General features: G+C 68.3%; 762 protein-coding genes, 7 tRNA genes, 6 rRNA genes, 3 pseudogenes and 3 riboswitches (2 of these 781 only partly in view). Of the genes and pseudogenes, 387 read left to right on the forward strand and 391 right to left on the reverse strand.

Going from position 1 to position 922,746, the window contains the following annotated elements:
- From glpK to ACFCQI_RS04870, 7 genes are all read right to left on the reverse strand, one after another.
- Positions 1-1,280: the 5' portion of a glycerol kinase GlpK gene (gene glpK / locus ACFCQI_RS04840; RefSeq protein ID WP_395120255.1), read on the reverse strand. 226 nt of this gene lie to the left of the window's left edge; the window shows 1,280 of its 1,506 coding nt (coding positions 1-1,280); the start codon lies at positions 1,278-1,280; its stop codon lies off the left edge, out of view.
- A complete protein-coding gene (glpD, locus tag ACFCQI_RS04845) occupies positions 1,277-2,815 on the reverse strand; it encodes a glycerol-3-phosphate dehydrogenase (protein ID WP_395121254.1) in 1,539 nt (512 codons plus the stop codon). Before glpD ends, glpK begins: the two co-directional genes overlap by 4 nt.
- 287 nt (positions 2,816-3,102) lie before the next feature.
- Positions 3,103-3,216 (reverse strand): 5S ribosomal RNA (gene rrf, locus ACFCQI_RS04850).
- Positions 3,217-3,518: 302 nt separating this feature from the next.
- Positions 3,519-6,397: ribosomal RNA gene (locus ACFCQI_RS04855) — 23S ribosomal RNA — on the reverse strand.
- Positions 6,398-6,601: 204 nt separating this feature from the next.
- Positions 6,602-6,677 (reverse strand) — tRNA-Ala (locus ACFCQI_RS04860).
- 1 nt (position 6,678) lies between these two features.
- Positions 6,679-6,755 (reverse strand) — tRNA-Ile (locus ACFCQI_RS04865).
- A gap of 221 nt (positions 6,756-6,976) precedes the next feature.
- Positions 6,977-8,522 (reverse strand): 16S ribosomal RNA (locus ACFCQI_RS04870).
- Together the 16S, 23S and 5S rRNA genes with 2 tRNA genes alongside form the textbook arrangement of a ribosomal RNA operon.
- 8 nt (positions 8,523-8,530) lie before the next feature.
- On the opposite strand from ACFCQI_RS04870, the gene ACFCQI_RS04875 reads away from it, so the two are divergent.
- Entirely contained in the window at positions 8,531-8,725 is a 195-nt protein-coding gene (locus ACFCQI_RS04875) for a hypothetical protein (RefSeq protein ID WP_395120256.1), read from the forward strand.
- Positions 8,726-8,972: 247 nt separating this feature from the next.
- Here ACFCQI_RS04875 and ACFCQI_RS04880 read toward each other — a convergent pair whose 3' ends face one another.
- Both ACFCQI_RS04880 and ACFCQI_RS04885 read right to left on the reverse strand, forming a co-directional pair.
- On the reverse strand, positions 8,973-9,164 hold the full coding sequence (locus tag ACFCQI_RS04880; RefSeq protein WP_395120257.1) for a hypothetical protein: 192 nt from the start codon (positions 9,162-9,164) through the stop codon (positions 8,973-8,975).
- 107 nt (positions 9,165-9,271) lie between these two features.
- Positions 9,272-9,469 carry a rubredoxin gene (locus ACFCQI_RS04885; RefSeq protein ID WP_395120258.1) on the reverse strand — a complete coding sequence of 66 codons (198 nt, stop codon included), beginning with the start codon at positions 9,467-9,469 and terminating at the stop codon, positions 9,272-9,274.
- 108 nt (positions 9,470-9,577) lie between these two features.
- On the opposite strand from ACFCQI_RS04885, the gene thiE reads away from it, so the two are divergent.
- Together thiE and hemL are read left to right on the forward strand one after the other, a co-directional pair.
- Entirely contained in the window at positions 9,578-10,213 is a 636-nt protein-coding gene (gene thiE, locus ACFCQI_RS04890; RefSeq protein ID WP_395120259.1) for a thiamine phosphate synthase, read from the forward strand.
- A 7-nt stretch (positions 10,214-10,220) separates the two neighbouring features.
- Complete coding sequence (gene hemL, locus ACFCQI_RS04895) at positions 10,221-11,504, forward strand: glutamate-1-semialdehyde 2,1-aminomutase (RefSeq protein ID WP_395120260.1); 1,284 nt, start codon at positions 10,221-10,223, stop codon at positions 11,502-11,504.
- A 1-nt stretch (position 11,505) separates the two neighbouring features.
- Here hemL and ACFCQI_RS04900 read toward each other — a convergent pair whose 3' ends face one another.
- The 6 genes from ACFCQI_RS04900 to ACFCQI_RS04925 are packed head-to-tail and all read right to left on the reverse strand — an operon-like array spanning position 11,506 to position 16,802.
- Positions 11,506-11,925 (reverse strand): VOC family protein, encoded by a 420-nt coding sequence (locus tag ACFCQI_RS04900; RefSeq protein WP_395120261.1) that lies wholly within the window; start codon positions 11,923-11,925, stop codon positions 11,506-11,508.
- Positions 11,922-13,172 (reverse strand): acetylornithine/succinylornithine family transaminase, encoded by a 1,251-nt coding sequence (locus ACFCQI_RS04905; RefSeq protein WP_395120262.1) that lies wholly within the window; start codon positions 13,170-13,172, stop codon positions 11,922-11,924. The genes ACFCQI_RS04900 and ACFCQI_RS04905 overlap by 4 nt, the downstream gene beginning before the upstream one ends.
- Positions 13,169-13,993 (reverse strand): SDR family oxidoreductase, encoded by an 825-nt coding sequence (locus ACFCQI_RS04910; RefSeq protein ID WP_395120263.1) that lies wholly within the window; start codon positions 13,991-13,993, stop codon positions 13,169-13,171. Before ACFCQI_RS04910 ends, ACFCQI_RS04905 begins: the two co-directional genes overlap by 4 nt.
- 44 nt (positions 13,994-14,037) lie before the next feature.
- On the reverse strand, positions 14,038-14,640 hold the full coding sequence (locus tag ACFCQI_RS04915; protein WP_395120264.1) for an LON peptidase substrate-binding domain-containing protein: 603 nt from the start codon (positions 14,638-14,640) through the stop codon (positions 14,038-14,040).
- Between the two features lie 45 nt (positions 14,641-14,685).
- Positions 14,686-16,173 (reverse strand): UDP-N-acetylmuramate:L-alanyl-gamma-D-glutamyl-meso-diaminopimelate ligase, encoded by a 1,488-nt coding sequence (gene mpl, locus ACFCQI_RS04920; RefSeq protein ID WP_395120265.1) that lies wholly within the window; start codon positions 16,171-16,173, stop codon positions 14,686-14,688.
- Between the two features lie 44 nt (positions 16,174-16,217).
- Complete coding sequence (locus ACFCQI_RS04925; RefSeq protein ID WP_027484899.1) at positions 16,218-16,802, reverse strand: adenylate kinase; 585 nt, start codon at positions 16,800-16,802, stop codon at positions 16,218-16,220.
- Positions 16,803-16,991: 189 nt separating this feature from the next.
- On the opposite strand from ACFCQI_RS04925, the gene ACFCQI_RS04930 reads away from it, so the two are divergent.
- The 6 genes from ACFCQI_RS04930 to ppa all read left to right on the forward strand — a co-directional run bounded on the left by ACFCQI_RS04930 (position 16,992) and on the right by ppa (position 24,938).
- Complete coding sequence (locus ACFCQI_RS04930) at positions 16,992-18,269, forward strand: 6-phosphofructokinase (RefSeq protein WP_395120266.1); 1,278 nt, start codon at positions 16,992-16,994, stop codon at positions 18,267-18,269.
- A gap of 160 nt (positions 18,270-18,429) precedes the next feature.
- Positions 18,430-18,867, forward strand: a complete 438-nt coding sequence (locus ACFCQI_RS04935) for an RcnB family protein (protein ID WP_395120267.1) — start codon at positions 18,430-18,432, stop codon at positions 18,865-18,867.
- A 161-nt stretch (positions 18,868-19,028) separates the two neighbouring features.
- Complete coding sequence (locus ACFCQI_RS04940) at positions 19,029-21,101, forward strand: sodium-translocating pyrophosphatase (protein ID WP_395120268.1); 2,073 nt, start codon at positions 19,029-19,031, stop codon at positions 21,099-21,101.
- Positions 21,102-21,291: 190 nt separating this feature from the next.
- The gene (locus ACFCQI_RS04945; protein ID WP_395121257.1) at positions 21,292-23,382 is read left to right on the forward strand and encodes a prolyl oligopeptidase family protein; all 2,091 of its coding nucleotides are present in this window, start codon (positions 21,292-21,294) and stop codon (positions 23,380-23,382) included.
- Positions 23,383-23,466: 84 nt separating this feature from the next.
- On the forward strand, positions 23,467-24,321 hold the full coding sequence (locus ACFCQI_RS04950) for a 2OG-Fe(II) oxygenase (RefSeq protein ID WP_395120269.1): 855 nt from the start codon (positions 23,467-23,469) through the stop codon (positions 24,319-24,321).
- Positions 24,322-24,392: 71 nt separating this feature from the next.
- A complete protein-coding gene (ppa, locus tag ACFCQI_RS04955; protein ID WP_395120270.1) occupies positions 24,393-24,938 on the forward strand; it encodes an inorganic diphosphatase in 546 nt (181 codons plus the stop codon).
- 60 nt (positions 24,939-24,998) lie between these two features.
- On the opposite strand, the gene ACFCQI_RS04960 is transcribed toward ppa, so the two are convergent.
- Positions 24,999-26,018 carry a DUF2333 family protein gene (locus ACFCQI_RS04960; RefSeq protein WP_395120271.1) on the reverse strand — a complete coding sequence of 340 codons (1,020 nt, stop codon included), beginning with the start codon at positions 26,016-26,018 and terminating at the stop codon, positions 24,999-25,001.
- A 213-nt stretch (positions 26,019-26,231) separates the two neighbouring features.
- On the opposite strand from ACFCQI_RS04960, the gene ACFCQI_RS04965 reads away from it, so the two are divergent.
- On the forward strand, positions 26,232-27,248 hold the full coding sequence (locus ACFCQI_RS04965; RefSeq protein WP_395120272.1) for a zinc-binding alcohol dehydrogenase family protein: 1,017 nt from the start codon (positions 26,232-26,234) through the stop codon (positions 27,246-27,248).
- Between the two features lie 21 nt (positions 27,249-27,269).
- Here the strand turns inward: ACFCQI_RS04965 and ACFCQI_RS04970 are convergent, their stop codons facing one another.
- Entirely contained in the window at positions 27,270-27,884 is a 615-nt protein-coding gene (locus tag ACFCQI_RS04970; protein WP_395120273.1) for a bacterioferritin, read from the reverse strand.
- A 110-nt stretch (positions 27,885-27,994) separates the two neighbouring features.
- Positions 27,995-28,645, reverse strand: a complete 651-nt coding sequence (locus ACFCQI_RS04975; RefSeq protein WP_395120274.1) for a TetR/AcrR family transcriptional regulator — start codon at positions 28,643-28,645, stop codon at positions 27,995-27,997.
- A 265-nt stretch (positions 28,646-28,910) separates the two neighbouring features.
- Between ACFCQI_RS04975 and ACFCQI_RS04980 the strand changes: the two genes are divergently transcribed.
- Together ACFCQI_RS04980 and ACFCQI_RS04985 are read left to right on the forward strand one after the other, a co-directional pair.
- Entirely contained in the window at positions 28,911-29,570 is a 660-nt protein-coding gene (locus ACFCQI_RS04980; protein WP_395120275.1) for a protein-L-isoaspartate O-methyltransferase, read from the forward strand.
- 39 nt (positions 29,571-29,609) lie between these two features.
- On the forward strand, positions 29,610-31,028 hold the full coding sequence (locus tag ACFCQI_RS04985) for a TolC family outer membrane protein (protein WP_395120276.1): 1,419 nt from the start codon (positions 29,610-29,612) through the stop codon (positions 31,026-31,028).
- Between the two features lie 12 nt (positions 31,029-31,040).
- Here the strand turns inward: ACFCQI_RS04985 and waaA are convergent, their stop codons facing one another.
- Complete coding sequence (gene waaA / locus ACFCQI_RS04990) at positions 31,041-32,309, reverse strand: lipid IV(A) 3-deoxy-D-manno-octulosonic acid transferase (protein ID WP_395120277.1); 1,269 nt, start codon at positions 32,307-32,309, stop codon at positions 31,041-31,043.
- Between the two features lie 94 nt (positions 32,310-32,403).
- Here waaA and lpxL point away from each other — a divergent pair, with 94 nt between their 5' ends.
- Positions 32,404-33,321 carry an LpxL/LpxP family Kdo(2)-lipid IV(A) lauroyl/palmitoleoyl acyltransferase gene (gene lpxL, locus ACFCQI_RS04995; RefSeq protein ID WP_395120278.1) on the forward strand — a complete coding sequence of 306 codons (918 nt, stop codon included), beginning with the start codon at positions 32,404-32,406 and terminating at the stop codon, positions 33,319-33,321.
- An 84-nt stretch (positions 33,322-33,405) separates the two neighbouring features.
- On the opposite strand, the gene ACFCQI_RS05000 is transcribed toward lpxL, so the two are convergent.
- The 4 genes from ACFCQI_RS05000 to ACFCQI_RS05015 all read right to left on the reverse strand — a co-directional run bounded on the left by ACFCQI_RS05000 (position 33,406) and on the right by ACFCQI_RS05015 (position 36,957).
- Positions 33,406-34,158 (reverse strand): glycosyltransferase family 2 protein, encoded by a 753-nt coding sequence (locus ACFCQI_RS05000; protein ID WP_395120279.1) that lies wholly within the window; start codon positions 34,156-34,158, stop codon positions 33,406-33,408.
- Positions 34,148-35,479 (reverse strand): O-antigen ligase family protein, encoded by a 1,332-nt coding sequence (locus ACFCQI_RS05005; RefSeq protein ID WP_395120280.1) that lies wholly within the window; start codon positions 35,477-35,479, stop codon positions 34,148-34,150. Before ACFCQI_RS05005 ends, ACFCQI_RS05000 begins: the two co-directional genes overlap by 11 nt.
- A gap of 56 nt (positions 35,480-35,535) precedes the next feature.
- Positions 35,536-36,669, reverse strand: a complete 1,134-nt coding sequence (locus tag ACFCQI_RS05010) for a glycosyltransferase (RefSeq protein WP_395120281.1) — start codon at positions 36,667-36,669, stop codon at positions 35,536-35,538.
- Positions 36,670-36,747: 78 nt separating this feature from the next.
- Positions 36,748-36,957 (reverse strand): zinc-finger domain-containing protein, encoded by a 210-nt coding sequence (locus tag ACFCQI_RS05015; protein WP_395120282.1) that lies wholly within the window; start codon positions 36,955-36,957, stop codon positions 36,748-36,750.
- A gap of 195 nt (positions 36,958-37,152) precedes the next feature.
- Here ACFCQI_RS05015 and ACFCQI_RS05020 point away from each other — a divergent pair, with 195 nt between their 5' ends.
- Positions 37,153-38,415 carry a YIP1 family protein gene (locus tag ACFCQI_RS05020; protein ID WP_395120283.1) on the forward strand — a complete coding sequence of 421 codons (1,263 nt, stop codon included), beginning with the start codon at positions 37,153-37,155 and terminating at the stop codon, positions 38,413-38,415.
- Positions 38,416-38,495: 80 nt separating this feature from the next.
- On the opposite strand, the gene ACFCQI_RS05025 is transcribed toward ACFCQI_RS05020, so the two are convergent.
- Positions 38,496-39,089, reverse strand: coding sequence for a YceI family protein (locus ACFCQI_RS05025; RefSeq protein ID WP_395120284.1), 594 nt, complete (start codon positions 39,087-39,089; stop codon positions 38,496-38,498).
- Positions 39,090-39,270: 181 nt separating this feature from the next.
- Between ACFCQI_RS05025 and ACFCQI_RS05030 the strand changes: the two genes are divergently transcribed.
- Positions 39,271-40,287, forward strand: coding sequence for a mitochondrial fission ELM1 family protein (locus tag ACFCQI_RS05030; protein ID WP_395120285.1), 1,017 nt, complete (start codon positions 39,271-39,273; stop codon positions 40,285-40,287).
- 72 nt (positions 40,288-40,359) lie between these two features.
- Here the strand turns inward: ACFCQI_RS05030 and ACFCQI_RS05035 are convergent, their stop codons facing one another.
- Together ACFCQI_RS05035 and glnE are read right to left on the reverse strand one after the other, a co-directional pair.
- Positions 40,360-43,341 carry a diguanylate cyclase gene (locus tag ACFCQI_RS05035; protein WP_395120286.1) on the reverse strand — a complete coding sequence of 994 codons (2,982 nt, stop codon included), beginning with the start codon at positions 43,339-43,341 and terminating at the stop codon, positions 40,360-40,362.
- Positions 43,342-43,536: 195 nt separating this feature from the next.
- The gene (glnE, locus tag ACFCQI_RS05040) at positions 43,537-46,407 is read right to left on the reverse strand and encodes a bifunctional [glutamate--ammonia ligase]-adenylyl-L-tyrosine phosphorylase/[glutamate--ammonia-ligase] adenylyltransferase (RefSeq protein WP_395120287.1); all 2,871 of its coding nucleotides are present in this window, start codon (positions 46,405-46,407) and stop codon (positions 43,537-43,539) included.
- 178 nt (positions 46,408-46,585) lie between these two features.
- Here glnE and ACFCQI_RS05045 point away from each other — a divergent pair, with 178 nt between their 5' ends.
- A complete protein-coding gene (locus ACFCQI_RS05045) occupies positions 46,586-48,487 on the forward strand; it encodes an LTA synthase family protein (RefSeq protein ID WP_395120288.1) in 1,902 nt (633 codons plus the stop codon).
- A gap of 92 nt (positions 48,488-48,579) precedes the next feature.
- Positions 48,580-49,557, forward strand: a complete 978-nt coding sequence (locus ACFCQI_RS05050; protein WP_395120290.1) for an HNH endonuclease — start codon at positions 48,580-48,582, stop codon at positions 49,555-49,557.
- Positions 49,558-49,691: 134 nt separating this feature from the next.
- On the opposite strand, the gene groL is transcribed toward ACFCQI_RS05050, so the two are convergent.
- Both groL and groES read right to left on the reverse strand, forming a co-directional pair.
- Positions 49,692-51,341: a chaperonin GroEL gene (gene groL, locus ACFCQI_RS05055; protein WP_395120291.1), complete on the reverse strand. Its 1,650-nt coding sequence runs from the start codon at positions 51,339-51,341 to the stop codon at positions 49,692-49,694.
- 132 nt (positions 51,342-51,473) lie between these two features.
- Positions 51,474-51,767 carry a co-chaperone GroES gene (groES, locus tag ACFCQI_RS05060; protein ID WP_395120292.1) on the reverse strand — a complete coding sequence of 98 codons (294 nt, stop codon included), beginning with the start codon at positions 51,765-51,767 and terminating at the stop codon, positions 51,474-51,476.
- Between the two features lie 233 nt (positions 51,768-52,000).
- Between groES and cutA the strand changes: the two genes are divergently transcribed.
- From cutA to ACFCQI_RS05115, 11 genes are all read left to right on the forward strand, one after another.
- Positions 52,001-52,324 carry a divalent-cation tolerance protein CutA gene (gene cutA / locus ACFCQI_RS05065; RefSeq protein WP_395120293.1) on the forward strand — a complete coding sequence of 108 codons (324 nt, stop codon included), beginning with the start codon at positions 52,001-52,003 and terminating at the stop codon, positions 52,322-52,324.
- 103 nt (positions 52,325-52,427) lie between these two features.
- Positions 52,428-54,617, forward strand: coding sequence for a protein-disulfide reductase DsbD family protein (locus tag ACFCQI_RS05070; protein WP_395121259.1), 2,190 nt, complete (start codon positions 52,428-52,430; stop codon positions 54,615-54,617).
- On the forward strand, positions 54,617-55,180 hold the full coding sequence (locus ACFCQI_RS05075) for a TlpA family protein disulfide reductase (RefSeq protein ID WP_395120294.1): 564 nt from the start codon (positions 54,617-54,619) through the stop codon (positions 55,178-55,180). Before ACFCQI_RS05070 ends, ACFCQI_RS05075 begins: the two co-directional genes overlap by 1 nt.
- A gap of 145 nt (positions 55,181-55,325) precedes the next feature.
- Positions 55,326-55,784, forward strand: coding sequence for a type II 3-dehydroquinate dehydratase (aroQ, locus tag ACFCQI_RS05080; protein WP_395120295.1), 459 nt, complete (start codon positions 55,326-55,328; stop codon positions 55,782-55,784).
- A gap of 66 nt (positions 55,785-55,850) precedes the next feature.
- Positions 55,851-56,318: an acetyl-CoA carboxylase biotin carboxyl carrier protein gene (gene accB / locus ACFCQI_RS05085; RefSeq protein ID WP_395120296.1), complete on the forward strand. Its 468-nt coding sequence runs from the start codon at positions 55,851-55,853 to the stop codon at positions 56,316-56,318.
- A 117-nt stretch (positions 56,319-56,435) separates the two neighbouring features.
- Positions 56,436-57,812 (forward strand): acetyl-CoA carboxylase biotin carboxylase subunit, encoded by a 1,377-nt coding sequence (accC, locus tag ACFCQI_RS05090; RefSeq protein WP_395120297.1) that lies wholly within the window; start codon positions 56,436-56,438, stop codon positions 57,810-57,812.
- Positions 57,813-57,934: 122 nt separating this feature from the next.
- A complete protein-coding gene (gene prmA, locus ACFCQI_RS05095; RefSeq protein WP_395120298.1) occupies positions 57,935-58,861 on the forward strand; it encodes a 50S ribosomal protein L11 methyltransferase in 927 nt (308 codons plus the stop codon).
- 70 nt (positions 58,862-58,931) lie between these two features.
- Positions 58,932-59,774 carry a zinc-ribbon and DUF3426 domain-containing protein gene (locus ACFCQI_RS05100; RefSeq protein ID WP_395120299.1) on the forward strand — a complete coding sequence of 281 codons (843 nt, stop codon included), beginning with the start codon at positions 58,932-58,934 and terminating at the stop codon, positions 59,772-59,774.
- 216 nt (positions 59,775-59,990) lie between these two features.
- Positions 59,991-60,296: a helix-turn-helix domain-containing protein gene (locus tag ACFCQI_RS05105; protein WP_395120301.1), complete on the forward strand. Its 306-nt coding sequence runs from the start codon at positions 59,991-59,993 to the stop codon at positions 60,294-60,296.
- A gap of 97 nt (positions 60,297-60,393) precedes the next feature.
- Positions 60,394-62,004 carry a bifunctional phosphoribosylaminoimidazolecarboxamide formyltransferase/IMP cyclohydrolase gene (gene purH, locus ACFCQI_RS05110; RefSeq protein ID WP_395120302.1) on the forward strand — a complete coding sequence of 537 codons (1,611 nt, stop codon included), beginning with the start codon at positions 60,394-60,396 and terminating at the stop codon, positions 62,002-62,004.
- A 143-nt stretch (positions 62,005-62,147) separates the two neighbouring features.
- Positions 62,148-62,858, forward strand: a complete 711-nt coding sequence (locus ACFCQI_RS05115) for a glutathione S-transferase (protein ID WP_395120303.1) — start codon at positions 62,148-62,150, stop codon at positions 62,856-62,858.
- Between the two features lie 22 nt (positions 62,859-62,880).
- On the opposite strand, the gene ACFCQI_RS05120 is transcribed toward ACFCQI_RS05115, so the two are convergent.
- Positions 62,881-63,399, reverse strand: a complete 519-nt coding sequence (locus tag ACFCQI_RS05120) for a DUF2782 domain-containing protein (protein WP_395120304.1) — start codon at positions 63,397-63,399, stop codon at positions 62,881-62,883.
- A 93-nt stretch (positions 63,400-63,492) separates the two neighbouring features.
- Between ACFCQI_RS05120 and polA the strand changes: the two genes are divergently transcribed.
- From polA to ACFCQI_RS05140, 4 genes are all read left to right on the forward strand, one after another.
- Positions 63,493-66,228, forward strand: coding sequence for a DNA polymerase I (gene polA, locus ACFCQI_RS05125; protein WP_395120305.1), 2,736 nt, complete (start codon positions 63,493-63,495; stop codon positions 66,226-66,228).
- 294 nt (positions 66,229-66,522) lie between these two features.
- A complete protein-coding gene (locus ACFCQI_RS05130) occupies positions 66,523-66,741 on the forward strand; it encodes a hypothetical protein (protein ID WP_395120306.1) in 219 nt (72 codons plus the stop codon).
- 73 nt (positions 66,742-66,814) lie between these two features.
- Positions 66,815-69,070: a UvrD-helicase domain-containing protein gene (locus ACFCQI_RS05135; RefSeq protein WP_395120307.1), complete on the forward strand. Its 2,256-nt coding sequence runs from the start codon at positions 66,815-66,817 to the stop codon at positions 69,068-69,070.
- Between the two features lie 136 nt (positions 69,071-69,206).
- A complete protein-coding gene (locus ACFCQI_RS05140; RefSeq protein WP_395120308.1) occupies positions 69,207-71,228 on the forward strand; it encodes a trypsin-like peptidase domain-containing protein in 2,022 nt (673 codons plus the stop codon).
- A 24-nt stretch (positions 71,229-71,252) separates the two neighbouring features.
- Here ACFCQI_RS05140 and ACFCQI_RS05145 read toward each other — a convergent pair whose 3' ends face one another.
- From ACFCQI_RS05145 to ACFCQI_RS05160, 4 genes are all read right to left on the reverse strand, one after another.
- On the reverse strand, positions 71,253-72,272 hold the full coding sequence (locus ACFCQI_RS05145; protein ID WP_395120309.1) for an alpha/beta fold hydrolase: 1,020 nt from the start codon (positions 72,270-72,272) through the stop codon (positions 71,253-71,255).
- Between the two features lie 106 nt (positions 72,273-72,378).
- A complete protein-coding gene (locus ACFCQI_RS05150) occupies positions 72,379-73,632 on the reverse strand; it encodes a heme biosynthesis HemY N-terminal domain-containing protein (protein WP_395120310.1) in 1,254 nt (417 codons plus the stop codon).
- Positions 73,629-74,810: a uroporphyrinogen-III C-methyltransferase gene (locus ACFCQI_RS05155; protein WP_395120311.1), complete on the reverse strand. Its 1,182-nt coding sequence runs from the start codon at positions 74,808-74,810 to the stop codon at positions 73,629-73,631. The genes ACFCQI_RS05150 and ACFCQI_RS05155 overlap by 4 nt, the downstream gene beginning before the upstream one ends.
- A gap of 59 nt (positions 74,811-74,869) precedes the next feature.
- Positions 74,870-75,661 (reverse strand): uroporphyrinogen-III synthase, encoded by a 792-nt coding sequence (locus ACFCQI_RS05160; protein WP_395120312.1) that lies wholly within the window; start codon positions 75,659-75,661, stop codon positions 74,870-74,872.
- A gap of 58 nt (positions 75,662-75,719) precedes the next feature.
- Here ACFCQI_RS05160 and ACFCQI_RS05165 point away from each other — a divergent pair, with 58 nt between their 5' ends.
- The 3 genes from ACFCQI_RS05165 (at position 75,720) to ACFCQI_RS05175 (ending at position 77,191) form a co-directional block, all read left to right on the forward strand.
- On the forward strand, positions 75,720-76,205 hold the full coding sequence (locus ACFCQI_RS05165) for a YiiD C-terminal domain-containing protein (protein WP_395120313.1): 486 nt from the start codon (positions 75,720-75,722) through the stop codon (positions 76,203-76,205).
- A 41-nt stretch (positions 76,206-76,246) separates the two neighbouring features.
- Positions 76,247-76,660 (forward strand): hypothetical protein, encoded by a 414-nt coding sequence (locus ACFCQI_RS05170; protein WP_395120314.1) that lies wholly within the window; start codon positions 76,247-76,249, stop codon positions 76,658-76,660.
- An 84-nt stretch (positions 76,661-76,744) separates the two neighbouring features.
- Positions 76,745-77,191, forward strand: coding sequence for a rhodanese-like domain-containing protein (locus ACFCQI_RS05175; RefSeq protein ID WP_395120315.1), 447 nt, complete (start codon positions 76,745-76,747; stop codon positions 77,189-77,191).
- A 77-nt stretch (positions 77,192-77,268) separates the two neighbouring features.
- On the opposite strand, the gene ACFCQI_RS05180 is transcribed toward ACFCQI_RS05175, so the two are convergent.
- On the reverse strand, positions 77,269-78,330 hold the full coding sequence (locus ACFCQI_RS05180) for a 2Fe-2S iron-sulfur cluster-binding protein (protein WP_395121261.1): 1,062 nt from the start codon (positions 78,328-78,330) through the stop codon (positions 77,269-77,271).
- Positions 78,331-78,575: 245 nt separating this feature from the next.
- Between ACFCQI_RS05180 and ACFCQI_RS05185 the strand changes: the two genes are divergently transcribed.
- The 4 genes from ACFCQI_RS05185 (at position 78,576) to ACFCQI_RS05200 (ending at position 81,921) form a co-directional block, all read left to right on the forward strand.
- The gene (locus ACFCQI_RS05185; RefSeq protein ID WP_395120316.1) at positions 78,576-79,016 is read left to right on the forward strand and encodes a hotdog fold thioesterase; all 441 of its coding nucleotides are present in this window, start codon (positions 78,576-78,578) and stop codon (positions 79,014-79,016) included.
- Between the two features lie 178 nt (positions 79,017-79,194).
- On the forward strand, positions 79,195-80,151 hold the full coding sequence (locus ACFCQI_RS05190; RefSeq protein WP_395121263.1) for a serine/threonine protein kinase: 957 nt from the start codon (positions 79,195-79,197) through the stop codon (positions 80,149-80,151).
- A 105-nt stretch (positions 80,152-80,256) separates the two neighbouring features.
- On the forward strand, positions 80,257-80,691 hold the full coding sequence (locus ACFCQI_RS05195) for a hypothetical protein (protein WP_395120317.1): 435 nt from the start codon (positions 80,257-80,259) through the stop codon (positions 80,689-80,691).
- Positions 80,692-80,748: 57 nt separating this feature from the next.
- Positions 80,749-81,921: a class I SAM-dependent rRNA methyltransferase gene (locus ACFCQI_RS05200; protein ID WP_395120318.1), complete on the forward strand. Its 1,173-nt coding sequence runs from the start codon at positions 80,749-80,751 to the stop codon at positions 81,919-81,921.
- Between the two features lie 37 nt (positions 81,922-81,958).
- On the opposite strand, the gene ACFCQI_RS05205 is transcribed toward ACFCQI_RS05200, so the two are convergent.
- Positions 81,959-83,152 (reverse strand): NAD(P)/FAD-dependent oxidoreductase, encoded by a 1,194-nt coding sequence (locus ACFCQI_RS05205; protein WP_395120319.1) that lies wholly within the window; start codon positions 83,150-83,152, stop codon positions 81,959-81,961.
- 125 nt (positions 83,153-83,277) lie between these two features.
- Between ACFCQI_RS05205 and rmuC the strand changes: the two genes are divergently transcribed.
- Positions 83,278-84,720, forward strand: a complete 1,443-nt coding sequence (rmuC, locus tag ACFCQI_RS05210; RefSeq protein ID WP_395120320.1) for a DNA recombination protein RmuC — start codon at positions 83,278-83,280, stop codon at positions 84,718-84,720.
- Positions 84,721-84,723: 3 nt separating this feature from the next.
- On the opposite strand, the gene ACFCQI_RS05215 is transcribed toward rmuC, so the two are convergent.
- The gene (locus ACFCQI_RS05215) at positions 84,724-84,936 is read right to left on the reverse strand and encodes a helix-turn-helix transcriptional regulator (protein WP_395120321.1); all 213 of its coding nucleotides are present in this window, start codon (positions 84,934-84,936) and stop codon (positions 84,724-84,726) included.
- Positions 84,933-85,577 carry a hypothetical protein gene (locus tag ACFCQI_RS05220; protein WP_395120322.1) on the reverse strand — a complete coding sequence of 215 codons (645 nt, stop codon included), beginning with the start codon at positions 85,575-85,577 and terminating at the stop codon, positions 84,933-84,935. Before ACFCQI_RS05220 ends, ACFCQI_RS05215 begins: the two co-directional genes overlap by 4 nt.
- Before the next feature lie 151 nt (positions 85,578-85,728).
- Between ACFCQI_RS05220 and folE the strand changes: the two genes are divergently transcribed.
- Positions 85,729-86,331 carry a GTP cyclohydrolase I FolE gene (folE, locus tag ACFCQI_RS05225; RefSeq protein ID WP_395120323.1) on the forward strand — a complete coding sequence of 201 codons (603 nt, stop codon included), beginning with the start codon at positions 85,729-85,731 and terminating at the stop codon, positions 86,329-86,331.
- 2 nt (positions 86,332-86,333) lie between these two features.
- Positions 86,334-86,663 (forward strand): EF-hand domain-containing protein, encoded by a 330-nt coding sequence (locus ACFCQI_RS05230; RefSeq protein WP_395120324.1) that lies wholly within the window; start codon positions 86,334-86,336, stop codon positions 86,661-86,663.
- On the opposite strand, the gene ACFCQI_RS05235 is transcribed toward ACFCQI_RS05230, so the two are convergent.
- Positions 86,660-86,890 carry a helix-turn-helix transcriptional regulator gene (locus tag ACFCQI_RS05235; protein ID WP_395120325.1) on the reverse strand — a complete coding sequence of 77 codons (231 nt, stop codon included), beginning with the start codon at positions 86,888-86,890 and terminating at the stop codon, positions 86,660-86,662. The genes ACFCQI_RS05230 and ACFCQI_RS05235 overlap by 4 nt on opposite strands.
- 658 nt (positions 86,891-87,548) lie before the next feature.
- Here ACFCQI_RS05235 and ACFCQI_RS05240 point away from each other — a divergent pair.
- The 4 genes from ACFCQI_RS05240 (at position 87,549) to ACFCQI_RS05255 (ending at position 92,660) form a co-directional block, all read left to right on the forward strand.
- Positions 87,549-88,073 (forward strand): fimbrial protein, encoded by a 525-nt coding sequence (locus ACFCQI_RS05240; protein WP_395120326.1) that lies wholly within the window; start codon positions 87,549-87,551, stop codon positions 88,071-88,073.
- 95 nt (positions 88,074-88,168) lie between these two features.
- Positions 88,169-88,903 carry a molecular chaperone gene (locus ACFCQI_RS05245; RefSeq protein WP_395120327.1) on the forward strand — a complete coding sequence of 245 codons (735 nt, stop codon included), beginning with the start codon at positions 88,169-88,171 and terminating at the stop codon, positions 88,901-88,903.
- Positions 88,900-91,662, forward strand: coding sequence for a fimbria/pilus outer membrane usher protein (locus ACFCQI_RS05250; RefSeq protein WP_395120328.1), 2,763 nt, complete (start codon positions 88,900-88,902; stop codon positions 91,660-91,662). Before ACFCQI_RS05245 ends, ACFCQI_RS05250 begins: the two co-directional genes overlap by 4 nt.
- Positions 91,659-92,660, forward strand: coding sequence for a fimbrial protein (locus ACFCQI_RS05255; RefSeq protein ID WP_395120329.1), 1,002 nt, complete (start codon positions 91,659-91,661; stop codon positions 92,658-92,660). Before ACFCQI_RS05250 ends, ACFCQI_RS05255 begins: the two co-directional genes overlap by 4 nt.
- 40 nt (positions 92,661-92,700) lie before the next feature.
- Here ACFCQI_RS05255 and ACFCQI_RS05260 read toward each other — a convergent pair whose 3' ends face one another.
- Complete coding sequence (locus tag ACFCQI_RS05260) at positions 92,701-93,063, reverse strand: hypothetical protein (protein WP_395120330.1); 363 nt, start codon at positions 93,061-93,063, stop codon at positions 92,701-92,703.
- A 223-nt stretch (positions 93,064-93,286) separates the two neighbouring features.
- Positions 93,287-94,033 carry a ferredoxin--NADP reductase gene (locus ACFCQI_RS05265; RefSeq protein WP_395120331.1) on the reverse strand — a complete coding sequence of 249 codons (747 nt, stop codon included), beginning with the start codon at positions 94,031-94,033 and terminating at the stop codon, positions 93,287-93,289.
- Positions 94,034-94,124: 91 nt separating this feature from the next.
- On the opposite strand from ACFCQI_RS05265, the gene ACFCQI_RS05270 reads away from it, so the two are divergent.
- From ACFCQI_RS05270 to ACFCQI_RS05280, 3 genes are all read left to right on the forward strand, one after another.
- The gene (locus ACFCQI_RS05270) at positions 94,125-95,087 is read left to right on the forward strand and encodes an ABC transporter ATP-binding protein (RefSeq protein ID WP_395120332.1); all 963 of its coding nucleotides are present in this window, start codon (positions 94,125-94,127) and stop codon (positions 95,085-95,087) included.
- Positions 95,084-95,857, forward strand: coding sequence for an ABC transporter permease (locus tag ACFCQI_RS05275; protein ID WP_395120333.1), 774 nt, complete (start codon positions 95,084-95,086; stop codon positions 95,855-95,857). The genes ACFCQI_RS05270 and ACFCQI_RS05275 overlap by 4 nt, the downstream gene beginning before the upstream one ends.
- Before the next feature lie 115 nt (positions 95,858-95,972).
- Positions 95,973-96,692 (forward strand): pseudouridine synthase, encoded by a 720-nt coding sequence (locus ACFCQI_RS05280; protein ID WP_395120334.1) that lies wholly within the window; start codon positions 95,973-95,975, stop codon positions 96,690-96,692.
- Between the two features lie 52 nt (positions 96,693-96,744).
- Here the strand turns inward: ACFCQI_RS05280 and tsaD are convergent, their stop codons facing one another.
- On the reverse strand, positions 96,745-97,806 hold the full coding sequence (gene tsaD / locus ACFCQI_RS05285) for a tRNA (adenosine(37)-N6)-threonylcarbamoyltransferase complex transferase subunit TsaD (protein ID WP_395120335.1): 1,062 nt from the start codon (positions 97,804-97,806) through the stop codon (positions 96,745-96,747).
- 68 nt (positions 97,807-97,874) lie between these two features.
- Between tsaD and rpsU the strand changes: the two genes are divergently transcribed.
- The 6 genes from rpsU to ACFCQI_RS05315 all read left to right on the forward strand — a co-directional run bounded on the left by rpsU (position 97,875) and on the right by ACFCQI_RS05315 (position 102,559).
- A complete protein-coding gene (rpsU, locus tag ACFCQI_RS05290; RefSeq protein WP_007081639.1) occupies positions 97,875-98,090 on the forward strand; it encodes a 30S ribosomal protein S21 in 216 nt (71 codons plus the stop codon).
- 171 nt (positions 98,091-98,261) lie between these two features.
- Positions 98,262-98,708 carry a GatB/YqeY domain-containing protein gene (locus ACFCQI_RS05295; protein WP_395120336.1) on the forward strand — a complete coding sequence of 149 codons (447 nt, stop codon included), beginning with the start codon at positions 98,262-98,264 and terminating at the stop codon, positions 98,706-98,708.
- Positions 98,709-98,791: 83 nt separating this feature from the next.
- Positions 98,792-98,962 carry a DUF1328 domain-containing protein gene (locus ACFCQI_RS05300; RefSeq protein ID WP_136257740.1) on the forward strand — a complete coding sequence of 57 codons (171 nt, stop codon included), beginning with the start codon at positions 98,792-98,794 and terminating at the stop codon, positions 98,960-98,962.
- Between the two features lie 98 nt (positions 98,963-99,060).
- Complete coding sequence (gene dnaG / locus ACFCQI_RS05305; RefSeq protein ID WP_395120337.1) at positions 99,061-100,797, forward strand: DNA primase; 1,737 nt, start codon at positions 99,061-99,063, stop codon at positions 100,795-100,797.
- 130 nt (positions 100,798-100,927) lie between these two features.
- Positions 100,928-101,548 carry a DedA family protein gene (locus ACFCQI_RS05310; protein WP_395120338.1) on the forward strand — a complete coding sequence of 207 codons (621 nt, stop codon included), beginning with the start codon at positions 100,928-100,930 and terminating at the stop codon, positions 101,546-101,548.
- Positions 101,549-101,557: 9 nt separating this feature from the next.
- Positions 101,558-102,559: a bile acid:sodium symporter family protein gene (locus ACFCQI_RS05315; RefSeq protein WP_395120339.1), complete on the forward strand. Its 1,002-nt coding sequence runs from the start codon at positions 101,558-101,560 to the stop codon at positions 102,557-102,559.
- A gap of 127 nt (positions 102,560-102,686) precedes the next feature.
- Here ACFCQI_RS05315 and ACFCQI_RS05320 read toward each other — a convergent pair whose 3' ends face one another.
- Positions 102,687-103,406, reverse strand: coding sequence for a hypothetical protein (locus tag ACFCQI_RS05320; protein WP_395120340.1), 720 nt, complete (start codon positions 103,404-103,406; stop codon positions 102,687-102,689).
- A 273-nt stretch (positions 103,407-103,679) separates the two neighbouring features.
- On the opposite strand from ACFCQI_RS05320, the gene ACFCQI_RS05325 reads away from it, so the two are divergent.
- Both ACFCQI_RS05325 and ACFCQI_RS05330 read left to right on the forward strand, forming a co-directional pair.
- On the forward strand, positions 103,680-104,684 hold the full coding sequence (locus ACFCQI_RS05325) for a sensor histidine kinase (RefSeq protein WP_395120341.1): 1,005 nt from the start codon (positions 103,680-103,682) through the stop codon (positions 104,682-104,684).
- Entirely contained in the window at positions 104,681-105,466 is a 786-nt protein-coding gene (locus ACFCQI_RS05330) for a LytR/AlgR family response regulator transcription factor (protein WP_395120342.1), read from the forward strand. The genes ACFCQI_RS05325 and ACFCQI_RS05330 overlap by 4 nt, the downstream gene beginning before the upstream one ends.
- A 56-nt stretch (positions 105,467-105,522) precedes the next feature.
- Here the strand turns inward: ACFCQI_RS05330 and mgtA are convergent, their stop codons facing one another.
- The 3 genes from mgtA to ACFCQI_RS05345 form a co-directional block, all read right to left on the reverse strand.
- Positions 105,523-108,162 (reverse strand): magnesium-translocating P-type ATPase, encoded by a 2,640-nt coding sequence (gene mgtA / locus ACFCQI_RS05335; RefSeq protein ID WP_395120343.1) that lies wholly within the window; start codon positions 108,160-108,162, stop codon positions 105,523-105,525.
- A 101-nt stretch (positions 108,163-108,263) separates the two neighbouring features.
- Positions 108,264-108,491 (reverse strand): hypothetical protein, encoded by a 228-nt coding sequence (locus ACFCQI_RS05340; protein WP_395120344.1) that lies wholly within the window; start codon positions 108,489-108,491, stop codon positions 108,264-108,266.
- A gap of 434 nt (positions 108,492-108,925) precedes the next feature.
- Positions 108,926-123,241 carry an amino acid adenylation domain-containing protein gene (locus tag ACFCQI_RS05345; RefSeq protein ID WP_395120345.1) on the reverse strand — a complete coding sequence of 4,772 codons (14,316 nt, stop codon included), beginning with the start codon at positions 123,239-123,241 and terminating at the stop codon, positions 108,926-108,928.
- A gap of 186 nt (positions 123,242-123,427) precedes the next feature.
- Between ACFCQI_RS05345 and ACFCQI_RS05350 the strand changes: the two genes are divergently transcribed.
- Positions 123,428-124,186 carry a 4'-phosphopantetheinyl transferase gene (locus tag ACFCQI_RS05350; protein ID WP_395120346.1) on the forward strand — a complete coding sequence of 253 codons (759 nt, stop codon included), beginning with the start codon at positions 123,428-123,430 and terminating at the stop codon, positions 124,184-124,186.
- Positions 124,187-124,286: 100 nt separating this feature from the next.
- Here ACFCQI_RS05350 and cyoE read toward each other — a convergent pair whose 3' ends face one another.
- Genes cyoE through ACFCQI_RS05370 form a run of 4 tightly spaced genes read right to left on the reverse strand, consistent with a single transcriptional unit; the run spans position 124,287 to position 127,690 of the window.
- Entirely contained in the window at positions 124,287-125,189 is a 903-nt protein-coding gene (cyoE, locus tag ACFCQI_RS05355; protein ID WP_395121264.1) for a heme o synthase, read from the reverse strand.
- Positions 125,190-125,194: 5 nt separating this feature from the next.
- Positions 125,195-126,355: a heme A synthase gene (locus ACFCQI_RS05360; RefSeq protein WP_395120347.1), complete on the reverse strand. Its 1,161-nt coding sequence runs from the start codon at positions 126,353-126,355 to the stop codon at positions 125,195-125,197.
- Positions 126,355-126,927: a hypothetical protein gene (locus tag ACFCQI_RS05365; RefSeq protein WP_395120348.1), complete on the reverse strand. Its 573-nt coding sequence runs from the start codon at positions 126,925-126,927 to the stop codon at positions 126,355-126,357. The genes ACFCQI_RS05360 and ACFCQI_RS05365 overlap by 1 nt, the downstream gene beginning before the upstream one ends.
- Before the next feature lie 34 nt (positions 126,928-126,961).
- A complete protein-coding gene (locus ACFCQI_RS05370) occupies positions 126,962-127,690 on the reverse strand; it encodes an SURF1 family protein (RefSeq protein WP_395120349.1) in 729 nt (242 codons plus the stop codon).
- Positions 127,691-127,749: 59 nt separating this feature from the next.
- On the opposite strand from ACFCQI_RS05370, the gene ACFCQI_RS05375 reads away from it, so the two are divergent.
- The gene (locus ACFCQI_RS05375; protein ID WP_395120350.1) at positions 127,750-127,965 is read left to right on the forward strand and encodes a twin transmembrane helix small protein; all 216 of its coding nucleotides are present in this window, start codon (positions 127,750-127,752) and stop codon (positions 127,963-127,965) included.
- A gap of 49 nt (positions 127,966-128,014) precedes the next feature.
- On the opposite strand, the gene ACFCQI_RS05380 is transcribed toward ACFCQI_RS05375, so the two are convergent.
- Both ACFCQI_RS05380 and tviB read right to left on the reverse strand, forming a co-directional pair.
- Positions 128,015-129,037 carry an NAD-dependent epimerase gene (locus tag ACFCQI_RS05380; RefSeq protein ID WP_395120351.1) on the reverse strand — a complete coding sequence of 341 codons (1,023 nt, stop codon included), beginning with the start codon at positions 129,035-129,037 and terminating at the stop codon, positions 128,015-128,017.
- A gap of 64 nt (positions 129,038-129,101) precedes the next feature.
- A complete protein-coding gene (gene tviB / locus ACFCQI_RS05385) occupies positions 129,102-130,379 on the reverse strand; it encodes a Vi polysaccharide biosynthesis UDP-N-acetylglucosamine C-6 dehydrogenase TviB (protein ID WP_395120352.1) in 1,278 nt (425 codons plus the stop codon).
- 153 nt (positions 130,380-130,532) lie between these two features.
- Between tviB and ACFCQI_RS05390 the strand changes: the two genes are divergently transcribed.
- The 8 genes from ACFCQI_RS05390 to ACFCQI_RS05425 all read left to right on the forward strand — a co-directional run bounded on the left by ACFCQI_RS05390 (position 130,533) and on the right by ACFCQI_RS05425 (position 139,288).
- The gene (locus ACFCQI_RS05390; RefSeq protein ID WP_395120353.1) at positions 130,533-131,153 is read left to right on the forward strand and encodes an XrtA/PEP-CTERM system exopolysaccharide export protein; all 621 of its coding nucleotides are present in this window, start codon (positions 130,533-130,535) and stop codon (positions 131,151-131,153) included.
- A 33-nt stretch (positions 131,154-131,186) separates the two neighbouring features.
- Entirely contained in the window at positions 131,187-132,740 is a 1,554-nt protein-coding gene (locus tag ACFCQI_RS05395) for an XrtA system polysaccharide chain length determinant (RefSeq protein ID WP_395120354.1), read from the forward strand.
- On the forward strand, positions 132,737-133,528 hold the full coding sequence (locus ACFCQI_RS05400; protein ID WP_395120355.1) for a polysaccharide biosynthesis protein: 792 nt from the start codon (positions 132,737-132,739) through the stop codon (positions 133,526-133,528). Before ACFCQI_RS05395 ends, ACFCQI_RS05400 begins: the two co-directional genes overlap by 4 nt.
- Positions 133,529-133,678: 150 nt before the next feature.
- On the forward strand, positions 133,679-134,995 hold the full coding sequence (locus ACFCQI_RS05405; RefSeq protein ID WP_395120356.1) for a hypothetical protein: 1,317 nt from the start codon (positions 133,679-133,681) through the stop codon (positions 134,993-134,995).
- A gap of 96 nt (positions 134,996-135,091) precedes the next feature.
- The gene (locus ACFCQI_RS05410) at positions 135,092-135,775 is read left to right on the forward strand and encodes a serine aminopeptidase domain-containing protein (RefSeq protein WP_395120358.1); all 684 of its coding nucleotides are present in this window, start codon (positions 135,092-135,094) and stop codon (positions 135,773-135,775) included.
- Positions 135,772-136,602 (forward strand): alpha/beta fold hydrolase, encoded by an 831-nt coding sequence (locus tag ACFCQI_RS05415; protein ID WP_395120359.1) that lies wholly within the window; start codon positions 135,772-135,774, stop codon positions 136,600-136,602. The genes ACFCQI_RS05410 and ACFCQI_RS05415 overlap by 4 nt, the downstream gene beginning before the upstream one ends.
- Positions 136,599-137,591, forward strand: a complete 993-nt coding sequence (gene galE, locus ACFCQI_RS05420; protein ID WP_395120360.1) for a UDP-glucose 4-epimerase GalE — start codon at positions 136,599-136,601, stop codon at positions 137,589-137,591. The genes ACFCQI_RS05415 and galE overlap by 4 nt, the downstream gene beginning before the upstream one ends.
- Positions 137,588-139,288 carry a hypothetical protein gene (locus tag ACFCQI_RS05425; RefSeq protein WP_395120361.1) on the forward strand — a complete coding sequence of 567 codons (1,701 nt, stop codon included), beginning with the start codon at positions 137,588-137,590 and terminating at the stop codon, positions 139,286-139,288. The genes galE and ACFCQI_RS05425 overlap by 4 nt, the downstream gene beginning before the upstream one ends.
- Positions 139,289-139,298: 10 nt before the next feature.
- On the opposite strand, the gene ACFCQI_RS05430 is transcribed toward ACFCQI_RS05425, so the two are convergent.
- The 7 genes from ACFCQI_RS05430 to ACFCQI_RS05460 all read right to left on the reverse strand — a co-directional run bounded on the left by ACFCQI_RS05430 (position 139,299) and on the right by ACFCQI_RS05460 (position 146,476).
- Positions 139,299-140,108: a glycosyltransferase family 2 protein gene (locus tag ACFCQI_RS05430; protein WP_395120362.1), complete on the reverse strand. Its 810-nt coding sequence runs from the start codon at positions 140,106-140,108 to the stop codon at positions 139,299-139,301.
- The gene (locus ACFCQI_RS05435) at positions 140,105-141,100 is read right to left on the reverse strand and encodes a polysaccharide deacetylase family protein (protein WP_395120363.1); all 996 of its coding nucleotides are present in this window, start codon (positions 141,098-141,100) and stop codon (positions 140,105-140,107) included. The genes ACFCQI_RS05430 and ACFCQI_RS05435 overlap by 4 nt, the downstream gene beginning before the upstream one ends.
- An 8-nt stretch (positions 141,101-141,108) precedes the next feature.
- Positions 141,109-142,080: a GNAT family N-acetyltransferase gene (locus ACFCQI_RS05440; protein WP_395120364.1), complete on the reverse strand. Its 972-nt coding sequence runs from the start codon at positions 142,078-142,080 to the stop codon at positions 141,109-141,111.
- A 224-nt stretch (positions 142,081-142,304) separates the two neighbouring features.
- A complete protein-coding gene (locus ACFCQI_RS05445) occupies positions 142,305-143,369 on the reverse strand; it encodes a glycosyltransferase family 2 protein (protein ID WP_395120365.1) in 1,065 nt (354 codons plus the stop codon).
- Positions 143,370-143,629: 260 nt separating this feature from the next.
- On the reverse strand, positions 143,630-144,562 hold the full coding sequence (locus ACFCQI_RS05450) for a class I SAM-dependent methyltransferase (RefSeq protein WP_395120366.1): 933 nt from the start codon (positions 144,560-144,562) through the stop codon (positions 143,630-143,632).
- Between the two features lie 70 nt (positions 144,563-144,632).
- Complete coding sequence (locus ACFCQI_RS05455; protein ID WP_395120367.1) at positions 144,633-145,805, reverse strand: hypothetical protein; 1,173 nt, start codon at positions 145,803-145,805, stop codon at positions 144,633-144,635.
- Entirely contained in the window at positions 145,802-146,476 is a 675-nt protein-coding gene (locus ACFCQI_RS05460) for a polysaccharide deacetylase family protein (protein ID WP_395120368.1), read from the reverse strand. The genes ACFCQI_RS05455 and ACFCQI_RS05460 overlap by 4 nt, the downstream gene beginning before the upstream one ends.
- 247 nt (positions 146,477-146,723) lie before the next feature.
- On the opposite strand from ACFCQI_RS05460, the gene ACFCQI_RS05465 reads away from it, so the two are divergent.
- Both ACFCQI_RS05465 and ACFCQI_RS05470 read left to right on the forward strand, forming a co-directional pair.
- Positions 146,724-147,887: a glycosyltransferase gene (locus tag ACFCQI_RS05465; RefSeq protein WP_395120369.1), complete on the forward strand. Its 1,164-nt coding sequence runs from the start codon at positions 146,724-146,726 to the stop codon at positions 147,885-147,887.
- Between the two features lie 25 nt (positions 147,888-147,912).
- Positions 147,913-150,018 carry an NAD-dependent epimerase/dehydratase family protein gene (locus ACFCQI_RS05470; RefSeq protein ID WP_395120371.1) on the forward strand — a complete coding sequence of 702 codons (2,106 nt, stop codon included), beginning with the start codon at positions 147,913-147,915 and terminating at the stop codon, positions 150,016-150,018.
- A gap of 17 nt (positions 150,019-150,035) precedes the next feature.
- Here ACFCQI_RS05470 and ACFCQI_RS05475 read toward each other — a convergent pair whose 3' ends face one another.
- The 10 genes from ACFCQI_RS05475 to ACFCQI_RS05520 all read right to left on the reverse strand — a co-directional run bounded on the left by ACFCQI_RS05475 (position 150,036) and on the right by ACFCQI_RS05520 (position 173,357).
- Positions 150,036-151,184, reverse strand: a complete 1,149-nt coding sequence (locus ACFCQI_RS05475; RefSeq protein WP_395120372.1) for a glycosyltransferase — start codon at positions 151,182-151,184, stop codon at positions 150,036-150,038.
- Complete coding sequence (locus ACFCQI_RS05480) at positions 151,181-152,302, reverse strand: glycosyltransferase (RefSeq protein ID WP_395120373.1); 1,122 nt, start codon at positions 152,300-152,302, stop codon at positions 151,181-151,183. The genes ACFCQI_RS05475 and ACFCQI_RS05480 overlap by 4 nt, the downstream gene beginning before the upstream one ends.
- Complete coding sequence (locus ACFCQI_RS05485) at positions 152,299-153,669, reverse strand: phenylacetate--CoA ligase family protein (protein ID WP_395120374.1); 1,371 nt, start codon at positions 153,667-153,669, stop codon at positions 152,299-152,301. The genes ACFCQI_RS05480 and ACFCQI_RS05485 overlap by 4 nt, the downstream gene beginning before the upstream one ends.
- Positions 153,666-155,216 carry a polysaccharide biosynthesis C-terminal domain-containing protein gene (locus ACFCQI_RS05490; protein WP_395120375.1) on the reverse strand — a complete coding sequence of 517 codons (1,551 nt, stop codon included), beginning with the start codon at positions 155,214-155,216 and terminating at the stop codon, positions 153,666-153,668. Before ACFCQI_RS05490 ends, ACFCQI_RS05485 begins: the two co-directional genes overlap by 4 nt.
- Positions 155,213-156,475, reverse strand: coding sequence for an O-antigen ligase family protein (locus ACFCQI_RS05495; RefSeq protein ID WP_395120376.1), 1,263 nt, complete (start codon positions 156,473-156,475; stop codon positions 155,213-155,215). Before ACFCQI_RS05495 ends, ACFCQI_RS05490 begins: the two co-directional genes overlap by 4 nt.
- A 216-nt stretch (positions 156,476-156,691) precedes the next feature.
- Positions 156,692-163,177: an amino acid adenylation domain-containing protein gene (locus ACFCQI_RS05500; protein WP_395120377.1), complete on the reverse strand. Its 6,486-nt coding sequence runs from the start codon at positions 163,175-163,177 to the stop codon at positions 156,692-156,694.
- 5 nt (positions 163,178-163,182) lie between these two features.
- Positions 163,183-170,403, reverse strand: coding sequence for an amino acid adenylation domain-containing protein (locus ACFCQI_RS05505; RefSeq protein ID WP_395120378.1), 7,221 nt, complete (start codon positions 170,401-170,403; stop codon positions 163,183-163,185).
- A 280-nt stretch (positions 170,404-170,683) separates the two neighbouring features.
- Positions 170,684-171,466 carry a hypothetical protein gene (locus tag ACFCQI_RS05510; protein ID WP_395120379.1) on the reverse strand — a complete coding sequence of 261 codons (783 nt, stop codon included), beginning with the start codon at positions 171,464-171,466 and terminating at the stop codon, positions 170,684-170,686.
- Positions 171,467-171,510: 44 nt separating this feature from the next.
- Complete coding sequence (locus tag ACFCQI_RS05515; RefSeq protein WP_395120380.1) at positions 171,511-172,434, reverse strand: cupin-like domain-containing protein; 924 nt, start codon at positions 172,432-172,434, stop codon at positions 171,511-171,513.
- A gap of 83 nt (positions 172,435-172,517) precedes the next feature.
- Positions 172,518-173,357: a TIGR04325 family methyltransferase gene (locus ACFCQI_RS05520; RefSeq protein WP_395120381.1), complete on the reverse strand. Its 840-nt coding sequence runs from the start codon at positions 173,355-173,357 to the stop codon at positions 172,518-172,520.
- Positions 173,358-173,478: 121 nt separating this feature from the next.
- On the opposite strand from ACFCQI_RS05520, the gene ACFCQI_RS05525 reads away from it, so the two are divergent.
- Positions 173,479-174,171 carry a J domain-containing protein gene (locus ACFCQI_RS05525; protein WP_395120382.1) on the forward strand — a complete coding sequence of 231 codons (693 nt, stop codon included), beginning with the start codon at positions 173,479-173,481 and terminating at the stop codon, positions 174,169-174,171.
- 93 nt (positions 174,172-174,264) lie between these two features.
- Here ACFCQI_RS05525 and ACFCQI_RS05530 read toward each other — a convergent pair whose 3' ends face one another.
- The 7 genes from ACFCQI_RS05530 to ACFCQI_RS05560 all read right to left on the reverse strand — a co-directional run bounded on the left by ACFCQI_RS05530 (position 174,265) and on the right by ACFCQI_RS05560 (position 183,379).
- Positions 174,265-177,243 carry a hypothetical protein gene (locus ACFCQI_RS05530; RefSeq protein ID WP_395120383.1) on the reverse strand — a complete coding sequence of 993 codons (2,979 nt, stop codon included), beginning with the start codon at positions 177,241-177,243 and terminating at the stop codon, positions 174,265-174,267.
- Positions 177,244-177,464: 221 nt separating this feature from the next.
- Positions 177,465-178,865 (reverse strand): TIGR03013 family XrtA/PEP-CTERM system glycosyltransferase, encoded by a 1,401-nt coding sequence (locus tag ACFCQI_RS05535; protein ID WP_395120384.1) that lies wholly within the window; start codon positions 178,863-178,865, stop codon positions 177,465-177,467.
- A 306-nt stretch (positions 178,866-179,171) separates the two neighbouring features.
- Complete coding sequence (locus ACFCQI_RS05540; RefSeq protein ID WP_395120385.1) at positions 179,172-180,059, reverse strand: cytochrome c oxidase subunit 3; 888 nt, start codon at positions 180,057-180,059, stop codon at positions 179,172-179,174.
- 110 nt (positions 180,060-180,169) lie between these two features.
- Positions 180,170-180,301 (reverse strand): hypothetical protein, encoded by a 132-nt coding sequence (locus tag ACFCQI_RS05545; protein ID WP_395120386.1) that lies wholly within the window; start codon positions 180,299-180,301, stop codon positions 180,170-180,172.
- 20 nt (positions 180,302-180,321) lie between these two features.
- Positions 180,322-181,938 carry a cytochrome c oxidase subunit I gene (ctaD, locus tag ACFCQI_RS05550; RefSeq protein WP_395121266.1) on the reverse strand — a complete coding sequence of 539 codons (1,617 nt, stop codon included), beginning with the start codon at positions 181,936-181,938 and terminating at the stop codon, positions 180,322-180,324.
- A gap of 62 nt (positions 181,939-182,000) precedes the next feature.
- Positions 182,001-182,924, reverse strand: a complete 924-nt coding sequence (coxB, locus tag ACFCQI_RS05555) for a cytochrome c oxidase subunit II (protein WP_395120387.1) — start codon at positions 182,922-182,924, stop codon at positions 182,001-182,003.
- Positions 182,925-182,938: 14 nt separating this feature from the next.
- The gene (locus tag ACFCQI_RS05560; RefSeq protein ID WP_395121268.1) at positions 182,939-183,379 is read right to left on the reverse strand and encodes a DUF2244 domain-containing protein; all 441 of its coding nucleotides are present in this window, start codon (positions 183,377-183,379) and stop codon (positions 182,939-182,941) included.
- A 295-nt stretch (positions 183,380-183,674) separates the two neighbouring features.
- Here ACFCQI_RS05560 and putA point away from each other — a divergent pair, with 295 nt between their 5' ends.
- The 7 genes from putA (at position 183,675) to ACFCQI_RS05595 (ending at position 195,794) form a co-directional block, all read left to right on the forward strand.
- The gene (gene putA, locus ACFCQI_RS05565) at positions 183,675-186,830 is read left to right on the forward strand and encodes a bifunctional proline dehydrogenase/L-glutamate gamma-semialdehyde dehydrogenase PutA (RefSeq protein ID WP_395120388.1); all 3,156 of its coding nucleotides are present in this window, start codon (positions 183,675-183,677) and stop codon (positions 186,828-186,830) included.
- A 150-nt stretch (positions 186,831-186,980) separates the two neighbouring features.
- Entirely contained in the window at positions 186,981-187,859 is an 879-nt protein-coding gene (locus ACFCQI_RS05570) for a restriction endonuclease (protein ID WP_395120389.1), read from the forward strand.
- Positions 187,860-188,074: 215 nt separating this feature from the next.
- Positions 188,075-189,166, forward strand: coding sequence for an AraC family transcriptional regulator (locus tag ACFCQI_RS05575; protein WP_395120390.1), 1,092 nt, complete (start codon positions 188,075-188,077; stop codon positions 189,164-189,166).
- A 115-nt stretch (positions 189,167-189,281) separates the two neighbouring features.
- On the forward strand, positions 189,282-190,517 hold the full coding sequence (locus tag ACFCQI_RS05580) for a parallel beta-helix domain-containing protein (protein WP_395120391.1): 1,236 nt from the start codon (positions 189,282-189,284) through the stop codon (positions 190,515-190,517).
- Between the two features lie 42 nt (positions 190,518-190,559).
- A complete protein-coding gene (locus ACFCQI_RS05585) occupies positions 190,560-191,762 on the forward strand; it encodes an SO2930 family diheme c-type cytochrome (protein WP_395120392.1) in 1,203 nt (400 codons plus the stop codon).
- A gap of 61 nt (positions 191,763-191,823) precedes the next feature.
- Positions 191,824-194,319 (forward strand): TonB-dependent receptor, encoded by a 2,496-nt coding sequence (locus ACFCQI_RS05590; protein ID WP_395120393.1) that lies wholly within the window; start codon positions 191,824-191,826, stop codon positions 194,317-194,319.
- A 59-nt stretch (positions 194,320-194,378) separates the two neighbouring features.
- Positions 194,379-195,794 (forward strand): coniferyl aldehyde dehydrogenase, encoded by a 1,416-nt coding sequence (locus tag ACFCQI_RS05595; RefSeq protein ID WP_395120394.1) that lies wholly within the window; start codon positions 194,379-194,381, stop codon positions 195,792-195,794.
- Positions 195,795-195,865: 71 nt separating this feature from the next.
- Here the strand turns inward: ACFCQI_RS05595 and ACFCQI_RS05600 are convergent, their stop codons facing one another.
- A complete protein-coding gene (locus ACFCQI_RS05600) occupies positions 195,866-197,362 on the reverse strand; it encodes an OmpP1/FadL family transporter (RefSeq protein WP_395120395.1) in 1,497 nt (498 codons plus the stop codon).
- Between the two features lie 243 nt (positions 197,363-197,605).
- Between ACFCQI_RS05600 and ACFCQI_RS05605 the strand changes: the two genes are divergently transcribed.
- Together ACFCQI_RS05605 and ACFCQI_RS05610 are read left to right on the forward strand one after the other, a co-directional pair.
- Positions 197,606-197,899 (forward strand): YcgL domain-containing protein, encoded by a 294-nt coding sequence (locus tag ACFCQI_RS05605; protein ID WP_395120396.1) that lies wholly within the window; start codon positions 197,606-197,608, stop codon positions 197,897-197,899.
- A 71-nt stretch (positions 197,900-197,970) separates the two neighbouring features.
- Positions 197,971-201,405 carry an ankyrin repeat domain-containing protein gene (locus tag ACFCQI_RS05610; RefSeq protein ID WP_395120397.1) on the forward strand — a complete coding sequence of 1,145 codons (3,435 nt, stop codon included), beginning with the start codon at positions 197,971-197,973 and terminating at the stop codon, positions 201,403-201,405.
- Positions 201,406-201,418: 13 nt separating this feature from the next.
- Here ACFCQI_RS05610 and ACFCQI_RS05615 read toward each other — a convergent pair whose 3' ends face one another.
- The 4 genes from ACFCQI_RS05615 to bioD all read right to left on the reverse strand — a co-directional run bounded on the left by ACFCQI_RS05615 (position 201,419) and on the right by bioD (position 206,826).
- Positions 201,419-203,245 (reverse strand): monovalent cation:proton antiporter-2 (CPA2) family protein, encoded by a 1,827-nt coding sequence (locus tag ACFCQI_RS05615; protein ID WP_395120398.1) that lies wholly within the window; start codon positions 203,243-203,245, stop codon positions 201,419-201,421.
- Between the two features lie 139 nt (positions 203,246-203,384).
- The gene (gene dcp, locus ACFCQI_RS05620; protein WP_395120399.1) at positions 203,385-205,595 is read right to left on the reverse strand and encodes a peptidyl-dipeptidase Dcp; all 2,211 of its coding nucleotides are present in this window, start codon (positions 205,593-205,595) and stop codon (positions 203,385-203,387) included.
- Positions 205,596-205,721: 126 nt separating this feature from the next.
- Entirely contained in the window at positions 205,722-206,069 is a 348-nt protein-coding gene (locus ACFCQI_RS05625) for a hypothetical protein (RefSeq protein WP_395120400.1), read from the reverse strand.
- Between the two features lie 64 nt (positions 206,070-206,133).
- The gene (gene bioD, locus ACFCQI_RS05630) at positions 206,134-206,826 is read right to left on the reverse strand and encodes a dethiobiotin synthase (RefSeq protein ID WP_395120401.1); all 693 of its coding nucleotides are present in this window, start codon (positions 206,824-206,826) and stop codon (positions 206,134-206,136) included.
- A gap of 56 nt (positions 206,827-206,882) precedes the next feature.
- Between bioD and ACFCQI_RS05635 the strand changes: the two genes are divergently transcribed.
- The 3 genes from ACFCQI_RS05635 to ACFCQI_RS05645 all read left to right on the forward strand — a co-directional run bounded on the left by ACFCQI_RS05635 (position 206,883) and on the right by ACFCQI_RS05645 (position 210,743).
- Positions 206,883-207,374, forward strand: a complete 492-nt coding sequence (locus ACFCQI_RS05635; RefSeq protein WP_395120402.1) for a GAF domain-containing protein — start codon at positions 206,883-206,885, stop codon at positions 207,372-207,374.
- A gap of 151 nt (positions 207,375-207,525) precedes the next feature.
- A complete protein-coding gene (locus tag ACFCQI_RS05640; protein WP_395120403.1) occupies positions 207,526-208,029 on the forward strand; it encodes a prepilin-type N-terminal cleavage/methylation domain-containing protein in 504 nt (167 codons plus the stop codon).
- A gap of 8 nt (positions 208,030-208,037) precedes the next feature.
- Positions 208,038-210,743, forward strand: a complete 2,706-nt coding sequence (locus tag ACFCQI_RS05645; RefSeq protein ID WP_395120404.1) for a putative bifunctional diguanylate cyclase/phosphodiesterase — start codon at positions 208,038-208,040, stop codon at positions 210,741-210,743.
- A gap of 35 nt (positions 210,744-210,778) precedes the next feature.
- Here the strand turns inward: ACFCQI_RS05645 and yihA are convergent, their stop codons facing one another.
- Positions 210,779-211,429: a ribosome biogenesis GTP-binding protein YihA/YsxC gene (gene yihA / locus ACFCQI_RS05650; RefSeq protein WP_395120405.1), complete on the reverse strand. Its 651-nt coding sequence runs from the start codon at positions 211,427-211,429 to the stop codon at positions 210,779-210,781.
- 112 nt (positions 211,430-211,541) lie between these two features.
- On the opposite strand from yihA, the gene ACFCQI_RS05655 reads away from it, so the two are divergent.
- The 5 genes from ACFCQI_RS05655 to ACFCQI_RS05675 all read left to right on the forward strand — a co-directional run bounded on the left by ACFCQI_RS05655 (position 211,542) and on the right by ACFCQI_RS05675 (position 215,278).
- Positions 211,542-212,300: a c-type cytochrome gene (locus tag ACFCQI_RS05655; protein ID WP_395120406.1), complete on the forward strand. Its 759-nt coding sequence runs from the start codon at positions 211,542-211,544 to the stop codon at positions 212,298-212,300.
- A gap of 44 nt (positions 212,301-212,344) precedes the next feature.
- The gene (locus ACFCQI_RS05660) at positions 212,345-213,229 is read left to right on the forward strand and encodes a thiol:disulfide interchange protein DsbA/DsbL (RefSeq protein ID WP_395120407.1); all 885 of its coding nucleotides are present in this window, start codon (positions 212,345-212,347) and stop codon (positions 213,227-213,229) included.
- A gap of 33 nt (positions 213,230-213,262) precedes the next feature.
- The gene (locus ACFCQI_RS05665) at positions 213,263-213,913 is read left to right on the forward strand and encodes a thiol:disulfide interchange protein DsbA/DsbL (RefSeq protein ID WP_395120408.1); all 651 of its coding nucleotides are present in this window, start codon (positions 213,263-213,265) and stop codon (positions 213,911-213,913) included.
- A 139-nt stretch (positions 213,914-214,052) separates the two neighbouring features.
- Positions 214,053-214,865 carry an endonuclease/exonuclease/phosphatase family protein gene (locus ACFCQI_RS05670; protein WP_395120409.1) on the forward strand — a complete coding sequence of 271 codons (813 nt, stop codon included), beginning with the start codon at positions 214,053-214,055 and terminating at the stop codon, positions 214,863-214,865.
- Positions 214,862-215,278, forward strand: a complete 417-nt coding sequence (locus tag ACFCQI_RS05675) for a hypothetical protein (RefSeq protein WP_395120410.1) — start codon at positions 214,862-214,864, stop codon at positions 215,276-215,278. The genes ACFCQI_RS05670 and ACFCQI_RS05675 overlap by 4 nt, the downstream gene beginning before the upstream one ends.
- Here ACFCQI_RS05675 and ACFCQI_RS05680 read toward each other — a convergent pair.
- Entirely contained in the window at positions 215,180-216,787 is a 1,608-nt protein-coding gene (locus tag ACFCQI_RS05680) for a glycoside hydrolase family 17 (RefSeq protein WP_395120411.1), read from the reverse strand. The genes ACFCQI_RS05675 and ACFCQI_RS05680 overlap by 99 nt on opposite strands.
- A gap of 128 nt (positions 216,788-216,915) precedes the next feature.
- On the opposite strand from ACFCQI_RS05680, the gene ACFCQI_RS05685 reads away from it, so the two are divergent.
- On the forward strand, positions 216,916-218,952 hold the full coding sequence (locus ACFCQI_RS05685) for a transglycosylase SLT domain-containing protein (RefSeq protein ID WP_395120412.1): 2,037 nt from the start codon (positions 216,916-216,918) through the stop codon (positions 218,950-218,952).
- A gap of 16 nt (positions 218,953-218,968) precedes the next feature.
- Here ACFCQI_RS05685 and ACFCQI_RS05690 read toward each other — a convergent pair whose 3' ends face one another.
- From ACFCQI_RS05690 to hemB, 3 genes are all read right to left on the reverse strand, one after another.
- Positions 218,969-220,540, reverse strand: coding sequence for a sulfotransferase (locus ACFCQI_RS05690; RefSeq protein ID WP_395120414.1), 1,572 nt, complete (start codon positions 220,538-220,540; stop codon positions 218,969-218,971).
- A 202-nt stretch (positions 220,541-220,742) separates the two neighbouring features.
- Positions 220,743-221,378, reverse strand: a complete 636-nt coding sequence (locus ACFCQI_RS05695) for a hypothetical protein (RefSeq protein WP_395120415.1) — start codon at positions 221,376-221,378, stop codon at positions 220,743-220,745.
- A gap of 81 nt (positions 221,379-221,459) precedes the next feature.
- On the reverse strand, positions 221,460-222,449 hold the full coding sequence (gene hemB / locus ACFCQI_RS05700) for a porphobilinogen synthase (RefSeq protein ID WP_395120416.1): 990 nt from the start codon (positions 222,447-222,449) through the stop codon (positions 221,460-221,462).
- A 158-nt stretch (positions 222,450-222,607) separates the two neighbouring features.
- Here hemB and glk (ACFCQI_RS05705) point away from each other — a divergent pair, with 158 nt between their 5' ends.
- The 3 genes from glk (ACFCQI_RS05705) to ACFCQI_RS05715 all read left to right on the forward strand — a co-directional run bounded on the left by glk (ACFCQI_RS05705) (position 222,608) and on the right by ACFCQI_RS05715 (position 224,742).
- On the forward strand, positions 222,608-223,645 hold the full coding sequence (glk, locus tag ACFCQI_RS05705) for a glucokinase (RefSeq protein ID WP_395120417.1): 1,038 nt from the start codon (positions 222,608-222,610) through the stop codon (positions 223,643-223,645).
- Positions 223,632-224,315, forward strand: a complete 684-nt coding sequence (locus ACFCQI_RS05710; RefSeq protein ID WP_395120418.1) for an HAD family hydrolase — start codon at positions 223,632-223,634, stop codon at positions 224,313-224,315. Before glk (ACFCQI_RS05705) ends, ACFCQI_RS05710 begins: the two co-directional genes overlap by 14 nt.
- Positions 224,316-224,424: 109 nt before the next feature.
- Positions 224,425-224,742: a hypothetical protein gene (locus ACFCQI_RS05715; protein ID WP_395120419.1), complete on the forward strand. Its 318-nt coding sequence runs from the start codon at positions 224,425-224,427 to the stop codon at positions 224,740-224,742.
- A 225-nt stretch (positions 224,743-224,967) separates the two neighbouring features.
- Here ACFCQI_RS05715 and ACFCQI_RS05720 read toward each other — a convergent pair whose 3' ends face one another.
- The 4 genes from ACFCQI_RS05720 to secB form a co-directional block, all read right to left on the reverse strand.
- On the reverse strand, positions 224,968-225,534 hold the full coding sequence (locus ACFCQI_RS05720) for a hypothetical protein (RefSeq protein WP_395120421.1): 567 nt from the start codon (positions 225,532-225,534) through the stop codon (positions 224,968-224,970).
- 49 nt (positions 225,535-225,583) lie between these two features.
- Positions 225,584-228,610, reverse strand: a complete 3,027-nt coding sequence (locus ACFCQI_RS05725) for a DEAD/DEAH box helicase (RefSeq protein ID WP_395120422.1) — start codon at positions 228,608-228,610, stop codon at positions 225,584-225,586.
- Between the two features lie 94 nt (positions 228,611-228,704).
- On the reverse strand, positions 228,705-229,730 hold the full coding sequence (locus ACFCQI_RS05730) for an NAD(P)H-dependent glycerol-3-phosphate dehydrogenase (RefSeq protein WP_395120424.1): 1,026 nt from the start codon (positions 229,728-229,730) through the stop codon (positions 228,705-228,707).
- Positions 229,731-229,739: 9 nt separating this feature from the next.
- On the reverse strand, positions 229,740-230,243 hold the full coding sequence (secB, locus tag ACFCQI_RS05735; protein WP_395120425.1) for a protein-export chaperone SecB: 504 nt from the start codon (positions 230,241-230,243) through the stop codon (positions 229,740-229,742).
- Between the two features lie 312 nt (positions 230,244-230,555).
- Between secB and rpmB the strand changes: the two genes are divergently transcribed.
- From rpmB to ACFCQI_RS05755, 4 genes are all read left to right on the forward strand, one after another.
- A complete protein-coding gene (gene rpmB, locus ACFCQI_RS05740; RefSeq protein WP_136258932.1) occupies positions 230,556-230,792 on the forward strand; it encodes a 50S ribosomal protein L28 in 237 nt (78 codons plus the stop codon).
- 10 nt (positions 230,793-230,802) lie between these two features.
- A complete protein-coding gene (gene rpmG / locus ACFCQI_RS05745; protein WP_136258933.1) occupies positions 230,803-230,970 on the forward strand; it encodes a 50S ribosomal protein L33 in 168 nt (55 codons plus the stop codon).
- A 177-nt stretch (positions 230,971-231,147) separates the two neighbouring features.
- The gene (locus ACFCQI_RS05750; protein ID WP_395120426.1) at positions 231,148-231,696 is read left to right on the forward strand and encodes a DUF4166 domain-containing protein; all 549 of its coding nucleotides are present in this window, start codon (positions 231,148-231,150) and stop codon (positions 231,694-231,696) included.
- Entirely contained in the window at positions 231,686-232,099 is a 414-nt protein-coding gene (locus ACFCQI_RS05755; RefSeq protein WP_395120428.1) for a thiol-disulfide oxidoreductase DCC family protein, read from the forward strand. The genes ACFCQI_RS05750 and ACFCQI_RS05755 overlap by 11 nt, the downstream gene beginning before the upstream one ends.
- Here the strand turns inward: ACFCQI_RS05755 and ACFCQI_RS05760 are convergent.
- Together ACFCQI_RS05760 and ACFCQI_RS05765 are read right to left on the reverse strand one after the other, a co-directional pair.
- On the reverse strand, positions 232,092-233,201 hold the full coding sequence (locus ACFCQI_RS05760) for a saccharopine dehydrogenase family protein (protein ID WP_395120429.1): 1,110 nt from the start codon (positions 233,199-233,201) through the stop codon (positions 232,092-232,094). The genes ACFCQI_RS05755 and ACFCQI_RS05760 overlap by 8 nt on opposite strands.
- 82 nt (positions 233,202-233,283) lie before the next feature.
- Complete coding sequence (locus ACFCQI_RS05765) at positions 233,284-234,477, reverse strand: acyl-CoA desaturase (RefSeq protein WP_395120431.1); 1,194 nt, start codon at positions 234,475-234,477, stop codon at positions 233,284-233,286.
- 186 nt (positions 234,478-234,663) lie between these two features.
- Here ACFCQI_RS05765 and ACFCQI_RS05770 point away from each other — a divergent pair, with 186 nt between their 5' ends.
- The 6 genes from ACFCQI_RS05770 to ACFCQI_RS05795 all read left to right on the forward strand — a co-directional run bounded on the left by ACFCQI_RS05770 (position 234,664) and on the right by ACFCQI_RS05795 (position 239,692).
- A complete protein-coding gene (locus tag ACFCQI_RS05770; RefSeq protein ID WP_395120433.1) occupies positions 234,664-235,422 on the forward strand; it encodes an ABC transporter ATP-binding protein in 759 nt (252 codons plus the stop codon).
- Positions 235,419-236,174 carry an ABC transporter permease gene (locus ACFCQI_RS05775; protein ID WP_395120435.1) on the forward strand — a complete coding sequence of 252 codons (756 nt, stop codon included), beginning with the start codon at positions 235,419-235,421 and terminating at the stop codon, positions 236,172-236,174. The genes ACFCQI_RS05770 and ACFCQI_RS05775 overlap by 4 nt, the downstream gene beginning before the upstream one ends.
- On the forward strand, positions 236,174-237,529 hold the full coding sequence (locus ACFCQI_RS05780) for a GldG family protein (protein WP_395120436.1): 1,356 nt from the start codon (positions 236,174-236,176) through the stop codon (positions 237,527-237,529). Before ACFCQI_RS05775 ends, ACFCQI_RS05780 begins: the two co-directional genes overlap by 1 nt.
- 3 nt (positions 237,530-237,532) lie before the next feature.
- Positions 237,533-238,030, forward strand: coding sequence for a hypothetical protein (locus tag ACFCQI_RS05785; protein WP_395121271.1), 498 nt, complete (start codon positions 237,533-237,535; stop codon positions 238,028-238,030).
- A 13-nt stretch (positions 238,031-238,043) separates the two neighbouring features.
- Complete coding sequence (gene mutM, locus ACFCQI_RS05790) at positions 238,044-238,871, forward strand: bifunctional DNA-formamidopyrimidine glycosylase/DNA-(apurinic or apyrimidinic site) lyase (RefSeq protein ID WP_395120438.1); 828 nt, start codon at positions 238,044-238,046, stop codon at positions 238,869-238,871.
- Positions 238,872-239,092: 221 nt separating this feature from the next.
- On the forward strand, positions 239,093-239,692 hold the full coding sequence (locus ACFCQI_RS05795; RefSeq protein ID WP_395120439.1) for a nitroreductase family protein: 600 nt from the start codon (positions 239,093-239,095) through the stop codon (positions 239,690-239,692).
- Positions 239,693-239,822: 130 nt separating this feature from the next.
- On the opposite strand, the gene ACFCQI_RS05800 is transcribed toward ACFCQI_RS05795, so the two are convergent.
- From ACFCQI_RS05800 to ACFCQI_RS05810, 3 genes are read right to left on the reverse strand one after another with little or no spacing between them, the layout of a single operon-like run.
- The gene (locus tag ACFCQI_RS05800) at positions 239,823-240,587 is read right to left on the reverse strand and encodes a hypothetical protein (RefSeq protein ID WP_395120440.1); all 765 of its coding nucleotides are present in this window, start codon (positions 240,585-240,587) and stop codon (positions 239,823-239,825) included.
- 23 nt (positions 240,588-240,610) lie between these two features.
- The gene (locus tag ACFCQI_RS05805; protein ID WP_395120441.1) at positions 240,611-241,243 is read right to left on the reverse strand and encodes a thymidine kinase; all 633 of its coding nucleotides are present in this window, start codon (positions 241,241-241,243) and stop codon (positions 240,611-240,613) included.
- A 54-nt stretch (positions 241,244-241,297) separates the two neighbouring features.
- Entirely contained in the window at positions 241,298-242,593 is a 1,296-nt protein-coding gene (locus ACFCQI_RS05810) for an NAD(P)/FAD-dependent oxidoreductase (protein WP_395120442.1), read from the reverse strand.
- Between the two features lie 85 nt (positions 242,594-242,678).
- Between ACFCQI_RS05810 and ACFCQI_RS05815 the strand changes: the two genes are divergently transcribed.
- The gene (locus tag ACFCQI_RS05815) at positions 242,679-244,658 is read left to right on the forward strand and encodes a UvrD-helicase domain-containing protein (RefSeq protein WP_395120443.1); all 1,980 of its coding nucleotides are present in this window, start codon (positions 242,679-242,681) and stop codon (positions 244,656-244,658) included.
- A 94-nt stretch (positions 244,659-244,752) separates the two neighbouring features.
- Here ACFCQI_RS05815 and ACFCQI_RS05820 read toward each other — a convergent pair whose 3' ends face one another.
- The 3 genes from ACFCQI_RS05820 to ACFCQI_RS05830 all read right to left on the reverse strand — a co-directional run bounded on the left by ACFCQI_RS05820 (position 244,753) and on the right by ACFCQI_RS05830 (position 251,009).
- A complete protein-coding gene (locus ACFCQI_RS05820) occupies positions 244,753-247,665 on the reverse strand; it encodes a TonB-dependent receptor domain-containing protein (RefSeq protein ID WP_395120445.1) in 2,913 nt (970 codons plus the stop codon).
- 118 nt (positions 247,666-247,783) lie between these two features.
- The gene (locus ACFCQI_RS05825; protein WP_395120446.1) at positions 247,784-249,814 is read right to left on the reverse strand and encodes an alpha/beta hydrolase family protein; all 2,031 of its coding nucleotides are present in this window, start codon (positions 249,812-249,814) and stop codon (positions 247,784-247,786) included.
- Between the two features lie 163 nt (positions 249,815-249,977).
- On the reverse strand, positions 249,978-251,009 hold the full coding sequence (locus ACFCQI_RS05830) for a hypothetical protein (RefSeq protein WP_395120448.1): 1,032 nt from the start codon (positions 251,007-251,009) through the stop codon (positions 249,978-249,980).
- A gap of 320 nt (positions 251,010-251,329) precedes the next feature.
- Here ACFCQI_RS05830 and ACFCQI_RS05835 point away from each other — a divergent pair, with 320 nt between their 5' ends.
- The 6 genes from ACFCQI_RS05835 (at position 251,330) to ACFCQI_RS05860 (ending at position 258,659) form a co-directional block, all read left to right on the forward strand.
- Positions 251,330-252,214, forward strand: a complete 885-nt coding sequence (locus tag ACFCQI_RS05835; RefSeq protein WP_395120449.1) for a 5'-nucleotidase, lipoprotein e(P4) family — start codon at positions 251,330-251,332, stop codon at positions 252,212-252,214.
- 328 nt (positions 252,215-252,542) lie between these two features.
- Entirely contained in the window at positions 252,543-255,191 is a 2,649-nt protein-coding gene (gene plsB / locus ACFCQI_RS05840; protein ID WP_395120451.1) for a glycerol-3-phosphate 1-O-acyltransferase PlsB, read from the forward strand.
- A 31-nt stretch (positions 255,192-255,222) separates the two neighbouring features.
- Positions 255,223-256,581: an amidohydrolase family protein gene (locus tag ACFCQI_RS05845; RefSeq protein WP_395120452.1), complete on the forward strand. Its 1,359-nt coding sequence runs from the start codon at positions 255,223-255,225 to the stop codon at positions 256,579-256,581.
- Positions 256,582-256,796: 215 nt separating this feature from the next.
- Positions 256,797-257,564 (forward strand): bifunctional demethylmenaquinone methyltransferase/2-methoxy-6-polyprenyl-1,4-benzoquinol methylase UbiE, encoded by a 768-nt coding sequence (ubiE, locus tag ACFCQI_RS05850; RefSeq protein ID WP_395120454.1) that lies wholly within the window; start codon positions 256,797-256,799, stop codon positions 257,562-257,564.
- A 199-nt stretch (positions 257,565-257,763) separates the two neighbouring features.
- Positions 257,764-258,030, forward strand: coding sequence for a DUF2249 domain-containing protein (locus ACFCQI_RS05855; protein ID WP_136259712.1), 267 nt, complete (start codon positions 257,764-257,766; stop codon positions 258,028-258,030).
- Complete coding sequence (locus ACFCQI_RS05860; protein WP_395120456.1) at positions 258,030-258,659, forward strand: hypothetical protein; 630 nt, start codon at positions 258,030-258,032, stop codon at positions 258,657-258,659. Before ACFCQI_RS05855 ends, ACFCQI_RS05860 begins: the two co-directional genes overlap by 1 nt.
- A 16-nt stretch (positions 258,660-258,675) precedes the next feature.
- On the opposite strand, the gene ACFCQI_RS05865 is transcribed toward ACFCQI_RS05860, so the two are convergent.
- A complete protein-coding gene (locus ACFCQI_RS05865; RefSeq protein ID WP_395120458.1) occupies positions 258,676-259,605 on the reverse strand; it encodes a DMT family transporter in 930 nt (309 codons plus the stop codon).
- Positions 259,606-259,708: 103 nt separating this feature from the next.
- Here ACFCQI_RS05865 and ACFCQI_RS05870 point away from each other — a divergent pair, with 103 nt between their 5' ends.
- From ACFCQI_RS05870 to ACFCQI_RS05915, 10 genes are all read left to right on the forward strand, one after another.
- Positions 259,709-260,236, forward strand: coding sequence for an Lrp/AsnC family transcriptional regulator (locus tag ACFCQI_RS05870; RefSeq protein ID WP_395121273.1), 528 nt, complete (start codon positions 259,709-259,711; stop codon positions 260,234-260,236).
- Between the two features lie 95 nt (positions 260,237-260,331).
- Entirely contained in the window at positions 260,332-261,885 is a 1,554-nt protein-coding gene (locus tag ACFCQI_RS05875) for a S10 family peptidase (protein ID WP_395120459.1), read from the forward strand.
- A gap of 16 nt (positions 261,886-261,901) precedes the next feature.
- Positions 261,902-263,455: a S10 family peptidase gene (locus ACFCQI_RS05880; protein WP_395120461.1), complete on the forward strand. Its 1,554-nt coding sequence runs from the start codon at positions 261,902-261,904 to the stop codon at positions 263,453-263,455.
- A gap of 16 nt (positions 263,456-263,471) precedes the next feature.
- Entirely contained in the window at positions 263,472-265,166 is a 1,695-nt protein-coding gene (gene acpA, locus ACFCQI_RS05885; protein ID WP_395120463.1) for an acid phosphatase, read from the forward strand.
- Positions 265,167-265,187: 21 nt separating this feature from the next.
- Positions 265,188-266,141: a prolyl aminopeptidase gene (gene pip, locus ACFCQI_RS05890; RefSeq protein WP_395120464.1), complete on the forward strand. Its 954-nt coding sequence runs from the start codon at positions 265,188-265,190 to the stop codon at positions 266,139-266,141.
- Between the two features lie 101 nt (positions 266,142-266,242).
- Positions 266,243-266,884, forward strand: coding sequence for a glutathione S-transferase family protein (locus tag ACFCQI_RS05895; protein ID WP_395120467.1), 642 nt, complete (start codon positions 266,243-266,245; stop codon positions 266,882-266,884).
- Between the two features lie 73 nt (positions 266,885-266,957).
- Entirely contained in the window at positions 266,958-268,820 is a 1,863-nt protein-coding gene (locus tag ACFCQI_RS05900) for a M1 family metallopeptidase (RefSeq protein WP_395120468.1), read from the forward strand.
- A gap of 44 nt (positions 268,821-268,864) precedes the next feature.
- The gene (locus tag ACFCQI_RS05905) at positions 268,865-269,803 is read left to right on the forward strand and encodes an alpha/beta fold hydrolase (RefSeq protein ID WP_395121275.1); all 939 of its coding nucleotides are present in this window, start codon (positions 268,865-268,867) and stop codon (positions 269,801-269,803) included.
- Positions 269,804-269,967: 164 nt separating this feature from the next.
- The gene (locus tag ACFCQI_RS05910) at positions 269,968-270,513 is read left to right on the forward strand and encodes a sterol desaturase family protein (RefSeq protein WP_395120470.1); all 546 of its coding nucleotides are present in this window, start codon (positions 269,968-269,970) and stop codon (positions 270,511-270,513) included.
- Positions 270,514-270,551: 38 nt separating this feature from the next.
- Entirely contained in the window at positions 270,552-270,947 is a 396-nt protein-coding gene (locus ACFCQI_RS05915) for a YciI family protein (RefSeq protein ID WP_395120472.1), read from the forward strand.
- Between the two features lie 22 nt (positions 270,948-270,969).
- On the opposite strand, the gene ACFCQI_RS05920 is transcribed toward ACFCQI_RS05915, so the two are convergent.
- From ACFCQI_RS05920 to ACFCQI_RS05930, 3 genes are all read right to left on the reverse strand, one after another.
- The gene (locus ACFCQI_RS05920; RefSeq protein ID WP_395120473.1) at positions 270,970-271,740 is read right to left on the reverse strand and encodes a M48 family metallopeptidase; all 771 of its coding nucleotides are present in this window, start codon (positions 271,738-271,740) and stop codon (positions 270,970-270,972) included.
- Positions 271,741-271,872: 132 nt separating this feature from the next.
- Positions 271,873-272,790, reverse strand: coding sequence for a recombination-associated protein RdgC (locus ACFCQI_RS05925; protein ID WP_395120475.1), 918 nt, complete (start codon positions 272,788-272,790; stop codon positions 271,873-271,875).
- Positions 272,791-272,953: 163 nt separating this feature from the next.
- The gene (locus tag ACFCQI_RS05930) at positions 272,954-274,156 is read right to left on the reverse strand and encodes an aromatic amino acid transaminase (RefSeq protein WP_395120477.1); all 1,203 of its coding nucleotides are present in this window, start codon (positions 274,154-274,156) and stop codon (positions 272,954-272,956) included.
- 263 nt (positions 274,157-274,419) lie between these two features.
- Here ACFCQI_RS05930 and ACFCQI_RS05935 point away from each other — a divergent pair, with 263 nt between their 5' ends.
- Positions 274,420-274,626: a YdcH family protein gene (locus ACFCQI_RS05935; protein ID WP_395120478.1), complete on the forward strand. Its 207-nt coding sequence runs from the start codon at positions 274,420-274,422 to the stop codon at positions 274,624-274,626.
- A 4-nt stretch (positions 274,627-274,630) separates the two neighbouring features.
- Positions 274,631-275,233, forward strand: coding sequence for a GNAT family N-acetyltransferase (locus tag ACFCQI_RS05940; RefSeq protein ID WP_395120480.1), 603 nt, complete (start codon positions 274,631-274,633; stop codon positions 275,231-275,233).
- 11 nt (positions 275,234-275,244) lie between these two features.
- On the opposite strand, the gene pssA is transcribed toward ACFCQI_RS05940, so the two are convergent.
- The 5 genes from pssA to ACFCQI_RS05965 form a co-directional block, all read right to left on the reverse strand.
- Positions 275,245-276,648: a CDP-diacylglycerol--serine O-phosphatidyltransferase gene (pssA, locus tag ACFCQI_RS05945; RefSeq protein ID WP_395120481.1), complete on the reverse strand. Its 1,404-nt coding sequence runs from the start codon at positions 276,646-276,648 to the stop codon at positions 275,245-275,247.
- 353 nt (positions 276,649-277,001) lie between these two features.
- On the reverse strand, positions 277,002-277,931 hold the full coding sequence (locus ACFCQI_RS05950; protein ID WP_395120483.1) for a LysR family transcriptional regulator: 930 nt from the start codon (positions 277,929-277,931) through the stop codon (positions 277,002-277,004).
- A 52-nt stretch (positions 277,932-277,983) separates the two neighbouring features.
- Entirely contained in the window at positions 277,984-279,909 is a 1,926-nt protein-coding gene (locus ACFCQI_RS05955; protein ID WP_395120484.1) for a CocE/NonD family hydrolase, read from the reverse strand.
- Positions 279,910-279,911: 2 nt separating this feature from the next.
- Complete coding sequence (locus ACFCQI_RS05960) at positions 279,912-281,324, reverse strand: SLC13 family permease (protein ID WP_395120485.1); 1,413 nt, start codon at positions 281,322-281,324, stop codon at positions 279,912-279,914.
- Between the two features lie 98 nt (positions 281,325-281,422).
- Positions 281,423-284,176, reverse strand: coding sequence for a TonB-dependent receptor (locus ACFCQI_RS05965; RefSeq protein WP_395120486.1), 2,754 nt, complete (start codon positions 284,174-284,176; stop codon positions 281,423-281,425).
- 216 nt (positions 284,177-284,392) lie between these two features.
- Here ACFCQI_RS05965 and ACFCQI_RS05970 point away from each other — a divergent pair, with 216 nt between their 5' ends.
- Entirely contained in the window at positions 284,393-285,520 is a 1,128-nt protein-coding gene (locus ACFCQI_RS05970; RefSeq protein ID WP_395120488.1) for a CapA family protein, read from the forward strand.
- 12 nt (positions 285,521-285,532) lie between these two features.
- On the opposite strand, the gene ACFCQI_RS05975 is transcribed toward ACFCQI_RS05970, so the two are convergent.
- Together ACFCQI_RS05975 and ACFCQI_RS05980 are read right to left on the reverse strand one after the other, a co-directional pair.
- Positions 285,533-285,934 carry a DUF4156 domain-containing protein gene (locus ACFCQI_RS05975; protein WP_395120489.1) on the reverse strand — a complete coding sequence of 134 codons (402 nt, stop codon included), beginning with the start codon at positions 285,932-285,934 and terminating at the stop codon, positions 285,533-285,535.
- A gap of 143 nt (positions 285,935-286,077) precedes the next feature.
- On the reverse strand, positions 286,078-288,957 hold the full coding sequence (locus ACFCQI_RS05980) for a M16 family metallopeptidase (protein ID WP_395120491.1): 2,880 nt from the start codon (positions 288,955-288,957) through the stop codon (positions 286,078-286,080).
- 271 nt (positions 288,958-289,228) lie between these two features.
- On the opposite strand from ACFCQI_RS05980, the gene ACFCQI_RS05985 reads away from it, so the two are divergent.
- The 7 genes from ACFCQI_RS05985 (at position 289,229) to ACFCQI_RS06015 (ending at position 294,300) form a co-directional block, all read left to right on the forward strand.
- Entirely contained in the window at positions 289,229-289,438 is a 210-nt protein-coding gene (locus ACFCQI_RS05985) for a hypothetical protein (protein WP_395120492.1), read from the forward strand.
- A 25-nt stretch (positions 289,439-289,463) separates the two neighbouring features.
- Positions 289,464-289,934: a tRNA (uridine(34)/cytosine(34)/5-carboxymethylaminomethyluridine(34)-2'-O)-methyltransferase TrmL gene (gene trmL / locus ACFCQI_RS05990; protein WP_395120493.1), complete on the forward strand. Its 471-nt coding sequence runs from the start codon at positions 289,464-289,466 to the stop codon at positions 289,932-289,934.
- Positions 289,935-290,074: 140 nt separating this feature from the next.
- Positions 290,075-290,725, forward strand: a complete 651-nt coding sequence (locus ACFCQI_RS05995) for an SCP2 domain-containing protein (protein WP_395120495.1) — start codon at positions 290,075-290,077, stop codon at positions 290,723-290,725.
- Entirely contained in the window at positions 290,722-292,371 is a 1,650-nt protein-coding gene (gene ubiB / locus ACFCQI_RS06000; RefSeq protein ID WP_395120497.1) for a ubiquinone biosynthesis regulatory protein kinase UbiB, read from the forward strand. Before ACFCQI_RS05995 ends, ubiB begins: the two co-directional genes overlap by 4 nt.
- Positions 292,372-292,472: 101 nt before the next feature.
- Entirely contained in the window at positions 292,473-293,174 is a 702-nt protein-coding gene (locus tag ACFCQI_RS06005) for a pseudouridine synthase (protein WP_395120499.1), read from the forward strand.
- Between the two features lie 110 nt (positions 293,175-293,284).
- Entirely contained in the window at positions 293,285-293,707 is a 423-nt protein-coding gene (gene arfB, locus ACFCQI_RS06010; protein ID WP_395120500.1) for an alternative ribosome rescue aminoacyl-tRNA hydrolase ArfB, read from the forward strand.
- Entirely contained in the window at positions 293,704-294,300 is a 597-nt protein-coding gene (locus ACFCQI_RS06015; RefSeq protein WP_395120501.1) for a 1-acyl-sn-glycerol-3-phosphate acyltransferase, read from the forward strand. Before arfB ends, ACFCQI_RS06015 begins: the two co-directional genes overlap by 4 nt.
- A 43-nt stretch (positions 294,301-294,343) precedes the next feature.
- Here the strand turns inward: ACFCQI_RS06015 and ACFCQI_RS06020 are convergent, their stop codons facing one another.
- Complete coding sequence (locus tag ACFCQI_RS06020; protein ID WP_395120503.1) at positions 294,344-295,384, reverse strand: LysR family transcriptional regulator; 1,041 nt, start codon at positions 295,382-295,384, stop codon at positions 294,344-294,346.
- A 123-nt stretch (positions 295,385-295,507) separates the two neighbouring features.
- Between ACFCQI_RS06020 and aceB the strand changes: the two genes are divergently transcribed.
- Both aceB and aceA read left to right on the forward strand, forming a co-directional pair.
- Positions 295,508-297,100 (forward strand): malate synthase A, encoded by a 1,593-nt coding sequence (gene aceB, locus ACFCQI_RS06025; RefSeq protein ID WP_395120504.1) that lies wholly within the window; start codon positions 295,508-295,510, stop codon positions 297,098-297,100.
- Between the two features lie 142 nt (positions 297,101-297,242).
- Positions 297,243-298,538, forward strand: coding sequence for an isocitrate lyase (gene aceA, locus ACFCQI_RS06030; protein ID WP_395120505.1), 1,296 nt, complete (start codon positions 297,243-297,245; stop codon positions 298,536-298,538).
- 99 nt (positions 298,539-298,637) lie between these two features.
- Here the strand turns inward: aceA and ACFCQI_RS06035 are convergent, their stop codons facing one another.
- From ACFCQI_RS06035 to ACFCQI_RS06045, 3 genes are all read right to left on the reverse strand, one after another.
- A complete protein-coding gene (locus ACFCQI_RS06035; protein WP_395120506.1) occupies positions 298,638-300,425 on the reverse strand; it encodes a cation:proton antiporter in 1,788 nt (595 codons plus the stop codon).
- A 165-nt stretch (positions 300,426-300,590) separates the two neighbouring features.
- Entirely contained in the window at positions 300,591-302,084 is a 1,494-nt protein-coding gene (locus ACFCQI_RS06040) for a YifB family Mg chelatase-like AAA ATPase (RefSeq protein WP_395120508.1), read from the reverse strand.
- A 148-nt stretch (positions 302,085-302,232) separates the two neighbouring features.
- Positions 302,233-302,496, reverse strand: a complete 264-nt coding sequence (locus ACFCQI_RS06045) for an accessory factor UbiK family protein (protein ID WP_395121277.1) — start codon at positions 302,494-302,496, stop codon at positions 302,233-302,235.
- Positions 302,497-302,682: 186 nt separating this feature from the next.
- Here ACFCQI_RS06045 and glnK point away from each other — a divergent pair, with 186 nt between their 5' ends.
- Positions 302,683-303,021 carry a P-II family nitrogen regulator gene (gene glnK / locus ACFCQI_RS06050; RefSeq protein ID WP_136259205.1) on the forward strand — a complete coding sequence of 113 codons (339 nt, stop codon included), beginning with the start codon at positions 302,683-302,685 and terminating at the stop codon, positions 303,019-303,021.
- An 89-nt stretch (positions 303,022-303,110) separates the two neighbouring features.
- Positions 303,111-303,326, forward strand: a riboswitch (cobalamin riboswitch).
- Positions 303,327-303,479: 153 nt separating this feature from the next.
- Positions 303,480-305,909: a ribonucleoside-diphosphate reductase subunit alpha gene (locus tag ACFCQI_RS06055; RefSeq protein ID WP_395120509.1), complete on the forward strand. Its 2,430-nt coding sequence runs from the start codon at positions 303,480-303,482 to the stop codon at positions 305,907-305,909.
- A 118-nt stretch (positions 305,910-306,027) separates the two neighbouring features.
- On the opposite strand, the gene ACFCQI_RS06060 is transcribed toward ACFCQI_RS06055, so the two are convergent.
- On the reverse strand, positions 306,028-306,324 hold the full coding sequence (locus ACFCQI_RS06060) for a GIY-YIG nuclease family protein (protein ID WP_395120511.1): 297 nt from the start codon (positions 306,322-306,324) through the stop codon (positions 306,028-306,030).
- Between the two features lie 183 nt (positions 306,325-306,507).
- Between ACFCQI_RS06060 and ACFCQI_RS06065 the strand changes: the two genes are divergently transcribed.
- From ACFCQI_RS06065 to ACFCQI_RS06085, 5 genes are all read left to right on the forward strand, one after another.
- Complete coding sequence (locus ACFCQI_RS06065; protein WP_395120512.1) at positions 306,508-307,533, forward strand: ribonucleotide-diphosphate reductase subunit beta; 1,026 nt, start codon at positions 306,508-306,510, stop codon at positions 307,531-307,533.
- A 34-nt stretch (positions 307,534-307,567) separates the two neighbouring features.
- Positions 307,568-308,437, forward strand: a complete 870-nt coding sequence (locus tag ACFCQI_RS06070; protein ID WP_395120514.1) for a helix-turn-helix transcriptional regulator — start codon at positions 307,568-307,570, stop codon at positions 308,435-308,437.
- Between the two features lie 48 nt (positions 308,438-308,485).
- Complete coding sequence (locus ACFCQI_RS06075) at positions 308,486-308,929, forward strand: nuclear transport factor 2 family protein (protein WP_395120516.1); 444 nt, start codon at positions 308,486-308,488, stop codon at positions 308,927-308,929.
- 99 nt (positions 308,930-309,028) lie between these two features.
- On the forward strand, positions 309,029-309,415 hold the full coding sequence (locus tag ACFCQI_RS06080) for a BlaI/MecI/CopY family transcriptional regulator (RefSeq protein ID WP_395120517.1): 387 nt from the start codon (positions 309,029-309,031) through the stop codon (positions 309,413-309,415).
- Between the two features lies 1 nt (position 309,416).
- Positions 309,417-311,336: a M56 family metallopeptidase gene (locus ACFCQI_RS06085; RefSeq protein ID WP_395120518.1), complete on the forward strand. Its 1,920-nt coding sequence runs from the start codon at positions 309,417-309,419 to the stop codon at positions 311,334-311,336.
- A 109-nt stretch (positions 311,337-311,445) separates the two neighbouring features.
- Here ACFCQI_RS06085 and ACFCQI_RS06090 read toward each other — a convergent pair whose 3' ends face one another.
- The gene (locus ACFCQI_RS06090) at positions 311,446-313,782 is read right to left on the reverse strand and encodes a DPP IV N-terminal domain-containing protein (protein ID WP_395120520.1); all 2,337 of its coding nucleotides are present in this window, start codon (positions 313,780-313,782) and stop codon (positions 311,446-311,448) included.
- A 433-nt stretch (positions 313,783-314,215) separates the two neighbouring features.
- On the opposite strand from ACFCQI_RS06090, the gene ACFCQI_RS06095 reads away from it, so the two are divergent.
- A complete protein-coding gene (locus ACFCQI_RS06095; RefSeq protein WP_395120521.1) occupies positions 314,216-314,539 on the forward strand; it encodes a hypothetical protein in 324 nt (107 codons plus the stop codon).
- Between the two features lie 122 nt (positions 314,540-314,661).
- On the opposite strand, the gene ACFCQI_RS06100 is transcribed toward ACFCQI_RS06095, so the two are convergent.
- On the reverse strand, positions 314,662-315,561 hold the full coding sequence (locus ACFCQI_RS06100; protein WP_395121279.1) for a LysR family transcriptional regulator: 900 nt from the start codon (positions 315,559-315,561) through the stop codon (positions 314,662-314,664).
- 105 nt (positions 315,562-315,666) lie between these two features.
- Between ACFCQI_RS06100 and ACFCQI_RS06105 the strand changes: the two genes are divergently transcribed.
- From ACFCQI_RS06105 to ACFCQI_RS06120, 4 genes are all read left to right on the forward strand, one after another.
- Positions 315,667-316,665, forward strand: a complete 999-nt coding sequence (locus tag ACFCQI_RS06105) for an aldo/keto reductase (RefSeq protein ID WP_395120523.1) — start codon at positions 315,667-315,669, stop codon at positions 316,663-316,665.
- Positions 316,666-316,790: 125 nt separating this feature from the next.
- On the forward strand, positions 316,791-317,615 hold the full coding sequence (gene queF, locus ACFCQI_RS06110) for an NADPH-dependent 7-cyano-7-deazaguanine reductase QueF (protein ID WP_395120524.1): 825 nt from the start codon (positions 316,791-316,793) through the stop codon (positions 317,613-317,615).
- A gap of 129 nt (positions 317,616-317,744) precedes the next feature.
- Positions 317,745-318,329 carry a hypothetical protein gene (locus ACFCQI_RS06115; RefSeq protein WP_395120526.1) on the forward strand — a complete coding sequence of 195 codons (585 nt, stop codon included), beginning with the start codon at positions 317,745-317,747 and terminating at the stop codon, positions 318,327-318,329.
- Positions 318,330-318,434: 105 nt separating this feature from the next.
- Complete coding sequence (locus tag ACFCQI_RS06120; RefSeq protein ID WP_395120527.1) at positions 318,435-321,647, forward strand: S41 family peptidase; 3,213 nt, start codon at positions 318,435-318,437, stop codon at positions 321,645-321,647.
- A gap of 186 nt (positions 321,648-321,833) precedes the next feature.
- On the opposite strand, the gene ACFCQI_RS06125 is transcribed toward ACFCQI_RS06120, so the two are convergent.
- The 3 genes from ACFCQI_RS06125 to ACFCQI_RS06135 all read right to left on the reverse strand — a co-directional run bounded on the left by ACFCQI_RS06125 (position 321,834) and on the right by ACFCQI_RS06135 (position 324,607).
- Entirely contained in the window at positions 321,834-322,169 is a 336-nt protein-coding gene (locus ACFCQI_RS06125; protein WP_395120528.1) for a hypothetical protein, read from the reverse strand.
- Between the two features lie 235 nt (positions 322,170-322,404).
- A tRNA-Arg gene (locus ACFCQI_RS06130) sits at positions 322,405-322,481 on the reverse strand.
- 227 nt (positions 322,482-322,708) lie between these two features.
- On the reverse strand, positions 322,709-324,607 hold the full coding sequence (locus ACFCQI_RS06135) for a M61 family metallopeptidase (protein WP_395120530.1): 1,899 nt from the start codon (positions 324,605-324,607) through the stop codon (positions 322,709-322,711).
- Positions 324,608-324,847: 240 nt separating this feature from the next.
- Between ACFCQI_RS06135 and ACFCQI_RS06140 the strand changes: the two genes are divergently transcribed.
- Positions 324,848-325,930: a diguanylate cyclase gene (locus ACFCQI_RS06140; protein WP_395120531.1), complete on the forward strand. Its 1,083-nt coding sequence runs from the start codon at positions 324,848-324,850 to the stop codon at positions 325,928-325,930.
- A gap of 6 nt (positions 325,931-325,936) precedes the next feature.
- On the opposite strand, the gene ACFCQI_RS06145 is transcribed toward ACFCQI_RS06140, so the two are convergent.
- The 6 genes from ACFCQI_RS06145 to ACFCQI_RS06170 form a co-directional block, all read right to left on the reverse strand.
- Complete coding sequence (locus ACFCQI_RS06145) at positions 325,937-327,481, reverse strand: amino acid permease (RefSeq protein WP_395120532.1); 1,545 nt, start codon at positions 327,479-327,481, stop codon at positions 325,937-325,939.
- Between the two features lie 384 nt (positions 327,482-327,865).
- Complete coding sequence (locus ACFCQI_RS06150; protein ID WP_395120534.1) at positions 327,866-329,131, reverse strand: sterol desaturase family protein; 1,266 nt, start codon at positions 329,129-329,131, stop codon at positions 327,866-327,868.
- Positions 329,128-329,859: a lysoplasmalogenase gene (locus tag ACFCQI_RS06155; RefSeq protein WP_395120536.1), complete on the reverse strand. Its 732-nt coding sequence runs from the start codon at positions 329,857-329,859 to the stop codon at positions 329,128-329,130. The genes ACFCQI_RS06150 and ACFCQI_RS06155 overlap by 4 nt, the downstream gene beginning before the upstream one ends.
- 29 nt (positions 329,860-329,888) lie before the next feature.
- On the reverse strand, positions 329,889-330,962 hold the full coding sequence (locus tag ACFCQI_RS06160; protein ID WP_395121281.1) for a glycerophosphodiester phosphodiesterase family protein: 1,074 nt from the start codon (positions 330,960-330,962) through the stop codon (positions 329,889-329,891).
- A 59-nt stretch (positions 330,963-331,021) separates the two neighbouring features.
- Complete coding sequence (locus ACFCQI_RS06165; RefSeq protein ID WP_395120538.1) at positions 331,022-331,261, reverse strand: hypothetical protein; 240 nt, start codon at positions 331,259-331,261, stop codon at positions 331,022-331,024.
- A 161-nt stretch (positions 331,262-331,422) separates the two neighbouring features.
- Positions 331,423-333,135 carry an LTA synthase family protein gene (locus tag ACFCQI_RS06170; RefSeq protein ID WP_395120539.1) on the reverse strand — a complete coding sequence of 571 codons (1,713 nt, stop codon included), beginning with the start codon at positions 333,133-333,135 and terminating at the stop codon, positions 331,423-331,425.
- A gap of 124 nt (positions 333,136-333,259) precedes the next feature.
- Between ACFCQI_RS06170 and ACFCQI_RS06175 the strand changes: the two genes are divergently transcribed.
- The 3 genes from ACFCQI_RS06175 (at position 333,260) to ACFCQI_RS06185 (ending at position 337,397) form a co-directional block, all read left to right on the forward strand.
- Positions 333,260-335,257, forward strand: a complete 1,998-nt coding sequence (locus ACFCQI_RS06175; protein ID WP_395120540.1) for a bifunctional 2',3'-cyclic-nucleotide 2'-phosphodiesterase/3'-nucleotidase — start codon at positions 333,260-333,262, stop codon at positions 335,255-335,257.
- Between the two features lie 95 nt (positions 335,258-335,352).
- Entirely contained in the window at positions 335,353-336,174 is an 822-nt protein-coding gene (locus ACFCQI_RS06180; RefSeq protein ID WP_395120542.1) for a creatininase family protein, read from the forward strand.
- A 38-nt stretch (positions 336,175-336,212) separates the two neighbouring features.
- Positions 336,213-337,397 (forward strand): YncE family protein, encoded by a 1,185-nt coding sequence (locus tag ACFCQI_RS06185; RefSeq protein WP_395120544.1) that lies wholly within the window; start codon positions 336,213-336,215, stop codon positions 337,395-337,397.
- 221 nt (positions 337,398-337,618) lie between these two features.
- On the opposite strand, the gene ACFCQI_RS06190 is transcribed toward ACFCQI_RS06185, so the two are convergent.
- From ACFCQI_RS06190 to ACFCQI_RS06255, 14 genes are all read right to left on the reverse strand, one after another.
- Complete coding sequence (locus ACFCQI_RS06190; RefSeq protein WP_395120546.1) at positions 337,619-338,020, reverse strand: hypothetical protein; 402 nt, start codon at positions 338,018-338,020, stop codon at positions 337,619-337,621.
- A 65-nt stretch (positions 338,021-338,085) separates the two neighbouring features.
- Positions 338,086-338,556, reverse strand: coding sequence for a hypothetical protein (locus ACFCQI_RS06195; RefSeq protein WP_395120548.1), 471 nt, complete (start codon positions 338,554-338,556; stop codon positions 338,086-338,088).
- Positions 338,553-339,362 carry a TIGR04255 family protein gene (locus ACFCQI_RS06200; protein ID WP_395120549.1) on the reverse strand — a complete coding sequence of 270 codons (810 nt, stop codon included), beginning with the start codon at positions 339,360-339,362 and terminating at the stop codon, positions 338,553-338,555. The genes ACFCQI_RS06195 and ACFCQI_RS06200 overlap by 4 nt, the downstream gene beginning before the upstream one ends.
- 849 nt (positions 339,363-340,211) lie before the next feature.
- A complete protein-coding gene (locus ACFCQI_RS06205; RefSeq protein ID WP_395120551.1) occupies positions 340,212-341,105 on the reverse strand; it encodes a UbiA prenyltransferase family protein in 894 nt (297 codons plus the stop codon).
- Between the two features lie 4 nt (positions 341,106-341,109).
- Positions 341,110-341,820: a bifunctional 2-polyprenyl-6-hydroxyphenol methylase/3-demethylubiquinol 3-O-methyltransferase UbiG gene (gene ubiG / locus ACFCQI_RS06210; protein WP_395120553.1), complete on the reverse strand. Its 711-nt coding sequence runs from the start codon at positions 341,818-341,820 to the stop codon at positions 341,110-341,112.
- Positions 341,798-342,946, reverse strand: a complete 1,149-nt coding sequence (locus ACFCQI_RS06215; RefSeq protein ID WP_395120555.1) for a sedoheptulose 7-phosphate cyclase — start codon at positions 342,944-342,946, stop codon at positions 341,798-341,800. Before ACFCQI_RS06215 ends, ubiG begins: the two co-directional genes overlap by 23 nt.
- Complete coding sequence (locus ACFCQI_RS06220) at positions 342,943-343,428, reverse strand: S-ribosylhomocysteine lyase (protein ID WP_395120557.1); 486 nt, start codon at positions 343,426-343,428, stop codon at positions 342,943-342,945. The genes ACFCQI_RS06215 and ACFCQI_RS06220 overlap by 4 nt, the downstream gene beginning before the upstream one ends.
- Before the next feature lie 3 nt (positions 343,429-343,431).
- Positions 343,432-344,670: a sugar phosphate isomerase/epimerase family protein gene (locus ACFCQI_RS06225; RefSeq protein ID WP_395120559.1), complete on the reverse strand. Its 1,239-nt coding sequence runs from the start codon at positions 344,668-344,670 to the stop codon at positions 343,432-343,434.
- A gap of 246 nt (positions 344,671-344,916) precedes the next feature.
- Positions 344,917-345,351 carry a hypothetical protein gene (locus tag ACFCQI_RS06230; RefSeq protein ID WP_395120561.1) on the reverse strand — a complete coding sequence of 145 codons (435 nt, stop codon included), beginning with the start codon at positions 345,349-345,351 and terminating at the stop codon, positions 344,917-344,919.
- 38 nt (positions 345,352-345,389) lie between these two features.
- Positions 345,390-347,108: a tyrosinase family protein gene (locus ACFCQI_RS06235; RefSeq protein WP_395120563.1), complete on the reverse strand. Its 1,719-nt coding sequence runs from the start codon at positions 347,106-347,108 to the stop codon at positions 345,390-345,392.
- Positions 347,081-348,040 (reverse strand): hypothetical protein, encoded by a 960-nt coding sequence (locus ACFCQI_RS06240; RefSeq protein WP_395120564.1) that lies wholly within the window; start codon positions 348,038-348,040, stop codon positions 347,081-347,083. Before ACFCQI_RS06240 ends, ACFCQI_RS06235 begins: the two co-directional genes overlap by 28 nt.
- Before the next feature lie 2 nt (positions 348,041-348,042).
- A complete protein-coding gene (locus ACFCQI_RS06245; protein ID WP_395120566.1) occupies positions 348,043-348,324 on the reverse strand; it encodes a hypothetical protein in 282 nt (93 codons plus the stop codon).
- Positions 348,325-348,820: 496 nt separating this feature from the next.
- Positions 348,821-350,110, reverse strand: coding sequence for a cytochrome c (locus ACFCQI_RS06250; RefSeq protein WP_395120568.1), 1,290 nt, complete (start codon positions 350,108-350,110; stop codon positions 348,821-348,823).
- Positions 350,107-350,841, reverse strand: coding sequence for a c-type cytochrome (locus ACFCQI_RS06255; protein ID WP_395120570.1), 735 nt, complete (start codon positions 350,839-350,841; stop codon positions 350,107-350,109). The genes ACFCQI_RS06250 and ACFCQI_RS06255 overlap by 4 nt, the downstream gene beginning before the upstream one ends.
- Before the next feature lie 384 nt (positions 350,842-351,225).
- Between ACFCQI_RS06255 and ACFCQI_RS06260 the strand changes: the two genes are divergently transcribed.
- The 18 genes and pseudogenes from ACFCQI_RS06260 to ilvA all read left to right on the forward strand — a co-directional run bounded on the left by ACFCQI_RS06260 (position 351,226) and on the right by ilvA (position 372,068).
- The gene (locus ACFCQI_RS06260; protein WP_395120572.1) at positions 351,226-352,377 is read left to right on the forward strand and encodes a homoserine dehydrogenase; all 1,152 of its coding nucleotides are present in this window, start codon (positions 351,226-351,228) and stop codon (positions 352,375-352,377) included.
- A complete protein-coding gene (locus tag ACFCQI_RS06265; protein WP_395120574.1) occupies positions 352,374-353,363 on the forward strand; it encodes a homoserine kinase in 990 nt (329 codons plus the stop codon). Before ACFCQI_RS06260 ends, ACFCQI_RS06265 begins: the two co-directional genes overlap by 4 nt.
- Positions 353,364-353,461: 98 nt before the next feature.
- Positions 353,462-354,763: pseudogene (gene thrC / locus ACFCQI_RS06270) on the forward strand (threonine synthase); the annotation flags it as partial.
- 115 nt (positions 354,764-354,878) lie between these two features.
- Positions 354,879-355,262 (forward strand): hypothetical protein, encoded by a 384-nt coding sequence (locus ACFCQI_RS06275; RefSeq protein WP_395120575.1) that lies wholly within the window; start codon positions 354,879-354,881, stop codon positions 355,260-355,262.
- 166 nt (positions 355,263-355,428) lie between these two features.
- The gene (locus ACFCQI_RS06280) at positions 355,429-355,866 is read left to right on the forward strand and encodes a hypothetical protein (protein WP_395120577.1); all 438 of its coding nucleotides are present in this window, start codon (positions 355,429-355,431) and stop codon (positions 355,864-355,866) included.
- A 44-nt stretch (positions 355,867-355,910) separates the two neighbouring features.
- Positions 355,911-358,139, forward strand: coding sequence for a hypothetical protein (locus ACFCQI_RS06285; RefSeq protein WP_395120578.1), 2,229 nt, complete (start codon positions 355,911-355,913; stop codon positions 358,137-358,139).
- A gap of 11 nt (positions 358,140-358,150) precedes the next feature.
- The gene (locus ACFCQI_RS06290; protein ID WP_395120580.1) at positions 358,151-358,723 is read left to right on the forward strand and encodes a hypothetical protein; all 573 of its coding nucleotides are present in this window, start codon (positions 358,151-358,153) and stop codon (positions 358,721-358,723) included.
- 418 nt (positions 358,724-359,141) lie between these two features.
- On the forward strand, positions 359,142-360,764 hold the full coding sequence (locus tag ACFCQI_RS06295; RefSeq protein ID WP_395120582.1) for a 2-isopropylmalate synthase: 1,623 nt from the start codon (positions 359,142-359,144) through the stop codon (positions 360,762-360,764).
- A complete protein-coding gene (locus tag ACFCQI_RS06300) occupies positions 360,761-361,756 on the forward strand; it encodes a branched-chain amino acid transaminase (RefSeq protein WP_395120584.1) in 996 nt (331 codons plus the stop codon). The genes ACFCQI_RS06295 and ACFCQI_RS06300 overlap by 4 nt, the downstream gene beginning before the upstream one ends.
- Positions 361,753-363,168, forward strand: coding sequence for a 3-isopropylmalate dehydratase large subunit (leuC, locus tag ACFCQI_RS06305; RefSeq protein ID WP_395120586.1), 1,416 nt, complete (start codon positions 361,753-361,755; stop codon positions 363,166-363,168). Before ACFCQI_RS06300 ends, leuC begins: the two co-directional genes overlap by 4 nt.
- Positions 363,165-363,746, forward strand: coding sequence for a 3-isopropylmalate dehydratase small subunit (leuD, locus tag ACFCQI_RS06310; RefSeq protein ID WP_395120588.1), 582 nt, complete (start codon positions 363,165-363,167; stop codon positions 363,744-363,746). Before leuC ends, leuD begins: the two co-directional genes overlap by 4 nt.
- Complete coding sequence (leuB, locus tag ACFCQI_RS06315) at positions 363,743-364,840, forward strand: 3-isopropylmalate dehydrogenase (RefSeq protein ID WP_395120590.1); 1,098 nt, start codon at positions 363,743-363,745, stop codon at positions 364,838-364,840. The genes leuD and leuB overlap by 4 nt, the downstream gene beginning before the upstream one ends.
- Positions 364,841-365,164: 324 nt before the next feature.
- Complete coding sequence (locus ACFCQI_RS06320) at positions 365,165-366,877, forward strand: dihydroxy-acid dehydratase (protein WP_395120592.1); 1,713 nt, start codon at positions 365,165-365,167, stop codon at positions 366,875-366,877.
- The gene (ilvC, locus tag ACFCQI_RS06325) at positions 366,874-367,884 is read left to right on the forward strand and encodes a ketol-acid reductoisomerase (RefSeq protein ID WP_395120594.1); all 1,011 of its coding nucleotides are present in this window, start codon (positions 366,874-366,876) and stop codon (positions 367,882-367,884) included. The genes ACFCQI_RS06320 and ilvC overlap by 4 nt, the downstream gene beginning before the upstream one ends.
- A gap of 68 nt (positions 367,885-367,952) precedes the next feature.
- Complete coding sequence (locus ACFCQI_RS06330) at positions 367,953-368,294, forward strand: hypothetical protein (RefSeq protein ID WP_395120596.1); 342 nt, start codon at positions 367,953-367,955, stop codon at positions 368,292-368,294.
- Positions 368,295-368,400: 106 nt separating this feature from the next.
- Positions 368,401-370,206 (forward strand): biosynthetic-type acetolactate synthase large subunit, encoded by a 1,806-nt coding sequence (ilvB, locus tag ACFCQI_RS06335; RefSeq protein WP_395121283.1) that lies wholly within the window; start codon positions 368,401-368,403, stop codon positions 370,204-370,206.
- 63 nt (positions 370,207-370,269) lie between these two features.
- Positions 370,270-370,518 (forward strand): acetolactate synthase small subunit, encoded by a 249-nt coding sequence (ilvN, locus tag ACFCQI_RS06340; RefSeq protein ID WP_395120598.1) that lies wholly within the window; start codon positions 370,270-370,272, stop codon positions 370,516-370,518.
- Entirely contained in the window at positions 370,515-372,068 is a 1,554-nt protein-coding gene (gene ilvA / locus ACFCQI_RS06345) for a threonine ammonia-lyase, biosynthetic (protein ID WP_395120600.1), read from the forward strand. The genes ilvN and ilvA overlap by 4 nt, the downstream gene beginning before the upstream one ends.
- Before the next feature lie 37 nt (positions 372,069-372,105).
- Here the strand turns inward: ilvA and ACFCQI_RS06350 are convergent, their stop codons facing one another.
- From ACFCQI_RS06350 to ACFCQI_RS06390, 9 genes are all read right to left on the reverse strand, one after another.
- Complete coding sequence (locus ACFCQI_RS06350; RefSeq protein ID WP_395120602.1) at positions 372,106-373,242, reverse strand: diguanylate cyclase domain-containing protein; 1,137 nt, start codon at positions 373,240-373,242, stop codon at positions 372,106-372,108.
- Between the two features lie 99 nt (positions 373,243-373,341).
- A complete protein-coding gene (gene fabG, locus ACFCQI_RS06355; RefSeq protein WP_395120604.1) occupies positions 373,342-374,079 on the reverse strand; it encodes a 3-oxoacyl-ACP reductase FabG in 738 nt (245 codons plus the stop codon).
- 13 nt (positions 374,080-374,092) lie between these two features.
- Entirely contained in the window at positions 374,093-374,527 is a 435-nt protein-coding gene (locus tag ACFCQI_RS06360; RefSeq protein ID WP_395120606.1) for a phosphotransferase, read from the reverse strand.
- Positions 374,511-376,829: an MMPL family transporter gene (locus ACFCQI_RS06365; protein ID WP_395120608.1), complete on the reverse strand. Its 2,319-nt coding sequence runs from the start codon at positions 376,827-376,829 to the stop codon at positions 374,511-374,513. Before ACFCQI_RS06365 ends, ACFCQI_RS06360 begins: the two co-directional genes overlap by 17 nt.
- A 2-nt stretch (positions 376,830-376,831) precedes the next feature.
- Positions 376,832-377,488, reverse strand: a complete 657-nt coding sequence (locus tag ACFCQI_RS06370; RefSeq protein ID WP_395120610.1) for a LolA-related protein — start codon at positions 377,486-377,488, stop codon at positions 376,832-376,834.
- The gene (locus ACFCQI_RS06375) at positions 377,415-378,371 is read right to left on the reverse strand and encodes an acyltransferase (RefSeq protein WP_395120612.1); all 957 of its coding nucleotides are present in this window, start codon (positions 378,369-378,371) and stop codon (positions 377,415-377,417) included. Before ACFCQI_RS06375 ends, ACFCQI_RS06370 begins: the two co-directional genes overlap by 74 nt.
- Positions 378,368-378,670 carry a hydroxymyristoyl-ACP dehydratase gene (locus ACFCQI_RS06380; RefSeq protein WP_395120613.1) on the reverse strand — a complete coding sequence of 101 codons (303 nt, stop codon included), beginning with the start codon at positions 378,668-378,670 and terminating at the stop codon, positions 378,368-378,370. Before ACFCQI_RS06380 ends, ACFCQI_RS06375 begins: the two co-directional genes overlap by 4 nt.
- Entirely contained in the window at positions 378,667-379,386 is a 720-nt protein-coding gene (locus ACFCQI_RS06385) for a xanthomonadin biosynthesis protein (RefSeq protein ID WP_395120614.1), read from the reverse strand. The genes ACFCQI_RS06380 and ACFCQI_RS06385 overlap by 4 nt, the downstream gene beginning before the upstream one ends.
- Positions 379,387-379,531: 145 nt before the next feature.
- Complete coding sequence (locus tag ACFCQI_RS06390) at positions 379,532-379,798, reverse strand: phosphopantetheine-binding protein (protein ID WP_395120615.1); 267 nt, start codon at positions 379,796-379,798, stop codon at positions 379,532-379,534.
- Positions 379,799-379,889: 91 nt separating this feature from the next.
- On the opposite strand from ACFCQI_RS06390, the gene ACFCQI_RS06395 reads away from it, so the two are divergent.
- Positions 379,890-380,882 carry a pteridine-dependent deoxygenase gene (locus ACFCQI_RS06395; RefSeq protein ID WP_395120616.1) on the forward strand — a complete coding sequence of 331 codons (993 nt, stop codon included), beginning with the start codon at positions 379,890-379,892 and terminating at the stop codon, positions 380,880-380,882.
- 13 nt (positions 380,883-380,895) lie between these two features.
- On the opposite strand, the gene ACFCQI_RS06400 is transcribed toward ACFCQI_RS06395, so the two are convergent.
- Positions 380,896-381,468: a hypothetical protein gene (locus ACFCQI_RS06400; protein WP_395120617.1), complete on the reverse strand. Its 573-nt coding sequence runs from the start codon at positions 381,466-381,468 to the stop codon at positions 380,896-380,898.
- 113 nt (positions 381,469-381,581) lie between these two features.
- On the reverse strand, positions 381,582-382,976 hold the full coding sequence (gene glmU, locus ACFCQI_RS06405; protein WP_395120618.1) for a bifunctional UDP-N-acetylglucosamine diphosphorylase/glucosamine-1-phosphate N-acetyltransferase GlmU: 1,395 nt from the start codon (positions 382,974-382,976) through the stop codon (positions 381,582-381,584).
- 168 nt (positions 382,977-383,144) lie between these two features.
- Between glmU and ACFCQI_RS06410 the strand changes: the two genes are divergently transcribed.
- Entirely contained in the window at positions 383,145-383,708 is a 564-nt protein-coding gene (locus ACFCQI_RS06410; RefSeq protein WP_395120619.1) for a DUF3016 domain-containing protein, read from the forward strand.
- Between the two features lie 24 nt (positions 383,709-383,732).
- Here ACFCQI_RS06410 and ACFCQI_RS06415 read toward each other — a convergent pair whose 3' ends face one another.
- The 12 genes from ACFCQI_RS06415 to ACFCQI_RS06470 form a co-directional block, all read right to left on the reverse strand.
- Positions 383,733-384,155: a F0F1 ATP synthase subunit epsilon gene (locus ACFCQI_RS06415; RefSeq protein ID WP_395120620.1), complete on the reverse strand. Its 423-nt coding sequence runs from the start codon at positions 384,153-384,155 to the stop codon at positions 383,733-383,735.
- A gap of 130 nt (positions 384,156-384,285) precedes the next feature.
- The gene (atpD, locus tag ACFCQI_RS06420) at positions 384,286-385,719 is read right to left on the reverse strand and encodes a F0F1 ATP synthase subunit beta (protein WP_395120621.1); all 1,434 of its coding nucleotides are present in this window, start codon (positions 385,717-385,719) and stop codon (positions 384,286-384,288) included.
- Positions 385,720-385,909: 190 nt separating this feature from the next.
- Complete coding sequence (atpG, locus tag ACFCQI_RS06425) at positions 385,910-386,827, reverse strand: F0F1 ATP synthase subunit gamma (protein WP_395120622.1); 918 nt, start codon at positions 386,825-386,827, stop codon at positions 385,910-385,912.
- Positions 386,828-386,937: 110 nt separating this feature from the next.
- On the reverse strand, positions 386,938-388,488 hold the full coding sequence (gene atpA / locus ACFCQI_RS06430) for a F0F1 ATP synthase subunit alpha (RefSeq protein ID WP_395120623.1): 1,551 nt from the start codon (positions 388,486-388,488) through the stop codon (positions 386,938-386,940).
- A gap of 211 nt (positions 388,489-388,699) precedes the next feature.
- Positions 388,700-389,233: a F0F1 ATP synthase subunit delta gene (locus ACFCQI_RS06435; RefSeq protein WP_395120624.1), complete on the reverse strand. Its 534-nt coding sequence runs from the start codon at positions 389,231-389,233 to the stop codon at positions 388,700-388,702.
- Between the two features lie 3 nt (positions 389,234-389,236).
- Complete coding sequence (locus ACFCQI_RS06440; protein ID WP_395120625.1) at positions 389,237-389,707, reverse strand: F0F1 ATP synthase subunit B; 471 nt, start codon at positions 389,705-389,707, stop codon at positions 389,237-389,239.
- 89 nt (positions 389,708-389,796) lie between these two features.
- Positions 389,797-390,066 (reverse strand): F0F1 ATP synthase subunit C, encoded by a 270-nt coding sequence (atpE, locus tag ACFCQI_RS06445; protein WP_395121285.1) that lies wholly within the window; start codon positions 390,064-390,066, stop codon positions 389,797-389,799.
- A 79-nt stretch (positions 390,067-390,145) separates the two neighbouring features.
- On the reverse strand, positions 390,146-390,961 hold the full coding sequence (gene atpB / locus ACFCQI_RS06450; protein ID WP_395120626.1) for a F0F1 ATP synthase subunit A: 816 nt from the start codon (positions 390,959-390,961) through the stop codon (positions 390,146-390,148).
- Between the two features lie 3 nt (positions 390,962-390,964).
- A complete protein-coding gene (locus ACFCQI_RS06455) occupies positions 390,965-391,330 on the reverse strand; it encodes a hypothetical protein (RefSeq protein ID WP_395120627.1) in 366 nt (121 codons plus the stop codon).
- Between the two features lie 258 nt (positions 391,331-391,588).
- Positions 391,589-391,975 carry a phasin family protein gene (locus ACFCQI_RS06460; protein WP_324895272.1) on the reverse strand — a complete coding sequence of 129 codons (387 nt, stop codon included), beginning with the start codon at positions 391,973-391,975 and terminating at the stop codon, positions 391,589-391,591.
- 152 nt (positions 391,976-392,127) lie between these two features.
- Positions 392,128-392,490, reverse strand: coding sequence for a 6-carboxytetrahydropterin synthase QueD (gene queD, locus ACFCQI_RS06465; protein ID WP_395120628.1), 363 nt, complete (start codon positions 392,488-392,490; stop codon positions 392,128-392,130).
- Between the two features lie 53 nt (positions 392,491-392,543).
- A tRNA-Met gene (locus tag ACFCQI_RS06470) sits at positions 392,544-392,620 on the reverse strand.
- 173 nt (positions 392,621-392,793) lie between these two features.
- Here ACFCQI_RS06470 and ACFCQI_RS06475 point away from each other — a divergent pair.
- The 12 genes from ACFCQI_RS06475 (at position 392,794) to ACFCQI_RS06530 (ending at position 402,930) form a co-directional block, all read left to right on the forward strand.
- Positions 392,794-393,354 carry an RNA pyrophosphohydrolase gene (locus ACFCQI_RS06475; protein ID WP_395120629.1) on the forward strand — a complete coding sequence of 187 codons (561 nt, stop codon included), beginning with the start codon at positions 392,794-392,796 and terminating at the stop codon, positions 393,352-393,354.
- A gap of 100 nt (positions 393,355-393,454) precedes the next feature.
- Positions 393,455-394,237: a hypothetical protein gene (locus ACFCQI_RS06480; RefSeq protein ID WP_395120630.1), complete on the forward strand. Its 783-nt coding sequence runs from the start codon at positions 393,455-393,457 to the stop codon at positions 394,235-394,237.
- Positions 394,238-394,257: 20 nt separating this feature from the next.
- On the forward strand, positions 394,258-397,059 hold the full coding sequence (locus ACFCQI_RS06485; RefSeq protein ID WP_395120631.1) for a Kelch repeat-containing protein: 2,802 nt from the start codon (positions 394,258-394,260) through the stop codon (positions 397,057-397,059).
- Between the two features lie 4 nt (positions 397,060-397,063).
- Positions 397,064-397,711: a hypothetical protein gene (locus tag ACFCQI_RS06490; RefSeq protein ID WP_395120632.1), complete on the forward strand. Its 648-nt coding sequence runs from the start codon at positions 397,064-397,066 to the stop codon at positions 397,709-397,711.
- Positions 397,712-397,825: 114 nt separating this feature from the next.
- A complete protein-coding gene (locus tag ACFCQI_RS06495; protein WP_395120633.1) occupies positions 397,826-398,011 on the forward strand; it encodes a (2Fe-2S)-binding protein in 186 nt (61 codons plus the stop codon).
- Between the two features lie 109 nt (positions 398,012-398,120).
- Entirely contained in the window at positions 398,121-398,591 is a 471-nt protein-coding gene (bfr, locus tag ACFCQI_RS06500) for a bacterioferritin (RefSeq protein ID WP_395120634.1), read from the forward strand.
- Positions 398,592-398,705: 114 nt separating this feature from the next.
- Positions 398,706-399,458: a DUF6776 family protein gene (locus ACFCQI_RS06505; protein WP_395120635.1), complete on the forward strand. Its 753-nt coding sequence runs from the start codon at positions 398,706-398,708 to the stop codon at positions 399,456-399,458.
- Positions 399,445-399,879 (forward strand): polymer-forming cytoskeletal protein, encoded by a 435-nt coding sequence (locus ACFCQI_RS06510; protein WP_395120636.1) that lies wholly within the window; start codon positions 399,445-399,447, stop codon positions 399,877-399,879. The genes ACFCQI_RS06505 and ACFCQI_RS06510 overlap by 14 nt, the downstream gene beginning before the upstream one ends.
- 46 nt (positions 399,880-399,925) lie before the next feature.
- Positions 399,926-400,294 carry an iron-sulfur cluster insertion protein ErpA gene (gene erpA, locus ACFCQI_RS06515; protein ID WP_395120637.1) on the forward strand — a complete coding sequence of 123 codons (369 nt, stop codon included), beginning with the start codon at positions 399,926-399,928 and terminating at the stop codon, positions 400,292-400,294.
- Between the two features lie 10 nt (positions 400,295-400,304).
- Positions 400,305-401,279 (forward strand): NAD(+) diphosphatase, encoded by a 975-nt coding sequence (gene nudC, locus ACFCQI_RS06520; RefSeq protein WP_395120638.1) that lies wholly within the window; start codon positions 400,305-400,307, stop codon positions 401,277-401,279.
- A gap of 72 nt (positions 401,280-401,351) precedes the next feature.
- Positions 401,352-401,993, forward strand: coding sequence for a hypothetical protein (locus ACFCQI_RS06525; protein WP_395120639.1), 642 nt, complete (start codon positions 401,352-401,354; stop codon positions 401,991-401,993).
- Between the two features lie 67 nt (positions 401,994-402,060).
- Entirely contained in the window at positions 402,061-402,930 is an 870-nt protein-coding gene (locus ACFCQI_RS06530; RefSeq protein WP_395120640.1) for a beta-lactamase induction protein, read from the forward strand.
- 76 nt (positions 402,931-403,006) lie between these two features.
- Here ACFCQI_RS06530 and ACFCQI_RS06535 read toward each other — a convergent pair whose 3' ends face one another.
- Entirely contained in the window at positions 403,007-404,881 is a 1,875-nt protein-coding gene (locus ACFCQI_RS06535) for an MFS transporter (RefSeq protein WP_395120641.1), read from the reverse strand.
- Between the two features lie 283 nt (positions 404,882-405,164).
- On the opposite strand from ACFCQI_RS06535, the gene ACFCQI_RS06540 reads away from it, so the two are divergent.
- Positions 405,165-405,740, forward strand: a complete 576-nt coding sequence (locus ACFCQI_RS06540; RefSeq protein ID WP_395120642.1) for a multiprotein-bridging factor 1 family protein — start codon at positions 405,165-405,167, stop codon at positions 405,738-405,740.
- A 52-nt stretch (positions 405,741-405,792) separates the two neighbouring features.
- Here ACFCQI_RS06540 and glyS read toward each other — a convergent pair whose 3' ends face one another.
- Complete coding sequence (gene glyS, locus ACFCQI_RS06545; RefSeq protein WP_395120643.1) at positions 405,793-407,940, reverse strand: glycine--tRNA ligase subunit beta; 2,148 nt, start codon at positions 407,938-407,940, stop codon at positions 405,793-405,795.
- Positions 407,937-408,854: a glycine--tRNA ligase subunit alpha gene (gene glyQ, locus ACFCQI_RS06550; RefSeq protein ID WP_395120644.1), complete on the reverse strand. Its 918-nt coding sequence runs from the start codon at positions 408,852-408,854 to the stop codon at positions 407,937-407,939. The genes glyS and glyQ overlap by 4 nt, the downstream gene beginning before the upstream one ends.
- 99 nt (positions 408,855-408,953) lie before the next feature.
- Here glyQ and ACFCQI_RS06555 point away from each other — a divergent pair, with 99 nt between their 5' ends.
- Together ACFCQI_RS06555 and ACFCQI_RS06560 are read left to right on the forward strand one after the other, a co-directional pair.
- Positions 408,954-410,774, forward strand: coding sequence for a GspE/PulE family protein (locus ACFCQI_RS06555; protein ID WP_395120645.1), 1,821 nt, complete (start codon positions 408,954-408,956; stop codon positions 410,772-410,774).
- Between the two features lie 27 nt (positions 410,775-410,801).
- Complete coding sequence (locus tag ACFCQI_RS06560; protein ID WP_395120646.1) at positions 410,802-411,524, forward strand: glutamine amidotransferase; 723 nt, start codon at positions 410,802-410,804, stop codon at positions 411,522-411,524.
- Positions 411,525-411,531: 7 nt separating this feature from the next.
- On the opposite strand, the gene ACFCQI_RS06565 is transcribed toward ACFCQI_RS06560, so the two are convergent.
- The 6 genes from ACFCQI_RS06565 to ACFCQI_RS06590 all read right to left on the reverse strand — a co-directional run bounded on the left by ACFCQI_RS06565 (position 411,532) and on the right by ACFCQI_RS06590 (position 417,876).
- Entirely contained in the window at positions 411,532-412,215 is a 684-nt protein-coding gene (locus ACFCQI_RS06565) for a rhomboid family intramembrane serine protease (protein WP_395120647.1), read from the reverse strand.
- 241 nt (positions 412,216-412,456) lie between these two features.
- A 5S ribosomal RNA gene (rrf, locus tag ACFCQI_RS06570) occupies positions 412,457-412,570 on the reverse strand.
- 302 nt (positions 412,571-412,872) lie between these two features.
- Positions 412,873-415,751, reverse strand: a 23S ribosomal RNA gene (locus ACFCQI_RS06575).
- Positions 415,752-415,955: 204 nt separating this feature from the next.
- Positions 415,956-416,031: transfer RNA gene (locus tag ACFCQI_RS06580), tRNA-Ala, on the reverse strand.
- Position 416,032: 1 nt separating this feature from the next.
- Positions 416,033-416,109 (reverse strand) — tRNA-Ile (locus tag ACFCQI_RS06585).
- Positions 416,110-416,330: 221 nt separating this feature from the next.
- Positions 416,331-417,876, reverse strand: a 16S ribosomal RNA gene (locus ACFCQI_RS06590).
- 8 nt (positions 417,877-417,884) lie between these two features.
- On the opposite strand from ACFCQI_RS06590, the gene ACFCQI_RS06595 reads away from it, so the two are divergent.
- The gene (locus ACFCQI_RS06595) at positions 417,885-418,079 is read left to right on the forward strand and encodes a hypothetical protein (protein WP_395120256.1); all 195 of its coding nucleotides are present in this window, start codon (positions 417,885-417,887) and stop codon (positions 418,077-418,079) included.
- 200 nt (positions 418,080-418,279) lie between these two features.
- Here ACFCQI_RS06595 and tyrS read toward each other — a convergent pair whose 3' ends face one another.
- Positions 418,280-419,491: a tyrosine--tRNA ligase gene (gene tyrS, locus ACFCQI_RS06600; RefSeq protein WP_395120648.1), complete on the reverse strand. Its 1,212-nt coding sequence runs from the start codon at positions 419,489-419,491 to the stop codon at positions 418,280-418,282.
- Between the two features lie 206 nt (positions 419,492-419,697).
- Between tyrS and ACFCQI_RS06605 the strand changes: the two genes are divergently transcribed.
- Positions 419,698-421,143, forward strand: a complete 1,446-nt coding sequence (locus ACFCQI_RS06605; protein ID WP_395120649.1) for an OapA family protein — start codon at positions 419,698-419,700, stop codon at positions 421,141-421,143.
- A 13-nt stretch (positions 421,144-421,156) separates the two neighbouring features.
- Positions 421,157-422,290, forward strand: coding sequence for an anhydro-N-acetylmuramic acid kinase (locus ACFCQI_RS06610; RefSeq protein WP_395121287.1), 1,134 nt, complete (start codon positions 421,157-421,159; stop codon positions 422,288-422,290).
- Here ACFCQI_RS06610 and ACFCQI_RS06615 read toward each other — a convergent pair.
- From ACFCQI_RS06615 to ACFCQI_RS06625, 3 genes are all read right to left on the reverse strand, one after another.
- The gene (locus ACFCQI_RS06615; protein WP_395120650.1) at positions 422,260-422,562 is read right to left on the reverse strand and encodes a hypothetical protein; all 303 of its coding nucleotides are present in this window, start codon (positions 422,560-422,562) and stop codon (positions 422,260-422,262) included. The two genes, ACFCQI_RS06610 and ACFCQI_RS06615, sit on opposite strands and share 31 nt — an antisense overlap.
- 181 nt (positions 422,563-422,743) lie before the next feature.
- Positions 422,744-424,048 (reverse strand): AmpG family muropeptide MFS transporter, encoded by a 1,305-nt coding sequence (locus ACFCQI_RS06620; protein ID WP_395120651.1) that lies wholly within the window; start codon positions 424,046-424,048, stop codon positions 422,744-422,746.
- Positions 424,038-424,808, reverse strand: a complete 771-nt coding sequence (locus tag ACFCQI_RS06625) for an exodeoxyribonuclease III (protein WP_395120652.1) — start codon at positions 424,806-424,808, stop codon at positions 424,038-424,040. The genes ACFCQI_RS06620 and ACFCQI_RS06625 overlap by 11 nt, the downstream gene beginning before the upstream one ends.
- Before the next feature lie 101 nt (positions 424,809-424,909).
- Between ACFCQI_RS06625 and pyrE the strand changes: the two genes are divergently transcribed.
- Both pyrE and ACFCQI_RS06635 read left to right on the forward strand, forming a co-directional pair.
- Positions 424,910-425,557, forward strand: coding sequence for an orotate phosphoribosyltransferase (pyrE, locus tag ACFCQI_RS06630; protein WP_395120653.1), 648 nt, complete (start codon positions 424,910-424,912; stop codon positions 425,555-425,557).
- Between the two features lie 126 nt (positions 425,558-425,683).
- On the forward strand, positions 425,684-426,325 hold the full coding sequence (locus ACFCQI_RS06635) for a DUF4124 domain-containing protein (RefSeq protein WP_395120654.1): 642 nt from the start codon (positions 425,684-425,686) through the stop codon (positions 426,323-426,325).
- A gap of 42 nt (positions 426,326-426,367) precedes the next feature.
- Here the strand turns inward: ACFCQI_RS06635 and ACFCQI_RS06640 are convergent, their stop codons facing one another.
- From ACFCQI_RS06640 to coaBC, 3 genes are all read right to left on the reverse strand, one after another.
- Positions 426,368-428,707, reverse strand: a complete 2,340-nt coding sequence (locus tag ACFCQI_RS06640; RefSeq protein ID WP_395120655.1) for a phosphomannomutase/phosphoglucomutase — start codon at positions 428,705-428,707, stop codon at positions 426,368-426,370.
- Positions 428,708-428,778: 71 nt separating this feature from the next.
- Positions 428,779-429,237 (reverse strand): dUTP diphosphatase, encoded by a 459-nt coding sequence (gene dut, locus ACFCQI_RS06645; RefSeq protein WP_395120656.1) that lies wholly within the window; start codon positions 429,235-429,237, stop codon positions 428,779-428,781.
- Positions 429,234-430,439, reverse strand: a complete 1,206-nt coding sequence (gene coaBC / locus ACFCQI_RS06650; protein WP_395120657.1) for a bifunctional phosphopantothenoylcysteine decarboxylase/phosphopantothenate--cysteine ligase CoaBC — start codon at positions 430,437-430,439, stop codon at positions 429,234-429,236. Before coaBC ends, dut begins: the two co-directional genes overlap by 4 nt.
- A 97-nt stretch (positions 430,440-430,536) precedes the next feature.
- Here coaBC and radC point away from each other — a divergent pair, with 97 nt between their 5' ends.
- From radC to ACFCQI_RS06675, 5 genes are all read left to right on the forward strand, one after another.
- Positions 430,537-431,208, forward strand: coding sequence for a DNA repair protein RadC (gene radC / locus ACFCQI_RS06655; RefSeq protein WP_395120658.1), 672 nt, complete (start codon positions 430,537-430,539; stop codon positions 431,206-431,208).
- Positions 431,209-431,631: 423 nt separating this feature from the next.
- Entirely contained in the window at positions 431,632-433,344 is a 1,713-nt protein-coding gene (gene argS, locus ACFCQI_RS06660) for an arginine--tRNA ligase (protein ID WP_395120659.1), read from the forward strand.
- Positions 433,344-434,021, forward strand: coding sequence for an SPOR domain-containing protein (locus tag ACFCQI_RS06665; protein WP_395120660.1), 678 nt, complete (start codon positions 433,344-433,346; stop codon positions 434,019-434,021). The genes argS and ACFCQI_RS06665 overlap by 1 nt, the downstream gene beginning before the upstream one ends.
- Before the next feature lie 4 nt (positions 434,022-434,025).
- On the forward strand, positions 434,026-434,781 hold the full coding sequence (locus ACFCQI_RS06670; RefSeq protein WP_395120661.1) for an SDR family NAD(P)-dependent oxidoreductase: 756 nt from the start codon (positions 434,026-434,028) through the stop codon (positions 434,779-434,781).
- A gap of 122 nt (positions 434,782-434,903) precedes the next feature.
- Positions 434,904-437,090: a tetratricopeptide repeat protein gene (locus ACFCQI_RS06675; protein WP_395120662.1), complete on the forward strand. Its 2,187-nt coding sequence runs from the start codon at positions 434,904-434,906 to the stop codon at positions 437,088-437,090.
- A 163-nt stretch (positions 437,091-437,253) separates the two neighbouring features.
- On the opposite strand, the gene ACFCQI_RS06680 is transcribed toward ACFCQI_RS06675, so the two are convergent.
- The 3 genes from ACFCQI_RS06680 to speA all read right to left on the reverse strand — a co-directional run bounded on the left by ACFCQI_RS06680 (position 437,254) and on the right by speA (position 441,218).
- Positions 437,254-438,423, reverse strand: coding sequence for a DUF3734 domain-containing protein (locus tag ACFCQI_RS06680; RefSeq protein ID WP_395120663.1), 1,170 nt, complete (start codon positions 438,421-438,423; stop codon positions 437,254-437,256).
- A complete protein-coding gene (locus ACFCQI_RS06685) occupies positions 438,420-439,205 on the reverse strand; it encodes a 3-hydroxybutyrate dehydrogenase (protein ID WP_395120664.1) in 786 nt (261 codons plus the stop codon). Before ACFCQI_RS06685 ends, ACFCQI_RS06680 begins: the two co-directional genes overlap by 4 nt.
- A 123-nt stretch (positions 439,206-439,328) precedes the next feature.
- Positions 439,329-441,218 carry an arginine decarboxylase gene (speA, locus tag ACFCQI_RS06690; protein WP_395120665.1) on the reverse strand — a complete coding sequence of 630 codons (1,890 nt, stop codon included), beginning with the start codon at positions 441,216-441,218 and terminating at the stop codon, positions 439,329-439,331.
- Between the two features lie 269 nt (positions 441,219-441,487).
- Between speA and speE the strand changes: the two genes are divergently transcribed.
- The gene (gene speE / locus ACFCQI_RS06695; RefSeq protein ID WP_395120666.1) at positions 441,488-442,357 is read left to right on the forward strand and encodes a polyamine aminopropyltransferase; all 870 of its coding nucleotides are present in this window, start codon (positions 441,488-441,490) and stop codon (positions 442,355-442,357) included.
- Between the two features lie 93 nt (positions 442,358-442,450).
- Here speE and ACFCQI_RS06700 read toward each other — a convergent pair whose 3' ends face one another.
- Entirely contained in the window at positions 442,451-442,645 is a 195-nt protein-coding gene (locus ACFCQI_RS06700; RefSeq protein ID WP_395120667.1) for an antitermination protein NusB, read from the reverse strand.
- Between the two features lie 154 nt (positions 442,646-442,799).
- Here ACFCQI_RS06700 and ACFCQI_RS06705 point away from each other — a divergent pair, with 154 nt between their 5' ends.
- The 10 genes and pseudogenes from ACFCQI_RS06705 (at position 442,800) to ACFCQI_RS06750 (ending at position 452,958) form a co-directional block, all read left to right on the forward strand.
- On the forward strand, positions 442,800-443,840 hold the full coding sequence (locus ACFCQI_RS06705) for a hypothetical protein (RefSeq protein WP_395120669.1): 1,041 nt from the start codon (positions 442,800-442,802) through the stop codon (positions 443,838-443,840).
- A 140-nt stretch (positions 443,841-443,980) separates the two neighbouring features.
- Positions 443,981-444,613, forward strand: coding sequence for a P-loop NTPase (locus tag ACFCQI_RS06710; protein ID WP_395120670.1), 633 nt, complete (start codon positions 443,981-443,983; stop codon positions 444,611-444,613).
- Positions 444,614-444,652: 39 nt separating this feature from the next.
- The gene (locus ACFCQI_RS06715; protein WP_395120671.1) at positions 444,653-445,126 is read left to right on the forward strand and encodes a SixA phosphatase family protein; all 474 of its coding nucleotides are present in this window, start codon (positions 444,653-444,655) and stop codon (positions 445,124-445,126) included.
- A 138-nt stretch (positions 445,127-445,264) separates the two neighbouring features.
- Positions 445,265-447,142 (forward strand): phosphatidylserine/phosphatidylglycerophosphate/cardiolipin synthase family protein, encoded by a 1,878-nt coding sequence (locus ACFCQI_RS06720; RefSeq protein WP_395120672.1) that lies wholly within the window; start codon positions 445,265-445,267, stop codon positions 447,140-447,142.
- A 69-nt stretch (positions 447,143-447,211) separates the two neighbouring features.
- Positions 447,212-447,424 (forward strand): DUF2945 domain-containing protein, encoded by a 213-nt coding sequence (locus tag ACFCQI_RS06725; protein ID WP_395120673.1) that lies wholly within the window; start codon positions 447,212-447,214, stop codon positions 447,422-447,424.
- A gap of 4 nt (positions 447,425-447,428) precedes the next feature.
- Positions 447,429-447,974: a DUF488 family protein gene (locus tag ACFCQI_RS06730; protein WP_395120674.1), complete on the forward strand. Its 546-nt coding sequence runs from the start codon at positions 447,429-447,431 to the stop codon at positions 447,972-447,974.
- Between the two features lie 72 nt (positions 447,975-448,046).
- The gene (locus tag ACFCQI_RS06735; protein ID WP_395120675.1) at positions 448,047-448,553 is read left to right on the forward strand and encodes a nucleotidyltransferase domain-containing protein; all 507 of its coding nucleotides are present in this window, start codon (positions 448,047-448,049) and stop codon (positions 448,551-448,553) included.
- Between the two features lie 466 nt (positions 448,554-449,019).
- Positions 449,020-451,425: pseudogene (locus ACFCQI_RS06740) on the forward strand (DNA methyltransferase); the annotation flags it as partial.
- A 169-nt stretch (positions 451,426-451,594) separates the two neighbouring features.
- A complete protein-coding gene (locus ACFCQI_RS06745; protein ID WP_395121289.1) occupies positions 451,595-451,906 on the forward strand; it encodes a type IIL restriction-modification enzyme MmeI in 312 nt (103 codons plus the stop codon).
- Positions 451,900-452,958, forward strand: a complete 1,059-nt coding sequence (locus tag ACFCQI_RS06750) for a nuclease-related domain-containing protein (RefSeq protein ID WP_395120676.1) — start codon at positions 451,900-451,902, stop codon at positions 452,956-452,958. The genes ACFCQI_RS06745 and ACFCQI_RS06750 overlap by 7 nt, the downstream gene beginning before the upstream one ends.
- A gap of 623 nt (positions 452,959-453,581) precedes the next feature.
- Here the strand turns inward: ACFCQI_RS06750 and gnd are convergent.
- From gnd to ACFCQI_RS06765, 3 genes are all read right to left on the reverse strand, one after another.
- The gene (gene gnd, locus ACFCQI_RS06755; protein WP_395120677.1) at positions 453,582-454,487 is read right to left on the reverse strand and encodes a phosphogluconate dehydrogenase (NAD(+)-dependent, decarboxylating); all 906 of its coding nucleotides are present in this window, start codon (positions 454,485-454,487) and stop codon (positions 453,582-453,584) included.
- An 83-nt stretch (positions 454,488-454,570) separates the two neighbouring features.
- Positions 454,571-456,094 (reverse strand): mercuric reductase, encoded by a 1,524-nt coding sequence (locus ACFCQI_RS06760; RefSeq protein WP_395120678.1) that lies wholly within the window; start codon positions 456,092-456,094, stop codon positions 454,571-454,573.
- Complete coding sequence (locus ACFCQI_RS06765; RefSeq protein WP_395120680.1) at positions 456,091-457,410, reverse strand: glucoamylase family protein; 1,320 nt, start codon at positions 457,408-457,410, stop codon at positions 456,091-456,093. The genes ACFCQI_RS06760 and ACFCQI_RS06765 overlap by 4 nt, the downstream gene beginning before the upstream one ends.
- A gap of 281 nt (positions 457,411-457,691) precedes the next feature.
- Here ACFCQI_RS06765 and ACFCQI_RS06770 point away from each other — a divergent pair, with 281 nt between their 5' ends.
- Positions 457,692-461,540, forward strand: a complete 3,849-nt coding sequence (locus ACFCQI_RS06770) for a GH36-type glycosyl hydrolase domain-containing protein (protein WP_395120681.1) — start codon at positions 457,692-457,694, stop codon at positions 461,538-461,540.
- A gap of 144 nt (positions 461,541-461,684) precedes the next feature.
- On the opposite strand, the gene ntrC is transcribed toward ACFCQI_RS06770, so the two are convergent.
- Both ntrC and ACFCQI_RS06780 read right to left on the reverse strand, forming a co-directional pair.
- Positions 461,685-463,154, reverse strand: coding sequence for a nitrogen regulation protein NR(I) (gene ntrC, locus ACFCQI_RS06775; protein ID WP_395120682.1), 1,470 nt, complete (start codon positions 463,152-463,154; stop codon positions 461,685-461,687).
- Positions 463,147-464,157, reverse strand: coding sequence for a nitrogen regulation protein NR(II) (locus ACFCQI_RS06780; RefSeq protein WP_395120684.1), 1,011 nt, complete (start codon positions 464,155-464,157; stop codon positions 463,147-463,149). The genes ntrC and ACFCQI_RS06780 overlap by 8 nt, the downstream gene beginning before the upstream one ends.
- Positions 464,158-464,331: 174 nt before the next feature.
- On the opposite strand from ACFCQI_RS06780, the gene ACFCQI_RS06785 reads away from it, so the two are divergent.
- The 3 genes from ACFCQI_RS06785 to ACFCQI_RS06795 are packed head-to-tail and all read left to right on the forward strand — an operon-like array spanning position 464,332 to position 467,537.
- Entirely contained in the window at positions 464,332-465,606 is a 1,275-nt protein-coding gene (locus ACFCQI_RS06785) for a M20 family metallopeptidase (protein ID WP_395120685.1), read from the forward strand.
- 37 nt (positions 465,607-465,643) lie between these two features.
- Positions 465,644-466,306, forward strand: a complete 663-nt coding sequence (locus ACFCQI_RS06790; RefSeq protein WP_395121291.1) for a trimeric intracellular cation channel family protein — start codon at positions 465,644-465,646, stop codon at positions 466,304-466,306.
- Position 466,307: 1 nt separating this feature from the next.
- Positions 466,308-467,537, forward strand: coding sequence for an amidohydrolase family protein (locus tag ACFCQI_RS06795; RefSeq protein WP_395120686.1), 1,230 nt, complete (start codon positions 466,308-466,310; stop codon positions 467,535-467,537).
- Between the two features lie 36 nt (positions 467,538-467,573).
- Here ACFCQI_RS06795 and ygiD read toward each other — a convergent pair whose 3' ends face one another.
- A complete protein-coding gene (gene ygiD / locus ACFCQI_RS06800) occupies positions 467,574-468,368 on the reverse strand; it encodes a 4,5-DOPA dioxygenase extradiol (RefSeq protein ID WP_395120687.1) in 795 nt (264 codons plus the stop codon).
- A gap of 122 nt (positions 468,369-468,490) precedes the next feature.
- Between ygiD and ACFCQI_RS06805 the strand changes: the two genes are divergently transcribed.
- Together ACFCQI_RS06805 and ACFCQI_RS06810 are read left to right on the forward strand one after the other, a co-directional pair.
- On the forward strand, positions 468,491-469,102 hold the full coding sequence (locus tag ACFCQI_RS06805) for an NAD(P)-dependent oxidoreductase (RefSeq protein WP_395120688.1): 612 nt from the start codon (positions 468,491-468,493) through the stop codon (positions 469,100-469,102).
- A 79-nt stretch (positions 469,103-469,181) separates the two neighbouring features.
- Complete coding sequence (locus ACFCQI_RS06810) at positions 469,182-469,754, forward strand: NADPH-dependent FMN reductase (RefSeq protein WP_395120689.1); 573 nt, start codon at positions 469,182-469,184, stop codon at positions 469,752-469,754.
- Between the two features lie 93 nt (positions 469,755-469,847).
- Here the strand turns inward: ACFCQI_RS06810 and ACFCQI_RS06815 are convergent, their stop codons facing one another.
- Complete coding sequence (locus ACFCQI_RS06815) at positions 469,848-471,971, reverse strand: TonB-dependent receptor domain-containing protein (protein WP_395120690.1); 2,124 nt, start codon at positions 471,969-471,971, stop codon at positions 469,848-469,850.
- Between the two features lie 238 nt (positions 471,972-472,209).
- On the opposite strand from ACFCQI_RS06815, the gene ACFCQI_RS06820 reads away from it, so the two are divergent.
- Together ACFCQI_RS06820 and ACFCQI_RS06825 are read left to right on the forward strand one after the other, a co-directional pair.
- A complete protein-coding gene (locus tag ACFCQI_RS06820; RefSeq protein WP_395120691.1) occupies positions 472,210-472,653 on the forward strand; it encodes a DUF2231 domain-containing protein in 444 nt (147 codons plus the stop codon).
- Positions 472,646-473,965 carry a PQQ-dependent sugar dehydrogenase gene (locus tag ACFCQI_RS06825; RefSeq protein WP_395120692.1) on the forward strand — a complete coding sequence of 440 codons (1,320 nt, stop codon included), beginning with the start codon at positions 472,646-472,648 and terminating at the stop codon, positions 473,963-473,965. The genes ACFCQI_RS06820 and ACFCQI_RS06825 overlap by 8 nt, the downstream gene beginning before the upstream one ends.
- Before the next feature lie 86 nt (positions 473,966-474,051).
- On the opposite strand, the gene ACFCQI_RS06830 is transcribed toward ACFCQI_RS06825, so the two are convergent.
- A complete protein-coding gene (locus ACFCQI_RS06830; protein WP_395120693.1) occupies positions 474,052-474,474 on the reverse strand; it encodes a DoxX family protein in 423 nt (140 codons plus the stop codon).
- Positions 474,475-474,797: 323 nt separating this feature from the next.
- Here ACFCQI_RS06830 and ACFCQI_RS06835 point away from each other — a divergent pair, with 323 nt between their 5' ends.
- Genes ACFCQI_RS06835 through ACFCQI_RS06850 form a run of 4 tightly spaced genes read left to right on the forward strand, consistent with a single transcriptional unit; the run spans position 474,798 to position 479,703 of the window.
- Positions 474,798-475,325, forward strand: a complete 528-nt coding sequence (locus ACFCQI_RS06835) for a sugar dehydrogenase complex small subunit (protein WP_395120694.1) — start codon at positions 474,798-474,800, stop codon at positions 475,323-475,325.
- Between the two features lie 14 nt (positions 475,326-475,339).
- The gene (locus tag ACFCQI_RS06840) at positions 475,340-476,983 is read left to right on the forward strand and encodes a GMC family oxidoreductase (RefSeq protein WP_395120695.1); all 1,644 of its coding nucleotides are present in this window, start codon (positions 475,340-475,342) and stop codon (positions 476,981-476,983) included.
- Complete coding sequence (locus tag ACFCQI_RS06845) at positions 476,980-478,365, forward strand: c-type cytochrome (RefSeq protein ID WP_395120696.1); 1,386 nt, start codon at positions 476,980-476,982, stop codon at positions 478,363-478,365. Before ACFCQI_RS06840 ends, ACFCQI_RS06845 begins: the two co-directional genes overlap by 4 nt.
- A 27-nt stretch (positions 478,366-478,392) precedes the next feature.
- Positions 478,393-479,703 (forward strand): carbohydrate porin, encoded by a 1,311-nt coding sequence (locus tag ACFCQI_RS06850; protein ID WP_395120697.1) that lies wholly within the window; start codon positions 478,393-478,395, stop codon positions 479,701-479,703.
- Positions 479,704-479,773: 70 nt separating this feature from the next.
- On the opposite strand, the gene glnA is transcribed toward ACFCQI_RS06850, so the two are convergent.
- From glnA to ACFCQI_RS06875, 5 genes are all read right to left on the reverse strand, one after another.
- The gene (gene glnA, locus ACFCQI_RS06855; RefSeq protein WP_395120698.1) at positions 479,774-481,186 is read right to left on the reverse strand and encodes a type I glutamate--ammonia ligase; all 1,413 of its coding nucleotides are present in this window, start codon (positions 481,184-481,186) and stop codon (positions 479,774-479,776) included.
- 177 nt (positions 481,187-481,363) lie between these two features.
- A complete protein-coding gene (locus ACFCQI_RS06860; RefSeq protein WP_395120699.1) occupies positions 481,364-482,677 on the reverse strand; it encodes an ammonium transporter in 1,314 nt (437 codons plus the stop codon).
- Positions 482,678-482,794: 117 nt separating this feature from the next.
- Complete coding sequence (locus ACFCQI_RS06865) at positions 482,795-483,133, reverse strand: P-II family nitrogen regulator (protein WP_395120700.1); 339 nt, start codon at positions 483,131-483,133, stop codon at positions 482,795-482,797.
- 23 nt (positions 483,134-483,156) lie between these two features.
- The gene (locus ACFCQI_RS06870; protein ID WP_395120701.1) at positions 483,157-483,978 is read right to left on the reverse strand and encodes a TorF family putative porin; all 822 of its coding nucleotides are present in this window, start codon (positions 483,976-483,978) and stop codon (positions 483,157-483,159) included.
- Positions 483,979-484,191: 213 nt separating this feature from the next.
- Positions 484,192-485,085 carry a pirin family protein gene (locus ACFCQI_RS06875; RefSeq protein WP_395120702.1) on the reverse strand — a complete coding sequence of 298 codons (894 nt, stop codon included), beginning with the start codon at positions 485,083-485,085 and terminating at the stop codon, positions 484,192-484,194.
- Positions 485,086-485,216: 131 nt separating this feature from the next.
- Between ACFCQI_RS06875 and ACFCQI_RS06880 the strand changes: the two genes are divergently transcribed.
- Positions 485,217-486,014: an undecaprenyl-diphosphate phosphatase gene (locus tag ACFCQI_RS06880; RefSeq protein WP_395120703.1), complete on the forward strand. Its 798-nt coding sequence runs from the start codon at positions 485,217-485,219 to the stop codon at positions 486,012-486,014.
- Between the two features lie 173 nt (positions 486,015-486,187).
- Here ACFCQI_RS06880 and ACFCQI_RS06885 read toward each other — a convergent pair whose 3' ends face one another.
- On the reverse strand, positions 486,188-487,171 hold the full coding sequence (locus tag ACFCQI_RS06885; RefSeq protein ID WP_395120704.1) for a LysR family transcriptional regulator: 984 nt from the start codon (positions 487,169-487,171) through the stop codon (positions 486,188-486,190).
- A 144-nt stretch (positions 487,172-487,315) separates the two neighbouring features.
- Here ACFCQI_RS06885 and ACFCQI_RS06890 point away from each other — a divergent pair, with 144 nt between their 5' ends.
- From ACFCQI_RS06890 to ACFCQI_RS06910, 5 genes are all read left to right on the forward strand, one after another.
- A complete protein-coding gene (locus ACFCQI_RS06890; RefSeq protein ID WP_395120705.1) occupies positions 487,316-488,560 on the forward strand; it encodes an efflux RND transporter periplasmic adaptor subunit in 1,245 nt (414 codons plus the stop codon).
- A gap of 83 nt (positions 488,561-488,643) precedes the next feature.
- On the forward strand, positions 488,644-491,835 hold the full coding sequence (locus tag ACFCQI_RS06895) for an efflux RND transporter permease subunit (RefSeq protein ID WP_395120706.1): 3,192 nt from the start codon (positions 488,644-488,646) through the stop codon (positions 491,833-491,835).
- A complete protein-coding gene (locus ACFCQI_RS06900) occupies positions 491,835-493,277 on the forward strand; it encodes an efflux transporter outer membrane subunit (protein ID WP_395120707.1) in 1,443 nt (480 codons plus the stop codon). Before ACFCQI_RS06895 ends, ACFCQI_RS06900 begins: the two co-directional genes overlap by 1 nt.
- Positions 493,274-494,020 (forward strand): SDR family NAD(P)-dependent oxidoreductase, encoded by a 747-nt coding sequence (locus tag ACFCQI_RS06905; RefSeq protein ID WP_395120708.1) that lies wholly within the window; start codon positions 493,274-493,276, stop codon positions 494,018-494,020. The genes ACFCQI_RS06900 and ACFCQI_RS06905 overlap by 4 nt, the downstream gene beginning before the upstream one ends.
- A gap of 29 nt (positions 494,021-494,049) precedes the next feature.
- Positions 494,050-495,084 (forward strand): NADP-dependent oxidoreductase, encoded by a 1,035-nt coding sequence (locus ACFCQI_RS06910; RefSeq protein WP_395120709.1) that lies wholly within the window; start codon positions 494,050-494,052, stop codon positions 495,082-495,084.
- Between the two features lie 14 nt (positions 495,085-495,098).
- Here the strand turns inward: ACFCQI_RS06910 and ACFCQI_RS06915 are convergent, their stop codons facing one another.
- The gene (locus tag ACFCQI_RS06915) at positions 495,099-495,836 is read right to left on the reverse strand and encodes a nuclear transport factor 2 family protein (RefSeq protein WP_395120710.1); all 738 of its coding nucleotides are present in this window, start codon (positions 495,834-495,836) and stop codon (positions 495,099-495,101) included.
- Positions 495,837-495,848: 12 nt separating this feature from the next.
- Between ACFCQI_RS06915 and ACFCQI_RS06920 the strand changes: the two genes are divergently transcribed.
- The 11 genes from ACFCQI_RS06920 to ACFCQI_RS06970 all read left to right on the forward strand — a co-directional run bounded on the left by ACFCQI_RS06920 (position 495,849) and on the right by ACFCQI_RS06970 (position 505,764).
- Positions 495,849-496,793, forward strand: a complete 945-nt coding sequence (locus ACFCQI_RS06920; protein ID WP_395120711.1) for a hypothetical protein — start codon at positions 495,849-495,851, stop codon at positions 496,791-496,793.
- 43 nt (positions 496,794-496,836) lie between these two features.
- The gene (locus ACFCQI_RS06925) at positions 496,837-497,721 is read left to right on the forward strand and encodes a TolB family protein (protein WP_395120712.1); all 885 of its coding nucleotides are present in this window, start codon (positions 496,837-496,839) and stop codon (positions 497,719-497,721) included.
- A gap of 125 nt (positions 497,722-497,846) precedes the next feature.
- A complete protein-coding gene (locus ACFCQI_RS06930) occupies positions 497,847-498,932 on the forward strand; it encodes a sensor histidine kinase (protein ID WP_395120713.1) in 1,086 nt (361 codons plus the stop codon).
- The gene (locus tag ACFCQI_RS06935) at positions 498,929-499,684 is read left to right on the forward strand and encodes a LytR/AlgR family response regulator transcription factor (protein WP_395120714.1); all 756 of its coding nucleotides are present in this window, start codon (positions 498,929-498,931) and stop codon (positions 499,682-499,684) included. Before ACFCQI_RS06930 ends, ACFCQI_RS06935 begins: the two co-directional genes overlap by 4 nt.
- A gap of 122 nt (positions 499,685-499,806) precedes the next feature.
- Positions 499,807-499,998, forward strand: a complete 192-nt coding sequence (locus ACFCQI_RS06940) for a hypothetical protein (RefSeq protein ID WP_395121415.1) — start codon at positions 499,807-499,809, stop codon at positions 499,996-499,998.
- 188 nt (positions 499,999-500,186) lie between these two features.
- The gene (locus ACFCQI_RS06945; RefSeq protein ID WP_395121294.1) at positions 500,187-500,405 is read left to right on the forward strand and encodes an AHH domain-containing protein; all 219 of its coding nucleotides are present in this window, start codon (positions 500,187-500,189) and stop codon (positions 500,403-500,405) included.
- Positions 500,386-500,988, forward strand: coding sequence for a hypothetical protein (locus ACFCQI_RS06950; protein ID WP_395120715.1), 603 nt, complete (start codon positions 500,386-500,388; stop codon positions 500,986-500,988). The genes ACFCQI_RS06945 and ACFCQI_RS06950 overlap by 20 nt, the downstream gene beginning before the upstream one ends.
- Before the next feature lie 368 nt (positions 500,989-501,356).
- A complete protein-coding gene (locus tag ACFCQI_RS06955; protein WP_395120716.1) occupies positions 501,357-501,824 on the forward strand; it encodes a hypothetical protein in 468 nt (155 codons plus the stop codon).
- 440 nt (positions 501,825-502,264) lie between these two features.
- Positions 502,265-503,605 carry a glycoside hydrolase family 2 gene (locus tag ACFCQI_RS06960; RefSeq protein WP_395120717.1) on the forward strand — a complete coding sequence of 447 codons (1,341 nt, stop codon included), beginning with the start codon at positions 502,265-502,267 and terminating at the stop codon, positions 503,603-503,605.
- A 168-nt stretch (positions 503,606-503,773) separates the two neighbouring features.
- Entirely contained in the window at positions 503,774-504,733 is a 960-nt protein-coding gene (locus ACFCQI_RS06965) for a TolB family protein (protein WP_395120718.1), read from the forward strand.
- A 23-nt stretch (positions 504,734-504,756) separates the two neighbouring features.
- Positions 504,757-505,764, forward strand: a complete 1,008-nt coding sequence (locus ACFCQI_RS06970) for a TolB family protein (RefSeq protein WP_395120719.1) — start codon at positions 504,757-504,759, stop codon at positions 505,762-505,764.
- A gap of 37 nt (positions 505,765-505,801) precedes the next feature.
- Here the strand turns inward: ACFCQI_RS06970 and ACFCQI_RS06975 are convergent, their stop codons facing one another.
- The 8 genes from ACFCQI_RS06975 to ACFCQI_RS07010 form a co-directional block, all read right to left on the reverse strand.
- On the reverse strand, positions 505,802-506,167 hold the full coding sequence (locus ACFCQI_RS06975) for a cupin domain-containing protein (protein ID WP_395120720.1): 366 nt from the start codon (positions 506,165-506,167) through the stop codon (positions 505,802-505,804).
- A gap of 59 nt (positions 506,168-506,226) precedes the next feature.
- Positions 506,227-507,339, reverse strand: a complete 1,113-nt coding sequence (locus tag ACFCQI_RS06980) for an AI-2E family transporter (protein WP_395121296.1) — start codon at positions 507,337-507,339, stop codon at positions 506,227-506,229.
- A 77-nt stretch (positions 507,340-507,416) separates the two neighbouring features.
- A complete protein-coding gene (locus ACFCQI_RS06985; RefSeq protein ID WP_395120721.1) occupies positions 507,417-507,755 on the reverse strand; it encodes a hypothetical protein in 339 nt (112 codons plus the stop codon).
- On the reverse strand, positions 507,752-508,237 hold the full coding sequence (locus ACFCQI_RS06990) for an ABC transporter ATP-binding protein (RefSeq protein ID WP_395120722.1): 486 nt from the start codon (positions 508,235-508,237) through the stop codon (positions 507,752-507,754). Before ACFCQI_RS06990 ends, ACFCQI_RS06985 begins: the two co-directional genes overlap by 4 nt.
- Before the next feature lie 7 nt (positions 508,238-508,244).
- Positions 508,245-508,607 carry a YqjD family protein gene (locus ACFCQI_RS06995; RefSeq protein WP_395120723.1) on the reverse strand — a complete coding sequence of 121 codons (363 nt, stop codon included), beginning with the start codon at positions 508,605-508,607 and terminating at the stop codon, positions 508,245-508,247.
- Between the two features lie 40 nt (positions 508,608-508,647).
- A complete protein-coding gene (locus ACFCQI_RS07000; protein WP_395120724.1) occupies positions 508,648-508,803 on the reverse strand; it encodes a DUF1328 domain-containing protein in 156 nt (51 codons plus the stop codon).
- Positions 508,804-508,907: 104 nt separating this feature from the next.
- On the reverse strand, positions 508,908-509,531 hold the full coding sequence (locus ACFCQI_RS07005; protein WP_395120725.1) for a YbhB/YbcL family Raf kinase inhibitor-like protein: 624 nt from the start codon (positions 509,529-509,531) through the stop codon (positions 508,908-508,910).
- A 53-nt stretch (positions 509,532-509,584) separates the two neighbouring features.
- Positions 509,585-510,673, reverse strand: coding sequence for a PQQ-dependent sugar dehydrogenase (locus tag ACFCQI_RS07010; protein WP_395120726.1), 1,089 nt, complete (start codon positions 510,671-510,673; stop codon positions 509,585-509,587).
- Between the two features lie 99 nt (positions 510,674-510,772).
- Here ACFCQI_RS07010 and ACFCQI_RS07015 point away from each other — a divergent pair, with 99 nt between their 5' ends.
- From ACFCQI_RS07015 to ACFCQI_RS07025, 3 genes are all read left to right on the forward strand, one after another.
- Positions 510,773-512,248, forward strand: coding sequence for an AAA family ATPase (locus ACFCQI_RS07015; protein WP_395120727.1), 1,476 nt, complete (start codon positions 510,773-510,775; stop codon positions 512,246-512,248).
- A 94-nt stretch (positions 512,249-512,342) separates the two neighbouring features.
- A complete protein-coding gene (locus ACFCQI_RS07020) occupies positions 512,343-512,483 on the forward strand; it encodes a putative quorum-sensing-regulated virulence factor (protein ID WP_395121298.1) in 141 nt (46 codons plus the stop codon).
- A gap of 134 nt (positions 512,484-512,617) precedes the next feature.
- Positions 512,618-513,235: a 2OG-Fe(II) oxygenase gene (locus ACFCQI_RS07025; protein WP_395120728.1), complete on the forward strand. Its 618-nt coding sequence runs from the start codon at positions 512,618-512,620 to the stop codon at positions 513,233-513,235.
- A gap of 18 nt (positions 513,236-513,253) precedes the next feature.
- Here ACFCQI_RS07025 and ACFCQI_RS07030 read toward each other — a convergent pair whose 3' ends face one another.
- From ACFCQI_RS07030 to ACFCQI_RS07050, 5 genes are all read right to left on the reverse strand, one after another.
- Positions 513,254-514,234 (reverse strand): IS110 family transposase, encoded by a 981-nt coding sequence (locus ACFCQI_RS07030; RefSeq protein WP_395120729.1) that lies wholly within the window; start codon positions 514,232-514,234, stop codon positions 513,254-513,256.
- A gap of 426 nt (positions 514,235-514,660) precedes the next feature.
- Positions 514,661-518,032, reverse strand: a complete 3,372-nt coding sequence (locus tag ACFCQI_RS07035) for a GH92 family glycosyl hydrolase (protein ID WP_395120730.1) — start codon at positions 518,030-518,032, stop codon at positions 514,661-514,663.
- Between the two features lie 25 nt (positions 518,033-518,057).
- On the reverse strand, positions 518,058-519,077 hold the full coding sequence (locus ACFCQI_RS07040) for a YheT family hydrolase (RefSeq protein ID WP_395120731.1): 1,020 nt from the start codon (positions 519,075-519,077) through the stop codon (positions 518,058-518,060).
- A complete protein-coding gene (locus ACFCQI_RS07045) occupies positions 519,074-519,874 on the reverse strand; it encodes a lysophospholipid acyltransferase family protein (RefSeq protein ID WP_395120732.1) in 801 nt (266 codons plus the stop codon). The genes ACFCQI_RS07040 and ACFCQI_RS07045 overlap by 4 nt, the downstream gene beginning before the upstream one ends.
- A 72-nt stretch (positions 519,875-519,946) precedes the next feature.
- Entirely contained in the window at positions 519,947-520,423 is a 477-nt protein-coding gene (locus ACFCQI_RS07050; protein ID WP_395120733.1) for an Lrp/AsnC family transcriptional regulator, read from the reverse strand.
- Positions 520,424-520,561: 138 nt separating this feature from the next.
- Between ACFCQI_RS07050 and phhA the strand changes: the two genes are divergently transcribed.
- The gene (phhA, locus tag ACFCQI_RS07055) at positions 520,562-521,455 is read left to right on the forward strand and encodes a phenylalanine 4-monooxygenase (protein ID WP_395120734.1); all 894 of its coding nucleotides are present in this window, start codon (positions 520,562-520,564) and stop codon (positions 521,453-521,455) included.
- Between the two features lie 153 nt (positions 521,456-521,608).
- On the opposite strand, the gene ACFCQI_RS07060 is transcribed toward phhA, so the two are convergent.
- The 8 genes from ACFCQI_RS07060 to ACFCQI_RS07095 all read right to left on the reverse strand — a co-directional run bounded on the left by ACFCQI_RS07060 (position 521,609) and on the right by ACFCQI_RS07095 (position 527,886).
- Positions 521,609-522,301: an SGNH/GDSL hydrolase family protein gene (locus ACFCQI_RS07060; protein ID WP_395120735.1), complete on the reverse strand. Its 693-nt coding sequence runs from the start codon at positions 522,299-522,301 to the stop codon at positions 521,609-521,611.
- A complete protein-coding gene (locus ACFCQI_RS07065) occupies positions 522,298-523,032 on the reverse strand; it encodes an RES family NAD+ phosphorylase (protein WP_395120736.1) in 735 nt (244 codons plus the stop codon). The genes ACFCQI_RS07060 and ACFCQI_RS07065 overlap by 4 nt, the downstream gene beginning before the upstream one ends.
- 146 nt (positions 523,033-523,178) lie before the next feature.
- Complete coding sequence (locus ACFCQI_RS07070) at positions 523,179-523,583, reverse strand: antitoxin Xre/MbcA/ParS toxin-binding domain-containing protein (protein ID WP_395120737.1); 405 nt, start codon at positions 523,581-523,583, stop codon at positions 523,179-523,181.
- Between the two features lie 79 nt (positions 523,584-523,662).
- Positions 523,663-525,465 (reverse strand): DUF885 domain-containing protein, encoded by a 1,803-nt coding sequence (locus tag ACFCQI_RS07075; RefSeq protein ID WP_395121300.1) that lies wholly within the window; start codon positions 525,463-525,465, stop codon positions 523,663-523,665.
- Between the two features lie 108 nt (positions 525,466-525,573).
- Complete coding sequence (locus ACFCQI_RS07080; protein WP_395120738.1) at positions 525,574-526,278, reverse strand: helix-turn-helix transcriptional regulator; 705 nt, start codon at positions 526,276-526,278, stop codon at positions 525,574-525,576.
- Between the two features lie 95 nt (positions 526,279-526,373).
- Positions 526,374-527,003 (reverse strand): glutathione S-transferase family protein, encoded by a 630-nt coding sequence (locus tag ACFCQI_RS07085; RefSeq protein ID WP_395120739.1) that lies wholly within the window; start codon positions 527,001-527,003, stop codon positions 526,374-526,376.
- 36 nt (positions 527,004-527,039) lie between these two features.
- Positions 527,040-527,267 (reverse strand): hypothetical protein, encoded by a 228-nt coding sequence (locus ACFCQI_RS07090; RefSeq protein WP_395120740.1) that lies wholly within the window; start codon positions 527,265-527,267, stop codon positions 527,040-527,042.
- A gap of 10 nt (positions 527,268-527,277) precedes the next feature.
- Positions 527,278-527,886: a DJ-1/PfpI family protein gene (locus tag ACFCQI_RS07095; RefSeq protein WP_395120741.1), complete on the reverse strand. Its 609-nt coding sequence runs from the start codon at positions 527,884-527,886 to the stop codon at positions 527,278-527,280.
- A 130-nt stretch (positions 527,887-528,016) separates the two neighbouring features.
- Between ACFCQI_RS07095 and ACFCQI_RS07100 the strand changes: the two genes are divergently transcribed.
- Both ACFCQI_RS07100 and ACFCQI_RS07105 read left to right on the forward strand, forming a co-directional pair.
- Complete coding sequence (locus ACFCQI_RS07100; protein ID WP_395120742.1) at positions 528,017-529,033, forward strand: class 1 fructose-bisphosphatase; 1,017 nt, start codon at positions 528,017-528,019, stop codon at positions 529,031-529,033.
- A 195-nt stretch (positions 529,034-529,228) separates the two neighbouring features.
- On the forward strand, positions 529,229-531,286 hold the full coding sequence (locus tag ACFCQI_RS07105) for a prolyl oligopeptidase family serine peptidase (RefSeq protein WP_395120743.1): 2,058 nt from the start codon (positions 529,229-529,231) through the stop codon (positions 531,284-531,286).
- A 48-nt stretch (positions 531,287-531,334) separates the two neighbouring features.
- Here ACFCQI_RS07105 and ACFCQI_RS07110 read toward each other — a convergent pair whose 3' ends face one another.
- Together ACFCQI_RS07110 and ACFCQI_RS07115 are read right to left on the reverse strand one after the other, a co-directional pair.
- A complete protein-coding gene (locus tag ACFCQI_RS07110; RefSeq protein ID WP_395120744.1) occupies positions 531,335-531,514 on the reverse strand; it encodes a hypothetical protein in 180 nt (59 codons plus the stop codon).
- A gap of 102 nt (positions 531,515-531,616) precedes the next feature.
- Positions 531,617-532,735 (reverse strand): PA0069 family radical SAM protein, encoded by a 1,119-nt coding sequence (locus ACFCQI_RS07115; protein ID WP_395120745.1) that lies wholly within the window; start codon positions 532,733-532,735, stop codon positions 531,617-531,619.
- Between the two features lie 138 nt (positions 532,736-532,873).
- Between ACFCQI_RS07115 and ACFCQI_RS07120 the strand changes: the two genes are divergently transcribed.
- Entirely contained in the window at positions 532,874-533,134 is a 261-nt protein-coding gene (locus ACFCQI_RS07120) for a GlsB/YeaQ/YmgE family stress response membrane protein (protein WP_395120746.1), read from the forward strand.
- A 70-nt stretch (positions 533,135-533,204) separates the two neighbouring features.
- Here ACFCQI_RS07120 and ACFCQI_RS07125 read toward each other — a convergent pair whose 3' ends face one another.
- Positions 533,205-534,875 (reverse strand): MFS transporter, encoded by a 1,671-nt coding sequence (locus ACFCQI_RS07125; RefSeq protein WP_395120747.1) that lies wholly within the window; start codon positions 534,873-534,875, stop codon positions 533,205-533,207.
- Between the two features lie 157 nt (positions 534,876-535,032).
- The gene (locus tag ACFCQI_RS07130) at positions 535,033-536,412 is read right to left on the reverse strand and encodes a hypothetical protein (RefSeq protein ID WP_395120748.1); all 1,380 of its coding nucleotides are present in this window, start codon (positions 536,410-536,412) and stop codon (positions 535,033-535,035) included.
- Positions 536,413-536,633: 221 nt separating this feature from the next.
- Between ACFCQI_RS07130 and acs the strand changes: the two genes are divergently transcribed.
- Both acs and ACFCQI_RS07140 read left to right on the forward strand, forming a co-directional pair.
- Complete coding sequence (gene acs / locus ACFCQI_RS07135; protein ID WP_395120750.1) at positions 536,634-538,574, forward strand: acetate--CoA ligase; 1,941 nt, start codon at positions 536,634-536,636, stop codon at positions 538,572-538,574.
- A 98-nt stretch (positions 538,575-538,672) separates the two neighbouring features.
- Positions 538,673-539,344, forward strand: a complete 672-nt coding sequence (locus ACFCQI_RS07140; RefSeq protein WP_395120751.1) for a response regulator — start codon at positions 538,673-538,675, stop codon at positions 539,342-539,344.
- Between the two features lie 258 nt (positions 539,345-539,602).
- On the opposite strand, the gene ACFCQI_RS07145 is transcribed toward ACFCQI_RS07140, so the two are convergent.
- Complete coding sequence (locus ACFCQI_RS07145) at positions 539,603-543,085, reverse strand: NahK/ErcS family hybrid sensor histidine kinase/response regulator (RefSeq protein WP_395120752.1); 3,483 nt, start codon at positions 543,083-543,085, stop codon at positions 539,603-539,605.
- Positions 543,086-543,346: 261 nt separating this feature from the next.
- On the opposite strand from ACFCQI_RS07145, the gene ACFCQI_RS07150 reads away from it, so the two are divergent.
- The 4 genes from ACFCQI_RS07150 to ACFCQI_RS07165 all read left to right on the forward strand — a co-directional run bounded on the left by ACFCQI_RS07150 (position 543,347) and on the right by ACFCQI_RS07165 (position 551,039).
- Positions 543,347-548,032 (forward strand): glutamate synthase-related protein, encoded by a 4,686-nt coding sequence (locus tag ACFCQI_RS07150; RefSeq protein WP_395120753.1) that lies wholly within the window; start codon positions 543,347-543,349, stop codon positions 548,030-548,032.
- A 22-nt stretch (positions 548,033-548,054) separates the two neighbouring features.
- A complete protein-coding gene (locus tag ACFCQI_RS07155; RefSeq protein WP_395120754.1) occupies positions 548,055-549,512 on the forward strand; it encodes a glutamate synthase subunit beta in 1,458 nt (485 codons plus the stop codon).
- A 56-nt stretch (positions 549,513-549,568) separates the two neighbouring features.
- Positions 549,569-550,216, forward strand: a complete 648-nt coding sequence (locus ACFCQI_RS07160) for a 4'-phosphopantetheinyl transferase superfamily protein (RefSeq protein ID WP_395120755.1) — start codon at positions 549,569-549,571, stop codon at positions 550,214-550,216.
- A 79-nt stretch (positions 550,217-550,295) separates the two neighbouring features.
- Positions 550,296-551,039: a pyridoxine 5'-phosphate synthase gene (locus ACFCQI_RS07165; protein ID WP_395120756.1), complete on the forward strand. Its 744-nt coding sequence runs from the start codon at positions 550,296-550,298 to the stop codon at positions 551,037-551,039.
- A gap of 145 nt (positions 551,040-551,184) precedes the next feature.
- Here ACFCQI_RS07165 and ACFCQI_RS07170 read toward each other — a convergent pair whose 3' ends face one another.
- The 9 genes from ACFCQI_RS07170 to dnaA form a co-directional block, all read right to left on the reverse strand.
- On the reverse strand, positions 551,185-551,598 hold the full coding sequence (locus ACFCQI_RS07170) for an ExbD/TolR family protein (protein ID WP_395120757.1): 414 nt from the start codon (positions 551,596-551,598) through the stop codon (positions 551,185-551,187).
- Between the two features lie 6 nt (positions 551,599-551,604).
- On the reverse strand, positions 551,605-552,027 hold the full coding sequence (locus ACFCQI_RS07175; protein ID WP_395120758.1) for an ExbD/TolR family protein: 423 nt from the start codon (positions 552,025-552,027) through the stop codon (positions 551,605-551,607).
- 11 nt (positions 552,028-552,038) lie between these two features.
- Positions 552,039-552,785 carry a MotA/TolQ/ExbB proton channel family protein gene (locus ACFCQI_RS07180; protein ID WP_395120759.1) on the reverse strand — a complete coding sequence of 249 codons (747 nt, stop codon included), beginning with the start codon at positions 552,783-552,785 and terminating at the stop codon, positions 552,039-552,041.
- An 81-nt stretch (positions 552,786-552,866) separates the two neighbouring features.
- A complete protein-coding gene (locus ACFCQI_RS07185) occupies positions 552,867-553,520 on the reverse strand; it encodes an energy transducer TonB (protein ID WP_395120760.1) in 654 nt (217 codons plus the stop codon).
- Between the two features lie 211 nt (positions 553,521-553,731).
- Positions 553,732-555,027: a tetratricopeptide repeat protein gene (locus ACFCQI_RS07190; RefSeq protein WP_395120761.1), complete on the reverse strand. Its 1,296-nt coding sequence runs from the start codon at positions 555,025-555,027 to the stop codon at positions 553,732-553,734.
- A 238-nt stretch (positions 555,028-555,265) separates the two neighbouring features.
- On the reverse strand, positions 555,266-557,713 hold the full coding sequence (gene gyrB / locus ACFCQI_RS07195; RefSeq protein ID WP_395120762.1) for a DNA topoisomerase (ATP-hydrolyzing) subunit B: 2,448 nt from the start codon (positions 557,711-557,713) through the stop codon (positions 555,266-555,268).
- A gap of 97 nt (positions 557,714-557,810) precedes the next feature.
- Positions 557,811-558,893, reverse strand: coding sequence for a DNA replication/repair protein RecF (gene recF / locus ACFCQI_RS07200; protein ID WP_395120763.1), 1,083 nt, complete (start codon positions 558,891-558,893; stop codon positions 557,811-557,813).
- Positions 558,894-558,989: 96 nt separating this feature from the next.
- Entirely contained in the window at positions 558,990-560,090 is a 1,101-nt protein-coding gene (dnaN, locus tag ACFCQI_RS07205; RefSeq protein ID WP_395120764.1) for a DNA polymerase III subunit beta, read from the reverse strand.
- A gap of 268 nt (positions 560,091-560,358) precedes the next feature.
- Positions 560,359-561,693: a chromosomal replication initiator protein DnaA gene (gene dnaA / locus ACFCQI_RS07210; protein ID WP_395120765.1), complete on the reverse strand. Its 1,335-nt coding sequence runs from the start codon at positions 561,691-561,693 to the stop codon at positions 560,359-560,361.
- A 188-nt stretch (positions 561,694-561,881) separates the two neighbouring features.
- Here dnaA and rpmH point away from each other — a divergent pair, with 188 nt between their 5' ends.
- The 4 genes from rpmH to mnmE all read left to right on the forward strand — a co-directional run bounded on the left by rpmH (position 561,882) and on the right by mnmE (position 565,715).
- The gene (gene rpmH, locus ACFCQI_RS07215) at positions 561,882-562,016 is read left to right on the forward strand and encodes a 50S ribosomal protein L34 (RefSeq protein WP_007809828.1); all 135 of its coding nucleotides are present in this window, start codon (positions 561,882-561,884) and stop codon (positions 562,014-562,016) included.
- 14 nt (positions 562,017-562,030) lie between these two features.
- Positions 562,031-562,435: a ribonuclease P protein component gene (gene rnpA, locus ACFCQI_RS07220; protein ID WP_395120766.1), complete on the forward strand. Its 405-nt coding sequence runs from the start codon at positions 562,031-562,033 to the stop codon at positions 562,433-562,435.
- A gap of 62 nt (positions 562,436-562,497) precedes the next feature.
- Positions 562,498-564,240, forward strand: a complete 1,743-nt coding sequence (gene yidC, locus ACFCQI_RS07225; RefSeq protein WP_395120767.1) for a membrane protein insertase YidC — start codon at positions 562,498-562,500, stop codon at positions 564,238-564,240.
- A gap of 128 nt (positions 564,241-564,368) precedes the next feature.
- Positions 564,369-565,715: a tRNA uridine-5-carboxymethylaminomethyl(34) synthesis GTPase MnmE gene (gene mnmE / locus ACFCQI_RS07230; RefSeq protein WP_395120768.1), complete on the forward strand. Its 1,347-nt coding sequence runs from the start codon at positions 564,369-564,371 to the stop codon at positions 565,713-565,715.
- Between the two features lie 13 nt (positions 565,716-565,728).
- On the opposite strand, the gene rbsK is transcribed toward mnmE, so the two are convergent.
- Entirely contained in the window at positions 565,729-566,613 is an 885-nt protein-coding gene (rbsK, locus tag ACFCQI_RS07235; RefSeq protein ID WP_395120769.1) for a ribokinase, read from the reverse strand.
- A gap of 415 nt (positions 566,614-567,028) precedes the next feature.
- On the opposite strand from rbsK, the gene ACFCQI_RS07240 reads away from it, so the two are divergent.
- Positions 567,029-568,009: an IS110 family transposase gene (locus ACFCQI_RS07240; protein WP_395118692.1), complete on the forward strand. Its 981-nt coding sequence runs from the start codon at positions 567,029-567,031 to the stop codon at positions 568,007-568,009.
- Positions 568,010-568,043: 34 nt separating this feature from the next.
- Here ACFCQI_RS07240 and ACFCQI_RS07245 read toward each other — a convergent pair whose 3' ends face one another.
- The 7 genes from ACFCQI_RS07245 to ACFCQI_RS07275 form a co-directional block, all read right to left on the reverse strand.
- The gene (locus tag ACFCQI_RS07245) at positions 568,044-568,676 is read right to left on the reverse strand and encodes a hypothetical protein (protein WP_395120770.1); all 633 of its coding nucleotides are present in this window, start codon (positions 568,674-568,676) and stop codon (positions 568,044-568,046) included.
- Between the two features lie 28 nt (positions 568,677-568,704).
- A complete protein-coding gene (hslU, locus tag ACFCQI_RS07250; protein ID WP_395120771.1) occupies positions 568,705-570,048 on the reverse strand; it encodes an ATP-dependent protease ATPase subunit HslU in 1,344 nt (447 codons plus the stop codon).
- A gap of 70 nt (positions 570,049-570,118) precedes the next feature.
- Positions 570,119-570,673, reverse strand: coding sequence for an ATP-dependent protease subunit HslV (hslV, locus tag ACFCQI_RS07255; RefSeq protein WP_395120772.1), 555 nt, complete (start codon positions 570,671-570,673; stop codon positions 570,119-570,121).
- Positions 570,674-570,823: 150 nt separating this feature from the next.
- Entirely contained in the window at positions 570,824-571,729 is a 906-nt protein-coding gene (locus tag ACFCQI_RS07260) for a tyrosine recombinase XerC (protein WP_395121302.1), read from the reverse strand.
- Positions 571,730-571,736: 7 nt separating this feature from the next.
- Positions 571,737-572,429: a DUF484 family protein gene (locus tag ACFCQI_RS07265; protein WP_395120773.1), complete on the reverse strand. Its 693-nt coding sequence runs from the start codon at positions 572,427-572,429 to the stop codon at positions 571,737-571,739.
- A gap of 68 nt (positions 572,430-572,497) precedes the next feature.
- Positions 572,498-573,367: a diaminopimelate epimerase gene (dapF, locus tag ACFCQI_RS07270; RefSeq protein ID WP_395120774.1), complete on the reverse strand. Its 870-nt coding sequence runs from the start codon at positions 573,365-573,367 to the stop codon at positions 572,498-572,500.
- A 1-nt stretch (position 573,368) separates the two neighbouring features.
- Positions 573,369-573,551, reverse strand: a complete 183-nt coding sequence (locus ACFCQI_RS07275) for a lipoprotein (protein WP_395120775.1) — start codon at positions 573,549-573,551, stop codon at positions 573,369-573,371.
- Positions 573,552-573,652: 101 nt separating this feature from the next.
- Here ACFCQI_RS07275 and ACFCQI_RS07280 point away from each other — a divergent pair, with 101 nt between their 5' ends.
- Positions 573,653-574,342: a hypothetical protein gene (locus ACFCQI_RS07280; protein WP_395120776.1), complete on the forward strand. Its 690-nt coding sequence runs from the start codon at positions 573,653-573,655 to the stop codon at positions 574,340-574,342.
- 12 nt (positions 574,343-574,354) lie between these two features.
- On the opposite strand, the gene ACFCQI_RS07285 is transcribed toward ACFCQI_RS07280, so the two are convergent.
- A complete protein-coding gene (locus ACFCQI_RS07285; protein ID WP_395120777.1) occupies positions 574,355-574,828 on the reverse strand; it encodes a GNAT family N-acetyltransferase in 474 nt (157 codons plus the stop codon).
- Between the two features lie 201 nt (positions 574,829-575,029).
- On the opposite strand from ACFCQI_RS07285, the gene ACFCQI_RS07290 reads away from it, so the two are divergent.
- Positions 575,030-576,514: a RimK family protein gene (locus tag ACFCQI_RS07290; protein WP_395120778.1), complete on the forward strand. Its 1,485-nt coding sequence runs from the start codon at positions 575,030-575,032 to the stop codon at positions 576,512-576,514.
- 4 nt (positions 576,515-576,518) lie between these two features.
- Here ACFCQI_RS07290 and ACFCQI_RS07295 read toward each other — a convergent pair whose 3' ends face one another.
- The gene (locus tag ACFCQI_RS07295) at positions 576,519-576,779 is read right to left on the reverse strand and encodes a hypothetical protein (protein WP_395120779.1); all 261 of its coding nucleotides are present in this window, start codon (positions 576,777-576,779) and stop codon (positions 576,519-576,521) included.
- Positions 576,780-576,895: 116 nt separating this feature from the next.
- On the opposite strand from ACFCQI_RS07295, the gene aroE reads away from it, so the two are divergent.
- Both aroE and ACFCQI_RS07305 read left to right on the forward strand, forming a co-directional pair.
- Positions 576,896-577,726 (forward strand): shikimate dehydrogenase, encoded by an 831-nt coding sequence (aroE, locus tag ACFCQI_RS07300; RefSeq protein ID WP_395120780.1) that lies wholly within the window; start codon positions 576,896-576,898, stop codon positions 577,724-577,726.
- A gap of 122 nt (positions 577,727-577,848) precedes the next feature.
- Positions 577,849-578,391 (forward strand): energy transducer TonB, encoded by a 543-nt coding sequence (locus tag ACFCQI_RS07305; protein WP_395120781.1) that lies wholly within the window; start codon positions 577,849-577,851, stop codon positions 578,389-578,391.
- A 7-nt stretch (positions 578,392-578,398) separates the two neighbouring features.
- Here the strand turns inward: ACFCQI_RS07305 and ACFCQI_RS07310 are convergent, their stop codons facing one another.
- Positions 578,399-578,932 (reverse strand): gamma carbonic anhydrase family protein, encoded by a 534-nt coding sequence (locus tag ACFCQI_RS07310; protein WP_395120782.1) that lies wholly within the window; start codon positions 578,930-578,932, stop codon positions 578,399-578,401.
- 258 nt (positions 578,933-579,190) lie between these two features.
- Here ACFCQI_RS07310 and ACFCQI_RS07315 point away from each other — a divergent pair, with 258 nt between their 5' ends.
- Entirely contained in the window at positions 579,191-581,248 is a 2,058-nt protein-coding gene (locus ACFCQI_RS07315) for a M3 family metallopeptidase (RefSeq protein WP_395120783.1), read from the forward strand.
- Between the two features lie 158 nt (positions 581,249-581,406).
- Here the strand turns inward: ACFCQI_RS07315 and ACFCQI_RS07320 are convergent, their stop codons facing one another.
- From ACFCQI_RS07320 to ACFCQI_RS07345, 6 genes are all read right to left on the reverse strand, one after another.
- The gene (locus ACFCQI_RS07320; RefSeq protein WP_395120784.1) at positions 581,407-581,925 is read right to left on the reverse strand and encodes a hypothetical protein; all 519 of its coding nucleotides are present in this window, start codon (positions 581,923-581,925) and stop codon (positions 581,407-581,409) included.
- An 84-nt stretch (positions 581,926-582,009) separates the two neighbouring features.
- Entirely contained in the window at positions 582,010-584,565 is a 2,556-nt protein-coding gene (locus tag ACFCQI_RS07325) for an XVIPCD domain-containing protein (RefSeq protein WP_395120785.1), read from the reverse strand.
- A complete protein-coding gene (locus ACFCQI_RS07330) occupies positions 584,562-584,999 on the reverse strand; it encodes a hypothetical protein (protein WP_395120786.1) in 438 nt (145 codons plus the stop codon). Before ACFCQI_RS07330 ends, ACFCQI_RS07325 begins: the two co-directional genes overlap by 4 nt.
- Before the next feature lie 200 nt (positions 585,000-585,199).
- Complete coding sequence (locus ACFCQI_RS07335; protein WP_395120787.1) at positions 585,200-585,427, reverse strand: hypothetical protein; 228 nt, start codon at positions 585,425-585,427, stop codon at positions 585,200-585,202.
- Positions 585,424-585,861, reverse strand: a complete 438-nt coding sequence (locus tag ACFCQI_RS07340; RefSeq protein WP_395120788.1) for a hypothetical protein — start codon at positions 585,859-585,861, stop codon at positions 585,424-585,426. The genes ACFCQI_RS07335 and ACFCQI_RS07340 overlap by 4 nt, the downstream gene beginning before the upstream one ends.
- A gap of 569 nt (positions 585,862-586,430) precedes the next feature.
- On the reverse strand, positions 586,431-586,640 hold the full coding sequence (locus tag ACFCQI_RS07345) for a cold-shock protein (RefSeq protein WP_008438719.1): 210 nt from the start codon (positions 586,638-586,640) through the stop codon (positions 586,431-586,433).
- Between the two features lie 217 nt (positions 586,641-586,857).
- On the opposite strand from ACFCQI_RS07345, the gene xth reads away from it, so the two are divergent.
- The 4 genes from xth (at position 586,858) to ACFCQI_RS07365 (ending at position 590,079) form a co-directional block, all read left to right on the forward strand.
- Positions 586,858-587,625, forward strand: coding sequence for an exodeoxyribonuclease III (gene xth, locus ACFCQI_RS07350; protein ID WP_395120789.1), 768 nt, complete (start codon positions 586,858-586,860; stop codon positions 587,623-587,625).
- A 5-nt stretch (positions 587,626-587,630) separates the two neighbouring features.
- Positions 587,631-588,308: a YecA family protein gene (locus tag ACFCQI_RS07355; RefSeq protein WP_395120790.1), complete on the forward strand. Its 678-nt coding sequence runs from the start codon at positions 587,631-587,633 to the stop codon at positions 588,306-588,308.
- An 87-nt stretch (positions 588,309-588,395) separates the two neighbouring features.
- Positions 588,396-589,142 carry a DUF4336 domain-containing protein gene (locus ACFCQI_RS07360; protein WP_395120791.1) on the forward strand — a complete coding sequence of 249 codons (747 nt, stop codon included), beginning with the start codon at positions 588,396-588,398 and terminating at the stop codon, positions 589,140-589,142.
- A gap of 103 nt (positions 589,143-589,245) precedes the next feature.
- Positions 589,246-590,079, forward strand: coding sequence for a pirin family protein (locus tag ACFCQI_RS07365; protein WP_395120792.1), 834 nt, complete (start codon positions 589,246-589,248; stop codon positions 590,077-590,079).
- A 92-nt stretch (positions 590,080-590,171) separates the two neighbouring features.
- Here the strand turns inward: ACFCQI_RS07365 and ACFCQI_RS07370 are convergent, their stop codons facing one another.
- The 9 genes from ACFCQI_RS07370 to ACFCQI_RS07410 form a co-directional block, all read right to left on the reverse strand.
- Positions 590,172-590,534 carry a hypothetical protein gene (locus ACFCQI_RS07370; protein ID WP_395120793.1) on the reverse strand — a complete coding sequence of 121 codons (363 nt, stop codon included), beginning with the start codon at positions 590,532-590,534 and terminating at the stop codon, positions 590,172-590,174.
- 68 nt (positions 590,535-590,602) lie between these two features.
- Entirely contained in the window at positions 590,603-591,217 is a 615-nt protein-coding gene (locus ACFCQI_RS07375; RefSeq protein ID WP_395120794.1) for a hypothetical protein, read from the reverse strand.
- Positions 591,218-591,302: 85 nt separating this feature from the next.
- Positions 591,303-592,124: a carbohydrate ABC transporter permease gene (locus tag ACFCQI_RS07380; RefSeq protein ID WP_395120795.1), complete on the reverse strand. Its 822-nt coding sequence runs from the start codon at positions 592,122-592,124 to the stop codon at positions 591,303-591,305.
- Positions 592,121-592,999: a carbohydrate ABC transporter permease gene (locus ACFCQI_RS07385; RefSeq protein ID WP_395120796.1), complete on the reverse strand. Its 879-nt coding sequence runs from the start codon at positions 592,997-592,999 to the stop codon at positions 592,121-592,123. Before ACFCQI_RS07385 ends, ACFCQI_RS07380 begins: the two co-directional genes overlap by 4 nt.
- Entirely contained in the window at positions 592,996-594,276 is a 1,281-nt protein-coding gene (locus ACFCQI_RS07390; protein WP_395120797.1) for a sugar ABC transporter substrate-binding protein, read from the reverse strand. Before ACFCQI_RS07390 ends, ACFCQI_RS07385 begins: the two co-directional genes overlap by 4 nt.
- Positions 594,273-595,763 carry a glucoamylase family protein gene (locus ACFCQI_RS07395; protein WP_395120798.1) on the reverse strand — a complete coding sequence of 497 codons (1,491 nt, stop codon included), beginning with the start codon at positions 595,761-595,763 and terminating at the stop codon, positions 594,273-594,275. Before ACFCQI_RS07395 ends, ACFCQI_RS07390 begins: the two co-directional genes overlap by 4 nt.
- A gap of 63 nt (positions 595,764-595,826) precedes the next feature.
- Positions 595,827-597,347 (reverse strand): tryptophan halogenase family protein, encoded by a 1,521-nt coding sequence (locus tag ACFCQI_RS07400; RefSeq protein ID WP_136259829.1) that lies wholly within the window; start codon positions 597,345-597,347, stop codon positions 595,827-595,829.
- A gap of 109 nt (positions 597,348-597,456) precedes the next feature.
- A complete protein-coding gene (locus ACFCQI_RS07405) occupies positions 597,457-600,474 on the reverse strand; it encodes a TonB-dependent receptor domain-containing protein (protein ID WP_395120799.1) in 3,018 nt (1,005 codons plus the stop codon).
- A gap of 32 nt (positions 600,475-600,506) precedes the next feature.
- Entirely contained in the window at positions 600,507-601,526 is a 1,020-nt protein-coding gene (locus ACFCQI_RS07410; RefSeq protein ID WP_395120800.1) for a LacI family DNA-binding transcriptional regulator, read from the reverse strand.
- Between the two features lie 571 nt (positions 601,527-602,097).
- Here ACFCQI_RS07410 and ACFCQI_RS07415 point away from each other — a divergent pair.
- Together ACFCQI_RS07415 and rsmG are read left to right on the forward strand one after the other, a co-directional pair.
- Positions 602,098-602,553 (forward strand): SPFH domain-containing protein, encoded by a 456-nt coding sequence (locus ACFCQI_RS07415; RefSeq protein WP_395120801.1) that lies wholly within the window; start codon positions 602,098-602,100, stop codon positions 602,551-602,553.
- Between the two features lie 157 nt (positions 602,554-602,710).
- Complete coding sequence (gene rsmG, locus ACFCQI_RS07420; RefSeq protein ID WP_395120802.1) at positions 602,711-603,340, forward strand: 16S rRNA (guanine(527)-N(7))-methyltransferase RsmG; 630 nt, start codon at positions 602,711-602,713, stop codon at positions 603,338-603,340.
- 90 nt (positions 603,341-603,430) lie between these two features.
- Here the strand turns inward: rsmG and ACFCQI_RS07425 are convergent, their stop codons facing one another.
- The gene (locus ACFCQI_RS07425; protein WP_395120803.1) at positions 603,431-604,786 is read right to left on the reverse strand and encodes a GH1 family beta-glucosidase; all 1,356 of its coding nucleotides are present in this window, start codon (positions 604,784-604,786) and stop codon (positions 603,431-603,433) included.
- Between the two features lie 271 nt (positions 604,787-605,057).
- Between ACFCQI_RS07425 and ACFCQI_RS07430 the strand changes: the two genes are divergently transcribed.
- The 5 genes from ACFCQI_RS07430 (at position 605,058) to ACFCQI_RS07450 (ending at position 609,318) form a co-directional block, all read left to right on the forward strand.
- Positions 605,058-606,146 carry an ABC transporter ATP-binding protein gene (locus ACFCQI_RS07430; protein WP_395121304.1) on the forward strand — a complete coding sequence of 363 codons (1,089 nt, stop codon included), beginning with the start codon at positions 605,058-605,060 and terminating at the stop codon, positions 606,144-606,146.
- A gap of 123 nt (positions 606,147-606,269) precedes the next feature.
- The gene (locus tag ACFCQI_RS07435; protein WP_395120804.1) at positions 606,270-607,133 is read left to right on the forward strand and encodes a ParA family protein; all 864 of its coding nucleotides are present in this window, start codon (positions 606,270-606,272) and stop codon (positions 607,131-607,133) included.
- A 3-nt stretch (positions 607,134-607,136) separates the two neighbouring features.
- A complete protein-coding gene (locus ACFCQI_RS07440; protein WP_395120805.1) occupies positions 607,137-608,006 on the forward strand; it encodes a ParB/RepB/Spo0J family partition protein in 870 nt (289 codons plus the stop codon).
- A gap of 12 nt (positions 608,007-608,018) precedes the next feature.
- Entirely contained in the window at positions 608,019-608,564 is a 546-nt protein-coding gene (locus ACFCQI_RS07445) for a sigma-70 family RNA polymerase sigma factor (RefSeq protein ID WP_395120806.1), read from the forward strand.
- Positions 608,551-609,318 (forward strand): DUF3379 family protein, encoded by a 768-nt coding sequence (locus tag ACFCQI_RS07450; RefSeq protein WP_395120807.1) that lies wholly within the window; start codon positions 608,551-608,553, stop codon positions 609,316-609,318. Before ACFCQI_RS07445 ends, ACFCQI_RS07450 begins: the two co-directional genes overlap by 14 nt.
- Before the next feature lie 93 nt (positions 609,319-609,411).
- On the opposite strand, the gene ACFCQI_RS07455 is transcribed toward ACFCQI_RS07450, so the two are convergent.
- Genes ACFCQI_RS07455 through ACFCQI_RS07470 form a run of 4 tightly spaced genes read right to left on the reverse strand, consistent with a single transcriptional unit; the run spans position 609,412 to position 611,824 of the window.
- The gene (locus ACFCQI_RS07455) at positions 609,412-609,882 is read right to left on the reverse strand and encodes a DoxX family protein (RefSeq protein WP_395120808.1); all 471 of its coding nucleotides are present in this window, start codon (positions 609,880-609,882) and stop codon (positions 609,412-609,414) included.
- Positions 609,883-609,913: 31 nt separating this feature from the next.
- The gene (locus ACFCQI_RS07460) at positions 609,914-610,669 is read right to left on the reverse strand and encodes a putative DNA-binding domain-containing protein (protein WP_395120809.1); all 756 of its coding nucleotides are present in this window, start codon (positions 610,667-610,669) and stop codon (positions 609,914-609,916) included.
- On the reverse strand, positions 610,644-611,510 hold the full coding sequence (locus ACFCQI_RS07465) for a DUF692 domain-containing protein (RefSeq protein WP_395120810.1): 867 nt from the start codon (positions 611,508-611,510) through the stop codon (positions 610,644-610,646). Before ACFCQI_RS07465 ends, ACFCQI_RS07460 begins: the two co-directional genes overlap by 26 nt.
- A gap of 5 nt (positions 611,511-611,515) precedes the next feature.
- On the reverse strand, positions 611,516-611,824 hold the full coding sequence (locus tag ACFCQI_RS07470) for a DUF2282 domain-containing protein (protein ID WP_395120811.1): 309 nt from the start codon (positions 611,822-611,824) through the stop codon (positions 611,516-611,518).
- Positions 611,825-611,994: 170 nt separating this feature from the next.
- Between ACFCQI_RS07470 and ACFCQI_RS07475 the strand changes: the two genes are divergently transcribed.
- Positions 611,995-612,711 (forward strand): glycosyltransferase, encoded by a 717-nt coding sequence (locus ACFCQI_RS07475; RefSeq protein ID WP_395120812.1) that lies wholly within the window; start codon positions 611,995-611,997, stop codon positions 612,709-612,711.
- Positions 612,712-612,775: 64 nt separating this feature from the next.
- Positions 612,776-613,144: a DUF488 domain-containing protein gene (locus tag ACFCQI_RS07480; protein WP_395120813.1), complete on the forward strand. Its 369-nt coding sequence runs from the start codon at positions 612,776-612,778 to the stop codon at positions 613,142-613,144.
- Between the two features lie 60 nt (positions 613,145-613,204).
- Here ACFCQI_RS07480 and ACFCQI_RS07485 read toward each other — a convergent pair whose 3' ends face one another.
- Positions 613,205-614,152, reverse strand: coding sequence for a patatin-like phospholipase family protein (locus tag ACFCQI_RS07485; RefSeq protein WP_395120814.1), 948 nt, complete (start codon positions 614,150-614,152; stop codon positions 613,205-613,207).
- 195 nt (positions 614,153-614,347) lie between these two features.
- Between ACFCQI_RS07485 and ACFCQI_RS07490 the strand changes: the two genes are divergently transcribed.
- Complete coding sequence (locus tag ACFCQI_RS07490; RefSeq protein WP_395120815.1) at positions 614,348-616,111, forward strand: SLC13 family permease; 1,764 nt, start codon at positions 614,348-614,350, stop codon at positions 616,109-616,111.
- Between the two features lie 228 nt (positions 616,112-616,339).
- On the opposite strand, the gene ACFCQI_RS07495 is transcribed toward ACFCQI_RS07490, so the two are convergent.
- Entirely contained in the window at positions 616,340-617,317 is a 978-nt protein-coding gene (locus ACFCQI_RS07495) for a helix-turn-helix transcriptional regulator (RefSeq protein ID WP_395120816.1), read from the reverse strand.
- A gap of 147 nt (positions 617,318-617,464) precedes the next feature.
- Here ACFCQI_RS07495 and ACFCQI_RS07500 point away from each other — a divergent pair, with 147 nt between their 5' ends.
- A complete protein-coding gene (locus ACFCQI_RS07500) occupies positions 617,465-618,262 on the forward strand; it encodes a YdiY family protein (RefSeq protein WP_395120817.1) in 798 nt (265 codons plus the stop codon).
- A 118-nt stretch (positions 618,263-618,380) separates the two neighbouring features.
- Here ACFCQI_RS07500 and hemC read toward each other — a convergent pair whose 3' ends face one another.
- Positions 618,381-619,298: a hydroxymethylbilane synthase gene (gene hemC, locus ACFCQI_RS07505; protein ID WP_395120818.1), complete on the reverse strand. Its 918-nt coding sequence runs from the start codon at positions 619,296-619,298 to the stop codon at positions 618,381-618,383.
- A 141-nt stretch (positions 619,299-619,439) separates the two neighbouring features.
- Between hemC and ACFCQI_RS07510 the strand changes: the two genes are divergently transcribed.
- Complete coding sequence (locus ACFCQI_RS07510; protein ID WP_395120819.1) at positions 619,440-620,195, forward strand: Bax inhibitor-1/YccA family protein; 756 nt, start codon at positions 619,440-619,442, stop codon at positions 620,193-620,195.
- A gap of 94 nt (positions 620,196-620,289) precedes the next feature.
- On the opposite strand, the gene ACFCQI_RS07515 is transcribed toward ACFCQI_RS07510, so the two are convergent.
- From ACFCQI_RS07515 to ACFCQI_RS07535, 5 genes are all read right to left on the reverse strand, one after another.
- Positions 620,290-623,337, reverse strand: coding sequence for an efflux RND transporter permease subunit (locus tag ACFCQI_RS07515; RefSeq protein WP_395120820.1), 3,048 nt, complete (start codon positions 623,335-623,337; stop codon positions 620,290-620,292).
- A 9-nt stretch (positions 623,338-623,346) separates the two neighbouring features.
- The gene (locus tag ACFCQI_RS07520) at positions 623,347-624,507 is read right to left on the reverse strand and encodes an efflux RND transporter periplasmic adaptor subunit (protein ID WP_395120821.1); all 1,161 of its coding nucleotides are present in this window, start codon (positions 624,505-624,507) and stop codon (positions 623,347-623,349) included.
- Positions 624,508-624,601: 94 nt separating this feature from the next.
- A complete protein-coding gene (locus ACFCQI_RS07525; protein ID WP_395120822.1) occupies positions 624,602-626,098 on the reverse strand; it encodes an efflux transporter outer membrane subunit in 1,497 nt (498 codons plus the stop codon).
- Between the two features lie 94 nt (positions 626,099-626,192).
- Positions 626,193-626,729: a TonB family protein gene (locus ACFCQI_RS07530; RefSeq protein WP_395120823.1), complete on the reverse strand. Its 537-nt coding sequence runs from the start codon at positions 626,727-626,729 to the stop codon at positions 626,193-626,195.
- Positions 626,730-626,736: 7 nt separating this feature from the next.
- Entirely contained in the window at positions 626,737-628,023 is a 1,287-nt protein-coding gene (locus ACFCQI_RS07535; protein ID WP_395120824.1) for an acetyl-CoA C-acetyltransferase, read from the reverse strand.
- A 164-nt stretch (positions 628,024-628,187) separates the two neighbouring features.
- Between ACFCQI_RS07535 and ACFCQI_RS07540 the strand changes: the two genes are divergently transcribed.
- Both ACFCQI_RS07540 and ACFCQI_RS07545 read left to right on the forward strand, forming a co-directional pair.
- A complete protein-coding gene (locus ACFCQI_RS07540) occupies positions 628,188-629,309 on the forward strand; it encodes a hypothetical protein (protein ID WP_395120825.1) in 1,122 nt (373 codons plus the stop codon).
- Between the two features lie 128 nt (positions 629,310-629,437).
- Complete coding sequence (locus tag ACFCQI_RS07545; RefSeq protein WP_395120826.1) at positions 629,438-631,927, forward strand: EAL domain-containing protein; 2,490 nt, start codon at positions 629,438-629,440, stop codon at positions 631,925-631,927.
- A 60-nt stretch (positions 631,928-631,987) separates the two neighbouring features.
- Here ACFCQI_RS07545 and ACFCQI_RS07550 read toward each other — a convergent pair whose 3' ends face one another.
- A complete protein-coding gene (locus tag ACFCQI_RS07550; protein WP_395120827.1) occupies positions 631,988-632,458 on the reverse strand; it encodes a GNAT family N-acetyltransferase in 471 nt (156 codons plus the stop codon).
- 181 nt (positions 632,459-632,639) lie between these two features.
- Here ACFCQI_RS07550 and ACFCQI_RS07555 point away from each other — a divergent pair, with 181 nt between their 5' ends.
- On the forward strand, positions 632,640-641,276 hold the full coding sequence (locus ACFCQI_RS07555) for a GH36-type glycosyl hydrolase domain-containing protein (protein WP_395120828.1): 8,637 nt from the start codon (positions 632,640-632,642) through the stop codon (positions 641,274-641,276).
- A gap of 26 nt (positions 641,277-641,302) precedes the next feature.
- Here ACFCQI_RS07555 and ACFCQI_RS07560 read toward each other — a convergent pair whose 3' ends face one another.
- The 3 genes from ACFCQI_RS07560 to ACFCQI_RS07570 form a co-directional block, all read right to left on the reverse strand.
- On the reverse strand, positions 641,303-641,740 hold the full coding sequence (locus tag ACFCQI_RS07560) for a putative toxin-antitoxin system toxin component, PIN family (RefSeq protein ID WP_395120829.1): 438 nt from the start codon (positions 641,738-641,740) through the stop codon (positions 641,303-641,305).
- Positions 641,737-642,054, reverse strand: coding sequence for a hypothetical protein (locus ACFCQI_RS07565; RefSeq protein ID WP_395120830.1), 318 nt, complete (start codon positions 642,052-642,054; stop codon positions 641,737-641,739). The genes ACFCQI_RS07560 and ACFCQI_RS07565 overlap by 4 nt, the downstream gene beginning before the upstream one ends.
- 289 nt (positions 642,055-642,343) lie before the next feature.
- A complete protein-coding gene (locus ACFCQI_RS07570; RefSeq protein ID WP_395120831.1) occupies positions 642,344-643,348 on the reverse strand; it encodes an integron integrase in 1,005 nt (334 codons plus the stop codon).
- Between the two features lie 189 nt (positions 643,349-643,537).
- Here ACFCQI_RS07570 and ACFCQI_RS07575 point away from each other — a divergent pair, with 189 nt between their 5' ends.
- The 9 genes from ACFCQI_RS07575 to ACFCQI_RS07615 all read left to right on the forward strand — a co-directional run bounded on the left by ACFCQI_RS07575 (position 643,538) and on the right by ACFCQI_RS07615 (position 649,401).
- Complete coding sequence (locus ACFCQI_RS07575) at positions 643,538-643,705, forward strand: hypothetical protein (RefSeq protein WP_395120832.1); 168 nt, start codon at positions 643,538-643,540, stop codon at positions 643,703-643,705.
- A gap of 357 nt (positions 643,706-644,062) precedes the next feature.
- The gene (locus ACFCQI_RS07580) at positions 644,063-644,440 is read left to right on the forward strand and encodes an Imm50 family immunity protein (protein ID WP_395117207.1); all 378 of its coding nucleotides are present in this window, start codon (positions 644,063-644,065) and stop codon (positions 644,438-644,440) included.
- Positions 644,441-644,448: 8 nt separating this feature from the next.
- A complete protein-coding gene (locus ACFCQI_RS07585) occupies positions 644,449-644,826 on the forward strand; it encodes a hypothetical protein (RefSeq protein WP_395117209.1) in 378 nt (125 codons plus the stop codon).
- A 78-nt stretch (positions 644,827-644,904) separates the two neighbouring features.
- Entirely contained in the window at positions 644,905-645,276 is a 372-nt protein-coding gene (locus ACFCQI_RS07590) for a hypothetical protein (RefSeq protein WP_395120833.1), read from the forward strand.
- Positions 645,277-646,627: 1,351 nt separating this feature from the next.
- Entirely contained in the window at positions 646,628-646,918 is a 291-nt protein-coding gene (locus tag ACFCQI_RS07595) for a hypothetical protein (protein WP_395120834.1), read from the forward strand.
- 487 nt (positions 646,919-647,405) lie between these two features.
- Positions 647,406-647,816, forward strand: coding sequence for a superinfection immunity protein (locus ACFCQI_RS07600; protein ID WP_395120835.1), 411 nt, complete (start codon positions 647,406-647,408; stop codon positions 647,814-647,816).
- A gap of 76 nt (positions 647,817-647,892) precedes the next feature.
- Complete coding sequence (locus ACFCQI_RS07605) at positions 647,893-648,246, forward strand: transposase (protein WP_369491286.1); 354 nt, start codon at positions 647,893-647,895, stop codon at positions 648,244-648,246.
- Complete coding sequence (locus ACFCQI_RS07610) at positions 648,219-649,052, forward strand: IS3 family transposase (RefSeq protein ID WP_395121306.1); 834 nt, start codon at positions 648,219-648,221, stop codon at positions 649,050-649,052. Before ACFCQI_RS07605 ends, ACFCQI_RS07610 begins: the two co-directional genes overlap by 28 nt.
- Before the next feature lie 85 nt (positions 649,053-649,137).
- Positions 649,138-649,401, forward strand: coding sequence for a hypothetical protein (locus ACFCQI_RS07615; RefSeq protein ID WP_395120836.1), 264 nt, complete (start codon positions 649,138-649,140; stop codon positions 649,399-649,401).
- Between the two features lie 352 nt (positions 649,402-649,753).
- Here the strand turns inward: ACFCQI_RS07615 and ACFCQI_RS07620 are convergent, their stop codons facing one another.
- Together ACFCQI_RS07620 and ACFCQI_RS07625 are read right to left on the reverse strand one after the other, a co-directional pair.
- A complete protein-coding gene (locus ACFCQI_RS07620) occupies positions 649,754-650,833 on the reverse strand; it encodes an IS110 family transposase (protein ID WP_395117203.1) in 1,080 nt (359 codons plus the stop codon).
- Positions 650,834-651,952: 1,119 nt separating this feature from the next.
- On the reverse strand, positions 651,953-653,032 hold the full coding sequence (locus tag ACFCQI_RS07625) for an IS110 family transposase (protein ID WP_395117203.1): 1,080 nt from the start codon (positions 653,030-653,032) through the stop codon (positions 651,953-651,955).
- Positions 653,033-653,164: 132 nt separating this feature from the next.
- Between ACFCQI_RS07625 and ACFCQI_RS07630 the strand changes: the two genes are divergently transcribed.
- The 8 genes from ACFCQI_RS07630 (at position 653,165) to ACFCQI_RS07665 (ending at position 659,438) form a co-directional block, all read left to right on the forward strand.
- Positions 653,165-653,872 (forward strand): FRG domain-containing protein, encoded by a 708-nt coding sequence (locus ACFCQI_RS07630; protein ID WP_395120837.1) that lies wholly within the window; start codon positions 653,165-653,167, stop codon positions 653,870-653,872.
- Positions 653,873-654,346: 474 nt separating this feature from the next.
- Entirely contained in the window at positions 654,347-654,628 is a 282-nt protein-coding gene (locus ACFCQI_RS07635) for a hypothetical protein (protein WP_395120838.1), read from the forward strand.
- Positions 654,629-655,586: 958 nt separating this feature from the next.
- Positions 655,587-655,940 carry a transposase gene (locus ACFCQI_RS07640; protein ID WP_369491286.1) on the forward strand — a complete coding sequence of 118 codons (354 nt, stop codon included), beginning with the start codon at positions 655,587-655,589 and terminating at the stop codon, positions 655,938-655,940.
- Positions 655,913-656,746, forward strand: coding sequence for an IS3 family transposase (locus ACFCQI_RS07645; RefSeq protein ID WP_395121306.1), 834 nt, complete (start codon positions 655,913-655,915; stop codon positions 656,744-656,746). Before ACFCQI_RS07640 ends, ACFCQI_RS07645 begins: the two co-directional genes overlap by 28 nt.
- A gap of 489 nt (positions 656,747-657,235) precedes the next feature.
- Positions 657,236-657,475, forward strand: a complete 240-nt coding sequence (locus tag ACFCQI_RS07650; RefSeq protein ID WP_395120839.1) for a hypothetical protein — start codon at positions 657,236-657,238, stop codon at positions 657,473-657,475.
- An 87-nt stretch (positions 657,476-657,562) separates the two neighbouring features.
- Positions 657,563-658,189, forward strand: coding sequence for a hypothetical protein (locus ACFCQI_RS07655; RefSeq protein WP_395120840.1), 627 nt, complete (start codon positions 657,563-657,565; stop codon positions 658,187-658,189).
- 90 nt (positions 658,190-658,279) lie between these two features.
- Complete coding sequence (locus tag ACFCQI_RS07660) at positions 658,280-658,732, forward strand: transposase (RefSeq protein ID WP_395120841.1); 453 nt, start codon at positions 658,280-658,282, stop codon at positions 658,730-658,732.
- Positions 658,629-659,438 carry an IS3 family transposase gene (locus tag ACFCQI_RS07665; protein ID WP_395120842.1) on the forward strand — a complete coding sequence of 270 codons (810 nt, stop codon included), beginning with the start codon at positions 658,629-658,631 and terminating at the stop codon, positions 659,436-659,438. Before ACFCQI_RS07660 ends, ACFCQI_RS07665 begins: the two co-directional genes overlap by 104 nt.
- 497 nt (positions 659,439-659,935) lie before the next feature.
- Here ACFCQI_RS07665 and ACFCQI_RS07670 read toward each other — a convergent pair whose 3' ends face one another.
- Positions 659,936-660,970 (reverse strand): IS110 family transposase, encoded by a 1,035-nt coding sequence (locus ACFCQI_RS07670; protein ID WP_395120843.1) that lies wholly within the window; start codon positions 660,968-660,970, stop codon positions 659,936-659,938.
- A 287-nt stretch (positions 660,971-661,257) separates the two neighbouring features.
- Positions 661,258-661,398: pseudogene (locus ACFCQI_RS07675) on the reverse strand (transposase); the annotation flags it as partial.
- Between the two features lie 105 nt (positions 661,399-661,503).
- Between ACFCQI_RS07675 and ACFCQI_RS07680 the strand changes: the two are divergent.
- The 6 genes from ACFCQI_RS07680 to ACFCQI_RS07705 all read left to right on the forward strand — a co-directional run bounded on the left by ACFCQI_RS07680 (position 661,504) and on the right by ACFCQI_RS07705 (position 664,489).
- Entirely contained in the window at positions 661,504-661,947 is a 444-nt protein-coding gene (locus ACFCQI_RS07680; protein ID WP_395120844.1) for a c-type cytochrome, read from the forward strand.
- Positions 661,948-662,045: 98 nt separating this feature from the next.
- Entirely contained in the window at positions 662,046-662,486 is a 441-nt protein-coding gene (locus ACFCQI_RS07685) for a DUF4259 domain-containing protein (RefSeq protein WP_395120845.1), read from the forward strand.
- 14 nt (positions 662,487-662,500) lie between these two features.
- Positions 662,501-662,869: a GFA family protein gene (locus tag ACFCQI_RS07690; RefSeq protein WP_395121308.1), complete on the forward strand. Its 369-nt coding sequence runs from the start codon at positions 662,501-662,503 to the stop codon at positions 662,867-662,869.
- Between the two features lie 212 nt (positions 662,870-663,081).
- Positions 663,082-663,228: a hypothetical protein gene (locus ACFCQI_RS07695; RefSeq protein ID WP_395120846.1), complete on the forward strand. Its 147-nt coding sequence runs from the start codon at positions 663,082-663,084 to the stop codon at positions 663,226-663,228.
- Positions 663,229-663,253: 25 nt separating this feature from the next.
- Entirely contained in the window at positions 663,254-663,943 is a 690-nt protein-coding gene (locus ACFCQI_RS07700; RefSeq protein ID WP_395120847.1) for a VIT family protein, read from the forward strand.
- Between the two features lie 324 nt (positions 663,944-664,267).
- Entirely contained in the window at positions 664,268-664,489 is a 222-nt protein-coding gene (locus ACFCQI_RS07705) for a DUF1737 domain-containing protein (RefSeq protein WP_395120848.1), read from the forward strand.
- 36 nt (positions 664,490-664,525) lie between these two features.
- On the opposite strand, the gene ACFCQI_RS07710 is transcribed toward ACFCQI_RS07705, so the two are convergent.
- From ACFCQI_RS07710 to ACFCQI_RS07725, 4 genes are all read right to left on the reverse strand, one after another.
- A complete protein-coding gene (locus tag ACFCQI_RS07710) occupies positions 664,526-665,230 on the reverse strand; it encodes a LytR/AlgR family response regulator transcription factor (protein ID WP_395120849.1) in 705 nt (234 codons plus the stop codon).
- A complete protein-coding gene (locus ACFCQI_RS07715; RefSeq protein WP_395120850.1) occupies positions 665,230-666,282 on the reverse strand; it encodes a sensor histidine kinase in 1,053 nt (350 codons plus the stop codon). The genes ACFCQI_RS07710 and ACFCQI_RS07715 overlap by 1 nt, the downstream gene beginning before the upstream one ends.
- A 64-nt stretch (positions 666,283-666,346) precedes the next feature.
- Entirely contained in the window at positions 666,347-667,012 is a 666-nt protein-coding gene (locus tag ACFCQI_RS07720) for an alpha/beta hydrolase (RefSeq protein WP_395120851.1), read from the reverse strand.
- Between the two features lie 100 nt (positions 667,013-667,112).
- Positions 667,113-669,206: a prolyl oligopeptidase family protein gene (locus ACFCQI_RS07725; RefSeq protein ID WP_395120852.1), complete on the reverse strand. Its 2,094-nt coding sequence runs from the start codon at positions 669,204-669,206 to the stop codon at positions 667,113-667,115.
- Positions 669,207-669,357: 151 nt separating this feature from the next.
- Between ACFCQI_RS07725 and ACFCQI_RS07730 the strand changes: the two genes are divergently transcribed.
- From ACFCQI_RS07730 to tkt, 9 genes are all read left to right on the forward strand, one after another.
- Entirely contained in the window at positions 669,358-671,790 is a 2,433-nt protein-coding gene (locus ACFCQI_RS07730; RefSeq protein ID WP_395120853.1) for a prolyl oligopeptidase family serine peptidase, read from the forward strand.
- Between the two features lie 92 nt (positions 671,791-671,882).
- Positions 671,883-673,253, forward strand: coding sequence for a chloride channel protein (locus tag ACFCQI_RS07735; protein WP_395120854.1), 1,371 nt, complete (start codon positions 671,883-671,885; stop codon positions 673,251-673,253).
- Between the two features lie 61 nt (positions 673,254-673,314).
- Positions 673,315-673,974, forward strand: coding sequence for a class I SAM-dependent methyltransferase (locus ACFCQI_RS07740; protein ID WP_395120855.1), 660 nt, complete (start codon positions 673,315-673,317; stop codon positions 673,972-673,974).
- 128 nt (positions 673,975-674,102) lie between these two features.
- Entirely contained in the window at positions 674,103-675,521 is a 1,419-nt protein-coding gene (gene zwf / locus ACFCQI_RS07745) for a glucose-6-phosphate dehydrogenase (protein ID WP_395120856.1), read from the forward strand.
- A complete protein-coding gene (locus ACFCQI_RS07750) occupies positions 675,518-676,219 on the forward strand; it encodes an HAD family hydrolase (protein WP_395120857.1) in 702 nt (233 codons plus the stop codon). The genes zwf (ACFCQI_RS07745) and ACFCQI_RS07750 overlap by 4 nt, the downstream gene beginning before the upstream one ends.
- Before the next feature lie 50 nt (positions 676,220-676,269).
- Positions 676,270-677,373 (forward strand): transaldolase, encoded by a 1,104-nt coding sequence (gene tal / locus ACFCQI_RS07755; protein ID WP_395120858.1) that lies wholly within the window; start codon positions 676,270-676,272, stop codon positions 677,371-677,373.
- Positions 677,370-679,022, forward strand: coding sequence for a glucose-6-phosphate isomerase (gene pgi / locus ACFCQI_RS07760; RefSeq protein WP_395120859.1), 1,653 nt, complete (start codon positions 677,370-677,372; stop codon positions 679,020-679,022). Before tal ends, pgi begins: the two co-directional genes overlap by 4 nt.
- A 118-nt stretch (positions 679,023-679,140) precedes the next feature.
- A complete protein-coding gene (pgm, locus tag ACFCQI_RS07765; RefSeq protein WP_395120860.1) occupies positions 679,141-680,787 on the forward strand; it encodes a phosphoglucomutase (alpha-D-glucose-1,6-bisphosphate-dependent) in 1,647 nt (548 codons plus the stop codon).
- A gap of 153 nt (positions 680,788-680,940) precedes the next feature.
- Positions 680,941-682,992 carry a transketolase gene (gene tkt, locus ACFCQI_RS07770; protein WP_395120861.1) on the forward strand — a complete coding sequence of 684 codons (2,052 nt, stop codon included), beginning with the start codon at positions 680,941-680,943 and terminating at the stop codon, positions 682,990-682,992.
- Positions 682,993-683,075: 83 nt separating this feature from the next.
- Here tkt and ACFCQI_RS07775 read toward each other — a convergent pair whose 3' ends face one another.
- From ACFCQI_RS07775 to ACFCQI_RS07785, 3 genes are read right to left on the reverse strand one after another with little or no spacing between them, the layout of a single operon-like run.
- A complete protein-coding gene (locus tag ACFCQI_RS07775) occupies positions 683,076-683,960 on the reverse strand; it encodes an ankyrin repeat domain-containing protein (RefSeq protein WP_395120863.1) in 885 nt (294 codons plus the stop codon).
- A 20-nt stretch (positions 683,961-683,980) separates the two neighbouring features.
- Positions 683,981-684,868, reverse strand: a complete 888-nt coding sequence (locus tag ACFCQI_RS07780; RefSeq protein WP_395120864.1) for an ankyrin repeat domain-containing protein — start codon at positions 684,866-684,868, stop codon at positions 683,981-683,983.
- Positions 684,869-684,888: 20 nt separating this feature from the next.
- Entirely contained in the window at positions 684,889-685,761 is an 873-nt protein-coding gene (locus ACFCQI_RS07785) for an ankyrin repeat domain-containing protein (protein ID WP_395120865.1), read from the reverse strand.
- Positions 685,762-685,888: 127 nt separating this feature from the next.
- Between ACFCQI_RS07785 and ACFCQI_RS07790 the strand changes: the two genes are divergently transcribed.
- Positions 685,889-688,129: a hypothetical protein gene (locus ACFCQI_RS07790; RefSeq protein ID WP_395120867.1), complete on the forward strand. Its 2,241-nt coding sequence runs from the start codon at positions 685,889-685,891 to the stop codon at positions 688,127-688,129.
- 31 nt (positions 688,130-688,160) lie between these two features.
- Entirely contained in the window at positions 688,161-688,730 is a 570-nt protein-coding gene (locus ACFCQI_RS07795) for a relaxation protein (RefSeq protein WP_395120868.1), read from the forward strand.
- A gap of 15 nt (positions 688,731-688,745) precedes the next feature.
- On the opposite strand, the gene eda is transcribed toward ACFCQI_RS07795, so the two are convergent.
- The 4 genes from eda to zwf (ACFCQI_RS07815) all read right to left on the reverse strand — a co-directional run bounded on the left by eda (position 688,746) and on the right by zwf (ACFCQI_RS07815) (position 693,736).
- On the reverse strand, positions 688,746-689,402 hold the full coding sequence (eda, locus tag ACFCQI_RS07800; protein ID WP_395120869.1) for a bifunctional 4-hydroxy-2-oxoglutarate aldolase/2-dehydro-3-deoxy-phosphogluconate aldolase: 657 nt from the start codon (positions 689,400-689,402) through the stop codon (positions 688,746-688,748).
- Positions 689,403-689,561: 159 nt separating this feature from the next.
- Positions 689,562-691,379 carry a phosphogluconate dehydratase gene (edd, locus tag ACFCQI_RS07805; protein ID WP_395120870.1) on the reverse strand — a complete coding sequence of 606 codons (1,818 nt, stop codon included), beginning with the start codon at positions 691,377-691,379 and terminating at the stop codon, positions 689,562-689,564.
- A gap of 104 nt (positions 691,380-691,483) precedes the next feature.
- The gene (pgl, locus tag ACFCQI_RS07810; protein WP_395120871.1) at positions 691,484-692,197 is read right to left on the reverse strand and encodes a 6-phosphogluconolactonase; all 714 of its coding nucleotides are present in this window, start codon (positions 692,195-692,197) and stop codon (positions 691,484-691,486) included.
- A gap of 75 nt (positions 692,198-692,272) precedes the next feature.
- The gene (gene zwf, locus ACFCQI_RS07815; RefSeq protein ID WP_395120872.1) at positions 692,273-693,736 is read right to left on the reverse strand and encodes a glucose-6-phosphate dehydrogenase; all 1,464 of its coding nucleotides are present in this window, start codon (positions 693,734-693,736) and stop codon (positions 692,273-692,275) included.
- A 398-nt stretch (positions 693,737-694,134) separates the two neighbouring features.
- On the opposite strand from zwf (ACFCQI_RS07815), the gene ACFCQI_RS07820 reads away from it, so the two are divergent.
- The 6 genes from ACFCQI_RS07820 (at position 694,135) to ACFCQI_RS07845 (ending at position 706,288) form a co-directional block, all read left to right on the forward strand.
- Positions 694,135-694,887 (forward strand): GntR family transcriptional regulator, encoded by a 753-nt coding sequence (locus tag ACFCQI_RS07820; RefSeq protein WP_136259285.1) that lies wholly within the window; start codon positions 694,135-694,137, stop codon positions 694,885-694,887.
- A gap of 9 nt (positions 694,888-694,896) precedes the next feature.
- Complete coding sequence (locus ACFCQI_RS07825) at positions 694,897-695,928, forward strand: SIS domain-containing protein (RefSeq protein ID WP_395120873.1); 1,032 nt, start codon at positions 694,897-694,899, stop codon at positions 695,926-695,928.
- 166 nt (positions 695,929-696,094) lie between these two features.
- Positions 696,095-697,243: an N-acetylglucosamine-6-phosphate deacetylase gene (gene nagA, locus ACFCQI_RS07830; protein WP_395120874.1), complete on the forward strand. Its 1,149-nt coding sequence runs from the start codon at positions 696,095-696,097 to the stop codon at positions 697,241-697,243.
- A gap of 113 nt (positions 697,244-697,356) precedes the next feature.
- A riboswitch (cobalamin riboswitch) is annotated at positions 697,357-697,588 on the forward strand.
- A gap of 122 nt (positions 697,589-697,710) precedes the next feature.
- A complete protein-coding gene (btuB, locus tag ACFCQI_RS07835) occupies positions 697,711-699,576 on the forward strand; it encodes a TonB-dependent vitamin B12 receptor (RefSeq protein WP_395120876.1) in 1,866 nt (621 codons plus the stop codon).
- Between the two features lie 109 nt (positions 699,577-699,685).
- Positions 699,686-702,850, forward strand: coding sequence for an efflux RND transporter permease subunit (locus tag ACFCQI_RS07840; protein ID WP_395120877.1), 3,165 nt, complete (start codon positions 699,686-699,688; stop codon positions 702,848-702,850).
- 270 nt (positions 702,851-703,120) lie between these two features.
- Positions 703,121-706,288: an efflux RND transporter permease subunit gene (locus ACFCQI_RS07845; protein ID WP_395120878.1), complete on the forward strand. Its 3,168-nt coding sequence runs from the start codon at positions 703,121-703,123 to the stop codon at positions 706,286-706,288.
- Between the two features lie 122 nt (positions 706,289-706,410).
- Here ACFCQI_RS07845 and ACFCQI_RS07850 read toward each other — a convergent pair whose 3' ends face one another.
- Entirely contained in the window at positions 706,411-706,737 is a 327-nt protein-coding gene (locus tag ACFCQI_RS07850; protein WP_395120879.1) for a nucleotide pyrophosphohydrolase, read from the reverse strand.
- Positions 706,738-706,815: 78 nt separating this feature from the next.
- Positions 706,816-707,133, reverse strand: a complete 318-nt coding sequence (locus ACFCQI_RS07855) for a hypothetical protein (RefSeq protein ID WP_395120880.1) — start codon at positions 707,131-707,133, stop codon at positions 706,816-706,818.
- A gap of 221 nt (positions 707,134-707,354) precedes the next feature.
- Between ACFCQI_RS07855 and ACFCQI_RS07860 the strand changes: the two genes are divergently transcribed.
- The 3 genes from ACFCQI_RS07860 to ACFCQI_RS07870 are packed head-to-tail and all read left to right on the forward strand — an operon-like array spanning position 707,355 to position 708,459.
- Complete coding sequence (locus ACFCQI_RS07860; RefSeq protein WP_395120881.1) at positions 707,355-707,831, forward strand: helix-turn-helix transcriptional regulator; 477 nt, start codon at positions 707,355-707,357, stop codon at positions 707,829-707,831.
- Entirely contained in the window at positions 707,828-708,247 is a 420-nt protein-coding gene (locus ACFCQI_RS07865; protein WP_395120882.1) for a VOC family protein, read from the forward strand. The genes ACFCQI_RS07860 and ACFCQI_RS07865 overlap by 4 nt, the downstream gene beginning before the upstream one ends.
- Positions 708,244-708,459, forward strand: coding sequence for a hypothetical protein (locus tag ACFCQI_RS07870; RefSeq protein WP_395120883.1), 216 nt, complete (start codon positions 708,244-708,246; stop codon positions 708,457-708,459). The genes ACFCQI_RS07865 and ACFCQI_RS07870 overlap by 4 nt, the downstream gene beginning before the upstream one ends.
- Positions 708,460-708,541: 82 nt before the next feature.
- On the opposite strand, the gene ACFCQI_RS07875 is transcribed toward ACFCQI_RS07870, so the two are convergent.
- Positions 708,542-710,515, reverse strand: coding sequence for an alpha/beta fold hydrolase (locus ACFCQI_RS07875; RefSeq protein ID WP_395120884.1), 1,974 nt, complete (start codon positions 710,513-710,515; stop codon positions 708,542-708,544).
- Between the two features lie 88 nt (positions 710,516-710,603).
- Complete coding sequence (locus ACFCQI_RS07880) at positions 710,604-711,893, reverse strand: MFS transporter (protein ID WP_395120885.1); 1,290 nt, start codon at positions 711,891-711,893, stop codon at positions 710,604-710,606.
- Between the two features lie 233 nt (positions 711,894-712,126).
- Between ACFCQI_RS07880 and ACFCQI_RS07885 the strand changes: the two genes are divergently transcribed.
- The 3 genes from ACFCQI_RS07885 to ACFCQI_RS07895 all read left to right on the forward strand — a co-directional run bounded on the left by ACFCQI_RS07885 (position 712,127) and on the right by ACFCQI_RS07895 (position 715,672).
- Positions 712,127-713,515, forward strand: coding sequence for a M16 family metallopeptidase (locus ACFCQI_RS07885; protein WP_395120886.1), 1,389 nt, complete (start codon positions 712,127-712,129; stop codon positions 713,513-713,515).
- The gene (locus tag ACFCQI_RS07890; protein WP_395120888.1) at positions 713,512-714,981 is read left to right on the forward strand and encodes a M16 family metallopeptidase; all 1,470 of its coding nucleotides are present in this window, start codon (positions 713,512-713,514) and stop codon (positions 714,979-714,981) included. The genes ACFCQI_RS07885 and ACFCQI_RS07890 overlap by 4 nt, the downstream gene beginning before the upstream one ends.
- A gap of 163 nt (positions 714,982-715,144) precedes the next feature.
- Entirely contained in the window at positions 715,145-715,672 is a 528-nt protein-coding gene (locus ACFCQI_RS07895) for an acyloxyacyl hydrolase (RefSeq protein WP_395120889.1), read from the forward strand.
- A gap of 9 nt (positions 715,673-715,681) precedes the next feature.
- Here ACFCQI_RS07895 and ACFCQI_RS07900 read toward each other — a convergent pair whose 3' ends face one another.
- The 5 genes from ACFCQI_RS07900 to ACFCQI_RS07920 all read right to left on the reverse strand — a co-directional run bounded on the left by ACFCQI_RS07900 (position 715,682) and on the right by ACFCQI_RS07920 (position 720,912).
- On the reverse strand, positions 715,682-717,208 hold the full coding sequence (locus ACFCQI_RS07900) for a DHA2 family efflux MFS transporter permease subunit (protein ID WP_395120890.1): 1,527 nt from the start codon (positions 717,206-717,208) through the stop codon (positions 715,682-715,684).
- A 114-nt stretch (positions 717,209-717,322) separates the two neighbouring features.
- Complete coding sequence (locus ACFCQI_RS07905; protein WP_395120891.1) at positions 717,323-718,528, reverse strand: HlyD family efflux transporter periplasmic adaptor subunit; 1,206 nt, start codon at positions 718,526-718,528, stop codon at positions 717,323-717,325.
- A 10-nt stretch (positions 718,529-718,538) separates the two neighbouring features.
- Positions 718,539-720,098, reverse strand: a complete 1,560-nt coding sequence (locus tag ACFCQI_RS07910; RefSeq protein ID WP_395120892.1) for an efflux transporter outer membrane subunit — start codon at positions 720,096-720,098, stop codon at positions 718,539-718,541.
- A gap of 25 nt (positions 720,099-720,123) precedes the next feature.
- Complete coding sequence (locus ACFCQI_RS07915; RefSeq protein ID WP_395120893.1) at positions 720,124-720,582, reverse strand: MarR family winged helix-turn-helix transcriptional regulator; 459 nt, start codon at positions 720,580-720,582, stop codon at positions 720,124-720,126.
- A gap of 75 nt (positions 720,583-720,657) precedes the next feature.
- Positions 720,658-720,912 (reverse strand): hypothetical protein, encoded by a 255-nt coding sequence (locus ACFCQI_RS07920; RefSeq protein WP_395120894.1) that lies wholly within the window; start codon positions 720,910-720,912, stop codon positions 720,658-720,660.
- Between the two features lie 240 nt (positions 720,913-721,152).
- Between ACFCQI_RS07920 and ACFCQI_RS07925 the strand changes: the two genes are divergently transcribed.
- The 4 genes from ACFCQI_RS07925 to ACFCQI_RS07940 all read left to right on the forward strand — a co-directional run bounded on the left by ACFCQI_RS07925 (position 721,153) and on the right by ACFCQI_RS07940 (position 724,321).
- Positions 721,153-722,013, forward strand: coding sequence for a helix-turn-helix transcriptional regulator (locus ACFCQI_RS07925; protein WP_395120895.1), 861 nt, complete (start codon positions 721,153-721,155; stop codon positions 722,011-722,013).
- A gap of 65 nt (positions 722,014-722,078) precedes the next feature.
- Positions 722,079-722,945, forward strand: coding sequence for an MBL fold metallo-hydrolase (locus ACFCQI_RS07930; protein WP_395120896.1), 867 nt, complete (start codon positions 722,079-722,081; stop codon positions 722,943-722,945).
- A 28-nt stretch (positions 722,946-722,973) separates the two neighbouring features.
- Positions 722,974-723,378 (forward strand): TIGR01244 family sulfur transferase, encoded by a 405-nt coding sequence (locus ACFCQI_RS07935; protein ID WP_395120897.1) that lies wholly within the window; start codon positions 722,974-722,976, stop codon positions 723,376-723,378.
- An 85-nt stretch (positions 723,379-723,463) separates the two neighbouring features.
- Positions 723,464-724,321: an EamA/RhaT family transporter gene (locus tag ACFCQI_RS07940; RefSeq protein ID WP_395120898.1), complete on the forward strand. Its 858-nt coding sequence runs from the start codon at positions 723,464-723,466 to the stop codon at positions 724,319-724,321.
- On the opposite strand, the gene ACFCQI_RS07945 is transcribed toward ACFCQI_RS07940, so the two are convergent.
- The gene (locus tag ACFCQI_RS07945) at positions 724,263-725,291 is read right to left on the reverse strand and encodes a LysR family transcriptional regulator (RefSeq protein WP_395120899.1); all 1,029 of its coding nucleotides are present in this window, start codon (positions 725,289-725,291) and stop codon (positions 724,263-724,265) included. The genes ACFCQI_RS07940 and ACFCQI_RS07945 overlap by 59 nt on opposite strands.
- 101 nt (positions 725,292-725,392) lie before the next feature.
- Between ACFCQI_RS07945 and ACFCQI_RS07950 the strand changes: the two genes are divergently transcribed.
- The gene (locus tag ACFCQI_RS07950) at positions 725,393-726,271 is read left to right on the forward strand and encodes an NmrA family NAD(P)-binding protein (protein ID WP_395120900.1); all 879 of its coding nucleotides are present in this window, start codon (positions 725,393-725,395) and stop codon (positions 726,269-726,271) included.
- 67 nt (positions 726,272-726,338) lie between these two features.
- Here the strand turns inward: ACFCQI_RS07950 and ACFCQI_RS07955 are convergent, their stop codons facing one another.
- The 4 genes from ACFCQI_RS07955 to ACFCQI_RS07970 all read right to left on the reverse strand — a co-directional run bounded on the left by ACFCQI_RS07955 (position 726,339) and on the right by ACFCQI_RS07970 (position 731,100).
- Positions 726,339-727,283 (reverse strand): c-type cytochrome, encoded by a 945-nt coding sequence (locus ACFCQI_RS07955; protein WP_395120901.1) that lies wholly within the window; start codon positions 727,281-727,283, stop codon positions 726,339-726,341.
- A gap of 148 nt (positions 727,284-727,431) precedes the next feature.
- The gene (locus ACFCQI_RS07960; protein ID WP_395120902.1) at positions 727,432-727,725 is read right to left on the reverse strand and encodes a hypothetical protein; all 294 of its coding nucleotides are present in this window, start codon (positions 727,723-727,725) and stop codon (positions 727,432-727,434) included.
- On the reverse strand, positions 727,697-729,256 hold the full coding sequence (locus ACFCQI_RS07965; RefSeq protein WP_395120903.1) for a hypothetical protein: 1,560 nt from the start codon (positions 729,254-729,256) through the stop codon (positions 727,697-727,699). Before ACFCQI_RS07965 ends, ACFCQI_RS07960 begins: the two co-directional genes overlap by 29 nt.
- The gene (locus ACFCQI_RS07970; protein WP_395120904.1) at positions 729,253-731,100 is read right to left on the reverse strand and encodes a hypothetical protein; all 1,848 of its coding nucleotides are present in this window, start codon (positions 731,098-731,100) and stop codon (positions 729,253-729,255) included. The genes ACFCQI_RS07965 and ACFCQI_RS07970 overlap by 4 nt, the downstream gene beginning before the upstream one ends.
- A 207-nt stretch (positions 731,101-731,307) precedes the next feature.
- Here ACFCQI_RS07970 and ACFCQI_RS07975 point away from each other — a divergent pair, with 207 nt between their 5' ends.
- A complete protein-coding gene (locus ACFCQI_RS07975) occupies positions 731,308-732,912 on the forward strand; it encodes a S10 family peptidase (RefSeq protein WP_395120905.1) in 1,605 nt (534 codons plus the stop codon).
- 31 nt (positions 732,913-732,943) lie between these two features.
- Here ACFCQI_RS07975 and ACFCQI_RS07980 read toward each other — a convergent pair whose 3' ends face one another.
- The gene (locus ACFCQI_RS07980; protein ID WP_395120906.1) at positions 732,944-733,990 is read right to left on the reverse strand and encodes a LacI family DNA-binding transcriptional regulator; all 1,047 of its coding nucleotides are present in this window, start codon (positions 733,988-733,990) and stop codon (positions 732,944-732,946) included.
- Positions 733,991-734,112: 122 nt separating this feature from the next.
- On the reverse strand, positions 734,113-735,402 hold the full coding sequence (locus ACFCQI_RS07985; protein ID WP_395120907.1) for a sugar MFS transporter: 1,290 nt from the start codon (positions 735,400-735,402) through the stop codon (positions 734,113-734,115).
- 430 nt (positions 735,403-735,832) lie between these two features.
- Between ACFCQI_RS07985 and glk (ACFCQI_RS07990) the strand changes: the two genes are divergently transcribed.
- The 4 genes from glk (ACFCQI_RS07990) (at position 735,833) to ACFCQI_RS08005 (ending at position 743,369) form a co-directional block, all read left to right on the forward strand.
- A complete protein-coding gene (gene glk, locus ACFCQI_RS07990) occupies positions 735,833-736,945 on the forward strand; it encodes a glucokinase (RefSeq protein WP_395120908.1) in 1,113 nt (370 codons plus the stop codon).
- 137 nt (positions 736,946-737,082) lie between these two features.
- Positions 737,083-739,812 carry a TonB-dependent receptor gene (locus ACFCQI_RS07995; protein WP_395120909.1) on the forward strand — a complete coding sequence of 910 codons (2,730 nt, stop codon included), beginning with the start codon at positions 737,083-737,085 and terminating at the stop codon, positions 739,810-739,812.
- Positions 739,813-739,957: 145 nt separating this feature from the next.
- A complete protein-coding gene (locus tag ACFCQI_RS08000) occupies positions 739,958-742,267 on the forward strand; it encodes a beta-N-acetylhexosaminidase (RefSeq protein ID WP_395120910.1) in 2,310 nt (769 codons plus the stop codon).
- 31 nt (positions 742,268-742,298) lie between these two features.
- Positions 742,299-743,369, forward strand: coding sequence for an acyltransferase family protein (locus tag ACFCQI_RS08005; RefSeq protein WP_395120911.1), 1,071 nt, complete (start codon positions 742,299-742,301; stop codon positions 743,367-743,369).
- 70 nt (positions 743,370-743,439) lie between these two features.
- On the opposite strand, the gene ACFCQI_RS08010 is transcribed toward ACFCQI_RS08005, so the two are convergent.
- Positions 743,440-743,598, reverse strand: a complete 159-nt coding sequence (locus ACFCQI_RS08010; protein ID WP_395120912.1) for a hypothetical protein — start codon at positions 743,596-743,598, stop codon at positions 743,440-743,442.
- Complete coding sequence (locus ACFCQI_RS08015) at positions 743,598-747,926, reverse strand: DEAD/DEAH box helicase (protein ID WP_395120913.1); 4,329 nt, start codon at positions 747,924-747,926, stop codon at positions 743,598-743,600. The genes ACFCQI_RS08010 and ACFCQI_RS08015 overlap by 1 nt, the downstream gene beginning before the upstream one ends.
- A 238-nt stretch (positions 747,927-748,164) precedes the next feature.
- Between ACFCQI_RS08015 and ACFCQI_RS08020 the strand changes: the two genes are divergently transcribed.
- The 13 genes from ACFCQI_RS08020 (at position 748,165) to ACFCQI_RS08080 (ending at position 766,089) form a co-directional block, all read left to right on the forward strand.
- On the forward strand, positions 748,165-748,974 hold the full coding sequence (locus ACFCQI_RS08020) for an alpha/beta hydrolase (RefSeq protein WP_395121310.1): 810 nt from the start codon (positions 748,165-748,167) through the stop codon (positions 748,972-748,974).
- Positions 748,975-749,056: 82 nt separating this feature from the next.
- Positions 749,057-754,042 (forward strand): alpha-2-macroglobulin, encoded by a 4,986-nt coding sequence (locus ACFCQI_RS08025; protein ID WP_395120914.1) that lies wholly within the window; start codon positions 749,057-749,059, stop codon positions 754,040-754,042.
- Between the two features lie 173 nt (positions 754,043-754,215).
- The gene (pbpC, locus tag ACFCQI_RS08030) at positions 754,216-756,579 is read left to right on the forward strand and encodes a penicillin-binding protein 1C (RefSeq protein WP_395120915.1); all 2,364 of its coding nucleotides are present in this window, start codon (positions 754,216-754,218) and stop codon (positions 756,577-756,579) included.
- Positions 756,580-756,701: 122 nt separating this feature from the next.
- On the forward strand, positions 756,702-757,388 hold the full coding sequence (locus ACFCQI_RS08035; protein WP_395120916.1) for a response regulator: 687 nt from the start codon (positions 756,702-756,704) through the stop codon (positions 757,386-757,388).
- Positions 757,385-758,791, forward strand: a complete 1,407-nt coding sequence (locus tag ACFCQI_RS08040) for a sensor histidine kinase N-terminal domain-containing protein (RefSeq protein WP_395120917.1) — start codon at positions 757,385-757,387, stop codon at positions 758,789-758,791. The genes ACFCQI_RS08035 and ACFCQI_RS08040 overlap by 4 nt, the downstream gene beginning before the upstream one ends.
- A 119-nt stretch (positions 758,792-758,910) precedes the next feature.
- Complete coding sequence (locus tag ACFCQI_RS08045) at positions 758,911-760,368, forward strand: TolC family protein (RefSeq protein WP_395120918.1); 1,458 nt, start codon at positions 758,911-758,913, stop codon at positions 760,366-760,368.
- Positions 760,368-761,498, forward strand: a complete 1,131-nt coding sequence (locus tag ACFCQI_RS08050; RefSeq protein WP_395120919.1) for an ABC transporter permease — start codon at positions 760,368-760,370, stop codon at positions 761,496-761,498. Before ACFCQI_RS08045 ends, ACFCQI_RS08050 begins: the two co-directional genes overlap by 1 nt.
- Positions 761,495-762,250, forward strand: a complete 756-nt coding sequence (locus ACFCQI_RS08055; RefSeq protein ID WP_395120920.1) for an ABC transporter ATP-binding protein — start codon at positions 761,495-761,497, stop codon at positions 762,248-762,250. The genes ACFCQI_RS08050 and ACFCQI_RS08055 overlap by 4 nt, the downstream gene beginning before the upstream one ends.
- Positions 762,247-763,191 (forward strand): efflux RND transporter periplasmic adaptor subunit, encoded by a 945-nt coding sequence (locus ACFCQI_RS08060; RefSeq protein WP_395120921.1) that lies wholly within the window; start codon positions 762,247-762,249, stop codon positions 763,189-763,191. Before ACFCQI_RS08055 ends, ACFCQI_RS08060 begins: the two co-directional genes overlap by 4 nt.
- Positions 763,192-763,256: 65 nt before the next feature.
- A complete protein-coding gene (locus tag ACFCQI_RS08065) occupies positions 763,257-764,081 on the forward strand; it encodes an alpha/beta hydrolase (RefSeq protein WP_395120922.1) in 825 nt (274 codons plus the stop codon).
- Between the two features lie 2 nt (positions 764,082-764,083).
- Positions 764,084-764,461: an EamA family transporter gene (locus tag ACFCQI_RS08070; protein WP_395120923.1), complete on the forward strand. Its 378-nt coding sequence runs from the start codon at positions 764,084-764,086 to the stop codon at positions 764,459-764,461.
- Entirely contained in the window at positions 764,458-764,853 is a 396-nt protein-coding gene (locus tag ACFCQI_RS08075; protein ID WP_395120924.1) for a DMT family transporter, read from the forward strand. Before ACFCQI_RS08070 ends, ACFCQI_RS08075 begins: the two co-directional genes overlap by 4 nt.
- Positions 764,854-764,871: 18 nt before the next feature.
- A complete protein-coding gene (locus tag ACFCQI_RS08080) occupies positions 764,872-766,089 on the forward strand; it encodes a DegT/DnrJ/EryC1/StrS family aminotransferase (RefSeq protein WP_395120925.1) in 1,218 nt (405 codons plus the stop codon).
- Here the strand turns inward: ACFCQI_RS08080 and ACFCQI_RS08085 are convergent.
- Positions 766,081-769,197: an efflux RND transporter permease subunit gene (locus ACFCQI_RS08085; RefSeq protein ID WP_395120926.1), complete on the reverse strand. Its 3,117-nt coding sequence runs from the start codon at positions 769,195-769,197 to the stop codon at positions 766,081-766,083. The two genes, ACFCQI_RS08080 and ACFCQI_RS08085, sit on opposite strands and share 9 nt — an antisense overlap.
- A gap of 272 nt (positions 769,198-769,469) precedes the next feature.
- Here ACFCQI_RS08085 and ACFCQI_RS08090 point away from each other — a divergent pair, with 272 nt between their 5' ends.
- Positions 769,470-770,375, forward strand: a complete 906-nt coding sequence (locus ACFCQI_RS08090) for a LysR substrate-binding domain-containing protein (RefSeq protein WP_395120927.1) — start codon at positions 769,470-769,472, stop codon at positions 770,373-770,375.
- Between the two features lie 93 nt (positions 770,376-770,468).
- Here ACFCQI_RS08090 and ACFCQI_RS08095 read toward each other — a convergent pair whose 3' ends face one another.
- On the reverse strand, positions 770,469-771,347 hold the full coding sequence (locus ACFCQI_RS08095) for an arginase family protein (RefSeq protein ID WP_395120928.1): 879 nt from the start codon (positions 771,345-771,347) through the stop codon (positions 770,469-770,471).
- Positions 771,340-772,410 (reverse strand): GNAT family N-acetyltransferase, encoded by a 1,071-nt coding sequence (locus ACFCQI_RS08100; protein WP_395120929.1) that lies wholly within the window; start codon positions 772,408-772,410, stop codon positions 771,340-771,342. The genes ACFCQI_RS08095 and ACFCQI_RS08100 overlap by 8 nt, the downstream gene beginning before the upstream one ends.
- Before the next feature lie 91 nt (positions 772,411-772,501).
- Here ACFCQI_RS08100 and ACFCQI_RS08105 point away from each other — a divergent pair, with 91 nt between their 5' ends.
- Together ACFCQI_RS08105 and ACFCQI_RS08110 are read left to right on the forward strand one after the other, a co-directional pair.
- Complete coding sequence (locus tag ACFCQI_RS08105; protein ID WP_395120930.1) at positions 772,502-772,774, forward strand: phosphopantetheine-binding protein; 273 nt, start codon at positions 772,502-772,504, stop codon at positions 772,772-772,774.
- Positions 772,774-774,006 (forward strand): beta-ketoacyl-[acyl-carrier-protein] synthase family protein, encoded by a 1,233-nt coding sequence (locus ACFCQI_RS08110; protein ID WP_395120931.1) that lies wholly within the window; start codon positions 772,774-772,776, stop codon positions 774,004-774,006. The genes ACFCQI_RS08105 and ACFCQI_RS08110 overlap by 1 nt, the downstream gene beginning before the upstream one ends.
- Before the next feature lie 626 nt (positions 774,007-774,632).
- Here ACFCQI_RS08110 and ACFCQI_RS08115 read toward each other — a convergent pair.
- The 5 genes from ACFCQI_RS08115 to ACFCQI_RS08135 form a co-directional block, all read right to left on the reverse strand.
- Positions 774,633-775,328, reverse strand: a complete 696-nt coding sequence (locus ACFCQI_RS08115; protein WP_395120932.1) for a DUF6988 family protein — start codon at positions 775,326-775,328, stop codon at positions 774,633-774,635.
- Positions 775,329-775,390: 62 nt separating this feature from the next.
- Positions 775,391-777,040 carry a YecA family protein gene (locus ACFCQI_RS08120; protein WP_395120933.1) on the reverse strand — a complete coding sequence of 550 codons (1,650 nt, stop codon included), beginning with the start codon at positions 777,038-777,040 and terminating at the stop codon, positions 775,391-775,393.
- Between the two features lie 12 nt (positions 777,041-777,052).
- A complete protein-coding gene (locus ACFCQI_RS08125; RefSeq protein ID WP_395120934.1) occupies positions 777,053-778,558 on the reverse strand; it encodes a HEPN domain-containing protein in 1,506 nt (501 codons plus the stop codon).
- 744 nt (positions 778,559-779,302) lie between these two features.
- The gene (locus ACFCQI_RS08130; protein WP_395120935.1) at positions 779,303-780,706 is read right to left on the reverse strand and encodes an aspartate aminotransferase family protein; all 1,404 of its coding nucleotides are present in this window, start codon (positions 780,704-780,706) and stop codon (positions 779,303-779,305) included.
- A 51-nt stretch (positions 780,707-780,757) separates the two neighbouring features.
- Complete coding sequence (locus tag ACFCQI_RS08135) at positions 780,758-781,456, reverse strand: MtnX-like HAD-IB family phosphatase (RefSeq protein WP_395120936.1); 699 nt, start codon at positions 781,454-781,456, stop codon at positions 780,758-780,760.
- Between the two features lie 166 nt (positions 781,457-781,622).
- Here ACFCQI_RS08135 and ACFCQI_RS08140 point away from each other — a divergent pair, with 166 nt between their 5' ends.
- From ACFCQI_RS08140 to ACFCQI_RS08160, 5 genes are read left to right on the forward strand one after another with little or no spacing between them, the layout of a single operon-like run.
- Positions 781,623-782,246: a phosphatase PAP2 family protein gene (locus ACFCQI_RS08140; RefSeq protein ID WP_395120937.1), complete on the forward strand. Its 624-nt coding sequence runs from the start codon at positions 781,623-781,625 to the stop codon at positions 782,244-782,246.
- A gap of 53 nt (positions 782,247-782,299) precedes the next feature.
- Positions 782,300-783,688: a TolC family protein gene (locus tag ACFCQI_RS08145; RefSeq protein ID WP_395120938.1), complete on the forward strand. Its 1,389-nt coding sequence runs from the start codon at positions 782,300-782,302 to the stop codon at positions 783,686-783,688.
- Positions 783,685-784,752 carry an efflux RND transporter periplasmic adaptor subunit gene (locus tag ACFCQI_RS08150; protein ID WP_395120939.1) on the forward strand — a complete coding sequence of 356 codons (1,068 nt, stop codon included), beginning with the start codon at positions 783,685-783,687 and terminating at the stop codon, positions 784,750-784,752. The genes ACFCQI_RS08145 and ACFCQI_RS08150 overlap by 4 nt, the downstream gene beginning before the upstream one ends.
- Positions 784,749-787,820 carry an efflux RND transporter permease subunit gene (locus ACFCQI_RS08155; protein ID WP_395120940.1) on the forward strand — a complete coding sequence of 1,024 codons (3,072 nt, stop codon included), beginning with the start codon at positions 784,749-784,751 and terminating at the stop codon, positions 787,818-787,820. The genes ACFCQI_RS08150 and ACFCQI_RS08155 overlap by 4 nt, the downstream gene beginning before the upstream one ends.
- 31 nt (positions 787,821-787,851) lie before the next feature.
- Positions 787,852-788,889 (forward strand): YncE family protein, encoded by a 1,038-nt coding sequence (locus ACFCQI_RS08160; protein ID WP_395120941.1) that lies wholly within the window; start codon positions 787,852-787,854, stop codon positions 788,887-788,889.
- A 45-nt stretch (positions 788,890-788,934) separates the two neighbouring features.
- On the opposite strand, the gene ACFCQI_RS08165 is transcribed toward ACFCQI_RS08160, so the two are convergent.
- From ACFCQI_RS08165 to ACFCQI_RS08200, 8 genes are all read right to left on the reverse strand, one after another.
- Positions 788,935-790,125, reverse strand: a complete 1,191-nt coding sequence (locus ACFCQI_RS08165) for a glycosyltransferase family 9 protein (protein ID WP_395120942.1) — start codon at positions 790,123-790,125, stop codon at positions 788,935-788,937.
- 209 nt (positions 790,126-790,334) lie between these two features.
- Positions 790,335-790,643, reverse strand: a complete 309-nt coding sequence (locus ACFCQI_RS08170; RefSeq protein ID WP_395120943.1) for a PepSY domain-containing protein — start codon at positions 790,641-790,643, stop codon at positions 790,335-790,337.
- 377 nt (positions 790,644-791,020) lie between these two features.
- Positions 791,021-792,166, reverse strand: coding sequence for a glycosyltransferase family 4 protein (locus ACFCQI_RS08175; RefSeq protein ID WP_395120944.1), 1,146 nt, complete (start codon positions 792,164-792,166; stop codon positions 791,021-791,023).
- Positions 792,163-792,909 (reverse strand): polysaccharide deacetylase family protein, encoded by a 747-nt coding sequence (locus tag ACFCQI_RS08180; protein ID WP_395120945.1) that lies wholly within the window; start codon positions 792,907-792,909, stop codon positions 792,163-792,165. The genes ACFCQI_RS08175 and ACFCQI_RS08180 overlap by 4 nt, the downstream gene beginning before the upstream one ends.
- Before the next feature lie 140 nt (positions 792,910-793,049).
- On the reverse strand, positions 793,050-794,444 hold the full coding sequence (locus ACFCQI_RS08185; RefSeq protein ID WP_395120947.1) for a sensor histidine kinase: 1,395 nt from the start codon (positions 794,442-794,444) through the stop codon (positions 793,050-793,052).
- On the reverse strand, positions 794,441-795,106 hold the full coding sequence (locus ACFCQI_RS08190; RefSeq protein ID WP_395120949.1) for a response regulator: 666 nt from the start codon (positions 795,104-795,106) through the stop codon (positions 794,441-794,443). Before ACFCQI_RS08190 ends, ACFCQI_RS08185 begins: the two co-directional genes overlap by 4 nt.
- Before the next feature lie 137 nt (positions 795,107-795,243).
- On the reverse strand, positions 795,244-796,797 hold the full coding sequence (locus ACFCQI_RS08195) for an EAL domain-containing protein (RefSeq protein ID WP_395120950.1): 1,554 nt from the start codon (positions 796,795-796,797) through the stop codon (positions 795,244-795,246).
- Between the two features lie 101 nt (positions 796,798-796,898).
- Complete coding sequence (locus ACFCQI_RS08200; RefSeq protein ID WP_395120951.1) at positions 796,899-797,741, reverse strand: hypothetical protein; 843 nt, start codon at positions 797,739-797,741, stop codon at positions 796,899-796,901.
- A 332-nt stretch (positions 797,742-798,073) separates the two neighbouring features.
- On the opposite strand from ACFCQI_RS08200, the gene ACFCQI_RS08205 reads away from it, so the two are divergent.
- From ACFCQI_RS08205 to mnhG, 6 genes are read left to right on the forward strand one after another with little or no spacing between them, the layout of a single operon-like run.
- On the forward strand, positions 798,074-800,974 hold the full coding sequence (locus tag ACFCQI_RS08205; RefSeq protein WP_395120952.1) for a monovalent cation/H+ antiporter subunit A: 2,901 nt from the start codon (positions 798,074-798,076) through the stop codon (positions 800,972-800,974).
- Positions 800,974-801,315 (forward strand): Na+/H+ antiporter subunit C, encoded by a 342-nt coding sequence (locus tag ACFCQI_RS08210; RefSeq protein ID WP_395120953.1) that lies wholly within the window; start codon positions 800,974-800,976, stop codon positions 801,313-801,315. Before ACFCQI_RS08205 ends, ACFCQI_RS08210 begins: the two co-directional genes overlap by 1 nt.
- Complete coding sequence (locus ACFCQI_RS08215; RefSeq protein WP_395120954.1) at positions 801,312-802,907, forward strand: monovalent cation/H+ antiporter subunit D; 1,596 nt, start codon at positions 801,312-801,314, stop codon at positions 802,905-802,907. Before ACFCQI_RS08210 ends, ACFCQI_RS08215 begins: the two co-directional genes overlap by 4 nt.
- On the forward strand, positions 802,904-803,392 hold the full coding sequence (locus ACFCQI_RS08220; RefSeq protein WP_395120955.1) for a Na+/H+ antiporter subunit E: 489 nt from the start codon (positions 802,904-802,906) through the stop codon (positions 803,390-803,392). Before ACFCQI_RS08215 ends, ACFCQI_RS08220 begins: the two co-directional genes overlap by 4 nt.
- Positions 803,389-803,670, forward strand: a complete 282-nt coding sequence (locus tag ACFCQI_RS08225) for a K+/H+ antiporter subunit F (protein ID WP_395120956.1) — start codon at positions 803,389-803,391, stop codon at positions 803,668-803,670. The genes ACFCQI_RS08220 and ACFCQI_RS08225 overlap by 4 nt, the downstream gene beginning before the upstream one ends.
- Complete coding sequence (gene mnhG / locus ACFCQI_RS08230; RefSeq protein WP_395120957.1) at positions 803,667-804,020, forward strand: monovalent cation/H(+) antiporter subunit G; 354 nt, start codon at positions 803,667-803,669, stop codon at positions 804,018-804,020. Before ACFCQI_RS08225 ends, mnhG begins: the two co-directional genes overlap by 4 nt.
- A 151-nt stretch (positions 804,021-804,171) precedes the next feature.
- Here the strand turns inward: mnhG and ACFCQI_RS08235 are convergent, their stop codons facing one another.
- The 19 genes from ACFCQI_RS08235 to ACFCQI_RS08325 form a co-directional block, all read right to left on the reverse strand.
- Entirely contained in the window at positions 804,172-805,500 is a 1,329-nt protein-coding gene (locus ACFCQI_RS08235) for a Fic family protein (RefSeq protein WP_395120958.1), read from the reverse strand.
- 401 nt (positions 805,501-805,901) lie between these two features.
- Complete coding sequence (locus ACFCQI_RS08240) at positions 805,902-806,099, reverse strand: CsbD family protein (protein ID WP_395120959.1); 198 nt, start codon at positions 806,097-806,099, stop codon at positions 805,902-805,904.
- A gap of 163 nt (positions 806,100-806,262) precedes the next feature.
- Positions 806,263-807,450, reverse strand: coding sequence for a CaiB/BaiF CoA transferase family protein (locus tag ACFCQI_RS08245; RefSeq protein ID WP_395120960.1), 1,188 nt, complete (start codon positions 807,448-807,450; stop codon positions 806,263-806,265).
- A gap of 138 nt (positions 807,451-807,588) precedes the next feature.
- Positions 807,589-809,433 (reverse strand): glycoside hydrolase family 127 protein, encoded by a 1,845-nt coding sequence (locus tag ACFCQI_RS08250; RefSeq protein ID WP_395120961.1) that lies wholly within the window; start codon positions 809,431-809,433, stop codon positions 807,589-807,591.
- Positions 809,430-811,604: a formylglycine-generating enzyme family protein gene (locus tag ACFCQI_RS08255; protein WP_395120962.1), complete on the reverse strand. Its 2,175-nt coding sequence runs from the start codon at positions 811,602-811,604 to the stop codon at positions 809,430-809,432. The genes ACFCQI_RS08250 and ACFCQI_RS08255 overlap by 4 nt, the downstream gene beginning before the upstream one ends.
- Positions 811,605-811,635: 31 nt before the next feature.
- On the reverse strand, positions 811,636-812,946 hold the full coding sequence (locus tag ACFCQI_RS08260) for a serine hydrolase domain-containing protein (protein WP_395120963.1): 1,311 nt from the start codon (positions 812,944-812,946) through the stop codon (positions 811,636-811,638).
- Positions 812,947-813,023: 77 nt separating this feature from the next.
- Positions 813,024-815,306, reverse strand: a complete 2,283-nt coding sequence (locus ACFCQI_RS08265; protein ID WP_395120964.1) for a TonB-dependent receptor — start codon at positions 815,304-815,306, stop codon at positions 813,024-813,026.
- A gap of 227 nt (positions 815,307-815,533) precedes the next feature.
- Positions 815,534-816,427 (reverse strand): LysR substrate-binding domain-containing protein, encoded by an 894-nt coding sequence (locus tag ACFCQI_RS08270; RefSeq protein ID WP_395120965.1) that lies wholly within the window; start codon positions 816,425-816,427, stop codon positions 815,534-815,536.
- 97 nt (positions 816,428-816,524) lie between these two features.
- Positions 816,525-818,927 carry a sodium/solute symporter gene (locus tag ACFCQI_RS08275; protein WP_395120966.1) on the reverse strand — a complete coding sequence of 801 codons (2,403 nt, stop codon included), beginning with the start codon at positions 818,925-818,927 and terminating at the stop codon, positions 816,525-816,527.
- Positions 818,927-819,775, reverse strand: a complete 849-nt coding sequence (locus tag ACFCQI_RS08280; protein ID WP_395120967.1) for an HpcH/HpaI aldolase/citrate lyase family protein — start codon at positions 819,773-819,775, stop codon at positions 818,927-818,929. The genes ACFCQI_RS08275 and ACFCQI_RS08280 overlap by 1 nt, the downstream gene beginning before the upstream one ends.
- 211 nt (positions 819,776-819,986) lie before the next feature.
- Positions 819,987-820,059 (reverse strand) — tRNA-Ile (locus ACFCQI_RS08285).
- A gap of 115 nt (positions 820,060-820,174) precedes the next feature.
- Positions 820,175-820,711 carry a lipocalin family protein gene (locus ACFCQI_RS08290; protein ID WP_395120968.1) on the reverse strand — a complete coding sequence of 179 codons (537 nt, stop codon included), beginning with the start codon at positions 820,709-820,711 and terminating at the stop codon, positions 820,175-820,177.
- A complete protein-coding gene (locus ACFCQI_RS08295) occupies positions 820,708-821,823 on the reverse strand; it encodes an SAM-dependent methyltransferase (protein ID WP_395120969.1) in 1,116 nt (371 codons plus the stop codon). Before ACFCQI_RS08295 ends, ACFCQI_RS08290 begins: the two co-directional genes overlap by 4 nt.
- A complete protein-coding gene (locus ACFCQI_RS08300) occupies positions 821,820-822,602 on the reverse strand; it encodes a DUF1295 domain-containing protein (RefSeq protein ID WP_395120970.1) in 783 nt (260 codons plus the stop codon). Before ACFCQI_RS08300 ends, ACFCQI_RS08295 begins: the two co-directional genes overlap by 4 nt.
- Complete coding sequence (locus ACFCQI_RS08305; protein WP_395120971.1) at positions 822,599-823,150, reverse strand: DUF2878 domain-containing protein; 552 nt, start codon at positions 823,148-823,150, stop codon at positions 822,599-822,601. The genes ACFCQI_RS08300 and ACFCQI_RS08305 overlap by 4 nt, the downstream gene beginning before the upstream one ends.
- Positions 823,147-824,424, reverse strand: a complete 1,278-nt coding sequence (locus ACFCQI_RS08310) for a class I SAM-dependent methyltransferase (protein ID WP_395120972.1) — start codon at positions 824,422-824,424, stop codon at positions 823,147-823,149. The genes ACFCQI_RS08305 and ACFCQI_RS08310 overlap by 4 nt, the downstream gene beginning before the upstream one ends.
- A 23-nt stretch (positions 824,425-824,447) precedes the next feature.
- On the reverse strand, positions 824,448-825,248 hold the full coding sequence (locus tag ACFCQI_RS08315) for a DUF1365 domain-containing protein (RefSeq protein ID WP_395120973.1): 801 nt from the start codon (positions 825,246-825,248) through the stop codon (positions 824,448-824,450).
- Positions 825,245-826,543 (reverse strand): NAD(P)/FAD-dependent oxidoreductase, encoded by a 1,299-nt coding sequence (locus tag ACFCQI_RS08320; RefSeq protein WP_395120974.1) that lies wholly within the window; start codon positions 826,541-826,543, stop codon positions 825,245-825,247. Before ACFCQI_RS08320 ends, ACFCQI_RS08315 begins: the two co-directional genes overlap by 4 nt.
- Before the next feature lie 3 nt (positions 826,544-826,546).
- Positions 826,547-827,545, reverse strand: coding sequence for an acyl-CoA desaturase (locus ACFCQI_RS08325; protein ID WP_395120975.1), 999 nt, complete (start codon positions 827,543-827,545; stop codon positions 826,547-826,549).
- Positions 827,546-827,830: 285 nt separating this feature from the next.
- On the opposite strand from ACFCQI_RS08325, the gene ACFCQI_RS08330 reads away from it, so the two are divergent.
- A complete protein-coding gene (locus ACFCQI_RS08330; protein ID WP_395120976.1) occupies positions 827,831-828,904 on the forward strand; it encodes a diguanylate cyclase in 1,074 nt (357 codons plus the stop codon).
- Positions 828,905-828,919: 15 nt separating this feature from the next.
- Here ACFCQI_RS08330 and ACFCQI_RS08335 read toward each other — a convergent pair whose 3' ends face one another.
- The 5 genes from ACFCQI_RS08335 to dtd all read right to left on the reverse strand — a co-directional run bounded on the left by ACFCQI_RS08335 (position 828,920) and on the right by dtd (position 834,324).
- Positions 828,920-830,329 carry a cryptochrome/photolyase family protein gene (locus tag ACFCQI_RS08335; RefSeq protein WP_395121312.1) on the reverse strand — a complete coding sequence of 470 codons (1,410 nt, stop codon included), beginning with the start codon at positions 830,327-830,329 and terminating at the stop codon, positions 828,920-828,922.
- A gap of 22 nt (positions 830,330-830,351) precedes the next feature.
- Complete coding sequence (locus ACFCQI_RS08340; RefSeq protein WP_395120977.1) at positions 830,352-831,014, reverse strand: ChrR family anti-sigma-E factor; 663 nt, start codon at positions 831,012-831,014, stop codon at positions 830,352-830,354.
- Positions 831,011-831,565, reverse strand: a complete 555-nt coding sequence (locus ACFCQI_RS08345) for a sigma-70 family RNA polymerase sigma factor (RefSeq protein ID WP_395120978.1) — start codon at positions 831,563-831,565, stop codon at positions 831,011-831,013. The genes ACFCQI_RS08340 and ACFCQI_RS08345 overlap by 4 nt, the downstream gene beginning before the upstream one ends.
- A gap of 260 nt (positions 831,566-831,825) precedes the next feature.
- Positions 831,826-833,712, reverse strand: a complete 1,887-nt coding sequence (gene rpoD, locus ACFCQI_RS08350) for an RNA polymerase sigma factor RpoD (protein WP_395120979.1) — start codon at positions 833,710-833,712, stop codon at positions 831,826-831,828.
- A gap of 171 nt (positions 833,713-833,883) precedes the next feature.
- Complete coding sequence (dtd, locus tag ACFCQI_RS08355) at positions 833,884-834,324, reverse strand: D-aminoacyl-tRNA deacylase (RefSeq protein WP_395120980.1); 441 nt, start codon at positions 834,322-834,324, stop codon at positions 833,884-833,886.
- A 144-nt stretch (positions 834,325-834,468) separates the two neighbouring features.
- Between dtd and ACFCQI_RS08360 the strand changes: the two genes are divergently transcribed.
- On the forward strand, positions 834,469-835,368 hold the full coding sequence (locus ACFCQI_RS08360; protein WP_395120981.1) for a lipid A biosynthesis acyltransferase: 900 nt from the start codon (positions 834,469-834,471) through the stop codon (positions 835,366-835,368).
- Here the strand turns inward: ACFCQI_RS08360 and ACFCQI_RS08365 are convergent.
- From ACFCQI_RS08365 to ACFCQI_RS08380, 4 genes are read right to left on the reverse strand one after another with little or no spacing between them, the layout of a single operon-like run.
- Entirely contained in the window at positions 835,359-835,703 is a 345-nt protein-coding gene (locus ACFCQI_RS08365; protein ID WP_395120982.1) for a tetratricopeptide repeat protein, read from the reverse strand. The two genes, ACFCQI_RS08360 and ACFCQI_RS08365, sit on opposite strands and share 10 nt — an antisense overlap.
- On the reverse strand, positions 835,700-837,424 hold the full coding sequence (locus tag ACFCQI_RS08370; RefSeq protein WP_395120983.1) for an ArnT family glycosyltransferase: 1,725 nt from the start codon (positions 837,422-837,424) through the stop codon (positions 835,700-835,702). The genes ACFCQI_RS08365 and ACFCQI_RS08370 overlap by 4 nt, the downstream gene beginning before the upstream one ends.
- Positions 837,425-837,481: 57 nt before the next feature.
- A complete protein-coding gene (locus ACFCQI_RS08375) occupies positions 837,482-838,513 on the reverse strand; it encodes a CDP-glycerol glycerophosphotransferase family protein (RefSeq protein WP_395120984.1) in 1,032 nt (343 codons plus the stop codon).
- Complete coding sequence (locus tag ACFCQI_RS08380; protein ID WP_395120985.1) at positions 838,510-839,328, reverse strand: glycosyltransferase family 2 protein; 819 nt, start codon at positions 839,326-839,328, stop codon at positions 838,510-838,512. Before ACFCQI_RS08380 ends, ACFCQI_RS08375 begins: the two co-directional genes overlap by 4 nt.
- Before the next feature lie 297 nt (positions 839,329-839,625).
- On the opposite strand from ACFCQI_RS08380, the gene ACFCQI_RS08385 reads away from it, so the two are divergent.
- Complete coding sequence (locus ACFCQI_RS08385) at positions 839,626-840,522, forward strand: glycosyltransferase family 2 protein (protein WP_395120986.1); 897 nt, start codon at positions 839,626-839,628, stop codon at positions 840,520-840,522.
- 18 nt (positions 840,523-840,540) lie between these two features.
- On the opposite strand, the gene ACFCQI_RS08390 is transcribed toward ACFCQI_RS08385, so the two are convergent.
- The 5 genes from ACFCQI_RS08390 to def form a co-directional block, all read right to left on the reverse strand.
- The gene (locus tag ACFCQI_RS08390; RefSeq protein ID WP_395120987.1) at positions 840,541-841,818 is read right to left on the reverse strand and encodes an O-antigen ligase family protein; all 1,278 of its coding nucleotides are present in this window, start codon (positions 841,816-841,818) and stop codon (positions 840,541-840,543) included.
- Positions 841,819-841,885: 67 nt separating this feature from the next.
- Complete coding sequence (locus ACFCQI_RS08395; RefSeq protein ID WP_395120988.1) at positions 841,886-843,637, reverse strand: ArnT family glycosyltransferase; 1,752 nt, start codon at positions 843,635-843,637, stop codon at positions 841,886-841,888.
- Between the two features lie 62 nt (positions 843,638-843,699).
- Positions 843,700-844,995 (reverse strand): 16S rRNA (cytosine(967)-C(5))-methyltransferase RsmB, encoded by a 1,296-nt coding sequence (rsmB, locus tag ACFCQI_RS08400; protein ID WP_395120989.1) that lies wholly within the window; start codon positions 844,993-844,995, stop codon positions 843,700-843,702.
- The gene (gene fmt, locus ACFCQI_RS08405) at positions 844,992-845,918 is read right to left on the reverse strand and encodes a methionyl-tRNA formyltransferase (RefSeq protein ID WP_395121314.1); all 927 of its coding nucleotides are present in this window, start codon (positions 845,916-845,918) and stop codon (positions 844,992-844,994) included. The genes rsmB and fmt overlap by 4 nt, the downstream gene beginning before the upstream one ends.
- Before the next feature lie 11 nt (positions 845,919-845,929).
- Complete coding sequence (def, locus tag ACFCQI_RS08410; protein ID WP_395120990.1) at positions 845,930-846,439, reverse strand: peptide deformylase; 510 nt, start codon at positions 846,437-846,439, stop codon at positions 845,930-845,932.
- Between the two features lie 188 nt (positions 846,440-846,627).
- On the opposite strand from def, the gene ACFCQI_RS08415 reads away from it, so the two are divergent.
- From ACFCQI_RS08415 to ACFCQI_RS08445, 7 genes are all read left to right on the forward strand, one after another.
- Entirely contained in the window at positions 846,628-847,749 is a 1,122-nt protein-coding gene (locus ACFCQI_RS08415; protein ID WP_395120991.1) for a LysM peptidoglycan-binding domain-containing protein, read from the forward strand.
- A gap of 86 nt (positions 847,750-847,835) precedes the next feature.
- Positions 847,836-848,981, forward strand: a complete 1,146-nt coding sequence (gene dprA / locus ACFCQI_RS08420) for a DNA-processing protein DprA (protein WP_395120992.1) — start codon at positions 847,836-847,838, stop codon at positions 848,979-848,981.
- 82 nt (positions 848,982-849,063) lie between these two features.
- Positions 849,064-851,562 (forward strand): DNA topoisomerase I, encoded by a 2,499-nt coding sequence (locus ACFCQI_RS08425; RefSeq protein WP_395120993.1) that lies wholly within the window; start codon positions 849,064-849,066, stop codon positions 851,560-851,562.
- On the forward strand, positions 851,562-852,134 hold the full coding sequence (locus ACFCQI_RS08430; RefSeq protein WP_395120994.1) for an L-threonylcarbamoyladenylate synthase: 573 nt from the start codon (positions 851,562-851,564) through the stop codon (positions 852,132-852,134). The genes ACFCQI_RS08425 and ACFCQI_RS08430 overlap by 1 nt, the downstream gene beginning before the upstream one ends.
- Positions 852,135-852,255: 121 nt before the next feature.
- Positions 852,256-853,629: an AMP-binding protein gene (locus ACFCQI_RS08435; RefSeq protein ID WP_395120995.1), complete on the forward strand. Its 1,374-nt coding sequence runs from the start codon at positions 852,256-852,258 to the stop codon at positions 853,627-853,629.
- A gap of 67 nt (positions 853,630-853,696) precedes the next feature.
- Complete coding sequence (gene purD, locus ACFCQI_RS08440; RefSeq protein ID WP_395120996.1) at positions 853,697-854,980, forward strand: phosphoribosylamine--glycine ligase; 1,284 nt, start codon at positions 853,697-853,699, stop codon at positions 854,978-854,980.
- A 173-nt stretch (positions 854,981-855,153) separates the two neighbouring features.
- A complete protein-coding gene (locus ACFCQI_RS08445) occupies positions 855,154-856,026 on the forward strand; it encodes a YbaY family lipoprotein (protein ID WP_395120997.1) in 873 nt (290 codons plus the stop codon).
- A 117-nt stretch (positions 856,027-856,143) separates the two neighbouring features.
- Here the strand turns inward: ACFCQI_RS08445 and ACFCQI_RS08450 are convergent, their stop codons facing one another.
- The 4 genes from ACFCQI_RS08450 to mnmG all read right to left on the reverse strand — a co-directional run bounded on the left by ACFCQI_RS08450 (position 856,144) and on the right by mnmG (position 863,326).
- On the reverse strand, positions 856,144-857,991 hold the full coding sequence (locus ACFCQI_RS08450) for an autotransporter domain-containing protein (RefSeq protein ID WP_395120998.1): 1,848 nt from the start codon (positions 857,989-857,991) through the stop codon (positions 856,144-856,146).
- A 114-nt stretch (positions 857,992-858,105) separates the two neighbouring features.
- Positions 858,106-860,433, reverse strand: a complete 2,328-nt coding sequence (locus tag ACFCQI_RS08455; RefSeq protein ID WP_395120999.1) for a Tex family protein — start codon at positions 860,431-860,433, stop codon at positions 858,106-858,108.
- Positions 860,434-860,577: 144 nt separating this feature from the next.
- Positions 860,578-861,360, reverse strand: a complete 783-nt coding sequence (locus ACFCQI_RS08460; RefSeq protein WP_395121000.1) for an RDD family protein — start codon at positions 861,358-861,360, stop codon at positions 860,578-860,580.
- A gap of 88 nt (positions 861,361-861,448) precedes the next feature.
- On the reverse strand, positions 861,449-863,326 hold the full coding sequence (mnmG, locus tag ACFCQI_RS08465) for a tRNA uridine-5-carboxymethylaminomethyl(34) synthesis enzyme MnmG (RefSeq protein ID WP_395121001.1): 1,878 nt from the start codon (positions 863,324-863,326) through the stop codon (positions 861,449-861,451).
- Positions 863,327-863,918: 592 nt separating this feature from the next.
- Between mnmG and ACFCQI_RS08470 the strand changes: the two genes are divergently transcribed.
- The gene (locus ACFCQI_RS08470) at positions 863,919-864,104 is read left to right on the forward strand and encodes a hypothetical protein (protein WP_395121002.1); all 186 of its coding nucleotides are present in this window, start codon (positions 863,919-863,921) and stop codon (positions 864,102-864,104) included.
- Between the two features lie 87 nt (positions 864,105-864,191).
- Here ACFCQI_RS08470 and pepN read toward each other — a convergent pair whose 3' ends face one another.
- Complete coding sequence (gene pepN / locus ACFCQI_RS08475; RefSeq protein ID WP_395121003.1) at positions 864,192-866,843, reverse strand: aminopeptidase N; 2,652 nt, start codon at positions 866,841-866,843, stop codon at positions 864,192-864,194.
- Between the two features lie 67 nt (positions 866,844-866,910).
- Here pepN and ACFCQI_RS08480 point away from each other — a divergent pair, with 67 nt between their 5' ends.
- Together ACFCQI_RS08480 and ACFCQI_RS08485 are read left to right on the forward strand one after the other, a co-directional pair.
- Positions 866,911-867,927 (forward strand): aldose 1-epimerase, encoded by a 1,017-nt coding sequence (locus ACFCQI_RS08480; RefSeq protein ID WP_395121004.1) that lies wholly within the window; start codon positions 866,911-866,913, stop codon positions 867,925-867,927.
- Positions 867,924-868,892, forward strand: coding sequence for a pyridoxal-phosphate dependent enzyme (locus ACFCQI_RS08485; protein ID WP_395121005.1), 969 nt, complete (start codon positions 867,924-867,926; stop codon positions 868,890-868,892). Before ACFCQI_RS08480 ends, ACFCQI_RS08485 begins: the two co-directional genes overlap by 4 nt.
- A 78-nt stretch (positions 868,893-868,970) precedes the next feature.
- Here ACFCQI_RS08485 and ACFCQI_RS08490 read toward each other — a convergent pair whose 3' ends face one another.
- Positions 868,971-869,816, reverse strand: a complete 846-nt coding sequence (locus ACFCQI_RS08490; protein ID WP_395121006.1) for a DMT family transporter — start codon at positions 869,814-869,816, stop codon at positions 868,971-868,973.
- Positions 869,817-869,936: 120 nt separating this feature from the next.
- Between ACFCQI_RS08490 and ACFCQI_RS08495 the strand changes: the two genes are divergently transcribed.
- Positions 869,937-870,518 carry a DNA-3-methyladenine glycosylase I gene (locus tag ACFCQI_RS08495; RefSeq protein WP_395121007.1) on the forward strand — a complete coding sequence of 194 codons (582 nt, stop codon included), beginning with the start codon at positions 869,937-869,939 and terminating at the stop codon, positions 870,516-870,518.
- A 98-nt stretch (positions 870,519-870,616) separates the two neighbouring features.
- On the opposite strand, the gene ACFCQI_RS08500 is transcribed toward ACFCQI_RS08495, so the two are convergent.
- Positions 870,617-870,760 (reverse strand): hypothetical protein, encoded by a 144-nt coding sequence (locus ACFCQI_RS08500; RefSeq protein WP_395121008.1) that lies wholly within the window; start codon positions 870,758-870,760, stop codon positions 870,617-870,619.
- A gap of 54 nt (positions 870,761-870,814) precedes the next feature.
- On the opposite strand from ACFCQI_RS08500, the gene ACFCQI_RS08505 reads away from it, so the two are divergent.
- Both ACFCQI_RS08505 and ACFCQI_RS08510 read left to right on the forward strand, forming a co-directional pair.
- The gene (locus tag ACFCQI_RS08505; protein ID WP_395121009.1) at positions 870,815-871,597 is read left to right on the forward strand and encodes a hypothetical protein; all 783 of its coding nucleotides are present in this window, start codon (positions 870,815-870,817) and stop codon (positions 871,595-871,597) included.
- Between the two features lie 85 nt (positions 871,598-871,682).
- Entirely contained in the window at positions 871,683-872,531 is an 849-nt protein-coding gene (locus ACFCQI_RS08510; RefSeq protein WP_395121010.1) for a transporter, read from the forward strand.
- Positions 872,532-872,579: 48 nt separating this feature from the next.
- Here the strand turns inward: ACFCQI_RS08510 and ACFCQI_RS08515 are convergent, their stop codons facing one another.
- The 7 genes from ACFCQI_RS08515 to ACFCQI_RS08545 all read right to left on the reverse strand — a co-directional run bounded on the left by ACFCQI_RS08515 (position 872,580) and on the right by ACFCQI_RS08545 (position 880,835).
- Entirely contained in the window at positions 872,580-873,593 is a 1,014-nt protein-coding gene (locus ACFCQI_RS08515) for a hypothetical protein (protein WP_395121011.1), read from the reverse strand.
- Positions 873,594-873,724: 131 nt separating this feature from the next.
- On the reverse strand, positions 873,725-874,615 hold the full coding sequence (gene bioC / locus ACFCQI_RS08520) for a malonyl-ACP O-methyltransferase BioC (RefSeq protein ID WP_395121012.1): 891 nt from the start codon (positions 874,613-874,615) through the stop codon (positions 873,725-873,727).
- On the reverse strand, positions 874,608-875,408 hold the full coding sequence (gene bioH, locus ACFCQI_RS08525; protein WP_395121013.1) for a pimeloyl-ACP methyl ester esterase BioH: 801 nt from the start codon (positions 875,406-875,408) through the stop codon (positions 874,608-874,610). Before bioH ends, bioC begins: the two co-directional genes overlap by 8 nt.
- On the reverse strand, positions 875,405-876,334 hold the full coding sequence (locus tag ACFCQI_RS08530; protein WP_395121014.1) for a sulfurtransferase: 930 nt from the start codon (positions 876,332-876,334) through the stop codon (positions 875,405-875,407). Before ACFCQI_RS08530 ends, bioH begins: the two co-directional genes overlap by 4 nt.
- A 28-nt stretch (positions 876,335-876,362) precedes the next feature.
- Positions 876,363-877,556, reverse strand: a complete 1,194-nt coding sequence (gene bioF, locus ACFCQI_RS08535) for an 8-amino-7-oxononanoate synthase (protein ID WP_395121015.1) — start codon at positions 877,554-877,556, stop codon at positions 876,363-876,365.
- Positions 877,557-877,713: 157 nt separating this feature from the next.
- Positions 877,714-878,748, reverse strand: coding sequence for a biotin synthase BioB (gene bioB / locus ACFCQI_RS08540; protein ID WP_395121016.1), 1,035 nt, complete (start codon positions 878,746-878,748; stop codon positions 877,714-877,716).
- 104 nt (positions 878,749-878,852) lie between these two features.
- The gene (locus tag ACFCQI_RS08545) at positions 878,853-880,835 is read right to left on the reverse strand and encodes a multicopper oxidase domain-containing protein (RefSeq protein WP_395121017.1); all 1,983 of its coding nucleotides are present in this window, start codon (positions 880,833-880,835) and stop codon (positions 878,853-878,855) included.
- Positions 880,836-880,975: 140 nt separating this feature from the next.
- Between ACFCQI_RS08545 and ACFCQI_RS08550 the strand changes: the two genes are divergently transcribed.
- Positions 880,976-881,695, forward strand: coding sequence for a ComF family protein (locus ACFCQI_RS08550; RefSeq protein WP_395121018.1), 720 nt, complete (start codon positions 880,976-880,978; stop codon positions 881,693-881,695).
- A gap of 75 nt (positions 881,696-881,770) precedes the next feature.
- Here ACFCQI_RS08550 and ubiA read toward each other — a convergent pair whose 3' ends face one another.
- From ubiA to ACFCQI_RS08565, 3 genes are all read right to left on the reverse strand, one after another.
- Positions 881,771-882,664: a 4-hydroxybenzoate octaprenyltransferase gene (ubiA, locus tag ACFCQI_RS08555; protein ID WP_395121316.1), complete on the reverse strand. Its 894-nt coding sequence runs from the start codon at positions 882,662-882,664 to the stop codon at positions 881,771-881,773.
- Between the two features lie 193 nt (positions 882,665-882,857).
- Positions 882,858-884,246 carry a M20/M25/M40 family metallo-hydrolase gene (locus ACFCQI_RS08560; protein ID WP_395121019.1) on the reverse strand — a complete coding sequence of 463 codons (1,389 nt, stop codon included), beginning with the start codon at positions 884,244-884,246 and terminating at the stop codon, positions 882,858-882,860.
- Positions 884,247-884,404: 158 nt separating this feature from the next.
- A complete protein-coding gene (locus ACFCQI_RS08565) occupies positions 884,405-886,939 on the reverse strand; it encodes a pre-peptidase C-terminal domain-containing protein (RefSeq protein ID WP_395121020.1) in 2,535 nt (844 codons plus the stop codon).
- 699 nt (positions 886,940-887,638) lie between these two features.
- On the opposite strand from ACFCQI_RS08565, the gene ACFCQI_RS08570 reads away from it, so the two are divergent.
- Positions 887,639-888,874 carry a TIGR03862 family flavoprotein gene (locus ACFCQI_RS08570; protein WP_395121021.1) on the forward strand — a complete coding sequence of 412 codons (1,236 nt, stop codon included), beginning with the start codon at positions 887,639-887,641 and terminating at the stop codon, positions 888,872-888,874.
- Between the two features lie 12 nt (positions 888,875-888,886).
- Here ACFCQI_RS08570 and ACFCQI_RS08575 read toward each other — a convergent pair whose 3' ends face one another.
- Both ACFCQI_RS08575 and dbpA read right to left on the reverse strand, forming a co-directional pair.
- Positions 888,887-889,654, reverse strand: a complete 768-nt coding sequence (locus ACFCQI_RS08575) for a glutaminyl-peptide cyclotransferase (protein WP_395121022.1) — start codon at positions 889,652-889,654, stop codon at positions 888,887-888,889.
- Between the two features lie 16 nt (positions 889,655-889,670).
- A complete protein-coding gene (dbpA, locus tag ACFCQI_RS08580; protein WP_395121023.1) occupies positions 889,671-891,050 on the reverse strand; it encodes an ATP-dependent RNA helicase DbpA in 1,380 nt (459 codons plus the stop codon).
- A gap of 123 nt (positions 891,051-891,173) precedes the next feature.
- On the opposite strand from dbpA, the gene folB reads away from it, so the two are divergent.
- The 4 genes from folB to ACFCQI_RS08600 all read left to right on the forward strand — a co-directional run bounded on the left by folB (position 891,174) and on the right by ACFCQI_RS08600 (position 894,451).
- Complete coding sequence (gene folB, locus ACFCQI_RS08585; protein ID WP_395121318.1) at positions 891,174-891,533, forward strand: dihydroneopterin aldolase; 360 nt, start codon at positions 891,174-891,176, stop codon at positions 891,531-891,533.
- A gap of 147 nt (positions 891,534-891,680) precedes the next feature.
- A complete protein-coding gene (locus ACFCQI_RS08590; protein WP_395121024.1) occupies positions 891,681-892,937 on the forward strand; it encodes a mechanosensitive ion channel family protein in 1,257 nt (418 codons plus the stop codon).
- Between the two features lie 4 nt (positions 892,938-892,941).
- Positions 892,942-893,430, forward strand: a complete 489-nt coding sequence (gene folK, locus ACFCQI_RS08595; protein ID WP_395121025.1) for a 2-amino-4-hydroxy-6-hydroxymethyldihydropteridine diphosphokinase — start codon at positions 892,942-892,944, stop codon at positions 893,428-893,430.
- Between the two features lie 160 nt (positions 893,431-893,590).
- A complete protein-coding gene (locus tag ACFCQI_RS08600) occupies positions 893,591-894,451 on the forward strand; it encodes a DUF6159 family protein (RefSeq protein ID WP_395121026.1) in 861 nt (286 codons plus the stop codon).
- Positions 894,452-894,555: 104 nt separating this feature from the next.
- On the opposite strand, the gene ACFCQI_RS08605 is transcribed toward ACFCQI_RS08600, so the two are convergent.
- Together ACFCQI_RS08605 and ACFCQI_RS08610 are read right to left on the reverse strand one after the other, a co-directional pair.
- Complete coding sequence (locus ACFCQI_RS08605) at positions 894,556-895,302, reverse strand: pteridine reductase (RefSeq protein WP_395121027.1); 747 nt, start codon at positions 895,300-895,302, stop codon at positions 894,556-894,558.
- Positions 895,303-895,356: 54 nt separating this feature from the next.
- Positions 895,357-896,040: a hypothetical protein gene (locus ACFCQI_RS08610; protein WP_395121029.1), complete on the reverse strand. Its 684-nt coding sequence runs from the start codon at positions 896,038-896,040 to the stop codon at positions 895,357-895,359.
- 171 nt (positions 896,041-896,211) lie between these two features.
- On the opposite strand from ACFCQI_RS08610, the gene ACFCQI_RS08615 reads away from it, so the two are divergent.
- Entirely contained in the window at positions 896,212-898,389 is a 2,178-nt protein-coding gene (locus ACFCQI_RS08615) for a TonB-dependent receptor (protein WP_395121030.1), read from the forward strand.
- Positions 898,390-898,502: 113 nt separating this feature from the next.
- Positions 898,503-899,690, forward strand: coding sequence for a class I SAM-dependent methyltransferase (locus tag ACFCQI_RS08620; RefSeq protein ID WP_395121031.1), 1,188 nt, complete (start codon positions 898,503-898,505; stop codon positions 899,688-899,690).
- A 1-nt stretch (position 899,691) separates the two neighbouring features.
- Here the strand turns inward: ACFCQI_RS08620 and ACFCQI_RS08625 are convergent, their stop codons facing one another.
- Positions 899,692-901,917 carry an LTA synthase family protein gene (locus ACFCQI_RS08625; RefSeq protein ID WP_395121032.1) on the reverse strand — a complete coding sequence of 742 codons (2,226 nt, stop codon included), beginning with the start codon at positions 901,915-901,917 and terminating at the stop codon, positions 899,692-899,694.
- A 59-nt stretch (positions 901,918-901,976) separates the two neighbouring features.
- Positions 901,977-903,212, reverse strand: a complete 1,236-nt coding sequence (locus tag ACFCQI_RS08630; RefSeq protein WP_395121033.1) for a multifunctional CCA addition/repair protein — start codon at positions 903,210-903,212, stop codon at positions 901,977-901,979.
- Positions 903,213-903,314: 102 nt separating this feature from the next.
- On the opposite strand from ACFCQI_RS08630, the gene ACFCQI_RS08635 reads away from it, so the two are divergent.
- Positions 903,315-904,307, forward strand: a complete 993-nt coding sequence (locus tag ACFCQI_RS08635) for a cupin-like domain-containing protein (protein ID WP_395121034.1) — start codon at positions 903,315-903,317, stop codon at positions 904,305-904,307.
- 12 nt (positions 904,308-904,319) lie between these two features.
- Here the strand turns inward: ACFCQI_RS08635 and ACFCQI_RS08640 are convergent, their stop codons facing one another.
- From ACFCQI_RS08640 to trxA, 3 genes are all read right to left on the reverse strand, one after another.
- On the reverse strand, positions 904,320-905,687 hold the full coding sequence (locus tag ACFCQI_RS08640; protein ID WP_395121035.1) for a glutamate--cysteine ligase: 1,368 nt from the start codon (positions 905,685-905,687) through the stop codon (positions 904,320-904,322).
- Positions 905,688-905,942: 255 nt separating this feature from the next.
- Positions 905,943-907,724 (reverse strand): transcription termination factor Rho, encoded by a 1,782-nt coding sequence (gene rho, locus ACFCQI_RS08645; RefSeq protein WP_395121036.1) that lies wholly within the window; start codon positions 907,722-907,724, stop codon positions 905,943-905,945.
- A gap of 187 nt (positions 907,725-907,911) precedes the next feature.
- Entirely contained in the window at positions 907,912-908,238 is a 327-nt protein-coding gene (gene trxA, locus ACFCQI_RS08650) for a thioredoxin TrxA (protein ID WP_008438536.1), read from the reverse strand.
- A gap of 383 nt (positions 908,239-908,621) precedes the next feature.
- On the opposite strand from trxA, the gene ACFCQI_RS08655 reads away from it, so the two are divergent.
- The 5 genes from ACFCQI_RS08655 to ung all read left to right on the forward strand — a co-directional run bounded on the left by ACFCQI_RS08655 (position 908,622) and on the right by ung (position 913,788).
- Positions 908,622-910,346, forward strand: a complete 1,725-nt coding sequence (locus ACFCQI_RS08655; protein ID WP_395121037.1) for a DEAD/DEAH box helicase — start codon at positions 908,622-908,624, stop codon at positions 910,344-910,346.
- 116 nt (positions 910,347-910,462) lie between these two features.
- Positions 910,463-911,140 (forward strand): cell division ATP-binding protein FtsE, encoded by a 678-nt coding sequence (gene ftsE, locus ACFCQI_RS08660; protein WP_136258070.1) that lies wholly within the window; start codon positions 910,463-910,465, stop codon positions 911,138-911,140.
- A complete protein-coding gene (ftsX, locus tag ACFCQI_RS08665; RefSeq protein WP_395121038.1) occupies positions 911,137-912,117 on the forward strand; it encodes a permease-like cell division protein FtsX in 981 nt (326 codons plus the stop codon). Before ftsE ends, ftsX begins: the two co-directional genes overlap by 4 nt.
- A gap of 115 nt (positions 912,118-912,232) precedes the next feature.
- Positions 912,233-913,084, forward strand: a complete 852-nt coding sequence (locus tag ACFCQI_RS08670; RefSeq protein WP_395121039.1) for a response regulator — start codon at positions 912,233-912,235, stop codon at positions 913,082-913,084.
- On the forward strand, positions 913,081-913,788 hold the full coding sequence (gene ung, locus ACFCQI_RS08675) for a uracil-DNA glycosylase (protein ID WP_395121040.1): 708 nt from the start codon (positions 913,081-913,083) through the stop codon (positions 913,786-913,788). The genes ACFCQI_RS08670 and ung overlap by 4 nt, the downstream gene beginning before the upstream one ends.
- Here the strand turns inward: ung and thiD are convergent.
- Genes thiD through thiC form a run of 7 tightly spaced genes read right to left on the reverse strand, consistent with a single transcriptional unit; the run spans position 913,734 to position 919,938 of the window.
- On the reverse strand, positions 913,734-914,567 hold the full coding sequence (thiD, locus tag ACFCQI_RS08680) for a bifunctional hydroxymethylpyrimidine kinase/phosphomethylpyrimidine kinase (RefSeq protein ID WP_395121041.1): 834 nt from the start codon (positions 914,565-914,567) through the stop codon (positions 913,734-913,736). The two genes, ung and thiD, sit on opposite strands and share 55 nt — an antisense overlap.
- A complete protein-coding gene (locus ACFCQI_RS08685; protein WP_395121042.1) occupies positions 914,564-915,550 on the reverse strand; it encodes a ThiF family adenylyltransferase in 987 nt (328 codons plus the stop codon). The genes thiD and ACFCQI_RS08685 overlap by 4 nt, the downstream gene beginning before the upstream one ends.
- A complete protein-coding gene (locus tag ACFCQI_RS08690) occupies positions 915,547-916,155 on the reverse strand; it encodes a thiamine phosphate synthase (protein WP_395121043.1) in 609 nt (202 codons plus the stop codon). The genes ACFCQI_RS08685 and ACFCQI_RS08690 overlap by 4 nt, the downstream gene beginning before the upstream one ends.
- Positions 916,152-916,922, reverse strand: a complete 771-nt coding sequence (locus ACFCQI_RS08695) for a thiazole synthase (protein ID WP_395121044.1) — start codon at positions 916,920-916,922, stop codon at positions 916,152-916,154. Before ACFCQI_RS08695 ends, ACFCQI_RS08690 begins: the two co-directional genes overlap by 4 nt.
- 3 nt (positions 916,923-916,925) lie before the next feature.
- Complete coding sequence (thiS, locus tag ACFCQI_RS08700) at positions 916,926-917,123, reverse strand: sulfur carrier protein ThiS (protein WP_395121045.1); 198 nt, start codon at positions 917,121-917,123, stop codon at positions 916,926-916,928.
- Positions 917,108-918,094: an FAD-dependent oxidoreductase gene (locus tag ACFCQI_RS08705; protein ID WP_395121046.1), complete on the reverse strand. Its 987-nt coding sequence runs from the start codon at positions 918,092-918,094 to the stop codon at positions 917,108-917,110. The genes thiS and ACFCQI_RS08705 overlap by 16 nt, the downstream gene beginning before the upstream one ends.
- 5 nt (positions 918,095-918,099) lie before the next feature.
- Positions 918,100-919,938, reverse strand: a complete 1,839-nt coding sequence (gene thiC, locus ACFCQI_RS08710; RefSeq protein ID WP_395121047.1) for a phosphomethylpyrimidine synthase ThiC — start codon at positions 919,936-919,938, stop codon at positions 918,100-918,102.
- A gap of 69 nt (positions 919,939-920,007) precedes the next feature.
- Positions 920,008-920,108, reverse strand: a riboswitch (TPP riboswitch).
- Between the two features lie 268 nt (positions 920,109-920,376).
- Here thiC and rpoH point away from each other — a divergent pair.
- A complete protein-coding gene (rpoH, locus tag ACFCQI_RS08715) occupies positions 920,377-921,237 on the forward strand; it encodes an RNA polymerase sigma factor RpoH (RefSeq protein WP_395121048.1) in 861 nt (286 codons plus the stop codon).
- Between the two features lie 130 nt (positions 921,238-921,367).
- Here the strand turns inward: rpoH and ACFCQI_RS08720 are convergent, their stop codons facing one another.
- Positions 921,368-922,654, reverse strand: a complete 1,287-nt coding sequence (locus ACFCQI_RS08720; protein ID WP_395121049.1) for an NAD(P)/FAD-dependent oxidoreductase — start codon at positions 922,652-922,654, stop codon at positions 921,368-921,370.
- Positions 922,655-922,709: 55 nt separating this feature from the next.
- Positions 922,710-922,746 carry the final stretch of a S41 family peptidase gene (locus tag ACFCQI_RS08725; protein WP_395121050.1) on the reverse strand. 1,319 nt of this gene lie beyond the right edge of the window, so the window shows 37 of its 1,356 coding nt (coding positions 1,320-1,356); the start codon falls outside the window, past its right edge; it ends in the stop codon at positions 922,710-922,712.

A 922,746-nucleotide genomic window follows, 5' to 3' on the forward strand; every position in this document is an offset into this window, starting at 1 on the left:
ATGTCGCTCTGGAACTGGGCCAGGAAATCGTTGCCGATGGCGCCGCCGTCGGCGCGCAACTCCTTCAGCGCGATGCCGGCGTCGGCCTCCATCGCGGCCAGCACATCGCGCGTCTGGTAGGCCATCGACTCCAGCGCCGCGCGTATCAGATGCTCGCGGCTCGTGCCGCGCGACAGGCCGAAGATGGCGCCACGCACGTCGGCGTGCCAGTACGGTGCCCCCAGCCCGGCGAAGGCGGGCACCAGATACACACCTTCGGTGGAATCCACGCTGTCGGCGCAGGCTTGCGATTGCTCGGCCCGGTCCAGCAGGTGCAGGCCGTCGCGCAACCATTGCACCACCGAACCGGCCACGAAGATGCTTCCTTCGAGCGCGTATTCCACCTTGTCGCCCAGCTTCCAGGCCAGCGTGGTCAGCAGGCCATGCTGCGACGGCACCGCGGAGAGTCCGGTGTTCATCAGCATGAAGCAGCCGGTGCCATAGGTATTCTTGGCCATGCCCGGCTCGAAGCATGCCTGGCCGAACAGGGCGGCCTGCTGGTCGCCTGCGATGCCGCAGATCGGCACGTCGCGACCGAAAAAATACTTCGGCTCGATGCGCCCGTAGATCTCGCTGCAGCCGCGCACCTGCGGCAGCATCGAGGCGGGCACGCCGAACAGGGCCAACAGGTCGTCGTCCCAGCATTGCCGATGGATGTCGTACAGCAGCGTGCGCGAGGCATTGGTCACGTCGGTGACGTGGGGGCGACCGCCGGTGAGGTTCCACACCAGCCAGCTGTCGATCGTGCCGAACAGCAGTTCACCGCGCTGCGCCCGTTCGCGCACCCCGCTGACCTGCTCGAACAGCCATTTCAGCTTGGTCGCGGAAAAATAGGCGTCCAGCAGCAGACCGGTACGCTCGCGCACCAGCGCGTCGACGGCCTCGCTGCGCATGGACTCGCACAGTTTCGCCGAATGCCTCGACTGCCACACCAGCGCGTTGTACACCGGCTCGCCGGTAGCACGATCCCAGACCACGGTGGTTTCGCGCTGGTTGGTGATGCCGATACCGGCCACCGCCGACGCCTCGATCCCGGCCTTGTGCATCGCTTCCGTCAGGGTGACCTGGACGCTGGTGAGAATGTCGCGCGGGCGATGCTCGACCCAGCCTGAGCGCGGAAAGATCTGCTCGAACTCGCGCTGTGCCGAAGACACCACGCAACCTTGCGCGTCGAAGACCATCGCGCGTGAACTGGTGGTGCCCTGGTCGATGGCGACGACGAAGTGTGCTTTCCCGCTCATGCCGACTGTGCCTCTGCTCTCTCCGCGGTTGCACCCACCAGCATCGGAACCATCCGCGCCACGTAAGCGTGCACCCGGTGGTGTTCCACCGGACTCAGGCGCAACCCGAGCTTGGTACGGCGCCACAGCACGTCGTCGCCGCTGCGCGCCCATTCCGCGCGGATGAGATAATCCAGTTCGAGCTGGTAGAGGTCGGCGCCGAAGTGCTCACCCAGATCGCCCATGGCGCACGCTTCGCCGAGCAGGGTTTCGGTGCAGGTGCCGTAGTGCCGGAACCAGCGATGCGCGAGCGAGGAAGGCAGCCAGGGCCAACGCTGCGACCAGGCCGCGAGCAGCCGTTCGGCATCGGCAAAATCGCCGCCTGGCAAGGGATCGCCTTGGGCAGTCCATGCCGACCGCTCGGGCCACAAGACCTCAGCCAATTGATCCACCGCTTCCTCGGCAAGTCGCCGGTAGGTGGTGATCTTGCCGCCGAAGACATTCAGCAGCGGGGCGCCCTGTTCGTGGTCCAGCGTGATGCGATAGTCCCGGCTGACCGTGCTGGCGTTGCCATCCTCATCCAGCAGCGGCCGCACGCCACTGTAACTCCACACGACATCCTTCGGCTGTACCGGCGTGCGGAAGTAGCGATTGACGGCGTCGCACAGGTAGCGAACCTCGCCAGCGTCGATCACGACGTTCGCGGGGTCGGCGGCATAGTCGAGATCGGTGGTGCCCACCAGGGTGTAGTCGTCCTCATAGGGGATCGCGAACACGATGCGTCGATCGGGCTGCTGGAAGATGTAAGCGTGGTCGTGTTCGAACAGCCGCGGCAGTACGATGTGGCTGCCCTTCACCAGCCGCACGCGTGGATGCCGATCGCGGCCCAGCACGTCACCCAGGAAGCGCCCGGCCCACGGGCCGCACGCATTGACCAGCACCTTCGCACGGCAGCTGTCCATCTGCCCGTCGGGGCCAAGCAGCTGAGCCTGCCACACGCCATCCTCGACGTGCGCGGAAACGCAGCGCGTGCGCACCCGGACATCGGCCCCGAGCCGGTGCGCATCCATCGCGTTGAGCACGACCAGGCGCGCGTCCTGCACCCAGCCATCGGAGTACACGAAACCGCGTGTGTACGTGTTTTTCAACGGCGAGCCGCTGACATGGCCGCGCAGATCCACCGCGCGCGAATCGGCCAGCGTCCGATGGCCGGCACCCAGGCTGTCATACAGCAACAGGCCGAGCCGGATCATCCAGGCCGGGCGCAGGTGCGATTCGTGCGGCAGGACAAACAACAGCGGCCAGGCAATGTGCGGTGCCAGCCGCATGACCACCTCGCGCTCGGCCAGCGCCTTCGCCACCAGCCGGAATTCGTGCTGTTCCAGGTAACGCAAGCCGCCATGGATCAGCTTGGTGCTTGCACTGGAGGTGTGCCCGGCCAGGTCGTCCTGCTCGCAAAGCGTCACCGAAAGTCCGCGGCCTGCCGCATCACGTGCCATTCCCGCCCCATTGATGCCGCCACCGACGATCAGGATGTTCGTGTCATGCCCCGCCATCATCGCCCTCGCCTGCGCCGAGCCGGCAACCCCACGACACGCTAACACGCCGCCCCTGCAACCAGTCGGCCCGTGTCATGGAACGGCCTTCCCGGCACAGCTTTGCTCCTGTTTTGCCAGGAACGTAGCGGGTTGATCGTGGGGTGGGCGGCGCTTGCCACCCGAGCGCAGGTCCACCTCGAGAACGAACTCCCTGGCGGTGACCTGTTGCAGGTTGCGGGCGGCGTTGGCGGCGGCAGAAAAGAAAAACCCCCACCGTTGCCGGTGAGGGTGTTTCGGGATAAAGCCCCTGGCGGTGACCTACTCTTGCATGGCAAAGCCACACTACCATCGGCGCATGCGCGTTTCACTTCTGAGTTCGGGATGGGATCAGGTGGGACCACGCCGCTATGGCCGCCAGGGAAGGGGTGGGAGCAGCGCGCGTGCGCCAGCTCCACGTTTCTGAAGAGGCGGCCCTGACGGCCGGCTCTTCCGCGAAAGATCCCTCGAGGTGTTGAAGAGTCCGCCATGGATGGCGAGGTGTTGACTCCTCTTTCCGTGAGAGGGATCTCACGTGAGATAAATCGTAAACGAGTGACAAGCGTCGAGGTGAAATTCAACCGTTTCGAGACAGTGCTCGAGGCGGCTCCTTTGAAGAGTCCGGCCAGGGATGGCCGGTGGCTCCGCAGAGGGACCTGCGTCAAACAAAGCCACTTGGGGTTATATGGTCAAGCCGCACGGCTCATTAGTACAGGTAAGCTCAACGCATTGCTGCGCTTCCACATCCTGCCTATCAACCACCTGGTCTTGATGGTGCCTTCAGGAGAGTCAAGCTCTCGGGAGATCTCATCTTGGGGCGTGCTTCCCGCTTAGATGCTTTCAGCGGTTATCACTTCCGTTCATAGCTACCGGGCAATGCCTCTGGCGAGACAACCCGAACACCAGCGGAACGTCCACTCCGGTCCTCTCGTACTAGGAGCAGCCCCCCTCAAATCTCCAACGCCCACGACAGATAGGGACCGAACTGTCTCACGACGTTCTGAACCCAGCTCGCGTACCACTTTAAATGGCGAACAGCCATACCCTTGGGACCGGCTACAGCCCCAGGATGTGATGAGCCGACATCGAGGTGCCAAACACCGCCGTCGATATGAACTCTTGGGCGGTATCAGCCTGTTATCCCCGGAGTACCTTTTATCCGTTGAGCGATGGCCCTTCCATACAGAACCACCGGATCACTAAGACCTACTTTCGTACCTGCTTGATCCGTCGATCTCGCAGTCAAGCACGCTTATGCCTTTGCACACAGTGCGCGATGTCCGACCGCGCTGAGCGTACCTTCGTGCTCCTCCGTTACTCTTTGGGAGGAGACCGCCCCAGTCAAACTACCCACCATACACGGTCCCTGACCCGGATAACGGGCCGAGGTTAGAACGTCAAGCACTTCAGGGTGGTATTTCAAGGATGGCTCCATGCAAACTGGCGTCTGCACTTCAAAGCCTCCCACCTATCCTACACAGAAGAACTCAACGTTCAGTGTAAAGCTATAGTAAAGGTTCACGGGGTCTTTCCGTCTTGCCGCGGGAACGCTGCATCTTCACAGCGAATTCAATTTCACTGAGTCTCGGGTGGAGACAGCGCCGCTGTCGTTACGCCATTCGTGCAGGTCGGAACTTACCCGACAAGGAATTTCGCTACCTTAGGACCGTTATAGTTACGGCCGCCGTTTACTGGGGCTTCGATCAAGAGCTTCGCCTTGCGGCTGACCCCATCAATTAACCTTCCAGCACCGGGCAGGCGTCACACCCTATACGTCCACTTTCGTGTTTGCAGAGTGCTGTGTTTTTGATAAACAGTCGCAGCGGCCAGGTTACTGCGACCCATCGGTGCTCAGCTACGCATGTAGCCACACTGATGGGCGCACCTTCTCCCGAAGTTACGGTGCCATTTTGCCTAGTTCCTTCACCCGAGTTCTCTCAAGCGCCTTGGGATTCTCACCCTGCCTACCAGTGTCGGTTTACGGTACGGTTCTTCTACAGCTGAAGCTTAGTGGCTTTTCCTGGAAGCGTAGTATCAGTCACTTCGCCCAAAAGGGCTCGTCATAAGTGCTCGGCATAAAGGATCCCGGATTTGCCAAAGATCCATGCCTACCTCCTTTCCCCGGGACAACCAACGCCCGGTAGACCTAACTTTCTCCGTCCCCACATCGCACTGTAGAAAAGTGCGGGAATATTAACCCGCTTCCCATCGACTACGCATTTCTGCCTCGCCTTAGGGGCCGACTCACCCTGCGCCGATGAACGTTGCGCGAGGAAACCTTGGGCTTTCGGCGGGGGGGCTTTTCACCCCCCTTATCGTTACTCATGTCAGCATTCGCACTTCCGATACCTCCAGCAGACTTTACAATCCACCTTCACAGGCTTACGGAACGCTCCTCTACCGCGCACATTGCTGTGCACCCCGAGCTTCGGTGTCTAGCTTAGCCCCGTTAAATCTTCCGCGCAGACCGACTCGACCAGTGAGCTATTACGCTTTCTTTAAAGGATGGCTGCTTCTAAGCCAACCTCCTGGCTGTCTATGCCTTTCCACATCGTTTTCCACTTAGCTAGAACTTGGGGACCTTAGCTGCGGGTCTGGGTTGTTTCCCTTTTCACGACGGACGTTAGCACCCGCCGTGTGTCTCCCGGATAGTCTGTCCTGGTATTCGGAGTTTGCCATGGTTTGCTAAGTCGCGATGACCCGCTAGCCATAACAGTGCTCTACCCCCAGGAAGATTCGTCCGAGGCGCTACCTAAATAGCTTTCGAGGAGAACCAGCTATCTCCGAGTTTGTTTAGCCTTTCACTCCTATCCTCAGCTCATCCCCATCTATTGCAACAGATGTGGGTTCGGTCCTCCAGTGCGTGTTACCGCACCTTCAACCTGGCCAAGGATAGATCACTCGGTTTCGGGTCTACTGCCTGAGACTATGCGCCCTATTCAGACTCGATTTCTCTTCGCCTCCCCTATACGGTTAAGCTTGCCACAGACAGTAAGTCGCTGACCCATTATACAAAAGGTACGCAGTCACCCTTGCGGGCTTCCACTGCTTGTACGTATACGGTTTCAGGGTCTATTTCACTCCCCTCTCCGGGGTTCTTTTCGCCTTTCCCTCACGGTACTAGTTCGCTATCGGTCAGTCAGGAGTATTTAGCCTTGGAGGATGGTCCCCCCATGTTCAGACAAGGTTTCACGTGCCCCGCCTTACTCAATTTCATATCAAGTGCCCTTTCGTCGACTGGGCTATCACCATCTATGGCCGGCCTTTCCATGCCGTTTGACTAGAACACAAGATACTTTTGGGCTAGTCCGCGTTCGCTCGTCGCTACTGACGGAATCTCGGTTGATTTCTTTTCCTCCGGGTACTTAGATATTTCAGTTCCCCGGGTTCGCCTCGCATGACTATGTATTCATCATGCGATACCGCTTGCGCGGTGGGTTTCCCCATTCGGACATTGCCGGATCAAAGCTTGTTGCCAGCTCCCCGACACTTTTCGCAGGCTGCCACGTCCTTCATCGCCTCTGACTGCCAAGGCATCCACCGTATACGCTTAGTCGCTTGACCATATAACCCCAAGTCGCCTCGGGGCATGCCCCCTCCTCAGGGGCAGCCAAGTTACTTCGTTTCGTGCCTTAACACTTGCCTCGGTTCGGTTCGAACCAAGACGCTTGTCACTCGTTTACGTGTTTTCAAAGAACATCGTGCCGGCCTCAATGCCGGTCGATTTCAAAATCTTTCGTGTGCTGATACTTCACGCGCCCACTGGAGTGGTGGAGCCAGTCGGGATCGAACCGACGACCCCCTGCTTGCAAAGCAGGTGCTCTCCCAGCTGAGCTATGGCCCCATGGTGGGTCTGGGTGGACTCGAACCACCGGCCTCACCCTTATCAGGGGTGCGCTCTAACCACCTGAGCTACAGACCCATGAAAGGTGAACCCCAGAACCCGCGAGCCAAGCTACCTGGTCCCGCTTGACGGGGCCGTAAGCCTCGTTCGAAGCGGCTGTTGTGAAGAGTCCGGCCATGGAGGGCCGGTCTTGATGTTCGCTCTTCGCAACAGGGACGTTGCGTAAGCAAACCCTTCGCGTGAAGTACAGGTGTCTTGTGTGGACGTCTTGCACCGATCGGTGCGACGTGTCGTTCTCGAAAGGAGGTGATCCAGCCGCACCTTCCGATACGGCTACCTTGTTACGACTTCACCCCAGTCATGAACCACTCCGTGGGCGTCGTCCCCCTTGCGGTTAGACTAACGCCTTCTGGAGCAACCCACTCCCATGGTGTGACGGGCGGTGTGTACAAGGCCCGGGAACGTATTCACCGCGGCATAGCTGATCCGCGATTACTAGCGATTCCGACTTCATGGAGTCGAGTTGCAGACTCCAATCCGGACTGGGATCGGCTTTCTGGGATTGGCTCCACCTCGCGGTATTGCAACCCTCTGTACCGACCATTGTAGTACGTGTGTAGCCCTGGCCGTAAGGGCCATGAGGACTTGACGTCATCCCCACCTTCCTCCGGTTTGTCACCGGCAGTCTCCTTAGAGTTCCCGACATTACTCGCTGGCAACTAAGGACAAGGGTTGCGCTCGTTGCGGGACTTAACCCAACATCTCACGACACGAGCTGACGACAGCCATGCAGCACCTGTGTTCCGATTCCCGAAGGCACTCCCGCATCTCTGCAGGATTCCGGACATGTCAAGGCCAGGTAAGGTTCTTCGCGTTGCATCGAATTAAACCACATACTCCACCGCTTGTGCGGGCCCCCGTCAATTCCTTTGAGTTTCAGTCTTGCGACCGTACTCCCCAGGCGGCGAACTTAACGCGTTAGCTTCGACACTGATCTCCGAGTTGAGACCAACATCCAGTTCGCATCGTTTAGGGCGTGGACTACCAGGGTATCTAATCCTGTTTGCTCCCCACGCTTTCGTGCTTCAGCGTCAGTGTTGTCCCAGATGGCCGCCTTCGCCACTGATGTTCCTCCCGATCTCTACGCATTTCACCGCTACACCGGGAATTCCACCATCCTCTGACACACTCTAGCTCGCCAGTATCCATCGCCATTCCCAGGTTGAGCCCGGGGATTTCACGACAGACTTAACGAACCGCCTACGCACCCTTTACGCCCAGTAATTCCGATTAACGCTTGCACCCTTCGTATTACCGCGGCTGCTGGCACGAAGTTAGCCGGTGCTTATTCCTCAGGTACCGTCAGACTGCACACGTATTAAGCATGCAGATTTCGCTCCTGATAAAAGTGCTTTACAACCCGAAGGCCTTCTTCACACACGCGGCATTGCTGGATCAGGCTTGCGCCCATTGTCCAATATTCCCCACTGCTGCCTCCCGTAGGAGTCTGGGCCGTGTCTCAGTCCCAGTGTGGCTGATCATCCTCTCAGACCAGCTAGCGATCGTCGCCTTGGTGGGCCATTACCCCGCCAACTAGCTAATCGCACATCGGTTCGTCCTGCCGCGCGAGGCCTAAAAGGTCCCCCGCTTTCTCCCGTAGGACGTATGCGGTATTAGTCCCGGTTTCCCGAGGTTATCCCCCACGTCAGGGTAGATCCCGATGCATTACTCACCCGTCCGCCACTCGCCACCCAAGGAGCAAGCTCCTCTGTGCTGCCGTTCGACTTGCATGTGTTAGGCATGCCGCCAGCGTTCAATCTGAGCCAGGATCAAACTCTTCACTTAAGTTTTCGATGACCGAAGCCATCTATCTTTCCGAAGCGTATGTTCCCAACCAATCAAAACTCATTACTGACTTTTTACTTGGTGGGACGCTTGCATTGCTTGGACAGGTCACAACCCATCAACGCAAGACGTCCACACAATTCACCTGCGCACACTGTCAAAGATCTTCGCTGCCCGACCGCCTTTCGGTGATCGCCCCGTGACCTTTCGTCCCGGGTGAGCCGCCCATTCTACATCGCTTTCCGAGACCGTCAACACCCTCGATGGAAAAATTTCGACGGTGTTTTGTTGCGGAATCTTCGCCGACAGGGCCTGTCGTCGAAGGGGCGAGCATGATAGCGCCCCGCGGCGTTCGTGGGAAGGGTCTGCGTGCAGTTTCTTCCAGGCAATGGCGCAGCGAGGGCCGTCGAACGGCCTCACCGCACCATCGTGCAGAGGGTTGGCCTGCAATCAGGATCCCGCAGCGCCACGCGAAAACAGCGGCCGCGCCGGACAGGTCTCCTGCGACAGCGCCACGGCGCACGTGGGCGGAGTCGCGAGCGCCGGTTCAGGCAGCAAGCCGACTCGATAGGGGATGAAATCTTCCGGGCGCATGCGTTCGAACGCGTCCCAGTCATCTTCGAAGGGAATGAACCGCAGCATGGGATGCTCCTGATCCGGCGCGCACCATCCGTGCGCGAGTTCATCAGAGCAGTCGGCGCGGCCAGTTCGCCGGCAGGGTCTGGCCGTTTGCGGGCGCAACGCTGCGCTTAGTCGATCTCGATCATCTCGAAGTCGTCCTTGGTCGTGCCGCAATCCGGGCAGGTCCAGGTCTCGGGTACGTCTTCCCAGCGCGTGCCTGCCGGGATGCCCTCGTCGGGGACGCCCTGCGATTCATCGTAGATGTAGCCGCATACGACGCACATCCATTTGCGCGTGGCAGCGGCACCGGGGGAACTCTGGCTCATGGTCGGGCTTCTTCGGATGACTGGGAATAGGACATTCTCGCAACTCGACCGACAATGCGAAAGCACGACAATGATCCGGCCATCTTCACGCCACTCGGAAATCCGCCCATGAAACACCCCGCTACGCTCGCACAACGTGGCCTGTACGCGATCACCAACGGACCGCGCCCCGACCTGCTCGACGTGGTGGCACAGGCGCTGGCCGGCGGCGCACGGCTGCTGCAATATCTGGACGAGGAGCCCGGCGATGTGCGCCGCCACGCCGAGGCCACGGCGATCGCGCAATTGTGCCGGCGGCATGCGGTGCCGCTGATCATCCACGAGGACGCGGCGCTGGCGCAGGCCGTCGGCGCCGATGGCGTGCATCTGACGCACTCGGCCGACACAATCCACGCGGCCCGCGAACGCCTTGGCCCAACCGCCATCATCGGCGTCGCCTGTCGCGACTCGCTCGCCGACGCGCGCAGCGCGGCACAGGCCGGCGCCAGTTACGTATCGTTCGGTGCGATGTATCCGTCGCCGACCAAGCCGCAGGCAACGATCGCCCCGGTGGATCTGCTGAGGCAAAGCGCCGCGCTGGGCGTGGCACGGGTGGCGATCGGCGGCATCACGCCGGACAATGCTGCCTTGCTGATCGAGGCCGGCGCCGATTACGTGGCTTCGATTTCCTCCCTGTTCGCTGCGCCCGACGTGCGCGACGCGGCTCAGCGTTTCGCCCGGCTGTTTCCCTCGCCCAATCCTTGAGAATCCGATGACGACCAACCACGAACTGTTCCAGCGCGCCCTTCCGTTGTTGCCCGGCGGCGTGAATTCGCCGGTGCGCGCATTCAAGTCGGTCGGCGGCGAACCGTTCTTTACCGCCCGCGCCGATGGCGCGTATCTGTGGGATGTCGAAGGGACGCGCTACATCGACTATGTCGGCTCGTGGGGCCCGATGATCGTCGGCCACAACCATCCCGCCGTGCGCGAGGCGGTGGAACGCGCGGTGCGTGACGGCCTTTCCTTCGGCACGCCGTGTGCGGCCGAAGTGGTGATGGCCGAAACGATCACGCGGTTGATCCCGTCGATCGAGATGGTGCGCATGGTCAATTCCGGCACCGAGGCGACCATGTCGGCGATCCGGCTCGCCCGCGGCGCCACCGGCCGCAGCAAGATCGTGAAGTTCGAGGGCTGCTACCACGGCCACGGCGACAGCTTCCTGGTCAAGGCCGGCTCCGGTGCGCTGACCTTCGGCGTGCCGACCTCGCCGGGCGTGCCGAAGGCAAATGCGGATCTCACGCTCACCCTGCCGTACAACGACCTCGCTGCCGCGCAGGCGCTGTTCGCCGAACTGGGCGACGAGATCGCCGGGCTGATCATCGAGCCGGTTGCCGGCAACATGAACTGCATCCCGCCGGTGGACGGCTATCTGCCAGGCCTGCGCGAACTGTGCACACGACATGGTGCCGTGCTGATCTTCGACGAGGTGATGACCGGTTTCCGGGTGGCGCTGGGCGGCGCGCAGGCGCATTACGGCGTCACGCCGGACCTGACCACGTTCGGCAAGATCATCGGCGGCGGCATGCCGGTCGGCGCCTACGGCGGCCGCAGGGACCTGATGGAACAGATTGCTCCGTCGGGCCCGATCTACCAGGCCGGCACGCTCAGCGGCAATCCGGTGGCGATGGCCGCGGGCCTGGCGATGCTGGAGCTGATCCAGGCGCCCGGCTTCCATGATCGTCTGGCCGCGCGCACGCGTCTGCTCTGCGACGGCCTGCAATCGGTCGCCGACGGCGAGGACGTGGCATTCAGCACGAACCGCGTGGGCGGCATGTTCGGCCTGTTCTTCAGCGCCGGGCGAGTGAACAGCTATGCGCAGGCCACGGCCGCCGACGTTGCGCTGTTCAATCGCTTTTTCCACGGCATGCTGAAGCGCGGCGTGTATCTGGCGCCTTCCGCTTTCGAGGCGGGGTTCATGTCCAGCGCACACAGCGACCAGGACATCGCCGATACGCTGGAGGCTGCACGCGGCGCCCTGCGCGACGCGCGCGGCTGATTCACCAGCTGCCGGTGTTGGGCATGGACGCCCACGGTTCGCGCGGCGGCAAGTGGCCTTCCTGCAGCAGTTCGACGAAAACCAGGTCGGGCGAACGCACGAACGCCATGTGGCCGTCGCGCGGCGGGCGATGGATGGTGTAACCCATGTCCAGCAACCGCTGGCAGGTGGCGTAGATGTCCTCCACCCGGAAGGCGAGGTGGCCGAAGTTGCGCGCGCTGCCGTAATCCTCGGTGGAACCCCAGTTGTACGTCAGCTCGACTTCCGCCTCGGGGCTGTCCGGCGCAGCCAGGAATACCAGGGTGAACTGGCCCTGGGCGTTTTCCATGCGGCGCACTTCACGCAGACCCAGACCTTCGCAGTAGAAGCGCAGCGAGGCATCGATGTCGCGCACGCGCACCATGGTGTGCAGATATTTCATGGTCCACTCCTGTCTGTCGCGGGTTTCCCGCCTGCGACGAAATCGTTCAACGCGTGGTGCAGGCGGGAAAGGCCTTCGGCCAGTTCCTCGTCGGTGATGGACAACGGCGGCACGAAGCGCAGCACGTCCGCGCCGGCCTGCAACAGCAGCAAGCCGCGAGCCGCGGCGTGGTCGAGGATGTCGCCGGCCCTGCCCTTGTAAGCATCCGCCAGCACGGCACCGATCATCAGGCCACGCCCGCGCACTTCGTCGAACAGTGCCAGTTGCTGGTTGATCCGGGCCAGGCCCGCGCGCAAATCGTTGGCCTGGCGCTCGACGTTGGCAAGGATCGCCGGCGAGGCCAGCTTGGCCAGCGCCACGCGCGCCACCGCGGCGGCCATCGGATTGCCGCCGAAGGTGGTGCCGTGCGACCCGTACTGCATCGTGTCGGCCACTTTCGGTCCCGCCAGCATGGCGCCGATGGGGAAACCGCAGCCCAGTGCCTTGGCCAGGGTGACGATGTCCGGCTTGACCTGGCCGTGCGCGAACAGCTCGCCGGTGCGGCCCATGCCGCACTGGATTTCGTCCAGCACGAGCAAGGCGTCGTGCTCGTCGCACAACTCGCGCACGCGTTCGAGGAAACCCGGCGCCGCCGGCACCACACCGCCTTCGCCCTGGATGGGCTCCAGCATCACGGCGGCAATGTCGCCGGCCTCGAATGCCAGTTCCAGCGCTGCCGCGTCGTTGTAGTCGAGGTAGCGAAAGCCGGCAGGCAGCGGCTCGTATCCGGCCTGGTATTTCGGCTGCGCCGTCGCGGTCACCGTGGCCAGCGTGCGACCGTGGAAGGAACCCTTGAAGGTGACGATGATGCGTCGCTCCACCGGGCGCCCCTGCGCGGCCGCCCAGCGGCGCACCAGCTTGATCGCCGCCTCGTTCGCCTCCGCACCGGAGTTGCACAGGAATACGCGCTCGGCGAAACCCGAAGCCACGACCAGTTCCTCGGCCAGGCGCAGCGGCGGCTCGGTGTAGAACACGTTGCTGGCGTGCCACAGCTTGTGCGCCTGAGTGGCCAGCGCAGCGAGCAGATCCGGGTCCTGGTGTCCCAGCGAGTTCACCGCGATGCCGGCGCCGAAGTCGATGTAGTCGCGGCCCTGCGTGTCCCACACGCGCGACCCGCGACCGTGATCGAGCACCAGCTCGCGCGGCTTGTAGACCGGCAGCCAGTAACGCTTGCCGAGGTCCAGCAGTTCCTGTTCGGGCGAGCTCATGAGCGCTCCAGGAACAGGTCCGGCAGCAGCTCGGCGCCGGGCTCGACGGCGTACTGGTCGAAATCGGTCACGCCGGTTTCGACCAGCACTTCGTCGTCGATCGCGAAATGGCCGGTGTAGTCGCGGGCCGGCCGGGTCAGGATGGCGTGGGCGGCATCGGCCACGATCTCCGGACGGCGGCACTGCCCGGCGGTGACGCCGTCGATCATCGCAATCGCGGCGGTGGCGATTACCGTGCGCGGCCACAGCGCGTTGACCGCGATGCCGAGCGGGGCGAACTCGGCGCTCATGCCCAGCACGCACAGGCTCATGCCCATCTTGGCGATGGTGTAGGCGACATGCGGGGCGAACCATTTCGGATCGAGGCTGGGCGGCGGCGACAGCATCAGCACATGCGGGTTGATCGCTTTCTTCAGGTACGGCAGGCAGGCCTGGGTGACCAGGAAGGTGCCGCGGGTGTTGACCTGGTGCATCAGGTCGAAGCGCTTCATCGGCGTGCCTTCGGTGCCGGCCAGCCAGATCGCGCTGGCGTTGTTGACCACGATGTCGATGCCGCCGAAATGCTCCGCCGCCCGCGCCGCCGCGGCGACCACCTCGGCCTCCTCGCGGATGTCCACCTGCAGCGCCAGCGCACGACCGCCCGCCGCTTCGATGTCGGCCGCGGCGGTGTGGATGGTGCCGGGCAGCTTGGGATTGGGCACCGCGCTCTTGGCCGCGATCACGATGTTGGCGCCGTCGCGTGCGGCCCGGCGCGCAATCGCCAGGCCGATGCCGCGCGAGGCGCCGGTGATGAACAAGGTCTTGCCAGCGAGCGAACTCATGCGAATCGACTCCATGGGATGAACGTCCAGTGTAGCCGGGCCGCTCACGCCTTCTGGAAGCGCGGCAGGATGTCGCGCAGCTCGGCCAGGCGCTGCAACGGATCGGTCAACTCCAGCATGCGCTGTTGTTCGCCGGTGTCCAGCGGCAGCAGTTCGGCCAGGCGAAAACCCAGCCAGCTGGCATCTTCGTAGTCGCTGCGCGCGGCATGCCGCCAATGCGGCGCCATCGTCTCTATCAGTCGTTCGAGGATGCTCTGCAGCAGGGCGAACTCCACCGGCACCTCCTGCACCGGCTCGCCGGGCCAGCGCTCGGCGTTGCCGCGCAACTGGCCATCGGCGCGCGCGCGGCTGCGCGAAACGCGAAAGCGCGCACCCCCTTCGGCCACGATGCCGAGCAGGCCGTTCTCGTCGCGCTGGAAATCGCTGATGCGCGCCAACGTGCCGATCGCCGCCGGCACGGCCGGCTCGCCAGTCTCGCGCCCGGCCAGGATCAGGCACACGCCGAACGGGCTGCCGTCACGGCAGCATTCGCGCACCAGATCCAGATAACGCGGCTCGAAGATGCGCAGGTGCAGCCGCCCACCGGGAAACAGCACGGAGGAGAGCGGGAACAGCGGGATGTCGAGCAGCTCGGATTTGACGGCCATCGGCCGAGTGTACCCAGTGCCCAGCACGACGGTCTGCGCGCAGCATCAGGCGCCGCGCAAACGCTCGACGAAGCGCCGCGGCGCAGCCTCGAAACCGCCGTTGGACATGAACACCACCTGGTCGCCCGGCCGCACCTGCCGACCCAACTCGGCGATCAGCGCGTCGACGGTCGGCACCGCGGCGCCGCGGCCGCCGAGGGCTGCCGTCACCGCACCGGCGTCCCACGGCAACTCGGCACGCTGGAGGATCAACACGCCATCGGCGTCGGCGAGCGACGGCGCCAGCGCCGCCGCGTGTGCGCCCTGCCGCATCGAGTTCGAGCGCGGCTCCAGCGCGACCAGGATGCGCGTGTCGCCAACCTTCGCGCGCAGCCCGGCCAGGGTGGTGGCGATCGCGGTGGGGTGGTGGGCGAAGTCGTCGTAGACGCGCACGCCGTTTACTTCGCCGACCAGTTCCATCCGTCGCTTGACGCTCTCGAAGCTGCTGAACGCCGGCAGCAATGCACGCGGATCGGCGCCGGCGGCCGTCGCCGCGGCGAGCGCGGCCAGCGCGTTCATCACGCTGTGCTGGCCCAGCAGCGGCCAGCGCACCTCGCCGAGCCGCTCGCCGCCGCGGTGCACCGCGAAGGCCGAGCCGTCCGCCTCGATCAGCGTGGCCTGCCAGTCGCCGCGGCCGATGCCGAAGGTTTCCACCGGCGTCCAGCAGCCCATCGCCAGCACCTCGGCGAGGCGCTCGTCGTGCGCATTGACGATCAGCCGGCCGTTGCCCGGCACGGTGCGCACCAGATGGTGGAACTGGCGCTGGATCGCCGCCACGTCGGGGAAGATGTCCGCGTGGTCGTACTCGAGGTTGTTGAGGATCGCGATGCGCGGACGGTAGTGCACGAACTTCGAGCGCTTGTCGAAGAACGCGGTGTCGTACTCGTCCGCTTCGATGACAAATGGCGCCGCCACCGGCGGCACGACACTCCCTTCTCCCCCCGGCGACCCTTGGGGAGTCCCCTCGCGGGTGAGAAGGTGGCGCACAGCGCCGGATGAGGGTCCGGGACTTGCGTGTCCCGATATGCTCCCCAACCGCGCCGACACCCCGAAATTCCCCGGCACGCCGCCGACCAGGAACCCCGGCGTCATCCCCGCGCTTTCCAGCAGATGCGCCAGCAGGCTGGTGGTGGTGGTCTTGCCGTGGGTGCCGGCCACGGCCAGCACGTCGCGCCCGGCCAGCACCGTCTCGCCCAGCCACTGCGGGCCGGAGACGTAGCGCAGACGCGCATCGAGCATGTACTCGACGGCCGGATTGCCGCGCGTCATCGCGTTGCCGACCACCACCAGGTCGGGCCTGGCGTGATCGGGCCCGGGCTGCAGGTGTTCGGCGGCGTAGCCGCTCATCAGGCCGATGCCGAGCGCCTCCAGCTGGGTGCTCATCGGCGGATAGACGTTCGCGTCGGAACCTTCGACCGTGTGGCCCAGTTCGCGCGCGAGCGCGGCGACGCCGCCCATGAAGGTGCCGCAGATGCCGAGGATGTGCAGACGCATGCCGAGCGACTCCGTGAAATCCGCTCCGCCGGAGCGGAAAGCGCTCAGCCGTTCGCGGCGGCGGCTTCGTTCTGCAGCGCGCGCTCGATCCGCGCGGTGACCTCGGCCAGCTCGCCGACGCCGTCCACCACCTGCAGCTTGCCGCGGCCGGCGTAGAAATCCGCCACCGGCGCGGTCTGCTCGGCATAGATGGCCAGGCGCTTGCGCACGGTGTCCGGGTTGTCGTCGGCGCGGCCCTCCGCCTTGAAGCGGATTTCGCAGCGGCCGATGATCGCCTGGTTCGGCACCTCCAGCTTCACCACCGCGTCCAGCGGCTGGCCGAGCTTGGCCAGCAGGTGGTCGAGCGCGTCGGCCTGGGCCAGGTTGCGCGGGTAGCCGTCGAGGATGAAGCCGGCCTTCGCGTCGGCCTGGGCCAGGCGCTCTTCCAGCATGCCGAGCAGGATGTCGTCGGAGACCAGCTGGCCGGCGTCCATCACCGCCTTGGCCTTGAGCCCCATCGCGGTGCCGGCGGCGACGGCGGCGCGCAGCATGTCGCCGGTCGAGATATGCGGAACGCCCAGCGCCGTTTTCAGCCGGGCCGCCTGCGTACCTTTGCCCGAACCGGGCGCACCAAGTAGGACGAGTCGCATAATGCTCCACGAGTTCGGCGGGTCGCCGCACGCTGCAGCAGCCCGCCCGATGCACGAAATTGCCGTCAAATTAGCCGCTGCACCGGGTGCCGTCAAACAGCGACCTTCGTCGCATCCGGCCAAGTATTTGTTGCATAAAAAGATTTGCCGGCACCGTTGCCACGCTTCCACTGCCCTATCGAGGATCCCATGAGCCCGAGCCGCCGTTCCCCCGCCGTCACCGGCAACCTGCTGTACGCCCAGTCCGGCGGCGTCACCGCGGTGATCAACGCCACCGCCGCCGGCGTGATCGAGGCCGCCCGCGGCAAGGGCGTGAAGGTGTACGCCGCGCGCAACGGCATCCTTGGCGCGCTGCGCGAGGAGCTGATCGACACTTCGAAGGAATCGGCCGCCGCGATCGCGGCGCTGCGCCACACCCCCGGCGGCGCGTTCGGTTCGTGCCGCTACAAGCTGAAATCGCTGGAGGACAACCGCGGCGAATACGAGCGGCTGATCGAGGTGTTCCGCGCCCACGACATCCGCTGGTTCCTCTACAACGGCGGCAACGATTCGGCCGACACCGCGCTGAAACTCTCGCAGATCGGCAAGACGCTCGGCTACGACATCCGCTGCATCGGCGTGCCCAAGACGGTGGACAACGACCTCGCCGTCACCGACTGCTGCCCGGGCTTCGGCTCGGTGGCGAAGTACACCGCGATCTCCACGCTGGAGGCCAGCCTCGACGTGGCCTCGATGGCCGAGACCTCGACCAAGGTGTTCATCCTCGAAGTGATGGGCCGCCACGCCGGCTGGATCGCCGCCGCGGCGGGCCTCGCCGGCGACGATGCGGACGCGGCACCTCACCTCATCCTGTTCCCCGAGAACGCGTTCGACGAGGCGGCGTTCCTGGCCAAGGTGCAAGCCACCGTCGAACGGGTGGGCTGGTGCACCGTGGTCGCCTCCGAAGGCGTGCGCAACGCGGCCGGCCAGTTCCTCGCCGAGGCCGGGACGCGCGACGCGTTCGGCCACAGCCAGCTCGGCGGCGTGGCGCCGGTGCTGGCCGCGCTGGTGAAGGAAAAGCTCGGCTACAAGTACCACTGGGCGCTGCCGGACTACCTGCAGCGCTCGGCACGGCATGCCGCCTCGCAGGTCGACGCCGAGCAGGCGTACGCCGTGGGCAAGGCCGCGGTCGACTACGCGCTGGCCGGGATGAACGCGGTGATGCCGGTGATCGTGCGCACGTCCGACGCGCCGTACCGCTGGAAGATCGCGCCCGCGCCGCTGGCGAAGATCGCCAACCGCGAGAAGAAGATGCCGAAGAACTTCATCAGCCGCGACGGCTTCGGCATCACCGCCGCCGCCCGCCGCTACCTCGCCCCGCTGATCCGCGGCGAGGCGCCGTTGCCCTACGGCAAGGACGGCCTGCCGCGCTACGTGCGGCTGAAGAACACGGCGGTGACAAAGAAGCTGGCGGCATTCGGGCGCTGAACTCCACGGCTTCCGTGACCGGCGTCACCGTGCTGAGCGCCACCTGAAAACAGGGGCGCCCGCATAGGCTTGCGTTCAGCCGCAGCTTCTTACGCTCCATCCTGCCCGGGTCGATCGCCGTGCTGCTGCGGCCACGACCCTCCACGGGAGGAGACTTGAGATGAAACTCATCCACCGCCTGCTCATTGCCCTCGCCCTGCTCGGCACCGGCAGCATCGCGCTGGCCGCCCCCGGCCCCGGTCCGGGCGACCACGGCCGATACGGCCACGACCGGGGTCACGACCGTGGTCACGATCGCCACCACGACGACCGCCGCTGGCACGACGACCGCCGCCACGGCGACTGGCGCCGCCACGACGACCGCCGCTACGGCTACGACCACCGCGACTACCGCTACGCCGGCCCGCGCTACTACCCGGTGCACCATCATCGCTGGGAGCGCGGCCACCGCTATTACGGCCCGAGCTACGTGGTGCGCGATTATCGCTACTACCGCCTGCGCCCGCCGCCGCGCGGCTACCACTGGGTGCGCGCGGACAACGACTACCTGCTGGTCGCGATCGCCACCGGCATCATCCTGGACTACGCCCTGCGCTGAGTCCGCACCAAGCTGACCGATCCGGGGCCATGCATCCGTGCATGGCCCTTTTCGTTGATGGACGGCGCTGCGCCGCACAACGGCCTGCACCACTGCCTCTGCCTATACTCCCCCGGACCGCCCGTTCCGGACGGCCACTTACAACCCATGGGGAGGCTCCGATGCTGCAGCAGTATGGCTGGTGGATCGTCGTTGCGTGTGCGGTGGTGGCGGTTCTGTATGGCGCGCTGTCCGCGCGCTGGATCCTGGCGAAATCGCCGGGCAACGAACGGATGCAGGAGATCGCCGCGGCCATCCAGGAAGGCGCACGCGCCTACCTCAACCGCCAGTACACCACCATCGGCCTGGTGGGCGTGGTGTTGCTGCTGCTGATCGGTTTCTTCCTGAACTGGCCGACCGCGATCGGCTTCCTGCTCGGCGCGATCCTGTCCGGGGCGGCCGGCTACATCGGCATGAACGTCTCGGTGCGCGCCAACGTGCGCACCGCCGAGGCGGCGCGCAGCGGCCTCGGTGCGGCGATGGACGTGGCGTTCCGCGGCGGCGCGATCACCGGCATGCTGGTGGTTGGCCTGGCCCTGCTCGGCGTGGCCGGCTACTGGCTGGTGCTCGGCCACTTCGGCGTCACCGGCGAGACCGCGCTGCACGCGCTGGTCGGACTGGCCTTCGGCAGCTCGCTGATCTCGATCTTCGCGCGCCTGGGTGGCGGCATCTTCACCAAGGGCGCGGACGTCGGCGCCGACCTGGTCGGCAAGGTCGAGGCCGGCATCCCCGAGGACGACCCGCGCAACCCGGCGGTGATCGCCGACAACGTGGGCGACAACGTGGGCGACTGCGCCGGCATGGCGGCCGACCTGTTCGAGACCTACGCGGTGACGGTGATCGCCACCATGCTGCTGGCCGGTCTCACCTTCGCCGACAACCTCGCTGCCGTGCTGTACCCGCTGCTGCTTGGCGGCGTGTCGATCATTGCCTCGATCATCGCCACCTTCTTCGTGAAGGTGAAGGCCGGCGGCTCGATCATGGGCGCGCTGTACAAGGGCGTGATCGTGTCGGCGGTGCTTTCGGCCGTCGCATTCTGGTTCGTCACCGGCAGCCTGCTGCCGCAGGGCCTGGCCGCCGGCGACGGCAGCGTCATTTCCAGCCACGCGTTGTTCCACTGCGCGCTGATCGGGCTGGTGCTGACCGGCCTGATCGTGTGGATCACCGAGTACTACACCGGCACGCAGTACAAGCCGGTGCAACACATCGCGGCGGCCTCGACCACCGGCCACGGCACCAACATCATCGCCGGCCTCGGCGTGTCGATGAAAGCGACCGCGATGCCGGTGATCGTGATCTGCGCGGCGATCTGGGGTGCCTACAGCCAGGGCGGCCTGTACGGCATCGCGATCGCCGCCACCGCCATGCTGTCGATGGCCGGCATGATCGTGGCGCTGGACGCCTATGGCCCGATCACCGACAACGCCGGCGGCATCGCCGAGATGGCCGACCTGCCGCCGGAAGTACGCGGCGTCACCGATCCGCTGGACGCGGTCGGCAACACCACCAAGGCGGTGACCAAGGGCTACGCGATCGGCTCGGCCGCGCTGGCCGCGCTGGTGCTGTTCGCCGACTACACGCACAACCTCGACGTCGCCGCCCAGGCCAAGGCATTGGCCGCGGGCACGGCGTATTCCCCGCTGACCTTCGACCTGTCCGACCACATGGTGATCATCGGCCTGCTGATCGGCGGCCTGATCCCGTACCTGTTCGGCGCGATGGCGATGGAGGCGGTCGGCCGCGCCGCCGGCGCCGTGGTGGAGGAAGTGCGCCGCCAGTTCCGCGACATCCCCGGCATCATGCAGGGCACCGGCAAGCCGGAATACTCGCGTGCGGTGGACATGCTGACCAAGTCGGCGATCCGCGAGATGATCGTGCCGTCGCTGCTGCCGGTCGCCGTGCCGATCGTGGTCGGCCTGCTGCTGGGCCCGAAGGCGCTGGGCGGCGTGCTGATCGGCACCATCGTCACCGGCCTGTTCGTGGCGATCTCGATGACCACCGGCGGCGGCGCCTGGGACAACGCCAAGAAGTACATCGAGGACGGCCACCACGGCGGCAAGGGCTCCGAGGCGCACAAGGCCGCGGTCACCGGCGACACCGTGGGCGACCCTTACAAGGACACCGCCGGCCCGGCGGTGAACCCGCTGATCAAGATCATCAACATCGTGGCGCTGCTGATGATCCCGCTGCTGTAACCGAAGCCATCCCATCCGGCTCGACGAAAATCCCGCTGCGGCGGGATTTTCGTTCGCCGCCAGCGGCGCCCTGCGGCCAGCGGCCGCATGGGATCCGCTCGATCGCCGGCAATTCCGCGCTCGCCCCCAAAGGAGAAACCTCATGCGACTGGTCTGGCTCACCCTGGCACTCGGCGTCACACTGGCGGGCATGAATCCTGCCGACGCCAGCGATACCCCAACCGCGAAAACCCCTGCCGACCAGGCCGCCACCAACGATCCCTGGCTGTGGCTCGAAGACATCCACGGCACCCGCTCGATGGAATGGGTGAAACAGGAGAACGCGCGCACGCAGGCGCGCTTCGCCAGCGACGCCAGCTTCGACAAGACGCGCGACGCGATCCTGCAGGTACTCGACTCGGACGCACGCATTCCCTACGTCAACCGCATGGGCGGCGAGCTGTACAACTTCTGGCGCGACAAGACCCACCCGCGCGGCGTCTGGCGCCGCACCACCCTGGCCGAATACCGCAAGGCCGAGCCGAAATGGGAGGTGTTGCTGGACATCGACGCGCTGAACAAGGCCGAGGGCAAGCGCTGGGTGTTCAAGGGCGTGCAATGCCTCAAGCCGGCGTTCGAGCGCTGCCTGGTGTCGCTGTCGCCCGACGGCGGCGACGCAGTGGCGGTGCGCGAGTTCAGCATCCCGAAGAAGGCCTTCGTGAAGGGCGGCTTCGAGCTGCCGGTGGCCAAGAGCGATGTCGGCTGGATCGACGAGGACACCATTTACGTGGGCACCGACTTCGGCCCCGGTTCGATGACCGCCTCCAGCTATCCGCGCATCGTCAAGGAGTGGAAGCGCGGCACGCCGCTGTCGGCCGCCGCGACCGTGCACGAGGGCAAGCACGACGACCTCGCGGTCAGTGCGTTCCACGACCGCACGCCGGGTTACGAGCGCGACTTCGTGTCGGTGGCCAAGGATTTCTTCCACAGCGAGCTGTTCCTGCGCCACGGCGGCAAACTGACACGCCTCGACGTGCCCACCGACGCCGATGCCAACGCCCACCGCGAATGGCTGCTGGTGCAGACGCGCTCACCATGGACAGTCGGCGGCGCCACCTATCCCTCAGGAGCGCTGCTGGCCATCCGCTTCGACGACTTCATCGCCGGCAAGCGCGAGTTCACCGTGCTGTTCAAGCCCGACGAGCACACCGCGCTGTCCAGCTACGCCTGGACCCGCAACCACCTGATCCTCGACGTGCTGGATGACGTCAAGAGTCGGCTGGAAGTGCTCACTCCGCCGCGGATGGCGGGCGCCGACGACGGCTGGCATCCCGAGGTGCTGCCGGGTGCACCGGCGCTCAGCACGGTCAGCGTGGTCGACACCGACCCCGACCACAGCGACGAGTACTGGCTCGACGTGGCCGGCTTCCTCACCCCCGCATCGCTCGAACGCGGCGTGCTGGGCAGCACGCCGGCGGAGACGATCAAGCAGGAGCCGGCGTTCTTCGACGCGTCGAAGTTCACCGTCAGCCAGCACTTCGTGACCTCGAAGGACGGCACCCGCGTACCGTATTTCGAGATCGCGCCCAAGGGCATCAAGCTGGATGGCGCCAACCGCACCCTGCTGTACGGCTACGGCGGCTTCGAAGTGTCGCTGCTGCCGCACTACAGCGGCAGCATCGGCCGCGCCTGGCTCGATCGCGGCGGCGTCTACGTGGTAGCCAACATCCGCGGCGGCGGCGAGTACGGCCCGCGCTGGCACAAGGCGGCGCTGAAGGCGAACCGCCCGCGCGCGTACGAGGATTTCGCCGCCGTCGCGCAGGACCTGATCAAGCGCGGCGTCACCTCGCCCGGGCACCTGGGCGCCGAAGGCGGCAGCAACGGTGGCCTGCTGATGGGCAACATGCTCACCATGTATCCGCAGTTGTTCGGCGCGATCGCCTGCGAAGTGCCGCTGCTGGACATGAAGCGCTATTCGCACCTCTCCGCCGGCGCGTCGTGGATGGCCGAATACGGCAACCCGGACACCGCCGACTGGAACTTCATCAAGACCTTCTCGCCGTACCAGAACGTGAAAAAAGACGGCCACTATCCGCCGGTGCTGTTCTACACCGCCACCAGCGACGACCGCGTGGGTCCGGTGCAGGCGCGCAAGATGGCCGCGAAGATGCAGGCGCAAGGCCACCCCGACGTGTGGTTCTACGAGAACCTCGAAGGCGGCCACGGCGCCGGCGCGGACAACCAGCAGTCCGCCCACATGCACGCGATGGCCTACGACTTCCTGTGGGATCAGCTGAAGTAGCGGTGACCGCCGCACGCTCGCGCGGGCGTGCGGCGAAAGTGGTCGCTGAAGTATGCTGACACGCCGATCGCAAGCCTTTCCGCCATGCCGTCACGCACCGCCATCAGCCATGAATTGCGCGAGTGGATCCTCGCCACCACACGGGCCGGCCACGGCGTGCCGGACGTGCTCAAGCTGATGAAGGACAACGGCTACGACCCGCGCCAGAGCCGCAGCATCGTCGCCGAAGTGCTGAAACTGCCGCTGGCCGCGCTCAACGCCGGTACCACTTCGCCCGCACCGCGCGGCCTGCGCACCAGACACCCGGAGGCGCCGGCGGTCTGCGTCGACGGCCACGCCATCGGCGTGTCGCTGAGCGTCGACGAACCGCCGCTGCGCGTGCTGGAAAACATCCTGGACGACGCCGAATGCGCCGAACTGATCGAGCTGGCGCGGCCGCGGCTGGCGCGCGCGCTGACCGTCGACGACGACGGCAAACAGCAGGTGGACCAGCGCCGCACCAGCGAAGGCATGTTCTTTTCCATCGGCGAACGGCCGCTGATCGCGCGCATCGAGCGGCGCCTGGCCGGCCTGCTCGGCCTGCCGGTCAACCACGGCGAAGGGCTGCAGATCCTGCATTACCGCCCGGGCCAGGAGTACGAGCCGCATTTCGACTGGTTCGACCCTGCCTTGCCCGGCTACGACGCCATCACCCGTTCCGGTGGCCAGCGCATCGCCAGCGTGGTGATGTACCTCAACACGCCCGAACTGGGCGGCGGCACCGCCTTCCCCGAGCTGGGCCTGACCGTCACCGCGCGCCGCGGTTCGGCCGTCTATTTCGCCTACGAAGGCGGCGACCCCCGCTCGCTGCACGCCGGCCTGCCGGTGATCTGCGGTGAAAAATGGATCGCCACCAAGTGGCTGCGCGAGCGGCCCTACCGCCAGGGCGGTCGCGGCTGACAAGCGGTGCTGCGATGCAGCAGCGTTTGGCGTATCCTAGCGGACTGTTTTTCCCCCGCTTGAGGATTCCCATGGGTCTGCATCTTGTCCCCGCCGGTCGCGACGTGCCAAACGAAATCAACGTCATCATCGAGATCCCCAAGGACGCCGAGCCGGTCAAGTACGAGGTGGACAAGGAATCGGGCGCGATCTTCGTCGACCGCATCCTGTCCACGCCGATGCGCTACCCGTGCAACTACGGCTACGTGCCGGGCACCCTGGGCGGCGACGGCGACCCGCTGGACGCGGTGGTGATCCTGCCGTTGTCACTGGCCGTGGGCTCGGTGATCCGCTGCCACCCGGTCGGCATGCTGCAGATGACCGACGAGGCCGGCGCCGACGAGAAGCTGGTGGTGATTCCCTCGCCCAAGGTGTTCCCGGGCTACGCCCACATCAACGACATGAAGGGCGTCTCGCCGCACTGGCTGCAGCGCATCGGCCACTTCTTCGAACATTACAAGGATCTGGAGCAGGGCAAGTGGGTCAAGGTCGAGGGCTGGGTCGGCGCCGAAGAGGCCAAGGCCGAAATCCTGGCCGGCATCGCCCGCTACAAGGCCGAGCACGGCTCCAAGGCCTGAGCCCGAAGGCGATGCAATGCAAGAGCCCCGCCCGTGCGGGGCTCTTGCGTTGGGGCCGCATCAGCCGCGCTTGAGCAACTCGCGCAGGTCGATCAGCGCCGCATTGGCGCGCGACACGTAGTTCGCCATCACCAGCGAATGGTTGGCGAAGAAACCGAACGGCGAACCGTTCAACACCATCGGACTGTGCAGCGGGCGCTGCGCCTCCTCCAGCTCGCGAATCACCTGTTCCAGGCTCACGTCAGCGTGCTTGGAGCGCAGGATCGGGCCGAAATCGCGCTGGATCGCCTTGAGCTGTTCCAGCAGCGTCCAGGTGTAGCCGCGTGCTTCGTAGAAGTTGTCGTCGATCTGCGTCCACGGGGTCTTGACCAGCCGGCCGCCGCCGGGCGCGGCCACGGTGGATGCGCTGACCGGATCGGAGGCGTCCACGTCGCCGATGCGGATCTGGCCCACGCTGGCGGACAGCCGCTGCGACAACGAGCCCAGCCGCGACGACACCAGCTGCAGGTAATCGGCCAGGTTGTCGGCGCGCGCGTAGAAGTGCGCATTGCTGTCGTCGGTATCGCCCAGCCGGACCAGATAGCCGTCCAGATACTTGATCGCCTTGCGGTACTGACTCTCCGAGCTGGGCAGCAGCCAGCTGTCGTTCGGGCTGTTGAGCAGCGGGTCGGCCCCGGCCAGGTCCTTGTCCTCGGTCGACTGCGTCTGCGAGCGGCTGAAGTCGTTGCGCAGCGCGCGCACCAGGTCGCGCGAGGCGGTCAGCGAGCCGAATTCCCAGTTCGGCAGGTTGTCCAGCAGCACGCCCGGCGGCAGCTTGTCGTTGCTGAGGTAGCCGCCGCGCTTGTCGAGCAGAGTGCGCACCGAGGCGATCAGGGTGACCGTGGTGGTGGCGCCGGTACTCACCGGCCGCTTCAATTCCTGCATCCGGGCCTGGGTGGCCGCCACCGGATCGAACAGCGCCGGCTCGGTATCCCACCACCACATCGACGCCGCGATCAGCAGCACCAGCACGGCGACCACGGCCAGGGTCGCCCGGCGCAGGCCGCGGCGCGGCGCGGGGGAAGTGTCAGGGGTCAGCATCGGACGGCTCCTGCGGAGGTGGCGAGCGGAGTCCGCAGCTTACAACGCGACCACCCCGGCGCTGTCGGGCGCATCTCGCTCGCGGCGGCGAGGTTCCGCCGCACAGGCTTTGCCGCGAGGCCGTGCCATCGCCGTATGCTTGCCATCGCCCGACGGCGCATCGCGCAGCGTGTTCGCTCACCGATGTTTACCCGCCGCCCCGGAGACATCCACATGAAAGCCGTCGCCCTCACCCGCTACCTGCCGATCGACGATCCGCAATCGCTGTTCGACGTGGAACTGTCCACGCCCGTGCCGGGCGAACATGATCTGCTGGTGCGCGTCGAGGCCGTGTCGGTGAATCCGGTCGATACCAAGCTGCGCGCACCGAAGCCACACGTGGAAGCACAACCGAAAGTGCTGGGCTACGACGCCGCCGGCACGGTGGAAGCCGTTGGCAGCGCGGTGGCAGGTTTCAAGCCGGGCGATCGCGTGTATTACGCGGGCGATGTCACCCGCCCGGGCAGCAATGCGCAGTTCCAGTTGGTGGACGCGCAGTTGGCCGCGGCGATGCCGCACAGCCTGGATTTCGCCGACGCCGCGGCGCTGCCGCTGGTGGCGATCACCGCGTGGGAGTTGCTGTTCCAGCGCATGCCGTTCGACAGCGAGCACGGCGGCGAGGGCCAGTCGTTGCTGGTCATTGGCGGCGCCGGCGGCGTCGGCTCGATCGCGATCCAGCTGGCGCGGCGCGCGGGGTTCACCGTGATCGCCACCGCCTCGCGTGCCGACAGTACCGACTGGTGCCGCGCGATGGGCGCGCAGCACGTGGTGAACCATCGACAGCCGCTGGCGCCACAACTCGCCGCGCTGGGTTTCGCGACCGTCAACGCCGCACTCAATCTCGCCGACACGGATGCCTACTGGGACGAACTCGGCGCGCTGCTGGCGCCGCAAGGCCACGTCGGCCTGATCGTGGAACCGCATGGCGCGCTGCGCATCGGCGATCCGTACAAGGCCAAATGCATCGGCATCCACTGGGAGTTCATGTTCGCCCGCGCGCGCTTCCACACGGCGGACATGGCCGAGCAGGGGCGCATTCTCGCCCGCGTGGCAGAGCGGGTGGATGCCGGCGAGTTGAGGGGCATCCGGCGCGAGACGCTGAACCCGATCAACGCGGCGAATCTGCGCGAGGCACATCGCCGGCTGGAATCGGGCAGCAGCATCGGCAAGCTGGTGCTGGCCGGCTGGTAGGCCGCCCGATCGACGGTGCCATCAGCGGCGCTTGCGGACCACCGCTTTCCCGCCGCTGGCCCTGGTCGAGGGTGCCGGCTTGGCAGGCTCGCCCTTCTTGCCGAGCTGCTCCAGCAAGGTGTTCATGTCCTCGGCGTGCTCTTCCTCCATCGCCAAGATGCTTTCCAGCACACGGCGGGTGGTGGGGTCGGCGGTGCCCACGTAGTCGATCATCTCGCGGTAGCTGTCGATGGCGATGCGCTCGGCGACCAGGTCCTCCTTGATCATGTCGACGATGTCCTCGCCTTCGACGTAGTCGGAGTGGCTGCGCGTGAGCAGGCCCTCGGGCGACAGGTTCGGTTTGCCGTCGAGCTGGGTGATGCGCTCGGCGAGCAGGTCGGCGTGTCCCTGTTCCTCGTTGGCGTGCTGCAGGAACTCTTCCTTGATCGCCTGCGAGTGGATGCCCGAGGCCATGTAGTAGTGGTACTTGTAGCGCAGCACGCAGACGATCTCGGTGGCCAGGGCGTGATTGAGCAGGGTCACCACGGTGGCGCGGTCGGCCTTGTAGCCGGCGGTCATCGCGCCCTTGTCGATGTCCTGGCGGGCGCGTTTGCGGATGTTCTCGATGTCGCTGACGAACGGCTTGGTCTTGGCCATGGCTTGCTCCTGCGGACGGGTGGCGCCGGCTGCGATGAGCTTTCCGGCGCACGGATATCGGCAGAGCATGGGCACCGGCCCGAGAAAGCCGGGTGAAGAACTTGGCGTGGTCAGCGCGGCAGGAAGGCGCGCAGGAAGGTGTCCACGCCCGCGCGCGCGGTCGTCTCGATTTCCTGCAGGTAGCTTTCCGGGCAATTCGTGCAGCCGAACATCTGCCGCATCATCAGGTTGCCCTTGATCAGGGTGAGGAACTGCATGCTGGCCCGGCGCACGTCGTCGATGTCGAGCTTGCCGGCGTCAACCGCCTGCTGCAGCAGGCGTTCCATCAGGCCATGGGTGCGCGTGGCGCCTTCCTCCCAGATCAGCTTGCCGTAGCGCGGGTTGCCCTGGCGACAGTCGCTGAGGATGGCGCGGAAGGTGCCCACGGTTTCGGCGTTGCAGTCCAGGTGGGCATGGGTCAGCGCCACCCGCAGCAGGGTCTCGCGGATGTCCGCCTGCGGATCGAAGCGGTAGGTTTCCTCCGGCAGCAGGTCCTGGATGCGCGAGCGGATGACTTCGCGGAACAGGTTGTCCTTGTCGCCGAAATGGCTGTAGACGGTGAGTTTGGACACGCCGGCGTCGGCGGCGATGGCATCCATGCTGGTGCCACTGAAAGCGTTGCTGATGAACAACGCCTTGGCCGCTGCCAGGATGGCCGCACGCTTCTCCATGTCCTTCGGGCGACCGGGTCCCTGGGCTCTGATGGGCGCGCTGGTACTCATGTCCTCCACCTTCAAATACAAATGATCAGCCTTTAGTATACGCTTCGGTTTATTTATTTGCCACGCGGCGGCAATCCGGCCATGGGCGGCGGTCGATCCGATGCGCACGGCGGGGTGACGGACGTCACGCAGCGCCGATGACTTCCGGCACTTCGTGCACCGTGGCGCAGCCGTCAGGCTAGGTGTCAAGCGGCGCCGCCATTGTCGCGGCAGGTGGCAGAGCTTATCCTTCCGGGTTCTTCCGGGACAGCGCAGGCATGCACAGATGGCGATGAATTTCGAACAGGCACGCACGAACATGGTGGAGAACCAGGTGCGTCCGTGGGAGGTACTCGACGGCCGCGTGCTCGACGTCATCAGCCGCGTGCGCCGCGAGGATTTCGTCGCCGCCGAACACCGGCAGTTGGCCTTCGCCGATCTGTGCCTGCCGCTGGGCCATGGCGAGGTGATGATGAAGCCGGTGGTCGAGGGCCGCGTGTTGCAGGCGCTGGACGTGCAGGCCACCGACCGCGTGCTGGAAATCGGCACCGGCTCGGGCTATCTCAGCGCGTGCCTCGCCACCCTGTCGGCACAACTGGTCAGCGTGGACATCCATGCCGATTTCACCGCCGCCGCGAGCGAGCGGCTGCGTCACGCCGGCATCGGCAATGCCAGCCTGGTCACCGGCGAGGCGGTGCGCGCGTGGCAGCCGGATGGCTTGTTCGACGTGCTGGTGGTCACCGGCGCCGTGGCGGAAGTTCCGTCGCGCTGGCGCGCGTGGCTCAAGCCCGGTGGCCGCGCGTTCGTGGTGAGCGGACAGTCGCCGGTGCAGCGCGCCAACCTGCTGGTTCTCGAAGCGACCGGCGAACTGCGCGCGCAAGGCCTGTTCGAGACCGACCTGCCGTATCTGGTGCATGCCGAGCCGGCGCCGCGATTCGTTCTGTAGACCCCCTCCCCGACGTCCCCGATCGACACGAGGCATTCCATGCAATTGAAGCTGCTCACCCTGGCCCTGGCGCTGGCCGCCGTCTCGCTGCCCAGCCATGGCGAGGATCTGCTCGATGCCTATCGCGACGCGCGCGCCAATGACCCGGTACTGGCCCAGGCCGACGCGACGCGGCTGGCCACCGGCGAAGGCGTGCCGCAGGCGCGTGCCGGGCTGCTGCCGCAGATCGACGGTTCGCTCACCCTGCAACAGGCCAACGGCGGCCAAGGCAGCAACAGCCTGGACTTCGGTACCGGCGCCAACAGCTTCCTGTGCAGCGGCATCGCCGCCGGCAGCGGCAACTACACCTGTACCGGCCCGCTGGCGTCCAACGGCACCGCCTCCGACGGCGGCCACCTGCGCACGCGCAGCCTCAATGCCACGCTGACCCAGACCGTTTTCGACTTCAGCAAGTACGCCAACCTCAAGGCCGCGCACTCCGCCAAGGATGCGCAGGACGCGACCTACCAGGCCGCAGCGCAGGACCTGCTGGTGCGCGTCACCGCGGCGTACTTCACCGTGCTCAACGACGAGGATCAGCTGACCTTCGCCAAGGCCAACGAGGACGCGTTCAAGCGCCAGTACGACCAGGCCGACCAGCAGTACAAGGTGGGTCTGTCGGCGATCACCAACGTGTACCAGGCCAAGGCCTATTACGAGAACGCCAAGACCCAGACCATCGCGGCGCAGAACACGCTCGACAACGACCGCGAAGCCTTGCGCGTCATCACCGGCAAGCCGGTGGGCGAACTCAAGAAGCTGCGCGACGACCTGCCGATGGACGCGCCCGCGCCGAGCGATCCGCAGGCCTGGGTGAAGCAGGCGCTGGAGAACAACCCGACCTTGCAGGCGCAGCAGGACAACGTGCGGACCGCCGAGCACAACATCACCGCGGCACGCTCGGGCCACCTGCCCACGATCAGCGCCAGCGTGAACTACGGCAAGAGCAGCAGCTGGTACCAGGACCCCGCCCGCATCGGTTCGGAGCGGCCGGCCTCGACCACCATCGGGCTGACCCTGAACGTGCCGATCTTTTCCGGCGGTTACACCCAGTCGCGCGTGCGCCAGTCGATCTACCAGCGCGATGCCGCCAACGACGCACTGGAACTGCAGCGCCGCCAGGTGATCCAGAACACGCTCAACTACTACCGCTCGGTGCTCGCCGGCATTTCGCAGGTGGAGTCGGGCAAGGCCTCGGTGGAGTCCGGCCAGAAGGCGCTGGAAGCCACCCGTGCGGGCTTCGAGGTCGGCACGCAGACCTTCACCGACGTGCTGCTGGCGATCCAGACCCTGACCCAGTCCGAAAGCGCCTATTCGCAGGCGCGCCACCAGTTCATCCTGAACAAGCTGCTGTTGCAGCAGGCCGCCGGCACGGCCGACTTCAAGGACATCCAGGGCATCAACGCTCTGCTGCAGTGAGGCGCTGACCGCCTACTCCTGCAGCAGCGCGTCGACCAGCTGCATGACGCGCTGCACTGCCCCGCGCTCGCGCTCGAATACCTGTCGCGCCGCCTCGCCCATCTGCCCGCGGCGCGGCGCGTCGAGCAGCAGCCGCAGCACGTGCGGGCCGAGTTGCTCGGCGGCAGCCACGCGCTCGGCGCCGCCGTCCTCGATCAGGCTGCGGATGATCTCTTCCGAATTGAAGGTGTGCGGCCCCACCAGCACCGGCACCGAGAGCGCCGCCGGCTCCAGCACGTTGTGGCCGCCGACCGGCACCAGGCTGCCGCCGATGAAGGCCAGGTCCGAAGCCGCGAAGAACGGGATCAATTGCCCCATGGCGTCGATCACGAAGACCTGATGCGCGGTCGCCGGCACGCCTTCCAGGCTGCGCGTGGCGACCGTGAAACCGAGGCTGCGCACGGTGTGCTCCACCAGCCGGAAACGCTCGGGGTGGCGCGGCGCCAGCAGCAGCAGCGCATCGGGCAGGCGCTGCAGCACTTTCAGATGCGCCTCCAGCACCGCCAGTTCCTCGCCGTCGTGCGTGCTGGCCGCCATCCACACCGGCCGCCGGGGCCCCCAGTGCGCGCGCATCGCGGCGCCGGCCGCCACCGCGCCGTCCGGGATCGGCACGTCGAACTTCATGTTGCCGCTGACCAGCACCGACTGCGGATCGGCGCCCAGGAGGCGATAGCGCGCGGCATCGGTGCGCGACTGTGCGGCGATCACGCTCACGCAGCGCAGCGCCGAGGCTATCAGCGGACGCAGCGGCTTGTAGCCGCGCATCGAGCGCTCGGACAATCGTGCATTGACGATCATCAGCGGGATGCCGCGGCGGCGGCAGGCGAAGTAGAGGTTGGGCCAGATCTCGGTTTCCACGATCACCGCCAGACGCGGCCGCACGCGCTTCATGAAGCGGCGCACCGCGAACGGCAGGTCGTAGGGCAGGTACACGTGGAACACGCTGTCGCCGAACAGCTGCTGCACGCGCGCGGCGCCGGTGGGGGTGACCGTGCTGACCACCAGCGGCGCGTGGGCGTAGCTGCGCTGCAGTGCCTTGACCAGCGGCTCGGCGGCGTTGACCTCGCCCACCGATACCGCGTGAATCCACAGGCTGCCGCTGAAGCCGGGCGCGTCGAACGAGCCGAAGCGCTCCAGCCAGCGCCGGTGGTGGTGCGGCGGCGAGCGCAAGCCCCGCACCAGCAGGCGCAGCACCAGCACCGGCGTGACCAGGAACATCGCGAGGGTGTACAGGAAGCGCAACGGCCGATCCTTGCAATCAACGCGCGAGTATAGCGACAGCGCCTGAAGCAGGTTCGCGCGCGGATGGCCCGGTACAATGCCGACGATGCCCGGCATGCCCCGCCCCGAATTCACCCGATCGCTGCTCGCTCCCCGCCACTGGCCGGCATGGCTGGGGGTGGCGGCGGTGTGGCTGATCGCGCATCTGCCACAGGCGACACTGCCGTGGCTGGGGCGCCGACTCGGCGCGCTGGTGGCGCGCATTCCGTCGGCGCGACGGCGCATCGCGGCCGCCAACATCGCGCTGTGTTTCCCCGCGCTCGATCCCGCGCAGCGCGCGACACTGGTCGACGCCAACCTGCGCGACATCGGCATGATGCTGGTGGAGTTCGCGCTCGGCTGGCTGGGCAGCGACCGGCGCATGGCCGCGCTGCCGACCGCCATCGAAGGGCTGGAACACCTGGAGGCGGCGCGCGCGCGCGGCAAGGGCGTGCTGCTGGTCGGCGGCCACTTCTCGCACCTGGAGCTGTGCGCGCGGCTGGTGTCGCAGCGCATCCGCATTGCCGGCATGTACCGGCGCATGGATTCGACCGTGTTCGAATGGGTGGTGCTGCGCGCGCGGCTGCGCTACGCCGCGGCGATGTTCGACAAGGACGACATCCGCGGCACGGTGAAGTACCTGCGCGCCGGCGGCACGCTGTGGTACGCGCCGGACCAGGACATGCGCAGCAAGGACACCGTGTTCGTGCCGTTCTTCGGCGTGCCGGCGGCGACCATCACCGCCACCCACCACCTGGCGCGGCTGTCCGGCGCGGTGGTCATCCCGTTCTTCCACCGCCGCCTGCCCGACGGGTCGGGTTACGTCCTGCGCCTGAGTGCGCCGCTGGAGGATTTCCCCGGCGCGGACGTGCTCGAGGACACCGCCCGCGTCAACGCCTGCATCGAGCAGATGGTGCGCGAGGCGCCGGAGCAGTACCTGTGGGTGCACAAGCGCTTCAAGACCCGCCCGCCGGGCGCCGCCGCCATCTACTGATCCGTTCGGCAGCCGGATGCCCGGCGGCGCTCGACCAGGTACAGCCGCATGCCTTCGTCCCGAGCGGCGATCGAGCTGGCCGGATCAGCCCCGCGGCCGCCGCTGCTCGTACAGCTTGGCGTACTTCAGAAACGCGTAGAACGCGTGGATGCGCGCGGCGATGAAGCCGGCCCAGCCGGAGCGCCAGTGTCCACGCAGCACGTAATAACGAAGAAACGCCACCGTCGGATACGCCACCATGCGCAAGCGCAGCCAGCTCACCCGTCGCCCGGCCAGATCGGCCTGTTGCAGGCTGGAGTAGCGGTTCGCCTTGGCCACGCGGCCGGCGATGTCGGGCTCGCCATGGTGATCGATGACCGCGTCGAGCACGCCCACCGGGCCGTCCACCTGCACTTCCTCGTGCACCTCGTGGCCGCTCATGCGCGCACGTTGCCGGTCGAACAGGCGCACGTAGTGGTTGAGCCGGCCGCGCCGCGACTGCCAGCGCCAGAACTGCCACTCGCGCCGCCACAACTGGTAACCCGCATGGGCCGGCTCGCACAGCGCCTGCTGCAGGCATGCGGCGGCATCCGCATCCAGCGATTCATCCGAGTCCAGCAGGAGCACCCAGCGATGGCTGGCCAGGTCGATCGCCGCCTGCTTCTGGGCGCTGTAGCCGGCGAACGGCTGCGCGTGGATGCGCGCACCGTAGTGCGCGGCGATCGCCGTGGTGGCATCGCTCGAGCCCGAGTCCAGCACCACGATCTCGTCGGCCCAGCTCACCCCGCGCAGGCAGGCGTCGAGCGTGCCGGCGCTGTTGAACGTGGTCACCACCACCGACAGCGGCTCACGCCCCATCGGGCGTCCCCTGAGGGGGTTCTGCGTTGAGGAGTCCGGCACGGATGCCGGGCTCTTCGTTGCCGGCAGGGATGCCGGCAACGAACAAACTGGCGCACCACAGCCCGAGCAGCCAGGCGAACAGCAGCCCCCACCAGGCCGAGTAGAACGCCAGGTGCGAGTTCAGCGGAAACAGCATCACGCCCAGCGCCAGGCTGGCGGGGAACGCGCGTGCGCGCGCCGCCGCGTCCACCCGCCGCCATGCCCGCCACGCCAGACCCGCCGCGGCCAGCCACAGCGCCAGCCCGAGCAGGCCGGTATTGGTGAGGATCTCCAGCAGCAGCTGGTGCGGATGGCAGGCGCCTTCGCCGACGCCGCACGCTTCGGCCGACACCACGAAGTGGTCGTCGGCCGGCGCGAACTGCGGATAGGCGTAGCGGAATCCGCGCACGCCCACGCCGTTGACCGGATGCGCCGCGGTCATCGCCACGCCGACCTGCCAGATATCGAGCCGGCCGCTGAGCGCGGTGTCCACCGACTGATCGGTACCCTGCAACACCAGCAGGCTGCGCGCCATCCGGTCATGGAAGCGCGCCGAGGTATTCCATGCCACCACGCCAGCCAGTGCCAGCAGCAGCGCCGCCGCCCCGCACCACAACGAGAAGCGCCACAGCGTGCGCGCCTCCTGCCAGGCGAAACCCGCCAGCACCAGCACGTAGCACAGCCACGCCGAGCGCGAGCCGGCCAGCAGCACCGGGCCGAGCACCAGCACCGCGGCCAGCACCAACCCCGGCCGCCCCCAGCGCTGCCGCGCTGCCCACAATGCGAACGGCGAGAGCACCGCCAGGCTCGGGCCCAGTTTCAGGTTGTCGGCGCCGAAAATGCCCGAGACCCGAAAGGCCTCGGGATGGCCGCCCAGACTCCAGCCGGTGAACGCCTGCACCCACGCATCCGCACACCACAGCGCCAGCACCGCGGCGACCGCCGTGTACAAAGCGTGCAGTTTGGCCTCGCGACGGATCGCGAAGCACGCGTACAGGCCCAGCGGAACGTAACGCAGCGTGGCGGCCACCGTGCTCCAGCTCTTGCCGGGACGAATCGCGTCCAGCGCGGAAAACAACGCCGCCGCCACATACGCTCCCAGCAGCCACAGCAGCAGCTGCGCGCCGGGGTGCTGGCGCAGTGCGGCCGGGTCGCGTGCAAACAGCATGATCGCGCCGAGCAGGCACAGCAGCGTGCCCAGCTCCGAACTGCGACCGAACGGCAACAGCGCAATTACCAGCCAGAACGGCAGCAGGGGGGAACGCAGCGCCGCCTTGAGTGAACTGCCGAAGGTCGTCATGGGTGGGCCAGGCGGGAACCAGCCCGCATTGTAGGCGCGCCGCGACGCCTGGCGCGTCAGCCCTGCGGCTGGCTCACTTCGTCGTACAACGCCAGCGTGGATTGCTGCATGTCGCTGAGCCGGTAGCTCTGCAGCGGCGAGATCGGAGGCGCCACCCGCAGCAATTCGGCCGCGCGTTCGACCAGCCGCTCGCGATCGCCCAGCGGCACGCGGCCGGCAGGGTACAGCTCGGCCAGCAATTCGCCGACGCCGCCATGGGCGTAGCCGAGCACCGGCCGGCACAGCGACAGCGCTTCGATCACCGTGCGCCCGAAGGTCTCGGGCTTGTTCGACAACTGCAGCACCAGCGCCGACAGCGCGTAGATGTCGCGGATGTCATCGCGCGGCGGCGACAGCACCACCTGCGAGGTCACCCCGCGCAAGCGGATCAGCTCCTGCAGCTCGGCCACGTAGGCCTCGCGGCCGGGCTCGACCACGCCCAGCAGCAGCAAGCGCGCCTCGATGCCGCGACGCTTGAGGTCGGCCAGCAATTCGATCGCGTCGTGGTGGCCCTTCAACCGCGTACCGCGCGCGGGCATGGTCAGCAACGGCGCACCGGCGAGCGCAGGGAACTCCGCGAAGAACGCCTTCTGCCATGCATCGTCCGGCCGGTGCCCGTAGGGAAACGCATCCTGGTCGATGCCGCGCGGGATCACCCGCACCCGACCCGGCTCCAGCCAGCGATAGTGGCTGAGCACATAGTCACGCAAGGTCTGCGACACCACGATCACGCGCTCGGCGCGCAGCAGGATCGAGCTGTAGCGGCCCGGCGAATTGAAGCCATGCACGGTGGTGATGAAGTGCGGTCGCGGGGAAATACCGCGCAGCGCCCACCAGCCCACCCACGCCGGCAAGCGCGAACGCGCGTGCACGATGTCCGGCTTCAGCTCGCGCAGCAGGCGTCGCAGCGGGCCGATGCGGCCCAGGGTGGCGAGCGACTTGCGCCCCAGGTCGAGCGTGATGTGCTCGCTGCCCTCGGCCTGCAACTGCTCGACCAACCGCCCACCGGCGGAAATCACCACCGAGCGATGGCCTGCCTGCACCAGCGCGCGCGCGATCTCCAGCGCCGAACGCTCCGCGCCGCCGGAATGCAGCGCGGGGATCAGCTGGACCACGGTCAGCAGCTTGGCGGGCACGACAATGCTGGACATGAGCTCGGGGCTGGCGGCTTTCATGGCAAAAAACAAGCAAAAAAAATGCCATGGCCGGCCGCCGACCGGGTCCGCTGATCAGTCGCGCAGCACGTAATGCGCGCCACAGTAGGCGCAGGTTGACTCGCCGCCGTCATCGACGATCGGCAGGTAGACCTTCGGATGGGAATTCCACAGCACCATGCCCGGCATCGGACACGACAGCGGCAGGTCCTGCCGCGTCACTTCGTAACGATTTTCGGCATTTGCCGGCACCAGGGGCACGGTCGCGACAGCGGGGGATGACATCAGCGGACTCCGGACTGGACAGCAGGCTGCAAATGGTAGCAGGCTGGCGTTTGCTGCCGGGGCGCTCATCCGCCACGGCGCGGCCGGAAGGGGTTCCGCCGCGCGACGGCAGCAAGCGGTGCGACGCACCAAAGGGGAAATCAACGACGTCCCGGCGCCCCGCGCCGGATTCGGGCATCTGATCGGGAGCAGACCATGGATTCCGCAAAGCTCATCGCGCGCGCAAAAAACATCCTGACCACACCCAAGACCGAGTGGCCCGTTGCCGCCGCCGAACCGGCCACGGTCAACAACCTGTACCTCGGCTACATCGCCATCATCGCCGCCCTGCCGGTGATCGCGCAGTTCATCAAGGGCAGCCTGATCGGCACCAGCTTCCTCGGCGTCACCGTGCGCGCCGGCATCGGCGCGGGCATCGGCCGGATGATCCTGGGCTACATCCTGTCGCTGGTACTGGTCTACGTGATGGCGCTGATCATCAACGCGCTGGCCGGCACCTTCGGCGCCAAGCCGAACCTGATCCAGGCACTGAAGACGGTGGCCTACGCGTGGACCGCCTGGTGGATCGCCGGCATCGGCGTGATCGTGCCGTGGCTGGGCCTGCTGATCGTGCTGGCCGGCGGTGTCTACAGCATCTACCTGCTGTATCTGGGCCTGCCCCACACCATGCAGTGCCCGCCGGAAAAGGCCGGCGGCTACACCGCGGTGAGCGTGATCATCGCGATCGTGCTGGGCTGGATCGTTAGCCTGATCCTGGGCCTGATCTTCGTCGGCGCGCTGGGCGGCGCGGCGATGAGCGGCATGCACGTCACCAGCAGCAACGGCGAGACCGTCACTGTCGACGGCAACAGCGCGCTGGGCAAGCTCGCGGCGATGGGCCAGCGCGCCGAACAGGCCGGCAAGGAGCTGGAAGCGGCGCAGAAATCCGGCGACAGCGCGGCGCAGTCGGCCGCGATGGGCAAGATGATGGGCGCGATGTCCGGCACCAACGGCCCGGTGGAGGCGCTGGCGCCCGACCAGATCAAGGCGTTCCTGCCCGCTGCCGTGGGCAATCTCAAGCGCACCGGCATCTCGGCCGAGCGCAACGGCGCGATGGGCATGCAGGTGTCGGAGGCCAGCGCGGAATACAGCGGCGACAACAACCAGCACATCACGCTGGAAGTCACCGACACCGGCGGCGCCAAGGGCTTCATCGCGATGGCCAGCGCGATGGCGCCGGAGGAGGAGAAGGAAACCGAAACCGGCTACGAGAAGACCTACAGCGACAACGGCAACCTCATCCACGAGGAGTGGGACCACCAGTCCAAGTCCGGCGAGTACAGCGTGATCGTCGGCAAGCGCTTCACGGTCAAGGCGAACGGCAACGCCGACAGCATCGACGAGCTGAAGGCGGCGGTGGGCAGCGTCGACCTGGGCAAGCTGGAGTCGATGAAGGACAGCGGCGTGAAATCCGAATAACCAGCGGTCGCCGGCACAAAAAAAACCGCGCCGATGACGGCGCGGTTTTTTTGTGCGAGTGCGCCAGACCGGCGCGACGATTACTTCGCCGCGATTTCCTTCGGCACCGAACCTTCGGTGGTGATGCGCACGTGCACCTCGTCGCTGACGTTGGGCACATAGGCGCCCACGCCGAACTCCGAGCGCTTCAGCGTGGCGGTGGCGTCGAAACCGATCGACTGCGCCTTGCCCATCGGATGCGGGCCCACCCGGTTCAGCGTGGCGTCGAGCACCACCGGCCGGGTCACGCCATGCACGGTGAGGGCACCGGTGACCTTGAACTTGTTGTCGCCCAGCGGCTCGACCTTGCTGCTCTTGAAGGTCACCACCGGATACTTGGCCGCATCGAAGAAATCGGCCTTTTTAAGATGCTCGTCCAGCGCCGCCACGTGGGTATCCAGCCGCGCCAGCGGCAGGGTCACTTCGACGCTGGACTGCGCCGGATGCTGCTCGTCGAACACGATCGCGCCCTCGCCCAGACCGAGGTCGGCGGTGGGGTTGGAGTAGCCGAAGTGGTTCCAGCTGAACAGCACCATCGTGTGGTTGGGGTCGAGCTGATAGGTCACCGGCGCCGCCTGTGCGGAAACCGCCGCACCCAGCAGACCGGCGAGAAAGAGATATTTCAGTGGGGACATGCGAAGACTCCATGGGGCAAGGACGAAAGGCTGTTTCGGGCTGTCGCACGGTATCCTTCGCGAGAGCCGCACCGGCACGCTGGCCAGAAATTCCAGTGTACAGACCGGGCGCCGGCGGTCGACGCCCGGCGGAGAAACGCATCGTGTTGATTCGGGAAACAATCCTGCGGCGAACCCGGCCATGCTGACGCTGCACGGCGAGTGCTGGGTGATCACCGATTCGGCCGCCGGCAACCAGCGCCAGGCGCTGGCGCTGGCCGAGCATCTGCAACTGCCGCGCCGCCATTTGCTGCTGGAGCCGCGCGCGCCATGGTCATGGCTGGCGCCGCGCCTGATCGCGGGCGGACGCCTCGCCCTGCCGGCCAGCCAGCGGGCGTGGTTTGCGCCGCCCTGGCCGGCAGTCGCAATCGGCTGTGGCCGCGCGGCCGCGTTGTTCACCCGTATGCTGCGGCCGCTCGGCGAGGGCCGTTGCCACACCGTGCAGATCCTCGACCCGCGCATCGAGCCGACGCTGTGGGACACCGTGGTGGTGCCGCGCCACGATGAGCTGCACGGCGCCAATGTGCTGACCACGCTGGGCTCGCTCAACACCGTCGACGACGAATGGCTGGCCGACGGTCGCGACGCCTGCCCGCAGTTCGAGGCCTTGCCGCGGCCCCGCGTGGGCGTGCTGCTGGGCGGGCCGCGCCGCGGCATTGCACTGGACGCCGACTACGCCAGCGCGCTGATCCGGCAGCTGCTGGCGCGCCAGCGCGCCGAAGGCGGCAGCCTGCTGGTGCTCGGCTCGCGGCGCACGCCGGCGGCACTGATCGAATCGCTGCGGCCGCTGCTGGCCGAGGTGCCGGGCCTGCTCTGGGCTGGCCGCGACGACGGCCGCAACCCCTACCCCGGCGTGCTCGGCTGGGCCGACCGGCTGGTGGTCACGCCCGATTCGGTGAACATGTTGTCCGAAGCCTGCGCCGTCGGCTGCCCGGTGCTCACCTTCATCCGCGCACCGCTGCCGCCGAAGATCGCGCGCTTCCACCAGACCCTGCGCGATGCCGGCCTGCTGCACGACCTCGACGCTCCGGGCACCGCCGCGCAACGCCCGCTGCGCGAAACCGCACGCGTGGCCGCGCTGGTGCGCGAGCGCATCGAGGCGACCCGGGCCGGGTTGCGTGGCGGGAATCCCGGCGGATTCCCGCTTTCGCGGGAATGACGGCGCGGGGTGCTCGAGCGCGGCGGGCAGGGCTTCGCCCGAAGCGCCGGCGCAACGATCGAAGGCGCCCGCTCAGTTCGTCGGACGCACCCATTTCAGCTGGCCGGCGGCCAGCAGCGCGTCCAGTTGCGGTGCCAGCGGATCGCGCAGGATTGCCGCCGGCAACGGCGCGGCGGCCAGCAGGCCGACGCACTGGTCGCGGCCGAGGTACTTGGCGCGATACAGCGCCAGATCGGCCAGCTCCACCGCCGCATCGAAGGTTGCCGCGTCGCTGTGGGCGGCCAGCGGATGCATGCTGAAACCGATCGAGCAGGTCAGCCGCAGCACGCCGCCGCGACCATCCGCGAATGCCTTGGCGGCAATGTCGTGGCGCAGGCGCTGGGCGATGCGCAGCACGTCGGCCTGGTCGACGTCGCGCAGCAACAGCAGGAACTCCTCGCCGCCCCAGCGCACGGTGATGTCGCTGTCGCGGCGCAACTCGGCGAGCCTGCTGCCCAGCTCGCGCAGCACCGCATCGCCCACTGCATGGCCGCGGGCGTCGTTGATGTGCTTGAAGTGGTCGATGTCGATCTGTATCACGCCGACGCTGCTGCCCTCGGCCAGCAGCGCGGGCAGCTGCGCCAGCAGGTAGCGCCGGTTGTGCAGCGCGGTCAGCGTGTCGGTATGGCTCTCCTCGGCGAGCGCGAGATTGGTTACGCGCAGGCGCTCCAGCGCACGCGACAACTCGCCGGTACGGCGTTCGACCTGTTCCTCCAGCCACGCGTTGCGGCGGCGCTGCCGGCGCATGCTCCAGCGCGTCAGCACGAACAGCAGCACGACCAGCGCGGCCGCGGCGGCGAGCCGCACCAGCAGGTTTTCGTACCAGTACGGGGTGACTTCGACGGCGATCGCGGCCTCGGGCCCGTAGCCGGCGGCACCCGGCAGCGTGGCGGCGACGCGAAAGCGGTAGTTGCCCGCCGGCAGGTGGGTGTAGAACGCCTCGCGGCGCACGCCCGCGTGCTGCCAATCCTTGTCGTAGCCGTCCAGCCGGTAGCGGAAATGCAAGGTCCCCACCTGCAGGTAGGGCGCGGTGTAGTGCACGGTCAGGTCGCGGCTGCCCTGGTCGAGGGTGAACGCGCCGCCCGTGTATTGCCGGTCGTCATGCTCGACCGACACCACTGCCGCACGCGGCGCCGACGGCCGCTCGCCGAGTGCGCGCGTGTTCACGCCGAGGATGCCGTCGGTGGTGGCGTACCAGATGACGTCGCCGACGATGGCGCTGCGCGCGCGGGCGCCGCCATTGCAGCAATGCAGGTTGCTCACCGTGGTGGAACGCTGCTCGCCGGCCAGCTGCTGCGGCGAGACCGTGCGCGGCGGCGAGCCGGGCAGCGGCAGTTGCGAGAGCGGCAGGCGCCAGGCGCCTTCCGTCGAGCTGGCGTAGAGCTGCCCGTCGAGCAGGTCGAACGTCCACACGTTGTCGCTGGGCAAGCCTTCGCTCTGGCCGGTCATGCGCAGGCGGCCGTCTGCCATCAGGCCAATGCCGGCGTCGCTGGTGGCCACCGCGAGCAGGTCCGGCTTGAGCAGCGCCAGCCGCGTCACGAAGTGGCTGCGCAAGGGCTCGGCCCACGCCGGCCGTGTCCAGTGACCGTCGCGCCACTCGCGCACGCCGTCGCGGGTGCCGACGTACCAGCGCCCCGGCGCCAGCGGCAGCACCGAGCGGATGATGGCCTCGGCGGCGGTAGCCTGCGGATCGAGCCGGCTCAACGCGCCCTGCCGCCAGCGATAAAGCCCGGCGGAAGTGCCAAACAGGAAATCGTCGTCGCCGAGCTCGTGGATGTCGTTGATCTGCAGGTTGCGCAGGCCTTGCAGCGCGGCCGGGGTGACGTCCACCCCGCGGTCGAACACCGCGATGCCGCCGCGCGTGCCCACCCACAAGCGCTGGCGACGGTCGTAGTACAGCTCGTAGGCGGACGGGTTGGGCAGCGCGCTGCCGGGAATCAGCGTGCGCACCTGCTTGCCGTCGAAGACCTCCACGTCGGAATTGGTGCCGAACACGATCGAGCCGTCGGGCGCGCGCAGCACGCTCCACACCAGCGGATCGCGCACGCCGTCGTCCAGCGACAGACGCCGGGTCCAGCCATTCCAGATGCGGTACAGGCCCCGCGTGTAGGTGCCCAGCCACAGGTTGCCGTCGCGGTCCTCCAGCATGCGGTGCACCCACGGCCGGCGCTGGACATCGATCTCCTCGCGCTCCAGTTCGCCGTCCGGCAGGCGGCGGTACAGCGCTTTGGCGGTGGCGATCCAGAGCGAACCGACGCGATCGGTGAGCAGGCTCTCGATCGGCGCCGCATCGATCCCGTCGCCCAGTCCCGCCGCGACCCACTGCCCATCCACGATCCGCATCAAGCCGGCCGACGTGCCCAGCCACAACTGGCCGCCCTGCAGCGCCAGATGATTGACCACCACGTGCCGCCATGCCGCCGGCCCGGCCGCGATGCAGCTTTCCGTGGCCGGTGCGGCGCTGTCGGCGCGGCGGCAGACGCGGCCGATGCCGCCGATCCACAGATGGCCGTCGCCACGCAGCAGGCTGAAGGCCGGCCCGCCGCTGCCGCCGGTCGACACCATCCGGCCTTCGTGCAGCCGCTGCACGCCGTCGGCGGTGGCCAGCAGCGGCGTGCCGTCACCGGCGTCGATGATCGCGTTGACCGCAGCCCCGCCCAGCGCCTTGAACTGCCCGTCGCGCTGCCCGATCAGGCCGCGCGCGCCGCCGAACCAGACGCCGCCGCGCGGGTCGGCCCAGGCAGCGTTGAGCATGCTGGTATCCACGCCGGTGCTGGCGTGGTCGTAGCGCACGAAGCGGGCGCCGTCGAAACGCGCCACGGCCGTTTGCGTGTTGACCCACAGGAATCCGGCGCGATCCTCGGCCAGGCCCAGCACGGTGATTTGCGGCAGGCCCTGTTCCACGCCCCAGTGGTCGAGCACAAAGGAATGGAACGGCTGCTGCGGATCCATCGCCCGCGCGGGCGACATGACAACCAGCCAGCCGGTCGACATCAGCAGGAGTGCAAGCAGCACTCGCGATCCCACTCCCCCTGTCACGCGTCCCCTCATCCCGCCCCTGCCGACAGCCCGTGGCCATGGTCGATCTTGCCTGCCGGGATGGGTCCAGACAAGCGCCATGCGTTGACGGCACTCTTCACGTCCGTGAAGCGAAGGGCTCTCCGCGAACACTCCCCGGATCGCGCGCAAGGAGCATGCGCGCGATTCATCTCAACCCTGCGGCGGCGGCTCCGCGTCGGCGGCGAAGGCGAAGCCCAGCGCGTCGGTGACCCCGCGCACGCCGGCGCGCAACTGCTCCAGCGCGGCGTCGCGCGGCGCGATGCGCGAGCGCAGGTCGAGCGTACAGGCCAGCGCGCGTTGCAGCAGGCCAGCGTGCGCGGCCGCCAGGGTCGCCGCCTGATCGTCGTCGAGCACGCCGGCGACGCGGCAGGCCTCGATCAACCCGGCGTTGGCGGTGACGCCGAGCAGCGCCGGCTGCCGCGCCGCGTGCGCCAGCACCAGTCCCTGCAGCGCGAACTCGATGTCGAGCAGGCCGCCGAGGCCCTGCTTCAGGTCGAACTGCTGCTCGTCGGAACGGTCACGCTCGGCGCGCCAGCGTTGACGCATGCTGGCCACTTCCGCGCGCACGGCGGCCGGTTCGCGCGGCACGGCGAGGACGTCGCGGCGTACTGTCGCCAGCTCGGCGTTGAGCGCCGCGTCGCCAGCCACCGGCCGCGCGCGCAACAGCGCCTGGTGCTCCCATGTCCACGCACGGCTTCGCTGGTAGGCCACGAACGCATCGAGGCTGCTTACCAGCAGGCCCTTGGAACCATCCGGACGCAGCCGCGTGTCCACCTCGTACAGACGGCCGGCGCGGGTCAGCACGGTCAGCCAGTTCATCACCCGCTGGGCCAGCCGCTGGTACCAGCGATAGCCTTCCAGCGGACGCTCGCCGTCGCTCATCGCCTGCGCGCGCTGGCCGTCGAACACGAACACCAGGTCCAGGTCCGAGGCGAAGCCCAGTTCCTCGCCGCCGAGACTGCCGTAACCGAGCACGGCGAAGCCCGACCCCAAGCCCGGCAGGCGGCCATGCCGCGCCACCAGATCGCGCTCGGCCAGCGCCAGCACCGCGCCCACCACCGACTCCGCCAGCGCGGCCAGCCGGCGTGCGGTGGCTTCGGCGTCGACGCGACCGTCGTTGAAGGCCAGCCCCAACCGGAACGCGGTGGACGAACGGAACTCGGTGATCCGCTCCAGCTCGGTCTCCGCGTCGCGCTCATCCAGCGTGCCGAGCACGCGGGTGATCTCGGCGGCGATGTCGGCGCGGCGCAGCGGCAGCTGGTCGATGCGCGGATCGAGCACGTCGTCCAGCAGCAGCGGCTGGGCGATCACCCGTTCGGCGAGAAAGGCGCTGTCGGCGAACAGCCGCACCAGCCGGCGCCGCGCCGCGGGCTGCTCGTCCAGCAGCGCGAGATAGGCCGAGCGCCGCGCCACCGCCTGCATCAGCCGGCACAGCCGCAGCAGCGCGGGCACCGGCGCCGGAGTGTTGCGCGCGGCGCCGAGCAGCTGCGGCAGCAAGCGGTCGAGCCGCTCGCGCGAACGCGGCGACATCGCGCGCACCGAGGCGGCTTGCGGCAACTTCAGCAAGGCGTCGGCCAGTTCCGCCGCGGGCGCGAAACCGGAAGCCTCCAGCGTGGCCGCATCCAGCGTTTCGTCGCAGGCGCGCTCCCACAGCCGCACGTCGGCGACCGGTGCGGCGGCGACCTGGCCATGCGCAGGCATCAGCACGGCGGCGAACTCCTCGCTTACGATCGCGCGATGGGTCGCCAGCGCCGCGCGCAAGGTTTCCCAGTCGGGGTAGTCGAGGCTGAGCGCGATGCGTTCGCGGCTCAGTGCATCGTCGGGGATGTCGTGGGTTTGCGCGTCGCGCAGCATCTGCACGCGGTTTTCGGCCCGACGCAGCAGCGCGTAGGCCTCGCGCAAGCGCCGCGCGCGCTGCGCGCCGATGTGGCCACGCGCCTCGCAGGCGGCCAGCGCGCCGAGCAGGCCGTGCACGCGCAGGGAAGGTTCGCGTCCGCCGCGGATCAGCTGCACCAGCTGCACGATGAACTCGATCTCGCGGATGCCGCCGGGGCCGAGCTTGAGATTGTCGGCCAGATCCTTGCGCGCCACCTCGGCGTCGATCAGCGCCTTCATCTCGCGCAGCCCGGCGAACGCGGTGTAGTCGAGATACTTGCGGTAGACGAACGGGCGCAGCATCTCCTGCAACTGCTTGCCGTCGGCACGGTCGCCGGCCACCGCGCGCGCCTTGATCCACGCGTAGCGCTCCCAGTCGCGCCCCTCGCTCTGGTAGTACTGCTCCATCGCGGCGAACGACAGCGCCAGCCGGCCGGCCTTGCCGAACGGGCGCAGGCGCATGTCGACGCGCGCGCAGATGCCGTCCATGGTCGGTTCGCCGAGCAGGCGCACCAGCTGGCGGCCGAGCCGCACGAAGTATTCGCTGTTGTCCAGCGGCCGCGCGCCGTCGCTCTGGCCCCCGTGCGGGTAGGCAAACAGCAGGTCGATGTCGGAGGAGAAGTTGAGCTCGCTGCCGCCGAGCTTGCCGAAGCCCACCACCAGCAGGTGCTGCAACACGCCTTGCGCATCGCGGCTGTGGCCGTAGCGCGCGGCCATTGCCGCGGTGGCCCACGCCAGCGCCTTGCCCAGCAGCGCCTCGTACAGGACGCTGGTGGCGGACAGGGTTTCCGGCAACTCGTCCAGCCCGTTGACGTCGCGGAACACCAGCCGCAACGCCTCGGCATGGCGAAAGCGGCGCAGCGCGGCCATGCAGCCGGCTTCGTCCTCCGGCAGTGGCAGCGCGTCGATGCGGGCTCCGGCGTCGGCGCCGGAGCGCAGGCGATCCAGCCCCTGCGGGGCGAGCAGCTGCGGCTGGCGACACCAGGTATCGAACGCGAAATCGCTGGCGAGCAAGGTGCGACGGATGCGTTCGGCGACGCCGGCATCGTCATGCAGGTGCACGCCGGCGGCGCGGCAACGGCGCTCCAGCTCGCGGTAGCGATCATCGATCAGCGCGCGCAGCGCGGCGGATTCGGGCGGGTTCATCGGCCCATTGTGCCGCAGCGCGGCGGCGACGCCGCGCATCGCCGTGCACGGCCGACCCGTTCGTGCGTTGCGCATGCCTGCGGCAGGCCCGACACTTGTCGTTTTGCGCGCCACCCGCCGTTCATCGAGTCCTGTTTACATTCTGGAGACCACCCATGACGACCCCGGCAGTCGCCACATGCCCCTGACCTCTCCCGACATCCGCAGCGCCCGGTATCCGCTGGGCGCGCGCATCGCGCTGGTGCTGGCACTGGCGCTGGCGTTCGTGCTGCTGACCGGGCTGGTCGACGGCGGCGTGGGGGTGACCACGGCGCAGTTGCTCAAGCAGCCGCGGTTCCCGCTGGCCAATGCGCTGCCCGGCCTGCTGCTGGCCGGCGCGCTGCTGGCGTGGACCCGCCGTGCCTGGCTGTCGTTCGGCCTGGCGTTCACGCTGCAAGGGCTGGTCTACGGCGTCAACGTGCTGAAGGTGGCCAACCTCGGCACGCCGCTGCTGCCGGACGATTTCCGCATGATCGGCCAATTGCGCAAGGGCGGCATGCACCTGCTGGCCGGCTACCTGCCGCACAGCCCGTGGCCGTACCTCGCGTTGCTGGCGGCGCTGGCGCTGGTGGTGCTGGCGTGGCGTTACGAGCCGCCGGTGGTACCGCGGCATACCGGTGGCAAGCGCCTCGCCGCCTGCGGCCTGCTGGCCGCGGCGTTCGTCAGCATGCTGGTGGGCCTGTCCGCCTGGGGCAGGATCTACAACGCGCACGTGCTGTGGCTGGAGCCGTGGTCGGCCCGGGTCACCACCAACCATTCGGGCCTGATCAGCTCGCTGATGCTGTTCCACCTGCAATACGGCGGTGGCCACCACAAGCCCGACCGCGCCGCGGCCGAGCAGCTGATTGCGCAATCCGCGCCGGCGTTGCAACAGGTGTTGCGGCAGCCGGCGGCAACCGGTGAGCTGCCCGACATCGTGGTGGTGCAGAGCGAATCGTTCTTCGACCCGTCGATCATGCACGGCTACGAGCACAGCAACTTCGCGCCCAACCTGCGCCGGCTCGCGCGGCATGGCAGCAGCGGCAAACTGCACGTGCCTACCTTCGGCGGCGGCACCATCCGCACCGAGTTCGAGTTCCTCACCGGCCTGTCGCTGCGCTACTTCGACAACCTGCAGTTCCCTTACCTGCAGATGAGCCACAAGTCGCTGCCAAGCCTGGTGCGCACGCTGGCGTCGCACGGCTACAGCACGCTTGCGCTGCATGGCAACGACCCGGCGTTCTGGAACCGCACCACCGCGTTTCAGGCAATCGGCTTCGACCGGTTCGTGTCGCAATCCTCGTTCCCGCCCGGCGCGCCGAATGACGGCAAGTACATGGCCGACAGCGCGATGACCGACGAGATCATGACCCAGCTCAAGGACAGCGGCCCGCCGCAGTTCATCTTCGCCATCAGCATCGAGGCGCACGGCCCCTACGACATCGAGCCCGCGCACGTCGCCGAACGCGACGCGATCCCGGTGCCCGACGGCATCACCGGCCGCGACAAGCTGGAGCTGCAGACCTACCTCTACCACCTCAAACATGCCGACGCCGAACTCGGCCGGCTGGTGAAGCTGCTCGCCAAACGCGACCGGCCCAGCGTGGTGCTGTTCTACGGCGACCACCTGCCCGCCCTCAGCAACAGCTACCACATCACCGGTTTCGTCGACGGCAGCGACATGCTGAGCCAGGCCGGCGTGTGGCTGCTGGTCGACCCGAAACGGCCGTCCAAACCGCTGCAGGCCGACACCGCCTCCTGGCTGCTGCCGGGCAAACTGCTGGCCCACCTCGGCATCCACGACGACCCCTACTTCGCACTGACCGAACTGGTCGGCCCGCAGATCGCCGCCCTCACCGCCGCCCCCGGCGCCCCGCCGCGCCCGCAGAGCGACGAGCAGCGGCAACTGGACAAGGCCATGGCCGGCGTCGACCAGTTGCGCATGGGCGGCAAGCTCGAACCGATGCTGGCCAAGGCACTCGCAGCCGCCGCAACGACGCAGGTGGTGCGCGCGCCATCGGGGCCTCCCGCGACGGAGGCGCAGGCTGCGATGGCACATTGATCCGCACGCGGTGCCCGCCACCGCAAGTTGCCTTCACCCGGGCCGGGGTAAACAATGCGAACTCATCCCGCTGAGCAACAAGCTCTGCATCCATGCGCTACTGGTGGGTCAACCAGAACCAGACTTACCGGCATGAAGTGCCCGGTGGCTACCTGTGGTCACCGAAGCGCAAACAAAACAACACGCGCAATCCGTACTACGACTTCATGCGCGAGGTTGCGCCCGGCGACGTGATTTTCTCCTTCGCCGACACCTGGATCAAAGCTGTCGGAGTGGCGCGATCACACGCTTACGAGGCCCCCAAACCGCTGGAATTCGGCACCACAGGCGCTTATTGGGAGCTTATCGGCTGGCGGATCGACGTACGCTTCAGCGAGCTGCACGGGCCCATCCGGCCGAGCGAGTACATGCACCGGCTCGCCGGACTGCTGCCTGCCCGCTACGCTCCGCTGAACGCGGCGGGGCGAGGGATGCAAAACATCTATCTCACTTGCCTTCCGGAACGCTTCGCGGCGGAACTGGCCGACCTGATTGGCTTTGAAGCACGCCAACTCCTGCGACCGGCAACAGTGGGCCAGCCGGAAGCCGACGCCGCTATCGGCCTGGCACAGTGGGAGGAGCACGAACTGGAAAAGATCCGGTCGGACCAGCTCATCATCAGCACCGAGCGTGAGGCCCTGGTGCTCGCGAGGCGGGGACAGGGACTGTTCAAATCGCGGGTCATGGACCATGAATCGCGTTGCCGCGTCACGGGCGTGGACCGCGTCGAGCATCTGCGCGCCAGCCACTGCAAACCCTGGCGCGACGCGAGCAACGAGGAACGGCTTGACGGGGAAAACGGGCTGTTGCTCACCCCCAACGCCGACCATCTGTTCGATCGCGGCTTCATCGCATTCGAAGACAACGGGCAAGTCGTGGTCTCGCCCGTCGCGGACCGGCCGTCCATCCAGCGCATGGGCATCGACCCCAGGTCACCGCCGAACGTGGGCACGTTTTCCCTACGCCAGCGCGACTATCTGCAATTCCACCGCGAAAATGTCTTCCTGGAATCGAAATTCCTCGGCGGATGAAGCACCCGACCGCGCCAAAGAAAAACCCCGCCGCAGCGGGGTTCTTCATGTTGCACTGCTCTCGTTGAGCAGTGCGGCCACGGATGGCCGCTTTCTGATTCAAGCCATCGGAGGCGATGGCATGGGTGACGGCATCAGAAATCCATGCCGCCCATGCCGCCCATGCCACCGCCCATGCCGCCGGCGCCGTGGCTGTGCTCTTCCTTCTTCGGCAGCTCGGCGACGATCGCCTCGGTGGTGATCGCCAGGCCGGCGACCGACGCGGCGTGCTGCAGGGCCGAGCGGGTGACCTTGGTCGGGTCCAGGATGCCCATCGCCACCATGTCACCGAACTCGCCGGTGGCCGCGTTGTAGCCGAAGTTGCCCTTGCCTTCCTTGACCTTGTTGAGGATCACGGACGGCTCTTCGCCGGCATTGGCGACGATCGCGCGCAGCGGCGCTTCCAGCGCGCGGCGGGTGATCGCGATGCCCAGGTCCTGGTCGGCGTTGTCGCCCTTCAGGCCCTCGACCGCCTTGAGCGCGCGGATCAGCGCCACGCCACCGCCGGGGACCACGCCCTCTTCCACCGCAGCGCGGGTGGCGTGCAGGGCGTCTTCGACGCGGGCCTTCTTTTCCTTCATCTCGATCTCGGTGCCGGCACCGACCTTGATCACGGCAACACCGCCGGCCAGCTTGGCCACGCGCTCCTGCAGCTTCTCGCGGTCGTAGTCGGAGGAGGTCTCCTCGATCTGCGCCTTGATCTGGCCGATGCGCGACTGGATCTTCTCCGCGTCGCCGGCACCGTCGATGATCGTGGTGTTTTCCTTGGTGATCACCACGCGCTTGGCGCGGCCGAGGTCGTTGATGGTGGTCTTCTCCAGCGACAGGCCCACTTCCTCGGACACGACCTGGCCGTTGGTCAGCACGGCGATGTCTTCCAGGATGGCCTTGCGACGGTCACCGAAGCCCGGCGCCTTGACGGCGGCGACCTTGACGATGCCGCGGATGGTGTTGACCACCAGCGTGGCCAGCGCCTCGCCCTCGACTTCCTCGGCGACGATCACCAGCGGCTTGCCGGCCTTGGCGACGGCTTCCAGCACGGGCAGCAGCTCGCGCACGTTGGAGATCTTCTTGTCGTGGATGAGGATGTACGGGTCATCCATCTCGACCTGCTGCGAGGTCTGGTTGTTGATGAAGTACGGGCTCAGGTAGCCGCGGTCGAACTGCATGCCCTCGACCACGTCCAGCTCGTTGTCCAGGCCGGAACCTTCCTCGACCGTGATCACGCCTTCCTTGCCGACCTTCTTCATCGCATTGGCGATGATGTCGCCGATGTCGGTGTCGGAGTTGGCCGAGATCGTGCCGACCTGGGCGATTTCCTTGTCGTTGGCGGTGGGGTTGGAGAACTTCTTCAGTTCGCCGACGGCGGCGGTCACCGCCTTGTCGATGCCGCGCTTGAGGTCCATCGGGTTGATGCCGGCGGCCACGGCCTTGAGGCCTTCCTGGATGAACGCCTGCGCCAGCACGGTGGCGGTGGTGGTGCCGTCACCGGCCACGTCGGAGGTCTTGGAGGCGGCTTCCTTGACGATCTGCGCGCCGAGGTTCTCGTACTTGTCGGCCAGCTCGATCTCCTTGGCGACGGACACGCCGTCCTTGGTGATCGTGGGCGCGCCGAAGCTCTTCTCGAGCACCACGTTGCGACCCTTCGGGCCGAGGGTCACCTTGACCGCATTGGCCAGGGTGTTCACGCCCTTGAGCAGGCGGGCGCGGGCGTCTTCGCCGAAACGGACTTCTTTGGCTGCCATGATTTTTTTGCCTCAAAAAAATTGAATAAGAATGGGAAACGTCACGAAAGAGCTGCAAGAAGGAGCCGCAGGCGACTGGCGTGCGCGCTTTTGACTTTCGTCGCGCTCAACCGGCCATCGGCCCCGAGGGCATCACCCCTCGATCACCGCCACGATGTCGTCTTCCTTCAGGAACACGAGCTCTTCGCCGTCGATCTTGATTTCCTGGCCGGCATACTTGCCGAACAGCACCGTGTCGCCTTCCTTCAGCGACATCGGGCGAACCTTGCCGTCGGCCATGATCAGGCCGGTGCCGGCGGCGACGACCTTGCCGCGGGTGGGCTTCTCGGTGGCGCTGTCGGGGATGACGATGCCGCCAGCGGAAACGCGCTCTTCTTCGAGACGCTTGACGATGACGCGGTCATGCAACGGACGCAGTTTGCTCATGGAAGGACTCCGATGTCGTTTGAGGTGGGACAAGGCTTTCAAGACCCCGATCCGGCGATCTTGTTAGCACTCGTGGTAGATGAGTGCCAATTCTAGCGACACAAACTGCCGCTGCAAGACGTTCGGACCGGGAACGTACAGCTAATTGGGTGGATGGGTGCAGCTTTCAAGGGGCGGGCGTCGTGCCCGAGGCAGGGGTGCGCGCGGCGGCTCCGCCGGTTAGGCTGGCCGGCATGCCTGACACCGTCCTGCTCTGCTATTGCACCTGCCCGGACCGCGACAGCGCCGGGCGCATCGCCCGGGCGCTGGTCGACGAGCGGCTGGCCGCCTGCGTCAGCGGGATCGCTTCGGTGCGTTCCACCTACCGCTGGCAGGAAGCGGTGCACACCGACACCGAGGAACTGCTGCTGATCAAGACCACCGCCGCCCGCCTGCCGGCGCTGGAACGTCGCGTGCTGGAACTGCATCCTTACGAGGTGCCGGAGTTGATCGCGGTACCGGTGGCCGATGGCCATGCCGCCTACCTCGACTGGGTGCGCGAGCACAGCCGGGACTGAAGTCCGGCGCGACCAAATGAAGCACGCCGCGGCGCAGCGAACCGGCTGCGCCATAATAATGAACCGCTGCCCGCGCGCGGGCCCCATGTTTTCCGGAGTCATGATGCGATCGTTGTCCGCCGGCCCGATGTTTGCCCGCCTGCTGCTGGGCGTGGGCCTGCTGCTGGCCGGCCTGCCCGCGCTGGCGCAGGACACCGACGCTCTGCTGCCGGTGACCGAGGCCTACCAGCTCAGCGCCGACGCCGGCACTCCCGGCGTGCTCAAGCTGCACTGGAAGGTCGCGCCGGACTACTACCTCTATCGCGGCCGCATGAAGTTCAAGGCCGGCGACGGCGTCACCCTGGGCCAGGCGCAACTGCCCGAGGGCAGGAAATACCACGATGAATACCTGGGCGACGTGGAGACCTACCACCACGACATCGACGCCAGCATTCCCTACACCGTCGCCACAGGCACCACGCGGCTGAAGCTCAGCGTGCAGTACCAGGGCTGCCACGAGGTCGACCCGAAGATCTGCTACCCGCCGCACACCGAACAACTGGACCTGGCGCTGCCGACCGCCACCGCACCGACCGCACCCGCGGGCTCGCTGGGCGCGGCACTGGACCAGCTCGGCCGCGGCGGACAGAGCGCCGCCACCGGCGTGACGCGGGCGCCGCTGCCGCCCGAGCAGGCGTTCCGCTTCGAGGCACTGGCGCAGAGCCCGCAGCAACTGCTGCTGCGCTGGACCATGCCGGCGGGCTATTACCTGTATCGCGACCACACCACGCTCAAGCTGAGGAAGGCCGACGGCGCGCAGTTGGGGACGCCCGCGTGGCCGGCCGGCGTGCGGCATCAGGACCCGCAGTTCGGCGAGGTCACGGTGTACTTCGACCAGGTCGAAGTGCCGGTGGCGCTCGAAGGCATACCCGCCAGGTCCGGACCGCTGACGCTGGAGGCGACCTTCCAGGGTTGTCAGGACGGCGGCCTGTGCTACCCGTTGATGACGCGCACGGTGCAACTCGAACCGGGCAGCGGCACGGTCGCCACCGGCATGCCGACCAGCGCCGCCAGGGAGCTGCCGCCGGCCACCAACGGCGGCCCGCTGCGCACCAGCCTGTTCGCCGCACTGGCGTTGGCGCTGGGCGGCGGGCTTATCCTCAACCTGATGCCGTGCGTGTTGCCGGTATTGTCGATCAAGGCGGTCGGCGTGCTGGAGAGCGGCGAAAACCCCGCCACGCGGCGCAGCCATGCCTTGTTCTATACCGCCGGCGTGCTGTGCAGTTTCGCCGCGCTGGGGCTGGGCATCCTCGCCCTGCGCAGCGCCGGTCACGCACTGGGCTGGGGTACGCAGCTGCAGCAGCCGGTGGTGGTCGGCGTGCTGGCCTGCGTGATGCTGGCGGTGGGCCTGTCGATGTCCGGCGTGGTGCAGTTCGGCGCCTCGCTGGGCAATACCGGCGCCGGGCTGGCGCGGCGCGCCGGTCCGGCCGGCGACTTCTTCACCGGCGTGCTGGCGGTGGTGGTGGCCAGCCCCTGCACCGCGCCCTTCATGGGCGGCGCGCTGGCCTATGCATTCACCGCGCCGATGCTGTCGGCGCTGCTGGTGTTCCTGATGCTGGGCATCGGCCTGGCGTTGCCGTTCCTGGCGATCGGCTTCGTGCCCGCGGTGGCGCGATGGTTGCCGAAGCCCGGGCGCTGGATGGAAACGCTGAAGCAGGTGCTGGCCTTCCCGATGTACCTCACCGCCGCCTGGCTGGTCTGGGTGCTGGCCAACCAGCGCGGCGCCGACGCGGTGGGCCTGGTGCTGGTGGCGATGGTGCTGCTGGCGATGACCTTGTGGTGGTTCGAGCGCAGCCGTTCGCGCGGCGTGGTCAGCAAGCTGGCGGTGGCCGTGCTGGCGGTCGCCACGCTGGTGCCGATGAGCCTGCTCAGTCAGGTGCCGCCGCCTACCGCAGCCCGCATGGCCGACGGCGTGGTGCCCTATTCCGCGGAGAAGCTGGCCGCGCTGCGCGAAGCGGGCACGCCGGTGTTCGTGGACATGACCGCCGACTGGTGCGTGACCTGCAAGGCCAACGAGCACACGGTGCTCGACACCGCGCGCTTCCGCGACCTGCTGCAGCGCACCGGCGCGGTCTACATGAAGGGCGACTGGACCGACGTGAACCCGGCGATCAGCGCCTTCCTGGCCGAGTACCACTCGCCGGGCGTGCCGCTGTACGTGGTGTTCCCGAAGGATGGCGGTCCCGGCCGGCAGCTGTCGACCGTGCTGACCGCCTCGATGGTCGAACGGGCGTTGACCGACGCGGCGCGCTGATGCTCGACCGCACCTCCGGCCTGATCCTGCTGCTGGCCGCGCTGGCCGCCCTGCTCGGCGGCGGGCTGGCCCAATACCGACACCATCGCGCGACAGCCCCCGTTCCGGTTGCCGCGCCGGCCGTATCGGCGATGGTCGGCAAGCCGCTGCCGGCGCTGACGCTGGCGGATCTGGACGGGCGCATGCACGCGCTGACGGCGTACCGCGGGCGCCGCCTGCTCATCAATTTCTGGGCCAGCTGGTGCGGCCCGTGTCTGCAGGAAATGCCTGCGCTCGACGAGGCCCAGCGCAAATTCGCCGATAATGGGGTGATCGTGCTGGGAATCGCCATGGATCAGCCCGATCACGTTCGCGCTTTTCTGGCCAGGCAACCGGTGAGTTACCCGATCTTGCTGGGCAATCTGGAGGCACCGAGCACATCCCTGCAATTGGGCGATAAGGCTGAGATCCTGCCATTCAGCGTGCTGATCGGCGCCGATGGGCACATTATCGCGACTCACGCCGGCATCCTTTCGCCGCAGCTGCTGACCCAGTGGTTGGCTCCGCAGCAAGGTGCTCCCTGAGTTCGGCCAAACATACGCCAGCGCAGGGCAATCCCTGCGGGTTCTCCGTTGAACATCGCCGATCTGCCGCGAACTGGACAACATCGCCCGACGCGCGCACACTGCGCCGGGTTCCGGGGCCTCCGGACGCAAGCTGGGTGGTTTCGTGGCGAAGATCCTGGTCCTGCACGGACCCAACCTCAACCTGCTGGGTGCACGCGAGCCGCAGATCTACGGCCGCGAAACGCTGGCCGGGATCAACCAGAGCCTGGCCGATCGGGCGCAGGCGGCCGGCCACGAATTGCAGTGGTTCCAGTCCAATGCCGAGCATGAGCTGATTGCGCGCGTGCACCAGGCGCGCGACGACCGCACCGCCCTGATCCTGTGCAATGCCGGCGCCTTCACCCATACCAGCATCGCGCTGCGCGACGCGTTTGCGGCGGTGGCCATCCCGTTCATCGAAGTGCACCTGTCCAACGTGTTCGCGCGCGAGCCGTTCCGCCACCACTCGTATCTGTCGGATCTGGCGCTCGGCGTGATCTGCGGCTTCGGCAGCGCCAGCTACGCACTGGCGCTGGACGCGGCGATCCAGCGGCTGCAGGCGCCGCCTGCCGCCGACGCCTGACCGGCGGCACCCTCTTTCCCCTTCCAGCCGCCTCCACGGCGGCATGACTGACCAAAGGCTGATCCGATGGATTTGCGCAAAATCAAGAAGCTGATCGACTTGCTCGAGGAATCCAACCTCGCCGAACTGGAGATCAAGGAGGGCGAGGAAGTCGTGCGTCTGTCGCGCGTGCCCAAGGGCACCGCACCGGTCGCGGCCGCCGCACCGGTGGCCGCCGCCGCGCCTGCCGTGGCCGCCGCCCCGGTGGCCGCTGCGCCCGCCGCCGCTTCCGAAGCGCCGCCCGCCGACGCCCTGCCGGCCGGCCACGTGGTCAAGGCGCCGATGGTCGGCACCTTCTACGCCTCCGCCTCGCCCGGCGCCCCCGCCTTCGTCAAGGTCGGCCAGCAGGTCAAGGCCGGCGACACCCTGGGCGTGATCGAGGCGATGAAGATGTTCAACCAGATCGAAGCCGAAGTCGCCGGCACCGTACAGGCCATCCTGATCGAGAACGGCCAGCCCGTGGAATTCGACGAACCGATGTTCGTGATTGCGTGATTCGGCGGGGGATACGGAACGGGGAACGGTGGATGAGGAAGAGCCAGCCGCTACGGCATTGCGCTCATCGTCATCCACCGCTCCCCGCTCCCGTCCCCTGCTCCTTCGGAGCTTCCCATGCTAGAAAAAGTCGTCATAGCCAATCGCGGTGAGATCGCGCTGCGCGTGCTGCGCGCGTGCCACAGCCTTGGCATCAAGACGGTCGCGGTGCACTCCACCGTGGACCGCAACCTGAAACACGTCGGCCTGGCCGACGAGGCGATCTGCATCGGCCCGGGGCCGTCGGCGGACAGCTACCTCAACATCCCGCGCATCATCGCCGCGGCGGAGATCACCGACGCCCAGGCCATCCATCCGGGCTACGGCTTCCTCTCCGAGCGCGCCGACTTCGCCGAGCAGGTGGAGCAGTCCGGCTTCATCTTCATCGGACCGACCGCCGACGTGATCCGCCTGATGGGCGACAAGGTCGAGGCGATCCGCGCGATGAAGGCGGCCGGCGTGCCCTGCGTGCCCGGCTCCGGTGGTCCGCTGACCGAGGATGTCGACGCCAGCATCAAGATCGCGCGCGAGATCGGCTACCCGGTGATCATCAAGGCCGCCGGCGGCGGCGGCGGCCGCGGCATGCGCGTGGTGCGCACCGAGGCGCACCTGGGCAACTCCATCGTGATGACCAAGCAGGAGGCCAAGGCGGCCTTCGGCAACGATCAGGTCTACATGGAGAAGTTCCTGGAGAACCCGCGCCACGTGGAGATCCAGGTGCTGGCCGATGGCCAGGGCCACGCCATCTATCTCGGCGAACGCGACTGCTCGATGCAGCGCCGCCACCAGAAGGTGGTCGAGGAAGCGCCGGCGCCGGGCATCACGCCCGAGCTGCGCGCGCAGATCGGCAAGGTCTGCGTCGACGCCTGCCTGCGCATCGGCTACCGCGGCGCCGGCACGTTCGAGTTCCTGTTCGAGAACGGCCGCTTCTACTTCATCGAGATGAACACCCGCATCCAGGTCGAGCACCCGGTGACCGAATTCATCACCGGCGTGGACCTGGTGCGCGAGCAGCTGCTGATCGCCGGCGGCCAGCCGTTGTCGATCCGGCAGGAAGACGTGCACATCACCGGCCACGCCATCGAGTGCCGCATCAACGCCGAGGACCCGGACACCTTCATGCCCAGCCCCGGCACGGTGAAGCGCTTCGAGGCGCCGGGCGGCCCCGGCGTGCGCGTGGACACCCACCTCTACGACGGCTACAGGATCCCGCCGAACTACGATTCGATGATCGGCAAGCTGATCGTCCACGGCCCGGATCGCAAGACCGCCATCGCGCGCATGCAGCTGGCGCTGGCCGAAACGGTCATCGAAGGCGTCAAGTGCAACATCCCGCTGCAGCAGCGGATCATGGCCGACGTCGGCTTCCAGCACGGCAGCCAGAATATCCATTACCTGGAAAAGCGCATGGCCGAACAGAAGGAAAAGGCTGCCGCCGGTGCGGCAGAGAAGTGAGTGAAGAGGAGTTGAGGAACGAGAGAAGGCCGGCGCGCCCGTGCTTCTCTCCACCTTTGACACACTCGCCAAGCCTCGCCCTTCTCTCGTTCCTCAACTCCTCTTCACTCACTCCTGGCCTCATGCCCTTCCTCGAACTCTCCCTGATCATCCGCACCGAACAGCAGCCGCGCGTGGAAGAGGCGCTGGAGGATCTGGGCGCGTTGTCGATCACCCTGCGCGATGCCGACGCCGAGACGCCGGACGAGCAGGCGATCTTCGAGCCGGGCGTGGGCGAGTTGCCGCTGTGGCCGACGATCACGCTGGATGCGCTGTTCGACGAGCACGCCGACCGGCGCGGCATTGCCGCGGCACTGGGCGACCTGTTGCCATGGCTGGAACCGGATCAGCTGAGCTTCCGCGACGTCGCCGACCAGGACTGGGAGCGCGCGTGGATGGACCAGTTCAAGCCGATGGCGTTCGGCCACCGGTTGTGGATCTATCCGTGGAACATCGAGCCGCCCGTCGATGACGGCAACATCGGCCGCTCCGAGGCCTCCACGCGCGTCGTCGTGCGGCTCGACCCGGGCCTCGCCTTCGGCAGCGGCACCCACCCGACCACCGCGCTGTGCCTGGAATGGCTGGACGGGCTCGACCTGCACGGCAGGACGATCACCGATTACGGCTGCGGCTCCGGCATCCTGGCCATCGCTGCGCTGAAGCTCGGCGCCGCTGCCGCAATCGGCATCGACAACGATCCGCAGGCACTCACGGCCTCGGCCGACAACGCCGCGCGCAACGGCGTGGCCGATCGCCTGACGCTGTTCCTGCCGGAAGATCACCCCGACGGCGCCACCGACGTGTTCGTCGCCAATATCCTCGCCGGGCCGCTCGATACGCTGGCGCCGACCTTCGCGGCCGCGGCAAAACCCGGCGCGCCATTCGCGATCTCCGGCATCCTCGCCGGCCAGCAGGACGAGTTGCTGGCGCGCTACGCGGAATGGTTCGAGGACTTGCGCGCAGACCTTCGCGACGACTGGGTGCGCATCAGCGGGCGTCGTCGCCGCTGACGCCGCCGCTGCATCCGCATGCTCCGGACAGCCTGTTAAGCTTGGGCGATACCGGTTGAAGCGGCGACGCATGTATACCCAATGCCCCGAATGCCTGTCCGTGTTTTCGCTGGATGCACAGACACTGGCGAAGGCTCACGGTCACGTGGTGTGCGGGCATTGCAACGCCAGCTTCGGCAGCCTGGCCACGCTCACCGAGCAATTGCCGCCCGAGCCATTCGTCGAACTGGCCGTCAACGAGCCCGCGCTGGAACCGCCGCTGCTGGACCTGGTGGTCTATCGGCCGCAACCCGAGCCGGTGGTGGTGGCGACCGAACAGCCGGCCAGCGCGCCGCCCGAGGATTTTTCGCAACTGGTGTTCACACCGCGCTTCGCCCGCCAGTCGCGCGGCCGCGCGGGAAAGCGCACGCGCGGGAAAGCCCATCGCCTGCGCGCCGCCTCGGGCGAGCGCAACTGGCCGTGGATACTTGCCTGCGGCGTGCTGACACTGCTGTTGCTCGCGCAACTGGGGTGGGCCAAGCGCGACGCCCTGATCCGCGATCCCACCGTGGGCGGCTGGTTGCGCAGCAGTTGTGCCGTGCTGCACTGCCGGCTGCCGCTGGTGGCCGCGCCGGCACGCCTGCGCCTGCTCGCCAGCAACGTGCAGGCGCACCCCAGCGTGCCGAACGCGCTGATGATCAGCGCCAGCGTGCGCAACGACGCCAGCTTCGCGCAACCCTATCCGGTGGTGACGGTGACGCTGTCCGACGCGCAAGGCCAGCGACTGGCCATGCGCCGGCTGCAGCCGACGGAGTACCTCGACGACCCTGCGACCTTGCGTCGCGGCCTGGCGCCCGGTGCCGTGGCGGTGTTGCTGCTGGAGGTCAAGGACCCCGGCGACCAGGCCGTCGCGTTCGAGTTCGGCTTCGAGTGAAGCGTGCCGCGCCCCATGGGCAACGACGCCTCGGCTGAACGGATCAGGGTCTCCCGCGCTTGTCGAGGGACTTAAAATCGACCGCGCACAAGGGTAGACTCAAGCGCTCGCACCGAGTGCCCGCCGGCACTCAATCCATGCTGCGAATGCACCAACCGACACCAGAGAACGCAGCGGCCCTCGCAGCCGCCGCACCGCATGCGAGGGAAAGTATCCGTGAATGCCGCCAGACTGCCTGCCGCCGAGGCTGCCGTATCGACCTCGTCGCAAGCTGCGCTTGCGCACGGCTCCGGCAGCGCACTGAGTGAGTGCGTCAGCCGCACGGTGCGACGCTATCTGGCCGACATCGGCGACACCGAATGTGCCGAGGGCCTGCACGCGCTGGTGCTGCACGAAGTCGAAGTGCCGCTGCTGCGCGAGGTGCTGGCCTTCCACGGCGGCAACCAGAGCCGCGCGGCCGTGGCGCTGGGCATCAATCGCGCCACGCTGCGCAAGAAGCTGGCGGCGCACGGGTTGCTTTGAGGCCGCTGACGCGGGATGGGGGATTGGCAACAGCCCAGATCACCGCCCGGCCCGCCACTGCAACCACGAATTTTCCATCCCTGATCCCGGAGCCATCATGTCCGTCCCTGCCGTCGTTCCCGTTCGCCGCGCGCTGCTCAGCGTTTCCGACAAGACGGGGTTGGTCGAGTTGGCGCGGCGGCTGGCGGCGAAGGGGGTGGAACTGCTTTCCACCGGCGGCTCGGCGCGCACGCTGCGCGAGGCGGGCATCGCGGTTACCGAGGTCAGCGACGTCACCGGCTTCCCCGAGATCATGGACGGCCGGGTGAAGACGCTGCACCCGAAGGTGCACGGCGCACTGCTCGGCCGGCGCGGCACCGACGACGCGGTGATGGCCGAACTCGGCATCGCGCCGATCGACCTGCTGGTGCTGAACCTCTACCCGTTCGAGGCCACGGTGGCGAAGCCCGACTGCACGCTGGAGCAGGCGATCGAGAACATCGACATCGGCGGTCCGGCCATGCTGCGCTCGGCGGCGAAGAACTGGAACGACGTGGCCGTGCTGACCTCGCCCGCGCAGTACGACGCGGCGCTGGAGGAGATCGAGGCTCAAGGCGGCCTGACTCGCGCGACGCGCTTCAAGCTGGCGGTGGCCGCGTTCAACGACGTGTCCAGCTATGACGGCGCGATCAGCGATTACCTGTCCGCGCTACAACTCAACGACGCCCAGGACGCCATCGCCGGCCACGACATGTTCCCCGGCCAGGTCAACGGCCGCTTCGTCAAACTGATGGACCTGCGCTACGGCGAGAACCCGCACCAGAGCGCCGCGTTCTACCGCGACCTGTATCCGGCGCCGGGCACGCTGGCCACCTTCCGCCAGCTGCAGGGCAAGGAGTTGTCGTTCAACAACATCGCCGACGCCGACGCCGCGTGGGAATGCGTGCGCAGCTTCGTCAAGCCGGCCTGCGTGATCGTCAAGCACGCCAACCCCTGCGGCGTGGCGGTGAGCCTGGACGGCATCGGCAAGGCGTATGACCTGGCCTTCCAGACCGATCCCACCTCGGCCTTCGGCGGCATCATCGCGTTCAACCGCGAAGTCGACGGCGCTACCGCGAAGGCGATCGTCGAGCGCCAGTTCGTCGAGGTGGTGCTGGCGCCGGCCTACGCGGATGACGCGCTGAAGGCATTCCACAAGAAAGGCAACGTGCGCGTGCTGGTAATCCCGCTGCCGACGCACGGCGAACTGCGTGATGCCCACCCCGGCATGCACTCCAAGCGCGTCGGTTCGGGCCTGCTGCTGCAGAGCGCCGACACCGGCATGATCACCGCGGCGGACCTGAAAGTGGTCACCCGCAAGGCGCCCACCGAAGCGCAGATCCACGACCTCATCTTCGCCTGGAAGGTGGCCAAGTTCGTCAAGTCCAACGCCATCGTCTATGCGAAGAATCGCCAGACCATCGGCGTCGGTGCCGGCCAGATGAGCCGCGTCTACAGTGCGAAGATCGCCGGCATCAAGGCCGCCGACGAGAAGCTCGAAGTGCGCGGCTCGGTGATGGCCAGCGACGCGTTCTTCCCGTTCCGCGACGGCATCGACGCGGCGGCCGAGGCGGGCATCGCCGCGGTGATCCAGCCCGGCGGCTCGATGCGCGACGGCGAAGTGATCGCCGCCGCCGACGAACACGACATCGCGATGGTGTTCACCGGCATGCGCCATTTCCGCCACTGAGCGCACGCCCCGCAGGAGCCCGCTCGCGGGCGATGCTTTTCCCGGGGATTCGCAAAGGCAAGAGCATCGCCCGCGAGCGGGCTCCTGCACGTCGCGTAGTAGTGTCACGCCGCGGCATCGGATATCCCGCTGCGGAGGCTGCCATGCGCTACGAACTGTATTACTGGAGCGGCATCCAGGGCCGCGGTGAATTCGTGCGGTTGGCGCTGGAGGATGCCGGCGCCGATTACGTCGACGTGGCGCGCGAGGAAGGCGACGATGCCATCGTGCGCTACCTCGACGGCGCGCACGAAGGCGCGTTGCCGTTCGCGCCGCCGTTTCTCAAGGCCGGTCGGCTGGTGATCGCGCAGACCGCGAACATCCTGCAGTACCTGGGCCCGCCACTGTCGCTGCTGCCGCAAGGCACCAGCGTGCGGCGCTACGCCCACCAGCTGCAATTGACCATCGCCGACCTCGTGGCCGAAGTGCACGACGCGCACCACCCCATCGCCAGCGGCCTTTACTACGAAGACCAGCGCGAGGAAGCCCGCCGCCGGGCCGGCGACCTGCGCACGCAGCGGCTGCCGAAGTTCCTCCACTACTTCGAGCAGGTGCTGGAGCGCGGCGGTGGCCGCCACGCGCTGCGCCGGCACTCCTGCGTCGACCTGTCGCTGTTCCAGCTGATGAGCGGCCTGAACTATGCGTTTCCCCGCACGATGCAACGCCTGCACGCCGGCCTGCCCTTGCTGCACGCGCTGCACGCCAACGTGACCCAGCGCCCGCGTATCGCGGCCTACCTGGCGTCCACGCGGCGCGTACCGTTCAATGAAAGCGGCATCTTCCGCCACTACCCGGAGCTGGACGACCCGGCCTGAGCGGCCGCGCCGTCATCGAGGTTCAGCGACTGCTGCTGGAAGCCGGCGCGCCGGTGTCGTCGGACGGCTCGGCCGGCGGGCGGCTCTTGCCCCATTCCAGCACCTTGTACAGCGCAGGCGTGGCGCGTCGCTGGCCGTGTTCGTCCACCAGCCGGCCCTGCGGGTCGACCATGTAGGTCTGCTGCAGGCCGTGCCTGGGCGTGACCACCACCATGTAGACGCGACCGTTGCGGCTGTATTCCTGCACCGTGTTTTCGCCCTGCTGACGGATCTGCACTTCGGGTTCGTCGGCGGGACGGCCCATGCGGCTGTCGCCGCTCTTCATCGCCGGCAGGGTGAGCGGACGCAGATCGGGTTTCGGCGCGCTCGCGGGCGGTGCCGCGGACGTGGCCGGCGGCGGGTTTGCCTGCACGCCGGGATCGTTCATGCCGGGCGGCGGCAAGGCCGGACCGGGGGCGGCCGTCTGGGCGTGCACTGCCGCGGCGAACAGCGCGGTCGACAGCAAGGTGGCGACAACAACCGGCACGGCAGGGATTTTCATGGTGGCAACCTCGATGGGGAGGGCAGCATAGCAGCGCACCCGCGGCGCTTCCGTGAAACGCGACATTTCGCCGTGCATGCGAGAATCGCGCCCATGCCCAAGCTCATCCTCATCGACGGTTCGTCCTATCTCTACCGCGCGTTCCACGCGCTGCCGCCGCTTTCCAACGCGCGCGGCGAGCCCACCGGTGCGCTGTTCGGCGTGGTCAACATGCTGCGTGCCACGCTGAAGGCAAAGCCCGATTACCTGGCCTTCGTCAGCGACGCGCCCGGGCCGACCTTCCGCGATGCGTTGTACGACCAGTACAAGGCGAACCGGCCGCCGATGCCGGACGACCTGCGCGCGCAGGTTGCGCCGATGCTGGCCATCGTCGCTGCGCTGGGCTTTCCGATCCTGCGCGTGGACGGCGTCGAGGCCGACGACGTGATCGGCACGCTGGCGGTGCAGGCGCGCGCACTCGGCATCGAGGTGGAAGTGTCCACCAGCGACAAGGACATGGCGCAGCTGGTCGGACCGCAGGTCACCCTGGTCAACACCATGACCGGCACGGTGATGGACGATGCCGGCGTGATGGCCAAGTTCGGCGTGCGGCCGGACCAGATCATCGACTTTCTCACGCTCACCGGCGACGCCATCGACAACATTCCCGGCGTGCCCAAGTGCGGGCCCAAGACCGCCGCCAAATGGCTGGCCGAGTTCGATTCGCTGGATGGCGTGATGGCCAATGCCGACAAGGTCGGCGGCAAGATCGGCGAGAGCCTGCGCGCCACGCTGCCGCAACTGCCGCTGTCGCGCGAACTGGTGACGATCAAGACCGACGTGGCACTGGAGTTCGGCCCCACCGACCTGGCGCAACGCGAGCCCGATGTCGAACAGTTGCGCGAGCTGTACACGCGCTACGAGTTCAAGGCGGCGTTGAAGGAGCTGGATGGAACGGCGGAGCCTGCAGGAGCGCACCCCGTGCGCGAAGCTCTTCCGGCGCGGGACGAAGGGCATCGCGCACAGGGTGCGCGCCTGCAAGGGCCGGGCGAATACGAACTGCTCATCACCCGGCCGGCCTTCGATGCGTGGCTGGAAAAGCTTCGCAGCGCCGAACTGATCGCCTTCGATACGGAAACCACCAGCATCGACGCGATGCGTGCGGACATCGTCGGCATCAGTTTCGCGGTGGAGCCGGGCAAGGCCTGCTACATCCCGCTCGGCCACGACTATCCGGGCGCGCCGCCGCAGCTCGATCGTGGCGAGGTGCTGCGCGCGCTCAAGCCGATCTTCGAGGATGCCGCGCGGCCCAAGCTCGGCCAGCACGCGAAGTACGACATCAACATCCTGTCGCATTACGGCATCACGGTGCAGGGCGTGAAGCATGATTCGATGCTTGAATCCTACGTGTGGAACGCCACCGCCACACGCCACGACATGGATTCGCTGGCGAAGAAATACCTCGGCTACGAGACCGTGAAATACGAGCAGGTCGCCGGCAAGGGGGCCAAGCAGATTTCCTTCTCGCAGGTGGACCTGGACACTGCCTGCCGCTACGCCGCCGAGGATGCCGACGTCACCCTGCGCCTGCACCATGCGCTATGGCCCAGGCTGCAGGGCGTGCCCTCGCTGCAACGCGTGTACGAGGAGATCGAGATTCCGCTGGTGCCGGTGCTGGCCGGGATGGAGCGCCGCGGCGTCCTGATCGACGGCGACGCGCTGCGCGCGCAGAGCCAGCAGCTGGGCAAGCGCATGCTGGAGCTGCAGCAGCAATCGCGCGCGCTGGCCGGGCGCGAGTTCAATCTCGATTCACCCAGGCAGCTGCAGGCGGTGCTGTTCGACGAGCTCGGCCTCGAAGCGAAACTGAAGACCCCCACCGGCCAGCCCTCGACCAACGAGGAGGCGCTGGAAGCGATCGCCGACAGTCACGAGCTGCCGCGGCTGATCCTGGACTACCGCGGCCTGGCCAAGCTGCGCAGCACCTACACCGACAAGCTGTCCGGCATCGTCAATCCGCGCACCGGGCGCGTGCACACCAGCTACCACCAGGGCTCGGTGGCGACGGGCCGGATCTCTTCCTCCGACCCGAACCTGCAGAACATCCCGGTGCGCACCGAGGAAGGCCGGCGCATCCGCCAGGCGTTCATCGCGCCGCCGGGATGGCGGGTGATGGCGGCGGACTACTCGCAGATCGAACTGCGCATCATGGCCCATCTGTCCGGTGACGAAGGTCTGCTGCGCGCGTTCCACTCCGGCGGCGACGTGCATCGTGCCACCGCGGCCGAAGTGTTCGGCGTGGCTCCGGAAGACATCACCACCAACCAGCGCCGCGCCGCCAAGGCGATCAACTTCGGCCTGATGTACGGCATGAGCGCATTCGGCCTGGCCCGCCAGCTCGGCGTGGACCGCGGCGAGGCCGGCGACTACATGGGCCGCTATTTCTCGCGCTACCCCGGCGTGCGCGCGTTCATGGACGCCACCCGCGAACAGGCGCATCGCGACGGCTACGTGGAAACCCTCTTCGGCCGCCGCCTGTACCTGGAGAACCTCACCGCGCGCAACGCCGGCCTGCGCCAGGGCGCCGAGCGCGCCGCGGTGAACGCGCCGATGCAGGGCACCGCGGCGGACATCATCAAGCGCGCGATGATCACCGTGGCGGCGTGGCTGGCCGAACGCGACGACGCCCACATGCTGATGCAGGTGCACGACGAACTGGTGTTCGAGGTGCGCGCCGACGCCGTCGAGGAGGTCCGCCGCGCGGTGTCGGAGCGGATGTCCGGCGCGGCGGAACTGTCCGTGCCGCTGCTGGTCGATGTCGGCGTGGGCGCCAACTGGGACGAGGCACACTGACGCCGGCCGGAGGTTAATTTTCCATGAGAATGAATCGCAGTTGAATTTCTGCGCGAGCCTTGCAACTTTCCCGGCGCGGCCGCATCTAATCCTTCGGATGCACGCAACGGCATCCGCGGCCAGCCCACCTCCCTGGGCGGCCACAGTCGCGAACCTCTCCCCTGGGTTTTCGCGTCTGCCCCGGCCCCGAAGGTTCCCCCTAACCTTCGGGGCCTTTTTTTGCCTCGCCGGCGTGTACATTCCGTGCACGAACGATTGCGGCATACTCGATCCACCATCATCACGGGGAATACCATGCGTGCAGGCTTGATCGTCATTGGCATCATTCTCGTCGCCGCGGGCATCTGGGTGGTCGCCGGACATGCCTTCTACCAGGACACCGACACGCTGGTGCAGGTCGGCTCGGCCAAGCTCACCGCCACGCACGACAAGGGCGTGCCGCAGTGGATCGGCATCGTCGGTATCGTCGTCGGCGGCCTGCTCGCCCTCGGCGGCTTCATGCAGAAGCGCTGAAGCGCATCGACCCGCCAACGAAAACCGCCGCGCTTCGCGGCGGTTTTCGTTGGCGGCCACTACAATGGGCGAGATGGATGTCTCGTACCTGATCGATCCGCTGAACGAAGCCCAGCGCGAAGCCGTCTGCGCCCCACCCGGGCACTACCTCGTGCTGGCCGGCGCCGGCTCCGGCAAGACCCGCGTGCTGACCCACCGCATCGGCTGGCTGATGCAGGCCGAAGGCGTGCCGCCGTGGGCAATCCTCGCCGTCACCTTCACCAACAAGGCCGCCGGCGAAATGCGCGCGCGGCTGGCCTCGCTGATCCCCGGTGGCACCCAGGGGCTGACCGTTGGCACCTTCCACGGCATCGCCCACCGCCTGTTGCGCCGGCACTGGCGCGAGGCGGGCCTCCCCGAGACGTTCCAGATCCTGGATTCCGACGACCAGCAGCGGCTGGTCAAGCGCGTGGTGGCCGGGCTGGGGCTGGACGAGGCGAAGTTCCCGCCGCGCCAGGCCTGCTGGCAGATCAACCAGTGGAAGGACGAGGGCAAGCGGCCGGACAGCATCGAGCATCGCGACCACCCGGTAACGCGCGCTTTCGTCAACATCTACACGGCCTATGAGGAAGCCTGTCGTCGCGCCGGCCTGGTGGACTTCGCCGAACTGCTGCTGCGCGCGCACGAGCTGTGGCTGAAAAATCCCGCCGTGCTGGAGCACTACCAGCAACGCTGGCGCCATCTGCTGATCGACGAGTTCCAGGACACCAATACCTTGCAGTACGCCTGGATTCGAGTGCTTTCCGGCAGCACCGGCAAGGTCTTCGCGGTTGGCGACGACGACCAGTCCATCTACGGCTGGCGCGGTGCCAAGGTCGAGAACATGCAGCAGTTCCTGCGCGATTTTCCCGGTGCGCGCACGATCAAGCTGGAACAGAACTACCGCTCCACCTCGACCATCCTGCAGGCGGCCAACCACATCATCCAGCGCAACGGCAGCCGCCTCGGCAAGCAGCTGTGGACGGCCGGCGAGGACGGCGAGCGCATCGCGCTGTATGCCGCCTACAACGAGCAGGACGAGGCGCGCTTCGTGGTCGAGCGCATCCGCGAGTACATCGACGAGCACGGCAGTGCGCAGGATTGCGCGATCCTCTATCGCTCCAACGCACAGTCGCGCAACTTCGAGGAGCAGCTCGTCCAGCGCCGCATCGGCTATCGCGTCTACGGCGGCCAGCGCTTCTTCGACCGCGCCGAAGTGAAGGACGCGCTGGCCTACCTGCGCCTCAGCGCCAACCGCCACGACGATGCCGCGTTCGAGCGCGCGGTGAACACCCCGCCGCGCGGCATCGGCGAGCGCACGCTCGACGTGCTGCGCCGGCGCGCGCGGCGCGACAACGTCTCGATGTGGGAAGCGGCGCTGATCGAACTGGGCAGCGGCAACGAGCTGGCCGGCCGCGCGAAGAATGCGGTGAAGGCATTCCTGGCCTTGATCGACCAGATGGCGCACGACTTTCAGGGTACGAGATCACCGGAAGGCGCCGCTCCGCCCGTACCCCCACCCCCGGCCCCTCTCCCGGAGGGAGAGGGGAGCCATTCCCTGCCCCTGGCCGAACAGATCGACCATGCCATCACCCACACCGGCCTGCGCGACTATTACGAGAAGGACAGCCGCGGCAACGCCGAGGCGCGGGTGGAGAACCTGGACGAGCTGATCAATGTGGCCAGCCGCTTCGAGCGCTCGGCGGAGGATATCGACGCGGGCCTGAGCGAGCTCAACGCGTTCCTCTCCAACGCCGCGCTGGAGGCCGGCGAAAGCCAGGGTGCCGAAGGCGAGGACTGCGTGCAGCTGATGACCCTGCATTCGGCCAAGGGGCTGGAGTTCCCGGTGGTGTTCCTGGTCGGCATGGAAGAAGGCCTGTTCCCCAGCCAGCGCTCGGTGAACGACGAGGGCCGGCTGGAGGAAGAGCGCCGGCTCGCCTACGTCGGCATCACCCGTGCGCGCCAGCGGCTGATCGTCAGCCACGCCGAGTCGCGCCGCATGCACGGTGCCGAGATGCTGACCCGCCCGTCGCGCTTCCTCGCCGAAATGCCGGCCGAACTAATCGACGAAGTGCGTCCGCGCGTGCACGTGACCCGGCCGCTGTACACCGGTCGCGCGCGCGAGACGTCGCCCTCCCTGGACGAGTCACTGCCGGTGAAACTCGGCCAGCGCGTGAGCCATCCCAGCTTCGGCGAAGGCGTGGTGCTCAGCGCCGAGGGCAGCGGCGCGCACACCCGCCTGCAGGTCAACTTCGAAGGGGTGGGCAGCAAGTGGCTGGTGGCGGCCTACGCCAATCTCACCGCGCTGTAACCGCGTACGGGGCAGGAGCTGCAAGGCAAGCCGCGCGATGCAATTGCTGCGGCGGCATGCCACTATCTGCAGCGGGGCCGCGTCCGCGAGCATTCACGGGGGATACTCGGATGGCCGCCCGCAGCCAGGGAAATCCATGTCCAGTTCGCAAGGCGTGAGCCGCCGGATCGGCGGCAAGGGAAGGAACTTCGCGCGGTGGGCGCTGTGCATCGGCATCGGTTGGGGCGGCTTCACCGGCAGCCACGCCGCGACGCTCGATCCGGCCATGCTGCCCCGCATCGAAGCGGCCACGTTCGAGGTCGTGCAGGCCAAGCCCGTCGACGATCCGCTGAGTTACGAGAAGCCGTTGCCGCTGGATCTGCTGCCGTTCCAGGAACGCACCGACAAGTACCACTCGATCGGCACGGCGTTCGCGATCGGCCCCAACCGCTATGTCACCGCCGGCCACGTGCTGCTGGCCGGCGCGGGCAGCCTGTGGGGCGCACCCGAATTGCGCGATTCGCAAGGCCATGTCTACGCCATCGACAAGATCGAGCGGTACTCGCTGCGCAAGGACTTCGTGGTGTTCTCGCTGGCCTCGCCGCCGTCGGTCAAGCCGCTGCCGGTGGACACCCGGCCGGCACTGAACCAGGTCGTGTATGCGGTGGGCAACGCGCTGGGCACCGGCATCGTGATCCGCGACGGCCTGTACACCTCCAACACGCCGGAACAGCAGGACGGCAGCTGGAACTGGATGCGCTTTTCCGCCGCCGCCTCACCGGGCAACAGCGGCGGCCCGCTGCTGGACAGGAACGGCAAGCTCATCGGCGTGGTGCTGGCGAAATCGGCGAACGAGAACCTCAACTACGCGCTGCCGATCAGCGAGGTGCTGAACGCCCCGGCGCACCAGGCGATCATCGACTCGCGCCTGGTCTATCAGCTGGACATCTTCCAGGCCGTCGAGAACGGCACGTTCAAGGCGCAGTTCGCGCTTCCGCTGGGCCTGGACGCGTTCTACCGCGCCTTCCTCGATCGCACGAACGCCAACGCCGACACAATGCTGAAAACCCTGCTCGCCAGGGAATCCGCCAACCTGTTTCCCGATGGCCCGGGCTCGCTGCGCCTGCTGCACCAGCGCACCAAGCTCAACGCGTTCCCGTCGTTGATCATGCGCGGTGCGGAAGGCGAATGGAGCCGCGTGGGCGAGGCTTCCAGTCATTACACGCTGAGCGGCAATGGCTACGTGGACGCCGGCGCGATCGGTCGCAACGGCCTGTTTCATCTGCGCCGCCCCGACGGTTTCGACGCGGAAACCTATTACCGCGATGCACGTGCGCGCATGGACCTACTGGCGCAGACCGGCATGTTCCGGCGCGCGGTGGCCGGCGAGAACATCAAGATCACCTCCTTCGGCAAGCCCGTCCAGGAATCGGTGCACGAGGATCGCTGGGGCCGGCCGTGGCATGTGTCGGTATGGGCGTTGCCATATGCCAACGCGCTGGGCGTGGTGTATTCGCTGCCGGTGCCTGACGGCAGCGTGATGCTGACCCGGATGACGTCGCCGGCAAGCCTGCACGACACCCGGCTGGACATGGACCAGCTCAGCGGCTTCATCCACGCGACCTACGAGGGCACGCTTGCGCAGTGGACCGGCTACCTGAAGAACGCGAAGCTGAAACCGGCCGTCTTCAAGGACATCCGCATCGACTTCGACTACGGCCACCGCTTCAGTTATGCGTCGCCGCGGGTGGCTTTCTCCTACGGCCCCGAGGTGCAGGAGATCACCCCCGACAACATGCTGTGGCTTGGCTTCCGCTTCTTTCTTTCCGACGGCAAGCCGGTGTGGGACGTGGGCATCGTCAATGTGTGGAAGGACTCCACCTCCGACAACCAGGAAAACGTCGACATCCAGCGCTACATGGCACCGCCACCGAACCTGGACAAGGACATGAGCAGCCGCTGGCAGCAACTGGTGCAGCGCCAGTTTCCGTTCAACGCGGTGGCGCGCCCCGAGAACGGCCTGATGAAGATCGACGCCGTGGCCACGCCAGCGCCGGGCGACGGCAAACCGTCGGTGCTGTACACCGCTTTCTACGGCGTCGCCGGCACTTCTTCGCAGGCCCGCATGAAACACCAGCTCGACCTGCTGATGAAGAACCTGCGCATCAAGGAACGCTGAGGCTGCCCGCGCGCGTCGCGCGGGTCAGCGCCTGGCCGGGGCCGGTTCGCGCAGCAGCTCCATGACCGCATCGGCCACCGCCTGCGGCTGATCCATCTCGATGTCGTGCGAGCTGTCGGCCACCTGGCGCAGCCTGCCGCGGGTCGAGCTGGCCGTGATGCGCTGCTGCGTCGCCTCGCGCGCGGCCTCCAGCGGCTTGCGCATGGCTTCCGGCGCATCCGCGTAGGTGCCCGAAGCCTGCAGCACCAGCAGCGGCATGTCGCCGTGCGATTCGCTTGCCGGCACCGGCGCGGCGAACACCGACGCGTTCTGCGCCAGCTCCGAGCGCAAGGTATGCCAGAACGCCGGACGCAGCTTGCGCGCACGGTCGGCGGCCGCCACCGCCGCGCTCTGCCACGGCAGCGGTCCGCCGACGCACTGCGCCAGCGCCGGCGGCGGCTGGCCCAGCACGCCCCGCTCGGCGCCCTGCTCGCAGCTGGCGATGAAGGCGTCGCGCTGCGTCGTCAGCGCGGCTTCGTCCTTCGTCCACGATGCCGGCAGGAAACGCGCCTGGTCCTGTGCCGGCGGATCGACCAGCACCATCCCGGCAACGTCGTCCGGATGCTCGCTGGCATAGCGGCGCACGATGTTGCTGCCCAGCGAATGACCCACCAGCAGCAGCGGTGTGTGCAGGCCGGCGGCGCGGATCAGCGCATGCAGGTCGGCGACGTCGGCGGCAAGATCGCGCGGCAACGGGCCCTCGTCGCTGAAGCCGTAGCCGGCGCGGTCATAGGCACACACGCGCGCATGCGTTTCCAGCAACGGCTGCACGCGGAACCAGCTCTGCGAATCGGCATGCGCCCCGGCCTCCAGCAATACGGTCACCGGCCCGCTGCCGCTGCAGCGCAGGTTGAGGCTGCGCCCGTGATCGATGGCGATGCGCTGGCCGGGCCTGGCGTAGCTGTCCGGCGTGGTCGCTGGCGCCGGCGGAGCCGCCGTCGCGGCGGCTGCAATGAACAGTCCGCTGCAGGCCAGGCCAAGAAGTCCCGCGTGTCGATGTTTCATGTGCTGATCCGGTTCGAGATCAGGCATGGGACCGGGGCGACGAAAGGAAGTTCGCGTGTGGAAATCGGGAGGCCGGGGACGACCTGAGCGGGCCACTGGCCGAGGTTCAGCTGCGCAACCTCGGCACGCCGTGCTGGTCGCGCTCCTCCACCGCAATGACGGTGGTGTCGATGGCGCCGCCGGTGCGGCTGCGGGTGTCGCGCACGGCTTCGCCGCGGGTCATCGCCAGTGCGTTGCGATAACAGCGCTGCGCTTCGGCAGCGTCGCCCTGACCGGCGAACGTGTCGCCGAGGGCTTCCCACGCACCGGCGACGGGCTCCAGCGCCAGCGAGCGTTCGAGGTACTGGCGGGCCTTGCCCCACAGTTTCAGGCGCAGGCACATGCGGCCCAGGGCGAGCAGCAGGTGGGCGTCGTTCGGGTGGACGTCGAGCCAGGCTTCGGCGCGGCGCAGGCGCGGTTCGAGATCGTCGCCGGCAAGCAGGCCCCAGGTCTCGATCAGGCGCGGCGACCATTCACGGCGCAGTGCCGACTCCAGTTCGTCCATCGCCGGCAGCATCAGTCCGAAGAACGCGGCGCGGCGCGCATAGGCGTCGACCACGGTCGGCGGGCGGCGCTGTGCTTTCGGCAACTGCGACCACAGCGTGTTCAGCGCGGCGCCATCCGGCGCGGCCTGCAAGGTATCGGCCAGGATCTGCGTTTCCAGTGCCGCGTACGCGCGACTGCCGAGCGCGCCGCTCTTCTGCAGCGGCTCCAGCGCGGTGCGCGCGCGGCGCAGATCGCCGCTTTCGCGAGCCGCCTGCGCCAGCTCGCGCCAACCGCCGGGAGTGAGCGTGCCCTTGTCCGCTTCCGGCGCCAGCAGCGCCAGCGCTTCGGCCGGCTTGCCCTCGCGCCGCAGCAGGCGGGCGCGCAACACGCGGGCCGCCTGCGGAACGTATTGCGAAGCCCGATCGAGCGACTCCAGCGCGCGGGCGGACTCGCCGCGGCGCGACGCGGCTTCGGCGGCGGCGAGCAGGGCCGGGCCGCGCAGGCTTTCCAGCCGCGAGGCGCGATTGAGGTCGCGCTCGGCGTCGCCGTGGCGGCCTTCGATCAGTGCCACCAGACCTTCGCCCAGGCGCTGCTGGCTGAGCCGGCGATGGCGCCGCGAGAGTGCGCCGAACGGCCAGCGCAGCAGGCTCCACGCCAGGCTGAGCACGGCCCAGGCGAGCAGCCACAGCACCACCGCGGCAATCACCGTGGTCTCGACGCGCCAGCCGCGCATGCGCAGCAGGACGTAGCCCGGGTCTTCGGCCACCCAGTGCCAGCCGAACGCGGCCACGGCCGCCACGATGACCAGCAGCAACAGCCAGCGCCACAGCCTCATGGCTGCACTCCACCCCGGCGTGCCGCCGGAACGGCGGGCTTCGCCGCGGACTGGGCCGGCGCGGGCGCAAGCGCGTGCACCGCGCGCAGGTTGCGCAACTCGCGCAAGGCCGCACCCAGTTCCACCGCGCTGTCGGCAGGTCGTTGCTCCTGCAGCTTCTTCAGCGCGGCGCGGGCTTGCTGCACCGAATTCGCGTCGCCATCGAACTGGCTCGTCAGGCTGGCCTGCACCCGCTGCAATGCCGCGGCATAGGCGATGCCGTCGTGGGCGAGCAGATCGGCCTGCGCCTGCGCCAGGTCGAGCGCGGCCAGCTCGCGCGCGAAGCGGGCATCAGCCACCGCCAGCGGCGCACCGTTGTCGCGACGCACGCTGACCACGCTGCCGAGCGCGCGGCGGATGCGCGACCAGACGTCGGTGGCCTGCGCGGCGGCGGGGGTGTCGAGTGGCTTCAGCGGCAGTTCGCCGATCGTGCCGCGCAGCGCCTGCAACTGCTGCAGCAGCCCGGCCTGGTCGGTCGGCTGGCTCTTCAGCAGGGCTTCGCGCTCGGCCTGGATATCCTGGCGCACGCCACTGAAGGCGCCGTCATTGACCGCCGCCAAGGTCTGGTCGGCCAGCTCGTAGGCGGCAGCGGCCGCTGGTGCGTCGTGGAACAGGCGATAGCGCTCGGCGCCCATGCGCAGCAGCGAGTCGGTTTCGTCCAGCAGCATGGCGTCGTGGCCGGAGAGGCTCTTCTCCGCCAGCTTGGCCACGGCATCTTCCAGGTTGCGGATGCGCTCGCTCTGGCCCAGCAATTCTTCGCGCAGCGACCGGTTGACTGCCGCCGCGTCGTCCACGCGCTGATCGAGGCTGGCACGCTGGTCGGCCAGCGCACCCACGCGTGATTCGATGCCCTCTGCGCGCTGCTGCAAGGCCGCCATGCCCTGGCGGTCGGCGTTGCTGCCGCGCTGCTGTTGCCATTGCTGCCAGCCGACCCATGCGGCGGCGGCCAGCGCCAGCAGCGACAGGATCAGGGCGAATGCCAAGGTGCCGCCACCACGTGACTGCGGCGCGCGGCCGGCGGGCGCCGGGCGCGAGCGCGGCGGGTCGACGATCACCGGATCGGGCTGCACGTCCCGCGACGAGGCCGGGGTCCTGGCTGCCGCGGCGAGCGGCTCGGTGGGTTCATCTGGCTGGCTCATGGCTCGCATGCTAGCAGGCCATACGCCTGCGTTCGTAGCGCCTGCGCGTGAAGAGCGCCTCAACGCGCGGCAGCGGCCAGCATGTCGTCGGCCAGCGCCGAGGCCGCCTGCACGACGCGACGAAACCCGGCCGCACGCGCGGCCGCGGCCAGCCGTTCGCTGCTCACCACGGCGGTGGCGGCACACAGGCGCTGCCGCGCCGGCGGGGGCAGCAAGCTGCAGAGGTTGTGCAGCGCCTCCTGGCTGGACAGCAGCACGCGCGCCGAACGCGGCAGTACCTGCAGCGCCGCGGTGTGGCGGCGATCGAGCCGCGGCGGCACGCGACGATAGACTTGCACTTCGTGCAGGCATGCACCGCGTGCGGCGAGTTCGCGGCGCAGCACGCCGCGGCCACCCGGCGCGCCGATCAGCGCCACGCGGCGATCGCGCAATGCCTGCAATGCCGGATGCGCGAGCAGGCCTTCGCTGTCCTGCTGGTCAGAACACAGCGGCTGCTTCACCCCATGCCGGCGCAGCGCACGCGCAGTGCCCTGCCCCACCGCCAGCACGGTCGACCGCGTGCGCAGCGCAACGAGCGCCGCTGCGTGATGCACGGCCGCGGGGCTGGTGAAGATCACCAGTTCGTCGGCGAGCGCCTCGCGCAGCTGCGCACGCACGGCCGCCGGATCGTCCGCTGCGCGCAGCGCCAGGCCGGGCAGCGACAACGGCACGCCACCGAGCGCGCGCACGCGACGCGACAAGGCCGCAGCGGTGCCCACCGGGCGGGTGATGACGAGCACCCGGGCGCGCAAGGCGCCGACTCTCGTCAGGGCCTGCGGGTGCGTTCGCGTGTCGGGTCGATGGTCCGGCATGGCTGCAGTGTAGCGGCGGCCCTACACTGTGGAGTTTTCCCCCACCTCATCGAGCCACGTGGATACCCTTTCCGACAACGATGACGCGCAGCGCCTGATCCGGTTCATCCGCGATGAAATCCCGCTGGCCCGCGCAATGGACCTGCGATTGCAGCACCACGACGCCGACATGCTGAGTCTGTGCGCGCCGTTGCCGCCGAATGTCAACGACAAGGGCTGCGCGTTCGGCGGCAGCCTGGTCAGCCTGATGACGCTGAGCGGCTGGGCACTGGTTGAACTGGCGCTGCGCCGGCGCGGCATCGACTGCGACGTGTTCGTCGCCGAATCCGGCGTGCGCTACCTCGCGCCGCTGTGGCAGGACTTCTGCAGCGAGGCGCGGCTCGCGCCCGACGCACGGTGGGACACCTTCTTCGACACGCTGGCCGCGCGCGGACGTGCCCGCATCGCGGTCGAATGCATCGTTCCCGGCACCGACGGCCAGCCCGCGGCCACACTGGCAGCGCGTTTCGTGGCCAAGCGGCGCGAGCCGACCCTGCCGGCTTGAATGAGGCAGAATGGCCCGGCCACCGCCAAGGAGAACCATCCATGCGCCGTATCCCGCAGCTCCTGCTGGTGTTGTCGCTCCTGCTGCTGGCCGCCTGCGCCACGCAGGAACGCAGCCGCTCGCTGACCACCACCTTGTCGGCCTATGCCGGCACGCTGCGCTGGGGCGATTTCGCCAGTGCCGCGCAATTCATCGACCCGAAGATCCGTGCCGAACACCCGCTGAGCGAACTGGACCGCGCGCGCTACAAGCAGGTACGCGTCACCGAGTACGACGACGGCAGCGGCCCGGTGCCGCTCGGCCCGACCGAGGTGCAGCAGACGGTGCGGATCAGCGTGGTCAACATCCACACCCAGGCCGAGCGCAGCGTGATCGACCGCCAGACCTGGCGTTACGACGAGCAGACCAGGCATTGGTGGCTGACCAGCGGGCTGCCGGACATCACCCGCGAATGAGCGCAGGCGCCGGCTGCCGCACGCAACCCGTATAATCGCGGGTTTACCCGAACCGGCGCCGCGCGGTGCGCCGATGGACTGACGATGAACGATTTCCTGCACCAGCTGCCTGCCTTTGTCGGCAACCATGTCGCCCTGTCGGTGCTGTTCGTGATCCTGCTGGTGGCCTTGCTGGTCATCCAGGCGCGGATCATGTTCAGCAAGATCAAGGAACTGAGCCCGGCCGCGCTCACCGGCCTGATCAACCGCGACAATCCCCTGCTGATCGACCTGTCCGCGCTGGCGGACTTCGAGAAGATGCACGTGCCCGGTGCGAAGCATGTGGCAATGAGCCAGTTCGACCCGGAAAAGAAGGATCTCGCCGCCGCGAAGTCCCTGCCGGTCGTGCTGATGGACAAGGACGGTCGCGGCAATGCGGCCAAGGCCGCGCAGCGCCTGCTCAAGGCCGGCTTCGAGCACGTGCACACCCTCGGCGGCGGCGTGCTGGCCTGGCACGCGGCGCAGTTGCCGGTGGCCAAAGGCAACAAGTAGCAGGAGCGAGTGGAGAGGAGCGAGAAGTGAGAGAAAGCGGGGTTGTCCTCTCTTTTCTCACTCCTCTTCACCCGCCTCTAGCCATCATGGATGCCGGCGCGGCTGGCGATGATCTGCGCCAGCACGTCGGGCGCGTATTCGAACGAGTCGTAGTAGAGCCGATCCTCCGGCAGGCCGGCGGCGAGGAAGTTCGGGTGCGCAGCGTCGATCATCGCCGGCGGGCCGCTCATGTAGAGGTCGTGACCCGACAGGTCGGGCCAGTCGGCCAGCACTGCCTCATGCACGAGGCCCGTGCGCAGGCCGTCGGCGCGCGCGGCGTCGGACACCACCGGATGGAAGTCGAGGCCGGGCACCTCGCGCGCCCACTGCGCGGCCAGCTCGCGCAGGTACAACTCGTCGGCGCTGCGTGCGCCCCAGTAGAGCCGGATCGGGCGGCGCGTGCCCAGCGCGATGAAGTGCTCGATGATTGCCTTGACCGGCGCGAAGCCGGTACCGCCGGCCATGAAGATCATCGGCCGTTCGGAATCCTCGCGCGGCACGAAGGTGCCCAGCGGCCCCTCCACGCGCAGGCGGTCGCCGACCTGCAGGGCATCGTTGACCCATGAAGTGAAGCCGCCGCCGGCGACGTGACGAACGTGCAGTTCGAGGCTGCCGTCCGGCTGCGGCCGGTTGGCGATCGAGAACGGCCGATGCCGGCCGTCTTCCAGCACCACGTCCAAATACTGGCCGGGCAGCCGGCGCAGGCGCCGTTCGCCGCGTTCGGGGCGCAGGCGCACGCCGATCACGTCGGGGGCCAGGCGCCACTTGTCGACCACTTCCACCCCCAGCTGGCGCCGCACGATGTCCTCCACCGAGGGCACTTCGCGCGCCTCCAGCAGCAGGTCGGTGACCGGCACGGCCTGGCACAAGAGCACCGCGTGATGGGCCACCGCATCGGCGCTCAGCGCCAGCGGCGGGTTGCGCGGGTATTCGCAACGACCCTGCAGCACGGTGGCCTTGCAACTGCCGCAGACGCCGGCGCGGCAGGAATACGGCAACGCCACGCCCGCGCGCTGCGCCGCTTCCAGCACGGTCTCGCCGATGGCCACGGGGAACTGCCGGCCGGAGGATTTCAGGGTAACGATGGGCACCGGCAGCATTGTCGCCGTGAACGCGACAGACAACAATGCGGGCTCGGAGCCTGTCGGGCTTTGGTCGGCCGGGCTGCAAATCCGGCTGCGCGAGGCCAGATCTTCGACGGTTCGCCGCCCCATGGTGGTTCCATGGGGCAAGAATCGACGAAGCGCTTCACAACAGCGAAGCTGGCCAAATATGGACCGCACAGCCGGATTTGCAGCCCGGCCGACCAAAGTCCGGCAGGCTCCTCACCGCAAGGGAATCAACGATGAGCCTCTGGAAACAACCTACCGACCTGGCCCGCCTCAACGGCTGGAGCGCCAACACGATGATGGAGACGCTGGGCATCCGCATCACCGCGGTCGGCGACGACTGGCTGCAAGGCACCATGCCGGTCGACGCGCGCACCCACCAGCCCTACGGCCTGCTGCACGGCGGCGCCTCGGTGGCGCTGGCCGAGACCCTGGGCAGCACCGCGGCGATGCTTACGCTGGACCCGGACCAGGAGCTGGCGGTGGGCCTGGACATCAACGCCAACCACATCCGCGGCGTGCGCTCGGGCACCGTCACCGGCACCGCCAGGGTGCTGCACATCGGCCGCACCACCCAGGTGTGGGAGATCCGCATCGAGAACGAGGACGGCGCGCTGGTGTGCATCTCGCGCATCACCATGGCGGTGATCGCCGCGCGCGGCATGGGCACCAGATAATGCGACCTGCTCCCGATGACTCTCATTGGAGCATCGTCATTCCCGCGAGAGCGGGAGACGCTTTTTCAACAGACCAATGTCTGGTCATCCGCTGTCTTTTACCTCGTGAACCCATGGATTCCCGCTTTCGCGGGAATGACGACCGGTGCGCACCGGTGAGATCGGCACTCCCGCCGACATGACCGCCGACGCGCCCTACGCCAGCCTCACCCCCGACCTGGTGCTCGATGCCGTGAGCGCCTGCGGGTTGTGGCCGGACGGACGCCTGCTGGCGCTGAACAGTTACGAGAACCGGGTCTGGCAGGTGGGCCTGGAAGACTCGCCGCCGGTGATCGCGAAGTTCTACCGGCCCGGCCGCTGGAGCGATGCGGCGATCATCGAGGAGCACACGTTCGCGCAGGAGCTGGCCGAGGCCGAATTGCCGGTGGTCGCGCCGTTGGCATTCGACGGCCGCACCCTGCTGCTGCACGGCGGCTTCCGTTACGCGCTGACGCCGCGCCGCGGCGGCCGCGCACCCGAACTGGAAGCCGTCGACCAGCTGCAGTGGCTGGGCCGGCTGATCGCGCGCATGCACGTGGTCGGCGCGCGTGCGCCGTTCGTCCACCGCGGCCGGCTCGATCGCGACACCATGGTGCAGCAGCCGCTGTGCTCGGTGCTCGACTCGTCGCTGCTGCCGACCTCGCTGCAGGGGAACTACCGCGCGGCAGCGACTCGCCTGGATGCCGCCATCGCCGCGCGCCTGGAGGCGGTCGGTCCGGTGCGCCAGCTGCGCCTGCACGGCGACTGCCACCCCGGCAACGTGCTGTGGACCGACGCCGGACCGCATTTCGTCGACCTCGACGACGCCCGCACCGGCCCGGCGGTGCAGGACTTGTGGATGCTGGCCAACGACGAGCGCGCGATGGATGCCGTGCTCGAAGGCTACCGCCAGTTCCGCGATTTCGACGACGGCGAACTGGCGCTGATCCCGGCACTGCGCGCGATGCGCCAGCTGCACTACGCCGGCTGGATCGCCGCACGCTGGCACGATCCGGCGTTTCCTGCCGCGTTCCCCTTCGTCGCCGAATCGCGCTGGTGGGACCAGCACGTCGCCGACCTGCATGAACTGGCCGACGAGCTCGGCGCCCCCTCGTAGGCGCCCGCTCGCGGGCGATGCGGTTCCCGGATTCGGGATGCAGCAGGAACATCGCCCGCGAGCGGGCTCCTACAATCCAACGACTTGCTTTCAGGAGTTTCTTGCATGCGCACCACCTTGTTCCGCCTGATCGGCGTCCTCGAAATCGCCGGCGGCCTGTACGGCGTGGCGGCGATGCTGCGGCGGCTGTTGCCGTTCGGCGCGCATGACGGCGTGATCGCCCTGATCGGCCTGGTGCTGTACGGTTTCGTGCTCGCCGCCGGCGTCCAGCTGGTGGCCGGCACCGAGCATGGCGTGCGGCTGTCGCGCTGGGCGCAGTTGCTGCAATTGCCGCTGATCGCCCTGCCGGTGTTCAGCTACGGCCTGCACTGCGGCGCCTTCATCAACGTGTTTGCCACCCTGCAGGCCACGCCGCGGCTGGGACTGGACTGGCACCTCGGCAGCCAGGGTTTCGTGCTCGCGGTCGCCGGCCCGTCGGTGTCGCGCCTGGGCATCAACCTGCTCGCCCTGCTCTCCTGGCTGGTGCTGCGCCTGCGCTGACGCCTGGCTCCCTCCCTGCAAAGCGGGGGGAGCAACAGGGGCCGCTATCATGCGCGGATGAATACGCCCGCAGCGCTTCCCGTCATCCGCCTGAAATCCGATCGTGCTCCCGGCCACCCGTGGGTATGGTCGGCACAACTGCACAAGCCCGAGTCAAAGCTGCCGCCGGGCAGCGTGGTCGAGGTGCAGGATGCGAAGGGGCGTTTCGTCGGCTGTGCATTCTGGAACGGCCATGCGCGCATTGCCCTTCGCCTGCTGGACACGCATCCGGATGCCGTGATCGACGCCGACTGGATCGCCGCGCGCATCGCCCGCGCGGTGCAGCTGCGCCGCGAGTGGCTGCAGCTCGACGAGGTCAGCGATGCCTGGCGCGTGGTGCACAGCGAAGGCGACGACCTTTCCGGCCTGATCGTCGATCGCTACGCCAACGTCATCGTCATCGAATACTTCGCTGCCGGCATGTGGCGTTTTCGCGAAGCGATCCACGCCGCCCTGCTCACCCACTTCCCCGGCGCGCAGCTGTACTGGTTCGCCGAGTCGCACGTGCAGAAGCAGGAGTCGTTCGACTGTCGCAGCCCCGAGGTGCCGGCGCCGTTCGAGGTGCACGAACACGGCCTGCGCTTCCACGCCGCGCCGGGGCTCGGCCACAAGACCGGCTTCTTCGCCGACCAGCGCGACAACCGCAAGCGCTTCGCCGAGCTGGCGAAAGGCCGCCGCGTGCTCGACCTGTGCTGCAACGCCGGCGGCTTCGCCGTGCACGCGATGGCCGGCGGTGCGCGCGAGGCGGTCGGCGTGGATCTGGACGCGGGCATCCTGGAAGTCGCCCGCGCGAATGCGGAAGCGAACCAGGTCGCGGTGACGTTCGAGCAATCCGACATCTTCGACTGGGTGCGCGCCGCCGTCGCGCGCGGCGAGAAGTACGACGCGGTGATCCTCGACCCGGCCAAGCTCACCCGCGACCGCAGCAAGGTGATGGACGCGCTGAAGAAGTACTTCGCGATGAACCGCATGGCGCTGGACATCATCCCGTCCGGCGGCCTGCTGCTGACCTGCTCGTGCACCGGCCTGGTCGGCGAAGGCGAGTTCCTGGAGATGCTGCGCCGGGTGGCGCTCAACGCCGGCCGCACGATCCAGGTGCTGGAAGTGCGCGGCGCCGGCGCCGACCACCCGTTCCGCACCGACGTGCCGGAAGGGCGCTACCTGAAGGCAGTGTTCTGCCGGGTGGATTGAGGGATTCCGGCTTTTTTCTGCAACAACGCGGCGCGGGTCAGGATTTGCGCGGCAGCCGGCCGCGCAACGAGGCGGCGTCGAACGGGCCGGGCTCGGCGATCAGCGCGCGCGCCGCGTCCACCTGGTCCCACGTGTTCCACAGCAGCACGCCGCGCACGCGCCCACCGTCGAGGTAATACACCACGCCTTCGCGGTTCGGTTCGCGCCAGTCCTCGACCACCTCCAGCCGCGTATCGAGCAGGCCCACCGCCTCGTAACCCAGGTCGAACAGGTCGGAGTAGAAGAACGGCTGGGTGACGTACTCTTCCGCGATCCCGGCCATCGCGCGGCCGGCGAGCCGGCCCATGCCGACGGCGGCGTCCTCGTGCTCCACGCGCATCCGGCGATCCAGGCTCACGCTGTGGAAATTGGCCACGTCGCCGGCGGCCCAGATGTCCGGATCGCTGGTGCGCAGCTGCGCATCGACCAGGATGCCGTTGTCCACCGCCAGCCCCGCCTGTTCGGCCAGCGCGACGTTCGGCGTCACGCCGATGCCGGCCACGGCGGCCTCCACGCGCAGCAACGTGCCGTCGGACAGGCTCAGCTCCACGCCGCCATCCGTGGGATTGCTGCCGGTGACCTGCGCGCCGGGTCGCACGTCCACGCCATGGCGCGCAAAGTAGTCGGTGATGAAACGCGCCAGTCCCTCGGGATAACGTCCTGCCCCCAGCAGCTCGCCGGGAAACAGCAGGCTGACCTTGCAACCCAGCGCGGCCAGCGAGGCAGCCAGTTCGCAGCCGATGAAGCCGCCGCCGATCACCGCGATGTACGCGCCGGGCTGCGCGAAACCGTGCAGCGCCTGGTAATCCGCCAGCATGCGGTAATGGATCAGCCGCTTGCCGCCCTCGAACGGCAGCTGCCGCGGCGTGGCACCGGTGGCCAGCAGCAGGCGGCGATAGCGGTAGGTGTCGCCGCGGTCGTCGCGCGCGACGCGGGTGGCGCGGTCGAGCGATTCGATCCGCCGGCCGAGATGCAGGGTGGCGCCGCTGGCCGCGGTGGCCAGGTCGACGTCGGCGGGCGACTTGTCGCCCTTCCACAGCCCCTTGCTGAGCGGCGGGCGCTGGTACGGCGCCGAGGTCTCGTCGCCGACCAGGCCGACGTCGGCCGCCGGATCGACCTCGCGGATCGCCTTGGCGGCCGCATCGGCGGCCATGCCTGCGCCGATGATCAGGTAATCGTGGACATGTTCCATGACCTTCTCCTTGAACAAGCACTCCGCCCATCATGCACCACGCCCGCCATTCCAGCGTGAAACGCCGGCGCAGGCCATGAGACGGCTCGACGTACACTGGATGCATCGAACCCGGGAAACGTTCCATGCCACTCAACGAGATCCTGCAGATCGTCCTCGTCATCCTGCTTGTGCTGGTGCTGCTGTTGCAGCTCGTCACGCTGCTGCGCGGCCGCGACGGCGCGGGCGTGAGCGCAAAACTGGATGCACTGAAGGACGACAGTGCCCGGGTCGAGCGCACCCTGCGCGAGGAGCAACGCGCCGGTCGGGAGGAGTTGCAACAGGGTTTCGACCGTTTCCGCGGCCATGTGGGGGAGCAGCTCGGCGGCATGTCGCAGCAGCAGGCCGAGCGCATCGAGGGCTTCGGCCAGCGCCTGGCTGCGCTCACCGACGGCACCAGCCAGGGTCTGCAGACCCTGGCGCAGCAACTCGCGGAGGACGCGCGCAAGAGCCGCGCGGAGACCACGCTCGCGCTCAACCGCTTCGGCGAACAGCAGCAGCAGCGCCTCGCCGCACTCAGCGCCGAACACGAGAAGCGCATGGGCGAGGTGCGCGCCACGCTGGAGGCCAAGCTCGGCGCGATCCAGCAGGACAACGCGGCCAAGCTGGAGCAGATGCGCGCCACCGTGGACGAGAAGCTGCACGCCACGCTGGAAAATCGCCTCGGCGAATCGTTCAAGCTGGTCTCCGAGCGGCTGGAGGCGGTGCAGCGCGGCCTTGGCGAGATGCAGGGCCTGGCCGTCGGCGTGGGCGACCTCAAGCGCGTGCTGGGCAACGTGAAGACCCGCGGCGTGCTGGGCGAGACCCAGCTCGGCGCGCTGCTCGAACAGCTGCTGACGCCCGACCAGTACGCGGTCAACGTGGCCGTCGCACCCAACTCAGACGCGCGGGTGGAGTACGCCATCCACATGCCCAACGGCGTCGATGGCGCCGCGCTGTGGTTGCCGATCGACGCGAAGTTTCCACTCGAGGACTACCAGCGCCTGCAGGAAGCCCACGAGAACGCCAATGCCGCGGCCGCCGCCGATGCCGCCAACGCGCTGGAACGGCGCGTGCGCGAGGAGGCCAAGCGCATCCGCAGCAAATACGTGGTGCCGCCGCATACGGTGGATTTCGCCATCCTGTTCCTGCCGACCGAAGGCCTGTTCGCCGAAGTGCTGCGGCGGCCGGGCCTGTTCGAGTCGCTGCAGCGCGAACACCACATCACCGTGGCCGGACCGACCACGCTGGCGGCGATCCTGACCAGCCTCAAGGCCGGTTTCCGCACGCTGGCGATCGAGAAGCGCAGCAGCGAGGTGTGGCAGCTGCTGGGTGCGGTCAAGACCGAGTTCGGCAAGTTCGGCGCCGTGCTGGACAAGGTCAAGAAGAATCTGGACCAGGCCAGCAACCAGATCGATGCGACGGGCGTGCGCACGCGCGCGATCGAACGCAGGCTGCGCGGCGTCGAAACACTGCCCGGCGAGGTCAGCCAGCAACTTCTCGATACCGCCCCCGCCACGGAGGACGGCGACGAACCGGCGGCCGACTGAGCCTCAGCGTCGCCAGCGGAACACGTCCTCCACCCCCACGCCGAACGCATGGGCAATACGGAAGGCCAGCTCCAGCGACGGCGCGTATTTGCCGCCTTCCAGCGCGATCACCGTCTGCCGCGTGATGCCGCAGGCATCGGCCAGCGCCTGCTGGGTCATTTCGCCATGCTCGAAGCGCAGCTTGCGGATGCTGTTGTCGATCGGCGTGCCGCTCATGCGCTGCGCCGGTCGTGCCAGTAGGCCATGCCGGTGGCCAGGTATTCCAGCAGGCACGACGCCATCAGGCCGACGATCAGCAGGTTGGCGACCGCCATCGGCCGGGCCCAGGCGAGGCGTTCCAGCGGCGAGAACGCGAACATCACGGCCAGGCCGATCACGAACACCGACAAGCCGACCCGCGCCCAACCGCAGGCGCGCGCCTCGATCTGGCGATCGCGCTCGTCCTGTTCCACCGTGTCGCGCCAGCGATGCCGCAGCAGCTGCATCACCACCAGCCAGCCGACCACCAGCATGCCGATGTGCCGGCCGATCGCCGAGGCCTCCGGCGCCATCGACCCATCCGCAGCCACCATCTGCGAACCGCGCAGGAGGTAGTAGGCGCCGATGGCCGCGGTGAAGACCAGGCCGATCCAGGCCCGCTGCTCGCCCGGCGACACCGGTGCCACCGACTCGTCCCGGGCCGCCATCGCGGCGGATTCCTGGAGTGTGGCCCAGAGCAGGTACCAGACCAGCCAGGCGCCACCAAGCACGGCCAGCCCGCCGGGCCAGCCCAGATCCACGTCGGGCAGCACGAACAGCACGTAGAACGCCGCCACGGACAGCGGAACCAGGACGAAGTAGCGCAGGTTGCGCGACATGGTGTCATCTCCATCGGACGTTGTGTACGTTATACATTACATCATGTCTTGTCAGACTGACAATGGCCTCCCCGCGCGGGAACCCCGGCGACACAGACGTCATCAGGTTGGGAACGTTAAACTGGCAAATCAGCCATCCCGAGGCCCCCGCATGAACGAAGAGCATCATTCCCAGGAAGTCAGTCAGCAGCAGGCCGAGGACGCGGTGCGTATCCTGCTGCGCTGGGCCGGCGACGACCCCACGCGGGAGGGCCTGCTGGACACGCCCAAGCGGGTGACCAAGGCCTACCGGGACTGGTTCTCGGGCTACGAATCGGACCCGGCGGAGTTCCTGCGGCGCACCTTCGAGGAAGTGGCCGGCTACGACCAGATGGTGGTGCTGCGCGACATCCAGTTCGAGAGCCATTGCGAGCACCACCTGGCGCCGATCATCGGCCGCGCCCACGTCGGCTACATGCCGACCAACCGCGTGGTCGGCATCAGCAAGCTGGCCCGCGTGGTCGACGGCTTCGCACGCCGCCTGCAGGTGCAGGAGAAACTCACCGCGCAGATCGCCCATTGCATCCAGGAAACCCTGCAGCCCAGCGGCGTGGCGGTGGTGATCGACGCCAGCCACCAGTGCATGACCACCCGCGGCGTGCACAAGCGCGGCGTGTCGATGGTGACCAGCCAGATGCTGGGCAGCTTCCGCGACGATGTGCGCACGCGCAACGAGTTCCTGCAGTTCATCGGCATCCACGGCAGCGCCCGCTGAACATGCGCCCCTGCTGGTGCGCCGTGCCGCTGCTGTGGCTGGCAGCCCTTGCGCACGCGCAGGATTCGCGCGTCGCCTACCTGGGGTTCTTCGATCGCGACGGCGACGGCAAGGTCAGCGTCGCCGAATACGTCCAGTACATGAGCCGCGGCTTCGCGCAGATGGATGCCAACGGCGACGGCGTGCTGGAAACCGACGAGTTGCCGGGCCGCCGCGGCGAGCCGATTTCGCTCCCGGCATTCCAGGACAACCTGCGCCGCCAGTTCCATCGGCTGGACCGCAACCATGACGGCAGCCTGGATGCGCGCGAGTTGACCGCGCCGCCGCGCTAGGTCGGCCGGCGCCCCCGACCCTGCCCGGCGACATCCACGCCGGGCAGGAAGATCGACTCGATCGGCCGCCCGAACAGGCGCGCAATCCGGAACGCCAGCGGCAGGCCGGGGTCGTACTTGCCGGTCTCGATCGCGTTCACCGTTTGCCGCGACACGGCCAGGCGTTCGGCCAGCTCGGCCTGCGACCATGCCTGTTCGCCGCGCAACTCGCGCAGGCAGTTGTTCATCGGCGGGACTCCGGCATCGATCGGCCTTGCAGCGGGGCGAGCTTGTTGCCCGGCACTTTCCGCGAGAAGACGAAGCGCCTGCCCACGGCGAAGCGGGCCATCGGATCAACAGCGAGAAAAGGCAAAGCGGATGCCGGCGTGACCGGTTTTCCGGCTGTCCGCAGCCGCGGGCACGACGGCGGGAGAGGGATTCGCCGCTGGCGAAGGGGGTTCACGGCGGGCTCCGGACGCGCAGGCAATCTTCCCGCCGCGAAGCTATCGGGCCGGCTGAATGGTGTCAAGCCTACTTGACCAAAGTTAAGCTGTCAGACGAATTGCGGTTGCTCAAGCCTCATATATCAGTACAATTTGTGACGCAGTTGGCACTTCGTGTGACGCAATCTGTAGGGGAACGCCGACAAACGCTGCCAATTTTTTGCCCTACGGCAGAAAAACCACACGGCAGGTCGTGGCGGCGAGGGGGAATCCGGACGATCAGGATGATTGGCATGCCGGTTGCTTTAGCCACCGCAAGCCACGGTAGATCGTGGTCTGCATTTCATCCGGGGGGATGAATTTCGCCAGAACCCGCCGGTTTACCAGATGCCTTGCCGCCAACGGGCTTTACCTCGTGCGGTGATGGCGAAATCCCGAAACCATCCATCCAACGAGGAACACCATGAACAAGACTCTGCTTTCCACCGCACTGGTCGCCGTGATCGCCGCCACCGCCTTCGCGCCGACCGCCCAGGCAGCCAACACCGGCACCATCACCATCTCCGGCAAGGTGCTGTCCGACACCTGCACCGTCGCCGTCAATGGCGGCGCCACCGTGGCGCTGCCCACCGTGATGACCGCCAGCCTGGGCACCGTGGGCGCCACCGCCGGCACCACGCCGTTCACCGTTGCGCTGACCGGCTGCGACACCAACACCACCACCGCCGCGATGAGCTTCAGCGGCAGCAACATCGACGCCGGCACCGGCAACCTGAAGAACACCGTCGTCGGCGGCTCCAACGTGCAGATCCAGTTGCTCAATGGCGCCTCCCTGATCAACGCGTCCAGCGGCGCCAATGCTCCGGTGATCAACGTCACCAGCGGCAGCGGCAGCGTGGCCATGAACGCCCGCTACGTCGCCGCCAGCGCCGCGGCCACCGCCGGCCTGGTCGCCTCGACCGTCAACTTCACCCTGAGCTACCAGTAAGCGCGACATCGGCGCGCCGCAGTCGCCATGGCGGCTGCAGCGCGCCGTTTTTTTGCCAGCCGCCATCACCGCCCCACCATCCCGGGAACCCTCCGATGAAGAACCTGCTCGCCCTTGGCGCCATGCTGATTGCCTTGACGGCCTTCAGTGGCGCGGCCGATGCCAGCGTCGTGATCGGCGGCACCCGCGTGGTGTTCCCGGCCGCCAGTGGCGAAGTCACCGTGCGCCTGAACAACAACGGCCAGCAACCAGCCCTGGTCGAAGCCTGGATCGACGCCGGCAACCCCGATTCCACCCCCGACACCGCGCGCGTGCCGTTCCTGATCACGCCGCCGCTGTTCCGCATGAACGCCGGCAAGGGCCAGAGCCTGCGCATCGTCTACACCGGCCAGCCGCTGCCGACGGATCGCGAGTCGCTGTTCTGGCTGAACGTGCTGGAGATCCCGCCCAAGCCCGGCACCGTCAATGGCGAGACGCAGAACACCTTGCAGTTCGCCGTGCGGTCGCGGCTGAAGCTGTTCTTCCGCCCGGCCGGCCTGGCCGGCAACCCGCTGACCGCCGCCTCGCAGATCACCTGGTCGGTGGCCAGCGACGGCCATGCGCTGGTGGCGCACAACCCGACGCCTTACCACGTCACGTTCAGCAAGGTGTCGCTGAGTGCCGGCAAGGCGGCGTTGGCGACCGACGCGGGCATGGTCGCGCCGCTGTCGACCTTGCGCCTGCCGCTTGCCGAAGGCGCACCGGCCCCTGCCGCCGGCACCGCCGTCGCGTTCACCACGATCAACGACTTCGGCGCCGCCGACGCCAACCAGGGCACGATCACGCCGTGAAGCGCGCACGCGCCCGCGCATCGACGCCCCGCGCGCGCGCAGTCGCCAGCCGTCGGCTGGCGTTGTCGATCCTGCTGGCGCTGGCCACCGCCGCCGGTGCCGCCCACGCTGCCGCGGCCAACGCCGACGCCGGCGCCGCGGCCGACGCGGCGGATGCCAACTTCGACCGCAGCATGCTCGCCGGCGCGGGCCAGAACACCACCGACCTGTCGCGCTTCGAACGCGGCAATTTCGTGCCTGCCGGAAACTACAGCGTCGACATCTACCTCAACGACGCGCCGGTCGGCCGCCGCGACGTGCGCCTGGCCGCGCCCTCGCCCGACGCCAGCGCCACGCCCTGCGTGACCCCGGCGCTGCTGGACACCCTGGGCCTGCACCCGGCCGATCTCTCCGACGCGCTGCTTGCGGAAATGGCCGACCCTGCCGCCTGCGTCGACATCACGCGCGTGATCCCGGGCGCCAGCCTCGGCTTCGACCTCGGCGACCTGCGACTGGACGCCAGCGTGCCGCAGGCGTTCCTGGGCCGCGTGGCGCGCGGTTATGTCGACCCGCAGTACTGGGACGAAGGCGTGACCGCGGGCCTGCTCAACTACAACTTGAACAGCTACCGCACCGGCGCCGGCGGCCTGCACCAGACCTCGACCTACCTGGGCCTGGATGCCGGCATCAACTTGGGCGCCTGGCGGGTCCGCCACGACTCGACGCTGGACTGGCAATCGGGCACCGGCGCGGCCGGCTCCACGCACCACTGGCAGAACATCGCCACCTACGCCCAACGCGACCTGACCGCACTGCGCGCGCAGCTGACCGTGGGCGACTCCTGGACCAGCGGGGAGATCTTCGACAGCTTCGGCCTGCGCGGCGTGCAGATCGCCACCGACGACCGCATGCAACCGCAGTCGCTGCGCGGCTACGCACCCACCGTGCGCGGCGTGGCCGACAGCAACGCCAAGGTGGTGGTGCGCCAGAACGGCATGCTGATCTACCAGACCACGGTCGCGCCCGGCCCGTTCGTGATCGACGACCTCTATGCGACCGGCTACGGCGGCGATCTCGAAGTCAGCGTGACCGAAGCCAGCGGCCGCGTGCACAGCTTCTCGGTGCCCTACGCCTCGGTGCCGCAGCTGCTGCGCCCCGGCGTCAACCGCTTCAGCATCGCGGCGGGGCAGATGCGCGAGCAGACCATCGAGGACGAGCCGAACGTGGTGCAGGCCACCCTGCAGCACGGCTTCACCAACCTGCTCACCGGCTATGCCGGCGTGGTGGGCTCGGAAGGTTACGGCGCCATGCTGCTGGGCAGCGCGCTCAACACCCGCTACGGCGCGTTCGCGATGGACATCACCGGCGCGCGCACGCGCATCCCCGGCCTCGACACCATGTCCGGCCAGAGCGTACGGCTGAGCTACAGCAAGATCATGGCGCCCACCGGCACCTCGCTGTCGGTGGCGGCCTATCGCTATTCCACCAGCGGCTACCTGACTTTGCGCGATGCGGCGCGCGCGCGCGACTACGCGCAACGCGGCCTGCCGGTGTTCGCCAGCGGCCCGGCCCGGCCGATCCTGATCAACGGCGTGCCGGTGGCCGGCCTGCTCACCCCGCAGCAGCAGGCGGCGCTGGCCGGCATCAACTACACCGGCGCGCTGGACACCGTGGGCGTCGATCGCCAGCGCAACAATTTCAGCATCAACCTCAGCCAGCGCCTGGGCGCGACCGGCGGCTCGCTGTACGTCACCGGTTCGGCGCGCGACTACTGGAACCGCGGTGGCACCGACACCCAGTTCCAGGTCGGCTACAACAACTCGGTGGGCCGGCTGAACTACAACGTCTCGGCCAGCCGCGAGCGCAACCTGTTCGGGCGCAGCGAAAACCGCTTCATGCTCAACCTCACGATCCCGCTGGGCAACGGCGCGCATGCGCCGATCCTCACCGGCGCGCTGAGCCGCACCGGCAGCGACGCCACGCAGGAGCAGGCCACCGTCAGCGGCACCGCCGGCAGCAACGACCAGTTCAACTACGGCGTCACCGCTACCCACGACAACGGTCGCGACAGCGGCTCGGTGGGCACCAGCGGCAGCGTCAACGCCGGCTATCGCGGCAGCCACGTGCAGGTCAACGTCGGCGTCGGCGCGGGCAGCGGCTATTCGCAGGCCTCGTTCAACCTGGCCGGCGGCATCGTCGCGCATCCCGGCGGCGTCACCTTCGGCCAGTCGCTGGGCGACACCGTGGGCCTCGTCGAGGCACGGGACGCCGCCGGCGCGCGGGTCATCAACGCCGCGGGCGTGAGGATCGGGCACAACGGCTATGCGCTGATCCCGTACCTCACCCCGTACCAGCTCAACCGCATCGACATCGACCCCACCGGCCTGTCGCTGGACGTGCAGTTGGACAACACCAGCGCACAGATCGCGCCGCGCGCCGGCGCGGTGGTGCTGATCAAGTTCAAGAGCGAAAGCGGCCGCTTCGTGCTGATCCAGACCCGCCTGGCCGACGGCAACACGCTGCCGTTCGGTGCCGAAGTGGATGACGCGCGCGGCACGCTGGTGGGCGTGGTCGGCCAGGCCGGGCAGATCATGGCGCGATTGCCGAACGACAGCGGCTCGCTGCGGGTGAACTGGCAAACGGATGATGGCGCATCGCATTCATGCACCCTCCCCTATGACCTCGCAAAGTCGAACGGCACGGCTGCGGGAATCCGGCGGATCGAGGCCACCTGCGTCGCACCCGACCTTCGAGCAAAGCTTGCAGAGGCCCGCCCATGAGCAACGGTCCCATCACCTCCATCCCGCGGGCATTCCGATTGCCGAACCGGTGGCTCCTGCTGCTGGCTTGCGCCCTGCTGGCGGCAACGCCCGTCGCGCATGCCGGCTGCTCCTTCAGCCGTGGCGACTCAACAGGCACGTATTCCGTTGGCGTCCCGGCGACCATCGTCAACGATCCCGGCATCCCGGTGGGCGCCACGCTCTACACCTCCGGCCTGACCGGAATCAGCCAACCGGTGAGTTTCAAGTGCAACGGCAACCAGAACTACTGGGGCCTGACGAACCGTGCCGGCGCGACTCCCGCTGCCGGGCAATACCTGTTCCCGATCGGCACCACCGGCATCAGCTTCCGGATCACCCAGACTTCGGGCAGCTACCCCGGACTCATCGGCCCCTGGCCGTTCCAGAGCCTGGACGGCAGCTCCACCTGGACTGAAGCGGACCCCGTCACGGTCGAGCTGGTGAAGACCGGCAATATCGCCGACGGCACGGTGGTGTCCGGCGCACTCGCCGACTTTCAGGCCGGCACCGTCAGCAACAACATTGTCGACGCATCCATCGTGCTGGCCGGATCGCTGACTTTCGTGGCCCCGGCCTGCAGCGTGCCGTCAAGCCTGACCGTGCCGCTGCCGACGGTCACCATCAGCGCTCTCGCCGGCGGGACCGGCGTGACCACGGGTGACAAGCCTTTCGCGATCCCGCTGACCTGCTCGGCAAACGCCAAGCTGGCGATCACGCTGGACTCGACCAACCCGGTCAACCGACCCAACGGCGTGTTGTCGAACAGCGGGACGGCAACGGGAGTCGGTATCCAGATCGTCTGGAACGGCGCGCCGGGAACCAGCGGCAATCCGGTCGCGCTGGGCACGGCCGTCACCTTCAACGCGGCCAGTGGTGCGTCGCAGATCCCGCTGGTCGCACGCTACTACCGGACCACGGGAGCGCTTGCATCGGGGTCGGTCACGGCGACAGCCACCTATACGTTGACCTACCCCTGAAGGACGCGCGACAACGCCGGATGGCGGGCCCGACCCCTCCTCACTCGTAGGTGTGCACGACAAGCTTCGCGGCGGTTGCGCCATGCTGGTTGCGGGTGAAATAGGTCAGCAGGCGATCGCCGGCGACACGCGTCGCATCCAGATCCAGCACCACGCGCGAATACGGCCGCCCGGGATCGGTCGCGGTCTGGCCGCAGGCGAGTCGCAGCGGCGCGCGGGCGTCTACGGCCGGGGCGGCGATGCTGGCGGCAAGGTAGTGGGCCGGCACGGTACAGGTCGGTTCGACCACCGCGCCGGAAAACGAGATGCGCCCACTGGCGGCCTTGGCCACCGAGAAGGCGCCCAGCAGAGCCAGCGCCATCCATGCGCCTCCGACCACGTTGCTGCTCCACGAACTCCTCATGCCCTGCACCTCTTGCGCAAACCCGCCTGTGACGGGGCGACTCAAGTGGCTTTTCGGCAGCGCTTGTGCGGGCTTTAGCGGCGGAGCCGGCGCGCATCGCAAACTGTGATGTGCGTCACGTTTCAGCCGGGCAAGAACGCCATGCCGCTTCCATGTCCGCCTGCATACCGCCCCGCGCGTGATGCGCGCGTGGAAGAGGCGTGAACCGGGAAGGTCGGCGACGTCAGCGGGAGGAGATGTACTTCTCGCGGCGGATCTGTTTCACCGGCAGGCCGAACTCCTGCAGGGCGGCGTAGGCGGCATCGACCATGTTGGGGTTGCCGCAGAGGTAGGCGATGTCGCGTTCGGCGCTGGGCCCGAGTTCGGCCAGCACGTGCTGCACGTGGCCGGCGCGATCGCCGGGGCGCGGCACGGCGCGGGCCTCGCGGCTGAGGCAGCCGTGGAACAGGAAGCCGGGGTGGCGCTGCGCGAACGCCTCGAACTCCTCGCCGTAGAGCAGTTCGGTTTCGTTGCGGGCGCCGTACAGCAGCACCACTTCGCGATTGCCGCCCGCCAGCAGTTTCTCGATCTGCGGCAGCATCGCGCGGTACGGGGTGACCCCGGTGCCGGTGGCCAGCAGCAGGTAGCGCGGGTGGGTGTCGGCCTCCTGCAGGCAGAAGCGGCCGTATGGGCCACTGGCGTCGATCACGCCGCCGACCGGCAGCTCGCCGAGCAGCTTCGTCGCGGCGCCGCCTTCGACGTAGCTCACCGCGATCTCGATGTGCGGCACGGGCGAGGAGCCGTCGCCCACGCTGCCCACCGAATAACTGCGCTTGGTCGGCGTGCCGTCGTCGTAGTGGAAATGCACCTGCAGGAACTGGCCCGGCTGGAACGCCAGCGGTTGCCCGTCGACACGCTCGAACACCAGGTGGCGCACCGTCGGTGCGAGCATGCGGGCGTCGACGAGACGGAGCTGGAAGGATTCGGCCATGGTTTTCCCGAAACAGTGTGTGCGTCGGGCGGGCCCGGACGGTGATGGTCAGCCCCGTATAATAAGCGGCTTGTCCCCCTTGGCGCAGCCCATGTCCTTCACCCAAAACGATTCGCCCCCCGCGCTGGTCGTCGACAACCTGCGCAAGGTCTACCGCAACGGCGTGGAAGCGCTCAAGGGCGTCAGCCTCACCGTGCAGCAGGGCGACTTTTTCGCCCTGCTCGGCCCCAATGGCGCGGGCAAGTCGACCCTGATCGGCATCCTCTCCTCGCTGGTCAACGCCAGCAGCGGCGATGCATTGGTGTTCGGCCGCTCGGTCATGCGCGAGCGCAGTGCGGCGATGCAGCTGATCGGGCTGGTGCCGCAGGAGATCAACTTCAACCAGTTCGAGAAGCCGTTCGACATCTGCGTCAACGAGGCTGGCTTCTACGGTATCCCGCGCAAGCCCGCCGCCGAACGCGCCGAGAAATACCTGAAGGAACTGCGCCTGTGGGACAAGGCGTTCCACCAGGCGCGCGAGATGTCCGGCGGCATGAAGCGCCGCCTGATGATCGCCCGCGCGATGATGAACGAGCCCAAGCTGCTGATCCTGGACGAGCCCACCGCCGGCGTGGACATCGAGATCCGCCGTTCGATGTGGCACTTCGTCAGCGCCATCAACGCGGCCGGCACCACGGTGATCCTGACCACGCATTACCTGGAGGAAGCCGAGTCGCTGTGCCGCAACATCGCGATCATCGACCACGGCACCATCATCGAGAACACCAGCATGAAGCGCCTGCTGGCGACGCTGGACGTGGAAACCTTCGTGCTCGACCTGGCCGAACCGCCGGGCGAGCTGCCGACCGTGGCCGGCATCGCTCTGCGCCGCATCGACGAGCGCACCCTGGAGGCCGAGATGGCCCGCAAGCAGGATCTCAACACGCTGTTCAGCGCACTCACCCACCACGGCATCACGGTGCATTCGATGCGCACCAAGACCAATCGGCTGGAGGAACTGTTCGTGCGGCTGGTCGAACAAGGCCGCACCCCGGAGCGGGAGAAGGCGGCATGAGCAGTTCCACCAACCTGGTCGCGCTGTACACCGTCGCGCGGCGCGAAATCGTGCGCATCCTGCGCATCTGGACCCAGACGCTGATCCCGCCCGTCATCACGATGACGCTGTACTTCATCATCTTCGGCAAGCTGATCGGCAGCCGCATCGGCACGGTCGACGGCTTCCCGTACATGCAATACATCGTGCCCGGCCTGGTGATGATGTCGATTATCAACAACAGCTACATGAACATCTCCAGCTCGTTCTACGGCGCCAAGTTCCAACGCTCGGTGGAGGAGATGCTGGTGGCCCCGATGGCCAACTGGGCGATCCTCTGCGGTTACGTGATCGGCGCGGTCGCACGCGCCCTGGTGGTCGGCGCGCTGGTGCTGGTGGTCGCGCTGTTCTTCACGTCGCTGCACGTGGCGCACCCACTGACCGCGCTGGCCGCGGTGCTGCTGGGTGCGGTGATCTTCGCGCTGGCCGGGTTCATCAACGCGGTGTTCGCCAGCAAGTTCGACGACATCGCCCTGGTGCCCACCTTCGTGATCACGCCGCTGACCTACCTGGGCGGCGTGTTCTACTCGATCAACATGCTGGGCGAGCCGTGGCGCGCCATTTCCCACGCCAATCCGATCCTGTACATGGTCAACGCGTTCCGCTACGGCGTGCTCGGCATCAGCGACGTGTCGGTGGGCTGGGCCTTCGCGGTGATGCTGGGGTTCATCGCGGGGCTGTCGATCGCGGCGCTGCAACTGCTCAGGCGCGGCGTGGGGCTGAGATCGTAGAGCGAGGAGTGAGTGACGAGGAGTGAGGAGTGAGAGAAAGCCACCCCTCGCCTCGCCCTCCCCTTCCGCACCAGAAGCCTCTCATTTCTCACTCCTCGTCACCCACTCCTGCCTTATGCGCGTGAACAAGTACATCAGCGAAGCCGGGCTGTGTTCGCGCCGCGAAGCCGACGAGTGGCTGCTGGCCGGGCGCGTGAGCATCAACGGCGAGGTGGTCGGCACTGGCGCCAAGGCGCTGGACGGCGACGAGGTGCGCGTGGATGGCGAGATCGTCCGGGCGCGCGTGCTGGCCGCCACGCCGGCGGCGAAGAAGGCGGTCTACATCGCGCTGAACAAGCCGGTCGGCATCACCTGCACCACCGACCAGAGCGTGGCCGGCAACATCGTGGATTTCGTCGACCACCCGCAGCGGATCTTCCCGATCGGCCGGCTGGACAAGGATTCCGAAGGGTTGATCCTGCTCACCAGCAATGGCGACATCGTCAACGAGATCCTGCGCGCGGAAAACCACCACGAGAAGGAATACCTGGTCGGCGTGAACAAGGCGGTCACCGACGAGTTCATCGCCGGCATGAGCAAGGGCGTGCGCATCCACGGCCAGCTGACCCAGCGCTGCCGCGTGCGCCGGATCGCGAAGTTCGGCTTCGCCATCGTGCTGACCCAGGGCCTGAACCGGCAGATCCGCCTGATGGCGGCGGCGTTCGGCTATCGCGTGACCCAATTGCGCCGCGTGCGCATCGACAACGTGAAGCTGGCCCACCTGAAACCCGGCCAGTGGCGCAACCTCACCGACGCGGAGCTGAAGGGCTTGCTGCCCGGGCGCACGCAATGGTGAGCGCGTAGTCGCGGCGCGTCCTCAGGGCGGACACTGCCCGCCCTGCGGCAACTCAGGCCGCCGGCAGCGTCTGCAGATCCCAGCGCGGACGCACCTGCACGGTGGCGTCCTGATGCTGGCCGCCGGCCAGGCGGATCGCGCCGGCCAGGGCGATCATCGCGCCGTTGTCGGTGCAGAACGCCAGCCGCGGGAAATACACCCGGAACCCGTCGTGTTCGCCGGCCGCGGCCAGCTCCGCGCGCAGCCGGCGGTTGGCACCGACACCGCCGGCAATCACCAGCCGCTGCGCGCCGCAGGCCTGCAAGGCGCGGCGGCACTTGATGATCAGCGTCTCCACGATCGCCTCCTCGAAGGCGCGGGCCACGTCGGCGCGGGTCTGCTCGCTCTGGTCCGATTTCTGCCAGGCCAGCAGCACCTGGGTCTTCAGGCCGGAGAAGCTGAAATCCAGCCCGGGCCGGTCGGTCATCGGCCGCGAGAAGCGGAACACCCCCGGCCGGCCCTGTTCGGCCAGTTTCGCCAGCGCCGGTCCGCCCGGGTAGGGCAGGCCCATCAGCTTGGCGGTCTTGTCGAAGGCCTCGCCGGCGGCGTCGTCCAGGGTGTCGCCCAGGATGGTGTACTGGCCGATCGCCTTGACCTCGACCAGCAGCGAATGGCCGCCGGACACCAGCAAGGCCACGAACGGCGGCTGCGGCGGGTCCTGCTCCAGCAGCGGGGCCAGCAGGTGGCCTTCCATGTGGTGGACGGCGACGGCCGGCACGTCCAGCGCCCAGGCCAGCGCGCGGCCCACCGAGGCCCCCACCAGCAGCGCGCCGACCAGGCCGGGACCGGCCGTGTAGGCCACCCCGCCGAGATCGCGCACGCCCAGCCCGGCCTGCGCCAGCGCCTCGCGGATCAGCGGCAGCAGCTTGCGCACGTGGTCGCGGCTGGCCAGCTCGGGCACCACGCCGCCGTAATCGGCGTGCAACTTGATCTGGCTGTACAGGGTATGGGCCAGCAGGCCCGCCCCCGGGGCATCCGGCTGCCAGCGCAGGATGGCTACGCCGGTCTCGTCGCAGGAGCTCTCGATGCCCAGCACCGGCCGGTGGGCCGGCTTTGAAAATTCTTTGTTATCCACGGTATAATTCGCGGCTCACCACTTTCCACTGTCCCGCACAGGCGGGCAGATTACCACCTGGAGTTTCCATGCCCAACGTAAAAGTTCGCGAGAACGAGCCGTTCGAGATCGCACTGCGTCGTTTCAAGCGTACCTGCGAGAAGGCCGGCGTGCTGGCCGAGACGCGCAAGCGCGAGTTCTACGAAAAGCCGACCCAGGAGCGCAAGCGCAAGCGCGCTGCCGCCGTCAAGCGCCACCTGCGTCGCCTCTCGCGCGACGTTTCGCGCAAGGTCCGCCTGTACTGAGCGCCCTCCCCGCCGCGCGTCGGCGGGTCGAGCGGCAACAGTCATGCGGCAGGCGCGGGTTCTCGCTGCCGCCGCAAGCATCCGGATAGGCCATGGCCGGCGTTGTTCCCAGGGACAACGCCGGCTTTGCCGTTTCCGACGAATCGGAATTCCACCCAACGAGGCATCGCCATGACGCTCAAGCAGCAGCTCACCGAGGACATGAAGACCGCCATGCGCGGCGGCGACAAGCCGCGGCTGGGCGTGATCCGGCTGATGCTCGCGGCGATCAAGCAGCGCGAGGTGGATGAGCGCATCGAGCTGGACGATGGCCAGGTGCTCGCCGTACTGGAAAAGATGATGAAGCAGCGCAAGGACTCGGTCAGCCAGTACGTCGCTGCCCAGCGCGAAGACCTGGCCGAGGTGGAGCGCGCCGAGATGGCCGTCATCGAAACCTACCTGCCCGCCAAGCTGGGCGAAGCCGAGATCGACGCGCTGATCGCCGCCGCGATCGCCGACACCGGCGCCAGCTCGCCGCGGGACATGGGCAAGGTGGTGGCCGCGGTGAAGGACAAGGCCGCCGGCCGCGCCGACATGGGCGTGGTCTCCGCACGCATCAAGGCCCGCCTGGCCGGCTGACGCGCCGCCCGGTCGGCGATGCGCGGCCTTCACGCCGCTCCCGCTACAACCTCCGGAAACCCCATCGCCTTCCGGAGGACCGCATGCTGAAGTGGGCCATCATCTTCGCCATCATTTCGCTGATCACCGGCTGGCTCGGCTTCGGCGGCGTATCCGGCGCCACCGCGACCATCGCCAAGGTGCTGTTCGCGTGCTTCGTGATCCTGTTCCTGCTGGCCGTGCTGGCCCTGGTCGGCGTGATCAGCCTGTTCTAGCCGGCCCGACCACGCGCCGGCGCCAGGTCGCCTCGCGGTAGGCCACCGGTCGGCGCCAGCGCGCCTCTCCGGCGGCGACCGACTAGACTAGGCGGTCTATGCGCGGCCTGATCCCCGACAGCTTCATCGATGAACTGCTCGCCCGCGTCGACATCGTCGACGTGATCGAGCGGCGCGTGCCGTTGAAGAAGGCCGGCCGCGAGTGGACCGCCTGCTGCCCGTTCCACAACGAGCGCACGCCGTCGTTCTACGTCAGCCCGGCCAAGCAGTTCTTCCACTGCTTCGGCTGCGGCGTGCACGGCAGCGCGATCAAGTTCCTGATGGACTACGACCGGCTGGAGTTCCCCGACGCGGTGGAGGAACTGGCGCAGTCCGTGGGCCTCACCGTACCGCGCGAAGGCGGCCGCGACGAGCGCCCGCGCGAGGACAAGACCGATCTCTACGCCCTGCTCGACGCCAGCGCCAGCTGGTACCAGCAGCAGCTGCCGGGCAGCGTCGAGGCGAAGGCGTATTGCACGAAGCGTGGCCTGGACGCCGATACCATCGCGCGCTTCCGCCTCGGCTGGGCGCCGGCCGGCTACGACGGAGTGAGCAAGGCGCTGGGCAGCAGCCCGCGCCGCATGGAACTGCTCGAGGAGGCCGGCATGGTTTCCACCGGCGAACGCGGCAGCAAGTACGACCGCTTCCGCGAACGGCTGATGTTCCCGATCCTCGACCGGCGCGGGCGCGTGATCGCCTTCGGCGGGAGGGTGCTCAGCTCGGAGCAATCCCCCAAGTACCTCAATTCGCCGGAGACCACGCTGTTCCACAAGGGCCGCGAGCTGTTCGCGCTGTGGCAGGTGAAGCAGGCCAACACGAACCTGACCCGCATCGTGGTGGTCGAGGGCTACATGGACGTGATCGCGCTGCACCAGGCCGGCCTGCCGATCGCGGTGGCCACGCTGGGCACGGCGACCACGCCCGAGCACACCGAATTGCTGTTCCGCGCCGCGCCCGACGTGGTGTTCTGCTTCGATGGCGACCGCGCCGGCCGCGCCGCGGCGTGGAAGGCGCTGGAATCCGCGCTGCCGCGGCTGCGCGACGGCCGCCAGGCCTATTTCCTGTTCCTGCCCGACGGCGAGGACCCCGATTCGCTGGTGCGCAAGGAAGGCAAGGCCGGCTTCGAACGGCGCATCAAGGAAGCGATGCCGCTGTCGGACTATTTCTTCAACGAGCTGTCGCGCGATGTCGACATGGCCAGCCTCGACGGGCGCGCGCGGCTCGCCGAGCGCGCGCGGCCGCTGATCGCGAAGCTGCCTGACGGCGCCTTCCGCGACCTGATGGCGCAGGAGCTCGAAAAACGCAGCGGCGCCCGCGCGATGCTGCAGGCCGACCCCGCCGCCCATCGCGCGGTGCAGCGTCCGATGGCGGTGCAGCGCAGCCTGGTGCGCAGCGCCATCTCGCTGCTGCTGACCCAGCCGGGGATGGCCGACCGGGTGGAGAAACCCTATCGCTTCCTGCGCCTGGACAAGCCCGGCGTGGAGCTCCTGGCCGAACTGCTCGACCTGGCGCGCGCGCGTCCCGGCATCAACCCGGCGATGCTGGTGGAGCATTTCGCCGAGCGGCCGGAATATCCCTCGCTGCAGAAACTGATGGCCGCCACTGTGGTGGGCGAGGCCGAGGCGCAGGCCGCGGAGTTCTTCGATGCCCTGCGACGGATGGAGGAAGAAGCCGTCCGCCAGCGCCGCGACGCGCTCACTGCCAAGAGCCGCGAGGGCGCGCTGGACAGCGCGGAGAAGGCCGAGCTGCGCGAACTGCTGGCCGCCCGCGTGGCCCCGCCGACGGCACCGGCATGAACGCCGCCGCGCTGCCGGAGGCCGCACGCGCCGTGCGGCATGCTGTCCCGGCGCGCCGCAAGGGCGCCGCGGCTGTGGGATCATGCACGGCCGCGACCGGGACGCGACGGCAGAAGGCACGAAAACACTGATGGATCTGCTGCAGCAGCTGGTCACGATCTTTGCCGAGAACGGCTACCTGGCGGTCTTCATCGCGCTGATGATCTGCGGCGCCGGGTTGCCGCTGCCGGAAGACATCACCCTGGTCGCCGGCGGCGTGATCGCGGGCCTGGGCTACGCCAACGTGCACGCGATGGTCGCGCTGGCGATGTTCGGCGTGCTGCTGGGCGACTGCGCGATCTTCCTGCTCGGCTACCGCTACGGCGCGCGCATCCTGCAATGGCGCTTCGTGGCGCGCATCCTCACGCCGGCGCGCTACGCGAAAGTGCAGGAGAAGTTTCATCGCTACGGCAACCGCGTGCTGTTCATCGCGCGCTTCCTGCCCGGCATGCGCACCACGATCTATCTCACCGCCGGCATGACCCACCGGGTCTCGTTCCTGCGCTTCCTGCTGCTCGACGGCAGCGCCGCGCTGATCAGCGTGCCGTTCTGGGTCTACCTGGGCTTCGTCGGCGCGGACAACCACCAGTGGTTGCTGACGTGGATGCACCGCGGCCAGGCCAGCCTGTGGGTGCTGCTGGGCATCCTGCTGCTGGTGCTGCTGGTCTCCTGGTGGCGGCACCGCCGCCGCGCCCGCTGCACGCTGGACTGAACCGCCTGCATGGCTCGGCGTCGCGCGGTTCCCGACAACTTCACGCTGGCCCTGCTCGGCACGGTGCTGCTGGCCTCGCTGCTGCCCTGCGAAGGCGGGGTCGCGCGCGTGTTCGACCTCGTCACCGATGCGGCCATCGCGCTGCTGTTCTTCCTGCACGGCGCCAAGCTGCCGCGCCAGGCGATCGTGCAGGGCATGACGCACTGGCGGTTGCACCTGACCGTGCTGGCCAGCACCTTCGTGCTGTTTCCGTTGCTCGGCCTGGCGCTGCGCCCGCTCGGCGACGCCGTGCTGACGCCAGAGCTGAGCCTGGGCCTGCTGTTCGTGTGCCTGCTGCCGTCGACCGTGCAATCGTCGATCGCGTTCACCTCGATCGCCGGCGGCAACGTGCCGGCCGCAGTGGTCAGCGCATCGACGTCCAACCTCCTCGGCATCGTGCTGACCCCGCTGCTGGCGGGATTGCTGCTGGAAAACCACGGCCGCGGCGTCTCCTGGCATGGCGTGCTGGACATCGTGCTGCTGCTGTTGCTGCCGTTCGCGCTCGGCCACTTCGCCCGACGCTGGATCGGCACTTTCGTGGACCGGCACAAGCCGCTGCTTGGCTTCACCGACCAGGCCACGATCCTGCTGGTGGTCTACACCGCCTTCAGCGCTGCGGTGGTCGAAGGCCTGTGGCACGACACGCCGCCGTCTTCCCTGCTCGCCACCCTGGCCGCCTGCGCGCTGCTGCTGGCGGTGGTGATGCCGACCGTCACGTGGGCCGCGCGCCGCCTAGGCTTTTCGCGCGAGGACGAGATCACCATCGTGTTCTGCGGCTCCAAGAAGAGCATGGCCAGCGGCATCCCGATGGCGAAGATCCTCTTCGCCGGCCAGGCCGGCGGCCTCGGCGCGCTGGTGCTGCCGCTGATGGTCTTCCATCAATTGCAGTTGATGGTGTGCGCGGTGGTGGCGCGGCGCTACGCGGCGCGGGGCGTGCATTCGATGGTCGGGGATGATCGCGAGGCGGATTGATGGTTGGGGCAGTCGCGAGGACCGCATGGACGACCAACCCCTGCGGGAGACGACAGCGGCGGCTGACGAGTTCCGCTCCCCTGCACATTTCGGGCGAATTTCGAAGTTGCGGGAATCTGCTGTTTCCTCAGAGTGATGGCGATTTCACTTCCTTTGTCTGATCCACCCTCGCAGGCCTCTGCGCGCGGTACCGCTTCGACAGCGCGACCCGCAGCACCCAGAAGACAAGCAGGCCGATCACCAGAAGCTCCGGCAGTTGGAGCAGGAACGAGCCCTGCAAGGTCTTCGGGAAGAGGTCCTGTTGCCCGGTGAAAAACGAGCTGGCCGCGATATAGAGCGCCACGGACATTCGCCAGAGGTGCTGCAGGACTCGGGATCGGCGTTTCAGGCCGCCACGCGCGAGCGTCCATGCATCGCTGACGGCACCGAAGGCGGCGATCCCGGAAAACACGAAGTAGATCGCCGCGGGAACGATGAACGTGCCGTCGAGCACGTCTGCGTGGCCGTTCCGGGCCTCGATGCCAAGATGCAGGCCATAGGCGGCAACCGAAACCCCGACGGCCAGTACAAGCCATTCCAGGATGCCGGCCTCGCCGTCGGCGCGCCGGGCGGCGAGCCGGCCCGAACTGACCAGATAGGCCGTCAGTGCCGCCGCCAATACCGAGACACGCACGCCCGCCAGGACGGCGATATATCCACCCATGACCGCCATCACCAGCATCGAGGCAAAGAAGACGCGACCCGCCATGCGATGGGGCAGACTGCCCTTCGCCGCGATCATGGCCGCGGCTCCGGACAACAGACCCAGGGCTCCGCCAACGATATGCACCATCAACTGCCACGTCATGTCCCACCCCTCTCCCGTGCCGGATTTCGCGAGCGAAACGTTGACCGCGGGAAGGCGCGAAAGCGAGCCGTTTGCGATGGACGACGGCCTGGGCGGGTCGGCTGACGATCGTCGCGGACGAACGGCGGCGATGGGCTGCGCAGCCGGGTCGCACAGTGCGAATCCGCCCGCACCCTACTCTATAGTTGGTCCATGGCGACCACGGCTCCCGCGCTAGAACCACGAGGTCTGCACCCCCGCCTGCTGGGCTGGCGACGCGTGCGGCTCGTACTAATGACGAGCCTGGTACTGAGCGTTCTCCTGCTGCCGAGTTGGGAGGGTCCGTGGGTCGTGCTGTTTGTCCGCATGATGTTCCTGGGCCTGTTCCAGCTGATGGTCTTCGGGCTGTTCGAGCGCTGGCCCAGGCGCCTGCCGCGCTGGATGGCGCGCTGGGTGCTGCAGGTCGCAGGCGTGGCGATTGCGGTGCCGTTCGCCGTGGCGATCGCCTATTCGCTGACCACGTTTGGCGACGCAGTGCCCTGGCCGCGCAATGCAGACCGGCTGTCCGGCTTCGCGATGATCACCGGGCTGGGCCTCCTGCTGACGCCATGGATCGCCATGACGGCGTTGTACCGGCACATCAACGGCCACGCGCAGCGCCAGGCGCTGGCCTTCGAGCTGGAACGCAGCGAGTACGAGCGCAATGCCGCGCAAGCCCGTCTGCGGCTGTTGCAGGCGCAGGTCGAGCCGCATTTCCTGTTCAACACGCTGGCCAACGTGCGCGAGCTGGTCGATTCCGGCTCGCCGCAGGCCTCCGCGGTGCTCGGCAGCCTGATCGCGTACCTGCGTGCGGCGGTCCCGCGCCTGCACGAGCCGATGACCACACTTGCACAGGAAATCGAGCTGGTGCGCGCGTATCTGGAAGTGATGCACATGCGCATGCCCGACCGCCTGCAGTTCACGCTGCACGCCGATGAAGCGGCCCTGGCATCGCATCTTCCGGCGATGACGTTGCTGACTCTGGTCGAGAACGCCGTACGGCATGGCATCGACCCGAGCGAGGAAGGCGGCCGGATCGATGTGCGCGTGCGCGTAAGGGACGGACGCTGCCGCGCTGAAGTCATCGACACCGGCGTCGGCCTGGGGCGGGCCGGCGATGGGCTGGGCACCGGACTTTCGAACCTGCGCGAGCGCCTGCAGCTGGCCTTCGGCGGCGATACGCAGTTGCGGTTGCTGCCGCTCGAACCGAAGGGCGTCTGCGCCGAACTCGAGTTTCCTGCGCGGGAGAGGCCGGCATGAGCAGTTCGCGCCCCACTGCATTGATCGCCGATGACGAGCCACTGTTGCGCAAGCAGCTGATGCGGCTGCTTGCGCAGGCCTGGCCCGAACTGCATGTTGTCGCCCAGGCGCGCAATGGCCGCGAGGCGGTCGAGCAGTTCGAGGCGCTGCGGCCCGACATCTGCTTTCTCGATGTGCATATGCCGGCCCTGTCCGGCGTGGAGGTGGCGCGCTTCATCGATCGCCGTGCACATCTCGTCTTCGTCACCGCGTTCGACCAGTACGCTGTGCAGGGCTTCGAACAGGGTGCGCTTGACTACCTGGTGAAGCCGGTGGAACTGGCACGCCTGAGCGACACGGTGGCGCGTCTGCAGGAACGATTGCGCGCCGCGCAACCGGTACCCGACACCCGCACGCTTCTGGAGCAACTGGAAGCGCACCTTTGCAAGAAGGCGGCACTGACGCCGCTGCGCTGGATCCGCGTTTCGGTCGGGCAGGCGCTGCGCCTGGTTTCGGTCGACCAGATCGACTTCCTGCGCTCTGACGAGAAGTACACTCTGGTTGCATGGCGCGGCGACGACGGCAAGACAGCCGGGGGATTGATCCGGACGCCGCTGAAGGAACTGGTGGCGCAACTGGATGCTGCGCATTTCGTGCAGGTGCACCGTTCCGTGGTCGTGAATCTCCGCGCGATCAGCCATGTCTTGCGTGGCGAAAACGAGACCGCGGACATCCACCTGAAGGGCCGCGCGGAGGTGCTGCCCGTGAGCCGCACGTATCTGCACCTGTTCCGCCAGATGTGACCCGCGCCGATCGGCGCAATCACCCGGGGTGCGGAATCAGATGACGCGGATGGCGATCAGAGCCAACGCCCGTACCTGCGGATGTAGATGACCTTCACCAGCTGGGTCAGCACGCAGTAGCTGGCCAGGGTCAGCGCCAGCCAGGCGAAGTACATCGGTGGCAGCGGCACCATGCCGATCTTGCCGCCGAGCGTGCTGAACGGGATCAGCATACCGAGCACGATGATCGCGAGGGTCAAGCCGAGCACCGGCGCGGAGGCCACGCTTTGCAGGAACGGGATGCGCCGGGTGCGGATCATGTGCACGATCAGGGTCTGCGAGAGCAGGCCCTCGATGAACCAGCCGGACTGGAACAGCGACTGGTGCGCCGGCGAGTTGGCGCCGAAGTAGTGCCACATCAGCCAGAACGTGGTGATGTCGAAGATCGAACTGACCGGGCCGATCCACGCCATGAAACGGCCGATGTCGCCGGCATCCCACTTGCGCGGCTTGCTCAGGTATTCCTCGTCCATGCGGTCGAACGGGATCGAGAGCTGCGAGATGTCGTACAAGAGGTTCTGCACCAGGATCTGCAGCGGCAGCATCGGCAAAAACGGCAGGAACGCGCTGGCCACCAGCACGCTGAACACGTTGCCGAAGTTCGAGCTGGCGGTCATCTTGATGTACTTCATGATGTTGCCGAAGGTGACGCGGCCTTCGAGCACGCCCTCCTCCAGCACCATCAGGTTCTTCTCCAGCAGGATGATGTCGGCCGACTCCTTGGCGATGTCGGTGGCGGTGTCGACCGAGATGCCGACGTCGGCATCGTGCAGCGCCGGCGCGTCGTTGATCCCGTCGCCGAGGAAGCCCACCGTGTGGCCGAGCCGCTGCAGCGAGCGCACCACGCGCGCCTTCTGCAGCGGCGACATCTTGGCGAACACGGTGACGCGCGCGACCAGCGCATCGAGCGCAGCGTCATCGAGCGATTCGATGTCGCGGCCCTGCACCGATTCGCCGACGTCGAGCCCGACCTCGCGGCAGATCTTGCGGGTCACCGCCTCGTTGTCGCCGGTGATCACCTTTACCGCCACGCCGTGCTGGTGCAGCGCGCGGATCGCCGTGGCGGCGGAGTCCTTCGGCGGGTCGAGGAAGGCCAGGCAGCCGACCGCCACCAGTCCTTCCTCGTCGGCCACGCCATAGGCATGCGCCTGCGCCGGTTGTCGCCGCACGGCCACCACCAGCACGCGCAGGCCGTCCTCGTTGAGGCTGTGCGTCATCGCCTTGATCGCGCGGCGGCGTTCCCCGGTCATCGGCTCGATCACGCCGCCGGTCTGCGCCCAGGCACAGATCGACAACATCTCCTCGACCGCGCCCTTGCAGATCAGCAGGTGCTCGCCCGCACCGTCGGCCAGCACCACCGACATGCGCCGGCGCTGAAAGTCGAACGGGATCTCGTCGACCACGCGATAGCGCGTCGCCGCGGCCTCCAGGTCGCGATGCGCCAGCACCGCCTTGTCGAGCAGGTTCTTCAGGCCGGTCTGGAACCGGCTGTTGAGGTAGCCGTATTCCAGCGCCTGGTCGGAGGCTTCGCCGTCGAGGCCGAGATGGCGCTCCAGCACGATCCGGTCCAGCGTCAACGTGCCGGTCTTGTCGGTGCACAGCACGTCCATCGCGCCGAAGTTCTGGATCGCGTTGAGCCGCTTGACCACCACCTTGCGCCGCGACATCGCCAGCGCGCCCTTGGACAGGTTGGCGGTGACGATCAGCGGCAGCATCTCCGGGGTCAGCCCCACCGCGATCGACAGCGCGAACAGGAACGCCTCGCCCCAGTCGTGCTTGTCCAGCCCGTTGATCACGAACACCACCGGCACCATCACCGCCATGAAGCGGATCAGCAGCCAGCTCACCGAGCGGATGCCGCGATCGAAACTGGTCTGCACGCGCGCACCGGCCATGCTGTGCGCCAGCGAGCCGAGATAGCTGCGCGCCCCGGTGGCCAGCACCACCGCGCTGGCCGTGCCGCTGACCACGTTGGTGCCCATGTAGCAGACGCTGGCCAGTTCCAGCGGGTCGTCGACGACGCCAGGCATCGTCGCCGCGGGCGCCGCCTTTTCCACCGGCACCGACTCGCCGGTGAGGATCGCCTGGCTGATGAACAGGTCCTTGGCGCCGAGCAGGCGCAGGTCCGCCGGCACCATGTCGCCGGCGGCCAGCTGCACGATGTCGCCCACCACCAGTTCGCGCACCGGCACCTCGATCTGCTCGCTGTGGCCGTCCGAGGCGCGGCGCCGCACGGTGGCGGTGTTGCGCACCATCGCCTTGAGCTGCTCGGCGGCGCGCGAGGAGCGGTATTCCTGGGTGAAACTCAGCAACACGCTGATGCCCACCATCACCGCGATGATGAGCGGCCCGGTGAGATCGTTGCCGTCGGTGGCGAGCTGCACGCCGGCGAGCACCAGCAGCACCACGATGAACGGGTTGCGGAACGCGCGCAGCAACTGCAGCGACCAGTGCGGCGGTTTCTCGCGCGAGACCTCGTTCAGGCCGTCACGCTGCAGGCGCGCGCGGATCTGTTCGGCGTCGAGCCCGCCGGGGTTGCTCTGCAACGCGTCCAGCAGCGCGTCGGGGCTGCGAAACGCATGCCCGAGCGTGGCCGCAAGGGCGGGCGGCGGCGCACCGGCGGCATCGCGGCCGCGCGTCGGGAATGGCTTGCTCATCGGGTGCGTCCGGGTAACGCGTGGCCGGGAAAGACGCGCGTGGCGTCAGCGAATGCGCAGGGCGCGGACGGACTGCCCGGGGCAGCGTCCGCAGCGGTGGATCATCGGTGCGCGCGGCCCAGCCGCCGGCGACGCGGCGAGCGCAGGAACGAGGCCGGCTCGCGTCGTCCGTTGCGCGAGGGTTCCAGGGTTTGCGGCGAAGGGCTCGCCGACCCGGCCAACGGGGCCGGCACGGTCACGCTGAAATCACGCGGCAACGCCGCCGGCTGGGACGCCACGGCACGGACGCCGGCAAACGGCCAGCGGAAGAAATCGTGAAGGAGCTTCATCGGCTCATCTCCTGGTAACGACGCCGTCGGCGTCCTCAGGAGTGGGCCGGACTTTCCCTAGTGGAAAGCACCAGCCGACCGCAGGCGGTCGCCGCAGGCGTTCAACTTGTTGTTGTGCGGCGCCGGCACCCGAAGCGAGCGGATGTCGACGTTGCGACTAGGGTAAACGTCCATATGCCTTGGTTTGTCAGGACTGGAAGCCGTGCGGCACAGCGCGCCGCAGGGCGCGCGCATTGTCGTGCCGCAGTGCAAAACTGTCAATCGCAAGACCGGCCATTGCCGCACGAAATGTTTGCGGCAATGCACCCGGCCCGGCAGCGACCTGCGGCACGACCGTCGCCCGCCCGACCGCACGGGCCCGGTTGCGCATCCGTTCCGGGCGGCGACGCGGACCGGAACGGACGACCGCCTTGCGCCGCGGTATCGACCGGCAATCACGACGCCAGCCCTTCTTCCTTCCGGGTGGCGAGGCGAAGCGCGAGGTCGGCTTTCTCCTGCAACTTGTCCTTGTCCGCCTCGATGACTTCGTCCGCCCGCGCATCCGGAAGAATGTCTTCGAGCCGCCGGATCGGGCGATACAAATAGGCCGCGACCGCCCACATGGCCAGGAACACGCCCGACAGCACGAGGATCAACCCGATGCCACGCCCGGGCCCGGTACCGATGATCCCGCCGAGCACCCCGGCCCCCGCGCCGCCCTTGGCCATCAACGGTTCGAAGACCCGGTCAGCCAGTGGTCCGGCACTCAGATAACCCAGCGGGACCATGGCCTCCATCAACATGAAGTTGGTGGCCATCACGCGCCCCTGGAGTTCCATGCCGACCTTCGTCTGTACCGTGGAAATCCAGTGGGCGTTGACCAATGCCAGGGCGAAACCGAAGCCGAACATCCCGCTCGCCTGGCTCGACACGGAGGGATAAGCCCCGGCCAGTGCAATGCAGAACCCGCACAGCAAGGTGCACGCCAGAATGCCGTCGATGCGTCGCTGGGTGCCTCCCCACAAACTCATCAGGGCACTTCCGACCAGAATCCCGGCGCCGTTCGAAGCCATGACGAAGCCGAGCGATTCCGGATTGCCGGAGACCAGAACGAGCGGCGTGATCAGCGATTCGATGAGCCCGACGAAGTAGTTCGCAATGGTCACCATCACGATCATCGCCACCAGGCTGTGGCGTTTGACGATGTAATGCCAGCCGCCCACCATCTCCTTGAAGAAAGGTTCCTCGCGTCGCGCAAACAGGGCATCGGGAATGCGGACGTACAGCAGCGTCGCCAGCGCGATGACGAAGGTCGTGAGGTCGACCAGCACGATGCCGTCGAGGCCGATCCACCCCATCAGGGCTCCGGCCAGGGCCGGTCCGATGAAGGAACCCATGCCCGCGCCAAGCTGCACGAAGCCGTTGGCCTTGCCGTAATAACGCTTCGGAACGATCTGGGTGATCATCGACGCATAGGCGGGCAACCGGAAGGCATTCGCCACCGCCGTCAGTCCGGCGAGGACATAGACCTGCCAGATTTGCAGGCTTTCGAACCAGATCAGCGCCGCCGCGGACATGGTGGAGAAGCCGGCCAGGCAGTTGCTCGCGATCATCAGTTTCCTGCGATCGATGCGGTCGGCAAGCGTTCCCGCCACCGGGGAGAGCGCGATCGCCGGCAGGATGATGAAGACCATCATCAAGGCATAGGTCGAGACCAGTGCCGTCTGCTGGTAGACCCACACGCCGAGCGCGAAGGACGTCAGCGTGCTGCCGATCATCGAGACGATCTCGCCGACCGCGACGGTGAAGAACGTGGCCAGGCTGGATTTCGCTGGCGGTCTTCCGGCCGGGGCCGGTGCGACCGGCTGCGGCGCCTCGGCGACAGGTAGCGACGGCACCGCGGGCATGTCCTGCCCGCTGCCGATTCCCTGCCGGATGATCTTCCCCAGATCGTCGGCCTGGTGCTTGATGAAGTAATGCCCTGCCTTCGGGATGACGGCAAAGTCGACGACGCCGCAGAAATGCTCCCACTCGTGGTAGCGCTCCTGGTAGAACTCGGTGGCGCGGTCCATTTCCCCCACCACGCAGGTCAGCGGCGCCTTGAGCTTGCGGAACGGTGCGCTGTAGAGCGCGGTATAGAAATCCTCGATCTCCTGATGCTCGGACACGAAATTCGTCATGACGAATTCCTGCTGCGCGACGTCGGTGACCTCGTCGAAGAACCCGAATGACTTGAGGATGTCGAACGAGGAGCGCTGGGACGCCCATTTGTGGATCGGCAGGATCTTCCGCAGGAACGCGAATGCCTTTCCGGGAAGGTGCGGCGTCGGGAAGTGTCCACCGATGAACAGTCGCGAGATGGCGATGCCCCTGTCTTCCAGCTCCCTCGCCAGGGCGATCGTCAACGCTCCGCCGGCGCAATGGCCGTAGATGGCGAGCGGCCCCGTCACGTCGCGGGCGATCTCCTCGGCGCAGCGCCGGGCGATCTCGCCGATGGGCAACGGCTTCTCCTCGCGCCGACCGTAATCGTGCCCGGGCAGTTCGAGGCCCAGCACGGTGCAGCCTCGCGGCATCTCCCTGGCCAGGGGCTGATACGAGATCGGCCCGCCCCCCGGAAACGGTATGCAGACGAGGGTGAGGGTCTTCTCGTTCGCCGGGACCGGCCGGGTCAGTTCGTGCAGCAGGCCTTGCGATCCGGCCCTGCTCCCCGAGATCCGTTCGGCAAGTTGCCGCACGGTCGGATACTTGAACAGCTCCGTCACGCCGATGCCGCCGCCGATCCGGCCGATGACGCGGAAGGCCTTGAACGATTCACCGCCCAGATCGAAGAAGTTGTCGTTGATGCCGATGCGCGGGATGCCGAGCACTTCGCTCCATATCCCGGCGATGCGCGATTCCTGCTCGTTCCGCGGCGCCACGAACTCCGACTCCGCCCGCACGGGCGCAAGGTCGGGAGCCGGCAACGCCCGCAGATCCAGCTTGCCGCTGGAAAGCAGCGGCAAGGCGTCCATCCGCACAAACGCCAGCGGCACCATGTAACGCGGCAGCCGTTCCTCGAGGTGGGCCCGCAGCGCTTCCGCCGCGAGGGTCTCCGAGCCGACGTAGTAGGCCACGAGCACCTTGTCTGCGGCATCGCCGTCGCGCGCGAGCACGACGGCCTCGCGGATCTCCGGGCGCTCCATCAGGCGGGCCTCGATCTCGCCCAGTTCGACGCGGAAGCCCCGCAGTTTCACCTGATGGTCGTTGCGCCCGAGAAACTCGATGTTGCCGTCCGGCATCCAGCGCGCCAGGTCGCCGGTCCTGTACATCCGGGCATCCGGCTCGCCACGGAACGGGTCGCGGATGAAGCGTTCCGCGGTCAGCTCGGGAAGGTTCGCGTAGCCTCGCGCCACGCCGGCGCCGCCGATGTGCAATTCGCCCGTCACGCCCACCGGCACCGGCTGGCGGTGACCATCCAGGATGTAGATGCGGGTATTCGCCACCGGCCGCCCGATCGGCGCATTGCGATGGATGTCCCGCATGGTCTCGTACGAACTGGAGAACACCGTGGTTTCGGTGGGACCGTAGCCGTTGACGATCCGTATCTCCCCATCCGCGCCGGACGACTGCAGGCGGTACAGCTGGGATTCCAGCAGCGGCTCCACGCCGACCAGCAGATGCGCGAAGGGGAGTTTGCCGCCGGCGTTCGCCATCAGCTCGTCCAGCTGGCGCACGAAGAACGGCGGCAGGTAGGCCAGGGCGATGCGGTGCTGCACGAACCAGTCCAGCAGCAGCGTCGGCTCGCCGCGGATGTCGTCGGGCACGATGTGTACCGTCGCGCCCACGGACAGCGGCACGAACAACTCGAACACCGACACGTCGAAGCTGAAGCTGGTCCACAGCGATGCATGCGCGGGCGGCGGGTTTCCGGATGCCGCGAACCGCCGCAGCCAGTCGACGATCAGGTTCACCACGCCACGGTGCTCGACCATGACGCCCTTCGGCGTTCCCGTCGACCCGGAGGTGTAGATCACATAGGCGAGATTTCCGGCGCCGGGTCCGACTTCGTCGGCCGCCGGATCGGTGTCGGGTTGCTCGGTGAATGCCTGGCCGAGGTCCAGCACCGGGATCTGTCCGCGTGCCTGCTGCACTGCCTCGGGTGGGTCGCCTGACACAAGCAGAGCCAATGGGCCACTGTCGGCAAGCATGTGCTTGAGCCGGGCCTCGGGGTAGGCCGGGTCCATCGCCACGTAGGCGCCCCCGGCCTTGAGAATGCCGAGAATGCCCACCAGCATCCCGATGCCGCGCTCCATGCAGAGCGCCACGCGATCGTCCGGCCCAACCCCGAGCGACCGCAACCGGTGGGCGAGCCGGTTCGCGCGGCGGTTGAGTTCGACGTAGGTGAGGGTTGCTCCGCCGAACGAGACCGCCGTGGCCTCCGGGCTGCGCGCCACCTGCTCCTCGAAAAAGCGGTGCAGGCAACGATCGGCGGGATACGCTGTTGCCGTGGCGTTCCACGTTTCCGTGACCAGCGCGTACTCGGCAGCGCCGAGGATCGGAATCGCCCCGACCGCCCGCTCGGCGTTCTCGACCATGCCTCGCAGCAGCGCCTCGTAGTATCCGGCCATCCGCTGTACGGTTTCGCGCTCGAACAACGCTGTCGAATACTCCAGCGCACCTTCGAACCGTCCCTCCGACTCGCGCAGGGACAGCGACAAGTCGAACTTCGCCACCTTGTAGTGGATGCCCTCCAGCGGCTCGGAAACCACGCCGGGCAACGCCAGCCGCAGCGCGCCGTCACTCTCCCAGGAGAACGCCGCCTGGAACAGCGGACCGTGCGCCGTGCTTCGGGCAGGATTGACCAGCTCCACCACCTGCTCGAAGGGGATGTCCTGGTGCTCCTGCGCAGCGAGCGCGCAGGACTTCACCCTTTGCAGCAGGGTGGCCACGCTGGGGTTGCCCGAGAGATCCAGCCGCAACGCCAGCGTATTGGCGAAGAAGCCGATGATCCCTTCGAGCTCCGGCCGCCCGCGGTTCGCCGTGGGCGTACCCACGACCAGGTCATCCTGCGCGGAGAGTCGGGAAAGGAGCGCTGCCCACCCGGCCAGCAGCGTCATGAACGGCGTGGTCCCGTGGCGCAGGCCCATCGCGTGCAAGGCCTTCGTCAATGCGCGATCGAGTACCAACGGCACCGTCTCGCCCGCGTAACTCTGCTCCGGCGGCCGGGGCCGATCGAGCGGCAGGGTCAGCAGTTCCGGCGCGCCGGCCAGCGACGACTTCCAGTACGCGCCCTGCTTGTCGAGCAGCTCGCCCGCTACCCATTGCCGTTGCCACGCCGCGTAGTCGGCGTAATGCAGCTCCAGCGGCGGCAGCGGGTTCTCGTCGCCGCGCACGCAGGTCTCGTAGAGCTTGCCGAGCTCGCTGATGAAGATGCCCATCGACCAGCCATCGGAAACGATGTGATGCATGGTGATGAGAAGTGCATGGAGGTCCTCGCCCTCGCGTATCAGCAGGCCGCGAATCAGCGGGCCGCGTTCCAGGTCGAAGCGGTCCATGATCGCGGCATTGGCCAGGCGCGCGGTTTCGGCCGCATCCGTCGCCACTTTCTCCACCAGCTGGAACCGGCACTCCTGCGCCGGCGCCAGCCGCTGGCAGGGTTCGCCGTCGACATGGAAGAACGTGGTGCGCAGCGATTCGTGGCGCGCCAGGATGCCGTCGAGCGCGCGGCGGAGCGCCTGCACATCGAGCCGCCCCCGCAGCCTCAGACCGAACGGCACGTGGTACGCCGAGGCCGCGCCGTCCATCTGTGCCAGGAACCACTGCCGACGCTGCGCGAAGGAGGCGGGTATGCGCTCCCCGCGATTCGCCCTTGTCATCGGCGGCAGCGTTGCCGGTGCCGCGTCGGCGAGACAGCGAGCAAACCCGGCGAGCGTCGGCTGGGTGAAGACGACACCGAGCGGCACATCCACCGCGAGCTTCGCGCGCAATCGCGAGACGAGCTTGACGGTCAACAGCGAATGCCCACCCAGCGCGAAGAAGCTGTCATGCCGGCCAATCCGCTCCACGCCCAGCAGCTCGGACCAGATCCGTGCAAGCACCGTTTCGAATTCGCCCTGCGGAGCCTCGTACGCCTGCGAGGCAAACGCGGCGTGATCGGGCGCCGGGAGCGCCTTCCGATCCAGCTTGCCGTTCGGGTCGAGCGGAAACGCGTCCAAACGGATGAACGCCGCGGGGATCATGTAATGCGGCAGGCGCTCGGACAGCTGGCTGCGCAGGGTCTCGACCTGCACGTCCACGGCGCCCACGCAATAAGCCACCAGCCGCTTGTCGCCGGGGACATCCTCGCGGGCCAGCACGAGGGCGGCCCGAACCCCGGGGCACTCCCGCAAGCGGGACTCGATTTCGCCGAGCTCGATGCGGAACCCGCGAATCTTCACCTGGAAATCGTTGCGCCCGAGGAAGTCGATGCTGCCATCCGCCCGCCAGCGTCCCAGGTCGCCGCTGCGGTACATCCGCGCGTTCGGTTGCGCACTGAAGGGATCGTCGACAAAACGCTCGGCGGTCAACTCGGGCCGATGCAGATAGCCGCGCGTCACGCCCGCGCCGCCGATGTACAACTCGCCGGCGACACCCACGGGTACCGGCTCGCGATGGGCGTCGAGCAGGTAGATGCAGGTGTTCGGGATCGGCCGCCCGATCGGCGGTGCGCCGGTGCCGTCGGTTGTACATCGGTGCATCGACGCCACCACCGTGATCTCGGTGGGGCCATAGGCATTGACCAGCTCGCGCCCTGCCGCCCACCTTCGCGCCATGTCTTCGGTCAGCACGTCGCCGCCGGCGACGAGATGACGGAGCGTCGGCAGGTTTTCCCCGGGCGGGAAGTCCGCCAGCACGGCCGGCGGAAGCAGGGCATGGGTGACCGTCGCGGCGTTGATCAGCTGGGCCAGGTCGTCGCCGGCCAGCGGGCCTTTCGATGCGGGAACGACCAGCGTGGCACCGCGGCAAAGAGCCAGCAGCATCTCGAAAACGCAGGCATCGAAACTGAAGGAAGCGAACTGCAGGACCCGGTCGCCCTGCCCCGCGCCGAAATGGGCGATCTGCGCCGCCACCAGGTTGCAGGCGCTGCGATGCTCGACCATCACGCCCTTGGGCTTGCCCGTGGAACCGGACGTGTAGATCACATAGGCAAGGTTCGTCGGATCGGGCCCGACATCCGGCACCGGCAAGTCTTCCGCGACATCTTGTTCCAGCGCCTCGAGATCCACGACCGGCACGGCGCCGGCGACATCGGGATGCTCCCCCTGCGCCACGAACAGGACCGGCGCACTGTCCGCCACGATGTAGCGCAGGCGTTCCTCGGGATAGGCGGGGTCCAGCGGCACATAGGCGGCGCCGGCCTTGAGGATGCCCAACACGCCCACCCACATCGCGAACCCGCGCTCGACGCAGATCGCGATGCGGTCGTCCGGTTTCGCGCCGAGCGCGCGCAGACGATGCGCCACCTTGTCGGCGGCTCGATTCAACGCGGCGTAGCCCAGCGACGCCTGCCCGCACTCCAGCGCGACGGCATGTGGAGCGCGCCGCGCCTGTTCCTCGAAGAGTTCATGGATACAGCGCTCGCGCTCGAACGGAATTCTGGTGGCGTTCGACGCCTCCAGCACCCGCTTGCGCTCGTCGCGGGAAAGCAGCGGCAGACGGGAAATGCCCAGCTCCTCGCCGGCAACCATCCCTTCAAGCAGCCTGCGGTAGCAGTCGGCAAGCCGCTCCACGGTCGAGCGCTCGAACAGTGCCGTCGCGTACTCCAGCCTCGTGTCGATGCCGTGCGCGGTTTCCCTTGCCGACAAGGTCAGGTCGAACTTGGCAACCACGTGATCCGTCCGCCTGCGCGGCTCCACCTGCAGCCCGGCGAAGGCAGGGACATCACCGCCATCGCTTTCCCAGGCGAACATCACCTGGAACAGCGGATTGCAGGCAAGCGATCGCGCGGGATTGACCTGTTCGACGACCTGCTCGAACGGAATGTCGCGGTTTTCCTGGGCCTGCAGCGTGCGCGTCCTGACCCGTTGCAGCAGCTCGGCCACGGTCGGTTCGTCGGCCAGATCCAGCCGCAACGCCAGCGTGTTGACGAACAGGCCGATGAGCGACTCGGTCTCCGCATGCCCCCGGTTCGCCACCGGGGTGCCGATGACGATGTCGTCCTGTCCGGAGAATCGAGAGAGCAGGATCGCCCAACCGGCGAGCAGCGTCATGAACATGGTCGTTCCATGACGCGCACTCAGTTCACGCAAGGACCGGGTCAACGCCCCGTCCAGCGTGAAAGGCACGGTCTCCCCGGCATAACTCTGTACCGGCGGCCGGGGATGGTCGGCCGGAAGCGCCAGGAGTTGCGGCGCGCCGGCCAGCGTGGCTTTCCACCAGGCTCCCTGCGCCTCCAGCAGGGGGCCGCCGACGTGGGTCTGCTGCCAGATCGCATAGTCGGCGTATTGCACCGCCAGCGGGGGCAGCGGGTCCGGCGCCTGCCTGACGCAGGCGTCATAGAGCGCACCCAGTTCGCCGGCCAGCACGCCCATCGACCATCCGTCGGACACGAGATGGTGCACCGAGATCAGCAGCGTGTGCAGGTCATCGGCCTCGCGCAGCAGCCGTCCGCGGATCAGCGGCCCGCGTTCGAGGTCGAACGGAGTGATTTCCTCCTCGCGGGCCAGCCGGCCGACCTCCTCGGCGCAGAGAACGCGCGATTCGGCCAGCTCGAAACGGCACGCTTCCGCCGGCGCGATCTTGAGCACGGGGTCGCCATGCAGCGGCACGAAGGTGGTGCGCAAGGCCTCGTGGCGCGCGACGATCCGATCCAGCGCCTGGCGCAGCGCATCCTTGTCCAGCGGCCCGCGCAAGCGCAGTTCGCAGACGATGTTGTAGGCCGCGTTGCCGCCCTCCATCTGGGCGAGAAACCACAGCCGTCGCTGGGCGAACGACAGCGGCAACGGTTCGCGACGCGGCGCCTTCTCCAGCGCCGGCAGCCGCGACGGCGCGGCTGCCGACACGTGACGCGCGAAATCGGCAAGCACCGGCGCGGCAAAAAGCGCATTCAGCGCAACATCGACCTTCAACGCCGCGCGCAGCCGCGTGACCACCTGCATGACCAGCAGCGAATGGCCGCCCAACGCGAAGAAGCTGTCATGACGCCCGACGCGCTGCAGCTTGAGCAGCGACATCCAGACCGACGCCACGGCTGCCTCGACCTCGTTGGCGGGAGCTTCGTATTCGACAGCCGCATACGCATCGGCCAATGGCACCGGAAGCGCGGCTGCATCCAGCTTGCCGTTGGGAGTCTGCGGCAGGGCCTGCATCTGCACGTAGGCGAGCGGCACCATGTATTCGGGCAATCGGCTGCAGAGGTGGCTGCGGAGCTGCCCGGCGTCGATTTCCGCCTGGCCGACGACGTAGGCGATCAGTTGTCGCGTGCCCGTCCCGTCCTTCCGCGCAATGACCACGGCCTGCCGAACGGCGGCGTGGTCAAGCAAGGCCGCCTCGATTTCGCCCAGCTCGATGCGAAAGCCGCGGATCTTCACCTGGAAATCGTTCCGCCCCGCGAACTCGACGGAGCCATCGGCCAACCACCGGCCGAGGTCGCCGGTCTTGTACATCCGCGCACCGGGTTCGGAAGCGAACGGATCGGCGACGAAGCGCTCCCGCGTCAGCTCCGGCTGATTGAGGTAGCCACGCGCCACGCCGGCGCCGCCGATATGTATCTGCCCGCGGACACCGACCGGCACGGGCCTTCCCTCGGCATCCAGGATGTAGACGCGCGCGCCGGGGATCGGACGCCCGATGGGAACGCTGCCGCCCGCGGGACTTTCCGCGCAGCGGTGCATCGTCGCCCAGACCGTGCCTTCGGTCGGCCCGTACTCGTTGAACAGGACGGCGCGGGGTTCCCGCGCGGCCGATTTCGCCAGCAGCGCCGGCGGGCAGGTTTCGCCGGCAACGATCACCTTGCCCAGCGGCTTGTCCTCGCCCCCCGAGGGCGAGAACTGCAGGTAATTTTCATAGAGCGACGGCACGCACAGCAGCGTGTCGATTCGCTCGCGCCGCAGCACCGCGTCCAGTTGCGACGGGTCGCGGATCGCGGCCTGCGTGGCCACCACGAGGGTGCCGCCGCCGGCAAGCGTGCCGAAGATCCCGGCGACGGAACTGTCGAAATAGATGGGCGACAGCAGCAGGAAGCGGCCCGTGTCTCCATAGCAAGCGTGCCGGGCCAGCGTCGAGGCCACCAGGTTTCGATGTTCGACCATCACGCCCTTGGGCTTTCCCGTCGAACCGGAGGTATAGATCACATAGGCCAGGTGGCGCGGGGTCAGGCCGATGCCGGCCACGCCGGGATCGGTGTCGGGGCAATGCTCGAATGCCGCCGACAGGTCCACCCGCGGCAGATCGTCGGAAAGATCCGCTGCCAGCCCGGCGGGCCCGTCGCCCAGCACCAGCAGCGCCACGGGACGGCTGTCGGCCAGCAGGTGACGTCGACGCTCCGCGGGCTGCTCCGGGTCCCACGGCACGTAGGCCGCACCCGCCTTCAGCACGGCCAGGGGCGCCACGACCATCTCCAGGCTGCGCCCGGCACAGATCGCCACCAGACGATCGGGGCCGGCGCCGAGTTCACGCAGCCGGTGCGCCAGCCGGTTGGCCCGCGCATTCAGGGCCGCATAGGTGAGCGCCTGGCCCTCGTACACCACGGCCACCGCATCCGGCGACTTGCGCACCTGCTGCTCGAACAGCTCGTGGATGCAAAGTTCGTTCGATCGGGGCAGTGCCGCGGCGTTCCAGTCGTGCAGCAACCGATGGCGCTCGGCCTCGGAAAGAATAGCGATGTCGGCAACGCGCGCCGCATCGTCCGCCGCCATGCCCGCCAGCATCGCGCGGTACTGGTCGATCATCCTCTGGGCGGTCTCGCGCCGGAACAACGCGGTGGCGAATTCCAGCTCCCCTTCGATGCCGGCGGGTGTTTCCCTCATGGTGAGGATCAGGTCGAACTGCGCGGTGCGCTGCTCGGCCCTGACCGGCACGGCTTCGCCCGCGCCGGGGAGTTCCAGGCGCAGGCCGTCGTCGTCCTCCCACGCGAACATCACCTGGAACAGCGGGCTGCAGGAGAGGCTTCGTACCGGATTGACCAGCTCCACCACCTGCTCGAAGGGGATGTCCTGGTTGTCCTGGGCCTCCAGCGCGCGGCCCTTCACGCGCTGCAGGAGTTCGGCGACCGTGGGATGGTTCGACACGTCCAGCCGCAATGCCAACGTGTTGACGAAGAAACCGATCAGTCCTTCGATCTCGGCGCGGCCGCGGTTGGCCGTCGGCGTGCCGATGACGAGGTCTTCCTGGCCGGACAGCCTGGCCAGCAGCGCGGCCCAACCCGCCAGCAGGGTCACGAACCGGGTCGTGCCCTGGCGCAGGCACAGCTCGTTCAGGCCCCGCGCGGTCGACTCGTCGAGCGCGAAACGGATGCTCTGGCCCGCGAAATCCTGTTCGGGCGGCCGCGGGTGGTCGAGCGGCAGGGTGAGCAATTCGGGTGCACCGGCCAGGGTGCGCATCCAGTACTCGCCCTTTGCCCGCAACCATTCCTGCGACATCCATTTGCGCTGCCACGCGGCGTAATCCGCGTACTGGATGCCAAGTGGCGGCAGCGGATCGTCCTGCTCTGCCAGGAAGGCGGCATAGAGCGCGTTCAACTCCTGCACGAACACGCGCATGGACCAGCCATCGGAGACGACGTGGTGCATGGTGACCAGGATCGTGTGCAGCGACGGCCCCTCGTGGATCAGCCGGGCGCGGATCAACGGGCCGCGTTCCAGGTCGAACGGAAGTGCCGCCTCCTCGTTCGCCAGACGCGCCACGTCTCCGGGCGAATCAACCTCCTGCTCGATGAAATGCAGACCATGCGCGCCCGGCGAAGCCGCCACGCGTTGCATCGGCTTTCCGTCGACCATGACGAACGTGGTGCGCAGCGCCTCGTGGCGCTCGACGATGCGACCGAGCGCGCGCCGAAGCGCGGCGACGTCGAGCGCACCGCTCACCGTCCACCCGCAGGGTACGTGGTAGGCGCTGCCCGCTCCCCTGACCTGCGCGAGGAACCACAGGCGTTGCTGCGCGAAGGACGGCTGCTCGCAAGCGCCGCGTTCATGACGGGTCAGCGCGGGCAGCAGCGATGGCGCCGCGCCGGCCACCGCCTCGGCGAAGGCGGCAAGCGTGGGGCCGGCGATGAGCGCGCGGAACGGCACGTCCACGCCCATGGCGCTGCGCAGGCGCGAGATGGCCTGGATGGCCAGCAGCGAGTTTCCGCCCAGTTCGAGGAAGCCGTCGTGTCGCCCTGCCCGATCCACCTTGAGCAGCCGGCACCAGATGTCCGCGATCGCGGTTTCGACATCGTTCCGCGGCGGCTCGAACGCGCGGCTGACGAAATCCCCGTGCCGCGGGGCAGGCAGGGCCTTGACGTCCAGCTTGCCGTTCAGCGTCAACGGCAAGCGCTCCAGCTGCACGAAGGCCGCCGGCAGCATGTACTCGGGCAGGCGCTCGGCGAGGTAGCTGCGCAGCGCGGGAACATCCAGCGGCGCGCAAGCGGCGCAATACGCGACCAGGCGCTTGTTGCCCGGCGAATCCTCGCGGGCGAGCACCGCCGCCTCGGCCACGCCGGGCCATGCCGCCAGTTTCGCTTCGATCTCGCCGGGTTCGATGCGGAAGCCGCGTATCTTCACCTGGAAATCGTCGCGCCCCAGGAACTCGATGTTGCCATCGGGCAGCCACCGTCCAAGATCGCCCGTCCTGTACATGCGCGCGCCGGGTTCGACGGCGAACGGATCGGCGACGAAGCGCGCATCGGTCAAGTCCGGACGATGCAGATAGCCCCGCGCCACGCCGGCGCCGCCGACATGAAGCTCGCCAGGCACACCGACCGGCACCGGCTGGCCATGCGTGTCGAGGATGTAGATGCGGGCATGCGCCACCGGGCGACCGATCGGCGCATGGCGATGCCGCTCGGCCATTTCCTGGTACGCGGTGCAGAACACCGTGGCTTCGGTCGGCCCGTAGCCATTGACGATGGCCAACCCCGGCGTGGCGGCCTGCAGCCAGTGCAGGTCGGCCTCGTGGAGCGGCTCCACGCCCACCAGCAGCTGCCTGAAAGGCAGCGCCCGCGGCGCGTTCTCCAGCAGGCCGCGCAGGCTGCGCACGAAGAACGGAGGCAGGTAGCCGAAGCTGATGTCGTTGCGCACGAACCAGTCCAGCAGCGCCGGCGGATCGGCGCGAATGGCCTCGGGAACGAGGTTCAACGTGCCGCCCGCGGCAAGGGTCGCGAACATCTCGAACACGGAAACGTCGAAGCTGAAGCTGGTCCACATCGACGCCTGGAATCGCCGGTTCGAGCGGAAAGCCTCGAAGCGGGAGGCCCAGTCGGCAAGCAGGTTCGACACGTTGCCGTGCTCCACCATCACGGCCTTGGGCGTGCCGGTCGACCCGGACGTGTAGATCACATAGGCCAACCTGCGCGCGACAGGGTGGCTGTCCACCGGCGCCGGATTCGTCGCCGACGTGTCATCGGCGTACGCATCCAGGTCGAGCTGCGGCACGGCGGCCGCCCATGCCGGCGCAGCGTCGCCTCGCTGCAGCAGCACTTTCGACGCACTGTCCGTCAGCATGAAACGCAAGCGATCCTCGGGGTAGTCCGGATCGAGCGGCACGTAACCGCCGCCTGCCTTGAGCACGCCGAGGATGCCTACCAGCATCTCCGGGCCGCGCCCCACGCAGATCGCCACGCGATCGTCCGGCTGCACGCCGAGACATCGCAGCCGGTGTGCCAACCCGTTGGCGCGGGCGTTCAACTCGCCGTAGGTCAGGCGCCGGTCGTCGAGCACCACCGCGTCGACGTGCGGATGGCGGGCGGCCTGCTCCTCGAACAGCTCGTGGATGCCGCGATCCCCCGGCAAGGGGAGCTCCGTGGCGTTCCACGTCTCGACGACGAGCCGGCGCTCGGCGTCGGACAGGATCGGCAGGCGCATGACGTCGGCGGTCTCGTCGGCCAGCATGCCCGCCAGCAATTGGCGGTAGTGCCCGGCGATCCGCTCTGCGGTATCGCGATCGAACAGGGCGGCGGCGCAGGACAGCCGGCCGCTGATCTCCCCATCGGCAACCCGCACCGACAGCACCAGATCGCAGCGCGCGCCCGCATCGCCCATGTCCACGTCGTTCCGAGGTGAATCCGGCAACTCCCGGATGCCGGCGCCAGCGTGTTCCATCACGAACATCGCCTGGAACAACGGGTGATGCGAAGCGTTTCGCGGCAGACCGAGCAGCTCGACGAGCCGAGCCGGAGGGATGTCGCCATGCTGCGCGGCGTCCAGCGCGCGTCGGGCCGTGCGGCGCAGAAGTTCGGCCACGCTCGGTTGACCCGACAGGTCCATCCGCATCGCAAGAACACCGGCGGCGGCCCCGCTCGCTGGCGTCGGTTCGACCTGGCCCGGCAGCGGCATGCGCGTCCCGACGACGACGTCGTCCTGGCGGGAAAGACGCGCAAGCAGCGTGGCCCATGCCGCCAGCAACAGGGTGCCGCGCTCGTGCGCCGGCGCATCGAGGCGATCGGCCGCCATCCTGCCCAGAGCAAAATCCACGACCCACTCTTCGGCGCCCAACACGGCCGGGCGCGGGTAATCGGTCTGAATCGTCAGGAGCTCGGGGGCACCCGAGAGGGCCGCTTTCCAGAACGCTTCCTGTTTGCGGGACAACTCGTCCTTTCGTCCAATGTCGATGCTCACCTGTCGCTCCTTGCCCGGAAAATGGATGGAAAACCTTCATGCCACCGGCGCGGGAAACGAACGCCACGACGGCGCGCGCTGCCCGATCCCACTATGCTTGCCCCCGACTCCCGGCACCGCTTGCGGCACCAAAGATGGTCCGCGGCCTCGATTGCGTCGGGAGCCGATGGACGCAGGGAGACATTCTTGACAGCGCAAGACAGATCCAGCCGACTCTCGCCCGAATGCGACGGGCACGACGCGCTGCTGCGCAGCGCACGCTGGCTGGAAGTGGGCGATGATGACCCACGAGTGCCCCCGGCCTTCGTGATCGAGTTCTCTTCCGCGGCGTTCGCCCTGCCTGCCTTCGAGCAGCATGGCGTGCCGCTTCCGGCTGCACTGCAGAGGGCCGTGCCCAAACGGCAGGCCGAGTTTCTGGCGGGCCGGATCGCGGCCCGCCACGCGATCGAGCGCCTCGGCGTCGTTGCGTCGATTCCGGGCATCGGATCATCGAGGGAACCACGGTGGCAGCCGGGCGTGACGGGAAGCATCACGCACACGCGCGACCTCGCTGGCGCAATCGCCGTCGAGGCGTCGGCCGTGAGGGGCATCGGCATCGACTTCGAGGAGGTCATCGAGGCCGCCGCCCGCGACGCGGTGCGGGAACTCGCCTTCACGCCGGGCGAACTCGCCTTGCTGGAGAAGCAGCACGGTCACTTGTCCGACGACATGCTCCTCACGATCGCGTTCTCCGCCAAGGAGAGTCTTTTCAAGGGCGCGCACGCGGCAGCGGGCCGCTACTTCGATTTCAGCGCCGCGCGGGTTTCCGCCTTGGACGCAGATGCCGGCCGCCTGACCCTGACGCTGGCGGAAACGCTCTGCCCCGACCTGCCGGAAGGCAGCTGCCACCCCGTCAGCTTCAGGATGCTCCGCCCCGACACGGTCGCGACCAGCTTCGTCTGGTGAAGGCGGCGACACCGCGCTCGCCTTCCGTCGCCGCCGACAACTCATCCGAAAATCCCCCGCCGAAGCCCCCCAACGACGCGCGCACAGCCCGCGCCACCGTTCAACCGATCTGCTGCAGCATCGCCCCATGCTGCAGCAGCGGGTCGACCAGCCAGTGGTCGAGCAGCAGGAAGGCGAACAAGGCCATCAGGTACACGATGGAGTACTTGAATACTTTCATCGGGTACAGCTCGTCGGGCGGGTTGAGCAGGCGGATCGCGTAGTAGAGGAAGCCCGCGTCGAGCACGATCGCACCAGCCAGGTAGAGCAACCCGCTCATGCCGGTGATCGCCGGCAGCAGGGTCACCAGCACCAGCAGGATCGTGTAGAACAGCACCTGCCAGCGGGTGTAGACCACGCCGTGGGTGACCGGCAGCATCGGCACGCCGGCGCGCGCGTAATCCTCGCGGCGGAAAATCGCCAGCGCCCAGAAGTGCGGCGGCGTCCACACGAAGATGATCAGGCACAGCTGCAGCGCGAATGCGTGCAACTCGCCGGTGACCGCGGTCCAGCCCAGCACCGGCGGGATCGCGCCGGCGAGGCCGCCGATCACGATGTTCTGCGGCGTGGCGCGCTTCAGGTAACGGGTGTAGACCAGCGCGTAGCCGATCAGTCCGCCGAAGGTCAGCAGTGCGGTCAGCGTGTTGACCAGCAGCGCCAGCACCAGCATCGAGGCGATGCCCAGCAGTACCGCGAACGCCAGCGCCTGGTGCGCGGTGAGTTTGCCGGTGGCCAGCGGGCGGCGGGCGGTGCGCACCATCAGTTTGTCGATCCGCTCGTCGATCAGGTGGTTGAACGCCGCCGCCGAACCGGACGCCATCCAGATGCCCAGCGTGCCGAACACCAGCCCGCGCCACGGCGGCAGGCCGGGCACGGCGAGGAACATGCCGATCACGGCGCAGAACACCAGCAAGGCGACGACGCGCGGCTTGGTCAGCTGCAGATATTCGCGGATCAACTCCATCTCGCTCACGACTCCTCTGATATCGGCACGGCCGCCTGCGTGCGCGCCAACGTCGCCAGCAGGGCAAACAACAGCAAGGCCGCCACGCCATTGTGCGCGGTGGCCACCGGCAGCGGCAGGCCGAAATACACGTTGCTGATGCCCAGCGTCACCTGGGCCAGCAGGATCAGCGCGATCGCCAGCGCGTGCGCCCGCAAACCCCGGCGCGCCGCTTTGAACGCCAGCCAGCCGAGATAGCAGAACACCACCAGCGCGCCGATCCGGTGCGCGATCTGGATCGCGCTGCGCGCGGCCATGTCCAGCACGCCGCCTTCGTAGTTGACGCCGATGCCGCGCCACAGGATGAAGCCTTCGCGGAAATCCGTCGGCGGCGCCCACTGGCCCAGGCACTGCGGGAACGAGCCCGGGCCGTAGCCGCAGGCCAGCGCCGCGTAGTTGGACGAGGTCCAGCCGCCCAGCGCGATCTGGCACGCCAGCAGCACCACGCCCGCCACCACCAGGCTGCGCAGCGCGGCCAGGCGCTGGTCCGGCGCGGCGACGCCGGCGAAACGCAGCGCCACGTACGAGAGCAGGCCGAAGGTGAGCATGCCGCCGAGCAGGTGGCTGGTGACCACCACCGGTTTCAGCAGCAAGGTGACCGTCCACATGCCGAGCATGGCCTGGAACACGATCACCGCGAACACCAGCACGCTGATCCGCCGCGCGCCGCCGCCACCGAGTCGCCACGCGCCGAACAGCGGCGCGGCGATCGCCACGCCCGCCAGCACCGACGAGAACACATGCTCGCCGCGCATGTACATGGTCACGCCGATCGCCGCGCATATCGCGCCGACCACCACCATCGCGCGCACGCGCCGGTCCCGCCACGCGGCGGCCAGCGCCAGCACCAGCACCATCACGCCCAGCGTGCCGGCGAGGAAGCGATGCACCTGCTCGCGCCACGCCTTGTGCGCCTCGTACGGACGGTCCGGGAACGCCGCGTCGGCGTGCGCCACCGCCTGCGCGTGCTGCGGCCAGGTGACCTGGCCGTAGCAGGTGGGCCAGTCCGGACAGGACAGCCCGGCGTTGGACAGCCGCACGAAGGCGCCGAACATCACCAGGCCGAAGGCGAACAGCGCCGCCAGCAGCGACAAGCCGCGCAGAAACTTCCGCTGACGCGCCGACATCACTTGATCACCTTGCGCATGTCGCGCAGCAGGCCGGCGGCATCGAAGCCGGGCGGATAGAACGACAGCGCGGTGCCGTTGGATTCCACCAGCAGCGCGCCGACGCTGTCGGACGTGGCGGGTCGATAGCCGTCGAGCTTGCCGTCGACATCGCGGCCGGTTTGCCAGTACGTCGACATCGCCTCGCGTGCCGCCGCATCGGCAGGCGGCGTGCCCAGGTAGAGCAGGCGCAGGCGATCCTGCTTGTGGTTCAGCATCACCCGCGCCTTGGCCATGGCGGTGAGCGTGGCCAGGCATTGCATGGCGCAATCCGGGCCGGCCAGCGCCACCAGGGTCATCCGCGGCTCGCTGTCGCGCCAGGCGTAATCGCCGCCATCGGCCAGCACGACGCGCAGGTGCTCGTCGAGGAAATTGCGCTGCGGCACGATCGGCTGGCCGTTGCCCTTGGTGCCCGGCTGCCAGCCGGCAAAGGTGAGCACGCCGGCGGCGATCATGGGCGCCAGGAACACCAGTGCGATCAGCAACAGGTGGATGCGGCTCTTGCGCGTGCGGTTGGGGTCAGCGGTGTTCATCGTGGACATTCATCACAGGACATCGGTGGGGTCATCATCGCCCGCGCGGAGGGCGCTTGCGATGCAGCACCAGCAGGATCACCACCGCGGCGACGGCGAAGGCAAACCACTGGAACGCATAGGCGCGGTGTCGCGCCGGCGGCATCGAGAGGTCGAGCGTGTGCTGGCGCACGTAGATCGAGGAGGCGTCCGCATCCAGCGCCAGCACGCGCGGGTACAAGGGCCGGCCGAGGTCGGCGGCCACCTGGCCCATCGCCAGGTAGATGCTCTGCTTCGGCCAGCGGGTCTGCCGCGCCAGCGCATTGCCGCCCATCTCGAAACCGGTCGGCGGCGGCGGCACGTACAAGCCGCGCAGCTCGACCGGCGTGGCCGGCAACGGCGGCAGTTGCGGCGCCTTGCCGTTGCCGCTGCCGGGCAGGAAACCCAGGTCGACCAGCAGCAGCGGCGCGTGCCCGGCCAGTTCGAACGGCGCAAACACCTCCACGCCGCCGCGCTCGTCATGCTTGGGGTTGTCCAGCAGATAGAGCCGGTCGGCAAGGTAACGGCCGTGCACCTGCACGCGCGGAAAGCTGCCCGCCGGCGGCGTGGCGGCCACCATGGCGAAGTCCTGCGATGGCGCGGTTTCCGCTGCGGCATAGCGCCGCAGCAGCGATTCCTTGAAGTCGGCGCGATGCAGTTGCCACACGCCCAGGCGCAGGAACAGCAAGGCGCCGGCCGCCGTCAGCAGCAACGCCCACCACGACGGACGGCGAAAGCCGTTCACGCGGTGCGGCTGCCGCGGGTGGCTATACTGCCGCTGTCGAAATCGCTCGGACCGATCACGTGGAAACCATCTACAAAGTCGCGCTGGTGGTGGTACTGCTGGTGGTGATCTTCAATCTCGGCCAGGCGCTGTTCTTCATGATGAAGGACAAGGACGACGACCGACGAACGGTTTGGGCGCTGACCCGCCGCATCGGCCTGTCGCTGGTGCTGATCGGCATGGTCGTGCTGGGCATCTGGATGGGCTGGCTGCACCCGCACGGCGTCAGCCCGTAATTGTAGCGGTTGTGCCGCCCCGGCGTTGCCGCGGCGCGCGCCACGTCGATCAGGCTTGCCCGCCGACCCGGTAATAGTCGCGATACCAGCGCACGAAATTCGCTACGCCCTCCTCCACGCCCACCCGCGGCCGGTAGCCGACCGAGGCGATCAGGTCGGAGATGTCGGCCTCGGTGTCCGGCACGTCGCCGGCCTGCAGCGGCAGCATCTCCATCTGCGCCTTGCGACCCAGGCACTGTTCGAGCACCTCGATGTAGCGCAGCAGCTCCACCGGCTGCTCGTTGCCGATGTTGTAGATGCGGTATGGCGCCACCCCGCTGCTGGCCGGGTCGGGTGCGTTGCCGTCCCAGCCGCGGTCCTTGCCGGGGATCTTGTCCAGCGTGCGCACGACGCCCTCGACGATGTCGTCGACGTAGGTGAAGCTGCGCTTGTGGTGGCCGTGGTTGAACACCTTGATCGGCTCGCCCGCCAGGATCGCGCGGGTGAACAGGAACAACGCCATGTCCGGCCGGCCCCACGGCCCGTAGACGGTGAAGAAGCGCAGCCCCGTGCACGGCAGGCCGTACAGGTGCGCGTAGCTGTGCGCCATCATCTCGTTGGCCTTCTTCGAGGCCGCGTACAGCGTCAGCGGATGCTCGGTCGACTGGTGCTCGGAGAACGGCATGCTGGTGTCGGCGCCATACACCGAACTGGTCGAGGCATAGACCAGGTGCTCGACGTCGTGATGGCGGCAGCCCTCGATGACGTGCAGGAAGCCGGTGACGTTGGTCGACACGTAGATGTGCGGGTTCTGCGCCGCGTAGCGCACGCCGGCCTGCGCGGCCAGGTTGATCACCCGCTGGGGCCGGTGCCGCGCGAACACCGCCTCGATCGCCGCGCGATCGGCAAGGTCGACGGGTTCGTGGCGGTAGCCCGGGCGATCGGCGAAGCGCGCCAGCCGCGCCTTCTTCAGCTCCACGTCGTAGTAGTCGCTGAGGTTGTCGATGCCGATCACCTCGTCGCCGCGCTCGAGCAGGTGCATGGCGACGTGGGAACCGATGAAGCCGGCGGTGCCGGTGACGAGGACTTTCATGCGGAAGCAGCCTGCGGCGGTGAAAACCCGCCCATGATACGCAGTCGCAAGGTGCAGCGCAGGTCTACAACCGGCCGTCGACCTCGGCGCGCGGCAGCACGTACTTGACGTCGTACAGCACGCTGGACGGCTTGCCGAACGCACGGATGCCGGCGCTGCCCAGCGCGGCGAACTGTCGATGGCCCACCGCCACGATGATCGCGTCGTAGGCGCCCGCGGCGGGAGCGTCGACCAGCTCCAGGCCGTATTCGTGCCTGGCCTCCGCCGCGTCGACCCATGGATCGAACACGTCCACCTCGGTGTTGTAGCCGCGCAGCGCGTGCACGATGTCCACCACGCGGGTGTTGCGCAGGTCCGGGCAGTTCTCCTTGAACGCCAGCCCCAGCACCAGGATGCGCGCGTGCACCGGATTGATGCTCTTGCGCACCATCAGCCGCACCACCTGGCCGGCGATGTACTCACCCATGCTGTCGTTGGTGCGCCGGCCGGCCAGGATCACGTCCGGGTGATGGCCCACTTCCTGCGCCTTGTGGGTGAGGTAATACGGATCGACGCTGATGCAGTGGCCGCCGACCAGACCCGGCCGGAACGGCAGGAAGTTCCACTTGGTGCCGGCCGCCTCGAGCACTTCCAGTGTGTCGATGCCCAGCGTGTTGAACAGCTTGGCGAGGTCGTTGACCAGCGCGATGTTGAGGTCGCGCTGGGTGTTCTCGATCACCTTGGCGGCCTCGGCCACCTTGATGCAGCTGGCCTGGTGAGTGCCGGCGGTGATGATCGAGCCGTACAGCCGGTTGACGAAGTCGGCTACCTCGGGGGTGGAGCCGGAGGTGACCTTGAGGATGCTGGTGACCCGGTGCTGCTTGTCACCCGGGTTGATCCGCTCCGGGCTGTAGCCGGCGAAGAAGTCGCGGTTGAAGACCAGCCCCGAGACGCGCTCCAGGATCGGGATGCAGACCTCCTCGGTGCAGCCGGGGTAGACGGTGGATTCGTACACCACGATGTCGCCACGCTCCAGCACCTGACCCAGGCTTTCGCTGGCCTTGACCAGCGGGGTCAGGTCGGGGCGCTTGGCCGCGTCGATCGGGGTGGGCACGGTGACGATGTAGACGTTGCACCCGCGGATGCCCTCCAGCTCGGCGCTGAAGCGCAGGCGGGTGGCCGCCGCCAGCTCGGCCGCATCGACCTCCAGCGTGTGGTCGTGGCCGGCGCGCAGCTCGTCCACCCGTGCGGCGCGGATGTCGAATCCGACCGTGTCGTAGCGCCGGCCGAACTCCACCGCCAACGGCAGGCCGACATAGCCCAGCCCGACGATGGCGACCCTGGTGTTTTCCAGCTGCTGCATAGGTAACTGTCCCGTGATTTCCTTGATGGGGCGCGGCGCGAAGCGGGCCGACGGCCGGTCCGGCGCAGTCCGCGCGCCGTGTCCGCATATCCGGTTGTCGACGTTCCTGCCGTGATATTCTGCACATTCTGAAAGACAATCAGGAGGATTGCCATGAAATCGTTGTGCCAACTGCTCATGCTCGGCCTGTTGCTCGTGCTTGCCGGCTGTGCCACCGGTCCCGGCTCGACGCAGGCACCTTCGGTGAACCCCGAAGCCCAGGCGGTCGCCGTCTACCATATCGGTGTGGACGATCAATTGCAGGTGTCGGTGTGGCACAACCCCGACCTGAGCGTCAGCGTACCCGTGCGCCCGGACGGCATGATCACGGTGCCGCTGATCGGCGACGTGCAGGCCGGCGGCCGCACGCCCGAACAGGTCGCCGCGGAGATCAAGGAAAAGCTCCAGGCCTACGTGCGCGACCCGCAGGTGGCGGTGATCCTCACCTCGCTGCGCAGCCATGAATACCTTTCGCGCGTGCGCGTGACCGGCGCGGTGCGCACGCCGGTGTCGATCCCCTACCGCCAGGGCATGACCGTGCTCGACGCGGTGCTCGCCGCCGGCGGCACCACCGAATTCGCCGCGCCCGACCGCACCGAGCTGTACCGCAAATCGGGCGACGCCACGCAGTCGTACGCGATCCGGCTGGACAGCATCCTGCAGAAGGGCAACCTGACGACCAACTACCCGGTGCAGCCGGGTGACGTCATCACCGTGCCGCAGCGGGCGTTCTGAGCTGCCGGCACAGGCACGCGAGTCGACCCGTCCATGAACGAAGAACCCAATCCCCTGCTGGCACTGCTCCCGGTGCTGTGGACCGAGGCCAAGCGACGACGCGTGTCGCTGGCGGTCATCTTTGCCTCGATCGCGATGCTGGCGCTGATCGCCGGCATCAACTGGCCGCAGCGCTACGACGCCTCGGTCACCATCCTGGCGCAGAAGAGCAGCATCATCACGCCGCTGATGGAAGGCGCCGCCGCCGCCACCGGCAACACCAACCGCGCCGGCATCGCCAAGGCGGTGATCTTCAGCCGCAAGGTCATGGACCAGGTGCTGGTGGCCGGCGGCTGGATGGCGCACAAACCCTCCCCGGTCGACCAGGACAAGCTGATCCAGGAGATCAAGGCGCGCACCCTGGTCACGATCTCGCGCGACAACCTCATCACCATCAGCTACCACGACAGCGACGCGCGGCGCGCCTTCGACGTGACGCGCACGTTCGGCCAGCTGTTCATCAGCGAAAGCGTGGCCTCGAAGATGAAGGAGAGCCGCGACGCCTTCGACTTCATCGACAGCCAGGTCGAGGCCTACCGCAAGAAGCTGACCGACGCGGAGAACAAGCTCAAGGACTACCGCAACGCCAACGCCGACGCGCGCCCGGGCAGCGAGGCCGACACCAACGCCAGCATCAGCCAGTTGCGCAACCAGATCGAGACGGCGCAGATGGACCTGATGGAGAAGCGCTCGCAGGCCGGCTCGCTGGAGCGCCAGCTCTCCGGCGAGTCGGAGGTCAACGCGGTGCAGACCTCCAACGGCATCTACGAAAGCCAGCTCGCCGAACTGCAGTCGAAACTGGACAAGCTGCGCCTGACCTACACCGACGAATATCCCGACGTGGTGCGTACCCGCCACCAGATCGAGGACCTGCGCCGCCTGCTGGCCAGCGCCGACCAGCAATCGGCCAAGGCGCCGCGCGCGATCGGCGACACCGGCACCAACGGCAGCGCCGTGCAGTTCAACCCGCTCTACCAGCAGATGCGCAGCCAGCTCGCCACCTTGCGCTCGGACATCGCCGCCACCACCGCGCGGCTGGGCGCGGCGCAGGCGCGGCTCGACTCCGAGCTTGACCGCAGCAAGCGCATCGCCAACTCCGAGGCGGTCACCGCCGAGCTGACCCGCGACTACACGGTCAACCGCGACGTCTACCAGGACCTGCTCAAGCGCCGCGAAAGCGCGCGGGTGTCGATGAACCTCGACTCCGACCAGGATGGCGCCTCGTTCGTGGTGCAGAACCCCGCGGTGATGCCGCTGGTGCCCTCGGGACTGCGCTTCATGCACTTCGGCATCGCCGGCATCCTCGCCGGCCTGGCGGTCCCGTTCGGCGTGCTGTTCGGCTTCGCCCGCTTCGATCCGCGCGTGCGCTCGGCGGAGCAACTGGAACAGGCGACCGGCCTGCCGGTACTGGCGACCGTTCCATTTTACCCGACACCGGGCGACCATCAGCGCGAGCGGCGGCGCAACCTGGCGCTGGTGGCGATCGTGCTGTGCGTGGTGCTGGCCTATGCGCTGCTGTTCTGGTTGAAGCTGAAGGGACTGGCATGAACGCTCGGGACGATGACAAGTCGGTAATCAACCTGCTCTCGCGCGAGCCCGAGGCCCGCGAACGGGCCGCGGCCGCCGGCGACGAGGCCAAGGCTGCGCCGGGCCATTCGATCGCGCTGATGTCGGAAACCGGTGCACTGGTGCCGCGGCAGCTGGAGGAGCGCCGGCTGATCCACCGCGACGAGTCGGTGCGAACGCAGTCCGATGCCTTCCGCGAGATCCGCACGCGCCTGCTGTGGCTCGGCGGCGAGCGCAACTTCGTGACCATGGTGGTGCCGGTCAGCCCCAAGTCGGGCGGCAGCTTCGTGGCGCGCAACCTGGCCCTCGCGTTCGCCTTCGACGAAGCCAAGACCAGCCTGCTGATCGACTGCAACCTGCGCTACCCGACCCAGCACGAGGCGCTGGGGGTGGCGCGCGGCAGCGAGGGCCTGATCAACTTCCTCGAACAGCCGTCGATCGGCATCAAGTCGATCATCTACGCGACCGGCATCCCGCGCCTGCGCCTGATCCCGGCCGGTTCCACGCGCGAGAACAGCGGCGAGTATTTCTCCTCGTTCCGCATGCGCGCGGTGGTCGATTCGCTGCGTTGCCGCTACCCGGACCGCTACCTGTTCCTGGACGGGCCGGCGATCAAGGGCTCGCCCGACGCGCGCATCCTCTCCGAGCTGGCCGACCAGGTGGTGGTGGTGGCCGGCTACGGCCGCGACACGCCGGCGGCGATCAGCCAGGCGGTGGCCAGTTTCGATGCGAACAAGGTGGCCGGAGTGGTGTTCAACCACGCACCGTGAGGCCGTCCGGCGGGGCGTTGCGACACTCCGCCCCACCGCACGGTTCCGCGCGGATCTGCCAGACTCGCAGCGCCAGGGGCAAGCCATCGGATGCGGTTTCCGCAGGTTCAGGGCTCGACGATCATGGACAAGACAAGGGGGCACGCACACATGTCGACATATCGCACCCGCAATTGCGTACTGGGGTCGATGCTGGTCATTGCCTCGACCGGCGCATCGGCGGCGCAGTTCGACTACGGCTGGCGCGTCGGCGTGGGCCACAGCGACAACATCGGCCTGACCGAAACCGACCCGATCAGCCAGAACATGCTGATCCCGGGCTTCGACTTCAGCTATCAGCAGGAAGGCTCCACCTTCCAGGCCGACGTGGTCGGCAACCTGGAGTACCGCGACTACCTGGCGCACGCCTTCGATAACCAGACGCTGGCCCAGCTCGCCGGCCAGGCGAACTGGACGGTGCTGCCCGAGCGACTGGATTTCACCGTGCGCGACGTGGCCAGCGTGCAGCCGCTGTCGACCTTCTCCAGCAATGCGCCAGACAACCAGCAGCAGACCAACGTGCTGACGCTGGGCCCGACCCTGCGTTTCCGGCTCAACCCGACCGTGCGCGGCCAGGCCGAACTGCGCTACATCGACAGCCGCGCGTCCAAGACCAACGAGTTCGATTCCTCGCGCGGCCTGCTGGCCTTGCGCCTGTTCAAGGATCTCAGCCCCACCGCATCGCTGTCGGCCAACGCGGAAACCGAGCGGGTGACCTTCGACCACGCCGACGCCGGTCCGGCCTACAACCGCACCCAGCTGTTCGTCAGCTCGGTCAGCCGCCTCAGCCAGCTCGACGTCAATGCCTCGCTGGGCTGGTCACGGCTCTCGTTCGACCAGGCGCAGTCGATCAACACGCCGCTGGCGCGGCTGAGCGTGGCCTGGCGCATGACCCCCAACAGCACCCTGCTGCTGCGCGGTGCGCGCCAGTACGGCGACGCGGCGGAAGACCTGATCAACCAGCTCGACCAGAACCCCGGCGAATCGGCGCTGGCCCCGCCGGCACCGTCGAACATCAACACCGGTGCCACCGTGATCAGCTCGCAGGTCTATACCGAGCGGCGCTACGAGGTGGTCTACACCTACGTCGGCACGCGCTGGAACCTGCGCATCGCGCCGCTGTACCGCAACTTCGATTACGTCAACGACCCCACCGACAGCCAGCGCGGCCGCGGCGGCACCCTCGGCCTCGACTACCGGCTGCACCCGCGCACCACGCTGTCGCTGTTCGGCAACACCGAGTCGATGGAATACAACACGATGGCGCGCACCGACCGCACCACCAACTTCGGCCTGATCCTTGCCACCCAGCGCACCGAGCACTGGAGCTGGAACGCGTCGTTCACCCGTCGGCTGCGTCACAGCGACACCGTCGGCGCCAGCTACCATGCCAACGAGATCTATCTCGGCGTGGCCTACCGGAGGTGACGGATGCGGGTCGAACCGGCACAACCGTGCCAATTCGGTAGCGGGGAGAGTCTGTTCGGTCTCTATCATCCGGTCGCCGGGCCGGCGCGCACGGCCATGCTGCTGTGCCCGCCGCTGGGCCAGGACATGATTCGCAGCCATCGCGTGTACCGCCAGCTCGCCGATGCGCTGGCGCTGCAAGGCGTCGCCGCGCTGCGCTTCGACTATTTCGGCACCGGCGACTCGGCCGGCGCCAGCGACGCCTGCGACTGGACCCGCTGCGTGGCCGACACGGTTGCCGCGGCGGCTGAACTGCGTGCACGCTCCGGCTGCAGCCGGGTGATCGGCTTCGGCGCACGACTGGGCGGCGCCATCGCGCTGGAAGCGGCCGCGGCCGGCCGCCTGGCGGAACTCTTGCTGTGGGACCCGCTGCTGGACGGCCACGAATCCGTGACCCGGCTGGACGCGGCGCAGGAGGCCCTGCGCGCGGACCCGATGCGCTTCCCCGCGCCGCGCAGCCGCGAGGACGCGGCCGATCAATGGCTGGGCTTTCCGGTCGGCGCCGACCTGCGCCGGCAGCTCGACGGCTGGCGCGCGACGCCGGCGACGATTCCCGTGCGCGTGTTCGCATCGCAGCCCGCCGCCACGCAAGCGGACTGGCCCGCGCAGCTCGGCGCCGGCAGCGCGGTCGTCGCGCTGTCGTCCACGGCAAGCTGGGATGTGCTGGATCGGCTGGAGCACGCCATCCTCGCCCCCGACCTGATCCGCGCCGTCGGCGACCACCTGCGAGCGGCGGCATGAGCACGGAACGCGCCTTCCGCTTCGGCCGCGCGCAGCACTTGGTCGGCGTGGCCGGGCTGCCCGATGCGGCGACACCTGCCGCGCCGGTCGGCGTGATCGTGCTGAATGCCGGCATGGTGCACCGGGTCGGGCCGTTCCGGCTGCACGTGGAACTCACCCGGCGGCTGAACGCCGACGGCTATCCCACCCTGCGCTTCGACCTTTCCTCGCTCGGCGACAGCAGCGCCGCCGACGAAGCGGGCTCGCAAGCGCAGCAGGTGAAGGCGGACGTCGCCGACGCGATGAGTCTGCTCGCCAGTCACGCCGGCTGCAGCCGCTTCGTGCTGCTCGGCCTGTGTTCCGGCGCGCAGAACGCGCACGGCGTGGCGCTCGACGAGCCGCGCGTGGCCGGCGCCGTCTTCCTCGATGGCTACGCCTACCGCACGCTGGGCTTTCGCCTGCGCCACTACCTGCCGCGGCTGTGGAGCGGCTCGCGCTGGCAACGCTTCATCAGCCGCAGCCTGCAGGCGCGCGCCAGCCAGGGCGACGACGTCTTCGCGGTACGTTTCCCGCCGCGCGAACAGGTGCAACGGGAACTGGCCGCCATGCTCGACCGCGGTCTCAGGCTGCACTTCATCTACAGCGGGGGGGTGACCCGCTACTTCAACCATCCGCGCCAGTTCCGCGAGTGCTTCGGGCGCCTGGCCGACCGCCCGCAGATCAGCGCGCGCCTGTTCGCCGGCAGCGACCACACCTACGCCCTGCAGGTGGATCGCCAGCGCCTGCTGGACGACATCGCGACGTGGTTGCGGGACAATTTTCCGATTTCCGGCGGGAGCAATCCATGAGCACGATCCTGGTCACCGGCGGCGCCGGCTACATCGGCAGCCACGTGGTGCAGCAGCTGAGCGAACGCGGCGAGCGGGTGGTGGTGCTGGACAACCTCGTCAGCGGCTTCGCCGACGCCGTGCGCGGCGCCGAGCTGGTGGTGGGCAACGTGGGCGATCAGCCGCTGGTGTCACGCGTGCTGGCCGAGCACAAGGTGGATGCAGTGATGCATTTCGCCGCGCACACGGTAGTGCCCGAATCGGTGCGCGACCCGCTGAAGTACTACGGCAACAACACCTGCAACACGCGCAACCTGCTCGCCTGCTGCGTCGAGGCCGGCGTGGACCGTTTCATCTTTTCCTCGACCGCGGCGGTGTACGGCACGCCGGCCAGCGGCGTGGCCGACGAGGACACGCCGCTGCAGCCGATCAATCCGTACGGCAGCTCCAAGCTGATGTCCGAGATGATGCTGCGCGACCTGGGCACCGCCGGCGCGATGCGCTACGTGATCCTGCGCTACTTCAACGTCGCCGGCTGCGACCCGCTCGGCCGCATCGGGCAATCCACGCCCAACGCCACCCTGCTGCTCAAGGTTGCCTGCGAGCATGCGGTGGGCAAGCGCCCGGGCCTGGCCATCTTCGGCACCGACTACGACACTCCCGACGGCACCGGCATCCGCGACTACATCCATGTCGAGGACCTGGCCGCGGCGCACCTGCGCGCGCTCGACCACCTGCGCACGGCCGGCGAGTCGCTGACGCTGAACTGCGGCTACGGCCACGGCTACAGCGTGCGCGAGGTGATCGAGACGGTGCGCCGGGTCAGCGGCGCGACGCTGCAGGTGACCGAGCAACCGCGCCGCGCGGGCGATCCGCCGATGCTGATCGCCCGCGCCGACCGCCTGCGCCAGCGCCTGGGCTGGGCGCCGCGCCACGACGACCTGGAGTTCATCGTGCGCACCGCGCTCGCGTGGGAACGCCAGCTGGCGGCACGGGACGCGGCCCGGTGACACGCGCAGCGCGCGGCTTCGTCCGGCGGCTGGGTGCACTGTTCGCCGGCCTCGGCCTGCTGCTCGCGACCGCGCACGCGCAAGGCGCCAGCGCGCCGCCGCCGATCGCCCGGCTGGCGCCGACCGGCATCGGCGCGCAGTGGCAGACGATCACCCTGCATCGCCACGGCGCCGTCGGCGATCGGGTGGCGGTGACTGTCGGCATCCCGTTCCCGCCCGGCATGCTGGACGACGCGCGACGGGTGCGCATCGAGGACGCGCGCGGCCAGCCCGTGCCGGCGCATGTCGAGGCCACGTTGCGCTGGCATTTCGACGGCGGCGGCATCCGCGCCGTGCGCGCGCAGTTCCACGCCACGCTGGCCGGCGACAGCGCGCAGCTGCGTTTCGCCCTCGCGCCGGTCGGCGCCACCGCGACCGCCGCGCCGGGCTGGGCCTACGCCGACGAGCTGGTGGACGGTGCCGACGGCGTGCGCGTGCCGGGGGTGCTGGCCACGCTCAGCCCGCAATGGATGACCGCTTCCCTGATCGCCGGCCCGCAAGTGCCGGCGGTACCCCCCGGCGCCTACGACCGCTACTTCGAAACCCAGTTCGCCTGGGCGCGCAAACTTCCGCGCAGCGACGGTTCGGCGTGGCTGTTCGATCGCCCCACCGCGCTGTTCCAGCAGTACGTGCGCACCGGCCGCGTCGATTACCTCGCCGCCGCGGTCCAGAGCTACCACTTCTACATGGCGCACATCCGCCGCTTCGGCGCACCGGGCTGGCCGCTGTGCGGCGGCGGTTTCAAGCTGGGCGAGGTGAACCCCTGCGACCCGAAGTACGTCTACATCCAGCCGACCCTGCTCGCGCTCGGCCTCACCGGCGACGACAGCCAGGACGACACGGCACTGGTCGAACGCATGGTGGGAGCGTGGGATACCGGCGGCTGGACCATTCCCGCCGGCCCCTACACCGGGCTCACCCAGAAGTTCTTCACCGAACGGCAGGCCGGGTTGGGCCTGCTGCAGATCGTCAGCGCGTGGGAACTCACCGGCAAGCGCGAATACCTGCAAGACATCGGCGATCGCGTGGGCTGGCTGTACCAGCACCAGCAGCACAATCCCGACGGCCTGGGCAATGACGGCTCCTGGCGCAGCAGCTGGGACATGCACGAAGGCAACCCGTACGACGCGGCCACCGACGTGCCGGGCAGCTCGCCGTGGATGACGCAGAACATCATCGACGGCCTGTGGCATGCCTGGCTGGCCACCGGGGACGCGCGCATCCCGCCGATGATCACCGCGTTCGGCCGCTACCTCGAGCGCTACGGCTGGATCGACGCCAAAACCGTGGCCACGGTCGGCAAGGACTGGCGCGACCCGTGCAGCGGACCCGGTGGCCAGATCAGCTGGTACTGGTCGTCGGCCCACGTCGACCGGGCCAGGCTGGTCGCCATCGAGAACTCCGACGGCTGGTACAGCGATTCGCACAACGTGGAGCTGACCCTGCCGGTGGCCGCCGCCCGCTATTTCAGCACCGACCCGCAGCTGCAGCATGCGCTGGACCGGCGCATGCATGCGCTGGCGTCGTCGTACGCCGTCGCCTGCGCGCGCAACGCCAGCACCGCGCGACGCTTCAACTGGAACCACCGCGGCACCGGCGTGGTGCAGTGGCTGATGCGCCAGGACGCGGGCAGCGGCGCCGCCCCGGCGCGCCCCTGACGCGCGTCGGTCAGGGCGATCGGCGCGGTCGCCTGCGCTTGGCGAAGGCGTGCCACACGTAGCGCAGCATGCACAGCGAGGCGCGCAGCAAGCCGAGCTTCTCGACCTGGCGATAGATCGTCCACTGCCAGCGCGCCGCGCGCAGCTTGTTGGCCGACAGCGACGACTCGCGCACCAGATACCAGGCCAGCGGTTCGGCGCTGTCCGCGCGCACCGCCGCGCCGGCGCGGCGAACCTGCTCCAGCCAGAACGCATAGTCCTCGTGGCCGATCCGACGGAACGGCACGTCGCCCAGCTCGCGCGCGTACAGGCCGGTGAGGTTGCCGATGAAATTGCTGGCCAGCATGTCGCGATGCTCCAGCCGCGCGGGCGGGTCCACCCGGCTGAGCACCCGGCCGTCTTCCGCCACCCGCCAGTACGCCGCGTAGCTGATGCGCTCGCCACTGGCGCGCAGGCTGGCCAGTTGCCGCTCCAGCTTGGCCGGGTGCCACCAGTCGTCGGCGTCCAGGAAGGCGACATAGTTGCCGCGCGCGACAGCCAGCGCGGCGTTGCGTGCAGCGGCCACGCCGCCGTTCGCCGGCTGGCGCTGCACGCGCACGCGCGCGTCGGCCTGCGCAAAGCCCTGCAGGATCGCCAGCGAATCGTCGTGCGAACCATCGTCCACCGCGACCAGCTCCAGGTTGCGATGGCTCTGCGCCAGCACCGACTCCACCGCCCGCGGCAACCACGCCGCGGCGTTGTACACCGGCATCACCACGCTGACCAGATCGCCGCCCAGCGCGGGCGTCGGGACAGCGGTCGTCGTCGGCGCGGCCGTCACGCGAACAGCTGCGGCAAGGTCGCGAGGGAGCGGAACCAGTCGGTGTCCAGCTCCGTCTCCACCGCCACGCGAGGGATGTCGTAGGCGTCCCAGCGATCGTAGCGGGCGTGCCCGCCGTAGTAGCTGAAGGCATGCTCCACGCCCGCTTCGCGCAGGCAGTCGCGGGTGATCTGGTCGAACGCGCCCCGGTTGCCGACCGGATAGCTGAAGCAGCGCATCGGCGCACCCAGTTCCTCGGCGAGCCGGCGCGCGCAACCCTGGATCTCGTCGCGCTGACCCTGCGCCGACATGCGCGACAACACCGGGTGATGCACCGTGTGCCCGCCGATGGTCATGCCCGCTGCCTGCATCTCGCGCAGCATGTCCCAGTCCATCCACAGCGCATCGCCGGCGCGCGGCCCGGCCCGGCCGGTGCCTGCAGCATCCGCCACGGCATCGAGAAACGCAGCGGTGGTCCGCTCCGGCATTTCCTTGTACTTGCGCAGCAGCCGGCGCACGGCGGCTTCGCGCTGCGGTTCGTCGAAGGCGATCGGCGCATCGAACCATGCCGGCAGGTGCAGCGCCTCGCGTCGGCTGCCGCGCACCATCCAGGCAATCTCGTCCCACCACGGCAGGCTCGGCGCGTCGATGAAACCGGTGGCGACGAAGAAGGTGGCGCTCACGCCTTCGCCGCGCAGGATCGGCAACGCCGTCTGGTAATTGTCGCGATAGCCGTCGTCGAAGGTGATCATCGCGTAGCGGCCGCGCTTGGCCGCGAGTACCCGCGGCAGGTCGGCCGGATCGATGATCTCCAGTTCCGTCCTGCAGAAGCGGATCTGCTCGGCGAACGCCTCGGCGCTGGCGCTCCACAGGCCGCGGTCGAATGGCGAATCCAGCGCGTCGCCGATGCGGTGGTAGTTGAGCACGAGCACGCCCGACCAGCGCACGGTCCGGTGCAGCAGTCGGCGCAGGCCACTGCGGCAAAGCAGGCGGGAAGCGATCGCTTTCTTCATGGGGAATGTCATGGCAATCGACCACGCGAAACCAGCTGGCCGACCTTCCTGCCCGCCCGCAACAACAGATGCCGAACCTCGCCGAACGCGGCACGCATCGTCGGCCTGCGACATGCCAGGCAGACCATGCCGCACTGCTCCGTCGTGAGCGATTTCTTGAACGCACTGGTTCCGCGCAGAAAGTCGTACCGATCCATCTCCCGACCGGCCAGTTGCGCCATCAGCAGCAAGTTCGCCGCCATCCCGGGGCTGTGGATGACCGCACGCTCGTCAGGCATGACCCCCAACTGATAGAGGTCGAACTTGCGGCCCGTCACGAAACCATAGAGCACCACGAAGGTGCTGGCCTGATGCGACAGGCGCGCCAGGATAACGCGTCCGCTGGCGACCCATTCGCGCACGAGGCGTCGATGAAACTCGGTGAACCGTGGCGCGGCGAAGCAACCCGGCCGCCCGTCGGCCATCCACCGCTCCTGGTGAATGCGGATCAACTCGTCGAAATAGCGCTCGGCTTCGGCCGCGTCCGCCAGTTCGAACACCGCGCCCGAGCGTTCGACCTTGCGCATCTCCTGGCGCGCGCGCATGCGGCTCTTGGACGACAGGCGCGCCAGGTAGGCCTCGAAGCCGTCCCCGATGAAGGCGATCGGACAGGCGTCACGGGAAACCGGTTGCAGGCGCGCGTGGCGCGGGAAGGCGCTGCGCCAGCGCAACAGTGCCGAATGTTCCGAGAGGTCGAGCAGCTCCAGCGTGTCCCAGGCCATGGCGTCGATCGCCCGCCATGCAGCCTTCGCGCAAGCCATCTCCTCGTCGGGCAGGTGCAGCAAGTCAAGGTAATCGGCGCAGACCTCCTCGAACTCCGCTTCGCCGGTGGAGAGGAAGCGCAGGCAGCGCACGCCGAGTCGGCCACCGCGGCCGACATCCAGGTACAGCGGCAGCACGCCGACCAGGCGCGCGCCGCGCCACAACGTGATGATGCGCAATCCGCCGCGGCCGTACACCGGGCCGTAGACGTCCCACCAATGGCGCAGCCAGGTGAAATCCAGCGGTGTCGATGCAGTGGGGCTGGCCTGGTACAGCGCGTCCCAGTCGGCGCGGATCGCGTCCCACGCGGCGACGTCCCCGATCACGCGCAAGCTCGGTGCTGACTCCGGCAAACCGTTTGTCCGCGAGGGCGCGCCCGTGCCTGGCGGCGCCTGGCTCACCGTCATGGCGACGCCACCGTGCGCTGGCGCAGATGCCGGCGGTGGGCCTGGAGCCAGTGGCGCAGCGCGGCCGGCAGGTAGCAGCCCACGAACAGTTCCCATGCCCGCTTCTGCAGCCACCGGTGGCGGATGCTGGCGAACAGGTGGGCGCGTGCCGCCGCCATGTCGTTGGCCTCGAAATGCAGCTCGCCGATCCATTCGTGGGCATCGGCCAGCGCGCCGTCGATCATCCGACGCGGCAGGTGGATCTCGTCGCGCGCGGTTTCGATCAGCGGAGCGATCGTGCGCAGGAAGTTGGTGGCGGTGTGGATGCGGTATTCCGCCCGGGTCAGCCGGTCGGGCATGCCACGCTGGTACTGGATGGTGGGCAGGTCGACGAAGCCCACCGGGCCATGGCGGCAGGTGCGCAGGTGGAAATCGAAGTCTTCGCCGGAATAGCGCAGGGTCTCGTCGAAGGCCACCACCTTTTCCAGCCGCTCGCGGCGGATCAGCACGGTGGAGGTATGCACCAGATTGCCCATGATCATCTGCGAGAAGATCATCCCGATGCGCAGCGGCGCGGCACCGACCACAGCCTCCATCGACGGCGCGAACGAGCGCAGCGGCACGCTGCGCTGGAACAGCCGATCATCGGGAAACAGCGCGTAGGTGCTGTACATGGTGCGGATGTACGCGCGGTTGAACACGCGCCCGTTCGGATCGATCGCCTCCATGTCGGTCCACACCATGCCCAGCTCGGGGAACTGCTGCATGCAGCGCAGCTGCAGCTCGATCTTCCAGGGTTGCCAGAAATCGTCCGAATCGAGCAGCGCCACGAACTCGCCGCGAGCCAGCCGCAGGCCATGGTTGCGCGCTGCCGCGACGCCGGCATTGGGCTGGGTGATGTAATGCAGGCGAGGCTCGTCGCCGTAGCGCTGCCGGACGAGTTCGGCCGTCTCGTCGGTGGAGCCGTCGTCGACGAGCAGGATCTCCAGCTCGGCGTGCGTCTGCGCAAGCACGCTGTCCAGCGTGCGCGCCAGGCAATAGGCACGATTGAACGTGGGGATGACTACGCTGACCAGTGCCATGGGTACCCGACCACTCCTGCATCCAGTGACAACACGAAGCCTCGACTCGCCTGCCACCATCCCTGCTGCGCCGGTCGCCCCCTGTCGCGCGTACCGTCGGCCGATCCCTCCCGGCCGCCGCGGGGCATCGAACCTCCGCAGGCGCTCGGGCAACGCCCGGAAACAGGGTCATTGTATGCGTTTTCCAGAGCGCCGGGCATCGCTTTTCACGCTTCATCCGGGCTCGCGGCCGGCACCGGCCGGACACCCCCGGACCCGGTTCAGGCAACCGGTTTGCGTGCGATGAAGTCGATCGAGGTGACGCACAGGCGCTCGGCCGGGATCGACGCGAATTGCGGGGCGATCTTCAGCTCTGCCAGCTCGCGCAGGCGCCGGGCCGGCGGCGAGGTCACCCGGGCCACGATGGCGAAACCGGCCGCCTCGGCGAACTCGACGAAGACGTCGGCGCGCAGCCGGTTCTGGTACAAAAACGCGTTGTTCCAGCGCCGCCACTGCGCATCGGTGTATTGCAGGTAATTGAGTTGGGTGATGCGGGAGTCGACATAGGCGTAGTGATCGCCGCAGTTGACCGAGTGGAACATGATCCCGCCGGGGCGCAGGATGCGCATCGCCTCGCGGAAGATCCCGCCGATGGCCTCCGGCGCCACGTGCTCCAGCACGCTGTTGGAGAACACGCAATCGATATGGTCCCGGGGCAACTCGGTACGGGCGGCATCGGCCGGTGCGCGGTAATCGACCACGCCGGCGGTCGCCGCGGCCAGGTCGGCACATCGCTCCAGTGCGGCGGCCAACTGCTGCTGGCGCTGACGCACCTCTGCCTCGGGCAGGCCGGCGACCTCGGCGATCAGGGCGACATGCCGCTCCAGCCCGCGCGCGCAGGCGCGCAGCAGATCGCGGCGCAGGTGCCGGGTGAGGTCGACGGTGACCACGCGCTGCGCACCGGCCAGGAAGCAGCACAGCGGAAAGGTGGGATACCAGCCACTGCCGATCTCGAACAGCCGCGCGCCCGCCATCGGCACGCCGACTTCGCGCAGCTGGTTGGCCATCAGCCGCCAGTCGTCGATCTTGATGTCGAACTCGCGATCGAAGTCGCGCAGCCCGCCGAACCGCCGCTGCAGCTGGTAGTGGACCGCGGCGCCGCCCGGCATCACGCCGAGCACCTTCTGCAGCATTCCCTTCGTGCGCCAGTCCATCTGTTTCCTCCCTCGAGGACGGAGATGATGCCGGGACCACGCCGCGGTGATCCGCGCGAGCGCGGCGCCGCTACGCCCCGGCAAGCCGGTGCGGTGGCGGCGGCAGCAGGAAATCGCGGAACGCATGCGGGTCGCCGCGATGCCCGGCCTCGGCAGCCTTGATGATGTTGTAGGTTTCGCGCGCCGTCACGTAGTGCAGCACGTAGCGCTTGCCGTCGTTGTAGGCGCGCTCCAGGTGCTGGTGCATGCGCTGCGCGGCGTCGCCGAGCAGGGTGTCCATGTCGCGCTCCTGGGTGCCGTGCGTGTGGACCTTGACGAACACCCACTCCGGCCGCCCCTCGACGTGGATGCCGGTTTTCACCCACGCGTCGACCCGCTCGGGCGTGGGCGGGCAGCCGCGGCGCACGTCCGCGTTCTCGATCCGCGGCAGCACGCCGAACTTGCGCTCGCGCCAGTTCAGCCCCAGCGGCCCCTGCACGATCATCAGGTCGCCGCTGGGCGTGCCGCCCACGCGCACCGGCACGCCGCTGTCGTGCGACTTGGGCCGCAGCGGGTCGTCGGTGGCGTAGTAGATCGCGTTGCTGGTTTTCGTCTGCGTGTCGCTGGGCGCCGACGGCAGGGTGAAGTCGGCGTAGCAGCCGAGTTCGCGCAGCAGGATCAGCTCGTTGTTGATGCCGCACCAGCGGCCGTCGGCGCGCGAATTGTCCAGGCTCCAGTTGCCGTGGATGAAGCCGAAGCGCAGCTGGCCGGTGGCCGGATCGCGCGGCAACGCGCCGTGGCGCTCGTGCAGCAGGTTGTTGAAGCGCTCGATGGTCTGGCGGAAGTTGGCCTCGTTGTCGTTGTCGTGGTGCAGGTGGATCTCGATCTCGCCGTAGCCCTCCGCGCAGAGCGCGGCGATCTTGTCCAGGTGTTCTTCCAGGTATTCCTCTTCCGGATAGAAGAACGTGTGCTGCGGCATCCGCCCGTCGGCGTCGCGGTGCATCGCGGCGAGGGCGCGGTAGTCACGGCACCAGCGGTCGACGCGCGCGCGCTGGGTGGCCAGGTCGACCTTGCCCCAGGCCGGCTCGAAATGGTCGACGAAGCAGAACATCACGTGGATCGGCCCGTCGACCGCCGGCGGCCGCCGGCGGCGCAGGTAGCCGCCCAGCCAGTACTGCATGTTGCGCGCGCGGATCGCCACGGTGACGGCGATGGCGATGGCGCACAGCGCCAGCAAACCCGCGATCAGCCAGGCGACGATCATGCGTGCACTCCTTCAGCCGTTGCGCCCAGGTCGGCGCCGGTGGGCAGCGGGCGGAACTCGAAACCCTCGGAACGCCACTGCGGCAGCAGCGTCTCCAGCATGCGGGTGCAGCAGTCGCTGTCGTCGTGCATCAGCAGCACGTCGCCCGGCCGCGGCGGCTGCGCGCGCATCGCCGCCACCAGTTCTGCCGGCGGCCGGTGCTGGTAGTCGAGGCTGTCGTAGGACCAGTACAGCAGGCGTCGCCGCTCGCGCGCGAGGCGCAGCGTGAGCGCCAGCGAGAACGCGCCGCTGGGCGGGCGTACGCCGTGGTGGCGCACGCCATCGAACGCCTGCAGCACCCGGTCGGTGCGGTCGATCTCGTCCATCATCCCGGCCAGCGACAGCCGGTTGAAATCCGGATGGCTCCAGGAGTGGTTGCCCAGCCGGTGCCCCTCGTCCAGCATGCGCCGTACCAGCTGCGGGTGGCGCTCGGCCTTGCTGCCGATCAGGAAGAACGTGGCGCGCACCTGGTGCTGCCGCAGCAGGTCGAGCAGGGCCGGCGTGTATTGCGGGTCGGGGCCGTCATCGAAGCTGAGGTACAGCTCGCGGGCGCCGCCGGGAGGCATGGCGGTGAGTACCACCGCAGCGGGCAGGCAACGCAGCAACCGCATGCGCTTCAACCAGCCGATCATGGCGACCATCCGTCGCTGCCGCGCACGCTGTGCCGGCACCGGCAGAAATCCTTGCTTGCAGGCATAATCCACCCTTGTCGTCGATGGCGTGCGCAGGGGCTGCTGCCGCCATCCGAATCCGACGCACAGGATATCTTCATTCGGCACCAAGCCGGGCGATTTTCGCATGTCCGCCGTCCTTCGGGCGGCCGCGCGGGGATCACGGCGCCGGCCCACACACCCACGTTTGCGATCCGCGGAGAGACGCGTGCTGCAGGGATATGGCCTGATCTACTTCGGCAACGACTGGTACGCGGAAAACCGTACCAGCAGCCATCACGTGGCCGAACGCCTGGCCCATGCCGCACCGCTGCTGTACGTCGACTCGCCCGGCATGCGCGCGCCGCAGGCCAGCGGGCGCGACCTGCGCCGCGCCTGGCGCAAGCTGCGCGCGGCCCTGCGCGCGCCGGTGCCGGTGCGCCCCAACCTGTGGCATTGCACCGTGCCGCAATTGCCGTTTCGGCGGGTGCCGGGGGTCGACTGGCTGAACCGCGTCTTCGGCCGCTGGGCGGTGCGCCGCGCCATGCGCGTGCTGGGCGACGTCACGCCGATCTCCTGGTTCGCGGTGCCGCACCCGGGTTTCCTGGCGCAGCAGCTGGGCGAGCGCCTGTGCGTGTACTACTGCATCGACGACTACGCGGCGCACCCGGGCGTGGACAGCGAGCTGATCGCCGCACGCGACCTCGATCTGACCCGCCGTGCCGACCTCGTCTTCGTCGCCCCGCCGGCGCTGCTGGAGGCCAAGCGCGCCATCAACCCAGCCACCCGCTTCTCGCCCCATGGCGTCGACACGGCCCTGTTCGGCCAGGCGCGCGACCCCGCCACGGCGGTGCCGGCCGCGGCGCGGGAGCTCGCCCACCCGGTGGTGGGCTATTTCGGCTCCCTTCACGAATGGATCGACCTGGAACTGATCGAATGGCTGGCGCGCGAGCGCCCGCAGTGGAGCTTCCTGCTGGTCGGCCACGCCGCCGTGGACGTGTCGCGCCTGCGCGCGCTGGACAACGTGCGGCTGGTCGGCGCGCAGCCGTACCGCGAGCTGCCGCGCTGGGCCAAGGCATTCGACGTGGCGATCATCCCGTACCGGCACAACCGCCAGGTCGCGAACGCCAATCCGCTGAAGGTGCGCGAGTACCTGGCCACCGGCAAGCCGGTGGTCAGCGTGAGCCAGCCGGAGATCGACAAGTTCGCGCGCTGGGTCGAGATCGCGGCGGACCGGGACGGCTTCCTGCACGGTCTGGATCGGGCGCTGCGGGACGACACGCCGGCGGCAGCCGACGCGCGCGTGGCCGCGGTGGCCGGACAAACGTGGGACAACCGCGTGGACGAGGTGTTGCGCGAAGTATCATCGGCGCTTGCACGCAAGCAGGCATGAATCAGTGGAAACAACAGGGGACAGGATGAACGCGGGAATCGAAGGGAAGCTGCGCATCGCCATCGTGGGTGCCGGCTACGTGGCGCGCCACCACATCGCCGCGCTGCGCCGGCTCGAGTTCGTCGAGATCGTGGGCATCTGCGACATCGACACCAAGGCCGCGCAGGCGCTGGCCACCAGCTTCGGGATCGAGTTCGTCACCGGCGACTTCACCCGGCTCGCCGAGCGCCACCCGCATGCGGTGTACGTGCTCACGCCGCCGTCCAGCCACGCGCCGCTGACCCTGCAGGCGCTGGACATGGGCTGCCACGTGTTCGTGGAGAAGCCGATGGCCGACTCCGTCGCCGAGTGCGATGCGATGATCGCCAAGGCGCGCGACAAGGGCCTGTTGCTGTCGGTCGACCATTCCGACCATTTCGATCCGGTGGTGATGCAGGCGCAGGCCTGGGTCAAGGCCGGCCGCATCGGCGAGGTGCTGAGCTTCGACGTGCTGCGCAGCTCGGACTATCCGCCGTACGCGGGCGGCCCGCTGCCGGGCATGGTCAAGCAGGGCTCGTATCCGTTCCGCGACCTCGGCGTGCACGGCCTGTACGTGCTCGAATCCTTCCTCGGCCCGATCGGCGAGCTGGACGTGCGCTATCGCTCCAGCGGCCGCAGCACCAACCTGAAGTTCGACGAATGGGATGCCCGCGCACAATGCGCGGACGGCGTCGGCCGGCTGCTGCTGTCGTGGAACATCCGCCCGATGCAGAACCGCATCATCGTGCAGGGCACGCGCGGCATCATCGAGGCCGACCGTTTCCTGCAGATCTGCCGGATCAAGCGCGTGCTGCCCGGCCCGAAGTTCATCGGCATCGTGCTCACCGCCTTCACCAACGCCCTGCGCGACGTGGTGCGCGTGCCGTGGAACGTGCTGCGCTTCGCCACCGGCCGGCTGCGCCCCTCGCCCGGCATCCAGCACGGCGCGCAGGCATTTGCGCAGGCGCTGCATGAGGGCACCACGCCGCCGATCAGCGCGGAGGAAGGCCGCCGCCATGTCGCGCTGATGGAAACGGTGTGCGCGCAGGCGGATCGCGAACGGCGCGACGAACTGGCCGCGCGCATCGTGCCGCTGGCGCCGGTCGACGCGCTGGTGACGGGCGCCGCCGGTTTCCTCGGCCGCGCGCTGGTTGCCGCGCTGCGTGCACGCGGGCAATCGGTGCGCGTGCTGGTGCGCCGGGCCGACCCGGCCGCCGAGAGCGCCGGCATCCAGGTGGTGGTGGGCGATCTCGGCGATCCGGCGATCGTCGACCATGCCGTGCAGGGCGCGCGCGTGGTCTACCACGTCGGCGCGGCGATGCGCGGCGGCCCCGGCGACTTCGAGGCGGGCACCGTGTGGGGCACCCGCAATGTGGTCGACGCCTGCGCCAGGCATGCGGCGGAGCGGCTGGTCTACGTCAGCTCGCTCAGCGTGCTCGACCACGCCGGCCGCGATCCGGCGGTGGCCGTCACCGAAAACTCGGCGTTCGAGCCCTGGCCCGACCGCCGCGGCGCCTATACCCAGACCAAGCTCACCGCCGAAGGAATCGTCAGCGACGCGATCCGCGAGCGCGCGCTGCCGGCGGTGATCGTGCGCCCGGGCCAGATCGTGGGGCCGGGGGCCGAGCGCGTGACCCCGAACGGCACGCTGGCGCTGGCCGGGCGCTGGATCGCGGTCGGCCCGGCGCAGCAGACTCTGCCGCTGGTCTACGTCGACGATGTCGTCGACGCGCTGCTGCTGGCCGCGCACGCACCCGCCGCGACGGGCCGGATCTTCAACGTGGTCGACCCGCAGATCGTCACCCAGGGCGATTACCTGGCCAGGGTGAAGGGCAAGCTGGGCGACGAGCTGAAGCTGCTGCGCGTGCCCACCGGCGTGTTCATGGCGTTGGCTGCCGGCGTGGAACTGCTCGGCAAGCTGCTTCACCGCAGCGTGCCGCTGACCCGCTACCGGGTCCGCTCGCTGCGCCCGCTGGCCAACTTCGACATCAGTGCGGCACGCAGCGGACTGGGCTGGGAACCGCGCATCGGCTTGCAGAAGGGTTTCGAGCGGATGTTCGCGACGAACGCGCAAACAGGCAACGCGCCAGCGACAAAAGCCGACGACGCCTGACCGGCCCGCCCCGCGGGTCACGGGTGACCGGCAGCGACCTCGCACAACACCCGCTCCAGCCGGTCGACGTTGTCGTCCCAGCGAAAGCCCCGCGCGTGTTCGACGATGCGCTCGCCCTGCCATGCCCGGCCGGTGGCTTCCAGCAAGGCGGCGGACAACGCTGCCGGATCACGCACCGGCACCAGCATGCCGGCAAACTCCGGCAGCACTTCGGGGATGCCGCCGACCCGGCTGGCCACCACCGGGATACCGCAGGACATCGCCTCCAGCACCACGTTCGGCACCCCTTCGTTGTGGCTGGGCAGGCACAACAGGTCGGCGGCGCGGAACCAGTCGCCCAGTTGCGCATGCGGCACGGCACCGACCAGGCTGACGCGTTCGGCGCAGCCCAGGGCGGCGGCCCGCGCGAGCAGTTCGTCGCGGCAGGCGCCGGCGCCGGCGTAGACCAGGGCCGCCTGCGGCCGCTGCGCCAGCACGGCGGGAAACGCCTCCAGCAAGTCCAGACAACCCTTCGTCGATTTCAGATTGCCGACGTAGAGCAGCAACGGCTGCTCGGCGCCCAGGCCCAGGCGTTGTCGCGCCGCCTCGCGCGAACCGGGCGAGAACCGCTGCGCATCGACGCCGTTGTAGATCGTGTGCACCCGCGTCGGGTCGGCGCCCAGCGCCACCGCCTTGTCGGCCAGTGCCTGGCTCACCGCCACCACTGCGCCCGCACGGCGCAACGCCGCGCCGATCTGCGGCCGGCGCAACGCACCCTCGGCCATCACGTTCAGGTCGCTGCCGTGCACCTTGACCACGTAGGGGATGTTCAGCCGGCGCGCCAGCCAGCCAGAGGCCACCGCATCGGGATAGGCCCAGCTGGCCAGGATCGCGTCGTATTTTTCCGCGCGCAGGCGCCGGCCGTGCTGCAGCCACAGCGAAGCGAACCAGCACCCGGCATGCAGCGAGCGCAGTCCCGGCGGAAACACGAAAGTGAAGTGGTCACGACGCAGGCCGGGCACGTCGACCGTGCCGCGCACGCCGCCCAGCCGCTCGCGAAAATCCACCGCGGTCAGCACGTGCACCTCGTGGCGCTGGCCCAGGCGCTCGAACTGCTGCCGGTTGAACGCGCCGCGCAGCGGGTCCCACGGCGTGGGAAACAGGTTGGTGGTGATCAGCAGTTTCATGCGTCGGCCGGCTCCCGCTCGCCGCGATAGAGCGATTCGTAGCGCGCGGCCATGCGCTCCAGCGAGCCTTCCGCCTCGACCCACGCGCGCCCGCGCGCGCCGAGTTCCTGCGCGGTCGCGGGCGCCTCCAGCAGCGCGATCATCGCCGCGGCCAGCGCATCCGCGTCGGCGGCCGGCACCAGCTTGCCATTCACGCCCTCGCGCACAATCTCGCCGTTGCCGCCCACCGCGGTGGCGACGATGGGCAGGGCGCTGGCGCAGGCTTCCAGCAATGCCATCGAATAACCCTCGCTGAGCGAGGACAGCGCGAACAGGTCGAGCCCGGGGAGCAGTTCGCGCACGTCGCTGCGATCGCCGAGAAAGCGCACGCTCCCGCCCGGCATCGTCGCAGCGGCAAGCTGCTCCAGCTCGGCGCGCAGTTCGCCGTCGCCGATCAGCAGCAGCACGACATCGGCCACGCGCTGGCGCACCACGGCGAAGGCGCGGATCAGGTTGGCCTGATCCTTGGTCCAGTTGAGCCGGCCCACGCTGCCGATCAGCCGCGCCTGCGGCGGCAGCGCCAGCCTCTCGCGCAGGCGCGCACGATGGTCGGGAGAGGCGGACAGAAACTGTTCCACGCGGATGCCGTTCGGCACCACGCAGGCCTTGCCCGGCGGCACGATGCCGCGGCGCACGGCGTCGTCGCGCGCGGCCGCGCACACCAGCGCCACCGCATCGGTGCGCGCCAGCGCGCGTCGGTACAGGCCCTCGCGCCGGCGCGAGTTGCGGTTGGCCCCCATGCCGTGGCGCGTGTTGACGACACGGCCGATGCCCAGCCCGGTGCTGGCCCAGACCGCGTGGTAGTGCGCCACCGCGTTGTGGGTGTGCAGCACTTCGGTGGCGGGTGTCGCCAGGGCGCGGCGCAGGCGCAGCAAGGCGCGCAGATCCGGCCCGCGGCGCTTGCCGCAGGCGTGCACGGGAATGCCCTGGGCGTCCAGCTCGTGCGCCAGCGCGCCGGCTTCGAACAGGCAGACCACGCGGCAGCGGTGACCCTGCCGCTGCTGCATGGTCACCAGGTCGATGACCATGCGTTCCAGGCCGCCGCGGTTGAGGTTCTCGACGACGTGGACGATGTTCATGCCGCGGGCGTGGCCGGCAGTTCGGAGATGCACACGCGCCACTTGCCGCTGGGCGTGAGCGGGATGTCGTCGACGAAATGGACGTTCAACTGCAGGCTGTCGCCGACCACCTTGGCCAGCTCGCGGCGGATGTAGGCGAGCGAGGCTTCGTCGAAGCCGGGACCACGCACCAGCGACAGTTCGAGCTGGTCGAGCCGGCGCTGCACCACCTGGAAGCGCACCAGCCCCGGCACGTCCTTGAGCATGTGCGGGAAGAACTCGCCGGGCAGCAGGTGGCCGGCCGGGGTGCGGATCGCGTCGAGCAGGCGGCCATCCACGCGCTGCAGCAGCGGCAAGCCGCGACCGCAACTGCAGACGTGGTCGCTCGCGGTGGCGACGTCTCCGTTGAGGTAGCGCACGAACGGCATGCCGTAGTTGAACAGGTCGGTGATCACCACCTCGCCCGGTTCGGTGACGGACGCACCGGGGTGCCGCTGCAACTCCACCACCAGGTGATCGGCGTTGACGTGCAGGCCTTCGCGACGCTCGCATTCGGAGGCTATCAGCATGAACTCGCGGCAGCCGTAGGTGTTGTACGCAGGGCAGCCGAATGCACGCTCGATGATCTCGCGCTGGAACTCGTGCAGCGACTCCGCGGCGCCGATGATGCTCCGCGGCGCGGCCACGCGGCGACCGGTGTCGAGCAGCCATTGCGCCAGCCGCACCAGCGGGCCGACGTAGCCGACGATGACCTGCGGGCGGTAGTCGTCGATCGCGTCGGCGTAGCCGGCCATGTTGGCCTCGGTCATGCCGAAGCTGTTGAGCACGCGCCGGGCGAACGCCGCGTTGTACACGCGGTCCTTGAACTGCTGGAGCCGGTGCGGCGTGCCCACGGCCCCGCCCCACACGAACAAGGTGCGCCGGCCCATGCGCGAGCCGGCCCAGTCGTAGCCGCGCCACATCACTGCAGTGCGCCGCTCGTAGCTCTCGCGGGTGTAGCCGAAACGCAGCGGATCACCAGTGGAGCCGCCGGTGGCCTTGGTCAGCACGCGGTCGTGCCAGCCCTCGGCCTGCAACGCATCGAAGTGCTGGCGGATGTCGGCCTTGGTCAGCACCGGCAGCTGCGCGTAGTCATCCAGGTTGCGGATGTCGGCGACGGCGATGCCGGCCTCGCGCCAGCGCTGCCGGTAATACGGAACCTTCTGCTCGCAGTGCTCCAGCAACCGCTTCAGGCGTTGCCACTGCAGCGCGGCGATCTGCTCCGGCGCCAGCCACTGGTCGCGCTGGTAGTCGGCCAGGTAGGCCAGCGTGTGCCGCCGTCGCAGGCCGCTCTCCCACAGCGGGTAGAGCACGCGGGAAAACGCCTTCTCGTACCACGATGTCTTCATGGATCCCCCCAGGCGCGCGCACCGGCCCACGCCAGCAGACGGCCGAGCGGACGCGGTCGACCGGCGGCGTAGCGCTGGTGCAGGCTCTGCAATTGGGCAATGTCGGCGCGACTCCAGCACTGCAACAACAGGGTCAGCAGCGCGTAGGACGCGGTCAGCACGAGCGCGCCCAGCAGCAGGGTCGGGATCGGCCCCAGCTGCGCCGCGTGGACCAGCGAGGCGAGCCCGGCGGCCAGCGCCGCCGCCAGCACGATGCGCAGCAGCCGCAGCCACTCCAGCTGCACGCCGCTGATGCGGATGCCGATGGTCAGGTAGGAGGCGGCGATGACGAACAACAGGATCACGATGGCCGCCACCGAACCGTACAGACCGAACCGCGCGATCAGCACGTAATCAAGCAGCATCTTCAGCACGCCAAGAATGATGGTGAGGATCAGCACCACGTTCTGCCGATCCGCACTGACCAGCAGGCTGGTGGCGCCCTGGGTCACCGTGCCCATGGCGCAGGCGAACAGGCACCAGCCGAACACCGGCGCCGCGGCGGCATAGGTCGCGCCGTACAGCAGGCCGATCACCGCGCCGGCGAAGGTGCCGCCGAAGGCCACCACCGGCGCCGCCAGCAGGGCGAGATAGCTGGTCACGGCGACGAAGCGCCGGCCGCCGGCCTCGCGCCCCTGGCTCTGCGCCTTGGCCATCATCGGCAGCAGTACCGCGCCGAACACGCCCGGCACCAGCAGCATGATCCCGGTCGCCAACTGGTAGGCGACCTTGAAATAGCCCGCCGAAGCGGCGCTGTCGAACAGGTTGAGGAACAGGATCTCCACGTCGCTGGCGATCAGGAAGCCCAGGATGATGGTGACCGAGACGATGCGCAGGTGCCGGCGCACCCGCTGCTGCAACACCTCGGGCACCGCCCCCGCGCCGGCATGCCGCGCCAGCAGGCGCCGCGCCTGGTGGCGCGAGGTGAGCAGGAACACCGCGCCGGAGATCAGGTAGACCACCAGGAACCAGAAGATCGACGCCCCCATCAGCATCGCCGCCGCCACCATCAGCAGGTTCAGCGGCGCGGAGATCAGGCTGACCTTGGCGGTGGCGTCGAACGCCTCGAAACCCTTGGCGACGGCGATGTTGAACATGTACGGCGCGCGCAACGCCACGGCGGCGGCAAGCATGACGAACTCGGTCACGCGCAGGTCGGCGGCGAAACGTGCGCCGAACAGCAGGTACAGCGCCAGCGCCAGCGCCATCACCGCGAGCAGGTGCCACATCTGCATGCGACGCAGGTAACGCACCACCGGCACGATCAGCTCGTGCTGGTCGGCGCCGCGCAGCTCGGCGACGAACTTGATCACGCCGGTGGTGATGCCCGAGTTGGTCGCCACCACGCCGATCGCGGCAAACCAGATGAACAGGCCGTAGATGCCGTAATGCTGCGGTCCCAGCTGGCGCGCGATCAGGATCGCCGCCAGCATCCCCAGCGAGTACTCGACGTAGATGCCGATCGAGGAAAACAGGGTGTTGCGCAAGGCGCCGCTGCGAATGCTCATGAGCCGATCAGCAAGATGGTGGTGATGACGTACAACGCCACGATGGTGGCCACCGACACGGCCAGCCAGCGCATCCAGTGATCGGTCAGGCGCAGCAGCGGCACGCCCGGCCAGCGCTGGCGCGCGCCCATGTAATGGCCCACCACCAGCGCGACCAGCAGGTACATCACCACGGTGTAGCTGCGGCTGAGGAAGAACGCCGCGGAGAACAGCCCGTACAGCGACAACAGCAGGGTGAACGCGATCGCCCGCTCGCCCTGCCACGTGCCGGCCTGCGCCGACTCGACGGCCGCTTCGGGCTGGTGGCGCATCACGGTCATCATCATCCAGAAGCCGTAGGTGGTGAATGCCAGCCACAGGGTGTAGCCCAGAAACCCGGTTTCGGCCAGCACCAGTACCCAGGAGTTGTGCGCGGTGAGCTGATTGTAGTCGGTGAAGTTGCCGGGGCCGACGCCGAGCAGCGGGTTGGAGAAGAACATGTGCATGCCCTCGTACCAGGCATCCACCCGGCCAAACGCCGATGACTCGTCCGGGTCCAGCTCCTGCATGCGCGAGGACAGCAGGCGCATCACCAGCAAACCCAGCACGCCGAGCACGCCGGCAGTGAACATGCCGCGGCGTCGCCACACGAAGATGCCGCCGACCACCAGCACCGCGAGCATGGCGCCGCGCGAATTGGTCAGGTAGATGCCGTACAGCAGCAGGCCCGCGGCGGCCAGCCACCAGATCCGGCGCAGGAACCCGCCCCCGCTGCTGAGGAAGAACGCCATCGGCAGCGTGGCGGCAAACAGCAGGCCCACGTCGTTGGGGTCGTTGAAAATGCCCACGTAGCGCACGCGCCCGTCCTCACCCAGCGGTACGCCGGTCCAGCCCATGCCGGTGTTCGCCTGCACGATGCTGTGCTGGGCCAGCACGCAGGCGCACAGCACGAACACCGCCATCGCGATGGTCACCCGGCGCTGCGTGGTGCAGGCGGAGGCGAAGACGAAGAACGCGATCACGATGGGGCCGAAACTCTCCAGCAGCGCAAGCGCGCCGCCGAACCAGTGGTTGGCGACCATCGACACCATGCCTACCAGCAGGAACACCGGCAACAACAGGAACTGCGGCGCGTCGAAATTCTTGCCGGCACGGATCATCCACGCCGCGAAAGCCAGCAGCAGCACCACCGGCAACAGCGGAATGCCCTCCAGCGCGGGCAAGAAATCCTGTGGCCGGACGATGGTGAGCGCGAGGTAGAGAAGGCTTAATGTGAACATGCGGCGTGATCAGGATCGAGCGCGTGACTCGGGGTGAAGAAACGACTGAGCCAGGCCATCACGATCGGTGCCGCGCCCCATGGACGGATGCACGCGTGCATTCGCTCGCCAACCCGCCCCGCACCGTCGGCGGGGCTGACACGATGGTAGCAGTCGCCGCGGGCGACAGGCTGGCACGGTGCACGTTCCGCGCACGCCCCTCGTCGAGCCCGCACCTCAGCCCCCTCCGAGGCGCTTGCGCAGACGCGACCACAGGGAACCTTCCGCCGGTCGCGGCGAACCCGCGCCGGCTTCGGGCAGCTCGACGGCCAGCGATGCCAGCGTGCCGGTGACCACGTTCAGCAGGCGCAGGCTCACGCCGGTCTCCTTGCGCACCCGGCTGGCGAACTCCACCGCCAGCATCGAGTGCCCGCCGAGGTCGAGGAAGTTGTCGTTGCGGCGAATCTCCTCGACGCCGATCAGCTCGCGCCAGAGGCCGGCGAGATACAGTTCGCGCGCATCGCTCATCGCGTCGGTCGCGGGCCCGGCCTGCCGGCCGGGACGCTGCTGCGCCACGACCGCCGCGGCGACGGGCTCGGGCAGTTGCTTGCGATCGATCTTGCCGTTGGGCGTCTTCGGCAGCTGCGCCAGGGTCTCGATGTGCTGCGGCAGCATGTAGCCGGGCAGGCGCTGGCGCAGGTGCTCGCGCAGCTCGCGGGCACCCGCCTCGACGTCGCCGTCCATCACCACGTACAGCACCATGCGCAGGTCGTTGTCGCCGAAGCGGCGCACCCCCGCCACGGATTCGTGCACCGCCGGGTGGCTGTCGGCGGCGGCCTCGATGTCGCCCAGCTCGATGCGGAAACCGCGAAGCTTGACCTGGTGGTCGACGCGCCCGTGGAAATGCAGCACGCCATGGCGCCAGGCACCCAGGTCGCCGCTGCGATACATGCGTGCGGTGCCGCCGACGAAGGGATCGTCGACGAAGCGCTCGGCGGTCAGCTCGGGCTGGAACAGATAGCCGGCGGCCACGCCATCGCCGCCGATCCAGATCTCGCCGATGACGCCCGACGGCAATGGCCTACCCTGCGCGTCCAGTACGTAGATCCGCGTGTTGGCGATCGGCTTGCCCAGCGGCACCGTATCGAGATCCGGGCGGATTCGCGCCACGCTGGACCAGATCGTGGTCTCGGTGGGGCCGTACAGATTCCAGAGCTCGCGGCAGCGCCCCGCCATGTTGCGCGCCAGTGCCGACGGCAGCGCTTCGCCGCCGACGAACAGGCGCAGCTGATCCAGCGCGCGATCCCGCCCGGCATCCTGCAACAGGCGCAGCACCGAGGGGGTCACCTGCAGCACGTTGCAGCCGCTGCGCTCGATCAGGTCCCACATCCGGTTCGGATCGTGCTGCTCCTCGTCGGTGGCGATCACCACGCGCCCGCCCACGGTCAGCGGCAGGTACAGCTCCAGCCCGGCAATGTCGAACGACAGCGTGGTGGCCGCGCACACGGTGTCGTCCCGGGTGAAACCCGGCTCGCGCGCCATCGCCAGCAGGAAGTTGACCAGGTTGCGGTGAAGCACGGCGACACCCTTGGGCTTGCCGGTGGAGCCGGAGGTGTACAGCACGTAAGCGGTGTCGTCGCCGTGCACCGGCGGCAAGTTGCCCTCGCCCGCCGGCTGCGCGGCCAGCGCGTCGACGTCGAGCAGTTCGCGACCTTCGGCGACCGCCGCCGGCAGCAGTGCCGCGTCGGTGACCAGCACATGGCGCAGCTGCGCATGCTCGGCCATGTACTGCAGGCGATCCGGCGGGAAGGTGGGGTCCAGCGGCACGTAGGCGGCGCCGCTGCGCAACACGCCGAGCACCGCCACCAGCATCGACAGGCTGCGCGCCACGCAGATGCCCACGCGGTCGCCGCGACCGAGGCCGTGACGACCCAGCGCCAGCGCGAGGTTGCGGCTGGCCTGGTCGAGCCACGCATAGTCGACGCGCTCGCCACCGCACTCGGCAGCGATGCGTTGCGGCGCGGCGCGCATCTGCGCCTCGATCAGCGCGGGCAGGCCCAGCGTGCGGTCGTAGTCCAGCGCGGTGGCGTTCCAGCCCGCGAGCACTTGCGTTCGTTCCGCCGCGTCCATCAGCTCGATGTCGCCCAGGGCGCGCTGCGGCGAGGCCACCGCCTGCGCCAGGATCTGCCGCAGGTAATCGATCCAGCGCGCCACGCTGGCGGCGTCGAAGATGTCGGTGTTGTAGGTGAGGCCGCCGGAAAGTCCCTGCGCGTGCTCGATGAACCACAGCCCGACGTCGTCAGCCGCGCCGTGCTGGAACACCGGGATGTTCTGGTGTTCCAGCTCGCCCCAGCGGCCCGGGCGCAGGCGCACGTCCTGGAACGAGAACATCGCCTGGCTCAGCGGCGGGCGGCTGTCGTCGCGGCGCAGGTCGAGGTCGATCACCAGTTGCTCGAACGGCACGTCGGCGCAGGCAAACGCATCGAGCACCACGCCACGCACCGCCTGCAGCGCGTCCAGGAACGAGGCGCCGTCTTCCAGCTGCACGCGCAGCGGCAGCGCGTTGACGAAGAAGCCCATCACCCGTTCCAGCTCGGGCGTGTCGCGACCGCGCACGGGCGTGTTCACGATCACCTCGCCCTGCCCGCTGAGCCGATGCAGCAGCACGCACCAGGCGGTCAGCAACACCATGAACAGCGTGCCCTGGCCCTGCTGGCCGAGCTGGCGCATGCCCGCCGCCTGGTCCGCCGGCAGATGGATCCACTCGGTGGCACCGGCGCCGCTCATGCGCGGCGGACGCGGGCGATCGACCGGCAACGCCAGCGGCTCCAGCGTGCCGGCCAGGCGCTTGCGCCAATGCGCCAGCTGGCGCTTCAGCTCGTCGCCACGCATCCATTGCGCATGCCACGCGGCGAAATCGGCGTACTCGACCGCCAGCGGCGGCAATGCAGGTTCCCGGCCGGCGGCACGCGCGGCGTACAGCGCCGACATCTCCTCGTACAGCAGGTCGAACGACCAGCCATCCCAGATCACGTGATGCGGCATGAAGAAGAACACGTGTTCGTCCGCAGCGAGCCGGAACAGCCTCACCCGGAACAGCGGCGGCGTGCCCAGGTCGAACGGCTCGGCGATCAGCTCCTCCAGCCGCCGGGCCAGCACGGCCTCGCGCCCGGCCGCGTCCACGCCGGAAAGATCCTCCAGCGGCAACGCGATCTCGAGCCCGGCATGGATGCGCTGGACCGCGGTCTTGTCGTCCAGCTCGATCGCCGTGCGCAAGGTCGGCTGGCGCCGCACCATGTCGCGCAGCGCCTGTTCGAAGGCCGCCACGTTCATCGGCCCGCGCAGGCGATGCGCGGACGGCGCGTGGTAGACCACCTGGCCGGGATTGAGCTGCTCCAGGTACCAGACGCGTTGCTGCATCAGCGAGAGCGGCGCGGTGCCGCGATCGGCGAGCCGCGGGATCGCCGGCGGCGCCGGGCGGGCCTGGGCCGGATCGGTGTCCAGCGCGCGGATCGCCGCCGCCATCGCGGCCACGCTGGGGGCGTCGAACGCGGCGCGCAACGACAGGGTCAACCCCAGTTCGCGATTGAGCCGGGCGATCCAGCGCGAGGCCAGCAGCGAATGGCCGCCCAGGTCGAAGAAGTCGTCGTCCACGCCCGGCGCGTCCACGCCGAGCGTCGCGGCCATCGCTGCGGCCACGCGCTGTTCGAGTTCATCGCGTGGCGCCTGCTGTTCGCGTGCTCCGCTGCCCGCCGCCGTGTCGGGTGCCGGCAATCGCGTGCGATCGACCTTGCCGTTGGGCGACAGCGGGATTGCCGGCAGCATCACGTAATGCGCCGGCACCATGTACTCGGGCAGGCTCGCGCGCAGGTGCGCGGACAGCGCCGCCGGATCGGCGCTGGCGCCAGCCGCGCCGGCGATGTACGCAACCAGGCGCATGTCGCCGGGGCGATCCTCGCGCGCCAGCACCACCGCCTGCGCCACCGCCGGGTGCGTGGCGAGGCGGTGTTCGATCTCGCCCAGCTCGATGCGGAAACCGCGCAGCTTCACCTGGAAATCGTTGCGGCCGAGGTATTCGATGTTGCCGTCCGCACGCCAGCGACCGAGGTCGCCGGTCTTGTACATGCGTGCGTCGGCGTCGTGGGCGAACGGATCGGGCAGGAAGCGCTCGGCGGTCAGCGTCTCGCGGTTGAGGTAGCCGCGACCGACCTGCACGCCGCCGATGAAGATCTCGCCGGCCACGCCCACCGGCACCGGCTGGCCATAGCCATCGAGGATGTAGATGCGCGTGTTGGCCACCGGGCGGCCGATCGGAATGTTCGATGCGTCGTCGCCGGCCACGCACGCCCACGCGGTGACATCCACCGCCGCCTCGGTCGGGCCGTACAGGTTGTGCAGGCCCACGCCGGGCAACTGGCGGAAAAACGCCGCGGCCAGTACCGCCGGCAGCGCCTCGCCGCTGCAGATCACCTGCTTGAGGCTGGCGCACGCCGCGGTATCGCCGTGGTCGAGGAAGGCGTGCAGCATCGAAGGCACGAAATGGATCGTGCTGACCTGCTCGCGCCGGATGGTATCGGCCAGGTAGGCCGGATCGCGATGGCCGCCGGCACGCGCCATCACCAGCCGCGCGCCGCTCATCAGCGGCAGGAAGAACTCCCACACCGAGACGTCGAAACTGCACGGCGTCTTCTGCAGCACCACGTCGCGTGCATCGACGGCGAACATCTCCTGCATCCAGCGCAGCCGGTTGACCACGCCGCGATGCTCGTTCATCGCGCCCTTCGGCAGGCCGGTGGAGCCGGAGGTGTAGATCACGTAGGCGAGGTGGCGGTCGTGCAGGCCGTTTGCCGCCGCGAGCGGGTTGGACGCCTCGCACGCGGCCCATGCCGGCGCGGCCTGGTCCAGCGCCAACGGCGGCACGGCCGGCGCCAGCGGCGCCAACCGCGGCACCAGCGCCTGCTGGGTCAGCAGCATCGCCGGCGCGCAGTCCTGCAGCATCCAGGCCAGGCGCTCGGGTGGATATTCCGGGTCGAGCGGCACGTACGCCGCGCCGGCCTTCAATATGGCCAGCAGGCCGACCACCAGCTCCAGCGAGCGCTCGGCGCAGATCGCCACGCGCTGGTCGGGGCGCACGCCGGACGCGCGCAGGTGGTGGGCGAGCCGATTGGCCCGCTCGTTCAACTCGGCGTAGCTCAGCGTTGCGCCTTCATGGCTGACGGCAATCGCCTGCGGCGTGCGCGCCACCTGCGCCTCGATCAGTTCATGGATGCACTGCCCGGCCGGATAGTCGACGTGGGTGGCATTGAACTTCTCCAGCACCTTGCGCTGCTCGATGTCGGCCAGCAGCGGCAGCCGACCGAACGCCGTGTCGTCGTCGGCGGCCATCGCCTGCAGCAGGGTCTGGTAGTGCCCCAGCCACTGGCGGATCGTGGCGCCGTCGAACAACTCGCGGTTGTACTGGCATTCCAGGCGCAGCTCGCCATGGCTTTGCACCGCGTTGATCGCCAGCTCGAAGTTCTCGTAGCGGCGCGGATTGCTGGCGAATTCCAGCTGCAGGCCGGGGAACGCCGAGTCCTCGTGGTCCAGCGCCTGGTCGATGTTGAACATCACGCTGACCAGCGGCAGGCGCGAAGGGTCGCGGCCGATGCGCAGCTTGCGCAGCAGGCTGCCGAAGGTGAGGCGCTGGTGTTCCAGCGCGTCGAGCAAGGTGGTTTGCGCCTGCTCGATGGCCAGCGCGGCGGGCCGGTCCAGGTCCGGCTCGAACAGCAGCGGCAAGGTATTGACGCAGTGGCCGACCAGGGCGTCGTGGCCGTCGATCGCCTGCCCGGCGGTGGGGATGCCGATCACCACCCGCGACTGGTGTGCCAGCCGGATCAGCAAGGCGGCGAAACTGCCCAGCAAGGTGGCGAACAGGCTGGCGCCCTGGCGCGCGCCGAGGCGGCGGATCGCCGCGACCAGTTCCGCATCCAGCGTCCAGTCCTCGCGAGCGGAGCCGAAGCTGCGGCGGGCCGGGCGCGGGCGATCGGTGGGCAGGTCGAGCACCGGGATCTCGCCGGTGAAGCGCGCCAGCCAGTACTGCTCGTCCTGCGCGTATGCGGCATCCGGCTGGCAGGCCTGGGCCAGCGCGTAGTCGGCGAACGTTTCGGCCGGCGGCAGCGCCTCCACCGCGTGGCCGAGCCGCTGCGCGTACAGCGTGCCCAGCTCGCGCACCAGCACCCACCACGACCAGCCGTCGCAGACGATGTGATGGGCGGTGAGGATGAGCACGTGATCGTCGTGCGCCAGGCGGAGCAACTCGCCGCGCAGCAGGTGGTCACGGCCCAGCGCGAACGGGGTTTCCACCACCGCGGCGCGACGCTCGGCCACGGCCTGCTCGCGCCGCGCCGGATCGGCGGCCGACAGGTCGAGCAACGGCAGCTCGAAGCTCACCTGCTCGCGTATGCACAGGGCTTCGCCATCCGGGCCGAAGCTGGCGCGCAGCGCATCGTGCCGATCCAGCAGCGACTGCAACGCCGCATGCAGCGCGGCCGCATCGAGCGCGCCGCGCAAGTGCAGCGAGACCGATTCGTTGTAGGCCAGCGAAGCCTCGGCGCCGAGCTGGTCGGCCAGCCAGATTTCGCGCTGCGGCTCGGTGCTGGGCACCACGCGCGACAGCGTGCCGTCGGCGAAGGGGTCGTAGTCGACGGCGAGCGCCGCGTCCCTGGCTGGGGTTCCGATGCTCATCGCGATCAACTTGCCTTGGTGTAGCTGCCCGGTTGCCCGGGAACCTGCACGAACCACGCCGGACGCCCGTCCGGTTCGCGGCCGATGCGCGCGCCAGGCAACGGCGGCTGGCGCGCGTCCATCACGTTGCGGGCGGTGGCGGTGCGCCGCGGCAGGAAGTCGGCCTCCTGCAGTTCGATCACCGAATCCTTCCAGGCCTGCGTGATCTGCCGGAAATCCGCCTCGCTGTGCGCGGAGGTGAAGAAGCAGGGGAAGTTGTCCAGGATGTGCACGCCGCGGCTGCGCATCATCGCGAACAGCAGATCCTGCAAGGGATGATCTTCCAGGAACTGGGTCTTCCAGAACGACGCGAAGTGCTTGACCGCGATCGGCGCCCCGACTTCGTCGCAGAACGCGTTGAGCTCGGCGGCCATCGCCGTGGTGCGCGCGTTGAGCCGCTCCTGCAGGCCGGCGCCCTGCTCCTTGATGTGTTCGAGCACCGCCTGCGCCGCCGCCAGCGCCAGCGGGTGGCGCACGAAGGTGCCGGCGAAATAGGTCACGCCCACGGTCGGCACCGAGTCGTCGCCGAACTGCCAGCTGCCGCCGTCGAGCGCATCCATGAACTCGCGCTTGCCGGCGATCACGCCGATCGGATAACCGCCGCCGACCACCTTGCCGTAGGTGGCGAGGTCCGCCTGGATGCCGAACAGCGCCTGGGTGCCGCCGGGATGGACGCGGAAGCCGGTGACGATCTCGTCGAAGATGCACAGCGTGCCGGACGCGGCGGTGATCTTGCGCACCTCGCGCAGGAAATCGACCGGCTGGAAGTCGGGCCGCCGGCTCTGCACCGGCTCGATCAGCACGGCGGCCAGCTCGTGCGCGCGCGCGCGGATGATCTCCAGCGATTCCGGCGTGCCGTAGTCCAGCACGATCACGTTCTCCGCCGTGTTGCGCATGATCCCGGGCGCGGCCGGCACCGCACGCAGCTTCTTCGTGCCGCGCACGATCACCTCGTCGATGATGCCGTGGTAGGAGCCGCTGAACAGCACCACGGTGCTGCGCCCGGTGACCGTGCGCGCGACCCGCAGCGCACCCAGTACGGCTTCCGAACCGGTGTTGCACAGGGCGGCGCGGTCGTGTCCGGTGACCTCGCACACCAGTCGCGCCACGTCGCCGGCGAGCGGATGCTGCGGGCCGATCTCGTAGCCGAGGTCGAGCTGGCGGCGGATGGCCTCCAGCACGAAATCCGGCTGCCAGCCGAACAGGCTCATGCCGAAGCCGTTCAGCGCATCCACGTATTCGTTGCCGTCCAGGTCCCACAGGCGCGAGCCCTTGGAGCGCTCGACCACCAGCGGGTAGACGATCTCCTTGGTCAGCGGGCGGAAGCCGTTCACCACGCGCGGGTCGGCCATGTGCGGGCGCTGCGCCTCGGTGTACTGCTTGGACTTGCGCGACCGCGCGACGTAGCGCTCGATGAAACGATCGAGCCGCTCGCGCTGGTGGCGGGACAGTTCCAGCTGGCCGTTGTCGATGCGCGCGATCGCGCCGAACGCCTTCTTGACGTCGTAGCGGGTGTGCGCCAGCGCCGCTTCCTCGTCGCGATCCGCGCTGGTCGACACGGGTGCTGCCGCCGGTGGCGTCGCCACGCTGGCCGGTGGTGCTGCTTGCTGTGCGGGCGCGACGGGTGCGGCGGCGCTCGCCGTTCCCCCGAGCAAGGCCAGCTGCTGTGCCATCAGTTGCATCTGCTGGTCGATCACGTGACGCACGTAGTCGTTGCCGCCCGCTCCCGCCGTCGGCAGCGCCGGCACGGCAAGCGTTGGCGCGGCGAGCGTCGGCGCAGCCACGGGGGCGGCGACCGGCGCGGCAACTGGCGCCGCCGTCGGCGCGTCCGGCGGCATCTGCTCGTCCAGCAACGCCGCCAGCCGGTCCAGGCTGGCGTGGTCGACCATCAACTGGCGGAACGTCACCTTGACCGGGAACACGCGCGACAGGTGCAGCGCGACCTGGGTCAGCATCAGGCTGTCCAGTCCGAGCTCGATGAAGTTGCTGGTGCTGTCGGCATCATCCAGTTCGATCCCGGTGATGTCCTCGAACACTGCCTTGAGCTGGTTCACCAGCCGGGGGCGGCGATCGGCGGGCGTGGCGACTTGCGGCATGGGGGCTTCCTCGGCCGCGGGCGCGGCGGCGACGGGTGTCGGCATGACGAACGATGGCGCCGGCGACGCGGCCGGCGCGGCGTCCAGCCAGCAACGCTGGCGTTCGAACGGATAGGTGGGCAGGCACACGCGGCGACGGCGCGCACGATGGTCGAGTCGAGTCGGATCCAGCGCCACGCCGCAGCACCAGAGCTGGCCCGCGGCCTGCAGCAGTGCGGCGCGCTCCGCGTCCGCCGCATCGGCCAGGCTGGGCACGGCGACGATGCGCTCGCGCGCGGCACCGAGTTGCTGCCGCGCCAGCGTGGTCAGCGTGTGGCGCGGCCCCACTTCCAGCAGCACGCGCGAGGGCGCGTCGAGCACCTTCGACAGCGCGCTGGAGAAGCGCACCGGCACGCGCAGATGCTGCGTCCAGTAATCGATCGAGCCGGCCTGCGCGGGATCGAGCCAGTCGCCCAGCGCAGTCGACACCAAGGGCAGCTGCGGGCGGCCCAGTTCGACGGCGGCAAGCGCCTCGCGGAACGGCGCCAGCACCGGCTCCATCATCGCCGAATGGAAGGCGTGCGAGGTCTGCAGCAGGCGCGCGGCGATGCCGTCGGCCTCGAGCGCCGCACGGAAATCCTCGATCGCGCCGGCTGGGCCGGCCACCACGCAGGCGCCCGGTGCGTTCTCCGCCGCCAGCGCCAGATCGGCTGGCAGGCGTGCCTGCAGCGCATCCAGCGGCAGCCGCACCGACAACATCGCGCCCCGCGGCTGCGCCTGCATCAGTTCGCCGCGTCGCGCCACCAGCGCGATCGCGTCGCGCAGGTTGAACACGCCGGCCAGCGTGGCCGCCACGAATTCGCCCACGCTGTGGCCGATCATCGCCGCCGGCGTGAGGCCCAGGCTCATCCACCACTGCGCCAGCGCGTACTCGATGGCGAAAGTCGCCGGCTGCATCACCGCCGTGGGCAGCAGCGCCGCCGGATCATCGGCGAACACGCGCGCGGCGAGATCGAAACCACCCTGCTCGCGCAAGGCCTCGGCGCAGGCGTCGAATGCGTCGCGGAACACCGGCTCGCCGGCATGCAGCGCGCGCCCCATGCCCGCGTACTGGGCGCCCTGGCCGGGGAACAGGAACACCACATCGCTCGCCTGCGCCGGCGTGCTGCGCGCCGCCGCAGCGGTTTCCGCGCTGGCCAGCTGCGCGCCGGCACGGTCAGCGGAGTCGGCAACCACCGCCAGTCGATGAGCGAAGGCCTTGCGTCCGACCATCAGGGTCCATGCCACGTCGGCAAGCTCGAGGTCGGGTGCGGCGTCCAGATGCGCGCCGAGCCGGGTAGCCGCCGTGCCAAGCGCAGTGGCCGTGCGCGCCGACAGCAACAGCAACTGCGGACCGGACGCCGGTTCGGCCGGCACCGTGGCCGGCGCCTCCTCCAGCACCACGTGCGCATTGGTGCCGCCCACGCCGAACGAACTCACGCCCGCGCGGCGCGGCACGCCGGGCGCGCTGGCCCAGTCCTGCAAGTGATCGTTGACCACGAACGGCGAGCGGGCGAAGTCGATTGTCGGGTTGGCCGCGGTGTAATGCAGGCTCGGCGGAATCCGCCGCTCGGCCAGCGCCAGCGCGGTCTTGATCACGCCGGTCGCGCCGGCGGCGATTACCAGATGGCCGACGTTGCTCTTGACCGAGCCGAGGCGGCAGAAGCCGGTGTCCGGCGTGTCGCGGCGGAAGGCCTTGACCAGGCCCTCGACCTCGATCGGATCGCCGATCGGCGTGGCCGTGCCGTGGGCCTCCACGTAGGAGATGCTGCGCGCGTCGACGCCGGCGTTGCGCTGGGCCATCGCGACCACCGCGGCCTGGCCCTCGCTGCTGGGCGCCATGAAGCTGGCCTTGGTGCCGCCGTCGTTGTTGATCGCGCCGCCACGGATCACCGCGATGATCGGGTCGCCATCGGCCTGTGCGTCGGCCAGCCGTCTCAGCAGCACCACCGCCGCGCCATCGCTGAATACCGTGCCGCGTGCCTCGGCGTCGAAGCTGCGCGTATGGCCGTCCGGCGACAGCATGGCGCCATCCTGGAACAGGTAGCCGCTGCGCGGCGGGCAGGTGATCGAGGCACCGCCGGCCAGCGCCATCTCGCACTGGCCGTTGCGCAGGCTCTCCATCGCCTGGCAGATCGCCACCAGCGAGGTGGAACAGGCGGTATGCACGCTCACCGCCGGGCCGGTGAGGTCGAGCTTGTGCGCCACCCGCGGCGCGATGAAATCCTTCTCGTTGTCCAGCATTACCTGGAACGCGCCGAGCTTCTCGACCTGGCCGGGATGCGCGCTGACGTGATGCTGGAAATAGGTCGCGTTGTACATGCCGGCGAACACGCCGACCGGACCGTCCTGCGCGCCGGGCGCATGGCCGGCGCGTTCCAGGCACTCCCAGCACAGCTCCAGGAACAGCCGCTGCTGCGGATCCATCAGCTCCGCCTCGCGCGGGCTGATGCCGAAGAACGCGGCGTCGAACATCTCCACGCCGTCGATCACGCCGCGCGCGGGCACGTAGGCCGGGTCGTCGCGCAGGCTCGCCGGGATCGACGGGTCGAGCTCGCCCGGCGCGAAGCGGGTGATCGACTCGCGTCCCTCGCACAGGTTCTGCCAGAAGCTCTCGATGTCCGCGGCGCCGGGGAAGCGGCCGCTCATGCCGATGATCGCGATCGGCTCCGCACCGGCTTGCGCGCCGGCGGCACGCGGGCGGGCGAGGCGCGCCGGTTCGATGCCGTCGGCGCCGGCGTGATCGCGGTGGCGGGCCAGCGCCAGCGGCGTGGGATCGCGGAAGAAGGTCAGCACGTCCAGCGCGGCATCGCCGTCGCGGCGCAAGCGATCGATCAGCCGCACCGCCAGCAGCGAGCTGCCGCCCAGCTCGAAGAAGTTGTCGTGGCGGCCCACCTTGTCCAGCGCGAGGCTGGTGGCGAAGGCGGCGCACAGGCGCGTCTCGGCTTCGCCCACCGGGGCTTCGTAGGTCGTGGCCAGTTCCGGCCGTGCGCTGCCCGGCGCCGGCAACGCGGCGCGGTCGAGCTTGCCGTTGGCGGTGACCGGCAGCGCGTCCAGCAGCACCCACGCGGCCGGCAGCATGAACTCCGGCAGTTCGGCAGCCAGGCCGCGGCGCAGCGCCGGCTGGTCGGGGCGGGTGGCGGCGGGGACCACGTAGGCGACCAGGCGCTTGCCCAGCGGCGGATCATCGCGCAGCACGACGGCGCAGGCGCGCACGCCGGGCTGGCGCAGCAGCGCTGCCTCGATCTCGCCGGTCTCGATGCGGTAGCCGCGGATCTTGACCTGGCCGTCGCGCCGGCCGACGAACTCCAGCACGCCGTCGTCGCGCCAGCGCACCAGGTCGCCGGTGCGATACAGGCGACCATCGGCTGCGCCGAACGGATCGGCCACGAAACGCTCGGCGGTCAGCTGCGCCCGTCCGAGGTAACCGCGCGCCACGCCGTCGCCACCCACGTGCAGCTCGCCGACCACGCCCGTCGGCACCAGCTCGCCGGCGCGATTGAGCACGTACACGCGGGTGTCGGCGATCGGCCGGCCGATCGGCACCGAGCGCGCGTCGGCCGGCAGGTCCCGCGGGATCGGCCAGGTGCAGGTGAACGTGGTGCACTCGGTCGGGCCGTAGCCGTTGATGATCTCCACGCCGGGCAAGGCCGCCAGCGCGCGGCGCACATGGTCGACCGACAGTGCCTCGCCACCGATCAGCAGCTGGCGCAACCCCTCCAGCCGACGCGGCGCCTCGTCGACCACGGCGTTGAACAGCGACGAGGTCAGCCACGCCGTGCCGACCCCTTCGCCGGCAATGGTTGCGGCCAGGCCGGCAGCGGTGGGGATCGTTTCGGGATGGACCACCACGCGACCGCCGTTCAGCAGCGCGCCCCAGATTTCCAGGGTCGACGCATCGAAGCCCAGCGGTGCGGCGTGCAACATGCGCGTGTCGGCATCCAGCCGCACGTAATCCACGCCGCACACCAGCCGGATGATCGAACGATGGGCGATCGCCACGCCCTTGGGCGTGCCGGTCGAGCCGGAGGTGTACATCACGTAGGCGAGCGCATCGCCGTCGACCACGGGCAGCGGCGCGTCGTGCGGCACGGGTGCGGACTCGACGACATCCAGCGCAAGGCACGCCACTCCATCGGGCAACGGCAGCGTAGCCGCGACCGATGCGACCAGCACCATTCGCGCACCCGCATCGGCCAGCGCAAACGCCAACCGCTCCGGCGGGTGGCTGCGATCGAGCGGCAGGTAGGCCGCGCCGGCCTTGAGCACGCCGAGGATTGCCACCAGCGCCCCCGCCGAACGCTCCAGCGCGACGCCGACGATGTCGCCCGGCACGACGCCGGCATCGAGCAGATGCCGGGCCAAGGCGCGGGACCGCTCATCGAGTCGGGCATAGCTCAGGGCGTGCCCGCCCTCGACCACCGCCGGTGCATCCGCATGCGCGGCGGCGGTGCGGGAGAACAGCGCGGGCACGCTGTCGCCGCGGTGTCGCGGCACCGCGGTGTCATTCCACTGCACCAGCAAGCGCTGGCGTTCGGCCGGGGCGAGGAGATCCGGCTCGGCGTCAGCTTCGTCGAGCAGGCCCGCCCAGGCGCGCTGCACGCAACCGGCCAGCAGCTCCACGCTCGCTGCCGTCAGCGGGCGGCGCCAGCGCAGTTCGAGGGCGATCGCGTCGCCGAAATCGAGGCGCCAGGTGGAGAGCGCGGCGGCGGCGTCCGGCAACGCTGCCTCCTGCAGCACCATCCACGCCACCGTGACCTGGGCGGCCGACCCGCGCGCTGCGGACAGCACGCCCTCCAGCCATGCCTTGCGTGGCGCGTCGCGGGGCACCGGCACGGTCAGCTGGCGGGTGCATCCGGCCTGGTGCAGCGTTGCCACGGCGGACTCGGCGCCGGTCAGCTGCGCCTCGACCCGCGCCAACGCGGCCAGCAGGGTCAGCGCCGCGCGCTCGGGATCGGCCGCGTGCAGCGCCGCCACGCAAGTGGCCAATGCGCCGTCGAGCGGCACGCGGCGGCTTTGCCAGGTTTCGTCATCGGCAGGCGCGATGCCCGGCAGCACGTCCAGCAACGACATGCCGTCGTCAATTGACACTGGATTGGATGCCGCGCCCACCACCCCTCCTGGTCGGGCGGCGATGACCGCCACGACACGCGCCGATCTCCCTCGGGCAGGATGCGCGCGATTCGCGAGGCACCGCGGATCGGCCGGCATCTGCCCAGCGAAGCCGCCTGGGAGCACCCGCTCATCGCGTCGTCTGCCAAACCAGCCTCTGGACGACAAGATTAGCGCAGAACCGCGTCGAACTGTGCAATGGGGCACGCCATTCAGACTGACTGCGTGCTATGCAGGTGGACTATGGCGCGGCGGACTGGAACGCGAACAGCCACAGGATCGCCCGCTGGCGCGGGCTGCCGCTCCAGCTCACCCGGTAGGTGCCGGCACGGTCGACCTGACGGTACGCCACCGCGCATTGCACGCCGCTTATCGGCGGCAACTGCAGATAGCTGTCGATCACGGTGAAACCGTTGTCCGGCACGGCGCTCATCTGGCGTACGTTGCCGTCGCCCCACCACACCGCGATCAACGTGGCCGGCCCGGTCGTGGTGACCTCGCCGCTGGTCACGCTGAAGCGGTCGGCCGGATCGGAGAGCATGCCCTCCACCGTGCGCTTGAGCTTGCCCGCGATGCGCTGGACCAGATTGGGCGCGGGGTAATTCTGGGCGAAATCCTGCAGCACGCCGGCATGGCGTATTTCCACGAAGGGGATGGTGATCTCGCGCTCCGGCTCACCCGGCTTGTCGATGCTGACCGTATGGTGCCGGCCGCCCGGGCCGGCCAGCGACACGTAGGCCTTCACGTCGAAACGGCCCTGGTAGCCGTCGTAGATCGCGGTTGGGCCCACCTGGGTCCAGTGCCGCCCATAACTGTCGGTCGGCGCCGCCGCGTTGCTGGCGAAGCCGCCATTGAGCACCAGCAACGCACTGCCCGCCGGCGCGGTGTCGAGCGGCGCGGTCACGGCGGGACTGCGGCCGCGATGATCGGCCTGCGCCAGCAAGGTGTGGGCGCCGAGCGTAGGCGGCGCGGGAGGAGCTGGCCGGTCGACGCCGGCTGCGGTCAGCGGAATGCAGGCCAGCATGAGCACGCGCCAGGCCCGGCGACCGCCGCGTCGCCGGCCGGACATCACGAGTCGCCAACCTTGGCGTACGGTGCGGCGTCCGAATCGACGGACGCGCCGGCCAGTCGCCGCGCCAGCCGCTTGCTGCCGATGTAGAGCCCGCCGGCCGCCAGCGTGGCGGCGTCGAACAACGGGAAGCGATCCACCGCCGGCGGCACCCAGCCCAGCCGGCGCAGCATGTCGTGGGTGCGATGCAGGAGGGAGTTGCGCCGGGTCGCGCGGGTGTAATAGGTGAAGCTCATGGTGATCGACGGGCCATCGCCGTTCTCGACCATGTGCGGACTGGTCGAGGGCATGTAGGCGCCCATCCCGGGTTCCAGCTCGAACACCTGCGCACGCTCGCGATACTCCTCGCGCCACTGCAGCAACTCTCGCGAATGGGTGCGATGGAAGCGGTCGCGCGCATGCTCGCTGACCACCTGCGTGTCGCGATGGTCCCACACGTAGATCCGCTTGCGGCCGTGCACCTGCAGGATGAAGTTGTGTTCCTTGTCCATGTGGAACGGCGTCACCGCCCGCGGCGAGGTGAGGAAGATCCAGCCGGCGCGATAGCACATGCCCGGGTCGACCGCCTCCACCTGCGGCCGGACCGAGTCGAGTACCTCGTCGACGACGGCGCGGTACTGCGGATCGGATTGCACGTTGAGCAGCGAAGTCCACGCCGCGGCATGCTCGATGTCGCTCAGCGTCGCCTCGACACCCTTGGCGTTGGGATGCAACCGGGGTGCTTCGTTGAACGACGTGCCCGCAGTGGCATCGCCGCTGTGCGAGCGCACGCGGCCACGCGCTTCCAGCCGCTTGCCCAGCTCGACCAGGGCCGGCAACTGCAGCGCGGGGTGCGTCGCCAGATGATGCCGCACGCCCTGTATCCGCCAGGGATCGAACTGATCCCAGGCGACTTCCAGCCACTTGGACGATGGACCCGACATGCCCCCTCCCGCGACCCGCCGGCCGCAAGCTGCGCCGCGGAATCGAAGCGGCAGTGTGCCCCGCGCCCCGGCGCCCCGCAAGCTCAGTCGCGACGGAAGCAGAAGCCGTGGTAGCGGTCGACCGAGCAGGCCGGCTCGAACGGAATGCGCATGTGGCGCTCGGTCGTCGACCAGTGGTCGACCACGCGATAACCGGCCGCCGCGAACTCCTCGATGAAGGCGCCCAGCGCGGTCACCCTGTACGGGCAGTTGGCGATGCCGACCCGGCGCCGGGTGACACGTTGCAGGGTCACGAAGCTGCGCTCGGGGTGCAGCGGCGTCACGTTGACCAATACGTGGCGCGGCGGCGCGCGCAATGGCTGCAGCAACTGCGGCAGCGAGTAGTCGAGGTACTGCAGCACGCCGCTGCAGAGCAGCACGTCGCAACCGTCGGCGTCCTGCGGAGAGTCGGTGAAGCCGAGCTTGCCGGCGCCATCCTCGCGCTCGGCCAGCGCGCGCCCGGCCGCGACCACGGCGGGCACGTCGTGCACCAGCCAGCGCAGGTCATCGGGATACGGCAGGTGGTGGCGGAAACCGAAATAGCTGGTGCCCACGTTGCCGCCCAGGTCGAACAATTTCCGCGCGTCGCCGGCAAACAGTCGCGAGAGCCAGAACAACACCGGGTAATCCACGATCTGCACACGCTCCAGCCGGTCGGCGTAGAGCTCGCCCGATTGCGGCTGGTCGTAGCTGGTCGGCAACGATGCCGGTGCCCCGGCACGCGCCGCCTCGACACTGGCAAACACGCCGCCGTAGGCATTGCCGGGCAACACGTCGCGGGCAAACAGGTGGCGATAGACCGGCCGCGCGAGCAGACGCACCCCCGGCAATTCCGCCACGCCCAACGCCACACCCCGCAAGCTTGCAGTCAGGCCCCTGGCCATCGTCGCCTCCCGCCGTTTTCGGTGCGTCACGCTAGCACGAGGCAGCGAGGGTGCGCCGCGGCCGCGGCGTCCAGCAGGTATAGTTCCGCACGGCAGCCGGTGCACGGATGGTGCGCGGCACATGGCCCGGCTTGCGGCATTCAAGGGGAAGCACGACGTGGCGCGCGAGACCGATTTTCTCGACCTCTACCGCTTGCTCGGTCTCGAACCGGGTTGTGGCCTGGACGAATTCAAGCACGCGTACCGGCGCCGGGTGTCGGTGCTGCACCCGGACCGTCGCGACGAGGATTCGCGCGGCGTCGCCGCGCAGCGGCTGCAGCAGCTCACCGCGATGTACGGCATGGCGATGGAGTTCCACCGCACGCATGGCCGCCTGCCCGGCGCCGCGGGCGTGCGGCCGTCCCAGCCGCCGAGGGGCGAAGCCGGGTCGGCCGCGGCGACGCAGCGGGTACTCGCGACACGGCGGCGTTCCCGTCGCTGGTTGTTGCTGCCGGCCGCTGCCATTGCGGCGTGGTGGCTGTGGCCGGGCGAACCGCCCGCGCCGCCCGCGGCCCCGCCCGCCGAAACCGTGCAGCCGCCGACGCATCGCGCCACGGCGACAGCGCCGGCGGAACGGCCGGCGTGGGGCCTGGGCATGGATGCCGCCAGCGTGCGCAGCATCGAAGGCGAACCCACGCTGATGGCCAGCGACCAGCGCTGGGAGTACGGCCCATCATGGGTGCGCTTCGAGAACGGCAAGGTGGTCGACTGGTACAGCTCACCGCTGTACCCGCTGCATGTGGCCGCGCACAGCAGCCCGCCGCAGGGCCAGTGAACGCGCGACACGCCGCACTCGCCCTGATCGACCGCGACCACCGCCCGGAGGTGCGTCTGCCGCGACCGGTGCGAACGCCGGTCGCGGTCCGGCTCAACCGCCGGGCTTGTACGGTGCCGGAAAGCCGGGAACCGGCAGCGCGCTGATCGGCACCGGGACGTAAACCGGCGTCGGCGGTGGCGGCGGGTTGCCCTGCACCGTGCCGTCGGTCGTCACGTAGAAGCTGAGTACACCCTTGTGGCTGCTCATGGTGGTGCCGCCCACGCTGATGTTGACGTTGCGCAACCCGGCGTTGGCCGAGGTGGTCACCGTGTAGCCGGTGTCCGGGAGCAGGTCGGTGACCACGTGGTAGGCCGACAACGGCTGCACTCCGTAGACGAGGTTGCCGCTGAGCGCGGTGCCGGGGGCGCCGCTGCTGCTCACCACCACGGCGTTGCCGTCGCTGGCGAGCAGTTCCACCCCGACGATGCCGCCCTGGCTCACCGTCACCGGGCTGGCCGTGGCGACCTTGGCGGCGGTGCCGGACAGGTCGAACACGGTCAGCCATCGCTGGCTGGCGCTGGTGTCGGGCGGGCGCACCTGCACCTGCCACGCCTTGATCGGGTTGTCGCCCGGATACATGCCGACCGTCGTGGTCTTGTTGCCGGTCGGCAGCACGGTGGTCATCGCGCCCACGTACTGGCCGTTGTAGCTGACGTCGAAGCGGTGCTGTCCCGCCGGCGCGCTGCCCGCGGCCGGGTTGGCCGGGAAATGCCAGGCCAGGTACTGGTCGTAGCCAGTGCTGCCTTCGGTGGTGCGGTCGTAGACGACGAAACGGTTCGGACGCAGGTAGACGACTTGCCGCGACCATGCCGACACCGCCGGCCCGGCGGAGAAGGTGCGGTACATGTCCTCCAGGTGGGTAGCCAGCATGTAGACGTAGCCGTTGCCGTCCTCGTACGCCGACACCGCGGTGCGCACGCCATCGTCCTCGGTGGTATTGGCCTCCTGGCCGAAACGCTGCGCCACCGAGCTGCCGCTCATGCTGCGCACGTAGAAGATGTTGTACAGCTGCCGGTTGCCGCTGTACTGGGTACCGTCGAGGTCGCCGTAGTTGTCGTTGAAGATCTTCGTCTCGTCGGCGTTGCCGCCAGGCTCGTGCACCAGCCAGCCGCCGGCATTGACCAGCAGCGGCGAGCCGCCGCGCACCAGCGCGAGGCTGCCCTGGTCGAAGAACTCGTGCCCGGCGGCGGGGTTGTTGGTGTAGGGGCCGGCGCGGAACGACATCCAGCTGGCGGCGGTGGTCCAGTCCGAGCGTGCCGCGACGGCGTTCATGCCCGGCGCGAAATAGGACAGCGGCAAGGTGCTCAGCGCCGCCTTCGGCGCATTCGGATCGATCGCCAGGAACTGCAGCCAGGCCGGCGCATCACTGTACCCGCCGGTGGCCTGGTCGACCGCCGCGAGGTACTGGTTGAACACCGCGACCTTGGGCGATTGCCAGTAGCTCAACGCACCGATGATCTGCTGGAACATGCCGACCGGGGTCGTGCCCGGCGGCGGCGAGGAGGGATCGCCGTTGGAGTGGTTGTCGTCGCGGTCGTCGAAGTAGACCAGCGACGGCCAGGTGAAATGCATCGAGTAGTCGGCACTGTCCACCGGGAAGGTATACGGCGCGCTGGCATGCAGCAGGTCCTGCCCGGTGGCGGTCTTCACTTCGCGCGCGGGCAAGCTCATGTTGAGGATGCTCAGCGGCGCGTAGTTGCCGTAACCCTCCGGCCAGCCGCCACCGAGCATGTGCAGGCGATAGTACGGCTGCACTCGCGCGCCGAACTGGTTGCCCAGCCAGTCGGTCCACTGCGCCGGCGCGCTGGGATTTTCGCCGTAGGTGGCCAGCGAGATCACCGCCTTGGCGTGGAAGTAACCGGCGTAGTAGTTGCCGATGGGATTGCCATCGTAGGCAAACGAAGCACACCCGCCGGACTTTTCCCACGCGGCGATCCACGCGTTCGCGGTGGTGTAGATCTGCGTGCGCTGGGACGCGGTCAGCAGGTCGTAGACCCAGTCATAGCCCAGGCCGTAACCCACGCCGTAGAAGCGGATGCCGTAACCGCTGTCGGTGCACGGGTCCCAGCCGTTGCTGCCCGGGTAGGGCATCGACATCTTCATCAGGATGTCGACCGCCTTGGCGCCGTAGGGTGCCGCGGCCGCCGCATTGCTGGACTTCAGCACCTGGTAGCACATGCCTTCGGCCAGCAGCGCCGGCAGATAGGATTCGCCCTGGTAGCCCGAGCCGAGGTTCGGCTTGTCGGGGTACTGGTTGCCGGTGGGATACGCCACCGTGCCGCCGATGTAGGAATCGCAGGTGGCTTTCAGCGCCGTCCATTGCGGCGTGTTCGCCGCCGCGCGCTGGCGCAGCGCCGTCAGCGTGGAGGAGTCCAGAAGCAGCCGTGGATGCGCCGCCAGCGTCACGGCTTGCGGTCGCACCGGCACGGCGCTGAACGCAGCCGCCCGCGGCGCGCCCTGCACCGCGGAGGAATCGCGGCCGATCGACCCGGTCAGCCCGGCTGGCACACCGACCGCATGCCTTGCAGCGGTGCTGCGGGAGGAGGCACCGGTGGCCGCCACCAGCGGCTGCACACCGACAACGCCACCGGCAACGCGGGGGAGGACCGGACGGGGCGTCGCTTCGGTCGTGGTCGCGCGGGCGCGCGGCGCGTTCGCCGGCGGCGCCACCGCGGCAGCATCGACCCGGGTCGCGCGTCGGCTCGTCGCCGCCGCGATGGTGGGGGAGACCCTGGCGTCAGCGGCATTTCCGAGCTTCTCCGCGGCAAGCGGCGAAGGCCTGGCGGGGGCCGCCGGCAGCCTGGCTGGCGCCGGCGCGGCGGCCATCGGACGGTAGGTCAGCGGTCGCGGTTCGTCATCGCGCGCCAGCAGCAGCGATACCGCAGTGAACAGCAGCATCAGCATCACGCCGCCACCGAGCAGTGCGGTACGCGTGCGTTGCGCGCGCAATGATGACGGAGCGGGCATCTCGCCGCTGCCCCGGGTCGGTGCTGCAGGCCTGTTCGGCGCAATCTGATCGGTACGGGACATGGGGGGAATCCATAGGTAGGCCGATGCCAACGACCCAGCCTCGCCAAGCCGGCGGCTTGAGCTGGGTAGCTGATTATCCTGAATGCCCCGTGCCCGGAAAGCGTATCACCACACAATGCGGCGTCATAGCTGGCCCGGCAGCCATGACGCGCCAACCACGCCGCAGGTCCGGAAGACGGGTTCAAGCTTGCCGGGCCGGCCGGCCCGGAGGGAACCGCCAATCAGCGTGCGCCGCGGCGGAACAGCACCACTTCGACCGTCTGGAACAGGATCAGCAGGTCGAACAGCAGGTTGTGGTTCTTGACGTAGTACAGATCGTACTTGAGCTTTTCCTCGGCATCGGCCTCGGACGCGCCATACGGATAGCGCAGCTGCGCCCAGCCGGCCAGACCGGGCTTGAGGCAATGACGCAGATCGTAGTAGCGGATCTTCTGGCCAAGGTCGATCACGAATTGCGGTCGCTCGGGCCGCGGGCCGATGAAGCTCATCTCGCCCTTGAGCACGTTCCACAACTGTGGCAGCTCGTCCAGGCGCACCTTGCGCGTGAAGCGGCCCACCCGGGTCACCCGGTCGTCGTCCTTGTTCGCCCAGCGCGCGATGCCGTCCAGCTCCGCGTCGGTGCGCATGCTGCGGAACTTGATCAGCTGGAACGTCTTGCCGCGCGCGCCGACGCGCTCCTGCCGGTAGAGAATGGGCTGGCCGGCACCGGACTCGATGCGGATGGCCAGCGCCACCAGCAGCATCAGCGGCCAGGTCAGCAGCAGCACCACCGCGGCGATCAGCAGATCCGAGCAGCGCTTGCTGAAGCGGCGCAGCGGAGTGGCATCGAAGCCGCCGGAGAACACCAGCCAGGAGGGATCGGTCAGCGACAGCTGCACGCGGCCGGACTCGCGTTCGAAGAAGGTCGCCAGGTCGGTCACGTCGATGCCGTTCTGACGGCACTCCAGCAGGTCGCGCATGGGCAGCCCGCCGCGCCGGTCGTCCACGCCGACCACGATCTCGTCCACCTGGCGATGCAGCGCCCAGTCCACCAGCGAACCCTCGGGGCGCACCAGGGACATCGCGCCGACCTGCACCTCCTCGCCCTCGCGCGGCACGAAACCGAGCACGTTGAAGCCGATCCGGTCGGCGTGGCGGCGCATGCGCGTCTGGATCTGCGAGGCACGCTTGCCTGCACCCAGGATCAGCACCCGGCGCTGGAACACCACCGCGTCCACCAGGCGCAGGAACACCAGCCGGAAGCCCATCATCAGGGCGAAGGACAGCAGCAGCGCGATGGTCAGCACGCCGCGGCCGACATAGGCCTGCGGCAGCAGGTAATACATGATGAATACGCCCACGCCACCGAGCACGAAACCCACGCTCTGGCGCGCCAGCACGCCGAACCAGCTCGTTCGCATGTGCGACTGGTAGTGACCCAGGGCGACCATCGCCAGCAGCATGATCACGGCGAACGCCAGCGAGCGCTCGGGCATGTGGTGGGAGAACTGGGCCAGATCGGCAGGCCGATTGAAATAACGCAGGTACATGGCCGCGTTGAGCGAAAAGCCCAGCAGCACCATGTCCACAGCCGCCAGCAGCAAGAGCCAGCGGTTGGCTTTACGACGCAGAAAGCGAAACATCTCCATCCCCCCAACCCTTGCCACTCCAACCAGCATGGCGAACCGACGGCGCCGCTTGGCGCTCGTCCCCGCCTGGCGGCGGGCCTGCACCTATACACTAAACTTGTACCGGATACAACCACATCCGTCACAAATTGATGGCTGACCGGCTACGGTTCGGCAGGTTCGGCAGGCAGACAGCACGGCATGCCGGCGGCCACCGCAGGGGGCACACCACGCCAGGCTCCACACCCGCCCACATTCCGGCGCCCGGAAACGAACCGGCCCGCCAGTGGCGGGCCGGTGCATGCGAGTGCGGACCGACGCTCAGAGGATGTAGACGAACATGAACAAGCCCAGCCACACCACGTCGACGAAGTGCCAGTACCAGGCCACCGCCTCGAAGCCGAAGTGATGATCCTTGCTGAAGTGACCCTTCAGCACGCGCAGCCAGATCACCGCCAGCATGATCGTGCCCAGGGTCACGTGCAGGCCATGGAAGCCGGTCAGCATGAAGAAGGTCGAGCCGTAGACGCCGCTGCCCAGGGTGAGGTTGAGCTCGTGGTAGGCCTCGATGTACTCGTGCGCCTGGAAGTACAGGAAGGTGGCGCCCAGCAGCACGGTCAGGCCCAGGAACAGCAGAATCCGGCCGCGATGCCCGGCGCGCAGGGCGTGGTGGGCGATCGTCACGGTGACGCTGGAGGTCAGCAGGATCAGCGTGTTCAGCAACGGCAGCCCCCACGCAGGCACCGTTTCGAACGCCCCGCCGATCTTCGCCGGACCATTGCCGCCGTTGGCACCCCAGGCCGCGGTGTAGTCGCTCCACAGGAACTGGTGGGTCAATACGCCATGGCCTTCGCCACCGAGCCACGGCACCGAGAACATGCGGATGTAGAACAGCGCACCGAAGAACGCACCGAAGAACATCACCTCGGAGAAGATGAACCACATCATCCCCATGCGGAACGAGGTATCGACCTGGTGGTTGTAGTCGCCGGCCAGCGATTCGCGGATGACCGAACGGAACCAGCCGAAGAACATCCCCAGCACGCCGATCACGCCGAGGACGAACACCGATTTGCCGAAACCGGTCGCACCCGGCTCGGCGTTGAGCCAGTGCCCGGCACCGAACATGAAGATGAACATGACGACCGCGGCGACGATCGGCCAGTAGCTCTTGGCCGGTACAAAGTAAACGTCGTGTTGCTGACCCATGCTGAGACCCCGTGGATTTCTCTTGATGACTCTGCCCCGCCATGCCGCTCGGGGACCTGCCTGCCGGTCGTGCCGACCCGGGTAATTGAAGTGGAAAGGTGCTGGCGCGGTTATTTCATCAGCAGGATCTGCAGGAACGCCAGCAGATAGAAGCCGATCACCACCGCGACCAGGATCTTCACCGTGCGGCGCACGCCGCGGCGCTGGTCCGCGGCGTGGATGTCGTCAACCGGCTGTGTCATTTCCACGGCTTCCCCGCCGATCAGGCGTGCACGTTGCCGTGCGCCAGCTCTTCGTCATGGATCACCGGCGGCACCGAGAAGGTATGGTGCGGCGCCGGCGAAGGCACGGTCCATTCCAGTCCCTTGGCGCCTTCCCACACGCGGTCGGTGGCCTTCTTCCTGGAGAAGAACACGCAGTGGATCACCACGCCGAGGAAGATCAGCTGCGAGGCACCGAACAGGAAGCCACCGATCGAGCTGACCATGTTGAAGTTGGCGAACGCCACGTTGTAATCGGGGATGCGCCGCGGCATGCCGGCCAGGCCGAGGAAGTGCTGCGGGAAGAACAGCACGTTCACGAACACCACGCTGCACCAGAAGTGCACCTTGCCCCAGAACTCGCTGTACATGTTGCCGGCCCACTTCGGCAGCCAGTAGTAGGCCGCCGCAATGATCGCGAACAATGCGCCGGTCACCAGCACGTAGTGGAAATGCGCCACCACGAAATAGGTGTCCTGGTACTGGAAGTCGGCCGGCACCAGGGCCAGCATCAGGCCGGAGAAGCCGCCGATGGTGAACAGGATGATGAACGCGATGGCGAACAGCATCGGGGTCTCGAAGGTCATCGAGCCGCCCCACATGGTGGCCACCCAGTTGAACACCTTCACGCCGGTAGGCACCGCGATCAGCATGGTGGCGTACATGAAGAACAGGTCCGCGCCCAGCGGCAGGCCCACCGCGAACATGTGGTGCGCCCATACGATGAACGACAGGAACGCGATGCAGGCGAGCGCGAACACCATCGCCTTGTAGCCGAAGATCGGCTTGCGCGCGAAGGTGGGCACGATCTCCGAGATGATCCCGAACGCCGGCAGGATCATGATGTAGACCTCGGGGTGGCCGAAGAACCAGAACACATGCTGGTACAGCACGGGGTCGCCGCCGCCGCCCGGATTGAAGAAGCTGGTGCCGAAGTACTTGTCGGTCAGCAGCATGGTCACCGCGCCGGCCAGCACCGGCATCACGGCGATCAGCAGGAACGCGGTGATCAGCCAGCTCCACACGAACACCGGCATCTTCAGCAGGTCCATGCCCGGCGCGCGCATGTTGAGGATGGTGGCGATGATGTTGATCGCGCCCATGATCGAGCTGATGCCCATCAGATGGATGGCGAACACCACGTAGGCCAGCGAATCGCTCTGCAGCGACAGCGGCGGATACATCGTCCAGCCGCCGGCCGGTGCGCCGCCCGGCGAGAACAGCGTGGACAGCATCAGCAGGAAGGCGAACGGAAGAATCCAGAACGACAGGTTGTTCATGCGCGGCAGCGCCATGTCCGGCGCGCCCACCATCAGCGGGATCATCCAGTTACCCAGGCCCACGAACGCCGGCATGATCGCGCCGAAGATCATGATCAGGCCGTGCATGGTGGTCAGCTCGTTGAAGAAGTACGGCTGCACCAGCTGCAGGCCGGGCTTGAACAACTCGGCGCGGATGGTCATCGCGAAACTGCCGCCGATGAAGAACATCGTCAGCGCGAAGATCAGGTACAGCGTACCGATGTCCTTGTGATTGGTGGACATGCACCAGCGTTGGAAGAAACTCTTCGGCGCGCCGTGGTGATCATCGTGCTGATCATGGGTGGCTGCGTAGGACATGGCCATGCACCTCTAACCTGTAATGGAATGCGACTGCAACGAAAACGCGGATGGGGTCGGGCTCAGCCCGGCGGAGTGGTCGCCGCGGCAGTGGCCGCCGTGCCCGCGTCGATCGGCGCGGGGGGCGGCAGGGACTTGCCGGAAGCGGCTTCCTGCTCGGCCAGCCACTTGGCGAAGTCCGCCTTCGACTTGGCCACCACCACGATCGGCATGAAGCCGTGGTCCTGGCCGCACAGCTCGGCGCACTGGCCGCGGTACGTGCCCGGCTCCTTGATGTTGGTCCAGGCCGCGTTGACGATGCCGGGGATCGCGTCGAGCTTCCAGCCCAGTGCCGGCACCCACCACGAATGGATCACGTCGCCGCCGGTGATGATGAAGCGGATCTTGGTGTCGACCGGCACCACCAGCGGCTTGTCGACGTTGAGCAGGTAGGTCTGCTCGTCGCCCACCTTGACCGCATACGGGTCCATGCCCGAATCGAGCTGGCGGGTGTCGTCGCTCTGCTTGTCCAGCCTGGACATGAAGCCGACCTTGTCGATCGGCTTGCCCATGTAGCTGACGTAGTCGTAGCGCCACTTCCACTGGTAGCCGGTGACTTTCACCGTCATCTGCGAGCCGGTGGTATCGGCCCAGCTGGTGAGGCCGCCGGTGGCGAGGTAGGCCAGGGTGATCAGGATCAGCACCGGAATCGTGGTCCAGACCACTTCCAGCACGGTGTTGTGCGCCCACTTCTCGGCCACCGCGCCGCGCGATTTGCGGAAGCGGAACATCGCGACGAACATGGCGCCGAACACCAGCACGCCGATCACCACGCAAACCCACAGCGAGATGTTGTTCAGATCGTAGGGGACGTGCGACCAGGTGCTCGCGCCGCGCTCCATGTTCAGCTGCCATGGATGCGGATTCGCCTGCACGGCACCGCCGAACGTCGCAAGGGCAAGGCCCGCCGTCGCCATGATTGATCGCCTGATCCCGCCAGATGTCATGTCTTGCACCTTTGTCATTGCTGTTTGCGCCACGTTCCGGTCGAGCCGGCCAGCAGCACCCTGAGTCGCTTCGCCAGCTCGACGCGTTCCGTTGCCGCCAGAAACGCGCCGATCTCCAGATCGCGGCCGTGCGATGTCAACACCAGGCGTCCATTGCCGGTATCCAGCCGCACGCGCACCCAGCAAGACTGGAAGCGAGTGCAACGCCGGCCCGGCAGCGACTGCACCTCCAGCGACGATTCGTCGAGAGTGATGCGCTCGCAGCGGTCGCCGGCCCGCCAGGCCACGCTCAACGCGATGGCCATGGCGGCGGATTCCACCAGGGCAAACAGCGGAGCAAACACGTTCCCCTGCCACGCCCCCAGTTCTGCCGTTGTCAGCGCCAATGCCACCAGAACCACGATCAGTCGACGCAGGCCGCGGCGGCTGAGCGAGCGATTGGGCTTGAGCCACATCGTCACGCAGGGCAAGCCGGCGCTGGCTGGTCGAAGCACGATCATGGAGATCCGGCGTGCCTGGAACTGCCGGAATGATAGGCCGCGGCGGCGCAGTGGGCAAGAATGTCGCACCCGATTGACTTCGATCAACGCGACCCGTCACCTCGACAGGCACCGCAAGCCATTCGCGCCCGTGCGGCAGATCACCCTGCCCGAGGCGGATTTTCGCGCGTGGCGGCGCGTCCCCACGGCCGGGCACGAAGCGTACAATTGCGGGTTTATTCCATCCCCCACGACCGGCACCGACACGACCGTGACCTCACCCATCCTGAGTCCCGAGCTGCCCGCTCGAACCACACCCGCGCGCGCGCGCATCACTGCTGCCTGGCTGCGCGACGAGACCGAAGCGGTCAACGACCTGCTCGACCAGGCTGCGCTGCCGGCGGAGGAACGCGAACAGGTAGTCGATCGCGCTGCCGCGCTGGTCACCCGCGTGCGTGCGCGGGCGAAGGACCAGAGCGTGGTCGAGTCCTTCATGCGCCAGTACGACCTGTCCAGCGAGGAAGGCATCCTGCTGATGTGCGTGGCCGAGGCGCTGCTGCGCATCCCGGACAAGACCACCACCGACAAGCTGATCCGCGACAAGCTCGGCGACGCCAACTGGCGCAAGCATCTGGGCCGCAGCGAATCGCTGCTGGTCAACGCCTCCACCTGGGGCCTGCTGCTCACCGGCCGGCTGGTCAACCTGGCCGACGGCAGCGGCGACGATTTCAACGGCGCACTGCGCCGGCTGGTCGCCCGCGTGGGCGACCCCGCGATCCGCGCGGCGGTGCGCCAGGCCATGCGCATCATGGGCCACCAGTTCGTGATGGGCCGCGATATCGAGGAGGCGCTCGACCGCAGCCTGAAGAAGGAGAACGCGGTGTTCCGCTACTCCTTCGACATGCTGGGCGAGTCGGCATTGACCGCCGACACCGCCGAGCGCTACCAGCAGGATTACCGCAACGCGATCGCCGCGCTGGGCGCGCGCGGCCCGTATGCGAACCACACCGACGCGCCGTCGATCTCGGTGAAATTGTCGGCGCTGTTCCCGCGCTACGAAGTGGCCCAGCGCGCACGGGCGCACCAGGCGCTCACCGAAAAGCTGCTGGAGCTGTCACAGCTGGCGATGAAGCACGGCATCGCGCTGTCGGTCGACGCCGAGGAGGCCGACCGGCTGGAGCTGTCGCTGGACGTGATCGGCGATGTCTTCGCGCACCCCTCGCTGGAAGGCTGGAACGGCCTGGGCATCGTGGTGCAGGCGTACGCCAAGCGCACGCCGTTCGTGATCGACTGGCTGGTGGAGACAGCACTGGCCAGCGGCCGGCGCTGGTACGTGCGGCTGGTCAAGGGCGCCTACTGGGACGCCGAGATCAAGAAGGCGCAGGAGCAGGGCCTGGGCGGCTACCCGGTGTTCACCCGCAAGCCGAATACCGACGTCTCCTATCTGGCCTGCGCGCGGCGCCTGTTCAACGCGGGCGGCAACCTGATCTATCCGCAGTTCGCCACCCACAACGCGCACACCATCGCCGCCGTGCACCACATCGCGCAGGGCCGGCCGTTCGAGTTCCAGCGCCTGCACGGCATGGGCAGCGACCTGTATGCCGAGGTGATCGGCAAGCAGAGCTTCAACGTGCCCTGCCGCGTGTATGCGCCGGTCGGCTCGCACGAGGACCTGCTGCCCTACCTGGTGCGCCGCCTGCTCGAGAACGGCGCCAACACCAGCTTCGTCAACCGCGTGGTGGACGAGGACGTGCCCGCGCGCGAGCTGGTGGCCGACCCCTGCGAGACGGTGCGCGCGTTCGATCACATCCCGCACCCGCGCATCCCGCTGCCGGCCAATCTCTACGGTGAACTTCGGAAGAATTCCATGGGCGTCAACTTTGCCAACGACAACGAACTGAACGACCTCGCCGCCGCGGTCAACGCGCAGCAGGGCCCGTGGGCCGCCGGCCCGTTGGTGCCCGGCGCCAGCAGCCAGGGCCCCACGGTGCAGGTCACCGATCCGTCCGACCGCCGCCGCATCATCGGCAGCTACCTCAGCGCCGACCAGGCCACCGTCGATCGGGCGATGGCCAACGCGGCGGCTGCGCAGGACCGCTGGAACAACCTGCCGGTGGCCAATCGCGCCGCCATGCTCGAATTCGCCGCCGACCAGCTGGAGGCGCGCCGCGCCGAGTTCATCGCGCTGTGCGTGCGCGAGGCAGGCAAGAGCCTGCCCGACGCGATCGCCGAAGTGCGCGAGGCGGCCGACTTCCTGCGCTACTACGCCACCATGGCGCGCCGCCTGTTCGCCGAACCCGAGCAACTGCCCGGCCCCACCGGCGAGACCAACCAGTTGTACCTGGGCGGTCGCGGCGTGTTCGTGGGCATCAGCCCGTGGAACTTCCCGCTGGCGATCTTCATCGGCCAGGTCAGCGCCGCACTGGCGGCGGGCAACACGGTGATCGCCAAGCCGGCCGAACAGACCAGCCTGATCGGCCATCTCGCCACGCAGCTGCTGCACGAGGCCGGCGTGCCGAAGGAGGTGCTGCAGTTCGTCCCGGGTGACGGCCCCACGGTGGGCGCCGCGCTCACCCGCGACCCGCGCGTGGCCGGCGTGGTGTTCACCGGCGCCACCGAAACCGCGTGGGCGATCAACCGCGCGCTGGCGGCGCGCGACGCGCAGATCGCCGTGCTGGTGGCCGAGACCGGCGGCCAGAACGCGATGATCGCCGACTCCTCCGCGCTGCCCGAGCAGATCGTCAAGGACGTGATCGCCTCGGCCTTCCAGTCCGCCGGCCAGCGCTGCTCGGCGGCACGCGTGCTGTACATCCAGGAAGACATCGCCGACAAGGTGATCGACATGCTCGCCGGCGCGATGGCCGAGCTGAAGGTGGGCGACCCGGGCCTGCTGTCGACCGACGTCGGCCCGGTCATCGATGAGGATGCCAGGGCGATCCTGGTGGCCCACGCCGAACGCATGGACAAGGAGGCGAAGAAGATCGCCGAGGCGCCGATGGACCCGGCCGCCACCGCGCACGGCACCTTCTTCGCGCCGCGCGCCTACGAGATTCCCTCGCTGTCGGTGCTCAAGCGCGAGGTGTTCGGCCCGGTGCTGCACCTGATCCGCTTCAAGGCCAGCGAACTGAAGAACGTCGTCGACGAGATCAACGGCACCGGCTACGGCCTGACCCTCGGCGTGCACAGCCGCATCGACGCCACCGTGCACTACATCAGCCAGCACGCGCGCGTCGGCAACTGCTACGTCAACCGCAACCAGATCGGCGCGGTGGTCGGCGTGCAGCCGTTCGGCGGCGAAGGCCTGTCCGGCACCGGTCCCAAGGCCGGCGGTCCGCACTACCTGCTGCGCTTCGCCGGCGAACGCACGCTGACCATCAACACCACGGCATCGGGCGGCAACGCCTCGCTGCTGACGATCGGGGAATAGGGATTCGGGATTCGAAAGAGCCCGGCATCCGGCTCCCTCTCCCCCAAGCCCCGCTTGGGGGAGAGGGTTGGGGTGAGGGGGGAAGCTCTTCGCCATTGCCATGCAAACGATGTAGCGAGTACGTTTCATGCCATTGCATGGAGTGTACGCATGACGAAACAAAGGAAAGGACAGGCCGAAGTCACCCGCTGGATGGGGCCACTCCTCGACTGTCTGCGTGCGCTTGGCGGTTCTGCCAAACCACAGGAAGTATCCCGGTGGATCGCGCGGGAACTGCGGCTGCCGACCGAAGTCACTGAAGCCACCCTCAAGTCGGGCGCAAATCGCTTTCATAACCAAGTGCAATGGGCCCGCCAGTACTTGGTATGGGAAGGCTTGCTAGATGACAGCAGACGCGGCATCTGGACCCTCAGCCCGCTTGGCTGGAAGACCCATCTTGATGAAGACGCCCAGCGGGCCATCTTTCTCAACCGGGTAAAGATCCAACAAGTCGAACGCAAGCAAACGATGACACCGGGGGCGCATCTCGAACCCGACTTGGTCGACACGGAACTACCCGGGGAATCGCAAGACCTCGATCTACTTGGCATTCTCAAATCCCTGCCGCCCTACGGCTTTGAACTGATCTGCGGCCGCCTGTTGCGCGAGCATGGGTTCGAGGAAGTCGAGATCACCCAGCGTTCGCGCGACGGCGGCATCGACGGCTATGGTCTGTTGCGCCTCAGCCCGTTCGTCAGCCTACGCGTGGCATTCCAAGCCAAGCGCTACAAGGACACTGTCGCGCGCAGTGCCGTGGGCGAGTTTCGCAATGCCTTGCTCGGTCGGGCCGAGAAGGGAGTTTTCATCACCACCGGGCGCTTCACTCCGGACGCCGAGGCAGAGGCCACACGCGACGGCGTGGTGCCGATCGAACTGATCGATGGCGAACAACTGGTCGACCTGTTCCAGGACAAACTGATCGGCGTGAAGCCGAAGATGGTTTACGAGATCGACCACGCGTTCTTCGACGAATTTCGCCGCGAAGGCTAGCCCTCTCACCCCAGCCCTCTCCCCCGCCGATGAAACTGTCGGGGGAGAAGGAGCAAAGCTTTCGTTACCGACCACGTCGTTCGAGAGAACGAGGGGCACGGCACTTTCTCGAATCATGGCTCCTTGTGCACCGCGCAAGCTGGTGTAGGTCCCGCCATGTTAGAAAGTCCGGACTGCAGGCCGTCGCGGCCTGCCTGCGTCGGAGCATCGGCACCATGGCACGACCCGCCGGCATGATCGGCCTGCATTCCTCCGCGGCGACGGCAGCGGCGACGGACGATCCGCGCTACACCGCCGCGGAGTTCCCGACCAACAAGCTGTTGTACCTGACCCAGCTCGCCGATGCCTGCGGCATCGACTGCCGCGGCTGGTTCGCCGGTCTGGCGCTCAGCCGCACGCAGCTGGCGGACCCTGCGCTGCGCGTGTCGTATCGCCAGGCTTCCGGTTTCGTGCGGCGGGCGCTGGCGGCACTGCGCGCGGCGGGGGTGGCGGACGCCGGCCTGCGCATCGGCCGCGAAGGCACCGTCGGCGGCTTCGGCCTGCTCGGGCTGGCGATGATGACCTCGCGCACCTTCGGCGAGGCGATGCAGGCGGGCATCGCGCACCACAAGATCTGCGGCTGCCTGCTCGACCTCTCGTTCGAGGCAGTGGACGAGCGCACCGTGGCGATGGTGGCCCTGCCGCTGTTCGAGGACAGCGAACTGCTGCCGTTCTTCTGCGAAGAGCTGTTTGCAAGTTCGACCCTGATCGCGCGCGAGCTGGTCGGCCCGGAGCTGCGTCCGCAGCGGCTGGAGCTGGCCTATCCGCGACCGGCCTACGCCGACGAATACGATGCCCTGTTCGGCTGCGAGTCGCGCTTCGACGCACCGCGTTGCCGGCTGCTGATCGACGTGCAGTGGCTGCCCCATCCGCTGCCCGGCTACAACCCGCTGACCGCGAAGCAGGCGCTGGCGTTGTGCGCGCAGCAACGCACGCCTGACGGTGGCGAGCCGCATCAGGAGATCGTCGCCGCGGTGGAGCGCCTGCTGCGCAGCCGCCTGGCGCAGCAACCCAGGCTCGACGAAGTCGCGCGCACATTGAACCTGAGCGAGCGCTCGCTGCGCCGCAAGCTGGCCGAGAGCGGGCGGATCTTCCGCGAGATCCATGATCGTGTGCGCGCCGAGCGCGCGCTGCAGCTGCTGCAGGCGGGCGCGTTGAGCGTGGCCGACGTCGGCAGCGCAGTGGGCTTCAGCGACCCGCGTGAATTCCGGCGCGCGTTCAAGCGCTGGACGGGCATACCGCCGCAGGAGGCGCGGCGCCCGCGCTGATCAATCCGGCCGCTTTTCCCCCCATCGGCTGGCCGCTTTGCCCTCCCCACGGGCGGCGGAATGGGCGAGAGTCGGAGTCATCGCGACGCCGGCACTTCCACGGGGGAATCCAACCATGCGCACACTGCTCATCACCATTGCACTGGCCGCGACGCTGACCGGTTGCGGCAAGCACGAGGCGCCGTCGCAAACCGCCGCCGACAACGGTTTCGAGGCCAAGCTGCAGGAGCAACTGCTGGACGCCAAGCCCGGCAGCGTGATCGAGATCCCCGCCGGCCACTACCACCTCAAGCGCGGGCTGAGCCTGCGCACCGACGGCGTCACCATCCGCGGCGCCGGCATGGACAAGACCGTGCTCTCGTTCAAGGGCCAGGTGGTCGGCCCCGAGGGCCTGCTGGTCAATGCCAGCGATTTCACCATCGAGAACCTGGCGATCGAGGACACCAAGGGTGATGCGCTGAAGATCAACCAGGGCAGCAACATCACCATCCACGGCGTGCGCGTGGAGTGGACCGACGGCCCGAAGACCACCAACGGCGCCTACGGCCTGTACCCGGTGAAGACGCAGAACGTGCTGATCGAGGACTCGGTGGTGATCGGCGCCTCCGATGCCGGCATCTACGTCGGCCAGTCGGACAACATCATCGTGCGCAACAACCGCGCCGAACACAACGTGGCCGGCATCGAGGTGGAGAACTCCACCCGCGCCGACGTCTACGGCAACACCACCACGCAGAACACCGGCGGCATCCTGGTGTTCAACATGCCCAACCTGTCCAAGGAAGGCCACAGCACGCGGGTGTTCAGGAACAAGGTGATCGCCAACAACCTGGACAACTTCGCCGCCAAGGGCGCGGCGGTGGCCAGCGTGCCGGCGGGTTCGGGCGTGGTGATCAACTCCAACGACAAGGTGGAGATCTTCGACAACGACATCGCCGACAACCGGACCGCCAACATCATCATCGCCAGCTACTTCTCCACCAACTACTACAACACCCGCGGCGTGGCGGCGAACTACAACCCGTACCCGAAGGCGATCTACGTGCACGACAACCGCCTCAAGGGCGGTGGCGATTCACCGGACGGGCTCAAGCTGAAGGCGCTGAAGACCGCGATGTACGGCCTCGGCGGCAACTTCCCCGACGTGTTGTGGGATGGCTACGTCGACACGAAGAACCTGGTCGACGGCCTGCCGCCGGCGAACGACCGCATCTGCATCCGGGGCGTCAACGGCGTGATCAACGCCGACGGCCCGCACGACTACAAGAACCCCAGCAAGGACATGAAGCCGTACGAATGCACGCTGCCCAGCCTGCCCCCGGTGACCTTGAATCCCGAGCCGAAGGTCTGAGGAATGTTCCGGGTATTTTCGGTCTCCGCAGGAGCGCGCCCTGTGCGTGATGCTCTCCGCCACGCCACCCGAAGGCATCGCGCACAAGGTGCGCTCCTGCAGGGTTTCGCGCTGCTGCTGCTCGCGTTGCTGCTGGCCGGCTGCCAGCGCGGCATGCAGCCAGTGGCGTTCCATGCCGAAGGCCGCCCGGCCAGGCTCAGCGACTGGCACGTGGTCGAGGTGCATGACGGCAAGCTGCAGCTCAACGACGGCGTGGTGCCGTACGACCTCAACACGCCGCTGTTCACCGACTACGCGCACAAGCTGCGCACGATCTGGATGCCCAGGGGCGTGAGCGGCAAGTACCAGCCGGTGGACACGCTCGACTTTCCGGTCGGCACGGTGTTCAGCAAGACTTTCTATTACCCGCGCACCGCCGACGGCAAGTTCAGCGACGTGGCGCGCACCGCGGATTACTCGCGCGACTTCGCCGGCCAGGGCCTGGACATGGCCAACGTGCGACTGATCGAGACGCGCATCCTGGTGCATCGCCAGAACGGCTGGGAAGCAATCCCCTACGTGTGGAACGACGCGCAGACCGAAGCCACGCTGGCGCGCACCGGCGCGGTGCTGCCGCTGACCCTGGTCGCCGCCAGCGCGCAGGACGGCATCCCGGCACGCGAGGATTTCAACTACGTGGTGCCCGACGAAAGCCAGTGCGCCAGCTGCCACGCGCAGGACTGGATCGATCGCAAGGTGCATCCGATCGGCCCCAAGGCGCGGCACATCAACAAGAACTACCCGTATGCCGACGGCGAGCACAACCAGCTCGAGCATCTGGTCAAGGTCGGCTATCTCGCCGGCGTGCCGGCGCTGGCCACGGTGCCGCGCGACGTCGATGCCAGCGATCCGAAGGCGCCGCTGGATGCGCGCGCCCGCGCCTGGCTGGACATCAACTGCGGGCACTGCCACAACCCGAACGGCGCGGCCAACACCACCGGCCTGTCGCTGATCCACGGCACTCCGGAGAACCACGAGCTGGGCATCTGCAAGCCGCCCACCGCGGCCGGCCAGGGTACCGGCAACCATTTCTTCGACATCGTGCCGGGCCAGCCGGACGCTTCGATCATCCCGTACCGGCTGGCCTCGACCGAGCCCGGCACGATGATGCCGGAGATCGGCCGCAGCACGGCCGACCACGAAGCCATCGCGCTGATCAAGGCGTGGATCGCGGCCATGCCCGGTACCTGCACTGTGCTGCACTGAGCCGACAAACGACCGCCGCGGCGCATCGGTCGCGGCCATTCCATGCAACGGGGAGCACGGCATGAACCTTCGTCAACGTCCACTTTCGACCGCGCTGCGCGGCTTGCTGTTCGGCGGCACGGCACTGCTGCTGTGCGCGCCGCTGGCGGCGCAGACGAACACGAGCGCCGACGGCACCGCACCTGCCTCCGCCACGACCACCGCGGCGAACGCGGACCGGCCCACCGAGCTGGGCGCCATCACCGTCACCGCGCAGAGCCGCAGCCAGCAGATGCAGTCGGTGCCGATCGCGCTGCAGATCGTCACCGCCCGGCAGATCGACACGCTCGCGGCCACCGACCTCAGCAAGATGAGCCTGTTCGTGCCGGGCCTGGTAGTCAGCGCCAACCAGCCGACCCAGCCCAACTACCAGTTGCGCGGCATCAGCACCGACGACTTCGGCGTGGGCACCGAGTCGGCGGTCGGCGTCTATATCGATGGTGTCTATGCCGCGCGTTCCGGCGGCGCCCTGCTGGCGTTCAACGACATCCAGCGCATCGAGGTGCTGAAGGGCCCGCAAGGCACCCTGTTCGGCCGCAATGCCGCCGCCGGCGCCATCTCGATCGTCACCAACGAACCCAGCGACAAGCTGGAAGGCAAGGCGCGCGTGCGCCTGGGCAACTACGGCAAGCGCTACGGCGACTTCCTGCTGAACCTGCCGCTCAACGCGGACATGGCGCTGCGCTTCAGCCTGTTCGACAACCAGAGCCACGGCTGGGCCCGCGACGCGGCCACCGGCAAGCGCTACGGCCAGGACAACGATCGCGGCGCGCGCGGCGTCTACCGCTGGAACATCACGCCGAACACCCGCGTGCTGTGGTCGTGGGATCACGAGGAGCTCAGGCAGCCGCCGCAGCCCGCCTTCGGTCTGATCCCGTCGTCGGCATGGTCGGTGCGGCCGGACCCGAACGCGGGCGTGCTGAGCCCGCCGTATCCGGCCAACCCGGCGCAGTACCTCAACCCGCTGCACGCGCCGCTCTACAACGACGCGGTGGGCGCGGCCGAAACCCGCCGATTCGACGGCTCCACCCTGATCGTCGACCACAGCTTCGGCTGGGGCAGCCTGACCTCGACCACCGCGTGGCGCAATTTCGACACGCTGAACCTGGGCGACTACGACGGCACCAACCAGCGCACCACCTACCTCGACACGGCCAACATCGAGCACAACAACAGCTGGTACCAGGAGTTCAAGTTCGCCGGCAGCACCGACCTGATCGACTGGGTGGCCGGCACCAGCTGGTACAGCGAACAGGCGCGCCAGACCAGTCGTACCGACGTGTTCACTGACAGCATCGACACGCTGGCATTGAACGTGGGCGGCGCCAGCTACGCCGACACCTTCGCCGGTTTCGATTCGCTGCTGAAACTGTTCGGCCTGCCTTACACCGTGCTCGGCGCACCCTGGCGCGAGCAGATCGAAAACCAGGGCCGCTTCAAGGCATACGCCTTGTACGGCGACGTGATCTGGCACCTGGGCGACAAGCTCAACCTCACCACCGGCCTGCGTTACACCCGCGACCAGAAGCGGTTCTCGTGGTTCAACCCGCAGCGCAGCGCGCCGGAACTGGACCAGACCATCGACGCGCTCGACGCGATGGGCCTGCTCGCGCTGGCCGGCGTCAACCCCGACGTGTTCCGGCAGAACCTGATCTTCAACCCCGCCAGCGGCGCGCCGGTGGGCGTGCTGGTGCAAGGCAGGAACACCTGGAACGACCTCAGCCCGCGCGTGGTGCTGGACTACACGTTCAGCCCGGACCTGATGGTGTACGGCTCGGTCACCAAGGGCTACAAGGCCGGCGGCTACAACAGCGTGCAGGTCGGCTCGCACTTCGCGCCGGAGAAGGTCATCAACTACGAGGCCGGCGTCAAGACGCTGTTCCCCGGGCCCAACCTCCTGCTCAACGCCAGCGCCTACTACTACCGCTACGACAACCGGCAGTCGCTCACGCTGGATCCCAACAGCACCGGTTCCGGCGTGCCGCGCTACCTGGTGGCGAGCACCGACCAGCAGGCCCACGGCGTCGAAGTGGAGCTGCAATGGCAGCCAGACACGGCGTTCCGGCTGGGCGTGAACGGCGCGTACATCGACGCCACCTACCGCAACGCCACCGCGCCCTCCGGCGCCAGCCTGGACGGCCAGCCCACCGGCGAGCCGAAGTATTCGTTCGCCGCACAGCTGGCCTACACCTGGCACGACGTGGCGCACGGCGCGCTGCAATTCGACCTCAGCCACGCCTATCGCGGCCCGTCCCGCTGCAACAACGACTCGCAGTTGCAGGGCACCTGCCAGATCAGCCCCAATTTCCAGGTCGGCTCGGCACGCCAGATCACCGACGTGCGACTGGACTGGAGCGCCGCCGGCGAGCAGTGGGGCGTGGCGCTCTATGGCACCAACGTGTTCGACAAGCGCTACGTCACGGGAGTGAACAACATCACCACCAGCGTGTTCGGCACGCCGTTCGCCGGCGTCACGCCGCCGCGGATGTGGGGCGTCGAACTGCGTGCGCGCTTCTGACCCGGCAGGCGGCGCCCGCCGTTTGCGTGCATGCTGCAGGACCCGTACCGAGTAATGCCATGACCACCGACCAGGTTTCCACGCTCACCGACAGCCTGCGCCTGCTGCGCGCCGCGCAACGGGCACAACCGATGCCCGAGTGGACCGTGCGCGCCGCCCGGCTGCGCGCGCTGCAGGCGCTGCTGCGCGAGAATCGCGAGCGCATGGTCGAGGCCATCCATGCCGATTTCGGCTGCCGCCCGCGCGAAGAGACCGAGCTGCTGGAGTTCTTCCCCAGCCTCTCGGCGATCCGCCATGCGCTGGCCCACGGCCGGCGCTGGATGAAGCCGCGCCGGCGCCTGGCCGACTGGCTGTTCCTGCCGGCGCGCACCGAGTTGCGGCCGCAGCCGCGCGGCGTGGTCGGCGTCATCGTGCCGTGGAACTATCCGCTGTACCTGGCGGTCGGCCCGCTGGTCGACGCGCTGGTCGCCGGCAACCGCGCGATGGTGAAGATGAGCGAGTTCACGCCACGCTTCTCGGCACTGTTCGCCGAGCAGGTGACGAAGTATTTCCAACCCGACGAAGTGCGGGTGGTGACCGGCGACGCGGACGTGGCGCAGGCGTTCTCGGCGCTGCCGTTCGACCACCTGCTGTTCACCGGCTCCACCGCGGTCGGTCACCACGTGATGCGCGCGGCCGCGGCCAATCTCACCCCGGTGACGCTGGAGCTGGGCGGCAAGTCGCCGGCCATCGTCGGCCCCGGCGCGCGGCTGGACCACGCGGTGGAACGCATCATGGTCGGCAAGCTGCTCAACGCCGGGCAGACCTGCATCGCGCCGGACTACGTGCTGCTGCCGCGCGCGCGCATGGCGGACTTCATCGCGCTGGCCGGCCAGGCGGTGGCGCGGATGTATCCGCAGCTGCAGCAGAACGCGCAGTACGCCAGCATCGTCTCCGATCGCCAGTATCAGCGCCTCACGGCGCTGCGCGACGATGCACAGACGGCCGGCGCGCGCGTACACGCGCTGGGCGAAGCCGCGGAAGATCCGGCGCGCCGGTTGCTGCCACCGCAGCTGCTGACCGAGGTCGACGACGGCATGGCGGTGATGCGCGAGGAGATCTTCGGCCCGCTGCTGCCGCTGCTGCCGTACGACACGCTGGACGAGGCCATCGCGCACGTCGCCGCCCGTGCGCATCCGCTGGCGCTGTACCTGTTCGAGGACGACCCGGCGCGCATCGACCGCGTGCTGGCGCGCACCCACGCCGGCGGCGTCAGCGTCAACGACACCCTGTACCACATCGCCCAGCACCGCCTGCCGTTCGGCGGCATCGGCGCCTCGGGCATGGGCGGCTATCACGGCGAGGCGGGTTTCCGCACGTTCTCGCACTTCAAGCCGGTGTTCCGCCAGGCGCGCTGGAACGGCGCCGGCCTGCTCAACCCGCCATACGGCAAGCGCTTCCGGCGCCTGCTCGACCTGCTGCTGCGTCGCGGCTGATTTCTTTCACGCATGAAAAAACTCCCCGCCGAAGCGGGGAGTTTTCTTGTGCGGTTATCGCAGGTCCGGCATCAGAACTTGTACATCGCCGAGAAGCTCAGCAGGTTGCCGTAGTCGTCGAAGTTGCCGGTCAGCGTGTCGCCCGTGCTGTTGGTGTTGGAGACGTGCGCGTTGTTGACGAAGATGTGCGCATACGAGGCGTTGATCTCGAAGTTCTCGCTGGCCTTGTAGCCGATGCCGACGGTGGCCATCTTGCGGGTCGAGTCGGGCACGCGCGGGCTGCGGGTCTTCTCGTAGGTCGGGCTGCTGTCGACCGCGACGCCGCCGCGCAGGGTCAGCTTGTCGTTGAGGTACCAGTCGCCGCCGATCGAGGCGTAGACGGTATTGCGCCAGTTGTACGGCTCCGAGGTCTGCGGCTGCGAGTTGCCGTAGTTCACGGTCAGGTTCTTGAACACGTCCCACTTGGTGTAGGCCACGTCGACGCCGACGCCGAACTTCTCGGCCTGATGCCAGTAGCTCGCGCTGGCCACGGCCGGCGTGGTGAAGTCGGCAGTGCCGGTGGTGTGCGAGAACGGCGGGATCGAGCTGGCCAGCGCCGGGTTGGCCAGCAGCAGGTCGTAGCCCGGCGTGGTGGTGAAGTTGCCGGTACCCTGCAGGCGATGGCTGATCTTGGCGCGGTAGTTCAGCGCCAGCTTGTCGTTCGGGGTCAGCTTCCAGAAGCCGCCCAGCTGCCAGCCGTAGCCCCAGTCGTCGCCCTTGATGCGGGCGTAGCCGTCCACGCCCGGAGGCGTGACCGCCGCCACGCCGGCCGCGGCAGCCTGGCCCTGCTGCACGGCCGCCTGGATCATCGCCGCACCCTGCGCCGGCGAAATCTGGCCCGCGGCGATGGCCGCCTGGATCTGCGCGACGCCGGCGGCGGTCTGCGCGCCGATGCCCTGCTGGATGCCCAGGCCCACGGCGTTGAAGTTGACCGCGCTGGTCAGCTCGGCGCTGGTCTTCTGCGCGATGAAGCTGGCGCCCAGGCTGAAGTTGTCGGTGACGTCGAACGATGCCGACAGCGTGGCGTCCAGCGACTGGAACTTGGACTTGATGCCGTGGTAACGGCCGACCCAGTCCTTGTCGTACTCGGTCTGGAAGCCGAACGGCACCGAGAAGCCGCCGCCCACGTGCACGCGGTCGCTGACCTGGGTGGCGAAGAACAACGCCGGCACCGGCAAGGTGGTGCCGGCATCGCCGCCATTGCCGCCGCTGATCGGGCGACCCAGCACGTCATGCGCGCTGCCGTCGAACTTGGCGCTGAAGTTGATGGCGGTGACGTCGGCCTGCAGGTAGGTGCCCTTCAGCTCGGACATCGCGGCCGGGTTGTTGACCACCACCGAGACATCACCGCCGGCGGTAGCGGAACCCGCAAAGGCGCGGCCCAGGCCCTTGGCGCTGTTCTCCTTGAGCTGGAATGCACTGGCATCCGCGTTCACCGGCGCAACCAGGGCGCCCACGATCGCAATGCTCAGCGCGGCGAGCGCCAGTGGACGGGCAGCGCCCGTGAGGGTACGGAAAGACGTGTGCATCGCTGGCTCCTGCATGATATTGGGTCAACTCGGTTAAGTCGGGCAGACGGACAGGAAAATTCATACGTACGTTTGAACTTCCTGCGCTGGACTTTGCCCTCTCGGACAAGGCGTTGCAAGTGCGCTCGCAACAAATTACTAACAAGTGAACTCCGCCCGGCAAACAAACCCGCCCGCAGATCCGCCGGCCGGCGCTGCTACTCTCGCCTCCCCGGCGCTTGCTCCCGCCCCCACGGTGCTGCCATGCAATCCTTCGTCTACGCCAGCCTGTCCAAGGCTGACACTTACCTGTGGCTGGCCGAACGCGACGCGTTCGACGTACTGCCCGAGCCGCTGACGCTGATGTTGGGTGAACTGCGCTTCGTGATGGAGGTGCAGCTGACGCTCCAACGCAAACTGCCGGTGGAGGACACTGGCCAAGTACTGGAGCACCTGCGCACGCAAGGCTGGCATCTGCAATTGCCGCCGCAGGAAACGCTGGCCGCCGCCAACCACCCCGCCTACACGCACTCGCCGCGGGATGATCGGGACGAGTGAATCGCGCATCATGGCGTTCGCGTTAACGCCTGGTTACCGCCTGCACGGTCCACGATTTCTATACTGCCGCCATGACCCAGACCAAATCCCGCCGTCGCCCTCCCTTCCTGCATGCGCTGGCCTGGTTCATTCCCGGCTTGCTGGCCGTGGCACTGGCCAGCTTGACCACTCATCCGCTGACCCTGATCCCGCTGCTGCTGGCCAACGCGCTGACCATGGCGGCCATTTGCCACGCGATCGGTTTCGATCCGGAACCGAGCTTCGCGCGCACCGTGCTGCGCCGCGGCGCCGCGCACCTGGTGATGTTTACCGGCTACACCGTGCTGGTATTCGTGCTGGTGGCCTGGCCGATGCTGCAACTGAGCCACAGCCCCAGCCTCAGCGCCGCCCTGCTGCTGGCCGCCGCGCTGGTGCTGGCGCTGGTCTCGCTGTGGCGACTGTGGCCGGCGTTCGGGCTGGTGTTCGTGTGGGACGACGCCTACCCGCCGCAACGCGACGGTTCATGGATCTTCACCGCCACCCTGCGCAGCATGGCGTTCGGTCGGCACCTGTCGCGCGAGGAGCGCTTCTTCACCCACTTCGTGCCGGCCGCGCTGTGCCTGCTCGCGCTGGCCTTCAGTGCGATCGCGCTGACCGGGCTGGTCGGCATGCTGCCGGAGGAAATGCGCCTGGCGGCGCTGGCGATCTATGCGCTGGTGATCTTGCCGCTGGCCTGCCTGGTGATCGCCAACCGCACCCTGCGCGCGTTGCTGTGCGAACGCCACCCGCCGCGCCGACGCGCCGACGCGAATCCGCTGACCGCTGAATTGCCGCGGCCGGTGCTGAGCGAACCGGAGCGCATCGCCGGCACACCCGAACAGGCGGCCGCCTTGCTCGCCGCCGCCCGCGCCGGCGACATCGAACGCGCGCTGGCGCTGCTGGAAGTGGGTGCTGCCTGCGACACTGTGCCGCCGCCCGGTGATCGCGACCAGCGCCCGGTGCTGATGCTGGCGGCGCTGCTGCCCGACACGCGGCTGCTGCGCGCGCTGATCGCCAGCGGCGCCGACGTCAATCGCGCCAGCGGCGGGCTCACCCCGCTGCTCGCGGCCACCCGCGACAGCTGGCACGGCCGCGCCGAAGCGGTGCTGATGCTGCTGGCCAACGGCGCCAGCCCGCTGGCCACCGATGCCGACGGCAACACCCCGCTGCACGGCGCCGTGCTCAGCGCCGACGCCGGCGTGGCGGCGATGCTGCTCGACGCAGCCGCGCCGATCGACGCGCTCAACCAGGCCGGCCTGAGCCCGCTGGCCACCGCCTGCCGTGCCGCCAACTGGCCGCTGGCGAAATTCCTGCTCGACCGCGGCGCCAAGCCGGCCCCGGCCGGCGGCGAACCGGCGCTGGTCGCCGCCGCCACCATCGCCGACGACGACCCCACCGGCGTTGCCCTGTTGCTCAAGCACCGCGCCGCCGTCAACGCTCTCGACGCGCGCCAGCGGCACGCCTTGCTCGGCGCCGCCGCCGAAGGCCACGAGCGCATCGCCCGCGCCCTGTGCGATGCCGGCGCCGACGTCAGGCTGGCCGACGAGCACGGCGTTACCGCGCTGATGGAAGCCGCGCGCGCCGGCGCCAGCGGCATCGTGCAGCGGCTGGCCGAGGCCAAGGCCAACGTGCTGGCCCGCGACCAGCACGGTCGCGACGCGCTGATCCTGGCCTGCCAGTCGCCGCATGCCGACGTCGCCACCGTCCGCGCCCTGCTCGAACTGGGTGCCGATGCCAAGGCCGCCGGCGGCGACGGCCGCAGCGCACTCGACCACGCCAGCGCCGCCGGGCGCTGGGATCTGGTCGCGCTGCTGGACCCGGACACCGCGCTGCCCGCCAACCTCAGCCACGATCTGCTGGACGAAGGCGCCGACACGCCGCAACACCTGCTCGACGCGCTGCGCTTCGGCCACTGGGCCACCGTCTCCGCCTTCGGCGAGCGGGTGCGCTCCTGGCCGCAAGCCGAGCTGGCCCGGCTCTATCTGGAACTGGCCACGCCCGGGCTGGGCGCGGCGCGGCGCTGGCTGCTGGACCACGGCCTCGCCGCCGAGGCCCGGCTGGAGGCACCGCGCATCGACGAGCCCGACACCGGCGAAGCGCCTACCCAGGCACCGCTGGGACGGCGCCTGTTCGACGCCCTGCTCGAACGCCTGCCCGATGCCACCCAAGCGGTCGATGATCTGATGCAGGCCGGCGCCAGCCCCGCCGGTTGCGGCCTGCTGGCCGCGGCCCTGGTGCAGCTCGAGGGCGCAGCCCAGGCCGCCGCGCTGCCGCTCGGCCTGCTCGAGCGCGGCGCCGACCCGTTCGGCACGGACGCGAACCAGCGCACGCCGCTGCACCTGGCCACCCGCCACGCGCACGGCGACCTGCTGCAGGCACTGCTGGCGCGCGGCTGCGATCCCAACGCCCGTGACGGGGAGCAGCGCACGCCGCTGTTCGCCGCGCTGGAACATGGCGCCGCCGCGCTGCCGCTGGTGCGCAGCCTGATCGCCCACGGCGCCGACCCGGAAGCGGCCGACACCCACGGCGAGACGCCGCTGGGGCTCGCGCTGGAGCATCCCGCGCTGGAGCGCTGGCTGGACTGGCGCGACTGGCCGCTGCCGCAGCGACCGCTGCGCGGCACCGACCTGCCTGCCGCCGCCGCGGTCGGTGCGCTGGCCGCGGTGCAGCGCCTGCTGGAACTGGGCTTCGCCGTCGACACCCGCGACGAGCAGGGCGCCACCGCGCTGCTGCGCGCCTGCGGTGCCGGTCATCGTGACGTGGCCGCCTGCCTGCTCGACGCCGGTGCCGATCCCAGCCTTCCCGCGCACAGCGGCGTCACCGCCCTGGTCGCCGCGGTCAGCGCACGACGCGAAGCGCTGGTGGCCCTGCTGCTGCAGCGCGAGGTGGCCGTCGACCAGCGCCTGCCGAACGACGCCACCGCCCTGATGGTGGCCGCCGCGCTGGGCTACCCGGACATCGCCGAACAACTGCTGGCCGCCGGCGCCGACGTCAAGGCGGTGGACAGCTCCGGCCGCAACGCATTGCACGCCGCCGCCCAGTTCGGCTTTGAACACAACGACAGCCTGCGCACCCGCCGCCTGTTCGACGGCCTGCTCAAGCACGGCGCCGAGATCAATCACGCCGATCGCGAAGGCAAGACGCCGCTGTTGCTGCTGCTGGGCGCGCAACTGCCGCCGGGCAGCGACGGCGACGCCACCCACCTGGGCGCGCTGGTACCGCCGCTGCTCGATGCCGGCGCGCACGTCGCGCATGCCGACCAGCGCGGCGTCACCGCGCTGCATGCCTGCGCCATGCACGCGCTGCTCGCCCCGGCCCGCGTGCTGCTCTCGCGTGGCGCCGACCGCCAGGCCACCGACGCCTTCGGCCGCACTGCCGCGGAAGTGGCTCGCCAACTCGGCTTCGTCGACATTGCCCACGAACTGAGCGCGCGCAGCAACCAGGCGATCCCCAGCGTGCGGCAGACGCTGCGGCAACCGGCGGAGTAGCCGCCGGCCGCGTCTATTCGGGACTGTCCGGCGTCACCGGCCCCTTCTCGCGCTGGCGCTCGGCAGTGCGCTCCGCGTCGGCCTCGAACAGCCGCTGCAGGTCGACCAGTGCATCGCGGGTGCTCTGCATCAGCTTGGTCTCGTCGTCGTAGACCAGCGCCTGCTTCTGCAGCAGGTCCTCGTCGTAGCGGCGGAAGCGCTCGACACGATCGACCGCCAGCTCGTGCGACAGGCCCAGTGCCTCCAGCGTCTTGCGGGTCATCTTGAGGCTGGAATGGAAGGTCTCGCGCACCGGGTCGTCCACGCCCAGGTCGAGCAGGCGAAACACGTGCTGGCGGTTGCGCGCGCGGGCGACGATCTTCAGGTGCGGATACTGCCGCTTGACCAGGCGCGCGGTGCGCAGGTTCGCCTCCGGGTCGTCGGTGGCCAGCACGAAGACTTCCGCGGTGGCCGCGTGCGCCGCGCGCAGCAGTTCCGGCCGCGCCGGGTCGCCGAAGAACAGATTGATGCTGCCGAAACGGCGCGAGAAATCCACCTGGTCGGCGGAGTGCTCCAGCGCCACGAACGGAATGCCCTGCGCACGCAGCACGCGGGCGATGATCTGGCCGACGCGGCCGAAGCCGGCGATGATCACCCGCGGCGGCGCCGTGTCGATGGTGTCGAACTCGCGCGACGGCTGGCGCGGGCGCAGGTCCAGCGCCTTCGCCGCCAACACCACCAGCAGCGGTGTCAGCGCCATGCTCAGGGCGATCACCAGCATCAGCAGGTCGCGTTGCGCGACGCTGAGCAGGCGTTGCTCGGTGGCCAGCCGCAACACCACGAAGGCGAACTCGCCGCCGGCGGCCAGCAGCACCAGCAGGCGCAGCGTGTCCGAGCGATTGAGCCCGCACAGCCAGCGTCCCAGCGGCCACAGCAAGACACTCTTCAGCGCCAGCAGCAGCGCCAGCAGGGTCAGCACCAGGCCGGGGCTATGCCACAGCAGCGACAGGTCCATCGACATGCCGACGCTGATGAAGAACAGCCCCAGCAGCAATCCCTTGAACGGCTCGATGTTCGATTCCATCTCGTGCCGGTATTCGGAATCGGCCAGCAGCACGCCGGCCAGAAATGCGCCCAGGGTGGCCGACAGGCCCGCCAGTTCCATCAGCCATGCCACGCCCATCACCACCAGCAAGGCGGTGGCGGTGGACACCTCGACCGAGTCGGCCTTGGCCACGAAACGGAACACCGCGCGCAACAGGTAGCGGCCGCCGACCACCACCCCGACGATCACCCCGATCGTGCGCAGCACGCCGAGCAGGTCCACATGCGAAGCCGAGGACGCCGCCAGCAGCGGCAAGGCGGCGATCAGCGGAATCGCCACCAGGTCCTGGAACAACAGCACGGCGAACACGTGCCGCCCGTAGGCCGAACCCGCCTCCTTGCGCTCGGCCAGGATCTGCAGGCCGAACGCGGTGGACGACAGCGCCAGGCTGCCGCCAACGACAAAAGCCGCCTTGCCGTTGAGGCCGAACAGCCAGTACGCGACCAGGCCGATCGCCAGGCCACTGGCCAGCACCTGCGCGATGCCGGTGCCGAACACCGAGCGCCGCATCACCCACAGCCGCTGCGGCGACAGCTCCAATCCGATCACGAACAGCATCAGCACCACGCCGAACTCGGCGATGTTCGCCACGCCCGAGGTGTCGTGGATCAGCCCCAGCAGCTGCGGCCCGATCGCCACGCCGGCCAGCAGATAGCCGAGCACCGCGCCGAGGCGAAAGCGCTTGGTCAGCGGCACCGCGATCACCGTGGCGAGCAGGAACACCAGGGCCGTCTGCAGCAGATGATGGCTGTCCAAGCGTCGGCAACTCCGGTCGGGGATGTCCCGATTATTCCACGCCGCCATCTTCGCGCCGCATCGGCAACGGCGAATTGCATTCCGGAAAAGCGACAGGCCCGCCGAAGCGGGCCTGTCGGATGGCGTCGAGGCGCGTCGACTACTTCTTCGGCGCGTCCTTCAGGCCGCGGTTTTCCAGCATCGGCTCGATGCTCGGGTCCTGGCCGCGCCAGTCCCTGTACATCTTGGCCAGGTCCTCGGTGTTGCCGCGCGAGAGCACCATCTTGCGGAAGCGGTCGCCGTTGGCGCGGGTAAGGCCGCCGTTGTCCTTGAACCCGATGAAGGCGTCGTCGGCCAGCATCTGCGTCCACAGGTAGGCGTAGTAGCCGGCGGCGTAGCCGTTGCCCCAGATGTGCTGGAAATAGCTGGAGCGGTAGCGCGGCGGCACGTAGCTCAGGTCCACGCCGTCCTTCTTCAGCGCGGCGGCCTCGAACTTGTCTGCGTCCTGCACCGGTGCGTCGGCGCCCAGCATGTGCCAGTTCATGTCGAGCATCGCCGCGGCGACCAGCTCGGTCATGTTGTAGCCCATGTTGAACTTGCCGGCCTTCTTCATCTTGTCGACCAGCGCCTGCGGCATCGGCGCGCCGGTCTTGTAGTTCTTGGCGTAGTTGGCGAACACCTTGGGGTTGGTCGCCCAATGCTCGTTGAACTGCGACGGGAACTCGACGAAGTCGCGCGCGGTGTTGGTGCCGGACAGGGTGGGGTATTGCTCGTCGGCGAGCATGCCGTGCAACGCGTGGCCGAACTCGTGGAACATGGTGATCACGTCATCGAACGACAGCAGCGCCGGCTGGCCCGCGGCCGGCTTGGTGAAGTTGGCGACGTTGTAGATCACCGGCTTGGTGTCCATCAGCTTCGACTGGCCGACGAAGTTGTCCATCCAGGCGCCGCCGCCCTTGTTGTCGCGCTTGAAGTAGTCGCAGTAGAACAGCGCCATCGACTTGCCGTCGGCGTCGAACACCTCGAACACGCGCACGTCCGGCTGGTACACCGGAATGTCCTTGCGCTCCTTGAAGGTCAGCCCGTAGAGCTGGTTGGCGGCGTAGAACACGCCGTTCTTGAGCACGTTGTCCAGCTCGAAGTAAGGCTTGATCTGGTTTTCGTCGAGGTCGTACTTCGCCTTGCGCACCTGCTCGGCGTAGTGGTTCCAGTCCCACGGCTGCAGCTTGAAGCCGGGCTGCCCGGCGGCCTTCTGGTCCTGGTCGATCTGCGCCTGGATGTCGGCGGCCTCGCGCGTGGCACGCGCCACCGCAGCCGGCGCCAGCTTCTGCATGAAGCCCATCGCGGTGGCCGGTGTCTTGGCCATCTGGTCCTCCAGCTTCCACGCGGCGTAGTTCGGATAGCCGAGCAATGCGGCCTCCTGCGCGCGCAATTGCGCCAGCCGCTCGATCGTCTTGCGGGTGTCGTTGGCGTCGTTCTGCTCGGCGCGGTTCCACGACGCCTCGAACAGCTGCTGGCGGGTGGCACGGTCGGTCAGATCCTGCAGCTCGGGCTGCTGGGTGGTGTTCTGCAGCGGCAACACGTACTTGCCGTCCTGCTTGCGATCGGCCGCGGCGCGACTGGCGGCGGCGATTTCCGCATCGCTCAGGCCGGCCAGCTTGCTCTTGTCGCCGATCACCGGCGCGGCGTCCTTGGTGGCCGCCAGCAGCTTGTTGGTGAACGCGGTGCTGAGGCTGGACTCCTCCTTGTTCATCGCCTTCAGCTTGGTCTTGTCGGCGTCGGACAGCTTGGCGCCGGCATGCACGAAGTTGTCGTAGACCACCTGGACCAGGCGCGCGGATTCCGGATCGAGCTTCAGCGTGTCGCGCTGGTCGTGGACCGCCGCGATGCGCTTGAACAACTTGTCGTTGAGATAGATCGCGTCCTGGTGGGCGGCCAGCCTGGGCGCCTCTTCCTCCTGCACTTTCTGCAGGGTCGGGTTGGTATTCGCCGCGGTGACGCCGTTGAAGACCGCCATCACGCGATCGAGCATCACGCCGGTTTTCTCCAGCGCCACGTAGGTGTTCTCGAAGGTGGCCGGCTCGGGGTTGTCGGCGATCTTCTGCACCTCGGCCAGTTGCCGCTTCATGCCCTCCTCGATCGCCGGCTGGTAGTCGGCGTCGGTGATCTTGTCGAACGGCGGCGCCTGGAACGGCAGCGTGCTGGCCTGGAAGAACGGGTTGCTGGTCATGGCATCGGCCGGGGCGGTGGCGGAAGCGCTCGCTGTCGACGTGGGCGCGGGCGCGGGCGTGGCATCGGCGCCACCCGGCGATTGCGAGCAGGCGGCGAGGGCGATCGTGGTGGCAATCACGAGCAGGCGGAGTCGAAGCATCAGGTTCCCCAACGTTGGGTGTCCGCGGCGGGACGGGATGGAAATGCAGTCCCCGACTTTACCCATACGGCCGCCGCTTTCCAAACGTTCGCAGGAAACTGCGGACCGCGGATCAGCGAAGCGCCATCACGCCACGCGCAGGTCGCGCAGCTGCCAGCCGCCGCCGATCAGCAGGAACAGCCGATGGCGCAGCACGCTCATCGGCAGGTCGGTGGTCAGCTCCACGTCGGTGCGCAGGTCGGCGACTTTCGCCGTCACCTCGGCGGCCGGATCGGTGTTGCCGAGGCTGGCGTCCACCGCATCCGGGTCGGGCTGCGCCGCGCGCCAGCGCTGGAACAGCTCATCGCTGCGCAAGGCGTGCTGCAGCGCGCCGGCGAAATCATTCGGGCCGGCACCGGCGTAGCTGAAACGCGGGTCCTCGCCGCGGGCGTGGCCGAGGTCGGCGATCGAGAGGTAGTAGCGGTTGCGGGGCATTGGCCATTCCGGAAACGGGTCTGCGGCCATTCAAGCACGCACGCCGGTACGCCGGACGTGAAGGTCAGCCGAGCGCCGCCACGGCGGCGTGCAAGCGTCCGGCCGCCTGCGCCGGCGGCATGCCGTGCGGCAGCACGCCCAGGCACGGCGCCGGCAGCAGCTCGCCCAGCGTGGCCAGGTTCTCGGCTTGCGCTTCCATCGCCGGGTCGATGTGGTTGCCGATCCAGCCGATCAGGCGGCAGCCGTCGGCGACGATCGCGCGCGCGCTGAGCTGGGCGTGGTTGAGGCAGCCCAGGCGCAGGCCGACCACCAGGATCACCGGCAACTGCCATTGCCTGGCGATGTCCGAGGCGAACAGCTTGGGCGCCAGCGGCACCAGCCAGCCGCCGACGCCTTCGACCACCACGCGCTGGTGTTCGCTGCGCAGTTGTTCGAAGGCGGCGCGCATCGGCGCCAGCGTGACCTGCCGGTGCTCGCGCGCGGCCGCCAGATGCGGCGACAGCGGATCGCGCAACGCCACCGGGTTGATCCGCTCGTAGGCCAGCGCGGGATCGCTGCCTGCCGCCTGCAGGGCCAGCGCGTCGTCGTTGCGCAGGCCATCGGGCGTCGCCGCGCAACCGCTGGCCACCGGTTTCATGCCGCAACTGCGGTGACCGGCATCGCGCAGGGCGTGCAGCAAGGTGCAGGAAGCATGGGTCTTGCCGATGCCGGTGTCGGTGCCGGCGATGAATACCGCGGCGTGGCGGGAGTCTGTCATCGGGATGTCCGTGGCGAGGGCGCGCATAATACGCCTTTGCCGCCGGATGACTTCGCATGTTCGAGCTCGAGACCCCCACCTTCGCCAGCAAGCAGGAGCACTATGAGCACCTGGTGCAGCAGGCGCGCGGCCTGCTGCAGGGCGAGCCGGACCTGATCGCCAACGCGGCCAATTTCAGCGCGCTGGTCTACCACGGCCTGCCGCAATTGAACTGGGCCGGGTTCTACCTGTTCGACGGCACCGAGCTGGTGGTCGGCCCGTTCCAGGGCAAGCCGGCATGCATCCGCATCGCGCTCGGCCGTGGCGTCTGCGGCACCGCCGCGAGCGAGCGCCAGACCCAGCTGGTGCGCGACGTCAGCACGCACCCCAACCACATCTACTGCGACTCGGCCTCGCAATCGGAGATCGTGGTGCCGCTGGTTCGCCGCGATGGTTCGCTGCTCGGCGTGTGGGACGTCGACAGCCCGGTGACCGATCGCTTCGACGAGGACGACCGCGCCGGCATGGAAGCGCTGTGCGCGGTGTTCATGGATGTCGTCACGCCCTGATCGGTTCGCGATGACCCGGCGCGCGTGACCGCCCGCCGGGCGTGGTCGCGCGCCGCTTGCCCGCCCGTCGTCATGGCGCTCAAGCGCAATCCTCCCGTGCCGCTAACGATGAGGGGCCCGGCGATTTGCCGAATCCCGGCGTTGCCGCTCGGTGCGCCTCGCGAACACTCCACCCGTAGCCATGAACAAGAGACTGCCCACGCCAAGCGCCGGGTTCACGCTGGTCGAGATGATGATTGCAGTCATCATCATGGGGCTGCTCGTCGCCATGGCGATGCCGATCTATGCGCGGTACGGCAACCGCGTCAAGGCGAATGAAGTCGCGGCCTTCATGACCACCACCTCGCTGGCGCTGGAGACCTACCACGCCCAGTCGGGGACCTATCCCGCCACTCTGGCCGAGATCGGCATCAGCGAACCGGCGCTCGATCCATGGGGCAACCCGTACCGGTATCTGCCGATCGACACCGATCCGCCGCCCAAAACGGGCCAGGTCCGCCGCGACCGGAACATGAATCCGATCAACACCGACTTCGACCTGTACAGCACCGGACCGGATGGCCGTACGCAGACCCAGTTGACCGGACGCTTCGCGCGCGACGACATCGTGCGCGCGGGCAACGGCAGTTACATCGGCACGGCGCAGGATTTCTAGGCGCGACGATGCGCATTTACCTGCCCGGCAAGGTCAGTCGACGCCTCACCCTGCAGTTTCTCCTGGCCGCACTGATCCCCATGAGCGGCATGGCCTGGTACGTCTACCACGAGGTCAGCGCGCTGCTGCTGGACTCGGCCTACCAGCAACTTCGGGCCGACAGCAAATCGTTCGGCATGAGCCTGATCGAGCTGCTCAACGCCCGCGCGAGCGACCTTCGAAAGCTTCCCGCCGAGCACATCGGCGACGCATCGGCGGCAGCGAAACTCGGTTTCAGCGCGACCTCGCTGCAGCCCTCGCGCGACTTGACGGCGCCACAGCAGGCCCGCCTGGCGCGCGGCAAGAGCATCCTGCGACTGGCCGCCGGCCACCCGGTGCAATTGCTGGTTCCGTCCGCGTCCCGCAGCCAAGTCCTGGTGGGCGAGATCGCGACCGCTCCGCTGTGGCGCAACGACTCCGCACCCGAGCGCTACTGCATCCTCGATGCCGACTACGTCGCCATGTTCTGCACGCCCGGCCTCGCCCCGCTGGACCGGCACATGCTGGAGTCTGCGCTCGGCAACGGCACCGGCGGCACCGTGCCATGGCATGCCTCGGGCGAGGACCTGCTGGTGGGGCTGTGGCGGCTCAAGTTTCTGCCCGCGCTCGACAGCCCGGGCTTCGTCGTCATGCAGGCCACCTCGCGAGCCGACGCGCTGCGCCGGCTGGAGGATTTCCGCCATCTGTTTCCGATCATCGTGCTGCTGGCGCTGGCCGTCGCCGCGGCGCTCGCCATGCGCCAGATCCGCCACCAGATGAAGCCGCTCGACCAGCTGACCGGACTCACCCGCCGCCTCGCAGCCGGCGACCTGACGGCGCGCCTGCGACTGGCCGGCAACGACGAGTTCGCCGAACTGGGGCGCACGTTCAACGACATGGCGATGAACCTGGAATCCCGGTTCCACATGCTCGCCCTGCTGAGCGACCTCGACCGCGCCATCATCAGCGCCTCGCGCATGGAGCATGTCGCCAGCGAGGTGCTCGGCCACATCCGCAAGGCCATCCCCAGCGACGGCGCCGGCCTGCTGGTGCGAGACGGCGAGGCGGGTTACTACCTGCTGACGCATGACCCCGCGCACGCGGGCGTTTGCCTGCGCACGGCAACCGTCAGGTTCGGGCTCGACGCGCTGAGCCACGCGCAACCGGCATGCATCCTGTCACCAGCGCATCTGCCGGAGGAGTTCCTGCGACGGCTCGGCTCTGCGCTGCCCGCGCACCTGCTTGCGTTCCCGGTCCGCCATGACGACCACCTGCATCAGGTGCTGCTGCTGGCATACCTGGGCTTGCCCGAGCAGATCGACACCGCCGTCCGGGGTGGCCGGGCACTTGCCGACCGCATCGGCATCGCGCTGTCCAGCCTGGCGCAGGAGGAAAGACTCCATCACCAGGCCCATTACGATGCACTGACCGACCTGCCGAACCGGGTGCTGCTGCGCGAGCGCTGCGAACAGGCCATCGAGCGGGCGCAACGCGAGCAGACCGCCGCCGCGCTGATCCTGATCGACCTGGACAACTTCAAGCAGGTCAACGACACGCTCGGCCACGCCAGTGGTGACCAGCTCCTGCTCCAGTGTGCGACGAGCCTCCAGCAGCAGTTGCATCCGGACGACGTGCTGGCCCGCCTGGGCGGCGACGAGTTCGTCGTGCTGGTGCAGGATCTGGTGCGCGGCGAGGAACACGCGACGCTCGACCGCCGGCTGCGTGACTTGCGCGCCGCCCTGGCCGAACCGATCACCGTGAGCGAACACCAGATCAACACGCCCGCCAGCATGGGGATCGCGTTGTACCCGGCGAACGCCAGCCAGTTCGATGAACTGCTGCAGATGGCGGACGCCGCCATGTACAAGTCCAAGCGCGGACAGCCGGGCGGCTTCCAGTTTTACTCGAGCGAGTTCACCCGCACCTCGAAAATCCATTTCGACCTGACCCAGGAACTGCGCAAGGCGGTCGAGAGAAGCGAACTGGTGCTGCACTACCAACCGAAGATCGACGCCCGCACGCGCCGGATCGTCGGCGCCGAAGCGCTGGTCCGCTGGCTGTCGCCCACGCGCGGCCTGGTCCTGCCGGCCACCTTCGTGCACCTGCTCGATGAAATGGGCCTGGGCGCATGGCTGGGCGAGTGGGTGCTCGATCGGGCCTGCGCGCAGATGCGGCAATGGCAGGACGACAACCTGGCGGCGATCCCGGTCTCGATCAACATGTCGCCGGTGCAATTCGAACGGACGTCCGTCGTGGAGCGGGTGCAGGCCGCCCTGGGGCGCTACCGGCTCGACGTCGACCGGCTGGAGATCGAGATACTGGAGGCGACCGCCGTCAACGACTCGCACAAGGTGCGGGAATCCCTCGTGGCGTTGCGCGCCGCGGGCATCGGCGTCGCGCTCGACGATTTCGGCACCGGCTACTCCTCGCTGGTCTACCTGACCCGCATCCCGGCCAACGTGCTCAAACTCGACCAGGCCTTCATCCGCGGGCTTTCCGGCGATCCGCGCCAGCAGGAAATCGTCAGGCACATCATCGCGCTGGCCAAGACGCTGGCTTACAGCGTGGTGGCGGAAGGCGTCGAGGAAGAAACCCAGCTCGCGCTGCTCGTCGCCATGGGCTGCGACTACATCCAGGGCTACCTGATCGGTCGCCCGCTGCCACCGGACGAATTCGCCGAGCGCTGGCTGCGCTGACGGCGGCCCCTGCGGGAGCGCCGGCGCGCCGCAGGTCAGGTCGCCGCGCGCGGCTGTCGCAGCAGGTTCGCCACCGCCTCGCGCGCTTCGTCCACGCCGGTGCCGGCGGAGGAGGAAAACACCTGCGCGCTGGCGTGCAGCCCCTCGGCGGCAAATTGCTTGCGCAGGGCGGCCAGCGCCTGCGTGCCGGCACCGCGCGAGAGCTTGTCGGCCTTGGTCAGCAGCACGTGGCAGGGCAGGCCGGTGTCGGCGCAGAACTGCAGCATCAGGCGGTCGAACTCCTTCAGCGGATGGCGGATGTCGACGATCAGCACCAGGCCGCGCAGGCTGCGGCGACGGTGCAGGTAGGCGTCGATCTCCTGCTTCCAGTGTTCGCGCATGTCCAGCGGCACCTTGGCGTAGCCGTAGCCGGGCAGGTCGACCAGGCGCCGGTCGGCGCCGGCTTCCACCGCCGCCGCGGCGGCCTCGCGCGGCGACGGCAGGCTGAAGGCGACCATCTGCTGGGTGCGCCCGGGCGTCTTGGACGTGCGCGCCAGACCCTTGTGATTGGTCAGCGCATTGAGCGCGCTGGACTTGCCGGCGTTGGAGCGGCCGGCGAACGCCACCTCGGCGCCCTCGTCGGCGGGCAACTGGCTGAGGCGGTGCGCGGCGAGCATGAACTGCGCGCCCTGGAGGGGATTCGGCATGGGAGCGGTTTGACCAAGGTAGGATGGCACGGGATAATTCTGCGGTTTCTGCCCACCGCTTCGTTCCGGTGCGCCGTCGGCAGTGTTCGCAAGTCTCTCGGGAGTCAAGTGTATGAGTTTTCGCTCCGCTGGTTTTCGGCCCGCCGCGTTCGGGTCCGCCCTGGCTCTCGCGCTGGCGCTCTCCACTACGGCCGTGATGGCCCAGGAGGCGCCGGCTCCCGCCGCCGCCGCGAGCGCCGCGGCGCCGGCAGCAGCGCCGGCCAGCGTGGCCGAAGCGGCGGTCAAGCCGGGCGATGCCGCCGCCGGCCAGGCCAAGGCCGCGGTCTGCGGCGCCTGCCACGGCATGGACGGCAACTCCGCCGATGCGCAGTACCCCAAACTGGCCGGGCAGAGCGAGCAGTACATCGTGCGCCAGCTGACCGATTTCAAATCCGGCCAGCGCCAGAACCCGATCATGCTGGGCATGGCCACGCCGCTGTCGGTGCAGGACATGCACGACCTCGGCGCCTATTTCGCCAGCCAGAGCTCGCGCCCCGGCGTGGCCGACCAGGCGCTGGTCGAGCAGGGTGAAACGTTGTTCCGCCAGGGTGACAGCACGCGCGGCATCCCGGCCTGCATGGCCTGCCACAGCATCGACGGCCGCGGCAACCCCGGCGCGATGTATCCGCAGCTGGCCGGCCAGCATGCGCAGTACGTGGAGGCCACGCTGAAGGCATGGCACGACGGCGCCAGCTGGGGCACCGATACCCGCTCGCAGATCATGCCCGCGATCGCCGCCAAGCTGGACGCCAGGGACATCGCCGCGCTGGCCAGCTACATCGAAGGCCTGCACCCCGCCGAGAGCAAGCCTGCGGCGGCCGCCACGCCCTGACCGCCCGCGCGGCGCGTCTCCCGTTTCACCGATTCGAGGTGGTCATGTTCAAGCGTCTTCCGATCCTGTGCGCCGCCCTGCTCGCGCTTGCCGCCTGCAGCCATGACAAGGGCGAACCGGCCGCCACGCCAGCCCCCGCCAGCACGGCAGCCGCGACCTCGGTGACGCCGGCCGCCCCGGCCAGCACGCCGGCGCCGGCCAGCACGGCAGCCGCCGCCACGGCCACGCCCGCCGGCGACGACAACAGCGCGCCCGCGCCCGCCGAAAGCGCCGCGACCGCCGCCGCCCCGGCCGTGCCCTTCGTCGACAACGGCAAGTGGGTCGAGGGCAAGAACTACTTCCTGATCGACCCGCCGCAGCCGACCAGCCACCCCGGCAAGGTCGAGGTGACCGAGGTGTTCTCCTTCGGCTGTCCGGCCTGCAACGCGTTCCACACCACCGCCGACCAGATCCGCAAGAGCCTGCCCGCCGGCGCGGTGATGAATTACCTGCCCGCGGCGTTCCGCCCGGACGAGAACTGGGTGGTCTACCAGCGCGCGTACTACGCCGCGCAGGCGCTGGGCCTGGCCGAGAAGAGCTACGACGCGATGTTCGACGGCACGTTCAAGACCGGCGAAATTTCCACCTACGACCTCAAGGGCAGCGGGCTGAAGCCGAAGGAGGCCTGGCCCACGATCGAGGACATCGCGCAGTTCTACGCGCAGAAATTCGGTGCGGACCCGAAGGAATTCGTCGCCGTCGCCAACTCGTTCTCGGTCAACACCAAGATGAAGCGCGCCGACGACCTGATCAAGGCGTACGGCATCGACGGCACGCCTTCGATGGTCGTCAACGGCAAGTACCGCTACGGCCCGAGCACGACTGGCGGCTATGCGCAGACGATCGAGCTGACCCAGTGGCTGGTCGCCAAGGAACAGGCCGGCAAGTAGGCCGCCGGCGCCATCCGCGTGGAGAACGACCCGATGTTCAAGCGATACGCCCGCCTGCCCGTCCTGGCCTTGCTCGCCAGCCTGCTGCTGGCCAGCGCCTGCACCGCGCAGCCCAGCGACCCGGCGCCGTACACGGAAGGCACCGATTACGTCACCCTGCCCGCCCCGCACCAGCGCTACGGCAGCGAGGGCAAGGTCGAGCTGGTCGAGGTGTTCTCCTACGGCTGCATCCACTGCGCGGAGTTCGCGCCGGATGCCGAGAAGCTGCGCAAGGAGCTGCCGGCCGGGGTCGAGTTCAAGCTGTTGCCGGCGCCGTTCAACCAGCAATGGGTGCCGTTCGCGCGGGCCTATTACGCGGCCAAGCAGCTGGGCGTGGTCGAGCGCACCCACCTGCAGCTGTTCGTGGCCAAGTTCGGCGAGCATTACCCGATCAACTCGATGGACGAGCTGGCCGATTTCTACGCCCGCGAAGGGGTCAACCGCGACGAGTTCATGCGCATCGCGATGGCGCCGGAAACCACCGAGAAGATGAAGCGCGACCTCGACCTGCTGCGCACCTGGCAAGTCGACGGCACGCCGACCCTGGTGGTCGACGGCAAGTACGTCGTTGCCACGGTGCGCTCGCACGAGCACATGCTGGCGGTGGCGCTGTGGCTGGCCAAGCGCGAACTGGCCGGCAAGTAGCTCCCGCCAGGCGGCCCTGCGCGGCGGCGGATCGCGCCGCCATCGTCGCGTTCACGCGGCGGCGCGCATGCTGCAGCTCAGGCGGGTGGCCAGGCCGGCTGCTGAAGGCATCCGCTCCCCTCTTCTGCCGCGTGCTGCCATGAACCGTGCCGCCACCCCTGCCACCGCACCTGCCGAGCGTCGCCTGCGCCTGCTCAGCTGCAACATCCTGGCCGGCGCCAGCGTGGCGCATTACCGCGACTACCTGACCCGCAGCCTCAACGCGGTGCTGCCCGGACGCAGCAAGATGGACAACCTCGACCGCCTGGCCGAGGTGCTGGCCGGCTTCGACGTGATCGGCCTGCAGGAAGCCGACGCCGGCAGCCTGCGCTCGGGCTTCCTCAACCAGACCCGTTACCTCGCCGAGACCTCCGGCCTGCCGTTCTGGAGCCACCAGCCCAACCGGCCGGTGGCGCGGCTGGCGCATTCGGCCAACGGCCTGATCAGCCGGCTCGAACCGACCTCGGTGATGGACTACCCGCTGCCCAGCCGCATCCCCGGCCGCGGCGCGCTGCTGGCGCAGTTCGGCGAAGGGGAGGACGCGCTGGCGGTGATGATTGCCCATCTTTCGCTGAGCGCCCCGGCGCGCGCACGCCAGCTCGGTTTCATCGCCGAGCTGCTGCAGGATTTCCGCCACGCCGTGCTGATGGGCGACCTCAACACCGAACCGGGCAGCGCGGAGATGCGCCAGCTGTTCAACAAGAGCAGCCTGCAGCCCCCGGCGCAGCCCACGCCCACCTTTCCCAGCTGGAAGCCGCGGCGGGCGCTGGACCACATCCTCACCTCCGAGGCGATCCAGCTGGAGAAAACCTGGACGCTGCCGCAGGCGTTCTCCGACCACCTGCCGGTGGCCGCGGAAATCCGCCTGCCCGCCAGCGTCGGCGGCCGCAGCGCGAAGCGGAAGCACCGATGACCTCGCTGCCGTGGCGCGCGGCGGCATGGTGGCTGGCGCTGCTGGCAGTGGGCCTGGGCGCCACCGCGCTGCGCTTCGGGCTGATCGAATCCAGCGCGATCGGGCAGCTCTGCGGCAGCGGCCACGGCCCCGCGTGGTGCACGCTGCGCACGTGGCTGGTGCTCGGCTTCCTGCATCACGTCTACGGCACGCTCGCGCTCATCGCGCTGCTGCCGGCGTGGTTGTTGCGGCGCCTGTCGCTGGCCTGGCTGGCCGCGGCGCTGGGCGTGTTCGCCATGCAGTTGTACGGCGCCGAGGCCGGCGCGCTGGCCTTGCTACTGGGCAGCCTGCGCCTGCTGCGCCTGCAGGCGGACGCCCGCGCGCCACGCATGCCAGACCGGCCAGGCAAGCAGCAGGTTCAGCACCAGCCATGACCACGCGGTCGGGTTGAGCCCGGCCTCCTGCGCGACCACGACCACGCCCAGCAGCGGCAGGCACGCGGCAAGGAAGCGCTGTTCCAGCGTGGGCCGCGCCCGCTCGCTCGCGCGGGACAGCCACCCCGCCAGCGCATGGCCCACGCACGGCAGCGCGAACAGGCCCAGCGGAAAATCGCGATATCGCCCGTCGAACACCAGCAGCAGGCCGTAATACGCCAGCGCGAACAGCCACAGCGTGCGCCAGCCGCCGGGGCCACCCGGCCGCGGCGTGCCGGCCAGTCGCCCGGCAATCCAGCGCGCCAGCCGCAGCGCGGTGAACACGGCCAGCACGCAGGCGGCCAGCGAGATCGTCCACTCCCACGGGTTGCGGCAGGCAAACCACATCTGCCGGCACTGCCAGGCGACGGCGCCGCCGCTGGCCACGCCGGCCAGGCCCAGCGCCAGCCGTTCGCGCCAGCCGTTCCGGCGACGTCGCCATGCGCCGGCCAGCGCGAAGATCACGCCACCGAGCGCCGCGGCCAGCCAGCCCAGCCACCAGCGCGCCATCTCGACCACCGGCCCGGTCATCGCGAATTTCGGCTGCGCCTGCGCGTCGAAAATGCCCCAGTAGCCGCCCACCGTGCCTTCCTGCGTGCGCTTCCACGGCTGGTCGAACGCCTCGATCACGTTGTACGGCAGGCCGGTTTCCTCCGCGTAGCGCAGGAAGTCGCGCAGGTAGCGCGCCTCGTCCACCACGCTGGCGCTGGCCGCCTGGCGCGGGCGGCCGGCGCTGGGCCAGCCGGTCTCTCCGATCATCACGCGCCGCCCCGGAAACGCCGCGCCCACCTTCGCGTACACCGCCGCCACGTGCTGCACCGCCCGCTCCGGCGGCACCGGCTGGTCTTCCCAGTACGGCAGGATGTGGATGGTGAGGTAATCCACGGAGGCAGCCAGCTCGGGATGGCGCAACCAGAACTCCCACACGTCGGCATAGGTCACCGGCTCGGGCACCGCCTCGCGCACACGCGCCAAATCGGCCGCCAGCTGCGCCGACGACAGCTCGCCGCGCAGCAGCACCTCGTTGCCGACGATCACCGCACGCACCACGTCCGGGTAGGCGCGCGCCGTGGCGATGCCGAGGCGGATCTGTTCGGCATTGGCCTCGGGATCATGTCCCAGCCAGATGCCCAGCAGCACCTTCATGCCATAGCGCCGGGCGATCCGCGGTACCGCGCTGAGGCCCTGCCCCTGCGAGTAGGTGCGCACGCAATCGAAGCGCTGCGACAGCGCGCGCAAGTCCGCGTCGACGCGCTCGGCGCTGACGAAGGCCGAGGCATCCAGCGGCGACTCGCCCGCCAGCCGGAACGGTGCATACGACACGCAGGCGATGCGCGAGGTGGGCGCATCGGGCAACGCCACCGGCCGGCCGATCGCCCACCAGCCGTACAGCGATGCCAGGGCTGCCAGCAGCAAGGCCAGCCACGCCAGAGGCTCCCGACGGACAACAGGCGCAGCTTCGGATGACATGCGGCAAACCGTGGATGGCGACGAATCAGCGTGCCAGCTTAGCAGGGCGCGCCATGTGTTCACCCGGTCCACACAAGCGGCCGCGGGCGTTCCACTACACTGCGGGCAGATCGAATCGCGGAGTACGCATGCCTGCTTTCACCTCTCCCCGGCTGGCACGCGCGGGCGGCCTGCTGCTGGCCGGTGCCTGCCTGTTCATCGGCCTTGCGCAGGCCGCCGAGCCGACGCCGGCGCAACGCGCCACGTTCAAGCAGGCCTATGCGGCGGCCCAGCAGGGCGACGACTGGCGCGCCCTCGCCGGCACGCTGCACGACTACCCGCTGTATCCCTACCTGCAGGCGGCGGCGCTGGAGCACGACATCCGCACCGTCGACCGCGCCACCGTCGAGGCCTACCTCGCGCAGTATCCGGACTGGCTGCCCGCCGCCGACCTGCGCCGCAGCTTCCTGCGCGAGCTGGCGCGGCGGCAGGATTGGAGCGGTTTTCTCGCCCTGTACCAGGCGGGCCTTGGCGACACGTTGAGCTGCGACGCGCTGCAGGCCAGGCTCGCGCAAGGTGCCACGCTGGATTTCGATCGCGATCTCGCCGCGCTGTGGTCGCAGCCGAACCTGCCCGACGCCTGCGACCCGGTGCTCGATGCCGCGCAGCGCCAGGGCCTGCTCACCGCCGCAAGGTTGTGGACGCGCATCGACCGCGCCGCCGACGCCGGGCAGGCCGGCACCATCGCCAGCCTGGCGAGCTGGTTGCCCGCCGCCCAGCAGGCCGACGCGCAGCAGCTGGCGCTGGCCTTGCGCGACCCGGCCGCGGCGCTGGCCAAGGCCCTGCAATGGAGCGACACGCCGCGCGCGCGGCAGGCCGCGACGCTGGCGCTGGTGCGACAGGCGCGGCGCGACGTGGACCGCGCCGACGACGCGTGGCGGCAGTTGCAGCCGCGTTTGACGTTCGACACCGCGCAGCGCAACGACATCCTGCGCGCGCTGGCGCTGTTCCACGCCACCGACTTCGACGACGACGCGCTCGCCCGTCTCGTCGCGCTGCCCGCCGCCGCGCAGGACGACAGCACCCGCGAATGGCGCGCGCGAGTGGCGCTGGCGCGGATGAACTGGCCGGCCGTGTTGGCGGCGATCGCGGCGATGCCGCCGTCGCTGCAGCAGGGCGACGAATGGCAGTACTTCCGCGCCCGTGCGCTCGCCGCCACCGGCGACGCCGCAGCCGCGCAACGGCAATACGCCGCGCTGGCCGGACAGGCCACCTACTTCGGCTTCCTCGCCGCCGACCGCCTGCATCAGGACTACGCCATCTGCCCGCTGAGCCTGGCCGACGATCCGCAGCGCGAGCAGCAGTTGCTGGCCCGCCCCGCCCTGCAGCGTGCGTTCGAATTGTTCGCGGTGGACCTGCCGCGACTGGCCCGGCGCGAATGGAACCGCGCGCTGCAAGGCACCGACGCGGCCACCCAGCGCCTCGCCGCCGACCTGGCCAACCGGCGTGGCTGGTACGACCGCGCGGTGTTCACGCTCAGCAGCGGCGACGCGCTGCGCCTGTACGACCTGCGTTTCCCGCTGGCCAGCCAGGACGGCCTGGTGCCGCAGGCCGAGCAGGCCGGCATCTATCCGGCGTGGGCGTACGCGATCCTGCGCGCCGAGAGCGCGTGGATGAGCGACGCGCGTTCCGGCGCCGACGCCCGCGGCCTGATGCAGCTGCTGCCGGCCACGGGCGCGCTGGTGGCGCGTGCCGCCGGCCTGCCATGGGACGGCGCTGCCAGCCTGTACGACCCGGTGGTGAACATCGCGCTGGGCACGCGCTACCTGGCGCAGATGGCGCAGCGTTTCGACGGCTCGACCTGGCTCGCCAGCGCGGCCTACAACGCCGGGCCGAACCGCGTCGACGTGTGGCTGGCCGAACGCGGCACGCTGGCGCCGGACCTGTTCGTCGCCACCATCCCGTACAAGGAAACCCGCGAATACGTGGCCCGCGTGATGGCCTTCAGCGTGATCTACGACTGGCGCCTCAACCAGGCGGTGGTGCCACTGGCGCGGCGCATGGGCGCGATCGGCCAGCCGCTCGCAACCCCGGGCCCGGGCACGCCGCGTCGCGTGGTGCAGTGCCCGGCGGAGGCGCCGGCGGGCAGCGCTTCGACGTCGGCGCCGGTGCCGAGCACACGCTGATCGCCGCCCTCGCCATTCACGCGTCGGCGGTGCGCATCCCCAGCAACGCGCGCAACCGCTTCAGCTCCACGCCGTAGGCGGCGCAGCGCTCGCTGTCCCGGCGCATCAACGCGTCCACGCTGCCGGCATGGCGCTCGCCGCCGCCATGCACGTCGACGCAGGCTGGCGCGAACGGCAACGCGCAGAACGCCAGCAGGCGACGTACCTGCAACGCCGGTTCGGCACGCCATGCCTCGTAGTGGTGTTCGAGAAAGCGGCCGGGATACAGCTGCCGCCAGTGCCGGCACAACGCGTCGTAATCGCTCCAGTAGCCGGTGACGTGGTCGAGGTCGTAGCTGAACTCGTGACGATCGAGGAACAACTGCCGGTAGCACGCGAAACAGGTTTCCAGCGCGCGGCGGCGGCTGTCGACCACGCGCGCGCCCGGCAGCATCGCGAGGATCGCCCCGACCAGCCGCCAGTTGCCCGGCGTGCGGTCGACCAGGCAGGCCTTGCGTCCGCGTGCCGCTTCGGCGCGGGCGAGGTAATCCCGGCCCAGTCGCTGCCAGTCCGCCGGCGTGGCCTGCGACATCCACTGCACGCGCGGCTGCTGCCGGCGTTGCGTTTCGGCCTTGAGCACCTCTTCGACCGCATTCGATTCGTCGACCACCGCCACCGCCGGATGCGCGGCCAGCACCTGCGCGGTCAGCAGCGACCCGGCCTGCGGCATGCCGACCACGAACACCATGCCCTCGCCCAGCCGCGCGTCGATGGCGTCCGTCCGCCGCGTCTCGAACACCCGGCGCATCGCCTGCGCCTGCGCGCGGGACTTGGCCGGCTTCCAGGCCAGCGCGCGGTACATCTGCGCATTGGCCTTGCGCAGCGCGCGAAATGCGCCGGCGTAGTCACCCTGGTCCTCCAGCGCGCGGGTCAACGCAAAACCCAGGCACACCCGCGCGCGCTGACTGGCCAGCGGCGAACGCAGCAGTTGTTCCAGATGCGCGACGTCGGCCGCGCCGAACGACGCCGTCTCCAGATCGGCGAGGCCGACCCAGGCATCGGCCAGGTCCGGCTGCAGGCGCAGCACCGCACGATAACTGTCTCCGGCCGGACCCAACGCACCCAGGCTCGCCTGCGCCTGCGCCAGCAGCATCCGCGCCGGCACGTGGCCGGGCTCGGCATCCAGCGCACGATGCAAGGCGGTGATCGCCCCGGCCGGACGCTGCTGCAGCATGTACATCTTGCCGAGGTTGAACCACGCCGGCGCAAAGTCCGGCGCCTTGGCACAGCATCGCTCCAGGCCAGCCATTGCCGTCGCAGGCTCGCCAGCGGCGAACAGCGCCGTGGCCAGGTTCATGCGCACCAGCGGGTCGTCCGGCAGCAACGCCCGCGCCCGCTGCAGGAAAGCCACCGCCGTCACGTAATCGCCGCGCACGTGCCGCACCAGCCCCTGCATGCGCAAGGCCTCGGCACAATCGGGCAGCATCGCCAGCACGCCATCGAGCGCCGCCTCGGCAGCCGGCAGGTCGTGCGCATCCAGCGCTGCGGAAGCACGCGCGAGCAACGCCCGCGCCGCCGCCGGCAAGCCGGCGGCACGGTCGCTCGTCAACGGATGATCCTGCAACGCCCCCATCCTCGTTCGCCCCTGTGGCCGCTGTGCAGCCCCATCGGCCAGCTTACGCGAGCGCAGGCACCGCATCAAAGAGCGAACGCAACCCTGCTGTCGCGAGCGACCGAAAGTCCATGTTCCGACGCCCCCTGACATGCCGGAAATCGAAAGCAGCTCGCCATGGCCGCTTTTGCCTCAACGGTCATCCACCAACCATCAGGCAGGGCAGCCTTCGCAGGTCACCCGAGCGATCCAGCAACAGGCATTGCATACGCGTTCGTCTGAACAAGCCATCACGAGACACATAGTGGATCGAGAAAACCAGATCGCCGTCGGTTGTCCAACGCGCATCATTCGGGCCACCGCGGAGGGAATACTTCCGCGTGGCGACAACTTCGCCATCGCGGTGCTGCTCCACGCGAAAAATGGCACCGGCACCGCTCCCCAGATGGTTCAATCCGGTGAGCACGATCAGCCCGAACGGCATCTTCACGATGCCGCGCACGTTTCCCTTGAGTACCGGATGCACCGTACCGCCCGCATCGCGAAACACGAGTTCTCCGCCCCACTCGCCGCGATCCGCTCCAAGCAGTTGGCCGCCAAACGCGGCAAGGACATAGTCAGGCTCCTGGAGAAAGCGATCGGTATGCGTACCCGTCTCGTCGATCCCGGTTGTCTCCACCAGATAACCAGGAACAGACGCGGCACCCGCCGGGGCAGGTGCCACCGCCGCATGCGTGTTCGCCGGCCCGCGTATATGGACGGTTACGCGCCCCCAGACCGCGAGCGCCGTGCACAAGCAGAACACGGCAATCAACAGCACCGCCAGAGAGGCCATCAGGTATTTTCCGCGACCCGTCATGGCAAACCCGATTCGTCGTTTCCGGAGACGTTCCTCAGCGGAGGAAAGGCAAGCCCGCTACTCGCGCAACCACCGCGCCGCATCCACCGCGTAATAGGTGAGGATCGCATCCGCACCGGCGCGCTTGAACGCGGTCAGCGATTCGAGCACCACCGCCTTTTCGTCCAGCCAGCCGTTCTGCGCGGCGGCCTTGAGCATCGCGTATTCGCCGCTGACCTGGTAGACGAAGGTGGGTGCGCCGAAGGCGTCCTTCACCCGGCGCAGCACGTCGAGGTACGGCAGGCCCGGTTTCACCATCACCATGTCGGCGCCTTCGAGCAGGTCCAGCTCGACCTCGCGCAGGGCCTCGTCGCTGTTGCCCACGTCCATCTGGTAGGTGTGCTTGTTGCCCTTGCCGAGGTTGGCCGAGGAACCGACCGCATCGCGGAACGGGCCGTAGAACGCGGAGGCATATTTCGCCGAGTAGGCGAGGATGCGGGTGTGGATATGGCCGGCCGCTTCCAGCGCATCGCGGATGGTGCCGACGCGGCCGTCCATCATGTCCGACGGCGCCACGATATCCATGCCCGCCGCGGCCTGCGCCAGCGACATCTTCACCAGCGCCTCGACGGTGGGCTCGTTCATCACGTAACCGTGCTCGTCGATCAGGCCGTCCTGGCCGTGGGTGGTGTACGGGTCGAGCGCGACGTCGCCGATCAGGCCCAGCTCGGGATACTTCGCCTTCAGCGCGCGGGTGGCGCGGTGCATCAGGTTGTCGGGGTTCCACGCCTCGGCGGCGTCGAGCGATTTCACCCCGGCGCCGGGCGAGGGGAACAGGGCCAGCGCGGGAATGCCCAGGCGCACGCATTCGCCGGCCAGCTTCAGCAGTTCGTCGATCGAGAGCCGATCCACGCCGGGCATCGACGGCACCGCTTCGCGCCGACCCTCACCCTCGATCACGAAGGCGACCATGATCAGGTCGCCCGGCAGCAAGGTGTGCTCGCGCATCAGCGCGCGAGAGAAGGCGTCGCGGCGCATGCGGCGCATGCGGGTGGCGGGAAAGCTCATGGCGGTACTCGCAAGTCGGCAGCCCTCTATTTTACGCCTTTGCCCCGCACGCAGCCGCGGCCCGCCGGCATCGCCATTCCGGCGCGTACGGATGCAAAACGCTGGACTACGCGGCACAACGGCGGCACGCTTGCTGTTCCGTTTCCGCAGGAAGCTACATGAGCCCGTCCCGCAGCGTACCCACCCTGCTCGTCGATCTGGGTGGCACCAACGTCCGCTTCGGCGTGGCCGACACCTCGCGCGAGCGCCCGCTGCTGGCCGACAGCATCCGGCGCTATCGGGTTGCCGAGCACGATTCGCTGGTGGCCACCGCCCGGCAGTACCTCGACGAAACGGGGCTGACGGTGAAGCGCGCCATCGTCGCCGCGGCCGGACGCATCGTCGACGGCGAGACGGTGAAGGTCACCAACAATCCGTGGGCGATCTCGGCCCACCAGACCGCCGAGGCGCTGGGCCTGGAGCATGTGCACCTGGTCAACGACTTCGCCGCGCAGAGCATGGCGGTGACGCTGCTGCACGGCGACGACCTGGTCGACGTGGGCACGGTGCCGCGGCCGGTGGTCGGTGCCGAGGACGAACAGACTTTTGCCATCGTCGGCCCCGGTACCGGCCTGGGCGTGGGCGGCCTGCTGGTGCGCGGCGGTCACTGCAGCGTGCTGCAGACCGAAGGCGGCCACGCCGGCTTCGCCGCGCACACGCCGGAGGACATCGCGATCCTCGACTACCTCAACCACAAGTACGGTCGCGTTTCCAACGAGCGGCTGATCTGCGGCCAGGGACTGGTGAACCTGTACGACGCGATCTGCCACATGGTCGGCGCACAACCGGCCGACCTGAAGCCCGAAGACATCACCGCCCGGGCCAAGGCCGACAGCTGCCCGCTGTGCACGCGCACGGTGGAAACCTTCGCCGGCATCTTCGGCAGCGTGGCCGGCGACCTGGTGCTCACGCTCGGCGCGTGGGACGGCGTCTACCTCACCGGCGGACTGATCCCGGTGCTGCTGCCGTGGCTGGAACGCGGGCGCTTCCGCGAACGCTTCGAAGCCAAGGGCCGCTTCCGCGACATCATGGAAAAAGTGCCGACCCAGGCGATCATGAACCCGGAACCGGGGCTGCTCGGCGGCGCCGCGCTGGCCGTGCTGGACTCGGGCCGGCCATTGCTGCCGCGGCGCGAGAGCAGCCATGCCACGGCGTGACGGCGCCTTCCTGTTCGATCTGGACGGCACCCTGATCGACAGCGTCTACCAGCACGTGCTGGCGTGGAAGCAGGCGCTGGACGCCGAGGGGCTGGACATTTCGGTGTGGCGGATCCATCGCAAGATCGGCATGAGCGGCGGCCTGTTCGCCAACATGCTGTTGCGCGAGACGACTTTGCCGATCACTGCCGAGCGACTGGATCGCATGCGCGAGCATCATGCCGAGGCGTTCAACCGCATGCATGCGCAAGGCGCGGTGCGGCCGCTGCCCGGCGCGCGCGAATTGCTCGACTACCTCGGCGCGCAGGACATCCCGTGGGCAATCGCCACCAGCGGGCGGATGGAAACGGCCCGGCACAACCTGGAGGCGCTCGGCATCGATCCGTCGAAGGTGCCGGTGGTCACGCGCGACCAGGTGCGCCATGCCAAGCCCGACCCGGATTTGTTCATGGAAGCGGCCGAGCGGCTCGGCGTGGACATCCGCCAATCGCTGGTGATCGGCGACAGCGTGTGGGACATGCTTGCCGCGCAACGCGCCCGCACGCTGGGCGTGGGCGTGCTCTCCGGCGGCTACGGCCAGGCCGAGCTGCAGCAGTCCGGTGCATTCCGCGTGTACGAGGACCCCGCCGACCTGCTGCGCCACATCGACGAGGTGGCGGCGCGCGATTGAGCCGGCCGCGCTTCACTGAACCGGCGCGGCGCGCATCATGAAAAGTTAATCACCGGCAACAAGTCGGGCGCTAGGCTGAACCGGCCTCGCCCTCTTCCGGAGCCGTCCCATGCGTCGCCTCATCGCCAGCCTCCCGCTCGCCCTGCTGCTCGCCGCCTGCTCGCCCGCGCCCACGCCGCCAGCCCCTGGCGAAGCACAGACGGCGCCCGCCAACCCCGCCCTGGGCTCGCCGGAATGGCTGGCCTGGGTCGACCAGTCGCTCGCCATCAGCGACAAGGGCCACGGCCCCGACCCCGGTTCCCCCGAGTGGAACCAGGCCGTGCAGCGCAAACTGGGCGAGGAAGCCCCGCAATCCACCCCGGGCTCGCCGCAATGGCAGCAGTCGGTCGACGCGCTGCTGCGCACGCGGCTGCCGCCGGGGTCGTGAATACAGAGGCGCGCAGCGAGTTGCAGGCCACCGAGGCCAGCGGCGATGCGGGCGCAATCGCCAAAGCCAAGGAGCTGCTCATGGGGCGCGCCCGGTCGAAGGGACGATGGATACCAGATGACGCGCTGTGGGCATGCTTCCAGACGAACAAGGAAGCGCTCAACCCTCGCCGACACCCGGCCCCGACACGTTGCCGTCGGCGAATACCGACGAGCGCGGCGGGTTTCAGCCGCGCAGGCGATCCATCGTCACGTTGCCGGTGCTGCCCGCCTTGCGCGTGAAGCGAAACCGGAACGCCAGCCTGATCGGCACGAATTCGACCTTGATCACCGGACCGTCGCAACCCGGCGCCTGCGCAGCGTCGTATCCCTGCGGGTAGGTGCATCGCCGGGATCGGGCGAAGCGCCACGACGACGTCGCCTGCCTGGCGCTGCGCATCAATTCGGCGGCAACGTCGCCGATCCTCGCCGGGCAACCGGGCAGGCCCGTCAGTGGTGCGCTGGCATAAACGAGGCCGTCTCGATCAATCGACACCTCCAGGCAGACGACCACCTCACCGCGTGGCGCGTCCGCCGTCGCGGGGTAATTGGGCAACTGCAGCGGCGCCAGGGGCTCGCCGATGACGAAGCCCTGGTTTTCGGACATGGCATAACTTTCGGCGTTGGCCGGGATGAAGGTTTCCACGCTGGAACCGCGAACCTCACCGACATCCTGATGGGCGCAGCCAGCGAGCCACGACGCCACGATGATGAAGAACGCACTGCGCCACGTGCGGAGGGTCCGATGTTTCACGATTTCTTCCTTGTCATGACGTTGACTGGCGGGGCGTTCCGGACGCTGGCTACGAAACCGACTCCGGCGCCAGCAGCGCATCCAGGTCAGCTTCGTCGAAGCGCAGTTTCTCGCGGCTGCCGCCGCCTTCGAGCACGGCGTCGGCAAGTTCGGCCTTGCGCAGTTTCAGTTCCTCGATGCGCTCTTCCACCGTGCCGCTGGTGATGAGGCGGAACACGAACACCGGCTTGTCCTGGCCGATGCGGTGCGCGCGGTCGCTGGCCTGCGCCTCGGCGGCGGGGTTCCACCACGGGTCGTAGTGGATCACGGTATCGGCGGCGGTGAGGTTCAGGCCCACGCCGCCGGCCTTCAGCGAGAGCAGGAACAGCGGCACCTCGCCGTCCTGGAAGCGCTGCACCGGCTCGGCGCGGTCGCGGGTGTCGCCGGTCAGGGTGACGTAGCGGATGCGCCGACGGTCGAGCTCGGCGGCGATCAGTTTCAGCATGCCGGTGAACTGCGAGAACAGCAGCACCTTGCGGCCCTCGTCCAGCAGCGCGGGCAGCATGTCCATCAACAGCTCGAACTTGGCCGATTCGCGCACGCCGCGCGCCGCCTCGAGTTTCACCAGGCGCGGGTCGCAGCACACCTGGCGCAGCTTGAGCAGCGCATCGAGCACCACGATGCCCGAATGCGCGATGCCGCGCTGGGCGATCACCTCGCGCAGCTCCTCGGTCAGCGACAGGCGCAGACCTTCATACAGTTCGCGCTGGCGGCCTTCCAGCACCACGCGGCGGGTGATCTCGGTTTTCGGCGGCAGTTCCTTCGCCACCTGCGCCTTGGTCCGGCGCAGGATGAAGGGCGCCAGGCGCAGGTTCAGGCGTTGCTGGCACTCCTCGTCGCGTTGCTTCTCGATCGGCACGCGGTAGTGGCGGCGGAACGCGCCTTCGTCGCCGAGCAGGCCGGGCACGGCCAAGTCGATCTGCGACCAGAGTTCGCCCAGGTGATTTTCCAGCGGGGTGCCGGTGAGACACAGGTAGCGTGGCGTGCGCAGGCTGAGCAGCGCGCGGCGTGCCTGCGTGCGCGGGTTCTTCACCTGCTGGGCCTCGTCCAGCACGATCAGCGCGAACGGCTGCTGGCGCAGCGCGGCGACATCGCGCGGCAGCAGGGCGTAGCTGGTCAGCACGATGTCCTGCGCGCCGAGCTGGTCGAATTCTTCCGCGCGCTGCGGGCCATGCAAGGTCAGCACCTTGAGCATCGGCGCGAAGCGGGCGATCTCCGACTGCCAATTGGGAATCAGGCTGGTGGGCACCACGATCAGCGCGGGCTGGGTCAGCGCCCCGCCGTGCTTGAGCGACAGCAGATGGGTGATCAACTGCAGGGTCTTGCCCAGGCCCATGTCGTCGGCCAGCACGCCGCCGACGCCGGCCTCGGCCAGCGCGTTCAACCAGCGCAGGCCTTCGCGCTGGTAGGGCCGCAGTTCGGCGGCAAGCCCTTCGGGCACGGCATCGCTGGCGCGCGCGGCGGCGTCACGCAGGCGTGCGGCGAAACCGAGCAGCGGCTCGGCTGCCTGCAGCGTGCCGCCAGCGGGCATGGCGGCGGCCAGTTCCTCCAGTCGGCCGGCCTGCACGCGCGGCAGGTGCAGTGACTTGCGCGGCTTCTCCAGGTATTCGGCCAACGGCGCCAGCAGGCCGCGCAGTTCGCGCAGGCGCACCGGTACGCGCCGGCGCGCATCGACCGGGGCGTACCACACCGCATCGTCGGGCTCATTCGCCGCCGGGCTGAGGGTCAACTGGTGCTCGGCCAGCGCTTGCGCCACGGCGGGCAAAAGGTTGTGGCGCTGGCCATCGACCTCGATGCCGATCTCCAGGTCGAAGGCGTGGTCGTCGACGTCCTCGGCCGCCTGGCCGTACCAGCGAACCGGCCCTTCGAGCACCTCGAACGGGAAGCTGGGCGCGTACTCGACGAGGAAATTTTCTTCCTCAAGCTTGGGGCGCAACGCCAGCCAGCGCGCCGGCGTGTTGACCTCCAGTGCGCCGGCATAACCGGCGCCGGGGAACAGCCAGGCGTCTTCGGGCAGGGTTTCGGCCACGTCCCACGGCAGCCCCTCGGTATCCACGCCGGGGGTGAGCCCGACGCGTTCGAGCTGCTCCATCGCGGTGAGTTCCTCGGCACGGCGGCGGGTGATCTCGACCAGTTGGCCATTGCGCACGCGGCGCACCAGCGGCTCGCCGCCGCGGCCGGGCAAACGCTCGCCGGCATAATCGAAGGCCAGCCGCGCATAGCCCAGCGGCGGCGTGCCGGCGGCCAGACGCGCGTGGCGGGTCAGCGCGTGCAGGATCAGCACCGGCTTGGGCGCCAGCTGCGAGCGCTTGAGATCGCCGAACACCTGCGGCAGCGGTACCCGCGTGGCCAGCCGGCTGTTCGGCAGCTTGCTGCGCAGGCGGCGGCCATGCTCGTGTTTCAGCGGCGGCAGCTCCAGCCACTGGGTTTCCTCGGCCGGCGCATCGAACAGGCCCAGGGTCGCGCGCTCGGCGTCCAGGTACCACAGCGCGTCGACGCGCAGCAGGCGCTGGCTGTTGGGCAGCAGCGGCAGCAGGCGCTGGCTGCCGTCGGCCTCCATCTGCCAGTGCCAATTGAGCGGGTGCGACTTGCCGCGCGACAGGCGCAGGCCGGCCAGGCCGCCGAGAAAGCACGGCGCGGTATCGAGCACCTCGGCCAGCAGGCTGTCGCCGACGTGGCCGCCAAGGCGGGCATAGCTGCGGCTCTTGCGCACGCTCAGCGGCAGGCCCAGCACGCTGGCGGCCAGGCGCTGCTCGTGCGGCTGCAGCGGGGTCTGCACCAGGTGGCGGCTGTCCAGCGGTACCGGGCGGCTGTAGCGACCGTGCTCGACCACGCTGAGCAGCACCGGCGCCACGTCGACGCGGGCGAACGCCGCGCCCTCCTCGGGCACCACTTCGACGAAGAAGCCGAGTACGCCACCGTCCTCGCTCGCCGCGGGTTTGGGCGCAGCCAGCAGCCGCCGCCAGGCCGGCGGCAAGGTGTCGTCGTCGCCAGCCGGGGGGCCGGCGACGTGCTGCTTCTCGTCCGATTGCGGCATCCGCATGCGTTCCGTAGCAACGACCAAATGCTTGAGCTTAGCAGCGCGAGTGCCGGATGCGGCGACGGCTGCGGCACCCGCCGCCGGTCCTGCGTCAGTCGTTGCCGAACAGCCCGTGCGGATATTCCGGCTTCTGCTCGCGCGCCATCAGTGCCTTGAGCCCTTCGGCCGGGGTGACCTCGCCGTGCAACACGGCGCGCACGCCGGCGCTGATCGGCAGGTCCAGGCCATGCTTGGCGGCCAGCCGCGCGACTTCGTCGGCGGTGAGGATGCTCTCCACCACCTGGCCGATGCGGCGCACCGCTTCGTCGATCGCCACGCCCTGGCCCAACGCCAGGCCGAGCCGGCGATTGCGCGAGAGGTCGCCGGTGCAGGTCAGCACCAGGTCGCCGAGGCCGGACAGGCCGATCAGCGTTTCCGGCCGTGCGCCCAGCGCCACGCCCAGGCGCAGCATCTCGTTCATGCCGCGGGTGATCAGGCCGGCGCGGGCGTTGAGGCCCAGGTTCATGCCGTCGGCGATCCCGGTGGCGACGGCCAGCACGTTCTTCATCGCGCCGCCGAGCTCGGCGCCGAGCACGTCGCCGCCGGAGTACGCGCGCAGGTTGGGCGCATGCAGCAGGCCGGCGAGTTGTTGCGCGAAGGCATCGTCGTCCGAATGCACGGTGACCGCGCTGGGCAGACCGGTGGCCACCTCCCTGGCGAAGGACGGCCCGGTGATGACCGCCGCCGGCCGGCCCGGCAACTTTTCCGCCACCAGTTCGTGCAGGAAACGCCCGGTACCGGGTTCGAAGCCCTTGGTCGCCCAGGCGATCGCGGTGCCCGCGTCGAGCAGCGGCGCGAGTGCGTCGAGCATCGCGGCGAACGCATGGCTGGGCACCACGATCAGCACGATATCGGCGCCGCGCACGGCCGCGCCGAGATCCGCCTCGTAACCCAACGCCTCCGGCATAGTGACGCCTGGCAGGTAGCGCGCATTGCTGCGTTGCTGCGCCATCTGCGCCAGCGCGTCGGCATCGCGACCCCATAGCCGGGTGGGTACGCCGTTGCGGGCGCCGAGCGCGGCCAGAGCCGTGCCCCAGGAGCCCGCGCCGAGCACGGTCAGCTTCGGCTTGTCAGGCATGCCCGAAGCTCAGCTGTTGAGCATCACCGGGGCTTCGTCGCCACCGGCACCACGGCGCAACTGTTCGGCGAACAGCGCGTCGAAATTGATCGGCTGCAACAGGAACGGCGGGAAACCGCCTTCGAGCACCATCGAGGAAATCACCTGGCGCGCATACGGGAACAGCAGGTTCGGGCAATAGCTGCCCAGGATGCCGGCCTTGTCGGTGTCGCCGAAACCGGCGATGCCGAACACGCCCGCCTGCTCCACTTCCGCCAGGTACGCCGTGCGCTGGCCGACCGTGCAGGTCAGGGTCAGACTGAGCACCACTTCATACAGGTCGTTGCCCAGATCGCTGGCCTTCTGGCCCAGGTTCAGCTGCACCTGCGGCTGCGCGTTCTCGTCGATCTCCTGGAAGATCTGCGGCGCGTTGGGCGCCTCGAAGGAAACGTCCTTCACGTAGATCTTCTGCATCACCAGCTGCGGCTGGCTGGCCTGGCCGTTGGCCTGGTCGTTGTTGATCTCTTGTGCCATCGGGTGGTCCTCTCAAAGACGGGCGGTCAAGCAAAGAGGCTGATTGTTCCATACATCCCCGTCTGGCGCACCCATCCGCACCCTTGAACGCGCGTCCGAGGATTGCGCCCAACCGCTTGTTTCTGCGACAATGCGCGGCTCGCCTCATGTCGGCCCGGTTCTCCGGGTGGTCCGCCACGCAATGCGGACCCACGCGACCGGGCCATGCAGCATCTCCGGCATTGCGTGGCGCTCCGCGTCGCTGGGCCGATGCCGCCCTGGCCAAGGGGTGGCAATCACGGCTTCAACCGAAGCCATTCTTGGGAGGTCGTCATGGCCCGTGTATGTCAAGTCACCGGAAAGGGTGTGCAGAGCGGCAACAATGTCTCGCACGCCAACAACAAGACCCGCCGCCGCTGGTTGCCCAACCTGCATGAGCGTCGCTTCTGGGTCCCCAGCGAAAGCCGCTGGATCAAGCTGCGCGTTTCCAACCACGCCCTGCGCACGATCGACAAGAATGGCATCGAGGCCGTGATTGCCGACATGCGTGCCCGCGGCGAAAAGGTCTGAGGAGCACACCATGGCCAACAAATCGCAAGACAAGATCCGCCTGATTTCTTCGGCCGGCACCGGCCACTTCTACACCACGCAGAAGAACAAGAAGAACACCCCGGAAAAGTTCGAGTTCAAGAAGTACGATCCGGTCGTGCGCAAGCACGTGATCTACAAGGAAGGCAAGATCAAGTGAGATACTCAAAACCCGCCCTCGTGGCGGGTTTTTCTTTGCCCGCACACCCACGCGAGCGATTTCACCGCAACACCCGGCGAAAGCAGCAACGATGCACGCCTCGACCGCATCCCGCGTGACGTTTCTCTCACGCCCGAACGCTTGCCCGCCCCGCCCCCACCCCGCATCATCCTTCCGATGACCTCCGCCCTGTTCCCTGCCCTGCTCGGTGACGAGGCCTGGCATGCACTGCCACCCGCGGTCCGGGCGATGCACGGCGCCGCGGCAAGGCTCGAAGCCAGCGGCATCGCCGACGTCACCGGTGACGACCACCTCCCGGCACGCTGCCTGCGCCGTCTGCTCGGCCTGCCCGCGCCCGGTCCGCAGCAAGCGCTGGCGCTGACCATCAAGCGTTGTGGCACGCGCGAGACTTGGACCCGTCGCTTCACCGGCCGCAAGATGCAATCCGTGCTCGATCGACGCACGGGCTCGCCGCTGCTGTACGAACGGCTGGGACCGGCCCGGCTGGGTTTCGCGCTGTGCCGCGACGGTGACGCGATCGATTGGCAACTGCGCAGCCTGCACGTGCTGGGAATGCCGGTGCCGCGCGTCCTGCGTGGCCGGGTGCTCTCGCGCAGCGGCATGCGCGATGGCCGCTACCACTTTCTCGTCGACGTGCACCTGCCGCTGCTGGGCCGCCTGATCGCCTACGACGGCTGGCTGGAACCACTGCCCGATGGCGCATGAACACGCCCCGCCGGTGATCGTGTTCGACGGCGTCTGCCTGTTGTGCAGCCGCTGGGTACGTTTCCTGCTGAAGCATGACCACACCGCACGCTACCACTTCGCCGCGATGCAGTCCGAAAGCGGACGCGAGCTGCTGCTGGCGCACGGGCTGGACCCGCAATCGCCGCTGTCGTTCCTGCTGGTGCAGGACGGCCGCGGCTACACCGACAGCGACGCGATCGCCCGCGTGTTGCGTGGCTTGGACCGCCGCCGCTGGCACTGGCTGAGCCGCGCCGTGCTGATGGTGCCGCGCGGGTTGCGCGACCCGGCCTACCGTTTCGTGGCCCGCCACCGCTACCGCATATTCGGACACAGCCGCCAATGCTTCGTGCCCACGCCGGAGCAGCGCGCGCGCTTCATGTAAGTTCTTCCACACCGGTCCCGATCGCGAAACCGGTCAGCGCCGACAGCGCCTCGTCCAGCGTGAACAAGCCCATGCATGGCATCGCCCCGCGCGCGCGCAACGCGCCATCGGCCAGCTTGCGCGCCAGCACCACCGCGGGCGTGGCGGGAATTTGCGGACCATCGCCGGCACCGGCGCCGAGCGACCAGCGCAGGCCGAGCGGTTGGCCTTGGCCGTCACGACCATGCAGCTCCACCACCATCCCGCCCACGTCGCTGCCGGCGTCGATGAAGCGCTCGCTGAGCCGACGCAGGCGGGGCGCGTGCCGGGCCAGGTCGCCGAGCAAACCCAATCGCACCAGCCAGGCCGCAGCCAGGGTACCGAAGTGCAGGCGCTTCAGCTCCAGACCGGCGCGGAACACGACCTCGCGCACGCCGCGATAGCGCGCCGGGAACAGCTCCAGGTCGGGCACGTCGCACACGCCGACCCAGCGCCGGCCGAACGGGAAGCGCTGGCGCCGGGTCGACATCCAGCCATGCCCGTGCTGCCAGCGCGCATCGCGCCACAGCCGCACCGGCCGGCCGCAATAGCCGAGGATCGCCGCCACCGTCGCGTCGCCGCGCGGCGTTCGGTTGCCGGGGCTGATCGCGTGTTCGACGCTCTCCAGCACGGCAAAACGCGGCTGCAGCGCATCGACCACCGCACTGCTCAACGCCGGCAGTGTGGAGGCACCGCTGACCAGCAGCCGACCCGCGGCCTTCGCACGCGCATCGAGGTGGCCGATGCCGGCGACGAAATCGCGGCCATCGGCCAGGTCGACGTAGTCGCTGCCGCACGCCAGGCAGGCCTCGGCTACCCGATAGTCCTGGCGCTGGAACGGGCCGGCCGCATGGATCACCAGTTGCGGTTGCGCCGAGGCCATGGCCGCGGGCAAGGCGGGCGAAGCCACATCGAGCGTCGCCACGTCGATCGACGGATCGCCCAGGCGCTCGCGCAACTGCTGCAGTGTGCCCGCACGCCGGCCGGCGAGGGTCAGCGCGAAGCGTCCGTCATGCGCCAATTCGCGGGCGATCCGCGAGCCGAACACGCCGCTGGCGCCGATCAGCAACACCCGCAGAGCCATGCATCCCCCCTCGTCGCCGGCGCCTCAAAAACAAAACCCGCCAACAGGCGGGTCTTGCCGAAACATGCCGTATCGAAAGCGCTCAGGCCGTGGCGACCGTGTAGCCCTTGAGCCGCTGGGCAAACTCCTGCAGCGCGCGGATGCCGCTTTCCTCGGCCTCGTGAATCCACTGCTGCAGGCCCTTCAACGCCTGCTCGGCGCCGCGCTGCTCCATCAGCGCCGCGAGGCGGCCGCGGAACTCGACCACGGTCTTCAGCGTGGGGCGCTTGGCCAGCATCGCCTGCATGCGGTCGCGGCCCTCGCTGTCGAGCCAGCGGCCGCCGTCGGCCATGGCCAGCCGCATCCGGCGCGGGATTGCCCTGATGTTCTCGCCGGCGTGCTGCGCCTCGTCGCGCAGAGTCGGCACGATCACGCCGCGGTAATAGTCGGTCATCGCCTGGAAGCGATGGGTGAGCACCGCCTTGAGCGTGTCGGCGTCGGGCAGGCGCACGTTCGGGCGCACGTCCAGCGAGGGCGCCACGCGCAACACCTTGGCCAGGCCCACGGCACGCAGGCCGCAGATCGCCGCCCAGCCGATATCGAACTCCCACTTGCGCAGGGCGAACTTGGCCGAGCTGGGGAAGGCGTGGTGGTTGTTGTGCAGCTCTTCACCGCCGATCCAGAAACCCCACGGGATCAGGTTGCGCGCGGTGTCGGCGCTCTCGAAGTTGCGGTAGCCGGCCCAGTGGCCGATGCCGTTGACGAAGCCGGCGGCCCAGAACGGAATCCACACCATCTGCAGCGCCCACAGCGCCGCGCCGATCACGCCGAACAAGGCCACGCTGATGAACAACATCAGGGTCGGGCCCCAGTAGGGATGCGCGCCATAGAGCTTGTGCTCGATCCAGTCGTCGGGCGTGCCGCGGCCGTACTGCGCCATGTCCTGCTTGTTCTCGCAGGCGTCGCGGTAGAGCGACACGCCATCCCAGAACACCTTGCGGATGCCGTAGATCATCGGGCTGTGCGGGTCTTCCGCAGTCTCCACCTTGGCGTGGTGCTTGCGATGCACCGCCACCCATTCGCGGGTGACCATGCCGGTGGTGAGCCAGCCCCAGAAACGGAAGAAGTGCGCCAGCACGGGGTGGAAATCCACGCCGCGATGGGTCTGGCTGCGATGCAGGTACAGCGTCACCGTGAAGATGGTGAGCTGGGTCACCACCAGCATGTAGATGGCGATCTGGCCCCAGCTCGCGTTGGCGAGGCCGTGGTTGAGGAAATCGAGTACCGCGTCAAGCATGAAAGTTACCGAATGGGGATGGAACGGGGGACGGGGTGGAGTCTAATTCGGGGAATGCCATACCCACCAGCATGGCCGGGGCATGATGGTAACAGCCTGTCAAGAGGCGGAAGTGAAACCGGCGTTGGTTGGCAGCGCGCACGATCGCCTGTTGTCTAACCATGGGGGCGCCGTGACAATCAGGCAATGACCACGATCATCCCCCCCGACCCGCCGCCCGCCCTGCAGCTGGATCACGTCGCACGCCGCCGCGCCGGTCGCGTTGCCGTGTGCGATCTCAGCCTGAGCCTGCCGCGCGGCCAGGTGCTGGGCCTGCTCGGCGTCAACGGCGCCGGCAAATCGACCACCTTGTCGATGATCGCCGGGGCGCTGCGCCCAGACCGCGGCGTCATCAAGCTGAACGGCGAGGACTTCCTGGAACACCCGGAGCTGGCTCGCACATGCATCGGCTGGCTGCCCGAACGCGCGCCGCTGTGGCCGGAACTGACCGTGACCGAACACCTGGACGCGCACGCCCGCATCCGCGGCCTGAATGGCGCCGCCCTGCGCGCGGCCCGCAGCGCGATCATCGAGCGCCTGGAACTGCAACCGCTGGCGCGGCGCCTGGCCGGTGTGCTGTCGCAGGGCCAGCGCCAGCGGCTGGGGCTGGCCTGCGCGCTGGTGCACCGCCCAGCGCTGCTGGTGCTGGACGAACCGGCGAACGCACTCGACCCGGTGCAGGTGGCCGCGCTGCGCAGCCTCATCCGCGAGCAGGCCGCCGCCGGCACGGCAGTGATTCTCTCCACTCACGTGCTGGCCGAAGTCACCGCGGTGTGCGATCGCGTGGCGATCCTGCACGAGGGCGCGTTGCAGCACGAAGGCACGGTCGAGGCCGGCGATCATGCGGCGCTGGAACGGCGCTTCTTCGAGATCGCGATGAACCCGCGCCCGGCGCAGGCCGCATGAGCGCGTGGGCGGTGACTCGCCTGGAATGGCGTCGCCTGCTGGTGCGTCCGCTGGGCTGGCTGCTCGCGGCGCTGACCCTGGCCTGGCTGGGCTGGAACTTCACCGTACTGCTGGGCAGTTTCCTGGCCGGCCAGGTTCAGCGCGCCGCCCTGCCCGACGCCCCCGGCTTCACCGATCTGGTGGCGGTGCCGCTGCTGGGGCAACTCGCGCAACTCGCGTTCCTGGTGGTGCCGCTGCTGACCATGTCGGCGATCGCCGGTGAACGCCGCAACGGCACGCTGCCGCTGCTGTTTGCCGCCGGCGTGCCGGCGTCGCGCATCGTGCTTGGCAAGTACCTTGCGCTGCTCGGCTGGTTGCTGCCGTGGTTGGCGCTGACCCTGGCCATGCCGCTGACGCTGGCACACGCCACCGATCTGGACTGGGGCAAACTCGCCGCCGCCGCCCTCGGCCTGGCCCTGATGCTGGCCGCGCTGGCGGCGCTGGGGCTGGCCTGTTCCAGTTTCGCCAGCCACCCGGCCATCGCCGCGGCCGCCGCGCTGATCCTGGGACTGGCGCTGTGGAGCGTGAACCTGGGCGCGCAGATGGCCGGCATCGACGGCGGCGCGATCAACTGGCTGGCGATGAGCACGCACGTGCAACCGCTGCTGCGCGGCCTGGTCTCCAGCGCCGACATCCTGTGGTTCGCGCTGCTGATCAGCCTCTCGCTGGCGCTGGCCGCGCGCCACCTCTCCACCGAGCGGGAGCGCGGCTGATGCGCAGTGTATTCAGACGTCTGGACGGCTGGTTGTTTGCGCTGCTGTTGCTGCTGGGCTGCGCCGCGATCGGTTATCTCGGCACGCGCCACGTCTACGTGGCCGACTGGACCGCGAACGGTCGCATCAGCCTGTCGCCGGAAAGCCGCGCGGTGCTGGCGAAACTCGACGGGCCGGTGGACATCGTCAGCTACGCCAGCCCGCAGGGCGACCTGCGCCAGACCATTGCCGGCTTCCTGCAGCGCTACCAGATGGTGAAGCGCGACATCAGCCTGCGCTTCGTCGACCCGCAACTGGACCCGGCCCGGATGCGCGAGCTGGGGATCACCGTCGACGGCGCGCTGATCCTGCATTACCGGGGCCACGAGCAACGCCTGGACGAATTGTCCGAGCGCAGCCTGACCAACGCGCTGGAGCGGCTGCAGCGCGGCAACGACCGCATCGTCGCCTTCGTCACCGGCGACGACGAGCGGCGCGCCGACGGCCAGGCGAATGCCGACATGGGCACCTTCATGGCGCAGCTGGAAAGCCGCGGCATGCGCGCGGTGCCGCTCAACTTCTCGCAGGTCAACGCGGTGCCCGAACACACCGACCTGGTGGTGCTGGCCAGCCCCACGGTATCGCTCGCGCCGGGCGCGGTGCAGGCCCTGGTCGACTACGTGCAGGCCGGCGGCAACCTGCTGTGGCTCACCGAGCCGGCCAATGACGAACTCGGCCTCAAGCCGCTGGCCGACGTGCTGGGCGTGCGCGTCCTGCCAGGCGTGCTGGTCGACGGTTCCGGTTCGGCACTGGGCCTGCACGATCCGCGCATGCTCGCGCTGGGCAGCTACCCGCCGCAGGCGATCACGCGCGGCTTCCAGCTCGCCACGCTGTTCCCGCAGGTGTCGGCGCTGGCCGAGGTGGCGCGCACGGGCTGGGCGACGCACGCCTTCCTGCGTTCCAGTCCGCAGAGCTGGACCGAGTTCCAGCCGATCGACAACACGAAAAGCTCCGACATCCGTTTCGACGCCGATGCAGGCGAGCTGAAAGGCCCGCTGGATTTCGGTTTCGCGTTGAGCCGGCTGTCGCCCAGCCCGGACAAGAGCGAACAGCGCGCGGTGGTGATCGGCGATGGGGATTTCCTCTCCAACACCTATCTCGGCAACGGCGGCAACCGCGCGCTGGGCGAGCGGGTGTTCAACTGGCTGCTGGGCGACGACAAGCTGGTCGACGTGCCGCCGCGCGGCGCGCCGGACCGTCTGCTGGAAATCTCGCAGGGCGAGTTGAACGTGCTGAGCTTCGGCTTCCTGTTCGGCCTTCCGCTGCTGCTGCTGGTCATCGGCGGCGTCATCGTGTGGCGCCGGCGGCGGCGCTGAATGATGAAGCGCGCCGCCCGGCAACGATGGTTGCTGCTCGCCGCCGTGGCCATGCTGCTCGGACTGGCGCTGTGGCAATGGCAACACGACGCGAGCCGCGCGAACGGTGAGCTGACCACGCTCGATCCGTCCGTGATCAGCCACATCAGCCTCGCCCTGCCCGGCGCCGCCACGTTGCATTACGAGAAGCGTGGCGACGGCCACTGGTGGCGTACCGACGGCACGGCGCGCCGGGTGGCCGACGACGATCGCCTGCGCGACCTGGCCGACATCGCCGCCGCACGCGCGCTGAGCTGGCGTCCGTTGGCCGATTTCGAGCTGGCGAAGATCGGCCTGGCGCCGCCGCATGCAGTGCTGACTCTGGACGGCCAGACATTGGCCTTCGGCATCAATGCGGTGACCGGGCCGCAACGCTACGTGCGCGTCGGCGAGCGCGTGGCGCTGGTGTCCGCGCGCTACATGCCGCGCTCGCCGGAAATCCGCACCACCGAACTGCACTGAGCGTCGAACTGTCGTGCCCGAACTGCCGGAAGTCGAAACCACCCGCCGCGGCATCGCGCCGTACCTGATCGGCCGTCGCGTCAGCGGCGTGCTCCTGCGCCGTCCCGATCTGCGCTGGCCGATCCCGCCCGAGATCGGCGAGCTGCTGCCCGGCCAGCGCATCGACGCGGTGGAACGCCGCGCGAAATACCTGTTGCTGCACACCGCCGCCGGCAGCGCGCTGCTGCATCTGGGCATGAGCGGCGTGCTGCGTGTGCTGCCGCCCGACGCGCCGGTGGGCAAGCACGATCATGTCGACATCGCGCTGGAACGCAGCGCCGCGCAGGCATCGCGCATCCTGCGCTTCACCGACCCTCGCCGCTTCGGCTGCCTGCTGTGGCAACCGCCGGGCACCACGCACGAGCTGCTGGCCCACCTCGGTCCCGAACCGCTGACCGACGCCTTCGACGGCGAGCTGCTGTGGCGTCGCTCGCGCGGACGCACGGCGGCGGTGAAGCTGTTCCTGATGGACAACGCCGTCGTCGTCGGGGTGGGCAACATCTACGCCAGCGAGGCGCTGTTCCGCGCCGGCATCGATCCGCGCCGCGCCGCCGGCGGCGTGTCGCGGGCGCGCTACGAACGACTGGCCGCCGAAGTGAAGCACCTGCTGGCATGGGCGATCGAGCGCGGCGGCACCACCTTGCGCGACTTCCTCAACCCCGACGGCGCACCGGGCTATTTCTTCCGCGAGCTGATGGTCTACGGCCGCGCCGGCGAACCTTGCCGGGTCTGCGGCAGCGCCATCCGGCAGGCCGTGCTGGGCCAGCGCTCCACCTTCTGGTGCCCGCACTGCCAGCGCTGAAGGCGCGGGCAAAGCGGCACGCCCCCGATTTTCCGGTACGGCCCACGATGGCAAGCATCGTCATTGTTTCCTTTTGGAAACAGAGTTGTCACGATTTGCCGGCTACCCAACCTGGGTTTGGCTTCTAAGATGGCCACCTGTAACGCAGGAACCGTGAATGTCGCTGGACTTCCACTGTTTCCCACAAGCGTATAGATCCCACGTCTTTCGGAGGAACCTCCATGAACAGCACCATCATCGAATCGCTCAAGAAGCGCCGCACCCAGTACGCGCTGGGTCGCAACGTGGCGCTGGACAAGGACGCCCTCACCGCCCTGGTCAAGGATGCGATCAAGCACACGCCGTCGTCGTTCAACTCGCAAAGTTCGCGCGCGGTGATCCTGTTCGGCGAGCAGAGCGAGCAGTTCTGGGAGCTGACCAAGCAGGAGCTGAAGAAGATCGTGCCGGCCGAGGCGTTCGCCAACACCGCCGCCAAGCTGGACAGCTTCGCCGCCGGCATCGGCACCGTGCTGTTCTATGAGGACCAGTCGGTGGTGAAAGGCCTGCAGGAACAGTTCGCCCTGTACGCGGACAACTTCCCGGTGTGGTCCGAACAGAGCAGCGGCATGGCCCAGTTCGCCGTGTGGCTGGCGCTGACCGAGGCCGGCGTGGGCGCCAGCCTGCAGCACTACAACCCGGTGACGGATGAGGCGACCCGCCAGGAATGGAACGTGCCGGCGACGTGGAAGCTGCGCGCGCAGATGCCGTTCGGTTCGCACGAAGGCGGCTTCGGCGAGAAGGCGTTCATGGACGACGCGCAGCGCTTCATCACGGTGGGCTGAGCCCGTCCGCGCGATCCCGCGCGTACTGCGACGATGCGAGGCCGGCACCCAGGTGCCGGCCTCGCCGTTTGTGCGCCCCTGCAACCAGTCCGCGCCCGGCCACGAGACGGGCTGACCAGCACGCGGCCGGTCAGGCCCAGCGAAACTCGACCCAGCTGTTGTTGAAGGGCGGCTCATCCATGCCGCCGCCGAGTCTCGCGACCATGCCGGCGGGGATGCCCTCGCCCTGGAGCGCCTGGCCATCGGCGAAATGCGCGCCCAGCGCCTGCAATTCGGCCATCTGTTCGCACAACGCGCCGGCGCGATCGACGGCGGCGTCGGGCACGTCGCGGATGCTGATGTCGGGGCGACCGAACTTGCGCATGCCGCGCGTTCGTATCCACGAGCGTCCCGGCGCGGTGTCGCCGTCGCACAGGATCAGCAGGTGGTTCCGGATCGGCGCGCCATCACGGATCAGGTAGTGGCGGCGCCAGGCATCGGCGTCGAGCAGGCTGAGTATCTGCGGATCGAGCACCGCCACGCCGCCGATGTCGAGCATGCCCGCCAGCACGCCCAGGGTGTCACGCAGGTAGCCGGTGGCCGGGCTGTCCGCCAGCGCGCCGCGCACCACCATCACCTCCGGTGCATCGAACGCGCGCTGGAACGCCTGCGGCGCATCGGCCTTGTACATGCGCCCCATCGCCCCCTTCAGCGGGTAGCCGTCCCAGCCGCGCAGATCGGCGTGGCGATGATTGGTCGCGGCGAGGCCCGCCGGCAGGCCGGGGCTGCCGTAATCCTGCGAGGGCACGCGCACGGCCTCGAATTTTCCGAACACGTAGAACTGCAGCACGATCGTTTCTTCGCTCGGCTGCCAGTGCGGGCGTTGCCAGGCGGGAATGGGGAACTGGTGGCTCATGGTCATCCTTGCGATGGCGGGGTTCAGCGCTCGTCGTCCAGCGGCAGCACCGTCTGTTGCAGCTCGATGCGACCGCGGCCTTCGCTGATCTTCTTGAACTCGGCGCGACTCACCGAAACATAGCGCTCGTTGCCGCCGATCTCGACCTGCGGACCCTCGGTGACCGCCCGGCCCCGCTCGTCCACGCGCACCACCATGGTGGCCTTGCGTCCGGTGTGGCAGATCGTCTTGATCTCCTGCAGCTCGTCGGCCCAGGCCAGCAGGTGGCGGCTACCCTCGAACAACTCGCCGCGAAAGTCCGTGCGCAGACCATAGGCCAGCACGGGAATATGGAGTCGATCGACGACATCGCTGACCTGCCATACCTGCGCCTTGCCGAGAAACTGCGCCTCGTCGACGAACACGCAATGCAGCGGTCCGCGTGCGGCGATGTCGGCCTCGACCAGGGCGAACAGATCCTCGTCGCCGGCGAAGCGCCGCGCATTCGCCTTCAGCCCGATGCGCGAAGCGACCACGCCCTCGCCGAAGCGGTTGTCCAGCGCCGGCGTGAGGATCAGCGTGCGCATGCCGCGCTCGTGATAGTTGTACGCGCTCTGCAGCAGCGTGGTGGTCTTGCCGGCGTTCATCGCCGAGTAATAGAAATAGAGCTTGGCCATGGGGCGTCGGCGCGGCGATCGGTCAGCGGAAACGCGTCATTGTAGGCTGCGCACTCACTCCGCGCGCGCCTGCGCGAGCCGATGGCGATGGCCGCGCCACCACTGACGCGGATGGCGCAGCACCATGATCGCGTAGACCAGCTTGAACAGGCGCAGCCGCCGCAGCACGCGCGGCGGGTCGTAGAGGTCGCCGGCCAGCATCGAGATCACGCCCTGCTCCAGCTGCCAGCCATTGCGCGGCGCAGCGAACATGCGCCGCATCACCGGCTCGTTGAAGCGGTGGATGAAGAACGCGAAGCGCGCCATGCCCATGCGCAGGCGCTTCTCCAGCGCCCGCTGCAGCGCCGCCTCGCGCTCCGGTTCGCGCAGCGCGCCGTCGATCACGTCCACCGCACGCTCGGCCGCGTCCATCGCCAGAAACACGCCGGAGGAAAACACCGGGTCGAGGAAGGCGAACGCGTCGCCGACCAGGATCCAGCCGGGGCCGGCCATCTCGCGCGAGTCGTAGGAATAGTTGCCGGCCACACGCACCTCGTCGATCAGCTCGGCACCCTGCAGGCGTTCCCACAGCGCCGCGTTCTGCCGCAGCGTGTCGAGCAGGAAGGCGCGCGTGTCGCCGTGCCTTTGCTTGAGGTAATCGGGCCAGCACACCGCGCCCACGCTCATGCTGTCGTCGGGCAACGGGATCATCCACATCCAGCCGTGCTCGAAGCGGTAGATGCTGACGTTGCCCGCGTCTTCGCCACTGCGGCGCGCGGCATGGCGGAATCGGCTGAACAGCGCCGCGCTCTGGTGCTGGCGATTCCTGCGCTTGAGCTTGTGCCTCGTCGAGAGGAAGGCATCGCGGCCGCTGGCGTCGACCAGGTAACGCGCCTCGATCGCGTGCTCCGCGCCGTCGTCGGCATGCACCTCGATCCGCGTCTGGCGCGGGCCGCGCTGCTCGACTGCCACCACCTGCCGCCCTTCGCGCACGTCGGCGCCGCATTCGCGCGCGTGCTCGCAGAGCATCTGGTCGAAATCCTGCCGCCACACCTGGTAGCTGTGCGGCGGGCTGTCGCCGAGTGCGCGACCGAACGAGAACACATTGTAGCCGCGCTCGTTGTCCGCCTCGAAGTCCGCGCCGGCCTTGAACACGCCCATCGCGTGCACCTTGTCCAGCACGCCGAGCCGCTCGAACACCGGCAGATTCATCGGCAGCAGCGATTCGCCGATGTGGAAGCGCGGGTGGCGCGCCTTTTCCAGCACGATCACCCGGTAGCCGCGACGCGCCAGCAGCGCCGCTGCGGTGCTGCCACCGGGGCCGGCACCGATCACCGCCACGTCGCATTGCTCGACTTGCTGGGCTGTCATGCAGCTCCCCATCGGTGGGTTCACTCGATTATGCCCCACGGCCGCTCTGTTACCATCGGGCGCTGTCCCACCCTCGCAACGATCCATGCTCAACCCACAACAACTGGCCGCCGTCGAACATTGCGAGGGGCCACTGCTGGTGCTGGCCGGCGCCGGCTCCGGCAAGACCAGCGTGATCACGCAGAAGATCGCGTATCTGATCCAGCGCCGCAGACTCGACCCGTCGAAAATCGCCGCGATCACCTTCACCAACAAGGCCGCGCGCGAGATGCGCGAGCGCGTGGCCAAGCTGGTGTCGAGCGAGGATGCGGCCGCGCTCACGGTGAGCACATTCCACGCGCTGGGGCTGAAGTTCCTGCAGATCGAGCACGCGCGCGCCGGGTTGCGCCGCGGTTTCTCGGTGCTGGACGCGGACGACAGCGGCGGCATCGTCAAGGAGCTGGCGCCCAAAGGCGCCAAGCCCGACGTGCTGTTCGGCCTGCGCAACCTGCTCAGCCGCGCGAAGAACGGCGGGCTGTCGCCGCAGGAAGCGCTGGCCGCCGCGCGCAGCCCGCGCGAGCTGGAGGCGGCGACCATCTACGAGCTGTACCAGGCGCGCCTGGCCGCGTTCAACGCGGTGGATTTCGACGACCTGATCCGGCTGCCGCTGCGCATCCTGGAATCGGATGGCGAATGCCGCGACGCCTGGCGCGAGCGCCTGCGCTACCTGCTGGTGGACGAGTACCAGGACACCAACGATGCGCAGTACCGCCTGCTGAAAGCGCTCACCGGCGAGCGCGGCGGAATCACCTGCGTGGGCGACGACGACCAGTCGATCTACGCCTGGCGCGGCGCCAACCCGGAGAACATCGACCAGCTCGGCCGCGACTGGCCGAACCTGCGCGTGATCAAGCTGGAACAGAACTACCGCTGCGGCAAGCGCATCCTGCGCGCAGCCAACGCGCTGATCGCGCACAACCCGCACAGCCACGAAAAGAAGCTGTGGAGCGAGCATCCGGAAGGCGCACCGATCCGCGTGCTGGAATGCAAGGAGGCCGAGCACGAGGCCGAGCGCGTCGCCGCGATCGCCACCACGCTGGCGGAGAAGCACAAGGCACGCTGGGACGACATGGCGATCCTGTACCGCGGCAACTTCCAGGCGCGCCCGCTGGAGAAGGCGCTGCGGCTGGCGCGCATCCCCTACCACCTCACCGGCGCGCTGTCCTTCCTCGACCGCGCCGAGGTGAAGGACATCCTGTGCTACCTGCGCCTGCTGACCAACCCCAGCGACGACGCCGCCTTCCTGCGCGTGGTGAACGTGCCCAAACGCGAGATCGGCTCCACCACGCTGGAGAAGCTCGGCCAGATCGCGCAGTCGCGCCACTGCTCGCTGCTCGATGCCACCCGCAGCGACGGCGTGCTGCGCCAGCTCACGCCGCGACCGGCCGCCGCGCTGGCGGGCTTTTCCGACCTGCTCGATGAACTGCGCAGCGCCTCGTTGCACGAAAGCGCCGCCGACCTGGTCGAACGCATCCTCAAGCGCACCGGCTACGCCGCACAGATTGCCGCCGCCACGCCCGACGCCAGCGTGCGCGAACGCAAGCTGGGCAACCTGAAGGAACTCGCCGACTGGTTCCGCGCGATGCAGAAAGGCAACAGCGCCGGCGACCTTGCCGCCCAACTGGCCCTGCTCAGCCACGCCGACCGCGACGAGCCGGGCAACGCGGTGCGCATGATGACGCTGCACGCCGCCAAGGGCCTGGAGTTCCGTTTTGTCTTCATCGTCGGCTGCGAAGACGGCACGCTGCCGCACGAGGGCGCGCTGGACGAAGGCCGCATCGACGAGGAACGCCGCCTGATGTACGTCGGCATCACCCGCGCCAAGGAACTGCTGACTCTGTCCTGGTCCGCGCAGACCAGGCGCTACGGCGAGATCCACCGCAACCAGCCCAGTCGTTTCCTGCATGAGCTGCCGCAAACCGACCTGCACTGGCAGGGCAAGGACCCCGAAGCGGACAAGGAAGTGACCCGCGAAACCGCGGAGTCGCACATGGCCAAGATCCAGGCGATGCTGGCCGGCGGGTAGTTCGCCAAACGCCGCGACGGCGCACCGGCATCACTACAAAAAAAGAGGCGACCCGAAGGTCGCCTCTTTTCGTCCTGCACCAACGCCTTTGCGATCAGAACTTGTAGTTCAGGCGCGCAAAGAACGTACGGCCGTACCAGTCGTACTGCGAGGCATACAGCGGCGCATTGCCCACCGTGGTACCCGCGCTCGGCGAGATCAGATCCGGCTCGGTATCGAACACGTTGCGGATACCGACCAGCACACCCCAATGACCGCGCTCATAACCGACCGACACGTTGTGGATGAGCTGCCAGCTTGCCTCGATGTCCCGAGCCGCGCCCTTGTACCCCAGGTAGGTATAGATGTTGCTGAGGTCCTTGTTGCGGGTGGTGCTGACGTACTGGCCGTTCCACGTATAGGTCCAGTCGCCCCGCTCCAGGCTGATGACGCTGCGAGCCACCGTCTTCGGACGCCCGATGTAACCCACCTGCTCCGACGAGCTCAGGCCGCTGGCCGCAGCCGAGTCGAACAGCTGGTAGATGTCGGACATCGTGTAGGTGATCTGCCCTTCCGCCGACAGCTTGCCGAACGAGAAGTCGTTGCTGTAGTTCATCTGCAGGTCGTAACCGCGGGTACGCTCGCGGTTGATGTTGACGTAGACGCTGTGGATCTCGGTGATCCGGTTCGGATCGGCCGCTGCGTTCGGCGGGTTGCGCACGAGCTGGTTGCAGAACGAGTTGGGATACACGGTGGAGCCGTAGCAGCCGAACACGATGTCGCTGGCACCAAGCTGCGAGATCTCGCCCTGGACGTTGTAGTCGAAATAGTCCAGTGCCACGTTCAGGTTGGCGAAGGTCGGCTGCCAGACGAAACCGGCCGACTTCGCGCGCGAGGTTTCCGGCTTCAGGAAGCCCGCACCACCACCCGAATAGATCGTCGCGGAAGCACCGCCGCCGGGATAGTTGGCCGGGATGCCCGCCGCGGCACAATTGGCACGGAGACGATCGTTGCTGCTGTCACCCCACAGAATGCAGGGGTCGATGCCGAGCTGGCCCAGGAACCCGGTCTGGTTGCCGAGGTAGAGCTCGTAGAGACCCGGGGCGCGATACGACGTGCCCAGCGTGCCGCGCAGACGGAAGGTCGGGGTGATCTGCCAGTTCAGGCCGGTCTTCCACACGTTGTCGGTGCCCGGGATGCTGCCGTACTTGAACGCGCGACCCGAGAAGTTGGCCGACAGCGACTCGACTGCCGGCAGGCCCTTCAGCAACGGCACGTCGATTTCCGAGAACGCCTCGGTGACGTGATCCTGTCCGCGCGTGACCTGCGCCGAGCTGGAGCCCCACAGCCAGCCGTTCTTGGAGGCCTCGGAAGGCTGGTCGTCGATCGAGTAATGGCGATACTCGAGGCCGAACGCCGCACCCACGTCGCCCGCCGGCAGGGTGAACAGGTTGCCGGTGGCCAGCGCCTTGGCGGTCGCCTGGGTATACAGGGTGTTGCCCTTGATGTTCATGCCGACGGCGTTGACGAGCTGGCTCATCTTGTCGCCGTTCAGGATGCCCGGATCGAAGTAGTCGACCAGCGGCGTGTCGAGCTCGTTGGCCGCGTCGCCCAGGTCACCGCTCTTGCGCGCATCGATCGCGAGCTGGCTGTAATCGCCGCTGGAGCGGCTGTAGCCGGCATCGACTTCCCACGACCAGCTGTCGGTGGAGGCGAACAGGCCTTCCAGCTTGGTGGTGCCGTAGAAATAATCCACGGTCTCCTTGCCATTCGAGGGGAACGGCATGATGGGCTCGTAGTAATCGTCGTCCGTCGGGTTGTAGACGATCGGGAAGAACTGGCGGTAGCCGTGCGTCTTGGTTTCACGACGGTTTGCCAGCCACTGGGTGCTCCAGTTCACCTCGCCGAAGCTGAAATTCGTGGCCGCATAGACACTGGCGCGCTGACGCTGGTTGATGGCGTACGCATCACCCACGAACGGGAAGTTGAGCTGATCCTCGTAGTACGCCTGCGGCGAGTTGCCGTAGCTCTTGGACGGGTTCGGCCGTGGGTGGTAACCGGGGAACGGCCCGACGGTGCTGCCGTCCACGGACGGCACGTAGCGAATGCCGGGATTGAAGTAGTTGATGATGCTGTTGGCGTACAGGTTGTTGCAACCGCCGAGGCTGGTGCCTCCGATGACGGAGTGATCCTCGCGGTCGATGCGCTGGCCGTCGGTACCCCAGACACGATCCTGGCTGCACTTGAGGAAGTCGCGGTCACCCAGCTCGATCGCGTTGAGCCGGTCGAGCTGTGCCGCCAGCACGACGCTGCCCTTGTCGAAGTTCCAGCCGGTGCCGAACGACAAGGTGTACTGCTCGCCGCCGCCATGCTGAGGCATGCTGGCGGCGAAAGTCATTTCGGGACGATCCATGCGCTTCTTGGTGATCAGGTTGACGACGCCGGAAACGGCATCGGAACCGTACAGCGACGAAGAACCGTCCTTGACCACTTCGATGTTCGACAGGATGACCTGCGGAATCACGTTGAGGTCGAAGCCCGCGCCGGTCTGGCCGCGCGTGCCGGCCGGACCCGGGCGCTGACCGTCGAGCAGGACGAGGGTGCGGTTGGCGCCCAGACCACGCAGGTTGACGGTCTGGATGCCGGTGCCGCCTTCGACGATGTAGCCGCCGAACTGGCCATTGATCTGCGTGGAGCCCGCGGCAGCGGTGGTCGTCTGCAGGAAGTCGGCGGTGTCGAACTGACCGCTGGCGATGTTGTTCTGGACGTCGATCACCTGCACTGGCGAGGTGGTCTGGTATTCCGGCCGCTTCAGCAGGGTGCCCGTGACGGTAACCGTCTCCAGCTCCTTGGCCTTCTTGTTCTGGTCCTGCTGCTTGGTCGTGTCAGCCTGCTGGCTGGTCGACTGGCTGGCACTGTCGGTTGCCGGCGCCTGGTCCTGTGCGAACACAGGCGTGACTTGCAACGCTGCAACGACCGCGATCGCCAGCGGCAAGCGTTGAAGCCCTCGTTGGACAAACTTGTTCATGAAATAGCACTCCCCTAAATCGACCAGTTGTTGTAACCGCATTATTTTGCGGTTAAGCGAATGTAGCCGGTGGGGGGAGACTGTGCAACCGCCTCAACCGGCAGGCAAAAACGTTCGGCTAGCCTGAAATCTGCCCGCAATTCTTGCCCAGGAAATCCAGGATCAAGTTGAGGGTCTGCCGCTGCTGGCTCGGATACCAGGGCATGCTGTGCGGCATGTTCGGAATCCAGTGGAACTGGGCCGGCACGCGGTTCTTGACGGCCTCGTAGAACGGATGGGCGTGGATCGCCGGCGGAGTCCGCACATCACGGTCGCCGTCGAACAGCATGATGGGCAGGTGCGCCTTGTCCGCATTCTCCATGGGGTCCATGCCTTTCACGGTCTGGCCCTGCAGGATGCGCTGCAGGCGGTTGTCGCTCCAGGACGTACCCAGCCGACCGAGATTTGCCACCGGCGCGCCGGCAATGGCGCATTGGTACGGCGACGGCGAACGCACGGTGGCGGCCACGGCCGCGAACCCGCCGTACGAGTACCCGAAGATCGCGATCTGGTTCTTGGCGGCAACACCCTGCGAGACGAGCCACGCAGCGCCGTCGTCGAGATCGTCGGACATCTTCAGGCCCCACTGCTTGTCGCCGGCCATCCAGAGCTCGCGACCGAGACCTTCCGAGCCGCGGTACTGCGGACGCAGCACGGCATAGCCGCGCGAGGTGAGCATCGGCACCCAGCCCGACGCGTCCCAACCCGTGTAATCCCGCGCCCATGGGCCGCCGTGCGGCATGATGATCGCCTTCGCCGGCGCATCGCCCTGCTTCCAGCCGGCAGGCAGGTCGAGGATCGCGGGAATCTCGCGCCCGTCGCGCGCCTTGTAGGTCACCCAGCTTTCCTCGCCGGTCATGTCGTTGCCGATCCACGGGCGCGTGCTGCCGAGGTTGGCCACCTGCTTCTTGTCCAGCAGCAGATGGTAGGCCGGCGGATTGCTGGCGCTCTGCGTGGTGAACAGCACCTTGGTCAGGTCGTCGGTGTAGCTGGCGATGTTCACCTGCTGGCCGGCAAAAGCCTGCTTGATCGAGTCCTGGATGGCTTTCAATTCCGGGTCGATGTAGACGGCCTGGCGATACGGCCCATCGACAACGAAGCCGACGATCTGGTTGAAGTTGCTCGCCCGCGTGCTGAAAAGCAGGCCCCCGATGGAATAGTTCTTGTCGGCAAGGGCCGGTTCCGGGTCGTACTTCTGCGTCGCCGGGTCATACATGCGTACCTGCAGCTTGTCGGAAAACTGGTCGGTCAGGATGTAGAACTTGCCGGTCGCGTCGTCGAGGCCGTCCACCGTCACGGTGTAACGCTGGGAGAGCTTGGTGGTCAGCGCAGGCTGCAACTCGAACTGGCCGGTCTTGGCATTGAGCAGCAGCACGCGCTGTTCGTAATCGCCGCCGACGGGCTCGATCTCGGATTTGGCCAGCACCTTGCCGGTGCGGGAGTCGAAGAGCGAGGGCCGGGCGCGGTTGCCGCCCTTGAACAGCAGTTCGCGCTCCTTGGTTTTCAGGTTGTAGAGGTAGTAGTTCGAGGTCCAGGTGACCTGGCTCAACTGGCTGATGATGACGCGGTCCGGATCCAGCGGCAGCATGTTCACCAGCGACGAGGTGCCGGCGATTTCCAGGCAGCGCTCGGTGCTCTTGCTGACGCCCAGCTTGCGGGTGTCATCGGCAAAGGCCTCGCCGAAATTCTTCTGGTCGATACCGGAAAGATAGGTCTTCACCACGAACGTCTTGGTCGCGCCGGTGGCCTTGCCCTCGCCGCAGCCACCGAGGTGGCCGGTCCATTCCTGCCGGGCGATCGCCAGCAGCTTGTCCGCCTTCATGGCGTAGGCGGCAATGAACTTCATGTGGTCGCCCGACGGGGTCACCACCTTGGGGCCGGCGGACAGCGCGTCCGTATCCCACGTGGCCAGCGCCGTATCGTCCTTGTCGTTGGGCGAGGGAATCAGCCCGACCAGATGCTTGCCATCCGGACTCATCGATACCGATTGCAGTGCCGGCAAGCGGGCCAACGCCTCCACCGGAATCGGCTGGGCCGCGTGAGCCGACCCCAGACTCAATGCCGCTGCCAGCGCACCGCCAAGCAACGCCTGAAAAAACGTGTGTCGCATGTATTCAACTCCCCTGGAAATGACCGCCCCATACGGCCGTTGCGCCCGTGGGCGAATGGCTCTTGATCCTCGAAGATAGCAGGAACTTTGCGCTCGGCGAAGAAGCTGCGCGCACCGGCAGCGGACCGTCCGCCGTCCTGCTCAATTCATCCGTCGACCACCCTCACACCAACCCCCACGCTTCCAGTTCCAGTTTCAGGTAGGCGTAGTAGATCGGTGCGGCGATGACGCCCGGGAGGCCGAAGGCGGCTTCCATCAGCAGCATCGCCAACAGCAACTCCCAGGCACGGGCATGGATCTGGGTGCCGACGATGCGGGCGTTGAGGAAGTATTCGAGCTTGTGGATCAGGATCAGGAACGCCAGCGCGGCGATGCCCACGCCCAGCGACACCGACAGCCCGGCGATGGTGATGGCGGTGTTGGAAATGAGGTTGCCGATCACCGGCAGCAGGCCGACGATGAAGGTCGCCACCACCAGCGTCTTGGCCAGCGGCACGTGGACGCCGAGCAGCGGCAGCACGCCGAGCAGGAAGATCGCGGTGAACACGGTGTTGATCAGCGAGATCTTGATCTGCGCGAACACGATGTTGTGGAACCCCTGCGCCAGCCGCAGGCAGCGCAGGCTCAGTGCGGCCGCCAGCGGGCCGATCTGGTGCGCCGGCCGTGCGCGGCCGAGCGCCACGATCGCGCCCAGCACCAGGCCGATGAGGATGTGCACGAATACCCGCACCGCACCCTTGCCGGCCAGTTGCAGGGCACCGGCATGCTTGCGCGCCAGCTCGATCGCGCCCACGCGCAGGTCGTCGACGCTGTCGGGCAGGTTGTTGACCAGGGCCGGCGGCAATTGCTGGCGCGCCTTTTCCACCAGCGGCATCAATTGTTGCTGCCAGAGCAGCTCGGGGTTGCCGAGCTCGTGCCGGAACAGGCTGATCGCGCCGAGGATCAGCAACAGCAGCAGGCCGACCACGATGGCGCCCAGCACGGCCACCACCACCAGCCGCGCGCGGTCGCCGGAAATGCGCCGGCCCAGCAGCGGCGCCATCGACTGCACCAGCTCGAACACCAGCAGGCCGGCGAGCAGGGCCGGCAGCAGGTGGAGGTCGATGATAAGCAGCAGGCCCACCGCTACCAGCAGGTAGCTGGCATAGCTGATGATGTGCGAGGGGCTGCGCGGGGCAGGCGGAGGGAAATCCATACGGGATGAAACCGGGGTGGCGAAGCGGGCAGTCTGTCAGAGCTTGTGAAGAAAACCACCTCCCGTGGCTATCTCCGATCGCGAATCCGGTACGCCCGGACTCGCTCACGTGAAGCAGTCACTCGCGTTGCCGCTTCATGCCCGGCCATCGGGCAACCGCCCCAGCGTTGCCTCAACTCGGGCATCCCTGCCCTCGCCCTGGCCGGCCCGAGAGGCTGAAAATCCACAACCTCCCGGGACCCCGCGGCCAGCCGAAACCGTCATGTGGCTGTCGTAAACTCGGGCGCTTGCCCACGTCGCCCCGCCCCAAGGATCCGCGCATGCCACTTCGTTTGCCCGCGAGCCTGCTCGCGTTCGCCCTGCTGGCCGGTTGTGCGGCCACCCCACTCCGGCATCCCGAGGTCGTCTCCTCTCCTGCCGCGCCCGCGACCGTCGCCGCCAACGACAACCTCAATGCCGTGGCGTGGACCCAGACCGCGATCGAGCACGACCTGATTTACCTGCAGACCTATCGCGATGCCGAAGCGGGCCTGCTGGCCGCCCTGCAGGACCAAGGCTGGGATGCACTGGCCAAGGACGACCGCGCCGCGCCGCTTCGCGGCCTCAAGCCGGCCGTGGTGCTGGACATCGACGAGACCGTGCTGGACAACTCGCCCTACCAGGCGCGCCTGGTCAAAAGCGGCGGCGAGTACAACGAGGCCGATTGGGCCGCCTGGTGCAAGGAGGAGGCCGCCCGCGCGCTGCCCGGCGCAGTCGCGTTCACCCGCTTCGCCGCCCGGCATGGCATCGCCGTCATCTACATCTCCAACCGCGCCAAGGATCTGGACCAGGCCACCCTGGCCAACCTGCGCAAGGCCGGCCTGCCGGTGTCCGGGCCGGAGGCCTTCCTCGGCCTGGGCACCTTCGTCGAAGGCTGCGAGCAGATCGGCACGGAGAAGGGTTGTCGGCGCCAGCTGGTCAGCCGCAAGTACCGCGTGCTGATGCAGTTCGGCGACCAGATCGGCGACTTCGTGACGGTACTGGCCAACAATGCCGCCGGTCGCCACCGCGCCATGGCGCCCTACATGGACTGGATCGGCCGGCGCTGGTTCGTGCTGCCCAACCCCACCTACGGGTCATGGGAACCGGCACTGTTCAACAATGACTGGAGCGCGCCACCGGCGGAACGCCGGCGACAGAAGATCGACGCGTTGCGCTCTGAATAATATTCGTCAACAAAATCATGACTCTGCAAGACAAATGGAAAGTATTGCCTAAACTTTGACGAACCGGTAACATTTGCTCCGCCAACGCCTGCCGGGGATTCCTTGCGGGCAAGGCCATTTCCCTTCCGGCTCTGCCGGATTGCCCCGTGAGGCCCTCGGCCCGCGGGGTTTTCTTTGACCTGCACGCCGCGATGCGGCACGAGGCTCGCCCACACCCCTTGCCGCCGTGGGCCGAGGACCCCCGGCAACCGGTCCGGATGGCCGCCCCCGCGGCGCCGCCGACCGCCATCGGCGCGGATTGGACGACGCGGCCGGGTAGAATGGCCCGATGCCGAATACCACAATGGTGGACTCCACCGTACGTCGCCGCGCCCTTTGGTGGTTCAACCTGGCCGGGCAGTTGCTGCAGCCCTGGGTGCGCATCCGCCGCGACCCCGCCGAGCCGGCGGCGCTGCTGCAACCGGGCGTGCCGGTGTGCTACGTGATCGAGCGCGACGGCTTCTCCGACGCGCTGATCCTGCAGCGCGCCTGCCGCGAGGCCGGCCTGCCCAACCCGATGCAGCCGCTGGCCGGCACCCGCCGGCGCCGCTCCGTGTTCGCCCTGACCCGCCGCGACGGCTGGCTGTTCGGGCGCAGCCGCAAGCGCGCCGCCGGGGAACCGCTGCGCCAGCTGGTGCGCTCGCTCGAGGGCGTGCCCGACCTGGACGTCCAGGTCGTGCCGGTGGCGATCTACGTCGGCCGCGCACCCAGCCGTGAGACCGGCTGGTTCCGCGTGCTGTTCTCGGAAAACTGGGTGATGGTCGGCCGCTTCGGCCGCCTGCTGGCGCTGCTGCTGAACGGGCGCGACACGGTGGTGCACTTCTCCGCGCCGGTATCGCTGCGCAGCGTGCTGGATGAATCCGGCGAGATCGGACCGGAGCGCTTCGCGCGCAAGATCGCGCGGGTGCTGCGCATCCACTTCCGGCGCATCCGCGCCGCGGTGATCGGGCCGGACCTGTCGCACCGGCGCACCGTGGTCGACGCGGTGCTCGCGGCCGAGCCGGTGCGTGCGGCGATCGCCGCCAATGCCGCCAAGGAGAAGACCAGCCACGCCAAGGCCTGGCGCAAGGCGCACAAGATGCTGCTGGAGATCGCCGCCGACTATTCGCATCCGGTGGTGCGTTCGGCATCGTTCGTGCTGTCCAGTTTCTGGAACAAACTGTACGACGGCATCGCGATGCACCACTTCGACAAGGTCCGCGCGGTGGCGCCGGGTTACGAAGTGGTCTACGTGCCCAGCCACCGCAGCCACGCCGACTACCTGTTGATGAGCTACCAGTTGCACGTCTCCGGCGTGGTGGTGCCGCACATTGCCGCGGGCGTGAACCTCAACCTGCCGGTGATCGGGCCGATCCTGCGCCGCGGCGGCGCGTTCTTCATGCGCCGCAGCTTCACCGGCAATCCGCTGTACTCGGTGGTGTTCAAGGAATACATGGCGCAGCTGATCGACCGCGGCGTGCCGATCGAGTACTTCACCGAGGGCACCCGCTCGCGTACCGGGCGGCTGCTGTCGCCGCGCGGCGGATTGCTGTCGATGACCGTGCGCGCCTTCCTGCGCGCGCCGCGCCGGCCGGTGCTGTTCCAGCCGGTCTACATCGGTTACGAGAAACTGATGGAGGGCAACAGCTACATCGGCGAGCTCTCCGGCAAGCCGAAGGAGAAGGAATCCCTGCTCGGCCTGCTCAAGGGCCTGAAGGTGCTGCGCCAGCGCTACGGCCACGTGGCGCTGAACTTCGGCGAGCCGATCGAGCTGACCCCGCTGCTCGACGCCGCCAGCAGCGACTGGCGCAGCGCCGGGCTCGACCCGGAGGCGAAACCCGAGTGGCTCAATTCGGTGGTCAGCCAGCTAGCCGAGAAGATCCAGGTCAACATCAACCGCGCCGCCGACGTCAATCCGATCAACCTGCTGGCGCTGGCCCTGCTGGCCACGCCCAAGCACGCGATGGCCGAGAACGACCTGCTGGTGCAGCTCGACCTTGGCAAGGCGCTGCTGGAGGAACTGCCGTACTCCGACCGCGTCACGCTGACTCCGATGAACCCGGCCGCGATCATCGCCTACGGCGAGCAGATGGGCTGGATCGAGCGGGTGCAGCACCCGCTGGGCGACGTGCTCACCGTCAGCGGCGAAAAGGCCGTGCTGCTGAGCTATTTCCGCAACAACGTGCTGCACCTGATGGCCAGCGCCGCATGGGTCGCCTGCTGCTTCCTCAACAACCGGCGCATGTCGCGTGACGCGATCCTGCGCCTGGGCGGCATCGTGTATCCGTTCATCCAGGGCGAACTGTTCCTGCCGTGGGATGAGGACGGCTTCAAGGAGCAGCTGAAGGCGACGATCGAGTTCCTGGTGCGCCGCGGCCTGCTCGAATCCACCAACCATGGTCGCTCGCTGGAACGCAGCGCCGGCCAGGAAGACAGCGCCTTCCAGCTGCGGGTGATCGCGCGCAGCCTGATCCAGGCGTTCGAGCGCTACTACATCACCATCGCCGCGCTGGCCAAGAATGGCCCGCACACGCTGACCGGCGGCGAGCTGGAGAATGCCTGCACGCTCACCGCGCAGCGGCTGGGCCTGCTCAACGAATTGTCCGCACCGGAGTTCTTCGACAAGGCGCTGTTTCGCGGCTTCATCCAGAAATTGCGCGAACGCAAGGTGGTATGGACCGACGAGAACGGCAAGCTCGACTACGACCGCGCGCTGGAGGATCTGGTGCGCGACGCCCGCGTGATCCTGTCGCGCGAGGTGCGCCACTCGATCCTGAAGATCACGCCGGGCGGCGATCGCGAGCCGGCCGCGGCGCTGCCCGGTGACGCGTCGGCATCCGACCTGCACCAGCGCCACGTGGATACCGAGCAGCAGGAACACGAGCGGCGCACCGGCATCGACCGCCGCCAGGGCGACGCTGCAACACAGGAGCCCGCGCGCCGCGAAGGCGCCGAGTAGGATCAGCACACTGTCACCCGGGGGAACCACCATGACCACGACTCGCCACCTGTTGTTCGCCGCCCTCGTGGCATGTCTCCCTCTGGCTGCCGGCGCCGACGCGCCGGCCCGCGCCGATGCCGGCGACCACCGCGTCAGCGTGATCGAATGCGCGCGCCTGCTCGACCCGGCCGCCGGCAAGATGCTGGGCCAGACCACGCTGGTAGTGGAGGACGGCCGCATCAAGGAGATCCATCCCGGCACCGTCGACATCGCGCCGTACCGCCAGGCCGCCGGCACGGTGAGCTTCACCCGGCTGGCCGATGCCACCTGCATGCCGGGGCTGATCGACTCGCACACGCACCTGACGATGCAGTTCAGCAAGAGCACCTACAGCGACAAGTTCCGCCTCAATCCGGCCGACCACGCCATCCGCGGCACCGTCTACGCCAAACGCACCCTGCTCGCCGGCTTCACCACGGTGCGCAACCTCGGCGACGACGACAATGCCTCGCTCGCGCTGCGCAACGCGATCAACGCCGGCCTGGTGCCGGGTCCGCACATCTTCAGCGCCGGCAAGTTCATCGGCACCACCGGCGGCCACGCCGACCCCACCAATGGCTTCCGCTGGAACCTGCAGGGCGACCCCGGTCCCAAGGACGGCATCATCAACTCGCCCGCCGACGCGTGGAAGGCCGTGCGCCAGCACTACAAGGACGGCGCCGACCTGATCAAGATCATGCCCTCCGGCGGCGTGCTGGACGAAAGCTCCAGCTCCGAGAACCCGCAGATGACGCTGGAGGAAATCCAGGCCGTGGTCGCCGCTGCGCACGACTACGGCTTCACCGTGGCCGCGCACGCGCATGGCGCCGAGGCGATCCGTCGCGCGGTGCTGGGCGGCGTCGATTCGATCGAGCACGGCACCTTCATGGATGCCGACGACATGAAGCTGATGAAGGCGCACGGCACCTGGTACGTGCCCACCATCATCGCCGGCCAGTACGTGATGGAGAAGGCGCGCGAGGGCTGGTATCCGCCGCAGGTCGCGCGCAAGGCCGAGGAAGTCGGCCCGGTGATCATGGCCACCGCCGGCAAGGCGTACAAGGCCGGCGTGAAGATCGCCTTCGGTACCGACTCCGGCGTGTTCCCGCACGGCGAGAACGCGAAGGAGTTCGCCTACATGGTGCAGGCCGGCATGCCGCCGATGTTCGCCCTGCAGGCCGCCACCACCCACGCCGCCGAATTGCTGCACAAGTCCGACCAGTTCGGCCGCATCGCGGTCGGCCGCGGCGCCGACGTGATCGCCGTACCCGGCAATCCGCTCGATGACATCACCGTCATGCAGCACGTCGAGTTCGTGATGAAGGACGGCGTGATCTACAAGAAAAGCGGCGAGCCGACGCTTCAATAAAGTAACCGCACCTCTCGCGTTTGCCCCCTCTCCCCCCGGGAGCGGGTTGGGGTGAGGGTCCGCCTCAGGCCGGACCCACATCAAAATCGCGCCTCGACATGCGTTCTGGCGAGCACCTGCCCCTCTCCTCAATCCTCTCCCCGGAGGGAGAGGAGGCGAAAGCAAGAGGCGCGTTATCCAATTGAGGCGCCAGGGCTTGCTGTAGCATTGCAGGGATGAACGAGCAGCCGAAGTCCCCGCCCGCATCCACCACCCACTTCGGCTTCCGCGACGTGCCGGTGGGCGAGAAACAGAAGCTGGTCGGCCAGGTGTTCACCTCGGTCGCACGCAGCTACGACCTGATGAATGACCTGATGTCGTTCGGCACGCACCGGTTATGGAAGCGCCATTTCGTGGCCACCAGCGGCGTGCGCCGCGGCGACCGCGTGCTGGACCTGGCCGGCGGCACCGGCGACATCGCCGCGCTGCTCCATCCGGTAGTGGGCGAGACGGGCGAGGTGGTAGTCGGCGACATCAACGCAGCCATGCTCGACGTCGGCCGCGACCGGCTCACCGACCGCGGCCTGGTCGCCGGCCTGCGCTGGGCCCAGCTCAACGCCGAACGGCTGCCCTTCCCCGACAACTCCTTCGACGCGGTGACCATGGCCTTTGGCCTGCGCAACGTCACCGACAAGGATCAGGCGCTGGCCGACATCTGCCGCGTGCTCAAGCCCGGCGGCCGGCTGCTGGTGCTGGAGTTCTCGAAAGTGCAGAGCGAGGCGTTCGGCAAGCTCTACGACTTCCACTCCTTCAAGGTCCTGCCGCGTCTGGGCCAGCTGTTCGCCGGTGATGCCGACAGCTACCGGTACCTGGCCGAATCGATCCGCAAGCACCCGGACCAGCAGACGCTCAAGGGCATGATGGAGCGCGCCGGCTTCGGCAAGATCGAGGTGCGCAACCTGACCAACGGCATCGTGGCGATCCACCGCGCGTACAAGTTCTGAGAAGCAGTCAAGCAAGTGACTGCTCATGCGAGCGAGTCCGGGCCTGTACCGGACTCGCGATGGAAGAAAACCCCAGGAAGTGGTTTTTTTCGCCGGCTCTGAGCATCGCGCGCCACGGGGTTTGCGCCTGATCCAGGTCAGTGGCCGATGGCCATTGACGGCGTATGTTGGGGCGGTCTTTCCCACCATGAGTCCCGTCATGCCCCTCGATATCGAGACCGAGCCCAACACCCACCTGTTCGATGCCCGCGGCGTGGCCCGCCGTTTCCGCCATTCCGCGATCTTCGGCGCGATCGGCGTGCTGCGTTCGGGCGAAACCATGCGCTTCGTCAACGACCACGACCCGCTGCCGCTGATCGCGCAATTGCGTGACCGCCTCGGCGACAACCTCACCGTGGCCTACCGCCAGCGCGAGCCCGGTGCCATCGTGATCGACTTCGGCATCACCGGCTTGCCGGACGAGTGATGGGCACCCCGGCTTTCTTCGACCAGGCGCCGCCGATCCCGATGCGCGATCCGCTGGCGGCGTTCCTGGGTGCGGCCGACGACGGCCTGCTCGACTACCGCTATATCGACGCGGTGCGGCTGGCCGGACACTCCTGCCCCACCGTCGCCGGCGCGTACCTGATGGCGCGTGCCGCGCTGCACGCGCTGTACCCGGACGGCCCAGCCGAGCGCGGGGGCGTCGAGGTGCTCATACCGGGGCCGGAGAGCGAGGGCGTCAACGGCGTGATCGGCCAGGTCTTTACCCTGATCACCGGGGCGGCCGGCGCCAACGGCTTTCACGGCATTGCCGGACGCTACGCGCGCGAGTCGCTGCTGAGCTATGCCGACACCGCCGAGCACGCCGCCGTGCGGGTCCGCCGGCGCGACACCGGCGCGAGCGTGGCGGTGGAGCTGGATCTCTCGAGCGTGCCCGCACCGGCCAACCTGCGTCCGCTGCTCGGCGGCGCACTCGATCCGGCGGCCAGCGCGGAACAGCGCGCGGCATTCGGTCGGGCATGGCAGGAGCGCGTGCAATGCCTGCTGCTGGAACACGCCGATGACCCGGACGTGATCCGGCTGACCCGGCTCGACCACCCACCGATGCACTGAAGCGCGCCGGTCGTCCTCACGACTGCTCGCACGAGGACACCGGCAGCGCCGGGCTGGCTGCCGGCGGCGCTGGCCGCCGCCGTGCGTTGGCCAGCACCACGCCGCCGATGGTGATCGCACCACCGACCAGCACCAGCACCTCGGGCACCTCGTGCAGCCACAGCCAGCCGATCAGCAGCGCGATCGGCGGCGACAGGTAGATGAAGCTGCTGACCTGCGAGGCCGATGAGCGGTTCACCGCCAGATTCCAGGCCAGGTAACCGACGAAGGTCGGCGCGATGCCCAGCCACAGCAACGCGCCGATGTGCGGCCACGAGGCCGCTGCCAGCGCCTGCGGCAGATGCCAGCCGAACGGCAACGCGCCGAGCGTGCCGGCGAACATCGCGAACGCGGTGACCCCGACCATGCTGCTGCGCGAGAACAGCGCCTTCTGGCCGACGAAGAAGACCGCCGAGACGGCCACGCACACCAGCACCAGCAAGGCGTGCGGATCGACCTCCACGCGCTGCCCGCTGGCGAACACCACCAGCACCGTGCCGAGCAGGGCCACCGCCAGCCCGAGCCACGTGCGCGCGGCCAGCCGTTCGCCGATCCACAGCGCCGACACCGCCGCCGTGGCCGCCGGCACCAGCGAGATCAGGATCGAGGCGGTGCCGCTGGCGATGCGCGTCTCGGCGTAGTTCAGGCACAGGTGATACACGGTCAGGCCAAGCACGCCGAGCAGGGCCAGTTGCGGCCAGTCGCGCAGCGCCGGCAATGGCACGCGCCGGATCCAAAGCAGCACGGCGAAGCACAGCGAGCCGATCAGCAGCCGCGCGAATGCCACCTCGCCCGGCGTGAACGCGGGCAATGCATAGGCGATCGCGGCATACGCCGACGACCAGGTGAGCAGGGCGATCGCGATGGCGAGCAGGGCACGGCCATCGAGACGTTGAGCGGTATCCATGGGGGGATTCTCCGGCGGGGAAGCGCGCATCCTAGTCCTGGCGATGGCGCCGGTGAATAATGCATCGCGGCGGAATCGCGATGTTTCGCCGCTGATCGAAATGATGAAAGAGGTTGTCACCTTGGAATCGAAACCGACCGATGGCCGATCCGCACTGGACGGCAAGGACTGGCAATTGCTGGAGGCGCTGCAGCGCGATGCGCGACTCGGTTTCGCCGAACTCGGCCGGCTGGTGCGCCTGTCCGCGCCCGCAGTGGCCGAACGCGTGCGGCGACTGGAGGATGCCGGCGTGATCAGCGGCTACCACGCCACGGTCAACCCGCGCCGGCTCGGTTATGCGCTGAGCGCGATGGTGCGCCTGCGCTGCGACGGAGCCACCTGCGCGCGCATCGGCAGCCTGGTCGAGGACATTCCCGAGGTGCTCGAATGCCGCCGCCTGGCCGGCGAGGACTCGGCCCTGCTGCACGTGGTGGCGATGTCCACCGGGCACCTGGAGTCGGTGCTCGACCGCCTGCTCAAGACCGGCGCCAGCAACAGCACCACCACCCTGATCGTGCTGCAGACGCCGCACGAGAACCGGCCCCTGACCCGCGCGATGTGGAACGCGGCGATGGCGATGTCGGGCGACTGATCCACCGGTCGCGCGGGGCGACCAGTACTTTTGTCACGGTCGCGCATCGACACGGCGTCGCATACTCGAACGCTGCTCGAACTCAGGGGAACCCCATGCGCCGCCTCGCTTCGCTATTGCTGGCCAGTACCATCGCGCTCGCCGGCCTGCCCGCCGCCCATGCCGCCGACGCGGCGCCGGCCAACGCGTCATCCAGCGCCACCCACGACAGCACCGATCCGCGCATCCCCGCCCATGAAACGGCGGTGCGCACGCAGCACAGCGTCGCCATCGGCGGGCGCACGATCAGGTACACCGCCACCGCCGGCACGGTGATCATCCGCGACGACAAGCAGCAGCCGCAGGCCAGCGTGTTCTACGTCGCCTACACCGTCGACGACGGCAAGCCCTCGCAGCGCCCGCTGACCTTCCTCTACAACGGCGGCCCGGGTTCCTCCAGCGTGTGGCTGCACATGGGCTCGCTCGGCCCGGTGCGCATCGAGACGGCCAGCCCGCAGGCCACCGCGCCGGCGCCGTACCACCTGGTGGCCAACGGCGACAGCCTGCTCGACAAGACCGACCTGGTCTTCATCGACGCCGTCGGCGCCGGTTATTCGCGCCCGCTGGGCAAGGCCACCGGCAAGGACTTCTGGGGCGTGGACCAGGACATTTCCGCCTTCAGCCGCGCGATCGAGCGCTACGTCACGCTCAACCGGCGCTGGAACTCGCCCAAGTTCCTGTACGGCGAGAGCTACGGCACCACCCGGTCGGCCGCGCTGGTCGACGCGCTGCAGGACAAGGGCATGGCCTTCAACGGCGTGATCCTGATGTCCTCGATCCTCAACTACGCGATCCGCATGCCGGGCTACGACGAGAGCTACGTCGGCTACCTGCCCAGCTTCGCCGCCGCCGCGTGGTACCACGACAAGATCCCGAACAAGCCGGCCGAGCTGGAGGCCTTCGTCGACCAGGCCCGCGCCTGGGCGCGTGGCCCTTACGCCTCCGCGCTGGCACTGGGGCAGGATCTGCCCGCCGCACAGTTCGACGCGATCGCCACGCAGATGGCCGGCTTCACCGGCCTGCCGGTGCAATACATCAAGCAGGCGAACCTGCGCGTGAGCCCCAGCCGCTTCCGCAAGGAACTGCTGCGCGACCAGCGCCTCATCCTGGGCCGCTACGACGCCCGCTTCACCGGCACCGACCCCGATGCCGCCGGCGAAACGCCGGAGTACGACCCCTCCGACACCGGCATCAGCGGCGCCTTCGTCAGCGCCTTCCACGACTATCTTGCCGACCAGCTCGACTACCCGAGCCAGCTCGACTACCGCCCCACCTACGGCAAGATCATCCAGGGCTGGGACTGGAAGCACGCCGTCCCGGGCATGCGCCGCGCGCTGCCGCTGCCGTACGTGGCCGGCGACCTGGCGCACGCGATGCGCACCAATCCGAACCTCAAGGTGCTCTCGCTCAACGGTTACTACGATTTCGCCACGCCGTTCTTCATCACCGAGTACGACCTGGCGCACATGAACCTGGACCCTTCGCTGCGCGGCAATCTGTCGTTCGCTTACTACCCTTCCGGGCACATGATCTATCTCAACACCGAGGCGCTGCAGCAGCTCAAGCACGATCTCGCCCGCTTCTACGACCTTGCCGCGCCGCAGCGCTGATACGGAGCCTCTCGCCATGCGCCATTCCCTCATCGCCCCGCTCGCCTTCGTCCTGGCCATCGGCCTTGCCGCCCCGCTGCATGCGGCCGACAGCAACCCGCACGACAGCAAGTCCCAGGCCGACAAGGACGCCAAGAAGGACACGCTGCCGATCCCGCCCGAACGCAAGGTGGTGACCTCGCACAGCGTGCGCATCGATGGCCGCAACGTGGCCTACAAGGCCACCGCCGGCACCTTGCTGATCAAGGACGACAAGGGCCAGCCCACGGTCAGCATGTTCTACGTGGCCTACACCGTCGGCGACGGCAAGGCCGCGCAGCGGCCGGTCACCTTCCTGTTCAACGGCGGCCCCGGCTCCTCCAGCATGTGGCTGCACATGGGTTCGGTCGGGCCGGTACGGGTGGCCAACGCGGGCGACCAGCCGATCCCGCCGCCGCCGTACAGCACGGTGCCGAACGAATACAGCCTGCTCGACAAGTCCGACCTGGTCTTCATCGACGCGCCCGGCACCGGCTATTCGCAGCTGGTCGGCGCGGCCAAGGGCAAGGACTTCTACGGCATCGATCAGGATGCCGACGCGTTCGCGAAGTTCATCACCCGCTACGTCGGCGACAACCACCGCTGGAACTCGCCGAAGTTCCTGTTCGGCGAGAGCTACGGCACCACCCGCTCGGCGGTGCTGGCCAAGCAATTGCAGGACCAGGGCATGGAGCTCAACGGCATCGTGCTGATGTCCTCGATCCTGGACTTCAGCGTGTGGGCCAACACCGGTGTCGACCACGGCTACATCGTCAACCTGCCGACCGAGGCCGCGATCGCCTGGTACCACAACAAGGTACCGAACAAGCCCGCCGACCTGGCCGGCTTCATCGCCGCCGTGCGCCAGTTCGCCAGCACCGACTACACCCTGGCACTGGCCAGGGGCGACGCGATCACGCCGGCCGAGGCCGACCGCATCGCCACGCAGCTGAGCCAGTACACCGGCCTGTCGACGACGTACATCAAGCAGGCCAACCTGCGCATCGACCCCAGCCGCTTCCGCAAGGAGCTGCTGCGCGACCAGCGCCGCACGGTTGGACGTCTGGACGGCCGTTTCGAAGGCATCGACCCGGATGCCGCCGGCGAGACGCCCGACGGCGACGCCGCCAGCGATGCCGCCACCGGCGCCTACCTGGCCGCCTTCAACCAGTACGCCACCAGCGCCCTGAACTACACCGGCGACCACGCCTACCTGCCCAACAACTACGGCGTCATCAACCGCAACTGGGACTGGAAGCGCGAGCACCAGCGCTTCCCGCAGGCGCCGTACGTGGGCAGTGACCTGGCCGACACGATGCGGCGCAACCCGCATCTGAAGGTCTTTTCCGCCAACGGCTACTACGACCTGGCCACGCCGTTCTACGCCACCGAGTTCGACCTGGGCCACCTCAGCCTGGACCCGGCGATCAGCAAGAACATCGAGTACGGTTTCTATCCGTCCGGTCACATGATCTACTTCGATGTCGACGCCTTGAAGCAAGTGAAGGCGGATCTGGCGCGCTTCTACGACGAGGCCGCACCGCGGCCCTGACGGAGTCTCCCCAGCCATGACGGACAAGCCGAGCGCACCGCCCGACGCCGACGAGAACGCACCCCGCGACCCTGCCCGGCGCCGCGTGCTGGGCGGCATCGCGCTGGCGGGTGCGGCCGCGACGCTGGGCGGCTGTCGCATCGACGACGCACGCCACGCCAGTGCGCCGACGGGAGATCAAGCTGCGCTCGACGCGCTGCTGCGGCAGCATATCCAGCACGTGGTGGTGCTGTACGCGGAGAACCGCAGCTTCAACAACCTGTTCGCCGGCTTCCACGGCCTGGCGCAACCGCTCAAGGCGCTCGACTCGCCCGAGTACCGCCAGCGCGACCGCGACGGCAGTCTGCTCACCACGCTGCCGCCGGTGTGGAGCGGCATGGTGCCGCGCGAGCAGGTGGTCGGCGGGCGCCGCTACCTCATCGACGAGCAGGCCATCACCGGTTTGCCCAACCGGCCTTTCGCGCTGCGCACGCCCGATGGCGAGCTGCTGCCGCACGGCGTGATCACCCGCGACCTGGTGCACCGCTTCTACGAAAACCAGCTGCAGATCAACGGCGGCCGCAACGACGGCTTCGTGGCCTGGAGCAACACCGGCGCGATGCCGATGGGCCACTACGCCGACACGGCCCGCAGCCTGCGCCTGTGGCAGCTGGCGCGGCAGTACACCTTGTGCGACAACTTTTTCATGGGCGCATTCGGCGGCTCGTTCCTCAACCACCAGTACCTGGTCGCCGCGCAGCCGCCGTACTTCCCGCACGCCGACCAGAGCCCGGCGAAACTGCAGATCGCCCAGGTGCAGGGTGACGACCCCACCGGCATCCTGCCGAAGTTCGCCGAAGGCTCTCCGGCGAGCGCGATGCAGGGTCGCCCGGAATGGGCCTCGCGCGATGCCATGACGCCGGACTTCTGGGCGGTCAACACCATGGGGCCGGCCTATGCGCCGGGCTTCAGCCATGACCCGCGCGATCCGCGGCTGGCGGATGCGACCAGCCCGAACACGCTGCCCGCGCAGAGCCACCTGACCATCGGCGACGTGCTGTCGCAAGCCGGTATCGACTGGGCCTGGTATGCCGGCGCCTGGCAGCTGGCGCTCGACGGCAAGGGCGAAGGCGACCACAGCGAGTTTCCGCAGGTGCCGGATTTCCAGCCGCACCACCAGCCGCTCAACTATTTCCGCCAGTTCGCCCCGGGCACGGCGGCGCGTGCGCAGCATCTGCGCGACGCCGGCACCGGCAGCCGCGCCGACAGCAACCATTTCATTGCCGCGGTCGAAGCCGGCCAATTGCCGCCGGTGACGTTCTACAAGCCGCAAGGCAATCTCAACATGCACGCCGGCTACGCCAGCCTCGATGCCGGCGACGAGCACCTGGCGCAAGTGGTCGAGGCGCTGCAGCGCAGCCCGCAGTGGCCGAACATGCTGGTGGTGCTCACGGTGGACGAGAATGGCGGCTGGTGGGATCACGTGGCGCCGCCGAAGGGCGATCGCTGGGGCCCGGGCACGCGCGTGCCGGCGCTGGTGATCTCGCCACACGCGAAGCGGGGCTTCGTCGACCACACGATCTACGACACCGGCTCGATCCTGCGTTTCCTCACCCGCCGTTTCGACCTCAAGCTGCTGCCCGGACTGAAGCTGCGCGACGCATCGATGATCGCCGCCGGCGGCCCGCCGCCGGGCGACCTCACCGCCGCGCTGCAGTTCGCCAGCGCCTGACCCCCGCAGGAAACACCGACCATGCGCGAGCTGTACCCGGAGATCGAGCCGTACCAGACCCATCGCCTCCCCGTGGATGCGCTGCACACGCTGCACGTGGAGGAGTGCGGCAACCCGCTGGGCCTGCCGGTGATCTTCCTGCACGGCGGACCGGGCGCCGGCCTGTCGACCTATCACCGCCGCTTCTTCGATCCGGCGCGCTACCGCATCGTGCTGTTCGACCAGCGCGGCTGCGGGCAGTCCACCCCGTTCGCCGAACTCACCGACAACACCACCACGCACCTGGTCGCCGACATCGAGCGCATCCGCGCCTTCCTGGGCATCGAGCACTGGGTGGTGTTCGGCGGCTCCTGGGGTTCGACCCTGGCGCTGGCGTACAGCCAGGCCCACCCGCAGCACTGCCTGGGCATCGTGCTGCGCGGCATCTTCCTCGGCCGGCCGCAGGAATTGCGCTGGTTCAACGAAGTCGATGGCGGCGCACGGCAGATCTTCCCCGAACGCTGGGCGCGCTTCCGCGATTTCATCCCGAGCGACGAACGCGGCGAGATGCTGGACGCCTACTGGCAGCGCCTGAACAGCACCGACGAAGCCACCCGCCTCGCCGCAGCGCAGGCGTGGAGCGCGTGGGAAGGCGGCAGCACCACCCTGGTGCACGACCCCGACGCCGGCGGCATCTTCGAAGACCCGCATCACGCAGTCAGCCTGGCGCTGATGGAAGCCCACTACTTCCGTCACGCGCTGTTCCTCGAACCGGACCAGCTGCTGCGCGACGTGCCGCGCATCCGCCACCTGCCGGCCACCATCGTGCACGGCCGCTACGACATCATCTGCCCCGCCGTCAGCGCCTGGGACCTCGCCCAGGCCTGGCCCGAAGCCACCCTGCACTTCGTGCTCGCCGGCCACAGCGCGGCCGATCCGGCCATCGTCGACCGCCTGGTCGAGGCCACTGACGCGCTGGCCGATCGGTACTGCTGACGACAGGCCGTTTCGGATCGGAACCGCGTCGGCGCAAGAAGCGGATGGCGCGCCCGGCGCGGTGACGCCAGAATGCGCGCCTCACCTCGATGGAGTTGCCGATGCTGACCCTCTACGACTACCTGCCTTCGCAGAACGCCTGGAAAGTGCGCCAGCTGCTGCATCATCTCGGCCGGCCGTATCGCACGCTGGAGGTCAGCATCTTCGAGGGCGAGGGCCGCAGCGAAAGCTATCTGCGCATCAGCCCGACCGGCACGGTGCCCGCGATCGAACTGGACGACGGCCGCACGCTGGCGGAATCGAACGCGATCCTGATGTACCTGGCCGATGGCACGCCGTATGTGCCGGGTGATGCGTTCGGCCGCGCCAAGGTGCAGCAGTGGCTGCATTTCGAGCAGGAGCGGGTGGAGTCGGTGCTCGGCGCGCTGCGGCACTGGACGCTGACCGGCAAGCTGGCGCAACGCGCACCCGCGCTGGTGGAGGCGAAGCGCCACGCGGCGCAGCGCACGCTGGAGATCCTGGAGCACGAGCTGTCGGAGCGCGACTTCATCGCCGGCGAGCGTTACACCATCGCCGACATCGCGCTGTTCGCCTACGGCAGCCGCGCGGCCGAGGCGGGCTTCGCGCTCGACGAATATCCCGCCATCCGCGCCTGGATCGCCCGAGTGGAGGCACAACCGGGCTTTCTCGCCACCATGCATCCGTACGCGAGCGACCCGCATTCGGCAGGCGAGTTGCCCTGAGCTTTCGTCACAGGCGGCAGCCTGCGCGGCGGTGGCATACTCGGGGTTTCCCGGCCCGAGAGATCTCCCGCCCATGCGCCTGTTTCCGCTTCTTGCCTTCGGTACGCTGCTGTTGCCGGTGGCTGCCCAAGCCAACGATCCGAACTCCTACGCCCAGCCCGACCAGGTGCGGGTGACACATCTGGATCTCGACCTCAACATCGACTTCCCGCACAAGCAGCTCGCGGGCCAGGCGACGCTGAAGCTGGATTGGCGCAACCCGCAGGCGCAGTCGCTGGTGCTGGATACGCGCGACCTGAAGATCGCCAAGGTCGAGGCGCTGGCCGCCGACGGCAAGGCCACGCCGCTGAAATACGCGCTGGCACCGCGCGACAAGGAGCTGGGCAGCAAGCTCACCATCACCGCGCCGAAGCATCCGGCGCAGGTGCGCATCGTCTACAGCACGGCACCCACCGCGTCCGGCCTGCAGTGGCTGACCCCGGCGCAGACGGCGGACAAGCGCGCGCCGTTCATGTTCTCGCAGTCCGAATCCATCCACGCGCGCTCGTGGGTGCCGCTGCAGGACTCGCCGGCGATCCGCTTCACCTACGACGCGCACGTCAGCGCGCCGAAGAACATGCGCGTGGTGATGAGCGCGCTCAATGACGCGCAGCATCCGCTTGACGGCGATTTCAGGTTCGACCAGCCGCACCCGATCCCGTCCTACCTGCTGGCGATCGCCGCCGGCGACCTCGCGGTGAAGGAAACCGGCCCGCGCTCGGCCGTGTACGCGGAACCCTCGGTGGTGGCCAAGGCCGCGCACGAATTCGAGGACACCGAGAAACTGATCGAAGCCACCGAGAAGCTCTACGGCCCCTACGCCTGGGGCCGCTACGACATCCTGGTGCTGCCGCCCTCGTTCCCGTTCGGCGGCATGGAAAACCCGAACATGACGTTCGCCACCCCGACCGTGCTGGTGGGCGACAAGAGCCTGGTTTCGCTGGTCTCGCACGAGCTGGCGCACTCGTGGTCGGGCAACCTGGTCACCGCCGCGGCGTGGCGTGACATCTGGCTCAACGAGGGTTTCACCACCTACGTGCAGGGCCGCATCACCGAGGCGGTGTACGGCAAGAGCCAGGCCGACGAGGAGGCACTGCTGTCGGCGCGCGCGCTGCAGAAAAGCATCGGCGCGATGGCCGAGAACGCGCAGAAGCTGGCGCCCGACCCGCGCGGCGTGGGCGCCGATGACTCGCTCTCCGACGTGGCCTACGACAAGGGCTCGTGGTTCCTGCGCACGCTGGAGCAACGCTTCGGTCGCGCCGATTTCGATGCCTACCTGAAGGGCTATTTCAAGCATTTCGCCTGGCACAGCATCACCACCGAGCAGATGCTCGACTACATGAAGCCGAACCTGATCGAGAAGTACCCCGGCAAGATGAGCTGGGCGGAGGTACGCGAATGGGTCTACGGCAGCGGCATCCCCAAGGATGCACCGCTGCCCGAGTCGCCGAGCTTCGACGCGATCGACAGGCAGCGCGGCGAATTTCTTGCCGGCACGCTGGCGGCCGACAAGCTCGACGCGAAGGGATGGAACACGCAGGAGTGGATGTATTTCCTCGACCGCCTGCCCGACGCGCCGGCGCTGGACAGGATGCAGCAGCTCGACGCCGCCTGGCACCTCACCGGCACGCCGAACGCGGAGATCGGCATGCGCTGGTACAGCCACGCGATTGCCGCCGGCGACAAGGCGGTGTGGGATGCCGCCGCCGAGCACATGACCCGGATCGGCCGCATCTACCTCACCACGCCGCTGTACAAGGCGTTCGTGAAAACGCCGGAAGGACTGGCCTTCGCCGAGCAGGTCTACGCCAAGGCGAAAGCCGGCTACCACCCGCTGACCCAGCAGGTGGTGGAGGGCATCCTCGCCAAGGCGAAGCAGGCGGACAAGCCTGAGTGAGCCCGACCTCGCCCACCGACACGACCACGCCGCTGTGGAAGCGCATGCTGCGACGGCGGCTGAAGTTCCTTGCCTGGCTGGTGGCGCTGCTGGCCATCGTGCTGGGCGGCAGCTACCTGTTCGCGCCGCAATGGCTGATGCGCGCCGGGCACCTGCGCGAGGCGATGGCGGCCAAGCTGGAAACACACAGCGTGCAGGTCGGCGACACCCGCTGGTCGTACTACGAAGGCGGCGAAGGCCCGACCATCGTGCTGCTGCACGGCTTCGCCGGCGACAAGGATGTCTGGTTGCCGGTAGCCGCGTTGCTGAGTGCGCATTTCCATCTGGTCATCCCCGACCTGCCCGGCTGGGGCGAATCCTCGCGCGTGGCGCAGGGCAACTACGACGTCGACGCGCAGGCCGCGCGACTGGACGCCTTCGTGCAGGCACTGCGACTGCCGCGCTTCATGCTGGCCGGCCACGGCACCGGCGCAGCGATCGCCGCCGCGTATGCCGCCGACCAGCCGCAGCGCGTGGCCGGCCTGGCCCTGCTCGATGCGTACGGCCTGAAAGCCGGCGAGAGCGACTTGACGCGCCTGGTACGCGCGGGCAACAACCCCTACCTGTTCGGGGACCGCGCCGGTTACGCGCAGCTGGCCGCGCTGGAGTTCGCGCAGCCGCCCGACCGGCCCGGCCGCTTCGTCGACGTGCTGGTCGAGCGCAATCGGCGCGACCGCGATTTCATCCAGCGCACGTTTCAGGCCTGGCACGCGCAGCCGCTGGCGCTGCAGCAGCGGCTGGGCCGGCTGACCATGCCGGTGCTGGGGTTGTGGTGCCACGATGACAGGATCACCGACATCTCGGCGCTGGACAGCCTGCGCAACGGACTGACCGCCGCCAGCGCGATCAGCACCAGCACGATCAACGGCTGCGGCCACCTGCCGATGCTGGAAAAGCCCGAGACGACGGCGCAGATACTCACCGGTTTTGCGCTGTCGCACTGAACGGAACCGGTCGCCACGGCAGCCGGCGGGGGAAAACATGATGGATTGTGGTTGCCGACATGGGAGAATGCACGCATGAGCCTGCACACCGGCATGGCGCCTGGCAAGAAAGTGCAACGATGAAGCAGAACCTCGTTCGTTCAGCTGTGGATGCGATTGCGCGGATGTCCACCACGCGGACCAACTACTGGACCGAGTTGGTGCTGGACACGGCGTTGGGCGCGTGGCTGCTGGTCGTCGGCTGGCGCCATCTCGACGGCGGTCCCTGGCTGGCTGCCGGCGCGATCGCACTGGGCCTGTTCGCCTTCAGCTTCATCGAGTACTTCTTCCACCGCTGGATGTTCCACACCCGCATCCCGCTGTTCGAGCAGGGCCACCGCATGCACCACGAGCGTCCGCTCGGCTACGACTCGCTGCCGTTCTTCCTGCCGGCGATGGTGCTGATTGCGCTGACCGCGGTGCTGGTGGTGCTGATGCCGTTCGGGTTCGCGCTGCTGCTGGCCGGCTCGATCACGCTCGGCTACATCGTCTACGGCCTGGCCCACTTCATCATCCACCACGTGCGCTTCAAGCAGCCGGTGCTGCGCCGCTGGGCCGGCGCCCATCACGTGCACCACTACCACCCGGATACCAACTTCGGCGTCACCACGCCGCTGTGGGACATCCTGCTGCGCACGCGCTACGTGCGCCAGCCGCGCAAGGCAGTCTGACCGGCGCGTCACCGCGCCCCCTATCGAGGCCAGGTTCCATGCCCACAAACGAGTACCTGCTGATCTCGCGCGGACAATGGGACGAAGATGCCGACAAGGACGCCGTGCAGGACACCATCGACCGCTTCTACGCCTGGTACGAGCAAGGCCTGGCGCAAGGGCGACTCAAGCCGGGCAGCCGCCTGGCGAACCGCGGCAAGCTGGTGTCCCGCGAAGCGGTGACGGATGGTCCGTTCAGCGAATCCAAGGAGCTGGTCGGCGGCTACTGGTTCATCGTGGCCGACACGCTGGAGGAAGCCGCCTCGATCGCCGCGGAGAACCCCTGCCTCGCCTTCGGCCTGACCGTCGAGGTGCGTCCGCTGGAGTCGGTGCGCTCCAGCGTGGAGATCGTCACCAACGAGACACCGCGACGCTGGAAGACCACCGACGCCTGAGCCGGCGAGGACGCCGCGCCGTTCAATCGGCCACGTCGGCGACCAGCCGGTCGAGTTCGGCCTTGAGGATCGCGCCGTGCTGGCGCAGCCAGTCGCGCTGTTCGCGCCAGTCGGGATAAAGCGTTTCCACCAGTGCCCAGAAGCGCGGCGAGTGGTTGCGCACGCGCAGGTGGCACAGCTCATGAACCAGCACGTAGCGCAACGCGGCCGACGGCGCCAGCGCCAGCGCGAGGTCGAGGTTGATGCGATCGCGCGTGTCCAGGCTGCCCCACAGGCTCTTCATCGGGCGGATGCGCAGCGAGGTCGGCGCCAGGCCCAGCTGCGGCACGTGGACCGCCATCCAGCGCGACACGTCGCGACGGATCAGCAACTCCAGGTGGGAGGCGAGCAGGCCGCGGGCGATCGGCAAGGCGCGGCTGTGCGGGCGCGGCACCACCAGGGTCAGGCCGCGCGCATGCGCCTCGATCTTCGGATAGGTGCCTTCGGACCAGTCCAGTTCCACCAGTTCGCCGCGCAGCGGAAAGTGGCACGCATGGCCGATGCGCAGCGGCGGCAGCGGCTTGACGATCAGGTTCAGTTCGTCGAGCTTCTGCTCCAGCCACACGGCGTGGCTGCGCAGGAACGCGCTGACCTGCGCCGGATGCGTGCCGCGTGGATACGACACCCGCGCGCCCTTGGGCGTGACGGTGAGGCGCAAACGTCGCGCACGCGGATGGGCGGCCTTCAACACCCGGATGGTGTTGCCGCCTGCCATCGCCAGTTCCAGCCAGTCGCCTTCGAGATGCTGCGTCATGTCCTGCCGTCCATCCGGTACGTCACGCGCGGTCGGCGTGGCGAATCCGGACAGACAGTATGCCGGCAAGCCGGCGCCCCGGCGCAAGGGCCGGGCGGCAGGCCGGCCGCAATTCCGGCCGGCTGCGAAATCTCATCCGTCGGTGGGACGCGGCAGGCCGAACCATTCCTCCAGTTTGGCCAGCAACCGCGCCAGTTCCAGCGTCAACAGGGCGAAACTGGCGTCCATTTCGGCGTGGGCGTCGGCCTGGCTGTCGCCCAGCTCGTCCAGCACCACGTCGAGGAACTTCAGCTTGCGAATGACCAGGTCCTCGCCCAGCACGAAGCTGATGCGGTCGTCGAAGGTCAGCCCCAGCAGGAATACCTGCTTGCCGTTGCGCAGGTGCTCCTTGACCTCTTCCGCATCCAGATCCTGGCGGCGGCAGCGGGCGATCGCGCCGGTGGCGGTGGCCGGGTCGCGCAGTTCGCATTCGTCGCCCAGCGCCAGCCCGGCCGGCAGGTTGCCGGTGGCCAGCCAGTCGGTCATCAGCACGCGCGGACCTTCTTCCGGCGCCAGCGGCACCGCCGGGAAGCTGCCCAGCGCCTCGCGCACCTGGCTCAGCGCGTTCTCGGCCGACTTGCGGCTGGAGGTGTCCAGCACCAGCCAGCCGTGCTTCTTGTCGACGTAGGCGGACATGCGCGACTGCCGCACGAAGGCGCGCGGCAGCAGCTCGTTGAGCAGGTCCTCCTTGATCCGCTTGCGCTCGCGGCCGCCGACCTTGCGGCCCTCCTCCTCGGCGATCTTCTGCACCTTGCGATGCAGCTCGTCGTTGATGACGGCGACGGGCAGCAGCTTGTCCTCGCCGCCGACGGTGAACAGGGTGGACTGCTTCACCGCATGGGTGAGCGGCTCGCCCTCGCCGCGGCCGACCGGCGGCACGAAGCCCCTGGTGAACATCTCCAGCGGGCCGCAGGGGCGCAGCCGGTGCTCGGCCAAGGCCTCGTCGAGGCGATCGAGATCGGTGGCGACCGCGGGGGAAAAACGGAACAGGGTGAGGTTGCGAAAGAACATTCGGTATCCGGGTATTGATGAAGCCGGCGGGAAGGATTTCAGCTCCCGCCGTTCGCCCTGAGCGCAGGCCTGAAAGGCCGAAGTCGAAGGGTATCGCAGCGTGCCCTTCGACTCCGCTGCGCTACGCTCAGGGTGAACGGTGGAGCAAGGCGGTGGTGGACAGTCAGCGGCAGACGGCGGCGACCGCCGCGGCCACGGCGTCCAGGTTGGACTCGTTCAACGCCGCCACGCAGATGCGTCCGCTGTCGAGCGCGTAGATCGCGTGCTCGTCGCGCAGGCGGTGCACCTGCGCCTTGCTCAGGCCGGAGTAGGAGAACATGCCGGCCTGCTTGTTGATGAAGCCGAAATCCGGCGCGCCGAGCGCGGCCAGCTTCTCGACGAAGCCCGCGCGCATCGCGTGGATGCGCGAACGCATGCCGCCCAGCTCCTGCTCCCAGCGCGCGCGCAGCTCGGCGCTGCCCAGCACGCCGGCGACCAGTGCGGCGCCGTGGGTGGACGGGCTGGAATAGATCGTGCGGATGACCTGCTTGATCTTCGACTGCAGCCGCGCCGCCTCGTCGCGATCGGCGCCGACCATCGACAGCGCGCCCACGCGCTCGCCGTACAGCGAGAACGACTTGGAGTACGAGTTGGCGACCACGAACGCCTCGATGCCGGAGTCCGCCAGCACGCGCACCGCGGTGGCATCCTGTTCGGTGCCGCGGTCGAAACCCTGATAGGCCATGTCGACGAACGGCAGCAGCTTGCGCTCGCGCAGCAATTCGACCAGTTGCGCCCACTGCGCGGCATCCAGATCCACGCCGGTGGGGTTGTGGCAGCACGCATGCAGCAGCACCACGGTGCCGGGTTCCATCCGGCCCAGATCTTCCAGCATGCCGGCGAAATCCAGGCCGTGGCTGGCCGCGTCGTAGTAGCGGTACTCCAGCAGTTCGAAGCCGGCGGTGCGGAACACCACGTGATGGTTGCCCCAGCTCGGGTTGCTGATCGCGACCTTCGCGTTTGCACCGGCCACCTGCCTGAGCAGGTCCGCCGCCACGCGCAGCGCGGCGCTGCCGCCGATGGTCTGCGCGGTGGCCACGCGGCCGGCCGCCAGCAGCGGCGACCGTTCGCCGAACACCAGCTGCTGGGTCAGCCGGTTGTACGCGGCGAGGCCGTCGATCGGCAGGTAGCCGCGCGGCTTCGCCGCCGCAGCCAGCGCCAGCTCCACCTCGTGCACGGTGGGCAGCAGCGGAATGCGCCCCTGCTCGTCCACGTAGATGCCCACGCCGAGGTTGATCTTGTGCGGCCGCGCGTCCGCCAGATAGGTTTCGGTGAGGCCCAGGATCGGATCGCCAGGGGCCATTTCAACGGGGGCAAAGAAGGACACGATCGGTACTCGATGGGTGGGGAAGGCACGCGCCGGGGCCGTCGATGGACGGCTTTCTCCGGCATGGCGGCGCGACGCACGGGAGAACGGCGCGAAACACCGCCGACTATAGCAAGAGCCGGCCGGCCACCGCAGCGGCGGGCGGGCCGCAACCGCCGCCCACGGCAGCGCGCGGAGCCGCCGCGTGATCCGTGGCGATTACCGCTGGCGCAGCGCCACCAGCGCGCTAAAATGGGCGGTACGTCACACGTTTGGCCATTCCCATGCCGATCCAGGATCACGCCGAAATCGCCCACCTGCTTGCCGAGCTCAAGCTGGAACATCGCGATCTCGACGTGGCGATCGACGAACTGGCCCACGCCATCGGCCGCGACGAACTGCAGCTGACCCGGCTCAAGAAGCGCAAGCTGCTGCTGAAGGACCATATCGCGCGGCTGGAAAGCAAGCTGATCCCCGACCTCGACGCCTGAGCCCATGACCCTGTTCGCCCCGATCCGCCTGCACGACGAGTACGTCGTGCTGGAGCCGCTGACGCCGGAACACGCGCCCGCGCTGGAAACCGCCGCCGCCGACGGCGAGTTGTGGAACCTCGCCGTCACCAGCGTGCCGCCACCGGGCCAGGCGGGCGATTACGTGGCGAAGGCGCTGCAAGGCCAGCGCGAAGGCCACATGCTGCCGTTCGCCGTGCGCGAGGCGCACGGCGGCGACATCGTCGGCAGCACGCGCTATTACGAGATCGACGCCGCCGTGCCGCGCCTGGCCATCGGCTACACCTGGTACGCGAAACGCTGGCAGAAGAGCCACCTCAACACCGCCTGCAAGCGGTTGCTGCTGGAGCATGCGTTCGAGACCCTGGGCTGCGCGGCCGTCGCGTTCCACACCGACGTGCTGAACGAGGATTCGCAGCGCGCGATCGAGCGCCTCGGCGCGCAACGCGAAGGCGTGCTGCGCGCGCACCGCCGCCGCACCGACGGCAGCCTGCGCGACACGGTGTGCTTCAGCATCCTCGCCGAGGAATGGGGCAACGTCGCCAACTGGCTGGACATGCGGCTGAACCGGCTCGCCTCGAACCGATAGGCGGCCCCGCCCTACAGCAGGCGATTGACCAGGCGGGCGAGTTGCGTGCGGTTCAAGCGGCGCAGCAGCCGACGCACTTCGGGCGGGTACTGGCGCGGGCTTTCCAGCGCGCGGTAATCGGCCAGCTGCACGGCATGCCGGCGCAGTGCCGCCCATTCCGCCTCGTGCTGCGCGTGCAGCCGTTTCGCCGGGTCGCGCAGCAGCAGGCCGTTTTCCAGATCCAGCGACCATGCACGCGGGTTGAGGTTGTGGCCGGTCAGCACGGCCACGTCGTCATCCACGAACAGGCCTTTCAGGTGGTAGCTGTTGTCGCCGTCGCGCCACAGGTGCAGCCGCAACCGGCCGGCCTCGATCTGCGCACGGTGCGCGCGCGCAAAGCGGCGCAGATTGTTCTCGTACAGGTACGGCAGCAGGCCGATGGTCTTGAACGGTTGCTCCGGCGGTATGTAGAAATCGTTGGCGACCTTGTCGCCGACCATGATGTCGATGCAGCAGCCGCGCCGCAGCAACTGGCCGAGCACCAACCGTACCGGACGTGGCAGGTTGAAGTACGGCGTCAGCAGGATCACCCGCTCGCGCGCCTCCCGGAGCAGCGCCAGCAGCACCGCGTCGAGCTGGTTGCCGCTGCGGCCAAAACCCAGCAGCGGAGTCACCGCCACCTGGTCCGCATTCGGCAGCGCCGGGATCACTTCGTACCGCGCCTGCTGCAACTGCCCGCGCAAGCGGCGGATCTGCGGCTGCAGGCTGCGCGTGCTCGGCACCTCAGCCACGTTCAACTGCCGCACCGCGCCACTGCCGGCGAGCCGGCTCGCGACGAAGCCGGCCATCGCGTCGGCCAGGCCCGCATGCCGCAGCAGGTGGTAGCGATCGAGTCGGTAGCGATCGTGTCGCGCCAGGTAGACGTCGTTGAGACTGGCGCCGCTGTACAACACCGCGTCGTCGACCACGAAGCCCTTCAGGTGCAGGACGCCAAACAACTCGCGGTTCTGCACCGGCACGCCGTAGATCGGCACGCCATCGCCCAGCCGCTGCGCCCATTCGCGGTACATGCCGGCGTTGCCCGCGCTCTTGTGTTTGCCGATCAGCCCGCGCTGCGCGCGGTGCCAGTCGACGAACACCGCGATGTCCAGCTCGGGCCGGCGCGCCTTGGCCGCGTAAAGCGCCGCCAATATCTCGCGACCGCCATCGTCGTCCTGCAGGTACAAGGTCACGATCACGATGCGCCGGGCAGCCTGCGCGATCAGCGTCAGCAGGGTTTGCCGGAACGCCGCCGGATCGGACAGGCAGCTGATCGCCGCCGCATCCACCGCAAACGCCGGCAAGGCTGTGCGCGGATTGCCCTTGCGTCGCGGCAGCGACACCAGGCGTCGAGCCAGGCGGATAGGTGTTGTCATCAGGGTCTTGCGCGCAATCATTCCTCCATCATCGCAAACCATGCCGCGCACTACGACCCGTCCGGCGGGAATTGCCTGCGGCGAACCATGGCCGGACCGTTCCGCGCGCCGGCGGGTCCCTGCGCGACCCGCACCGGCGCCGAGGGGGTCGGCGCAGCACCAGCACCTGCTGCCGACTGTCGCTGAGCGCTCGCGGTGGCGGGCGCGCCTCGGCCAAGGCGGGGATTTCCGCCGGCGGCTGCCGGTATTCCCATGGCGGGGCTGCCGTCGCGCCGGCCGCATCGTGGCAAGCGCCGGCGACCATCGGATCAACCCGTGACAAGCCACCATCCACCTGGCACCGCCGTGGCGGCGCTTGCTGGCGCCCGCCCCTGTCAGCCTCGCCGTGGCGGCGGTGACCCGCTGCGCCTGCGTCCCAGCGACGCGCGGCAGTGTTCATAGAACGCCTCGGTCAAGGATGTCTCGCGCACGTTGGCGGACGACATGAACACGTACTCCTGCTCGATCGTCGGCGCGAAGCGGCGAATGCGCACGCCGGTCCACAACGAATGACGCGACAGCAGCTCGTTGACGATCGCGATGCCGACGCCTTCGGCCGCCAGCGCACAGGCCGCGCCCACGTTATGGGCTTCCAGCCGCACCGTCTGGCGCACCCCCGCCTGCTGGAAGGCCTGGTCGATCCGCATGCGGGTGTCGCCGCCGCGATGGCCGACCAGGATCAGCGGTTCGCCGGCAAGATCCCTGGCGCCGATCGGGCGCTTGCCCGCCGACAGCCGGTGCGCCGGCGGCAGCACGCAAACCGTGGGGCTGCTGATCAGCGGCCGCAGGCGGATGCCGGGATGATCCAGCGGCAGTTTGCCGAAACCGCAATCGGCGGTGCGCGTGGCAACCAGGTTCATCACCGTCGGCCGGGTGCGCGAATCGACATTGATGTGGATATTGGGATGCAGGCTCAGGAACGAAGCGACCAGCTTCACCAGCGGCCCCTCGGCGAAACTCGGCGGCGCCACCACGCGCAGTTGCCCGGCATTGGTCTGGCGGATGTCCTGGGCCAGCACATTGATCCGCTCGACGCCTTGCAGCGCCAGATCCACCTCCTCGAACAGCAGCAGCGCCTGCGAAGTGGGCAGCAGCCGCCCCTTGCTGCGGTGGAACAACTTGAAGCCCAGTTCGGTCTCGAACTGCCCCAGCAGGCGGCTCACCGCAGGCTGGCTCAAGCTCAGGCTGCGCCCGGCGGCGGTGGCCGAACCGAGCCGGATGATTTCGCGAAAGGCTTCCAGCGCCTTGAGGTTGTCGAGCTTCATGGGCGGAGCGCCACGTGGCGGCAGTGAATGGGCTGCCGAACAACGTACACGATCAAGCGGGCGACGCCACTGGCAACACCGGCAACAGCAGTCGCGACGGGTGTGCGCGGTCCAGATGCACGCGATTGTGCGCCGGCCTGGATTCGCGCCAGCGACCGGGCGCCGTATCGGTGTTCGGATTGAGGTCGAAATGCGGATAGTTGCTGCTGGACACGTCCAGCCGGATCCGATGGCCCACCGCGAAATGGTTGGCAGTGGCGAAGGCCTCCACCTCCACCTCGACCACCTCGCCCGGCACCAGCCAGCGCGGCTGCTGCCAGGAATCGCGATAGCGCAAACGCAGGATGCCGTCGCTGAGGTTCATCGCGAAACCGTGCGGGTAGTCGGCATGGGGCGGGTACTCGTCGATCAGCTTGATCGTGATGTCGGTATCCCGGCAATCGGAGGAAACGAACAGCCTCACGCGGATGGGCCCGGCGATATCGACCGCGCGCGCCAGCGGCGCGCTGCGAAAACACAACACATCGTCGCGCTCGCCGATGTCGCGACCCGTGCCGGCGCAGCCGAAGAAACGGGCGTCGTCGCGCTGGTCGAAGGCGCCCGGTGGCATCACCCCCTCGGCCGAGGTGATGGTGCCGCCGATGGTCGGCACCGGTCGCGCAGGATCGTAGACATAGTCCAGCGCCGCGAACCGCTCCGTCGGCGGCGTGGCGTCGAGCCGGCCATCGGCATGCAGGTGCCACGCCTGGCTGGTGGTGCCGGGCAAGGGCCAGTCGTCGGCATGCAACCAGCGCCCGCCGTGCTCCAGCCGGCCCTCGGCGTTGCGCCGGCCGCTGCCGCCGCCCATCAGGAAGATCGACACGCGACCGCGCGCGAACGGGTTGTCGGCCTGTCGCCCCAGCAGATGGTCGTACCACGCGCGACGCAGCTCGTAGAACGAGTGGCCGAACGCCGCATCCAGTGTCGCCTGCTCGCCGAAATCAACATCGCCGGCGAACGTCTGCGAGCGCCGGCCATGAATCCACGGCCCCATCACCAGGTGCACCGGAGCATGCTTGCGCCGCGACAGGCCGAGGTAATTGTCGGTGGCGGTGCGCACGTAGGGGTCGTACCAGCTGGACATGTGCACCATCGGCACGTCGGCGTAGGTGTCGTAATGGCGCTCACCGCACAACTCGACCTGTTGCCAATAGGGGCCGAAATCGCCGTGCTCCCATTGCTCGAACAGGTAGTCCTCGTATTCCGGTGCCGCACTGACCGGCGAGTCGCCGCGCGCCCACGGCATGCGCCGAAACCAGGCGCGAATGTCCTGCGCCTGCAATGCTGCCTTGCGGCTGGAATCCTGCTGCGTCAGCGGGCTCAGCAAGGCGTGCTTCAAGGCCCAGGTCGCCTGCTTGAGTTCGAACGCACCACCCTGCCGGATGCCGCCGTGGTACGCGTTGGAGAAGCCGCCGGAGTCGACGAACTGGGCGCTCAGCGCCGCGGGCGCCAGGCTGCCCAGCGCTGTCTGCACGTGCGCGCAATAGGACAGGCCCTGGGTGATCACGCGACCATCGCTCCACGACTGCGCCGCCAGCCAGGCAAGGGTGTCGACACCGTCAACGGCCTCGTTGGTGTACTTGGTGAACACGCCTTGCGAACGGTAGCGACCGCGACAATCCTGCATCGCCACCACGAAGCCGTGGCTGGCAAACCACCGCGCGATCTGCGGTTTCGACAAGGGCAGTGGATACCCGGCCACGACATCCGACTGCGCGGTGCCCGCCTTGTCGTAGGGCGTGCGTTCGAGCAGGCAAGGCCAACGCGACCCGCTGGCGCCGTCCGGCAGGTACAGGTCGACCGCCAACTGCACGCCATCGCGCATCGTCACCATCACGTCCGCACGCAGGCGTACCGGGTACGGGCCCGGCTGCAGGCCTGCGGCCGCTGCGTCGGCGGTGTCCGCCCGCGTTTGCTCCATGCCCTCACCGATCGCCATGCTCAGTAACCGATCCGCGTGGCGACCAGCAGGAATGCCGTCGCCACCACCGTCAGCACCAGGGTCAGCGGGAGCATGAAGCGCACCCACGCGCCGTAGTGCACCTTCGCCATCGCCAGCATCGCCAGCATCAGCCCCGAGGTGGGACTGACCGTCGCCATCAGGCCGTTGCCAAACAAGTAGGCCAGCACCACCGAGTTGCCTTGCAGCCCCGACAGCTGGCCAATCGGCCACAGGATCGGAATGCTGATTGCGGCCTTGGCCGAGGTCGAGGGAATCAGCACATCCAGCCCCGCCTCGGTGAACATGATGGCCAGCGAGGCGATCCACGACGACTGGCCGTGGATCAGGCCGGCCATGGCGTTGACCACGGTGTCGAGGATATTCGCCTCCTGCAGCAGCACGTGGATGGCGCCGGCCAGGCCGATCAGCAGCGAGGGCAGGATCATGCCCTTGATGCCATCGATGAAGGCATCCGCGCTGACCCGCGCACTCAGCCCGCCGATCACGGCAAGTCCCGCGGTCACCGCCAGGTAGAACGCGCTGAGCTCGTTGTAATGCCAGCTCCAGGTGCGTCCGGCGTAGATCATCAGCACGATCGCCAGGCCCAGCAGCAGCAGCACGCCCAGGTGCCGCCCCGACAGCGATCCCGCGGCAGGCGCGAAATCCGCCTTGGTGAAACCGCTGCGGCGGATGCGGTACAGCAGATAGGCGATGCCGATCGGCAGGAACACCGCCAGCACCGCCAGGCGCATGCCGAAACCGCTGAAGATCGGCACCTGCACGATGCCTTGCGCGATCGGCAGTACCACCGGATTGCTGACCGAGGCGATGTAGCCCAGCTTGGCCGCGATCAGCAGCATCGCCACCGCGTACAGCGGACTCAGGCGCAGCCGCTCGGCCATCGACAGCAAGACCGGCAACACCACCAGATACTCCGAAATCAGGCCCAGGAACGAGCTGCCCGCCGCCAGCGCACCCATCAGCACCGGCGCCAGCAGGTAGACATTCCCGCGCGAGCGATGCACCAGCTGGTCGAGGCCGGCGTCCAGCGCACCGGTCTGCTTGAACACGCCGAACAGGCCGCCGACGAACATCACCATGAAGATCAGCGAGGCGTTTCGCACCAGCCCCAGCGGGATGGATTCGAGCACCGTGATGACGCCGGCCGGGCGCGCCTGCTCGCCGGCCGCGCCCAGGCCAAGCAGGTGCCACCAGTCGAACGATTTCGGGATCACCGAGTAGGTCCCCGGCACCACCCGCCCATCGACGCGCTGGAACGCGCCGGAGTCCAGGACGTAGGTGAGCACCGCGCACAGCAACAGCACGGACACCAGCATCAGCACCGGGTGCACGTCGATCTTGCGACGAGGCCGCTGTGCAGGTTTGCCATCGGTGACGGGACGGTTGGCCATGCTGGGAAGATCCATGTGGTTGAGCGGGTCGCCGGCGCCCGCTCCCGCGGCGGCCCGGGCCGGCGGTCGGCATCGCGCCGATGCCGCCGGTGCCCGTCTCAGAGGGTGATCGTGGCCTTCACGTAGATGAAGCGGCCACGCGGGTTGTAGGTGCTCATGTCGAAGTTGAGGTCGCCGCCGTTGACATAGGACAACGGCGGGTCCTTGTCGAACAGGTTCTGCACGCCAAGGGTGAAGGTCATCAGTTGCGAGCGCAGCGTATAGGCACCCCACACGTCATGGGTGATCTGCGCCGGGATCCGGCCATAGCCCGGCGCCGGGCCCTCGTCGGTGCTGCCGATGTAATGCATGCTCCAGTTCGCTGACCACAGGCCACGCGACCAGTCCACGGCGGTGTTCGCTTTCCAGCGCGGGAAACTCTCGCGCGCGATGTCCGATTTGCCGGCCCGCCTGGCCACGCGCACCTCCCCGCTGGGCAAGGTGTCGTAACGATCGAACGCGTTGAGGTAAGCCGCGTTGAACATCAGCCCGACATTGCCCGCCGCCATCGTCGGCAACTGGTAGCGCATGGTCGTATCGACGCCGCTGGCCTTGAGCCGGTTCAGGTTGATCGGGCCGTCGATCAGGTTGATGATCTCGCCGCTGGTGTCGCGCTTGATCAGGTTGCAGCGTTGACCGGTATTGGCGCACAAGTCGAGCAGGTTCTGCGAGCCGAAGCTGGAGATCGCCTCCTTCAGGTCGATGTCGTACCAGTCGACCGACCAGGTCAGGCCCTTGGCAAAGCTCGGCGTGTAGATGAAGCCGCTGCTGCGATTGACCGAGGTTTCCGGCCGCAGGTCGGGGTTGCCGCCCACGGTCGAGAGGATCGAGCCGCCCGAGTAGTTGCGCTGGTCGTAGCTGGTCGGCACCCCGGCACACCCGGGCTTGCCGGCGCCGCCGCCGTTGCAGGGGTCAACCGCCGGCAAGTTGGTCTGACGCAGGCCGGCGTAGAGTTCGTTGATCGAGGGCGCGCGAAAGCCCTGCGCCCAGGTGGTGCGCAGCATCAGGTCGTTCCACGGCCGCCAGACCAGGCCGAGCTTGCTGTTGGTGGTGTTGCCGAACGTGTTGTAGCTCGAGTAGCGCGTCGCGGCGGACAGCTCCAGTTGCTTGACCGCCGGAAGGTTCGCCAGCAACGGCACGTTGAACTCGACATAGGCCTCTTTCAGATCGTAGGAGCCGGCGGTCGGCAGACGCGGCGCCGAGGTGGTCTTGCGGCTGTAGGTGATGAACTGCGGCGTTTCATTGAAGTACGGGCTGGGCTGGTCGTAGCCCGATTCCTTGCGGTACTCCACGCCACCGGCGAACGCCAGCATTCCGGCCGGCAACTCGAACAGGTCGCCGGTGAGGTTGGCGGTGAAGTCGTGCTGTTTGGTGCCGTTGTGGTCGACGCCAGTGGCGCGGATGTAGTTGGCCATCTCCGGGGTGATGGTGCCGAAGATGTTCAGCGGCACGCAGTCGTTGGCCGCGCAGCGGGCGTTCGGGCCCAGTGCCAGCGCGACCTTGTCCAGATCGATCTGATTGGCGGAGGTCCACTTCGCCTTGTTCTGGGCATACGTATAGAAGCTGTTCCACGACCAGCCATTGGAGAAATCGCCTTCGAATCCGGCCGCCACACGCATCGTGTCAACGTTCTGCGTGTTGATGCGCGGCCCCAGCTCGGTGATCGTCCGCACCACCTCGAACTTGGTGCCCGTGCCCTGGAAGTCCACGCCGAACGGGTTGTACGGGTGGTCGGCCGGAATCGTCATGCCGTCGCCGCCGCGGATGCGTGGCGTTGCCGGCGGGAAGCGCTGGCTCGATTCGCGCGTGTTGTACAGGCCTTCGGTCACGAAGGTCACCGCATCACTGACGTGGAAGCGCAACTGGCCATACACGCCAGCCATGTCCAGGGGGCCGATCAAGGTGGTATCAGGCTGGTCGTTGTAGACATCGGTGGCCGGCACGTCCAGGCGAAAACCGCCGTTGCCGTCCGGCACGAACGCCTTGGTGCCGAAGCCATCCACCGGCGTGCTGTTGCGGAAACGGCCCGCCGGCGTGTTTCGGCTCAACCCTTGCAGCGGTACGCGCGAGAAGTCGCGATGGCCGGCAAGGATCTCGTTGCTGCCGGCGACCGTCGCCGACACCAGCGCCGAACCCCAGTCGCCGGACTTGCCCCAGAGGAAATCCTCGTTGTGTGTGAAACCGTCGCCCTTGTCGGTCTGGCCGACATAGCTGCTGGCCTTCAGCCCGTCGAACTCGCTGAAGGTGATGATGTTGACCACGCCGGCGATCGCGTCGGCGCCGTAGATGGCGGTGGCGCCGTCCAGCAGCACTTCGATCCGCTCGACCGCGGCCAGCGGAATCGTGTTCAGGTCGACAAAGTCGCGAAAACCGCGGGTACCGGCTCCGTTCACCCAGCGCCGCCCGTTGACCAGAACCAGCGAGCGGTTGGCGCCCAGGTTGCGCAGGTTCAACGAGCGGGAGCCATGGCTGGTGCCGCCCGAGCCGGTCGAGTTGAAGCTGGAACCTACCGATGGCAGCTCCTGCAGCAACTCGCCGACCGAGACCACGCCGGTAGCCTCGATCTCGTTGCGCTCCATGGTAAACACCGGGCTGGCCGCCACCTCGTCCTTGCGGCGGATGCGCGAGCCGACCACGCTGACCGTTTCCAGCGTCTTCGCCTTGTTCGCATCGCCGCTCGTCGTGTCCGCGGCGCTCTGCGCATCCGCGGTCGCCGGCATTCCGCCCGCCGCCAGCGCGCCCGCAATCGCCACCATCATCACACCCAGGCGCGGTACACGCCGTGACTCCCCCTTGCCAGCCATCTTGTTCATCACCCCTCCCGAAACCATGCGTGGCGACCAGTTCGCCGGAGCATCTGCCTTGGTATCGAGTAATTCACGCGGACTGAACATATGCAATCTTATCGAGTCCGGTAATGCGTCCATGCCATTTTGGTATGGCATGCGCAGGTACGCGAATAAGCTTGCAAGCGGCCCGGTGGACGTGGATAGCTGGGGCTGTCGGGTCCGGATCGAGCGAGGGGCGTCATGGTCGAGTCGTGCAATCTGCAGCGCCGGCGGCTGCTCGCCGCCCTGGCGATGACGCCGCTGTTGCCAGGCGTTGCCGTGCGCGCGGCCGAACGCCGCGAGCTGACCCTAACCCTCACCGGGCAGGCGCTGATCGCGCACGACCTCTGCCGCGAGCCCTACCCCGGCCTCGCCGAAGTGATCGCCCAGGTACGTCGCGGCGACGTCGCCATGACCGACCTGGAGACGCCCATACGCGTTGGCGCGTCGGGCGCACCGACTCGCCAAGGGCTGTTCCTGCATGCCGCGGGCCCCGACACCCTGCGCTGCCTGCGCTCGTTCGGCTTCGACATGCTGGCCCTGGCCAACAACCACGCCGGCGATTTCGGCCGTGCGGGCGTACTGGCCACCCGCAGCGCCGCGCAGCATGCCGGTTTCGCCACCGCCGGCAGCGGCAGTGACCTCGCCGAAGCCAGCGGTGCCGCCTGCTTCATCGCGCGCGGTCGCCGTGTCGCGCTGGTGGCCATGGCGGCCGGCAAGATCCGTCCGGGCGTGGCGGCAACAAGTTCAGGCGCCGGCATCAACGAGCTGCGTCTGACCGCAGCCGGCACACCCGACCAGGACGATGTGGAACGAATCCTTCAGTCGATCCGCGCGGCGGCCGGCACGGCCTTCGTCGTCGCCTGCCTGCACAACCACGATTGGCGCGGGGACATGCGCGTCACCCAGCCATGGGCGCGCGAATTCGCGCGGAGCTGCGCCGAAGCCGGTGCCGGCGCATTCTTTTCGCACGGCGCCCCGCTGCTGCACGGGATCGAGCTTCATCACGGGGTGCCGATTTTCCATGGCATGGGCAGCCTGATCTTTCATTCCCGCACCGAGCCCGGCTACTACCCGGCCGAGGTGTGGGAAAGCATGATCGCGCACCTTCATCGGCGCGATGGCTCGATGCGTCAGCTCGAACTGGTGCCGGTGGTGCTCAACGAGAGGGGCGACGATGCGAGTCGCCAGGACGAAACGCGGGGTCGCCCCAGGATCGCGCGAGGCGAGGATGCACAACGCATCCTCGCGCGCCTCCAGTCGCTCAGCGCGGTGCTCGGCACCTCGCTGCGCATTGCGGGAGAACGCGGCTGGATCAGCATGGATTGACCGTCGAAGGGGTCAGCCGCCCGACACCGGGAACGTCTGCACGTCGCCCTTGGCCGATTGGGCCGAAGCCGGTCGGCCCGCCCCCGGCTTGGCCGGGTTGCTGCCGCACTGGTAGGCGCCCCACGGCTGCGAGCCATCGGCCGGTTCGGCCAGCGGCTTGATGGTGTCGGCGTGCATCTTGGCCGCCTCGTTGCGCGCGAGCACTTCCAGTTCGTCGCGCACCTTGATGTCGTTGCGGTCGACCGGACCGACGCGGTTCATCACCGAGACGGTGACCTTGCCCAGTTCGCGGCAGCTGGAAACATCGCCGCTCCAGGCGGTGCGCACGTTCTTGCCGGCCGAATCCAGGGTGATGCCCCAACTGCAGGCGCCGAGCAACAGGATGGGGACGAGCAACAACAGGGTCTTGCGCATGGGTGGCTCCGCGGCAGGTCTTGAGGGCATGAAAAGAGGCCGGACCAGGACGGTCCGGCCTCCATCGTAACGCGCCGGCGCGCCGGCGTCCCTCGCTCCATCCGCCGCTTGCCGCGCCGGTTCAGCCGGCGCGGCAGCGCGACTCACTTCGCCGGCTTGGCCGCCACCGGCTTGCCGTCGGCGTCGAGCACCTCGACCGTGCCGAGCTTCAGCGCGCGGATCGGCGACTCGATCTTGGCCAGGTCGCCGACGATCACCCAGGTCAGCTGGTCCGGGTGGATGATCTCCTTCGCCGCAGCCTCCACCGACGCATCGGTCTGCGCCTCGATGCGCGACTTCAGGGTCTGCACGTAGTCATCCGGGCGGTTGTACTGGGCGATGCCCTGCATGGCGCCCATCACCGCCTGGGTGGTCTGGTACTGACCCGGCATGCTGCGCACGTCGCCGACCTTGATCTTGCTGATCTCCTGCGCGGTCAGCGGCTTGTCGCCGATCACCCCGCGCGCCTCTTTCAGCATCTCGCTGACCGACGCCGCGGTCTTGTCGGTCTGCACCGGTGCGTAGAGCATGAACGGGCGCTGCCCGACCGCGTTCTGCAGGAAGCTGAAGGCGCCGTAGGCCCAGTGCTTGTCCTCGCGCAGGTTCATGTTGAGGCGCGAGGTGAAGCTGCCGCCGAAGGCGCCGTTCATGGTCTGGATCTGCAGGTTGTTGGGCGCCTCGGTGGACGGCGCCAGACTGCCGGCGAGGATCAGGCTCTGCTGCGCTCCGGGGCGATCGACCAGGAACACGCGCACCTGTTCCGGCGGCGCGACCTTGCCGATGTTCTTGGCCGGCACCTTGCTCGCCGGCGCCTTCCAGTTGCCGAACACCGCGTTCAACTGCGGGATGATCTTCGCCATCGTGGTATCGCCGGCCACCAGGATCTTCATGTTGTCCGGGCGGATGTAGTCGGTGATGAACTGGCGCATGTCGGCATCGGTCAGCGACTTGATCGAGGCCTCGGTGCCGGTGCCGGTGAACGGGATCGCGTAGGCGTGGTCCTTGCCGTACAGCAGCGGCGGCAGGGTGCGCAGCGCGATGCCGATGGGCTGGCTCTTCTCCTGGGCGATGCCGGCCAGCCACTGGCCGCGCAGGCGGCTGACGTCGGCATCGCGGAACGCCGGGTTGCGCACGATGTCGGCGAACAGGTCGAGCGAGGGCTTGAGCTGGTCGTCCAGCGCATTCAGCGAGGCATTGCAGTAATCCAGCCCGCAACCGCTGGCGATGATCGCGCCCAGGCGCTGCTTGCGCTTGGCGATCTCGACCGAATCGAGGTCCCGGGTGCCTTCGTCGAGCATCGACATGGTGAAGCTGGAGGTGCCCAGCTTGCGGCCCTGGTCGGCCGCGTAACCGGCGTCGAACAGCAACTGCATCTGCACCGCCGGCACGCCGTGGCGTTCGGCCAGGACCACTTCGACGCCGTTGTCGAGCTTGCCGTGCTGCAGGGTCGGGAACGCGAGGTCGGGGAAGCTGGCGACTTCGGGCACGCCCTTGCTGCGATCGACGTCGCTGGCCACGGTCTTGTAATCGCCCTTGGGCGTGAGCACCGGCGCCGGCGCACCGGACGCGGCGGCCCGGCCGGCCACGGTGGCCATGTCGGCGTCCTCTACCTTGCCGGGCACCACGGTCAGGGTGTAGTCGCCCTTGGCGATCCACTGGTTCGCCACCGCCTTGACGCTCGCCGGCGTCGCCGCCATCAGGGTGCTGAAGTCCTTCAGGTAGTGCCCCGGATCGCCGTGGTACAGCTGGCCCTCGGCCAGGATCGAGGCCTGCGTGTTGACGCGCTCCAGGCCGCGCACGAAGGAGGCGCGGGTTTCGGTCTTGACCCGCGCCAGTTCGTCGGCGGTGGGGCCATCGTTGAGGAACTTCTGCCATTCGTCGGCGATCGCGGCCTCGACCTTGGCCGGGTCGACGCCCTTCTTCACGTCGACCTGCAACTGGAACAGGCTGGCCAGCGAATGCTGCTCGACGTAGACGGAGACGCTGTCGGCGAGCTTGTCCTGGTAGACCAGGCGCTGGTACAGCCGCGAGGTCTTGCTGCCGCCGAGCACGGCGGCGGCAAGCTCCAGCAGGTTCTCGTCATGGCTGCCGCGCGCCGGCACGTTCCATTCGCGGTAGATGCGGGTCTGCGCGACGTTGTCGGTCATCGTGCCGCGGGTGGACTTGTCGCGCGCGGCAATCCACGGCTGCGGGCGCGGCACCTGCGGACCGGCGGCGATGTCGCCGAAGTACTTCAGCATCTTCTCCTTCGCCACCGCCGGCGTGATGTCGCCGGCCAGCACCACCACCGTGTTGGCCGCGCCGTAGTAGTCGCGGAACCACTGCTTGACGTCGCCGAGCGAGGCGGCGTTCAAATCCGCCATCGAGCCGATGGTGTCGTGATGGTAGGGATGGTTGGCCGGGAACGCCTCGGCCTGGATCAGTTCGCTGGCGCGGCCGTAAGGCTGGTTTTCGCCCTGGCGCTTCTCGTTCTGCACCACGCCGCGCTGTTCGTCGAGCTGCGGCTGGCCGATGGCACCGAGCAGGTGGCCCATGCGGTCCGATTCCATCCACAGCGCCATGTCCAGCGCGGTGGTCGGCACGGTTTCGAAATAGTTGGTGCGGTCGAGCCAGGTGGTGCCATTCTGGTCGGTGGCGCCGGCCAGCTCGAACGGCTTGAAGAACTCGTCCTTGTGATTCTCCGAACCCTGGAACATCAGGTGCTCGAACAGGTGCGCGAAGCCGGTCTTGCCCTTGGGCTCATAGGAGGAGCCGACGTGATACCACACGCTCACCGCCACCACCGGCGCCTTGTGGTCTTCATGCACCACCACGGTCAGGCCGTTGGGCAGCACGAAACGGGAATAGGCCAGGTCGGGGATCTGCTGCGTCGCTGCAGCGGCGGCCTCGACCGCCTGCGCGGGGGCGGCGACCAGCAGTGTCGGCGCGGCGACCCCGAACGTGAGCAAGCCGGAGATGAGCAGGGCAAGCGGCGTTTTTTTCACGGTGAACCTCCTGTTTTCGCGAATGGTCCGGGCAGGCTACCCGGCCGCGCCCGGGCATCGCAAATGACTTGTGGCACGGTCGACGGCCCGTGCGGTGGCGCGGGGCACCGCTGTCCGGGCGCCACCGGACGACTGTCCGCGGACAACGGCCGGGGTGTCGAGGCGGCTATCTAAACCTTGAAAAATCAGCATGTTGGCCGCATATCCAGGCGTGGCACAGGGATTGCTTTCATCGGGCTGCAGGGCTCACTTACGCATCGGAGATGTAACCGTGAAATTCGAGACTTTCATGCTGCACGGATTGTTCATTGCCAGCCTCGTGGTGTGCGGCCTCATCCTCGCCGCCATGCTGACCACCACGACCGCCACGCCGCCGGTCGAGCTCGCCCACGACGGCGGCATCGCCACCATCCTGCTGGCCGCGCCGAGCAGCTGCGCGCTGCCGCCGGACGGCGTGGTCTGCCCGCGCGTGGCCAGCTGAGCATGGCGCAAGCGATAATGCGTGGATGCTCCATGTCATCCTGCATCGCCCCGAGATCCCTCCCAACACCGGCAACGTGATCCGTCTTTGCGCGAATACCGGCGCGGCACTGCACCTGGTGCGTCCACTGGGCTTCGAGCTCGACGACGCCCGCCTGCGCCGCGCCGGGCTGGACTATCACGAATACGCCAGCGTCGCGGTGCACGAGGACCTGTCCGCCTGCCTCGCCGCGCTCGGCGCGCCACGCGTGTTCGCCTTCACCACGCGCGGCAGCGTGCCCCACGTCGACGTGCGTTTTGCCGACGGCGACGCGCTGCTGTTCGGCTGCGAAACCGCCGGCCTGCCGGACGACGTGCTGGACACCATCCCGCCGACACAACGCCTGCGCCTGCCGATGCGCCCGCACAGCCGCAGCCTGAACCTGTCGAACACCGTCGCCGTGGCGGTCTACGAGGCCTGGCGCCAGCTCGGTTTCGCTGGTGAGAGCCGGGAATAGGGAATCGGAAAGGCACGGGCAAAAGCGGCACCGTCCGCGGCCTCTTCAAACCAGAGAAAGAACGCTCTTCCGATTCCCTATTCCCGACCCCCGGCAGCGCCCAAGCGCTGCCCGAGGCGCCGCCCCGCTACAATCGGCGGATGAACGCTGCCACCCCCAACGCCTGGATGCCGCAACCTCTGCGCAAGCTCGCCGGGCGAGCGCTGGAAACCGCGCTGAACCACACGCTGTCGCTCGATCCCGACACGCAGCAGCGGCTGACCGCGTTGAACGGTCGCAGCGTGCAGTTGCATCTGCGCGGGCCGGAGTTGGCGCTGGCCATCACGGTCGATCAGGCGCACCTGAAAGTCGGCCCGCCGCGCGACGACAGCCAGCTGAAGGTGGCCGCGACGCCGGGCAGCCTGCTGGCGATGCTGCTGCGCCGCGACGACGACGGCATCGCGCCGGGCAAGGTGGAGATCGCCGGCGATGCCGAACTGGCGCGCCGCCTGGAAAAACTGGCCGGCAAGTTCGCGCCGGATTTCGAGGAGGCCTTCGCGCGCAGTTTCGGCGACGTGCTCGGCGTGCCGCTGGCCAGGGCCGTGCGCAAGGGCCTGGCGCATGCCCGCGAAAGTGGCGCCCATCTCGTCGAAGACGCCGCCGACTGGGTGCGCGACGAAACCCGCGTGGCCCTGGCGCCTGGCGAAGTCGACACCTTTCTCGACGAAGTGGACAGTTTGCGCGAACACAGCGAACGACTGGCCGCACGCGTGCAGCGGCTGGCGCGGCAACTGCAGGGCGACGCCGCGTGACGCCGCTGCGCGTGGTGCCGCGCCTGCTGCGAGTGGCCTCGGTGCTGCTGGCATGGCGGCTGGATGAACTGGTCGACGCCGCGCACCTGTTCCGCCCGCTGAAACTGCTGCGCCCGCTGCTGGCGCGACCGCGCGCCGACGTGGCCAGCCTCTCGCGCGGCGAACGCCTGCGCCGGGCGCTGACCGAGCTGGGGCCGATTTTCGTCAAGGCCGGCCAGGTGCTGTCGACCCGCCGCGACCTGGTGCCCGCCGACATTGCCGACGAACTGTCGCTGCTGCAGGACCAGGTGGCGCCGTTCCCCGGCAGCGAGGCGCGTGCCATCGTCGAGCGGGAGCTGAAACTCCCGGTTGGACGTCTATACGCCCAATTCGACGAGACGCCGCTGGCCTCGGCCTCGATCGCCCAGGTGCATGCCGCCACCCTGGCCGACGGCCGCGAGGTGGTGGTGAAGGTGCTGCGGCCGGGCATCGACGCGCAGATCGCCCGCGACGTGAAGCTGCTGCGCTCGCTCGGCGAACTGGCCCAGCGCTGGCACCCGAATGCCGACAAGATCCGCCCGCTCGACGTCGTCGCCGAAGTCGAGAAGATGCTGGAGAACGAACTCGACCTGCAGCGCGAAGGCGCCAGCGCCAGCCTGCTCAAGCGCAACTTCGCCAGCGGCGTGGACCTGTACGTACCGGCGGTGCACTGGGAACTGACCGCCTCGCGCGTGCTGACGCTGGAGCGCGTGCACGGCATCAGCAGCGACGACATCGCAGCGATCGACGCCGCCGGGCTCGACCGCAAGGCACTGGCCGCCAAGGGCGTGCGGGTGTTCTACGAGCAGGTGTTCCGCGACAATTTCTTCCACGCCGACGCCCACCCCGGCAACATCTGGGTGGACCCGTCGCGCCTGGACGAGCCGCGCTTCATCGCGCTGGACTTCGGCATCATGGGCTCGCTGCCCGAGGCCGACCAGTACTGGCTGGCGCAGAACTTCATCGCGCTGTTCGAGCGCGACTACGCCCGCATCGCGCAACTGCACGTGGCCGCCGGCTGGATGCCCGCCGACGTGCGACTGGACGAACTGGAAGCCGCCGTGCGCACCGTGTGCGAGCCGTATTTCACCCGCCCGCTGTCGCAGATTTCGCTGGCCGAGCTGGTGGTCAAGCTGTTCCAGACCGCGCGCCGCTTCGAGCTGACCCTGCAGCCGCAGCTGATCCTGCTGCAGAAGACCCTGCTCAACATCGAGGGCGTCGGCCGCATGCTCGATCCGGAGATCGACATCTGGGCAGTCGCGCATCCGGTGCTCAAGCGGATCCTGCGCCAGCGCTACAGCCCGCTGCGCACCCTGCGCGACGTGCGCAAACGGTTGCCCGAATGGCTGCACCACGCGCCGGAGTTTCCCGACCTGGTACGCGATGCGCTGCGTCAGATCGGCCGCGGCGAGCGGCGTGAGCCAGCCGATCCGCTGGCCCTCGGACTGGCGCAGGAGAATGCCCGTCGCCAGCACAGGACGCTGGCCTGCAGCCTGCTCGGCAGCGCACTGCTGATCGGCGCCGCGCTACTGTGGACGCTGGCCCCGCAACACGGCATCTGGCCGCCGCTGGGCGCCGGTATCGCCGGTTTCCTCTCCTTCGCCATCGGCTGGCCGCGCTCGCGTTGACCGTGCAGGAGCCCGCTCGCGGGCGATGCTTTTCACGGGCACCCGCAGCATCGCCCGCGAGCGGGCTCCCACGAATAACCAGGGCGCGGAAGCTCGAACGCATGATCGACATCCTCTACCAGGACGACGCGCTGATCGCGGTGAACAAGCCCGCGAACCTGGCCGTACACCGCTCGACGTTCGTGGGGCCCGCCGACGCGTTCCTGATCGACCTGCTGCGCGAGCAGGTCGGCGGCAACGTGTACCTGGCGCACCGGCTCGACCGCGCCACCAGCGGCGTGCTGCTGGTGGCGCGCAGCAAGGAGGTCGCCGCCGCGCTTGGCGAGCAGTTCATGCAGCGCGAGGTGCACAAGCAATACCTGGTGGTGGTGCGCGGCTGGCCGGAGCCGGCCGAAGGCGTGATCGACTATCCCCTGCCCGGCTCGCGCGAAACCGGCCCGCGCCGCGAAGCGCGCACGCGCTACCGGCGCCTGGCCACGATCGAGCTGCCGATCGCACTCGGCCGCTACCCGCAGCAACGCTACGCACTGCTGCTGGCGGAGCCTGAGAGCGGCCGCTTCCGCCAGATCCGCAAGCACCTGGCGCACATCCATCACCCGGTGATCGGCGACTGCCAGCACGGCCGCAGCGACCACAACCGCCTCTACAAGCAGCACTTTGCCTGCCACCGGATGCTGCTGCACGCGTGGCGGCTTTCGTTCGCGCATCCGGTGAGTGGCGCGCCGATGCAACTGGAGGCGCCGCTGGACGAGGCATTCGCGCGATTGCTGGCGCAGTTCGGCTGGGGCTTGAAGCAGGAGTGAGTGAAGAGAAGTGAGGAGTGAGAGAAAAGCCGGGGTACGGCTTGCCTTCGCTCTCTCTCACTCCTCACTTCTCTCCACTCGCTTCTCGCTTCTCCCCTAAACTTCCCCCCATGCTGACCATCAGCCGCACCCTCGCCCTGCCCGAGTCCGAACTGATCGAGCGCTTCCTGCGCGCCGACGGCCCGGGCGGTCAGCATGTGAATCGCACCGAGAGCGCGGTGGAATTGCGCTTCGACGTGGCGGGCTCGCCGTCGCTGCCGGAGGAGGTGCGCACGCGGCTGCTGGCCCGGCGCGACCGCCGGCTTACCGCCGAAGGGATGCTGGTGATCCAGGGCCGGCGCTTTCGCGACCAGGCGCGCAATCGCGACGACGTGCGCGAGCGGCTGGCCGAACTGATTCGCGGCGTGCTGCTGCCGCCGAAGAAACGCGTCGCCACCAAACCGACCCGCGCCTCGAAGGAACGCCGCCTGGCCGGCAAACAGCAGCGCGGCAGGATCAAGCAGACCCGTTCGCGCAAACCGGAGTTCGAATGAAGCGTCGCGTCTTCACTCCAGCCCAGTTGCCCGCCCGCATGCCGAAGCTGCGCGACGGTTGGCAACGACGCATCTGCCGCGGCGTGTTGCGCCTGTGCGGCTGGAATCTCACCGGCGAATTTCCCGACGTCCCCAAACTGGTGCTGATCGCCGCCCCGCACTCCTCGTGGTGGGACGGGGTGTGGGGGCTGCTGATCAAGGTGGCGATCGGCGCCGACGTGCACTTCATGGGCAAACAGGAATTGTTTCGCGGCCCGCTGGGCGGGCTGCTGCGTCGGCTCGGCGGCGTTCCCATCGACCGCAGCGCGGCCAAGGGCGTGGTCGAACAGATGATCGACCAGTTCCGCCAGCGCGAGAAACTGTGGCTGGGCATCGCCCCCGAAGGCACGCGCAAACCGGTGACGCGCTGGAAGAGCGGCTTCTGGCACATCGCCCACGATGCCGGCGTGCCGATCTTCCCGGTCGCGTTCCATTACCCCGACAGGACCATCCAGCTCGGCCCACTGTTCGATGCCGGCACCGACATGGGCGCAACCATGCAGCGCCTGCGCGAGTGGTACGCGCCGTTCAAGGGCAAGCATCGCGACGTCTGAAATCCCGCACGCAGGGGCGAGGTTCGCAGAGCGGCCTCGGGCATCACCGCTGCGAATGCCCCGGATCATCGTGTTCGCGATGCGTCAGCAGCCCGGGGCGAATCAGGTCGATGAAGGCGCGTGCCTCGGCGCTGAGGAACTTGCCCTTGCGCATCACCACGCCGTAGCTGCGCTGGGGAAAGAACTGCTTCATGTTGCGCACGGCCAGGCGCCCGCGGTCGGCGTCGGTGATGCAGATGCCGGTGACGATGGAGATGCCCATGCCCATCGCCACGTATTCCTTGATCACGTCCCAGCCGCCGACCTCGATCGCGACGTGATAGGGCACCTGCCGCTGCTGGAACACCAGGTCGACCAGTCGATAGGTGGAGAGGCGCTGCGGCGGCAGGATCAGTCCGTAGGGTGAAAGATCCTCCAGGATGATCTTGTCCTTCGTCGCCAGCGGGTGGTCGGGCGGCATGATCAGCATCGGGTCGTAGTGCTGCACCGGCGCCCAGGCGATGTCGTTGGGCACGTCCAGCATCGAGCCGACCGCGAAATCCGCCTCGTCGGCACGCAGCATGGCCATGCCGTCCTTGCCGGTCACGTTGGCCAACTGCAGTTGCACCGCCGGGAAGCGTTCGCGATAGCGGCGAACCAGTTCCGGCAGCAGGTACTGGATGGTGGAGGTGCCGGCGGCGATCACCAGCCGGCCGGCCTGCAGACCCTTCGCCTTCGCCTGGAAATCGCGATCCAGCGTGTCCCAGCCTTCCACCAGCGGGCGCGCCAGCTCGTACAGCGCCTCGCCCGCGTCGGTGAGATTGATGCGCCGGCGACGGCGCTCAAGCAGGGTGGCGCCGAGCTCGCGTTCCAGCGCCTGCAACTGCAGGCTGATGGTGGGTTGCGACACGTACAACGCTTCGGCGGCGCGGGTCAGCGTACCCAGTTTCACCACGCTGACGAAGGCGCGCAGTTGCTTGTGGCGATTGCCCTTGTAGTAGAAGCGGCCGCCAGCCTCCTCGGCGCGTTCGCCGGGGGTACGTTTTTTTGCTGCGCTGCGAGACGATTTTTTCGGCTGCTTCAGCGGAACGCCGGGAGTTTTCATCAAGTCATTTCAGCAAGTTGTGTCAGATATTGATGTTGCTCATAGTAATGATTGAAACATTCACTTTGTCAAACAGACATTTGCCGGCCTAGCTTCGAGTCACCCACGACGCGGAGCGAAACGATGGCAGCAGCGCAGGAACAACTCCACACCGGCCCCGCGGAGGTCCTCGCCGACGGCGCCGCCTACGCGGCCATCCTGACCCCGGCCGCGCTGGCGTTCCTGGCCCGGCTGCACCGTCGCTTCGAGGCGTCGCGGCAACACCTGCTGCGAGAGCGTCGCCAGCGCCAGGCTGCCTGGGATGCCGGTGCCCTGCCGGATTTCCGCGCCGACACGGCGGCAATCCGCGAATCGGATTGGAACGTGGCACCGATCCCGGCCGCGCTGCGCGACCGCCGCGTGGAGATCACCGGCCCGGTGGAGCGCAAGATGATCATCAACGCGCTGAATTCCGGCGCCAGGGTGTTCATGGCCGACTTCGAGGATTCCTCCTCGCCCACCTTCGCCAACCAGCTGGACGGCCAGGTCAATCTGCGCGATGCAGTCGACGGCACGATCACGTTCCGTTCGCCCGAGGGCAAGACCTACCAGGTCGGCAGCAACCCCGCCGTGCTGGTGGTGCGCCCGCGCGGCTGGCATCTGCATGACCGCTTTTTCAGCGTGGAAGGCACCCCGCTGTCTGGCGCGCTGGTCGACTTCGGCCTGTTCGTGTTCCACAACGCACGCACGCTGCACCAGCGCGACCGCGGCCCGTACTTCTACCTGCCCAAGCTGGAGGCGATGGAAGAGGCCGCGCTGTGGGAAGAGGTGATGAGCGCCGCCGAGGCCGAACTGCAGCTGCCGCGCGGCACGATGAAGGCCACGGTGCTGATCGAGACCCTGCCGGCCGCGTTCCAGATGGACGAGATCCTGCACGCGCTGCGCCGTCGCATCGTCGGCCTCAACTGCGGTCGCTGGGATTACATTTTTTCCTACCTGAAAACGCTGCGCGGCCATCGCGACCGCCTGCTCCCCGAGCGCGGCCAGGTCGGCATGACGGTGCCGTTCCTGAAAGGCTATTCCGAGTTGCTGATCAAGACCTGCCACCGCCGCGGCGCCTTCGCGATGGGCGGCATGGCGGCGCAGATCCCGATCAAGGGCGACGAGGCGGCGAACGAAGCGGCACTGGACAAGGTGCGCGCCGACAAACTGCGCGAGGTCAAAGCCGGCCACGACGGCACCTGGGTCGCCCACCCCGCGCTGGTGCCGGTGGCGCAGGCGATCTTCGACGAATACATGCCCGCGCCGAACCAGCTCGGCAAACTGCGCGAGGACGTGCGGGTGAGCCGCGAGCAGCTGCTCGCCGCGCCCGGCGGCACCATCAGCCGCGCCGGCTTCGACAACAACGTCGAGGTGTGCCTGCGCTATACCGCCGCATGGCTGGACGGCCTGGGCTGCGTACCGATCCATCACCTGATGGAAGACGCCGCCACGGCCGAGATCGCCCGCGCGCAGTTGTGGCAATGGCTGCATCACGGAGATCTCGAGTTCCCCGACCATGCACCGATCGACTTCGCGCTGTTCGACCAGGCGCTTGCCGCCCACACCCATCGCCTGCGCCAGAGCCAGCACCCCGGCGCCGCCCGCGCCGATGCGGCCGCCGCCCTGATCTCCCGCATGACCCATGCGGACGAACTGGCCGACTTCCTCACCCTGCCCGCGTACGACCAACTGTGATTTTCTCCCTTCTCCCTCCGGGAGAAGGTGCCCGAAGGGCGGATGAGGGGGCGCGGCGGAGTGTGCTGACACGCTCCGTCCGAACCCTCTCCCCAACCCCTCTCCCGCAGGGAGAGGGGCTCAACACCACCGGAGCCATGCCATGAAGAGCACCCTGCCCACCGCCGAACAGATCAGTCTGGACTGGAAGAACAATGCCCGCTGGGCCGGCGTCCAGCGCAACTACTCCGCCGATGACGTGGTGCGCCTGCGCGGCACCGTCGCGGTCGAGCATTCGCTGGCCCGTCGCGGTGCCGAGCGGTTGTGGAAGTCGCTGCACCAGGAGGAGTTCGTCAACGCGCTCGGCGCACTCACCGGCAACCAGGCGATGCAGCAGGTCAAGGCCGGCCTGCAGGCGATCTACCTGAGCGGCTGGCAGGTCGCCGCCGACGCCAACGTGGCCGGCGAAATGTATCCCGACCAGTCGCTGTACCCGGCCAACTCGGTGCCGCTGGTGGTCAAGCGCATCAACAACACCTTGCTGCGCGCCGATCAGTTGCACCACGCCGAGGACAACCACGACATCGACTGGCTGGTGCCGATCGTGGCCGATGCCGAGGCAGGCTTCGGCGGCGTGCTGAACGCGTTCGAGCTGATGAAGGCGATGATCGAGGCCGGCGCCGCCGGCGTGCATTTCGAGGATCAGCTGGCCAGCGTCAAGAAGTGCGGCCACATGGGCGGCAAGGTGCTGGTCCCCACCCGCGAGGCGGTCGACAAGTTGAACGCCGCGCGCCTGGCCGCCGACGTCGCCGGGGTGCCGACGCTGATCGTGGCGCGCACCGATGCCGATGCGGCCGACCTGCTCACCTCCGACATCGACGACAACGACAAGCCGTTCCTCACTGGCGAGCGCACCGTCGAAGGCTTCTTCCGGGTCAGGCCCGGCCTGGACCAGGCGATCAGCCGCGGGCTGGCCTATGCGCCTTACGCCGACCTGGTGTGGTGCGAGACCAGCAAGCCGAACCTGGACGATGCGCGCCGCTTCGCCGAGGCGATCCACGCCAGGTTCCCGTGCAAGATGCTGGCCTACAACTGCTCGCCCAGCTTCAACTGGAAGAAGAACCTGGACGACGCCACCATCGCCCGCTTCCAGAAGGAACTGGGCGCGATGGGCTACAAGTTCCAGTTCATCACCCTGGCCGGCTTCCACAGCCTCAACTACGGCATGTTCGACCTCGCCCACGGCTACGCGCGCCGCCAGATGAGCGCCTTCGTCGAACTGCAGGAAAAGGAGTTCGCCTCCGCCGATCGCGGCTTCACCGCGGTGAAGCACCAGCGCGAAGTGGGCACCGGCTATTTCGACGCGGTGACCCAGGCGATCCAGCAGGGCCAGTCCTCGACCACCGCGCTGAAGGGCTCGACCGAGGAGGCGCAGTTCAAGCAGGCCTCGGCCGCGTGAGAAGGCGAAAAGCGAGAAGTGAGTGAAGAGGAGTGGGGAGTGAGAGAGAGCAAGGGCGCGGAATGCTCCCGCTTTTTCTCACTCCTCACTCCTCTTCACTCACTTCTCGCTCGCCGGTACAAGCGCGATCACGGTCCAGCCCGGCTTCGGCTCCAGTTCGCGCTTGGTCGAGGCCACCCGCAAGGCGCCTTTTTCCTCCACGCCGAACATCAGCACCGTGCCGGAACCGTACTGTTCGACGAATTGCGGCCAGTCGAAGGTAGCGGTGAGTTTGGTCGACTTGATCCGCCAGCCTTCGTCCAGCATCTGCGCGAAGCGGCCGTGGGTCATCTCCTCGTCGAACAGCGGCGGCGCCAGCAGGCTGCCGGCGAGCGCGGCGCGGTCGGTGTTCTCGCGCGGGGTAAGGTTGCGCAGGCGATACACCTTGTCGCGGCCGAATTCCTGGCGGTAGCGCACGCAGGCGAGCGAATTGCGCTCGCGATGAGTGGACACCGCGAGCAGCCGGCCGATGCCGGTCAGATCGAGATGGCGTTCCGCATGCGGCGAGGCCGGGTTGCCGAAGAACGTGGTCAGCCCGTCCATGCGCGCCAGCCGGATGCCCTCCCAGTCGTCGTCGGCCAGCATCACGCGAAAGCCGGCGTCGTGCAGCGACTGGGCGATCGCGCGCGCCACGTGGTCCGAGCCGAAGATCAGCACGCCGCGCGGCTCCGGCTCGGCCACTTTCAGCCAGATCGCCAGCGGCCGCGCGGTGGCGCTCTGCAGGATCACCGTGCCGATGATGAGGGTGAACACCAGCGGCACCAGCGCCTCGGCGCCGGCCACGCCGAGCTGATCCAGGCGCAACGCGAACAGCGCGGAAACCGACGCCGCCACGATGCCGCGCGGCGCCACCCAGCCGATCAGTGCGCGCTCGCGCCAATTCAGGCCGCTGCCGAAACTCGAGAGCGCCACGGTCAATGGCCGCACCAGCAACTGCGCAATCACGAACAGCGCAAGGCCCGCGCCCAGCATGCCGTCCGGCAGCGGCCAGTGCAGTCGTGCCGCCAGCAGGATGAACAGCAGCGACACCAGCACCGTGGTGAGGCTTTCCTTGAAATCGAGGATGTCGTCGATGTGCACCCCGCGCAGGTTGCCCAGCGCAATGCCCATGATCGTCACCGCCAGCAGCCCCGACTCGTGGGTCAGCGTGTTGGAGATGCTGAAGGCGAACAGCACTGCGGCCAGTACCGCATAGTTCTGCAGGTATTCGGGGATCAGCTGGCGGCGCAGGAAGAACGCCATCAGCCAGGCAGCCAAGGCGCCGATCCCCACGCCGCAACCGATGGTTGCCAGGAAGATGCCGATGGTGTGGCCTTCCTGCCGCGACACGATCGCCTCGTAAATCAGCACCGCGAACAGCGCGCCCAGCGGGTCGATCACGATGCCTTCCCAGCGCAGCGTGTTGGCGATGCGCGCGTTCGGTCGCAGCGTGCGCAGCATCGGCGCGATCACGGTCGGGCCGGTGACGCAGCCCAGCGCACCGAACAGCAGCGCGATCGGCCAGGCCAACCCGGCGACCAGATGCGCAGCCAGCGCCAGCAGCAGCAGCGAGGCCACCGCGCCGTAACTGACCAGCCCGCGCACGGCCTTGCCGATGCCGGGCAGTTCGTGGAAACGCAGGGTCAGGCTGCCCTCGAACAGGATCAGCGCCACCGCCAGCGACACGGTGGGAAACAGCAGATCGCCCAGCAGCTTGTCCGGATCGAGCACCCCGGTGGCCGGCCCGAGCGCGATGCCGGCCAGCAGCAGGAACAGGATCGCCGGCAGCCTCACCCGCCACGCCAGCCACTGCGCGAGAAACCCGATCATCAGCATGCCGGCGAGCATCAGGCCCAGATCGATCGTCATCGCAGTCCCTGGAATGGTCAGGGCGACATCGGAACATGCGGCGGCGCGTGCGTCCAGCAGGAAAGAGCAGGAGTGAGCGGAGAGGAATGATGAGTGAGAGAAGAGCAACGGCATGTCGCGACATGCTTTCTCTCACTCCTCATTCCTCTCCACTCACTCCTGCCTTTACACCCTGCGGTACTGCAGGGCTTCGGCCAGGTGCTCGCGTTCGAGCAAGGCGGCGCCGCCGTCGAGGTCGGCGATCGTGCGGGCGACGCGCAGCACCCGATGATAGGCGCGCGCGGAGAGGCCCAGCCGCTCGAGTGCCTGTTCGAACCAGCGCCGCTCCGCCGGCCCCAGCGCACAATCGCGCTCCAGTTCGCGCGTGCTGATCTCCGCGTTCGGCCGGCCTGCGCGCATCAGTGCGTGGCGGCGGGCATGGAGCACGCGAACGCGAACGGTGGCGGAGTCCTCGTCGCGCGCGTTGCGGGGCGTGCCCAGTTCGGCCAGCGCCACCGGCGGCACTTGCACGCACAGGTCGATGCGATCCAGCAGCGGCCCGGAAATACGTGCGCGGTAACGCTGCACCTGGTCGGGCGTGCACTGGCAGCGCGGCTCGCCGGCATAGCCGCACGGGCACGGATTCATCGCCGCGACCAGCTGGAACTGGGCAGGAAAGGTCGATTGCCGCGCCGCCCGGGAAATCATGATATGGCCCGATTCCATCGGCTCGCGCAGCACCTCCAGCACGTGCCGGCTGAACTCGGGAAGCTCGTCGAGGAACAACACGCCGTTGTGCGCCAGCGAGATCTCGCCCGGACGAGGAAACGAGCCGCCGCCGACCAGCGCCACCGCCGAAGCGGTATGGTGCGGCGCGCGGAACGGGCGCCGGCGCCAGCGCACGGGATCGGTGACCTGGCCCGCGACCGACAACACGGCGCAGGTCTCCAGCGCCTCCGATTCCGACAGCGGCGGCAGGATGCCGGGCAGGCGTTCGGCCAGCATGGTCTTGCCGGTGCCCGGCGGACCGACCAGCAGCAGGTGATGGCCACCGACCGCGGCGATCTCCAGCGCGCGGCGTGCCTGCAACTGCCCGCGCACGTCGGCCAGGTCCGGCCCGTCATGTGCGCCGCCATCGCTGGGGATGCCCACCGGCGCGGACAGGTCGTGCGCACCGCGCAGCCAGCCGCAGACTTCGGCGAGGGTCTCGGCGACGCGCACGTCGACGTCCGGCACCAGCGCGGCCTCGGCCGCGTTCTCGCGCGGCACCACCACCCGACGGTCGCGCGCGCGGGCGCGCAGCAGCGCCGGCAGCACGCCGGAGATGCCGCGCAGCGAGCCGGTCAGCGCCAGCTCGCCGAGGAACTCGCAGTCATCCAGTTTCTCGCGCGGTACCTGGCCGCTGGCGGCGAGGATGCCCAGTGCAATGGAGAGATCGAAACGCCCGCCATCCTTGGGCAGTTCGGCCGGCGCCAGGTTCACCGTGACGCGCCGGTTGGGATACTCGAAGGCAGTGTTCTGGATTGCCACGCGCACGCGGTCGCGTGCCTCGCGCACGGCGGCCTCGGGCAGGCCGACGATGTTGGTGCAGGGCAAGCCGCCGGAGAGATGCACCTCGACCATCACCTGCGGGGCAGCGATGCCTTCCTGGGCACGGCTGAGGGTGACGGCGAGGCTCATGCGGCCAGGGGCCGGCGGCGCAGCGATGGCGGTGGCGCGCTGACTGGCACAAACATCGCGCGACTCCATCAGCAGCGCTGGATAAATAACCGCCTCCGATCGTTCTCGGGGTGAGGGTGACGGATCGGAGGCGGCTCCCGGGAGGTGGTCAGCGCTGACCGCCGCGCGAGGCGACGACAGCTTCGAGCTCGGCCACCCGCTGTTCCAGCTCGTCGATCTTGGCCCGGGTGCGGGCGAGCACCTGGGTCTGCACGTCGAACTCTTCGCGAGTGACCAGGTCGAGGCGGCGCAATCCCTGCGCCAGAACATCCCGGAAGTTGGTGCGCAAATCCTGCTGCACCTGTGCCAGTCCTGGCGGTACCAACGACACAAGTCGCAGGGCAATCTGATCGATATCCTGCTTGTCCATCATGGACAGCGCCTCGAACTCGTCGGGGTAAATGCTAGGTGAACGCCGCGTGTTGCCGCCATCGGTATGCTCCATCAAAGACTGTAGGGATTGTCCTACACCGCTCCCGGTGAGGCGACAGCGCCCCGCCGGCCGGGCAGAATGCAGGTTTGCGGGCGCCTGCCGCCCGGCCGAAACGAGGAATGCTGCATGAAACTGGTCGTGGCGATCATCAAGCCGTTCAAGCTGGACGATGTGCGCGAGGCGCTGGCCGAGGTCGGCGTGCAAGGCGTCACGGTGACCGAGGTGAAGGGCTTCGGCCGCCAGAAGGGCCACACCGAGCTGTATCGCGGCGCCGAGTACGTGGTCGATTTCCTGCCCAAGATCAAGCTGGAAGTGGCGGTGGCGGACGACCAGCTCGACCGTGTACTGGAGGCGATCCAGGCCTCCGCGCGCACCGGCAAGATCGGCGACGGCAAGATCTTCGTAAGCACGCTGGAGCAGGTGATCCGCATCCGCACCGGCGAGCTGGATCACGATGCGCTGTAACGTCGCCGCAGCCTGCGCAGGCAGCCGCCGCGTCCGGCCCGCAAAACGACTTGCGCACAACTTGTTGGGTTGACCCTTCCCGAGCCACCCGATATGTTGTGTGCGTCGGTGCCAGACCCGATGCGACATCGGTTTGGCTTAAAAGGGAATCCGGTGTGACTCCGGAACTGCCCCGCAGCGGTAGAGCGGAAACGAACGTCTTCACGTGCACTGGCCCGCCGTGGCTGGGAAGCGAAGACAAGTAGGCGGATCGCCTCGATCCTCGTCCGCAAGTCCGAAGACCTGCCGGCACAGCGGGACGAACGTGTCCCGCTGCGTAGTGACGGCTTCCGCGGGGAAGTGCGTCGTGAAGCCAGGTCGCCGCACGGCGCCCGACTTGCGCGCCGCCTCCGGAATCTTTCGCTATCAGGCCCTGCGCGCGGGAGCAGGCGTTTGATGTCCAGCCGGAGCCACCTGCCATGCAAGCCCTCGATACCGCCGAACGCGAGCGCGCCGTCGCGCCCGCCGAAACACCCGCCATCCACCAAACCGACACCGCGTTCGCGCTGACCCCGCCGCACAGCGCGGCCTCCATGCACGTGACCAAGCGCAACGGCGGCCAGGAAGCCGTCGACGTCAACAAGATCGTGCGCGCCGTGACGCGCAGCGCCGAAGGGCTGCACGGCGTCGACCCGCTGCGCGTGGCGCTGAAAACCATCGGCGGCCTGTACGACGGCGCCACCACCGCCGAGCTGGATCAGCTCTCGATCCGCACCGCCGCCGCGCTGACCGCGGAGGAACCCGAATACGGCCAGCTGGCCGCGCGCCTGCTCGGCGCGTACATCGACAAGGAGGTCGGCGGCCAGGAAATCCAGAGCTATTCGCAGTCGATCGCGCGCGGCGCCGAGTTGGGCATCCTCAACGACCGCCTGCGCGATTTCGTGGCCGCCAACGCACGCAAGTTCAACGACGCGATCGACGTGCTCGCCACCCGCCGCTTCGAATACTTCGGCCTGCGCACGGTGTACGACCGCTACCTGCTGCGCCATCCGCAAACGCGCCTGGTGATCGAGACACCGCAGCACTTCTTCATGCGCGTCGCCTGCGCGCTGGGCGGCAACGAGATCGGCGAGACGCTGGAACTGTACCGGTTGCTGTCCTCGCTGAAATACCTCGCCAGTTCGCCCACCCTGTTCAACGCCGGTACCGCGCACGAGCAGCTCAGCTCGTGCTACCTGCTCGACTCGCCGGTCGACTCGCTGGAGTCGATCTACGACAAGTACGCCGACGTGGCCAAGCTCAGCAAGTTCGCCGGCGGCATCGGCCTGGCGTACTCGCGGGTGCGCTCGCGCGGCTCGCTGATCCGCGGCACCAACGGCCACTCCAACGGCCTGCTGCCGTGGCTGAAGACGCTGGATGCCTCGGTGGCCGCGGTGAACCAGGGCGGCAAGCGCAAGGGCGCCGCCTGCGTGTATCTCGAATCGTGGCATGCCGACATCGAGGACTTCCTCGAACTGCGCGACAACACCGGCGACGATGCCCGCCGCGCGCACAACCTCAATATAGCCAACTGGATTCCCGACGAGTTCATGCGCCGGGTCGAAAGCAATGGCGACTGGTCGCTGTTCGATCCGAAGGTGGTGCCGCACTTCGTCGACAGCTGGGGTGAGGCGTTCGATGTTGCGTATCGCAGGGCCGAAGCCGATGGCCTCGCCGTGAAGACCGTGAAAGCGCGCGAACTGTACGCCCGCATGATGCGCACGCTGGCGCAGACCGGCAACGGCTGGATGACGTTCAAGGACCGCTGCAACGCCACCTCCAACCAGACGGCCAAATCCGGGAACGTGATCCACCTGTCCAACCTGTGCACCGAGATCCTGGAAGTCAGCTCGGCGACCGAGACGGCCGTATGCAATCTCGGCTCGGTGAACCTCGCGCGGCATGTGCGCGATGGCGCGTTCGACTTCGACCAGCTCGCCTCGACCGTGCGCACTGCGGTGCGCCAGCTCAACCGGGTGATCGACCTCAACTTCTACCCGATCGACACCGCGCGCAACGCGAACATGAAGTGGCGCCCGGTCGGGCTCGGCGTGATGGGCCTGCAGGACGTGTTCTTCAAGCTGCGCCTGCCATTCGACTCGCCCGAGGCGCTGGCGCTGTCCACCCGCATCGCCGAGGAGATCTACTTCAATGCCCTGTCGCAATCGGCCGAACTGGCCGAAGCCGAAGGTCCGCATCCCGGCTTTGCCGAAAGCCGTGCCGCCAATGGCGAGCTGCAGTTCGATCACTGGCCGAACGCCACGCCACAGGACAGCACACGCTGGGACGCGTTGCGCGAGAAGATCAAGCAAAACGGCCTGCGCAACTCGCTGCTGATCGCCATCGCGCCCACCGCCACCATCGCCTCGATTGCCGGCTGCTACGAGTGCATCGAGCCGCAGGTCAGCAACCTGTTCAAGCGCGAAACGCTGTCCGGCGATTTCCTGCAGGTGAATCGCTATCTGGCCGACGAACTGAAGACGCTGGGACTGTGGACGTCCGAAATCCGCGACGCGATCAAGCTGGCCGAAGGCTCGGTGCAGGGCATCGCCGCGATCCCCGAACGCCTGCGCGCGATCTACCGCACGGTGTGGGAACTGCCGCAGAAGTCGCTGATCGACCTCGCCGCCGCGCGCGGCGCATATGTCGACCAGAGCCAGTCGCTGAACCTGTTCATGGAAAACCCGAACATCGGCCAGCTGAGCTCGATGTACATGTACGCGTGGAAGGCCGGCATCAAGACCACGTACTACCTGCGCTCGAGGCCTGCCACGAAGATCGCCAAGACCACGGTGAGCGATCAAGCCCAGGCGACTGCGGCCGTCGTCTGCTCGCTGGAAAACCCCGAGTACTGCGAGGCCTGCCAATGAGTCCCACTCGTCATCCCAGCGAAAGCCGGGCTCCAATGACTTCCACGCATTCTTTAAGAGGCGCTGGATTCCAGCTTTCGCTGGAATGACGGTGAGGGCGGGTGTCGGATTTGGGGACTCAGCCGCAAATCTCCGCACACAGATCGCGCCAGTACGGATTGGATTTCTCGATGAGCTCGATCTTCCACGCCCGCTTCCACGCCTTGATCGCCTTTTCGCGGCTGATGGCGGATTCCATCGTCTCATGCACTTCGAACCAGACGAGGTCGTGTACGCGATGACGCCGGGTGAAGCCCTCGGTCACGTTGTTTCGGTGCTGCCAGACACGCGCCGGAAGGTTGGAAGTGACGCCGACATACAACGTGCCATTGCGGCTACTGGCGAGCAGGTAGATACAAGGCTGGCGCTCTCTCATTCCCACCCTCTCCGCGACACGTCAACCCCGTCATTCCAGCGAAAGCTGGAATCCAGTGCCTTCGGCTTCTGCCGCGATACCGCGTAGGCAAAAGTCGCTGGATGACCGGCTTCGCCGTTGAGAAGCGCTTCCGGCTTTCGCCGGGATGACGAACGAAAACCCATGCATCCGAGGAACCTCCCCATGTCCGCCCAACCCGAACGCAACGCCCACATCCTGGACCCTGGCTTTGAACTTACCTTGCGCCCGATGCGCTACCCCGGCTTCTACGAGAGGTACCGCGACGCGATCAAGAACACCTGGACCGTCGAGGAGGTGGATTTCTCGATGGATACGCGCGACCTCGACACGAAGATGTCGCCGGCCGACCGCCACCTGATCCGGCGCCTGGTGGCGTTCTTTGCCACCGGCGACACCATCGTGTCGAACAACCTGGTGCTGAACCTGTACCAGCACATCAACGCGCCGGAAGCGCGCATGTACCTGTCGCGCCAGTTGTACGAGGAGGCGCTGCACGTGCAGTTCTACCTCACCCTGCTGGACACCTACATTCCCGACCCGGCCGAGCGCAACGCCGCGTTCGCGGCGATCGAGACGATCCCGTCGATCCGGCAGAAGGGTGCGTTCTGCTTCAAGTGGATCGACTCGATCCAGGGTCTGCACCGGCTGGAGACGCGCGAGCATCGCCGCCAGTTCCTGCTCAACCTGATCTGCTTCGCCGCCTGCATCGAGGGGTTGTTCTTCTACGCCGCGTTCGCCTACGTCTACTACCTGCGCTCGCGCGGCCTGCTGCACGGACTGGCCGCCGGCACCAACTGGGTGTTCCGCGACGAGAGCGGGCACATGGCGTTCGCCTTCGAGGTGGTGCGCACCGTGCGCGAGCAGGAGCCGGAGCTGTTCGACGACGCCATGCGCGCGCAGGTCGAGCAGATGATGGAGGACGCGATCGCCTGCGAAACGCAGTTCGCCGAGGACGTGCTGTCCGGCGGCGTGGCCGGCATGTCGGTGAAGGACATGCGCCAGTACCTCGAATACTGCGCCGACCAGCGTTTTGCCCAGCTCGACATGCCGAAGAAGTACGGCGCGAAGAACCCGTTCGACTTCATGGACCTGCAGGACGTGCAGGAGCTGGCCAACTTCTTCGAGCGTCGCGTCTCGGCCTACCAGGTCGGCGTGCAGGGCGAGGTGGCGTTCGACATGGCGTTCTGAGACGCTGGCGCACCCTGCCCCCAGCGAGCGAGCCATGGGTGCCTCCCGTCTCACCGTGCTGTTCGACAGTCCGCTGCTGCGGATCACCGACATCGATTGCAGCCACCCGCGCGGTGGTTGCGGCGGCGAACGCGGCGACGAGCGCACTCACCTGGTACTGCTGCGGCGTGGCGGCTTCGGCTATCACGTGCGCGGGGCGGAATACGTGGGCGACCCCGCCACCGCCCTGCTCTACCGCGCCGGCGACAGTTACCGCATCTCGCACCCGTTCGAGGGCGGCGACGCCGGCAGCTGTTTCGAGGTGGCGCCCGCGCACGAGGAGGCGCTGTTCGGCCGGCGCCTGCGCGGGTCGGCCGACGCGGCGCGACCGGTCGAAGCCGTCGATCAGTACCGGCATCGTGCGCTCCACGCGGCGCTCGCCCACGACGGGCGCGACAGGCTGCGGGTGGAGGAAGCCGCCGCCGCACTGTGCACTGCGGTGCTTCGGCACGATGCTGCAGCGAGCATCGCGCCGCTGTCCGCTGCCACCCGGCGTCGACTCGGTCGGGTGCAGGAAGTGCTGCTGGCCGATCCGACCGCAGACGTCGGACTGGCCGAACTCGCCACCCATGCCGGTTGCTCGCCGTTCCACCTTTCGCGCCTGTTTCGCCGCGCCTGCGGCAGCAGCCTGGTCGTCTACCGCACGCGCTTGCGCATCGCGCTCGCACTCGACCGCCTCGCCCACGGCGCGGACAATCTCGCCGCACTGGCCAGCGAGCTGGGCTTCAGTCATCAGAGCCATTTCGGCGCCACCTTCCGGCGACATGTCGGACTGACCCCACGCGCCGCGCGCGCGACCCTGCATCCGTCGGCGCTGGCCCGCACGGGCAAGAATTTGATAGCGGCACACCGGCCGGAGTCCTAGCGTCGGAGCCGTGCCCGGCCGCTCGCCGGGCCTTCGACGGAGGCCACCATGAAACTGTCTGCCACCCTGCTCGCGTTTATGCTGGGTATCGCACCCGCCGCGGCAACCGCGCCGCACGCCTCGTTGCCGCCCGCGCTGGCCCGTGCGGTGGCCGCGTTCGACCGCGCCCAGGTCGAAGGCGATGGCGCGGCGCTGCAGCGCCTGCTCGCCGACGACTACGTGCTGTTCAACAGCCGCGCCCGGGTCGAGAACAAGGCGGACTTCATCCGCGACTACACCGCCCCCGGCTATTCGCTGAAACCGTTCACGGTCGAGCACGAGGTCGTGCGCCACTGGCCCGGTGGCGCCGTGCTCGGCGGCGTGGCCACGCTGGAGGGCAGCAGCGAGGGCAAGCCGTTCAAGGCGCGATTGCGCTTTGCCGACATCTGGCGCGAGCGCGACGGCCGCTGGCAAGTGATCTTCACCCAGGCCACCCGCGTGGCGACACCGTAACCCGCTGCATGACCTTCGGCAGGGTGGCCGCAAGGGCTATTGACTACAGATGTAAGCATGGCGTAGCTTGCCTACAACTGTAGTCAAGCGGGAACGGGCATGCGCAAACCTTCCATCGGCGACCAGGAACTGGCGCTGCTGCAGCACATCGACGAGAGCGGCACCGCTTCTGTCGGCGAGGTGGCCGCCAGCTTCGGCGAGCCGCGCGGGCTGGCCCGCTCCACCGTGCTGACGATGATGGAGCGGCTGCGCGGCAAGGGCTATCTCAAGCGCAAGCAGCTGCGCGGCATGTTCCGCTACAGCATCGCCACCGGCCCCGGCGAGGCGATGCGCAGCGCGGTGGGCAGCTTCGTCGAGAAGACCCTGAGCGGTTCGGTCTCGCCGTTCGTGGCGTGGATGTCCGAGCGCGCCGAAGTGAGCGACGACGAGCTGGCGGAGCTGGAGGCGCTGGTGGCGCAGTTGCAGAGCCGGCGGCGGGAGTCCTGACATGTCCATCGACCACGTCGTCATCTCGCTGCTGGCCCGGCTGGGCTGGACTTCGCTGCAGGCGGTGATTCTGATCGGCCTGCTCGCCCTGCTGGTGCATCTGCTGCCGCGGCTGTCGGCGGCGATGCGTTGCACCTTGTGGTGGCTGGTCGGCGCACAGTTGCTGGCCGGCATGGTCTGGCATGCGCCGCTGCAGCTGCGGCTGCTGTCGCCGCCGGCGGTCGAACGCACGCTCGACGCGGCGGTGGTGTCGACGCCTGCGCCAGCCAACCTGCTGGTCAACGCCACGGCGAGCGTCGCGGCGGCACCGCACGAGAACCGCGCGCCGACACCGGCGTCGCCCGCCGCTCCCCGCTGGTTGGCGCACGCGCCGCTGGCGCTGGCCCTGCTGTGGCTGGCGGGCTTGCTGGCGCAGCTGCCGGCCATCGTCCGTCAGGGCTGGCAGGCGCGCCGGCTGCTGCGCGAATCCACGCCGGTGGCCAATGCGTCGCTGCAAGCACAATGCGCGACGCAGGCACACGCCCTGGGCCTGCGCCGCGCGCCGGCCTTGCGCGCCTCCGCCGCGATCGCTTCGCCGCAGGTACTCGGCTGGCGTCGCCCCACCATCCTGCTGCCGACCGGACACGCGTTGAGCGAAGGCGATGCATCGCTGGCGCTGATCCACGAGCTGGCTCACGTGCGGCGCGGCGACCTGTGGCTGGGCTGGATTCCGGCCATGGCGCAGCGGTTGTTCTTCTTCCACCCGCTGGTGGCGTGGGCGATGCGCGAGTACGCACTGGCGCGCGAGGCGGCGTGCGACGCGCAGGTGCTGGCGCAGCCGGACATCGAACCGCAGCGTTATGGCCGGTTGCTGCTGCAGCTGGGCGTGGCGCATCCCCTGCGTGCCGGCCTGGCCGGCGCGTCCCCTTCGTTCGGCAACCTCAAGAGGCGACTGACCATGTTGCAACACACCCCGATGCTTCCCCGCCAGCGCGTGCAGGGCTGGCTGCTGGTTGCCGTGATCGCGATCGCCGGCGTGCTGCCGTATCGCGTCACCGCCGCGGCGTCCGATCAACCGGCGCCGCCTGCGCGCAGTGCTTCCACCGCATGGATGGCGCCGCCACCGCCCGCGCCGCCCGCACCGCCACCGGCCACCGCGCCCGCGTTGCCCGCCATGGTCGCGCCGGCCGCTCCACCGGCACCGCCGGCACCGCCAGCACCGCCGGCTCCTCCCGCACCGATCACCGGCATGGGCAGCCACATGATGATCAGCACCCACGACGACACCGGTTACGCCTTCGCCCTGCTGGACGGCAACTCGACCACCGTCAACGGCACCGACGCCGATCTCGCCGCCGTGCGCCGGCTGCATCAGCGCGGCGAGCCCCTGCTGTGGTTCCGCCGCGGCGACACGTCCTGGACGATCCGCGACCGCGCCACCCTCGAACGGGCCAAGGCGATCTACGCACCGCTTTCCGCCCTGGCCGAACAGCAGGGCAAGCTGGGCGAGCAGCAAGGCGCGCTGGGCGAGAAACAGGGCCGACTGGGCGAACAGCAGGGCCGCATCGCCGCCGATCAGGGGCAATTCGCTGCGCGCCAGGCCGAACTGGCCGGCAGGGCCGCCGAACTGGCCGCCCGCCGCGCCGCCCTCGTCGGCCGCAGCGATTCCGCCGCATCCTCCGCCGCGCTGGACGCCCGGGAGCGCGAACTCGACGCCGCCCGCGCGCAGCTCGACAAGCAGCAACCCGACGTCGCCGATCGACAGGCGGCCCTGGCCGCCCGACAGGCCGAGCTTGGCCGGCAACAAGAGGTCCTCGGCAAGCAACAGGCCATCCTCGGCGAACGCCAGCAAGCCGCCTCCGCCAAGGCGGAGCAGCAGATGGCACAACTGCTGGACGAGGCGGTGGCGAAGGGCCTGGCGCAGAAGACCGCGCGGGATTGAGCGCGCCGCATCCGGCAAAGCCTCTCGCATCGACGCCTGAGAGCTCCCGTAACAGCAAAGGCCGGGTTTGCACCCGGCCTTTGCGTTGCCCTCGATCAAACGGTCGCGCTCACTTCCACGGCCACGCCTTCAGCTCGTACTCCTTCGGCGGCGTGTCGCCGGCGAGGTAGTGCACGAAGTAGTCCCAGCGGCGGCGGGTGACGTAGGGGGTGGCGTCGCCGTAGGCGTGGTGGGCGTTGGGGATCATCAGCAGGTCGAAGTCCTTGTTCGCCTTGATCAGCGCGTCGACCATCAGCAGGGTGTTGCCGGGCGGCACGTTGTCGTCCATCGTGCCGTGCACCAGCATCAGCCGGCCCTTGAGTCGCGCCGCCTGGTTGGGGTTGGCCTGGTCGTCGTAGTTGCTCTTGCCATCCTTGTTCTTGACCAGTTCGCCCTGGTACTTCTCGGCCCAGTCGTCCTCGTAGTGGCGGTTGTCGTGGTTGCCGCTTTCGGACCACGCGACCTTGAAGAAATCCGGGTAGCGCAGCATCGCGCCGGTGGAGGCGTTGCCGCCGCCGGAGTGGCCCCAGATGCCGACGCGGTCGAGGTCGATCCACGGGTAGCGCTTGCCCAGTTCCTTCAGGCCGGCGACCTGGTCGGGCAGCGTGTTGTCGCCCATGTCGCCATACCAGGTGTCGTGGAACGACTTGGAGCGCCACGGCGTGCCCATGCCGTCGATCGCCACCACGATGAAGCCCAGCTCGGCCATCGCCTGGTGGTCGGCGCGCGCGGAAGAGAAGCTGCGCCCGCGCACCGAGCCGGTCTGCGGGCCCGGGTAGATGTAGTCGATGATCGGGTACTTCTTCGAGGCATCGAAGTGCGACGGCTTGAACATCATGCCGTACAACTCGGTCTTGCCGTCCCGCGCCTTGACCGTGATCGGCACCGGCGGCACCCAGCCGGCCGCCTTCAATCGGGTGATGTCGGCGCGGGCCACGGTAGCAAGCGTACGGCCGTCGTCGGCAGCCCGCAGCACGGTGACCGGCGGCGCGGTCGGCGTCGAATAGACGTCCACGAAGGTCTTGCCATCGGGCGACAGGGTGATCTCGTGATTGGCCGCTTCCGGCGTCAGCAGCACCGGCTTGCCGCCATCCAGGCCGACCTTGAAGAACTGCTGGTAGTAGGGGTTCACACCCGGCGTGCGGCCCACGCCGCGAAACCACACGGTGCGCGACTTCGCATCGACCTTGAGCACCTCGGTGACGTTGCCCGTGCCGGTGGTGATCGCGTGCTTGAGCTTGCCGGTGTCGAGGTCGTAGAGGTACAGGTTGCCCCAGTCGTTGCGCTCGCTGAACCAGATCGCCTCATGCGTGGCCGGCAGGTAGCGCCAGTTGACCGCGCCGTTGCCGCTTTCGTAATACGTCGGCGAGGTTTCCTCGAACACCGTGCGCACCTTGCCGGTGGCCGCATCGGCGATGCGGAACCAGGCGTGCTTGTGGTAGCGCGAGGTGGAGACGAAGGCCAGGGTCTTGCCGTCGGGCGCCCACTTCACGTCGTCCCAGCCGCCGTCCGGACCGCAGCTGACGTCGTCGCACAGGGTGGAACGGTGCTGGTCCGGCGGCATCTGCAGGCGCGTGACCTTCTTCGTCGCCACGTCGATGATGACGCGCTCGATCATCGTCACGTCCTTGTCGCCCACCAGCGGGTACTTCCATTTCTTCAACTTCGGATGGCCGACCGTGGTGCTGATCAGGTACATCTCGCCGGTCTTGCGCTGGTCCTGCTGGAAGGTGGCGATCTGCTTCGAGTCGGGCGACCACGCCACGATCGCCTTGTCCGTGTGTTTCCAGCCGGCGTTGTCGGTGGCGTAGCCGAAGTTCTCGACGCCGTCGGTGGTGAGCCGGGTTTCCTTGCCGGTCGCGACGTCGCGCAGCCACAGGTTCCAGTCGCGGATGAAGGCCTCGCTCTTGCCGTCCGGCGACAGCGCGCCGGGTTCCTTGCCGGTCTTCACCAGCGTGGCGCGATCGACGCAGCTGGCCTCGGCGGCGACGAGGTCGCACACGTAGTGCGTGCTGCGCACGGTGACGTCGATGCGGCCGTCGTGCTTCGCCTCGTAAGCGGTCACCGGCAGCTTCATCGCGTCGACCGGCTTGCCGCCGGCCTTGCCCAGCGCCGCGGCCAGCTTCGCCTGGTCGAACAACGGCATGGCCTTGCCGCTGGCCGCATCCATGCGGATGAAGTGATCGCCGCGCTGGTCATGGTCGACGTACCAGAAATGGCCATCGTCCAGCCAATGCACGGCCGTCACCGCGTGGTCGACCAGCGGCGTGGTGTTGTAGCTCATGAAACGCTCGGCCTGCGCGTAGTCATTCGCGTCGAGCACCCGCCCATGCGCGGCGGCGACGCCGGACAACAGCCCCAGAAACACCGCGCCACAAAGGCGCAACTTGCCGAACCTTGAATACATCTGTTGATCTCCCCGAACCCGGATGCGCAACCGCCGGTGGTTGCGTCGACACACGTCCTGCCGATGCTAGCGCGATATCGCCTTGCCCACTCTGTGCCAAAGGTCCACGTGACCCGCCACCCGCCCCTTCGGCACGATGCGCCGCCGCAGGGTTTCGCCTACCGCGGAACTGGCCGGTGGACGACACGGAATGGCGAACACGCTTGTTGCGGATCGCCATGATGCAAAGACCCACCTGTTCGACATGCGAACAACCCACTCCGACTCTGGACTGCACCGGTATCAGGAAGGCAAGATTGCCCGGCCGGCACGCCCTGCAAGCTCGACTTGGCGCGCGGTTGTTGCCTGTGAAACAACCCGCATGAGGCGTTTCATCCGCCTCGAGTGCCGTGCATTCACCTACGTTGGAATGACATCAAAATAGGGACTATTGATGAAAACACGCAATGCATTGACCGCCAGCTGTCTGTTCGCCCTGGCGCTGTCCGGTTGCGCCACCATGTCGACGACCGATGCGATGGTGCCCTTGCAAACCGAAACCGCACACATGCTCGGCCTGGCCTCTTCAGAGGAGCTGACGATCACTGACGTCAACGCCGGAAAGCCGGACGCACTGGGCGGTCAGGATTACACCTATACGGCAGCGACGAAATCGGGACGGACGTTCGACTGTTCGGCACGCATGACGCCGGGCATCATGGGCGCCGCGCCGACCATCTCGGCCCCCACCTGCAAGGCGATCAAAAGCCATTCCTGATCGTCCCGCATCCGGTCGTTGACCAGCCAGCAGCCCCGAGCCCCAGGCGAGGGGCTGTTGTTTTTCCGGGGTTGGCCGGATCGCGCCATTTGTCGGCAACGAGGAGCCTGTCCGCAGCCGCATCAACGCAGCGCCGCCGTCAGCTCCACCAGCCAGTCGACGAACACGCGCAGGCGCGCCGGCATCTGGCGTTGTGGCGGATAGAGCACGGTCATCGGCAGCGAGGGTGGCGGGAACGCCGGCAGCAGCTCGCGCAGCTGGCCGCGCTTGAGTTCGGCGGCGACGCGGTAGCGCGGGATCTGCGCGATGCCCAGGCCGGCCTCGCAACAGCGGTAATAGGCTTCGGCGCTGCTGACGCTGACGCAGCCGGGCAGCGCGACCTCGCGGCGCTTGCGCCCGACCATGAACTCCAGCGGCTCGACGCGGCGGGTGGTGGGCGAGATCCAGTTCACCGCCACATGGCCGTCCTGCAGCGCGGCGAGCGAGTCGGGCGCGCGATGCCGGCGCAGGTAGGCGCTGCTGGCCACGGTGGCCAGCTCGAAACGGCCGACGCGGCGGCCGACCATGTCCGAATCGGCCAGTTCGCCGATGCGCAGCACGCAGTCCACGCCTTCGCGCACCAGGTCGACGAAGCGGTCGCCGGTGCCGATGTCCAGGTGGATCTGCGGATAGCGGGCAAAGAAATCGCGCAACGCGGGAATCACCAGCAGGCTCGCCAGCGAGGCGGGCAGGTCCACGCGCAGGCGTCCCTTCGGCTGCACCCGCGCCTCGCGGAAATCGGACTCCACCTCGTCGACGTCGGCAAGCAACCGCACGCAATGGCGGTAGTAGGTTTCGCCGTCGCGGGTCGCCTGCACGCGGCGGGTGGTCCGCAGCAGCAGCTGCGCACCCAGCCGCGCCTCCAGGCGCTTGATCGCGTGGGTGACGGTGGCGCGCGGCAGGTCCAGGTCCCCCGCCGCCGCGGTAAAGCTGCCCAGTTCGACGATCCGCGTGTACAGCCGCATGGCCTGCAGCCGGTCCATCGCCATTGTTGTTGCTCGTGGAATGATGATGGCAATTATTGAGTATTTATCGAATCCCCGTCACGGCGCACCATGCGTCCACCCTCACCCACCGGAGCCATCCGCATGCAGACCCGCACCCTCGGCAACCGTTCCGCTGCCCCCCGCGTCTCCGCCCTCGGCCTCGGCTGCATGGGCATGAGCGCGTTCTACGGCGCACACGACGACGCCGAATCGATCGCGACCATCCACCACGCGCTGGAGCGCGGCCTCAACCTGCTCGACACCGCCGACATGTACGGTCCGCACACCAACGAGCTGCTGGTCGGCAAGGCCCTCAAGGGGCGCCGCGAGCAGGCCTTCGTGGCGACCAAGTTCGGCATCATGCTGGACCCGAACGACGCGCAGGCACGGGGCGTCAACGGTCGCCCGGAATACGTGCACGCCGCCTGCGACGCGAGCCTGAAGCGGCTCGGCATCGACACCATCGACCTGTACTACCAGCACCGCGTCGACCCGCAGGTGCCGATCGAGGAAACCGTCGGCGCGATGGCCGAGCTGGTGGCCGCCGGCAAGGTGCGCTACCTGGGACTGAGCGAAGCCTCCGGCGCCACGCTGGAGCGCGCCTGCAAGGTGCATCCGATCGCTGCGCTGCAGAGTGAGTTCTCACTGTGGACGCGCGACCCGCAGACCAACGGCATGCTCGCCGCGTGCCGCAAGCTCGGCGTGAGCCTGGTCGCCTACTCGCCGCTGGGGCGCGGCTTTCTCACCGGCGCGATCCGTTCGCCGGACGATTTCGAGGCCGGCGATTACCGGCGCCACAGCCCGCGTTTCGTTGGCGACAACTTTGCGCGCAACCTGCAGTTGGTCGAACAGGTGAAAACCATTGCCGCCGACAAGGGCTGCTCGCCTGCGCAGCTGGCGCTGGCCTGGGTGCTGGCGCAGGGCGAGGACGTGCTGGCCATCCCCGGCACCCGCAAGCGCAGCCGGCTGGACGAAAACCTCGGCGCGCTGGACGTGCAGCTCAGCGCCGCCGAGCTGAAGGCGATCGACGCGGTGTTTCCGCCCGACGCGGCCAGCGGCGAGCGCTACGTCAGCAGCGGAATGCGGATGGTCAACGCGTAAGGACGGAACTCGAAAGACCCGCAGGAGCCCGCTCGCGGGCGATGCTCCTGATGCCGGGATTCGCAAAAGCGAGAGGCTCGCCCGCGAGCGGGTTCCTGCGAGAGCGGCGGGGTAAACTTGGGCAAATGAGCACCCCCGAACATTCCCCGCTCGGCAAGGACACCGTCTACGCCGACCGCTACGACGCCAGCCTGCTGTTTCCGATCCCGCGCGCGGACAATCGCGCGCAGATCGGCGTGGCGGAGACGCTGCCGTTCCACGGCGTGGACATCTGGAACGCCTACGAGTTGTCGTGGCTCGACCCGCGCGGCAAGCCGCAGGTGGCGCTGGCCGAGTTCCGCGTGCCGGCGGCGTCGCCGTACATCATCGAGTCGAAATCGTTCAAGCTGTACTTGAACGGTTTCGCGCAGGAATCCATCGCCGATATCGACACGCTCGCCGAAACCCTGCGCCACGACCTCTCCGCCGCCGCCGGCGCCGTGGTCGGCGTGGAGCTGTCGCCGCTGCGCGCCGCGGCCTTGCCGGTGGTCGAGCTGGACGGCGAGCTGCTCGACGCGCAGGACCTCGCGATCGACCATTACGGCCCGCCGCGGCCCGAGTACCTGCGCGCGGATGCCGCGGCGACCGCGGTGGAGGAAACGCTGGTCTCGCACCTGCTGCGCTCGAACTGCCCGGTGACCGGCCAGCCCGACTGGGGCAGCGTGCAGATCGCCTACCGCGGCGCGCCGATCGATCACGCCGGCTTGCTGCGGTACCTGGTCTCGTTCCGCACCCACAACGAATTCCACGAGCAATGCGTGGAGCGCATCTTCGTCGACCTCACCCGCCACTGCGCGCCGCTGCAGCTGCGCGTGCACGCGCGCTACACGCGCCGCGGCGGGCTGGACATCAATCCGTTCCGCAGCAGCACGCCGGCCACACCGGACAACCCGCGCACGGTGCGCCAGTAGTCGCGGCAACGCACTGTCACCACCGCGTGAAAAGTTCGGCAGGCGCGCGCGGCCGCTAATCGGCGCTTCATTTGCGCGGCGCTAGCCTCGGCGGGTGGGTCATGCCGACCAACCGTCCATGGAGTTCCGATGAAACGATCAACTGTCTTGATGGGCCTGTTGCAAGGCGCCGGCCTGGCCAGCCTGCTGCTGCTCGCCGCCTGCGGCAAGCACGATGAACCGGCCACCCCCGCCGCGACCCCCGCTGGCAGCGCCGCGCCCGCGGCGTCGGTGCTGCCGACGCCGGCCCCCGCGCACACCGCTGCCGCGGCGCCGGCCGCCAGCAGCGCCATCGCGCCGGCGACCACGACGGCCGCGGCCGCTGCACCGGTGCCGCTGGCCTTTGCCAAGCTGACCGTGGGCGACGCCGTCGACAAGGGCCACCAGGTCACCCACGCGGCCGAACGCTTCGACGCCGACGATCACACGCTCTACGCCAGCGTGGCCACCGTGGGCAGCAGCCGCGACGCCACCATCGACGCCACCTGGCGTTACCTCGAAGGCGGCGGCCAGCTGGTCAGCAAGATCAGCCAGTCGATCGCCACCGATGGCCCGGCGATCACCACCTTCCAGGTGCACAACCCGGACCTGTGGCCGGAAGGCAAGTACACCGTGGACATCACCGTCGACGGCAAGCCTGCCGCCAGCCAGGATTTCCGCATCGGCAAGAGCTGATCGGAAAGGACTCCCCGGGTCAGGTTCGCCCCATGACCAATGGTGCAGGCGCGGCCCGGTGGCCGCGTCTACACTGGGCGCCGGCCTAACGCCCGGGGAATCCACATGCGCCTGCGTTACCTGTTGTGGCTGCTTTGCGGCCTGCTGCTGGCACCGTTGTCCACGATGGCCGCCGGCACGGTGGCCTTGTCGCAACCCTCGGTTTCGCCCGACGGCAACCGGATCGCCTTTGTCGCCAACGGCGGCATCTGGAGCGTGTCCGGCCAGGGCGGCAGTGCCACCCTGCTGGTAGCCGATGACGGCGGCAACGATTCACGCCCGCTGTATTCGCCGGACGGCCAGCAGCTCGCGTTCCAGTCCGACGGCGGCGGCGAAGCCAGCGGCATCTACCTGCTCGACCTCGCCAGCGGCGTGGTGCGCCGGCTGACCTGGGCCGACGGCGGCAACCAGCTCGATGCGTGGTCGCGCGACGGCCAGTGGATCTATTTCAGTTCCGCGCGCGACAACGTCGGCGGCATGGCCGGCGTCTACCGCGTGCGCGCCAGCGGCGGCACGCCGATGCCGGTGTCGCTGGAGCGCTATCGCAACGAGTCGATGGCCGCGCCCTCGCCGGACGGCATGTCGCTGGCCGTGGTCGGCGGCGGCATGGGCGACTGGCAATGGTGGCGCCACGGCCGCAGCCACATCGACGAAGGCGCGGTATGGCTGCTGCGCGACGACGGCAGCCACCAGTACCGGCGGTTGACCGCCGACGACGCGCGCGCCGAATGGCCGATGTGGGCGCCGGACGGCAACACCCTCTATTACATGAGCGACCGCAGCGGCGCGGAGAACATCTGGCGCGTGCCGCTGGGCGGCGGCAACGAGTCGGCACTGACCCGCTTCGCCGATGGCCGCGTGCTGTGGCCGAGCCTCGCGGCGAACGGCAAATTGCTGGCGTTCGAGCGCGACTTCGGCATCTGGACACTGGATCCGGCCAGCGGCCACGCCGCGCCGCTGACGATCACCCTGGCCGGCGCGATCCGCGGGCCGCAGCCGGAACACGAGAACCTCAGCCACGGCTACAGCCAGATCGCGCTGTCGCCGGATGGCAAGAAGCTGGCCTTGATCGCGCACGGCGAGGTATTCGCCACCGACGCCGCCGATGGCGGCCACGCGCGGCGCGTCACCCGCACCGCGGCCGAGGAATACGACCTGGCCTGGGCGCCGGACAGCCGCCGGCTGGTCTACGGCTCCAGCCGCGACGGCCACGGCCAGCTCTACCTTTACGACTTCGCCAGCGGCAAGGAATCCGCGCTCACCCACGGCGCCGGCAGCGACACCGCGCCGCGCTTCTCGCCCGACGGCAAGCAGCTGGCCTTCCTGCGCAACGACCGCGAGCTGTGCGTGCTGGACATCGCCAGCGGCAAGCTGCGCAGCGTGGTGAAGGCGCGCATCGACCTGCCGCGCCCGCTCGATTCCACCGCGCCGTTCGCGTGGTCGCCGGACGGGCGCTGGCTCGCCTACCTCGACTTCGGCCCGCGCATGTTCCGCAACGTGCACGCGGTGGCGCTGGCCGACGGCAAGCAGGTGGTGCTGAGTTCACTGGCCAACACCGACGCGGACAACGTCTCGTGGAGCGCCGACGGCCGCAGCGTGCTGTTCACCACTGGCCAGCGCACCGAGGAGGGCCAGGTCGCCCGGGTCGACCTGCTGCCGCGCACGCCGGTGTTCCGCGAGGACCGTTTCCAGGATCTGTTCAAGGCCAAGGCCGACGACGACAAGCACAAGGGCAAGGCCGGCGATCACGCCGACGACAAGCCGCCGGCGAAACCCGTGCGCATCGACGCCGACGGCATCCGCGAGCGGCTGAGCCTGCTGCCGGTGGGCCTGGACGTCGGCGCCGCGCAGATCAGCCCGGACGGCAAATCCCTGCTGCTCACCGCCCAGGTCGCCGGTACGACGAACCTCTACAGCTGGTCGCTCGACCCGCTGGCGAAGGAGCCGCCGGTGGCGCGCCAGCTCACGCATACGCCGGGCGACAAGCAGGACGCGCAGTTCAGCGCGGACGGCAAGCAGGTGTTCTACCTCGACGCCGGCAAGATCCAGTCGCTCAAGCTGGACGACAAGGGTGACGCCAAGCCCGAGGCGCTGGCCGTCGACGCCGCGATGGAGGTGGATTTCGACAGCGAGAAGCGGGTGGTGTTCGAGCAGGCCTGGCGCTGGCTGCGCGACACCTTCCACGACCCGGCCATGCACGGCACGGACTGGAACGCGGTGCACACCACCTACGCGCCGCTGGTCGCCAACGCGGCCACGCCCGCCGCGCTGTACCGCCTGCTGAACCTGATGGTGGGCGAACTCGACGCCTCGCATTCCGGCGCGCGCGCGCCGCAGAAGCGCGAGTCGATCACCGGTCGGCTGGGCCTGCTGTTCGACCGCGCGGAATACGAAGCGCACGGCCGCCTTCGCATCGCCAGCGTGCTGCCACTGTCGCCCGCCGCCGTGGCCGGCGGCATCGAGCCCGGCGATTACCTGCTGGCGATCGACGGCGAACCGCTGGACGCCGCCAGCAACCTGGCCCAACGCCTGGCGCACCGCATCGGCGACAAGGTCAGCCTGCGCATCGCCGCCAACGCCGCCGGCACGCGTGCCCGCGAGGTCGCGGTCAAGCCGATCGACTCCAGGGATCTCTCCGAACTGGTCTACCGCGCGTGGACGGCGGACAACCGCGCCTACGTGGCGAAAGCCAGCGGCGGCCGTCTGGGCTACGTGCACCTGCGCGACATGTCGTATGCGTCGCTGCAGGATTTCTACAAGGACCTGGACGCGCAGAACGCCACCCGCGACGGCGTGGTGATCGACATCCGCAACAACTTCGGCGGCTTCGTCAACGCCTATGCGCTGGACGTGCTCGCGCGCCGCCCCTACCTCAACATGACCTTCCGCGGCTTCGACCAGGCCGAGCCCGCGCGCAGCATCCTCGGCCAGCGCGCGCTGGAACGCCCCACCGTGCTGATCACCAACCGCGTCACCCTGTCCGACGGCGAAGACTTCTCCGAAGGCTACCGCGCGCTCGGCCTGGGCAAGATCGTCGGCGAACCCACCGCCGGCTGGATCATCTACACCTCCGCCGGCAAGCTGATCGACGGCGGCACCGTGCGATTGCCCTTCATCACCATCACCGACAACCACGGCCAGCCGATGGAAGACCACCCCCGCCCCGTCGACATCCCGGTCAGCCGACCACTGGGCGAATCGTTCCAGGGCAAGGACAGCGAGCTGGACGCGGCGGTGCGGAGTTTGCTGGGGACGGTGGGTGGCGCGGGCAAAAGTTGAGGCGACCCGCCGAACGCGGCAGGCAGGCTGTGCTTTGCGCATGACAAGCCATGTCGGGCCGAGCTGCAATGAACCGCAGACCTCAGATGTTGCTGCGAGGACGGCGCATTATCCGGCCGTCCATCGCCGTCAGACATCTCGGCGCCCTCCCCCAACAAGCAGACGGCTGCCAACGAAACTGGGGCCCTATCTCGTCGGCGCAGGGGCCCCTGCTGCGAGCGCCAGACCCACGACCTCGTCGGCACCACCCCAGCCCTGGACAACGCGTGCACCAAACCGATACAGACCACACCTGCCGGGCGAACCTCCGTCGCACAGCCAGACACTCCGGCCTTTGGCGAACACGTGTTGGACCAGTTCGGCCACGGTAGCCACGGAGATGGCATCGGCGATGTGGTTGGAGCCGTCGGAAACCCAAAAACTGCTGTAGCCGTGGTGCTTCGAAAACCGTATCCACGGATAGAAACGGCTGCCGTCAGCGTGGTGAAACCACAGAGAATCGTCGATCAACTCGCGCTTCATTGGCATCTCCTTCAACAACAGGCATCCCTGACGACTACCCCAATCGCCACTGGTCAGCCACTCTTTTCACTCCCGCACAAACGCGATGGATCACGCCAATTGCGCGGATCCACACGCCAACTATTGAATCCAGCATGCGACGCGCAGCCGGGCCCGGTCGCGGGCTGGTCCAATCAGTACGGAAATTGTTCGTTGCCGATGGAGCAGCAGAAAAAGCGCTGCGCAAGAAAAAAAATGGTGCGCCCGGCGGGATTCGAACCCACGACCACCGCCTTCGGAGGGCGGTACTCTATCCAGCTGAGCTACAGGCGCATTGTGTGGCCGCGCGCGGGTGGCCGATGGCCGGACCGCGGGGAGCGGCAGTATAGCCGAGTTGGTTGCGCGGCGGCATCCGGGCCGGCGGGAACCGTAGGAGCGCGCTTGCGCGCGATGCCTTCCGTCACGCGGCGAGAGCGGGGGTCCGGGGCGAGCACCGCCCCCTCACCTCAATCCTCTCCCCGGAGGGGAGAGGAGGCGAAGGCAAGAAGCGCGCTGCCTGATTAAAGCGGTTTCAGCAGTTCGGCCAGGGTGTCGGGTTTGCTGGTGTCGCGGACCAGGTGCGGGTATTTCAGGCCGTCGTGGTAGGCGATGCGCACGGTCTGGTACTCGTCGAAGTTCTTCACCAGCAGTTCGATGGTGGCGTTGTTGTCCTTGGCCGCGGCGGTGATGGCATCCTTGAGATCGTCGGCGTCGTAGTCGTGGCCGTTGACGGCGATCACGCTCATGCCGGGGGCGACGCCGGCCTTGAACGCGGGGCCGTCCCACAGCACGTCGGCGATGCTGCCGTCGTTGCCGATCGACAGGCCCAGCGAGTAGGTGAAGTCGGCCTGGTGGCGACGCTTCTCCGCGGCCTTGACCGCGTCGGAGGGCTGGTCGGTGTAGACCAGTTTCCAGCCGTGCGATTCGATGCCGCCGGTCAGCGGGCCGTGGCCGTCCAGGCGCGTGCGCAGGTAGCTGGCCCAGTCGAACGGCGCCACGCCATTCAAGGTCCTGACCACGTCATCGAAGGTGTAGGTGTTGACGTTCCATTGGCCGTTGTCCATGCCGAAAAAGGCGCGGGCGAAGTCGTCGATGGAACGCTTGCCGTGGCTGAGTTCGCGCAGCTTGCCGTCGACGTCGAGCCAGATCATCTCGCCGGCGGAGTAGTAATCCTCGCTGGACTGGTAGTTGCGGTACGGCAGCGGCGCGCGCTTGGCGATCACCGGGTCGTTGGTGGTGTCCTGCACGTTGCGCCAGCTGGCCAGGCCGGGACGGCCGCGGTCGTAGGTGGCGGCGACGTAGGCCAGCGTGTCGCGGGTGTGCTCCGCGTTCCACAGGCCCGAACGCGCGGCCATCACCTGGCCCCAGAACTGGGTCTGGCCTTCGTACACCCACAGCAGGCTGTCGCCCATCGGCACGTTGAAGGTCGGCGTGTAGAGGTCCGCGCCGCGGCGGTATTTGCCGTTCCACGAGTGGTTGAACTCGTGCGAGAACAGGTCGCGCGCGGCGACGTTCTTCTTCCACTCGGTGAAGAAATCGGCCGAGGTGCCGTCCTCGCTGGAGCGGTGGTGCTCCAGCCCGATGCCGCTCATCTTGTCGCTCAGCGAGACCAGGAAATCGTAGTGGTCGTAGTGGTGCGCGCCGTACAGCTTGTACATCTGCTGCACCAGGTTGCGGAACGCCTTGAGCTGGTCGGGCGTCACCTCGAGGTACTTCGCCGCGTCGGCGACCAGGTCCAGGTGCACCGGTGCCTTGGCGCCCGGGTCGAGGTCCAGCCGCTTGAAGTGCTTGCCGGCGAAGATCGGCGAGTCGACCAGGTTCTCGTAGTCGATCGGCTTGAAGTGGATGGTGTCGCCCTCGCGCGAGGCGACCTCCAGCGCGGTGCCGGCTTGCCAGCCGGCAGGCAGTTTCACGCTGGCCTGGGCGGGGATCTGGCGCGTGTAGTAGCCGGCCGGGTAGAGCGACACCGCGTTCCACTGCAGGTTGAGCATCTCCGGCGTCATCACCACGCGGCCCTGGCGACGATCCTGCGGCGACAGGAACTGGAACTGCGCCTCCACCTGGGTCGCCCCTTCCGGCACCACCACGTGGAACGCGAAGACGTCGAGCGAATCGCGTGTCCACGGCAGGGTCTTGCCGTTGGCGGTGACCACCAGCCCGGCCAGCTTGTCGATCGGGCCGGTGGGCGAGTGGTTGCCGGGCAGCCACTGCGGATAAAGCAGGGTCAGCGGGCCGGGCTGCGCCGGGATCACCTCGTGCACGCGGAAGATGCGGCGGGCGACGTCGCTGGCGTCCACGCTGATCTTCAGGCTGCCCTGATAGGGCACATTCTGCGCGGCCGGGACATCGGCAATGGCGCTGAAACTGGCCAGCGCCAGGGCACTGGCGGCGACGGCGGCGGCGAGGCGGGTGAACTTCAAGGGCGGCTCCCGGATGATGGAATGAGGTGGCGCCGGCCACGCCGGCCGCGCGGGAAGGCGGCCGGCATGAGCTGGCGACAGGGGCGAACGCGGGCTTTCGATGCTAGTGCGCGCCGCCGGCGCCCACCCCTGCCGAAGGTCACGATCGCCGCGCCCGCAGGGCCGCGAGGCGCGTCCTGGCGTTGGCATTCATCGTGCTTTGCTCCACCGCAAACCACTCCGGATATTCCGACCGCCGCCATGCCCGCCCCTGCCCTCCAGCCACAACCCAGCGAAGACGCCGCGTTCCGCCGCGACTACGCCGGCTATCTGGCGCAGCGCATGGGGCCGATGATCCACGCGCTGATGGCGGTGGCGCTGTGCGCCTACCTGCTGGCGGTGGTGGTGCGCGGCCTGCTCGGCGCCAGCCCGAACGAGTTGCTGTGGCAGCTGATCCCGGCCCCGCCGATGCTGCTGGTGGTCATCGCCGCGCGGCAGTGCCGCGAGCCGCTGACCCTGCGCATGCTCGCCCTGCTGTGCGTGGTGCTGCTGCAGATCGGCATCAACCTCGCAGGGTTCTGCGGCACGGCCGGCGCGCGCCAGCCGCTGCCGGGCCTGCTGCTGCCGGTGGCCTCGTCGGTGATCTGGTTCGGCCGCTGGGATTTCCTGATCGCGATGGCGCTGTGCGCGCTGGGACCGCTGCCGATGCTGCTGCACCTGGGCGACGGCGAGCGCACCTTGCAGTACTCGGTCTACATGGCCATCTCGGTGTCGCTGGCGACGGTGCTGCGCGCGTTCATGGCGCGCACCCTGCTCGAACAGTTCAAGCTGGAGCGCTTGCTGCGCGAACGCGCCGAGACCGACGGCCTCACCGGCGTGCTGCTGCGCAACCGTTTCCTCGACCTGGGCCGCATCGCGCTGCACGAAACGCAGCAACAGCGCCAGCCCATGGCGATGCTGTTTCTGGATGCCGACCACTTCAAGCGGATCAATGACGAATATGGCCACGCCGCCGGCGACGCCGCGCTGGTGGCGCTGGCCGCGCGCTTGCGCACGCAGGCCCGCAGCAACGACCTGATCGGCCGCATCGGCGGCGAGGAATTCGCCATGCTGCTGCCCGGGGTGAACCTGGAGCAGGCGCTGCTGCGCGCCGAGCAACTGCGCCTGGCGGTGGCCGCCAGCCATCACCCAGGCGGACACCTGAGCGCCAGCATCGGCGTGGCGGTATGCACGCCCGGCTGCTGCGACAGCGTCGAGAGCCTGCTGGCCCGCGCCGACCTGGCGATGCGCCAGGCCAAGCGCGAAGGCCGCGACCGGGTGGTCACGGCCCTCGCCAGCGCCTGAGCGGGATCAGGGCTCGCCGGTGGCGAGCTTGCTGTGGCGCATGCCGTAGAAGAAGTAGATCGCCAGGCCGATCGCCATCCAGATCACGAAGCGCCACATGGTGACGATGTCCAGCCCGCCGATCATGTGGAACTGGCCGTCGGTGACCCACGGCCAGCCGATGATCAGGAACAGCGAGAACACGATGCCCAGCGGCGCCAGCAGCCACAACGCCGGCGTGCGGAAGCGCCGCTCCAGCTCCGGCTGGCGGATGCGCAGGATCAGCACCGAGGCGCAGATCACGATGAACGCGGACAAGGTGCCGATGTTCACCAGTTCGGCCAGCTCGCGGATCGGCAGCAGGCCCGCCGCCAGCGCGGTGAACACGCCGAGCGCGATGGTCGGGCGGTGCGGCGTGCCGTATTTCGGGTGCGACTTGGCGAACCACGCCGGCAGCAGGCCGTCGCGCGCCAGCGCGAACCAGATGCGCGCCGCGCCCAGCATGAAGGCGAACACCACGCTGGCGATGCCGCACACCGCGGCGACGTTGATGATGCCGCTGACCCAGTGCAGGTCGCGCGCGGCGAACACCGCGCTGACCGGCGCCGAGCTGGCCAGGATCATCTCCGAGCACTGCCCGGCGACCTCGGACGGATCCACGCAGCCGTTGTACGGCACCATGCCGGTGAGCACCAGCGAGATGGCCAGGTACATCGCCATCGCCACGCCCAGCGAGGCGATCACCGCCAGCGGCAGGTCGCGTTGCGGGTTCTTCGACTCCTCCGCCGCGGTGGTCAGGGTGTCGTAGCCGAATACCGCGAAGAACACGATGCTGGCCGCCGCCAGCATGCCGCCCACGCCGTAGCGCGTGCCGCCGGTGGCCGCCGCGTCATGCACCAGCGGCGGGATGAACGGAGTCCAGTTGGCCGTGTTCACGTAGAACGCGCCCACCACCACCACCACGATCACGCCGAGCACCTTGAGCGCCACCACCACCGTATTGAAGCGCGCGCCGACCTCGGTGCGTGCCACCTGCAGCGCGGCCACGCCCAGCGCCACCAGCATCGCGATCAGGTTGATGCCGCGCCCGCTGTCCGGATGCGCCGGGTCGTAGGCCGCCTGCAGGAACACTGGCAGGTGCAGGCCGGTGATCTGGGCGATCAGCGATTGCAGGTAGTTCGACGTACCCGCCGCGACCACGCCCACGATCAGCGCGTACTCCACCAGCAGGTCCCAGCCGATGATCCATGCGGGCAATTCGCCCAGCACCGCATAGCCGTAGGTGTAGGCGCTGCCGGTGACCGGGATCATGCCGGCGAACTCGGCGTAGGACAGCGCCGCGCAGGCGCTGCCGATGCCGGCCACCAGGAAGCTCAGGATGATCGCCGGGCCGGCGTTCAACGCCGCCTCGTTCGGCGCCAGCACGAACACGCCCACGCCCACGATCGCGCCCACCCCGATCGCGGTGAGCTGCCACACGCCCATGGTGCGGCGGAAATCCCGGCTGGCGCCGGCCTCGGCCTGCAGTTGCGCGACCGACTTGCTGCGTATCAGTTTGCTGAAGAAACCCATAGGGTGCTCCCCTTGAAATCAGCGCACAGCATAACAAGTCGCGGGGGTCGGGCCAGGCGTGGCCCGGCGGTGTGGCGTTTGGACGTCCAAATGGGTGCCGCACGTCCACACACCCTCTCTGCAAGGGTGCATCCGGTGCACGATGCGTTTGGCCGGGATTCGGGATTCGAAAAGACATCGACTCTCCCGAAACCGTTCGGGCTGAGCGTAGCGCCGCAGGCGCGAAGTCGAAGCCCCGCGCCAGCTCTGCCTTTCGAGTCCCTCGCTCCTCAGAACCGCAGCCATCCATGGCTGCTCCCCGCGTGCGCCGCTGCGCCGCTGCGCGGCTGCGCTCAGGGTGAACGGTGGAAGGAAGGCTTCGACGCGTGGGCGCGGGCGGCGCCGCTACGGGTTGGGGGCGGCGTGCAGGGACTCGGGTGGGCGCAGGCCGGCCAGCCAGGGCAGCGCGACGGCGCTGGCGCCGAACAGCACGACGATCGCCGCGGCAGCGCGTTCGTCGAGCGGGTCGACGCCGAACCAGCGGCCGAGCAGCAGCGGCACCACCGCGGTCAGCACGGTGCGCAGGCCTTCCAGCCAGAACGCGCGGCGACGGCCTTCCATCAGTGCGCCGATCACGCACAGGCTGGCCACCATGTACAGCGCATAGCCGAACAAGGTGGCGAAGTCCGCGTGCGCGGTGAGCCCCAGGAAATGCGTGGCCATGCCCAGCAGCAGGGCAAACTGCAGCAGGCAGTACGCGGCCATCGCCGGCGCCATCGGCGGGTCGTAGACGGCGCGATGGATGTCGAACGCGGGCTTGGGGAAGCGCGCGGCCACGTCGGCGGGACGCCAGCCGGGCCGACGGAACCACACCTGCAGCTTGTCGCGCCAGCGTCGCGCATGCCACGCATCGACCGCCGCCGCCCAATACACCTCGGCGTTCGCCCACAGCGGGTTCCAGCTGCGCAGCGGCGCGCGGGTGCCGTAGACCGGCCTGTCGGCGTCGTCCTCCTCGACGAAGGTGCCGAACAGGCGATCCCACACGATCAGGATGCCGCCGTAGTTGTGGTCGAGGTAGCGGTCGTTGGTGGCGTGGTGCGCACGATGGTTGGATGGCGAGCAGAACACGCGGTCGAACCAGCCCAGCTTGCCGACCTGCTCGGTGTGCACCCAGAACTGGTACAGCAGATCGATCAGCGCCACCGCCACGAACACTTCCAGCGGATAGCCGAGCAGCGCCATCGGCAGGTAGAAGATCCAGCCGAGCAGGCCGCCGGTACTGGTTTGGCGCAGCGCGGTGGAGAGGTTGTACTGCTCGCTCTGGTGGTGCACCACGTGCGCCGCCCACAGGATGTTCACCTCGTGCCCCATCCGGTGCAGCCAGTAATAGAGCAGGTCGTACAGCAGCAGCGCGCTGATCCACACCCACAGGCTGTGCGCCGGCAGCGCGAACAGCGCCAGGTGCTCGACGCACCACGCATAGATGCCCAGCGTGAGCAGCTTGGTGAACACCCCGGCGATCTGCGACATCACGCCCAGGCCGATGCTGTTGACGGTGTCGTTGCCGCGATAGACGCGCTGGCCGCGCACGCGCGCGACGATGAACTCCAGCGCGATCAGCGCGAAGAAGAACGGCGTCGCCCAGGTGATGATGAGCTCGGAGGTATTCATGCCGTCGATGCCTGCATCACGCCCGCCATGCCATCGTCCCGCGCCACCGAGCGGGCGATGAACCACACCGCCGCGTAGTAGCTGCCGAGCACCCACACCGCGGCCAGCGGCAGCGCGCCGTGGAAGCGGTCCCAGGCCAGCAGGCTGTCCCCGAGCATGAACAGCGCTCCGCCGATCGCCGCACGCCGCGCCGGCCGCGCCAGCACGTCGCCGGCGTGCACCCAGGCGCGCGCCAGTGCCTGCGCCGCCATCGCCGCCAGCACCAGCGCATAGACCACCACCGCACCGCGCAGCGCCGGCGGTATGGACGGCCAAAGCCACGCCAGGTTCAGCGCCGCCAGCAGCAGGCAGCCGAGCCAGGCCAGCGGGCGCGTGCCCAGACGGCTGTCGCCGAGAAAGCCGCTGATGAAGTAGAGATGGCCGATGAGAAAGGCCACCAGGCCGGCCACGAACAGGTCCGCCGGCCACATCAGCAACACGTCGCCGAGCAGCGAACAGATCAACCCGACCACGATCCGGCGCCGATAGCGCGACGTGATCGGCGGCCACGCCAGCGCCGCGACGATCACCAGCACGGTGGCCAGCGGCTTGGCTATCCAGTGCAGCCATTGCCACGCGTCGGCGCCTTCGCCGAACGCGCCGCCGAGCATGGCGGCGAGCGCAGCGCACGCCACCATCGGCGCGAGGGCGCGGCGAAACGCGGGAGACGTGCTGGCGACAGTGGACATGGGCGACGGGCGTCGTGGCGACGACGCGATCATAGCGAGCTTTCGCCCTGCGCGGCCCGCACGAGCGCGTCGACCGCCTGCCGCCCGCTGGCCGGATCGTCGGTGAAGAACGCATCGATGCCGGCGTCGAGGTAGGCGCCGATCTGCGCGACCAGCCCGGCGCGGTGGCGCGCGTGCGGATCGTCGCCGCGGCGGAACACCGGGGCGAGGAAGGTGTTCTCCGGGCGGAACGTCCACGGATGCACTTCCAGCCCGACCGCGTGCGCGTCATGCACCAGGCGCGTCGGCGGATCGAGGCGGCCATCGGCGTTCCACGGGATGACCGCGCGCAGCTCCGGGCCGATTGCGTCGGCGTAACCGGCGACCTCGCGCAAGCCTTCCGCGGTCATCATCCGCGCGTAGTCCAGCGTGCCGCCGGCGGCCACCACGTCGTACGGCTGCGCCGGCGGCACGTCGAGCAGTTGCAGCAAGCGGATGTTCGGGTGCGCCGTGCCGAGCCGTTCGCGCAGGTAGCGCAGGTTGCCGATCTCGAAGGACTGGATCTCCACCGTCGCCGTGCGCGTGTGCGCATGCCCGGCGAGCGTGGCCAGCAGCAGGTCTTCCAGCGGCAGGCCGAGCGCGCGGAAATGGGTGCCGTGCTTGATCTCCGGCACGATGCCGATGAGTCGTCCGCAGGCGGCGGATTCGGCGGCGGCAAGCTCGATCACTTCCTCCAGCGTGGCGATCGGCAACTGGCCGTCATGCGCGGTGCCGCGCAACTGCGGCAGGCGTTCGCGCGCGCGCAGCGTCTTCAGCTCGGCCAGGGTGAAGTCCTCGGTGAACCAGCCCGTCACTGCCACGCCGTCGATGTGCCGGGTCGCGCGGCGCGCGGCGAACTCGCGCCGCGCGCCCACGTCGGTGGTGCCGCCGATCTCGTTCTCGTGGCGCACCACCAGCACGCCGTCGCGGCTCATCACCAGATCCGGCTCGATGAAATCCGCGCCATCGGCGATCGCGCGCGCGTACGACGCCAGGGTGTGCTCGGGCTGCCATGCCGGCGCACCGCGATGGCCGATCACGCCGACGCGTGCGGCCAGCGGTTTTTCGCGAGGCGTGGAGACCATCGGCACGGCGCACTCCGCAACGGATCGGGAGGCCAGCATAGCCGCGCGTGGCGGAAACCTCAGTCCGGCCGATACATCTGCTTGTACACGCGGCTCACCTGCTGCTGCAGGTCGCCCGACTGCCGCGCCTCGTCGAAGGCGTCGTTGATCTGCCGCTCGCTCTGGTGCAGCGTGCGCAGGAACAGGCGCTCCTCCGGCGACAGCCCCAGCGCGTCCATCTGCCGCTCCAGCGCAGCGGCGGCGCACACGGCGGCGTCGCTCGGCGGGGGCGTAACGGCATCGGGAAGGCGGCGAGTCATGTCCATGGCGAAGCAAGACGCTTGCCAGCACGCCGCCGATCGCGCCAACGCAGGCCTGGCGCGTGGCGCGGGCGCCCGGCCGGCCCGTGCAACTGCCCCCACGCGACAACCGCGAACCCTCGCCTGCCGCCCACGGTCATCACGAAGCTGAACGCGATCGCTCACTCGTACACGTGCAGCCGGTCGAACACCCACGCGTAATAGGACGGCAGCAGCCCCGGCACGGTGCAGTCGTCGTAGCGGCCATCGCAACGATCGCGCAGGCGGCTGGAGGCGGCGAAGTACGCATCCTGCGGCAAGCCCGCCGCCTGCAGCACCATGCCGGGCAGGAACGCGATGTCGAGCATCGGATACCGCGGCAGCGCCGGCCCGGCGAAATTGCTCTTGACCATGTAGTAGGTGAGGTAGTCGCGATACGGCTGCAGCGCCGGCGGCAGGCTGCGCGGCAGGTCGCGGATCATGCCGCCGAAGGACGGCTGGTGGTCGCCGAAGTGCATCAGCACGGTCGGCTGCGGGCGGTCGAGGAAGTCGTGCTCCAGCGCGCGCATGGCCAGGTCCGAGTCGTGCAGCCGCGCCAGGTAGGTGTCGAAGTTGAGCGCCACCGCCGGCTTCAGCCCCGGCAGCAGGTGGCGGAACGCCGGCGGCAGCGACGACATCGGGTCCTCGTCGTGCGGGCCGTGCTGGTTCAGGGTGAGGATCATGATGAACACCGGTTGCCCCGGCCGCTTCACCTTGTCGTAGATGCGCTTGGCCGCGGCGAACATCTGCCGGTCGCTCTCCTCCCACTCGACCAGGCCCAGCTCGTTGACGTCGTACAGGTGATCGAAGCCGTAGTCGCGATACGCGTTGCGGCCGTTGATGAAACTGCCGACGGTGGGATAGATCGCGATGGTGCGGTAGCCCAGGCGGCGCAGCAGTTGCGGCAGCGAATCGCGCACGTGCGGCGCCAGCACGTAGGGCGCGTACATGCCGCCGGGGCCGAAGATGTCCTGCGGCATGCCGGTCAGGCTGGCGAACTCGCTGACCCAGGTGCCGCCGCCGAACGTATGCGTGCGCAGCACGCCGCTGCCGCGGGTGCGCGCATCGGTCTTGAACATCGCCGCGCGGCAGGCCGGCACGCTGCAGTCGGTGAAGTTGGCCGGGTCGAACGTGCTCTCCTCCAGCACCTGCACGATGTCCGGGTACGGCGGCGGACGATTGGACGGCAGCCCTTGCGCGGCCGCACCCCACACGCGCTCCGCCTCGCCGTCGCCGCTCATCGGCGGCAACCGCACCGCCGCGTCGCGGAAGCTGACGAAGAAGTTGGTCAGGTGCGCGTCGTCGGAGAGCTTCTCCCAGGTGTTGCGCGCGTGCACCCCGGCAAACGGACCGCCCGGCCACATGCACCACCACCACGCCGACGCGCCCAGCAGCAGCCCCGCGCCGCGCAACAGCCACGCCGGCCGCGCGCGCCAGGTGGCGAACACGCGCCAGTCCCAGCGCCAGGTGAGGTAGAGCAGCGGCGGCAACAGCACCAGCAGGCCGATGCCGAGCAGGTACAGGTGCGGATAATGGCGCAAGGTGTCGAGCAGGCTGCTGCGCACGTAGTAGACAAAGTCCGCCGGCATCAGCTGCTCGTCGAGGTAGCGCAGTTTCATCACCGCGATGAACTTCAGCGCGACGAACAAGCTGCCGGCGAGCAGCAGCGCGCTGGCGAAGCGCGCCAGCACGGCCATCAGCACCACGGCGCTGCACAGCATCAGCGAGGTGACAAACACGCGTTGCAGCGGCAGCGGCTCGCGCCAGGCCGTGCATGCCACGCACAGCACGAACAGCAGCACGGCCCCCGCACACACCGCCGGGCCGCGGACGCGGCGCCATGGAATCGAACGCATGAGCTGAGCCATCCCCCTGCAGGACCGAGCCTGCAACCGCATCTTACGACCTCGTCGGGCACCGCGGCAGCCGTCCGATCTGCTAGCTTTGGCCGTCCCCTCAGCGGCTGTTCCCGGAACCTTCATGTCCGTCCGATCCACCCCGTTCGCCCTCCCCCTGCTGGCGCTGGCCGCACTGGCGCTGGCCGGCTGCTCCGCGCTGCCGTGGCGCTCCGGCCGCGTGCCCGACGGCGCCCGCGCGCAGGTGGCGATCCTGGAAACCACCGACATCCACGCCACCGTGCTCAGCTACGACTACTACCGGCTGAAGGACGATCCCACGGTCGGCTTCGAGCGCACCGCCACGCTGATCCGGGGTGCGCGCGCCGAGTACCCCAACCATTTCCTGTTCGATTCGGGCGACACCATCCAGGGCAGCGTGCTGGCCGACTACCAGGCGCTGGTCAAGCCGGTGGCCTGCGACCAGGAACTGGCGGTGTACCGCGCGATGGACGCGGTCGGCTACGACGGCGGCACGCCCGGCAACCACGAGTTCAACTACGGGCTGGGCTTCCTGTCCCAGGTCACCGGCACGCCGATGAACGTCGACGGCAGCCGCAGCACGCATTGCGCCGGGCCGCATTTCCCGCTGGTGCTGGCCAACGTCTACAGCGCACGCGACGGCGCGCCGATCTTCAAGCCGTGGACGATCGTGCAGAAGACCATCGACGCCTACACGCCCGACGGCAGCCACATCAGGGTGCCGCTGAAGGTCGGCATCATCGGCTTCACCCCGCCGCCGATCATGCAGTGGGACCAGCACCACCTGGCCGGCAAGGTCACCGTCGCCGGCGTGGTCGAGGCCGCGCGCAAATACCTGCCCGAACTGCAGGCGCAACATCCCGACCTGGTCGTGGCGTTGCTGCACGGCGGCCTGGACACCCACCCCTACACCAGCGACATGGAGAACGCCGGCTGGTACCTGGCCGGCGTGCCCGGCATCGACGTGCTGCTGCTCGGCCACTCGCACACCGAATTCCCCGGCCCGCGCTACGCCGGCATGAAGGACGTCGACGCCCGCCGCGGTTTCGTGCGCAACGTGCCGGCGGTGATGGGCGGCTTCTTCGGCAAGGACCTGGGCCTGGTCGCGCTGGTGCTCAACCGCCAGGACGGCCGCTGGGTGGTCGACCGGGACAACAGCCACAGCGAGGTGCGGCCGATCTGCAAGGACAAGCACGACTGCGTGCCGGCGGACCCCGCGATCGCGCCACTGGTGGCGGGCGTGCAGCAGGCCGCGGTCGCCTACGTCAACACGCCGATCGGCACGAGCGCGCTGCGCATGAGCAGCTACTTCGCCGACGAGGGCAACATGACCGCGCTGGCGCCGGTCAATGCCGCGCAGATCGACTACGTGCGCCGCGAACTGCCGCTCACCCATCCCGAGCTGGCCGAGGTGCCGGTGCTCGGGGCCGCCGCCGCGTTCCGCACCGGCTTCGGCGGCCCGGCCGACTACACCGACGTGGCCGCCGGCCCGCTGACCCTGCGCAGCGCCGCCGACCTGTACTTCTATCCCAACACGCTGGCCGCGGTGAAGATCGACGGCGCCGGCCTCAAGGCCTGGCTGGAGCAGTCCGCGCGGCGCTTCAACCGCATCGACCCGGAGCAGACCGGCGAGCAGGCGCTGATCAACAGCCGCTACACCGGCTACAACTTCGACCAGATCCAGGGCGGCATCCACTACGTGATCGACGTGTCCAGGCCGGCCGGCGAGCGCATCACCACGCTCACCTTCCAGGGCAAGCCGGTCGCGCCGACGCAGCCGTTCGTCGTGGTCACCAACAACTACCGCGCCAGCGGCGGCGGCCACTTCCCCGGCCTCGACGGCAGCAACATCGTGCTGGCCGCGCCCGACGGCACGCGCGAGATCCTGGCCCACTGGATCGAGCGCAATCAGCACCTCGACGCGGCCGACCTCGAAGCCACCTCGTGGCGGTTCGCCCCGCTGAAGACGCGCGGCCCGGTGGTGTTCACCGGCGCGGCGAACAAGCTCGATGTGGCGAAAGCGGCGGGGCTGCACAACATCCGCCAGCTCAAGGACAACGGCGACGGCACGGCGGTGTACGCGGTCGATCTGTCGCACTGAAAGCGGCCAGGCCCGTTGCCGCGCCGCAACGGGCTTGCGCGCGGCGCAGCGCTGTTCCAATGTGCGCGGATGATCGATCGCCCCTCCCCGCCCGCGTGCGCAAGTTCCTGCTGAATCACCGCAAGCTCCTCGGCCTCGCCCTGCTGCTGATGCTGGCGCAGGCGGCCTGCGCGCAGCCGCCCACGGTGCAGTTGCAGGAACTGACCTGGACCGAGTTGCGCGCGCGCATCGAGACCGGCAGCACCACCGTCATCATCCCGATCGGCGGTACCGAGCAGAGCGGGCCGTATATCGCGCTGGGCAAGCACAACGCGCGCGCCGCGGCGCTGGCCGAGCGGATCGCGCGCGCGCTGGGCAACGCGCTGGTGGCGCCGGTGGTCGCCTACGTGCCCGAGGGCAACATCGCGCCGCCGAGCGGGCACATGCGTTTTCCCGGCACCATCACAGTGCCCGATGCCGCGTTCGAGCAGATGCTGGCGTCGGCGGCCGAAAGCCTGGCGGCGCACGGCTTTCGCCACGTCGTGCTGCTCGGCGACCACGGCGGCTACCAGCGCGACCTGCGCCGCGTGGTGGACCGGCTCAACAAGCACTGGGCCGGTTCGCCCAAGCACGCGTTCGCGCCGCCGGAATACTACGCCGCCAGTTCCACCGGGTACGCCGCGCTGCTGCGCCGGCGCGGTTACCGCGACGACGAGATCGGCACCCACGCGGCGCTCGCCGACACCTCGCTTCAGCTGGCAGTCGCACCGTCGATGGTGCGCGCCGATACACTGCGCCACGCGAACGCGCCGGGCGCGGCCGACGGCGTCTACGGCGGCGATCCGCGTCGCGCCACCGCCGCGCTGGGCCAGCTCGGCGTGGACCTGATCGTGGCGCAGACGGTCGAGGCGATCCGCAAGGACGTCGCCGGACACTGACCTGCCCGCACCCCCCAACCGACATTCGTGGACCGGACATGCTGCCGAGGACCTTCACCATCAACGCGCACACCTCTCACCCGCACCGCCGCCGCGCCGGCTTCGCCCTGCTCGCCTGGCTCGCCAGCGGCGCGGCGTTCGCCGGCGGCGTGCAGACCGTCGCCGGCATGCCGCCGGTGACCAACCCGGCCAACCTCTATGGCGATGCCGGCGTCAACATGCTCAGCCCCGCGGTGGCCGGCGCGCTGGCGCGCATCTACGTGCCCAACCTGCGCTCGGACAGCGTCAGCGTGATCGACCCGGTGACGTTCAAGGTGGTCGACACTTTCAAGGTGGGCCGCAGCCCGCAGCACGTGGTGCCGGCCTACGACCTGCGCACGCTGTGGGTCACCAACAACGCCGAGGACCGCCCCGACGGCAGCCTCACCCCGATCGACCCGACCACCGGCAAGCCCGGCCGGGCAGTGGCGGTCGACGATCCGTACAACATGTACTTCAGCCCCGACGGCCAGTACGCCATCGTGGTCGCCGAGGAAGACGCCCGGCTCGACTTCCGCGACCCGCACACCATGGCGCTGCAGTTCCGCCTGCCGGTGCCCGGCTGCAAGGGCATCAACCACGCCGACTTCTCCATCGACGGGCGCTACGCGATCTTCACCTGCGAATTCGGCGGCAAGCTGGCCAAGATCGACATGGTGGAACACAAGGTGCTCGGCTACCTGCGGCTGAAACGCCACGGCATGCCGCAGGACATCCGCGTGTCGCCCGACGGCAAGGTGTTCTACGTCGCCGACATGATGGCCGACGGCGTCTACCTGATCGACGGCGACAGCTTCACGAAAATAGGCTTCATCCCCACCGGCCTCGGTACCCACGGCCTCTACCCCAGCCGCGACGGCACCCGCCTGTACGTGGCCAACCGCGGCACGCACAAGATCCACGGCGGCCCCCACGGCAAGGGCAGCGTCTCGGTGATCGACTTCGCCACCCGCCAGGTCGTCGCCAACTGGCCGATCCCGCACGGCGGCAGCCCCGACATGGGCAACGTCAGCGCCGACGGTCGCATGCTATGGCTCTCCGGCCGCTTCGACGACGTCGTCTACGCGATCGACACCACCACCGGCAAGGTGCGCAAGATCAAGGTTGGCATGGAACCGCATGGCCTCACCGTGTGGCCGCAACCGGGGCGGTATTCGTTGGGGCATACGGGGATCATGCGGTAGGGTGCGCACTGCTCGTCATTCCAGCGAAAGCTGGAATCTAGCGCCTTCAACCAAACGCCAAGACACTGGATCCCAGCTTTCGTCGGGATGACGGGCTGTTCAAGCATCCCTGGGGCGATAGGGGCACGGGTACTACGGGAAGAACGCCCATCGGGAAGAGCGTCATCGGCCTACTGCATGCCCCGTCCGATGGCTCGAGGGCACGTTCGCGCGAAGAAGGGCTAGACGATATCTGGCCCATGCCAACCGGGCGTTTGCGGCTCGCCATCCTTGTAATAGCGCGCCGTATCTGCCAATGCTTTCCAGCGCTCGATTAAATCCGGGTCGGCCGTCTGACCACGAGGTGGCGCGGGCGTGCCTTGTTCGATATGTGCATGACCTATGAAAAGGCCTTCGCGTGAATCTGTCACGCGCGCCTTTGCTGCATCGACTTCTTCTGCCCGCAAGGCTGCCAGGCCTATGTAAGTCTTCGCCGCGATTTCAACGGCTTTGTCCTTACAACCATCGTTGCCTAGATGGCGTTTGCGCATCACGCTCACATCGTCTCTTTCGGCCAGCGGTCTAAATGCTGCCGATTTCAGCCGCCCCTTCTTCTCATCGTAGTGATACGGAGTCTTGATCACTCTGACGATGACTTCGTCTGGCGCTATTTCAACCGGCAAATCCCCCTCCAACGGGCGAGCCTCTTTTAAAACAATGCACGCTGGACGAGCGAGCCAAGATTGTCGATGTCGGTGATATTACCCAACGATCCCATGTCGGTCGTGCGCTTGCCTGACTTAGTCTTCATCAAGAAGCTGTAAGTGGTGTGGCCGATTTCGAGCAGGGCGGAACCTGCGTCGGACTCCCACTCGAAAGTTAGGGTGTCGCCAGCGTTGGGCGTGATTTCCGGTGGGGGAGTGCGATTCAGCAAACGCAAGCCGACACTCTGGGCTTGCTGCAAGGTTAGGGTGCTGATCGACTCGGCACCTTCGCCATCCCAGCCTGCCACCAATGACTTCAACTCAGCCAAGCGCTGGCGCAGGCTTGCTTCGAACAGGTGCGCAGGATTGAAGGCATCGCCGGTCCACTCCGAGCGTGCTTGCGGTGCGGGCTGTGCGTAGGTGATCGACGCGCCATTGTCGTAGTTGACTGGCATCGTGACTGCCATGAGCATCATGCGTTCCCCCCGACTGGAACCGATTGCAACTTGTCCTGTATGGACTGGGTCATGTCCACGAAAGTTCCGTGAATCAGATCGTGCGCCTTGTCCAATGCCGACAGAATAGCCTGTTTGTCGCTTGGGAGTGCATTTTCAATGCGCACGTCAGTATTCATCAATACGACGGAATCCGTCCCAAGCCGGCCGTCAGAGACCGTGATGGTCATCGCCATCCCAGGCACTGGCAGCCCCACTTGGAACGACATTCGTGCCTGTACGCCTTCGGTCAGTCGTGCCTGCAATGTGGGCGGCAACTCCAAACAAAAGCCTAGGACCTCTGTAGCGAATGCTTTGGCATCACGGCCGGAGGTCAAGGCGTGTTTGAAGGCATCGATATAACGCAGATTAACATTCAGCTCAGGCTTGTCAGTCAGCGCTTCGAGCAGGCCTTCGACACCCCCCTCCAAATGGGGATGGAACTCCTTCCACGACTTGTAAGGCGGCAACGCGTTGACGCTGAACATCCCTGGTCCTATCTGTGCCAATACAGGCACTTCGTCCGTGCGTCTATACCGATACATCATCTGTGGCAACAGCACAGGCATTGATGAGCCAGGTGGAACCAGTTGTTCGAGTCGATCAAACCCATGATTGCCTACGGCAGTGGTTGTTCGATGGAACAACGCGGCCATGGCATTGTCGGCCAGCACAATGGGAAGCTGAATCGGGTTCCCTGCCTGATCGGCGGCCGCCAGTTGCGGTACTTGCCAACGCAACTCGGCAACGATTTCGACCAGTGGTGCGTTCCGGAAAGTTTCGTTCACTGGGCGGCTCCTCATTCTTCGGATTATAGAGGCAGACCATGAACACCGATACCTACTCTCGCGGCGAGAGTAGATGCACGACACTGAGGTTGCACAACTGAATCTCACGGACCGTCGTCACTGACCGCGATGGACCGAAAGCGGACTTCTGTAACGGGCACCAGCACACTTCTCGCCGCCTTCCCTGGGTCACGCTGCAGACCTCGGCGCTGCCAGCGCACTCAAGGCCACACCACGACTACGGTCACGATCAGCAGCAACGCCAGCGGATACAAACTGGAACGATCGGGGAAACCGGGAAACCGGGACGGAGGAAGTTAAATAGAGAAGGAAGCGGCCGGCGCGCCGCTTCCGCTTTGCTCTGGCTCTTCTGAAAAGTGCGGGCCACGATGGCCCGCTGCTCTACCCGGGGCCCCTGTGCGGCGGTGAGTCGGGGACGACAGGCCGCGCAGCGGGAGCCGACAGGGATGTCGGCTCCTTTTCGCCAGGGCAGGCGACGGCATGGATGCCGGAGTGGAGGCAACGCAGGAGCGGTTGCCCGATGCCCTGTCGAAAAGCCCGGCCCCGGCTCACGGACTTGCCGGGCAGGATGCCCGGCAAGCGCCAAGCGGGGTGCTCTTTCTCTTTGGTTACTTTCTCTTTGAGCACGCAAAGAGAAAGTGACTCGGTCGCCGTAGGCGATCGACCGCTCTTGCCTTTGAACGCCCTGGATCGAAGGAAACACGCGGGTACAAGCGTTGCTCGTGAGGGTTCGTTGGGCACGAATGACGCGCGGGAAAGCCGGCGGGCAGTGCCCGCCCTACGTCCACCTTTCGAATCATGCCCCGAGCTTCGGCGCGACCGGTGTATTCAAGGCAACAACACAAACACCGTCACGATCAGCAACAACGCCAACGGATACAAACTGGAACGATCAAACAGTCGCGCCGCAGCGCGGCCATCGCGGGTCACCGCCAACCGCACCGCCGGCACCAGCAGCAGAACCACGCCGGCCAGCAATACGGCGAGCTGAAACGGCCAGCCCAGCGCCAGCGGCGAAAGTCGCGCCAGCAGCAGGCTGCCGGCCACGACGAGACCGAGCAGCCCGAGCACCAGCCAGCCGGCGGCACGCAGGCCGAACACCAGCGGGATGGTGCGCGCGCCGATGGCGCGATCCTCCTCGATGTCGTTCCAGTCGGCGGGGATGTTCTGCCCGCCCACTTCCCACAGCATCAGCCAGCCCAGCATCAGCGCCAGCCCCGCCAACGAAGGCGTCGGCACCACGGCGAATACGGCGGCGACGGGGCCGGCGGATTTCACCAGGCCGCTGACGACGGTGCGCCACCAGGTGACCTTGAGCAGTTTCACGTAGGCCAGTTCCAGCAGCGCCGCGGCGATGAGGATGGCGAGGATCCACGGGTTGAGCAGCCAGATGCCGAGCACGGCCAGCGCGAACCACAGGCCGAACCAGGCCAGCGCGCCTTTCATGCTGATCAGGTTCTGTGCCAGCGGGTAGCGCATCGTGGAGGCCTCCACCGCGTAGCCGGGGGTGAGCCCGCGCGCCACCTTCCGGCGGTCGTCACGGACGCCGGCCAGGTCGTTCAGCGCGTAGATCGCGGTGTAGCCGGCCAGTGCGGTGCCCAGGCAGAGCGCCAGCACCGGCCAGGCGGGGAAATGGCCGAGCCACAGCAGGGCGACGAAGCCGGGCATGGCGATGTCGAGCACGCCGTGCAGCGAGCGCGAGAGGGCGAGGAAGCGGCGCATGCGTTCAACCCCGCTTCGTGAAGCTGGCCATGTAGTTGATGTCCTCGCGCCCCGGCGCCACGCGGAAGCTGCGCTTGAGCGGGTGGTACATGAGGCTCGCCACGGCGTTGAACTGCAGCCCCGCCGCACTTGCCCACGCGCGCATCTCGGTCGGGCGGATCAGCTTGCGGTAGCTGTGCGTGCCGCGCGGCAGCAGGCCGAGGATGTACTCGCCGGCCACGATGGCGAAGGCGAAGGCCTTGAGGTTGCGGTTGATGGTGGAGAAGAACGCCACGCCGCCGGGCTTGAGCAATCGTGCGCAGGCGGCGATCATGCGCGCCGGCTCGGGCACGTGTTCGAGCATCTCCATGCAGGTCACCGCGTCGAACGTGCCGGCTTCCTCGCGCGCCAGTGTTTCCACGTCGATCTCGCGGTAGTCGATGGCCAGTGCGCCGCGCGCGGCATGCTGGCGCGCGACCTTGAGCGACAGCGTGGACAGGTCGATGCCGGTGACCCGCGCGCCGTGTTTCGCCAGCGCCTCGGCGAGGATGCCGCCGCCGCAGCCCACGTCCACGACGCGCGGCGCGGTGCCGGTCAGCCGATCGGTGATGAAGCGCAGGCGCAGGCCGTTGATGGCGTGCAACTGGCCCATCTTGCCGTGCGGGTCCCACCACAGTTGGGCGATGCGGTCGAAGTGCGCGATCTCCGCGGCGTCAACATTCGGCGAGTCGGTCATGGGCGGGTGCGATCCAGGATTGCAGGGTGGCGATGGCGGCGTCGAGTTCGCCGCGGCGGATGTCGTTGACGAACACGCCGGCACCGACGGCGATCGGCAGTGGCACGCGCTGGGCGCCGTTGCGGTGCTCGACGCGATCGAGCAGCGATTGCCACATCAGCGCGCCGTCGAGCAGTTCCAGCGGCGGCGCGAGGCCGAGCCGGCCGACCAGGGCGAGGATGCGCGCGGCGGCGGCATCGGCGAGCAGGCCGCGATGGTGGGCGATGGCGACGGAGACCAGGATGTCCAGCAGCACCGCCTCGCCGTGCAGCAGGCGATCCTCGTGGCGCGTTTCCAGGCCGTAGCTGAAGCTGTGGCCGAAGTCGACCACGCGTGCCAGCTCGTCCTCGAACAGGTTGGGCGCCAGCTCCTGCAGCATGTCGTCGATGGCGCGGTCGAGGATGGCGCCGCCGTGCTCGCCCTGGAACGCGCCGGCCACGCTGGCGGCGCCGTGGCGTTCCAGTTGCGCGAACAGCGCCGCATCCTTGATCACGGCGAGCTTGATGATCTCGCACACGCCGTTGTGCAGGTGGCGGCGCGGCAGCGTGCGCAGCAAGCTGCGATCCAGCAGCACGCGGCGCGGCGGCTCGAAGCTGCCGAGGCGGTTCTTGCGGCCGTTGAAGTTGATCCCGGTCTTGATCCCCACCGCCGCATCCACGTAGCCCATCAAGGTGGTGGGCACCTTGATGTGCGGCACGCCGCGGCGATAGCTGGAGGCCACGAAGCCGACCACGTCGGTGAGCACGCCGCCGCCGATGGCCAGGATCGGCTCGTCGCGGCGGTGGATGGGGAACTCGTCCAGCGCGCGCAGCAGGTGCTGCCACGCCTCCATCGTCTTGCCGCCCTCGCCGCCGGGCAGCGCGACGATGCGCGCGGTCACGTCGTGCTGCGCAAAGTAGGCGGCGAGGCGCACGCCGTGGTGACGCAGCACCACCTCGTCCACCACCACGAAGCGGCGGCCGCCGGCACGACGGCCGTCGGCCAGCAAGGCGTCGCAGGCCGGGTCGAACACGTCCGCGACGTTGCACAGCTCGTACTCGACGCGGCGCGTCTCGCTGACCCGCCAACGCGTGAGCGCCGCGTTCACGCGACCTCCCGCCACGCCGCGCGCCGCGCCAGCACCTCGCGCGCCACCGCCTGCGCGGCGGCCAGGTCGTGGTGGCGCCAGTGGCCGCATTGCTCGATGCGCGCGTAGGGCACGGCGGTGGCGCCGAGCACGCCGTAGAGCACGGTTTCCAGGGTCCGCTCGATCACCTCGCGGCGACCCTCGTTCAACAGCGTGAGGTAGAAACCGGTCCGGCAGCCCATCACGCCCACGCCGATGAAGTGCCCCGGCAGCAGGCGGCCGAAACCCTCCAGCAGGAAGTGCTCCAGCGAATGCGCCTCGACCGTGCTCAGGCAGGCGTCGGCATTGGGCAGGCGCCAGCGCAGGTCGATGGTGCAGACCACGTCGCCGCCCGCCCCCGCGTGCACGCCGCGCAACTTCACGCTGGGTGCCTTCAACCGGCGGTGGTCCAGCTCGCCGACGGTGTCGGCGGCCCAGCCCCAGGCGTCGAGGTCGATCCGCATCGATCAGCGCTGCGCGATCGCGGCGAGGTGGCGATGGCTGGCCTGCAACGCCTCCTGCCACGCATCCACGTGGTGATAAAGCTCCACCGAACCGTAGCCATGGAAGCCGTGCGCGTTCAGCGCGGCGAAGCTGGCCGCCAGATCCAGCGTGCCCTCGCCGGGGATCTCGTGGAAATGCACGACGCCGGTGCGCGTGTTGGCGACCATGACGTCCACCAGCGCGGGGCCGCGCGCGCCGCGCAACCAGGCGAGGATCGGGTGGGCGCGCTCCAGCGCGTCGAAGCTGATGCCGGGCACCGAGATCAGGTAGGTGAAGATCTCGTCGTCCAGCGGCGAGGTGCCGGCGTGCAGGCTGCCGTAATCCACCCAGCGTGCCGCTCGCGCGAGACCGGCACGCGCCAGCAGGGCATCGATGCGCCGCTGCCGCGCGGCATCCGGCGCGCGATCGGCGAAGTACAGCGGGTGACTGCCATCCAGCAAGAGGTAGTCGGCGCCGTCGGGGAAATACACCAGCGTGCTGGCGTGGTCGAGGTTGACGGCGAGCGCGTCGCTGTCTTCCGCGATCTTCAGGTTCCAGCCCGCGCGCGCATCGGAGATGTGCAGGTAACGCGCCTGCGGCGCGGCCTGCGCCAGCGCGGCGAGGTAGTCCGGCTCGGAGCAGTAGGCATGGCAGAGGTCGATGTGCAGCGCGAAGCGCGGCGAACCGACCGCGGCGATCAGCGCCTGGCCCTGCGCCAGCGTCTCGATAGCCATGCCGGGCTCGGGTTCGATCAGCAGGGTGATGTCGTCGTCGTCGCGGATCTCGCCCAGACACTCGCGGATGGACTCGGCCAGCACGTCGAGCGGGTCCACCTGCGGCTGGCGCACATGCTCTTCGCGCACGAAGCCGCTGCCGCAGGTGACCAGGTTCGTGCCCAGCTGTCGCGCCACGCGAATGCCGCGCTTGACCAGGTCGATGCGCCGCTTGCGCCCGGCCGTGTCCAGCGACATCAGCGAAGGCTCGTGCGGCCGCGAGGGCGTGAAGAAGTGCGAGGCGGTGGCCACGCAGGCCGGCGCGATGCCGGCGCGCGCCAGTCGATGCTTCACTGCACCGAGATCGTCATCTCCGAGGTCGAACGGATTGAAGTGGTCGCGATGAAAGGCGATCTCCATCCCCGCATAGCCCGCGCGCGCCACCGCGTCGATGGCATCGAGGAAGGGCAAACGGGTGAGTCCGAAGCTGCTGTACGCGAGATCGATCATGCGCCGTGCCGGAGCGTGAGCCCGGTGTGGACAAAGTGGCGCAAGCGTGTCGGCGCGGTGGCCGGGTCGCCTTGATTCAGGTCAACGAAAGCGGCAACGGGAAGCGGGCGCGACAAAACGCGTCGATGCCGGCGACCGCCATCGTGCGCCGCGTTCGCCGGCTTTGTCCTTCACCACCACCCTCGGCCGTGGCGCGAGGCGGCCTCGCGATCCGCCGCGGATCGCGCTGGACCGATACCGGGCGGCTCATCGGATGAACCGCACCGAGCCCACGCAGACGCTCACGACCTGCATCGCCGGCACCGGCTGCAGCGGGACGAGCGTGATGCTCACCTTTCCTCCCGCCTCCAGTTTGCCCCCGGTCGCGACGATGAACGTGCCGGGGTTGTCCGGCGGAAACAAGCTGAAGCTTCCGAGGTAGCCGGCCTTGCCATCGCGGGCGTGGAAACGCACCACGAAGGAAATCGGTATCCGCTGCGGATTGACCACCCCGGCGACCACCACCCGGACGAACGCCTGCTCCGACGCGGCGACGGAAGCGGCCTCGACAGGCTGTTCCAGCGTCGGCGCCGCCAGGCTCAACCGGTGCCCGGAGCCCGCGCAACTGGCATGCTCGTGGCCACCGGCGGCCACGCCGGCGCAGGCGGCATGCAGGCACAGTGTCACCAGCAGCAGTTGCATGCGCTGCCGTATCCGATGGCCGGTGCGCCCGGGAAAGCTCATCCGTCGCTGGCCCTCACGTGTACCGGCGCGATGAGGAAACCGACGTTCTTCAGCATCAGCGGCATCGCCGGTTGCCGGAACTTGCCCTCGGCCGGCACGGCCACGATCTGCACCGCCAGCGGCTGGTCGGTTCGCACCACGCCGTTCCGGTGCAGCCGCTTCAGCGTCTGCGTCACATCGATGATGAAGTCGGTCTTGTGATGATGCGACGGGTGATCACCGGAATCGTCGGACGTGGCCTGCGTCCCGAAAAAAGCGTAGCTGCCGGCGTAGTGGATGTCGCTGGTCGGTGTCTGCGCATTGGCATCCGGCAGGTTGATGAACACGCGCACGAAGAAGTCGTTGGCTTGCGGCTGCTGCGCGTAGTCCACGTTCAAGAACACGCGTTCCCGGCGCGCGTCGGACTCCAGCAGTGCCGCAAGGTCCGCGGTCATCAGGCGGGCCTGCCGTGACACCGGGCGGTCCAGGCGAAGCGTCACGTTTGCGGCGATCGGCACGCGTCGCCTGATGTCGAATCGCACCGGCGCACCCTTGCGGATGCGCGCCTCGATCAGCTTGGCCTGCTGCGCGCTCAGCCTGAGCATGTCCAGCGGCGTGGCAAAGTCCCCGACCCTGCTGCTTTCGTAGCAGTAGCTGAGCAGCGGCAGCAGCGGCGTGACACCCGCGCTGATGCTGACGGGGTTTCCGTTGCCATCGACGAAATGATTCCACGTGGTGTTGATCCAGGTCGGGTCGCTCGGGTTGTCGTTGTGCAGTTCGATGTTCCACTTGGCCCAGCAGTAATCGACCATGCAGTGATGCGCCCAGAAAATCGGGTCCTGCGGCGAGCCACCCGTACCCATGTCCATGCCGATGATGACGTGTGCCGTGTTGTGCGGCGTGCCTTCGAGCTGCGAGCTGAAGGTGATGAAGTTCGCATCCGAGAGAATGGTGGTCATGGTCGGATCGTTGAACGCGGCATTCGACCCGACGGTGGTGTTGCTGCGCGGATGGTCGAGGGCGCTGCCGGCGGCCGTGAACGCCGGATGCATCGCGGGGTACCGGTTCCAGTTCCAGTAGGGCAGGCCGAAGCTCTTCTCCCCGGTCAGTTGCTGGCAGATGCGTTCGAAATACAGCAGATAGGCGCGGTGCCAGGAGAAGAAATGCACGGTGCCGTGCTGGCACAGGTTGAAGCCGCCGCTGACCGTTCCGTGCAGGGCGGCCTGCGCATTCCAGCTGCGCGGGTCGGAATCCGGCAGCGCACGCATCTTGATGACGGCCTCCCGATAGACGTCCAGCGCGTGCTGGACTTCCGGCGAGCCGGTGCGCAGGTAACGGCGCACGGGCCGGTTCTGGATGTCCTTGATGAGTTGCTCGCAGCCGCCGAACATCGCCGAGGTGACCAGGCCCAGGCTCACGAGGCCCAGGCCCTTCACGAACACGCGCCGATTCATGTCGCTTGGTTGATCCAGGTAGTTCATCCCGGTGCCCTCCCAGCTCGTTGGATAAATGCCCTCGAAAGGCGCACGTTGCAGAGACGACGATGTACCCATCAGCGCAGCCAGAACCACAGGCCGCTGGCGATGGCCACGGCAGCGGCAATGGCAAGCACCCCGACGGTGAAGTTGAGCGTTGAGCTCACGTTGCAGCCGGGCGTTCCCTTTGCCGCATCCCCGCGTTCCGATGTGCTCATGTCCGTCGACCCCGCTCAGAAGTACACACAATGCTTGCTCCACCTCACCAGCGCGATTTGCACGTTGGTGAGCACCGGGTTGGCGACCGGCGTCACCGGGTTCATCAGGTTGGCCGTGTCGCTGTCGTGCGGCAGCCAGCAGGCGTGACCCATCTCGTGGGCAGCCACGAACGCCTGGTCGGTCGGCTTGGCCTCGATGACCACGTAATTGTGAGTCGAGGCGAAGCTGCAGCCGTTGGTTCCGCTCGGGGTGACGTCCCGCACGATGAACACGATGATCTCCGCGCCCAGTCCGATCAGCCTGCGGAAGCTGTCCTTCGGCTTGCAGGTGGCGGAGGCGAACTCGAAATACGAGCCACCGACCCACCAGTCGCTGAAAAAGCCGCCGCCGTCGCAGCCAACCACCAACCCGTCGTCGGGAGCCGCGACGTCGGTGTGGCAGATGCCGGTGAAGATCATCCGGATGTTGCACAGACGATCGTAGAGATCGATGGCGGCGTCGACCTGGCGCTGGATATCGGCGTCGGTGACGATGGGGCGGCCATTCACCGACGGCACCACCACGCCGAAGTACATCTTCTTGCGCAGGCGGATGCCCAGCAGCGAGCCGACGAAGTCGAACAAGCCGACCAAGCGCCAGATCACTTCGGTCACCCAGTTGATGATGGTGCGCAGAATGCCGCCGAGGATCGGGATGCTGAGAACCATCTCGACGAGGAAGCCGATCGCGTCGAGCACGACGTTGACCATCTCGCACACCACGCGCGTAACCCACTTGCCGACGGTGACGACCACGAAGGTGACGACCTTCACCAGTACCCAGGTCATCCAGCACAGCCACTTGTTGCAGCACAGGCACCACCAGTTGCAGTCCTGCTCCTCGCAGACTTTCTGCAACTGGTTCACCCAGGTCTCGATGGGTTTCTCGACCTGCTCCTCGACCCAGTCCTGGACTTCCTTGCATACCCGCCCCATGGTCACGACTCCGTTGGCAAGGGAAACCGCACCGCGCGACGCGGCCGTCGCGCCAGGCAGCGATCCAGGCGACGCAGCAGCAGGGACAGACGCAAGCGGTTGCCGACAATGCCGGCCAGCTTGCCGAGAACGGCCGCCGCCACCAGTACGCCGATGCCCCGCAGCAGCGCCCCCGCGCTCACGCCCAAGCCGCCGGCAATCCACCACGCCAGCTGCACCACGAAACAGCCCGACACTGCCAACGCCGCAACCGCGCATCCGCACGCCCGGTGCAGGCCGTTCACGCGCGTCTGCAGAGCCGCCGTGGCGCTGCGGAACATCGGTGGGGAAAGGATGATGCGGGTGGCAGGCGAGATCGCGAATGGCAGCCACAACGTGTGGCGCAGCTGCGCCAGCGACGAGCGCGAGTCGATGCGCCAGGAGTTCGGGCGAGCAGGTGCGGTCGGCCCCGTGCGTGCCAGCCGTCCCTCGGCGCGGGGCGGGGCAGTTGGCCTGGCCCTACGCTGCCACCACGCGACGGGCTCGGTTCGCGGCACCGGTTGTTGCGCCGTCTCGCGTTCCCTGTTCGCAGCGTTCCTCTCGCGCACGTGCTGCCCCTCCCGCCCGCGATGCCGGTTGCCGGCACCGCCCTGTTCGGCGTGAGCAAGTCACGTGCCATCCCGGCGGGCACGCCGCAGCCCGCCCTGTATCGGCTTCCACGCGCGTCCCCGCCTTGACGAATGGGGCAGCGCCGACCCGCTTTCACTCCGCTGGCGGGTCATGCGCTACCCGGCGCCCGGCTCAATCCACCGGCGTATGCCGCGAGCGGCTCACCTCGACGGGCGCCACCGCGCTGGCCTTGTTCGACCACGACTGGCGGACGTAGCTGACCACGGCGGCCACGTCCTCGTCGCTCAGTTGCTGCGCGAACGGCGGCATCGAGTACGGCCGCGGATTGGCCGCGGTGGCCGGCGCGAAGCCGCCCAGCAGCACGCTGCGGATCGCGTTGATGCTGGTCGGTCCGGTGACCGAGGTGTTGCCGTCCAGCGGCGGATAGATGCCGGCCACGCCCTGGCCGTTGTCGCCGTGGCAATCGGCGCAGTGCTTCGCGTAGAGCTTGCCGCCCTGCTCGTGGCTGGCCGCCTGGGGGAACGCGACCGGTGCGGCCGGCGCGCGCGGCGGCAACGCTTGCAGGTAGGTCGCCACCGCCTGCAGGTCGGCGTCGGTCATGTGCTGGGTGCTCAGCCGCACCACGTCGGCCATCGGTCCGAACGCGCTGCCTTTGGACGACTGGCCGGTCTTCAGCAGGTCGATGACGTCCTGCGCGCTCCAGCCTTCCAGGCCGCCGCCGCTGCGCGTGCTGAGATCGGGCGCATACCAGTCCAGCTGCGGGATCTGCCCGCCGGTGAGGTGCTGGTTCTGCTCGATGCCGCCGAGCGAATCGCGCGGCGCGTGGCATTCGTTGCAATGGCCCAGCCCCTGCACCAGGTAGGCGCCGCGATTCCACTGCGGCGACTGCGCGGGATCGGGCTGGTACACGCCGGGCTTGAAGTACAGCGCGCGCCACGCCACCAGGCTGCTGCGCACGTTGTAGGGAAACTCCAGGCCGGTCGGCTGGGCCGGCTGGTTCACCGGCGGCAGCGATTTCAGGTAGGCGAAGATCGACAGCGCATCGTCGCGCGTGACCCTGGTGAACGAGGTGTAGGAGAACACCGGGTACAGCAGCTGGCCGTGGCGGCCCTTGCCCAGGTGCAGCGCGGCCCAGAAATCGTCGAAGCTCCATTGGCCGATGCCGGTGTCCGCGTCCGGCGTGATGTTCGGCGCCGGCACGTCGCCGAACGGCGTGGCCAGCGAGCGGCCGCCCGCATACGGCTGGCCGCCGCGCGCGGTGTGGCAGGCGGCGCAGTCGCCGACGGTGGCCAGGTACTTGCCGCGCTCGATCCGCGCCGGATCGACCAGCGCGGCCGCATCGGCCTCGCGCTGGACCGGCGTGGACGGTGCGCGCTGGTCGCGCGCCAGATACCACCACGCTGCCGCGCCGATCAGCAGCAGGACCACCAGCAAGCCGACGCCGCGTCGCAACCACTTCATGGATTCACCTCGCTGTGGCCCATCACGCACCAGCCCGGCAGCGGCGTCGTCTGCGCCGCGGCGGGCTGCGGGTGCATGTCCGCCGCCGGCGCGTGGCTGGCCAGCCACGCGGACACCGCGGCGATATCCGACTCGCGCATGCGGTTGGCCACCACGCCCATGCAATACGGCCCTTCCGCCGCGCGGGTATGCGTGCGCCACGACACCAGCTGGTTGCTGATGTAGCCGGAGGACAGACCGACCAGGCCCGGCATCATCGGCTCGAAGCCGGTGAGCTTGTCGCCGTGGCAGCTTACGCACGAAGGCACGGCGCGGGCGGGATCGCCGTGCAGCACCACCTGCTCGCCGCGGCGCAGGACCTCGGCCGACACGGCGGGCTGCGGCCAGCGGTGGTACGGCAGATCCTGCGCGGCGAAGTATTCCGCGATCTGGCGCAGGTAGGGCTGGCTCAGCTGGCGCACCACATATTCCATCGGCGCATGCCGGCGCTGGCCGGACTGGAAGTACTCCAGTTGCTGCAGCAGGTAACCCGCCGGCTTGCCGGCCAGGCGCGGCGCCAGCACGCCATCGGGCGAACCCTCGCCGCGCGCGCCGTGGCAACTGGTGCACGCGGCCACGCGCTGTTCCAGGGTGTCGGGAGCGGCTGCGGCCAGCGCGGCCGCGGCACTGCAAAACGCAAGCAGCGCGACCGCCGCGCGAAGCGACGAGCGTCGGTAACGGGGACGGATCATCCGCCCATGGTAATCCCGGGCGCCGTTTCGCCGGGGACTCGCGACATCCTGCCGCACTGCCACCCGACCCCCGAAGCCGCTGCCGGGCGGGCGAAAAGTTGCAAATGAATCTGTTGACCGCAGCGCAACATTGCCCGTATGGTCGATGCATGTCGCCGATTTCAGCCCCCGCCCGCCTGTTTGCCGCCCCGGTTCGCACCGGCGCCGCGACGGTGCGCGCGGGCGCCGTCGCCACGACTACCCGCACGATTACCACCGGTACTACGAGTCCCGGGCGGAGCGTCGTGCGCAGCTGAAGTTTCCACGCAACGGCCCGCCCTCGACGAGGCGGGCCGGCTGATACCGACACGCCAGCGAGCACGGGCCTCCACCGGAGAGGCCACCGTGATCACCTGTGCACCCGAGCAAGCCAAGCATGTTCCGCTGCCGCCGCTGTCCCCGCATGCCACCGGCAGCACGCGGCTGCGCACGCTGGCGGTGGGCGTGATCGGCCCCGGCCGCGTCGGCAGCGCCCTGCTCGCCCAGCTGCGTGCGGCGCAGCCGCGGCTGGCGCGCACGCTCGGCCTGGACCTCAGGCTTTGCGGCGTGGTCGCCCGCAAGCGCATGTGGCTGGATTGCGACGATGCCGAACTCAACGACCGCCACGGCGGCGCGCAGACCTGGCGCCCGAATGATCTGGACGCGTTCGCCGCGCACGTGCGCGGCACCGACGGCCGCCACGCGCTGCTGATCGACTGCAGCGCCAGCGACGAAGTGGCCTCGCACTATCCGCAGTGGCTGGCCGCGGGCATCCACGTGGTGACGCCGAACAAGCTCGCCGGCAGCGGCCCGCTGCCGCGCTGGCAGGCGATCCACACCGCCTGCGCCGGCGGCGCGCGCTTTCGCTGCGAGGCCACCGTCTGCGCCGGCCTGCCGGTGGTGCAGACCCTGCGCGACCTGCTCGACACCGGCGACGAACTGCTCGCGGTGGAAGGCATGTTCTCCGGCACGCTGGCCTGGCTGTGCAACCGCCACGACGGCCGGCAACCGTTCTCCGCACTGGTGCGCGAGGCGCATGCGCTGGGTTATACCGAGCCCGATCCGCGCGACGATCTTTCCGGCCTGGACGTGGCGCGCAAGCTGGTGATCCTGGCGCGCGAGGCTGGCTGGCCGCTGTCGCTGGAAGACGTCGACCTGGAAAGCCTGGTGCCGGCATCGCTCGCCGCACTGGACCGCGAGGAGTTCTTCGCGCGGCTGGGCGAGCTCGATGCGCCGATGGCCGCCGCGCTGGCCCGCTCGCGCGAGGCTGGCGGCGTGCTGCGCCATGTTGCCCACCTCGACCGCCATGGCCACGCCAGCGTGCGACTGCAGGTGCTGCCGGCCAGCCACGCGTTCGCGCACACGCGGCTGACCGACAACGTGGTGCAGTTCAGCACGCGCCGCTACTGCGATAATCCGCTGCTGGTGCAGGGTCCGGGCGCCGGGCCGGAGGTCACCGCGGCCGGCGTGTTCGCCGACCTGCTGCGCATCGCCGAATCGCTGGCGGTGCATGCATGAACACGCCGCTACAGGAACCGCTCATGGCTGCACACGCACGACCGCCGCACCTCGCCCACGCCTTCGCCCCGGCCAGCGTCGGCAACGTCGGCGTCGGCTTCGACCTGCTCGGCCACAGCGTGGCCGGCGCCGGCGACCGCGCCGAGGTGCGCCGCATCGCGGAACCGGTGGTGCGCATCGCCGCGATCCGCGGCTGCGTGGAAGGCCTGCCGCTCGACCCGCGGCACAATACGGCCGGCACCGCGCTGCTGTCGCTGCATCGCGCACTGAAGCTGCCGTTCGGTTTCGAGCTGGTGCTGCACAAGGGCATTGCGCTGGGCTCGGGCATGGGCGGTTCGGCGGCCTCGTGCGTGGCCGCGCTGGTCGCCGCCAACGCCTTGCTGGAACAGCCGCTGTCGCGCGAGGCGCTGTACCCGTTCGCACTCGACGGCGAAGCGGTGGCCAGCGGCAGCCGCCACGGCGACAACCTCGGCTCGATGCTGCTCGGCGGCCTGGTCCTGGCCACCCACGAGCGCCTGGTGCGCATCGCCGTGCCGGCGGCATGGCACTGTGCGCTGGTGCATCCGCACGTGGTGCTGGAGACGCGCCGCGCGCGCGCCGCGCTGGCCGGCCACTACGAGCTGGGCGAGTTCGTGGCGCAGAGTTCGAACCTCGCCCTGGTGCTGACCGGCTGCCAACGCGGCGACGCGACGCTGGTCCGCGAAGGCCTGAAAGACGTGCTGGTGGAACCGCGCCGCGCCCCGCTGATACCGCACTTCGCGCAGGTGAAGCAGGCCGCGCTCGACCACCACGCCTTCGGCGCCAGCATCTCCGGCGCCGGCCCCAGCGTGTTCGGCTGGTACGACAACCGCGCCGATGCCGAGGCGGCGAGCGTGGCGATGCAGGCCGCCTTCGCCGACGCCGGGCTGGACAGCGACGCGTGGGTGTCGCCGATCGAGGGGCCGGCCGCCACGTTGATCGATTCTCTCGACGAGACCCTGCCATGACCCGGCGCCCCACTTGCAGGAGCCCGCTCGCGGACGATGCTCCGACGGATCCCGAATCCCGGCTTCAAGAGCATCGCCCGCAAGCGGGCTCCTGCGCGAGCACACGCGGAGCGGCGCCGGCCGTACCGATCGGCGAGGCGATCGCCGCCGGCCTCGCCCCCGACGGTGGCCTGTACGTGCCCGAACAGCTGCCGCGGCTCGATCCCGCCGCCTTCGATCCGCACGGCACGCTGGCCGACACCGCCACCACCTTGCTGGAGCCGTTCTTCGCCGGCGACGCGCTGGCCGACGCACTACCCGCGATCTGCGCCGAAGCCTTCACCTTCGACGCACCACTTCGTCCGCTGCCCGCCCATCCGCACACGCTGATGCTGGAGCTGTTCCACGGCCCCACTTCGGCGTTCAAGGATTTCGGCGCGCGCTTCCTCGCCGCCTGCCTGCGCCGGCTACCGCGGGCCGATGCGCGACCGCTGACGATCCTCGTCGCCACCTCCGGCGACACCGGCGCCGCGGTAGCCGCGGCGTTCCACCGCCAGCCGAACGTCCGCGTGGTGATCCTCTACCCCGACGGCCGGGTTTCGCCGCGCCAGGCGCACCAGCTCGGCTGCTTCGGCGACAACGTGACCGCGCTGCGCGTGGCCGGCCGCTTCGACGATTGCCAGCGCATGGTCAAGGCCGCACTCAACGACGCGGCACTGCAGGCCGACGTACCACTGTCCTCCGCCAACAGCATCAGCCTCGGCCGCCTGCTGCCACAGATGAGCTACTACGCCCACGCCGCGCTGCGCTGGTGGCGCGAACACCGCACGCCGCTCAACTTCATCGTCCCCACCGGCAACCTCGGCAACGCCATGGCCTGCCTGTGGGCGCGCGAAATGGGCCTGCCGATCGGCGAAGTGCGCCTGGCCTGCAACGCCAACGCCACCCTGCCCGACTACTTCGCCGGCGCCGACTATCGACCGCGCGAAGCCGTCGCCACCCTCGCCAACGCGATGGACGTCGGCGCGCCCAGCAACTTCGAACGCCTGCGCTGGACCTTCCCCGACGAAACGGAACTCCGCCGTCTGCTGCAAGCCCGCAGCGTCGACGACGTCACCATTGGACACACCATCGCCACGCACGCGCGCGACCACGGCGAGGTGTTCTGCCCGCACACCGCCACGGCGATGCACGAACTGGATCGGCTGCGCGAGGCAGGCGATACGTCCACGTGGGCCATCGTCGCCACCGCGCATCCGGCCAAGTTCGAGGGCGTGGTGGAGCCGCTGATTGGGGCGCCAGTGGCGGTACCACCGCCTCTTGCCACGTTACTGGAACGTCCCTCCAGCGCCAACCCCATCACCGCCGACGACAACGCACTCAGTACGCGACTGCGCCAAGACGGGAAACATTCCGATTGACCCATCTCGATCGTCCGTGTTGTGCTTCCAAAACGGGATTGAACCGACGCCCGACGATCCCCTGGATCGGCAGCAATCGGTCGTGCCGCGAGTTGGAATGCACATGGAGTAGCGCATGAGTCTGAAGGAAATACTGTTGGCCTCCCGAGAAGCGGGAGACTACACGCCAGCCTGGGAGCAATTGGTCAATACCAAGGTGTTCGTATCCGTTATCACCAACGACTCGGGGTCAACGACAAGCGATTTTCGATTCGAGATCGCGAAATCCGAACAAGACGGGAACCCCTACGTCGTGGTGTCCGACAACCTCGACGACTTGACCCGATGTGGCCGCACTACCGCCATACGCGAGAACGCATACAAGCTCATGAAAATGATGCACCCGGGGCTCGGCATGATCGTGGCGCTTGCCGGAGGAGAGCATTTCTACATCCCTCCCGGCCTGATCGACTGGATTCGCAAGAGCGCGCAAGTAGTGGCCGATTCAAGCGGAGGCTAGCATTCAGCTGAGCCTGACGTGAAGAACATGGTCATCTCGGCCTGACAGCAAGCGCACCATGCTGCGTGGTGCCTTGGGTCGCGCGAAATGAATGTCGAGGCCGCGCCTCTTCGGGCGAGTCCGAGGGCAGGAGGCGTTTGTACCGATGCATGTGCAAGGAGAACCTATGGGTGTACACGACTGGGTCACGTTCAAACAAGGCCGCGCGAGATTCGCGGGCGGCATACGCGGTTGGGACGAGGTTGGTCACGAAACGTTTGCCGTCGAGCTGGGTGACCGGGTGCTCTACGGGGAGATCAAGACATCCTTCCTGCCGGACGGCAACAACTTCAACATCGAGATCGTCTCTTTTGGCTACTTCTCCCAGGGAGACGTAGCCATGCCCAGGCCCGGACGTACCTCCACCAGGCTTTCTCCCGACGATATGGTGTTGGCCAGGTCACTGATTTCCGAACTTGTCAGCCACGTCAGCCAGGAAGACGACTCGGTGGAAAAGCCATTCGTCATGTCGTCCGACAGTGAGTCAAGGTTCGCCGGGAATGTGCACTTTGCAGATCACTGGGTGCTTGAAGCGAGCGATCGCGATGATAGGGCCACACCTTGACGTCCTTCGCGAATGACATCCAACGCCTCCGCAGTGCGTCCTCTTTGGCCGATATCCAGAAGATCGTTCGCGGTTACTCCGCCGAGGCGCCGGCCGGAAGCCAAGGAGGCATCCTGTACAGCGGGCGAGTCGGCGAAGTGAGGGCGGAAATCATCGCGCTGGAAATTGCGGATATCACGGGGCAACCGATCATCAACAGAACGCCTCGGGCCGTATTCCTTTCGACCGCGGAACGAGACATCAAGTCGGCGGCGACCCGGATCTATCGCGAACAAGGCCTGTCGCGAACCGCGGCAATGGATTTGGCGACGAGCTTTCTTTACGGACAGAACAATGCCCCGATTCACGGCCCAACTTCGCTGGACGGATGTCTTTGGGGCGAGACTTCAAGGGAATTCGCCGGGTCACTGCGGGGCGATATCTCGCTGATTGCATCGCAGGCGGAGTTCGGGTGCGTCTTCGCCGCTGCAGAAACTCCTGCCGCTCTCGAAAACGGGAACATCATGTCCATCGGGGGGCACTCCACCGACGCGCTGCGCAAACTTGCCCGCCATGGCGAGGCCAGTGAAATTCTTGCCTATACCCAGAGCAGGTTCATAAAAGCTGCGGCAAACGGCATTTTTGTTTCGCCGCAGAACGCGGGCCCAGAGTTATCGAAAATCGTTATCTCCAAGGAGGTCGCAGCGTCACTTGGCCTCGATACCAAAGCATTTTTCTTCACAGCGGATCTCGAAGCGGCGGGCTTGAGACGGATATCGTTGACATCGACTGCACCTCCAAAGGTGCTCGGCACGCCCCCCATGCAATCGACTAGTTTGCCGGCGACGCGAGCCGCAAGCGTGATAGACGTCGAAGCTGGCCAGTACCTGCGCATGGCTGCGACCAAGAGCCTGAGTGCCGGCGCCTTGGCCTTCTTTGCCTATGACGCTTACACCACCGCCAAGCAATACCAGACGCTAAGCGCACAGAGCAACCCGTTCGGAGCGGATGCATTGCTTCGCCGCTATGAAGGGCGCACGGCGGGTGGCGCGATCGGAGGGATCGGAGCGGGTGCCGCCTATGGATTTGTGGCGGGTGCGGAAACTGGCCCCGGCGCGCTCGTCACTGGCGTGGTCGGCAGCGTGGTGGGGGCATTTGAAGGCGACCGGCTTGCCGTGACGATCACCGAGCACAAGGTCAATCATCAGACCGGCGCCGACGGCGTCACCTACCTGTACCAAGGCGGTGTCTGGAAGCACACGCACTATCAGCTCGATCCCGATGGCTCCGCGGTGCCGAACCCTTACGGCGCCCCATCGATGCAGGCGGCGGTGACGACGGCACCGGCCGAGCAGGTGGCACAACTGGACTACCAGCGCATGACCGCGATCACCTCGCTGGCGCTGGCCAATCCGGCCACGCAGGACACGGGGCTGATCGAGCTGGACGGCATCCGCTGGCACGCCACGCGCACCGGTTGGGCGCAGACGGTGGAACTCCCCGGCCTGCCCAACAACAGCTTCGGCATTCCTGCTTTCACGACGGTGGACCGGCCTGCCGATGCGCAGACCGCCAAGGCGCTGGACCAGCTCGCCGCCAACCGCAAGTTCAACAACACGCACTACGCCGAGGCCGTGGCCAACGCCTACGTGATGGATTACTACGGCAAGGGCTGGAGCGAGACCGGTCCTCTGCCCGAGGTTGTTACCCAGGCTCTCGGGCTGGCCAGCGAGAAGCACATCACCGACCCGCAGACCGGGCACGCCTGGAACGCCGACGGCCACGGGCATTTCAGCAGGGAGGAAACGCGGCTGATCGGCAGGGTGGTGATCCACGAGTCGCACGGAGCGAGCGGCGAAGAGCTGTCGCGACTCAGCCAGCTGCAACAGTCGGCCGTTCGCGCGAATGCGGACTACGGCAGACAGTTGATCGCGCAGAAGTACGAAGAGTGGCGGGCGACGCAGGTGCATGCGCCGATCGAGCGCGGCGCCATCGGACCCGATCATCATCCAGCTCCGCCCGAATCCGTGCCAACGTCTCCCGACCTGACATCCGCATCCACACGCACGGCGCCGCCGATCACGCCGGCAAGTTCCGATCGCGCCATGTTCGATGCGCTGGTCGCGGCCGCGCGCACGATGGACATCGACGCCATGCGTTCGATCGGCCAGCAATACCTGCAGTCGGAACAAGGGCAGGCGTGGCTGGCGGCGGGGCAACAACTCAACCAGCAACTTGCGCAACAGGCGGAACGGGAGGCGCAGGTGCGGCAAACGGTGGCGATGCAACGATGAGGATGGAACCCATGAGCCAAGACATCGACAAGTCGAACCATGCGCAGACGGAGGACCTGCGCGCGCTGGCGCTGCAACTGGCGGCATTCACCGGCGTGCTGGAGCAGCGCGGCGAGCAGGTCGTGCAGGAGACTCACGACGCCGTGCAACGCCTCGATCGCGCTGCCCACGGCCTGGCCGGCACTTCCGAACGGCTGGCCGCCAGCGCCATCGACCACATCCGGCAAGCCGCGGCCAGCGCGGTGGCTGGCGGATTGCACCAGCCACTGGAGGGAGCCCGATACACCATGCAGGACGGCACCCAGCAACTCCAGCGTGCCCTCCACGAGCTGGAAGAGCGCACTTGCCGCCTCGGCAAGGCGTTGTCAGCGCATGCGTGGAAGACCTTCGTAGCCAGCGCCGTGGCTTCGCTGGCGGTGATCGGCGTGGCGGTCTGCGTCGGCGTGCGGGCGCATCGGGAAAGCGTGCGCGCCGAATGGATCGGCCAGATCAACACCGCCATCGCCAACGGCAAGCTGGCGCGTTGCGCCGACGGCGGATTGTGCGCGCGCGCGGGCAACAAGTGGATGCGTCTGGACCCCTAGGCGCAGCGCGACATCGTGCTGTCGGTAGCCGATCCCGGCGAGAGCCAATGGTTTCATCTGAATCTATTTGGAAGCCTAGCCGTCCAAATTGCGCTGCGGCGGCTTGGAAGATTTCGTCATGAAGATTTTTGTTGACAGGCTCGCCGGCATCGCTTACGGTCGGCTTCATGTCGCAACGCAGCAGCCACTGCCGCACCGCCGAAATGAACCGTCTCGCGACGGTTGACGGCCTGCTGCAGGCTCGCGGCACGCTCATTATTACCCTCGTACTCGTACTCCTTATTACCAACGGAGGTGCGGGCTGAGGGCATGTGTCCAGGTAGCTAGAAAAACCTGAAAACACCCAAAGAACCCCGCACCCGGTAACGGATGCGGGGTTTTTTTGTGCCTTCGGCGACGCCCACACAGCGGAGCCATGATGAAAAACCCCGACCAGCACAACGCCCCCGCCAGCGACGACGACGTAGCCGCCGACCGCGTGCGCATCTTCGACACCACCTTGCGCGACGGCGAGCAGACGCCCGGTTTCTCGATGGACCGGCGCGCCAAGCTGCGCATGGCGCAGATGCTCGAATCGCTCGGCGTGGACGTGCTCGAGGCGGGTTTTCCGCAGGCCTCGCCGGATGATTTCGCCGCGGTGGCGCAGATCGCCGAGTCGCTGAAATCCACCACCGTGTGCGCGCTGGCGCGCTGCCAGTCCGGCGACATCGACAGCGCCGCCCGCGCGCTGGAGCGGGCACAGCGTTCGCGCATCCACGTTTTCATCTCCACCAGCGCGCTGCATCGCGAGCACAAGCTGGGCATGAGCAAGGCGCAGGTGCTGGATGCCGCGGTGGCCGCGGTGGAACAGGCGCGCGAACGCTGCCACGAAGTGGAGTTCTCCGCCGAGGACGCGATGCGCACCGAGCCGGAGTTCCTCGCCGAGATATTCGCCGCCGCCGTTGCAGCCGGCGCCAGCACGCTCAATGCACCGGACACGGTCGGCTACATGACGCCGGCCGAGATCGCCGAACGTTTCGCCTGGCTGCGTGCCCACGTCGCCGGCGCCGAACGCGTGGTGTTCTCCAGCCATTGCCACAACGACCTCGGCATGGCGGTGGCCAACAGCCTGGCCGCGGTGGAGGCCGGCGCGCGCCAGGTGGAATGCACCGTCAACGGTATCGGCGAGCGCGCCGGCAACGCCGCGCTGGAGGAGATCGTGATGGCGTTGAAGGTGCGCGGCGCGTACTTCGGCGCGGATACCCGCATCGATACGCGCAAGCTGCATCCCGCCTCGCGCCTGCTGTCGCAACTCACCGGCCAGCAGGTGCAGCGCAACAAGGCAATCGTCGGCGCGAACGCCTTCGCGCACGAGTCGGGCATCCACCAGCACGGCATGCTCAAGCATCGCGGCACCTACGAAATCATGCGCCCGCAGGACGTGGGCCTGGCCGAGACCAAGCTGGTGCTGGGCAAGCACTCCGGTCGCGCCGCGCTGCGCCAGCGGTTGCAGGCGCTGGGCCACGCGCCGGGAGAAGCAGCTTTGGACGCGATCTTCGCGCGCTTCAAGACGCTGGCCGACAAGAAGCGCGAGGTGCACGACGAGGATCTGGAAGCGCTGGCGCTGGGCCAGGACCCCGACGCGCTGGGTCCGTGGCGACTGCTGCGTCTGGACACCAGCACGCACCTGGGTGCCGGCGCCTCGGCGGCGGTGAAACTGCGCCACGACGATGGCCGTGAAGCCGCCGAAGCGGCGATCGGCGACGGCCCGGTCGACGCGGTGCTGCGCGCCATCGAACGCGCCACCGACAGCGACCTGCGGCTGACGGATTTCCAGGTGCGCGCGGTCAGCGAGGGCGGCGATGCCCAGGGCCAGGCTCGGCTGGTCGCCCGCCATGCCGGCCGCGACTGGAACGGCGACGGCGTCAGCACCGACATCGTCGAAGCCACCGCGCAGGCCGCGCTGGCCATCGTCAATCGCATCGAACGACACGCGCCGGTCACGCCAGCGACCGCATCCCCAACCCCACGCAACACCAAAGCCCTGGGAGCCACCGCATGAGTACGCCCTTCGTCTGGCACAACGGCCGGATCAAGCCGTGGGCCGATGCCAACGTCCACGTCAGCACGCACGCACTGCACTACGGCTCGTCGGTGTTCGAGGGCGAGCGCGTCTATGCCACACCGAACGGGCCAGCCTATTTTCGCCTGGCCGAACACACCCGCCGGCTGTTCGAGTCGGCGCGCGTCTACGAGATCGAGGTGGGCTACAGCGAAGACGAGATCAACGCCGCGTGCCTGGAACTGATCCGCGCCAACGCGATGCCGTCGGCCTACGTGCGGCCGATCGTGTTCCGCGGCGCCGGCGGGTTGGGCGTGCTGGCAAGGGATGGCGCGCCGGTGGAGGTGGCGATCATCGCGCTGAACTGGGGCGCGTACCTGGGCGAGGCGGCCGAGCGCGGTGCCGACGTGTGCGTGTCGTCGTGGAACCGTCCCGCGCCGAACACCATCCCCAGCTGGGCCAAGGCCGGCGGCAACTACCTGTCCAGCCAGCTGATCGGACTGGAGGCACGCCGCAACGGCTACGACGAGGGCATCGCGCTGGGCCACAACGGCCTGCTCAGCGAAGGTGCCGGCGAGAATCTGTTCCTGGTGAAGCGCGGCAAGCTGCTCACCCCGCCGTCCAGCGCCGGCATCCTGGCCGGCATCACGCGCGACGCGGTACTCACCCTGGCCGCGGACCTCGGCATCGCGGTGGAGGAGCGCGAGCTGCCGCGCGAGGCGTTGTATTCCGCCGACGAAGTGTTCATGACCGGTACCGCCGCCGAAATCACCCCGGTGCGTTCGGTCGACCGCAAGGCGATCGGCAAGGGCGCACCGGGGCCGATCACGAAGGCTTTGCAGCAGGCGTTCTTCGGCCTGTTCGACGGCCGCACCGAGGATCGCTACGGCTGGTTGAGTGTGGTCAATGCAGTCGTCCCTGATTGTGGCTCAGCACCAGCTGGTGATCGCGCTCAGGGACGAGCGCACGAAGTGACGGAGGTCGCGGCATGACCTCACGGACCCTCTTCGAGAAAGTCTGGGACGCCCACGTCGTCGTCGCCGAAACCGCCGACACGCCGGCGGTGATCTACGTCGACCTGCACCTGGTGCACGAGGTCACCTCGCCGCAGGCGTTCAGCGAACTGCGCGAGCGTGGGCTGAAACTGCGCCGGCCCGACCGCATGCTGGCCACGCTGGATCATTCCACGCCGACCCTGCCGACGAATGCCGACGGCAGCCGCCCGTATGCGAACGCCGAGGCGCAGGCGCAGGTCGCGCAGCTGGAAGCGAACTGCCGCGAGTTCGGCGTCGAACTGCACGGCTGGGACAGTGCCGACCGCGGCATCGTGCACGTGATCGGCCCCGAGCTGGGCGCGACCCAGCCGGGCATGACCATCGTCTGCGGCGACAGCCACACCTCGACCCACGGCGCGTTCGGCGCGCTGGCGTTCGGCATCGGCACCACCGAGGTCGGCCACGTGATGGCCACGCAGTGCCTGCTGCAACGCAGGCCGAAGACCATGGCTATCCACGTGGACGGCCAATTGCCACCGGGCGTGGGCGCGAAGGACCTGATCCTGCACATCATTGGCACGATCGGTGTCGATGGCGGCACCGGTTACGTGCTGGAGTATCGCGGCGCGGCGATCGAGGCGCTGTCGATGGACGAGCGCATGACCGTCTGCAACATGTCGATCGAGGCCGGCGCGCGCGCCGGGCTGATCGCGCCGGACGAGACCACGTTCGCCTGGCTGAAGGATCGCCCGCGCGTGCCGCAGGGCGCGGCGTGGGACGCGGCGGTGGCGAGGTGGCGCGCATTGCGCAGCGACGACGGCGCGCGCTACGACCGCGAGGTGCGCATCGACGCCGGCGCGGTGAGACCCACCGTCACCTACGGCACCCATCCGGGCATGGCGATCGCGATGGACGCGCCGGTACCGGCGGCGACGAATGCGCAGGAACGCCGCGCGCTCGACTACATGCAGAGCACGCCCGGCCAGCCGATGCAGGGCACGCCGGTCGACGTCGTGTTCGTCGGCAGCTGCACCAACTCGCGCCTGTCCGACCTGCGCGAAGCGGCGCGCGTGCTGCATGGCCGACGCATCGCGCAAGGTGTACGCATGCTGGTGGTGCCCGGTTCCGAGGCGGTGCGCCGCGACGCCGAGCGCGAAGGCCTGCACCACGTGTTCACCGCCGCCGGCGCCGAGTGGCGCGTGCCCGGCTGCTCGATGTGCATCGCGATGAACGGCGACCTGGCGCAGCCGGGACAACTGGTGGTCTCCACCTCCAACCGCAACTTCGAGGGCCGCCAGGGCAAGGGCGCACGCACCGTGCTGGCCAGCCCGGCCACCGCCGCCGCGTCGGCGATCGCCGGGCGCATCGCCGATCCGCGCGAGTACACGACGCAGGAGCAAGCCGCATGAAACCGATCAGCCGCCTCCACTCCCGCACCGCCGTGCTGGCCGACGAGAACATCGACACCGACCGCATCATCCCGGCGCGCTTCCTCACCACCACCACGCGCGAGGGGCTGGGCCAGCTGTGCTTCCACGACTGGCGCTACCAGGCCGACGGCAGCGACAACCCGGCGTTCCCGCTGAACCGGCCCGAGGCACGCGGCTGCGCGATCCTCATCGCCGGGCGCAACTTCGGCTGCGGCTCCTCGCGCGAGCATGCGCCATGGGCCTTGCTGGATTACGGCATCCGCGCGGTGCTGTGCAGCGAGATCGCGGACATCTTCCGCGGCAACGCGCTGAAGAACGGCCTGCTGGCGATCGTCATCGACGAACTGGAACACCGCTGGCTGCTCAGGCACCCCGGCATCGAGCTGGCGATCGACGTGCGCGAGCAGTACATCGCGCTGCCCGACGGCGGCCGCATCCCGTTCCGTCTGGAACCGTTCGCGCGGCACTGCCTGCTCAACGGCGTCGACCAGCTCGGCTACCTGCTGCAGCAGGGTGAGGCCATCCATCGGTACGAACAACAGGAGCAAGCGGCATGAAGGCACGCATCGTCACCCTGCCCGGCGATGGCGTCGGCCCGGAGGTCACCGCCGCCGCGGTGGCCGTATTGAAGACCGTGGCCGCACGCCATGAGCACGTGTTCGCGTTCGAGGAGCAGCTGATCGGCGGCATCGCGATCGACGCCACCGGCGAACCGCTGCCGGCCGCTTCGCTGGCCGCGTGCCGGTCCGCCGATGCGGTGCTGCTGGGCGCCGTTGGCGGCCCGAAGTGGTCCGATCCGAACGCATCCGTGCGCCCCGAACAGGGTCTGCTGGCGCTGCGTGCTGCGCTCGCCGTGTACGCGAACCTGCGCCCGCTGCAGGTGCATCCGGCGCTGGCCGACCTGTCGCCGCTGAAGAACGACAAGCTGAAGCACGTCGACGTGCTGTTCGTGCGCGAACTCACCGGCGGCGCCTACTTCGGTGCGAAGACACGCAGCGCCGACGCCGCCACCGACGAGTGCAGGTACACCGTGGCCGAGATCGAGCGCGTGGTGCGCCGCGCGTTCGAGCTGGCGCGCGGGCGCCGCCGCCATGTCACCTCGGTCGACAAGGCGAACGTGCTGGAAACTTCGCGCCTGTGGCGCAGCACGGTGCAGCGCATCGCCGCCGACTACCCCGACGTCAAGCTCGAGCACCAGCTGGTCGACTCGATGGCGATGCTGCTGCTGACCCAGCCGAACCGCTACGACGTGGTGGTCACCGAGAACCTGTTCGGCGACATCCTCACCGACGAGGCCGCCGCGCTGGCCGGCTCGCTCGGCCTGCTGCCGTCGGCGTCGCTGGGCGACGGTCGCCGTGGACTGTACGAACCGATCCACGGCTCGGCGCCGGACATCGCCGGCCAGGGCGTGGCCAACCCGGTCGGCGCCATCCTTTCCGCCGCGCTGCTGCTGCGCCATTCGCTGGGCCTGGAAGCCGAAGCGGCGGCGATCGAATCGGCGGTCGAGCAGGTGCTGCGCCACGGCCCGCACAGTCGCGACATCGGCGGCAGCGCCGGCACCGACGAGGTGCGCGATGCAGTGATCGCCGCGATCGACGAGCACGCCGGCAGCGCCGCCGTGTTCTTTGCCGGAGCACGCGCATGCGGCTGATCCGGCCAGCTTTCCCCGGCGGGCACACGGACGTGCCCGCATTTTCTGCCGCCCCCTGCGCGCATGCGACATGGATGGCTCCTGCACGCCGCGATGGCGCCGACTCCCTCGCCATTCCGTCGACCTCCCTCGCGCGCAGGGGGCGCTTTTCCATTCGCTGCCAATCGACTTCATGGCGAGCACCCACCCCTCATCCGCCCCTTCGAGGCCCCTTCATTCGGGCCATCCCTGGCCCTCACCCTGCGGGGGGCTGGCGCCGTGCAAATCGGCCTTCCTGCCGATTTGTCTCCCCGTCAAGGGAGTTAGTCCTTCGGAGCTTTCTTCATGCGCAGTGACCTGATCAAGAGCGGCCCCGACCGCGCGCCCGCCCGTGCCATGTTGCGCGCCACCGGCCTGGACGACGCCGCGCTGAAGAAGCCGCTGGTGGCGGTGGTGCACACCTGGTCGGACGTCTCGCCGTGCAACCTCAACCTGCGCGATCTCGCGCAGGCAGCGATGGAAGGCGTGCGCGCTGCCGGCGGCACGCCGGTGGAGTTCAACACCATCGCGGTCACCGACGGCATCGCCATGGGCACGCCGGGCATGCGCTATTCGCTGGTCAGCCGCGAGGTCATCACCGACTCGATCGAGGCGGCGGTGGAAGGCCACCTGTGCGACGCCATGGTGGTGCTGTGCGGCTGCGACAAGACCATCCCCGCTGCCGCGATGGCAATGGCGCGGCTGGACATCCCGGCCGTCGCGCTCTATGGCGGCACCATCGCGCATGGCCTGCACAAGAACCGGCCGATCACCATCCAGCAGGTGTTCGAGGCGGTGGGCGCGCACGGCGCAGGCAAGATCGACGACGCGGAACTGCACGCGGTGGAATGCGACGCCTGCGGCGGCGCCGGCGCCTGCGGCGGCCAGTTCACCGCCAACACCATGGCGATGGTGCTGACCACGCTGGGGCTGTCGCCGATGGGACTGAACGACATTCCTGCCACCCATCCGGACAAGCTCGCCGCCGCGCGCCGCTGCGGCGAGCTGGTGATGGACTGCCTGCGCGAGGGCCGCACGCCGCGTGCCCTGATCAGCCGCACCGCGATGCACAACGCCGCGCGCATGGTCGCGGCCACCGCCGGCTCCACCAACGCGGTGCTGCACCTGCTCGCGATCGCCCGCGAGGCCGGCGTGGACTGGTCGCTGGAGGATTTCCAGCCGGCCACCGAGGCCACTCCGGTGATCGCCGACCTGCTGCCCTCCGGCCGCTACACCGCGGTGGAGATGTTCGACGCCGGCGGCGCCGCGCGCGTGGCGCAGGAGCTGATCGAAGCCGGCATGCTGATCGACGCGCCCACCGTCACCGGCCGCAGCCTGTTCGCGGAGGCCGCCGCCGCGCCACGCTTCGCCGACCAACCGGTGATCGCGCCCGTGAGTGCGCCGCTGAAACCGCACGGCGGCTATTCCATTCTCTACGGCAATCTCGCGCCGGATGGCTGCATCCTGAAGATCCCCGGCAAGCACGGCCCCGGCCACGGCGGCGCCCGCTTCGAGGGCAGCGCACGCGTGTTCGAGAGCGAGGAGGCTGCCTTCGCCGCCGTGCAGGAAGGCCGCATCGCGAAGGGCGACGTGGTGGTGATCCGCAACGAAGGCCCGGCCGGCGGCCCCGGCATGCGCGAGATGCTCGGCGTCACCGCCGCGCTGATCGGCCGCGGTCTCGGCGACGACGTGGCGCTGATCACCGACGGCCGCTTCTCCGGCGCCACCCACGGCTTCATGGTCGGCCACATGGCGCCGGAAGCCGCCCGCGGCGGGCCGATCGCGCTGCTGGCCGACGGCGACTGCATCCGCATCGACGCGCTCGCCCGCGAAATTTCCACCGACGCCGACCTCGCCGCGCGCCGCGCGCGGTGGCAGCCACCGGCACCGAAAGTCAGCCGCGGCGTGCTCGCCAAGTTCGCCCTGCTCGTCGGCTCGGCTTCCGACGGCGCCACCACGCAACCCGCCTCACCCGCACCGCACACCACCATCGCATCCAACCAGGGAGTCACCGCATGAGCAGCAACAACACCCTCGCCAAATCCCGCATCGCCGTGCTCGGCTACGGCAGCCAGGGCCGCGCGCACGCGCTGAACCTGCGCGACTCCGGCCTCGACGTGGTGGTCGGCCTGCGCCCGAACGGGCCGACCTGGCACAAGGCGAAAGCCGACGGCTTCAAGGTCGCCGAGCCGGCCGAGGCGGTGAAAGGCGCCGACCTGGTCGCCGTGCTCACGCCCGACATGGTGCAGCCCGCGCTGTACAAGGAAGCGATCGAGCCGAACCTCAAGCCCGGCGCCGCGCTCTTGTTCGCGCACGGTTTCAACGTGCATTTCGGGCAGATCGTGCCGCGCGCCGACGTCGACGTGATCCTGGTCGCACCCAAGGGCCCCGGCGCGCTGGTGCGCAGCGAGTACGAGCGCGGCCGCGGCGTGCCGTGCATCTGGGCGGTGCACCAGGACGTCAGCGGCCAGGCCGAGGCGAAGACGAAAGGCTACGCCGACGGCATCGGCGGCGGCCGCGCGATGCTCATCAAGACCGACTTCAAGGAAGAGACCGAGACCGACCTGTTCGGCGAGCAGGCGGTGCTCTGCGGCGGCGCCAGCGAGCTGGTGACCAAGGGTTTCGAGACCCTGGTGGAAGCCGGCTACCAGCCGGAGATCGCCTATTACGAGGTGATGCACGAGCTGAAGCTGATCGTCGACCTGTTCTACGAGGGCGGCCTGGCCAAGATGCTGCAGTTCGTCTCCGAGACCGCGCAGTACGGCGACTACGTCAGCGGCCCGCGGGTGGTCGACGCCGGCGTGAAGGCGCGCATGAAGGAAGTGCTCACCGACATCCAGGACGGCACCTTCGCGCGCAACTGGACGGCCGAATACAAGGCCGGCCTGCCGAACTACAACCGGCTCAAGCAGGCCGACCTCGCGCATCCGATCGAGCAGGTCGGCGCGAAGCTGCGGGCACAGATGCCGTGGCTGCAGCCAAGCGCACCGAAGACCGTCGTCGAGCCGCTGAAGAAAGCCGGTTGAATCCCCGCGGGTCGGCCGGTACTTCGCCGGCGACCCGCATGACTTGTCCCGACATCACGAGGTTTGCCATGAAACGCTTCCACATCGCCCTGGCCGTTGCCGACCTGGACGCCTCCGTCGCCGATTACAGCGCCCGCCTGGGCCAGCCGCCGCACGCGCTGGTGCCCGGCAGCTACGCCCTGTGGCGTACCGACCAGCTCAACTTCTCGATCAGCCGCGAACCCGCGCACGCCGGACAGTTGCGCCACGTGGGTTTCGAGGACGACGACGCGCGCGGCTTCACCTGCGAGGCCGACGTCAACGGCATCGCGTGGGAGAACTTCTCCGCCGTGGCGCAGGAGCTGCGGATCATCTCGACCTACGGCGTCCCCGTGCACCAGGGCGCCGCGGAAGAACTGATCCGCAACTGAGCCGCACCTCTTCGACCCGCCGGCCCGACCGGCACCGCCAGGAGTCATCGTGACCACCTCTTCCCCACCCGCCAGCGCGGCCGTCGCCGTCGCCCATCCCTCACCCATCGCGGTGCCGGCCAGCGGCGCCGAGGCGATCGTGCAGGTGCTCGCCGACGAGGGCGTGGAGGTGATCTTCGGCTACTCCGGCGGCGCGATCCTGCCGGTGTACGACGCGGTGTTCCGCCACAACGCCTTGCACCCCCGCGAAGACGGCGGCGAGTCGATGCCGCTGGTGGTGCCGGCCAACGAGCAGGGCGCCGGGTTCATGGCGGCCGGCTACGCGCGCGCCTCGGGCAAGGTCGGCGTGGCCATCGTCACCTCCGGCCCGGGTGCGACCAACATGGTCACGCCGGTGCGCGACTCGATGGCTGACTCGATTCCGCTGGTGGTGATCTGCGGCCAGGTCGGCACCGCCTCGATCGGCAGCGACGCGTTCCAGGAGGCGCCGGTCAGCAACATCATGGGCGCCTGCGCCAAGCACGTGTTCCTGGTCACCGATGCGGCGCAGCTGGAGGCGACCGTGCGCACCGCGTTCACCCTGGCGCGCAGCGGCCGCCCCGGCCCGGTGGTGGTGGACGTGCCCAAGGACGTGCAGAACGCCGCGATCGACTGGCACGGCAGCGGCGAACTGCTGCTCGGCGGCTATCGCTCGCGGCTGCGCACGGTGGAGCAGGCCAGCCTCTCCGACACGGACTGCGCGGCGTTCTTTGCCGCGCTGGCGCAGGCGCGGCGACCGCTGATCTACGCCGGCGGCGGCGTGATCGCGGCGGAGGCCAGCACGGCGCTGCGCGACTTCGTCGACGCCTTCGGGCTGCCGGTCACCACCACCTTGATGGGCCTGGGCGCGTTCGACACCGCCGACCCGCGCGCGCTGCACATGCTCGGCATGCACGGCACCGCCTATGCGAACTACGCGGTGGAAGACTGCGACTTCGTGCTGGCGTTGGGCGCGCGCTTCGACGATCGCGTGGCCGGCGTGCCGGACAGGTTCGCGCCGGGCGCGAAGTTCATCGCGCAGATCGACATCGACCCGGCCGAGATCGGCAAGGTCAAGCGCGTGGACTGGCACCACGTCGGCCCGCTCACGCGCGCGCTGGAACGGCTCACCGCGTACGGCCGCGCGCACGCCATCGCGCCGCAGCTCGCCGCGTGGCATGCGCACGTGGCCGGGCTCAAGCGCACGCACGCCATGGACTACGACCGCGCCAGCGCGCTGATCCAGCCATACGCGGTGATCGAGGCGCTCAACCGCCACACGCAGGGCCGCGCGATCATCAGCACCGGCGTCGGCCAGCACCAGATGTGGGCGGCGCAGTACTTCGATTTCCGCGCGCCACGGCATTGGCTCACCTCCGGCTCGATGGGCACGATGGGCTTCGGCCTGCCCGCGGCGATCGGCGCGCAGTTCGCGCACCCGGGCAAGCTCGTGATCGACATCGACGGCGACGCCAGCATCCGCATGAACATCGGCGAGCTGGAAACCGTCACCACCTACGGCCTGCCGCTGAAGGTCGTGGTGCTCAACAACAGCGGCGACGGCATGGTGCGGCAGTGGCAGCGGCTGTATTTCAAGGGTCGCTTTGCCGGCTCCGACAAGAGCCTGCACAAGAAGGATTTCGTGCTCGCCGCGCAGGCCGACGGATTCGCCTGGGCGCGACGACTCGACCAGCCGGCCGCGCTGGAGGCGACCGTCGCCGATTTCCTCGCCTTCGCCGGCCCGGCCTTCCTCGAAGTGGTGATCGACCCGGACGCCGGCGTGTACCCGATGGTCGGCCCCGGCGCCAGCTACGCGCAGATGATCACCGGCGATTTCATCGCCTCGCGCAAGGCGGCAGCCGTGGACGAAGGCGCGACGTCGCACATGTTCTGAGCTTTCGATTTTCCCTTCTCCCTCCGGTGACCGCAGGGAAAGGACCACCCACGGAGCATCGCCATGAACCACACCCTGTCCATCCTGCTGCAGAACGAAGCCGGCGCGCTGGTGCGCGTGGCCGGGCTGTTTGCCGCGCGCGGCTACAACATCGACACGCTGACCGTCGGCCCCACGCACGACCCGTCGGTGTCGCGGCTGGTCCTCACCGTGCAATGCGACGAGGCCGGGCTGGGCCGGATCATGCAGCAGACGCGCAAGCTGGTGGACGTGCTGCAGGTGGCGCACCCGGCCGCCGCGCTCGCCGCGTGAATGCAGCCGCGCCACTGCCGCTCGACGGCGACGACGCCCTGCTCGCGCAGATCCTCGGCGCCCGCGTGCATGACGTGGCGCGCGAATCGGCGCTGGACGAGGCGCCGTTGCTCGGCGCACGGCTGGGCCGGCGCGTACTGCTCAAGCGCGAGGACCAGCAGAGCGTGTTCTCGTTCAAGCTGCGCGGCGCGTACAACCGCATGGTGCAGCTGGATGCGGCACAGCGCGCGCGTGGCGTGATCGCCGCCTCGGCCGGCAACCACGCGCAAGGCGTGGCGCTGGCCGCGGCGAAGCTGGGTATCCGCGCCACCATCGTGATGCCGGTGACCGCGCCGCAGGTGAAGGTGGATGCGGTGCGCCGCTTCGGCGGCGCGATGGTCGAGGTGCTGCTGGCCGGCGACTCCTACAGCGAGGCCCAGGCCGCCGCCGCGCAACTGCAAGCCGAGCGCGCTGCGGTGTTCGTGCATCCGTTCGACGACCCGGCGGTGATCGCCGGCCAGGGCACCATCGCGCTGGAGATCCTGCGCCAGCACCCCGGCCCGCTGCAGGCGGTGTTCGTGCCGGTCGGCGGCGGCGGCCTGCTCGCCGGCGTGGCCGCGTGCATCAAGGCGCTGCGGCCTGCGGTGCAGGTGATCGGCGTGCAGGCGGCGGATTCGGACGCGATGGCGCGCTCGCTGGAGCGCGGCGAGCGCGTGGTGCTGGACGAGGTGGGCCTGTTCGCCGACGGCACCGCGGTGAAGCAGGTCGGCGCGCTGACCTTTTCGCTGTGCCGGCAGCACGTCGATGCCATGCTGCGGGTGGATGCCGACGCGATCTGCGCGGCGATCCGCGACGTCTACCACGACACCCGCAGCGTGCCCGAGCCCGCCGGCGCACTCGCCCTGGCCGGGCTGAAGCAGTACGCCGCCGCGCACCCCGGCGACGACGGCACGCTGGTGGCGATCGTCTCCGGCGCCAACATGAACTTCGACCGCCTGCGCTTCGTCGCCGAGCGCGCCGAGCTGGGCGAGCAGCGCGAGGCGGTGTTCGCGGTGACCATCCCGGAGGAGCGCGGCAGCTTCCGCCGCTTCTGCGCCACGCTGGGCCGGCACCAGATCACCGAGTTCAACTACCGCATCGGCGACACGCACAGCGCACACATCTTCGTCGGCGTGCAGATCGCCAGCCGCGCCGAACGCGAGGCGCTGGTCGCCGCCTTCCATGCGCAGGCCTTCGCCGTGCTCGACCTCACCGACGACGAACTGGCCAAGCTGCACCTGCGCCACATGGTCGGCGGCCGCTCGCCGCTGGCCCGCGACGAACTGCTGTACCGCTTCGAATTCCCCGAACGCCCCGGCGCCCTGGTGCACTTCCTCGACCAGCTGCACCCGGACTGGAACATCAGCCTGTTCCACTACCGCAACCACGGCGCCGACCACGGCCGCATCCTGGTCGGCCTGCAGGTGCCGGCCGCCGAACACGCCCTGTTCGCGCGGTTCCTCGCCACGCTCGGCTACCCGCACGTGGACGACAGCGCGCACCCGGCCTACCGCTTGCTGCTGCGCACGTGAGCGGGAAGCGTCCTGCGGACGGCCGAAGGATGAACGGCTAGAACAGGTCGATGCTGCCCGCGGCGAGGCCACGGCCGAGTGCGCCGCAGGCGCCGAGTTCCTCGTAGCCGCGCACGCCGTCGCGGCCGTGCTGCTTGACGAAATACAGCGCCTGGTCGGCGCGGTCGAGCGCCACGGCGGGGTAGTCGTGCGCGCCGATGCGCGAGTAGCCGATGCTGATGGTGACGTGACCGACCAGCGGGAAGGCGAAGCGGGCGACGTGCGCGCGGAAGCGTTCCAGCACGCCGTGCACGGTGACCTCGTCGGTGGCGCTGAACAGGGCCACGAACTCCTCGCCGCCGAAGCGGAACAGCACGTCGCCGCGACGGAAGCAGGCGCGCATCTGCTGTGCCAGCAGCAGGATCACCTCGTCGCCGTAGACGTGGCCGAAATTGTCGTTGATGTGCTTGAAATGGTCGATGTCCACGATCGCCAGCCACACCTGCGCCGCCTCGCCGGCCGGCGCCGCGCGCTGCTCCTGCGCGGGCGGAACGGCATGCGGATACGGCCGCAGCGGCGTATCGCGCAGTTGCAGCATCCGCTGCAACTGGCGCTCCAGGCTGCGCCGGTTGTACAGGCCGGTCAGCTTGTCGTGCTCGCTCTCGTGCAGCAGCGCGGTGTAGTTGGCGTAGATGCGCGCGAAGCCGTCGATCAGCGACCGGCTGCGCAGCGGCGCCAGCGCGCTGTCCAGTTGCAGCGCACCGATCGCATGCCCTTCACGCACGATCGGCACCAGCTGGCGATGCAGGCCGTTGCGGGTTTCGGTCTGCGCCTGCATGTCCTGCAGGCAGCGATGAATCGGGCCCAGCGCCGCACCCAGGCATTCCGGTTCCAGCGGATGCACCTGGTACGCGCCGACGCTGTCGGGCGAGCAGCACACCACGCTTTCCAGCGCGCTGTCCTCGGGGAAGCACTTGGCCAGGGTCACGCGGCGCGCACCGGTCAGTTCGGCCAGGGTCAGCACCAGGCTGTGGTCGAGCGCGTCGAGATCGCGGTGATGGGTGAGCGCCGCCAGCGAATCGAGCACGCGCCATTCGTCGGGCGCCTCGACGGCCGCCGGCCGCGCCGTCAGCACCTCGCTGCACGGGTCGGCCAGCTCCAGGCTGTCTTCCTCGATGAATTCGTGCTCGATCACGGACACTCCCGGCGCCACGCGCCCGGACTCGGTTGCGGGGACCCGACTGGGCCCTCCAGTGTCGGTATCGGCCCCGCGGGGGCAGTCTTTAGCGCGGGATCAGGCCATCCCGCCGTTTACCCCGATCACCTGGCCGTTGATGTAGCCGGCCGCCTCCGAGCACAGGAACGCCACCAGTGCCGCCACTTCCTCCGGCGTGCCGGCGCGCTGGGCCGGCACCAGCTCGCGGATGCGTTCGGGCGGGAACGCGGCGTCGGCCATGCGCCCCTCGATCACGCCAGGCGCGACCACGTTGACGGTGATCCCGCGCGAGGCCATTTCGCGCGCCAGCGATTTGCTGGCGCCATGCAGCGCGGCCTTGGCGGCAGCGTAGTTGGTCTGCCCGCGGTTGCCCAGCAGCGCCGCGACCGAGCTGATCGACACGATGCGGCCGAAGCGCGCGCGCGCCATCGGCAGCAGCAGCGGCTGGGTGACATTGAAGAAGCCGTGCAGGCTCACGTCGATCACCCGGTGCCATTGCTCGGAGCTCATCCCGGCCATCGGCGCGTCGTCGTGGATGCCGGCGTTGTTGATCACCGCATGGATGCAGCCCTCGCCGAGCAGCACGTCCAGCGCCGCGCGGGTGACCTCGGCGTCGCTCACGTCGAAGGCGGTGGCCTGCGCACTGCCGCCGCCGGCGACGATTTCGCCGACCACCGCCTCGGCGCGATGCAGGCTGCGGTTCGCGTGCACGATCACGTGGTAGCCGCCGCCGGCCAGTGCCTGGGCGATGGCGCCGCCGAGCTCGCCGCTGCCACCGGTGACCAGGGCGCGTCGCAGGGAGGTGGGAGTGGGCATGGGCGACCTCGAATCAGGATTGGGGGTGGATCACCGCGGCGCGGCCGCGGCACAGCAGGCGGCCTTGGTGCTCGACGCGGAACGCATACTGGGCGCCGCCGTCGTCGGCGTACAGACATTCGGCATGGACGTCCAGACGGCCATCCAGATGGTCGACATGTTCCGCGAACAAGTCCACCTCGCGCAGGCTGACCAGCCGGCCGGGGCGCACCGTTTCATGGCCCCGCTCGCGCGCCAGCAATGCGCCATGCACGGCCATCGCCTGCGCACCGTACTCGGCCAGGTGCACCGCGTGCAGGCCGTGCCCGCCGCGCAGCGGGTTGTCCAGGCGCGCGTGACCGGCGCTGATGGCGTGGATGCCGCGCTCGTCCCACGCCAGTACCGCATCGAGCAGGCACATGCGGCCGGCGTGCGGGATGAGGTGGGCCCAGTCAGTCTTGTCGAGCATGCGGCGCCATCAGGATCGACAGGCAGAAGTGGAACGCCACGCCCAGGCTCACCGTGAGCCCGATCGCGCGCAACACCGGAATCGTCGCCCACGCCAGCATGCCGAACACCAGCAGCGCGGACAGCACGCAGACCAGGGTGGCGTGCAAGGTGCGCCGCTGCTCGGCCGGGTCGCCGGTGTCGCGCTCGAAGAACAGCGCGTAATGCAGGCCCAGGCCGCCGGCGAGGATCAGCGCGACCAGGTGGAACAGCGAGATCTCGATGCCGGCCACGCGTTCGACCGCCAGCACCAGGAAGGTTGCCAGCGTCATCGGCGCCAGCACGTGCCAGGCGCGGCGCGCGCTGCGCAAGGCGACCGAGATCGTCACCACCAGCAGCAGTCCGGCCGCCAGCAGCGCCTGCAGGATGCGCGTGCGATAGGCGGCCACCAGCGATTCGGAGGCGGCCTTGAGATCAAGCAGATGCACCGCGCCGCCGCGGTCCGCGCCGAGCGTCTGCAGCGCGGCGACGTCATGCACGCCGCTGACCGTGGCCAGGCCCAGCCAGTGGCCATCGCGCTGCACCAGCATCGCGGCCAGGCGCTGGCCCAGCGGCGTCTGCGCGTAGCGCTCGGGCGTCAGCGGCGGCAGCGCGCGTGCGGTTTCCACGTCATCGACGAACGGCTGGAACAGGTCGGCGCGGAACGGCATGCCCTGCAGCGCCCCGGCCAGCGCATGTTCGAGCATGGCGCGATCGGGCAACTTCTGCTGCCGCGCGCGCTGCTGCGCCACGGCAGGCAGGTAGCGCGAGGGCAGCTCGATCGCGTCGACCGCATGTCGCGCCACCAGCGCGTCGGCCTGCGGCTGCAGCGATTGCGACAGCGCCAGCACGCCCTGTTCGGTGGGTGCCTGCAACAACAGCAGGTAACGCACGTCCGGCGCGCCCAGCGCTTGGCGCAGACGCGCATCGTGCTGCAACAACGCGGTCGGCACCGGCGTCAGCGCAGCAAGGTTGTTCTGCCAGAACGGGCCCGGCGCCAGCGCCAGCATCGCCGCGATCGCCAGCGCCACCAGCAGCGAAATCCAGCGCGGGCGCGGCAGCCGGTCGAGCCAGCCGCGAGCACCGATCAACCAGCCCATCGCGGCCACGTCGCGCACGCGCCGCGGCAACAGATGCGGCAGCAGGTAGCGCGTGCTCAGGCCCGCCACCAGCAACCCCACGATGGTGAACACCGCCAACTGCTGCAGCCCGGCCACGCCGGAGGCGTAGAACGCGAGGTAGGCGATGCAGGCCGAGGCGATCGCGGTGAGCAGCAGCGGCCACAGGTCGCGCACGCTTTGCAGTGCGTCCTCGCCGGCGCGGCGGTGGCTGAGCACGCGGATCGGGTATTCCTGCGCCACGCCGAGCAAGGTGAAGCCGAACGCCAGAGTGATGCCGTGCACTTCGCTGAACACGAGGGTGAGCGCGGCGATGCCGGCCAGTGCGGCGCTGGCGATCGGCAGCGCGGACAGCAGCAGCGAGCTCACGCTGCGATAGGCCAGCAGCAGCAGCGCGATGAACCCCACGGTGGAGATGCGCCCGATCCAGTCGGCCTGGTGCCGCGTCTGCGCGCCGATCACCACGCTGAAGTAGCCCGGACCGCTCAGTTCCAGCCGCGCGTCGGCACTGCCGGGCAACACGTGGAACGCCTCGCGGATGCCGTCGATCGCCTGCTGCTGCGCGCCGGGGTCGAAGCCGGCGGCCACGGTCTGCACCAGCAGCAACGCTTCGTGCTGCGGGGTGAACCACACGCCGTCGCGCAGCTGGGGCGATTTCGCCGGCGCCCAGCGCTCGGCCAGTTTCAACGTCTCCAGCGTGGGATCGCGCGGCAGCAGGTTCTTCAGCAGGCTGGCGGCCGGCGAAGAGAGGTCGTCCAGCCGCTGCTGCAACTGATCGGCGAGATAGGCCTCGTCCAGCGGCTGCGTGTCCAGCGTGGGCGAGAGCAGGTAGCGATACGGCAGCAACCGGGGATCGAGCGACGCGAGGTCGAAGCTGCCGTTGAGCACCTGGCTGTAGCGCGCGTCCTTTTTCAGCGCGGCGGCGAGGCCCTGGCTCAAGCCGGCCAGTTGCCCGTCGGAAGCGCCGGAGATCGACAGCAGCAGCAAGCGCGAACCCGGCCCCTCGCCCACCTGCTCCATCAGCAGGCGCTGGTCCGGCGTGGTCGGCGCGGGCATGAAGCTGCGCAGGTCGCTGCTGACGTGCAGGCGCTGGCTCACGATCCAGCCGAGTCCGGCCAGCGCCAGCAGCCAGGTGACCAGCAGCGTGGCGCGGGCGCCGCGGTGCATGTTCAGGGCGAACCCGTGCACAGCGCCTGCAGCTCGGCGCGGGTCGGTTCGGCCGGCATCTTTTCGGCGAGCGGACCAAGCAGGTCGACCGCCAGGTCGCCGTCGGCCTCCTGCATGTGCATGCAGCGCGACTGGTCGCCCACGCCGTCGATGCGGATGCGCGCGACCGTCTTCGCCACGTGGGCGTCGCGCGGCACCAGGGTCAGCGTCCACGCGCCGGCGGCATCGCCTTCGCGCTGGATCTCGAACGCCTGCTCCAAGCGGGCAGCATCACCGCCGAGCAAGGCAACGAAGCTGTCCAGCAGCACCTGCAGCTGCGGCGCACGCTTGAGCGAAAAGTGCCGCGCCGGCTTGCCGTCGCGCTGCTGGGTCACTTCGCCGTCGGCGATCGTGGCGGTCTCCGCGCGAGGGTGCTCGACGCGCCGCTGCAGGCGGTCGTCGCCCAGCCAGGACAGTTGCCCGGAGACCACCAGCGGACGATCCAGCATCTTGAGGAAACGCGCCTCGGCGAACGCGGTGTGCGCCGGTGCCGGCTGGCGCAGGCCGGCGATCACGGCCTGGGTCGAGGTGGCCGCGACCGCCGGTTCAGACGCCCACGCGGTGACCGCCCAGCACGGCAGCAGCAGGTTCAGCAGCAGGCGGGTCTTGCCAGAAATCATAGAAGTTGAACCAGTTGTAGGGAGCGACGCGGATGTAGTGCTCCAGCCGTTGCGCGTAGCGCTCGAGCAGGGCGTCCAGCGCCGGCCCCCGATCATGCCGGGGAATCTCCACTCGTTCGCTGAACGGCTCGAACACCAGCCGGTAGCGATTGCCGCCGAGGTAAAGCCCGAAGCACAGTACCACCGGCACCTTGAGCGTATGCGCCAGCAACCACGGGCTGACCGGGAACGGCGCCGGCGAGCCCAGCAGGTCGACGCGGCGCAGCACCTCGTGGCCGCGGCCGCGGTCGGCCAGCATCGCCACCAGCGCGCCGTGCTGGCAGGCTTCGGCCATGGCCAGCGCGATCGAGGTGCCATCCTGCGCGGCGTCGATCACGCAGGCGCCCACCTCCGGCGCCAGCGCCTCCAGCAGCTCGGTCATCGCCGGGGTCTTCTGCTTGTCCAGCACCACCCGCAGCGGCAGCTCGGGCCGGCGCGCGCCGATCGCGCGCAGCGCCTCGAAGCTGCCCTGGTGCGAACCCAGCAGCAACACGCCGCGGCCCAGCGCAGCACGCTGTTCCAGCAGGTCCAGGCCTTGCGTCTCGAACTGGAACGGCTGCTCGCCGTGGGCGAGCAGGAAGATCCGGTCCATGATCGTGGCGGCGAAACAGTGGATGTGCTTCAGCACCTGCCATGGCGTGGCCGGGCGACCGAACACGCGCTGCAGGTAGCGCGCCGAAGCCCGGCGCTCCGGCCCGCGGCGGCAGTAGAAGTACAGCGTGATCGGATACAGGCAGCAGCGGCCCAGCCGGCGCCCGCCATGCAGGGCAATCGCGCGGATCAGCCACAGCGCGAAGCGGCCGCCGCCCTCGGGCCGGCTCTGCCAGTGTTCGCTGTCGCTCATGCCTCGCCCTCGATGACGCCACGCGCCAGCAGCATGCCGTCGCGCTCGATGCGGAAACGGACCCGCGAAGCCGATGCCGCGACGGGCATCAGTTCCAGCCGGGCCGCTTCGCCGGGCCGCAGCGGCGCCACGAATTTCGCCTCCGGCACGCGCACCAGCCGCTGGCCGCGCCACGCGCGCAGCGCCAGCGCCAGCTGCTCCAGCAGCAACACGCCGGGCACCAGCGGCTGTCCCGGGAAGTGACCGGGCAAGGCCGGATGATCGGCCGCGAACTGCAACGCCTGTGCGTACCCGCTCATGGCGAGACGCCGCCGTTGCCGTGCAGCAGCTGCGGCCAGCGCAGGGCCAGTTTCAGCAGCATGTCGTGCAGGCCGGGGTGGCTGAGATGGCGCAGGCGCCAGCGCCGCCAGGCGTACTCCAGCAGGAACGCCGCGCCCAGCAGCAGGTAGCAGCCCACGTGCAGCCATGCCGAGGCCCAGCGCTCGGGCACCGACCACGCCGACGTCACACCGAGGCGCGGCAGCAGCCCGTCGCGTGCGGCGAACAGCAGCAGGCCGGTCAACAGCAGCGCCTGCGCCGCCAGCAGCACGGTCCAGAACCAGGTGATCTGCCGCGCATAGCGCGCCACGCCGGGCTCGCGCAGCCGCTCGGCACCCTCGATCGCCACCACGAAACGCGCCACCAGCGGCTCGCCGCCGAGCAGGCTGCGGCCAAACCAGCATGCCAGCGCCACGTTGATCAGGATCGGCACCGCCTCCAGCAGCAGGTCGGCCAGCCCGAGCCGCGAGGCCAGCCACACGCCGGCCAGCATCAGCAGCCACAGCAACCACGGCAGCGGTCGGCGCGACTGCAGCCGCGGCAGCATCAGCACGCTGGCCAGCACCGCCAGCGCCAGCAGCGCGAAGATCGGCCGATGGGTGACCACCCCGGCGATGGCGAACACCGGATAGGCGAGCAGCAACCACAAGGCGTGGCGCCGCGAGGTCGGAACATGGGGGGATACGGCGGATTTCATGCGCGATTCCGCGACGACTCGGTCGGCACCGGCAGCTTGCCACGCGTGGCGCACGGTGGCGTGACGAAGGCGGGAAGCGCGGCGCCATGCAGCGCCAAGGCGTCCATGACCAGCCCGCACGACCGCTCCATCCCGCACCGACCGTTCAGGCGCGGTGCTGCTCGACGTGGCTCGACAGATTGCGCAGGCTGGCGAAGATCTGACGGTTTTCCGGGTTGTCCGAGCGCAGCTGGAAGCCGTAGCGCTTGGAGACGGCCAGGGCGATCTCCAGTGCATCGATGGAGTCGAGCCCCAGTTCGCCCCCGAACAGCGGTGCATCGGGGTCGATCTGCTCGGCATTGACGTCCTCGAGGTTGAGGCATTCCACCACCAGGGTGGCCAACTCGTGCTGCGCCTCTGTCTGTTCCGCCATGCTCGATTCCGTACGCCAGATGCATTGCCTCCCCCCGGTGGCAGTGGGCGCAGAGTGTAACATAGCGGCCTTGTCGTTCCGGTTGGCCAGCATGATCCAGGGATGTGAAAACCCGCAGGTGGAAGCTCGGGCGCGGCGGGCGCCGCAGGTGTCCTATCGCATGGCGGAGGTCGCCACCCTGCTGGAGGCGCCGGGCACGCTGGCGGTGCTCGGTTTCGACCCGGCCGTACCCTCCGGTGACGATCCGCGCCACCTGCAGGTGGCGCTGGCCAGCACCGATGCCCCCGCGCCGCTGGAACTGTGGCAGGTGGACGCGCCGGTGCGCTGCGGCATGGAAGGCGCGTTGCGCTGGTCGACCGGCGGCGGCTGGCTGTTCGCCGCGGTCGAGCTGGACGAACGCGAACACGGCGGCGCCCGCGCCACCGCAAAGCAGGCCTACGACTTGCTGCACCGGTTCGTCGCCGGCCGCGACGCACGGCACGTCCTGCGGGTGTGGAACTACATCGGCGCGATCAACGACGGCGAAGGCGATGCGGAACGCTACAAGCGCTTCTGCGAAGGCCGCGCCGCCGGCATGGGCGATTTCTTCGCCGAAGGTTTCCCCGCCGCCACCGCGATCGGCCACCTCGCGGCGGAACACCGCCTGCAGGTCTACCTGCTGGCCGGCGAGCAGGCCGGCCACCGGGTCGAGAACCCGCGCCAGGTCAGCGCATGGCGCTACCCGCGGCAATACGGCCCCACCCCGCCCAGCTTTGCGCGGGCGATGCTCCTGCCGGCCCGCGACACGCTGGCCATTTCCGGCACCGCCGCGGTCGTGGGCCATGCCTCGGCCCACCACGACAACCTCGATGCGCAGCTGGAGGAAACCCTGACCAACCTGGACGCGCTGCTGGCCAGCGCCGACATGCGCGCCGGCTTCGACACGCATTCACCGCTCAAGGTCTACCTGCGCCACGACGGCGACGCGCCACGCGTGCGCGACGCGCTCCGGCAGCGCCTGCCGGGCGTACCCCTGCTGCTGCTGCACGGCGACATCTGTCGCCGCGAACTGCTGGTCGAGATCGACGGCTGGCGCTACGTTTAGCGATGCGCCGGTTTCATCGGGAGTCCTTCGCCGATGGCTCCAGCGAATCCAGCAGCTCGATCATCTGGGAACGAACGTAGGGATTGGACGTTTTCCCGTGATCCGCAGCTTGCTGGTTCCTTACCGGCGACCGCATGAGCAATTTGCCGGTAGCGGCCTGGAATACCGAGATCACGGCCCTGTAACCGACCGTCGGCGCAAAGGACTCGCTGGACTGCTTGTACGAAGACGCCGAATAGCCAGGCGCCACCGAGGGGCGGTAGTCGATGGCCACCCGGTACGGCAAGGCGATCTCCGCGGCGCGCGACGCGGTGGCGGTGAACGCCGGATCATCGGAGTCCACGTTGTGGACGGTCACGTCGTGATCGCGGGCCCAGGCGAAAACCGCGTTGCCGACGTTGACGCAATTGACGCTGTCGCTGGTGCATGCCACGTAAAGCGAGAAGCGCGGGGTGTCGTCTGCGGCGAACAGTTGCAGCGATTGCAGTTGTCGTTGCTGGGCGCCACTTGTCGTCGAGCCGGCGCCAGCGCAACCGTAGAGCGCAATCGACGAAACCACGATCAAGCCATTCAGCCATTTCTGCATCACAGTCCTCCTTCCTTGCCGAGTGTCACGGTCGGAACACGCACGGGGCTCGTCGCGGGCGCGCAGATCGCGTGGCGCGAAAACAGCGCGAGCGGCCCTTCAGCTTTCGCTCCTCACTTCTGTTTCACCGGTCGCCGCCAGCCCTCGAACGTCTGCTGTCGGGCGCGCGCCAGAGTCAGCTGGCCTTCCGGCGCGTCGCGGGTGATCACCGAGCCGGCGCCGAGGGTGGCTTGCGCGCCGATGCTCACCGGGGCGACCAGGGCGCAGTTGGAGCCGATGAAGGCGCCGTCGCCGATGCGGGTAACGAACTTGTTCACGCCGTCGTAGTTGCAGGTGATGGTGCCGGCGCCGATATTGACGCCACGGCCGACCACGGTGTCGCCGAGGTAGGTGAGGTGGTTGGCCTTGCTGCCTTCGCCGATGCGGGTTTTCTTGGTCTCGACGAAGTTGCCCACGTGCACGCCGGCGTCCAGCTCGGTGCCCGGACGCAGCCGCGCGAACGGGCCGATCGTGCACGGGCCGTGAGTGACCACGCCGTCGAGATCGCAGTGCGGATGCAGCACGGTGCCGGCGGCCAGTTGCACGTCCTTCAGGCGAGTGAAGGCGCCGATGCGCACGTCGTCGCCGAGCACCACGCGCCCTTCCAGGATCACGTCGATGTCGAGCTCGACGTCGCGGCCGGCCTCGACCGTCCCGCGCACTTCCACGCGCAGCGGGTCGGCCATGCGCACGCCATCGCGAAGCAACGCGTGCGCGGCGCGGCGACGCCAGGCGGCTTCCAGCTCGGCCAGTTGCACGGGATCGTTGGCGCCGGCGGCTTCCACCGGGTCGGCGCACTCGACGCTGAGTGCGCCGCGGCCCTCGGCGGCAGCCATCGCGAAGATGTCCGTGAGGTAGTACTCGCCTTGCGCGTTGTCGCGATCGAGTTGCTTGAGCCAGCCGCGCAGGGCCAGCGCGTCGGCCAGCAGGATGCCTGTGTTGACCAGGTTGACCGCGCGCTGGCCGGCGTCGGCGCCCTTCTCCTCGACCACCTCGCGCACGTGGCCGTTGCCGTCGCACAGCACGCGCCCGTAGCCGGTCGGATCGGCCAGCCGCGTGGTGAGCAGGCTGAAGCCGCCTTCGGCGTCCAGCAGCTGGCGCAGCGTTTCCGCGCGGGTCAGCGGCACGTCGCCGTACAGCACCAGTACGCGTGCCGCGCGCGGCACGCCGGCGATCGCCTGCTCCACCGCGTGACCGGTGCCGAGCCGCTCGGCCTGCAACACCCAATGCAGGGCCTGCCCCGGCTCTGATCCGGGATCGTCCTGCCCGGCAAACGCCGCGCGCACCTGCTCGCCACAATGCCCGTAGACGACGTGGATGGCGGCTGGCTGCAAGGTTCGCGCGGTGGCGAGCACGTGCGCCAGCAGCGGCTTGCCGGCCAGCGGCATCAGCACCTTGGCGCGATTGGATTTCATCCGCGTGCCGGCACCGGCCGCCAGGATGATCACGTGCAGCGGCGTTGTTTCCATCGGTTGCGACCCCGTTCCGAACGAAGCAAAAGCATAGCAGCCGATGCCGCCGGTCCGGTGCGGCCGAGCCCTCGCCGCGGCTTGCGAAGGCGCATACAAAAGCGCAACGATCGCCGTGACAGACTGGTGCCGACAAGCAGCAAACAGACGAGGTGCAGCATGACGCGCATGACCGGAATCCATCCGTGCAGTTTCGTGGCCCTGCTTGCCCTGGCCGCGGCCGGCGGGCTGGCACCCGCGATGGCGGCGGCCGCGCCGCCGCCGACGATCGCCGTGGGCGAGCCCGTTCCCGGCGCGCGGGTCACCGTGAATTACGTCAATCCGGAGGAGTTCAGCGAGGCCCGGCAATACGGCCTGCAGGACCGCTTCAACGGGAGGAGCTATCTGGAGCCGCTGAAAGCCCATCTGATCAAGCGCGCCACGAAGATGCTGCCGGCCGGCGATCGCCTGGAGGTCAGCATCACCGACATCAAGCTCGCCGGCGGCTACGAGCCCTGGCACGGCCCGCAGCTGAGGTACGTGCGCTTCATGAAGGACGTCTATCCGCCGCGCATCGATCTCGACTTCAAACTGACCGACAGCAACGGCAAGGTGGTGCGCGAAGGTTCGCGCAAGCTGCGCAACCTGGGCTACCTGCAGAGTGGCGCCGCGCGCGTGGGCGATACCGATCCGCTGCGCTACGACAAGGCATTGATCGACAGCTGGCTGCGCCGCGGGCCGGAAAACCTCTAGCGGCAGGAATCCGGCCGCGGGGCCTCAGTGCTTGAGGTTCTTGCGCAGCCGCTCCAGCGCCTGCAACTGGGCCATCGCCTGGGTGAGCCGGGTCTGTGCCTCGGCCAGTTCGATCGCGTCGGTGCGGTTGGCCAGCGCGTCGCGCGCTTCCTTCATCGCCTGCTGCGCGGATACCTCATCCAGGTCCGCCGCCCGTGCGGCAGTATCGGCCAGCACGGTGACCACCTGCGGCTGCACCTCGAGGATGCCGCCGGAAACATAGAACTGCTGGCGCTCGCCGCCTTCCAGCAATACGTCGACATGGCCGGGCTTGAGTCGGGTGATCAGCGGCGCGTGGCGCGGCGTGATACCCAGCTCGCCCTGGTCACCGGTCGCCACGACCATGGTCGCCTCGCCGGAAAAAATCTCGGCCTCGGCGCTGACGATGTCGACTCGGATGGTTGTCATGGGGTCTCTCTCACTGCGTTCGTTCGACGGGAATGGGGAACAGGGAAGGGGAAAGGGTTGAAAGCAGGGCAACGCGGAACGGAGCAGCGTTTGCTTTTCCCATTCCCTATTCCCGATCCACGAAAGCCGCTCAGGCGGCTTTCTTGGCCCCCATCTCCTCACCCTTCTTGATCGCCTCGTCGATGCCGCCGACCATGTAGAACGCCTGCTCCGGCAGGTGGTCCACGTCGCCGTCGACGATCATCTTGAAGCCACGGATGGTTTCGGCCAGCGACACGTACTTGCCGGGCGAGCCGGTGAACACTTCGGCCACGTGGAACGGCTGCGAGAAGAAGCGCTCGCACTTGCGCGCGCGGTACACGGCCTGCTTGTCCTCTTCGGACAGCTCGTCCATGCCCAGGATCGCGATGATGTCCTTCAGCTCCTTGTAGCGCTGCAGCGTACCCTGCACGCGGCGGGCCACGTCGTAGTGCTCGGCGCCGACCACGTTCGGATCGAGCTGACGGCTGGTCGAGTCGAGCGGGTCCACCGCCGGGTAGATGCCGCGCGAGGCGATGTCGCGCGACAGCGTCACGGTGGAGTCCAGATGCGCGAAGGTGGTCGCCGGCGACGGATCGGTCAAGTCATCGGCGGGCACGTAGACGGCCTGGATCGAGGTGATCGAGCCGGTCTTGGTCGAGGTGATGCGCTCCTGCAGCACGCCCATTTCCTCGGCCAGCGTCGGCTGGTAGCCCACCGCCGACGGCATGCGGCCGAGCAGCGCGGACACTTCGGTACCGGCCAGGGTGTAGCGGTAGATGTTGTCGACGAAGAACAGCACGTCCTTGCCCTTGCCGCTCTCGTCCTTCTCGTCGCGGAAGTACTCGGCCATGGTCAGGCCGGTCAGCGCCACGCGCAGACGGTTGCCCGGCGGCTCGTTCATCTGGCCGTAGACCATCGCCACTTTCGACTCGGGCAGGTTGTCGATTTTGACGACGCCCGCGTCCTGCATCTCGTGGTAGAAGTCGTTGCCTTCGCGGGTGCGCTCGCCGACGCCGGCGAACACCGACAGGCCGGCGTGCTGGGTGGCGATGTTGTTGATCAGCTCCAGCATGTTCACCGTCTTGCCCACGCCGGCGCCGCCGAACAGGCCGACCTTGCCGCCCTTGGCGAACGGGCAGACCAGGTCGATCACCTTGATGCCGGTTTCCAGCAGGTCGTTCGACGCGGCCTGCTCGTCGTAGCTCGGCGCCTCGCGGTGGATCACCCAGTGATCCTTCGCCTCGATCGGGCCGACCTCGTCGATCGGATTGCCCAGCACGTCCATGATCCGGCCCAGGGTGGCCTTGCCGACCGGCACCTTGATGCCTTCGCCGGTGTTGCGCGCCATGAGGCCGCGCTTCAGGCCCTCGGTGGAGCCCAGCGCGATCGCGCGCACGATGCCGTCGCCGAGCTGCTGCTGCACTTCCAGCGTAATATCGGTGCCGTCGATCTTGAGTGCGTCGTACACCTGCGGCACCTGGTCACGCGCGAACTCCACGTCGACGACCGCGCCGATGATCTGAACAACTTTGCCCTGGCTCATGCTGATAGCTCCGGATGAATCTCTAAGTGTCTTGTCATAGCGCCGACGAAGCGTCGCTTCATTTGAGAGTGCAACCACGGATGGCTGCTTCTTGATCTTGCCCTGCGATCACGAATGATCGCTTCCCTTCAACAGTGCGGCCATGGATGGCCGCTTCTTGACTTGCTCTTGCAGGCATGGATGCCTGCACTCATACCGCCGCGGCACCGCCGACGATTTCCGATATTTCCTGCGTGATCGCCGCCTGGCGTGCCTTGTTGTAGGTCAGCGTCAGCGTGTCGATCACCTTGTTCGCGTTGTCCGACGCGGCCTTCATCGCGACCATGCGGGCGGCGTGCTCGCTGGCCAGATTCTCCAGCGTGGCCTGGTACACCACCGACTCGATGTAGCGGCCCAGCACGTGCTCCAGCACGGTCTGCGCGTCGGGCTCGTAGAGGTAGTCCCAGTCGTGCCCGGCTTCCAGCTTCACGCCCGCATAGGCCGACTCGCCGGCATCCTCATGCGCTTCCAGCTCGGCCGCCACCAGCGGCAGCGGCAGCAGCGCGTCGATGGTCGGCTTCTGCGTCATGGTGTTGACGAAGTCGCTGTAGGCGAGGAACACGCGATCCAGGCCGTTGGCCGCGTAGGCGTCCATCATCACCTTGATCACGCCGACCAGCTGCTCCAGCCGCGGTTTCTCGCCCAGGTGGCTGACCGTGCCGACCAGGTTGACGCCCTTGATGCGGCGGAAGAACGAGATCGCCTTCTGGCCGATCGCCACCACGTCGACCTGCACGCCCTGCTTCTGCCACTCGGCGATCGCCGGCAGCAGGCGGCGGAACAGGTTGGAGTTGAGGCCGCCGCACAGGCCGCGGTCGGTCGACACCACGATGTAGCCGACCCGCGCCACGTTGTCGCGCTCGACCAAAAACGGATGGCTGAAATCCGTGCTGGCCTGCGCCACGTGCGCGATCACCTTGCGCATCAGCCGCGCATACGGGCGCGAGGCGCGCATCAGGTCCTGTGCGCGACGGATCTTGGCCGCCGAGACCATCTCGAGCGCGCGCGTCACCTTGCGCATGTTCTGCGTGCTCTTGATCTTGGTTTTGATTTCGCGTCCGCTTGCCATCTTCTACTCGCTCGCTGTGCTCACTCGTGGGGTTGCGGATCCGGGATTCACGGAAACGGCGAACTCGCGTCCTGCCGCATCCCTGACCTCGATCCCGAATCCCGGCCCTCTCACCAGCTGCCGGTCTTCTTGTACTCGTCCAGCGAGGCCTTGAAGGTGGCTTCGATGTCGTTGTCCCAGGCGCCGGTGGCGACGATCTTCTTCATCAGTTCCTCGTGGGTCTGATGCATGAAGGCGTGCAGGCCCTTCTCGAACGGCAGCACCTTGTTCACCGGCAGGTCGTCGAGGTAGCCCTTCTCGGCGGCGTAGACCGACAGCGCCAGCTCGGCGATCGACAGCGGCGAATACTGCTTCTGCTTCATCAGCTCGGTGACGCGCTGGCCGCGATCAAGCTGGGCGCGGGTGGCCGGGTCCAGGTCCGAGGCAAACTGCGCGAACGCGGCCAGCTCGCGGAACTGCGCCAGCGCCAGCTTGACGCCGCCGGAGAGCTTCTTGACGATCTTGGTCTGCGCCGAACCGCCCACGCGCGACACCGAGATGCCGGCGTTGACGGCCGGGCGGATGCCGGCGTTGAACAGGTCGGTTTCCAGGAAGATCTGGCCGTCGGTGATCGAGATCACGTTGGTCGGCACGAATGCGGAGACGTCGCCACCCTGGGTCTCGATGATCGGCAGCGCAGTCAGCGAGCCGGTCTTGCCCTTGACCTCGCCGTTGGTGAACTTCTCGACATAGGCCTCGGACACGCGCGAGGCGCGCTCGAGCAGACGCGAGTGGAGATAGAACACGTCGCCCGGATACGCCTCGCGGCCCGGCGGGCGCTTCAGCAGCAGCGAGATCTGGCGATAGGCCACGGCCTGCTTGGACAGATCGTCGTAGACGATCAGGGCATCCTGTCCGCGATCGCGGAAGTACTCGCCCATCGCGCAACCGGAATACGGCGCCACGTACTGCAGCGCGGCCGACTCGGAGGCCGAGGCGACCACCACGATGGTATTGGCCAGGGCGCCGTTCTCTTCCAGCTTGCGCACCACGTTGGCGATCGACGAACGCTTCTGGCCGATCGCCACGTAGATGCATTTGATGCCCGAATCGCGCTGGGCGATGATCGCGTCGATCGCCAGCGCGGTCTTGCCGGTCTGGCGGTCGCCGATGATCAGCTCGCGCTGGCCGCGGCCGACCGGGATCATCGCGTCGACCGACTTGTAGCCGGTCTGCAGCGGCTGGTCGACCGACTTGCGCCAGATCACGCCCGGCGCGACCTTCTCGACCGGCGCGGTGAGCTTGGCGTTCAGCGGGCCCTTGCCGTCGATCGGATTGCCCAGCGCATCGACCACGCGGCCGAGCAGTTCCGGGCCGATCGGAACTTCGAGGATGCGGCCGGTGGTCTTGGCGGTGTCGCCCTCGCGCAGGTGCTGGTAGTCGCCCAGCACCACCGCGCCGACGGAGTCGCGCTCGAGGTTCAGCGCCAGCGCAAACGCATTGCCCGGCAGCTCGATCATTTCGCCCTGCATCGCGTCGGCCAGGCCGTGGATGCGCACGATGCCGTCGGACACGCTGATGATCGTGCCCTCGTTGCGTGCTTCGGCGCCGAGCTTGAACTGCTCGATGCGGCTCTTGATCAGTTCGCTGATCTCGGACGGATTCAGTGTGGTGCTGGACATGGTCATCTATCCCGGAAATGAAAAGCTCTTGTTGAACAGTCCGGCCCGGATGGCCGGCCTTGCTCTTCGCGAGATGGATCTCGCGTGAAACCAATCTGTCCGACCATGGAGGGTCGGGTTTTGCTCGTCGCGAAAATGGACTTCGCGTGAAACCAAACTGTCCGGCCCGAACTGCCGGTATTGCCTTTCGCGAAGCTGGCTTCGCGTGAAACTACTGGCTCAATGCGCCAGCCAGCTTGGCCAGCCTGCCGCGCGCGGAGCCGTCGATCACTTCGCTGCCGGTGTCGATCACCGCACCGGCCAGCAGCGAGGCATCGACCTGGGTATCCAGTTCGATCTCGCGCTTGAAACGGCGCTTCAGCGAAGCCTTGAGCTGCTCGGTCTGCGCTGCGTCCAGCGCCATCGCGCTGGTCACCTTGACCAGCAGCTGCGACTCGGATTCGCGCTTGAACGTCTCGTACAGCTCGGCCACCTCCGGCAGCAACGCAAGGCGTCGCTGCTCGGCCATTTCGGCGAGGAACTGGCCGAATGGCGCATCGGCGGCGATGCCGGCCGGCAGATGCAGCGCGACGAGCTGCGCGGGCACCACCCGCGGATCGTTGCCGAGACCGGCCACGCGCGGATCGGCCGCGACCGCGGCGGCGAACGCCAGCGCCTGCGACCACGCGTCCAGCGTGCCGGCGGCATGCGCCACTTCGAACGCGGCGCGGGCGTAGGGACGGGCGAGGGTGATTGCCTGGGCCATCGATCAGATCTCGGCCGCGAGCTGGTCGAGCAAGGCCTTGTGCGTCGACGCATCGACCTCGCGCTGCACGATCCTGCTGGCGCCGGCCACGGCCAGCGCACCGACCTGCTCGCGCAGCTCGTCGCGCGCGCGCTGGGCCATCGAGGCGATGTCGTCCTGCGCCGAAGCCTTCAGGCGATTGATTTCGCTGACGGCCTCGCCACGGGCCTTTTCGATGATCTGGTTGGCCTGCTGCTGGGCCTTGTCGATGATCTCCGAGGCTTGCAGGCGGGCCTGCTTGATCTCGGCCTGCACCTTGGAGTCGGCAGCCTTCAAGTCGGCATGCGCGCGCTCGGCCGCATTCAGGCCTTCGGCGATCTTGAGCTGGCGCTCTTCGATGGCCTTGTTGAGATACGGCCAGATGAAGTGCACACAGAACCAGATCAGGATGGCGAATGAAATCATTTCGCCAATCAAGGTCGCGTTGAAATCCATCGCTGCGTTACCTGCAAATACGGGTTGAACCGAACCCGGGCGTCAGGACGCCCGGGTCGAAACGGCGGCGCTGTGCGCCGCCACGTGACTCAGGCACCGGCAAGCTTGGACAGCAGCGGGTTGGCCACGGCGAAATACATCGCCAGCGCCACGCCGATCAGGAACGCCGCGTCGATCAGGCCGGCGAGCAGGAACATGCGGCCCTGCAGCAGCGGCACCAGTTCCGGCTGGCGTGCAGCCGCTTCGAGGAACTTCGAGCCCATGACGCCGATACCGATACAGGCACCGAGCGCACCGAGGCCGATGATCAGGCCCAGCGCGATGGCGGTGAAGGACTGCACTTGAGCAATTTGAGTGATGAGTTCCACGACGGTCTCCTGAGAAAAGCAAACTGGGAATGGCAAAAACGGATGAAACGAAGGATTCGACAACAGCCAATCAGTGGTGATCGTGCGCCATCGAGATGTACACGATCGTCAGCACCATGAAGATGAAGGCCTGGATCGAGATGATCAGGATGTGGAAGATGCCCCACACCGTGTAGCCGATGATGCCCGCGCCGTACAGGGCCCAGCCGGCCAGGCCGGCGCCGGCACTGAACAGGCCGGCGATCAGCATGAACACCAGCTCGCCGGCATACATGTTGCCGAACAGTCGCATCGCCAGGCTCACCGGTTTGGACAGCAGCTCGACCACGTTGAGCAGGAAGTTGGGCAGCCACAGGAACGGGCTCGAGCCGAACGGCGCGGTGAACAGCTCGCGCATGTAGCCGCCGGCACCCTTGGCCTTGAAGCTGTAGAAGATGATCAGCACGAACACCGTCAGCGACATCGCGAAGGTCATGTTGATGTCGGCGGTGGGCACGGCGCGGAAGTGGCCGACGCCGAACTTCTCGGTGATCCACGGCAACAGGTCGACCGGCAGCAGATCCATGGCGTTCATCAGGAACACCCAGACGAACACGGTCAGCGCCAGCGGACCCAGCACGCGGCGGTCGCCGTGGAACACGTCCTTGACCTGGCCATCGACGAACTCGAGGATGATCTCGACAAAGGCCTGACCCTTGGAAGGTACGCCGGCCGTCGCCTTGCGTGCCTTCAGCCAGAACCACATGCAGAACAGCACGCCGAGCGCCAGCGACACGCTGACCGAGTCGAGGTGCACTGCCCAGAAGCCTTCCTTGCTCGCGTGCGGAACAAGATGCTGCAGGTGGTGCTGGATGTATTCGGTAAGCCCGCCCGACTCGCTCGCCATGCTTCAACCCTTGAATCTGAACGCCAGCAGATAGACCGCGTAGGCAGCCACCAACCCCGTGATGGCGGCCAGTGGCGGCAACTTGAATTGGAACAGGATCACGACCAGCCCTCCGACGATCACGATCCATTTCAGGAGCATGCCCGCCAGCAGCCGACCCAGCGCCAAGCCCGCGCCGCCGATGCCGCTGAACATCCGCGCCGACATCACCGCGGTACCCAGCGCCACCACCACCGCGCCTGCCGCGGCCGACACCGCTTCACGACGCCCCAGCGCAAGGAAGGCGAGTCCCGCCAGCAAAGCCACCGCGAACTGCAGCGATGCGATGCGCAAGGCGAGGCGCCGACCCGAGGCCAGGTTGTTGAGCAAGTGACGTCTCCGCGCGCGCCCTTGTCAGGCGACGCGATCCAGTCACCCGCCACGATCCGAATCCGTAAAAGTATATCAGTGCGCCGATTGCCCGGACAAGCCGCGAAGCCTGCCAATCGCCGCCGCGCCCGCCAGCGCACAGCTTGGCGCGAGGCCTGCGACGATCTGCCGCGATCGCACGATCTTGCGCACAAAAGAAGGCCGGACATCCCTGTCCGGCCTTCTCGAAGCTTTGTACCGCTGCACGGCAGCCGCGAATTACTTGGCGGCGGCCTTCTTGCCGGCGACCGGCGCGGTCACGGCGTCATTGGCCGCCTGGCGCTGCTCCTGCACCAGCGCGGTCAGCGACTCGGCGGTCTTCTGGGTGATCGACAGCACTTCCTGCGACACCGCCACGGCGCGCTCGGCATTCTCGCGGCTCAGGCTGCTGCCCTTCTCCCACAGGCCGCGCAGGCCGTCGACGTCGCGGGTTTCCATCACGTCGGTGACGAACTCGGCGGAGACCTTGGTCTGCTCCTCGAGCGCCTTGAGCTGCAGCTCGGCAACCTTCTCCAGCCCCTTCAGGGCCAGCGAATGCGCCTTGAACGCGCTGTCGGTGAACTGCTTGGTGAACGCAAAAAGCTGGTTGTTGAATTGCTGGGTCATGGCTTGTTCCTCGGGTGGAGGTGGGGTAGTGGCAGCCACTCTAGCAAGACTTCTGTTGCAATGCAACATGAATTTCCCGGAATCGCCAGACCAGTCGGCAAATGTTCATCCTGTACGCCAACTTGCGGAAATCACCCGCATAACGCAACGCGTCAGAAATCGGCCCGGCTGCAGCTGGCCCCCGAGGTGCAGGTCTCGTGCACCACCACCTTGTCCAGCCCCGCCAGCCGCGGCTCCAGCCGCTGCCAGATCCAGCGCGCCAGCATCTCGCTGGTCGGGTTCTCCAGCCCCTCGATGTCGTTGAGATAGTGGTGGTCGAGCTGGTCATACAGCGGCTGGAAGGTCGTCTTCAGCTCGGCAAAGTCCATCACCCAGCCGAGCCGCGGGTCCGGCTCGCCGGAAACATGAATCTCGACGCGGAACGAATGCCCGTGCAGCCGCGCGCATTTGTGGCCTTCCGGCACGTGCGGCAGGCGGTGGGCTGCTTCGAGCTGAAACACCTTGAAGATGTGCATGGCGACGTCCGCGCGGATGGACACGTCGGCGGGACAGACACGCGCGACACGTTTGGTGGCTATGGGTGGACTCGAACCACCGACCCCAGCATTATGAGTGCTGTGCTCTAACCAGCTGAGCTACATAGCCATTGGGAAGCCGCCGCGGGGCGATCGCCGGCGGGGCGCGGAAGTGTAGTGGGCGTGGCGCGTTCGTTCAAGTCGGCGAGCTTGCCGCTGCTTTGCGGGCTGTGGTTGAATCGGGGCAGGATCGCGCGGCCCTTTTGCCGCCGGTTCGCGGGGCCAAGCCCCGGGAGGCGACGCATGATTGATGTAGATGGCTACCGTCCGAACGTGGGGATCGTGCTGCTCAATGCAGACGGCCAGCTGTTCTGGGCGCGCCGGGTCAATCGTGACGGCTGGCAGTTCCCGCAGGGCGGCATGCGCACCGACGAAACCCCGCTGGAGGCGATGTACCGCGAGCTGGAGGAGGAAACCGGCCTGGCGGCACACCACGTGGAAGTGATCAGCGCCACCCACGGCTGGCTGCGTTATCGCCTGCCCGAGCGCTACGTGCGCCGGCACCAGCGCCCGACCTGCATCGGCCAGAAGCAGGTGTGGTTCCTGCTGAAGCTGGTCGGCGGCGAGGAGGCGCTGAAGCTCGATGCCAACGAGAAGCCGGAGTTCGACATCTGGCGCTGGGTCGACTTCTGGTACCCGGCCGCGCACGTGGTGAATTTCAAGCGCGACGTGTACGCGCGGGCACTGCGCCACTTCGCGCCGCTGGTGGAGGATTTGTTCGGCATGGAGATCGGCACCACGCCGCCACGCGAAGACGCCGACACACCCGTCGGGGGCCCGCGCACCGGACGCGCGGCGGCCTGATCCCGGCCTCCTTCCCGTCACGCTGCGCAACGCCCATCCCGCGTTCGCCGCCGCACGCGCTGTCGTATAGTGCGGCGATTCCAGGGGAAGGAAACAGGGGATGGGTACCCAAGCCAGGCTTCGCGTCGCCCATCGGTGGATGGCGGCGGGCGTACTGCTGATCGCCAGTGTCGGCGTCGCCCGCGCCATCGGCCCGCGCGACGCGCGCAACGGCGAGGAGTGCCGCGCCCAGGTCAACGCTCACTTCGACGCGGTCGAGGCGGAGATGCTGGCGTACGGAAACTACAGGGGCATCGCGGTGACCGAAGACGAAGGCCGCGGCCCCATGTTGCTCGATTGCAAAGGGTTCGAGGATAGCCTGCAGGGCGAGCAGATCGCAGCCGCGCTGCAGCGATTGTCGTTGGCGATCGACACCTTGCGCACGGGCCACGCGCTCACGGCGGCCACGATCGAACAACTGGCAACCGATCGCGCCGGCATCGAGGAGATGTCGCCACAGCCCTATCGCCACGAATACCTCCTGCAGTATGCCGATTACCAGCGCTACCTGTCGTTGGAGACGACCCGCGCCGCCATGGCCCCCACGGGCGACTCGCCCAAGGCGATCCATCGCTGCGGCACGCCTGACCATCCGCTCTTCAGCGATCAACCCTGTGCGTCCCATGGGTCGACCCCGCACGCCGCGCTCGCGGAAACCTGCCACGGTTTGCGCGAACATCTGGCGGACAGCAAGCGCGCCTACGACGCGGCCGCCGCCGCGCTGGTGGCAAGCGCGGATGACGCCGGCGACGGCTGGCGCGCCATCGAAGCGCGGCGCCGCAAGTCTCTCTCGGATCTGCGCTGGTACGGCGATCGCGCCCGCCTGCAGGGCTGCCCTCCGTGATGGGCCGGTTCGCCTTTCTGATGCTGCTCCTCGCCGGCGTGCTCAGCGCAGGCCCAGTGTCCGCGCAATGGCATCCCACGGCGGGCCACCTGCAACCGTTTGGCGGTTACCTGACACCGCTGCGCGGAGGCACGGTGGACGTGCTGTCCGACGGCAGCGTCCTTGCCTACGGCTACGGCATGTCCGCCAACGAGTGGCGCGCCGAACAGGACCAGAACGACGCCTTGCGCCTGCGTCACGGCATGGAAAGCGGGCCGGACCCTTCGCCCAAGCTCTACGATCCCGCCGCCGGGGGCTGGGTGCGCGTACCGCGCGCGCCGCAGTGTCCGGACGGCCATGTCTACCTGCACACCAGCACCGTGCTGGCCGACGGCCGGCTGCTGATCGCCGGCGGCCTGTGCGACGTGGCGCAGGCCTTGAACGATTCGGCGCCGTATCCGCCGTATGCAGGCATGTCGATCTGGGATCCGCTCAAACGACAGTGGCAATCGGCGCCCGCGTTGGCGCAGACGCGCATCTTCCATACCGCCACGGGGATGCCCGATGGCAGCGTGCTGCTGATCGGCGGCGAAAGCGATCCGCAGTTGCCGCACGATGGCAGCGGCGTGCTTGCCAGCGTGGTGCGCTATGCAGGCGGCAAGCTGGTTGCCGCACCGAGGATGGCCACCGCGCGGGCCAAGCACAGCGCGACGGCGCTGTCCGACGGCAGCGTGCTGGTGCTCGGTGGCCTTGATGACACCAATCATCCGCTGGCTTCGGCCGAACTGCTCGACGCCCGCGGACAGGCCTGGCGAACGCTGCCACCGATGCACGTGGCACGCTACGCGCACACCGCCACCCTGCTCGCCGATGGCCGCGTACTGGTGGCCGGCGGCATGGGCGAGGATGGCCGGCCGCTGCGTTCGGTGGAGCTATGGGACCCGCGCAGCGGCGCATGGATCGAGGGCGCGGAGCTCCCGGTGGGGCTGTACGGCCACGCTGCGGTGCGGCTGGCCTCCGGTGCCGTACTGGTCGCCGGCGGCACCTGGCTGCAGCCGGTCCAGGGACAATCCTCGCCGTGGGCGTGGTTGTGGGATCCGCATTCGCAAGGTTGGCAACTTGCCGGAACCACTTCTCCCAGCGTGGGCAACGACGCGCCGCAGCCGCTCGGCATGGTGGCGCGATCCGATGGCAGTGCGTTGATCTTCACCGCCAACGGGGTGTTGCGCTGGTCACCCGAGACACCGGCTGCGGAGGTGCCCGCTTGGCGATCGACGCCCGCGATCGACGCGCTGCCCGGGCATCGCGTGATTCTGGTGGGCTACCTCGCCGACGATTTTCGCGGGCTGCCGGTGGCGCGCATCTGGAACGCGCGCACCGATCGCTGGAGCAGCACCGGCCCGCTGGAGGCGGACTCGGCGGGACACCCCGCGGCCTTGGCGCTGCGGTCGGGGGATGTCCTGTATGTAACGATGAAATCGCGGCACGAGTTGCAGTGTCACCGCTGGTCCGCTCCCATCAACCGCTGGTCCGGCTGCGGCGGCGCGACCTTGCAATACCTGGCCGATTCACGGCCGCAACTGGGCCTGTTGCCGGACGGGCGCGCGTTTGCCCTGGTCAACATGCACGAGGCCGCGGTGCTGAACGAGCGCACGGCGCGCTGGACGATCTGGCGCGTCGACTGGCACGACAAGGGGATCACCTACGGCGCGCCGGTGCACGGCCAGCAGCCGCTAGCCACCATCACCGACCCGACAGGACGCGAAAGCTTCGAGATCAACGACGCTGGCGCCCGCTTCGTGCACGCCGATGGTTGGCGGGCCACCGCGATGCTGTGGAACGCCGGCACCGGCTGGTGGGATTACGTGTTGATGGGGCGCCAGATGGGCGCCGACGCGCAGCGCCTGCCCGATGGCTGCGCCATCTCGACGTATCCGGTGGCGCTGTATCGGCCGGCGGATGCGCGGGTGTTCGCGCTGTCCGACCCTGGCTTCGGCAGCACCAGCCACGTTATGGCGGTCCTCGATGACGGCACCGTGGTGGTGGCGGGGCCGGGCCGCGACACGCTGGCAGCGGGCGCCGGCTTTTTCCATCGCCAGGCAAGCTGCCGCGGCTTTGCCCCGCCACCGCCGGGCGATCGCTACATCTCGCCCACCGTCGCGATGAAGCCGATCGCGCCGCCACCCACGGCTGCTGCGCCCGTGGCGAAGGCGGCGGCGCCGCGTGGACAGCAGCACTTCAGCTGGGACGGCATCGGCAACGTCAAGTGGGTCATCCTCGCCTGCCTGGGTTCGTGGCTGGCCTATCGACTGTTGCGCCGCGTCGCCTGGCCGCGCTTGCGCGGCGGCTATTCGCTGGCCGCCCGGTTGCTGGTGTATGGCGGGCTGGCCATCGTGCTGATGCCGTGGGTGCTGTCGCTGTCGACCTGCGTGCACCGCGTGCCCAAGGCCGATTGGGAACGCATGGGCGTGGCCGCACGCGAGACCGCCAAGGTGATGATGACGCCGAGCCAACGGCCATGCGGGCTCATCGGCCTGTGGTCGTCCACGCACAAAAGCATCATGCGGCGCATCGAATTGCGCGACGACGGTCGCTACGTGATGACCCCCAGCGCGTTCGACCGGCGCTCGACCGCCGGCTTTACCGGCCGCTGGAAAGTACAGGCTGACAAGATCGTGTGGCAGCCCGACGGGAGTGGCGTGATCGACGTCAACGCAATGCTGGAGGCAAGCGACGGCCGCTTCCAGGTGATCGAAACCGATGGCGCACCGACCCGTTTCGAGCGCATCCAGGCGAAGCCATCGACGCAGTGCGACAAACCCGCAAGCCAGGCACGGGAGTGATCGGATGACGCCCACGGTTCGATGGACGATCACGCTGCTGCTGGCGGCGACAGGCGTGTTTTCCGCCCGCGCGGACGACGCGGTCTACAAGTGCCGGGGCGACGTGTTCCAGGACCATCCCTGCGACGGCGCGGTCCCGGCTGCGCCTGCATCATCGACCGTGCCGCCCCCGCCTGCTTACGACGAGCGGGCACTGGAGCGCGAACTCGACCGGTTGCAGGCGCTGGGCGTGGGCATGATCCAGCGAACCCTGCCCGAGACGCAGCCGCCGCGGGTGGCGCCGGTGTCGAAGATGCACGGCTTGTTCAAGCCGGAACCGCGCCTGTCCCGCATGGCGCGCGAGTTGCGCGACCGGGCGATCACCGCGCGCATGCAGGCACAGGCCGAGCACGGCAATGCGGTATCGGCCGCAAAGCTTGGCCAGGCGATCGAACAACAGGAGCAGGACTGCGGCGGCGAACTGGAGAAGCTGCCCACGGTGGGCATGAGCGATGAGGCCTTCCGCCAGTGCACCATGCTGGCCCGCTTTGGCGAGGTGGACCAGATCGTGGTGAGTCAGGCCGACGGCGTGGCGTTGCGGCTGTACGTATTCCCCACGGCCGGGGTCCGCGTGTATTCCATCGGCGGCGTGGTGACCGCGATCAAGCCGTGAGCGGAGGGCCCACGCGGCGGGCAAGACCGACGCGCTGAACGGACGACCGCCCCGCCCAGTCGATTGTTGACAATCGTTCGCATTCGCGTTCTCATATGCGTCATGTACGTCTGCATGTGCAATGCCGTCACCGACCACGACATCCGCCGCGAAGCGGCCGATGGCGTGCAGACTTTTGCCGAATTGCAGGCGCGCACCGGCTGTTCGGACTGTTGCGGCTGCTGCGGCGACGAAGCCCGCGCCACCTTCGAGCAGGCTCGCCGGCAGGTGCTCTGCCAGCTTCCGCTCGTCGCCGCCTGAGCCGACCTCGGGCTTCGCGCCCGGCGGCAAACCATTGGCATTCTCATTTCCGTCCTGACCGTCGCGGAGTTTGTATAGTCCGTGGGTCCGTCGCGATGGAGGAAAGGCCATGAAGGGTGATGCCAAGGTCATCGAGTTTCTCAACAAGGTGCTCTACAACGAGCTGACCGCGATCAACCAGTATTTTCTGCATGCCCGGATGTACAAGAACTGGGGCTACACCGAGCTGGCCGAGCACGAATACAAGGAGTCGATCGACGAGATGAAACACGCCGATCGGCTGATCGAGCGCATCCTGTTCCTCGACGGGCTGCCCAACCTGCAGCGGCTGGGCAAGCTGCGCATCGGCGAGCATCCGGTGGAAGCTCTGCAGGGCGACCTGGACCTGGAGCTGGCCGCCACCGTCGACCTGCGCGAAGCAATCGCCTACAGCGAAGGCATCGCCGACTACATCAGCCGCGATCTGTTCAAGCACATCCTGCATGACGAGGAAGAACACATCGACTGGCTGGAAACCCAGTTCAACCTGATCAAGGACATCGGCGCGGAACGCTATCTGCAGAGCAAGATGCAGAGCTGACGCCGGTCGCGCAGCGCGCACGCCGCCACGGCGCATCCGCGCGGGCGTGCGCCCGTTCCTTGACGCTTTCGTCACGCCCGGGCTATACCTCGGGTTTTCCGGGAACGTCCTCCCATGGGTTCACGACCACCTCCGCGTCTCGTGGTGCGCAGGCACGACGACGTCGGCCATCGCTGGCGCCGCCTGGGGTGGGGTTTGGCGTGGTTGGCCAGCCTGCTGGCGGTGGGCGCGGCGGTGCATGTGCTGGGCGTGCGCGGCACGCCGGCAGTAGTCGACCACAAGCAGCAGCGTGCGCTGCTGGCCGAGGTCGACGATCTCAAGCAGCAGGTGGCGAACCTGCAGCGCGCCGGCCAGGTCAACGAGGTGGCCACCAGCGCCTTGCGCGGCACTCTCGCGCAGCGCGAGAAGGAGTTGAGTGCGCTGCGTTCGGACCTCGGGTTCTATTCGCGCCTGGTCGCCGGCAACGATCAGCGCCAGGGCCTCAAGCTGCAGGAGGTGAAGCTGCAGCCGATCGCCGGTTCGCGCGGCTGGACGCTGATCCTCAGCCTGACCCAGAACGCCAAGCGCGGCGCCGAGGTCAACGGCCATGCCACGGTCAGCGTGGAGGGCATGCGCAAGGACAAGGTCGTGACGCTGGACTGGCCGGCGCTGGGCGACGGCGCGCAGAAGGACGGCCTGCCGTTCCGCTTCACCTATTTCCAGCAGTTGCAGGGCACGATCGTGCTGCCCGCGGATTTCCGGCCGACACGGCTGCGCATCCGCGTCGATCCGGCCAGCGGCGAGACCTTCAGCCGCACCGTGGCGTGGAGCGCCGCCTTGTCCGGCAACATCACCACCGCCGAGGGAGACCGAGATGCTCAACCGTAGACGCAGCGACCGCAACCGCGGCAGTTCCGAAACCAGCCTGATCGCCCGCGGCACGGTGATCCGCGGCGACTTGCGCTTCAGCGGCGCCTTGCACCTGGACGGACGCATCGAAGGCACCGTGCTGGCCGAGGGCGACGATGCCATGTTCACTCTGAGCGAGCATGGCGAGGTGGAGGGCGAGGTGCGCGTGCCGCAGGCGGTGATCAACGGGCACATCACCGGCGACGTGTACATCAGCGTGCGGCTGGAGCTGGCGCCGCTGGCGCGCATCGACGGCGACCTGCGCTACCACACGCTGGAAATGGCTGCCGGCGCCCAGGTCAACGGGCACATGGCGCGCCAGGCCGAGCCGGCGCAGCGCGCGCTGGCGGCGCCGGCGACCGACGCCACCGGCAGCGACGAGGAAGCCTTGCCGGCCTGACGCGCTATGCTTGCATCTGTCCGCCTTCATCCCCATTCAGATCGCCATGGAAACCATCGTCGCAATCCCCGATTACCGCAGCGGCGGCGCTCCGCTGGAGTTCACCGCGGCCGCCGCGCACAAGGTGCATGAGCTGATTGCCGAGGAAGGCAATCCGCAGCTGAAGCTGCGCGTGTATATCTCCGGTGGCGGCTGCTCGGGGTTCCAGTACGGCTTCACCTTCGACGAGGCACAGGCCGAGGACGATCTGGCGGTCGAGCGCGAGGGCGTCACGCTGCTGTGCGATCCGCTGTCGCTGCAGTACCTCACCGGCGCGCAGATCGACTACGCCGAGAACCTCAGCGGCGCGCAGTTCGTGATCAGCAATCCGAACGCGAAGACCACCTGCGGCTGCGGCTCCTCCTTCACCGCCTGACCTCCTCGCCATGGACCAGGCCAGGCTGCCGCGCCCCAACACCTTCGCCGGCCTGAGCCTGGTGCTCGACCGCATGGCCGAGCATCGCGACGAGGCGACGTGGGTGGCCGCGCAGGCACGCGCCGACACGGCTCGCTACCTGCTGCTGGATGCCACCGGCGAGGCCTATCTCCGCCGCGACGACGACGCGCTGCGCTGGCTCACCGCCGCCGAACGTACGCAATGGCTGGCCGACACGCGTGCCAGCTTGCTCGGCATCGCGCACGGGCGGCCGCACTTCCTGCTGGTAGTGAGCGATCGCGAGCAGGGCGACGCGCTGGAAACCGCGCTGGACGCACGCCGCATGAGCCTGCGCAGCGCCGGCCTGTTGCTGCCTGCGGACGAGGCCGGCCTGTTCGCCTATGCCAAGGGGCTGTCGCACTGGCAACGTGAGACGCAGTTCTGCGCGTACTGCGGCGGGCCGTTGCAGCTGGTGGCCGCCGGGCATCGGGCGCAATGCCGCAACCCCGATTGCGCGCGACTGCATTTCCCGCGCACCGATGCGGCGGTAATCATGCTGGTGGAGCACGACGGCGCCTGCCTGCTGGGCCGCCAGCCCGGCTGGCCGCCGCACCGCTATTCCACCCTGGCCGGCTTCGTCGAGCCGGGCGAGGCGCTGGAAGATGCCGTGCGCCGCGAGGTGGCCGAGGAATCGGGCGTGATCGTGGACGAGGTGCGCTACCACTCCTCGCAGCCTTGGCCGATGCCGGCGTCACTGATGGTCGGCTTCATCGCCACCGCGGTATCGCGCGAGATCCGCATGCGCGACCTCGAACTGGAGGATGCGCGCTGGTTCACCCCGCAGCAGATCGTCGACGGCATCGCCGACGGCAGCTTCCTGCCGTCCACACGCTTGTCGGTGTCCTACCGGCTGCTGGCGCACTGGCTGCACGGGCGCGCCGGACTGGACCTGGACGCGTTGACCGCCGTCGCGCCCGTCGCCTGATCCCTTCCGGCGGAACTCCATCGCGGCGCGCGGGTCGTTGTCCGGGTACCCGGCCACGGATGGACCTCTCCCATGCACCCGACTCACCGCTTTCCGGCAGCGATGCGCGCATCGAGCGGGCGCGTCGCCATCCACGTGGCGGTGATCGGCGTGCATCTGGCGGCATGGCTGGTCTGTTTCCATGCCAGCCCGCGCGTCTGGCGGCCCGCCGCACTCTGGCGCCATCCGCCATCGACGCCGCTCACCCTCCGGTTGCTGACGGTGGTGGCCACGGCCGCACCGCCCAGGCGGCCATCGCGGCGTCCTTCGGTACGGCGCCCTCCGCCGCCCCGAGGCATCGTCACGTCACCGACGCCCACACCGCTGCCGGCGACGTCACCGGCGCGCGAGCGCAGCGCGATCACCACCAAAGCCGACGTACCCGGTTACGTCGCCGGCGGCAATCTTCTGCGCGGCGGGATGTCCATGCCGCGCCCGGTCCGCCTGCCCGGCTCCTCGACGCCGATCGTGGAGGGTTTCCGCATGGTCGACCCGCGCATGCAGGGCGTCGGCGGCGCCGTGCGCACGGTGCAGGCGCTGTTCGGCGTGGTCGACCCGCACTGCATGGACGTGGAGGTCTGGCGCGGCATGACGCCGGCCGAGCAGTTGGCCCGGCACATCAGCTCCACCGACGTCGAACGCACCGCCGAGCGCTACCACTGCGGGCCCGGCTGAGCGGCGAGCGCCAGCGGGCTGCACACGCGCTCGTTACAATGCGGCCATTGTCCGGGAGTGCGTCACCATGGCCATCCGTCTGCTCGTTGCCCTGATCGCCCTTGGCCTGCTGCATGTCTCGCCGCAACTGGCCAGCTGGCGCCGCGACGGCCTGTTCCGGCGCTGGGTGGCGCAGTTGTCCGACACCAGTGGCGCCGGCCGCGTGGTGCTGGCGCTGGCCCCGCCGCTGCTGCTGTGCGCGCTGCTGGTGTGGCTGTTCGGGCACACCGTACTGGGCGAGTTGCTGCCGCTGCTGTTCGCCGTGGTGGTGCTGATCTACTGCTTCGGTCCACGCGAGTTCGAGCGTGACCTGGAGGCGATCCTCGCCGCGCCCGACGACGTCAGCCGCGAGGCGGCGGCGCAACGGCTGTCCGACGACGGGCGCCCGGTGCGCTGGCACGCCCCGGCGCTGGGCGAGGCGATCGTCTATGCAGCGTTGCGCCGACGCTTCGCGGTGCTGCTGTGGTTTTTCCTGCTCGGCCCGGTCGGCGCGCTGCTGTACCGGCTGGCGCAGACGCTGGGGCGCGACGACTCGCTGGCGCTCGACGGCGACAGCCAGCATGCCGCCCGCTACCTCGCCAACGCGCTGGACTGGTTGCCGGCCCAGGTGCTGACCTTCACCCTGGCCGTGGTCGGCCACTGGGATGCGGTGATCGAGGCGTGGCGGCGCTGGCACATCCAGGCCACGCCGACCAGCTGGTATCAGCGCGGCCCCGGCTTTCTCGGCGCCGCGGCGCAAGCCGACGTGCGCATCGACATCGAGGCCGGCGACGGCTATGCCGAGGAGCACAGCGATCCGCTGGACGAGCTGCGACGCCTGCGCGGCGCCTTGCTGCGCGCCTTGCTGGCCTGGCTCAGCGTGATCGCCTTGCTGGTGATCGGCAGCTGGGTGAGCTGAAGCCGGCGGGCGGGGCCGGCTTGGACCAGCTACGCCAAGGCAGGGCGGGCACTGCCCGCCGCTTGCCCCGCCGCGCTCAGGCAAGCTCCCCGCGCAATTCGCGAACCCTGGCTTCCAGCGATGCGGCGCTGGCCGCCTGCGGCGGCACCGGCGCATCCACGACCAGTTCCACCCGCGCCCGGAAGCGCCGCGGCAGGCGCAGGCGGCCGAGCCGGGTGTCGCGCCGGCTCCACACGCTGCCCCACAACCCCCGCAGCGCCAGCGGCACTACCGGCACCGGGCGCCGGGCCAGGATCTTCTCCAGCCCTGGCCGGAATGGCGCGATCTCGCCATCGCCGGTCAGGCCGCCCTCGGGGAAGATGCATACCAGCTCGCCGTCGGCCAGCGCCGCGTCGATCGCGTCGTACGCCTGCTGCAGCACGACCGGATCTTCCTTTTGCCCGGCAATCGGAATCGCCTTGGCCGTGCGGAACACGAAACGCAGCAGCGGGGTGTGGAAGATCCGGTAATACATCACGAAGCGCGCCGGCCGCCGCAGGTTGGCCATCAGCAGCAGCGGGTCCATGAAGCTGACGTGGTTGCACACCAGCAGCGCCGGACCTTCCTCGGGCAGATGCTGCGTGCCGTCGACGCGCACCCGGTACAGCGTGTTCACCAGCACCCAGGTGATGAAGCGCATCAGGAACTCGGGCACCAGGGTGAAGATGTACACCGCCACCAGCACGTTGAGCAGGGCGGCCAGCAGGAAGATGGTGGCCGCGTCCATGCCCAGCCGGCCCAGCACCAGCCCGAACACCGCGGCCAGCACGATCAGCAAGGCATTGATGATGTTGTTGCCGGCGATTACCCGCGACAGCCGCTCGCGCGGCGTGCGCGACTGCACGAAGGCAAACAGCGGCACCACGTAAAAGCCGGCGAACACGCCGATGGCGGTGAGGTCGAGCACGGTGCGCCAGCTGCCGGCGCCGTGCAGGAACGCCAGCCAGTCCAGCCCGCGCGTGGCCGCAAGCCCGTGCCGGGCCAGGTACAGGTCGATGCCGAACACGGTGAGGCCGAACGCGCCCAGCGGCACCAGGCCGATCTCCACCCGCTTGCCGGACAGCTTCTCGCACAGCAGCGCGCCGCCGCCGGTGCCGATCGAGAACAGGGTCAGCACCAGCGTGTTGACCGAGCCGTCGCCGCCCAGCGTCTCGCGCGTGTAGATCGGCAACTGCGCGATCAGCACGGTGCCGAAGAACCAGAACCACGAGATGCCCAGCACCGCGTTGAACACCGCGCGATCGGCGCGGGTGATGCCCAGCACGCGGGCGGTCTCGCTGAACGGGTTCCAGTTGAACTTCAGGTCTGGCGCGGTCGCCGGCGCGGCCGGAATGCGCCGGCTGGCCAGATAGCCGGCCACCGCCACCACGATGGTCGCGCCGGAGGCCAGCATGGGCCCCACGCCGGCCACCAGCATCAGCGAGTTGCCGGCGATCATGCCCACCAGCATCGCCATCTGCGTGCCCATCTCGACCAGGCCGTTGCCGCCGACCAGTTCCTCGTTCTTCAGTGCCTGCGGCAGGATCGCGTACTTGATCGGCCCGAACATGGTCGAGTGCATGCCCATCATGAACAGCACCACCAGCAGCAGCGAGGTGTGGTGGGTGTAGAAGCCGTACGCGGCCAGCGTCATCGCCGCGATCTCGAACAGCTTCACGTAGCGGATGATGCGGCTCTTCTCGTACTTCTCCGCCAGCTGGCCGGCGGTGGCGGAAAACAGGAAGAACGGGATGATGAACAGTGCCGGCGCCAGGTTGGTGTAGATCCCCACGGTGCGGTCGTCCAGCCCCATCTGGAACGCCACCAGCATCACCAGCGCATTGCGGAACGCATTGTCGTTGAAGGCGCCCAGCGCCTGGGTCCAGAAGAACGGCGCGAAACGCCGCTTGCCGAGCAATCCGAATTGGCTCATGCCTTGTCCTGTGATGGGTCCCCGGCGCCACCACGGCCGGCGGCGACCGGGCGACGGTAGCAGCTGCGGCGCACCGGACGAAAGATCGGCATGGCATGAAACTCCCCGCCATTCGCGCGGTCGCAACCTGGTTGCCGGCGCCGGTTCGGGGTCGACGGCTTGGCACGGCACCGGCGGCGGGCGCAAAATGCTGCGTGGACGACCCGGTTTTCCCGCCGCGGCGATCGTCCCCGAAATCTTGCGCCCCGGTGCAGTCTCCTACCCTACCGACACGGCCACTCCCATGAGCAAGTCCTCTCCCCAGGTTTCCGGCGGCACCTTCGCCGACCGCATCCGGCTGCTGATCCAGCGCGTCGGCAGCGCCACCGAGATCGCCCGCATGTGCGGCTTCTCCGAAGGCGTGGTGCGCAGCTGGCGCGACGGCAATACCGACCCCTCGCGCGCACGCTGCGTCACCCTGGCGCGCACGCTGGGCATCTCGCTGGTATGGCTGGTGGCCGGCGAGGGCGGCATCCAGATCGACCCGACCCCGACCATGCAGGACGACCAGCACAGCAGCCAGGTCGTGCGCACCCAACGCGTCCACGCCAAATCCGGTACGGTCACCCGTCTGCCGTTGTCCGCGCAGATGCAGGGGTTGGACCCGCAGCGCCTGAACACGGCGATGCAGATGCTGCAATCGGAACTGGAACTGGCCGGCAGCCCGCTGGGCCTGGCCGAGAACACCGACCTGCTCACCGAGCTGTACGAGATCCTCGGCCCGGGCGGCGTCAACGTGGACGCCGGCGCGATGATGGCGTTCAACCGCCACCTCGCCCAGCGCCTGCGCAAGGATCGCCTGGCCTCCACCACGGCCTGAAATCCGGGCGCACTCCCGCGGGGTGGGCGTTCGCCCGTTCCGCGGTTCTGCGTCAGAGCAGGGCGATGTCAGCCACGGTGCTGAACTGGCTCTTCAACTGATTGAGCAGCGCCAGGCGGTTGGCCCGCACGGCGGGGTCTTCGGCGTTCACCAGCACGTTGTCGAAGAACGCATCCACCGGCACCTGCAGTTGTGCCAGGCGGGCCAGCACGGCAGCGTAATCGCCGGCGGCCTCAGCCGCGGCGCTGTCCTGCCGCGCGGCGGCCAGCGCATCGGCCAGGTCGCGCTCCGCCTCCGCCTCGAAACAGGCCGGGTCGACCGTCCGCCCGATCGGCGGCGCACCGGCCTCCTCGGCCTGCTTGCGCAGGATGTTGGCGACGCGCTTGTTGGCTGCCGCCAGGCTCACCGCCTCGGGCCGGCGGCCGAACTCGACCACCGCGCGCAGGCGCCGGTCGAAGTCGGCCAGGCTGGCCGGCTGCACCGCCAGCACGGCTTCGAAGGCCCCGTGTTCGAAGCCCTGTTCGGCGTAGTAGCCGCGCAGGCGCTCATGCACGAAGTCGAGCAGCTCCTCCAGCAGGATCGCGCGCCGCGCGCCCGCCTGCAGCGCCGGCGGCTTGCCGTCCTTGCCGGGCTTGAGGCCGGCCGCCAGCGCGGCATCGGGCAACTGCTCCAGCGCCTCGATGAAACTCGCGCGCAGGTCCAGTTCCAGGCCGCCCTCGATCAGGGTGCGCGCCAGGCCCAGCGCCGCGCGGCGCAGCGCGAACGGGTCCTTGTTGCCACCGGGTTTCATGCCGATGGCGAAGATGCCGGCCAGGGTATCGAGCCGCTCGGCCACCGCCAGCACCTGACCCAGGGGGTCCGCGGCGATGCGGTCGCCACCGAAGCGCGGTTGGTAGTGGCTGTCCAGCGCCTCGGCCACCGCCGGCGGTTCGCCGTCATGGACGGCGTAATAGCGCCCCATCACGCCCTGCAGCTCGGGAAACTCGCCGACCATGCGGGTCAGCAGGTCGCACTTGGCCAGGCTGGCGGCGCGCGTCGCCAGCGCCGCATCGACGCCGACCCGGTTGGCCACCACCCGCGCCAGTTCGGCCACGCGCACGCTCTTGTCCCACTGGCTGCCCAGCGCCTGCTGGTAGGTGACGTTTTTCAGCTGCTCCTGGTAGCTGGCCAGCGGCGTCTTGAGGTCCTCGTCCCAGAAGAACTTGGCGTCGGCGAAACGCGGCCGGATCACCCGTTCGTAGCCACGGCGGATCTCGACCGGGTCCTTGCTCTCGATGTTGGCGATGCCGATGAAGTGTTCGGTCAGCTTGCCCTCGGCGTCGAACACCGGCACGAATTTCTGGTTCGCCACCATGGTGGTGACCAGTGCCTCGGCAGGCACTTCCAGGAAGCGGCGCTCGAAGGTGCAGGCGATCGCCACCGGCCATTCGGTGAGGTTGGCCAGCTCGTCCAGCAGCGCGTCATCCAGTTGCGGCGTGCCGCCGGTGCCTTGCGCGGCGAGCTCGATCTGCTGGTGGATGCGCAGACGCCGCTCGCGCGGATCGGCCAGCACCTTTGCGGCGCGCATCGCGTCGAGCCAGCCGTCGGCGTCGGCCACGTGCACCGGTTGCGGATGCATGAAACGGTGGCCGCGCGACTTGCGCCCGCTGGCCAGGCCCAGCACTTGGCCGTCGACGATGTCGGCGCCGTGCAGGATCACCAGCCAGTGCACCGGGCGCACGAAACTGTAGTCGTGGTCGGCCCAGCGCATCGGGCGCGGGATCGGCAGCGCCTTGAGCGCCTCGTCGATGATCTCCGGCAGCAGGGCCGCCAGCGACTGGCCCGGCCTGACCGCACGCCAGACGAACCACGCGCCCTTGTCGGTTTCGAGCTTCTCCAGCTGGCCGACGTCGACGCCGCATGAGTGCGCGAAACCAAGCAGGGCCTTCGACGGCCGCCCTTCGGCGTCGAGCGCGGCGGCCACCGCGGGGCCGCGGCGTTCGATGGATTGCGCCGGCTGCGCCGCCGCCACCGCAGGGATGAAGGCCGCCAGCCGGCGCGGCGAGGCGTAGGCCACCGCCTGGTCCAGCCCGGCGCTGACGCCGCGCGCGGCCAGCCCGCCCACGATGCCGCGCAGGAATGCGGCGGACAGCTCGTCCAGTGCGCGCGGCGGCAGTTCCTCGGTGCCCAGTTCGATCAACAGCGACTTGCCGGCGTTCATGCGGCCTGCTCCTGGTGGGCACCAGCGTGCTTGAGGCCGGGAAAGCCCAGCTTCTCGCGTTGCGCCACGTAGGCCTCGGCGACGGCGCGCGACAACCCGCGCACGCGCAGGATGTAACGCTGGCGCTCGGTGACGCTGATCGCGCGGCGCGCATCGAGCAGGTTGAAGGTGTGGCTGGCCTTCATCACCTGCTCGTAGGCGGGCAGCGGCAGGTTGGCCGCCACCAGCTTGTTCGCCTCGCCCTCGCAGACGTCGAACCAGCGCAGCAGCTCGGCCACGTTGGCGTGCTCGAAGTTGTAGGTGCTCTGCTCGACTTCGTTCTGGTGGAACACATCGCCGTAGGTGACGGTGCCGCGCGGGCCGTCAGTCCAGACCAGGTCAAAAACGCTATCCACGTTTTGCAGGTACATGGCCAGGCGCTCCAGGCCATACGTGATCTCGCCGGTGACCGGCCGGCACTCGATGCCGCCGGCCTGCTGGAAGTAGGTGAACTGGGTGACCTCCATGCCGTTCAACCACACCTCCCAACCCAGTCCCCAGGCACCCAGCGTGGGTGATTCCCAGTTGTCCTCGACGAAGCGCAGATCGTGCACCAGCGGGTCGAGGCCGAGCTCCTTCAGCGAGCCGATGTACAACTCCAGGATGTTCTCCGGGTTCGGTTTCATCACTACCTGGTACTGGTAGTAGTGCTGCAGGCGGTTCGGGTTTTCGCCGTAGCGGCCGTCGGTGGGGCGACGCGACGGCTGCACATAAGCGGCCGACCAGGGCTCCGGGCCGAGCGCACGCAGGAAGGTGGCCGGATGGAACGTACCGGCGCCCACTTCGGTGTCCAGCGGCTGCAGCAGTACGCAACCCTGCGCCGCCCAGTAGCGGTTGAGGGTCTGGATCACATCCTGGAAGGTGCGCGCGGACATGGCTTTCCGTGACCTGGGTTAAAGCGCGTTAGTATAGCCGCAGCTCGCTTTGCGGCTGGAATTTCCGGCTGGCGGAGCCTTGCACAGGACACTTGCCGGATGGCTGCATCGCCACAAATTGCCTCGCTGCTCGGCCGTCGTGGCCGACTCGAACTGGACGAGGTGCTGGCCGCGCTGGTGGTCGACGGTTACGCGCTCGCCGAGGATGCGAAGAACGTGCGCATGGGCGCGCGCGCCGGCCGCAGCACGGTGGAGCTGCACCCGCTGGTGGTGATCGCCAACGCCAAGTTGATCAACCAGCGCGAGCCCGGCCGGCCATTGAGCCTGGAGACGCTGGCCGAGTGGCTGGCTGGCCATGCCGGCTTGCCGTACCTCAAGATCGATCCGATGAAGATCAACGCAGCCACGGTCACCCAGGTGGTGAGCCTGGCCTACGCGAAACGGCACCGCATCCTGCCGATCGCGGCGACCGTGGGCGAGGTGACGTTCGCCACCAGCGAACCGTTCGACGACGCCTGGGCGCCCGACCTGGCCCACATGCTGCGGCGGGACATCAAACGCGTCGTGGCCAGCCCGATCGACATCAACCGCTACCAGCAGGAGTTCTACGGCGTCCAGCGCTCGATCCAGCTGGCGCAGGACGCCAAGACCGGCAGCGACAGCTCCTCGGCGATCCTCAACTTCGAGCAGTTGGTGGAGCTGGGCAAGAGCGGCGAGGTCGGCGCCGACGATCGCCATGTGGTGCACATCGTCGACTGGCTGCTGCAGTACGCCTTCGAGCAGCGCGCCTCGGACATCCATCTGGAACCACGACGCGAGACCGGCTACATCCGCTTCCGCATCGACGGCGTCATGCAGAAAGTGTTCGAGTTGCCGGCGCCGGTGATGACCGCAGTGACCGCACGCATCAAGATCCTCGCCCGCATGGACGTGGCCGAGAAGCGCCGGCCGCAGGACGGCCGCATCAAGACGCGCTCTGCCTCCGGGCGCGAGGTGGAGTTGCGCATCTCGAACATGCCCACCGCCTTCGGCGAGAAGGTGGTGATGCGCATCTTCGATCCGGATCTGGTGGTGAAGGATTTCGCCCAGCTGGGTTTCTCGCCGAGCGAGGCGGAGAACTGGCGCAACATGGTCGAGCGCCCGCACGGCATCGTGCTGGTCACCGGCCCCACCGGCTCGGGCAAGACCACCACGCTGTATTCCACACTCAAGCACCTGGCCACGCCAGAACTCAACGTGTGCACCGTGGAGGACCCGATCGAGATGGTCTCGCCGGAGTTCAACCAGATGCAGGTGCACGCGGCGATCGACCTCGATTTCGCCGCCGGTGTGCGCACGCTGCTGCGGCAGGACCCGGACATCATCATGGTCGGCGAGATCCGCGACCTGGAAACCGCGCAGATGGCGGTGCAGGCCTCGCTCACCGGACACCTGGTGCTGTCCACGCTGCACACCAACGACGCGCCCAGCGCGGTCACCCGCCTGCTCGATCTCGGCGTGCCGCACTACCTGATCCAGTCCACCCTCACCGGCGTGGTGGCGCAACGCCTGGTGCGCACGCTGTGCCCGCATTGCAAGCAGGCCACCACCCAGGACCCGCTGGCGTGGAACGTGCTGACCCGCGGCTGGGCGATGCCGGTGCCGGCGCAGGTGTACCGGGCGGTCGGCTGCCTGGAATGCCGCAACACCGGCTTCATGGGCCGCACCGGCATCTACGAGATGATGAAGCTCTCGCCGCATCTGCGCGGCATGATCTCGGCCGAACTCGACCTCAGCGGCTTCGGCCAGGCTGCGTTGGACGAGGGCATGCGCCCGCTGCGCATCTCCGCCGCCGACCAGGTCGCCGCCGGACTGACCACGGTGCAGGAAGTGCTGACCGTGTTGCCACCGATCGACGCCTTGGCCGATGATCCGCACTAGCGCGTCAAACCTCCCCCGAGACACCGCATGAAACCCGTCCTGATCATCCGTACCGGCCGGGCGCCGGACAGCATCCGTGCGCGCCACGGCGATTTTCCGCACTGGTTCCGCCTCGCCGCCGGACTGCGCCCGGAGCGCCTGCGCATCGTCGACGTGGCGGCCGGCGAAACGCTGCCGGCGGCGGGCGAGGTGGCCGGCGCCATCGTCACCGGCTCGGCCGCGATGGTCACCGAGAAACTACCCTGGAGCGAAGCGACCGCCGGCTGGATCCGCGACGCGATGGACGCCGAGGTGCCCTTGTTCGGCGTCTGCTACGGCCACCAGCTGATGACGCACGCGTTGGGTGGACGGGTCGATTACCTGCCCGGCGGGCGTGAGATCGGCACCCAGTCGATCGGGGTCAGCGCAGGGCAGGCGCACGACCCGCTGGGCGCTGGCCTCCCCGCCAGTTTTCGCGCGCACACCACGCACGAGCAGAGCGTGCTGGAGCCGCCCGCGGGGGCGCAGATCCTGGCCAGCTCGGCACGCGACCCGCACCAGTGGCTACGCTACGGGCCGAACGCGATCAGCGTCCAGTTTCATCCCGAGTTCAACGCCGAGGTGATGCGCGCCTACATCCGGCGCAAGCGCCACGACCTGCATCGCGAAGGTGCCGACGCCGCGCGCATCTTCAGTGACGTGGCCGCCACCCCGATCGCGCGCCGATTGTTGCGCCGCTTCGCCCATCTGCACGGTTGGGCCGGCGACTGAGCCGCCATCAGCCGCGCAAGCGCCTGGCGATCGCCTCGCGCGAGAACAGCGCAAACCCCACGCCGAACACGAAACCGCCGATGTGCGCCCACCACACGTAGGCACCATAGCTGGGCCCGGCATAGCTGAACAGCAATTGCAGCAGCACCCACATGCCGATCAGCAGGAAGGCCGGCACGCGCACGAACTGCAAGTACAGGCCGAGCGGCAACACCAGGCCCAGGCGTGCCCGCGGAAACAGCGCCACGTAGGCGCCCACCACCGCCGATACCGCACCGCTGCAGCCGATGATCGGCAGGCGCACGCCGGCCAGCGACAGCGCCCCGATCAGGTTGGCCACCACGCCGCCGATGACGAACAGCACCAGGAAGCGCAACGATCCCAGCGCACGCTCACCGGGCAAGCCGAAGATCACCAGGAACAGCAGGTTGCCCAGCAGATGCAGCCAGGTGACGTGGATGAAGAGCGCCGTGAACAGCCGCAGCAGCGCCGGATCGGTCAGCTGCGGCAGCAATGGCTCGTGCGCATCGAAGATGTTCGCCGGCACCGTACCCCACTGCAGCAGCAGCGCGATGCGCTGCGGCGCCGGGATCATTGCCAATCCGACGAAACAGACCACACACAGACTGACCAGCAGCACGGTCGCCCAATGCCAGCGCGGCCGGCGGCGCGTTTCCACATGGACAAACAAAAGCCATCCCTCCGCCTCGCCCGCGCGCTGGCGCGTGACCTGGCCATCATAGGCGATCGCTGCCGCATGACCTTGACGCAATGCGGCTCTTGGCCGGTGGCTGTCGCAGGGTCACCCGAGCGCAGGTCCACCTCGAGAACGAGCTCCCTGGCGGTGACCTGTTGCAGGTTGCGGGCGGCGGTGGCGGCGGCAGAAAAGAAAAACCCCCACCGTTGCCGGTGAGGGTGTTTCGGGATAAAGCCCCTGGCGGTGACCTACTCTTGCATGGCAAAGCCACACTACCATCGGCGCATGCGCGTTTCACTTCTGAGTTCGGGATGGGATCAGGTGGGACCACGCCGCTATGGCCGCCAGGGAAGGGGTGGGAGCAGCGCGCGTGCGCCAGCTCCACGTTTCTGAAGAGGCGGCCCTGACGGCCGGCTCTTCCGCGAAAGATCCCTCGAGGTGTTGAAGAGTCCGCCATGGATGGCGAGGTGTTGACTCCTCTTTCCGTGAGAGGGATCTCACGTGAGATAAATCGTAAACGAGTGACAAGCGTCGAGGTGAAATTCAACCGTTTCGAGACAGTGCTCGAGGCGGCTCCTTTGAAGAGTCCGGCCAGGGATGGCCGGTGGCTCCGCAGAGGGACCTGCGTCAAACAAAGCCACTTGGGGTTATATGGTCAAGCCGCACGGCTCATTAGTACAGGTAAGCTCAACGCATTGCTGCGCTTCCACATCCTGCCTATCAACCACCTGGTCTTGATGGTGCCTTCAGGAGAGTCAAGCTCTCGGGAGATCTCATCTTGGGGCGTGCTTCCCGCTTAGATGCTTTCAGCGGTTATCACTTCCGTTCATAGCTACCGGGCAATGCCTCTGGCGAGACAACCCGAACACCAGCGGAACGTCCACTCCGGTCCTCTCGTACTAGGAGCAGCCCCCCTCAAATCTCCAACGCCCACGACAGATAGGGACCGAACTGTCTCACGACGTTCTGAACCCAGCTCGCGTACCACTTTAAATGGCGAACAGCCATACCCTTGGGACCGGCTACAGCCCCAGGATGTGATGAGCCGACATCGAGGTGCCAAACACCGCCGTCGATATGAACTCTTGGGCGGTATCAGCCTGTTATCCCCGGAGTACCTTTTATCCGTTGAGCGATGGCCCTTCCATACAGAACCACCGGATCACTAAGACCTACTTTCGTACCTGCTTGATCCGTCGATCTCGCAGTCAAGCACGCTTATGCCTTTGCACACAGTGCGCGATGTCCGACCGCGCTGAGCGTACCTTCGTGCTCCTCCGTTACTCTTTGGGAGGAGACCGCCCCAGTCAAACTACCCACCATACACGGTCCCTGACCCGGATAACGGGCCGAGGTTAGAACGTCAAGCACTTCAGGGTGGTATTTCAAGGATGGCTCCATGCAAACTGGCGTCTGCACTTCAAAGCCTCCCACCTATCCTACACAGAAGAACTCAACGTTCAGTGTAAAGCTATAGTAAAGGTTCACGGGGTCTTTCCGTCTTGCCGCGGGAACGCTGCATCTTCACAGCGAATTCAATTTCACTGAGTCTCGGGTGGAGACAGCGCCGCTGTCGTTACGCCATTCGTGCAGGTCGGAACTTACCCGACAAGGAATTTCGCTACCTTAGGACCGTTATAGTTACGGCCGCCGTTTACTGGGGCTTCGATCAAGAGCTTCGCCTTGCGGCTGACCCCATCAATTAACCTTCCAGCACCGGGCAGGCGTCACACCCTATACGTCCACTTTCGTGTTTGCAGAGTGCTGTGTTTTTGATAAACAGTCGCAGCGGCCAGGTTACTGCGACCCATCGGTGCTCAGCTACGCATGTAGCCACACTGATGGGCGCACCTTCTCCCGAAGTTACGGTGCCATTTTGCCTAGTTCCTTCACCCGAGTTCTCTCAAGCGCCTTGGGATTCTCACCCTGCCTACCAGTGTCGGTTTACGGTACGGTTCTTCTACAGCTGAAGCTTAGTGGCTTTTCCTGGAAGCGTAGTATCAGTCACTTCGCCCAAAAGGGCTCGTCATAAGTGCTCGGCATAAAGGATCCCGGATTTGCCAAAGATCCATGCCTACCTCCTTTCCCCGGGACAACCAACGCCCGGTAGACCTAACTTTCTCCGTCCCCACATCGCACTGTAGAAAAGTGCGGGAATATTAACCCGCTTCCCATCGACTACGCATTTCTGCCTCGCCTTAGGGGCCGACTCACCCTGCGCCGATGAACGTTGCGCGAGGAAACCTTGGGCTTTCGGCGGGGGGGCTTTTCACCCCCCTTATCGTTACTCATGTCAGCATTCGCACTTCCGATACCTCCAGCAGACTTTACAATCCACCTTCACAGGCTTACGGAACGCTCCTCTACCGCGCACATTGCTGTGCACCCCGAGCTTCGGTGTCTAGCTTAGCCCCGTTAAATCTTCCGCGCAGACCGACTCGACCAGTGAGCTATTACGCTTTCTTTAAAGGATGGCTGCTTCTAAGCCAACCTCCTGGCTGTCTATGCCTTTCCACATCGTTTTCCACTTAGCTAGAACTTGGGGACCTTAGCTGCGGGTCTGGGTTGTTTCCCTTTTCACGACGGACGTTAGCACCCGCCGTGTGTCTCCCGGATAGTCTGTCCTGGTATTCGGAGTTTGCCATGGTTTGCTAAGTCGCGATGACCCGCTAGCCATAACAGTGCTCTACCCCCAGGAAGATTCGTCCGAGGCGCTACCTAAATAGCTTTCGAGGAGAACCAGCTATCTCCGAGTTTGTTTAGCCTTTCACTCCTATCCTCAGCTCATCCCCATCTATTGCAACAGATGTGGGTTCGGTCCTCCAGTGCGTGTTACCGCACCTTCAACCTGGCCAAGGATAGATCACTCGGTTTCGGGTCTACTGCCTGAGACTATGCGCCCTATTCAGACTCGATTTCTCTTCGCCTCCCCTATACGGTTAAGCTTGCCACAGACAGTAAGTCGCTGACCCATTATACAAAAGGTACGCAGTCACCCTTGCGGGCTTCCACTGCTTGTACGTATACGGTTTCAGGGTCTATTTCACTCCCCTCTCCGGGGTTCTTTTCGCCTTTCCCTCACGGTACTAGTTCGCTATCGGTCAGTCAGGAGTATTTAGCCTTGGAGGATGGTCCCCCCATGTTCAGACAAGGTTTCACGTGCCCCGCCTTACTCAATTTCATATCAAGTGCCCTTTCGTCGACTGGGCTATCACCATCTATGGCCGGCCTTTCCATGCCGTTTGACTAGAACACAAGATACTTTTGGGCTAGTCCGCGTTCGCTCGTCGCTACTGACGGAATCTCGGTTGATTTCTTTTCCTCCGGGTACTTAGATATTTCAGTTCCCCGGGTTCGCCTCGCATGACTATGTATTCATCATGCGATACCGCTTGCGCGGTGGGTTTCCCCATTCGGACATTGCCGGATCAAAGCTTGTTGCCAGCTCCCCGACACTTTTCGCAGGCTGCCACGTCCTTCATCGCCTCTGACTGCCAAGGCATCCACCGTATACGCTTAGTCGCTTGACCATATAACCCCAAGTCGCCTCGGGGCATGCCCCCTCCTCAGGGGCAGCCAAGTTACTTCGTTTCGTGCCTTAACACTTGCCTCGGTTCGGTTCGAACCAAGACGCTTGTCACTCGTTTACGTGTTTTCAAAGAACATCGTGCCGGCCTCAATGCCGGTCGATTTCAAAATCTTTCGTGTGCTGATACTTCACGCGCCCACTGGAGTGGTGGAGCCAGTCGGGATCGAACCGACGACCCCCTGCTTGCAAAGCAGGTGCTCTCCCAGCTGAGCTATGGCCCCATGGTGGGTCTGGGTGGACTCGAACCACCGGCCTCACCCTTATCAGGGGTGCGCTCTAACCACCTGAGCTACAGACCCATGAAAGGTGAACCCCAGAACCCGCGAGCCAAGCTACCTGGTCCCGCTTGACGGGGCCGTAAGCCTCGTTCGAAGCGGCTGTTGTGAAGAGTCCGGCCATGGAGGGCCGGTCTTGATGTTCGCTCTTCGCAACAGGGACGTTGCGTAAGCAAACCCTTCGCGTGAAGTACAGGTGTCTTGTGTGGACGTCTTGCACCGATCGGTGCGACGTGTCGTTCTCGAAAGGAGGTGATCCAGCCGCACCTTCCGATACGGCTACCTTGTTACGACTTCACCCCAGTCATGAACCACTCCGTGGGCGTCGTCCCCCTTGCGGTTAGACTAACGCCTTCTGGAGCAACCCACTCCCATGGTGTGACGGGCGGTGTGTACAAGGCCCGGGAACGTATTCACCGCGGCATAGCTGATCCGCGATTACTAGCGATTCCGACTTCATGGAGTCGAGTTGCAGACTCCAATCCGGACTGGGATCGGCTTTCTGGGATTGGCTCCACCTCGCGGTATTGCAACCCTCTGTACCGACCATTGTAGTACGTGTGTAGCCCTGGCCGTAAGGGCCATGAGGACTTGACGTCATCCCCACCTTCCTCCGGTTTGTCACCGGCAGTCTCCTTAGAGTTCCCGACATTACTCGCTGGCAACTAAGGACAAGGGTTGCGCTCGTTGCGGGACTTAACCCAACATCTCACGACACGAGCTGACGACAGCCATGCAGCACCTGTGTTCCGATTCCCGAAGGCACTCCCGCATCTCTGCAGGATTCCGGACATGTCAAGGCCAGGTAAGGTTCTTCGCGTTGCATCGAATTAAACCACATACTCCACCGCTTGTGCGGGCCCCCGTCAATTCCTTTGAGTTTCAGTCTTGCGACCGTACTCCCCAGGCGGCGAACTTAACGCGTTAGCTTCGACACTGATCTCCGAGTTGAGACCAACATCCAGTTCGCATCGTTTAGGGCGTGGACTACCAGGGTATCTAATCCTGTTTGCTCCCCACGCTTTCGTGCTTCAGCGTCAGTGTTGTCCCAGATGGCCGCCTTCGCCACTGATGTTCCTCCCGATCTCTACGCATTTCACCGCTACACCGGGAATTCCACCATCCTCTGACACACTCTAGCTCGCCAGTATCCATCGCCATTCCCAGGTTGAGCCCGGGGATTTCACGACAGACTTAACGAACCGCCTACGCACCCTTTACGCCCAGTAATTCCGATTAACGCTTGCACCCTTCGTATTACCGCGGCTGCTGGCACGAAGTTAGCCGGTGCTTATTCCTCAGGTACCGTCAGACTGCACACGTATTAAGCATGCAGATTTCGCTCCTGATAAAAGTGCTTTACAACCCGAAGGCCTTCTTCACACACGCGGCATTGCTGGATCAGGCTTGCGCCCATTGTCCAATATTCCCCACTGCTGCCTCCCGTAGGAGTCTGGGCCGTGTCTCAGTCCCAGTGTGGCTGATCATCCTCTCAGACCAGCTAGCGATCGTCGCCTTGGTGGGCCATTACCCCGCCAACTAGCTAATCGCACATCGGTTCGTCCTGCCGCGCGAGGCCTAAAAGGTCCCCCGCTTTCTCCCGTAGGACGTATGCGGTATTAGTCCCGGTTTCCCGAGGTTATCCCCCACGTCAGGGTAGATCCCGATGCATTACTCACCCGTCCGCCACTCGCCACCCAAGGAGCAAGCTCCTCTGTGCTGCCGTTCGACTTGCATGTGTTAGGCATGCCGCCAGCGTTCAATCTGAGCCAGGATCAAACTCTTCACTTAAGTTTTCGATGACCGAAGCCATCTATCTTTCCGAAGCGTATGTTCCCAACCAATCAAAACTCATTACTGACTTTTTACTTGGTGGGACGCTTGCATTGCTTGGACAGGTCACGACCCATCAACGCAAGACGTCCACACAATTCACCTGCGCACACTGTCAAAGATCTTCGCTGCCCGACCGCCTTTCGGTGATCGCCCCGTGACCTTTCGTCCCGGGTGAGCCGCCCATTCTACATCGCTTTCCGAGACCGTCAACACCTTCAGGGAAGTTCATCGAGGTGTCGCATGTCGCGCCCCATGGCGTTGGGCCGACGTGGGCCGCGAATCATACGGCCTGCGCTTTTTTTGGCAAGTGTTTTCTGCGTCGGCCGCGAATTCGCGCCGCGAGAATGCGGCTGTCGGTTCAGGCGACGACCAGCCGCACCCGCGCGAAATTGCGCTTGCCGACCTGCAGGACGCCCTCGAAGCCGGCATGGAAAACGCGCTGTGCGTCTTCCGCGACGGCCGCGTCGATGCGAACGGCACGCTCCTTCAGCTTCCGGGTTGCCTCGGAGTTGCTGGTGGTCAGGCCGGCGGCGGTGAGCAGCGCGGCCAGGCGCAAGCCCTCGGCCGGCACGGCGATGTCGGTTTGCGGCAGCAGCGCGGTGTCGCCTTCGCCGCGCACGACGGCATGCCAGCCGGCGATCGCCTGTTCGGCGGCGGCAGGGGCGTGGAAACGTGCAGCCAGCTCGCGCGCCAAACGCAACTTGGCGTCACGCGGGTTGAGCTGGCCACCCTCGACATCGCGCTTCATGCGCGCCAGCTCGTCCAGCGACACCTCGAAGCTGAGCAGCTCGAACCAGCGCCACATCAACTCGTCGCCGATCTTCATCGTCTTGGTGACGATGTCGATGGCCGGTTCGTTGATGCCGATGTAGTTGCCAAGCGACTTGGACATCTTGTTGACGCCGTCCAGTCCCTCCAGCAGCGGCATGGTGAGCACGATCTGCGGCGGCTGGCCATAGTGTTCCTGCAGGCTGCGGCCCATCAGCAGGTTGAACTTCTGGTCGGTGCCGCCGAGCTCGATATCCGCCTTCAAGGCCACCGAGTCGTAACCCTGGGTCAGCGGGTACATGAACTCGTGGATGGCGATCGGCTGCTGCGCGGCATAGCGCTTGGTGAAATCGTCGCGCTCGAGCATGCGCGCCACGGTGTGCTGCGCGGCCAGCCGGATCATGTCGGCGGCCGACATCTTGTCGAACCATTCGGAGTTGAAGCGCAGCTCGGTCTTCTCGCGATCCAGCACCTTGTAGACCTGCTCGGCATAGGTCTCGGCATTGGCCAGCACATCCTCGCGCGTGAGCGGCTTGCGGGTGACGTTCTTGCCGGTCGGGTCGCCGATCATGCCCGTGAAGTCGCCGATCAGGAAGATGACCTGGTGACCCAGATCCTGGAACTGGCGCATCTTGTTGAGCAGCACCGTGTGACCCAGGTGCAGGTCCGGCGCGGTCGGATCGAAGCCGGCCTTGACCCGCAGTGGACGCCCCGATTTCAGGCGCTCGACCAGCTCCTCGCGCTTGATGATTTCGTCGGCGCCACGCGCAATCGTGGACAGGGCGTGCTCGTGCTCGCTCATGGATTTCTCGCTGGATGGGGCATGGAAAATGAACCGGGCGGCGCGAAACGGAGAGGCGTTAGCCATTCGCTGCGTGCGGCGGAAGTTAATTGTGCGTTAATCAGGAATGGATCGCAAACCATTGATGGCAAAGGCATTGACGCTCTCTGCACATCGCCGTTATGGTACGCCGAGTTTTTGCTTGAGCGGTACGGGGTGAACACGGCATGGCCGAAGAGAACATGGGCGCGCTGCAGGCGCGCAAGCAGGCCATATGCCGCAAGGCACAGCGTCTTCACTGTCGCTTCTACGAACGTTGCGCGCACTGGTCGTTCAACCGGTCGAGCGATGTCGAACCGATCCGCTGGCACCGCGAACACTGGATGCTTGCCGGCACAGCGCTGCTGATCACCTTGTTGTCCGGCTTCATCATGCCGTCGTGGGCCAACGCGATGCGTCCGGCGCCCGCACCCGTGGCGCACACGCTGTTGCCGCTGGCCCTGCCCAAGGCCGACCTGGTCCAGGCGCCGGTGTCCACCGTCGATGACTGGCAGGTGGTGCGGGTGCAGCCGGGACAGACCCTTTCCGACATCTTCACCGCCCATGGCCTGGGCATGAGCGACCTGCAGAAGGTGATGGACACCGCGGGCAACCACAAGGAGGCCCTGCACAGCATCCGTCCGGGCGAGGAGTTCGATTTCCTGCTCGGCAGCGACGGCAGCCTGAAGGGCTTCCGTTTCGATCCGGATGCCGCCAACCGCGCCGTCATCCGCTTCGACGGCGCACAACCCACGCTGGCCTTGCAGCCGCGCGACATCGACCGACGCGAGCAGGTGGCGCACGGCGTGATTCGCAGCAGCCTGTATGCCGCCGGTGACCAGGCCGGGGTGAACGCGGCGATGATCGGCAAGCTGGCCGACCTGTTCAAATACGACATCGACTTCGTGCAGGACCTGCGCGTGGGCGACAGCTTCACCATGATCTACGACGACATCTACCGTGATGGCGTGCGCTACGGCCAGGGCGACATCGTGGCTGCCGAATTCGTCAACCAGGGCAAGCGCTACACCGCTTACCGATTCAAGAAGGCCGACGGCAACTACGGCTGGTTCAGCGAAGATGGACGTCCGATCCAGAAATCCTTCCTGCGCATCCCGGTCGATTTCACCCGGATCTCGTCCCAGTTTTCCTCCGCCCGCATGCACCCGATCCTCGGCCGCATGCGCGCGCACAAGGGCGTCGACTACGCGGCCCCCAGCGGCACGCCGATCCACGCCGCCGGCGACGGCGTGATCAAGTACCACGGCTGGGAGCGCGGTTACGGCAACTTCGTGGTGATCCAGCACAACAAGACCATCAGCACCGCGTACGGCCACATGTCGCGGTTCGTGAAGGGCCAGCACGTGGGCGAGCGGGTGCGCCAGGGCGAGGTGATCGGCTACGTCGGCATGACCGGGCTGGCCACCGGCCCGCACCTGCACTACGAGTTCCGCGTCAACGGCGTGCAGCGCAACCCGCAGACGGTGACCCTGCCCAAGCCCGAACCGCTGCCCGCCGCCCAGCTGGCCCGCTTCGAGTCGCAGGTGGTCAAGCCGCAGCTGGCCCGGCTGACCGAGCTGGACAACCGGATCAAGCTGGCGCGCGCCAACGCTCCCGCCAATCACGACAACTGAGCTGCCCTTGCGCGTGGCTGAAGACGACTCGGCGCTCTACATCGGCCTGATCTCCGGCACCAGCGCCGACAGCATCGATGCGGTGCTGGTGCGTTTTCGCGAAGGCAAGCCGCACACCCTTGCCTGCCATGCCCATCCGTGGCCGCATGCCTTGCGCGAACGCATGCTGGCAGTGGCGCAAGGCGAGGCCGCGCTCGACCTGGACGACTGGGGCCGGCTCGACGTTGAAATCGGGCAGCAGTTTGCCGAGGCCGCCTTGCACTTGCTCGATCGCGCCGGCACGACGGCCGCGGCGGTGCGCGCCATCGGTTCGCATGGACAAACCTTGCGCCACCGGCCCGGCGGCGAGCACCCCTTCACCTTGCAGCTGGGCGACCCCAGCGTGATCGCCGAGCGCTGCCGCATCGAGGTGGTCGCCGACTTCCGCCGCGCCGACGTCGCCGCCGGCGGCCAGGGCGCGCCGCTGCTGCCGGCGGTGCATGCCATGCTGCTGGGCGTGCCCGGGCGTACGCGCGCCGTGCTCAACCTCGGCGGCATCGCCAACCTCACTGTGCTCGCGGCCGACGGCGGTGTGCGCGGCTTCGACACCGGGCCGGCCAACGGCCTGCTCGACGCGTGGTGCCTGCGCCATCGGGGCGAACCGTTCGATCGCGGCGGAGCCTTTGCCGCCCGCGGCCGGGTCGTGCCCGAGCTGCTCGACGCCCTGCTGGCCGATCCGTACTTTGCGCTGCCGCCGCCCAAAAGCACCGGACGCGAATACTTTCATCTGGACTGGCTGGCCACCCGCGCGCCGCCGGCCATACTGGCACCCGCCGACGTGCAGGCGACGCTGCTGGAGCTGACCGTGCGCAGCGTCACCGCAGCCGTGATGCAGCATGCGCCGGAAGCGACGGAGGTGCTGGCCTGCGGCGGCGGCGTGCACAATGAGCGGCTGATGCAGCGCCTGGGAGAGACGTTGGCTCCACGCCGGCTGGACAGTACCGCCAGCTGCGGTGTCGACCCGGACTTTCTCGAAGCGACCGCATTTGCCTGGCTGGCGCGCCAACGCCTGCTGCAACTGCCCGGCAACCTGCCGGCCGTGACCGGCGCGCGCGGACCGCGGGTACTCGGGGCGGTCTATTCCGCGCCGGCACCCGGCACGTCGTAACGGATGCTCTCCGGCGCCAGCTGGGTCGGCCGCGTGCGGGCCAGCGCCAGCAACGCCTCCTGGAACGCGCCGCGCTCGGCGGCTTCCCAGTGACCATCGAGTACGGCCAGGGCGTGCGGATCGCGCAGGCTTTCGCTGTATCGGTGCGCCACCGACATGCCGAGGCCGACGCGCAGCGCGTCCAGCATCACGTCGTTGACCGGACACTGCCGCAGCTTGGCCAGCGCCGCGATGCGTTCGGCCAGCAGGCCATCGATGTGATGAACGATCATGTCCGGCACAAGCGTCACTCCCTGCAGCACCTGCCCCTGTGCCGGGGATGTTTGCACATCCGCGATGCACCGGTGCCGCGCCGTGGCGATTTCCGTGGCTGACTTGGCAGTTGCGCTGTGACCCGCGCCACTGTGGGCCACTGCAGGTCCGGACCCGCTCGCATGGAACGGCCACAATCTTTCAGGTCACCGCCCGCGCGCGCTCGAATCCGCGAAAACGTCGCCACAATCCGGCGAACAGCAGCATCGCCGGGATCACCGCCAGCACGGTGAGCACGAAGTAGGCGCCGTAGCCCGCCGTCATGGCGATGCCGCCGGCAAAGAAGCCGAGCAGCTTGCCCGGCAGGTTGACCAGCGAACTCAGCAAGGCGTACTGCGTCGCGGTGTGCTGCTGGTTGACCAGCGAGGACAGGAACGCCACCGTCGGCGGCCCCAGCATGCCCAGGGTGAGGTTCTCCACCGAGATCACCAGGGTCAGCATGGCCAGATTGCCCGGGTGCGCGATCAGCAGCAGGTACATGAGGTTGCTGCAGCCGCACAGCACGATGGTGACGCCCAGCGGCCGCCACGCGCCCCAGCGCGCCACCATGGCGCCGCCGACGAACACGCCGACGATGCCGATCCAGATGCCGTAGATCTTGGTGATCGTGCCGATCTCGGTCTTGGAGAAGCCCATGTCGCGGTAGAACGGGCTCATGATGCCGCCGATGGTGGCCTGTTCGGGCATCTTGAACAGCAGCAGGAACAGCAAGGTCACGCCGGCCAGCGCCCAGCCGTAGCGCCGGAAGAAGTCGGCGAACGGATCGATCACGCTCTCGCGCATCGCGTCGCGCCAGCGCGCGGCACGCACGCGCAGCACCGCCGGCTCGCGCGCCACCAGCGTGGTGACGATCGGCAGCAGCATCGCCAGCGCCATCATCAGGTAGACCACGCGCCAGGCGATGTGGTCGGCCAGGATCAGGGCCACCGCGCCGGCCACCAGCAGCCCGATGCGATAGCCCAGCGAATAGGTCGCCACCAGCGCGCCCTGGTCCTCGACCGGCGCGATCTCGATGCGATACGCATCGACGGCGATGTCCTGCGTGGCACCGAAGAACGCCACCGCCAGCGTGGCCGCCACGAACGCCGCCAGATGCTGCGGCGTCAGCGCCGCCATCGCGAGCAGCCCGGCCACCACGCCCAACTGGGCGAACAGCAGCCAGCCTCGCCGCTGGCCCAGGCGCGCGAAGCCCGGGATGTGCCCGTGGTCGAGCAGCGGTGCCCAGAGGAACTTGAATGCGTAGGTCATGCCCGCGCTGGCGATCATCGTGATGTCGGCCAGCTCGATGCCGTTCTCCTTCAGCCAGTACGCCAGCGTGCCGGCCACCAGCAGGAACGGCAGGCCGGAGGAGAAGCCGAACAGGCACATCGTCCACGCCGCCGGCTGGGTGAACGCATGCCACACCGACGGCTTCGCCGGCCGTCGCGCCGTTGCTTCAGTCGACATAGTCGACCGTGTACGGCGCGTGGTCGGAAAAACGCTGGTCGCGGTAGATCGAGCACGCACGCAGGCGATCGCGCAGCGAAGGGGTGACCACCTGGTAGTCGATCCGCCACCCCACGTTGTTCGCCCGCGCCTGGCCCCGGTTCGACCACCAGGTGTATTCGACCGCGTCGGGCTTGAGTGCGCGGAAGCTGTCGACCCAGCCGCGCTGGTGGAACAGCAGGTCCAGCCACGCGCGTTCCTCCGGCAGGCAGCCGGAGTTCTTCTGGTTGGAGCTCCAGTTCTTGATGTCGTTCTTCGTGTGCACGATGTTCCAGTCGCCACAGATCACGTAGTCGCGGCCGCTTTTCAGCCACGCGTCGAAGATCGGCGTGATCCATTCCATCGCCTTGAACTTGAACTGCTGGCGCTCGTCGCCGGACGAACCGGACGGAAAGTACAACGAGACCACGCTGAGGTTGCCGAAGCGGGCCTCGATGTAGCGGCCCTCGTTGTCGAATTCGTCCCAGCCGAGTTCGGTCAGCACCTGGTCGGGCTCGCGCCGGGCGTAGATCGCCACGCCGCTGTAGCCCTTCTTGCTGGTAGCGTCGCGGTAGAAGCAGTGATGGCCGTCGGGGCGGAACATCGCGTCCGTGAGCTGGTCTTCCTGGGCCTTGGTCTCCTGCAGGCAGACCACGTCCGCGTTCTGCGCGCGCAGCCACTCGAATACGCCCTTGCTGCCGGCCGAGCGGATGCCGTTGGCGTTGAGGCTGATGATGCGCATGGGTACTCCCGGTCGACAGATCGGGCGATCATAACAACCCCGGCCGGCGGCACCGGCGCGTGTACCATGCGCGCACCGCCGCCATGCCAGCGAGACCGACCGTGCACGACTACCAACGCGACTTCATCGAACTCACCCTGCGCCGGCAGGTGCTGCGCTTCGGCGAGTTCACGCTGAAGTCCGGCCGGCAGAGCCCGTACTTCTTCAACATGGGCCGGATCGATTCAGGCGCCGCGCTGGCGCGACTCGGCCGCGCGTACGCCGCCGCCCTGGTCGAGGCGGGGATCGAGGTCGACATGCTGTTCGGCCCGGCCTACAAGGGCATCGCGCTGGCCGCGGCCACCGCCATCGCGCTGGCCGAACAGCACGGGCGCGACCTGCCATGGGCCTACAACCGCAAGGAGGCCAAGGATCACGGCGAGGGCGGCAGCCTGGTCGGCGCGCCGCTGGCCGGGCGCGTGCTGATCGTCGACGACGTGATGACCGCCGGCACCGCCGTGCGCGAGTCGCTGGCGCTGATCCGCGCCCACGGCGCCACGCCCGCCGGCGTGCTGATCGCGCTGGATCGCCAGGAGCGCGGCCAGGGCGAACGCTCCGCCGCGCAGGAAGTCGCCGCCGAGCACGGCATCCCGGTCATCGCCATCACCTGCCTGGACGACGTGCTGGAGTATGCCGGCGCGCAGCCGCAACTGGCTGCCGAACACGCGCGATTGCTGGACTACCGCGCCCGGTACGGCGTACCCCGCTGACCGGCGCGGCATGCGCCACCGGTTCATGCACCGGCCAATAGACTCCGGCCAACCCCATCACAGCAGCGCCGCGGGCAACCGGCCAGCATGGCGGAGCCAGCTATACTCGGGCCAACAGGAGAACCCATGCGCAAATCACTGCTCATTCTGGCTGCCGTAGCGATGGGCGCGAGCCTTGCCGCGTTCGCCCAGAACGCTGGCAGCGTGCGCTACAAGTGGTATGACAACCAGGGCCTGGTGCATTACAGCGACAGCCTCACCGCCGACGCGATGAAGTACGGCTACGACCTGGTCAACGATCGCGGCATGGTGGTGCGCCACGTGTCGCGCCAGCTCAACCCCGAGGAGCGCGCCGCGGCGGCCAAGCTGGCCGAGGTCGAGGCGGCCAGACAGCGCGCGGCGCAGGAAGTGGCCACCGCCGAGGCGCAGATGCTCAACGCCTACCCGGACGAGGAGTCGTACAAGATCTCGCTGCAGCAGACGCTGGACACGGTCGACCAGCAGATCCGCACCACCCGGATCAACCTGCGCAGCCAGGAGAAGGCGCTGACCGACCTGCTGGCCCGCGCCGCGGAGATCGAGAACGCCAAGAAGCCGGTGCCGAAATTCCTCACCGACAGCGTCGCCGCGCAGCGCAACGTCGTCACCGGCCTGCGCGCCACCTTGCAGCGCCAGCAGACCCTGCGCACGCAGACGGTGCAGGAGCAGGTCAAGCAGCTGGCCCGCTACCGCGAGCTGAAAGCCGAACAGGACAAGGCTTCGCAGTAGCCTGGCTCGGGCCGACGCGGTCCGCGTCCCGGCCCGCCATCCTCAGAACGGCAGTTTCAGGGCAGGATCGACCGCCAGCATCTGCCGGCGGAACACCTGCTGGATGCGCTTGAGCGCCGCCTCGGTGTCGGCCTCGAAACGCAGCACCAGCACCGGCGTGGTGTTGGACGCGCGTACCAGTCCCCAGCCGTCCGGCCAGTCCACGCGCAGACCGTCGATACCGATCACCGAGGCGTCCTCGAAGCTGGCGCGCTCGCGCAGCCGGTCCATGAAACGGTAATGCTCGCCCTCGGCCAGCGGCACCTTCAGCTCGGGAGTGGAGACGCTCTTGGGCAGGGTGGCGAAGATTTCCTCCGGGCTGCGCCCGTGCAGGTCGCCGGCGAGGATCTCCAGCAGGCGAGCGGCGGCATAGATGCCGTCGTCGAAACCGTACCAACGCTCCTTGAAGAAGAAGTGCCCGCTCATCTCGCCGGCCAGCTCGGCGCCGGTCTCGCGCATCTTGGCCTTGATCAGCGAATGCCCGGTGCGCCACATCAACGGACTGCCGCCGGCGTCCAGGATCTGCGCCTTCAGGTGGCTGGTGCACTTGACGTCGTAGATCACCGTGCCGCCGGGCTGGCGCGACAGCACGTCGCGCGCGAACAGCATCAGCAGGCGATCCGGATAGATGATCTCGCCGGCGCGGGAGACCACGCCCAGGCGATCGCCGTCGCCGTCGAAGGCGAGGCCGAGGTCCGCTCCGGTCTGGCGCACGGCGTGGATCAGGTCCTGCAGGTTGGCCGGATCGGACGGATCGGGATGGTGGTTCGGGAAGCTGCCGTCGACATCGCAGTACAGCGGGACCACCTCGCAGCCGACGCCTTCGAGCACCTGCGGCGCGATCGCGCCGGGAATGCCGTTGCCGCAATCGACCACCACCTTCAGCGGGCGCTCGGCGAGCACGTCGGAGACGATTTTCTCGATGTAGTCCGGGGCCACGTCGACCTGGCGCAGGCCGCCATGACCATCCTGGCTCAACGCGCCGCCGGCGATGCGCTGGTACAGGTCCTGGATCGCGCCCTCGGCCAGCGTCTCGCCGCCGATCACGATCTTGAAGCCGTTGTAGTCCGGCGGATTGTGGCTGCCGGTCACCGCCACGCCGCAGCCGGTGTTGAACCGGTACGCGGCGAAATACACCACCGGCGTGGGCACCGCGCCCAGGTCGATCACGTCGACGTCGGCCTCGCGCAGGCCGTCGGCCAGCGCGCCGGCCAGTTCGGGACCGGAAACCCGGCCATCGCGGCCGACCACGATCTCGCGCAGGCCGCGCTCGACCATCACCGCGCCGATCGCCCGGCCCAGCAGCCTGGCCACGTTGCGGTCCAGTGTCTTGCCGACCACGCCGCGCACGTCGTAGGCGCGGAAGATGCTCGGGTCCACCGGCACCGTGGCGGGTTCGGCCGGCGCGGCCGCGGGACGCGCAGTGGCCGGAGCGGGAGTCGACGGCGCGCGCGCGCGCGGGCGCGGCAGCGCGACCTCGGCCACCAGCGGCTCCTCTTCGGCCGGCGGCGCCGACGAAGCCTGGCGACGCCCGCGCAGCCACAGCAGATAGCCGGCTCCGCCCAGCCCCAACAGGCTCAGCAGCGCGCTCAACCACCACGAATGCGGCAGCACGATGAACGCATCGGGCAGCCCGGCGCCCACGCGGAACGCGGTGCCGGGCACGGCCACGCTGTTGTCGCCGGTCTGCGCCGAGGCACTGCCGTTGGAGAACAACTGCACGCTGCCCGGCTCGTCTCCCTGGCGCAGATCGAGCCGGCCGCCGGCCGGCGGGATCGCGTCGAAAGCCCGCTGGACCCCGGCAAACGGCAGTTCCACCCACACCCACGCCTGGGTCTGATCGGGCGCACCCAGCGGCACGACCATGCTCAGCCGGCGGTCGCCGTTGCCGTAGTAGACGCTCTGCACCGGCGGCGCGCCCTCCGCCGTCTGCGCGGCCATCAGCTGCGCCGCCTTGGCATAGCCGAACTCGCGGTAGTTGGCGCGCAGCACTTCCTTGAGGTCGCCGCTGTAGATGTCCAGCTGCTGCGCCTGCGGCAGGCGCAGGCGCAAGGTGGCGATCGACTGCGCCGGGTCGTTCAGCACCGTCGCCGGGTCGACCAGCGCCAGCGCCTTCTCCACCGCACCGCGCTGGCGTGCGACCTCGTCGGCAACCGCCTTGACCGCCTGCGCCTGAGCGGCATGGACCCGTTCGTCGGCGTGATGCTCGTCGGCGATCAGCCAGGTCTGCCAGGCACAGAACAGGCCCAGCAGCAGCAGCAAGGTGCCGCCGGCCAGCGGCAGCACGGCCGACCAGTCGACCTCAGGCCGGGCCAGCCGCCGCTTCGCGATTTTTGGTGCCATGCTCTGCCCCCACGGCTGAAACTGCGCGGTGGCGCGACCGCTCCGGGTCGCGCCGAGTTTCCGTGCCCATGCTATCGGATACCGGTGGAGCCGAAGCCTCCGGCGCCGCGTTCGCTGGGCGTGAATTCATTGACGATCTGCAGCCGCGCCTGCGCCACCGGCACCAGCAGCAACTGCGCGATGCGGTCGCCGACCGCGATGGTGTACGGGGCGTCGCCGCGGTTCCAGCACGAAATCATCAGCGGGCCCTGGTAGTCGGCGTCGATCACGCCGACCAGGTTGCCCATCACCAGGCCGTGCTTGTGGCCCAACCCGGAGCGCGGAACGATAAAGGCGCACCATTGCGGATCGCCGATGTGGATGGCGATGCCGCTGGGCACCAGCGCACTTGCGCCGGGTGCCAGGGTCAGCGGCTGCTCCAGTGCCGCACGCAGGTCCATGCCGGCGCTGCCGGGGGTGGCGGCATGCGGCAGCGGAATGCTGTCGCCCAGGCGCGGGTCGAGGATCTTCAATTCGACGTCGAGCGTCATCCGCGCGTCGCCCGGTAGCGTTCGGCCACTTGCGCGATGAACTGGCGCGCCAGTTCGCTCTTGGCGGCGCGCGGCAAGGCCAGCTCGCCATCGGCCCAGTACAGCGTCAATGCGTTCTCGGCGACCTCGAAACCGAGTCCGTCGCCCACCTGGTTCGCCGCGATCATGTCCAGCCCCTTGCTGCGCAATTTGCCGCGCGCGTAACTGGCCACATCATGCGTCTCCGCGGCGAATCCGACCAGGAACGGGTGCCCGTTCTGCGCGGCCAGGCTGGCCAGGATGTCGGGGTTCTCTGCCAGCTGCAGCGAGAGCGGCGCGCCCGCGCTCTTTTTCAGCTTCAGCGCCGAGACGCTGGCCGGCCGATAATCGCCCACCGCCGACGCGCCGATGTAGATGTCCGCCGCGCGACTGACCTCGAGCACGGCGGCCTGCATCTGCGCGGCGCTGCGCACGTCGATGCGCCGCGCCACCCCGACGGGCGTGGCCAGGCTCACCGGGCCGGCCACCAGGCTCACCGTGGCGCCCGCCTCCGCCGCGGCCGCGGCCACCGCGAAGCCCATCCGGCCGGAGCTGCGGTTGCCGATGAAGCGCACCGGGTCGATGTCCTCGTAGGTCGGACCGGCGCTGACCACCACCTGCAACCCGGCCAGCGCGCCGTTGCCGAACGAGGCGGCCAGCGCGTCGCGCAATTCGTGCGGCTCCAGCATGCGGCCGGAGCCCATGTCGCCGCAGGCCTGCTCGCCGGCCGCCGGCCCCAGCACCTGCACGCCACGCTGGCGCAGCAGCACCAGGTTCGCCTGCACCGCCGGGTGCGCCCACATCTGCTGGTTCATCGCCGGCGCCAGGTACAGCGGTGCGGCGCTGGCCAGGCACAGCGTGCTGAGCAGGTCATCGGCATGGCCATGGGCGAGCCGGGCGATGGTGTCGGCGCTGGCCGGCGCCACCAGAATGCGCTCGGCCCAGCGCGCCAGCTCGATGTGACCCATCGCCGCCTCGGCGTGCGCATCCCACAGGCTGCTGCGCACCGGCTGGCCGGAGAGCGCCTGGAAGGTGGCCGCGCCGACGAAATGCTCGGCCCCTGCGGTCATCACCACGCGCACCTCGGCGCCCTGCTCGCGCAGGCGGCGGACCAGTTCGCAACTCTTGTAGGCGGCGATGCCGCCGGTCACTCCCAGCAGGATGCGGCGTTGGGCGAGGCTCATGTAAGGCGGGCCTGACAGTCGGGCAGACGCTTAGCTTACCGGATTCAATCCGCGCCACTGCTGCCTGCCGGCGACCCCCTTCGCCAAGCTGGCACGCATGAGCATCCGCGACTGGCCCGAAGGCGAACGACCCCGCGAAAAACTGCTGGCCCGCGGGAGCGCCGCGCTGTCCGACGCGGAGCTGCTGGCCGTGCTGCTGGGCAGCGGCAGCCGCGGCAAGGACGCCATCGCGCTGGGCCGCGAACTGCTTGCCAACGCGGGCGGCGTGGCCGCCTTGCTGGGCCGGCCGGAGCAGCAGATCCGCGCCGGCGGGCTGGGTCCGGCCAAGCGCGCGCGGATCGCCGCGGCGCTGGAACTGGCCCGGCGCAGCCTGGCCGAGCAGCTGCAGGAACGGCCCAGCCTGGGCAACCCGCGCGACAGCGGCGACTACCTGCGGGCCCGCCTGCGCCACCTGCCCTACGAAGTGTTCGGCTGCCTGTACCTGGACAACCGCCATCGCGTGCTGGCCTTCGAGGAGCTGTTCCGCGGCACCGTCGACGGCGCCAGCGTGCACCCGCGCGAAGTGGTGCGCGCCTGTCTGCATCACAACGCCTGCGCGGTGATCTTCGCCCACAACCACCCCTCCGGCGTGGCCGAACCCAGTGCCGCCGACCGCGCGATCACCCACGAACTGCGTGATGCCCTGCACCTGGTCGGCGTGCGCGTGCTCGACCACCTGGTGATCGGCCACGGCGAGCCGGTGTCGATGGCCGCCCGCGGCCTGCTCTGAACGCGTCCGTACCGGGCCGCCGCTGCGGCGCGCATCTCCCCACCTTCGCCCGACAAGCCGGCTCTGCCGCGCTGCGGCACACCGTGCGCCAACCTGTTCGTGCGCACAGAAGCGGCCGCCAAGTGGTCGAAACTTATGCACAAAATGCAACGACAACCGGTTGCCGTCGCAATCGCCAGTCTTGCGCAAAGTTGCTGCTTCAACATGATGATTTTGCTTGATAATTTCTTGCGACTTGACAAAGACCAGCCAGCCGCTGCCTCGGCGCGTTCCCCGCCGGCGAATTTCCCCACAGAGTTATCCACAGGACGCCTCGACGCGGTGCAACACGAGACCACCCCGCGTCCGGCACGGCCTTCGCCGCCGGCGTGCGCGCGCCGGTCTGTTAGAATTGCCGGTTCCATCACGAAACCGATCCCACCCGTGAAAGCACAGCTGCGCAACCTGGTGTTGCAGGCCATCCACGCCCTGCAGCACGACGCGACCCTGCCGGCCGAGCTGGCCATCCCCGACTTCGTGATCGAGCGCGCGCGCAGCCGCGAGCATGGCGATTTCGCCTGCAACGCGGCGATGCTGCTGGCCAAGCATGTCCTGAGCCCTGTCGAAGGGGCGGCGCGCGCCAAGCCACGCGAGCTGGCCGAAAAACTGGTCGCCGCACTGCCGGCCAACCCGCTGGTGGAAAAAGTCGAGATCGCCGGCCCCGGCTTCATCAACTTCTTCCTCGCCGCCGGCGCCTATCACGCCGAAGTGCGCCGGATCATGGCCGAGGGCAACGCCTACGGCCGCAATGCCAGCGGCGGCGGCAGGACCGTCGGCGTGGAATTCGTCTCGGCCAACCCGACCGGCCCGCTGCACGTGGGCCACGGCCGCGCCGCGGCGATCGGCGACTGCCTGAGCCGCCTGCTCGACGCCAGCGGCTGGAACGTCAAGCGCGAGTACTACTACAACGATGCCGGCGTGCAGATCGCCAACCTGGCCGTGTCGGTGCAGGCGCGCGCGCGCGGCATCACGCCCGAAGACAGCAGCTGGCCCGACAACGGCTACCGCGGCGACTACATCGCCGACGTGGCGCGCGCCTACCTCGATCGCGAATCGGTGGTGGCCGACGGCGAGACGGTCGTCGCGGCCGGCGACGTCGACGACCTCGACGCGATCCGCCGCTTCGCCGTGGCCAGCCTGCGCCGCGAGCAGGACCTGGACCTGCAGGCATTCGGCGTCGGCTTCGACACCTATTTCCTGGAGTCCTCGCTGTACAGCGACGGCAAGGTCGAGGAAACCGTGCGCGAGCTGATCGCCCACGGTCACACCTACGAGGAAGGCGGCGCGCTGTGGCTGCGCACCACCGCGTTCGGTGACGACAAGGACCGCGTGATGCGCAAGTCCGACGGCACCTACACCTACTTCCTGCCCGACGTGGCCTACCACCTGAGCAAGTGGCAGCGCGGCTACCAGCGCGCGATCACCGAGCTGGGCTCGGACCACCACGGTTCGCTGGCGCGGGTGAAGGCCGGCCTGCAGGCGCTCGATTGCGGCATCCCCAAGGGCTGGCCGGAATACGTGCTGCACCAGATGGTCACCGTGATGAAGGGCGGCGAGGAGGTGAAGATCTCCAAGCGCGCCGGCAGCTACGTCACCTTGCGCGACCTGATCGACGAAGTCGGCAAGGACGCCACGCGCTACTTCCTGATCGCGCGCAAGAGCGATTCGCAGCTGGTGTTCGACGTCGACCTGGCCCGCTCGCAGTCCAACGACAACCCGGTCTACTACATCCAGTACGCGCATGCCCGCGTCTGCAGCGTGCTGCGCCAGGCGCCGGAGAAAGGCTTTGCCTTCGACCTAGCCGACGGCCTTGCTCACCTGGACCGGCTGGACAACGAGCACGAGCAGATCCTGCTCACCGAGCTGTCGAAATATCCCGAACAGGTCGAAGCGGCGACGGCCAACCTGGAGCCGCACCTGATCGCCGGCTGGCTGCGCGAACTGGCCAACGCGTTCCACACCTACTACAACTCGCACCAGTTCCTGGTCGAGGATGCGAGCCTGCGCAACGCGCGGCTGGCGCTGGTGGTCGCCACGCGCCAGGTACTGAAGAACGGACTGGATTTGCTGGGCCTCAGCGCCCCGGAGAAGATGTAATGGCAGCACGCAAGGGCAGGGGCCGGCAGGCCGTACGCAACGGCCGCAGCGGATTCCCGGGCTGGGGTTACGCGGTGATCGGCGTCCTCGCCGGCGCGATCCTGATGGCGATCGTGATGCGCGGCAGCCTGTTCACCAACCTGCGCACGCCGACCGGACCGCAGGCCAACCCGCAGGCCACCGCCCAGCGCGGCAGCGAGCCGGGCGTGCTGGAACCGGCCCCCGGCGAAAGCACGCCGAAGAAACCGCAGTACGACTTCTACTCGGTGCTGTCGGAGAAGGAAGTGCGCATCCCCGACGCCGAGATCAGCGCGCAGGCCAAGGCCGAGCAGCAGCAGGCCGCCACGCCGGCACCGGCGGCGACGCCCGCCAGCACACCCGGCGTGGCCGTGCAGAACGTCAACGCCGCGCCGGCCGAAGCGGTGGAACCGGCCAGCGGCGGCAACGGCTACCTGCTGCAGGTGGGCGCGTTCCCCGACCCCGCCACCGCCGAGGCACAAAAGGCCAAGCTGGCCCTGCAGGGTTTCGTCGCCAACGTGCAGACGGTGAATGTCGGCGGGCAGACCTACCACCGCGTTCGGCTGGGGCCGTTCCGCTCGGCCACCGAGCTGGAATCGACCAAGCAGAAACTCGCCGCCGCCGGCATCCCGGCGATCGCCCTGAAAGAAGGCAAGTAATCGCATGAACGGCAAGATCGCCTGGATCACCGGTGCCACCGCCGGTTTCGGTGCCGCCACCGTCGAGCGCTTCGTCGCCGGCGGTTGGCGGGTGATCGCCAGCGGCCGCCGGGCCGAACGATTGCGGCAGCTGGTGGACCGCCACGGCGCCGAGCGCGTGCATGCGGCCGCCTTCGACATGCGCGACGAAGCGGCCATGCGCGCCGCCCACGCCGCCCTGCCACCGTCGTTCGCCGGCATCGACCTGCTGGTCAACAACGCCGGCCTGGCGCTGGGCACCGCACCCGCGCAGCAAGCCGAGCTGGCGCAATGGAAGCAGATGATCGACACCAACGTCACCGCGCTGGCCACGATCACGCACCTGCTGCTGCCGCAGCTGATCGAACGCCGCGGCGCCATCGTCAACATCAGCTCGATCTCCGGCAGCTACGCCTACCGCGGCGGCAACGTGTACGGCGCCAGCAAGGCCTTCGTCACCCAGTTCTCGCAGAACCTGCGCACCGACCTGCACGGCAGCGGCGTGCGCGTGACCTCGATCGAACCGGGCATGGCCGAGACCGAATTCACCCTGGTGCGCACCGGCGGCGACCAGGCCGCCTCCGACCAGCTCTACGCCGGCGCCCACCCGATCACCGCGACCGACATCGCCGACACCATCTGGTGGATCGCCAACCTGCCGCCGCACCTCAACATCAACCGCATCGAGCTGATGCCGGTCAGCCAGTCGGCAGCCGGGCTGCAGGTGGCGCGCGACGCCTAGGCGAACCGGCCCGCCGGGCCGAGTCGCATCGGCATGCCGGCTTCCGACACGCGCTACGCGCCGATTGGCTACACTCCCCCGGGTGGAGACCGGCCGGCGGCCGGTGGGACGGGGAGTACAAGTTGGCCGATGGCGGCGGCTTTTTCGAAGAGCTGAAGCGTCGCCACGTGTGGCGCGTGGCAATCGCCTATGCCGTCGTCGCATGGCTGCTGGTGCAGGTGGCCACGCAGGTATTCCCGTTCTTCAACATCCCCGATTGGACGGTGCGCCTGGTGGTGATCCTGATCGCGATCGGTTTCCCGATCGCGGTCATCTTCGCCTGGGTGTACGAGCTGACACCCGAAGGCATCCGCCGCACCGCGCCGGCTGATTCGCCCGAGGCACGGGCCGCGCACGACAGCCGCCAGATCGGGCGCAAGCTCAACGCGGTGATCATCGGCACGCTGGTGCTGGCGGTGGGCCTGCTGGGCTGGCGCCTGTTGGCGCTGCGTCAGGCGCCGGCCGCCGTTGTGGCCCAGACATCCGCGCGGGCGACGGACGCGCGCAGCGGGACGGCCTCCTCGACCGGGTCGTCATCTCCGGCATCCGCGGCGAGCGTCCCCGGCAAGTCCATCGCGGTACTGCCGTTCGAGAATCTCTCGGCCGACAAGGACAACGAGTACTTCGTGGCCGGCATGCAGGACTTGATCCTGACCAAGCTGGCCGACATCGGTGACTTGAAGGTGATCTCGCGCACCTCGACCCTGCAGTACGGTAGCCATCCAGAAAACCTCAAGACGGTCGGCGAGCAACTCCGCGTCGCGACGATCCTTGAAGGCAGCGTGCAGAAGCAGGGCAACCAGGTGCTGGTCAACGTGCAGTTGATCAACGCCAGGACCGAAAGCCATATCTGGGCCGAAAGCTACACCCGCACGCTGGACAACGTATTCGGCGTCGAGGGCGAGGTGGCGGGCAAGATCGCGACAGCCCTCAACGCCAAGCTGTCGCCCGCGCAGAGCGCGCAACTGGCTGAGGCGCCGACCACCAACAAAGCCGCCTACGACCTGTTCCTGCGCGCCGAGTATCAGGCTAACAAAGGTCTCATCAATTACGACACGGCTAGCTACAAGGCTGCGATACCGTTGTATCAGCAAGCCATTCAGCACGATGTCAACTTTGCATTGGCCTACGCGCGGCTGTCTTATACCGAAAGTGAGCTTGCATGGTTCGGCGGCGGCGGCGGGAACGTGAAGCAGCTTGTCCAACAGGCGCGCGCGGATGCGGAACAAGCACTGCAATTGCAACCCGATCTGGCCACCGCGCACCTCGCCATCGGCTACAGCGAATACTACGGCCGCGGCGATTACGCCGCCGCGTTGCAAGCGTTTTCGACCGCGCTCAAGCTCAAACCCAACGATGCCGAGACCCTCGCGGCGCAAGGTTACGTAGAACGCCGCGAGGGACGAGTGGACGACGCGATTGCCTCGTTCAGACAAGCGCAGGCTCTCGACCCACGCAATTCCGCACTGGCCTACGAGTTGGGCACGACGTACCAGGCGGCGAGCGCCTATCCCGAGGCCGAGGGCGCCTTCCAGCGCGCGCTGGCGCTGGACCCGGACAACCGCAACGCCAAGGCCTACTATTCCAACGCGATATTGTTGAGCACGGGCGATATTCCGCGTGCATTGGCCGCGGTGCAAGGCGACGATCCGCAATTGAAACTCCAGCGCGTCGTCTTGTTGACTTACCAGCGCGAGTTCAAGACAGCACTCGCGCTGCTCGACGGCATCCCGGACACTCCCGATAATTTTCCCCCGGCGCTCAACGGCCCCAAGACTGAGCAACAGGCCACCCTGTACCGACTGATGGGCGACGACGTCCATGCCCGGCCGCTGTTTGCACAGTCGCTGCCGGAGCTACGTGCGCAACTCAAAATGCTGACGGGAATCAGCCGGGCGTTTCAGTGGGAAAACATTGCTTACGCGGAAATCGCGCTGGGTCAGACTGCAACGGGACTGGACAGCATCGCCAAGTCGATGAAAATTCTCGGCAACGCGAAGGACCGCCTTTACGGCCCGCAAATCGTGCTGTTCAACGCCCAGTTGTATGCGCAGGCGCGCCGTCCCGACCTTGCCGTGCCGCTCCTGTCCAAAGCGCTGGCCACGTCCGGTATCGGCATTTACTACTCGCCCGTGTTGCTGTGGCTGGACCCGTACTGGGATCCGATCCGCCACGAGCCGCGCTTCCAGGCGCTGCTGCGGAAATACGCGAAATACCAACCAGCCGTGATTCCTGCCGCTGACAGTACCGCAGCGATTCCGCCGACGTGAACTGGTCGGGCGATCGTACGACGGTTGCCCGACCGATCAACCGAAGACGATCCAGCTCCGCTTCGTGGCTTCGCCGAAAGATCGTGGATGCGGCCTGGTGGTTCTGGCGCCCCGACACCGAGCCGACGCAGGTCGCGCCTGCTCGTCACGGGCCAGGGTGCAGTCAATTGGCGTTCGCGCGATGCACGTCGTGCGTCACGAACGGATGTCCGGGGTCGGGGGCGGCAAGCCACTGCGGGTGCGCCAGGGTGTGGCGCATGTCGTCCAGGCCGCCCTGCCAGTGGCTGCGCATGCTGGTGGCGCTGAATTCGTAGTCCTTGAAGTGGCCTTCGTGGGGCCGGTCCTGGTAGATCAGGTGGATCACGTTGGTCAACGCCTCCGCCGCGCGTGCCTCGGCATGGCGGTACGCCGGGTCGCCGCGCCGCTCGGCCGGCACCAGCGCCATCACGTCGTGCAGCAGGCGGCGCTGCTCCTGCATGCGGCGCATGAACTCGGTGACCAGCCGGGTGCGGCTGGAGTACTGGATCTCCTTGCTGCGCTCGGCCACGTCGGCAAGATCGCGCGGCAGCGTGCCGCGGGCGCTCCACAGGTCGACCTGGAACACCAGCGTGTCGCAACCGGGGCGTTCGCTGAGCACCTCGTAAAGCGGCGTGTTGGAGACCATGCCGCCGTCCCAGTAGAACTCGCCGTCGATCTCCACCGCGGGAAAGCCCGGCGGCAACGCGCCGGAGGCCATGAAGTGCTCGGGCCGCAGGCGCTCGCGGCGATTGTCGAAATAGGCGAAGTTGCCGCTGCGCACGTTCACCGCGCCGACCGCCACGCGCATCGTGCGCGCATCGTTGAGGCGGTCGAAATCGACCAACCGCTCCAGCGTGGCGCGCAGCGGCTTCGTGTCGTACCAGCTCACGCTGCCCGGCGTGGCGTGCCCGCCCAGGAACGGCGGCGGCTGGCGCGGGTGGAAGAAGCCGGCCTGGCCCTCGGTCATCGCGCGCCAGGCGGCCAGGCCGCTCATGCCGTTGAGCCATGCCGTCGGCCACGCCACCGCATCGAACCACGGCAGCGCCGGCACGTCCGGCCACAGCGGCGAGCGGCAGATCGCCTCCCAGAATTCGCGCAGCCGTTCCACCCGCCGCTCGGGCGCGTTGCCGGCGATGATCGCCGCGTTCAACGCGCCGATCGAGATGCCGGCCAGCCGGTTCGGCTGCAGGCCGGCCTCGTCCAGCGCCTCGAACACGCCGGCCTGGTAGGCGCCGAGTGCGCCGCCGCCCTGCAACACCAGCGCGACGGTGCGGTAGTCGCGGGCTACCGTTTCCGCCAGCGACGGCGTGGTCACTGCATGAACCAGCCGTGGCTGACCACGATCGACTGGCCGGTCAGCGCGGCGGAGGGGAAGGTGGCCAGGTACAGCGCGGTCTGCGCGATGTCCTCCACCGTGGTGAAGGTCGCGTCGACGGTGTCCTTCAGCATCACGTTCCTGATCACCTCGTCTTCCGTGATGCCGAGCTCCCTGGCCTGCTCGGGGATCTGCTTCTCGACCAGCGGCGTACGCACGAAGCCCGGGCAGATCACGTGCGAGCGCACGTTGTGCGGCGCACCCTCTTTCGCCAGCGTGCGGGCCAGCCCGAGCAGGCCGTGCTTGGCGGTGACGTAGGGCGCCTTCAGCTTCGAGGCTTCGTGCGAGTGCACCGAGCCCATGTAGATCACGATGCCGCCGCGGTCGCCCTGGTACATGTGCTTGAGCGCGGCCTTGGTGGTGAGGAAGCCGCCGTCGAGATGGATCGCCAGCATCTTCTTCCAGTCGGCGAAGGCGAACTGGTCGATCGGATTGATGATCTGCACGCCGGCGTTGGAGATCAGGATGTCCAGATGGCCAAATGCCGCCACCACCTTGTCGGTGCCGGCGTTGACCGCCTCCTCGCTGGTGACGTCCATCGCCACGCCGAGCGCCTTGCCGCCGGCGGCGTTGATCTCGGCCGCCACCGCATCGGCAGCTTGCTGGTTGATGTCGGCGATCGCCACGCTGGCGCCGTTCTTCGCGTACAGCTCGGCGATCGCCTTGCCGAGGCCGCTGGCCGCGCCCGTGATCAGGGCGACCTTGCCGTTGAGACTGCTCATGCGTTGCTCCTGTGCGACTGGAACTGGATGGAACGGGTCATGCTGGAGTCCGCTTGCGGGCGGTGCTCTCGGCGCCGGTATTCGGAATTTGCGAGAGCATCGCCCGCGAGCGGGCTCCTGCGATCAGTGGGTGTCTTCGGCGAGGTAGGTGTAGGCGGTGAGGCCGGCATCAAGCGCATCGTACAGGCGCGCCGCCTCGTCGCCGGCGACGCCCGCGTCGGCAATGCGCGCGCGGTAGCTGGCGCGCAAGGCCTCCAGGTCGTAGCCGACGTAGTCGAGCATCAGGTCGGTGGTGTCGCCGCGACGCTTGTTGGCGAACACGTAGCCGTCGCCCTCGACGCGCACGTTGACCGCGTCGGTATCGCCGAACAGGTTGTGGATGTCGCCCAGGGTCTCCTGGTAGGCGCCGACCATGAAGATGCCCAGCCGATAGCTCTCGCCATCCTTCAGCGCATGCAGCGGCAGGCTGACGTCGACGCCGTCAGCCTCCACGTAGTGGTCGATGCGGCCGTCCGAATCGCAGGTGAGGTCGACGATCACGCCGCGCCGGGTCGGCTCCTCGTCGAGCCGCGCGATCGGCATGATCGGGAACACCTGGTCGATCGCCCACACGTCGGGGATCGATTCGAATACCGAGAAGTTGGTGAAATACTTGTCCACCAGCTTCTCGTCCAGCTCGTCCAGCACCTGTCGGTGCGCGCGCTCGGCCGGCAGCAGGCGCCCGCGCACGGCATTGGCGATGGCGTAGAACATCTCGTCCAGTCGCGCGCGGTCGGCCAGCGACAGCTGGCCCAGCGCGTACAGCGATTGCCCTTCGGCCAGGTGATGCTGGGCCTCGTGGAACAGCTCCAGCGGCGGGCGCTCGTCCAGCGCCGCGTGGACCTCGCGCAGGTGGCGCAGCACCGCCGGCTCGTCCCCGCGCGGCGACGGCATGCTGCCGGCCGGCACCTGCTCGACCTCGGTCACGTTGACCACCATCACCGCGTGGTGCGCGGTCATCGCCCGGCCTGCCTCGGTGAGGATGTGCGGCGCGGCCAGGCCCTCGGCGCTCACCGCCTCGGCCAGCGACTGCACGATGGTGGCGGCGTACTGTTCCAGCGAGTAGTTGATCGAGTTGTGGCTGCGCGAGCGGGTGCCTTCGTAATCCACACCCAGGCCGCCGCCGACGTCGACGATCTCCAGCGGCACGCCCATGTGCGAGAGTTCGACGAAGTAGCGGGTGGCCTCGCGCATGCCGTTGGCGATGTCGCGCACGTTGGAGATCTGCGAGCCCATGTGGAAGTGCTGCAGCTTCAGCGTGTGCTTCAGGCCTGCCGCATCGAGCCGCTCGATCAGCCGCAGCACCTGCTGCGGCGACAGTCCGAACTTGCCCTTGTCGCCGCCGGTGTTCTGCCACTTGCCGGCGCCGATCGAGGCCAGTCGCACGCGCACGCCGAGCAGCGGCTCCACGCCCAGCGCCTTCGCCTCGCTGAACACGTGGTCGAGTTCGGACAGCTTCTCGATCACGATGTGCACGCGCAGGCCGAGCTTCTTGCCGATCAGCGCAAGGCGGATGTACTCGCGGTCCTTGTAGCCGTTGCAGATCACGATGGAACCGGGCCGCGCCATCGCCAGCACCGCCATCAGCTCGGGCTTGGAGCCCGCTTCCAGGCCGAAGCCCTGGGTGCCGGCGGCGACCAGCTCGCCCGCCACGCTGCGCTGCTGGTTGACCTTGATCGGATAGATCGCGGTGTAGCCTCCGGCGTAGTCGTGCTCGGCGATGGCGCGGGCGAAGGCGCCCTGCAGCTGCGCGAGACGGTCGGCGAGGATGTCCGGGAAACGCACCAGCAGCGGCAATCGCAGGCCCTCGGCGCAGGCGCGGTCGACGATCGCCGGCAGCGCCAGCGCCGGGCCCTCGGCGCCGCGCGGGTGCATCAGCAGGTTGCCGGCGGCATCGATGTCGGCGTAGCCGTCGCTCCAGTAGGGCACGGCATAGGTGTGGCGGGCAGTGGCAATGGTCCAAGGCTTCGACATGGGGCCTCCCTCGGGAAACGTAGCAGGGGATGTCGCAGCGGCGAGCCTTGACGAGGTTGCTCGATGGAGCGGAAAGCCGGCCGGCCGGAAGCCTCGCACGCCGCGGGGCCGGATGGGCTTGCCCGGCCTTCGTCACGCCTTCGCGACGACTGCCCGGGCCACCATTGTAATGGCCGCGCGGCGCGCTGCACGGCGCTGGCGGCCGGGACGTCAGCGGCGGTTGCCGCTACAATTGGCCTTCTTTGCCCACGCTTCGCGGAAACATCCCCATGTCGCAGCCCGCCCCCCTCACCGAAGCCCACTGGTTCACCGAGGCGCACCAGGCGTCCGGTTCGTCCATCGGCTTTCGCACCGAGCAACTGCTGCACGCGGAGAAGACCCCATTCCAGTCCATCGAGATCCACAAGACCACCGACTGGGGCAACCTGATGGTGATCGATGGCTGCGTGATGCTGACCAGCCGCGACAACTTCTTCTACCACGAGATGATGACCCACCCGGCGCTGTTCACCCACGCGCGCGCCAAGCGCGTGGTGATCATCGGCGGCGGCGATTGCGGCACGCTGCGCGAAGTGCTGCGCCACGAGGAAGTCGAGCACGCCGTGCAGGTGGAGATCGACGAGCGCGTGACGCGCCTGGCCGAACAGTATTTCCCCGAGCTGTGCGAGGCCAACGCCGATCCGCGCGCCGAGCTGCTGTTCATCGACGGCATCAAGTACATGGCCGAGTGCGAGCCGGAGTCGGTGGATCTGGTCATCGTCGACTCGACCGACCCGGTGGGCCCGGCGGAAGGCCTGTTCAACGCCGCGTTCTACGCCAGCTGCTACAAGGCGCTGCGCCACGGCGGCCTGCTGGTGCAGCAGAGCGAATCGCCGCTGGCCCACCTGGACCTGATCCGCTCGATGCGTTCGGCGATGCGCACCACCGGCTTCGCCGCGGTGAAGACGCTGCCGTTCCCGCAACCGTGCTACCCCACCGGCTGGTGGAGCTGCACCATGGCGCGCAAGGGCGGCGACCTCTCCGGCTTCCGCGAACGCGGCGCGCTGAGCAAGAAATTTCCCACCCGCTACTACAACGCCGAAATCCACAAGGCCGCCCTGGCCCAGCCGGAATTCATGCGCGAGGCGCTGGGGGACTGAAAGCCGGGAATGGGGAATAGGGAATGGGGAATAGAAGAGCAACGACGGGCGGCTCTTTACTATTCCCCATTCCCCATTCCCTATTCCCTGCAACTAAAACATCTTCGACCGCACCTTCGGCAGCAGCACCAGCAGCAAGGTGGCGAGCGGGCCGAGCAGCAGCGAGAGCAGGAACCACAGCAGCCCGCTGCGGTTCTTGCCCTGCGCCAGCGCCGCGTTGATCAAGGCCAGCGTGCCCCAGCCGACAAACCATGGGGCGCCATCGGTCCACAACGAAAAATGATTCACGACACTCTCCCGAGCGATGGGTGGCGTCGTCCTGCGCCCGAACAGGCATCCTAACAAGCCTGGCCGCCCCGCCGACCGGCGGGCGGCGCGTCGATCAGGCGAGCTTAATCTGCACTCGCTATGCTGGCGCCTTTGCCGCCGAGGGAAGTTCACGATGCCTGGAATGCGCTGCGTTGCCGTGAGTTGCGTGTGGCTGCTGTTCGCCGCGCCGGTGCTGGCGGCCAAGGCGCCGCCCGCCGCGAAACCCGCGGCGACGACGTCCAGGGCGGCGCAGGCGCGCGACCAGGCGCAGCTGGCCTTCCAGCGCGACCTGGTCAGCGTGCTGGCGCCGCGCGCCGATGCGATGCCGCTGCTCGGTGCCGCGCTGCTGGCGCGGCCATTGTTCAACCAGCCGCCGGGCAACAGCTTCCACGCCCTGATCGAGCGCGCCGCCGCCGCCGAAGGCGCAGGCTCGGCGGTGAACTGGGCGCGGCTGGCCGATTGCGAGGCCAAGGCCGGCAACTGCCCCAACGCTGCCGCGCTGGATGCCTTGCTCACGCAGGCGCCGGACAACGCCGCCGTGTGGCTGGTCAAGCTGGGCGCCGACGCGCGCGACCACAAACAGGACGACGCCCGCGAAGACCTGCGTCGCGCCGCCGCCGCCAAGCTGTACGACGACTACGCCGGGATCAGTCTGCAGGCGTTGGCCGATTCGGTCGGCGTGCTGCCGCCGCCGGCCGCCTCGCTGGACCCGAACCACGCCGCCGGCGCGGTCGGCATGCAGACCGTGCTGATCTTCGGCCTCGCCAGCGCCCAACCGCAGCCGAGCCTGCAGCTGGTGGCCAAGTTGTGCGAGAACGCCGGCGAGGATGCCTCGATCAAGGCCGATTGCCTCAACCTGGCCAAGCTGCTGCAGTGGGGCTCCAGCCCCCTGGCCCGCTCACTCGGCCTGCACCTGGCCGAGGTGCTGGCCGACGACCCGGCCGCGGCCCAGGCCGCCAAAGACGCCCGCCGCCGCCTGGTCTGGCAGGTGCGCAGCTTCAACCAGCTGCTGGCCAAAGTGCAGGACGACACCCCCCTCGCCCGCCACCTGCTGTCGCTGGCCCGCAACGGCGGCACCGAGATGAGCCTGCAGGCGGCCGCCCTGCGCGATGCGGGCATTGCGCTCGATCCGCCTGCGGCGGATCGAGAACCGGGAATAGGGAATAGGGAATAGCCACAGCCGAAGCGACAAGCACCAGCCCGGTCGCAAGCCGCTCTTCCGATTCCCTATTCCCCATTCCCTATTCCCCGCCTATTCCCCATTGCCGCCCCGCCCGTTAGGCTGGACCCACCTTCCGTGGCAGGGGCGATCCGATGCTTACGACGCTGGTGGCGAGCAGCAAGGGCGGGTGCGGCAAGAGCACGCTGGTGACGCAACTGGCGTCGCACTGGGCCCAGGCGGGGCAGCACAGCGCCATCGTCGACGCCGACCGGCAAGGTTCCAGCTTCCGCTGGGCCGCGCGCCGGCCGGAGAACGTCCCCGGCGTGCTGGCGCTCGAAGGCGGCCGCCGCTCGCTGGCGAAACTGCCATCGGACACCGCGCAACTGCTCATCGACACCCCCGCCGGCGCGCGCGAGCGCGAGCTGGAACCCTATCTCGACCAGGCCGACGTGCTGCTGGTGCCGGTGCTGCCCTCCTCGTTCGACCTCGACGCCACGCTGGCCTTCACCGAGGAGCTGCGCGCGATCAACCGCATCCACCGCGGCAAGCTGCCGGTGGGGCTGGTGGCCAACCGGCTCAAGCCGTGGACGCACGCCAGCCAGGATGCGCTGACCCAGCTCGCCGAGCAGTCGCCGTTCCCGATCGTGGCGCAGTTGCGCGACAGCCAGGCCTACGTGCTGCTGGCGGCGCTGGGCAAGGGCATCTTCGACTACCACAGCGAGCAGGTGCGCAGCCACCAGGAGGACTGGAAACCCCTGCTGCGCTGGATCAAGCGCCAGTCCTGACAGCGGCCCACGCCTCTTCCCTTTTCGCCGGAGCCTCCCATGCACGAACTGATCCTGCTGCGCCATGCCGAAGCAGTACCCATAGCCGACGGCGGAGACGACCGCGAACGCGCACTGAGCACGCGCGGCGAACAGGAGGCACAGGCTGCCGGCCTGTGGCTCGCCGCGCACGGGCTGCAACCGCAGCGGGTGCTGTGTTCGCCGACCCGACGCACCAGCGAGACCACCCGGCTGGCACTGGCCGCGCTCGGCACCGCGCCGGCGCCGCGGATCGCCGAGGAAATCCACGAGGCCACGCCGGGCGAGCTGTTGCTGCTGCTCGACCAGCACACCGACGCCGACACCGTGATGCTGGTCGGCCACAACCCCGGCGTCGAACGGCTGGTCGCCCTGCTGGTGGAAGGCCGCTCCGACGAATTCCGCGGCATGCCGCCCGGCGCGCTGGCGGTACTGCATCTCGATGGGCCGCTGGAGCCCGGCCAGGCGCGACTGGACGCCTTCTGGTCGCCCTAGGTTGCTTCGATCAAGCCTTTTTGCTCGTCATCCCGGCGAATGCCGGATGACGGATGACGGCTTGCTCGCACCTTCGCTGGCGCCCCACGCGCCGCGCATCGTCACGGGACGGTGGCACACAACCGTTATCATGCGGCGATGTTCCGCGACCTTCGCCGCCTCGCCCTGCCGCTGCTCCTGCTGGCCACCGTGCTGCAGGGCTGCACGCTGTCCAAGGCACAGATCCGCCGCGCCGACGCGGTGGTGGCGGCCACCGTCGACCGCCAGCAAACCTGCCACCAGGCCGATCACTGCGCGCAGCCCTCGCCGCTGCTGCAGGCCGCCGACCAGGCGCTGGCCGAATCCACCGCCGGGCACCCGGTGCACGTGGTCACCCTGCTCGGCGACAGCGAGCCGGCGCTGGCCGCGCGGATCAACCTGATCCGCGCCGCACGGCGCTCGATCGACGTGCAGACCTACATCTGGAGCCAGGACGACGTCGGCCAGCTGGTGCTGGACGAACTGGTGCGCGCCGCGCGCCGCGGCGTGCAGGTGCGCATCCTGGCCGACCAGCTGTTCTCCTTCAACGACCCCGACCTGCTCGACGCGCTGGCTCGCGCCAGCGCCAACCTCGAGGTTCGGCTGTACAACCCGACCTTCCACAAGGCGCGCACGCCGCCGCTGGATTTCGCCGCCGGCGTGCTGTGCTGCTTCATGCAGTTCAACCAGCGCATGCACAACAAGCTGCTGCTGGTGGACGACGCCATCGGCATCACCGGCGGGCGCAACTACCAGGACCGCTACTTCAACTGGGACGACACCTTCAACTACGTCGACCGCGACGTGATGGTCGGCGGTCCCGCCGCCACCGCGATGGCCAGCAGCTTCGAGCTGTTCTGGCGGCACAAGCGCGCGGTGCCGCTGACCCACCTGCGCGACGTCAACCAGCGCATCGTCGCCGACCGCGCCGCGCCGAGCTGGCCCCAACCGCATTATCGAAAACCCCAGCGGGTCGCCCAGCTGCTGCAGGCCGCCGAGGACCCGGCCTGGCTGCGGGCGTGGCTGGTGGAACCGTCGCTGCGGGTCGGCAACGTCGAATACTTCAGCGACCTGCCGGCAAAAACCGACGATCCCGGCGGCAAGCGCACCGCGGCGTTCACCCGCCACATCATGCAGATGATCGGCCAGGCCCGCCACGAGGTACTGCTGCAGACGCCGTACCTGGTGATGAGCCGGCGCGCCCAGGGCATCTTCCGCCGCCTGCACCGGCGCGCCGACCCGCCGCGGGTGATCGTGTCGACCAACTCGCTGGCCTCCACCGACGCGTTCGCCGTCTACGCGATGTCGTACAAGCACCGCAAGCGCTACCTGAAGAAGTTCGGCTTCGAAATCCACGAGCTGAAGCCGCACGCACCCGGCCCCGCGGTGGACTATGAGCTGGCCAACCTGGACGCCGCCGCGCAGGTGCCGGCCGCCACCGCCACCCCCGCCAGGGCCTCGCGCACGCGCTTCCACCTGCTCGGCAGCGGCAGCGGCAGCAGCAACCGCCCGGCGCCGCTGCGCAGCGAGGGCCGGCGCTCCGGCCTGCACGCCAAGTCGATCGTGATCGACGACGACTTCAGCATGGTCGGCTCGCACAACTTCGACCCGCGCTCGGACCACTACAACACCGAGTCCGGCGTGATCGTCTACGACCACGCCTTCGCCGACGAACTGCGCCAGGCCATCCTGCGCGACACCGAGCCGCAGAACGCCTGGGTGATCGCGCCGCGCCGTCCGGTGGTGCCGGTGCTCACCGACATCAACCAGGCCATCGGCACGGTCTCCGAGAGCCTGCCGTTCTTCGACCTGTGGCCGTTCCGCTACGCCACCAGCTTCGACCTCAAGCCCGGCTGCCCGCCGCTGCGCGCCAGCGACCCGCACTTCTACGCATGCTACCAACCGGTCGGCGACTTCCCCGACGTCAACCTGTCGCCGAAGTGGGTCATCACCCGCCTGATCACCGCCTTCGGCAGCAGCGCCAAGGGCATCCTGTAGCGCGCTGACCTCGCCTGCACGTGCGGCGTCGTTCAATGGGGTTCGAGTCACGTCAGGAGACACGCAACCATGAGCCATGCATTCAAGGTCGGCGACCACGTGCGCTGGAACTCCGAGGCCGGCCACGTCAGCGGCAAGATCATCAAGGTCCACACCCGCGACACCGACTACAAGGGCCACACCCGCCACTGCAGCGAGGACGATCCGCAGTACGAGATCAAGAGCGACAAGACCGACCACGTCGCCATGCACAAGGGCGCGGCGCTGCACAAAGTCGATTGACGCAATGCCCGAAAGTCCCGCCACGATCTGGACCATCGGCCACTCCACCCGTCCGCTGGAGGAGTTCCTCGGCCTGCTCGACCACTACCGCATCCAGGCCATCGCCGACGTGCGTCGCTTCCCCGGCTCGCGCCGCCACCCGCACTTTGCCAGCGAGGCGCTGGCCGCGTCGCTGCCCGCCCACGGCATCGCCTATCAGTGGATTCCCAGACTCGGCGGTCGCCGCAAGGTGCAGCCGGACTCGCCCAACACCGCCTGGCGCAACGCCTCCTTCCAGGGCTACGCCGACTACACCGCCACCGCGGAATTCGCCGACGGCCTCGCCGAACTGCTGCAACTCGCCGCCCGCCAGCGCACCGCCATGATGTGCGCCGAAGTGGTCTGGTGGCGTTGCCACCGCTCCATCGTCTCCGACGTGCTCAAGCTGCGCGGCATCGAAGTCATCCACATCCTCGACGCCACCCACACGACGGTGCACCCGTACACGTCGGCGGCGCGCGTGGTGGATGGGCGATTGAGTTATGCGGCGGCGCAGGGGGAGTTGCTGTAGCGGGCCTGCATCAGACCACCCGCCCCGTCACGCATGCGAAGGCAGGCATCGCACCATGCCACCGCCTTGCGGATGCCCATTTGCGAACTGATCCAGACCACCGGCGCCGGCAGCGGCGCGGTGCAACGCGAGGTCGCACGGCTGGCCGGCAGCGACCTGCTCACGATGGAACCCGTCGGCAATCAGAAGCGCTATCGCGCTAATCCCGCCGCGCCGATTCACGCCGAACTCGCCTCCATCGTGCGCAAGACCTTCGGCCTGGTCGCTCCCTTGCGCGAATCGCTGGCGCCGCTGGCTTCGCGTATCTCGGTGGCCTTCGTGTATGGCTCGGTGGCCAAGGGCACCGACACCGCGGCCAGCGACATCGACCTGATGCTGGTGTCCGATGCACTGGCCTATGCGGACGTCATGGCCGCCCTGCATCCGTTGATCGAACACTTGGGCCGCGAGATCAATCCAACGCTCTATACCCGCGCCGAGCTGCGCAAGCGCCTCGCCGCGGGCAACAGCTTCGTGACCCGCGTATTGGCACAACCACGGCTGTGGGTGATCGGGAGTGAGCATGACCTCACCGCTTGAGAACCTCGCCGGTCAGTGAGCATCAAGGTCGGGCGCACATTCTGTAGGAACGCACCCCTGTGCGCGACGCCCTTGCTCTGGTTGCATTCAAAGGCAAGAGCGTTCGATCGCCTTCGGCGACCGAGTCACTTTTCTCTTGCGTGGCCAAGAGAAAAGTAACCAAAAGAGAAGGCCACCCCGCTTGGCGCTTGCCGGGCTCCTGCCCGGCAAGTCCGTGAGTCGGGGCCGGGCTTTTCGACAGGGCATCCTGCCCTGGCGAAAAGGAGTCGACATCCATGTCGACTCCGGCTATGCGGCCTGTCGTCCCCGACTCACCGCCGCACAGGGGCCCCGGGTAGAGCAGCGGGCCATCGTGGCCCGCACTTTTCAGAAAGGCCACAGCAAGAGCAGTAGCAAGCCCAACACTGCGCCTTGCGGCGCGTTCGTGCGCGGGTGTCGTATCCTCCCGTGATAAAGGGGAGTCGTCATGCCGCTTAGCTGGAACGAGATCAAGGATCGTGCGCTGCGCTTCTCGCGCGAATGGCAGCACGAGTCATCGGAAGACGCCGAGGCCAAGTCGTTCTGGGACGGGTTCTTCGACGTGTTTGGGGTCAGCCGGCGACGGGTGGCGAACTTCGAGAAGAAGGTGAAGAAACTCGACGGCAAGGACGGTTACATCGACCTGCTGTGGAAGGGCGTGCTACTGATCGAGCACAAGTCGCGCGGCAAGAATCTAGACCGCGCGCACACGCAGGCGCGCGATTATTTCCATGGCCTCACCGACGCCGAGCTGCCGCGCTACCTGCTGGTCTGCGACTTCGAGCGCTTCCGTTTGTACGACCTGGAAACCGGCGAGATCCCCACCGAGTTCGCGCTGAAGGATCTGCAAAAGCACGTGCGCCAGTTCGGCTTCATCGCCGGCTATCAGGCCCGCAGCTTCAAGGAGGAAGACCCGGTCAACGTGCTCGCCGCCGAGCGCATGGGCAAACTGCACGACGCGCTGAAAGCCGCCGGCTACGAAGGCCATGCGCTGGAAGTGTTGCTGGTGCGGCTGCTGTTCTGCCTGTTCGGCGACGACACCGGCATCTTCCCGCGCCATGCCTTCCACGAACTGCTGTCACAACGCACAGGTGTGGATGGCGCCGACACCGGGCAGTGGCTGGCGCAGCTCTTTCAGGTGCTGGACACCGCGCCGGGGCGTCGCCAGAAGACGCTCGACGCACAGCTCGCCGAGTTCCCCTACGTCAACGGCAAGCTGTTCGCCGAACCGCTGCCGCTGGCCGCGTTCGACGCCAACATGCGCGACTTGCTGTTGCAGGCCAGCGCACTCGACTGGAGCCGGATCAGTCCAGCGATCTTCGGCTCGATGTTCCAGTCGGTGATGGACAAGAAGGCACGACGCAACCTTGGCGCGCACTACACCAGCGAGAAGAACATTCTCAAATTGATCGGCCCGCTGTTCCTCGACGAGCTGAAGGCGGAGCTTGAGAAGATCGGCAACCACGAAGGCAAGCTGAAGAGCTTCCACGTCAAACTCGCCGGCCTGCGCTTCCTCGACCCCGCCTGCGGCTGCGGCAACTTCCTGGTCATCGCCTACCGCGAACTGCGCCTGCTGGAAATCGAAGTGCTGCAGCGCCTGTATGCACGCCAGGGCTCGGTGCTGCACGGCGTGGCCGACCACGTCGCCATCGACGTCGACCAGTTCTACGGCATCGAGATCGAGGAATTCCCCGCCCAGATCGCGCAGGTCGCGCTGTGGCTGATGGACCACCAGATGAACCTGCGCGTCGCCGAACAATTCGGCGAATACTTCGCGCGATTGCCGTTGACCAAGGCGCCGACGATCGTCAACGGGAATGCGCTGCGGATCGACTGGAAGGATGTGGTGAAGCCGGAGATGCTGAACTACATCCTCGGGAATCCGCCTTTTCTCGGCCATCACTTGCAAACGCCGGAGCAAAAGGCCGATCTGCTGGCAGTGTTCGGCGGCGCCAAAGCGGTCGGTGTGATGGATTTCGTCTCGGCTTGGTACGTCAAGGCGGCTTGCATGATGATGGCGCGCCCGTCCATACGCAGTGCCTTTGTCTCCACCAATTCGATCACGCAGGGCGAGCAGGTCGGCATCTTGTGGCGCGCGCTGGCGCAATACCCGGGCCTGAGGATTGACTTCGCCCATCGCACCTTCAAGTGGAGCAATGAAGCGCGCGGCAAGGCGGCGGTGTATTGCGTCATCATCGGATTCTCGAACCTGGATGTGCGACCGAAGGTGATCTACGAGTACGCCCGGGTGGATGGCGAACCGCATTCGGCAGCGGCGAGCCAGATCAACCCCTACCTGGTCGATGCGCCGTGGGTGACACTGGACAACCGCAGCACGAACCTGTGCGCGATGCCCGAAATGATGTACGGCAGCAAGCCGACCGACGACGGAAATTTTCTTTTCACCGATGAGGAGAAGCGTGCCTTTCTCGTGGCGGAGCCGGGCGCCGTGCCATTCGTCAAGCCGTTCATCAGCGCGCACGAGTTTCTGCACGGCGAACGGCGCTGGGTGTTGTGGCTGGTGGGCGCCGATCCGGCGGCGCTCAAGAAGCTGCCCGCGGTGATGGCGCGAGTGGAGGCGGTCGATCGCTTCCGCAAGGCGAGCAAGGCGGCAAGCACGCGCAACTACCCGTACCCGACGCTGTTCCGTCAGGTGACGCAACCGCAGTCGGACTACATCTTCGTGCCCGGCCATACCTCCGAGAACCGCAACTACATACCGTTCGGCTTCTTCGGCAAGGATGACATCGTCGGCAACAGCGCGTTCGCCATCCCCGGGGCTACCCGTTTCCACTTCGGCGTCATCGGCTCGCAGATGCACATGGCATGGGTGCGCTATACGTGTGGCCGCCTGAAAAGCGACTTCCGCTATTCCAAGGATATTGTCTATAACAACTTTCCTTGGCCTGACCTCGCGCCAAGCAAGCAAGCAAGCAAGCAAGCAAGCAAGCAAGCAAGCAAGCAAGAGCGACGATCCATCGCTCGAAAAGTTCCGCACGGCGATCGAAACTGCTGCACAGAATGTGCTCGACGCCCGCGCGCAATTCCCTGGGGCGACGCTGGCCGACCTCTACGATCCGCTCAGCATGCCACCCGCTCTGGTGAAGGCGCATCAAGCACTGGATCGCGCGGTGGACGCGGCCTACATCGCCACCGAGAAGGCTGCGGGCCGCAGGTCACCGAAACTCGGCAGCGATGCCGAACGGGTGGCGTTCTTGTTCGAGCGTTACCAGCAGCTCACCTCACTGCTGCCCGTCGCCAAGACCAAGCCTATGCGCCGCAAACGCATCACTCCCAAATCCGCTACCGCCAAGGACGGTGACACTGCATGCTGATCAAGCAACCTGACGACCACTCCGAAGAACTGACGCAGTTGGAGCAACTGGCAAAGTCCTCGACCGGCAATGCCGCGAAGTACGCCGCGAAGGATCTGGCCATCCGCAAGGCAGGCCTCAAGGGTGAGGCCGAATCGGCCTACCAGATCGACTTTCACTTCGCCGCATCACGGAACTGGGCCGTCATCCATGATTTGCGCCTGGAGCACAACGGCCGCACGGCGCAGATCGACCATTTGCTGATCAATCGCTGGATGGAGTGCTACGTACTGGAATCCAAGCATTTCAACGCCGGCCTCAAGATCACCGAGGACGGCGAGTTCATGCGCTGGAGCGATCGCAAGCGCACCTACGAGGGCATGGCGTCGCCCCTGCTGCAGAACGAGCGGCATATCGACGTGCTGCGCGACATGATGAGCACGCTGGAACTGCCCACACGACTCGGACTGCGCATCAGCTTTGCCTTCCATACCATCGTGCTGGTTTCCCCCACGGCGAGAATTGATCGGCCGAAGAAGTTCGACACCAGCCGTGTCATCAAGGCCGACCAGATCAAGGAACGCATCTGGCGCGACATCGACCAGGAAAACGCGTTGGTCGGTATCGTCAAGACCGCGGCGAAAATTGTCTCGGGCGACACGGTGCGCGACGTGGCGCAGCAACTGGCCAACTTGCATCAACCCGTTGCATGGCCGATGCCTGCGTACGGTTCTGCGCCGAAAGTCACGGTCGCGCCACCGGCAAAGCCCACTTTGCGCGTGGCTGAACCGGTTGCCTCGACTCCAGTCGAGCCGACCAAGTCCACGATGCCGCCCGCCCCTGCGCGAGCCGCCACCAGCGGCCCCCAATGCAAGCAGTGCCAAGGCCACTCGGGCAGCATCTTGCACGGCAAGTATGGCTACTATTTCCGGTGTGCTGAGTGCCAAACCAACACAGCGATCAAGTTCACCTGTCTACCCGGACACAGTCCGCGCCTGCGCAAAGCAGGTAGCCAGTTTTACCGTGATTGCGCCGAGTGCAGCAGTTCAGACCTCTATTTCACCAATCCATAAAGCTGGTGGCAGCTTTGCCCAGCTTTCATGACGGGCGAAGTGCGATGCCTGCCTCCACAGGCATGACGGAGTTTGCGGAGACGCGTGAGCAGGGCACCGAGCGCCGCAGCTCTGCACTTGACCTGGCTGTTCTGAAAAGTGCGGGCCAGGATGGCCCGCTGCTCTGCCGGGGCCCCTGTGCGGCGGTGAGTCGGGGGCGACAGGCCGCGCAGCGGGCATCGGTATCCTTGCCGATGCCTTTTCGCCAGCACATGGATGTGCTGTCGAAAAGCCCGGCCCCGGCTCACGGACTTGGCGGGCATGGCGAGGGCATGGATGCCCGAGTTGAGGCAACGCAGGAGCGGTTGCCCGATGTCCGGCAAGCGCCAAACGGGGTGGCCTTCTCTTTTGGTTACTTTTCTCTTGGCCACGCAAGAGAAAAGTGACTCGGTCGCCGAAGGCGGTCGACCACTCTTGCCTTTGAATGCAACCAGAGCAAAAGCATCGCGCGCAAGCGCGCTCCTACAGAAGCACTCGACTGCTTTGCTCCCATGCAACATCCGCCTCCCCCAAAGTCGCTGGATGCCTGCTTTCGCAGGCATGACGGGCGGGCGGCTGCCCGCAGAGGGCGCCACGCGCCAGCCTCACTCCTTCTTGATCGCGTGCCCGCCAAATTCATTGCGCAGCGAGGAGAGCAGCTTGTCGGCGAAGGAGTCGTCGTCGCGGGAGCGGAAGCGTTCCATCAGCGAGAGGGTGATGACCGGGGCGGAGACGTTGAGGTCGAGGGCGGCGTCGACGGTCCAGCGGCCTTCGCCGGAATCGACCACGTAGGGGGCGACGCCATCCATGTTCGGGTTCTTGGTCAGCGCGTCGGTGGCCAGCTCCAGCAGCCAGGAACGCACCACGCTGCCGTAGCGCCAGATCTCGCCGATCTGGGCCAGGTCCAGGCCGAACTCCTGCTTGTGCTTGAGGATCGAGAAGCCTTCGGCGTAGGCCTGCATCAGGCCGTATTCGATGCCGTTGTGGACCATCTTGGTGAAGTGGCCGGAGCCGACCGGGCCGACGCGGCCCCAGCCCTGGTCCTTGCCGGGCGCCAGCGTCTCGAAGATCGGCCGCAGTGCCTCGACGACCTGCTCGTCACCGCCGACCATCATGCTGTAACCCTCGGCCAGGCCCCACACGCCGCCGCTGGTGCCGCAGTCGACGTAGTTGACGCCCTTGTCGGCGCACTTGGCCGCGTGGCCGAGCGAATCCTTGTAGTTGGAATTGCCGCCGTCGATCATCGTGTCGCCCTTGCCCAGCAAGCCGAGCAGCGCGTCGACGGTGTCGTCGGTGATCTTGCCCGAAGGCACCATCAGCCAGAGCACGCGCGGCGCCGGCAGGGCCTGCACCAACGCGCCGAGCGAATCGGCCGACGCGCCGCCCTTGTCTTCCAGCTGCTTGCGTGCGCCCGCGTTCGGGTCGAAGCCGGTGACCTGGTGGCCGCCGTTGAGCAGCCGTTGCGCCATGTTGGCGCCCATCTTGCCGAGACCGATCATGCCCAGTTGCATGGGGAGTTCCTTGCGTGAGGTTGAAAATGGAAATTGCCGATTCTAGGCGTTCTGGCGATAAGTGCGCGTGAGAGGCCGCGTACTCAGCGCGGCAGGCAGCGACGCAGTCGCGCCAGCAGCCGACCGGTCAAGCGCCGGCGGTTGTACGCCATCGCCGCCTCGCGGATCGCCTCGGTCTTGGTCGGGTAGGCGTGGATCACCCTGGCCAGCGTGCGCAGGCCCACGCCGGCGACCATCGCCAGGGTGACCTGGCTGATCATGTCGCCGGCATCGCGCGAGACGATGGTGGCGCCCAGGATGTGGTCGCTGCCTTCGCTGACGTGCAGCTTGACGAAACCGTCCTGCTCGCTGTCGGTGATCGCGCGATCGACCTGGTGCATCGGGATGGTGTAGGTCTTGATCGGGATGCCGCGGGCGTTCGCCTCGCGCACGTACAGGCCGACGTGGGCGATCTCCGGGTCGGTGTAGGTGCACCACGGCACCACCCGCTCGCTGAGCCGCTCGCGCCCGCGCAGCAAGGCGTTGCGCACGCCGATGCGCGCCGATTCCTCGGCGATGTCGGTGAACTTGGCTTCCAGGCAGACGTCGCCGGCGGCGAAGATGCGCCGGTTGCTGGTGCGCAGGTGGTCGTCGACGGTGATGCCGGCGGTCTCGTCGTAGTCGATGCCGGCGGCCTCCAGCGCCAGCCCGTGCACGTTCGGGCGGCGCCCGACGCCGGCCAGGATCGCGTCGACGCGGATCGTGCTGTGGTAGTCGTCGGTGACCAGGTCGACCACCTTCTCCGCACCCTCGGTACGGATCGCGACCACCTCGGTGTTGAGGCGCACCTCGATGCCGTCGCGGGCGAACGCCTCGGACAGGGTCTGCGCCGCGTCGCGCTCCTCGTGCGGCAGGAACAGCGGCATGTTCTGCACGATGGTGACCTTGGCGCCGAAGCGCTCGAACGCCTGCGCCAGCTCGCAGCCCAGCGGGCCGCCGCCGATCACCAGCAGCCGCGGCGGCAGCTCGGTCAGGTCGAACACGGTGGCGTTGGTGAGGAAACCCGCCTGCTTGAGGCCGGGGAGATCGGGGATCTGCGGGCGCGCACCGGTGGCGACCATTGCGCGGCGGAACCGCAACGGCTGGCCGTTGACGGCGAGGCTGTCCGGCCCGGTGAACTGCGCATTGCCGAAGAACACGTCGACGCCGCGCTGGACCAGGTGGCGCACCGAGACGGTGCCGGCGAGGTGGCTGCGGATGCGCCGCAGGCGCGCCATCGCGGCGGCGAAATCCACCGTGATCGCGGCCGGCGCCTGCGCACCGTAGCGCGCGGCGTCGCGCATCTGCGCGTACACCGCGGCGCTGCGCAGCAGGCTCTTGGACGGCACGCAGCCGGTGTTGAAGCAGGTGCCGCCGAGCAGGTGGCGTTCGACCAGCGCCACGCGCGCGCCCAGTGCGGCAGCCGCTTCCGCCGCGGCCAGTCCGGCCGAGCCGGCGCCGAGGATCACCAACTGGTACGGCGCGTCCGGCACGGGATTGACCCATGAGGTCGGTCCCGCCGCGGCGAGGCGTTCGCGTTCCCAGTCGTCGTGCGGAGTAGTGATGCTGGCGTCGTAGCGAGTACTCATTGGCGGACTCCTCCGACCGGCGCGTCGAGCCAGCCGCCGCTGAACCCGGCCTTGCGCAGGCCGCTGGCGAGCGGGTGGCAGCCGCGCATCAGGCGCCAGATCGACTCGCTGCGATGGTTCTCGATCATCATGAAGACGATGCCCTGGTCCAGCCCGTAATGCCCCGGCGAGATCCATGGCCCGCCATCGCCGCCGTCCACGCTGGCGTTGAAGCTGGTGGCCAGGCGATCGGCGCCGAGGATCTGCGGATGGCGCAGCAGCATGGTGCGCAGCGCGGTCAGCGCCGGCTGCGGTGCGAACGGCAGCGAAGCCAGCACCGCCGGCGGCGACAGGGTGCCGTCGTCCGGCCCGTACGGCACGCCGCGCGCGGCATAGCCGAACAGGTGGCGCTGCTCGTTGGCCACGTCGAGCTGTTCGTCGGTGGGGCCGTCGCAGGCGGACAGGCCCCAGCAGTTGCGGTCGTAGCCGATGAACCCTTGCGGATTGAGTTCGGCGTAGCGCCGCTGCACGGCCACCGCGCGGCGGCTGTTCTCGAAATAGTCGGAATCTTTTTCGCGCATGAACCGGTCGCGCACGCCGCGCAGGTCCAGCCACGCCTGCGAGTAGTGGTGCACGAACAGCGGGCCGGCGTAGAGGAAGTCCTGGTCGTAGAGGTTCTCCCACTGGTAGGTCGCGGTCCAGCCGGCGTAGCAGTCGGCGGGAATCGGATGGGTGGGCGAGCCCAGCGCCAGCGCGTACAGCACGATCGCCTCGCTGTAGCCCTCCCAGCCGTAGTGCAGGTAGCCGCTCTCCGGTTTCCAGCCCTGGTAGATGGTGCGCGCGTCGTCCTGCGACCAGCGCCAGTCGACGCGCCGGTACAGCGCATCGGCCAGTTCGCGCAGCTCGGTTTCCTCCGCGCCGGGGCCGTCGAACGCGGTGGCGACGGTGAGCATGCCGGCGATCAGCAGCGCGCTGTCGATCATCGACAACTCCGATTGCCACACCCGTGCGCCGCTGTCGATGTCGAGGAAGTGGTAGTAGAAGCCCTTGTAGCCGGTAGCCGTGGGGCTGCCGCTCTGGTCGCTGTCGTGGAAGAAGCGCAGTGCCAGCAGGCTGCGGCGCACCGCCTCGGCGCGCTCGATCCACCCGCGTGCGACCGCCGCGGGATAGCACGACAGCGCGAAGCCCACCACCGCGATGCTCACCGGCGAGTGCGGCCGCGAGGTGTCGGGGATCAGCCCGTTGCGCGGGTTCATCGTCTCCGTGAAGTAGCCGAACGCGGCGCGCTGCAGGCGGTCGAGCATGGCGTCATCGGAGAGCGAGCACAGCGTGGTCATCGGCGGCATCCTGGCAGCTGGGGTGGAACGGCAAACTGCCTGCCAGTGTGCGACGACAAGTGCGTGCGTGGCGTGTAGAGCGGCACTTTCACGTTGCATTGCCGACGCGCGCCGCAGGCTGGAGCGGTTTCGCCGAATGGCCTGGACGCGCGCCATGCCCGCGCAGGGCGGGAACCTTTCGCTTGCGCGGGCATGACCGGCTCGCAGGTTTTTGCGCTCATGCGCATGCCATTCGCCCCCTCGCCCGATCCGACTGCACCGCAGCCGCAGGAGCCGTCCGCATGTCCACCGATGCATCCCCACCACCCCGCCACCTGCTCGGCAACGGTCGCCTCACCACCATGCTGGGCCCCAACGGCGCCGGCTTCCTGCGCTGGCGCGAACTGGCGGTGACGCGTTGGCGCGAGGACCCGGTCACCGATCCCTGGGGCAACTTCCTGTTGTTGCGCGACGAGGACGACGGCGAGGTGTGGTCGGTCACCGCGCAGCCGCTGGGCGTGTCGCGGCCGGACGATGCCGTGCGCTTCGCGCCCGGGCTGGCGCATTACGCCGGCCGCCACCAGTTGCTGCACCATGAACTGGACGTGGCGGTGGCGGCGGATGCCGACATCGAACTGCGCCGGCTGGTGTTGAGCAACCACGGCGACCGCCATCGCCGCGTGTCGCTGACCAGCTACGCCGAACTGGTGCTCGGCCCGCGCGGCGACGACGACAGCCACCCGGCGTACTCCAAGATGTTCGTGCAGACCGACTGGGATGACGCGCGCCAACTGCTGCTGGCCACCCGGCGCAAGCGCAGCGACAGCCAGGCCACGGTATGGGCGGCGCAGGCCCTGCAACTGCTCGGCGACACCGCCGGCGCGCCCGAGCGCGAGACCGACCGCGCGCGTTTCCTCGGCCGCGGCCGCACGCTGCGCGATGCGTGCGCGATGGCTCCCGGCGTGGCGCAGTCCGGCACCACCGGCTGCGTGCTCGACCCGGTTTGGGCGCTGCGCCGGAACTTCACCCTCGCGCCGGGCGCCCGCGTCGTCCTGCTGCTGTGGACGCAGCTGGCCGACTCGCGCGAGGGCGCGCTCGCGCTGCACGCGCGCATGCAGGATGCGCAGGCCGCCGAGCGATTGTTCACCGATGCCGCAGCACGCGCCCGCGGGCAACGCCAGCAACTCGGCATCGACGATGCGCAGGCCGCGTGCTTCGCCCGCTGGCAGGATGCGCTGCTGGTCAGCGATGCGAGTCAGCGCGCCGCGCCGGACGATCGCGCGCGCGGCCACGGCGGCGCACCGGCGCTGTGGGGGCTGAGCATCTCCGGCGATCGCCCGATCGCACTGCTGCGCGCGGACGGTGCCGCGGCGCTGCAGCGGCTGGATGCGCTGCTGCTGGCGCAGCGCTGGTGGCGCGCGCAGCAACTGGCGGTGGACGTGGTGGTGCTCGATCGCCTCGGCGAGGACGATGCCACGCGCGCTGCCCTGGCGCCGCGCATCGACGCGCAGCAGGCGCAGCTGAAGGGCTGCGAAGGCTTGCCCAAGGTGGAGCTGTTCTGCCTGCGCGAGGATGCCATCGCCGCCGACCAGCGCGACGCCTTGCTCGCCGCCGCGCGCGTGGTGGTCGACGCCGACACCGTGGCCACCGTTGCGCCCGCCGCCGCGACGCCCGCCGCCGCTGTGCCGATCCGCGCCGGGACGCCCGCCGCGGTCGTCGCACCGGACGAGCCGGTGCAGGAGTTTCCCAACGGCCACGGCGGTTTCATCGAGCATGGCCGTGCCTACCGCATCGAGCTGGATGACGCGCGCCCCACGCCCGCGCCGTGGAGCAACGTGTTGGCCAACCCCCATTTCGGCTGCACCGTCACCGCCGAGGGCGGCGGCTACAGCTGGTCGACCAACAGCCAGCAGAACGCGCTGACGCCGTGGCCGAACGACCCGGCCAGCGATCAACCGCACGACATCATCTACCTGCGCGACAGGGACAACGGCGAGCTGTGGAGCGCCGGCGCGCTGCCGATCCGCGTGCACGGCGCGCGCTGCACGGCGACGCACGGCAAGGGCTGGACGCAACTCTGCAACGACGCCCACGGCATCGCGCTGGCCTTGACCGTGTGCGTGGCGCCGGACGATCCGGTCAAGCTGTCGCGGCTGCGCCTGGTCAACCGGTCCGGCCGCACGCGGCGGCTGTCGATCACCGGCTACGTGGAATGGGCGCTCGGCGCCAACGGCAGCACGCCGGCGCCGTTCGTGGCGACCGCGCGCGACGCGGCCAGCGGCGCGTTGTTCGCCCGCAACCGCTGGCGCGCCGATTTCGGCGAGCGCGTGGCGTTCTTCGACCTGGCCGGCGCGCAGCAGTCGCTCAGCGGCGACCGGGCGAGTTTCCTCGGCGCGCTGGGCAGCACCGCGCAGCCGGCGGCCTTGCATCACGACCACCCGCTGGACGGTCGCCTCGGCGCCGGACTCGACCCGTGCGGCGCGCTGCAGACGCGCGTGGAACTGCCGCCGGGCACGCAACTCGACCTGATCTTCCTGCTCGGCGAAGGCGGCGACGAGGACGCCGCGCGCGCGCTGGTGGCGAAGTACCGCCACGCCGATGTCGACGATCTGCTCGCCCGCATCGCGACGCAATGGAACGACCTGCTCGACACCGTGCAGGTCGGCACGCCCGACCGCGCGCTCGACATCCTGCTCAACGACTGGCTGCTGTACCAGGTCACCGCCTGCCGCCTGTGGGCGCGCACCGCGTACTACCAGGCCAGCGGCGCCTGGGGCTTCCGCGACCAGTTGCAGGACGTGATGGCGCTGTGCGTGAGCCGCCCCGACCTGGCGCGCGAGCACCTGCTGCGCGCCGCCGGGCGCCAGTTTCCCGAGGGCGACGTGCAGCACTGGTGGCTGCCGCCGCACGGCCAGGGCGTGCGCACGAAGATCCGCGACGATCGCGTGTGGCTGGCCTATGTGGCGATGCATTACGTCGAGGTCAGCGGCGACCGCGCGGTGCTGGACGAAAAGCTGCCGTTCCTGCAGGGCCAGGCGATCCCCGACGGCGCCACCGATGCCTTCTTCCAGCCCGAGGTGTCCGACCGGCAGGCGACGCTGTACGAGCACTGCGCGCTGGCGATCGATACCAGCCTCACCCGCGGCGCGCACGGCCTGCCGCTGATCGGCACCGGCGACTGGAACGACGGCATGAACGCGGTCGGCGCGGAGGGCCGTGGCGAAAGCAGCTGGCTGGGCTGGTTCGTGCTGGCCACCATCGACGCGCTGGCACCGGTGGCCGCCGCCCGCGGCGATGCGCGCGCGGCGCGCTGGCGCGACTGCGCCACGGCGCTGCGCGCGGCACTGGAGCAGTCCTGGGACGGCGCGTGGTATCGCCGCGGCTACTACGACGACGGCACGCCGCTGGGTTCGAAGGACAGCGAGCAATGCCGCATCGACACCATCGCGCAATCGTGGAGCGTGCTGGGCAAGGCAACCGACCGCGAACACACGGTGCAGGCGATGGATTCGGTCGACCGCCTGCTGATCGACCACGAGCACAAGCTCGCGCGACTGTTCACCCCGCCGTTCGACCAGGACGGCAAGAAGGACCCCGGCTACATCAAGGGCTACCCGCCCGGCGTGCGCGAGAACGGCGGGCAGTACACGCATGGCGCGATCTGGTCGATCTTCGCCTGGGCCAGGCTCGGCGACGGCGACCGTGCCGGCGGCCTGTTCGACCTGCTCAACCCGATCCGTCACAGCGACAGCCCGAACGCCGTCGAACGCTACAAGGTCGAACCCTACGTCGCCTGTGCGGACGTCTATTCGGTGGCACCGTACATCGGCCGCGGCGGCTGGACCTGGTACACCGGCTCCGCCGCCTGGCTCTACCGCGCCGGGCTGGAGGCGCTGCTCGGCTTCCACCTGAGGGGCGACCGGCTGCACATCGATCCGTGCATTCCCAAAGCCTGGCCCGGCTTCAGGATCAGCTACCGGCATCGCGGCACGCTTCACGAGATCGGCGTGCAGAACCCCGACCACGTCTGCCGCGGCGTGCAGCGGGTGGAAATGGACGGCCAGACGCTGGACGCCGCCGAACCCGTCACCCTCGCCACCGATGGCGCGACGCACCGCCTGCGCATCACGCTGGGCCATCCGCCCTCGTAGGAGCCCGCTTGCGGGCGATGCTATTCAAGCGACTCGGGACAAGCGAGAGCGGCGCGCACACGGGCAGCGACCAGGGCGAACGGTGTGAGGTTGCCGGAGCGCTCCGCGCGCAGGGCGGGCGCTGCCCGCCGGCTTTCGGCCAACTCAACGTCGCCGCGTGCGCGAGGCGCCGAGCTTGCGGGTCAGCGTGTTGCGTCCCACGCCGAGCGCCTGCGCCGCGTTCTGTCGATGCCCTTCGTGTGCCTGCAGCGCGGCCTGCAGCAGGGTCTGGTCGAGCGCTTCGCGGGCGCGGGCGTGGATGTCCGCCTCGCCATCGGCCAGCGCCTGCGCGGCCCACTCGCGCAATGCGTCGGTCCATTCGCCGCCGCGTGCCGTGTCCGCAGCGTCGCCCAGGTCGCCGGGCAGGATTTCGCTGCCCGGCGCGATCACCGCCAGCCGGCGGCACAGGTTCTCCAGCTCGCGCACGTTGCCGGGATAGTCGCGCTGGGCGACGAGTTTCAGTGCGGCCCTGGAGAAGCGCTTCGGCGACAATTTCAGTTCCTGCGCGGTGGCGGCCAGGAAGTGCTGCGCCAGCAGCGCGATGTCGCCGCGGCGGCTGCGCAGCGGTGGCAGTTCGATGCGCACCACGTCGAGCCGATGCATCAGGTCGGCGCGGAAAGCGCCGGCGGCGACGCGCGCGGAAAGATCCTGATGCGTGGCGGCGACGATGCGCACGTTGCAGCGGATCAGTTCGCGCCCGCCGACCCGGTAGAACTCGCCGCCGGCCAGTACGCGCAGCAACCGCGTCTGCAGGATCAGCGGCATGTCGCCGATCTCGTCGAGGAACAGCGTGCCGCCCTCGGCCTGCTCGAAGCGGCCGGCGACGCGGCGGGTGGCGCCGGTGAACGCGCCGGCCTCGTGGCCGAACAGTTCGCTCTCCAGCAGCTCGCTGGGGATCGCGGCGGTGTTCAGTGCGATGAAGGGTTGCTCGCGGCGCGCGCTCTCCTCGTGCAGCGCGCGCGCCACCAGTTCCTTGCCGGTGCCGGTTTCGCCAGTGACCAGCACGTTGAGGTCGCTGGCGGCGACGCGGCCGATCAGCCGGAACACCTCGCGCATCGGCGCGCTGTCGCCGAGCAGGGCGTGGCGGGCGACCGGCGCGGCGGGAGCCGGCGCGGCCACGTTTGCCGCGCCGGCCAGCACCCGCTGCACCACGGCCACGGCGTGATCGAGGTCGAACGGCTTGGCCAGGTAATCCACCGCACCCGCGCGATAGGCTGCCGCCGTGGTGGCGACGTCGGTGTAGGCGCTCATCACGATCACCGGGCCGATCGCGCGTTGCTGCAGGTCGTGCAGCAGGCTCAGGCCGTCCTCGCCCGGCATGCGCACGTCGGTGAGCAGCAGCGCGGGGCGTTCGTCGCGCAACGCCGCGCGCGCCGCCTCGGCATCGCCGAACTCGCGCACCGCGAGGCCGGCATCGCGCAGCGCCTCGGCCAGCACGAAGCGCACGCCGCGGTCGTCGTCGACGATCCAGATTTCCTGCAGGAGCGGACCTTGCGCGCGATGCTTGTCGTTGCGTGACGCAGGAGCATCGCGCACGAGGTGCGCTCCTGCAGGGATCTTCGTCCGGTCAGTCATGCGCGCGCTCCAGCGGCAGGTACAGCGTGAACACGGTCTCGCCGGGGCGGCTGGCGCCGCGCAGTTCGCCGCCGTGTTCGCGGGCGATCTCGCGGGACAGCGCCAGGCCCAGGCCGGTGCCGTCGGCGCGGCCGGAGACCAGCGGCTCGAACAAGGTGTCGCGCAGCGCGGCCGGGATGCCGGCGCCGTCGTCGATCAGCTCCAGCCGCAGCGCCGTGCGCAGCATCCGCTCACCGAGGCGCACGCCGTGTTCGACGCGGGTGCGCAGGGTGAGCGTGCGGGCGCCGGCTTCCAGCGCGTTGCGCGCCAGGTTGAGCAGCAGCTGGTGCAGGCGATCGGCATCGCCGAGCAGGTCCGGCACGCTGGGGTCGTAGTCGTAGCGCCATTGCGGCGGCGCCGGCTCGGCCTGCAGCAGGTCGGCGAGGCGCTCCAGCAATTGGTGGATGTTGACCGGGCCGAGCCGCGCGGCGCCGTCGTGGTGCAGCAGGCGATTGGCCAGCGTGCCGAGCCGGTCGGCCTCGTCGATGATCATGCCGGCGAGCGCCTGCAGGTCGTCGTTGTCGACCCGTCGCTGCAGCAGTTGCGCGGCGCCGCGCAGGCCGGCCAGCGGGTTCTTCACCTCGTGCGCGAAACCGCGCAGGGTGGCCGACAGCGGCGAGCTCGCCGACAGCGGCTCGGCCAGCACGTGCACCTCCAGCAGCAGGCCATCGTCGAACGGCTGCAGCGCGATGTCCGCACGGATCTCGCGGCCGTTCGCGGCGGCCAGCGGCTCCGCGCGCCACTGCGCCGGCCGCTGCGCGGCCAGCACCCGCGCCGCCCGCGCCGCAGCCTCGTCACCGTCGGCAAACAGCAACGTCAGCGGCTGCCCCAACGGGTGGCGCACGCCCAGTTCCAGCCCTTCCACCAGCGCCGGATTGAGCCAGCGCAGGCGCAGCCGGGCGTCGACCAGCACGATGCCGGTCGCCAGCTGCTGTGCCCATGTCTGCCACGCCAGATCGCTCATTGCACCATCATGGGCAATGTATCCATTTGGTGCAAATGCCGACAACGGCCTCGCTGCGGCTTTTCACCGATTCGGAACAGTGGGCGGGCACATCATGGGCGGCGCGGACACCGCCTCCCGCGACCCGCACCGACCTATGCGCCTGCATCATTCGACACAGGGATCACCACGACCATGACCGATCACTCGACGCCAAGCTCCGGTGCGCTGCCCCACGGCCTGCAGGAACTGCTGCCGTCACTCGAAGCGCTGTACACCGACATCCACGCGCACCCGGAACTCTCCATGCAGGAAACCCGCACCGCCGGGCTGGCCGCCGAACACCTGCGCGCGGCGGGCTACGAAGTGACCACCGGCGTGGGCAAGACCGGCGTCGTCGGCCTGCTCCGCAACGGCGACGGCCCCACCGTCATGCTGCGCGCCGACATGGACGCGCTCCCCGTCGAGGAAGCCACCGGCGTGGCTTATGCGAGCAAGCTCACCGCGGTGGACCACGAGGGCAACACCGTGCCGGTGATGCACGCCTGCGGCCACGACATGCACGTCACTTGGCTGGTCGGCGCCACGACGTTGCTGGCGCAGACCCGCGACAGCTGGCGGGGCACGCTGATGGCGGTGTTCCAGCCGGCGGAGGAAACGGCCCAGGGTGCGCAGGCGATGATCGACGACGGGCTGTTCCAGCGTTTCCCCAAGCCCGACGTGGTGCTCGGCCAGCACGTGATGGTGGGCCCGGCCGGCGCCATCGGCGGGCGCAAGGGGGTGATCACCTCGGCCGCCGACAGCCTGCAGATCCGCCTGTTCGGGCGCGGTGCACACGGCTCGATGCCGCAGGCCAGCATCGATCCGGTGGTGATGGCGGCGGCCACGGTGCTGCGGCTGCAGACCATCGTCGCGCGCGAGCTGGCGCCGACCGAGGCGGCGGTGCTCACGATCGGCTCGCTGCAGGCCGGTACCAAGGAAAACGTGATCCCCGACGAGGCCATCATCAAGCTCAATGTGCGCAGCTTCGACGAGGGCGTGCGCAAGCGCGTACTCGCCGCGATCACCCGCATCGTCAACGCCGAGGCGGCGGCCTCGGGTGCGCCGAAGCCGCCGGAGATCACGCCGCTGGACAACTATTCGCTGGTCACCAACGACGAGGCGGCGACCACGACCGTGGTCGAGGCCTTCCGCCGCCACTTCCCGGCCGAGCGCATCCGGCAGACCGGGCCGACCTCGGCCAGCGAGGACTTCGGCTCGTTCGGCGCCGAATGGGGCGTGCCGTCGGTGTTCTGGTTCGTCGGCGGCACCGACCCCGACATCTACGCCAAGGCCAAGGCCGCGAACCGGCTCAACGAGATCCCCACCAACCACAATCCGCGCTTCCTGCCGGTGCTGCATCCCACGCTGGGAACCGGCGTGGAGGCGCTGATGGTGGCCGCGCGGGCGTGGCTGGCGGCGGCGCCCTGAACCCATGGAACAGCCGGTCGAAGCCACCCGGGCCGTGCTGCACGTGCTGCCGCTGGTGCTGGACCTCGGCGGCACCTTCGTGTTCGCCATCAGCGGCGCGGTGGTCGCGGTCCGGCACCGGCTCGACGTGTTCGGCGTGCTGGTGCTGGCGTTCGCGGCAGGCAACGCAGGTGGCATCACGCGCGACCTGCTGATCGGCGCGGTGCCACCGGCGGCGATCGCGGACCTGAAGTATTCCGGCGTGTCCGCGCTGGCCGGGTTGGTCACCTTCTTCTGGTACCCGGTGACGGACCGGTTGCGCCGCGACGTGCTGTGGCTGGACGCCGTGGGGCTGGCGTTCTTCGCGGTCGCCGGCGCCCAGAAGGCGCTGCTGCACGGCATCGACCCGGTGATGGCGGCCCTGCTCGGCATGCTCACCGGCATCGGCGGCGGCATGCTGCGCGACGTGCTGGTGTCCGGCATCCCCAGCGTGCTGCGCGCCGACCTGTACGCGCTGGCGGCGCTGGCCGGCGCCGGCGTGGTGGTCAGCGCCCACCTGCTGCACCTGCCGCCGATGGTGGCCGCGCTGGCCGGCGGCGGCCTTTGCTTCGCGCTGCGCTTCATGGCGATCCGCCGGGGCTGGCACCTGCCGACGGCGCGAGCGGCCGAGGCTGAGGCAGCGGACGCACCGCAGCACCGACACCACGACGAGGGCAACTGACATGGGAACCTGCGTATTGCTGTGCGGCGGCATGTTCGATGGCGTAGCCGACCGCCTGAGCGGCCCGATCGAAATCCTCGTGGAAGACGATCGCATCGCCGAGATCGGGCCCGCGGTGCGCCGCCCGCCCGATGTGCAGACGATCGACCTGTCCGGGCACACGGTGAGCCCCGGCTTCATCGACTGCCACGTCCACCTGACCATGGATGCCGCCGACCTGGCACAGCAGACGCTGACCTCGTCCGCAACCAAGGCGCTGAAGGGGCTGAGCATCGCCCGCGAATACATGCGCTACGGCTTCACCACCCTGCGCGACATGGGCTGCGTCGATCCGGACTTCCCCACCGTGGACCTGCGCAACGCGCTCGCCGCCGGCCTCGTCGAGGGGCCGCGGCTGATCGTCGCCGCGCACATCATCAGCTCGTCGGCCGGGCACGGCGACCTGCGCGGATTCTACGGGCCGCGCTGGGACATCCCCGTCTCCGCCATCGCCGACGACGCGGGCACGATCAAGGCGCTGGTGCGCCGCGAGCACGCCTTCGGCAGCGACTGGATCAAGACCACCAACACCGGCGGCTACTTCAGCCCCGACGACGACCCGGCCCGAGTGACCTGGTTCGACGACGAGATGAACCTGCTGGCCGCCACCGCGCGCCAGCTGGGCATGCCGGTGGCGGTGCACACCGGCGCCGCCGACGGCTGCCGGCAGGCGATCCGCGCCGGCGCCCGCAGCCTGGAACACGCCTACCTGATCGATGCCGAGGCACTGGCGATGGCGGAGCGCGCCGGTGCCTGGCTGGTGCCGACGATGCAGATGACCCAGGAAGACCTGCACGCCCTGCACGGGCACACCCTGCCGTGCCAGGCGATCTGGAAGTTCAGCCGCGACAGCGGCACGATCGTCGAATCGCAGCAGCTGATCGCACAGAGTCAGGTGAAGATCGCCTACGGTACCGACTGCGGCATGTTTCCCTTCAGCCACGGCATCCTCGAATTCCAGGCGATGGTGGCGGCGGGCCTCACGCCGCTGCGCGCGCTGAAAGCCGCCACCAGCGTCGCGGCGGAACTGCTCGGCCAGGACGACATCGGCGTGCTCGCCGCCGGCAAGCACGCCGACATCGTGGCCATGCCGGGCAATCCGCTGGCCGACATCGCCGTCACCGCCAGGGTGGATTTCGTGATGAAGAGCGGCCGCGTCCAGCGCGCGCCGGGGTCGGCGACGAGCCACTGAAGGCCGGCACGCGACGCGCCCCGCTGGCGGCGGTGCTCAGCCGAACTGCACGCTCAGCATCGAGATCGAGCCGCCGTCCATGCCCTCGACCGGGAACGTCACCGCGTCGCCCTCGTCGCTGGCGCCGAGCACGTACAGCAGCGGCAGGTAGTGGTCGGGCGTGGGGATCGACAGCTCCGCGTCGCGACCCAGCGCCTCGTAGTCCACCAGCGCGTGATGGTCGCCCTGCAGCATCAGCTCGCGCGCCTTCGCCTCGAAGCGCAGCGCCCAGTCGAACGGCTCGGCCGGATGGCGGCCCCAGGCATAGGCGTGCAGGTTGTGCACCACGTCGCCGCTGCCGATCAGCAGGATGCCCTCGTCGCGCAGCGGCCGCAGCAGGCGGCCCAGTCCGTAGTGGAAATCCGGCGGCTGCGACTCGTCGATGGACAGCTGCACCACCGGCACGTCGGCCTCGGGATAGACATGGCGCAGCACCGACCAGGTGCCGTGGTCCAGTCCCCACGAACGGTCCTCGCCCACGTCCAGCGGCTGCAGCAGTTCGCGCACGCGGTACACCAGGCCGGGATCGCCGGGCGCCGGATATTGCACCTCGAACAGCTCACGCGGAAAACCGCCGAAATCGTGAATGGTGCGCGGTGTCGCCATCGCGGTAAGCAAGGTGGCCGGCAGGTACCAGTGCGCCGACACCGACAGCACTGCACGCGGACGCGGCAGACGCTGGCCGATTGCGGCCCAGCCGCGACTCCAGTCGTTGTCCTGCAGCGCATTCATCGGGTTGCCGTGGCCGAAGAAGATCGTCGGCATGCGCGTCGCGGTGTTCCGGTCAGTCATCGGGGGACTCCCGCAGTGACGATTCGTATCCACGTATTGCTTACATCCGCGGCGTTAATCTAGCGTGATAGTCGACGCGGCGCCATCGATCACCCGCGCGATACCACCGCAGGGAGACAAGCATGAAGATCGCCTTGATCGGCGTCACCGGCCGCGTCGGCTCGCGCCTGCTGGCCGAACTGCTGCGGCGTGGCCACCACGTCACCGGCATTGCCCGCGATACCGGCAAGCTGGCCGGCCAACCGGGCCTGGTACTGAAGAACGCCGACGCCGATCAGCCCGCGCAACTGGTCCCGCTGCTGGCCGGCCACGACGCGGTGCTCAGCGCGCTGAAGTTCGCCACCACCGACGCCGCCGCGCTGATCACCGCGGTGAAACAGGCCAGGGTCAAGCGCCTGCTGGTGGTCGGCGGCGCCGCCACGCTGGAGGTGGCGCCGGGCCACCGCCTGCTCGACGCGCCGGGCTTTCCCGCGGCGTATCGGCCCGAAGCCGAGGGCGGCCGCCGCTTCCTCGACATTCTGCGCGGCGAGCGCGAACTCGACTGGACCTTCCTGTCGCCGCCAGCCGAGTTCGACCCCGGCGAGCGCACCGGCAAGTTCCGCCTCGGCACCGACCAGTTGCTCACCGATGCGAACGGCAAGAGCTGGATTTCGATGGAGGATTACGCGATCGCCTTCGTCGACGAACTGGAAACGCCGAAGCATTCGCGGCAACGTTTCACGGTGGGTTACTGAACAACAGCCGTTGCCCGAGCCATCACCGCCACGGCGGTTCCTGCGGTCACCACGCCACGTCACCCACGAGGAAGTTCCCATGACTACATTCAAGGTCGGCTACATCGTCGGCAGCCTTGCCAAGGGCTCGATCAACCGCCAGCTGGCCCATGCACTGGCCAGGCTGGCGCCACCGCAACTGGAGCTGGTGGAGATCCCGATCCGGGATCTGCCGCTGTACAGCTACGACTACGACGCCGACTATCCGGCGGTGGCGCGCGCGTTCAAGCAGGCGATCGCCGCGGTCGACGGGGTGCTGTTCGTCACCCCGGAGTACAACCGCTCGATTCCCGGCGCGCTGAAGAACGCGATCGACTGGGCCAGCCGGCCGTGGGGCAAGAACTCCTTCGCGCGCAAGCCGTCGGGCATCATCGGCACCTCGCCCGGCGCGATCGGCACCGCCGTGGCGCAGGCGCAGTTGCGCGGCATGCTGTGCTTCTGCAACTCGCCGCTGATGAACACGCTGGAGGCCTATATCCAGTTCAAGCCGGGGCTGATCGCCGAGGATGGCGCGGTCACCAACGAATCCACCGCCGAGTTCCTGGGCAACTACATGAAGGAACTGCACCTGCACATCGAGCGCGTGTTGACCGTGCACCCGCGCGCAAACTGATCCGCCGGTCGCGCCGCATGCTCCGGGCCGGCGGCACGGCCCGACCCGTGCGCGGAAGAACCCGCGCAACGCGTTTGCACGGCCGGGCACGGATCAACGGAAAATCAGCCGTGCCCCCAGCATCCAGCTGCGGCCCGGGGCCGGTTCGAAGTAGCGCCCGTTGCTGTCGTTGACGATCACCGAGCCGATATAGCGGCGGTCGCCGAGGTTGTCCACGCGGGCGCTGAGCAGCAGGTGCGTGTCCCTGCCCACGGCGAAGGTGTAGCCGGCGTCCACGCCGATCACGCCATAGCCCGCCGCGTGTCCGGTGTCGGTGTCGTTGACGCTGACGGCACCCACGGCGGTCAGGTCCAGGCTTTGATGCCAGCCCAGCTCGCCGCCGTGGCGCAGCCGCAGGGAACCGTAGTTTTCGGGTACGCCCGGCATGCGCGTACCCGCGCCCACCAGCGTGGCGCCCGCCGTGCAGGGTCTGGCCGTGCACGCGAGGAAGGCGCTGCGGAAGCGCGCCTGCAGGCGGGCGAAGCCGGCGCTGAGCTGCCAGTCGTCGGCAAGCTGGCCGGTCAGCGACAACTCGACACCCTGGCGCCGCGTGCGGCCGACGTTCTGGTAAGTGGAGCGACCGTTCTCGCTGGTCCTGACCGCCAGCTCGTCGCGCGTATCGGCACGGAACGCCGCCGCGTCGAAGGCCAGGGCACGGCTGAGCTGCCACTTCGCGCCCAGCTCCAGGTTGCGGCTGCGCGCCGGACGCAGATCGAAGGCCAGGCCCGGCAAGCCGTCGCTGCGGTAACCGAGCTCGTTGAAGCTCGGCGTTTCGAAGCCCTTGCCGTAACTGGCGTAGAGCCGCAGCGTGTCACTCGGCCGGAAGCCCAGTCCGGCCACCGGCGTGGTGGCGGCGTAATCCACGCCGCCGCTGTCGTCCGGGTTGGTCGCGCTGACGTAGTGGTCGCGCGCGCGGAAACGCACGTCGTCACGGCGCACGCCGAGCAGCAGCGACCAGCGTTCGGCAAGTTGCCAGTACCACTGCGCGTACGGGTCGATGCTGTCGACGTTGTCGTTCTCGTCGCGGCGCAGCGCGCCGGTGACGCCCAGCGTGTTGCCGACGAAGTTTTCGTAGCCGCGGCGATGCTGCCGTTGTCCATCGGCGCTGATGCCCAGCACGAACTTGTAATCGCGGCCGGCCAGCCGGCCGGCATGCGTCCAGCGCGCGTCGAGGCCGCCATAGTCGGTATCCAGCGCCACCATGCCACCGGGCGACAGCGGGCTCTGCTGCGCGCCCATCGGAATCGACTGGTACTGCGTGATGCTGCGCTGGCCGAAGTAGCCCATCACGCGCAAGTGGTCGTCGCTGCCCGCCGGTTGTTCGTAGATGGCGCCCAGCTGATTCTGCTCGATGCTTTTGCGGGTGTTGTGCTGGATCGCGGGCGCGGCGACCTGGCGGGGATCGGCGTCGACCTGCGCGCGGGTGAGGCCGAGCGGGTCCTGGGATATCGGCTGGTTCAGACGATTCGCCACCAGGGTGAGCTTCCTGCCGCCACCCAGGTCCACGCCGAAGCGGGCGTTGTCCGATTCGCGTCGCACCCGGCTGTGCGGTCGGTAGCCGCCGGAAACGAACAGCGAACCGGCCACGTTGTAGTCGACCGCACCCAGCGTGCCGCGCGTGTCGACGCTGGTGCGGAAGCTGTCGTGGCTGCCGGCGTTCACGCCCACGATGGTCAGCGGCGTCGGCGTGCCTTCGGCACTCCACAGCTGCACCACGCCGCCGGCGGCATTGCCGTAGAGCACCGAGAACGGGCCGCGCAGGATCTCCACCCGCTCGGCCGAATCGAAATTGAAGTGCGAGACCTGGCCCTGTCCATCCGGCAGCGTCGCCGGGATGCCGTCGACATACAGGCGGATACTGCGCACGCCGAAGGTCGCGCGCGAGCCGAAGCCGCGTATCGAGATCTGCACATCCTGCGCATAGTTCTGCCGGTCGCGCGCCAGGATGCCCGGCACGCCGACCAGCGACTCGGAAAGGTTCACGCCCGGCTGGCCAGTCGCGGCAGGTGCCGCCTGCACCACGTTGAGTGCGGCGGGAAGATCGAACGGGGGGATGTCCAGACGGATCGCATGGACCTGCACCACCGGCAAGGTCACGGGCACCACGTTCGGATCGCGCGTCGCCGACTGTTGGGCAGCCACCCGTTGCGGAACCGGCAGCAGGCCGAGCAGCGACACGATGATCGGCCAGCCGGATCGAAATCTCGCCCCCGTGCCCGCATTGCGCCATTGCAGACTTTGCAACCTCAGGCCCACCCATCGCTCTCCCATGCCTCAGTGTGTCATGAAGCTCCGGCGGCCACGGCATGTCACGAATGTGTCATCCGCAGGCACGCTTGACCTTGCCCACCCCGTCTGCTCCGATGCAAAGCGTTCCTGGCCATCCATCGCGTCCCTCCTGCAGAGGTAGCTGCCCGTGAACCATTCCAGCGCACCACGTCGTTCCGTCACGGCCAACGCCGTCTATGGCCTGCTCAACCCCCTTCCCTTCGGCTTCTTCGTCGCCGCACTGATCTTCGACATCATCTACGCCCGTACCGCGGTCGTGCTGTGGAACAAGGGTGCCGCCTGGCTGATCGTGTTCGGGCTGCTGCTCGCGATCATCCCGCGCGTCGTCAACCTCGCCCAGGTCTGGATCACCTCGCGACAACTCGCCCGACGCACCGACAAGCTCGACTTCTGGCTCAACCTGCTCGCCATCGTCGCGGCGATCTTCAACGCCTTCGTGCACAGCCGCGATGCGTACGCGGTGGTGCCGACCGGCGTGTGGCTCTCGGCATGCACGGTCATCCTGCTTTCCATCGGCCACGTCGTGATGGCTGTGCACAGCTCCGCCGCGAAGGAGTTCTCCCATGAATAAGCTCATCCTTCGCAGCATGCTGATGCTGACCGTCGGGCTGCTCCTGGGCAGCTGCAGCGGCAAGGCGTCGTACCAACCTGCGCAACAATCGGGCGACGCGCCGCCCCTGCCTGCCGCGCGCAATTTCCTGGTGCCGCCGATGCAGGTTCCGCGCTACGCCGGGTGGAAGCCGGGCCAGGCACCCAAGGTCGCCGCCGGGCTCAAGATCGAGAAGATCGCCAGCGGCCTGCTGCACCCGCGCCAGCTTTACACCCTGCCCAACGGCGACGTGCTGGTGGTGGAATCCAACGGCCCCGGCGCCGAACCGGTGACCACGCCGAAGCAGCTGATCGCCAACAAGGTCAAGAACCTCTCCGGCAAGGGCGCGAAAGGCGGCAACCGAATCACCCTGCTGCGCCGGAACGGCAATGCCGGCGGCGAATGGGAGAAGCACGTCTTCATCGAACACCTGCATTCGCCGTTCGGCGTGGCGCTGATCGGCGACACCTTGTACGTGGCCAACACCGACGCGATCGTGAAGTTCCCCTACGTCGCCGGCGAAACGCAGATCGCCACGCCCGGCGTGGAATTCACCGACCTGCCGGCCACCATCAACCACCACTGGACCAAGGCGCTGGTGGCCAGCCCGGACGGCAGCAAGCTGTATGTCGGAGTCGGCTCCAACAGCAATATCGTCGAGAACGGTCTCGACCAGGAATACCGGCGTGCCGCCGTGCTTGAAGTGGACGTGGCCAGTGCCGGCAGCCGGGTCTTCGCCTCGGGCCTGCGCAATCCGACCGGACTGCAGTTCGAGCCGCACACGGGCAAGCTCTGGGCGATCGTCAACGAACGCGACGAGATCGGCGCGGACCTGGTACCCGACTACCTGACTTCGGTCCAGCCGGGCGGTTTCTACGGCTGGCCGTACAGTTATTTTGGCCACCATGTGGACAGCCGCGCCATGCCGCAGCGGCCTGACCTGGTGGCGAAGGCGATCGTGCCCGACTATGCGCTGGGCTCGCACGTCGCCGCGCTCGGGCTGCTGTTCTCCGACAGCAACGCGCTGCCGGAGCAGTATCAGCATGGCGCCTTCGTCGGCGAGCACGGCAGCTGGGACCGCTCGCCGCTGAGCGGCTACGCCGTCGTCCACGTCGCGTTCGTGCAGGGCAAGCCGGTCGGCGCGCCCGAAACGATCGTCAGCGGCTTCCACTCGGATGACGAGTCGGAGCTGTACGGCGCACCGGTGGGACTGGCGCAGGACAAGGACGGCGCGCTGCTGATCGCGGACGATGTCGGCGATGCGGTGTGGCGGGTGAGCGCCGCTTCACCCTGAGCCTTTGGCGTATCGAGCCAGACCGATGGCTGGCCCGATACGGACGGTCCCGTGACGCGACACGGCCGGCGAACGCCGGCCACGCCTCATGACGGGGATTTGCCGAGCGCGGCGTCGACGCTGGCCGAGCCCGCGCCATTGCGCATGAACCACAGCAGGCCACCGGCGATCGACAGATTCTTCATGAAGTTGATCGCCTGGTTCGGGTCGGCGAAGTTCGTGTGCGCGATCAACGCCGAGCCCACGGTGAATGCCGCCATGACAGCGGCGACCCAGCGCGTCTTGAAGCCGGACAGCAGGGCGAGTCCGCCACCCAGTTCGATCAGGATCACCAGCGGGGTGACCACGCCGGCCAGCGGAATGCCCATCTGGGTGAAGTACGCCTCGGTGCCGCTGAAGCCGGTCAGTTTCTGCCAGCCCGAAATGATGAAGAGCTGGGCCATCAACAGCCGTGCCACCACGCTGATTGCATTGTCCACGACGTTCTCCTTGCGCATCGGTTTGAACATGCGTCTGCATCCGCGACGGATGCATCGGCGGCCTGAATTGCCTTCGCTGTGTTGCACCCCGCACGGATCGCCGGCATCGCCTCGCGTCCGGTTCGATCATGGGCCTGGCGATCTCTGCGCGCAACGCGTGGCGCGCAACCACCTCAGCGTGCCCGGCCGCCGACGGGAGACCGCCATGTGCGCCGTTGATCGTCGTTCGCGATTTCTTGCGGGCCGGCATCGACGTCATCGCGTGCCGGTCCTTTTGCCTTGATGCATGAAGAGAGTAGTGTTTCCGCCATCGCGACTGGCATTGCAGGCCGCGCCACTACGCAGGTGCATCCATGGCACAGCAAGCGTTCGGTGATGGAGCCGTCGCTCCGGACGATCCCGCCGATCCGTCTCGCCGACGCCTGCTCGTCGGCCTGTTGACCGCGTACACCGCCACGCTGATTCCATGGGCACTGGCGCAGGAGGTGCCGGATGACCAGCAAGGTGCCTTCGTGGCGGTGTCGGCGATCCTGGTCGGGCGGCCCTCGCTCGACGCGGCGCAGGCCACGCGCATCTACGCCGCGCTGGTCGCCGATGATGCGCACTTTCCCGCCGACGTGCAGGCGCTGCTCGCCCTGATCAATCAGCGCCACATCGACCCGCTGCGACTGCAAGGCGTGCTGGACAGCGAGCACTCGTCGCTGGCACCGCTGCCGCGCCGGATCATGAGCGCCTGGGCGCTGGGCGTGGTCGGCAGCGGTGACGGCGCGCGCTGCATCGCCTACGAAAGCGCGCTCGACGCGGTGATCGTGGCCGACGTGCTGAAGCCGCCGACCTACGCCTACGGCACCTACGGCAGCTGGACCGGCAAACCCGTCTGAAGGAGTAGCAGCGCATGTCCGCACCTGCATCGGCTGACATCGTGGTGATCGGCGCGGGCATCGTCGGCGCGCTGGCGGCGCGCCGGCTGGCGCAGCAAGGCGCCTCGGTGCTGATCTTGGAGGCGGGGCCGCGGCTGGAACGCGCCCGCGTCGTCGCCGCGTTTCGCAATTCGCCGCTCAAGGGCAACTGGATGGCGCCGTACCCACCCTCGCCGTGGGCGCCGCATCCGATCTACGTACCCAAGGACAACGGCTACCTGATACAGGCCGGGCCGTATCCCTATCCCGCCGAGTACATCCGCGCCGTCGGCGGCACCACCTGGCACTGGGCCGCGCAGGCATGGCGCCTGGTGCCGAACGACGTGCGCATCAAGAGCCTGTACGGCGTGGGCGTGGACTGGCCGCTGAGCTACGAGGAACTCGACCCGTGGTACCAGGAGGCCGAGGAGCTCCTCGGCGTGGCGGGCGAGGACAACACTGGTTCGCCACGCCTGCACCCGTTCCCGATGGGGCCGGTCGCCGAGCCGTGGTCGATGCGCCGCTTCCGCGAACGGCTGGCACCGACCTACGCCGTGGTCGGCAACACGGTGGCACGCAACAGTCGCGGCTACGACGGCCGCCCGGCCTGCGTGGGCAACAACAGCTGCCAGCCGATCTGCCCGGTCAACGCGCAGTACCTGGGCATCAACGCGGTGGAGGCGGCCGAGGCCGCCGGCGCAACCGTGGTTCCCAACGCGGTGGTCTACCGGATCGAGCACGACGCGAAAGGCCGCATCGTCGCGGTCCGCTACTACGCGCCGGACAAGAGCGAGCACCGCGTCACCGGCAAGCAGTTCATCCTCGCCGCGAACGGCATCGAGAGCCCGAAACTGTTGCTGCTGTCGGCCAGCAGCAAGTACCCGAACGGCCTGGCCAACAGCTCCGGCATGGTCGGCCGCCATCTGATGGACCACCCCAGCACCTCGCTCACCTTCTACGCCGACGAAGAGCTGTGGCTGGGCCGCGGCCCGCAGAGCCCGAGTTCGATCAACACGCTGCGCGACGGCGCGTTCCGCGCGCAGCACGCGCCGTATCGGCTGGACTTCACCAACATCTCACAGGTGTATGGCGTCACCAACGACCTGATCAAGGAAGGCGTGTACGGCGCGGAGTTCGAGAAGCAGCTGCGCTGGCGCGCCGCGCGCCAGGTCAACGTGAAGAACGTGCTGGAAGTGCTGCCCGACCCCGACAACCGCATCACGCTCAGTTCGCAGAAAGATGCCATGGGCATTCCGAAACCGGAGGCGCATTACGCCATCGCCGATTACACCCGCCGCGGCGCCGAGATCTCGAAAGCCGACTTCGCGAAGATCGCCGAGCTGATGGGCGGTACCGGCCTGCGCTACAGCGCGGAGGGCAGCTTCGCCAACAACCAGCACATCACCGGCACGATGAGCATGGGCAACGACCCGACGGCCTCGGTGGTCGACGCGTTCGGCCGCACGCACGACCACGAGAACCTGTTCGTCTGCAGCACCGGCGTGATGCCCACTGCGGCCACGATGAACTCCACCCTCACCGCGGTGGCGCTGGCACTGCGCACCGCCGAGCACATGCTGCCGGCAAAGCAGGCCCACACGGCCACGGCGCACGTCGATGGCGAGGCGGATCTGGCATGAACATGTCGCTGCGCTGGCTCCCACTGCTCGCCCTGCTCGTCGCCACGCCTGCCGCGGCCGCCGACAACACTGACACCGCCCTGCAGCAGCGCGGCCAGTACCTGGCCACCGCGGCCGACTGCGTGGCCTGCCACACCGCGCCGCACGGCCAACCGTATGCCGGCGGACTGACCGTGCCCACGCCGATCGGCAGCATCATCAGCACCAACATCACGCCATCGAAAACCGCCGGCATCGGCAACTACACCGAGCAGCAATTCAGCGACGCCTTGCGCAAGGGCATCCGCGCCGACGGCAAGCACCTGTACCCGGCGATGCCGTACACCGCCTACGCGCAAATCACCGACGACGACGTGCATGCGCTGTACGCGTACTTCATGCACGGCGTGGCGCCGGTGGACAGTAAGCCGGCGCCGACCCGACTGCCGTTCCCGTTCAACATCCGCCTGTCGATGGCGGCGTGGAACCTGCTGTTCCTCGACAGCAAGCCGTTCACGCCCGACCCGGCCAAAGGTGCGGCATGGAACCGCGGCGCCTACCTGGCGCGCGGGCCGGCCCACTGCAGCACCTGCCACACGCCGCGCAACCTGCTGATGGCGGAGAAGTCGTCGCGTGAACTCGCCGGCGGCGCGGTCGGCACCTGGTTCGCGCCGAACATCACCGCGGACCCGACCAGCGGCATCGGCAACTGGAGCGCGGCCGAACTGGTCGCCTACCTGAAACTGGGCCACGTTAGCGGCAAGGCGCAGGCCGCCGGGCCGATGGCCGAGGCGGTCGACAACAGCCTGCGCCATCTCACCGACGGCGACCTGCAGGCGATCGCCGCCTACCTGAAAACCGTGCCGCCACGACACGACCCCGCCGACACCCGCGCCGTCGACAGCTGGGGCGGCCCCAGCGCCGAACCGGACATGGCACGCACCGCGCTGCCCGACGACGCCGACAAGATGAGCGGCGCGCAGGTCTACGACGCCTACTGCGCCAGCTGCCATCAGGCCCGCGGCGAGGGCAGCTTCGATGGCGGCCTGCCGCCCCTGTTCCACAACACCGCCACCGGCCGCACCGACACGGCCAACCTGGTGATGGTCATACTCGACGGCATCCGCTGGCACACCGATGACTCCGGCGTGCACATGCCCGGCTTCGCGCACGAACTCTCCGACCGGCAGATCGCCACGGTGGGCAACTGGCTGCTGCAGCATTACGGCAATCCCGCCGCCACCGTCAGCGTGGAGCAGGTGCGCACCCTGCGGGCCGGCGGCGCCCCGTCCCACCTGGTGTTGCTGGCGCGGCTGGCGATCATCGTGATCGTGCTGCTGCTGAGCGCCGTGATTTTCTGGCTGCTGCGTCGACGCAAGCGGTCGCACACGAAAACTCTCTAGGCCCATGCCATGTGCGATTCCGTTTCCATGCGGTTCCTCCGCTGCGCGCTCGCCGGCATGCTGCTGGTCTGCGCACTGCCCGCGCTGGCCCGGTCGACCCCATCGGGTAACGACAGCTGGCTGACCCGGCCCACACTGACCGGCGACTGGGGCGGCACGCGCAGCTCGCTCGAAGACGACGGCATCACCCTGCGCGCGCACTGGACCACCGAGAGCGCGGGCAACGTCTCCGGCGGCCACGAGCAGACCGCGCGCTACACCCAGCAACTCGACGCCGGCGCGGATTTCGACCTGGACAAGCTGTGGGGCGTGCCGAACGCGAAGATCCAGTTCACCGTCACCGACCGCCGCGGCCGCAGCCTGACCAACGATGCGCTGGGCAACCAGTTCTCGGTGCAGGAGCTGTATGGCGCGGGGCAGAACTTCCGTCTCGCCGAGCTGAACTGGCAACAGGATTTCCTCGACCACCGGATCTTCCTGCAGCTGGGCTGGTCGCCGGTGGGCGACGACTTCGCGCGGCTGCCGGCGTTCTGCAATTTCCAGAACGGCATCATCTGCGGCCACGCCAACGCGATGACCACCAACAGCGGCGCGCACAACTTCCCCACCGCGCAATGGGGCGGCCATGTGAAGTGGCACGCCACGCCGGACTTCTACGTCAACGCCGGCGCCTACCTGGACAACCCCGACGCCGGCAATCGCGACCAAGGCTTCAATCTCAGCCTCAAGCACCGCGGCGTATTCGTGCCGGTCGAACTGGGCTGGTCAAGCGGGCGCGGCGCCGGACAGCTGCCCGGCGATCTCAAGCTCGGCGTGTACTACAACACCGCCGGCACGCCGGACGTGTACACCGACGTCAACGGCCAGCCCGCTGGCCTCACCGGCGCCGACTTCCTGCAGCACAACGGCCGATCCGGCGGCTACGTGATCGCCGACCGCATGGTCTACCGCGAAGGCGCCGACTCCAGCCGCGGCCTCACTCTCGGCATGATGGCCGGCGTCGGCGACAGGGCCACCGCCCGCTTCCGCGACTTCTGGGTGCTCGGCGGCCACTACCAGGGTACCTTCCCCGGCCGCAACAACGACGTGGTCTCGTTCATGCTGGCCAGCGGCCGCACCAACCCGCGCCTGACCCGCTACCAGCGCGACCGCAACCAGCTGGCACCCGGCAGCGTCGGCATCCAGACTTACGAAAGCGTCGCCGAAATCGACTACGGCGCGAAGATCACCCCCTGGCTGACGCTGCGCCCGAACCTGCAATACGTGATGCACCCTGGCGGCACCGGCGACATTCCCGATGCCTTCGTCATCGGTCTGTACACGCAGGTAACGTTCTGAACGCGATCGCGCAGCCGAAATGACAACGGGCGCCGAGGCGCCCGTTGTTCTCACCGCATGGCCGACACGCTTACAGCGAGTAGTACATCTGGAACTCCAGCGGGTGCGTGCTGGCGCGGTACTTGGTCACTTCCTTCATCTTCACCTCGATGTAGGCGTCGATGAAGTCGTCGGTGAACACGCCGCCGGCCTTCAGGAACTCGCGGTCCTTGTCCAGCGCTTCCAGTGCGGCGTCGAGGCTGGAGCAGACCTGCGGGATGTTCTTCTCTTCTTCCGGCGGCAGGTCGTACAGGTCCTTGTCGGCCGGCGCGCCCGGGTCGATCTTGTTCAGGATGCCGTCGAGGCCGGCCATCATCAGCGCGGTGAACACCAGGTAGCCGGAGTTCATCGGGTCGGGGAAGCGCACCTCGATGCGGCGGCCCTTGGGGCTGGCCACGTACGGGATGCGGCAGCTCGCGGAACGATTCCGCGCCGAGTACGCCAGCATCACCGGCGCCTCGAAGCCCGGCACCAGGCGCTTGTAGCTGTTGGTGGTGGAGTTGGCGAACGCGTTGATCGCGCGGGCGTGCTTGAAGATGCCGCCGATGTACCACAGCGCGGTCTGGCTCAGGCCGCCGTACAGGTCGCCGGCGAACAGGTTCTCGCCGTTCTTCGCCAGCGACTGGTGCACGTGCATGCCGCTGCCGTTGTCGCCGACCAGCGGCTTGGGCATGAAGGTGACGGTCTTGCCGTTCTGGTGCGCCACGTTCTTGATGACGTACTTCATCGTCATCAGCTCGTCGGCCTTCTTCACCAGCGTGTTGAACTTCACGCCGATCTCGCACTGGCCCGCATTCGCCACTTCGTGGTGGTGCACCTCGACGGTCTGGCCCAGCGATTCGAGCACCTTGCACATGTCCGCGCGCAGGTCGCCCAGCGAGTCGACCGGGCTGACCGGGAAGTAGCCGCCCTTGACGCCGGGGCGATGGCCGTGGTTCTCGCCGTCGTACTTGTAGCGCGAGGACCATGCCGCTTCCTCGGAACCGATCTCGTAGAACACGCGGCCCGGATCGTTCTGCCAGCGCACCGAATCGAAGATGAAGAACTCCGGCTCCGGACCGAAGAACGCGGTGTCGGCGATGCCGGTGGATTTCAGGTACGCCTCGCCGCGCTTGGCGATCGAGCGCGGGTCGCGGCCGTAGGCCTGCATGGTCGACGGCTCCAGCACGTCGCAATGCAGGATCAGCTGCACGTGCGAGCTGAACGGGTCGAGGTGCGCGGTGTCCGGATCGGGCAGCAGGATCATGTCCGACTCGTTGATGCCCTTCCAGCCGGTGATCGAGGAACCGTCGAACATCTTGCCGTCCTCGAACGTCGACTCGTCGATCGCGTGGGCCGGGAAGGTGACGTGATGATGCACGCCGAGCATGTCGGCAAAACGGAAGTCGACGAACTCGACCTCGTGTTCCTGGATCAGGTCGAGCACTTGGTTGGCGGCGGACATGGAGCAACCTCGATGGGGATGGATGAACTGGCGGAGCAAGGCGCGTGCCAGCGGGTGGAAGCGTTGCGCGGCAAGGGCTTGCGTGTTTCCAGGGACGGCCGGAGAGTTTCATGGTGGTGCAATCACTCATGTGATTGCACCAACCAGGGTCAATGCGTGAAGGCCCGGCCGGCCGACTCACCCATCGTAGGCGCTTTCCCCGTGCGAGGTAATGTCCAGCCCCTCGCGCTCCGCCTCGTGCGGCACGCGCAGGCCGAACACCAGCTTGACGAGCAGCAAGGCCAGCACGGAAACCACGCCGCTCCACAGCACGGTGATGCCCACGCCCAGCGCCTGCACGCCAAGCTGGCGGAGGATCGGGAAGCCCGCCGCGCCGGTGCCGCCCAGCGCCGGCGCGGTGAACACGCCGGTGAGCAGCGCGCCCACGATGCCGCCGATGCCGTGCACGCCGAACACGTCCAGCGCGTCGTCCGCGCGCAGCAGCTTCTTCAATCCGGTGACGCCCCACACGCAGCAAAGGCTGGCCAGCGCGCCGATCACGATCGCGCCCAGCGGACCCACCGTGCCGCAGGCCGGCGTGATGCCGACCAGCCCGGCCACCGCGCCGGAGGCGCCGCCGACCATCGACGCATGGCCGCGCAGGCTCGCCTCGACCGCCAGCCATGCCAGCACCGCCGCGGCCGCGGCCAGCAAGGTGTTGAGGAAGGCCAGCGCCGCGCCCGCGTTCGCCTCCAAGTTGGAGCCGGCGTTGAAGCCGAACCAGCCCACCCACAGCAGCGCCGCGCCGATCATGGTGAAGGTCACGTTGTGCGGCTTCATCGGTTCGCGGCCGAAACCCAGCCGCGGCCCGACGAACCACGCGCCGACCAGGCCGGCCACGCCGGCGTTGATGTGCACCACGGTGCCGCCGGCAAAGTCCAGCGCGCCCTTCGCGTACAAAAAACCGTCCGGCCCGGCCCACACCATGTGCGCGATCGGCAGGTAGGCGAAGCTGAACCACAGCGCGGCGAACAGCAGCACGGCGCGAAAGCGCATGCGCTCGGCCAGCGCGCCCACGATCAGCGCGCCGGTGATGCCGGCAAAAGTGGCCTGGAACGCCACGAACACGTACTCCGGCAGCGCCACGCCGGCGGTGAACGTGGCCGCCAGGCTGTCCTTCGTCACGCCGTGCAGGAACAGTTTGCCGAAGCCGCCGATCACCGCACCGCCGCCGAAGGCGAGGCTGTAGCCGTAGGCCACCCACAGCAACAGCAGCAGCGAGAACACCGTCAGCACCTGCATCAGCACCGACAGCACGTTCTTCGAACGCACCAGGCCGCCGTAGAACAGCGCCAGCCCCGGCACCGTCATCAGCAAGACCAACAATGTGGAGGTGAGCATCCACGCCACGTCGCCCTTGTCGACCGTCGGCACCGGTGTGGCGGCGTGCAGCAGCGGCGCGACCAGCAGCAGGGCCGCAACGAGGCCGCGACGGAACTTGAATGATTTCATCGAAAGCCTCGCGGGGTGGGGGTCAGGAGGATGGCGTTCGCCTGAAGGCCCTCGTCCCCGCGAAAGCGGGAATGACGAGAGCCGAAGATTCGGCACTCGAACCGGGTGATGGCCGGATCACAGCGCATCGGCATCGAGCTCGCCGGTGCGGATGCGGACTACCTGCTCGACGTCGGTGACGAAGACCTTGCCGTCGCCGACATTGCCGGTGCGCGCGGCGCGCTGGAGCTCGTCCAGCGCGGTGTCGAGCAGCGCGTCGGGCACCACTGCCTCGACCTTGAGCTTGGGCAGGAAATCGACCACGTACTCGGCGCCGCGATACAACTCGGTGTGGCCCTTCTGGCGGCCGAAGCCGCGCACTTCCGTCACGGTCATCCCGGACACGCCGGCACCTTCCAGCGCATCGCGGACCTCGTCGAGCTTGTGCGGACGGATGACACTGGTGATCAGTTTCATGGGTGGCTCCCGCGGGAATGTGTTCAGAACGACCGGGCCAGGCTCAGCACGGCCGTGGTGCGGCCCAGGTAGTGGCCGCGCGCATTGGTGTAGACGGAGCGGCGCGCATTGGTGTCGTAGTAGCCCAGCGCCAGCGACCAGTTGCCGGCGAAGCTGCGCGTCACGCCCAGCTTCCAGTCGCTGTACGACGCGCCGGGCACGTTCGCCACCTGCTGGTGGCCGACGTGCGTGTTGAGCTGCCAGCCCGGCGCCAGCGGCTGGTTCCAGGACAGATCCAGGTAGCCGCTGCGCTCACTGTCGGCATAGCCGAACAAAGGGGTGAGTGCGCAGGAGTACTTCAGCGACAGGTTCTTCCAGGCGACCGCGACGTAGATCTCGCTGGTGTTCGGCAACGTGGCGCCCGCGGGATAGCTGCCCGGATACTGATAGCGATACGCGCCCAGGTCGACGCTCCAGCCATCACCGAGACGGCCGCGCCAGCCGCCGTAGAGATCCAGCTCCACGCTGCTGGAAACCGGCGCGGCCGGAGTCGAGGTATCGGACAGCCAGCTGACGTTGCTGCCCCAGCCGCCGACGTACCAGCCGTCGGCGTGATCGAACTCGACGCCGGCCTGCACGGCTGGCTTGCGGTCGGTCTGCGAGATGCCGCGGAACAGGTAGTCGCTGACCACGCCGGCATTGCCGATCCACTGACTGGCCGGCGCGTCGCCCGCCCGCAGCGGTGCCGGGCCGGTGGCGGCGCAGCACGACACGGCCACTGCCGCAAACATCCCGCTTCGCCTCATGGACCCGCCCTCGAACCGGTGGTGCCGTGGCGATGGCCGTCCAGACGTCCAGACGTCCATGCACCCACGACATGACCGCGCGACCGCGCGGCCTCACCAGACCCTCAGCAAGCCCCATGCCATGCACGGAAACCGTTGCCGTGAGGGCATCGGCGTCGCTGCGGCGCCGCGGACGCCCCTGCGTTCGCACCAACCACGGCGGTCGAGACGACCGGCTTGCACTGTTCCGGTGCGTGCGGGGTCATGCCGGCAAGCGGTTCAACCCGATCCGCCTCAGGACATCGGCTTCGGCTGCGCTCCCAGCTTCGGCGGCAGCGGGATGAACTCGTCGTGGTCCAGGTCCGGCAGCTTCATCCGCCCGGCGGCCCAGTCGGCGCGGGCCTGGTCGAGCCGCTCCGGCGAGGAGGAGACGAAGTTCCAGTCGATGTAGCGCGGCCCCACCGGCTCGCCGCCCAGCGCCATCACCACCGCGTCGTCCAGCGCGGCGACGGTGACGGACTTGCCGGGCGCCAGCACGGCCATGCTGCCGACCTCCACACGCTGGCCATCCACCTCGACCTCGCCACTGGCGACATAGACCGCGCGCTCGGCGTACTCCGCCGACAGCGAGGTGCGCGAGCCCGCACGCAACGTCCAGTGCACGTAGAACTGCGGCGAATCCACCTTCACCGGCGACGCCACGCCCGCCAATCGCCCGGCAATCATCCGTCCGTTGACGCCGCCTTCGCCGAACACCGGCAACGCCTCGCTGGCGTAGTGCCAGAAGCCCGGTTCCATTTCCTCGCGTTCGACCGGCAGCGCCGCCCACAGCTGCACGCCATCGAGCGGCCCGCCCTCGCGGCGCAGGCGCTCGAAGCGCTCGGAGTGGGTGATGCCGCGGCCGGCGGTCATCCAGTTGACCTCGCCGGGGCGGATCGGCTGCTCCGAACCGAGGCTGTCGCGATGCGTGATCTCGCCGTGGAACAGATAGGTGATGGTCGACAGGCCGATGTGCGGGTGCGGGCGCACGTCCGCCTCGCGCGGCAGGCCCGGCGCCAGCTGCTTCGGGCCCATGCGGTCGAAAAAGATGTACGGCCCGACCATGCGGCGCTGGGCGAACGGCAGCACGCGGCCAACCTCGAAACTGCCGAGGTCGCGGCGGCGCTGGGGAATGACGAGCTCGATCATGGCGTACCTCCGGGTGGGCGGGCGGGTCGACGGATGGCCACTATCGCACCGCGGGCGCGCTTTCACCTCACTGTGCCGGCGCCGGGCCAACCCCGTAAGCTATGCCGCTGCCTACTGCATCGGACCTTCCCGTGATCGACCTGCTCCACGTCATCCTGCTCGGCATCATCGAAGGCATCACCGAATTCCTGCCCATCTCCTCGACCGGCCACCTGCTGATCGCCGAGAAGTTCGGGCTGGGCGCACGCTCGGACCTGTTCAACATCGGCATCCAGGCCGGCGCGATCCTGGCGGTCACGTTGATCTACTGGAAGCGCATCTGGCAGTTGCTGACGCAGTGGCGCGACCCGGCCAACCGCGACTACCTGCTGAAGCTGGTCGTGGCCTTCGCGATCACCGCCGTGCTCGGCTTCATCGCGGTGAAGCTCGGCTTCAAGCTGCCCGAGACGGTGACGCCGATCGCCTGGGCGCTGGTCATCGGCGGCTTCTGGATGATCGGCGCCGAGCTGCTGGCCGCGCGCCAGCCCGAGCGCAGCGAGGTGACCTGGCGGGTGGCGATCCTGGTCGGCATCGCGCAGATGATTGCCGGCATCTTCCCCGGCACCTCGCGCTCGGCGGCGACGATTTTCGCGGCGATGCTGTTCGGCACCAGCAACCGCGCGGCGGCCACCGAGTTCGCCTTCCTGGTCGGCATCCCCACCATGTACGCGGCCACCGGCTACGAGCTGCTGAAGGTGCTGCACGGCGGCAGCGCGGTGCACGAGGACTGGACCGCGCTGGCGGTGGGTTTCGTGGTCTCGGCGATCACCGCCTTCGTCGCGGTGAAGTGGCTGCTCGGCTACATCGTCGGCCACCGCTTCACGCCGTTCGCGATCTATCGCATCGCCTTCGGCGTGGCGCTGCTGTTGCTGGTGCCCGCGGGGGGCTGATCGTCCCGCCGATGCACGCTCCGTCGCCGCACGCCCTGCCCGATGCGCTGGAGCACGACGCGGCACTGCGCTAACCCGACGCGCTGCGCGAGGATTTCGAGGCCCGAATATCGCCAGCTTCGCGCGCGCGAGGCGATCCGCCCACGCTGTTCCGGCGACGGCGCCGGAGCCGCTCAGGCCACGAGCGACTCCAGCGGACGCGCACCGGCGCCCGCAACCACCGCGGCTTTCGGCGCAGACATGCCGGTGGCGCCATGTCCCGGCTGGTTGGTGCGGTCGAACAGCTCGCGCACCCACTCGATGAAGGCCTGCACGCGGGCGGACAGGTGCTTCTTCTGCGGATAGACGATCCACACCGGCTTGCCGGTCGAGGCGGTATCCGTCATCACCAGCTCCAGCATGCCCTTGTCCAGCATGCACGCGGCCAGCATGCGCGGCACCTGGGTGATGCCCAGGCCGGCGGCCACCGCCTGCAGCACCGATTCGCCGTCGTTGATCAGCATGTGCGCGTCGATGTCGACCTCCAGCGGGCCGCCGGGCGTGTCGAACTGCCACTGCCGCGGGCGGCCGTTCGGATACACGTAGTTGATGCAGCGGTGATGCTTCAGATCCTCGATGCTGCGCGGCGCGCCGTACTTGCGCAGGTACTCGGGCGAGGCGCACACGACGTTGCGCAGGTAGCCGATCTTGCGCGCGATCAGGCTGGAATCCTCCAGCTGGCCGACGCGGATCGCGCAATCCAGGCCCTCGCCGTTGAGGTCCGAGGCCGAGTCGCTCATCGACAGCTCCAGCCGGATGTCCGGGTAGCGCTGCTCGAACTCGGTCAGCCGGGGGATCACCGCGGCGCGCCCCACCGACAGCGAGATGCCCACGCGCAGCTTGCCGGTGGGTTTGCTGTTGGCGTAGTTGAGCGCCTCGGTGGCCTCGGCGAGATCGGCGAGGATCTCCTTGCAACGGGCATGGAACGCGGCCCCGTCGTCGGTCAGACGCAGCGACCGCGTGGAACGGAACAACAGCCGGGCACCGAGCTGGGTTTCCAGTCGCGTCACGGCCCGGCTGACGCCGGACGGGGTCATGCCCAACTGGCTGGCGGCGGCGGCGAAGCTCTTGGCCTCGACCACGCGGACGAAGGTCGAAATGGCGGAAAAGTCTTCCATTGTTTCAATTCCTCGTCGATTCGTGACTGCGGCGCACGAGTGTAGTGCGCAAGAAACGGATTTTCTATACCGGAAAGTACACCTATTCTCTCGACCCTTCGCCGGGTTCCCCCTCCCCGGCCAACAAGGTGTTGGGAGCGCAAGATGAAAAAACAATGGATGCTGGTCCCCCTGATCGCTGCCGGCGTGCTCGGCAGCTGGGTTCTCCTGCACGGCAACGACAGCCATGCGCAAAGCCCCGCCGGCGGGCCGCCGCCGGAAGTGACCGTGGCGCAAGCGCTGACCCGCAAGGTCAGCGACAGCGCCGAGTTCACCGGCCGGCTGGAAGCGGTCAACACGGTGCAGGTGCAGCCGCGGGTCGGCGGCTTCGTCGAATCGGTGCATTTCCAGGAAGGCGCGCTGGTGCACAAGGGCGACGTGCTGTTCCAGCTCGACGCCCGCCCGTACCAGGCCGAAGTCGACCGGCTGGTCGCCAACCAGGCGCAGGCCAGGGCCGAGCTGAGCCTGGCCGAGACCAACCAGCGCCGCGCCGAGATGCTGCTGGCCCAGCACGCGATCGCGCAGCAGGAAGCCGACCGCCAGGCCACCACCGCGCAGAGCGCGCGGGCGCAGCTCGGTGCCGCCACCGCCGCGCTGGCCGCGGCACGGCTGAACCTGGACTTCACCCAGGTGCGCTCGCCGATCGACGGCCGCGTCAGCAACGCCCGCGTCACCCCCGGCAACCTGGTCACCAGCAACGACGTGCTGACCAGCGTGGTCTCGGTCAACCCGGTCTATGTCTATTTCGACGTGGACGAGCAGACCTGGCTCAAGCTCGACCACCTGCGCGCCGACGCGAAGCAGGCCGGCCGCAACGCGCGGATCGAGGCCGCGATGGGCCTGGCCGACGAGACGGGCTACCCGCATGAAGGCCGCCTCGACTTCGTCGACAACCAGTTGCACACCGGCTCCGGCACGATGCGCCTGCGCGCGGTGTTCGACAACGCCGACGGCCTGTACACGCCCGGCCTGTACGCCCGCGTGCAGCTGCAGAGCGGTCAGGCCCGCCCGCGCGTGCTGGTCGACGACCGCGCGATCGGCACCGACCTCGGCAATCAGTTCGTCTACGTGGTCGACAAGGAGCACAAGGTGCAATACCGCAAGGTCGACACCGGTGCCTTGTTCCACGGCCTGCGCGTGATCGACAGCGGCCTGGCGCCGACCGACCTGGTGGTGGTGAACGGCCTGCAGCGCGTGCGCCCCGGGGTCGAGGTGAATCCGCAGAAGGTGGCCATGAGCTACCGGCTGGATGCGACCGACAAGGCGCTGGTCGAGCGCGGCGATGCACCGAACACCGATTCGCGCACCGCGCAGGCCAACACGGCGAGCCCAAAGACCCCGCAAGGCTGACCACACTCTCCCTCTCCCTGCCGTGCAGGGGGAGGAGCAAAGAAGACCGAGGCCGCGCAGCGGCTTCGTCGAGGATCTTTTGCATGAAAAACATCGCCCAGTTCTTCGTCGACCGGCCAATCATGGCCGCCGTGCTGTCGCTGCTGTTCGTGATCACCGGCTCCATCGCGGTGTTCCAGCTGCCGATCAGCGAATACCCGGAAGTGGTGCCGCCCACCGTGGTGGTGCACGCCAGCTATCCCGGTGCCAACCCGAAAGTGATCGCGCAAACCGTCGCCACGCCGCTGGAGGAACAGATCAACGGCGCCGAAGGCATGCTGTACACCTCCTCGCAGGCCACCAGTGATGGCAGCCTGACGCTGACCGTGACGTTCGCGCTGGGCACCGATCTCAACAACGCCCAGGTCGACGTGCAAAACCGCGTGGCGCAGGCCCTGCCGAAACTGCCGGAGGAAGTGCAGCGGCTCGGCGTGACCACGCAGAAGAGCTCGCCCGACCTGACCATGGTCGTGCATCTCACCTCGCCCGATCAGCGCTACGACATGTTGTATCTGTCGAACTACGCGCGATTGCACGTGAAGGATGTGCTGGGCCGGCTCGACGGCATCGGCGACGTGCAGATCTTCGGTGCCGGCGAGTACTCGATGCGCGTGTGGCTGGACCCGCAGAAGCTGGCGCAGCGCTCGCTCACCACCGGCGACGTGATCAACGCGATCCGCGAGCAGAACGTGCAGGTCGCCGCCGGCGCGCTGAATGCGCCGCCCGGCCCAAGCAACAATGCGTTCCAGCTCAACATCAATACCCGCGGCCGGCTGGTCAGCGAGGACGACTTCCGCAACATCATCGTGCGCACCGACGCGAACGGCGGCGTGACGCATCTGAGTGATGTCGCCAAGGTCGACCTCGGCTCGAACAACTACGCGCTGCGCAGCCTGCTCGACAACAAGCCGGCGGTGGCGCTGCCGATCTTCGCGCGGCCGGGTTCCAACGCGATCCAGATCTCCGACGAAGTACGCGCCACGATGGCGCAGCTGAAGCAGGATTTCCCGCAAGGCGTCGACTATTCGATCGTGTACGACCCGACCGTGTTCGTGCGCGGCTCGATCGAGGCGGTGGCGCACACGCTGCTGGAAGCGATCCTGCTGGTGGTGCTGGTGGTGATCCTGTTCCTGCAGACCTGGCGCGCCTCGATCATCCCGCTGGTGGCGGTGCCGGTATCGCTGATCGGCACCTTCGCGGTGATGCACCTGGCCGGCTTCTCGCTCAATGCCTTGAGCCTGTTCGGACTGGTGCTGGCGATCGGCATCGTGGTCGATGACGCGATCGTGGTGGTGGAGAACGTCGAGCGGCATATCGAACTGGGCGAGTCGCCACGCAACGCGACACGCAAGGCGATGCACGAAGTCACCGGCCCGATCGTGGCGACCGCGCTGGTGCTGTGCGCGGTGTTCATCCCGACCGCCTTCGTCAGCGGCCTCACCGGCCAGTTCTATCGCCAGTTCGCGCTGACCATCGCGATCTCCACGGTGATCTCCGCGTTCAATTCGCTGACCCTGAGCCCGGCGCTGGCCGCCGTGCTGCTGAAGCCGCATGACGCGCCGAAGGACCGCCTCACCCGCGGCATCGACCGTGCGTTCGGCTGGCTGTTCCGTCCGTTCAACCGGATGTTCCATCGCGGTTCGGAGCGCTACGTGGGCGGCGTCAAGCGCATCGTCGGCAAGGGCAAGCTGGCGCTGGTGATCTATGCCGGCCTGATCGCGCTGACCTGGTTCGGCTTCTCGCACGTGCCGACCGGTTTCGTGCCGGGCCAGGACAAGCAGTACCTGGTGGCGTTCGCCCAGCTGCCCGACGCGGCGTCACTCGATCGTTCGGACGACGTCATCCGGCGCATGAGCGCAATCGCGCTGAAACAGCCGGGCGTGGAACACGCGGTGGCCTTCCCCGGCCTGTCGATCAACGGTTTCACCAACTCGACCAATTCCGGCATCGTGTTCGTCACGCTGAAGCCGTTCGAGGATCGGCGCAGCGCGGATCTTTCCGCCGGTGCGATCGCCGGTGCACTGAACCAGAAGTTCGGCGCGATCCAGGACGCCTACATCGCCGTGTTCCCGCCGCCGCCGGTCATGGGGTTGGGCACGATCGGCGGGTTCCGCATGCAGATCGAGGATCGCAGCGATCGCGGTTTCGACGAGCTGTACAAGCAGACCCAGAACCTGATCGCCGCCAGCCGCAAAGACCCTGCACTGGCTGGGCTGTTCTCCAGCTTCCAGGTCAGCGTGCCGCAGGTGGATGCCGACGTGAACCGCGAGAAGGCCAAGGCCGAGGGCGTGAACCTGGGCGACGTCTACCAGACCATGCAGGCGTACATGGGCTCGCTCTACGTTAACGACTTCAACCGCTTCGGCCGCACCTACCAGGTGAACGTGTCGGCCGACCCGGCGTTCCGCCACACGCCCGAGGACATCCTGCAGCTGAAGACGCGCAACGCGCAGGGCCAGATGGTGCCGCTGGGCTCGTTCGTCACCGTGCAGCACGGTGCCGGCCCGGACCGCGTGCAGCACTACAACGGCTATCCGACCGCCGAGATCAATGGCGGCCCGGCGCCCGGCTTCAGTTCCGGCCAGGCGCAGGCGGCCATGGAAAAGCTGGCCAAGGACAACCTGCCCAATGGCATGAGCTTCGAGTGGACCGAGCTGACCTACCAGCAGATCCTCGCCGGCAATACCGCGATCCTGGTGTTCCCGCTGTGCGTGCTGCTGGTGTTCCTGGTGCTGTCGTCGCTGTACGAGAGCTGGTCGCTGCCGCTGGCGGTGATCCTGATCGTGCCGATGGTGCTGTTGTCCGCGATCGCCGGCGTGTGGCTGTCCGGTGGCGACAACAACATCTTCACCCAGATCGGATTGATCGTCTTGGTCGGACTGGCGTGCAAGAACGCGATCCTGATCGTGGAGTTCGCCCGCGAACGCCAGCATGAAGGCATGGCGCGTCACGAGGCGGTGCTGGAAGCGGCGAAGCTGCGCCTGCGGCCGATCCTGATGACGTCGTTCGCCTTCATCATGGGCGTGGTACCGCTGGTCACCTCGCACGGCGCCGGTGCCGAGATGCGCCATGCGATGGGCGTGGCGGTGTTCTCCGGCATGCTCGGCGTGACCATCTTCGGGCTGATCTACACACCGCTGTTCTACGTATTGATTCGCGCCCTGGTCGAGCGCCGCGAGGCGCGCGCGGCCGAACGCGCCGCCGCGCATGTGCTGCCCGCGCTGGAGAACCACTGATGAAAACGATGCTCAAGGTGGCCGCGCTCGCCGCGGCCCTGGCCCTCGCCGGCTGTGCCAGCGTGGGACCGAACTATCACGCCGCGAAGATCGACGCGCCGCAATTGCAGGGCCTCGACGCTGCGCAGGAGAACAACGCGCAGTTCCAGGCTGCATGGTGGAAGCAGTTCAACGACCCGACGCTGGATGCGTTGATCCAGCGCGCCGCGGCGAACAACCTCGACCTTCGCATCGCGGTGGCGCGGCTGCATGAATCGCGTGCACTGCTCAGCGGCAGCAAGGCCGCCCGGTTGCCGACGATCGACACGGACGTGAACTACACCCGCAGCCGCGGCCAGCAGCCGGGCTTCAGCGACCAGCGCCGCACCACGACGACCTACCAGGCCGGCTTCGATGCGTCGTGGGAGCTGGACCTGTTCGGCGGCATACGCCGTTCGGTGGAGGCGGCCGGTGCCGACCTCGGCGCCAGCGAGGCCGCGCTGCACGACGCGCAGGTCAGCCTGCTGGCCGAGGTCGCGCGCAATTATTTCGAGTTGCGCGGCAGCCAGTCGCGGCTCGACATCGCCCAGCGCGACATCGAGAACCAGCGACAGACCCTGCACCTGACCGAGGTGCGCCAGCAGCTCGGTGCCGGCTCCGAACAGGATGTGGCCAGCGCGAAAGCGCGCCTCAGCGCCGTGCAGGCGCAGTTGCCGGTGCTGCAGACCGCGGTGAGCGCGAGTGAATTCCGCCTCGCGGTGCTGCTGGGCGAGCGACCGGGCGAGCTCGACATCGACGTATCGCCGAAGAGCTTCACGCCGATTGCAGCGACCTTGCCGATCGGCGACGCCGGCGACGTGCTCGCACGCCGTCCGGACGTCCAGATGGCCGAACGCGAATACGCCGCCGCCAATGCGCGCATCGGCGTGGCCAAGGCCGACTTCTTCCCGCACATCTCGCTGGGCGGCTTCCTCGGCTTCCTGTCCGGACGCAGCAACGACTTCGGCAGCCCGTCGACGCGCGCGTGGACGCTGGCGCCCAGCATCAGCTGGCCCGGCCTCAACGTGCAGCGCGTGCGCGCGAACCTGCATGCCAGCGAGGCACGCACCGACGCGGCGCAGGCGAACTACCAGCGCACCGTGCTGGAGGCGATCGAGGACATCGACAACGCGGTCACCGGCTTCAACCAGCAACGCATCCGCGTGAACCACCTGATCGAGCAGGGCACGCAGAGCAAGCGCGCCGCCGACCTCGCCCGCGTGCGCTACCAGGAAGGCGCCACCGGCTTCCTCGAACTGCTCGATGCCGAACGCACCCAGCTCGCCGCCGAGGACGACCTGGCCCAGGCCGAGGCGGCGATCAACACCCGCGCCGTCGCGCTGTACAAGGCGCTCGGCGGCGGCTGGCAGGCCTGCGGCGACGAGCGCTGCAGCGCGGTGGCACAGCGGGGCGCCGCCCCATGAGCCGGCCGGCCCGTCGCGTGCCGGCGGCAACGCCGGCGATCACGCCGACCTATCGCGTGGCGCTGGTCAGCGGCGCCAACCGCGGCCTCGGCTTCGAGGCGGCGCGCCAGCTCAGCGAGCACGGCATGACCGTGCTGCTGGGCTCGCGCGATCCCGACAAGGGCCTGCACGCGGCGCGCCAGCTCGCCGGCGCGTCCAGCGAGGTGATCGCGGTACAGCTCGACGTCACGCAGCAGGAGCAGGTCGACACGCTGGCGCGCTGGATCGAGATCACCTACGGCCGGCTCGACGTGCTGGTCAACAACGCCGGCGGCTACTACGACCACGACGGGCTGGCCAGCGACGGCGACCTCACACTTGCATGGGGCGCGATGCAGACCCACCTGTTCGGCAGCTGGCGGCTGACCAGCGCGATGCTGCCGCTGATGCGCCGGCACGGCTACGGCCGCATCGTCAACGTGTCCAGCGGCTGCGGTGCCAGCGGTTCGAGCAGCAACCACTGCGTGGCCTATCGCACCTCCAAGTCCGCGCTCAACACTTATACGCGTACGCTGGCGGCGGAGCTGGAGGGCAGCGGCATCGCGGTCAACGCGGTGTGCCCAGGCTGGGTCGCCACTGAACTCGGTGGCCCCGGCGGCCGGCCGGTGAGCCTGGGCGCCGCCGGCATCGTGTGGGCCGCCAGCCTGCCGACGCCGGCGCCCACCGGTCGCTTCTTCCGCGATGGCGAACAAATCGCCTGGTGATCGTCCCTTTCCACCCTGGAGCTTTTCGCATGCCGCAAGACGCTTCGACCAATCGCCGCATCCTGCTCGCCTCCCGCCCGCACGGGTTGCCGACCGCGCAGGATTTCCGCCTCGACCATGCACCGCTCCCGGCGCCCGGCGACGGCGAGGTGTTGCTGCGCACGCTGTATCTCTCGCTCGATCCGTACATGCGCAACCTGATGGACGAGGCCGGCACCGAGTACGCGCCCGGGCTGGAACTGGGCCAGCCGATGATGGGCGGCACGGTGAGCCGCGTGGTCAGCTCGCGGCATGCCGGCTTCCACCCCGGCGAGCTGGTACTGGCCAGCGCCGGCTGGCAGGACTACGCCGTGGCCGCGGGCGACACGCTGACGGCGCTGGGCGACCTGGCGCAGCCTTCGCTCGCACTGGGCGGCCTGGGCATGACCGGTTTCACCGCCTATATCGGCCTGCTCGACATCGGCCAACCGCGGCCGGGCGAGACCGTGGTGGTGGCCGCCGCGACCGGCGCGGTCGGTGCGGTGGTGGGACAGATCGCCCGGCTCAAGGGCGCACGGGTGGTCGGCATCGCCGGCGGCCCCGCCAAGTGCCGCCACGCGGTGGAGGAGCTGGGCTTCGACGCCTGCCTCGACCACCGCGCGCCGGATCTCGCCGGGCGCCTCGCCGCGGCCTGCCCGGACGGCATCGACGTGTACTTCGAGAACGTGGGCGGCGCGGTGTTCGACGCCGTGCTGCCGTTGCTCAACCACCATGCGCGGGTGCCGGTGTGCGGCATGATCGCGCACTACAACGACGCCGCGCCGCCGGCAGGGCCGGATCGTCGCCCGCAGCTGGTGGCCAGCGTGCTGCAGAAGCGCATCCGCATGCAGGGCTTCGTCATCCTCGACCACTACGCCGATCGCTTCGCCGCTTTCCGCAGCGACATGCAGGCCTGGCTCGACGCGGGCCGGATCAAGCTGCGCGAGGATCGCGTCGAGGGCCTGGAAAACGCGCCGGCCGCCTTCATCGGCCTGCTCGAAGGGCGCAACTTCGGCAAGCTGGTGGTGCGCGTGGCCGACGATTGACGTTCCGCTGCGTCTCAGCGGCTGCCTACCGCGCTGTGCTGCGAGTACAGCGCATGCCAGCGGCCGCCCTGGTAGACGAAGATGTCAGAGGAGCGCACGCCGTTCTGCGGCCCCAGCTGCGGGTCGTAGAAGGTGATGATCGCGGTGTCGCCGCGGATCACCACCGATTTCCCCAGCGGGTTCGCCTTCAGCCACGCCTCCACCTTGCGCCGCTCGGCGTCGTTGCCGCGGTTCTTCGCCGCGTGCGCGATGATCGCGGCCTTCGGATGCACCGTGCCGTCGGCGCCGACCGAGCGGTATTCGGGCAGCAGCATGGCATCGAGCCAGGCGCTGTCGCCGGCGAGTTCGGCATCCATCCAGTGCTGATCGACGGCCACCACGGCGGCCTCGGTCTTGCCCGCCTCCTCCAGGCCGGCGGCGCGGGTGACAGTCGCCGCCGTCGTCCATTGCACACCCAGCGCCAGCAAGGCGACGTACGCCATGCCCATGGGAAATCGGTGTTGCTTGCGCATGCTGCCGTCCTCGTGTGCGGCCGGATTGCCGCCGAGCCAGCGTGCCGCGGCCGCGTGCGCCGCTGCATCGACCGGGTGACGGGCGTGCACTGCGCGGTGACGAGCGGCGACATGACGCACTCCAGCGGGTGGTGCGCCGTCCGCATCGGGCAAAACGCCGCTGGCCACCATCGCGGCGCCGCTCGTCACCGCGGCGGCGACGCACGAGACGGGTCGTGCCAGCGTGATCCGATCGGCCACCGGAGAAAACGCATGAAACGATCCATCGCGCTGGGCATGCTGCTGGCGCTCGGACTGGCGGTCCACGCCGCCGCCCGCCCCGACGCGGCGCCCGCGATCTTCGCGCCGGGCAGCATCGCCGGCCCCGCCGACGACGGCGCCGCCGCGTTCACCCCCGACGGCGCCACCGTGTATTTCATGCGCGGCACCGACAGCTTCACCCTGATGGAGGCGCATCGCGTCGGCGGCCGCTGGTCGCCGCCGCGGGCCGCGTCGTTCTCGGGGCACTGGCGCGACCTCGACCCGGCGATGGCGCCGGATGGTTCGTACCTGCTGTTCGTCTCCAATCGCCCGGCCACGCCCGGCGGCCCGGCGCTGGATGCCGTGCGCGCGGGCAAACGCTACGCGGGCAACGGCATGAACCTGTGGCGGGTGGATCGCCGCGGCGACGGCTGGGCCGCGCCGGTGCGCCTGCCCGACACGGTGAACCGCTGCTCGATGACGTTCGCGCCCAGCGTCGCCGCCGACGGCAGCATCTACTTCATCGGCTGCGTCGGCGCGGATGAGAGCCTGCACCTGCTGCGCTCGATCTGGCGCGATGGCCACTACCAGGCGCCATACGCGGTGAAGCTGGGCACGGCGGATGCCCTGATCCGCGATCCGGCGATCGCCCCCGATCGCTCGTTCATCGTGGTGGCGACGAAGCGCCGGGCGCAGCAGCCGTACCGCCTCGCCATCGCCTTCCACACGCGCGAGGGCTGGAGCGCGCTGCAGGATCTCGGCGACGCCGTCAACGGCGGCAAGCACAGCATGGGCGCGCAGCTGGGGCCGGATCGCCACACGCTGTACTTCTACAGCGATCGCCGGCTGCCGCCGTCCGACCCGCGCGCGGCAGCCGCGTGGAACAACGGCGCCGACCACATCTGGCAGGTGTCGCTGGCGCCGTGGCTGGATGCGCATGCCGCCCAGCGCCACTGACGATCTGCCGATTTCTCCCCACGTTTCTGCCATGGAGCATCCGATGCGTAGCCACTGCCGATTGCCGATCCTCGCCCTGATCCTGGGCAGCGCCCTCGCCGCATCGGCGTGGGCAGCCACGACCGTCGTGCCGCCCCTCGCCGCCGGGCCGTGGGTGCTGGAACACGACGCCTCGCCCGCGTTCACGCCGGACGGCGACACGGTGGTGTTCGCGCGCGGCAGCGGCGCCACGCGGCGGCTGTTCGCCGCGCATCGCCACGATGGCGTCTGGTCGCCACCGCAACGCGTGGCGTTCTCGGATCGCTGGATGGATCTGGAGCCGACGATGGCGCCGGACGGTCGCTACCTGGTGTTCGTCTCCAACCGGCCGGCGAACGGCGCGGGCAAGGCGCTGGACGGCAACTGGGGCGGCCAGGCCTGGCCCGGGCGCGGCGGCAACCTGTGGCGGGTCGATCGCGTGGGCGGCGGCTGGGACACGCCGGTGCGCCTGCCCGACAGCGTGAACCGCAGCAGCACGACGTTCTCGCCCGCGGTGGCGAGCGACGGCAGCATCTACTTCATGCGCGCGAATTCCGCCGATGGCAGCTTCCGGCTCTACGTGAGCCGCCGCGAAAACGGCCATTACCAGCCGGCGGTCGCGCTGGCGCTTGGCACCGGCGACGGCCGCTCGGACTTCGATCCCGCGGTGGCGCCGGATCAATCCTTCCTGGTGTTCAGCTCCGACCGACCGCCGGCACCGGCGAACGGCAACGACCTGTTCATCGCCTTCGCCGTGCCCGGCGGCTGGAGCGCACCGGTGGATCTGGGCATGGCCGGCAGCGAGGCGCGCCTGGGCGCGGATCGCACGATGCTGTATTACACCGCGCCCGACCACCGCATCCATCGCGTGTCGCTGGCGCCGTGGTTGCGGCAGCGATCGGCGCGCTGAGCCGCCATGCTGCCCGGTGACGGACCACGCCGGCGCCCTGCCGTCCAGCACTGTTCCGTCCGGCGCCACGGCGGCACACTGCCGTCCTGGCGCGTCACCCATCGACCGGCGCGCGGGAGCATCGCGTGACCGGGCACGACACCATCCACTGGAAGAAACACGCGCTGGCGTTCGCCTTCTGGACCGGGCTGGCGCTGTCCTATGCGCTGAGCAGCGGGCTGTCCTCGATCAGCGAGGGCTATCCGCCGAACTGGCTGCGTGCGCTGAGCTGGAACCTTTCCAACTTCTGGTTGTGGATGGCACTGGTGCCGCTGGTCGGCTGGCTGGGCCGGCAGACCGCCGGCCACGGCTGGCGCCGCTTCCTCGTCGTGCAGGTGCCGGCCAGCCTGGCCGTGGCGCTGCTGCAACTGCTGCCTCACCTGGTGCTGTTCTGGAACCTCAGCGGCCCGGGGCGGATGGCGGTGCACACGCTGGGCGCGTACATCCGCATGGAGTTCGCCTACAGCTTCCACCTGGCCGTGCTCACCTACTGGGTGATCCTGGTGGTGCTGCGCGGGATGGAATCGCGCCGCCACCTGCGCGACGAGCGGCTGCGCAGCACGCAGCTGGAGACCCAACTGGCGCAGACGCAACTGCAGGCGTTGCGCATGCAGTTGCAGCCGCACTTCCTGTTCAACACGCTCAACGCGATCTCCGCGCTGGCGCTGGCCGACCCGCTGCAGGCGCGGCTGATGATCGCCCGCTTGAGCGACTTCCTGCGGCTCACCCTGGAAGAACGCCACGCGCCGCAGGTGCCGCTGTCGCGCGAACTGGAATTCCTCGCCTGCTACCTCGGCATCCAGCAGGTGCGCTTCCAGGATCGACTCAGCACCGAGCTGGACGTGGCCGACGACACGCTGGCCGCCGCGGTGCCGAACCTGATCCTGCAACCACTGGTGGAAAACGCGCTGCGCCACGGCCTGCAGGACAAGCCCGGCGCCGGCACCCTGCGCGTTTCCACGCGGCGCGACGGCGACCAACTGCAGCTGCGCGTGGACGACGACGGCCTCGGCCTGCCGCCGGCCGGCACCGCCGAAGGCATCGGCCTGGGCAACACCCGCTCGCGCCTGCACATGCTGTTCGGCGACGCGGCGCAACTCGTGCTCAGTGCCATCCCCGGCGGCGGCACCCGCGCCGAAGTGCGCCTGCCCTACACCGAGCACGCCGCATGAGCGTGCCGCGCCTGCGCACCGTGCTGATCGACGACGAGGTGCTGGCCCGCCTCGCCCTGCGCCAGGCGCTGGCCACGCACGACGAGGTGGAAATCGTCGGCGAATGCGGCAACGCCGCCGAGGCGATGCAGGCCGTGCGCGTGCTGCGCCCCGACCTGCTGTTCCTCGACATCCAGATGCCCGGCATGGACGGCTTCGAACTGCTCGATGAACTGGCCCCCGACCGCCTGCCGCTGGTGGTCTTCGCCACCGCCTTCGCCGAACACGCGCTGCGCGCGTTCGACGCGATGGCGCTGGACTACGTGCTCAAGCCGATCGAACAGGCCCGCTTCGACCAGGCCATGGCGCGCGTCAACCAGCACTGGCAAGGCCTGCACGCCACCGCCGGCCCGGCCATCGAAAGCACGCCCGCCGAAGGCTACGCCCAACGCCTCAGCGTGCGCCACGGCGAACACATCCGCGTGCTCGCCGTCGACGACATCGACTGGATCCGCGCCGACGGCAACTACCTGCACATCCACGTCGGCCCGGTGCGCTACCTGCACCGCGACACCCTGCGCCACATACTGGCGCAACTTGATCCCGCACAATTCCTGCGCATCCACCGCGGCACGTTGGTCAACCTGGCGCGCGTGCGCGAGGTGCATCCGATGTTCAAGGGTGGCGCGGAAGTGGTGCTGGATGACGGCACGCGGCTGGATCTGAGTCGGCGGTTTCGGGCCGGTGCGCGGAGCGTGCTCGGGTTGCGTTGAAACACGTCGCATTGTCGCCGGCGAGCGTTGTCACCCATCCGCGTTGCGCACTACTCTTGCGGCAAGTTGGCGTGCCTCCTTCGGCGAAATGCCACTGATTCCGGCTGATGCACCACAGGGAGATGAAGATGGACACAGGAAGTCCAAACCTCGCGGCACCCCCAGCGGACACGACACAGGACATCCTCGAGCTGACGGTCGAAGCCAACCTGATCGTCGCGACCGACGTGCAAGCCAATGCCTACGAACTCAGGAGCGAGTTTCTTATGCAGCGGCGCCTGGCGCGGGTGCGCTATCAAAACGGCGTGACCTAGCCGGCCAAGGCGAAGAAGCTCCGCGCCGACGCGAACCGCAAGGTGAGGCATTCGCGCACACTTGCCCGCAACATCTCGAAGGCTACTGGCCACACCAAGCACGCCCAGGCCGATGCGCATCACATCGTAGCTGTCGCAGACAAACGCGCGAGCCGTTCGCGTGCACTGCTCTTCCGCTGGGCATAGGCATCAACGACGCAGACAACGGCTCGTACCTCCCAAAGAAATGGACGTCAGTGGTCCCTGGTCTCGATGCGGCAACAGCGCACGAAGTCATTCACACGACGGTTTACCACCTGGCAGTGACATTGAGGCTGACCCTCGCAAAGCCATCGAACCAGGCAAATGGCCGCAAGGCGCTGCGAGACATCCGCTACGACATTCTCAATGACGACTTCGACTACTGAGGTGATGGAAGTGAAGGTATGGGAACTCAAAAGCGGCTCCGTCAATGACTTCGCGCCGCTGGTCTTTGCCAGCGACAGGGACATCGAGTCGGGCATGTTCGACGCCTCCGGCGCCAGTCTCTCCTGGTCGGAAAAGCCCAGGGTCGAAATCTTCGTCGAGCCCGGCAAGAAGGAACCCAAACCGCTGGCTGACATCAGTGCGCTGACCCCTGGCGCCCTGGTCATGAACGACAAGGCGAAGGCCGCACTCGCGCCTTTCCTGTCGCGCTTCGGACAATTCCTCGAGATGGACTGCGCGGGCGAGCCACGCTGGTTCTACAACGTGACGAACCTCATTTCATGCATCGACGAGGCCCGCTCGGCCAAACGGCCGAGCGGGTCGCTGGTAAGAGAAGAGTTCTTCGATGACAAGATTCCGGTTGACGCGGCCGTATTCAAGGACCCGCTGACCGCCGCAGCCGTTCTCTACGTCAACGAAGCGGGCAAGGCTGCGCTGGAAGCGATCGTCACCGACGCCGCGATCGTGGGCCTGGCCATCGCCGAACTCGGTCCACCACCCAAGAAGCCTCGTCCGTGCCGTTGATCCGGCAGATCACTTCCAACCGAGGTCAAGTGAACTGGCTGATGTAGCGGTTCGCTGCTTCATCGGGCCCCACGGCCTCACGATCTTCCACAGATCGTCCCTGGACAAGGCATTCCACCCTTCGGCCTCCATAAGCGAGCCGGCGAGGGAACGATTGCCCCGCTTTGGCGAACGCATTGCGGCGGAATCCGCTTGCCGCAAGGCGGTGATGCGGCTGAACCTGCGCCGCCATTTGCCAAGCCGTTCGCACTCGCGGCTTGACGTCGCTAGCAGTTCGGGCATCGCGGCCTGCACGGCGGCGCGAATCGCGCGATAAGGGTTCGGACGGCGGCCGCGGGGGTGGCCGCATCTGCCGGGTGGGGGCCGCCATGAACAAGATCGCCCTGGCCGTACTGACACTCGCCGCGCTCGCGCTGCCGTGCGGTACGGCGCGTGCGGCGGAGGGGTCGGGCGCGCTGCATGCGGCCAGCCACGACGGCACCCGAGCGGCGAGCGCTGGCGTATTCGATGTGGCCATCGCCAAGCTCGACTGGCACCCGCGCCATGGCGGCCTGCTGCTGTCGGTCGGGGCGGTGATCGACGATATCCGCGTGGCCGCCTTGGCCCACCCGCCGGCGCATGACATGAGCGCGTTGAAGGACGCAGAAGTCCAGGCGCGCATGCCGTCGCGTCGCCAGCTTGCCGCGTATCTGGGCATCGGCTACCGCGCGACGGACACGGGCTTCTACGCACAGGCCGGCATGGCAGCGGCGACGGACCTGACTGGCGATCCCCACCACACGCGGAACCAGGCGATCTATCCGGTGCTGGAGCTGGGCTGGTCGTACCGCTTCTAGCCGGGCTGCAACCCGGACATCGTCCCGGCCGGCGCGGCACCGTGCCGGGTCCGGTCGCGCCGATCGTCCCGCGCCGGCTACCGCTGGTCGTCGCGAATGCCCGCTCGTCACAACACGGAAGCGCAAGGGGGCGGCGCGATACAGGCTGGGCGCACCCGCTGACGCGGAGCCCAGATGATCAACCGGCCATGTACCGCACGGACAGGCGCGCTGTCTGGCAAACCCGAGGCGGCTCGATCCATCCCCTTGGTTGCAAGGAGGTTGCCGGTGGGCAGGCCGGGCATGTCGCACCACCGCTGCATATCGAATGCGGCCGCCTCTGTGCGGCGGTGTCGCTGCCGGCGCCCGCCAGGATGCCACGCCTTTCCGGTTGCTCCACGTGGCTGTCCGCGGAGGATGGCAGTCTCTCCAGCATCGAAACCTGAAAGCGAGGTCATCGCATGACGACTGAACCCGTATCTTCGACGCCGTCATCGATCGACGCCACGCAACGCAGGCTGATCATCGGCATCGCCACGGCGACGTTGCTGCTCCTGATCATCGTGCTCGTCGTCCTGGCTACCGGCGGTCGCCCCGATCCGCCGCATCTGCGCGCCGCCGCGACCGTGCTCGATGGCTCCTGGCGATTCCATGTTGGTGACGACCTGCGCTGGGCCAACGCCGATACGGACGATTCCGATTGGGAGACGATCGACATGACCGCCTTGCCGGGCAGCCACGACGGCGACGTGGGCCTGCCCGATTACGTCGAAGGGTGGGCGGCGCATGGTCACCACGGTTATCACGGCTACGCCTGGTACCGGCGTGCGGTGACGGTGCCGGCGGGGTACGCATCCTGGGTCATCCTCGGGCCGACCCTGGTCGAGGACGGCTACGAGCTGTACTGGAACGGGCAATTGCTGGGTGGGTCGGGCAGGCTGGGCCGGAATCCGCGCTTCGTGGGCACGCGGCCGTTGCTGTTCACCCTCCCCGCCGATGCGGCGGGCATCCGCGGCGTACTCGCCATCCGCACCTTCATGCTCACCAGAGCCACCTACGGCACGACCGGTGGTGGCATGCACAGTGCGCCCATCCTCGCTCCCCAACCGGCAGGCGCCGCACTGCACCGCGCGCACTGGGAGCGAACCATCGCCGGCTACGTCGTCGATGCGATCGAGCCGGTCGCCATGCTGGCCGTCATCGGCCTGGCGCTCGTGGGCTGGCGCCGCAGCAGCCACAAGGGCTTTCTGGCTTTCGCTTGCATCGCGCTCGCGCTCACGGCGGAGCGACGCCTCAACAATGCGACCGTCTCGTGGACCGATCTTGAATCGCTGGGAACCTACTCATGGCTGGCCACTGTGATGTGGGCGCCAACGATCGCGGCCTGGGTGCTGGCCTGGAACCGCTGGTGCCTGCGCGCGTGGCGAAGCATCGATGTCCTGGCGGTCGTGCTGGCGGTGGTCGGCGTCGCCGGTGCCCTGACCCGTTCGGCAAGCCTGAACAGCGTGTGCCGACTCGGGTTGCTCGCGCTGATGGTCGTCATTGCCATACGCATGGTCCGCAGCGGCCCGATGCGGATGCTCTCGCTCGTCACGCTGGCATCGATCATGGCCGGACTGTTCGGCGGCGAGCTGCTCGATCTCATCGGCGTGCCGGGCATCTGGTTCCCGTTCGGCATCGGCGTGTCGCGTACACAGTACATCTACGCGATCGCCATCCCGCTTCTGGCGGTGCTTGTCGTACGAACCCTGGCCTCGAACAAGGCGCTCTTCCCGCATGCTTCTCGCGGGCGCAGCGGCTGAAGTGCGATGCCTGCCTTCGCAGGCATGACGAGGCGGGTGGGGTGGTGCCGGCTGCCCCGCGCCGGCTGCCGCTGGTCACGGCGGGTCTCCGTTCGTCACAAAGCGGCAGCGGCGTGCCGACGCCGCTGCGCAGACTCCGCCACACCATCATCGCATCGAGGAACACGCATGGCCCGTCGCATGTTCGCTCCGTTCGCCTGCAGTCTCCTCGCCCTGACGCTGTGCGGCACCGGCACCGCCCGCGCCGCCGACACGACACCCGCCACACCGGAAATCTTCGCGCCCGGCGCGATCTCCGGCCCGGCGGGCGTGGATTGCCTGACCTTCGCGCCCGACGGCGCCACCGTCTACTTCGACCAGCAGGCGGGCTGGAACGGCTTCATCATGGAATCGCACAAGGTAGGCGATACCTGGTCGACGCCGCAGATCGCGCCGTTCTCCGGGCAGTGGCAGGACCACGATCCGGCGATGGCACCGGACGGCTCGTTCCTGGTGTACACGTCCAACCGGGCCGACGTGGCCGGCGGGCCGGCGCTGCATGGCGGCCACCTGTGGCGGGTCGATCGCCGTGGCGACGGCTGGGGCGAGCCGGTGCGATTGCCCGACACGGTGAACGTGGGCACCAGCGTCTACGCGCCGAGCGTGGCGGCCAACGGCGACGTGTACTACCAGCGGCGCGACGAGACCACGCACGAGTTCCATCTCTACCGCACGGTCTGGCGCGACGGCCGTTACCAGTCGCCGCAGCGCCTGGTGCTGGGCGATCCGGCGGCGCACGAGCTGGACCCGGCGATCGCGCCCGATCAGTCGTTCATCGTGTTCGACGCCAACTACGCCGGCAAGGACAAGCCCGACCGGCTGTACATCGCCTTCCGCGAGGGCGACGGCTGGAGCACGCCGGTCGACCTCGGCGATGCGGTGAACCGCTACGAGCCGTGGGGTTCGCACCTGGGCCCGGACGCCCGCACGCTGTACTTCACCAGCAGCTACACGGCGAAGGTGGGCTACCCGCGCACGAGCGCGCAGGCACACGCGGACCTGGCGCGCATGCGCGCGTGGGACAACGGCAGCAACCACATCTGGAAAATGTCGCTGGCGCCGTGGCTCGACGCGCACCACGACCGGTGAGTCCATTCATCGCAGGAACCATCATGTCCGCACGCAAACTCACCCTGGCCGCCTGCCTCGCGGCCATGCTCGCCGCGCTGCCTGCCGCGCGCGCGGCAATCCCCGGCGAACTGCTCGCCCCCGGGGTGATTTCCACCGGCCTGCAGGAAACCTCGGTCGCGCTGACGCGGGACGGGAGCACGCTGTATTTCATGCGCTCGGATTTCGGCGAAGCCGACGACACCATCATGGTCTCGCATCGCGCGAACGGCCGCTGGTCGCCGCCGCAGGTGGCCGCATTCTCCGGCCAGTGGCACGATTCCGAGCCGGCCTTGTCGCCCGACGGGCGGCGCCTGTACTTCGTCTCCAACCGGCCGCCGCGACCGGGTGCCGCGCCGGTCAGCGCGACGATGAACGGGCGACCCTTTACCGGCACCAACCTCTGGTACGTCGAACAGCAGGCGCACGGTGGATGGGGCGCACCGATACACGTCGACGGCGCGCTCAACGACGGCGCGATGATCTACAACCCGTCGGTGGCGGCGAACGGCGACATCTATTTCTCGGCGCATCGCGCGGATTCCGGCAAGGCGTACCAGATCTACGTGGCGCGCGACCACGGCCGCGCCACGCCCGAGCGGCTGCCGCTGGGCGACCCGGCGCGCAACCGCATGGACCCGGCGATCGACCCCGCGGGACGCTTCCTGCTCTACGCCGGCGACGAGGGCGATGCGCTGGGCCGCGCCGACATCTACATCGTGTTCCGCCAGCCCGACGGCAGCTGGGGCAGGCCCGCGCACCTGGGCGAGGGGATCAACAGCCGCACGCTGGAGAACGCGCCCTCGCTGGGGCCGGCGTTCGGCGAGCTGTTCGTGTCGAGCAACCGCCGCGAGGAGGTGAGCTTTCCCAAACCGCGCGACGACGCAGCCACCCTGCAACGCCGCCTGCAGTCACCGTTGAACGGCTCGCGCAACCTCTGGCGCTTCGACATCTCCGCCGTGCTGCGGACGCACGGCATCACGCCGGCGACGGCCGGCACGGCATCGCCTTGAGGAACCTCGCGGGCCAACGATGGAGTGCGCCGGCGCGCTACACCCACACGTCGTTGGGTGCAGTACGGGCGCCACCGGCGTCGCCCGTGTTGACCACCCCGCGCGGCTCGACCAGCATCACGCTGCACTCCTCCGCGGCCACCGGGCGATGCTCCTCGCCCTTGCGCACCACGTACATTTCGCCGGCCGCGAGCGGCACGGAGCGGTCCCGGAACTCCAACGTCAAGGCACCCTGCAGCACGATGAAGACCTCGTCCGTATCCGCATGCGCGTGCCAGACGAACTCGCCCTTGAGCTTGGCCAGCTTGAACTGGTAGTGGTTCATCTCCGCGACGACGCGGGGCGACCAGTGCTCGCTGAACCGGGCCAGCTTGTCGCGCAGGTTGATCGCCCGATCGGTCATGGTGCATCCCCGGTGGTGTCGTTGTTCGGAAACTGCGGCGCCATGCGGCGGATCGCACCCTAGCGCGACACGATCAGCGCGAACCACTCCCAGCCCCGGATACGCTCGCAGATCAGCTTGGCGCAGGTCAGCATCGGCACCGCCAGCAGCGCGCCGGGAATGCCCCACAGCCAGCCCCACACCAGCAGCCACAGCAGGATCGCGATCGGCGACAGGCGCATGCTGCGGCCCTGGATCAGCGGCGTGATCAGGTTGCCCTCGACGATGGTGATGGCGGCGAAGGTGAGTGCCGGCAGGAACACCTCCAGCTCGGCGTTCTTTGCGTACAGCATCGACACGAAGGCCAGCAGCAACGTGGTGAAAATCGCCCCCACGTACGGAATGAAGTTGGCGAACATCGCCACCGCGCCCCACAGCAGCGCATCGGGCACGCCGTACAACCACAGCATGCCGGCGGTGATCGCGCCCAGGCTGGTGTTGATCGACAGCGCGGTGAGCAGGTAGCGCGAGACCTCGCTCTGGAAACTTCGCACGATGCTGACCGCGTGCCGCTTGTAGGAGAAGCTGGGTGTCATCTCGACCAGCCGGCGCAGCATGGTGTCGCCGTAGACCAGGAAGAAAAATACCAGCAGCATCACGCTGAGCACGGCGGCGAGCACCTTGGGCGCGGTGGATACGACATCCCACGCGCTGATCGACAGCGGCGCCGGCGGCGGCGCGGCGCTGCGCGAAGTGCCGCTGACCAGGGTCTGGGTGGCGCGGTTGGCCGCCTCCAGCGGCTTGGTCAGGTTGCGCACCTTGGGCACGAAGCTGCGGATCGCCGACGGCGCGCCGTGGAACCAGCCGAGCGCCGGTTGCGCCAGCAGGCCGACGCCGCTGCCGATGCCGATCACCAGGCCGATCATCAGCACCAGCGCGGTGAGCCAGCGCGGCAGGTGCAGGCGCGCGCCGGTGGCCACGATCGGGTTGAGCGCCAGCCCGATGAAGGCGGCCAGCACCAGCGGGATCAGCAGTGCGCGGGTCAGCGTGACGGTGTACAGCAACGCCAGCAGCAGCATCGCGTTGAGCAGCATGCGGATGGCGCGCAGGTGGCGGCGCGTGCCGCGCGCGCTGTGCAGCCGGCGCGCCAGCGGCCGCGGCAGGTTGCCGACCAGCAGCGGATCGGCCGGCATGTGCGAGAGCATCGCCGCGGAGGTCATCTCGCGCAGCGTGTCGTCCGCGTTCGGCGGCGGCTGCTCAGGCTCGGCGTTCACGGGGACGGCGCGCCATCCGGCGCGGCGGAATCGGCAGTTGCAGCGGCGTGCGCCGCCACGCCCGCCACGGCCATCTCGGCCAGCAGGTGACTGCCCTGCGCCAGCACCTCGACCAGGCCGCCGCCGACCAGCGAGGCCAGCCCCGGTACCCGCAGCGGGTGCAGGTCGAGGCTGCCCAGCGCAAAGCCGGCGCCGGCAGCCACGCCCACCGTGGCGAGCGGGTATTCGCGCCCGCGCGCCAGCAGCGCGGCGGCCGGCTCGCCCACCTCGTGGCGCGCCCGCTCCATGCGCGCCTGCGCGAGGCGCACCTCGGCCAGTTGCTTCAATACTTTCATCGCCCTTCCTCGCCCCGCGCGGCATGCGACGGCGTGGCCGGCTCGTCGGCGACTTCCGCCTCGATCCTGCGCACGCCTGCGCGCATCATCGCACCCCATTGGCCACGCGTGACAGGCAGGCTCATCCAATGCATGCAGCGGCGGAACAGCACTACCGCGCCGAACAGGAACAGCAGCTGCAGCAGCGCCAGCAGCAGCAAGGCCCACACCCACGAACCCAGCCACTTGGCCAGCAGCACGCCGAGCAGGCCGAGCACGGTGAGGCCGAAGCCGACCCCCGCCACGGTGGCGGCCAGCCCGGCCACCAGCAGCCACGACACCGCGCTGCGGGCCAGCCCCAGCTCCGCGGCCAGCAGATCCTTCTGCGCGCCGAACAGCCGCTTCAGCGCGGCGCCCAGGCGGGCGATCTCGTCGAACAGGCCAGACGACGACGGCGCCGGGTCCGGCGCCGTCTCGCGGGTGCTGTCACCCTGCTCGTGCATCAGTGGCTCAACGTCGCAGGATGCGGCCAAGCAGCCAGCCGGCCCCCAGCGCAATGGCGACCGATTGCATCGGCTTCTCGCGCACGTATTCGCGCGCCTGCTCAAGGAACTCGTCGGCGCGATCGCGGGTGTGCTCGTAGGCGGCGCGGCCCTGCTCGCCCACTTCGGCCGCCTTGTCGACGGTGCGGTGGGCCGCCGACGCGGTCTTGTCGGTGGCGTGGTGCAGGCCTTGCTCGACGCGGTCGGCGGCGCGGTCGACCTTGTCCTTGGTGCTGGCCACGGCCTGCGAGGTGGCCTGCTTGACGCGCTCGGCGCGCTCGTCGATGCGCTCGTCGACCGAGGGCTTGGGGGTTGGCTCTTTGGGGTTCATGACCTGCTCCGACATGGCATTCTCTTGGATGATAAGGGGGCTATCTGGCGCGGCGGAAGAACGCGATGATCGCCAGGATCAGGAAGATGACGAAAAGGATCTTCGCGATGCCGGCTGCGGCGCCGGCGATGCCGCCGAAGCCGAGAATCGCGGCGATGATCGCGATGACCAGGAAAACCAGCGCGTAGTGCAACATGGGGCATCCCTCGTGGTGGGTGGGTGCCATTCACCCACAGCACGCGCCATGCGGGCGTGAAGGATACCGCCAGCCGCCTGCACGCCGCGCCCACGCGCCCTCGTTCAGCCGGCCACCGCAGGGTTCAGGCTGTAGACGCCGGTGAGCGTGGCCTGATCCAGCACATGGCCGGCCATCGCCGCGCGCAACTGATCGCGCGAGTAGCCCTTGACCAGCGGCAGCACGTCGACGTCGATCGCATGGATGGTGAAGTGGTAGTGGTGCAGCAGCGTGTCGTTCCAGGGCGGGCACGGGCCGTCGTAGCCCAGGTATTCGCCGCCCATCTCGGCGTCGCCGGCAAACCAGCCGGTGTAGTCGTTCACCCCCTGCACGCTGCCCGGCGGCCCGTACGGCTCGCGCTTGCCGCGCGGCGTGACCTCGTCGCTGCAGGCGCCGGCAGCCAGTTCGCCGCACTCGGCCGGGATATTCGCCATCAGCCAGTGCACGAACTCCACCCGCGGCAACGCCGCCGGTACCGTGCGGCCCGCCTGGTTCACGTCATCGCCGCGACTGGGCACGTCGGTGTCGATGCAGGTGAGCACGAACGAGCGCGTGGCCGGCGGGGCGTCGCGCCAGGCGAGGTGCGGGCTGTGGTTGTCCGACAGCGCGAAGGGATCGGCGATCTTGCCGAAGGCGAAGCGCGCGGGAATGCGCTGGCCGTTGTCGAAATTGTCGCTGCGCAGGTGCATGGTGCCTCCGTGTGGCTGTTTCATCATGGTGAAAGGGCGATTCCTGCCCGGGCTTACGGCTGGTATGTCACCCGGTACACCGCCCCCGCCAGGTCGTCACTGACCAGCACGCTGCCGTCGGGCAGGGGCTGCACGTCGACCGGGCGGCCCCAGGCGCTCTGGTTTTGCTGGAAACCGGTGATCAGCGGTTCGTAGGAGAGGACTTTGCTGCCGCTGAGGCGCACGGTCATCACGCGGTAGCCGGACTTCTCGGTGCGGTTCCACGAGCCGTGCTCGGCGACCAGGATGGCGCCGCGGTAGCTGGCCGGGAACTGCTTGCCGGTGTAGAAGCGCATGCCCAGCGAGGCGACGTGGGCGCCGAGCTTGAGCACCGGCGGCACGTAGTTGCGGCAGGGGTGGCCGGCGCCGAATTCGGGGTCGGCCACGTCGCCCTGATGGCAATACGGATAACCGAAGTTCTGGCCGATGCGGGTGACCTCGTTCAACTCGTCGCTGGGCACGTCGTCGCCCAGCATGTCGCGGCCGTTGTCGGTGAACCACAGGTGTTTCGTACCCGGCTGCCAGTCGAAGCCGACGGTGTTGCGGATGCCGGTGGCGACGTCCTGCCAATCGCTGCCGTCCGGGTTCATGCGCATCAGCTTGGCGTAGTCGGGACCGGCGTTGCAGATGTTGCACGGCGCGCCGATCGGCACGTACAGCTTGCCGTCAGGGCCGAAGGCGAGGAAGCGGCCACCGTGATGGCCCTTGGTCGGCAACTTGTCGGTGACCAGCGCGGGTTCGGGCGGCGCGTCCAGGTGCTGCTCGATGTCGCGCAGCACGAGGATGCGGCTGATCGCCGATACGTACAGGTCGCCGTCGTGGAAGGCCACGCCGATCGGGTTGCGCAGGCCGCTGGCGACCACGCGCACTGTCTCGGCCACGCCGTCGCCGTTGGCGTCGGTGAGCGCGTAGACCTTGCCGGCGCCGCTGGACCCGACGAACACGGTGCCGTGCGTACCCAACGCGATCTCGCGCGCATTCGGCACCTGGTCGGAGTACACGGCGATGTGGAAGCCTGCAGGCAGGGTCAGCCGATCCAGCCGGGGGGCCGCCAGCAGCGGCAGCGACAGGATCACCAGCAGCACGGACAGCAACGCGCGCATGAGCAGTCTCCGGCAAGGCGAGGCCACCAATGTACCCCGGACCGCGCGAAGCCAGAAACAGCGCCGCCCGCTAAACTGGGCTCCTTTCAGGGGAGTGGCATGAGCGAACTGGACGACCTCACCACGCTGGTGCGCGCGGCAACGCCGCTGCTGGTCATCGAAACCGTGGACGAGCAGCGGGTGATCGACTGCTTCCGCCACGTGATCGCACAGGCGTTGCGCCCGCTGTGGCGCTGGACGCTGACCGACGGCCTGAGCCGCCTCGATTTTTCGCAGGACGGCGGCGCGGTGTCGCCGGACGCCACCGCCACGCTGGACGCGATCCGCGCCCAGACCGAAGCGGGCATCTACCTGCTGTTCGACTTCCATTCGCTGCTGGACTACGCGCGCAGCCTGCGCCAGCTGCGCGAGATCGTGCAGCGCCAGCGCTCGGCGGCGCACACCATCGTGCTGGTGGGCGCGAAGATCGAGCTGCCCGCGGGGCTGGAGGCGCTGGCCCTGCGCGTGCCGCTGTCGCTGCCGGACATCAAGGAGCTCGCCGGCATCCTGCGCGGCGAGGCTGCCGGCTGGCAGCGCGAACAGGGCCGCAAGATCGAGGTGGACAACGACGCCGCGCGCACCATCGTGCGCAACCTGCTCGGCCTGACCGCGCCGGACGCGCGGCGCATCGTGCGCAAGCTGATCTACGCCGACGGCGCGCTCGGCCCGAACGACCTGCCGGTGCTGATGCAGTCCAAGTTCAACCTGCTCAACCGCTCCGGCCTGCTGCATTACGAATACGCCACCGCCAGCTTCGCCGACATCGCCGGCGTCGCGCGCGTGCGCGAATGGGTGCAGCGCCGCCGCCCGGTGTTCCTCTCGCCCGAAGCCGCGCCGCGACTGGACCCGCCCAAGGGCGTACTGCTGCTGGGCGTGCAGGGTTGCGGCAAGAGCCTCGCGGCGAAGGCAATCGCCGGCGGCTTCGGCGTGCCGCTGGTGCGGCTGGATTTCGGCACGCTGTACAACAAGTACCAGGGCGAGACCGAGAAGAACCTGCGCGAGGCGCTGACCAGCACCGAGCTGCTGAGCCCCTGCGTGCTGTGGATCGACGAGATCGAGAAGGGCCTGGCCAGCGGCGGCGACGATGGCGGCGTGTCGCGCCGCGTGCTCGGCTACCTGCTGACCTGGATGGCCGAACGCAAGGCCAAGGTGTTCACCGTGGCCACGGCCAACGCGGTGCAGGAGCTGCCCGCCGAGCTGCTGCGCAAGGGCCGCTTCGACGAGATCTTCTTCGTCGACCTGCCGAGCGAATCCGTTCGCGCGGAAATCTTCGCCCTGCACCTCAAGCGCCGCCAGCTCGACCCGGCGAACTTCGAGCTGCCCGCGCTGGCCGCCGCCAGCGAGGGTTTCTCCGGCGCCGAGATCGAGCAGTCCATCGTCAGCGCGCTGTACGACACCGCCGGCCAAGGCAATGGCCCGGACCAGGCCGCCCTGCTCCACGCCCTGCAACAGACCCGCCCGCTGTCGGTGCTGATGCGCGAACAGGTGGACACGCTGCGCGCGTGGGCGCAGGGGCGCTGCGTGGCGGCGGACTGAACACGGGCAGCAAATCGCCCTCGCAGAGAGCGCGCAACAGCCGGCCACGGCGGCTGTCTCCCTGTCGAGGGCGACGACACGGGGCGCGGGCCGGCTGCTCGCCGACCTGCCGGCCTGGTTCGCGCGCGAGGGGTTTCCGCCGGGGCAATGGGGGCGGTCGCTTGCGCTGGCGCTGGAGATCGACCACAACGGCCTGGCGGGTCCGCTCGATCCGTTGCGACGGCCGCCGCGCTGAGGACGTTTCGACTTATGCTGCCGGCGCCGCACGGCTGACGGGACCGACCCACCGGCATCTCCGCGGCAACCTTTCCGCGCCGGCCACGACGGGCCTGCACCGGATCGGCAACGTCGTGCATCCCGAGGCGCTCGATGAATTCCGGCAACTCCTCATTCCACGCCGCGGCGGACGCGCTGGCGAGCGACGGCTGGTGCGTCGTGCACGACCTGCTGGAGCCGGCGCAGATCCGCGCGCTGGCGGCCGAGTGCGCGGCGTTGCATGACGCCGGACAGCTGCAGCCTGCAGGCATCGGCATCGGGCAGCTCGATGCGACGCGGCGCGGCGACCGCACGCGCTGGTTCGCCGAAGGCGCGATGAGCGTGCCGCAGCAGGCCTTCGCCGATCGCATCGACGTGTTGCGCGGCGTGCTCAACCGCGAGCTGATGCTGGGCCTGGTCGAGTACGAAGCGCACTACGCGGTATATCGGCCGGGCGCGCGCTATGCGCGTCATCGCGACCGCCTGCGCCACAGCGACGCGCGGGTGGTGTCGGCGGTGTTCTATCTCAACGAGGATTGGCGGGAGGTCGACGGCGGGGCACTGCGGCTGTACCTGGCCGATGGTTCCTCGCGCAACATCCTTCCGCAGGCGGGCACCCTGCTGCTGTTCCTGTCGGCGCAGTTCGAGCACGAGGTGCTGCCGGCGCGCCGCGACCGCATGAGCATTGCGTGCTGGATGCGCCAGCGCAGCCTTGCCGCCACCAACCCGTAGATACCGTCTTGCCGTCCGTCAGGCAAGCGCGATGCTGGGGTCGAAATTCTTACCTGAGCGGATAACCCCCCAAGCGAGGTGGAGCAGCTTGCGCATGGCGGCACCCAGCGCCAGTTTGCGTGGCTTGCCGCGAGCGACCAGTCGATCGAACAAGGCGCGCACGGCGACGTTGTGGCGGATCGCCGTCATCGCCGGCATGTAGAGCTTGGCGCGCAACAAGGCGTGACCGAGCTTGGACAGGCGGCTTTGACCGACCCACTTGCCCGACTCGCGGATGGCGGGATTCATGCCGGCGAAGGCATCGAGCTTGCGCGGGTCGTCGAACCGGCGCAGGTCGCCCGCACAGCCCAACATGAAGGCCGCCGTCAGCTCGCCAATCCCCGGAATGGAGGTCAGCAGGCCGGCATCGCGGCGTAAGTCCGGATCCGAGTCGATGTGGTTGTCGATTTCCTTCTTCAGCTCTGCGATCTGGGCGTCCAATGTCTCCATCACGTCGGCGATGGAGCCGCGCACCGCCTGATCGCTGACGTCCAGTCGGTTGCGTTCCATCTGGCGCATGCCCTCCAGATCGTTCAGCCGGTGGATCAGGGCGCGCAGTTTGCGCTGGGCGGGCGTGGGCGGCACCCACGGCCGCAAGGTGGTGCTCACCTGCAACTGCGCCATCGCAAAGCGGGCGATCAGCTTGGCATCGGCATGATCGGTCTTGGTCCTCGACAACTCGCTCTTGGCATAGGCGGCGACCTGGGCCGGGTTGGCCACGTAAACGGTCACGCCGCGCTCGACCAGGAAAGTGGCCAATGCTTCGTGATACACGCCCGTCGCTTCCATGCACACCGCCGCTCCCGGCACGTGGCGATCCAGCCAGTCGCTCAGCAAGGTGAAGCCGGCGGGCGTGTTCGGCAACTTCGCTTTGGTGCGGTACTTGCCCTTCGGTTCCAGCGGCGCGGCCACGTCAAAGGTTGCCTTGGCCACGTCGATGCCAACCATGGATTCTGTCATCAGCCAATCCTCGTTCGGTTCAGGTGTCCGACCATCGAAGATCCGCCAAGCCGATCCTTACACGTGCAGGCTCACGCCAGGGGCGGGCCTAAGATACCGTTGCAGCTTGCGGCAGATAAAACGGAACGGGGGCGCGAATCTACGGCGCAGGCGCGAAGCCAGAGGAGCCCGACGGCGTCTCCCCGTTCCCACCGATGATCAGTCGGCGATTCTCCCCCAACCTCCGAGGAGAATCGACACATAAGGAGCCCGCTCGCGCGGCGATGCTCTTCGGGATGACCAGACAGTCGTCTGTTGAAGCCGGGATTGGCAAGAGCATCGCTCGCGAGCGGGCGCCTACGGGCGGTGCGCGGTTCCGTGGGGCGGACACTGTCCGCCGCCTTTCGTCACGACCGCGGAAGGCAACGGCCGGCAGGCAGTGCCCGCCTACGGGGTGAGTCCGAGCAGTTCGATTTCGGCGAGGGCGCGGGGCGATGCGTCCGGTGCCGCGTCGAAGTGCAGCCGGTAGTGCGCGTACTCGCCCGGCGCCGGCACGGCGAACGCCCGGGTCTGCCGCGGCCAGGCGAAGCGTTGCTGTTGGCGGGTATCCAGCGTGCGCCAGTGGTGGCCGTCGACGGAAGCCTGCAGCTGCCAGCCCGACGGCGCGGCGGCCCTGGCCGCCGAGGTCAGGGTGAGCAGGGCGACCCGGCGCGGCGCGGCATAGTGCCAGGCGATCGTGGTCGACGTTGCGGGCAACACGGCTTCGCTGGCGGAGTCGTTGTCGAACAACGCGGGCAGGCCGGCGATGGTCGGCGTGCTGCTGGTGGCGGCACCGGGATCGCGCAACGGCTGCAGCCGGCCGTGGGTGGTCAGCGACGGCGGCAGTGCGGCCTCGTCGCTGGCCCAGCGTGAGGGCGTCGGTCCCATGAGGAATTCGAGCGTGGCGCCCTGCGCCAGCAGCGCGTGCGGCAGGGTCAGCTTGTTCCATGGCTGGCCGTTGACGCGCAGGCCCTGCACGTAGCGGTTGGTGTCGCTCACCGCCGGCGCATCGATCACGATGTGCCGGCCGTTCTCCAGCGCAATGTCCATGTGCGGGAAGTACGGCGCGCCGATCACGTATGCCGGCGTGCCCATGCGCAGCGGATAGAAGCCGGCGGCGCTGAACAGGTACCAGGCGGACATCTCGCCGTTGTCCTCGTCGCCGGGATAGCCCTGGCCGATCTCGCTGCCGACGTAGAGACGACTGAGCACGTCGCGCACCTTGTCCTGCGTCTTCCACGGCTGGCCGGCAACGTCGTACATGTAGATGATGTGGTGCGAGGGCTGGTTGCTGTGGCCGTACTGGCCCATGCGCACGTCGCGCGCCTCCAGCATCTCGTGGATCGGCTCGCCGTAGCTGCCGACGTGGAACTCGCCCGGGGTGGCGAAGAACGCGTCGAGTTTCGCCGCGAGTCCGGCGCGACCGCCATACAGCGAGGCGAGGCCGGCGCCGTCCTGGGGTGCGTGGAAGGCCATGTTCCAGGCGTTGGTCTCGGTGTAGTCGCCGCCCCAGCGCAGCGGGTCGAAATGCTTCGCGTCGTCGCGCCACTTGCCCTTCGCGTCGCGGCCGACGAAGAAGCCGACGGCGGGATCGAACAGGTTGACGTAGCCCAGCGCGCGCTGGTGGAAGTACGCCGCGTCGTCGGCGTAGTGCGCGGCGTACGGGTCGTCCGCAGCCGGCGCGGCCGCCAGCGCGGCGGCGAGATTGCCGATCGCGAAGTCGTTGATGTAGCCGTCCATCGACCAGGACAGCCCTTCGTCGACGGCGGTGTCGGTGTAGCCGTTGAAGATCGAGCGCTGCAGCCCCTTGCGGCCGGTGCCCGCGAGCGGGCTGACCACGGTCGCGTCCTTCAGCGCGGACTGGTAGAACGCGCGCACGTCGAAGTGGCGCACGCCCTTCAGCCAGGCGTCGGCAAACGCGACGTCGGCGCTGGTGCCGACCATCAGGTCGGCGTAGCCAGGCGACGACCAGCGCGCGATCCAGCCGCCGTCGCGGTACTGCTGCACGAAGCCGTCGATCATCTCGCCGGCCTTCGTCGGCGCGAGCAGCACGTAGGCCGGCCACGCGGTGCGATAGGTGTCCCAGAAGCCGTTGTTGACGTACGGCTTGCCGTCGACGATGCGCGCGCCGGTTCGCGTCGGCGTGTCCTTGCCGGTCGGCGCGGAGAACGGGCTGGCGTATTGCCAGTGCGGTTGCGCGGCGCTGCCGGTGTTCTCGTACGCCTCGTTCGGATACAGGAACAGGCGGTAGAGGTTGGAATACAGCGTGGTCAGCTCGTCGGCGCTGGCGCCGTTCACCTTGATGATGCCGAGCTGCTGGTCCCATTGCCGCTGCGCCCGCTCGCGCACGTCGTCGAAACTGTCGCCCGGCGCGATCTCCAGTGCCAGGTTGTGCCGCGCCTGCGCCACGCCGATCAGCGAGGTGGCGATGCGCAGGTTCACCACTTTCGTCTTCGAGGTGTCGAAGCCGAACCACGCGGCGACGTGGTCGCGGCCCTCGCCGGTGAGCCGCCCGCTCCCGCTGACCGGTTGGTCGACCGTGCCGTAGAAGAACAGCCGGGTGGCGCCGGCGGACAACCGGCTCTTCACGTCGGACCAGCCGCTGAAGCTGCGTGTCGCCGGGTCGAGCACGATGCCGCCGTGGTCGTCGCGGTTGTCGAACACCAGCTGCGAGCGGTCCCCGGTGAAGGTGAAGCGGAACATCGCGGCGTGGTCGGTCGGCGCGATCTCGGTGACGATGCCGTCGTCGAAGGCGACGCGGTAGGCATGCGCGTGCGCGGTCTCGTTCGCGTGGCTGAAGCTCAACGCGCGCGTCGCGCGGTTCGCGCTGGGCGCGCCGCGGGCGACCGCCGCCGGCATCAGCTGGAAGGTCTGCCGGTCGCCCATCCACGGGCTCGGCTCGTGCGACAGCGCGAACGCCTCCAGCCGCGGGCGGTTGTCGGCGCCGTTGCGCTGCTGGTACTGGTACATCCAGTTCGAACCGGCGTCGGTCACCGGCGTCCAGAAATTGAAACCGTGCGGCACGGCCACCGCGGGGAAGTTGTTGCCGCGCGAGAAGCGGCCGTTGGAATTCGTGCCGCGGCGGGTGTCGACGAAGTCGCTCGGGCGCCGGCGCGTGTCGGTCGTTGCGGGGCCGATACGCAGATCATCCACATAGCCCTCGAAGCTGGCGGCCGGACCGTCATGCGCCAGCACGATGCGCTTGATGGTGCGACCGGCGGCCACCGCGCCGACGTCGACCGCCAGGTAGTTCCACTGATCCGGGTACAGCACGCGGCCCTCGCCCTGCGCACGCGCCGACGCGCCGAGGCGGTGCTGGTCGCGCGCGCCGCGGCTGGACAGCCGACTGCCGTCGTCGAACAGCAGGTCCACCGCCACGTAATTGGCCGGGTTGCGCAGGTCGCCCGCGTTGGACACGGGAAACAGCAGGTAGGACAGCTGCGTGTCCGCATGTACCGGCAGGTTCACCGCGTACAGCGCGATCTGCTGTTGTCCGCCCGCCTCGCCGCGGTAGTGCAGCGAATGCAGGCCGCTGAAGCCGACGCCCGGCTTGGCGGTGAGTGCCGCCGCCTGACCGGGACCACCGGCGACGGCGACGTTGAAGCGCGGGTCGGGTGCGCCCGCCAGCGGTGCCGGTTCGGCCGGTTCGAACGAGCGCAGGAAGATCGTGGCCGCGGGCGTCGCCGCCGGCGCCAGTCCACCCGGCAGGACGGCCAGCCACAGGGCGAGGCGCACGCCGCGCATCGCGTGCCGGCGGATCGTGTCGCGTGCTCGCCCCATGTCGCCCCCTTGCGCCGCCAGGTTCTCAGCCGATCGGCGACGTGCCGTCGGCCAGTGCGTTGAAGCGCGCCGCGATGTAGTCGTCGGTGTAGCTGACCATGTCGCCGCCGCGGATGAAGCCACAGTGGCCGCCGAAGTCGGCGATATCCAGCTCGACGTTGGGCGGCAGGCGCAGCTGCTCGAAGCTGTTGACCGGGATCACCGGATCGTCTTTCGCGGTGAGGATGGTGGCCGGGACCTGCATCGCCAGCATCGCGTCGCCGGCCACCGAATAGCCGTCCAGATATTGCTGCAGCGACTTGAAGTCCGTATGCCGCAGCACCAGCGCCTCGGTGAGCCCGCGCAGGTGCTTCTTCAACTCCGACATCTCGAAATACTGGTGCTGCGGAAACGCCTTCTGCTTGAGCAGCAGCGAGTGCCGCCACTTGCGCATGAAGTACGCCTGATAGATCCACGGCGCCGTTTCCTCCAGCGAAAACAGGCCCACCGCCGGATCGATGATCGGGCACACCGCCAGCGCGTAACTGAGCGGAATACCCACGCGCGAAGTCTGCATCGCCGCGCGCAGGGCGAAGTTGCCGCCCAGCGAGAAGCCGGCCACCGCCATCGGCCGCGCGCCCCAGCGCGTGGCGATCTCGCCCAGCGCATGCACCACCTCGTCAAGCCGGCAGGAGTGGAACAGCGCCTCGTTGAGGCCGTGGCTGTCGCCGTGGTCGCGGAAGTTGAGCCGGAAGATGTCCCAGCCGTCGGCGAGCAGGCGGCTGCCGGTCTGCAGCACATAGGTGGAATCGACGCTGCCTTCCCAGCCGTGGAACAGCACGGCCAGGCCGCGCGACTGCGGACGGGTCTTCTGCGCGGTGTAGGCGCCGCTCAGGCGCACGCCGCCGCCGCCGTCGAGCACCACCGGCTCGGCGCCCTGCAGCACGGTCTTTGCCGCACGCGGCAGCAGCAGGCGGCGCACGCCGCTGGAAGACAGCATGGTCTGGACATGGCCGCTGCGCAGGGGCCAGGGCGGGCGGAAATCCTTGCCCCGGGGCAGCGTCATGCAGAGCGGTCCGCCAGTGCGGCGGCGATGCGTTCGCGCGATTGCTCGGCCATGCGCCGGCGGCCCTCCGCGCTGGCCGGCACGGTGCCCAGGAAATGCACCTCGGCATCCATCGGCGGCTCGCCCAGCAGGCGCACGAAGTTGGCCAGGAAACTCTCGTGCTCGCGGAAGCCGGCGTCGATCACGCGGCGGCCGTCGCGGGCGAAGCGCAGCGCCACCGGCTGCACCGGCACGTCGGCTTCCAGCGCGGCCTGGAAGATACGCGCGTGGAACACCCTGAGCACGCCGTTGTAGCCGCTGCCGCCTTCGGGGAACACCGCCACCGAGCGCCCCGCGCGCAGGCGCTCGACCATCACCGCCATCACCGCAGCCAGCGAATGGTTGTTGCCGCGCCGGTGGAAGATGGTGCCGCCGTTGGCCGCCAGCCAGCCGACCAGCGGCCAGCCGGCGATCTCCGCCTTGGCCACGAAGCAGGCGGCGCGCTGGCTGTGCAGCAGCTCGATGTCGATCCACGAGGTGTGGTTGGCGACGAACAGCACCGGATCGGGCAGCGGCTGGCCCACACGCACCGCACGCAAGCCGAAGATGCGCATCAGGCCGAGCGACCACCAGCGCACCAGCCGGTGCGGGAACGGTTCGCGGCCGTCGCGCATCACGCGATGGCCGTTCCAGCTCATCACCAGCCCGGCCAGCAGGACCGCCAGCACGGCATGCACCAGCAACAGCGGCACCCGCCACAGGTAACGCAGCGGGCGCAGCAGGTCGCGGTCGGCGGAAGTGGCGGTGTCGAGGCTCATCAACGAGTTAGTTTAACGTTAGTCGGCGGCCGTGCGCCCATGCCGGCGCTGAACGGACCGGCCGCCTGCGCCTCACCGCTGCAGATGCTGCAGCGGCAGCGAGGGCGAGCGCTTCACCGTGCGCAGCACGAAGCTGGAATTGACGTCGGCCACGCCGCTGGCGTTCAGCAGATGATCGAGCAGGAAGCGCGAGAAATCGGCCAGGTCGGCGACGTAGACGTGCAGCAGGTAATCCATGTCGCCGGTCAGCGCGTGGCAGGCGACGACCTCGTGCCAGCCGTTGACCCGTTCCACGAAACGCTCCACCGCGGCGTGCTCGTGCTTGGCCAGCTGCACCCGCACGAAGGCCTGCAGGCCCAGGCCCACCGCCTGCGGATCGACCTGGGCGGCGTAGCCGGTGATGATCTGCGCCGATTCCAGCCGCTGCAGCCGGCGCAGGCAGGCCGATGGCGACAGGTTGACCCGCTCGGCCAGCTCGGCATTGCTGATGCGGCCCTCGCCCTGCAGCACGGCGAGGATGCGCAGGTCGGTGCGGTCCAGCGTGGCCATGGCAAGATTCTCCGACGTTTGGCGTGATCTGAGCAAGAATAGTGCAACCATGGCGCTGCATCCGGCAACAAAACAAGCTTCGTGCCCGCCATTCGGCCTAAGCTGGCCGTTCGAACCCGCTGTCTCCGGAGACCCGCCATGGAAGCCCCCGCACCGCGCAAGATCGAACACCAGCAGACCGACCGCGGCTACGTGCCGGTTTACGCCACCGGCGTGGTCGAGCAGCCGTGGACGAGTTACAGCAAGACCGACCATGACGTGTGGGACACCTTGTTCAAGCGACAGCGCGAGCTGCTGCCCGGGCGCGCCTGTCGCGAATTCATGGAGGGCGTGGAGCGCTTCGGCCTCGGCGACGGCGGCATCCCGAAGTTCAGCGAGCTCAACGTGGTGCTCGGCGCCGCCACCGGCTGGCAGGTGGTGGCGGTGGAAGGCCTGCTGCCGGACGAGGTGTTCTTCGACCACCTGGCCAACCGCCGCTTCCCGGTCAGCTGGTGGATCAGGAAGCCCGACCAGCTCGACTACCTGAGCGAACCGGACCTGTTCCACGACCTGTTCGGCCACGTGCCGCTGCTGCTCAACCCGGTGTTCGCCGACTACATGCAGGCCTACGGCCGCGGCGGCATGAAGGCGTTCGCGATCGGCCCCGAGGCGCTGATGAACCTCACCCGGCTGTACTGGTACACGGTGGAGTTCGGCCTGATGAACACGCCCGAGGGCATGCGCATCTACGGCGCCGGCATCGTCAGCTCCAAGGGCGAGTCGATCTACTGCCTCGATTCGCCCTCGCCCAACCGCATCGGCTTCGGCCTGGAGCGCGTGATGAGCACGCGCTACCGCATCGACACCTACCAGCAGACCTACTTCGTGATCGACGACTTCGCGCAGCTGTTCGAGGCGACCCGGCCGGACTTCACGCCGATCTACGCGCGCCTGCACGACCAGCCGGCGCACGCCGCCGGCGACGTGCTGGACGGCGACCATGTGTTCACTCGTGGTGACCGGAAGGGCTGGGCAACCAACGCGGACACCTGAGCTCCCAACAAGGAGTCTCGACAGGCCTCCGTCGTTCCTGCGAAAGCAGAGGCGCTTTTCAACAGTCCGAAGGACTGGTCAATCCAGCGCCTCGATGGCCGATCCGCAAGGCACTGGACTCCGGCTTTCGCCGGGATGACGAGCCGTCGCGGGTCAATCGTGCGCGGCGGGTTTGCCGTGCGCCTCCACCCACGGCTTGAGCCGCTCGATCCACAGCGCGTAGCCGCGCCGGTTCATGTGCAGGCCGTCCGGCCCGAACCACTGCGGCTGCGGCTGGCCATCCTCGCCCAGCATCGGCGTGAACACGTCGACATAGGCCACGCCCCGCTGCGCCGCCGCGTACTCGCGCACCAGCGCGTTAGCCGCGCGGATCTGCGGCAGAAGCTCGCGGCGCGCCATGCTGGGCTTGATCGCGATGAAGGCGATCGGCACGCCGGGGTCGAATGAGCGGACGCGGCGCACGAAGGCGGCGAAGTCGTCGCGCACGTGGGCCGGGCTGTCGCCATCTGCCAGGTCGTTGTCACCGGCATACATCACGATCGCGCGCGGGTGGTACGGCGCCACGAGGCAGTCCGCGAAGAAGGTGGCGTCGTCGATCTGCGAACCGCCGAAGCCGCGGTTGATCGTCGCCACGCCGGGGAAGTCCGCCGCCAGCGTCTTCCACAAGCGGATCGACGAGCTGCCGATGAACAGCACCGCGCCGCGCGGCGGCGGCGCGGCCCGGTCCGCGGCCTGGAACGCGGCGATGTCCGCCTGCCACTGCGCGTGATCGTTGGCGTGGTTGTCGCGCGCCAGCGCGGGCACGGCGCACAGGCACAGCAGCAGTATCGCGGCGATCCTGTTCACGGTGCACTGCCGTCAGCGGGGTTCGACCTTGCCGTGCCGACCGCCTGCGGCCGGCTCAGCTCCGAGACTTCCAGCACCTGCGCGATGCGCGAGCCGTCCCAGCGATAGACCAGGTGCTGCGACTGCACGCAGGGCGCGACCACGTCGGGCTGGAACGCGGCCAGGCATTCGCCGCCCGGGTGGCGGGCGCTGTCGTAGACGATGCCGTTGGAGCCGTCGTCGCGCAGCGTGCGCGCCAGCTTGACGCTGGCGGCGTAGGCATCCGGATCGTGCTCGGCCTTCCAGCCGCCGCGGATGTCGTGCAGGCGGCTGTCCACGCTGGTGCGGTAGCAGCGCATCTGGATGCTGCACGGCGGCTCGGCGGTGGCGGCGAGGAAGCGCTCGCGGTGGTACACGGTTTCCTCCACTGCGGTAGCCACGCTGTGCGCGGCGTAGAACACGCCCCACGTGCCGTCGGAGAAACGGCTGCCCTCCGGGTTGAGATGGGTGAACGCGGCCATCACCGGCGTGGAGCCGGGGCCGCTGATGCGGTGCTCCTTCGGCACCAGCTTCAGCGCATCGGCTTCCTCGCGCAGGCGCGGATTGGTCAGCGCCTCGACCGCGAACAGCGCGTCGATGTCGGCCGGGGCGGCGATGCGGTCGTACACGCCGACCGGCGGAAAGCGGCTGGGCACGATGCGGAAGGCGTGGCTCCAGCGGATGCGTTTGACGGGTGGCAACGAGGGCGGCATCGGTTTTCCGTGGACAGGCATCAACCCCGCAGGAGCGCGCTTGTGCGCGATGCTTTTGTTTCAGGCCCAACGCGAAGAGCATCGCGCACAAGTGCGCTCCTGCGGGGGTATCGCAGCGTCGCGGATGGATGTATCGCGGGCTGCGATCAGCCGCGCTGCGCGTCCAGGTACTGGCGCACCACGTACAGGTCGGCGACGTTGCCCGACAGCATGCGTTCGAGCGCGGAGTGGCCGCCGAACAGCGGCGCCGCGCTGGGCTTGTGCAGCCAGGCGTCGGCCTGGGCCGGGTCGGGAAACAGGATCTGCAGCGACTTCCAGATGCCGAGCAGGTAGCTGATGCGTTCGAGCGTGTCGCGGCCCGGGCTGCCGCCCTGCTCGCGCTTCCACTTGTAGAAGGTGGATTCGGGCGGGTCGCCGAGCAGGCGGCGCTGCTCGGCCGTGCGGAGCTGCCATGCCTCGGCGAGGCGGAAGAAGCCGCGCAAGGCGGGTGGTCCCAGGGTATCGGCGGGCGGCGCGTAACGCGGCGAGGCTTCGGCGAGGCGGGCGGTCATGGCGGCGACTCTCCCTGTGAAGTACGCCTTGATACTACTACATCCGTGAAGTCCCCTGTCCAGTCCGCCCGGACCGCGTTCAGGCGCCGTCGCCGGTGCCCTTCGCCTTGGCGCAGTCGCAGCCGAAATCCGGTTCCGGGCCGCCGTCGGCGATGAAGTGGTCGATGCGCTTCTCCAGCACCGGCAGCGGCACCGAGCCGGTGGACAGCACGGTATCGTGGAAGTGGCGGAGGTCGAACTTTGCGCCCAGCGCCTGTTCCGCCTTTTCGCGCAGCTCGCGGATCTTCAGGTAGCCGAGCTCGTAGGACAGCGCCTGGCCGGGCCAGCTGATGTAGCGGTCGACCTCGTTGGCGATCTCGCGGTCGGACAGCGCGGTATTGCCGGTCAGGTAGTCGATCGCCTGCTGCCGCGTCCAGCCCAGGTGGTGGATGCCGGTATCGACCACCAGCCGGCACGCGCGCCACATCTGGTAAGTGAGGAAGCCGAACTTCTCGTAGGGCGTCTTGTAGATGCCCATCTCGTTGCCGAGGTATTCCGAATACAGGCCCCAGCCCTCGCCATAGGCGGAAATGTAGCCATTGCGGCGGAATGCCGGCTGGTCATGCCGCTCCTCGGCCAGTTCCAGTTGCAGCGCGTGGCCCGGATACGACTCGTGCAGGGTCAGCGCCGGCATGTTGTACAGCGGCCGCGAGGGCAGATCGTAGGTGTTGACCAGGTAGGCGTCGGCGCCGCCGCGGCCGGAGGTGTAGTACGGCGCGATGTCGGCCGGCACCGGCACGATGGCGAAGCGCGAACGCGGCAGATGGCCGAAGAACTTGGCCATCTGGCCGTCCACTTCCTTGGCCACCCACGCGCTCTTGTCGAGCAGCTCCTGCGGGGTCTTGGCGTAGAACCGCGGATCGCTGCGCAGGAAGGCCAGGAAGGCCGGGAAATCACCCTTGAAGCCGGTGTCCTTCATCACCTCCAGCATCTGCGCGTGGATCTTCGCCACCTGCTCCAGGCCGATCTTGTGGATCGCGTCGGGGCTGAGGTCGAGCGTGGTGTACTCGCGGATCTGCTGGCGGTAGAACGCCTTGCCGTCGGGCAGCGCCTCGGCCGCCAGCGTGGTGCGCGCCTGCGGCACGTACTCGTCGCGGAAGAACTTCAGCAGCTTGGCATAGGCCGGGATCACGTCGTCGCGGATGTGCTGCAGCGCCTGGCCCTGCAGCGCCTGCGCCTGGTCGGCGGGGATCGTGGCGGGCAGCTGCTTGAACGGTTTGTAGAAGCTGCTCTGCGTGGGGTCTTTCAGATCCGCCACCGCCGCGATGGAGACGTCGCGGCCCTTGAGCACTTCGCGCGGCACGCTGAAGCCGCGTTTCAGGCCGAGGCGCATGTTGGCGATCTGCTGGTCGAAATAGGCCGGGATCTGGTCCAGCCGGTCGAGGTACTTGCGGTAGTCGTCGACACTGCGCAGGCGGTCGCCGCCGAGCTCGTAGCCGATGTCCGACCAGAACGCGGAGTCGCTGTTGAACGGCATCTGCCAGGCCTTGAACTTCTGGTCGGCCAGCAGGTTGCCGATCTGCGCGTGGTAGACCTCGAAGTTGACCCGATTGCCCGGCGACAGCTGCGCCACGTCGATCGCGTCGAGCTGCGTCATCACGCGCTGCCAGTATTCCAGCCGCCGCTGCTGGCTGGCCGCGCCGACGTCATCGAGCCGGCCGCTGTCGCCGGCGTCCGCATTGCCGGGGTGGCCGCTGCGCCACGCCCATTCGGTGGTGTAGATGCGCTTGAACTGCGCATCCGCGCTGCCCGTGGCGGCGGCCGGCGCCGCCGTCGCCGACGCCATGGCGCACGCGCCGAACACCAGTGCCAGTGCGGCGAGGCGGGTGATCCTGGAGGTCATCTTCAACACGGGGCTCCTTGGCGGGCAATCGGCAGGCGGAGCGCGGCGCGATCCGGCGAACCCGTCAAGCCTAACGCGCCGACCGCGGCTTGAACACGGCGAACGCATTCAGCGCAGCGCGAGCTGATCCACGCCCACCGCGCGCAGGTAGGCGGCCAGGCCGCGCTCGGCGACGTCGGCGAACACCTCGCCGGTGGGCGTGCCGGTGCCGATGCGGTCGGGACGGAAATTGCGGAAATCCCCGCGCAGCCGGCACCACGCGCCCAGCGTCCACTTGCCGCCCCAGAACGACAGGCACAGCGGCTCGACCTCGCGCACGCTGGACTGGCCGGCCTCGTCGCGATAGTCCAGCCGCAGCACCTGGTTGCCGACGATCGCCGCGTGCAGCTGGTCGATCAGCGCGGCGAAATCCTCGCGATGCTGGTCGCGCCAGACCGGGGCGAAGATGCGCGTGCTGCCGGCGCGCTCGCGCAGGTCCGGCGGCAGTACCGCCTCGATCTTCAGCAGCGCCGCCCGCGCGCTCTCGGCCAGGCGCACGCCGGCGAAGGCCTGCACGAAGCGCGAACCGACCACCAGGGCCTCGAGCTCGTCGGCGTTGAACATCAGCGGCGGGATGTCCGAACCCTTGCGCAGCACGTAGCCGACGCCGGCCTCGCCCTCGATCGGCACGCCGGACAGCTGCAGGTCGGCGACGTCGCGGTACACCGTGCGCAGCGACACGCCCAGGGTCTGCGCCAGCGCGCGGGCCTGCAGCGCGGTGCGCCGACCGCGCAGCGCATGGATGATGAGGAACAGGCGATCGGCACGGCGCATGCGTACATGATTACCGAGCCGGCGCGCGCCGGCCAGCGTCGGAGGTCACGGTCGCGGCGGCGCGAGCGCGGTGCCATCGTGGCCGTACCGGCGGATCACGCCGACTGCGCCGCCACCAGCGCGGCATCGGCGGCGGCGGCACGCTGCATCGCCGGGCGCGCCAGCACGCGGTCGATGTAGGCGCGGATCACCGGCAGCTCGGGCACCAGCTTGAACGTCACCGTCCAGTTCAGCGCCGTGCCCCACAGCACATCGGCGGCGCTGAAGGTGTCGCCCAGCAGGTACGGGCCGCGTTCGAGCTGGTCGGTCAGCGTCTTCAGCATGGTGTCGTAATCGCCGTAGGGACAGGTGGAGGGCGCGGCGGGTTCGCGCTGCATCGACTTGTCGATCACCGCCGGCTCGAAGCACGAGCCGTAATAGACCAGCCAGCGCAGATACGGCCCGCGCAGCGGGTCGCCGAGCGGCGGCGCCAGCCTGGCCGCGGGGAACAGGTCGGCCAGGTACAGGAACACCGCCGGCTGCTCGGTGACCAGCGCCTCGCCGTGGCGGATCGCCGGCACCTTGCCCATCGGGTTGATCACCAGGTACTCCGGCTTGCGCGTGTCGCCGGTTTTCAGGTTGAGCGCATGCAGGTCGTAGTCGGCGCCGAGCTCCTCGAGCAGGGCGCGGGTGCCGCCGGAGCGGCTCTGCGGCGCGTGGAAGAAGGTGACGCGTGGGTGATCCATGGAATGGACTCCTTGCCAGGGGGATGATGGTGCGGCTCAGCGATGCTGTCCCGCGGAAGTCCGGCCACCGCTGCGGCCGCCCGAACCAAGCGGGCGGAGAACAAGCTGGAACAACGTGGCCAGCAGGGCACGCCGGGTGCGTGGGGCCGTACCGGCGACCGGCGGCGGATCGGCCTTCGGCAACCGGTACTGGCCATCCAGCAGCAAGCCATGCAGATACAGCGGGCGATACGCCCTCTCGATGCGTTGCAGGATCGTGCTCATGTCGCCCTCCTCAGGCCGCCACCGCTTCGCCGACGCACCAGGGCGGAAGTTGCGCGTGCTTGAACAGGCGATACCAGTCGGCGCGGTCGGTGGCGCTGTACAGGTCCAGCGTGTGGATCACCTCGCGGGCGAACTCGATGCTGCCCAGGTGGCTGGCGCTGATCACGCCGTCGTCACTGACCGCCAGCACCTCGGCGTCGAACTGCTCCGTGCCGCGATAGCCCGGCACCTGCGCGGCCAGCTGGCCGGCCCAGTTGCCGGTGTGCCGGCGCTGGTCGAGCAATCCGCTGCGGGCCAGAGCCAGCACGCCGCTGTCGATGCCGGCCACCGGCGCGCCGGCGGCATGCACGCGGCCGATTAGCTCCACCGCCGCATGCCCTTCGTCGCGCAGCCACAAATGGCCGCCGGGCACGATCAGCAACGCCGCCCGCGCCAGCTCGACCTCTTCCAGGGCGAGGTCGGGCTTCACCGCCAGGCCGCCCATCGAGGTCACCATGGCCCGCGAGAAACCCACGGTGCGCACCTCCCAGTCGCCGGGGCGACGGATCTCGCACAGTGCCAGCGCCGCCTGCCAGTCGGCAAAACCGTCGAACACCACGAAATAGACCGTGTCGCGCATGTCGTATCCCTCCGTCTTGGAGGTACAGCTTGGCGACCCCCTGCTGCCAACGTGTTGTCAGCAGGGCCAGTACCACGCCCCGCATGCCGGCAAATGCGACAATAAGCGTCTCCCACGCCATGGACCCGACATGAAACCCGTCTCGCTGATCCAGTTCCTGATCGAGGAACGCCGCGCCGGCCACATCAACGCCGAACTTTCGCTGCTGATCGAGGTGGTCGCGCGCGCCTGCAAGCGCATCGCGGTGGCGACCAGCAAGGGCGCGCTGGGCGGCGTGCTGGGCGAGGCCGGCACCGGCAACATCCAGGGCGAGGCGCAGAAGAAGCTGGACGTGATCTCCAACGAGATCCTGCTGGAGGCGAACGCCTGGGGCGGCCACCTGGCCGCCTGCGCCTCGGAGGAGATGGAAGACCCGCAGCAGATTCCGGACGGCTATCCCAAGGGCCAGCACCTGCTGCTGTTCGACCCGCTGGACGGCAGCTCCAACATCGACGTCAACATTTCCGTCGGCACGATCTTCTCGGTGCTGCGCTGCCCGGACGGCGTCACCGAGCCGAAGGCCGAACACTTCCTGCAGCCGGGCACCACCCAGCTCGCCGCCGGCTACGTGGTGTACGGCCCGGCCACCGTGCTGGTGCTGACCTTCGGCCACGGCACCCACGAGTTCACCCTGGACCGCGAAGTGGGCAGCTTCATCCTCAGCCGCCGGAATATCCGCATTCCCGGGCAGGCCACCGAGTTCGCCATCAACATGTCCAACCAGCGCCACTGGCAGCCGCCGATGCAGCGTTATATCGGCGAACTGCTGGCCGGCAAGACCGGGCCGCGCGGCAAGGATTTCAACATGCGCTGGGTGGCCTCGATGGTCGCCGACGTGCATCGCATCGTGACCCGCGGCGGCGTGTTCTATTACCCGCTGGACGCGAAGATCGAGAAGCAGGGCGGCAAGCTGCGCATCATGTACGAGGCCAATCCGATGGCCTTCATCATCGAGCAGGCCGGCGGCGCGGCCACCACCGGCCGCCAACGCATCATGGAGGTGCAGCCGACCGGCCTGCACCAGCGCGTGCCGGTGTTCCTCGGTTCGAAGGAAGAAGTCGAACTGGCCACGCGCTACCACCTGGAAGCCGAAGGCGCGCAGGCCTGACGCCTTCGCTCCCTCCCCCGCCAAGGCCGGGGAGGGCTGGTGGGGGCCCGCCCTGATCTTCCTCCAGCCGCGCCTCGCTCCCCGGGCGATGCGCCAATCCGGCCCCGGCACGGGGCACGCTGCGCGCGCCTTCCCTACTTGGCGCACGCCACAGCGGGTTGTAGGTTTGACGGATTCCCCCGGCCGGAACCTCTCATGCCCAAGCGCACGCACCTGATCGCTCCCCTTTCGCTGCTGTGCCTGGCGCTGGCGCCCAACGCCTTCGCCGACGCGCCCACGGTGGACCCGCGCATCGAGCAGGTGCTGACCGAACTGGGCAAGGCGCAGTCGATCCAGGCCACCGCGATCTCGCCGGACGGCCGGCAGCTCGCCTGGGTGATCCGGCGCGACGACAAGCCGGCGATCGAGGTGGCCAACGCCGACGGCAGCCATGCGCGCCGCGTGAGTGCGGCGGCCACACCGGGCAGCTGCGCCGAATCCGGCATCGCCTGGGCGCCGGACTCGCGCCACCTCGCCTTCGTCTCCAACTGCAACGTCGACCTCACCAGCACCCGGGTGATGCAGAACGACATCTACCTGGCCGACACCCGCGGCAGCACCGCACCGGCGCGGCTGGCCGCGCTGAAAGGCTACGTGCGCGCGCTGCAGTGGACCGACGACGGCAAGTCGCTCGGCTTCCTCTATGTCGCAGGCGCCACCCGCCACGCCAGCGCGGTGGCCGCGGCCAAGCGGCCCGCCGGCGAGATCGGCGTCAGCGGCGTCGAGGTGCAGCGCGTGGCCAGCCTCGACGTCGCCAGCGGCGCGCTGCACGAGCTGACGCCCGCCGGCATGTACGCCTATGAGTTCGACTGGTCGCCGGACGGCTCGCGCATCGCCTATACCGCCGCGCCGCCGCCGGGCGACAACAACTGGTGGATCGCCAGGCTCTACGTGCAGCCCGCACAGGTCGATGCCGCCGCCACCGTGCTGGTCGATCCGGCCGACACCGCCAGCGGCTCGCTGCACGGGCTGCAGATCGCGCTGCCGCGCTGGTCGCCGGATGCCTCGCGGATCGCCTTCATCGGCGGCCTGATGAGCGACCAGGGCGCCACCGGCGGCGACATCTACGCGGTGCCCGCCGCCGGTGGCACGCTGGTCGACCTCACGCCCGGCATCAAGGTCACGCCGAGCTGGCTGCGCTGGACGTCGCCGCGCGCGATGCTGGTCAGCCAGGTCAGCAACGGCCAGAGCCAGCTGGCCGATTACGCGGTGTCCGCCACGCGTGCACAGCAGCAGCGCGTGCACTTCACCGTGCCGGGCAGCATCGGCGATGGCAGCGCGTCGATGGCGATGTCGCTGTCCGCCGACCTCAGGCACGTCGCCTTCCTGCAGAGCTCGTACGCCAGCGCCAGCGAAGTGCACGCCGGCGCGCTGGGCAACACCGCGCCGCCGGCGGTGACCTCGTTCAACGCCGGGCTCAAGCCGGCCTGGGGCAAGGCCGAGTCGGTGGAGTGGAACAACGAGGGCTTCCACGTGCAGGGCTGGCTGCTGTACCCGGCCCACTACGATCCGAAGAAAACCTATCCGATGGTGGTGGTGGTGCACGGCGGCCCGTCGAGCGCAGTGATCCCGCGCTGGCCGGGGGTGGGCTACGGCGCCGCGCCGCTGTCTGCGCTGGGCTATTTCGTGTTCCAGCCGAATCCGCGCGGCAGCTTCGGTCAGGGCGAGAAATACGTGCAGGCCAACCGCAAGGACTTCGGCTACGGCGACCTGCGCGACATCCTCGCTGGCGTCGACGCGGTGGAGAAGCAGTTTCCGGTGGACGACAACCGGCTTGGCCTCACCGGCTGGAGCTACGGCGGCTTCATGAGCATGTTCGCGCCCACCCAGACCCAGCGCTTCCGCGCCGTGGTCGCCGGCGCCGGCATCTCCAACTGGCAGAGCTACTACGGCCAGAACCTGATCGACCAGTGGATGCCGCCGTTCTTCGGCGCCAGCGTCTACGACGATCCGGCGGTGTACGCGAAGAGCTCGGCGATCAACTTCATAAAGCAGGTGAAGACGCCGATGCTGATCGTGGTCGGCGACCGCGACGCCGAATGCCCGGCGCCGCAATCGTTCGAGATGTGGCATGCGCTGCGCGCGCAGGGCGTGCCGACCTCGCTGGTGGTCTACCCCGACGAAGGCCACCACTTCGTCGACCCCGCGCACCAGCGCGACGTGTTGCAGCGGGCGCTGGGCTGGTTCCAGAAATACCTGCCGGCCGGCGGCTGAGCACAAACGTCAGCGGCTTGCCTGCCGGCCCGCGCCGGCAGGCATCCCTCACGATTCGGGCGGGTCGCGCCGACGCGTGTGGGTGACCGCGCCGACGATGCCGATGCCCAGCAACACCACCACGCCGACGCCGATCCATTGCGTGGGCGCATGCAGCAGATAGGCACCGCAGGCGAGACCGCCGATCACGATGATCATGCCGATCAGATAGAGCGCAAACGAGGACATCACCGTCTCCGGGGCGACCAATGCGCCGCCCGCCGTTCATGGCAGTCCATTTGAACCGGGTTGTCATCAGTGTCGCGTGAAGCTTCCGCGCAACGCATCCGCTCAGAACAACTCACCCTGCGGTGAGGCCTGGCGCGGCGGCACGAAACGCGAGGTGTCGAGGCTGAGCTCGCGGGCGCGGCCGAAGCCGTGCCGGCGGCAGGCGACGTCGAAGCGACGGCGCAGCAGGTCGGCGAATACCCCGGAGCCGTGCATGCGGGTGGCGAAATTGCTGTCGTAGTCGCGGCCGCCGTTCATCTGCTGCAGCAGGCTCATCACGTGCCCGGCGCGCTGCGGCGCGTGCAGCGCCAGCCATTCGCGGAACAATGTTTTCAGTTCCCACGGCAGCCGCAGCGTGGTGTAGCCGGCGCTGCGGGCGCCGGCATCGAAGGCCTGCGCCAGTACCGCTTCCATGTCCTTGTCGTTGAGCGCGGGGATGATCGGCGCCACCAGCACGCCGACCGGCACGCCGGCGTCGGCCAGCGCGCGGATCGCCTTGATCCGCCGGTGCGGCGCGCTGGCGCGCGGCTCGAGCTTCGCGGCGAGGCGGTTGTCCAGCGAGTTCACCGAGACGAGCACCTGCACCAGCCCTTCGCGCGCCATCGGGGCCAGCAGATCCAGGTCGCGCTCGACCAGCGCGTTCTTGGTCACGAGGGTGCACGGGTGATGGCACTCGGCCAGCAGTTCCAGCGCCGCGCGGGTCAGTCGCCAGCGTTTCTCGATCGGCTGGTACGGATCGGTGTTGCTGCCGATGTTGATCGGGCTGACCTTGTAGTTCGGCTTGGCAAGCTCCGCGCGCAGCACCTCGGCGAGATTGCCCTTGGCACGGATCTTCGTTTCGAAGTCGAGGCCCGGCGACAGGTTGAGGTAGCTGTGCGAGGGGCGCGCGAAACAGTAGATGCAGCCGTGCTCGCAACCGCGGTAGGGATTGATCGCCTGAGTGAAGGCGATGTCGGGCGAATCGTTGCGGCTGATCACGCTGCGGGCACGCTCGTCGGTGACCTCGGTGCGCGGGCGCGGCGCGTCCTCGTCCAGCAGCGCGCTTTGCCAGTCGTCGTCCTCCGCCTGGCGGCGGATGTGCTCGAAGCGGCCTTCCGGATTGGACGCGGCGCCGCGGCCCTTGATCGCCGCGCCCGGCGCGGCGGAAGGCGGCGGTGCCTGCGAGGCGGCGGGGTCTTCCATCGGGCCAGTGTGCCGCGGGGAGGTCTCAGCCGGCGCGACATCGGCCCCGCTCACGGGGCATCCACACCAGAGCGCGGACGCTTGGGCGGCGCGATGGCCAGCACCGCGTCGCCCACCCTTCCACTTCAAGGAGTTCGCATGACCGCCACCGCCCTGATCATCTTCCTCGTCATCGGCGCCATCGCCGGCTGGCTCGCCGGCCTGATCGTGCGCGGCTTCGGCTTCGGCCTGCTGGGCAACATCGTCGTCGGCATCATCGGTGCCTTCCTCGCCGGCTGGCTGCTGCCCGCACTGGGCGTGAGTTTCAGCCTGGGCAGCCCGATCGTCACCAGCATCGTGTATGCGATGATCGGCGCGATCGTGCTGCTGGTCATCATCGGCCTGATCAAGCGCGCCTGAGGCCTGCAGGCAAGAAAGCGCAGCGGCTTGCGTCGCTGCGCTTTCTTCTTCTGGAACGCCCGCGAACGGCTCAGGCGCTGATGTCCACGTCCTTGGTCTCGGCCACGAAGAGGAAGCCGATCACGAAGGTCATGGCCGCGATGATCACCGGATACCACAGGCCCGAGTAGATGTTGCCGGTGAGTGCCACGATGCCGAACGAGACCGAGGGCAGGAAGCCGCCGAACCAGCCGTTGCCGATGTGGTACGGCAGGCTCATCGAGGTGTAGCGGATGTTGGTGGGGAACATCTCCACCAGCCACGCCGCGATCGGGCCATAGACCATGGTCACGTACAGCACCAGCAGGGTCAGCAGCACCACCAGCATCGGGTAGTTGCTGTTGGCCGGGTCGGCCTTGGCCGGATAGCCGGCCTCATCGAGCAAGCTGCCCAGGCTGGCGGCGAACTGTTTGCTCTGTGCGGCGAAGTCCGGCTTGGACAGGCCCTTGCCGTCGAACGCGGCGATCGTCTGGCTGCCCACGGTGACTGATGCCAGCGTGCCGGCGGCGGCCTCCTGGTTGGCGTACGGCACGCCGCGCTTGGCCAGCGTGCTCTTGGCGATGTCGCACGAGCTGGTGAACACTGCCGTGCCGGTGGGGTTGATCTGCAGATGGCAGTCGGCCGGGTTGGCGATCACCGTGATCGGTGCACTGGTGCTGGCTGCCTCGATCGCCGGGTTGCCGTAGTGGGTAATGCCCTTGAAGATCGGGAAATAGGTCAGCGCCGCCAGGAGGCAGCCGGCCAGCACCACCGGTTTGCGCCCGATCTTGTCCGAAAGCCAGCCGAACACCACGAAGAACGGCGTGCCGATCAGCAGTGCGGCGGCGATCAGCAGTTGCGTGGTGGTGGCGTCGATGCGCAACGTGCTGCCGAGGAAGTACATCGCGTAGAACTGCCCGCAGTACCACACCACGGCCTGGCCGGCGGTGGCGCCGAACAGCGCCAGCAGCACCAGCTTGAGGTTGCCCCAGCGGGCGAACGACTCGGTCAGCGGCGCCTTGGAGGTCTTGCCCTCCTCCTTCATCTGCTTGAACACCGGGGATTCGGCCAGCTGCAGGCGGATATACACCGACACCGCCAGCAGCAGCGAGGACAGCAGGAACGGGATGCGCCAGCCCCAGTCGTCGAACTTGTCGCCCAGCAGCCACTTGCAGCCCAGGATCACCAGCAGCGACAGGAACAGGCCAAAGGTGGCCGTGATCTGGATGAAGCTGGTGTACAGGCCGCGCTTGCCCTGCGGTGCGTGTTCGGCCACGTAGGTGGCTGCACCGCCGTACTCGCCGCCCAGCGCCAGGCCCTGCAGCATGCGCAGCGCGATCAGGATCACCGGCGCGGCCAGCCCGATCGAGCCGTAACTGGGCAGCAGGCCGACGAAGAACGTGGACAGGCCCATGATCACGATGGTGATCAGGAAGGTGTACTTGCGCCCGACCAGGTCGCCCACGCGGCCGAACACCAGCGCGCCGAACGGACGCACGGCGAAGCCGGCGGCGAAGGCCAGCAGGGCGAACACCAGCTGGCTCGCCTCGTTCAGTCCCGAAAAGAACTGGTGCCCGATGATGACGGCGAGCGAGCCGTACAGGTAGAAGTCGTACCACTCGAACACGGTGCCCAGGCTCGAGGCCAGGATCACCCGCTTGTGGCTGACGTCGAGCGCACCGCCGGCCTTGCTGCCGATGGCGTCGATGGCATTGGTGGCCATGATGTTTCCCTCCCGAATAGTGTGAGATGCCTCTGCCCGGAACACTGGGGAGAAGTCGGAAGGTGCGGACCGTCCCTTGCCCCGGACCGCACCTCGTCACCCTCCCGCCTGGGCGGGAGGTTGCTCGGCGGCGCGCCGGGGCACGCCGCCATGAACCTCAGAAGCGATAAAGCGCGTTGAGGCTGAGCTGGTTGCCGGTGGTGGTCTTGCGATCCGTGCCGTTGCTGGTGGAGTCGAGCTTGTCGTGCATCCATTCGGCGCTGAGGTCGTACGAGCCGGCGGTGTACTGCAGGCTCAGCGCGGTCTGGCGGTTGCGCAGCAGGCCGGTCGAGCCGTTGCCCATCCAGGCGATCACGTCCTTGCTGTCGGGTTTGCTGTAGGCATAGAACGCGTACAGGCCCCAGTTCGGGGTGAAGCCGTAACCGGCCTGCACGAAGCCGCCGCGCTCCTTGATGTCGCCGAACTGCGACATCGCGCCGAACACCTGGCCCAGGCCGTTGCCGGTGTAGGCCAGCCCCTTGAATGTCCACGGGCCCGGTTTCCACTGCCCGCCGATCTCGTAGCCGGTGCTGTTCACGCCGGACCGGATCGGTGTCGACGCGGTGCCGCCCACGCCGCGCAGGTCGACCTTGCTGTAGTGCGCGGTGAAGTAGGCCAGCCAGTTCTTGTCCTGCACGTGCAATCGCGCCTCGACCTGCGGGCGGAAACCGGCATTGCCGGCGGTGAGGTAGTTGACGTTGTTGCCGGGCCCGTTCCAGGTGCCTTCGAACGCGCCCACGTCCAGCCGCCACTGCACGCCGGTGCTGCCGTGGTTGAGATCCTGCATCACCACCACGCCGGGGAAGCGCCAGCCGCCGAAGCCGGAGCCGAAGCCCAGCGGGAACGCGATGTGCGCCAGCGAGGTCGGCGAGTTGTCGATCGGGAACATCAGATCCCACTGCTGGCCGATGCGCACGGTAGTGCCGCTCTCCGGATTGGTCAGGTCCATGTAGGCCTGGCGCAGGCGCGGCGTGGGCTGCTGCTGGCTGTACGGACCGGTGCCGTTGAAGCCGCCGAAGAAGTCCATCTCGATGCGGCCGCCGCCGCTCCAGTTGCCGGCGAACTGGGCGCCCTTGAAGTCGAGCCAGAAGCGCGTGTTGCGCACGTCGACGCCGCTGAGCGAGCCGCTGGAACCGGGCACCGGGAACAGCGCATTCTGGCCGTTGCCGTAGGTGAAGCTCTTGCTCTGGCTGAACGCGCTGGCGCTGACGAAGCCGTGCAGCGCCACCGACACGCCCGGCGCGCTGCTAAACACCGGCGCCGCCGGTGCCGGTGCGGCCGCCACGGCCTGCGCCGGTGCCGCGGGCTGGACGGGCGCGGCCTTCTGCGCCTGGATCATCGCCTTCAATTCGTTCAACTGCTGCTCGAGCTGGGCGACGCGCTGTTCGAGCTGCTGCTCGCGCGAGTCGCTCTGCGCGTGCGCCGCCAGCGGAAGCATCAACGCGCAGGCCAGGCTCAGGGCAAGCGCGGAACGGTGGTGGGTCTGTCGCGTGGCCATGCGTGCGTCTCCCCGGGATTCGATGACGGGCCGAGCATGGCCATGCTGCAGCGCGCGCGACTATTCGCCATTGGTCGAAGTTCGACCAAAGTCGAGCCGGCGGCGCGCCACCACCTCCGCGACGATCGGGCTACACTCGAATTCCGCACGTCGCCGGGCGTCGATGCCCGCCGCGACACCTCGCCTCGTCCATCGCGGCACTCGCCAGCAGGAGCCCAGCCATGTCCAAGGTCTATCCGGTCGATCCCTCGTTTGCCGCCGCTGCGCGCCTGCGCCACGACGATTACGAACGCCTCTACGCCGAGTCGGTGAGCGACCCGGAAGGCTTCTGGGCTCGCGTCGGGCAGCGCCTGGACTGGACCAGGCCGCCGACCAAGATCAAGAACGTCTCGTTCGACAAGAACGACCTGCACATCCGCTGGTACGAGGATGGCGAACTGAACGTGTCGGCCAACTGCCTCGACCGCCAGCTGGCCAAGCGCGGCGACAAGGTGGCGATCATCTTCGAGGGCGACGATCCGGCCAACTCGCGCAAGATCACCTACCGCGAGCTGCACGCCGAGGTATGCAAGTTCGCCAACACGCTGAAGCACCTGGGCGTGGTCAAGGGCGACCGCGTGGCGATCTACCTGCCGATGATCCCCGAGGCGGCGGTGGCGATGCTGGCCTGCGCGCGCCTGGGCGCGATCCACTCGGTGGTATTCGGCGGCTTCTCGCCCGACTCGCTGGCCGGGCGCATCGTCGACTCGCAGGCCAAGGTGGTGATCACCGCCGACGAGGGCCTGCGCGCTGGCAAGCACATTCCGCTCAAGGTCAACGTGGATGCGGCGCTGGAGCGCCCCGGCACCAACAGCGTGGAGACGGTGATCGTGGTGCGCCACACCGGCGGCGCGGTGCACATGCAGTCGCCGCGCGACCGCTACTGGCACACGCTGATGGACGGCCAATCCGCCGATTGCCCGCCGACCCCGGTCGAGGCCGAACACCCGCTGTTCGTGCTGTACACCTCCGGTTCCACCGGCAAGCCCAAGGGCGTGCAGCACTCGACCGGCGGCTACCTGGTGTTCATCAGCTACACCCACGAGCAGGTGTTCGACCTGCGCGAGGACGACGTCTACTGGTGCACCGCCGACGTCGGCTGGGTCACCGGCCACAGCTACGTGGTGTACGGCCCGCTGTGCAACGGCGCCACCACGGTGATGTTCGAAGGCGTGCCGAACTACCCCGACCACAGCCGTTTCTGGCAGGTGATCGACAAGCACCAGGTCAGCATCTTCTACACCGCGCCCACCGCGATCCGCGCGCTGATGCGCGAGGGCGAGGGCCCGGTAAAGAAGTGCTCGCGCAAGTCGCTGCGCCTGCTCGGCTCGGTGGGCGAGCCGATCAACCCGGAAGCGTGGGAGTGGTACTACCGCGTGGTGGGCGAGGAGCGCTGCCCGATCGTCGACACGTGGTGGCAGACCGAGACCGGCGGCATCATGATCTCGCCGCTGCCCGGCGCGATCGCCACCAAGCCCGGCTCGGCCACGCTGCCGTTCTTCGGCGTGAAGCCGGCCATCGTCGACGCCGAAGGCACCGTGCAGGAAGGCGTGGCCGAGGGCAATCTGCTGATCACCGACTCCTGGCCGGGCCAGGTGCGCACCATCTACGGCGACCACCAGCGTTTCATCGAGACCTATTTCAGCGCCTATCCGGGCAACTATTTTTCCGGCGACGGCGCGCGCCGCGACGAGGATGGCTATTACTGGATCACCGGCCGCGTCGACGACGTGATCAACGTGTCCGGCCACCGCCTCGGCACCGCCGAGGTGGAGAGCGCACTGGTGGCGCACCCGAAGGTGGCCGAGGCCGCCGTGGTCGGTTGCCCGCACGACATCAAGGGCCAGGGCATCTATGCCTACGTCTCGCTGGTGGCCGGCGAAACCGGCAGCGACGAGCTGCGCAAGGAACTGGTGGCCTGGGTGCGCAAGGAGATCGGCCCGATCGCCACGCCCGACTACCTGCAATGGGCCAGCAACCTGCCCAAGACCCGCTCGGGCAAGATCATGCGCCGCATCCTGCGCAAGATCGGCGAGAACAAGCCCGACCAGCTCGGCGACATCACCACCCTGGCCGATCCCGGCGTGGTGCAGAAGCTGGTCGACGAGCGGTTGATCAAGTAAACAGAAGTGAGTGAAGAGGAGTGAGAAGTGAGTAAATGCCAGGAACAAGCTTTACGCTTTCTCTCGTTTCTCGCTCCTCACCACTCACTCCTCGCCCCATGCCCGACATCCTGATCGCCGACGACCACCCGCTGTTCCGCGATGCGCTGCAGCGCGCCGTGTTGACCGCCGTGCCGCAGGCGCGCGTGCACAGCGCCGACAGCGTGCACGCGCTGCTCGGCCTGATCGAACAGTTCCCGGACGCCGAACTGCTGCTGCTCGACCTGCACATGCCCGGCGCGCGCGGCTACTCCGCGCTGGCGCACATCCGCGGCCAGCACCCGGGCCTGCCGACGATCGTGGTATCCGGCCACGAGGAAGCGCAGGTGGCGCGCCGCGCACTGGCGCATGGCGCGCTGGCCTACATTCCCAAATCCAGTTCCGGCGAGGAGATCGTGGCCGCCGTGCGCGCGGTGCTCGATGGCGATACCTGGCTGCCGTCGCGCCTGCTCGGCGCCGCCGGCGAACTGGAATCCGGCGAAGCGGCGGCTGCCGCGCAACTGGCCGCGCTGACCCCGCAGCAGTTCCGCGTGATGACGATGATCGCCGAAGGCCTGCTCAACAAGCAGATCGCCTGGGAACTGGGCGTCTCCGAAGCCACCGTGAAGGCGCACATGACCGCGATCATGCGCAAGCTCGGCGTCAACAACCGCACCCAGGTCGCGCTGATCGCCAGCCAGCTGGCCATTGAGCCCGGCGCGATGCAGCCGTTGCCGGCTGACGACGACTGAAGTTCGGGATTCGGGATTCGGGCAAGGGATTCCAGCTTCGGGAAGCTGGCGGGCGCTGCCCGCCCCACCCTCACCGTTCACCCCGAGCGTAGCCGCGCAGCGGCGGAGTCGAAGGGCGCGTCCGGTGCAAAGCTTCGACTTCGCGCCTGCAGCGCTACGCTCAGCCCGAACGGTCTCGAGAGAACCGCCCGCCGGCCTTTCGCCCCGTTCGAGGTCCAGGGCTCAGGATTCGCGAGTGCACCTCCGTGCGCAGCCGGCTCACGTCGCGCCCTTGCCATCCTGCTTGCGCACCAACGCCGTCAGCAGCGCCCGCAACGCCGCCGGGCGCACCGGCTTGTGCAGCAGCGGATAGCCCAGCGTGCGGGCGCGCTGTTTCAGCTCGCTGCTGCCGTCGGCGGTGATCATGGCCACCGGCGGCAGTTCGCCCACGGCGGCGCGCAGTTGCTGCAGGGCCTGCACGCCGTCGAGGCCGTCGGCGAGGTGGTAGTCGGCCAGGATCAGGTCCACCGGGCCGCGGGCCAGCACGTCGACCGCCTGCGCCACGTCGGCGGCGACGCGGCAATCGACGCCCCAGCGACCGAGCAGCGCACGCATGCCGTCGAGGATGGCCACGTCGTTGTCCAGGCACAGCACGGTCAGCGGCAACTGCTGGTCGCTGCCCACGTGCTGCACGCGCCGGTGCCGCTGCGGCACCGCAGCGCTGCGCGGGACGCTCACCGCGAAACAGCTGCCGTGGCCGACCCGCGAATGCAGATCGAGGCGATGACCGAGGATGCCGGCCAGCCGATCGCAGATCGACAGGCCAAGACCCAGCCCCTTCTCGCCCCACGGCGAGGGCTGCTCCAGCCGCTGGAACTCATCGAAGATGCGCGTACGCTGCTCCGCCGCGATGCCGGGGCCGGAATCCCACACCTCGATGCGCACCGTGTCCGTACCCACCCGCCGCGCACCGAGCAGCACGCTGCCGGTGCTGGTGTAGCGCAGCGCATTGGAGAGGAAGTTCTGCACGATCCGGCGCAGCAGCTGCGGATCGCTGCGCACCGCCAGCCGCGTCGGCATCGCGCGCAGGTGCAAGCCGCGCTGGCGGGCGACCAGGGCGAACTGCGCCTGCAGCGAGTCGAACAGTTCGGCCAGTGCGAACGCGCCGACGTCGGGACGGTAGCTGCCCGCGTCCAGCCGCGAAACATCGAGCAATGCATCAAGCAGGTCCTCGGCGGCGCGGAACGAGGCGTCGATGCGTTCGGCCAGGCCGCTGGCCTCGGCGTCCAGTCCGGGATGCTGGCGCAGGGCCGAGGTGAACAATCGGGCGGCGTTCAGCGGCTGCAGCAGGTCGTGGCTGGCGGCAGCGAGGAAGCGGGTCTTGGAGATGTTGGCAGTCTCCGCCGCGCGGCGCGCCTGCGCGGTGGCCAGCAAGGCGTCGGACAGCTCCGCGGTGCGTTGCCCGACACGCTGCTCCAGCGTCTCGTTCGCCTCGATCAGCGCCTGTTCGGCGTGCTTGTAGGCAGTGACGTCCGTATAGGTGGTGACGTAGCCGCCGCCGGGCAACGCGCGGCCGCGCATCTCGATCACGGTGCCGTCCGGGCGCACGCGCTGGAACAGGTGCGAGGATCCGGCGCGCATGTGCTCGATGCGTTTGGCCACATGGCCGTTCACTTCGCCGGGGCCGCATTCGCCCAGTTCTGCGTTCCAGCGGATCAGCTCGGCTACCGGCACACCGACGTGGACCATGCCGTCGGGATAATCGAACAACTCCAGATAACGCCGGTTCCACGCCACCAGGCGCATCTGCGCGTCGACCACGCTGATCCCCTGCGAAACGTTCTCCAGCGTGGTGGACAGCAGTTCGCGATTGAAGCGCAGCTCCTGCGCGGCCTCGTCCAGCAGGGCCATCGACTCGGCCACGTCCAGGCCGCTGCCGGACAGCGCGCTGATCAGGATGCGCCGTGCGTTGGCCGCGCCCACGGCGGAGGCCAGCAGGCGTTCGGTGTACTGGATCAGCGCGCGATCGGCCGCTTCGCCCGGCAGGAGAGGCTTGCCGCGGCGCTGGCCGTATTCGTCGAAGGCGCGCGCACTGGCGCGCTCGCCCACGATGCGTTCGGCGATGGTGCGCAGGTCGGCCACCGCCACGCGGCCGCGCCAGTCGCCGCTGCCGCCGCCGCTGGCCGGGTCGGCCTCCATGAACATCGCCGCGTGCAGGCGTTCCTCCAGGCTGGGGCGCAGGCGCAGCGAGACGAACACCAGGCAGCCGACGTTGGCCAGCAACGACCAGAACGTGCCGTGCATCACCGGATCCCAGCCGCTCAGGTGGAACAGCGCCTGCGGGCGCAGCCAGTCCCAGCCGAACAGGCCGTGCTGCAGCCACGCCTCGGAGCGGATCAGTGCCGGCAACAGCAACGTGTACAGCCATACCGCGAAACCCGCGACCAGGCCCACCATCACGCCGCGGCGGCTGGCGCCGCGCCAGTACAACGCCGCAATCAGCGCCGGCGCGAACTGCGCCACTGCCGCGAACGCCAGCAGGCCGGTGGCGGCGAGATTTTCCGCGTTCGCGGCGACGCGGTAATAGGCGTACGCCATCAGCGCCAGGCCGATGATCGCCACCCGCCGCACGCCCAGCACCCATTGCGACAGGTCGCTGCTCTGTTCCAGCCGCAACGCGCGGATGCGCAACAGCGCCGGCATCACCAGGTCATTGCTGATCATCGTCGACAGCGCCACCGCCGCCACGATCACCATGCCGGTAGCCGCCGAAAAGCCGCCGATGAAAGCCAGCAGCGCCATGCCGCGGTCGCCGAGCGCCAGCGGCAGGGTCAGCACCCAGGCATCGGCCGCGCCGCCGCGCACCTGCGGCATGTGCGCGCCCGCCGCGACGATCGGCAGCACCGCCGCGCTGATCACGGCCAGGTACAGCGGCACCAGCCAGCGCGCGCGGGTGAGGTCGCCGGTGTCCTCGCATTCGACCATGCCGATCTGGAATTGCCGCGGCAGGCAGAACATCGCGCAGAACGCCAGCATGGTCTGCGCCACGAAACCGGGCGAGGGATCGATCTCCAGCTGATCCAGCGGCAGGCGCAGGGTGCTGGCCAGGCCGGGGCCGTGCCACAGCGCGTAGCCGGCCAGGGCCACGAAGGCCAGCAGCTTGATCAGCGACTCCAGCGCGATCGCCAGCATCAGGCCATGATGGTGTTCGGTGGCGTCGATGCTGCGCGTGCCGAACAGGATCGCGAACGCTGCCAGCAGCACCGCGCACCACAGCGCGCTGTCCACGCCGCCGGCCTTGACCGCACCGAACGCCGCGCCGCCGAGCACGCCGTAGGACATCGCCACCGCCTTGAACTGCAGCGCGATGTACGGCACCACGGCCACCACCGCGATCACCGCCACCAGCGCCGCCAGGCCGTGCGACTTGCCGAAGCGCGCGCCGATGAAGTCGGCGATCGAGGTGATGTTGCGCTGCCTCACCGTCTGCACCAGCCGGCGCAGCAGACCGAAGCCGAACACGAACAGCAGGATCGGGCCGAGGTAGATCGGCAGGTAGGCCAGGCCGTCGCGCGCCGCCGTGCCGACCGCACCGTAGAACGTCCACGACGAGCAGTAGACCGCCAGCGCCAGGCTGTAGACGATCGGACGCAGGCGCGGCTGGCGCGGGTACAGCGGCCGACGATCGCCCGCCCAGGCCACCACGAACAGCAGCCCCACGTAGAGCAGCGACACCAGCAGCAGCAGCCAACCCTGGATCAATCGAGCGCCTCCCCGAGCAAGCGCCGTACCGACCGGTGCGGCCGGGCCACGCTAGCAGAGCCACCGGCCGAAAACGAGAACCGCCCGGCTGCCACCGGGGTTCCCCGCACGGGCAGCCGGGCGACGGTCCGCCGTCCGGCATGGCCAGTCCGCTCCGGCGATCCATTCCAAACGGCCATATAGACGGCTATTTGATTTTGCTTGCGTATTTTTGCTGCATCGCACTATAGTCGGGACACCCCCTTGTTCCTGGAACCGACCATGGATCAGCCGCGCGCGCAGGGTTTGTACGATCCACGGCATGAGCACGACGCCTGTGGCGTGGGTTTCGTGGCGCACATCAAGGGGCGCAAGAGTCACCAGATCATCGCGCAGGGCCTGTCGATCCTGCGCAACCTGGATCACCGCGGCGCGGTGGGCGCCGACCCGCTGATGGGCGACGGCGCCGGCATCCTGATCCAGCTGCCCGACCAGCTCTATCGCGAGGAGATGGCCCGCCAGGACGTGGCGCTGCCACCGCCGGGCGAGTACGGCGTGGGCATGATCTTCCTGCCCAAGGAGCACGCCTCGCGGCGCGCCTGCGAGCAGGAGCTGGAACGCACCGTGCGGGCCGAGGGACAGCGCGTGCTGGGCTGGCGCGACGTGCCGGTCGACCACGCGATGCCGATGTCCGAGGCGGTCAGGGCCAGCGAGCCGGTGATCCGCCAGCTGTTCATCGGCCGCGGCCCGGACGTGATGGTCCCCGACGCGCTGGAGCGCAAGCTCTACGTGATCCGCAAGACCGCCAGCCACGCTATCCGCGCGCTGAAGCTCAAGCACGGGCGCGAGTACTTCGTGCCCTCGATGTCCACCCGCACCGTGGTCTACAAGGGCCTGCTGCTGGCCGGCCAGGTCGGCACCTACTATCCCGACCTCGCCGACCCGCGCGCGGTGTCGGCGCTGGCGATGGTGCACCAGCGCTTTTCCACCAACACGTTTCCGGCATGGGAGCTGGCCCACCCGTACCGCATGGTCGCGCACAACGGCGAGATCAACACGGTCAAGGGCAACGTCAACTGGCTGAATGCGCGCACCGGCGCGATCTCCTCGCCGGTGCTCGGCGAGGACCTGGCCAAACTGTGGCCGCTGATCTACCCGGGCCAGTCCGACACCGCCTCGTTCGACAACTGCCTCGAACTGCTGACCATGGCCGGCTACCCGCTGGCGCACGCGATGATGATGATGATTCCCGAGGCATGGGAGCGTCACACGCTGATGGACGACAACCGCCGCGCGTTCTACGAATACCACGCGGCCATGATGGAACCGTGGGACGGCCCGGCCGCGATCGCCTTCACCGACGGCCGCCAGGTCGGCGCCACGCTGGACCGCAACGGCCTGCGCCCGGCGCGCTACCTCATCACCGACGACGACCTGGTGATCCTCGCCTCCGAGGCCGGCGTGCTCGCCGTGCCTGAGCCGCGCATCGTGAAGAAGTGGCGGCTACAGCCAGGCCGCATGCTGCTGATCGACATGGAAGCGGGGCGCATCATCGACGACAAGGAGGTGAAGGACCAGCTGGCCAATGCGCGGCCGTACAAGCAGTGGATCGAGCACATCCGCATCCGCCTGGACGACCTGCCGGTCGGCCACGTCGAGCCGCCCGCGGGCGAGCAGCTGGTGCAACGCCAGCGCATGTTCGGCTACACGCTGGAAGACCTCAAATTCCAGCTGCTGCCGATGGCGCACGACGGCCAGGAGGCGATCGGCTCGATGGGCAACGACGCGGCGCTGGCGGTGCTGTCGGAGCAGAACAAGTCGCTGTACCAGTACTTCCGCCAGCTGTTCGCCCAGGTCACCAACCCGGCGATCGACCCGATTCGTGAGCAGCTGGTGATGTCGCTGGTTTCCTTCATCGGCCCGAAACCGAACCTGCTGGACATCAACAACGTCAATCCGCCGCTGCGACTGGAGGTGGCCCAGCCGATCCTCGACGTCGCCGACATGGCGAAGATCCGCAAGATCGGCCGCTACTCCAAGGGCAAGTTCCGCAGCTTCGAGCTGGACATCACCTACCCGGCGGCGTGGGGCAAGCAGGGCATCGAGGCGCGGCTGGCCTCGCTGTGCGCGCAGGCGATCGACGCGATCGGCCAGGGCCACAACATCCTGATCGTGTCGGATCGCCACGCGGGCCGCGAGCGGGTGGCGATCCCGGCGCTGCTGGCCACCTCGGCGGTCCACCAGCACCTGGTCGGCCGCGGCCTGCGCACCAGCACCGGCCTGGTGGTGGAGACCGGCTCGGCGCGCGAAGTGCACCACTTCGCCCTGCTCGCCGGCTACGGCGCCGAGGCGATCCACCCGTACCTGGCGATGGAGACGCTGGCCCGCCATGCGGCCGACAGCGGCGCGATCGCCGCGGAGCAGGCGATCGCGCACTACATCAAGGCGATCGGCAAGGGGCTGCAGAAGGTGCTGTCCAAGATGGGCATCTCCACCTACATGTCCTACACCGGCGCGCAGATTTTCGAAGCGGTGGGGCTGAACAGCGAACTGGTGGAAACGTACTTCAGCGGCACCGCCAGCACGATCGAGGGCATCGGCCTGTTCGAGCTGGCCGCCGAGGCGCTGCGCCAGCACGAGGCGGCGTGGGCCCACGACGCAGGTCAGGCACTCGATGGCGGCGGCGAATACGCCTGGCGAGCCGATGGCGAAGCCCATCTGTGGACGCCCGATTCCATCGCCAAGCTGCAGCACGCCACCCGCGCCAACAGTGCGACGACCTATGCGGAATATGCGCGGCTGATTAACGACCAGACGCGCCGCCAGCTGACCTTGCGCGGGCTGTTCGAATTCCGCATCGATCCGACGGCCGCGATCGCGCTGGACGAGGTGGAGCCGGCGGCGGAGATCGTCAAGCGCTTCGCCACCGGCGCGATGTCGCTGGGTTCGATTTCCACCGAGGCGCACGCCACGCTGGCGGTGGCGATGAACCGCATCGGCGGCAAGTCCAACACCGGCGAAGGCGGCGAAGACGAGGCGCGCTACCGCGACGAGGCGCGCGGCATCGCCATCGGCGAGGGCGCAACGCTGGGCAGCATCCTCGGCGCCGATCGCATCGAGAGCGACCTCGCCCTCGAACCCGGCGATTCACTGCGCTCGCGCATCAAGCAGGTGGCCTCGGGCCGCTTCGGCGTCACCGCGGCGTACCTGGTCTCGGCCGACCAGATCCAGATCAAGATCTCGCAAGGCGCCAAGCCGGGCGAGGGTGGCCAATTGCCGGGCCACAAGGTGTCCGACTACATCGCGCAACTTCGCTTCTCGGTGCCCGGCGTGGGCCTGATCTCGCCGCCGCCGCACCACGACATCTACTCGATCGAGGATCTGGCCCAGCTGATCCACGACCTCAAGAGCTGCAACCCGCAGGCGTCGATCTCGGTGAAGCTGGTGTCCGAAGTCGGCGTGGGCACGGTCGCGGCGGGCGTGGCCAAGTGCAAGGCCGACCACGTGGTGATCGCCGGCCACGACGGTGGCACCGGCGCCTCGCCGTGGTCGTCCATCAAGCACGCCGGCACGCCGTGGGAACTGGGCCTGGCCGAGACCCAGCAGACGCTGGTGCTGAACCGACTGCGCGGGCGCATCCGGGTGCAGGCGGACGGCCAGATGAAGACCGGCCGCGACGTGGTGGTCGCCGCCCTGCTCGGCGCCGACGAGTTCGGTTTCGCCACCGCGCCACTGGTGGTGGAAGGCTGCATCATGATGCGCAAATGCCACCTCAACACCTGCCCGGTCGGCGTGGCCACGCAGGATCCGGTGCTGCGGCGCAAGTTCGCCGGCAAGCCCGAGCACGTGGTGAACTTCTTCTTCTTCGTGGCGGAGGAAGCGCGCGCGATCATGGCGCAGCTCGGCATTCGCCGCTTCGACGAACTGGTCGGGCGCGCCGACCTGCTGGACGTGCGCCGGGGCATCGCGCACTGGAAGGCGCGCGGGCTCGACTTCAGCCGCGTGTTCCACCGCCCGGCGGTGCCTGCCGACGTGGCTTGGCGCCATGTCGACGAGCAGGACCACGGCCTCGCGCGCGCGCTCGACCACGCGCTGATCGACAAGGCGCGCGCCGCGCTGGAGCAGGGCGAGCGCTGCAGCTTCATCGTGGCGATCCGCAATACGGATCGTTCGGTCGGCGCGATGCTGTCAGGCGCGCTGGCGCGGCGGCACGGCCACGCCGGCCTGCCGGACGACAGCATCCACGTGCAGCTCGATGGCGTGGCCGGGCAGAGTTTCGGCGCGTTCCTGGCGCGCGGCATCACCTTCGACCTGGTCGGCGAGGCGAACGACTACGTGGGCAAGGGGCTCTCCGGCGGCCGCATCATCGTGCGTTCGCCCAACGATTTCCACGGCTTCGGTCCCGAACACATCATCGCCGGCAACACGGTGCTGTACGGCGCCACCGGCGGCGAGGCGTTCTTCAACGGCGTCGCCGGCGAGCGCTTCGCCGTGCGCAACTCCGGTGCCACCGCGGTGGTGGAAGGCGTCGGCGACCACGGCTGCGAATACATGACCGGCGGCACCGTGGTGGTGCTGGGCGAAACCGGGCGCAACTTCGCCGCCGGCATGTCCGGTGGCGTGGCCTATCTGTACGACCCGGACGTGCAGTTCCAGGCGCGCTGCAATCTCGCGATGGTGGCGCTCGAGCCGCTGCTCTCCACGGTCGAGCAGGAACTGCGCGTGCCGCGCGAACTCTGGCACGCGCCGGTGCGCGGAGCCCCCGGCGAGACTGACGAGGCGATCCTGCGGCGTCTGCTGGAAAGCCATTTCCGCGCCACCGGCAGCTTCCGCGCCAAGGCGATCCTGCACGACTGGATCAACGCGCGCACGCACTTCGTCAAGGTGATGCCGCACGAATACCGGCGCGCACTGGGCGAAGCCGGTCGGGCGGCGACGGCGCCCGGCACACGAGCCATCACGGCCTGAGCGGCCCGGGGAGACAACGATCATGGGCAAGATCACCGGCTTTCTAGACTACCCGCGCGTGCCGGAACCCGGCGAGGCGCCCAATCTGCGCAAGCGCCACTGGCGCGAGTTCACCCCGCAGCTGGACGACGCCGGCGCGGCGATCCAGGCCGCGCGCTGCATGGATTGCGGCATCCCGTTCTGCCACCAGGGCTGCCCGGTCAACAACGTGATCCCGGACTTCAACGACCTGGTCTATCGGCAGGACTGGCAGCGCGCGATCGAGGTGCTGCATTCGACCAACAACTTCCCCGAGTTCACCGGCCGCATCTGCCCGGCCCCGTGCGAGGCGGCGTGCACGCTGAACATCAACAGCGATGCGGTGGGCATCAAGTCGATCGAGCACAAGATCATCGACAAGGCATGGGAGGAAGGCTGGGTGCGCCCGCAGCCACCCGCGCGGCGCACGGGCTGGAGCGTGGCCGTGGTAGGTTCCGGCCCGGCCGGCCTGGCCGCGGCACAGCAGCTCGCGCGTGCGGGCCACGCGGTCACCGTGTTCGAGAAGAGCGACCGCTTCGGCGGGCTCCTGCGCTACGGCATCCCCGATTTCAAGTTGCAGAAGGAGCATATCGACCGCCGCCTCGATCAGATGCGCGTCGAGGGCGTGCAGTTTCGCCCTGGCGTGTATGTCGGCAACGCCGCCGACGCGAAGGACGGGCAGCTCGCGCTGACGCCGGCGCAGTTGCAGCAGGACTTCGACGCGGTGGTGCTGGCCGGCGGCGCCGAGACCCCGCGCGACCTGCCGCTGCCCGGGCGCGAACTGGACGGCGTGCACTTCGCGATGGACTTCCTGCCGCTGCAGAACCGCGTACTGGCCGGCGACGCGCTGGCGTCGCAGATCCTTGCCACCGACAAGCAGGTGGTGGTGATCGGCGGCGGCGACACCGGCTCGGACTGCGTGGGCACCTCCAACCGCCAGGGCGCCGCGGCGATCACCCAGTTCGAACTGCTGCCGCAGCCGCCGGCGCAGGAGAACAAGCCGCTGACCTGGCCGTACTGGCCGATTCGGCTGCGCACCTCCAGTTCGCACGAGGAGGGTTGCCGGCGCGACTGGGCGGTAGCCACCAAACGTTTCAACGACGACGGCAAGGGCCGCGTGCGCAGCCTGACCGCGGTGCGGCTGCAATGGCACGAGGGCCGCATGAGCGAGGTGCCGGACAGCGAGTTCGAGATCGAGGCGGACCTGGTCCTGCTGGCGATGGGTTTCGTGTCGCCTGCGCAAGCCGTGCTCGATGCCTTCGGCGTGGACAAGGACGCGCGCGGCAATGCGGCGGCGAAGGTCGACGGCGGCGCCGCCTACCGCACCAGCGTCGACAAGGTGTTCGCCGCCGGCGACATGCGCCGTGGCCAGTCGCTGGTGGTGTGGGCGATCCGGGAAGGCCGCCAGTGCGCGCAGGCGGTGGACGAGTTCCTGATGGGCACGTCGCGCCTGCCGCGTTGACACAAGCGCCATCGCGTCGCTTGTACCGCGACGCGACGGGCCGCACCATGAGCGGGATGACCGACACGCTCCCGCCCCTTCCCGCAGCCGCTGCCGCGCAACTGGACGACCAGACGGTGCACGTCTGGCATCTGGGCAACCGCCGCGCACCCGGTCGTCTGCCGTTGTTGCGGATACTGGCCGCATATCTCGGCGTCGACGCCGACGAGCTGCAGCTCACGCAGGACGCGCATGGACGGCCGCGGCTCGATCCGCGCCACGGCGCGGCACTGGATTTCAACTGGTCGCACAGCGGTGACCATGCGCTGGTGGCGATCGCCCGTGGCATCGCGCCGGGCGTCGACGTCGAGCGCCGGCGAGCCCGGCCGCGTGCGCTGGCGCTGGCCCGGCGCTTCTTCGACGCGGCAGAGGCGGCGGCGCTGGCGGCGTTGCCCGTGGACGCGCGCGATGACGCTTTCCTGACACTGTGGACGGCCAAGGAAGCGCTGCTCAAGGCGCATGGACGCGGCATCGGCTACGGACTGCAGCGGCTGCGCGTGGCGGCGCCGCCGCAACCATTGCAGCTGCTGCGCTTCGACGGCGAAGATGTCGGCGCCTGGCAACTGCAGCGGCTCGACCTCGCGCCGGAACTGGTCGCCGCGCTGGCCTGGCGCGGGTCGCCGCGCAAGGTGCGCGCGGCGACACTGCTTGCCGACATCGAATGATCGGCGCACTGTCACCCGTCGGCATGGCGTGCTGCCGGGCCAGCCAGCCGATTCTTCCCGCCCCGGAGTGGTTTCCGCGATGACCCTGCTCAGCGTCAACCTCAACAAGATCGCCGTCCTGCGCAACTCGCGCGGCGGCCGCAGCCCCGACATCTGCCATGCCGCGCAGACCTGCATCGAGGCCGGTTGCGGCGGCATCACCGTGCATCCGCGCCCGGACCAGCGCCATGTGCGGCCCGATGACGTCCGTGCGCTGGCCGCGATGCTGCGCGGGCGGGTCGAGTACAACATCGAGGGCAACCCGTTCGCGGGTCCGCGCGGCGATTACCCCGGCCTGATCGAACTCGCGCGCCTGGTCCGCCCGACCCAGGTAACCCTGGTGCCGGACAGCGACGGCCAGATCACCTCGGACCATGGCTTCAACCTGCGCCAGGAAACCACCCGCCTGAGGCCGCTGGTCGATGAGCTGAATGCATTGGGCTGCCGGGTCAGCCTGTTCGTCGACGCGGGCAGCGGCGATTTCGAGCTGGCCGCGGCCATCGGCGTACAGCGCATCGAGATCTACACCGGCCCGTATGCGGAGGCCTTCGCCGAAGGCGACCCCGCGGCGGCGCTGGCGGCATGTGCCGACACCGCCCGCCGCGCCCAGCAGGCCGGCCTGGCGGTCAACGCCGGACATGATCTCAGCCAGGCCAACCTCGGCACCTTCAAGGCCGCGATCCCCGGCCTCGCCGAGGTCTCGATCGGCCACGCCCTGATCGGCGAGGCCCTGTACGAAGGGCTGGCCACCACCGTGCGCCACTACCTGCAGATCCTGCGCTGAGCCGTGGCGGACGTGCCCGGCAAGCGCTTCACGCGAGCGACCCGTCGCTCAAGCGGGCACCTCCCGGGGTACGGCGCGGTGCCGAGCTCTGAAAACAAAAGCCCCGCCGAAGCGGGGCTCTTGCCTGGATCGTTTTGCGCCGAGCTCAGCGTGCTTCGTTGAAGCCGATCTTCACCAGGTTGTAGCTCTTGGCGTCGGCCAGCACCCGCGCCACATACTCGTAGGCCACGTGGTCATCGGCGGCGATCTGGATCTCCGGCTGGTTCGGCAGCGACTGCTGGCCGATCACCGCCAGCTGCGCCTTCAGGCCCAGCTCGTCGACCGGCGTGCCATTCCAGTAGAACGCACCACTCTGATCGATCTTCAGATTGATCGGGCTGGGCGGATTGGAGGGCGGGATCACATCCTTGTTCGGCTGCGGCAGATCGACCTCGATCTTGTGCGCCAGGATCGGTGCCGTGATCATGAAAATGATCAGCAGCACGAGCAACACGTCGACCAACGGCGTGACGTTGATCTCCGCCATCGCACCGCCGCTGCTTTTGGTTGAAATCGCCATCTCGAATTATCCCTTCGGTGCGTCGGTGGTCATGAAGGCGACATGCACCATGCCCGAACCCTTCGCATCGCTGATGATCTTCTTCACCACCATGAACTGCACTTCGCGATCGGCACGGATCTGCAGCTGGGGCTGCGGCGTGAGCTGCGCTTCCACCAGCAGCTTGGCGCGCAGTTCCGCATCGGTCACCGGCTGATCGTTGAGGTACAGACTGCCATCGACCTTGATCGCCAGGTCGATCGGCGGCGTCTTCGGATCAGGCGTCTTGGCATTCGGGTTGGCGATGGGCAAATCGATCGTGACCGAGTGCGACATCAGGGGAGCCGTGATCATGAAGATGATCAGCAGCACCAACATCACGTCGACCAGCGGCGTGACGTTGATCTCCGACATCGGGCCCGTGGAATCACCACCTAGGCTTACGGCCATGGGTCAATCCCTCACTTCGTGCTTTCGATGCGCGAACCGGTTGCAAAGAAGTCATGCAGGTCGTTCGCGAACTCGTCGAAGCGGGCGTAGACCACGCGGTTCGAGCGGTTGAAGAAGTTGTACGCGAACAGCGCCGGGATGGCCGCGAACAGACCGAAGGCGGTCATGATCAGCGCCTCACCCACCGGACCGGCCACCGCGTTCATCGAGGCGTTGCCGGTGGCGGCGATGCCGATCAGGGCGTGGTAGATGCCCCACACGGTACCGAGCAGACCGACGAACGGCGCGGCCGAGCCCACCGTGGCGAGCAGGGTCATGCCGCCTTCCAGACGCATGCTCTCGCGAGCCACGGCCTGGCGCAGGGCGCGGTCGATGAACTCCGAGCGGCTCAGCGATTCCGCCAGGCGACCGGCGGTGCCGGTAGTGCTCTGCTGGTGGTGCGCCATTGCCGAAGCGGCTTCCAGCGCGATCTTGGAGAACGGCTCGCTCTTGGGCTGCGCTTCCAGCTCACGGATGGCGTCCTGGGTCGAGCCATTGCCCCAGAAACCGTCGATGACCTTGTCCGCCCGTGCCTTCACGGTGGCATTGCGAATGCCGTTGGCGATGATGAAGTACCAGGACAGGAACGACATCGCGACCAGGGTCACGAAGACCACCCAGCCGAGCCAGTCGAAGTTCTGCATCAGGTTCTCGAAGCCCATCTGTTTCATGGCTTCGGCGTTGGTATTGCCGGTTGCAGCAGGAGTCTGAAGGAACATAACGCTACCCTAGAAAAGTCAAGCGTGAACTGTGACCGTAATCGACTGTCGCCCGATTACGGCGGGTTGAAGTGGTTATCTCTAGCCACTGAGATTGAAGTTGATGGGGACACGAGCATAGCCCTCCACTTTCTTGCCGGCCTTCACCTCTGGATTGAACTTCCAGTGGCGCATGACCCAGTCCTTGGCCGCTCGATCCAGCTCGCGATAGCCGCTGGATTTCTCCACCTCGACGGACTTTGGCGATCCGTCCAGGCCAACCAGGATCAACAGGACCACCGTGCCCTCATGGCGCTGACGGGCGGCCATCGGCGGATACGGCGGACTCGGACGGGTGCCGTAGCTCAGGTCCGAACCGGCCGCGATATCCGGTGGCGGCGCCGGCGGCGCGGGAGGTGCCGGTGGCGGCGCCTGCACGGCATTGGCGGAAACCTCGGTCACCGGCGGCGGCGGCGTCGGCGGCGGCGGGGTCGGCGGCGGATTGACCTGCTGGATGATCTTCGGCGGCGGCTGCTTCGGCGGCTCCGGCGGCGGCGGCGGTGGCGGCGGCGGCGGCGGTGGCGGCTCGATGAAGCTGACCTGGACGATCTTTTCCTTTTCCTTGTGGTTTTGATTGGGCGGCGCCATCGGCGCCACGATCAGCAGGAAGGCAAATGCGTGCAGCCCGATGGCCACGGCCAATGCCCAGGTCCGCTTCCAACTAAAACGCCCGGTTTCTTCGTTACTAGAGGCCATCTGTCACTATCTGGAAGCTGATCAATCGGGGGATCGCATCGCCGCAGTGACCTGTCGGGAGCCGTCTGGTTGGACCTGACGGAACCCGCCACGGGTTTGCTGAAGCAATGCGCAGTGAAAGGTTTTCAACGTTACAACACGCCATGGCTTTTGTATAGCGCTGGCGGGGCGTGAAATGGACGTCCACGCTCGCCAGCGCTGCGCCGGATGGCTACTTGCCTGCAGCTCCCAGTTTCTTGAGCAATTCGTTGGCCCGGTCGGCGCTTTCCGGTTGCTGCGCGGCCTTCTTCAATGCGGCGACGCGCGCAGCCTTGTTGTTCAGCCCCCGCTCGCACTCGGCCAGCACCAGGTAGGCGTTGCCCATGTGCTTCACGCCCTTGCTGATGGCCTGGTTGACCATCGTCTTGGCCTTGGCGTAATGGTTGTTGGTCAGTTCGATGTTGGCGATCTGCAGCGCGGGCTCGCCGTCGGTGGCCAGCGGCAGCGCCTTCTGCAACGCCTGCGTGGCCGCCGGGATGTCGCCGGCCACGTAGTCGGCCTTGCCCAGCAGCACGTAGTTCTCCGCGCTGGGCTGCATGATCTGCTTGCTCATGCCTTCCTTGATGACGGCGACCGCCTTGTCCGCCATCGGCTTGGGCTCTTCGCTGGACAGCGCCTGGTTGTAGTACAGCGAAGCCAGCAGCACGTAGTCCGCTTCGTTGCCGAGCAGGCCCTTGGCACGGGCATCTTCCATGACCTTGATCGCCTCGGGGTATTTCCCCGCCTGCTGGAGCGCCTGGATGGCGGCCTCGACGACCTTCGGGTCATCCGGATGCGCGGCGAGGTTGTCCTGCGCCATCTGCACCAGCTGGTCGTTCTGCCCGCTGGCGGCATAGCTTGCCATCAGGATCTGGTCCCACTGCGGTTCGGGCTTGTCGGTCAGCGATTTGGCCTTCTTTACGGCCGCGATGGCTTCCGGGTACTTCTCCAGACGATACAGGTCGTTGCTTTCGACGGCATACGATTCGGCAGTTTCCTTCTTGCCCTCGGCACGCCACTTCTTGAGGGTGTCCAGCGAGGCCTGGTACTGGCCGTCGGCTTGCTGCGCGACAGCCATCATGTACTGCATGGCGAAGTAGTCGTCGTTTGGCAGCATGCCGTTGTCCAGGGCGCGTTGCAGCAGGCCGATCGCGGCCTTGAAGTCCTGCGCGTTGTACTTGAGCACGGCCAGCCCGCGCAGCGCCATGGCCTGGGCGTACTTGCTCTTGCTGTCGTCGAGCAGCTTCTGCAGGGTCGCCTCGGCCGTGGCGGCATCGCCCTTGTTGAGGGCATCGAAACCTTCCTGCAGCTGCTTCTGGTCCTGCGTCTTGGTGAGGTCGAGCTTCGGCGCGGTGCGCGTACTGTCGGGGTACTCGCTCGTCTGCTTGGACTTGTCGTCGTGCTGCTTCCGGGCCCATGCCGGGCTGGCGAGCAGACCAAGCAGCAAGGCCGCGGTGGCCAGCAGAGTGAAGCTTCGAAGCTGTTTCATGGGGTTCCTCATCGCAAGGCCGGTACGTGTCGACGCAAACAGGCGGGTCTTGCAGCGTAACCCTATCCGGGCCCGGATAACAAGTTGCGCTGCGGCATAAAAGATCTTTTCAGATCAACAGGTTAGGCACAAACTAAAGTGTCGCCGAAGGCCGCGCGCCCCAGGCTTGCTCAGCGGCGGTCGGCGATCACCGGCTGCCGGCGCCTGCCACGTCACGGCCGGCGCCGGTGGTGCCTCGTCAGATATCCAGGTTGGCAACCTTGAGCGCGTTGGCCTCGATGAAATCACGCCGCGGCTCGACCGCCTCGCCCATCAGCATGGAGAACATCTGGTCGGCGACAATCGCATCCTCGATGCCGACCTGCAGCATGCGGCGGGTTTCCGGGTTGACCGTGGTATCCCACAGCTGCTCCGGGTTCATTTCGCCCAGGCCCTTGAAGCGCTGGATGCTGCGCCCCTTCTTGGCCTCCTCCAGCAACCAGTTGCGGGCGTCGACGAAGCGGAGGATGCCGCGCGAAGCATTGCCCCGGCGCACCACTGCATCGGGCTGGACCAGGCCGGCGATCTGCTGGCTGATCGCCAGGATCGGACGGAACTCGGCGCTGCCGAAGAACGGCTGCGGCAGGAACCAGGTGTGGCTGAGCCCATGCTGCTCGCGGATCACCTCGATGGCCGCCGGCTGCGCCGCGCCGGCGGCGTCGGCGTGCGCCGGTCGCAGGCGCAACGTGTAATGCGGCTTGCCCAGCCCGCTCGCGCTGAGCTTGAGCGTCACGGCGTCCAGCCAACCCTGCATGGCCTCGGCATCGGCCCACAGCGCCGGCACCAGCGGCGGATGCTCCAGCATCGCGGTGAGCACCGCGGGGTCGAAGCGATGTGCCAGTCGGGCGATCTGGTCCAGCGCGCTCTGGTAGCCGCGCAGCAGCTTTTCCAGCGCCTCGCCGGTGATGGGCGGCGCCTCGGGGCTGTACTCCAGCGCGGCGTTGTCCACCGCGCTGGAGATCAGGTAGTCGTTCAGCGCAGTGTCGTCCTTGATGTACAGCTCCTGCTTGCCCTGCTTCACCTTGTACAGCGGCGGCAGGCCGATGTAGATGTGGCCGCGCTCGATCAGCTCGGGCATCTGGCGGTAGAAGAAGGTCAGCAGCAGGGTGCGGATGTGCGAGCCGTCGACGTCGGCATCGGTCATCAGGATGATGCGGTGATAGCGCAGCTTGTCGGGGTTGTACTCGTCCTTGCCGATGCCGGTGCCGAGCGCGGTGATCAGGGTGCCTACCTCGGCCGAGGCCAGCATGCGGTCGAAGCGCGCCTTCTCGACGTTGAGGATCTTGCCCTTGAGCGGCAGCACCGCCTGGGTCCTGCGATTGCGGCCCTGCTTGGCCGAACCGCCGGCGGAGTCACCCTCGACCAGGAACAGTTCGCACAGCGCCGGATCCTTCTCCTGGCAGTCGGCCAGCTTGCCGGGCAGGCCGGCGATGTCCAGCGCGCCCTTGCGCCGGGTCATCTCGCGCGCCTTGCGGGCGGCTTCGCGGGCACGGGCGGCGTCGACCACCTTGGAGGCGATCGCCTTGGCTTCGTTCGGGTGCTCCAGCAGGAATTCGCCGAGCTTCTCGTTGACGACCTGCTCCACCACCGTCTTGACCTCGGAGGAGACCAGCTTGTCCTTGGTCTGCGAGGAGAACTTCGGGTCGGGCACCTTGACCGACAGTACCGCGATCATGCCCTCGCGCATGTCGTCGCCGGACAGGGCGACCTTGGCGTTCTTGGCCAGGCCTTCCTTCTCGATGTAGTTCTGCAGCGAGCGGGTCAGCGCGGCGCGGAAGCCGGTGAGGTGGGTGCCGCCGTCGCGCTGCGGGATGTTGTTGGTGAAGCAGAACATCGTCTCGTTGTACGAGTCGGTCCACTGCATCGCCACCTCCACCACGATGCCGTCCTGCTCTGCGGTCAGGCTGATCACGTTCGGGTGCAGCGGGGTCTTCATCTGGGACAGGTGCTGCACGAAGGAGCGGATGCCGCCCTCGTACGCAAACGTGTCCGAGCGCCCTTCCCCGCGCTCGTCTTTCAGCTCGATGGTGACGCCGGAGTTGAGGAAGGCCAGCTCGCGCAGGCGCTTGGCGAGGATCTCGTAGTGGAAGTCGATGTTGCTGGTGAAGGTGGCCGGGCTGGGCAGAAAACGAACGGCAGTGCCGCGCTTGTCCGACGGGCCGACCTCCTTCAGCGGGAACAGCGGCTCGCCGAGCGAGTATTCCTGCAGGTATTCATGGCCGTCGCGGTGGATGGTCAGCCACAGGTGGTCGCTGAGCGCGTTCACCACGGAAACGCCCACGCCGTGCAGGCCGCCGGAGACCTTGTAGGAGTTGGCGTCGAACTTGCCGCCGGCATGCAGCACCGTCATCACCACCTCGGCGGTGGAGCGGTGCTCCTCCGGGTGCATGTCGACCGGGATGCCACGACCGTTGTCGGCGACGCTGACCGAACCATCCTCGTGGATCATGACCACGACCCTGTCGCAGTAGCCGGCCAGGGCTTCGTCGATCGAGTTGTCGACGACCTCGAACACCATGTGGTGCAGGCCGGTGCCGTCATCGGTATCGCCGATGTACATGCCGGGGCGCTTGCGCACCGCCTCGAGGCCCTTGAGTACCTTGATGTTGCTCGAATCGTAGTGGGATTCGTTGAGGGGTTCGTTCATGCGGAGGTCGTTTCCTGGCGCCAGCGACCCGGCCCGACGCGGCGCCGTGATCGGCCGGGCAAGGGTTATGCAACCCGCGAAAGGTGCAACCCTTCGATTATAGCAGGCGCGCTATCTGGCCTTGTTCCACGTGGAACACGCGTGAGGAGGTCGCCTGCAACGCCGGCGGCAATTCGGTGCCGGTCAGCAGCACCTGGGCGTGGACGTCTTGCAGTTCGGCCACCACAGCCGCCTGGTGCGACTGGTCCAGCTCGGAGGCAAGGTCGTCCAGGCACACCACCGGCCAGTCGCCATGTTCCTGTGCATACAGGGTAGCTTGCGCCAATACGCAGGCCAGCGCAGCGAGCTTCTCCTGGCCGCGCGACAGGTGCTCGCGCAGCGGGGCCCGTTCGAAAGAAAGCGTCCAATCGGCGCGGTGTGGACCCAGGCTGGTGTGCCCCCGCGCCTGATCCCGGCCGCGCTGCGTCGCCAGTTGATCGGCAAGCGGCAGCTCGTCCGACCAGCCACGGCGGTAGCGCAGTTCCATCGCACCCAACTCCGGCAGCAAGGCCGCCATGCTGACTTCGAGGCAAGGTCGCAAGCGGTCCAGGTAAGCGCGGCGCTGCAAGTCGATGCGTTCTGCGGCCTGCGAAAGCTCCCGTTCCCACGGTTCGCACAGGTCATCCGACGGCGTCACTCCCGCGCGCAGCAAGCTGTTGCGCTGCTTCAGCGCGCGCTGGCAGCGCCGCCACAGCGCCAGGAAATCCTGTTCCACGTGGAACACGCCCCAATCGAGATAGCGCCGACGCTCCTCGGCCGGGCCGGCGATCAGCGCGTGTGAGCCAGGCTCGAAGCAGACCACCGCGCAGGCTTGCACCAGCTCGCCGATCGACGCGGCCTCGCCGTTGATACGCGCCTCCCAGCGCGTGCCCGAACGCCCCAGCCCCAAGCGTTCGACATCAGACTCATCGCGCTGGCGCACCTCGGCAAATAAGGCCAGTTGCGCCATGCCCCGCTGCACCAGCGCCTCGCGCGCGCCGGAACGAAACGAGCGTGCGTGCGAAAGCAGAAAAGCGGCCTCCAGCACGCTGGTCTTGCCGGCACCGTTGTCGCCGATGAACACGTTGATTGCCGGGTCCAGCGCCAGGCTGACATCGGTCAGGCAGCGCAAGCCGCAGATACGCAACTGTTCCAGCCTCATGCGGACCGACACCCCAGACGACAACGCCGGGGCTCCCTGCGGAGACCCCGGCGCTGCTGGTGACGACGCCTGATCGCAACGACCACGAGAGCCGCGTCAGAGCCGCAGCGGCATGATCACATGGCGCGCCTGCTCGTTGTCGTGCTCCTGCACCAGGCAACTGGACTGCGCATCGCGCAGGCTCAAGCGCGCCTTGTCGCCGCGCAGGGCCGCGAGGGCATCGAGCAGGTAACCCACGTTGAAGCCCACCGCCAGGTCGGAGACATGGGTGTCGGCCTCGACCTCCTCCACGGCTTCTTCCTGTTCCGGGTTGTGCGCCACGATGCGCAGCTTGCCTGGCGACAGTTCGAGCCGCACGCCGCGGTATTTCTCGTTCGACAGGATCGCTGCGCGCTGCAGCGCCCCCCGCAGAACTTCGCGGTCCAGCGTGGCGGTCTTGTCCGCACCCAGCGGAATCACCGCCTCGTAATCCGGGAAGCGACCGTCGATCAGCTTCGACGTGAAGGTGACATTGCCTCGGCGCACGCGCAGATGGTTGCGGCCGAACTCCAGCTCCACCTCGCCGTCACCGCCTTCCAGCAGGCCGATCAGCTCGTTGACGCCCTTGCGCGGGATGATGATCTGGCGGCGGGTGCTCACCGAGCTCTGCAGCTCCGTCTGCTTCATCGCCAGGCGATGGCCGTCGGTGGCCACGCAGCGCAGGCTGTGTTCCTGCAGGTCCAGCAGCATGCCGTTGAGGTAGTAGCGCACGTCCTGGTTGGCCATGGCGAACGCCGTGCGCTCCATCAGGTCGCGCAGCACCTCCTCCGGCAGGTTGACCTTCTCGACCACCTCGATCTGGTCCACCGTGGGAAATTCGCTGGCCGGCAGCGTGGTCAGCGTGAACCGGCTGCGTCCGGCGTGCAGTGCCACGCGGTCACCGTTCAACTTCAGCTCGATATGGGCGCCGTCGGGCAATGCGCGCACGATGTCGAACAGCTTTCGGGCCGGGATGGTGATCTCGCCGTCGGCGAGCTTCTCCGCCTCGGTGACCGCGATCATCTCGACTTCCAGGTCGGTACCGGTAAGCGAGACCTGACCGTCTGCCACCTTGAACAGCAAGTTGGCCAGTACCGGCAGCGTCTGGCGCCGTTCGACCACACCCACTACCTGTTGCAGCGGCTTGAGCAGAGCTTCACGTTGGATGCTGAATTGCATGGTGGGCTTCCCTTTACCTGCTGTTCTTTCTTTTGAAAAGAAGTGTAGTGGCTGTTGTTGTACTTGTGGAGAACCGGTTTTTGTCGGTTTTTGTCAGCAAAATCAACTTGTTACGGTCTATTTGCGGTGTGCAGTGGGGGCCGGCCAGGCAGTGCATGACTTGTGGATAACCTGGCAGGTCCATTCATCCACCCATTATCCACAGCTTGGCCCCAACTTGCCCCGCATTCTCGCGCATTCCCGGCGCGCAGGCCCGCCCGCGCGCGCGTCAACCGGTGAGCGTGCGGATCAACTGTTCCCAGTCCTGGCGCATGCGCACGTCGGTTTCGAGGAACTTGCGGATCGTCTTGCAGGCGTGCATCACCGTGGTGTGGTCGCGCCCGCCGAACGCCTCGCCGATCTCGGGCAGGCTGTGCTCGGTCAGTTCCTTGGACAAGGTCATCGCGATCTGCCGCGGCCGCGCCAGCGAGCGCACGCGCCGCTTGGAGAGCAGGTCCTGCAGGCGCACGTTGAAGTATTCGGCGGTGATCTTCTGGATGTTGGCGATGGTGACCGCCTGGGCGTGCGTGGCCAGCAGGTCGCGCAGGGTCTCCTCGGCAAAATCGGTGGTGATGGGCCGCCCGTAGAAGTTGGCACGCGCCGCCAGCGTGTTGAGCGCGCCTTCCAGGTCGCGCACGTTGGAGCGGATGCGCTTGGCCAGCAGCATCGCCACGCTCTCGTCCATGGCCACGCTCTTGTCGTGTGCCTTGGACAGCAAAATTGCCGCGCGCGTCTCGAAATCCGGCGGTTCGATCGCCACGCTCAGGCCCCAGCCCAGGCGCGACTTCAGGCGCGGCTCCAGCTTGTCCACTTCCTTGGGATAACGGTCGCAGGTGAGGATGATCTGCTGCTTGGACTCGAACAACGCGTTGAAGGTGTGGAAGAATTCCTCCTGCGTGGTGTCCTTGCCCGCGAAGAACTGGATGTCGTCGATCAGCAGCGCGTCGACCGAACGGAAGCGGCGCTTGAACTCGTCCATGCTCTTGGCGCGCAAGGCCTCGATCATCGAGCCGACGAACTGCTCCGAGTTCAGGCACATCACCTTGCAACCCGGGTTGCGCTCCAGCATCAGGTTGCCGGCGGCGTGCATCAGGTGGGTCTTGCCCAAGCCGGTGCCGCCATACAGCAGCAGCGGGTTGTACGCGCGCCCCGGGTTGGTGGCCACCTGCATCGCGGCGGCCTTGCCGAGCTGGTTGGACTTGCCCTCGACGAAGGTTTCGAAGGTGTAATGCGGGTCGAGATTGTGGTGGAAAGCCTGCGTCGCCGCCGCAGGGGCGGGCCGGGTGGGCGTGGCTGCCGCCGATTTGGCCGGCTCCGCCCGACGTACACTGGAACCCACCTCCAGCCGCACCGGCATGGCGCGGCCAGCCAGCTGCCCCAGTACCTGCTCGATTTGCGCCAGGTAGCGCTGGCGCACCGTGTCCAGCGTGTAGGAATTGGGGGCGAACAGCTGCAAGCCGTCGGCATCGTCACGCGCCTGCAGCGGCATCAGCCAGGTGTGCAGGTCTTCGGCGCTCAGATCGCCTTCCAGACGCTCAAGGCAGCGCCGCCACAGATCACTCATGAATTCGATCAACCACGACTTGGGGCGCTTGCGCGCAGGGTGATGGGCTAGTCTAGCAGCAGCCCCCGCGGTGCCGGACCGGCACCGTCGCCGCGTCGCGCAAGGCGCGAGCTGGCGCGATTTGACAGCCGCGGCCCCAACCGGACATACTCTCCAACCTTTTACTCACATTCCCTTCGGAGCAACCCATGAAGCGGACCTTCCAGCCCAGCAAGCTCAAGCGCGCCCGTACCCACGGTTTTCGCGCACGCATGGCCACCGCCGACGGCCGCAAGGTGATCAACGCCCGTCGCGCCAAGGGCCGCAAGCGCCTGATCCCGTAATCGGGCGCGGCGTGATGTCCAGCGCCGGTCTGCCGCGCGAGGCGCGGCTGCGTCGGCCCGGTGAATTCGCCGCCTTGCGAAACAGCAGCGGACGCGCAGGCGGCCGCTGTTTTCATTTGCGCTATCGCGACAACGAGCTGGGCGGCGCGCGGCTGGGCCTGGCCATTTCCAAGCGGGTGTCCAAGCGCGCAGTGGAGCGCAACCGGATCAAGCGTCTGGTGCGCGAGTCGTTCCGGCGCGTGCGCCACCGCCTTCCCGCGATCGACCTGATGGTGATGGCGCGCGAACAGGCCGCCGGCGTGCCCGGGCCGGAGTTGCTGGGCGAGCTGGAAGCCCTGTGGCAAAAGCTGCCGGCCCGCGCGGCTGACCCGGCCGAACCATTGAAGCGAATCGACGGTCCCCCCACAATCGAGCGCTGACCTTTTTCCAAGCTTCCGCGGCGAGACCCTCGAGTCGTGGCGTTACCCGGATCTGCTACGCGATGAATCAAACGCGCAACTTCCTCCTGTTTGCCCTGCTGGCCGTGGCCTATTTGCTGTTCATGGCCTGGGAAAACGACCACGCACCCAAGCCGGCGCCGACCCCTGCAGCCACCGCCAGCCAGGCCGTCCCGACGTCGGCGGACGGCAGCGTTCCCGCCGCGATGGCGGTCGCGTCGAGCGCCGCGCCTTCGAGCACGGCGGCAACCGTCGCTACCCATGAGCCATCGGCACCCGCGAGCGCGCAGCTGATCACGGTCGACACCGACGTCCTGCACCTCACGATCGACACCCGCGGCGGCAGCCTGGTGCACGCCGAACTGCTGGCCTACCCGCAGCAGGCGCCGACCCACAAGAACCCCACCCCGCCGCCCGTCGTGCTGCTGGACAACAGCCCCACGCATTACTTCGTGGCGCAGAACGGCCTGGTCAGCAGCAGCGACACCGCGCCGGCCGACCAGCCCAACCACCTGGCGCTGTTCCACAGCGAGAAGACCAGCTACACCCTGGCGCCGGGCCAGGACGAACTCCAGGTCGCGCTGACCTGGCGCGACGCCGCCGGCCTGGCGGTCACCAAGACCTACACCTTCAAACGCGGCAGCTACGTGGTGGACCTGAGCCAGCGCATCGACAACGGCGGCAACACGCCGTGGCAGGGCAACGCTTACCAGCAACTGCAGCGGATCGCGCCGCCCAAACCGTCCAGCTGGTTCAGCCATTACACCGATCCCGAGCAGCGCAGCTTCATCGGTGCGGCCTGGTACACCGGCGAGAAGTTCGAGAAGCTCGGCTTCAAGGATTTCGGCGAGAAGAAAGACGCGCTCGACAGCGAGATCAAGGGCGGCTGGGCGGCGATGCTGCGCCTGTACTTCGTCACCGCGTGGATTCCGCCGGCCAGCCAGACCAACCACTACGTCACCCAGACCATCGATCCGGACAGCGCCCACCCGCGCTACCTGATCCGCACGATGAGCCCGACGCTGAACGTGGCCGCCGGGCAGAGCCTGACCACCGAAGCGCGGTTGTACGTGGGCCCGAACCGGCAGGGCACGCTCGATGCGATCGCTCCCGGGCTCGACCTCACCATCGACTACGGCATGTTCAAGGCCATCGCCGTGCCGATGCACTGGATCCTGTCGCAGTTCCACGCGATCACCAGGAACTGGGGTGTGGCGATCATCCTGCTGGTGCTGCTGATCAAGGGCCTGACCTGGAAGCTCACCGCGATGCAGTACCGCTCCAGCGCGCGCATGCGCAAGCTGACGCCGCGGCTGCAGGCGCTGAAGGAGCGTTACGGCGACGACCGCCAGAAGATGCAGCAAGCCACCATGGAGCTGTACAAGAAGGAGAAGGTCAACCCGATGGGCGGCTGCCTGCCGGTGCTGATCACGCTGCCGGTGTTCTACGGCCTGTTCTTCGTGCTCGAGTACAGCCTGGAGCTGCGCCACGCGCCGTTCCTGTGGATTCCCGACCTCAGCGCGCCCGATCCGTGGTACATCCTGCCGATCATCTACGCCATCGTGATGCTCGGCACGCAGTGGCTGAACCCCGTCGCCGCGGGCATGGACCCGACCCAGGCGAAGATGATGAAGGTGATGCCGTTGCTGTTCACCGTGATGTTCGCCTTCTTCCCCGCCGGCCTGTGCCTGTACTACGCGGTCAACGGCCTGGTCGGGCTGGGCCAGCAGTGGTGGGTGACCCACCACATCGATCGCGAAGGCGAGGTCAGGGCCAAGGCGGCGTAGCTCTTCGCCGAACGGGCAACCGACAGCCGCGACCGGGCGACCGTCGCGGCTGTTTCGTTTCTGGCGTCGCGGCGGAGTCGAAGGACATCGCATCCATCCCGACTCGCACCGCCCTGTAAAGTCCACCCATGACCACCGAGACCACCGACACCATCGCCGCCATCGCCAGCGCCCCCGGCGCGGCCGGCGTCGGCGTGTTGCGCGTCTCCGGTCCCGCCGCGCCAGTCATCGCGCAAACCCTGCTCGGCCGCGCACCGCAACCTCGCCATGCCCACTTCGCCGCGTTTCGCGATGGCGCCGGCGAACTGATCGACCGCGGCTTGCTGCTCTACTTTCCCGCCCCCGCCTCCTACACCGGCGAACATGTGCTGGAGCTGCAGGGCCACGGCAGCGCCGTGCTGCTGGACGCATTGCTGCGCCGCTGCTGCGAACTTGGCGCGCGACTGGCGCGCCCAGGCGAGTTCACCGAACGCGCATTCCTCAACGGCAAGCTCGACCTGGCCCAGGCCGAAGCCGTCGCCGACCTGATCGCTGCCCGCTCGCAGGCCGGTGCGCGGGCCGCGCTGCAATCGATGGAAGGCGTGTTCTCGCGCAAGGTCGGCGCGCTGCTGCAAGCGCTGATCGCGCTGCGCGTGCACATCGAGGCGGCGATTGATTTCCCCGAAGAGGAAATCGACTTCCTCGCCGACCCCGTCATCACCGCGCAACTCGCCAAGCTGCGCCGCGAACTGGCCGACCTGCTGCGTGAAGCGCAACGCGGCGTGCGCCTCAACGACGGACTCAAGGTGGTCATCATCGGCCGCCCCAACGCCGGCAAATCCAGCCTGCTCAACGCGCTGGCCGGCAGCGACCGTGCCATCGTCACCCCGATCGCCGGCACCACCCGCGACGTGCTGCGCGAAAGCCTGAGCCTCGACGGCATCGTGCTGGAACTGGCCGACACCGCCGGCCTGCGCGATACGGAAGACGAAGTCGAACGCGAAGGCGTGCGCCGCGCCCACGGCGAACTGCAACGCGCCGACGTTGCCCTGCTGGTCACCGACGCCGCGCACGCCGGCGCCGACCTCGCCTTCTTCGCCGCGTTGCCGTCCCAGGTAGAGCGCATCGTGCTGGTCAACAAGATCGACCGCGACGGCCTCGCCGCGCATGACGAATGGCGCGAAAGCGTCTACTGGCTATGGGCCTCTGCCAGAACCGGCGACGGCCTCGATCTCCTGCGCGACCACCTCAAGCACGTCGCCGGCGCCGGCAGCGGCGAAGGCGCCTTCAGCGCCAGACGCCGCCACGTGCTCGCCCTCCAGTCCGTGCGCGACCATCTCGATCGCACCGCCGCCATCCTTGCCACCACCCGCGCCGGCGAACTCGCTGCCGAGGAATTGCGCCAAGCCCAGCACGCGCTGGGCGAAATCACCGGCCACTACAGCAGCGACGACCTGCTCGGCGCGATCTTCAGTTCGTTCTGCATCGGCAAATAGCCCGTCGGCGCCGCTACGCGAGGAACCTGTCCAGCTCGCGCCCGGTGGGCATGCCGCCCTGCGCGCCCAGCTTCGTCACCGACAGCGCGGCGGCCGCGCAGGCCTTGCGTACCGCTGCGGCCAGGCCTTCTTTCAGGAACACCGCCAGCGTCGCGTTGAAGGTGTCTCCGGCGCCGGTGCTGTCGACCACGTCGACCCTGAAGCCGGGCTGGTGCAGCGGTTCGCCCTGTTCGCGATACCAGGCGCCTTCGCCGCCGCGGGTGAGCACGACCGGGCATGGGGCGCGTTGCATCAGCGCCTTGAAGTCTTCGGTGGGATCGGCGCCGAGCAAGATCGCCAGCTCGTGCTGGTTCGGGGTGACGTAGCGGGCGAGTTTGAGCCAGTCGATGGGCAGTTTTTGCGCGGGGGCAGGATTGAGGATCACCGGCACCCCGAGGCGGTGGCCCAGGCGCACGGTGGCTTCGACGGTTTCCAGCGGGATTTCCATCTGCACCAGCACGGCGTCGGCTCGTTCGAGCAGCGAACGCGCGGCTTCGACGTGGGCGGGCGTGACGCGAGTGTTGGCAGCGGGCACCACGATGATCTGGTTCTCGCCGCCGGCGACGGTGATCGAGGCGGTGCCGCTGGCGCTGTCGTCGAGGCGCGCGACGTGGGTCAGGTCGACGTGTTCGGCGGCGAGGCCGGCGTGCAGCTGGTCGCCGAAGGCGTCGCGGCCGAGCGCGCCGACCAGGGCTACCTCGGCGCCCAGCCGCGCGGCAGCAACCGCCTGGTTGGCGCCCTTGCCGCCGGGCACGGTGAGGAAGCGTTCGCCGAGGATGGTCTCGCCGGGGCCGACGAAGCGCGGCGCCTGGGTGACCAGATCCATGTTGATGCTGCCGACGACGACGATGCGGCTCATGCGTGCTCCACGGCGGACGGGCTTTCAGGATGAATCTGAAAGCTTACCCGTTGGCGCGACGAGTTGGGTGCGACCGCAACCCCGCAGGAGCCCGCTCGCGGGCGATGCTCTTAATGCTTTTGCGATTCCCGATTCCCGGCCAAAAAGGCATCGCCCGCAAGCGGGCTCCTTATGTGTCGATTCTGGTTCGCGACTGGACGAGAATCGCCGACTGATCATCGGTGGGAACGGGGTGACGCCGTCGGGCTCCCTTGGCTTTGCGCCAGCGCCGTAGATTCGCGCCCCCGTTCCGTTTTATCTGCCGCAAGCTGCAACGGTATCTTAGGCCCGCCCCGGCGTGAGCCTGCACGCGTAAGGATCGGCTTGGCGGATCTTCGATGATCGGATGTCCGAACGTTCATGAGGATTGACTGCAATGACCGAACCGATGGTGGGTATCGACGTGGCCAAAGCCACCTTTGACGTGGCCATGCCGCTGGAATCGAAGGGCAAGTACCGCACCAAGGGCAAGTTACCCAACACGCCCGCGGGCCTTGACATGCTGGGCGACTGGATGGATCACCACGCGCCGGGAGCGGCGGTGTGCATGGAGGCGACGGGCGTGTACCACGAGGCACTGGCCACCTTCCTGGTGGAGCGCGGCGTGACCGTTTACGTGGCCAATCCGGCCCAGGTCGCCGCCTATGCCAAGAGCGAGTTGTCGCGCACCAAGACCGATCGCACGGACGCCAAGCTGATTTCCCGTTTTGCGATGGCGCAGCTGCAGGTAGGCACCTCCTTGCGTCCGTGGACACCACCGACGCCCGCCCAGCGCAAGTTGCGCGCCCTGATCCACCGGCTGAACGACCTGGAGGGCATGCGCCAGATGGAACGCAACCGGCTGGATGTCAGTGATCGTGCGGTGCACGGCTCCATCACCGACGTGATGGAGACGCTGGACGCCCAGATCGCGGAGCTGAAGAAGGAAATCAACAACCACATCGACTCGGACCCGGGCCTGCGCCGGGATACCGATCTGCTGTCCTCCATTCCCGGGATTGGCGAACTCACCGCGGCCTTTGTGCTGGGATGCGCTGGTGACCTGCGCCGGTTCGACGACCCGCGCAAGCTCGATGCCTTTGCCGGCATGAATCCCGCCATCCGCGAGTCGGGCAAATGGGCGGGGCAAAGTCGCCTGTCCAAGCTGGGTCATGCACTGCTACGCGCCAAGCTCTACATGCCGGCGATGACGGCCATCCGCCACAACGTGGCCGTGCGTGCCTTGTTCGATCGGCTGGTAGCCCGCGGCAAGCCGCGCAAGCTTGCCTTGGGCGCAGCCATGCGCAAGCTGCTCCACATCGCCTGGGGCGTCATCCGTTCCGGCAAATTTTTTGATCCCAAAACCGCACTTGCCTGACGAGAGGCAAGACGGTATCTACGGGAGGAGGGGTTCAGGGCGAGGGCGCGCGACCGAGGCCGCTGGCGTCGCCGGGCAGCAGGGCCGGGGCGGGGCCGGCCACAGCCAGCAGGGATTGGGCGTAGCTGTCTTCCATGCTGATGGTGGAGACCTCGTCCCAGCTGAAGAACGAGACCTCGCGCATCCACTCCGCGTCCGGGCTGAGTTCCTGCATGTAGAAGCCGTCGTCCTCGACGCTGACCAGCCGGCCGATGTAGCAGACCTCGGACTCGTCCTCGCTGTCCACGTGCACGCCGATCACCGGTGCCTGGGCGCCGGCGGCCTGGACCACCTCGCGGATGCTGTCCAGCGGGAAGCCGCGCGGCATCCGCGGCAGGATGTGCTTGAGCGCCAGCGCCTTCTCGAAGAAGGCATGGTGCTTGTCGGGTGCTTCGAGCTCGGAGATGTCGCGGTGCCGCATCACGTACATGCCGTCGTAGGTGATGCCGTCGCCGACCACCCAGAGCAGGAAGAACTCCCGCCCCACCCCGCCCACGTAACCGCAGAAGCTGCCGTGTTCGAGGTCTTCACGCCACAACCGGATCAGCGTCTGTTTCTGTTGCGCCTCGCGCAACTGGGCGCGCTGGCCGGTGTTTTTCAGTTCGATAACGTTGTTCACGATGTCCATTTTAGCAGATCGGGGTGATCTGCCGGCTTTACAGGATGTAGCGGCTGAGATCCTCGTCACGAACCAGGTTGGCGAGGGAGTTGTCTACATGTTGGGCGTCGATCTGGTATTTTTCGCCGGATTTATCCGCAGCTTCGAAGGAGATTTTTTCCAGCAGACGCTCCATCACGGTGTGCAGCCGGCGGGCGCCGATGTTCTCGGTGCGCTCGTTCACCTGGAACGCCACCTCGGCCAGGCGGTCGATGCCGGAGTCGGCGAACTCGATGGTGACGCCCTCGGTGCCGAGCAGGGCCACGTACTGCTTGGTCAGCGCGTTGTTCGGCTCGCGCAGGATCCGCTTGAAGTCGTCCACGCTGAGCGCGGAGAGCTCGACCCGGATCGGCAGTCGGCCCTGCAGCTCGGGGATCAGGTCCGAGGGCTTGGCCAGCGAGAACGCGCCGGAGGCGATGAACAGCATGTGGTCGGTCTTGATCGGGCCGTACTTGGTCGAGACGGTGGAGCCTTCCACCAGCGGCAGCAGGTCGCGCTGGACGCCCTCGCGGCTGACCCCGGCGTGGCCGTGGTCGCTGCGCTGGGCCACCTTGTCGATCTCGTCGATGAAGACGATGCCGTTCTGCTCGGCGTTCTCCATCGCCTGGGCGCGGATCTCCTCGTCGTTGAGCAGCTTGCCGGCCTCCTCGTCGATCAGCAGCGGGCGGGCCGCCTTGATCGCGAGCTTGCGGGTCTGGGTCTTGGCGCCGCCCAGGTTCTGGAACATCTGGCGCAGTTGCGCGCCCATCTCCTCCATGCCCGGTGGCGACATGATCTCCACGCCCACGTTCATGGCGAAATCCAGCTCGATCTCGCGCTCGTCCAGCGCGCCCTCGCGCAGCTGCTTGCGCAGCTTCTGGCGGGTGTCGCTGTCGATGGCGGGAGCGGCCGGTGCGTCGTGGCTCCAGTCGGTCGGCGAGGACTGCCGGCGCGGCAGCAGCGCATCGAGGATGCGATCCTCGGCGCGGTCTTCGGCCTGTGAACGCACGCGTTTGATCGCCTGCTCGCGGGTCAGCTTGTAGGCGCCGTCGGCCAGGTCGCGGATGATCGACTCGACGTCCTTGCCGACGTAGCCCACCTCGGTGAACTTGGTCGCCTCGACCTTCACGAACGGCGCGTTCGCCAGCGTCGCCAGCCGCCGCGCGATCTCGGTCTTGCCCACGCCGGTGGGCCCGATCATCAGGATGTTTTTCGGGGTGATCTCGTTGCGCATCTCCACCGGCAACTGCATGCGTCGCCAGCGGCTGCGCAGCGCCACCGCCACCGCACGCTTGGCGTCGTGCTGGCCGATGATGTAGCGGTCGAGTTCGTTGACGATTTCGCGGGGGGTGAGTTCGGACATGGGCTTCGCCGGGAACAGGGGAGGGGGAACAGGGAATCGGAAAAGCGTGGGCTACCAGGAAATGCTCTGACTATTCCCCATTCCCTGTTCCCAGCTCCTCGATGGACACGTTGTGGTTCGTGTAGATGCAGATGTCGCCGGCGATCTTCAGCGCCTTCTCGACGATGGTGCGGGCGTCCAGGTCGGTGTTTTCCAGCAGGGCCATCGCGGCGGACTGGGCGAACGGGCCGCCAGAGCCGATCGCGATCAGCCCGTGCTCGGGTTCCACCACGTCGCCGTTGCCGGAGATCAGCAGCGAGGTTTCCTTGTCGGCTACCGCCAGCATCGCCTCCAGTCGGCCGAAGCGGCGGTCGGTGCGCCATTCCTTGGCCATTTCCACCGCGGCGCGGGTGAGGTTGTTGTTGTGCTTCTCGAGCTTCTGCTCGAACAGTTCGAACAGGGTGAAGGCGTCGGCAGTGGCGCCGGCGAAACCGGCCACCACCTCGCCCGTCTTGCCGAGCCGGCGCACCTTGCGCGCGTTGCCCTTCATCACCGTGTTGCCCAGCGTGACCTGGCCGTCGCTGCCGATCACGACGCGGCCGTCGCGGCGCACGCAGACGATGGTGGTGGCGTGAAACGATTCCATGGGTGCTCCGCAAGAGGATGTCTGAGCGGATGAGATGGGGCCGTGGGCGGCGGGCTTCAATGCGCGGGCCAGGAGTGAGTGAAGAGGAGTGAGAAGTGAGAGAAAGCCGGGCTCGTGGTCTGCTCTCTCTCATTCCTCACTCCTCTCCACTCACTCCTCGCTTTTCGCCCCTCGCTTCACCCGTGCTCGCGGATGCGCGGCGTCGTAGACCTTGGCCAGGTGCTGGAAATCGAGGTGGGTGTAGATCTGGGTAGTGGCGATGTCGGCGTGGCCGAGCAGCTCCTGCACCGCACGCAGGTCGCCGGAGGATTCCAGCATGTGGCTGGCGAAGGTGTGCCTGAGCAGATGCGGATGGATGTGTTTCGGGATGCCCTGCTGCAGCGCGAGGGTGTTCATGCGCAGCTGGATCGTGCGTGGATGGATCGGCGCGCCGCCGCGGCCGCTGAATACCGGGCCGTCCGGCGGCATGCCCTGCTCGGCGCCGAGCGCACGAAGCGCGGCCACGGCGTGGCGGCCGACCGGCACGATGCGCGTCTTGCTGCCCTTGCCCAGCACGCGCACCTCGCCGTCGTCGAGCTTGAGGTCGAGCCAGCGCAGGCCGCACAGCTCGGACAGGCGCAGGCCGCTGGAGTAGAACAGCTCCAGCATCGCGCGGTCGCGCACGGCGAGCTTGCCGCCGCTGTCGGTCTCCACCAGCGCGGTGGCCTCGTCCACGTCGAGCACCTGCGGCAGCTTGCGGCGCACCTTGGGGCCGCGCACGCCGAGCAGCGGATCGTGGCTCAGCGTGCCCTCGCGACCGAGCTGGCGGAACAGGCTGCGGCAGGAAGAGAGCAGGCGCTGCAGGCTCTTCGGCGCCAGCCCCGCGCGATGTTCGCCGGCGATGAACGCGCGCATGCGCGCGCCGTCGAGTGCTTCGAAGGTGCCTACCTGACCTGCCGCCATGAAGCGCAGCAGCTTGTCCAGGTCGCGCCGATAGCCGGCGACGGTGTGCGGCGAGGCGTGGCGTTCGCCGGCGAGGCGGGCCAGCCAGGCATCGACTTGGCCGGCCGGGGTCACTACCGGCTCAGGAGACATCCCGCGAGCGCGCCAGCGCGGCGGTGATGGTGGCGGAGATCATCCTCAGGAACAGCGTGCCCATGCCCGGCTGGAAGCGGTTCGGGTCGGCGCTGCCGATGGCCAGCATGCCGGCGTCGCCCAGCGGGATCAACGCCACCGACTGCAGTCCGGTCGCGTGCTCGCCGAACAGCCGCGCCAGCTTGTCGGCCGACAGGCGGCCGGAGCTGGGCTCGCCCTTGTGCAGGAAATCGGCGAACTCGGGCAGCGCCGCCGCGCCGCCGGCGATCTGCTGCAGCCAGTCGGCGCGCGGCAGCTTGGGTTCGGCCCCGAACAGCAGCAGGCTCACGCGCTCGGTGTGGAAATCCGCGCTGAGCCGTGCGATCACCGTGCGTGCAGTGACCTCCATCGTGCTGGCGCGCAGCAGCGCCACGGTCAGGCCGTGCACGCGCTCCATCAGCTTCTCGTTCTCGGCGGCGATCTCGACCAGTTCGGCCAGCCGCCGCTCCAGCTCGGCGTTCTTGTCGCGCAAGCTCTGCATCTGGTAGACCGCCAGCGAGGCCACCGCGCCGCCGCTCTCGCGCGGCGGCATGGTCAGCTTGGCGGCGAGCTCGGGGTACTCGCTGAGGAATTCCGGGTGCCGCTTCAGGTAGGCGGCGACCACGCGGGCCTGGGTGGCGTCGTCGAGCAGGGTAGCGGTCATGCGCGGAGATCCTGGAGCGGGGCGGGCGGGGCTTGCCTGCCGCAGTGTGCGATGGACGCGCGCGGGCTTCAACCGGCCGGCGGCGGTTCGACGCGGGGAAGCGCCCATTCGCCCTCGAAAACGAAGGCCGCCGGGCCGGTCATCCAGAGCGCATGGCCGGCGCCGGCCCAGTCGATGCGCAGGCTGCCGCCGGGCAGCGCCACCGCGACGCGCTCATCCACTTCGCCACGCCGGCGCAGCACCGCCATCGCGGCGCAGGCCCCGGTGCCGCAGGCGCGGGTCCAGCCGGCGCCGCGCTCGTGCACGCGCAGGCGCAGGTGGCTGCGGTCCAGCCGCTGCACGAAGCCGGCGTTGGCGCCTTCGGCGAAGCGCGGATGCCGGGTCAGCAGCGGGCCGAGCCGTTCCAGCGCGGGATCGGCCAGGTCATCGACGGTCACTACCGCATGCGGATTGCCCATCGAGACGGCGCCGATGTCCAGCGTATCGCCGCCGACCTCGATCGGGTAATGCGCGGCCGTCGCCGCGGCCGCGAACGGAATCCGCGCCGGTTCGAAGATCGGCTCGCCCATGTCCACGGTGACCTCGTCCGGTGCGAGCACGCGCACCGTCACCGGTCCGGACGGACTCTCGATGCGCACCGCCTGGTCCAGCGCCAGCGCGCCGGCACGATGCAACCACGCCGCCACGCAGCGCACGCCGTTGCCGCACTGGCCTGACGGCGAGCCGTCGGTGTTCCAGATGCCGTAGTAGAACGCGCACGACGGATCGCGCGCCGGCTCCACGCTGAGCAGCTGGTCGAAGCCCACGCCGGTGTGGCGATCACCCAGCGCGCGGATCTGCACCGCGTCGAGCGCGAACGCCTGCCGCCGGCAGTCCAGCACGACGAAGTCGTTGCCGCTGCCGTGCATCTTGGAAAAGCGCAGTGGCGCCGGCGCCATCTCAGTGCTCGCCGGAAGCATCCGCGGCCACGCTGGCCGGCATCGCCGGTGCCGGTGCGCTGGTGGCCGGTGTCGGCGGCGGCGCGGTTCGTGCCGGCGGCAGCACCAGCGGTCCCTTGTTGCCGCAGCCGGCAAGCAGGGCGACGACGAGGGCGAGCGGCAGCAACAACAGGGATCGGCGCATGGCGGGGTTCCTCAGCAAGTGGCCAGTATAGCGAGGCACCCGCGGTGCGCCGGCTATCATGGGGCGGCGGCGCGTGCCGCGCGACGACGAGGGTGGATGCGATGGACTGGAGCGCCTTGCTGCGCATGCCGATGACGGTGCTGCTGGTGCTGGCCGCGGTGTTCGCGCTGGTCACCCTCGCGCAGCTGGTGATGCTGCGCCGGCACCTGCAGGCGCGTCGTCGCGCAGCGGCCAGCTGGCGGGCGCTGCTGTGCGTGGCGGCGTTTGCGCTCACCCTGTTGCTGGCCGGCACCGGCGCTGCGCTGCGTGGCTACCACCTGCTGGGCGAGGAGGCGTCGGTGGTCGAGATCGACGCGCGCATCCTGTCGCCGCAGCGCTGGGCGCTCAACCTGACCTGGCCCGACGGCAGCACGCGCGAGGTCGAACTGGCCGGCGATGCCTGGCGCGTCGAGGCGGTCGTGCTGAAGTGGAAGCTGCCCGCGCTGCTGGCCGGCGTGCCACCGCTGTACCGGCTCGATCGGCTCTCTGGCCGCTACGACGATCCCGCGCAGGAAATGACCGCGCCGCGCACGGTGATCAGTTTCGAGCCGGCCGGTGCGTTCGACCTGGTCAAGCTGGGCAAGACGCACCCTGCGTGGCTGCCGGAACTCGACACGGTCTACGGCAGCGGCGCGTTTCTGCCGCTGGTCGACGGCGGCCACTACACGGTGAACCTGATGCGCACCGGCGCGCTGGTGGCGCGGGCGGACGACGCCACCGAGCAGCGCATCCGCCACCCGCTGGGCGGCTGACGCGCGACGCGATCAATCCAGCGCTTGCTCGTAGCGCCAGGCGTCGGTGCCGTCCTCGTAGTAACGCCGATACGCGCCGAAACGGCGGAAGCCCGTGCGCTCGTACAGGCGGATCGCCGCGGCGTTGTCCGGACGCACCTCCAGCCGCAGCCGGTCGCAACCGCGCCGTCGCGCGGCGGCCGCGGCCGCCTGCAGCAGCGCCGCGCCGATGCCCAGGCCGCGCGATTCGGGTCGCGTCGCCAGCGAATACACGCGCGCCACCCGGCTGCGCTTGCGGAAAAACAGCACCGCGCTGCCGAAGAAATCGTGGCGGCCGCCGCTGGCCACCAGCACTTGCGCCGAATCGCTGTCCAGGTGGCGGCGGTATTGCGCCCGGCTCAGGCGGTCGCCGTCGAACGCGTTTTGTTCCAGCGTCACCAGGTCGTCGAGATCGGAAAGATCCGCGCGGCGCACGCGCGCCGGTGCGGTGACGGGCAAAGACGGCATCGAGGGTGGTATCCGTGGCATCAGGCAGGGCAATCCCGCGGACTCTAGCAGGCGCTGCACAGGCTGGCGCGGGCGGGCATTTACGTCTCCTTCAGTGCCATCCCTTGTGTCGTCGCGGCGCTGTGCCAGACTGCGCACTTTGCGCCGCCGCCCGCCCCGGGCGCGACCGGCCGCGCATGCCACTTGGGATCGAGAGGTGTCATGGCCCGCCTGGTCGTCGTTGTCGAGAAAGCCTCCGACTGGAGCTCGTATTACCCCTCCGTTGATGTGATGAGCGCAATGGATTATCTGCGCACGCCGGTCGGTGCCGACGACGAACGCACCCACGTGATCAACCTGTGCCGCAGCTACAAGTACCTGGGCACCGGCTACTACGTGTCGTTGCTGGCCGAGGCGCGCGGGCACAAGGTGATGCCGTCGGTGCGCACGGTGAACGACCTGCGCCGGCGCTCGCTGTACGGCCTGGACATCGACGACCTCAACCAGAAGCTCACCCACTTCCTGCCTGCCGGCGGGCGCGACACCACCGACTTCGGCATCCTGGTGTACTTCGGCGAGACCGCCTACCCGGCGCTGCAGGACCTGGCCCGGCAGGTGTTCGAGATGTTCCCCTGCCCGCTGCTGCGCATCGAGTTCGAGCGCGACCGCGTGTGGCAGGTCAGCTCGATCAAGCCGGTCGGCCTGCATTCGCTGGACGACGCGCAGGAGGACGCCTTCGCCGAGGAACTGGACCGCTTCTCGCGCAAGCTGTGGCGCAAGCCGCGCGCGCGCAAGCAGTTCCGCTACGACCTGGCCATGCTGGTCGACCCGGCCGAGCAGATGCCGCCGTCGAACAAGCGCGCGCTGAAGGCATTCATCGGCGCCGGCAAGGAGCTGGGCATCGAGGTCGACCCGATCGGCAAGAACGACTACCAGCGGCTGGCCGAGTACGACGGCCTGTTCATCCGCGAAACCACCGCCAGCGACAACCACACCTACCGCTTCGCCCACCGCGCCGAGAAGGAAGGCATGGTGGTGGTCGACGACCCCAGCTCGATCCTGCGTTGCACCAACAAGATCTACCTCAACGACCTGATGGTCTCGCGCAAACTGGCGGTGCCGCGCACGGAGATCCTCTATCGCGACGACAGCAAGGGCATGAAGGAAGTCGTCGAGCGGCTCGGGTTCCCGCTGGTGCTGAAGATCCCGGACGGCTCGTTCTCGCGCGGCGTGGTCAAGGTCGAGGACGAGCAAGAGCTGGCGCACGCGGCCAGTGGCCTGTTCCAGCACAGCGCATTGCTGCTGGCGCAGGAATACGTCTACACCGAGTTCGACTGGCGCATCGGCGTGTTCAACCGCGAGGCGATCTACGCCTGCAAGTACTACATGTCGCGCGGCCACTGGCAGATCTACAACCACGGCGCCACCGGCACGGCAAAGTCCGGCGGCTTCGAGACCATCGCGTTGAAGGACGCCCCGGTGGCCGTGGTCAAGCTGGCGCTGAAGGCGACCCAGCCGGTCGGCGACGGACTCTACGGCGTCGACCTCAAGCAAGTCGGCAACCGCCCGGTGGTGATCGAGGTGAACGACAACCCCTCGATCGACGCCGGCGTGGAAGATGCCTATCTCGGCGACGAACTGTACCTGCGCGTGATGCGCGAATTCCTGCGCCGGATGGAACGCAAGCGCCAGGGCGGCGCCGTCTGAGCCATCAGCGCCAGGCCGCGCCGTGAACGGTGTGGACGACACGCAGACGCCGCCGCGCCAGCCAGCGGCGCGGCAGCCCCGGTTCCAGCGTCAGCAGCACCAGCAAGGGCGCGACCAGCAGCCAGAACGCGGGCGTCCAGCCCAGGAGCGCGGTGTGCGCCGGCACCAGGGTGCTCAGCAGCAAGACGCCACCTCCGAGCAGCCAGGTGCTGGCGGCGGCAAACAGGCGTGGATGATGCGGTGAAAGCGGGCTCGACGTGCGCATGGGGCATCTCCCGTGAAAGTGCCGCCAGCGTGCCTGCCACTCATCTCACCGCCTGCGACCCTGCACGCCGAGGGGTGGCTTGTAGACTGGCAGCCAGTACTCCTCAGGGAACCCCCATGCAGCCCGCCCAGTTCGCCGTGTTCGGTCACCCGATCAGCCACAGCCTGTCGCCGGCGATCCACCAGGCGTTCGCGCAGCAGTGCGGCATCGAGCTGGCATACCGCGCGATCGACGTGCCGCCGGCCGACTTCGCCGATGCGGTGCGGCGCTTCTTCGCCGATGGCGGCCGCGGCGCCAACGTCACCTTGCCGCACAAGGCGGCCGCGTTCGCGCTGGCCGACCAGCACAGCGTGGCAGCCACGCGGGCCGGCACGGCCAACGTGCTGACCCGGCTGGGGGACGGCCGTCTGGCGGCACACAACACCGACGGCGACGGCATGGTGCGCGATCTGGCCGAACGCCACGAGATCGACCTGCGCGGCCATGACACCTTGCTGCTCGGTGCCGGCGGCGCAGCGCGCGGGGTGGCCTGGCCGCTGCTCGATGCCGGCGTGCGATCGCTGACCATCGTCAACCGTTCGCCGGCGGCGGCCGACGCGCTGGCCGACGCCATTGGCGAGCCGGCGCGGGTGCGTACCCGCTACTGGGACGACCTGGCCACCATCGGCAGTTTCGACCTGATCGTCAACGCCACCTCGGCTGGCGTGCTCGGCGCGGCGCTGCAACTGCCGTTTGCCCTGCTCGGCAGCCGCGCAGTGTGCTACGACCTGTCCTACGGCCAGGCCGCCGCCGGTTTCCTCGGCTGGGCCCGCGCGGCCGGCGCGCGCTACGCCTGCGACGGCCTGGGCATGCTGGTGGAAACCGCGGCCGACGCCTTCGCGCTGTGGCACGGCCAGCGACCGGACACCGAGCCGGTGTACCAGACCTTGCGGCGGCAAACGGCCTGAGCGCACCGGTCGCCGCCGCGCCACACGACTGAAACAATGCGCGGGCAGGATGGCGCGACCCGCCGGGAGCGCGCCGATGACGACGACTCCAGCGCGCGGCCATCGTTTGCGCAGCAGGTGTCATGTCCCGCTTTCTTTCCACCGTATCGCATCGATACGCGCTTGCCGTCGTCTTGCTGCTGGTGTTGGGCGGAGCCGCTGCGACCTTCCGGCGGGGCCCGGTGGCGGCACCTTCGCCCGCTGGAACGACCGCTGTCGAAGCGGCCGGGACACCGCTCGACGATGCGCAGAGCGGCCGCGCCATCCTGCTCGGGCTGGCGCGCGACGCCATGCGCGACGGCCGCCTGATCGCGCCGGCCGGCAGCAACGCGTTCGAGTTCTACCTCAGCGTGCTGCAGCTGGAGCCGCACGACCGCACCGCGCACGAGGCGCTGCGGGAATCCTTCGGCCGCGCCTCGGAGGAGATCGAGCGCACCATCAACCGCAACGAACTGGAGGAGGCGCGCCGCGAGATCGATCTGCTGCGCGAATTCGACAGCAACAACTTCACGTTGTCCCTGCTCGGCGGCAAACTGTCCGCCGCGCGCAACATCCTGACCCGGCAGCACGAGGCCGAAGCCGAGCGCATTCGCCAGACGAACGCCCTGCGCAGTGCGGCGATGTGAGGCCGGCTCAAACCTCCGCCAGGTAGACGTCCTTCAGCCGCACATAGTGCTCGGCCGAATAATGCAGCTGCTCGATCTCGCGCTCGCCCAGCACGCGCACGCATCTCGCCGGATTGCCCAGCCACAGCTCGCCCTCGCCGACCACCTTGCCCGGCGGGATCAGTGCGCCGGCGCCGACAAAGCCGTGGCGCATCACCACCGCGCCGTCGAGCACGCTGGCGTGCATGCCGATCAGGCAGTAGTCGCCGATCGTGCAGGCGTGCACCACCGCACCGTGGCCGATCGTGACGCCCTCGCCGATCAGGCACGGGTAACCCGGTCCGTACGGACCGGCGTGGGCGACGTGCACGACCGCGCCGTCCTGGATGCTGGTCTTCGCACCGACGCGGATGGCGTTGACGTCGCCGCGCAGCACCGTGCCGGGCCAGATCGAGACGTCGTCGCCGAGCACCACGTCGCCGATCACCGTGGCGGCGGGGTCGACGTAGACGCGTTGGCCGAGCGTGGGCGCGATGCCCTTGAAGCGGCGCAGGGAATTCATCCGCGCATTCTAGCGGCGCGCTGCGCCCCGTCACGCGGCCGCGCTTGATTTCGCCCGGCGCGATCGCCACGCTGCCAGGAGCGTGGGCGGTAGAAGCCGTCCGGGCTGCAAAGCCCTCTGCGCGGTCCCGTTTTCCGCCGCTGCTTGACCCATGGAGCCACCATGGGACGGCGCAGCGTCGAAAAACGGCCCTCGCGCAGAGGACTTTATCGCCCCGAACGTTTCCACCACCCACGCTCCCAGTCCAAAGGAGACCGCATGACCCCCGACAATCCGCTGCTGGCCGACGACATCCTGCCGGCGTTTTCGCAGATCCGCCCCGAGCACGTCCAACCGGCGATCGACGCGATCCTGGCCGACTACCGCGCCGCCATCGACGCGCTGGTCGCCCCCGGCGCGCCGCGCGACTTCAACCACGTGATGCTGACCCAGGAACGGCTGGAGCAGCGCCTGGCGCGGGCCTGGGCACCGGTGTCGCATCTGCAGGCGGTGGCCGACAGCGAAGCGCTGCGCGCGGTCTACGGCCCGGCCGAGGAAAAACTCACTGAGCACGCGATCGAGCTGGGCCAGAACCGCGCGCTGTACGCGGCGGTGCAGACGCTGGCCGATGCGGCGGATTTCGCCGCCTTGCCGCGGCCGGAGCGCGCGCTGGTCGAACATGCCCTGCGCGACTTCAGGCTGTCCGGCGTGGCACTGGCCGAGCCGGCGCGTTCGCGCTTCCGCGAGATCGGGGTGGAGCTGTCGCGGCTCTCCACCGAGTTCTCCCATGCCGTGCTCGATGCCAGCGAGGCATGGCACGAACACGTCACCGACGAGCGCGACCTCGCCGGCGTCCCTGCCTCCGGCCTCGCCGTGCTGCGCCAGTATGCGCAGGATCAGGATCTGGACGGCTACCTGGTCACGCTCAAGCAGCCCAGCGTGCAGGCCGTGCTGAACTACGCCGACCACCGCGGCCTGCGCGAGCGGGTGTACTGGGCCTACCAGACCCGCGCTTCGGACCAGGGTCCGGATGCGGGCAAGTTCGACAACAGCGAGCGCATCGAGAAGATCATGGCCCTGCGCCACGAAGCTGCGCGCCTGCTCGGCTTCGCCAATGCGGCGGAGGAGTCGCTGGCCACCAAGATGGCCGCCTCGCCGGCCGAGGTGCTGGAGTTCCTGCACGACCTGGCCGCCCGCGCCAAGCCCGTCGCGCAGCGCGAACTGGCCACCCTTCGCGAGTTCGCCCGCGCCGAACTGAAGCTCGACACGCTCGAACCGTGGGATGTCGCCTACGCGTCGGAGAAACTGCGCCAGCGCGAGTACGCACTGGACGAGGAGCAGCTCAAGCCGTACTTCCCGCTGCCGGCGGTGATCGACGGCCTGTTCGGCCTCGCCGGAAAACTCTACGGCATCACTCTCGCCGCCCGCGACGACGTCGACGTGTGGCACCCGCAGGTGCGCTACTACGACGTGCGCGATGCCGCCGGCAAGGTGTTCGCCGGCGCCTACGTCGATCTCTACGCGCGCAACGGCAAGCGCGGCGGCGCCTGGATGGACGTCTGCCGCGCCCGCTTCGACGACGGCGGCCAGGAGCAACGGCCGGTGGCCTTCCTCACCTGCAACTTCGCGCCGCCCACCGAGGGCAAGCCGGCCCTGCTCACCCACGACGACGTGCTGACCCTGTTCCACGAGTTCGGCCACGGCCTGCACCATTTGCTCACCGGCATCGCGCTGCCCTCGATCGGCGGCATCGACGGCGTGGAATGGGACGCGGTGGAACTGCCCAGCCAGTTCATGGAGAACTTCGGCTGGAATCGCCAGGCGCTGGACCTGTTCGCGCGCCACTGGCAGACCGGCGAGCGGCTGCCGGACGAGCTGTTCGAGCGCATGCTGGCCGCGCGGCATTTCCACGCCGGCCTGTTCCTGGTGCGCCAGCTGGAGTTTGCGTTGTTCGATTTTCTGCTGCACCTGGAGTACGAGCCGTCCCGCGGCGCCCGCGCGCTGGCGGTGCTGGAGCAGGTGCGCAAGCAGGTGGCGGTGCTGCATCCGCCGGCATGGCAGCGCTTTCCGCACGGCTTCAGCCACATCTTCGCCGGCGGCTACGCGGCCGGTTACTACAGCTACCTGTGGGCTGAACTGCTGTCGGCCGATGCGTTCGGCGCCTTCGAGGAGGCTGCCGGACAGGGCGGCAGCGTGATCGACCCGGTCACCGGCGACCGCTTCCGCCGCGAGTTCCTCGCCGTCGGCGCCAGCCGCCCGGCGCTGGAGAGCTTCATCGCCTTCCGCGGCCGCAAGCCCGAGCCGGAGGCGCTGCTGCGCAGCTACGGCCTGGCATGAGCCGACGAAAGCATCGTCGGCAACCGATGGCGTCAGGAGTCACGCATGTCGACCGCAGCATGGATGCCGGATCGCGCTGCCCCGGCTGGTGTGCGCGGAGAGCCAGCGCGATCCGATCTTGGTCTGCCCGGCGGTGGCCCTTGCCAGCGCCGGTACCCTCAAGGCCGCGGCGCCACCACGCGGTACTGTTTCCGCTCGCCGTAGCGTGGCGAGTTGTGCTCCACGCGGGCGCAAAGCCTGCCATCGCCACACGGCACCACGTCGGCATGGTTGACCGCCTCCAGATACGTCACCTGCGCCCGGAGCCGGGCATAGCGTGCCTGATAGAAGCCGTAGAGACTTTCGTACGTGGCGGCCAGGCTGATCAGGCTCAGCGCCAGCACGGCGCCCAGGCCCCAGCGCATCCATCGGCGCTGCGAAGCCATCTCGGCCTGCACCGAGGCAAGCGCGCGGGTGGCCTGCTCGGCCTCGGCCGCAGCCACCTGCACGCGCTGGCGGAAGTGCTCGGCGGGCGCACCCAAACCCTCGCGTACCGCCACGCCGGCCTGGCCCGACAAGGTCTGCAGTACGCCATCGACCTTGTCCTGCAGCATGGCCGGCAGGTGTTGCAGCAGTTCCCCCTGCTGCGCCTCGATGCGTTGGCAACGCTGTTCGAAGCGGCTGATCACGACACTCAAGGTGGCCGCCAGCGCCGTCAGCTCGTCCTCTTCCGTGGGGTAATTCCTGTGGTTTGATCCCTTGCCGTTGTCCGTCGCGGCGCTTCAGCGGCCCATCGACTGGCCCTGCTGTTGGGGCTGGGCCAACTGTTGCATGACCTGGTCCCGCTGCACCTGTGGTCGGGCGGTCACCTGCTCCATTTGCTGGTAAGACTGCGCCGGCGGCGTCTGCATGGCCTGTTGCACGTCGATCATGCTGGGCGGCGCCAGCACGTTGTCCAGTGGGCCGCGGTGGCCCTGGCTGGCCAGGATGCCTTGTTGGTCGGCGCCGAACTCCAGTCGATCCACGCGGGGCATGCCACGTTCCCGCGCATGCAGGGCCACGGCCGCGGTCAACGGATCGATCCGGGCGCCGGAGGGGTAGATGCCGGCACGGGCATGCAAGTCGATGAGCTGCTTGCGGATGCTCTGGTTGAGGGAGTGATCGGGGTGACCCCACTCGCGTGGGTCGCGTGGCGACGGCGGGCCGGCCAGGGCGTTCTCGTGTGCCAGCCGCGCCTGGCCCTGCGCGAAGAACGCGCGGCCCGCGGCGGAATGGGCAAACGGCTCGATTTCCTTGCGCAGCACGGTCGGATCGGGGTTGTCCAGCGCCTCGATCATCCGGTTCATCCTGTGCAACGCCTCGCGCACGGCCGGTGAGAATGTCTTGTTGATCACCGCGTTGGCATCGGCCGGTTTGGCCGATGCCGTCGGTACTGCGGCATGCGCAGGCGATTGCCGTTCCTGTGCGGCAGCCAGCGATGCCCGCTGCGCTTGCAAGGTGGCATCCAGCTCCTGACGCACCGGGCCGTCGGCCAGGTTCCGGCCAAACAGCCGCCCCGGGGTGCTCCACTGGCCGGCGTCGTCGCGGGTGTAGGCATGTCCGTCGGAGGCACGCAAGGTGGTCGCCGGGGTATCCCGCGCCTCGGCGATGGCCTGCGGCACCGGCCCGAACTGCTGCCAGCCGCTGCGCTCGTAGACGGCCTGATAACGCTGCGCGATCGCGTGCCTGGACTGCGCCAGGTTGGCGACGATGGTCTGCGCGGCAGCCTGGTCGAGCTGCGCCGCACGGGTCGAGCTGGCGACCTCGTCATGCGAGCGGGTCAGGCCGTGTTCGAGGATTTGATCGGTGACGTGGCGCGACCACGCGCGCGTTTGCGCATCGCGGATCCACGGCGCATCCTGACCGACGCTGGGCGTGTCGTGCGGACTCGCCGGCTGGCGGAACGGATCGCGCGGCGTCGGCGCATAGTCCAGCGACAGTTCCACCGCCCTGTTCGATGCCTGATACGTCAGCCGTTGCGCCAGCGCCGGATCGGCGTGGACAGTGCGCGCGGGTTGACCGGACAAGCCGTCCATCCCGTATACGGCGGCGCGCGGTGCTGGCTCGCCCGTGGCCACTTCCCGCGTCCAGCCCCGCCCGGGCTGGTCCGGGTCCAAGTGCCAGGTCATCCCCTGCGGATCGGTCTGGTTGTAAATGGCGTGCTGATCGTAGGCATCGGCCAGCTTGCTGCCGCCGATCGCGCCACCGATCGCACCGGCCGTGCCGATCAGCAAGTCGAACGGTCCGGTTTCCGAACCGGCCATGCCGAGCACCTGTGCGCCCAGCATCGCGCCACCGAATGCGCCCAGATTGCGGCCCGCGAAGTGCATCGCTTCGGACTGGGCGCCGGTGAGGTTGCCTTGCTGGCGCAGGCCGGAAACACGCGAGCCGGTGGTAGTGGCGTCGTAGACCACAGCGGCGGCGGGCACGATGCCAGCGCTTCGCATCAAACCGGGTGACAGGCCGCGCGCGCCTGCTTCGGCCATGGCGATGGGTTCCGCGGAGACAATTGTCGCGGCGGGTGCCGGAGGCGCCAGCGGAGCTCGCACAAAGCCGGCGTCGCTCAACGCCGCCGCCCCGACGAATCGGGAACCGTCCAGACGCAGCGTCGTGGCTGCCTCGCGCGAAACCGCCACTTGGGTAACCTCTCCGGCGGGGCCGTCGGGCAACGCGAAAATGCCCTTCTTTGCGGCATCGACAAAAGGGGTCTGCAATTCGGTGACCACCGCCTTCATGCCATCACGCGCGTTCAGCGCCTGCCATGACGACAAGGGTCGACCGGCCAGGCTGCTGGCTTGATCGACATGAAGAATCACGGGTATTTCGGCCTGACCAAGCACCCGCTCGACATTCGCCGCCGAGGCGACCACCACGACATGACCACGCACCGAGCCGGCAAATTCAGCCGAAGCTTCGCCCCACAGGCTGTTTTTCACCGAGAATGGGGAGTCGGGCGGGGCTTTGCCGTTGCCGTAGAGGAAGTCCCAGCTGGATTTTTCTACTTGATCAAGGGGGATGCCTTGTTCTTTGAGAATTCGCTGCGTCGAATCAGCAATGGCATCGTATACGCGCTTGCTGCCAAGAAACTGGGCGCGTGGCGTGTCATTGATGATGGACAGCCCGGTCTTGTGTGCCAGCTCCTTGGCGATGACTTCCGACCGCACCTCGCCCACCTTGCCACTGTAGAGAATGGCGCCTTCGCTCCGGGCTTGAACCGGGAATGCCTTGGCAACAGCACGAATATCATCGAGCGATTGCGCGGCCTTGATCTGATCGATCTGGCGGGAATAGTCCGTCATGACACGGCCTCCTGCCTGAGATTCGTCCACGCGTCGCGGAAGATGATTTTTCCCATGAAGTGCGACTTTGCGGTCTCCATAAGAAGCAAAGGCCTTTCTTCAAACGTATGGCCTGCTCGGATAAGCCGCACGATTAGTGAGCGAATAATATCCAACTCGCCTTCGGTATAGGCACCACGGGCCCTGGGATGGGGGTTACCTACGTTTTCCTCCATGCCATAACCGAAAGAGACGACTTCGATGTTGTAGTCGTTGTCGTTGGGAAGAAATGCGTGCGCAATTTCGCCGTAGATGACCCGGCCTTGGAATTCCAAGGCATATACCTCATGCCTACACTCGTCGCCGCCGCGAATACCACCCACAAATCGCGCCCTGCCCTCCGAAAACTGCTGCCAACCGAAGGGCTCTTCGTAATCCTTCACGTCCTTGCTCATCACCGTTCCCTCATGTCGTGATCTGATGGTGCATTGGTCGCTGAACGATGCATCAGCGATGCCGTGTAAATCCCTTCCACCACGAGTTTACGAAACACCGGTCGAGTTCGCACACCGAGCTTCGAGCCTCTGTTGTGCCTGCAATCCATCGTTGGCTACCCGTGGGTTGCCTGTCCGAATCGGGCGGCGTTGGCGATAAATCAAGTGCCCAGAAGCCTGGCTCGCGGCGTGTCGTTGATGATCGACAACTCAGTTTTGTGTGCCAGCTCCTTGGCGATGACTTCCGAACGTACCTCGCCCACCTTGCCGCTGTAGAGGATGGCGCCTTCGCCTTGGGCCTGGACGGGATTGGTGTTGGCAACTGCGCGGATCTCGTCGAGCGATTGCGCGGCCTTGATCCGCTCGATCTGGCGAGAGTAGTCCGTCATGACACGGTCTCCTGCCGGAGGTTCGTCCACCCTTCGCGGAAGACGATCTTGCCCTGAAAGTGGGCATCGGGATATTCCACCAAGAGGACGGGTTTATCGTCAAAATGCTGACCTGCCCGAATCAACTGCACGATCAACGAGCGAACAGTCTCCAACTCCGCTCTGGTATAAGCACCACGCGACGTTGGTTCGGGAATCCCCACGTTCTCCTCCATGCCATAGCCGAAGGAGACCACTTCGATGTTGTAGTCGTTGTGATTGGCGAGGAAAGTGCGCGCAATTTCCCCATAGACGACCCGGCCTTGCAGTTCCACGGCATAAACGTAATGACCGCGTTCGTCCCAACCGCGGATACCCCCCACAAACCTCGCCCTCCCCTCCGGAAACTGCTGCCATTCAAAGGTCTTTTCGTAATAGGCCATGTCCTTGCTCATCACTGTTCCCTTGTGTCGTGATCTGATTCAAGCGCGCTGCGAGTGACCGGCGCGTCGCCGATGCCGTACGGTGATCCTTCACCACCGATTCCAGGCAATCGGAGTCTACGCAATCGCAGTTGAATCCGTACACCGAGCATCGAGCGCCTACGCTGCCTGCGGCAGGTTGTTTGCTCCCGCGGGCTGCAGGTTCGGATCGCGCGGCGTCGGCGCATAGTCCAGCGACAGTTCCACTGCGTGTACCACGCGTGATACGTCAGCCGCTGCGCCAGCGCCGGAGCGGCGGTGACCGTGCGCATCGGCTGACCGGACAAGCCGTACGGGCCGTAGACAGCGGCGTGGGGTTGCCAGCTGATCCGCGTCGGCCTCCCGGGCTCAGCTGTGCCCGCGTTCGTTCCGCTCGAAGCGGCGATTCATCGGTTGCTCATCGACCGCTTCCATCCGGCACCGTACCGGCACCGACCGAAGCAGGCGGCGGTCGAAATCCACCGACGCCGGTGCCGGCGAAAAGCCGCCCGAAAAAAAGCCCGCCGAAGCGGGCTTTCCTTCAGGAGCTGAGTTTGTGCGACTCAGGCAGCCTGGACTTCCTCGGCCTGCAGGCCCTTCTGGCCCTTGGTGACGATGAACGTGACGCGCTGACCTTCCTGCAGGGACTTGAAGCCCGTGCCCTGGATCGCGCGGAAATGCACGAACAGGTCATCACCGCTTTCCGGCGTGATGAAGCCAAAACCCTTGGCGTCGTTGAACCACTTGACTGTACCGCTCTGACGATCCGACATGTAACGTTACCTTTGAAGCATGGATGATTTGCGGCTCGGAGCGATTGCACTTGACCGCAAGATGGGCAAGTGAACCGGGTGCTCCGGACGGCTTGCCCGCGCAGCATACACTGGAAATCGCGATTTCGGTGGCTTTCCTGCACCGAAGTATTGCGATCGGCGCGAACCGTTCAGCCGGCCCGCCGGACCGATCGGGGCAATCCTTTACAATATCCCGATGAAAATCGCCTCCTGGAACGTCAACTCGCTGAAGGTGCGCCTGCCGCATCTGGGCCAGTGGCTGGCCGACGCACAGCCGGACATCGTGGCGCTGCAGGAAACCAAGCTGGAGGACGCGAAGTTCCCGGTCGACGAGCTGGCCGCCGCCGGCTACCGGGCCGTGTATTCGGGCCAGAAGACCTACAACGGCGTGGCGATCCTGGCCCGTGAGGCGCCGGTCGACGTGATTACCGACATCCCCGGCCTGGACGACCCGCAGCGGCGCATCCTCGCCGCGACCATCGGCCCGCTGCGCGTGGTCGACCTGTACGTGGTCAACGGCAAGGCGGTCGGCGACGAGAAATACGCCTACAAGCTGGACTGGATGGCCAGGGTGCGCGAGTTCCTGGCGCGCGAGCACGAGCGCCACCCGAACCTGGTGGTGCTGGGCGATTTCAACATCTGCCCCGACGATCGCGACGTCTACGACCCGGTGGCCTGGGGCAAGGACATCCTGTGCTCGCCGCCCGAGCGCGAGGCACTCAAGGCGATCACCGACCTGGGCCTGCACGACAGCTTCCGGCTGTTCGAGTCCGAGCCCGGGCACTACAGCTGGTGGGATTACCGGCAGGCGGCGTTTCGCCGCAACATGGGCCTGCGTATCGACCTGATCCTGATCGGCGACGCCCTGAAACCGGCCGCCAGGGCGGCGGGGATCGACCGGGAACCGCGGCGCTGGGAGCGCCCGTCCGACCATACCCCGGTAACGCTGGAACTGGACATCTGACCGAAATGACTGCAAAGAACGAATGGCCCAGCTCGCTGGACGACCACGAACTGGACGAACTGGACCGCTACCTGCGCGCGCATACCGGCGAGGGCGACCTGCTGCTCGACGGCGTGCACGGCCTGCTCTCGGCGCTGGCCGTCGGCCCGCTGCTGGTGCTGCCCGAGGAATGGCTGCGCGAGGTGCTGCACGAGCCGTTCGAGGACGAGGACGAAGGCAATCGCGTGCTGGCCCTGCTGGCCAAGCTCAACGATTCGATCAGCGCCGAGCTCGACGTGGATGCCTACGAGCCGATCCTGGGCGAAGTCGAATCCGAGGCCGGTCCGATGCTGTCGGCCGCCGGCTGGTGCGAGGGCTTCAGCCGCGGCATCGACCTGCGCGCCGCCCTGTGGGAAGGCCGCCTGGCCGAAGATCCCCAGCTGATGGAGCTGCTCGGCCCGGTGATGGCGTTGGCGGTGGACGAAGGCATCCTGCGCGCCGAGGCCGAGTTCGAAAAGCTCAGCGACGACGAATACGACGACTGTCTGGGCCAGGTGCCGGCGGTGCTGCAAGCCGTGAACCAGTACTGGCAGGCCAACCCCGCCACCGAGGCGGAAGTGGAAGCGATGGTGCGCCAGCACCAGCCAGCCAGCGATAGCGAGGCCGCACCGCCGCGCCAGCGCAGCGGTCACTGGGTGCATTGAGGGCCGGGATTCGGGAATCGGGATTCAGGATTCGGAGTAAACCCATCGCCCGCGAGCGGGCTGCTGCTGCATTTGGCGAGGTCATTCGTGACGGAACTCGGCTTGTACACCCCGCTCGACACGTTGAAACCGGTTGCCGCCGACATCTGGATCGTCGACGGCCCGGTGGTGGCGATGGCGGCGCTCGGCATGCGCATGCCGTTTCCCACCCGCATGACGGTGGTGCGGTTGCCCGACGGCGGGCTGTGGTGCCACTCGCCGATCGCACCCGACGCGGCGCTGTTCGAGGCGATCGATGCGCTCGGGCCGGTACGCCATCTGGTGTCGCCCAACCTGCTTCATTACGCCCATATCGCCGCGTGGAAGCAGCGCTACCCCCACGCCACGGCGTGGGCTTCGCCCGGGGTGCGCCAGCGTGCGGCCAGCCAGCGCATCGACGTGCATTTCGACGCCGATCTGGACGACGCGCCGCCCCCGGACTGGGCCGGCAGCATCAAGCAGATGTGCTTCCGCGGCAGCCGCGTGATGCAGGAATTCGTGTTCCTGCATGACGCCAGCGGTACGCTGATCCTCGCCGACCTGATCGAGAATTTCGAACTCGACAGGCTGCACGGCCCGATGCGCTGGCTGGCACGGCTGGGTGGCGTCCTGGACCCCGACGGCAAGGCGCCATGGGACATGCGCCTGACCTATCTGGGTCGCAAACGCCAGGCACGCGCTTGTCTGGCGCGGATGCTGGCGTGGCAGCCGCGGCGCGTGGTGCTGGCGCACGGGCGCTGGTTTCCGGACAACGCCATGGCCGAGTTGCGCCGGGCCTTTCGTTGGCTCGACTGAGCCGGTGTCGCGCCAGCGAAACGATCCGTTCCGGTGACACTGCTTGGATCGGGGCACGAATCGGACCATCTTGGCGGGCATGTCTTACCAGCCGGAGAACCCCATGAGCGATCGCACCATCACCCGCCGCATCCGCGGCACCGACACCTCCGACGGCGCCGGCGTGAAGCTCAAGCGCATCATCGGCCAGCCCGGGCTGGACATGCTCGATCCGTTCCTGTTGCTGGACGAATTCCGCTCCGACAGCGCCGATGACTACATCGCCGGCTTCCCCGAACACCCGCACCGCGGCTTCGAGACGGTCACCTACATGCTCGCCGGCCACATGCGGCACGGCGACAACCATGGCAACCGCGGCGACCTCACGCCGGGCAGCGTGCAGTGGATGACCGCCGGCCGCGGCATCCTGCATTCGGAAATGCCGCAGCAGGAAAACGGCCTGATGTGGGGCTTCCAGCTATGGGTGAATTTGCCGGCGAAGGACAAGATGACCGCGCCGCGCTACCAGGACATCGCCCCGGAGCGGATTCCGGTGGTGCATCCGGCCGACGGCGTCGAGGTCAAGGTGATCGCGGGCGAGCTGGCCGGCGCCACCGGACCGGTCGAAGGCATCGCCACCGCGCCGGTGTATCTCGACGTCAGCCTGCAGCCCGGTGCGCGGTTCGCGCTGGCGTTGCCCGTCGGCCACCACGGTTTCGCCTACGTGTTCGAGGGCGAATCGGCGCTGGTCGGTGGCGAACGGCTGCAACGCAGCGAGCTGGGCGTGCTGTCCGATGGCGAACAATTGCAGCTGGCCGGCGGCGACAAACCCTCGCGCCTGCTGGTCGTCGCCGGCAAGTCGCTGAACGAACCGGTGGCCCGCTACGGTCCGTTCGTGATGAACACCCAGGCGCAGATCCACGAGGCGATCGCGGATTTCCGGGCGGGCAAGTTCTAGAAGAAGGAACGCGCTTGCCATCAGCGCTCCCATGGTTCGCAAGCAATGCCGGCGTGAAATGCTCGCGTTCCTGCTGCTGGAACCGCTTTGGTCTAAGGAGCGCTGCGCTCACTCGCCGCGTCGAATCCCGAAGCACCACGGATGGGTTCGGCCGCACGACAACCGGATGCGCATGCGAACCAGACGGCACCATGAGGATAGTCGATCGTCATCACGAAGTGGCTGAAGATGTTGGCGCCCGCGGCACCCTCCACCTGTCTGTCGGTGAATTGCGAGATGGAGCCATGAAAATTGGCGTCGGCCCGTTCGGTGAACCAGATTGGGCCGATGATCCAGCCCGCGACCTGCATCGTCGGCACCCCGATTATGCGCGTGGCATGGTGTTCTCCGAACAGGTCGTCACCCGCCTCGACCACCGGCCAGCCCGGATGCTGTCGATGCCATCGTTCCAGCATGGACGTGGTGATGTAGGAGGTAACACCCACGCCGTGGACTATGGGTGCCTGGCTTGCCGCTTCACCCGCTACGAGGGCTTGCCCGTCGCGCCCGTGTCCAGCAGCAGGTCAAGCGGCTGGCCGGCGACTTGAACGCGCAAACGCGCGAAGCCGGTACCCCAACCTCCGGCGCTGTTGCGCTGGTAGCCGAGGGCGACCCGGTGCATGCCGGCATCAGGCTTCCAGTCAGCAGATTCGATCCACAACTGCCGTGCCGGATAATCAAAGGTCCAGATATGCCTAGGCATGTAGCCGGCGCCAATGATTCCGTCCTTGCCGGTGACTTTGCCAATGCCCGACACGACCAGGGCTGTCGCGTCGCAGGGCGTATCGACAGACTTCGGCCAGCCCTTTCCGGGTGCGAAGGGGATCGTGGTGACCACTTCCAGTGTTTCCGCACCCAGTACGCACCGACTGGTCTGAAGTCCGAGGCGGGAAACCGTCGCCGGATCGATGACGTAGAAACCGCTTCCGCCTGTACCTCCGCTATCGACCAGAAGCTGAAGCGTCTTGCCTTCGGTGGTGGTACCCACCGCGTAGAAATGCCCCGCTTCATAGCTGGTCGGCACGATCTGGCGGGAGGACGGACTTGCGTGCGCGCCGACCGTGGCGGCCAGTGCACTGGTCAGGAGGAAAGGCAACATGCGTGGGCTCCTTGCCGTGGCGGGTGTCGCGGCAATCGTTGCAGAAGCCTTGCGCAACTGCCAACAGAAGCCATTGCGAAAGAAATCACCCCTTCACGCTCCCCAGCAACAACCCCTGCAGGTAATGCCGCTGCAGCGCCAGGAACAGCACCAGCACCGGCAGCACGGTGACGACCGAGCCGGCCATCATCAGTTCGGTGTCCTCGCTGTGTTCGCGCACCAGCGAGGCCAGCGCCAGTGGCAGGGTGTAGTGCTCCTGGCCGGTCAGCACGATCAGCGGCCACATGAAATCGTTCCAGGCGGCGAGGAAGGTGAACACGGTCAGCGTCACCATCACCGGCTTGAGCAGCGGCAGCATGATCTGCACGAAGATGCGCCACTCGCCGGCGCCGTCGATGCGCGCCGCTTCCAGCAACTCGTCCGGCACGCTGCGGGCGAACTCGCGCACCAGGTAGATGCCGAACAGCGTGGCCATGCCCGGCACGATCGCGCCGGCGTAGCTGTTGACCAGGCCGGCATATTTCAGCAGCAGGAACAGCGGCAGCATCGCCACCTGGGCGGGGATCAGCAGCGCGCCGATCAGCGCGCGGAACAGGCGCTCGCGCCCGGCGAAGCGCAGCTTGGCGAAGGCGTAGCCGGCCATCAGGTTGCACACCAGCGCCAGCGCGGCGATCGCGCCGGAGATCGCCAGGCTGTTGAGCAGGTAGCGGCCCATGCCGGCACGGGCGAACAGCGCACGGTAGTTGTCCAGCGTGGGTTGCGCGGGCAGCAGCGGCGGCGGCAGCGAGCTGGCGCTGCCGGCCGGCATCAGCGAGGCCGACAGCATCCACAGCAGCGGCAGCACGGCCACCGCGGCGCAGCCGAACAAGGCGCCGTTGACCAGCCACCGGGCGAGGCGTGGGTTCATGCCGCCGCCCCGCGTCGCGCCAGTCGCAACAGCAGCATGGTCACCGCCAGGATGATGCCGAACAAGGCGAAGGCGACGGCCGAGGCCACGCCGAAGTTCCACCACTTGAAGCCGTCGTCGTACATCAGGTAGAGCACGCTCGTGGTGCTTTGCAGCGGCCCGCCTTCGGTCATCACGTAGGGCTCGGCGAACAGCTGGAAATAGCCGGCCACGGTGAGCACCATCACCAGCACCATGGTCGGCCGCAGCATCGGCAGGGTGATGTGGCGGAACTGCCGCCAGCGCGAGGCGCCGTCGATGCGCGCCGCCTCGTACAGCTCCGGCGGGACCGCCTGCAGGCCGGCCAGCAGGATGATCATGTTGTAGCCGAAGTTCTTCCACACCGCGAAGGCGATGATCGTCGGCATCGCCCAGTGCGGATCGCCCAGCCAGTCCACCGGGTTCAGCCCCAGCACGGCCAGTGCATGGTTCACCAGCCCGTACCTGGTGTTGAACAGGTAGCGCCAGATCACCGCCACCGCCACCACGGTGGTCACCACCGGGGCGAACAGCACGGTGCGATGGAACGCCTTCATCCGCGCCAGCGGCGAGTTGAGCAGCAGCGCGGTGCCCAGCGAGGCGCCGATCGACAGCGGCACGCCGACAACCACGAAGTAGAACGTGTTGCCCAGCGCGGTCCAGAACAGCGGCCGCTGCAGCAACTCCCCATAGTTGTGCAGGCCGACGAAGCGCAGGTTGCGGATGTCGGCCAGCGCGTACAGGTCGTAATCGGTGAGGCTCAGGCCCAGCGCGCCCAGCACCGGCACGAAGAAGAACACGCCCAGCACCAGCAGCGCCGGGGTGAGGAACAGCCAGGCGGTGCGCCCGCGGCTCATCGCGCGCGCCCGGCGCGGTCGAGCATCCAGCGCCGCTTGGCCAGGATCGCGTCGGTGCGGCGGTCGATCTCGGCGGCGGCCTGGTCCACGGTGAGCTCGCCGTGGGCCGCGCGCGCGGCGACCAGCTGCATCTCGGTGACGATGCGCTCCCATTCCGGCACCGGCGGGGTCGGCTTGACCCGTTCCAGCTGCTCGTGGAATGCCTGTACCGCGGGATCGCCACGCAGCGCGTCGCCCCGCCACGCCGAACGGCGCGGCGGCATGTCGCCCAGCAACGCGTAGAACTGCTGCTGCACCTCGGGGCGCGACAGGTATTCGATCAGCAACCAGGCCTGCGCCTTGCGCGGCGAGTGGCGAAAGATCACCAGGCTGGAGCCACTGGCGATGCCGGCACCGGGGCCGTGCGGACCAGGCAGCGGCGCGGTCGCCCATTCGTCCTGCCGGGACGCCGGGAGGCGTTGGCGGAACTCGCCGATGTTCCACGGCCCGGAGAAGTAGAACGCGTACACACCGCGGCCGACCTCGGCCCATGGGTTGGGCACTTCGGTGTTGGCCAGCAGCGGCGCTTCGTGGCGCTTGAACCGCTCCACGTAGAACGCCAGCGCGCGCTTGAATCCGGCGCTTTCGAAATTGCCGTAGCGGCCGCCGTCGCGCAGCAGCGGTTCGTCCTGCTGCAGGGCCAGCGACAGTAGCTGCTCGAACTCGTTGGTCGGCAGCAGGATCGCGTAGTGATCGGGCGCGGCCTGCGCCTGCAGCGCGGCCAGCTGCCGCGACCAGGCAGCCCAGTCGCGCGGCGGCGCGTCGAAGCCGGCGGCGGCGAGCAGGTCCTTGCGGTAGAACAGCAGCCGCGTGTCGACATACCAGGGGATGCCGACCAGGGTGCCGTCGATGCGGTTGGTGGCCCAGATGCCGGGAAAGTAATCCGCCGGCTGCACCACGCGCGAACGTTCGACGTACGGCTGCAGCGGTTCGAGCGCATCCAGCGCGCACATCTCGGCGAGCCAGGTGTTGCCCAACTGGGCCACGTCCGGCGTGGTGTCGCCGGCGATCGCGGTGAGCAGCTTCTGGTGCGCCGCCTTCCACGGCAGTTGCTGCACGTCGACGCGGATGTCCGGGTGTTCGCGCTCGAACGCCGGCATCAGCTGCGCCACCGCCTCGCTCTCGCGGCCCATCGCCCAGAAGGTCAGTGTGTGGCGATCATCGTGATCTCCCCGGCAGGCAGCGATGCCGACCAGCAACAGCGCCGGCGCCAGCAGTCGCCAGCGCCGCCGGCTCACGGTGTGGCCGCCGCCCGTGACAGCCAGCCGCCGCGGAAGCCGGCCTGCTGCAGGCCCTTGCGCACATACGGGTTGCGCTTCATCACTTTCCACACCAGGCCGCTGCGCCAGTTCTCCAGCATCAGCAGGATCGGGCCCTGGTCGATGCCCAGGTACTCGGTGTCGACCCAGCCGAAGCCGGGAATCACCAGACCGGTGCGCAGCGGCGCGTCGGGATCGCGCAGGGTCAGGTTGAACGCGTCGCGGAAGCCGTACTTCGCATAGATGTATTTGCCGTAGCGCTGTTTCATGTGCAGGAACTCCGGCACCACCAGGTCCGGCGCGAAGGCGATCGAGCCCAGCGCTGCCGTGGGCGCGATGGTACCGTCATCGACCACGTGGCGCAGGCCCACGCCGCGCGCGGAGTAGCCGAAGTAGCGCCGCTCGCGCCCGTCCGTGACGATGCCGAAGTGGCCCGGGCCGTTGCTGGCCGTCAGCCCCCACAGGTTCTCGCCGTAACCGGTCCAGCCCGCCGGATTGGCGATCGCGTAGTTGCGTTGCGACAGCACCGCATGGCGGCCGTTTTCGAAATAATCCGAATCGTGCTGGCGCATGAAGTCGTCGCGGATGCCGCGGAAGTCGATCCACGCGGCGCTGTACTGGTGGCCGAACAGCGGCCCGAAGGTCAGGAAGGTTTCGCCGTAGAGCGTGCCCCAGTAGCGCGGGTTGGTGCGCGTCCACGCGTGCCACGCCGCGGGCTGCAGCGGATGGGTGGGCGAGCCCAGCGCCAGGATGTAGAGCAGGTTCGCCTCGCTGTAGCCCTCCCAGTCGTGCGGGATGAACTTGCCGCCGGGGGTCCAGCCCATGCTGACCAGCGGCGGGCGTGCCTGCATCCACGGCCAGTCGACGCGCTTGTAGAGCATGTCGGCGAGCGCGCGAATCTCTTTTTCCGGCGGCGTGTCGCGGTCGTAGTACGACTGCGCGAACAGCACGCCACCGAGCAGCAAGGTGGTGTCGATGCTGGACAGCTCGACGCCGCGACCGTGGCGCAAGCCGGTCTGCATGTCGAGGAAGTGGTAGTAGAAGCCGCGGTAGCCGGTGGCGTCATCCTCGCTGGCGTTCTGCGGCGAGTCGGCGAAGAAGCGCAAGGTCACCAGGGTTCGCTTGACCGCCTGGTCGCGGTTGATCCAGCCCCGTTCGGCGCCGATGCCGTAGGCCGTCAGGCCGAAACCCACCGCCGCGATGCTGGAGAACGACTGCCCCGGCCAGTGGTCCGGTGCCAGCCCGTTGACCGGATTGGCGGTGTCCCAGAAGAACTGGAAGGTGCGGTGTTCCAGCTCGTCCAGTTGCGCCTGCTGGTCGGCGGGCAGGGCGGTGAAGGCCAGCGGCGCGTGGCGCGTGGCGGTGGTGGTGTCCTGTGCCGCGACGGGCGCGAACGCGCCGAAGGCGGTAAACGCCAGGGTCAGGACCAGCGTGGCGAGGAGAGAGCGGAAACGTCGAAGAACCATGGGTACAGCCTGTCGTGAAAATGCGGCAGATGCAGGCGCGGTGGCCGCCCGCGGCGAGTCGTGTCAGCCGGCCCTGGCGATCGCGCAGTGACGATCGATGAAGGCCTGGTGGCTGGGCATCACCTCCACACAATCGGCCATCAGCCGGGCCACGTCGTCGACGAAGCGGTACAGGTCGGTCTCAGGCACCTGGTCGACCAGGGGATGCCAACTGCGCGGCACGATGCCCTGGCCGATCATCACCTGCACCCAGCTGATCTCGGCGAACAGTTCGTCGGCGTTGCGGAAGAAGCGGCCGCTGTCGGCGAACAGGTCGATATTGTCCTGCAGCGACGGCGGCACCGACATGTGCTGGCACTGCTGCCAGAACGGCGTGTCCTCGCGCTCGGTGGCGTGGTAATGCAGGATCAGGAAATCGCGGATGCGCTCGGTGTCGAACTTCAGCTGTGCGTTGTAGCGCTCGCTCAGCACCGGGTCGAAACCGTCGCGCGGGAACAGGCCGAGCAGGCGGGTGATGCCCATCTGGATCAGGTGGATGCCGGTCGATTCCAGCGGCTCCATGAAGCCGCCGGACAGGCCGATCGCGACCACGTTGCGGTTCCACAGCTTGCGCCGCATGCCCGCCGTGAAGCGCAGCTGGAACGGCTCGCCCAACGGCCGGCCCTGGATGTTGCGCAACAGCGTGGCGGTGGCCTCGTCGTCGCTGATGTAGGCACTGGAATAGACGTGGCCGTTGCCGGTGCGATGCTGCAGCGGGATGCGCCATTGCCAACCGGCGGCCTGCGCGTTGGCGCGGGTGAACGGCGGCGGTGGACCGACGCTTTCGGTGCGCACGACGACCGCGCGATCGCACGGCAGCCAGTCCTTGAACTCGATGTAGCCGGTGTGCAGCGCCTGTTCGATCAGCAGGCCGCGGAAACCGGAGCAGTCGATGAACAGGTCGCCGGCGACGACTTCACCGCCTTCCAGCACCACCGATTCGACAAAGCCATCGTCGGGCCGCAGCTTGACCTCGGCCACCTTGCCCTCGGTGCGGCGCACCCCGCGCGCCGCGGCGTACTCGCGCAGGAAGAGCGCATAGCGGGCGGTGTCCATGTGATAGGCGTACGGGATGTCCGCCAGCGGCGAATCCCGCGGCACGTCGCTGGCCGAAGACATGAACTTGCCGCGCGGCGCGGCCAGCGTGTGCACGGTGTAGTCGCCCAGCGGCCCGGCGCGGCCGGCGCGGGCGGCCTTCAGCCAGTACTGGTGGAACGGCAGCAGGCCCAGGCCGCGACCGATGGTGGTGCCGAAGCCGTGGATGTAGGAATCGCCGAGGTGATGCCAGTCGTTCAACTGGATGCCCAGCTTGAAGGTGGCGCTGGTCCGGCGGATGAACTCGATCTCGTCGATCTGCAGCAGGTTGTTGAACAGCTTCAGGTGCGGCACGGTGGCCTCGCCGACGCCGACCGTGCCGATCTCGCTCGACTCGACCAGGCGCACCGCGAGCTGAGCGCCGAACGTGCGCGCCAGCGCGGCGGCGGTCATCCAGCCGGCGGTGCCGCCGCCGACGATCACGACGTTCCTGATGCACGATTCGGCCATGGCGGTTCCGGTGTTGGCGGACGCGACTGCGTGGTCGGTGCGCGGCCCGACCGGCGGGCCGCGCGAAGAATGCCGGCGTGCGGCCGTCTCCGGCCGCACGCCGCGTGGCTCAGAACTTCATGCCGATCTCGAACTTGATCGTGCGCGGCACGAAGGTGATGTTGCCGGTGGGGTTGTAGGTGACCGGGCTGAGCGTGCCGATCGTGTTGTTGGGGAACATCAGGTCGCTGTAGTTCTTGAAGTTGAAGGCGTTCATCAGATCCAGGCGGCCATAGAAATCCAGACCGTGCACGTCGAAGTGCTTGGTCGCCTGGAAGTCCACGCTGCGGTAGCCGAAGATCTTGCCGCCGAGCAGGAACTTGCCGTTGCCCTGCGGTTCGGTGCCGTAGGGTGCGCAGCGACTGCCGCTGGGGAACAACTGGCCGGATGCGCCGGAGTAGCAGGCGAAGCCGTTGAACGGGATCGGCGTGGCCAGGGTCAGCTTGGCCGACACGGTGATGCCCCACGGGCCGTCGATCACGCCGGTGGCCACGAAGCGGTGCTTGGCCGCCGCGTTGGACAGGATGTACGGGTAATCCTGGATCGTCGCCGCGTCGAACGCGTAGTGTTCGTTGATGTCGCGGTTCTGCTTGGCGTCGGTATAGGTGTAGGCGAAGGTGGCGCCCCAGCGCGATTCGGGCGTGTACGGCTTGGTCGCCGACAGCAGCACCTGGGTGGTGCGCGTGCCGATGCCGTTGTTGCCCACGATCAGGCTGCCGAAGCCGGGCACGCCGTTGCCCCACGGCTGGCTGGCGTTCTTCCAGAAGCTGCCGTCCGGGTAGCGGTTGCCCAGCGTGAAGGCAAAGCCGTCGTGGCTGATCACGCGGGTTACCGTGGCGTCGGTCTGCCAGTCGCCCAGGCGGTTGGCCATGCCGATGCTGAACTGGTCGGAGTACGGCGCCTTGAGGTGGTTGTTGAGCACGTCGATCTCGGTACCGGCGTTGCTGGCCGAGGCCAGTTGCTGCACGTTCGACAAGCCGTTGAGGTAGGCCGGATCGAACGGCACGCACGGCGTGCGGCCCTGGTAGCACAGTCCGGTGACCGGGTCGGCGAAGTAGAAGCGGAACTGCGGCAGCGCGGCCTTGGTGGTTTCCAGCTGCAGGTAGTTGTAGAGGTCGCGGTCGTAGGAGCGGCCGGCGCCGCCGTGGATCACGTGTGCCTGGTCAGCATCGATGTCGTAGGAGAAGCCCAGCCGCGGCTGCCACTCGCCCTTGTAGGCGCTGCGGTTGTGGCCGTTGCTGATGTAGTCGTTGACATCGATGCCGCCCTTGGCCAGCGACTGCGCGTAGGTCTGTCCGGCCGGTGCGTTCGGGTCCTGGCTGTTGAACGCCGCCACCACGTTGGCCGGGGTGACGAAGTCGAGATAGGACGGCGTGCTCTCGTAGTCCCAGCGCACACCGAGGTTCAGGATCAGGTGCTCGTTGATCGCCCAGTCATCCTGGATATAGGCGCCGAACTGCTTGTCCTTGGTGGTCACCGTGGGCGACAGTCCCAGGCCGGTGACCGGCTTGGTGAAGAACACCTGATAGGGCTGCGCGTTGGTGCCGGTGGGCGTGACGTCGTAATAGAACTGCGGATTGACGTCGGCCGCATCGGCGGAGTGCAGCGTGACCCACTTCTGCTTCACGCCCAGCTTGATGACGTGGTCGCCGTGCCACTGCAGGTCGTTGAAGGTGAGGTTGTCCTCGATCGCCGGACCCTTCTGCCCCTTGTTCTGCGTGGCCAGCGGGTTGGCCGCGCCGGTGTTGATCAGGGTGGCGGTCTGGTTGGCCGCGGGCTGGTAGGTGTAGATGGCGCCGTTGCCGTAGTTCAGCGCGGTGGGCGCGTAGTTGGAGTCCTCGTAGGTGGCCAGCAGTTCATTGAAGTACGAATAGCCGCTGTGCTGCCAGCGCAGGTCGTAGCGCTTGTCGTCGTTGACCACCGAGAAGCTGGCCGATTTCGCGTTCTGGCCGCCGATGCCGCCGCTCTGGTCCTCCTTGCGGATCTGCGCGCTCAGCTCGAAGCGGTCGCGGTCGGTCGGCTCCCAGTCAACCTTGCCGAAATACAGGTTCTCGGTGAACGGGATGTTGGCCGGGCCGAACTGGCTGGCGATGTCGGCCGGCAAACCGGGAATCGCCGGCACCGCGTCGGCCGCGGGCACCACGGTGATCGGCCGGTCGAAGCGCTTGCCTTCGTAGGTGATGAAGAAGTGCGCCTTGTCCTGCACGATCGGCCCGCCCAGCGCAAAGCCGAACTCCTTCTCGTCCGAGGGCGTCTTCTTGTTCGCCGCGTTCTCGCTCGGCGTGCGCGCGCGGTACTTGTCGCTGGTGTAGCGGCCGAACACCTCGCCGTGGAACTCATTGGTGCCGGACTTGGTCTGCGCGGTCACCGCGGCGCTGGAGATCTGGCCGTACTCCGCCTTGTAATTGGAGGTGATCACCTTGTACTCGCCGATCGCCAACTGCGGGAACGGGTTGCCCTGGGTGGCGAACTGGCCGCTGGGGCCGCCGAACAAGTAGCTCTTCTGGCCTACGCCGTCGATGTAGACGTTGGTCGAAGCGTCGTTCTGCGCACCGCCGCGCAGCGAGGTGTTGCCATTGGAACCGACCGAAAACACCATGCCCGGCACGGTGTCGGCGAACTCCAGGAAGTTGCGCGTCAGCTGCGGAATGGTGTCGATCTGATGCAGCGACACGGTCGAGCCCACCTCCGGCGTGGTCACGTCGGGCAGCACGCTGGCCGTCACCGTGACGCCGCCGAGCGTCACCGCGTTGGCGGCGCTGGGCGCCGCGCTGGTGAAGTTCAGGGTGGAGGTGGAGGCGACCGTGAGGGTCACGGTCTGTGCCGTGCCCGGGCCGGCGTCGATGCGCCAGGTGCCTGGCTGCAGGCCGGTGATCGCGTAGCTGCCGTCGGCGCTGGAGGTGGTCTGACGGGTGCTGCCGGTGGCCGGGTTGACCGCGGTGACCTGGGTGTTCGGCGCCGCCTTGCCGCGCAAGGTGGCGTACGCGGCCTGTGCGAACGAGGTGCCCGGCAGCGCCACCAGCGAGGTGACGGCGGTGCCGATCAATCCGGCCAGCAGGTTCTTCTTGAATTGCGTTGAGGTTTTCATCGCTCCCCTCCCCGGGCAGCTTGCTGAGACGTTCAGGAGTTCTTTTCTGGTTTGTTTCCGCCGCAGGTGTCGCGAACCACGATTTCAAAACCGAGCGTGTCGGCGGAAGGTGTTTCCTGCCCGGGGTGTTCGACGACGTCGGCCAGGCGCTCCAGCGCGAGACGGCCGAAGTCGGCAATGCGCACGCGCACCGTGGTCAGGGCCGGTGTCACGTAGCGGGTGATCGGGATATCGTCGAAGCCGGCCAGTGCGATGTCCTCCGGCACCTGCACGCCGGCGTCCTTGAACGCCGCCAGGCAGCCCACCGCCATCATGTCGTTGGCGGCGAACACGGCCGCCGGCCGCTTCGTCCGCGCCAGCAGCTGCTGGCCGGCGCGATAGCCCGATTCCTCGGTGAAGTCGCCGGCCACCACGGTCAATGCCGCGCGCGGGGCGTATCTGGCCATCGCCTCGCGATAGCCGCGCTCGCGTTCGCTGGCGTCGAAGTTGCCGGGCGGCCCGGCGATCAGCGCCACGCTGCGATGGCCGGCCTGCAGCAGGTGCCGCACCATCGCCACCGCGCCGCCGTGGTTGTCGATGTTGATCACGTGGAACGCCGGCCCGCTCACCGCGCTGTTGAGCAGCACCACCGGCAGCGCCTTGGGCAGGTTGGCGCGCAGGAACGCCGTGTCGACCCGTTCGGACAGGATCAGCAGGCCGTCGACGCGCCCCTGCATCGAGCGCACCGCCGCGGCCGCTTCGGTCGCGCCACCGTGCGAGCTGGATACCAGCAGGTGCAGGCCGCGCGCACGCGCCGCCAGGTCGATGCCGCGGATCAACTCGGAAAAGAACTCGCCGTACAGGTCGGGCAGCAGGGCGCCGACAGTGTGCGTGCGGCGGGTGATCAGCATGCGCGCCGCTGCATGCGGGATGTACTGCAGGCGCTCGGCGGCGGCGTGGATGCGCGCGCTGGTGGCCGCGGTGACGCCGCCGCCGCCATTGAGCGCGCGCGACACCGAGGCCACCGACACCCGGGCCTCGCGCGCCACGTCTTTGATGGTTGCTGCCGCCATGGGAATGTTTCCGCCGGGTTCGCCAACCCTTGGGTGGCGCCAACGTAAACGTTTTCATGCGGACTTGTAAAGGGCTTGTTGCGGCGACTTGTGCTGCGTCGCAGCAGCGCGCAGGCGGCAGCCCGGCGGGAAATCCCGGCGAAACGTCAGAGCGGCCCGCTTGCCGCTCCAGGCACTGCCTTGCTGCGCCACGGCAACGGTATACGGCGCCGACGGGCCGGCGTGGCCGATCGGCCGCCCCCTCGAACGTGACGGACGCCACGCCCCCGCGCCTTGGCTGCGGATACCCCGTGTTTTGGCAAGTTCGATGCTTGATTCCCGGGGAAGGAGGAAAAGCGGGCCGCGCGCGACCGAACCGGAGTGAAAACTGACGCAGCGCGGCCGTTCGTGTCCTCCCGTGTCGTCGACAGCTTCACCGATCCGGCGACGCGCTCTTGACTTGTTTTCGGCGTCTTGTTAAAGATTCATCCGCGCGTTAAACCGCGGTTAAGTCACACAGAGTCAATCGATTGTATCCTTCAGTTCCAGTATCAGACGAATAAACCAATCTCAAGTTACTGATTTCACGACCATGACCATGCTGTCCACCCTCATCGTTGCCTTGCTCGCCGTGCTGCTCGCCAGCGCCGTGCGGCGCGTGCCGGAGGGTCTGGTCTACAGCATCTACCGTCATGGCAAGCCGCGCCGGCTGCTGCCGGCCGGCACGCACCTGGTGCTGCCGCTGCTCGACCGGGTCGCGCACAAGATCAATCTGTCCGGCCAGACCCTGCAGCTGCAGGCGCCGCTGGGGCCGCGCGACGTGCGCGGCACGGTGTACTGGCAGGTGCTGGAGCCGGAACGCGCCGACGCCGTGTTCGAGCAGGTCGACCAGCTGATCCGCCATGGCGCGCAAGCCGCGCTGCGTGACGAACCCGCCACCGAGGCGGTCGATCGGCGCGATCTGGGCGCGCGGGTCAAGCAATCGTTGAATCACGTGCTGCGCGAGCGCGGCATGATGGTCACCCGGGTCGATCTCGACGCCGCCTGAGCATCGCATCGCGCCAGGCGCCCGCAGAGCGCCGCGCCGCAGGGGATTTGCTCCACTTCGAGCCCGCTTCGGCGGGCTTTCTTTTGCCCCGGCTGCTGGCGTTGCGGCGGGCTTGCCGGGATACTTGCCGACCGCTTTCCCACAGGACTGATGGCCGATGGCCGCGCGCGACGCCTTGCAGGCACAACTCGAACAGGGCATTGCCGCGCTGGGCGTGCAACTGCCTGCCGATGCGGTGCCGCGCCTGCTCGACTATCTCGCCCTGCTCGAACGCTGGAACGGCGCCTACAACCTCACCGCGGTGCGCGAACCGACCGAGATGGTGACCCGCCACCTGCTCGATTCGCTGGCGATCCTGCCGTTCGTGCAGGGCCACAGCCTGGCCGACCTCGGCACCGGCCCCGGCCTGCCCGGCATCGTGCTGGCGATCGCCGCGCCGGGCCGGCAGATCCTGCTGGTGGATTCCAACGGCAAGAAGGTGCGCTTCCTGCGCGAGGCGATCCGCAGCCTGAAACTGGAGGGCGTGCGCGCCGAACAGGCACGGGTGGAAGACGTCGCCGGCCAGTTCGACTGCATCACCGCGCGCGCCTTCGCCAGCCTTGCCGACATGCTGGCCTGGGGCGGCCACCTGCTGGCACCGCAAGGGATCTGGCTGGCGATGAAGGGGAAGCTGCCGGACGACGAGTTGGCAGGGATCCCGGACGGCTTCATCGTGCGTGCCACGCACGAACTCCATGTGCCCGGCCTGCCCGCCGAACGCCATCTGCTGGTGCTCGGTCGCGCGTAGGACGGTACTGCCCGTCGTTCCTCCCCGGCACCAAGAGCCGGCGGGCATTGCCCGCCCTGCACGCCGGTCGTCGGGCGTGCCGGTGGACGGCTACTCGTCCAGCACCGCGCCGTTGCTCGCGATCACCTGCGCGTAAAGCTTCGCGCTGGCCTTGGCGGTGCGCTGCTGGGTGGCGAAGTCGACGTGGTAGAGGCCGAAGCGCTTGGCGTAGCCCAGCGACCACTCCAGGTTGTCCAGCAGCGACCAGGCGTAATAGCCCTGCACGTTCACCCCTGCGGCGATCGCGGCATGCAGCGCGCGCAGGTGCTTGCGCAGGTAGTCGCAGCGCAGCGGGTCGTCCACGGTGGCGCCTTCGGCGACCGGCGGGTCGTAGAAGGCGGAGCCGTTCTCGGTGATGTACAGCGGGATGTCGCCGTAGCGCTGCTTGAACCAGACCAGGGTGTCGGTCAGCCCCTGCGCGTAGACCTCCCAGCCCGTTTCGGTGTGGGTGCGGTTGGGTTGGCGCACCGACACCGCGCGCAGCGGATACGCGTCCGGGTCGTGCCGGACCACCGCGCGCGTGTAGTAGTTGATCCCGACGAAATCGACGCGCTGGCGGGTCAGCGCGAAATCCTCTGCCGGGAAATCCGGCCATGCGGCACCGAAGATCTCCTTGAGCTGCTCCGGATAGCTGCCCAGCAGCGCGGGGTCGGCGAACTGCCGGTTCATGTAGGCGTGCGCGCGAGCGGTGGCGGCCATGTCTTCGGCGCCTTCGGAATACGGGTATTTCGGCTCGATGTTGAACACCACGCCGATCTCGTGCCTGCCGTGCGCGCGATAGGCCTGGATGCCGGCGCCGCTGGCGCGCATCAGGTTGTGCGCGGCGATCGGCGCCTCGTACTTGTTGCGGTGTCCGGGCGCCAGCGCGCCGTGCAGGTAACCGCCGTCGGTGACCACCCAGGGTTCGTTGAGCGTGGACCAGCGCGGCACGCGGTCGTCCAGCGCCTTGAACATGACCTCGGCGTACTCGGCGAACCAGTGCGCGCTGTCGCGGTTGAGCCAGCCGCCGCGGTCGTCCAGCGCCGCCGGCAGGTCCCAGTGGAACAGCGTGGCGTTCGGCGCGATGCCGTGCTCCAGCAGCTCGTCGACCAGCCGCGAGTAGAAATCCAGCCCCTTCGGATTGACCCGGCCGGTGCCCTCGGGCAGCACGCGCGCCCAGTTGATGCTGAAGCGGTAGCCATCGAGGCCCAGCGCCTTCATCAGCTGCACGTCTTCACGGTAACGGCGGTAGTGGTCGCAGGCGACGTCGCCGGTGTCGCCGTTGGCCATCATCCCGGGCGTATGCGCGAAGCGCTGCCAGATGCTGGGGCCGGCGCCGTCGGCCAGCGGCGAGCCTTCGATCTGGTAGGCGGAAGTGGCGGCGCCCCAATGGAAACCGTCGGGAAAAACGAATCGGGGTGCGGTCATGGGGTTCCCTGAGAGGTTGTGCTCTTTCAACCTCGAAGCCCGGCCATGGATGGCCGGACGCGGATCGGGCACGCAAGTGCCTGATTCGCGTGAGCGAGTCCGGGCGTGTACCGGACTCGCGATAGAAGAAAACCACAGGAAGTGGTTTTCTTCACAAGCTCTGAGGCCCGCGCTTTGATGTAAACGCTTACATGGGCAGAATAGCCCAATGCCCGCCGGCCTGCGAAGCGCCGGCGCCGCGGCCGAGCCGGCCACCGCTGTGGAGATGCCGATGGCCGAGGTTCAACTCGATCGCCTGCGCAAGGTCTACCCCGACGGCCACGTCGCGGTCGCCGGCGCCAGCTTCACCGTGGCCGACGGCGAATTGCTGGTGCTGGTCGGGCCGTCCGGCTGCGGCAAGACGACCTTGCTGCGCATGATCGCCGGGCTGGAACCGATCAGCGACGGCACGCTGCGCATCGGCGGCCGCGTGGTGAACGAGGTGGCGCCGAAGGACCGCGACATCGCGATGGTGTTCCAGAACTACGCGCTGTACCCGCACATGACGGTGGCCGAGAACCTGGGCTTCGGGCTGAAGCTGCGCGGCCGGCCGCGGGCCGAGATCGCGCAGAAGGTGGCGGTAGTGGCCGAGTCGCTGGGGTTGCAGTCGCGGCTGGCGGCGCGCCCGGCCGCCTTGTCCGGCGGCCAGCGCCAGCGGGTGGCGCTGGGCCGCGCGCTGGTGCGCGAGCCGCAGGTGTTCCTGCTCGACGAGCCGCTGTCCAACCTCGACGCGAGGCTGCGCCTGTCGATGCGGGTGGAGATCGCCCGGCTCCACCGCCAGCTCGGTGCCACCATGATCTACGTGACCCACGACCAGATCGAGGCGATGACCCTGGGCCAGCGCATCGTGGTGCTGGATGGCGGCGTGATCCAGCAGATCGACACGCCGATGGCGCTGTACGACCGGCCCGCCAACATGTTCGTGGCCGGCTTCCTCGGCAGCCCGGCGATGAACCTGCTCCGCGGCACGCTGCGCCGGCACGAGGGCTGGCGGCTGGGCTGCGCCGCGGGCGAGCTGGTGCTGGGCGACCTTCTGCCCGATCCCGCCTGGGCGGCCTGGTGCGATCGCGAGGTGGTGCTGGGCGTGCGCCCGGAACACCTGCAGCCGGACCCCGCCGGTGCGGCCTTGCAGGCGCGACTGGAGGTGGTCGAGCCGGTGGGCAACGAGGTCTTCCTGAACCTGCGCTTCGGCGACCAGGTGCTGGTGGCGCGGGTACCGCCACGCCCCCTGCCCGAGCCCGGCAGCCTGGTCGCGCTGGGCCTGTCGCATCCGTACCTGCACCTGTTCGATGGCGCCAGCGGCGCGCGGATCGGCAACTGAGCCCGGATCGCCCAGCAGCGTGATCCCCGCCGCCACCGGCGGCAGAGCGGTCCGGCCGGGGCAGGCAAGCCCGGGCGGCAATGCTAATCTAGCCGTCCTTCGCGAACGGAATGCCTTCGATCCATGGCCCGCATCATCGCTGTCGCCAACCAGAAGGGCGGCGTCGGCAAGACCACCACGGCCGTCAACCTGGCCGCTGCGCTTGCGGCGGCCAAGCGCAAGGTATTGCTGGTGGATCTCGACCCGCAGGGCAACGCCACCATGGCCTCGGGCATCGACAAGCGCCAGATCGGCCCGAGCGGCTGCGAGGTACTGCTGGAAGAGGTGGAGATCAGCGCGGCGATCGTGCCCACCGAGGCGCACTACGACGTGCTGCCGGGCAACGGCGACCTCACCGCCGCCGAGCTGAAACTGATGGACGCGCTGGCCCGCGAGCACCGCTTGAAGGACGTGCTGGCCAAGGTCGCGGACAAGTACCACACCATCCTGATCGACTGCCCGCCCTCGCTCAACCTGCTCACCCTCAACGCGCTGACCGCCGCCGACGGCGTGCTGATCCCGGTGCAGTGCGAGTACTTCGCGCTGGAGGGCCTGTCCAGCCTGCTCGACACGGTCAAGGCGGTGCGCCATCGGCTCAATCCGAAACTGGAGATCGAGGGCCTGCTGCGCACCATGTACGACGTGCGCAACAACCTCGGCAACGAGGTCTCCGCCCAGCTCACCCAGCACTTCGGCGACAAGGTGCTGCGCTCGATCATCCCGCGCAACGTGCGCCTGGCCGAGGCGCCGAGCCACGGCCAGCCGATCCACCTGTACGACCGCAGCTCGCGTGGCGCGATCGCCTACATCGGCCTGGCCGGCGAGGTGATCCGGCGCGAACGCGGGCTGCCGCCGCGCGCCGAGCCGGCCGACGAGGTCGACTCCGCCGCGCATGGCGACCACAACGGCGTGCTGCTCAAGGCACCCGCCGCCAATCACCAGGACTGAGGCATGGCAGCAGCGAAAAAACGTGGATTGGGACGCGGGCTGGACGCCCTGCTCGGCGGCGACGGCGAAGGCACGCCGTCGGTGCTGGCGCAGGAGGGCGAGCTGCGCACGCTGCCGATCCAGCAAATCCAGCCCGGCAAATACCAGCCGCGGCGCCACTGGAACGACGAGGCGCTGGACGAGCTGGCTGCCTCGATCAAGGCGCAGGGCCTGATCCAGCCGGTGGTGGTGCGCGAGATCGGCAAGCACCGCTACGAACTGATCGCCGGCGAACGCCGCTGGCGCGCCGCGCAGCGCGCGCAGCTGGGCGAGATCCCGGCGCTGATCAAGCAGGTGGCCGAGCAGGCCGTGCCGGCGATGGCGCTGATCGAGAACATCCAGCGCCAGGACCTCACCCCGCTGGAAGAAGCCGATGCGCTCAAGCGCCTGATCGAGGATTTCGAACTCACCCACCAGCAGGCCGCCGACGCGGTGGGGCGTTCGCGCGCCGCGGTGTCCAACCTGCTGCGGCTCACCGAGCTGCCCGAGGCGATCAAGAAACTGCTCGACGACGGCAAGCTGGAGATGGGCCACGCCCGCTGCCTGCTGACCCTGGACGAGTCCATCGCCGTGCCGCTGGCGCGCCAGGCCGTCACCCTCGGCTGGAGCGTGCGCGAGCTGGAGGAGGCCGCCCGCCGCGCGCAGACCGCGCCGAAGGGCAAGGCCCGCCACGCGCCCGCGCGCGATCCCAACATCAGCGCGCTGGAGCGCGAACTGGGCGAGCGCTTCGCCACCCGCGTCGAGCTGGCCCAGGGCAAGGGCGGCCGCGGCAAGCTGGTGATCCACTACCACAGCAACGACGAACTCGACGGCATCCTCGGCAAGATCCGCTGACCTTGGTGAAAGATGAAACGCTCCGGGCCGGTCTATCTGGCAGTGAGTTCCCGACAACGTCAATTCGAGGCGCTGACCCGCGCGCATGCCGGCGACCTGTACCGCTTCGCCTACTGGTTGTGCGGGCAGGATGCGCTGGCCCAGGATCTGGTGCAGGAGACCTTGCTGCGCGCGTGGAAAAGCCTCGACGCGCTGCGCGAGGCCGAGTCCGCCAAGCCGTGGCTGCTGACCATCCTGCGTCGCGAACACGCGCGCCTGCATGAGCGCAAGACACCGGATACCGTCGAGCTGGAAGACAACCTCGCCGAGGACGCCGCCTGGGCCAGCCCCGAGCGCCACGGCGATGCCGCCGAACTGCGTGAAGCCATGTCCCGATTGCCGCACAAGTACCGCGAACCGCTGCTGCTGCAGGTGCTGGGCGGCATGAGTTGCGACGAGATCGCCGCCGAGCTGGACCAACAGCCCGGCGCGGTGATGACCCAGTTGTTCCGCGCCCGGCAGAAGCTGAAATCCATCCTGCAGGGCGGCCGCCCGGAGGCGCAGCATGGATTGCCTTGAGTTCCGCCGCCGCCTCGGCGCCGAACCGCACTCGCGCGCTGCCGAACTGCTCGCCCATCGCGACCGCTGCGCCGCCTGCGCCGCCGCGTGGGAGCGCGCCCAGGCCTTCGAGCGCGAACTGCATGCCGCCTTCGAGGTGCCCGTGCCCGAAGGCCTCGCCGAGCGCGTGCTGCTGGCCCAGGCCACCGGCGAGCGCCACCGGCAGACCCGTCGCCGCCAGCTGGCGTTCGCGCTGGCCGCCTCGCTGCTGCTCGCGCTCGGCCTCGGCGGCTACGGCTGGAAGCGGATGGATGCGCGCTCGCTGCCGGCGCTCGCCGTTGCGCACATGCCCGACGAAATCCACTCGCTCGACCTCGTCCAGCCCATCGGTACGCCCGCCATCGCCGCCGGCTTCGCCGTGCGCGGCGTCAGCCTGCGCGGCCCCGCCCCCGTCGACGTCACCTACGTGCACGACTGCCCGGTCGGCCCCTACAAGACCGTGCACCTGGTCAGCCGCGTCGGCGGCACTCCGGTCGCCGTGCTCTACCTGCCGCACAAGCAGGTGGCCAAGGCCAGCGACTTCCAACGTGACGGCTGGCATGGCCGCATCGTGCCGCTGCAACACGGCACCCTGGTGATGCTCACCGACCGTGGCGGCGCACGCCCGTTCGACGCGGTGGCACGCCACTGGCGGGTGGCGATCGATGGAGAGGGCGGCGCGCAGACTGCGCAGCGCCGCGCGGTCAACGAGGCGCCGGGCCGGTTGGCACCCTGAGTCTTCCAGGCACCTGATCAAAAGGACTCGCGGCGACCGGCTGGCGTCCATGCCCTTTCGTCCGCGCTGACACGACGGGCAGGGGACGCCCCGTCACCGGAACAACCGGCTCATCACGGCGTCCACCGAGATCCGCCCTGCTCCGAGCGCCACCAGGGCCAGCAACATCAACCCCCAGGCCTTGTGGTCATTGAAGTCGCCGCCGATCAGTCCGTGCCAGAGGCCGTTCGGCCACAGTGCCGGGTAGGAGACCACCGCGACGATGTTGTAGACGAACAGCACGGCGGCGACCACGCGGGTGCCGAGACCCAGCGCGAGGAACCACGGCAGCACCAGTTCGGTCCAGGTGGCGAGCGTGGCGGCCAGCGCGGGGGCGAGCAGGGGCACCTGGTATTCATTGTCGAACAGGTAGGCCGTGCCGCTGGGGTCATCCCATTTCACCGTGCCGGCGCGCCAGAACGCGAGCGCCACGAACACGCGGAACAGCAGCAGGGCGAGCGGGGTGAGCACCGCGAGTTGCGCGGTGAGACGCGACCAGCGGGCGATGGCGACGGTGGTGTTCATGTGGACGATTCCCGGATGAGTGGATGACGGATCACGCGGCGAGCAGCGCGTGTTCGAGCAGGGGGCGCAGCAGGGTTTCGGGCGGCGCCTGCGGGTCGATCAGCTGTGCGGCGGCGAGCGCCAGGTCGAGCGATGACTCATGCCGCAGCGCCTCCACGAACGCGGCCTGCGCAGGTGCGATGGCGCGCATCGCGACCTGGCTGCCTTCGCGCCACAGCAAGACGGATTGCGGCATGGCGGGGTCGATGGCGTCGTGTTCCGGCGCCTCCGCGCAACGCCAAAGATCCAGCACCGCCCAGGCGCAGGACAGCGCGCGCACGCACGGCCGCAGCCGCGGCGGGTGGTCCGCGTCGGCCAGCGCAGCGACCAGGGCTGCGGCATCGGCGGGCGTGGCATCGGCGGCCAGCGCGACTTCCTGGCGCAGCCATTCCAGCCGCGCCACGTCACCCAGCCAGGGCCACGGCGCGGTCTCCGGCTGCGCGGCCACGAACGCGGCGAAGTCGGCGCCGTAGTCCTGCAGGTTGCCGCTGCGGTTGCCGCAGTACGCGGCGTGGCGGGTGGCGAGGCCGTCGAAGCAGTCCTCGCCCAGCAGGGCTTGCAGCGCGGGAAAACTGGTGGCCAGCGCGTCGACGTGGATCGCGAGGTTGGCGTTCCGATAGATGCGCAGGCGGGCGGCGGGCGCGATGCCGCGCGCGGCGATCCACGGCTCCAGCGCGGGCGCGGCGCCGTCCACGATGGCGCCGGCGAACGCGTGCTGCAGCTCACGCAGCGAGGGCGGCGACGACATCGAGATGCTCCGTGGCAAGCCGTGCCTCGTCTTCCAGCACGGCGAAATCGGGCAAGTGCTGGTCCCATTCGATCAGGGTGGGTTTCGCGCCGAGGCGGGCCAGCGTGTAGCCGTACAGCGCCCACACGGCGGCATCGACGCGCTGGTCGTGCGAGTCGATCAGCAGTTCGCCGCCCAGCCCCTGCTTGCGGGTGAAGCCGGCCAGGTGCAGTTCGCCCACCGCGTCGGCGGGGATGCCGTCGATGAGGCGTTGCGCGTCGAAGCCGTGGTTGACGCTGTTGACGTAGACGTTGTTGACGTCCAGCAGCAGGCCGCAGCCGCTGCGCGCGGCGAGCGCGGCAAGGAACTCCCACTCGCTCAAGGTCGAGTGGCGGAAATGGATGTAGCTGGAGACGTTCTCCACCAGCACGCGGCGGCCCAGCGTTTCCTGCAACTGGCCCACGCGCGCCACCATCAGCTTCAGCGCTTCCTCGGTGTACGGCAGCGGCAGCAGGTCGTTGTAGTGGCGCCCGCCGATGGCGCCCCAGCACACGTGCTCGGATACCAGTGCGGGTTCGGCGCGTTGCACCAGCGCGCGCAGCGCGGCGAGGTGGGCGGGATCGAGCGCATCGGCCGAACCCAGCGACAGGCCCACGCCGTGCAGGCTCACCGGGTAGTCGCGGCGCAGCGCGTCGAACGCGTCCCACAGCGCGCCGCCGGCGCAGAACAGGTTCTCGCTGTGCAGCTCGAAGAACGGCACGGCGGGCCGGTGGTGCAGCACGTGCGCGACGTGCGCCGGCCGCAGCCCGATCCCGACACTCGTCGGGATCGGCTGCGCACGCACGGGGCGTGACGGGGGCACGGCTGTCAGCTCTTCTTCATCATGGCGTCGTGCGACATGGCGGCGTGGGCCTGCAGCGAACCGCCATCGAGCTTGGCGCACAGGCCGGCGGGTACCGCCACGAAGGCCTGCGGATCGCGCGCCTTGCTGTCCTGGCCCGCGCAGGAATGGCCCGGGGACTGGCAGTCGTTCTTCATCGCGGCGTTGACGCCGTAGCACTTCTGCGTGGCGCTGGCGGCCATCTTGTCGGCGGCGTGGGCGGTCGTGGCGGCGCCGAGCGCGCCGGCGGCGAGCAGGCTGAGCAAGGCGGAGCTGAGGATGGTCTGGGCTTGCATGGGTCTCTCCCGTGGATGCCGGACAATTCCGGCTGCGGTAGATGACCCGGTGGACGCGGATTTCATTACACCCGGTTTTCGCATCCGGTGCCGACGGTCCGTGCCGGCAGGCATTAAACTGCGCGTTCGCCGCCGTGCGCGGTGCCCGTTTCCGCTGAAAGGCCAGCCCCATGCCGCAACTTTCCGTCGTCGTCCCCGTGTTCAACGAGCGCGACAACATCCCGCCGCTGCTGGCCGAAATCGCGGCTGCCTTGCGTGGCACGGCCGACTACGAGGTGATCTACGTCGACGACGATTCGTCCGACGACAGTCGCGCCGTGCTCGAAGCGCAGAAGGCGCAGCATCCCGAGTTGCGCGTGCTGCATCACGTCACCCGCAGCGGCCAGAGCACGGCGGTGTGGAACGGCGTGCGCGCGGCGCGCGGCAGCTGGATCGCCACGCTGGACGGCGACGGCCAGAACGATCCGGCCGACATCCCGAAGCTGCTCGCCGCGCGCGACGCCGCGGCGGCCGAGGTGAAGCTGTTCGCCGGCTGGCGCACCACCCGCCGCGACAGTTTCAACAAGCGCATCTCCTCGAAGGTCGCCAACGCGGTGCGCTCGCGCATGCTGCGCGACGCCACGCCGGACACCGGCTGCGGCCTGAAGCTGTTCGAGCGCGAGGTGTTCCTGCGCCTGCCCTACTTCGACCACATGCACCGCTACCTGCCGGCGCTGGTCAAGCGCGCCGGCTTCCGGAGCACCAGCGTGCCGGTGGGCCATCGCCCGCGCACCGCCGGCGTGTCCAAGTACGGCATGCTGGACCGGCTGTGGGTCGGCCTGGCCGACCTGCGTGGCGTGGCGTGGCTGATGCGCCGGGGCAAGGTGACCGAAGTCGAGGAACTCTGACCTCGATCACGCGGTGTCGCCGCGGCGGTCGTATGCTTGTCCTGTTTCATTGCAGGAGAACGCCATGGCCCTCGCGATCAAGCGTGCGTACGAAGCGCCCGCCAGGGAGGATGGTTATCGCGTGCTGGTGGAGCGGCTGTGGCCGCGCGGCATGAAGAAGGAAGAGGTGCCGCTGGACCAGTGGGCCAAGGAACTGGCGCCGACCACGGCGCTGCGCAAATGGTTCGGCCACGATCCGGCGCGCTGGGACGGCTTCCGCCACCGCTACGCCAGCGAACTCGACGAGCTGGCCGAATACTGGCAACCGCTGGCCGAGCGCTCCGCGCGGCACCCGGTCACCCTGATCTACAGCGCCCGCGACGAGGAGCACAACGGTGCCCTCGTGCTGCGCGACTACCTGCAGCACTGGCTGCACACGCACGGGCCGCGCTGACCGCCTTGAGCATGGCCCCGCCCTTGCGCAGCGGGGAAGTCGAAGTGCCGTGCGGCCCGCTCAAGTCGCGCGCAGCGGCGTGCCCGTGCGCGGCCACTCGGCCAGCGCCTTGCGCGTCTGCAGGCGACCGCGCTCGATCAGTTCGCGGGCGCGGTAGAACTCGTAGACGCTGGCGATGTTGCGCGGCAGGGTGATCAGCAGGTCCGGCTCGTACGCGGCCAGGCGCAGCCGCGCCAGGTTGGCCTGCATCAGGTCCATCGCCTGGTTCAGCGTGTCGAAGGTACCGGGCTCGCGCGGCGGTTCCTCGCTGCGCGGCATCAGCCGGCTGATGAATTCGCCGATGCGGTGGCGATAGCCAGGGTCCTGTCCGGTGGCGCTCTCCTCCACCGGCGCGACGGCCGCCTCGACCGGGCCGTCCACGCTGACGGCGAACAGATAATCCGCCTCCACCCCGATCAGCGGCGTGACCGGCACCGGGTTGAGCAGGGCGCCGTCGACCATGCGGTGGCCGTTGAGGTGGTGCGGGCGGAACACGGTCGGCACGGCGATCGAGGCGCGGATGGCCTCGAACAGATTGCCGCGGCCCAGCCATACCTCGCGGCCGCGGTCGAGGTCGGTAGCCACCGCGGTGAACGCCAGCGGCAGCTCCTCGATCAGGGTGTCGCCGATCAGCCCGCGCAGCGTGCCGATGATCTTCTCGCCCTTGATCAGGCCGCCGCCGGAAAAGGACCAGTCGACCAGTCGCAGCACGTCGAAACGGGCCAGCGCGCTGACCCAGTCGCGGTAGACGTCGAGCTTGCCCATCGCGTGGATGCCGCCGATCAGCGCGCCCATCGAGCTGCCGGCGATCGCCACGATGCGAAAACCCTGCGCCTCGATTTCCTCGATCACGCCGATGTGCGCCAGCCCCTTGGCGCCGCCGGCGCCGAGCGCCAGCGCCACGGTGGGCTGGCGCTCGCCGGCTGGTTCTTGCGGCTCGCCTGGCGCGTCGGGTTCGTGGGTATTCATGCCGACATTCAATCACGAATCGTCGATGCCGCCGCGGCCAGCCGGCAGCGACGGCGGGCGAACAGCTGCGCGGGTTAGTATGACCGGGGCCGTGGCGGCAAGCCGACGGCGACACTCCACGGAAACCTGCATGGCCCCATCCCGACCCACCGCGACGCCCCGCCCCGCCCGCCTGCCCGCGCCGAGGCACGCTGCATGAACTGGCAGGCATGGGCCACGGTCGCGGTGATCGTGCTGGCGATGGCGCTGTTCGCCAGCGAGAAGCTGCGCATCGACCTGATCGCGCTGCTGGTGCTGGCGACGCTGGTGATCCTGGGCATCGTCACGCCGGTGGAGGCGCTCAGCGGCTTCAGCAACGAGGCGACGGTGACGGTGGCGGCGATGTTCGCGCTCAGCCTGGGCATCGAGCGCTCCGGCGCGCTCGATCCGCTGAGCCGCTGGCTGATGCGGATCAAGCGGCCGTGGGTGCTGACCCTGGCGCTGATGCTGGCGATCGCGCCGCTGGGCGCCTTCGTCAAGAACATTGCGCTGGTGGCCACCTTCCTGCCGCTGGCGCTGCGCGTGTGCCAGCGCACACACACCTCGCCCGGCCGCGTGCTGATGCCGATGGCCTACGCCGCGCAGATGGGCGGCGTGTGCACGCTGATCGGCACCTCCTCCAACCTGCTCGCCGACACGCTGGCGCAGAAGCACGGGATGGAGGCGTTCGGCGTGTTCGAGTTCACCCGCATGGGCGTGATCCTGGCGGTGGTCGGCATTGTCTACCTGATGCTGGTCGGCCGCTGGCTGCTGCCGCGCGAGATCGACACCCAGCTGCCGGTGCAGGAGGAGATCGGCAAGTACGTCACCGAGCTGGAGGTGACCGAGCAGTCCGCGCTGGTCGGCGGCAGCATCGCCGATGCGAAGCTGGGCGAGCGTTACGGCGTCTACCCGCTGGAGCTGCTGCGCGGCGAGCGGCGCATGTGGTCGCCGCGCAGCCAGGAGATCGCCGTCGGCGACGTGCTGCTGGTGCGCGGCGACTGGGGGAAGATCGAGGATTTCCAGCGCCGCGCCGGCCTGCGCAACGCGCCGGACCGCCGTTACGCCACCGGCGATGCCCGCTCGCGGGTGATGGTGGAGCTGATGATCGCGCCGGCCAGCCCGATGGAAGGCCGCCAGCTGGAGGAAACCGGCCTGCACTGGCGCTACGACGCGGTGGCGCTGGCGATCCACCGGCGCGGCCAGCTGCTGCGCGACAAGCTCAGCGACGTCAGCCTGGCGGTGGGTGACGTGCTGCTGGTGCTGGTCGACGACGAGGCGTTGTCCAACCTGCGCAACGACGAGGCCTTCATCGTGCTGAGCGAGCGCGAGGAAGCCCACCGCACTCCGCGCAAGGCGTGGTATGCCGCCGCGATCATGGTCGGCGTGGTGGTGGCCTCCGGCCTGCACTGGCTGCCGATCCCGATCGCGGCGATCTGCGGCGCGGTGGCGATGGCGCTCACCGGCTGCTTCGGCCGCAAGGACGTCTACGAGGGCGTGGACTGGAAGATCATCATCCTGCTCGGCGCGATCCTGCCGCTGGGCATCGCGATCGAGCGCAGCGGCCTGTCGGAAACGCTGGTGCAGATGGGGCTGGGCGTGGTCGGCGACCACGGCCCGCTGGCCGGCCTGCTGATGGTCTACCTGCTGACCGCCCTGCTCACCGAACTGATGGGCCACAACCCCTCGGTGGTGCTGATGGTGGGCATCGCCGTGTCGGTGGCCCACGCCATGCACGTGGACCCGCGCCCGTTCGTCGTCGCGGTCGCCTTCGCCGCCGCCACCTCGTTCGCCACCCCGGTCGGCTACCCCACCAACACCATGGTCTACTACGCCGGCGGCTACCGCTTCACCGACTTCATGAAGGTCGGCATCCCGCTGATCGCCATCTTCTGCGCGCTGTCGATGTGGTTGATCCCGCAGTTCTGGCCGTTTCGATAAAGCAAAGCGCTTCTTGCATTCGCTCCCTCTCCCTCTGGGAGAGGGTTGGGGAGAGGGTGCACGGATCCAGCGATGTTTCTTCGGAGCGGACCCCGATGAACTTTCACGCGAGCCCTCCCCTCACCTCAATCCTCTCCCCTCCGGGGAGAGGAGGCAAACGTGCCGTGCGGGAGTCGCCGCCTCGTGCATTCGGGGTGTGCGGATGCCGCCGAGGAGTGAATGTTCCGGTTATTGCCGAGCGTATCCGCTCAGCGCCAGCTGCAGCAGGATCTTCATCTCCTCGCGCAGCGGCAACGGGGCGACCACTTCCGCGTCGGGGCCGTACTTGAGCACGTCCATCAACAACTCTTTCGAGTTGGAGTAGGGCAGCTTCAGCTCGTAGCGGCCGTCGCTCAGCCATTCGCCCTGCTGCTGCGAATGCCAGTGCTCGTCGGAAACCCAGCGCGCGGCGTGGGCGGAGAAGCGGATGGTGGCCCAGGCCTTGGGCTTGCCGGCGAAAATGCCGTAGCTGGAAGCGAGCAGTTCGTTGAGCTCGCTGTCGGTGACGTCGCGGGCGGGTGCGTCCTGCGCCTGCGCCTCGGCGATGCGGTCCACCGCGAAACTGCGCAGCGCCTCGCGGTCGTGGTCCCACACGTCGAGGTACCAGTTGTCGCGGTAGTGGGTCAGCCGCTGCGGCGAGACCAGCCGGCGGCTGTCGGCATTGGTGGTGCGTGCGCGGTAGCGGAAGCGCAGCTGGCGCCGTTCGAGCACCGCGCCGGCGACCACGCGGAACACTTGCTGGTCGAGCTTGCGCTCGCCCCACGGGATCACCCGGATGCGTTCGATCGGCAGCGCCTTGCCGCTGCCCTGGTGCGACAGCAGGCCCTCGATGCGCGCCTTGAACGGCGCCAGCGTGCCGGCGAGCACGCCGGGGCCGGAGCGGCTGATCAGTTCGTTGAGCGCCAGCAGCGAGGCCAGCTCGTCGGAGGTCAGCCACAGGCCGGGCAGCTCGAACTTCTCGCCTTCGCCGGCTTCGTAGCGGAATGCCGCCTGGTCGGTGCCGGCGCTCTCGATCGGCGCGCCCAGCGCATCGCGCAGGAACGCCACGTCGCGATACAGCGTGGCGCGCGAGCATTCCAGTTCGCCCATCAGGCGCGACAACGGCACCGGATAGTGCGCCGATTTCAGCAGGCGATGCAGCGTCAATATCCGTTCGTAGCGATCCATTCGGCACGTCTCGGGCGGGGCACGTCCTAGCATGGTGGCGGCCGTGGATGGCTGCAAGTCGCACGCCGGGCCGGCGCATTCACTGCGAGTTCAAGACGGCCGGCTAAGGTACGCTGTTACCAAACTTTAACAAACGGATATTCGGCAATGAACAAGACCCTGATCGGCGGCCTGCTGCTGGCCGGTTTCGCCAGCTTCGCCGCCCACGCCCAGGACACGGAGAATCGCGGCGGCTGGAGCGGTTCGGGCGAATTCGGTTTCGCCTCGTCCACCGGCAACTCGCGCTCGGAGAACATCAACGCCAAACTGGGCCTGAGCCAGGAAAACGACCAGTGGAAGAACAACTTCTTCGTTGACGCGCTGCGCTCCAAGAGCGAGCAGAAGATCGTCGACACCAATGGCAACACGATCGAGCAGTTCAACACCACCGCCAACCGCTACGATGCCGGCGCCTCGGTCGGCCTCAAGCTCGACACGCGCAGCTACATCGTCGGCGCGGCCCGCTACGAGCACGACGACTTCGGCGCCAACCTGTGGCAGGGCACGGTCTCGCTGGGCTACGGCTATATCGCGCTGAAGGACGAGCGCAACGAGCTGTCGTTCGAAATCGGCCCCGGCTACAAGCGCTACCGTCCCGCCGACACCCAGGTGCTGGTCGGCAACGTGCTGGTCGCCCAGCGCCAGCCCACCGAAGGCGAAGTGGTGGCCCGCGGCCTGGTCAACTACAAGTTCAAGCTCAGCGCCAACACCGCCTTCGAGGACACGTTCCTCACCGAAGCGGGCTCCAAGAACACCTACATCCAGAACGACGCCGGCCTGGCCGTCAGCATGACCAAGAAGCTGGCCCTGAAAGTGGGCTTCCAGGTCCGCTACAACAGCGACGTGCAGCCGGGCGTGAAGCAGACCGACACGCTGACCACGACGAATCTCGTGTACAGCTTCTGAGCGCCGGATGGGCAGTGGCAGGGCGGGCACCGCCCGCCGCTCCCCCGCACGGGCGGTGGCGGGCACTGCCCGCCGTGGGTCGCTGCCGCATGGACTGCAGGAGCGTGACAGCGTCGGCTCACGTCCCCAGCAGTTTGCCCGCCCCTTGCGCGAGCAACGCCTGCGCCACCTGTCGACCGAGTGCCTCGGCCTGATCCGCCGGCGCGCTGCCTTCGGCGTGCAGCAGCTGGCCGCTGGCCGCGTCGCCGACGAGGCCGCGCAGGTGCAAGCCGTGGTCGCTGCGCATGCACCAGGCGCCGACCGGCACCGTGCAGCTGCCGCCCAGGGCGCGGTTCATCGCGCGCTCGGCGCTCACCGTGAGCCGCGTGTCGGCGTCGTCGAGCGCGGCGAGCAGGGCCAGCACCGCCGGATGCTCGTCGCGCGCCTCGATCGCGATGGCGGCCTGGCCCGGGGCGGGAAGCCAGTCCGGCGCGGCCAGTCGCGAGACGATGCGCGAGGCCAGGCCGAGGCGTTCCAGCCCGGCGCAGGCCAGCACGATCGCGTCGTACTGGCCGGCGTCGAGCTTGCCCAGCCGGGTGCCGACGTTGCCGCGCAGGTCGCTCAGCTGCAGATCCGGCCGCAGCGCGCGCAGTTGCGCCTGCCGGCGCAGCGACGAGGTGCCCACCCGCGCGCCCCGCGGCAGCGCGGCGAGGTCGGCGTAGTGGTTGCTGACGAAAGCGTCGGCGGCGTCGGCGCGGGGCAGGATGGCCGGCAGGGTGAAGCCGCTCTCGAGATCGGCCGGCACGTCCTTCAGCGAGTGCACCGCCAGCTCGGCGCGGCCTTCCAGCATGGCCACTTCCAGCTCCTTGAGGAACAGTCCCTTGCCGCCGATGGTGGCCAGCGGCTGGTCGAGGATCTCGTCGCCGCGGGTGGACAGCGGCACCAGCTCCACGCCCAAGCCGGGGTGCGCCGCGCGCAGCAGCGCGGCGACGTGTTCGGCCTGCCACAGCGCCAGCGCGCTCTTGCGGGTGGCGATGCGCAAGGTGGAAGGGTTCATTGGAACTCCGCGACGTTCGGCAAGGTCCCATTGTAGTTGACCGGCCCGGTGCGGCGTGGCCAGCCCGCGACGTTTGGGCGCGGTGGCTGACACGGTCGTCGCGGGCCGGCTACGATGTCGACAAACCCCTCGGAGTTCATCATGCAAAGCGGTAATCCGGCACTCAACAAGAACACCTTCCTCGACGCCGCCAGCGGTGCGGTGGTGTCGCATGGCGACGAGGTGATGACTCTCAACGGCACGGTCAACAAGACCGGCCTGCTGCTGATCCTCGCCATCGTCGGCGCGGCCTTCAGCTGGGGCCAGTTCAACGGTGCGGAGAGCCTGCCGACGATGGGCCCGCTGATGATCGGCGGCGCCATCGGCGGCCTGATCCTGGCCCTGGTCACCGTGTTCAAGAAAACCTGGGCGCCGGTCACCGCGCCGTTGTACGCGCTGGTGGAGGGCGTCTTCATCGGCGCGTTGTCGGCGATCTTCGAGATGCGCTACCCGGGCATCGTGATGCAGGCGGTGGGGCTGACCTTCGGCGTGATGGCGGCGATGCTGCTGGCCTATCGGAGCGGGCTGATCCGCGCCACCGAGAAGTTCAAGCTCGGCATCGTCGCGGCCACCGGCGGCATCATGCTGCTGTACCTGGCCAACTTCGTGATGGGCTTCTTCGGCCATTCGATGGGCTTCATCAACGGCTCCAGCGGCCTGGGCATCGCCTTCAGCGGCGTGGTGGTGGTGATCGCCGCGCTCAACCTGATCCTCGACTTCGACATGATCGAGCAGGGCGTGCATGCCCGCGCACCGAAATACATGGAGTGGTACGGCGCCTTCGCCTTGGTGGTGACCCTGGTGTGGCTGTACCTGGAACTGCTGCGGTTGCTGTCGAAGCTGCAGTCGCGCAACTGAGGCAGCACGACAGGCAGCAAAAAGGCGCGGGTGACCGCGCCTTTTTGTTTGCCGGGTGCGGGAATCGCATTTCACCCGGCGGCGGGATCACCGCTCATGCCACCGCCACCGACCCGTCCTTGCCCGCATGGTGGTCCGCCGCCAGCAGCATGTAGAACGCGGGCACCACGAACAGGGTGAACACGGTGCCGATGGCCAGGCCGGTGGAGATCACCAGGCCCATGTTGAAGCGGCCCGCGGCGCCGGCGCCGGCGGCGATCACCAGCGGCATCACGCCGAGCACCATCGCCGCGGTGGTCATCAGGATCGGCCGCAGGCGCACCGCCGCGGCGTGCTCGATCGCCTCGCGCTTGGACCTGCCGGCGCGCTGCGAGTCGTTGGCGAACTGCACGATCAGGATGCCGTGCTTGCTGATCAGGCCCATCAGGGTGACCAGGCCCACCTCGGTGTAGATGTTGAGGCTGGTGAACAGGTTGACGAAGATCAGCGCCCCGAACAGCGCCAGCGGCACCGAGACCAGGATCACCACCGGGTCGCGCAAGCTGTTGAACTGCGCCGCCAGCGCCAGGAACACGATGATGACGGCGAACAGCAGGGTGCCGCCGAAGCCGCCGGATTCCTGCATGAACTGGCGCGACTGGCCGGCGTAGTCCACGTTGTAGCCGCTCGGCGCCACCTCGTGCACCAGGTCGCGCAGGTAGGTCAGCGCGTCGCCCTGCGACATGCCCGACACGCCCGAGATGGTGGCCGAGTTCAGCTGCTGGAAGCGGTTCAGCGACTGCGGCACCACCTCATGGGTGACCTTGGCCACGGTGCCGGCCTGGATCACCGAGCCGTCCGGCACGCGCAGGTAGTAGTCCAGCACCTGCTCCGGATTCAGCCGGTCGGCCTGCAGCACCTGCGGGATCACCCGGTACGAACGCCCGGCGATGGAGAAGTAGTTGACGTAGCCGCCGCCCAGCGCCGAGCCCAGCGCGGCGCCGACGTCGGCCTGGGTCAGGCCCAGCGCGGCGATCAGGTCGCGGTCCAGGTTCACCGTGGCCTGCGGCTTGTCCACCTTGAGGTCCGAGTCGATGAAGTAGAACTTGCCGCTGGCCTGGGCCTTGGCCAGCACCGCGCTGGCGACCTCGTTGAGGTTGGCGAACGGTTCGGTGGTGGTGATCACCACCTGGATCGGCAGGCCCTGCGCGCCGGGCAGCGGCGGAAACTGGAACGCCGCCACCTGCGCGCCGGCGATGCCGTTCCACTTCGCCTGCAGCTCCTGCTGCAACTCGTGCGCGCCGCGGTGGCGCTGGTCCCACGGCTTGAACAGCACGCCGCCGATGCCCTGGTTCACCGTCGGCACGCCGGTCAGCTGGAACATCTGCTCGTACTCGGGCAATTCCTTGGCCAGCTCGAACATCTGGGTGGCGTACACGTTCATCTGCTCGGCGGTGGCGTTCGGCGCGCCGACGATCTGGCCCACCACCACGCCCTGGTCCTCCTCCGGCGCCAGTTCCGATTGCGCAGTGACGCCCAGCGCCACCGTGGCCAGCAGCAGCAGGCCGGCCATCACGATCACCACCACCCAGGTCGACAGCACGTTGTGCAGCACGCGCTGGTAGCCGTGGTGCACGCGGTCGAACTGGCGGTCGATGAACTGCACGAAGCGACCGCCTTCCTGCCCGCTCGTGAAGAAGCGCGAGGTCAGCATCGGCGACAGCGTCAGCGCCACGATCGCCGACACGGTCACCGCGCCGGCGAGGGTGAACGCGAACTCGCTGAACAGCGCGCCGGTGAGGCCCTTCTGAAAGCCGATCGGCACGTACACCGCGATCAGCACCACGGTCATCGCCAGGATCGGCCCGCCCAGCTCGCGTGCGGCCAGCAGTGCGGCCTGCAGCGGGGTCTTGCCTTCCTCCTTCATGTGGCGGTCGACGTTCTCCACCACGATGATCGCGTCGTCCACCACCAGGCCGATCGCCAGCACCAGCGCCAGCAGGGTCAGCAGGTTGATCGAATAGCCCAGCACCAGCATGACGAAGAACGCGCCGATCAGCGCCAGCGGCATCGCGATCACCGGGATGATCACCGCGCGCAGGCTGCCCAGGAACAGGAAGATCACCAGGGTGACGATCACCAGCGCCTCGATCAGGGTCTTGATGACCTCGTTGATCGAGCTGTTCACGAAGTCGGTGCCGTCGTAGACGATCTTGCCGGTCAGCCCGCTCGGCAACTGGTGCTGGATCTCGGGGAACGCATCGCGCACGCGCTGGGCCACGTCCAGCACGTTGGCGTCCGGCGCCACCTTGATGCCGATGAACACCGAACGCTTGCCGTTGAAGGCCACGTTGAAGTCGTAGTTCTCCGAGCCCAGCGACACCGTGGCCACATCCTGCAGCCGCACGATCGCGCCGCCGGACTGGCGCACCACCAGCTGCTTGAATTCATCCACCGTGTGCAGGCTGCTGTCGGTGGTCAGGTCCACCGTCACCGCCTGGCCCTTGCTGGAGCCGACCGCGGCGAGATAGTTGTTGGCCGCCAGCGCGGCGTTGACGTCGCTGGCGGTGACGCCGACCGCGGCCATCCTGGCCGGGTCCAGCCACGCGCGCAGCGCGAACTGGCGCGCGCCGAGCAGCTCGGCGGTCTGCACGCCGTCGAGCGCGTCCAGCTTCGGCTTGACCACGCGCGCGAGGTAGTCGGTGATGTTGTTGGTCGGCAGCACGTCGCTGTAGAAGCCGATGTACATCGCGTCGACCGTCTCGCCGGTCTGCACGTTCAGCACCGGCTGCTGCGCCTGCGGCGGCAGCTGGTTCTTCACCGAATTGACCTGGGTGGTGATCTCGGTCAGCGCGCGGTTGGCGTCGTAGTTGAGGCGCAGCGTGGCGGTGATGGTGGACACGCCCGACACGCTGCTGGAGGACAGGTAGTCGATGCCCTGCGCCTGCGAGATCGCCTGCTCCAGCGGCTGGGTGATGAAGCCGGCCATGGTCGCCGCGTCGGCGCCGTAGTAGGCGGTGGTGACGGTGACCGTGGCGTTCTGCGTCTCCGGGTACTGGCGCACGCTGAGGCTGCTGACTGCGCGGATGCCCAGCACCAGGATCAGCAGGCTGACGACGATCGCCAGCACCGGCTTGTTGATGAACGAGTCGGTGAATTTCATCGTGGCGGCTCAGTGTTCCTGCGGCGTGGGATGCGCGCTGTCGGCCGGTTGCACCCGGTTGTCGACCTTGATCGGCGCATCGTTCTTCAGCTTCACCTGGCCGCTGGTCACCACCTCGGTACCGGCGTCGAGGCCCTTGAGGATCGCCACCTGGTCGCCGCGGGTCTCGCCCACGGTGACGAAGGTCTGTTGCACCGTCGGCGGCAGCGGATGGCCCTGCGCGTCCTTGCCCTTGGATGGATGCACCACGTAGACGGTGTCGCCGTACGGGTTGTAGACGATCGCCGCCTGCGGCAGGGTCAGCCGCGGCTGGCGCTGGCCGACGTCGACCGCCAGCCGGGCGAACATGCCCGGGCTCAGCGTCTTGTCGTGGTTCGGCACGCTGGCCTCCACCTGCACGTTGCGGGTGCCGGGGTCGACCTTGGGGCTGATCGCGGTGAGCTTGCCGTCGAACTGGCGCCCTTCGTAGGCATCCAGGTTCAGGTGCAGCGACTGCCCGACCTGCAACCGGCCCAGTTCGCTCTGCGGCACGTGGAAGTCGACGAACAGCGGGTCGAGCTGCTGCAGCGTCACCAGCGTGGCGCCGGCGCTCACGTAGTCGCCCGGACTGATCGTGATGATGCCGGCACGACCGGCGAACGGCGCGCGCAACTGTTTCTTCGCCACGATCACCTGCTGCTGCGCCACTGCGGCCTGGTTGGCCTTGAGCTCGGCCGCGGCGCGGTCGTAGTCGGCCTGGCTGATTGCCTGCGCCGCCAGTTGCTGGCGCGCGCGCTCGAAGGTCAGCTGCGACAGCTTCGCCGTCGCCTGCAGCTGCTCCAGCTTGGCCGCCTCGTCGCCGTCGCGCAGCTGCAGCAACAGCTGGCCCTGCTTGACGTCCTGGCCGGATTTCAGCGGCACCGCGGTGACCAGGCCGGAGGCATCCATCGCCAGCTCCGCGCCCTGCGCCGCGCGCAGCGTGCCGACCGCGTTCAGCGCGGGCTGCCACGGCTGCTCGCGGACGGTGGTGGTGCTGACCGTGGCCGGCGCCGGTTGCGGCATCGAGTGGATCATGCGCATCACCAGCAGCACCTTGATGCCGACGATCAACGCGATCAGCAGCAGCACGCCGCCGATCATCCAGAGCATGCGTTTGGTGGTGCCGGGTTTGTTGTCAACGCGCGTGGGCATGCGCGGGCTCCTGTGGGTGGGCATTGATTGATGCGATCCTCCCTGATCGCCAAAGATCAAAGAGCGGACATCCTGTCCGCACTCGTAGATAACGCTATGGCTTCTGGATGGCTGCCTCGGTGCTGGCGTCACCGCGCCAGCTGCCGCCGAGCGCGGCATACAGCGCAGCGGTATCGGCCAGCCGCGCGGTGCGTGCCTGGATCAGCGCGATGCGCGCGCGCTGGTGGTCACGCTGCGCCTGCAGCAGGTCGAGATAGCCGCTGGCGCCGACCCGGTACTGCCGCTGGGCCAGCGCCAGCCGCTGCGCGGCGGCGTCCTCGGCGGCGAGCTGGGCGGCCAGGCCGTCGGCGTCGTATTGCAGCGCCTGCAGCGCATCGGCCACGTTCTGGAACGCCACCAGCACGGTCTGCTGCCAGTCGGCCAGCGCCTTGTCCAGGCCGGCTTCGGCGGCGCGCTTGCGGTGGCGCAGTTCGCCGCCGTGGAACAGCGGCTGGGTCAGCCCCAGCCCCAGCGACCAGGCGCGGCTGCCGGCGGAGAACAGCTCGCCGACATGCGCCGTCTGCGAACCGGCGCTGCCGGAGAGAGTGATCTGCGGCAGCATCGCCGCGGTGGCCACGCCGACCCGCGCCGTGGCCGCATGCAGTTGCGCCGAGGCGGCGCGGATGTCCGGCCGCTGCGCCACCAGCCGCGAAGGCAGGCTGACCGGGATGTCGCGCGGCAGCGCGATCGCGTCCAGCGGCAGCGGCGACAACTCCAGTTGCGCCGGCGTGCTGCCCAGATAGGTGGCCAGCTGGTTGCGGGTGGCGGCGAGGCGTGCGCGCAATGGCGGCAAGGTGGCCTCGGTGGCGGCCAGCTCGCTGCGTGCGGCCAGCGTGGCGGCCAGCGAGGTCGCGCCGATCTGCTGCTGGCGCTCGGCAATGCGCACGCTGTCGCGCTGGCTGTCGGCGATCGCCTCGGTGGCGCGCACCTGCTCGCGCAGCGACGCCTCCTGCAGCGAAGCGGTGACCACGTTGGCGGCGAGCGTCAGCCAGGTGGCATCGGCCTGCGCCTGCTGCACGTCGGCCAGCGCCGCCTGCGCCTCGATGCCGCGGCGGGTGCCGCCGAACAGGTCGATGCCGTAGCTGACGCTGACGCCGGCGTTGTACACGGTCAGCGGCGCGAAGGCGAAAGTGTCGCCGAACGCGGCGCCGGATTGCTTCTGGCGGGTGACGCCGGCGTTCGCATCCACCGCCGGAAAGCGCACCGCGCCGGCGGCGCGGGCGTTCTCCTGCGCCTGGCGCAAGGCGGCCTGGGCCGCGGCCAGCGACGGGCTGTGGCGCAGGGCGGTGTCCACCCGGCGGTCGAGCTCGGCATTGCCGAACGTGGTCCACCAGTGCTCGGGCACTGCCGCGTCGACGACGAAACGCTGTGCTGCGCCGGCCACGCTGGCGGTGCCGGCGGGCAGCGGCTGCGCCGTATAGCGGTCCACCGGCGGCGCATCCGGGCGGTGGTAGTCCGGGCCGACCGCGCAGCCGGCGAGGATCAGTCCCAGCAGCGCTGGCAACGCGCGCAGGCGCAGGGTCGGCGAGAAGCGGAGCAGGTCGCGGGGCACGAGGGGAGCCTGGGCAGGGGGAGCCGGCCCGGGACATTAGCAGACGACGGAGTTCAGATATATAGGTGAGAGGTCACCCGTGGCGATGCCGCCGTTACAGCATGCCGACGCGGCCGTCCTGCGAGGAGAAGCGCATCGGCAGCTCGCCGCTGAGGCCGTCCGGATGTCCCGGCGGCACCGCGAAACGCCAGCCTTGCACGCTGCGCAAGGCGTGCGCGTCGAGGATCGGATCGCCGCTGGAGGCGACCACGCGCGCGTGCAGCACGCGACCTTCGCCATCCACCCGCAGTTGCACGGTCAATTGGCCGTCCAGATGGCCGCGCACATCGTCCCAGCGTTCGGCCGCGGCTGGCGTGGCCAGCGGCTGCAGGCGTGTCGGCGGGGGCGCCGCCGCAGCTTGCGCGATGTCCACGCCAGTCTCCGCCGGCAGGGCGCGCTGGCGCACGGCCGGCACGACCGCATGGCGACGGTGCCGCAGCGGGCGGGCCGACGCCGGGCCATCGTGTGACGCGGCGATGCCGCGCGGCGCATCGGGCCAGCTGGCGGTCAGCGTGCTGAGCCAGCCGGTGCCGGCAATGCCGATGGCCAGGGCCAGGACGCTGAGGCCGGTGGTGGTGCGCAGTCGCAACATGACCGTGCTACGGCCGCTCGAGGATCGCGGTGACGCCCATGCCGCCGGCGGTGCAGATCGAGATCAGCCCGCGACCGGAGCCTTTCTGTTCCAGCAGCTTGGCCAGCGTCGCCACGATGCGCGCGCCGGTGGCGGCGAACGGGTGGCCCACGGCGAGGCTGGAGCCGTGCACGTTGAGTTTGGCCGGGTCGATCGCGCCCAGCGGCGCATCCAGCCCGAGCCGGTTCCTGCAGTAATCGGCCGACTCCCACGCGCGCAGCGTGCACAGCACCTGCGCGGCGAATGCCTCGTGGATCTCGTAGAAATCGAAGTCCTGCAGGCTCAGCCCGTGCCGCGCCAGCATGCGCGGCACCGCGATGGTCGGCGCCATCAGCAGGCCTTCGCCGTGCACGTAATCCACCGCGGCGACTTCGGCGTCGCGCAGATAGGCCTGGATTTTCAGCCCGCGCTGCGCGGCCCACGCCTCGCTGCCCAGCAGCACCGCGGCGGCGCCGTCGGACAGGCCGGTGGAATTGCCCGCGGTGAGCGTGCCGTGGCCGGAGCGCTTGTCGAACGCCGGCTTCAGCGTGGCGAGTTTCTCCAGCGTGGTGTCCGGGCGCAGGAAGCCGTCGCGCTTGAGCCCGCGGAACGGCACCAGCAGATCGTCGAAGAAACCTGCCTCGTAGGCGGCGGCGAGCTTGTGGTGGCTGTCCAGCGCCAGCCGGTCCTGTGCCTCGCGGCTGACCTGCCACTGCCTGGCCATCTGCTCGCAGTGATCGCCCATCGACTTGCCGGTGCGCGGCTCGGCCACGCCGGGGAACGAAGGCTTCAGCTCGCGGAGCGAGAAGCCGCGCGTGGCGGCCTTGAACTTCTCCAGCGGGGTCTTGGCCCGATTCATCGCGAGCAGGCGGCGGCGCAGGCGGCGGCCGTACACGATCGGCACGTCGCTGGTGGTGTCCGAGCCGGCGGCGATGCCGGCCTCGATCTGCCCGCAGGCGATCTTGTTGGCGATGATGATGGTGTTGTCCAGCGACGTGCCGCAGGCGCGCGCGGTGGTGATGCCCGGCGTGGTCGGTGCCAGCCCGGAGCTGAGCACCGCCTCGCGCGCCAGGTTCCAGTCGGCGCTGTGCTTGATCACCGCGCCGGCGGCCACTTCGCCCAGCTCCACGCCGTGCAGGCCAAAGCGCTCGACCAGGGCGCCGAGCACCTTCACCGACATGCCGAAGTTGCCCACGTCGGCATAGGCAGTGTTGTTGCGACAGAACGGGATGCGTACGCCGCCGATCACGCCGACGCGCCTGTGCGTGTTTTCCATGCCCTGAACGATCCATCACACGAATGGCTTCAAGGCTAACCCGCCATGCCGCCGGGCGAAAGCCCGGATGGCCGCCGGCGTGGCGGTTTGTTCAGCACCGTGCGGCAGGTCGTTCGCGGCGCGGCGGTAGAATGCATGTTTTCCCGCTGCAAGATGGATCCATCGTGGAAGCGCAAACATTGCACGCCCTGCCGGTGCTGCTGGCCCTCGAACCGGTGACCGGACAACCGGCGCCGGCGACCACCCTCACCCGCGACGCGGCCGCCGAACTGGCGCAGCACGTGGCGACCGACCTGCTCGGCCTGGTGCCGCAGGTCGCCGGGGCACGGCTGGCGCTGGCCGGGGCGCTGTTCGACCAGGTCGAACTGCTGCGCCCCGGTTTCCCGGTGTGGGCGACGCTGGACGACCTGGCGCGCCGGCTGCCGCGCGGCACGCTGGAGCACGTGGTCGCCTTCGGCAGCCACGACGGCGTGATGCCGGCGCCCGTGCTGCAACCCTCGTCGGCGTACGCCGGCGGCCCGATGCGGCTGCTGCCGCTCAGCCTGCTGGTCAGTCCGGAGGCCGCCGACGAACTCGCCACCCAGCTGGAGATCCAGCTGGTCGGCCGCGGCGAGGCCGGCGCGGCCACCGCCGACTGGCTGATGCGCACGCTGGGCATCCGCCTCGAACACCTGCGCTACCTCAGCCGCAACGACCTGCTCGCGCTGACCTGCGTGCAGTACGAACACGCCAACCTGGCGCCGCTGTGGTCGCTGCTGGAAGCGGCTTTGCTCACCCCGGAGCAGCCCGAGACGACGATGAGCGCGCGCGGGCTGGCGCTGCGCTACGCCGACGGCATCGTGTGGGCGCAGCCGCCGGCGCAATGGCTGGCCGCGCAGCGCACCGACGCGGCGCAGCGCGCGCACGATTTCGCCGGCATCGTGTTCGAGCTGCGCCAGTACGCCGCGCTGCTGGAGGCGCACCAGTTGCCGCTGCGGCTGCAGTCGTCGCCGGCGGTCGCCGCCGGCGCGGGTTATCTGCTGGAACAACTCGCCGACGCTCCGGCCTCCGCGCCCGCGCCGCGCTTGTTCGCGCACGAGGCGCCGGGGCTGGGCGTGGTGGCGGTCAGCGTGGCGCAGCCGCGGCCCGACGGCGCGCCGCGCATGCTGGCGCACGGCTATCCGCTGCAGCCGCAGGCGCTGGGCCCGTTGCTGCAGCAGCTCGCCGCGCAATACGGCACCGCCGCCGAACTCGACACCCGCGGCCAGGTGGTGCTGGATGCGGCCGGCGCCCTCGGCGCGCCCTGAGCGGATGACACGCGCGTGCCGGCCGGCCCGGACATTTTCCTGGCCGGCAGCAGTTGTGCGGCGGCGAACGGTCGGCGCATGATGGCGTGGCGCTGATAAGGGGGCGCGCTCCAGCTGACGGAAACACCATGCGGCCGCCGAAGCAAGCCGAGGGAGTACCGACACCGACAGGGGGATCGCATGGGCCGCAACGGCTGTGGCATGGCGCCCCCGTGCTGCTCACCTGGCTCGATCTCGACCAGCGCTTCGGCCACGTCAACGACACCCATCGGCGCTGGCTCGGCGTCGACCCGGCGCAGCTGATCGGCAAGCGCCTGGTCGAAGTGATCGGCGAGGCCAACTACGAACGCTCCCGTGCGGCGCTGGAGCAGGCCTACGCGGGCCACCCCTCCAGCTACGAGGGCGAGCTGTTCAACGGTCGCGAGCGGCGCTACGCGCACGGCAACTTCGCGCCCGATTTCGACGAAGACGGCCGCGTGCGCGGCGTGTTCACCGCGCTGGTCGACATCACCGAGCGGCGCGAGCTGGAGCTGCGCCTGCATGAAAGCGAGCGGCGCTTCTTCAGCGCCTTCCAGCATGCCGCGATCGGCATGGCGCTGACCGGGCCGGGCGGGCGCTTCCTGCGCGTCAACGCCGCGGTGTGCCACATGCTCGGCTACACCGAGGAGGAACTGCTCACCCTCGGCGTGGCCGACGTCACCCATCCGGACGACATGGCCGCCGATGCCGAGCAGATGCTGCAGCTGCTCTCCGGCCAGCGCGAAAACTACCAGCTGGAAAAGCGCAACCTGCACAAGGACGGCCACGTGGTGCACCTGCAGCTGGCCGTGTCGCTGGTGCGCGACGAGGAGGGCGCGCCGCTGTACTTCGTGTCGCAGGCGCAGGACATCAGCCAGCGCAAGGCATTCGAGGACGCGCTGCAGCGCGAGCGCGAGCTGGCCGAGGTGACCCTGCGCTCGATCGGCGACGCGGTCATCATCACCGATCCGCAGTCGCGCATCCGCTCGCTCAACCCGATTGCCGAGGCGATGACCGGCTGGCGCAGCGCCGAGGCGCAGGGCCTGCCGGTGGAGGCGGTGTTCCAGCTGTTCGACGCCGTCGACGGCCGGCCGGTGGCCAACCCGCTGCGCACCGCGATCGACAGCAACACCATCGCCGACCTGGCCGGCCGCACCCTGCTGCGCCATCGCCACGGTTTCGACACGCCGGTGGAGGACTCCTCCGCGCCGATCCACGACCACGCCGGCAACGTGGTCGGCGGCGTGCTGGTGTTCCACGATGTCAGCGAAACGCGCGCCTTCGCGCTCAAGCTGGTGCACCTGACCCAGCACGACACGCTCACCGGCCTGCCGAACCGCAGCCAGTTGCAGGACCACCTGACCCAGGCGCTGGCCAATGCGCGGCGCCGGCAGCAGCGCGTGGCGCTGCTGTACATCGACATCCACCAGTTCAAGCAGATCAACGACCAGCACGGACAGGCTGCCGGCGACAGCGTACTGCGCGCGTTCGTGGCGCAGCTGCAGCGCCGCCTGCCTGCCGAGGCGCAGCTGCTGCGCTATGGCGGCGACGAGTTCGTGGTGGTGCTCTCCGCGCTGGACAGCACCAGCGAAGCGGCCAGCCTGGCGCGCGCCCTGATCGACCAGGGCGAGCAGACCCGGGTGGACGGCCTGCATGCGCTGGGCCTGCATCTGGGCATCGGCATCAGCGTCTATCCCGACGATGCGCTGGACCCGGAAACCCTGCTGCAGCATGCCGAGACCGCGCTGGTCGCGCTGCGCAGCCAGGGCGTGCACGGCTGCCGCTTCTTCACCGCCTCGATGGATGAGCGCGCGCGCGCCCGCCGCAGCATCGAGTCGGCGCTGCGCCAGGCCTTGCCGCGCGGCCAGCTGAGCCTGCACTACCAGCCGCGCATCGCGGCCTCCAGCGGGCAGATCGTGGGTGCCGAGGCCCTGCTGCGCTGGCACGTGCGCGGACGCGAGCTGTACAAGCCCGACCAGTTCATCCCGGTCGCCGAGGACACCGGCCTGATCCTGCCGATCGGCACCTGGGTGCTGCGCCAGGCGTGCCGGCAGGCGCGCGCATGGCAGCAGCAGGGGTACCGCATCCCGGTCTCGGTCAACGTCTCGCCGGTGCAGTTCCAGCACGTCGATTTTCCCGACTGGCTGGACGATGCCCTGGCCGACAGCGGACTCGACCCCGGCCTGCTCGAACTGGAACTGACCGAACGCATGATGATGTCCGGCGGCGATGTCACCGGCAGCCTGCTGCAACGTATCCGCCAGCGCGGCGTGCGCCTGTCGCTGGACGATTTCGGCACCGGCTATTGCAGCCTGTCCTACCTAAAGCACTTCCCGATCGACACGCTGAAGATCGACCGCGTGTTCGTGCGCGACGTGATCGGCGACGCCGACACCGCCACCATCACCAGCGCGATCATCGCCATGGCCCAGCGGCTGGACAAGCTGGTGGTCGCCGAAGGGGTGGAGACGGACGCGCAAGCCGCGTTCCTGCGCCAGGCCGGCTGCGCCGAACTGCAGGGCTTCCTGTTCGCCGCGGCACTTCCGGTCGCCGAATTCGAGAAACTGCTCGCCGAACCCGCCCGGGCCGCCGGCTCGTAAAGCGCGCGGTGCCGGCCGTTCGCGTCCGCGCGTCGACTCCGCCCTCGGCGCGGGCGACGCTCAGCGCGAGCGGTCGGGATCGACCAGCGATGCCTCGTACATGAAGTAATGGCAGCGCTGCATGCCGAGGCCTTCGTAAGTGGCCTGCGCGCGCGCGTTCTCCGTTTCCACGTACAGCCTCAGGCCGACCGCGCCGGCATCGCGCGCGCGCTCCGCCACGGCGGCATGCAGCGCGCGGAAGACGCCGCTGCGACGCGCGGCGGGCACCACGTACACGCTCTGGATCCACCAGAAATCGCCGCAGCGCCAGTCGCTCCACTCATAGGTCACCAGCAGGCCGCCCACCGCCGTGCCGTCCATTTCGGCGACCAGATAGAAGCCCCTCTGCGGCTGTTCCAGCACCGCGCCGACGCCGCGGCGCAAGCGTTCGGGGTCCAGTAGCTTGTGTTCGGTCTCCCACGCCATCGCGGCGTTCCACGCCGCCAGGTCGGCGACATCGGCGGGGCTGGCGGTGCGGATCGACACGGGCATGGCGGGACTCCGGCGGCGGAACGCCGATCGTAGCGCGCACGCTCTTCACATGGGTCCGCGTACTGTCACGGCACGGCCGCTGGCCGCGCCGGCGACGTCCGGCCTTGCTGCCTGCGCGGCCCGCGTGCCGCGCGGCGGCATCGTCGGCGCCCTTTCGTTTCCCCGGCAAGGAGTTTTTCGCTTGAACATCGGCAGCGTCCTGGATCGGCTCAAGCTGCGCCGGCTGCAGGCCTTCCGCCGCCGCCGCGTGGCCGCCCGCACGCGGCCGGAGCAGGAGCCGGCGCTGCGCGCGGAGCTGTTCAATGCCGAGCAGATGGAACAGCACGGCCGCGAGCTGGCCGGCCAGCACCGCCTGCGCGAACGCTCCAGCATGGATCTGCTGCTCGGCCGGCTGGCCGACAACGAGGCGGTCATCACCCACAGCTGCGAGCGGCTGACCCAGGCGACCCGGCGCAAGCGGCGGATCACGCCGGCGGCCGAGTGGCTGCTGGACAACTTCTACCTGATCGAGGAACAGATCCGCATCGCCCGCCGGCATCTGCCCAAGGGCTACAGCCGCGAACTGCCGCGACTGGACAACGGCGCCTCGGCCGGGCTGCCGCGGGTCTACGACATCGCGCTGGAGATCATCGCCCACGGCGACGGCCGCATCGACACCGCCGGCCTGCACCGCTTCATCCACGCCTACCAGGAAGTGACGCCGCTGCGACTGGGCGAGCTGTGGGCGATCCCGATCATGCTGCGGCTGGCGCTGATCGAGAACCTGCGCCGCGTGGCCGCGCGGGTGATGGCCGACTGGCGCCACCGCGGCCAGGCCGCGCGCTGGGCCGACACGATGACCGCCACCGCCGAGCGCGCACCCAACTCGGTGGTGCTGGTGGTGGCCGACATGGCGCGCTCCGACCCGCCGATGAACGGTCCGTTCGTGGCCGAGATGGCGCGCCGGCTGCAGGGGCAGAGCCCGGCGCTGGCGCTGCCGCTGAGCTGGATCGAGCAGCGCCTGTCCGAGTCGGGGCAGAGCATCGAGCACCTGGTGCAGCGCGAGGCGCAGCAGCAGGCCGCCGCGCAGGTAAGCGTGAGCAACAGCATCGGCAGCCTGCGCCTGCTGTCGGCGATCGACTGGCGCGATTTCGTCGAGCGCGTGAGCCTGGTCGAGCAGCAGCTGCGCGAGGACCCGGCCGGCGTCTACGCGGAGATGAACTTCGCCACCCGCGACCGCTATCGCCACGTGGTGGAGCGGCTGGCCCGCCAGCACCGGCTGGACGAGGTGCGCGTGGCCGCCGCCACGGTGGAACTGTGCCGCGCCGCCTCGCCGAACGAGCCGGCTCCGGCGCTGCCGCGGCACGTCGGCTGGTACCTGATCGATCGCGGCCGGCCGCAGCTGGAGCAGCACCTGGGCGTGCGCCCGCGCCTCGCCGATCGCCTGCGCCGTCATTTCGACCGCGCCCCGGTGTCGATCTACCTCGGGCTGCTGGTCGTGCTGACCGTGGCCATCGCCGAGCCGCTGGTGGTGGCCGCCGCCGAGGACGAACTGGCGGTGGGCTGGCTGCTGGCGATCGCCGTGATGGCCTTGCTGGTGGCCAGCCAGCTCGGCTCCAGCCTGCTCAACTGGATGGCCACGCTGGCGATCGCGCCGCAGCCGCTGCCGCGCATGAACTACGTCCACGGCATCCCGGCCAGCGCGCGCACCCTGGTGGCGGTGCCGTGCATCCTGGGCAGCGCCGGCGACGTGGAAGAACTGATCGAGGCGTTGGAAGTGCGCTTCCTCGGCAACCGCGACGAGAATCTGCACTTCGCCCTGCTCACCGATTTCGCCGACGCCGACAGCGAAACCCTGCCCGGCGACGAGGCGCTGCTGCGGCTGGCGCAGCGGCGCATCGAGGCGCTCAACGAACGCTACGCCAGCGTCGAGTCCGACCGCTTCTTCCTGTTCCACCGGCCGCGCCGCTGGAACGCCGGCGAGCGCTGCTGGATGGGCCACGAGCGCAAGCGCGGCAAGCTCGCCGACTTGAACGCGCTGCTGCGCGGCAACGCGCACGGCCGCTTCATGCGCATCGTCGGCGACATCGACGCGCTCGGCCCGGTGCAATACGTGATCACCCTGGACGCCGACACCGAACTGCCGCGCGACGCCGCCCAGACCTTCGTCGGCAGCATCGACCATCCGCTCAACCGCGCCGTGTACGACCCGGTGCGCCGACGCGTGGTCAGCGGCTACGCGATCCTGCAGCCGCGCGTGGGGATCAGCCTGCCCAGCACCGCGCGCTCGCGCTACGCGCAGCTGTACGGCAGCGACGCCGGCATCGACCCGTACACGCAGATGGTTTCGGATGTCTATCAGGACGTGTTCGGCGAAGGCTCGTTCATCGGCAAGGGCATCTACGCGATCGATGCGTTCGAGCGCACCCTGGACGGCCGCTTCCCGGAAAACCGCATCCTCAGCCACGACCTGGTGGAAGGTTGCCACGCGCGCTCGGGCCTGCTCAGCGACGTGCAACTGTTCGAGGAATACCCTGCCCGCTACGGCGCCGACGTGCGTCGCCGGCATCGCTGGATTCGCGGCGACTGGCAGCTGCTGCCGTGGCTGCTGCCGTGGGCGCCGACCGCGAAGGACGGCTGGCGGCGCAACGCGCTGACCGCGTTGTCGCGCTGGAAGATCCTCGACAACCTGCGCCGCAGCCTGGTGCCGCCGGCGGTGCTCGGCCTGCTGGTGTGCGGCTGGCTGCTGCTCTCGCCGGTGCTGTCGTGGACGCTCGCGGTGCTGGCGATGGTGCTGGTGCCGCCGCTGCTGTCGGCGCTGCTGGAGCTGGTGCAGAAACCCAAGGACGTGCAGCTGGACCAGCACCTGCGCGCCGGCTTCGCCGACGGCCTGCAACACGTCGCGCGGATGGCGCTGGGCCTGGCCTGGCTGCCGCACGAGGCGCTCTACCACCTCGACGCGATCGTGCGCACGCTGTGGCGGATCACGGTCAGCCATCGCCACCTGCTGCAATGGCAGACCTCCAGCGAGGTGGCCCGGCGCAGCAGCAATGCGCCCGGCGCCGTGTGGCGGCAGATGTGGATCGGGCCGGCGCTGGCGCTCGGCCTGGCCGTGGCGCTGGCGCTGCAGCGGCCGATGGTGCTGTGGCTGGCGTGGCCGCTGCTGGCGTTGTGGCTGCTGTCGCCGACGATCGCCTGGTGGGTCAGCCAGCCGCGCCGGCCCGACACCTTCGTGCCGAACGCGGCGCAGACGCGCTTCCTGCGCACGCTGGCGCGGCAGACCTGGGCGTTCTTCGACAGCCACGTCAACGCCACCGAACACTGGCTGCCGCCGGACAACCTGCAGGTGCAGCCCGGCCCGGTGATCGCCTCGCGCACCTCGCCGACCAACATCGGCCTGGCCCTGCTGGCCAACCTGGCCGCGTGGGATTTCGGCTTCCTCGCCGGCGGTCGCCTGCTCCAGCGCAGCCGCGACACGCTGGCCACCCTGCAGCAGCTGCCGCGCTATCGCGGCCACTTCTACAACTGGTATGACACCCGCACGCTGCAGCCGCTGGCGCCGCTGTACATCTCGGCGGTGGACAGCGGCAACCTCGCCGGCCACCTGCTGACCCTGCGTCCCGGCTTGCTGGAACTGATCCACGCGCCGGTGTTCCGCCCCCGTGCGCTGCAGGGGCTGCTCGATACCCTGCAGCTGCTGCATGACGCGCTGGAGCAGGAGCACGAACCGCTGCACCGCCTGCAGGCCGAGCTGCAGGAGGCGCTGGACGAACCGCCGACCAGCACCGGCGCGGCGCTGGCGCTGTTGCGGCGCGAACGCGACCAGGCCCATGCGCTGGCGCCCGTGCTGGCCCCGGAGCCGGACAGCGACGCGGGCTATTGGCTCGAGGCGCTGTGCGCGCAACTGGACGAGCTGTGCGAGGAGGTCGCCCACTTCCGGCTCGACCCGGTGGAGGACGATGCCGACGCCTTGCGCGGCATCCCCACGCTCGCCGTGCTCAGCCGCATCGAGCCGCTGCGCTGGTCCGGCGAGCATGACGCGGATGCCGTCCGCGAGCGCGCCCGCGAACGCATCGCGTGGATCGAGCAACTGGCGCAGCAGGCCGACGAACTGGCGCGGATGGATTACCGCTTCCTCTACGACAGCGCGCGCGACCTGCTCTCGATCGGCTACAACGTCGACGCGCGCCGGCTCGACGCCGGCTACTACGACCTGCTCGCCTCGGAGGCGCGGCTGGCCAGTTTCGTCGGCATCGCCCAGGGCCAGCTGCCGCAGGACAACTGGTTCGCGCTGGGCCGCCTGCTCACCACGGTGGGCGGCGAACCGGCGCTGCTGTCGTGGACCGGCTCGATGTTCGAGTACCTGATGCCGAACCTGGTGATGCCCGGCTACGAGGACACCCTGCTCGACCAGACCTGTCGCGCGGCGGTGGCGCGGCAGATCGAGTACGGCAACCAGCACAACGTGCCGTGGGGCGTGTCCGAGTCGGGCTACAACACGCTGGATGCCCACTTCACCTACCAGTACCGCGCCTTCGGCGTGCCCGGCCTGGGCCTGAAGCGCGGCCTCGGCGACGACGTGGTGATCGCGCCCTATGCCAGCGCGCTGGCGCTGATGATCGCGCCGGCGGCGGCCACGAAAAACCTGCAGCGGCTGGCCAGCGAGGGCGTGCAGGGCCGCTACGGCATGTACGAGGCGGTCGACTACACCCCGGCGCGGCTGCCGGTGGGGCAGGGTTCGGCGCTGGTGCGCTCGTTCATGGCCCACCACCAGGGCATGAGCCTGCTGGCGCTGGATTTCGCCCTGCTGGGCCGGCCGATGCAGCGCCGCTTCGCCGCCGATCCGCAGTTCCGCGCCACCAGTCTGCTGCTGCAGGAGCGCATCCCGCGTACCGCGGCGGAATACCTGCACGCCTCCGGCTTCCCCGACGGCAACGCGACGGCACCGACCAGCGAGGCGCGGCTGCGCGTGTTCAGCGATCCGAACCGGCCGCGCCCGGCGGTGCAACTGCTCTCCAACGGCCACTACCACGTGATGCTGTCCAGTGCCGGCGGCGGCAGCAGCCGGCGCGGCGAGCTGGCGCTGACGCGCTGGCGCGAGGACATCACGCGCGACCACTGGGGCATGTTCTGCTATCTGCGCGACGTCGCCAGCGGCGCCTACTGGTCCACCGCCTACCAGCCCACGCGGCAGAAGACCGAGCTGTACGAGGCGATCTTCTCCGAGGCGCGCGCCGAGTTCCGCGTGCGCGAGCGCGAGTTCGACGCACACACCGAGATCGTGGTCTCCCCCGAGGACGACATCGAGCTGCGCCGCACCCACCTGACCAACCGCGGCCGCAGCGCGCGCACCATCGAACTGACCAGCTACGCCGAGGTGGTGCTGGCGCCGCCGCTGGCCGATGCGCTGCACCCGGCGTTCAGCAAGCTGTTCGTGCAGACCGAGCTGGTGCCCGCGCTGCAGGCGATCGTGTGCACGCGCCGCTCGCGCGCGGCCGACGAGCATCCGCCGTGGATGTTCCACCTGCTGGCCGTGCACGATGCCGACATCGACGAGATCTCGTTCGAGACCGATCGCGCCCGCTTCATCGGCCGCGGCCGCAGCCTGGCCGACCCGCAGATGCTCGACCTCGAACAGACGCGGCTGTCCGGCAGCGCCGGCTCGGTGCTCGACCCGATCGTGGCGATCCGCTGCCGCATCACCCTGCAGCCCGAGCAGACGGCCACCATCGACTACGTCACCGGCATCGCCGACTCTCGCGAAGGCTGCCTGCAGCTGATCGGCAAGTACCGCGACCGCCACCTTGCCGACCGCGTGTTCGACCTCGCCTGGACGCACAGCCAGGTGCTGCTGCGCCAGCTCAACGCCGGCCTGGGCGATGCGCAGCTGTACGAGCACATGGCCACCGCGCTGCTGTATCCCAACGCCAGCCTGCGCGCCGAGCCGGCGGTGCTGCGCGGCAACCGCCGCGGGCAGAGCGGGTTGTGGGGGCAGTCGATCTCCGGCGACCTGCCGATCGTGCTGCTGCAGATCGCCAGCGAGGCGCGCATCGAGATGGTGCGCCAGCTGGTGCAGGCGCATGCCTACTGGCGGCAGAAGGGGCTGGCGGTGGACCTGGTGATCTGGAACGAGGACCGCGCCGGCTACCGCCAGCAACTGCAGGACCAGATCCTGGGCCTGATCGCCTCGGGCAGCGAGGCCGGGCTGCTCGATCGTTCCGGCGGCATCTTCGTGCGCCCGGCGCAGCAGCTCTCCAGCGAGGATCGCATGGTGATGCTGGCCAGCGCGCGCATCGTGCTGGCCGACCATCGCGGCAGCCTGGCCGAACAGATCGGCCGGCGCCAGCTGGAAACCCACGCGCCGCCGTTCGAGCCCAGCCGCGCCGAACGCCCCGCGCCGACGCTGCCGGCGCCGGTGGCCGCCTTGCCGGAACTGCAACTGCGCAACCCGCACGGCGGTTTCAGCGCCGACGGCCGCGAGTACGTGATCGTCTCCGCCGCGAACGACGCCACGCCGGCGCCGTGGTCCAACGTGCTGGCCAACCCGCACTTCGGCACGGTGATCTCCGAGAGCGGCGGCGCCTACACCTGGGGCGAGAACGCGCACGAGTTCCGCCTCACCCCGTGGCACAACGACCCGGTCGGCGACGGCAGCGGCGAGGCGATCTACCTGCGCGACGAGGACAGCGGCACGTTGTGGTCGCCCACCCCGCGGCCGTGCCGCGGCAGCGGCCAGTACCTGACCCGCCACGGCTTCGGCTACAGCGTGTTCGAGCACGTCGAGGACGGCATCCATTCGCAGCTGTGGATCTACGTGGCGCTGGATGCCTCGGTGAAGTTATCGGTGCTGAAACTGCGCAACGAATCCGGCCGGCCACGGCGGCTCAGCGCCACCGCCTATGTCGAGTGGCTGCTCGGCGACCTGCGCGAGAAGACCGCCATGCACGTGGTCACCGAATCGGACCCGGCCAGCGGCGCGCTGTTCGCCCGCAACAGCTACAACGGCGAGTTCCCCGGCCGCGTGGCCTTCCTCGACGTGGACGATCCGGAGCGCGGCATCGACGGCGACCGCGGCGAATTCCTCGGCCGCAACGGCAGCATGCGCAAGCCCGCCGCGCTCGGTCGCAAGCAGCTCTCCGGTCGGCTCGGCCCCGGACTCGATCCCTGCGCCGCACTGCAGTCGAAGGTGGCGCTGGACGACGGCGCCGAGCGCCAGCTGATCTTCCGCCTCGGCCTGGGCCGTGACGCCGCCGACGCCAGCGCGCTGGTGCAGCGTTTCCGCGGCGCCGGCTCGGCCGCGGCCGCGCTGGAGCAGGTGCGCGCGCACTGGCAGCGCGTGCTCGGCGCGGTACAGGTGCGCACGCCCGAGCCGGCGCTGGACGTGCTCGCCAACGGCTGGCTGCTGTACCAGACCATCGCCTGCCGCATCTGGGCACGCAGCGGCTACTACCAGTCCGGCGGCGCGTTCGGCTTCCGCGACCAGCTGCAGGATTCGATGGCCACCGTGCACGCCGCGCCGGAACTCTCCCGCGCCCAGCTGCTCCTGTGCGCGGCGCACCAGTTCCCCGAGGGCGACGTGCAGCACTGGTGGCACCCGCCGCTGGACCGCGGCGTGCGCACCACCTGCTCGGACGACTACCTGTGGCTGCCGCTGGCCACCAGCCGCTACGTGCAGGCCACCGGCGACCGCGCGGTGCTCGACGTGCCGGTGTTCTACATCGAGGGCCGCGCCCTGCACGCCGGCGAGGAATCCTATTACGACCTGCCGCAGCCCTCGGGCCTGTTCGAGCCGCTGTACAAGCACTGCGTACGCGCGATCGAGCGCAGCTTCGCCCTGCGCGGCGAACGCGGCCTGCCGCTGATCGGCGGCGGCGACTGGAACGACGGCATGAACCGCGTCGGCGAGGGCGGCCGCGGCGAAAGCGTGTGGCTGGGCTTCTTCAGCTGCGAGGTGCTGCAGCGCTTCGCCGAGGTGGCGCGCGCGCGCGGCGACGCGGCATTCGCGCAGCGCTGCGAGGAGGAAGTGGCCAGGCTTCGCGGCGCGCTGGAGCAGCACGCCTGGGACGGCGCCTGGTATCGCCGCGCCTGGTTCGACGACGGCACGCCGCTGGGCGCCGCCGGCAACCTCGAGTGCCGCATCGACTCGATCGCGCAAAGCTGGTCGGTGCTCTCCGGCATCGGCGCGCCGGCGCGCCAGCGCCAGGCCATGGAGTCGCTGGACCAGCACCTGGTGCGCCGCGACGCCGGCCTGGTGCAACTGCTGGACCCGCCCTTCGACAAGACACCGATGGACCCGGGCTACATCAAGGGCTACGTGCCCGGCGTGCGCGAGAACGGCGGCCAGTACACCCACGCCGCGATCTGGGCCACGATGGCCTTTGCGGAACTCGGCGACAGCGCCCGCGCGTGGGAGCTGCTGCGCATGATCAACCCGGTCAACCATGGCATCGATGCCGAGCAAATGGACGTCTACAAGGTCGAGCCCTATGTGGTCAGCGCCGACGTCTACGCGGTCGCCCCGCACGTCGGTCGCGGCGGCTGGAGCTGGTACACCGGCTCCGCCGGCTGGATGTACCGGCTGATCGTGGAATCGCTGCTCGGCCTGCGCCTGGAGGCCGGCACGCTGCGTTTCGCGCCGGTGCTGCCTGCCGAGTGGGAGGGCTTCGCCATGGACTATCGCCACCGCGACACGTCGTATCGGATCGAACTGCGCCAGCGCGACGCCGGCACGTCCCCCGCGGTGCGCCTGGACGGCGAGCTGCGGGCCGACGACCGCATCCCGCTGCTCGACGATGGCGTCGAGCATCATGTGGAGCTCGATTGGCCACGCACGAGATAACTGCGTCGGCGACCCGGCTCGCGCTTCTAGCGGGACAGACGCTCGATCGCCTGTGCCGGCGTGAGGATGGCGAGGCCGCGCAGCGGTGCGAGCACCAGCAGGCCGGCATCGCCGGTGATCAACGCATCGGCTTTCGCCGCGAGCGCGAGTTGCAGGAACGGCAGATCATGCGGGTCGCGGCAGAGGGGTGTCCGCGGTGGTGGATCGGGGATACGGAAAGTCTCCGTCCACGGCAAATAGTCGGCGAGCAGATCGTGTTGCTCGTCGGCGGTCAGCTTGAACTTGGGGTAAGCGAGCACGCGGATCAGTTCAGCGGCAGTGTCGCGACTGACCAGCGGCACGTGCAGCGCCGCCTGCCAGGCGAGACGCAAACGACCGCCGACGCCGCCAGGGCGGATCAGCGCCGACAACACGACGTTGGTGTCGAGTACCCAGCGGGGTTTCCCGTGCGCGGGCGGACTCACCGCTTGCGCCGCGGCACAGGCGTGCTCGCGCGCGATGGCTTCGCGTCGTACCGGCCCCGCGGCTCGGCGATCTGTGCGGCGTGGCTCGCCGGGTTGGCCTGGCGTGCCCAGGAAACCGCCGCGGCGAGACCATCGTCGTCGAGGTTCAGCTTGGCAAGCTTGGCGCGCACAGCGTCGGCGCGCTGGATGCGCACAGGCGTCAGCACGAGTTGCCCGGCACGCGCTTCCACCTCGAAGTACTCGGCATTGCCGGTGGCCTCAACCGCCGCCTTGGGCAGCGTCAACTGGTTCTTGCTGGTGAGCTTGGCTAGCATTGACCTGGGCCGAATGTAAGGAAACCTTACTTTAGGTCGAATGAGCCCGGCCTGCAACCTTGTCGCCGGGTTCGGATCGCGCCTCATGGTGCGAGTGGCGTCAACGGCAGCTCTCTGCCTGACCTCAGCTCACAGCTTGCGAGAATCGCGAGTCCGGTACACGCCCGGGCTCGCTCACGCGAATCCGTCGCCGGGCGTCGCGTTCAAAGGTGTCGCAAGCTTGGGTGGCGGTGATTCGGCCCTGAGCCAGAGGCGGGCAGCCTCGCCCCCAAAGCTCGTCGAGGAAGACTCACCGATCCAGCGGACTCAACACCCCATGCCCGCCGCGATTGAGCACATGCGTGTAGATCTGGGTGGTGGCCACGTCCTTGTGGCCGAGCAGTTCCTGGATGGTTCGGATGTCCTGACCGGCTTCCAGCAGGTGGGTGGCGAAGGAATGGCGCAACGTGTGGCAAGTGGCGGGCTTGACGATGCCCGCGCGATCCCGCGCCGCCTTGATCGCACGCTGCAACCGGGACTCGTCCACGTGATGGCGGCGTTCCACCCCATCGCGTGGGTCCACACTGCGCACCGCCGAGGGGAACGCATACTGCCATCCCCAGTCCGCGGCGGCACCGGGGAACTTGCGCGCCAGCGCATCGGGCATCCAGACCCGGCCAAACCCCGCCGCCAGATCCCGCTGGTGAATTCGCGTCGCCTCAGCCAACTGCGCCTGCAACGGCTCCGCCAGCGAATGCGGCAGCATGGTGCGGCGGTCCTTCGCCCCTTTGCCCTGGCGTATCAGAATTTCATGGCGCTCGAAATCCACGTCCTTGGCGCGCAAGCGCACGCACTCCATCAGCCGCATGCCGGTGCCGTACAACAAGCTGCCCATCAGCCAATGCAGACCGGTCAGCTCCCCAAGCAAAGCCGTTACTTCCGCCTTGGTCAGCACCACGGGCAGACGCTGCGGCCGCCGGGCCCGTTCGATTCCGTCCAGCCACGGCAGTTCGACCCCAAGCACCTGCTTGTAAAGGAAAAGCAGCGCCGACAAGGCCTGGTTCTGGGTAGCCGCCGCGACATGGCCATGCACCGCGAGCGCGGTTAGGAAGCGCTCGATCTCCGGCGCGCCGAGTTCGGCGGGATGGCGCTTGTCATTGGCCAGGATGAATCGTCGAATCCAGCCGACATAGGCCTCCTCGCTGCGTTTGGACATCGCCAGTCGACGCATCCGGGCGCGCACCTGGTCAAGCAGCTTCGGCGGTGCAGCAACCTCCGGGTGCGCTCGCTTTCCCTGCCTGTCAACGGAAGTCATCCCTGTCTCCATGTGTGGACATGGCAAGATTAGGCCGCCAAGTTAGGCTGCGCCAAGGAGGACAAGTCGTTGATTTGTGTAGGACGACAGCCCGATCCGGATACGGAGTGCAGGGATTAGGCTGCTGGACTAGACTGCACTTTGAAATCTACTTAGCGTTAGGCCTCACTTCAACATCATGGATGGCACGTGGAAAACCTGAAAGCTCTCACCGCGCAACAGTTTGCCATCGCCACAGCCGGCTCATTACTCGTTGGTGGCGCTATGCTTTCGCATGGCAACAATCTTGGCTTCTTGTTCCTTGCCTTGTCAGCCGCTTGCGGGTTGGCTGCTTTCGTAAAGTACAAAAAACGTTGAACTACTCGGCGTCTATTGTGCCGTCCGGCGCGGTAAGGCCTAACCACTCGTTCGAGGCGGACGGCTCCGCCGCCGCTCAACTCAAGCGTTAGTCGGTAGCTCGTGGTGGTTTGTCGTATCGTGTGTTTCGCCCAGCTTCGCGCTGGCTTGTCGTCCGTCGCCGCAGCAACTTTTCGCGCGACGGCGTCGCAAGCCTCAGCTTTCAGAGCTGGTCGTTTTGGGGTAGTCGGTTGTTCAAGCTGTGCGCTCGTCGTGGCAGTCGCTGTCGCCCAAGCAAACTGCGTCGCAACCGTCTAACTCCTCGTCCAAGCGGACGGCTGCGCCGCCGCTTAACTCAGGCGTTAGGTGCCACAAGAAATGATCTCGCACTCCGACCTTGTCGAGTCTATCTTTGGTTACTGGCCAAACTTTGCAGATGGCCATATCGAACTGTTCTCGTTCGAGCACCCAGGCATCATCAAGTTGCGAATTTCCTACATTGACGCTGAACTCGCCAAGGCGGCTAAGATTAGCCTTCAGTTCACTGGCGTGCATAACATTGCACTTTCCGAAATGTTCGATGGGAACTACCTTGACGTACTGAGCATCTCTGGTGAGTCTCCGCTCCTAGTGGAGCTCGAGGCTTGCTCGGGTCTTCAGGGTACTTTTGCATGTGCATCAGCGGAGGTTACCGCGGTGGCACCTAACCCATCGTTCGAGGCGGACGGCGCCGCCGCCGCTCAACTCAAGCGTTAGGTTCCCAAGTGAAACTCCGCGCATTCGCAAAAATTCTTTCGTTCCTGGCAGGCTTGTGTCTTGCCGCCGTCGGCGTGGCGTGGCTTTTTATTGCATCATCTGGCGCGGTTAAAGCCAGTCCCTTCGCTGGCTACCTTGTCGGCGCTGGGTTCCTGTCGGTTGCCGCGCCATTGCTGGCGTTCCCTTTTTCCATTCGTGTCGCCAAGGCTTTGGTTGCTTTGGTCATGGTCGGTCTTGCGGTCGGCATGCTTTGGCTCGCGTTCCGGCCCGACTCGCCTTCAAGTCATCCGTCGCTAGTTCAAGCCGCCGCAATTGCGTTTGCTGTAACGTTGTTCGCACGTATTGGGCTGGCACTTCGCCGCAAGCGTTCGGCGTTGGGCACCTAACCACTCGTCCAAGCGGACGTGCGAAAAGCCGCACGCCGCTTAACTCCAGCGTTAGGCTTCAAACAAGGGGATGCACTCGTGAATAAATTTGTCCTGTTCCTGGCGCTATTTCTCATTGGCATTGGTGCCGCAAGCGCCTCGGACAAAAGTCCAAACGGGGTCTACCGTCCTACGCTCGGCACTCACGCAACGTCTTACCTTAAAAAATTTCCGCTCAACAAGGTGGCTGTGGACGAGATTGTTCAGTACGTTGGTACGCCAGACAAATCACTGAGTGTTGCTGGCTCCGATTACCTCACATACAACATTGAGCCCAAGAGCGGCAGTGGCGTTATCGAGTACACCTACATCGTCAAGGACGGTGTCGTGGTCAACGTCACGTACCTAAACTCCGGCAACTTCTTTGGCGTCACGCAAAGAGAGTCGGCCATAAAGCTACAAACGCCGTAATTGTGCTGCACGCGCCTAACAGTGCGTTCGAGGCGGACGGCTTCGCCGCCGCTCAACTTCAGCGTTAGGTGCCCATGGAAGCTAGCTCGCTAATAGGAAGGACTCTGAAGGCCATTTGGTTGTTCCCATCAGGCCCAGTGCATCCGGCATGGGTCAACGAGCTCACTACGCCCATCGTTGCGTACGACGCTTTCCTCGAACTAGCCGACGATATTTTGCTTCAGATAGATGCCTGCGAAATCGTCCTGGATAAGGAGAAGTATCCGTCACTAGGCTTGGAACTGCATGAGTCTTCTCCAGCAGCGTTGCGTGTTCTGCAACCTGACGGCCATGCCACAGAGGCTCAGCAACTCCAAGAGGCTAGTACCTTAGTGCCTGCTCTCATAACTTCTGTCGAGCAATCCGACCCACTTGAAGAGGGTGCAATTTCTCAGTACGTCATTGTGCTGGGTCAGGCGGGGCGCATAATCTTTCGGCACATCATGCCACCCACAACATTGGGCATCGACGTGCAGCTCACGGGTTGGTCACCTAACCCGTCGTCCAAGCGGACGCGCGAAAAGCCGCGCGCCGCTTAACTCCAGCGTTAGGGGTCGACATTGGGTGAGAAAATCGAGCTGGTAGTTACCTACGCAGAACGCTTAGCTGCGTGCACTGCTTTGGCCGCTGGCGGCGCGCTCGTGATCCACTTTGCCGAAAAGCTTTTATTTGGCCCTTGGGCACCACGCGCAATCGGGGGTTTGCTATTCTTTTTGGCATTCGTCGTTATCGTGCAAGTCAATACTGATCTATCGGTTGCGCTCGCTAACCGCACCAAGAACAGGCGGGCCTCAATCGTTACCGTGCTTATAGTTGCGCCAGTCCTGCAGTTAGTGTGCATTTATTTCATTTCAGCAGGGGTGCTCGCGGCGACCTCGTCGCTTACCCCCTAACCAGTCATTCAAGCGGACGGCTACGCCGCCGCTTAATTCCAGCGTTAGGCGGCAGAGCATTTTCCGTCGTAGTGCCTCGCGTGCTTCATGTCTTGGCTTCGTGTCGGCAAAGCGGCGTTTGCTGTTCCTGGCTGGCCTGCGTTGTTGCCTTTTGCGCGCTTGGTCGTCTGTCGTATCTTGCGCGCGTTGGCGTATCTCGCATCTTCGTGCTTCGCGTTGCGCGCGGTTCGTCCCAACATGGCGTTGGTCGTCAGCGGTTCGTTCTTCGCACGCAGGCCGCAAGTTGCGCGGCATTGCCGGGCATTCAAAGCAGCGCTATCGTGTTGCTCACCGACGGCGTAGCGTGCTGCCGTCTAACCAGTCATTCAAGCGGACGGCGGATAGAGCCCGCCGCCGCTTAATTCCAGCGTTAGAACTCAATGGCCACTTCACGCAAGATTGTTCTGCATTCGCTGCACGGACATCGCCAGGAACTCAATGCGATCGTTACGCAATGGATTCGAGATCAAGTCGGCTACGTCGGGGTCGTCGGAGTTGATGCCTCCAAGATCGAGGACGCCATTGATGACCTGTGCGTCGGAGATGGCTCAAACTCATACTTCATGGTCACCGCGTCCCATAGTTCAGACGAGACTCTTCAAGATGCCATCTTTTTCGCAGAGCAATTTTCAGGTGAGCTCGCCGGAGATGTAAGCGTCGTTGAGTTCTAACATTTCGTTCAAGGCGGACGGCTTCGCCGCCGCTTAACTCCAGCGTTAGGGGTCGACATTGGGTGAGAAAATCGAGCTGGTAGTTACCTACGCAGAACGCTTAGCTGCGTGCACTGCTTTGGCCGCTGGCGGCGCGCTCGTGATCCACTTTGCCGAAAAGCTTTTATTTGGCCCTTGGGCACCACGCGCAATCGGGGGTTTGCTATTCTTTTTGGCATTCGTCGTTATCGTGCAAGTCAATACTGATCTATCGGTTGCGCTCGCTAACCGCACCAAGAACAGGCGGGCCTCAATCGTTACCGTGCTTATAGTTGCGCCAGTCCTGCAGTTAGTGTGCATTTATTTCATTTCAGCAGGGGTGCTCGCGGCGACCTCGTCGCTTACCCCCTAACCAGTCATTCAAGCGGACGGCTACGCCGCCGCTTAATTCCAGCGTTAGACAGAGCCGAATGTTCTCGGTACATCACAACTTCAGGGGGAGTCAGCGATGTTTGCAGTTAGGTTGGTCGTTCTCATTTTCTTAGTCTTCTATAGCTGGTCAATGGGGCAGATTCCTCCAAGTGGCCTAAACGCCTTCGGCAAAGTGGTCGCGTTTTCGTTTTTTATCGCTGCTCCACTGCTGTACTTGCTTCCAACACTTGAGGCTCTCCTCAAAGAGCATCCCAACCTTCCAGCTATCGGCCTCGTAAACGTCTTGCTCGGTTGGTCCCTCATTGGCTGGGTGGTTGCCGAGGTGTGGGCGCTCAAGAAGCCAGAGCCGGTTGCCGCCGTTGCCGTCGCAGGTGCCCCTACTGTCTCTGCGACACCGAGAGAGACAAAAACATGTCCGTACTGCGCAGAAGAGATCCTTGTTGCAGCAGTCAAGTGTAAGCACTGCGGCAGCGAGTTATCTGTCTAACAGTTCGTTCAAGGCGGACGGGACAGTTCCTACGCTTTAGTGGACACCCTGAACTACCACTTCAGGAGTCCACAAGATGCCCAAACCAGGTCCACGAACCACCTACCGCTATACCCAGGAATTCAAGGCAACCGCTGTCCGTTTGAGCCTGTTACCGGGCGTCGCGGTGGGTGACGTTGCCCAGTCGCTTTACATCCACCCGTTCATGCTGTCTCGTTGGCGCAAACAGGCGCGCGAGGGATTGATCATGACGAAGGGTGTGGCGGTCGACAAAGCCGTGGCAGCGGAGCTGAAGGAGCTGCGTCGGGTGAAGAAGGCCTACGAGCAGCTGAAGATCGAGCATGACCTTTTAAAAAAAGCGATCGCGTTCACTTCCAGTCCAAGGCCGACATCTTCGCCTTCATCCGTCAGCAAGAGCACCACCCGGTGAGGCTGTTGTGCCGGCTGTACGGGGTCAGTCCAAGCGGGTATTACGCCTGGCGGGATCGACCGTCGAGCGCGCGTGCGCAGGAGGATGCACGACTGCTTGAGAGCATTCGCCACGTGCACGCCGAAGGCCGGCAGACTTACGGTAGCCCGCGGGTCCACGCCGGCCTGCAACGCAACGGTGAATCCGTCGGACGCCGCCGGGTCGAGCGCTTGATGCGGGACCATGCCATCCGTGGCTGCTCTGCCGATCTGTATCGACGTTGTCCGGGTGTCGATCGCTTCTTCGCCAGCGTCGACAACCAGGTGCACGAGCTGACGGTGGATCGGCCCGATCAGGTCTGGGTCACCGATGTCACCTATCTGAAAGTATCGGGTTCATGGCGCTACCTCGCCACCGTCATGGATCGCTATTCGCGGCGCCTGCTGGGCTGGTCGCTGGGAACGGACCGGACGGCCAACCTGACGCGCCGGGCGTTGGCAGCGGCGTTGCGCCAACGCAAACCGCCGGCCGGCACGTTGCTGCACAGTGATCGCGGGGTGGAGTTTCTGGCCAGCGACTTCAAACGCATGCTGGCCAGGGCGGGCTTGGTGCAGAGCGTGAACCGCCCGCATCGAATGACCGACAACGCGCACATGGAGTCGTGGAACAAGTCGATGAAATCGGACATGTATCACCGCGACAGCTTCTGCACCGAAGGCTCGCTGCGAAGCGCCGTGCGCAGCTACATCGATTTCTACAACAGCAAGCGCTTACACTCTGCCTTGGGCTATCGTTCTCCCATCGAGTTCGAGGCACAGTACGGCTAACCAACCGGTGTCCACTTTTGCGTAGGAACTCTCCGGCTACGCCGCCGCTTAACTCTAGCGTTAGGCACCACAGGGGAATCTGCGCATGATGGTCTTTACCACATTGTTCATTGCCGTCATTGTCATTGGCGTACTGTGGTTCTTGTTGTTACAACGGCTGCGGCAAGCTTGGATGGGTTACGTTCTGGTCTTGGCAACGGGCATAGCCTGTTTCCTGTTTGGCTCGGTTCATTTCGTCTATATCGGCATCGAGGTCATCGGCCTCGGCTGCCTAGTAGTTTGGTTGCGGCACACCTACTGGCCGCCGGCACCAAAATCCAAGCCTGCAGGGGCTGGCGGCGGTGCCTAACCATTCCGTAAGAGACTTCCGGTCAACCCCGGGCGCATGATGCTTTCGCCCTGGGCTTTCGGGCTGCTGCCGGTCATCGTGTTGTCCTGTTTGCTGCGTACTGCGTGTCAGTGCTTCATGGGTACAACGAATGTCAGGCTGCATTTCCGTAATCGGTCTTGTTGAGTCGATGCCGCCGACTCGGACCTTTGTATAAACCGCACCCGAAGACCTCGTTCGTTCATCGGACTGTCCGGTGCCCAGGGATCAGTCGGCACACCGTTTGGACGTCCATCTAGTTAGTCAGGTTCTCTCCGGGGTGGTCTGACCTGTTGTCTACCGTGTCGCGCTGACGTTGAATCGAAACTCGGTTTTACGCCGCCTGCACCGTGTGAGTTTGCTGGTGCATCGGATGCTGCAGGCAGGCACAGGGGTCGTAGTCGACGTCGTGCGCCAGCATCGCCCAGATCTGCCGGGCATGTTTGTTCGCGATGGCCACGATCACCTTGCCGAAAGGCATGCGTCCATCCAGGGTACGTATCCACAACTGTTCGGGCGTGGCCTTCTCGGTGGCCACGGCCTTCGCGCGCTGCAGACTGCTGCGGGCGCCCTGGATCAGCAACGTGCGCAGGTACGCATCCCCACGACAGCTGATCTCACCCAGCCGCGCATGCCCGCCGCTGGAGTGTTGGGTGGGCACCAGCCCCAGCCATGCCGCCATCTGCCGGCCGTGTTTGAACTCGCGCGCGTTGCCGACCGTGGCCACCGCCGCATCGGCGGTGATCGCGCCGACCCCGATGACCGCGCGCAGCCGCACACACTGCTCGTCATCGCGCGCGTGTATCTCGATGCGTGCATCGCACGCGTCGAGGTGCAGGCGCAACTGCTTCCAGTGCTCCGCCAGGTCACGCAACAGTTCCTTGAGCTCAGCCGGCAATCCGAGCTGCCCATCGAGGTCAGCCAGCTGGCGACGCAGCGCCAGATCGCTCTGCGCCACGACCACACCGAACTCGGCCAGCAGGCCGCGAATACGGTTGCCGATCGCCAGCGACTCGACCTTGTAGCCCTCGCGGACTCGATGCCATGACAACCGCACCTGCTGATCGATCGACTTGACCGGCACGAAACGCATGTTGCCCTGGCGGGCGGCTGTGGCGATCGCCTCGGCATCGGCCCGGTCGTTCTTGGTTCGGCGACCCTTGCGGAACGGCGTGACGAACTGGGCGGCGATGATCCGCGGCTGCAGACCGTACTCCAGGCAGCGCCGCGCCCAGTGGTGCGCCCCGCTGCACGCCTCCATCGCCACCACCGTGCCGGCCGGCAACTGCGCCAGCCACAGGCCAAACGGCTCGCGCCGTAGGTCCTGCCGCCGCAGCACATGGCCAGCGCCATCCATCTCACACGCTGAAAACAGGACTTTCGCCAAATCCACGCCGATGGTTATAGTGCTCATGGAGACTTCCTCTTCTGCTGACGGTTGTGTCGCAACACCATCATGGCCCTCGAGGCCGAAAGGGGAGGAAGTCTCTTTTTACTCGTTCAAGGCGGACGGCTTCGCCGCCGCTTAACTCCAGCGTTAGGCGGTCAGAAGAGCATCCTTTGTCCTTGTCTCGCGTTCGTCGCTTTCTGGCTTCGCATCGGCTGCGCGGGGCATGTTGTTTCGGGCTGGCCTGCGTTGTCGTCTGTCGCGCGCTTGGTGGTTCGTCGTGTCTTGCGCGCGTTGGCGTATCTCGCATCTTCATGCTTCATGATGCGCGCGGTTTGCGCAACGTGGCGTTCATCGTCAGCGGTTCGTTCTTCGCACGCAGGCCACAACCTTCGCGGCATTGCCGAGCTTTCAAAGCAGCGCTATCGTGTTGCTCACCGACGGCGTAGCGTGCTGCCGTATAACCAGTCATTCAAGCGGACGGCTTCGCCGCCGCTTAATTCCAGCGTTAGACCACAGGGGAAATGTCATGGCCAAGAAAGGTGAAACCACATCCAAGCCGGTTGGCACCAAGGCTTCTGGCGTTATGCGTAGTTCAAGCACTGGCAAAGCATCAAAGAGTGCGTCTGGCAGCGCGCTTTCTCAAAGACAGCCAAGCAAAGTGACCTCCGCATCGGCTGCCACCGCCGCTTCAAAAGTTCTCCGCGACGCTCGTAGCAGCGCTGCCTCAAAGTCAGCGGCTGCAAGCACGCTCACACAGCGGCCCGGCAAGAGAAAGTGACGTTGTGGTCTAACATTTCCGTAAGAGACTTCCGGTCAACCCCGGGCGCATGATGCTTTCGCCCTGGGCTTTCGGGCTGCTGCCGGTCATCGTGTTGTCCTGTTTGCTGCGTACTGCGTGTCAGTGCTTCATGGGTACAACGAATGTCAGGCTGCATTTCCGTAATCGGTCTTGTTGAGTCGATGCCGCCGACTCGGACCTTTGTATAAACCGCACCCGAAGACCTCGTTCGTTCATCGGACTGTCCGGTGCCCAGGGATCAGTCGGCACACCGTTTGGACGTCCATCTAGTTAGTCAGGTTCTCTCCGGGGTGGTCTGACCTGTTGTCTACCGTGTCGCGCTGACGTTGAATCGAAACTCGGTTTTACGCCGCCTGCACCGTGTGAGTTTGCTGGTGCATCGGATGCTGCAGGCAGGCACAGGGGTCGTAGTCGACGTCGTGCGCCAGCATCGCCCAGATCTGCCGGGCATGTTTGTTCGCGATGGCCACGATCACCTTGCCGAAAGGCATGCGTCCATCCAGGGTACGTATCCACAACTGTTCGGGCGTGGCCTTCTCGGTGGCCACGGCCTTCGCGCGCTGCAGACTGCTGCGGGCGCCCTGGATCAGCAACGTGCGCAGGTACGCATCCCCACGACAGCTGATCTCACCCAGCCGCGCATGCCCGCCGCTGGAGTGTTGGGTGGGCACCAGCCCCAGCCATGCCGCCATCTGCCGGCCGTGTTTGAACTCGCGCGCGTTGCCGACCGTGGCCACCGCCGCATCGGCGGTGATCGCGCCGACCCCGATGACCGCGCGCAGCCGCACACACTGCTCGTCATCGCGCGCGTGTATCTCGATGCGTGCATCGCACGCGTCGAGGTGCAGGCGCAACTGCTTCCAGTGCTCCGCCAGGTCACGCAACAGTTCCTTGAGCTCAGCCGGCAATCCGAGCTGCCCATCGAGGTCAGCCAGCTGGCGACGCAGCGCCAGATCGCTCTGCGCCACGACCACACCGAACTCGGCCAGCAGGCCGCGAATACGGTTGCCGATCGCCAGCGACTCGACCTTGTAGCCCTCGCGGACTCGATGCCATGACAACCGCACCTGCTGATCGATCGACTTGACCGGCACGAAACGCATGTTGCCCTGGCGGGCGGCTGTGGCGATCGCCTCGGCATCGGCCCGGTCGTTCTTGGTTCGGCGACCCTTGCGGAACGGCGTGACGAACTGGGCGGCGATGATCCGCGGCTGCAGACCGTACTCCAGGCAGCGCCGCGCCCAGTGGTGCGCCCCGCTGCACGCCTCCATCGCCACCACCGTGCCGGCCGGCAACTGCGCCAGCCACAGGCCAAACGGCTCGCGCCGTAGGTCCTGCCGCCGCAGCACATGGCCAGCGCCATCCATCTCACACGCTGAAAACAGGACTTTCGCCAAATCCACGCCGATGGTTATAGTGCTCATGGAGACTTCCTCTTCTGCTGACGGTTGTGTCGCAACACCATCATGGCCCTCGAGGCCGAAAGGGGAGGAAGTCTCTTTTTACTCGTTCAAGGCGGACGGCTACGCCGCCGCTTAACTCCAGCGTTAGCACTAATGACCACCTTTACTGCCTCATCTGTCATCCAGTTCCTCGGGCACATCGAAGACCATGGCGCAGAAACCATGTTTCGAGGTCAAGGGAGTGCAGCGTGGCCGCTACTTCCATCTATCGCGCGATTCGCTACCAAACTGGACGGCTACGATTGCATCTCCGATCTTGAGGAGCATTTGCTCGAGCGGTTCCGTCAGTTTGGCGTTTCCTTTCAAGACTTCCGCAAGCTTCCGATCATTGAGCAACTGGTGCATGCGCAGCATTACGGATTGCCTACTAGGCTTCTCGACTGGTCTACGAATCCCCTAAAGGCGCTGTTCTTTGCAACTGAGGAACCCCAGCTGGATTCCTTGGACGGCGTGGTCTACATCACTCATCCAAACTTTTGGGTGGAAGGTACTACTCACATCCGTGAGGTAAAGGCTTTTCTCGCCTGCTTTCCAGAAGTACTGCACGAACGGATTGCTGCACAAGATGCATGCTTTCTTGTGTTTCCGCTCTCTAAAACCGATATGTCGGTTCCTGAGCTGTCGGCTGCCAGCTTCCCGGGCGCATTAGACTTCTTGCATGAGATCATCATTCCTTCCGGTGCAAAACGCGATTTGCGCAAACAGTTATCTGTACTTGGCGTTACGCACCGATCTGTGTACCCAGGTTTGGAAGGCACCACGCGTTGGATCAAAAGTGAACTGTCGAACTTCCTCGTGTGAGTGCTAACCACTCGTTCGAGGCGGACGGCTCCGCCGCCGCTCAACTCAAGCGTTAGGCGTCACAAAGGCTTCTGGCTGGATACTGTATGCAGCGGGGATGTTGGTATGTCTGATCGATTTAAAGATGCAGCAGGACTGGCTTTCGCTTGGGTGGTAATTTTTGCGCTGGGCGCCGGTGTAATTAAAGGTTTTATTTCGTTAGCCAGAACTCATCCTGACGGAACGTTTTGGCTCGGAATGCTTGCCTTCACTTGCTTCATAATTAATGACTATTCTCGGCGAAATGGCCGAAGGGACGATGGGTGACAGGGAGGGTTCACTTATTGGTCTATCGTCTCGTGTTCTTGTAGTACGCTTGGTATGGCACAATATTTCTTCAAACGTCGGACTTCGGTGCCGCCTAACATCTCGTTCAAGGCGGACGGCTGCGCCGCCGCTTAACTCCAGCGTTAGGCTCGCAAGGAAGATTTGCACATGCTCATGTTCAAGGCGATAAGCAAGCAAGAGACCCGGCGCATGCAGCTAGTCGGTATTCCGATGTTCATTACCGTGCTCTTTTGCTTCATCACCATGGGCACGCTATGGAGCATCCTGTTTCTCTTCGTTGCGCTCATTCCTTACTCTTTTTTCTACACCAAGGCATACGTCGTTGTAGCTGCACGCAGTTCATCGCCGCCTGGCTGGCGGTTCTACACCGGCATGGTTTTGGTACAACTTCTCTTCATCGCATTACTGGTGGCTCGCGCACGAGCCTAACCCATCGTCCAAGCGGACGGCTTCGCCGCCGCTTAACTCCAGCGTTAGATTTTTGGGGAGAGGTCAATGTGGAAATTCGCTCTCGTTGTGTTGGCGATGGTGGTGGGTTTGTGCGGTTGTGGCCAAGGAGCAGCGTCCTCAGCTGATCTCAACCCGTTCACCATAGTCCCAGGGCAATGGGGCTGGGCCGGTTCAAACGATTGTGCCGTGAACCCGGAGGTAATCCGCTTCAGCGCAGACGGGAAAAAGATGTTCCTTTCTCTTACTCCCGCTAAACCTGACGGAACCTACGAGCCACGCCGTCAGGCCACTTACAACATTCTCCGTAAGCTCCCCAATGGGTTGTCGATGTCGTTGCATGACGAGACTCGTCGTGATACTTCAGGCAAGCCGGTGACATGGGACCTCATTGTCATGGATAGGAACCAAATGTGTTGGCATCGCAGTGATTGGCCTCAGTACGGCTGCACCAAGTCAATTTCTCGCTGCGGAATCTAACCATTCGTTCAAGGCGGACGGCTTCGCCGCCGCTTAACTCCAGCGTTAGGGCGCTCAGAAATGACACGGCTGGTGAAAATTCTCATCCTTGTGGCCAGCTTCCTTCCTATTCTTCTGGCTCAGATCCTGGCTTTTCTCCTGCTGTCCGAGCCACCTGGTGCTCACACTTGGCTAGACGCGCATCCTGGGTCACTGGTAGTTTCACTCATCGCGTTGCAGCTGGTGGTTGTTGCCTTCTACATCTGGCATCTCAAGCAGAGGTCTGCAGTCCCTCGAAATCAACATGGCTATTGGGTCGTCCGCTTTCTTTTTACGCGGGGTCTTTTTGCAGTGGCCGACTACTGGCACAAACACATTTGGGACGCTCCTCGGCGAGCGCCCTAACATTTCGTTCGAGGCGGACGGGACAGTTCCTACGCTTTAGTGGACACCCTGAACTACCACTTCAGGAGTCCACAAGATGCCCAAACCAGGTCCACGAACCACCTACCGCTATACCCAGGAATTCAAGGCAACCGCTGTCCGTTTGAGCCTGTTACCGGGCGTCGCGGTGGGTGACGTTGCCCAGTCGCTTTACATCCACCCGTTCATGCTGTCTCGTTGGCGCAAACAGGCGCGCGAGGGATTGATCATGACGAAGGGTGTGGCGGTCGACAAAGCCGTGGCAGCGGAGCTGAAGGAGCTGCGTCGGGTGAAGAAGGCCTACGAGCAGCTGAAGATCGAGCATGACCTTTTAAAAAAAGCGATCGCGTTCACTTCCAGTCCAAGGCCGACATCTTCGCCTTCATCCGTCAGCAAGAGCACCACCCGGTGAGGCTGTTGTGCCGGCTGTACGGGGTCAGTCCAAGCGGGTATTACGCCTGGCGGGATCGACCGTCGAGCGCGCGTGCGCAGGAGGATGCACGACTGCTTGAGAGCATTCGCCACGTGCACGCCGAAGGCCGGCAGACTTACGGTAGCCCGCGGGTCCACGCCGGCCTGCAACGCAACGGTGAATCCGTCGGACGCCGCCGGGTCGAGCGCTTGATGCGGGACCATGCCATCCGTGGCTGCTCTGCCGATCTGTATCGACGTTGTCCGGGTGTCGATCGCTTCTTCGCCAGCGTCGACAACCAGGTGCACGAGCTGACGGTGGATCGGCCCGATCAGGTCTGGGTCACCGATGTCACCTATCTGAAAGTATCGGGTTCATGGCGCTACCTCGCCACCGTCATGGATCGCTATTCGCGGCGCCTGCTGGGCTGGTCGCTGGGAACGGACCGGACGGCCAACCTGACGCGCCGGGCGTTGGCAGCGGCGTTGCGCCAACGCAAACCGCCGGCCGGCACGTTGCTGCACAGTGATCGCGGGGTGGAGTTTCTGGCCAGCGACTTCAAACGCATGCTGGCCAGGGCGGGCTTGGTGCAGAGCGTGAACCGCCCGCATCGAATGACCGACAACGCGCACATGGAGTCGTGGAACAAGTCGATGAAATCGGACATGTATCACCGCGACAGCTTCTGCACCGAAGGCTCGCTGCGAAGCGCCGTGCGCAGCTACATCGATTTCTACAACAGCAAGCGCTTACACTCTGCCTTGGGCTATCGTTCTCCCATCGAGTTCGAGGCACAGTACGGCTAACCAACCGGTGTCCACTTTTGCGTAGGAACTCTCCGGCTTCGCCGCCGCTCAACTCCAGCGTTAGGCCTCATGGAAAAGCTTGCGCTCTCCAACATAGAGGACAGTGTCTTGGCTATGGCTGAGGATGCGTTCATCCACTTCAAAACAGCACGTCCAGTGCTGGGTACCTATTATGAGCGTAACGTTAGTTTCCAGGAGCTGTCGTCTATCGTCGGACGCTTGTCCGCCCTCGGGCTCATCCGCTGGCGTATCACACAACGCAGCACAATTCATTTCTGTAAGCGTGCGCCGGTCAGCTCTCAGCACAACTGCACGGCGGCGTTCACGGCCACGGCCAAAGGCAAGGCGTACCTCGCTCAGCCTCGGTGCGCGGCCTAACCACTCGTTCGAGGCGGACGGCTCCGCCGCCGCTCAACTCAAGCGTTAGGCCGCTAAAAAAAGTATCGTCGCAAACGCTATCTTTCTTCCAAATGCAAAGGGGAGTTGCTCATGAAGGTTATCGAGTCTGCATTGCTTCTGGTCGTGGGCACTGCGTTGCTTACGTTCAGCGCCCTCTCGCTGGGACTTTTTCCGCGGCCACTGACGTTCAATAATCCCACCCTGTTCGTCGAGGCGCTCGCCATCGCTGGTCTGGCCTTCTTCGGTCTTGGCGCTCGTGGCATCTATCAGATTCACCGCGCTATCTCCTGCAACGTCTCGCTGGCTCCGTCCCGCGGCGCCGCGGCCTAACCCGTCGTCCAAGCGGACGCGCGAAAAGCCGCGCGCCGCTTAACTCCAGCGTTAGGCTCGACTCATCCGCATCAGGGGAAACGTATAATGAAACAGTTGATGTGCGGGCTACTCGCACTTCTCATGTGCTCAATGGTCTACGGAGCAGGTGCCGCGGAACCAACGACAATCCTAGGCTTCACGATAGGAAAGACCTTCAATCTCCCCGAGTGTCATTGGAAGGGTGACGGTGCACTTGCAAGCTACGGTTATGATTTCCAGCAACCAATTACGCCATGTTGGAAGCACAGCAGTCTGAAAGCGCATCCAGGCGACCCATTGAATACCAAGGGTACGTTCAAGATTGGGGTCGTGCCGGCTAGCGGCAAGACTCCCGATGGCGTGCGTAGCGATGCGCTTTATCTAATCGTGGTTGGTGGACACATTGAGGGAATATTCGTCCCAACGAACGGCCTCGATAGCCAAGATATATTCTTGGCGCTTCTTATAAAAAAATACGGTAAGCCCGAATCAAGCCAGCGAACACAGGTTGAAAATAGCTACGGCGCGAAGTTCACTAAGTATACCGTCGCATGGAAGAAACCAGATGCTTTAATAGCCTACGACAGCATGGTATCGAGCACGGATTGGGGTTTAATTGAAGTAGCGAGCCCGTCGGGGAAAACATTTCTTGAAGACGAACAATCGAAAATAGAAAACAGTTCTTCGTTCTAACATCACAAGACCTAACTCATCATTCAAGCGGACGGGATAGTTCCTACGCTTTAGTGGACACCCTGAACTACCACTTCAGGAGTCCACAAGATGCCCAAACCAGGTCCACGAACCACCTACCGCTATACCCAGGAATTCAAGGCAACCGCTGTCCGTTTGAGCCTGTTACCGGGCGTCGCGGTGGGTGACGTTGCCCAGTCGCTTTACATCCACCCGTTCATGCTGTCTCGTTGGCGCAAACAGGCGCGCGAGGGATTGATCATGACGAAGGGTGTGGCGGTCGACAAAGCCGTGGCAGCGGAGCTGAAGGAGCTGCGTCGGGTGAAGAAGGCCTACGAGCAGCTGAAGATCGAGCATGACCTTTTAAAAAAGCGATCGCGTTCACTTCCAGTCCAAGGCCGACATCTTCGCCTTCATCCGTCAGCAAGAGCACCACCCGGTGAGGCTGTTGTGCCGGCTGTACGGGGTCAGTCCAAGCGGGTATTACGCCTGGCGGGATCGACCGTCGAGCGCGCGTGCGCAGGAGGATGCACGACTGCTTGAGAGCATTCGCCACGTGCACGCCGAAGGCCGGCAGACTTACGGTAGCCCGCGGGTCCACGCCGGCCTGCAACGCAACGGTGAATCCGTCGGACGCCGCCGGGTCGAGCGCTTGATGCGGGACCATGCCATCCGTGGCTGCTCTGCCGATCTGTATCGACGTTGTCCGGGTGTCGATCGCTTCTTCGCCAGCGTCGACAACCAGGTGCACGAGCTGACGGTGGATCGGCCCGATCAGGTCTGGGTCACCGATGTCACCTATCTGAAAGTATCGGGTTCATGGCGCTACCTCGCCACCGTCATGGATCGCTATTCGCGGCGCCTGCTGGGCTGGTCGCTGGGAACGGACCGGACGGCCAACCTGACGCGCCGGGCGTTGGCAGCGGCGTTGCGCCAACGCAAACCGCCGGCCGGCACGTTGCTGCACAGTGATCGCGGGGTGGAGTTTCTGGCCAGCGACTTCAAACGCATGCTGGCCAGGGCGGGCTTGGTGCAGAGCGTGAACCGCCCGCATCGAATGACCGACAACGCGCATATGGAGTCGTGGAACAAGTCGATGAAATCGGACATGTATCACCGCGACAGCTTCTGCACCGAAGGCTCGCTGCGAAGCGCCGTGCGCAGCTACATCGATTTCTACAACAGCAAGCGCTTACACTCTGCCTTGGGCTATCGTTCTCCCATCGAGTTCGAGGCACAGTACGGCTAACCAACCGGTGTCCACTTTTGCGTAGGAACTCTCTCGCCTATGCTTCAGTCGGGTCACTCACACTTGCACTTCTCTATGGCACGGGATGGCTCATTGGTTTCCTATTCAAGCGGGCGCTTGCAGCTTTACGGCATGCGCGCTAACAGTTCCTTAGGAGACTTCCCGTCAACCCCGGGCGCATGATGCTTTTGCCCTGAGCTTTCGGGCGACTGCTGGTGATCGGGTTGTCCTGCGTGCTGCGTGCTGCGTGGTCAGTTTGATGCGGCGTCGAACGTTGCCAGACTGCATTTCCTTAGACGGTCTTGTTGAGCCATTGCTGCCGGCTCGGACCAGGGTATAAACCGCGCCCGGAGACCTCATTCGTTCAGCGGTGTCGTCGATGTTCGGGGATCGGCCGAAACACGTTTGGACGTCCAGAATGTTAGTCAGGTTCTCTCCGGGTGGGTCTGACCCGTTGTTGCCGCGTAGCGCTGACCGTGAATCGAAAGCAAGGTTCCTCAAGCGAGTTGAGCGGGGCAATGCAGCGGGTGACGCTGGCTGGCGCAGGGGTCGTAATCCACCTCGTGAGCCAGCATCACCCACAACTGGCGCGCATGTTTGTTGGCGATGGCGACCAGCACCTTGCCGAATGGCAACCGCACCGCGAGTGACCGAATCCAGAGTTGTTCGGGTGTGGCCTTTCCCGTGGCGACCACCTTGGCCCGTTGCAGGTAGCCATCGCCGCGACAGCTGATCGCACCCAGCCGCGTGTGTCCGCCGCTGGAGTGCTGGGTCGGCACCATGCCGAGCCACGCCGCCAGTTGCCGGCCATTGCGGAATTCCTGCGCCTTGCCGAGGCTGGCGATCAGGGCGTCTGCGGTGAGCGCGCCGATGCCGACGATCGCGCGCAGGCGCACGCACCGCTCGTCATCGCGCACATGGGCTTCGATGCGTGCATCGCACGCGTCGAAGGCCGTGCGGACCTGGGTCCAGTGGGCCTCCACGCTGCGGATCAACGCCTTGAACTCTGCCGGCAGCGCGGTGTGTGCATCCAGATCGGCCAGCACCCGGCGCAGGGCCTTGTCGCTCTTGCCCATCACGATGCCGAACTCGGCCAGCAGGCCGCGCAGGCGGTTGCCGATCGCCAGACTCTCCACCTTGTAACCCTCGCGCACCCGATGCCAGGACAGCCGGGCCTGCTGGTCGATGGTCTTGATCGGCACGAAACGCATGTTGCCCTGGCGGGCGGCCGTGGCGATCGCCTCGGCGTCGTTGCGGTCGTTCTTGCTGCGCTGACTCTTGCGGTACGGCTTGACCAGCTGGGCAGCCATCAGCCGCGGCCGCAGCCCGTACTCTTCACACCGCCGTGCCCAGTGATGGGCCCCGCTGCAGGCTTCCATCGCCACCACCGTCCCCGCCGGCCGCTGCGCCAGCCACACGGCGAAGACCTCACGCTTGAACTCCCGTCGTTCCAGCACGTGTCCGGCGCCATCCATCGCGCACACCGAAAACACGTTCTTCGCCAAGTCCACACCCAGGGTTATAGTGCTCATGGAGACTTCCTCTTCTGCTGACGGTTGTGTCGCAACACCATCATGGCCCTCGAGGCCGTAAGGGGAGGAAGTCTCTTTTTACTCATTCGAGGCGGACGGCTACGCCGCCGCTCAATTCAAGCGTTGTGGCTGTAGAAAAGCCCCTTTCCACGGACGGATAGACGGCCAAAATGACGGCCGGAGCATCTCGTCAGTCAACAGCGGGGGTTTCGCGTTGGGGCTTGTCCGGTTTTGATCTGACGCCATGGGCACGCGCTTCAGGCGGCCATGGGTACGCCTTGTACCTCTCAGGCTGCTTGGCGGTAGTTCGCCCACTTCTCGATGTTGTGGACCAGCGCGAACAGCTTCCATTGGCCATCCACCTTGGCCTGGCCGCGCAGGGTGAAGCGGTTGAGCCGCTTGTTGGCGCGCACGTTGCCGAAGAACGGCTCGACGAGCGCGCCATGTCGGTCCCACTTGTTCGCGTTGGGCTATTGAAGCAAGATCGGCAGAGGTTTTTTCAGCGACCTCGTTAGCTGCCAAGGGAGATCGTCGTGAACCGACGTATCTTTTGCATTCTCGCTGCATCGACGTTCTTTCTAGCCTCGTGCGTTAAAGAATCGCCGCCTCAAAGCGCACCAACAACCTCACCGCCAGCGCCCTCTGGAGAACGGCTCGTTTACGTGGTCGGCTGCGTCAACTGCCATCACCAGACCCCCAAGGAAATACTCAACGCCCCGCCTCTCATCGTTGTGCAAAGCTACTCCTTGCCAGAGTTCAAGAAGCTGGTCACAACTGGAGTCACGCGTGACGGCCGAGACATGTATGCGCAAGGCAGCATCATGGGAATTGTGGCAAGAGAGCAGCTATCCCATCTCACAGACGAAGAAGTGGTGGCCATCCATCAGTTCTTGCAAAAAGGATGGACTGCTGAACGGGGAGCACGAGAGGAGGCCAAGATTGCCACCTTTCCGCTACCGACGTTCATGAAGAAATGATCTCACTGGCTCCTCGGCACGCAGCCAACAATTCATTCGAGCCGACGCCGCTTCGCGGAGCGGCTTAATTCAGGTGTCAGGCCTCCAGAGAAAATTGCATGGGTACTTGGGCACTCCACTCCTTTGCTAACGACGATGCCGGCGACCTCCTCGGCGATCTTGTCGACGGAACGGACTTGTCACCCGTTCAAGAAGCCATCGATCGCGTTCAAAGCAAACAAGGTTACTTGGAGGCACCGGATGCCCAACGAGGCATCGCGGCCTGCGAGGTAGTAGCACTGGTGTTGGGTCACGCCTCCGCCGCATCACACGCCGACGATGACCTCGCAGCTTGGATTGCCCGCGTCAAGCCGTCCGTGGATGCGGGGACTGTGTCCCAAGCAGTCCAGGTCGTCGATCGCGTACTCGCTCCGGACTCAGAGCTTCGGGAGTTGTGGGAGGAATCGGATGAGTTCAACGCTTGGGAGGCAGACGTCAGGTCTTTGCGTGCGAGGCTGCACCGCTGCTCAACTCCAGCGTCAGGCCAGGAGGGATTGTGAAGACGGGATCGTGCATGTGCGGGGCGGTCAGGTTCACCGTCTCGTGTGACCTTAAGCCTCCTGATGCTTGCCACTGTGTTCAGTGCCGAAAGTTCTCGGGGCACTATTCAGTCGGAACGGACGTGCCCAGGAGTGCAGTGGAGATTTCTGGCGCTGAGAACGTAACCTGGTACTACTCGTCCGAGAAGGTGCGCCGCGGGTTCTGTTCGGTATGCGGGTGCTCCATGTTCTTCGATCCACCTGCCAAGGAATGGATCGGAATCCATATGGGAGCGTTCGACGTGCCGACCGAGACGCACGCCGAGTTGCATGTATTCGTCGCCGAGAAGGGTGACTACTATGAGATTGGCGATGGGTTGCCCCAGTACCAGCGCATTCCGTAGGGACGAGCCTGTGGCCCGTCTGAGCGCAGGCATCAGGCCTCCGCCCAGGACCGGGAGCATTGGGGCCACGATGCATCAGATGTGTGGGAGAGCTTGAAGAGCCTTCGCACCTGACTGGGATGGCGGCCGCCGCACCAGACAGGCCCGATGGGCAAACGGCGAACCCGATGATTCACTTGGCAGCGGGCTGTGGAATCGCACTGCAGCGCCAAATGTCCCTGCCGACGCGTTACCTGTTGTTGCTTGTCGTTGCAAAGAATGCGGCCGGCCCGACGCATCTGCGCATCCGGTGGCCTGACAAATCGTTCCAGGCGGATGGCTTCGCCGCTGCTCAATTCCAGCGTCAGGCGTCGCCATGAGGCCCATACCGCAAGGTGAGAATGCATGAGGCACAGCGAAAGACATCGAACACACCGAACAGGCTGGCTTCGCGCTGCCGTGCTTGGGGCAAACGACGGTATCGTTTCTACCGCGAGCCTTGTGTTGGGGGTTGCCGCCACCGGAGCAGGTACGAGAGCAATTCTCGTCGCAGGAGTCGCTGGCCTGGTTGCCGGCGCCATGTCGATGGCTGCTGGTGAGTATGTCTCGGTCAGCTCACAGGCTGACACCGAGCGCGCAGACTTGGCTCGCGAGAGCAAGGAGTTGGCCGCAAATCCCGAGCAGGAGCATGACGAATTGGTGTCGATCTATGTACAGCGTGGGCTGGACAGGTCATTGGCGTCGAGTGTTGCCACCCAACTCATGGCTCACGACGCGCTCGGGGCGCACGGGAGGGACGAGCTCGGCATATCCGATACGTTGGCTGCCAAGCCAGTCCAGGCTGCATTCGCTTCTGCCGGGACATTCGCGACGGGTGCGGCGCTGCCACTCCTGATGGTACTCGTGCTCCCAAGCGCCACACTCATGTGGGGCCTCGCAGGCAGCTCACTGTTCTTCCTTGCATTGCTAGGCCTGCTGGCGGCGCGCACAGGCGGCGCCCTGGCACTCGCATCCGTGCTGCGCGTTACTTTCTGGGGCGCGCTGGCAATGGCTTTGACCGCGGCAGCCGGGGCGATCTTCGGGGTGACTGCATGAGCAGCGTCAAGTCGGTGATCACGTCTTTTCGCTCGGCGGCGATCCGCAGCGCGATATCGTCATGGTCAGGCCGGTGGCTTGCGGGTGACGTGCTTGACCCCTTCCCCGATGGTTTGCCGCGCAATTCGCACGCCCGGGCGCGCATCGGGTTCCACGGTCGCGATGCCCGCGCAGGCGGGCATCCATCGGACTTCCCGATCGGCGAGCAGGCCTGTCCGCGAACTTCGGTTGCACGGAACAACGGCAAGCCGCGCGTGACTTCGCCGAGAGGTGATTCCTGCGTTAGCCTGCAGCCTGGTTCCCCCGAGAGTTCGATCCGCGCCCATGCCTCCCTCGACTTCCGCGCCGCCGCCAGGGCTTCCTGCCTATCGCATCCTTACCGGCCCTGACGATGCCGGGTTTTGCCATCGGGTCAGCGAGGCGCTGGCGCTCGGCTACGTCTTGTACGGATCGCCCGCGGCGACCTTCAATGGCGAGCATGTGATCGTCGCCCAGGCCGTGGTCTGGCCCGCACGTCACCGAACGACGCCACCGGGCGTGGGCTGACGGTTCCTTTCGGCGGCGGATGTCCGCCGTGCGCGCTCAGCCCAGGCGCAGCCAGCGGCGCACCGCGGCGAGGTTGCGGCGGCTGATCTCCGGGCTGTGTTCGCTGCCGTCGAGGCGGGCCAGCACGCGGCCGTCGGCCAGGCTGCGCAGCCCGACCAGGCGCGCGCGCGGCACCAGGCAATTGCGGTGCAGGCGGATCAGCTGGTCAGGCCAGGCTTCCTCCAGCTGGCGCAGCGATTCCTCGATCAGCAGCTCGCCGCCGGCGTGCTGCACGACCACGTACTTCTCCTCGGCAAGCAGGCACAGCACGTCGTGCAAGGCGATGCGCACCTCCTCGCCGCGCAGGCGGCCGTGCAGGAAGGCGGTCGGCTCGCGCGGGCTGTCGTCGAGGCGCCGCCGCGCACGCTGCAGGGCATCGCGCAGGCGTTCCAGCCGCACCGGCTTGAGCAGGTAATCCGCTGCGCCAAGCTCGAACGCCTGCAGCGCGTGCGCCTCGTACGCAGTGCAGAAGATCACCTGCGGCCGTGCCCTGCCGGCGAGTCGCTGCGCTACGGAAACGCCGTCGATGCCCGGCATGTTGATGTCCAGCAGCAGCACGTCGGGCTGCAGTTCGTCGAGCGCGGCCAGCGCGGCCTCGCCGTCGGCGACCGTGCCGACCAGCTGCGTGTCGCTGCATTCGCCCAGCAGCGCGGTCATGCGCGCGCGGGCCAGCGGTTCGTCGTCGACGATCAGCACGCGCATCACGGCGATGCCCTCGGCAGGCGCAGCATGACCACATAGTGATCGCCTTGCGGCGCAGCCTCGACCACTGCACGCGGGCCGTAGCGGAATGCCACGCGCTGGCGCACGCTGCGCAGGCCGTGGCCGTTGCCCGCCGCGCCCGGCTGCGGCGGCAGCGGATTGCTGATCTCGATGCGGATGCCGTCACCGTCGCGCGCGCCGCGCAGCACCACCTCGCCGCCTTCGCGCAGCGGCTGGATGCCGTGGCGCACGGCGTTCTCGACCAGCGGTTGCAGCAGCAGGCGCGGCAGCGGGAAGTCCGCCGGCAGCTCGCGCAGTTCGCGGCGGATGCGCAGGCGCGGGCCCAGCCGCAGCTGTTCGATCGCGAGATAGCGCTCGATCAGTGCGAGCTCCTCGCCCAGCGTGCCGTCGCCGCGATCGGGCGAGCCCAGTGCGGCGCGGAACAGTTCGGACAGGTCCTCCACCGTGCGCTCGGCGGCGGCGGGGTCGACCCGGATCAGCGCGGCCACGGTGTTCATGCTGTTGAACAGGAAGTGCGGGCGGATGCGCGCCTGCAAGGCCTCTACCTGCGCGCGCGCGACTGCGGCCAGGCGGGCCTGCCACTGCGCCAGCACGTAGAAGTAGCGCAGCATGGCGGCGCCGAGCAGGGCGGCGACGATCGTGTTGTCGCGCACGAAGGCCGTCATCGGACTGCCGATCAGGCCGGTCTGCAGTGCGCCGTCGAGCCAGCGCGCGATGGCGCTGGCCAGCAGCACGATCAGCACGATCAGCAGCCACACCGCGACGTACGGCATGTGCCCGGGCAGACGTTGCAGCAGGTGCCGCAGCTTGCACAGCGTCAGCGCCACGACCATCGCCAGCCAGGTCACGAAGAACATGCTGACGCTGTAGGCGGGCCAGTCCTGGCGATCGTCGCGGGCCAGCCACATCACGGTCACCGTCAGCGCGCCGACCACGAACAGCGCGAACAGCGCCGGCAGCTGGCAGAAGTCCGGCAGCGGGCTGTGTTCGGCGCGACCGCGGGCGTCGCTGGCGGGCGTGGGTTCGGGCATGCGGCAAGTATGCCGCATGCGTTCGGGCGAGAGCCGGCGGGCGGTGCCCGTCCTGCACGCCGCCTCAGGCGGCCAGCCGGGCGCCCAGCCAGCGGCGCAGGTCGGCGATTTCCTCGGCGCAGACCGCGTGGGCCATCGGATAGCTGTGCCAGTCCACCGCGTAACCCAGCGCCTGCAGACGATCGCGCGAGTCGATGCCGCGCTGCATGACCACCACCGGGTCGGCGCTGCCATGCGCCTGGAAAATCGGTGTCGCGGCATTGGCGGCGCTGCGCTCGCGCGCCACCACCTCGGCGATCGGCAGATAGGTGGACAGCGCCACGATCCCGGCCAGCGTCTGGGCGTGGCACAGGCCCGCGGCCAGCGCGATCGCGCCGCCCTGCGAGAAGCCTGCCAGCACGATCCGCCCGGCGGGCACGCCGCGCTGGTGCTCGCGCGCGATCAGCGCCTCCACCGCGGCGATCGACGCACGCACGCCGGCCTCATCCTGGGGTGCCCGCGCGTCGAAACCCGCGATGTCGTACCACGCCCGCATCGGCATGCCGTTGTTGATCGTCACCGGTCGCACCGGCGCATGCGGAAACACGAAGCGCAGCGCCGGCCACGCCGGGTCCACCAGCTCCGGCACGATCGGCGCGAAGTCGTGGCCATCGGCCCCCAGGCCATGCAGCCAGATGATGCTGTGGGTGGGGTTGGCGGCGGTCTCGTGTTCGACGGCGGGGAGGATCATGAGGCGGATGGATGGTGGAAGACGGGCACCATCGTAGCAGTCGCGTTCCCCGCCTCGATGCGCAGGAGCCCGCCAGCGGGCTCCCGCGACGGGCGTCGGGCTATTTCCTGGCCGGCAGCCCCAGCTCGTGCGCGAAGAAGGTCAGGGTGATCGCGGTGTCGCCGACGCGCTGGCTGAACGGGGCGCCGATGCCGTGGCCGGCGTGCATGCGGGTGAGCAGCAGGATCGGCTGGGGCGAGGAGGTGGCGTTCTGCAGCGCGGCGGTGAACTTGCGCGATTGCCACGGCGCCACGCGCGGATCGTTCTCGCCGGTGGTCATCAGCACGGCCGGGTAGGCAGCGTGCGGCGTGACGTTCTGCAGTGGCGAGTACGCGAGCGTGGCCTTGAACTGCGCCGGGTCGGCGATGCTGCCGTACTCGGGGATGTTGTACGGGCCGTTGGCGAAGTCGGTCTCGTGGCGCAGCATGTCGTAGATGCCCACGCGTGCGACCACGGCGCGGTAGTCGGCAGGGTGCTGCACGATCTGCGTGCCCATCAGCAGGCCGCCGTTGCTGCCGCCGAGAATGCCCAGGTGGGCGCGGTCGGTCCAATGCGTGTCGATGAGGGCCAGCGCGGCGGCGTGGAAGTCGTCGAACACGTTCTGCTTGTGCAGCTTCTGGCCTTGCGCGTGCCACTGCTGGCCATTCTCGTTGCCGCCGCGGATGTTGGCGTAGGCCAGCACGCCGCCGTGTTCGAGCCAGGCCAGGTTGGCGCCGATGAAGCCGGGCTTGATCGGGATGTCGAAGCCGCCGTAGCTGTACAGGATGGTCGGTCGCGCGCCGTCGGGCGTGATGCCGGGCATCGACAGCACGGTGACCGGGATCCTGGTGCCGTCCTTCGAGGTTCCTTCGATGCGCTGCACGACCACCTTCGAATAATCGGCGGCGGGCTGCACCGCGAACACCGTTTTCAGCGTGCCCCGGTTGCCGTCGTATGCCGCCCAGCGGGTGGGCGTGGTCCAGCCGGCGTAGCTGATCAGGGCCTCGGGCCGACCCGACTCGGAGGCGATGTCGCCGATGCTGATGCCCTGCGCCGGCAGCGGCACGCGGCGCACGAAATTCGCGCCGGCGTCGTACTGCTCGATCCACCAGTCCGGGCCCTGGCTGCGCACCACCAGAAAGCCGTCGCCGAGCGGGGCGATCTGCTGGATCGCGCCGTCGCGCTGGGCCAGCACCGGCACGGTCTTGCCGTCGTCGGTGACGGCCACGATCCTGCCGCGTGGCGCATCGTCGAACGACGCCACGTACAGCCGTCCATTCACCCACGCGGCGGTACGCACGTTGGCGCGGCGATCGAGTGCGCGCGTGAATGCGGCGCCGTGGCGCAGGAACACTTCGGCCGGGCCGCCATCACCGTCGTAGGCGAGCACCGCGGCTTGCGCCGTGGCGGGCGAGTTCACCAGCACGTACTCGGCGGTTTTCGAGTAGCCGCGGCCGAACACCACGGTGTCCGTATCGGCGGCCCGGCCCAGCGCGTGATGCACCAGGGTCGCGTTGAACTGCACCACCTCGTGGCCCGCCGCCGGCGGCGCGAAGCGCACATAGCTGAAGCCTGCCTCGTCCGTATCCCAGGCCACGCCCTGCGGGGTGGTGCCACCGCCGGCCCAGGGCAGGGTGTCGGGGAGTGTCTTGCCGCTGGCTACGTCGAGCACGTGCAGGGTGGTCAGTTCGCTGCCGCCTTCGGCGGTGCCGTAGGCCAGATAGCGCCCGTGCGGCGAGGGCCAGTAGCCGGTGATCGCGGTGCCGCCGTGGTCGGCGTTCGGATCGACCAGGGTCCTCGCCGCGCCCTCCGGCCAGGCTTGCGCGACCAGCACCGGCTGCGATTGCGGCGGCGTCTGCTGCAGGTAGAACAGGGTGCCGCCGGCCAGCACCGGGCCGGAGCGCGTGGTCGAGGTGATCGCCAGCTGCTGCACGCGCGCGGTGAGCGCCTTGCCTTCGGGCATCGCGGCGAGCGTCGCCTCGGTGTGGAAGTTCTGCGCGGCGATCCACTGCTGCACGGCCGGGTCGGCGGGGTTTTCCAGCCAGCGATACGGATCAGGCACCTGCACGCCATGCAGTACGCTGGCCGCCGTGTGCGTCGGCGACGCGGGCGGTGCGGCGGCGTGGCTGCAGCACGCCGCCGTGGCGGCAAGGACCAGTGCAAGACGACGTCGCATGGCGTACTCCGGAGACAGGCGTGGGATCGGCATCCAAGGTTAGCGCCAATCGCCCGCGGCACCGCGCGAGCCGCCCCTGACTTTCGGCACAGATGACGGCAACCGGTCCCCACGCTCGGTTATGCTGATTTTTTTTGTCTGGGGAAGCACCATGCCTCGCCTGTTGTTCGCCGCCCTCGCCGCCTTGCTGGCGCTTCCCGCCGCCGCGGCCACGCCGACTGCCGGCGCATCCACCACGCTGGACCTGGAAACCATCATGGCCGACGCCGACTGGATGGGACAGCCGGTGGAGAATCCCTACTGGAGCGTGGACGGCCGCAGTCTCTATTACGAACTGAAGCGCGACGGCAGCTCGGTGCGCGACCTGTACCGCGTCGACCCGGCCAGCGGCAGCAGCGTGAAGCTCGATCCGGCGGCGATGGCCGGCGCCGACGGCCCGGCGGTGTTCGATCGTGCGCACCGGCACGCGGCCTTTGTCCTGCACGATGACATCTTCCTGGTCGACCTGGCCAGCGGCCAGCGCCGCCAGGTCACCCTGACCACGCAGCGCGAGTCCGCGCCGCAGTTTTCCGCCGACGGCCGCGCGCTGCAGTACCGCGCCGGCAACGACTGGTACAGCTACGACCTGGCGAAGGGCGTCAGCGCGCCGGTGGCCGAGCTGAAGTTCGCCGACGACCCGCAGGCGAAGCAGCCCGACGACCTCGGCCAGCTGCAGCTGGACCTGTTCAAGACGCTGCGCGCGATCAAGGCCGACAAGGAAGCGGTGCGCGAGCACGCGCAGGCGCTGGAGGCGGCCGATGCCGGCCGGGCGCCGCGGCCGTTCTGGCTGGGCGGCAAGATCAAGGCGGTCAACAGCACGCTGTCGCCGAACGGCCGCTGGCTGCTGCTGGTGACCGAGCCCAGGCAGTACAAGGACGGCAAGGCGCCGGTGGTCAACCATTACGTCACCGACAGCGGCTACACCGAGGCGGAAGACGCGCGCACCTACGTCGGCCGCGCCGACCCGGCACCGCAGTCGCTGCTGCTGCTGGACCTGGCGCAGCACAAGAGCTACCCGCTGACGACCGATGCGCTGCCCGGCATCAAGACCGATCCGCTGGCGGCGCTGCGCAAGCAGACGGTGGCCGCGCTGGAGAAGGCCGGCAAGGCCGACCAGGCCAAGGCGCTGAAGGCGCCCGAGGTACGGCCGGTCACGGTGAACTTGCGCGGCCTGGTGTGGAGCGAGGATGGCGCGAACCTGGCGGTGCAACTGCGCGCGATCGACAACAAGGACCGCTGGATCGCCAGCGTCGATTTCACGCAGCACGTGCTGACAAGCCAGCATCGGCTGACCGACCCGGCGTGGATCAACTGGAGCTTCAACGATTTCGGCTGGCTCAAGGACGGCCGCACGCTGTGGTACCTGAGCGAGCAGGGCGGCTATTCGCGGCTGTATGCCAAGCCGCTCGACGGCAAGGCGCGAGCGCTCACCGGCGCAGGCAAGTTCGAGGTCAGCGCGCCGCAGCTGAGCGAGGACGGCCAGTGGTTCTACGTGCTGGCCAACAAGGTGGCGCCGTACAGCTATGACGTCTATCGCGTGCCTTCCGCCGGCGGTGAGCTGAGCCGGCTGACGCAGTACCAGGGCGTCGACGGCTTCGAGCTGTCGCCCGACGGCCGGCAGCTCGCCGTGCTGCATGGCTCGCCGTACCGGTTCGACCAGCTCGCGGTGGTGGACGCCACCGGCGGCACCGCGAAGGAACTCACCCACACCATGAAGAGCGCCTACATGGCGCACCCGTGGATCGCGCCGAAGATCGTCGAGGTGCCCTCCGCGCACGGCGCCGGGGTGGTGTATGCCAAGTACTACGGCCCGGCCGACGAGGCCGCCGCGCCGGCCTCGCGCCCGGCGGTGATCTTCATCCACGGCGCCGGCTACCTGCAGGACGTGACGCTGCAGGCCACGCCGTATTTCCGCGAGCAGATGTTCAACAACCTGCTGGTGCAGCAGGGCTACGTGGTGCTGGACATGGACTATCGCGGCTCGGCCGGCTACGGCCGCGACTGGCGCACCGCGATCTACCGCAACATGGGCCACCCGGAACTGGAGGACCTGCTCGACGGCAAGGCGTGGCTGGTCAAGCACCACGGCGTCGATCCGCAGCGCGTGGGCCTCTACGGCGGCAGCTACGGCGGCTTCATGACCGAGATGGCGCTGCTGCGTGCGCCGGGCGAATTCGCCGCCGGCGCGGCGCAGCGCCCGGTCACCGACTGGACCAGCTACAACCACGAGTACACCTCCAACATCCTCAACGACCCGCAGCTCGACCCGGAGGCGTACAAGACCAGCTCGCCGATCGAGTACGCCGCCAACCTGCGCGACCCGCTGCTGATGCAGCACGGCCTGATCGACAACAACGTGATGGCCAGCGACACGATCCGGCTGTACCAGCGCTTCATCGAGCTGCACAAGAAGAACTTCTGGATGTCGCTGTACCCGATGGAACGCCACGGCTTCGTCCACGCCGATTCCTGGTACGACGAATACCGCCGCATCGACGAGTTGTTCGACACCTACGTGAAGCCGGTGCGCGAGCGCGCGCACTGAGGCACTGAACGTCACCGCCCGCCGGTGGGCACAGGGCACCGCGACGCGGCGGGCTACAATGCGCGGCCCCCCTGCCTGTCCGGTACCACCCGATGCCTCGCCTCCGCCTCGCCGAACCGCTCGTGATGCTGGCGACGGTGGTGCAGTGGCTGGTGCTGTCGATCGTCACCGGCGCGGTGATCGGAGTGGGCTGCAGCCTGTTCCTGCGCGCGCTGTTCGCCACCTCCGGGCACACCTACGCGATCTCGTGGTGGGCGCAGGCCGGCCTGCTGCTGGCCGGCGGCCTGGCCAACGGCCTGCTGCTGCATTACGGCTATCGCCTGCGGCGCAGCAACTTCGACGACTCGCCGATCGTCGCGGTCAACGAGCAGCGCGGCAAGATGCCGTTCCGCACCTTGTGGATCAAGCCGGTGGCAGCGCTGATCACGCTGGGCTGCGGCGGCTCGGCCGGCAAGGAAGGGCCGTGCTCGCACATCGGCGCCAGCCTCGCCGCCGGCATCGGCCGGGTGCTGCACCTGAACCCGGAACTGCGCAAGCGACTGCTGGCCTGCGGCGTGAGCGCCGGTTTCGCCAGCGTGTTCGGCACCCCGATCGCCGGGGCGATCTACGGCGTGGAGATGCTGGCGATCGGCCGCATCCGCCACGACTTCCTGTTTCCCGGCATCGTCGCCGGGGTCACCGCGTTCGAGGTCAGCAAGGCGCTCGGCGTGCCGTATCCGGTCTACCGCATCGCCTTCGTCGGCGATTTCACCGAGCTGCTGTTCCTCAAGACGGTGCTGATCGGCATCCTCTGCGGCGCGGCGGCGTGGGTGTTCGTCGAACTGTTGCAGACCATCCGCCGCGCGTTCGTCACCCTGCGCGAGCGCTACGCGCTGTGGCCGCCGCTGTTGCCGATGGCCGGCGCGGTGGTGCTGGCGCTGCTGCTCCTGGTGCTGCCGACGGATTACCTCGGGCTGAGCCTGCCGCTGATGGAGCGCGCATTGGACGGACAGTCGATGCCGACCCTGGGTTTCCTGTGGAAGGCGTTGCTGGTGGCGATCACGCTGGGCTCGGGTTTCTACGGCGGCATCGTGACGCCGCAGTTCGTGATCGGCGCCGTGCTGGGCGGTGCGTTCGCCCCGATGCTGGGGCTGGCGCCCGCGCTCGGCGCGGCAGTGGGACTGGTGGCGGTGGTGGCCTCGGCCTCCAACGCGCCGATCGCGGCGATCCTGATGGGCGTGGAACTGTTCGGCTCCGATTCGACCCTGTACGTGGCCGGCGCCTGCGTCGCGGCGTATCTGATCATCGGCCATCGCAGCGTGTATCCGGCGCAGCAGATCGCCTTCAGCAAGTCGTCGTGGATCTTCGCCCGCGCCGACCTGCCGGTGGGCCAGGAAAAGGTGCGCCTGTCGTACGGCCTGCTGCGCTGGTGGACCAGGCGGCGACGCCAGCTGGGGCGACGCGACGACGAGCGCCTGCCCTGAGCGTGGCGCACTCGGCCAGCGGGCATAGAATCGGGGTTCCCCTCGCGCTTCGAGCACCGCCATGTCCCGCCGCAGCCTGAACCTGGACGACACGCTGTATCGCTACCTGCTCGACCACTCGCTGCGCGAGCATCCGCAGCAGGTGGCGCTGCGCGAGGCGACGCAGGAACATCCGCGCGCGCAGATGCAGATTTCGCCGGAGCAGGGGCAGTTCATGGCCTTGCTGGTGAAACTGATCGGTGCGCGGCGCTGCATCGAGGTCGGCGTGTTCACCGGTTACAGCGCGCTGTCGGTGGCGCTGGCGCTGCCCGAAAACGGCCACCTGCTGGCTTGCGATATCAGCGCGGAGTTCACCGCGGTCGGCCAGCCGTTCTGGGCGCGCGCCGGCGTGGCGCACAAGATCGAGCTGCGCCTGGCGCCCGCGCGCGAGACGCTGGACGCGCGCCTGGCCGCCGGCGAAGCCGGGAGTTACGACTTCGCCTTCATCGACGCGGACAAGAGCGGCTACGACGATTACTACGAGCGCTGCCTGCGCCTGCTGCGCCCCGGCGGCCTGCTGGCGATCGACAACGTGCTGTGGGGCGGCGCGGTGGCGCAACCCGCGCACGACGCCGACACGCTTGCGCTGCAGGCATTGAACGACAAGCTGCACCACGACGAGCGCATAGACTTGTCGATGCTGCCGCTGGGCGACGGTCTCAGCCTGGCGCGCAAGCGCTGATCGCGACGCGCTTTTTGCACCCGCTTCACCCGTGCGCGGGCACACTCGCCGCGATGCGGCTCTCGCCCGGCACCCGTTCCACCGCCGTCCGACCGCCGACCCCGACTCTCACCGGAGACACTCCCACGATGGCGACACCCCGCTCGGATGCATTGGTTTTCTTCGGCGCCACCGGCGACCTGGCCTACAAGAAGGTCTTCCCGGCGCTGCTGGCGATGACGCGCGACGGCGATCTGGAGGTGCCGGTGATCGGCGTGGCGCTGTCCGGCTGGACGGTGAAGCAGCTGCGCCAGCGTGCGCTCGACAGCGTGCGGCAGGCGGCGAAGGAGCACGGCGAGAAGTTCGACAAGGCGGTGTTCGACAAGCTTGCGGCACGGCTGCAGTACGTCGACGGCGACTACGCCGACCCGACCACCTTCGCCCGGCTGAAACAGGCGCTGGGCAAGGCGAAGCGGCCGCTGCATTACCTGGCGATCCCGCCCAGCCTGTTTGGCACGGTGGTCAAGGGGCTGCAGCAGGCCGGCTGCGCCGACGACGCGCGGGTGGTGGTGGAGAAGCCGTTCGGCCACGATCTCGCTTCCGCGCGCGCGCTCAACCGCACGCTGCGCTCGGTGTTTCCGGACGAGGCGATCTTCCGCATCGATCACTTCCTGGGCAAGGAAGCGATCATGAACATCCTGTATTTCCGCTTCGCCAACTCGTTCCTCGAACCGATCTGGAATCGCGACCACATCGCCAGCGTGGAGATCACGCTGGCCGAGCAGTTCGGGGTGAAGGGGCGCGGCGCGTTCTACGACGGCGCCGGCTGCCTGCGCGACGTGATCCAGAACCACCTGATGCAGATCGTGGCGCTGCTGGCGATGGAGCCGCCTGCCTACCAGGGCTTCGAGGCGGTGCATGCGGAGAAGGCCAAGGTGTTCCAGGCGATGCGTCCGCTCGCGCCCGACGACCTGGTGCGCGGCCAGTACCGCGGCTATCGCAAGGAGCCGGGCGTGGCCAAGGGTTCGGACGTGGAGACCTACTGTGCGTTGCGGCTGTACATCGACTCCTGGCGCTGGGGCGGCGTGCCCTGGTACCTGCGTTCGGGCAAGTGCCTGCCCGAGACGGTGGCCGAGATCATGGTGATGCTGAAGCCGCCGCCGCAGCAATTGTTCGACGACGCGGTGACCCGCCCCGGCCGCGCCAACTACCTGCGCCTGCGCGTGTCGCCGACCACCGCGATGGCGCTGGCGGCGCGGGTCAAGCGTGCCGGCAAGGAGTTTGTCGGCGACCAGCGCGAGCTGTTCCTGATGGACGAGCAGGCCGGCGAGGAGCTGCCCTACGAGCGCCTGCTCGGCGACGCGATGGCCGGCGACGGCGCCTTGTTCACGCGCGAGGATGCGGTCGAGGCGGCGTGGCAAGTGGTCGATCCGGTGCTGACGAACCACCACCCGGCGATCCCCTATCGCCCCGGCAGCTGGGGCCCGAAGGAGGCCGACGCGCTGATCGCCGCCGACGGCGGCTGGCACAACCCGGTGCTCGACGAGCACGCGGAGCGCACGTCATGAGCGAGGCCGCGGCGCTGGTGTTCCTGCTCGACGTGGACAACACCCTGCTCGACAACGACCGCTTCGGCGCCGACCTCGGCGACACCCTGGCTGCGGCCTTCGGCAACGACCAGCGCGATCGCTACTGGTCGCTCTACCGGCAGCGCCGCGACGAGTGCGGCTATGCCGATTATCTCGAAACGCTGCAGCGCTTCCGCAGCGGCCTGGACAACGAGCCGGCGCTGCTGCAGATGTCGAAGTACCTGCTGGAGTATCCGTTCGAGCAACGGCTGTACCCGCACGCGCTGGAGACCATCGCGCACCTGCGCACGCTGGCACCCACGGCGATCCTTTCCGACGGCGACGTGGTGTTCCAGCCGCGCAAGATCCAGCGTGCCGGGATCTGGGCGGCGGTGCGCGGCGAGGTGCTGATCTACATCCACAAGCAGCGCATGCTGGTGGCTGTGCAGCAGCGCTACCCGGCCGCCCACTACGTGATGGTGGAGGACAAGCCGCAGCTGCTGGCCGACATGAAGCGGCAGCTGGGCGAGCGGATCACCACCGTGTTCGTGCGCCAGGGCCACTATGCCGCCGAAGGTGAACACGAGCGCATCGAGCCGCCGCCGGACCAGACCATCGCGTGCATCGGCGAGTTGCGCGGGCGTAAGCTTGAAGACTTCCTGCCGAGCGCGCCCACCATCGCGCTCGCAGCCGAGTGAACGCGGCGACGGCAGGGCGATCGACACATCGAAGCGATTCCGGAGCAAGCATGAAAGCGACCCGACAACTGCACGACCTCGGCCAGAGCCTGTGGCTGGACAACATCACCCGCACCCTGCTCGACGACGGCACCCTGGCGCGCTACATCAACGAGGATTCGATCACCGGGCTGACCTCCAACCCGAGCATCTTCGACAAGGCGATCGGCGACGGCGACGCCTATGACGCCGGCATCCACGCCAAGACCCTGGCCGGACTCGCCGGCGAGAAGCTGTTCATCGAGCTGGCGCTGGAGGACCTGCGCCGCGCCGCCGACCTGTTCGCGCCGGTGTACCAGCGCACCGCCGGGGTGGACGGCTGGGTGTCGATGGAGGTCTCGCCGCTGCTGGCCGCCGACACCGCCGGCTCGGTCGCCGCGGCGCGGCAGATCCACGCCGCCGGCAAGCGCGACAACCTGTTCGTCAAGATCCCCGGCACGCCCGAGGGCGTGGGCGCGATCGAGGAGTCGATCTTCCTCGGCATCCCGATCAACGTGACCTTGCTGTTCTCCTGCGCGCAGTACGAAGCCTCGGCGCAGGCCTACCTGCGCGGCATCGAGCGGCGCATCGAGGCGGGACTCGATCCGCGCGTGCGCTCGGTGGCCTCGCTGTTCGTCAGCCGCTGGGACGTGGCCGCCAACGAGCAGCTGCCCGAGGCGCTGCACAACCAGCTCGGCATCGCGGTGGCGCGGCAGGCCTATCGCGCCTACCGCCGGTTGCTGGCCTCCGACCGCTGGATGAAGCTCGCCGCCGCCGGGGCGCAGCCGCAGCGCCTGCTGTGGGCCAGCACCGGCACCAAGGACCCGAAGGCCTCCGACACGCTGTACGTCAGCACGCTGGCCGCACCCAACACGATCAACACGATGCCGGAGAAGACCCTGCACGCGTTTGCCGAGCACGGCCAGCTCGACGGCGTGATGCCGCTGGACGGCGGCGACGCCGACGCGGTGGTGCAGAAGGTCGGCGCGGCCGGCGTGGACGTCGATGCGCTGGCGGACAAGCTGCAGCGCGACGGCGCCGAGGCCTTCGTCAAATCCTGGAACCAGCTGCTGCAGCGGATCGCCGACAAGGCCGCGGCACTGGGCGACAAGGGCCAGGGACCGGCGATGCCATGAACCAGCCGCTGCCGACCACACTGCCGGCCTGGCAGGCGCTGCAGCAGCACGCCGCCGTCATCGGCCGCAAACATCTGCGCGACCTGTTCGCGGGCGATCCGCGGCGCGGCGAGACGTTCGCGCTGGCGGACGTCGACCTGTACCTGGACTACTCCAAGCAGCGCGTCGACGCCGACACGCTGCGCCTGCTGCGCGAACTGGCGTTGGCCTGCCACCTGCCGGAGCGTACCGCGGCGATGTTCCGCGGCGAGCGGATCAACCGCACCGAGGACCGCGCCGTGCTGCACGTGGCACTGCGCGCGCCGCGCGGCGAGCGCATCGAGGTGGACGGCCGCGACGTGGTCGCCGACGTGCACGCGGTGCTCGATCGCATGGCGGCCTTCGCCGACCGCGTGCGCGGCGGCGAATGGCGCGGGCACAGCGGCAAGCCGATCCGCAACGTGATCAGCATCGGCATCGGCGGCTCGGACCTCGGCCCGGTGATGGCGTACGAGGCGCTGCGCGACTACAGCCGGCGCGACATGACGTTCCGCTTCGTCTCCAATGTCGACGGCACCGATTTCGTCGAGGCCACGCGCGACCTGGACGCGGCCGAGACGCTGTTCATCGTCTGCTCCAAGACCTTCACCACGCTGGAGACGCTGACCAACGCGCATGCGGCGCGGGCCTGGTGCCTCGCCGCGCTGGGCGACGCCGATCCCGAAAAGAGCGGGGCGGTGGCGAAACACTTCGTGGCGGTGTCCACCAACGCCGCCGAGGTGGCGAAGTTCGGCATCGACACCGCGCAGATGTTCGGCTTCTGGGACTGGGTCGGCGGGCGCTACTCGATGGATTCGGCGATCGGCCTGTCCACCATGCTGGCGGTCGGGCCGGAACATTTCCGCGAGATGCTGGCCGGCTTCCACGCCATGGACGAGCATTTCCGCCACGCGCCGTACGAGCGCAACCTGCCGGTGCTGATGGGCCTGCTGGCGATCTGGAACAACAACTTCCTGGATGCCGCCACGGTCGCGGTGCTGCCGTACGAGCAGTACCTCAAGCGCCTCCCGGCCTACCTGCAGCAGCTCACCATGGAGAGCAACGGCAAGCGCGTCACCCTCGACGGCACGGCCGTGGACTACGCCACCGGACCGATCTACTGGGGCGAGCCGGGCACCAACGGGCAGCACTCGTTCTACCAGCTGATCCACCAGGGCACGCGCCTGGTGCCGTGCGACTTCATCGGCTTCGCGCAGCCGCTCAACCCGCTGGGCAACCAGCACGACCTGCTGATGGCGAACCTGATCGCCCAGGGCGAGGCGCTGGCGTTCGGCAAGACCACCGGGGAAGTGCGCGCCGCCGGCACCGATGCGGCACTGGCACCGCATCGCACCTTCCCCGGCAACCGGCCCAGCAGCACGATCCTCGCCCGGCGCCTGACCCCGCGCGTGCTGGGCAGCCTGATCGCGCTTTACGAGCACAGCGTGTTCGTGCAGGGCGTGATCTGGAACATCGACTCGTTCGACCAGTGGGGCGTGGAACTGGGCAAGCAACTGGCCAAGACCACCATCGCCGAGCTGACCGCGGCCGACGAGCCGAAGCTCGCCCACGACAGCTCCACCAACACCCTGATCCGCCGCTACCGCCAACTGCGCGACGGTCACACCTGACGCTTTCCTTTGTAGGAGCGCACTTGTGCGCGACGCCTTTCGTGACGTGACGAAGAGCATCGCGCACAAGTGCGCTCCTACAGGCACGGCATTCCCATCGCACGAACTCCGAGCATCCATGAGCCAGACAATAAGCCCGCTCGCCGGCAAGCCGGCGCCGAAATCCATCCTGGTCGACGTGCCGAAACTGCTCGCCGCCTATGCCGATACCCGGCCCGACCCGTCGGTGCCCTCGCAGCGCGTGGCGTTCGGCACGTCCGGCCACCGCGGCAGCTCGCTGCAGGGCAGCTTCAACGAGTGGCACATCCTGGCGATCACCCAGGCGATCTGCGAGTACCGTGCGGGCAAGGGCATCGACGGCCCGCTGTTCATCGGCTTCGATACCCATGCGCTGTCGCAGCCGGCGTTCGAGAGCGCGCTGGAAGTGCTGGCCGCGCACGGCGTCACCACGATGGTTTCCAGCGGCGGCGAGTTCACGCCCACGCCCGCGATCTCGCACGCGATCCTGGTGTACAACCGCGGGCGCAGCAACGGCCTGGCCGACGGCATCGTCATCACGCCCTCGCACAACCCGCCAGACAACGGTGGCTTCAAATACAACCCGACCAACGGCGGCCCCGCCGACACCGACATCACCCGCTGGGTGGAGAACCGTGCCAACGCGCTGATCGAGGGCGGCCTGAAGGAAGTCAGGCGCATGCCGTTCGCGCAGGCGCGCAAGGCGGCCGGCACGCGCGAGCATGACTATCTCGACCGCTACGTGGCCGACCTCGCCAACATTGTCGACTTCGACCTCATCCGCAGCGCCGGCGTGCACATGGGCGTCGATCCGCTGGGCGGCGCCGGCGTGCACTACTGGGCGCCGATCGCCGAGCGCTACCGGCTCGACCTCACCGTGGTCAGCGAAACGGTCGATCCGCAGTTCGCCTTCATGAGCGTGGACTGGGACGGCAAGATCCGCATGGATCCATCGTCGAAGTACGCGATGCAGCGGCTGATCGGCCTGAAGGACCAGTACGACGTTGCGTTCGCCTGCGATACCGACCACGACCGCCACGGCGTGGTGACGAGCTCCGGCGGCCTGATGGAGCCGAACCACTACCTGTCGGTGCTGGTCGACTACCTGTTCCGCCACCGCCCGCAGTGGAGCGGGGATGCGGCGGTCGGCAAGACCGTGGTCAGCACCGCGCTGATCGACCGCGTGGTGAAGCGGCTGGGGCGCAAGTTGTACGAGGTGCCGGTCGGCTTCAAGTGGTTCTCCCAGGGCCTGTTCGACGGCTCGCTCGGCTTCGGCTGCGAGGAAAGCGCCGGTGCCTCGCTGCTGCGCCGCGACGGTTCGGTGTGGGCCACCGACAAGGACGGCCTGGTGCCCTCGCTGCTCGCCGCCGAGATCACCGCGCGCGAGGGCCGCGACCCGGGCGAGCTGTACCGCCAGCTCACCGACGAACTCGGCCGACCCTTCAGCAACCGCGTCGAAGCCGCTGCCACCCCGGCGCAGAAGGCGAAGCTGGCCAAGCTCTCGCCCGACCAGTTGCACACCGATCGATTGGCCGGCGAGAAGATCGAGCAGGTGCTGGACAAGGCGCCCGGCAACGGCGCGGCGATCGGCGGCATCAAGGCAGTGGCTGCCAGCGGCTGGTTCGCCGCGCGCCCGTCGGGCACCGAGGCGATCTACAAGATCTACGCCGAAAGCTTCAAGAGCGAAGAACACCTGCAGGCGCTGCTCGACGAGGCCCAGAAAATTGTCGACACCGCCATCGCGTAGGGCGGATAGCGCCCCCCGGTTCCGTCGCCGACCCTCATCCTCGCAGGAGCCCGCTTGCGGGCGATGCTTCTCCGAATCCCGATCCGAAGGCATCGCCCGCAAGCGGGCTCCTGCGGGCTCAACGACATCCGCACATCATTGGGAGAAACCATCATGTCCCACGACCTCGACCAGCAATGCATCAACACGCTCCGCTTCCTGTCGGTGGACATGGTGCAGAAGGCCAACAGCGGCCATCCCGGCCTGCCGCTGGACGCCGCGCCGATGGCCTACGTGCTGTGGACAAAGCACATGAAGTTCCATCCGGCCGACCCGCACTGGCCGGACCGCGACCGCTTCGTGCTCTCCGCCGGCCACGGCTCGGCCCTGCTCTACAGCCTGCTGCACGTCACCGGTTACGACCTGTCGCTGGATGACATCAAGCAGTTCCGCCAGTGGGGCAGCAAGGCGCCGGGCCATCCCGAGTACGGCCACACGCCGGGCGTGGAGGTCACCACCGGGCCGCTCGGCCAGGGCCTGGCCAATGCGGTAGGCATGGCGATCGGCGAGGCGCAGCTGGCGGCCACCTACAACCGCGACGGCCACACCGTGATCGATCACCGCACCTGGGCCATCGTCAGCGACGGCGACCTGATGGAAGGCGTCGCCTCCGAAGCGGCCTCGCTGGCCGGCCATCTCAAGCTCGGCAAGCTGGTGTGCCTGTACGACGACAACTACGTCACCCTGGCCGCCGGCACCGACATCACCTTCTCCGAGGATCGCGCCAGGCGCTTCGAGGCCTACGGCTGGCAGACGATCAAGGTGGATGACGGCAACGACGTCGCCGCGATTGACCGGGCCTTGAACGATGCCGTGGCGGAGACCGCGCGGCCCACCCTGATCCTGGTGCGCACCCACATCGGCTACGGCTCGCCCAAGCAGGACAGCTACAAGGCGCACGGTTCGCCGCTGGGCGTGGAGGACGTCAAGGCGACCAAGGAAAAACTGGGCTGGCCGACGGAGCCGGACTTCCTGGTGCCGGAGCCCGCGCTCAGGCATTTCCACGAAGCCGGGCGGCGCGGCGCGCAGGCGCAGTCCGAATGGAACAGCCGTCTGGACGGCTATGCCAGGGCCTTTCCCGAGCTGGCCGCAGAATTGCGCGGGCGCCTGCGCGGCGAACTGCCGGAAAACTGGGATGCCGATATTCCGGGTTTCGACGCCGACCCCAAGGGCCTGGCCACGCGCGAGGCCGGCGGCAAGGTGATGAACGCGATCGCGCCGCATCTGCCGGCATTGTTCGGCGGCTCGGCTGACCTCGACTCCTCCACCTTCACCAACTTGAAGGGCTTCGGCGACTTCAATCCCGCGGCCACCAAGGGCCTCGACACGCAGGGTTCGGACAGCGCCGGCTGGAGCAACGCCGGCCGCAACCTGCACTTCGGCGTACGCGAGCATGCGATGGGCGCGATCGTCAACGGCCTGGCCGTGCACGGCGGCTTCATCCCGTACGGCTCGACCTTCCTGATCTTCTCCGACTACATGCGCCCGGCGATCCGGCTGGCCGCGCTGATGGGCGTGCACGCGATCCACGTGTTCACCCACGACAGCATCGCGCTGGGCGAAGACGGCCCCACCCACCAGCCGATCGAGCAACTGGCCAGCCTGCGCGCGATACCCAACCTCGTGCTGATCCGCCCCGCCGATGCCAACGAGACCGCGGTGGCGTGGAAGGTGGCGCTGGCCACCACCGGCAAGCCGGTGCTGTTCGCGCTGTCGCGGCAGAAACTGCCCACGCTCGACCGCAGCCGCTGCGCCAGCGCCGACGGCCTGCGCCAGGGCGCTTACGTGCTGCGCGATGCAACGGACGGCCAGAAGCCGGCGCTGATCCTGATCGCCACGGGTTCGGAGGTCAGCCTGATCGTGCAGGCCGCCGAGCAGCTCGAGAGCCGCGGCATCGCCGTGCGCTGCGTGTCGATGCCGAGCTGGGAGCTGTTCGAGGCGCAGTCGCAGGCCTACCGCGACGAGGTGCTGCCGCCCGACGTCACCGCCCGCCTTGCGGTGGAACTGGGTGTGGCCCAGGGCTGGCAGCGCTACACCGGCGCCCACGGTGACATGCTGGGCATCGACCGCTTCGGCGCCTCCGCCCCGGCCGAGGTGCTGCTGCGCGAATACGGCTTCACCGTCGAGAACGTGGTGCAACGGGCGAAGGCCTTGCTGCAACGCTGACCGTCACGCGGAGCCCCGCCAACGCGAAGGCTTGCGCGACCGCGTCGGCCGGCCTGGTTCCGATGCGTGCCGGTTCGAGCGGATCAGAGCAGCGGGATGTCCTTTGGATCGCTCGCCACGCCAAGCTTCTTGCGGTAGTCGCCCCAGGCGCCCATCTCGGGCGTGCGCTGGATGCCGTGGTCGCGCAGCCAGTGCTGGCAACGACGCTGCCACTCGATGCCGTCGGGCCGCACCGGCGCGTAGTAGATGTCTTCCACCATCGGCATGCGGCCATAGTTCGACGTGCCGGGATCGGCCTTGATCCTGCGAGTCGGGTCGGCGCGGTGTTGCAGAAGCCAGTAGACCTCTTCAAAGTCTGCGTACTTGCTGTACCAACTCAGCACTGCGTTGTAATCGTCGTCGCTGTACAGCGGCTGGTTGATGTTGGCGCCGCGCTCGATCAACAGCTGCACGTTGGGCCAAACGTGATGCAGCGTGGCGACGTAGGTGAGCTGCTCGTCGTTGGAGCTCATCGTGTTCGGATCGCCGCCACGGTCGAGCAGCAGTTTGAGGTAGCGCTGGTCGGGCAACCCGGCGGCGAAGACCAGGGCGTTGTCTTCTCCCGCCTTGCCGCGCTCGCGCAGCGGCATCATCTTGCGCGCATTGGGGTTGGCGCCGTTGTCCAGCAGCAGGCGCAGGCCGTCGACGTTCTGGTTGATGATCGGCCAGGCGACCATCGGCATGTTGGCCTGGTCGAAGATCGTGTCTGGATTGACGCCCTCGTCCTTGATCAGGTGGCGGATGGCGGCGCCATCCTTGCGATCCACTGCCTGGGCCAGTTCCAGCGCCTTGCCCTGGAAATGATCCGTGGCGCGGAACGGTTGCCTGGCCGGCGGTGGCGGGATCGAGCAGGCCACCAGGCCGAGACTGCCGAGAGCCAGCCATCCGATCAGGGTTGCCGCACGCAGATGTCGATGCCAACGTTCCATGTCGTGTCGCTTCCTTGGGATTACAGCAACGGGATGTCTTCAGGCTTGTGCGGATCGCCGAGCCCTTCCCGAAACTTCGCCCAGCGACCCATCTCGTTCGTGCGTGGGATGCCGTGATCGCGCAACCAGTGCTGACACTTGCGCTGCCATTCGATGACGTCAGGCTTGATGACGTCCGCGTAGTAGATGTCCTCGACCATCGGCATGCGGCCGTAGTTGGGCGTGCCGGGATCGGCGCTCATCTGCCGGGTGGGGTCGGCGCCATGTTGCAGCAACCAATAGGCCTGCTGGAAGTCGCCAAACCCTGTGTACCAGCTGAGCACGGTGTCTGCGCCATCGGTGGAGTAAAGCGGCTGGTTGATGTTGGCGCCGCGCTCGATCAACAGCTGCACGTTGGGCCAAACGTGATGCAGCGTGGCGACGTAGGTGAGCTGCTCGTCGTTGGAGCTCATCGTGTTCGGATCGCCGCCACGGTCGAGCAGCAGTTTGAGATAGCGCTGGTCGGGCAACCCGGCGACGAAGACCAGGGCGTTGTCTTCTCCCGCCTTGCCGCGCTCGCGCAGCGGCATCATCTTGCGCGCATTGGGGTTGGCGCCGTTGTCCAGCAGCAGGCGCAGGCCGTCGAAGTTCTGGTTGATGATCGGCCAGGCGACCATCGGCATGTTGGCCTGGTCGAAGATCGTGTCCGGGTTGACGCCCTCGTCCTTGATCAGGTGGCGGATGGCGGCGCCATCCTTGCGATCCACTGCCTGGGCCAGTTCCAGCGCCTTGCCCTGGAAGTAATCCGTGGCGCGGAACGGTTGCCTGGCCGGCGGTGGCGGGATCGAGCAGGCCACCAGGCCGAGACTGCCGAGAGCCAGCCACCCGATCAGGGTTGCCGCACGCAGATGTCGATGCCAACGTTCCATGTCGTGTCGCTTCCTTGGGATTACAGCAGCGGGATGTCCTTTGGATCGCTCGCCACGCCAAGCTTCTTGCGGTAGTCGCCCCAGACGCCCATCTCGGGCGTGCGCTGGATGCCGTGGTCGCGCAGCCAGTGCTGGCAACGACGCTGCCACTCGATGCCGTCGGGCCGCACCGGCGCGTAGTAGATGTCTTCCACCATCGGCATGCGGCCATAGTTGAACGTGCCGGGGTCGGCCTTGATCTTGCGGGTCGGGTCGGCGCCGTGTTGCAGCAACCAGTAGGCCTGCTCGAAATCGGCGTATTGCGTGTACCAGTTGAGCACGGTGTTGTAGCCGTCGGTGGTGTAAAGCGGCTGATTGATGTTGGCGCCGCGTTCGATCAGCAACTGCACGTTGGGCCAGACGTGATGCAGCGTGGCGACGTAGGTGAGCTGCTCGTTGTTGGAGCTCATCGTGTTCGGATCGCCGCCGCGATCAAGCAGCAGCTTGAGGTAGCGCTGGTCGGGCAGGCCTGCAGCGAAGACCATGGCGTTGTTGCGCTGCTTGCCATACTTGCGCAGCGGTTCGACCTTGCGCGCATTGGGGTTGGCGCCGTTGTCCAGCAGCAGGCGCAGGCCGTCGAAGTTCTGGTTGATGATCGGCCAGGCGACCATCGGCATGTTGGCCTGGTCGAAGATCGTGTCCGGATTGACGCCTTCGTCCTTGATCAGGTGGCGGATGGCGGCGGCATCCTTGCGATCCACTGCCTGGGCCAGTTCCAGCGCCTTGCCCTGGAAATGATCCGTGGCGCGAAACGGTTGCCTGGCCGGCGGTGGCGGGATCGAGCAGGCCACCAGGCCGAGACCACCGAACAAGACCAGCAACAGCAACCGAGCGAAACGTCCCTGAATTCGCATGTGGCATACCCTGATGAGTTGCCGAAAAGCTTACCCGATTGACGCACCCGCGGACCATGTCCATAGTGCGAACCTCGTGCAGTCAGACGGATCTGTGCGGCTCATCATGGAATCAGGGAGAACGATCATGCCGACCATGCCCGGTGATCCGGTATTGCCCGAGCAGTCGCCGCATACGCTGCAGGAGAAGATCGAGCAGGTGCGACAGCGGCAGGTGCTGTTGGCGCAATGGCGCGCCACCGGCAGTCCCGAGTTGATGAAACAGGCCGAAGTCCTGGAGGGGCGATACCACACCCGTGACGTGGGTGAGCTGGCCGACGACGTCTACCTTTCCGCAGCGCATGAACCGGCTTCGCCGGGATTGGGATGGATCCGCGTCAGCGAGCACCCCGAATTGCTGAAGCAATACTTGGGCGTGAATTGGACGGCGGAGCAGATTCACGAGTACCTGCAGCCCGACGAATCCGATTTCCGCGCGGAGATCTATTTGCCTGATCCTCGGGTCTACGGGCCAGACGTCAAACCCGTCGTCGTAATCAAGGGCTCGAACGGACTCGTCGCAGTGTCGGACGGCAAGGGCGGCATCATCTTGCGCGATTCCGCTTTGGAAGACTGGATCGAAAACGGCCGTCAAGGTGTCGGGCTGGAGAGCGACCATGTGAATCGGGCGATGAAGTTGGGGGCGGACTTCCGGCGGGATTACCACGGCTTCTTCGAATATGCAGGCCATTCCAAAGGTGCCGCAGGTAGCAGCGCCGCTGCCGAACTGACCGGCATGACGGCCTACATCTACAACGGCGCCGGCCTGCATCCCAACACCGTCCAGCGCTACGCGCAGCAGCACCATCTTCCGGTCCTGGGTACGGACCGGATCATCCACAGCTACTACGTCCACGGCGAAATGCTCCACGACGCCCAGAGTGGCGTCCACGACATGGACGCGGTGACACGGGCGCAGTTGGGACTGGCCGCGCGGCAGCTGGGCGAATTGGGACAGCTGGACGGCATGCAGGACCTGCTGCGTGCGCGGCTAGCGCAGGCGTTGCCGTACGACCGCAAGATGCAGGACGACGCGATGGAGCTGGTCGCTTATCTCAGCTCCCATTCCGGCGCGAAGATCCTGGCCGGCGTGCCGCTGGCCGCCGGTGCCCACCCGATCGAACTGCCGCCGAAGATGCGCGATGCGCAGGGCCAACTGGTGGATCGCCCGGCGCAGCCGTCGCTCGGCGAGCTCGGCGCCGATGCCGGCCCGCTGATGAACGTGGTGTCCGGCGCGCTTGCCGGCGGCGCGGGCGGCAAGCGCGTTGGCGATGCCATCGCTGCCGGCGGTCGCGGCATCGAGCACAGCGCGCAGCGCACCGGCGACCACGTGCAGCGCGGCATGCAGGTTTTCGGCTACGTGCTGAACGAGGGCGTGCAGGGTCACGGCCGGCTGGTGGCGGGCGCCATGCATTACGGTGCCGCCGCGGTCGCCGACCTGCGCGTGGTGCACGGCGAGGTCCGCGCCTCGGTCGAGCGCGGGCTGGGCACGCTGGCGCAACTGAGCGCGGACCTGGACGGCGCCGTGCTTCGTGCGGGCAGCCATGTCCCCGGCTTGCAGGGTCTGCGCCAGGTCGCCGACAACGAGGCGCGCCTCGCCGCCGCCCGCGCCGGGCATCATCAGGCGCAGGCCGACCGCGAATGGCACGAGGCGCAGCGCGATGCCGGCGCGATACGCCGGTTCGCCGACGTGGGCGCGGATCGCGTCCGGCACGCATCGAGCGTCGCCGGGCAGACGCTGGAACGTGAGGCACGGCAAGGCGGCGCGCGCATCGGTGACGGTTATCGCGCCTACGGCGCATCGGTGCGCCGCGCCACCGAACATGCTCCCGAAGCCGGCGCCGCCGTCGGTGCCGTCGCTGGCGCCGGCGCGGTCGCCGCCGGCGAGCTGCTGACCCATCCGGCTGGAACCGTGCGGCAGAGCAGCCACGTCGCGCAGCATGGCGAGGCCACCGTGGCCGAAGCGGTCAACCGCCACAGCATGAAAGACACGGTGTTGCCCAGCCTGGATGCAGACATCCGTCGCCAGGAACACGCGGGCATGGCATTGCTTCACACGCTGCAGCGCCCCGCGACCTCCGCGCGCATGCCGGCGACGGTCGGACAGGACCCGAGCGCCTTCGTGCAAGGCATGCTGGATTCCGCGCAATCCGGCAACTGGGATGCTTTTCGCCAGGGCACAAGGACGCTGGCGAGTCTGCCGGCGGGGCAGGCGCTGCACGCCGAGGCCATGCTTGCCGTGGATCGCCAGCAGCAGGCGGCCGCGTGGCAGGCACTGTCACCCCAGCAGGTGGAGCCGCAAGCCGCCGCGCTGACGATGATGCGCTGAAGCGGCCGTCGGTATACAGGGAAGCCACGCCATGAACGAGACCGAATGCATGACCCTGGTCAGCCAGGCCGCGCAGTTGATGGAGCAGTTCGAGCGACGATGCGACCACCTCGGCGGGCGCCTGCAGGGGCTGATGCAGGACATGCAGGCGCTGGCCACGCAACTGCCCCGCGTCGTGGAGCAGGCCGCCGATGCCTCCATGCAGGCGCTGCCGGCGCGGGTAGCCCACGAGACGCGCAAAGGGCTGGGGCAGGCCGTGCAGCACTATCGGCAGCACCTGCAGGCATCGGGCGAGGAGGTGTCCGGCAGCGCCCACGCGCTGGCCGAGCGGATCGAGCGCCTGGAGCGACTGCACCGGCATCTGCTGTGGAAGACCTTCGGCGCGGTGGCGCTGTGCCTGGCCCTGCTGCTCGCCGGCGGCGCGTGGCTGTCGCTGCACTATCGCAAGGTCATCGAGCAGAACCAGCTTTCCGCGCAGCTGCTGAAGGCATACAACGATGCCGATGTGAATCTGTGCGACGGGCGGTTGTGCGCCCGCGTGGACCTCAAGGCGCCGCGTTTCGGCGAACGCCGGCAATACCTGCCGGTGCTGCCGCGCTGAGCCCGGCGCGACGCGTCAGCGCCGTTCCCGCAATTCATTCGCCTCGCGCGCCAGCAGCTCGATGCCGGCCCAGTCGCCTGCCGCCAGTTTGTCGGCGGGGGTGAGCCAGGAGCCGCCCACGCACAGCACGTTGGGCAAGGCCAGGAAATCCGTGGCGTTGGCGAGGCTGATGCCGCCGGTGGGGCAGAAGCGAATCTGCGGCAGCGGGCTGGCCCAGGCGCCGAGCAGCTTGTGGCCACCGGCGGGCACGGCGGGGAAGAACTTCAGGTGGCGGTAGCCGCGCTCGAGCAGGCTCATCGCCTCGCTGGCGGTGGCTGCGCCGGGCAGCAGCGGCAGCGTGCTGTCGTCGGCCGCATCGAGCAGGCGCGGCGAGATGCCGGGCGACACCGCGAAGCGGGCGCCGGCCGCTTGCGCCGCGCGCAGGTCGCCAGCGCCGAGCACGGTGCCGACCCCCACCGTGGCGCCTTCGACCTCCGCGGCGATCGCGCGGATCGCGTCCAGCGCCACGCTCGTGCGCAAGGTCACCTCGATCGCCGGCGCACCGCCGGCAACCAGCGCACGCGCCATCGGCACCGCGTCCCTCAGCGCATGGATCACCACCACCGGAATCACCGGCGCCAGGCGCATAGTGGCTTCGATCTGTTCCTGCTTCTGCTCGATGAGGCTGGTCATGACATGGCTCGGTGGGTTGATGATCGGCATTTTCGGCGCTGGGCGAGTGGAGAAGGCTGCGGACGCCTTGCGCGGTGTGGGGCGGGTACGGCCCGTCGGCCTTTTTCTCCCGACTTCGCGGCCAGACGACCGCGGCGGGCCGTGCCTGCCCTGCGCCGCCTACAGCACGCCGGCGCCGAAATCGGCGCTGGTGGCGGCCTGCCGGAACAGGCCGAACAGCTCACGGCCCATGCCGGTGTGGTCGTGCGACAGGTCGGCGAGGTGCGGCAGGCGGGCGTCCAGTTCGTCCGTCTCGACAAGGACGTCCAGACGTCCATTTGCAGCGTCGAGCCGGATCATGTCGCCATCGCGGATCTTCGCGATGTTGCCACCGGCGACCGCCTCGGGCGTCACGTGGATCGCCGCCGGCACGCGGCCGGAAGCCCCGGACATGCGCCCGTCGGTGAGCAGGGCGATGCGGTGGCCGCGGTCCTGCAGCACCGCCAGCGTGGGGGTGAGCTTGTGCAGCTCGGGCATGCCGTTGGCGCGCGGACCCTGGAAGCGCACCACCGCCACGAAATCGCGGTTGAGCTCGCCGCGCTGGTAGGCGCCGGCGACCTCGTCCTGGTCGTTGAACACGATCGCCGGCGCCTCGATCAGCAGGCGATCCTCCGGCACCGAGGAGACCTTGATCACGGCGCGGCCGAGGTTGCCGTCGAGCAGGCGCAAGCCGCCGTCGGGGCGGAACGGCTCGTCCACGCCGCGCAGCACGCCACGGTTGCCGCTCTGCTTCGGCACGGGTTTCCAGCGCAGCGTGCCGCTGTCGTCCAGATACGGTACCTGTGCGTAGCCCTCCAGGCCGGTGCCGAAGATGGTCTTGACGTTGCCGTGCAGCAGGCCGGCGCCGAGCAGCTGGTCGATCAGGAAGGCCATGCCGCCGGCGTCGTGGAACTGGTTCACGTCGGCGTAGCCGTTCGGATAGACGCGCGCCAGCAGCGGGATCACCCCGGACAGCGCGTCGAAATCGTCCCAGCGCAACTGGATGCCCGCGGCCTGCGCCATCGCCACCAGGTGCAGCAGGTGGTTGGTCGAGCCACCGGTGGCGTGCAGCCCGATCACGCCGTTGATGATGGCGCGCTCGTCGAGGTGGTGACCGAGCGGCAGGTAATGCCCGCCCAGCGCGCTGTTGGCGGCGACGCGGCGCACCACCTCGGCGGTGAGCGCGTCGCGCAGCGGCGTGTCCGGCGCGGTGAAGCTGGCGCCGGGCAGGTGCAGACCCATGATCTCCATCAGCATCTGGTTGGAGTTGGCGGTGCCGTAGAAGGTGCAGGTGCCGGCGGTGTGGTATGACGCGGCCTCCGCCTCGAGCAATTCGGCCTTGCTCGCCTTGCCGTCGGCGAACGCCTGGCGCACTTTCGACTTCTGTTCGTTGGGGATGCCGCTGGGCATCGGGCCGCTGGGCACGAAGGCCGCGGGAAGATGACCGAAGCTGAGCGCGGCGATCAGCAGGCCCGGCACGATCTTGTCGCAGATGCCGAGGAACAGCGCGCCGTCGAACATGTCGTGCGACAGCGCCACCGCGGTGGCCAGCGCGATCACGTCACGCGAGAACAGCGACAGCTGCATGCCGGCACGGCCCTGGGTGATGCCGTCGCACATCGCCGGCACGCCGCCGGCGACCTGCGCGGTGAAGCCGGCGTCGCGCGCTATCTGGCGGATCAGCGCCGGATAGCGCTCGTACGGCTGGTGCGCCGAGAGCATGTCGTTGTAGGCGGTGACGATGGCCAGGTTGGCGCGGTGGCCGTTGCGCAGCGCGTCCTTGTCTTCGCTGCCGCACGCGGCGAACCCGTGCGCAAGGTTGCCGCAGGACAGGTGCCCGCGCCGCGGCCCGCTGCGATCCACCGCGTCGATCCGCGCGAGATACGCCGCGCGCGTCTCGCGGCTGCGTTCGCGCAGGCGTTCGGTGACTTCGGCGACGACGGGATGCAGCGTGGTCATGATTCAAATCCAGAAATGAGTGAAGACGAGTGAGAAACGAGAGACGGCGGGAGTGGCGGGTGCGGTTCACTCATTTCTCACCCCTCTCCACTCGTTTCTCGCTCTCAAGGGCACCAGTACACCGCCACCGGCACGCGTTGCTGGGTCAGCACGGCGCGCACCGGATAGTCGCGCGCGGCACCCAGGCCAAGCCGCGCGTCGGCGAGTACGTCGCGCTTCTTCTCGCCGGCCACCAGCAGGTACAACGCGCGTGTGTGCAGCAGCGTGGGCAAGGTCAGCGTGATGCGTGGCTCGTCGGCACCGGGCGCGTGCATCGGCAGTACGCGCATGCTGCCGTGCGGGTCCAGCGCTTCGGCGAGGTGGTCGCCGCCGGGAAAGAACGAAGCGGTGTGGCCGTCGTCACCCATGCCCAGCACCACCGCGTCGAACGGCAGCGGCAACGCGGCGATGCGTGCTTCGGCGCGGGCCAGGCCGGCCTCCGGGCTGGCGTCGCCGGTGTACAGCGGAATGAATGGCGCCGCGGCAGCGGCGTGCTGCAGCAGGTGCGTATGCACCAGTCGCGCGTTGGAGCGCACATCGCTTTCGGGCACCCAGCGTTCGTCGACCAGGGTCACCTGCACCCTGGTCCAGTCCAGTGCCTGGCGCGACAGCTGCTCGAAGAAATCCTTCGGCGTGCTGCCGCCGGAGACCGCCAGCACGGCCTGGCCGCGTTGCGCCAGGCCGTCGCGCAGGCGTTCGGCCACGCGCTCGGCCAGCGCCACGGCTTGCGCCTGGCATCCGGTGAAGCTGTGGGTGGTGACGTTGGTGGGTGCGGACATGGCGGGTTCGATCGGCGGCGAGGTGATGCGTTCCAGTGTGGTTGGGGCGGCGCAGGCAGCAGGTGAAGTGCGCGCCTATTCGTTGTCGTCGTGCCAGGTGCGGCCGTCGCGCTCGATCAGCGCCACCGAGGCGCTCGGCCCCCAGCTGCCGGCCGCGTACGGCCGCGGCGCTTCGCCGCTGTCGCTCCACGCGGCCAGGATCGGGCCGGCCCAGCGCCAGGCCGCTTCCACTTCGTCGCGGCGCATGAACAAGGTGGGATTGCCGCGCACCACGTCCAGCAACAGGCGTTCGTAGGCATCGGGCTGCGACACGCCGAACGCCTCGGCGAAGCTCATGTCCAACGGCACGTGGCGCAGGCGCAGGCCGCCGGGGCCGGGGTGCTTGATGGTCAGCCACAACTTCACGCCCTCGTCCGGCTGCAGCCGCAGCACCAGCCGGTTCTGCGCCAGCGAGCCGGAGGCGGCGTCGAAGATGGAATGCGGCACCGGCTTGAAGGTCACCGCGATCTCCGACACCCGATGCGCGAGGCGCTTGCCGGTGCGCAGGTAGAACGGCACGCCGGCCCAGCGCCAGTTGCCGATCTCGGCTTTCAGCGCGACGAAGGTCTCGGTATCGGATTTCGCGTTGCCCAGTTCCTCGCCGTAGCCGGGCACGCTGGCGCCCTCGGCCACGCCGGCGCGGTACTGGCCGCGCACGGTGAGCTGGCCGGCGTTGCTCGCGTCGATGGGCTTGAGCGAGTGCAGCACCTTGAGCTTCTCGTCGCGCACCGCGTCCGGCGCCAGCGACGAGGGCGGTTCCATGGCCACCATGCACAGCAGTTGCAGCATGTGGTTCTGCACCATGTCGCGCAGCGCGCCGGCGCGGTCGTAATAGGCGCCGCGGTGGCCCACGCCCAGCGTCTCGGCCACGGTGATCTGCACGTGGTCGATGTGCGCGGAGTTCCACAGCGGCTCGAACAGCGCGTTGCCGAAGCGCAGCACCAGCAGGTTCTGCACCGTCTCCTTGCCGAGGTAGTGGTCGATGCGGAAGGTCTGGGTTTCGTCGAACACCTGGCCCACCGCATCGTTGATCCGGTTGGCGCTGTCCAGGTCGCGGCCGATGGGCTTCTCCAGCACCACGCGCGACTTGCCCTGGTTCAAGCCGTAATGGCCCAGCCGCTTGCAGATGTCGACGAACAGTTCGGGCGAGGTCGACAGGTAGAACACCCGCACGTGGTCGGGCTCGGCGCCGATGAAGGCGGCGAAATCGTCCCAGCCCTCGTCCTTGCGCGCATCCAGCGGACGGTAGAACACCTGCTGCAGGAACTCGTCCAGCTGGCGGGCATCGCAGATCGCGATCAGCGCCTCGCGCAGTTGCGCGCGGTAGCCGGCGTCGTCCAGCGCCTCGCGCGCCACGCCGACGATGCGGCTGCTGGGCGGCAACTGGTGGTCGAGAAAACGGTGGAACAGCGCCGGCAGCAATTTGCGCGCGGCGAGATCGCCGGTGCCGCCGAAGATCACCAGGTCGAATGGCTCGACGGTTTGGGGGGAAGCAGTCACGCGATCACCTCGACTCGATGCCGGCTGGCGGGCCGCGGCCGGATGCCGCTGCCCGGGTTTTTGCCGATGGTACCAGTGAAATACCAGAGCGACTACCCGGTTGCATACGAATTCATCGGCGGCCCCAGCAGAACGATCCGCAGGCAGTCCCGCCACCCCCGTTCTCCCTGAGCGCAGGCCGTTCCCGCAGGCCGTACGCGGGGAGCAGCCAGGGATGGCTGTGCCTTGGGAAGCAAGGAAGTCGAAGGGTCCGGTCACCCGGCGATGCACTTCGACCCCGCTCGCCGGCGCGAGCCACGCTCGGTGCGAACGGCTGGGCATGGCCGAGCGTTTGCTGGCGGGCATATCGCACCGTCATGGCTTGCGGCCGGTGGATCGCTATTGGTATGGTGCGCGCCATGGAAACCACCTTGTCCAAGGAATACCGCCGGATCTGCCGCGACCCGGCCAATCACCAGCCGCTGGCCTACCTGCGGCTGCGCCAGGCGATCCGCAACGTGGTGCAGCAGCACGACGTCGAGCCGGGCCACGCGCTGCCCAGCGAACGCGACCTGGCGCTGGTGCTGAAGCTCTCGCGGGTCACCGTGCGCAAGGCGATCGCCGGCCTGGTCGAGGAAGGCCTGCTGACCCAGCGCCACGGCGCCGGCACCTTCATCGCCGAGCGCATCGTCAAGCCGATGTCGCGGCTGACCAGTTTCACCGAGGATCTGCGCGAGCGCGGACTGCGCCCGCGTTCGGAGTTCTTCGAGCGGGTGATCGGCGAGGTGACGCCGGAGGAGTCGATGGCGATGAACCTCTCGCCCGGCTCGCTGGTGGTGCGCCTGCATCGCCTGCGCTACGGGCAGGACGAGCCGCTGGCGATCGAGCGCAGCGTGGTGCCGGCCAGCGTGCTGCCCGATCCGATGCTGGTGCGCGACTCGCTGTACGAGGCGCTGGAACAACTCGGCTGCCGCCCGCGCCGCGCGCTGCAGCGCCTGCGCGCGGTGTCGCTGAACGCGCAGCAGGCGCGGCTGCTGCACGTGGCGGTGGGCAGCGCCGGCCTGAACATCGAACGGCGCAGCTTCCTCGACGACGGCCGCGTGGTCGAGTTCACCACCTCCTGGTATCGCGGCGACATCTACGACTTCGTCGCCGAATTGCACACCGACTGAAGGACAAGCATGAACGCCAGCGACACCCTGATGTTCCGCGAAGCGCAGGAATCGGCCGCGGTGGTGGCGCGCCAGCTTGCCGCCAACGAAGCGGTGGTGAGCGCGCTGGCGCAGTCGCTGCGTGAGGCGCCGCCACGCTTCATCGTCACCTGCGCGCGCGGCAGTTCGGATCACGCCGCGGCCTACGCCAAGTACGTGTTCGAGACGCAGCTGGGCATCGCCACCGCCTCGGCGTCGCCCTCGGTGAGCTCGGTGTATGCCGCCGAGCAGCAGTGGCGGGACGCGCTGTTCATCGCGATTTCGCAATCGGGCAAGAGCCCCGACCTGCTGCGCACCGCGGAGGCGGCGAAACGTGCCGGTGCGCGCGTGGTGGCGCTGGTCAACGTGGCCGATTCGCCGCTGGCCGCGCTGGCCGACACCGTGATTCCGCTGCACGCCGGGCCCGAGCGCAGCGTGGCGGCGACCAAGAGCTACCTCGCCGCACTGGCCGCGGTGCTGCACCTGTGCGCGCGCTGGAGCGGCGACGCCGAACTCGACGCCGCGCTGCCGACCCTGCCCGACGCCTTGCGCAAGAGCTGGGATGCGGACTGGTCCAGCCTCCATGAAGGCCTGGTCGGCGCGCACAACCTGTTCGTGGTCGGCCGCGGCTTCGGCCTCGGCATCGCGCTGGAAGCGGCGCTCAAGTTCAAGGAAACCTGCGGCCTGCACGCCGAGGCGTTCAGCGCGGCCGAGGTGAAGCACGGCCCGATGGCGCTGGTCGGACCGGACTTCCCGGTGCTGTGCTTCGCCCAGGACGACGACACCCTGGCCAGCACGCTGGCGGTGGCGCGCGAGTTCCGCGGCCGCGGCGCGCAGGTCTTCGTTGCCGCGCCGGGCCAGCACGGCCCCGGCACGCTGCCGGTGCCCGGTGGCCTGCCCGCGCTGTGCACGCCGCTGCTGATCATCCAGAGCTTCTACCGCGCCGCCAGCGGGCTTGCGCTGCGCCGCGGTTTCAACCCCGACGTGCCGCCGCATCTGAACAAGGTCACCGAAACCGTCTAGGAGCGAGGAGTGAGTGGCGAGGAGTGAGGAGCGAGAGAAAGCCATGGCGCAGCGGCGCGCTCTGGTTCCGCTCCGGCTCCGACCCCCGCCCTGATTCCTGCTCTTGTTCGGCCCTCTCTCACTCCTCACTCCTCACCACTCACTTTTCGCCCTTCACTCCCTGCCCATGCCCACCGCCCTCACTCACGCCCGCGTACTCACCCCCGACGGCTGGCGCGACGACCTCGCCGTGTTGTTGGATGGCGAGCGCATCGCCGAGCTGCTGCCGCCATCCGATCCGCGCGTGCGCGATGCGCAGCGGCAGGATCTCGCCGGCGCCATGCTGCTGCCGGGCTTCATCGACGTGCAGGTCAACGGCGGTGGCGGCGTGCTGTTCAACGAGGCACCGACGGTGGAGACGATCCGCCGCATCGGCGCAGCCCACCGGCGCTACGGCACCACCGGTTTCCTGCCGACCCTGATCAGCGATCGGGTCGAGGTGATGCGCGAAGCGCTGGCGGCGGTGGAACAGGCATTGGCCGAAGGCGTGCCGGGCCTGCTCGGCATCCACCTCGAAGGGCCGTACCTGGCGCCCGCCCGCAAGGGCGTGCACGACGCGAAGTACTTCCACGTGCCCGGCGCCGACGAGCTGGCCTTGCTGTGCGCACCCCATCGCGGCATCCGGCTGGTCACGCTGGCCCCGGACCGGGTGCCGCCGGCGAGCATCCGCGCGCTCGCCGCCGCCGGGGTGATCGTCTGCGCCGGCCACACCGCCGCCGACTACGAAACCACCCGCGCCGCACTCGATGCCGGCGTGCGCGGCTTCACGCATTTGTTCAACGCGATGACTCCGTTCGGCAGCCGCGAGCCGGGCGTGGTCGGCGCCGCGCTGGAAGATGCGGCGAGCTGGTGCGGCATCATCGTCGACGGCCACCACGTGCACCCGGCCAGCCTGCGTGTGGCGATCGCCGCCAAGGCCCGCGGCAAGATGCTGCTGGTCACCGACGCGATGCCGCCGGTCGGCGCCGATCGCCCCGACTACGTGCTCAACGGCGAAACCATCACCGTGAAAGACGGCATCTGCCAGACCGCCAGCGGCGTGCTCGCCGGCTCGGCGCTCGACATGGCCGCCGCCGTGCGCAACACCGTGCAGATGCTCGGCCTGCCGCTGGACGAGGCAGTGCGCATGGCCAGCACCTGGCCGGCCGAGTTCCTCGGTCTTGGCGCAAGCCGCGGCCGCATCGCGGCCGGCTGCCGCGCCGATCTGGTGGCGATGGACGATGCGTTGCGCGTGCAGCAAAGCTGGATCGGCGGCGAGGAGCGGGGCGAGAAGTGAGTGGAGAGGAGTGAGAGGTGAGAGAGAGCCAGCACCACGCCTCGACCCGCCTTTTCTCGTTTCTCACCCCTCTCCACTCACTCCCGCACCATTGCCCGAATGGGCGTCCGCCGCTACAGTGACGCGGTTCAGGTGTCCCGACGGTTCAACGCCCAAGGGATGAAACGGGAAGCCGGTGCGTGGTGTGCGAACACTGCAAGGCCGGCGCTGCCCCCGCAACGGTAAGCGAAAGACACGAACGGCGAAGGCCACTGTGCGATGCACGGGAAGGCGCCGTTCGCGGCGAGCGGAATCACCGCCCGCCACTCGCGAGCCCGGAGACCGGCCTGGACGCTCCTTGGTGGCTCGCGGTGGGCGAGGCCGGACCACGGTCTGTCTGTCCGTCGTTCCGTCCCCGCTTTTTCGCCCGGCTGCCATTCCCTCTGGACATGCGGCCGTGCGCGGGTGCGCGGCGAAGGAAAACGAAGATGAAGAAGACCTTGCTGGCCAGCTTGCTGCTGGCCTGCGCCACCGGTGCCGGCGCGACCGGGCTGGACCCATCCGGGCAGGACCGCGCCATTTCGCTGGAGCCGGTGATCGTCACCGCCACGCGCACGCCGATCGACATCGGCGACTCGCTGTCGTCGGTGAGCGTGATCAGCCGCGCCGACATCGAGCGGCTGCAGCCGGTGTCGATCGCCGACCTGCTGACCGGCCTGCCCGGCGTGAGCTTCGCCAACGCCGGCGGCTACGGCCAGCAGACTTCGCTGTTCCTGCGCGGCGCCAATTCCACCCACACCCTGCTGCTGGTCGATGGCGTGCGGGTGGCTTCGGTCAGCGCGGGGCTGGCCGCGTTCGAGCAGATTCCGGTGGAGCAGATCGAACGCATCGAGATCGTGCGCGGCCCGCGCTCCAGCCTCTACGGCGCCGATGCGATCGGCGGCGTGATCCAGATCTTCACCCGCCGCGGCTCGCGCGACGGCGGCCTCGAACCGTCGCTGGCGCTCACCGCCGGCACCGACAGGCTGTTGCGCGGCCAGCTCGGGCTGTCCGGCGGCAGCGAACAGGGCTGGTACAACCTGGGCGCGGGCAGCCAGTACACCGGCGGCATCAACACCTGCCGCGTCGGCGCCGCCGCGGCCTTTGCCGGCTGCTTCACCGACGAGCCGGATCGCGATCCGTCGCGCAACAAGAACCTCAGCGCCAGCGGCGGCTACCGCTGGGACAACGGTGCCGAACTGACCGGCACCTGGTTGCGCAGCCTGGGCGAGGCGCATTTCGACGGCAGCTACCAGAACCGCTGGCGCACCGTGCAGCAGGTCGCCGGTTCGACCTTCGGCTTCCGTCCGCTGCAGGCGTGGAAGAGCACGCTCAGCGTGGGCCAGAACCTGGACCGCTACGACAACTACGAGAACGCGAGCTTCGTCGGCTACATCTATTCGCGCCGCAACCAGGCCTCGTGGCAGAACGACATCAACCTGGCCGCGGACCAGCTGCTGACGCTCGGCATCGACTGGCAGGGCGAGCACATCGACAGCGACACCGGCTTTCTCGCCACCCGCCGCCACGACACCGGCGCGTACGCGCAGTACCAGGCCACGTTCGGGCCGAACGAGCTGGCGCTCTCCGCGCGGCGCGACAGGAACAGCCAGTACGGCCACCACGACACCGGCGCACTGGCCTGGGGTTATCACTTCGACAGCGGCGTGAAGCTCACCGCCAGCTACGGCAGCGCCTTCCACGCGCCCACCTTCAACGATCTCTACTACCCCTACGGCAGCGGCAATCCGGACCTGAAACCGGAGACTTCGCGCAGCGCCGAGCTGGGCCTGAGCCGGCAGCACGACGGCTGGAACTGGGCGCTGAACGCCTACCAGACGCGCATCGACCAGCTGATCGCGCTGGACAGCCAGTACTTCCCGCGCAACATCAGCAAGGCGCGCATCCGCGGCGTGGAAGGCCAGTTCGGCGCCCGGCTCGGCGGCTGGCAGCTGCAGAGCTACCTGACATGGCTGCAGCCGCGCAACGAGGATGGCGGCCCGAACGACGGCAACGTGCTGCCGCGCCGCGCCGAGCAGACGGCGCGCATCGACCTGGACCGCCGCTACGGCGCCTTCGGCGTCGGCGCCACGTTCAACGCCGCCGGCCACCGCTATGACGATGCGGCCAACGCACACCGACTGGGCGGTTACGCCACCACCGACTTGCGTGCGAGCTGGCAGTTCGACCGCGCCTGGCAACTGGAGGCGCGCCTGGCCAATGCGTTCGACCGCCACTACGAAACGGTCTGGTACTTCAACCAGCCCGGGCGCGAGCTGCTGCTGACCTTGCGCTACCGCCCCGGCGCGCGTTGATCGGCGGGGTGGCGGGCACTGCCCGCCGCTCCCGCGGCCGCCGGCATGCCGCAGGTCACTGCCGTCGGCCGGACCGGTGCCGTTATGCTTGGGCGACAGGGAGAGCCACGTGAACGCATTCGCACCGATGATCCGCCGCCCGGTCGGCACCTCGCTGCTCGCCATCGGCCTGATGATCGCGGGCGTGTGGGCCTATCTGCTGATCGGCGTGGCAGCGTTCCCGTCGATCGAGTTTCCCGGCGTGGCGGTGGTGGCGGGCATGCCCGGCGCCAGCGCGCAGACCATGGCCACCACGGTGATGGCGCCGCTGGAACGGCACATCGGGCGCATCCCGGGCGTGCAGTTCATGTTCTCCAGCGCCAGCGAAGGGCGCGCGCAGATCCAGGTGCTGTTCAAGTACGGGCGCTCCACCGATGCGGCTGCGCGCGACGTGCAGGCGGCGCTCAATGCCGCCGCCGCCGACCTGCCGCCGGGCATGCCGGCACCGCCGCAGTACTTCAAGTTCGATACCTCGACCATCCCGGTGCTGCTGGTCACGCTGACCTCCAGCAGCCTGCCGCCGGACCGCCTCTACGACCTCACCGACACCCTGCTCAAGCCCGCGGTGGCGCAGATCCCCGGCGTGGCCCAGGTGCAGGTCGGCGGCGGCACCCCGCACGCGGTGCGCATCGCGCTGAACGCCAACGCGCTGGCGATCAAGGGCATCACCACCAACCAGGTCGCCAACGCGCTGCGCGCGGCCAACGTCACCTCGCCGCAGGGCATCCTCAGCGACGGCGTCAGCCAGATGACGGTGACCGCCAACGACGCGCTGCACACGCCGGCGGATTTCGCCAGCCTGGTGATCGCCAGCAACAACGGCGTGCCGGTCCGGCTGGCCGACGTGGCCACGGTGAGCGGCGGGCAGCAGGACCAGTACGCCGCGGCCTGGTTCAACGGTACCCGCGCGGTGACCCTGCAGATCAGCAAGCGTCCGGACGCCAACGCGATCGCCGTGGTCAAGGCGATCCGCGCGGCGCTGCCCGGGCTCAGCCACGTGTTGCCCGCCGACGTGAAGATCACCCCGATCTTCGACCTCACCCCGACGACAGAATCGGCGCTGCATGAGGTCGAGGTGGCGCTGGGCATGAGCATCGTGATGGTGGCGCTGGTGATGCTGCTGTTCCTGCGCCGGCTGCGGCCGACCCTGATCGCCATGCTCAGCGTGCCGCTGTCGCTGGCCGGCGCGCTGATCGTGATGTGGATGCTCGGCTTCACCCTGAACATCTTCTCGCTGGTGGCGCTGGTGCTGTGCGTGGGTTTCGTGGTGGACGACGCGATCGTGGTGATCGAGAACATCGTGCGCCACATCGAGCAGGGCATGGCGCCGCTGCAGGCGGCGCTGACCGGCGTGCGCGAGATCGGTTTCACGGTGGTGTCGATCACGCTGTCGCTGATCGCCGTGTTCGGGCCGATGGTGTTCGGCGACAACATGTTCACCATGCTGATGCGCGAGTTCGCGGTGACCCTGGTCGCCACCATCGTGATCTCCGCGGTGGTCTCGCTCACCCTCACCCCAGCCCTGTGCGGGCGCAGCCTGGTGCACGAGCCGGAGGGCAGCCGCACGCCCGGGCGGCTGGAGCGGCTGGCCGAGCGCTTCGATGGCTGGCTGCTCGCGCAGTACCGGCGCGCGCTGGACTGGTCGATGCGCCATCGCCGCCTGATGCGCTGGCAGCCCGCCGTGCTGCTCGTGCTCACCGGCGTGCTGGCGGTGCTGGTGGTGATGACCGCCGGCGGCGGCCTGATGCCGAAGGAGGACACCGGCCTGGTGCAGGTGCAGATCACTGCCGGCCCGAACATCTCGCCGACCCGGCTGACCACGCGCTCACGCGAGGTGGCCGCGGTGTTCCAGGCCGACCCGGCGGTGCTGGACGTATCCACCATCGTCAACGGCGGCAACGGCGCGCACCTGTTCGTCGACCTCAAGCCGCTGGGCGATCGGCCGGACGATCGCCACGTCACGGTGCAGCAGGTGGTCGACCGCCTCGCCGCCCACTTCAAGGGCGTCACCGACCTCGACGTGGCGGTGTCCGCGGTGCAGTTCTTCGGTGGTGGCGGTGGCGGCGGCCTGGGCGGCGGCAATGTCGGGCGCTACTCGTTCCAGCTCGACAGCCTGGACGGCACGCCGCTGCAGGAACCCACCCTGCATCTCGAACACGTCATGCGCGGCATGAAGCAGTTCAAGGATGTCACCAGCAGCTTCGACGGCATCGGCACCCAGCAGATGGTGCAGGTCGACCGCGCCGCCGCCGCGCGGCTGCAGGTGAGCATGGGCCAGATCGACTCGGCGCTGTACAACGCGTTCGGGCAGAACCAGATCTCCACCATCTATTCGGACATCAACCAGTACCGCGTGGTGCTGACCGCCGACCGCGGCGACGAGCTGAGCCCGCAGGGATTGCTCGGCACCTATGTGCGCAGCAGCCGCGGCGAGATGATCCCGCTCTCCGCGCTGGCCACGATCCAGCCGCACCTGGCACCGGCCACGGTCAGCCACTTCAACCAGCTCGAATCGGCCTCGATCAACTACAACCTGGCCGAGGGCATCACCCCGGCGGAAGGCCTGAAGCTGGTCGACCAGGCGATCTTCGCCGCCGCGCTGCCGAACGGCATCCAGCGCAAGTACACCGGCGAGAACCAGAACCTGGTCGACGCGCTGAGCGACGTGCTGTTGCTGCTGCTGGCGGTGATCCTGGTGATGTACGTGGTGCTGGGCGTGCTGTACGAGAGCCTGATCCACCCGCTGACCATCCTCTCCACCCTGCCCGCCGCCGGCATGGGCGCGTTCCTCGCCATGCTGGTGACCCATACCCAGCTGACCCTGATGTCGGTGATCGCGGTGCTGATGCTGATCGGCATCGTCAAGAAGAACGCGATCCTGATGGTCGATTTCGCCCTGGTCGCCGAACGCGAGCGCGGCCTGTCGCCGCCCGAGGCCATCCGCGAGGCCGCGCTGGTGCGCTTCCGCCCGATCACGATGACCACCCTGGTGGCGATGGGCGCGGCGCTGCCGCTGGCGGTGGGCTTCGGCTACGGCTCGGAGCTGCGCCAGCCGCTGGGCATCGCGATCCTCGGCGGCCTGCTGGTGTCGCAGCTGCTGACCCTGTTGAGCACGCCGGCGATCTACCTGTGGCAGCACGACCACCGCGAGCGCAAGGCGGTGCAGAAGCGCATCCGCGAGGAATTCCGCCGTGGCCGCGGCGTGCCCCCGCCGATGCCGGTGTTGCCCAAATAGCCGGGATTCGGCCATTCGACAAGCTCAGGACGGTGAATCCGGGATCCGCGACGAGCTGGTGGGCGCTCCCCGCCCTGCCCGCGGCTCTCCCGAATCCCGTCGCCCAACCCCCTGCCTTCCGGCACGGTGCGTACTTCAGGCACATACGCCTCCGGATGCCCGGTGGCATAAAGCCGCCATGAAAGGAACTCCGCTGCCCACTGCTGGTCTTGCGTACTTGGCGCACGCGTGCGCCGTGCGCCGCTCCGCTTCCTCGCCGCGGGTATTCGCGTGAACGTGTTCGCCCCGTTGATCCGCCGCCCGGCCGGCACCTCGCTGCTTGCCGTCGGCCTGGTGCTGGCCGGGCTGTGGGCTTACCTGTTGCTCGGCGTGGCGGCGCTGCCCTCGCTGGACTTCCCCGGTGTCTACGTGGTGGCGAACATGCCCGGCGCCAGCGCGCAGACCATGGCCAACACGGTGATGGCGCCGCTGGAACGCCATCTTGGCCAGATCCCCGGCATCGACGACATGTACGGCAACGCCAACGAAGGCGCGGTGGGGATCGGCGTGCGCTTCAACTTCAGCCGCACCGCCGACAGCGCCGCGCGGGACGTGCAGGCGGCGCTGAATGCCGCGGCGGCCGACCTGCCCGCGGGCATGCCTTCGCCCCCGCAGTACTTCAAGTTCGATACCTCGCAGATCCCGATCCTCTTCATCACCCTGACCTCCGAGGGCATGCCGCAGGACAAGCTGTTCGACCTGGCCGACACTTTGCTGAAACCCGCCGTCGCGCAGATCGACGGCGTGGCCCAGGTGCAGGTGTTCGGCGGCACGCCGCACGCGGTGCGCATCGACCTGGACAACCGCGCGCTGGCCGCCAAGGATCTCACCGCCAACGACGTCGCCAACGCGTTGCGCGCAGCCAACGTCAACTCGCCGCAGGGCATCATCAGCGACGGTCGCACGCAGATGACGGTGAGCGCCAACGACGGCCTGCGCGAGCCGGCCCAGTTCGCCGACCTGCTGATCGCCGAGCGCAACGGCGCGCCGGTGCGGCTGTCCGACGTGGCGCATGTCTACTCCGGCCAGCAGGATCAATACCAGGCGGCGTGGTTCAACGGCGCGCGCACGGTCGGCCTGCAGATCACCAAGCGGCCGGAGGCGAACGCGGTGGCCACGGTGGCGGCGATCCGCGCGCGTCTGCCGCAACTGGCCGCCTCGCTGCCCTCTGACGTGAACATGCTGCCGGTGTTCGACCTCACCCAGACCACGCAGTCGGCGCTGCACGAGGTGAAGGTCGCGTTGCTGATCTCGATCGCGATGGTGGCGCTGGTGATGCTGGTGTTCCTGCGCCGGCTGCGGCCGACCCTGATCGCCATGCTCAGCGTGCCGCTGTCGCTGGCCGGCGCGTTCGTGGTGATGTGGATGCTCGGCTACACGCTCAACACCTTGTCGCTGGTGGCGCTGGTGCTGTGCATCGGTTTCGTGGTGGACGATGCGATCGTGGTGATCGAGAACATCGTGCGCCACATGGAGCAGGGCATGGCCCCGCTGCCGGCGGCGTTGACCGGCGTGCGCGAGATCGGTTTCACCGTGGTATCGATCACGCTGTCGCTGGTGGCGGTGTTCGCGCCGCTGCTGTTCGGCAACAACATGCTGATCATGCTGCTGCGCGAGTTCTCGGTGACGCTCACCGCCGCGGTGGTGATCTCGGCGATCGTCTCGCTCACCCTCACGCCTGCGCTGTGCGGCCACCTGCTCAAGCACGAGCCGGTGCCGGCGCCCCCGCCGGGGCGCATCGAGCGGGCGGTGGAGCGTTTCGATCGCGGCCTGCTGCGGATGTACGAAAGCGCGCTGGACTGGGCCATGCGCCACCGCCGGCTGATGCGCTGGCAGCCGCTGCTGCTGCTGTTCCTCACCTTCGCGCTGGGCGCGGCGGTGGTGAAGACCGCCGGCGGCACCTTCATGCCCGACGAGGACACCGGCCAGCTGCAGGTGGAGATCGACGCCGACGCGAACATCTCGCCCACCGTGCTGGCCGACCGCGCGCGGCAGGTGCAGAAGATCATGCAGGCCGACCCTGCCGTGCTCGACCAGCTGACCCTGCTCGGCGGCAACGGTGCCGGCGGCGCGGTAGGCAACAGCGCGCAGATGTTCGTCGACCTCAAGCCGCGCGGCGATGGCCCTGGCGAGCGCGATGAAGGCATCAAGGCAGTGATCGAGCGCCTCTCGAAACAGTACGACCGCCTGCCCGACGTCAAGGTGTCGGTCAGCGCCTCGCAATTCCTCGGCGGCGGCGGCAGCGGCGACCGCGGCGGCCAGTACGAGTTCCAGCTCACCAGCACCCAGGGCAGCGACCTGCAGCCGTGGGCGTTGAAGATGGTGCGCCAGTTGCGCACGCTGAAGGAGTTCCGCGACGTCAGCAGCCCGTTCGACCAGGTCGGCAAGCAGCAGCAGCTGCGCATCGACCGCGAGGCCGCCGCGCGGCTGCACGTCAGCGTGGGCGCCATCGACACCGCGCTGTTCAGCGCGTTCGGCCAGCGCCAGGTGTCGCAGATCTACTCCGACATCAACCAGTACGCGGTGGTGCTCAACGCCAGCCCGAACGAGAACCTGAGCCCGCAGTCGCTGCTGAACATCCGCGTGCGCAGCGAGCAGGGCAAGATGATTCCGCTTTCCGCGCTGGCCACCATGGAGCCGACGATCAGCCCGCTGCGCGTGCGCCACCACAACCAACTGCAGGCGGTGACCATCAGCTACAACCTGGCCAAGGACGTCACCCAGGATCGCGGCGTGGCGCTGGTCGACCAGGCCGCCTTCGCGCTGCACCTGCCGGACGGCGTCAAGGTGGAATACACCGGCGCCAACCAGCGCCTCAAGCAGGCGCAATCGAACGGCATGGTGCTGCTGCTCGGCTCGATCCTGGCCATGTACATCGTGCTGGGCATCCTCTACGAAAGCCTGGGCCACCCGCTGACCATCCTCTCCACCCTGCCCGCCGCCGGCGCCGGCGCGTTCCTGGCGATGCTGGTCACGCAGACGCAGCTGTCGCTGATGGCGATCATCGCGATCCTGATGCTGATCGGCATCGTCAAGAAAAACGCGATCCTGATGGTCGACTTCGCCCTGGTGCGCGAGCGCGAGCACGGCATGTCCGCGCCCGATGCCATCCGCGAAGCCGCACTGGTCCGCTTCCGCCCGATCACCATGACCACCCTGGTGGCGATGGGCGCGGCGATGCCGCTGGCGATCGGCTTCGGCATCGGCTCCGAAATGCGCCAGCCGCTCGGCATCGCCATCGTCGGCGGCCTGCTGGTCTCGCAACTGCTGACCCTGCTCAGCACCCCGGCGATCTACCTGTGGAATCACGACCGCAAGATCCGCAAGGCGGCGCGCAAGGAGCGCAAGGCGGAGAAGAAGCGGTTGAAGGCGTTGGCGCGTCCGCAGCCCGCGGCCTGATCGCCGTGGACCGGGCGATCGAGGATTCGCGCGGCTCCCGCTGCGCGCGCCGCTACGGCGTTCGGTTTCTGCGGGGTGGCTGCGTCACGGAATCGTGCTCCAGGCGCGGGCCCGGGCGGTCGTCATGTGCGCAGTTCGCCGGCAACGTGATCGATCAGCTCCCTCGTGTTCCTGCAGTACTCCGCTTCCAGGTCGATCCCGCACTTGTCCGCCAGCACGATGATCGACCACAGGCAGTCCGACAACTCGTGGCCAAGCTTCGCCTTGCAGTCGTCGATCTTGCGGACCCCCGCGTTCGCCTGGATCAGCTTCGCCAGGTCGCCGACGTCGCCCATGAAACCCAGCGCCAGCTCCTGCGTGGTCCAGGCGCGTCCGTACATCCTGGTTTCCAGCTGCTCGTAGAGGTCGTTGAGCCGCAGCGCGGATTTTTCCAGATCGGAAAAGTTCATGGGGACTCCAGGTGAGGACAGCATCGAGCAGTACCGCGCGGACTCGCCGGTGCGCAGGGCAGATGGCGGTAGCCCACACTAGTCACTGGTCATCCAGACGCCGGCAATGATGAGCCACGCGAAGGCAACGGGCCAGATGGCTGCGGGCCGGACGCCGGCGGACGAGGCCAGTCGCCGCATGCTGAGCGAGCCGGCAACCACGACCAGGCTGGCGAACACGAAGCCCCACGCGATCCAGCTGGAAACGAGGATGTGGGTGCGCGCATGAGCGCCGACCCGCGAAATGTGCCAGGCGTACACCGCGCCGAACGCGAGTGCCACGCACAACTGCGTCGCAGACAGGATCTTCAGCACCTTGTTCCAACCGGCGTAGGTCGAGCGGGACTGAATGGTCATGGCGCCGTGATGTTCGAGTGGAGTGCCGGGACAGCCGCGCTTTTGTCAGCGTGCAAGCCGTCCGCAAATGGATGCCTTGGGCGAGACGACGATACGTGGCGTCGAGTGCCGAGAGCAAGGGAACAACTGGAGTAGTTGGCCGGACACGCTTGCCATGCCGCGGGATTCTGCTGCACTGTCCGGTGCAGTCATTCGATGGCGTCACGCAGGGCACGAAGCCGATGGGCCAGAATCCCGAATTGTTGCGCCGCCTGCTGCGCGCGAAGGACCGGATGGACGCAGCCTCCCACGAGGAGTGGCCGGTCCGGCGGCTGGCGCAGGTGAGCGCGGTGTCGGCGGCGCACTTCGCGCGTTCGTTCCGGGAAGCGTTCGGCGTGCCGCCGCATCGCTATCTGCTCACGCGCCGGATCGAACGCGCCACGGCGCTGCTGCGCGATGGCGATCTGCCGGTCACCGAGATCGCGCTGCAGACCGGTTGGAACAGCATCGGCACGTTCGGGCGGATCTTCCGCGACATCACCGGCGAGAGTCCGGGCGAATTCCGCGCGCGCCAGCGCGCGATCGGGCATGGACACGGACATGTTCCGGAATGCTTCGTGCGCGCCGCGCACCGGCCCGACCTCAGGAGCGCAGTTTCGGAGAAGCGCCGCCGTGCAGCCCCCGGTAAAAAGGCACTCCAATCCACGGAGGTCCCATGACTCAAGGTGTCGATGTAGCCGGACTCTATGTCCGCGACCAGGATGAAGCGCTCGCCTTCTATGTCGGAAAGCTGGGCTTTGTCGTCAGTGCCGATGCGCGCAACGGCGACTATCGCTGGCTCACCGTGCAGCATCCGGAGCAGCCCTCGTTCCAGCTCGGTCTGTTCAGGCCGGGGCCGCCGGTCCACGACGCGGCGACTGCGCAGACGCTCTGCGAGATGGTGGCCAAGGGTGCGATGCCGCCGTTGGTGTTGGCGGTGGACGATTGCCAGGCCGCTTTCGAGCGGCTGCAAGCGCTGGGCGTGGAGTTCACGCAGGAGCCGATGCGCCGCTACGGCACCGTGGATGCAGGCTTCCGCGATCCCTCCGGCAATGGCTGGAAGATGATCGAGGCCAGGGCGAAGGGCGCGGCATGAGCGCGAGCCAGTGGATCCGCCAGAGCCACCGCTGGCTGTCGATCGTGTTCACCCTGACCGTGATCGCGAACTTCGCCTGGCGCGGGATGAGCCCGCACGAACCGCCGGCATGGTTGACCTATGCGCCGCTGCCGCCGCTGTTCGCGCAGTTGTTCAGCGGCCTGTACCTGTTCGCGCTGCCGTACGCCGCGGCAGCGCGCCGCAGGGCCTGAAGCCGCGGGCGCGGCGCGTTCCCGGTCCCCGCCATCGGCAACTGCGGTTCGAGTGGCGAACAGCGAGTCGAGTGCCGCGCGCCTACTTGCCGCCTGCCGTGACGCCGGGCCCGATGCTCGAACCGATGAAGTCGAGCATCTTCCCGTACAGCTCGGCGACGTTGGCCTCGTCGTAGAAGCCGTGCATCTCGCCGGGCTTTTCCAGCCAGACGTGCGGCACGTGGCGCTTGAGCAGCGCCTCGTGCAGGTTCGTGCCCTGGATCGGCGGCACGCGCCGGTCCTGGCCGCCGACCACCAGCATCACCCGCGCCTTGAGCGCATCGAGCTGGTTGATCGGCGAGCGCTGCGCCAGTTGCGCCATGTCGTCGCCCAGCTGGCGCTTCAGGTAATTCTCGCCGCTGACCGTTTCGGGAATGTCGCCGCGCCGGTACATCAGGGGCAGGTCGTAGATGCCGACGTAGCCGATCGCGCACTGGTAGAGGTCCGGCTCCTTCACCGCGCCTTCCAGCGCGGCATAACCGCCGTAGCTGGCGCCGTAGATGCACAGGCGCTGCGGGTCGGCGATGCCCTGGGCGATGGCCCAGCGCGTGGCGTCAGTGACGTCGTCCTGCATCTTGCCGCCCCACTCGCGCCAGCCGGCCTGCTCGAACGCGTAGCCGTAGCCGCCCGAGCCGCGGAAATTGACCTGCACCACGACGTAGCCGCGCGTCGCCAGCGCCTGCACGTCGGCGTCGTACTCCCAGCGGTCGCGCACGGAGAACGGGCCGCCATGGACCATCACCACCGTGGGCAGGTGCTTGTCCTGCTCATGGCCCGGCGGGTAGCTCAGGTAGCCCTGCAGCTTCATGCCGTCCCGCGCGGCGAACTCGAACGGCTGCTTGGTCGCCATCGACTGCGGATTGATCCACGGCGCGCGCTTGAGCAGCGGCGTCAGCCTTGCGGCCTTGGCGTCGAACAGGTAGAACGTGCCCGGATCGGCGTCGGCCTCCACCAGCATCACGCTCAGGCTGCCATCGCTGGTGCCGGAGACGAAGCGCACGCTTTCGCCCGGGAACTGCTTCATCAGCGCCACCAGCATGCGCGCCGCCGGCGACTGCATGTCGAACGGCGCGATGCCGGCGCGGCCGTCCATGTAGGCGACACCGGCGATGTCGTCTTCGGCCAGCCCCTGCAGCAGGCCGTCCGATTCGACAGTGGGATTGCTCCACACCTCCTGCAGCGTGGGCTTGTCTTCGCTCCAGCGGCAGATGCCGAAACCGCCGCTGGGGGCCGGGCAGCTGAAGTACGCCCCGCTGTCATCACGGTCGAAGGCGATCGGCACGGAATGGCTGGCGCCCAGTTCGGGCATGGGCTTCCAGTCGCCGCCCCCGAGCGGCAGCTGGAACACCCGGACGTCGCCCTGCTCGTCCTCGCCCCAGGCAAAGCGGATCCGGCCTTGATGGTCGCCGACGAAAAATGCGTCGCGCATCGGTGCGGTGATGATTTCCCGCAACTTGCCGGTGCGCACGTCCATGCGGGAGGCGGTGGCAAACACCCCGTGCTTGCCGTTGGCGTCCCACAGCCGGGTAGCGACCAGGATGTGTTTCGGATCGCCGGCAATGGTGCCGATGAACTCCGCCGAGCCGCGTTCGCTCACCACCTGCTTGACCAGCGTACCGGTGGTCATGCCGTCCTTGCGAAAGCCGTACAGCATGGTCGAGCCTGTTCCATCGGCATTGACCGCATACAACTCGCCGGTGGGCAACGGGCGGTCGTAGCCACCCAGCCGTGTCCCCACCGTGTACACCACGCGGGTGGGAGAGATCCACCAGAAGTCCGTCACCGCGTCTTCGTTGCGCTGGCGGATCAGCTGCCCCTTCTTGTCGGCCAGGCGAATCAGCGCCAGCAGACTGTGGCCATCCACCAGGGCGGTGGTGGCAAGGTACTTGCCGTCAGGCGAAATCTTCACGGCTTCGTATTGCATGTGCCGTGCGAGATCGGCAAGCGGTACCGGTTCGGCGTGCAGGAACGTGGCGCACAGCAGCACCAGCGCGACCAACCAGCGTCGAGTATCCATGGCGATTTCCCCTGTTTTGCGATGTGCGCGGCCGCGTTCCGCGGCCATCCGGCCATCCGACTCTAATGCAAAGTGCGCGGCGGCAGGATCAGGACGCCGCCGTCGCCGTCGGCGCTGCCCCGATGCTGCGCAGCGCCGGGCTGCGCATGCAGCCCAGGGCGATCGCGGTGAGCAGCAAGCCGGCGCCGGCGAACAGGCCGGTGAGCGGGATCAGCCTGAGCAGGCTGCCGGCGATCGCGGCCGAGATCGGCCCCAGGCCCATGAAGGTGAACATCAGCACGCTCATGGCGCGGCCCATCATTTCCGGCGCCACGCGACGCTGGATCCAGCTGACGATGGCGATCTGCGCGATGCCGGCGAGCACGCCGGTGGCGGCCAGCAGCACCGCGCCGGTGACCGTCGCATGCACCAGCGCCAGCGTGGCCAGGGCCAGGCCGGCGAGGCTGTCGATGGTCAGCACCATCAGGCCGAGACGGCCGCGCACGATGCGGCTGGCCGGGCCGGAGAGAAAGCTGCCCAGCAGCATGCCGCCGCCGTTGGCGGTCATCAGGATGCCGAGCGAGGCGGCGCCCAGATCCATCCGCGTATCGGCCAGCACCGGCAGGCCCACCTGCAGCGGGCCGCCGACGAACACCGAGACCACGGCCGCGTAGAGCATGAACGCGCGCAGCGGCAGGTCGGCCCAGATCATTCGCACGCCGCTGGCCACGTTGGCCAGCACGCCGCCCGCGGCGGGCTTCGGATCGAAGTCGGCGGACACGCGGATCAGCAGCAGCGACGCCAGCGAGAAGGCGAAGCTGATCGCGTCGATGGTGAATGCCAGGCCCAGTCCCTCCGCATCCTGCAGCGCCTGCGGCTGTGCGCCGTGCGCGCCCGCGCTGATCACCACGCCGGCCAGCGCCGGACCGACGAACATGCTGAGCTGGCGCATGCCCATCACCAGCGCATTGGCCGGTTGCAGCTGATCCTTGCGCACCAGTTGCGGCAGGATTGCCGAGCCGGCCGGGTAGGCGAACGCGGTGGACAGGCCGATGCCCAGCGCGATCAGGTACACCAGCCACATGCGGATGTCGCCCAGCAGCACCAGCGCGGCCAGCAGCGCCACCAGCAGCGCGTTCGCCCCGCGCGCGGCGAGCAGCACGCGGCGCGGCGACAGCCGGTCCACCACCGCGCCGCCGATCAGCATGAACAGCGCGCGCGGCAGTGCCATCGCCGCCAGCACCAGCCCCAGCGCGGCCGGGTTGCCGGTGAGTTTCAGCACCAGCCACGGCAGCGCCACCAGGGTGAACTGGTCGCCCAGCATCGAGATCGTGCTGCCGCCGAACAGCAGGCGGAAGTTGTGGTTGGCGAAAACGGAGTCGCGGCGGGCGGGCGGCATCGAGGGTTCCGGGTCGGGCAGGCCGACGGCGCAAGAGGCGTGTCGGCGAAAAAGCGGTCGGCGAGATGCGGGAAGGCCTGCCGTGCGGCATTGGCCAGGCGGGCGATGATCGCGCACCTCGGGCTCGGCCACCACTGTCACCGGTCGGTCGTCGCGCCGCGGCCGCAAGTCACGCGCACGATCCCCGGCGAGCTTGCTAAGGTAGGCGCCTTGCCCAGGAAGGAGTGCACCGGATGAACCTGCGCCTGCCGCGCCTCGTGCTGCTTGTCCCGCTGATCGCCTGCGCCGCGTGGGCCCCGCCCCCGACCACGGCGGCGCAGCTGAGCATCCCCCCGATCCAGTACCACCAGCGCACCTTGCCCAACGGCTTGCAGGTGCTCAGCGTGGAGGATCACGCCAGCCCCAACGTGGCAGTGCAGGTCTGGTACCACGTCGGCTCCAAGGACGATCCGCAGGGGCGCTCCGGTTTCGCGCACCTGTTCGAGCACCTGATGTTCAAGAGCACGAAGCACATGCACGCCGAGCAGTTCGACCGGCTGACCGAGGACGTCGGCGGCGCCAACAACGCCTCCACCGGCGACGACGTCACCAACTATTTCGAGATCGTGCCCGGCAACCACCTGCAGACCCTGCTGTGGGCCGAGGCCGAGCGACTGTCCAACCTCAACGTGGACGAGAAGAACTTCACCTCCGAGCGCGCGGTGGTGGAGGAGGAATACCGCCAGAGCGTGCTGGCCAATCCGTACGGCAAGCTGTTCAACGCGATCGACCCGAAGTCGTACACGGTGCATCCGTACCAGCGCCCGGTGATCGGCAGCATCGAGGACCTGGAAGCCGCCTCGCTGCAGAACGTGATCGACTTCCACCGCACTTTCTATCGTCCGGACAACGCAACCCTGATCGTGGCCGGCGACTTCGACCCCAGGCAGCTCGATGCCTGGGTCGACCAGTATTTCGGCTGGATTCCCAAGCCGGCCACGCCGATCCCGCAAGTCACCGCGAAGGAGCCCGTACGCAAGCAGGACAAGCGCTACACCGTCACCAGCGAGACCGCACCGCTGCCGGCGGTGGCGATGACCTGGCTGATCCCGCCGGCATCGGACAGCGCCGACCGCATTCCGCTGCAAGTGGCCGCCGCGCTGCTGTCGCAGGGCGATTCCTCGCGGCTGTACCAGTCGCTGGTGTATCGCCACCAGGTCGCGCAGGAGATCGGCGCGTTTGCCGACACCCGCGTGGGCCCGGGCCTGTTCACCGTCTACGCGGTGCTCGCCAGCGGCCATGAACCGGCCCAGGCCGAGAAACTGCTGAACGAGGAAATCGTCTGGCTGGCGACCCAGCCGATCGCCGACGCCGAGCTGGACAAGGTCAAGACGCAACTGCTCACCAGCGAACTGAAACAGCGCCAGACCGCGCAGGGCATCGCCTTCGCGCTCGGCCAGGCCAGCCTGATCGACGGCAACGTGCAGCACGTCAACGACGACCTGGCCGCGCTGCAGAAAGTCAGCGCGAACGACGTGCATCGCGTGCTGCAGAAATACGTCACCAGCGCGAAGAAGGTGACCATCGACTACCTGCCGCAGCCCAAGGCCGCGCCGGACACCGCCAAGGGAGCAGCGAAATGAGCCGCGCCAACCATTTTCGTCTGGCCGTCTTTACGGCCATCGCGCTGACCGCCGGCATCGCTGCCGCGACCGATTTCCCGGCCACGCCGCCGGCACCCGGTCCGGCGCCGCAGTTGAACGTGCCCACGCCCACCGCGCAGACCCTGCCCAACGGCCTGGAGGTCATCAGCGTGCGCCGCGCCAACCTGCCGCTGGTGACCGCGCAGCTGTGGGTGCGCCGCGGCGGCGAGATGGACCCGCCGCGGCTGGCCGGCCTGGCCGACCTCACCGCCAACCTGCTGAGCAAGGGCGCGGCGGGCAGGAGCGCGCCGCAGATCGCTGCCGCCGCCGAGGCGCTGGGCGGCTCGCTGGATGCTTCCGCAGGCTGGGACGAGAGCGCCATCGGCATCACCGTGACCACGCCGAAACTGCCGCAGGCGCTAGGCCTGCTGGCCGAAGTGGTGCGCCAGCCGGATTTCGCCGAGACCGAGGTGCAGCGCGCCCGCAGCCAGGCGATCGACGACCTGCGCCTGCAGCTGAGCCAGCCCACCGCGCTGGCCTCGCTGGCGGCCAACCGCGGCGTGTTCGGCGAAGGCGCCTATGGCCATTCGCGCCACGGCACGCCCGACTCGCTCAAGCGCATCACCCGCGCCGACGTGCAACGCCTGCACGACACGCTGTACCGGCCGGACAACGCGATCCTGATCCTCGCCGGCGACATCACTCCCGCGCAGGCCTTGCAGCTGGCGCAGGCCAGCTTCGGCGACTGGGCCAAGCCGGCCACGCCGCTGCCGCCGCGCCCGGCCGGCAGCGCTGCCAGCCAGCTGCCGCCGATCCTGCTGATCGACCAGCACGGTGCCGGCCAGGCTGGCGTGGTCGCCGCGCACGCCGCGCCGCCGCGCCGCGACGACAGTTACTACGTCGGCAGCGTGGCCAACGCGGTGCTGGGCGGTTCGTACTCGGCACGCCTCAACGAGGAAATCCGCATCAAGCGCGGCCTCTCCTACGGCGCCGGCAGCCGGCTGCAGGGGCTGGGCGATGGCGGCGTCTGGCTGGCCTCGGCGCAAACCAAGAACCCGTCCGCGCCGCAGGTGGTCGAGCTGATGCTGGGCCAGTTCAAGCAGCTGGGCGACAGCCGCGTGGATGCCGATGAACTCGCTGCGCGCAAGGCCACCCTGATCGGCGCTTACGGCCGCAGCCTGGAGACCACCGCGGGACTGGCCGGCGAGGTCGCCGAACTGGCGATCTACGGCGTGCCGCTCGACAGCATCGGCAAGTACGTCACCGAGGTGCAGGCGGTCACGCCGAAGCAGATCGAGAAATACGCACGCAAGCACCTGGCGGCCAACGACCTGCACGTGGTGGTGGTGGGCGATGCCGCGCAGTTCGGCGCGGCGATCCGCAAGGATCATCCGCAGGCGGTGCTGCTGCAATCCACCGCGCTGGACCTGGACAGCCCCAGCCTGCAGGCGCCGGCCGGTCGCTGAAGTTCCGGCGGAACGCGCACGGGAACCCCTGCAACGGCAGGGGCATCCCGTGGCCGCGGGGCATCGCGGCAATCATTCTTCGCCACCCCTTGGTTTCACTTCGGTTCGACGTTATTTAGTGAACCATCAAGTTCACTAAAATTCCGCCCCGTCCGAGGTTGCCATGCACGTCCCGTTTTCCGCCCGCCTGCTGCTGCTGGCGCTGGCGTCGTCTCCGCTGCCGCTGCTGGCGCAATCGGTCCATCTGCAGGTGCAGGGCGGGCGCAGCTACATGGATGGGCATGGCACTCCCGCGCTGTTCGTCGAAGCGGTGTTCGACGACCATGCGATCGGCGACAGCCGCTGGAGCCTGGCACCCGACGTCTCGCTGGGCTGGATCGACGGCCGCGACATCGCCCGCTTTCGCGACAATCGCTACCCCACCCGGGAGCAAGCCTGGCTGCTGGCCGCCGGTGCGCGCCTGCAGTACCGCACGGCCGATGGTGCGCCAGGCCACTGGTTCGCCAGTTTCCAGCCGGCGCTAAACAGCGCGCGCACGCAGGCGCTGAGCAGCCCGTACGAGTTCGTCACCACGCTCGGCTGGCAAGGGCACCGTTTCAGCTTCCAGATCCGGCACGTTTCCAACGCTCGCCTGCATCAGCCCAACCGCGGCGAAACCATGGCGCTGGTGGGCATCGGCTTCGATCTCTGACCGATCGCCTCAGTGCCCGCCAGCGACCGGCCGCGCCTTCGGCGTGAACGGCGGCTTGGCCAGCCAGATCACCAGCATCAGGCCGATGAAGATCCAGCCCAGCGCGTGGAACACCTCGTTGAACGAGATCTGGTAGCTCTGCTGGGTGATCATGCCGTTGATCACGCTGCCGCCCAGCTGCGGATCGCCGTGGCCCAGCTGCTGCATCGCGGCCTGGCTGACCGGACTGTAGGGCGTGATGTGCTCGGCCAGCTGCTCGTGGTGGTTCACCGCGCCGCGGGTCCACATCAGCGTGGTGATCGAGGCGGAGAAACTGCCGCCAAGCGTGCGCAGGAAGGTCGACAGGCCGGAACCGGCGGCGATCTCGTCCTGCTGCAGGTCCGACAGCAGGATGGTCAGCGTCGGCATGAAGAACAGCGCCACGCCCAGGCCCTGCAGCAGCTGCACCATCGCCACGTGGTAGAAGTCGATCTGCAGGTAGAAGTCCGCGCGCATGAAGCAGGTCGCGCCCATCACCAGGAATGACGCCGCGGCGAGCAGGCGCAGGTCCATGCGGGTGGCGTACTTGCCCACGAAGAAGGTCAGCAGCACCGGGATCACGCCCAGCGGCGCGGTGGCGAAGCCGGCCCAGGTGGCGGTGTAGCCCAGGTTCTGCTGCAGCCACAGCGGCACCAGCAGCGCGATGGCGAAAAACGCGGCGTAGCCCAGCACCATCGCCACCGTGCCGGTGGTGAAGTTGCGGTGGCGGAACAGCTTCAGGTCCACGATCGGGTCGGGGTCGGTCAGCTCCCAGATCAGGAAGATCGCGATCGCGATGGCCGAGATGATGCTGGCCACGATGATGAAGTTGGAGTTGAACCAGTCCGCGTCGTTGCCCTTGTCCAGCACGATCTGCAGCGCGCCGACGCCGATGATCAGCGTGATCAGGCCGACGTAGTCGATGCGCGGGCGCTCGGTCTTCTCGACCTTGCCGCGCAGCTGGTTGGCCACCACCACGCTGGCGAAGATGCCGATCGGCAGGTTGATGAAGAAGATCCACGGCCACGAATAGTTCTCGGTGATCCAGCCGCCGAGGATCGGCCCGGCGATCGGCGCCACCACCGTCACCATCGCCAGCAGGGCCAGCGCCATGCCGCGCTTGGCCGGCGGGTAGATGCTGATCAGCAGGCTCTGCGTGATCGGGTACATCGGGCCGGCCACCGCGCCCTGCAGCGCGCGGAACACCAGCAGCATGCCCATGCTCTGCGACACGCCGCACATGAACGAGGAGGCCACGAACAGCAGCGTGCACGCGGTGAACAGGCGCACCTCGCCGAAGCGGCGGGTGAGGAAGCCGGTCAGCGGCAGCGAGATCGCCATGCTCACCGCGAACGAGGTGATCACCCAGGTGCTCTGGTCGTTGCTGACGCCGAGGTTGCCGGCAATCGTCGGCAGCGAGACGTTGGCGATCGTGGTGTCCAGCACCTGCATGAAGGTGGCCAGCGACAGGCCGACCGTGCTCAGTGCCAGATTGGGTGGGCGGAATGGGGTGGTCATCGGGTTCGGTCAATGAAGAATGCGTAGGAGCCCGCTCGCGGGCGATGCCGTTGCTCTGGTGCCCGTTGAAAGATCAAGCAGGAGCATCGCCCGCGAGCGGGCTCCTGCGGGGAGCTATTTGTCGCCGGCCATGTTGGCGTGGATGATCTCCTTGATCGCCGCATCCGCCTTGGCCAGCTGCTGCTTGTAGATGTCGGTGCTGAAGGCGGGTTGCGAGGGCGCGCGCTGCGCCAGCGTGGGGCCGCTGCGGTCATGCAGGTTGACGTCCACGTTGAGCGACATGCCCAGCCGCAACGGGTGCTGCTCCAACTGCTTCGGGTCGGTGAACACCACCCGCACCGGGATGCGCTGCACGATCTTGATCCAGTTGCCGGTGGCGTTCTGCGCCGGCAGCAGCGAGAACGCGCTGCCGGTGCCGATGCCCAGGCTCTCCACCTTGCCGGTGTAGCTCACCGCGCCGCCGTAGACGTCCGATTCGATCTCCACCGGCTGGCCGATGCGCATGTCGGTGAGCTGGGTCTCCTTGAAATTGGCGTCGATCCACACTTGGTGCAGCGGCACCACCGCCATCAGCGGCGTGCCGGGCTGCACGCGCTGGCCGACCTGCACCGAGCGTTTGGCCACATAGCCGTCCACCGGCGCCAGCAACTGCGTGCGCGCGTCGGCGAGGTAGGCGGCGCGCAGCTGGGCCGCCGCCACCTGCACGTCCGGGTGCGAGGCGACCACGGTGTCGTCGACCAGCACCTTGCTGGTCTGGTACTGCTGCTGCGCCGTGATGAGGGCGTTCTGCGCGGTGGTCAGCGCGTCGCGGGCATGCGCCAGTTCCTCGGCCGAGATCGCGCCGGACTTGGCCAGCGCCACGCGCCGCTCGTAGTCGGAGCGCGCCTTCGCCACCGCGGTCTGGCTGGCGGCGACGTCGGCGTGTGCGCCGCTGACGCTGGAGTACAGGCCGCGCACCTTGCGCACGGTCAGCGCCAGGTTGGCCTTCGCCTCGGCCAGGGCCACGTCGGCATCGCTGGGGTCGAGTTTCACCAGCACGTCGCCGGCGTGCACCAGGTTGCCGTCGTCGGCGCCGATGCTGACCACGGTGCCGGGCACCTGCGGGGTGATCTGCACCACGTTGCCGTTGACGTAGGCGTCGTCGGTGCTCTCGTACCAGCGGCCTTCGAGGAAGTACCAGAGGCCCCAGCCAATGGCGGCGAGCAGCACTACCACGCCGAGCGCGCGCAGCAGCGCGCCGCGGGATTTCTTCGGCGCCGGCAGCGGCGGCCTGGACTCGGCCTTGCTCTCGTTCGAGTCGGATGAGGGTTGAGCAGACATGGGGGAAGCCTCAGCGATGCGCAAAAGTGGAAGATGACGGTGCCGGCGCGCCGGCCTGCGGCGGGTAGCCGTCGCGGGGTGCCTGATCCTGCGGGCGGTATCCACCGCGGGGTGCTTGACTCTGGGGGCGGTATCCACCGCGGGGTGCTTGATTCTGGGGGCGGTATCCACCGCCCAAGGCCTGGATCAACTGGATCGAACGGTCGACCTGTTGCGCCTGCAGCGCGGCCACGCCGCGGTCGGCGGCCAGCAGCTGCTGGCGCACGCTGAGCGCTTCCAGGTAGCTGCCGACGCCGGCCTGGTAACGCTGCAGCGCGAGATCCCACGCCTGCCGCGCGGCGGCCTGCGCGCGCTGCTGGGCAGCGAGCTGCCGCTGCAGCGATTGCGTCGCCGAGACGTCGTCGGCAACCTCGTTCACCGCGCCGACCAGGGTCTGGTTGTACTGCGCCACGGCCAGGTCGTACTGGGCGTCCTTGGCCGAAAGGTTGGCGCGCAGCCGGCCGCCGTCGAAGATCGGCAGGCTCAGCGAGGGGCCGAGCTGGTAGAAGCGCGCCGGCAGGGTGAACGGGTTGCCGCCGCCGAGCCGGAGCACGCCGGCCATCGCGCCGATGCTGATGTTGGGCAGGAACTCGGTCTTGGCCGCCTTGATGTCCTTGCCCGCGGCCTCGACCCGCCAGCGCGCGGCGACCAGGTCGGCGCGATGGCCGATCAGTTCCAGCGGCAGATTCTCCGGCACCGCCAGTTCGGCCGGCGCCAGCACCTGTGGACGGGTGATCTCGTCGCCACGATCCGGGCCCTTGCCGAGCAGCACGGACAGCGCGGAGCGCGCAGCATCCACCGCGCGATCGGCCAGCGCGGCTGCCTGCTCATCCGTGGCCACTTCGGCCTCGGCCTGCTTCAGCACGATGCGGTTGTCGATGCCGGCGGCCACGCGCTGCGCGGTGAGCTGCTGCGATTGTTGCGCGCGTTTCAGCTCGCCGGCGGCCAGGTCCTGCTGGGCGAACGCATAACCGAGTTGCGCATAGGCGCGGGCCACGTTGCCGGACAGTTCGATGCGCGCGGCGCGGGCCTCGACCTCGGCGGCGCGCGAGGCGCCCAACGCGGCTTCCCACGCGGCGCGCTTGCCGCCCCACAGATCCAGGCCCCACTTGAAGCTGCCATAGGCGTAGCTGGCCAGGTTGAAGTGGCCGCCGCCGGCATCGGCGGGCATCACCGTGGTCGGGATGCGCGCGCCGGAAACGCTGGCCCCGGCATTCACGCTGGGGCGGCGCGCGGTGTCGGCCAGGCCGGCGGCCGCCTGCGCCGCGCGGGCGCGCGCATCGGCCACGGCCAGGCCGGGGTTGTCGGCCAGCGCTTCGCGGATCAGCCGGTCGAGCTGCGGGTCGCCCAGCGCGCTCCACCAGTCGCTGTCGGGCCAGGCGGCCGCGATGTCGTTCGCGCCGAGATGGTGCGCGGCTTTCAGCGAGGCGGGGTCGAGCGGCGCGCCGTTCGGATGCAGGCCGCCGCTGCTGGCGCAGGCGGCCAGCGCGAGGGTCAGGGCGGTGGCAGCCGCAAGGTGATGCAGACGCATACGTGGGGGGCTCCGAGGGGGAGGGTCAGTTCTTGTCGCGAAGGGCGTGCAGCACGCGCTCCAGGTAGTCGTGCAACCGGGCCTGTTCGGCCTCGTCCAGCGAGCGCTGGGCGGCATTCAGCACGCGTTCGTTGCAGTCGGTCAGCTGCTGCCAGATCGCCTGGCCCGACTCGGTCAGCTCGATCCGCAACGCGCGGCGATCCTGTTCATGTGGGCAGCGGCGCAGGTAGCCCTTGCGTTCGAGCTGGTCGAGCTGGCGGGTCATCGCGCCGCCGTCCAGTTCGACCGAGCGGGCCAGCTCGCTGGCCGACATCGGGCCGAGCCTCGCCAACCGCTTGAGGATCAGGAACTGGGTGAAGCGCAGGTTCACGTTCTGCGCGGCCAGCTCGGCTTCCATCGCCCGCACGATCTCCGCGCGCACCAGCCCGAGCAGGATGCCCAGGCTTTCTTTCGGGGTGGCAAAGGCGAGCGACTCGGTATTCATGGCCGCGCATTCTATTGCCTCAAGTATATTTGTCAAGGCAAATATGTGCTGGAATGCTTTTGCCTTGGCAAGATGTCAGGCGGCACGCACCCGCTGGGCCTGCAGCTCGTCGCGCACCAGCGCGTGCAGCGCCGGATCGCGGAGGGTGAACAGTTCGAATACGCCCAGCGCCTGCAGGATCGGCAGTTGCGCCAGCAGGCGCGGTTCGGCTTCGCGGCGCATCGATTCCGGGGTGGCCGGATCCAGCATCAACTGGGCATGGATCACGAAATCGGTGAGCGCATCGATGCGTGGGGCATGGACGGGGGTGGGGACGGGGAGTAACGACATGTCGATCTCCTGCATGGGTTGACACAAGGACGTCGGCGGGTGCCGCGTCGTGACAGGCTGCAAGACAGCGCGGCGGGCATGGCGGCTGGAGTGCGCCGCGGACGGGCGTGACCGCATCGCCGGCGTCACGGTCACGTGTAGGCACATGACTTGGGGGACAGGCGACATTAGGTCGCTGCGACGTAGCATGGGAAGGCAGTCCCCACTGCTGGTACTCCCACTACCCGTTCCGGATCGCCCATGAAAGCATCCATGCAACGCACCGAGCTGAAGGCCTTCCTGCGCACGCGGCGTGCCGCGCTCACGCCCGAGGCGGCGGGTCTGCCGCGGGGTTCGCGCCGGCTGACGCCGGGACTGCGCCGCGAGGAAGTGGCGGCGCTGGCCGAGGTCGGCGTCACCTGGTACACGTGGCTGGAGCAGGGCCGTGCGATCAACGTATCGGCGGCGGCGCTGACCCGGATCGCCCGCGCGCTGTCGCTGTCGCCGACCGACGAGGCCTACCTGTTCGCCCTGATGGGGCTGTCGCGCACCGACGTGCCGGAACATCACTTCAGCCTGCCGCCGGTGATGCACGAGGTGCTGCGGATGTACCAGGCGCCGGCCTTCGTGCTGGACACGGTGTTCAACGTGCTGGCCTGGAACCGCATGGCCGAGTGCCTGTACGACTTCGGCGAGTTCGACGGCCCGTTCGCCGACAACCACCTGTGGAACGCGTTCATGAATCCGGCGCGGCGGCGGCTGTATCCGGATTTCGAGAACGGCGCGCTGAACCTGCTCGGCATGTTCCGCATGAACCAGGCGGCGCATCCGGAAGACCCGCGCTTCGCCCGGCTGACCGAGGCGCTGGCCGAGGCCAGCACGGAGTTCGTCGAACTCTGGCAGCGCTGCCACACCGCGCCGCTGAGCGCGATCGTGGTGCCGTTCTTCCATCGCGAGTTCGGCGACCTCAGCATCCATTCGATGCGCCTGCCGATCCGCGACAGCGACCACGTCGATCGCGCCACCGCGTTCTTCTTCGCGCCGGCGAATGCCGAGACCGCGGCGAGCTTCGCGCGCGTCGCCCGGCGCCTCGCGGCGGAGCAGGCCGCGCAATCGGCGTGATGCGGCGGCCGTTGCCGCAGGGGCCATAATCTCCGCGATCCCGATTTCACCGCGAGGAGACGGACATGCCAAGCCCCGACGTGCGGGCGTTCTTCGACCAGGCCAGCCATACCTTCAGCTACGTGGCCTGGGACCCGGCCACCCGAAGGGCCGCCGTGCTCGATGCGGTGCTCGATTACGAGGCGGCCTCCGGGCGCACCGGCCACGCCGCCGCCGATGCCGTCATTGCGTTCGTGCGCGCCGAGGGACTGACGCTCGACTGGGTGATCGACACCCACGTGCATGCCGACCACCTGTCGGCGGCGTCCTACGTGCAAGCGCAGCTGGGCGGCAAGCTGGCGATCGGCGAGCACATCCGCGAGGTGCAGGATACGTTCGGCGCGCTGTTCAACGCCGGCGACGGGTTCGCCCGCGACGGCAGCCAGTTCGACCACCTGTTCACCGATGGCGAGCGCTATCGGGTAGGCGGGATCGAGGCGCAGGCGATTCACACGCCGGGGCACACGCCGGCGTGCATGACCCATGTGATCGGCGACGCGGCGTTTGTCGGCGACACGCTGTTCATGCCCGACTACGGCACCGCACGCTGCGACTTCCCCGGCGGCGACGCGGCTACGCTGTACCGCTCGATCCGGCGCATCTTCGCGCTGCCGGAGGCCACCCGGATCTTCCTGTGCCACGACTACAAGGCCCCCGGCCGCGACGAGTTCGCGCACCAGACCACGGTGGCGGCCGAACGCCAGGGCAACATCCACGTGCATGACGGCATCGGCGAGGAGGAGTTCGTCGCCATGCGCCGCGCGCGCGATGCCACGCTGAAGGTGCCGCAACTGCTGCTGCCGGCGGTGCAGGTGAACATGCGCGCCGGCCAGTTGCCGCCGGCCGAGGACAATGGCGTGCGCTATCTGAAAATTCCGCTGGACGCGCTGTAGGCGTCCATCCCTTCCTACGGAGCATTGCATGCAGATCCATCCGCTTGCCGGTGCGCTGAGCGTCAGCGCGCAAATCGACGTCGACGACATCGCGGCACTCGCCGCGCAGGGTTTTCGCGGCATCGTCAACAACCGCCCCGACGGCGAGGAACCCGGCCAGCCGGACAATGCCACACTGGAATCGGCGGCGCGTACCGCCGGCCTGGCCTGGCGGCATATCCCGGTGGCGGGCATGCCGTTCGCACCCGCGACCTTGCAGGAGTTCGGCGCGGCGCTGGAAGAACTGCCCGGCCCGCTGCTGGCGTTCTGCCGCAGCGGCACGCGCAGCAGCGCGCTGTGGGCGATGCAGGCGCCGGGCACGGCCGACGAGATCCTGGCCACGGCGCGCGCGGCGGGCTACGACCTGTCGATGCTGCGGCCGTGGCTGGGCTGACGCCTTGAGGCGCCGCCGCGCGCGGCGCGACTGACTCGCGTGCCGCTTGCGGCACAATGCGCGCTGTTTGTCGCGGGAGGGTCGGATGTTCTTCGTGCTGTTGAGCGTGTTGTGCAGCGTGGCGGTGTCGGTGCTGCTGAAGCTGGCGCGGCGCTGGCGCATCGACGTGGGCCAGGCGATCGCCTGGAACTACGTGGCCACCAGCGCGCTCACCGCGCTGCTGCTGCAGCCGTCGCCGGCGAGCCTGCGCGGCGGCGAGGTGCCGTGGCTGGCACTGGTTGCGCTGGGCATCCTGCTGCCCACGATCTTCCTGGCACTGGCCGCGGCGGTGCGCCACGCCGGCATCGTGCGCAGCGACGCGGCGCAGCGGCTGTCGCTGCTGCTTTCCCTGCTGGCCGCGTTCGTGCTGTTCGGCGAGCAACTCTCCGCGTTCAAGCTCGGCGGCATCGCGCTGGGCCTGCTTGCCCTGCTGGGCATGGTCTGGCGCAGCGAACGCTCGCCGGCCGATCCCGGCGCGGCCGGCTGGCTGTATCCGCTGCTGGTGTTCGCCGGCTTCGGCGTGATCGACATCCTGTTCAAGCGCGTGGCCCTCGCCGGCGTGGCGCTGGGTACCTCGCTGCAGGCGATGTTCGCGCTCGCCCTGCTGGTCGCCTTCGCCATGCAGCTGTGGCGGCGCGCACGCGGCACCACCCGCTTCACCGCCCGCAGCGCGGCGGCCGGCCTGCTGCTGGGACTGGCCAACTTCGGCAACATCCTGTTCTACCTGCGCGGCCACCGCGCCTTGCCCGACCACCCGGCGCTGGTCTTCGCCAGCATGAACATCGGCGTGGTGGCACTGGGCGCGCTGGTCGGCCTGCTGCTGTTCCGCGAACGGCTGAGCCGGCTCAACCTGGCCGGTGTGGCGCTGGCGGCGGTGGCGATCGGGGTGCTGGCGCGCGGCTGACGGGTCGCCTGCCTGTGGATTTTGCCTGTCGGCCAGCCATCGGGCGGGCCGGATCATCGACGCCGCTTCGCCTCGCGCTCGCGAGTCGGGCGAACGCACCCGGTGAGGCATTTTCGAAGCGGTCAAGCAGCAGTTTCACGAAGGCGGCCACGCGGGCGCTCAGGTGGCGATGCGAGGGATACAGTGCCCAGACTTCGACCGGACGTCCGGCGAGCACGCCCCAGTCGAGCAGCCGGCCCGCGTCGATGTCGGCCTGCACCAGCGAACGCGGCATCGCGGCGGCGCCCACGCCGGCGAGCACCGCATCGTGGATCATCGCCATCGACGACAGACGCAGCACCGTATGCGTGGCGATGCGGCGCACGCTGCGTGCGCGACTGAGCTGCCAGGTCGCATCGGGCGGCGTGCGCGGCAAGGTGATTGCGGGCACCATGGCGTCACTTCTTCCCGCTGGCCGCGGCAGTGACGGCGTGGCCACGACCACCATCACGTCGCGCAGGAAGCAGCGGCCGGCCAGGTCGGTCGAGGGGTCGGGATTGGCGCGGATGATCAGGTCGAAATCGTCATCCACCGGATCGACGAAGCGATCCTCGGTGACCACTTCCAGCTGCACCTGGGGGTAGGCGAGCGCGTAGTCCGCGGCGATGCGGCCAAGGCCGCGCTGGCCGAACAGCACCGGCGCGCTGATGCGCAGGCGGCCGCGGGGCGTGCCGATGCTCCCGCGCAACGCCTCGCCCACTTCGTCGATGTGTTCCAGCAGGGACTGCGTCCGTTCCTGCAGCTCGCGTCCTTCCGGCGTCAGCCGGAGCGTGTGGCCGCCGCGCTCGAACAGGCGCACGCCCAGCGCATCCTCCAGCTGGCGTACCCGCCGCGACAGCGTGGCCTTGGGTCGGCCGGTGGCCCGGGCGGCGCGGCCGAAGCCGCCGTGTCGCGCCACGTCGTTGAAATCGGCCAGGGCGAGCAGATCCACGGGTGTTCCATGAGCGAGACGGGATGTCCTGATTATGCGGCTATCGGGGCGCTTCGTGAAACATCAGGATGGCGCTGTCCACCACCTTGAAGGAGATTCCCATGAACATTCTCGTCACCGGCAGCACCGGCACGATCGGCAGCCTCGTCGTCCGCGGCCTGGCCGCGCAGGGCGCCAGCGTCCATGCGCTGACGCGCAACCCGGACCAGGCGTCGTTCCCCGACGGCGTCATCGCGGTCAAGGGCGACATGACCGACGTTCCCTCCATGCGTGCCGCACTGAAGGAGGCCGACACGCTGTTCCTGCTCAACGCCGTGGTTGCCGATGAAGTGACCCAGGCCATCGGCACGCTGAGCCTGGCGCGCGAGGCCGGCATCAAACGCATCGTGTATCTGTCGGTGCTCAACAGCGACAGATACACCGACGTGCCGCATTTCACCGGCAAGTACACGGTGGAGCGGATGATCGAGCAGTTCGACCTGCCGGCGACCGTGCTGCGCCCGTCCTACTTCATGCAGAACGACGCGATGCTTCGCGACGGCCTGTTGCAACAGGGCCGCTACGGCATGCCCATCGGCAACGTCGGCGTGGCGATGGTCGACGTGCGCGACATCGCCGAGGTCGCGGTGGCCGCGCTGCTGCGTCGCGCGCGAGCGGCGGCGCCGCTGCCGCGCGAGGTGATCGAGATCAGCGGGCCGGACGTGCTGACCGGCGATGCGCTGGCGACGATCTGGTCCGGCGTGCTCGGCAGGCCGGTGACGCCTGCGGGCAACGACCTTGATGCCTGGGAGGCTTTCATGGCCGGCCTGATGCCGTCCTGGGCAGCCCATGACCTGCGCCTGATGCTGGCGCGGTTCCATGTCGACGGCATGCTTGGCAAACCTGGCGCGGCGGAAATCCTCACTGGCCTGCTCGGGCATCCGCCGCGCCGTTACCGCGATCTTGCCGTCGAACTGGCCACGGCCTGGCAGGCGGGGTGAGGGCATGGGCGCCGGGCGAACGGCGCGGGCACCCGGGGCGCCATCCGCGCCCCGTTCCGCGTGAACCTCACGGCGTGCGCGATCCCGCATACGCCGCCACGGCAATCATGTCGTCGACGGTCAGCTGCGAGGCTTCCAGCCGCATCGGCGCGGCGGCTGGATTCGAACGCTGGCCAGCGCGGAACAGCAGCAGCTCGCGCACGATGTAGGTCGGCGAGCGTCCGGCCAGCGGCGGGACGGCGTCGGTGCCCTGCAGCCTGGCGCCGTGGCAGGACTCGCATGCTGGCGCCGCGCCGCTGCCGCTGGCCGCGATCGCCGCGCCACGCGCGATGCTGCCGGGCGGCACGTAGGCGACATAGCGGGTGCGGCCGCTGCCGTATCGGTAGTCATCGAAGGACACCGGTACCTCGACGATGCGCTCGCCCAGCGCTTCGCGCGCGCCATCCCGATCCGGCACCTGCACGAATTCCATCCAGTGGGTCTTCGGCACGTTCGCGCTTTCGACCACGCGCGTATGCGGCACGAACTTCAGCCGCGAAAAATAGCCGGCGGCGAGCTGCAGATCGTCGTCGCTGAGGCTGCGCGCCTCGTCGGCCATGTCCTGCGTGGTGCGCGGTGCGCTCGCCCCGCGCTGGCCGTGCCGGAACGCGGCCACCTGTTCGAGGATGTAGCCCTTCGGCAAACCCATGATCTGCGCAGTCGCGGGAACGCCGGCGCCATTCACCATGTGGCATTCCGCGCACGGCCATGGCCAGCCGGGCTGGCGATCGACGGTGACGATCGGTGGCGCGGCCGAATGGTCCTGCGGGAACCAGTCGGGAACGAAGTGCTCGACGTCCAGTTGCGCCTGCGTGTAACTGCACGTGCTGCCCGCCACGTGAATGATTCTGGCCGGGTCGGACTTCGGCGCGTGCGGGTCCGGCGGCGGAAATCGCGGAAACGCCCATGCCTCGGCCGCGCCAATCTCCGCGTCTGGCGATTCCCCGCCGACCGGAGCGTGGGTCGCGAGCACGGGGAACACCTGACACAGAAGAGCCGTGGTGATGAGCGTCGTCCACTTCCTGCCTTCGATTCGCATGTCGTTCCCCTTGCCGGTTGAAAAACTCCACGCTGCGCCGGCGTGAGCTGGCGCTATCGGTCACAAAGCCGGGCGGCCGGGTTCATGAGCAAACAAATGCCTGCGCACCGGGGGCCGGCGTGGGCTTGCACAGGTCCGGCCAGCCGTACTGCTTCCAGTACGCGAGCATGCCGAGGCGTTGCGCAAAGCCCTGGAAGGCGGGATCGCGGCGCGCCTTCCGCGACCACGGTTCCGGCTGCCACAGCCAGTTCAGGTAGGCATCGGACAGGCCGCTGTGGCCGTGCTCATACAGATCGAATGAACGCGCCGGTGCGCCGAGTTGCAACAGCATGGTTGGCGCCCAATTGTCATCGGCGTGCGTGGCGACGATCTGCAATGCGGCCTGGCGCGCCGTAGGTGCCGCGGTAGATCTCCTGCAAATCCGCGCGGGAAATCTTCGTGCCCATCTCGCTGGTGGAGCTTGCGAAGTCCCGCGCGGAAGCCTGCACGTCGCCGTGCGCGGCATCGTAGAACTCCAGCATCAACGCGCCGAACGCCGAATCCGCCACGCCGGCGCGATGGACGTAGGCCAGCGCGCCGGCCTGATCGCCTTCGCGCCAGCGCAGCATGCTCTTGTAGAACAGCAGCAGGGGATTGGCCGGATCGTCGACGAGCGCCGCATCGATGCGCGCCTCTGCGGTGCGGGTGCGGCCCATCGCGGCGAACTCGTTGGCGGCCCAGTAGTTGACCGCGGAGTTCTCCGGCGCCAGCTTCAGCGCCCGCTGCATCGGTTCCACCATGGCCGTGTAGTGGCGCTGCGAAAACTGGTTGTAGCTGAGCGCGGCATAGGCTTCCGCATCGCCCGGATCGAGCGCCAATGCACGATGGGCGGCATCGTCGGATGTCTTCCAGCTCGCGTTCCAGTCACCGGCCACATATTGCGGCAGCACCGCGTTGGCCACGGCGAGCTTGGACCAGGCGCGCGCGAAGCCCGGATCGAGTGTCGTCGCCTGCTGCAACAAGACAATCGCGCGCGGCAGGCTGTCGCCCACGCGGCGATTCACCAGTTCCTGCGCGGTGATGAAATCCGCGTACGCGTCCGCGCTGCGGGTGGCCACCGGCACCAGCCGCGTGTTGCCGACATCGCCCAGCACTACTTTCAGGTGCTCGGTGATCGCCCGGGCGATCCGCTCCTGCAGGTCGAAGATGTTGTCCAGGTTGCCGTCGTAACTCTGCGACCATGCCTCGAAACCGTCGCGGGTGCGGATCAGTTGCACGCTGATCCGCACCGCCTGGCCCTGCGTGCGCACCGAACCTTCCAGCACGTTGGCCACATCCAGTGCCTTGCCGATCGTGCGCAGGTCGGCATTGTGGTCGCCGTAATAGAACGAGGAGGCGCGCCCGGCGACGCGCAGATCCTGCACGCGCGCCAGCGCATTCAACAGTTCCTCGGCCATGCCGGCGGAGAAATAGCCGTGATCGTGGGCGGGACTCAAATCCTCGAACGGCAGCACGGCGATGGATTTTGCCGGAACGATGGGCCCCGGACCGTCGCCCAATCCCGCGCCCTTGCGCCATACAAACGTATTTGTCAGCAGCAGCACGACCGCGACCAGCAGCACGCCGATGATCCACTTGTCCAGCTTGCGGCCAGTGGCGTGCGCGATGGAATCGCCCGCCGCGATCTCGCTCTCGCGCTTCAGGCCTTCAGGCGTGAATTCATAGAACCACGCGAACGCGATCCAGAACGGGAACCCGATGACCGCCGCAATCAGGAACCAGCGCGTCGCCCAGTCCGGCAATCCGACCGCCGGGCTGAACTGCGACAGGCCCTGCCCGAACGCCCACACCGTGCCCGCGTAGAGCATGGCCGCGCGCCACACGTTGCGGCGCTTGAGTTCGGCGAATAGCGACGACCGGGCGCTCATGGCGTGGCGGATTTCCATGGGGTGTAGGGCAGGTCGATCTTCCTGAGCATCGCCTTGAAACGAGGATCGTCGCGGATCGGATCGAACGCCGGATACCACAACAGTTGCGGCGTCGTGCTGTCGCCGTTCAGCGCGAATTCGTCGAGCATGGCCAGGGCGCGCTCATTCTGGCCAAGCGCGACGAGGAACACGGCATGCACGATGGCGTCATGGCGAAGGTTGTCCAGTGCAGGGGAAGTCTCCAGGGACTCGACCGCGCTCGCACGCAAATGCGGATCGGCGATGCCGCGTACCAACAGCGCACTGACATCGGAATGACGCGGGTTCGACAGGCGCATCTGCCGTTCCGCTTCGGGGTAACGATGCGAGGACAGATACACCCACACCGCGATGCGATGTTCCAGCACGCCATTGGGATGCGCGGCCAGGGTGCCCTCGATCTGCTTCAAGGCCTCATCGTTGCGATGCAACGCGAACAGGAGCTGCGCGCGCACCGCGCCACTGACGCCGGAAAGCGGATCGCGCTGCAGCGCGCGCTCGATTTCGGCCAGGGCGGGTACGAGCTGCCCGGCTGCGTACAGGAACTGCGCGTATTGATCCATCGCCTCGGCGTCACCCGGCGCCAGCGCCAGCGCGCGACGGAACACGCGATCGGCCTCGGCCCAATGCATCTGGTTGGTGTAGACGATGCCCTGCGCGACATACGCCAACGCCACATCGGGATTCAGCGCAAGCGCATGTTGCGCGGCGGCCAGCGAATCGGCATCGGCGGTCTGCATCGACACCGGCATGTATGCCGGCAGTAACGCATGCGCTTCGGCCAGCGATGCCCAGGCTTGCGCGTAATCCGGGTCAATCGCCACGGCCTGCCGGAACGCATCAACGGCTTCCCCCACCGAACGTGCGGCCAGCAAGGTGAGCCCGCGCAGATAGGCATCGTGTGCGCGCGGATCACCGGTTTTTTGCGGAACCAGCGACTGGCCGCTCCCGCCCGCCAACTGCACCTTCAGCTTGTCGGCAATCGCCTTGGAGATTTCATCCTCGACGGCAAAGATGCTGGTCAACTTGCGATCGTATTTCTCCGACCACAGGTGGTAGCCGCTGCGCGTGTCGATCAGCTGCGCGGTGATGCGCACCTCGTCGCCTGACTTCTGCACGCTGCCTTCCAGCACGGTGGCGACGTCCAGCACGTCGCCGACCTTGCGCAAGTCCTCGGCCTTGCCCTTGAACGCAAAAGCGGACGTGCGCGCGGCGACCTTCAGGTGCGGCAACTGCGCCAGCGCGTCCAGGATTTCCTCGGTGATGCCGTCGCTGAAGTAGTCGTTCTCCGGATCGCCGCTCATGTTGACGAACGGCAGCACCGCGATGGATTTGGCGGGCAGTGTTGGCGCGAGTGATGCGCTCGCGGATGGCCCGGCCGTCGGCGGGTTGGCGCGAACCGTCGACGTGGATGCTGTCGCGACACCCTGCATCGGCTGCCTGGCGTCGTGCTGGAAATGCCACCAGCCAAGTCCCGCGATGGCAGCGACCAGCACGCCGATCAGGCCGACCGCGACGCCGGCGTGGCGCGCCGGTGATGGCGCCATCGAATCGGTGCCGATGGTGCCGTCCGTGCGCACGATACCTCGGGGCGTGGCATCGAATGCCCATGCCAGCACCAGCGCGATCGGGAAGCCGAGCAGGATCAGCAATACCACCGCCTGATCGATCCAGTCCGGCAGGTGGAACACCGGCAGCACCTGCGTCGCCACCTGGATCAGCAGCCAGCCGACAATGGCATACGCAGCCGCCACGCGATACACGTGGCGGCGCCTGATCTCTCGCCAGAATCCCCGCTGGACCATGGGCGTGCGCCGAGTCGCGAAAGCGCGTCGTCCCTGCCCGTTCCGCGGCGGCATTCTGGCATAGATCGCGGGGCTTTCCGCTGCCTTCGGCCAGTCCGTGGCCGCGGCTTTTGCAGCCACGCAAGTTCCTGCGCAATGACTTCTGGCGGATGAAGGCCGGCCGGGGCGGAGCCTAAGCTCGGCGCTTCGCCTGCCGGATGCCAGCCCATGCGCAAACTTCCCCTCGCCGCGGTGCTTGCCGCGCTGCTGCTTACCTCGACGGCTTTTGCCGGCACGGACAAGAAGGACGACAAGGCGCCCCCCGAGTCGAAGCCCGACGCGGCGCTGGTGCAGCCGCAGTCCTCGACCAGCGAGGGGTCGGTGTCGGTCGAGGGCAAGCGGGTCGACTACAAGGCGGTGGCCGGCACGCTGGTGCTGCACGGCAGCGGCGACAAGGAGGACGAGCCGCAGGTCAGCATGTTCTACGTCGCCTATTTCAAGAAGGGCGTCGATGCCGGCAAGCGGCCGGTCACCTTCATCTACAACGGCGGTCCCGGCTCGGCCACGGTGTGGCTGCACATGGGCGCGTTCGGGCCCAGGCGGGTGGTCACCAGCGACGACACGCACACGCCGGCGGCGCCGTACCAGCTGGTCAACAACGACTACAGCCTGCTCGATGCCTCCGACGTGGTGTTCATCGATGCGCCCGGCGCCGGCTTCAGCCGGCTGATCGCGAACGACGAGGACAAGGCCAAGCGCGAGGAGCAGATGAAGGACCGGCGCAAGGCGATCTACGGCGTCGACGGCGACGCGCATGCCTTTGCCCAGTTCATCACCCGCTTCCTGTCGAAGTACGACCGCTGGAACTCGCCGAAGTACCTGTTCGGCGAAAGCTACGGCACCACCCGCTCGGCGGTGCTGGCCAACATCCTGGAGAACGAGGACAGCGTCGACTTGAACGGCGTGATCCTGCTCTCGCAGATCCTCAATTTCGACACCAGCATCGACGGGCCGGAGTTCAATCCGGGCGTCGACCTGCCGTATGAGCTGGCGTTGCCGACCTTCGCCGCCACCGCGTTCTACCACCACAAGTTGCCGCAGCAGCCGGCCGCGCTGGAGCCGTTCCTGCGCGAGGTGGAGCAGTACGCGCTGGGCGAGTACACGCAGGCGCTGATGGCCGGCTCGCGGCTGCCCGAGGCGCGCAAGCAGGCGGTGGCGGAGAAACTGCACCAGTACACCGGGCTGCCGGTGGCGTACCTGCTGAAGGCGAACCTGCGCGTCAGCGGCGGCATGTTCGAGCACGAGCTCCAGGCCGGCGACGACACCACCACCGGCCGGCTCGACACGCGCTTCTCCGGCCCGACGATCGATCCGCTGGGCAAGGCTTCCGAATACGACCCGCAATCCTCGGCGATCAGCTCGGCCTACGTGTCCGCGTTCAACGACTACGTGCGGCGCGAGCTGAAGTTCGGCCAGGGCCGGCAGTACCGGCTGTTTGCCGACATCGACCATTGGGACTTTTCGCACAAGGCGCCGGGCGTCCAGGGCGAGGCGCTGCAGTCCTCGACCAACGTGATGCCGGACCTGGCGATGGCGATGAAGACCAATCCGGGTCTCAAGGTCTACCTCAACGGCGGCTACTACGATCTGGCCACGCCCTACTTCGCCGCCGACTACGAGATGCACCACCTGCCGATCCCGGCCAGCCTCGAAGCCAACATCAGCTACGCGTGGTATCCGTCCGGCCACATGGTGTACGCGCACGCGCCGTCGCTGAAGCTGCTGCACGACAACGTCGCCCGCTTCATCGAGCAGACCGACAACGTGAAGTAATCGCCCGCCCTGGGGGGCGATGGCCGGCTGTTCAGCGCCGTGAGGTGGTGTGCCGCGGCGCGGTGGAACCGCGCACGACCAGTTCCGGGCTGAAGCCCTCGTTGGTGCCTTGCGCCGGCTCGCCGTGGGCGGCGCGCTGCAGGTCGCCGATCAGGCGTTGCGCGGCGTGGCGGGCGATCTCCTCGGTGGCCTGGCGGGCGGTGGTCAATGCCGGCCAGGACTGCTTGGAGAACGGGCTGTCCTCGAAGCCGGCGATGGAGAGCTCGTACGGCACGTTGATGCCGTCCGAGTGCGCCGCGGCCAGCACGCCGGCGGCGATCTCGTCGTTGGAGCCGAAGATCGCGGTGGGCCGGTCCTTCAGCGCCAGCAGCTTGCGCGCGCCGCGGAAACCGTCGTCGAAGGTGAAATCGCCGGGCAGGATCAGCTTGCGGTCGAGCGCGATGCCGTAATCCTTCAGCGCATCCTCGTAGCCCTGGTAGCGCTCCGGGCTGGAGCGGTGCTCGCGCCCGCCCCACAGGAAGCCGATGCGCTGGTGGCCGAGCTGGATCAGGTGTTCGGTGATCGCATAAGCCGCGTCGCGGTCGTCCACGTAGACGCAGGGGTAGCCATCCTGCGGGTCCTTGCGCGCGGAGATGATGCGGATGAACGGAATCCCGGCGTCGCTCAACGCCTGGATCAGCGCGGGCTGCTCGGACATCGGCGGCGCCAGCACCAGCCCGGCCAGGTGCGAGCGGCGCACCAGCGTGCACAGCTCCTCGGCCAGCGTCGGCGAGGAGGAATCGCAGGGATGGATCTGCAGGCCGAAGCCGCTGGAGCGGCACACCGACAGCACGCCGCGCTGCAGGTTGATGATGTAGTGCGCGTTCGGGTTGTCGTAGACCAGGCCGATCGCATAGGCACGCGTGCTGCGCAGGCTGCGCGCGGTGGGATCGGGCTGGTAGCCGAGCGCGTCGATCGCCTGCTGCACCCGCTCGCGCGTGCGCGCATGCACCGAGGGCTCGTTGTTGATGACGCGCGACACCGTCTTCAGCGAGACGCCTGCCCGTTCCGCGACATCCTTGATGGTGGCGCTGCGCACCGCTGGACCTCGTGCATCGTGAGTGGGGCGCCGGCAGCGCCATGTGCCGACACCGCCGCACAGCCGGTGTGCGGCGGCGTGTGCATCCTAGCGTATGGCCCCGGGACTGGCGAACGGCGCGATCACGGTGCCGCGCGCCGCTGGCCCACGCGGTGGCCGGCCAGTCCGAAGTACAGGATGTACAGGTAGCACGGCACCATCAGCACGGTGAAGGCGAGCTGGAAGTCGATGTGCTGCTTCAGGTGCACGAACAGCTGCGGCACCACCGCGCCGCCGGCGATCGCCATGATCAGCAGCGCCGAACCGCGCTCGGTGAGGTCGCCCAGGCCCTTGATCGCCAGCGGAAAGATCGCCGGCCACATCATCGCGTTGGCGAAGCCCAGCGCGGCGACGAAGCCGACCGAGACGTAGCCGTTCGTGAGGTAGGCGCCGATCGAGAACAGCACGCCGAGCACCGCCGATACCGCGAGGTAACGCTGCTGCGAGATGTAGCGCGGGATCAGCACCAGGCCGACCAGGTAGCCGGCCAGCATGCCGCTCAGGGTGAATGCGGTGAAGACCTTGGTGCGGTCCAGCGGCAGGTGGAAGCCGGCGCCGTAGGTGCCGATCGCGTCGCCGGCCATCACCTCCACGCCGACGTAGAGGAACAGGCACAGCACGCCCAGCCACAGGTGCGGGAAGCTGAAGATGCTGCCGTGTCCGTGGCCGATCGCGCGCTCGCTGTTGGCGCCTTCCGGCGTGATCTCCGGCAGCGACGAACGCGCGATCCAGATCGCCAGCACCACCAGCAGGCCGGCCATCACCATGTACGGCGTGTGCACCTTGCCGGCGAAGGCGTTGAGCAGCGCCTCGCGTGCCTCGGCGGTGGGCGCCGCGGCAACCTGCTCGCCGAAGCTGCCGATGCCGCTGAGCACCAGCGCGCCGAACACGAACGGCGCCAGCACGCCGGCCACCTTGTTGCAGATGCCCATGAACGCGATGCGCTGCGCGGCGCTGTCGATCGGGCCAAGGATGCTGATGTACGGGTTCGATGCGGTCTGCAGCAAGGACAGCCCGGCACCGATCACGAACAGCCCGGTCAGCGCGCCGGCGAACACGCGCAGGCTGACGAACTGGCCGAACAGCACGGCGCCGACCGCCATCACGAACAGGCCCAGCGCCATGCCTTTCTTCATGCCGGTGCGGCGCAGGATCATCGAGGCGGGCAGCGAGAACACCAGGTAGGAAATGTAGAACGCGAACGGCACCAGGAACGCATAGGCGTCCTCGACCTGGAACGCCAGCTTGACGAAGGTGATCAGCGGACCGTTGAGCCAGGTCACGAAGCCGAAGATGAAAAACAGCAGGCCGATGATCAGCATCGGCCCGAGTTGCTGCTGCCGGGACGGCGCGGCCGCCAGTGTGGTGCTCATGGTCGTGGATCTCCCCGGTGCCGTGTCGCTGCGGCCGGCTGGCCGTGCTGACAGGAATGTCTCCTTATTCCGCAAAAAGTGCAACGTTGTCAATCGACGCCGGCGACGGGACATCGCGGCGGCGGATGATCGAGCGCATCCGCCGCCGTTCTGACCGTGTTGATGCGGCAGTGCAACAGGTGGTCCGGGCCGCCAGGCGGCCACGAATATGGCTTGCACAAAGCCTCCAGGCGCACACTTGAAGCAACCTCGCAGGTTGCCATGACAGCTTTGCTGCGACGCCACAGCCGCGTCGCGAAATTGGACGGCGATCACAGTTGACAACGTTGTCATCTTGACCACAGACTCGCCCTCCATCAGGCCGGCGTGCGGCCGTGCCGAGTGACCGGCGCACGCGTCGGGATCGCAGCGGAGTTTCGGGAGATCGTCCGTGGGGGAAGTCGCCAACCAGCGCCATGCCGTGTCGCCGTCGACCACCGTGCCGGTCGCTGCGGCGTCGTCGGAGCGGGTATCTGCGGCGTCGGACGGCGAGGCGGCGCAGCCGTTCCTCGCTGCCGATGTCGGCGGCACGCATGCGCGGGTCGGCCTGGTCAGCGGCTGCGGCGATGCGCACGGCCCGGTCCGCGTGCTGCACTTCCGCCGCTACGCCTGCGCCGAGTGGCCCGACCTCGCCGCGATGCTCCGCGACTTCGTCGCACAACTGGCGCATACGCCGCATGCGGCCGCGGCCGCCGGCATCCGCGAATGCGCGGTGGCCTGCGCCGGTTACGTGCTGGACGACGCGATCGTCAACGGCAACCTGGCCTGGCCGGTGTCGATCCGCGCGATCCGCGACGCGCTGGGCATCCGGCAGTTGGCCGTCATCAACGACTTCGAGGCGGTGGCCTATGCCACCCAGTTCCTCGACGCGGCCGATACCCGCTGCATCATCGAGGCGCCCGCACCGCCGCCGGGGCCGGTGCTGGTGATGGGTCCGGGCACCGGGCTGGGTTCGGCGGTGCTGTTGCCGGGCTCGCCGCGCGCCCGCGTGCTGGCCACCGAGGCGGGACAGATCTCGCTGGCGCCGGGCACCGAGCGCGAGATCGAGATCCTGCGCCTGCTGCGTCGCGAGCGCAGCCACGTCTCGTTCGAGGATGCGCTGTCCGGGCCGGGCCTGCTCAAACTCTACCGCGCGCTGGCCGAACTGCACGGCCGCGCGCCGCGCTGGAGCACGCCGGCCGAAGTCACCGCCGCGGCGCTGGAAGGCCGCGACCCGGTCGCCCGCGAAGTGCTGGAGATTTTCTGCGGCCTGCTCGGCAGCTTCGTCGGTGATCTCGGCCTGCTCTACGGCGCCCGCGCGATCTACCTGGCCGGCGGCATCCTGCCGCGCATCCACGATTTCCTGCTGGCGAGCACGTTTGCCGAGCGCTATTTGAACAAGGGCGTCATGCGCGCCTGGCTGCAACAGGTTCCGGTTCGACTGATTGAGCACGGCCAGCTTGGTGTCATCGGCGCCGCAGGCTGGTTTCTGGATGAAGGGCGCAACCCCAGGCAAGGAGTTTGAGATGAGCCCGATCCCGCAGCACGGCGCCATGCCCACCGTCGTTGTCCGCTGTCCACCGCCACCACGCGTCACCCACAGTCCGCGACCGCATCCACGCCGGTCCTGATTCGATCCAGCCTCTTGAGGGGAGGAACACCATGAACCATCGCAAGACATTGCTCGCCGCCAGCATCATCACCGGTCTGTGCGTCTCCGGTGCGTTGTTTGCGCAGGACAGCACGGCCGCGGCCGACGCCAACCAGCCGAAGAAGACCAACGTCAAGGAACTGGCCACGGTAACCGTCACCGGCATCCGCGACAGCGAGGCCGAATCGCTGGCGTTGAAGAAGGCCGCCGATGCGCACGTGGAGGTGGTCACCGCCGAGGACATCGGCAAGCTGCCGGCCAAGAACGTGGCCGACACGCTGCAGCGACTGCCCGGCGTCAGCGTCGGCACCTCCAGCGCGGGCGAAGGCGGCTTCGACGAGAACGACCGCGTCAGCCTGCGCGGCACCGCGCCCAGCATGACCCAGACCCTGGTCGACGGCCACAACATCGGCACCGGCGACTGGTTCGTGCTCAACCAGACCGCCACCGTGGGCCGCAGCGTCAGCTACAGCCTGCTGCCGGCGGAAATCGTCAGCGAGGTGGTGGTGAACAAGACCTCCGAGGCGCGCCTGGTCGAGGGCGGCGCGGCCGGCACGGTCAACATCATCACCCGCAAGCCGCTGCAGTTCGACAAGCCGGTGACCGTGCACGCGTCCGTCGGCGGCGTCTACTCCGACCTGCCCGGCACCACCAAGCCGCAGTTCAGCGGCCTGTTCAACTGGAAGAACGACGCCGGCACCTTCGGCGTGATGGCGCAGGCGTTCTACGAGGAGCGCAGCCTGCAGCGCAACGGCCAGGAAGTGCTCGGCCTGGAGCAGCTCAAGAGCACCGACGCCATCGTCGCCGCGCACCCGGATCTGAACGGCGTCTACTTCCCCAGCCTGATCGGCAACGTGCTGTTCACCCAGAAGCGCAAGCGCACCGGCGGGTCGGTGGACGTGCAGTTCAAGCCGACCGACAACGTGACGGTCAACCTGAACGGCTTCTACAGCAAGCTCAAGGCCAACAACTTCAACCGCAACTACATGATGTGGGCCACCCACTTCGTGCACGGCGCCACCAACCTCCAGCCCGGCTACGTCGTGGCCAACAACACGTTGACGAATGCCGTCTTCTCGCCCAGCAACGACGCGACGAACTACGGCATCTACGACCAGATCTCGCGCGAGGCCTCCGCCTCGACCCGCTTCTTCACCGCCGACGTCGACTGGCGCGCGACCGACCGCCTGAGCTTCTCGGCCCAGCTCGGCACCACCAAGGGCGAAGGCTCCAGCCCGAAGCAGGACGTGCTGGAACTGAACACCGCGCCGGGCACCGGCGCCGCATGGGATTTCCGCGGCACCGGCAAGCCGGTCAACTGGTCGCTGGGGCCGGACAACAGCTCGCCGGCGGCCTCGGGCGTCAGCGCCAACTGGATCTTCGGCGAAGGCGGCATCAACGTCGAGGACAAGGAGAACTGGGGCAAGATCGACGGCGAGCTGGATTTCGACGACAGCACGCTGGCCTCGCTGCAGTTCGGCGTGCGCTACGCCGACCACACGCGCGAAAACCCGTATGCGTTCGCGCAAGGCCCGAACGGCGGCGACTGGAGCAACCCGGCCAACTTCCCCGCCAGCTTCGGCCATTACCCGGGTGATTTCGGCAGCTCGCTGGGCGGCTCGTTCCCGACCAACATCTGGTACTACTCGCAGGCCGACCTGGCCGCCTACGACTCGAAGTACGCCAACCGCGGGCCGGAGCGGCTGTACCCGAACGACATCTACAAGGTGAACGAGAAGGACGGCGCGATCTACCTGCAGGCCAACTTCATCGGCGACCGCTGGAGCGGCAACGTGGGCGTGCGCTACGTGCACACCAAGCAGGCGGTGAACTACACCAGCACCTCGCCGCAGGAGACCGAAGTGCAGGGCCCGATCCTCGGCTCGGCGTTCTTCCCGGCCGGCTACTACTGGAACACCAACAACGCCAGCTACAGCAAGGCCCTGCCCAGCGCCAACCTGAAGTTCAACCTGACCGACGACGTGCTGGCGCGCGTGGCGGTGTCGCAGACGCTGACCCGGCCGGACTACTCGGCACTGGCCGGCACGGTGTCGCTGGATGACACCGGCCACACCGGCAGCGGCGGCAACCCGAACCTGAAGCCGCTGATCTCGACCAACTTCGACGCCGACCTGGAGTGGTATTTCGCGCCGCGCGGCCTGTTGTCGGCCGGCGTGTACCAGATGTCGCTGCAGAACTACGTCACCTTCGCTTCCGAGTCGCGCCTGTACAAGGACATGCCGGCCAGCACGGCGGCAGGGCACGATGTCTACTCGGCCTACCAGGTGAACATCCCCAGCAACGTCGACGGCAAGGTGCGCGGCGTGGAGTTGAACTACCAGCAGCCGATCGGCGACAACTTCGGCGTGGCGCTCAACTACACCTACGCCACCGGCAACGCCGACAACGGGCAGGACCTCCAGGGCACCTCGAAGAACACCGCCAACGCATCGGCCTTCTTCGAGAACGACAAGTTCAACGCGCGGGTGAGCTACACCTACCGCTCGTCGTACTTCGCCGGCCCGGACCGCGGCGGTTTCTTCTACATGCAGGGCACCGGCTACCTGTCCGCGTCGCTGGGCTACAGCATCAACGACTGGATGTCGGTGTCGCTGGACGGCCTCAACCTCAACAGCCCGAAGCTGCGCTACTACGTCAAGGGCGACGGTTACGGCATCCAGCCGCGTTCGACCTACATCAACGGTCGCCAGTACTACCTGAACCTCCGCTTCAAGTTCTGACGCAACGCCGCGGCATGGCGCGCCACGGACGGCGCGCCGACACCCTCCCCGTGCGGGCCCCGGCATTGGTTGGCGGGCCCGCTTTTTTTTGGCGTCGCATGGTGGCCCTGCGTGGCACCATGCGAGCGCGCACCGGAGAATGCGGATGACCCGTCGATGCCTGCCGACCCTGTACTGCCTGCTTGCGTTGCTCATGCTGCTGCCACTGCCGCCGGCAAGCGCGACGGCCGCAGCGCCCTCGCTGATCCCGCTGCCTGCGCAACTCGTGCCGGGCGACGGCAGCTTCCGCGTCGACGCCGCCACCGCCATCGTGGTGGCCGACCATGACCCGGCCACCACGCAGGCCGCGCACTACCTGATCGACCTGCTCTCGCGCACGCGCGGCCTGACGCTGCAGCCTGGCGGCGGCGCGAAACGCGCCATCGTGCTGCGGCGCGACCCGCAGGCGCCGGTGGCGCAGGCCGGCGGCTATGCGCTCGATGTCGACACCCACGGCATCCGCGTCAGCGCGCGCGACGATGCCGGCCTGTTCCACGGCGTGGTCACGCTGTACCAGTTGCTCACGCCCGATGCCGCGCGCGGCGCGGTGGTCGTGCCGGCGCTGTCCATCCGCGATTGGCCGCGCTTCGCCTGGCGCGGCGTGATGCTCGATTCGGTGCGGCATTTCCAGAGCGTGGCCGAAGTAAAAACCCTGCTCGACCAGATGGCCCAGCACAAGCTCGACGTGCTGCACTGGCATCTCACCGACGACCAGGGCTGGCGCATCCAGATCGAGCGCTATCCCGAGCTGACCAGGATCGGCGCGTGGCGCACGCCGCCGGACGCCGGCAAGGATGGCGAGCCGCAGCGCTACGGCGGTTTCTACACCCAGGACGAGATCCGCGACGTGGTGGCCTATGCCGCCGCGCGCCACATCACCATCGTGCCGGAGCTGGACATGCCCGGCCACGCGCAGGCCGCGGTGGCCTCGTATCCGCAGCTCGGCGTCACCGGCAAGCGTCCCGCGGTGTCCGTCGACTGGGGCGTGAACCCGTATCTGTACAACGTGGACGATGCCACCTTCGCCTTCATCGACAACGTGCTCGACGAGGTGATGGCGCTGTTCCCGTCGACCTACATCCACGTCGGCGGCGACGAGGCGATCAAGGACCAGTGGCAGGCGTCGCCCGCGGTGCAGGCGAAGATGCGCGCGCTCGGCATCCGCGACGAGAACACCCTGCAGGGCTGGTTCATCGGCCGCATCGGCCAGTACCTGCAGCAGCACGGCCGCAAGCTGATCGGCTGGGACGAGATCCTCGAAGGCGACAAGCTGCCGGCCGACGCCACCGTGATGTCCTGGCGCGGCATCGACGGCGCGATCAAGGCCGCGCTGCTGGGCCACGACGTGGTGATGTCGCCCGCGCCGGACCTCTATTTCGACCACGTGCAGAGCGCGCTGGCCGACGAGTACGCCGGCCGCCTCGGCGTGGAATCGCTGCAGGACGTGTACGGTTTCCAGGCCATTCCCGGCGTGCTCGACGCGCACCAGGCGAAACACGTGCTGGGCGTCCAGGCCAATTTCTGGACCGAGCACATGCCCGGTTTCGCCCACGTCGAGCACGCGGCGTTCCCGCGGCTGGATGCGCTGGCCGAAGTCGCCTGGTCGCCGGACGCCCGCCGCGACTGGAGCGACTTCCTGTCGCGCCTGCCCGGCCAGCTCGCGCGTTACCGCGCCCAGCAGATTTCCTACGCCGACGGCGCCTTCGCGGTGGAGATCGCCACCGATCGCAACGTGGCGCTGGCCACCGGCCGTGCCACGGTCACGCTGGCCAGCCAGACCGGGTTCGGGGCGATCCGCTACACGCTCGACGGCAGCGCGCCCACCCCGGTCTCGCCGCGCTACGAGGCGCCGTTCAACGTGACCCTGCCGGTGACCGTGCGCGCCGCCAGCTTCGCCGCCGACGGCAGCGCGCTGGCTGCGCCGCGCGAACGGGTGCTCAGCCGCGCGGGGTTGCTGAGCCTTGCGGGCAACACCTTGCCCAACTGCCCCGGCAGCGACTTCCGCCTGCGCGTGCAGCCGTCGCCCGATGCGCCCAGCACCCAGCCGGTCTATGCGGTGAACGTGTTCGACAGCTGCCAGCTGTTCCCCGCCACGCGCATGGATGGCGTCGCGGCGATCCACGTCGACGCCGTGCGCCTGCCGCGCAACTTCGCGCTGGCGCACGAGCAGAAGCTGGTGGTGTCGCGCCCGCACGCCACGCCGTTCGGCGAACTGGTGGTGCATGCCGATCACTGCGACGGACCGGTGCTGGCGTCGATGCCGTTGCCCGATCCCGCGCACAGCCCGCGGCGTTTCAGGCTCGACGCGAAGCTGCCTGCGCAAAGCGGCGAACACGGCCTGTGCCTGATCTACACCGCGCCGATCGACGGGGCGCTGTACGCGCTGGAGAAGGTGTCGCTGCAGGCCACGCCATGAGCGCGTCGCATGCACGGTGCGGCGGCGTGGCATGAGCGCGCGGTCCACACGCCTCGCCTCGCTCGACGCGCTGCGCGGCTGCACGGTGGCCGCGATGCTGCTGGTCAACGACCCGGGCGACTGGGGTCACGTGTACCGGCCGCTGGAGCATGCGCAGTGGAACGGCTGCACGCCGACCGACCTGATCTTTCCGTTCTTCCTGTTCGTGGTCGGCGTGTCGGTGGCGCTGGCGATCCTGCCGCGGCTGGAGCGGGGTGCGTCCGCCGCCGAGCTGACCCGCGCGGCGATGTGGCGGGCCGCGCGCATCGTGCTGCTCGGCCTGGCCATCAACCTGCTGGCGACGTGGCTGCTGCCGGATCGCGGCATGCGCATCCCCGGCGTGCTGCAACGGATCGGCGTGTGCTTTGCCGCGGTGGCGCTGTTCGCCATCCACACGCGGCCGCGCACGCAATGGTGCGCGATCGCCCTGCTGCTGCTCGGCTACTGGGGGCTGCTCGAACTCGGCGGCACGCTGGCGCCGTGGGCCAATCTCGCCAGCCGCACCGACAGCGCGGTGTTCGGCCACTACGTCTGGTCGATCGATCCGCTCAGCGGTCGCGGGCACGATCCGGAAGGCCTGCTCAGCACCTTGCCGGCGCTGGCCACCACCTTGCTCGGCCTGCGCGCGGGCTGCTGGTTGCGGCGCGGGCGGCTCAAGGCGCTGGGGCTGGGCGGTCTGCTGTCGCTGGCTCTCGGTGCGGGGTGGTCGCTGGTGCTGCCGTTCAACAAGAACCTGTGGACGCCCTCGTTCGCGCTGTGGACGGCCGGCTGGGCCGTGCTGGCGCTGCTGGCCTTCCACTGGCTGGTCGAGCGCCGTGGCTGGCCGCCGCTGGGGCGGCGCTTCGGCGTCAACGCCATCGCCGCCTATGCCGGCTCGGAGGTCATGCAGATCGTGCTGCCCGCCCTGGGCCAGGCCGCGTGGTACCGCACGGTGTTTGCGGACTCGATGACGCCGCGCTTCGGGCCGTATGTGCCGTCGCTGGCATTCGCCGTGGTTTTCCTGGCGTTCTGGTGGCTGGTGGTGTGGGCGATGGATCGGCGGGGCATCTATCTCAAGCTGTGATTCGGCGAACGACGCAGGGCGGGCACCGCCCGCCGGCTTCTCCACCCAAAAGCGACGGGCGGTGTCGTGTCTACCGGCGTTGGTGCATGGCCCGGATCAGCAGACCCATCAACAGCAGGCCCAGCACCACGCCGAGGGCGGCGCCCCACAACGCACCGACGTCGCCACCGACCAGGTAGCCCACGCCGGCGCCCAGCGGAAACAGCAGCAGCACCGGCAGGCAGCCCATCAGGATGCCTGCCGTACCGTGGCATCCGGTGCCGACGGGTGGCGCAGCAATACCGCACGCGCGCGTTGCCATTCGGCGGCGGACAGCTCGATCAGCGCCACCGGCTTGCCGCCGACCAGCGCGGCGATCGGCATGCCGTCGCGGTACAGCACGCGCGAGCCGGCCAGTGCCGGCACCTTGTCGCCGACCAGCACGGTGCCGACCAGGTTCAGCGGATCGCTGCCGCTGATGCAGACCAGCTCGCCGTCGTCCGCGCGCTGGCGCACTGCGCGCAGCGGCGCGATGGCCTCGGGCAAGGCAAACTGCTCGCCCACCAGGCCTTCGACGAAACGCCCGCCGCGGATTTCGCCGCGCGCCTCCAGCCGGTGGTATACGCGCAGCAGCTCGCGCCACGACGGCAGCCACGGCGCTTCGCGCTCCAGCAGTTTCCAGAACACCACGCCGTAGCGGCGCAGCAGGGTACGCGCAATATGTTCAATCGCCTCGGGCCCGGCCTTGGCGTCCGTGGCCGGGCCGCGCGCCAGCGCCCAGCGCCCCGCATCCTCGATCCCGCCAAATGCGTGCCGGCGCATGCGCCGGTGCCGTGTGCCGTCGCGTTTCGCCGCCGGCAGCAGCAGGGCGCGCAGACCGGCGAAGCTGTCCGCGCTGATCCGGCCGGCGGCCACCAGCTCGCCCAGCGCGTCTTCCAGCTCCGGCCGCAACAGCCGGGTGTCCACCAGCAACTCGTCGAAGAACAGCGCACCATGCTCGCGCAACGCCTCGGCCACGGCCTGGGCGCGCGACGACAGCAGGATGTCCTGCGGCTCGCCCGCGGCGACGGCCGTCCAGACGGCCATCTCCCGGCGGGGCAGCAGCACGATCGGCGTACTGCGCACCGGCCCGCCACCACCGCCGCCGCCGCTGCGCAGCCGGCTCCAGGCGATGCGGCCGGAACGGCACAGCTCGTCCAGCCAGCTGATCGAGTAATCGCCCACGCGCGCTGGCAGGATCTCCGCTTCCCACGCGCCGGCCGCGGCCTCGTAACCTTCCAGCTGCGCCAGCGTGGCGACCAGCGCATCGGGGCCGTTCAAGCGGGTGGCCGCCGACACGTGCTGCCAGTCGAACAGGAAGCGCATCAGCGCGCGCCGGCTGACCGGCTCGATCTCGCGGCGCAGCCGGCCGATGGTGTAGCGGTGGATGCGCGCCAGCAGGTGCCGCTCGCACCATTCGGTGTCACTCGCATCGGCGGTGAAGCGGCCCTGCATCACGTAGCCTTCGGACTGCAGGCGCAGCAGCACCTGCTCGACTTCGCCGGTCTCGACGTGGATGGATTGCGCCAAGCCGTTCACGGTGACCGGGCCGAGTCCGCCGAGGCGGTGGCGCACGAGTTCCAGCAGCGCGTCCTCGCGCGTCCAGGGCTGCGCGGCGTATTCGGCGGGTGCGGCGATCGGCGGCTGCATCGATGCCGCAGGATGCAGCGCCTGCCACAGCGGAAGTTGTTCGGCAGACGTCCATGCGTCGCCGAGCCGGGTGGCGCGCTTCGCCTTCGCCAGCGCCTGCAGTCGCTCGTTCCAGTCGGGGTTGGCGGCGACTTCATCGGCGGTGACGAAACCCAGCAAAGTCAGCGCCTCGTGCATCTCGTCGGCATCGCGCACCTGCGGCCAGGCTTCCTCGCGCACGGCGGCGATCGCCTCGGGATCGAGCCGGCCCAGGTCGTCGGCGCTGTCGGCGTCGTTCCAGCGGCGCGTCTGCACGGCCTGGGTGCGGCGCTCCTCCAGCGGCGCGTCGTCGAGGAACGCATACGGTGCGGCGTTGAGCACCTCGGCGGCGAGCGGGCTGGGTGCGGTGAGGTCGCGCGCCACGATGGCGATCTCGCCGGCCTCCAGCTGGCGCAGGATCGCCAGCAGGCCGTCCACGTCCATCGCCTCGCGCAGGCAGTCGTGCAGGGTCTGGTTGACCAGCGGGTGATCCGGCACCTCGCGCTCGCCCACGATGTTTTCCAGGCAGGCGACCTGATCGGGGAAGACCGCGGCGAGCAGGTCCTCGCTCTTCATCCGCTGCAGCGGCGGCGGCGTCTTCTTGCCACCGGTGAAACGCGGCAGCGCCAGCGCGGTCACCGCATTCCAGCGCCAGCGCGCGGGGAACAGCGGCGCGTCGAGCAGGGCCTGCACCAGCACGTGCTCGGCGGTAGCCGAGTGCAGATAGTGCGCCACTTCCTCCAGCGGAAAGCTGTGGCTGGTCGACAGCGACAGCACGATCGCGTCCTCGGTCGCCGCCGCCTGCAGTTCGAAATTGAACTGGCGGCAGAAGCGCTTGCGCAGCGCCAGCCCCCACGCGCGGTTGATGCGGCTGCCCCACGGCGTGTGGATCACCAGCTGGGTGCCACCGGATTCGTCGAAGAAGCGTTCCAGCACCAGCGTGTGCTGGCTCGGCAGCACGCCGAGCGCGGCCTTCGCGCGGGCCAGGTAATCGGCCAGCTGCTGCGCGGCAGCGTCGCCCAGACCCAGCTCGTCGTGCAGCCACGCCACGGCGGCCGGCACGCCGCCGGCATCGAGCTGTGTGGATATCTCCTCGCGCAGCCGCGACACGCCGAACGACAGTTCGTCGCTGCGCCCCGGTGCCTCGCCCAGCCAGAACGGAATGCTCGGCGGCGCGCCGTGCGCGTCCTCCACGCGCAGCCGGTCGCGCTCGACGCGCTGGATGCGGTAGCTGGCGTTGCCGAGCTGGAAGATGTCGCCGGCCATGCTCTCGACCGCGAAATCCTCGTTCACCGTGCCGACGATGATCGCCTGTGGTTCCAACACCACCTTGTAGTCGGCGGTGTCGGGAATGGTGCCGCCGGAGGTCAGCGCGGTCAGCCGCGCGCTGCGCCGCGGCCGCAACTGGCGGTTCACCGCGTCGCGATGGATGTACGCCGCGCGCGGGCCCTGGCGGGTGGTGAAGCCTTCGGCCAGCATGCGCACCACCGCGTCGAAATCGGCGCGGGCGAGATCGCGGTACGGGTACGCGCGACGCACCAGTGCGTACAGCGCGTCCTCGTCCCACTCGGCGCAGGCGACCTCGGCGACGATCTGCTGGGCCAGCACGTCCAGCGGCTGCGGCGGCATCACCAGCGCGTCGAGTTCGCCGCGGCGCACGCAGTCGAGCAGGGCGGTGCATTCGATCAGGTCGTCGCGGGTCGCCGGGAACAGCCGCGCCTTCGGCGTGCCGTCGATGCTGTGGCCGGAACGGCCGGCGCGCTGCAGGAACGCGGCGATCGAGCGCGGCGAGCCGAGCTGGCAGACCAGGTCGACTTCGCCGATGTCGATGCCCAGCTCCAGCGACGCGGTGGCCACCAGCACCTTCAGCTCGCCGCGCTTGAGCCGCTGCTCCGCATCCAGCCGCAGCTCCTTGGCCAGGCTGCCGTGATGCGCGGCGACGTGCTCCTTGCCGAGCCGTTCGGACAGGTGCCGCGCGGCGCGCTCGGCCATGCGCCGCGTGTTGACGAAGACCAGGGTGGTGCGGTGCGCCTGCACCAGCTGGGCGAGGCGGTCGTAGACCAGCTCCCAGCTGTCGTTCGACATCACCGCTTCCAGCGGCACCGGCGGGACTTCGATGGCGAGGTCGCGCGGGCGGGTGTGGCCCGTGTTGATGATGGTGCACGGATCTTCCTTCTCCCCCTCGGGGAGAAGGGAGTGCTGAGCGCCGACCAGAAAGTCGGCGACTTTTTCTATGGGCTTCTGCGTCGCCGACAAGCCGATCCGCAGCAGGCGCCGCTGGCACAGCGACTCCAGCCGCTCCAGCGACAAGGCCAGATGCGAGCCGCGCTTGCTGCCGGCGATGGCGTGGATCTCGTCGACGATCACCGTGCGCACGCCCGCCAGCATGGAACGGCCCGAGGCCGAGCCGAGCAGCACGTACAGCGACTCCGGCGTGGTCACCAGGATGTGCGGCGGCTGCTTGCGCAGCAGGTTGCGTTCGACCTGCGGGGTGTCGCCGGTGCGCACGGCGGTGCGGATCGCCACGTCGGGCAGGCCGAGCTTTTCCAGCTCGGCGCGGATGCCTTCCAGCGGCGCTTCCAGATTGACATGGATGTCGTTCGACAATGCTTTCAGCGGCGACACGTAGAGCACCGTGGTGGCGTCGGCCAGTGTGCCGCCGTGCGCCACGCCCTCGCGCACCAGTTCGTCGATGGCGGCGAGGAAGGCGGTGAGCGTCTTGCCGGAGCCGGTCGGCGCGGCGACCAGGGTGTGCTGGCCGGCGCGGATCGACGGCCACGCCGCCGCCTGCGCCGCGGTGGGTGCGGCGAAGCTGCGGCGGAACCAGGCGGCGACCGCCGGGTGGAAGGCTTCGAGGATTCGGGAGTCCATGCGCGGCGGCACCGGTCGGGGCGGTGGCGGGGAGTGGGACACCCGATCATATATGGGGGCCGCGGCTGCCGTCGCAACCGGCGCGCAGCGGTGCGCGGTCGGCGCGGGCATGTCAGTATTCGCGCTCCATCGGCGCATCGCGTGGAGGCGCTGCAGGACGGTGATCGAACGGGAGGAAGCGGTGCAGGCGCCATCGGATTCGCGGAGCGAGGAAACCGGAGTCACCAGCTGGCAGACCATGGCCGATGGCCAGCGCCTGCTGTTGCGCGACTGGCCGCGACAGGGGGCGCGCGGGGCCGTGCTGTTCGTGCATGGCCTGGGCGAACACAGCGGCCGTTACGATCGCGTCGCCGCGTGGTTCAACCAGCGCGGCTATGCCGTGCGCGGCTACGACCAGCGTGGCCACGGGCAGTCGCCCGGGCGGCGCGGCGCGCTGCGCCATCGCGACGACCTGCTGGCAGACCTGGCGGCGGTCTATCAGGAGTACGCGCGCGCCACGCCGCACCAGCCGCTGCTGCTCGGCCACAGCATGGGTGGTCTGGTGGCCGCACGCGCCGTGCTCGACGGCGCGCTGGCGCCGCCGGCGCTGGTGCTGTCCTCGCCGGCCCTGCGCACTCACGAATCGCCGCAGATGATCCGGCTGGCCGCGATACTCGGCCGCTGGCTGCCGAACCTGCCGCTGCGCAACGGGCTGGATGCCGGCAAGCTGTCGCACGATCCGCAGGTAGCCGCCGACTACCGCGCCGATCCGCTGCGCCACGGCTGGATCACCCCGCGGCTGGCCGATTTCATCTTCCGCGAAGGCGCCGCCTGCATCGCCGATGCCGCCGAGCTGGCCGTGCCCACCCTGCTGCTGGTGGCCGAGAGCGACGCACTGGTCGACCCCGCCGGCAGCCGTGCCTTCGCCAGGGCGGCGGCATCGAGCGGCCAACTGACCACGCGCTTCTTCGCCTCGCTGTACCACGAGCTGTTCAACGAAACCGAACCGGGCCGCGGCCAGGTGCTGATGCAACTGGGCGACTGGCTGGGTCGGCAGTTGCCTCGTTGAGAAAACGCGCGTGCCCGATCCGTGCCATCGGCCCGCCATGAATGGCGGCGATACTTCGATCCAATCTCAGGGAGAGACCACCATGTACGCACGATCGTTTGCGCGCTTTGCGCGGGTATGGCCAGTCCTGTTGTCGGGCCTGTTGCTGGTCGCCTGCGGGCGCGGCCATGACGGCCATCCGCCCACGCTGCAGGGTGCGCCGGGCACGGCCGCCTCGGCGGCGCCGGCGCCGGCCGCAACCAGCTTCGCCCTGCTTTCGGCCAGCTCCCGCAGCAGCGACTCGCGCACCGCGCTGACCCTGCGCTTCAACGCCGCGCTGGCCTCGGCGCAGGCGTTCGACGCGCTGATCGCGGTGACCGGCCCGAACGGCGAAGTGGTCAGCGGCAGCTGGAGCCTCGACAACGACGGCAAGACGCTGAACTTCCCGTTCGTGCAGGCGAACACGCGCTACGCGGTGCAGCTGAAGGCCGGCCTGCTCGCCGCCGACGGCCGCACCCTCGGCCACGCGGTGAAGCACGACGTGTACTCCGGCAACCTGCCCGCGGCGGTCGGCTTCGCCTCGCACGGCAGCGTGCTGCCGGCGCGCGGCACCCGCGGCCTGCCGCTGGTGTCGATGAACGTGCACGACGCCGACGTGGAGTTCTTCCGCGTGCGCGACGACGCGCTGTCCGACCTGTTCTGCGCGTACCCGCGCAACGGCCACCGCGACAGCTACGAACTCGACCACGACGTCGCCTACTACAACAGCTGCGGCGAAGGCGACGAGCGGCGCAGCCGCATGCCGATCACCGAGATCGCCGATTCGGTCTACGCCAACCACTACACGCTGGGCGGCGAGCCGAACGAGCGCACCGTGACCTACCTGCCGGTGCAGAACATCAGGGAGCTGGCCCAGCCGGGTGTGTACATGGCGGTGGTCAAGGCCGGCGGCACCTTCAAGGACGGCTACGACACCGCCACCTTCTTCGTCAGCGACCTCGGCCTGCACCTGCGCGTGTACCGCGACAACGTGCTGCTGCACGTGGCCTCGCTGCGCGACGGCACGCCGGTGAATGCGGTGGACATCGAGATCCGCGACGCGGCCGGGCGCAGCAAGCTCAAGGCCACCACCGGCGCCGACGGCAACGCGCTGCTCGCGTACAAGGTCAGGGCTTCCGACGTGCTGGTCGCGCGCCACGGCAAGGACGTCTCGGTGCTGCCGTTCAACCGGCCGGCATTGGACGTGTCCAACTTCGACATCAGCGGGCGCAAACAGGCACCGTTCGAGGTGTACGCCTGGTCCGGCCGCGACCTGTACCGTCCCGGCGAGACGCTGCGCGCCTCGGCGCTGCTGCGCGACGACGACGGCAAGCCGATGAAGGCGCAGTCGCTGTTCGTGCGGGTGAAGCAGCCGGACGGCCGCACCCTGGTGGAAAAGCGGCTGGAGCCGCAGCAGCTCAACTACTTCGAGCTGAGCCAGGCGATCCCCGCCGACGCGCCGACCGGTTTGTGGCAACTGGAGTTCCGCCTCGATCCTTCAGCCAAGGAGACCGTGCAGGCGTTCCCGTTCCACGTCGAGGAGTTCCTGCCCGAGCGGCTCAAGGTGGATCTGTCCAGCCCGCAGGCGCGACTGGCGCCGGGCGAGCCGCTGAAGCTGAAGGTCGCCTCCAGCTACCTGTACGGCGCGCCGGCCGACGGCAACCGCTTCACCGCGAAACTGCTGGTGGCGCCGGAAGTGCATCCGCTGGAGAAGATGAAGGACACCTTCTTCGGCAACCCGCTGGTCGAGTTGCCGAAGAGCGCCGACGACGTGGTCGACGCCAGGCTCGACGCGCAAGGCGTGCTGGAGCAGGACGTGGCGCTGCCTGACGACGTCAAGCCGGTCGCGCCACTGGCGGTGACCCTGTCCGGCAGCGTGTACGAGAGCGGCGGCCGCGCGGTGACCCGCCTGCTCAAGCGCACCTACTGGCCGGCCGACGCGCTGGTCGGCGTGCGCCCGCTGTTCGATCCGAAGCAGGGCGCGGAAAGCGAAAGCCCGGTCGGTTTCGAGATCGTGCGCGCGAACGCGGACGGCGCGCTGGTCGCAGGCAGCCACCTGAAAGTGCGCCTGCAGCGCGAGCTGCGCGATTTCTACTGGCTGTACGAGCGCGATGGCGGCTGGCAATCGAATGCGAACCAGCGCCTGCAGCTGATCGAGGAGAAGGACGTCGACGTGGCCGCCGGCAAGTCGGCCCAGGTGGAATTCCCGGTGCAGTGGGGCAGCTACCGCGTCGAGGTGTACGACCCGGCCACCAAACTCACCACGGTGTTCCCGTTCTTCGCCGGCTACAGCTGGGACGACGAGAACCTGGGCAAGGAAGCGCGCCCGGACAAGGTCAAGCTGCAGCTGGACAAGGCGCGCTACCGCGCCGGCGACAGCATGAAGGTCACGGTGACGCCGCCGCATGACGGGCCCGGCGTGCTGCTGGTGGAATCGGATCATCTGCTCTACACCAAGAACATCGACGCGAAAGCGGGTGCCACCTTCGAGATCCCGGTGACCAAGGAGTGGGAGCGCCACGACGTCTACGTGACGGCGCTGGTGTTCCGCGGCGGCGAAGCGGCCGAGCACACCACGCCGGCGCGCGCGATGGGCGTCGAGTACGTGGCGATGGACCGCAACGACCGGCGCATTCCGCTGAAGCTCGATGCGCCCGCGCTGATGCGCCCGGGCAACCCGCTCGAGGTCGGCGTGCAGGCCAGCGGGCTGGCCGGGCAGCAGGCCTTCGTCACGCTGTCCGCGGTCGACCAGGGCGTGCTCAACATCACCGATTACCCGGTGCCCGACGCGTGGGCGTGGCTGTTCGCCAAACGTGCATTGAGCGTGGATGCGTACGACTTGTACAGCCGCCTCATCGAGGCAATGGACGGCGCCGAGGCGAAGCTGCGCTACGGCGGCGACATGAGCGGCGCGGCGTTGCCGAAGGCCACCCGGCTCAACCCGAAGGTGCAGATCGTCGACCTGTTCGCCGGCCCGGTGGCATTCGACGCGCAGGGCAGGGCCACGTTGCACGTCGACGTACCCGACTTCAACGGCAGCCTGCGCCTGGCCGCGCTGACGTACACCGACAGCCGCTACGGCAACGCCGACGGCGCGGTCACCGTGCGTGCGCCGTTGGTGGTCGAGCCGAGCACGCCGCGGGTGATGGCGGCCGGCGACCAGGCGATGATCAGCCTCGATCTGAAGAACCTGTCCGGCAAGGACGGCACCGCGAAAGTGAGCGTCAAGGGCGGCGGCCCGATCACGGTGGAAAAAGCCACCCAGAGCGCGGCGTTGAAGGATGGCGCCGGCACCACCCTGCATATGCCGGTCACCGCCGGCGCGGGCGCCGCGGTGGCGACGGTGGACATCCACGCCGAGCTCAACGATTACAGCGTGGACCGCCACTTCGAATTCGCGGTGCGCCCGGCCTGGCCGGAAACGGTAAGCACCACGCCCATGGCGCTGGAGGCGGGCAAGCCCGAGCACCTCGGCGCCGCCGCGATCGCCGGCCTGTTGCCGGCCACGGTGAACGCGCGGATCACCCTGAGCACCTTGCCGCCGCTGCCGTATGCGGCTGCGCTGCGCGACATGCTGCGCTACCCGTACGGCTGCATCGAGCAGACCACCAGCAAGGGCTACGCCGCCTTGATTCTGGACGGCCAGACGGCCAAGGCATTGGGCGCGCAAGTGATGAGCGACGCCGTGCGCAAGGCCGCGGTGGACGGCGCACTGTCGCGGATCGCCTCGTTCCAGGCCAGCAACGGCCACTTCAGCTTCTGGGGCGGCAGCAGTCCGATCGTCACCTTCACCACGCCGTACGTGGTCGACTTCATGCTGGACGCGCGCGACGCCGGCTTCGCGGTACCGCAGGACGTGCTGCAGAAAGCGCTGCAGCGGCTCAACGACGACCTGCTCGCCGGCGGCCACCCGTACTACGAGTACGAGCAGCACGATCACCTGCGCATCGCCGACGAGGCGTACTCCGGTTTCGTGCTGGCGCGGGTCAACCGTGCGCCGCTGGGCACGTTGCGCGCGATCTTCGACAACGAACGGCAGAAGCTGGTCGCGCCGCTGCCACTGGTGCATCTGGGCATCGCGCTGAAGCTGATGGGCGACAACGAGCGCGCGCAGAAGGCCATCGACGAGGCGTTCGCCTGGAGCAAGGAACGCCCCTGGTACGTCGGCGACTACGGCTCGGAACTGCGCGACCTGGCGCTGATGGTCGCGCTCACCCACACCTATGGCATGAGCCAGCCCGCCTACGACGCCAAGCTGGTGGACTGGGCGCGCAACGCCACTGCGAACGTGCGCCAGCGGCAGAAGGAATTCGCCGACTACCGCTGGTCGTGGTCGTACCTGAGCACGCAGGAGCAGGCGGCGATCGCCCGCGTGGCGGCGGCGTTCGATGCGGAAAGCAACGCCCCCCTGGCCGCCACACTCACGGTGAACGGCAAAACCGAACAGGCACCGGACCAGCGCGTGTGGAGTCGCGCGCTCAGCGTGGCTGAACTCAACGCCGGCGTCAGCGTGCAGCCGACCAGCGACGCGGCGATCTTCGCCACGCTCGACGTGGCCGGCATCCCGCAGCAGGCCCCGCCGGCCGACGCCAGCCAGATCGACGTGCGGCGCAGCTACTTCACCACCGACGGCAAGCCGTGGAGCGGCAGCCAGTTGAAGGAAGGCGACACGCTGATCGTCGAACTGAGCATCGAGGCGCGCATGAACGTCCCCGACGCCCTGGTCACCGATCTGCTGCCGGGCGGGCTGGAGGTGGAGAACCTCAACCTGGGCGGCGCGCAGTCGTGGTCCGGCGTGGTGATCGACGGCATCGAACTGGACCAGCACGCCGCCGCCGCGCAGATCGTGCACGAGGAGTACCGCGACGACCGTTACGCCGCCGCCCTCAACCTCAGTCGTGGCGACAAGGCCCGCGTGTTCTACCTGGTGCGCGCGGTGACGCCGGGCACGTACACCGTGCCGCCGCCGCTGGTCGAGGACATGTACCGCCCGGCGATTCGCGGCATCGGCAAGGTCGAACCGGCGAAGATCACCGTGGTCGAACCGTAGGAGCTCGCCCCGGGGGGTGATGCTCCCGGGTGGCTCTTGGAACAGAAAGGCTGGTTGGAGTCGCGGCATGCCCTTCGACTTCGGCCTGCGGCCTACGCTCAGGGCGAACGGTGTGGAAGACCGTTCACCCTGAGCGTAGCTCGCGTCAGCGAGCGAAGTCGAAGGGCCCCACCATGACCAACGCCAACCCGTTCCGCCGAAGATCCCGCCTCAAGCACGGGCTACGTGTCTTCGCGATTGTCTTCATCGGCGCCGTGCTCGTCGCGTTCGCCCTCGACCGCCTGTTCCCGCTGCATTTGCCCGCGCCCGACACCGGCAGCACGGTGGTGCTGGCACGCGACGGCACGCCGCTGCGCGCGTTTGCCGACAGCGACGGCGTGTGGCGTTACCCGACCACGGCGAAGCAGGTCTCGCCGCTGTACCTGAAAGCGCTGCTGACCTACGAGGACCGCTGGTTCTACCGCCATCCCGGCGTCAATCCCTACGCCTTGCTGCGCGGTCTCGCCGGCGGCCTGCGCCATGGCCGCATCGTCTCGGGCGGTTCGACGCTGACCATGCAGGTGGCGCGGATCATCGAACCGATCCCGCACAGCTTCCGCGGCAAGCTGGTGCAGATCTTCCGCGCGCTGCAGCTGGAAGTGCACCTGAGCAAGCCGCAGATCCTCGACCTGTACCTCAACCACGCGCCGTTCGGCGGTCCGATCGAAGGTGTCGAGGCGGCCTCGTGGGCGTACCTGGGCAAGCCGGCCAGCCGGCTGTCGCACGCCGAGGCGGCGCTGCTGGCGGTACTGCCGCAATCGCCGAGCCGGCTGCGGCCGGATCGCCATCCCGAGGCGGCGCGCGCCGCGCGCGACAAGGTGCTGCGTCGCATGCGCGACCTCGGCGTGTGGAGCGCGGCGCAGGTGCGCGACGCGGCGATCGAACCGGTGGTGGCGCGTTCGCTGCGCGCGCCGTTGTCCGCGGCCTTGCTGGCCGAACGCCTGCACCGCGCACAGCCGCAGGCGCGGCGCATCCGCAGCACCATCGACGCCAACCTGCAGCGCGCCGCCGAAGACCGCGTGAGCACGTATTTGTCGCGGTTGCCGGCGCACACGTCGGCGGCGCTGCTGGTGGTCGACAACGCGACGCTGGAGGCGCGCATCTACGTCGGCACCAGCGACTTCGCCGATCCGCAGCGGCATGGCTACATCGACATGGTGAACGCGCCGCGTTCGCCCGGCTCGACGCTGAAGCCGTTCCTGTACGGCCTGGCGCTGGACGACGGCCTGATCCACTCCGAGAGCCTGCTGGTCGACGCGCCGCAGGATTTCGGCGCCTACAAGCCGGGCAATTTCGATGAAGCGTTCAGCGGCCCGGTCAGCGCGGCCGAAGCGCTGCAGCGCTCGCTCAACGTGCCGGCGGTGGACGTGCTGGACTGGGTCGGGCCGAACCGCTTCGTGGCGCGGCTGGCCAACGGCGGCGTCGACCTCGGCCTGCCGGCCGGTGCGCAACCGAACCTGTCGATCATCCTCGGCGGCGCGTCCACGCGGCTGGAGAACCTGGTCGGCGCGTACACCGCGTTCGCCAACGGCGGCATCGCCGGCACGCCGCGCTACACCACGGAACAACCGGCGCGCCCACGCCGGCTGCTGTCGCCCGGCGCGGCGTGGATCATCCGCGACATCCTGGCCAGCAACCCGGCCGACGTCGAGGGCGGCCCGCTCGCCGGCGCGATCAACCGGCACGCCTCGGTGGCGTGGAAGACCGGCACCAGCTACGGCTACCGCGACGCCTGGTCGATCGGCGTCACCGACCGCTGGACCGTCGGCGTGTGGATCGGCCGCCCGGACGGCACGCCATCGCCCGGCCAGTACGGCGCGGTGACCGCGCTGCCGCTGCTGTTCCAGATCGTCGACATGCTGCCCTCGCGCGGCGGCCACGCGCGTGCGCAGCCGGCCAGCGTCAGCCGGCGCGACATCTGCTGGCCGCTGGGCGGCGCGGCGGAGAACACCCCGCCCGACCTGTGCCGCCAGCGCCGCAGTGCCTGGGTGCTCGACGACGCCTTGCCGCCCACCTTCGCCGAACGCGATCTCGGCGCGTGGTCCGCCGGCCTGCTCCGCTTGCGCGTCAATGCGAAAGGCCAGCGCCTCAGCGGCGCCTGCCACGCCGCGCACGAACGCACGATCCAGCTCGCGCGCTGGCCCGCGCTGGCCACGCCGTGGCTCCGCGTCGACGACCGCGCCGCCGCGGCGCTGCCGCCGCTCGCCCCCGGCTGCGCACCCGATTCGCTGGACCGCGCCACGCCGATCCGCATCGCCGGCTTGGCCAGCGGCGTCACCCTGCGCCGCGCGCCGAACAGCGACCAGCCGCTGCGCGTGACCCTGCGCGCCCTCGGTGCCGAGGGCGAAGTGCAATGGCTGCTCGACGGCCGCCTGCAAGGCAGCAGCGTGGGCGCCGCCGTACAATCCCTCGTGCTGCACCGGCCCGGCCCGCACACCGTCACCGCGCTGACCCGGGACGGCGCCTTCAGCGCCGTGCGCTTCCATGTGGCGAACTGAAACCGCGCCCGCTTGAACCTCGCGCCGCCGGCGTGGTCAACGAGCCGCACGACCGGGCGAATTGCGCGTCAGAATGGCAGCCGGGCGTCGTGTTGCCGCTTTCTCCCCGTACCGGAGTCTCCATGCGCATCCTGCTGGTGGAAGACGATCCCTCCATCGCCGAGGGCATCCGCGCTTCGCTGCGCCAGGGCGGCCACGCCGTCGACCACGTGGCGGACGGCAGCCAGGCGGACGCCGCGCTGCGCGATCACGGCTACGACCTGCTGGTGCTGGACCTGGGCCTGCCGGGGCTGGATGGCAGCGAGGTGCTGCAGCGCCTGCGCCGCCGCGGCAAGGGCCTGCCGGTGCTGGTGGTGACCGCGCGCGACGGCCTGGCCGAACGCATCCGCGTGCTCGACCTCGGCGCCGACGACTACCTGGTCAAGCCGTTCGCGCTGAGCGAGTTCGAGGCGCGCGTGCGCGCCTTGCTGCGCCGGGCCAGCAGCCAGGGCAAGCCGGAACTGCAACTGGGCCGGTTGCGGCTGGACCTGCCCGGCCACCGCGCCTGGGTAGATCGCCGGCCGCTGGAGCTGACCGCGCGCGAGTTCGGCCTGCTCGAAGCGCTGGCGCTGCGCGCCGATCGCGTCACCAGTCGCGCGCAACTGATCGAGGCGCTGTGCGACTGGGACCAGGAACTGACCGACAACGGGCTGGACATCGCCATCCATCGCCTGCGCCGCAAGCTGGACGGCAGCGGCACCGGCGTGCGCACCATCCGCGGCCTGGGCTATCTGCTGGAGGAGCTGGCCGACGCCGGCGGCGCCGCATGAAACGCCCCGCGCCCGCGCGCCCCAGCCTGCGTCGGCGACTGCTGGTGTTCCTGCTGATCCCGATGGCGACGCTGCTGCTGCTTGATGCGCTGCTGAGCTACGGCGTGGCGCTGGGCTACGCCAACCGGGTGCACGACCGCGACCTCGCCGACGATGCGCGCACCCTCGCCAAGCTGCTGCAAAGCAACCCGCTGGGCGGCCGGCTGTCGCGGCAGGCGCGCTTCCTGCTCGAATACGATCCGGACGGGCGCAGCTACTTCAGCGTGCGCAGTTCCAGCCAGGGCCTGCTCGCCGGCGACGACCGGCTGGCCGCGCCACCGACGCCGGCCGCCGAAGGCGTGCCCGCGCTGTACGACACCCGCCTGGACGGCCACGCGCTGCGTGCGGCCACCGTGCGCGAAGACATGCCGGGCGATGCCGCCGGCCAGCTCACCGTGACCGTGGCCGAGACGCTGCACGATCGTCGCGAACAGGCCCGCGAGATCCTGTTGCTGGCGGTGGTGATGCAGACCCTGCTGATCGCCTGCGTGCTGTCGCTGGTCTGGTTCGGCGTGCGTCGCGGCCTGCGCGTGCTCGATCCGCTGACCGCGCGGCTGGCCGCCCGTTCCAGCGAGCTCACCCCGATCGACGGCCCGGACGTGCCGCAGGAGATCCAGCCGCTCACGCGCACCATCGACGCGCTGTTCGGCCGCCTGCGCGACATGCTGGCGCTGCACGACCGCTTCATCGCCGATGCCGCGCACCAGCTGCGCACGCCGCTGGCCGGCCTGAGCCTGCACGCCGACCGCGCGCTGGCCGATCCCAGCCCGGCGAACCAGGCCGACGCGCTCGCCCACATCCAGCGGTTGACCCGGCGCGCCGCGCGCACCGCCTCGCAACTGCTGGCGCTGACCCGCGCGCAGGCGGCGCCGCCGGAGGGTGGCGAGCAGCGCCTGATCGACCTGGCCCGGCGGGTGCCCGAGATGGTCGCCCAGCGCGTGCACGAGGCGATCCGCGCGGGCATCGACCTCGGCTACGAGGGCGGCACGGCGCCGTTGTGGGTGCTCGGCGAACCCGCCGGCGTGCAGGATCTGCTCGACAACCTGATCGACAACGCGGTGCATTACGCCGGCCGCGGCAGCGAAATCACCGTGCGACTGCGCGCGCGCGACGATGGCGGCGCCAGCCTGCTGGTCGAGGACAACGGTCCGGGCGTGCCGCCGGACCTGCTGCCGCGGCTGAGCGAGCGCTTCTTTCGCGTCGGCGCCAGCGCCGAGCCCGGCAGCGGGCTGGGCCTGGCCATCGTGCAGCACATCGCCGGCCGCCATGGTGCCGAGCTGCTCTTCCGCAACATCGAGCCGCACGGCCTGCAGGTGGCCGTGCACTTTCCGCCGCCGCCCGCCGCGGTGGGCGCGCCGCCATGAACACCGCCGTGGCCGGCGCCGCGGGCGATAAGGCCGGCGAAAGATTCGCACACCACAATGGGGCTCCGACTTCTGCCCCGGCGCCCGCGCACGTCCTGCGCGGCCCGCCGCCATGGAACATGCCCGCCGAGTTCGCCCGCCTGAACCCCGCTGCATCCGGCCCGTGCAGGCGCCTCCGCCCACTGCTGTGCGCGCTGCTGCTGTGCGCATTGGCCGGCTGCGCCGAACCGCTGCCGAAGCTGGCACCGCCGCAGTCCGCCCAGTGGCGGCATGCGACCGCCTCGGCGCCGGCGGCGGCGACCGACCCCGCGCTCTGGTGGCATGCGTTCCACGATCCGGCGCTCGATGCGCTGGTCGAGCGCGCGCTGGCCGACAACCTCGACGTGGCGCAGGCGGTCGAGCGCCTGCGCGCGGTGCGCATCCTGCGCCGGCACGCCACCGATCGCTACCGGCCCGGCCTTTCCGCACGCACCGGCGACGCGGTCGACCCGGACGCCAGCGCCTCGTTCTTCGTCGCCGGCTTCGATGCCAGCTGGGAACTGGGCCTGTTCGGCCGCGCCGAGGGCAGCCGCCGCGTGGCGCAGGGCGAGCTGGACGCCGGTGTCGCCGACCTGCGCGCGGCGCGGGTCAGCCTGGTCGCCGAGGTGGTGCGCGAATGGATCGGCCTGCGCACCGCGCAACGACAGGAGCAAGGGCTGCAGCAGGTGGCCGCCGAGCGCGCGCGCGCCTGGCAGTTGCTGCAGGCACGCCAGCGCCTGCAACTGGCCGCGCCCGCCGCGGTGGATCAGGCCGCGGCCGCCAGCGCGCAGGCCGAGGCCGCGCTGGCGGCGCCGCGGCAGGCGATCGACGCCAGCGCCCAGCGGCTGGCCGTGCTGCTCGGTCGCGAGCAACCCGATCCGGCCTGGCTGCAGCCTGCACCGCCACCCGAGCTGGGTGCGTGGCGGCTCGGCACCACCCCGGCCGACCTGCTGCGCACGCGCCCGGAAATCGCCCGCGCCGAGGCCGACGTGCTGCGCGCCGCCGGCGAACTGGCGCTGGCCCACGCCGACATGTTCCCCAGCATCGGCATCGGCGGCTCGCTGGTGTGGGCCACCGACATCAACAACAACCACCGCTTCTCCACCACTCCCAACGCGATCGCCTCGCTCGGCCCGATCATCAGCATCCCGCTGTTCGACTGGGGCATGCGGGTGGCGGCGCACCACGCCAGCGCGCACCAGCTCAAGGCCAGCGTGCTGGCCTATCGGCAGGCGGTGCTGCAGGGCGTGGCCGAGGTGGAGACGGCGCTCGGCAGCCTGCACCAGGAGAGCGAGCGCGAGCGCCACGACCAGGCCGCGTGGCAGGCGTTGCAACACGCCGACCAGGTGCTGCGCCAGCGCGTCGCGCTGCGGCTGGACAGCCCGCTGCAGCAGATCGACGGCCGCATCGCCGCGACCCAGGCGGCGCTGGAACTGGACGACGCGCGCGCCGCCCGCGCTCTGGCCTACGTGGCCTTGTTCAAGGCGCTCGGCGGCGCGCCGCCTCCGGCGGCAACGACGGCGCCGACCGCCGCGGCCACTGCCACGGCACCGCGCTGATGGTCGCCCTCGCGCGCAAGACGCTGGTCTACGAATGGCGCCGGTTCCTGCCGGCGATGCTGGCGGTCGGCTTCGCCGGCCTGCTGCAACTGCTGCAGATCGCGCTGGTGCTGGGTATCTTCGGCAGCACCAGTGTGTACGTCACCGGTTCGGCGGCCGAGGTCTGGGTGGGTTATCCCGGCACGCAGAGCGTCGGGCTCGGCCGCGCGATCGACGCGGACGTGGCCTCGCACCTGCAGATGGACCCGCAGGTGCAGCGGGTCGAGCCGTACCTGTGGGTCGATGGCGACTGGCGTGGGCCGCGCGAGACCGGCGGCGTCTCGGTGTTCGTCTCCGGCATCGACCCGGCGGCCGACGGCCTGATGTTCGCGAAGGTGCTGCCGCCCGCGTTGCGCGCACGGCTGGCCGAACCCGATGCCATCGTCATCGACCGCTCCGCGCTGGACCAGCTCGGCGTGGACGTCGGCCAGAGCGCCACCATCAACGGTCATCGCGTGCGCGTGGTGGGCATCGGCAGCGGGCTGCGCGCGCTGGGCGGGGTCAACGTGCTGTGTTCGCTGGAAACCGCGCGCGAGCTCGACAACGATCCCACCGACACCGGCCCGACCTACCTGGTGGCGAAGCTGCGCGATCCGGCGCAGGCCGAGGCGGTGGCCGCGCGCCTGCGCGGCGCCACCGCGTTCGGCCCGTACACCGCCTGGAGCGCGCGCGATTTCGCCAAGCGCTCGGTGCGCTACTGGCTGTTCGACACCGGCGCCGGCGCCGGCGTGCTGTTCCTGGCCGGCATCGTGTTCCTGGTCGGCACCGTGATCACCAGCCAGACCCTGATCGCCGCGGTCAACGGCTCGGTGCGCGAGTACGCCACGCTCAACGCGCTCGGCGTGGGCGTCGGCGCGCTGCGCAAGGTGGTGCTGGAGCAGGCGTTCTGGGTCGGCGCGCTGGGCCTGCTCGGCGCCAGCGTGCTGGGCATCGTGCTGATGCTGCTGGCGCGCAGCCAGGACGTGCCGGTGGTGCTCAACGTGGCGGCGGCGCTCGGCTGCATCGCGCTGGTGATGGGGCTGGCCGCGGTCTCCGGGCTGGCCGCGATGCGCAGCCTGCGCCGCGCCGATCCGGCCAACCTGCTGCGATGAACGCGACGTCCGCCAGCACCGGAACCGCGCACGCGCCGTCGCTGCAGGCCGAGAACGTCAGCAAGGCGTTCGTCTCCGGCAACCAGCGCACGCAGGTGCTGGACGGGCTCAGCCTCGACATCGAGGCGGGCGAGCTGACCCTGATCTCCGGTCCGTCCGGCTGCGGCAAGAGCACCTTGCTGGCCGTGCTCAGCGGCTTGCAGAAAGTGGACGGCGGCCGCGTGCGCGCGCTCGGCAGCGAGCTGGGCCAGCTCGACCTGCGTGCGCTGGAGCGCTTCCGCCTGCAGCACACCGGTTTCGTGTTCCAGGGTTTCAATCTGTTCCCCGCGCTGAACGCGTTCGAGCAGGTCGAGCTGCCGCTCGAGCACATGGGCCTGTCGCGCGACGAGGCGCGCCGGCGCGCGCGGCAATCGCTGGAGGAGGTCGGCCTGGCGCACCGCATGCGGCTGCGTCCGTCCGAGCTGTCCGGCGGCGAGAAGCAGCGCGTGGCGATCGCCCGCGCGCTGGCCAAGCAGCCCGAGCTGCTGTTCGCCGACGAGCCGACCAGCGCGCTGGATGCCGCCAACGGCCAGGTCATCATCGACATCCTGCATCGCATCGCGCACACCCACGGCACCACCGTGCTGTGCGTCAGCCACGACCCGCGCCTGGTCGTCCATGCCGATCGCGTGCTGGCGATGGAGGACGGCCGCATCCTCAGCGACCGGCGCCCCGCGGCGCCGGCCATCGATCCCCAGGAACCCGCCCCATGACCTCGCTCGCACTGCATTCCCCGCACCGCCGTGCGTTCCGGCTCGGCATCCTTGCGCTGGGCGTCGCCGGGCTGCTCGGCGGCTGCTCGTCGTCGACCGACGCCCCGGCCGGCGCCGCCGCGCCGGTCGCCCGCTATGCCGCGGTGGCACGCGGCCGGATCGACATCGAGGGCGGTCTGCTCGAACTCTCGATGCCGCGCGACGGCGTGCTCGCCACGGTGGCGGTGCACGAGGGCGACAGCGTCAGGCAGGGCCAGCTGCTGGCCGCGCTGGATACGCAGCCGGCGCAACTGGCGGTGGACGCCGCGCAGGCGCAGCTGGAGCAGGCGCAGGCGCAGCTCAAGCTGCTCGGCGTCAAGCAGCAGGCGGCGCGGCAGCGCGCGCAGCGCCTGGCCGCCGCCGCGGCCGTCGGTGCCGGCGACGGCCAGAGCGCCGACGACGCGCGCGAGGCCGCCGCCCAGCTCGACGCCGAGCAACTGGCCGCGCACGCCGCGCAGGACATGGCCGAGCAGAAGCTGCGCGAAGCCCGCTACGAACTGCAGCAGCGCAGCCTGCGCGCGCCGTTCGACGCCCAGGTGGTGCACGTGGCGGCGCAGCCCGGGGCGAGCGTGTCGCCGGGCTCCGGCGCGCTGTTCACCCTGCTGCCGGACAAGCCGCGCATCGTGCGCGCCGAGCTCAACGACAGCTTCGTCGGCGCGGTCCACCCCGGCATGCCGGCCGAGGTCAGCGCCGACAGCGATCGCGACGGCCAGCACTGGGCCGCGCACGTGCTGCGCATCGGCAAGGTGTACGGCCCGGCCACGCTGGAGAACGACCCGCAGGTGCGCGCCAACGCACGCACGGTGGAGTGCGTGCTGACTTTCGACCAGCCGTCGTCGCTGCGCATCGGCCAGCGCGTGGTGGTGCGCTTCGGCACGCCCGCCGGCGCGGCGAAAGACTGAGGAAACCGCACCCGGCGATCATGCCGGCGACAAACCGCCACGATTCCGTTCCGCCAGGCCTGCGCGTGATCCAGCAAACCGACTTCTTCCTCGAGGGTGGCCGCCGCGGCGTGCTGCTGATCCACGGCCTCACCGGCACGCCGATGGAAATGAAGCTGCTCGGCAAGGGCCTGAACCGCGCCGGCTTCACCGTGCACGGCATGCAGCTGGCCGGGCACTGCGGCAGCGCCGACGACCTGCTCGCCACCGGCTGGCACGACTGGTACGCCAGCGTGCAGCAAGCCGCCGACGACCTGCGCGACAAGGTCGACCAGCTGTTCGTCGGCGGGCTGTCGATGGGCGCGCTGCTGGCCTTGAAGCTGGCCGCCGACCGGCCGGGCCAGGTCGCCGGCGTGGGCGTGTACGGCGCCACCTTCCGCTACGACGGCTGGAGCATTCCGCCGCTGGCCCGGCTGTCGTTCATGCTGCCGCTGCTGAAGAAACTGGGCATCGGCCGCGGCCGCAGCTTCATGGAGCAGCCGCCCTACGGCATCCGCGACGAGCGCCTGCGCGCCCAGGTCAGCGCGGCGATGCTCGGCGGCGACAGCGCCGCCGCCGGGCTGCCCGGCAACCCGTGGTACTCGCTGGCGGAGATGTACGGCCTGGCCGCCAGCGTGCGCCGCCAGCTGCCGCAGGTGACCGCGCCGTGCCTGGTCGCCCACGCCAGCGACGACGACGTCGCCAGCCCGAAGAACGCCGAGCTGGTGGTGCGTGCGGTCAGCGCGCCGACCGAGCTGCTGCTGCTCGACGACAGCTACCACATGATCACCATCGACAAGCAGCGACGCACCCTGATCGAGCGTTCGGCGGCGTTCTTCGACGGCATCCCCGCATCGCGCGCGGCGGCCTGACGATGCCGGCGGCGGGTGCCATCTCCCCCCTTGTCGCCAGCCTGTGGCTGCTCAACATCGTGCTCGACACCGGCGGCCAGCTGGCGTTCAAGGCGGCGGCGGGCGACCCGGCGGCCGGCGACGGCCTGGCGCGCTGGAAGTACATGGCGTCGCGGCCATGGCTGTGGCTCGGCATCGGCAGCTACGTGGCCGAGTTCCTGGTGTGGATCGCCTTCCTCTCGCTGATCCCGCTGTCCGAGGGCGTGCTGCTCGGCTCGATCAACATCGTGGCGATCATGCTGGCCGGGCGCTTCCTGTTCGGCGAGAGACTCACCCGGCTGCGCGTCGTCGGCATCGCGCTGGTGACGCTCGGCGTGGCGATCGTGGGGCTGGGCGCATGAAGCGTTTCTACCTGCTCGGCTTCCTGCTGCTGATGGGCTTCGACACGCTGGCGCAGATCAGCTTCAAGGTCGCCGGCACCCGCGCGCTGCCGGTGGAGGCGAGCCTGGCGTGGCTGCTGCGCGTGTTCGGCCAGCCGTGGGTGTATGGCGCGGTGATCGGCTACGTCGGCGCGTTCTTCACCTGGATGGCGCTGCTGAAACACGCGCCGATCGGCCCCGCCTTCGCCGCCTCGCACCTGGAGGTGGTGTCGGTGATGCTGCTGTCGGTGTGGCTGTTCGATGAACACCTCACCGCCGCCCGCGTGCTGGGCGCGATCGCGATCATCGCCGGCATCGTCTGCCTCGGGCTGGCCGAGAGCCGCGAGCACGCGCCGGAAGCGGCCGTCGTCTGAGCGCAGGCCACGCTGCACATGCTGCCCCGCCGCCGCCACGAACTGCCGCCCACCGCCGGCCTGCCGCTGCACCTGGCCGACCTGCGCCCCGGCGCGCCGACGCTGGCCGCCGACGTCGCCACGCTGCTGGGCCTGCCGCCGCTGTCACTGACCTGCTCCGGCACCGCCGCACTTCTGCTCGCGCTGACCACGCTGCGTGAACTGCAGCCGCGCCGCCGTCGCGTGGTGGTACCCGCGTTCACCTGCCCGCTGGTGGCGATCGCCGTGCGCCGGGCCGGGCTGGAGTTGCAGTTGTGCGATCTCGTGCCTGGCCACTACGACCTGGACCCGGTCGCGCTGCGCGCCGCCTGCGACGAACGCACGCTGGCGATCGTGCCGACCCACCTGGCCGGCCGCGTCGCCGACGTCGAGGACGCGCTCGCCGTCGCGCGCCGGGTTGGCGCGTACGTGATCGAGGACGCCGCGCAGGCACTGGGTGCGCGCCGGGCGGACGGCGCCAGCGTGGGCCTGGCCGGCGACGTCGGCTTCTTCAGCCTGGCCGCCGGCAAGGGCTTGTCGATCTACGAAGGCGGCCTGCTCGCCGCGCGCGATCCCGCGCTGCGCGAGCGGCTGGCCGACGCGGCGGCGCGCGTGCCGCGGCAGTCCGGCTGGGAATGGCGCCGGTGTTTCGAACTGCTCGGCTACGCCGTGCTGTACCGGCCGTGGGGGTTGCGGCTGGCCTATGGCAATCCCTTGCGCCGCGCGCTGCGCCGCGGCGACGAGATCGCCGCGGTAGGCGACGATTTCCCGTCGACGATCCCGCTGCATCGCGTCGGCCGCTGGCGGCAGGCGGTGGGTGCGCACGCGGCATCGCGCCTGGCGGCGTTTCTCGCGCACGCCGCCATGCAGGCGCAACGCCGCCTGTCGCGGCTGCGCGATATCCCCGGCGTGCAGGTGCTGGGCGATCCACCGCGCGCACGGGGCACCTGGCCGTTCTTCCTGCTGCTGCTGCCCGACCGGCAACGCCGCGACGCCGCGCTGGAATCGCTGTGGCAAAGCGGCTACGGCGTCAGTCGCCTGTTCATCCACGCCCTGCCCGACTACCCCTACCTCGCCGGCACCGTGCCCGCGCAGGACGTGCCGCACGCCCGCGACTTCGCCGCGCGCAGCCTCAGCATCGGCAACAGCCCGTGGCTGACCGAGGCGGACGTCGAGGTGATCTGCGGCGTGCTGGAGACCGTGTTGCGATCAGCCTGATCCGACCACCACGCCGTGCCCCTGACTCCCGCGCGCTAACCCGCTTCGCAGGCGCTCCATGTAGATGAAGATGACCGGCGTGGTGTACAGCGTCAGCAACTGGCTCAGCACCAGTCCACCCAGCATCGCGTAACCGAGTGGCTGGCGCAGTTCGGAGCCGACGCCATGCCCGAACGCCAGCGGCAGCGCGACCAGCATGGCCGCCGCGGTCGTCATCAGGATCGGCCTGAAGCGGAGCAGGCACGCCTCCCGCGCGGCCTCCACCGCCGAAAGACCGCGCTCGCGCATGGCTGCCACGGCAAAGTCGACCAGCATGATGCCGTTCTTCTTGACGATGCCGATCAACAGGATGATGCCGACGATGCCGATGACGGTCAGGCCCATGTGCATGATCCAGAGTATCGCCAGCGCGCCGACACCGGCCGAGGGCAAGGTCGACAGAATCGTCAGCGGATGAATGAAGCTTTCGTACAGGATTCCCAGCACGATGTAGACCAGCACCAACGCACCCAGCACCAGCCACGGCATGTTCGACAAGGAGGACTGGAACGCCTTGGCGTTGCCTTCGAAGGCCCCGCGCACCCCATCGGGCATGCCGATCGCTGCCGCGGCCTGCTGGATCGCGGTGACCGCTTCGCCGAGCGCCACGCCAGGCGGCAGGTTGAACGACAGCGTGACGGCGGGGAACGATCCCTGATGGATCACCGAGAGCGGACCCACCTTCGTGGAATCCACTCGCGTCATCACCGACAGCGGCACCACGCTACCCGTGAGGGGCGATTGGACGTACAGCCGATCGAGCGACGCAAGCTTGCCCTGCAAGTCGGGCGTGACCTCGAGGATCAGGGGATAGGTGCCGACCTGGGTGGAGTATTGAGTGATCTGGCGTTGGCCGTAGGCGTCATTCAGCGTGTCGTCGATCGTCTGCGGTGAAATGCCGAAATGTGCGGCCACCGTGCGGTCGATATGGATCGAGAGCTGCGGCGCGCTGGATTGCAGGTCGCTCGCGACATCGGTCAACTGCGGCAGCGTGCGCATCTTCGCCAGCATTTGCCGTGACCATCCATCGAGCTCATCGACGTCCGCGCCGCGCAGCGTGTACTGGAAGCTGCCGCGTGCATTGCGGCCGCCCGTGGTGATGTCCTGGGTCGGCTTCAACCTCAGATCGACACCGGCGACGGCGCCGACGTGCGGCTTCAGCCGGCGAATGATTTCCGTGGCGGACAGCTCGCGCTGTTCGAGCGGCTTGAGCACGATCAGGTAGCGCGCCGTGTTGGCGGTCTGCGCATAGCCGCTGCCGCCCGTCGTGCCGGTCCAGGAGGCGACGCCGGCCACGCCGGGGTCGCGCAACAGCACCGCGTCGAGCTGGCGCTCCAGACGCCGCATCTCCTCCGGTGAGGTGCCCTGTGCCGCCTCGGCCAAACCCTGGATCAACCCGGTGTCCTGAATCGGAAAGAAGCCCTTGGGAATCCAGATGGCCAGGGCCAGTGCCGATGCCACCGTGGCAAGAAACACCCCCATCGTGGTGGCCGGATGACGCAGCACGCCGTCCAGCGTGCGCCGATAACCCTCCAGGAGCGCGCCGAACGCGGCTTCGATCCTGTCATGCCAACGGCCGTGCAGGCCGTCCCCGCGGCGCATGAAGCGTGAGCACAGCATCGGCGCCAGGGTCAACGACACCAGCATCGACACCATGATCGACGCCATCATGGTCAACGAGAATTCCTGGAACAGGCGGCCGACGATGCCGCCCATCAACAGCAGCGGAACGAACACCGCGAGCATCGACAGGCTGATCGAGAACACGGTGAAGGCGATCTCGCGCGAGCCTTCGAGCGCCGCCTGCATCGGCGGCAAGCCGTTCTCGACGTGACGCTGGATGTTCTCGACCACCACGATTGCGTCGTCGATCACGAAGCCGATGCCCAGAGTCAAGGCCATCAGGGACAGGTTGTCGAGGCTGAATCCGAACAGCCACATCGCCGCGAACGCGCCGAGCAGCGAGAGCACGATGGTGATGCCCGGCACCAGGGTCGCCCACAGGTTGCGCAGGAACAGCCCCACCACCAGCACCGCCAGGATGACCCCCAGCACCAGGGTGAACTCGACGTCGCGTACCGCGGCGCGGATGGTGACGGTACGGTCGAGCACCGTATCGATGGTGATGGCGCGGGGGATGTCGGAGACAAGCCGGGGAAGTTCCGACTGGATGCGCTCGACCGTGGCGATGACGTTGGCGTCCGGTTGCTTGTATACCGTGAGCAGGATGGCCGGTCGATGGTTGTGGTACGCCGCCGCGTTGCGATCGGCGGCCGCGGCGACGGCCCGCCCGATATCGCGCACGCGGATGGGCGCGCCACGCTTGTAGGCAAGCACGACATCCTCGAACGGTTGCGGATGGATGATCTGATCGTTCGCGGTGATCGCGAAGCTCGTCGTGGGGGTATCGATCGCGCCTTTGGCGGCGTCGGTGGTGGCCGCGACCAGCGCCGTGCGCACTTGTTCGAGCGTCAACCCGACCGCCGCGAGCCGGCCGGGGTCGGCCTGCACCCGGATCGCAGGCTGTTGCGCGCCACCCAGCGAAACCTGGGCCACGCCCGGTATCTGCGAGATCTTGCGCGCCAGGAAGTTGTCGACAGCGTCGGAGACGGCAGTCAGCGGCAGCGCGTCGGAACTTGCCGCCAGCACCAGGATCGGTGCATCCGTCGGGTTCAACTTCTTGTAGGTTGGCGGCGTGGTCATCGCCCGCGGCAAGTTGTTGCCCGCTGCCGTGATCGCTGCCTGCACGTCCTGCGCGGCCGCGTCGATGTTGCGATCCAGGTCGAACTGGACGGTGACCGAGGTCGCCCCCATCGCGCTGAACGAGGTCATGTCGCTGACCCCGGCGATCTGGCCCAGCTGACGCTCCAGCGGCGTGGCCACCGACGATGCCATGGTTTGCGCGCTGGCCCCTGCCAGCGTTGCCGTGACCTGGATGGTCGGCGCGTCGATCTGCGGCAGCGGGGCGACGGGCAGCAAGGGAAACGCGACCATGCCGGCCAAGGCCACTGTCGCCATCAGCAGTACCGTCGCGACCGGCCGCGCGATGAACGGCGCGGACAAGTTCACGGAGTCGATCCATGCCGTGGAGCCGCCGCCGAGGGGCGATCGAGGCGCAAGGCACCCCTGCCCCCGCAGCCGCTCCCGGTTTCGGCAATCCGGACGGGGTCGCGATAAACCTGGGAAAAGCCAACCTTGGGGTGCGTCATTCGACGATCCATGCGGAGAAGGGTAGTGTTGCGCCGTGAAGCGTTGTCAGCGGCTATCTTCAGGCGTAGGCATCGCTCATTGCCAACGACTATTTCTTGCCGCTACCACAAGTTTTCCTTGGGCTACTCGCCATGACAGGATCCCTTCCCCTGCTGAATGGGCTGCGTGCTTTCGAGACGGCGGCCCGCTGCGGCAGCTTCACGTCGGCTGCCAGCGAGTTGCACGTCACGCAGGCGGCGGTGAGCCAGAGCGTGCGCCTGCTGGAGCGCCGCCTCGGCTTCGCGCTGTTTCATCGCCACGCCAACGGGCTCGAACTCACGCTGCAAGGACGCGCGCTGCAGCCCGGGTTGACCGACGCTTTCGAGGCGATCACGCGCCTGGTCGCGCAGGTGTCGGCGATGCGCGCCGGCCCGGTGCTCACGGTCGGCGTTGCTCCCGCCCTGGCGTTGCATTGGTTGATTCCCCGGCTGGCCGGCTTCAATCACGATCATCCGCAGATCGAGGTTCGCGTGGCCACCGGCGGCCTCATGAATCCCTTGCGCGACGACTGGACCTGCACGGTGCGCCGTGGCTCCGGCGATTGGCCCGGTTACCTGGCCGAGGAGTTGTTTCCTTCGACCCTGGTGCCGGTCTGCACCCCCGCCTTGGCGAAGGGCTTGCGCCAGCCTCGCGACCTGCGCCAGGCCACCCTGATCGTGGTCGCGCATCTGCGTGAACAGTGGGCATGGTGGTTCAAGGCGGCAGGCTTGCGCGCACCGCTCAAACCGAAAGCGGAAGTGATCTTCGAGAGTTCGGCCATGGCCATGCAGGCGGTGCTGGACGGCGTGGGTGTCGCCGTGGCCCAGCTTCCCTACGTCAGCGATGCACTCAAGTCGGGCCGGCTGGTTGCCCCGTTCCATGCCACCGGAAAGAAATACGAGAGCTGGTACCTGGCCTACCGCCCGGCACGTGCGCACGACCCGGCACTGGCGGAGTTTCGTGCCTGGCTGCTCACGGAGGCCAACGCGCAACGCCGCGCGTATCACGGTTGGTGCTGACTGCCACCGGTTTCCACCCCGGATGCGCGACCGGGTGTCGCGTCGGTGACCCGTGCGGGTTCAGGCGCAGACCGCGCCCGCTCGACGACGCCGTCACGACCGCGCGGCGATTGCCGCCAGCAGCTGCAGGTTCAGTGCGTGCTGCTGAGCCTGCCACTCGGCCAACTGCGCAGGATCGATCACGGGCTGCGCATCCAGCGCCGACAGCCGGCGTTTCCACCAGCTCTTGTAGCGGTAGTGCGAGACCTCGCCGTTGATGTCGCTGCCGACCAGGCCGCGGCGCAGGCTGCCGATCAGCGCCAGCGCATGGCCGAGCCGCAGGCGGCCCTGGTCCCAGTTGGTGCGGGCCACCTCGGGCGCGAACACGTCCTTGTCGATGGTGAGGTAGCTGGGCGCGGGCTGCGTGCGCTGCCGTTCCACGAACGCATCGACCAGCGCCGCGGCCGTGTCGAAGCCGTGGAACGCGTGCGCCAGGCCGAGCCGGCGCGACCAGCCGGTATCCACGCCGATGCTCCAGTAGCTCAGCTTGCCGCGCCGCAATGGCGTCAGGTAGTTCTCCCACGCATGCGCGGCGCCGATATCGGCGGAGGTGATGCCGAGCACGTGCACGTGGATCACCTGCGGCAGCAGCGCCACCTTGCGCACCCACGAGCCGCAGTGGACGCCGAACGGGAAACGCATGTTGTCCGGGTGGTTGTCCAGCACCACCACCTGGAACGGCATCTCGCGGCGCACCTGCGCGATCAGCGGCCAGCTGAGGTGATGGAAGTCGCCGCTGCCGGTGAACACGGTGCCGTGGTGCTCCGGCAGCAGCTCGTCCAGCATGGTGCGGAAGCGCCGCATCGTGGCCAGCGAACAGCCGAAGCGGATCGACTCCTGCCAGTGCTCCAGCGCCAGCACCAGGCGATCCGGCAGCGGGCCGGTCGAATGGTCGATGTCGAGCACCACCGGGCGGTTGGCCAGCTTATCCATCGACGCTTTCCGTGGCCGCCCGCCAGCGGCGATCGCTCTCGAAATGGCCGCCCAGCCGGCGCAGCAGCGCGCGCAGCAGCGGGTTGCGCGCATACACCGCGTGGCGGGTGAGGCTGAAGCGGGCGCCGAGGAAGGCCTTCACCTCCGGGTCGGTCCAGCCGGCCACGTAGTGCGTCAGGCCGCGCTCGCGCGCGTAGTCGAGGTTGTGCATCCAGCTGACGAAATACAGGTTGTGCTCGCGCGCTTCGGGGTAGGCGAAGCCGATGTACTTGTCGACCAGCTTGCCGGCGTATGCGTAGCAGAGGTTCCAGCCGATCATCCGGCCCCGGTGGCGGTAGACGAATACCACGCCGCCGCCGGTCGCGTCCTGCAGCAGCCGGCGGAAGAAGGCCGCGCCGGGGCGGTCGAAATGGATCGTGCTTTGCGCGTACACGTTGTCGAACAGCGCATGGAACGCGGCCAGCGTGGCCGCGTCGCGGAAGCGCGCGTCGCCGGTGGGCACCGCCTCGATGTCGAGTTCGGCGCGCGAACGCAGCTTGCGCCGGATGTTCTTCCGCCGGCCGGGCGAGAGCCGCGCCAGGTAGGCGTCGATCGAGTCGAAGTCGATCGGTACGAAGGCCAGCGCCTGGCCTTCCAGCAGCACGAAGCCGGCCGCTACGCAGGCCGCGGCGACGGCGCATGCGTGGGCGTTCGCCGCCGCGTCCAGCAGCGGCGAATCCTGCGCGATGTCCTTCACCACCAGCAGCTGGCAGTCGCGCCCGAAGGCGTCCTTCAACCCCTGCGCCAGCTGCGCGGGCGGCACGCCAGCGGGCAACGGCGCGTACTCGGTCACGGTGCTGCCGGCGAAGCGCGTGCGCCAGCGCAGCAGCGCACTCCAGTGGCGGTACAGCGGCAGCGCGGCCACGCGGCGGCGCAACGCGTCGTCGGCGCTGGTCAGCAGGTCGAACGGCGCCACGAAGGCCGGCATGCCCTGCGGCGAGCGGTCCACCTCAAAACCGGCCGGCGGTTCGGCCGTGAACGCCGCCAGCAGCGCGTCCGGCTCCAGTTGCGCAATGAAAGGCATGAGTAAGCGAGCGTGCCTAGACTGAGGCCGTCAGCTTGCGTCAGCCACCTTGCGCCAGCCTTCCATTGCCGCCTGCCACCCGGGACATGCCATGAACGCCACCACCCAGCAGCAAGTGTTCGAGATCATCGCCAAACAGGCCAAGACCGACGTCGCCAACGTGAAACCCGGCTCCACCCTGAAGGATCTGGGCGTCGCCTCGCTGGAGGCGATCGAGCTGATCTTCGACATCGAGGAACACTTCAACATCAACTTCCCCGACCAGCAGGGCGCCAACTTCGACAGCGACACCGCGCAGAGCCTGGTCGACGCGGTGGACAAGGCGCTGGCCGACAAGGCCGCCGCCGGCGAAGGAGCCGCCTGATGCAGGGCCTGCCGCTGCGCCGCGTGGCGATCACCGGCATGGGCGCGATCAGCCCGCTCGGCGTCGGCGCCGCGGCACTGTGGCAAGGCCTGCGCGAGGGGCGCAGCGCGATCGGCCCGCTGCGCCACCCCGACGCCGAACGACTGCGCGTGAAGATCGCCGCCCAGGTGCCGGCCAGCTTCGACCCGGCGGCCAACCTCGACGAGCGCATCCTGCCCACGCTCGACCGCACCTCGGAATTCGCGCTGCACGCGGCGCGCGAGGCGGTGGCGCAATCCGGGCTGGAGTTCGCCCGCCACGGGCTCGGCCTGCGCACCGCGGTGGTCGTCGGCACCGGCGTCGGCGGCGAGACCACCCAGGACGAACAGAGCCGGCGCCTGTACGCGGAGAACGCCCCGCGCGCGCACCCGCTGACCATCGTGCGGCTGATGACCAACGCCTCGGCCAGCCAGATCAGCATCGCCTGGGGCCTGCGCGGCCCCACCTTCGCCGTGGCCAGTGCCTGCGCCTCGGCCAACCACGCCATCATCCAGGCCGCGCAGATGATCCGTTTCGGCATGGCCGACGCCGCCGTCACCGGCGGCACCGAGGCCTGCCTCACCTACGGCGCGCTGCGCGCATGGGAAGCGATGCGCGTGGTGGCCGACGACACCTGCCGTCCGTTCAGCGCGAACCGGCGCGGCCTGGTGCTGGGCGAGGGCGCCGCCATCTTCGTGCTGGAATCGCTGGAGCATGCGCGCTCGCGCGGCGCCACCATCCTCGCGGAACTGGCCGGCAGCGGCATGACCGCCGACGCCAGCGACATCGTGATGCCCAGCGCCGAAGGCGCCGCGAACGCGATGCGCCAGGCGCTGGACGATGCCGGCCTCGCGCCGCAGGACGTCGACTACATCAACGCCCACGGCACCGGCACCCAGGCCAACGACGTCACCGAGACCCGCGCCATCCGCCTCGCCTTCGGCGAACACGCCGATCGCCTCGCGGTGTCCTCCACCAAGTCCATGCACGGCCACGCCCTCGGCGCCTCCGGCGCACTGGAACTGGTCGCCGCCATCGGCGCGCTGCGCGACAGCGTGGTGCCGCCCACCGCGAACCTGGACCAGGGCGATCCGGCTTGCGACCTCGACTATGTGCCGAACGTGGCGCGCGAGATGCCGGTGCGGGCGGTGCTCAGCAATTCGTTTGCGTTCGGGGGGTTGAACGCGGTGTTGGCGTTGAAGCGGGCGCCCTGAGCGGGGCGCCTCAAACAAGCTTGCCTCTCGCTCGTCATTCCTGCGAGACGCTTTTCAACAGCCGAAGGCTGGTCAGGCAGGAGTCGCACTTCAGCCCTCGCGCAAGACGACGCGTGCCCTTGTAGGAGCGCGCTTGCGCGCGATGCTCTTGTTCGGTGCACCGGTACTTCAGAGCAAGAGCTTTCGTCTGCCTTCGGCAGCCGAGTTACTTTCTCTTTGCGTGGCCACGCATGCGCAGGAGCGCATGCGAACGGCGAAGCCGGCCCGAAGGGCGGAGGGCAGGATGCCCGGAGTAAAGAGAAAGTAACCAAAGAGAAAGGCCACCCCGCTTGGCGCTTGCCGGACTCCTGCCCGGCAAGTCCGTGAGCCGGGGCCGGGCTTTTCGAGCGGGCATCCTGCCCGCGCGAAAAGGCGAGTCCATCCCTGGCCTCGCCCGCTGCGCGGCCTGTCGTCCCCGACTCACCGCCGCACAGGGGCCCCGGGTAGAGCAGCGGGCCATCCTGGCCCGCACTGTTGGAGAAAGCCGGAGCAAAGCCACAGCACTGTGCGCGGCCTGTCATGCTCCTCCACGAGGCAAGAGTTGCAGAGCCAATTGCTGAGCGACCGCTTGCGACTGTGACCGGACGTCAGCTCACGAACGGCTCAAGTGGCGGCAGGATGTCTTGAAATTCCCAATGCAGGGCATGAAGAACTTCGACGATAGCCGGGTCATCTGTTAACTCCGCCAACACCAGCAAAGTCAGAACCGACAACGCGTTGGCATTCTTGAGCAGATCGGTCAGCAGCGATAGCGGATAGCCTTCTTGCCCGCGCCGGAACGGGTGAATGCCGCCGTGGATGAAGGAGTTCAAACCATCCCAGAGGCGTTCTCTCGCTCTAGCTAGGAGCGCCCCGGCACCCCTCGGACCAGTCTTGTCGATCGCTGCCAACATGTCAGGTACGCCAGGCAGCCTCTTCGCTGCCTGTTGGCTTTCAAGCGTAAGCGGCGCCAGAAGTCGGTCGAGGTCTCCTGGGCGTGCGGCATGTCGAGCCCAGACTGCTCGCACGAAGCTTTCGTACTGAGGGCGCAGAAGCGCTATCGCAGATGGAGGCGACACCGAAAGCAGAAGCCGAATCGCTCGACCATGATCCAGAGATATGCCGCATAGGCCAGCGGGAACCCTAAGCCTCGGCTCGTCGCTATCCTTCAAGCAGCGCCATGTCTCTTCGATCACCGCGCCCAACGAACGCGAGCGCTCGAGGGCGGCACCGAACTGATCGGATTGCTGGGCGGCGGATGTCATAACCCCATCATAAGTCCGCTTCCGACCCGAAGCGGACATTCGGCGTGGCTACCTAAATTTCGAAGTTGGTCCGGTTGGCAGACAGCCAAGCCGCCCTGATCTCATCTGGTGGGAGGCTTACGCATTCTCTGCATATTGGCAGGAACCGGCTGCGGCCCGGCTTGGTGCAACATTGAATTGGTGATGCTCTCGGCATAAAGCCTTGCGAGCGCCGGCTGCTCCAAGAGAGCCAAGGCGTCGCGGTTGGGCCCAGGGTCGGGAGCCAAAAACGCCAAAAGTCGTTCTTTTGGTGTTTGCGAATAGACATCAAGTAACCGGTCAAAAATCTCCATCGGGTCATCAATATTGCCTTGCGGGTGGCGAACATCGCCAAAGAACGTCTCTGGATAGCGTTTCCAGGCGGCGAACTCTCGCTCGGTCAACTGGTTCTGGTAAATAACTCGCCGTTCGTCTTCCAAGTGCATGACCAGCCAGACCCTTCCGCTCTGCTCATCCACGCAGGCGTCTTCCAACCTGCCGATCATCCCATCATCCATTTCATAACGCTGCCCTATCAGGAGCCGCTGCTCCTCATTCAGACCGGGAATATCGCCGTCGAAGGTGGATGGCACCTCGTTGTGTTCCATCATCGATGCAAAGAACGCCTCGATCTCCGGGTGTCGCTCTCTTTGCTCGATCTTTTGGCGGACCGTAGTGGTCTGCCCTGTTCGATATTCGTCGATCTTGAACCCTTCAAGGATCGCCCCGGCGTCGGCGACAACCTCATCCAGATGGTGGTGATCTGGGAAGTTCGTAATGAATACGAGAGCGTTGGGTAGACCGCTTGCGTCCTTGCTTCCTTCAAAGAGCCGGAGCGCGTGAACTGCGGCCGTTCGCCAGTCGTAGTGGCTTCCTGCGACGCGAGGTTTGGCTGGCGTATTAATGTCCACGAAGACCAATCGCTCGATCGACGTAATTTTCTGTAGCGCATCGCTAACCAAGCCAACGAACTTGCCAAATCCCTTTTGAGACTTGGCCGTGGGGCATTGATTTCGCATCTTGCACTCGACCCAGAAGCTCTTCCCGGTCTTCGGGTAAGTTGCCGTGAATTCGCCGTGGGTCGTGGAGCGATCCGTCTCGTCTTCCCAAGACAGATCGAAGCCAGCCCGGAGGAACATGGCTGCGACACGGATTTCGTACCGGGCACCCACGAACTGGTCTAGATGCTTTAACCGATGGAGCAGCCGATCTTGGATCCCAGACGTCTTGGCTTGGTCGGCGTTGTGTTCCAAGGTGTAAAGGTCATAGGCCAAGGTCAGATAAGCGTTGACAGCGCCGGTTATCTGGATTTGTTTTACCTGGCCGGGTTCTGCGGGTCGGATTTTGGATAGGGCTATCAGTCGCTCGCGCCATCGTAAGACCGGATGGCGAAAATCAGAGGCCTTAGCCGCCTCGACCTGAAACCACTCTCGCCCTAGAACGTCGATGATGTAGGCGTAGAGGAAATCGTGGAATGTCATCCACTTTCCCCAGCATATGCGTTTGCCGACGACGACGATGCGAGTATCGTCGGCATAAGCAGAAAGGATGCCGCGTCCTAGCCCCTGTTGCCGCTCACTTTGAACACGATGAATGGCTGTCTGGCGCTGAGCCTCGGCGGCACCGCGAGAAATCATTTCCTCATAGTCGGCATTTGGTCCGCCATGGCAACGTTTGAACTTCTTTCCGCTGCCGCATGGGCAAGGCTGGTTTCGGTCCGGGGTTCGGCTCATGGATAGATCAGCTCAAGACGACGATTCGTTCGGACTTTCAGCGTCCTTCACGCCGATATACATCATTGGTGTCGTTTCAGCTTCAGGATGGTTCTTCCTGTGTTCTGCGTTGTTGAGCTGGATAAGGTATTGGCTGTCCTTGCAGGCATTGAGAAGCGACTTCGCGATAGCTGATTGGGGAACACCCACAAAATCCAGATACAAGGCTCGGATAAGGTGCCGCATGCGCACGCCCGCGCGATGCATCTCGACACCATCCAACGTCAGTTCCCTGGAAGCTTCGTCCCAATGGGTGTAGTAGTTCCGGGTGATGACCCAGCTTCGAGGTACGGCGCCGTCTCCACCGAGGATATGCCTCCTCAGGGGAAGCTTCAGGCGGCTGACCAGCGCGTCAAGGCGCTTACGTAAAGAGACCTCATTGCCGTACCGGATGCGCGATTTCAGCGCATCCCTATGATCCGGCCCAATAGTTTTCGGTATCGCATTGCTTAGGGCGTGCTTGACCGTTTCGTAGTTCGCTTCTGAGGTATAGAGTCCGGGCATGGTCGCGCGATGAAACCCCTCGAGAGCCTGCATTAGCGATAGAAATTCGACATGCAGCCAGAGGTTCTCCGATGACAACACGCTCAGAGCCAGTTGGCACGGCATCGCGATTTGATCGTATAGCTCGAACCACTTCGCGAAGGTGGCGCCGAGATCCGCATCCATGTTGCTGCGAAGCATGTAGAAGTCGCTGGGCTTCCGATGGGCGCAATAGTTCGCCTCACGCAGGGCAACCAAGACCGCAACGCTGATATCGGAGTTTGCAACCTTAGCGGTAACTTCGTCGGGTGCCATTGGAGTACCCGCCAAGAAGGCGAGCAGTGTCGTTACCTTGCCGAGCTGCGCAAAAAACCAGTCAAGATTCTGCGGCGTGTTGGTCTGTATCCGAAGGCATGCGGAAGTCATGACCGAAATTTCGGTGATTAGGTCTCCCGAGAAGGTCCTGTCTATGCCCCAGCCTAGAGTGGCTGGCGGTGAAGAAATCTCGCTCTTTTCCTCCGGCAAGCTCTCAATGCGGTAGATGACGCTAGGTGCCGTTTCCTTCGTCTTATGGAGAATGGTTTGCTCGATACCGGATGGGCACAGCCATATCTGCAACCCGGGTATGCGAACCCGAATCTCGCTATAGAGCGTCTGTGCATCGACGTGCGCGCCGACGACGACCCAGCTGGAAACTAGTCTCTCGGGCTGTCTAAAGCCAGCCGGGCCGATGCTTAGGCCCGCGCCTGCTCTCGATGCGTCTAGGAGCGTGACGAGCTCGCTTTTGGTCGTCGCTCCATAGACGGTGGGGTAAGTGTGGACCTCGTCCCCGTATATGGCACCACGAAGAGGGGTGAAGCTGTCGTGCAGTTCCAGGGACGCCTGTTGGGAAGTCCATGAAAGAGTCCCAGGAATCTTCTGTGCTTCTTCCTCGCTAGAAGGAAGGAACCATTCTCCAACGAACTCGGCATGAGCTGGAATTCGATGCGTCGTCACGACTCCCCCAGAATGTTGGCTAGGGATCTAGTCTATGGGATGACCTGCTACCGCAGGCCGGTAGATGACACCAAAAATTAGATGTCTACAGGCCGCTTCTGGCCGATAGAAGACGTTCCCTTTGCCCGCAGCGCCCTGCTCTCGCAACCGCGCAGCGGTTGCGCACCGAGTGCGGGCCAGGATGGCCCGCTGCTCTACCCGGGGCCCCTGTGCGGCGGTGAGTCGGGGTCGACAGGCCGCGCAGCGGGGCATCGGCATGGCGAGGGCATGGATGCCCGAGTTGAGGCAACGCAGGAGCGGTTGCCCGATGCCGATGCCTTTTCGCCAGCACATGGATGTGCTGTCGAAAAGCCCGGCCCCGGCTCACGGACTTGCCGGGCAGGAGCCCGGCAAGCGCCAAGCGGGGTGGCCTTTCTCTTTGGTTACTTTCTCTTTACTCCGGGCATCCTGCCCTCCGCCCTTCGGGCCGGCTTCGCCGTTCGCATGCGCTCCTGCGCATGCGTGGCCACGCAAAGAGAAAGTAACTCGGCTGCCGAAGGCAGACGAAAGCTCTTGCTCTCAAATGCCGTCGCGCCAAGCAAAAGCATCACGCGCGAGCGCGCTCCTACAGTGGCATTCGGCGTCTGTCGGGACGAATGAAGTGCGATGCCTGTCTTCGCCGGCATGGCGGGGAGAGGGAAAAAGTCGCGGGCATGAAAAAGGCCCGGCAGCCACCTGCCGAGCCTTTGATCCACGCCGCGCAAATCAGCCCTTCTTGGCCTTCGTCAGCAACTGATCCAGCAGCGCGATCGCCAGATCGATCTCCTCGTGCGTGATGTCGAGCGACGGCGCGAAGGTGATCACGTTCTTGTACCAGCCGCCCACGTCGAGCACGAGGCCGATCTTCTTGCCGTTGTGCGTGAGGTCGCCGGCGAGGCCGATGTCGACCATCCTGTCGAGCAGCGCCTTGTTCGGGGTGAAGCCGTCGTCGGTGCAGATCTCGGCGCGCAGCGCCAGGCCGAGGCCGTCGACGTCGCCGATTTCTTTGTGCTTTTTCTGCAGCTCGCGCAGGCCGGCGAGGAAGTGCGCGCCTTTCTTCGGCACGCTGGTCTCGTAGTCCAGCTCGTAGCCCATCTTGATGACTTCGAGGCCGAGCGAGGTGCCGAGCGGATTGGAGTTGAAGGTGGAGTGGGTGGAGCCGGGCGGGAAGATGGTGGGGTTGATCAGTTCCTCGCGCGCCCACAGGCCGGACAGCGGGTTGAGGCCGTTGGTGAGCGCCTTGCCGAACACCACGATGTCCGGCGTCACGCCGAAGTTCTCGATCGACCACAGCTTGCCGGTGCGCCAGAAGCCCATCTGGATTTCGTCGGACACCAGCAGGATGCCGTACTGGTCGAGCACCTTCTTCAGGCCCTTGAAGAAGTTCATCGGCGGGACGACGTAGCCGCCGGTGCCCTGGATCGGCTCGACGTAGAACGCGGCGTATTCGCACTGGTTGGTCTTGGGGTCCCACACGCCGTTGTATTCGGTCTCGAACAGGCGCGCGAACTGGTGCACGCAGCTGTCGGAATATTCTTCGGCCGTCATGCCCCTGGGGCGGCGGAACGGGTACGGGAACGGCAGGAACATCGCGCGCTCGCCGAAGTGGCCGAAGCGGCGGCGGTAGCGGTAGCTGGAGGTGATCGACGAGGCGCCCAGGGTGCGGCCGTGGTAGCCGCCCTCGAAGGCGAACATCAGGCTCTTGCCGTTGCGTGCGTTGCGCACGATCTTCAGCGAATCCTCGATCGCCTGCGCGCCGCCGACGTTGAAGTGCACGCGCCCGTCCAAGCCGAACTTCTTCTTCGCGTCCAGCGCCACCGCCTTGGCCAGCTCGATGCGGCTCTGGTGCAGGTACTGGCTGGCCACCTGCGGCAGCAGGTCGATCTGCTGCTTCAGCACGTTGTTGAGGCGCTTGTTGCCGTAGCCGAAGTTGACCGCCGAGTACCACATCTGCAGGTCGAGGAACGGCACGCCGGCGCTGTCGAACATGTAGCTGCCTTCGCAGGTACGGAAGATTTTCGGCGGGTCGACGTAATGCACGGTGTCGCCAAACGAGCTGTATTTCGCCTCGTCGGCCAGCAACTGGGCGTCATCGATCACCACGGAAGTGTTCTTTTCGAAAGCATTCATGGGAAGTCCGGTATCGGGGGGAGCAAGGGGGAGAGTGCAGGCCGGCGCAACTCAGGCTGCCGACAGCGCCACCGCACGTGAGCGTTCAAGCAGGCTGCCGTCGAGCAGCTGGGGCAGGAATTCGAGCGCATCCTCGAAGCCGGTGATCGGCACATAGGGAATGCCGGCGGCGCGGCAGTGCTCGATCAGCCGGTGCTTGGCGAACACGAAATCGACGCGATCCGCAGCGCAGAAATCCGAGGCGCCGTCACCGATCAGCAGTGTCCTCGCGCCGCCTTCGCGAGCCTGTGTCACGCAGGCGCACTTGCAGGTGCCGCTGCGGCAGCCATCCGCCTGGAACGGGGAGGTCAGTTGCCACTGCCTTGGCGGCTCCGCTGGCGCCAGATGGTTCGCCGCCAGCGGCAGGTCATCGAGGCCGTAACGGGCAAGAATGCGGTGGATCGCATAGTCCAGGCCATCGCTGACCACCCGCAGCGGCACGCCCAGTTCGCGCACCTTCGCCACGAAGCCCGGGAAGGCGTGGTCGATCCAGATCTCGGCCAGATGCGCGTCGAGTTCATCGCGCGTCATCTGCAACAGGTCGACCTGCCCGGCCATGCATTCGCGCGAACCGATGCGTCCGGCGCGCCACTCCTGCTCCAGCACCTCCCAGCCGGGGCGGCCGAAACGGTCGAGCAGCGAGTCGATCACGTCCTCGACGGAAATGGTGCCGTCGAAATCACACAGGATGGTCCAGCCAGACACGGGCATCACGAACTCACATGGGCAGCAATGGTGCCCAGCTTAGAAAGGCTGCCTTTCCAGCTCCTTTCCGGTCGCGGGTGCCCGCGTGGCATGTCTCTAAGCAAACCGAAAGCCGGCTTGCGTAACTTCGGGCGGCACAGACCAGCACACCTGTCTGGTCGGAGAGAAACGCATGCGCGCCCTGCCATCGTTGCTGTTCTGCCTTGCCCTGCTTGCCTCGGGCCGCGCCTCGGCGTCCGGTGGCCCGCTGGGCATCGATCATCGCATCCACTATGACAACAGCGGCATCTGGAAGCGCTCCAACCAGAACGTGCTGATCTACGGCACGATTACCACGGTGGTCGGCGGTGCGCTGGTGTTCGGCGACCAGGACAAACTGGGCGACACTTTCTGGCGTTCGGTGGATGCGCTCGCGGTGACCAGCATCGGCACAACCGGACTCAAGTACGCCTTCCAGCGCGAACGCCCCTCGCAGACCAGTGATCCGGATCGCTTCTTCGCCGGCACCCACGCACAGAGCTTCCCCAGTGGCGAGGTGGCCGCCATCTCGGCGGCGGTGACGCCGTTCATGGTGAATTACGGCCATGATCACCCGGCGGTGTACGCGCTCGCCCTGCTGCCGGTCTACGACGCCATCGCCCGGGTGAAGACCCGCGGCCACTGGCAGAGCGACGTGCTGGTCGGCGCCGCACTGGGTACCGGCGTGGGGCTGTGGGCCTCGCATCGAAACTCTCCCCTGATCATCGGCTGGCTGCCGGGCGGCTTCCAGGTCGGCTTCATCCATCATTTCAAATGATGCGGGGCAAGCACCCCGCCACGCGTCATTCCGCTGCGAGCGCGCGCCGCGCCATGGTGCCGCCTCGCCATGGCCGCTGGGTCAGCCTGATGCTCGCCATGGCGGCGGGCCTGTCCGGTTGCGCCACCTACGCCGACTTGCCACTGGGCAGCGGCGCCGGGGCGGACAGCGTGGCGCAACTCACCGCGCCGACCTCGGCCATGCCGTTGCCCGCACTGGCGACACACCGCTTCGACCCCGGCGACGGCCTCGACGTGACCGAGGTGGCGATGCTGGCGGTGGCCAACAGCCCGCAGTTGCGCGTCAAGCGCGACGAGCTGGGCATTGCGCAGGCGCAGGCCTTCGCGGCCGGCCTGCTGCCCGATCCGCAACTGGCGTTGTCGGCGGATTTTCCACGCCAGTCCGGTGCCGGCCTCAGCACGGCCTACAGCCTGGGCCTGAGCGAAGACATCACGGCCTTGCTGACCCGTTCCTCGCGCCTGGCCACGGCACGCGGCCAGGCCAGCCAGGTCAATCTCGACCTGTTGTGGGCCGAGTGGCAGACCGTGGCGCAGGCGCGGCTGCTGTTCGACCAGGTAGTGAATCTGCGCGCGCAGCAGGCGCGACTCGAGCACGAGCAGGCGGCGCTTGCCACGGTCAGCGGCTACATCCGCAGCGCGCTGCAAGCGGGCAACCTCACCTACGACAGCGCCAGCGCCGGCCTGAATGCCGAAGCCGATGTGCACAAACGGCTGGCCGATACCGCGATCGCGCTGCATCAGGCCCAAAGCGATCTGCACCAGTTGCTGGGACTGGCACCGACGGCCACGCTCGACCTGGTCGGCCCGCCTTATTTCAGCCAGCCCACGCCGGCGCAAGTGCAGGCCGCGCTTGACGACCTGCCGCGTCGGCGGCCGGACCTGCTGGCGCTGCAGGCTGGCTACCAGTCGCAGCAGGCCAAGCTGCGCAGCGCGATCCTGGCCCAGTTCCCGGCACTGAATATCGGCTTCAACACCGCACGCGACACCAGCGCGGTCTACACCAACGGGCTCAGCATCGGCATCACCCTGCCGCTGTTCGATCGCAACCGCGGCAACATCGCGATCGAGCGGGCCACGCGCCAGCAGTTGCATGACGACTATGCGGCGCGGGTACTGGGCACGCGCGGTGACATGCAGCGGATCACCCGTGACCTGGCCACGCTCGATCAGCAACTGGCCACGCTCGGCGCGCATGCGCGGCAACTGGATCAGGCGCGCGCATCCGCCGAGCGTGCCTGGCAGGCCGGCATGCTGGACTGGCCCACGTATCTGGCGATACGCGGCAACGCCCTGGGCGCCGATCTCGACCTGCGCCAGGTGCAACTGGAGCGCGCCAAACAGTCGATCGCGCTGGAAGCGCTGCTGGGCAACACCGATCTGGCCGCCACCCATCCCGCCTCCACGCAAGCATCCCCGCCATGAATCGTTTCCTCATCCTTTCCCTGCCGTGCATGATCCTGCTGGGCGGCCTGTTGCTCGGCTGCAGCAAGGCCGCGCCCGATGAAGACGAAGCGGCGGCGCCGGCGGGCGAAGTCGTGGTGACCACCGCCACGCCGACGCAACAGACCTTCCACGACAGCATCGACGCCTGGGGCAGCGCGGCGGGTGATCCGCAACATGCGCGCTCGATCAGTCTCGCCCACGGTGGCCAGGTCACCGCGCTGCAGGTGGCTGCGGGCCAGCCCGTCAAGCGCGGCCAGCCACTGCTGACGATCGCCCCGGATCCGGCGGCGCGCAGCGCCTACCAGCAGGCGCAGACCGCCCTGACCCTCGCCACGGGCGAGCTCAAGCGCACCGAACAACTGGCGTCGCAGCGGCTGGCCACGCAATCGCAATTGGCCACGGCGCGCAAGGCGCTGGCCGATGCGCAGTCGGCGCTGGACGCCCAACGGGCGCTGGGCGGCGGCGCGGCCAGCGAAACCGTCGATGCGCCGGCCGATGGGCTGGTCACCAGCTTGCAGGTCGGCCTCGGCGAACGGGTGGCGGCGAACGCGCCCTTGCTCAGCTTCACGCCCACCCAGGCCCTGCTCGCCGTGCTCGGCGTGCAGCCGGACGATGGCGCGCGGCTGCGCCCGGGGATGCCGGTGCAGTTGCAGCCGGTTTATGGCTCGCGCGAAACCTTTGTCGGCACGCTGCGCATGGTTGGCCAGTCGATCGATCCGCAGACCCACCTGCTCAACGCCCAGGTCGAATTGCCGGCCGCCGCCAGCGCCAGCCTGGTCGCGGGCGCGCCCCTGGATGCGCAGATCCACGCCGCGGATTTCACCGCATGGGCGGTGCCGCGCGGCGCCGTGTTGCACGACGAGCATGGCGACTATCTGTTTCAGGTCGAACACGGCCACGCCAAGCGGATCAAGGTGACCCTGCGCAGCGGGCAAGGCGACCCGGTGGGCGTGGACGGGCCGCTGGATGCGAAGGCCAGGGTCGTCGTGCTGGGCGTGTATGAACTCAACGACGGCGATGCGGTGCGGGAGGCGGCCAAGTGAGTCTCACCGCATGGATGCAACGGCATCGGCGCTCGCTGTTGTTCCTGGCCCTGATGCTGACGCTCGGCGGCATCGCCAGCGCCTTCCTGATGCCGGTGGCGCTGTTTCCGAACGTGGCGTTTCCGCGCGTGCAGCTGACCCTGGACGCGGGCGATCGCCCGGCCGACCAGATGGCGATCGAGGTGACCACGCCGGTCGAGGAAGCGGTGCGCCGGGTGCGCGGCGTGCGCGACGTGCGTTCCACCACCAGCCGTGGCAGCGCGGATATCGCGATCAGCTTCGACTGGGGCGCCGACATGGCCGCCGCCTTGCAGGAGGTCAACGGCGCGGCAAGCCAGGTGCTGCCGCAGCTGCCGGCCGGCACGCAGGTCTCTTCCCGCCGGATGGATCCGACCACGTTCCCGGTGCTGGCCTACAGCCTGCGCTCGCACACGCTGTCGCCCTCGGCCTTGCACGACCTGGCGGAATACCAGTTGCGCCCGCTGCTCAGCGGCATCAACGGCGTGGCCCACGTCGACGTGCAGGGCGGCGAAGTGGCCGAGTTCCACGCCGATGTCGATCCGGGCAAGCTGCGCGCGCTGGATCTGAGCCTGGCCGAGGTGTCGGCGGCGGTCAGCCATGCCGCGACGATCCAGGCGATGGGCCGGGTCTCCGATCACTACAAGCTGTACCTGCTGCTGGCCGACAACCAGCCGAAGACCGTCGATACGCTGCGCAACATCGTGTTGCGCGCGGGCCCGAACGGCATCGTGCGACTGGCCGACGTGGCTCGCGTCAGCCTGAGCCATGTGCCGCAGTGGATCCGGGTCAATGCCGACGGCCAGGACGCGGTGCTGCTGCAGGTCTACCAGCAGCCGGCGGGCAACAGCGTGCAGATCGCCGCCGAGGTGAAGCAGCGCCTGGCCGATTTCGCGCCGCAGATGCCGGCGGGGGTGAAGGTGGCCAACTGGTACGACCAGACCCAACTGGTCACCGGCGCGGCCAGCAGCGTGCGCGACGCGATCCTGATCGGCATCGTGCTGGCCGGCCTGGTGCTGTTCGTGTTCCTGCGCAATACGCGGGTGATCCTGATCGCGCTGATCGTGGTGCCGGCCGTGCTGGCGATCACCGTGCTGCTGCTGCGCGTGCTCGGCATGAGTTTCAACATGATGACGCTGGGCGGCATGGCGGCCGCGGTCGGACTGATCATCGACGACGTGATCGTGATGCTCGAACACATCATGCGCCGGCTGCACCAGGACGAAGGCGACGTGCATGAACGCATTGCCGGCGCCGCGTGGGAGTTCACCCGCCCGCTGACCGGGTCCAGCGCCGCCACCGTGGTGATCTTCCTGCCCTTGGCGTTCCTGTCCGGCGTCACCGGTGCGTTCTTCAAGGCGCTGTCGCTGACCATGGCCAGCGCGCTGATCATTTCCTACCTGCTGACCTGGGTGGCCGTGCCGTTGCTGGCCGAGCGCTTCCTCGACCAGCGTCACCTGGCGGAGCACCCGCCATCGCGTTTCACCACGCGGATGATGGACGGCTATCACCACGTGCTGGATCGCTGGCTGAAACGGCCATTGCTGATGCTGCTGCTGATCGTGCCGCTGGTGCTGGTGGGCGGTTTCGCCTACACCCGGGTGAACACCGGCTTCATGCCGAAGATGGACGAAGGCGGTTTCATCCTCGATTACCTGTCCAAGCCCGGCACCTCGCTGGAGGAAACCAATCGCCTGCTCAACCAGGTGGAGACGATCATCCGCGCCAATCCCTACGTCGACACCTATTCGCGGCGCACCGGCCTGCAACTGGGCGGCGGTCTCACCGAGGCGAACCAGGGCGACTTCTTCGTGCGCCTGAAAAGCGGCTCGCGGCCCTCGACCGAGGAGGTGATGACCCAGGTGCGCACCGCCGTGGAAAAACAGGTGCCGGGACTGGACATCGATCTGGCGCAATTGATGGAAGACCTGATCGGTGACCTGGTGGCAGTGCCGCAACCGATCGAGGTGCAACTCTACAGCGACGACCCGACCCAGCTCGACGCCACCGCTGGCAAGGTTGCCGCTGCGATCGGCAAGATCAACGGCGTGGTCGGCGTGCTGGACGGCATCAACCCGGCGGGCGATGCGCTGACCGTGCAGGTCGACCCGGCCAAGGCCGCGTTGCAGGGGCTGGATCCCACCGCGGTCACCGACCAGGTCGCCGCCGCGATCGACGGCACCGTCGCCACGCAATTGCCGGTCGATGGCAAGGTGGTCGGCGTGCGGGTGCGTTTGCCGGATGGGGCGCGCCAGCGGCTCGACCAGGTTGCCTCACTGCCGATCCGCGCCGCGGACGGCCATCTGTTTCCGCTGTCGCAAGTGGCCACGCTGCAGCAGGTGCAGGGCCAACCGGAAATCACCCGCGACAATCTCAAGCGCATGGTGGCGGTGACCGGACGCATCAGCGGGCGCAGCCTCGGCGCGGTGATCGGCGACGTGAAGAAGGCGCTGGCGCAACCCGGACTGCTGCCGAAGGGCATGTTCTACCAGCTCGGCGGCGTCTATCAGCAGCAGCAACAGGCCTTCCGCGGCCTGACCATCGTGATGCTGGCGGCGATCGCGCTGGTGTTCACCCTGCTGCTGTTCCTGTACGAAAGCTTCCGCGTGGCGCTGGCGATCCTGGCAATGCCGTTGCTGGCCTTGCCCGGGGTGTTCGCGGGACTGTGGCTGAGCGGCATCGAGCTGAACATTTCCTCGATGATGGGCATGACGATGATCGTCGGCATCGTCACCGAGGTGGCGATCTTCTACTTCTCCGAACTCAAGGATGCCGAGGAGAGCATCGCCCTGCACGGTGCCCTGCACGAAGCCGGCAAGCACCGCACCCGCCCGATCCTGATGTCCACCCTCGCCGCGATCCTGACCCTGCTGCCGCTGGCGCTGGCCATCGGCCAGGGCTCGCAGATGCAGCAGCCGCTGGCGGTGGCGATCATCTCCGGCATGTTGCTGCAGTTGCCGCTGGTGCTGCTGGTGATGCCGGTGCTGTACGCGCTGCTGCGTCGCCACGACACACCGCCCGCTGCAAACGGACCTGCGCCCGCAGGCTGATGTTCTCCGTCCCCACGCCAAGGTGACTGCCATGCAAACGCAAAGACTGCTTCGCTCCCTCGTGCCGGCCGCGCTGGCCTTGCTGCTCGCGCCGGTGGCGGGCCGTGCCGCATCGCCTGCCCCGGTACCGCGGTTGTTGTCGACTCTGCCGCTGGGTGGCGCGGGCGGCTGGGATTACCTCAGTTTCGACGCGGCGCCGCGGCACCTGTTCGTCAGCCGCGGCGATCGCGTGCTGGTGATCGATGTCGACGCGAACCGGCAGATCGGCACGGTTGCCGATACCCCCGGCGTGCATGGCATCGCGATCGCCGACGACCTGCAGCGCGGTTTCACCAGCAACGGCAGGAGCGCCTCGGTCACCGAGTTCGACCTGCGCACGTTCAAGCCGCTGGCGACCATCGGCGGCACCGGCGAGAACCCCGACGCCATCGTCTACGACGCCCCCTCGCAGCACGTGCTGACCTTCAATGGCAGGAGCCATTCGGCCAGCGTGATCGACCCGGCCAGGGACGCGGTGATCGCCACCATCGCGCTGCCCGGCAAGCCGGAGTTCGCGGTGTCCGATGGCGCCGGCCACATCTACGACAACATCGAGGACAAGTCCGAGCTGGTGGAGATCGACACCGCCGCCAATACGGTGCTGCACGTCTGGCCGCTGGCGCCGTGCGAGTCGCCCAGCGGGCTGGCCATCGACGTCGCGCACCAGCGGCTGTTCTCGGTCTGCGACAACCGCCTGATGGTCGTCACCGATGCGCGCGACGGCCACCAGGTCGCCCGCGTGCCGATCGGCGACGGCCCGGATGGAGTGGTGTTCGACGCTGCGCAGTCGATGATCTACAGCGCCAACGGCGGCAGCGGCACGATCACCGCGATCCATCAGGACGACGCCGACCACTATCGCGTCCGTGCCACCCTTGCGACCCAGGTCAGCGCGCGCACGCTGACACTGGACCCGAAGCTGCACCGGCTCTATCTCTCCGCCGCGCGTTTCGGCAGCGCGCGGCAGCCGAATGGCCGGCACACGATCGTGCCGGGCAGCTTCGCCGTCCTGACCGTGGGGCAGCCTTGACGGTTGCGGCGACCAGCCCATGCCGGCCCGCCCCCGGTGCGGGCTTCACGCGTGACGTTGCGCCTGATCGAGGGAGGGTGAGGCCGGTTCGCTGATCGCGCGCGACGACGACAACCGCGCACACCAGCGCGCGGCGGTGACCGCCACGGCCGCGGCATTCATGCCGCGGGTATCCAGCGCGGCATTGGCGCCGCCATGCGGCCCGTACTTGGCCGGATCGGTCACCGAGAACAGGCCCAGCGTGGGCGTGCCGCTGGCGGCGGCCAGGTGCATGACGCCGCAGTCGGCGCTGATGAAGCCGTCCATGCAGGAGATCATCGCGGCCATCCGGCGCAGGTTGCGCGAGTAGTACGGCGCCAGTTGCGAGCCGAGCTGCGAGCGCCCATGCGCCGCCAGCATGTCCACCAGCTGCACCTGCGGGCACAGCGACTGGAACGTGTCCACGAACTGCCGCCACCAGTCCTCGCTGTAGCACTTGGCACCGGTGGCGTTGGGGAAGATCGCCACCGTCATGTCGCGGTGCCCGCCTGCCTCGCCACGGACCCGCGCCAGTGTCTTGGCCGCCGCCTGCTTCTCGCCGGTGGTCAGGTCGAGATTGAGTCGGGGATAGTCGGCGGCGATCGTGCCGGCATACGCCTGGCGCAGCAGGAACACGCCGCGGTCGGCCAGGTGGGCAGGCCACGTCAGCGCATGCCATGCGGAGGCGGGATTCACCAGCGCATCCGGAAATCCCAGCTTGTGTCTGGCCTGCGCCATGGCCAGCGCGATCCGCCCCGACTGCGAGCCGTTGCAGGCGTCGATGGCGAGGTCGTAGCGGCATCGTCGCAGCGCGCGCAATACCCCGGCGGAGTACCAGATGTGCCGGGCGATCTTCTGCGGCAACGCGAAAACGTCGTGGACACTGAACCGGTTCGCGTACAGACAGGCCGTGGCGTGGCTGCCGAGGATGTCGATCTCCGCGCCCGGATAAAGCGTCTCGATCTCCGCGATAAGCGGGCTGATCAGCACACTGTTGCCCAGCCGGTGATTCGGGCGGCAGACCAGCACCCGATGAATGCCGGTGGTCGGCAAGCCACCCGGAGCGCATAACTGACCACCCACCTTGTGGAACATCCGGCGCAGCATCCAGCTCACCGCAACCCGTCGCCAGGCGTCTTTCGGGAGCGATCGCTTGAGCGAACCGGTGGCCGTTGGCGGCGCGGCGACGAACTGGCGGACGATAGCGGTGATGGTCATGACGCCAGCATGAGGCACGTCGCTTTCAGCTCGCTTATCGACCGGTGAGGATCTGGTTAAGGCAACGCACGAACCGTGCCCCGATGCCCGTCATTCCCGCTTTCGCGCACCGTTGTCCGGAATGAATCCGCAGGCACCCCGGCCGCTCATCGCAGCCTGCCGCACGGACTGGTTCCGGTTGACCGCTCCAGCGCGTCGTCAGGGATGCCTCAATCGTTGTCCGCGCCTTCCAGCGAGTTCTCCAGCACCTTGCCGGTCTTTGCGTCGACGCCGACCTCGTGCGTCGCCTTGGCGGAGCTGATGTCGAACGAGTAGCGCAGGCCGCTGCCGCCGGGCTCCTGCTCCAGCTCCTCCTTGACGATCTTGCCGGGATACGCCTTCAGGGCGATGTCGCGGGCATGACTCATGTCGATCTTCGCCTGCGTCTTGAGATTCGCCGGCGGGGTGGCTTGCGCCGGCAGGGTGGCGCTGGCCGCCAGCAGGGCCAGCGCGAGGGAAACAACCAGTACGTTGCGCATGTTCATTCCTTCAGTCATGGGGGAATGACAGCGTCGCCGAACAAGCTTCGTGGACGCTTAGGGATGCTCTGATCTATTCCACGCACCCGGCATGACGTCCAGAAGGCCCGCAGGGTGTGTTGCGTGGCGCAGGGCAGACTGGTCGTCTGTTCAAGCTACGCGGCGCAGCCTGCGGGCCTTCTGGACGTCACCCCATCATTTGATTCAATGCGTCGGGGCCGCACTGTATGCGCGCAGCGGTTCGCCCCAGCGTCTGGACAGACGGCCAGTCTGCCGTCGCCGCTGCGACAAACCGCTGCGCGCATACAGCGCGGTGACGGGTACGCGGAACAGATCAGGGCATCCCTGGTGCCGGCCGGATGCGGCGGTGTTCCTGCTCAACCCGGCAGTCGCCATCTTCCGCGAGGCCGATGCGGAGGGATGCCCGTGCTGCCGGCCTTCGAGGTGCTCGCGGCGGTCAGCAGGTGCACGAAGCGGGCCGCGATCACGCCGGTGCTGAAGCGCTCGCGCACGAAGGCCTCGGCCGCCACGCCCATCGGCTGCCGGCGCGACGGGTCGCACATCGCCACGATGGCGGCACGCCATGCTTCGACGTCGCCGGGCGGCAGCAGCACGCCGGTGACGCCCGGCTGCAGCGTTTCCGGAATGCCGCCGATGTCGCTGGCCAGTACCGGCAGGCCGGCGGCCTGCGCCTCCACCGAGACGCGCCCGAAGGTTTCCGGGGCGATGGACGGAAAGGCCAGCATCGACATGGCGCTGTAGTACGGGTGGATGTCGTTGACCCAGCCCGGGAAATGGTGGCGGTTGCCCAGCGGATGCGCGGCGGCGCGCTCGCGCAGCGCCTGTGCATCCGGGCCGTCGCCCAGCCACAGGCAATGCAGTCGCGGCTGCTGCGCCATCGCCGCGGTGGCGGCGTCGAACAGGGTGAAGATGCCCTTGCCCCGCTGCATCCGGCCGCAGTAGCCGAGCACGACGGGGTCGCCGAAGATGTCCAGGCTGCGCAGGATCGCGCTGCGCTGCACCGGGTCGTGCCGGCACAGCGCCATGTTCACCGGGTTGTACAGCACCTGCACCAGGCCGGGCGGCACGCCGCGTTGGAGATAGGCGCGGCGTGCGTGGCGGGACACCGCGAAGAAGCGGTGCGCCAGCCGCGGCAGCAGCCAGGCCGAGACGCGCTTCATCGGTGGCACGCGGTGGCGGAACAGCACGACCGGGATGCGCAGCAGCCGGCCGATCACGATCAGCGGCCAGTACTCCTTGCCGAAGTTGCCGACCAGCCAGTGCGGCCGCAGCTGCCGCGCAGCGCGCAGCACCGCGGCGAAGCCGCGCAGGTCCAGCGCATTGCGGAACGTGGCGCGGTGCAGTTGCACGGCGGTGTCGGCAAGCTGCTGTTCGATCAGTCCGTCGGCGGCCGTGACCACGCCGACCTCGTGGCCGGCCTCGGCCAGCGCCTGCGCCAGCGCGACGAAATGGGTGGCCGCGCCGGTATGCTCCGGGTTGGTGCCGACCAGCAGGAATTTCATGCGCGGCGATCCTCGTAGCGGGTCAGCACGCGCGCCGCGAACTGCGGCAGCAGGTGGTGCCGCGCCACCTGTATCCGCGGCAGTCGCCACAGGTCGGCGCCGGCCACGGCGCGCCCGCGGCGCGTGGTGGTGGCCGCCGCGTAGCCGGCTTCGCGGGCCACCGCGACCACGCGCTCGTCGACGTCGCCGTAGGGGTAGCAGAACTGGGTCACCGCGCAGCCGAGGCGATCCTCCAGGTCGGCCTTGCAGCCGTGGATCTCGCCGTGCAGGACGGCGTCCGTACATTGGCTGAGCCGCGGATGGCTGCGCGTGTGCGCGCCGATCTCCATGCCGGCGTCGTTCCAGCGGCGCATGTCCGCGGCGGACATCAGCGGCTTGCGGATGCCGAGCCGTTCGGCGTCCCACGTGTTGAAGCGGCCGATGCTGCCGCTGACCATGTAGATCGTGGCGCTGAAGCCGAACGACTGCAGCACCGGCAGCGCCGCGTCGAGGTTGTCGACGTAGCCGTCGTCCAGCGTGATGGCGACGACCCGTCCGCGGCGTTCGCCGCGCAGGTACGGCAATGCCGCCGACATCGACAGGCCGGCGTATCCCAGCTGCTGCAGCAGCCACATCTGCCGCGCGAATCTGGCCGGGCTGACATACAGGCTGCGGTAGCTGCGCAAGCCTGCGGGGGTTGCCGCGATGTTGTGATACATGAGCACGGGCACGATCTGGCCGCCCGCCTTTCCCGCCTTGTCCATGCCTGTTCCGCCGCACCCGGGTTTGCCCGCCACCGGCACGCATCGGCCGGGGTCATCGGCCGGCATTCTCCGGGCGGCCGGCTTTCAGCCGGCTTACGGAGGCGCAGGCTGGCGTTTCAGTGTCGTGACGGGCGCTTCGCTCAGTCGTTGCGCGGGATGCTCACGTGCACGCGCAGGCCGTGGCCGAACGGCGAATCGAGCAGCTCGATGCTGGCGCCGTGCAGCTCGGCGGCGCGCTGCACGATCGACAGGCCGAGACCGTAGCCTTCGCCGCGGCTGCTCGATTCGCGGTGAAAGCGGGCGAACACGGCGGCGCGCCGTTCGGGCGGGATGCCGGGGCCATCGTCGGCCACGTCGATGGTGGTGGTGACCACGCCCTGCGCAATCGACAACTGCACCTGGCCGCCGGCCGGCACGTGGCGCATGGCGTTCTCGATCAGGTTGCGCAGCAGCGCGGCCAGCGCGGCCTCGTGGCCCTGCACCTGCAGCGGGTGGTCGTCGTGGCTGAAGCCCAGCTCGGCGCCGCTTTCGGCGATCACCGGAGCCAGCTCCTCGATCACGTCGCTGGCCACGCGCACCAGGTCGACCGGCTGGCGCTGCTCCAGCGCGGTGCCGGATTCCAGCCGCGCCAGCGCCAGCAACTGCTCGACGCGCCGCGCCAGCGCGGCCACGTTGTGGCGCGCGCCGGCCAGGCTGGCCTCCGCTTCGGCGGGATCGCGGGTGGCCATCGCGCTCTCGATGTTGAGCATGATCGAGGCCAGCGGCGTGCGCAGCTCGTGCGCCACGTCGGCGCTGAAGCGACGCTCGCGCTCCAGTGCATCGGCGAGGCGCTGCAGTTGCCCGTTCAACGCGTCGAGCACGGGCTGCAGTTCCAGCGGCGCCCGCTCCAGCACGATCGCCTCGCGGCTGCCCAGCTTGCGCGAGGCCAGTGCGCCGGTCAGCGACTGCAGCGGGCGCAGGCCGCGCCGTACCGCCCAGCCGACCAGCAGGCCGAGCAGCGGCAGGCCGATCAGCAGCGGCAGGGCATGGTCGAACCACAGCGCGCGCAGGATGTCGTGGCGGCTGTCGTAGCGCTCGCCGGTGCGGATCACCAGGCCATCGCGCGGGTCGGACAGGGTGAACAGGCGCCAGCGGTAGCCGTCGGCGCGGATGTCGCGGTATTCGCCGTCGCCGGCTTGCGGCGCGGGCAGCGCGGCGAGGTTGGTGGTGGCCATCACCAGGCGGCCGGCGCGGTCGAATACCTGGAAGCCGACCTCGGACTCGAACGTGTGGCCGCGCCGGCGCATGGCCTGCACCGCGGGCGCCTCGATCGGTACCAACTGGCCATGCTGGCCGTGGCCGCGCAACACGTCGGGGCCTTCCTGGCCGAGGATCACCTGCAGCGTGCGGGCCGACTGCGCCAGCCGGCCGTCGGACAATTCGTTCATCTCCTGCATGATGCGCCGGAAGCTGAGCACCGCCAGCGGCAGCAGCACCGCCAGCATCACGCCGATGATCAGCCAGCGCAGCCGGCCGCGCAGGCTGGGCTGGCTCATTCGGGCTCCCGCGGGATCATGTAGCCGAAGCCGCGCACGGTGCGCACGGTGTCGTAGCCGAGTTTCTTGCGCAGCATATGCACCAGCACCTCCAGCGCGTTGTCGCCGACCACGGTGTCCAGACCATACAGCGAGTTCACCAGGCTTTCGCGGCGCACCAGCTTGCCGGCGCGTTCCAGCAGGATCTGCAGCAGGGCGAACTCGCGCCGGGTCAGTTCGATCGCCTCACCGCGACAGGTCACCTGCGAAGTGCCCAGGTCCAGCGCCAGCGCGCCGACCTCGATGCGGTTGACCGCCAGGCCCTGCGCGCGCCGGTTCAGCGAGCGGATGCGCGCGCACAGCTCGTCGAGGTGGAACGGCTTGATCAGATAATCGTCGGCGCCGGCATCGAGTCCGTGCACGCGCGCCTGCAGGCCGTCGCGCGCGGTCATCACGATCACCGGCGTGGTGACGTGGCTGCGGCGCGCCTCGACCAGCACGTCGAGGCCGTCCTTGCCGGGCAGGCCGAGGTCGAGCAGCACCAGGTCGGCGGTTTCGTCGCGCAGCGCGATGAGCGCCTCGCGGCCGTCGCGCAGCCAGCTCACCGTATAGGCGAGGCGTTCCAGCGCGCGCTGGATGGCGGCGCCGAGCTGGGCGTCGTCCTCGACCAGGATGATGTGCACGAACAGGCTCCGGTGTGGCGGCGGCCCGGCGGATTATCCGTGTGCCGGCTTAAGAAGTGCTTATGGCGCAGTCGACACGTCAAGAGCCGGTGGCTGCGCGGTCCGCGCGGAGGCGCTCGACCGGGTGCCGCCGGCAATCAGTCGGGCCCGGCCGGGCGCAACAGCTCGTCCAGCGGCTGCGCCTTGCCGAACAGCCAGCCCTGGGCAAACGCCACGCCGTGCTGACGCAGGAACTCGGCCTGGGCGTGGGTCTCCACTCCTTCGCTGATCAGCGTGAGCTTGAGCGAGCGCGCCATCGCGATGATGTGCAGCACCACTTCGCTGGTGACCGACCCGGTGCCGATGGCATCGACGAAGATCTTGTCGATCTTCAGGCAATCGGCGCGCAGCTGGGTCAATTGCGACAGGCCGGAAAAGCCGGTGCCGAAGTCGTCGATCGCCACCCGGATGCCCAGCGCATGGATGCGCGCGATCGTGCGGTTGGCGCTGGCCGGGTCGACGAAGGAGCTCTCGGTCACTTCCACGACAATGTTGTGCACGCCGATGCCGGGCGTGGTCAGCAGGCGCTGCAGGTGCTCGACGACTGCGCCGGACAGCAGGTCGCTCGGCGCCAGGTTGACGCTGATGTAGCAGCCCGGATATCGGCTGAAGAAGCGTGGCCCGTCGATGGCGACGCGGGCGAGCACGTATTCGGTGAAGCGGGCGGTCAGTCCGCAGTCGGCCGCGGCCTGCACGAACAGCGCCGGGCGCATGCCGATCTGCTTGTTGGCGGGCCAGCGCAAGAGTGCCTCGGCCCCGGCTATCGTGTTGGAGCCCAGCTCGACGATCGGCTGGTAGTACAGCACGAACTCCTGCCGGTTCAGCGCCGCCCGCAGCAACGCGGGCAGCGACGCACGCTGGCGCGCGAACATGACGATCGCGCCGACCAACGCCGCGCCCAGTGCCAGCCCGACGGGAAGCAGCAACAGGGCGAGCTCGCGCAGGCGGGAGCTCAGGTAGGCACGCGGAATCGCCGCGTAGGCGCCCACGTCGAAGCGTTCCGATCCCTGGATCGCCACCAGGTAGCCGCCGTCGTAGAAGATCGCGCGGGCCGCCTTGCCGTGCTGCTCCAGCCATGCCGGGTCGAAGTGGCCGTCACGGGCCCAGACCTTGCCGGCGCTGCGCCCGAACACGCCCTGCGCAAGGCCCGGCACGGAAGGCGTTTCGACCAGCAGGTTGTCCGGGTGAACCGCGGTGGCGTAATGGTCGCCGCTGAGCACCACGAACGGACGGCTGCCGTCGATGGAAACCCCGAAGTGCACCCGCGTGCCCTTCGGGCTCACGTACGCCGGTGGCCCCATCTGCAGGCCGTCGGCCTGCGGGCCGATGGCCGAGCAGGTGATGCGATCGCCGGAGACGTAGCCGGCCGCCTGCACGTAGTCGTAATCCAGCAGAATCCGGCGCAACTGCGCGCGTTTGGCCTCGGAGCACGTGCCGGAGGGATTCAACTCGGTCAACCGCTGATAGGCGGCCGCGGACTGTTCGCCCACCGCTTCCGTGCGATGGATGATGGCGCTGGCGATGTTCGATGCCTGGGCGCCGGCTTCCTCCATCGACTGGTGTCGGGCGATCAGCAGTGCCGCCACCAGCGGCAGGGCGATGGCCACGGTGCACAGCGTCAGCGCGATGGTGGTGGCAAACCGCCTTGGCATCGTTTCCCCTTGCCGCGCCCGTGTCGGGACGGCTCGTCGGAGCCTCGATGATGCACCAACGCTGCCGGCGTGCCTATCCGCTCATGCGCCGGCGGCACGCCTCAGAAGCGCAGGTGGACGAACAACGAGGGACCGTCAAGTTTCATGTCGAGGTTGGCGTGGTAGGCGTGCTTGCGCTGGTGCAGCACCACGCGGCTGTAGCCGTATTCGGCGCCGAAGCCAAGTTGTGGCCACGGCAGCCATTCCACGCCCAGCGCGGCGTTCACGATGTGGCCGCTGAGCCGGCCGCCGTTCTTCTTCACCCCGGCGGCGTCGGCATACATGCGCCACTGGTCGTTGAACGCATGGCGCCAGCCGAGCTGCAGCATCGGTGCCCAGGCGCCGTCGCTGGTGCCGGAGGAGACCTGCCCGACCGGCTCGCCGTTGACGCTGGCCTCGCCGCTGATGGCGGCATGCACGCGGTAGTAGGCGCCGCCCAGGCCCAGCCCGAACACGTCGTTGCCGTGGCCGAACCACCAGCGCCAGGAGGCGCTGCCGAAATCGAAGTTCAACTTGCCGCGCACCGTGGCGGCGGCCTCGTAATCGTTGCCGGCGTAGCTGATCGAGCGCGCCAGGCTCTGGCTGCGCGAGCGGTTGACGCTGTAGTAGTCGAGCGAGAAACCCTGGCTGTCGCCGACCAGGAAATCCAGTCGCGCGCGCGGCACGCGCTTGCGGTCGTTGAAGCCGAGATCGTTCTCCAGGCTGAAGTTGCCGCCGTACCGGCCGCCCGGATCGCTGACGCCGAGCGTGGTGTCGACGTGCGCGTCGTAGCCGCCCAGCCACAGGCTGACGCGATCGAGTGCAGGCGACTGCTGCGCGCCGGCGAGGCCGCTGCCCAGCGCCAGCGGCAGGAGGGCGGCGAGGCGCAGCGCGTGGCGGGGCCGACGAAGAGGTGGACAGGTCATCGATCATGTCTCCGGATGGGTGCGAGGCAACGCATGCGCGCGGCCATCCCGGGATTCCACGGGTGATGGTACGAACAGGTGGTGTGCAAGCGCCGTGCAGGGCCGTTGCCGCTTGCGCGCGGCGAACGATAGAATCGGGCGAGGAGTCCGGACGGTTCTGGCCGCCACGCTCCCAGCCCAGAGGTGAGTGCATGCGGGTGATCGCGACGATGGCCTGCCATGCCGCGCGCCTGCATGACAGCTGGTTCGAGGCGGTAGCCGTGCGTGATGCACCCGGGCGCCGGTCCGGTGACGGGCGACACCGACGATCTTTCCATCGAACGCAGTGAGCGATGCCCGACAACCTCATCCCAGGCGCCATCCTCTGCCTGCCTTTCGCGGCGGCGGCGGCGACGTGGCTGATGCGTGAGCGCGGGCACAATCGCGCCGCCTGGCTGATGACCGGCGCCGCGCTGCTCGGCCTGGCGCTTTCGTTGTGGCTGGCCCCGGCGATCCTCGCCGGCGAGGTGCTGCGCCAGATCATCCCATGGGCACCGTCGCTGGGTCTGGACCTGGTGCTGCGAGTGGACGGCTTCAGCTGGCTGATGCTGCTGCTGATCTGCGGCATCGGCGCGCTGGTGGGCGTGTACGCGCGCTACTACATGTCGCCGGACGATCCGCTGGCGCGCTTCTTCGCGCTGCTGCTGGCGTTCATGGGTTCGATGCTGGGCATCGTGATGTCCGGCAACGTGATCCAGCTGGTGTTCTTCTGGGAGCTGACCAGCCTGTTCTCGTTCCTGCTGATCGGCTACTGGCACCACGGCGCATCCGCGCGCGACGGCGCGCGGATGGCCCTGATCGTCACCTCCGGCGGCGGCTTCTGCCTGCTCGCCGGCATGCTGCTGCTGGGGCACATCGCGGGCAGCTATGAACTGGACGCGATCCTCGCTGCGGGCGAGGCGGTGCGCGCGCACCCGTGGTACACGCCGACCCTGCTGCTGATCCTGCTCGGCGCGTTCACCAAGAGCGCGCAGTTCCCGTTCCACTTCTGGCTGCCGCAGGCGATGTCTGCGCCCACGCCGGCGTCGGCCTACCTGCATTCGGCCACCATGGTGAAGGCCGGCGTGTTTTTGCTGGTGCGCTTCTGGCCGGTGCTGGGCGGCACCGACCAGTGGTACTGGATCGTCGGGGGCGTGGGCCTGGTCACGTTGATCCTGGGCGCCTACGCGGCGATGTTCGAGCAGGACCTGAAAGGCGTGCTGGCCTATTCGACGATCAGTCACCTGGGCCTGATCACCATGCTGGTGGGGCTGGGCAGCACGCTGGGCGTGGTGGCGGCGATCTTCCACATCGTCAACCACGCCACCTTCAAGTCCTCGCTGTTCATGGCCGCCGGCGCGGTCGACCACGAGGCCGGCACGCGCGACCTGCGCAGGCTCGGCGGCCTGTACCGGGTGATGCCGGTCACCGCCACGCTGGCGCTGGTGGCCGGCGCGGCGATGGCCGGGGTGCCGTTGTTGAACGGTTTCCTCTCCAAGGAGATGTTTTTCGCCGAGACGCTGGCAGTGCGCCAGGGCCCGCTGCTGGACGCGATCTCGGTGGTGATCGCGGTGGCGGCCAGCGCCTTCGGCGTGACCTATTCGATCCGCTTCGTGCGCGGCGTGTTCTTCGGTCGCATGCCCGCCGACCTGCCGCGCGAGCCGCACGAGCCGCCGCTGTGGATGCGCTTCCCGATCGGCTTCCTCGCGCTGGCCTGCCTGCTGGTGGGCGTGCTGCCGGGGCGGGTGATCGGACCCACCTTGCACGCGGCGGCCGGCGCGGTGCTCGGCGCGGAGATGCCGGCGTACAGCCTGGCGGTGTGGCACGGCCTGACCACGCCGCTGCTGATGAGCGTATTCGCCTTCGCCGCCGGCTGCCTGCTGTTCGCCAGCCTGCGCCGTCGCTTCGATACCATCGAGACGGCGCCGCTGACCAGCCGCTTCAGCGGCAAGCGGCTGTTCGAGCGTGCGCTGGCGCTGTTCGCGGCGGACTGGCCGCAGCGCATCGAGCGGCTCTATCCGAGCCGGCGGCTGCAGTCGCAGTTGCTGTGGATCGTGCTGCTCGCCCTGCTGGCCGCCGTGCTGGCGGCAACCACGGCACCGCTGGATTTTCGCCCGCACTGGTCCAGCATCGATCCGGCGTTCGCGCTGCTGTGGCTGCTCGGCGCGGCCTGCGCGATCGGCGCGGCAACCCAAGCCAAGTTCCATCGCCTCGCCGCGCTGGTGCTCAGCGGCGGCGCGGGGCTGGTGTCGTGCGTGAGCTTCGTGTGGCTGTCCGCGCCTGACCTGGCGGCGACCCAGCTGCTGGTGGAGGTGGTCACCACGATCCTGATCCTGCTCGGCCTGCGCTGGCTGCCCAAGCGCATTGCCGGGTTCACGCCCGAGGGGCGGCGCCAGCGCTTCCGTCGCCGCCGCGACATCGTGATCGCGCTGACGGTGGGCGTCGGCGTGGCCAGCCTGGCCTACGCCGCGATGATGCATCCGGTGGCCGATTCGATCTCGCGCTTCTTCCTCGAACAGGCGTACACCGAGGGCGGCGGCCACAACGTGGTCAACGTGATCCTGGTCGACTTCCGCGGCTTCGACACGCTGGGCGAGATCAGCGTGCTGGCGATCGTGGCGCTGACCGTGTTCGCCTTGCTGCGCCGTTTCCGCCCGGCCGCCGAAAGCATCCACGTACCGGAGCAACAGCGCCAGCAGACGGCGCTGGAGGCGGATGAACCCGGGCGCGCGGCGGACCATTCGCTGACCGACTACCTGATGATCCCCGGCCTGATCATCCAGTTGATGGCGCCGGTGATCCTGCTGTTCGGGCTGCACCTGTTCCTGCGCGGGCACGACCTGCCGGGCGGCGGCTTCGTCGCCGGCATCACCGTGGCGGTGGCGCTGATCCTGCTGTACATGGCGCGCGGCGCGCGCTGGGTGGAGTCGCGCCTGCGCGTGCTGCCGCTGCGCTGGATCGGCGCCGGGCTGCTGCTGGCCTTGTTCACGGGCTTAGGCTCGCTGGTATTTGGACGTCCATTCCTGACCAGTCATTTTCAGTACCTGGCGCTGCCGCTGTTCGGCCGCGTGCCGCTGGCGACGGCGCTGCTGTTCGACCTTGGCGTGTTCGCCACGGTGGTGGGCGCGACCATCCTGATGCTGATCGCGCTGGCGCACCAGTCGCTGCGGCGTCCGCGCCAGGTGTCGGCCGCCGCCGCGGAAGGGGAGGGCTGATGGAACTGGTGCTGGCCGCCGCGATCGGGATTCTTGCTGCCTCCGGCGTGTGGCTGCTGCTGCGTCCGCGCAGCTTCCAGGTGATCATCGGGCTGACCCTGATTTCCTATGCCGTGAACCTCTTCATCTTCTCCATCGGCGGCCTGCGCACCGGCGCCGATCCGGTGCTGCACGAGGTGGCCGGCAACGTCGCGCAGTACACCGACCCGCTGCCGCAGGCGCTGGTGCTCACCGCGATCGTGATCGGTTTCGCCACCACCGCGCTGTTCCTGGTGGTGCTGCTGACCTCGCGCGGGCTGACCGGCAACGATCACGTCGACGGCGAGGACGGCACGCCGTGAGCCAGCACCTGGTCGTCGCGCCGATCCTGCTGCCGCTGCTCATTGCCGCGCTGCAGCTGCTGGTGGGCGAGAAGCGCCGGCGCACGGCGCTGGCGCTGAGCATCGCCTCGTGCGTGGCGCTGGTGCTGCTGGCCGCCGCGCTGCTGCTGGAGGTGTCCGCCGACGGCGCGCTGGCGGCGGTCTACCGCATCGGCGACTGGCCGGCGCGCTTCGGCATCGTGCTGGTGGCGGACCGGCTTTCCGCGCTGATGGTGCTGCTCACCAGCGTGCTGGCGCTGGCGTTGCTGCCGTATGCGCTGGGTCGCTGGCAGCATCGCGGCGGCCATTTCCAGCCGCTGCTGCAGTTCCTGCTGATGGGCTTGAACGGCGCCTTCCTCACCGGCGACCTGTTCAATCTTTTCGTGTTCTTCGAAGTGCTGCTGGCGGCGTCCTACGGCCTGGCGCTGCACGGCTCCGGTGCGCGGCGGGTCAGCGCGGGGCTGCATTACATCGCGGTCAACCTGACCGCCTCGATGCTGTTCCTGCTCGGCGTCAGCCTGATCTTCGGCGTCACCGGCACGCTCAACATGGCGGCGCTGGCCGAGCTGATCCCGCACGTGCCGGAGCGCACCCGCGCGCTGCTGCATGCGGGCGCGGCGCTGCTCGGCGTGGCGTTCCTGATCAAGACCGCGATGTGGCCGCTCGGCTTCTGGCTGCCGCGCACCTACGCGGCCGCGGCGCCGGCGGTGGCCGCGATGTTCGCGCTGATGACCAAGCTCGGCATCTACGTGCTGCTGCGCCTCGGCCTGCTGCTGTTCGGCGCTGGCGCCGGGCCCGCCTCGGCGCATTTCGGCAGCGCGTGGATGCTGTGGGGCGGCATGGCCACGCTGGTGGCCGGCACCATCGGCATGCTGGGCGCGCGCGACCTCGGCAAGCTGGCAGGCTACAACGTGGTGGTCTCCGCCGGCACCCTGCTCGGCGCGATCGGCCTGCAGCAGAGCGCGGTGACCGCCGGCGCGCTGGCCTACCTGGTGATCTCCACCCTGGCGATCGCCGCGTTCTTCCTGATTGCCGGCCTGCTCGCCTCCGACGGCGACGACGATACCGACGACACGCTGAGCCTGGAACCGTACGAGCAGCCCGGCGAGACCCCCGCGAACGAAAGCCTGTACGCGCAGGAGGACGAGAGCCGCGTGGTGATCCCGGCGCCGATCGCGATGCTGGGCCTGAGCTTCTCGGCCTGCGCGGTGCTGCTGGCGGGGCTGCCGCCGCTGTCCGGTTTCCTGGCCAAGTTCGCCCTGCTGGCGCCGATGCTCGATGACGCCGGGCGCGGCGCGCAGCTGCTGTTCGCGCTGGTCGTGGCGGCCGGTTTCTGCACCGTGACCGCGCTGTGCCGCGCCGGCATCCAGATCTTCTGGGTCGAGCCGGAGCGGATCTTTCCGAAGGTGCGCCTCACCGAGAGCGTCTCCGTCGCGCTGCTGCTGGGGCTGTGCCTGCTGCTGACGGTCTGGCCCGAGCGGCCGCTGCACTATTTGCGCGACACCGCCGCGCAGCTGCATGCGCCGGGCAACTACATCCACGCCGTGCTGCCGGGCGCCGAGGTCGCACCATGATCCGCCGCTGGCTGCCGCATCCGCTGCTGTCCGCGCTGCTGGCGCTGATCTGGCTGATCTTCAACCAGAGCGTGTCGCCCGGCACCGTGCTGCTCGGCATCGTGCTCGGCATCGTGCTGGGCCGGATGCTCGACCTGCTGGACCCGCCCAAGGCGCGGCTGCGCAACTATCCGTTGCTGCTGCGCCTGTTCGTGCGCGTGGTGCTGGACATCGTGCGCTCCAACCTCGCGGTGGCGCGCATCGTGCTGTTCAACAAGCGCCCGTTGCACTCGGGTTTCGTGGCGATCCCGCTGGAGTTGACCGACCATTACGGCCTGGCCGTGCTGTCGTGCATCATCACCTCCACCCCCGGCACGATCTGGGTCAGCTACGACTCCGACGCCAACATCCTGCTGATCCACGTGCTGGACCTGGTCGACGAGGCCGGCTGGATCGACTCGATCAAGCAGCGCTACGAACGCCCCCTGCTGGAGGTTTTCCAATGAGCCACGAACTGCTCGACGTGTCGATCCGCGCGGCGCAGATTCTGCTGCTGCTGGCGATGGCCTTCTCGCTGATCCGCATGGTGCGCGGCCCGCGCGCGCAGGACCGCGTGGTGGCGCTGGACGCCCTGTACGTCAACGCGATGATCCTGCTGCTGACCATCGGCATCCGCAGCGGCAGCATGCTCTACGTCGAGGCCGGCCTGATCATCGCCCTGCTCGGCTTCGCCAGCACGGTGGCGCTGTCGAAATTCCTGATGCGCGGGCAGGTGATCGAATGAGCCATCTCGACGCCCTGCCGCCATGGGCAGCCATCATCGTCGCCGTGCTGATGCTGCTCGGCGCGCTGTTCGCCTTCGTCGGCTCGCTCGGCCTGCTGCGCCTGAAGAACTTCTACCAGCGCGTGCACGCACCCACGCTGGGCACCACGCTGGGCACGTTCTTCATGCTGGCCGCCTCGATCACCTGCTTCTCGGTGCTGCACGGCCGGCCGATCTTCAATGAAATCCTGATCGGCGTGTTCCTCACCCTGACCACCCCGATCACCCTGATGCTGCTGGTGCGCGCCGCGCTGTACCGCGACCGCGAGGAAGGCTCGCAGGACGTGCCGCAGGTTACGCGAGAGGACTGAACGCGCGCGAGCCGCCACGCGGCGTGGCTGATGCGAACGTGCCGGCCCTGCGATCCGATGCCGCGGCGAACCGCTTGCAGCATCCGCTCGAACACCACCTGTCGTTTGGCCTCGTCACGCGCGATCCTGCGTGTGACGAGGCACGCCATGGTCATGCATGCAATCGTTTTTCGAGATCGGGCACCGGAACGAACACGAAGGCCTTTCCTTCGCGGGATTGGCGCAGGAATCCTTCGGCCGCCAGGGCAAGCAGGTCGGCCCTGGCGGTCTGGTATGACGTGCCGTGGCTGCTGCGGTGCATCTCGATGGTGAAGACCTTTCCCGGGTTCTTGAGGGCGTTCAGCAGAAGCGCTCTTTGCCTGTGGTTGATCTGGTGAGCCAACGGGCTGCCGGGTCTGAGCAGCGCCGCGGCGGCTGCCTGCTCATTCTGTTTTCGGGTGATGTAGCGATGAACGCCGTCGATGGCTTCGAGAATGGCGGTCAGCTGGTGAGCCACGAAATAGGTGGTGTCCCCCTCGTCAGTCTCCGTGTACAGGTATGACCGCATGTATTGGGCGGGCGCCCGTTTCAGGATGCTCGATATCGACAGATACTCCGCCATCCAGAAACCCGATCTCAGCAGCGACCAGTAGAACAACGTCCTGGCGGTCCGGCCATTTCCGTCGACGAACGGATGGTCGTAGCCGATCTGGAAGTGGATCAGGATCGCCCTGACCACCGGATGCACGAAGTGCTCGCCGTCGTCCGACTGGTTGGCGAAGTCGCAAAGGGACTGCAGGCGCTGCTCGAGCTCCCGTGCCGGTGGAGGCACGTGGAGAACGCGACCGGTCTCGTCCTCGATGACGATGTCTTCCGAGGGCAACCGGAACCTTCCCGCGCATCCCTCGTCCTCGAGCGTTCCGTCGGTCAGTTTGCGGTGGATCTCGAAAACCGCCGCAGGGGTCAGCGGCCGCTGCCTCCATGCTTTCAGTTCGCGCATGGCCAGGTAGTTGTTGTAGATCATGCGTTCGCCGTAATCACGCGGCTCCCGCCCACTGCGAAGCATGTCTTTTGCGACTTGGGTGGTCGTGGCAGCTCCCTCAAGCTGCGACGAAGTCATCGCTTCTTCCATCAGGGATCGAACGAGGTAATGTTCGCGGGTGACTTCTGATTGAGATGCCTCCTGGCCACGAAGCGCGCCAGCGGCATCACGGCCAATCAGGAACAGGTTTCGCTGGATGCTGTCACTCAGAACGACGGTGAATGGGTTGCCCGCCTTGTCCTTCAACGGCATTTCCTGGCGCAACCCGCGGCGCGCCATCTTGATTCCCAGCCACCATTCTTCAGGCGTCAGGTTCTCGGGTGGCGTGAGATGGCGCAGCTGATCCCAGTGCTCGTATCGTCCCTTGACCTCGGGGCCAAGCTTGGCGAGAAGTATCTTGCGGACGTCGGAACGCTCGAACAGGTCGCCGAACGCCGGGGGTGGCATGGGGAGTTTCATGGGGCACCTGTCAATTTGCTACTAATTGATAGCGTAATTAGTAGCAAATTGACAGTGCCATGCGCCGGCTTCGCGACGGGCCGCCCGTACGCCATGAACCCGGAGCGGGCGGTACCTCCTCCACCCGCAATATGTACGAGCCCACGCTTGTGGTGTGCAGACCCGATAGCCGACGAGGGTGGTGGTGATCAGCCTGCTTGGGCGGCGGCTGCCATCGGGGCCGGGCACCTGGGCGCCGAAGGCCGGCTGGCCTTTGGTGTGCGTGACACCAGTTCGAACTGCCGGCCCGCGCTGTACCGCGACCGCGAGGAAGGCTCGCTGGAGGTGCCGCAGCCGACGCGAGAGGGCTGAACGCGGCAGGGCCGATGCGAAGCTGGCCCTGCCGCGAACCGGCGCGGCGATTACAGCGTGCGCTCGAACTCCTTCACCTGGCGCTGCGCCTCGTCGCGGGCGATGCCGTAACGCTCCTGCACCTTGCCCACCAGGTATTCGGTGTTGCCCTCGGCACGGGTCAGGTCGTCGTCGGTCAGGTCGCCCCACTTGGCCTTGATCTTGCCGGTGAGCTGTTTCCAGTTGCCTTGGATGCGGTCGTTGTTCATGTGTGTCGACTCCGTGTTGGGGACTCGCGGCGGGGGCTTCCGGGGGAAACCCTCCCGCGCCACCCACTCTCCGGAATCCGTGTGAGCGGCGGGTCGTCAGTTCGTGTAGAGGGAGCGGGGGCGTTCATGATGGGCAGGTCGCGGGTGCGCCTGCCGCGCCGGATCAGCGTTTGCCGAATGCGCTGTCGGCATCGTCCTCGAGCGCGGCGATCACGGCGGCGGTGTCCTGGTCCAGCACCGGCGCGGCAAACGGCGCCGGTCCCGGCGTGCGGCCGAAGCGGATCGACTGGGCGACGCCGCGGTAACGGCCCACCAGCGGGTGCTCGAAGGTGTCGATGATGCCCTGCGATTGCACTTGGGGGTGGTCGAACATGTCCTCGATCCGTCGCGCGGCGGCGCACGGTACCTCGTCGCCGAACAGGTCCTCCCATTCCAGCGCGCTGCGCGCGGCGAGCGCCGCGTGCAGTTGCGGCAGGATCTCGGCGAAGTGCTGCGCGCGCTTGCGCACGGTGTCGTAACGCGGATCGTCGGCCAGCGCGCCGAGGCCGGTCTTCGCGCACAGCGCCTTCCAGAAGCGCGCCGTGTTGGCCGAGATGTAGATCCAGCCATCGCGCGTGGGGTGGATGCCGGTGACTCCGCCGGAGCGCATGTCGCGGCCGATGTCGAGCGACTCGCCCTCGGCCCAGATCATCCGCGCCGACTGCATGGTCAGCGCGCTGCGCAGCAGCGACACGCCGACGAACTGGCCCAGGCCGCTGCGCTCGCGTTCGTACAGCGCCGACGACACGCCGGCGGCCAGCAGCGCCGCGGCGTAGTAGTCGACCACCGAGCCGTAGATGATCTCCGGCGGCCCGCCGCGCTTGCCCTGCAGCGTGCACATGCCGGTCATGGTCTGCAGCACCTGGTCGTAGCCGGCCTTGTCTTTCAGCGGGCCGCTGTCGCCGTAGCCGGTGATCGCGCAGTAGACCAGCCGCGGGTTGATCAGGCTCAGCTGCTCGTGGCCGATGTGCAGGCGCTCGGGCACGCCGGGGCGGAAATTGTGTACCAGCACGTCGGCATCGCGTACCAGCTTCAGCAGTGCGGCGTGGTCGTCCGCACGCTTGAGGTCGAGCACGATGCCGCGCTTGCTGCGGTTGACGCCGAGGAAGGCGCGGCTCTCGCTGGGAAGCGTGGAAGGGTACTGGCGCAGGTTGTCGCCGCTGGGCGGCTCGACCTTGATCACGTCCGCGCCCTGGTCGGCCAGCAGCGAACAGGCGTATGGCCCGGCGATGTAGGCGCTCAGGTCCAGCACGCGCACGCCGCCCAGCGGGCCGTGGCGGGCGGCGTTCGACTCAGGCGGGGAGGTTTCCATGCGCGATGCATCCATCGGGATCGGGGTGGTTGCTGCGGGCCACTGTGCACCATGCCCCGGCGGGGAAACAGGCGGGACGGCTATGTTCTGGCGCCACAAATTCTTGTGTGATGCGCGCGGCCCGGCGCGCTGGCGGCGTCATCCGGCGGGCTCAGGTGCCAGCGGCAGCCAGCTCAGCCGCCAGCTACCGTCGACACGGCCACCGGCGGCGAAGTACGGCGTGAATTCCAGCGGTGCGCGATAGCCCGGGTCCAGCACGATGCGCGGCGCGCTGTCGCCCGCTGCGGGTTGCAGCGCCAGCCATTGCGCGCGCGGCGCGTCGGGCAGGCGCAGGGTTTCCTCGACCTTGAAGCCGTCGACCAGTCCCGTGGCATACACCAGCGGGCCGCAGGTGATGGCGGCGTACTCGAAGTGCAGCACTTCCTGGCGCACTTGGCTGCCGTCCGGTGCGCGCGACTCCTGCACGTTGCGGTTGATCGCGCGATGCAGCTGCGGCCGCATCGGAAAATGCGCCAGCAGTTCATCGCCGTCGCGCCATTCCCGTTCGAGCATGGCGTAATGTCCCGGCACCAGGGCGACGCCGGCATCCGCGCCGTTGATCGTGAGCGTGGCGTCCGTGGCCCACGACGGGATGCGCAACTTCAATGCGAAGTGCGCCGGGCGCGACATGGCGAGGCGCAGGCGGATATCGCCGGGATACGGCCAGGCAGTGTCCTGCACGATACGCAGCTCGCTGCTGGCGAGTTTGAACCCCGCTTCGCCGGGGCCGTAGAGGTTGACCGCGATACTGCCGTCGACAGCTTGCCGGTAGGCAAGGGCAGGCAGCTCCTCCAGCGCCATCGCGCCGCTGGACTTGCAGCAGCGCCAGTAGGTGGTGTGCACGCGGCGGCCGTTCGGGAACACGTAGTAGCACCAGTCCTCGCCGTTGGGCGCCTGCGCGCCGAGCAGGTCGTTGTACGCGGTGCGTTCGATCTCCTCCGCGTAGCGCGTCTCGCCGGTGATCGCCAGCAGCTCCCGGTTCAACTGGATCCACGCCAGCGACGAGCAGGTTTCCACGTAACCGTAAGGGCTGAACACGCCAGCCGGGTTGAACACCTCGCGCGAGCGATGGCCCACGCCGCCCCACGGCCCGCCGCCCAGGGTGAGGTGGTGCTCGCGGATGCTGCGCCAGGCGTGCTCCACCGCGCGGCGGTAATCCGCGTTGCCGGTGGCACGATGCAGCTTGGCCAGGCCGACCAGGTTCCACGCCAGCTGATAGGCCTTGCCGGTGGCGATGGTGGAAACGTCCGCGCCCTCCAGCGCACGCGTGAGCAGCGCCAGCTCGGGGTGGCCGTTCGCCTGCTGCAGCACGCGCTGCGCCAGTTCGAGATAACGCGGTTCGCCGGTGGCGAAGTACAGCTCGGTGGCCGGGTCCATCAGCACCGTCGCCGACAGGCCGTGGTGGTTGCCCAGCTCGGTGATGTCGATGCCGCCGTCGGTCAGTGTGTGCCGGCACAGGTCGCCGATCCGGCGCGCGGCGTCGAGGTAGTGCGGCGCGGGGAAGTGCCGCTGCACTTCGAGCAGGCCGAGGATCAGGTAGGCGTGCGTCCAGATGTCCCAGGTGCGCACGCTGGGGGCGCCGTCCCAGCTGGCCGGCTTCGGCGGCTGCGGGCGCATGAAGCGGTGATCCGGCGCGTAGGTGCCGAGGTAGCCGTCGGTCTCCTGGATCGACACCAGGTAGTCGGCGACGCGCAGCACGCTCGCGCGCAACGCGGCATCGCCGCTGCGCGCGGCCGCCTTCGCCGCGGCGACCAGCCACTTGCCGGCGTGCTCGCCGTACCAGTCGCCCTCGCGGTTCTCGTTGCGCCGCTCGGGCGCGAACAGCGCGATCGCGGGGCTGTGTTCATCGACGATGAAATGCGCGAGCCGGCCGCGCAGGTTGGCGGCCAGCGCCTCGCCGAGCAGGCCGCCGAGCTGCACGCGGGTCGCCGCTGCTTCGCTCATGCTGCATCCACCACGCAGCGGAAGCCGACGCTGCCGGAGCGGTCTTTGCACGGCGCCATCAGCAGGTACTTGCCGTGCTGGTCGAGCCGGTACGCCTGCGGGAAGTACCAGTGCGAGGTCTGCGGCTGGTAGCTGCTGCCGCCGCGCAGGATCGCGGCGCGGGTGTGCGCGTCGGCGTACTCGTCGGTCCATTGCCAGACGTTGCCGACCAGGTCGAGCGCGCCGAACGGACTGGCCGCGGCGGGATGCGCGTCGACGTCGTCGGGCGCGACCAGCGTGCGGCCGCGGTTGATGGCGGGGACCATGGTTTCGTCCCAGTCGTTGCCCCACGGGTAGCGCCGGCCGTCGCGGCCCTGCGCGGCGACCTGCCATTCCCATTCGTGCGGCAGGCGCTTGCCGGCCCAGGCCGCGTAGGCGCGAGCGTCCTCGATCGCGACCCAGGTCACCGGCTTGTCGTCCCAGCCCGGCGGCGGCGCGCCATCGCGCCAGTGGCGCAGGAAGTTGTGCGGGTCGCGCGGGCGCCAGCCGCTGGCGTCGAGGAAGGCGCGGAATTGCGCGTTGGTCACCGGCGTGCGGTCGATGAAGAACGCCGGCATCGACATCTGGTGGCGATGGCCGCGGCGCGCGCTGTCCTCCCACGGGTACTGCACGTCGTTGCCTTCCCAGGTCTGGCCCTCGATCTCGACACCGCCGACCACGAAGTCGAACGTGCCGGCGGGAATCGCCAGCATGCCGGGCGGTGCTTCGGCAGCGGGGCGGGTGGGCGCGATCGGCACCAGCTGCTGCGGCAGCGAACGCCACTGGGCCGACAGCGACTGCAGCAGCACGGACGAGAGTTCGCGCATGCGGGCGAGGAAAGCGTCGAGGCCGTCGAGCGCGGCGCCGGGCGCGAGCGCCAGCAGCGCGCCGAAGCCGCGGCCCTCCAGTGCGAAGTCGAATACCGCGCGATCGCCGTCGAGCCGCGGCTGCAGCGGCACGCCGTGCCAGGCGTCGTAATACTGCGTGCCGTCGCGATACGGCAGCGCGATCTGTTCGCCGGTCACCGCGTATTCGTTGCGGTTGACCAGGGTCCACAGCGTGTAGCCCGAAGTGGGAAAGCGGCTGGCGAACACGCCGGCCTGCAGCGTGCGCTCGTACGGTCGCCAGTCCAGGCTGACCATCGCCGTCGCGAACTGGCGTTCGATCGAAGCGATCCGGCGCAGCGCTTCGGCGTCGCGCGGGGTGAACTGGTTCCAGATGCCCCAGATGTTTTCCCAGGCGTTGTAGCCGATACCGTTGAAGAAGATGTACTGCAGGTCGTGGTTGCGATCGCGGCCCCAGCGGTTCTCGTAGTTGATCATGTGGCGCGGCTCCAGCCACTTCCACTTGGCCACCGGCGGGATCGCCTCGTTCGGCGCCTTCTTGCCCCAGCTCTGCACGTTCCAGATCAGCTGCTCCTCGGCGCTGATGGTGGACTCCGGCTGCAGCACCACCGGGCAGCCGAGCGCGTCGCAGGCGTCGAAGAACGCGCGCGGCACGCCGTTGTAAGTGTCGCCGTTGATGCCGTCGGCGCCGACCGCCTTGACCAGTTCGGCGATCGCCTGCCAGTCGTTCTGTTCCGTCTCGCGCGTGCCGTGGTCCCACGGCATGGTGGGCAGGAACACGCGCACGCCGCGGCGGTGGAAATCGTCCACCGCACTTTTGAGACCATCGAGGCCGCCGGGCAGATCGTGCGCGAGATCGGTCTTGTTGCGGTCGTCGATGCCGATGTTGGGATAGACGAACCAGAGCAGCACGCTGTCGATGCCGCCGAAGCGCGCTTCGAGATCGTCCAGGTAGCGGTCGACGGTGTACTTGCCGGCCACTGGATCGAAGAAGTAGCGATCCTCCACCATCATTTGCGCATGCACGAAGTTGCGCTGCGCCCACTGCAACTCCGGGCGGCGATAGTTGGCATCGTCGTAGCCGATGCGCACGAGGTGCTCGCGGCGCCAGTCGGTCAACTCGCGCACCCAGTCGTCCGCGCTGCCGTCGACATCCATCTTCCAGTGGCCGATCTCGGCGAACGGCCAGCCCGGCGCCTTGCCCGGCGTGGGCAGGTAGCGGCCGATGGTGACGTGCGAGAACTTGTACTCGTGCGTCACGCGCGCGGCGGGCGTGGGTGCCTCGGGGGAGTCGCGGTCGGTGCTCATCGGTTGCTCGGTAAAGCCGTGCGTGGTGAAGTCATGGCAGCGCCTGGTAGACCAGATCGTAGAAGTTGCGGCTGATCCGCGGCAGGTCCTTGCCGCCATCATCGCGCGGCAGGTGCTGCAGCATCAGGATCGCCAGCAGATGCTCGTGCGGATCGATCGTGTAGTAGGTCGAGGCCGCGCCGCTCCAGCCGAACTGGCCGGGCGAACCGAGCTGGCCGCGCCGGGCCGGATCGAGCACCACATAGCCGCCCAGGCCGAAACCCTCGGCGTCGCTGAACTGGGTCACCGGCGGGTCGAGCATGGTGAGGTGGTTGCGCAGCATCAGCTCCACCGTCTTGCGGCCGAGCAGTTGGTGTCCGTCCAGCGTCCCGCCGTCGAGCAGCATCTGGGCGAAGCGGGCATAGTCGCCGGCGGTGGAATACAGGCCGCCGGCGCCGCTGTCGTAGGCGTTGAGCGGCTCGCCGGGATGCCGTGCACTGGTGGTGTCGGCGATCTCCAGCTTGCCGGCCGCGCTCATCCGGGTGAGGTCGACCACGCGCGCGCGCTGTGCCGCCGGCACGCTGAAGCCGGTGTCGTGCATCGCCAGCGGCTCGAAGATGCGCTGGCGCAGGAAGCGGTCGAACGATTGCCCGGAGACCACCTCGACCACCCGCGCCAGCAGTTCCAGCGAGGCACCGTCGTAGCCGAAGCGCGTGCCGGGGTCGGCGGCCAGCGGCACGCGGCTCATGCGTTCGGCGAAGCCGCGCAGGTCGCTCGCGCCGTGCGGGTCGATGCGCTCCATCAGCGTGACCGCTTGCTCGTCGCCCTTGACGCCAGCCGGATAACCCGCGGTATGGGTGAGCAGCGCATGCAGGGTGACGGGCTTGTCCGCTGCGCGCAGTTTCGGCGCGTCGGCGGTGCCGCCGACCATCACCTGCGGCGCCTGGAAGCCCGGCAGGTAGCGCGACAGCGGATCGTCCAGGGTGAGCTTGCCTTCCTCCACCAGCATCATCACCGCGACCGAGGTCACCGTCTTGGTCATCGAGTAGATGCGGAAGATCGCGTCCCTGCGCATCGGCTCGCGCCGCGCCAGGTCGCGATGGCCGTAGGCCTGCCAGTCCACGATGCGGCCGTTGCGAGCCACCAGGGTGACGCCGCCGAGGTAGCCGTCAGCGCCGGTCGCCCTGTCCATGAAGTCGTGCAGGCGCTGCAGGCGCACCGCCGAGACGCCTTGCGTGTCGGCACGGGCCGCAGGCAGCGGCGCCGCTGCCCGCGCCGGCAGCACGGTGGCCAGCAGGCAGGCGACCACCAGCACGGCGCGAAGGCGGCTGCCGGATCGGGTGTTGGCGTCGGCTCGGCTCATCGAGGTCTCGCCGGCCGCGGCATCCCGGGGGAGGGACGAGGATGCCGCGGCCCGTATGGCGTCACGTTCCCGCCGGATCAGAACGTGATCGTATACGTCAGCGAGGTGACGCGGCCGCGACCGGACCAGTAGTTCTGGTAGCCGACCACCTGCGAGGTGCTGAGGACGTAGAACTTGTCCAGCAGGTTCTCCACGCCGAGCGAGAGCTGGCCGTAACGCGGGAAGGCGTAATTCACGCCCAGGTTGAACAAGGTGTAGCCGCTGGTGTGTTCCTCGTAGCTGTAGGTGGCGCCGTCGTAGGCGCGGGTGTCGCTGCCGGACACGTGGCGGCCGAACAGCGAGGTGAAACCGAGGTTGGCGTCGGCGTTGGGCAGGAACTTCCAGGTGATCGAGCCGGCCAGCTTGTCCGGGCTGATGTCGAAGATGCCCAGCGGCTTGTTCATGCCGCCGGCCGGGTACAGGCCGCCCGGGCTGGCGGCCCAGAACGCGGTCTCGCCGGTGATGTGCGAGTAGACGCCGCTCACCTTCCACTGCTCGTCGAAGCGCCATTCGCCGGTGAGCTCGGTGCCTTCGATGCGTACCGGTGCGCGCGACAGGATGTAGTCGTTCGAGTTCGGGTCGACCGCCAGCGAGGAGCCGAACGGCGACTTGGAGATGTAGTGGGTGGCGCCGAACGCAGCGTGCTCGCCGTGCCAGTTGAAGCCGAACTCGGTGTTCTTGTAGATGATCGCGGCCAGGCCGCTGATGCGGTCGACGGACTGCCCCGGCACGCTGATGTTGCGCAGCGGGATGCCGATGTTGGGCAGGGTGAAGCCCTCGCTGTACGAGCCGAACACCGACCACTGGCTGCCGATGCGCCAGATTGCGCCGAAGTTTTTCAGGTTCTCGGTGTACTTCACGCCGCCGCCTTCCACGAACACGCTGTTGCGGTAGGGCGTGGTGGTGTAGTCGTTGACGTGCAGCTTGTCGTCCTCGCGGCGGAAACCGGCGCTCAGCGTGATCGGACCGATGTCCCAGGAGAGCTGCCCATAGGGCGCCGTGCTCTTGTAGTGCATCGGCGGCACCCAGATGCGATTGGTCAGCGCCAGCCGTTGCTGCGCTTCGTCCTTGACCACGTCCACGCCCACCTGCAGCTGCAGGCCCGGCACGGTGAACAGCTCGCCGCGCGTCCATGAGGTGCGCAGGCCGCTCTTCTTCGAGGTGATCTCCGACTGGTCCCAGATCCGCTGGTCGTCGGGGACGGGCGGCGCGATGAGCTGCTTGTCGTCGCCGTCCTCCGGCAGGAAGCGCATCGCCTGGTCGGCATGGTAGGCAGTGGCCACCAGCGAGCCGCCGAGGAAGTCGCTGTTGCTGTACTCGACGCTGTACTGCTCGAAGTCGTTGAACGCGTCCAGCGAGCCGTGCAGGTGGCCCTTCTCCGAGGTGTTGGTGAACGGCACGGCGCACGGCGGGTCGTCGGTCGGGCCGCGGCAGCCCAGCACCTGGACATAGTCGCCCTTGCCCTCGATCTTGAAGTGGCTGTAGGTCGCCTGCAGCCGCTGCGTGTCGCCCTGGCCGAAGTTGACGCCGCCCTTGAGGAACAGGTTCTTCGAGGTGGAGTCGGCCACCGAGCCGCTGCCGCTCAGGCCGATGCGGCGCCCGTTGCCGTCGTAGGTGATGCCGCGGTCGAGGTAGGAGGCGGCGACCAGCAGGTCGTACGAACCCTGCTTCAGCGCGTACGTGCCGCCCACCTTCCAGCCGCCGCTGTCGCGCGGGCCCTGGGTCTGCAGGCGGGTGCTGAGCGTGGTCTCGCTGCCTTCCTTGTCCGGCACCTTGGAGATGTAGTTGATGATGCCGCCGGCTGCGCCGATGCCTTCGGAGGCGGACGGGCCGTTGATGACCTCGACGCGGCCGATGATGCCCATGTCGGTGAAGGTGGCGTTGCGCGAGCCGTCGCGCAGCGGCGAGCCCTGCGGGATGCCGTCGAACAGGCGCAGCGGAATGCGGCCGCGCAGCGTCTCGCCGCTGCTGCTCATCATCTGCGACGACTCGGCGTAACCCGGGACGGTGCGCGTCAGCACGGCGGTGGCGTCCTCGGTCACGGTCAGGGTCTGCTGGATCTCCTCCTTGGTCACCACCGTGATCGCGCCGGGGATCTCGTCCACCGCCTTGGGGCTGCGCGTGCCGGTGACGATGACCTCGCCCAGCTCGGTGGCCCGCTTCTTCGCCGACTTCGCTTGGTCGTCGGAGGACGTGGCGGCCTGGTCCTGGCCAGACGGAGCCCCGTCACCCGTGCTCGCGGCAACCTGGGCGGACGCATCGGCGGCGAGGGAGTAGACCAGCAGGATGCCGCTTATTGCTACGCAAAGTGGTTTGATCATGGCCTGTCTCGTGATGGTTCAGGTGGCCGCGAACGAAGCTCGCGGTGAACGCGCCGTCTCTGCCCGCGCACCATCGCGGTGCGCGTCCCGGTCGGTAGCCGTATTCCCCTCCCGCCGTGCAGATCCTCATGCGCGAGGCTAGGCGTTTGCCGGCGGACGTGGAACCGTCGCTGGCTATCTTCAGAGGCTAGCTTTTGTTGCTTGAGCAAGGCGGGCCGTGGCCCGGCTCAGCCCCGGCCGGCGGCCTGCCGCTGTTGCATGGCCTGGCGGCTTTCCTGCAACAGCACGGTGACCAGGCGCACGCGCACGCTGGAGCGTGACCACACGATGCCGATGCGCCGCGGCACCGTGGGCGCCGGCAACGGGATGCGCGCGAGCTGCACGCCTTCGGGCCACGGGTGCGCCCAGTCCGGCACCAGCGACACGCCGAGGCCGCGGTCGACCATCACCGCGATCGCGTTGAGTGCGTTCAGCTCGAAGCGCTCGTGCGGCACGATGCCGTGGCTGCGCAGGTACTCGTCGGCCTGGCGGCCGCCCCACTGGTTGCGGTCGTAGCGGATCAGCGGCTGCGTCGCCAGCAGTTCGTGCGGGTCGCGTTCGGCCATGCTCTTGGGCGCCAGCACGATCAGCGGCTCCTCGCGCAGCAGCAGCCATTCGCAGGTCTTGGGCAGGGCGAACGGTGCCTGCAGCACCATCGCCGCGTCGAGGTCGCCGGCTTCCACCGCGCGGTAGAGCTCGGCCGAATAGCCGGGCTTGATGAACACGTTGATCTGCGGAAACGTCTCGACCATGCGCGCCAGCACGTCGGGCAGCAGGCCGGCCAGCGCGGTGGGGCACGCGCCCAGGCGCAGCTCGCCGGAGACCGCGTTCTCGTTCGCCACGCTGCGCAGGTCGGCCACGTGGCGCAGCAGGTCGCGCGAGCGCTGCAGGATGCGCGAGCCTTCCTCGGTGACGCTGACCGTGCGGCCGACGCGGGCGATCAGGGTGGCGCCGATCTCGCGCTCCAGCGTACGGATCTGCTGCGCCACCGCCGCCGGCGTGATGTTCAGCACGCGTGCCGCGGCGGCCATCGAACCCTGGTCGACGATGGTGATGAAGGTGTGCAGGAACTGGGTTTCCACGGCGCCTCGCGGGTCTGGGCGGCAGGTCAGCGGAGCTTGCCGGTCGCTGCCATCATGCCGTGTCCGGCGGCTTCGCGGGGAGTGCTCGAAGGCACACTCAGTCGGCGCGGTCGGCGTAGATCGTCAGCCCCTTCAGCGAACGCATGGGCGCGGGGAAGCACAGGCTGGCCAGGTAGCCGATCACGATGCACAGCGCGATCGAGATCGCCAGGTAGAAATACGGGTGCACCAGCTTGAACCACCACGCCACCAGGGTCAGGCAGATGCTCGAACCGATGCCGATGGCCACGCCCGGCGCATTCGCACGGCGGGTGAACATGCCCAGCGTGTAGGCGCCGGCGAAGCCGCCGCCGAGCAGTCCGGCCAGCTCGATCGAGACATCGAACAGCGAATGGATGTCGTAGCGCGACAGCAGCACGGCCAGCCCGATCGCGATCAGCCCGACCATGACGCCGGCGACTTCCGCGAACAGCACGCTCTTCTTCGGCGTCGGGTGCTTCACCAGCTTCTCGTAGAAGTCCACCGAGGCCAGCGTGGACACGCTGTTGATGATGCTCGACAGGGTGGACATGGCGGCAGCGAAGATGCCGGCGATGATCAAACCGGTGACGCCCATCGGCAGTTCGGCGGCGATGAACAGCGGGAAGGTGGCGTCGATCGGCAGGGTCGGGTTCATCCGCTCGGGATGCGATTTGTAGTACACGAAGAGCGCCGTGCCGATCAGGTAGAACACGAAGCCGCCCGGAATCATCACCGCCGCGAACATCCACACCGAACGACCGGCCTCCTTGTCCGAGCGCGTGGACAGGATGCGCTGCATCAGCACCTGGTCCTTGGGAAAGGTCAGCACCACGTCGAACAGCACCAGGAACACGAAGCCCCACACCGTGGCCTTGGTCAGGTCGAAGCGGAAATCCAGCAGGTGCATCTTGTGCTCGGCCATCGCCGCGTGCATGAAGGCGGGCACGCCGCCGTGGATGTGCGTGATGATGAAACCGATCGCGAACAGCGCGCCGCCGAACATCACGAACACCTGCACGAAGTCGGTCCAGATCACCGCCTTCATGCCGCCCAGCGTGGTGTAGAGGATGGTGAACACGCCCATGATCAGCACGCTCCACACCACGTCGATGCCGGTGATGGTGGCGATCGCCAGCGCCGGCAGGAACAGGATCACGCTCATCCGGCTGCCGATCTGCATCACGATGCACAGCGCGCTGGCGAGCATGCGGATGGCGGGATGGAAGCGTGTTTCCAGATACGAGAACACGCTCATCAGGTCGAGCCGGCGCAGCAGCGGTACCACCCACACCGCCACGAACATCAGGCCGAGGACAGCGATCAGGTTGTTGGTGAGGTACTGCCAGTTGGTCTCGAAGGCCTTGGCCGGGATCGCGATGAAACTGATCGAGCTGGTGTTGGTGGCGTACAGGCTGATGCCGGCCGCCCAGAACGGGATGCTGCGGCCGCCGACGAAGAAGCTGGCAGTGGAGGTGCGTTTCTCGCGCAGGTAGAAAAACAGGCCGATGCCGACCATTGCCGCCAGGTAGACCAGGATCACCACCCAGTCCAGCCAGCGCAGCAGCAGCTTGGTCGACTCCACACGCGCATAACCGAAGTCGACGCGCTGGCCGCCCGCATCACGCTGTGCCCAGAACATGCCGTCGGTCCAGGCGCCGGTCGCAACGACATCAGCGGGCGCGGCACCCGGCAGCGCGGCCCAGGCGCTGGTGATGACCTGGAAGGTCATCAGCTTCGTCGAGGCGGCGGCGTCCACCAGATAGAGCGCATTCGCCTGCCCCAGCGCGTGCCCGGAGCCCGGCACCACATGGCCCGGCACCCGGCCGCGCTCGGTCCAGCCCGTGTCGGCGTTCCAGCGGAGCAGGCGTTCGGCGGTACCGGAAGCATCGGCCACGGTGACGAACACGGCCGCGGACTGGGCGACGAGGGAGGTCGGCGCCCCGCCACCCGGCCAGCCGCCGACCCTGCTCCACTGCGGTTGCTCTGTGTTCGTCTGCAGCTGCAACAGCCGCGTGGTGCCGTCGGTGCCGAGGCCGGCGACGGACAGCGTGTCGTTCGCCCACGCCCCGTGCGCGTCATGCAGCGGCTCGGGCAGGGCGGGCAGGCGCTGCCACTGCAGCGTGTCGCCGCGCAGGCGCAGCCGGGCCACGCCGGTCACCCCGCGGGCATCGGGAGCGGTGATCAGCACCCAGGCCTGCGTTCCGCCTTCGACGATGCCGTCCGGGGCAACGGCGACACCGGTCGGCGATGACAGGCGGCGCCAGGCCTTGCGTGCGTCGTCGAGTCGCCAGGCTTCGTCGGCGGCCATGGCGAGCGGTTGCCCGTCGACGAGGGCGATGGCCCGCAGCGGTTTCGTGGTTTCCAGCGCGGGCAGCTGTCCGTCCTGCACCGGTGCCAGGCTCTGCGCGTGCAACGGTGCGATCGCCAGGAACAGCAGCGTGCACAGCCACGGCACGACCCGGCGGGGGCGGCCGCGCATCAGTCCGCCCGGCGCGCGGTGGCGAGCAGGGCCTGCGCGCGCTTCAGGAACGGCAAGTCGATCATCCGTCCATCCACCACGAAGGCGCCGCGCGATGGCGCCTGGACCGCGGCCTCGACGATCCGGCGCGCCAGCGCCAGCTCCGCCTCCGAGGCGGCGAAAGCGGCGTTGGCCAGCGCCACCTGCCGCGGATGGATGCAGGTCTTGCCGATGAAGCCGAGTCGCCGCGCCATGTACGCCTCCTCGCGGTAGCCGTCGTCGTCGAGCAAGGCGTAGGCGCCGTCCATCGCGAACACCCCGGCCTGCGCCGCGGCCACGCGCAGGGCGAACATCGCCGCATGCACGTTGCGCGGATCGGCGCGGTCGATGCCGTGCGGCTCGAACAGGTCGCCCAGGCCCAGCTGCAAGCCGGCGACGCGCGGATGCGCGGCGGCGATGCGTGCCGCGGCGGCCAGTGCCCGCGGCGTCTCGATGTTCAGCAGCAGGCCGATCGGTTGCGCCACGCCGTTCGCGTGTTCCGCCTGCTCGATCGCGGCCACGGCCGCCGCCACGGCCTGCGGCGATTCGATCTTGGGCAGGTTGAGCAGGGTGACGCCGGGACGGGCGACCGCGGCGAGGTCCGCCGCGAAGTGCGGCGAGTCCGGCGCGTTGGTGCGCACGATGATCAGCTTGGCTGCCCGCGGGACGGCGTCACCGGCGATGAAGTCCGCCACCGCCGCGCGCGCCTCGGCCTTGCGGTCCTCGGCCACGGCGTCTTCCAGATCGAACGACAGCGCATCGGCCTCGCCGGCCAACGCCTTGGCGAACAGCTCCGGCCGTGCACCGGGCACGAACAGCTTGCTACGCATCGGCTTGCCCGCCTGTCGCCATCCTCGTCATGAGCGGCAGTGTGCGGCATGGCACGACGGCAATCGAGCCGATGCGCCATGTTCAAAAGATAGTTTTTCTATCGAACCGGCGGCGGTGGCGCAGCAGCGAGGCGCTGTAGATGCGGCGGGTTTCCCGATGCGCTGACGCTCGGTGCACGCCTGCCCGGGCGGGGTGCCGAATGTCGTGAAATGGGCCCACCAGGACTCGAACCTGGAACCAAGGGATTATGAGTCCCCTGCTCTAACCATTGAGCTATAGGCCCGCGAGCGTGGGAGTTTACCGTAGGGCGCGGCGCGCCCACGAGATCGGGGACCTGCGCCGGAACGAAGAAGCCCCGCGTCGGCGGGGCTTCCTGGCAGGCGCGGCGGGTTGTCCGGTCATTGTCTGGCTTGCTGGGGCACCTTGCGCACCTTGTCCATCGGGTAGCCCAGCGCCTGCACCCGCGCCAGCAGCGCGTCGTAGTCGGCCTGCGCGATGGTCGGCGTGCGCGCCATCACCCACATGTAGTCGCGCGCATCGCGGGCCACGATGACCTGGCTGTAGTCGTCCTTCAGCCAGGCCACGATGTACTGCGCCTTCAGCGGCCAGAATACCTGCACGCCCCACACCGCGTTGCCGGTGCCGGGCTTGACGAAGCCGGTGGAGTGGATCTCCTTGCGTTCGCCGTCGAAGCTGCCGTTGCGGAAGTGGAACGAGGTGGCGACGTTGCCATCGGGCCTCAGCGTGTAGACCTCGACCGCGTTGTACGCGTTCTTCTCGAAGCGGGTGGGGATGGTGGCGATCACGTACCAGTCGCCCATGAAGCGGGGCAGGTCGACATGGGCCACCGGCGTGATCGGCGGCAGCTCCCTGGCGAAAGTGTTGACGTTGAACAGCATGAGGCAGGCCAGCAAAAAGGTCGTCAGGATTCTCATGGCGTCTCCGCGGCGATCGAGGGGCGGGTGTCGACCGCGGGGCGCACGAAGCGGTAGTGCGCGACCAGCCACTGCTGGCCGTCGGCGTAGCCGAACAGCTCGGCGCAGGACATCCAGAACATGCGCCAGCGCTGGAACCACAGCGGCGCGGCCTTGCTGCCGTAGGCTTGCGCCAGTACCTTCATCACCTCGTCGTGGTGCGCATCCTGGTTGGCCAGCCAGTGGTTGGCGGTGCGCTGGTAGTGCGTGCCGTCGACATGCCAGCGCTGCTCGATGTGCAGCGCGGACTGGAACCACAGCAAGGTGTCCGACGCCGGCATCAGCCCGCCGGTGAAGAAGTGCCGGCCCATCCAGTTGTCGTCGCCCTCGGTCTCGAACGGATACATCGCCGTGCGGTGCGCGAAGATGTGCACGAACAGCTTGCCGCCGGGTTTCAGCCAGCCGGCGATGCGGTTCAGCAGGGTCTCGTAGTTGCGCATGTGCTCGAACATCTCGATCGACACGCAGCGGTCGAACTGCGCCGGATCGAGTTGCAGCGCGTTGACGTCGCAGGTGATCACCTGCACGTTGAACAGGCCACGTCGGCGGCATTGCGCCTCGATGTGCTGGCGCTGCGGGGTGGAGTTGGATACCGCGGTGATCCGCGCGCTCGGAAAATGCTCGGCCATCCACAGGGTCAGCGAGCCCCAGCCGCAGCCGAGTTCGAGTATCGACTGGCCATCGGCGAGCTGGGCGCGTTCGCTATACAGCCTGAGCATCGCCTCCTCGGCCTGGTCCAGCGACTCGTCGCCGCGCGGGTAGTAGCAGGACGAATACTTCAGGCGCTTGCCCAGGCAGAGCTCGAAGAATGCCGGCGGCAATTCGTAGTGTTGCGCGTTGGCCGCGTCGGTGTGGATCGCCACCGGGCTGTGGCGCAGCATCTCGATGCGCTGCGCATATCGCTCGGCCTGCGCGTCCAGGCCGCCGGCCTGTTCCTCGCGCAGGCGTTGCGCACACAGTCGGCGGATGCCCTGACGCAACAGCGCGTCGGGGATGCGGCCGCGTTCGGCCATGCCCAGCAGGCCTGGCGCCGGCCGCTCGCTGGCCAGTTCGGTGGAAGCGGGGGTGGTCATCGCGGGGTCCTCCTGGGGAACCATGGAATAAGCATCGCCGTGGTGCGCTGGTAGTCGCGGTAATCCTCGCCGCGCGTGCGCAGCGCCTGTGCCTCGGTGTATGGCACGCCGCTGATCCAGCGCAGGAACACGTACATGACTACCGGCCCGGACCACGCCAGCCAGCCGATCGGCGAACCGACCGCCAGGCAGACATAGGCGAACCAGTGCAGCCATTCGAAGAAGTAGTTCGGGTGGCGCGAATGCCGCCACAGGCCATCGCGGCAGGTCTTGCCACGGTTGGCCGGGTCGTTGCGGAAGCGCGCCAGTTGCGCATCGGCGAGCGACTCGCCCAGCACGCCCAGCAGCCAGATGGCAACGGCCGCGGCCAGCCACGGCGCGGACGCCTGCGGGTTGCGCGCGACCGCCGCGAACGGCAGCGCGAACAACACGATCAGGAAGGCCTGGAACTGGAAGAAGGCGAAGAACTTCCACTGCGCGCCCCGCCAGTGCGCGCGCAGGTTGCGATAGCGACCGTCCTCCGCTTCGCCACGCACGCGCCGCCAGAGGTGCAGGGACAAGCGCAGGCCCCACGCGCCGCCGAGGCATGCCAGCATCGCGCGTGTCCACGGCGCGCCGCTGCCGGTGAACGCAAGCAGGACGGCGCTGCCGCCCACGCCCGCCGCCCACAGCACGTCGACGATGCCCGCATTGCTGCGCCTGCGCTGCCATTGCCAGCCCAGCGTCATCATCAGCGCGGCCAGCAGCCACACGATCAGAAGTTGCCACCCGGGATTCATGCGCGGGCTCCCCGCGTTGCCGGCCGCGGCTGCGTCGAGGCGCGGCCGAGGCGCGCCAGCCACGCCAGCGCCGGTGTCGCCAGCGCCCAGCCGAGCGCCAGTGTTAGCAGCGCGCGCCACGTCGGTTCGGCAAACGTCACCACCTGCCAGCCGCGCGCCGCACCCAGATAGGCCAGCGGACCGCCGACCCGCCCCAGCAGCGCCGCCAGCCACAGCCGCGTCTGCAGGTAGCGCAGGGACTGGCTGAAGGTCAGCGCGAAGGTCACCCACAGCGCGAGAATCCACGCCGGTGCCAGCGCCGGGTTCGGCCAGCCGGCCGCGTAGCGGACCAGTCCGCTGCGGCCCAGCGTGCCGTCGAGCAGCAAGCCGAACACCAGCCCGGCGGCAATCAGGCCGAGGTCCGTGCGCAGCCGGCGGGCACCGGCCAGCTGCACCGCCGCGTAGATCAGCATGCCGAGCACGCCTGGCCACGCCAGCCCGTGGCCCGCACCGATCACTGCGGCAAACCACACCGCCTGGTAACCGATCAGGCTGAGCCAGAAGCTCATGCCGGCCGGCCCGGCGAGGCTGCGCCGGGACGATAACCCGGCTTCGCCATCAACAGGTGCGCCACGCCGATCGAGCGTTCGCGGAAGCCGCCTTCGCAATACGCCATGTAGAACTCCCACAGGCGCACGAAACGTTCGTCGAAGCCCTGCGCGCGCACTTGCGGCAGGCGGGCCATGAAGCGCTCGCGCCATGCCTTGAGCGTCTGCGCGTACGAACTGCCGAAGTCCTCCAGCCGGATCAGGCCCAGGTCGCTGGCGCGGGTCTTGGCCGCGAGCAGTGCGCTGATCGAGGGGATGAAGCTGCCGGGAAACACATGGCGCTTGATGAAGTCGACCGACCTCAACGCCTGCGCATAGCGGTGGTCCTCGATGGTGATCGCCTGCACCAGCGCCAGGCCCTCCGGCTTCAGCAGGCTGCCGAGCTTGCCGAAATAGACGTCCAGATACGGGGCGCCGATAGCCTCGACCATCTCGATCGAGACCAGCTTGTCGTACTGGCCTTCGAGGTCGCGGTAATCCTCCAGCAGCAAGGTGACGTGCCCCTCCATGCCGGCTTCGGCGACGCGCTGGCTGGCCAGCGCATGCTGCTCGCGCGAGATCGTGGTGGTGGTGACATGGCAGCCGTAGTGCTGCGCCGCGTACAGCGCGAAGCCGCCCCAGCCGGTGCCGATCTCGATCACCCGGTCGGCGGGCTGGAGGTCGAGCTGGCGGCAGATCCGCTCCAGCTTCCGTGCGGAAGCGGTTTCCAGCGTGTCGGCCGGGTCGCTCCAGATCGCCGAGGAGTACATCAGGTCCGCCGAGAGGAACAGGCTGAAGAAATCGTTGCCCAGGTCATAGTGCGCGGCGATGTTGCGGCGGCTGCCGTCGCGGGTGTTCCGGCGCAGCGCGTGCCACAGCCGCATCGCCATGCCGCCGAGGCGGGCCAGTCCGCTTTCCATGCCGTCGAGCAGGTCGCGGTTGCGCACCAGCAGCTGGATCAGGCCGACCAGGTTGTCGCAGCGCCACTGGCCGTCCATGTACGACTCGCCGGCGCCGACGCTGCCATGGCGCGCCACCGCGCGGTAGAAGCCCGGGTCCAGCACCTGCAGGTGGATCTGCAGCGCGGGCTGCGCGCTGGCGGGTTCACCCAGCTCGGCCGTGCCGCAGGCATCGCTCAGCACCAGCCGGCCGTGGCGCAGGCCGCGCATTCGCTCGAGCAGTTGCCGGCGCAGGAAGCGATCGAGCCCGCCGAATGCGGCCTCGGCGCGGGTGCGGGTGCTGGCGATATCGTTCATGGCAAACCTCGGGAGCGTTCGTTTCAGTCGGCAGGCCGCGCGGGGGGCGCCGGATGGTCGTGCACCGGATTGCGCTTAAGCCACAGCCGCAGTGCATGCCAGTGGATCGCGCCGACCACCTGGGCGGTCATCAGCGGATAGCGCCAGAGCACGCGCGCCAGCGACGCGCCGGTCAGCGGCAGGCGCCGCAGGTTCAGCGTGGCGTCGAACGTGCGCCGGCCTTCGCGCATCACGTTCATGTGCACGCGCAGATCCTCGGCCGGCACGGTGAAGCGCCAGTCGTAGGTGCAGTCCATCGGCATGAAGGGCGACACGTGGAAGGTCTTGGCAAAGTTCCAGTGCAGTGCGCGGCCATGCACCTGTGCGTCCTCGACCGGCAGCACATAGGCGTGGCGCTGCTTCCACGGCGTGTTGGTGATTTCGGCCAGCACCGCCAGCAGGGTTTCGCCATCCTCGGCGAAGCAGTAGTAGAAGCTGACCGGGTTGAACACCATGCCGGCGTAACGCAGGTGGGTGAGCAGGCGGATCGGACCGCTCGGCCGCGTGCCGGTGGCTTGCTCCACCCGCTGGCGCACCGCATCGGTCAGCGACAGGGTCGCCGGTCCCAGGTAGTCGCTGCGGCGGAACTGCGCCAGGTTGCGATGCGTGGTCGACCACAGCCAGCGCTCGGCGAATATCCGCTCGACCTCGTCCAGGTCCAGGTACAGCTGGGCCATGCGATAGCTGAACGCGTGTGCGTGCGGTTCATGCCGACGGTGGCGCACCACGCCTTCGTACACGGCGCTGGCCAATCGCAGCTTCGAGCTGGCCGGTTTCGTCGTCACGCCATCAGCTCCGCCTGGTGCGGAGTGGGCGTCGCCACCGGCGCATGGTCCGGTGGCCAATGCACGCCGAGCGACGCAGCCACCTCGACCGCGCTGCGCATGCCGTCCTCGTGGAAACCCCAGCCCCAGTACGCGCCGGCAAACCAGGTGCGGCGCCAGCCCTGGATTTCGGCCTTGCGCGCCTGCGCCTGCACCGAGGCGCGGGTGTAGACCGGATGGTGGTAGCGCATGCGCGCCAGGACCTTGGCCGGGTCGATTGCCTCGCTGCGATTCAGGCTGACCACGAAGGGCTCAGGCGAGGCGATGCCCTGCAGCAGGTTCATGCAGTAGCTGACCGTGCACGGCGCGGCGGGATCGCGCGGCAGCCACGCATTCCAGGCCGCCCACGCCTTGCGCCGGCGCGGCAGCACGCTGGCGTCGGTGTGCAGCACGGTGTCGTTGGCCTGGTAGGTCATCGCGCCCAGGATCGAATGCTCGCGCTCGTTCGCGTCGCCCAGCAGGCGCAGCGCCTGGTCGCTGTGGCAGGCCAGCACCAGCTGGTCGAAATGCTCCACGCCCGCCGCGCTGCACAGCTCGACGCCGCCGGCGTGGCGCAGGATCGAATGCACCGGGCAGTGCAGCCGCTCGCGCACCGGCCAGTGCGCGCGCAACGCCGCCACGTAGGTCGACGAGCCGCCCTTCACCACGCGCCACTGCGGACGTCCGGCCAGTTGCAGCATCTGGTGGTTGGCCATGAACTGCACCAGGTAGCGCGCGGGAAACTGCAGGATCTGCGTGGGCGGCGACGACCACAGTGCCGAGGCCATCGGAATCAGATGTTCGTCGCGGAACGCGGTGCCGTAACCGTGCTGCAGCAGGTAATCGCCGAGGCTGGTCGTGTCCTCGGGCGTGAGCAACAGCGCGGGTGCCTCGCGGTAGAAGCGGGCGAGGTCGCGCACCATGCCGAGGAAGCGCGGCGACAGCAGGTTGCGGCGCTGGCAGAACAGCGTGTCCAGCGTGGTGGCGTTGTACTCCAGCCCGCTGGCCTCGCTGTGCACCGAAAAGCTCATCGTGGTCGGCTGCGAGGCCACGCCCAGCTGCGCGAACATCCGCGTCAGCAGCGGATAGTGCGCCGGGTTGTGCACGATGAAGCCGCTGTCGATGCGGTAGCTTTTTCCGGCCTGCTCCACCTCGTGCGTATGGGTGTGCCCGCCGAAATAGTCATTGGCCTCGAACAGCGTCACCTCATGCTTGCGCGACAGCAGCCACGCCGACGCCAGCCCCGCGATGCCCGACCCGACCACGGCGATGCGCATCGCTCAGCTCCCCGCCCTGGCCAGCACCCACGCCGGCACCGGTTTCAACCCGCGCACCAGGCCCAGCATCGCCATCAGCTTCAGTCCGTACCAGGTCACGTCGACTTCCCACCAGCGGAAGCCCTGGCGACTGGAGCCGGGGAAGAAGTGGTGGTTGTTGTGCCAGCCTTCGCCGAACGTCAGCAGCGCCAGCCACAGGTTGTTGCGGCTGTCGTCCTTCGTCGCGTAACGACGACGGCCGAAGCGATGCGCCAGCGAGTTGATCGTCACCGTGGCGTGGAACAACACGATGGTGGACACGAAGAAACCCCACACCAGCATCTGCCCGCCACTGGTGCCCAGCTGCGGCGCCACGTGTTGCAGCAACGCGCCCAGCCCGTACATCGCCATGGCCAGCAGCAGCGGCACCGCGATGTCGAACCGATCCAGCCAGCGCAGCTCGGGATACTTCGCCAGATCCGGCACCCGCGTGAGATCCGTGCGGAAATTGCGCGGGGTCAGGAACCAGCCGACATGGCTCCACAGGAAGCCGTGCACGCGCGGCGAATGCGGATCGGCCGGCGTGTCCGCAACCCGGTGGTGCTGCCGGTGATGCGCCGCCCACCACAGCGGTCCGCGTTGCACGCAGGACGCACCGATCAGCGCAAACACGAACTGCACTGCGCGCGAGGTCTGGAACGTGCGATGCGAGAAATAGCGGTGATAGAACCCGGTCAGCGCGAACATGCGCAGCATGTAGAGCGCGCCCGCCACGCCCAACGCGACCGGCGACACGCCGACCCGGATCACCCCGAGGCAGGCAAGGTGCATCGCGACGAACGGTGCCGCGCGCAGCCAGTCGATCCGGTCCTCGCGGCTCTCGTCGATCTCCACCACGGTGCTGGTGTCGAACCAGCGACGCAGCGTGCGGGGCGCCCAGGAGCGCTCCGCGACCGCAACGGGGCCACCGGCAGGTGCCTGGAGGGGCGAAGGCGTTGCAGGCGATGTCGATCGGGCGGCCATCAGGGAAACATCCGGTGAGCGGTTCAATGACACATACGGCGCGAATGGCGCCGCGGATGCATGCGGATGCGAAGCCGTCGTTCACGCCACCTCGCGGCGGGGTGTGCTGTTCAGTGCCGATCTCGCCTTGCCGGCGACGGGCGACGCGCAGGCAGCGAGCATCAAGATCTTCGTGGCCGTGCCGATACCGCATTGCGCAACGAGTGAAAAATCGCAAAATGGGTCACCAATCGAGTCGTTGCCGCATCCATGCAGGACACGCCTTGGGTGAGCCAAGGAGTTCGCATGTCCAGTACCGATCTCGCCTTGCCCGGGCCGCAGTCCATCGCCGACCCATCGTCGGCGCTGGAAACCGTGTCTCGCCCCCTGCTGCGCGCGGTCCAGCACATCACCGGCATGGAAACCAGTTTCGTGACCGCGATTGACTGGGAAGCGCAGCGGCAAGACGTGCTGTTCAGCCTGAACACCGGGGAGTTGCAGATCGTCGAGAAAAGCCGGACCGCCTGGCATGACTCGATGTGCCGCTCCATGTTCCTCGCCGGCCAGGCGGCCAGCATGGACGTGGGCCGCGACGTGGTGGCCACGGGCGACGCGCAGACAGCGGGCATCAAGAGCTTCGTCGCCGTGCCGATCCTTGCTGGCGACATCACGATCGGCACGGTATGCAGTGCCAGCCGCCGCCCGATCGGGTTGAGCGGGGACCAGGTCGAGGCCTTGCAATGCATTGCCGACGCCGTGCAGCAGCTGCTGCAGATCGAGCTCGAGAAGGCCCTTGCGCTGAGACGGGCAACCGCTGCCGAGCAGGAGGCGCGGGAAGCAATCGAAGAGGCCAGCCGGAACGCGGTCGAAGTCGAGCGCATGGCCCACCTGGCGCATACCGACGACCTCACCGGCCTGCCGAACCGGCGCGCGTTCGTCGCCCGCTGGGAGGACACGCTGGCGCGCTCCGGCCGTCTTCATTACGGCATCGGCGTGCTGCTGATCGACGCCGATCGCTTCAAGACGATCAACGACACGATGGGTCACCACCTAGGCAACGAGGTGCTGGCCGCCGTCGGTGCATCGCTTCGCCAGGCGGTGCGCGGCGAGGACTTGATTGCACGCCTTGGCGGTGACGAATTTGCCATGGCCATCTGCAGTGCCAGCGGCGAGGAACTGGTCAGCCGGGCGCAGTTGATCCGGCAAAGTTTTGCGGCGATTACCGCCGGGCTGGGCGTCGATTCCACGCTCAGCATCGGCATCGCCCACAGCAAGAACGGTTCGCGTCACGAGCTGCTCGCTGCCGCCGACCGGGCGCTGTACCGCAGCAAGGCCGCCGGTGGCGACCGCGCGACACTCTCGGACGGCGACGACACCTGAGCAGCCAACCCTGCCTCAGCGGGCAAGCGCGCCGTAGGCATCCAGCGCCTGCTGGCGCGATTGGCCGAGATCGACCATCGGTGGGGGGTAGCCGCTGCGTTGAAGCAGGGCGGCGTCCTTCCACGGCTCGTGGAGCAGCGCTGCGGGCGCAGCGGCCAGTTCCGGCAACCAGCGGCGCAGGTAGGCGCCATCCGGATCGAACTTGCGTGCTTGCGTCACCGGGTTGAACACGCGGAAGTAGGGCGCCGCGTCGGCGCCGCAGCCGGCCACCCACTGCCAGCCCAGCGTGTTGTTGGCGAGGTCCGCGTCGACCAGGGTGTCCCGGAACCAGCGCGCGCCGTGCTGCCAGTGCTGGCGCAGGTTCTTGGTCAGGAAACTGGCCACGACCATGCGCACGCGGTTGTGCATCCAGCCGGTGTGCCACAGCTCGCGCATGCCGGCGTCGACCAGCGGGACGCCGGTGCGGCCGCGTTGCCAGCGTTCCAGCAAGGCCTGATCCGCGGACGCCCACGGGAAATCGTCGAAGCGCGGATTGAAGTTGTCGGTGGGCGTGTGGGGAAAGTGGTACAGCAGGTGATGGGCGAATTCGCGCCAGCCCAGCTCGCGCAGATACGGCTCGATGTCGGGGCGGCGTGTGGCGTCGGCGGCACGGGCGCGAAGATCGAGTTCGAAGTGGATTTGCCGCGGCGAAATCTCGCCGAAGTGCAGGTGCGGCGACAGCCGCGAGGTGCCATGGCGCGCGGGCAGGTCGCGTGCGTGCGCGTAGTCGCCGATGGCGTCGTCGGCGAATATCTCCAGCAACTCCTGCGCGCCGGCTTCGCCCGGTTGCCAGCTGGCGGCCAGGCCATCGGCCCAGGCGATGCGCGGCAGCAGCTCGAGTGCCGCCAGCGGCAGGCTGCCGGACAAGTCGCGCCAGCCCGGCACGCGTGGCGCGGGCAGCGGTCCGGTCGCCTGCAGTTGCGCACGCAGGTTGCGCCAGTACGGCGTGAACACCTTGTACGGCTGGCCTTGCTGAGTGGCGATCTGCCATGGCTCGCACCACAACGCGGCGTTGTGGCTGTGCACCGCGACGCCGTCGGCCTGCAGGGCGCTCTTGATGCGCGTGTCACGCTCGATCGCGGCCGGCTCGTACAAGCGGTTCCAGTACACCGTGCGTGCACCGCTGCGGTCGATCAGCTCGCGCAGGGTGCCCAGCGGCTCGCCACGACGCAGGTGCAGGGCGGCGCCGGCATCGCGCAAGTCGTGGTCCAGCGCCAACAGCGAATGGTGCAGCCACCAGCGGCTGGCGGCGCCGGTGGAGCCGGCGTCGTCATCGGCATGGATGAAGACCGGCAGCACCCGTGCGTGTTGCGTACAGGCCGCGCTCCACGCCGGGTTGTCGGTGAGGCGCAGGTCGCGCCGGAACAGCACCAGCGCCGTGTCCATCGCGTCGCGCGCGGACACGGTTCTAGAAGCCGAACAGCGGCTGCAGCGTGCGCGCGAGCCAGCCGGAGAACTTCAGCGGCGCATCGGTGGCGGCCACGCAGATGCACGGCACGCCGGGCGAGGTCACCGGCTGGTGCAGGGTTTCGCCGTCCAGGTCGGCCACGTCGCCGGGGCCGAAGTGACCGAGCAGGTCGTCGTAGGCGCCGTCCAGGATCATCGTCAGCTCGCTGCCGCCGTGGCTGTGCAGAGGCAGTTTGCTGCCTGGCGCGATGCGCAGCAGCATCAGGTCGCCGCCAGCGATGCCGCCGGCGCGAATGCGCTGCACGCCCGGCGCCACGCGCTTCCAGCGCAACGCGCGCAGGGACTGGCCGAACCAAGGGTGCAGGGCGCGCGGCAGGCGATCGGGATCGCGGGCATCGACGGCCTCGGGCGGCAACGCCGCCTGCCCGGTCTCCGGCTCGGCATCGAGCCGGGCCAGGATCGCGATGCGCGCATCCTCCGCCGGGCCTTCTGCGCGTTGCTGTTGCAGCAGGGCACCGCCGATCTGGTCGGCGTCCCGCAGATGCGCGCGGCACTCCGCGCAGCGTTCCAGATGAGCCGCCGCAACCACCGCCAGTGCGGCGGGCAGGGCGCCGGCGGAATAGCCGATCAGGGTGGCGTCGTCGAGGTGACGATTCGGCTTCATCGCGCGCCCCTCATGCTGCCCTGCAGTTTGGCGAACGAGCGCCGCAGCGAGGATTTGACCGAGCCCAGCGGCATGTCCAGCTCCCGCGCGATCTCGCTGTGGCTTTTGCTTTCGAGGTAACACATGCGAACCAGCTTGGCCTGCACCGGGGGAAGTTGATCGATGGCCTGCTTCAACAGGTCCTGGTCGAAGGAGGATTCGGGCTGCGAGTCGAGCCGGCCGGATTCGAGCTGGTCGAGCTGGTCCAGGCCTTCCTGGATCGGCGACCAGTGCGGTTCCCTGCGCACGTGGTCGATGTAGAGGTTGCGCGCCACGCGATACAGCCAGGTGGCGAGGCTGGCGCGCGCCGGATCGAACATCGCGGCCTTGCGCCACAGCGTCAGCAAGGCCTCCTGCACCAGCTCGTCGGCGATCGATTCGGGCACGCCGAGGTTGCGCAGGTAGCGCTGCAGGCGTGGCGCGAAGTGATCGAAGATGCGCATGAAACTCGCGCGGTCACGCTGCGCGGACACGGCGGCCATCTGCGTCGACCAGTAACGTGCGTCAGGCATGGCGTGGTTCACGGCGGCAGGCACGGGTCGTATCGCCCGAAAGGGCGTCACCTCGGTGGCAGAGCGATCCGGACCCATCATACGCAACTTTCCGCTGGCGACCGGGGCCACATGCCCGACGATCGGACATGCTCCCTGTCACAGGCATACGGCGGGCGCGGCCATTCGGATTCAACCGCATCGAAAATCGCCGGCGAGCGGCCGGGCAAAAGAAAGCCCCGCACGTGGCGGGGCTGTTCCGGTGGTGCGTTGGCGTGCGCCTACTCGACGTCGAGGAACGAGCGCAGCTGTTCGGAGCGGCTCGGGTGGCGCAGCTTGCGCAGCGCCTTGGCCTCGATCTGGCGGATCCGCTCGCGGGTGACGTCGAACTGCTTGCCGACCTCTTCCAGGGTGTGGTCGGTGTTCATGTCGATGCCGAAGCGCATGCGCAGCACCTTGGCCTCCCGCGGGGTGAGCCCGGCGAGCACGTCGCGCACGGTTTCCATCAGGCCGGTTTCCGTCGCCGAATCGATCGGCGAGCTGGCGTTGCCGTCCTCGATGAAGTCGCCCAGGTGGGAATCCTCGTCGTCGCCGATCGGGGTTTCCATCGAGATCGGTTCCTTCGCGATCTTCAGCACCTTGCGGATCTTGTCCTCGGGCATCTCCATTTCCTTGGCCAGTTCCTCCGGCGTCGCCTCGCGGCCGAACTGCTGCAGCATCTGGCGGGAAATGCGGTTCAACTTGTTGATCGTCTCGATCATGTGCACCGGGATGCGGATGGTGCGCGCCTGGTCGGCGATCGAGCGGGTGATCGCCTGGCGGATCCACCAGGTGGCGTAGGTCGAGAACTTGTAGCCGCGGCGGTATTCGAACTTGTCCACCGCCTTCATCAGGCCGATGTTGCCTTCCTGGATCAGGTCGAGGAACTGCAGGCCGCGGTTGGTGTACTTCTTGGCGATCGAGATCACCAGGCGCAGGTTCGCCTCGACCATTTCCTTCTTGGCGCGCCGGGCCTTGGCCTCGCCCGAGGCCATGGCGCGGTTGATGTCCTTGATGTCGATCAGCGGCAGGAACAGCTTGCGCTCGATCGCGGCCAGCTTCTCCTGCTCGGCGTCGATCGCCTCGCGGTAGATCTTGATGTTCGGCGACCACTTCTGCCGCTTGCGGCTCAGCTCGGCGACCCACTCGAGGTTGCCCTCGTTGCTGGGAAACGCCTTGATGAACTCGGCCTTGGGCATCTTCACCTGCTTGACGAAGATGTCCAGCAGCACGCGCTCGTGGTGGCGGATGTCGCCCACCACCTCGCGCAGCTTGCGCACGAAGCCGTCGATCAGGGCGCTGGGCAGCTTGAGCTTGAGGAACTCCTCGGCCATCTGGTCGCGCAGCTTGACGATCTTCTTGTCGGTGATGCTGGCGGCTTTCGGCGCGGCCTTCTGGAACTTGGCGTAGTACTCGCGCAGCAGCTCCATGCGGCGCTTGACCTCCTCCGGGTCCGGACCGGTGGGGCCGGCTTCTTCCTCTTCGCTGGAATCGTCGGAATCCTCGTCGTCGCCATCGGATTCCTCGTCCAGGCCAAGCTCGGCGGCCTCGGCGGCGGCGGCTTCCTTCTCCTTGCGGGCGAGGTCGGCGGCTTCCTCCAGGTCGAGGAAGCCGGCCAGGATCTCGCTGAGGCGGCGCTTGCCGTCCAGGTGCTGGTCGTATTCCTCCAGCAGCAGCTCGATGGTCAGCGGGAAGCTGGCCAGTGCGGTCTGCACCTGGCCCAGGCCTTCCTCGATGCGCTTGGCGATGGCGATCTCGCCCTCGCGGGTGAGCAGCTCGACGGTGCCCATCTCGCGCATGTACATGCGCACCGGGTCGGTGGTGCGGCCCACTTCGGCGTCCACGGCGGAGAGCAGCGCCACGGCCTCCTCGGCGGCGGAGTCGTCATCGCCCGGGCCGCCGCCGGGGGCGGCGCTGTCGGAGATGGTGTCGGTATCCGGCGCGGCGTCATGGACTTCGATGCCGACGCCCTTGAGCACCGCCATGATGTCTTCGATCTGCTCCGGGTCGACGATGTCGTCGGGGAGGTGATCGTTGATCTCGGCGTAGGTCAGATAGCCCTGCTCCAGGCCCTTCGAGATGAGTGCCTTGATTTCCGACTGTTGCTCATGGGGAGCTTTGCTGTTCATGGATTGACCGACCGCCAAAGGGGTGCAAGAACCGGACATTATAGCGATGTGCTGCTTTTCTGACCAGTTTTCAAGTGAAAAATTCTGTCGTCTGCCGCGTCGGACGACACGCAAAATTCGAGCCAGACCGCGGTGTTGGCGCTGTCTGCGGGGTGCCGCGCGGCACCTCGGTCAGGCAGTGTCCAGCCAGAAGGTGACCGGGCCGTCGTTGACCAGCTGGACCACCATATGGGCACCGAAGCGTCCGGTTTCCACCCTCGGATGGGCAACCCGCGCCAGTCCCAGCAGGTAGTCAAACCAGTGGCGCGCATGCTCGGGCGCGGCGGCGCGGGTGAAGCTGGGGCGCATCCCCGAGCGGGTGTCGGCGGCCAGGGTGAACTGGCTGACCAGCAGCAGGCCGCCGCCGGTGTCGCGCAGCGAGCGGTTCATGCGGCCGGCATCGTCGGCGAACACGCGGTAGCCGAGCAACCGTTCCAGCATGCGCCGGGCCTGCGCCTCGCCATCCTCCGGCTGCACCGCGACCAGCGCGAGCAGGCCGGCGTCGATCGCGCCGACGGTCTCGTCCTCGACCTGCACGCTGGCGGAGGTCACGCGCTGGATGAGGGAGATCATGGGGTGGCCGGGATTGGGGAATCGGGAATGGGAAAAGCATAGCGCCCGGCGGCTGATGCCACGCAGTCGGGCGAGCCCATCCGGTGCGCGCCTGACTATTCCCATTCCCGATTCCCCATTTCCGGCCCAGCTACACTTTCGCTCATGCGTTTCGACATCTACGTGATCTATCTGCTGTTGCGCCTGTTGGCGCTGTTGCCGTTGCGGGCGCTGCATGGCATCGGGGCGGCGCTGGGGCGGCTGGTGCTGTGGCGCGGGGGGCGCACGGCCCATCACACCGCGGTGAACCTGCGGATCGCGCAGCCGTTGCCGGACGCGGTGCGCCAGCGCGAGCTGCTGCGCGAGGTGATGGGCGAGAGCGGCAAGTCGATCACCGAGATCGTCAAGGTGTGGGGCGGTGGCGCCGAACGCGCGCTGGATCTGGTGCGCGAGGTGCGCGGTGAGGCGCTGCTCGATGCCGCGCTGGCGGCGGGCAGGGGCGTGATCATTGCCGCGCCGCACCTGGGCTGCTGGGAGTTGCTGAACTACTGGCTGTGCCGCAAGACGCCGATGGCGATCCTGTACCGGCCGCCGCGCATCGCCGCCATCGAGGGCCTGCTGCGCAAGGTGCGCGGGGCGCTGGCACCCGAGCAGATCCGCGCCGACGGCGCCGGCGTGCGCGCCTTGTACAAGCGCGTGGCCGCCGGCGGCGCGGTGGGCATCCTGCCTGACCAGAAGCCGCGCGCGGGCGAGGGGCGGCTGGCGCCGTTCTTCGGCCGCGATGCGCTGACCATGGTGCTGCTGCCGCGGCTGGCCGCACGCACCGGCGCCACGGTGCTGTTCGCCTTCGCCGAACGCTTGCCCGCCGGCGCGGGCTACCGCATCCACCTGCGCGAGGCGCCGCCCGGCATCGCCGATGCCGACCCGCAGGTCGCCTGCACGGCGCTCAATCGCGGCGTGCAGGATTGCGTCGAGCAAGCGTTCGCGCAGTACCAGTGGCAGTACAAGCGCTGGTCGGCGGTGGGCCTGGTCAGTCCGTACGACGACGAGAGGCGTCAGGACTGAGCCGCGTCGCCCGGCGCGGGCGATTTCTCCAGCCGGCGCAGGAACACGGTCATCTCCTTTTCGGCCTGCTTGTCGCCGCGTGCGCCGGCGGCGGCGATGCCGCGACGCCAGGCGTCGGCCGCCGAGGCGGGCTCGCCGCTGGCGAGCCGGGCCTTGCCCAACAGTTTCCACGCGGCCGAATAAGTCGGGTCGAACTCCAGCGCGCGTTCGAGTGCTGCCACCGCACCGGCGGCGTCGCCCGCATCAAGCAGGGCGCTGCCCAGCGAGTAGCGCAGCAGCGCGCCATCGCGCGGGCCGTCGCATTGGCGGCGCAGGTTGTCGAGCAGGGCGTTCAAGGCAGGCGGTAGCGGCGTTCGTCGGCCGGATAGAGCTGGGTCGGCTGTGCCGGTTCCGGCGGCGTGTGGCCGGCGCGCAGATCGGCCAGCGAACTGGCCGTCCAGATCACCACCCACGACGAGCGGAACGGCTGCGCCAGCAAGGCGTAGCGCAGGTCGGCCGGGGTCAGGTGGTCCGGCCGGTCGACCACCAGCGCATCGGGATGCGCGCGTGCGTAATCGGCCAGCGCCTGGTCGCCGTACAGCTCGGTGATCGGCCGGGTCAGCCGGCCGGCGAAGTGGAACTCGCCGGCGTAGCTGCCCATGAAGGCCAGCGGGTGGCCGGCCTGCTCGGCGCGGCCCAGCAGTTCGGCCGACGGGCGCAGGTCCCAGCGCGGCCACAGGGTCAGCGTGAACAGCGCATTCAGCGCGAACACGCCGATCAGCCCGGCCACCGCCAGCCGGCGCAGCTCGCCGCGGCCGCGCATCAGCAGCAGGATGCCGAGCAGCAGGAAGATCACGCTGAAGTAGCGGCTGTACGGCGCGACCGTGTGCGCCCAGTCGCCCTGCACGACGGCGTGCTCCACCAGCATGGGCAGCGCGAACAGCAGCAGCGCGAAGACGATCCCCCCCACGCCCAGCGGCCAGGTGCCGAGCGCGTAATGGTTGGCCAGCGCGGCGCGGCGCTCGCGCAGCACGGCGATCGCACCGGCCATCAGCAGAGCCACGCCGGCCAGCTCCGGCAGCGGGTAATACAGCTGCTTGCCGCTGATCAGCGAGAACACCACGAATGCGGGAACCAGCCAGCACAGCGCGAAGCGCAGGCCCGATTCCAGCGGCCGGCGCAGCCCGGCCACGGCCACCCACGCGCGCGGCCAGCCGCTGAACGGGAACAGCAGCACCGGCAACCAAAGCACGTAGAACCAGAACGGTTCGGCGTGGTTCTGCAGATCCTTGCCTTCGGACAGTTTGTCGACCACGCGCCCGGCGGTCTGGGTGAAGAACAGCCGTTCGCGATAGGCGTCCCCCCCGACCAGGCCGGCCGGCAACGCCCATGCCAGCAGCATCGCGCCGCCGAGCAACAGCGACAGCACGCCGGAGCCGTACCAGCGCGCGCGATGCTCGCGCGCCCATTCGTTCCACAGCGGCCCGAGCAGCCACGGGAAGGCGACGTGCAGCAGCATCACCGGGCCCTTGGTCAGCAACCCCAGCCCCACGCAGACGCCGAACAGCAGCCAGCGCGGTTCGACCCGTCGCGGCTTCGGCGTAAGGCACAGCAGCGCGGCCAGCACCCAGACCGCCAGCAGCACGTCGTACATGATCTGCAAGGCGAACAGGAACGCGTAGCCGAACGCCAGCAGCATCCACGGCGCGGCCTTGGCCATCCACGGCCGGTGCGGGAACAGCCGCCGCGCCAGCAGCGACACCAGCACCAGCTGCGCGCCGCCGAACAGCACCTCCAGCACGCGCGGCCACACGTCGCTGACGCCGAACACGAACCAGCCGGCCTCGATCAGCCAGAACAGCAGCGGCGCCTTCTCGCTGTACGGCGCGCCGTTGATGTGCGGCACCAGCCACTGGCCATGGCTGAACATGTCCCAGGCCACCGCCAGCGTGCGGGTGGAATACAGCGGCATCGGGCCGTGCGCGAAGATCGCCAGCAGCGCCACCAGCATCCACAGCGGCAGCCACGGCCAGACCGCGCGCAGGTGTTCGGAACGGCTGAAGGAGCTGGGCGGCACGGGGTGCACTCGCGGTGGGAGAGAGAGATTCTAGCCTGCGACCGGATCAGGGCATCGCTAGGCCGGACCCCAGTAGCCGATGCGGCGACGCAGTTTCAGCTTGCGCCACAGGTTGAGCGGCTTGCGCCGGCGGTTGCGACCGCCGCGGGCGAGGAAGGCGTCGATCGCGTCGAGCACGCGCTCGCTGGAGCGGCCGTCGCGGCGCGGATGGATGGCGTTGCCGTAGTCGGCGATCGCCTGCATCAGTTCCGGCGGCCGCGCCAGCGCGCGTTCGATCGCCGGCTCGAAGTCCTTCGCGTCGTCGATGTCGAGCAACTGCGGCCCGGGGCGCCGGTTCTTGAATGTCACCACCGGCTTGCCGGTGAGCAGGAACTCGTTGAGCGCCGAGGAGGTATCCGAGCACATCATGTCGACTTGCGGGAACAGCTCCAGGATGTTGTCGTTCTCGGCGAAGGTGAGGTACTCGTTCTGCAGCGCCTTGAACTTCGCCGTGGTCTCCGGGTTCATCTTCGGATGGAAGGTGACGATCCAGTGCCAGCGACCGTCGCGCGACAACCGCTTCACTTCCTCGTACAGCGTCTCGGCGGCACTCCACGACGGCGAAAAGGTGGAGTGGTAGAGGATCACCGGCGGCCGGCGCACCGGCGGCAGCGGACCGGCGATCTCGCGCATGAACGGGTCGAGCTTGGGCCAGCCGGTCTCGGTCACCGCAAAGTGGCCGAGCTGCTCCGCCAGTGCCTGGAACTGCGCGGTATCGCGTGGACCGGTGGTGCAGTACAGATCGAAGAAACCGCGGATGTAGATGTGGCGCGGCTTGCCCGCATCGAAACCGTGGAACACCTCGACCTTCACGCCGGTGAAGAAATGCGGCAGGTGATTGCCCGGGGTCAGCACGGCGTCGGGCTTCCATGCGCGCACGCCGGCCACGTCGAGCAGGCGCTCGCCCTCGACCAGATCCTCGGCGCCGGGGCCGTCGAAAAACCACGCCGCCTCGCCGCCGCGGGCGCGCACCGCCTCCTGCAGCGGGCGCAGGATGGCCAGCGCGTAGCGCTCGGAGCCGTACATCAGGTAGCGTCTGGGACTGTTCATTCGATGCTCGCGCCCTGCGCGCGCAGCGCGCTGGCGGCCTGTTCGACGGATGCCGGGTTGCGCGTCATCTCGTAGTAGCGCATGCGCTTGTACAGTGCGTAGCTGGCGGCGGTCTGCGCGATCACGAAGCCGCGCCAGCCATCCAGGCAGGCCAGCCGGAACAGGTAATCCTTGAGGAAAGCCAGCACGTAGACGAACGGCGCCTGCCACATCCGCGCCGGCTTGCCCTTGTCCAGCCAGTCGCGGCATTTCAGCTCGGCGTACTGCAGCACCTTGAGCTGCTTGTGCACCAGGGTCGGGTTGTTGGTGTGCAGGAAGCTGCCGCGCAGGGTGGGCGCGGGGCCATCGAACTGCAGCGATTCGTGCACGCGCGCATCGCTCCAGCGCGCGCGGCCGCGGTGGTACAGGCGGGCCATGCGCTCGCCCGTGGCTGGCCGGTACCAGCGCATCGGCGCGCCCATGTAGACCGTGCTGCGGCGCAGGTACGCGGCGGCAGCGTGGCCGGCCATCAGTGCGGGCAGGCGCCGCTGCAGTTCGTCGGCGAGGTCGCCGCCGAGGTATTCGTCGGCGTCCAGGACCAGGATCCAGTCGTGCGCGCACTGGCCGGCGGCGAAATTGCGCTGCGGCCCGAAACCCAGCCAGTCCTGGTGGACGACGCGCGCGCCATGCGCCTGCGCGATCGCCACGGTGTCGTCGTCGCTGCCGCAATCGACGACCAGTTTCTCGGCGGCAAACGGCACGCTGTCCAGGCAGCGGGCGATGTGGGCCGCCTCGTTGCGGGTGATCACGGCGAGGGTCAGGGGAAACGCGGGCATGGCGGCGATTCTAGCCGAATCATGCGAGTGGTCCGCCGCTGCGTTATGCTGTGAATGCGGAGTGAATTCCGTGGCTGGCGTGCGATTGGAGGGATTCCGGACGCCGCAGCCTCCTGGAGCGGTTGCCGTGGGACGGCGTAAGGGGCGCAGGGCGCCCACAGTCAGCGTCAGGTTCGCCGCAAGCCGGATATCGGCGCGGATCGTCCGACGCGAGACATGGAAGCGGAACATCGCGTCCGCCAGCGGCCGGAGGCCGCATCCAATGCAGTCTTCATGTACCGCTGTGGGGGGCATGCCATGCGCATCAGTGTTGCCGTGATCACCTATAACTGGCCCGAGGCGCTGGAACTGGTGCTGCGCGCGCTGGCCAGCCAGACCGAACTGCCGCACGAGGTGATCGTCACCGACGACGGCTCGCGCCCGGCCACCAGCGAACTGCTGCGACGCCTGGCGCACGACTATCCGGTGCGGCTGGTGCACCTGTGGCAGCCCGACGACGGTGCGCGCATGAGCCGCGCGCGCAACCGCGCAATCGCCGCCGCGCAGGGCGACTACATCATCCTGCTCGACGGCGACATGGTGGTCGAGCGGCATTTCATCGCCGACCATCGCCGCTTCTCCCGGCGCGGCTGCTTCACCCAGGGTTCGCGCGTGCTCACCGATGCCCGCTCGGTGCAGGAGATGCTGGGCCGCGGGCCGACCTTTCCGGATTTCTTCCGCCGCGGCATCGACCGTCGCCGCCACACCGTGCGCCTCCCGCTGCTCGCCCATCTGTTCGCCCGTCCGAGCATGCGCCAGCGTGGCATCAAGAGTTGCAACATGGGTTTCTGGCGCGACGACCTGTTGCGCCTCAACGGTTTCAACGAAGCGATGACCGGCTGGGGTCGCGAGGATACCGAACTGGCCGTGCGCGCCTTCCACGCCGGGCTGCTGCGCCGCGACCTGCGCCTGGGCGCGCTGGCGGTCCATCTCTACCACCCCACCCGCAAGCACCTGGTGGACAACCCCAACGACCGCATCCTGGCCGAGACGCGGCAGCGCAACCTCGTTCGTTGCGAACGCGGCGTCGAGCAGTACCGCGACGAGTTTGCCGTCGCGCCGCTCGACCTGCGCGCGGTCGTTGCACCGACCCCGTTGCGGCCATCGATGCACGTGGGTCACGTGGCCGCGCCACCGGCCGCCGCCACTGCGTAGGACAGTCGTCCGCCTCGGTCAGGCCGCGGCCACCCGCGGCGGCTCGCGGTGGCGCAGCCAGGCAAGTCGCAGCGCCAGCCCCAGCACCACGAAGAAATAGAACGACTGCGTCATCACCCGGTAGAACACCGCGTCGGTGAGCGCGCAGAGCATGTACAAGGCGATCACGCCGACGCCGACGGCGGCCGGCAGCGCCACTTCGTCGTCCGCATCCAGCACGCGCCGGCTGAAGTAGCGCAGCGGCACCAGGAACACCGCCAGCAGCACCAGCAGACCTGGCACGCCGCCGGTGGCGGCCGCTTCCAGATACTCGTTGTGCGGCTGGTTGTAGCGTTCGATCGCGGCATGGCTGCGGCCGGCGGCGACCTCCTCGCGCGTATACGCGTCGAATTGGCCCACGCCGATGCCCACCAGCGGGTGTTCGCCGAAGGCGCGCGCCGCGGTGCGCCACATCTCCAGCCGCTCGATCACGGCGCCGCGGGTGGCCTGGCTATGGTCGAAGCGGGTGACCTCCGGCGCGATGGCCTGGAACCGCTCCACCATTTCGCCGCGCATGCCGAAGGTGACGGTCCCGGCCACCACAGACACGGCACCGACCAGCAGCAGGCTGGAGCGCCAGTGTCCGCAGCGCCGCGCGTGCAGCAGCACCAGCAGCAGGAACACCGGCGCAAATGCCAGCAGCGGGCCGCGGCTCTGGGTCAGCAGCGCGCCGTACATGGCGCAGCCCATCGCCACCAGATGCAGCCAGCGTTCCCGGCGCCCCGTGCCGCGCGCCAGGAATTGCACCAGCGCCATCGTCGACAGGCCCAGCAACACCGTGGCCAGTTCGATCGAGGCCGACGGGCCGCCATTGAGGCCGTGCGGACGGTCGATGCCGAGCGCGTAGGCCTGCACCACGGCGGCCGCGCCCAGCACGATGGCGCCGAGGCTGAAACCGGCCCACACCACGCGCATCCGCAACGGCAGGCTGAAGCACGCCGCCACCACCAGGAACAGCAGAATGTGCGCCGGGCGATCCAGCGGTCGCCAGCCCAGGTCGTGCAGCAGCACGTTGAAGATCACGAATCCGATCATCGCCAGCGCCACCGCCACCGGCGGCCACGCCGCGCGATAGCTGCGCCGGATCGAGGCGGTGCTCGCCATCAGCGCCAGTCCAAGCAGGAACAGCAGCGCCGGCGGCAGCGCCTTGATCCCCCAGTCGATCGAGAACGACAGCGGCATCAGGGCCAGCAGGATCGACACTGTCCACGCCGGCCCGGGGCGCGCGAACACCTGCGCGAGGCGGGTATCGGTCATGCGCGCGTCACACTCGCGAAGACCGCCGCGAGACAGGCTGGGCGGCGTGGAGAGGAAGTGGTGCGGTTCATTCGTCGTCGTCGCCTGCGGTACGCGGGATGCACCCGGGTATTACCGCGTCGTGCCTGAACATCCACCACTCGCGGCGGTTGGCGTGGCCGACATGGATCGCCCGCGCGCGATCCACGCAAGCGCCCATCGCCTCGTCCAGGCTGAAGATCCAGCGTTGCGCGGGATCGCCCTCGAGCCAGGCGATCGCCTCGGCGTACTGCTGCGGCCACGGTTTGCGGAAGCCGAACTCGGTCACCGGGCCCTGCGCCATCAGCAGGTTCTGCTCCTTCCATGCGAGCAGGCCGATCGTGGCCTGCGGGCCGGCGATGGCGCGCGCCTCGACCATCACGTCGCGCGCCGAGCGGTCGCCGTTGAGTAGCGGATAGCCCCACACCCCATACACGCTCCACAGCACGCCGGCGAACAGCAGCCATCCCAGCGGCGCGCGGCGCACCCGCGTCAGCGCGGCGATGGCGAGGCCGGCCACGCCGATAGCCAGCAGCATCCACCAGATCCGCGGGTCCAGGCTCTGTTCGATCTTCAGCGCCCAGGCCGGGTGGCGATGGATCGCCAGCGCCGAGGCGGCGGCCAGCGTGCCGGCCAGCAGCACGGTCAGCGCGAACACCGCGATGCGCACGCCGCGCCGGCGCAACAGGCCGGGCAGCAGCGGCGCCAGCGCCAGCGCCACCATCGGCAGCGCCGGCAGGATGTAGACGTCGCGCTTGCCGGGGCTGAGCGAGAAAAACAGCAGCACCAGCACGGCCCAGCCCAGCGGCAGCAGGAAACGCGCATCGCGTCGTTTCAGCCGGCGCCACCACGCCGGCAGCGCCCACGGCAGCAGCAGCGACAGCGGCAGCCAGTCGACCACGATGATGCCGAGGAAGTAGAACGGCGAATGGATATGGCCGGTGGGCGTGGCGTAGCGGTGCACGGTCTGCCCGAACAGGATGTTCTGCACGTACTCGGCGTGCTGCGGGTCGCCGTCGGCATGGGCGATCAGCAGCATCGGCAGCAGCCAGCCGAGGATCGCCACGAAGAACAGCGCCAGCCCGCCGGCCCAGCGCCAGCCGCCGGTGGGCAGGGCGAGGTGCCGCCAGTGGCCGCGGCGCGCGACCAGGTACGGCACCAGCATCAGCAGGGCCAGCACGCCCACGCCCTTGGTCGCCACGCCCACGCCGGCGAAGAAACAGCCCACGGCGAACCAGCGCCAGCACGGCCCCAGCAGCAGATGGCGCAGCAGGCCGTAGTTGGCCAGCGTCATCCAGCCCAGCAGCAGCGGGTCGATCTGCGCGTTGCGCATCTGGTAGGTGAAGTGGATCGTGACCAGCAGCGTGGCCGCGGCCAGCAGCGCGCTGCGGTGACCCCACAGCCGCCGAGCCAGGTCGTAGACCAGTGCCAGCGCACCCAGCGCGGCGAGCAGCGAGGGCAGCAGAAAGGCGATGCGCCAGTGGCCGGTGAGGTAGTAGCTGAGCGCCTGCAGCCACATGAACACCGGCGGCTTGTCCGGGTACAGCTCGTGGCCGCGGTGCGGGAACAGCCATTGGCCGTGCTCGACCATCCATTGCGCGACCAGCGCGAAGCGCGGTTCGTCCGAGGGCCACGGATCGCGCAACCCCAGCCCGGCGCCGAGCACCAGCAGGGCGAACGCGCCGAACACGACCAGTTCCCAACGGGCGTCGCGCAACCACAGCGGGCGGGCGCGGGACAAGGGCACCGGGGACTTCACGATGAGGAGGATTCCGACGGCGGGGACAAGGATGGCAAGCATAATCGGCCGGCGCGATCTCCGACAGCCGGGGGCCTGATCGCGGGTCGACGAGACTTGGCCGCTCAGGTGTGCTTCTGCAGCACCGCGTAATACATGCCGTCGAGATCGCCGTCGCCGGGCAGGATCTGCCAGCCCAGCGCGGCGGCCTGGCCGACCGGCAGGCTGAACGGCACCGCTTGCGCATCCTTCTGCTGCGCCAGCCACGCTCCGATCACTGCCTCGTTTTCCGCGCGCAGCACCGAGCAGGTGATGTAGACCAGTCGCCCGCCCGGCGCCAGCAGCGGCCACAGCGCGGCGAGGATGCGTCGTTGCTGTGCGCCCATCGCGGCGATGTCGCTCTCGCGCCGATGCAGGCGCACGTCCGGCCGGCGACGGAGCACGCCACTGGCCGAGCAGGGCGCGTCGATCAGGATGCGGTCGAACGGTTGCCCCTTCCACCAGCGCGCGGGCACGCCGGCGTCGCCGACCACGATCTTCGCGTCCAGCCGCAGCCGCATCAGGTTCTGCCGGATGCGTTCGGCGCGCGCGGGTTCGAACTCCAGCGCGGTGAGGTCGATGTCGGCGCGCTCCAGCAGATGGCAGGCCTTGCCGCCGGGGGCGGCGCAGGCGTCCAGCACGCGCAGGCCGTCACGCAGGTCGGCGAGGTCGGCGGCGACCTGGGCGGCGCCGTCCTGCACTGCGAAGTGGCCGGCGTCGAAGCCGGGCAGCCGGGTGATGTCGGTGCTGTGCGGCAGCACCAGCGCGTCGGCCAGCCACGGGTGGGCGCTGGCGGCGTGGCCGGCGGCCTGGTCGATCAGCGTTTCGCGCTGGCAGCGCCGGCGATTGACCCGCAGCATCAGCGGCGGCTCGCCGTTGTCGGCCGCCATCACTGCGGCGGCCTGTTGCGGCCAGTCGCGTTCGAGCGCCGCGGCTAGCCAGGCAGGGTGGGCATGACGGGTGGCGGGTTCGGCGTCGAGCGCGGCCAGCCGCGCGGTCCGCTCGCGCTGCCAGCGGCGCAGCACGGCGTTGACCAGGCCGGCGAGCTGCGGGCGTTTCAGCGCACGCACTGCCTCGACCGTGGCGGCGACGGCGGCGTAGTCCTGCAGTTCGAGGATCTCCAGTTGCACCAGCCCCAGCACCAGCAGCGCGTGCACCGCCGGGTCCTTGTGGCGCAGCGGTTTCTCCAGCAGCCCGTCGATGGCCGGGTCGAAGCGCAGCCACCAGCGCGCGCCTTCGCTGAGCAGGGCCATCAGCAACGCGCGGTCGCGGGGGTCGGCCAGCTTCGGGGCGCTGCGCTCCATCACTTCGCGCAGCGAGGCGCCGCGCAGGGCGATCTCGGCCAAGCCCTTGGCGGCGAGGGCACGGGTGTCGGTTTTCACGGGCGCTGGCGCAGGTCGGGGCGGGCGTTGAGGTAGTCCGCCGCACCGATGCGCCTGCCGCCGGCACGCTGCACCGCGGCGATGCGCAAGGCGCCGCTGCCGCAGGCAACGTCGATGCCCTCGCGTCCGGCCGCCAGCACGTCGCCGGGCGCGGCACGGTGGTCCACCTCGATGGCTTGGGCGGCCCAGATCCGCAGTGGCTCGCCGGCGATCTCGGCCTCGGCCACCGGCCACGGGTCGAATGCGCGCACCTGGCGCTCCAGCTCGATGGCCGGGCGGTTGAAGTCGAGTTTCGCCTCGGCCTTCTCCAGCTTGTGCGCGTAGGTCACCCCATCGGCCGGTTGCGGCGTGGCCACCAGCACCTCGCCGGCCAGCGTGCGGCGCAGGCCCTCAGCCAGCACCTCGGCACCCAGCACGGCAAGGCGGTCGTGCAGCGAGCCGCCGGTGTCGTCAGGGCGGATCGGGGCGCGCCGGTGCAACAGCACCGGGCCGGTGTCGAGGCCGGCTTCCATCTGCATCAGGTCGACCCCGCTCTCGGCGTCGCCGGCGAGGATCGCGCGCTGGATCGGCGCGGCGCCGCGCCAGCGCGGTAGCACACTGGCGTGCACATTCCAGCAGCCCAGGCGGGGGATCGCCAGCACCTTGCGCGGCAGGATCAAGCCGTAGGCGACCACCACCAAAAGGTCGGGGCGATAGTCGGCGAGCCGCTGCTGCACCTCGGCGGATTTCAGCGACCCGGGCTGCTCGACGGCGACCCCGGCGGCCAGTGCGGCCTGCTTGACCGGGCTGGGCGCCAGCTTGCGCCCGCGGCCGGCCGGACGGTCGGGTTGGGTATAGACGGCCACCAGCTCGGCGCCGCTGGCGCGGCAGGCCTCGAAGCAGGGCACGGAGAATTCGGGGGTGCCGGCAAAGGCCAGCCGCAGGCCGGCGCTACTCAAGCACCCGCCGCCTGCTTGCGCTGCTTGTCGAGCCGCTTCAGCAGCAGGCTGCGCTTGAGCGGCGACAGGTAATCGACGAAGACCTTGCCGTCGAGATGGTCCATCTCGTGCTGGATGCACACCGCCAGCGGGCCTTCGGCTTCCACCACGATCTCCTTGCCGTCCACGTCCTGCGCCTTGACCTTCACCTCCAGCGCGCGGGTGACGTCGGCGTACAAGCCGGGAAACGACAGGCAGCCCTCCTGGTAGACCTGCGAGCCATCCTTTTCCAGCAGCTGGGCATTGATCAGCGCCAGCGGCTGGTTGCGCCCCTCGCTCATGTCGGTCACCAGCACCCGCTGGTGCACGTTGACCTGGGTGGCGGCCAGGCCGACACCGTTGGCCGCGTACATGGTTTCGAACATGTCGGCCACGAACTGCTTCAGCTTCGCGTCGAACGCGGTGACCGGCGCGGCGCGGGTGCGCAGGCGCGGGTCGGGGAACTCCAGGATGGAAAGTACGGACATGGCATCACCTCGGCGTCGAAAGTGCGGGCGACTTGGTAAAAATCCCACCCCGACGCGATCTAGAATGTGCATCATTGTACGTCGGCAAGCACGCGAGCGCAGACGATTTTCGCCAACCCGCGCCGGTTGCGCGGGTTAACCATTCGGTTACACTCGACCGAGCATCTGGGGAAGGGGGATTCCCGCCAATGATCAGAAAGACAATCGTGTTGCTGGCCGGCATGCTGGTCACCCTGACCGTCTATGCCGCGGGCGCGCAATTGCGTGCCAATCACCCCGACAGCTACACCGTTCGCCGTGGCGACACGTTGTGGGACATCTCCGCCAAATTCCTGGCCAAGCCGTGGTTGTGGCCGGAGATCTGGCAGGCCAACCCGCAGGTGCGCAATCCCCACCTGATCTATCCCGGCGACGTGCTCAACCTGTCCTTCATCAACGGCCCGAGCCTGCGGCTGGAGCCCGGCGTGCATCGCGAAGGCGAGGCGGTGCCGGCGATTCCGCTCAGCCAGCTGAAGATGTTCCTGAAGGACATGCGCGTGCTGGATTCCAACGCGGTCAGCTCCGCGCCCTACGTGGTCGGCCTGGAAGAGAACCGCCTGCGCGGCGCCGTCGGCCAGAACCTTTACGTGCGCGGCTTGCAGGGCGAGCCGGGCCAGCGCTGGGCGATCGTGCGGCCCAGCCACGTGTTCCGCGGCTTCGACCAGAACGATCCGGCCGATGCCGACCTGGTGGCGCACGGCCTGGACAGCAACGCGGCAATGGTCAATGCGCCGTGGCGCGAGGATTCGCGCAACGACGGCCACTATGGCAAGGGCGACGACCTCGGCGTCGAGGTGACGGTGATCGGCACCGCCGAGACCCTGCGCACCGGTGATCCGGCCACCCTGCTGCTGCTCGACTCCACCCGCGAGATCCGCAGCGGCGACCGCATCATGCCGATCGACGAGCATCCGTACGACGCGTACTACTACCCGCATGCGCCGAAGTCGCTGCCGGCCGACGCCAAGGTGATCGGTTTCGCCGACGCCCTGCGCGCGGCGGGTTCGCGCCAGGTGGTGCTGCTCTCGGTGGGTGCCCGCGACGGCGTCGACAACGGCACCACGTTCTCGATCTTCGAGCCCGGCGAGACCATCCACGACGATGTGGCCAGCAACAGCTGGAACCGCGGCGTAGGCGAAAAGGTCAAGCTGCCGGACGAGTACGTCGGCCACGTCATGGTGTTCCGCACCTTCGACCGGGTCAGCTACGGCCTGGTGATGGACAGCCTGCGCCCGGTACACGCCGGCGGCCGGCTGACCGTGCCCGAATAGCGGCCATCGCAACGGCATCCTCCTACACGACGGCGCGGCCACCACCGCGCCGTCTTCGTCTGCGGTCGCTGCGTACACTCCCGGGCATGCATGATCCGCACCCTGATGACGACCACCGCGCCTGGCTGACCGCGCTGCGCACGCCCGGGCTCGGTCCCGGCGGCCTGCGCCAGTGGCTGGATCGCGGCGACGGCGACATCCATGCCGCGCTGGCGCAGTTGCGCCGTGACGGTGCCGGGCTCGATCCCGCCGCGCTGGCCTGGCTGGAGCACCCGGACGAGGCGCGCCTGGCGCAGGACCTGGCCTGGCTGGCCAAGCCCGGCCACCGGCTGCTGCGGTGCACGGATGCGGATTTCCCGCCGCAACTGGAGCACATCCCGCAGCCGCCGGCGGTGCTGTTCGTGGCGGGCGATGCGAGCCTGCTGCTGCATCCGCAGGTGGCCATCGTCGGCGCGCGCGCAGCCAGCGCCAGCGGCATGGCGCACGCGCGGGCGTTCGCCCGTACGCTGGCCGAGGCGGGTTTCACGATCACCAGCGGCATGGCCGACGGCATCGACGGCGCGGCACACGCCGCCGCACTGGATGCCGGCGCGAAGACGCTGGCGGTGATCGGCACCGGGCCCGATCGGGTGTATCCGCGCAAGCACCACGCGCTGGCCCGGCGCCTGGCCGAACACGGCGCGCTGGCCAGCGAATTCCCGCCCGGCACGCCGGCCCGGGCCGATCATTTTCCGCGTCGCAACCGGATCATCTCCGGGCTGGCGCTGGGCGTGCTGGTGGTCGAGGCGGGGCTGCGCTCGGGTTCGCTGATCACCGCGCGGCTGGCCGCCGAGCAGGGCCGCGAGGTGTTCGCGCTGCCCGGATCGATCCACAATCCGCTGGCCAGCGGCTGCCACCGGCTGATCCGCGATGGCGCGCGACTGGTGGAATGTGCGGCGGAAATCGTCGAATTGCTGGCCCCGGCGGCGCGTTCGCTGGGCCTGGAACTGGCCGCGCGGCTGGGTGGTGAGGAGGTCGGAACCGTCACGACGGCGACCGCGGCGGACCCCGATTATCGACGATTGTTGTCCGCACTTGGCCACGAACCGGCGACAATGGATGAACTTGTGCAGCGCACCGAGCTGCCGGCCGCGGCACTGTCCTCGATGCTGCTGATGCTGGAGCTGGACGGGCGCATCGAACGCCGGTCGGGCAACGCCTACCAGGTCATGCCCACGTCCCTGCGGGCTTGACAGCCGAAGCCGCGGCGTGGTTTCAACTATATATATGTCCGGCACGGAAGCGCCGGTGGTTCACTTTTGGATATCCCGCTTCATGGCAAAAAACCTGCTCATCGTCGAATCACCGGCCAAGGCCAAGACCATCAACAAATACCTCGGCAAGGACTTCCAGGTCCTCGCCTCCTACGGCCATGTGCGCGACCTGAAGCCGAAGGAGGGCGCGGTCGACACCGAACACGGCTTCGCGATGGCCTACGAGGTGATCGAGCGCAACCAGAAGCACGTCGACGCGATCGCCAAGGCCGCCAAGGAGGCCGATGACATCTACCTCGCGACCGACTTGGATCGCGAAGGCGAGGCGATCAGCTGGCACATCAGCGAGATCCTGAAAGAGCGCGGCCTGACCAAGGGCAAGCAGCTGCACCGGGTGGTGTTCTCCGAGATCACGCCGAAGGCGATCAAGGCCGCGGTGGCCGCGCCGCGCCAGCTGTCGCACGACCTGGTCGATGCGCAGCAGGCCCGTCGCGCGCTGGATTACCTGGTCGGCTTCAACCTGTCGCCGGTGCTGTGGCGCAAGGTGCAGCGCGGGCTGTCCGCCGGCCGCGTGCAGTCGCCGGCGCTGCGCATGATCGTCGAGCGCGAGGAGGAGATCGAGGCATTCAAGGCGCGCGAATACTGGAGCGTGGAAGCGCAGCTCAAGCACGCCGACGGCGATTTCAGCGCGCGCCTGTCCCGTCTCAACGGCAAGAAGTTCGAGCAGTTCGACCTGACCAACGAAGCCGATGCGCAAGCCGCGCGTGCGGCCCTGAAGCAGGCCGCGCGCGGCCAGCTCACGGTCAGCGACGTCACCTCGAAGGAGCGCAAGCGCCGCCCGGCCGCGCCGTTCACCACCTCCACGCTGCAGCAGGAGGCCGCGCGCAAGCTCGGCTTCACCACCAGCCGCACGATGAAGGTGGCGCAGGGCCTGTACGAAGGCGTGGCCCTGGGCAGCGAGGGCAACGTCGGCCTGATCACCTACATGCGTACCGACTCGACCATGCTCGGTGAGGACGCCATGGCCGAGTTGCGCCAGCTGATCGCACGCGACTTCGGCGGCCAGGCGCTGCCGGACGCGGCGCAGGTGTACAAGACCAAGTCGAAGAACGCGCAGGAAGCCCATGAGGCGATCCGCCCGACGTCGGCAATGCACACGCCGAAGTCGGTGGCGGCCTTCCTCAACGACGACCAGCGCAAGCTGTACGAGCTGATCTGGAAGCGCACGGTCGCCTGCCAGATGATCCACGCCACCTTGAACACCGTCACGGTGGAATTCGCGTTGCCCGACGCGCCCGGTGGCGACGCCTCGTTCCGTGCCAGCGGCACCACCGTGGTCGATCCCGGCTTCCTCGCCGTGTACGAGGAAGGCAGCGACCAGAAAAAAGCCGATGACGACGACGAAGGCCGCCGCCTGCCGCGGCTGGCGAAAGGCGAGGCCGTGCCGCTGCACGAAATCGTCGCCGACCAGCACTTCACCGAGCCGCCGCCGCGCTACTCCGAGGCGAGTCTGGTCAAGGCGCTGGAAGAGCACGGCATCGGCCGCCCGTCGACCTACGCCAGCATCATCCAGGTGCTGCAGAACCGCGAATACGTCTACCTCGACAGCCGCCGCTTCAAGCCCAGCGACGTGGGTCGCGCGGTGAGCAAGTTCCTCACCCAGCATTTCGCCCAGTACGTCGATTACGACTTCACCGCCAAGCTGGAGGACGAGCTCGACGCGGTCAGCCGCGGCGAGGAAGCCTGGGTGCCGCTGATGCAGCGCTTCTGGCTGCCGTTCAAGCAGCAGGTGGACGAGAAGGCCGAGTCGGTCGACCGCAGCGAGGCCACCGGCGCGCGCGAACTGGGCAGCGATCCGAAGACCGGCAAGCCGGTGTTCGTGCGGCTGGGCCGCTTCGGGCCGTATGCCGCGATCGGCGACAAGGACAGCGACGAGAAACTGCAGTTCGCCTCGCTGCGCCCGGGCCAGAGCATGCACACCATCAGCCTGGCCGAGGCGCTGGAGCTGTTCAAGCTGCCGCGCAAGCTGGGCCAGGCGGACAACGGCGACGAGGTCAGCGTCGGCGTCGGCCGTTTCGGTCCGTTCGTGAAGCAGGGCAGCACCTACGCCTCGCTCAAGCCCGAGGACGATCCGTACACGATCGAACTGCCGCGCGCGCTGCAACTGGTGGCCGACAAGCTGGAGATGCTGGCCAACCGGATGATCCTCGATTTCGGCAACGGCGTGCAGGTGCTCAACGGCCGCTACGGCGCCTACATCACCGATGGCGAGAAGAACGCGCGCATCCCCAAGGAACAGGAACCGAAGCTGCTGACCGAGGCGCAGTGCCTCGAATTGCTTGCCGCCGCGCCGGTGAAGAAGGGCCGCTTCGGCAAGAAGACGGCGACCAGGAAGGCCGCCGCGAAGAAGCCCGCGACGGCGAAGAAGACCGCCGTGAAGAAGGCCGCGACGAAGAAGGCGCCGGCGAAAAAGACTTCCGCGAAAAAAGCCGCGGCGAAGAAAACCGCCACGAAGAAAGCGGCGGCGAAGAAGTCTCATGCCGGCAAGGCCGGCGCCTGATGCTGCAGCGTTTCACGCTCGACGAAGTCGACGCCGCCGCCACGCTGCTGCACGACGGCGGCGTGCTGGCCTATCCGACCGAGGCGGTGTTCGGCCTCGGCTGCGATCCGCATGACCGGCAAGCATTCGAGCGGCTGTTCGCGCTGAAGCAGCGCCCGTCGACGCAGGGCGTGCTGCTGATCGCGGCGGATTTCGGCCAAGTCGAGCGCTGCATCGATTTCGCGGCGGTGCCCGATGCGGTGCTGCGGCAGGTGCGCGCCGGCTGGCCGGGGCCGTACACATGGATATTTCCGCGCTCGGCGCTGGTGCCGGATTGGGTGGCCGGTGCGCATGCCGGCATCGCGCTGCGGGTCAGCGCGCACGAACCGGCGGCGGCGCTGTGCCGCGCCTTCGGCGGCGCGCTGGTGTCGACCAGCGCCAACCCGCACGGGCAGCCGCCGGCCCGCGCCGCGCAGACCGTGGCGGACTATTTCGGTGACGCCCTGGACGGCCTGCTGGATGCCCCGCTGGGTGGCCAATCCAGCCCCACGGTGATTCGCGATGCCCTTTCGGGCGCTATCATCCGCGCCTGAACGTGCGGGGGGAGCGCACGCCGGTGCGGGATCGCGGGGCCTCGCGGTGGCGTTCACGTCACGGTCCGCGTGACGGCGCGATGCTGCCGCACGCCATTTGAGCATCCACGGAGACAGCCGTTTGGTTACCGTACACGACCCGCGCCAGCGCGAGCTTCCACCGCTGCTGCCCTTGCTGGCGGCTGCGGACCCGGCGCGGGTGGTGGCTTGGCGGCGGGGCGAGGCGATCAGCGCCGCGCACTTCCTCGCCGAGGTCCGCGCGGTGGCGGCGTCGCTGCCGCACGCACCGGCGGTGGTGAACCTGTGCGAGGACCGCTACGCCTTCCTGGTCGCGTTCTGCGCGGTGGCGTTGCGCGGCCAGGCCAACCTGCTGCCGTCCTCGCGTGCGCCGCAGGCGGTGGACGAGGTGATGAAGACTCACCCCGGGTGCCATGCGCTGGGCGATCAGCCGCTCGACCCGGCGCCGCCCGGTTATCAGCAACTGCCGTCGTTCGACGCGCCGCGACCGGCGCGCGTCGAGGCGCCCTGGCCGACCTTGCCGGCCGACCAGGTGGTGGCGATCGGCTACACCTCCGGTTCCACGGGCATGCCGACGCCGAACCCGAAGACCTGGGGCAGTTTCCACGCCAGCAACGCGGGCAACCTGGCGCGGTTGCATGCCATGGTCGGCGAGCGCTTCGAGGTGGTCGCCACGGTGCCGCCGCAGCACATGTACGGCATGGAGATGTCGGTGCTGTTGCCGCTGCTGGGCAACGTCGGCGTGCACACCGGGCGCCCGTTCTTTCCCGCCGACGTGGCCGCCGCGTTGGCCGCGGTGCCGGCACCGCGCGTGCTGGTGACCACGCCGGTGCATCTGCGCGCGCTGATCGATTCGGGCATCGGCCTGCCGGCGGTCGCGGCGATGGTATCGGCCACCGCACCGTTGCCGGTCGGGCTGGCGCGCGCCGCCGAGCAGCGTTTCGACGCGCCGCTGCTGGAAGTGTTCGGCTCCACCGAAACCTGCGTGTTCGCCAGCCGCCGCCCCACCGTGGGCGAAGACTGGCTGCTGTACGACGACGTGACCCTGCACCCGCAGCCCGATGGCACCGCGGTCGAGGCGCCGCAGCTCGGCGCGCCGGTCAGCCTGGCCGACCTCGTCAGCCTGTCGCGTGACGGCCGCCGCTTCCGCTTGTGCGGAAGGCATGCCGACATGCTGGAAATCGCCGGCAAGCGCGCCTCGCTGGCCGACCTCACCCGCCGCCTGCTGGCGATTCCCGGCGTGCGCGACGGCGTGGTGTTCCAGCACGGCGACGGCGACGCGCTCGGCGTGCACCGCATTGCCGCGCTGGTGGTGGCGCCGGAGCTGGACGAACATGCCATCCTCGAGGCGCTGCGCCGCGCGATCGATCCGCTGTTCCTGCCGCGCCCGCTGAAGCGGGTGGCCGCCTTGCCGCGCAACGAAACCGGCAAGCTGCCGCGCGCGGCGCTGCTGGCGCTGCTGCAGCCGTCAGCCTGACGCTCGGGCGGCGGATCGCTGCCGCTACAATGGGCGACTGCGCCGGGTGGCGAGCGGGAGTGCGGCAATGAAGGTTCTGGTCATCGGCAGCGGCGGACGCGAGCACGCGCTGGCGTGGAAGCTCGGGCAGTCCGTGCAGGTCGACGAGGTGATCGTGGCGCCCGGCAACGCCGGCACCGCGCGCGAGCCGGGCGTGCGCAACGCCGACGTCGCGATGAATGATCTCGATGGCCTGCTGCAGCTGGCGAAGCGCGAAAGAATCGGGCTGACCGTGGTCGGCCCGGAAGTGCCGCTGGTGGCCGGCGTGGTCGACAAGTTCCGCGCCGCCGGCCTGCGCATCTTCGGCCCGCGCGCGATCGCCGCGCAGCTGGAAGGCTCCAAGGCATTCGCCAAGGATTTCCTGCAGCGGCACAACATTCCCACCGCGCACTACGCGGTGTTCACCGAGCTGAATCCGGCGCTGGCCTACGTGCGCAAGCAGGGCGCGCCGATCGTGATCAAGGCCGACGGCCTCGCTGCCGGCAAGGGCGTGGTGGTGGCGCTGACCCTGGCCGACGCGGAGCTGGCGCTGCACGACATGCTCGGCGCGCACGCGTTCGGCGACGCCTCGTCGCGGGTGGTGATCGAGGAATTCCTCGATGGCGAAGAAGCCAGCTACATCGTGATGAGCGACGGCAGCCACGCGCTGCCGATGGCTTCCAGCCAGGACCACAAGCGCCGCGACGAGGGCGACCTCGGCCCGAACACCGGCGGCATGGGCGCGTATTCGCCAGCGCCGGTGGTCACGCCGGAAGTCGAGCAGCGCATCCTGAAGGAAGTGATCGAGCCGACCCTGCACGGCATGGCGGCCGAGGGTGCGCCGTTCATCGGCTTCCTCTACGCCGGCCTGATGATCGACAAGTCGGGCGCGCCGAAGGTGATCGAGTTCAACGTGCGCTTCGGCGATCCGGAAACGCAGCCGATCATGCTGCGGCTGAAATCGGACCTGGTCGAGCTGATCGACGCCGCGCTGGACGGCCATCTGGCGCAGACCCGCGCGCGCTGGGACAGCCGCCCCTCCATTGGCGTGGTGATGGCCGCCGCCGGTTACCCCGCTCGCGTGCGCACGGGCGATACGATCGCGGGCCTGGACGACATCGACGATGGCGACGTGAAGGTGTTCCATGGCGGCACCGCCCGCGACGGGCAGGGCCGCGTGGTGACGTCGGGCGGGCGCGTGCTCTGCGTGTGCGCGCTGGGCAGCGATCTTGCCGCGGCACGCGAGCGCGCCTACGCGGCGGTCGGCAGGCTGCGCTGGAAGGGCGCGTTTCACCGCCGCGACATCGCCCATCGCGCCTTGCATCGACACTGAAAGCGCTGCAGCGCCGGCACACGGCGTACGCGTGCGCACGGCGGGCGGGCGGGGATTGACTTTTCCGCGCCTGCTTTTTTGCGATATGCTTGCAGGCTCCCCCGCGTAGAGTCGTGGCGCCACCAGGCCCGCGCGACCACGTGCAGATTTCACGTAATAAAGAGGTTTCTGGCATGCGCAAGACGGTTTTGTCGCTGGTATCGGTTGCTGCGCTGGTCCTGGCCGGCTGCCAAGGTTCGTCGTCGGACCAGGCCGCAAATGGCGGTCCCGCCAAGGCCGAAAGCACGGCCAAGGTGTCGATCCCCAGTGAAGTCAGCGGCACGATCTCCCTGCGTGCGGGTACGGCGCAGCCTTCGGACAAGGCGACTCTGGTGCTGAACCTGGTCGACGTCTCCTCCACCGCCGTCGGCTCTGCGCCGCTGGCCACCAAGACCTCGCCGGCCGGCAGCTTCCCGCAGCCGTTCAAGCTCACCTTCAATCCGGCCGACGTCAAGCCGAACGACCTGTACGTGGTGCAGGCGATCCTTACCGATGGCGAGCGCCAGTACGTGATGCCGATCCAGGCGCCGGTGCTGGCCAAGGGCAGCCAGAACGACGCCGTGTCGATCCAGCTGGTCGCCGAGCAGACCCCCGGGGAAAAATTGCTGGCCGCGTTCGACGACGTGCAGAAGCAGCTCGGCGCGATGAAGGTCAACCACGGCACCAAGCTGGAGAAGGATGCCTCGCGCGGCTGGCAGCTGTTCCGTCAGGACGGCCAGATCCAGTTCATCCGCGAGCTGGTCGAGTACACCAAGGACGGCTTCACCAGTACCGACTATGCCTACAAGGACGGCAAGCCGTGGGCGATCGTGCAGCAGCATATGGCCAGCCGCGACGGCAAGCCCACCTCGATCGACCGCGCCGGCTGGAGCGATGACGGCACGCTGGTGCTGAAGCAGCACCAGGTCGGCAGCGACGTGCAGCCGCTGGACCCGGCCGAGGCGGAGAAGCTCAAGCAGGAGGCGATGACCATCCTCGGCCTCGCCACCAACGGCAAGAACAAGTAAGTCGCTGCAGACTCTCCCGCGTCGAGCGGGAAGCTCGCAAAGAAAAAGCCGCCCGCATCAGCGGGCGGCTTTTTTCATGGACGTGACCCGGGCCGGCCGAGTCGCGGCCTGGCCGGATCAGAGGTCGATCCGCACGCCCATGTTGACGCTGTTGTACTTCTGGCTGTTGTCGCCGAAGCGGCCGCTGTAGCCGATCCAGCTTTGCACGCTGGGGGTCAGCCGGGCGGACAGCCCCAGCGTGGCGGCGCCCCAGCTCTGGTCGGGGCTGAAGCCGGTCAGCGCGAAGCTGCCGTTCATGCTGTTGAGGCCGGCGCGGACCTCACGTGCATCGGCCTTGCTGTCGTGGTTCCAGCCCAGTTCGGCATACGGCGACATCACCAGGTTGTTGACCTGCCACTGGCCGCGCAGGCGCCAGCCGAGGGTGGATATCAGCGAGTCGCGCTGCTGGCGGCCGAACCACATCGCGCTGCTGTCGTTGCCGCTCTCGCTGTAGCCGCTGATCTTCACGGTCTGCCAGTCGACGGTGGCGAACGGGCCGGTCTGCAAGTCGTTGCCCAGCTCGAACCACCAGCCGCCGGTGACGCCGCCGCCCAGGTGCGAGCCGTCGGTCTTGCCGGTTTCGGTGCGCTGCATCGCGCCGATGTTCATGCGGCGCTCGATGTCCTTGAAGTTGGACTGGCCGAAGTTGACGTAGCCGCCCACGTAGCCGCCACCGTTGTGGTAGCCGACGTAGCCCAGGCCGCTGACGTCCTGCAGCTTGTAGCCACCGCCGCCGGAGAAGTCGGCGGTGTGCTGGCCCACGCCCAGCGCCACGCCGGCCGTGACGTGCTCACCGGCGAAATAGTTCGCGCCCAGGGTGAAGTTGAGGTTGTCGCTGTTGGTGCGCGGCGAGTTGTTGCTGGCGTCGAAACGCTGCCGGGCATAGTCGATGTTGACGAAGGTGCGCACGTCGCCGTCCTTGCCGGTGGTCAGCATCTGGTCGCGCATGACGCGGTTCTGCACGGCACTGGCCGCCAGCGGCGCTTCGCCGAGCAGCGAGATCTGCTCCGGCGCATGGATCACCGACAGCACGTACTGGCCGAGCATGGCGTGGGCGGCGGTGGTCGGGTGCACGCCGTCGGCGAACAGATAGGTCTGGTCGGTGCCGGCTGCGTAGCTGTACGGCAGGCCCGAGCCCTGTGGGCCGCACTGCACCGAGCTGGAACCGACGCCGCAGGCCGGCGCGGTGACGTTGCTGAAGCCGTAGGCGCCCGGGTTGGCGATCACTTCGTTGAGCAGCGCGTAGGTGTTCGCCGGGATGATGTTCAGGCCGTTGTTGCTCAGTTGCGCGAGGCCGCTGTTGAGCACGCCGTTGTAGAGCACGGCGAGCTGGCTGGCCCCGGCCTGGGCGGTGGCACCGCCGAGAGCGGCCTGCGGGGTCTTGCCCAGGTCGGGCAGGTTGTAGACCAGCACGTATTTCGCGCCGGCCGCCTGCAGGCCGGCGAGCACGCCGAGTTCGGTCTGCGCCGCGTTGACCGCGCCGGCGGCGATCGCGTTCGGATCGCTCAGCGTGCCGCTCAGGTAGAAGATGTCGTTGGCGCCGCCCCAGACCTGATACAGCGCGCGCGAGTCGGCCTTGCCGCCGTTCGCGCCGAGGTACATCTGCAGCTGCTGCGCGATGGTCGGCACCGGCGCGACGTTGTTGACGAAGCCCGCGCCGCCCCAAGCGTAGTCGGTACCGCCGGCCGCCGACGGTGCCAGCGTGAAGCCCAGGCCCGTCGCCACGTTCTCCGCCGCGGTGGTACCCGGGTTGGTGGTGAAGCGCAGCGGCGGCTGGATCGTCGGCGCGGTGGCCAGCGAAATGTTGCCGTTGTCGCTCAGGCTGTCGCCGAAGACGATGACGTTGCTGAAATCGGCGGCTGCGGCGGCCGTGCTGAACAGCAGGGCGGTCGCGATGGCGCCGGCCAGATGACGGGTGCGAAGCATGGAAGTACTCCTCGGCCGGGATGGCCTTGTTAGTTGCGGGTTACGGTACGGTATTCCATACGGAACCGCATGCTGCAGCGCATCGCCGCCGCAGGCGAGCCGGCGAGCGGCGATTCAGCGCTTGCCGGCGCGCGCAAACGCGTCGGCGAAGGCGTTGCTGGCCGGTGCGGCGGCGGGCTTGGGTGCGCCGCCGCCCGGGCGCGGACCGCGGCCGTCGCGCGACCCGCCGCGGGCCTCGCCGCCGGCACCCGGACGGCCGCCGCGCGCCTGCCCCGGCTCATCGTCCAGGCGCATGCTGAGGCCGATGCGCTGGCGCGGCAGGTCGACCTCCATCACCTTGACCTTGACGATGTCGCCGGCCTTCACCGCGTCGCGCGGATCCTTGACGAAGCTGTGCGACAGCGCCGAGACGTGGACCAGGCCGTCCTGGTGCACGCCGATGTCGACGAACGCGCCGAATGCGGCGACGTTGGTGACGCGGCCTTCCAGGATCATGCCGGGCTTGAGGTCCTTCACGTCCTCGACGCCTTCGGCGAAGCTCGGCGCGACGAACTCCGGGCGCGGGTCGCGGCCGGGCTTTTCCAGTTCCTTCAGGATGTCGCGCACGGTCGGCACGCCGAACTTGTCGTCGGTGAACTGCTCGGGCCTGAGGCCGCGCAGGAAGCCGCTGTCGCCGATGATGTTGCGCACTTCGCGGCCGCATTGCGCGATGATCCGCTCGACCACCGGGTACGCTTCCGGATGCACCGCGCTGGTGTCCAGCGGGTTGTCGCCGTTCGGCACGCGCAGGAAGCCGGCGCATTGCTCGAACGCCTTGTCGCCCAGCCGCGGCACCTTCAGCAGCGCCTTGCGGTTCGCGAACGGGCCGTTCGCATCGCGGTGCTTCACCACGTTCTCGGCCACCGACGCGGACAGCCCGGCCACGCGCGCGAGCAGCGCGGCCGAGGCGGTGTTCACGTCCACGCCGACCGCGTTGACGCAGTCCTCGACCCGCGCGTCCAGCGCGCGCGCCAGCTTGATCTGGTTGACGTCGTGCTGGTACTGGCCCACGCCGATCGCCTTCGGCTCGATCTTCACCAGTTCGGCCAGCGGATCCTGCAGCCGGCGCGCGATCGAGACGGCGCCGCGCAGGCTCACGTCGAGTTCCGGGAACTCCTTCGCGGCGAGTTCGGAGGCGGAATACACCGAGGCGCCGGCCTCGCTCACCACGATCTTCGACAGCTTCGCGTCGGGCAGCTTCCTGATCAGTTCGCCGGCCAGCTTGTCGGTCTCGCGCGAGCCGGTGCCGTTGCCGATCGCGATCAGGTCCACGCCGTGCTGCTTGCACAGCCGGGCCAGCGACACCAGCGATTCGTTCCACTGCCGGCGCGGCTCCAGCGGGTAGATCGTGTCGGTGGCCAGCAGCTTGCCGGTGGCGTCGACCACCGCGACCTTGCAACCGGTACGGATGCCGGGATCGAGTCCCATCACCGTCTTCGCGCCGGCCGGCGCGGCCAGCATCAGGTCCTTGAGGTTGTCGCCGAACACGCGGATTGCCTCGTCCTCGGCGCCTTCGCGCACGCGACCGAACAGGTCGAGCGTGAGATGCAGGTGCAGCTTCACGCGCCAGGTCAGGCGCACCGTCTCGCGCAGCCAGGCGTCGGCGGCGCGGCCGCGGTGGTGGATGTTCGCGTGGGCGGCGACGCGGCCTTCGCCCTCGGCGTGGCCCTGCTCGCTGTCGGCGGCGGGAGCGAGTTCCAGTTCGATCACGCCCTCGTTGCGCGCGCGCATCAGCGCCAGCAGGCGGTGCGAGGGGATCTTGCCGATCGGCTCGACGTGGTCGAAGTAGTCGCGGAACTTGGCGCCTTCGTTCTCCTTGCCCGCGACCACCTTGGCGCGAATCTGCCCTTGCGACCACAGCCAGTCGCGCAGCTCGCCGACCAGGTGCGCGTCCTCGGCGATCGCTTCCATCAGGATTGCGCGCGCGCCGTCGAGTGCGGCGCGCACGTCGGCCACGCCCTTGTCCGCATCGACGAACGCTTCGGCGAAGGCCTCCGGCGGTCGCGTGGGGTCCTCGCGCAGGCCAGTCGCCAGCGGTTCCAGCCCGGCCTCGCGGGCGATCTGCGCCTTGGTGCGGCGCTTGGGCTTGTACGGCAGGTACAGATCCTCCAGCCGCGCCTTGGTGTCGGCGGCGAGGATGTCCGCCTTCAAGGCGTCGTCGAGCTTGCCCTGTTCCTCGACGCTGGCGAGGATCGCCGCGCGGCGTTCTTCCAGTTCCCGCAGGTAGCGCAGGCGTTCTTCCAGCAGGCGCAGTTGGGTGTCGTCGAGGCCGCCGGTGACTTCCTTGCGGTAGCGCGCGATGAACGGCACGGTGGCGCCGCCGTCGAGCAGGTCCACCGCCGCGCGCACCTGTTCGGTCTTCGCGGCGATGTCGTGGGCAATGCGTTGTTCGATGCTGGGCATGGGTGGAGCGTTCCTGGCGGCGGCGCGATGCCGCCGGGTGAAAAGGTCAAGCCGTCGATGATAACAAGCGCCCGGGAATCGTCGGCGCGCCAATGAAAACGGCGCCGCGGACGAGCCGCGGCGCCGTGCGTGGAGCGAAGCCGATCAGGCGCTGAAGGAGTTGCTCTTGCCGGTCGGGCTCGCGTCCGGCTTGAACTCGCTGGCGCGGCCGTTCAGCACCAGGGTGCTGCAGATCATGTCGTGCAGGGCCTGCTTGCGGCGCGTCCAGCCGGCCATCATGAAGCCGATGAAGAGGATGATCGTGCTGAGGAACTTGGCCAGGTAGCGGCCCAGTGCCCGCCAGAAGCTGATCCGTCGGCCTTCGAGGTCGGTGACCCGGATGCCCAGTGCCAGCTTGCCCAGTGTGGCCTGCCACGGGGAGCTTTCGCACACGGCGAAATACAGCCAGGTCAGCACGGCGGTGAGCAGGATCGCCGTGCCCATCGTCGCGTAGTACTGGCCGTAGGCGGCCAGCATCACGTGCGGATCGCCGGGCGCCGCCATCATCGCCTGCTTCATCGTCTCCTGCGCGGCCCCGTCGCCCATCGAGCGCATGATCACCAGGTTGTTGGGGATGTACAGCACGATCGCGTCGAGGATGTAGGCCGCCGCCCGCTTCCAGAAGCCGGCGTAATCCTCCAGCACCGCGGCGGTGGTCTGCGGCAGCGCCTGCAGCGGGGTGGCCGGTGCCGCGTAGGGGTTGTCGGCTGGTGGGCTGGCGGCAGGTACCGCGTCGCGGAACAGCACGGACAGCGGCTGCCAGTCGGCCAGGCCTTCGTACCAGGCCAGATCGTCGGGGCTGACCTTGCCGCTGCGCAGCCACTCGCGCACGTCACTTTCCTTGTACGGGCCATGCCGCTCGCCATCGCGGCCGATCCAGATTTCCATTGCGCACTCCCCGGGGCTGTGTGGAGTGCGCATGATGCCATGAGTGTGCGCGCCGGCGCTGTGCCGGGAGTCGGGGGTGAGGCGATTCTCAGGCGGCGTCGCGGCGCTTCAGGTGCACCAGCAGCAGCGAGATCGCCGCGGGGGTGACGCCGCTGACGCGCGCGGCCTGGCCCAGCGTCGCCGGCAGCGAGCGCTTGAGCTTGAGCAGCACTTCCGCCGACAGCCCGCGCACTTTGTCGTAGTCGAAGTCGGCCGGGATCGCGGTGTGTTCGTGCCGGCGCTGGCGCTCGATCTCCTCACGCTGGCGTTCGAGATAGCCGGCGTACTTCACCTGCACCTCGACCTGCGCGGCGACGTCCTCGCGTGCCACCGGCGGGCCGAACCCGGGCACGTCGGCGAGGCTGGCGTAGTCGAGTTCGGGCCGGCGCAACAGGTCGATGGCGCTGGTCTCGCGGCTGACCACGATGCCGAGCCGGCGCTCGAGTGCCGCGCCCAACGCGTTGGCCGGGGCGGCACACAGGCCGCCGAGGCGCTGCAGTTCGCGCTCGACCGCCTCGCGCCTGGCGCGCAGCGCCTCGACGCGTGCCGACGGCACCACGCCCAGCGCGAAACCCTGCTCGGTGAGGCGCAGGTCGGCGTTGTCCTCGCGCAGGTGCAGCCGGTATTCGGCGCGCGAGGTGAACATGCGGTACGGCTCGATGGTGCCGTTGCTGGTGAGGTCGTCGATCAGCACGCCGAGGTAAGCCTCGTCGCGGCGCGGATACCACGGCGCCTTGCCCTGCACCGCCAGCGCGGCGTTGAGCCCGGCGAGCAGGCCTTGCGCGGCGGCTTCCTCGTAGCCGGTGGTGCCGTTGATCTGGCCGGCGAAGTACAGGCCCGGGATCGCCTTCGTTTCCAACCACGGCTGCAGGCCGCGCGGGTCGAAATAGTCGTACTCGATGGCGTAGCCGGGACGGGTGATGTGGGCGTGCTCGAAGCCGGGAATGGAGTGCACGAGTGCCAGCTGCACGTCGTAGGGCAGCGAGGTGGAGATGCCGTTCGGGTAGATCTCGGCGGTGTCCAGGCCTTCCGGCTCGATGAAGATCTGGTGCGAGGATTTCTCCGCGAAGCGCACCACCTTGTCCTCGATCGACGGGCAGTAGCGCGGGCCGACGCCCTCGATCTGGCCGGTGTACAGCGGCGAGCGGTCCAGTGCACCGCGGATGATCTCGTGCGTGCGCTCGCTGGTGTGGGTGATCCAGCAGCTGACCTGGCGCGGATGCTCGGCGCGGTTGCCGAGATAGGAGAACACCGGCGCGGGATCGTCGCCGTGCTGTTCTTCCAGCCCGCTGAAGTCGATGCTGCGGCGGTCGATGCGCGGTGGCGTGCCGGTCTTCAGCCGGTCGGCGGCCACCGGCAGCTCGCGCAGCCTTTGCGCCAGCGTGCTGGCCGGCGGGTCGCCGGCGCGCCCGCCCGCGTACTGTGCCTGGCCGATGTGGATCTTGCCGGCGAGGAAGGTGCCGGCGGTGAGCACCACCGCGCGCGCGGCGAAGGTGAGTCCCATCTGGGTGACCACGCCGCAGACGCGGCCGCCCTCGATGACGAGGTCGTCCACCGCCTGCTGGAACAGTTCGAGGTTCGGCTGGGTTTCCACCATGCGCCGGATCGCCGCCTTGTACAGCGCACGGTCGGCCTGGCAGCGGGTGGCGCGCACGGCCGGGCCCTTCGAGGCGTTCAGCGTGCGCCACTGGATGCCGGCAAGGTCGGCGGCGTGGGCCATGGCACCGCCCAGCGCGTCGATCTCCTTCACCAGGTGGCCCTTGCCGATGCCGCCGATGGCCGGATTGCAGCTCATCTGGCCGATCGTCTCGATGCTGTGGCTGAGCAGCAGGGTGCGCGCGCCGGTGCGCGCGGCGGCCAGCGCGGCCTCGGTGCCGGCGTGGCCGCCGCCGATCACGATGACGTCGTAGCAGGTGGGGTGACGCATGCTGTTGCCCGGAGCGCGCAAAAGTGACAAAAGTGGGCGTCATGGTAACGCGATACGTCTGCCGTCGAAGATTGCCTGAAAGTGGCATGGATCGTGCTTCATCCGGCTTGCACTTTCATGGGCAGACGCTGCGCGAGGATCGCGCGCCGAGGTCGAGCGGACAGGGGTTCGATCGCGTACCGTGAGAGGAAGCAAGACGGCACCTTCGGGTGCCGTCGTCTTTTGTGGCGCCGGTGGATGCGCGATGCGACGCCAGGCCCGGAAACACGAAGCCCCGCGGCATGCGCGGGGCTTCGTGTCATGTAGATCTGGCGCCAGGCGGTCTCAGGAACAGGGGGAATCCAGGATGACCGTATTGCCGGGCGCCAGAAAGCGATGGGAATTCGAAGGTGAAACGTGAGGTTGATCTTCGCCGGAAACGCGTGAACGAAGGGTGACTGAAAGGGGACTTTATGCCGGCTCGCGGCAACAGCTGACGCGGGACGTCAGTGTCGCGGCAGACGCGGCAGGTTGGCTGTGACGGGAATCACACATTGGCACGGGTGATGCTTGTTCATCACTACCCACCCATTGACCCATTCAGGAATTCGCCATGGACATGAACTTCGATTTCCAGCCCGTCTATCCGCATCACGACCTGCTGGTCGAGATCGGCGAGGTGGAGATGGCGATGGATCACCTGAGCGAGTTCGACAACGACGTGCGCGACGACATGCAGCCGGACCTGGAATCGCGCATGCAGAGCCTGCTCGAGGCGCTGGACCACCTGGCCGTCTGAAATGCCGGCTGCCGCCGCGCGGCGTCGATGCCGTGCGCGCCAGGCAGCCGAAGCGATCGGCCGCTGCCCGCATGCGTCGCGCGGATTTCAGTGGTTCAGCACGTTGCCGATGATTTCGCCCAGGTTGCGTGACAGGCCGGCGCTGCCGGCCAGCTCCGCAATCGCCGTCCGCGCCAGCGCACGGCGCCCCGGTTCCAGCCGCTGCCATCCGTTGAACGCCGTGGCCAGGCGCGCCGCCACCTGCGGGTTGAGCGCGTCCAGCGTACCCAGCCGCTCGGTCAGGAACCGATAGCCGGCGCCGTCGGCGCGATGGAATCCGCTGGGGTTGCCGCGCACGAACGAGCCCAGCAGCGACTGCACCCGGTTCGGGTTGTGCAGGGTGAACGCCGGGTCCTTTTCCAGTCGCATCACGCGCGGCAGCGCCGCGTTGCCGGGCAACTGCGCCTGCACCGCAAACCACTTGTCCAGCGCCAGTGCATTGCCGGCATGGCGCTCGCGATAGTCCGCCAGCGCCTGTTCGCCCGCAGCGGACTGGCCGCGCACCAGCACCGCGAGCGCGGCGAGGCGGTCGGTCATGCCCGGCGCGTCGTGGTACTGCGCCGCGGCCAATGGCTGCGCGCGTTCGCTGGCGCAGGCCTCCAGCAACTCCAGCAGGCGGCGGCTGAGTCGACGGCTGGCCTGGCTGGCGGCATCCAGCGCGGTCGAGCGGCGTGCGGCCAGCGTGCGATAGCGCTGCTCCAGCGCGTCGGCGCCGAGCCGTTCGGCCAGCCTGCGTTGCAAGGCCTGGCGCAGCTGGTGGATGCGCTCGGGATCGACCGCGCCTTCGCGTTCGGCCAGTTCGATCTCGCCCGGCGGGGTGAGCAGGTCGGCCAGCAGGGCATCGTCCATGTTGCCGTCGGCGAACAGGCGGGCCAGCGCATCGCCCCAGGCCTGCAACGAGGTGTCGGTGCCGCCGTCGCGCAGGTTCTCGTAGGCGCGTGCGGCCAGCAGCTGGCCCGCTTCCCAGCGGTTGAAACCATCCGGGTCGTGCGCCAGCAGCAGCGCCAGTTCGGCCGGCGTGTAGTCGCATTCCAGGATCACCGGGGCCGAAAAGCCGCGCAGCAGGGATGGCACCGGCGGCGCGTCCACGCCGGTGAACACCAGTGCCTGCTCGGCCTGTTCCAGCACCACCACGCGTTCATTGCCGGCGTCGTTCACCTCGCCGGCCAGTTGCAGCGGCAGCATGCGGCCGTCGCTCGCGAACAGGGCCAGCTTCACCGGAATCGGCAGCGGCGCGCGGGCCGACTGGCCGGCGACGGCCGCCGCGTGCTGGCCGAGAGTCAACGTGTACTCGCGGCGTGCAGCGTCGTGCTGGCCGTGCGCGCGCAGCCGCGGCGTGCCGCTCTGGCCGTACCAGGCCAGGTACGCCATCAGATCGACGCCGTTGGCTTCGCCCAGCGCGCCGAGGAAATCCTCCAGCGTGGCGGCGCGACCGTCGTTGCGTTCGAAATACAGGTCCATGCCGCGGCGGAAACCATCCGCGCCGAGCCGCCCGGCCAGCATGCGCACCAGCTCGGCGCCTTTCTCGTACACCGTGGCGGTATAGAAGTTGTTGATCTCGCTGTACTGCGCCGGGCGCACCGGATGGGCCAGCGGGCCGGCGTCCTCGGGGAACTGCGCGCGGCGCAGCAGGGCGACGTCCTCGATGCGCTTGAGCGGCGCGGAATTCATGTCGGCCGAAAAGCTCTGCTCGCGGAACACCGTGAGGCCTTCCTTCAGGCTGAGCTGGAACCAGTCGCGGCAGGTGACGCGGTTGCCGCTCCAGTTGTGGAAGTACTCGTGCGCGACGACCGCCTCGACGTGGCGGTACTCGTCGTCGGTGGTGGAGTCCGGATCGGCCAGCAGGTATTTCGCATTGAAGATGTTGAGGCCCTTGTTCTCCATCGCGCCCATGTTGAAATCGTGGGTGGCGACGACGTGGAACACGTCGAGGTCGTAGTTGCGCCCGTAGCGCTGCTCGTCCCAGCGCATGGCGCGTTCCAGTGCGTCCAGCGCATAGCCGCAACGGTCGATCGCGTCGGCCTCGGCCCAGATCTTCAGCTGCACGGCGCGGCCGTCGGCGGTGCGATAGTCGCGCCCGATGCTTTCCAGGTGGCCGGCGACCAACGCGAACAGGTAGCTCGGTTTCGGGTGCGGATCGACGAATCGCGCCCAGTGCCGGCCGTCCTCCAGCTCGCCGGCGCCGGCCGGATTGCCGCCGGCCAGCAGCACCGGGAAACGGGTGCGGTCGGCACGCAGGGTCACGGTGTAGGTCGACAGCACGTCGGGGCGGTCGGGGAAGAAAGTGATGTGGCGAAAGCCCTCGGCCTCGCACTGCGTGAGCAGGAAACCGCTCTCGCGCGGGCCGGACAGGTACAGGCCCTCCAGTGCGGTGTTGGCGGCCGGGTGCACGCGGACGCGGGTTTCCAGCACGCTGCCGTCGTGCGCGCCGTCGATCTCCAGCACGCTGCCGTCGTAGCGGTACGCCTCGGTATCCAGCTGGCGACCATCGAGCGCGATCGACACCAGTTGCAGGTTCTCGCCATCCAGCCGCAGCGGCAGGGGTTGCGCCGGATCGCGGCGCAGGTGCAGGCGTGCGCCGATTTCGCTGGCGTCGATGCCGAGCTCGACCTCCAGTTCGATCGACTCGACGCGCCAGGCGGGCGGCTGGTAATCGCGCAGCCGGATCACCGGACCGGCTTGCTGGGGAAGTGCGTGCATGAGCGGAACAACGTGGGTGGGGGATGGATCAGGCTAACATGGGCAAGTTCAACCGCAGGAGAATCCGGTGACTGCTTCCGGCTCGACCCGCTACGGCGTGGAGCGTTCCTGGCTGGGCACGCAGCCCGTCGTGGCGTTGCACGATCACGCGGGAAACCGCCACGTGCGCGTGGCCTTGCATGGCGCTGCCCTGCTCGGTTTCGAGGTGCCTTTCGGCGACGGCCTGCACGACCTGGCCGACGGCTACCACGATGCCGACGAGGTGCAGCGCCGCCCGGGCTCGCGCTTCGCGATCATGGTGCCGTTCGCCGGCCGCGTCGCCGATGCGCGCTACCGCTTCGACGGCGTGGCGCAGGATCTCGATCCCGGCGTGACCGGCAGCGAACGGGCCAGCCGTCACGGCTTCGTGCGCGATGCGCTGTTCGAGATCGAGCAACTGGCCGCCACCGATACCGCCGCCAGGGTGCGGTTGACCACCGCGGCGATTCGTCCGCGCCCGGGCTACCCGCACGCGATCGACCTGGCGGTCGAGTTCACCCTGGATGATGCCGGGCTCGGCCTGGACGCGTGCATGAAGAACGTCGGCGACACTCTCGCCCCGTGCTTCTTCGGCTGGCATCCGTACTTCCGGCTGCCTGGCGGTGGCCTGGTCGACGACTGGCCGCTGCAGATTCCCGCGCAGACGCTGATCCGCACTGGCGCCGACCTGATCGCACTGCCCGGCGCCGCCGCCTACGTCGCGCTCGACGATGCGCCGGCGCTGGATTTCCGCGAGCAACGGCAGATCGGCGACAGCATCCTCGACCAGGGCTACACCGACCTCGAGGCCGATGCCGACGGTCGCATCCGCACCCGCCTGGGCGATCCGTCGCACGGCTTCGCGCTCGCGCTGTGGCAGGAGCGCGGCGTGATGCACGCGTTCACCGCCGACACCGTGGCGCGCGACGTGCGCCGCGCGGTCGCGCTGGAGCCGATGGAGTGCATGGCCGATGCGTTCAACCGGCCCGAGTGCGCCGACGCGATCGCGCTGGCACCCGGCGCCACGCGCCATTTCCGTTGCGGCATCGAGGTCGTCGGCGCATGAGCCATTCCATCGAAGAGCTTCCCGAGCTGGCGCAGGTTCGCGCCGCGGCCACGCGCATCGCGCCGCATGCGCGAGTGACGCCGGTGATGTGCAGCCCGGCGCTGGATGCGCTGAGCGGCGCCAGACTCTATTTCAAGTGCGAGCACCTGCAGCGCGGCGGCGCGTTCAAGTTCCGCGGTGCCTGCAACGCGGTGTGGTCGCTGGATGAGGAGCAGGCCGCGCGCGGCGTGGTCACCCATTCCTCCGGCAACCACGGCAACGCGCTGGCGCTGGCCGCGGCCACCCGCGGCATCGCCGCCCACGTGGTGGTGCCCGAGGGCGCGGTGCGCGCCAAGCTCGCGGCGATCGAACGCGCCGGTGCCACCCTGCACCGCTGCGCGCCGACCCAGGCGGCGCGCGAGGCGATGTGCGAGGAGGTGCGCCGCGCCACGGGTGCGGAGCTGGTGCATCCCTATGCCGACAGCCGGGTCATCGCCGGACAGGGGACGGTCGCGCTGGAGCTGTTGCAGCAGATTCCCGAACTGGATGCGTTGATCACCCCGGTCGGCGGCGGCGGGCTGGCCAGCGGCGTGGCGATCGCCGCGCACGGCATCGACCCGGCACTGGCGCTGTTCGGCGCCGAGCCGCTCGGCGCCGACGACGCGGCGCAGTCGATGGCGCACGGCGAGCGCGTCACCACGGTGGTGCCGGACACGGTCTGCGACGGCCTGCGCGCGCTGGTCGGCGAGCGCAACCTCGACGCGTTGCGCGCACACCATGTCGAGATCATCACCGTCAGCGACGCCGAGACGATCGCGGCGATGCAACTGCTGTGGTCTGAACTGAAGCAGGTGGTGGAAGTCTCCAGCGCCACCGTGCTGGCGGCGATCCTGCAGCAACCGGCGCGCTTCGCCGGTCGCCGCGTCGGCGTGGTCATCACCGGCGGCAACGTCGACCTGCAGGCCTTGCCGTGGAGCTGGAAGTGAGTGGAGAGGAGCGAGAAGTGAGAGAGAGCGGCAGGATCGCCGCGCCCTGCTGTTCTCTCACTTCTCACTCCTCTTCACTCACTCCTGAGCCTTGCGCCCCAGCCCGCTGACCGCGAGCAGGCCCAGCAGCACGAACGCGATGCCGGTGGCTTCCAGTGACGACGGCTGCTCGTGCAACAGCCACCAGGCCAGCAGCACGCTGAGCACGGGCACGCCGAGGCTGGACACGCTGGCCACCGTAGTCGGCAGCCGCTGCAACACGATCGACCACAGCCACCAGGCCGCCGCCGACGCCAGTACCGCGCTGTAGGCGAGACCGCCGATGAAGGCCCAGTTCCACACCAGCGGTCGCTGCGGCATCACCAGCGCAAGCAACCCCAGCACCACGCCGCCAGCCAGCATCTGCCAGGCAGTGAGGCTGAGCACGTCCGGCGCGTGGCGCTGGAACAGGCGCTTGCTGAGCACGGTGCCGGTGGCCCAGGCGAGTCCACCGAGAATGGCCAGCACGGTGCTCGCGGCGCTGCCCATCGGCCGCCAGGGTTCGATGATGCACAGCAGGCCGATGGCCGCCAGCGCCAGGCCGAGCCAGTGCCGCGGCGTTGGCCGGTCGCCCAGCAGCAGCCACGCCAGCAGCACTGCCCAGAACGGCATGGTGTAGGCGAGCAGGGCCACGTGGCCGGCACCGCCGTCGAGCAGCGCCCACTGCTCCAGGCCCTGGAAAGCGGCGGTCTGGCACAGTCCGATCAGGATCGTCGGGCCCAGCGGCGGCGGCCGCAGCGAGCGTCCCGACAGCAGCAAGGCCGCGAACAGCACCCCCGCGCCAAGCAGGTAGCGCAGCGCGGCGAAATCGAACGGGCCGGCCCAGGCCAGCACCTGTTTCATCACGATCCAGCTGTAGGCCCACAGCACGATGGTGACGAGCATGGCCAGCACGGCGCCGCGCTGGGGTGACGGGGAAGGCGGCATCGACATGGGCCAAAAGAGGGGCGACAAGTGTAATGGCCTCCGTTACGGTTGGCGGATCGACAGCCACATGAAGTCGCCATGAGCAAACGCGCCGAACCCACCCGCTGCCACTGGGCCGCCGACGACGACGCGCTGATGTGCGCCTACCACGACACCGAGTGGGGCGTGCCGCTGCATGACGACCGCGGCCTGTTCGAGTTTCTCTGCCTGGAAGGAGCCCAGGCCGGTCTGTCCTGGCGCACCGTGCTGGCCAAGCGCGCGCATTACCGCAAGCTGTTCCACGATTTCGAGATTTCCCGCGTCGCCGCGATGAGCGACCGCGAACTGGAGAAGGTGCTGCTCGACCCGGGCATCATCCGCAACCGGCTGAAGGTGTATTCGACCCGCGACAACGCGCGCGCCGCGCAGCAGGCGATCGCCGAGTTTGGCAGTCTGGACGGCTATCTGTGGTCCTTCGTCGATGGCCGCACCATCGTCAACCGATGGCGCGGACCTGCCGAGGTGCCGGCCAGCACCGCATTGTCCGACCGCATGAGCAAGACGCTGAAGCAGCGCGGCTTCCGCTTCGTCGGCAGCACCATCTGCTATTCGCTGATGCAGGCCACCGGGATGATCGACGACCACCTGGTGGGCTGCTTCCGGCACCGCGGGGCGCGCTAGCCGCCGCAGAAACTTTCGTTCGGCGCCGAATGCGGGCGCGCACGATGGCGAAATGCGCAGTCGCTCACACAATCGCGTGAAAGAGGGGCCGGCAGCGTTCAGCACGCGAAATGCATGCTGAACAAGTCAGCGGTGCGCGCTTGTGCGTCGCGTGCACACGAACTGAAGATGCGCGAGCAGGTGTCGGCGGCATGCGGATCGACCTTGGCCAGGGGGCGGGGTTCGGGCAGGGAATGCAGCATGTCGTCTCCTCCCGCAGGCATTCCGCCATCGCAGCATTGCCCAGGAGCCACTTCATGAAATCCCGCCATCTCAAATCCACGCTGCTTTGCGCCGCGGTGCTGGGCGCGTTGTCGCTCGCGCCGGCCATGGCGCAAACCGCCCCGCCGCCTGACGCCCCCGTGTCGGCCAGCGCCAACGGCCAGGAGTCGACCCGGCTAAGCACCGAATTCGCTGCATTCGCCGGTTCGGATGCCAATGCGCAGGCACTGGTCGCCGGGTTGCGCGACGGCAGCGCCATCGCGCTCGACGACGTGATCACGAACGCCGATGGCACCACCACCACGACCACCACCACGTTCACGCCGGCCACCGGCCAGATGGGCTACGGCAACGTGAAGATCGCGCTGTCGCTGGCCGAAGCCAGCCTGGCGCAGGCGGGCATCACCGAGCCGACCGCCGCCGAGATCGAGGCCGCGCTGAACGGCGGCACCATGGTGCTGGCCGACGGCAGCAGCATTGATCTCGACGGCGTGCTGGCGGCACGCGCCGCCGGCGAAGGCTGGGGCCAGATCGCCAACAGCATGGGCTTCAAGCTGGGTGACGTGATGCGTTCGCCGAAGGCAACCGGCAGCGCTTCGGCCAGCGCGCATGGGCATGTCGACGTTTCGGTGGCCAAGGTCGAGTTCGGCAAGAGCCACATGGGCGACCATCCGACGGCGGCCGATCACCCGGGCAAGCCCGATACCGCCGGCAAGCCGGACATCGCGAACAGGCCCGCGCTGCCGGAACGCCCGCAGCGCCCCGAGCGCCCGCAGATTCCGGATCATCCCACCCACGTCGGCCGCCCGGGCGGCTGAGTCCGCGGTTCGCCTTACGTGCTTCTCCGCGCAGGCCCGGCAGACGCCTGGCCTGCGCAGTTCCCTGTCAGCAAGGATACTTTTCATGCGCAACGCACAACACTGGATGGTCGCCGGCGGACTGCTGCTGATCGGCGCGCCGGCAGCGCACGCCGCCACCGCGGACGGCGGCCAGTTCAGCCTCTCTGCCGGTGCCGACTACAGCAGCGGCAAATACGGCACCGACACCACCACCGACATCTGGTCGGTGCCGCTGACCGCGGCGTACCAAAGCGACCGCTGGACGTTGAAGCTCACCGTGCCGTATATCCACGTCAGTGGTGCGGGCAACGTGATCCCCGGCGTGGGCAAGGTCAACAACGGCAACCCCATTGGCCGCGGCCTCGGCCACATCATCGGCGGTGGCGGCTCCGGCGGTTCCGGTGGCAGTGCGGCGACGTCCAGCGGCTCCGCCTCGGGCCTGGGTGACGTCACCGCGTCGGCCGGCTACCAGCTGTTCACCAGCACCGACCGCACGGCCGGCCTGGATCTCACCGGCAAGGTGAAGTTCGGCACCGCCGACGAGAACAAGGGGCTGGGCACCGGCAAGAATGACTACGGCCTGTCGCTGGACGCCTACAAGGTCAGCGGCGCGTGGACCGCGTTCGGCGGCGTGGGCTGGACCAAATACGGCAGCTCGCAGTACATCCAGCTGCAGAACGGCTTCAACGCGAACATCGGTGCCGACTACAAGGTCGGTGCCAGCGACAACGTCGGCGCCTACTACTACTACCGCGAGCGGATCGCCGACACCGGCGCCGCGCAGAGCGAGCTCGCCGGCTACTGGAACCACAAGTTCAATCCGAACCTGCGCCTGCAGGCCTATGCGCTGGCCGGCTTCACCGACGGCAGCCCGGATTACGGCGTGGGCGCATCGGTCAAGTGCAGCTTCTGATCGAAGCGGCGCCGCGCGCGAGCGTGCGCGGCGCCGGCTGCGCGAGGTTCAGTCCGACAGCGCCAGCACGCAGTCGTCCGCGCCGTAGCTGCGGCAGCACACGGCGAAGATCGACAGCTCGCGACGGTCCAGCACCGGCGCCAGCAGGCCCTCCAGGAAACCGCTGAAGAAGATGCAGCCGGAGTGGCCGGGTTCGCCGCACAGCGGGCTGTGGCGAATGTGCAGCTGGCTGCCGTCCTGTTCCACCTCTACCAGCGCGCGCAGTGCCGGCACGCCCCGTTGCGCGATCGCCTGCTCCAGGTCGAGCCGCCCGCCCGCCGTCGGTTCGCGCTGGGCGAGCCATGCACCGGTGCGCCGGCCCGCCAGCGCCAGCGTGGGTTCGCGCGCCGCCTCGGCGACCGCGCGATCCAGCTGCTGCAGCCGCGGCATGATTTGCGGGTACTCGGTGGCCAGTTTCGCCAGCAGCTTGTCGATGGCCGCCTGGTCGGGTTCGAGCGGGACCAGCTCCACGAACGGCGCCTCCGCCACCACGGCGGGCGCAGGCGCCACCGGAGCCGGCGCCGGGGGCGGCAGGATGAATTCGAGATCCGGCTCCGGCGTCGGCCGCGCGGCGACCGCAGGCGGGGGCGCGGGTGCCGCCGTCGGCGTGACCAGCCTGACCGGCGCGACCTCGTCGAAAGCGGGGACGGCCGGCGCCGTCGCAGCCGCGGGCCTGGTCGGCGCCGTCGGCGGGGCCGCCTCCGGCGCCGGTGGCGCCACTGGAAGGACGGGCGGCACGTAGGCCGACGGCGCGCGCGAGGCGGCGAAGTGCGCGCGTTCCTCGCCCTCGGTGACCGGTTCCAGTTCGAAACTGATGATGCGCTCGTGGGCATCCAGCGCCGCCGCCAGCGCGCGCTTTTTTCGCGGCGGCCCGCGCACCACCATGGTCAGCAGGATGCCGTGCGGGTCCTGGACCAGTCGCTGCCGCTGCAGGCTGAAACCGCTGGCCAGCACCAGCCGGCCCACTTCCATCAACAGGCCCTCGCGTCGTTCCGACAAGGCCTGGATTTCCAGCTCGATCATCAGGCCCCCCTGTATGCGTTGCTGGTCCACCGAGTTGTGGCCGATACCATGATCGCATCCGGCGCGAAAAAGCGTGCGCTGGTTGTTGAATCCGCGAAGTCAGCGCTGCATCGGCGCCCTCGGGGCATGTTTCATGCTTCGTCTTTCTGACGCCGCGAGCCGCGCAGCTTGTCGATCGAGAAGCTGGCGATCTCCATGCCGCCCACGCGTCGCGGCTGCCCCACCGGCGGGCCCCATGCATGCGCGCTGACCACCTCCCAGGTGGCCGGGATGCGGCCGTCCACGCGCATCGTTTCGTAGGCGGCCAGCATGCGCCGGTAGCGCGACTTGCCGGTCAGTCCGCGCTCGCGCTGGCGGTCGGCATTGGTGGCGCCCAGGCCTTGCAGCTCTTCCAGCAACTTGCGCGGCTCGCTGTAGGTCAGGGTGTAGCGGAACACGTCCAGCACCGGGTCGCGCAGGCCGGCGGCGAGCATCGCGTCGCCCACGTCGTGCATGTCCAGGAAGCGGCTCACGTGGGCGCGCTCATCCGCCGCGGCCCACGCGGCGCGCAGCTCCATCAGGGTGTCGGGGCCGAAGCTGGAGAACGCCATCAGCCCGCCGGGCTTGAGCACGCGCATGCATTCGCCGAACAGCGCGGGCAGGTCGTCGATCCACTGGAAGCAGAGGTTCGAATGCAGCACGTCCACGCTGTGGTCGGCCAGCGGCAGCGCGCATGCCTCGGCGCAGACGCGGTCGAACGGCCGGCGCCAGCTGCTGTGCTGTTTCGCCACGCGCAGCATCGGCAGCGCCAGGTCGAACGCGATCACCTCGGCCTTGGGATAGCGCCGCTTGAGCGCGGCGGTGCCGCGGCCGGTGCCGGCGCCGATGTCGACCACCCGCTGCGGCGTGTCGAGGTAGAACGAGAGCCGCTCCAGCAGGTGCGTCTGCACTTCGCGTTGCAGCGCATCGTGCTTCTCGTAGGTGGTCGCCGCACCGGCGAAATTGCGTCGCAGTTGGCGTCGGTCGATTTGGAACTCACTCATGGGCAAGGCTCGCGCTGGCCCGGCCACCGTGCCGGGCGAACAAGGGTTGCAGCGCCGCGACCACCGCGGCGGCATGGCTGAAGAACGGCGCGTGGCCGGCCTGGGCGATCTCGTGGCTGTCGCCGCCGCACTGGCTCGCCGACCAGGTCATCGCCTGCGGTGGCACCAGCCGGTCGCGGCGCCCGGCGATCCAGGCGCTGGGTACCGCCAGGTCGGGCAGGGCGGCGCGGCGGTCGCTGTCGTGCAGGATGCGGATGCCCTCCTGCAGCACGCGCGCGTCCGGTTCGCCGCGGGCGAACACCAGCTCGCGCAGATGGCGCAGCTCGCCGCGCGGGTCGGCGCTGCCCATCGCCTCCAGCGCCAGGAAGCGCTCGATGGTGGCGTGGTAATCGGTTTCCAGGTCACTGGCCAGTTGCTGCACCAGCGCCGGATCGCTGCCGTGCGGCCAGCCGGCGTCGCGCACGAATTTCGGTGTGGCGCACAGCATCGCCAGGCCATGCGCCTGATGCGGCAGGTCCAGCGCCGCGGTCAGCGCGATCAGCCCGCCCAGCGACCAGCCGAGCCAGAGCGCCGGCGGCGTGGCGGCGGCGATCGCGGCGGCGCAGGCGTGCGGTTCCAGCGGCAGGCCGCAGTCGCGCGAACGGCCGTGGCCGGGCAGGTCGACCACGTACATCGTGCACTGCGCTTGCAGCGCCTCGACCAGCGGCGCCAGCACGCCGCCGTGCATTGCCCAGCCGTGCAGCAGCACCAGCGGCAGCGGGCCATGGCCGGCCTTTTCGATGAAAAGACTCATGCGCGGCCCCTGTCAGACATCGCGCCTGTTGCCTTCGCCCCTTCTCCCCCTCGGGCGACCCTTGGGGAGTCCCCTTGCGGGTGAGAAGGTTGGGATGAGGGGTGGGTGCTCGCGGATAAGTCGATCGAAGCGGTCTCCGAATCAGCTCCGTCGCCGGCGTGTCCCCTCACCCCAACCCTCTCCCCGCTGGGGAGAGGAGGCAAAGGTAAAAGCTGTTTGTCTACGGCGCCGCGTCCGTCGAACACGAAGCAGCCGCCCTGCCAGTGCGCGCCGTCGGTGAGTTCCAGGTATTTCAGGATGCCGCCTTCGAGCTGGTGCACGTGTTCGATGCCAAGTTCCTGCATGTAGATCGCGGCCTTCTCGCAGCGGATGCCGCCGGTGCAGTAGGGCACCACGGTCTTGCCGGCGTAGCGCGCACGGTCGGCCGCGAGCGCGCCAGGGAAGTCGGTGAAGCGGGCGATGCGATAGTCCACCGCCTGAGCAAAAGCGCCCGCGTCGGTCTCGTAATCGTTGCGGGTGTCGAGCATCACCACTTCGCGACCGGCGTCGTCACGGCCTTGGTCCAGCCAGCGCTTGAGCGTTTTCGCATCCACGCCGGGCGCGCGGCGTTCGACGGGGCGCAGCGCTGGCATGCGCAGGGTGATGATCTCGCGCTTGAGCCGCACGCGCAGGCGGCCGAAGGGCACGGTGTCGGACAACGATTGCTTCGCTTCCAGCGCGGCAAAGCGCGCGTCCTCGCGCAGCCAGGCCATGAAGGCGTCGGTGGCCGCGCGGGTGCCGGCGAGAAACAGGTTGATGCCCTCGTGTGCCAGCAACACGGTGCCCTTGAGCGCCAGCGTCTCGGCGCGTTCGCGCACGCGCTCGCGCAGCGCGGACAGGTCGTCCAGCGCGACGAAGCGGTAGGCGGCGATATTGACGACGTTCATGGGGGAAAAGGCACAAGACAACGCGTCATTATACGGGGCCGCTCGCGCGCGGTTCCTGCGGCAGATCAGCCAGCGCGTCGAGCAGCCGGTCCACTTGGGCCTCTTCGTGCGCCGCGGACAAGGTGATGCGCAGCCGCGCCTGGCCAGCGGGCACGGTCGGCGGGCGGATCGCGACGACCAGCAGGCCGCGCCGTTCCAGCGCCTGCGCAGCCTGCACGGCCGCCCGGGCGTCGCCCAGCCGCAACGGCTGGATCGCGCTTGCCGAGTCCATCAGCGGCAGGCCGAGCTGCGCGGCGCCGGCGCGGAAACGGGCGATCAACGCGGCAAGCTTGTGGCGCCGCCAAGTTTCGCTCTGTGCCAGCCGCACTGCTTCCAGCGCGGCGGCGGCCAGCGCCGGCGGCATCGCGGTGGTGTAGATGTACGGTCGCGCGAACTGGATCAGCCCCTCGATCAGCGCCGCCGGGCCGGCCACGAAGGCGCCGCTGCAGCCGAGCGCCTTGCCCAGCGTGGCCATCAGCAGCGGCACCTCGTGCTGGCCCAGCTTCGCCGCGCTGAGGCTGCCGGCGCCGTCGTCGCCGAGCACGCCCAGGCCGTGCGCGTCGTCGACCATCAGGGTGGCGTGCTCGCGGGAGCACTGCTGCGCCAGCGCGCGCAGCGGTGCGACGTCGCCGTCCATGCTGAACACGCCGTCGGTGGCCAGCAGCGCGGCCGCCTCGGGGCTGGCCGCCAGCTGGCGCGCGGCGGCGGCCACGTCGGCATGCGGATAGCGCTTCAGTTCCGCGCCGCTGAGCTTCGCGCCATCGAGCAGGCAGGCATGGTTGAGCTTGTCCTGCACGCACACGTCGCCGCGCGAGAGCAGCGCCTGCAGCACGCCGAGGTTGGCCATGTAGCCGGTGGAAAACAGCAGCGCGCGCTCGCGCCCGGTCCATGCGGCCAGCGCTTCTTCCAGTTGCGCGTGCGTGCGGCGGTGGCCGCAGATCAGATGTGCCGAGGTGCTGCCGACGCCTTGTTCGCCCGCCGCGCGGACGAGCGCGGCAACCAGTGACGGGTGCTGCGCCAGGCCGAGGTAATCGTTGCTGCAGAACGAGAGCAGGCGCCGGCCGCCACTGTTCAGCCACGGGCCGTCGGCGTGCTCGATCACGTGCAGGCGGCGGCGCAGATTGGCGCGTTCGCGTTCGGCCGTCTGGACGGCCAGTCGCTGGAGGAGGTCGGGGCGGGGCATGGCTCAGTGCACTGCGCAGGGCGAGGAGCACCCCCTCCCGACCTCGCCCTGCGATGCAGGGGGAGGAGGCAAACGTGTGCCGCACGCCTTGCTCCCTCCCCTGCTTGCCCCAAAGGGACTTCCTGCGGCCGCAGGGGAGGGCCGGGGTGGGGCGCTGCTATGCCGCCGCACTGCAGCCGCAGCCGTGCCCGCAGCTGGCGTTCTCGCCGATGTCCGCATGCACGGTCCCCGCGTTCTCGACCACCTCCATCGGATGCAGGTCGAGCCGGCGGAACAGCGCGCGGTCGGCCTCCACGTCGGGGTTGCCGGTGGTCAGCAGTTTCTCGCCGTAGAAGATCGAGCCGGCGCCGGCGAAGAAGCACAGTGCCTGCACCGCATCGTCCATCTGCTGGCGGCCGGCGGACAGGCGCACGATCGACAGCGGCATCAGGATGCGCGCCACCGCGATCGTGCGCACGAACTCGAACGGGTCCAGCGGTTCGGCGTTGGCCAGCGGCGTGCCCGGCACCGGCACCAGCTGGTTGATCGGCACCGAGTGCGGGTGCTCGGGCAGGTTGGCCAGTGCCTGCAGCAGGCCGGCGCGCTGCTCGCGCGTCTCGCCCATGCCGACGATGCCGCCGCAGCAGGTTTTCAGGCCGGCGTCGCGTACCTGTTCCAGCGTGGTGAGGCGATCCTGGTATTCGCGGGTGTGGATGATCTCGCCGTAGAACTCCGGCGCGGTGTCGAGGTTGTGGTTGTAGTAGTCGAGGCCGGCGTCCTTGAGCTGCTGCGCGTGGCCGTCGCCGAGCAGGCCCAGGGTGGCGCAGGTTTCCAGGCCCAGGTCCTTCACCGCGCGCACGATCGCGGCGACCTTGGGGATGTCGCGGTCCTTCGGCCCGCGCCACGCCGCGCCCATGCAGAAGCGGCTGGCGCCGGCGTCGCGGGCGGCCCTGGCGCGCGCCAGCACCTCGTCGACCTCAAGCAGTTTTTGCGGCAGCACGCCGGTGTCGTAACGCTGCGCCTGCGGGCAGTACGCGCAGTCCTCGGGACAACCGCCGGTCTTGATCGACAGCAGGGTCGACACCTGCACCGCGTTCGGATCGTGGTGTTCGCGATGCACGCCGTGCGCGCGATGCAGCAGGTCGTTGAACGGCAGCGCGAACAGCGCGGCGACCTCGTCGCGGCTCCAGTCGTGGCGGATGGCAGCGGGCATGGCGGGCTCCTGGGTCAGAGGCCGCGCAGTGTGGGCGGCGTACGCCGCTTCGTCAACCTGGGTACCTGTGTTCCAGGTTGACGAGGCGGCGGGTGCCCGCGTTGCTACTTGCTGCCGTCGCGCACGGCCTTCACCTGCTCCGCGGTCACCGGCTTGGCCTGGTTGCCCCAGGAGGTGCGCTCGTGGTTGGCGATGTCGGCGATGTCCGCGTCGTTGAGGGTGGCGGCGAACGGCGGCATCGCGCTGGGGTAGCTGACGCCGTCGATGGCCACGCCCTGCAGGCCGTGCAGGATCACGTCCAGATGCTTGGTGGGGTCGGCATCCAGCACCGCCGGGTTGCCCTTGAGCGGCGGGAACGCACCGGGCAGGCCCAGCCCCGTGGGCTGGTGGCAGGCGGCGCAGTAGGTCGCGTAGAGCTGCGCGCCGTGCGCGGGATCGAACGTGTACGGGCCGGTGGCGGCCGGTGGCGGCGCGGCGTTCGCATCCACCGGTGCCTTGGTGATCTGCGGCTTGGCCAGCGCCTCGCCTGGCGTGGCGATCTCCAGGATGCCCTGCGCGCCGAGCACGGCGTGCGCCATCGAGTGATCCACGAACGGATAGTGGCCCGCCTCGTCCAGGGTGAGGTCGAACACCGCGCCCTCGCCCGGCCCCACCGAGTAGGTGGAGACACCGTCGATGGCCTGCGCCGGATTGCCGCCGGGATAGACCTTGTCGAAGATCGCGCCGATCACGTGGAACGCGCTCCACAGGTTCGGACCGGCGTTCACCACATACAGGCGAACCAGGTCGCCCGGTTTGGCGGTCAGTGGATGCTGTGCGTACTGGAACGCGGCGCCGTTGAACACGACTTCATCCGGGCGGATCTGCTGCATCTTCTCGTAGCTGCCCGCCATCAGCGTGCCGGAGACCTGCTGGGTGTACCACTCGCCCTGCACCAGCACGTAGCTCTCGGCCGCCGGCGGCAGCGGCTCGGCCGGGTCGACGATGATCGCGCCGTACATGCCGTTGCCGATGTGCAGCAGCACCGGCGGCGTGCCGCAGTGGTAGAGGAAGGCGCCGGGCACCTTGGCCACGAACGAGAACTTGATCGACTCGCCCGGCATGATCTCCACGTAGTGCAGGCTCGGCGGCGTGATCGCCGAGTGGAAGTCGATCGAGTGCTGCATGGTGCCCCGGTTGGTGAGGGTGACGTTCACCGTCTGCCCCTGGCGCACGTGGATCACCGGGCCGGGCACGGTCTTGCCGAAGGTCCAGGCCTGGTACTGCACGCCGCTGGCGATCTCCACGGTGTCGTCGCTGGAGGTGATGTTCACCTCCACGCTGTCGCCCGGTTGCAGCGGCGGCAGGCGCGCATCGCGGGCCTGCTTGATCGGCTGGTTGGAGGCCAGCGACAGCGGCGTCACCGCGGCGGCAGCGGCGGCGGGGCTGGCGCTGCGCACGTTCAATGCGCTGTGCAGGCCGGCCAGCAGCAGCGCCACCAGCAGCAGCACGCCGGCCAGCGCCGGCCCCTGCACGCGCCACGACACCGGCCGCACCTGTTCCAGCGGAACCCGCGTGTTCCATTCGGAGAACCGCCGCCAGCGCGGCCAGCGGCTCTCGATCAGGTAGTCCAGGCTGTACGGGCTGGGGCCGGCGCGCAGGTTGATCACGATCAACGCGGCAAAGATCAGCACGAAGCTGATCGCCGCGCCGATGTTGTTGGCGCCCACCGAATACGGCCCGCCGAAACCCTCGGCCGTGCTCCAGATCAGCAGGCTGAACAGGATGCCGACGACGTAGGTGATCTTGCGCGCGAAGCCCAGCAGCAGGGCCAGCGCCAGCAGCGTCTCGGCGATCCGCGTGGCCCACACGAACAAGCCCGCGTGCGGCGTGACCACCGCGATCCACATGTCGAACCACCACGCCGACCACGCCGGCTGGCCGGTGGCGGCATTGTGCAAGTAGCCGACGTAGTGGTCGGCGAAGCCGTCGGTCCAGGTCAGCGCGGCGCTCACCGCCCAGATCACGCCGAAGGCCACCCGCAGCGCGGTGCCGGCGATCGCGGGCCAGGTCGATGGAGCAGGGTGGTCGTCGTGGATCGAGCTCATGCGAATCTCCAGGTCTTCGATGGGCGAAGTGCAGGCGTGGCAGGGCGTGCCACGGTTGGTGATCGAGTGTAGACCGCAGGTGCACTGCGCGCGACCCGCGGTTGCCGCTACCATCGGTCGAGGCGGGGACGGGGGAGATCATGCACAAGACCAGTCTGCTGCAATCCTGGCCAGCGCTGCAGCGATGGCTGCTGCCGCTGCGCTGTCTGTTGTGCGGCGCGCCGGGCCACGGCGGCATGGACCTGTGCGCGGATTGCGCCGCCGAGATGCCGCGCAACCGCAATTGCTGCGCACGCTGCGCCTTGCCGCTGGCGACCGCGGCGACGTTGTGCGGCGAATGCCAGCAGCACGCGCCGCCATGGGACGCGGCATGGGCGCCGTTCCGCTACGGCTGGCCGCTGGACCGGCTGGAATCGCGCTTCAAGTTCGGCCGCGACCTCGCCGCCGGCCGCGTGTTGTCCGGCCTGTGGCAGAACGAGCCACGGGTGATCGAGCGGCCTTCGCTGCTGATTACCGTACCGCTGCATCGCAGCCGGCTGCGCCAGCGCGGCTACAACCAGGCGCTGGAGCTGGCCCGGCCGCTGGCGCGTGCGCTGGGGGTGCCGCTGCGCCACGACGTGCTGCAGCGCTCGCGGCGCACCGAGGCGCAAACCGAACTGGACGCGGTCGACCGTCGCCGCAACGTGCGCGACGCGTTCGCGCTGTGTCCCGGGCTGGCGCCCCCTGCGCACGTGGCGATCCTCGACGACGTGATGACCACCGGCGCCACGCTGGCCGAATGCGCCAGCGTGCTCAAGCGCGTCGGCGTGCCGCGGGTAGATGTCTGGGCGCTGGCGCGCGCGCCCCTGAGGCGGGAGTGAGTGGAGAGGAGTGAGAAGTGAGAGAAAGCATCGTCTCGCCACGCTCACTTCTCACTCCTCTCCACTCACTCCTCGCTATTTCACCGCCAGCGCCAACACGATGCCCACCCACAAGGTCAGGCCCAGCCAGTTGTTGTGGCGAAAGGCGGCCAGGCAGGCGTCGCGCCCGCGCTTGCGGATCAGCCACAGCTGGTAGCCGAACAGGCCGACGACGACGAGCAGGGCCAGCCAGTACGGCCAGCCCAGGCCGGCACGCTGGCCGACGAACAGCAGGGCCAGCAGCAGGGTACCCATCAGCATGCCGAGGATCGGCACATCGGCATCGCCGAACAGGATCGCGGTGGATTTCACGCCGACCTTGAGGTCGTCGTCGCGGTCGACCATCGCGTACTCGGTGTCGTAGATCACCGACCACAGGATGTTGCCGAGGAACAGCAGCCAGCCCAGCGGCGGCACCGTGTGCGTCACTGCGGCGAACGCCATCGGGATCGACCAGCCGAACGCCGCGCCCAGCACCACCTGCGGCAGGTAGGTCCAGCGCTTGGTGAACGGGTAGATCGCCGCCAGCACGGCACCGGCGAAGGCCAGCTTGATCGTCAGCGCATTGGTGAACAGCACCAGCACGAAGGCGGCCGCCAGCAGCACGGCGAACACCACCAGCGCCTCGCGCGGCGTCACCCGCCCGGCGGCGATCGGTCGCCCGGCCGTGCGCGCCACCTGCGGGTCGAGCTTGCGGTCGGCGTAGTCGTTGATCGCGCAGCCGGCCGCGCGCATCGCGAACACGCCCAGGGTGAAGATGATCAGCGGCTTCCACGGCGGGAAATCGCCGGCGGCCAGCCACAGCGCCCACCAGGTCGGCCACAGCAGCAGCAACGCGCCGATCGGCCGATCCATGCGGGTCAGCACCAGGTAGTCGCGTGCCTTTTCGCGGTGGCGTGCCGGCAGTTTCCGCAGCAGCCAGTCGAGCACGCGGGTGGCGCGGGTGGAGCTGTCCGCGGGGCGCGAGACGGCGGGCCTGGCGGCGGTCTTGGTCGCCGCCGGTCGCGCGCGCGGTCGCGCGACCGGCGCGGGTGCGCCGGTCTTGCGGGGCTTGCGTTTGCGCGGAGGCGTGGCCATCGCCCGGAAGTTTAGCGTGCGTCGCGCGGGCGCAGCGCCAAGCCCGTCACTTGGCGGACGGCTCCGGCGCGGGCGAGCGTTCGAAGCTGCCGGCGAAGCCGGGGAACACCACCGGGCTTTCGTAGCCGTCGGCCGAGACGGCCGACACCCCGAAGAACCAGTCGTCGATCACCACGTCGGCCAGCACGGCCTGGTCGACATCGCCGACCGCGCGCACGTACTGCCATTGCGACGCGGTGGTATCGCGCCAGTGCACGCGGTAGCCGGCGGCACCGGGCACCTTGTGCCAGCTCACCGTGGTGTCGGTGGCCAGCGCGCCCCTGGTTTCGACCTGCGTCGGCGGCGCCGGTGCGCGGCTCAGGCTGGCCATGGTGATCGCGTTGAGCGCGGTGACCCGCGCCAGGTAGCGGAAGTCGATGCCGTCGATGCTGTCGCCGTAGTCGATGCCGCCTTCCTTGCGCAGGTCCTGGTGCTGGCGGGTGTAGTTCTCGTGCGCCTCGCTCACCCGCACGGCCGGATAGCCGGCCTGCAGGAACGGCACCTGGTCGCCGCCGCGGCCGAAGCGGTCGGTGCGGTAGATCATGCGCACGTCGAAGTCGGGCAGGTACTGCTCGGCGAGGCGGTCGATGTAGCGCGCCAGGTTGCGCGAGGGTGAATCGACCTCGCCGCCGTGGTAGCGGCGGTAGTCCGCCTGCGCCGGGCTTTCGTTGGTCTTGGTGCCTTCGGAGAATACGCGCACGGTGGTGTTGTCGATCACGCCGTTCTGGCCGTGGCTGTTGCCGACGATGTCGTTGTTGAGCTCGGCCTCGACCTTCCAGCCGTGCGCCACCGCGTAGTCGGCCAGCACCTTGCCGCCGTACAGGCCCTGCTCCTCGCCGGACAGCGCGGCGAACACCAGGGTGGCGCGGTTGTCCTGTGTCGACAGCAGCCGCGCGGCCTCGATCAGCGCGGCCACGCCGGAGGCGTCGTCGTTGGCGCCGGGGGCATCGCTGGTGGTGTTCATCACGTCGGTGACGCGCGAGTCCAGGTGGCCGGTGATCACGATGACGCGATCCGGGTCGGTGCTGCCGCGCTTGATCGCCACCACGTCCATTACCTCGGTCGGCCTGGGTGCGCGCTTGCCGGTGAACATCTGCGAGGGCGTGACGACCTCGATGCAGCCGCCGCAGTCCTTCGAGATCGCCTCGAAGCGCGACTTCACCCAGCGTCTCGCGGCACCGATGCCGCGGGTGTCGGACTTGGTGTCGGACAGGGTGTGGCGGGTGCCGAAGCCGACCAGGCGGGTGATCGTCATGCGCAGTTCGACCTGGCTCGGGGCATCGGCCAGCGCGTGCAGCGACGGTTGTTCGCGCGGTACCGCGGGCAGGCTGGTTGCCGCGACAGCGGGTACGCAGGCCATTGCGAACAGGGCACACGGCAGGATCAGGCGGCGCATCGGCGGGTTCCTCGGCGGGGAAAACTCCGACCATACAACCTCTGCGCCGATGCGCGCCGCAAAAAAAAGGCCCGTCCGTTGCCGGGCGGGCCCGAAGCGTCATCCGGTGCTTCCGTTGTGCGCTGCGCGTCCCTGCGCAACGGGTTGCCGTCGACCGCTTACGGCGTGTAGCTGCCGGTCAGCGTGACGCCGCTGTAGCTGCGGTAGGCGCGCACCATGATGTAGTAGGTGCCCGGGGTCGGTGCCGACGCAGTGCAGCTCTCGCTGTTGCCCGAAATGTAGGGGCGGCAGTCGTAGCTGCTGGTAGTCGGCGTGGAACCGAGCTTGACGTACAGGTCGGCGTCGCCGGTGCCGCCGGCGATCTTGATGTTGAGGTTGCTGGCCCCGCTCGGCACGACCATCGTGTAGTACACGGCGTTGCCCGTGCTCGCGCTGAGACCGGATACCGGCACGCCGTTCTGCAGCACGTTGCCGCCACCGCCACCGCCGCTGCTGGTGCTCCAGGTCGCCTTGACGCTGACGCCGGAGAACGCGGTGTAGCCGTTCAGCATGACGTAGTAGGTGCCGGCCTGCGGCGAGGCCACGGTGCAGCTCTCGTTGTTGCCGGTGATGTACGGACGGCAGTCGTAGCTGGACAGGGTCGGGGCGGAGCCGAACTTCGTGTACAGGTCCGCGTCGCCGGTGCCGCCGGACTCGGAGATCACCAGGTTGCTGGCGCCGGCCGGGATCACCACGGTGTAGAACAGCTGCGCACCCTGGGCGCCGGACTGGCCGGTGAGCGCCACGCCGTTCTGCAACTGGTTGCCGCCACCGCCGCTGGAGCTGACCGTCACCGATTGCGTCTTGGTGTTGGTCGCGCCGTCGTTGTCGGTCACCGTCAGCGACACGCTGTAGGTGCCGGCCGCCGCATAGGTGTGGCCGGGATTGGTCGCGGTGGAGGTGGCGCCGTCGCCGAAGTTCCACGAGCGCGAGGCGATCGAGCCGTCGCTGTCGGTGGAGCTGTCGGTGAAGTTCACGGTCAGGCCGCTGATCGAATCGCTGAAGTTGGCGACCGGCGGCACGTTGGCCGGCGGCGAACTGCCGCCGATGTCGCTGGCCGCGCCGCTGATGATCAGTTCGCCGCGACCGGTGGCCAGGTCATAGCCGGCGCTCGCCGTCTCGCCGCCGTTGTTGCCCGAGGTGATGTCGTGGAAGTCGGACGCGGGCAGCTGGTACAGCAGCGGTGCGGCAAAGCCGACGCCGGAACCCTTGATCGCGATGATCCGCGCCCACGCGCCGGCAAACAGCGGTGCCGACAGGCTGGTGCCGCCGTACTGCTGGGTGGCGCCGCTGACGATGATCTTCGCGCCCGAGTTCGGGTCGGCATCGTAGGCGATGTCCGGCAGGCCGCGCGTGCTGCCCGGGGCCACGCCGTTCTGCCAGCTCGGCTGCGGCTCGAAGGTGCTGGAGCTGCCGCCGCCGCTGGTCCACACGGTGGCGCTGTTCCAGGTGGTGGTCGATGCGTTCAGCGTGGTGCCGCCCACCGCCACCACGTATTGCGAGGCGGCCGGCCAGCTCGGCGTGACGCCGCCGTCGCCGCACTCGTCCGCGCCGGAGTCGCCGGTGGAGATCGAGAAGGTCTGCCCCTGCGCCACGGCCTGCTGGAAGATCTGGTCCTGCGCCGCGGCCGAGCCGTCGCTCTGCGCGCTGGTTTCGCACTCACCCAGCGAGACGTTGATGATCTTGGTCGCGTTGGCGTTGACGATGGTGTTGAAGTCCGCCGTCAGGTTGCTGTTGGACAGCGTGGGGATGTTGTAGAAGATCAGGCTGCCGACATGGCCGCCGGCCATGCCGACGATGTCCTGGCTGTCCAGGCTCCACTCGCCCAGGCCGCTGGTGTCGCTGCTGGTGCCGTTGGTGTTGACCGTCTGCGTGGTCACCGTCGGCAGGCCGTTCTGCGAGGTGAACGTGTTGAGGTCGGTAATCGTCTGGGTGATCTTGCCCTGGGTGACGATGCCCACCGGCACGCCGGCCGCCGTGGTCACGCCGCTGCCGCCGTAGATCGAGGCAAACTCGACCGGGTTGTGGCCGGTCACTGCCTGCGTGGTGTAACCCGATTGCATCGGCTTGGCGAAGGTGTGCGCCTGGTGCACGCTCTGCAGGCCGATCACCGACAGCACCACGTCCTGCAGCGAGGCAGGGATGTGCACGTCGTCGTTGTGCATGTACGCCATGCGGCCATCCTTGGTGCGCACCTGGGCAAACGTGGTCTTGAACGCGGCGCCGGCGGTATCGGCGCGGCCATCGGCCGACACCAGCATCCGGTTTGGCGAGATCTGCACGTTGGTGAAGCCGGCTGCGCGCAGCCAGGCCGCCACCCTGTTCGCCTGCGTGGCGGTGGGCGAATAGCTGGTGACGAACTGCGGCGTCGTCATCGAGCGTTGCACCATCGACAGCGGCGAGCTCTTGGCGGTGGCGATGAAGCTGTGCAGCTGGGCCGGGTTGCGCAGTTTCAGCGCCACCTCGATGTGCATCGGCTGTGCGCTGGACAGCGCGCCGCTGACCACGTCGCCCTGACGCAGCACGGTGGCGTGCTGGTTCAGCGCGACGAAAGTGGTGCCGCTGGTGATGCTGGCTGGCGTGGCGCCCAGCGCACCGGCTGCCGCGAAACTGATCGCGGCGGCCAGCAACTTGAGACGATGATGACTTGGCATGGTGACTCCCGAAGTTTTTTGAGGCAAAGCGCTGCCCTGAGACTGCCCGCGCCTCATTGGTTGATTTGCCGCGCGTGCACGGCATCCGTGATTTTTTGAAGCGGACCGACGATCCCGTACCCGCTTCGGTCGGCCCTCCCCTGGTGAGTCCTTGAGGGCCAGCTGCGGGCATGTCGCATGCCATTGACTGCAGGCCATGCGTCATTGCATGGCTGCTTGACAGGATCATTCGCCAAACTCCCCGTTGGCGAACCGCACGACGGTATGGCGCTGCGATTAATCCGGTCAATAGGACTTTTTCCGGCTCGCAGTGATTTTCGTCACAACGGTTCGAGCGTCATCGGGCGGTCCCGGATGGCGTAATTATTTGCGGTATGTTGCGCTGCGTCCGCTTGCTCGGGAGCCCGGCTGAAACGGCGCCATGAAAGGCATGGGCGGCAGCGCTGGTGATGAAGGATTCCATCAGGCAAGGTCTCCCTTCCTGGATTATTCAGCGATTTCACGTGGCCCGCGAACATAATCGCATTGTCGAATGAAATTACGTTTTCCGCAGCGCCGCGCGGCGAAAGAACTTGCCGAATGGAGTGTTGCCCGGAAGTGCGCCCTGCGACCCCGAACAGCATGCCGCGGTCAGTTTCGATTCAGACTGCACCGACGCGCCGGCATGCGTCGTTTGGTGACGCGTGCGACCATGGCCGGATGTCTATCCCCGCAACGCCCCGACTCGCCGTCATCGGCGGTGGCCCCGCCGGCCTGATGGCGGCGGAGACCGCGCGCGCCGCGGGCGTCGAGGTGGACCTGTACGACGCGATGGGCTCGGTCGGGCGCAAGTTTCTCCTGGCCGGCAAGGGCGGCCTCAACCTCACCCACGGCGAGGCGCCGGATCGGTTCGTGGCCCGCTATGGCGCGCGCCAGGCGGAGGTCGGCCGCTGGCTGGCCGAGTTCGATGCGCCGGCATTGCGCGCGTGGGCGGCCGAGCTTGGCGTGGAGACCTTCGTCGGCAGTTCCGGTCGCGTGTTTCCGCAGGATCTGAAGGCGGCGCCGCTGCTGCGTCGCTGGGTTCGCCGCGTGCGCGACGCGGGCGTGGGTTTCCACATGCATCATCGCTGGCTCGGCTGGCAGGCGGATGGCGCGCTGCGTTTCGCCACGCCGCAAGGTGAGCGGATGATCCACGCCGGCGCGACGATCCTCGCGCTCGGTGGCGCCAGCTGGCCGCAACTGGGCTCCGACGGCGGCTGGGTGGCGCCGCTGCAACGCGCCGGCATCGACATCGCGCCGCTGCAGAGCGCGAACTGCGGTTTCGAGCTCGACTGGAGCGACCACCTGCGCAGTCGCTTCGCCGGCGCTCCGCTGAAACCGGTGGTGGCGCACTGGGTGGACCGCGACGGCACGGCCCGTTCGCGTCAGGGCGAATTCGTGCTCAGCGAATACGGCATCGAGGGCAGCCTGGTCTACGCGATCGGCGCCGAGCTGCGCGAGCAGATCGCCGCGCGCGGCGAGGCCGGCTTGATGCTGGACCTGGTGCCTGGCTACGCGCAGGCGGTGCTGGCCGAACGCCTCGCCGCACCGCGCGGCAAGCACAGCATCGGCGACTGGCTGCGCCGCCGCGCCGGGCTGGACGCGGCGAAGTGCGCGCTGGTGTTCGAGCTTGCCGACAAGGCCACGCTGGCCGATCCGCTCGCGCTGGCCGCGCAGCTGAAGGCCTTGCCGTTGCGGTTGCGCGGGCCGCGGCCGATCGCCGAGGCGATCAGCACCGCCGGCGGCGTGCGGCTCGAAGCGCTCGATGCCGGCCTGATGCTGCGCGCCCGCCCGGGCACGTTCTGCGCCGGCGAAATGCTGGACTGGGAGGCACCCACCGGCGGCTATCTGCTCACCGCCTGCTTCGCCGGCGGCCTGCTCGCCGGCCGCGCTGCCGCGCGCTGGCTGGGCCGCTGAGATCCCGCCGGCTCAACGCGCGGGCCGTATCACCAACTCGATCTCGAACAGCTTCGGCCAGTGCTTGCCGGTGACGAACAGGCGCTTGCCGCGTGCGTCCCAGGCGATGCCGTTGAGTACGTCGTTCATCGGCACCGGCAAGCTGTTCACGTCGAACAGGCCGGTCAGGTCGATCCAGCCGACGACATGGCCGCTGGCCGGATCGATGCGCGCGATGCGGTTGGTCAGCCAGATGTTGGCGTAGATCTCGCCGTCCACCCATTCCAGCTCATTGAGGTTGGTCACCGGCGCGCCGTCGGCGGTGACGGTGATGCTGCCCACGCGGGCCAGCGTGGCCGGGTCGAGGATGCGCAGCACCGACGACCCGTCGCTCATGTAGATGCGGCGCTCGTCGCGGGTCAGCGCCCAGCCTTCGCCGGGATAGCTGAAGCTGCGGCGCAGCTTGAAGTCGTCCAGGCCGTAGACGAAACCGGTCCCGGCCTGCCAGGTAAGCTGGATCAGCTCGCCGTTCCACGCGACGATGCCTTCGCCGAAATACTGCGCGGGCAAGTCCAGTCGCTGCAGCACCTTGCCGGTTTCCAGCTGCACCTTGCGCACGCTTGAGGCACCTTTCTCGCCGGTGCTCTCGTACAGAAAGCCGTCCTTGTAGAACAGCCCCTCGGTGTAGGCCGAGGTGTCGTGCGGATAGGCACGCACCACGCGGTAGCCATAGGTCGGGATCGCCGCACCGCAGGCGGTAGTGGCAAGCAGCAGGGCAAGCAGGGTGAGCAGGCGTCGCATGCGGGCCTCCGTGGGGTCAGTTCAGCGCGCGCACGCGGAAGTTGCGGCCCTTGATCTTGCCGGCGCGCAGGCGCTCCAGCGCCTTGTTGGCCAGCGCTCGGCTGATCGCCACGTAGGCGCGGGTGGCGAACACGTCGATCTTGCCGATGTCCCTGGCGATGAGGCCCGCGTCGCCGGTGAGCGCGCCCAGGATGTCGCCGGGGCGCAGCTTGTCCTGGCGGCCGGCGTCGATCACCAGGGTCTTCATCGGCGCCAGGTGCAGGGCCTTGCCGCGTGGCGGCGCGATCTTCAGCGGGCGCCACGGCAGCGGCGTCCCGTTCAGCGCCTCGATGTTCGCCGCCTTCGGCCGCTCGCGCGGCGTGCACAAGGTGATCGCCAGGCCCGATTCGCCCGCGCGGCCGGTGCGACCGATGCGATGGGTATGGGTTTCCGGGTCGTGCGCGACGTCGTAGCTGACCACCAGCGGCAGCGCCACGATGTCCAGCCCGCGCGCGGCCACGTCGGTGGCCACCAGCACGGCGCAGCTGTGGTTGGCGAAGCGCACCAGCACCTCGTCGCGGTCGCGCTGTTCCATGTCGCCGTGCAGGGCCAGCGCGGAGTAGCCGCGGCGGTCGAGTTCCTGCGCCACCGCGTCGACGTCGCGGCGCATGTTGCAGAACACCAGTGCCTGCCCGCCCCGCTCGCCCGCAAGCAACTGCGCCAGCGCATCGGGCTTCTGCGCCGGCTCCACTTCGTGGAAGCGCTGCTCGATCGCGGGCCTCGCGTCGGCTGGCGCATCCACCGTCACTTCAACCGGATCGTTCTGCACGCGCTGGCTCACCGCGCGGATCTCGTCCGGGTACGTGGCCGAAAACAGCAGGGTCTGATGGTGTTTCGCGATGCGCGAGATGATGTCGTCGATCGCCTCGGCAAAACCCATGTCGAGCATGCGGTCGGCCTCGTCCAGCACCAGCACCTTGATGCCGCCGCCGTGCAGGCTCTGCCGCTTCAGGTGTTCCTGCACGCGGCCAGGCGTGCCCACCACGATGTGCGGGTCGTGCGTCAGCGAGGCGAGTTGCGGACCCAGCGGCATGCCGCCGCACAGGGTCAGCAGCTTCACGTTGGGGATGTTCGCGGCCAGCTTGCGGATCGCCTTGCTGACCTGGTCGGCCAGTTCGCGGGTGGGGCAGAGCACCAGCGCCTGCAGCCGGATCGTGTCCACGTCCAGTGCCTGCAGCAGGCTCAAGCCGAATGCCGCCGTCTTGCCGCTGCCGGTCTGCGCCTGCGCGATCACGTCGCAACCTTCGAGCATCGGCGGCAGGCTCTGCGCCTGCACCGGGGTCATGTCGGTGTAGCCAAGCGCGTCGACGCTGGCGAGCAGGGCGGGTTTGAGCGGGAGGGTGCTGAAGGCGGTCATGGGCGCATGATCGCATCTTGGGCGGGGGGTTCGCTGGGCGTGTGCCGTGGGGCACGCCGCCCGGGCTTGCATCCGCAAGCCGCGTACCCGACCCTGTACGGCCCCGCCACAGCAGTCACCGCCATGGATACCGTGTTCATCGAAGACCTGCGCATCGACGCCGTCATCGGCATCTACGACTGGGAGCGCCGCGTGCGGCAGACGCTGTCGTTCGACATCGAGATGGCTTTCGACAACACGGTGCCCGCGGCCAGCGACGACATTGCGCTGACGCTCAACTACAAGGACGTGTCCAAGCGGCTGATCGGTTACGTCGGCGCATCGAGCTTCGGCCTGGTCGAGACGCTGGCCGAGCGCTGCGCGGCGATCATCCGCGAGGAGTTCGGCGTGCGTTGGGTGCGCCTGAAACTGTCCAAGCCCGGTGCGGTGCGCGGCGCGAAGGCGGTGGGTGTGTGCATCGAGCGCGGCACGCGGTCGCCATAGCGCCTGCGTCGAAAGGCCCGCCGGGGTTGTTGCGGTGCCGCCTGGCCGCCATGCTTGTCAGGATTGGCCACGTGCCTTCCGCGGTCCATGCCGCCCCGTCCTGCCCGCTGACCATGGCGCGGGCTCCGAGCCGACAGGAACGAATTGATGCAGACCTTGCAGAACTTTCTCGACCTTCCCTGGATGCGCACCGCGCTGGGCGTCATCGCGCTGCTGGCGCTGGCCTGGCTTGCCGGTCAACTGGCGCAGCGACTGCTGCTGCGCGTGGTGCGCGGCATCGCCCGGCGCACGACCTGGAAATGGGATGACGCCCTGTTCCGGCGCCACACCTTCCAGTGGCTGGCGCGGATGGTGCCGGCACTGGCGATCCAGTACGGCATCATGCTGGTGCCGGGCGTATCGCCTCGTATCGAGGTGCTGGTCGGCAACCTGATGACGGCGTTGCTGGTGTTCTTCGTGGTGATGGCGATCAGTGCCGCGCTGTCGGCGCTGGAGGATCTCTACCGGGAGACCCCGCGCGGGCAGCAGCGATCGATCAAGGGCCTGGTGCAACTGGTGAAGCTCGGCCTGTTCGTCGTTGCCGGATTGATCATCATCGCGGCGGTCACCGGCAAGCACATTGGCCTGCTGCTGTCCGGGCTGGGCGCGATGTCGGCGGTGCTGATGCTGATCTTCAAGGACACCATCCTGGGCTTCGTGGCCGGCGTGCAGTTGTCGTCGAACGACATGCTGCGGGTCGGCGACTGGATCGAGATGCCGCAGCTCAATGCCGATGGCGACGTGATCGACATAGCGCTGCACACGGTCAAGGTGCGCAACTGGGACAAGACCATCACCAGCATCCCCAGCTGGCGCCTGATCAGCGACTCGTACAAGAACTGGCGCGGCATGCAGGAGACGGGCGGGCGGCGGATCAAGCGTGCGCTGTATATCGATGCGGCCAGCGTGCGCTTTCTCGATGCGGACACGCTGGGGCGGCTGGCCGAGTTGCGCCTGCTGGCCGACTACCTGCCCTCCAGGCAGCAGGAAGTGGCGCGGTGGAACGCAGCACTCGGCGAGGCCGGCGAAGTGGCCGGCAATCGTCGCCGGCTCACCAACCTGGGCACCTTCCGCGCCTATGCGCAGGCCTACCTCGACACTCATCCGGAAATCCACCACGGGCTGTTCTGCCTGGTGCGCCAGCTCGCCAGCGGCCCGCAGGGCATTCCGCTGGAGCTGTATTGCTTCACCGCCGGCGTGGCCTGGGCGGACTACGAGAACACCCAGAGCGATATCTTCGACCACCTGTTTGCGCTCCTGCCCGAGTTCGGCCTGGCGCTGTACCAGCAGCCGTCGGGGCAGGACGTGCGCGCCGCGCTGGCGTACCGGCAAGAACAGTCGCTACGCCTGGCGGCGGGTGGTTGAGACGATGGCGCGTGTCTACCTGAGTCTGGGGTCCAACCTCGAACCGCGGAAACATCTCGTCGCGGCCATCGACGCCTTGCGCGAACGCTTCGGCGAAATCACGGTGTCGCCGGCGTACCGCAGCGCGTCGGTGGGTTTCGAGGGCGCCGAGTTCGTGAACCTCGCGGTGGCGCTGGATACCGACCTGACCCCGCAGGCGCTGAACGACTGGCTGCACGCGCTGGAAGATCGCCACGGTCGGCGCCGCGACGTGCCGCGTTATTCGGACCGCACGCTGGACATCGACATCGTGTTCTACGACGCGCTGGTCATCGACGGCCCCGGCCATCTGCAGATTCCGCGCAACGAGTTGCGGCACGCCTTCGTGCTGCGTCCGATCGCCGATATCGCACCGGATTTTCGCCACCCGGTCAGCGGCTTGAGCATGGCCGAGTTGTGGGCGGCGTTTCCGCGACAGCGCGAACCCTTGCAGGTGGAATCGCTGGCGGATTGAACAGGTACACTGCAGCGCACGCGGTGTGGGTGCTGGCGGGGCGCATCACCGGCGCAGGGCGGGCACGGCCCGCCGGCTTTTTTCCCGGTGACGGCAAACAGCGGCGGACGGTGCGTGCCCTGCAAGACAAGTCGGATCCAGACACGAAGGGGAAACAATCATGGCCGGAAAATTCGCGCGCAGCTGGGTGTTGATGAAGGCGAGCGCGGCGGTGCTGCGCTCGGACAAGTCGCTGCTGGTATTCCCGCTGCTGTCGGGGTTGTGCACGCTGCTGGTGGCGGCCAGTTTCCTGGTGCCGGTCGCGGTCATGGCGATCGGCGGCGAGCATGCGGGGCAGGAGATCCAGGAGCGCCTGTCGGTGGGTGCCTACCTGCTGATGTTCGCGTTCTACCTGGTGCAGTACTTCGTGATCATCTTCTTCCAGACCGCGCTGACCGGCGTGGCGCTGATGCATCTGCGCGGCGAGCCGACCAGCGTGGGAGCGGGCTTCGCGCTGGCGCGCGCCAGGTTGCCGCAGATCCTCGGCTATGCCTTGATCGCCGCCACCGTCGGCCTGCTCCTGCGCATGGTGCAGGAGCGCCTGGGCCTGATCGGCCGCTTCGTGGTCGGCCTGATCGGCCTGGCCTGGACGGTGGCCACCTTCCTGGTGGTGCCGGTGCTGGCGAGCAGGGACATCGGCCCGATCGACGCGGTCAAGCACAGCGTGGAACTGCTCAAGCGCAGCTGGGGCGAGAACCTGATCGGCCAAGGCGGCATCGGCGTGGTGTTCGGCCTGCTGATGTTGGTGGCGGTGCTGGTCGGCGCGCTGCTGGTCGGCGGCGCCATCGCCATGCATTCGATCGTGGCGGTGGTGGCGGCAGTGGTGATTGTGGTGCTCGGCTTCATCCTGCTCGGGCTGATCCAGTCCGCGCTGCAGGGCATCTACGCGGCCGCGCTCTATCGCTATGCCGAGGCGGGCGAGGCCAGCGCGGGCTTCGACCAGGCCCTGTTGCAGCAGGCCTTCGCGCCGAAGAAGAAATGACGCTGCCGATTCACTCCGCCGGCACCTCGCAGGAGCCCGCTCGCGGGCGATGCTTTTGATCGGGATTCGGGATTCCAGGGTCGGAAAAGTATCGCCCGCGGTTCCTACACCGACAGCGTGCGCCCGCCGTCCACCCGGATGATCTGGCCGGTGACGAACGGCGCGTCGCGCAGCAGCCACAGCACGGTGCCGGCCACGTCGTCGGGCGTGCCGGCGCGCTGCAGGGGCGTGCGCGCGAGCATCGCCTGCTGGTCGGCGTAGGGCTTGCCGTCGCTGGGCCACATCACCGCGCCGGGGGCCACGCCGTTGACCCGCACCGCGGGCGCGAGGTCGAGCGCCAGCGAGCGGGTCATTGCCGCCAGTGCAGCCTTGGCCATGCAGTACAGCGGGTGGTCGGCGAGCGGGCGTTCGGCATAGATGTCGACCAGGTTGACGATGCTGCCGTGCGCGTCGCGCAGCGCCGGCAGCGCGGCCTGGCTCAGGAAGAACGGCGCCTGCGCATTGGAGGCGAACAGCGTGTTCCACTGCGCCGGCGTGACGCTGCCCATCGGCGTCGGAAAGAACGCGGAGGCGTTGTTGACCAGCGCGTCGAATCGGCCGTAATGCGCCACGACGCTCTCGACGGATGCCGGGAGCGCGGCCAGGTCGGCGAGGTCGGCCTGCACCAGCAGCACGCTGTCGGCGCGTGATGTCCGCAGCTCGTCGGCCAGCGCGTGTGCCTCGTCCGCCGAATGGCGATAGTGCAGCGCCAGGTCGTAGCCGGCCGTGTGCAGGGTGCGCGCGATCACCGCGCCGACGCGGCGCGCGGCGCCGGTGATCAGCGCGACGGGGCGATCAGGGCGTGGCGTCATCGCGGGCATCCGGCAGCAGGTTGGGGACCAGCTTGCCGCAAAGCGGCGCGGGCGTCATCCGCGCGGCGATTTGCGCGACAGCGTGGCGGCATCGTCGCGCGGGTCTTCATCGTCGCGCGCATCCCCGTCGAGCTGCTCCATCACGATGTCGCTTTCGAACAGCGCGATCGCGGTGCCGGCCACCTGCCGGGTGTCGTAGTACGCGTAGGCGCCCACGCCGAGCGCGCCGATCGCCGGCAGCCAGCGCGAGGCGCCCTTGCCCAGCGTGCGCCGGGTCAGCTTGATGCCGATCTGCCGGGCGATGCGCTCGATCACGCCGTGCGACATGCGCCGGAACACCAGTCGATCGCCCATGCGCACCACCAGGTCGCGGAATGCCTGCGCCGCGGTGTGGCGGAACAGGCACCACAGCATCTGTTCGCGCCCCAGCGTGGCGTGGCGACCGTAGGCGGCGGCGATGTCGCTGACCATCTGCGCCTGGATCTTCCAGATCGCGATCAGTTCCGGCAGCAGGGTCAGCCAGCCCAGCGGCCCCGGCGGCAAGGCCAGCGAGCCGGCGGTGACTGCGGCGCGTCGGGCGGCGCGGTCGGCCAGCCGGCGGGCCTCGGTGGCTGGTTGCGGACTGTTGCCGACGGTGCTGTCGGGCACCTCGCTGACGAAATCCAGGATCGCGCCGGTGATCCGGCCGTGGGCGGTCGGCACGACGACGGCGGGTACCTGCTTGCCGGGTGGGGTCATGCGTGGCTCCGATGGCGGACGCCGGACGCGCCCCGCGCCTTCGCAGTCTAGAGGTCGCGCGTGAAGCGCGGGCCAACCGTGCTGTGACCGGCGTGACTTTCGGCCCGGGTGCCTCTTCGGCAGATACAGGAATGTTATAACATTACAAAAACTCCCCACCTCCGGTCCTCGATGAAAGCCTCCCCGATTGCCCTGGCCCTCGCTGCCGCCCTGCTGGCGAGCGGTATCCACGCCGCCGAGCCCACCCCGACCAGCACCGGCGCGCCGGTCGCCGACGACGCCACCGTGGCCGCCGAAGGCAGCGGCGGCCAGCCCCCGCTGCCGGTGCGGGAACTGGGTGAAGTGTCGGTTTCCGCCGCGCTGGACCAGGCGCGCAATGCGCTGTCGCCGGATACCGGCTCCAGCCAGTACGTGATCGACCACAAGGCCATCGTGCAACTGCCGCTGGGCGCGTCCACGCCGATGAACCAGGTGCTGCTGCAGGCGCCGGGCGTGGTGCAGGATTCCTACGGCGGCCTGCACGTGCGCGGCGACCATGCGAACCTGCAGTACCGCATCAACGGCGTGATCATCCCCGAGTCGATCGGCGGCTTCGGCCAGAGCCTCGACGCGCACATGATCGACACCGTGACGCTGCTCGATGGCGCGCTGCCGGCGCAGTACGGATTGCGCACTGCGGCGGTGGTCGATATCACCACCCGCAACGGCCACGACCTGGGCAACGGCGGCAGCGTCGGCATCACCGGCGGCAGCAACGCCACGCTGAACCCGAACGCGTCGGTGTGGGGCAGCAAGGATCGCTGGAGCTGGTTTTTCACCGGCAACTACCTGGAGAGCGACGCCGGGATCGAGAACCCCACGTCGAGCAGGAAGCCGATCCACGACCACACCGATCAGGTGAAGGGCTTCGGCGACGTCAGCTATCTGATCGACAACGACACCCGCCTGAGCTTGCTGTTCGGCGTCGCCAACAACCGCTACCAGATTCCCAACAACCCGGGGCAGATACCGGCCTTCGGCTATCTCGACACGGTCGATTTCAATTCCGCCGACCTCGACCAGCGCCAGCGCGAGACCACCCGTTTCGGCGTGCTGGCACTGCAGGGCAGGCTGGGTGCGACCGGCTACCAGCTTTCGCTGGGCCAGCGTTACAGCCGCCTCGCCTACACGCCGGACCGGATCGGCGAGCTGATGTTCAACGGCGTCGCCTCCAATGTCACCCGCAGCAACCGCGCCAGCACCTTGCAGGCGGATTTCTCCACGCCGCTGGGTGGGCGCCATACCCTGCGCTACGGCATCTGGGGCAGCTTCGAGCGTGCCGTCAGCGGCAACGACGCGTGGGTGTTCCCGGCCGATGCCGATGGCGAACAGGCCGGCACCACGCCGATCAACATCCTCGACGGCAGCCGCCTCGTCGCGAAAACCTGGTCGGCCTACGTGCAGGACGAATGGAGCCTCGCCGAGAACTGGACGCTGAACGTCGGCCTGCGCGGCGACCGCTACCAACTGGTGCGCAGCGAGAGCCAGCTGAGCCCGCGCCTGGGCCTGGTCTGGCAGGCCAGCGACGGCACCACCGTGCACGCCGGCTACTCGCGCTACTTCACCCCGCCGGCGACCGAGATGATCGCGAGCTTCAACATCGCGAAGTTCGACGGCACCACCAACGCGGTGGCGGACAGCGGCAACAACACACCGCTGGCCGAGCGTTCGGACTATTTCGACGTGGGCGTCCAGCAACGCCTCGGCGATGCCTGGACGCTGGGCGTGGATGCGTATTACCGCAAGGTGCGGCGCCTGCAGGACGAGGGCCAGTTCGGCTCCGCGCTGGTCTACTCCACCTTCAACTACGCCGAAGGACGGGTGAAGGGCGTGGAGTTCACCGCCAACTACGAGCAGGGGCCGCTGTCGGCATACTTCAATGCGTCGCTCGGCAAGGCCATCGGCAAACGCATCATCAGCAGCCAGTACAACTTCGCGCCGGACGACCTGGCCTGGGTCAACCAGCATTGGATCTTCCTCGACCACGACCAGAAACTCACCTCGTCCGGCGGCGTCAGCTACGCGCTGGATGACGCCACCCGCCTCGGCGCCAGCTACCTGTACGGCAGCGGCCTGCGCAAGGACGGCGCGGTGCCGAACGGCGCCTCGTTGCCGGCATACTTCCAGCTCAACCTCAACGTCGCGCATGATTTCGTGATCGACGACTTCGGCCCGTTGCACGTGCAGCTGGCGCTGATCAACGCGCTGGATCGCACCTACGAGCTGCGCGACGGCAGCGGCATCGGTGTCGGCGCACCGCAGTTCGGCCCGCGCCGCGGCGTGTACCTGAGCCTGCAGAAGGATTTCTGAGGGGCGGGGAACAGGGAATCGGGAACAGGGAATCGGAACGGCAAAAGCGGAGCCGGGCTGGCGGTTGCAGACCATCCGTTATGCTTGCCGCGTTTTCATCACCGGCAAGACCGATGCCCTCCCGCCTCCCCGAACCCGGCGCCGACGAACGCGCTCATTCCGACCGCCTGATGCAATTGCTGCGCGAGCAGATCGCCTCGCACGGGCCGATGCCGTTCTCGCAGTACATGGAGCGTTGTCTGTATGCGCCGGGGCTGGGATATTACAGCGCCGGTCGCACCAAGTTCGGCGCGGCGGGAGACTTCGTCACGGCGCCGGAACTGGGTGAGCTGTTCGCACGTTGCGTGGTGAATGCGTTGCAGCCGGTGCTGGCGATGCTGGGCGGGGAGGCCGACTTCCTCGAACTCGGCGGCGGCAGCGGTGCGTTCGCCGAGGCGGCGTTGAAGACGCTGGCAGCGGGCGACACCTTGCCGCGGCGATATTTGATCCTGGAACCCAGCGCCGACCTGCGCGAGCGCCAGCGCGAACGCCTGCAGGCAAACCTGCCGGCGGAACTCAACGCGCGCGTGGCGTGGCTGGATCGCCCGCCCGAGCAGGACTGGCGCGGCGTGCTGTTCGCCAACGAGGTGATCGACGCGCTGCCGGCCACCCGTTTCGCGATGCGCGACGGCGAGGTGTTCGAGGAATACGTGGCGCTGGACGGCGAGGGGCGGCTGATGCGCGTCGATCGTCCGGCCGATGCGCTGGTCGCCGGCGCGGTGCGGCACGTCGAACGCGACCTCGGCGCCGAGTTCGCCGACGGCTACCGCTCCGAACTGCTGCCGCAGTTGCCGTACTGGATACAGGCCGTGGCCGGGGCGCTGGTCGCCGGCGTGATGCTGTTCGTCGATTACGGCTACGTGCGCCGCGAGTACTACCTGGCCGAGCGCGACGACGGCACCTTGATGGCGCACTACCGCCACCACGCGCACAACGATCCGCTGTACCTGCCCGGCTTGAACGACCTCACCGCATCGGTGGATTTCACCGCGCTGGCCGAGGCCGGCAACAGCGCGGGTTTCGGCGTGGCCGCGTACATGCCGCAGGCGCAATTCCTGATTGGCGCGGGCTTGCAGCAGGTGTTCGAGCAGCTGCAGCCGGCGGACGAACGCGGCCGCCTCCAGCTGGCGCAGCAGGTGAAGAAGCTGATGCTGCCCGAACAGATGGGCGAGCGCTTCCAGGCGATGCTGCTCGCGCGCGGCATGGAGGCGCTGCCGCTGCCGGCCGAGCTGCTGGCCGCCGATCAGGGCGGCCGGCTCTGAGCTAGCCCGCGACGGATCCGGCGGTCGGCGGCGCAACGGCCGCCGACGTGGCCGGTGCCGGTGCCGATGCAGCTGGCGCGGGAACGGACGCGGCCGGCGCCGGCAAGGGCTCCACCTTCGTCGAATCCTCCGGCCGCCGCCGCATCGCGCCGCTGGCGAACTGCTCGCTGGCCACCTGGTAATACGCGACTGCGTCGTCGATCAGCGATTGCCGCAGTGGCTGCACCGGCGTGGCGTCGCCGGTGGCGTAGTCGGGCTTGAGCTGCTCCAGCCGGCGCCGCGGCTCCAGGATGGTGAGCACGTCGTCTTGCAGGTAGCCGAGCTTTTCGTAGGTGCCGGGGAAGGCGTGTTCGCGTTCCGGCGGCAGCGCGAACAGGTCGTGGCCGAAGAAGCGCGTGCGATAGCTGAAATTGAGCATGCCCAGCAGCGTCGGCGGGATGTCCAGCTGGCCCATCAGCCGGTGCACGCGTTCGGGCTTGAAGTGCGCCGGCGCGTAGATCCACAGCGGGATGTGGTAGCGGTTGATCGGCAGGCTGGTCTTGCCCGCGCTGGAGGCGCAGTGGTCGGCGGTGATCACGAACACCGTGTTGTCGAAGTACGGCTTAGCCCGCGCGCGCCTGATGAAGTCGCCGATCGCCCAGTCGGTGTACGCCACCGCGCCGGCGCGCGATTGGTTGGGAAACTTCACCCGGTTGTCGGGGAAGGTGTACGGCCGGTGGTTGGAGGTGGTCATCACGTGCAGGAAGAACGGCTTGCCCTCGGCGTGGATCTGGTCCATCTGGCCCAGCGCCAGGGTGTACAGATCCTCGTCTGCCACGCCCCACACGTTCTGGCCGTGGATGGTGGCGCCCTTGGGGATGTCGCGCCGGTCCACGTCGCGATAGCCGTTGTGGCCGAAGAAGTAGTTCATGTTGTCGAACTGGCCGTAACCGCCGTAGACGAAGTCCGACTGGTAGCCGCGGTCATTGAAGATGCCCGCCAGCGAGAACAGGTCCTCGTTGTCGTGCTCGCGGATCAGCGAGTCGCCCGGTGTCGGCGGCACCGACAAGGCCAGTGCCTCCAGCCCGCGCACCGTGCGCGTGCCGTTGGCGTACAGGTTGTCGAAGAACACGCTGTGATCGACCAGCGAATCGAGATACGGGGTGAGCTGCTGCTGGTTGCCGAACGTGGCCAGGTAGTCGCCGGACAGGCTCTCCACGCTGATCAGCACCACGTTGAGATGCTTCTCCGGGCCGACGTGGCGGATTGCGCGGGTGAGATCGCGCGGGTCGTCGCTGATGAAGGTGGCGTCCGGCGTCTGCAGCAGTTCGCGCAGTCGCGCATAGGCCTGGTCGTCGGGCAGGGTGCGGTAGAACTTGGCGTAGTCCAGGTGCGAGGAGCGGAACGCGGCGAAGAACTGGTAGATGCCGTTGCCGGCCAGCTCGTCGACATAGGTGTTTCCAGTGCGATCCTTCATGCCGCCGTTGACGGCGAACACCGAGACCACCGTCAGCACCAGCCACAGCAGCACCAGCTTGCCGCGCTGCCACAGCCGGCTGCCGCTGTCGCGCGCGCGCAGGCCGCGGCGGCCGATGAAGAAGATCACCAGCGCCAGCACCACCAGCAGCGCCAGCCAGCGCCAGATCGGGTAGGACTCCCGGATGTTGCCGATCACCTCGGTGGTGTAGACCAGATAATCCACCGCGATGAAGTTGAAGCGCACGCTGAATTCGTTCCAGAACACCAGTTCGGATGCAGCGATGAACAACAGGGCGTAGACCAGCAGCAGCCCGAAGCCGTACACCACCCACTGGCCGGCGCGCGAGGTGTAGGTGAACCCCGCCAGCGGCAGCACGAACAGGAACGGCAGGATCGCCGGCCAGGTCACCTTGAGGCTGGCGTGGTAGATCAGGTGCAAGGCGCCGACGCACAGCACGCCGGCCAGCGTCACCCCCACCGCGTACAACAGCCAGCGCAGCAGCGGCGGCGTGCGGCCCGAGCGGGTCGGCACCAGCCACAGCAGCAGCACCATCGGCCAGGCCAGGTAGATGAAGGTCACCAGGTCGTAGCCCAGCCCCACGCCGAACGCGTAAAGCAGGTTCAGCGGGGTATGCGGCACGTTGCTGCCGGACATCACCAGCAGCACCACGCGGGTGACGAAGCTGATCGCCAGGTAGGTGATGCCCAACCACCACAGCGGTCGGAAGCGCTGGCGCAGCGGTGAGGGCGCGGTGAACAGGTCGGACACGGACGACTCCAGCGGGTTGGCCGATCCCCCGATCGGCAATCCGCTCTTTATACCGCGGATCAGCTTTTCGGATGCTTTGTCTTCACCGCGGCGATCGCGTCGATGCGTGCCGCCGCCATCGCCTGCCCGATCGCCGGGCCGGTCAGGCCGGCGGCGACGAAGCCGGCCGCGTCGATCGCCGCGGCGGCATCGCGGCAGGCGCGCAGGTAGTCGGCCTGCGGATACGCATCCAGCGCATGTCCCGTGCGACCGCGCTTGTCCGCCATGCAGGCAGCCAGGAACTTGTCCAGCCGTGTCGGGCGCCGCAGGGCGTCGAGCGCGGTCAGCAACTTCAACACCGTCGCGGGCTTCAGCTCGAACGCCCGGTGGGCGTTCAGGTGCTCGCGGCAAACCAGCTCGGCCAGCGCGGCATGTTCGGTGGGTACCTTCAGCCGTGCGGCCAGCGCGCGCAGCGGCTTCACGCCGCGCTGCTCGTGGCCGACGTGGCGCGGCAGTTCGTGCGCCGGGGTCAGCGCCTTGCCCAGGTCATGAGTCAGCGCGCAGAAGGCGACCAGGTCGTCGCCCGGCGCCAGTTGTGCCGACTGGTCCAGCACCAGTTCCAGGTGAACGCCGCTGTCGATCTCCGGGTGGAACTCGGCGCGCTGCGGCACGCCGTACAGCGCGTCGACCTCGGGAAACAGCACCGCCAGTGCGCCGCACTCGCGCAGCACGCGCAGGAACGCCGAGGGCTGCGCCTCGCCCAGTGCCTTGCGCGTCTCCGCCCAGACCCGCTCCGGCACCAGGTGATCGATCTCGCCATCGCGCACCATCTGCTGCATCAGCGTCATCGTCTCCGGCGCCACCGTGAAACCCAGCGGGGCGAAGCGCGCCGCGAAGCGTGCCGTGCGCAACACGCGCACCGGATCTTCGGCGAAGGCCGGCGACACATGCCGCAGCACCCGTACGGCGATGTCGCGCACGCCGCCGAACGGATCGGTCAGCACGCCTTGCGCATCCTCGGCGATCGCGTTGATGGTCAGGTCGCGCCGCGCCAGATCCTGCTCCAGCGTCACGTTCGCGTCGGCCTGGAACACGAAACCGTGATAGCCGCGCCCGCTCTTGCGCTCGGTGCGCGCCAGCGCGTACTCCTCGCCCGTCTCCGGGTGCAGGAACACCGGGAAATCCCTGCCCACCGGTCGATAGCCGCGCGCCAGCAGGTCCTCGGGCAGCGCGCCGACCACCACGTAGTCGCGGTCACCCGCCGCCCGCCCCAGCAACTTGTCGCGCACCGCGCCGCCGACCAGATAGGTTTGCATGCGGGCATGATGCCATGCGGGAAGCGTTACGCCGTGCGTTGACCGTCGCAGACGAGGGGTGGAACATGCGCTCGGCGACATGGTACGGACCGTGAGTCCTTCTTGTCCGCGCTTGACCGCGCCGCCGCCATGAATGGCCGCAACAAGGGGGGCATCATGCTGGGCAGCTTCATTTCCTCCCGTCATTACGCCGAACTGCTCGCCCGAGGTCGTCAAGCCGGGCCGCGCATGCTCGAGCTCGATCCCGCGCAACTGGCACGGCACTACAATCGGCAGCCGTTTGTGTTCGCCCATGCCTTGGCCGGCAACGAATACTTCGCGCTGCCTCGCCTGTTCGACCTGTGCCGGCGCATGGATTCCCGGAAGATCCGCTACCGGATCGGCGAGATTCCCGACGACGCACACTTCGACAGTTCGTTCGATCGGTACAAGGCGGGCCTGAGTCTCGAAGACGCGATCGATCGATTCGAAGAAGAGCGTGCCTACGTCGTCATCTACAACCCCGAGCTGGACCCGGAATACCGGGTGGTCATCGAAGGCGTGCTGGCCGAAATCGCCGCGGACACCGCGTCCCTCGATCCGGAAATGACCTGGTATTCGACCTACATCTTCATTTCCACGCGCGACGCCGTCACGCCCTATCACATGGACCGGGAGATGAACTTCCTGTGCCAGATCCGCGGTACCAAGCGCGTGCAGCTGTGGAATCCGGCCGACGAGGAGGTGATGACCGACGCGCAGAAGGATCTGCTGCTCGCCCACGTCGGCGAGCGACCGACGTTCCGGGATGCGCTCGAGAACAAGGCGAGCACGTTCGACCTCGGCCCAGGCATGGGCGTGCATCATCCGTTCATCGCCCCGCACCGCGTGTACACCGGACGGGACCTGTCGGTGTCCTTGGCCGTCACCTACCGCACGCGTCGTTCGGACGTCTGCACGGCTGCCCACGTCTTCAATGCGAAACTGCGTCGACTTGGCTGGCGACCTCTGCCGGTCGGCCGCTCCCGCGCGCTCGATCGCTGCAAGGCAGCGGGCTTGCGTCTGTTCCGGCGTGGACGCGGCCTGATCCGGGGCAGGGGCGACGGACGGGCGTGAACGCCGCGGCGCTCAGTACGCGAACTCGCGGAACACCGGGTCCACGCTGCCGCCCCACGCGCCGTGGAACAGTTCAAGTTTGCGCTCGGCCGGGGTCTGGTTGGTGGCGACGATCTCGAGCAGCGGTTCGAGGAAGATGCTTTCGTCGGCACCGTTCTTGTTGAGGCAGGCGCGGCGCTTGAGCCCGTGGGCGGCGATCTTCAGCGCCTCCTCGGCGAGGTCACGCACCGTGCCGCCACGGAACGGCAGTTTCAGCGCGTGCTTCGGCACGCCGTCGCGCAGGGCGTGGCGCTCGGCGGTGCTGAAATCCTTGACCAGGTCCCAGGCTGCGTCCAGCGCCTGCTGGTCGTACAGCAGGCCGACCCAGAACGCGGGCAGCGCGCACAGCCGGTTCCACGGGCCGCCGTCGGCGCCGCGCATCTCCAGGTACTGCTTCAGGCGCACCTCGGGGAAGGCGGTGGTGAGGTGGTCCGCGAAGTCCTTCATGGTGGCGCGCACGCCCGGCAGCGCGGGCAGTTCGCCGGCCATGAACTTCCTGAAGTCCTGCCCCGCCAGGTCGAGGTACTGGCCGTTCTGCAGGCTGAAGTACATCGGCACGCCGAGGATGTAGTCGACGTAGCGCTCGTAGCCGAAGCCGTCGGCGAAGACGAAGTCGAGCATGCCGGTGCGATCCGCATCGGTATCGGTCCAGATGTGCGAGCGATACGACAGATAGCCGTTTGGACGTCCCTCGGTGAACGGCGAGTCGGCGAACAGCGCGGTGGCGATCGGCTGCAGCGCGAGGCTGGTGCGGAATTTCTTCACCATGTCCGCTTCGGACGAGAAGTCCAGGTTCACCTGCACCGTGCAGGTGCGCGTCATCATGTCCAAGCCGAGCGAGCCGACCTTGGGCATGTACTCGCGCATGATCTTGTAGCGGCCCTTGGGCATCCATGGCATCTCGTCGCGGCGCCACTTTGGCTGGAAGCCCATGCCGAGGAAACCCACGCCCATGCTCTCGGCGACCGAGCGCACGTCCTTCAGGTGCGAGTTCACCTCGGCGCAGGTCTGGTGGATGGTCTCCAGCATGGCGCCGGACAATTCCAGTTGCCCGGCCGGCTCCAGCGTGATGGAGGCACCGTTGCGCGACAGCGCCACCGGGTTCTCGCCTTCGCGGGCGACGTCCCAGCCATAGCGGATGGCCAGGGTCTCCAGCAGCACCTTGATGCCGCGCTCGCCCTCGAAGGTGGGCGGACGCAGCGTGTCGGTGAGGAAACCGAACTTCTCGTGCTCGGTGCCGATGCGCCAGGCCTCGCGTGGCTTCTCGCCAGCCGCCAGGTAATCGGCGAGCTGCTGGCGCCCCGCGATCGGGGTGCTCTTGACGGCGCTGGGTATGGACACGGGGGAAGCCTCGCTGGGAGTGCGCACCATGTTGGGGCTGCGGCGCGAGCACAAAAGGGGGTGACGGAAAATAATTGTACGCGACGGTACAGATGAGCCGGGAATCGGGAATAGGGAATCGGAGGAGCGTCGCCTGGCCGGCATGTTTGTCCGGTGGAAGAATCCGGGGACCGGAAAACAACAGGGCCGGCATGAAGCCGGCCCCGTCGCGACGCTTTTCTATTCCCTATTCCCCATTCCCGATTCCCGGCTCTTTCACCGCTTCATCGAATTGAAGAACTCGTCGTTGGACTTGGTGTTCTTCATCTTGTCGAGCATGAACTCCATCGCGGCCAGCTCGTCCATCGGGTGCAGCAGTTTGCGCAGGATCCAGATCTTGGCCAGCAGGTCCGGGTCGATCAGCAGGTCTTCGCGGCGGGTGCCGGAGCGGTTGATGTCGATGGCCGGGTAGACGCGCTTCTCGGAGATGCGCCGGCTCAGGTGTACTTCCATGTTGCCGGTGCCCTTGAACTCCTCGTAGATCACCTCGTCCATCTTGGAGCCGGTTTCGATCAGCGCGGTGGCGATGATGGTCAGCGAACCGCCTTCCTCGACGTTGCGCGCGGCGCCGAAGAATCGCTTCGGGCGCTGCAGCGCGTTGGCGTCCACGCCGCCGGTGAGCACCTTGCCGGAGCTGGGCACCACGGTGTTGTAGGCGCGGGCGAGGCGGGTGATCGAGTCGAGCAGGATCACCACATCCTTCTTGTGCTCGACCAGGCGCTTGGCGCGCTCGATCACCATCTCGGCGACCTGCACGTGGCGCACGGCCGGCTCGTCGAAGGTGGAGCTGATGACTTCGGCGCGCACGGTGCGGGCGATCTCGGTGACTTCCTCCGGCCGTTCGTCGACCAGCAGGATCATCACGTGCGCTTCGGGATGGTTGTAGGTGATCGCCTGAGCGACGTTCTGCAACATCATCGTCTTGCCGGACTTGGGCTGCGACACGATCAGGCCGCGCTGGCCCTTGCCGATCGGCGCGATCAGGTCGAGGATGCGGCCGGTGATGTCCTCGCTCGACCCGTTGCCGCGCTCCAGCTTGAACGCCTTGCGCGGGAACAGCGGGGTGAGGTTCTCGAACAGCATCTTGTTCTTCGATGCTTCCGGCGGGTCGCCGTTGATCGTCTCCACCCGCAGCATGGCGAAGTAGCGCTCGCCTTCCTTCGGATGCCGTACGCGGCCGGTGATGTAGTCGCCGGTGCGCAGGTTGAAGCGGCGGATCTGGCTGGGGCTGACGTAGATGTCGTCGGGGCCGGCCAGGTAGCTCTCGTCGGCCGAGCGCATGAAGCCGAAGCCGTCCTGCAGGATTTCCAGCACGCCCTCGGCCCAGATGCCGCCGCCGGAGCGGGCGTGCGCCTTGAGCACGTTGAAGATCACGTCCTGCTTGCGCGCGCGGGCAATGCCTTCGTGCAGGCCCAGCGATTCGGCGAACTCCAGCAGCTGCGGCGCCTTCATGCGCTTGAGCTCGGTGAGGTTGATCAGGCGGGTGTCGCTGCCCGGATCGGCGTTGTCGTCGTCCATCGGCAGGCCGTTCGGGTTCGGGCGCGGGTGGCGCTCGCCCTGCGGTCGCTGCTGGTTGTTGCGCTCGCCGCGCTCGTTGCGGCGGCGCCGGCCGCGACCGTCGCGACCTTCACGGGGGCCGTTCTGGCCCTGGTTGGAACCCTGGCCCTGGTTCTGGCCCTGGTTCTGGTTGGCATGGGGGTTGGCGGCGCCGGATTCCGTGTTCGCCGGGGCGTTGTTGCCCGTTGCGGCCGTGGCTTCCGTGGCGGCCGGGACGGGTGCCGGAGTTGGAGCCGGTGCGGCGGGCGCAGGCTGTTCGCTGGCGGGCGCCTTGTCGGCTGCGCCTGCCTTGGCACTGGTGCCGCCGTCGTCGGTGGTCGCGGCGGATTTCGCGGCGACCCGGCGCGGCGCGCGGGCGCGGGGCTCGGGCTTGCCTTCGGTCACGGTGCTGGCATCGGCGCCCCGGGTTTCGGGCGGAGTCTGGTTATCGGTATCGGACACGGGCAATCCTCGCGGGGCGCCGTTGAGTTGCAGGAGGGAGGGTGTGCGTCGCGCGGAGGCGCAAGGGGACAGGACTGTCCCGACGGACGCAGATCAATCTAGCACCCGTCGTGGGGCGGCGTAAAGCGGCGCAGGCCTGCCGGACCATGCCGGACAGGCTGCGACGGACGGGTGGCTTGCGAGAAAGTCAGATGGCCTTGTCGATCATCTGGGTCAGCTGGCCCTTGCTGACGGCGCCGATCTGGGTCGCCTCGACCTTGCCGTTCTTGAACACCATCAGGGTCGGGATGCCGCGCACGCCATAGGCTCGCGGGGTCTGCTGGTTCTGGTCGATGTTGACCTTGACCACGCGCAGCTTGCCTTCGTACTGCTGGGCCAGCTCGTCCAGCATCGGCGCGATGGCCTTGCACGGGCCGCACCATTCGGCCCAGAAATCCAGCAGCACGGGGGTTTCGGATTTGAGCACCTGCTGTTCGAAGGCGTCGTCGTTCACATGGGTAATCAGGTCGCTCACCGGGGATCTCCGTGGCTTGGGGTACGCAAAAACTGCAGGCAGGGAACAATGGGGTGGCCAGCGCCACAATACAAGGAGTGGCGTCATCGGCTACACTCGGGCGCCCATGAAGCATGGGTTGAGCTGAGAGGGAGGCGGGCCGGCACGGCCAGCGTCCATTCCAGCGCAACCCCGGGCACGATTCAAGAGCGGCCCTTGCAGGCCGCTTTCGGGCCGCCGTCAAAACCGGCGTCGCACGCCGCGGCGCGACCTTGCCGACCCCCGGGATTGCACGCTTCACTGCGCCACGCGCACCCGTCCTGCACCGTTTCGCGCCGGTTTTCGGCCGCCAAAGCGGGTGCAGCGCATTACGCCGCCCCAAGGCAAGGTTCCCAGTTACCCATATGTCGCAAACCGTACTCACCGATACCTTTTTCACCAACTTCGATCTTCATCCGCTGCTGCAGCAGGGCCTGGACGACAGCGGTTTCACCCGCTGCACGCCGATCCAGGAAATGACCCTGGCGCCGGCGCTGGCCGGCCGCGACGTCGCCGGCCAGGCGCAGACCGGTACCGGCAAGACCTGTGCCTTCCTGGTCGCGCTGATGAATCGCCTGCTCACCACGCCGGCCGTGGCCGAGCGCAAGGATTCGGACCCGCGCGCGCTGATCATCGCGCCGACCCGCGAGCTGGCCATCCAGATCGACAAGGATGCCCAGGCGATCGGCCGCCACACCGGCCTGAAAACCGCGCTGATCTACGGCGGCGTCGACTACGACAAGCAGCGCCAGCAGCTGAAGGACGGCTGCGACATCATCATCGCCACGCCCGGCCGCATGCTCGACTACCACAAGCAGGGCGTGTTCAGCCTCAACAGCGTCGAGGTGATGGTGATCGACGAGGCCGACCGCATGTTCGACCTCGGCTTCATCAAGGATGTTCGCTTCATCTTCCGCCGGCTGCCGCCGCGCGAGCAGCGCCAGGTGCTGCTGTTCTCCGCCACGCTCAGCCACCGCGTGCTGGAGCTGGCCTACGAGCACATGCACGAGGCCGAGAAGCTGGTGGTCGAGAGCGACCACGTCACCGCCGACAAGGTGCGCCAGGTGGTCTACTTCCCGGCCAAGGAAGAGAAGATGCCGCTGCTGCTGAACCTGATCGACCAGCACAAGCCCACGCGCAGCATCATCTTCGTCAATACCAAGGCCGCCGCCGAGCGCGTCACCGAGCGCGTCAAGCGCCACGGCTGCCGCGTCGGCGCGATCTCCGGCGACGTGCCGCAGCTGAAGCGGCAGAAGTTGCTGCAGCGCTTCCAGGAGGGCCAGCTGGACATCCTGGTGGCCACCGACGTGGCTGCGCGCGGCCTGCACATCCCGCATGTCAGCCACGTGTTCAACTACGACCTGCCGCACGAGGCCGAGGATTACGTGCACCGCATCGGCCGCACCGCGCGGCTGGGCGCCGAGGGCGACGCGATCAGCTTCGCCTGCGACTTGTACGCGATGTCGCTGCCGGACATCGAGGCCTATATCGGCCAGAGCATCCCGGTGGCGTCGATCGACCCTGCCTGGCTGGTGATGCCCAAGCCGCATGCCGTGGACGCGGAGTTCGCCGCGAACGCGGCGGCCGACAGCGCGGCGTTCGGCGACGTGGTCCCGCCGCGGCCGGGCGAGAAGCCGCGCCGTACCGGTGCGGGCGGCCGCGGTGGTCGTGACGGTGAGCGTGGCGCGTCGAGGCCGCGGCGCGAACACAAGCCGGCCGTGGCGGAAGCGCCGGCCGTGGCGGTCGCCGCGGCGGCGCCTGCCGCCGAGGCTGCACCGGCCAGCGACAACACCGAGGGCACGCGCAAGCCGCGTCGCCGTCGCGGCGGACGCAATCGCCGCCGCGACGGCGCGCCGGTGGCCGGCGCCGAGGTGACCACGCCGACGCAGGCAGCGCCTTCGGGCCACCACGGCGGTCGCGGCGAACGCCGTCCGCCGCGCGAGCGCACCGCGGGCGAAGCGTCCGCCGCCGTCCACCATGCCCGCCCGTCGCGTCAGGTGGCGGTGACCTCCGGCAAGGCGGTCGAGCATGCGCGTCCGGACAAGCCCGGCCTGTTCCGCCGACTGACCCGGCTGTTCACCGGCAAGTAGCCGCGCCCGCTCCGCGCAGACGACACGCATTCGGCGATGCCGGCAGCCGCACCTGGTTGCTTCGCTTCCCTTATCCTTGGGGTCGGCATGACCACATCCAGGTGCGGGGAGCGGCGGTGATCCAGTTCGATCAAGTCAGCAAACGCTACGAAGGCGGCCACGAGGCGCTGTCGCAGCTGTCCTTCGAGGTGCCCGACGGCGAGATGGCGTTCGTCACCGGCCACTCCGGCGCCGGCAAGAGCACCTTGCTCAAGCTGCTCGGGTTGATCGAACGCCCGTCGCACGGTTCGATCAGCATGGACGGCAAGAAGCTGTCGAAGATCCGCGCCAGCGGCGTGCCGAAGTGGCGCCGGCGGGTCGGCATGGTGTTCCAGGACCATCGGCTGCTGATGGATCGCACGGTGTTCGCCAACGTGGAGTTGCCGCTGGTGATCGGTGCGGTGGCGCGCGCCGAGCGCGCCCGCCGCGTTCGTGCGGCGCTGGAGAAGGTCGGCCTGCTCGCCTACGAACGGCAACTGCCGGCCACGCTGTCTGCCGGCGAGCAGCAGCGCGTGGGCATCGCCCGCGCGATCGTGGCCCGACCGGCGCTGCTGATCGCCGACGAGCCCACCGGCAATCTCGACCCGCAGCTGGCGCTGGAGATCATGGCGCTGTTTGCCGAGTTCCAGCAGGTCGGCACCACCGTGCTGGTGGCCAGCCACGACCTGCCGCTGATCAAGCGCATGAAGAAACGCGTGATCGTGCTCGATCACGGTCGGCTGGTGGCCGACCTCGCCGCGCAGGAGGTCTTGTGAACAAGGCACCCGAGCAGCGCGCCGCGCCCGCCGACGCACCGGCGCGCAACGAACACAGCCGCGGCCGGCGCTTCGCCAGCTGGCGCGAGCACCACGGCTGGAGCGCCGCGGCGAGCCTGCGCCGTCTCGCCGCGCGCCCGCTGGGCAGCGTGCTGACGATCGCCGTGATGGGCCTGGCGCTGGCCTTGCCGCTGGCGTTCTACCTGCTGCTGGGCAACGTGCAGCGGCTGGGCGATGCGCTGGGCCAGAACCCGGCGATCAGCGTGTTCATGAAGTCCGACCAGGGCGCGCAGCAGGCGCAACTGCTGGCCAGCGACCTGGGCGCCCGTGCCGAAGTGGCGTCGGTGGCGATCAAGACGCCGCAGCAGGGCATGGACGAGCTGGCGAAGATGCAGGGTTTCTCCGGTGCGCTGCAGACGCTCGGCGACAACCCGCTGCCCTACGTGCTGCAACTGCAGCCGCGCGACGGTGCCAGCGCCGCGGCGCTGGAACAACTGGTGGCCGACGTGCGCGCGATGCGCAGCGTCGAGCTGGTGCAGGACAGCGGCCACTGGCGCCAGCGACTGGAGGCGTTGCTGGGCGTGGGCAATCGCATCGTGCTGATCGTCGCCTCGCTGCTCGCGCTGGCGGCGCTGCTGGTGGTGGGCAACACGGTGCGGGTGGATATCGCCAGTCGCAGCGAGGAGATCGGCGTGCTGCTGCTGGTCGGCGCCGGCAAGGCGTTCGTGCGCCGGCCTTATCTGTATGCGGGGATCTGGTACGGCCTGTTCAGCGGCATCCTCGCCGCCGCGCTGGCGGTGGCGATCGAGCTGGCGCTGGCGCGGCCGGTCGCACGACTGAGCGCGGCGTACGATGGCCAGTTGCAGGTGGGCGGGTTGCCGGCCTGGCTGCTGCTGGCCGTGCCCGTGGCGGCCGCGTTGCTGGGCTGGCTCGGCGCACGCCTGGTCAGCGCCTGGCAACTGCGCACGGTGGCGTGATGGCGCGGCGCGGCGGTGACGTGAATCGCAGCCTGCGACGCCCTGCTTCGGGCATCATCGACGGATCGGGGTGCGCTCTTCGGCACGGATCGCGGATCAGTCGGGTGAGTGAGGCATGAGTACAAACATCAGCGGTCGTCTGCTGACCGAGGCACCGCGCGTGCTGGTGGTCGACGGGTCGCGCGTGGTGCGCAAGTTGATCGGGCGTGTGCTGAACGAGGAGCTGCCGGGCGTGGAGGTGGTCGGTTGCGACACCGGTGCCGAGGCGCAGCAGGTGCTCGGCGAGGGCGCCTTCGACTTCGTCACCATCGCGCTGCGCCTGCCGGACATGGACGGGCTGGAACTGGCGAAGTTCGTGCGCGAATCCGGCGCGCAGGCCTACGTGCCGATCGTGGTGGTGTCCGGCGACGTGGACGCGCGCCTGCACCGCCGCTCGCTGGGCGAGCACGTCACCGACTATTTCGACAAGGCGCTGGGTTTCCAGGCACTGGCCGAATTCATCCGCGGCTACGTCAGCCCGCAGGTCAGCGCCGAGGGCAGCGTGTTGTACGTGGAAGACAGCCGGGTGGTGGCGCTGGCCACCCGCCGCATGCTGGAGAAGATCGGCCTGACCGTGCGCCACGTGGTCAGCGTGGAGGATGCGATCGCCCTGCTGGAAACCGACCGCGCGCTGGGCTGGATCGGCGCCGACGTGGTGCTGACCGATGTCAGCCTGAAGGGCGAGCTGACCGGCGGCGACTTGCTCGAACACATCCGCACCGTGTTCGGCTACGGCAAGGGCCGCCTGCCGGTGCTGGTGATGACCGGCGACGAGAACCCGGCCAACCAGACCGCGCTGATCCGCGCCGGCGCCAACGACCTGGTCGAGAAACCGGTCGAGGAAAAATTGCTGATCACCAAGTTGCTGTTCCAGCTGCGCGTGGCGCGCCACCTGCGCGAGCGCGAGCGGGCCGACAAGGACGCATGAGCGGGCATCCGGTCAGGCTGGAGCCGTCCTGGAAGGCGCGCATCGGCGATTACCTGCAGCGGCCGGACATGCAGGCGCTGGCTGCCTTCCTGCGCGAGGAGAAAGAGGCCGGCAAGCGCATCTATCCGCCCGGGCCGGAGATCTTCGCCGCGTTCGCGCACACCCCGTTCGACGCCGTGCGCGTGGTGATCCTGGGCCAGGACCCGTACCACGGCCCCGGCCAGGCGCACGGCTTGTGCTTCTCGGTGCGCCCCGGCGTGCGGGTGCCGCCGTCGCTGGAAAACATCTTCAAGGAAATCCAGCGCGATCTCGGCATCGCGCGCCCTGACCACGGCTGCCTCACGCCGTGGGCCGACCGCGGCGTGTTGCTGCTCAACAGCGTGCTGACGGTGGAAGAGGGCCGCGCCGGCGCGCACGCCAATCGCGGCTGGGAAGGCTTCACCGATGCGGCAATCGACGCCTTGAACCGCGAGCGCGAAGGGATCGTGTTCCTGCTGTGGGGCAGCTACGCCCAGCGCAAGGGGCAGCTGATCGACGCCCGCAGGCATTGCGTGCTGAAGAGCGTGCATCCGTCGCCGCTGTCGGCGCATCGTGGCTTCCTCGGCTGCGGCCATTTCTCCGCAGCCAACCGCTATCTGGAAAGCCGCGGTCAAGCACCCATCGACTGGTCGCTGCCGCCGCGGGCTTCGTTTCCCGCCGGTTGAGATGCAGACGGTCGGTGCTGTCGACCGACCAGCACGGCTCGCACGTGGGCTTTCGCGCGACAGACGGCGTCACCCAATGGATAACCCCGGGCGACGTTGGCCGCGATGCCGGCCGCGAGCATGCAACCGGTGCCGTGCAGGCGGCGGGCAGCCACCCACGGCGCGGCGAAGCGCTGCGTGCCTTCGCCGGTAACCAGCAGATCGACCGCTTCCGGCAGCGCGGCATGGCCGCCCTTCATCAGCACCGCGTGCGGCCCGAGGGCGAGCAGGGCGCGGCCCTGCGCCGCCATGTCCGACTCGCTGCCGGCGCAGGACGTGCCCAGCAGCGTGGCGGCTTCGGCCAGGTTCGGCGTGAGGCAGTCCACCTGCGGAAGCAGGCGCGCGCGCAGCAGCTCCAGCGCTTCGGCATCGAGCAGCCGGGTGCCCGAACTGGCGTGCAGCACCGGATCGAGCACCACGAACGACGAGCGCCGGCATTGCAGGTGCTCGGCCGCGACCGCGACGATCTCCGCGTTCGCCAGCATGCCGAGCTTGACGGCACGGATATCCATCGCCTCGAACACGGACTCCAGTTGCGCCCGCACCATCGCGGCGGACATCACCTGGATGGCGCGGATGCCGTTGGCGTTCTGTGCGGTGACTGCGGTCACCACGGTGGCGCCGTCGACGCCGAAGGCCGCTAACGTCTTCAGGTCGGCCTGGATGCCGGCGCCGCCGCAGGAGTCGGAGCCGGCGATCGAGAGCACGCTGACCGGCGGCGGCATGCGTCTGGGCGTCATGATGGCAGGCCGGCGAGAGTCACCAGTGCCAGCTGACGGTAGCCGCGGGATTGCAGCTGCCGCGCGGCACGCCATGCGCGCAGACCGCTCTGGCAGCACAGCACCACCCGGCGGTCGGTGGGCGGGTGTTCGGCAGCGAACGCGGCGAGGCGTTCGGGAGTGAAGCGCAAGGCGTTCGCCAACGGCGAGGTCGGCGCTTCGTCAAGACTGCGCAGATCGATCACGACGTCGCGGGGCGTGACCTCGTCGACGTCGATGAAGCGCAGCACCTCGCCTGCGGGTTCGCCGGCATGGTGGAAGTCGAAGCCGCCGAACGCCAGTCGGCTGGCGTCGAAACTCGTCAGTCGACCCAGCGGCGACGGCTCGATGCCCAGCAGCCACTGCAGCACGAATTGCGCCTGCAGGCTGCCAAGCAGGCCGACGACGCTGCCGAGCACGCCGGCGCTGCTGCAACTGGGCGCGCGTGCGGGCATCTCGGGGAACACCGCGCGGTAGCTGGGCGCGCCGGCACAGAAGCCGCCGACGTAGCCGGCCAGGCCGACCGCCGACGCGCTGATCAGCGGCGTGTGCTGCTGCAGGCAGGCGTCGCTCAAGACGTAAGTGGCGGCGAGGCTGTCCGCGGCATCGACGACGATGTCGGCCGTGGCGACCAGCGCCGCTGCGTTGCCTGGTGTCAGCCGCTGCGGCCGTGCTTCCACGGCGATGGTCGGATTCAGGCGCAGCAGGGCCGCGTGCGCCGCTTCCACCTTGCGAGCGCCGATGTCGGCCATCGTGTAAAGCGGTTGCCGGTGCAGGTTGCTCTCTTCGACGCGGTCAGGGTCGACGACGATCAGCCGGCCGATGCCGGCGGCGGCCAGGTAGTGCAACACGGGACAGCCGAGACCGCCGGCGCCGATCACCAGCACCCGCGCGGCCGCGAGTCGGGCCTGGCCGGTCGGGCCGACGTCGGGCAGGGCGATCTGGCGCGCGTAGCGATCGGTCATGCGCGCGCACCGGCGAAATCGACCCAGTCCGTGACGCGGAGGGTCGGGTCCGGATGCCGGGTCACGTCGCTGACCATGGCGACGCTGTCCGCGCCGGCATCGAAACAGCCGGCGGCGCGTTCCAGCGTGATGCCGCCGATCGCCACCAGTGGCCGCGCGCCGATCCGCCGCTTCCACTCGCCAATGCGCGGCAAACCCTGCGGCGCCCACGGCATCGCCTTGAGCGTGGTCGGATAGATCGGGCCCAGCGCGACGTAGTCCGGGGCGAGCGCCAGCGCCCGCTCCAGCTCGGCGTGATCGTGCGTGCTGATGCCGAGCTTCACGCCGCGCGCGCGGATCGCCGGCAGGTCCGCCGCGAGCAGATCCTGCTGGCCGAGGTGGATGAAGTCGGCGCCCTCGTCCAGCGCGATCTGCCAATGGTCGTTGACCACCAGCTGCACGTGTCGCGCGCGGCAGATCGCCAGCGCCGCGCGCACTTCACGACGGATCAGCTCCGGCGGCTGTTCCTTGATGCGCAACTGCAGCAGCCGGACGCCGAGCGGGGCGAGTCGACCCACCCAGTCGGCGCTGTCCACGATCGGGTAGAACGCGGGGAACGCGTTCATGCCAGCCACGCCGTGCCCGCGACCGGCGTCGAGGGCACGGCGAGATCGCGCGGCTCCATCGGCTGCGCCTCGAAGCCGGCGCGACCCGCCTCGACCGCCCGGGCGAACGCCCCGGCCATCGCCACCGGATCGCCGGCCAGAGCCACCGCGGTGTTCAGCAGCACGCCGTCGACGCCCAGTTCCATCGCCTGCACCGCATGGGACGGGCGGCCGATGCCGGCGTCCACGATCAGCGGCACGTCCGGGAAATGCGCGCGCAATGCACGCAGGCCGAACCCATTGTTGAGGCCGCGGCCGCTGCCGATCGGCGCACCCCACGGCATCAGCACGCGGCAGCCGGCCTGCAGCAGACGATCAGCCACCACCAGGTCTTCGGTGGTGTACGGAAACACCTCGAAGCCGTCGGCGGCCAGTTCGGCTGCGGCCTCGACCAGGCCGAACACGTCGGGCTGCAGCGTGTCGGCATCGCCGATCACTTCCAGCTTGATCCATGCGGTGTGGAAGATGTCGCGCGCCATCTTCGCGGTGGTCACCGCCTCCTTCGCCGAGTGGCAGCCGGCGGTGTTCGGCAGCACGCGCACGCCGAGGCCGCGGATCAGCGACCAGAAGTCCTGGCCGCTGCGCTGCGTGCCGGCTTCGCGACGCAGCGAGACGGTGACCACCTCGGTACCCGAGGCGCGCACCGCGTCGGCGAGGATCGCCGGCGAGGGGTAGCGTGCGCTGCCCAGCAACAGGCGCGATGCCAGTTCGACGTCGTAGAGCTTCATCGCTCAGCCGCCCTGCATCGGGGCGAGGATTTCCAGCGCATCGCCATCGGCAAGAAGCACCTCTTCGCGTGCGCCTGCCGGCACGAACACGCCGTTCACGGCGGTGGCGACGGCGGCCTGCCGATAGCCGAGCACTTCGAGCGCCTGTGCCAGGCGGGCCACCTGCAGGTCGTGGCTGACGCCATTCACGCGGATGTGCATGCGGGGGTTTCCGTGGTGTGGGGGAAAATCAGCCGTGCGGCCTGTTGCGCCATGGCGGGCGCCAGCAGGAAGCCATGGCGGTAGAGTCCGTTGAGGTACACGGTGCGGCCGCGCCTGAGCACGCGCGGCAGGTTGTCGGGGAAGGCCGGGCGCACGCCCACGCCCAGTTCCAGGATCTCGGCCTCGGCGAACGCCGGGTGCAGTGCATAGGCGGTGTTGAGCACGTCCATCGCCGAACGCACCGTCATCGGATCATGGCTGCTGCTTTCCAGCAGCGTGCCGCCAAGCATGAATACGCCGTCGCCGCGCGGCACCACATACAACCCGAAACGCGGATGCAACAGGCGCACCGGGCGCGACAACTGGATGTCAGGTGAGCGCACGACGATCATTTCGCCGCGCACGCCGCGCAGATCTTCCAGCGTGTCGCGCGCCGCAAGGCCGCGGCAATCGACTATCCGGTCCGCATCGATGCGCGCGGCATCGGCGCCCACGCCGTAGCGGATCGTCACGCCCGCGGCGGTCAGTTGCGCGGCCAGTGCGGGCAGCGCACGACGCGGATCGAGGTGGGCTTCGTCGGGGAAGAACAGACCCTGGCGGAAACGCCCGGCCAACTCCGGTTCCAGCGCGCCGATGCGCTCGGCATCGATCGGTTCGAAGCGTTCGGTACGCCGGCCGAACAAGGCCAGCTCGCCGGCGTCGCGGGTGGCCGCGACGACCAACGTGCCGCGCTGCACGGTCCCGTCGAAATGGCGCTGCCACCACGCGACGGCGGGCGCGCCCAGCACCGCCACCTGCGGTTCGGCGCTGGCCTGCTCGCACCACGGCGCCAGCATGCCGCCGGCGACCCACGCGCAAGCCTCGGCGTGGTCTGGCGCGCGCTCGATGATCTCCACCCGGGCGCCGCGCCCGGCCAGCTCCACCGCCGTGACCAGGCCGGCGACGCCCGCACCGAGAATGCCGATGCGCATGGCCCCTACTCCCCGGTCGGCACGTAGAGCGTGGCGCCGCGTTCGACGAACTCGCGCGACTTGCCGTCCATGCCGGCGCGCAGCGCGGTCTCCTCCATCGCGCGCACCTCGCGGCGCAGGTCCTGGGTGATCTGCATCGAGCAGAATTTCGGCCCGCACATCGAGCAGAAATGCGCGGTCTTGTGCGCCTCCTTCGGCAGGGTGGCGTCGTGGTAGGCGCGCGCCGTGTCGGGATCGAGCGACAGGTTGAACTGGTCTTCCCAGCGGAATTCGAAGCGCGCGCGCGACAGCGCGTCGTCGCGGCGCTGCGCGGCCGGGTGGCCCTTGGCGAGGTCGGCGGCGTGCGCCGCGATCTTGTAGGTGATGACGCCGGTCTTGACGTCGTCGCGATTCGGCAGGCCGAGATGTTCCTTCGGCGTGACGTAGCAGAGCATGGCGGTGCCGAACCAGCCGATCATCGCCGCGCCGATGCCCGAGGTGATGTGGTCGTAGCCCGGTGCGATGTCGGTGGTCAGCGGGCCCAGCGTGTAGAACGGCGCCTCGGCGCAGTGCTCCAGCTGCTTGTCCATGTTGAGCTTGATCTTGTGCATCGGCACATGGCCGGGCCCTTCGATCATCACCTGGCAGCCGTGCGCCCACGCGATCTTCGTCAGCTCGCCCAGGGTTTCGAGTTCGGCGAACTGGGCCGCGTCGTTGGCGTCGGCGATCGAGCCGGGACGCAGGCCGTCGCCCAGCGAGAAGGCGACGTCGTAGCGGCGCATGATCTGGCAGATCTCGGCGAAGTGCTCGTACAGGAAACTCTCGCGGTGGTGGCTGAGGCACCAGCGCGCCATGATCGAGCCGCCGCGCGAGACGATGCCGGTGACCCGCCGCGCGGTCAGCGGCACGTGATGCAGGCGCACGCCGGCGTGGATGGTGAAATAGTCCACGCCCTGCTCGGCCTGCTCGATCAGGGTGTCGCGGAAGACCTCCCAGTTCAGCCGGGCCGGATCGCCGCCGACTTTTTCCAGCGCCTGGTAGATCGGCACGGTGCCGATCGGCACCGGCGAGTTGCGGATGATCCACGAGCGGATGTTGTGGATGTTGCGGCCGGTGGACAGATCCATGATGGTGTCCGCGCCCCAGCGGATCGCCCACACCAGTTTCTCGACCTCCTCGGCCACGCCGGAGGACACCGCGGAGTTGCCGATGTTCGCGTTGACCTTCACCAGGAAATTGCGCCCGATCACCATCGGCTCCAGCTCGCCGTGGTTGATGTTCGCCGGGATGATGGCGCGCCCCAGCGCGATTTCGCTGCGCACGAATTCGGGCGTGACAAAGGCGGGCAGGGCTGCGCCGAACGCCTCGCCATCGGCCAGCCGGGCGGCGGCATCTTCATGCATCTGCGCGCGCCCCAGGTTCTCGCGCTGGGCGGCGTAGATCATTTCCTCGGTGATGATGCCGGCGCGGGCGAATTCCAGCTGGGTCACCGGCTGGCCGGCTTCGCCCATGCGCAGCGTACGTTGCGCGGGACACGGCGCCACCAGCCGTTCCGCGCCGACCCCGCCGTTGTCCTCCGGGCGGGTGGCGCGTCCTTCGATGGCCGGAAAGCCGCGCGCCTCGATCCACGCGTCGCGCACCGGCGGCAGGCCCGCGGCGAGATCGATCCGTGCGTCGTCGTCGGTGTAGGGTCCGGACGGATCGTAGACGTGCAGCGCCGGCGTCAGCGGGTCCTTCAGCGCGATCTCGCGCATCGGCACGCGCAGCGACGGATGCCCGGGCGGGCTGACGTAGACCTTGCGCGAGCCGCGGATCGGGCCGGCGGTAACCGTCGAGGGTGCGGTGGCAGCGGCGGGATGGTTCATGGATCTCCTCCTTGGATGGAGATCCGGGGCGTGACGCTGCAACGGCGCACGGACGCGCCGATTGGGGCCGCCCGTGGTGATTCCCGTTCCTACGCCGGCATGACCCGGATCAGGTTCAAGGGTCAGCTCGCGCTATCTCAGCCCCTTGCGGGGCACCCCTCGGAATGCGGCGGAGGATGGCGGCGCGGGTTGGTGGCTGTCAAGCCGGCACGGCCGGATCGCGGACACGGCGCGGAGGGTTTGTGCGGCGGCTGACACGGTGCCATGACACGTTTTGAACGGCGTGCCGGGCAAGCTGGTCTTTACTCCCGGGACGGCTGGACAGTCGTTGCAAATATATGTACCATGCAGTTCATTAAAAGCCCGGAACCAAAGACCGGGCTTAGCACTCCAATCACCCGAGTGCTAAACTTCGACGTCTTGCAGGAGGTTCCACCCATGTCCCAAGCCCTGGTGACCGCCAGCTTCCCCTTGCCCAGCGTGGTTGGCAGCCTGGATGCCTACATTTCCGCAGTGCATCGCATCCCGGTGCTCAGCGTGGAAGAGGAACAGGCGCTGTCGCGCGATTATCTGCAGCAGGACAACCTGGACGCGGCCAAGAAGCTGGTGATGTCGCACCTGCGTTTCGTGGTGCACGTGGCGCGCGGCTACTCTGGCTACGGCCTGCAGCTTGCCGACCTGATCCAGGAAGGCAACATCGGCCTGATGAAGGCGGTCAAGCGTTTCGACCCGGACATGGGCGTGCGCCTGGTCAGCTTCGCGGTGCACTGGATTCGCGCCGAGATGCACGAGTTCATCCTGAAGAACTGGCGCATCGTGAAGGTCGCCACCACCAAGGCGCAGCGCAAGCTGTTCTTCAACCTGCGCAAGAGCAAGAAGCGCCTGGGCTGGATGAACGCCGCCGAGGTAAGCACGGTGGCGAAGGATCTCGGCGTGCCCGAGGCGACCGTGCGCGAGATGGAGTCGCGGCTGTCCGGTCGGGACGTGGGTTTCGAGGCGCCGGTGGATGCCGACGACGACGCCAAGCCGGCACCCGCCGCGTTCCTGATCGACCACGGCGCCGACCCATACGAGAACGTGGCCGACGAAGACCAGGCCGACAGTCAGTTGCAGACGCTGACCGATGCGCTGGGCCACCTGGACGCCCGCTCGCGCGACATCATCCAGCGTCGCTGGCTGGACGACGAGAACAAGGCCACGCTGCAGGATCTGGCCGACGAGTACGGCGTCTCGGCCGAGCGCATCCGCCAGGTCGAAGCCAACGCGATGAAGAAGATGCGCGCGTTGTTCGCGATGTAATGTGAGTCCCTCACAAGAGCCCGCACATCCATGTGCGGGACTTCCGGAACGAGCGGCGATGTTGGCCTTGCTGCGCGGAGTTCCTGCAACGGCATCGACGGCCCGGGAAACCGGGCCGTTTTGCATGGGCTCATTCGTCGTGCGGCGGCGCCGTGCCGCTGACGATGCGGGCCTGGCGCTGGTGCGTCCAGTAGGCCCAGGCCCAGTCCAGCATCACCGCCAGGCGGTTGCGGAAGCCGATCAGAAAATAGATGTGCACCAGCAGCCAGACGATCCACGCCGGCAGCCCGGACATCTGCAGCTTGCCGAACTGCGCCACCGCCGCCATGCGGCCGATGGTGGCCAGCGAGCCGGCGTCGCGGTAGCGGAATGGCGGCCGCTGGCGGTCATCGCCGCGCAGTCGCCGTGCGATCGTGGCGGCCACGTACTTGCCCATCTGCTTGGCCGCCGGCGCCACGCCGGGGACCGGCGAGCCATCCGGCCGGAGCACGCTGGCGAGATCGCCGATGACGAACACCCCGGCGTGGCCGGGCACGCCGAGATCCTCGTCGACGCGCACGCGGCCGGCCTTGTCCAGCGGCACCCCGAGCATGGCGCCTACCGTCGAGGCAGCCACGCCCGCGGCCCACAGCACGGTGCGCGCGGGCAGGCGGCGCTCGCCGAGCTTCACGCCCGCGGCGTCGATCATCGTCACCGGCACACCGGTATGCACTTCCACGCCCAGGCGTTCGAGTTGGCGGCGTGCCTTGTCCGACAGCACCGGATCGTAGCCGGCCAGCAGCCGCGGCCCTGCTTCCACCAGCCGCACGCTGGCATTGCGCGAATCGAAGTGGCGGAACTCCCCGCGCAGCGTATGCCGCGCCAGCTCGCCCAGCGTGCCGGCCAGTTCCACGCCGGTGGAACCGCCGCCGACCACGACGAAATTCAGCCACGCCTGGCGCCGCTCCGGATCGTCTTCGCGCTCGGCCTGTTCGAACGCGAGCAACACCCGGCGGCGAATCGACTGCGCGTCGTCGAGCGTCTTCAGCGCCGGCGCGAACGGCGCCCATTCGTCGTGGCCGAAGTAGGCGTGGGTGGCGCCGGTGGCGATCATCAGCCAGTCGTAGTCGAGCCAGCGCGAGCCGCAGCCCACCCGACGGGCGGCCAGGTCGACCGCGGTCACCTCTTCCATCAGCACGGTGAGGTTGCGCTGCCGCCGCAGGATGTGCCGCAGCGGTGCGGCGATCGAGGTGGCGGAAAGGCTGGCGGTGGCCACCTGGTAAAGCAGGGGCTGGAACAGATGGTGGTTGCGGCGATCGATGAGCGTGATCTGCGCGTCTGCGCCTGCCAGCCGTCGCGCCGCGCTCAACCCGCCGAAGCCTCCGCCGAGAATCAGGATGCGGGGCTTGCCCGCATCGGCAAGACGTGGATCGCTCATCGCTGCAGCATGCGCGCCGTGCCGTGCACGCCGCGTCGACCGCGCAGGCGCCGGCTCACGGCTGCCGCGTCGCCGGCATGCGCAGCGCCATG

This window comes from Rhodanobacter sp. FW102-FHT14D06 (assembly GCF_043950705.1).
Lineage (GTDB): Bacteria > Pseudomonadota > Gammaproteobacteria > Xanthomonadales > Rhodanobacteraceae > Rhodanobacter.

Coding starts and splice junctions, on each gene's coding strand:
- ACFCQI_RS06410 (WP_395120619.1), top strand. CDS start 383,145: ATGACCGGAATCCATCCGTGCAGTTTCGTGGCCCTGCTTGCCCTGGCC.
- ACFCQI_RS08590 (WP_395121024.1), top strand. CDS start 891,681: ATGCAGACCTTGCAGAACTTTCTCGACCTTCCCTGGATGCGCACCGCG.
- ACFCQI_RS05820 (WP_395120445.1), bottom strand. CDS start 247,665: ATGAACAAGTTTGTCCAACGAGGGCTTCAACGCTTGCCGCTGGCGATC.
- ACFCQI_RS07050 (WP_395120733.1), bottom strand. CDS start 520,423: ATGGCCACGCTGGACCGCACCGACCTGCGCATCCTCGCCGTGCTGCAG.
- ACFCQI_RS06090 (WP_395120520.1), bottom strand. CDS start 313,782: ATGTATTCAAGGTTCGGCAAGTTGCGCCTTTGTGGCGCGGTGTTTCTG.
- ACFCQI_RS07110 (WP_395120744.1), bottom strand. CDS start 531,514: ATGTCCTCGTTTGCGCTCTATCTGATCGGCATGATCATCGTGATCGGC.
- ACFCQI_RS06160 (WP_395121281.1), bottom strand. CDS start 330,962: ATGGTCTCCACGCCTCGCGAAAAACCGCTGGCCGCACGCGTCGGCGTG.
- ACFCQI_RS04985 (WP_395120276.1), top strand. CDS start 29,610: ATGCAATTGAAGCTGCTCACCCTGGCCCTGGCGCTGGCCGCCGTCTCG.
- ACFCQI_RS07900 (WP_395120890.1), bottom strand. CDS start 717,208: ATGACCACCCCATTCCGCCCACCCAATCTGGCACTGAGCACGGTCGGC.
- ACFCQI_RS05050 (WP_395120290.1), top strand. CDS start 48,580: ATGCGCTACTGGTGGGTCAACCAGAACCAGACTTACCGGCATGAAGTG.
- ACFCQI_RS08495 (WP_395121007.1), top strand. CDS start 869,937: ATGAGCAAACGCGCCGAACCCACCCGCTGCCACTGGGCCGCCGACGAC.
- ACFCQI_RS08335 (WP_395121312.1), bottom strand. CDS start 830,329: ATGGACACGGCGCTGGTGCTGTTCCGGCGCGACCTGCGCCTCACCGAC.
- ACFCQI_RS07795 (WP_395120868.1), top strand. CDS start 688,161: ATGAACGAGACCGAATGCATGACCCTGGTCAGCCAGGCCGCGCAGTTG.
- ACFCQI_RS05925 (WP_395120475.1), bottom strand. CDS start 272,790: ATGTTCTTTCGCAACCTCACCCTGTTCCGTTTTTCCCCCGCGGTCGCC.
- ACFCQI_RS07775 (WP_395120863.1), bottom strand. CDS start 683,960: ATGGAACGTTGGCATCGACATCTGCGTGCGGCAACCCTGATCGGATGG.
- hslV (WP_395120772.1), bottom strand. CDS start 570,673: ATGGAATCGTTTCACGCCACCACCATCGTCTGCGTGCGCCGCGACGGC.
- ACFCQI_RS06230 (WP_395120561.1), bottom strand. CDS start 345,351: ATGCAACTGCTGCTGGTGACACTGTGCCTGCATGCCGCCTGCGCCGGC.
- ACFCQI_RS07325 (WP_395120785.1), bottom strand. CDS start 584,565: ATGACGGACTATTCCCGCCAGATCGATCAGATCAAGGCCGCGCAATCG.
- ACFCQI_RS05725 (WP_395120422.1), bottom strand. CDS start 228,610: ATGCCGCAATCGGACGAGAAGCAGCACGTCGCCGGCCCCCCGGCTGGC.
- ACFCQI_RS07565 (WP_395120830.1), bottom strand. CDS start 642,054: ATGCTAGCCAAGCTCACCAGCAAGAACCAGTTGACGCTGCCCAAGGCG.
- ACFCQI_RS05680 (WP_395120411.1), bottom strand. CDS start 216,787: ATGTCATCCGAAGCTGCGCCTGTTGTCCGTCGGGAGCCTCTGGCGTGG.
- ACFCQI_RS05475 (WP_395120372.1), bottom strand. CDS start 151,184: ATGAAACTGCTGATCACCACCAACCTGTTTCCCACGCCGTGGGACCCG.
- ACFCQI_RS06850 (WP_395120697.1), top strand. CDS start 478,393: ATGCGGTTCCTCCGCTGCGCGCTCGCCGGCATGCTGCTGGTCTGCGCA.
- ACFCQI_RS05020 (WP_395120283.1), top strand. CDS start 37,153: ATGGATTCCGCAAAGCTCATCGCGCGCGCAAAAAACATCCTGACCACA.
- ACFCQI_RS06060 (WP_395120511.1), bottom strand. CDS start 306,324: ATGAGAGAGCGCCAGCCTTGTATCTACCTGCTCGCCAGTAGCCGCAAT.
- ACFCQI_RS05160 (WP_395120312.1), bottom strand. CDS start 75,661: ATGCCGGACCATCGACCCGACACGCGAACGCACCCGCAGGCCCTGACG.
- ACFCQI_RS07855 (WP_395120880.1), bottom strand. CDS start 707,133: ATGACCATTCAGTCCCGCTCGACCTACGCCGGTTGGAACAAGGTGCTG.
- ACFCQI_RS06770 (WP_395120681.1), top strand. CDS start 457,692: ATGTCCACCGATGCATCCCCACCACCCCGCCACCTGCTCGGCAACGGT.
- ACFCQI_RS06440 (WP_395120625.1), bottom strand. CDS start 389,707: ATGGATTTCAACGCGACCTTGATTGGCGAAATGATTTCATTCGCCATC.
- ACFCQI_RS08205 (WP_395120952.1), top strand. CDS start 798,074: ATGCCCGACAACCTCATCCCAGGCGCCATCCTCTGCCTGCCTTTCGCG.
- ACFCQI_RS05605 (WP_395120396.1), top strand. CDS start 197,606: ATGCAATCCTTCGTCTACGCCAGCCTGTCCAAGGCTGACACTTACCTG.
- ACFCQI_RS08690 (WP_395121043.1), bottom strand. CDS start 916,155: ATGAACGCGTTCCCCGCGTTCTACCCGATCGTGGACAGCGCCGACTGG.
- ACFCQI_RS07015 (WP_395120727.1), top strand. CDS start 510,773: ATGAGCGAACTGGACGACCTCACCACGCTGGTGCGCGCGGCAACGCCG.
- ACFCQI_RS07885 (WP_395120886.1), top strand. CDS start 712,127: ATGAACCTGCGCCTGCCGCGCCTCGTGCTGCTTGTCCCGCTGATCGCC.
- rpmG (WP_136258933.1), top strand. CDS start 230,803: ATGGCCAACAAATCGCAAGACAAGATCCGCCTGATTTCTTCGGCCGGC.
- ACFCQI_RS06095 (WP_395120521.1), top strand. CDS start 314,216: ATGAAAACACGCAATGCATTGACCGCCAGCTGTCTGTTCGCCCTGGCG.
- ACFCQI_RS08390 (WP_395120987.1), bottom strand. CDS start 841,818: ATGACCGATACCCGCCTCGCGCAGGTGTTCGCGCGCCCCGGGCCGGCG.
- ACFCQI_RS06165 (WP_395120538.1), bottom strand. CDS start 331,261: ATGACTCGCCGCCTTCCCGATGCCGTTACGCCCCCGCCGAGCGACGCC.
- ACFCQI_RS08310 (WP_395120972.1), bottom strand. CDS start 824,424: ATGAACGATATCGCCAGCACCCGCACCCGCGCCGAGGCCGCATTCGGC.
- ACFCQI_RS08005 (WP_395120911.1), top strand. CDS start 742,299: ATGAGCGCGCGGTCCACACGCCTCGCCTCGCTCGACGCGCTGCGCGGC.
- coaBC (WP_395120657.1), bottom strand. CDS start 430,439: ATGAGCCTCGCCCAACGCCGCATCCTGCTGGGAGTGACCGGCGGCATC.
- ACFCQI_RS07925 (WP_395120895.1), top strand. CDS start 721,153: ATGAAAGCATCCATGCAACGCACCGAGCTGAAGGCCTTCCTGCGCACG.
- aceB (WP_395120504.1), top strand. CDS start 295,508: ATGGCAGCAGCGCAGGAACAACTCCACACCGGCCCCGCGGAGGTCCTC.
- ACFCQI_RS06615 (WP_395120650.1), bottom strand. CDS start 422,562: ATGATCGTTCATCACATCGATGGCCTGCTGGCCGAACGCATCGCGGCG.
- ACFCQI_RS05340 (WP_395120344.1), bottom strand. CDS start 108,491: ATGAAGCTCCTTCACGATTTCTTCCGCTGGCCGTTTGCCGGCGTCCGT.
- ACFCQI_RS07130 (WP_395120748.1), bottom strand. CDS start 536,412: ATGGCCACGCGACAGACCCACCACCGTTCCGCGCTTGCCCTGAGCCTG.
- ACFCQI_RS07740 (WP_395120855.1), top strand. CDS start 673,315: ATGTCCCGCCGCAGCCTGAACCTGGACGACACGCTGTATCGCTACCTG.
- ACFCQI_RS06115 (WP_395120526.1), top strand. CDS start 317,745: ATGAAACGATCAACTGTCTTGATGGGCCTGTTGCAAGGCGCCGGCCTG.
- ACFCQI_RS07100 (WP_395120742.1), top strand. CDS start 528,017: ATGAAACCCGTCTCGCTGATCCAGTTCCTGATCGAGGAACGCCGCGCC.
- ACFCQI_RS08320 (WP_395120974.1), bottom strand. CDS start 826,543: ATGCGCATCGCCGTGGTCGGGTCGGGCATCGCGGGGCTGGCGTCGGCG.
- ACFCQI_RS08380 (WP_395120985.1), bottom strand. CDS start 839,328: ATGCCCGCGTTTCCCCTGACCCTCGCCGTGATCACCCGCAACGAGGCG.
- ACFCQI_RS08445 (WP_395120997.1), top strand. CDS start 855,154: ATGCGCAAGACGGTTTTGTCGCTGGTATCGGTTGCTGCGCTGGTCCTG.
- ACFCQI_RS06045 (WP_395121277.1), bottom strand. CDS start 302,496: ATGATGGACAAGCAGGATATCGATCAGATTGCCCTGCGACTTGTGTCG.
- ACFCQI_RS08575 (WP_395121022.1), bottom strand. CDS start 889,654: ATGCGACGCCTGCTCACCCTGCTTGCCCTGCTGCTTGCCACTACCGCC.
- ACFCQI_RS05130 (WP_395120306.1), top strand. CDS start 66,523: ATGCGTGCAGGCTTGATCGTCATTGGCATCATTCTCGTCGCCGCGGGC.
- ACFCQI_RS05785 (WP_395121271.1), top strand. CDS start 237,533: ATGAAGCGCGCCGCCCGGCAACGATGGTTGCTGCTCGCCGCCGTGGCC.
- thiS (WP_395121045.1), bottom strand. CDS start 917,123: ATGCACATCCGCGTGAATGGCGTCAGCCACGACCTGCAGGTGGCCCGC.
- ACFCQI_RS05845 (WP_395120452.1), top strand. CDS start 255,223: ATGACCACGACTCGCCACCTGTTGTTCGCCGCCCTCGTGGCATGTCTC.
- ACFCQI_RS08130 (WP_395120935.1), bottom strand. CDS start 780,706: ATGAATGCTTTCGAAAAGAACACTTCCGTGGTGATCGATGACGCCCAG.
- leuD (WP_395120588.1), top strand. CDS start 363,165: ATGAAACCGATCAGCCGCCTCCACTCCCGCACCGCCGTGCTGGCCGAC.
- ACFCQI_RS05230 (WP_395120324.1), top strand. CDS start 86,334: ATGCGCCCCTGCTGGTGCGCCGTGCCGCTGCTGTGGCTGGCAGCCCTT.
- hemB (WP_395120416.1), bottom strand. CDS start 222,449: ATGAGCTTTCCCGCCACCCGCATGCGCCGCATGCGCCGCGACGCCTTC.
- ACFCQI_RS07630 (WP_395120837.1), top strand. CDS start 653,165: ATGACCACCTTTACTGCCTCATCTGTCATCCAGTTCCTCGGGCACATC.
- ACFCQI_RS06885 (WP_395120704.1), bottom strand. CDS start 487,171: ATGGAAGACTTTTCCGCCATTTCGACCTTCGTCCGCGTGGTCGAGGCC.
- pgl (WP_395120871.1), bottom strand. CDS start 692,197: ATGTCCGCACCCACCAACGTCACCACCCACAGCTTCACCGGATGCCAG.
- ACFCQI_RS05495 (WP_395120376.1), bottom strand. CDS start 156,475: ATGTTCACATTAAGCCTTCTCTACCTCGCGCTCACCATCGTCCGGCCA.
- trmL (WP_395120493.1), top strand. CDS start 289,464: ATGCTCCATGTCATCCTGCATCGCCCCGAGATCCCTCCCAACACCGGC.
- ACFCQI_RS05360 (WP_395120347.1), bottom strand. CDS start 126,355: ATGTCGGCGCGTCAGCGGAAGTTTCTGCGCGGCTTGTCGCTGCTGGCG.
- mgtA (WP_395120343.1), bottom strand. CDS start 108,162: ATGAGCAAGCCATTCCCGACGCGCGGCCGCGATGCCGCCGGTGCGCCG.
- nagA (WP_395120874.1), top strand. CDS start 696,095: ATGCCCACCGCCCTCACTCACGCCCGCGTACTCACCCCCGACGGCTGG.
- ACFCQI_RS06995 (WP_395120723.1), bottom strand. CDS start 508,607: ATGAACCCCAAAGAGCCAACCCCCAAGCCCTCGGTCGACGAGCGCATC.
- ACFCQI_RS08175 (WP_395120944.1), bottom strand. CDS start 792,166: ATGAAATTCCTGCTGGTCGGCACCAACCCGGAGCATACCGGCGCGGCC.
- ACFCQI_RS05115 (WP_395120303.1), top strand. CDS start 62,148: ATGCGCTACGAACTGTATTACTGGAGCGGCATCCAGGGCCGCGGTGAA.
- ACFCQI_RS07385 (WP_395120796.1), bottom strand. CDS start 592,999: ATGAGCCGCGGGCGCACCGCCTGGCTGTTCCTCACCCCGGCGCTGCTG.
- ACFCQI_RS08295 (WP_395120969.1), bottom strand. CDS start 821,823: ATGACCACCCCCGCTTCCACCGAACTGGCCAGCGAGCGGCCGGCGCCA.
- ACFCQI_RS08385 (WP_395120986.1), top strand. CDS start 839,626: ATGCGCATCAGTGTTGCCGTGATCACCTATAACTGGCCCGAGGCGCTG.
- ACFCQI_RS06330 (WP_395120596.1), top strand. CDS start 367,953: ATGAAACGCTTCCACATCGCCCTGGCCGTTGCCGACCTGGACGCCTCC.
- ACFCQI_RS07725 (WP_395120852.1), bottom strand. CDS start 669,206: ATGCGACGTCGTCTTGCACTGGTCCTTGCCGCCACGGCGGCGTGCTGC.
- glnA (WP_395120698.1), bottom strand. CDS start 481,186: ATGTCCGCCGCCAACCAAGTGCTCGACCTGATCCAGGAACACGAGGTC.
- speE (WP_395120666.1), top strand. CDS start 441,488: ATGTCGCAGCCCGCCCCCCTCACCGAAGCCCACTGGTTCACCGAGGCG.
- glnE (WP_395120287.1), bottom strand. CDS start 46,407: ATGAACCCGCCCGAATCCGCCGCGCTGCGCGCGCTGATCGATGATCGC.
- ACFCQI_RS05025 (WP_395120284.1), bottom strand. CDS start 39,089: ATGTCCCCACTGAAATATCTCTTTCTCGCCGGTCTGCTGGGTGCGGCG.
- ACFCQI_RS08225 (WP_395120956.1), top strand. CDS start 803,389: ATGAGCCACGAACTGCTCGACGTGTCGATCCGCGCGGCGCAGATTCTG.
- ACFCQI_RS08135 (WP_395120936.1), bottom strand. CDS start 781,456: ATGCCCGTGTCTGGCTGGACCATCCTGTGTGATTTCGACGGCACCATT.
- ACFCQI_RS05805 (WP_395120441.1), bottom strand. CDS start 241,243: ATGGCCAAGCTCTATTTCTATTACTCGGCGATGAACGCCGGCAAGACC.
- ACFCQI_RS05595 (WP_395120394.1), top strand. CDS start 194,379: ATGACCACCGACCAGGTTTCCACGCTCACCGACAGCCTGCGCCTGCTG.
- ACFCQI_RS07970 (WP_395120904.1), bottom strand. CDS start 731,100: ATGGTCCAGCGGGGATTCTGGCGAGAGATCAGGCGCCGCCACGTGTAT.
- pgi (WP_395120859.1), top strand. CDS start 677,370: ATGAACCAGCCGCTGCCGACCACACTGCCGGCCTGGCAGGCGCTGCAG.
- ACFCQI_RS06125 (WP_395120528.1), bottom strand. CDS start 322,169: ATGAAGCGCGAGTTGATCGACGATTCTCTGTGGTTTCACCACGCTGAC.
- ACFCQI_RS05770 (WP_395120433.1), top strand. CDS start 234,664: ATGACCACGATCATCCCCCCCGACCCGCCGCCCGCCCTGCAGCTGGAT.
- ACFCQI_RS07395 (WP_395120798.1), bottom strand. CDS start 595,763: ATGGTTCTTCGACGTTTCCGCTCTCTCCTCGCCACGCTGGTCCTGACC.
- ACFCQI_RS07265 (WP_395120773.1), bottom strand. CDS start 572,429: ATGACCGCTACCCTGCTCGACGACGCCACCCAGGCCCGCGTGGTCGCC.
- aroE (WP_395120780.1), top strand. CDS start 576,896: ATGCAGCCCGCCCAGTTCGCCGTGTTCGGTCACCCGATCAGCCACAGC.
- rmuC (WP_395120320.1), top strand. CDS start 83,278: ATGCCACTCAACGAGATCCTGCAGATCGTCCTCGTCATCCTGCTTGTG.
- ACFCQI_RS07085 (WP_395120739.1), bottom strand. CDS start 527,003: ATGGATCACCCACGCGTCACCTTCTTCCACGCGCCGCAGAGCCGCTCC.
- ACFCQI_RS05200 (WP_395120318.1), top strand. CDS start 80,749: ATGAATACGCCCGCAGCGCTTCCCGTCATCCGCCTGAAATCCGATCGT.
- ACFCQI_RS06265 (WP_395120574.1), top strand. CDS start 352,374: ATGAACACGCCGCTACAGGAACCGCTCATGGCTGCACACGCACGACCG.
- ACFCQI_RS05260 (WP_395120330.1), bottom strand. CDS start 93,063: ATGAGGAGTTCGTGGAGCAGCAACGTGGTCGGAGGCGCATGGATGGCG.
- ACFCQI_RS08300 (WP_395120970.1), bottom strand. CDS start 822,602: ATGAATCCCGGGTGGCAACTTCTGATCGTGTGGCTGCTGGCCGCGCTG.
- ACFCQI_RS07880 (WP_395120885.1), bottom strand. CDS start 711,893: ATGCCGCCCGCCCGCCGCGACTCCGTTTTCGCCAACCACAACTTCCGC.
- ACFCQI_RS08455 (WP_395120999.1), bottom strand. CDS start 860,433: ATGCCCAGCATCGAACAACGCATTGCCCACGACATCGCCGCGAAGACC.
- ACFCQI_RS05965 (WP_395120486.1), bottom strand. CDS start 284,176: ATGAACAAGATGGCTGGCAAGGGGGAGTCACGGCGTGTACCGCGCCTG.
- ACFCQI_RS05320 (WP_395120340.1), bottom strand. CDS start 103,406: ATGACGTGGCAGTTGATGGTGCATATCGTTGGCGGAGCCCTGGGTCTG.
- ACFCQI_RS05685 (WP_395120412.1), top strand. CDS start 216,916: ATGCCTGCTTTCACCTCTCCCCGGCTGGCACGCGCGGGCGGCCTGCTG.
- ACFCQI_RS05240 (WP_395120326.1), top strand. CDS start 87,549: ATGAACAAGACTCTGCTTTCCACCGCACTGGTCGCCGTGATCGCCGCC.
- lpxL (WP_395120278.1), top strand. CDS start 32,404: ATGCCCCGCCCCGAATTCACCCGATCGCTGCTCGCTCCCCGCCACTGG.
- ACFCQI_RS08000 (WP_395120910.1), top strand. CDS start 739,958: ATGACCCGTCGATGCCTGCCGACCCTGTACTGCCTGCTTGCGTTGCTC.
- ACFCQI_RS05405 (WP_395120356.1), top strand. CDS start 133,679: ATGTCGACATATCGCACCCGCAATTGCGTACTGGGGTCGATGCTGGTC.
- ACFCQI_RS05410 (WP_395120358.1), top strand. CDS start 135,092: ATGCTGCTGTGCCCGCCGCTGGGCCAGGACATGATTCGCAGCCATCGC.
- polA (WP_395120305.1), top strand. CDS start 63,493: ATGCCCAAGCTCATCCTCATCGACGGTTCGTCCTATCTCTACCGCGCG.
- bioB (WP_395121016.1), bottom strand. CDS start 878,748: ATGCCCGCTGCCATCCGCCACGACTGGAGCCGCGACGAGGTCGCCGCG.
- ACFCQI_RS08630 (WP_395121033.1), bottom strand. CDS start 903,212: ATGCAAACCTATCTGGTCGGCGGCGCGGTGCGCGACAAGTTGCTGGGG.
- ACFCQI_RS07275 (WP_395120775.1), bottom strand. CDS start 573,551: ATGCGCCGATCCCTGTTGTTGCTGCCGCTCGCCCTCGTCGTCGCCCTG.
- ACFCQI_RS05760 (WP_395120429.1), bottom strand. CDS start 233,201: ATGGCTCTGCGGGTGTTGCTGATCGGCGCCAGCGGCGTGTTCGGCTCG.
- ACFCQI_RS06255 (WP_395120570.1), bottom strand. CDS start 350,841: ATGATCCGTCCCCGTTACCGACGCTCGTCGCTTCGCGCGGCGGTCGCG.
- ACFCQI_RS06070 (WP_395120514.1), top strand. CDS start 307,568: ATGGGTGCCTCCCGTCTCACCGTGCTGTTCGACAGTCCGCTGCTGCGG.
- ACFCQI_RS07650 (WP_395120839.1), top strand. CDS start 657,236: ATGAAGGTTATCGAGTCTGCATTGCTTCTGGTCGTGGGCACTGCGTTG.
- ACFCQI_RS08505 (WP_395121009.1), top strand. CDS start 870,815: ATGAAATCCCGCCATCTCAAATCCACGCTGCTTTGCGCCGCGGTGCTG.
- ACFCQI_RS06080 (WP_395120517.1), top strand. CDS start 309,029: ATGCGCAAACCTTCCATCGGCGACCAGGAACTGGCGCTGCTGCAGCAC.
- ACFCQI_RS06120 (WP_395120527.1), top strand. CDS start 318,435: ATGCGCCTGCGTTACCTGTTGTGGCTGCTTTGCGGCCTGCTGCTGGCA.
- ACFCQI_RS07705 (WP_395120848.1), top strand. CDS start 664,268: ATGCCTCCCTCGACTTCCGCGCCGCCGCCAGGGCTTCCTGCCTATCGC.
- ACFCQI_RS07075 (WP_395121300.1), bottom strand. CDS start 525,465: ATGACCTCCAGGATCACCCGCCTCGCCGCACTGGCACTGGTGTTCGGC.
- ACFCQI_RS07240 (WP_395118692.1), top strand. CDS start 567,029: ATGACCGAACCGATGGTGGGTATCGACGTGGCCAAAGCCACCTTTGAC.
- ACFCQI_RS06805 (WP_395120688.1), top strand. CDS start 468,491: ATGAAGATCGCCTTGATCGGCGTCACCGGCCGCGTCGGCTCGCGCCTG.
- ACFCQI_RS07040 (WP_395120731.1), bottom strand. CDS start 519,077: ATGACGCTGCCCCGGGGCAAGGATTTCCGCCCGCCCTGGCCCCTGCGC.
- ACFCQI_RS05660 (WP_395120407.1), top strand. CDS start 212,345: ATGTTCAAGCGTCTTCCGATCCTGTGCGCCGCCCTGCTCGCGCTTGCC.
- ACFCQI_RS06525 (WP_395120639.1), top strand. CDS start 401,352: ATGCACCCGACTCACCGCTTTCCGGCAGCGATGCGCGCATCGAGCGGG.
- ACFCQI_RS07370 (WP_395120793.1), bottom strand. CDS start 590,534: ATGCTGGAACGATGGCATCGACAGCATCCGGGCTGGCCGGTGGTCGAG.
- ACFCQI_RS06950 (WP_395120715.1), top strand. CDS start 500,386: ATGACGACTTCGACTACTGAGGTGATGGAAGTGAAGGTATGGGAACTC.
- ACFCQI_RS05155 (WP_395120311.1), bottom strand. CDS start 74,810: ATGAGCCAGCCAGATGAACCCACCGAGCCGCTCGCCGCGGCAGCCAGG.
- ACFCQI_RS06905 (WP_395120708.1), top strand. CDS start 493,274: ATGAGCCGGCCGGCCCGTCGCGTGCCGGCGGCAACGCCGGCGATCACG.
- ACFCQI_RS05970 (WP_395120488.1), top strand. CDS start 284,393: ATGGTCGAGTCGTGCAATCTGCAGCGCCGGCGGCTGCTCGCCGCCCTG.
- ACFCQI_RS06145 (WP_395120532.1), bottom strand. CDS start 327,481: ATGGGTTTCTTCAGCAAACTGATACGCAGCAAGTCGGTCGCGCAACTG.
- ACFCQI_RS05795 (WP_395120439.1), top strand. CDS start 239,093: ATGAACAGCACCATCATCGAATCGCTCAAGAAGCGCCGCACCCAGTAC.
- ACFCQI_RS07520 (WP_395120821.1), bottom strand. CDS start 624,507: ATGCCCACGCGCGTTGACAACAAACCCGGCACCACCAAACGCATGCTC.
- ACFCQI_RS05435 (WP_395120363.1), bottom strand. CDS start 141,100: ATGAAGAAAGCGATCGCTTCCCGCCTGCTTTGCCGCAGTGGCCTGCGC.
- ACFCQI_RS08095 (WP_395120928.1), bottom strand. CDS start 771,347: ATGGATAAGCTGGCCAACCGCCCGGTGGTGCTCGACATCGACCATTCG.
- recF (WP_395120763.1), bottom strand. CDS start 558,893: ATGAGGCTGGAACAGTTGCGTATCTGCGGCTTGCGCTGCCTGACCGAT.
- purH (WP_395120302.1), top strand. CDS start 60,394: ATGTCCGTCCCTGCCGTCGTTCCCGTTCGCCGCGCGCTGCTCAGCGTT.
- arfB (WP_395120500.1), top strand. CDS start 293,285: ATGCTGACCATCAGCCGCACCCTCGCCCTGCCCGAGTCCGAACTGATC.
- ACFCQI_RS07920 (WP_395120894.1), bottom strand. CDS start 720,912: ATGTCGTTACTCCCCGTCCCCACCCCCGTCCATGCCCCACGCATCGAT.
- ACFCQI_RS06840 (WP_395120695.1), top strand. CDS start 475,340: ATGTCCGCACCTGCATCGGCTGACATCGTGGTGATCGGCGCGGGCATC.
- ACFCQI_RS06560 (WP_395120646.1), top strand. CDS start 410,802: ATGAAACCCGTCCTGATCATCCGTACCGGCCGGGCGCCGGACAGCATC.
- ACFCQI_RS08060 (WP_395120921.1), top strand. CDS start 762,247: ATGACCTCGCTCGCACTGCATTCCCCGCACCGCCGTGCGTTCCGGCTC.
- rpmB (WP_136258932.1), top strand. CDS start 230,556: ATGGCCCGTGTATGTCAAGTCACCGGAAAGGGTGTGCAGAGCGGCAAC.
- ACFCQI_RS07330 (WP_395120786.1), bottom strand. CDS start 584,999: ATGAGCAAGGACGTGAAGGATTACGAAGAGCCCTTCGGTTGGCAGCAG.
- ACFCQI_RS07625 (WP_395117203.1), bottom strand. CDS start 653,032: ATGAGCACTATAACCATCGGCGTGGATTTGGCGAAAGTCCTGTTTTCA.
- ACFCQI_RS06670 (WP_395120661.1), top strand. CDS start 434,026: ATGAACGGCAAGATCGCCTGGATCACCGGTGCCACCGCCGGTTTCGGT.
- ACFCQI_RS04945 (WP_395121257.1), top strand. CDS start 21,292: ATGAATCCTGCCGACGCCAGCGATACCCCAACCGCGAAAACCCCTGCC.
- ACFCQI_RS07790 (WP_395120867.1), top strand. CDS start 685,889: ATGCCGACCATGCCCGGTGATCCGGTATTGCCCGAGCAGTCGCCGCAT.
- queD (WP_395120628.1), bottom strand. CDS start 392,490: ATGCACATCTTCAAGGTGTTTCAGCTCGAAGCAGCCCACCGCCTGCCG.
- acs (WP_395120750.1), top strand. CDS start 536,634: ATGTCCAAGGTCTATCCGGTCGATCCCTCGTTTGCCGCCGCTGCGCGC.
- ACFCQI_RS06400 (WP_395120617.1), bottom strand. CDS start 381,468: ATGCAGAAATGGCTGAATGGCTTGATCGTGGTTTCGTCGATTGCGCTC.
- ACFCQI_RS05185 (WP_395120316.1), top strand. CDS start 78,576: ATGAGCCTCTGGAAACAACCTACCGACCTGGCCCGCCTCAACGGCTGG.
- ACFCQI_RS06075 (WP_395120516.1), top strand. CDS start 308,486: ATGAAACTGTCTGCCACCCTGCTCGCGTTTATGCTGGGTATCGCACCC.
- ACFCQI_RS07105 (WP_395120743.1), top strand. CDS start 529,229: ATGCCCAAGCGCACGCACCTGATCGCTCCCCTTTCGCTGCTGTGCCTG.
- glnK (WP_136259205.1), top strand. CDS start 302,683: ATGAAACTGGTCGTGGCGATCATCAAGCCGTTCAAGCTGGACGATGTG.
- ACFCQI_RS05695 (WP_395120415.1), bottom strand. CDS start 221,378: ATGGCCTCTCTGGCGGTGCTGTTGATTGCCGTGTTCTGCTTGTGCACG.
- ACFCQI_RS08605 (WP_395121027.1), bottom strand. CDS start 895,302: ATGACGCCACGCCCTGATCGCCCCGTCGCGCTGATCACCGGCGCCGCG.
- ACFCQI_RS07150 (WP_395120753.1), top strand. CDS start 543,347: ATGGATCAGCCGCGCGCGCAGGGTTTGTACGATCCACGGCATGAGCAC.
- accB (WP_395120296.1), top strand. CDS start 55,851: ATGGATTTGCGCAAAATCAAGAAGCTGATCGACTTGCTCGAGGAATCC.
- acpA (WP_395120463.1), top strand. CDS start 263,472: ATGACGGACAAGCCGAGCGCACCGCCCGACGCCGACGAGAACGCACCC.
- ACFCQI_RS07315 (WP_395120783.1), top strand. CDS start 579,191: ATGACCCCCGACAATCCGCTGCTGGCCGACGACATCCTGCCGGCGTTT.
- ACFCQI_RS06250 (WP_395120568.1), bottom strand. CDS start 350,110: ATGAAGTGGTTGCGACGCGGCGTCGGCTTGCTGGTGGTCCTGCTGCTG.
- ACFCQI_RS05445 (WP_395120365.1), bottom strand. CDS start 143,369: ATGGCACTGGTCAGCGTAGTCATCCCCACGTTCAATCGTGCCTATTGC.
- ACFCQI_RS05490 (WP_395120375.1), bottom strand. CDS start 155,216: ATGAGCATTCGCAGCGGCGCCTTGCGCAACACCCTGTTTTCCTCGATC.
- ACFCQI_RS05195 (WP_395120317.1), top strand. CDS start 80,257: ATGCGCACCACCTTGTTCCGCCTGATCGGCGTCCTCGAAATCGCCGGC.
- ACFCQI_RS06730 (WP_395120674.1), top strand. CDS start 447,429: ATGCCCGAAAGTCCCGCCACGATCTGGACCATCGGCCACTCCACCCGT.
- ACFCQI_RS05575 (WP_395120390.1), top strand. CDS start 188,075: ATGGCACGACCCGCCGGCATGATCGGCCTGCATTCCTCCGCGGCGACG.
- ACFCQI_RS07850 (WP_395120879.1), bottom strand. CDS start 706,737: ATGAACTTTTCCGATCTGGAAAAATCCGCGCTGCGGCTCAACGACCTC.
- ACFCQI_RS04950 (WP_395120269.1), top strand. CDS start 23,467: ATGCCGTCACGCACCGCCATCAGCCATGAATTGCGCGAGTGGATCCTC.
- tkt (WP_395120861.1), top strand. CDS start 680,941: ATGTCCCACGACCTCGACCAGCAATGCATCAACACGCTCCGCTTCCTG.
- ilvC (WP_395120594.1), top strand. CDS start 366,874: ATGAGCAGCAACAACACCCTCGCCAAATCCCGCATCGCCGTGCTCGGC.
- ACFCQI_RS06860 (WP_395120699.1), bottom strand. CDS start 482,677: ATGAAATCATTCAAGTTCCGTCGCGGCCTCGTTGCGGCCCTGCTGCTG.
- ACFCQI_RS07355 (WP_395120790.1), top strand. CDS start 587,631: ATGACTGCAAAGAACGAATGGCCCAGCTCGCTGGACGACCACGAACTG.
- ACFCQI_RS07375 (WP_395120794.1), bottom strand. CDS start 591,217: ATGTTGCCTTTCCTCCTGACCAGTGCACTGGCCGCCACGGTCGGCGCG.
- ACFCQI_RS06555 (WP_395120645.1), top strand. CDS start 408,954: ATGGCTGCATCGCCACAAATTGCCTCGCTGCTCGGCCGTCGTGGCCGA.
- ACFCQI_RS07425 (WP_395120803.1), bottom strand. CDS start 604,786: ATGACCGCACCCCGATTCGTTTTTCCCGACGGTTTCCATTGGGGCGCC.
- ACFCQI_RS07445 (WP_395120806.1), top strand. CDS start 608,019: ATGAAACGCTCCGGGCCGGTCTATCTGGCAGTGAGTTCCCGACAACGT.
- ACFCQI_RS08090 (WP_395120927.1), top strand. CDS start 769,470: ATGACAGGATCCCTTCCCCTGCTGAATGGGCTGCGTGCTTTCGAGACG.
- ACFCQI_RS05330 (WP_395120342.1), top strand. CDS start 104,681: ATGAGCAGTTCGCGCCCCACTGCATTGATCGCCGATGACGAGCCACTG.
- rpoH (WP_395121048.1), top strand. CDS start 920,377: ATGTCCCAAGCCCTGGTGACCGCCAGCTTCCCCTTGCCCAGCGTGGTT.
- ACFCQI_RS06830 (WP_395120693.1), bottom strand. CDS start 474,474: ATGTTCAAACCGATGCGCAAGGAGAACGTCGTGGACAATGCAATCAGC.
- ACFCQI_RS06505 (WP_395120635.1), top strand. CDS start 398,706: ATGGGTTCACGACCACCTCCGCGTCTCGTGGTGCGCAGGCACGACGAC.
- ACFCQI_RS07080 (WP_395120738.1), bottom strand. CDS start 526,278: ATGCGCCGTGCCGATCGCCTGTTCCTCATCATCCATGCGCTGCGCGGT.
- ygiD (WP_395120687.1), bottom strand. CDS start 468,368: ATGACTGACCGGAACACCGCGACGCGCATGCCGACGATCTTCTTCGGC.
- ACFCQI_RS04935 (WP_395120267.1), top strand. CDS start 18,430: ATGAAACTCATCCACCGCCTGCTCATTGCCCTCGCCCTGCTCGGCACC.
- ACFCQI_RS07025 (WP_395120728.1), top strand. CDS start 512,618: ATGAATTCCGGCAACTCCTCATTCCACGCCGCGGCGGACGCGCTGGCG.
- ACFCQI_RS08160 (WP_395120941.1), top strand. CDS start 787,852: ATGCAAACGCAAAGACTGCTTCGCTCCCTCGTGCCGGCCGCGCTGGCC.
- erpA (WP_395120637.1), top strand. CDS start 399,926: ATGGAAACCATCGTCGCAATCCCCGATTACCGCAGCGGCGGCGCTCCG.
- ACFCQI_RS08565 (WP_395121020.1), bottom strand. CDS start 886,939: ATGCCAAGTCATCATCGTCTCAAGTTGCTGGCCGCCGCGATCAGTTTC.
- ACFCQI_RS08280 (WP_395120967.1), bottom strand. CDS start 819,775: ATGCGTAGCAAGCTGTTCGTGCCCGGTGCACGGCCGGAGCTGTTCGCC.
- ACFCQI_RS05190 (WP_395121263.1), top strand. CDS start 79,195: ATGACCGCCGACGCGCCCTACGCCAGCCTCACCCCCGACCTGGTGCTC.
- ACFCQI_RS07580 (WP_395117207.1), top strand. CDS start 644,063: ATGATCTCGCACTCCGACCTTGTCGAGTCTATCTTTGGTTACTGGCCA.
- ACFCQI_RS06765 (WP_395120680.1), bottom strand. CDS start 457,410: ATGACCACGCTGTGCTCGCTCTCCGATGACGCCATGCTCGACCGCCTG.
- ACFCQI_RS04900 (WP_395120261.1), bottom strand. CDS start 11,925: ATGAAATATCTGCACACCATGGTGCGCGTGCGCGACATCGATGCCTCG.
- dbpA (WP_395121023.1), bottom strand. CDS start 891,050: ATGACCGCCTTCAGCACCCTCCCGCTCAAACCCGCCCTGCTCGCCAGC.
- groL (WP_395120291.1), bottom strand. CDS start 51,341: ATGGCAGCCAAAGAAGTCCGTTTCGGCGAAGACGCCCGCGCCCGCCTG.
- zwf (WP_395120856.1), top strand. CDS start 674,103: ATGGCGACACCCCGCTCGGATGCATTGGTTTTCTTCGGCGCCACCGGC.
- glk (WP_395120417.1), top strand. CDS start 222,608: ATGAGCCCGTCCCGCAGCGTACCCACCCTGCTCGTCGATCTGGGTGGC.
- ACFCQI_RS05545 (WP_395120386.1), bottom strand. CDS start 180,301: ATGACACAGCCGGTTGACGACATCCACGCCGCGGACCAGCGCCGCGGC.
- glyQ (WP_395120644.1), bottom strand. CDS start 408,854: ATGTCCGCGCGCACCTTCCAGGATGTGATCCAGACCCTCAACCGCTAC.
- ACFCQI_RS07550 (WP_395120827.1), bottom strand. CDS start 632,458: ATGCCCGTGTCGATCCGCACCGCCAGCCCCGCCGATGTCGCCGACCTG.
- ACFCQI_RS07750 (WP_395120857.1), top strand. CDS start 675,518: ATGAGCGAGGCCGCGGCGCTGGTGTTCCTGCTCGACGTGGACAACACC.
- ACFCQI_RS05920 (WP_395120473.1), bottom strand. CDS start 271,740: ATGACGCAGCATCTCGAAGGCGACTGGCTGGAACTGGCGATGGCAGGC.
- ACFCQI_RS06475 (WP_395120629.1), top strand. CDS start 392,794: ATGATTGATGTAGATGGCTACCGTCCGAACGTGGGGATCGTGCTGCTC.
- ACFCQI_RS06055 (WP_395120509.1), top strand. CDS start 303,480: ATGCAAGCCCTCGATACCGCCGAACGCGAGCGCGCCGTCGCGCCCGCC.
- def (WP_395120990.1), bottom strand. CDS start 846,439: ATGTCCGTACTTTCCATCCTGGAGTTCCCCGACCCGCGCCTGCGCACC.
- ACFCQI_RS08720 (WP_395121049.1), bottom strand. CDS start 922,654: ATGAGCGATCCACGTCTTGCCGATGCGGGCAAGCCCCGCATCCTGATT.
- dnaA (WP_395120765.1), bottom strand. CDS start 561,693: ATGAGTGATCTGTGGCGGCGCTGCCTTGAGCGTCTGGAAGGCGATCTG.
- ACFCQI_RS07905 (WP_395120891.1), bottom strand. CDS start 718,528: ATGTCTGCTCAACCCTCATCCGACTCGAACGAGAGCAAGGCCGAGTCC.
- ACFCQI_RS06195 (WP_395120548.1), bottom strand. CDS start 338,556: ATGATGCTCATGGCAGTCACGATGCCAGTCAACTACGACAATGGCGCG.
- ACFCQI_RS06810 (WP_395120689.1), top strand. CDS start 469,182: ATGACTACATTCAAGGTCGGCTACATCGTCGGCAGCCTTGCCAAGGGC.
- ACFCQI_RS07685 (WP_395120845.1), top strand. CDS start 662,046: ATGGGTACTTGGGCACTCCACTCCTTTGCTAACGACGATGCCGGCGAC.
- ACFCQI_RS07475 (WP_395120812.1), top strand. CDS start 611,995: ATGCCGCAACTTTCCGTCGTCGTCCCCGTGTTCAACGAGCGCGACAAC.
- ACFCQI_RS06460 (WP_324895272.1), bottom strand. CDS start 391,975: ATGACCCAGCAATTCAACAACCAGCTTTTTGCGTTCACCAAGCAGTTC.
- tyrS (WP_395120648.1), bottom strand. CDS start 419,491: ATGAGCGAGCACGAGCACGCCCTGTCCACGATTGCGCGTGGCGCCGAC.
- ACFCQI_RS05590 (WP_395120393.1), top strand. CDS start 191,824: ATGAACCTTCGTCAACGTCCACTTTCGACCGCGCTGCGCGGCTTGCTG.
- ACFCQI_RS07245 (WP_395120770.1), bottom strand. CDS start 568,676: ATGGACATCGTGAACAACGTTATCGAACTGAAAAACACCGGCCAGCGC.
- ppa (WP_395120270.1), top strand. CDS start 24,393: ATGGGTCTGCATCTTGTCCCCGCCGGTCGCGACGTGCCAAACGAAATC.
- ACFCQI_RS08345 (WP_395120978.1), bottom strand. CDS start 831,565: ATGCCTGACGCACGTTACTGGTCGACGCAGATGGCCGCCGTGTCCGCG.
- ACFCQI_RS05975 (WP_395120489.1), bottom strand. CDS start 285,934: ATGCGCAAGACCCTGTTGTTGCTCGTCCCCATCCTGTTGCTCGGCGCC.
- ACFCQI_RS05505 (WP_395120378.1), bottom strand. CDS start 170,403: ATGTCGTTGCTGGACGTGCTGCCGGGCATCGCGCCTGCCGATGACGAA.
- ACFCQI_RS07165 (WP_395120756.1), top strand. CDS start 550,296: ATGACCCTGCTCAGCGTCAACCTCAACAAGATCGCCGTCCTGCGCAAC.
- cyoE (WP_395121264.1), bottom strand. CDS start 125,189: ATGGAGTTGATCCGCGAATATCTGCAGCTGACCAAGCCGCGCGTCGTC.
- ACFCQI_RS08330 (WP_395120976.1), top strand. CDS start 827,831: ATGTCCAGTACCGATCTCGCCTTGCCCGGGCCGCAGTCCATCGCCGAC.
- ACFCQI_RS05135 (WP_395120307.1), top strand. CDS start 66,815: ATGGATGTCTCGTACCTGATCGATCCGCTGAACGAAGCCCAGCGCGAA.
- ACFCQI_RS07890 (WP_395120888.1), top strand. CDS start 713,512: ATGAGCCGCGCCAACCATTTTCGTCTGGCCGTCTTTACGGCCATCGCG.
- ACFCQI_RS05880 (WP_395120461.1), top strand. CDS start 261,902: ATGCGCCATTCCCTCATCGCCCCGCTCGCCTTCGTCCTGGCCATCGGC.
- ACFCQI_RS07405 (WP_395120799.1), bottom strand. CDS start 600,474: ATGAAAACCTCAACGCAATTCAAGAAGAACCTGCTGGCCGGATTGATC.
- ACFCQI_RS07440 (WP_395120805.1), top strand. CDS start 607,137: ATGGCAGCAGCGAAAAAACGTGGATTGGGACGCGGGCTGGACGCCCTG.
- ACFCQI_RS06205 (WP_395120551.1), bottom strand. CDS start 341,105: ATGCGCCGCTTCCTCGCCCTCTCGCGCTCGCTGCACGGCGTGCTCGAC.
- ACFCQI_RS05645 (WP_395120404.1), top strand. CDS start 208,038: ATGCGCATTTACCTGCCCGGCAAGGTCAGTCGACGCCTCACCCTGCAG.
- ACFCQI_RS05905 (WP_395121275.1), top strand. CDS start 268,865: ATGCTGCGACGGCGGCTGAAGTTCCTTGCCTGGCTGGTGGCGCTGCTG.
- ACFCQI_RS06965 (WP_395120718.1), top strand. CDS start 503,774: ATGGCCCGTCGCATGTTCGCTCCGTTCGCCTGCAGTCTCCTCGCCCTG.
- ACFCQI_RS05005 (WP_395120280.1), bottom strand. CDS start 35,479: ATGACGACCTTCGGCAGTTCACTCAAGGCGGCGCTGCGTTCCCCCCTG.
- ACFCQI_RS07870 (WP_395120883.1), top strand. CDS start 708,244: ATGAGCGCGAGCCAGTGGATCCGCCAGAGCCACCGCTGGCTGTCGATC.
- btuB (WP_395120876.1), top strand. CDS start 697,711: ATGAAGAAGACCTTGCTGGCCAGCTTGCTGCTGGCCTGCGCCACCGGT.
- thiE (WP_395120259.1), top strand. CDS start 9,578: ATGAAACACCCCGCTACGCTCGCACAACGTGGCCTGTACGCGATCACC.
- edd (WP_395120870.1), bottom strand. CDS start 691,379: ATGACCACGCTGCATCCCGTCGTCGCCGAAGTCACCGAACGCCTGCGC.
- ACFCQI_RS08375 (WP_395120984.1), bottom strand. CDS start 838,513: ATGAACAGTCCCAGACGCTACCTGATGTACGGCTCCGAGCGCTACGCG.
- ACFCQI_RS08530 (WP_395121014.1), bottom strand. CDS start 876,334: ATGAACGTCGTCAATATCGCCGCCTACCGCTTCGTCGCGCTGGACGAC.
- ACFCQI_RS04910 (WP_395120263.1), bottom strand. CDS start 13,993: ATGAGTTCGCTCGCTGGCAAGACCTTGTTCATCACCGGCGCCTCGCGC.
- ACFCQI_RS08100 (WP_395120929.1), bottom strand. CDS start 772,410: ATGCCTTTCATTGCGCAACTGGAGCCGGACGCGCTGCTGGCGGCGTTC.
- ACFCQI_RS08615 (WP_395121030.1), top strand. CDS start 896,212: ATGAAAGCCTCCCCGATTGCCCTGGCCCTCGCTGCCGCCCTGCTGGCG.
- ACFCQI_RS04960 (WP_395120271.1), bottom strand. CDS start 26,018: ATGCTGACCCCTGACACTTCCCCCGCGCCGCGCCGCGGCCTGCGCCGG.
- ACFCQI_RS08260 (WP_395120963.1), bottom strand. CDS start 812,946: ATGAGCCGAGCCGACGCCAACACCCGATCCGGCAGCCGCCTTCGCGCC.
- ACFCQI_RS07635 (WP_395120838.1), top strand. CDS start 654,347: ATGCTCATGTTCAAGGCGATAAGCAAGCAAGAGACCCGGCGCATGCAG.
- ACFCQI_RS08055 (WP_395120920.1), top strand. CDS start 761,495: ATGAACGCGACGTCCGCCAGCACCGGAACCGCGCACGCGCCGTCGCTG.
- ACFCQI_RS05540 (WP_395120385.1), bottom strand. CDS start 180,059: ATGGGTCAGCAACACGACGTTTACTTTGTACCGGCCAAGAGCTACTGG.
- ACFCQI_RS07400 (WP_136259829.1), bottom strand. CDS start 597,347: ATGGCCGAATCGTGCATCAGGAACGTCGTGATCGTCGGCGGCGGCACC.
- ACFCQI_RS06785 (WP_395120685.1), top strand. CDS start 464,332: ATGACCGATCACTCGACGCCAAGCTCCGGTGCGCTGCCCCACGGCCTG.
- ACFCQI_RS05450 (WP_395120366.1), bottom strand. CDS start 144,562: ATGGACTGGCGCACGAAGGGAATGCTGCAGAAGGTGCTCGGCGTGATG.
- ACFCQI_RS05875 (WP_395120459.1), top strand. CDS start 260,332: ATGCGCCGCCTCGCTTCGCTATTGCTGGCCAGTACCATCGCGCTCGCC.
- ACFCQI_RS05895 (WP_395120467.1), top strand. CDS start 266,243: ATGCTGACCCTCTACGACTACCTGCCTTCGCAGAACGCCTGGAAAGTG.
- ACFCQI_RS06685 (WP_395120664.1), bottom strand. CDS start 439,205: ATGAGCAGTCTCAACGGCAAGGTCGCCCTGATCACGGGCGCGGCCAGC.
- rpsU (WP_007081639.1), top strand. CDS start 97,875: ATGCCCAACGTAAAAGTTCGCGAGAACGAGCCGTTCGAGATCGCACTG.
- ACFCQI_RS05295 (WP_395120336.1), top strand. CDS start 98,262: ATGACGCTCAAGCAGCAGCTCACCGAGGACATGAAGACCGCCATGCGC.
- ACFCQI_RS08210 (WP_395120953.1), top strand. CDS start 800,974: ATGGAACTGGTGCTGGCCGCCGCGATCGGGATTCTTGCTGCCTCCGGC.
- mpl (WP_395120265.1), bottom strand. CDS start 16,173: ATGCGTCTGCACATCCTCGGCATCTGCGGCACCTTCATGGGCGGCGTC.
- ACFCQI_RS05205 (WP_395120319.1), bottom strand. CDS start 83,152: ATGGAACATGTCCACGATTACCTGATCATCGGCGCAGGCATGGCCGCC.
- ACFCQI_RS05755 (WP_395120428.1), top strand. CDS start 231,686: ATGGCGCATGAACACGCCCCGCCGGTGATCGTGTTCGACGGCGTCTGC.
- ACFCQI_RS08550 (WP_395121018.1), top strand. CDS start 880,976: ATGCACAAGACCAGTCTGCTGCAATCCTGGCCAGCGCTGCAGCGATGG.
- ACFCQI_RS05380 (WP_395120351.1), bottom strand. CDS start 129,037: ATGAAAGTCCTCGTCACCGGCACCGCCGGCTTCATCGGTTCCCACGTC.
- ACFCQI_RS05310 (WP_395120338.1), top strand. CDS start 100,928: ATGGATCTGCTGCAGCAGCTGGTCACGATCTTTGCCGAGAACGGCTAC.
- ACFCQI_RS08180 (WP_395120945.1), bottom strand. CDS start 792,909: ATGGACAAGGCGGGAAAGGCGGGCGGCCAGATCGTGCCCGTGCTCATG.
- glpD (WP_395121254.1), bottom strand. CDS start 2,815: ATGGCGGGGCATGACACGAACATCCTGATCGTCGGTGGCGGCATCAAT.
- ACFCQI_RS06595 (WP_395120256.1), top strand. CDS start 417,885: ATGACCGAAGCCATCTATCTTTCCGAAGCGTATGTTCCCAACCAATCA.
- ACFCQI_RS08510 (WP_395121010.1), top strand. CDS start 871,683: ATGCGCAACGCACAACACTGGATGGTCGCCGGCGGACTGCTGCTGATC.
- ACFCQI_RS06530 (WP_395120640.1), top strand. CDS start 402,061: ATGGCCATCCGTCTGCTCGTTGCCCTGATCGCCCTTGGCCTGCTGCAT.
- ACFCQI_RS06300 (WP_395120584.1), top strand. CDS start 360,761: ATGAGTACGCCCTTCGTCTGGCACAACGGCCGGATCAAGCCGTGGGCC.
- ACFCQI_RS05815 (WP_395120443.1), top strand. CDS start 242,679: ATGCTCAACCCACAACAACTGGCCGCCGTCGAACATTGCGAGGGGCCA.
- ACFCQI_RS08360 (WP_395120981.1), top strand. CDS start 834,469: ATGCGTTTCGACATCTACGTGATCTATCTGCTGTTGCGCCTGTTGGCG.
- ACFCQI_RS08275 (WP_395120966.1), bottom strand. CDS start 818,927: ATGCGCGGCCGCCCCCGCCGGGTCGTGCCGTGGCTGTGCACGCTGCTG.
- ACFCQI_RS06710 (WP_395120670.1), top strand. CDS start 443,981: ATGCTTACGACGCTGGTGGCGAGCAGCAAGGGCGGGTGCGGCAAGAGC.
- ACFCQI_RS05140 (WP_395120308.1), top strand. CDS start 69,207: ATGTCCAGTTCGCAAGGCGTGAGCCGCCGGATCGGCGGCAAGGGAAGG.
- ACFCQI_RS05255 (WP_395120329.1), top strand. CDS start 91,659: ATGAGCAACGGTCCCATCACCTCCATCCCGCGGGCATTCCGATTGCCG.
- plsB (WP_395120451.1), top strand. CDS start 252,543: ATGCCGAATACCACAATGGTGGACTCCACCGTACGTCGCCGCGCCCTT.
- ACFCQI_RS07120 (WP_395120746.1), top strand. CDS start 532,874: ATGACCGCCACCGCCCTGATCATCTTCCTCGTCATCGGCGCCATCGCC.
- ACFCQI_RS06635 (WP_395120654.1), top strand. CDS start 425,684: ATGCGCAAATCACTGCTCATTCTGGCTGCCGTAGCGATGGGCGCGAGC.
- ACFCQI_RS06705 (WP_395120669.1), top strand. CDS start 442,800: ATGCCTGGAATGCGCTGCGTTGCCGTGAGTTGCGTGTGGCTGCTGTTC.
- ACFCQI_RS06605 (WP_395120649.1), top strand. CDS start 419,698: ATGGCCGAAGAGAACATGGGCGCGCTGCAGGCGCGCAAGCAGGCCATA.
- ACFCQI_RS06925 (WP_395120712.1), top strand. CDS start 496,837: ATGCGTAGCCACTGCCGATTGCCGATCCTCGCCCTGATCCTGGGCAGC.
- ACFCQI_RS07500 (WP_395120817.1), top strand. CDS start 617,465: ATGAACAAGACCCTGATCGGCGGCCTGCTGCTGGCCGGTTTCGCCAGC.
- ACFCQI_RS06020 (WP_395120503.1), bottom strand. CDS start 295,384: ATGAAAACTCCCGGCGTTCCGCTGAAGCAGCCGAAAAAATCGTCTCGC.
- glmU (WP_395120618.1), bottom strand. CDS start 382,976: ATGGAAACAACGCCGCTGCACGTGATCATCCTGGCGGCCGGTGCCGGC.
- rnpA (WP_395120766.1), top strand. CDS start 562,031: ATGTCCAGCGCCGGTCTGCCGCGCGAGGCGCGGCTGCGTCGGCCCGGT.
- ACFCQI_RS07720 (WP_395120851.1), bottom strand. CDS start 667,012: ATGATCCTCCCCGCCGTCGAACACGAGACCGCCGCCAACCCCACCCAC.
- ACFCQI_RS05245 (WP_395120327.1), top strand. CDS start 88,169: ATGAAGAACCTGCTCGCCCTTGGCGCCATGCTGATTGCCTTGACGGCC.
- ACFCQI_RS06895 (WP_395120706.1), top strand. CDS start 488,644: ATGAAAAACATCGCCCAGTTCTTCGTCGACCGGCCAATCATGGCCGCC.
- ACFCQI_RS06220 (WP_395120557.1), bottom strand. CDS start 343,428: ATGCGGATCGACCTCGACGCCTGGGGCTGGGCCGCCGACACCGTCGGC.
- ACFCQI_RS06780 (WP_395120684.1), bottom strand. CDS start 464,157: ATGAGCGATCTGGCGTGGCAGACATGGGCACAGCAGCTGGCGACCGGC.
- ACFCQI_RS08430 (WP_395120994.1), top strand. CDS start 851,562: ATGCTGCAGCGTTTCACGCTCGACGAAGTCGACGCCGCCGCCACGCTG.
- atpG (WP_395120622.1), bottom strand. CDS start 386,827: ATGGCAAGCGGACGCGAAATCAAAACCAAGATCAAGAGCACGCAGAAC.
- ACFCQI_RS07515 (WP_395120820.1), bottom strand. CDS start 623,337: ATGAAATTCACCGACTCGTTCATCAACAAGCCGGTGCTGGCGATCGTC.
- ACFCQI_RS06900 (WP_395120707.1), top strand. CDS start 491,835: ATGAAAACGATGCTCAAGGTGGCCGCGCTCGCCGCGGCCCTGGCCCTC.
- ACFCQI_RS06955 (WP_395120716.1), top strand. CDS start 501,357: ATGAACAAGATCGCCCTGGCCGTACTGACACTCGCCGCGCTCGCGCTG.
- ACFCQI_RS06760 (WP_395120678.1), bottom strand. CDS start 456,094: ATGAGTACTCGCTACGACGCCAGCATCACTACTCCGCACGACGACTGG.
- ACFCQI_RS07460 (WP_395120809.1), bottom strand. CDS start 610,669: ATGTCGTCGCCGCCCTCGCTGCGTGAGCTGCAGCACGCGTTCGCCGGC.
- ACFCQI_RS04915 (WP_395120264.1), bottom strand. CDS start 14,640: ATGGCCGTCAAATCCGAGCTGCTCGACATCCCGCTGTTCCCGCTCTCC.
- ACFCQI_RS08240 (WP_395120959.1), bottom strand. CDS start 806,099: ATGAACAACGACCGCATCCAAGGCAACTGGAAACAGCTCACCGGCAAG.
- ACFCQI_RS08105 (WP_395120930.1), top strand. CDS start 772,502: ATGAACGCCACCACCCAGCAGCAAGTGTTCGAGATCATCGCCAAACAG.
- ACFCQI_RS06175 (WP_395120540.1), top strand. CDS start 333,260: ATGTCCGTCCGATCCACCCCGTTCGCCCTCCCCCTGCTGGCGCTGGCC.
- ACFCQI_RS08025 (WP_395120914.1), top strand. CDS start 749,057: ATGTACGCACGATCGTTTGCGCGCTTTGCGCGGGTATGGCCAGTCCTG.
- ACFCQI_RS06385 (WP_395120614.1), bottom strand. CDS start 379,386: ATGAAATCCGCCGTATCCCCCCATGTTCCGACCTCGCGGCGCCACGCC.
- ACFCQI_RS06240 (WP_395120564.1), bottom strand. CDS start 348,040: ATGGGGCGGGTATGCAAGGAAGTCCAGGACTGGGTCGAGGAGCAGGTC.
- xth (WP_395120789.1), top strand. CDS start 586,858: ATGAAAATCGCCTCCTGGAACGTCAACTCGCTGAAGGTGCGCCTGCCG.
- ACFCQI_RS06015 (WP_395120501.1), top strand. CDS start 293,704: ATGAAGCGTCGCGTCTTCACTCCAGCCCAGTTGCCCGCCCGCATGCCG.
- ACFCQI_RS06865 (WP_395120700.1), bottom strand. CDS start 483,133: ATGAAACTGATCACCAGTGTCATCCGTCCGCACAAGCTCGACGAGGTC.
- ACFCQI_RS07510 (WP_395120819.1), top strand. CDS start 619,440: ATGCAAAGCGGTAATCCGGCACTCAACAAGAACACCTTCCTCGACGCC.
- ACFCQI_RS07860 (WP_395120881.1), top strand. CDS start 707,355: ATGGGCCAGAATCCCGAATTGTTGCGCCGCCTGCTGCGCGCGAAGGAC.
- ACFCQI_RS04975 (WP_395120274.1), bottom strand. CDS start 28,645: ATGAGTACCAGCGCGCCCATCAGAGCCCAGGGACCCGGTCGCCCGAAG.
- ACFCQI_RS06845 (WP_395120696.1), top strand. CDS start 476,980: ATGAACATGTCGCTGCGCTGGCTCCCACTGCTCGCCCTGCTCGTCGCC.
- ACFCQI_RS05655 (WP_395120406.1), top strand. CDS start 211,542: ATGAGTTTTCGCTCCGCTGGTTTTCGGCCCGCCGCGTTCGGGTCCGCC.
- ACFCQI_RS07985 (WP_395120907.1), bottom strand. CDS start 735,402: ATGAGCACCACACTGGCGGCCGCGCCGTCCCGGCAGCAGCAACTCGGG.
- ACFCQI_RS06035 (WP_395120506.1), bottom strand. CDS start 300,425: ATGACGATCGATCTGGGCCTGATGCTCGCCGGCATGCTGATGATCGGG.
- ACFCQI_RS05045 (WP_395120288.1), top strand. CDS start 46,586: ATGCCCCTGACCTCTCCCGACATCCGCAGCGCCCGGTATCCGCTGGGC.
- ACFCQI_RS07000 (WP_395120724.1), bottom strand. CDS start 508,803: ATGTTGCACTACGCGCTGGTTTTCCTGGTCATCGCGATCATCGCCGCG.
- ACFCQI_RS05530 (WP_395120383.1), bottom strand. CDS start 177,243: ATGTCCCGTACCGATCAGATTGCGCCGAACAGGCCTGCAGCACCGACC.
- ACFCQI_RS06275 (WP_395120575.1), top strand. CDS start 354,879: ATGAGTCTGAAGGAAATACTGTTGGCCTCCCGAGAAGCGGGAGACTAC.
- ACFCQI_RS05910 (WP_395120470.1), top strand. CDS start 269,968: ATGTCCACCACGCGGACCAACTACTGGACCGAGTTGGTGCTGGACACG.
- ACFCQI_RS07915 (WP_395120893.1), bottom strand. CDS start 720,582: ATGAATACCGAGTCGCTCGCCTTTGCCACCCCGAAAGAAAGCCTGGGC.
- ilvN (WP_395120598.1), top strand. CDS start 370,270: ATGAACCACACCCTGTCCATCCTGCTGCAGAACGAAGCCGGCGCGCTG.
- ACFCQI_RS06795 (WP_395120686.1), top strand. CDS start 466,308: ATGGGAACCTGCGTATTGCTGTGCGGCGGCATGTTCGATGGCGTAGCC.
- dnaN (WP_395120764.1), bottom strand. CDS start 560,090: ATGCAATTCAGCATCCAACGTGAAGCTCTGCTCAAGCCGCTGCAACAG.
- ACFCQI_RS05800 (WP_395120440.1), bottom strand. CDS start 240,587: ATGAGCCACCAGTTCCCCATTCCCGCCTGGCAACGCCCGCACTGGCAG.
- ACFCQI_RS06980 (WP_395121296.1), bottom strand. CDS start 507,339: ATGCCGGCCGATCCGCTGCTGGTCGGCAACCTGCCGCGGCCGCTGGCG.
- ACFCQI_RS05390 (WP_395120353.1), top strand. CDS start 130,533: ATGAAATCGTTGTGCCAACTGCTCATGCTCGGCCTGTTGCTCGTGCTT.
- yidC (WP_395120767.1), top strand. CDS start 562,498: ATGAATCAAACGCGCAACTTCCTCCTGTTTGCCCTGCTGGCCGTGGCC.
- ACFCQI_RS07655 (WP_395120840.1), top strand. CDS start 657,563: ATGAAACAGTTGATGTGCGGGCTACTCGCACTTCTCATGTGCTCAATG.
- ACFCQI_RS06875 (WP_395120702.1), bottom strand. CDS start 485,085: ATGATCGAGCTCGTCATTCCCCAGCGCCGCCGCGACCTCGGCAGTTTC.
- dut (WP_395120656.1), bottom strand. CDS start 429,237: ATGACGCTCGACGTCGAATTGAAGATCCTCGACCCGCGCCTGGGCGAC.
- ACFCQI_RS07875 (WP_395120884.1), bottom strand. CDS start 710,515: ATGGATACTCGACGCTGGTTGGTCGCGCTGGTGCTGCTGTGCGCCACG.
- ACFCQI_RS08070 (WP_395120923.1), top strand. CDS start 764,084: ATGCCGGCGGCGGGTGCCATCTCCCCCCTTGTCGCCAGCCTGTGGCTG.
- ACFCQI_RS06910 (WP_395120709.1), top strand. CDS start 494,050: ATGCCGCAAGACGCTTCGACCAATCGCCGCATCCTGCTCGCCTCCCGC.
- ACFCQI_RS08620 (WP_395121031.1), top strand. CDS start 898,503: ATGCCCTCCCGCCTCCCCGAACCCGGCGCCGACGAACGCGCTCATTCC.
- ACFCQI_RS05570 (WP_395120389.1), top strand. CDS start 186,981: ATGACGAAACAAAGGAAAGGACAGGCCGAAGTCACCCGCTGGATGGGG.
- ACFCQI_RS05395 (WP_395120354.1), top strand. CDS start 131,187: ATGAACGAAGAACCCAATCCCCTGCTGGCACTGCTCCCGGTGCTGTGG.
- ACFCQI_RS05480 (WP_395120373.1), bottom strand. CDS start 152,302: ATGAACATCGTCCACGTCGTCGAGAACCTCAACCGCGGCGGCCTGGAA.
- ACFCQI_RS05470 (WP_395120371.1), top strand. CDS start 147,913: ATGAACGCGGGAATCGAAGGGAAGCTGCGCATCGCCATCGTGGGTGCC.
- ACFCQI_RS05535 (WP_395120384.1), bottom strand. CDS start 178,865: ATGTTTCGCTTTCTGCGTCGTAAAGCCAACCGCTGGCTCTTGCTGCTG.
- ACFCQI_RS06370 (WP_395120610.1), bottom strand. CDS start 377,488: ATGATTTCTGGCAAGACCCGCCTGCTGCTGAACCTGCTGCTGCCGTGC.
- ACFCQI_RS06005 (WP_395120499.1), top strand. CDS start 292,473: ATGATCGACATCCTCTACCAGGACGACGCGCTGATCGCGGTGAACAAG.
- ACFCQI_RS05485 (WP_395120374.1), bottom strand. CDS start 153,669: ATGAAGACATCGTGGTACGAGAAGGCGTTTTCCCGCGTGCTCTACCCG.
- ACFCQI_RS06105 (WP_395120523.1), top strand. CDS start 315,667: ATGCAGACCCGCACCCTCGGCAACCGTTCCGCTGCCCCCCGCGTCTCC.
- ACFCQI_RS05935 (WP_395120478.1), top strand. CDS start 274,420: ATGCCGATCCAGGATCACGCCGAAATCGCCCACCTGCTTGCCGAGCTC.
- ACFCQI_RS05215 (WP_395120321.1), bottom strand. CDS start 84,936: ATGAGCGGCACGCCGATCGACAACAGCATCCGCAAGCTGCGCTTCGAG.
- ACFCQI_RS05015 (WP_395120282.1), bottom strand. CDS start 36,957: ATGTCATCCCCCGCTGTCGCGACCGTGCCCCTGGTGCCGGCAAATGCC.
- ACFCQI_RS06495 (WP_395120633.1), top strand. CDS start 397,826: ATGTGCAATGCCGTCACCGACCACGACATCCGCCGCGAAGCGGCCGAT.
- ACFCQI_RS08185 (WP_395120947.1), bottom strand. CDS start 794,444: ATGAGCCAGCCCAGCCTGCGCGGCCGGCTGCGCTGGCTGATCATCGGC.
- ACFCQI_RS08705 (WP_395121046.1), bottom strand. CDS start 918,094: ATGCGCATCGGCATTCTCGGTGCGGGCGTCGCCGGCCTGGTCACGGCG.
- ACFCQI_RS07965 (WP_395120903.1), bottom strand. CDS start 729,256: ATGAGCGCCCGGTCGTCGCTATTCGCCGAACTCAAGCGCCGCAACGTG.
- ACFCQI_RS05950 (WP_395120483.1), bottom strand. CDS start 277,931: ATGAAGCTCGACAACCTCAAGGCGCTGGAAGCCTTTCGCGAAATCATC.
- ACFCQI_RS08695 (WP_395121044.1), bottom strand. CDS start 916,922: ATGAAGCTCTACGACGTCGAACTGGCATCGCGCCTGTTGCTGGGCAGC.
- ACFCQI_RS08685 (WP_395121042.1), bottom strand. CDS start 915,550: ATGACCGATCGCTACGCGCGCCAGATCGCCCTGCCCGACGTCGGCCCG.
- dnaG (WP_395120337.1), top strand. CDS start 99,061: ATGCGCGGCCTGATCCCCGACAGCTTCATCGATGAACTGCTCGCCCGC.
- ACFCQI_RS07435 (WP_395120804.1), top strand. CDS start 606,270: ATGGCCCGCATCATCGCTGTCGCCAACCAGAAGGGCGGCGTCGGCAAG.
- ACFCQI_RS08600 (WP_395121026.1), top strand. CDS start 893,591: ATGGCCGGAAAATTCGCGCGCAGCTGGGTGTTGATGAAGGCGAGCGCG.
- ACFCQI_RS07605 (WP_369491286.1), top strand. CDS start 647,893: ATGCCCAAACCAGGTCCACGAACCACCTACCGCTATACCCAGGAATTC.
- ACFCQI_RS08235 (WP_395120958.1), bottom strand. CDS start 805,500: ATGAAACTCCCCATGCCACCCCCGGCGTTCGGCGACCTGTTCGAGCGT.
- atpD (WP_395120621.1), bottom strand. CDS start 385,719: ATGAGCCAGGGCAAAGTTGTTCAGATCATCGGCGCGGTCGTCGACGTG.
- ACFCQI_RS05315 (WP_395120339.1), top strand. CDS start 101,558: ATGGCTCGGCGTCGCGCGGTTCCCGACAACTTCACGCTGGCCCTGCTC.
- ACFCQI_RS06720 (WP_395120672.1), top strand. CDS start 445,265: ATGTTCCGCGACCTTCGCCGCCTCGCCCTGCCGCTGCTCCTGCTGGCC.
- ACFCQI_RS07490 (WP_395120815.1), top strand. CDS start 614,348: ATGAACTGGCAGGCATGGGCCACGGTCGCGGTGATCGTGCTGGCGATG.
- ACFCQI_RS08195 (WP_395120950.1), bottom strand. CDS start 796,797: ATGCCAAGGCGGTTTGCCACCACCATCGCGCTGACGCTGTGCACCGTG.
- ACFCQI_RS05730 (WP_395120424.1), bottom strand. CDS start 229,730: ATGCCTGACAAGCCGAAGCTGACCGTGCTCGGCGCGGGCTCCTGGGGC.
- ACFCQI_RS08425 (WP_395120993.1), top strand. CDS start 849,064: ATGGCAAAAAACCTGCTCATCGTCGAATCACCGGCCAAGGCCAAGACC.
- ACFCQI_RS07690 (WP_395121308.1), top strand. CDS start 662,501: ATGTGCGGGGCGGTCAGGTTCACCGTCTCGTGTGACCTTAAGCCTCCT.
- phhA (WP_395120734.1), top strand. CDS start 520,562: ATGGAAGCCCCCGCACCGCGCAAGATCGAACACCAGCAGACCGACCGC.
- ACFCQI_RS07785 (WP_395120865.1), bottom strand. CDS start 685,761: ATGCGAATTCAGGGACGTTTCGCTCGGTTGCTGTTGCTGGTCTTGTTC.
- ACFCQI_RS08570 (WP_395121021.1), top strand. CDS start 887,639: ATGTCTATCCCCGCAACGCCCCGACTCGCCGTCATCGGCGGTGGCCCC.
- ACFCQI_RS06320 (WP_395120592.1), top strand. CDS start 365,165: ATGCGCAGTGACCTGATCAAGAGCGGCCCCGACCGCGCGCCCGCCCGT.
- ACFCQI_RS06395 (WP_395120616.1), top strand. CDS start 379,890: ATGATCCAGGGATGTGAAAACCCGCAGGTGGAAGCTCGGGCGCGGCGG.
- ACFCQI_RS05670 (WP_395120409.1), top strand. CDS start 214,053: ATGAACCGTGCCGCCACCCCTGCCACCGCACCTGCCGAGCGTCGCCTG.
- ACFCQI_RS08050 (WP_395120919.1), top strand. CDS start 760,368: ATGGTCGCCCTCGCGCGCAAGACGCTGGTCTACGAATGGCGCCGGTTC.
- ACFCQI_RS08545 (WP_395121017.1), bottom strand. CDS start 880,835: ATGAGCTCGATCCACGACGACCACCCTGCTCCATCGACCTGGCCCGCG.
- ACFCQI_RS07570 (WP_395120831.1), bottom strand. CDS start 643,348: ATGACTTCCGTTGACAGGCAGGGAAAGCGAGCGCACCCGGAGGTTGCT.
- ACFCQI_RS08040 (WP_395120917.1), top strand. CDS start 757,385: ATGAAACGCCCCGCGCCCGCGCGCCCCAGCCTGCGTCGGCGACTGCTG.
- ACFCQI_RS06490 (WP_395120632.1), top strand. CDS start 397,064: ATGACGCCCACGGTTCGATGGACGATCACGCTGCTGCTGGCGGCGACA.
- ACFCQI_RS07660 (WP_395120841.1), top strand. CDS start 658,280: ATGCCCAAACCAGGTCCACGAACCACCTACCGCTATACCCAGGAATTC.
- ACFCQI_RS07010 (WP_395120726.1), bottom strand. CDS start 510,673: ATGCGCGCGTTGCTGTCCGTGCTGCTGGTGATCCTGTCGCTGCCGCTG.
- ACFCQI_RS08560 (WP_395121019.1), bottom strand. CDS start 884,246: ATGCGCCGCCTGATCCTGCCGTGTGCCCTGTTCGCAATGGCCTGCGTA.
- ACFCQI_RS05235 (WP_395120325.1), bottom strand. CDS start 86,890: ATGAACAACTGCCTGCGCGAGTTGCGCGGCGAACAGGCATGGTCGCAG.
- ACFCQI_RS06040 (WP_395120508.1), bottom strand. CDS start 302,084: ATGAGCCTCGCCGTCACCCTCAGCCGTGCCCAGGAAGGCATCGCTGCC.
- ACFCQI_RS07070 (WP_395120737.1), bottom strand. CDS start 523,583: ATGACCGCCCGCCTCGCCGAAGCCTCGCCGCGTTACGCGCCGCCCGCC.
- ACFCQI_RS07410 (WP_395120800.1), bottom strand. CDS start 601,526: ATGGCGGCAGCAACCATCAAAGACGTGGCGCGCGAGGCCCGGGTGTCG.
- ACFCQI_RS05010 (WP_395120281.1), bottom strand. CDS start 36,669: ATGTCCAGCATTGTCGTGCCCGCCAAGCTGCTGACCGTGGTCCAGCTG.
- ACFCQI_RS05070 (WP_395121259.1), top strand. CDS start 52,428: ATGCGATCGTTGTCCGCCGGCCCGATGTTTGCCCGCCTGCTGCTGGGC.
- ACFCQI_RS05220 (WP_395120322.1), bottom strand. CDS start 85,577: ATGTCGCGCAACCTGCGCTACTTCGTCCTGGTTCCGCTGTCCGTGGCG.
- ACFCQI_RS05675 (WP_395120410.1), top strand. CDS start 214,862: ATGACCTCGCTGCCGTGGCGCGCGGCGGCATGGTGGCTGGCGCTGCTG.
- atpB (WP_395120626.1), bottom strand. CDS start 390,961: ATGGCGAGCGAGTCGGGCGGGCTTACCGAATACATCCAGCACCACCTG.
- ACFCQI_RS05665 (WP_395120408.1), top strand. CDS start 213,263: ATGTTCAAGCGATACGCCCGCCTGCCCGTCCTGGCCTTGCTCGCCAGC.
- ACFCQI_RS06990 (WP_395120722.1), bottom strand. CDS start 508,237: ATGCACGAGCAGGGTGACAGCACCCGCGAGACGGCGCCGGACCCGGCG.
- ACFCQI_RS04970 (WP_395120273.1), bottom strand. CDS start 27,884: ATGGCCAAGACCAAGCCGTTCGTCAGCGACATCGAGAACATCCGCAAA.
- ACFCQI_RS05270 (WP_395120332.1), top strand. CDS start 94,125: ATGTCCTTCACCCAAAACGATTCGCCCCCCGCGCTGGTCGTCGACAAC.
- ACFCQI_RS04940 (WP_395120268.1), top strand. CDS start 19,029: ATGCTGCAGCAGTATGGCTGGTGGATCGTCGTTGCGTGTGCGGTGGTG.
- ACFCQI_RS05940 (WP_395120480.1), top strand. CDS start 274,631: ATGACCCTGTTCGCCCCGATCCGCCTGCACGACGAGTACGTCGTGCTG.
- ACFCQI_RS06935 (WP_395120714.1), top strand. CDS start 498,929: ATGAGCGTGCCGCGCCTGCGCACCGTGCTGATCGACGACGAGGTGCTG.
- ACFCQI_RS08165 (WP_395120942.1), bottom strand. CDS start 790,125: ATGACCATCACCGCTATCGTCCGCCAGTTCGTCGCCGCGCCGCCAACG.
- ACFCQI_RS06360 (WP_395120606.1), bottom strand. CDS start 374,527: ATGCTCGACAAGACTGACTGGGCCCACCTCATCCCGCACGCCGGCCGC.
- ACFCQI_RS04880 (WP_395120257.1), bottom strand. CDS start 9,164: ATGCTGCGGTTCATTCCCTTCGAAGATGACTGGGACGCGTTCGAACGC.
- ACFCQI_RS06390 (WP_395120615.1), bottom strand. CDS start 379,798: ATGGCGGAACAGACAGAGGCGCAGCACGAGTTGGCCACCCTGGTGGTG.
- thiD (WP_395121041.1), bottom strand. CDS start 914,567: ATGACGCCCAGACGCATGCCGCCGCCGGTCAGCGTGCTCTCGATCGCC.
- ACFCQI_RS06890 (WP_395120705.1), top strand. CDS start 487,316: ATGAAAAAACAATGGATGCTGGTCCCCCTGATCGCTGCCGGCGTGCTC.
- ACFCQI_RS07095 (WP_395120741.1), bottom strand. CDS start 527,886: ATGCGCGACACGGTCTATTTCGTGGTGTTCGACGGTTTTGCCGACTGG.
- ACFCQI_RS06365 (WP_395120608.1), bottom strand. CDS start 376,829: ATGCACCGCGGCGCCCGCGCCACGCTGCTGGTCACCTGGCTGCTGGCG.
- ACFCQI_RS05710 (WP_395120418.1), top strand. CDS start 223,632: ATGCCACGGCGTGACGGCGCCTTCCTGTTCGATCTGGACGGCACCCTG.
- ACFCQI_RS06940 (WP_395121415.1), top strand. CDS start 499,807: ATGAAGATGGACACAGGAAGTCCAAACCTCGCGGCACCCCCAGCGGAC.
- ACFCQI_RS06825 (WP_395120692.1), top strand. CDS start 472,646: ATGAATAAGCTCATCCTTCGCAGCATGCTGATGCTGACCGTCGGGCTG.
- cutA (WP_395120293.1), top strand. CDS start 52,001: ATGCCTGACACCGTCCTGCTCTGCTATTGCACCTGCCCGGACCGCGAC.
- ACFCQI_RS07160 (WP_395120755.1), top strand. CDS start 549,569: ATGACCGACACGCTCCCGCCCCTTCCCGCAGCCGCTGCCGCGCAACTG.
- ACFCQI_RS07140 (WP_395120751.1), top strand. CDS start 538,673: ATGCCCGACATCCTGATCGCCGACGACCACCCGCTGTTCCGCGATGCG.
- ACFCQI_RS06295 (WP_395120582.1), top strand. CDS start 359,142: ATGAAAAACCCCGACCAGCACAACGCCCCCGCCAGCGACGACGACGTA.
- galE (WP_395120360.1), top strand. CDS start 136,599: ATGAGCACGATCCTGGTCACCGGCGGCGCCGGCTACATCGGCAGCCAC.
- pssA (WP_395120481.1), bottom strand. CDS start 276,648: ATGATTGCGCGCAAGACCCTGATGACAACACCTATCCGCCTGGCTCGA.
- ACFCQI_RS05870 (WP_395121273.1), top strand. CDS start 259,709: ATGAAAGAGGTTGTCACCTTGGAATCGAAACCGACCGATGGCCGATCC.
- ACFCQI_RS06665 (WP_395120660.1), top strand. CDS start 433,344: ATGGCAGCACGCAAGGGCAGGGGCCGGCAGGCCGTACGCAACGGCCGC.
- ACFCQI_RS08515 (WP_395121011.1), bottom strand. CDS start 873,593: ATGATCGAGCTGGAAATCCAGGCCTTGTCGGAACGACGCGAGGGCCTG.
- ACFCQI_RS04965 (WP_395120272.1), top strand. CDS start 26,232: ATGAAAGCCGTCGCCCTCACCCGCTACCTGCCGATCGACGATCCGCAA.
- ACFCQI_RS06280 (WP_395120577.1), top strand. CDS start 355,429: ATGGGTGTACACGACTGGGTCACGTTCAAACAAGGCCGCGCGAGATTC.
- ACFCQI_RS06535 (WP_395120641.1), bottom strand. CDS start 404,881: ATGAGCCAATTCGGATTGCTCGGCAAGCGGCGTTTCGCGCCGTTCTTC.
- ACFCQI_RS07455 (WP_395120808.1), bottom strand. CDS start 609,882: ATGAACACCACCGTCGCCATCGCCCGCTGGTCGCGTCTCACCGCGCAA.
- folE (WP_395120323.1), top strand. CDS start 85,729: ATGAACGAAGAGCATCATTCCCAGGAAGTCAGTCAGCAGCAGGCCGAG.
- atpA (WP_395120623.1), bottom strand. CDS start 388,488: ATGTCCAGCACCACACTGAATCCGTCCGAGATCAGCGAACTGATCAAG.
- pbpC (WP_395120915.1), top strand. CDS start 754,216: ATGACCAACGCCAACCCGTTCCGCCGAAGATCCCGCCTCAAGCACGGG.
- ACFCQI_RS07545 (WP_395120826.1), top strand. CDS start 629,438: ATGCGGCCGCCGAAGCAAGCCGAGGGAGTACCGACACCGACAGGGGGA.
- ACFCQI_RS08220 (WP_395120955.1), top strand. CDS start 802,904: ATGATCCGCCGCTGGCTGCCGCATCCGCTGCTGTCCGCGCTGCTGGCG.
- ACFCQI_RS07155 (WP_395120754.1), top strand. CDS start 548,055: ATGGGCAAGATCACCGGCTTTCTAGACTACCCGCGCGTGCCGGAACCC.
- ACFCQI_RS07175 (WP_395120758.1), bottom strand. CDS start 552,027: ATGGCCGTAAGCCTAGGTGGTGATTCCACGGGCCCGATGTCGGAGATC.
- ACFCQI_RS05120 (WP_395120304.1), bottom strand. CDS start 63,399: ATGAAAATCCCTGCCGTGCCGGTTGTTGTCGCCACCTTGCTGTCGACC.
- ACFCQI_RS08265 (WP_395120964.1), bottom strand. CDS start 815,306: ATGATCAAACCACTTTGCGTAGCAATAAGCGGCATCCTGCTGGTCTAC.
- ACFCQI_RS07280 (WP_395120776.1), top strand. CDS start 573,653: ATGGACTGGAGCGCCTTGCTGCGCATGCCGATGACGGTGCTGCTGGTG.
- ACFCQI_RS07115 (WP_395120745.1), bottom strand. CDS start 532,735: ATGGAAGACCCCGCCGCCTCGCAGGCACCGCCGCCTTCCGCCGCGCCG.
- rsmG (WP_395120802.1), top strand. CDS start 602,711: ATGGCCGCGCGCGACGCCTTGCAGGCACAACTCGAACAGGGCATTGCC.
- ACFCQI_RS07975 (WP_395120905.1), top strand. CDS start 731,308: ATGCGCAAACTTCCCCTCGCCGCGGTGCTTGCCGCGCTGCTGCTTACC.
- ACFCQI_RS05960 (WP_395120485.1), bottom strand. CDS start 281,324: ATGGCCAACCGTCCCGTCACCGATGGCAAACCTGCACAGCGGCCTCGT.
- ACFCQI_RS08460 (WP_395121000.1), bottom strand. CDS start 861,360: ATGGAAATCTGGATCGGCCGCGATGGCGAGCGGCATGGCCCGTACAAG.
- ACFCQI_RS04930 (WP_395120266.1), top strand. CDS start 16,992: ATGAGCCCGAGCCGCCGTTCCCCCGCCGTCACCGGCAACCTGCTGTAC.
- ACFCQI_RS08450 (WP_395120998.1), bottom strand. CDS start 857,991: ATGCTTCGCACCCGTCATCTGGCCGGCGCCATCGCGACCGCCCTGCTG.
- ACFCQI_RS07930 (WP_395120896.1), top strand. CDS start 722,079: ATGCCAAGCCCCGACGTGCGGGCGTTCTTCGACCAGGCCAGCCATACC.
- ACFCQI_RS07700 (WP_395120847.1), top strand. CDS start 663,254: ATGAGGCACAGCGAAAGACATCGAACACACCGAACAGGCTGGCTTCGC.
- gnd (WP_395120677.1), bottom strand. CDS start 454,487: ATGCAACTGGGCATGATCGGTCTCGGCAAGATGGGCGCCAACATGGCG.
- ACFCQI_RS05915 (WP_395120472.1), top strand. CDS start 270,552: ATGCCCACAAACGAGTACCTGCTGATCTCGCGCGGACAATGGGACGAA.
- ACFCQI_RS07600 (WP_395120835.1), top strand. CDS start 647,406: ATGTTTGCAGTTAGGTTGGTCGTTCTCATTTTCTTAGTCTTCTATAGC.
- ACFCQI_RS07640 (WP_369491286.1), top strand. CDS start 655,587: ATGCCCAAACCAGGTCCACGAACCACCTACCGCTATACCCAGGAATTC.
- ACFCQI_RS06150 (WP_395120534.1), bottom strand. CDS start 329,131: ATGAATACCTCCGAGCTCATCATCACCTGGGCGACGCCGTTCTTCTTC.
- ACFCQI_RS08080 (WP_395120925.1), top strand. CDS start 764,872: ATGCTGCCCCGCCGCCGCCACGAACTGCCGCCCACCGCCGGCCTGCCG.
- ACFCQI_RS06975 (WP_395120720.1), bottom strand. CDS start 506,167: ATGACCGATCGGGCGATCAACCTGCGCGACAAGCTGGCCCGGTTCAGC.
- ACFCQI_RS07030 (WP_395120729.1), bottom strand. CDS start 514,234: ATGACAGAATCCATGGTTGGCATCGACGTGGCCAAGGCAACCTTTGAC.
- ACFCQI_RS04905 (WP_395120262.1), bottom strand. CDS start 13,172: ATGAGCTCGCCCGAACAGGAACTGCTGGACCTCGGCAAGCGTTACTGG.
- ACFCQI_RS06835 (WP_395120694.1), top strand. CDS start 474,798: ATGGCACAGCAAGCGTTCGGTGATGGAGCCGTCGCTCCGGACGATCCC.
- ACFCQI_RS07450 (WP_395120807.1), top strand. CDS start 608,551: ATGGATTGCCTTGAGTTCCGCCGCCGCCTCGGCGCCGAACCGCACTCG.
- prmA (WP_395120298.1), top strand. CDS start 57,935: ATGCCCTTCCTCGAACTCTCCCTGATCATCCGCACCGAACAGCAGCCG.
- thiC (WP_395121047.1), bottom strand. CDS start 919,938: ATGAACCATCCCGCCGCTGCCACCGCACCCTCGACGGTTACCGCCGGC.
- ACFCQI_RS07780 (WP_395120864.1), bottom strand. CDS start 684,868: ATGGAACGTTGGCATCGACATCTGCGTGCGGCAACCCTGATCGGGTGG.
- ACFCQI_RS06485 (WP_395120631.1), top strand. CDS start 394,258: ATGCTGCTCCTCGCCGGCGTGCTCAGCGCAGGCCCAGTGTCCGCGCAA.
- ACFCQI_RS08035 (WP_395120916.1), top strand. CDS start 756,702: ATGCGCATCCTGCTGGTGGAAGACGATCCCTCCATCGCCGAGGGCATC.
- ACFCQI_RS06380 (WP_395120613.1), bottom strand. CDS start 378,670: ATGAGCGGGTACGCACAGGCGTTGCAGTTCGCGGCCGATCATCCGGCC.
- ACFCQI_RS07935 (WP_395120897.1), top strand. CDS start 722,974: ATGCAGATCCATCCGCTTGCCGGTGCGCTGAGCGTCAGCGCGCAAATC.
- ACFCQI_RS08340 (WP_395120977.1), bottom strand. CDS start 831,014: ATGAAGCCGAATCGTCACCTCGACGACGCCACCCTGATCGGCTATTCC.
- ACFCQI_RS07365 (WP_395120792.1), top strand. CDS start 589,246: ATGAGCGATCGCACCATCACCCGCCGCATCCGCGGCACCGACACCTCC.
- groES (WP_395120292.1), bottom strand. CDS start 51,767: ATGAGCAAACTGCGTCCGTTGCATGACCGCGTCATCGTCAAGCGTCTC.
- ACFCQI_RS06725 (WP_395120673.1), top strand. CDS start 447,212: ATGAGCCATGCATTCAAGGTCGGCGACCACGTGCGCTGGAACTCCGAG.
- ACFCQI_RS06435 (WP_395120624.1), bottom strand. CDS start 389,233: ATGGCCCAGGCAATCACCCTCGCCCGTCCCTACGCCCGCGCCGCGTTC.
- purD (WP_395120996.1), top strand. CDS start 853,697: ATGAAGGTTCTGGTCATCGGCAGCGGCGGACGCGAGCACGCGCTGGCG.
- accC (WP_395120297.1), top strand. CDS start 56,436: ATGCTAGAAAAAGTCGTCATAGCCAATCGCGGTGAGATCGCGCTGCGC.
- ACFCQI_RS08610 (WP_395121029.1), bottom strand. CDS start 896,040: ATGACCCCACCCGGCAAGCAGGTACCCGCCGTCGTCGTGCCGACCGCC.
- aceA (WP_395120505.1), top strand. CDS start 297,243: ATGAAGAGCACCCTGCCCACCGCCGAACAGATCAGTCTGGACTGGAAG.
- ACFCQI_RS04980 (WP_395120275.1), top strand. CDS start 28,911: ATGGCGATGAATTTCGAACAGGCACGCACGAACATGGTGGAGAACCAG.
- ACFCQI_RS07415 (WP_395120801.1), top strand. CDS start 602,098: ATGACCATGCTGTCCACCCTCATCGTTGCCTTGCTCGCCGTGCTGCTC.
- ACFCQI_RS05300 (WP_136257740.1), top strand. CDS start 98,792: ATGCTGAAGTGGGCCATCATCTTCGCCATCATTTCGCTGATCACCGGC.
- ACFCQI_RS05500 (WP_395120377.1), bottom strand. CDS start 163,177: ATGAGCATCGGAACCCCAGCCAGGGACGCGGCGCTCGCCGTCGACTAC.
- ACFCQI_RS06085 (WP_395120518.1), top strand. CDS start 309,417: ATGTCCATCGACCACGTCGTCATCTCGCTGCTGGCCCGGCTGGGCTGG.
- ACFCQI_RS06985 (WP_395120721.1), bottom strand. CDS start 507,755: ATGAAAGTATTGAAGCAACTGGCCGAGGTGCGCCTCGCGCAGGCGCGC.
- ACFCQI_RS05855 (WP_136259712.1), top strand. CDS start 257,764: ATGCCCCTCGATATCGAGACCGAGCCCAACACCCACCTGTTCGATGCC.
- ACFCQI_RS06480 (WP_395120630.1), top strand. CDS start 393,455: ATGGGTACCCAAGCCAGGCTTCGCGTCGCCCATCGGTGGATGGCGGCG.
- ACFCQI_RS08325 (WP_395120975.1), bottom strand. CDS start 827,545: ATGGCCGCCCGATCGACATCGCCTGCAACGCCTTCGCCCCTCCAGGCA.
- ACFCQI_RS07730 (WP_395120853.1), top strand. CDS start 669,358: ATGCCTCGCCTGTTGTTCGCCGCCCTCGCCGCCTTGCTGGCGCTTCCC.
- ACFCQI_RS05600 (WP_395120395.1), bottom strand. CDS start 197,362: ATGCACACGTCTTTCCGTACCCTCACGGGCGCTGCCCGTCCACTGGCG.
- dprA (WP_395120992.1), top strand. CDS start 847,836: ATGCATGATCCGCACCCTGATGACGACCACCGCGCCTGGCTGACCGCG.
- ACFCQI_RS06510 (WP_395120636.1), top strand. CDS start 399,445: ATGCTCAACCGTAGACGCAGCGACCGCAACCGCGGCAGTTCCGAAACC.
- ACFCQI_RS05830 (WP_395120448.1), bottom strand. CDS start 251,009: ATGGATTTCCCTCCGCCTGCCCCGCGCAGCCCCTCGCACATCATCAGC.
- dtd (WP_395120980.1), bottom strand. CDS start 834,324: ATGATCTCCCTCATCCAGCGCGTGACCTCCGCCAGCGTGCAGGTCGAG.
- bioC (WP_395121012.1), bottom strand. CDS start 874,615: ATGAGTGAGTTCCAAATCGACCGACGCCAACTGCGACGCAATTTCGCC.
- ACFCQI_RS07710 (WP_395120849.1), bottom strand. CDS start 665,230: ATGCGCGTGCTGATCGTCGACGACGAACCGCTGGCCCGCGCGCGCATG.
- ACFCQI_RS06170 (WP_395120539.1), bottom strand. CDS start 333,135: ATGCGTTCGATTCCATGGCGCCGCGTCCGCGGCCCGGCGGTGTGTGCG.
- ACFCQI_RS08415 (WP_395120991.1), top strand. CDS start 846,628: ATGATCAGAAAGACAATCGTGTTGCTGGCCGGCATGCTGGTCACCCTG.
- ACFCQI_RS05325 (WP_395120341.1), top strand. CDS start 103,680: ATGACGAGCCTGGTACTGAGCGTTCTCCTGCTGCCGAGTTGGGAGGGT.
- ACFCQI_RS06970 (WP_395120719.1), top strand. CDS start 504,757: ATGTCCGCACGCAAACTCACCCTGGCCGCCTGCCTCGCGGCCATGCTC.
- ACFCQI_RS07940 (WP_395120898.1), top strand. CDS start 723,464: ATGTTCTTCGTGCTGTTGAGCGTGTTGTGCAGCGTGGCGGTGTCGGTG.
- ACFCQI_RS05865 (WP_395120458.1), bottom strand. CDS start 259,605: ATGGATACCGCTCAACGTCTCGATGGCCGTGCCCTGCTCGCCATCGCG.
- ACFCQI_RS05900 (WP_395120468.1), top strand. CDS start 266,958: ATGCGCCTGTTTCCGCTTCTTGCCTTCGGTACGCTGCTGTTGCCGGTG.
- ACFCQI_RS07485 (WP_395120814.1), bottom strand. CDS start 614,152: ATGAATACCCACGAACCCGACGCGCCAGGCGAGCCGCAAGAACCAGCC.
- ACFCQI_RS06715 (WP_395120671.1), top strand. CDS start 444,653: ATGCACGAACTGATCCTGCTGCGCCATGCCGAAGCAGTACCCATAGCC.
- ACFCQI_RS05810 (WP_395120442.1), bottom strand. CDS start 242,593: ATGACAGCCCAGCAAGTCGAGCAATGCGACGTGGCGGTGATCGGTGCC.
- ACFCQI_RS07340 (WP_395120788.1), bottom strand. CDS start 585,861: ATGAGCAAGGACATGGCCTATTACGAAAAGACCTTTGAATGGCAGCAG.
- ACFCQI_RS08290 (WP_395120968.1), bottom strand. CDS start 820,711: ATGAGAATCCTGACGACCTTTTTGCTGGCCTGCCTCATGCTGTTCAAC.
- ACFCQI_RS05625 (WP_395120400.1), bottom strand. CDS start 206,069: ATGCCCCGCAACCGCTACTACCTCTCGATCGCCGACCTCGGCCACGCC.
- ACFCQI_RS05075 (WP_395120294.1), top strand. CDS start 54,617: ATGCTCGACCGCACCTCCGGCCTGATCCTGCTGCTGGCCGCGCTGGCC.
- ACFCQI_RS05180 (WP_395121261.1), bottom strand. CDS start 78,330: ATGCTGCCGGTGCCCATCGTTACCCTGAAATCCTCCGGCCGGCAGTTC.
- ACFCQI_RS07530 (WP_395120823.1), bottom strand. CDS start 626,729: ATGTTGCGACTGCGCACCACCACCGGCCTCAGCGTCCTGGCCCTGGCC.
- ACFCQI_RS07065 (WP_395120736.1), bottom strand. CDS start 523,032: ATGCCGCCCTCGTTGCCACCCGTCAAACGCATCCGCTGGAGCCACGCC.
- ACFCQI_RS05000 (WP_395120279.1), bottom strand. CDS start 34,158: ATGGGGCGTGAGCCGCTGTCGGTGGTGGTGACCACGTTCAACAGCGCC.
- ACFCQI_RS04875 (WP_395120256.1), top strand. CDS start 8,531: ATGACCGAAGCCATCTATCTTTCCGAAGCGTATGTTCCCAACCAATCA.
- ACFCQI_RS06185 (WP_395120544.1), top strand. CDS start 336,213: ATGCTGCCGAGGACCTTCACCATCAACGCGCACACCTCTCACCCGCAC.
- queF (WP_395120524.1), top strand. CDS start 316,791: ATGAGCACCCCCGAACATTCCCCGCTCGGCAAGGACACCGTCTACGCC.
- folK (WP_395121025.1), top strand. CDS start 892,942: ATGGCGCGTGTCTACCTGAGTCTGGGGTCCAACCTCGAACCGCGGAAA.
- ACFCQI_RS06870 (WP_395120701.1), bottom strand. CDS start 483,978: ATGGACGTCTGGACGTCTGGACGGCCATCGCCACGGCACCACCGGTTC.
- ACFCQI_RS05175 (WP_395120315.1), top strand. CDS start 76,745: ATGAACGATTTCCTGCACCAGCTGCCTGCCTTTGTCGGCAACCATGTC.
- ACFCQI_RS08145 (WP_395120938.1), top strand. CDS start 782,300: ATGGTGCCGCCTCGCCATGGCCGCTGGGTCAGCCTGATGCTCGCCATG.
- ACFCQI_RS07715 (WP_395120850.1), bottom strand. CDS start 666,282: ATGCCCGAACCCACGCCCGCCAGCGACGCCCGCGGTCGCGCCGAACAC.
- ACFCQI_RS07950 (WP_395120900.1), top strand. CDS start 725,393: ATGAACATTCTCGTCACCGGCAGCACCGGCACGATCGGCAGCCTCGTC.
- coxB (WP_395120387.1), bottom strand. CDS start 182,924: ATGACATCTGGCGGGATCAGGCGATCAATCATGGCGACGGCGGGCCTT.
- ACFCQI_RS06625 (WP_395120652.1), bottom strand. CDS start 424,808: ATGCGCATCATCAGCCTCAACGCCAACGGCATCCGCTCGGCCGGCAGC.
- rbsK (WP_395120769.1), bottom strand. CDS start 566,613: ATGAGCCGCATCGTCGTCGTCGGCAGCATCAACATGGATCTGGTCACC.
- ACFCQI_RS07470 (WP_395120811.1), bottom strand. CDS start 611,824: ATGCAAGCCCAGACCATCCTCAGCTCCGCCTTGCTCAGCCTGCTCGCC.
- ACFCQI_RS06540 (WP_395120642.1), top strand. CDS start 405,165: ATGAGCAAGTCCTCTCCCCAGGTTTCCGGCGGCACCTTCGCCGACCGC.
- rpmH (WP_007809828.1), top strand. CDS start 561,882: ATGAAGCGGACCTTCCAGCCCAGCAAGCTCAAGCGCGCCCGTACCCAC.
- ACFCQI_RS08045 (WP_395120918.1), top strand. CDS start 758,911: ATGCCCGCCGAGTTCGCCCGCCTGAACCCCGCTGCATCCGGCCCGTGC.
- ACFCQI_RS06750 (WP_395120676.1), top strand. CDS start 451,900: ATGCTGATCAAGCAACCTGACGACCACTCCGAAGAACTGACGCAGTTG.
- secB (WP_395120425.1), bottom strand. CDS start 230,243: ATGGCACAAGAGATCAACAACGACCAGGCCAACGGCCAGGCCAGCCAG.
- ACFCQI_RS04885 (WP_395120258.1), bottom strand. CDS start 9,469: ATGAGCCAGAGTTCCCCCGGTGCCGCTGCCACGCGCAAATGGATGTGC.
- ACFCQI_RS07345 (WP_008438719.1), bottom strand. CDS start 586,640: ATGTCGGATCGTCAGAGCGGTACAGTCAAGTGGTTCAACGACGCCAAG.
- ACFCQI_RS06620 (WP_395120651.1), bottom strand. CDS start 424,048: ATGTCGACTGAAGCAACGGCGCGACGGCCGGCGAAGCCGTCGGTGTGG.
- ACFCQI_RS06415 (WP_395120620.1), bottom strand. CDS start 384,155: ATGACAACCATCCGAGTCGACATCGTCAGCGCCGAGGCCGAGATTTTT.
- ACFCQI_RS05835 (WP_395120449.1), top strand. CDS start 251,330: ATGCCACTTCGTTTGCCCGCGAGCCTGCTCGCGTTCGCCCTGCTGGCC.
- bfr (WP_395120634.1), top strand. CDS start 398,121: ATGAAGGGTGATGCCAAGGTCATCGAGTTTCTCAACAAGGTGCTCTAC.
- ACFCQI_RS05775 (WP_395120435.1), top strand. CDS start 235,419: ATGAGCGCGTGGGCGGTGACTCGCCTGGAATGGCGTCGCCTGCTGGTG.
- ACFCQI_RS07430 (WP_395121304.1), top strand. CDS start 605,058: ATGGCCGAGGTTCAACTCGATCGCCTGCGCAAGGTCTACCCCGACGGC.
- ACFCQI_RS05955 (WP_395120484.1), bottom strand. CDS start 279,909: ATGGCGATCGGTGAGGGCATGGAGCAAACGCGGGCGGACACCGCCGAC.
- ctaD (WP_395121266.1), bottom strand. CDS start 181,938: ATGTCCTACGCAGCCACCCATGATCAGCACGATGATCACCACGGCGCG.
- ACFCQI_RS08470 (WP_395121002.1), top strand. CDS start 863,919: ATGGACATGAACTTCGATTTCCAGCCCGTCTATCCGCATCACGACCTG.
- ACFCQI_RS07180 (WP_395120759.1), bottom strand. CDS start 552,785: ATGTTCCTTCAGACTCCTGCTGCAACCGGCAATACCAACGCCGAAGCC.
- ACFCQI_RS08245 (WP_395120960.1), bottom strand. CDS start 807,450: ATGGAAACCTCCCCGCCTGAGTCGAACGCCGCCCGCCACGGCCCGCTG.
- ACFCQI_RS05750 (WP_395120426.1), top strand. CDS start 231,148: ATGACCTCCGCCCTGTTCCCTGCCCTGCTCGGTGACGAGGCCTGGCAT.
- hemC (WP_395120818.1), bottom strand. CDS start 619,298: ATGAACCCTTCCACCTTGCGCATCGCCACCCGCAAGAGCGCGCTGGCG.
- ACFCQI_RS05415 (WP_395120359.1), top strand. CDS start 135,772: ATGAGCACGGAACGCGCCTTCCGCTTCGGCCGCGCGCAGCACTTGGTC.
- ACFCQI_RS07185 (WP_395120760.1), bottom strand. CDS start 553,520: ATGGCCTCTAGTAACGAAGAAACCGGGCGTTTTAGTTGGAAGCGGACC.
- ACFCQI_RS08655 (WP_395121037.1), top strand. CDS start 908,622: ATGTCGCAAACCGTACTCACCGATACCTTTTTCACCAACTTCGATCTT.
- ACFCQI_RS05275 (WP_395120333.1), top strand. CDS start 95,084: ATGAGCAGTTCCACCAACCTGGTCGCGCTGTACACCGTCGCGCGGCGC.
- ACFCQI_RS07380 (WP_395120795.1), bottom strand. CDS start 592,124: ATGAACCCACGCCTCGCCCGGTGGCTGGTCAACGGCGCCTTGTTCGGC.
- ACFCQI_RS07035 (WP_395120730.1), bottom strand. CDS start 518,032: ATGGGGCGAGCACGCGACACGATCCGCCGGCACGCGATGCGCGGCGTG.
- ACFCQI_RS06100 (WP_395121279.1), bottom strand. CDS start 315,561: ATGGACCGGCTGCAGGCCATGCGGCTGTACACGCGGATCGTCGAACTG.
- tal (WP_395120858.1), top strand. CDS start 676,270: ATGAAAGCGACCCGACAACTGCACGACCTCGGCCAGAGCCTGTGGCTG.
- ACFCQI_RS07595 (WP_395120834.1), top strand. CDS start 646,628: ATGGCCACTTCACGCAAGATTGTTCTGCATTCGCTGCACGGACATCGC.
- ACFCQI_RS05635 (WP_395120402.1), top strand. CDS start 206,883: ATGTTCGAGCTCGAGACCCCCACCTTCGCCAGCAAGCAGGAGCACTAT.
- ACFCQI_RS08140 (WP_395120937.1), top strand. CDS start 781,623: ATGCGCGCCCTGCCATCGTTGCTGTTCTGCCTTGCCCTGCTTGCCTCG.
- ACFCQI_RS06640 (WP_395120655.1), bottom strand. CDS start 428,707: ATGGCACCAAAAATCGCGAAGCGGCGGCTGGCCCGGCCTGAGGTCGAC.
- ACFCQI_RS05610 (WP_395120397.1), top strand. CDS start 197,971: ATGACCCAGACCAAATCCCGCCGTCGCCCTCCCTTCCTGCATGCGCTG.
- folB (WP_395121318.1), top strand. CDS start 891,174: ATGGATACCGTGTTCATCGAAGACCTGCGCATCGACGCCGTCATCGGC.
- ACFCQI_RS05525 (WP_395120382.1), top strand. CDS start 173,479: ATGGCCCGGCTTGCGGCATTCAAGGGGAAGCACGACGTGGCGCGCGAG.
- ACFCQI_RS07995 (WP_395120909.1), top strand. CDS start 737,083: ATGAACCATCGCAAGACATTGCTCGCCGCCAGCATCATCACCGGTCTG.
- ACFCQI_RS06920 (WP_395120711.1), top strand. CDS start 495,849: ATGAAACGATCCATCGCGCTGGGCATGCTGCTGGCGCTCGGACTGGCG.
- ACFCQI_RS04925 (WP_027484899.1), bottom strand. CDS start 16,802: ATGCGACTCGTCCTACTTGGTGCGCCCGGTTCGGGCAAAGGTACGCAG.
- ntrC (WP_395120682.1), bottom strand. CDS start 463,154: ATGACTGACCGGACGAAGATCCCTGCAGGAGCGCACCTCGTGCGCGAT.
- ACFCQI_RS07310 (WP_395120782.1), bottom strand. CDS start 578,932: ATGAATTCCCTGCGCCGCTTCAAGGGCATCGCGCCCACGCTCGGCCAA.
- hemL (WP_395120260.1), top strand. CDS start 10,221: ATGACGACCAACCACGAACTGTTCCAGCGCGCCCTTCCGTTGTTGCCC.
- ACFCQI_RS07285 (WP_395120777.1), bottom strand. CDS start 574,828: ATGCCGTCTTTGCCCGTCACCGCACCGGCGCGCGTGCGCCGCGCGGAT.
- ACFCQI_RS08250 (WP_395120961.1), bottom strand. CDS start 809,433: ATGAGCGAAGCAGCGGCGACCCGCGTGCAGCTCGGCGGCCTGCTCGGC.
- dcp (WP_395120399.1), bottom strand. CDS start 205,595: ATGCTTCGACTCCGCCTGCTCGTGATTGCCACCACGATCGCCCTCGCC.
- ACFCQI_RS06065 (WP_395120512.1), top strand. CDS start 306,508: ATGTCCGCCCAACCCGAACGCAACGCCCACATCCTGGACCCTGGCTTT.
- ACFCQI_RS08110 (WP_395120931.1), top strand. CDS start 772,774: ATGCAGGGCCTGCCGCTGCGCCGCGTGGCGATCACCGGCATGGGCGCG.
- glyS (WP_395120643.1), bottom strand. CDS start 407,940: ATGAACGCCGGCAAGTCGCTGTTGATCGAACTGGGCACCGAGGAACTG.
- ACFCQI_RS07170 (WP_395120757.1), bottom strand. CDS start 551,598: ATGGCGATTTCAACCAAAAGCAGCGGCGGTGCGATGGCGGAGATCAAC.
- ubiE (WP_395120454.1), top strand. CDS start 256,797: ATGAACGAGCAGCCGAAGTCCCCGCCCGCATCCACCACCCACTTCGGC.
- ACFCQI_RS07005 (WP_395120725.1), bottom strand. CDS start 509,531: ATGCACCTGCGCAGCGACAATTTCGACAACGGCCAGCGCATTCCCGCG.
- ACFCQI_RS08255 (WP_395120962.1), bottom strand. CDS start 811,604: ATGAGCACCGACCGCGACTCCCCCGAGGCACCCACGCCCGCCGCGCGC.
- ACFCQI_RS05460 (WP_395120368.1), bottom strand. CDS start 146,476: ATGATCGGCTGGTTGAAGCGCATGCGGTTGCTGCGTTGCCTGCCCGCT.
- ACFCQI_RS07825 (WP_395120873.1), top strand. CDS start 694,897: ATGAACGCCAGCGACACCCTGATGTTCCGCGAAGCGCAGGAATCGGCC.
- ACFCQI_RS08500 (WP_395121008.1), bottom strand. CDS start 870,760: ATGCTGCATTCCCTGCCCGAACCCCGCCCCCTGGCCAAGGTCGATCCG.
- rpoD (WP_395120979.1), bottom strand. CDS start 833,712: ATGAACAGCAAAGCTCCCCATGAGCAACAGTCGGAAATCAAGGCACTC.
- ACFCQI_RS05030 (WP_395120285.1), top strand. CDS start 39,271: ATGCTGACGCTGCACGGCGAGTGCTGGGTGATCACCGATTCGGCCGCC.
- ung (WP_395121040.1), top strand. CDS start 913,081: ATGAGCGGGCATCCGGTCAGGCTGGAGCCGTCCTGGAAGGCGCGCATC.
- ACFCQI_RS08150 (WP_395120939.1), top strand. CDS start 783,685: ATGAATCGTTTCCTCATCCTTTCCCTGCCGTGCATGATCCTGCTGGGC.
- ACFCQI_RS05995 (WP_395120495.1), top strand. CDS start 290,075: ATGAACGCTGCCACCCCCAACGCCTGGATGCCGCAACCTCTGCGCAAG.
- ACFCQI_RS06735 (WP_395120675.1), top strand. CDS start 448,047: ATGCCCATTTGCGAACTGATCCAGACCACCGGCGCCGGCAGCGGCGCG.
- ACFCQI_RS07305 (WP_395120781.1), top strand. CDS start 577,849: ATGTCCCGCTTTCTTTCCACCGTATCGCATCGATACGCGCTTGCCGTC.
- ACFCQI_RS08670 (WP_395121039.1), top strand. CDS start 912,233: ATGAGTACAAACATCAGCGGTCGTCTGCTGACCGAGGCACCGCGCGTG.
- ACFCQI_RS08115 (WP_395120932.1), bottom strand. CDS start 775,328: ATGTCCGCTTCGGGTCGGAAGCGGACTTATGATGGGGTTATGACATCC.
- ACFCQI_RS07480 (WP_395120813.1), top strand. CDS start 612,776: ATGGCCCTCGCGATCAAGCGTGCGTACGAAGCGCCCGCCAGGGAGGAT.
- gyrB (WP_395120762.1), bottom strand. CDS start 557,713: ATGAACGAACCCCTCAACGAATCCCACTACGATTCGAGCAACATCAAG.
- ACFCQI_RS08490 (WP_395121006.1), bottom strand. CDS start 869,816: ATGCTCGTCACCATCGTGCTGTGGGCCTACAGCTGGATCGTGATGAAA.
- eda (WP_395120869.1), bottom strand. CDS start 689,402: ATGACCAGCCTCATCGAGCAGAAGCAGGAACAGATCGAAGCCACTATG.
- ACFCQI_RS05510 (WP_395120379.1), bottom strand. CDS start 171,466: ATGCTGGCCTGCATTCCGCTGACCGCAGCCGGCGTCGACCGGCCAGCT.
- ACFCQI_RS06225 (WP_395120559.1), bottom strand. CDS start 344,670: ATGATCGATCTCGCGTACAGCAGCTTCGGACTCACCCGTTTGCCCTTC.
- mnhG (WP_395120957.1), top strand. CDS start 803,667: ATGAGCCATCTCGACGCCCTGCCGCCATGGGCAGCCATCATCGTCGCC.
- nudC (WP_395120638.1), top strand. CDS start 400,305: ATGGACCAGGCCAGGCTGCCGCGCCCCAACACCTTCGCCGGCCTGAGC.
- ACFCQI_RS05515 (WP_395120380.1), bottom strand. CDS start 172,434: ATGTCGGGTCCATCGTCCAAGTGGCTGGAAGTCGCCTGGGATCAGTTC.
- ACFCQI_RS07865 (WP_395120882.1), top strand. CDS start 707,828: ATGACTCAAGGTGTCGATGTAGCCGGACTCTATGTCCGCGACCAGGAT.
- ACFCQI_RS08305 (WP_395120971.1), bottom strand. CDS start 823,150: ATGAGCTTCTGGCTCAGCCTGATCGGTTACCAGGCGGTGTGGTTTGCC.
- ACFCQI_RS07615 (WP_395120836.1), top strand. CDS start 649,138: ATGATGGTCTTTACCACATTGTTCATTGCCGTCATTGTCATTGGCGTA.
- ACFCQI_RS05455 (WP_395120367.1), bottom strand. CDS start 145,805: ATGATCGTCGCCTGGCTGATCGCGGGTTTGCTGGCGCTGTGCGCCATC.
- ACFCQI_RS07895 (WP_395120889.1), top strand. CDS start 715,145: ATGCACGTCCCGTTTTCCGCCCGCCTGCTGCTGCTGGCGCTGGCGTCG.
- ACFCQI_RS07190 (WP_395120761.1), bottom strand. CDS start 555,027: ATGAAACAGCTTCGAAGCTTCACTCTGCTGGCCACCGCGGCCTTGCTG.
- hslU (WP_395120771.1), bottom strand. CDS start 570,048: ATGTCCGAACTCACCCCCCGCGAAATCGTCAACGAACTCGACCGCTAC.
- ACFCQI_RS07820 (WP_136259285.1), top strand. CDS start 694,135: ATGGAAACCACCTTGTCCAAGGAATACCGCCGGATCTGCCGCGACCCG.
- ACFCQI_RS08075 (WP_395120924.1), top strand. CDS start 764,458: ATGAAGCGTTTCTACCTGCTCGGCTTCCTGCTGCTGATGGGCTTCGAC.
- ACFCQI_RS06140 (WP_395120531.1), top strand. CDS start 324,848: ATGCCCGCCCCTGCCCTCCAGCCACAACCCAGCGAAGACGCCGCGTTC.
- ACFCQI_RS05145 (WP_395120309.1), bottom strand. CDS start 72,272: ATGAAACATCGACACGCGGGACTTCTTGGCCTGGCCTGCAGCGGACTG.
- leuB (WP_395120590.1), top strand. CDS start 363,743: ATGAAGGCACGCATCGTCACCCTGCCCGGCGATGGCGTCGGCCCGGAG.
- pgm (WP_395120860.1), top strand. CDS start 679,141: ATGAGCCAGACAATAAGCCCGCTCGCCGGCAAGCCGGCGCCGAAATCC.
- ACFCQI_RS05780 (WP_395120436.1), top strand. CDS start 236,174: ATGCGCAGTGTATTCAGACGTCTGGACGGCTGGTTGTTTGCGCTGCTG.
- ACFCQI_RS08200 (WP_395120951.1), bottom strand. CDS start 797,741: ATGACCTGTCCACCTCTTCGTCGGCCCCGCCACGCGCTGCGCCTCGCC.
- fabG (WP_395120604.1), bottom strand. CDS start 374,079: ATGCCCACTCCCACCTCCCTGCGACGCGCCCTGGTCACCGGTGGCAGC.
- ACFCQI_RS07295 (WP_395120779.1), bottom strand. CDS start 576,779: ATGCGCACGTCGAGCCCGCTTTCACCGCATCATCCACGCCTGTTTGCC.
- leuC (WP_395120586.1), top strand. CDS start 361,753: ATGACCTCACGGACCCTCTTCGAGAAAGTCTGGGACGCCCACGTCGTC.
- ACFCQI_RS05715 (WP_395120419.1), top strand. CDS start 224,425: ATGCGTCGCCTCATCGCCAGCCTCCCGCTCGCCCTGCTGCTCGCCGCC.
- ACFCQI_RS05765 (WP_395120431.1), bottom strand. CDS start 234,477: ATGCTTGACGCGGTACTCGATTTCCTCAACCACGGCCTCGCCAACGCG.
- ACFCQI_RS05580 (WP_395120391.1), top strand. CDS start 189,282: ATGCGCACACTGCTCATCACCATTGCACTGGCCGCGACGCTGACCGGT.
- ACFCQI_RS07125 (WP_395120747.1), bottom strand. CDS start 534,875: ATGGCCACCAATGCCATCGACGCCATCGGCAGCAAGGCCGGCGGTGCG.
- ACFCQI_RS05100 (WP_395120299.1), top strand. CDS start 58,932: ATGTATACCCAATGCCCCGAATGCCTGTCCGTGTTTTCGCTGGATGCA.
- ubiG (WP_395120553.1), bottom strand. CDS start 341,820: ATGACCGACTCGCCGAATGTTGACGCCGCGGAGATCGCGCACTTCGAC.
- ACFCQI_RS05170 (WP_395120314.1), top strand. CDS start 76,247: ATGCGCCGTATCCCGCAGCTCCTGCTGGTGTTGTCGCTCCTGCTGCTG.
- ACFCQI_RS06290 (WP_395120580.1), top strand. CDS start 358,151: ATGAGCCAAGACATCGACAAGTCGAACCATGCGCAGACGGAGGACCTG.
- ACFCQI_RS08010 (WP_395120912.1), bottom strand. CDS start 743,598: ATGGGCTGCCTGCCGGTGCTGCTGCTGTTTCCGCTGGGCGCCGGCGTG.
- ACFCQI_RS05265 (WP_395120331.1), bottom strand. CDS start 94,033: ATGGCCGAATCCTTCCAGCTCCGTCTCGTCGACGCCCGCATGCTCGCA.
- ACFCQI_RS08020 (WP_395121310.1), top strand. CDS start 748,165: ATGGCCGATGGCCAGCGCCTGCTGTTGCGCGACTGGCCGCGACAGGGG.
- ACFCQI_RS07670 (WP_395120843.1), bottom strand. CDS start 660,970: ATGAGCACTATAACCCTGGGTGTGGACTTGGCGAAGAACGTGTTTTCG.
- speA (WP_395120665.1), bottom strand. CDS start 441,218: ATGTCGAAGCCTTGGACCATTGCCACTGCCCGCCACACCTATGCCGTG.
- bioD (WP_395120401.1), bottom strand. CDS start 206,826: ATGACAGACTCCCGCCACGCCGCGGTATTCATCGCCGGCACCGACACC.
- ACFCQI_RS06375 (WP_395120612.1), bottom strand. CDS start 378,371: ATGAGCGACAGCGAACACTGGCAGAGCCGGCCCGAGGGCGGCGGCCGC.
- ACFCQI_RS07735 (WP_395120854.1), top strand. CDS start 671,883: ATGCCTCGCCTCCGCCTCGCCGAACCGCTCGTGATGCTGGCGACGGTG.
- ACFCQI_RS06155 (WP_395120536.1), bottom strand. CDS start 329,859: ATGTCCACTGTCGCCAGCACGTCTCCCGCGTTTCGCCGCGCCCTCGCG.
- mnmG (WP_395121001.1), bottom strand. CDS start 863,326: ATGCGTCACCCCACCTGCTACGACGTCATCGTGATCGGCGGCGGCCAC.
- ACFCQI_RS08395 (WP_395120988.1), bottom strand. CDS start 843,637: ATGCTTGCCATCCTTGTCCCCGCCGTCGGAATCCTCCTCATCGTGAAG.
- ACFCQI_RS05560 (WP_395121268.1), bottom strand. CDS start 183,379: ATGTGGCTCAAGCCCAATCGCTCGCTCAGCCGCCGCGGCCTGCGTCGA.
- ACFCQI_RS07045 (WP_395120732.1), bottom strand. CDS start 519,874: ATGAGCCTCGACACCGCCACTTCCGCCGACCGCGACCTGCTGCGCCCG.
- ACFCQI_RS08485 (WP_395121005.1), top strand. CDS start 867,924: ATGAGCCATTCCATCGAAGAGCTTCCCGAGCTGGCGCAGGTTCGCGCC.
- ACFCQI_RS08015 (WP_395120913.1), bottom strand. CDS start 747,926: ATGGACTCCCGAATCCTCGAAGCCTTCCACCCGGCGGTCGCCGCCTGG.
- ACFCQI_RS05400 (WP_395120355.1), top strand. CDS start 132,737: ATGAACGCTCGGGACGATGACAAGTCGGTAATCAACCTGCTCTCGCGC.
- ACFCQI_RS05365 (WP_395120348.1), bottom strand. CDS start 126,927: ATGAACACCGCTGACCCCAACCGCACGCGCAAGAGCCGCATCCACCTG.
- mnmE (WP_395120768.1), top strand. CDS start 564,369: ATGACCACCGAGACCACCGACACCATCGCCGCCATCGCCAGCGCCCCC.
- ACFCQI_RS08170 (WP_395120943.1), bottom strand. CDS start 790,643: ATGCGCAACGTACTGGTTGTTTCCCTCGCGCTGGCCCTGCTGGCGGCC.
- ACFCQI_RS05520 (WP_395120381.1), bottom strand. CDS start 173,357: ATGGCCAGGGGCCTGACTGCAAGCTTGCGGGGTGTGGCGTTGGGCGTG.
- ACFCQI_RS07695 (WP_395120846.1), top strand. CDS start 663,082: ATGTCCCTGCCGACGCGTTACCTGTTGTTGCTTGTCGTTGCAAAGAAT.
- ACFCQI_RS07620 (WP_395117203.1), bottom strand. CDS start 650,833: ATGAGCACTATAACCATCGGCGTGGATTTGGCGAAAGTCCTGTTTTCA.
- ACFCQI_RS06960 (WP_395120717.1), top strand. CDS start 502,265: ATGACGACTGAACCCGTATCTTCGACGCCGTCATCGATCGACGCCACG.
- dapF (WP_395120774.1), bottom strand. CDS start 573,367: ATGGCGCCGGCGCCACTGCGCTTTTCCAAGATGCACGGCAGCGGCAAC.
- ACFCQI_RS05825 (WP_395120446.1), bottom strand. CDS start 249,814: ATGCGACACACGTTTTTTCAGGCGTTGCTTGGCGGTGCGCTGGCAGCG.
- bioF (WP_395121015.1), bottom strand. CDS start 877,556: ATGCCCCGCCCCGACCTCCTCCAGCGACTGGCCGTCCAGACGGCCGAA.
- ACFCQI_RS07290 (WP_395120778.1), top strand. CDS start 575,030: ATGGCCCGCCTGGTCGTCGTTGTCGAGAAAGCCTCCGACTGGAGCTCG.
- pepN (WP_395121003.1), bottom strand. CDS start 866,843: ATGCACGCACTTCCCCAGCAAGCCGGTCCGGTGATCCGGCTGCGCGAT.
- ACFCQI_RS05860 (WP_395120456.1), top strand. CDS start 258,030: ATGGGCACCCCGGCTTTCTTCGACCAGGCGCCGCCGATCCCGATGCGC.
- tviB (WP_395120352.1), bottom strand. CDS start 130,379: ATGCAGCAGCTGGAAAACACCAGGGTCGCCATCGTCGGGCTGGGCTAT.
- ACFCQI_RS07495 (WP_395120816.1), bottom strand. CDS start 617,317: ATGGATCGCTACGAACGGATATTGACGCTGCATCGCCTGCTGAAATCG.
- ACFCQI_RS07335 (WP_395120787.1), bottom strand. CDS start 585,427: ATGACGGACTACTCTCGCCAGATCGAGCGGATCAAGGCCGCGCAATCG.
- ACFCQI_RS07535 (WP_395120824.1), bottom strand. CDS start 628,023: ATGGAAAACACGCACAGGCGCGTCGGCGTGATCGGCGGCGTACGCATC.
- pip (WP_395120464.1), top strand. CDS start 265,188: ATGCGCGAGCTGTACCCGGAGATCGAGCCGTACCAGACCCATCGCCTC.
- ACFCQI_RS07090 (WP_395120740.1), bottom strand. CDS start 527,267: ATGAGCACGATCCTGCAACGCATCGAGAGGGCGTATCGCCCGCTGTAT.
- bioH (WP_395121013.1), bottom strand. CDS start 875,408: ATGAGTCTTTTCATCGAAAAGGCCGGCCATGGCCCGCTGCCGCTGGTG.
- radC (WP_395120658.1), top strand. CDS start 430,537: ATGAGCATCCGCGACTGGCCCGAAGGCGAACGACCCCGCGAAAAACTG.
- yihA (WP_395120405.1), bottom strand. CDS start 211,429: ATGCCGAATCCCCTCCAGGGCGCGCAGTTCATGCTCGCCGCGCACCGC.
- ACFCQI_RS05150 (WP_395120310.1), bottom strand. CDS start 73,632: ATGAGGCTGTGGCGCTGGCTGTTGCTGCTGGTCATCGTGGCGGCCGTG.
- ACFCQI_RS07910 (WP_395120892.1), bottom strand. CDS start 720,098: ATGCGTCTGCATCACCTTGCGGCTGCCACCGCCCTGACCCTCGCGCTG.
- ACFCQI_RS08120 (WP_395120933.1), bottom strand. CDS start 777,040: ATGAGCCGAACCCCGGACCGAAACCAGCCTTGCCCATGCGGCAGCGGA.
- ACFCQI_RS05280 (WP_395120334.1), top strand. CDS start 95,973: ATGCGCGTGAACAAGTACATCAGCGAAGCCGGGCTGTGTTCGCGCCGC.